Raw genomic sequence first — 884,340 nt, 5'->3', positions numbered from 1 at the left:
GGACTGACGCCTGCCCGGTGCTGGAACGTTAAGGGGACCTGTTAGCTCTTTCGGGGGCGAAGCGGAGAACTTAAGCGCCAGTAAACGGCGGTGGTAACTATAACCATCCTAAGGTAGCGAAATTCCTTGTCGGGTAAGTTCCGACCTGCACGAATGGCGTAACGACTTCCCCACTGTCTCAACCACAGGCCCGGCGAAATTGCATTACGAGTAAAGATGCTCGTTACGCGCGGCAGGACGGAAAGACCCCGGGACCTTTACTATAGCTTGACATTGGTATCTGAGTTAGCTTGTGTAGGATAGGTGGGAGCCGGTGAAGCTCATACGCCAGTATGGGTGGAGGCAATCTTGAAATACCACTCTGGTTGATTCGGGTATCTAACTTCGGGCCGTTATCCGGTTCAGGGACAGTGTCTGGTGGGTAGTTTAACTGGGGCGGTTGCCTCCTAAAGGGTAACGGAGGCGCCCAAAGGTTCCCTCAGCCTGGTTGGCAATCAGGTGTTGAGTGCAAGTGCACAAGGGGGCTTGACTGTGAGACTGACAGGTCGAGCAGGGACGAAAGTCGGGACTAGTGATCCGGCACTTGCGTGTGGAAGCGGTGTCGCTCAACGGATAAAAGGTACCCCGGGGATAACAGGCTGATCTTCCCCAAGAGTCCATATCGACGGGATGGTTTGGCACCTCGATGTCGGCTCGTCGCATCCTGGGGCTGTAGCAGGTCCCAAGGGTTGGGCTGTTCGCCCATTAAAGCGGTACGCGAGCTGGGTTTAGAACGTCGTGAGACAGTTCGGTCCCTATCCGCCGTGCGCGTAGGATACTTGAGAAGGGCTGTCCCTAGTACGAGAGGACCGGGACGGACGAACCTCTGGTGTGCCAGTTGTCCCGCCAGGGGCACGGCTGGTTGGCTACGTTCGGAAGGGATAACCGCTGAAAGCATCTAAGCGGGAAGCCTGCTTCAAGATGAGGTATCCCACCCACTTTTGGTGGGGTAAGGCCCCCAGCTAGACGACTGGGTTGATAGGCCGGAGATGTAAGCTCGGTAACGGGTTGAGTTGACCGGTACTAATAGGCCGAGGACTTGACTACAAAGCTGCTACGCGTCCACTGTGCAACTCTGAACAAACAGACGGCCCGAGGGGTTGTTTGATATGTTCATAGAGTTACGGCGGTCATGGCGGAGGGGAAACGCCCGGTTACATTCCGAACCCGGAAGCTAAGCCCTCCAGCGCCGATGGTACTGCACTCGGGAGGGTGTGGGAGAGTAGGACACCGCCGGACATTCTTTCGTTTCAGGGCCACCCCGACCGGGGTGGCCCTGAAACGCATTCCGGCCACTTCCCCGGAACACTCCCACCCACGCCGTTCGTCTCGGTAGCGTCGATCGGGGACCCGCCGCCGGTGGCGTTCCCCGCGACCGTGGCCGGAAAACCGTACGTGGCGTTCGCCTCCAGCGCTATTGGGACGCGCCGACCGGGGTACCTGCCCACAGTCCGACCGGATCTGACCGCCGGGAGGCGGAGGCAGGAGTGGTCATGAAGATCGGAATCATCGGGTCGGGGCACATCGGTGGCACCCTCACCCGTCGGCTGAGCGCCCTGGGCCACGACGTGACGGTCACCAACTCGCGTGGGCCGGCGTCCCTGGGCGACCTCGCGCGGGAGACCGGGGCGACCGCGGGAACCCTTGAGCAGGCCACCGAGCGGGCCGAGATCGTCGTGGTGGCCATCCCGCTGCGGGCGGTGCCGGACCTTCCCGCCGGGCTCTTCGAGGGCCGGATCGTGGTGGACGCCGACAACTACTACCCCCAACGCGACGGCGAGATCGCCGAGCTGCTGGACCGCAGCCTCAGTTCGAGCCGGTGGACGGCGGAGCACCTGAAGGGTGCCCGGGTGGTGAAGGCGTTCAACAACATCCAGGCCCAGCACCTCATGGACAACGGGCGGCCGGCCGGTGCCGCGGACCGGATCGGGCTTCCGGTCGCCGGCGACGACGCCGACGCCAAGCGGGTCGTGATGGAGCTGGTCGACGCCCTGGGCTTCGACCCGGTCGACGCCGGCACCCTCGACGAGAGCTGGCGGCAGCAGCCGGACACGCCCGTGTACGGCACCGACCGCGACGCCGACGGCGTACGGCAGGGGCTGGCCGACGCGCGGCCCTGAGCGCCCGCTGCGGGCGCGGGGCGCGTGTTTCGCGTACCCAATGGGATGCCCCGCCGACGATATGTCGGCGGGGCATCGGTGTGTCCGGGGCCCGGCGGGCCTCAGTCGGCGGGGCCGCCGCAGACGTAGCGGGGCTCGGCCAGGTACCGCCAGGTGAACTTCTCCCGCTTGACCACCTTGCCGTCCTTCTTGATGACCCGGAAGGCGTCCTGGGTGAAGCCGTCGATGCCGTTGCTGGGGATGCACGACGGGCCGGCCTTGAGGTGGATGGTCTTCGGCTTGGTGACGTCCCGGCGGGGGCCGTACTCCGTCTTGACGCTGTCGTAGATCTTCGTGCTCCAGATCGACACGGTCACCGAGCTGGCGGTGGTGGAGGTGTCGATGAGGACGCCGTACTTCGTGTTGTTGCGGAACTTGAAGTCGAGGTTCGGCCAGAAGATCGTCGACTCGATGACCGGCGGGTAGCGGCTGAACCAGTAGGAGTGCGGCTTGTGCTCGACGTCCTCCAGCCCCGCGTAGTAGGTGGCGTTGAACAGGGTGGTGGTGAACTGGGAGGTGCCCCCGCCCACCCCGGGGACGAGCTTGCCGTCGAGGATCACCGGGGCGTCCCGGTAGCCCTGGGCGTAGCCGCGCTCGCCGGTGTGGCCGTTGAGGGAGAACGTCTCGCCGGGCAGCACGACCGTCCCGTCGACGTCCTTGGCGATCTGAACGATGTTCTGGCTGCGGGGCGAGGAGAGGCCGCCGGTGAAGTGGGTCGTGAACCGGGAGACCCGTTCGACGATGCCCAGCCCGGCCAGCTTCTCGGTGGTCAGCTCCGGCTGGGTCTCCGTGAGCCGGCCGGTGACCTTCCGGTCGTCGGTGCGGGGCAGGACGGCGAGCAGGTCGCGGCTGAGCGCGGCGCTGTCGAGCTGCTGGCCGGGCTTCCCCTCGACCGGCTTCGGCTTGCCTCCGGTGACCGTCATCCGGGCGTCGCGGGGCTCGGTCTCGATGGCGTCGAGCTTGTCGCCGAGGGCGGCCCGCAGCCGCTTCACGTCGACGCGGGGGGTCAGCTTCCCGGCGTCGTCGGCGGTGAAGCGCAGGCTCCGGGCGATGGCGGCGGGCGGGATGGTGACGGAGCCCTTGTCGGTGTCGAGGGTGACGGGGGCGGCGACGGCAGGGCGGGCCAGCTCGGCGACGAGCCTGTCGACCTCCTCGGCGCTGGTCGCCGGGGTGTTCTCGACCAGCGGCACGGTCACCGGCTGGCCGGAGAGCCAGCCGGCGCGGACGGCCTGGGCCGAGCGCTGCGGGTCGAGGGCGAGGCCGGACTTGGGGCGTACCGGCTTGGGTGTGGTGCCGGTGAAGATGATGGCCGGCACGGTCCACTCGCGGGTCTGGTCGCCGGCCGCCTTGCGCAGGGCCGCGTCGAGCCGGGCGGGGTCGACGGTCACCACCGGGTCGACGGCGCGGGAGCCGACGAGGCGGCTCACGGGGTGCGCCTGGGCCTTGGCCGCCGCGTCCACCGTCGCTTCGACGTCGACGGCGAGGCCCACGTCGGCGGGGGCGAACTCCAGGGTCTTCTCGCCGACCGTCACCCGCAGGGGGGTGTGCGGCGTGCCCGCCCGCTCCAGCTCCGCGCGTAGCTCGCGGATCGCGTCGGTGCGGCTGCGGCCGCCCAGCTCGGTGCCGAGCACGGTCGTGCCGCGCGGGACGTCGCCGGCGTAGGCGTAGGCACCCACCCCGCCGACGGTGGCCAGGACGGCGGTGCCGACGCCGGCGGCGAGCAGGACCCGCAGCCGGCGGCTGCGGCGGGTCGGCCCGGCACCGGGTGTGGCGGCTGTGGCTGCCGGTGCGACGGGGGCCGGCTCGTCGACCGGCCAGCTCACCGCGGTCACCTTGACGGTCGGCCGGTCGTCGGCGGGCGGTCGTGTTTCGCCGTACAGAGTCACAGCAACCTCGATCGGTACGTACCACGTGGGAGCGTCTCCCACCCGGGAGACACCTACGGTAACCAACGGCGGGGCCGTCCGGCAGTCTGCGTCCCAGGCCGTGTCCGGGCAGCGTGTCGGCGTGCGGCGCACCGGGTGTCCGGCGGGCTGAACCGGGCCGGTCAGGCGGGATTTCCACACCGGTATCGCCCCGGCGGTGATCGATGGATCACTCTCAGCGGTCTGGCAGGTTCCCGTTACCAAAAAGTTACCGGCGGGTATCACGGCTACGTCGCGTGAGTCTCGCCGCGCCGCCTGTCGCACTCGGCCCGGTTTGTCCGGTGGGGCGTCGAGGCGGGCGTTGACCGAAGGTGACCATAACCGATCTTGGCGACGCGGGCGAGTTACCCGCCGGTAGCAAGGGTCTTGTGACCTGGGTCGCTTCGCGGCAGCATCCAATCCGCACGCTGCGCGCGCCGTCCGGCCAGCGGATCGCAGCAGCCACCGCAGCTTCCCCCACCCCCGAGCCGTGATCCCGCGCTCGGTGACCCCCGTTCGAGGAGGACCTCGTGAAGGATTCGGAAGACCGTCTGGAGCAGGGCGGCACCCGTTGGCGGCGGTTCGCCGCGATGATGGTGCCCGCGACCGCCGTCGCCGGCGCCATCGTCTTCGGCATGGCCAACGGCGCGATCGCGGCGTCGTTCGCCGTCTCCGGCCAGACCTTCAAGGTCGGCGCCTCGAAGCTGGAGGGCACCGGCTTCAAGCAGTACGGCGGGTTCGTCAAGGAGAAGGACGGCACCACGCACCCGGTGGCGGTGTCCGAGATCGCGGACGCCAAGCTCTACGACCTGTGCCAGTCGGTGAAGATCCCCGACCTGCCGATCGTGCTCACCATCAACGCCGGTGGCGGCGGCAACCCGGCCACCGCCAAGGGCCTGCTGATCGACATGGACTCCCTGGGCGGCGACGCCGAGTTCAAGAACATCAAGATCGGCCGGGACGCCACCGACCTCAACGAGGGGGCCACCGCGAAGTCCTTCGGGCAGAGCGCCGACAGCGTGACGATCACCGACCTGGAGCAGGTGGCCCGTTCCACCAGCGCCGCGATCTTCACCCTCAACGGGCTGAAGCTCAAGGTCAACGTGGGTGCCGCCGCCAAGGAGTGCTTCTGAGCTAGCCACCGGGCCCGTGGAGGTGCCCTCCACGGGCCCGGCCCCCTCCCGTCACCAGTGAGCACCGCCAGGAGGAGTACGTGACGACCGCCAACCCGCAGCACGCCCAGCCGGGCCGGGTCAGCCAGGCGTGGCGCAGCTTCCGCCGCTGGCGTCGGGCCCGCCCCTTCTGGGGCGGCCTGTTCACCGCGCTGGCCGGGCTGGAGATCTTCTCCACCACCCAGATGAGCCTCAGCGGCCTGAGCTTCCAGATGGGGCCGACCGGCTTCCTGTCCTGGCTGATCCCGGTGATCCTGGTGGCCTGCGGGATGCTGATGTGGTTCAGCCCGCAGCAGCGGATGTTCTACGCGATCGTCGGCGCGGTGACCGCCGTGTTCTCGCTCATCGGCGTCAACCTCGGCGGCTTCTTCGTCGGCCTGCTGCTCGGCATGGTCGGCAGCGCGCTCGGCTTCGCCTGGGTGCCCGCCCGCCGCCCGGCCGCCGCGCCGGCCGAGCCCGACCCGGCCGTAACCGCGACCGAGGGCCCGGCCGTAACCGCGGTCGAAGGGCCGGCCGCAACCGCAACCGCAACCGCGACCGAGGGGCCGACCGACGCCGACCGCGCCGACGAGGCGGCGCTGGTCGACGAGCTGATGCCCCGCGCGCAGCACCCCGACGACGTCACCGGGCCGCTCACCGACACCCTGCCGCCGCCCCGCAACCCGCTGCGCGAGGCGCCGCCCCCGCCGTCCGCCGACCGGGGCGACGACAGCACCCAGGTGCTGCCGGTGGTCGGGGCGGACGGCCTCCCGCTGCGCCACCCGGCCGAGGACGGCTCGGGCCGGCGCGACGCGGCACGGGACCCGAGGCTGCTGGCGATCACCCTGGTGCTGCTCAGCGTCTCGGCCGCCGGGGCGCTGGCGCTGCGCGACCAGGCCCCGGTGCAGGCCGCCCCCGCCGCCCCGTGCCCCACCCCGTCCGCCACCCGGACGGCCGAGCCCGGGCCGTCGGCGTCGCGCCCGGCCAGCAGGAGCCCCAGCCCCGGTGCCAGCCCCAGCCCCAGCGCGGAGCAGACCTCCGGGGGCAACGTGCTCACCGACATCATCGACGGCATCGGCGACCTGTTCACCGGTGGCGGTGACGACGCCGAGCCGGCCGCGAGCCCGGAGCCGACGGGCACCGCGCCCACCACCGGCACGCCGACGTCCACCGCCCGGCCGACCGCTTCGGCGAAGCCGACCCCGGACGCGTCGGCGAGCCCCGACAAGCCCGGCGACGGGTGCGCCACCCCCGAACCCACCGAGCCCGCCGAGGTCGAGCCCGGCGAGCCGCTGCCCAGGATCGCCCCCGAGCCCGGCCAGCCCCGGGTGGCGGGGAAGCCGTCGAAGCTGACCGGCTCGAAGGTCACCATGACCGGGCTGCGCTTCGAGGGGATCGTCGACCTGCCGACCGGCGACGGCACGCTCAGGGCGCTGAAGTTCAGCATGGCGAAGAGCGTCACCGACGACTTCCAGCTCCTGGCGGACGGCCCCGGCGGCCGGAGCCAGCGGTACGTCACGGACCGGCTGACCGTCCAGGGCGACGTGGCCTTCTACGCCACCCGGTTCGTCGGGCGGCTGCTCGGCATCAAGATCACGCTCACGCCCGACCTGCCGTTCCCCGACGGCATCCCGATCACCTCGCCGATCCCGATCACCTTCACCGACCCGGTGATCGACCTCGCGTACGTCCAGTGCGACGTCCTCACCGGAAAGCCGGCGCTGCGGCTCGACCTCGCCTGAGCCGGCCCCCCGACGCGACGGCCGGGGCCACACCCCCGGGCCCCGGCCGTCGTCCCCGGCGACTCAGAGGCGGGCGAGCGCCCGGCGCAGCGGGTCGAGGCCCAGCGCCCCGAGGTCCAACGCCTGCCGGTGGAACTCCCGCAGGTCGAAGTCGGCGCCCTTGCGGGCCTTCGCGTCCTCCCGGGCCTGGAGCCAGATCCGCTCCCCGACCTTGTACGACGGGGCCTGCCCCGGCCAGCCCAGGTAGCGGTTCAGCTCGAAGCGCAGGTTCTCGTCCGGCACCCGGCAGTGCGCCCGCATGAACTCCCAGCCCAGCTCCGGGGTCCACCGCTCGCCGGGGTGGAAGTCGAACGGGTTGTCCTTCGGGATCTCCAGCTCCAGGTGCATGCCGATGTCGACGATCACCCGCGCGGCGCGGAACGCCTGCCCGTCGAGCATGCCGAGCTTGTCGCCCGGGTCCTCCAGGTAGCCCAGCTCGTCCATCAGCCGCTCGGAGTAGAGCGCCCAGCCCTCGCCGTGGCCGGAGACCCAGCACAGCAGCCGCTGCCAGCGGTTGAGCAGGTCGGCCCGGACGGCGGTCTGCGCGACCTGGAGATGGTGGCCCGGGACGCCCTCGTGGTAGACGGTGGTCACCTCGCGCCAGGTGGAGAAGTCGGTGACGCCCTGCGGCACCGCCCACCACATCCGCCCCGGCCGGGAAAAGTCCTCGCTCGGGCCCGTGTAGTAGATCGCGCCGTCGCTGGTCGGGGCGAGGCAGCACTCGATGCGGCGCACCTGCTCCGGGATGTCGAAGTGGGTGCCGTGCAGGTCGCTGATCGCCTTGTCGGCCAGCGCCTGCATCCAGTCCCGGAACGCCTCCTTGCCCGCGATGGTGCGCGCCGGGTCGGCGTCCAGCGCGGCCACCGCCTCGTCGATCGTCGCGCCCGGCCCGACGATCCGCGCGGCCACCGTCCGCATGTCGGCCTCCAGCCGGGCCAGCTCCGCGAACCCCCAGGCGTACGTCTCGTCGAGATCGACGCGTGCGCCGAGGAAGTACTGCGAGGCGAGCGCGTACCGCTCCCGGCCGACGGCCTGCTTGGCGCGCCCCTGCGGGGCCAGCTCGTCGCGGAGGAACTGGCCGAACCCGGCGGTGGCGGCGGTGGCCGCCGCCGCGCCCCGGCGCAGCTCCGCCCCGAGCGTGCCGTCGACGCCGAGCCGCTCCACGAGGCCGTGGAAGAAGTTGTCGCCGCCCGGGTCCGTCCAGACGTCGCACTGCTTGGCGACCTCGACGAGCTGTGCCTGCGAGCTGACCCGGCCCGCGCGGGCGGCCTCGCGCAGCGTCGTCTTGTAGCTCTCCAGGGTGCCCGCGAACCGGTTGAGCCGGGCCGCGATGTGGGCCTGCGCCTGCTCGCCCTCGGTGGGCATCAGGTCGAAGACCATGCGGATGTCGTGCAGCCCGCTGGCGATGACGTTGACCTCGCTGGTCGTCTCACCCGCCTCGTAGCGGGCGAGGTCCAGGCCGAGCCGCTCCTGCATGGCCTCCTTGGCCGTCCGCTCCGACTCGGACTCGGGCTCGGTGACGTCGAGGTCGGCGAGGGTGCGCCGGGTCAGCTCCGCGCGCCCGGCGTAGCCCTCCGGCGACAGGTCGTCGAGCTGGTCGTCGTGTCCGGCGATGCCGACGTAGGTCGCGCCGACGGGGCTCAGCTGCGCCCAGTCGGCGACGTACCGGTCGGCGAGGTCATCGATTCGTCCCACGGGGTGACACTACGCGACCTGGCCGGGCGGTTGTCGAGCGTGATTGCCGCGTTCAGGGCAGCAGCTCGGCCGGGTCGAAGTCGATCGGGAACGGCGCGTCGGCCCGCAGCCGCTCGCCGCTGACCGCCCGCGCGACGGTGTCGTAGACGCCAGACGTGCCGAGGGCGAACAGTTCGACCGCCGCGTGCCGCAGGCTCGCACATCGGGCAGCTGCGGCAGCGGGAGGTACTGCTCCGCGAGCTGGGTGGTCCAGATCCCGTCGAGATCGACGAGTGGGTCGAAACGCGTCGGCATCGCCATCGGGGGCACCTCCTCGGCTGGTCAACGCACCACCACTGTAGGTCGTTGCTGTGGTGGTGGACACGGTGGCCGGAAACCGCGCGACACCGTCGTGCCCCTGCGGCAGAGTGTCAGGGGTGACACCCGATGCCACCCCTGACAGATCGGCGCTGCGCAGCTGGCTGCCCGGCTTCCTCGCGCTCGCCGCGATCTGGGGTTCCAGCTTCCTGTTCATCAAGGTCGGCGTCCGCGAGCTGCACCCGCTGCACCTCACCCTCTACCGGGTCGCCGCCGGCGCGCTGACCCTGCTCGTCGCGCTGCCGCTGCTGCGCGACCGGCTGCCCCGCGAGCCCCGGATCTGGGCCCACCAGTTCGTGGTCGCCGCGCTGGGCGTGGCCGTGCCGTTCACCCTGTTCGGCTACGGCGAGCAGCGGGTCGAGTCGATGCTGGCCGGGATCTGGAACGCCACCACGCCGCTGATCGTGCTGCCGATGGCGGTGCTGGTGTTCCGCACCGAGCGGCTGACCACCCGCAAGGCCGTCGGGCTGGGGCTCGGCTTCGCCGGGGTGCTCGTGGTGCTCGGCGTGTGGGCGGGCGTCGGCGGCGCCCACTTCACCGGTCAGCTCATGTGCTTCGGCGCGGCGGCCTGCTACGGCTTCGCCATCCCGTACCAGAAGCGGTTCGTCGCGGGCAGCGCCCACTCCGGCCTCTCGCTCTCGGCGACCCAGCTCGTGCTGGGCACCGCGCAGCTCGCCGTGGTCGGCCCGCTGGTGGCGGGCGCGCCGCCGCTGCCCACCGACCTGTCGGCGGGCGCGCTGGCCAGCGTGCTCGCGCTGGGCGCGCTCGGCACCGGCCTGGCCTTCGTGATCAACCTGCGCAACATCCGGGTGGCGGGGGCGAGCACCGCCTCCACGGTGACCTACCTCGTGCCGATCTTCGCCGTGCTGATCGGGGCGCTGGCGCTCGACGAGCGGCTCACCTGGCACCAGCCGGTGGGTGCGCTGATCGTGCTGGCCGGGGTCGCGGTGACCCAGGGCGTGCTCGGCCGGCGCGGGCGGGCCCGCGCCGTCGACGTCGCCCCACCGGCCACCCCGGTCGCCGCCCGCTGAGCCCGGCACCCACTGGTCTGGCGCGAGCCGGTCAGCCCCGGGCCCACGCCACGAGGCGCTCCGCCGGCCAGGTGTTGACCACCCGGTCGGCGGGGACGCCGCACAGGGCCGCCCGCTCGCAGCCGAACCGCTGCCAGTCGAGCTGGCCGGGGGCGTGCGCGTCGGTGTCGATCGCGAACCGGCAGCCCGCCTCCAGCGCCCGCCGGATCAGCCGCTTCGGCGGGTCCTGCCGCTCCGGCCGGGAGTTGATCTCGACGGCCACGTCGTGCTCGGCGCACGCGGCGAAGACGGCGTCCGCGTCGAAGTCGCTCTCGGCCCGGGTACGCGGCCGGTGCGCCCGGTCGCCGGGCCCGCGCACCCCGGCCGGGCGCGACGACACCATCCGGCCGGTGCAGTGGCCCAGGATGTCCAGGTGCGGGTTGGCGATCGCCGTCAGCATCCGCCGGGTCATCCGGCTCCGCTCGTCGTTGAGCCCGCTGTGCACCGAGCCGACGACCACGTCGAGGCGGGACAGCAGCTCCTCCTCCTGGTCCAGCGAGCCGTCCGCGAGGATGTCCACCTCGATGCCGGTGAGGATGCGGAACCCCTCGGGCAGCGCCTCGTTCACCGCCGCCACGTGGTCGAGCTGGCGGCGCAGCCGGTCCGCCGTGAGCCCCCGGGCCACCTTCAGCCGGGGCGAGTGGTCGGTCAGCACGACGTACTCGTGGCCCAGCTCGACCGCCGCGAGCGCCATCTCCTCGATGGGCGAGCCGCCGTCGGACCAGTCGGAGTGGGTGTGGCAGTCGCCGCGCAGCGCCTCGCGCAGCGCCGTGGCCGCCGCGTCCAGGTCGGTGCCCTCGGTGGCGACGAGCCGGCGCAGATAGACCGGCTCCTCGCCGGCCAGCGACTCGGCGACGCAGCGGGCGGTGACGTCGCCGACGCCGGCCAGCTCGGTGAGCCTGCCGGAGCGGGCCCGCTCGGCCAGCTCCGCCGCCGGCAACGCGGCCAGGGCCGCCGCCGCCGACCGGAACGCCCGCACCCGGTAGGTCGCCTCGTTGGCCCGCTCCAGCAGGAACGCGATCCGGCGCAGGTCGGCGACGGGGTCCCGGTCGGTCATGCCCTGCAACCTACGCGCCCGCGCCGCCGGTCGGGGTGCGACCGGCGGCGCGGGGGTGCGGGTCGTGCGGTCGGTCGGATCAGGAGTACGGCAGCTTCACGACCGACTGGTTGCCGAGGCCGAGCGTGCTCGGGCTGCCCCCGATGGCCGACCAGACCTCCACCTTCACGGTGCCGTTGGCCAGGTTGCCGAGCGTGCCGCTGCTGGAGTGCAGCCCGGCGGCCTGGGTGTAGTGCTCGTACCCGGGGACCGGGTCGGTGGCGAAGTAGCGGTAGGTCTCCACCCGTTCCCAGCTCCCGTTGCCGGTGAGGTCGTAGGAGAGCCGCACCTGCACCCCGTTGCCGACGGCGGTGCCGGCGTCGAGGAACAGGTCGAACGCGGTCTGCCCGCCGGCGTACGCGAGGTTGAGGCCGGTCGCGGTGAACACCTGGGCGTTGGTCGGGGTGCCGTCGTGGTTGCCGTTCGCCGCCGCCACCGTCGTGGCGCCCGCGCCGCCGGCCGCGCCGAGCCCGCCCCCGGCGAGCAGGTAGCGCGTCGGCGAGCCGGCCGGCGGCGGGGCGGTCGGCGACGGGCTGGGGCTGCTCGTCGGCGTCGGGGTCGGCGTCGGGCTGGCGGTCGGCGTGGGGCTCGGGGTGCCCGTCGGTGGCACGCCCCCGGCGGCGTTGCCGCCGCTCCACGTGTACGCCCCGGTGGTGGCCGTCTTCCCCGCTCCCACGGTGAGCGTGACGCCGTCGGAGAACCGCACCGTGATCGGCGCGGCGGTGATGTTCGACGCCACGTACGTCCGCGCCCCGTTGCGGGTGAAGACGGCGCTCAGCGGGTGGTTCGCGGTGACCGTGGTGTCGACCGTGCCGAGCGCGGCGAGGTTGCGGATCCAGTGGAAGGTGTGCGCGCGGCTCTCTCCTTCCTCGGGCGTGTAGCCGGGGTTGGCCCGCAGGCTCGACAGCGCCGTGCTGCCGTCGCCCAGCGCCTGGAACTGCCAGAGGATGTCCTGCCACACCGTCGGCGGCCCGTTGTTGTTGCGCACCAGCTCGGCGTAGTTGGTGCGGACGTACGCGGGGTCGTAGCCGAGGTAGAGGTGGCCGCCGGTGACGGGCAGCAGGTTGATGCCCTGGATCATCTCCGGGTCGGCGCTGAACCAGGTCGCGTACGCGCCGCCGTCGCCCCAGACCATGCCGACCGTCGAGTGCCCGAACCCGGCCGGGAAGTTCTCGTCGGCGTGGTCGAACCAGTACTCCTGGATCGCCGCCGCCTGCGTCGTGTAGAGGAAGATGCCGGCGTCGCGGACGGCCGTGTCGCCGGTGGCCTGACCCCACTGGATCAGGGCGTTGGCGAAGTTCATCCCCTCCGACGAGGACTCCTGGTTGTTGCCCGCCCCGAACGAGCCGTGCCCGGAGGCCCAGTCGTGGCCGGCGTAGATGTCGAAGTCCCGCAGGTAGGGGAACCGGGTGTCGCTGCGGTCGTAGTTGTCGGCGTCGCGGATGAGCAGGTCCACCATGCCGCCGTAGCGGGCGTCGGTGGCCCACTGCGGGTCGAACTTGGCCAGGGTGGCCGCCGCGGCGATGAAGTAGCCGTAGTGGAAGTGGTGGTCGTTGAGCTCCTGGTCGGACCCGTACGAGGCCGGGTAGCCGATCAGGGTGCCCCAGTTCTGGTCATAGTAGAAGACCTTCGCGGTCTTGCCGGGCGAGGCCGTGAACCAGTCGGTGAGGGTGCTCCGGATGGCGTTCAGCGCGCTGTCGCGGGTGGTGGTGTCGTCGACGAGGTCGGCCACCTCGGCGATCCGGGCGGCCCGGCCGAGGCCCTTGCCCGTCCAGTACGTGTCGCCGCCGCGCTGGTCCATCGGGTTGCCCCGGACGGCGGCGAGCTGGTCGCGCAGGGTGGCCAGGTCGGCGCCGGAGCCGTCGCCCACGGCCGGCAGCTCGGGCAGCACCCCGTGGTAGGTCATCGCGGTGCGGAACTGGTTGACGCCGGTGAGGACCTTCATCCGGCCGCGCGCCGACGGGTACGTCTGGGTGAGCGGCGTCGACCCGGTGAGCGCCTTCCACTGGTGCGGGTAGAGGCTCACCACGGTCTGCGTGGCGGTGCCCTCCCGGGGCGTGGTGGTGAACGCGTACGTGGTGGTCAGGCGGCTGGCCGCCTGGTCGTACGCGTACGAGACGCGGGTGCCGGTGACGTGGGCGTGCGCGTACCGGCCGTAGGTGGCGGCGAGGCTGGTGCGTTCGGCGGCGGTGCTGCCGGCGGTGGTGGGCAGCAGGGCGACGGAGAAGTAGCCCTTGCCCGCGAGGGTGGACGAGATCCGGCCCCCGCTGACCGTCCAGCTCGCGCCGCTGGGCGCGTACGCGACGTAGTCGTGGCCGGCGACGGTGAAGCCGATGGTGGCGCCGCTGTTGGACCACACGGTCGGGGTGCTGTTGGCGTTGACGACGGCGTCGCCGCCGGTGGCCTGGAAGTAGGCGAACGGCAGGCCGTGGCCGATGGTGGCGCGCAGGGTGCGCGCACCGTCGCTCCAGTACGGGGTGACGGTCCAGTCGGTCCAGCCGGCGACCTTCACATTGGGCGCGGTGAGCCCGGCGACACCGACGCGGATGTCCTGCGTGTAGGGGTAGTGGAACTCGCCGACCCCGGTGGCCGTCCCGCTGATCGCGGGGGTCGAGTTGGCCGAGAAGCCCAGGCCGTCGGTGAACGTGTCGTAGGACAGCGGGTGGGCGTGCAGCGGCTCGCTGTAGGCGCAGTCGGTGCGCTTGAACAGCAGCGACGACCACCAGTCGTTGGTGGGCACGGCCCCGGCGGGGGCGTCGGCGGTGACGTACTGCCGGGGGTTGGTGGAGAGCTGCCCGCAGCCGGCGGGCAGCGGGCCGACGGGCGTGGTGATGTAGCTGCCCGCCCCGACGGACGCGGCCTGGGCGGGGGCCGTGTCGACGGCCACGGCGAGGCCGCCGGTGGCGAGGGCGAGGACGGTGGACGAGACGAGGGCCCAGAGGCGGCGGCGGTGTGGTGTGGGAGGTGTCACGGGTGCCTCCATCGCGCGGGTGCGCCGGACCGGCCGGCGTCGGCGCTGGGTCGGTATTGGGAGGGTTCGTTACCTGTGAGAGCGCTCTCTCTTGCCGGGACGTTAACCGGTGTGTGAGACGTCCGTCAATGTGTGCGACCGGTTGAGCCGGGATGTCGCGATTGGACCGCCCTGGTCCCGCTCCCAGCGCGCCGCTCAGTCGGTGCCGGCCGGCGCCTTCGGGCAGCCGTGCTTGCGACGCCACGCGGCGACCTCGGCGGCCGGCTCCCGGTTGCCGCCGCGCCGCCACGAGTCGAGATAGCGGGCCGGCCAGACCACCCCGCGCCGGATCCACCAGTCGCCCCGGCCCGCACACTGCGGGGAGAGCCCGAAGTGCAGGTGGCAGACGTTGTTCGCGTTGCCCGTGCGGCCCACCCGGCCGAGCTGCTTGCCCGCCCGCACCCGCGTGCCGGCGTCGATCCCGTCGGCGATCGCGCTCAGGTGCGAGCCGTAGTAGCGCACCCCGTCGTCGCCCAGCAGCGACACCGACAGGCCGCCGTTGTAGGGCCCCAGCGGCCCCCGCTTGTCGAACCGGTCCACCCGGCTCACTTCCAGGATCGTCCCGTCGGTCACCGCCACCACCGGCTCGCCGCAGTCGGCGAAGATGTCCGTCCCCGGATAGGCGGAGTGGGTCGGGTGGTAGGCGACGTTGCCCGCGCGCACCGGGAAGACGTGCCGCAGGCCGGTGCGGGTCGGGCTGGGCGACCCCGACGGCCGCGCCGTCGCCGACGGGGTGACCGCCGCCCCCGACGGGTCGGCCGGCGTCCCGGCCGGCTGCCCGCCGGTGACCATCCCGGTCGGCGCCACCCAGCCGGCCCCGGGCGTGCGGTTCGGCGGCGGCGCGCCGCAACCGGCGGCCAGCACCGGCGCGAGCAGCAGCAGCACCGGGTACGCCGCGCGCGGGCGACGCCGACGCGGGAAGCGCGAGGACATCCGCCCATCCTGACAGAACCGATACGGTGGGGAGGGTGCGGTCCGGGGTGTCCACCCCGTGCCCTGCGGCAACCGGCGGACGGAGTGCGGTGATGACCTGGCAGCCGGCCCACCCGGACTGGGCCGACCCGGAGCAGGCGGCCCACCCCGGCTCGCGTACCCCGTCGGGGCTCTTCCCCTCCGGGCCGCCGTCGCGGCCGACCTGGCGCGAACCGCACCCGGTGACCGGGGCGGCCGTCGCCTCCGGCGCCGCCGTCACCGCCGCGTGGCTCGTGCTGTTCGCCCTCCTCGGCCGCGACGTCCCCAGCTACGCCTGGTGGACGGTCGTCGCCGGTGGGCTGGCCTGGGCGGCGGCCCTGGCGCTGGCCCGCCACGGCGACCGGGGCGTCGCCACCGGCGTCGCGATCGTCACCGCCGGCGGCTGGAGCGTCGCCGCCGCCGTGGTGGCCGTGACCTGGGCGACGACGGGCGACTGGCCGCTGTGGTGACGGGTCCCCCGCGGCGGCGCCGGCCGGGGCGCGCTGCCACCGTCGGTCGCCGACCGGCTGCGCACCGAATCCCGTCTTGACGTACCCGCTCCGACGGCGCACTCTCGGCGGTATGGCCTGGACCACCCCGCGGCTCGACCCCGAGCGGAGCCGCCGCCGCCTCCAGATCCTCGCCGAGCTGGCGGGGGCCAGAGCGGGACGCGAACGGGAACGGCCCCAACGCGCGCGCACCGAACGGCTGCGGCAGCTCATCGCCACCCGACGCCGGGTCGCGGGCTGACGGGTCCGGCCGCCCGCCGCACTTTCCACAGGAATGACCGGCCCTTCGGGGCGTTGACCGGTCGCCTGCCGACCCGACCGGTTAACGTGCACGCGTAACGAGTCGGCGTGCTGTGCCGAGGCAAACTTGGGGGAACCATGTCGTACTTCGCTGCCGCCGTGGTGCGCGACGGAGGCGGCTGGACCGCCGCAGAGGTGAACCTGCGCGGAGCCACCGACGTCGACGAGGTCGCCGACCGGCTGCGGGACGTCGAGCCCGACGCCGACCTGTCGCTGCTCTTCGTCGAGGCCGACGACGCCTACCTGGTCGTTCTGCGCCTCGACGAGGGCGAGGACCTTCGGGTGTTCGGCTCCGACTCCGCGTATGCCGAGGAGTCCCGGCTCGGCGCGCTGCTGGTCGGCGACCTCAAGGGGTCGGTCACCGGCTTCGACGACACCGAGGAGCCGCGCGCCAGCGCCGGCAGCGGCGACGACGACAGCGAGCAGCCGGCCGTCGACCCCGAGGCGGACCCGGTCGGCGACGCGGACCTCCTCGCCGACCTCGGCATCTCCGCGCAGCGGCTGCTGCGCCTCTGCGCCCACGAGGGCATGCTGCCGGCCGACGTGACCGCCGAGGTGTGCCAGGTCCTCGGCTGCGCCGACGAGGTCGAGGAGCTGCGTGGCGTCTGAGCCGCCCGCCCCCCGTGGTCGCCGGCAGCGGCACGAGCTGTGGATGCGGCGCGCCCTCCAGGTCGCGGTCACCGGCCCCGACCCGGCCCGCGCCGACGCGCCGGCCGCCGGTGTGGCTCCCGTCGGTGCGTCGGTCGACGCGGCTCGCCCTGGTGACGCGGCTCGCCCTGGTGACGCGGCCGACGACGTGCCGGTCGGTGCCGTCGTCTACGGCCCGGACGGCACCGAGCTGGCCGTCGGGCGCAACGAGCGGGAGCTGGCCGGGGACCCGACCGCGCACGCGGAGGTGCTGGCGCTGCGCCGGGCCGCCGCACGCCTGGGCCGGTGGCGGCTGGACGACTGCACCCTCGTGGTGACGCTGGAACCCTGCACGATGTGCGCCGGGGCCATCGTGCTCGCCCGCGTCGCGACAGTCGTCTTCGGTGCCTGGGAGCCCAAGACCGGGGCCGCCGGCTCGCTCTGGGACGTGCTGCGCGACCGGCGGCTCAACCACCGCCCCGAGGTCTACGGCGGGGTGCTGGAGGCGGAGAACTCCGCCGTCCTGCGCGCCTTCTTCCGCTGACCGTCTGCTGGCACCCGACCCGGGCGAGATCGTGCTCGATCCGGGATGTAGTGGCCTCGGCGACGCTCCGATGCCACTCGATCCCTGATCGAGCACGATCTTCCGGCGGCACGCCGGGGCCGGGGCGGGACCGCTCAGGCGATCGCCGTGTCCAGGCCGATCTCGACCATCTGGGAGAACGTCTGCTCGCGCTCCTCCGACGTGGTCTTCTCGCCGGTCTTGATGTGGTCGCTGACGGTGAGGAGGGTCAGCGCCCGGGCGCGGAACCGCGCGGCGATCGTGTAGAGCGCCGCCGACTCCATCTCCACCGCCAGGACGCCGTAGTCGGCGAGGCTGTCGTAGAGGTCCGGCCGGTCGGTGTAGAAGGCGTCCGCCGCCAGGACCGGGCCCACCCGCATGGTGATGCCGCGCCGCTCGGCCACCTCGACCGACGTACGCAGCAGTCCGAAGTCGGCGACCGGGGCGTAGTCGATCAGCCCGGCGAAGCGCATCCGGTTCATGTTGGAGTCGGTGGACGAGCCGATGGCGGCCACCACGTCCCGCAGCTTCAGTTCCTCGGTCAGCGCCCCGCAGGAGCCGACCCGGATCAGGGTCTTCACGCCGTAGTCGTTGATCAGCTCATGGGCGTAGATCGAGGCGGACGGCATGCCCATGCCCGAGCCCTGGACGGACACCTCCACCCCGTTCCAGCGGCCGGTGAAGCCCAGCATGCCCCGGACCGTCGAGTAGCACCTGGCGTCCTCGAGGTAGGTCTCCGCGATCCACTTGGCCCGCAGCGGGTCGCCCGGCATCAGGACCCGCTCGGCGATCTCTCCCGGCTTCGCGCCGATGTGCGTACTCATGGCAAAGATCCTGCCAGGCCGACCGGGGGGATACCGGTTCGGCATCCGGTCCCGGGATCCTGTACCCTCGTCGGCGGTGGCGTGTCCGAGTGGCCTAAGGAGCACGCCTCGAAAGCGTGTGAGGGTTTACGCCCTCCGCGGGTTCAAATCCCGCCGCCACCGCTCGTGACATGCGAGAACGCCCGGTCGATCCGCGAGGATCGCACCGGGCGTTTCCGCTTTCTGCCGGGCCCTGATCAGCCCTTGATCGAGTTGGGCACCACGGGGACCGTCACCGACGTGCCGGTGTTCGCGGCGACGTCCGGCACCAGGATCGTGGTGATCTCGATCTCGGGGCGCTGGGTGCGCTTGGCGATGCTGTCCGTCTCGCGCTGCACGGGGCAGAACGGCAGCTCCGGCCAGAACTTGGCGAAGACCTCCCACGCGGCGGTCTCCTGCCGACGCAGCTTCTCGACCTCGATGCCGACGTACTCGCCCTCGCCGATGTCCGGCAGGGCCGCCTCGTCGAACGCCTTCGCCAGCAGGACGACCGTGTCGTCGTACCGGTTGGGGTTGACGGACCGGCCGAGGCCCCAGGACTCACGCGTCCGGTGCAGCCGCTCCCGGTCCTCGTTGCTGATCTTCGCATCCTGCTTCTCGCCGACGAGCAGACCGCCCTCGTCCTTCCCCGTCCACCAGCTCGCGTAGTAGGTGCCCTGGTAGCCCTGGCACAGGTAGCGGTTGCCGTTCGGGTGGATCTCCAGCAGGAAGGTGTGCACGGACGGGAAGGAACAGTCGAGAAGCAGGATCTGCCCCTGCGGCGGCACCTCCCGGAGAAGCTCCAGCAACCGTTTCCCGGCACCCGAGCCGACCTTCTCCCGCTTCCCCGCCCCGATGCCGTCGACGAAGGTGGGGTGCTTCTTCTTCAGCTCGGTCAGGATGTTCTCCGCCGTCTTACCGCAGTTTGCCCAGTTGACGCTGCCCATCGCCATGTTGAACAGGCCCTCGTTGCGGGACTGCACGACGGTCGTGTTCCGCTCGCCCAGGAAACCGCCGGTCTTCACCCGCATCTGGGCCGCCCGCACGGCCTGCGGCCAGGAGGGGAACGACTCCTTGCCCGCGGGGCCGGACCAGGCGATGAGCTGCGCCAGGATGGCCTGTCGTTCGTGCTCCGCCAACTCCTCACCGGTCGTCTGCTCGTATTTGCCGAACGCCTGCTCGATCTGCTCGGCGTAGGGGTCGAGCGCGCCCGTGACGCTCAGGTCCGGAACCGGATTCTTGGCGATGGTCAGCAACATCTGCTCCTCGGCGTGGTCGTCGACGTCGGAACGACGCCGACACCGGAACGATGCCGCAGCGGGAGATGCGCTGCTGTCCGAGATCCGCGGCTCGACTATCCGTAACCCGATCTCACGGGCGCGGGAGCGCCTGGGCGTCGGACGTGGTCAGCCGGTCGGCGAAGAACTCCAGCAACTCCCGGTGGACGAAGATGTAGCCGTCGCCGACGTCCCGCAGGAACAGGCACTGCACGGCGTAGTCGAGGAACGGCCGCAGCGGCCGCGGCACGACGCCGTCGCGGGCGAGCCGCCGCCGGACCAGCCACTGCTCGGTGAGCGGCCCGAGCGCAACGGCCACCAGCAGGTACGACGCGGCGAACGCGCCGACGACCACCCCGTACCGGAGGCCGTCGGCACCGGTGCGGGCCAGGCCGACGAGCAGCCCGCTGAGGGCGCCAGTGACGACGCCCAGCAGCGGCGCGCCGGTCGCGGCGAAGCGGAGCCGCTGCCGCAGGGCGGGGCTCGGGATCTCGCGGCGCGGCGCGCCGCCGGGCGGGCCGACCAGGTAGAGGTCGAACAGCATGGCACGGGTGAAGGCCAGGGCGAGCAGGGTGGCCAGCAGCATCCCGAACCAGTGCGCGAAGTCGGCGAGCAGACCCGGCCAGCCGCGCAGCCCGTCGGTGAGGCCGAAGGCCAGCCCGACCAGGAGGGCCGCGGCGACGGCCGCCCACCCGACGCCGACGTTGCCGGCCACGTCGCGTAGTTCGTCGGCGGTGTCGGTAACCCAGTTGACCCGGAGGGGCCGCCGGTCCTCCGGCCGCCGTTCCCGGGAGGCGATCAGTTCGAGGTCGTCGTACTCGTCGCGGACGAGGGCGAGCAGGGTCAGCGTCGCGGCTGCCAGCCCCACCACGAGGCCGGGCCAACCGATCAGGGCGGCCCCGAGCAGGGTGACCACCCCGCCCACGGCGACGCCGGCCAACGCCCGGCTGAGCAGGTCGGCGCTGCGCCCGGCCCAGAACGGCGACCAGGTCGCGGCGACCAGGTCCAGCACGAAGATGCTCTGCTGCCGCTTCCGCAACTGGTGGCCGAGCACCGTCAGATACTGGACGGCCTGATCCGGCCGGTACGCCGGGTGCGGGCGGTGCCGCAGCATCGTCTCGACGTACCGGGCGAAGAGGCGGGTGCGGCGACCGCCGGGGCCGTCGGTCGGGCCGGGACCGTCGGCGTAGGCCAGGCCCATGATGGCGAGCAGCAGGGGCGACCCGGTGAACTCCCACAGGCCCTCGTCGGCGGCGAGGGCGGCCCGGAGGCCGGCGAGGGCGGGCCCGGAGCGGTCCAGGTACCGCTCGATCTGCGGCCGGGTCAGCGGCTGGATCGTCACCGTGCCGTAGACGGGCAGGCTGGTGCGGAGCTCCCGGTACTCCGACTCGCGGCAGCAGACCGCGATCGGGGTGAGCGGCTGCCGGGCGTGGAACACGGCGATCGCCGCCGCGCACTCGTCGCGGCGGGCCGCGACGACCTCGTCGAGGCCGTCGAGCAGGGGCAGCACCGTGCCGACCTCGATCCAGGCGGTCGCCTGCCGGGGCGGGATGCCGTAGCGCTCGGTCAGCTCGGCGGCGAGCCACTGCTCCAGCGGCAGGCGTCGGGTGGCCCACGACGACAGGTTCAGCACCACCGGGATCGGGACGTCCGGGTCCCGCTCTGCCGCGTCGACCAGCTCCCGGGCGAGTTCGAGCAGGGTGGTCGTCTTGCCGGAGCCGGGCGCGCCGAGGATCACCACGGCGCGGTCGAGCCGCTCGAAGAGGCCGGCAACGGACGCGCCCCCGTCGAGCACGCCGGTGAAGCCGCCACGGTGGGTGGCCCGCAGCGTCCACGGGTACCGCCGGTCGTCGGCCGACGCGGTGACGCCGAGCTGGATCCGGGCCTCCTGGTGCAGGGAACGGTCCAGCACGCTGCTGATCCAGTACCGGCGTACCCGGTCGAGCAGGACCCGGCGGGCGTGCGCGGCGGCCACGCCGGTGGCCGGCGTGGGCTCGCGGGACCGCCGGATCTCGACCACCATCAGCGCCACGACGACCACGGCGAGCGCCGGCCAGGCGAGCCACAGGTGCGGCGTCCACCCGTCGGGCAGCGCCCCGGTGGCGACGTTCGTGACGACGCCCAGCAGGGTCACGCAGACCACCGAGAGGACGACCGTGGTTACCCGACGCATGCGTCGTCTCTACCGTCCGGCCCGCGTCCGCACAACCCATGATCGGATACGCGTCGGCCAGGCCGTCAGGAGCAGCCGGAGCGCTCGGCTCAGCGGGGGCCGTGGCCTCGGTTCAGCAGGGGCCGTAGCCCTCGGCGAAGAGGCGGCGGGCCCAGTCGGCGTACCCTGCGATGATCTTCCGGACCGTGCGGCCGTCGTGCAGGAAGAGGTACGCGCGGTCGCCGCTGCGGGCCAGCAGCCCGTCGAACCGGTACGTCCGCCGGGGCGCGTCGAGCGGGCTGACCGACCGGTAGCGGGCGCGGACCTGCTCGACCGGCGTGCCGACGCCGATGCCCTGCGGGGTGCGGACGTCGATCCGCTCCGCCGTGGGGGCCGGGTCGTCGAGCCAGAGCAGCACCAGCCGGTCGTCGACGAAGATCGGGCTGACCGCGCTGTGGCCGACGAGGGTGGGCCCGCAGGTGTCCACGTCGGACGCCAGCATCCCGCGCCGCGCCAGCTCCTGTTCGGTGTCGCCGAACTCGACGTCGGGCAGGCCGTTGAGGTCGACGACCTCGTCGGCGGCCTCGTCGACGGCCGACCGGCCGGCGTCGGGCGGCGGTCCGGGCGGGCGCGCGTCGCCCCCGGCATCGACCGGCCCCTGTGGACGTACGCCGCTGCCGGCGATCGAGGCAGCCGCGAGCAGTGTCGCAATGAAAACGAATTGTCTGAATTTCATGGAATCCCCCAGTCCCCAACGGCCCCGGGGCGCTCAGGTTGCTGCCGAGCGCCGGATTCCCCGAATTCCCACTCCTCGGCCAGCTCGTCCCAGTAGTCGGCGGTCAGCCCGCGCCGCCCGTGCGCCAGCCAGCCGGCCGTGTTCCGCTCCAGGTGCAGGCCCAGCTCGGCGAACGGGTCGATCCACCGCCCCGGCTCCGCGCCGATGCGGGCCAGCGCCGCGTTCAGCGGCCACTGCCCGCGCGGGGCGGCCAACACGTCGTCGAAGTGCGGCCCCCAGCTCACCGCGCCGCCGAGCCACACCACCGACGCCTGCCGGCCGAGGCCCCCGGCGAACTCCGCCTCCAGATAGGCCACCGGCCCCGACCGGGACCACCCGGCGAACAGCCCCGCCAGGGCCGGCGACAGCACCAACTCGAACGGCTGCTCCGGGCCCGGCTCCCCGGCGGCGAAGTCCGGCAACGCCCCGGTCAGCTCCTCCACGAGCTGCGGGGTGACCGGCAGCAGCGCGAAGTCCTGCCGCAGCGCGGCGAGCACCGCGTGGTCCAGGTCGGCGGTCCGCTCGCGGAGCAGCTCGACATCGGCCACCACCGCGCTGAGCTGGTAACTCATCGGGACCTCCGCCCGTCCACAGGCTGTGGATAGAACATGTGTGCGACCGGCGTGGCGTGCCGGCGCTGCCCCGGACCGTACCGAACGCACCCCCTGCCGACGCCGGGCCGGTGCGGACGTGGAGGAAGGGCCGGCCCCGGGCGGGGGCCGGCCCTTCTTCCAGCGCGTGCGGTCGCCGGATCAGTAGAACGAGCCGCCGCTCTGCGGCCCCGCGATGCGCATGCCGAAGCGGTGGGGCCAGGCGCGGTCGGTGCGCAGCGACGCGCCGCTCCACGAGGTGGTCTGCGGCACGAGCCCACCGCTGGACCCGAAGAACGAGGCGATCGACCCCGACGGGTAGCCCGCCGTGTCCGACGCCACCTCCTCGCCGGTCGACGCCACGACGGCGTCCAGCGCGCCGGTGCCGTCGAGGTTCAGCAGCGCGACGGAGGCGCCGAAGACGTCCCCGCGCTCGGCCGAGCCTGGCACCACCGAGTGGTTCTGGTCGAAGCCCTGCGCCCCGGTGCCCGTGAGACCGGAGGAGGAGCCCTTCAGCAGGGTGATCATGCCGGCGCTGTCCGTCGAGCCGATGTCCTCGCCGGGCACGCCGACCAGCACGTCCGCCTTGCCGTCGCCGGTCACGTCGCCGACCGCGAGCGAGCCACCGAAGCGGTCCTCACCCTCGGGGTCGCCCGGCACGCCCGCCGTGCGCTGGGTGATGATGCGTACGGCGCTGGCGGACAGGCCGCCGGACCGGCCCGTGAACGCGGCGATGAGCCCGCCGGTGATGTCCGGGGTCTGTGCGCTGGGCGCACCGGCGATCACCTCGCCCAGCCCGTCGCCGTTCACGTCGCCGATCGCCAGGGTCTCGCCCAGGTACCAGGCGATCGTGAACTCGTCGCCCGTCGCCGGGTGCACCGCCGCGCCGGTCACCGACGTCGCGCCCGTGGTCGACACGCCGCTCGCCGAGCCCCACATCAGGGTGACCATGCCGCTGCCGTCCCAGGACGTGCCGTCGTTCTCGTGCGGCGCGCCGATGACCAGGTCCGCGTACCTGTTGTTGTCGACCTTGCCGATCGCCAGCGAGAAGCCGAAGTGGTCGTTGCGCTCGGCCGAGCCCGGCACCGCCGCCTGGTCCTGCTGGAGATACTGGGAGCCGGTGGCCGTGAGCCCGCCCGACCCGCCGAACAGGGCGTACACCGAACCGGCGTCCGCCTTGTCCCCGATCGCCTCCCCGTACGCGCCGATCGCCAGGTCGTCGCGGCCGTCGCCGTTGATGTCGCCGGTTGCGAGCGCGCCGCCGAACCGGTCGTAGCTCTCCGGCTCGCCCTGCACGTCCGGCGAACTCTGGTTGAAGTGGCCCGCCGCGCCGACCACCAGGCCCGAGGCGCTGCCCGGGATGACCCACACCCCGCCCGCGTGGGTCTTGTTGCGCGGGTCCACCTCGTCCGAGTCGCCGATCACCAGGTCGTCGTAGCCGTCGCCGTTGAAGTCGCCCGCCGCCAGCGCGGTGCCGAAGCAGCCGCAGCCGCCCTCCGACGACAGGACGCCGAAGAAGTAGTCGACCTGCGGCGCCGACGAGTAGCGCACGACCACCACGCCGGTCGGATACTGGGGCAGATTGGTCTCGAAGGGGTCGCCCGAGGCCGCCAGGTCGTCGCGGCCGTCGCCGTCGAAGTCGGACCGGGTGGCACCCGTCCCCTTCACCGGGGTCACCGCCTTCGCCACCCGGTGATACTGGAGGGCGATGCCCTCCCTGGTGATGGTGCCGAACTCGTCGGCGGCCCGCGCGGGCGCACCGACCGCCAGCCCGGCCAGCACGGCCAGGGCCGACACCCCTGCCGTTGTCTTTCGACGTGTCGTCATCCGACGCAACACAGAACCCCCGCTCGTTGTTGGACGCCCCGACACGCTAGGGGGATAGATCAGCGCCCATAACCAGGCGAACGGGCGGGTCGGCCGCCGACCGGGCAGCCCGCCCGGCCGAACGGCCGATCCGGTCGGTCACTTGAGGTCGTCCTGGCGCGGGTGGCACTGTCAGACACGCACACCCAGCTCGTCGGCCAGGCGCAGCACATCGAGGCTCGCCGCCGGTGAACGGCGCAGGAGAGCCGCCAGCAGTTCGTGGCCGAGGGGGCGGTTGCGAACCTCTGCTGGTGCGGCGCGCTCCGCACTCATTAGTGCCTTGCCCGCCCTGACGAGGTCACCCGCCCCTAGGTATCCGCGTGCGGCCTCCACCAGGTAGTCCGCACGGCGCTCCGGCGGCAGCCCTCGGAACGCGGCATGCTCGACGAGCTGTTGATGCTCGACCCGATCGACGCCTCGGCCGAGCGCGACCGCCGCCGTGATCCGAGCCAGTTCGACGGTGATCGGGCCGAAGGCTGTCCAGTAGTGGTTCTGGCCGTCGCCGACGATCGCCGCCGCCTCGCCGGCTTGTCCGATCAGCTCGGCGACGCAAGCGACGTGCCCGAGGGTGGCTGCGCCGAGGGCAGCGACAATGAGCAGCGTCCCGTATACCGACAGGTGGTCCGCCGGGGCGTCCAAGGGATCCGGCCGGGCGATCTGATGCGCCAGGGCAATGGTGACCTCCATCGCGTGACGGGCCTGCCCTTGGCCGAGCAGCGCGTACCCGAGCTGGGCTGCGCAGACGCCCGTGAGGAGATGATCGTCGGCATCCTGACCGGCGGCCAACGCCCGGTCCGCAGCCAGCCAGGCCAGATCCGCCGGACCCACCTTGCGCATCACAGCCGACGTGATCTGGTACGCCTCGGCCAGACACTGTGCCGCCTCCGCCACGTCGGGGTTGGCCGCCCGGACCTGCTGCGCGTCGAGCAGCAGCCGCGGCAGTGACCGGACCAGCTCGGCGTACCGTGCATGCTGGTAGGCCAGCCAGGCATGGTCGACGGCCTTGCCCAGGTCACCGATGACGAGCCTCGGTTGGGCCTGCCCGAGCCGGGCCGGTCCCCACCGACTCAGCGCGCCCCGGACCGCGTCGATCCTGGCCCCGTCCAGCAACTCTCCGGTGCGCTTCCGCTCGGCGTTCTCGCCGAGCAGCAGCCGCAGTTCGATGCCAAGAGCATCGGCAACGGTCTGGAGAGTGCTGAGCTTGTCCAGCGCACGGGCACCCCGCTCGACCTTGTCCACCCAGCTCTTCGACTTGCCGAGGGTGTCGGCGAATTGCTGCTGCGACATGTTCCGTCGACTGCGCCAGTAGGCGACGCGACGGCCTATGGGCAGCTCATCCACGATGCACGCTCGCCGGGCTGGACATCAACTGGGCGACGACCCGTGCTGAGTTGGCGTTCGCCCACGGCCAGCATCGCTTCGGGGCGCCGCAGATCGGGCAGCGGCCCTCGCGCTGCCGGTGGGCCTCCAACTCGCGCTGCCACCACGGTTCGGCCGGTGCGTCGGCGGCGGTCACCGCTCTGTCACCGCGTCGCGGAGTGCCTCGACTCGGACGAGGAGCTCCAGGCACCAGAGGTGCGGGCACGCCGGGTCGAGTCGGCAGTCGACAGCGTGGCCACGCAGCCGCACCCACCCGGGGAGGCCGGCTGGTTCGTCGCCAACTTCCACCACCACGACGTTGGCGTCGGTGTCGCAGAGCTGCTCGGTGTGAGTGGCCCATCCACCGGCGGGCAGGGACAACTGGGTGCCGGCCGTCAGCGCGGTCTTCCATCCGTCTCGCATTCACCGCTCCGATCGCCAGAGACGCTTTGCGTACGCAAAGTCATCACCGAGTGTGAGCGTGATCGGACTGGCCCGTCAAGCCTTCGCGTACGCATACTGGGACCGCGAGCTACGGAGGGGAGGCGCGAACCGTGTCGATGGGATACCGCCAGATTGCCGCCGCGCTGCGCGCGGCGATCGAAGGCGGCGACTACCCGCCGGGATCCCGACTGCCGACCGAGCACGATCTGGCGGCGCAGTACGAGGTGTCACGCGAGACCGTCCGCCGGGCACTCGCCCAGTTGAAGACCCTGGGCCTGGTGACGACCGCGACCAGTCAGGGCACCGTCGTGGCGCATCCGCCGGTGCGGCTGACCCTCGCGCACTACGCCGGCGCCGTGGATCCGCAGCGCGAGGGCCACACCCTCGGCCCGTGGGAGACGGCATGTGCGCAGCAGGGCGTTCCGGCCACCGTGGAGGTGACCGGAGTCGACCGGCTGCCGGCACCGGCAGTCGTGGCTGCGCGCCTCGACGTACCGGAGGGTGCGGAGGTCATCCGCCGTGGCCGGCGCATGTTCGCCGGTGGTGACCTGGCGCAGCTTCAGGAGTCGTGGGTGCCGGCGGCGATCGCTGCGGGCACCCCGCTGGAGCAGCCAGGGAAACTGGTCGGCGGTCTGTACGCGGCGCTGACCGCCGCCAGAGTGGTGCTCGCGACCGCCAGCGAGGAGGTGGGCAGTCGACTGCCGACGGCGGCCGAACAGGAGGCGCTGGGGCTGCCGGAGGCCGCATCGGTGCTGGAGGTGTGGCGGGTGACCCGGGACGAAACCGGTCGGGCGGTGGAGGTGCTGCACTCGGTGTCGGACGCGCGGCGGGTGGCACGGGCGTACGACGACCTGCCGATCGGGTAATGGTGGGCGGAACTGTTGCAAATAAAAGCCCAAAGCCGGCCCCGCTGGGGCCGGCTTTGGCGTGCTATGCAAGTGAGCGACGGAGGTGGGTTCGAGTTGCCGGCTGATGCTGTAGTTATTGCAATACGCCTTGCGGGCGTGTTGGTCGGCGTTCGGTCGCCTGTGCGCGATGGAAAGCTAATGGCTGTAAAGAGCTACTGATTTCTGGCGAGTGGCGAGAGGGAGCGATCCCATTCATCGATCAGGCTCGTCGCCTCGACCATTTTTCGCACGGAACGTTCGATTCGACGCCCTGGCTCCCTGAGGACGCGGCTGAGGTTCCCCATTCCAGACGCGGCGGCACCCATCAGGCTGACGCCCTCCATGGAGTCTCGCGTGGTTTCTGCCATCTGATGAATTGAATTGATGAAATCCTGGACATCTTCTGCAGCCTGAAGATCTGAGCTGCCTTTGATTGCAGTGATGATGTCGCCCATGGCTTCGTCGGCTTGCTTCATCTTTGCTTCGAACTGGTCGACGGAGATCTCAAGATCGCGAGCCGGGATATCCATCTTCTGTGCAAGTGAGGCAAGCAATTTCAGGCGTCTCCTGGCGCTGTCTTCGCCGCCCGAGTTTTCCAGATCCTTGCCGACGTCGCTTGTGACCGATGCGATTTCCGAGATTGCGGCCTCGATGCGGCTGGAGATCCCGGGAAGTTCACCCAAGCTTGATTCTAGCTCTGCAATCCGATCGAGCCATCCAGCCTTGTCGTCATCGCTAATTGATGCATCCGGAGTAGTGTCTTCGGCGGCCGTGGTCGGCTGATCAACGTGGAGTTCTTGCCACACTCGGGTTGCGGCTACAGGCTCGCCACCTTCTAGGAGTCCGGCCTCCAAGGCTCGCTGGAGTTCCTTCCTCGCATCAATAAGCCCTCGCTCGGAGCGCGAGAAGAGGATTGTCCTAATGCTGTTCACGTCAAAGGGTAGCTGGCCGTATTCGCCGATTTGGACCGTAAGCTTCTTGGTAGTGTGGCGTAGGCCCAGCTCGTACATCACGTTGGGATTTCCGCCACTCAAGTCTGCGACTACGACTTCGTCTTCTAGGAGGCGGCGGAACACCTGTTCAGTTATTTCCCCTGGGACTGCAATCTGATCTGCGCGGACGGGATCTAGGCCGACTGCCTTGCATGCTGGCTTGATCACTTTATCGAATACCTCAAGGGCTTCCTCGTATGCATCCCGTTCGGGCGTGCCGTACTCGGCGTGCCTGTTGCCGATGGGTCCGATAACGAAGCATCGTAGAGAGTGGTCCACCATTTATTTCACAGCTTTCTCGTAAGCGGACTGTGCGGCGTCGGTCATCCGTTGCGCATGAAGGAATGCGTTCTGAGCATCCTGTTCGTTGCAGTTGGCGGCATCGTATTGGGCTCTGTTCTTGTTCTTGAGGACAGTGCTCAATCGGCGCGCCATATCGCTTCCCACCACCCCAGCTTTTCTTAATATCGAAAGTGCTTCATGGTGATTTCCGCCTTTGTGATACTTGCCCTGCTGGACGAGAAGGAAAAGGTCCGCAGCGTTGATTCCGGCAGACGCTGACAGGCTTACCGCAACATCGTAATATCCTGCACCAAGCGCTATATCCGCTACTTCCAAAAAGGACTCACATTTCGATGCCTTAATTCGGCAGGCCACATCAACGTCGGCAGCGAGGGGCACCCTCGGAGCTTACCGAGGCTGGCGTGGACCGGTCCAACAGCGGCAACACCGGCTGGTGCCAGCTTCGAGTATCGCCCCGACAGTTGAGGTAGGACGATACCGTCCCTCTGGCTCGGGTAGCGAGGGTGAGAGCGACCGTGGAGACGACTCAGGGCCGGTCCCTGGTGGGGGCCGGCCCTGTCGTCCGTGCTGCTCAGGTGAGCGGAGGATACGAGATTCGAACTCGTGAGGGTGTTAACCCAACACGCTTTCCAAGCGTGCGCCCTAGGCCTCTAGGCGAATCCTCCGTGGGACAGGATACAGGTCCGCCGCGCCCCGGCCACCCCACCACCCCCCGAAGATCGACCGGGCGTCGGGTAGGGTGGGTGTCACCTCCCGTGCGGCGGTATCTCGTGAACCTCCCCAGGGCCGGAAGGCAGCAAGGATAAGCGAGCTCTGCCGGGTGCACGGGAGGCCTTTTTGTCTCCCGGCACCGCTACCGTACGCCGCAGGCCAGGTGCCGGCCAGAGGGCGGGCCGGGGCACGGGGTGGTGGGTGGTCACCCGCGCCCGACCGGCGCAGAATGGCTCGGTCGAGAGGAGGCGGGACGCGTGACACTGGCGCTCTACCGCAAGTACCGGCCGCGCACCTTCGCCGAGGTCATCGGCCAGGAGCACGTCACCGAGCCGCTGTCGCAGGCGCTGCGCAGCGGGCGGCTCAACCACGCCTACCTCTTCTCCGGGCCGCGCGGCTGCGGCAAGACCTCCAGCGCCCGCATCCTGGCCCGCTCGCTCAACTGCGAGCAGGGCCCGACGCCGGAGCCGTGCGGGCAGTGTGACTCGTGCCGCTCGCTGGCCACCGACGGGTCCGGCTCGATCGACGTCATCGAGATCGACGCGGCCAGCCACGGCGGCGTCGACGACGCCCGCGAGCTGCGCGAGAAGGCGTTCTTCGCGCCGGCCCGCAGCCGGTTCAAGATCTACGTCATCGACGAGGCGCACATGGTCTCGTCGGCCGGCTTCAACGCCCTGCTCAAGCTGGTCGAGGAGCCCCCGGAGTACGTCAAGTTCATCTTCGCCACCACCGAGCCGGAGAAGGTCCTCGGCACGATCAAGTCGCGGACCCACCACTACCCGTTCCGGCTGATCCCGCCGAAGACGCTGCGCCCCTACCTGGAGCAGCTCACCGAGGCCGAAGGCGTGACGGTCGACCCGGCGGTCTTCCCGCTGGTGGTGCGCGCGGGCGGCGGCAGCGCCCGGGACAGCCTCTCCGTGCTCGACCAGCTCATCGCGGGCGCGGGCCCGGAGGGGGTCACCTATCCCCGGGCCGCCGCGCTGCTCGGCGTCACCGACTCGGGGCTGCTCGACGAGATGTGCGACGCCCTCGCGGCCGGCGACGGCGCGGCGGCGTACGCGACCGTGGACCGGGTGGCCGAGGCCGGGCACGACGCGCGCCGCTTCGCCTCGGACCTGCTGGAGCGGCTGCGCGACCTGATCGTCCTCCAGCAGGTGCCCGACGCCGCCGAGAAGGGCCTGATCGACGGCCCGGCCGACCAGATCGAGCGGATGACCGCCCAGGCGCAGCGGCTCGGCCCGGCGACCCTGTCCCGGTGCGCCGACATCGTGCACGACGGCCTGGTGGCCATGCGCGGCACCACCGCGCCCCGGCTGCTGCTGGAGCTGATCTGCGCCCGCATGCTGCTGCCGGGTGCGGACGACTCCACCGGCGGCCTGCTCCAGCGCCTGGAGCGGATGGAGCGCCGGCTCACCCTGGGCACCGTCGAGCTGCCGCCGGCCGCCGCCGGCTCCGCGCCGGTCGCCACCGCCCCGGCGGTACGCCAAGAGCAGCCCGCCCCGCCTGCGGCGGCTGCCGCGCACCCCGCGCCGGCTGCGGCGTCCGCCGCCCCGGCGACCGCCCCGGCCCCGGCGGCCGCCCCGCCGCCCGTGGCCGCTGCGGCGGCGGCTCCGGTGTCCGCAGGCCCCGCCCCGGCCGCTCCCGCTCCGGCCGCGCCCCGGCGGGAGGTCCCGCCGGAGGCGGTGATGCCCGACCCGGCGACCCCCGCCCCGCCCCGCCCCGGCGCGGCTGCGGCGGGCCCGCTGGACGCCGTCGCGGTACGCCGGGTCTGGCCGGACATCGTCGCGAAGGTCAACCGGATCAAGAAGCCGGCCGCCGCGCTGATGCGCGACGCGGTGGTCCGTGACGTGGACGGCGACACCCTGGTGCTGACCGTCAAGTCTCCGGTGCTCGCGCAGATGATGGGCAACCACACGTCGGTGCTGGCCGAGGCGCTCTACGAGGAGTTCGGCGGGCGCTGGCAGGTGCGCTGCGAGGTGGCCGGCGAGCGGGGCGGCGGGTCGCCGGGCGGCTCCCGGGGGTCTGCCCCCGCCCCGCCCCGCCCCGCGCCGGCCCCGCCCGCGTCCGCCACGAACAACGCCCGCCCGGCGGTCGGCGCTGCTCCCGGCCCCGCCGGAGGCGGCGGTGGCGCCCCGGCCGGCGGTGCCGCCGGCGCTGACGAGGAGTGGCCCGAGCCGGCCCGCCCCGGCGGGGCCGCCGCCGCTCCCGCCGCGGGCGCGCCGGCCGGCGACGACTGGCCGGAGCCGGCCCGCCCGGGCGGCTTCGCCGCCGCGCCGCCGTCCGGCGGGCCCGCCCCGGCCGCCGCCGCGCATGCCGCCCCCCCGACGACGTCGCCCAACGGCGCTGCGGGCAATGGCACCGCCAACGGTGCCGCTCCGGCGACGCCGGCCAACGGTGCCGCCGCGCGTGGTGCCGCCCCCGCCGCGCCGGCCAACGGCACCGCCGCCCCGGGCGGCAGGGCTCCCGCTGCCGGCAGCGGGCTCGCCGCCGCGCGGGCTGCGGCGGCCGGCCGCGGTCCGCGTACCCAGAACGGGGCCCGCAAGACCGCGGACGCCGACTGGGCGGGCGAGCCGCCCTACGACCCGGACTTCGACGGGCCGGTGCGCGGCGGTGGCCGCCCCGGCCCGGCGGCGTCGGCCGCCCCGACCTACGAGGGCTTCGACCCGGGCGACGAGCCGCTCGACGAGGTGATCGACGAGCGGACGGCCCGGCAGTCCAGCGAGGAGCAGGCGGTGCAGCTGCTCCGGGAGGCGTTCGGCGCGGAGAAGATCGACGAGGTGGACGCCCGCTGACGCGGGCGTCGCCCGTGCCAGGCAACAGTCTGCGCCCCGGTTAGGCTGGGCGCGGCCGAGCAGACGAGTGCGAGAAGGAGCCATCCGTGCGCCCAGGTGGACAGCCGAACATGCAGCAGATGCTGAAGCAGGCGCAGAAGATGCAGCAGCAGATCGCCAAGGCCCAGGCCGAGCTGGCCGAGGCCGAGCTGACCGGCACCGCCGGGGGCGGCCTGGTCGCCGTGACGGTCTCCGGCTCCGGCGACGTCAAGAGCATCAAGATCGACCCGAAGGCGGTCGACCCGGAGGACGTGGAGACGCTGGAGGACCTGGTGGTCGCCGCGCTGCACAACGCCGCCGAGGCCGCCCGGGCGCTGACGGAGCAGAAGATGGGCCCGGTCGCGGGCGGGATGGGCGGCCTCGGCCTGCCCGGCTTCTGAGCCGGCCGACGCAGATGTACGAAGGTGCCATCCAGGACCTGATCGACGAGCTGGGGCGGCTGCCGGGCGTGGGCCCGAAGAGCGCGCAGCGGATCGCCTTCCACGTCCTGTCGGCGGACCCGGCCGACATCAACCGGCTGGCCGGCGCGCTGCGCAAGGTCAAGGACCTGGTGCGCTTCTGCACCACCTGCTACAACGTCGCCGAGTCCGAGCAGTGCCGGATCTGCCGCGACCCGCGCCGCAGCGACGAGGTGCTGTGCGTGGTCGAGGAGCCCAAGGACGTGGTGGCGATCGAGCGCACGGGTGAGTTCCGGGGGCGCTACCACGTGCTCGGCGGGGCGATCAATCCGCTGGAGGGGATCGGGCCGGACAACCTGCGCATCCGCGAGCTGATGACCCGGCTGGGCGGCGGCGCGGTGCGGGAGCTGATCCTGGCCACCGACCCGAACACCGAGGGCGAGGCGACGGCGACGTACCTGGCGCTGATGGTCAAGCCGATGGGCATCTCGGTGACCCGGCTCGCCAGCGGCCTGCCGGTGGGCGGCGACCTGGAGTACGCCGACGAGATCACCCTCGGCCGCGCGTTCGAGGGGCGTCGGGCGGTCTGACACCAGGTGCCCTCAGGGGCAGGGGCGACGTAACAGTTTGGCATCGCGGTTTCGGATCGTTCGGCGAAACCCGTTGTTCGCCGTAGATTCTTCGGCCGTGTCGTGGCTGGGACACGATCCGATACCAACCCTTGCCCTGCCGGTTTCGGGCCGGTCCGAACGGGAGCTAAGGTCACGCCCATCGGTGACCCCTGTCACCACGTTGTCCGTACCCCCAAGGACGAGGTGAAGCACCCATGCGTGCACCCAGGCCGAAGGTCGCTGTCGCGGCCGTCGCGGTCGCGGCCCTCGCGGTAGCAGGCTGCGCCGAGAGCAACCGCGATGACAACTCCGGCGGTAGCAAGAAGGACACCATGGTCTTCGGCGTCGCCGGCGACCCGAAGGTCCTCGACCCCAGCTTCGCCAGCGACGGCGAGTCGCTGCGCGTGGCACGCCAGGTCTTCGAGACGCTGGTCCGGCCGGAGGAGGGTGGCACCAAGGTCACCCCGGGGCTGGCCGAGTCCTGGACCCCGGACGCCGCCGGCACCACGTGGACGTTCAAGCTCCGTTCCGGCGTGAAGTTCCACGACGGCACCGACTTCAACGCCGAGGCCGTCTGCGCCAACTTCGACCGCTGGTACAACGCGAAGGGCCTCATGCAGAGCCCCGACGTGACCGCGTACTGGCAGGACGTCATGGGCGGCTTCGCCAAGAACGAGGACCCGGAGCTGCCGCCGAGCCTCTTCAAGTCCTGCACCGCCAAGGACGCCACCACCGTGGACCTGGCGTTCACCCGGGTCTCCAGCAAGATCCCGGCCGCGCTGATGCTGCCCTCGTTCTCGATCCACAGCCCGAAGGCGCTCCAGCAGTACGACGCCAGCAACGTCGGCGGCACCGCCGAGGACATCAAGTACCCGCCGTACGCGACGGAGCACCCGACCGGCACCGGCCCGTTCAAGTTCAAGTCCTGGGACGTCGCCAACAAGACGCTCACCATCGAGCGCAACGACGACTACTACGGCGCCAAGGCCAAGCTGAAGACCCTGATCTTCAAGACCATCTCCGACGAGAACGCGCGCAAGCAGGCGCTGCGCTCCGGCGACATCCAGGGGTACGACCTGGTCGGCCCGGCCGACGTCGAGCCGCTGAAGACCGAGGGCTTCAACGTCCTCACCCGCCCGGCGTTCAACGTGCTCTACCTGGCCATCAACCAGAAGGGCAACCCGAAGCTCGCCGACCTCAAGGTCCGGCAGGCGATCGCGCACGCGCTCAACCGGCAGGCGCTTGTCGACTCGAAGCTGCCCCCGGGCGCGAAGGTCGCGCTGAACTTCATGCCCGACACCGTCGAGGGCTTCAACGGCGACGTCACCAAGTACGACTACAACCCGGAGAAGGCCAAGGCGCTGCTGGCCGAGGCCGGCGCGTCGAACCTGACGCTGAAGTTCCACTACCCGACCGAGGTCACCCGGCCGTACATGCCGAACCCGAAGGACATCTTCGAGCTGCTCTCGGCGGACCTCAAGGCGGTCGGCATCAACGTCGAGGCGATCCCGCTGAAGTGGAGCCCCGACTACCTGAACGCCACCACCTCCGGCAGCAAGCACGACCTGCACTTCCTCGGCTGGACCGGTGACTACGGCGACGCCTACAACTTCATCGGCACGTTCTTCGACCGGCCGAAGGACGAGTGGGGCTTCAACAACGCCCAGCTCTTCGCCCAGTTCAAGGACGCGGACACCACCGCCGACCAGGCGGCCCGGGTGGAGAAGTACAAGGCCCTCAACAAGGCGATCATGGACCTGCTGCCGGGTGTGCCGATCTCGCACTCGCCGCCGGCGATCGTGTTCGGCAAGGACGTGACCGGGATCAAGGCGAGCCCGCTCACCGACGAGCGGTTCGGAACCGCCGAGTTCAAGTCCTGACCTGACGCAAGGACCACGGGCGGGCGCCGTTACCCACGGCGCCCGCCCGCAGCCCTCCGTACCCCCTTCGAGGCCGCCGTGTTCCGGTTCATCGTCAGACGCCTGCTCCAGCTCATACCGACGCTGTTCGGGCTCTCCCTCCTGCTGTTCATCTGGCTCCGGCGGCTGCCCGGCGGCCCCGAGACCGCCATCCTCGGCGAGCGCGGCACCCCGGAGATGCGCGCCGCCATCCGCCGCAACCTCGGCCTCGACGAGCCGATCCTGATCCAGTACGGCCGGTTCGTCCGGCGACTGATCAAACTGGACCTGGGCACCTCGACCTCCACCAAGCGCCCGGTCGTCACCGAGTTCTTCGAGCGGTTCCCCGGCACCGTCGAGCTGACCGTGATGGCCATGGTCATCGCCATCGGCATCGGCATCCCGCTGGGCTACCTGGCCGCCCGCCGCCGGGGCCGGCTGTTCGACCACCTGTCGGTCGGCGGCTCGCTGATCGGCATCTGCATCCCGGTGTTCTTCCTCGCGTACGTGCTCAAGGCCCTCTTCTCGGAGAACCTCGGCTGGTTCCCGTCCAGCGGCCGGCAGGACCCGACCCTCGGGGCGACCCGGATCACCAACTTCTTCGTCCTCGACGGGCTGATGACCCGGGAGTGGGACGCCGCCGCCGACGCCCTCTGGCACCTCGTGCTGCCGGGCCTCGCGCTGGCGAGCATCCCCCTGGCGATCATCGTCCGGATCACCCGGGCCAGCGTGCTGGAGGTGCTCAACGAGGACTTCGTCCGCACCGCCGAGGCCAAGGGCCTCACCGAGTCGACGGTCCGCCGCCGGCACGTGCTGCGCAACGCCATGCTCCCCGTGGTCACCTCGATCGGCCTGCTCACCGGCGGGCTGCTCTCCGGCGCGGTGCTGACCGAGACCGTCTTCGCCTTCAGCGGCATCGGGGCGTTCGTCGCCGAGGCGATCAGCCAGCGCGACTATCCCGTGCTGATGGGCTTCATCCTGATCATCGCGGTGGTGTACGTGCTGGTGAACCTCCTCGTGGACCTCTCCTACAGCGTGATCGACCCGAGGGTGAGGGTGCGATGACGATCAGCCCCGGCAAGAAGCGCGAGAAGATCGACCGGCTCGCCGAGCTGGCCGCCCGGGACGACGAGCGCGGCGTGAGCCTCTGGCGGGAGGCGTTCCGCCGGCTGCGGCGCAACCCGGCCGCGATCGTCGGCGCGGTCATCCTGGCCCTGTTCCTGCTGATCGCCATCGTCGGCCCGTTCCTCGTCCCCTACCCGGCCGACGCCCAGCTGTGGAAGGGCGAGATCCGGGACAACATCGGCTACTTCCCGGGCCCCCGGGCCGACAACTGGTTCGGCGTCGACCACATCGGCCGCGACGAGTTCAGCCGCATGATCGTCGGTGCCCGGCAGACCCTGCTCGTCGGCGTGATCTCCACGCTGATCGGCCTGGCCGTCGGGTCACTCATCGGCGGCATCGCCGGGGCCAGCGCCGGCCTCGGCGGCAAGTGGGGCCGGGCCGTCGACAACACCCTCATGCGGTTCGTCGACATGCTGCTGGCCATGCCGAGCCTGCTGCTGGCGATCAGCATCGCCGCGCTGCTCGGTGCCGGCCTCACCACCGTCATGATCGCGGTCGGCGTGGTGTCCGTGCCGGTCTTCGCCCGGCTGCTGCGCGGGTCGATGATCTCCCAGTCGAACAGCGACTACGTGCTCGCCGCGACGTCGCTGGGCGTGCGGAAGCCGAAGATCGCCCTGACCCACGTGGTGCCGAACTCGCTCGCCCCGGTCATCGTCCAGGCGACGCTGACCCTGGCCACCGCGATCATCGAGGCCGCGGCGCTGTCGTTCCTCGGCCTCGGCAACAACGACGCGTCCATCCCCGAGTGGGGCGTGATGCTCGCCGACGCGCAGCGCTACCTCGACGCCGCGCCCCGGCTCGCCATCCTGCCCGCCCTCGCCATCATCGTCACCGCGCTCGGCTTCACCCTGCTCGGCGAGGCGATGCGCGAGGCCCTCGACCCGAAGCTGCGGAAGTAGGTCGGCTGTCGTGTGTGCAGCGCGAGGAGTGGGCCTGCGGGCCCCGCAGTCGCAAACGGAAGGCCGATAATGGCACTGCTCGAAGTGGACGACCTCTCCGTCACCTTCGCCCGGCGCGGTCAGCGCACCGTGCACGCCGTCGACGGGGTCTCCTTCTCCGTCGACGCGGGCGAGGTGGTCGGCCTCGTCGGCGAGTCCGGCTGCGGCAAGAGCGTCACGTCGCTGGCGATCATGGGTCTGCTGCCGAAGCAGCCCGGCCTGCGGGTCGGCGGCAAGGCCGTCTTCGACGGCACGGACCTGCTCCAGCTCGACGACCGGTCCCGGCGCGACATCCGGGGCCGGGACGTCGCGATGATCTTCCAGGACCCGCTCTCCTCGCTGAACCCGGTGATCCCGATCGGGCTCCAGGTGACCGAGGTGCTCACCCGGCACCGGGGAATGAAGGGGGAGGCGGCCCAGAAGGAGGCCGCCGACCTGCTCGACCGGGTCGGCATCCCCGACCCGCGCCGCCGGCTCAAGGAATACCCGCACCAGCTCTCCGGCGGCATGCGGCAGCGGGCCCTGATCGCCATGGCGGTGGCCTGCCAGCCCCGGCTGCTCATCGCCGACGAGCCGACCACCGCGCTCGACGTCACCATCCAGGCGCAGATCCTGGAGCTGCTCAAGGAACTGGTCCGGGACTCCGGCACCGCGCTCGTGATGATCACCCACGACCTCGGGGTTGTCGCCGGCATGTGCGACACGATCAACGTGCTGTACGCCGGCCGGGTGGTGGAGACGGCCCGCCGCCGCCCGCTGTTCCGTGAGCCGCGGCACCCGTACACCGTGGGGTTGCTCGGCTCGGTGCCGCGCCTGGACGCCGGGCGCGGCGAACGGCTCAACCCCATCCCCGGCTCCGTGCGGGACGTGCTGGCCTGGCCGGACGGCTGCGCCTTCGCCCCGCGCTGCACCCGTCGCGTCGACGAGTGCGTGGGCGGGCCGCCGGAGCTGACGCTCACCTACGACGGCCGCAGCTACCGGTGCGTCAACCCACCCCCGGTCCCCGGCACGCTTCCCCCAGCGGTGACAGGTGCCGACGCGCCGGCACCGGCCACCGACGCGACCGGCGGCCCGGTGCCCGCACCGCGCGAGGAGGAGAAGCCGTGACCGAGAGCGACATCCTCGTCGAGGTGCGCGACCTGAAGGTGCACTTCCCGATCAAGCGGGGGCTGATCCTCGACCGGGTCGTCGGCCACGTGAAGGCCGTCGACGGCGTCGACCTGAGCATCCCGCGCGGCAAGACGTACGGGCTGGTCGGCGAGTCCGGCTGCGGCAAGTCCACGCTCGGCCGGGCGCTGCTCCAGCTCACCCCGCCCACCGGCGGCGAGGTCCGCTTCGACGGCGTCGAGCTGACCACCCTCGCGGCGGGGAAGCTGCGCACCATGCGCCGCCGGATGCAGATGATCTTCCAGGACCCGATGTCGAGCCTCGACCCCCGGCAGAACGTCGAGTCGATCCTCACCGAGGGATTGCAGACCCACGGCATCGGCACCGACCGCGACGACCGGCGGCGGATCATCGGCGAGACCCTCGACGCCGTCGGGCTGCCCCGGTGGGCGCTGTCCCGCTACCCGCACGAGTTCTCCGGCGGCCAGCGGCAGCGCATCGGCATCGCCCGGGCCCTCGTGCTCGGCCCCGAGCTGATCGTCGCCGACGAGCCCGTCTCCGCCCTGGACGTCTCCATCCAGGCCCAGGTGGTGAACCTGCTCGACGAGCTCCAGGACAACCTCGGCCTGACGTACCTGGTGATCGCGCACGACCTCGCCGTGGTCAAGCACATCTCCGACGTCGTCGGCGTCATGTACCTGGGCGCGCTGGTCGAGGAGGCGCCGAGCGACCGGCTCTACAGCGAGCCGCTGCACCCGTACACGCGGGCGCTCATGTCGGCCGTGCCCGTGCCGGACCCGGACGTGGAGGACCGGCGGGAACGCATCCTGCTCGCCGGTGACCTGCCCTCGCCGGCCAACCCGCCGTCGGGCTGCCGCTTCCACACCCGCTGCCCGTGGGCCCAGCCGACCCGCTGCGCCGACGAGCGGCCGGCGCTGCGGGAGATCGGCGGCAGCCGGGTCGCCTGCCACTTCGCGGAGCGGATCGCCAGCGGCGAGCTGCGCCCGCACAAGGTGAGCGCCCAGATCGTGCGGCCCGAGGGCGAGGGCGAGGACCCGGCGGTCGTCTCGGCCCCCACGGAACCCGGCTCCTACGTGTAAGGAAGGGCCCCCTGTTAACGCATTCTGCATAGCAGGGGGCCCCTGTTAACACCTGTGGCCGGGCGCTCGGCCCGGCGGCCGGTCAGCCCTCCGGGCGGTCGAGCAGGCCGACGGCGATCGTGTGCACGGCGTCCAGCCCGGCCGGGTCGGCCAGCGGGGCGCGCCCGCCGGTGACGGCGTACCACTCGTCGGCCTCCCGGTACTGCACGCGCAGGGTGACCTGGCCGTCCGCGTACTCGGTGCGCAGGGTCAGCTCGCCGGTCACCACGCCGACCTCGTCGGTCATGACGCCGCCCGGGCCGGGCACGATGTCGGCCGTGCGGCTCGCCGCCCCGCCCCCGGCGGTGCTCGCCTCCGGCTGCGGGGCGGTGCCCGCGTCCGGCTCCGGGGCGGTGCCCGCGTCCGGCGGCTGCCCCGGCGCCGGCTTCGCCCCGGCCTCCCCCGTCACGGCTTGCTCGCCCATGTGCAGCCCCCCAACATGTCGGACAGGGCGTCCTTCTCGGCACTGGTCACCGTCAGCCGCCAGTGGTGCTTGACCGTCACCCAGTCCTCGGCGTACTGGCACCAGTACGACCGGTTCGCCGGCTTCCACTGCGACGGATCCTGGTCACCCTTCGACCGGTTGGAGGAGGCCGAAACGGCGATGAGCTGCGGCCGCGTGAGATCGTTGGCGAAGTCGCCCCGCTTGGCGTCGTCCCACTCGTCGGCACCCGAGCGCCACGCGTTGGCCAGCGGGACCGTGTGGTCGATGTCCACGTCGGAGGGGTCGGTGAACGTCCGCCCGTCGTACACGCTCTCCCAGCGGCCCGCGACCACGTTGCAGCCGGAGAACCGGACGTCCTTGCCGTCGCGCTTCAGCACGCTGTCACGGACGTCGCAGTTCTTGCCGGTGTCCCGCCAGTGCGGGAAGCGGTTGCGGCTGTAGCCCTTCATCGACCCCGCGCTCGCCACGGTGAGCTGGTCGAGCATCTGCCCGACGTTGCCACCGCCGCCGCTCGGCGCGGCCTCCGGCTCGTCGACGACCTCGCAGCCGGCCGCCGCGACGGCCAGCGCCACGGCGAGCGCGGCGACCGCGGCCGCGCGACGTCCTGATCTGGTACGCACAGACGACACCTCTCCAGCTTGCGGGCTCCTGGCGATTGCGCACAGTACCCCGGCACCGTTTCCATGATTCGTGGCGTCCGGCAAATCGACCGGAGGAACACTGGTACGCGTGACCGCACCCACACCGCCCCACGCCCCCGCGCCCGCGCTCCGGATGGGCACCCCCGCCGGCCGGGGCACCCTGCTCGCCGCCATCCTCGCCTCCGGGATGGTGTTCCTGGACAGCACGGTGGTCAACGTCGCGCTGCCCCGCCTCGGCGCGGACCTCGACGCCACCGTGGCCGGTCTCCAGTGGACCATCAACGGCTACCTGTTGATGTTGGCCGCGTTCGTGCTGCTCGGCGGGGCGCTCGGCGACCGCTTCGGGCGGCGGCGGGTCTTCCTCCTCGGCGTGGTCTGGTTCGCCGTCGCCTCCGCGCTGTGCGGCCTGGCCCAGGACACCGGCTGGTTGATCGCGGCCCGGTTCCTCCAGGGCGCCGGGGGCGCGCTGCTCACCCCCGGCTCGCTGTCGGTGCTCCAGTCCAGCTTCCACCCCGACGACCGGGGCCGGGCCATCGGCACCTGGTCCGGGCTGGCCGGGGTCTCCACCGCGCTCGGCCCGTTCGTCGGCGGTTGGCTGGTCGACGCCCTGTCCTGGCGGTGGATCTTCTTCATCAACCTGCCGCTGGCCGTGCCGGTGGTCCTCGCCGCGCTGCGCTGGGCACCCGAGAGCCGCGATGTCGACGCCTCGCGTACCGGATCGGGCCGGCGACGGTTCGACGTGGCCGGCGCGCTGCTCGGCGCGCTCGGCCTCGGCGGCGTGACGTACGCCCTGATCGACGCGCCGGCCCGCGGGGTGACCTCGCCGCCGGTGTTGGCGTCGGTGCTGGTCGGCGTGCTCGCCGCCGTGGCGTTCGTGCTGCTGGAGCGCCGCCGGGGCGATACCGCGATGCTGCCCACCGGCCTGTTCGGCAGCCGGCTCTTCTCGGTGCTGAACGTCTTCACGGTGGTGGTGTACGCGGCCCTCGGCGGGTTCACCTTCTTTCTCTCCGTCTACCTGCAGAACGTCGTCGGCTGGTCGGCCATGCTCACCGGGCTGGCCACCGTGCCGATGACGGTGCTGCTGCTGGTCGGCTCGTCGCGGGCCGGCGCGCTGTCGGCCCGGATCGGCCCCCGGCTGCCGCTGACGATCGGCCCGGTCGTGGCCGCGCTCGGCCTGCTGCTGCTGCGCGGGGTGTCCCCGGGCGCGTCGTACTGGACGGATGTGCTGCCCGGGGTGGCCCTCTTCGGCCTCGGCCTCACCCTCGTGGTGGCCCCGCTGACCGCCTCGGTGCTGGCCGCCGTGGCGGACCGGTTCGCCGGGGTGGCCAGCGGGTTCAACAACGCCGCGTCCCGGGCCGGCGGCCTGCTCGCGGTGGCCGCGCTGCCGCTGCTGGTCGGGCTGAGCGGCACCGGGTACGAGCAGACGGCGGCCCTGACCGACGCGTTCCGGGGGGCGATGCTCTGGTGCGCGGGCGGGCTGCTGGCGGGCGCGGCGATGGCCGGCCTGCTGATCCACCGCCCCCGGATGTCAACGGACGCGTGAAGTCGCCCTGACCTGGCCAACCCGGATTGCCTGTGGACACCGTGAGTCGGACTGGTCCTGTCACCTGGGTGCCAGTAGAGCATCCGTTAGGACCACCAGGCCAGTGGGCGATTCGCAGCGCACCCGGAGAGTGAGTTCGTCGGCGTTCTCGACGTCTGCGGTGAGCCGCGCCGGGACACCCTGCTGGGCAGCCTGGCCGCCCCGGTCCAGCCGGTTGACCGTACCGTCCGACTGCTCGACCGAGGCGATTACCGACACATACGTCTTCGCCTGGGAATCGTCCGGGAAGTATGGCCGAACGGTCGCCGATATTTCGACGTACCGGCGCAGGATGGGATAGGTGACTTCTCGGTGCTTGTCGGCGGAGGTGTTCTGCGGACAGGTGATGGCGATGGCGCGTTCGTAACCGGGGCGGTCGGCCAGATCGCGGGGAAGTTCCACCAGGTTCGCGCCGCCGCTCTGCACCTTCAGGGCGTCGAGGTGGATGCCGGCCGGCCCGCTCTGGCCGCCGCTCGTGCCGGCGTTCACGTCGGGTGAGGGCGATCCCGGGTCGAGGGTGGGCACTGCGGAAGGCAGGCTGGTCGGCGCCGGGCTGACGGACGGGACGGTACCCGGATCCGCCCTGCGAAAGGTCAGGTCTAAGTAGTCACGGGCCAACGCGGCCCCGGCTATGAGGACACCGAGCACGGTGAGCCCGACCACCACGCTTCGGCCGTGCCCCGGTCGGTCGTCCGGCTCGACTCCCCGGTTTTCCTTGTGTGCGTTCTCGGCGTCGGCCACGTCTCTCCCGAATGACGGTGTCTGCGGATTCCTTTGACGGGATCCATCATCCGTATTCGCGAAACGTGATCCCTGCCCGACCGCTGTCACCTTCGTGACAGTTGACGGATGTTGTTTCTGGGATAAAGAACCTCACGGAACCAGCTGCACCAGATTCCGGAGGTCCGTACGTGAGCCAGTTGCGCGACGATAATGAGTCATTCGAATCGAGGTCTCCCGCGTTGGCAGCGGGAGTTGGTCCTGGAACGCGTCCCGGGGACGGCGAGGTCAAGGCGGCACGCGGTCGAGGGACCGCCCTTATGGCCCTCGGGGTCTCCTTCCTGGCTCTGCTGCTGGCGTTCGGCTCCATGATCTTCGCGTGGCGCGCCGTCGACCAGGCGAAGGACGCGAAATCGTTCGCCCTCAGCGGCCGGCCGTCGAACGGCGCTGCGTCGGCCACCCCTCCGGTTGCGGGGCCGGAGACTCCGGCAGCGCCGTCCGAGACGCCCTCGCAGCTACCGTCGGACCTTCCGTCGGGCATCGAGGACGTGCCCCGCTCGCCCGACGGAGCGCCGGTCCTGACTGAGCAGACCGTCTACGAACCGAAGTACGAGAAGCAGCCCTTGGTGCTGAAGGCGACCTGCGGGCGCACGATGTACGCCGATCTGGACGAGCCGAGGGCCAAGAACGAGGAGGCCCAGGCGGACGTGCGGCTTGTCATCAACTGCAACGCTGACCTGCCCACTTTTCGATTGATGGACGGGGTGGAGGGCAGCGAGGAGGCCCGGCCGGGCATGACGCCGAAGGAATGCGCGGAGAAGATTCGCAGCGCGCCGATCGGGCGGGACGCTCCGATTCCGGTGCGCAAGGGCACAGCGGTCTGCATCACCACCAGTTGGCAAGCCGCGCGGGAGCGTGGCGACCGATGGCGGATGATCCTGATGCACATCGTCGGCGTATCCAACGATGGCGCGACGACGGTCGAGGTGTCCGCCTGGAACATCCCGGACTGATCAGGCGCTGGTTAGGAAGGGCCCCTTGCTATACAGAAAGCGTTAACAGGGGGCCCTTCCTTGCACCTCAGGCGCGGGCGCGGTTGACGGCGCTGGTGACCGCCTTCACGGAGGCGGTGACGATGTTCGCGTCGACCCCGACGCCCCACACCGTGCGGCCGTCCACCTCGCACTCGACGTACGCGGCGGCCTGCGCGTCGCCGCCGGAGGAGAGCGCGTGCTCGTGGTAGTCGAGCACCCGGACCGCCACGCCCACCGACTCCAGCGCGTTGACGTACGCGTCGATGGGGCCGTTGCCGACGGCGGTCAGCGACCGGGTGTCCGACCCGCCGACGCCGACCCGGGCCTCGATCTCGACCTTGCCGTCGACGGTGCCGATGGCGTAGCCGGCCAGCGTCAGCGCCGGGTCGCTCTGGTGGTCGACCAGGTAGTGCCCGGCGAAGATGTCCCACATGGTGCCGGGGTCGACCTCGCCGCCGCCGTGGTCGGTGACCTGCTGGACCACGCCGGAGAACTCGATCTGGAGGCGGCGGGGCAGGTCGAGCTGGTGCTCGCTCTTCATGATGTACGCGACGCCGCCCTTGCCGGACTGCGAGTTGACCCGGATGACCGCCTCGTAGGTGCGGCCCAGGTCCTTCGGGTCGACCGGCAGGTAGGGCACGGCCCAGGCGAAGTCGTCCACCGGCACCCCGGCCGCCGCCGCGTCGGCGTGCAGGGCGTCGAAGCCCTTCTTGATGGCGTCCTGGTGGGAGCCGGAGAAGGCGGTGTAGACCAGGTCGCCCGCGTACGGGTGGCGCTCGTGCACCGGGAGCTGGTTGCAGTATTCGACGGCCCGCTTGATCTCGTCGATGTTCGAGAAGTCGATCATCGGGTCGATGCCCTGGGAGAACAGGTTGAGGCCCAGCGTCACCAGGTCGACGTTGCCGGTGCGCTCGCCGTTGCCGAACAGGCAGCCCTCGATGCGGTCCGCGCCGGCCAGCAGGCCCAGCTCGGCGGCGGCCACGCCGGTGCCCCGGTCGTTGTGCGGGTGCAGGCTGAGCACCACGCTGTCGCGGCGGGGCAGGTGGCGGTGCATCCACTCGATCGAGTCGGCGTACACGTTGGGGGTGGCCATCTCGACGGTCGCCGGCAGGTTGATGATCAGCTTGCGGTCCGGGGTCGGGTCGATCACGTCGATCACCGCCGAGCAGACCTGGAGCGCGTACTCCAGCTCGGTGCCCGTGTACGACTCCGGGGAGTACTCGTAGTAGATCTCCGTGTCCGGGGTGTGGATCTCCGCGTACTTCTGGCAGAGCCGCGCGCCGCTGGTGGCGATGTCGGTGATGCCGTCCCGGTCCAGGCCGAAGACCACCCGACGCTGGAGCGTGGAGGTCGAGTTGTAGAAGTGCACGATGGCCCGCTTCGCGCCGCGCAGCGACTCGAACGTCCGCTCGATCAGGTGCTCCCGGCACTGGGTGAGCACCTGGATGGTCACGTCGTCGGGGATCAGGTCCTGCTCGATGAGCTGCCGGACGAAGTCGTAGTCGGTCTGGCTGGCCGACGGGAAGCCGACCTCGATCTCCTTGTAGCCCATCTGCACCAGCAGCTGGAACATCCGGCGCTTGCGCTCGGGGGACATCGGGTCGATCAGGGCCTGGTTGCCGTCGCGCAGGTCCACGGCGCACCAGCGGGGCGCGGCCTCGACGTGCCGGGTCGGCCAGGTGCGGTCGGGCAGGTCGACCCGGAACTGCTGCTGGTACGGCTGGTAGCGCTGGTAGGGCATCCCGCTGGGGCGCTGCCGGGCGAAGGGATCAGCGTCGATGTCCGCGTCGGTGGTGGTGGGTTGAGCCATGGCGGAGTGTTCCCCCTGAGTCGGGTGGCGTCAGCAATCGGAAGGCCGGCGACGGTGCGGCAGCGGCGGCTGGGCCGGTGCGGCGACGGTGCCGGGCCGGCGCGGTGCGCCGACGGGAGGTTCGGAACTGCTGGACGGCGCGCTTCGACTCCGCGACGAGGTGCCGGCCGGTCAGGCCCCGTCGCGGCGACCAAGGAGAAGGTTCGCCTGCCACATGACAGGGTGACCCTACGTGATGGGACGGGAGGTGGGAAGGCCGGTCCGCGGATTGAGACGGTGGTCGCAGTCGACGGACGTTCCCGCTGGTCGCACGCGGTGCCACCCGGATCGCGGCGACCACTGCCCGTCCCAGCTCAGCGCAGCAACAGGTCGGCCACGGGGCGTCGGCGGCGCAGCCCGGTCTCCTGCTCCCGCAGCGCGGCCGGCAGGCTGGACGGGTCGCCGAGGCGGCCCACCGCCACCACCACCAGCGGGCGGACGCCGGCCGGCAGGTCCAGGTCGGCGGCGAGCCCGGCGCGGTCGAAGCCGGCGAGCTGGCGCACGTAGAGCCCGAGCGCGGTGGCCTGCACGGTCAGGTGGGCCACCGCCTGCCCGAGGTCGTACGCCGCGCCGGCGGCCGCCGCACGGGCACCGGTGCCGGCCGCGTCGGCGGCGATGCCCGGGTCTGTGCCGGCCTCGCCGGTGCCGATGCCCGTACCCGTGCCTGTGCCTGTGCCGGCCGCGCCGGCGGCGGTGAGGTGGGCGCCGAGGAGCAGGGCGGCGGCGTGCCGGGCCCACGGCTGGTCGTCGTCGGGGAGGTTGACCAGGATGCGCTTCCACGTCTCGTCGTCGCGGTGGCCGAGGGCGAACCGCCACGGCTGGCCGTTGCCCGCCGAGGGCGCCCAGCGGGCCGCCTCCAGCAGCGAGGCCGCCTCGTCGGCGGTCAGCGTGGCGGCGGGGTCGAACGCCCGGGGGCTCCAGCGGAACGCGAGCAGCGGAGTCAGGTCAGCCATGGGGGAAGCATCCCGTATCGGACTTTTTGCCCGAGGTGCCGGGGTGGGCAAATGTGGCCGGAACCACCCGTAACGGACAGGGGTTCAGGGCGTTGCCGTGCCCGATGGCGTCTGCGCCGACGACTGCGCCGACGACTGCGCCGAGGACTCCGGCGACGGCTCCGGCGCGGCGACGCCGAGCGGCTCGCCGTCGGTGACCGGGCCGGCGAGCTGCACCGTCGCGGGCCCCGGGCCGGCCGGTCCGGCCAGGACGAGCGTGCCCCCGGTGGTCCGCACCGCCGTCGGGGTGCCGTCCGGGGCGTAGCAGTAGATGCCGACGTCCAGCGGGGCGTTCAGCGAGGCGGAGGTGGTGTCGACCGCGTAGCAGGACCCGCTCGCCCCCTGCGGCGGCCGGGCCGGGGAGACCGCGAGCGGGGCGCGCCGGTCGGTGAGCACCTCCAGCCAGTCGGTGAACGGGTGCTGCACCCGGGGGTCCAGCAGGCGCGGGACGGCGTCCGACGGGTCGCCGAGGCGGACGCAGCTCGCCGGCTCCGGGCGGCCGGCCGACGGCAGCCCGCACTGGTAGAGCCCGTCGGCGGTGGTGGCGAGCGACACGTCCGCCGTGCCGCCCAGCGCGCCGCCCGGGACGTCCACCCGCCAGGTGCCGTCGGCGGCGCTGGTCACCACGATCGAGCGGTCGGAGCCGCCGCCGTCGGCGAGGGTGTACCGGGCGGTGAAGCTGCGGTCCTGGGCCGCCGCGGCCAGGGCGGCCAGCTCGTCCCGGGCGGCGTCGGCGGCGGGCGCGGGATCGGTGGACGTCGACGGGGCCGGCGCGGGGGCCGGATCGTCGGCGCAGGCGGCGAGCAGGGCCGGCAGGAGGGCGAGCGCCGCGACGCCGGTCGGGCGTCGGGCCGCGCGGAGGTGGGCGTGCACCGGGTCATTCTGCGGTGCGCGGACCGCGCCCGTGACCCCGCCGACGCCGTTTGGCGGGCGTGTCGCCGATCCTCGGGCGGGCGTGCCGCGTACCGCTGGGTGGGCGTCCCGCCGATCCCCGGGCGGGCTTGGCGCGTACCCCCCCGGCGGGCGGGTCCGGGCGCGGCCGGGCCGGCCGCGCGGGCCGGATGGTGGGATCACCTGACCCGGCCTTCCTGGCCGCCGGATACCCTGATGTGGTCTGACAAGGTGCCACCGGCTGGTCGCCGGCGGTGCGACACACTCGAAGGACGCGGGGAGGGAGTGCACCGTCGTGGCACTCGTGGTGCAGAAGTACGGCGGATCCTCCGTCGCCAACGCCGAGCGGATCAAGCGGGTGGCCGAGCGCATCGTCGCCGCCCGCAAGGCCGGCGACGACGTGGTCGTGGTGGTCTCCGCCATGGGCGACACCACCGACGAGCTGCTCGACCTGGCCAACCAGGTGAGCCCGCTGCCGCCGGGCCGCGAGCTGGACATGCTGCTCACCGCCGGGGAGCGGATCTCCATGGCGCTGCTCGCCATGGCCATCCACAACCTTGGCTACGAGGCCCGCTCGTTCACCGGCTCGCAGGCCGGCGTGATCACCACCTCGGTGCACGGCAAGGCGCGGATCATCGACGTCACCCCGGGGCGGCTCAAGGGCGCGCTCGACGAGGGCGCGGTGGTCATCGTCGCCGGCTTCCAGGGCGTCTCACAGGACACGAAGGACGTCACCACGCTGGGCCGGGGCGGCTCGGACACCACGGCCGTGGCGCTCGCCGCCGCGCTGCACGCCGACGTCTGCGAGATCTACACCGACGTCGACGGCATCTTCACCGCCGACCCCCGGATCGTGCCGAACGCCCGGCACATCCGTCACGTCACCTACGAGGAGATGCTGGAGCTGGCCGCCTGCGGCGCGAAGGTGCTGCACCTGCGCAGCGTCGAGTACGCGCGCCGCGCGGGGCTGCCGATCCACGTCCGCTCGTCATACTCGACCAACACCGGCACGATGGTCACCGGATCGATGGAGGACCTTGCTGTGGAACAGGCACTGATCACCGGCGTCGCCCACGACCGCAGCGAGGCGAAGATCACGATCGTCGGGGTGCCGGACGAGCCGGGCGCCGCCGCGCGGATCTTCGACACCGTCGCCAGCGCCGAGATCAACATCGACATGATCGTGCAGAACGTCTCCACCGAGGGCACCGGCCGCACGGACATCTCGTTCACCCTGCCCAAGACCGACGGCCCGACCGCCATGGCCGCGCTCAGCAAGATCCAGGAGCCGGTCAAGTTCAAGGGTCTCCTCTACGACGACCACGTCGGCAAGGTCTCGCTCATCGGCGCGGGGATGCGGTCGCACCCGGGCGTCGCGGCCGGCTTCTTCGCCGCCCTTGGCGCTGCTGGCGTCAACATCGAGATGATCTCCACCTCCGAGATCCGGGTCTCCGTCGTCTGCCGGGACACCGACCTCGACAAGGCCGTCCGGGCCATCCACGACGCCTTCGAGCTGGGCGGCGACACCGAGGCCATCGTCTACGCGGGGACCGGGCGGTAACGCCGTGCCGGCGCGGCCCAGCCTCGCCGTGGTCGGGGCGACCGGTGCCGTCGGCACCGTCATGTGCGAGCTGCTGTCGTCGCGGCGCGACGTGTGGGGCGAGATCCGGCTGATCGCCTCCGAGCGGTCGGTCGGGCGGCGGGTGCGCTGCCGGGGCGAGGAGCTGACCGTCGGGCCGCTCACCCCCGAGGCGTTCGACGGCGTCGACGTGGCCATGTTCGACGTGCCCGACGACGTCGCCGCCGAGTGGGCCCCGGTCGCGGTGTCCCGGGGCGCGGTGGCGGTCGACAACTCCGGCGCGTTCCGGATGGACCGCGACGTCCCGCTGGTCGTCCCCGAGATCAACCCCGAGCAGGTGCGCAACCGGCCCAGGGGCATCGTCGCCAACGCCAACTGCACGACCCTCGCGATGATCGTGGCGATCGCCCCGCTGCACCGCGAGTACGGGCTGCGCGAGCTGGTCCTGGCGTCCTACCAGGCGGCCTCCGGGGCGGGGCGGGCCGGCGTGGACGCGCTGCACCTCCAGCTCGGCAAGGTCGCCGGGGACCGGGTGCTCGGCTCCCGCCCCGGCGACGTGCGGCAGGCGGTCGGCGACGAGTTGGGGCCGTTCCCCGCCCCGCTGGCGCTCAACGTGGTGCCCTGGGCCGGCTCGTTCGCCGACGGCGGGTGGTCGTCCGAGGAGCTGAAGATGCGCAACGAGTCGCGCAAGATCCTCGGCCTGCCCGACCTCAAGGTCTCCGCGACGTGCGTACGGGTGCCGGTGGTGACCGGTCACTCGGTGGCCGTGCACGCCGTCTTCGCCACCGAGGTCGACGCGGAGGGCGCCCGGGAGGCGCTGCGCAACGCCCCCGGCGTGATCCTGGTCGACGATCCGGCCGCAGGCGAGTTCCCGATGCCGATCGACGCCGTGGGCACCGACCCGTCCTGGGTGGGCCGGATCCGCCGCGCCGTCGACGACCCGCGCGCCCTCGACCTCTTCGTCACCGGCGACAACCTGCGCAAGGGCGCGGCCCTCAACACCGCCCAGATCGGCGAGCTGCTGGCCAAGGAGCTGACCGCCCGCTGACGCCCGCCCGGCTAGGCGGTCGCTCAGGCGGCGGCGGACCGCGGTGGGGCAGGCGGTCGCTCAGGCGGCGGCGGACCGCGGTGGGGCAGGGCGGTCGCTCAGGCGGCGGCCAGGCGGACGCCGTCGCGCCCCTGGCGCTTCACCGCGTAGAGGGCCTGGTCGGCGCGGCGCAGGGTCTGCTCGGGCGACTCGCCCGGCCGGGGCAGGGCGACGCCGACGCTGATCGTGCGGCCGGTGCCCCGCGCCGCCTCGGCCAGCCGCTCGGCGATGCGCACGGCCTCCTCGGGGCGGTTCACCTCGATCACGGCGACGAACTCGTCCCCGCCGATCCGGTACAGCTCGTCGCCCTGGCGCAGCGCCGCCTCCAGCGCCCGGGCCAGCCCCACCAGCAGCCGGTCCCCGGCCTGGTGGCCGTACGTGTCGTTGACCGCCTTGAAGCCGTCCACGTCGATGGCCAGCAGCGCCGTACGCCCCGGGGTGGCCCGCGCGATCCGCCGCCCGAACGGCCCGGTGTGCGGCAGCCCGGTCAGCGGGTCGGAGCTGGCCTGCTCGCGCAGCCGCGCCAGCGTGCGCAGCCGGTCCAGGCACGTCCACGCCTGCCCGGCGAGCAGCTCCATCAGGTTGACCGTGGTCGGGTCGGGCCGCAGCAGCCGTTCGTCGGCGACCAGCAGCACCCCGCCGCCGTCGGGCGGCCCGACCGGCACCGCCACCAGGGTGCGCACCCCGGCGTCGGCGAGCGGCCGGTATTCCTCCGTGGGCGGGTGCCCGGCCTCGCCGAGGGTGTAGCCGACGCCGTGCCGGTGGGCGCGGGCCACCATCCGGTGCAGGGCCGGCGCGCCCGCCTCGGTCAGCTCGGCCCGGATGCGGGACTCCAGCTCGCCCGGCGCGCCGGTGGGCGCGCCCAGCCGGGGACCCGTGCCGCCGCCGGCCAGCAGCAGCACGGCCGCGGAGAGGGTGGAGACCTCCCGGGCCGCGCAGATGGCCGCCGTCATCAGGTCCCACTCGGTGGGTGCGGCGGTCAGCGCGGCGGCGTGCCGCAGCAGCTTCTCGCTGCGGGTCTCGGCGGGCGGCCCGCCCAGCGCGGTGATCCGGGCGCCGAGCCGGGCGGCGACGCGTTCGGCGGTCTCCCGCCACGGGCCCAGCTCGACCGGGCCGGACCACTGGAGGTCGAGGACCCCGATCGGCCGGCCCGCCGGGTCGAGCACCGGCACGCAGACCTCGGCGGTCACGTCGGGGCGCACCGGGAGGTAGTCGGGGTCGGCGGCCACGTCCTCGACGGTGGCGGGCTCGCCGGAGGCGTACACCCGGCCGACGACGCCGGCCTTCGGCGGGACGGTGGCGAAGACCTGCCACGCGCCGGTGGCGGCGACGCAGCGCAGCCCGTCGCGCACCTGGAGCAGCACGGAGATCGTGGCCGGCGCGTACCGGGCCAGCGCCGTGACGGTCCACTGGCACGCCTCGACGGCGGTCGACGCCATCGGCAGGCGGACCGTGACGTCCCGGACGACCCGGTGGTGATCTACGCGCACGTGCTTCCTGACAGCGGGAGGGAGGTGGCCCGACCAAGCGTACTCACCGCAGCTCAGCGGGTTGCTGGCAAGATCAATTACTTCGTACACATGTGCTATCCACAGGCTGTGGACGCGAGCTGTGGACGCAGGCTGTGGACGGGTCCGTGGGCGGCCTGCGGCGGCGATAGCCTGAGGGAACCGGTCGACCTGGAGGCCCGCGATGCTCATCGCCCAGCTCAGCGACACCCACCTCACCACCGGTCCGCTCGCCGCCGAGCCCGCCGCCGCGCTGCACCGGGCGCTCGGCCGGGTCCTCGGCCTGCGCCCCCGGCCCGACCACGTCGTCGTCACCGGCGACCTCACCGAGCACGGCAGCCCCGAGGAGTACGTCGCGCTGCGCGACCTGATCGCCCGGTTCCCGGTGCCGGTGCACCTCGTCGCCGGCAACCACGACGACCGCGAGTCGCTGCTCGACATCTTCGGCGGCACCCCGCACCTCGGCGGCGGCTACCAGGCCCACTACGCCGTCGAGCAGCCCGACGCGACCATCGTCGTGCTCGACTCCGTCAGCCCCGGCGAGCCGGCCGGCCGGCTCGGCCCCGAGCAGCTCGCCTGGCTCGACGAGACGCTCGCCCGCCGCCCCGGGCTGCCGGCCGTCGTCTGCCTGCACCACCCGCCCGTCCCGGTGGGCCTGCCCTACCTCGACGGCATGCGCCTGCTCGACGGCGACGACCTGGCCACGGTGGTGGCCGCCCACCCGCACGTCGTCCGGGTCGTCGCCGGGCACGTGCACCGCCCCGTCACGGTCGGCTTCGCCGGCACGGTGCTGACCACCGCGCCAAGCACCTGGCGGCAGTCGTCGCTCACCCTCGACGAGGGCGACGAGATGGGATACGCCCTCGAACCCACCGCCTTCCTGCTGCACCTCGTCGCCGACGGCGGCTGCGTCACCCACACCGTGCAGGTCAGTCATGCGGCGGCCCGCACCGGCGCGTTCTGACGTGCGCGAACTCCTCTGGTACGTCGCGTACGGCTCGAACATGCACGCCGACCGGCTCGGCTGGTATCTCGGCGGCGGACGGCCACCGGGCGGGCTGCGGACGTACCCCGGATGCCGGGACTGCCGGCCGCCCCGCCGGTCGGCGGCGGTGCTGGTGCCCGGCGGCATCTACTTCGCCGGGGAGTCCCGGGCCTGGACCGGCGGGATGGCCTTCTACGACCCGGCGCTGCCCGGCACGGCGGCGGCGCGGGCCTGGCTGCTCACCCGCGAGCAGTTCGCCGACGTCGCCGCGCAGGAGATGTACCGGGAGCCCGGCGTCGACCTCGACCTGATCGGGGCGGCGGTCGCCCACGGCCGGGCCACCCTCGGCCCCGGGCGCTACGAGACGCTGCTGTGCACCGGGCTCCGCGACGGCGTGCCGATGCTGACCTTCACCGCGCCGTGGCGGGCGGCGGACGTCGAATGGACCGCGCCCGCCCCCGGCTACCTCGCGATGCTCGCCGCCGGCCTGCGCGAGGCGCACGGCTGGGCGCCGGCGCGCATCGCCGGCTACCTGGCGGGCCGCCCCGGCGTCGCCGACCGCTGGGACCCTCGGGCCGTCGACTCGTTGGTGGCGGCCACACTCGCCGGATGAGGCTCGCCCGCCCGGGACGTGCCCCGGTATTGCCGTTCGCGTCACGCTGTGTCGCCGTTCGCCCCGTGCTCTCCCGCCGTTCGCGTCACGCTGCGTCGCCGTTCGCGCGGTCCCTCGGCACCGTTCGCGCGTGCCGGCGGCACCGTTCGGCCGCGATCGGTGGGCCCTGCGGGCGTAGTTGCCGGCGCGGGCACCGAACCGTCCACAGTGGCCGTCCGACGCCGATAGCCTCTGCTCACGTTCCGCGCCGGCACCCGTCGAGGGCCGGCCGTCAGCATGTGGGGGATCGTGTTGAAGAAGAGGCTGACCGGCATCGCCGTCGCTCTCGCCGTCACCGTCGGTGGCTCGCTCACCCTGGCCGCGCCCGCGCAGGCCGCCACCCCGGCGATCCAGATCACCAAGGCCTACTACAACTCGCCGGGCACCGACGACCGGTCGACCAGCAGCCTGAACGCCGAGTACGTGAAGCTGACCAACCGCAAGACCACGACCGTCAACCTCAAGTCGTGGACGCTGCGCGACAAGTCGAGCCACGTCTACACGTTCACCAGCGACTTCAAGCTCGCCGCCGGGGCCAGCGTCACCATCCACACCGGCAAGGGCACCAACACCTCGACCCACCGGTACTGGGGGTCGGGCGCGTACATCTGGAACAACACCGGCGACACCGCGTACGTGCGTGACACGGCGGGCAAGACCATCGACTCCTGCTCGTGGGGGAGCAGCGGCAGCTACACCAACTGCTGACGCTGTCTGTTGGTCGGCCGGCTCTCATGAGGGGGGAGCCGGCCGCCAGCGGCAGAACCTCCCGGCGCTGCGCGGGCACGCCCGCCCAGATCGCGCTCGCGATGATCGCGCCCGCCCAGATCGCGCTCGCGATGATCGCGCCCGCCCAGATCGCGCTCGCGATGATCGCGCCCGCCCAGATCGCGCCCGCGATGATCGCGCCCGCGATGATCGCGCCCGATCGGGGATCGAGTGGCCTCGCCCCGGCTCGGAGGCCACTCGATCCCGTATCGAGCGCGATCTCGAACGGTGGCGTCGCGCCGGCGCTCGGGCCGGGCTCGGCACGGCGTACGCCGGATGGGTCTGCCATCCTGGGGACGATGACGACGACCTGGCGACACCTGCCCGCGCCGGCCCGCGAGATCGCCCGGGCGGCCACCGACGCCGTGGCCGCCGCCCGGGCCCGGGACACCGAGGCGTACGACGAGGCGGTCGACCGGCTCGCCGGGGCGGACCGGTCCGGGCTGGTCCTCGGCGCGGTGGTGCGCCTGCTGCTGGAGGAGACCCACCCCGACGGGCTCGACGGCGACGACGTACGGCAGGTGCTGGAATCGTGCGTGCGGGGCGCGGCGAGCTGGCGGCCGGACGTCGACCCGCACGTGGTGCTGGTGCTGCTGGCCGGCGCGCTCGGCGTGTACGACCCGGGCGACGACCCCACCCCGCCCGACCCGGCCGCGCTGGCCCGGCACGCGCCGCTGCTCCTCGCCGACCTGCTGGCCGCGGGCGCGCCGGAGGGGCCGCCGGTCGCGCCGGACCGGCCGCTCGACGGCCTGCTGACCGCCGCGTTCGCCGAGATCCGGCGTACCGAGCTGAACGACTGAGGCACGTCGCGCCGCCCCGCCCCGTCGACATCGGCCGATGGTGCCGCCCGGACGCCGGGGGCGGGGCGGGCGGCACCCGTCGTGCGAGGTTCGCGTGGCGTTCACCTGCGGGTCCTGGTTGTGGGAATGTCGCCTCTGTCTATATACATGGGAGACGATGCGTCCCGCCTACCCGGACGGAGCACCATGAACCGCACGCCGCGCATGGCCGCGACCACCCTCGCCGCCGCCCTCGTCGCCACCATCGGCCTGGCCGACCCTGCCTGGGCCGCCAGCTACTCCGCGCCCCTGCAGACCGCCGTCGCGGCCCTGCCGGTGGCCACCGAGATCCGCACCGGCTACAGCCGGGACCTCTTCCCGCACTGGATCGACGCCGACGGCGACGGCTGCAACACCCGCAACGAGGTGCTGCTCGCCGAGGCGGTCACCGCGCCCACGATCAGCGGCGCGTGCACGCTCTCCGGCGGGCGCTGGTACTCCTACTACGACAACGCCTACTGGACCGCCACCGGCGATGTCGACATCGACCACATGGTGCCGCTCGCCGAGGCGTGGGACTCCGGGGCGCGCAACTGGTCCACCAGCCGCCGCCAGGCGTACGCCAACGACCTGGGCGACTCCCGTCCGCTGGTCGCGGTGACCGACAACGTCAACCAGTCCAAGGGCGACCAGGACCCGGCCACCTGGATGCCGTCCTACAGCTCCGCCCGCTGCCGCTACATCAACGAGTGGGTGGCCACCAAGACCCGCTGGCGGCTCACCGTCGACACGGCCGAGAAGAACGCCCTCACGAGCTGGGCGAACTCCTGCCCCAACGTCACCATCTCGGTCACGTACGCGTTCTGAGCCGCCTACTCCCGCGACCCTTCATGCCAACGATGCGGGTCGGTGCGGCCTGTCGTGCATCTGTGAAAACTCGAAGGCTGCGGGTGCCCTGGGCGACCCGAACCAGCCTCGGAGTGCCCTGCCTCTCTGATGGCGAGACAGGGCACTCACTGGTGAGCCGTTACTGCACGAGCTTGTGTAGCCTGCTTGCGACGATCAGGCCGGTCAGGACGAGAGTCACGACGCCGGCGGCGATGCCCAGGGCGATTCCCGCGCCCGTACCGAACGCGGACGCTGTCTGCATCCCTACGGTCAGACCGGTAACCGTTGCGGCCAGTAGACCCACGCTTGCCGTTACGAGCAAGATCAGTAGGTCTCGCTGGGCCAGCAGGTACTGCTCGTGATGGTTGTCGGGCATGAGTTCCCCTTGACGGATCGAGGTCGTGCGTTGTCTCGGACTCCGAGGCCATCCGCGCCGTGCATGCATCCGTCGGTTACCGCCTCAGGGATGCGACGCTTCAAGGCCTTGGTATGTGGTTGAACGACTCCGGCCTGTCTTTGGCATCGGCACGCGGCAACATTCGCCTCAAGACCAACAGGCATCCCCCGGTTTGCTCCAAATGCCCCTTTTGTTGATCGGCAGTCTCGGAGTGTGGAAGGCGGGGAAGTTTTCTTCCGGGAGTATGCAGGTAAGGCTGGGTTCGCCTCAGGGGACATAAAGCTTACGAAAGGAAGCCGCTGCCTCGTCTGATTCTCATCGTTTATACAGCTGAGAAGTGAGTCGGTTGTCTAGACGGATCGGCGCACGTCTCGGACAGGACGGCCCTCTGTTACCGCAGGGGGTCGTTCGTCCCTGATGGCGCGCCCAGATTGATCATTGACCGGCCCCCGAGGGTTCGGGCGGCCACCGCAACCCGTCTGCATGGTCGTCTTCTGGTGCCAGGCGATCGCCTCGCCTCTGTAGGCCGAGGTCGGTGTCCTGCTGCGAGGGCGTCAGCTGCCCCGTCAAGCACCCTGACGGGGCTCAAGCGTTTGGGGGAGAGGCTGCGTCAACCCGTTGCCGTACAAGCGCCAAGGGCGCATCCGTCGATAGGATGTGCCCTCTGAAATCTGTCGGGGTGGCCGGATTCGAACCGACGACGCTTTGTCCCGACCTCTCGGCAGGCCGGTCGGGTCGGTGTCATCCGAGGTCATCCGGCCTGCCGCGGGTCGTCCCGGCCGGTGTGGCTGGCGGGGTTGCCGTGCTCCGCTGCTGTGCTTCCTCGGCGGTGTCGATGACGTTGCGGGCGGCTGCGGCCACGGTGCATCCCGACGTCCGGCAGATCGGGCAACGCCCGTCGGTGCCGGGTTGGTGGTCGCGGAGGATCTGGCGGGCGGTGAGGGCCAGCCGGTTGCGGATCTGGGCCAGGGACAGGAACGGCGCGGTCATGGTCAGGTCACCCCGAGGACGACGGCGAGTTGGACGATGGTGGCCGGGGCGTGTGGGTGTCGGGCGACCTGGGCGACGATGCTGCGGGCGGCGGGGCGGTGGCGTACCTCTGCTTGTGCTGTCCGGTCGGCCTCGGCCAGGACCCTCGCCGCGTTGGTGGGGTCGTCGGTGTAGAGGTAGGCGCGGGCGGCGTCGAGCAGGTGCGCGGCGCGGTGTTCGGCAGGCAGCCACCGCCAGCCATCCCGCTTGGTGGCTCTCCGGTGCCAGACGACCGCTTCGTGGGCGTTGCCGAGGTCGAGGGCGGCGGCGACCCGGGACAGGTCGACCGCTGCCGGCCCGAACCCCGTCCGGTGGTGGTCCTGACCGTCGCCGACCCGAGCGGCCACGGCGGCAGCCTCGTCGATCAGGCCGGCGGCGGTGCGGTCGTCACCGTGGCGGGCGGCGGCCAGGGCCGCCTGGACGAGCAGCGTCCCGTACAGCGACAGCTCCGGCGGTTGCGCGTCGTCGGGGTCGGCCGGGGCGATCCGGTACGCGGCGGCCCGGGCCGCCGACACGGCTGCCTGTGTCCGCCCGTAGGCGCGGAGCGCCTGGCCGAGTCGCACGGTGGCGGCGGCCACCAGGATGGGATCGCCGGTGGCGGTGAGCATGGCCCGGTCGGCGGCCAGCCAGGCAAGCTCGGCCTCGCCCAGCTTCGTCAGCAGCGACGCGGTGATCCGGTACGCCTCCACCAGCGTTGCCCGCGCCTGCTCAGGGTCGTCGGCGTGCGCGCGCTGCGCGCCGGCCAACAGCTCTGGGACCATCGCGGTCACCCGCGCGTACCGGGCGTACTGGAAGCTGACCCACGTGTGGGCGGCATCCCGCGCGAGTTGCTCCGCCGGCACCACGGCGCGGTCGGTGACCGAGTGGCCCACCGCGATGTCGTACGTCGACAGGGCCTCCCGCACCTGTTCGACGCCCTCGACCCGCCCGGTCACGTCGGCGGGCTGGGTGTCCCGGCCCAGCAGCACCGCCGCGTCGATCCGCAGCACGGCGGCGATGTCGTGGAGGGTGGAGACCCTGTCGAGGGATCGAACGCCCCGCTCGACCTTGTCCACCCAGCTCTTGGACTTGCCGAGCCGATCGGCGAACACCTGCTGCGACAACTGCCGCCGCCCCCGCCAGTACGCCACCCGCCGGCCCACCGGCAACCGCTCAAGGCCGTTCACGACGCCACCGCCGGTCGGGCACCGCCTTGGTGGTCTCCTCGGCCGGTATCCGTTCGGCCTCGGCCTGCGCCAGGATCCGCCGTCGGGCGGCTTCCCGTTCCGCCTGCTGGATCTGCTCGCCCCTGCTGCCCTCGACCGGACCGGTGTCGCCCATTCCCCACCTCCGCTGGTAGGGGCGCGACGGCGTGCTCGTGAAAGGACCGACACCGCCGCGCCCGGCTCCGGGCGGGTCACGGCGCTCTGGTTTGATCGCGCCGATTCCGCCCTCGCTCACAGCATTGAGCGATCGGGCGGTTACTCAAAGGTGTCGGGTGTCCGCTGGGCGGGTCGGCTGTCCTCTGTCAGCCGGCGGGCCGGTACGCCTCGTACACCTCGCGCAGCGCCGAGGCCTCTGCCGTGTCGGTCTGCTCGACCCTTCGCAGCACCTCGCGCGCCCGCCACCAGTTCGACGGTGCCACCCGCCCGGAACGGATCGCCTCGGCGGCGACCGCGCTTGCCTCGTCGGGCTGATCAGCCGCCACCAGCGCCAGGGCCAGGTCGAGGCGGGCAGACGCAGACCGCCGTGGCCGGTCGCCCCCGTCGCCGCGCGGGTCCAACTCCGCCAACGCCACCCGGGCCACCTGCTCGGCCGCCGGGTCGCCCGCCCAGGACAGCGTCGTGGCCGTGTACGCCAGCGCCTTCGTCGGGTCGTACCGGTAGTGATGCTCGGCCCGCTCCGGCACGGGCAGGTTCGCGGTCAACCGCTCCAGGCGGTCCAGCGCGTCACGGGTCCGCCGCACGTCACCCACCCGCGCCCACCCCCGCGCCTCCTGCGCCGTCGCCTGGATGTGCGCCGAGCTGCCCCGAGGTGCCACCTGTTGGGCCTGCTGAGACAGGTCGATCGCCTGCCGATGCTCACCCTGGGTGAGCCGGTCCCACGCCCGGGTCTCCAGACACCACGCCTGGATCTCCGCATGCTCGGCATGTTCGGCGAGCGCCGCAGCAGCGACCAGGTGCGCGCCGGCTGCGGAACGCTGCCGAAGGTCGATGTGCACCGTCGCCCGCAGCACGGTCAGCCACCCACCGGCAACGACCAGCCGCCGTCGCTGCACCAGGGTTCCCCGGCCATCCAGCAGCCGGCCCACGTACGCCAGGTGCCTGCGCACCATCGGCAGCAGGTCCACCGGCGGGGTCGTCGCGTATGCGCTCGCCAGGTCGTCGACGCTGGCCTCGATGCGGGCGAGCGTCTCGGCGCTCACATCACTCGCCCGCACCCGGGCAAGCAACTCGTCGGCCTCAGCATCATGGTCGACAGGCTGATCAACGAGCCGCGCGAGCGCGCCGCCAGCCTGAAGGACCTCATCGAGGTGCCGGGCCGTCTCGGGCGTCGGAGCCTTGACGCCCGTCTCCAGATCATGGAGGTGGCTCTTGCCTCGGTGCGCGAGCTGCCCGAGCGCCCGCAGCGACAGACCCCGCTCGGCACGCAGAGCCCGCAACCGAGCCCCGAAACGCGGATCGACGTGCGACACAACGGCGCTCCCAGCCGGAATGACGAACCCGGTCAGCTCTCGTAAGCGGACAGCCACTACTGACGGTACATCGAGGGCTGATTGAGTGTAACTACCGCCGCTCGCGGAGCCTGCCGGTCACCGCTTGACGACGATCTATGGTGTCTCTTGCGTCTTGGGCCCCGACGCCGACGCGGGTGAGTGGTGCTCGTATCCCACCGGACGCTCACCACGCGCCCCAGGTAACGCCTCTTGGGCGCGCTGCTCGGCCGCCGCCCAGCCGACGTGGACCCCACACCGGACCCCGCGTCGGGGGATGCGTCTCAAGCTGTCGCCTGCTGCCGACCACTGGCGGCCGTTGTCAAGGAGCAGGATTCACGTTGAACGCCCGACCTGCGATGACGCTCGCGCTGCCTTCTTGCCGCCTCGCTGCTGTCCAACGCTTGCAACTGCCCCACTGGGGACTGCCAGCTTGGGAATCGGATTGCTTACGGTGGGAGTGGTCGTGCCACCTGGCTGTCGAGCAGGGGAGAGACAGGCCAACGTCGTGCGACACAGGCGACAGGCCGCTGTTGACCCCTGCTGACCGCTCCATCGGGCATGGTTCGGGCGCGGCGGCGTGCGGGCTTGAATTCCCAACCCGCTGACGCTCTGGAATGGTCACAACCATATATCAGACCGCCTATCTGGGTCACGCTCCTCGCTGGCTCTAGACGTTTCGCACGTCTCCTCGCTCTCAGTTGTGCCGAGGTTGTGCCCGATGATCTTCGGCACTCCACCCATCGCGCATCGGTTCGCCCCTCTCCCCAGGGCGCTGACGCTGTCTGTCCAAGATCCGACTCAGGAGCCCAGGGGGTGACCGCTTGTTAGCAGGAACCCTGGCCGTCACGGAGCGTAAGAACTCGCTCCGCGCAGGGTGTGTCCTCCGTTTCCCTGTTCACGGCGGGTTTGTGAGAAGAACTCAGTTTGCTTCCCACGCCTAATCCACAGCGAACCCCACCCATTGCCCACTGTTCTCCATAGGTTGTCCTGAGGCTCGTCCACACCCCTTGTTGTGCTGACTCGGCAGTCGGTGCTGTGATCAGACGTGAGGACTTACACCGTTGATGTTCAGCTCCGTAGGCCTTGCTGCTGTCTCAGAGCCGAGGGCTGTCCTATCGATGCGGTAAGCCTCCGAGAGCGCGGCCCCGTAGCCACCTCAAATCCTGGTTGCCGGACCGAGCTCAAGCTCCATGCTTGACCGTTCGCTACGACACCACGAGGAGATCGAGTGCCCAGGCTTGCAACCGGGTGTCGACGCCTGAATCGGGTCTTGTTGTGACAAATAGGTGGCAGTTCTACGAAGCTCCTGGCGGTGGGAGCCCTGTCCAAAAGGCGATCGGGAAGTACCGGCTGACCACGGCCGAGTTGGCACGGTTGTACGTGGTCATGGATCGGGTTGCAGAGGGCAGGACCCGTCCGGGTGATGTGAAGGCCCTGCGAGACGGCGTCCTAGAGGTGCGGGTCAGGATCGGGGGCCGGAACTTCCGCCTCGCCTATGCCGAGCTAGGCGACGGGCTGGTACTGCTCGGCCTGCACTTCTTCCACAAGCAGCGACAGGTGGAAGATCGACACATCGACACGGCGGCCGCTCGACTGAAGGACTGGCTGTCAAGGCATGGCGCATGACACAAAACCCTGGCACTATCGCTTGTAGGCGATACTCTGTCCGTGCTAGGAGGGGAGTGCTGTGGGATCCGAGCTTCTCGGTCTGCTGGGCCTCGACGCCGACGATCAAGAGGTAAGCAACGAACTTGAGGATGCCAGGGAGGCAGAGCGCCTGATCGACACGCTGGTTGAGCTACGCCAACGGCTTGGGCTCACCCAGGTGGAACTGGCTGAGCGCATGTGCACTACTCAGTCAGCCGTGTCCAAGTTCGAGCGGGCTGGCGGAGATCCTAGATTGTCCACGCTGCAGCGGTACGCAAGGGCAGTCGAAGCTAGACTGCGCTGCCTTGTTTACACATCACCAGCAGTATCATCTGATTGGCGTGCGGGTCGGGCATCAGCGGTCCGCGTTCAAGCAATAACGCCGGATAATGCCAATGAGGAGCCCTTCACTATTCCCGTCAGGGTATCCGCGTGACCGATAGCAGCATTAGCTTCGAGGAGCTTGAAGCGCGCGCCGATCTGGTCGACGTAGTAGTTTACGAGGTGTCCGGAAAGCGGCGCGACGGCTTCGACCTCCCCGAAGGTCCGGCCGATTTGAATAAGAATGACATCAACATCCTTCAAGACGGCAGCGATGAACGGATCCGCATTCGGTGTCAGATCAAGGTGGATGCCAGGGACGGGATTTACTCGGTAGATGTGGCTGCAATTTTTGATCTATCCGAGCCGACGAAGCTGAGCGATGACCTACGGGATAACTTCGCCTTGCATATCGGGATACCCTCCGTCTATCCATACCTCCGGGTAGAGCTTCAGATGGCAGCTCGCCGTCTCGGATTGAAGCCGCCGATCCTAGCGCTGTTCAAACCCAGAGAACATGAAGTGGAATTGAAGCAGTCCGCGCGTCGATCTACAACAGCACAGCTAGAGAGCTAGCGCCATCCCGTCTGCCGTCGACCCGCCCTCCTGGGGAGCGGGCGGTGTCCTGCTCGGCTCGCCCGGTTCGATAGATGTAAGGAAAGTCCTCCCACAGTCGGTGGCCGGATATACCTTGCAAGATGGCGGAGTGGACCGTTTCGAGGATCGCTACTGGCTGGACTGGTGGGTTAATCCCATTACACTGCTCGGCAGTGTCGAAGTGGACGTCGCAGTCACCGTCGCCGACGATGGCACCTGGGAGGCAAGCGGCAACGCGGTCCTCGAAGACGACGAGAATCCCAGCGGCTTCGCACTGCTTTGCGACCTCGACCCTGTCTTCACGCTGCGGTTCACAGGCAGAAGCACGATCGATGTCATCGTGCACCCTGCCGACAAGGGATGCAGCTTTGTCTTCACCGATCACACCTGACGTTTGATGGCACCGGCCGGTCCAACGCCGTCCTCGATACGCGTGACATCATGCCAGCTCACTACGAGATCAACCTCTCAGCAACTGACTCACGGCGGGTTGACGTGTTGGCACCCGGTGCTACTCAACGGCCCTCGTTGAACACGCCAGCACGGCCTTCCCGCCGGATCGCTGAACTCGACTTCGCAGTTGCCGAGCGGCCTTCCTTCCGCTGACGCGGGTCACTTTCCGCGTTGCATCGGCCCGGAATCCGCTGAGCGGCCCAGCACGGCCTTCCCTGCCGTCCACGATGTCCCTCGGATTCGCGCACCTCGACGGGTGGGGATCGCCCGCGGCGACTAGCCGGAGGCCGACGACCAGGCACCTCACACGTCCCGGCCTCGCCCAAGATTCAGATACCCAGCTCAACGGCGGTACACGGCCTGATGGCCATACCCCGCCCTCCGGCGTGAGCCGCCCTCTCCGGCGGTGCCAGGAGACACCACGAACACCACCGACGGACACCGCTCCGGCGTCCGGTGGCAGTTCGTCGCCCATCCCTGCCGCCCCTTGAGGAGAACCCGTGTCCACCCCGCCCACCCTCGCCGCCGGCCGTGACGCCCAGGCCCTGCACCGCGCCGCCAACCAGGACTACTTCGGCTGGCTGGAGCACATCCACGCCCGCCAGCGGCTGCACCCGCCCGATCCGCCTGACCGGCACCCTGACCGCCATGGAGCCCGGCACCGTCCGGATCCTGGCCGAGCAGCACACCGACGAGTTGCCCGACCGGACGCTCTACAAGGCGTGCGCCAACCGCCGTGCCGCCCAGTGCCCCGACTGCGCCTGGGTCTGCGCCGGTGACGCCTTCCAGGTCGTCCGCTGCGGCCTGACCGGCGGCAAGACCATCCCCTCCACCCTCGCCCGGCAGGCGGTCGCCTTCGCCACCTTCACCGCGCCATCCTTCGGCCCGGTGCATTCCCCGCCACACCTGCGCTGGCCGGCGGCGCTGCGATTGCCGGCCGGCATCCTGCCGCGCCCGGAACACCGCCGGCGCCTGCCCGCACGGGCGGGCCCGCGGCCTGCATCGCCCGCCACGACGCCGACGATCCGCAGCTCGGTCGACCGCTTGCCTGGACTGCTAACCTCGCGCCGCTGACCTGCGCCACCTACGAGACGATCCTTCGGCTGTACGTGATCCCCGACCTCGGCGCGAAGCGGCTCGACCGGCTCCAGGTGCGCGACGTGCAAACCTGGATCAACGAGGTGGCCCGCGCCTGCCGGTGCTGCGCCCGGGGCAAGGACGCCCGCCGCCCGGAACTCAAGAATCGCTGCTGCGCGCCGGACGCCACCCGCGACGCCCTCAAGCGCCTGGGCGAGAGCCTGCGCTGACCGCTGCTGTGCTCCACTGCTGTACAAAGCACTAGAGGGCACATCCGTCGATAGGATGTGCCCTCTGACCTCTGTCGGGGTGGCCGGATTCGAACCGACGACCTCTTCGTCCCGAACGAAGCGCGCTACCAAGCTGCGCCACACCCCGAGGCGTGCGGACAAATAGTAGCCCACCCCGTCCGGTGGTCAAACTCGGTACCCCCACCGCCCCGCCCGGCCCCGGTGCGCCCCCGGCCGATGTCGTAAACGACTCAGCTCCCTAGCGTCCCGAGCAGCCCTGACGCCCCGCAGCGGCGCTGGCCGGGCGGCCTCCGCGCCCGCCCGCCGTGCCCGCCGCCCCTCCGCGCAGGGCGGCCGGGCCCGGCCCGGGACCGCGCCCGGAGGCGGCGCACGTCACACTCGCCGCCAGCCGCCAGCGTCAGCGCGGGATGAGGGTGAGGATGCTCGCCTCCGGCCGGCAGGCGAACCGCACCGGCGCGGTCGGGTGGGTGCCCAGCCCGGCCGAGACGTGCAGCCAGGCGTCCGAGTCCGGCCAGCGGTGCAGGCCCTTCGCCATCGACCGGGGCAGCCCGCAGTTGGTCACCAGCGCCCCGAAACCCGGCACGCAGACCTGCCCGCCGTGGGTGTGGCCGGCCAGCAGCAGCTCGAAGCCGTCGGCGGCCATCTGGTCGAGCACGGCCGGCTCGGGGGAGTGGGACAGCGCGATCGACAGCTCCGCCGCCGCCGAGACGGGGCCGGCGACGGACGGGTAGTCGTCCCGCGCGATGTGCGGGTCGTCGACGCCGACCAGCTCGATCAGTCGCCCGCCCGCCTTGAGCGTCGTCCGGGCGTTGTTCAGGTCCGCCCAGCCGGCCCCGGTGAAGACGTCGCGCAGCTCGTCGTACGGCAGCTCGGCGCCCTCGCTGTATTCCCGGTCGGGCAGGAAGTAGCTGAACGGGTTCTTCAGCACCGGCCCGGTGTAGTCGTTCGAGCCGAACACGAAGACCCCCGGGAAGTCCAGCAGCGGCGCGAGGGCGCGCAGCACGCCGGGCACCGCGCCCGGGTGGGCCATGTTGTCGCCGGTGACCACGACCAGGTCCGGGTCGAGGGCCGCCAGCGACGCCACCCAGTCCTGCTTGCGCCGCTGCTCGGGCATCATGTGCAGGTCGGACAGGTGCAGCACGCGCAGCGGCTCGGTGTCGGCCGGCAGCACCGGCACGTCGAACCGGCGCAGGGTGAACAGGTTGCGCTCGACGAGTGACGCGTACGCCAGGGTTGCCGCCCCGGCCGCGACGGTGCCCATGCCGAGTCGGAATAGTGTGCGCTTTCGCATGCCGTTCAGGGTAGTTTCACCGGTCATGAGCACGCTGAAGGACCGCCTCACCGCCGACATGCGCGCCGCCCTGAAGGCGCGCGACGAGCTGACCACCTCCACCCTGCGGATGGCCCTGGCTGCCGTCGGCACGGCCGAGGTCGCCGGCAAGGCCAAGCGCGAGCTCACCGACGACGAGGTGCTCGCGGTGCTGACCAAGGAGGCGAAGAAGCGGCGCGAGGCCGCGACCGCCTTCGCGGACGCCGGGCGCGCCGAGCAGGCCGCGAAGGAGAGCGCCGAGGGCGAGGTGCTGGACCGGTACCTGCCGAAGCAGCTCTCCGACGACGAGCTGGCCGAGCTGGTCGCGGGGGCGCTCGCCGCCGGCGGGTTCACCGGCAAGGCGCAGATGGGCCCGGCGATGAAGGCGGCCCAGGCCGCAGTGGCCGGCCGGGCCGAGGGGGGCCGGGTGGCCGCCGAGGTACGCCGCCAGCTCGGACTCTGACCCCGGGTGCCGGCCCGCGCGGTGCGCGGGCTGCCCGGCAGGTGGACCGACGAGAACGGGCGGGCACCCCCGGTGAGGGGTGCCCGCCCGTCGTCACGCGGGATGCGGGTGCGGCCCGGTCAGCCGTTGCGACCCGGTCGGCCGCCCTGGCCGGGGGTGTTGCCCGGGCCGCCGGGCCCGCCGCCGGTGCCGCCGCCGTTGTCCGGCGGGTTGGCGGGGGTGCCGCTGCCGCTGCTGACCTCGATGACGACCACGCCGCCCTTGATGGTGCGCCCGTTCGGGCTGCTGCCGGCGGCCTGGCCGGCCGCGCAGCTCGACGGCACCCTGGCCGAGGAGACCACCGGGTCGAAGCCGGCGCCCCGCAGCCGGTCCTTCGCGGTCTCGACGTCCACGCACTTCACGTCGGGGATCGAACGCTGGTCACCCTCCATGATCTTGCCACTGGGCGGGGTGAACTCGATGCCCTTCTTGCCCTTCATGGCGTCGCGCAGCGTCTCGTACACCGGGGGGTTGATGCCCGTCGGGGTGTCGTGGCCCATCTGCTGGTTGGTCTGCGGCCAGTCCGGGTCGGCCATGATGCCGGCGACCGAGTACTGCTTGGTCATCGCGACCAGCGAGGAGGTCTTCTCCGAGTCGGTGGTGCCGGACTTGCCGGCCACCGGCTTGCCGACGATGCCCCGAACGTTGCCGGCGGTGGCGCCGGTGCACCGGGAGGTGGACGACCGGTCGCCGACCGGGCAGCGGGCCGCGTCCACGGCCGCGCGGGCGACCTGGGTGCTGATCCGCTGCTCGCAGCGCGGGTTGGCGACGTCGAGCTTCTTGCCGTCCGGGCCCTTGATCTCCTGCACCGGGATCGGCTCGCAGTATTTACCGTCGGCCGCGAGGGTCGCGTACGCGTTGGCCAGGTCCAGCGGGGTGGTGGCCGACACGCCGAGGGTGAACGCACCCCACTGGTGCGCCGCCTCCTTGTTGTTGGCGAAGTCCGCGTCCTCGCTCGATCGGAACTCGATGCCCAGCTTCTGCGCCGCCTTGACCACGTTCTCCGCGCCGACCTGCTGCTGGAGCGGGACGAAGAAGGTGTTCACCGAGCGGCCGAACGCGCTCCACATGTTGTGCACGCCGGCCATCGACTCGACGGAGTTGGTCGGGCAGTAGTAGGGGCCCTGGCAGGCTGCCGGGCTGCTGGGGCTGATGATGTATTCCGACTTGAACTGCTTCGGCGAGTTGATCGTGTAGCTGAGCGGGATGCCCTTCTCCAGCGCGGCCACGATCGTGAAGATCTTGAACGTCGAGCCGGCCTGGTATCCCTTGATGTCGCCGCCGCCGGAGAGCAGCGGGTTCACCGTGTTGGGGTAGTTGCCCCGGATGCCCTTGCTGCGCTTCTTCGGGTCGCTGTTCAGCTTGTTCTGCGGCTTCTTCGGGTCGTCGATCTTGAAGTTGCGGTTCACCGAGAGCGCGCGGACCCGGCCGGTGCCCGGCTCGACGACCGCGACCATCCGGGCCGCCTTGCTGTTGACGCCCAGGTTCTTGCGGACCGCCTTGTCGGCGCCGTTCTGCGCCTGCGCGTCGAGGCTGGTGACGATCGTGTAGCCGCCGCTCTTGAGCCGCCGCTCCCGGTCGTACGAGGTCGAGCCGAACGTCTCCTGCTGCATCCACCAGCGGTAGAAGTAGTCGCAGAAGAAGCCCCACTCCTTCTTGTTGGTGGCGACGCAGCCGTTCGGGGTGGTCTTGTCCTTGATCACCATCTTGGTGGCCTTGGCCGCGTCACCCTCCTGCTGGGTGATCGCGCCAATCTTGATCATGTTGTCGATCACGTAGTTGCGCCGGTCCAGGGCGAGCGGGTACCCGGTCTTGGTGGTCGGGTCGTTCGTGCTCGGGGCCTTCACCATGCCGGCGAGCATGGCCGCTTCCTCGATCTTGAGCTTGCTCGGCGGCTTGCCGAAGTAGACCTGGCTGGCCGCGTAGACCCCGTACGCGCCGTTGCCGAAGGAGGCGAGGTTCAGGTAGCGGGTGAGGATCTCGTCCTTGGAGAACTCCTTGTCGACCTGGAGGGCCAGCCGCATCTCCCGCAGCTTGCGGGCGCTGGTGTCCTCGGTCGCCGCGACGACGTCGGCCGGGTGGGTGGCCGAGTAGGCGATGGCCAGCCGGACGTACTGCATCGTCAGCGTCGACGCGCCCTGCTGGGAGTTCGCGCCGGACTGGTTGTTGACGAACGCCCGGGCGACGCCGTTGAGGTCGACGCCGTTGTGCTTGTAGAAGTCGTGATCCTCGGCGGCGATGATCGCCTTCTGCATGTACGGCGAGATGTCGGCGAACTTCACGTCGCGCCGGTTCTCGTCGTACATGGTCGCGAGCGGCGTCTTGCCGTCGGACGCGAGCAGGTAGCTGATCTGCGGCGCGCGGCCCACCGTCAGCTCCTTGGGCAGCGCCCCGAAGGTCTCCGCGCCGGCCTTCGCGGCCAGACCGGACATCGCCACCGCGGGGAAGGCCGCCGCCGCGACCACCACGCCGGCCAGCAGGCCACAGACGAGCAGCGATGCGGCGTTGGTCAGCACATTATGGTCACGTTTCCGCATCCAGGTCACCTCGACAGGGTACGCGAGTAGGGAACGAGGGGCGCTGGGGCGTCTTTTCCCCATTTCCTGCGCGCGCCGACCTCGTTGTGCTAAACGCACGAGCCCTGGTGCGGGGTTGCGCTGATCCGCCACGAGTCTCCACCGATCGGAGGAGCGGCGCAGCGTTTTCACGTACTGCGGCGGGGTAGACGGGGGCCGAAGGCCCGGTAAGCCGGGAGTGTCCGTAATGATGGATTTTGCCGACAACGTTGCGTAATCGTCCAACTACAGAGCATGATGGTTGCGGCGACAGTCGCAGTCGTCCGTGCCGCCCTGGGGAGGCCGGCCGGACGACCGGGGGGATTCGACGGCTGGTCGCGCGAAGTCGGTAGGTACTGCAAGGGGGGACGTGTACACATGGGCATGATCACTGACTGGCCGTCACTGGCGGCGTGTCAGAACGGGGACCCGGACGCGCTGTTCGTACAAGGCGCTGAACAGAACGTGGCGAAGCGGATCTGCCGGAGCTGCCCAGTTCGGTACGAGTGCCTGGCCGACGCGCTCGACAACCGGATCGAGTTCGGGGTCTGGGGCGGCATGACCGAGCGGGAACGCCGGGCCCTGCTGCGCCGGCACCCCCAGGTCGCGAGCTGGCGCAAGATGTTCGAGGCGGCCATGAAGAAGAACGCGAAGGACAGGTCCGGCAAGGACAAGGTCCTCGTCCCGACCGGCTGACGGCCGGTCGACAGGTCAGGGCCGGCCGATCGCGGGCCGGCTCACGGCCGGCTGACCGCCGCGCCGATCGTCCGCAGCCCGTCGACGTCGTGCACGTCGGCGGGCTGCGCCGTCACCGACACCGTCGGCACCTGCGGGAACGCCTCGGTGAACCGGGCCGCCACCCGCTGCTCGCGCTGCGCCTGCTGGACCAGCGCGGCGTGCGCCCGCAGCACGTCGACCGTGCCGTCGTGCCCGCCGGCCTCGGCCAGACGCTGCGCGGCGGCAAGACACGCCTCGGCGTCCAGCGCCGGCACCGTCGGCGTGTGCACCCGGTTGAGCACCAGCCCGGCCAGCGGCATCCGCTCGGAGCGCAGCCGGCCGGCGAAGTAGGCCGCCTCCCGGACCGCGTCCGGCTCCGGGGCCGCGACCAGCAGGAAGGCCGTCTCCCGCGCCTGGAGGATCCGGTACGTCTGCTCGGCCCGCTGCCGGAAGCCGCCGAACATCGAGTCCAGCGCCGCCACGAAGCCGGACAGGTCGGTGAGCAGCTGCGCGCCGAGCACCTTCTGCACCACCTTCGAGAACATCCCGAAGCTCGCGGTGACGAGGCTGAACATGCTGCGCCCCCCGCTGCGCGCCGGGGCCAGCAGCAGCCGCAGCATCCGGCCGTCGAGGAACCGGGAGAGCCGGGCCGGGGCGTCCAGGAAGTCCAGCGCCGAGCGGGACGGCGGGGTGTCCACCACGATCAGGTCCCACTCGCCCCGGGCGTGCAACTGGCCCAGCTTCTCCATCGCCATGTATTCCTGCGTGCCGGCGAACGTCGAGCTCATCGCCTGGTAGAACGGGTTGGCGAAGATCTCCTGCGCCTTCGCCGGGTCGGTGTGCTGGAGCACCACGTCGTCGAACGTGCGCTTCATGTCCAGCATCATGGCGTGCAGCTCGCCGCCGCTGGCCTCGACGTCGATGCCCTTGACCTGGCGGGGCGTGTTGTCCAGCTCGGTCAGGCCCAGCGACTGGGCCAGCCGGCGGGCCGGGTCGATGGTGAGCACCACCGTGCGCCGGCCGTGCTGCTCGGCGGCGCGCAACGCGAGCGCGGCGGCGGTGGTCGTCTTGCCCACCCCGCCCGCCCCGCAGCACACCACGATCCGCACGCCGGGGTCGGCGAGGATCTGGTCGACGTCCAGCTGCGGCGCCGCGGCTTCGGAAGGCACCAATCGAGCGTATCGGGCTGTGCGCGGTCTCCGCGCCGTGCCGGCCGCCAGTGTGAGTCAATCGGCCCGCACGAGCACCCGCGACAGCTCCGCCAGCCCCGCCCGGTCCACCCCGTCGGGCAGCAGCGGCAGCTCGGTCAGGGGCAGGCCCAGCTCGGCGAGGTCGCCGCGCAACGAGTCCTCCAGGTCCCGGCGGATCCGCTGGTCCCGGGCCTCGGCGGCGAGCCCGGCGACGGTGTCCCGGTCGGCCGGCAGCTCGGCGGCGGCCAGGCCGCGCCGCAGCTCGGCGGCGGTCACCGGCCGGCCGGCGGGCAGCGGCGGACGGGCGGCGTTGACGATCACCCGTCCCACCGGGAAGCCGAGCTGGGTGAGCTCGGCGACGGCGTCCATCGTCTCCTGGACCGGCATTTCCTCCAGCAGCGTCACCACGTGCACCGCGGTCATCGGGGAGCGCAGCAGCGCGGCGACCCCCTCGCTCTGGGTCTTGATCGGGCCGACCTTGGCCAGCCGGGCCGTCTCCGCCGTGACGTTGAGGAACCGGCCGATCCGCCCGGTCGGCGGCGCGTCCAGCACCACCGCGTCGTACGCCCGGCGTTGCCCGGCCTTGCGGGTCGTCGCCTCCTTGACCTTGCCGGTGAGCAGCACGTCCCGCAGGCCGGGGGCGATGGTGGTGGCGAAGTCGATCGCGCCGAGCTTGCGCAGCGCCCGGCCGGCCGCGCCGAGCTTGTAGAACATGTCGAGGTATTCCAGCAGGGCCTCCTCGGCGTCCACCGCGAGGGCCCGCACCTCCCCGCCGCCCGGCGCGTCGGTGAGGTGGCGCTCGGCGTACGGCAGCGGGTCGGTGCCGAAGAGCTGGGCGATGCCCTGCCGCCCCTCGACCTCGACCAGCAGGGTGCGCCGGCCGTCGGCGGCCAGCGCCAGGGCCAGGGCCGCCGCCACGCTGGTCTTGCCGGTGCCACCCTTGCCGGTCACCACGTTCAGGCGCGCCGGCCACTGCGTGGAGGCCGGGTCGGCCGGCCGCTCAGCTGCTCGCACCCGTCGAGCCTATCCACCCGGCCGGCGTCGTCGGTCGGGTCGCCCCGTCAGGCGATCTCGCAGACCCACCAGCCGGTCTTCTGCACGACGGTGAAGCGGAGATCCTGGTCGGCGACCTTCTCGTCGGACGTCGTCATGGTCACCCTCGTGGTGACGGTGGCCCGGTCGCCGGTCTGGTTGTCCACCTTCGGGCCGGTCCACCGGAACCGGGCGTCGGAGTACTGCTCGGCGTATCGCTTCAGCTCCGCGACCTTGGCGGTGATCTTGCGGTCGTCGCGGGCGGCGGCGCAGACGTAGCCGGCCGCCTTGCGGGCGTCCCGTTCCCGGTAGACGGCGGTGAGGAAGTTCTCCACGGCGACCGTCGGCTCCGTCGCGCCCTCGCCGTTCTCCGTGCTGCGCAGGGTGAAGAACGCGGCGGCGCCGCCACCACCACAGAGCAGCAGCGCCAGGACCGCCACGAGCGAGGCGACGAGCACGCCCCGCCGCTGCTTCGGCGCGCCCGGTGCGTGGTAGGGCGGGTAGCCCGGCGGGGGCGGCGGGATCGCGCCGGCCCCCGGCCCCGCCGGGCCGCCGAAGGGGCCGGGCTGGGCCGCCGGGGAGCCGAACGGCGCGGGCCCGGCCGGGGAGCCGAACGGGCCGGCGCCCGGCGGCGCGGGGGAGACCGGCCCGCCCGGTGGGCCGGGCGTGTGGTCGCCGGAGGGCGGACCGCTGGGCGATCCGGTGGCGCCGCCGTGGGGCGGTTGGGTCATGTCTTTCCCCCGGGGGTGCGGCGCGTCGTCGTCCCGGTGGGACGCGAGCACTGGTCGAGCGAAGGCAGGTTGCGGAGGCGGCCGGGCTTGCGTGGCCCGTCCGACGGAAGGGTAGCGGTGAACCCGACCCAGGGTGGGGCCCCGGGCGGCCTGATGGACACGCCGATCACGGAAGTGCGTGCGACGCCATCCGGTACCGGACCGCGATCTGTCGCATATGTGACTTTCGGTGCCCGGTCATGCGCGCCCGGTTGTCCCTGTCCGAAAACGGCCCTACGTTCGTGCCCACGCGGGGGGCGGATCGGCGGTTGGTCCGAGCCGATGGTGACGACGTGATCAGGTGCGAGGCCCGGAGGCAGAATGCGCGACACCGACAACATCTCCCGAGCCCAGTTCCCGCCGCAGACCGGTTGCGCCCGGCGCGCCGGGGCCGGCTCCTCCGGCGAGGAGGGACCGGTCACCGGCCTGCCGTTCAACGAGCGTTCCTACCGCCGGCTCACCGACCCGGGGGAGATGCTGCGCACGCTGAGCCGGCCCGCCGAGCGCCCGCGCGACGAGGAGGAGACCGGCTACGTCATCCACCTGCCGATCCGGGTGGCCGACCTGGCGACGGCCACCGCGCTCGCCGGCCGCGTGGCGGTCTCGCTCGGCTTCCTGCCCGAGCTGGACGCCGGGGAGACCACCGTCTCGACGGCCGACGACCAGAACAACCGGCACCGGGTCTTCTGCGACCTGCTGCTGGCGGACCGGTCGCGCTGCCCCCAGCGGTACGACCACGAGGGCCCCTGCGGCGAGCCGCCGGCCGCCCCGGAGCAGCGTCCCGCGCCGGGCGGTCCCGCCGGATCGTAGGCTGGGGCCGACACAGTCGCCGCCTCCTAGGGAGCCCCGCACCGATGCAGAAGTGGGAATACTCGACCGTCCCGCTGCTGGTCCACGCGACCAAGCAGATCCTCGACACCTGGGGCGAGGACGGCTGGGAACTCGTCTCCGTGGTCCCCGGTCCCAACCCGGAGCAGCTCGTGGCGTACCTCAAGCGGCCGAAGGCGTGAGCGGGGTGGGCAACGGGCCGCACGCGAAGCTCGCCGAGCTCGGGCTGACCCTGCCCGACGTGGTGCCCCCGGTGGCCAGCTACGTGCCGGCCGTGCAGTCCGGGCAGCACGTCTTCGTCTCCGGGCAGCTCCCGATGGCCGACGGCAAGCTGCTGGCCACCGGCAAGGTCGGCGCGGGGGTCTCCGCCGAGCAGGCCAAGGACCTGGCGCAGCGGTGCGCGCTGAACGGCCTCGCCGCCGTCGACGCGCTGGTCGGCCTGGAGAACGTGGTCAAGGTCGTCAAGGTGACCGGCTTCGTGGCCAGCGCGCCCGGCTTCACCGGCCAGCCCGGCGTGATCAACGGCGCGTCCGACCTGTTCGGCGCGGTCTTCGGCGAGGCTGGCCGGCACGCCCGCTCCGCAGTGGGCGTCTCGGAACTCCCCCTGGACGCCCCGGTAGAGGTCGAACTGATCGTCGAGATCGCCTAACCCACCCCTCACCCCCACCCCCACCCCCACCCCCGCGATCTTGCACTTCGGGCCCGGGCGAAAGCCGCGTACGGGCACGAAAACCGGGCCACAAGTGCAAGATCGCGGGGAGTGGTGGGGGGAGTCGTACGATCGCTGGCATGACCGGGCACATCACGGCGGCTGTGGCCGCGCTGGCTGACGAGCTGCCGGGATGGGTGACCCTGCTGCGGGCGCCGAACCCGGGGCCGATGACCCTCGACGGCACCAACACATGGGTGCTGCGGGCCGGGCCCGGCGCGCCCGCCCTGGTCGTCGACCCGGGGCCCGCCGACGACGGGCACCTGGCCGCGATCGCCGCCCACGCCCCCGTCGCCACCGTGCTGATCACCCACGGGCACCCCGACCACACCGAGGGCTCGCCCCGGCTGCGCGAGCTGCTCGGCGGGGCGCCCGTGCGGGCCGTCGACCCCGCGCACAGCCACGGCGGTCCGCCGCTGACCGCCGGCGAGGTCCTGCCCGCCGCCGGTCTCACCGTGCGGGCGCTGCCCGCCCCCGGGCACACCGGCGACTCCGTCTGCTTCCTCGTCGAGCACGGCGACGAGCGGGTCGTGCTCACCGGCGACACCATCCTCGGGCGGGGCACCACCGTCGTCGCCCACCCCGACGGGCAGCTCGGGGCATACCTCGACAGCCTGGAGCTGCTCTCGACGTACCGGGGGATCCCGGCGCTGCCCGGCCACGGCCCGGCGCTGGCCGACTGCGGCGCCGCCGCCGAGTTCTACCTCGCCCACCGCCGCGCCCGGCTCGACCAGGTGCGGCAGGCGGTCGCCGAGGGCGCGCGGACCGCCCCCGAGGTGGTGGCCCGGGTGTACGCGGACGTCGACCGGTCGCTGTGGTGGGCGGCCGAGTGGTCGGTCCGCGCGCAGCTGGACTACCTGGGGGTGCCCCCCGAACCGGCGGACCGGTCGTGACCTGCCCCGTCTGCGGGACGGTCGCCGTGCCGGGGGCCCGGTTCTGCCACAACTGCGGAGCCGCGCTGCCGGCCGCCGCCACGCTGCCCGCCGCCGAACGGCGGGTCGTCACCGTGCTCTTCGGCGACCTGTCCGACTTCACCTCCTGGTCGGAGGACCTCGACCCGGAACGCGTCGGCGCCGTCACCGACCGGGTGCTCGCCGCCCTCGCCGGGGCCGTGAAGACGTTCGGCGGGCACGTCGACAAGCTCACCGGCGACGGGATCATGGCCGTCTTCGGCGCGCCCGTCGCCCACGAGGACGACGCCGAGCGGGCCGTCCGCGCCGCCCTGTCCATGCAGCGGGCGGTGCGCCGGGTGCTCGACGACGAGCGGGGCGGCGGCGCGCCGCTCGGCCTGCGCGTGGGCCTGAACACCGGCGACGTGATCGCCGGCATCCAGGCGGCCATCGAATACACCGTCATCGGCGACACCGTCAACACCGCCGCCCGGCTCGCCGACGCCGCCGCCGTCGGCGCCGTCTACGCCGGGGCCCGCACCTCCGCCGCCACCCGGCACGTGGCGTCCTGGCGGGCGCTGCGCCCGCTGCGGCTCAAGGGCAAGCGGGAACCCGTCGAGGCGTACGAGCTGCTCGGCCTCCTCGACGCCCCCGGCACCCGCTCCGGCCTCGGCGACGAGGCCCCGTTCGTCGGCCGGGAGACCGAGATCGGCCGGGTCGCCGGCCGGCTCGCCGAGGTCATCGACCGGGGCGAGCCCCGGGTGCTGCTGATGACCGCCGAGGCCGGCATCGGCAAGTCCCGGTTCGCCGCCGAGGTCGAACGCCTCGCCGCCGGCTACGACGTCGGGGCCGGCCGGTACGCCGCGCACACCGGCGCGCGGGTGCTGTCCGTGCGCTGCGCCGCGTTCGGCGAACGCCGCCGGCTCGCGCCCCTGGCCGACCTGGTCCGCGCCGCCGTCGGCCTGCCCAACGACACGGCCACCGCGCTGACCCGCCCCGCCGTCGAGGAGCGGCTGCGCCGGCTCAACCAGCGCCTCGGCCGGCTCGGCGACGACGCCCCGCCGGTCGCCGCCGACCAGCTGCTGGCCCTGCTCGGCTACGCCGACCTGCCCGCCGGCAACCCGGCCGACCAGGGCGAGTGGGGCGGCGGCACCCAGCAGCCCGCCGACGCCGACGCCGTGCCCAACGCGGTCGCCGACCTGCTCAGCGCCCTGGCCGCCGAGGCGCCGCTGGTGGTGCTCGTCGACGACCTGCACGACGCCACCACCGAGACGATCCGCGCCCTCGGGGTCGCCCTGTCCCGCATCGCCGGCCCGGTGCTGGTGCTGCTGCTCGGCCGCCCCGAGCTGGTCCGCACCGCCGGCGCGCTGACCCGGGTCGCCGACGCCGAGGTGCACGCCCTGCCCCCGCTGCGCGGCGCCGACGCGGCCCGGCTGCTCACCAGCTACCTCGGCGGCGGGAAGCTGCCGCAGCCCGACGCCGACCGGCTGCTCGCCACCGCCCAGGGCAACCCGTTCTACCTCGCCGAGCTGGTCACCCTGCTCATGGAGCGGGGCGCGCTGACCGCCGTGGCTGACCGGTCCGCCCCGGCCAACTCCGGCTGGCGGCTCGCCCCCGGCTCGTTGGGCAGCCGGCTGCTCTCCCGCGACCTCGCCGCCGTGCTCGCCGCGCGCATCGACGCGCTGCCGCCGGACGCCCGGTCGGTGCTGCGCGACGCCGCCGTCGTCGGCGACACCGTGCCCGACGGCGCGCTGGAGGCGCTGCGCGAGCAGCGCGCCGGGCGGGACGGCCGACCGGCCGCCGTGGTCGCCGTCGAGCTGGACCGGGCCGTCGAGGAGCTGCTGCAACGCCGGATGCTGCACCGCACCCGCACCGGGTACGCGTTCGCCACCCCGCTGATGCGGGAGGCCGCCTACTCCGGGGTGAGCAAGGCCGAGCTGGCCGAGCGGCACGCGGCGCTGGCCCGGTGGGCCGCCCCCGACGGGCCGGCCGCGCCGGGCGGGTTCACCGACACCGCCCGCGACGCGTTCGTCGCCGAGCACGTCGAGCGGGCCGCCGCGCTCGCCGACGCCGTCAAGCTGCGCCCGGACGCGCCGGCCCGCACCGTCGCGCCGCTGGGCGTGGCCGCGCTGGGCCGGGCCGCCCGCCGGTCCCTACAGGCCGGGGAGCCGGCCGCCGCCGTCGAGTACGCCGAACGCGCCGCCGAGCTGGCCCGCGACGGGCTGCCCGCCGCCGACCGGGTGGTGCACGCCCGCGCGCTGCTCCAGGTCGGCCGGCCCGGGGACGCGCTCGCCTACGCCGAGAAGATCGCCGCCAACGCCGGGGACGACGCGGGCACCCGGGCCAGCGCCCTGCTGCTCGCCGGGCAGGCCCACCAGACCCTCGGCGACCAGGGCCGGGCCGTGGCCTCCTGGCAGGAGGCGTTGCAGGTGGCCGGCGTCGGCGGGCTGCCCAACCTGCGGGCCTCGGCGATGCGCCGGCTCGGCATGGCCGACTTCATCGCCGGCCGGCTCGGCCAGGCCAGCAGCCGGCTCGCCGCGTCCTACCAGGTCAGCCTCACGGCGCAGGACCGGCGGGGGCAGGCGTGGTCGTTGCAGAACCTGGCCTGGGTCACCACCACCCGCGGCGACTTCGCCGGCACCGACGCGGTGCTGAGCCGGGCCGCCCGCCTGTTCGCCGAGCTGAAGGACCCGTACGGGCGGGCCTGGCTGCGCGGCACCACGGCGTTCGCCCGGCTGCTCGCCGGCCGGCTGCGCGAGGCACGCCGGCTGGCGCGGGTCTTCCTGCCGTTCGGGGAGCGGGTCGGCGAGGCGTGGGCCGTCGGCACGCTGCGCGCCGTCGAGGCGTTCGCCGGGGCGGAGCTGGGCGAGCTGGGCGAGGCCGACGGGGCGGCCCGCCGGGCGTACCGGGACTTCGCCGAGGTCTCCGACGACTGGGGGCGGGGCTTCGCCCTGGTGGCGCGGGGGGTGGTCGCCCGGGGGCTGGGCGAGCCGGAGCACGCCGCCGACCTGCTCGCCGACGCCATGTCGTACGCCGAGCGGACCTCGCACCCGCTGCTCACCGGGATGGCCGGCACGCTGCGCGGCTTCGTGGCGCTGGACCTGGGCGACTGCGAGACCGCCGAACGGTCGGCGCGGGCGGTGCTGACCACCGTCGAGCCGCACAACCCGCAGGCCCCCGCCCAGGTGGGCCCCCGGGTGCTGCTGGCCACCGCACGGCTCGCCGCCGGCGACCCGGCGACCGCCGTGGGGCTGCTCGCCCCGGTGGCCACCGCCGCCGCGAACACGCCCTCGCTGCTCTTCTCCCGCCAGCAGACCATGGCCCGGTACGCTTCCGCGCTGCTCGCCCACGGCCAGCTCGACCAGGCGCTCGACTGGGCACACCGGGCCCTGGCCGTCCCCGCCGAGGACGTGCGCAGCCAGGTGGTCGCGGCGAGCGTGCTGGCCGAGGCGCTGGCCGCCTGCGGGCGTCCCGCCGAGGCGCTGGCCAGGGCCGAGGAGGCGGTGCGCCTGGCGTACGCGACGGAGCAGCGCAGCGAGCGGCTCGCGGCCGACGCGCTGCGCGTGCGCCTGCGGGGGTAAGGAGGGGCCCCTTGTTAACGCCTACGGTAGAGAGGGGTCCCCTACTCACCGGTCAGCGGTGGGCGCGCTGAGGCGATCCTGTCGGTTCCGCCGATGCGGGTGTCGGCGGCAGCGGCTACGGTGACACTCGATGAGGCGGTCCACTGTGGGGCCGTCGTGCCCGTCCCCGGGAGGCGTGATGAGGCTGCCCCGTTCCAGTGCCGGCTGGACGATCGCGGTCTTCGGCGTCCTGGCGCTGGTGATGGGCGCGCTCGGGCTGCTCTGGCCGGAGGCACAGCTGCGCATGCTCGGCTTCGAGGTGCCGCAGAGCCGGTCCGCCGGGGACTACACCGGCACGTTCCTGACGGCGTCGGCCATGGCGTCGTTCAACATGGGGGTCTACTACCTGCTCGCCACGGCGACCGAGTGGCGGGCCTTCTACCGGTTCACGGTCGTCTTCCGGCTGGTCACCTTCGCCGTCTTCACCATCGTGGTGCTCGCCGACGTCGCGCCGGACCGGTTCTTCGGGGTGGCGCTCTGGGAGGGGCTGGGCGCGGTCGCCACCGCCGTGGCCCTGCGCCGGGACGCCCGCCGCGCCGCCCCCGCTCCGGGCGCGGTGCAGCCCGCGCGGCAGGCGTCGGCGGTGGCGGAGAGCGGGCGTCCGGCACCCGCGTCGGCGGGCGGCGGCTCCCGGTCTGCGGGCGCGGACCGCTGAGTCACCGGACCGGTTAGGTATTTTCGAGCAGTGACCGACACCCCGCCCGGCGCCCTGCGGCTGCCCATCGTGCCTGGTCTGACCGATCTGGAGGTATTTGCCCGGGGCGGCTACGCGACCGTCTACCGGGCCACCCAGATCTCCGTCGGGCGGGAGGTCGCGGTCAAGGTCGAGAACCGCACCCTGGACAACGAGCGGGACCAGGCCCGCTTCCTGCGTGAGGCGCGGGCCGCCGGGAGGATGTCGTCGCACCCGCACGTGGTGGACCTCTTCGACGTCGGCGTCACCGTCGACCGGCACCCCTACCTGATCATGGAGCTCTGCGACGGGTCCTACGCCGAGCGGATGCGCACCTCGCCCCTGGGCCCGGCGGAGACCCGCGACCTCGGCGTGAAGATCGCCGACGCGCTCGCCCACTCGCACGCCAACGGCGTGCTGCACCGCGACGTCAAGCCGGCGAACATCCTGTACTCGCACTTCAACCCGGCGGTGCTGGCCGACTTCGGGCTCGCCGTGCTGGGCGAGGTGCGCGACCCGACGGTGACCCTGGAGGTGCTCACCCCGGCCTACGCGCCGCCGGAGATGTTCAACCACAGCCCGCCGTCGCCGGCCGTCGACGTCTACTCGCTCTGCGCCACCCTCTACGCCGTCATGTTCGGCCGCCCGCCGCGCTGGCAGTCCGAGCGCAGCCCCAGCCTGGTCACCGTGCTGGAGATGTTCCACCAGCCGATCCCCGGGCTGCCCGGGGTGCCGGAGGAACTGGTCGACGTGCTGCGGTTCGGCATGTCGAACGACCCGGGGGCCCGCCCGTCCGCCATCGAGCTGCGCGGCCTGCTCGCCGCCCTGCCGCTCGACCCGGTCAGCGCGCCCGTCAGCGGCGCCCCGATCTCCGGCGGCCCCACGTCCGGCGGCCCGACCGGCACCACCACCGGCAGCCCGTCCACGTCCGGGAGCCTCTACGGCACCAGCCAGCCCGGCGTCACCGGGGGCCCGTCCACCTCAGGCGGCCTCTACGGCACCGGCCAGCCGTCCCGTCCCGTCCCGCGCCCCCCGGTGACGCACGACCACCCCACCGAGCCCGTGACGCCCGGGCGTCGGTGGCGGCGGCGCTGGTTCCTCGGCGGCGCGGGGGCGCTCGCGCTGGCCGCCTCGGCGAGCGCCGGGGCCTGGGTCGCCGGGAGCGCGCCCGCCACGCCGACGCCCACCCCCGTCGTCACGGTGGGCGGCACGACGACGGCCAGCAGGTGGGGGGCGCTGCCGGGCTGCGTATCCGGGTCGGCGGGCCCGGCCGAGCTGCCGGCGGGCGCGCGGTGCGTCGCCGAGTTGCAGTGCTACGGGCCGATGCGGGTGCGCGGCACCCGGGCGGACGCGCCCCGACTGCCCTGCGACGGCCGGCACACCTGGGAGGCCTACGCCGAGGGGGAGCTGCCGGCCGCCCTGGTCGACGCCGCGCACGACGAGGTGGCCGCCGACCCGCAGGTGCGTCAGGTGTGCAGTCCGGTGACGTTCCGGCTGACCAGCGGGATCGCGTACACCAGCGGTTGGCGGCTGGAGGTGCTGCCGCCGGCGGCGGACGGCCCGGACCGCACGTTCCGGTGCCTGGCCGGGCGCGGCGTCGACGGGTTGTACGAGCCGACCCTCACCGGTCGCTGAACCCGCTCGCGCCCTGCCGGCGTTCCCGCATGGCCCGCAGGTCGCGGCTGTCCAGCGCCTCCAGGGTGTCGGCGTCGACGTCGCTGAGCCGGGCGGCGGGTTGCCCCGGCCACTGCGCCGGTTCGTCGCCCCCGCGTTCGCGGGCCTCCTCGCGGCGGTGCCGCCCCTCCGTCACCGACACCCCGGCGATCATCACGAACAGGACGCAGAGCAGGGCGAGCACCACCGCCACGATGCTGCGCGGCTGCCACCAGACCAGCGCCACCAGCAGGGCGACCGCCGCCAGCGACGCGGCGACCGCCACGACGGGCACATCGGGCCGAAGGATTCGGGTCACCCGTCAAGGATGGCGGAGCCGACCGCCCTGTCAACCGTCGGCCCCGGTCACCGCCCCCGCGCGGGTGTCCACCCGGCCGGGTCGCCGGGTCGTCGCCCGTCCGCCCGGCCCGGCCCGCCCGCGCTCCCCAGTGGACGGGTGAAGCCGCAGCGTCGAAGTGGCAAAATTCGTTACATCAGTCGGAGAAATGACTTTTTCCCAGGCATTTTGCGGGCGCTGGTCGTGGGCCCGGGTCCCTAGAGTGACGAGAGTCGGGGTTGCCCCGACACGTTCTGTAGCCCACCGGAAGGCAGCCGAATGCCCCGAACAACCCGGTCTCTCGCCGCAGCAGGAATCGCGGGGATCGTCCTCGCCGGAACGGCCGTCGCGCCGGCCGGCGCGGCACCGCCCGCCGCCGGCTTCGGTCGTCCGGCCACCTCGGACCGGACCGACCCCGTCGAGGCCAGGCGCGTCGACAGCGTGCCGACGCCGAAGCTCGACTGGTACGCCTGCTACGGCACCGCCGAGTGCGCGACCGTGCGGCTCCCGCTCGACTACGACAAGCCGAAGGGCGCCACCACCGAGGTGGCGGTGCTGCGGGTCAAGGCGCGCGACCAGAAGAACCGGATCGGCAGCCTCTTCGTCAACCCGGGCGGCCCCGGCGGCTCCGGCACCGACCTGGCCCTCGCCGCGCCGTACTTCCTCGGCGACGACCTGCTCGACCGGTTCGACATCGTCGGCGTCGACCCGCGCGGCGTCGCGGCCAGCGAGAACGTCAGGTGCTTCCCGTCGGTCAAGGAGCAGACCAAGGCGTACGCCGGGCTGAACGTGGCCTTCCCGTGGACGAAGGCCGAGGAGCAGGCGTACGTCGCCTCGTCGAAGGCGATCGGCAGGGCGTGCTCCGGCACCGGCAAGCCGCTCACCGGCGCGATGTCGACGGCCGAGGTGGCCCGGGACATGGAGGTGCTGCGCCGGGCCGTCGGCGACCCGAAGCTGAGCTACCTCGGCTTCAGCTACGGCACCGCCCTCGGGCAGTACTACGCCAACATGTTCCCCGACCGGGTCCGCGCGATCGTCGTCGACGGCGTGCTCGACCCGAACGCGTGGGTGGGGCGGGGCAAGGCCCGCAACCAGCTCCAGGAGAGCCGGCTGGCCAGCGCCGACGGCGCGTACACGGCGCTGCGGGAGATCCTGAGGCGCTGCGCCTCCGCCGGCCCGCAGACCTGCGCGCTCGCCGCCGGTGACCCCGTCGCCGCCGTCGAGACCGTGGCGACGCGGCTGCGCAGGAAGCCCCTGGTGTTCGACGACCCGGAGACCGGGGAGACGTACACGGTCAGCTACGCCGACTACGTCGGCGCGATGCTGAACGACCTCTACGCCCCGTACGGCTACGACGACATCGTCGGGATGACCGCCGACCTGCTGGTGCTCACCGACCCGACGGCGGCCCCGGCGGCCCGCCGCGCCCAGGCCCGCACGGCGCTCGCCCGCCGCGCCGCCACCGCCGCCACCCGGCAGGCCCGCCGCGGGTACGACTTCCCGTACGACAACAGCCTGGAGACCTTCCTCGGGGTGGACTGCACCGACGCGTACCACCCGAAGGACGCCGGCTCGTGGCCGGCGCTGGCCGCGAAGCAGGACGCGCGGGCGCCCTACTTCGGCCGGATCTGGGCCTGGGCCACCGCGCCGTGCGCCCGCGGCACCTGGACGGTGCGGGACGAGGATGCCTACTCCGGGCCGTTCGACAGGCGCACCAGCGCCCCGGTGCTGGTGGTCGGCAACTACTGGGACCCGGCGACCAACTACCGGGGCGCGGTCGCCTCGGCGGCGCTGCTGCCGAACAGCCGCCTGCTCAGCAGCGACAACTGGGGCCACACCGCGTACGGCACCTCGGCGTGCGCGACGGGCGCCATCGAGGCGTACCTGATCGACGGGACGCTGCCGGCCGAGGGCAAGGTCTGCGTCGGCGACGTCCAGCCCTTCGCCGAGCCGGCCGCCGGTGCGGCCGACACCCGGGTCACCGCGACGAAGGACGACCTGGCCCGGCGGGCCGCGCCGGCCCGCGGCGAGCCGAAGCGGCTGCCCCCGGTGGTCGCCCCGCTGCCGGCGGTCGGCACGCTGACCGTCCGCTGAGGACACCCGGGGGCACGGCGGGCGATCGGGCGTCCGCCGTACCCCCGGGCCGTCGGATCACCGACCACGGGAATGGATCCGTTTGGCTACTGTCGGTGTCCCGCAGTTGCACGGGTCAGCGAGGTCGCCGATGAACCAGTTCCTCCCCCGTTCCCGGGTCCGCTCCGTCGCCACCACCCTGGCGGTCGCACTGACCCTGGTGCTCGCGGCTGCCGCCGGCTGCGACAGCCGGCAGGAGCCCCGGATCCCGTCCGTCAACGACAAGCTGCGCGAGACGCACATCTACGGCCAGCCGACGATCAAAATCGGCGTCTCCACGACCGGCCCGCTGATGGGCGAACTGCGCGACGGCGCCTACACCGGGTTCGACATCGAGATCGCCCGGTACGTCGCCGCCCAGCTCGGCTACGCGGGCGACCACCGGATCGAGTGGGTGCCGGTGTCCACCGAGGACCGGATCCCCGCCCTCCAGGGCGGGTTGGTCGACCTGGTGGTCTCCACCTTCTCGATGACCGAGGAGCGCGCGAAGCTGGTCAGCTTCGCCGGCCCGTACCTGGTGACCACCCAGGAGGCGATGGTCCCCAACCGGCTCCGGGACAACATCCGCACCATCGAGGACCTGCGCGACCCCCGCTACAAGGTGTGCACCAGCGGCGGCTCGACCACCGAGGCCGAGCTGGGCAGGCACCAGATCCGGGTGTTCGTGGTCAAGGAGGTCGGCGACTGCGTCGAGGGCATCCTCGCGGGGCGGTACGACGCGGTCAGCTCCGACGAGACCATCCTCGCCGGGTTCCTCTCCCGGCACCCGAAGGACTTCACGATCGTCGACATGCCCTTCGGCACCAGCGAACAGATCGGCGTCGGGGTGCCGATCAGCGACCCGGCGCTGCGCGACCTCGTCGCGTTCTTCCTCGACAAGAGCTACCAGCAGGGGCGCAGCGGGCAGACCAGCCCCTGGCTCACCGCGTACCACCGGACCCTCGGGCCGTGGCTGCGGCAGCCGAAGACCCAGCCGCCGACGCTGGACGTCCCGGAGCTGGTCGACTTCGACGACAAGGTCCGCCCCTCATGACCGCACCGGTCGCCGCCGCAGGCGACGACGCGCCCGCCCCCGCCCCCGCCTCGGTCCCTGCCCCCGTCTCCGGTTCCGCCCCCGGTTCGGGTTCCGGTTCGGCCTCCGGTGCCGGCGCGGCCGAGCGTCGGGCGCGCGCCAGCCAGTCGTTCTGGGCCGTCGTGGTGGCCGTGCCCGCCGTCTTCTCCGTGCTGCGGCTCGGCGTGGAGGCCGGCGGCGAACTCCAGACCACCCTGCTGCTGGTCGCCAACGTCGGGCCGGTCAACCTGCTCGCCGGGTTCCTCACCACGGCCGCCCGGCTGCTCGCCACCGGGCTGGTCGCGGTGTTCGCCCTCGGCGCGGTGCTCGGCGTCAGCGTCGACCGGCTCCCCGGGCACCGCCGTCCGCTCTTCGCCCGCTGGGCGGACCTCACCCCGACCTGGTTCGTGCTGACCAGCTTCCTGCTCGCCCTGACCACCTGGCAGATCCTCTACCTGCCGCTGCTGCTGCCCGCGTTCGCCGCGGCGTTCCAGCTCCGGCCCGAGCGGCTGCACGAACTGGTCGTGGCGCGGGTGCTCATCGTCGCGGCCCTGCTCGGCGGCTGGCTGTTCCTGCTCGCGCCGACCCTGCTCGACGCCTGGCGGCAGGGCGAGACGCTGGTCGTGGCGCTGTTCGTGGTGCCGCCGGTGCTCGCGCTCGCCATCGCCGGCCCGCTGCCCGGCGCGGTGATCCGGCCGCTGGCCTCCATCACCCAGGCCGCCGTGCTGGCCATGCTGGTCTGGGCGGCGCTGCCGGTGATCAGCACGCCGGTGCTGCCGCTGACCGTCACCACCGTGCAGACCGCGCCCGACACCACGGAGGACGTGCGCGGGCACGTCGTCGTCGTGGACGACGTGAGCATGGTGCTGCTCCAGGAGCACGGCGGCGTCCGGTACGTGCCGATCGACCAGGTGACGGCGCAGGTGCTCTGCCCGAGCGAGGGCGAGCTGCCCCGGCACCGGCTGCGGGTGCGCGACTTCCACGTGGAGGACTCGCTGCTGGAGGCGCTGGGGCGGCGGGTCCGCCCGGTGCACCGCATCGACGCCGCCTGCCGGGTCACCGGCTGACCTGTCTCCCCCGGAGCAGGTGGACGTGCTCGGCGGCGTCGGTCAGTTCGGCGACGACCTCCGGGCTGCCCGAGGTGCCCACGGCTGTCCACAGCACGTCGACCGGCGTCGGTCCGGCCAGCCAACGTCGCATCGACTCCTCCGCGCCGTCGGGCAGGGAACCGCCGGACGACCAGCTCCCGATGACCTCGGCCAGGTGCCGGGCCGGGCCGTCGCCCGGCCCGTCGGCGAACCCGGCCAGGTAGGGCCCGACGTCGACCCCCAGCTCCGCGACCGCCGTCAGCAGGTCCCAGGCGGGCGTGACGGACGGGAACGCGGCGAGGGTCAGCCGCCACCAGACGCGGGCGAACTGCTCGACGGCGTCCCGCTCCCCGGCCGGCCACGCCAGCCACTGCTCGCCGACCCGGCGCGTCACGGCGTCCGGCCAGAGCCAGTGCTCCATCTCCCCGGTGGCGTACGCCTCCAGCAGGCGGGGCACCAGGTGCGGCAGCTCCGTCCCGTCCCCCCAGGTGCCCGGGTTCATCAGGTACGTGCCGAGTTGGTCCGGCGTCAGCTCCCGCAGCGGCGTACGCGCGAAGAGCGCCACGTCGGCCGGGTCGACACAGTGCTCGCAGGCGGTCATGTCGGGTGGCAGCGGGCGGTGGGCGAAGGCGGCGTACAGCCGTTCCACCGCCTGCGCGAACTCGCGGTAGTCCCGCACGCCCCCAGTATGCCGGCCGAGGCCACGCCACTGCGGACCCCTGGACTCGCCGGGCACCGATCACGGTGCGTGATAGCTGCGCGGCCCGGGTCCGCTGCGCGGTTGATCTGACTCTTCGTCGCGGCCCTTCGACCTCGCCAGACGCCTCCCGTCCCCTTTGCTCTGCACCCCTATCCGCAACACCTGCCCTGAGCTGGTCGTACTTGCGGACGGGTATGCGGGGAGGTGTGGCGGCGGGTTACGCTGGGTGATTCGTTGCGTATGTGGGTGCAGAGCAAAGGGGTTCGCCGGGGTGGTGGCGTCGGGTGAGATGGTTGCGCTGCGTCACGCCTCGGTGATGGAGGGGTCCGTCGCCAGTGTCGAAAATGGTCGCGGGGGGTTGTGGAGAATGCGCGCAGCGTAGGCATGCTGGGCGTTCCGGTTCGCGACGGCCGGGTAGCCGGCCGCCCTGCCACCGAGGAGTCCTCATGCTTCTGCGTCGCACCATCGGGTTGATCGTCACGGGCGGCCTCGCCGCCGCCGCGCTCCTGGCCCCGACCACGCCGGCGGTCGCGGCCGTGACCTCCGGCGCGGTCTTCAACAACCCGACGGTGGCCAGTGAGCAGTACGCCATCGTCGAGCACGTGCAGCGGCTGATCCAGGGTGCCGCCTCCGGGTCCATGATCCGGGTGGCGATGTACCACTTCACGCTCACGCGGGTGTCGAACGACCTGTCGGCCGCGTACGACCGGGGGGTTAACGTGCGGGTCGTGGTCGACAGCCAGTCCCGCTCCTACCCGGCGGTGACGGGCCTGCATCGGCAACCTGAACACGCCGATCATGCACAACGACGCACCCCCGGGATCCGGCTGACCGGGTTACATTCCGATCATGGCGGAATAGGGTCTACCCGGGTCATGGGCGGGACGCCACGCTGGGCGCGGAACGGCCGTCGCTGGAGGAGTGGCGCACCCGCGGCTGGTGACGTCAGCTCTCACCTCCACTCCGGAGTTTGTTGCAAGGCCGTGTTTGCCGTGCTGCCAAACACGCGATCTCAGCAAACACGAGGTTCCACCCGCCTCGTCCCGTCGGCAGGCCCGGCGGATCTTGGTGCGAGAGCGCCCCCGGAGGGGCCCTCCCGTACCAAGATGGCGAGCGGAACTCGGGTCAGCAGGCCTGGCGCTGGCCCGTGTAGTGGACGCCGGCCCGGCCGATCACGGTCTCGTCGCCGAGGCCGGTGTTCGCGCCGCGCGCGATGTAGCACGAGTACCGGTGCTGGTTGATCACCTCAAGGTGCACGTGGGCGCCGCTGTCGCCGTTGACCTGGTAGCAACTGGAGTAGCGGAACCGGCCGGTCTCGCCGAGCTTGGTCCACGGCCCCACCGTCGCGCCCACGGCGATGCCGCCGGGTTTGTTGTTGACGTGCATGACGTCCGCACGGGCGAGGATCTGGCCGGTCGTGGTGTCCCGCGCCTCCAGCCCGATGCGGTAGCCGCCGTCGGCGAGGTTGCCGGTGGCGCAGCCCGGCCGGACGGTGACGACCGTGACGGTGACCGGGTGGCCGGACGCGGTCTTGGAGCCGAAGGGGGAGACGATGGTGCCGCCGGGGTTGCGGTAGATGTCCACCGCCCAGTCGTTGTTGTAGCCCCAGTTGCCGAAGACGATGTGGTGGGACGCGGGGCCGGATTGCCCGAAGCGGTCCCAGGTCGAGGAGCCCTGGATCGGCGGGTAGACGCTGACCCAGTCGCCGTCGGGGTGGGCGCTGGCGGCGGCGGCCGGCGCGACGGCGGCACCGAGCGCGAGGACGACGGCTGCTGCCGTACGGGCGAACCTGAGGTGCATCGTTCCTCCGGGGTCTCCTGGTGAGGCGGGGCAGCGCCTGTCCGGCAACCGGTGGGCGGCAACGGACCGGCGATGCCCAGGGATGCTATACCTGTCGATCTATCGATTTCTTGCCCTGTCGCGCGCGGGCGGCCGGTCGGGGCGGCGTCGGGCGGCGCGCCGGGCGGGTCGCTGGCACGGGCGTCGCCCGCACGATCAACCCCGCAGGTTGTACGAAGATGGAGCGCTGCGCCACGGCCTCGCCCCTGGCGTCGAGCTGGTAGCCGTGCAGCCAGATCCAGCCGTGGTAGGTGATCCAGTCCTCGCGGACCTTGATCAGCCGGAAGAAGATCGGCTGGACGAACTGTGGGCTCGCCGCCCGGGTCACGTGGAGCACCATCCCCGCCCGGAACTCGGTCACGCCGGCCGCCTGGAGGGTGGGCTCTGGCGTGTGGGCGGCGGGGCCGGGCGCGTTCACCCGCGTTCACCCGGCCAGTGGCAGCGCTTCACGGGGACCTTGTGCCGCTGCCGGCAGGGCAGCTCGTCGCCGCACCTGCAGACGTACCGCCATCTGATCCAGGACCAGACCGGCCGGTGCCGGCGGGCGAGGGTCGCCGCGACGGCGGCGAGGTACTGGCCGTAGCTGATGCGTCTGCGCATCCCTGCCTCCTCCGGGTGCGGGGACGTGGCGGCCGGGCCACGCACGGTCATCCGACCGCCACATCCTGTGCTCATGATTTCCGGATGGAGGCTCGATTAGCAACATTACGTTTCGGATGAACGATGGCGGTGCTTTCATTCTGATAGGCTCCGTTGCTCACCGTGGTCGAGAGGTGATTACATGTCGAGCGCAGGCGTCGCCCGGCATGTAGTCGCGGAGAGGGAGAGCCAGTGACGACGGATACCGGCTCGACGGTCCCGAGGCGACAGCTCGGGCGTTACCTGCGACAGCTTCGCGAGGAAGCGCGCATGACGGTCAAGGCTGCGGCCGACGCGCTGGAGTGGTCGACGCCGAAGATGTGGCGCATCGAGACCGGCGCGACGTCGATGCGGTCGCTGGACGTGGAGGCCATGTGCCGCCTCTACGGAGCGTCACCGGAAATCACCGAGGCGCTGATGGGCCTCGCGAAGGAGACGAAGGCGCGCGGCTGGTGGCACTCCTACGGCGACGCCATCCCGGAGTGGTTCGAACTGTACGTAGGACTGGAAGCGGCTGCGACCCGTCTACGCACCTTTGAAGCCCAGTTGATCCCAGGTCTGTTGCAGACCGAGGCTTATGCCACTCGCGTCTACGAGGTGGCCCGTCCGGAGATGAGCAGGGAAGAGATCCAGCGTGGCGTGGCTGTGCGGCGCGGTCGGCAGGCCCTTCTGACCCGCACCACGCCCCGTGCTCCACAGTTCGACGTGCTGCTTGACGAAGCCGTCCTGCGGCGCGGCGTCGACGCAGAGCAGCTGAAGCACCTGGTGACGGTCAGCCGGCAGCCCAACGTGTCGGTGCGGGTGGTGCCCTGCTCGGCGGGCCTGCATCGCGGCAACATGACCAGCGGAACGTTCACGATCCTTGACTTCGAAGGCGGGAAAGAGCCCTCACTGGTCTACTCCGACAGCCTCACGGGCGCGCTCTACCTCGACAAGCCTGCCGAGGTCGCGACGTACGGGGAGGTGTGGGTCGGCATGGAGAGGTCGGCACTGACCGAAGCGGCTTCTCGCAAGCTCATCGCATCGATTGGGGAGGAACACGCATGAGCATGATCACCTGGAAGAAGAGCACGCGAAGCAATGGGGGCGGCAACTGCGTCGAGGTCGCCACGCTTTCCCAGGCCGTCATGGTGCGCGACAGCAAGGACCAGCAGGGCCCGGTGCTGCACTTCGCGCCCACCCCCTGGGCCACCTTCCTCAAGACCATCAAGGCGGGCGCGTTCACGGCCTGAGCCGCCTGACCGCTGGGCGGAGGGGCACCGATGCGGGCGGACAAGACCACGCTCGATCAGGGAAAGAGTGGTGATACTCGCCGCCGGAGGCCACTCTTTCCAGGATCGAGCACGATCTTCGTCCTAGCTCTCCCGCACTCCGACACAGGCCATAGCTAGTACGACTTGTCCTGGCCCAGGACGTGTTGTGCCACGAAGTTGAGAATCATCTCCCGGCTTACCGGGGCGATCCTTCCCGCTCTTACCGCGCCCAGCAGCGTTGCCACGCCGTACTCCGTGGTCATGCCCGCGCCGCCCAGCGCCTGCACCGCCGTGTCGACCGCGAGCGCGGCGGCCTCGCCGGAGGCGTACTTGGCCATGTTGCCGGAGACGCCGGCCTCCAGGTCGCGCCCCGCGTCGTACAGGGTGGCCGCCTTGTAGATCATGAGGCGGGCCAGTTCCACCTGCACGGCCGCGTTCGCGAGCGGGTGCGACACGCCCTGGTGGGTGCCGATGCTCCGGCCGCCCCACACCTTGCGGGTGGCCATGTACTCGCTGGCGCGTTCGATCGCGTACCGGCCGGTGCCGATGCCCATCGCGGCGACCGTGATGCGCTCCGGGTTGAGTCCGGCGAACAGGGCGGGCAGGCCGGCGTCGAGGGACCCGCCGACCAGGGCGTCGGCGGGCAGCCGCACGTCGTCGAGGTAGAGCATGAACTGGTTCTCCGGGGAGACGATCTCCATGTCCAGCTTGGAGCGGGTCAGCCCGGGGGCGTCGGTCGGCACGAGGAACAGGGCCGGCTTGAGCTTGCCGGTCGCCGCGTCCTCGGTGCGGGCCACCACCAGCACGTACTGTGCCTCGTCGACGCCCGAGATGTAGCACTTGCGGCCGGTCAGCAGCCAGTCGTCGCCGTCGCGGCGGGCCACCGTGCCGAGCCGGTGGAAGTTGGACCCGGCCTCCGGCTCGGTGATCGCGAAGACCACCTTCAGCGTGCCGTCGGCCATGGCGGGCAGGAACCGTTCGCGCTGCTCCTCGGTGCCGTGCCTGGTGACGATCGTGGCGACGATGGCGGGGGAGACCACGAGCAGCAGCAGCGGGCAGCCGGCGGCGGCCAGTTCCTCGCAGACGATGGCCAGCTCGGTGATGCCGCCGCCCCCGCCGCCGTACTCCGTGGGGATGTTGACGCCGAGGTAGCCGAGCCGCGCGGCCTCCTCCCACAGCTCGGTGGTGTGCCCGCCGGACTTCGCCTTCGCCACGAAGTAGCCGTGACCGTACTTGCGGCCCAGCGCCCGGACGGCGTCGCGGAGCTGCTCCTGCTCGTCGGTGAGGTCGAAGTTCATGACGCTGTCTCCTCGGGGGTGGTGACGACGGCCAGCACGGCGCCGGTGTCGACCTGGCCGCCGGCCGGCACCGGCAGCTCGGCGACCACGCCGTCGGCGGGGGCGAGCACGGGGTGTTCGAGCTTCATCGCCTCCAGGGTCAGCAGCAGGTCACCGGCGGCGACCCGCTGACCGACCTCGACGTGCACCCGGGCCACCGCGCCGGGCAGCGGCGCGAGCAGCGAGCCGGCCGCCAGCTCCGCCGTCGGCAGCGGGAAGCGCGGCAGCTCGGTGAGGCTCGCCGCCCCGTCCGGGCCGTCCACGAAGACCTGCGACCCCACCCGGTGTACGGCGTACGCGCGCCGCACCCCGTCGACGTCGAGGACCACGCGGTCGGGGGCGGCCTGCACAAGAGTCACAGCCGAGGACACAGAGTGGTCGGCGAGCGCGCCGGTGCGGTCCAGTCGGTAGCGGACCTCGATCTCGTCGCCGTCCGGCCCCGCGTACCGGGTGAACTGCGGGAACGATGGCACGTTGCGCCAGCCGGAGGGGAGCCCGGCGAGCACCGGGGCCGCCGCCCGGCGCGCCGCGGCCGAGGCGAGCGCGGCGGCGAGGGCGGCCAGCGGCAGCTCGTCGGCGGGCAGCAGCGGGGCGAACACGTCGGGGTGCCGGTCGAGGAAGCCCGTGTCCACCTCGGCCGCGGCGAACGCGGGGCTGCGCAGCACCCGGACCAGCAGATCCCGGTTGGTGGTCACCCCGTGCAGCTCGGCGCGGGCCAGCGCGCCGGCCAGCAGCCGGGTCGCCTCCGCCCGGGTCGGCGCCCAGGCGACCAGCTTCGCCAGCATCGAGTCGTAGTGCACGCCGACCGTCGAGCCGTCCGCCACCCCCGAGTCGAGGCGCAGCCCCCGCGTCGGGGCGAACTCGCCCGCCACCTGCGGCACCGCGAACCGGTGCAGGACGCCCGTCGCCGGCCGGTGGTCGTGCGCCGGGTCCTCGGCGCACAGGCGCACCTCGATGGCGTGGCCGTCGGGCTGCGGCGTCGCCGCCAGCGGCAGCGGCTGCCCCTCGGCGACCAGCAGTTGCAGGCGCACCAGGTCCAGCCCGGTGACCGCCTCGGTGACCGGGTGCTCCACCTGGAGGCGGGTGTTCATCTCCAGGAAGAAGAACCGCCCGTCCGGGGCGAGCAGGAACTCGACCGTGCCCGCGCCGACGTACCCGACCGCGCGGGCGGCGGCGACGGCCGCCTCGTGCAGCCGCTGCCGCACCCCGTCCGGCAGGACCGCCGGGGCCTCCTCGACGATCTTCTGGTGCCGGCGCTGGATCGAGCAGTCCCGCTCGCCCAGCGCCACGACCGCACCGTGGGTGTCGCCGAAGACCTGCACCTCGACGTGCCGGCCCCGCTCGACGTACCGCTCGACGAAGACCGTGCCGTCGCCGAACGCCGCCGCCGCCTCCCGCCGCGCCGAAGCGACGGCCTCGGCGAGGGCGGCTGGGTCGGCGACGATGCGCATGCCGCGCCCGCCGCCCCCGGCGGACGCCTTCACCAGCACCGGGAAGTCGGTGATCTCGTCGGGCTCGGTCCAGGTGGGCAGCATCGGCACGCCCGCGTCGGCCAGCAGCGCCTTCGCCGCCACCTTGTCGCCCATCGCGGCGATCGCCTTCGCGGGCGGGCCCACCCAGGTCAGGCCCGCGTCGGTCACCGCCGCCGCGAACTCGGCGTTCTCGGCGAGGAAGCCGTAGCCGGGGTGCACGGCGTCCGCGCCGGTGCGGCGGGCCGCGTCCAGGATGAGGTCGATCCGCAGGTACGTCTCGGCGGGCGCGTTCCCCGGCAGGCGTACGGCCAGGTCGGCCTCGGCGACGAACGGCGCGTCGGCGTCGGCGTCGGAGTGCACGGCGACCGTGGCGACGCCGAGCGCCCGGCAGGTGGCGATGACCCGCCGGGCGATCTCGCCCCGGTTGGCCACCAGCAGTCGGGTGATCATGAAAGCAGCCCCCTACATCCGGAAGACGCCGAAGCCGTCGGCACCCTTGACCGGTCCACTGTGGATCGCCGACAGGCAGAGCCCGAGGACGGTACGCGTGTCCCGGGGGTCGATCACCCCGTCGTCGTAGAGCCGGCCCGAGAGGAACAGCGCCCCCGACTGGGACTCGATCTGCTGCTCGACCATCATCCGCATGGCGGCGTCGGAGTCCTTGTCGAACTCCTGCCCCCGGGCGGCGGCGGCCTGCCGGGCCACGATCGACAGCACGCCGGCCAACTGCGCCGGCCCCATCACCGCCGACTTCGCGTTCGGCCAGGTGAACAGGAACCTTGGCTCGTACGCCCGCCCGCACATGCCGTAGTTGCCGGCCCCGTACGACGCGCCCAGGTTGACCGTCAGGTGCGGCACCTTCGAGTTCGACACGGCGTTGATCATCAGCGCGCCGTGCTTGATGATGCCCCGCTGCTCGTAGGAGGTGCCGACCATGTAGCCGGTGGTGTTCTGGAGGAAGACCAGCGGGGTGTCGGCCGCATTGGCGAGCTGGATGAACTGGGCCGCCTTCTGCGCCTCCTCGCTGAACAGCACGCCCCGGGCGTTGGCGAGCACCCCGACCGGGTAGCCGTGCAGCTCGCCCCACCCGGTGACCAGCGCCGTCCCGTACGCGGGCTTGAACTCGTCGAACTCGCTGCCGTCGAGCACCCGGGCGAGGACCTCGCGCGGGTCGAACGGCACCTTCAGGTCGGCGCTGACGACGCCGAGCAGCTCCTCCGGGTCGTGCTTCGGCGGGGCGGGGAACGCGGTGCGCGGCGGCGGGCCCTGCTTGCGCCGGTTGAGCCGGCGGACGCACTGCCGGGCCAGCCGGATGCCGTCCCGCTCGTCTTCGGCGAGGAAGTCGGCCAGGCCCGACCGGGTGGCGTGCATGGCCGCGCCGCCGAGGGACTCGTCGTCGGTGACCTCGCCGGTGGCCATCTTCACCAGCGGCGGCCCGGCCAGGTAGACCTGCGACCGGTCCCGGATCATGATCACGTGGTCGGACATGCCGGGCACGTACGCGCCGCCGGCCGTGGCGTTGCCGAACACTACGCTGACCGTGCCGATGCCCTCGGCCGAGAGCCGGGTCAGGTCGCGGAACACCCGCCCGCCCGGGATGAAGATCTCCGCCTGGGTGGGCAGGTCCGCCCCGGCGCTCTCCACCAGGTTGACCATCGGCAGCCGGTTGGCCAGGGCGATCTCCCCGGCCCGCCGGGTCTTCGCGAGCGACCACGGGTTGACCGCGCCGCCGCGCACGGTCGGATCGTTGGCGACGACCAGGCACTCCACGCCCTCGACCACGCCGATCCCGGTGACCACGCTGGCCCCGACGGGGAAGTCCGTCCCGTACGCGGCGACCGGCGACAGCTCCAGGAACGGGCTGTCCGGGTCGAGCAGCAGCTCGATCCGCTCCCGGGGCAGCAGCTTGCCGCGCTGGTGGTGGCGGGCCGCGTACTTCGCCCCGCCGCCCGCGCGAGCCTGATCGAGGGCCGCGTCCAGCTCGGCGAGCCGTTCCAGCAGGGCCTCCCGGTTGGCCCGGAAGGCCGGCGCGGCCGGGTCGAGCGTGCTGTCCAGTGTGCTCACCGCTGCATCTCCTCCGTCGGCAGGTCGACCACGCGGGAGCGCAGCAGCTCGCCCAGCGCCTTCGCCTGCGGGTCGAACCGGGTCGACGCGGCCACGCCCTGCCCGAGCAGCCCCCGGATCACGAAGTTCACCGCGCGCAGGTTCGGCAGCTCGTGCCGTTCGACGGTCAGCGGGGCGGTCTCCGGCAGCAGCTCGGCCAGCCGTTCGACCGTCAGCCAGCCGCGCAGCCACGCCCAGGTCGCGTCGGTACGCGCCCAGACGCCCAGGTTCGCGTCGCCGCCCTTGTCGCCGGAGCGCGCCCCGACCACCTCGCCCAGCGCCCCCCGCCGCGTCCGCCGCGGCTGCGCCGCGCGCTGCGGGTGCAAGGAAGGGCCCCTTGTTAACGCATTCTGTTGTACAGGGGGCCCCTGCAAACACGTCACCGGCGGGGGTGCGACCAGCACCCGCTCGCCCGACGGCAGGACGGCCACGTGCTCCACCGCGTCCTGCGGCACGGCGTCGGCGGTGAACACCCCGTACGGGGTCGCGTCGCCGGGCAGGGTGGTCAGCGTGCAGCCCGGGTAGGAGGCCAGCGCCAGCTCCACGGCGGCGGCCGAGAACGCCCGCCCGGCCCGCGCCTTGTCGCCGTCGCGCAGGTGTACGTGCAGCAGCGCGCTCGCCGCCTCCGTGTCGCCCGCGTCCGGGTGGTCGGTGCGGGCCAGCACGAACTCCAGCCCTGCCGGGCCGACCGCCGCCTCCAGCTGGCCCCGGACCAGGGCCGCCTTCGCCGGGATGTCCAGCCCGCACAGGACGAACGTCATCGAGTTGCGGAACCCGCCGAGGTTGTTCACCCCCACCTTGAGGGTGGGCGGCGGGGGCGTGCCCCGGACCCCGGTGACGCGCACCCGGTCGGGCCCGTCGGCGGCCAGCTCGACCGTGTCCAGCCGGGTCACCACGTCCGGGCCGAGGTAGTCGGGGCCGCCCACCTCGTACAACAGCTGGGCGGTGACCGTCTCCACGGTGACCGCGCCGCCCGTGCCCGGGTGCTTCGTGACGACCGAGGAGCCGTCCGGGTGGATCTCGACGAGCGGGAAGCCGGGGCGGTGCCCGCCGTCGGGCAGCTCGGTGAAGAAGCTGAAGTTGCCGCCGGTGACCTGCGCCCCGCACTCGATGAGGTGCCCGGCCACGGTCGCCCCGGCCAGCGCGTCGAGGTCGCCGCGCCCCCAGCCGTAGCGGGCGATCGCCGGCCCGACGGCCAGGGAAGCATCGGTGACCCGGCCGGTCACCACGACGTCCGCCCCGGCGTCGAGGCACGCGGCGATCCCGAACGCCCCCAGGTACGCGTTCGCGGTCAGCGCGTCGGGGCGGGGCAGCGCGTCGCCCTCGACGTACCCGATGCGGGCGGTGAGGCCGAGCCGGTCGGCGAGCGACCCGATCGCGGCGGCCAGCCCGGCGGGGTGCAACCCGCCGGCGTTGGTCACGATCCGGACCCCGCGCTCCAGCGCCGTGCCGAGGCACTCCTCGAGCTGACGCAGGAACGTCTTCGCATAGCCCAGGGCGGGGTCGCGCAGCCGGTCCCGGCCGAGGATCAGCATGGTCAGCTCGGCCAGGTAGTCGCCGGTCAGCACGTCGAGGTCGCCGCCGTCGAGCATCTCCCGCCACGCGGTCGCCCGGTCGCCGTAGAAGCCGGACGCGTTGCCGACCCGCAGCGGCGCGCTCAGGCGGCGGCTGCGCGGGTTCGTAAGGTCGACCATCGTGCCTCCAGTGGGCCGGTGGGGCGGGCCGGTCAGGGGGTGAGCAGGGTGGCGAGCTGGCGTTTCCAGGTGGTGAGCAGGGCGGTGCGGCGGGCCGAGTCGTCGCTGAGCAGGTTGGCCACCCCGAGCCCGCGCAGCAGGTCGAGGGTCGCCTGCACGGCCTCGCGGACGCCGGGGCGGCGCTCGTCGACGCCGAGCAGCGCCACGGTCAGCCGGTGCATCTCCCGGCCGACCTGCCGTTCCAGGGGGACCAGGGCGGCGCGCAGCTCGGCGTCGGTGCGGGCGGCGACCCAGAGTTCGAGGGCGGCGACGAAGAGCGGGCCGGTGAACGCCGCGCCGAGCAGGTCGATCACCCGGTCGAGCCGCTGCGGGCCGGCGGGCAGCGCCTCGGCCTCGGTGCGCAGCTCGTCGGCCCGGCGCTCGGCCAGGTGCGCGACGGCGGCGGTGACCAGGGCGGCCTTCGTGGGGTAGTGGTGCAGCTGCGCACCCCGGGACACCCCGGCCCGGGCCGCCACGACCGTGGTGGTCGTGCCGGACCAGCCGTGCTCGACCAGGCACTCGACGGTCGCCTCCAGCAGCCGGGCCCGGGTGGCGCGGCTGCGCTCCTGCTGCGGGACGCGGGACGGTGCGGCGGTCACCCGGTCAGCGTGCCGCCGCCGAAACAAACAGTCAAGACTGACTTTTTTGCGTGCCGGGTGGCGTTCGCTGGTCGGGACGCGCTCGTGGCGGGTGCCGTCCACGCCCGCTGGGGAGCCGTGCCCGCCGGGGAGCTGACGTCGTCCGCGCCCGCTGGGGAGCGGGTGCCGTCCGTGCCGCTGGGGAGCTGACGTCGTCCGCGCCCGCCGGGGAGCTGACGTCGTCCGCGCCCGCTGGGGAGCGGGTGCCGTCCGTGCCGCTAGGGAGCTGATGTCGTCGACGACTCACCGGTCGCCGGGCAGCTGGCGATGTCGCAGACGACTCAGCTCCCTAGTCCGCCGCGTGGATGCCGTCCCGGGCGCAATCGGCAGGGGTGCCAACCCGGGAGCGGGTCAGCGGCCGTCGCGGGGGGCGAAGACGGCCAGCGCCTCGGCGTCGCTGTGCCGGGAACGGAGGTATTCGTCGGCCCAGCCGGCGGCGTCGGGGAAGCCGGACTCCGCCGCGACCCGCGCGCACGCCGCGTCGACGTCGAACGCGGTACGCCGCAGCTGCACCCCCGGCCCGAGCAGCGCCCAGTGCGCCCCCGGCCCGCCGTACGGCATGCCGACGCTGCCCGCGTTGACCACCAGACGCCGGTCGACCAGCCGGGCGTACGGCATGTGGGTGTGCCCGCAGACCACGGTCCGGACGTCGGCCGGCACGTCGGCGAGGACCTCGGCCCAGCGGGACAGCCGGGAGTCCACGAGGACGACCTCCTCGTCGTCGCGGGGCGTGGCGTGGCAGAACAGCACCTCGCCCAGCCCGACGACCGGCAGGGTCGCCGTGAGCGGGAGCGCGGCCAACCGGGCGACCTGATCGTCGCGGAGCTGCCCGGCGGCCCAGTCCGACACCGCGATCGCGGACGGCCGCCCGGCCCGTGCCCCGACCAGTTCCCGGTCGGCGTTGCCGCCCACCCAGAGGACCCGGTCGCCGAGCCCGGCGAGCAGGTCCAGCACCTCGACGGGCTGGGGACCGGCGGCGATGTCGCCGGTGAGCACGATCAGGTCGGCGGCGGCCACGTCCGGCTCGGCCAGCACCGCCTCCAGCGGGGGTAGCGCGCCGTGGACGTCGGAGAGGACAGCGACCCGTTCCAGCATCCCGTCACGGTGCGCCCCGGCCCGCCTGCCCGTCCAGGGATTCTCCGCCGGGCAGAACGCCCGCCGGGGCGGGCACGGGACGACTCAGACGCGGGCGCGGCGGGCCAGGCGCTCCGGGTCGAGGATGATGATGCTCTTGCCGTCCAGCCGCAGCCAGCCGCGCGAGGCGAAGTCGGCGAGCGCCTTGTTGACGGTCTCCCGGGAGGCGCCGACGAGCTGGGCGATCTCCTCCTGGGTCAGGTCGTGGGTCACCCGCAGCACGCCGCCGTCGCGGGTGCCGAACCGCCCGGCCATCTGGAGCAGGTTCTTCGCGACCCGGCCCGGCACGTCGGTGAAGATCAGGTCGGCCAGCGAGTCGTTCGTCCGGCGGAGCCGGCGGGCCAGCACCCGCAGCAACTGCTCGGCGATCTCGGGCCGGTTGTTGAGCCACGGCCGCAGGGCCTGCTTGCGCAGGCGCACGAGGCGGGTGTCGGTCACCGCCGTGGCCGTCGCGGTGCGGGGGCCCGGGTCGAACAGCGACAGCTCGCCGACCATGTCCGACGGGCCCATCACGGCGATCAGGTTCTGCCGGCCGTCGGCCGCCCGGCGACCGACCTTGATCTTGCCGGACAGGAGGATGTAGAGACTGTCGCCGGGCTCGCCTTCGTTGAACACGACCTCGCCCTTGCGGACCTCGATCGTCTCCATCTCCTTGGCGAGCGCCTCGGCAGCCTCCGGGTCGACTCCCTGGAAGATCCCGCTGCGAGCCAGTACCTCGTCCATCGCGCACCTCCGCCTGCGCGTGCCGTCTTCTCGGCCGGGCCGCCGTCCGCTGATCCCTCGCGCGAGGCCAGTCTAGGCGCACGTGAGCGGTAATCAGAGCCGCACCCCTGGGAAACCCCTGGTCCCCCTCGGCGCGCCCGGGACGTAGGGTCGGCGGCGTGCTTGCCGAGCCGACCCTGACCAGCCGCCGCGAGGACGGCCGGGACGTCCCGCTGCTCGTGTGGCGCGCCGACCGGCCGTTGCTGACCGTCAGCTCCGCGCCACTCGGCGGCGGGATCGGCGTACGGCACTGGGTGGTCAACGCGACCGTGCCCATGTCGTACCACCGGGACGACCCGGCCGACCACCTGGCCGAGTTGGCCGACCAGCTCGGCCTCGACGGGCCCGGCGTCGGCCTGCTGACCGGTGTCGACGTCGCCGAGGTGGTCGCCCGCGCCGACTCCGGGGTGCGGGTCTGGGCGACCGTCGGGCTGGGCACCCCCGTCCAGGCCGCCGCACCCGACCTGGCCGTCGACCCTGTCCAGGCCGCCGACCCCGTCCAGGCCGCCGACCCCGGCCCGGCCCGGCGCGGCGTGCCCGCCCACCGGGTCGGCACGGTCAACATCGTGGTCGAGGTGCCCGCCCGGCTCGGCGACGCGGCCCTGGTCAACGCGGTGGCGACCGCGACCGAGGCGAAGGCGCAGGCGATCCGGGAGCTGGGGCTCGCGGCCACCGGCACCCCCACCGACGCCGTCACCGTGCTCTGCCCGGCCGGCGGCGAGCCGTCCGCCTACGGTGGGCCCCGCTCCGCCTGGGGCGCCCCGCTGGCCCGCGCGGTGCACGCCGCCGTGCTCGCCGGCGGGGCGGGGACCGTGGTCCCCTGGTCCGAACGGCGCACGGCCTGATTTTTCGGCCGATCGGCCATCGTCACCGCGTATCCCGCCCGGTAGCGTCGCGGGCGATGTACGCTCCCGCCCGCCCCGGCCCCCGTCCCCGCCTGCCCCGCGCCGGGGCCGCCCGCCCGCGCCGCCGGGCCGCGCTCGCCCTCGGCGTGCTGCTCGGCACGCTGCTCGCCGCCGGCTGCGCCGAGACGACCGACGCGCCCACCTGGCAGCCCGGCAACCGGGCCGACGCGACCGGCACCGCCTCCCCGGCACCCTCCGGCGAGGCCCCGGAGGGCAAGGTCGAGAGCGTGTCGCTCTCGGCCACCGGCGACATCATCATGGGCAACGCGCCGAACCGGCTCCCACCGAACGGCGGCAAGGGCTTCTTCGACTCGGTCAAGAAGGCGCTCGCGGCCGACCTGGTGATGGGCAACCTGGAGGAGCCGCTCACGGTCGACACCGGCACCGGCAAGTGCGGGGCCAACTCGACCCGCTGCTTCCAGTTCCGCGCCCCGCCGGAGTATGCCGCGCACCTGCGCGACGGCGGGTTCGAGCTGCTCAACCAGGCCAACAACCACGGCTACGACTACGGCCCGAAGGGCTACCGCAACACCCAGGCCGCCCTGGAGAAGTACGACCTGGAACACACCGGGGCGCCCGACCAGATCACCGTGGTCGAGGTCGAGGGCGTCAAGGTCGCCGTCGCCGGCTTCTCGTCGTACGTCTGGTCCAACAGCCTGGTCGACATCGACGCCGCCCGCGCGGTGATCAAGAAGGCGGCCACCATGGCCGACCTCGTCGTCGTGCAGGTGCACATGGGCGGCGAGGGCGCGGACAAGACCCGGGTGCGCCCCGGCACCGAGATGTTCCTCGGCGAGAACCGGGGCGACCCGATCAAGTTCTCCCACGCCATGATCGACGCGGGGGCGGACCTGATCGTCGGCCACGGCCCGCACGTGCTGCGCGGCATGGAGTTCTACCAGGGCCGGCTGATCGCCTACAGCCTCGGCAACTTCGCCGGCGGCGGCAACTCGCTGAGCAACAACGGCCGGCTCGGCTGGGGCGGCGTGCTCAAGGTGTCGCTGAAGCCGGACGGCAGCTTCGCCGGCGGGTCGTTCACCTCGACGTACATGAACTCGATCGGCAAGCCGACCATGGACCCGGACGACCGGGGCCTCGGCCTGGTCCGGGAGCTCACCCGGCTCGACTTCCCGAAGAGCGGCGCCCGCCTCGACGACGAGGGCCGGATCACCGAGCCGTGAGCCGGCGGCCGGCCACCCGTCGCCGGGCGCGGCCGGGCCGCGTGGCTCGACGCGCCGTCACCGGGTCGACGTAGGCTTTCCGTCGTGACCACCAGTCCCCCCGGAGCCAACGAGACCGACCTCGGCCGCACACGTCGCGCCCGGAAGATCCACCGGGTGCTCACCCAGACACACCCCGACGCCCACTGCGAGCTGGACCACAGCAATCCGCTGGAGCTGGCCGTCGCCACGATCCTGTCCGCCCAGTGCACGGACAAGAAGGTCAACGAGGTCACCCCGAAGCTGTTCGTCCGCTACCCGACGGCCGCCGACTACGCGGGGGCGGACCGGGCCGAGCTGGAGGAGCTGATCCGGCCCACCGGCTTCTACCGCAACAAGACCAACTCGCTGATCAGGCTGGGCCAGGCCCTCGTCGAGCGGTACGACGGGCAGGTCCCCGGAAAGCTCGCCGACCTGGTGACGCTGCCCGGAATGGGCCGCAAGACCGCCAACGTCATCCTCGGCAACGCCTTCGGCGTCCCCGGCATCACCGTCGACACGCACTTCCAGCGGCTGGTGCACCGCTGGCGGCTGACCGCCGAGACCGACCCGGTGAAGATCGAGCACGCGATCGGCGCGATGTTCCCGAAGCGCGACTGGACGATGCTGTCGCACCGGATCATCTTCCACGGCCGGCGGGTCTGCCACGCCAAGAAGCCGGCCTGCGGCGCGTGCACGCTGGTGAAGCTCTGCCCGTCGTACGGGACGGGGCCGACGGAGCCCGCGCCGGCCGCGAAGCTGCTCAAGGGTCCCCGGGCGCGGGACCTGGCCGTCGCGGCGGGCGTCGACCCGGAGCTGGTGCCGCAGCAGGCGGTCGCCGCGGAGGCGCCGTGACGCACCGCCCCACCGCCCGGCGTCGGCCGTCCCGTCCGGCGTCGCGGCCCGCCCCGCGCCGGTTGACGGCCCGGCGTCCGCTGGCCGCCCTGCTCCTGCCGCTCGCGCTGCTCGCCGCCGCCTGCACGGCGACCCCGACCGAGGAGAGGACGACGGAGCCCCGGCGGAACACCCGGCCGTCGCCGTTCGCCGCCTGCGCGACCCTGACCGTGCCGCCCCCCTCGGCCGCGCCCACCCCCGCCGGCGCCGGCGGTGCGGAGCTGCCCGAGCTGACCCTGCCCTGCTTCACCGGCGGCGACCCCGTCGCCCTGCGGGACGTGCGCGGGCCCGCCGTGGTCAACCTGTGGGCGTCCTGGTGCCCACCCTGCCGCAAGGAGCTGCCCGCGTTCCAACGGCTCAGCGAGCGCGCGGACGGCAGGCTCCAGGTGATCGGGGTGAACACCCGCGACAGCCGGGACGCCGCCCAGTCGATCGGCGAGGACTTCGGCGTGCGCTTCCCCGTCCTGTTCGACCAGGGCGAGAGCCTGCGCCGGGCGCTCAACCGCAACGCCGTCCCGCTGACCGTGCTCGTCGGCGCGGACGGCCGCATCCGGCACGTCGACACCTCCGGCGCGCTGGACGACGCCCGGCTCGCCGCGCTGGTCCGCGAGCACCTCGGCGTGGTGGTGCCGGCGTGAGCCGTACGCCGCCGCCCTGGATGCACCCCCTGCTGTCCCGGCTGGGCTCCGCCCGCGCCGAGGACTTCACCCGGATCGTCACCCCGGCCAGCGGCGGGCGGGAGAGCGCCGTGCTCGTGCTCCTCGGCGAGGAGCCCGGGGCGGGCCCGGACGTGCTGGTCCTGCAACGCGCCGCCACCCTGCGCAACCACGCCGGGCAGCCGGCGTTCCCCGGCGGGGCGGCCGACCCGGGCGACGCCGACTCCGCCGCCACCGCCCTGCGTGAGGCCAACGAGGAGGTCGACCTCGACCCGGCCAGCGTCACCGTCCTCGCCGAACTGCCCCGGCTGTGGATCCCGGTCAGCGACTTCGTGGTGACCCCCGTGCTCGGCTGGTGGCACCGGCCGCACCCGGTGCACCCCCGGGAACCGGCCGAGGTCGCGCACGTCGCCCGGCTGCCGGTCGCCGAGCTGGTCGCCCCCGAGAACCGGCTGCGGGTACGCCACCCGAGCGGCTGGATCGGCCCGGCCTTCTCGGTGCGCGGCATGCTGGTCTGGGGCTTCACGGCCGGGGTGCTCGCCGCCCTGCTGGAGATGGGCGGGTGGGCCCGCCCCTGGCCGGACGACCGGGTCGTCGACCTGCCGCCGGCCGGGGCCGCCCCGGCGCCCTCCGCCGGCACCGACGCCGCCGACGAGATGGCCGGGCCGCTGGCCTGACCCCGACGGGGCAGCCGGACGCCGACCGGACCGTCACGTTCCGCGAGCGGCGGGCACCCGGCGGGCCCGCTGCCCGTACCCTTGGGGCGTGTCCGCCGTGGATCTCGTTCTGCTCCTGCTCATGCTCGTGTTCGCGATCAGCGGATACCGTCAGGGCTTCGTCATCGGGGTGCTGTCGTTCTCCGGGTTCTTCCTGGGCGCGCTCATCGGTCTACAGGTCGGCCCGCTGCTGGCCCGCCAGTTCACCGACAGCGGCACCCGGGTGTTGATCTCCCTCGTCGCCGTCTTCGGGCTGGCGGTGGTGGGGCAGGCGCTGGCCGGCTGGCTCGGCTCGCACCTGCGCCAGACCATCACCAGCGACATCGCCAAGCGGGCCGACGACATCGGCGGGGCGGTCGTCTCGCTCTTCGCCGTCATGCTGGTCGCCTGGCTGGTGGCCGTGCCGCTCGGCTCGTCCTCGCTGCCGTGGCTGGCCTCCTCGGTGCGCAACAGCGCGCTGCTTACCGTCGTCGACCGGGTCCTGCCCGACCAGGCGCAGGAACTGTCCACCGCGCTGCGGGACACCGTCGACACCAACGGCTTCCCCGACGTCTTCGGCGACCTCGCGCCCACCCGGGCCCGGCAGGTCGAGCCGCCCGACCCGGCGCTCGCCGGCTCGCAGGTGGTGGCCGACGGCCGGCGTGCGGTGGTCAAGGTGCTGGGCTCCGCGCCGAGCTGCGCGCGCCGCATCGAGGGCTCCGGCTTCGTGTACGCCGACGACCGGGTGATGACCAACGCGCACGTGGTGGCGGGCACCCGGTCGGTGGCGGTCGAGCTGAACGGCGACCGGTACGACGGTGAGGTCGTCGTCTACGACCCGGACCGGGACCTGGCCGTGCTGCGGGTGCCGGGGCTGCCCGGCCCGTCCCTGCGGTTCGCCGCCGGCAACGCGGGCAGCGGGGCGGACGCGATCGTGCTGGGCTTCCCGCTCGACGGGCCGTACAACGCCCAGTCGGCGCGGATCCGGGACGTCGACCGGATCACCGGCCCGGACATCTACTCCTCCGGCGACGTGACCCGGGAGATCTACACGATCCGGGCGCTGGTGCGCAGCGGCAACTCGGGCGGGCCGCTGCTCTCCTCGAACGGCCTGGTGCTCGGGGTGATCTTCGCGGCGGCGGCCGACGACCCGAACACCGGCTTCGCGGTGACGGCGGCCGAGGCCCGCCCGGTCGCCCTGGCCGGCGCGGAGCGGACCCGCCCGGTCGGCACCGGCGAGTGCACCTGAGCCGCAGGAGCGCTGCCGCCCCGGGCGGCCGGGCCGGCCGTTCGGCTCAGGCCGTCGGGACCCGGGCCGACCGTTCGGCTCAGGCCGTCGGGACCTGGGCCGGCCGCCCGACCGTGGGCAGCTTCTCCCGGCTCCACCGCACCCCCCGGTCCAGCACCGCCCGGGCCATGATCACCACGCACGTGCCGCCGTTGAGGAACGACGCCAGCACGTCGCTGGGGTGGTGCATGCCCCGGTACATGCGGGTCAGGGCGACGCCGACCGGCACCAGGAGGAGCAGCGCCCACCAGGCGACCTTCGCCGGGGTGCTCCGCGCCCGCAGCGCCAGCAGCACCGCGATGCCGGCGTAGAGCGCCACGGCGGCCGACGTGTGCCCGGACGGGAAGCTGGACGTCGGTGGGGAGACGTCCATGTGCTCGACCGCCGGGCGGCGGCGGTCGATGGCCATCGTGGTCAGCAGGAACACCAGCGCCTGGGCGCTGACCGCCGCGCACAGGAACAGCGGCTCCCGCCAGCGGTGCAGCACCAGCCGCAGGACCACCGCCACGATCGCGGTGACCAGCACGATCAACTGGGTGCTGGCCAGCGTGCTGAACACCAGCGAGACGTCGTTCCAGCCGGCGGTCCGGTCGGCGGCCAGCTCGCGGTTGACCGCGTCCTCCACCGTGAGCGGCCAGGTGTGCGCGAAGACCCGGGTGACGAGGACGCCGAGCAGCACCATGACGGAGAGCAGCAGGGCCACCGGCAGCAGCACCCGCTTGGCTGCCTGACCCACCAGTTCGGACATGGCCCGCCCAGTACCCGCGCGGACCGCCCGCTACGCCTGCCCCCGGGCCGGGCGGGTGCGCTCGGCCCCGCCGGCGGGCTCGGCCCCGCCGGCGGGCTCGGCCCCGCCGGCCGGCTCCGTCCCGTCGGCCGGCTCCGCCCCGTCGGCCAGTTCCGGCTCGACGCCCTCCGTGGTGGCGGGGCGAGCCGACCGGTGGCCGGTCCGGGTGCGCCAGGTGCGGAAGGCGGCGGTGGTGGCGGCCACCGTCGCCGCGCCCAGCAGCCAGCCGGCGACCACGTCGCTGGTGTAGTGCACCCCGAGCGCCAGCCGGCTCACCCCGGTCAGCACCGTCACCACGACGGCGGCGGACCAGAGCGCCCACCGCCGGGCGGGCCGCCGCCGGGCGTACGGGAGGAAGACCAGCAGCAGCACCCCGGCGGCGAGGGCCGCGTTCAGCGCGTGCCCGGAGGGGAACGAGTATCCGGCGGCCCGGGCGACCGGGTCCAGCAGCTCGGGCCGGTCCCGGCCGACCAGCAGCTTGAGCAGTGCGCCGAGCAGGCCGCCCACCGCCATCGTGGTGACCGCCCACCAGGCCAGCCGCGGCGCGCGCCGGGCGAACAACCAGACCACCACGCCGAGCACGGCGACCCGCAGCGGCCCGGGACCGAACACGTTCGTCCAGACGGTCATGAACCACACCCAGCCCGGGTGGTCGACGGCGTAGCCGTGCAGGTCGTGCGCGACCGCGGCGTCCAGCCGGTGTAGCGGCGGCCAGGAGCCCAGCACCAGCAGGGCGAGCAGGGCGAACGGCACCAGCACCAGGAAGACGGCGGTCGCGGCGAGGGTGAGCCGCAGCCCCAGCGAACGGTCGGGGTCGAGCCGGCGGGCCCGCCACGACGGCGACGCGGGGACGTGGGTGCGCTGACCGGACGTGCTCATGCCCGGCATCCCTACCCAGCGGGACGCCGGATCAGACCGGCCGGGCCGGGAATCGGGCAGGCCGGGCACGGAACCGGGCCGCCCCGCCGGGATGAGGTCAACGGCTGCGCTGGCGCAGGCGGTGGACCACCAGCGCGGCCCCGGCGACCAGGGCGACGAGGATGGCCACGCCGGCCCAGAGCCGATGCGGGTCGGCGTCGTCGCGGCCGCCGGCCGGCTGGGCCGTCCAACGGGTGTGCTGACGGGGCGCGGTGAAGCCGAGCGGGTCCGCGCCGGCACCCGCGACCGGGGCCTCGTGCGTGGCGCCGGGCGCCGGGCCGAAGCCCACCACGCCGGGCGAGGACTGGTCGTCGAGCGGGTTGTGCCCCACCGGGGGCACGTCGGCGGTGAGCGCGGCGACCGGGTCGACCAGGCCGTACCCGAAGCGGTCGTCGCGGCCGGTGGGCCCGATGTCCCGGGCGGTGCTGATCAGCCGGTTGACCACCTCACCGGCGGACATCTGCGGCCAGCGGGCCCGGATCAGCGCGGCGGCCGCGGCCACCAGCGGCGACGCGAAGCTGGTGCCCTGCACCCGCCAGTAGCCGCTGCCGGGCCGGGCCCCGACCAGGCCGGTCGCCGGGGCGGTGAGGACGGTGGCGCGGCCGGTGATCGACCCCGACCACAGGTTGTCGCTGGCGCGTTCCAGGCCGGCGACGGCGATCACGCCCGGCTCCCGCGCCGGATACCAGACGTTGGTGTCGGCGGAGGCGGCGACGTTGCCGGTGCAGGCGACCACCACCACGTCGCGGGCGAACGCGTAGTCCAGCGCCGCCGCCAGGGCCGGGCTGTCGCCGCTGCCGCCGAGCGACAGGTTGATCACCCGGGCGCCGTTGTCGACGGCCCACCGGACGCCCCGGGCGACGATCAGCGCGTCGTCGTAGCGGTTCTCGTCGTCGAGGACCCGCACCGGGAGGATCTTCGCGTCGGGGGCGAGCCCCACCGCGCCCCGCCGGTCGTCGTTGCGCCCGGCGATCAGGCCCGCCACCGTCGTGCCGTGCCCGACCGGGTCCGGCCCGTCGGTGTCGCCGTCGTCGACCAGGTCGATGCCCGGCAGCACCTGGCCCGCCAGGTCCGGGTGGGAACCGTCCACCCCGGAGTCGATCACGGCGACGACGACCCCGCGCCCGGTCGAGGTGCGCCACGCCGTCGACGCCCGCAGCTCGTCGAGCTGCCACTGCTCGTCGCGGACCTGGTCGGCCCGGGCCGGCGTGTCGACCGGGGACACCCGCCAGGACGGACCCGCCGACACCGGCGCGGCGAGCGACGCGGACCCGGGCAGCGCGGCGGGGGGCGGCGCGGCGAGGGCCGCCGGCGGAACCGGGCCGACGAGCGACACCGTGAGCGCGGCGGTGCCCACCAGCGCGCGGCCGGCGAACCGTCGCGCGGTCGCGGGCCTGCCCTGCCGAACCCCAGTCACATTCCCAGCCATTCATCGCGGCGGACACATGCTGCTCGGAGATTACCGGTTCCCACGCCCGTCACGCGCCATTCCGACGCCGGATCACCGGGTCGTCGGCCCGGCGGACCCCTACGGTGGGGGAAGATGGGCCAGCTGCACCAGCCGTACGCCCTCGCGCCGGGTCACCAGCCGGGCCCGCCCCGGCGGGAGCGGCCCGGGCCGGACCTGCCCGACGATCGGCCCCTCGTCGGGGCTGCCGGCCATCACCAGCCCCGGGGTCGACAGCTCCTTGAGCCGCTGGAGGAGCTGGTCGTAGCCCCGGCCGGTGCCGCCGGCCCGGCGCGCCAGCACCAGGTGCAGGCCGATGTCCCGGGCCTGCGGGAGGTATTCCTCCAGGGCCCGCAGCGGGTTGACCGGCCCGCTGGCCACCAGGTCGTAGTCGTCGACCAGCACGAACAGCTCCGGCCCCGACCACCACGAGCGCTGGCGCAGCTGCGCCGGGGTGACGTCGGGCCCGGGCAGCCGCTGCTGCATGTACCCGGCGGCGGACTCGATCAGCTCGGTGGTGCGGGCGGCGGCCGTGCCGTAGCCGATCCGGTGCTCGGTCTCGATCGCGCCGAGCAGGCTGCGGCGGTAGTCGACCAGGATCACCCGCGCCTGCTGCGGGGTGAACCGGCCGACGACGGTCGCCGCGAGGGCCCGCAGGAACGACGACTTGCCGCACTCGGCGTCGCCGAAGACCAGCAGGTGCGGTTCGGTGGTGAAGTCGAGCACCACCGGGCGCAGGTCCGCCTCGGCGATCCCCACCGGCAGCGCCAGCCCGGTCGTCGCGGTCAGGTCCAGCTCCGCGTACGGCAGCACGGGCGGGAGCAGCCGGACCGGGGGTGCCGCCGGCCCGTCCCACGCCCCGGCGACCGCCTTGACCAGGGTCGCCGTGTCGCCGTCGGCCAGCCGGGGCAGGGCGGTGAGGAAGTGCAGGCTCTCCCCGGTCATGCCCCGGCCGGGCGTCTTGTCGGGCACGGTGGCCGCCGCCGCCCGGCGCACCAGCAGCGAGTCCGACGGGTCGCCGAGGCGCAGCTCCACCCGGGAGCCGAACAGGTCCCGGATCGCCGGGCGGTAGTCCGTCCAGCGGAGCGCGGTGGCCACCACGTGCACCCCGTAGGACAGGCCCCGGGTGGCCAGCTCGGTGACCAGCGGCTCCAGGTCGTCGTACTCGCTGCGCAGCGTGTTCCAGCCGTCCACCACCAGGAACACGTCGCCGAACGGGTCGGTGGCGGGCTGCCCGGCGGCGGCGAGGGCGGCCCGCCGCTGCCGGTACGCCGACATCGACTCCACTCCCAGCTCGGCGAAGCGGCGCTCCCGGTCCACCAGCACGGTGACCAGCTCGCCGACGGTGCGCCGCACCGCGGTCTGGTCGGTGCGGCCGGACACCCCGCCCACGTGCGGCAGGTCGCGCAGCGCGGCCAGCCCGCCGCCGCCGAAGTCCAGGCAGTAGACCTGCGCCTCGACGGGCGTGTGGGTCAACGCCAGCGCGCACACCAGGGTGCGCAGCAGGCTCGACTTGCCGCTCTGCGGGCCGCCGACCACGCCGACGTGCCCCGCCGACCCGCCGAGGGTGAGCCAGAGCAGGTCCCGCCGCTGCTCGAACGGCTTGTCGACGACCGCCACCGGCACCTGGAGCGCGCCGTGCAGCTCCGGGTTGGCGAAGGTCAGCCCGCGCGCCGGGTCGACGCCGACCGGGCCGAGGAGCTCGTCGAGGGTGGGCGCGGCGTCCAGCGGCGGCAGCCACACCTGGTGTGCGGGCGGGCCCTGCCCGGCCAGCCGGCCCACCAGCACGTCGAGCAGGCTGTCCCGGCCGGCGTTGTCCTCGGCGGTCGCCGTCAGCGCCGGGGTGGGCGGCTCCGGCACCGGCACCACGTGGGTGGTGAAGGTCAGCAGGCGGGGCGCGCCGGCCCCGCCCGGCCCCGTCGCGCCGACCCGCCGCCGCAGCGGCCCCGAGACGTACGCGGCCTTGAAGCGCATCAGCGGCTCGGTGCCGAAGCGCAGGTAGCCGTGCCCCGGTGAGCGGGGCAGCTCGTGCGCGTCCGGCACCCCGAGCACCGTCCGGGACTCCAGGGCCGAGAAGGTCCGCAACCCGATCCGGTACGACAGGTGGGTGTCCAGCCCGCGCAGCCGCCCCTCCTCCAGCCGCTGGCTGGCCAGCAGCAGGTGCACCCCCAGCGACCGGCCCAGCCGGCCGATCTGCACGAACAGGTCGATGAAGTCGGGCTTGGCCGACAGCAGCTCGGAGAACTCGTCGCAGACCAGCAGCAGCGACGGCAGCGGGGCCAGCGGCGTGCCCGCCGCCCGCGCCCGCTCGTAGTCGCGCAGGCTGGCGTAGTTGCCGGCCCGGCGCAGCAGCTCCTGGCGGCGCATCAGCTCCCCGTTGATCGCGTCGACCATCCGGTCGACCAGCGGCAGCGCGTCGGCCAGGTTGGTGATCACCGCGGCGGTGTGCGGGAGCCGGTCGAAGGAGGCGAACGTGGCCCCGCCCTTGAAGTCGACCAGGACGAAGTTGAGCTGCTCGGAGCTGTGCGTCGCGGCCAGCCCGAGGACCAGGGTGCGCAGCAGCTCGGACTTGCCGGAGCCGGTGGCCCCGATCAGCAGCCCGTGCGGGCCCATCCCGTCCTGCGCGGACTCCTTGAGGTCCAGCTCGATCGCGCCGCCGTCGGCGCCCACCCCGATCGGCACCCGCAGCCGGTCCCGCGCCGACCGGGGCGCCCAGCCCTGCTCGGCGGTGAAGCCGTCCGGGTCGCCGATGCCGAGCAGCTCGGGCAGGCCCAGCTCGGCGTTGACCGGGGCGTCCGGCCCGCGTACGGCGGTGGCGAGCCGCAGCGGGGCGAGCCGGCGGGCGACCGCCTCGGCGTCGGCGGGCGGCAGCCGGTCCGGGGTGCCCACCTCGGCGTGCCCCTCGACGGAGTGCGAGTGCAGCCGCCCGTCGCGCAGGTCGAGCAGGATGGCGTACCGGTCGAGCAGCCGGGGCGGCGGGGTGTCCAGGTCGACGACGGTGACCGCGTCGATGCCGCCGTCGCCGACGAGGTCGGTCGCGCCGGTGAGGTCGCCGCCGTCGAGCACCACCACGACGTGCGGCCCGTCGGTCGCCGGGCCGGCCGGGCTGAACCGGGACCGGCTGGCCAGCACCTCGTCGAGGAGCCGCTCCAGCTCGACGGCGGAGCTGGTGACCAGGCGGACCGGGCCGACGGCGTCGACGCGGGTGGGGTGGTGGGCGTGCGGCAGCCACTTCACCCACTCCCACAGCGCCCGCCGTTCGGGGCCGGCGCACACGGCGATCAGCAGCTCGTCGGGGGCGTGGAACACCGCGAGCTGGGTGAGCAGCGCCCGGGCCAGCGCCTGCGCGTCGGGCGACCCGGTGCCGGGGCGGACACCCGCCTCCGCGCCCTCCCGGGGCGCCCCGCCGCGCACGAAGACCCGGGCGAAGCTGCGCAGCGACAGGGCCACCGGCAGGTCGGGCACCACCGCGTACGCGTCGAGGAACCGCCGCAGCGCGCCGGCGGTCATCGGCTCCAGCTCCTCCAGCGGGCGGGTGACCGGGCCGACCAGCGGGGTGGCCAGGGTCTGCGGGCCGACGCCCACCCGCACCACCGCGAAGTCCGGGTCGCCGGGCCGCCGCTCCCACACCCGGTGGCTGTCGACGGTGGACCACAGCCGGCCCGGGTCGGGGTGGCGGTAGTAGAGCCCGGCCCGCTGCCGCTCGGCGGTCTGCCGGACCCGGCGGCGCAGCGCGCCCAGGTGCCGCAGGTACTCCCGGCGGGCGGCCATCATCTCCGACTTCTTCGGGGTGCCGGCGGCGCTGCCCCACGAGGTGACCAGCATGGCCAGCGAGGAGAGCCCGAACATCCCGCCGACGACGTACGAGTACGCCCCGCCGCCCCGGCCGAACATCATCGCCATCGCGACCGACCCGCCCAGCATGGGCAGCACCATCAGCGCCTGCTGCCAGCGCCCGCCGGTGACGGCGGGGATCTCGGGCGGGGCCTCGACGGGCAGCTCACCGACCGGGATCTCCGGTGCCGGCCGCCGGGGTGGTCGCTTGATGACGACGGTGGACACTCGGCCTCCCCACAGCGCTCGGTAACCCGAGCCTGGCTCATCGTAGGTAAAGTCCTGTCGTCCGCGCAGCCACCGTTCCCCCTCGATATGGAGATGCGCCGATGACAGTCGGGTTGGCCCGGGTCACGATCAGCGCCCCCCAGCGCCGGGTCGACGTCGCCCTGCCCGAGCAGGTCCCCTTGGCCGAGCTGCTGCCCGAGGTGCTCCGGCACGCCGGCGAGGGGCTGGCCGACGACGGCGAACGGCACGGCGGCTGGGTGCTGCGCCGCACCGACGGGGCGGTCCTGGCCACCGCCCAGGCGCTGCTGCCGCAGGGCGTCCGCGACGGCGAGGTGCTGCACCTGGTGCCGGCCCGCGCGCAGTGGCCCGAGCTGGAGTACGACGACGTGGTCGAGGCGATCGTCGACGGAGCCCGCCGCCGGGGCGCCGCCTGGTCGCCGGCCGCCACCCGGTGCGCCGCCCTGGCCGGGGCGGCCGTGCCGCTCGGCGTGGGGCTGCTCGCCGTCCTCGCCGCCGGCCCCGGGCCGGGCGCCGGCTGGCCCGTCGCGGTCGCGGTGGCGCTGCTGCTCACCCTCGCCGGGGCGGTCGCCTCCCGCGCGTACGGCGACGGGGCCACCGGCGCGACCCTCGGCGGCTACGCCCTGCCGTACGCGTTCGCCGCCGGCGCGCTCGCGGTCAGCTCCGGCGACCCGGTCGGCCCGGTCGCGCCGCTGCCCTGGCTGGGCGCCCCCGAGCTGCTGGCCGGCGCGGTGGCGTTGCTGCTGGTGGCGGTGCTCGGCCTGCTCGGGGTGGCCAGCCGGGTGCGGGTCTTCGTGGCCGGCGCGACCGGCGGCGCGGGCGGTGCGCTCGCCGCCGTCGGCGGGCTGACCCTGACCGCCGGGGGTGCCGCGGCGGTGCTGCTCTGCGCCCTGGTCTTCGCGCTCGGCGCGCTGCCGCTGCTGGCCATCCGGCTGGGCAAGATGCCGCTGCCGCCGATCACCCTGCCCGGCGACGGCGGCCCCGGCTCGGACGCCGCCCGGGACCTGCCGGACCGGGCCCGGGTGCACGCGGCGGTGGCCCGCACCGAGGAGATGCTCACCGGGATGCTGCTGGGGCACGCCGTGCTGGTGGCCGGAGCGGCGGTGGTGCTGGTGACGGCGGGCGGCGGGGCCGGGCGGCTGCTGGTCGCCGTGGTCTGCGCCGTGCTGCTGCTGCGCTCACGGCTGTTCGTGGCGGTCCGCCACCGGTTGCCGCCGGTCGTCGCCGGGCTGGCCGGGGCCGCCCTGCTCGGCGGGGTGCTCGCCGGGGGCTCCGGGCCGGCGGCCCGGCTGGCGCTGGCCGTCGGCGGGCTGGCCGTCGCCCTGCTCGCCGTGGCGGCCGGCACCACGTACGCGCGGCGGCCCGTCTCCCCGTACCTGGGCCGGGCGGCCGACCTGGTCGACACGGCGCTGGTGGTGTCCGTGGTGCCGGTGGCCTGCGCGGTGCTCGACCTGTACGAGCGGGCCCGGGGGCTGCTCGGCTGAGCGGCCCCCGGGCCCGTCGGCGTGGGTGTGGGGTCAGTGGATGGTCTCGCCGCGCTCCTCGGCCTCCTTGGCCCGCCGGTACGACGCGCGGATCTCGGCCTCCGCCTCGACGCGACCGACCCAGGTCGCGCCCTCGACCGACTTGCCGGGCTCCAGGTCCTTGTACACCTCGAAGAAGTGCTGGATCTCCAGCCGGTCGAACTCGCCGAGGTGGTGGATGTCGCGCAGGTGCTCCTGGCGCGGGTCCTCGTAGGGCACGCAGAGGACCTTGTCGTCGCCGCCCTTCTCGTCGGTCATCCGGAACATGCCGATGGTGCGGCAGCGGATCAGGCAGCCCGGGAACGTCGGCTCGGGGACCAGCACCAGCGCGTCCAGCGGGTCGCCGTCCTCGCCGAGGGTGCCTTCGATGAACCCGTAGTCCGCCGGATACTGCGTGGACGTGAAGAGGGTGCGGTCCAGCCTGATCCGGCCGGTCGCGTGGTCCACCTCGTACTTGTTGCGGTGACCCTTGGGGATCTCAACCGTGACGTCGAAATCCATTTCCCACGCTCCCTCGTTTGCCCACGCTGGCTGACGGAACCAAGTGGCGGCGCTCTCCGCGCAGGTGAATGCCCACCCGCCCGCTCCGGCCGCCGCATAGTGTTCGGACCGAAGTAGTGTCACCCAAGCTGTTTTCCGCACGGGGAGGAGGGGGTCGTGGGGAGGGAAGATTCACACTACCGCCCGCAGGGGGTTGACGGGCGGAAGAAGCCGCGCCCGGGGTCCGGGAGCGCGACCGGACGGGTGCCGGTCCCCGAGGCGCACGTCCCGCGGGCCCAGGAGCCGGCCGTGACCGACTTCGACCCGGAGTCCACCGCCCCGGTCGTGACGTCCGGCGAGCCGGTGTGGCGCCCCCCGGGCGGCGACCGCGCCCCGGAGCTGGCCGCGACCCCCGCCGCCCCCGCCGTCTCCGCCGCGCCGGCGGCCCCCGACGGGCCGGACCCGGCCACCGGGTCGGTCCCGCCCACGCCCGGCGGTCCCGCCGACCCGCCGGCGGGCCCCCCGCCGGCTTACGCCCCGCCGCCCGCCCGCCGACGCCGCCTCCCGCTGGCCGTGCTCGCCGTGGTGCTGCTGTTCGCCCTGGTCGGCGCGGGCCTGGCGGTGGTCCGGCCCGGCCCGGTCGCCGGCTGGCTCGGCGACGGCGGGGAGCCCTCCCGGGCCGACGCCCAGGTCGTCGAGCCGGACCCGACCCCGGTCCTCGCCGGCCCCGACGCGCACGCCCCGGAGCCCACCGCCGACGGGGTGAAGGCCGCGATCGAGCCGCTGCTGGCCGCCCCGGAGCTGGGCGACCGGGTGAACGTCTCCGTCGCCGACGTGACGACCGGCCGGTCGCTCTACTCGCGGGGCGGCGACGACGCCACCGTGCCCGCCTCGGTGACCAAGCTGGCGACCGCGGTGACCGTGCTGGCCGCCCGCGGCCCCGACCACCGCGTGCCGACCCGGGCGGTGGCCGGCGCGGCCCCGGGAGAGGTGGTGCTCGTCGGCGGCGGCGACCCGACCCTCGCCGTCGACGGCGAGGGCTTCTACCCCGGCGCGGCCCGCCTCGACGACCTGGCCGAGCAGGTCAGGACGGCGCTCGGCGGCACCGCGCCGACCCGGGTCACCGTCGACTCCTCGCTCTTCCCCGGCCCGGTCTACGGGCCCGGCTGGGACTCCGACATCCCGACCGGCGGCTTCGGCGCGGCGATCAGCGCGTTGATGACCGACGGCGCGCGGGTGGACCCGGTGGCGGCGAAGAAGAACTTCGCGGCCAGCCACGGCTGGGCGCAGCGCAGCCCGCAGCCGGACCTGGCCGCCGGCCGCGCCTTCGCCCGGCTGCTGGGGCTCACCGGCGCCGCCGCCCAGGTCAAGCGGGGCGCCGCGCCGACCTCCGGTGACGCCTCGGCCGGCACGGCGCCGGCCCCCGGCACCGAGCTGGGCAAGGTCGAGTCCCCGCCGATGATCCGGCTGGTCGACATGATGATCACCGACAGCGACAACGTGATCGCCGAGGCGCTCGCCCGGCAGGTGGCGCTGGCCCGGGACCAGCCGGCGTCCTTCGCCGGCGGCGCGGCGGCGATGGACATCGTCCTCGGCGAGCTGGGCCTGCCCGCCGACGAGATCACCCTCTCCGACGCCAGCGGGCTGTCCCGCAGCGACCGGATCAGCCCGTCCCTGCTGACCGACCTGATCGCCATCGCCGGCGACGGCTCACACCCGGAGCTCGGCAGCATCTTCGGCGGCCTGCCGGTGGCCGGCTGGTCGGGCACCCTGGACGGGCGGTACCGGTCGGACGGCACGACGGCCGGGGCCGGGGTGGTCCGCGCCAAGACCGGCACGCTGACCGGGGTGCACGCCATCGCCGGCTTGGTCACCACGGCCGACGGGCGGCTGCTCACCTTCGCCGTGCTCGCCGACCGGGCCCCGGCCGGGAGCCTCGACGACACCCGCCGCGCCCTCGACCGCGTCACGTCCGCCCTGGCGCGCTGCGGCTGCCGCTGATCACTTCGTGGTGATATGTCCTTGGATTCCCGAAAGGTGGGGGTGTCCCGGCGCGGGTACGGTGGGTGCATGGCGCAGTTCGTGGACTGGGATCTGGCCGCCGCGACGGCGGGGGCCCTGGGCAAGTCGGGGCCCCGGGTGTCGTACGCCGAGGCCACCGAGGTGGTCTCCGAGCTGCGGCGGCTGACCGACGAGGCGGCCGGGCACGTGGCCGACTACACCGGGCTGCGGTCCCAGGTGGTCCACCCGCCCGTGCGGGTGGTCGACCGCCGGGACTGGGCGGCCACCAACATCGCCGGCCTGCGGGAGGTGATCACCCCGCTGGTCAGCCGGCTCTCCGGCGACAAGCCGCCGGGCCCGCTCACCGAGGCGGTCGGCTCCCGGCTCACCGGCGTGCAGGCCGGCACCGTCCTGGCCTACCTGTCCGGCCGGGTCCTCGGCCAGTACGAGGTCTTCTCCGGCGACCCCGGCCAGCTGCTGCTCGTCGCGCCGAACATCGTCGAGGTGGAGCGGAAGCTCGGGGCCGACCCGCGCGACTTCCGGCTCTGGGTCTGCCTGCACGAGGTCACCCACCGCACCCAGTTCACGGCCGTGCCCTGGATGCGCGCCTACTTCCTCGGCGAGGTGCAGGCGTTCGTCGACGCCTCACAGGGCGGCGAGCACCTGCTGGAGCGGCTGCGCCGGGGCGTCGCCACCCTCTCCGACGCGGTGAAGGACCCGCAGAGCCGGGCCAGCGTGCTGGACATCGTGCAGACCCCCGCCCAGCGGGCCGTGCTCGACCGGCTCACCGCGCTGATGACCCTGCTGGAGGGGCACGCCGAGTTCGTCATGGACGGCGTCGGCCCGCAGGTCATCCCCAGCGTCGAGTCGATCCGGGCCGCGTTCAACCGGCGGCGGGAGACGGGCAACCCGCTGGAGAAGGCGATCCGCCGGCTGCTCGGCGTCGAGGTCAAAATGCGCCAGTACGCCGAGGGCCGCAAGTTCGTCCACGGGGTCGTCGAGCGCGTCGGCATGGCCGGCTTCAACAAGATCTTCGGCTCCCCGCTGACCCTGCCCCGCCTCGACGAGCTGGGCGACCCCGACGCGTGGGTCGCCCGGGTGCACGGGCCGGCAGCCACCCCGACCGCCGGCTGACCGTACGCCGATGCCCGCGCTCGCCCCGGCGGTCGCCGCCGTCCGGCTCGCGGTCCGCCGCGCGCTGACGGGGCTGCCCGGGGCCGGGCCGGTGCTCGTCGCCTGCTCGGGCGGGGCCGACTCGCTGGCCCTGGCCGCCGCCGCCGCGTTCGTCGCGCCCCGGCTGGGCCGCCCGGTCGGCCTCGTCACCGTCGACCACGCGCTCCAGGCCGGCTCCGACCGGCGGGCCGCCGACGTCGTGGCGTGGGCCGCCGGGGCCGGCTTCGCGCCGGCCGAAGCGGTACGCGTCGACGTCGCCGGCCGCCCCGGCGGCCCCGAGGCGGCGGCCCGCGAGGCGCGTTACCAGGCGCTCGCCGAGGCGGCCCGGCGGCACGGGGCGGCGGCGCTGCTCACCGGGCACACCCGCGACGACCAGGCCGAGACGGTGCTGCTGGCACTGGCCCGGGGCGCCGGCCCGCGCGGGCTGGCCGGGATGCCGCCCCGGCGGGACCTGGCCGGGGTGCCGCTGCTGCGGCCCCTGCTCGACATCAGCCGCGAGCAGACCCGCAAGGCGTGCGCCGCGCTCGGCCTCAGCCCGTGGGAGGACCCGCACAACGCCGACCCGTCGTACGCGCGGGCCCGGGTCCGGGCCGACGCGCTGCCCGCGCTGGTCCGCGCGCTCGGACCCGGGGTGGTGGACAACCTGGCCCGCAGCGCCCGCCTGGCGGCCGCCGACGCGGCGGCCCTCGACGAGCTGGCCGCCGCCGCACTCTCCGCCGACTCGCCCGCCGCGGCCTCGTCCGCCACCGACGGCCCGGCCGGCGTGCGGGCCCCCGGCGGCGGGCTGGCCGTGGCGGCACTGGCCGGGCTCGCCCCGGCCGTGCGGACCCGGGTGCTGCATGCCTGGGCCCGGGAGCTGGGCGCGTCGCCGGCCGCGCTGTCGCACCGGCACGTCGGGGCGCTCGACGCCCTGGTCACCGACTGGCACGGCCAGGGCGAGGTCCATCTGCCCGGCGGTCTCCGGGTGGGCCGCCGCGCGGGCCGGTTGACCGCGGCCGGGCCGCCCGGCTGACCGACGTCGCGCCGGCTGCGGCCACTCCGCTGCCCCGCCGGGTCCGGGTGATCCCGGCCGGCCCGCCCGGTCCGGGTGATCGACACGATGCCGGCGACCTGGGGGCTTCCGGTTGCCGGTGACCCCGCCAGGTCGCCGACCCGGTGTGGATCACCCGGACCGGGCGGGCGCGACGCGGTCGCGGAAGGTGGTGCGGTAGGCGTGCGGGGTGGTGCCGACCCGCCGGGCGAAGTGGTGCCGCAGCGCCGCGGCGTCGCCGAACCCGGAGCGGCCGGCCACGCTCTCCACGCTCAGCCCGGTCTCCTCCAGCAGCCGCCGGGCCAGCAGCACCCGCTGGTTGGTCAGCCAGTCGTGCGGGGTGGTGCCGGTCTCGGCGCGGAACCGGCGGGCGAAGGTGCGCGGCGTCATGCCGGCGTGCGCGGCGAGCTCCTCGACGGTGACCGGCCGGTCCAGGTGACCCATCAGCCACGCCAGGACCGGCTCCAGGGTCGCCGCCTCGGGGGCCTTGGGGATGGGCGCCTCGACGTACTGCGACTGGCCGCCGTCGCGGTGCGGCGGGACGACCATCCGGCGGGCGAGCCGGGTGGCGGTGGCCGAGCCGTGCTCGTGGCGTACCAGGTGCAGGCAGGCGTCGATCCCCGCCGCCGTGCCGGCGCCCGTGAGCAGGCGGCCGTCCGCCACGTAGAGCGAGTCGCAGCGGACCCTCGCCCGGGGGTGGCGGCGCTGCAACTCGTCGACGTGGCGCCAGTGGGTCGTGCACTCCCGGTCGTCGAGCAGCCCGGCCGCGCCGAGCACGAACGCGCCGGAACAGACGCTGAGCACGTACGCGCCGCGCGCGTGGGCCCGGCGCAGCGCCGCCAGCACCTCGGGCGGCGCGACCGCGCCGTCGTGCCCGGGGACCGCCACGAGGTCGGCGTCCTCGACGGGCGTCAGGTCCGCGTCCGGGGTGACGAGGAAGCCGGAGGAGGTGCGCGCCGGAGCGCCGTCGGCGGCGCAGACGTCGAACCGGTAGCCGGGGAAGCCGTCGTCGGTGCGGTCGGTGCCGAACACCTCGGCGAACACGCCCAGCTCGAACGGGACCACCCGGTCCATCACGACGACGGCGACGGAACGGAGCATGTGACGAGGGTAACCGCACCGGTGGCAGGAAATCGAGGTGCAGTGGCATTCCTGCCACTGTCCCGCCGTTCGGCGAGGGCGCAGACTGGGGTCAAGTCCGGTGCGCACCGGCGGCGAAAGCATCCCAGATCCTGCGAAAGCGAGCGCCGCCATGGAATCCCTGTTGCTCCTGCTCTTCCTGCTCCTCCTCGCCGTCGCCCCGGCGGCCGGTCTCACCGTCGACAGCCGGGACTCGGCGGACTGGAAGCCCACCGACTGCGGCCGCCGGTGGCGGTCCCGCACCTGCTGACCTGATTGCTGTTGGTATGCGCGAGAAATGCCAGGCGGGGCCGCCCCGAAAGAGGCGGCCCCGCCGACGGGGAGCATCCGGCGTACGGCAGGCTAGGAGCCATGGCTGACGGCTCCTGGTACGACGCCGACATCGACCACGTGATCATTTCCGAGGCGCAGATCCGCGAGAAGACCGCAGAGCTGGCCAAGCAGGTGTCGGCGGACCACGCCGACGTCGACGGGCTGCTGCTGGTCTGCGTGCTCAAGGGCGCGGTCATGTTCATGGCCGACTTCGCCCGGGCGCTCGGCCGGCACGGCCCCCCGGTCGAGTTGGACTTCATGGCGATCTCCTCGTACGGCCAGGGCACCACCTCCTCCGGCGTGGTGCGCATCCTCAAGGACCTGGACCGGGACATCGCCGGCCGGCACGTGGTGGTCGTGGAGGACATCGTCGACTCCGGCCTCACCCTGTCCTGGCTGCTGCGCTACCTGGAGTCCCGGTCGGCGGCCAGCGTCGAGGTCGTCGCCCTGTTCCGCAAGCCGGAGGCGATCAAGGTCCCGGTGCCGGTGAAGTACGTCGGGTTCGACATCCCCACCGAGTTCGTCGTCGGCTACGGCCTCGACTTCGGTGAGCGCTACCGCGAGCTGCCCTACGTCGGCGTGCTCAAGCCCGAGGTCTACGCCCGCGCCTGACCGCGGCGGCGGGCGCGGGCCCGTCAAGCGGACGTTCAGCGCGCTCTCAGCTGATCGGACTACGGTAGAGGCCGGTGGTGTGGACGCACCCTCCACGTCCGACCCCCCGACCCGCGTGACCGGGCGGTCGGGTGGCCGGGCGGGAAACCACGCCACGCCGGCTGAAACCCGGTTCGCCTTACGCGTAACTGCTGGCCTCGCAAGGCCACATGTCGCGCACACGGTGTACCGTCGAGTGACCGTGACGCGGCAGTGACGCGTCCCGGGGTCGAGGCCGGCCCGCACGGCGGCTCCGGCCGCCGCCGCGGCGGCGACAGCCATTCAGACGGTCAGGACGTCGATCAGGAGGATGCGGGCGTCTCGGCGCTCGACAACAGCATGGAACGTACGCGTTTCTTCCGCCGACCGGTGGTCTGGATCATCCTGGTCATCCTCGGCGCCGTTGTGCTCAGTCAGCTGTTCACCGCTGGTCCCAGCTACCACCGCGTGGACACTTCCGTTGCGCTCGACCAACTGCACACCGCCAAGATCAAAAAAGCGGTCTTCCAGGACAAGGAGCAGACGCTCCAGCTGGACCTGGAGAGCAGGACCAAGTTCGGTGACACCACCACCGACCGGATCGAGGCCCAGTTCCCCTACGAGGTCGGTGACGAGGTCTGGAACGAGGTCCTCGCGGCCAAGGCGGCGAACCGGATCACCGGCCCGGCCGACACCAAGGTGTCGTCCGACAGCGTCTGGGTGAGCCTGCTGGTCAACCTGCTCCCCATCGCGCTGCTCGTGCTCCTGCTGCTGTTCTTCATGTCGCAGATGCAGGGCGGCGGCTCCCGGGTGCTCAACTTCGGCAAGTCCAAGGCGAAGATGATCACCAAGGACACCCCGAAGACGACCTTCGCGGACGTCGCGGGCGCCGAGGAGGCCGTCGAGGAGCTGCACGAGATCAAGGACTTCCTGCAGAACCCGGCGAAATACCAGGCCCTGGGCGCCAAGATCCCGAAGGGCGTGCTGCTCTTCGGCCCGCCCGGCACCGGTAAGACGCTGCTCGCCCGCGCCGTCGCCGGCGAGGCGGGGGTGCCGTTCTACTCGATCTCCGGCTCCGACTTCGTCGAGATGTTCGTGGGTGTCGGCGCGAGCCGCGTCCGCGACCTGTTCGAGCAGGCCAAGTCCAACGCCCCGGCGATCGTCTTCGTCGACGAGATCGACGCCGTCGGCCGCCACCGCGGTGCCGGCATGGGCGGCGGGCACGACGAGCGCGAGCAGACCCTCAACCAGCTCCTCGTCGAGATGGACGGCTTCGACACCAAGGGCGGGGTCATCCTGATCGCCGCCACCAACCGGCCGGACATCCTCGACCCGGCGCTGCTGCGCCCCGGCCGCTTCGACCGGCAGATCCCGGTGGACGCCCCCGACATGGAGGGCCGCAAGGCCATCCTGCGGGTGCACGCCAAGGGCAAGCCGTTCACCCCCGACGTCGACCTCGACTCGGTGGCCCGGCGCACCCCGGGCTTCAGCGGCGCCGACCTGGCCAACGTGATCAACGAGGCCGCGCTGCTGACCGCCCGCAAGGACCAGCGGGCGATCACCAACGACTCCCTGGAGGAGTCGATCGACCGGGTCATCGCCGGCCCGCAGCGCCGCACCCGGGTGATGAGCGACCAGGAGAAGAAGATCACCGCGTACCACGAGGGTGGGCACGCGCTGGTCGCCTGGGCGCTGCCCCACGCCGCCCCGGTGCACAAGGTGACGATCCTGTCGCGCGGCCGCTCGCTGGGTCACACGCTGGTCCTGCCGACCGAAGACAAGTACACCCAGACCCGCGCCGAGATGGTCGACACCCTGGCGTACGCGCTGGGCGGCCGGGCCGCCGAGGAACTGGTCTTCCACGAGCCGACCACCGGCGCCGGCAACGACATCGAGAAGGCCACCGGGCTGGCCCGCGCGATGATCACCCAGTACGGCATGAGCTCCAAGCTCGGTGCGATCAAGTACGGCACCAGCGGCGACGAGCCGTTCCTCGGCCGCAACATGGGCCACGAGCGGGACTACTCCGACGCGGTGGCCGCCGAGATCGACAACGAGATGCGGGCGCTGATCGAGCTGGCCCACGACGAGGCCTGGGAGATCCTGGTGGAATACCGGGACGTCCTGGACAACATCGTCCTGGAGCTGATCGAGAAGGAGACCCTCTCCACGGCCGACATGGCCCGGATCTGCGCCCGCGTGGTGAAGCGTCCGCCGATGGCCCCCTACAACGGCTTCGGCAAGCGCCAGCCCTCCACCGAGCCCCCGGTCCTCACGCCGACCGAGAAGGAGGCGCTCAAGGCGCAGGCCCAGGCCGACGGAGCCTCCGTCGGCGGCGGCCTGCCGGGCTCCAACAACTCGGACGGTACGCACTGAACACCGCACCGACGGCCGGTCACGAGGCACCGATCCCGAGTGCCTCGTCGACCGAGCCCGACACCGACGGTCTGGACTACCTCGCCGCGCGGCTGGTCAACGGCAAGTTGACCGGTCGCCCGGTCGAGGAGTCCGTCGACCTGGCCCGCATCGAGAAGGCCGTCCGCGAGATCCTCATCGCCGTCGGCGAGGATCCCGACCGCGACGGTCTCGTGAAGACCCCGGCCCGGGTCGCCCGCGCGTACGCCGAGCTCTTCGCCGGCCTGCGGGTCGACCCGGCGCAGGTGCTCAGCACCACCTTCGAGGCCAACCACGAGGAGCTGGTGCTCGTCCGGGACATCGACGTGATGAGCCTCTGCGAGCACCACCTGCTCCCGTTCCGGGGCAGCGCGCACATCGGCTACATCCCCGGGCCGGACGGCCGGATCACCGGCCTGTCCAAGCTCGCCCGGCTCGTCGAGGTCTACGCCCGCCGCCCCCAGGTGCAGGAGCGGCTCACCTCGCAGATCGCCGACCTGCTGATGAGCAGCCTCGCCCCGCGCGGCGTCGTGGTGGTGCTCGAATGCGAGCACATGTGCATGGCCATGCGCGGCATCCAGAAGTCCGGAGCGAAGACCATCACCTCCGCGGTACGCGGCGTGCTCCAGCACGACGCCAAGTCCCGCGCCGAGGCGATGTCCCTGATCATCCCCCGCTGACCGGCGGGGCCAATCCCGCAACGACGCCGGGGCGACCACGCGGTCGCCCCGGCGTCGCCGTTCCTGCTTTCCGCGCCCGGTCCCGCCGCGCGGCCCGGCACGGCCGGGCGGGCGGCTCAACCGGCCAGCATCGCCAGCACGAGCCCGGCGGTGGTCAGCACAGCCGGGACGAGACATACCAGGGCACCCCACCGGGGCGTCCGGTCCACCGGGCCGTCGGCCGGCACCCCCGCCGCGCCGGCCCGCTTCCCGTTCCGTTCCGCCGCCGGCCCCGCCGGCCCGCCGAAGAGGCGGCCGACGCCGATCCAGCCGGCGACGAAGGCGGCCGCGGGCATCGGAAGCCCGCACACCAGGGCCACCACGCTCGCCGGGCCGGCACCCGTCGCCACGTACAGCACCACCTGGAGCAGCGGAACCACCAGCGCGAGCGGCCCGTAGACCAGCAGGTTTCGCAGCCGCGGCGGCCAGGCCCCCGGACCGAACCGGCCGCGCCCCGCCAACAGGCCGTCGGCCCCGTCCGCCCAGCCCCGCGCCGCGCGCAGGGCCGTCGACACCGCCGTCGGCCCGGCGACCATCTCCCGGGCCGCCTCGCTCAGCTCCGGCGGCGACGGCGCCAGCACGATCGGGGGTACGCCCAACTCGCGCAGCCGGGACTGCTGCGGCGCCAGCCGCTCGCGTACCCCGGTCAGCTCCTCGCGGGCGGCCTGCACCGCCCGGGCCTGCTCCGTCGCGGCGGTCGCCGCGCCCCGGCGCACCCCGTCGAGCTGGCGGGCGGCGGCGACGTACTCCGTCCAGGCCGCGGCGCTGTCGACGGCGGGCACCGGGTCGACGCCGGCCCGCTGACGGACCGGTCCCGCAGCCGGCGGTGCGGCGACGAAGGTGGTCGGCTCCCGGCTCATCCGCCCTCCCCCTCGTCGGTCCCTGCCTCGGCACCGGCGGCCCGCGTCGCGGCCTCGGCCGCGGTTCCCGGGCCCGCCCCGGCCCCCGTGGTGGTGTCGCCTCGCGTCGTGGCGTGGGCTTGCGGGGCGGTGCCGGTTCCCGGCGCGCTGCCGGCTTCCGTCATGGTGCCGGCTTCCGCCACGGTGCCGGTGGGCCGTGGCGCGTCGTCGCCCGGGCCGGTGAACGGCACCAGCAGGACACCCCGCTCGTCCGGGCCGTCCCAGAGCATCGCCCGGCCCGGCCGGGGACGCCACTGCACCGGATGCCCGAACAGCGCCGTGAGCTGGGCCCCCGGCACGTCCACCGCGACCACGGCGGCCAGCTTGTCGAGGTCGTCCTCGGCCCGCGCCACCGCCGTGAACGGCGGCACCGTGCGCCACCAGCCGAGCAGGTGCCGGCCGGCCGGCGGGCCGTCCCGCAGCAGGGTCCGCAGCCTGTCCGCCAGCAGATCGGGCGGCACGGGGCCGCTCGCCGGCCGCTCGTGGCCGGCGAGCCGGCCCGTCGGTCGCTCGTGCGGCGCGGGCCCGTCCGCCTGTCGCTCGTCCGGGGCAACCCCGGCTGCCTGTCGCTCGCGTAAGGCGGCCCCGGTTGCCCGCCGGTCGTGCGGGGCGGTCCCGTCCAACCCGAAGACCACCAGGTAGCCGGGCTCCTCGGCGTCGACGGCGGCGAGCAGGCCCGGCAGGTCGACACGTTCCACCCGGTGCTGGCCGGCGAGGTCCGCCGCCAGGGCATCGGCCACCGGCGTCGCCTCGGCGGCGAGTGACGCCACCACGAACCGTCCCGTGCCCGGCGCGTGGTGCGCCGCGACGCTCCGTGCCGCAGTGGCCAACAGGGCGACCGCCTCCGCCCCCGGGCCGAGGACGGCCAGGTTACGGCCGGCACCCGCGCCGAGCGGCACCGTGACCGTCGACCGGGACGGATCCACCGCCCGGCCCAGCAGGGCCACCGGCCCCCGCGCCCGCCCGGCGAAGGCCGCCCGGTAGTGCGGATCGTTACGCAACGACGGGCGCGCCCAACCGGCGAAGACCACCGGCGGAGCCGACCGCTCCGGACGGGCCGCCCAGAGCCTGCGCCGCAGCTCCCCGATCGTCTCCGGGGCCTCGTGCGGGTCGGGGAAGCGGACCATCCGCTCGTGCCCCCGGGTGGCCCCCCGGGGACCGCCGAGGCCGCCCGCCGTGTTCACCACCGCGCTGCCCACCGGCAGCCCCGCTGCGGCGTCGTTGCTCGGCTCCAGCACCGGGCCCCCACCGGCCAACGCCACCCGCACCGGGAACTGCCCGGGCAACGAGTCGCGGGTCGTCGGCCCACCGGCGATCCCCAGATCACCCTCCCCGGCCAGGACCAGATGCACCCCGTACGCCCGACCGGACCGGGCCAGGGCGTCCAGGCGGGCGACCGCGTCAGTGGCCAGCCGATCCTGCTCGGCCAGCAGGAGCGGGAAGTTGTCGATCACACAGACCACCCGGGGCAGGGCCTGGTGCTCACGCAGGCCGGCGAACCGCTGCCCACCGGCGCGCTGGCCGGCCTCCTCCCGGCGACGGGTTTCCGCCGCCAGCTCGTCGAGGAGGCCCAGCACGTACTCCCGGTCGGCGGCCAGCCCCGCCGAACGCACCTGGGGCACCCAGGACCGGTCCCGCTCGGTCTGCAGGAACTCCGCGAACGACTCGCCGTCGCCCAGGTCGGCCAGGTGCAGAGCCAGCTCGTCCGGGCCGTACCGGGCGGAGAGGCCGAGCAGCACGTTGCTGAGGAAGGCGGCGCGATCCGCCCCGGACCGTCCGCTGACCAGCCAGTGCGGGGTCAGCTCGGTGAACCCCACGGTGACCGGACGGCCACCCGCGTCCCCGACCGTGGTGGAGGCGCCCTCCACGGAGCCCGCCGTCCACAGTGGGACGGCCGGATCGGGCAGCAGGTCGGCCAGGCTGAGCCGGGAACCGGCCTCGATCTCTGCGGCAAGCCGCCGGCACACGGCGTCGACCAGGGCAGCCGGCGGATCGTCGTCGACGAAGACGGGGGAGTTCAGCCCACCCGGTGGCTCCGCCCCCGGCCCCGCCAGGGAACTGCCCGGCGGGTCACCCAGCAGCGCGTACGCGTTGCGCATGGCCAGCGGGGTGGCCTGCGGCAGGGGCGCGCGGGTCGCGTACGGGCCGGCCGGTGGCCAGCCGGCCACGACCAGGTGCAGGCCGGCAGCCCGACCCCGCGCCGCCAGCGCCTCGATCCGATCCAGATCGGCCGGATCCGTCGCCTCCGGCCAGGCGGCCACGACCACCAGCAGCGTACGGTCGTGCCGGCGCGGTCGGCCACTGCTCGGCGACACCCACTGCTCCGCCTCGGTGAGCACGGCCCGCAGCCCGACGACGTCCGTGGCCGGCGGGGGCAGCAGGCCGGCGTCCGCGAGCACGGCGAACGGGGCGAACGTGCCGTCCGGCGGCGCGGCCAGCCCGGTGCCGGTGCTGCCGGTGTCGGTGGTCGTGGTCGTGTCCGCGCGTTCGCCGGTGGTCACGCCCGTGCGTGCGTCGGCGACGGCATCCGGCCCTGCGCCGGTCGCCGGATCCGTTCGCGCTCCGGCGGTGGTGGTGCTGACTTTTCCGGTGCCGGTCCCGTCGACGGCGCGGACCAGCAGGCAACCGGCCGGCGTCGCCGCCAGCAGGCGCAGCAGCACGGCCCGAAGCAGCCCCGCCACCCGGGGATCCCGGGCGTCGCCGTCGATCGTCAGGTGCCCGGTGCCGAGCAGCGGCACGAGGGCCGGGAAGCGCGCGTCGTCCAGCGGAGCGGCCATGCCCACCCGGACGAACGGCGGCGGGCCCTCGCCCGACGGGACCGCCACGGTGAGCGTCTCCAGTGACGCCCCCGCCCAGCCCGGCGCGAGCACAGCCGCCGTGGACCGCAGCCGGTCCGCCAACTCGTACTGCCGGCGCTGGTCCGCCGGTGCGGGCCGGATCTCGTCGAGGACGGCGGCCGCCGCAGCGGCCGTCGCCTCCGCCCTGCGGTGCAGGGCAGCGGCGCGGTTGGTGCGTGTCCTCGGACCGAACACCGCGTCCACCCCCTCGTCCCGAGGTTGGGAACCCCTCCCCGAGCAGTGACGGTATCCCAGGTCCCGCCCGTCCTCAGGGATGCGCCACGGCGGGTGCGCCGGAGATGTCCGTGACCGGTCGGATTCTCACCGCTGGGGGTCGTCCTGTCACGATCCGCTGCATCCTGGGCATTGGGTACGAGGCGTCCAGCCGATAGCCTCAAGGGGTGGAATCAGTGCAGCCCCCCGCCGGTTCCCAGGTCTCCCGCGTACCGGCGCAGCGGACCCCGCCGGAGCAGTTGGTGCCCCCGTCGGGGACGCCGACGCCGGCCCGCCGGCCAGGACGGGTGCGGACCATCATCACGGTGGTCGCCGGGGTGCTCGGGTTGCTGCTCGTCGGCGGCGGAATCACCGCATTCGTGCTGTACGACCGCGCCACCAGACCGGATCGCAGTGCCCCGGACGTGGTCGTCGACAACTACCTGCGTGCGTTCCTCGTCGACCGCAACGACATCAAGGCCGACCAGTTCACCTGCTCAGCAAGGCCGCCTGAGCTAGAGGAGCTTCGCAGGCTTCGGGACGATCTAATCGTCCGCGAAGATCGTTTCTCTACCACGATCTCTGTAAGTTGGGGCAGGCTGGACCTTATTGATCAAGGGGGGAAAACAGCCATCAAGGTTGATTTAATTATATCTGCATACGTCAACGGGGTCTCGCAGAGCGACCGCCAGCCGTGGCAGTTCGAGGTCAGAAAGACTGGTGATGAGTGGAGGGTGTGTGGCGGGACAGTTGCGGCATGAACTCCCTCACTACTCGATCCAGAGGAGATGGACCGGGACCTCCAGAGTGGTGGGCGGCTGACCTCGCCAGGCCCAGCGGTACCACTCCAGCTCAGGCGTGACCCGGACGCAGATGTCCCCCTCGGCCCCCGAGTAGGTCTCGGTCACTGCGCGGAGGTCTCGCTGCTCACCGGCGTCAGCTACGTGCACGACCCGGCGTCCCGTGACGGCACCCGCCTCGAAGACCGGAGTCGGCGCCCGGTGGGCCGGGGCGTCCAGGGAGACCAGGTTGACGCTGGAGACCCCGACCGTAGGGACGCTCAGCCGGTTCCCCAGGGTTTCCACCCACACCCGCTCGACCGGCACCAGCGGGGCGAAGACCTCGACCTGCTCGGACTCCGCGCGGTACCACTCCTGCTCGGGAATGACCGGCACGTAGGTGCGGCTGTTCTGCACCACGCGCTCGTCGGCGCGCAGGTCGCCGCGCCAGCCGAGACCGGGCAGCCCGACCAGCACCCGCCGCCCCCGCAGTTCGACCCGTCCGGTCGCGGGCACGATCTCGATCGGCCTGGGCGGCTGGGGCGCCCAGTCAGGCTGGTCGGCGAAGGGGTCGGGAAGCGGCCCGGTCATGCGTACCGGAGCCCTACGCCTTGCCGTTCAGGGGGGCGCCCCGGTCCCGCATGAACGGCACCGGGTTGACCGCACCACGACTGGACCGGTCGCCGTCCAGGTGGACCTCGAAGTGCAGGTGCGGGCCGGACGAGTTTCCGCTGCTCCCGACCTCACCGATCACCTCTCCGGCCTTGACCATCTGGCCGGGGACCACCCGGGGCTTGACGATCATGTGGCAGTACCGGGTCACGTAGCCGCCGGAGTGCAGCACGTCGACGAACCAGCCACACCCACCCTTGCCCGGATAGCCGTCGACATCACAGCTCAGCTGGCCGTTGTTGGCCGGGTCGCACCTGGCGACCAGTACCCGCCCGGTCGCCGCCACGCGGATCAGGGTGCGCTTCGGCGCGGCGATGTCCACCCCGTTGTGCCGGGGGCGACTGGCCGTCCGGAATCCGGAGCCGACACCCCCCGGGATCGGTGCCGTCCAGCCCGAGGCGGCGATCTGGCCCCGGGTGGCGGCGTTGCAGATGCTGCGCTGAGCCACCTGCACCGTGCGTGCCGCACCGCCGGCGAGCGCGTCGACGATCCTGCTGGCGAGGTCCTCGTGCTTCGCGTAGGCGTCAGGGAAGGCGCTCACCTGCACCCGCTGGGCGGCCCTGGTCAGCGAGAGCTGCTCCCAGCCGGGGACCTTTACCAGCTTCTCGTAGAATTTGCGGGACGAGTAGGACGGGTCCTGCAACTGCTCGGGGGACCCCCAGCCCTGGCTGGGGCGCTGCTGGAACAGGCCCACCGAGTCGTGGTCGTTGCGGCTGCCCAGGTGGGGGAGGTTCCGTAGGCCGGACTCCTGCATGGCGGTCGCGACGGCGATCACCCAGCCGCGAGGCGGGACCTTCATGTCCGAGCCGACCTTGATGATGACCGCGGCGTTGCGGATCTGGCTCTCGCCGTACTGCGCGAAGCGGGGCATCTTGCCGGAGACCTTGACCTGGTGGGACGAGCCGCAGGCGGACTGTGCCTCCGGGGAGAGGTCGTCACTGCCGCCGCTCAGTTCGGTGAGGAAGAACGCCGCCGTCCCCCCGGTGCAACAGAGCAGCGTGAGCGTGGCGGTCAGTGCGACGGCCAGCGCGCCGATCCGCAGCCTGCGCCGCGGGCTGCTGCCATCTCTCATCTGCTCGCTCATGCTCGCTCCCAGTCCACGGCGTCGACCAGCCACTGCCCGTCGGGGGCCACCAGTTCCAGGCGCAGCCGCCCGGTGTCGAGCGGCACCACCACCTCGACGAAGCGTTCCGTCCGGGGGCGGAGGCTCGCTTCGCCGGTCGTCCGCTCCGCCGGAACACCCGCCGGGTCGGCACCCGCGAGTTGCTCGGTGAGCTCCGGGGTGGAGAGCGGACGCAGCGCCTCGTGCCAATCGTCCGCGTTGCTGCCGCGGCCACCGAGCCACGCGGCGACGAATCGGTCCGCGATCTGCTCGGGGGTCGGTGCGCCGGGGCGGGTCACCGGCGTCGGGGGCGCGGTGCCGCCGAGTAGGCCGTCGTCGCCAGAGGTCGGGTCGACGGTGGTGATCGGCTGGCTGGGTCGGTTGCTCAGCCCCGCCGCCGGATCCCCCGGACCGGACGCCAGCCGGGCGGCGCCGATCACACCGAAGACGAGAACCCCGATGGCCAGCGCGATGCCCAGGCGGGACCGCAGCACCCGAGCGAAGAGAAACTCCACCGCGCGTCGCATGGCCCTCACCGCGCTTCGGTGCGGATCCGCGGTGCGGAAGGTCGGGGCGTGGCCGGCTCGGTGGTCCCCGGCCGGTAGATGACGAAGGACGGGTTCTCCGCCGGCACGTCCGGCTCGGTCCAGGTCGAGGGCTGGCGGCGTCGTGGCCGGGGCGCGGGAGGCCGTGCGGGGCTGCGCTGCTCCGGCACGGTGACCTCGTCAGGGCGTTCCCGTCCGTCGGGCCGCTGCCGCTCGGCGGGGTTCGCGGTGCCGACGGTAGAGTGGCTCGGGTCCTCGTGCCGGGCCTCGGGCCGGAGAGTCGTCCGCTCGGCCGTCGCGCCGCGCTTGCGGGCCAGGGCCGGCTCGTTCGTGCCACCGGGCTCGGCGACGTCGAGCCTGGCAGCGGTGCGCATGTCCCGGAAGAACCGCCGGTGCCACGATCCGGCCGAGCTGACGGCCTCGCTGCTGTCCTTGCCGCCGAGCTGGGTGATGCGCCGGTACGGCCGTAGCAGCAGCCAGCCGACCACCCCGCAGAGCCAGACGAGCACCACCTGGAGCCAGCCCGGCAGGGTCGCCGTGCTCATGATCAGATCCACGGCGAAGAGGTAGATGGCGGCCCCGGTGCCGAAGAGGGCGATGTTGAACACGGCGGCGACGACGGCGTTGGCCAGCCGGCGCAGCCCGGCGCTCGCCGGGCGCATCAGCCCTATCGTGCCCAGGATCGGCGCCGCGATCACCGCCCACCGGAAGATGAGGAAGCCCAGCAGCACCAGCAGCGACGCGGTGAGGTCGAACATCGCGAAGAGCAGCGCGGCGAGCACGGCGATGAAGCCCGAGCCAACCCGGTCCATGTCCCGGAGGCCCTGGAGGTACTCGTACGCCTCCCGGTCCTCGTTCTTGATCTGCTCTGCGACCCGGGCCCACTGCTGCTGCTTGGCGGAGATGGTCGTGTCCCGGGTCGCCGGATTGGCCCGGATTTTTTCCGTCTCCTCCCAGGACAGCGACTTGGCGTCGTAGAGCGCCGGCCCGTACTTCTTGGCGGTCTCGCTGTCGGCCGACCCGAGCACCCCGCGCAGCCAGTTGCGGTAGAGCATGGACTCGGTCGCGGTATCACTGGCCCGCACGGCAGGAGGCCGCTTGTCGATGCAGGCATCCGGGTTGGGCAAGGCGCACTTTTCAGGTGGGGTGTCCCGGGTCGCCGGCCCGACGGCGTCGTGGACCACGCCGAGGGTGGTGACGAGCGTGCCGTCGGCGATGTTCGCGGACTTCACGGGCCACGCGGCGAGGGCGGTCACCGCCACCATCACCAGCAGGGCCCAGCCGGCGGTGGTCATGGCGTTGCTCATGTCGGACTGGCGGGAACGCCAGAGCAGGTAGAGCCCCACCACGCAGAGCGTGATGATGCCGAAGACGCTGAACACCTTCTGGTAGACGGCCTTGGTGGCCTGCTCCACCAGGGGGTCGGCCCAGGCCCACATCGACCGGGGATCCCAGGCCCGCTCCCGCAGCGCGTTCGAGCCGCCGATGATCGCGGTGGCGATCATGAATTCGCCGTTCGCCACCGTGGTGGTGAACTTGTAGTCCGGATGGATCACCGCGGAGGCGCAACCGCCGGGCAGGTCGTAGGTCGGAAAGCTGTATCCGGCGTATCCGTAGTCGCTGTAGAGACCCTTGGGCCCGGGCAGCTTGGCGGAGTCGGGGCGGGAAGCGAACCAGCCGGCGAGGCCGGAGTCGGGTGCGGAGGGGACCGGGGCGTTGCGGCATTCGACCTGGTCCTTGCTGACCGCGCCCAGCTTGTCGACGCAGGCGCGGAAGTCGGCCTGCCATTCCTGGGTGCTGCACAGGTCCGCCTTCGCCTGCGCGGTCGGCAGGGCGGCGTACGCGGCGTCGCCGCCCACGACCGGCCAGGAGACCGTGGCGCCGGCGAGTACGCCGAGCGCGAGCAGGAACGCCGCTATTCGGGCCCGGACCCTCGCCATGTCACGCCTCCAGGTCAGCGATGGTCGGCAGTTGGCCCGCTGCCGCGGCGACCGCGGCGGGGGTGGTGTCCAGGTGGTCCAGCAGCCCGTCGACGTACGACACGTCCACCCGGACCTTCTGCACCCGCCCGTCGACGTCGCGCATGACGAACTCGCGGAAGCCGAGCCGGGTGGCGGAGGTGGCGTCCGCTGTGGACAGCGAGGCCAGTGTCGCCTCGTACCCGTCGTTGACGGGGACGCGGAGCAGCCGCAGTGCCTCGGAGGCGATCTCGGTGTCCTCGGCGATGCGGCCGACGAACACGGTGGAGACGAGGTTCTGCACGTCGAGCCCGAGGATGTCCTTCGGGTTCTGCGAGGCGACCAGCGCGGCGAGGTTCCATTTGCGGGAGTCGCGGGCGAGGCGCACGAGGAACGACCGGCCGGAGCGCCAGCCCTCCATGAAGTGCGCCTCGTCCAGCCCGACCAGCTTCCTGGAGGACATCGAGCCGCCGTAGCAGCGGCGCACCGCGAGCCGGTGGGCGGTGTGCAGCATGGGCAGCGCGAGCGCCTCCTCGGCCGACCAGTACTCGCGTTCGATCTTGAGGTCGGGCAGGCGCAGCCCGGCCATGGTGATCACGGTCAGCGCCGCGTCGGCGCCGAGCAGCCCCTCCGGCGGGCGGCCGAAGAAGAGCATGGCCAGCGGCATCTCGGCGGTGTCCAGCAGCAGGTTCGCCAGCTCCCGGCCGGCGTCGTCGTCGAGCTGACCGAGGCAGGCGACCACGTCGTCCAGGGTGGACGTCTCCTCGGCCGGCACCTGCCGGACCGCGTGCCGGAACAGGGTCGCGGTGGACGCCTCCCGGGCCACCTGCGGCGGCACCAGCATCATGCAGATGTCCTGCACCAGCATGCGCCGCTCGGCACGGGCGTTGGAGACGGCGATCTCGAACTCCCGGTCGCCGGCCGCGCCGGTGCTGAACTCGCTGCGCAGCGGCGTCGGGATGAGCGCGTACGGCGCCAGCGTCCCCTGCTCGGAGCCGGTCAGGTTGAGCACCCGCGAGTACGGCCGCAGCTCGGGCATGCTGCACAGCCGGGCCAGCGGGCCGGACGGGTCGAGCAGGGTCACCTGCACGCCGCGCCGGGCGGCCAAGTAGCCCAGCGCGCCGAGCAGGGTCGACTTGCCACCGCCGGGCTCGGCGACGAAGACCGCGAGGCCGGAGCGCTCCCGCACCTCCATCGGGAAGTGCAGGTCGAGGAAGACCGGTCGGCGGCAGGTCCCGGCGGTACGCCCGATCAGGTCGCCCCGCCGGTCGCCGACGGTGGACGCGGCCTGCGGCAGCGCGGCGGCGAGCAGGTTGACCGGCATCCGCCGGACGTAGCCGGTGTTGGCGATCGGCTCGCCGGGGATGAACTCGCGGGCCAGCCAGTCCTGGTTCTTCGGGTGCTGCAACGACACGCGCAGTTCCCGGGAGTAGAGCTGGATGAGCCGGCGGGCCCGCTCCAGGCACTCCTCCCGGGTGCGGCCGCCGACGGCGATGCGGTGCCAGCCGTGGGCCCGGGCGGAGTCGACCGGTAGGCCGGTGGTCATCTCGTCGCCGATCACCAGGGCCCGCTTGGCCAGCCGCTCCAGCTCGGGCGGGGCGTCGATGCCGTGCTCGGCGTAGTCGAGCTGTTGGGAGCGGATCATCCGCAGCCGGTGTTCGAGGTTGCGGAAGGAGTCGCCGGAGCCGAGGATGTCGACCCGGGTGGAGATCTCCATCGGCCAGGGCAGGCGCTCGTGGAAGTGCAGCCAGGGCTCGTGCCGCTCGGGGATCTCCAGCGGCTCCATCCGGCCGACGGCGAGCACGGCCACGTGCCGCTCCTCGCCGGTCATCCGGTTGACCAGCTTGACCGTCGACCCGTACGGGGTGCGGTACCGCTCCACCTGCTCGGTGAGGGCGAGCAGGTCGCCGCGTTCCCACCGGCCGTTGGTGACGGGGGAGAGGGCGCCGGGCGGGGCCATGCAGAGCGCGACCGAGCGGTAGAGCAGCCACTCCAGCTCCTGGGCCGTGACCCGCCGGCCACGCATGCCGAATGCGCCCAGCACCTCGTCGAACTGCTCGACGGTGCGGCCGAGCTTGCGGCGTTCGCCCTCGGCGACGCCGCGGCCGAAGGTGCGCAGGAGCCGTTCGGTGAGCGAGTCGCCGAGGGAGCGCCGGGCGAAGGTCACCCCGAGGTACGTCTGCCCCTCGGCGTGGTTGACGGACAGCAGGTGCTGCTGGGCGGCGACGAGGTGGTCGCCCCAGCCGGCGGTGCCCGGCACGTCGGGCAGTGGGGACGTGGTGTGCGCGTCGATGGTGCGCGCCCACTCGTCGGCCGGGAACGGGCGGGTGGTGCGGCGCAGGTGCAGCCGGAAGCCGGCGAGGCCGGCGTACTGCTCCGAGATGGCGGCGAGCAGGGCCTCCCGTTCGGCGTCGGGCCGGAACGCCCAGCGCACCTCGGGCAGCCAGTACCACGCCGTGACGGTGTTGGGGGTGAAGGTCAGGTGGCCGGCGATCTCGGTGATGGCCAGCTCGACCGACGGGTCGCGGTCCCCGAACTTGATCTTCGGGGGCTTGGCGGGCCGGGCGGGCTTGGCCGGCTTCGCGGGCCGGGCGGGCTTCGCGGGCTTGGCGGCCCGCTCCCGCCGCTCGGCCGTCCGTTGCCGGGGCGGCGTCATCTCGCGGCCGGCCGGGGACTGCGCCGGCTCCGGGAGCGCCGGTCGATCCGGCTCCCAGCCCCGGGGCGGGGCCTCGGGGCCGCGCTGCGGGGACGGGACGACGCCCGGCTGCGGGGACGGCGTGCCGCCGCGCTGCGGGGCGTGCGCGGCCTCCCGCCGTGCCGCCGGCTCGGCCGCCCGCTGCGGGGACCGCCCGGGCTCCCGGCGCACGGGCGGCTCGGCGTCCTGCCAGCCGTACGTCTCGTCGTCGGGATCGGCGGGGGGCTCGGCCACGACCGGGGGCGGCGGGTCGGGCGTGGGCGTGGGGCGTGCCGCCGGGATCCGGTCCACGTGCTGCTGGGGGACCCGGGGCCGGCTGTGCGGCGTGGGCGCGACGGTGGTCCGTTCGGCGGGGGCCGGCGCGATCTCGGGCCGCGCGGGCGGGGCCGCCACGGCCGGCGGCTGGTGCGGGATCGGGGGGTGCTCGCGGGGCGTGGGCCGGGGCGGCGCGGGCAGCGCGGGCCGGGACGCCGGGTGGGCGCCGCCGAAGAGGTCGAGGAACGGTGAGTCGATGTCGGCGCTGTCGGCGACCATCGGCGGGCTCGGCTCGGGGCCGGCCGGCGCGGGACGCCCGGGCGTGGGCCGGGGCGCCTGGAAGACGCCGACCCGCCCGTGACCGGGGGTGGTGGCCAGCGCGGGGTCGAGGGCGACCTCGTCCAGATCCTCGTCCGGAGGGTAGTCGAACGAGCGCGCACGGTTACCGTGCGTGGCCGCGTGACGTCCTGCCGGGGAACCCGGCGTGGAAGAGCGACTCATGCCACCGCCTCATCCGCGTGCTGCTTCGGCCCGATCGGCGTACGCCCGGTCATGCCAGTTCCTCCCGGATCCTGATCCGGCTCGCCACCAGGCGCGGGTCGCGCTGCTCGGCGGCCGACTCCCGGGTGCGCCGCCAGTCGGTCAGCGCGGTGCGGATCACCATGCGCGCGGGCCGGTCGGGGTCGACGTACCGGAAGATGAACGAGGTGCTCACGATGGCGAGCGCGATCTCCCAGGCGGGAAAGAGCTCGACCTGCAACGTGAACAGCCAGTGGATGAACATGTAGAGGGGTACGAGCAGCATGAACACGCCGTACTGGGCGTACGGCAGGTGGACGGGCAGGGTGTAGCCGGGTGGCCCGAGGTAGACCAGGCGGGCCCGGTAGATGTCGTCGTCGGTGCGCAGCCGCATCTGCCCGCGCCTATTCGAAGATCAGGTCGATCAGGTAATCACCGACGAAGAAGAGTGTGGCCGCTCCGGCGATGAAGGCCAGCCCGACGATCGCGATGGCGGAGCTGGTCAGGACCTTGGAGATCTCGCCGCGGCTGGCCCGGCCGATGAAGATGACGCCGAGCACGGCCAGCAGGATCGGCGCGATCTTGCTGGCGAAGAACGTGACGACGCCGTTGGTGTCGATGCCCTTGGGTGCCGGCTCGGCGAGTGGAGTCGACGCCAGGGTGTGGAGCGCGTGGGTGACGCCGGACGACGTCGCCTCCATGAGCTCGATGGCGATCACTGGAACCTCCCTGGTGCGGCCGGCGGAGCCGCGGCGGTGCGGTGGTCAAGCTTGGCGGGATGGTGCTCACTCTGCGCAGTGTCGGCGACCCTGCGTTCGTCACCCACCACGCGGAGTAGTGAGCTTTGGGGGGATTTTTCCCGCTTCGGCCCTCCCTCCAGGCTTCGCCGTCTCGCTGCTGGGCAATTCCAAAGGGTACGGGCCGCCCCCCTTTGCGACAAGCCGCGAAGAGTCGGCCCGGAACGACCCGGACGACCGATCGTACACTCGTTCTAATTGCCATGTCAGGGGTGCCGCCGGCGGGGCGCACCGGGCCGCCCGGGCACCCCGCCGCGACCGGTACGGTGCAGTCGTGACCGATCTGGTACGGACGCGGACCCCGGTGGTGATGGGGGTCCTCAACGTCACGCCCGACTCCTTCTCCGACGGCGGTCGATACGCCGATCTCGACGCCGCCGTCGCACACGGGGTGCGGCTCCGGGAGGAGGGCGCGCACCTGGTGGACGTCGGCGGCGAGTCGACCCGCCCGGGGGCGGACCGGGTGGACGCCGCCACCGAGGCCGCCCGGGTGCTGCCGGTGGTCCGGGAGCTCGCCGCCGCCGGCGTCGCGGTCAGCATCGACACCAGCCGGGCCCGGGTGGCCGAGGCCGCCCTCGCGGCCGGGGCGGCGGTGGTCAACGACGTCTCCGGCGGCCTGGCCGACCCGGACATGGCCCGGGTGGTCCGCGACGCCGGCTGCCCCTGGGTGCTCATGCACTGGCGCGGGCACTCGCGCGGGATGAGCGGGCTGGCCCACTACACCGACGTGGTGACCGACGTGCGGGCCGAGCTGGCCGGGCGGGTCGACGCGGCGCTGGCCGCCGGGGTGGCCGCCGACCGCATCGTCATCGACCCCGGCCTCGGCTTCGCCAAGACCGCCGAGCACAACTGGCAGCTCACCGCCCGCCTGCCCGAGCTGCTGGAGCTCGGCCTCCCGCTGCTCTTCGGGGCCAGCCGCAAGTCCTACCTGGGCCGGCTGCTCGCCGCCGCCGACGGCACCCCCCGGCCGACCGCCGGCCGGGAGACCGCCACCGCCGCGACCAGCCTGCTCGCGGTCGCGGCCGGGGCCTGGGGGGTACGCGTGCACGACGTGCTCGGCACCGTCGACGCCCTGGCGGTCTGGCGGGCCAGCGGCAGCCCGCGCCTCGGGCCCGCCCGCGAGGGTGGCCGGCCGGCCGGCCGGGGCGGGCCGGCGGCGGCAGGAGTCGGAAGACCGACGGAGGGAGCACGGTGACCGACCGGATCACGCTGACGGGCCTGCGGGCGCACGGCCGGCACGGCGTCTACGACTTCGAGCGGGAACGGGGGCAGGAGTTCGTCGTCGACGCCGTCCTCGAACTCGACCTCGCGCCCGCCGCCTGCTCCGACGAGGTGACCGACACGGTGCACTACGGGGAGCTGGCCGACCGGCTGGTCGCGGTGCTGACCGGCGAGCCGGTGAACCTGATCGAGACGCTCGCCGACCGGCTGCTCACGATCTGCCTGGCCGACTCCCGCGTGACCCGCGCGACGGTGACCGTGCACAAGCCGGAGGCGCCCGTGCCGCACGCCTTCACCGACGTCGCCGTCACCATGTCCAGGGCGCGGACCGGCCTGCCGCCTGCCGCGCCCGCCGGGGGTGCCGGGTGACCCGCGCCCTGCTCTCCCTCGGCAGCAACCTCGGCGACCGGTTGGCCCACCTGCGCTCGGCGGTGGACTCCCTCGGCGAGGCGGTGCTGCTGGTCTCGGGCGTCTACGAGACCCCGCCGTGGGGCGACGCGGACCAGCCCGCGTACCTCAACGCGGTGGCGCTGGTCGCGGACCCGGCGGCGGCCCCGCCGGACTGGCTGGCGCGGGCCCGGGCCGCCGAGCGGCGCGCCGGCCGCGAGCGCGACCCGGCGCGCCGCTTCGGCCCGCGCACCCTCGACGTCGACGTCGTCGCCGTCTGGGACGACGCCGGCGAGCCGGTGCTCAGCGACGACCCGGAGCTGACCCTCCCGCACCCCCGGGCCCACCTGCGGGCGTTCGTGCTCCGGCCGTGGATCGACATCCAGCCGTACGGGCGGCTGCCCGGGCACGGCTGGCTGACCGACCTGCTCAACGCCGAACCGGTGGCCGGCGACGCCCTGGAACTGAGCCCCCGGCCGGATCTGGCGTTAGAGTCGTCGACATGAGCCAGTGGAGCCGGCCGGCATGACCCAGGCGCAGTCCCGACCGCCGGGCGGGTCGGACCCCGACCGCTCCAGGATGGGCCCCACCCGGATCTCCACCCTGGTCGTCGCCGGCCTGGCCGCCGCGGCGGCGGCCTGGCTGCTGATCAGCACCCTCTACGGCGGATTCCCGCGGCTGCCCTGGCTGCCGGTGGTGACGCTGGCCGCGCTGGCGGTGCTGGAGGCGTACGCGGCGGTCAACACCCGCAGCCGGATCGAGCGGCGGCCGGGGCGCGACCCGGTCGATCCGCTGCTGGTGGCCCGGTTCGTGGTGCTGGCGAAGGCGTCCGCCCTGGCCGGGGCGATCTTCGCCGGCTGGTGCGCCGGGCTGACTGGGTGGCTCTTCGTCGAGCCCACCCGGGCCGCCGCCGAGGACCGCCCGGCGGCCGGTGCCGGCCTGCTCGCGGCGCTCGCCCTGGTGGCCGCCGCGCTGTGGCTGGAGCGGTCCTGCCGGGTGCCGGAGCGGCCCGAGGACGAGCGGGACGCCGACCGGCGGGAGGGCGGCCCGGGTCAGCGCTGACCACGGGGGGTTACGCCCGGAGCGGCGCGCAGGTACCGTGCCTGGCGACCGGAGAGCAACGGCCGCCCCGGTCCGTCCGGGCCGGACCCTGCGGCCGTGACCTGGGGAGGGCACGCGTCATGGGGCACGAGGATCCGGGCCGGCACCTCCCCGCGGAGCCCTCGTCGGGCGTGCCCGCGTCGGTGCTGGAGAACGTCTTCGACGATCCGGCCCACGGCGAGCCGGGCCGCGACCGGGTCGCCGTACACGTCGTCTGGGAACTGCTGCTGGCCGCCGCCCTCGCCGTGCTGACCTGGCTGCTGTGGCGGGCGGATCCGGCCGCGCTGCGCGACGACGGGCTGCGGTCGCTGCTGGTCGACGTGGTGGCGCTGGGACTGCTCGTGCTGGCCGCCGGGCTGACCCTGCGCACCTCCGCCGTGAACCTGGCGGTCGGTCCGGTGGCGGTCGCCGCCGCCCTGCACGCCGCCGAGCAGGGCGACCGGGGAATCGAGGTCGCGGTGGGGCACGCCGTGGCGGTGGCCGCGATCGGCGGGCTGGCCGTGGGGCTCGCCGTGGTGGTGCTGCACGTGCCCGGCTGGGCGGCGAGCCTGGCCGGCGCGGCCGGCGTGGTGGTCTACATCCAACAGCGCTCCGCGCCGGTGCCGGTGCAGGGCGGGTACGACCCCCGGGACACCGCGTTCTACCTCTTCGCCGGCTTCGCCGCCGTGGCCGTCCTCGGCGGACTGTTCGGGGCCGTCCGCCCGGTGCGCCGCCTCGTCGGCCGGTACCGCCCGGTGGCCGACCCGGCCCGTCGCCGGGGCGGCGTCGCGGCGACCATCGTCGTGTCCGCCTTCGTCCTCTCCACCGTGTTCGCCACGCTCGCCGGCATCCTGCTCGCCAGCAACGGCGACGGGCCCGTCGTCCCCACCGAGGGGCTGGGCTGGACGACGCTCGCCGTCGGCATCGCGCTGCTCGGCGGCACGAGCGCGTACGGCCGGCGCGGCGCGATCTTCGGCACGCTGCTCGCCGTCAGCATCGTCGCCGTCCTGCGTGCCTGGCTGGACACCGAGGGCTGGAGCGTGAGCCGGTGGGCGGTCGGCGGGGCGGCCCTCGGCGTCGGCCTGGTGGTGACCCGGCTGGTCGAGACGTTCGGGCGGCCCCGGACGGCGGGTGTGGACCCGGAGCCGATCCCGCGGGGCGACGGCACGATCAGCTCCGGCTGGTCGGTGCCCCGGCCGGCGCCGGTGGGCGACTGGCCCCCGGCCCTGCCCACCCGCACCGACGACACCCCCACCGACCCCTGGGACGCGTCGCGCTGGGACGACCGCCCGTCGCGCTGGGACACCGGCGACCGCTGACCTGCACGAGTCGGGGGCGGCGGCGCGCCGCCGGTGATCTCGCCGGTTAGGCTCGGCGGCATGACCGAGACACCTTCCACAGGCACCGGCGGGCACACGTTCGACGAGTTGGACGCGCTCTCCACGGAGGAGCTGCGGGAGCGGGCGTTCGCGACGGCCCGGGAGCGGCGTGACGTCGGGTTCTTCTGGTCGGTGCTGCGCCACCTGCCGAACGCCGACGAGGCCGCCGCGCTGGACGGCGCGCCGAACTCCGTCGGCCCGACCATCGACGAGGCCGCGGCGCTGTGGCGGGAGCTCACCGGGCACGGGTACGAGGAGTCCGCGCCGCTGCTGCGGGCCAAGTTCATCGACTACCTGATGAAGCACTGACCGGAACGCGGTCACCGTGACTCGCAGGTCTGCCCGCCGGGGCACGTCGGGGCCCGGTCGCATCCTGGCTGCCTTCAACCGCTCGGGCGGCACCGGCCGGTCGGGCTCCCTCGGCCGGTACGGGACGGCGGCCGGCACCGGCACGCTCGCGGTGCTGCTGCTCGTCGCGGTCTGCGGCAGCCCGCTCTACGTCGGCTGGGCGGAGGGCCGCACCGACCCCGGGTCGGCCGGCGGCTGGTTCCTGCGGCTGCTGGCCTGGCCGGCGTGGCGGTTCGGCTCCGGCGACCCGGGGCAGGGGACGCTCGCCGGCGACCTGCGCGCCATCCTGCTGGTGGTGCTGGCGGCCGCCCTGCTCTACCTGCTGCCCGCGTCCCAGGTGGCCCGGGTGCCGGGGTCGGTGAGCCAGTTCTTCTCCGGCTGGGGCGCGTACGTCCTGGCCGCCGGCCTGGCCGGGCTGCTGGGCACGCTGCTCGGGCCCGCCCCGTCGCTGCTCGCCGCGTTGCAGGCCGCCAGCGCCGGGGCCGGGTACGGCTTCCTCGCCGGCTGGATCATCGGCACGGCGAGCCTCGGCGGCCGGGCCTGACCGCCGCCCCGCCTGGCTCAGGCCCCCTCCCGGCCGGCGCCCAGCGCGCGTTCCCGGGTGAGCACGCCGGCCGGCCCGCCGTCGGTGGTCACCAGCACCCGGTCCGCGCCGGAGGTCAGCATCACCGCGAGCGCGTCGTACGCCGAGGTGCCCAGCGCGACCTGCGGCAGCCCGGCGGGGTCGGCGGGGGCCGGCTCCAGCGCCTCCCGGGTGACCGGGGTGACCGCCAGCGCCCGGATGCCCCGGTCCGCGCCGACGAAGTCCCGGACGAACTCGGAGGCGGGCGCGGCGAGCAGGGCCGCCGGGGTGTCGTACTGCTCCAGCCGGCCGCCCTGGGAGAGCACGGCGATCCGGTCGCCGAGCCGGACCGCCTCGTCGAGGTCGTGGGTGACCAGCACGATGGTCTTGCGCACCTCGGCCTGGAGACGCAGGAACTCCTCCTGCAACCGGGTCCGCACGATCGGGTCGACCGCCGAGAACGGCTCGTCCATCAGCAGCACCACCGGGTCGGCGGCGAGCGCGCGGGCCACCCCGACCCGCTGCCGCTGCCCGCCGGAGAGCTCGTGCGGATAGCGCCGGCCGAACCGGCCCGGGTCGAGCCCCACCAGCTCCAGCAGCTCCTCGCTGCGCCGGCGGATCCGGTCGCGGGGCCAGCCGAGCAGCCGGGGGACGGTGCCGACGTTGGCCACGACCGTCTGGTGGGGGAACAGGCCCACGTTCTGGATGACGTACCCGATCCGGCGGCGCAGCGCGACCGGGTCGACCCGGGTCACGTCCTCGTCGCCGAGCAGGATCCGGCCGGCGGTGGGCTCGATCAGCCTGTTGATCATGCGCAGCACCGTCGACTTGCCGCAGCCGGACGGCCCGATCAGCACCACCAGCTCGCCCGCCGGCACCCGCAGGGTCAGCTCGCGGACCGCCTCGGTGCCGTCCGGGTACCGCTTGCCGATGCCCTCCAGGGCGATGGCCGCCGCGGGGGTTCCGGCCGCCGTGGTCGGCGCGGGTGCGTCGCCTTCGGCCGGTTCTGGTCCGGCGGCGCTCCGGGTGTTCGGGGTAACGTCCACGCATGTCCTTCCGCCTGAGCTACCGGGCCGACCCGGGTAACCCGTGGTTCTCCTGGCAGTACGTGCGGGACAACTCTGACACGATCGTCGCCGCGCTGCGCGACCACGCCTCCCTGACCGCCCGGGCCGTGCTGATCGCCGCCCTGGTGGCGCTGCCGCTCGCGGTGGCGGCCCACTGGTTCCGCCCCCTCGCCGGCCCGATCCTCGCGTTCACCGGGGTGCTCTACACGATCCCCTCGCTGGCCCTGTTCGCGTTCCTCGCGCCCTACCTGGGGATCGGGGCGGTGACCGTGCTCAGCGTGGTGGTGCTGTACGCGCTGCTGGTCATCGTCCGCAACGCCGTCGCCGGGCTGAGCCAGGTGCCCCCCGAGGTCCGCGAGGCGGCGGAGGGGATGGGGTACGGCCGGTGGGGCCGGCTGCTGCGGATCGAGCTGCCGCTGGCGCTGCCCGGCATCCTCACCGGCCTGCGGCTGGCCACCGTGTCGACCGTGGCGCTGGTGACCGTCGGGGTGGTGGTCGGCCGGGGCGGGCTGGGCCAGCTCATCTTCGCCGGCTTCCAGAACAACTTCTACAAGGCCGAGATCATGACCGGCACGCTGCTCTGCGTGCTGCTCGCCCTGGTGCTGGACCTGATCCTCGCCGGGCTCGGCCGGGCGGTCACCCCCTGGCTGCGCGGGCGGGCGCGATGAACGCGGGGCGGCGGGGCGGGCGCCCGGGGAGCGCCGGGCGGCCGGGCCCGCGCCCCACCGGCGTCCGAGGAGGGGGAACCCGGTGAGCAACCCGGTCGGCCAGGCGGTGCTCTGGCTCAACGACCCGCTGAACTGGACCAACCCGGGCGGCATCCTCGACCGGCTCGGCGAGCACCTCGGCATGTCGGCCGCGGCCGTGCTGCTCGGCTGCCTGGTGGCCTGGCCGGTCGGGCTGTGGCTCGGGCACACCGGCCGGGGCGGCGGGCTGGTCGTGCTGGTGTCCAACGTCACCCTGGCGATCCCCACCCTGGCCCTGCTGACCATCCTGCCCCTGACCTTCCTCGGGTTCGGCCGCCCCGCCGTGGTGGTCGCGCTGGCCGTCTTCGCGGTGCCGCCGCTGCTGGCCAACGCGTACACGGGGGTGCGGCAGACCGACCCGGAGGCCCGGGACGCGGCGCGCGGGATGGGGCTGTCGGGCGGGCAGGTGCTGCGCCGGGTGGAGCTGCCGCTGGCGGTGCCGTACCTGGCGGCCGGGTTCCGCACGGCGGCGGTGCAGGTGGTGGCGACGGCCGCGCTGGCGTCGTTCGTCAACGGCGGCGGGCTTGGCCAGATCATCCGGGCCGGCTTCGGCCTGGACATCGCCGCCGGCGGCGGGCAGATCATCGCGGGCGGCCTGCTGGTGGCCGGGCTGGCGATGCTGGTCGAGCTGGTGTTGGCCCTGGTCGAGCGGCTGGTCACCCCGCGCCCGCTGCGCCCGGCGCGGCGGCGGGCCAACCGCCGGGCCGCCGACGCCGTCGCCGGGAGCTGACGGTCCGGGTCACGCTCGGATGACGATCCGGTGACGAACCTCGCCTCGGGTTGTCGGTCCCGGCGGGCAGGATGTTGGGTGGAAGATCGCGGGCGACGACAGGAGATCGTCCGTCGGACACGCGGCCGGCCCGAGGGCCGCGCCGGGACACGGAAGGCGGGCTTGATGCGCGCACGTACACGGCTGGCCATCGGCGCGGTCGGCGCCCTCGCGGCGGCCGGTTTCCTCACCGGCTGCGGCGATGCCGGCTCCTCCGGCACCGAGGCCCCGCAGCAGGGGGCGTCGGGGGCGGGGTGCGCCCCGGTCGCCGGTGACCAGCTCGTCGTCCTCGCCGACGACAAGAAGCTCCAGAACACCGACAACGTCATTCCGGCGGTCAACGCCAAGGCGGCCACCCCGGAGCTGCTCGCGGCGCTGGACAAGGTCTCCGCCGCGCTGGACACGCCGAAGCTGATCGCGCTCAACAAGGCCGTCGACGTCGACCGCAAGACCAGCAAGGTCGCCGCCGAGGAGTTCGTCACGGCCAACAACGTCACCCAGGGCATCGCCAAGGGTTCGGGCGGCACGATCGTCGTCGGCGCCGGCAACTTCACCGAGAGCCAGACCATCGCCGAGCTGTACCGCATCGCGCTCACCGCCGCCGGCTACCAGGTCAAGGTGCAGCAGATCGGCAACCGGGAGCTCTACGAGCCGGCCCTGGAGAAGGGCGAGATCCAGGTCGTCCCGGAGTACGCGGCGACCATGGCCGAGTTCCTCAACACGAAGGCCAACGGCAAGGACGCCCAGCCGGTCTCCTCGCCGGAGCTGGACAAGACCGTCGCCGCCCTCAAGGCCGCCGGCGAGAAGGCCGGCATCGCCTTCGGCGCGCCGTCCGCCGCCCAGGACCAGAACGCGTTCGCCGTCACCAAGGCGTTCGCCGACAAGTACGGGGTGGGCACCCTGTCCGAGCTGGCTGCCAAGTGCTCCGGCAGCGCGACCGTGCTGGCCGGCCCGCCGGAGTGCCCGCAGCGCCCGAAGTGCCAGGCGGGCCTGGTGGAGGTCTACGACTTCAAGGCCGGCTCGTTCAGCTCGCTGGACGCGGGTGGCCCGCAGACCAAGAACGCCCTGAAGACGGGGAGCGCCAGCGTCGGCCTCGTCTTCTCGTCCGACGGGGCGCTCGCGGCCAGCTGACCCGCCCACCGGTCGCCGGCGGCCCCGTGCCGTCGGCGACCGGTGCTGTTCAGAACGTTCCCAGTAGGCGGAACTCTCGGTAGGCTACACATCCATGCCCGCCACGGTTGCCGCCACCGACAGGCGTGATCCCCGACTGCTGTCCGTGCTGTTCTGGATCGGTGTGGCGCTGGCCCCCGTCGCGGCGCTGATCCTGCTGGTCGCCGACGGCAACGGTCCGCTGCGGTTCGCCGCCGTGCTGGCGATCCTCGCCGTGGTGCTGATCGGCCTGTCGATCGCGCTGCGCGCCGACGGCGACGGCGGGCACGGGGAGGCGGCCGAGGAGCTGCGGGACGAGATCGACCAGTTGCGCCGGGAGTTGCGCGGCGAGATCGTGGCCGCCGCCCAGCGCGGCAACCAGGCCCTCGACGTGTCCCAGCGGGCCCAGGAGCAGGTGGGCGCGCTGCGTCGCCGGCTCGACGCCGCGGCGGCCGGGATCGCCGCCGACCCCGATCCGCCGGCGGCGCAGCCGGCGGGCCCGGGCCGGGCCCGGGTCGCGCCCGCCGAGACGTACGCCGACGCCGGCCCGCCCGGCGACGCCGAGGAGGCCCCGGCGGCCGGGCTCCGTGCGCCCGCCCGCCCGGACGACGCGTCCCCGGGCCACCGCCCCCAGCCGGCCCCACGCCACGGCGCGGACGGCCCGCCCCGACCGGGCGTCTACGGCGGCGACCACCCTGCTCGGCCGGGCGTCTACGGCAGCGACCACCCTGCTCGGCCGGGCGTCTACGGCGTGCCGTCCCGCCCGGCGGAGCCCGGCCTGCGGCCACCGCAGCCGGCCGCCCCCGAGCCCGCCCCGGCCCCGCGCCCGGTCGGCGTGGTCCGGCGCACGGAGACCGTGCACGTCACCACCCGGCACACCGTCGTCGACGGGCCGGATCCGGCGGCCGGCGGTTACGGCGGCGAGCGCTGGTCCCCGGCCCCCGGTGGTGACGACGACCGGTGGTCGCCGGCTCCCCAGGAACGGCCGTGGTCCGGTGGCCGACGACCGGCGACCGGCGAACCGGAGGGCCCGCCGTGGTCGGGCGGCCGGCGGCCGGCGGCCGGTGAGCCGGAGGGCCCGCCGTGGACCGGGCACGCCGACCCGGTCGCCCGCGTGCGGGGCACCGACGCCCACCGGTTCCCTGAGCCGGCCGCCGCGGAGCCGTTCGACGACGGTGCCTGGGCCCGGCAGCCGTCCTTCCGGGACGAGCCGGCCCACGCCGCCCGACGCGAGGCTCGGGGCGCGGCCGTCCAGCCGCAGGCGCGGGGCGGCCACGGCGGGCCGCGGGCCGGCGGGGGCGACGGCCCGGCGGGTCGGCACGGGGCGGACCGCGTCCCCGCGTACCCGCCCGCGCCCGCCGCCTCCGGCCAGTGGTCCGAGGCGGCGGCCGGCGACCGGTGGGCGGAGGTGCGCGACGACGACCGGGGCCGGGAGGTCCGGGTCGGCGAGCGCCGGGCCACCGCGCGCGCGGACGCGACCAGCAGCGGGTACCGGGTGGAGGACCGCTGGGCGGCGGTCCGGCAGGGCGACCCCTACCCGCAGGGGAGCCCGGGGGACCGCTGGTGGGACGGGGACGCCGCCGGGGCGGGGGCCGCCGGCCCGGGCGGCTGGCCGGACGCGGACGGCGGCGGCGCGGACCGCAGCGGTCGGCCCGGCCACGCGGGGCCGGGCGGCGGCACGGACTGGGAGCACGGGACGTGGTCCGAGCCGGCGTCCCCGGCGCTGCCGGCGGGCGGCGTGCCCGCGCCGACGCAGTGGCGGTCGCCGGCCCGACGCGAGGCCCCCTCGGCGGAGCAGTGGGGCGCGGCGGAGCGGTGGGGCGCGGCGGAACCCGAGCCGGCCCGGCCCAGCCGGCACCAGCGCGCCGACGGGCAGCGGTACGGCTACCCGCCCCCCGACGAGACGCCCCGCGCCGGCGCTGCCCGCCCGGCCGACCACTGGCGCTGATTCCGCCGGCGCGAACCGGCAGGGGAGCCGCCTACTTGTCGATGTCGCCCACCACGAAGAACATCGAGCCGAGGATCGCGATCAGGTCGGGCACCAGGCACCCCGGCAGCAGGGTGGCCAGCGCCTGCACGTTCGCGTACGACGCGGTGCGCAGCTTCAGCCGCCACGGCGTCTTCTCTCCCCGCGACACCAGGTAGTAGCCGTTGATGCCGAGCGGGTTCTCCGTCCAGGCGTACGTGTGCCCCTCGGGGGCCTTCACGACCTTCGGCAGCCGGGTGTTCACCGGCCCGGTGAGCCGGTCCACCCGCTCCAGGCACTGCTCGGCGAGGTCGAGCGAGGCGTACACCTGGTCGAGCAGCACCTCGAACCGGGCGTGGCAGTCCCCGGCGGCCTTCGTCACGACCGGCACGTCGAGCTGGTCGTAGGCGAGGTAGGGCTCGTCACGGCGCAGGTCCAGGTCGAGCCCGGAGGCGCGGGCGACGGGCCCGGACGCGCCGAACGCGGCGGCGTCGGCGGCGGACAGCACCCCGACCCCGACGGTGCGGGCCAGGAAGATCTCGTTGCGCCGGATCAGCCTGTCCAGGTCCGGCATGCGGCGGCGCACCTCGCCGATGGCGGCGCGGGCCCGGCCGGTCCAGCCGGCCGGCACCTCCTCCTTGAGCCCGCCGACCCGGTTGAACATGTAGTGGATCCGGCCGCCGGAGACCTCCTCCATGACCGCCTGGATGGTCTCCCGCTCGCGGAACGCGTAGAAGACCGGCGTGATCGCGCCGATCTCCAGCGGGTAGGAGCCGAGGAACATCAGGTGGTTGAGCACCCGGTTCAGCTCGGCCAGGGCCATCCGCAGCCAGGTGGCGCGCTCGGGCACCTCCATGCCCATGAGCCGCTCGACGGCGAGCACCACGCCCAGCTCGTTGGAGAACGCCGACAGCCAGTCGTGCCGGTTGGCGAGCACGATGATCTGCCGGTAGTCGCGCACCTCGAACAGCTTCTCCGCGCCCCGGTGCATGTAGCCGACGATCGGCTCGGCGGCGACCACCCGTTCCCCGTCGAGCACCAGCTTGAGCCGCAGCACGCCGTGCGTGGAGGGGTGCTGCGGCCCGATGTTGAGCACCATGTCGGTGCCGAGCTGCTCGCCGCCGGCCCCGGTGCCGACGGTCAGCTCGCGCAGGTCACCGGTGTCCGTGGTCATGCCCGTCATCGTGCCATGAGCGCATCGACGGCGACGCCGACCGGCTGGAGCAGCCACCAGTGCCCGCCGAGCCCGGCCGGGTCGGTCAGCTCGGCCACCGCCGACGCGGCGGCGAGCGTCCGCAGGTAGCCGGCCGGGTCGGTGCCGGCCAGGCTCAGCGGCGGTCGCCCGCCGTCGGCCCCGAGCGCGCGCAGCGCCTCCCGCTGCGACATCAGCGTGTACGCGCACCCGGCGACCCGCTCCCCGGCGGCGGCGACGGAGTCCATGGCCACGTGCGCGGTGACGTCGCACGAGCCGTCCGGCACCGGCGGCACCTGCCGCCCGCCCCGGTACCCGGTCAGCGTCCCGCCCGCCGGCCGCGCCCCACGCAGGTGCCCGTAGTCCACACCCAGCGCCACCCCCCGCCGCAGACTCCCCACCACCCCGGCCCAGGCCAGATCCCGCCCCCGCCCCACCTCCACCCGCCCCCCGTATTCGGTGATCAAGAGGTTTGCGTCAGGTTCGGGCCCTTCCGCTGACGCAAACCTCTTGATCACCGGGCCTGGGGTGGGGGTGGGGTGCCAGCGGGTCAGCCAGGTCTGGTCCTCTTTGGTCAGTGGGGGGCCGGGGGTCTCCTTGCCCGTGCTCGGGTTCACCAACACGTAGCGCCAGCCGGTCTCGGTGGGGACGGCCACGTCGACGGGGACGTTGTCCAGCCATTCGGTGGCCAGCAGCAGGCCGGTGATTCCCGTCGGGGCCTCGGTCGTCCAGTCGATGGCGGGCGGCAGGTCCGGCGGGCGGGGGGCCAGTTCCACGGCCGTGAGGCGCAGGCGGCTGCTGAGGGACGACCCGGCCGCCTCGTCGGCCAGGGTGGCCAGGGCGACGAGCAGCTCGCCCCGGCCCGCGCCCACGTCCACGAGGTCGAACGGCGCGGGGAAGCCGAGGGCGGCGTCGAGCCGCGACACGAGCCGGAACACTGCGGCCGCGAACGCCGGGGAGGCGTGCGCGCTCGTGCGGAAGTGGCCGGCCGGGCCCGCCCCGCCGACGAAGAAGCCGCCCGGCCCGTACAGGGCGCGGTCCATCGCGTTCCGCCAGCGCAGTGGCACGGAGTTCATCCCGCGTTCAGGGCCCGTCACCGTGCCGACCCTACGGTCTGCGGGCATGAGACGAATCGCGATCCCCGCGCTGGCGGCCGTGCCGCTGCTGCTGGCCGCCTCCGGTGCCGCCGCCGCGCCCGCCCGGGGCGACGCGCCGCGCGCCGTGCGGGCGGTGGCCGAGACCCCCAGCCTGTACGACGACGCAGCCGGCGGCGACGCCGACGCCGACGACCCGGCGATCTGGGTGCACCCGACCGACCCGGCCGGCAGCCTGGTGATCGCCACCGCCAAGAACGGCGGCCTGCGGGTCTACGACCTGGCCGCCCGCGAGCGGCAGGCGATCGCCACCCCGCCCGCCCCGGGCCCGGACGACGAGCCGGGTCGGTTCAACAACGTCGACCTGGTGGCCGGTTTCCGGCTCGGCGGGCAGCGGGTCGACCTGGCGGTGGTCACCGACCGGGGGCGCGACCAGCTCCGGTTCTACCGGATCGACCCGGCCACCCGGCTGCTCACCGACGTGACCGCGCCGGGCGTGCCGTTCGCGTTCAGCCGGGACCAGGCGGAGGTCGACGAGCAGCGCACCGCGTACGGGCTGGGCACCTACGTGGACCCCGCCGGTGCCGGGTACGCGGTGGTGAGCCGGCGCAGCACCCCGGAGGTGGGGGTGTTCCGGCTGGTCGAGCGCGCCGGGCGGGTCACCTACCGGCCGGTGGACCGGCTGACGCTGCCGTCGGCGTTCACCCTGCCCGACGGCACCGCCTGGTCGCCGTGCACCGACCCGGGCGACGGCCCGCAGGTGGAGGGGACCGTGGTGGACCCGGACACCGGCGCGGTGCACCTGGCGCAGGAGAAGGTGGGTCTGTGGCGGACCCGGCTGGCGGGCGGCCGGTTCGCCGGGCCGCCGACGCTGGTCGAGCGGGTCCGCGAGTACGGCGTGCCGGCCGCGTTCGACCCGGCGGGGGACGACTGCGTGACCGACTACCCGGCCGATCCCGGGTTCGGTGGGCCGATCGCGCAGGACGTGGAGGGGCTGACGATCTACCGGACGGGCCGCCTGACCGGCACCCTGGTCGTCTCCGCCCAGGGCGACGACACGTTCCACACGTACGACCGGCGCAGCGGCCGCCCGACGGGCCGCTTCGCGGTGGTCGACGGCGTGGTGGACGGCTCGCAGGAGTGCGACGGCGCGGCGGTGACCGCGACCCCGCTGCCGGGCTTCCCCGGCGGGCTGCTGGTGGTGCACGACGGCCGGAACACCCCGGAGACCCCGGGCGGGGACGGCGAGGCCCGCCCGGACACCGACTTCAAGTTCGTCGACGCCGGGTTCCTGCGTCGCCGCTGATCATGGCCGGGCCGGGCCGTCGGGACGCCCCGCGGCGGCCCGGCCGCCCGGCGGTGAAGGTTTTCACACCTTCTTGTTGCGACCTCTTCACGGCGGCGCATACTTGCGATCGACCGGTACCCCCTTCGAGGACTGGATCGTTGCCATGAGCGCACCGCTGCGCCCGCGTCCGGCTGCCCCCGCGCGGGCCGCCGCACCCTCGGGCGGCGTCACACCCTCCTTCCCCCGCGTGCTGACCGTCGGCGTCCTCGGCGCCGGCCGGGTCGGCGCCGTGCTGGGCGCGGCGCTCGCCGCCGCCGGGCACCGGGTGGTCGCCGCCTCCGGCGTCTCCGGGGCGGCGAAGGCCCGCATCGCCCTGCTGCTGCCCGACGCCGCCAACCGCTCCGCCACCTCCGTGGCGCACGCCGCGACCGACCTGCTGCTGGTCGCCGTGCCCGACGACGCGCTCGCGGCGGTGGTGGCCGGTCTCGCCGAGACCGGGGCGCTGCGCCCCGGCCAGGTGGTCGCGCACACCTCCGGCGCGCACGGGCTGGCCGTCCTCGCCCCCGCCGCCGCCGTCGGGGCCCGCCCGCTGGCCCTGCACCCGGCGATGACCTTCACCGGCACGCCCGACGACCTCGGCCGGCTCGCCGGCATCTCGTACGGGGTGACCGCGCCGGCCGAGCTGCGTCCGCTGGCCGCCCGGCTGGTCGCCGACCTCGGCGGGGTGCCCGAGTGGGTGGGCGAGACCGACCGGGCGCTCTACCACGCGGCGCTGGCGCACGGCGCGAACCACCTGGTGACCCTGGTCAACGAGGCGGCCGACCGGCTGCGCGACGCCGGGGTGGGCCAGCCGGAGAAGGTGCTCGCCCCGCTGCTGCGGGCGGCGCTGGAGAACGCCCTGCGCCTCGGCGACGACGCGCTGACCGGCCCGGTGTCCCGGGGCGACGCCGGCACCGTACGCCGGCACCTGGAACGGCTGGCGGCGACCGCGCCCGAGTCGGTCGCGGCGTACCTGGCCCTGGCCCGGCGCACGGCGGACCGGGCCATCGCGTCGGGCCGGCTGCGCCCGGCGGACGCCGCGCCGCTGCTCGACGTGCTCGGTGGGACCCGACGAGAGGTGAGGCACGCATGACGGAGCTGGTGCGGACCCGCGCGGAGCTGGCGGAGGCGCGCGCCGCCCTGACCGGCACCGTCGGCGTGGTGATGACCATGGGCGCGTTGCACGCCGGGCACGAGGCGCTGCTGCGCGCCGCCCGGGAACGGGCCGACCACGTGCTGGTGACGATCTTCGTGAACCCGCTCCAGTTCGGGCCGACCGAGGACTTCGACCGCTACCCGCGCACCCTGGAGGCGGACCTGGAGGTCTGCCGGCGGTCCGGGGCCGACGTGGTCTTCGCGCCGGACCGGGGCGAGGTGTATCCGGACGGCGAGCCCCTGGTGCGGGTGGACCCGGGGCGGCTCGCCGACGACCTGGAGGGCCTGAGCCGGCCCGGCTTCTTCCACGGGGTGCTGACCGTGGTGCTGAAGCTGTTCCACCTCACCCGCCCCGACCTGGCGTTCTTCGGCGAGAAGGACTACCAGCAGCTCACCCTGGTGCGGCGGATGGCCCGGGACTTCGACGTGCCCGTCGAGGTGGTCGGCGTGCCGACCGTGCGGGAGCCGGACGGGCTGGCGCTGTCCAGCCGCAACCGCTACCTCTCGCCCCCCGAGCGGCAGGCCGCGCTGACCCTCTCCGCCGCGCTGCGGGCCGGCGCGGCGGCCGCCGACCGGGGCGAGCACGGCGGCGAGGTGCTGGCCGCCGTGCACGGGGCGCTGGGCGACGGCCCGCCCGGGGTCGAGGTGGACTACGTGGCGCTCACCGACGCCGACCTGGAGCCCGGCCCGGTCGCCGGCCCGGCCCGGCTGCTGATCGCGGCAAAGGTCGGCACCACCCGCCTGATCGACAACACGGCGATCCGGCTCGCCCCCCGATCCTGACCCGTCCTCCCGCACCGCGAAAGGCACCCCGATGTTCCGCACCATGCTCAAGTCGAAGATCCACCGGGCCACGGTGACCCAGGCCGACCTGCACTACGTCGGCTCGGTGACCGTGGACGAGGACCTGCTCGACGCAGCCGACCTGCTCCCCGGCGAGCAGGTGGCGATCGTGGACGTCACCAACGGCGCCCGGCTGGAGACGTACGTCATCCCCGGCGAGCGGGGCAGCGGCGTGATCGGCATCAACGGCGCCGCCGCCCACCTCGTGCACCCCGGCGACCTGGTCATCCTGATCTCGTACGGGCAGTTCGACGACGCCGAGGCGCGGGCGTACCGGCCCCGGGTGGTGCACGTCGACGCCGACAACCGGGTGGTCGAGCTGAACGCCGACCCGGCCACGGCCGCCCCGGGCACCGCCGGCGACCCGGTCCCGAGCCCGCTGGCCGTCGTCGGCTGACCCGGGCCGCCCCGCGCGGGGGCCCGCCCGCCACCGGGCCGGCGTCCGGCGTCACCCCCGGACCGGCCCCGGATGTCTGCCCGTACGCGGTATGTCACCGATGGTCATCTCTGGTTAGGCTGGGGTCCCGTCGCGAGCTGGTGGTTGGGGAGGCCCGATGCGTCGTGCGTTGACGAGCGTGTGCGTCGCCCTGGTCACGGCGGTCGTGCTGGCCGGCTGTGGGGGCCCGGCCGGCGTCGACGGCGACCTCACCGACGACTGGGCCGCCCCGGGTCCGGCGGGCCCGTTCACCCCGGCCGCCGGGGTCTGCCAGGTCGCCGACTTCGTCGACGTGCTGCCCCTGCCGGCGTACGCGCCGGTCGACTGCGCGCTCCCGCACCTGGTGGAGACCGTGCACGTCGGCGCGTTCCCCGCCGACCGGGCCGCCCCGCCGGGCAGCGGCTCGCCCGAGCTGCGCGCCCCGTTCGCCGACTGCGACACGAGGGCCACCGCGTACGTGGGGGACGACTGGCGGGCCGGCCGGCTCCGACTGGCCGTGGCGGTGCCGTCGAAGACCGGCTGGATGTCCGGGGCCCGCTGGTACCGCTGCGACCTGACCGAGGTGAGCACCGCCGAGGCGGGCGCGGTGCCGGTCACCCGCACGGGCAGCCTGCGTGGCGCGCTGAAGGGGCCCTCCCCGCTGCGGCTGGGCTGCCAGCGCAGCGAGAACGTCGGGCGGCGCGGCGCGCAGGTGCTCAAGCCGGTGGAGTGCGCCACCCGGCACGACGCCGAGTTCGTCGGGGTGTGGAAGGCGCCGGACGAGCCGTACCCGGCCCGGGACGCCGACTGGCTCCCCTTCTACGCCGGCTGCCGCACGGCCCTGGCCCGGTACGCGGGCGTGCCGGACGACGACGACCTGCGCTTCCGCAGCGGCCTGGTGGTCCGCCCGCCGGGGGCGGGGCGCTGGCGGGTCGGCGACCGGGGGGTCCGCTGCTACCTGTGGCTCAGCGACCGCACGGTGACCGCCTCCCTGAAGGGCGCGGGCCCGACCGGCCTGCCGGTCCGCACGAAGTGACCGCCGCCCCGCCGGCGGGGCACGGCGACGCCGTCCCGCCCGACCCGGACGCCGGGCGCGCCGGGTGCCCGGGGTAGCCCAAACCACTCGTCCCGCCCCCGCCGCCCGAGGTGAGCGGCCTTCGGGTTGACTGTGCTCATGGACCTACCGACCGTCGACCTGCCCGTCCTGCCGACGCTGCTGGCCGCGCCCGCCCCCGGCTGGGTGGAGACCACCGACGTGATCGTGGTCGGCTCCGGGGTGGCCGGGCTGACCGCCGCGCTGCACCTGCGCGAGGCCGGCCTGCACGTCACCGTGGTCACCAAGGTCAACATCGACGACGGCTCGACCCGCTGGGCCCAGGGCGGCATCGCCGCCGTGCTCGACCCGGCCGACACCCCGGCCGCGCACGCCTTCGACACCGAGGTCGCCGGGGTGGGGCTGTGCGACCCGGCCGCCGTGCGGGTGCTGGTGGAGGAGGGGCCGACCCGGCTGCGGGAGCTGATGCGCATCGGCGCGGAGTTCGACCGCCACCCCGACGGCTCGCTCATGCTCACCCGGGAGGGCGGGCACCGGGCCGACCGGATCGTGCACGCCGGCGGGGACGCCACCGGCGCGGAGGTGCAGCGGGCCCTGCACGCGGCGGTCCGCCGCGACCCGTGGATCCGGCTGGTCGAGCACGCCCTCGTGCTGGACCTGCTGCGCGCCCCCGGCGACGGGCCCGGCGGGCTCGGCCCGGCCTGCGGGATCACCCTGCACGTGCTCGGCGAGGGCAGCGAGGACGGCGTCGGCGCGCTGCTGGCCCGCGCGGTGGTGCTCGCCACCGGCGGGATGGGCCAGGTCTTCTCCGCCACCACCAACCCGGCCGTCTCCACCGGCGACGGCGTGGCGCTGGCCATGCGGGCCGGCGCGGCGGTCACCGACGTGGAGTTCGTCCAGTTCCACCCCACGGCGCTGATCACCCCGGCCGGCGCCGGCGTGCCGGGGGCCGGCCGGGCGCAGCAGCCGCTGGTCTCCGAGGCGCTGCGCGGCGAGGGCGCGCACCTCGTCGACGGCGACGGCAAGCGGTTCATGGTCGGCCAGCACGAGCTGGCGGAGCTGGCCCCCCGGGACGTGGTGGCCAAGGGCATCCACCGGGTGCTGCTGGCCACCGGCGCCGACCACGTCTACCTCGACGCCCGGCACCTCGGCGGCGACTTCCTGGCCGGGCGCTTCCCGACCATCGTCGCCTCCTGCCTGGCCATCGGCGTCGACCCGGCCACCGACCTGATCCCGGTCGCCCCGGCCGCCCACTACGCCTCCGGCGGCGTCCGCACGGACCTGCGGGGCCGCACCTCCATCCCCGGCCTGTACGCCTGCGGCGAGGTGGCCTGCACGGGCGTGCACGGCGCGAACCGGCTGGCCAGCAACTCGCTGCTGGAGGGGCTGGTGTTCTCCCGCCGGATCGCCGAGGACATCGCCGCCGGCCTGCCCGAGCAGGCCCGGCCCGCCGAGGCCGGCGCGTGGGCCGGCGGGGGCGGCTGGGTGGTGCCCGCCGCCGGGACGCCCGCGCTGCAACGGGCGATGACCCGGGGCGCCGGGGTGCTGCGCTCGGCGGACACGCTCGCCGCCACGGCCACGGAGCTGGGCGAGCTGGGTTCCGGCCGGGGCACCCCGCGCACCGCCGACTGGGAGGCCACGAACCTGGTCACGGTGGCGTCGGCCCTGGTCGCCGCCGCGTACGCCCGCCGGGAGACCCGGGGCTGCCACTGGCGGGAGGACCACCCGACGGCCGACGAGCGGTGGCGGGGCCACCTGGTCGCCGAGGTCGGGGAGCAGGGCAGGCTGACGTCTCGCTGGGAGGCTGGAGAGCGATGAGGGGCACCACGGAGCAGGCGCTGCGGGCGGCCGGGCTGGACCCCGCCGAGGTACGGCGGGTGCTCGTCACCGCGTTCGCCGAGGACCTCGGCCCGGACTTCCTCGACGTCACCAGCGTCGCCACCATCCCGGCCACCCAGACCGACACGGCCGACCTGGTCGCCCGCGCCGACGGGGTGGTCGCGGGGCTGGCCGTGGCGGCCGCGGCGTTCGAGCTGGCCGCCGAGGTGACCGGCTTCCCGGGCGACCCCGGCGCCGCGCCGGGCGGCGGCCTGGCCGGCGGGGCGGGCGGCGGCCGTACCGTCGAGGTGTCGCTGGTGGCCCACGACGGGCAGCGGGTGGCGCGCGGCGACGTGCTGGCCACGGTGGCCGGGCCGACCCGGCTGCTGCTCACCGCCGAGCGCACGGCGCTCAACCTGCTCTGCCGGCTGTCCGGGGTGGCCACCCACACCCGGGCCTGGGCGGACGCGCTGGCCGGCACGAAGGCGACCGTGCTGGACACCCGCAAGACCACCCCGGGCCTGCGGGCCCTGGAGAAGTACGCGGTGCGGGCCGGCGGCGGCACCAACAAGCGGATGGGCCTGTACGACGTCGCCATGATCAAGGACAACCACAAGTTCGCGGCCGGCGGCGTCGCGGCGGCCTACCGCCGGGTCCGGGAGGTCTTCCCCGGCGTGGCGGTGCAGGTGGAGGTGGACACCCTCGCCGAGGCGCTGGAGGCCGTCGAGGCGGGCGCGGACTTCCTGCTGCTGGACAACATGACCCCGGCGACGCTGCGCGCGGTGGTGGCCGCCGTGGGGGACCGGGCGGAGCTGGAGGCGACCGGCGGGCTGACCCTCGACGTCGTGGCGGAATACGGTGCGACCGGCGTGGACTACCTGTCGGTCGGCGCGCTGACGCACTCCTCGCCGATCCTGGACGTGGCGCTGGACCTGCGTCCCCGGTGAGCCCCCGCGCGTCTAGGCTGCGTGCGTGCTGCTCTGCATCGACATCGGAAACACCAACACCGTGCTGGCGACCTTCGACGGCGACAAGCTGGTGCACTCCTGGCGGATCAAGACCGACGCCCGCTCCACGGCGGACGAGCTCGGGCTGATGTTCCGGGGGCTGCTCGCCGGTGACGCCGTGGAGATCACCGGGGTGGCCGCCTGCTCGACGGTGCCGGCCGCGCTGCGTTCGCTGCGGACGATGCTCGCCCGCTACTACGCCGACCTGCCGAGCGTCATCGTCGAGCCGGGGGTACGCACCGGCGTGCAGCTCGCGATCGACAACCCGAAGGAGGTCGGCGCCGACCGGGTGGTCAACACGCTCGCCGCGTACACGCTGTTCGGCGGGCCGTCGATCGTGGTCGACTTCGGCACCACCACCAACTTCGACGTGATCAGCGGCCGGGGCGAGTTCCTCGGCGGCGCGTTCGCCCCCGGCATCGAGATCTCCTTCGACGCGCTGGCGGCCCGCGCCGCCCAGCTGCGCAAGGTGGAGGCGGCCAAGCCCCGGTCGGTGATCGGCAAGAACACCGTCGAGTGTCTCCAGTCGGGGCTGTACTTCGGCTTCGCCGGGCAGGTGGACCGGATCGTCGAGCGGATGACCGAGGAGCTGGGCGAGGTGCGGGCGGTGATCGCCACCGGCGGGCTCGCGTCGGTGGTGATCGGCGAGTGCCGCACCATCACCCACCACGAGCCGATGATCACCCTGATCGGCCTGCGCATGGTCTACGACCGCAACGTGTGAGGCGCAAGGAAGGGCCCCCTGTTAACGCCTCCGGTAGAGAAGGGCACCCCGCTCACCCCGTACCCGACGAGCCGCCGCGGGGTGGGTCATGCCGTAACGGGTGCCGGGGGCCTTGAGTACGCTCGGGCCTGACCCCGCCGAAACTCCTGAGCTGAGGAAGCGTGCCGTGACCGAGCAGAATCCCGTGCCAGTCGACCCCGCCGACGACCTTCCCGAGCAGATGAAGGTCCGCCGGGAGAAGCGGGACCGGATGCTCGCCGACGGCGTCGAGCCGTACCCCGTCGGGTTTCCCCGGACCGACACCCTGGCCGAGGTCCGCGCGAGGTATGCCGACCTGCCCACCGACACGGCCACGGGCGACCGGGTCTCGGTCACCGGCCGGGTGATCTTCGTACGGAACACCGGCAAGCTCTGCTTCGCGACGCTGCGGGACGGCGACGGCACCGAGCTCCAGGCGATGCTCTCCCTCGACCGGGTCGGCGCGGAGCGGCTGGACGACTGGAAGCGCCTCGTCGACCTGGGCGACCACGTCGGGGTGACCGGCGAGGTGATCACCAGCCGGCGTGGCGAGCTGTCGGTGCTGGCCGAGCAGTGGGCGGTCACCGCGAAGGCGCTGCGCCCGCTGCCGGTGGCGCACAAGCCGCTCAGCGAGGAGGCCCGGGTCCGCCAGCGCTACGTCGACCTGATCGTGCGCCCGCAGGCGCGCCAGATGGTGCGTACGCGGGCCGCGGCCGTGCGCAGCCTGCGCGACTGCCTGCACGGGCAGGGCTTCGTCGAGGTGGAGACCCCGATGCTCCAGTTGCTGCACGGCGGCGCGGCGGCCCGGCCATTCGTGACCCACAGCAATGCGTTGAGCACCGATCTGTATCTGCGAATCGCGCCGGAACTGTTTCTCAAGCGCGCAGTGGTCGGCGGCGTCGATCGGGTGTTCGAGATCAACCGTAACTTCCGTAATGAGGGTGTCGACTCTTCGCACTCGCCGGAGTTCGCGATGCTGGAGGCCTACCAGGCGTACGGCGACTACGACACGATGGCGGCGCTGACCCGCAATCTGGTGCAGGAGGCCGCGATCGCGGTCGGCGGGTCGACCGTGGTGACGCACGCGGATGGCCGCGAGTTCGATCTGGGCGGCGAGTGGCGCTCCGTGACCCTCTTCGGGGTGCTTTCGGAGGCGCTCGGCGAAGAGGTCACCGTCCGCACCGAGCGGGCCCGCCTCGTCGAGTACGCCGACAAGGTCGGCCTGGCCGTCGACCCGAAGTGGGGGCCGGGCAAGCTCGCCGAGGAGCTGTTCGAGGAACTGGTCGTGCCGGGGCTCCAGGCGCCGACGTTCGTGCGGGACTACCCGGAGGAGACCAGCCCGCTGACCCGGGCCCACCGCAGCGAGCCGGGGCTGGCCGAGAAGTGGGACCTCTACGTCCTCGGGTTCGAGCTGGGCACCGCGTACTCGGAGCTGGTCGACCCGGTGGTGCAGCGGGAACGGCTCGTCGCCCAGGCACAGCTCGCGGCCCGCGGCGACGACGAGGCCATGCGGCTGGACGAGGACTTTCTCCGGGCCATGGAGTACGGAATGCCCCCGGCCGGCGGCATGGGAATGGGAATCGACCGGCTGTTGATGGCGCTGACGGGCCTGGGAATTCGGGAAACCATCCTCTTCCCGTTGGTCCGCGCGGAGTAGCCGACCGGCCACCCGGCAGGGGCAGTTACCGCATCCTATTGACGAGGCAAGCATCGGGCGGGTTATTGTGCTCTCAGTTTGCAGGATCACCCTGCTCGAAAGGAATGTGGGACGTGGCCAAGCAGATCATTCACAAGCTGGTCGATGACCTGGACGGCGGGGACGCTGACGAGACCGTCAAGTTCGCGCTCGACGGGGTTCAGTACGAGATCGACCTGTCCGCCACGAACGCCGAGAAATTGCGGGAGGTTTTCTCGCCCTACGTCGCGAACGGCACCAAGGTGGGCCGGGGCGGCGTGGTGGTCGGCGGGCGGGCCGCGCGCGGCCGGGGCGGTGCCACCGCCGACCGCGAGCAGAACAAGGCGATCCGGGCCTGGGCCAAGCGCGAGGGCAAGGAGATCTCCGACCGGGGACGCATCCCGCAGGAGATCGTGGACGAGTTCCACGCCAAGCGCTGAGCGCCGAGGCGGTCCCGGGTGACCGCCACCGTCGCCGGGTGCGACAGGGCCCTCGGCGGGACAACCCCGACACGGGCGACACCGACGCCGGACCGGAGCACACCTCCGGGCCGGCGTCGCCGTGTCACCGAACCGCCCCGGGCGCGACGGGCCGCCGCCCCGCCCGACGTCGCCCCGCCCGACGCCGGCGCGGCCGTGCGCCCCGGCGCGGGGCACCGCCCGCCGGACGGGAAGAACCCGGCTCGTCGCGGCGTTGTCCACAACCGGTGGAAAACTCGTCCACAGCCTGTGGACGACCGGACCGCCGCCCACCCGGCCCGTCGCCCGGACCGCCGGTCGGACCGCCGGCCGACCCTCGGTTGGCCGGTCGAACCGGTCGCCGGAGGGCGGCGCGGGCCCGTGCGGGGGCGTGCAGCCGGGTCCCACCACCCGTCCGAATTTCGCTCTGCGCGTACACGCGGAGACCCCGGAACACGCCCTGAGCGCGGACGGTTGGCTAAAACGACGCGTACCGGACCCTCGCGGAGGACACACGACCTCAGCGGAGTCGGTCCGCGGCGATAGAGTAATGAGGCAAGGACGCCCGTCCCGGACGTCCGCGCACCGGCCCCGCCGAGATCTGACCATCAAGGCGCACGGCACGTGAGGAGCACGAGGGCATGTTCGAGCGGTTCACCGACCGAGCGCGACGGGTTGTCGTCCTGGCCCAAGAAGAGGCCCGGATGCTCAACCACAACTACATCGGTACGGAGCACATCCTGCTGGGCCTGATCCACGAGGGTGAGGGTGTCGCGGCGAAGGCCCTGGAGAGTCTGGGGATCTCGCTGGAGGGTGTGCGTCAGCAGGTCGAGGAGATCATCGGTCAGGGCCAGCAGGCGCCGAGCGGGCACATCCCGTTCACGCCGCGGGCGAAGAAGGTCCTGGAGCTGTCGCTGCGCGAGGCGCTGCAGCTCGGCCACAACTACATCGGCACGGAGCACATCCTGCTCGGCCTGATCCGCGAGGGCGAGGGCGTCGCCGCCCAGGTCCTGGTGAAGCTCGGGGCCGACCTCAACCGGGTGCGCCAGCAGGTGATCCAGCTCCTCTCCGGCTACCAGGGCAAGGAGCCCGCGGCGGCCGGCACGACGACGGGCGAGGCCGCCCCGTCGACCAGCCTCGTGCTGGACCAGTTCGGTCGGAACCTGACCCAGGCTGCCCGCGAGGGCAAGCTCGACCCGGTCATCGGGCGGGAGAAGGAGATCGAGCGGGTCATGCAGGTGCTGTCCCGCCGCACCAAGAACAACCCGGTGCTGATCGGCGAGCCCGGCGTCGGCAAGACCGCCGTGGTGGAGGGCCTGTCCCAGAAGATCATCAAGGGCGAGGTCCCGGAGACGCTGAAGGACAAGCAGCTCTACACCCTCGACCTGGGCGCGCTGGTCGCCGGTTCCCGCTACCGCGGTGACTTCGAGGAGCGCCTGAAGAAGGTGCTCAAGGAGATCCGCACCCGGGGCGACATCATCCTGTTCATCGACGAGATCCACACCCTCGTCGGCGCGGGCGCGGCGGAGGGCGCGATCGACGCGGCGTCGATCCTCAAGCCGATGCTGGCCCGTGGCGAGCTGCAGACCATCGGCGCCACGACGCTCGACGAATACCGCAAGCACCTGGAGAAGGACGCCGCCCTGGAGCGGCGGTTCCAGCCGATCCAGGTGGGTGAGCCGTCCCTGGCCCACACGATCGAGATCCTCAAGGGTCTGCGCGACCGGTACGAGGCGCACCACCGCGTCTCGATCACCGACGCGGCCCTGGTCGCGGCCGCCACCCTGGCCGACCGGTACATCTCCGACCGCTTCCTGCCGGACAAGGCGATCGACCTGATCGACGAGGCGGGCGCGCGGATGCGGATCCGCCGGATGACCGCGCCGCCGGACCTGCGGGACTTCGACGAGCGCATCGCGCAGGTGCGCCGCGACAAGGAGTCCGCGATCGACGCGCAGGACTTCGAGCGCGCCGCGCAGCTCCGCGACAAGGAGAAGCAGCTGCTGGGCCAGAAGGCGCAGCGGGAGAAGGAGTGGAAGGCCGGCGACCTCGACGTCGTCAGCGAGGTCGACGACGAGCAGATCGCCGAGGTCCTGGGCAACTGGACCGGCATCCCGGTCTACAAGCTGACCGAGGAGGAGACCTCCCGCCTGCTGCGCATGGAGGACGAGCTGCACAAGCGCGTCATCGGCCAGGAGGACGCGGTCAAGGCCGTCTCGAAGGCCATCCGGCGCACCCGGGCCGGCCTGAAGGACCCGAAGCGCCCGTCCGGCTCGTTCATCTTCGCCGGCCCGTCCGGCGTGGGTAAGACCGAGCTGTCCAAGGCGCTGGCGGAGTTCCTGTTCGGCAGCGAGGACGCCCTCATCCAGCTCGACATGTCCGAGTTCCACGACCGCTACACGGTGTCCCGGCTCGTCGGCGCCCCTCCCGGCTACGTCGGCTACGACGAGGGCGGGCAGCTGACCGAGAAGGTGCGGCGTCGGCCGTTCTCCGTGGTCCTCTTCGACGAGATCGAGAAGGCCCACCCGGACGTGTTCAACACCCTGCTCCAGATCCTGGAGGACGGGCGGCTGACCGACGGCCAGGGCCGGATCGTGGACTTCAAGAACACGGTCATCATCCTGACCACCAACCTCGGCACCCGGGACGTCGCCAAGGCCGTGTCGCTCGGCTTCCAGGCGTCGGAGGACTCGGAGTCGAACTACGACCGGATGAAGCAGAAGGTCAACGACGAGCTGAAGCAGCACTTCCGGCCGGAGTTCCTCAACCGGATCGACGACACCATCGTGTTCCACCAGCTGCGGCAGACCGAGATCCTCTCGATCGTGGACATCATGATCGCCCGGATCGAGACCCAGCTGCGCAACAAGGACATGGGGCTGGAGCTGACCGACAACGCCAAGAAGTACCTGGCGAAGAAGGGCTTCGACCCGGTCCTGGGCGCGCGGCCGCTGCGGCGCACGATCCAGCGGGACATCGAGGACAACCTGTCCGAGCGGATCCTGTTCAACGAGTTGACCCCCGGCCAGATCATCGTGGTCGACTGCGAGGGCGACCCGGAGGACATCGACAAGTCCAAGCTGGTGTTCCGCGGCTCGGACCGACCCGCCGAGGTTCCCGACGCGGTCCCCGCCGAGCTGGGCGGCACCGAGGCCGCCTGACCCGAGGGGCAGGACGACAGAACGGGCGACGGCCCGGCGGCTCTCGCCGCCGGGCCGTCGCCCGTTCCTCCTTCCGCCGGCCCCGGCCGTCACAGGCAGGGCATCGCCATGTCGGCGATCTGGGGGTATCGGGAGGAGCGCGGAAGTCGGATGCCGGAGATCTGGGGGTATCGCCAGGCTCGGAAGCCGCGATGCCGGCGACCTGGCGGCCCTGTCTGAGCTGGGCGGGACACGAAGGCGGTCCGGGGGCGGTCCGGCTGGCCGGGTGGGACCCCGGCCGGCCCGGGGCGGGTCAGGCGTCCAGGGCCGGGGCCGGGACCGGCGGGCCGTCACCCGCGAGGCGGAACGACTCCCCACCGGCGGGTTCCACCAGGCCGTCGGTGACCAGCCCGGCCAGGGCGCGGGAGCGCTGGACGTCGTCGGTCCACACCTGGTCCAGCCGTTGGCGCGGCACGGGGCCGGTGGCCTCCCGCAGCACCGCCAGCAGCAGCCCGCGCACCTGGCGGTCCGTGCCCGCGTACCGCTGGGGACGCCGCGTCGGCCCGGCGGGCGCCGCCTGACCGGAGGCCCGCCAGGCGCAGACCGACTCCACCGGGCAGACCGCGCACCGGGGCGACCGGGCGGTGCAGACGACCGCCCCCAGCTCCATGAACGCGGCGCTGGCCAGGGCGGCCCCGGCGGGCTCCACCGGCAGCAGTTCCTCGGTGGCCACCAGGTCGGCGGGGCGGGTGGCGGGGCCGGCGTCCGGCTCACCGGCGATCGCCCGGCAGACCACCCGCCGCACGTTGGTGTCGACCACCGGGTGCCGCTGCCCGTACGCGAAGGCGGCCACCGCCCGCGCCGTGTACGTGCCGACCCCCGGCAGGGCGAGCAGGTGTTCCAGCCGGTCGGGCACCTCGCCGCCGTGCCGCTCGACGATCGCCGTCGCGCAGTCGTGCAGCCGCATCGCCCGGCGCGGGTAGCCCAGCCGCCCCCACATCCGGATCGCCTCGGCGGGCGTGTCGGCGGCGAGCGCGGCGGGGGTGGGCCAGCGGGCCAGCCACGCCTCGTAGGCCGGCAGCACCCGCACCACGGGCGTCTGCTGGAGCATGACCTCGCTGACCAGGATCGCCCACGCGCCCACGCCGGGCACGCGCCACGGCAGGTCGCGGGCGTTGCGCTCGTACCACCGGCTGACGAGGGTGGCGAAGGTGTGCTCGGACATCGCGTCGTCGATCATGTCACGGGCCACCTTCCCGCAGGGTGGGCGGGCCGGGCGGGGCGTCGCGGAGGCCACCCCCCGATCGGGCAGAATGCCCGGATGAGCGAGCTCGCGATCACCGTCATCGGCCGGGACCGGCCCGGCATCGTGGCCGACGTCGCCGAGGTGCTCGCCCGGCTGGGCGCGAACCTCACCGACTCCACCATGACCCGGCTGCGGGGCCACTTCGCGATGACCCTGATCTGCGTGGGCCCGGCCGCCGCCGACGTCGAGGCCGCGCTGTCCCCGCTCGCCGCCGACGGCCAGCTCCTGGCCACCGTACGGGCGGTCACCCCCGACGGCGCGGCCGCGCCGGCCGGTGAGCCGTACGTGCTGGCGGTGCACGGCGCGGACCGGATGGGCATCGTCGCGGCGATGACCCGGGTGCTGACCGACGCGGGCGGCAACGTCACCGACCTGAGCACCCGGCTGACCGGCTCCCTCTACGTGGTGGTCGCCGAGGTCGACCTGCCGCCGGGCACCTTCGACGAGGTGGCCGGCCGGTTGGCGCTGGCCGCGGCGGAGTTGGGCGTGGGGGTCAGCCTCCGCCCGGCGGACACGGACCTGCTGTGACGACGGAGTACGCGGGCCTCGCCGGCTGGACCCCGGCGGCGCTGCCGGTGCCGGGCGAGGTGCGCCCGGTGGTCTCCGCCCCCGACCCGGTGCTCAGCCGGCCGGGGCCGGAGGTGGACCCGACGTCGGACGAGATCGTCCGCCTCGCCGCCGACCTGATCGCCACGATGCGGGTCTCGCCGGGCTGCGTGGGCCTCGCCGCCCCGCAGGTGGGCGTGGGCGCGCAGGTGTTCGCGGTGGACGTCACCGGCCACCCGAAGGCGGTCACCGTGCACGGCACGTTCGTCCTGTGCAACGCCCGGGTGGTGGAGGCGACCCGGTGGAAGAGCGGCCGGGAGGGCTGCATGTCGGTGCCCGACCTCACCGGCGACGTCAAGCGGGCCAGCCGCCTGGTCGTCGAGGGGCTGCTGCCGGGCAGCGGCGCGCCGGTGCGGCTGGTCACCGACGGCTTCGAGGCGCGCGCGTTGCAGCACGAGATCGACCACTGCCACGGCCTGCTCTTCCTCGACCGGGTGGCCGGAGCGCACGCGATCTACCAGCGCAAGGTCTACCAGTGACCGGTCCCGGCACCGCCGGACGCCGGGCCGCAGCCGGCGGGGTCGCCGCCCCGGGCGGGGGGTCGCTGTCGTGAGTGGAGGGTCGTCACGGTGAGCCGAGGGTGCTCCGGCGCGTCGCGCCCGACGACGGTGCGTCGCGCCGCTACGGTGGGGGCATCATGCGTCTGACGGTCGGCCCCCTGCCACCCGCCGTGTACTGGCGGCGTCGCGCCGTCGTACTTGGAGCGGGCCTTCTCTTCCTGATCGTGCTGCTCTATTCCTGCAACGGCGCGGGCAACACGGGCACCACGCCGCAGTCGAAGTCGACCCCGACTCCGACGGCGTCCCCGGGCGCCGGCGACCCGTCGGCGGTGCCCGAGCCGAGCGGTTCGGTGCTGACGCCGCAGACCGGTCTCCCGCCCGGCGGGTCGGACGACCCGGGCAGCGACCCGGGCTCGTCGGGGGGCGAGCAGGGCGGGTCGAGCGGCCCCTCCGGCGGCGACGGCGCTCCGGCCGGGCCCGGTGGGGCGGACGCCGGGACGTGCACCGACGCGGAGATCTCGGTGACGCCCGTGGTGCTGCCGACGTCGGCCCCGCAGGGCACGGTGGTCAGCCTCCAGCTCAAGATCAAGAACAGGTCGGACCGCACCTGTAGCCGGGACGTGGGCGCGGACTTCCAGGAGCTGTTCGTCAAGTCGGGCGCGGAGAAGGTCTGGTCCTCCGACACCTGCGGCAACGTCAAGGGCTCGGACGTGCAGTCGTTCACGCCCGGCTTCGAGCGGTCGTACCAGGTGGACTGGAACGGGCGGGACACCAGCCGCTGCAAGGACGGCCTCGCCAACGGCCCGTTGCCGCCGGCCGGGGCCTACCAGGTGTTCGGGCGGCTCGACACCAAGCTCAGCTCGCCGGTGAAGCTCACCATCACCGACTGACGCCCGCCCGCCCGCCGGTCCGGCTCCGACCCCGGCGGCCAGGCCCCGCTGCCGCCGGCTTGACGCGAGCGTCGGACGTGGCGTTCCGGAACGTCAGACGTAGCGTTCCAGGATGGAGGCCTCGGCGAGCCGGGACAGCCCCTCCCGGACGCCGCGGGCGCGGGCGTCGCCGACGCCCTCGACGGCCTGGAGGTCCTCCACGGTGGCCCCGAGCAGCCGCTGGAGGCTGCCGAAGTGCAGCACCAGCCGGTCGACGATGGCCACCGGCAGCCGGGGGACCTTCGCCAGCAGCCGGAAGCCGCGTGGGCTGACCGCCGCGTCGAGCGCGTCGGAGGCGGCCGGGTAGCCGATGGCCTTGGCCACCGCGACGAGGTCGATCAGCTCGGTGGCGCCCAGCAGGTCCAGCTCGACCAGCGCCTCGTCGAGGGTGCGGGACTTGCGGCCGGCGGGCAGGTAGTCGCGGATGACCAGGGTGCGGTCGGCGTCCACGCCGGCCATCAGCTCGTCGAGCTGGAGGGCCAGGAGGCGGCCGTCGGTGCCCAGCTCCACCACGTAGCCGGCGATCTCGTCGGCGATCCGGCGGACCATCTCCAACCGCTGCACCACCGCCACCGCGTCCCGGACCGTCACCAGGTCCTCGATCTCCAGGGCGGACAGGGTGCCGGAGACCTCGTCGAGACGCAGCTTGTAGCGCTCCAGGGTGGCCAGGGCCTGGTTGGCCCGGGACAGGATGGCCGCCGAGTCGTCCAGCACGTGCCGCTGGCCGTTGACGTAGAGGCTGATGATCCGCATCGACTGGCTGACGGAGATGACCGGGTAGCCGGTCTGCCGGGCCACCCGCTCGGCGGTGCGGTGCCGGGTGCCGGACTCCTCGGTGGGGATCGACGGGTCCGGCATCAGGTGCACGGCCGCCCGGACGATGCGGGTGCCGTCGCTGGACAGCACCACCGCGCCGTCCATCTTGCACAGCTCCCGGACCCGGGTCGCCGAGAACTCCACGTCGAGGGGGAAGCCGCCGGTGCACAGCCCCTCGACGACCTTGTCGTAGCCCAGGACGATCAGCGCGCCCGTGCGACCGCGCAGGATCCGCTCCAGGCCGTCACGCAGCGCGGTGCCGGGGGCCATGAGGGCGAGATTGGCCCGCAGCGGATCACCGCTCGCGCCGCCGACACTCCCGGTCACGCTGACGCTGATCGGACGGGCGGGCGAGCCCACGGCACCGGTGCGGGCGTGGGGTGTCGCGCCGGCGGTTTTGCTGGCATCGCGGTCGATCGGCACGCGCACAGTCTACGGACTGGCGTGCGGTGGGTGCTGTCGTGGTTACTGTGATGTGTCACGATGCCCCCCGCCGACCGCGTCGGGAGGCCCGTCGCGCTTGTCCGGAATCGCACCGGCGGTCCGACCCGGCCGCCACCGTCGGTCACTCCGCCGATGCGCGGGCGGCACACTGGAGCGCCGAGCGCACGTCGGTGACCTCCATCACGCGCATGTTCTCGGGGCCCGCCCCGGCGCTCTCCGGGCCGCACCCCGGGGGCACGAGGGCCACCCGGAAGCCGAGCCGGGCCGCCTCGGCGAGCCGGCGGGGCACCGCGCCGACCCGGCGCACCTCGCCGGTGAGGCCGACCTCGCCGATCGCCACGAGGTGCGGGTTGATGGCCAGGTTGAGGCCGCCGGAGGCGACCGCGAGGGCCACCGCCAGGTCGGCCGCCGGCTCCACCACCCGGATGCCGCCGACGGTGGCCGCGAAGACCTCCCGGTCGTGCAGGGTCAGCCGCTCGGCGCGGCGCTGGAGCACCGCCAGCACCATCGCCAGCCGGGCCCCGTCCAGCCCCGAGACGGTGCGTCGGGGCGAACCCGCCACGGTCGCCCCGATCAACGCCTGCACCTCGGTGACCAGGGCCCGCCGCCCCTCCATCGCCACCGTGACACAGGTGCCCGGCACCGGCTCCGAGTAGCGGGTGAGGAACAGCCCGGACGGGTCGGCGAGGCTGCTGATGCCGCCCTCGTGCATCTCGAAGCAGCCGACCTCGTCGGCGGCGCCGAACCGGTTCTTCACGCCGCGCACCATCCGCAGCGAGGAGTGTTTGTCGCCCTCGAAGTGCAGCACCACGTCGACCAGGTGCTCCAGCACGCGGGGCCCGGCCACCTGGCCGTCCTTGGTGACGTGGCCGACCAGGACGGTGGCGACCCCCCGCTCCTTGGCCACGGCGACCAGGGCGGCGGTGACCGCCCGCACCTGGGTCACCCCGCCGGGCACCCCCTCGGTGCCGGCGGTGGAGATGGTCTGCACCGAGTCGAGCACCAGCAGCCCCGGCTTCACCGCGTCGAGGTGGCCGAGGACCGCGCCGAGGTCGCTCTCGGCGGCCAGCCAGAGCTGGTCGTGCAGGGCGTTCATCCGCTCGGCGCGCAGCCGCACCTGGCTGACCGACTCCTCGCCGCTGACCACCAGCGACGGGCTGCCGGCGGTGGCCGCCCACTGCTGGGCGACGTCGAGCAGCAACGTGGACTTGCCGACCCCCGGCTCGCCGGCGAGCAGCACCACCGCGCCGGGCACCAGGCCGCCGCCGAGCACCCGGTCGAGCTCGCTCACGCCGGTGGGACGGGCCTTGGCCGGCGCGGCGCTGATGGTGGCGATCGGCCGGGCCGGCTCGGCCGGCATCCGGGAGCTGACCACCCGCCCGGAGACGGTCGGGCCGGTCACCGTGCACTCGACCACCGAGCCCCACTCGCCGCACTCGGGGCAGCGCCCCACCCACTTGGGCGGCTGGTGGCCGCAGGCGTCGCACTCGTAGGCGGGGCGGGGCTCACGGGCGGCCCGGCCGCGCGGGGTCGCCCGGGAGGGTGTCGATCGGGGCGTCGTCACACCGGAACGTTAGTCCCCCCGTACGACGAAGCGCCGCCGGCATGGCGGGTGCCACGCCGGCGGCGCCGGGTCGTCTCCTCGGGGCGGGTCAGTCGTGACCGGAGCCCTCGGTGCCGCCCTCCGCGCCGTGCGCGCCCTCGCGCTGCACGATCTGGGACGGCTGCGGGAGCGGGGTCAGCGGGACGCCGACCGGGGCCGGGGTGCTGATGGTGCGGCCGTTGCCGAAGTCGAAGGTCAGGTTGACCTGCTGGCCGGCGAGCAGCGCCTGGTTGAGGCCGACGAGCTGGAGCGACCGGCCGCCCTGCACGTTGAGCTGGACGTAGCCGAGGGCGGGGATCTCGAACCGGGCCGGCTCGCCGGCCGGGGCCGACGGGCTCGGCGCGGCGGACGGGCCCTCCGACGCGCCCTCGGACGGGCTGGCCGACCCGGACGGCGACCCGGAACCCGACGGCGACGCGCCCTCGGACGGCGACGCGGACCCGGACGGCGACGCGCCCTCGGACGGCGACTCGCTGGCCGACGCGGACGGGCTCGCGGACGCGGACGCGCCGCCGCTGATCACGATCTCCCGCGCGCCGTCCGTGGTGACGGTCACCGTCACCGGGCTCTGCGTGTCGTTGTAGAGCACCGCGTTGACGGCGGCGTTCGCGCCGGCCTGGTAGCCGCCCGGACCCGGGTATTCCACGTAGAGCCCGCGCACCTTGTACGCGTTGTCCGCAGTCTGGGTGTTGACGCCCTGGACCGACGGCTCCTTGATGGCGGTCTCGGCCACCTGGCCGGCGCCGCAGCCGGTCGCCAGCAGGCCGGTCGCCGCCGCCACGCCGGACAGCAGCAGGGCCGCCCGCCGGGAACCCCTGATCGAGCGCGTCACGTCGGTCCTCCTCGTCACGATCCCCACCCGGCCGTCGCCGGGCACGGTGGCCATACCCGCGCAGACCGGCTTCAGGGTAGTTGGGGCTGATCGAGACCCGCACGCCGACCCGGCACCACCACCTTCCCGGGCACTCAGAGCATCCGGCCGCCGGTGACCAGCAGCACCACGTCGATCAGGGCCACCAGCAGCACGGCCCGGAACGCGGCCACCCCCCGGTCGCCGGAACGGCGGGCGTTGCGGCCGGCGTACCAGGTCAGGGGCGGGACCAGCGCGGCGGTCGCCACCGCCGACAGCCCGAACCACGACGGCGGCCCGGGCGGCCCGGCGACCAGGGTGACGGTCGCGGCGAGCAGCAGCGCGGCGGCGGCCACCCGGCTGCCGGCCGCGCCGAGGCGGTGCGGCAGCCCCCGCACCCCGGTCCGGGCGTCGTCGGCCAGGTCGGGCAGCACGTTGGCGAAGTGCGCGCCGGCCCCCAGCAGGGCGGCGGCGGCCACCAGCCAGGCCGGCGGGGCGGGGGCGCCGGGCAGCGCGAGCACCACGAACGCGGGCAGCGCGCCGAACGACACCGCGTAGGGCAGCACGGAGAACGGCGTCGACTTCAGCGGCCGGTTGTAGGCCAGGGCGAAGGCCAGGGCCACGGTCGCCCAGACCGCCGCCGTGCGGTTGGTCGTCGCCGCCGCGAGCAGCACCGTGGCCAGGGTCGCGGCCCGCGTCGCCAGCCCCACCGCGCGCCGGCTCACCGCGCCGGCGGCGACCGGTTTGTCGGTACGCCCCACCGCCGCGTCCCGGTCGGCGTCCAGGTGGTCGTTGGACCAGCCGACGGCGAGCTGGCTGGCGAGCACCGTGAGCGCCACCGCGGCGACCCCGGACGGGCGGTGCCCCACCCCCACGGCGAGCAGCCCCGCCACCACCGTCACCGCCGCGGCCGGCTCCGGATGACTTGCTCTGAGCAGCCCTAACACCGTCGTCGCCATATGGGAAGTCTGGTCGTTACCGCCCGGTCGTGCCACGCTCGGTGCCATGCCTGACGGATCGTCCCCGGTGTCCGACCGGCCGCGCGTGCTGCCGCCGAACGATCCCCGGCAGTACGACGACCTGGCCGACGAGTGGTGGCGTCCGGACGGGGCGTTCGCCATGCTGCACTGGCTCGCCCGCGCCCGGGCGGCCCTGGTGCCGCCGGCCGCCCGGCCCGACGCCCTCCTGGTCGACCTGGGCTGCGGCGCCGGCCTGCTCGCCCCGCACCTGGCGGGCAAGGGCTACCGGCACGTCGGCGTCGACCTCACCCGCTCCGCCCTGGCCCAGGCCGCCGCGCACGGGGTGACCCCGGTCAACGGCGACGCCACCGCCGTGCCGCTGGCCGACGGCTGCGCCGACGTGGTGGCCGCCGGTGAGCTGCTGGAACACGTGCCGCACTGGCGGGCCGCCGTGGCGGAGGCCTGCCGGCTGCTGCGGCCGGGCGGCCTGCTGGTGCTGGACACGCTCAACGACACCGCGCTGAGCCGGCTGGTCGCCGTGGAGATCGGCGAGCGGCTGCCGACGGTGCCCCGGGGCATCCACGATCCACGGTTGTTCGTGGACGACCGGGCGCTGGTCGCCGAGTGCGCCCGGCACGGCGTCGACCTGCGGGTCCGGGGCGTCCGGCCGGAGCTGGGCGGCACCCTGCGCTGGCTGGCCCGTCGGCTGCGGGCCGCCCGTCGGCCCCCGGCGCGCAGCGGCCCGTCGCCGGCCGGGCGGGAACCTCGGATCAGGCCGACCTGGTCGACGGCGGTGCTCTACCAGGGGCGCGGCGTCCGTTGCGGATAGCCGGGCCCGCGCCGGGGTACTGCTCAGACCGGACCGCGACAGCTCCGCCTCTCGTTGGTGACGACGTGGGGTACGCGAACGAGAGGTGGGGAACGTGGCCGTACCGGTGATCGCGGGTCTGGGCACGGCGCAGCCGCCGGGGGCCACGCAGGACGAGCTGTGGTCGGGCTTCTTCGCGGGCCACTTCCCCGACGCCACCCGGGCGCTCGCGCAGCGGATCTTCGCCAACTCGGGCGTGACGCGGCGGCAGGCGGCGATCAACCCGCTGCTGGAGGACGTCTCGGACTGGCCGACGGAGCGCCGGATGCGCCGCTACCAGGTCGAGGCGCTGCCGCTGGGCAAGGAGGCGGTCGGCCGGGCGCTCACCGCCGCCGGCCTGGACGCCGGGGACGTCGGCCTGTTCATCGTCTGCTCGTGCACCGGGTACGCCACGCCCGGCCTGGACATCCTGCTCGCCCGGGACCTGGGCATGGCCCCGCACACCCAGCGCATGGTCGTCGGCCACATGGGCTGCTACGCGGCCCTGCCGGGGCTCGGCGCGGCCGGCGACTTCGTCACCGCCCGGCAGCGGCCGGCGCTGCTGCTCTGCGCGGAGCTGACCAGCCTGCACATCCAGCCCGCCACGGCCCGGCTGGACACCCAGCAGATCGTCTCCCACGCCCTCTTCTCGGACGCCGCCGTCGCCGCCGTGGTCGTCCCCGGCGGCCGGGGGTACGCGCTGCGCGAGGTCGCCGCGGTCACCGACACGTCCACGGCGGACCACATGACCTGGGACGTCACCGACACCGGCTTCCGGATGGGACTGTCCCCGAAGGTCCCGCAGGTGCTCGCCCGCCACGTCCGGGGCCTGGTCGACGGCCTGTTGGCGCGGCACGGCGTGACGCTGGCGGAGGTGGGCGGCTGGGCGGTGCACCCGGGCGGCCCGCGCATCCTGGACGTGGTGGAACGCGAGCTGGCGTTGCCGCCGCAGGCGCTGGACACGGCCCGCGCCACCCTGGACGCGCACGGCAACTGCTCCTCGGCGACGGTCATGCTGATCCTGGACCGGCTGCTGCGGGCGCAGCGTCCGGCCGAACGCATCCTGCTGCTCGCCTTCGGCCCCGGCCTGACCCTCTACGCCGCCCTCCTGGACCACACCCCCTAACCCACCCCCGCCCCCGCCCCCCGCCCCCCACGTTCGCCCCGGTGATCAAGAGAAAAGTGTCAAAGTTGATCTTCCCAGTGACGCAAACCTCTTGATCACCGAGCCGAGCCGGGCCGGGCGGGGTCGGGGTGAGTGGGGCCGGGTGGGCCGGGTCGGCGGGTTAGGCTCGGCGGTGTGGGTGGGGCGGGGGATCTATGGGTGGATCGGCTGCGGGGTGGGGTGCTGGCCGGGCTGGCCGTGCTCCTCGTGGTCGCCGGCGGCGCGTGGTGGCGGGGTGCGGCTCCCCGGATCGACCCGACGGGCGGGCCGGCTCGCCCGTCCGCCGTGGACAGCACGGACGGCGTGGGATCCGGGGACTCCGCGGACTCCGGGGACGGCGGCGGGGCCCGCCCCGGGCAGGACGTGGGTCCGGCCCGGCCGGCCTCTCCGGGGCGGCCGGCCGGCCAGGAAACGTACCGGGTCGCCCCCGGCGCCGCTCCCCATGTCGTCGTCGACTCGGCGACCGGCCAGGTGGTCTTCAGCTCGCCGCGCCGGACCGTCGTCCTCGACGGACCCACCGGGCGGGTGCTGACCGACGCCGGCGGGTCCGTCCCCCGCGACCGGGGCGGCGACCTGGCGGGGTTCGGCACCCTGTGGCAGGCCCGGCTGACCCTGCGCCCCGGTCTGCCGCCGCAGCAGCGCGTCGTCCCCGCCGCCTCGTCCCGGCCGCACCTGCTCCAGGCCCGGTGCACCGGCCCGGGAGAGCTGCTGCTGGTGGCCTTCCCCTTCGGTCGACGCGAAACCCACCGGGTGCGGTGCGACGGCTCGGCCGCCTCGGTGCCGCTGGACGGCGGGAGGAAGCTCCGGTTCGTCCTCGCCGCGTCCGGCGACGCCCCGGTCGTGGTCGACGCCCGGCTGGCGGCCCTGGCCTTCTGAGCCGCCACGCTTCCGGCTCTCAGCTGCCGAGGCGGGCCAGGTCGGCGCGGTAGTCGTCGGCGGAGCGCAGCTCCGGCACCACCCGGACCAGCACGCCGGCGCGGTCGACCAGCAGCGCGGCTGCCGCCCCGGGCCGCGGCGGCAGCCGCAGGAAGGCACGCAGGCCGCCGGCCGGGTCGGCGAGCGCCCGTACCCCCGTGGGGGGCGACGCCGGGGTGGCGCGGACCGTGCGGCCCCCTTCGACGGTGACCACTGTCACGCCGGGCGGCGCGAGCGCGGTGGCCTCGGTCACCCGCTCGGGGCAGGGGCAGGCGTCCACCAGGATGATCACGGCGGGCGTGAGGCCGCGCAGCGGGACGGCCGCGTTCCCGGCGTCGACCAGGTCCAGCGCCGGCAGCGCCCGGCCGCTCAGGTCGGTCGCCGTCGGGTAGGGCACGACGGTGGGGCGGTCGCCGCTGCGGGGCGTCCGGGGCCAGGTGACGGCGAACAGGCCGGCGAGGGTGACCAGCAGCGTCACCAGCAGGACCAGCAGGGGCAGGCGCAGCGGCGGCCGGCCGTCGGGTCGGGGGAGCAGGCCGAGGCGGCGACGCCAGCGGGTGTGGCCGGCCCGGCGGCGCAGCTCGCGGCGGACCCGCGCGGCCTCGTCGGCGAGCGCGGACGGGTCGTCCGGCACGACGATGCGGCCCCACTCCGGTGGCAGGCCGGGAAGGCCGTCTGCGGAGCCCTGGCCCTCTGCGTCGGGCATGCCCATGGGACCCCCTGCAACCGTCTCGGCGCGCGGACAGCGTTGTGCCTCCAGGGTCGCGCACCGCCGGGTCCTCCCGCTACACCTGGGCGCGGCTGGCGCGACCGGGATACCATGGGAACAGCGCATCGCCCGAGAAATCCACGCTCCGATCACCCACGTCGGGGTGTCATCCGTCAATCACGGAGCGTGTTCAGACCATCGGTTTGGCCTCCTGTCAAGCTGAAGAAATACCTCTCACAGGGCCCCTGAGCTGCGCCAACGGTCAGGACAGCGGTGGGACATCGGTGCCTGAGCGTGTTACCCTAGACACAGCGAAAGGGGTTTCGAACCTATGGTTTTCAGTGTCGGCGAGACCGTTGTTTACCCCCACCACGGGGCCGCACTCATCGAGGCAATCGAGACTCGGGTCATCAAGGGCGAGCCCAAGCAGTACCTCGTCCTGAGGGTCGCGCAGGGTGACCTGACGGTCCGGGTGCCCGCTGAGAACGCCGAGATCGTGGGCGTGCGCGAGGTGGTCGGCGAAGAGGGCCTGGGCAAGGTCTTCGACGTCCTCCGGGCTCCGCACACCGAGGAGCCGACCAACTGGTCGCGGCGTTACAAGGCGAATCTGGAGAAGCTGGCCTCCGGCAACCCGCTGAAGGTGGCCGAGGTCGTGCGCGATCTGTGGCGTCGGGAGCGGGAGCGGGGCCTGTCGGCGGGCGAGAAGCGCATGCTCGCCAAGGCGCGGGACATTCTCGTCGGCGAGGTCGCGCTGGCCGAGAAGAGCACCAAGGACGAGGCGGAGACGCTGCTCGACAAGGTGCTGACCGAGGCCTGATCCGCACCTGATCATCGACCACCCCACAGCAGCAGAATCCGAGGACCGCGACGTGACCGCGCAGCTCAATCCGCGCGGTGACGTCGCGGTCCTCGTGCCTGCGGCCGGTGCCGGCGTACGCCTGGGCCCGGGCGCGCCCAAGGCCCTGCGTCCCCTCGCCGGTGAGCCGCTGCTCGTGCACGCCGTGCGCCGGATCGCCGCCGCCGCGTCCGTGCACACGATCGTGGTGGCCGCCCCGGCGGCCGAGGTCGACGCCGTACGCGACCTGCTCGCCCCGGTCGCCCCGGTGACGGTCGTCCCCGGCGGGGCGGAACGCCAGGCGTCCGTGGCCGCCGCGCTGGCCGCCGTCCCCGCCGGCCCGGAGATCATCCTGGTGCACGACGCGGCCCGTGCGCTCACCCCTCCCGAGCTGGTCGAGTCCGTCGCCGCGGCGGTCCGCTCCGGGCACGACGCGGTGATTCCCGTCCTCCCGGTCGTCGACACGATCAAGGAGGTCGGCCCGGGCGAGGTGGTCCTCGGCACGGTCGACCGGTCCGCCCTGCGCGCCGTGCAGACCCCGCAGGGCTTCCGCCGCGCCGTGCTGACCGCCGCCCACGAGGCGGCCGGCGACCCGCTCACCGACGACGCGGGGCTCGTCGAGAAGCAGGGCGTGCCGGTGGTCTGCGTCCCCGGCTCCGAGCACGCCCTCAAGGTCACCCGCCCGTTCGACCTCGCGCTGGCCGAGCACCTGCTGGCCGGCGGCGCGTGACGCGTACCCTCGGTTCATGATCGTTCCTCGGGTGGCCATCGGCACCGACGTGCACGCCTTCGAGGCGGGCCGGCCCTGCTGGCTGGCCGGCCTGCTCTGGCCCGACCAGGACGGCCTGGCCGGGCACTCCGACGCCGACGTGGTCGCGCACGCCGCCTGCAACGCGCTGCTCTCCGCAGCCGGCCTCGGCGACCTCGGCGCCAACTTCGGGGTGGCCGAGCCCGAATGGGCGGGCGCGCCGGGGGTGGCGCTGCTCACCGAGACGGCCCGCCGGGTCCGGGCGGCCGGCTTCGAGATCGGCAACGTCTCCGTGCAGGTCGTCGGCAACCGACCGAAGATCGGGCCGCGCCGCGCCGAGGCCGAGGCCGTGCTCTCCGAGGCGGTCGGCGCGCCGGTGACCGTCTCCGCCGCCACCACCGACGGGCTCGGCTTCACCGGGCGCGGCGAGGGGCTCGCCGGCATCGCGGTGGCCCTGGTCCACCCGGTCCCGCCCGCGTAGGGTCGCCCGATGTCGAGCGACGCCACCGCCGAGGAGTACCTCCAGCGCGCCCAACTCCTGGCCGACCTCGGCCGCTACGACGAGGCCGCCGGGGAGGTCGGCCTCGCCCTCGCCCAGGAACCGGCGAACGCCGACGCGCTGACGACCCTCGCCCGGGTGCACCTGGCCGCCGGCCGGCCCGCCGAGGCGCGCGCCGCCGCCGAGGCGGCCCTGGCCGTCGCCCCGGACACCGCCGCCGCGCTCGTTGCCCGCGGGCTGGCCCTGGTCGAGCAGGGCGAGTACGCCGAGGCGGCCGGCACCGCCGGCCGGCTGCTCGCCGCCGCCGACGACGCGTACGCCCAGCGCAGCGCCGCCGCGATCCTGTCCGGCTCGCGCAACGGGCAGCCGGCCCTCAACGCCGCCTGGCGGGGCGTCGAGCTGGCCCCGGAGGAGTCCCAGGCGCACCTGGTGCTCGCCCTCGTCGCCGCCCGGCTGCGGCTGTACGACCTGGCCGAGCGGGCGTACCGGGAGGCGCTGCGGCTCGACCCGGAGCTGGACCGGGCCGGCGACGAGCCCGGGATCGTCCGGCTGGAACGGCGGCGGTACGCCTCGGCGCTCGCCGAGCTGGCGGAGAACGTGCCGGCCGTCCAGGCGGCCCCGGCCGCGCCCGACTCGCCCCGGGGCGTCGTCGACGACCTGCGTCGGCTGGTGCTGTACGGGGCGGGCTGGACGCTCGTGGGAGCGGTGCTGGTGGCGGTCGCGGCGGCCGGGGTGTCGTCGTCCGGCCCGTCGCGGTTCCTCGCGGTGCTGGTGGCGGTGAGCGGGGCGGTGCTCGGCTGGCTGCTCGCCGCGCGGGTGCCGGGGCTGACACGTACGGTGCTGCCGGGTCTGCTGCGCTCGGACCGCTCGCTGGCCCTGGCGGTGTACGCGGTGGCCGCCGGGCCTCTGCTGTTGCTGCTCTATGCGCTGGTGGGGACGCCGTGGCCGCTCGTGGCGGCGATCGCGGTGGCGGCCGTGGCGGAGCTGGCGGTGTTCTCCCGGACGGTGCGTTGAGTCGTCCTGTTGCGTCGGGTGCGGGGTGGGGGTTCGCCGGGGCCCGCCCGCTCCGGGCGGTCAGGCTTGATCCCTCCGCGGGCGGGCCCCGGCGAACCCCTGACGTGGTCGTCGTCCGAGCGGACTGCGGCGGGCCTTGGCGTGGTCGCCGTCCGGCGACCTACCCGGCGTGGGCGTCCGGGGCCCTGGTGGCGAGGGCGGTCAGGCGGTCTACCGAGATGCAGGAGGTCAGGCAGCGTTCCTTGGCGTCGGTGGTGAGTTGGGCCGTCCAGGTGGTGAAGCCGCCGTCGCCGAGCTCGACGGGCTCGCCGCCGGGCGTCGCGGTGATCCGCAGCGCGGCGTCGACGTAGTAGCCCCGGCCACGGGTGCGGTCGGGTTCCTCGGCCAGCGGCACACCGCCCGCCGCGAGGGCGGGCAGCACCGTGTCGTCGAGGCGTTCCCGCAGCACGGGGGAGCCGAGGACGGTGAACCGCAGCGTCGGCGCGGCGGACGACGCCAGCCGGGCGAGGACCCGCTGCCAGTAGGCGAGGTGCAGCGTCAGCAGCCGGGCCTGGGTGCGGCCCGAGCCGGTGTCGCGGGCGCTGGACACCAGTGCGAAGAGCCGGAAGTGCGCCTGCATCCCCGGGCCGAACCGTTGCGCCCGCAGCACCCGGTGGCTGGCCGCGAGGTGCACCGCGCCCCGCCTGTCGCCGTGTCGCCGCCGGTCGGCGGCCTCGACGGCCAGCGCGTTGGTGGGGTCGCTGACGACCTCCACCGGGCGGAGGGCCGTGACGATGCGGTCCTGGCTGCCCGGGCCGACGGCCGCGCAGGTGCCCAGCGGCGCGACGGGGGACAGCTCCACGCCCGCCACCTCGGCGGGCAGCAGCTCCCACAGCAGCGCCTGCACGGCGGCGCTCGCGCGCGGGTCGGTGTCGGCCGGGCGGACGAACCGGTCCTCCCGCCAGCGGCGCAGCACCTCGGCGGGCCGCATCCGCGCGGCCCGTGTCCGGGCCAGGGAGAGCAGGAGCGTGGTCAGGTCCGCCGCCGGCAGGGTCGCCAGGGTCTCGCGTACGTCGTCGGGCAGCGCCGCCCACACCCGCCGCTCGGCGTTCGACGGTCCGTCTCCGCTCATCCGGCCACGATGGCCGGTGCGGGCCGGGCCGGTCCACCGAGTTACGCGGGCGGCCCGCCCGCCTCGGGCTCCTGCCGGGAGTTGTCGTATGCCTGCCGGGAGCTGCGGACGTGGTCGTGGTGGCGCATCGACCAGTGCAGCAGGCCGGTGAGCGGGCCGGTGAGGCTGTGCCCCTCGGCGGTGAGGGCGTAGTCCACCCGGGGCGGCACGCACGGGTGCACGGTGCGGGTGACCAGTCCGTCGCGTTCCAGGTTGCGCAGGGTGTGGGTCAGCATCCGTCGGCTGATGCCCTCGGTGGCGCGCTGGAGGTCGCTGAATCGGCGCGGGCCGCCGCGCAGCAGCACCACGACGATCACCGTCCAGCGGTCGCCGATGCGGTCGAGGGTGTCGCGGAGCGGGCAGTGCTCGCGCATCGCCTCCGTCACCCGGACGCCGGGCGGGAGGACCAGCTCTTGGGCCAGCCGGGCACCCGGCGGGGGTGTCGTCATCGGTTACTCCGGTGTGCCTGAGGCAGGCGGATGTGCCGTCTTCCGCGATCGATCCTCGCTGTCCAGGATGGGGGCGGCAACTGCCTTTCCCATGGCGGGCGGGGCCACGTCCGTGAACGGAGCGGGATCAGATGATCGTTGGGGTGACGGGCGCGTCCGGTGGGCTCGGCGGGCGTACGGTGCGGATGCTGGCCGGGGCGGGGCACCGGGTCGTGGCGCTGACCCGCGATCCGGGCGCGGCCCTGGCCGGGGCGGGCCGGGCGGCACCGGAGCGCGTCGAGGCGCGGCGGGTCGACTTCGACGAGCCGGCCGGGCTCCCGGCGGCCCTCGCCGGGATCGACCGGCTGCTGATCGTGAGCACGGCCGCCTGGGAGCCCGCGCGGCGGATCGCCCAGCACCGGGCGGCGATCGACGCGGCGGTGGCCGCCGGGGTGGGGCACGTCGTCTACACGTCCCTGGTGGCCTGCGACGGGCCGCCGGAGCTGCTGAACTCCGCCCACCGGGCCACCGAGGAACACCTGCGCGGCTGCGGGCTCCCGTGGACGATCCTGCGCAACGCCATCTACGCCTCGGGGGTCGCGGAGCTGCTGGCCCCCGCCGTGTCCACCGGCCGGCACGTGACGAACGCCGGGGACGGCGCGGTGGCGTACGTGGCCCGGGACGACTGCGCGGCCGTGGCCGCCGCCGTGCTGGCCGCCGGTCCGGGGCCGGCACGTGGTCTCGCGGGCCGGACGCTCGACGTGACCGGCCCCGAGGCCCTCACCGCCGACCATTTGGCCGGCCTGCTCGGGGCGCGCCTCGGCCGGCCCGTCGAGGTCGTCCACGTCGACGACGACGCCTACCGGGACGGGCTGGTCGGGGCGGGGACCCCCGCGCCGGTGGCGGCGGCGCTCGTCGCCCTCGGGCGGGCCGTCCGGTCGGGGCGGTACGGGCGGGTCTCGACGACGGTGCCGGAGCTGACCGGCGGGCCCGCCCGCCGGGTCGACGCCTCCGTGGCCGTGGCGTCCTAGCCGGCGGCGGGGCGGGCCCAGGTCCAGGCGTACGCCGGGTCCTCGCACTCGGTCGCCGCGTCGCACAGGTCGAGGGGGCGGAACGTGTCGACCATGACGGCCAGCTCGTCGAAGAAGTCGACGCCGATCGAGCGTTCGGCCGCGCCGGGCTGGGGGCCGTGGGTGAAGCCGGACGGGTGCAGCGAGATGGAGCCCTGCCCGATGCCGGAGCCGCGCCGGGCCTCGTAGTTGCCGCCGGTGTAGAACAGCATCTCGTCGGAGTCGACGTTGTGGTGGTGGTAGGGCACCGGGATGGCGTCGGGGTGGTAGTCGACCTTGCGGGGCACGAACGAGCAGATCACGAAGTTGGGGCCCTGGAACGTCTGGTGCACGGGCGGCGGCTGGTGGATGCGGCCGGTGATCGGCTCGAAGTCGTGGATCGAGAACGCCCACGGGTAGAGGTGGCCGTCCCAGCCGACGACGTCGAACGGGTGGTGCGCGTAGACGTGTCGGGTCCAGCCGCGCCGGTGCCGCACCAGGACCTCGACGTCGGAACCGTCGACCAGCAGCGGGGTGTCCGGCCCCCGGACGTCGCGCTCGCAGTAGGGCGAGTGCTCCAGGAACTGGCCGCGCACCGACAGGTAGCGCTTGGGCGGGCCGACGTGCCCGGCGGCCTCGACGGCCAGCAGCCGGGTCGGCCCGTCGCCGGTGGGGACGAGGCGGTGGATGGTCGACGTCGGGATGATCACGTAGTCGCCGGCCACCGCGTCGAGCACGCCGAACGGCGACTCGACCCGCAGCGACCCGGCCTCCAGGTAGAGGCAGTGGTCGCCGGTGGCGTCGCGGAACAGCGGGGACGGCCGGTCGGCCGACACGTAGGCGATGCGCACGTCGTCGTTGGCGAGCAGGTAGCGCCGGCCGAGGATCGGGTCGGCCCCGGTGTGGTCGAGCTGGTGGGTGCGCAGGTGGCGGGGCTTGAGCGGCAGGTTGGGCACCCGGGTGACGGCCGGCGGGTCGTACGCCTCGGCGGCGACGATCGCGGTGGGGGCGTGCCGGTGGTAGAGCAGGGAGGAGTCGGCGGAGAAGCCCTCCTGGCCCATCAGCTCCTCGGTGTGGAGGGTGCCGTCGGGCTGGCGGAACTGGGTGTGCCGCTTGCGGGGCACCTCGCCGACGCTGCGGTAGTACGGCATGTCGCCTCCCGATTCGTCCCGTTCACCCGAGCATAGGGCCGTTCACCGGCCATCGCCCCGTTCACCGGCCGCTGCCGTCCGATAATCGGACGCTGTTGTCCGTTCCTTGTAGCGTCCCGTAAGTTCTTGTTCCGTGTCAACGCACGTGCCACACCTCCTCGCCGGCCTCGTCGACGACGCCGCGGTCTTCCCGCCCGGCAGCGCGACGCTGCCCGACGCGCTCGCCGCTCACCACCGGCACCGGGACTCCTGGTACGCCGCGCTGGTCGGCCCGCTGCTCGTGCCCGCCTCGGCGGTCGTCTCCGGCGCGCTGGCCGGAGCCCTCGGCGGGCCGGCGGGTGCAGCGGGCGGCCCGGCCGGGCCCGCCGCGCCGGGCGACGACAGCGCCGGGGGCGGCCTCGCGGTCGGATTGATCGGCGACACCGGGGTCGACGGGCTGCCCGCCGCCCTGGCCGCCCTGCCGGCCGGCGTCACCGCCCGCCAGGTCGAGGTGGCCGTCGCCAAGCGCGGCGAGGACCCGCTGCCCGGCCTGACCGCGCTGCTGGGCCTGGCCGGGCGGTCCGGCGGCGTCGCCTTCTACGCCGAGCTGCCGCTGACGTTCGGGCTGACGGGGGCGCTCGACGCGGTCGCCGCCGCCCGCGCCGACGGGGCGCCGGTCGCGGCGAAGTTCCGCACCGGCGGGCTGGCCGCCGAGCTGTTCCCCACCCCGGTCGAGCTGGCCGCCGTGATCTGCGCCTGCCGCGACCGGGAGCTGCCCTTCAAGCTGACCGCCGGGCTGCACCACGCCGTGCGGCACCGCGACCCGGAGACCGGCTTCACCCACCACGGCTTCGGCAACGTGCTCGCCGCGACCCTCGCCGCCGCCGACGGGGCCGAGGTGGACGAGGTGGCCGCCGTGCTCGCCGCCACCGACCCGCTGCCGCTGGTCGAGCGCGCCCGGGCCGCCCGCGCCGCCGACCGGCCGCTGTGGGTGGGGTACGGCTCGTGCAGCATCACCGAGCCACTGACCGACCTGGTCCGGTTGGGCCTGGTGAACGGGGGACACGACGTGCACGCACGACAGGACGTGAGCGCAGGACGGGACGTGGACGGAGGACGCGACGCATGACCTGGGTGACGGGTGCCGAGGGCTCGGCGTACGGGGTGCGCAACCTGCCCTACGGGGTGTTCCGCTCCGGCGGGGGCGATCCCCGCGTCGGCGTACGGATCGGGGAGTTCGTGCTCGACCTGGGCGCGGCCGAGGCGGCCGGGCTGGTGCTGGCCGCCGGCGCGCTGGGCCGGCCGGCCCTCAACGCGTTCCTGGCCCTGGGGCGGCCGCAGTGGACCGCCGTCCGGCAGCGGGTGACCGAGCTGCTCACCGACCCCGCCCACCGGCCGGCGGTCGAGCCGCTGCTGGTGCCGCTGGCCGAGGCGGAGCTGCTGCTGCCGTTCGAGGTGGCCGACTACGTCGACTTCTACTCCTCCGAGCACCACGCCAGCAACGTCGGGCAGATCTTCCGCCCCGGCCAGCCGCCGCTGCTGCCCAACTGGAAGCACCTGCCGATCGGCTACCACGGCCGGGCCGGCACGGTGGTGGTGTCCGGCACGCCGGTCGTCCGCCCCACCGGGCAGCGGGCCACCCCGGACGGGCCGGTCTGCGGGCCGTCCGTGCGCCTCGACATCGAGGCCGAGGTGGGTTTCGTCGTCGGCGTGCCCAGCGTGCTCGGCGAGCCGGTCGGAGTGGCCGACTTCGCCGACCACGTCTTCGGGGTGGTGCTGGTCAACGACTGGTCGGCGCGGGACATCCAGGCCTGGGAGTACCAGCCGCTCGGGCCGTTCCTGGGCAAGTCCTTCGCCACCTCCGTGTCGGCCTGGGTGACCCCGCTGGACGCGCTCGCCGACGCGTTCGTGCCCGCGCCCGAGCAGGACCCGCCGGTCGCGGAGTACCTGCGGGACTCACCGCACGTGGGGCTGGACCTGCGGCTGGCCGTCGAGTGGAACGGCGAGCGGGTCAGCGAGCCGCCGTTCGCCGGCATGTACTGGACGCCCGCCCAGCAGTTGGCGCACCTGACCGTCAACGGCGCGTCCCTGCGCACCGGCGACCTGTACGCCTCCGGCACCGTCTCCGGCCCCCGGCGGGACCAGGTCGGTTCGTTCCTGGAGCTGACCTGGGGCGGCGCGGAGCCGGTGACGGTCGGCGGGGCCGAGCGCACCTTCCTGGCCGACGGCGACACGGTCACCGTCACCGCCACCGCGCCGGGCCCCGACGGCACCACGATCGCCCTCGGCGAGGTGACCGGCACCGTCCACCCCGCCCGCTGACCCCTGCGACGCCCCGCCGCCCGGCCCGCCCGCCGGGTCCCGCCGAACCCCGCCCGGGCGGCCGGACCGGCGGCGTCCACCCGGTGACGGCCGCGGAACCTGGTCGCACATCCGGTGCGACCGCTGTCTTGCCCTGCTCCGTTGATCGAGCCGGGTTCCCCGCGTGGCGGAACCCGGCCGGCGGCTCCGGAAGGTGCCGCCCGGTCGTCGTGGGACGTCCCAACGGAGTGGAGGCAACAACAATGATCGATCTCGCGGGTGCCGTCTGGCGCACCAGCAGCCGCTCGAACGACCAGGGACTGTGCGTCGAGGTGGCGGACAACCTGGTCGGCAGCGCCGGAGTCGTCGCCGTACGCGACTCGAAGGACCCGGCGGGCCCGGCACTGACCGTCAGCCCGCCGGGCTGGACCGCGTTCGTCGACGCGATCCGGGTCGGGCGCTTCCTGGCCTGACCCTGACCCGGGGTGCCCCGTCACCCCCCGGATCGGCCACCAGCGGCGGAACTTCCGCCGCTGGGGCCCCACCGCGAGCCCACCGGCCGTACCGTGGACGACACGGGAGGTGTCATGTCGACGGTCACGGTCACCGAGTTCATCGAGGCGCCCGCCGTCGACCTCTGGCGGCTCCTCGTCGACCTGCCGGTCCGCGCCGACTGGCTCCGCACGGTCGACGCGGTCGAGCTGCTCACCCCCGGCCCGCTCGCCCCCGGCACCGCCTGGCGGGAGACCCGCACCCGGCCGGACGGTGGCACCCAGGCCGAGGAGTTCGTCGTGGTGGAGTGCGTCGCGCCCCGGCGGCTGGTGCTCGCCTCGCCGGGCATCGGCGTGTCCTACCGCACCACCTGGGTCCTGCGCACCGTCCAGCGTCGCCGCCGGGCCTGCACCGCCGTCACCGTCGCGCAGGAGGCGATCGCCACGGCACCGTACGGCCGGGTGCTGGCCCTGCTCTTCGGCGGCCTGGCCGCCCGCGCGGTCGAGGGCACCTTCCGCCGCGACCTCGCCGACCTCTCCCGCGCCGCCCACCCACCGATGTCGGCCGAGGCGGCCTGACCGCGTGCGCCGGGCCGGGTGCCGGCCGGCACCGGCGCGGGACGGCCTCGGTAGGGTGCCGGGCGGAGGTGCGGCATGACTGTGGCGAAGGGGCGGCGGGGCGTCGCGATGGCACTCGCGGCGCTCGTCGGCGTCGCGGCGGTCGCCTTCGTCGTGCACCGGGTGCTCGCGCCGGCCGCGGTGGAGACCCCCGCCCACGCCGCCTACCCGGGCGCGGTCACCCCGGCGATCGGCGTGGTGGGTCGGCTGCCGGCGGCCCCGCTGATCGTGGACGGCCGGCTCCGCGTCTACGCCGCCACCCGCCAGGTGTACGCCGACCAGCCCGCCGACTCCCGCAACCGGGTCACCCCGTACTGGTCGTACCGGCGCTGGCCGGCGGAGGTCAGCGGGGTGGTGGCGGACGGGACGACGGTCGTCAGCCGCTGGTCGGACGGGAAGCTGGTGGCGCTGGACGCGCGTACCGGACGGGTGGCCTGGCAGGCCGACGGCCCGGAGCCCGCCGCCGGCTGGACCGCCCGCCGCACCGGGGCCGGCACCGTGTGGGCCCCGCCGGGGCTGTTCCTCGCCCGCGCCGCCGACGGCCGGACCGTGCTGGTCGCCGCCGGCCCGGAGCGGGTCGCCGGCTTCGCGCTCGCCGACGGCCGGCGGCTCTGGTCGGCCGACGTGGACGGCGGGTGCCGCGACGAGGTGGCCACCACGTCGGCGGGGCGGCTCGTGGCCGTCGACCGGTGCGCCACCCCGGTGGCCGTCGAGTTCCGCGACGTGGCCACCGGCACGCCGACGACCCGCCTGACGCCGGCCGGGGCCACCGCCGACCTCACCGTCACCCCGGTGGGCTGCGTGAGCATCCGCTCCCGGTGCCGGGGCCTGCACGCCGAGGGCTTCGCCGACGGGGCCGGCCGCGGCTGGCTGGTCGGTGCCGGTGAGCCGGTCGCCGCGCCGGCCCTGGACCAGGCCGGGTCGGAGCTGGACGGCGACCGGGTCGTCGGCACGGCCGGCGGGGTGGTGACCGCGCGGTCGGCCCGCACCGGCGAGGAGCTGTGGCGTCGCGCCGACCTCGGCCCGGCCCGGATCCTGGCCGTCCAGCCGGGCCGGGTGCACCTGCTCACCGAGGCCCGGGACCTGGTCACCCTCGACCCGAGGACCGGCGCGCAGCGCTCCCGCTTCCGGCTGGAGGTGGGCCGCGACGGCATCGGCTGGGCCCCCGGCCTGGCGTACGCGGGCGGCGGCTACGTGGCCGTGGAGCGGCTGCGCGAGCCGGTCGCCCCGGACGCCGACGACCAGCGCTACTTCCTGATGTCCGAGCCGGTGCTGCTCGCCGCCACCTGAGCGACCGGGCGGCACCGGCGCGGGCCGGGCGGCACACCGGCTGGGCGGACTCCGCGGCCCGCGCCAGGGCCGGGCGGCTCAGGCCAGGGCGGACTCCGCGGCGGCGAGGAACGCGTCGTTCTCGGCGGGGGTGCCGATGGTGACCCGCACCCCGTCGCCCGGGAACGGCCGGACGATCACGCCGCGCGCCTCGCACGCCTTGCCGAACCCGACCGCCCGGTCGCCCAGCGGCAGCCACACGAAGTTGGCCTGGCTGGTCGGCACGTCCGGGACGAACTTGCGCAGCGCCTCGGTGACCCGGTCCCGCTCGGCGACGACCAGCGCGCAGCGCCGCTGCACCTCGTCGGCCTGCGCGAGGGCGGCGAGCGCCCCGGCCTGGGCGGCCATGCTGGTGGAGAACGGGGTGACCACCTTGCGCACGGCGGCGGCCACCTCGGGCGCGGCGACGAGGAAACCGATCCGCAGGCCCGCCAGCCCCCACGCCTTCGACAGGGTGCGCAGCACGACCACGTTCGGCCGGTCGAGGTAGGTCAGGCCGTCCGGCACCTCGGCGTCGGTGACGAACTCCCGGTACGCCTCGTCGATGACCACCAGCACGTCCTCGCCGACGGCGTCGAGGAACCGGTCCAGCTCCGCCCGGCGTACGGCGGTGCCGGTCGGGTTGTTGGGGTTGCAGACCAGCACCATCCGGGTCCGGTCGGTCACCGCCGCGGCCATCGCGTCGAGGTCGTGCCCGTGCCCGGCGTCGTTGGGCACCCGCACGCTGGTCGCGCCGCTGGTCGCCGCGATGATCGGGTACGCCTCGAACGACCGCCACGAGTAGAGCAGCTCGTCGCCGGGCAGGCAGGTGGCCCGCACCAGGTGCTCGGCCAGCGCCACCGACCCGCAGCCCGTGGCGATCCGATCGGGGTGCACCCCGTGCCGCTCGGCGAGCGCCTCGCGCAGCGCCACCACGCCCATGTCCGGGTACCGGTGCGAGCCGGCGACCGCCTCGGCGACCGCCTCCACCACGCCGGGCAGCGGCCCGTACGGCACCTCGTTGCTGGCCAGCTTGATCGCCTCCGGCAGGCCCAGCTCGCGGGCCAGGTCGGCGGGGCTGCGGCCGGGCACGTAGTTGGGCAGCGCGTCGAGGTCGGCGCGGGTCAGCCGCAGCGGCGGCTCGTGACGTCCGGTGTCGGTCATGGCTTGTCTCCCGATCGGGTGGCGGGGGTGGCGGGGTCGTCGGCCGGCTCGGCGGGGCCGCCGGACGGGGTGGTGGCGCGGGGCGGGAGCCGGACCACCACGGTCTGCGCGCGCTTGTCGTGCAGCGCCTGCCGCAGCGGGTGGTCGAACAGCGGCGAGAGGGCGTCGACGAGCTGGAGCAGCAGGCCGAATCCGCAGCAGTACCAGAGCAGGGTGGGCAGGCCCAGCGTGCTCCACCGGCGCAGCGCCCGCCCGAAGCCGAGCGGCTGGTCGGCCTCGACCGGCACAGCGCGTACGCCGAGCAGCCGCTTGCCGAGGGTCTGCCCGTTGCCGGCCATCGCCGGCACCTCGTAGGCGAACCAGAGCGCGGTGGCGATGAGCAGGATGGCGACCTGGAGCCCGCCGGCCTGCTCGCCGGGCTGCGGCAGCCCGTCGGTGGAGGTGTCGCCGGCCATGCTCCGGCGCAGCACCTCGCGGAAGTACGGGGTGACCTCCTCGACGTACCGGTAGACGAACCAGCCGTTGACGACGGCGTTGAGCAGGAACACCGCGCCGAAGTCGATCAGCCGGGCGACGAACCGGGCGCCGAAGGAGGCCAGCGGCAGCCCGTGCGGGCGGGGCAGGGGCGGACGCCCCGGCCACCCCGGGTACGCCCACCCCGGCGGGTACCCCTGCCCGGGTGCCCCCGGCTGGCCGGGGAACGGGCCGTACGGCGGGCCGCCGACGGGCCCCGGCTGCTGACCGGGGTACGGCTGCTGCCCGGTGCCCGTCGGCTGCCCGGGGAACGGGGGCTGGCCGGTCCCCGGCCAGCCGGGGAATGGGCCCGGGGCGGGCGGCGCGCCGGCCGGGCCAGGGACGGGACCGGAGGTCGTGGGCGCGGCCGGACCGCCCGGGCCGGGGGCGGGGCTGGCCGGGGCCGGGGGCTCGACCGGGGGCGGCCCCTCCGGCGGGGTGGCGTCGACCGGGATCGGCGCGCCGATCCAGCCCTCACCGTCCCAGTACCTCCTGGTGTCGGGGTCGGCGGGGTCGACGTACCAGCCTGGTTGCACGCTCACGGAGCAACCTTAACGACGACCGTCCCGGCGAACTTGTCGTGGAGGCACTGCTGCCAGGGCTTGTCCCCGAGCTGCCAGAACCCGTCGAGGTAGCTGAACCCGGGCACCACCGTGGCGGCGACGAACTGCACGAGGTAGCGCCGCCCGGCCATGGCGCGGTCGAGCGTCCGGGTCGGGTCGAGCGGGACGACCCGGAGCTTCATCACCTTCTTGCCCAGCGTCTGCCCGGAGCGGCACAGGTATTCGACGTGGTAGAGCCAGTAGAGCCCGAGCATCAGCACGACCAGCCCCAGCTCGGCCAGGAACAGCGGCAGCACGAAGTCGGTCAGGAACGACTTGGGGTGGGTGGCGGGGAACTGGTCGGCCGGGTCGGTCCGGGTGAAATCGTCGACCACGACGAACCAGACGTACATCATGACCGGCAGGAACAGCGTCACGACGACCAGGCCGGCGACGGCGCTGTCGATCAGGAAGGCCAGCAGGCGGTCGCCGAAGCTGGCCAGCGGCTGCCCGCCGGGGCCGACCGGCGTCGGCGCGAAGCCGGGGCGCGGCGGCGGCCTCCAACCGGCCGGTGGTGGGTGGCCGGGGCGCGGCGGCACCCAACCGGCCGGTGGTGGGTAGCCGGCGGGCGGCTGCCCGCCGGCCGGCGGCGTCGGATACGTCTGAGGCTGGGTCACGCTCGACAGTGTCGCAGGTGGCTACAGGTTTCCCCGCTTCTCCTGCTCCCGCTCGATGGCCTCGAACAGGGCCTTGAAGTTGCCCTTGCCGAAGCCGAGCGAGCCGTGCCGCTCGATCAGCTCGAAGAAGACGGTCGGGCGGTCCTGCACCGGCTTGGTGAAGATCTGGAGCAGGTAGCCGTCCTCGTCCCGGTCGACCAGGATCTTGCGGGCCTTCAGCTCCTCGATCGGCACCCGCACCCGGCCGATCCGGGCGCGCAGCTCGGGGTCGTCGTAGTACGAGTCCGGGGTGTCCAGGAACTCGACGCCGGCCGCCCGCATCGCGTCGACGCTGGCCAGGATGTCGTTGGTGGCCACGGCGATGTGCTGGGCACCCGGGCCCTGGTAGAACTCCAGGTACTCGTCGATCTGCGACTTCTTGCGGGCCACGGCCGGCTCGTTGAGCGGGAACTTGACCTTGCGGGTGCCGTTGGCGACGACCTTGCTCATCAGCGCCGAGTAGTCGGTGGCGATGTCGTCGCCGACGAACTCCGCCATGTTGGAGAAGCCCATCACCCGCTTGTAGAAGTCGACCCACTCGTCCATCCGGCCCAGCTCCACGTTGCCGACCACGTGGTCGACGGCCTGGAAGAAGCGCTTCGGCTGGAGGCCGGCGTCGATCATCGGCTGCCGGTCCACGATCGGGCCCCGGGCCACGAAGCCGGGCAGGAACGGCCCGGTGTAGCGGGACCGGTCGACCAGGGTGTGCCGGGTGTCGCCGTACGCGGCGATGGCCGCCATCCGCACGGTGCCGTGGGAGTCGCCGACGTCGTGCGGCTCGACCAGGCCGGTCGCGCCCTGGGCGACGGCGTGCGCGTACGCGGCGTCGACGTCGGGCACCTCCAGCGCGATGTCCGCCACGCCGTCGCTGTGCTTCGTCACGTGCTCGACGCCGGGGGCGTCGGGGCGCACCGCGCCGGTCAGCACGAACCGGGCCGAACCGCTGGTCAGCACGTACTCGGCGTGGTCGCGGAAGCCCTGCTCCGGCCCCCGGTACGCGACGCAGGTCATGCCGAACGCCGTCGAGTAGTAGTGCGCCGCCTGCTTGGCGTTGCCGACGATGAAGTGGACGTGGTCGAGCGCCTTCACCGGGAACGGGTCGTGGCTGATGTCGTGGTCGACGGCGCCGACGAGCCGGTCGACGTCGATCTCCTCGGTGGGCTGCGGTCGGTCGATCGCCTGGGTCATGGTGACCTCCCTCGCGTACCGGCCGGCCTGGTGGGCCGCCGTGGGTGGGTTCGTCCTGCGAGCATCGCCGGACGCCGACCGGGTGGGCAACAGTTGCGCTGATTCCTGGTCAGGTTGCGCATTCGGTATGGTCGTCACCTGTGACTGCTGTGCAGGGTGTCCAGCTCGACGCGCTGGACGCGCGACTGATCGAACTCTTCGCCGAGGAGCCCCGGATCGGGGTGCTGGAGTGCTCCCGGCGGCTCGGGGTGGCCCGGGGCACCGTCCAGGCCCGCCTCGACAAGCTCGTCGACCGGGGGGTGATCGGCGGGTTCGGGCCGGACATCTCCCCGGCCGCGATCGGCTTCGCGGTGACCAGCTTCGTCACCCTGGAGATCAGCCAGCGGCTCGGGCACGACCCGGTGACCGCCCACCTCGCGGCGATCCCCGAGGTGCTGGAGGCGCACACCATCACCGGCTCCAGCGACGTGCTCTGCCGGATCGTCGCCCGCTCCAACGCCGACCTCCAGCGGGTGATCGACCAGATCGTCTCGTACGAGGGGATCCGGCGGGCGTCGACGATCATCGCGCTCGCCCAGCAGATCCCGTACCGGACGCTCCCCCTGGTCCGCTCCGCCGCCGGGGGAGAAGGAAGGGCCCCTTCCTAACGCCTTTTGTAGAGGAAGGGCCCCCTATTAACACGTCGGTCACCGAGAAAGCGGCGCGACACGGCCGCACCGGCGCTCGGGGCGGCGGTGATCGTCGTTACCGTGTCCGGTGTGGCGAAGGTGGGCGGCCTCAGGATGCGTGGCTGGTTCCTGCTCGGCCTCGTCACGGTGGTCGTCCTCGCCGTGGCCGGGGTGTGGAACCCGTGGCCGGGCGTGTGGGACTGGGTCGACCGCAGCGAGCCCATCTCCGAGCCCGATGTCATCTGGCAGCAGCGCATCGGTGGCACCCCGAAGAGCGTCACCATCGCCGGCGACACCGTGATCGTCGAGCAGCGCACCCGGGTCGAGTCGCGCAGCCTCGCCACCGGCGCGCAGCTGTGGGACCGCAAGGCCGACTGGGCCGCCGTGGCCGGCGGGGACCGCGACTCCGTCGTCGCGGTGGGCAAGCTCCTGGTCAAGGGGTACGAGGTGCTCGACCCCGCCACCGGCGCGACCCGCCGCCGCGACGACGACGCGGTGGCCGTGTGGACGTACCGGAACCTGCTGCTCGACGCCCACTGCGTCGAGGCGACCGACTGCACGCTGAGCGCCTGGGACCCGCGCGGCACCGCGCCGCTGTGGACGGCGTTCCTGCCCGGCGTCAGCACCGGCCTCTTCGCCGACAACCCCGACCTGCTCGGCACCCGCCGGCTCACCGCCAACCGGATCGACGCCGGGGCGGCCGGGCCGGAGCCGGTCCCGCCGCTGCTCGGCTTCCCCGTCGACGGCCGGGTGCACGTGGTGGACACCGCCACCGGGCGGGTGCTCCAGAACGTCGAGCCGGGCCGCGACGAGCGGCTCGCCGTGGTCGGCGGCCGGATGCTGCGGATCAGGGCGGTCGGCCAGGACGGCGTGTGCGCGTTCACCCTCACCGCGCACGACCCGACCACCGGCAAGCAGGTGTGGCGGCGCACCGGCATCAACCTGCGCACCGCCGACAGCGCCGGCTGCGCGCAGCGGGAGGACCCGCAGGGCGCGCGGAACGTGCTGATCGGCGTGGCCCCGGACGGCCGCGAGGCGGTCATCGACGGGTACGACGGGCGGCTGCTCCAGGTCAACGACGAGGGGCAGAAGCTGATCGCCGTCGACGACCGGTACGCGCTGCTGCGCACCGCCGACAAGCGCTCCATCGTCGCCCGGGAGCTGGGCGCGGATCGCACCCGGTGGACCCGGCCCACCGGCGAGAAGAACGGCGCGACGCTCACCCCGTACGCGGCGGTGCTCACGCAGGAGAAGCCGAACCGGCTGATCGCGCTGGACCCGCGTACCGGAAAGGAACTGCTGGTGCTGCGGACCTCGGCCAACGCCCTGGCCGTGGGCCCGGCGGGCATGGTCATCGGCGAGGGCCGCGAGATCGGGTACGTCCGCTTCGGCGCGGGCGGCAGCGGGACCGCGCCCGGCGGCGACGCCGGTGTGCCCGGCCCCGGCAGCAGCGGCGGCGACCCCGGCGGCGACGCGCCGGGCGGCGGCGACGGCCCGGCCGACGAGGACCGCTGCGGCCCGAAGCGGGAGCTCTGCTGAGCGCCCGGCGGACGTGGCGCTGAGCGCGGCCCGGCGGGGCCGCCGGGAGCGGGTGTGGAGAGCGAGCTCCCTTCAGGCCCCCGTCGGGTGCGAGCGATCGACCGGTCTGCCCTAGGCTTTCCGCTCATGAGCAGTGCCGCCGCGTTCTCCTACGCTCCCTTGCTGCCGACCGGTCCCGACCAGACCGAGTATCGCCTGGTCACCGACGAGGGTGTCGACGTCGTCAACGGTCCGGGCCGACGCCGGTTCCTCACCGTGGAGCCGGCCGCGCTGACCGCGCTGACCGCCGAGGCGATGCACGACATCGCCCACTTCCTCCGCCCCGCCCACCTCGCCCAGCTCCGGGCGATCATCGACGACCCGGCGGCCTCGCCGAACGACCGGTTCGTCGCGCTGGACCTGCTGCGCAACGCGAACATCGCGGCCGGCGGGGTGCTGCCGATGTGCCAGGACACCGGCACCGCCATCGTGATGGGCAAGCGCGGCCGGCACGTGCTGACCGACGGCGGCGACGCGGAGGCGATCTCCCGGGGCGTCTACCAGGCGTACACGCGGCTCAACCTGCGCTACTCGCAGCTCGCCCCGCTGACGATGTGGGAGGAGCGCAACACCGGCAGCAACCTGCCGGCGCAGGTGGAGCTCTACGCCGAGGACCCGGACGGGCACCCCGACGCGTACAAGTTCCTGTTCATGGCCAAGGGCGGCGGGTCGGCCAACAAGTCGTACCTCTACCAGGAGACCAAGGCGCTGCTGAACCCGACGCGGATGATGCAGTTCCTGGAGGAGAAGCTGCGGCTGATCGGCACCGCCGCCTGCCCGCCGTACCACCTGGCGATCGTCATCGGCGGCACCAGCGCCGAATACGCCCTCAAGACCGCCAAGTACGCCTCCGCGAAGTATCTGGACGCCCTCCCGACGCAGGGCTCGATGACCGCGCACGGCTTCCGCGACCTGGAGCTGGAGGCGGAGGTGCTGGAGCTGACCCGCAACTTCGGCATCGGGGCGCAGTTCGGCGGGCGCTACTTCTGCCACGACGTGCGGGTCGTCCGGCTGCCCCGGCACGGCGCGTCCTGCCCGGTGGCGATCGCCGTGTCCTGCTCCGCCGACCGGCAGGCCGTCGCCAAGATCACCCCGTCGGGCGTGTGGCTGGAGCGCCTCGAAACCGACCCGGCGCGCTACCTGCCCGACGTCACCGACGAGACCCTCGACGCCGAGCAGGTGGTGCGCGTCGACCTCAACCGGCCGATGGCCGAGATCCGCGCCGAGCTGTCGAAGTACCCGGTGAAGACCCGGCTGTCGCTGACCGGCCCGCTCGTCGTCGCCCGGGACATCGCGCACGCCAAGATCGCCGAGCGGCTCGACGCGGGCGAGCCGATGCCGCAGTACCTGCGCGACCACGCCGTCTACTACGCCGGCCCGGCCAAGACCCCCGAGGGGTACGCCTCCGGCTCGTTCGGCCCGACCACCGCCGGCCGGATGGACGCGTACGTGGAGAAGTTCCAGGCGGCCGGCGGCTCGATGGTGATGCTCGCCAAGGGCAACCGGTCCGCCCAGGTGACCCGCTCCTGCCAGCAGCACGGCGGCTTCTACCTCGGCTCCATCGGCGGCCCCGCCGCCCGCCTCGCCCAGGACTGCATCCGGCACGTCGAGGTCCTCGAATACGCGGAGCTGGGCATGGAGGCGGTCTGGAAGATCGAGGTGGAGGACTTCCCGGCCTTCATCGTGGTGGACGACAAGGGCAACGACTTCTTCGCCGAGGTCACCAAGCCGGTCCTCACCGTAGGCCGCCGCTGACGTCCTGCCTACGGCAGCGCCCCGCTCTCTCGCCGATCTTGCACTTTAGGCCCCCTGGATGGGCGCTTCGCCTCTTTTGTCGGGGCCGTAACTGCAAGATCGCGGAAGTGGGTGAGCAGGCGGGGTGGGGGTCAGGTTTGGGTGGAGCCCTCGGCGGGGTGCCGAGGGCTCCGCGTGTCGGGGGTTCGGGTCAGGTCCGGCGGTCGGGCGACTCGTACTCGTAAAGGGCCGTCGCGCCCTCCCCGCGATCCTGGTCGGAGAGGGTCAGCCGCTTCGCGGGGACCATGACGCGCTGCCCCGTCGCGCCGCTGCCGGCGTCGAACCACACCTCCACCGTGTCCCCAGCCGGTAGCTTGCGTGGGCCGACCGCCAGGATCGTCATCAGGCGCGCCTTCGGGTGCGGGGCGGCTGGAGGCGGTCAGGGAAACTGTTCATCGGGTCGGACCTCCCATGTCCGATCAAGGCTCCCGGTCGGCGCTACCACGCCTGCCGGGGGCCGCTTGCAATATCCCACCACGATAGGTGTCAGGAGGCCACCTGTAAACCTTCTAGGTGGCCACTGATATGTGCCGCCAGGTGGGGCATGCTGTACGTGTCAAAGTTGGCCACGTGGCGGGCGACCTTGAGGCAGCGTCGGAGGCGTACCGAGCTGCGCTCCAGCGGGTGCAGGATGGGCTCGCGGAAGTCGCCTCGGCCCGTGCCGACGTGCCGAGGGTGCGCGAGCGGTTGGCCGCCGCCATCGTGACGGCATACCGGGACGGTCAGCGGGTTGGCGAGATTGCCCGCGTCGCGGGCTACGGCCGTGAACAGGTTCGGCGAATCTTGCGAGCCGCCGGTGTGGAGCCCGGTGACACCGGGTCCGTTGACGCTTGAGCGTCAAGGGGTGAGCAGCGGTTCCGGTTCTCGCCGTGACTCCTGTCGCCCGCGATGATGAAGCCATGACTGCGAGGGTTGACCTGATGTCGCCGGTTCCGCGATACCGGCAACTTGCCGCGATCCTGCGGAAGGCGATCGAGGTCGGCGACTACCCGCCGGGGAGCCGGCTCCCGTCCGAGAAGACGCTGACCCAGACTTACGGGGTGGCGCGTGAGACCGCCTCCAAGGCGATGGACGCCCTTGCGGCCGAAGGGCTGGCCGTCATGGTTCCTGGCGTGGGCTGGCACGTCCCACCCGAGGTGACCGCGAGCCCTGACGCTTAGTCGAGGGTCAAGGCGCGCAGCGCGGTACCGCATGGCACGGTTTGATACATGATGAAGATTACCCTGCGGGAGTTCCGCGATGGCGCAGGCCGAGTGCTGGACGGGGTCGAGCGCACCGGAGAGCCGGTCATCATCACCAAGTACGAGCGGCCCGTGGCCGTGTTGCTCGGAATCGACGAGTGGGAGGAGATCGAGGCGTTCCGGGACCGCAGGGACTCGGCGGTGATCGCTCGTTCTCGTGCCGAGGGTCAGTTCGTGCCGCTGTCGGCGGCTCTGGAGTCGCTCGGAGTTGATCCCCGCGAGGTGGAAACGCTGTTGGCCGACCGGGCCGGCGGTGCGGCAGCGTGAAGGTTCAGATCGACCGGGATGTGTTGGTCTGGCTGCACAAGCAGCCGCGCAACGTGTTCCTGACCGTCCTGAGCGCGATCCTCGGCCTGGTTTCCGACCCGGCTGACCATCCTCGGGGAACGCGAAGGGGCGCCGGGCGCAGGCCCGACACCCCTTCGGCGTACGGCGTGGGTCAGCTCGGGTCGATGAAGATGTTGTAGTACGCCGGGCCGGAGACGATCCCCGCCGCCGTGCGGCTGCGCACGGTCAGGCTGTGCCCGTACGGCGAGTCCGCCGCCCAGAGCACCCGCGCCGTGCCGGCCGCGCCGGCCGCGACGGTGGCCTCCGCCCCGTCGTCGAACGCGTAGACGAACTCCGTGGTGCCCGGCAACTGGGCGGTGAACACGAAGTCGCCCGTCTGCCCGACGACGGCGCCGCCCTGCCAGCCGAACACGTCCGAGGTGACCAGCGGGCTCTGCGGGTCGACCCGGAACGAGTAGTACTGCGCGTCCGTGGTCACCCCGGCGGCCGTGCGCGCCCGCACCCGCAGCTCCATCCAGCCGCCGTACTCGTTGTCGTACGCCGGCGGCATCCACTCGACGCTGGCGGTGCCGTCCGGGTTCGCCGCCACCGTCCGCTCCGGCTCGCCCCGGAACTGGTAGACGTACGAGGTGACGCCGGTGACCGAGGGGTGCGGGGCGAAGGTGAAGACACCCGGCACGCCCGGCCCGCCGCCGGTCGTGTTCTGCGGGTACGCCCCGGACGCCACGGTCGGCGCGACCGAGGCGGGATAGAACGCCAGGCCGGTCGGCTCGGACTCCACCCCGGCGCTGGTGCGGCTGAACACCTCGATCGTGTGGTACCCGGCGTCGGCCGGCGTGTACGACACGGTCGCCCTGCCGTCCGCGCCGGCCCGGACGGTCCGCTCGTCGCCGCGGCCGAACGTGTAGACGTACTCGGTGACGTCGGCCATCGCGGGGGCGAACGTGAAGCTGCCCTCGGTGCCGGCCGGCGCGCCCGGCGTCCCGTCGAACGGCCAGTCCTCCGAGGTGACGAACGGCGCGGTGCGCACGGAGAACGGGTAGCCGGCGTCGCCGGAGAGCACCCCGTCGCGGGTGCGGCTGCGCACGTGCAGCGTGTTGTCGACCGCCGTCGGCGTGACCGTCACCGTGGCCGCCCCGCCGCCGTCCGCCGCCACGGTCCGCTCGGCGCCGCCGTTGAGCGACCACACGTACTCGACCACGTCCGTCATGTTCGGCGCGAACGTGAACTCGCGCGGCTGCCCGAGCCAGCCGTCGGGGTTGCCGTCGGTGACCGTCGGCGCGGTGTCGCGCACCCAGAACTCGTACCGGGTCTGCGGGGAGCGGTTGCCCGCGCGGTCCACGGCCTGCACGTTGAGCCAGTCCGGGCCGTACTCGTCGGGGGCGTAGCTGACCGTGGCGGTGCCGCCGGGGCCGGCGGCGGCGTAGGTGGTGAGGCCGGTGCGGCCGTACCAGAATCCGACGACGTCGTCGGCGGCGCTGGTGAAGGTGAAGTCACCGGCGATCCCCGGGCCGCCGTGGCCGGGGAAGCCACGGTCGGACGGGTAGTCGGTGGAGGTCACCGTGGGCGCGGGCGGGCGGGTCGTGTCGACGGTGAAGCGGCACTCCGGCGACCAGCCGGAGGTGGCGCGCTCGTCGGCGGCGCGGACCGCGAAGGCGTACGTGCCGCCGTCGACCAGCAGGCCGCCGGGCACCGTGTACTGGACCGTGGCCGGGGTGTACCAGGCGGACGAGGTCCACTCGGTCCGCTCGGCGGGGCGGTCCACCGGCCACCAGGCGAAGGTGGCCTGCACCCGGTCCCCGGCGGACGGCTCCAGCTTGTCCGGGTCGGTCACCTCGGCGGTGAGCACCGGCGTGGTGGTGCCGACCAGCAGCCCGTCCGCGCAGCCCCGGCCCGCGACGGTCAGCTTGCCCGGCACGTCGGGCGCGGCGTTGGCCTCCAGCGAGACGCCGGGCTTCTTCACCCGCCGCCCGAAGTGCCTGTTCCCCTCGTGGGGGCCGGCGATGCGGGCCATCAGGGTGAGCGAGTCGCGCCCGTCGGCGACGGCCTGCCGGACCACCTCGGTGACGCCCAGCTCCAGGTAGCCGGCCGGGCAGGGTGCGGTGGGACCGACGTCGCCGACCTTCTCGCGTACGGCGGGCGCGGTGTTCCAGGTGGGCGCGGCGGCCGGGGTGTCGGTGCGCCACAGCTCCAGCCTGCGCGGCTTCGTGCAGTCGGCGACCGTCGACTCCCCGGTGACGACCTGGGCAGTAATGATCTCCTTGCCCCGGTAAGGGGTGAGGTCGAAGGTGAAGTAGGCGCGTGTGGTGTGCGTCGCCCCGTCGGCCTGCCACGTGCCGACGGGCACGTCGGCGGCGGTGGTGGGGAAGGCGAGAGCGGGCTGCCGGGCGTCGGTGTAGCTGACGCTGGTGGGCAGGACGTACTGGGTCAGGCCGGCGGCGGCCGGCGCGGCGGTGCCGGCCAGCGCGCCGGTGGCGGCGAGCAGGGCGGCGAGGCCGCCGGTGGGAAGCCGGCGCGGTGTGCGCCGTGGGCGTCCGGGACGGACGCCGGTGGAACCCCCGTTGAGCTGCAAGTGAGGCCCTTTCGTGGCAGGCGATGATTCCATGATCTTAATTACGTGACTGTCTTCGCGCCGTCGGGTTTCTGGCGTCCCGGCCGCCGGAGCGGACGATCATCTGCGGGCCGGCGACGGCCGGGGCAGGATGGTATGCGTGACGACTCCAGAGGCAGCGGGCTACCGGATCGAACGCGACTCGATGGGCGAGGTGGAGGTGCCCGCCGAGGCGCTGTGGCGGGCGCAGACCCAGCGCGCGGTGCAGAACTTCCCGATCTCCGGCCGGGGCATCGAGCCGGCGCAGATCAAGGCCCTGGCCCAGATCAAGGGCGCGGCGGCGCAGGTCAACGGCGAGCTGGGCGTGATCGACGCGGAGGTGGCCGCCGCGATCGCGACCGCCGCCGCACACGTGGCCGACGGCGGCTACGACGACCAGTTCCCCATCGACGTGTTCCAGACCGGCTCGGGCACCTCGTCCAACATGAACACCAACGAGGTCGTCGCCACCCTGGCCAGCCGCGAGCTGGGCCGGGACGTGCACCCGAACGACGACGTCAACGCCTCGCAGTCCAGCAACGACGTCTTTCCGTCGTCAATCCACCTGGCGGCGACGCAGTTCGTCGTCGAGGACCTGATCCCGTCCCTGGCGCACCTCGCCGGGGCGTTGGAGACCAAGTCGGCCGAGTTCGAGACCGTGGTCAAGGCGGGCCGCACCCACCTCATGGACGCCACGCCCGTCACCCTCGGCCAGGAGTTCGGCGGGTACGCCGCCCAGGTCCGCTACGGCGTCGAGCGGCTGGAGGCGACGCTGCCCCGGCTGGCCGAGCTGCCGCTGGGCGGCACCGCCGTCGGCACGGGGATCAACACGCCGCTCGGTTTCGCGGCGGCCGTGATCGCCAAGCTGCGCGAGTCCACCGGGCTGCCCCTGACCGAGGCACGTAACCACTTCGAGGCGCAGGGCGCGCGGGACGCGCTGGTGGAGACGTCCGGGCAGCTCCGCACCATCGCCGTCGGCCTCTACAAGATCGCCAACGACATCCGGTGGATGGGTTCCGGCCCCCGCGCCGGCCTGCGCGAGCTGCGCATCCCCGACCTCCAGCCCGGCTCGTCGATCATGCCGGGCAAGGTGAACCCGGTCGTCGCCGAGGCCGTGCGGCAGGTCTGCGCCCAGGTGATCGGCAACGACGCGGCGGTGGCGTTCGCCGGCTCGCAGGGCGACTTCGAGCTGAACGTGATGCTGCCGGTGATGGCCCGCAACCTGCTGGAGTCCATCAAGCTGCTGGCCGCGTCGAGCCGCCTGCTCGCCGACCGCTGCGTGGCCGGCCTGGTCGCGAACGCGGACGTCTGTCTCGCGTACGCCGAGGGCTCGCCGTCGATCGTCACCCCCCTCAACCGCCACCTCGGATACGACGAGGCCGCCTCGATCGCCAAGGAGGCGCTGGCCAAGGAGATGGCGATCCGGGACGTGGTGATCGCCCGGGGGCACGTGGCCAACGGCAAGCTCACCGCCGAGCAGCTCGACGAGGCCCTTGACCTGCTCCGCATGACCCACCCCTGACCCCCGTCCACGGAGTCACGCCCTGTCCGTGCCGGTGTCGGGGGCGGGTCGGCTCGCTGGTGGCGCGAGGGCCGGGTCAGGAGCTGGGCCGGCGCGAGGATCTGTCGCGGCTCCGGCAGGTGTGGAAGGTTACCCTCGGCGCGGCGTTGCCCCCGCAGGAGTCGATCGATCGGTTGAGGGAAGTGGCGGAGTCATGGAGTTGATGGGCGCCCACTGGCGGAGGAGCAGCCGCAGCGGGTCGAACGACAAGTGTGTGGAGGTGGCGACGGATCTTCCCGGGGTGGTCGGGGTGCGGGACAGCAGGGACCCTTCGGGGCCGGTGCCGGCCGTCGAAGCGCACGCGTGGCGGGCCTTCGTCGCGGCGCTCCCGCAGTGATCGGCCACCCGGCACCCGGCCCGGAGGTCCTGGACCGCCTCGCCCGGGAGCGGATCGTCTGGCTGTGCACGGTGCGGCCGGACGGTTCGCCGCACGTCACGCCGGTCTGGTTCCTGTTCCGCGACGACGAGTGGTGCATCTGGACGCAGGAGCGGAACCGCAAGGTCCGTAACATCGTCGCCGATCCCCGGGTGTCGCTGGCGCTGCCCGACGGCAAGTTCCCGGTCGTCGCCGAGGGCGCGGCCGTGATCGTGCGCGAGCCGTTCCCCGGGTGGGCCGCCGACGGGTTCCGCCGCAAGTACGACTGGGACGTCACCGCCCCGGCCGGGCCCGCCGGGGACAACGTCCTGATCCGGGTCGCCGTCACGCGCTGGCTGATGGCCGGCAGCGCCTCGTGACCGCCGGCCCGGCCGGTCCGGCTGGTTGATCGACTTCATGTCGGGCAGGTGGCGGTGTCCCGGTCGCCGGATACCGCCACCTGCCCGACATGATCTTCAGGTGAAGGGGATGACGGGTGTGACGGGGGTCGACGGGTCCGGGGCGGTCCTGCTGGAGACGGGGCGGCTACGGCTGCGCCGGTTCACGGGGGCCGACGCCGACGCCCTGACGGAGCTGGACGCCGACCCGGAGGTCATGCGCTACCTGACCGGTGGTCGGCCCACCCCGGCCGAGGTGGTTCGGGGCGAGCTGCTGCCCCGCCTGCTGGCCGGGTACGACCGCCACCCAGGGCTGGGCCGGTGGGCCGCCGTGGACCGGGCGACGGGCATGTTCCTCGGCTGGTTCGCCCTGGATGCCCCGGCGGGGGCGCAACCGGTGACGCAGGCCGAGTTGGGGTACCGGCTGCGGCGGGCGGCGTGGGGGCGCGGCCTGGCCACCGAGGGGTCCCGTGCCCTGCTCCGGCACGCGTTCGCCACCGTCGGCCTGGCCCGGGTGTGGGCGCAGACGATGGCGGTCAACACGCCGTCCCGGCGGGTGATGGAGAAGGCCGGACTGCGGTACGTGCGCACGTTCCACCTCGACTGGGACGACCCGATCGAGGGCGCCGAGCACGGCGAGGTCGAGTACGAGCTGCTCCGCGCGGAGTGGGCGGCGCGCGAGGCGGATTGATCGACATCATGTCGGGCGGGTGGTGGTATCCCGCGGCCGGGACACCGCCACGTCGCCGACCTGGCGGCGCCGTCCCGGCCCAGCTCGGCGGCGGGGCGAGCGCCCCGGATCAGGGCCGGGCGGCGGCCCGCCGGGCCCGGTAGGCGGTGACCGCCGCCCGGTTGCCGCACCCGGCGTCGCAGTACCGGCGGGACCGGTTCTTGGACAGGTCGACCAGCACGTTGTCGCAGTCGGGGTGGTCGCACCGGCGCAGCCGGCTCAGCTCGTCGCCGCGTACCAGGTCGGCGAGGGCCATCGCGGCCTCGACGGCCATCCGGGTGGCCAGCGGCGCGTCCCTGGGCACGGCGTGCAGGTGGTACGGCTCGTCGTCGTGGCGGATGAGCTGCGGCAGCGCCCCGGCGTCGCGTAGCAGCTCGTTGACGGTGGCGACGACCTCGTCGGTGTCGGCGTACCAGATCCGGCGCAGCCGGGGGCGCAGGTCCCGGACGGCCCGCAGCTCCGCCTCGGTGCGCTCGTGCCGGCCGGTCCAGCCGTGCGCGGCGAGGAACGCGTCCAGGGCCGCCACGTCGGGCAGCGCCTCACCGTTGCTGCCCCCGGTGTTGACCAGCGCGGCGGCGGCGATCAGCGCGGGCTCGGTGTCATGGGCGAAAAGCAACTTGACTCCTGTCGGCCGATCGATCTAGCGTCACGAGCATAAAGCTACTTTACTCATGACGTACCGAGGAGAGTCGATGCGTGAACGACCCGCCGGCATCGGTCTCGGCCTGGCGCTGCTGTCGGCCGTCACCTTCGCCACCTCGGGCACCTTCGCCCGGTCGCTGATCGAGGCCGGGTGGTCCGCGGAGGCCGTGGTGATCGCCCGGGTCGGCAGCGCCGCCGCCGTCCTCGCGGTGCCGGCGGCGCTGGCCCTGCGCGGCCGGTGGGACGTGCTGCGCCGCAACCTCGTCTCCGTGGGCGCGTTCGGGCTGCTCGCCGTCGCCCTCGCCCAGGCGTGCTTCTTCAACGCCGTGCGCTACCTCCCGGTCGGGGTGGCGCTGCTGCTGGAATACCTCGGCATCGTCCTCGTGGTCGGCTGGACGTGGGCGGTCCACGGGCAGCGCCCGCGCCGGCTCACCGTGGCCGGGTCGGTGGCCGCCCTCGCCGGCCTCCCCGCCGTGCTGGACGTGACCGGCGGGGCCCGCCTCGACCCGGCCGGCGTGCTCTGGGGACTGGGCGCGGCCGTCGGCCTCGCCGGCTACTTCGTGATCGCCGGGCGGATCGACGACGGCCTGCCGTCGGTGACGATGGCCAGCGCCGGCATGGGCGTCGGCGCGGCGGCACTGCTCGTGCTCGGCCTCGCCGGGGCGCTGCCGCTGCGGGCCACCTTCGGCGAGGTGACCTTCGCGGGGCAGCGCACGAGCTGGCTGGTGCCCATCGTCGGCCTGTCGCTGGTCGCGGCGGTCGTCGCGTACCTGACCGGGATCGCGGCGGCCCGGATCCTCGGGGCCCGGCTGTCGTCGTTCGTCGGGCTGACCGAGGTGATGTTCGCGGTGCTCGTCGCCTGGCTGGTGCTGGGCGAACTGCCGACCGTGGTGCAACTGCTCGGCGGCGTCCTGATCGTCGCCGGGGTCGCCCTGGTCCGGGTCGACGAGCTGCGCGAGGCGCGGGCCGTCCACCGGTCGCCCGCCCGCCCCGCCGAGCCCGCCCTCGCGGCCGAGGCATGACCGCCCGCGAACAGGGCCGACGTGGCCCGCGAGCCGCTGCGGTGGCACCCTTGCCGGCATGCTGACCCACGTCGTGTTCGACGCCGACGAGACCCTGCTCGACCTGCGCCCGGCGGTCACCGGCGGGCTGGTGGCCGTACTCGAGGAGATGCGGCGGCTGACCCCGGCGGCGGCCGAGGTCACCCTGGCGGACCTGGAGTCGGACTGGGGCGCGGTCTTCGGGGCGCTGAGCGCCGCGCCGGTCAACGAGATCCGGCGGGCCGCGCTGGCCCGGTCGCTGGCCCGGGCCGGCCTCGACGCGCACCTCGACGACCTCGCGGCGCTCTTCTTCGCCCGGCGCTTCGCGCTCACCCGGCCGTTCCCCGACGCGCTGCCCGCGCTTGCCGCCCTGCGCCCGCGCTACACCCTGGGTTACGCCACCAACGGCAACAGCCGCGCCGAACGCTGCGGGCTCACCGGCGAGTTCACCTTCGAGGTGTACGCGCACGAGAGCGGCCTGCCGAAGAAGCCCGCCCCGGAGTTCTTCGCCGCCGTGGTCGAGGCCGCCGGGGTGCCCCCGCGCCAGATCGTGTACGTCGGCGACTCGCCGAGCCACGACGTCGTCGCCCCCCTGCGGGCGGGGATGCGGGCGGTGTGGCTCAACCGGGGCGGGCGGCCCCGCCCGGAGGGCGTGCCCGCCGACGCGGAGGTGTCGACGCTGGCCGACCTGCCGGGCGTGCTCGACCGGTTCGCCCAGATCGAACTGAGCGGCACGTAGGCCGCCGGGCCGGGCGGTTGGCTCGGCGGGTGGCGCGCCGCGCCGCGCCGACCGGCCCGCCGGCGCCGGATGACAGCCGGCCGACGAAAGCCTGATTGCCGTGTAATACGGACTCCCATCTAGCGGAACGTCCCCCGGTGGTATGGGATGGCTGCCACGTCCCTCAACGAGAGGATCTGATGTGGTGAGCAAGCGCTTCACCGCCGGTGCCGTCGCAACCGCAACGGCGTTGGCACTCACGGTGACCGGCGTGGTGGGCCCGGCGAATGCCGAGCCGACCGTGACCCGGGAGTTCACCGTCGTGGCGGAGTCCGGCGTCTCCGCCGACGCGGCGGTCGCCGCGATCAAGGCCGCCGGTGGCACGGTCGTGTCCCGCACCGACGAGGTCGGCCTGTTCCAGGTCACCAGCGACCGGGCCGACTTCGCCAGCCGGGCCGCCGCGAACGCCGCCCTGCTCGGCGCGGCCGAGAAGAAGGCCATCGGCCGCAAGCCGAAGCTCGACCGGGTCGAGCAGGAGAACCTCCTCGCCCAGGCCAAGGCCAAGCCGAAGGGCGCGCCCGCCAAGCGGGGCGCGAAGCTGGACCCCCTGGACGACAAGCTCTGGGGCCTCGGCATGATCCGGGCCGACAAGGCCCGCAAGGTGGAGCCGGGCGACCGCCGGGTCACCGTCGGCATCCTCGACACCGGCGTCGACGCCGGCAACCCCGACCTGGCGGCGAACTTCAGCTGGTCGCTGTCGCGCAACTTCGCCCCCGACATCCCCGAGGTCGACGGCGAGTGCGAGGTGGCGAGCTGCCTCGACCCGGTCGGCACCGACGACGGCGGGCACGGCACGCACGTCGCCGGGACGATCGGCGCCGCCGCCGACGGCTTCGGCCTCTCCGGCGTCGCCCCGAACGTGACCCTGGTCGAGCTCAAGGGCGGCCAGGACTCCGGCTACTTCTTCCTCGACCCGGTCGTCAACGCCCTCGTGCACGCCGGCAAGGTCGGCCTGGACGTGGTCAACATGTCGTTCTACGTCGACCCGTGGCTCTACAACTGCACGGCCAACCCGGCAGACTCGCCCGAGTCGCAGGCCGAGCAGCGGGCGACCATCGAGGCCATGTCGCGGGCGCTCAACTACGCGCACCGCAAGGGCGTCACCCTGGTCGGCTCGCTCGGCAACAACCACGAGGACCTGGGCGCCCCGCGCACCGACTTCTCCAGCCCCGACTACGGCGCCGACCCGTACGAGCGGCCGATCGACAACGCCAGCTGCTGGGACCTCCCGGTGGAAGGCCCGCACGTGATCGGCGTCTCCGCGGTCGGCCCGTCGGGCAAGAAGTCCGACTACTCCAACTACGGCACCGAGCAGATCTCCGTCGCCGCCCCGGGTGGCTGGTTCCGTGACGGGTACGGCACCGACACCTACCGCCTCGACTCCAACATGATCCTCTCCACGTACCCGAAGCACGTCCTCCAGGAGGAGGGCTCCGTCGACGAGAACGGCAACATCGTCGCCGGCTTCGAGGAGTCGGTCTTCAAGGAGTGCAAGGCCAACGGCGACTGCGGCTACTACACCTACCTCCAGGGGACCTCGATGGCGTCGCCGCACGTCAGCGGCGTCGCCGCGCTGATCGTCAGCAAGTACGGCAAGAAGGTCAAGGGCGGCCTGGGCATGGACCCGGCCAAGGTGGAGCGGCAGCTCTACCGCACCGCCGCCGAGCACGCCTGCCCGGAGCCCCGGCTCCAGAGCTACGCCAACGAGGACCGGCCGGCCGAGTTCGACGCCTACTGCGCCGGCAGCTCGACGTTCAACGGCTTCTATGGCCACGGCATCATCGACGCGTACGCCGCGGTGACGACCCGCATGTGACATCGCGGATCCTCTCCGGCGGGGCCCGGGCGACCACGGTCGCCCGGGCCCTCGCGCGTCGTCGGCCCCGGGCACCGCTGGCGTCATGGGCCCCGCCGTGTCGCGGGCGTCGGCGGGGTTGCGCCATGTCGGCGACATGGCGGAGCCCAGGGGCCAGGGATGGCGCGATGTCGCCGACATGGCGCAACCCCGGCGCAGCCCCGCCCGGCTCAGGCCGGTTTGGGGCCAGGCGGCCGGGGCAGGGCGGGTCATCGCCGCCAGCCGCGGGATACCAGGGCGGCGCGCACCTCGCGGACCACCGCCGGGAAGTCCCGGTGGAGGCGGCGGCTGGTCACGTGCAGCACGACCCAGCCCGCCCCGACGAGGTGGTTGAGCCGCTGACGGTCGCGGTGCAGCTGCTCGGCGTCGGCGTGCCAGTGCCCGTCGTACTCGACGGCGACCCGGAAGGCCGGCCAGGCCAGGTCGGGGTGCAGGACCAGGCCCGACGCCAGCCGAACCGGGTGCTGGGTCACCGGGCGGGGCAGCCCGGCGAGCACCAGCCGGAGTCGCAGCTGTGACTGCGGTGGCGACTGCGCGCCCCCGTCGGCGAGCCCGAACACCCAGCGGGCGCGCCGCCCGCCCGGCCGGTCGGCGTTGTGCTCGGTGACCGCCGTCAGGTCATCCCAGGTGACCAGCCCTCGGCCGAGCAGGCTGTCGACGATCGGCACCGCCTCGAACGGCTCCAGCCACACGGCCGTCTCCCAGGCGGCCTGGGCCGGCTGCGTCCAGCGCAGGGCCCCGGCACCGGCGGCGGTCCCGTCGATGATGCCCCGCCCGGCGGCGGTCCCGTCGACGGCTCCCTCGCCGGCGGTGGCGGGACCGAAGGGCGGTTCGGCGGCGGCTCCCGCCGCATCCGTCCGGCTGCCGGCTGTGCGGTCGTCGGGTGTCCGGCCGCCGCCCGCCCCGGTGGCCGGGCCGCCACCCACCGGCAGGAGCGCCGGGGCTGCGCCGAGAGTGTGCACCCGGATGCCGTGCTGTGAGTCGATCCGGGCCGACCGGGGGACGAGCACGTGCACGTCGTCGGTGAACGAGGCGGCGTGCTCGACGCCGAGCAGGTAGGCCGCCGAGGGGCCGGCGAGCACCGCCTCGGGCGGCAGCCGCAGCACGGCGGCGCGGCAGGTGAGGCCGTGGTCCCGGTGGAGCCGGGCGTCGGCGTACACGTCCTGCCGCAGGCGCAGCCAGGACGCGCCGCGGAGCTGGTGCCGGCTGAGCAGCCCGAGCCGGACGGCCTCCGAGCCGCGGAAGACCTGCCGGGCCAGGGCGGTGGGGCGGGAAGGTTGTGGGGGCATGTCGACCAGCGTCACCGTCCGGGCACGCCCCGCGACACCCCTGTGGACAACCGGCCACCTCGCCGGCTCCCCAGCCTGTGGATAACCGGCCCACCCGCCCCCGGATGTGCTAGCGGGGACACGATGTCGGCCATGTGGGGGTATCCGGCGGCGGGGATACCGCCATGTCGCCGACCTGCCGGGCCCAACCGGCCCGTCGGCCCGACCCACCAGCCGGGCCCAACCAGCCCCGGCCAGCCGGCCCAACCAGACCAGCCCAGCCGGCCCAACAGACCAGCCCAGCCGGCCCAACAGACCAGCCCAGCCGGCCCGCGTCAGGGGGCGAGGGCCGCGGTGATCGCCGTCGCCGCCGCGAGCACCTGCTCGCCGACCGACTCCGGGTCCAGCGGGGCCAGCGCCACCACGCCGACGCTCGCCTCCAGCCCCGGCACGCCGAGCACCGGCGCGGCCACGCCGTACGCCCCTGGCTGCAACTCGCCGCTGGTGCTCACCGGGCCGGCGGAGCCGGCGCGGGCAGCGAGGATGGCCCGCCCGGCCGCCCCCCGCTCCAGCGGATGCCGTGTGCCCGTCCGGTACGCCACGTGCAGCGACGTCCAGCTCGGCTCCACCACCGCCAGGGCGACCCCCTCGCCGCCCTCGACGACGGTGAGGTGGGCGGTCGCGCCGGCCTGCTCGGCGAGCCGCCGCAGGGCGGGCAGCGCTCCCTCGGCGAGCAGGGGCTGGGCCCGCCTGGCCAGGTGCAGCACGCCCGCGCCGAGGCGCAGCCGGCCGTCACCGTCGCGGCGCACCATGCCGTGCCCGCTGAGCGCGCCGACCAGCCGGTAGACGGCCGCCCGGCCGATGCCGAGCCGGTTGGCCGCCTCGGTGACGGTCAGCCCGCCCGGCGCGTCGGCGACCAGGTGCAGCAGCCGCAGCCCCCGGTCCAGCGTCTGGGCTGTCTCACCACCGCGCTCACCACCGCGCGTGCCGTCGTCGGTCCGGGTCGTCGTGCGCTCCTGCCGCGCCGCCTCATCCACGAGGGGCAGCGTACGACCCGGCACGGGACGAACCGGGAACGCGGGGCGCCGGACGACCCGGCGCGGGGCGAACCGGCAACGTGTGGACGGCTACCCTGGAGCCGTGACGCTACGCCTGTATGACACCGCCACCCGATCGGTGCGGGACTTCGTCCCGCGGGAAGCCGGCAAGGTGGGGGTCTATCTGTGTGGTCTCACTCTCCAGGGTCCCCCGCACATCGGCCACCTCCGCTCCGGCGTCAACTACGACGTGCTGCGCCGCTGGCTGCTGGCCCGGGGCTTCGAGGTGCGGTTCATCCGCAACCTGACCGACATCGACGACAAGATCCTGGTGAAGGCCTGCGAGCAGGACCGCCCGTTCTGGTCGATCGCGTACGCCAACGAGCGGGCGCTGACCGCCGCCTACCGGTCGCTGAACGTGCTGCCGCCGACGTACGAGCCGCGGGCCACCGGGCACATCCCCGAGATGCACGAGCTGATCGCGAAGCTGATCGACACCGGGCACGCCTACCCGGCCACCGACGGCTCGGGTGACGTCTACTTCGACGTGGCGTCCTGGCCGGCCTACGGCGCGCTGTCCGGGCAGTCGCCCGACGCGATGCAGGCCGCCGACGACGCCCCGGAGCGGGGCAAGCGCGACCCGCGCGACTTCGCCCTGTGGAAGGGCGCGAAGCCCGACGAGCCGGCCGACGCCTACTGGCCGTCGCCGTGGGGGCGGGGGCGGCCCGGCTGGCACATCGAGTGCTCGGCGATGTGCTGGCGCTACCTGGGCGAGGAGTTCGACATCCACGGCGGCGGGCTCGACCTGACCTTCCCGCACCACGAGAACGAGATCGCCCAGTCGCAGGCGGCCGGCCTGCCGTTCGCCCGCTACTGGGTGCACCACGGGCTGCTCGGCATCGGCGGGGCGAAGATGGGCAAGTCGCTCGGCAACGCCCTCGACCTGGCGTACGTCGCCTCGCTCGGGGTGCGCCCGATCGAGCTGCGCTACTACTACGCGGCGGCGCACTACCGGTCGCACATCGACTACACCGAGGACTCGCTGCGCGAGTGGGCCAGCGGCTTCCGCCGGATCGAGGGGTTCGTCCAGCGGGCCGCCGAGCGGGTCGGCCCCGGCGGGCTCGGCGAGCTGCCGGCCGGCTTCGTCGCCGCGATGGACGACGACCTGAACACCTCGGCCGCGCTCGCGGTGCTCCAGGAGGTGCTCCGGGAGGGCAACACCGCCCTGGCGGCCGGCGACGATGTGACCGTCCGCACGGCGCTCGGCTCCGCGCGGGCGATGCTGGATATCCTCGGGATCGACCCCCTCGACGAGGCATGGACCGGCGGCGGCCGCGTGGACGACCTGCGCGGCGTGGTCGACTCACTGGTCGCGCTGGCCCTGGAACAGCGCGCGCAGGCCCGCAGCCGTAAGGACTGGGCGGCCGCGGACGCCGTCCGCGACCAGCTCAAGCTGGCCGGCGTGGTGGTCGAGGACACCCCCCAGGGCCCCCGTTGGACTATTGGAGAGCAGGACTGATGGCCGGCAACTCGCAGCGCCGTGGCCGGCGACTGACGTCGAAGGCGGGCGCCCCCAAGGGCTCCGGCGGCAAGAACAAGGACGCCCTCGCGGGCCGGGGCAAGACCCTGCCCGCCGACGAGCGCCCCTGGCACAAGGCCTACTCGGGCACCGAGAAGCTGCCCCAGCGCACCGCCTGGAAGCAGGACAAGGAGCGCCGGGCGGCGGCCGAGGAGGGGCGTACCCCGAAGATCGGCAAGCCGGGCACCAAGGACACCACCTGGGGCCGGGGCGGCGGCCGGGGGGTGCCGACCCTGCGGGGTGGCGCCGGCGGCCGGGGCGGCAAGCCGGCCGGGCGCACCGGCCCCCGGGTCGCGCCGGGCCGCAAGTCCAACCCGGCGAAGGACAGCCCGGAGCTGCTGGTCGGGCGCAACCCGGTGCTGGAGTCGCTGCGCGCCCAGGTGCCGTCCACCGCGCTCTACACGGCCCACGGCATCGAGATCGACGACCGGGTCACCGAGATCGTCCGCACCGCCGCCGACCGGGGCATCGCCATCCTGGAGGTCAGCCGGGCCGAGCTGGACCGGATGACCGGCGGCGTGCTGCACCAGGGCATCGGCCTCCAGGTGCCGCCGTTCGCGTACGAGACGTTCGAGGACCTGGTGGCCGCCGCGCTGGAGCAGACGGCCCCGCTGCTGGTGGCCCTCGACGGGGTCACCGACCCGCGCAACCTCGGCGCGGTGATCCGGTCCGCCGCCGCGTTCGGCGCGCAGGGCGTGTTCGTGCCGGAGCGGCGGGCCGCCGGGATCACGGCGACCGCCTGGCGCACCAGCGCGGGCGCGGCGGCGCGGGTGCCCGTCGCCCAGGTCACCAACCTGACCCGGTCGCTCAAGGCGTGCCAGGAGGCCGGGTTCATGGTCGTCGGCCTGGACGCCGACGGCGACACCGACCTCTACGACCTGGAGGTCGCCGTCGGTCCGCTGGTCGTGGTCGTCGGCTCCGAGGGGCGGGGGCTGTCCCGGCTGGTCGGCGAGACCTGCGACCTGACGGTCAGCATTCCGATGGTCTCCGACGTGGAGTCGCTCAACGCCAGCGTCGCCGCGGCGGTCACCCTCGCCGAGGTGGCCCGCCGCCGGGCCGCGGGGTCCTGACCCCCACCACATCCGTCCGCCACGCCGGGCCGTCCCCTGACCCAAGGGGGCGGCCCGCCGTGCGTCCGGCTGCGGCGGGCGTACGCGAAGGGGCGGCCCGCCACCCGGCGGACCGCCCCCTCTGGTGCTGCTGCGTCAGATCCGCTTGCCGGTGGCGGCGTTGAAGACGTGAGTGCGGCCGGCGCGCGGCTTGACGAACACGGTGTCGCCCATGTTCGGCATGGTGCGCCGGTCGGTGCGGACCACGAACCGCTCGTTGTGGCCCTCCAGCGCGGCGTGGCCGTAGACGTTCGCGTCGGAGCCCAGGTCCTCGACCAGCTCGACCACGACGGGCATGCCGCCCTCGGTCGGGCTGACCAGGTCGCAGTCCTCCGGGCGGAACCCGACGGTGACCTTGTTGTTGCCGCCCTCGGCGCGGGCCGCCTCGGCCTGCTCGCGGGTCAGCGGGATGTTCATCTCGGCGAACGCCGCGCCCCGCTCGCTGAACGGCACGGTCTTGATGTTCATGGCGGGGGAGCCCATGAAGCCCGCGACGAAGACGTTGGCCGGGGTGTCGTAGAGCGCCCGGGGGGTGTCCACCTGCTGGAGGACGCCGTCGAGCATGACCGCCACCCGGTGACCCATGGTCATGGCCTCGACCTGGTCGTGGGTGACGTAGACGGTGGTGATGCCGAGCTTCGCCTGGAGCGACGCGATCTGGGTACGGGTCTGCACCCGGAGCTTGGCGTCGAGGTTCGACAGCGGCTCGTCCATGAGGAAGACCTGCGGCTCGCGGACGATCGCCCGGCCCATCGCGACCCGCTGGCGCTGACCGCCGGAGAGGGCCTTCGGCTTGCGGCTGAGGTATTCCTCCAGCTGGAGCAGCCCGGCCGCCTCCTTGACCCGCCGGTCGATCTCGTCCTTGGGGGTCTTGCGCAGCTTGAGCGCGAACGCCATGTTCTCGTACACCGACATGTGCGGGTAGAGGGCGTAGTTCTGGAAGACCATCGCGATGTCGCGGGCCTTCGGCGGCAGGTGGGTGACGTCGCGGTCGTCGATGTAGATCGCGCCGTCGTCGACGTCCTCCAGGCCGGCGAGCATGCGCAGGCTGGTGGACTTGCCGCAACCGGAGGGGCCGACCAGGACCAGGAACTCGCCGTCCCCGATCTGGAGGTCGAGCTGGTTCACTGCGGGACGCTCGGTGCCCGCGTAGATGCGGGACGCCTTCGCGTAGGTGACCGTGGCCATGCTGGAGCGCTTCCTTTCACCGGCAGGAACGTGCCGGACGATCCGAGTGAAGGAGCGACCGGCGTCGTGTGACGCCGGCCATCGGGCGACACGCCGGGCAGTCGGGGACCGCCGGAAGTGTCATCCGTGTCACTGCACGGTAAACGGCTTTTCGTAACCTGCCAAGACATGAAGCATCGGGTGCGACGGACGGCATACACATTCCGGTCAGTCGGGCACAGCCGGGCATCAATCTCCGCACCGTTACGGTGGGCCGGCGACGAACCGTTGCCTCCCGGGCCGGAAAGATTGCGTTTTCCGTGCTCGGAGGGGCTGCCGAGGGGGATGTTCGCAGCTCTGTCGCTTATGCTGACCACGCACGATGCGCCCCTGTAGCTCAGCTGGCCAGAGCACTCGCCTTGTAAGCGAGATGTCGCCGGTTCGATCCCGGCCGGGGGCTCCAGTCCCACAAGGCGGTTCCGGCGTCCTGCCGGGCCGTCCCGGTGCCGTGACAGCAACAGCGACCGTAGCGCGACGGGGGTGGGATGAGCCGCGCCGTGGAGGAGTCCAACCGGGCGATGCTGCGCGCCCGCGACGCCATGGACCGGGCGTACGCCCAGCCGCTGGACATCCCCGCCCTGGCGCGGATCGCGTACGTCTCGTCGGCGCACTTCATCCGCACCTTCCGGGCCACCTTCGGCGAGACCCCGCACCGCTACCTGCAACGCCGCCGGGTCGAGCGGGCCATGTACCTGCTCACCCAGACCGACCGTGACGTCACCGACATCTGCTTCGCGGTGGGGTTCGCCAGCCTCGGCACGTTCAGCCGGACGTTCCACCGGATCGTGGGCGAATCGCCGACGGCGTACCGGCGGGGCAGGGCTCCGGCGGACGTGCCCACCTGCTTCGCGAGGGCCTGGACGCGACCCAGCAGTTTTGGATAAGCACCAGGTCAGGGTGGGCGCATAGCGTTCCGGGCATGACGATGAACGCGATCAGCCGCTCCCAGATCTACGTGCTCGACCAGGACGAGGCGCTCGACTTCTACGTGGGCAAGCTCGGCATGGAGGTCAACACCGACGCCGACCTCGGCTTCATGCGCTGGCTGACGGTGAACCTGCCGGGCGACCCGGAGCGGGAGATCCTGCTGGAGAAGCCCGGGCCGCCCGCCCTCGACCCGGCGACGGCCGAGCAGGTGCGGGAGCTGCTCACCAAGGGGGCGCTGGGCGGCTACCTCTTCATGACCACCGACGACGCGCGCAAGACGTACGAGGATCTGGTCGGCAAGGGCGTGGAGATCACCGACGAGCCGACCGAGCGCCCGTACGGGATCGACTTCGGCATCCGGGACCCGTTCGGCAACAAGATTCGTGTCGGGCAGATGTTCCCGCGCGGCTGAGCCCTTCTCGCGCGGCCGGGCCGGCGGGGCGTCGGGGGGCGCGGGTTAGCATCGCGCTTCCCGACCGGTGAGGTGACGATGGCGAGCCGCCTGCTCTTCCTGGCCCGGCACGGCGAGCAGGACCGGCCCGCCGACGGGCAGGGCGGGCCCGACGGCGCTTCGGGCGACCCGCCGGAGGTCGGCCTCTCCGCCCGGGGCCGGCGGCAGGCGGAGCTGCTCGGCGAGCGGCTGCGCGGGGTGCCGTTCGCCGCCGTCCACCACGGGCCGCTGCCCCGGGCCGCGCAGACCGCCGGGCTGGTCGCCCGGTCGCTGCCCGGTGTCCCGGTGTGCGCCACCGAACTGGCCGGCGACCACCTGCCGCACGACACCGACCCGGCGGGCCTGCCCCCGGCGTACGCGAGGCTCCTGGCCGCCTACTCGCCGGCCGAGCGGGTCGACGGGCCGCGGCTGACGGCGGCGGCCGTGGCCCGGTTCGCCGCCGTGCCGGCCGACGGCGACGACCGGGTCCTGGTGGTCACCCACACCTTCCTGATCGCCTGGCTGGTGCGGCACGCGCTGGACGCGCCGCCGGGGCGCTGGCTCGGGCTGGGCCACCACAACGCCGGCCTGACCGTGATCCGTTACCACTCGGCCGGCCCGGCGACCCTGGTCGCGGTCAACGACGTGTCCCACCTGCCGCCGGGCCTGCGGGCCACCGGCCTCCCGGCGGCCTACCGCTTCTGACCCCCCGGCGGGGCGTCGTCGCCGGCGGTGGCCGCCACCCCGGGTCAGCGGGCGGCCGTGAGCACGAACTCGGCCAGCGCCGCCGCGGCCTGCGGCGGCGTGCCCGCGACCGGGCAGTCGGTCCAGTCGACCGTGGTGCCGCCGAGGCTGACCCGGTATTCGAAGGCGTCGCCGCAGCGGCCGTCCCCGTCGTCAGTGCCGCCCTCGGCGAGCCGGGGGGCGGCGGCGAGCTGCCGCAGCCGGTCGAGGTCGCTCCCGGTGAACCGGCCGGTCCGCCGTGCGCCGGCCCGGTCGACGGCCGTCCACCGGCCGTCCGGCTCGACGGTGACGGTGTCGTCCAGCCCGCCGTAGCCACCGGAGCGCCGCACGACCACGCGGTCGGCGGCCACCGGGGCGGCGGTGGCGGTGGTCGCCGGGCCTTCGGCGGACCCCGCCGGGCCGGTGGTCGGCGCGCCCGGGGCGGGCGTCGGCCCGGTGACGCCGGAGGGGGCCGACGTGGGGGCGCCCGGGTCGCCGGCGGAGCATCCGACCGACGCCAGCGACGCGGTGACGGCGGTGGCGACGAGGGCGGCGCGGAGGAGAGTCGATCTCATATTGGTAGGACGTGTCCGGACTCGGCCCGGTTCCGTCACCTGCTGTTACTCATCCGTTCGGCCAGTGTTGGTGTCTGATAACGCCGCCAGGCTTCCCCTTTCGTTGATGTGACTCTATATCTACATGCGTGACTACCCCCGTCACACATTCCTTGCCAGGAGGGCACGTGAAGAAAACCCTCGCCGCTGCGAGCGCAGCGCTGCTGACCGGCGGCCTGCTCGCCTGCGTCACCACCACGGCGCAAGCGGCCCCTCCCGCCGCCCCCACCCCGGACGCCGCCGCCGCGGCCCGTGCCGACTCGGTCCTGCGCGCCAACCCCGGCGCCGTGCAGGGGACCGGCGCGGAGGCCTACCAGGTCGTCCGGACCAAGGTGGACGGCAGCGGTGCCTCGCACACCCGCTACACCCGCACCTACCACGGCCTGCGCGTCTACGGCGGTGACTTCGTCATCCACGCCACGGCCAACGGCCAGTACGCCGGCGCGTCGGTGGGCCTCGCGGCCCCGCTGACCCTCGGCACCAGCCCGAAGGTCACCTCGGCCAAGGCCAAGGCGGCCGCGCGCAAGCAGTTCTCCGGCTCGCTCACCGCCGTGGGCGCCCCGGAGCTCTTCGTCGACGCCAGCTCCGGCAAGGGCCGCCTGGCCTGGGAGACCGTCGTCTCCGGCTGGAAGGCCGACAAGCAGACCCCGTCGAAGCTGCACGTGATCACCGACGCGGTCACCGGCGCGCTCATCGGCTCGTACGACGAGATCGAGTCGGTCGCGGGCAGCGGGACCGGCATCTACACCGGCGCGGTCACCGTCGACACCACGCTCTCCGGCAGCACGTACCAGATGATCGACCCGGTGCGCGGCAACGGCTCCACCTGCGACATGAACAACGGCACGTCGACCTGCACCACCTTCACCGACGCCGACAACGTGTGGGGCACCGGCGCCAACTCCAACCGGCAGTCGGCCGCCGTCGACGCCCACTTCGGGGCCGCCAAGACGTTCGACTACTTCAAGAACGTGCACGGCCGCAACGGCATCTTCGGCAACGGCCAGGGTGTGCCGAGCCGGGTGCACTACGGCAACAACTACGTCAACGCCTTCTGGGACGGCTCCCGGATGACCTACGGCGACGGCTCCGGCAACTCCCGCCCGCTGGTCTCCCTCGACGTCGCCGGCCACGAGATGAGCCACGGTGTCACCGAGGCCGTCGCCGGCCTGGTCTACTCCGGCGAGTCCGGCGGCCTCAACGAGTCCACCAGCGACATCTTCGGCAACATGGTGGAGTTCTACGCCGCCGCGCCGAGCGACCCGGGCGACTACCAGGTCGGTGAGAAGATCAACATCAACGGCAACGGCACGCCGCTGCGCTACATGTACAACCCGTCGCTGGACGGCTCGTCCGACTCGTGCTGGTCCACCAGCACCAAGAACAAGGACGTGCACTACTCCTCCGGCGTCGGCAACCACTTCTACTTCAACCTCGCCGAGGGCACCGGCGCGACCGCGTACGGCACCTCGCCGGTCTGCGGCTCCGCCCCGGCGGTCACCGGCATCGGCCGGGCCAAGGCCGAGAAGATCTGGTTCCGCGCGCTCGACGTGTACTTCACCTCCAACACGTCGTACGTCAACACCAGCAACCCGGCGAACACCGCGCGGGCGTACACCCTGCGGGCGGCCACCGACCTGTACGGCAGCTGCTCCACCGAGTACAAGGCCGTCCAGGCGGCGTGGACCGCGGTGAACGTGGCCGGCAGCGACGCGCCCTGCTCGTCGACCGGCAACGACTTCTCCGTGACGCTCTCGCCGACCTCCGGCTCGGTCACCGCCGGCGGCTCCGCCAGCACCAGCGTGGCCACCGCCACCACCAGCGGCACCGCGCAGACCGTCGCGCTCTCCGCGTCCGGCCTGCCCTCCGGCGCGACCGCGTCGTTCAGCCCGGCCTCGGTGACCTCGGGCGCGTCGTCCACCCTCACCATCGCCACCAGCACCAGCACCCCGGCGGGCACCTACACCGTCACGGTGACCGGCACCGGGACCTCGATCAACCACACGGCCACCTACACGCTGACCGTGAGCAGCGTCGGCGGCGGCTGCACCGGCGCGGGCCAGAAGCTCGGCAACGCCGGCTTCGAGTCCGGCAACACGGTGTGGACGGCCTCCTCCGGCGTCATCGCCCAGCACGGCTCCGACCAGCCCGCCCGCACCGGCACCTACAGCGCCTGGCTGAACGGCTACGGCAGCCGCCACACCGACACGCTCGCCCAGTCGGTGAGCCTGCCGGCCGGCTGCACCTCGTACAACTTCAGCTTCTGGCTGCACATCGACTCGGCCGAGAGCACCACGAGCACCCAGTACGACAAGCTCACGGTGCAGGTGCTCAACTCGTCCGGGACGGTGCTGGCGACCCTGGCCACGTACTCGAACCTGAACAAGGCCACCGGGTACGCGCTGAAGTCCTTCTCGCTGGCCTCGTACGCCGGCCAGACCGTCACCCTGAAGTTCACCGGCACCGAGGACGCCTCGCTCCAGACGTCCTTCGTCGTCGACGACACCGCGGTCGACGTCGCCTGACGTAGCCGTACCGTCTCCCGGCCCGGCGGCCACCCACTCGGTGGTCGCCGGGCCCACGTCGTTATCGTCGGGGGATGGTGGCGGTGCCGGACGCGGAGCTGACCGTCGGGACGGCCGGCCCGGTGGCCACGATCGTGATCTCCAACCCGGGCCGGCGCAACGCGATGACCCCGGCGATGTGGCGGCGGCTGCCGGTGCTGCTGGACCGGCTGGAGGCCGACGAGCGGGTCCGCGCGCTGGTGCTCACCGGCGCTGCCGGCACCTTCTGCGCCGGGGCCGACCTCCGCGAATTCGACGAACTGCTCGACGCCGGTGACGCCAGCATCGCCGTCGCCGCCGAGGAGCGGCTCGCCGCGTTCGCCCGGCCGACCGTCGCCGCCATCGAGGGCGCGTGCGTCGGGGGCGGTTGTCAGCTCGCGGTGGCCTGCGACCTGCGGCTCGCCGCCGCCGACGCCCGGTTCGGGGTGCCCCCGGCCCGGCTCGGCCTGGTCTATCCCGCGCCCACCACCCGGCGGCTGGCCCGGCTGGTCGGCCCGTCCGCCGCGAAGCACCTGCTCTTCACCGCCGAGTTGATCGACGCCGAGCGGGCCCTGCGGATCGGGCTGGTCGACGAGGTGCTGCCGCCGGACGGGCTCGCCGCCCGGGTGGCGGCGCTCACCGCCACGATCGCCGAGCGCTCCCGGCTCACCGTCGCCGCCGCGAAGGAGATCGTCGACGACCGGGCCGACGCGGAACGGATCGCCTGGTGGCACGGGCAGGTCCGGGACAGCGGCGAGGCCCGGGAGGGGGCGGCGGCCGCCAACGGGCGTCGGGCGCCCCGGTTCGGCTGGGCCCCGCCCGCCGCCGACGGACCGTCCACACCGGAACGCCCGGCACCCGGGCCCTGACCTGCCCGATCGGGCTCTCTCGATGATCGGTTGGTGTGCCGGGGCCCGTGCTGGCACGCTGTGCCGGTGCAGATCGATCAATTCCTCAACGGCCGGTACCGCCTGGGAGATCGCATCGGCAAGGGCGGCACGGCGGTGGTCCACCGGGCGTACGACGAGCTGCTGGAACGCGAGGTGGCGGTCAAGGTGCTGCTCGGCTCGGACCGGGCCGCCCGCCGACGGGTCCGGGCCGAGGCGACGGCCGCCGCCCGGCTCTCGCACCCGAACGTCACCAACGTCTACGACTACGGCGAGGCGCTGACCCGCACCGGCGAGCTCGCGCCGTACGTGGTGATGGAGCTGCTGCCCGGTCCCACCCTGGCCCGGCGGCTCGACGACGGGCCGCTGCCGGCGGTGGAGGGGCTGCGGATCTGCGCCGAGGTGGCCGCCGCGCTCGCCGCGGCGCACGCGCGGGGTCTGGTGCACCGCGACGTCAAGCCCGCCAACGTCGTACTCACGCCGTCCGGGGCGAAGGTGGTCGACTTCGGCACGGCCGCCGCCGTCGGCCAGCCGGAGATCGACTTCGACGGCCGGCTGCTGGGCACCCCCGCCTACCTGGCCCCGGAGCGGCTCGACGCCGGGGAGGTGGTGCCCGCCTCCGACGTCTACGCGCTCGGGCTGCTCGTCCACCTCGTGCTCACCGACGAGCTGCCCTGGGCGACCGACACCCCCACCCAGATGCTGCGCGCCCACGTCTACGTCGAGCCGAGGCCCCTGCCGCCGGTCGACGGCGTGCCGGCCGAGGTGGCCGAGCTGTGCCGGCGCTGCCTCGCCAAGGATCCGGCCGCCCGGCCGTCCGCCGAGGAGACGGCGGCGCGACTGGCGGCGGTGGTCACCCGGATGCGGGCCGCCGAGGCGGCCCGGCCCGAGCCGGCCCCCGCCGCCGCTGCTGGCGGTGCCGGCCCGGCTCCCGGCGGGGTCGACCGGTCCGGCGGGGGTGACCGGTCCGGTGCCGTGGCCGGGGCGGAGGCCGGCCCCGGCGACGCGCCGCGTGGGCCGACACCGCGCCCCGCGCCCCGTCGGGGTCCGGCCCGGCGGCGGTACCGGCCCCTGCTCGTTGTCGGCGCCGCGCTGGTCATCGCCGTGGCGACCGCGGGCTCGCTCGCCGACTCGGCCCGCCCGAACCGGCCCGGGACGGCCGGTCCGACCGGGTCGCCGGCGCCCTCCGCCGACGAGGTCGTCGCCCCCGTCGGCGGGGGCCGGCCCACCGGCGACGTCGGCCTGCCCGGCGGGGACGGCGGTTCGCCGCGCCCGGGCGGCCCGACGCGCGACCCCACCCCGGGCGGCGGTGCCCCGGGCCCGTCGGCCCCCGCCGAGTCGGGCAGGTCGCCGTCGGCGGTCCCGTCCACGTCCGCGTCCGGGTCGCCACCCGCGCCGGGCACCGGCGACGACCCGGCCGAGCCGGGCCCCGCCGAGCCGCCGGCGGTCGCGGTGCGCGCGAACGGCGGCACCGTCCGGGTCTCCTGCACGGGCCGGAGCGCGGCGGTGACGTCGACCGTGCCCGCGGACGGCTACCAGGTCGAGGAGTACGTGCCGGGCCCCGCCCGGGAGATCCGCGTCGTGCTCGGCTCCGCGACCCGGGCCAGCGAGATCAGGGCGAGCTGCGCCAACGGCAAGGTGGTGCCGAGGGTACGAGAGACCGAGCGCTGACCGCGCCGCCGGTGGCCCTGGCTGCGGTGGGCCTGCCCGTGGTGGCGCTGCCGTCTGTGGGCCCGCCTTCGGTGGGTCGGCCGGGGCCGGCGGGTGCTGCGCCGGGGCGTACCCCCGACGCGGCCCCCCGTTCCCGCCGGCCGGCCGGTCACCGCCCCGATCACCCGGTCCGGCTCGGCCTCGTGGATCTCGGCGACCCGCCGGCAGAGCCTCCGGATCGCGTGCTGGACGGTGACCCGGTGCAGCGGGCCGAGGTCGGCGTTGATGACGAGGACGGCGTCCACCGGGTCTCCTTCCAGGGGCGACGGTGGGGCGGGCCGGACAGCGAAGAGCCGCCCGGGTCCGGCGGGGACGGGCGGCTCGACGCGTGCGGACGCGCGTCAGCCGGGCCGCCCGTCCCGGGGTGCGGCGAATCGGCAACCGTCGACGGATGACACCGACGGCACGCCTCTGACGTGCGACAACGACATGGCCGTCTCCCGGTTGGCTGGTTGACCTTGCGCGATCACGGTAGGTCGGCGGGGGAGAGGCCGGCAACGTATTTCGATCCTCCGGGGACCTGGTCCGGGTGGCCCTGCCGCCGGGCGCGGGCGGCGGCCCGCGCGTCGGCCAGCGGCCCGTCGACCCGCCGGGCCATCCGCACGGTCAGCTCCCCCTCCAGCAGCGGCCGGTTCACCTCCCCGGCGACCGCGAGGGCCGGTCCGGACACCGTCCGCCAGACCGCGGTCAGCCCGGCACCGAGCCCGACCAGGGCGACGGCCGCGCGGGTGGCGGGGGAGCCGGCCGCCGCGGCGGCGCTCACCCCGACCACCGCGAACAGCACCACCAGCAGGGGTACGAGCACGGGCCAGAAGATCCCCCGGGCCGCCTGCACGGCCAGCTTCCGGTCCCGGATGATCACGTTCCGGGCGACGACCGCGTAGTCCTCCTCGTCGAGCAGGTCCCGCGGGTGCAGCCCGCCGGTCAGCACGTTGCGCCACCGGTCGCCCTGGTTGCGCAGCTCGCGGGCCAACTCGCCGAGGCCGGCCTCGGCCGGATCGCCCGACCGGGCCCGGGCGACCGCGTCGGCCCACGCCCGCAGCGACCGGCGCACCACGGCGGCCGAGTACGGCGGCAGCACGCTGGCCAGCTCGTCGAGCCACCGGCTGATCTCGTGCTGCCGGCCGGCGAAACGCCACGGCACCTGTTCGGCCTCGCCGTGCCGGACGGTGTCGGCCAGTGACCGGCCGAGGCGGTACGCCAGCCCGACCCGGGGGTTGGTGGCCATGGCCCAGCGCAGCACGTCCACGTTGAGGTCGTCCAGGGCGAGCAGCAGCGCCGCCACCTCGGCCACCATCGTCGCCCCGGCTGCCGGGACCGCCGCGGCGGGCGGGACCGTCGTCGCCCCGGCTGCCGGGGTCGCCTCGGCCGGGGTGGCGGCCCGGACGGCGGCGGCGGACGGCGCGGTGGCGCCGGTGCCGGTCAGCTCGGCGATCTGGGCCAGCGCGACGTCGATCCCGTCGAGGTACATCCGCAGCCGCCGCCGGCCGGACATCTCGGTGAGGTTGGTCAGCTTCACCGGCGGCCCGCCCGGGCGTCGCTGCGGCGTCGACAGGTCGGCGGTCTGCGCGTGGTGGTAGGCGTCGGCCATCCACCAGCCCAGCCGCAGGGCCGTCGCGACGCAGCCCTGCTCGTCCCGGAGCCGCCCGACCGCGTCGTCGCCCCGGCGACCGACGGCGTCGCCGACCGACCAGCCGTGCGCCCCGCCGAACGTCGCCCCGCCGTGCGTCCCGCTGAATGTCGCCCCGCCGGACGTCGCCCCGCCGGACGTCGCCGCGCCGTGCGTCGACTCGCCGGTCGGCGCACCGTGCGCCCTGCCGGCCCGGTCGCCGGCTGTCGCCCTGCCGGCCGGGTCGCCCGCTTGGCCGCCGGTCGTCGTCCCGCCGGCCTGGTTGCCGGCCGCCGGCCCGTCGGCCACGTCGGCGACGGCCGGTTCGTGTCCCGCGCCCCGCCGGTGCACCGTCGACATCGTGTCGACACCCCCGTCCGACCTCCCGGGTGGGCCCTACCGGCCGCCCCGGCACCCTTTCGAGCATATGCACCAATAGTTTGATTTGTGGAGAATTGAGGCTCGGGGTCGGGACCTTCGGCGGTGCCGGAGGGGCCCTTCCGCACCACCGCCGGAATCGTCGGCGATCGATGCTGAAGATGACCCTGACGCCGCAACCGCCGAGGTGTGAAGATGAAGGCCGAACCGAGGACCGCCCCGTCGACCGAGCTCGACGCCATGGTCGACGCCCTCGTCTCCGACGGGCTCAAGGCCCTGGCCGAGTACGACCGGTTCACCCAGGAGGAGATCGACCGGATCGTCCGCAAGGCGTCCGTGGCCGCGCTGGACCGGCACGCCGAACTCGCCCGGCTCGCCGTGACGGAGACCGGCCGGGGGGTCTTCGAGGACAAGGCCGTCAAGAACATCTTCGCCTGCGAGCACGTCACGCACAGCATGGCGCGGGTGCGGACCGTCGGGATCATCAACCGCGACGAGATCGACGGCATCGTGGAGATCGCCGACCCGGTCGGCGTCGTCGCCGGCATCACCCCGGTCACCAACCCCACCTCGACCACCATCTTCAAGGCCCTGCTGGCGCTGAAGACCCGCAACCCGATCGTGTTCGCGTTCCACCCGTCGGCGCAGCGGTGCAGCGTGGAGGCGGCCCGCACGGTCCGCGACGCGGCCGTCGCGGCGGGCGCGCCCGAGCACTGCGTCCAGTGGATCGAGCAGCCGTCGGTCGAGGCGACCACCGCGCTCATGCACCACCCCGGCATCGCGACCATCCTCGCCACCGGCGGCAACGCGATGGTCCGCGCGGCGTACTCGGCGGGCAAGCCGGCGCTCGGCGTCGGGGCGGGCAACGTGCCCGCGTACGTCGAGGCCAGCGCGAAGCTCAAGCGCGCCGTCAACGACATCGTGCTGTCCAAGGCGTTCGACAACGGCATGATCTGCGCCTCGGAGCAGGCGGTGATCCTCGACGAGGCCGTCGCCGACGCGGCGCTCGACGAGTTCCGGGCCCTGCACGCGTACGTGGCGTCGACGCAGGACAAGGCGAAGCTGGAGGCGCTGCTGTTCCCCGCCGGCCGGCTCAACCCGGATGTCGTCGGCCGGTCGGCGGAGTGGATCGCCGAGCGCGCCGGCTTCGCCGTGCCGCCGCGTACCTCGATCATCCTGGCCGAGGTCGATCGCGTCGGTCCCGACGAGCCGCTGACCCGGGAGAAGCTCTGCCCGGTCCTCGCGGTGCTGCGCGCCGCGACCCGCGAGCAGGGCCTGCGCTACGCCGAGGAGATGGTCGAGTTCCACGGCCTCGGCCACAGCGCGGTGATCCACACCGAGGACGAGGCGCTGGTCGAGGAGTTCGGGCAGCGGGTCAAGGCCGTGCGGATCATCTGGAACTCGCCGGCCTCCCAGGGCGGCATCGGCGACATGTACAACGCCTTCCTGCCGTCGCTCACCCTCGGCTGCGGCAGCTACGGCCGCAACTCGGTGTCGAACAACGTCTCGGCGGTCAACCTGGTCAACATCAAGCGGATCGGCCGGCGGACCAACAACATGCAGTGGTTCAAGGTCCCGTCGAAGATCTACTTCGAGCCGAACGCGATCCGGTACCTCGCCGAGATGCCGGACGTGCACCGGGTCACCGTCGTCACCGACGCCACCATGACCCGCCTCGGCTTCGTCGACCGGGTCAACCGGATGCTCCAGCGCCGCCCCGGCCACGTCGCGCTCCAGATCATCGACGACGTCGAGCCCGAGCCCAGCGTGGAGACCGTCGACCGGGGCGCCGCCCTGATGCGGTCCTTCCAGCCGGACACGATCATCGCCCTCGGCGGCGGCTCGGCGATGGACGCCGCCAAGGTGATGCGGCTGCGCTACGAGCACCCCGAGGTGGTCTTCGACGACCTGCGGGAGAAGTTCTTCGACATCCGCAAGCGCGCCTTCGCCTTCCCCACCCTCGGCGAGAAGGCCCGGCTGGTCTGCGTGCCGACCACCTCGGGCACCGGGGCGGAGGTGACCCCGTTCGCCGTCATCACCGACCGCCGTACCGGCAAGAAGTACCCGCTCGCGGACTACGCGCTCACCCCGACCGTGGCGATCGTCGACCCGGTGCTGACCGCCAGCATGCCGCGCGCCATCGCCGCCGACAGCGGCTTCGACGCGCTCACCCACGCCATCGAGGCGTACGTGTCGGTCTACGCCAACGACTTCACCGACGGCCCGGCCCTGCACGCGATCCGGCTGATCTTCGCCAACCTGGAGCGCTCGGTGACCGGCGGCGACGCGGGCCCCGCCGGGACCGGCGGCGACGCGGGGCCCCGGGCGCACGCCGTCGATGCACGGGCGCACGCCGTGGCGGGCGACGCCGTCGAGGCGCGGGCGCACGCCGTGGCGGGCGACGCCGCCGAGGCGCGGGAACGGATGCACAACGCCGGCACCATCGCCGGGATGGCGTTCGGCAGCGCGTTCCTCGGCATCGTGCACGCCATGTCGCACACCCTCGGTGCGACCTTCCACATCGCCCACGGGCGCACCAACGCGGTGCTGCTGCCGCACGTCATCCGCTACAACGGCACCGTCCCGTCGAAGCTCTCCGGCTGGCCCAAGTACGAGAGCTACCGCGCGCCGGAGCGGTTCGCCGAGATCGCCCGCACGCTGGGCCTGCCGGCGGCCACCCCGGCCGAGGGCGTCGAGTCGCTGGCGGCGGCCGTGGAGCGGCTGCGCGACGCGGTCGGCATCGAGCCGTCGTTCGCCGCGATCGGCGTGGACGAGGTGGCGTTCGAGGCGGCCCTGCCGCAGCAGGCGCTCAACGCCTACTCCGACCAGTGCGCGCCGGCCAACCCGAGGATGCCGATGCTCGACGACATGCAGCAGCTCATGCGGGCGGCGTACCACGGCACGCGCTGGACCGCCTGACGCGCAGCGGCCCGCCTGCCGGCGAGCCGCTCGGCGCAGGCGTTAGGAGGGGGCCCTTCCTATACAGAAAGCGTTAACAAGGGGCCCTTCCTTACCGGCGGGCGAGGAGGCCGCGGGGGCGGATCGAGTGGACCGGTTCGGCCGCCCCGCCCTCGGCGCGCAGGATGTGGTTCGCGGCGACGATCCCCGTCGCCGCGGACCGCTCCATCAGGGCGCTCGGGAAGTCGGTGCGGATGCCATCGCCGGCCAGGTAGAGCCCCTCGGCGTCGGTGCGTACCCCCGGCCGCCCGGCGTGACCGCCCGGGGTGAACGCCGGGGCCTGCGCCTCCACCCGGGCCCGCAGCTCGCGCACCCGCAGCCGGGCCGCCTCCGGCCAGAGCGCCACCAGCTCGGCGCGCATCCGCTCCGCCAGTTCCTCGGCCGGCACGCCCGGTTCGCAGGCGTACGCGTGCAGCTCCAGCACCGAGCCGCCGGTGCGCTCCGCCCAGCGGCGCGACTCGTTCTCCAGCCGGTGATAGAGCGTCACCGAGTCCAGGGTGGGCTGCCGGGACACCCCGCTGAACACCGCCCGCCCCGCGTCGACGTCCCCGTCGCACCAGTAGCGGGCCACCGCGTACGGCGGGCCGGGGGTGCCGAACGCGGGCATCGCCGCGACCAGCTCCGGTGCGGCCCCGGCCAGCACCGGCGAGGCGGCGACGAGGGCGGCCAGGGCCGGCGGGTCGACGGCGAGCACCACGTGCCCGGCCGGGTACGCCGTGCCGTCGGCGGCGCCCACCCGCCAGCCGTCGGGGGTGCGGTCCAGCCGGGTCGCGGCGACACCCGTCAGCACCCGCCCGCCGTGGCGCTCGACGTGCCCGGCCAGGGGCTGCCAGATGGCGGTGCCGTAGTCCTCGTCGGGGCAGTCGAACGCCAGCCCCTCCGGGTTGCCGAGCAGATAGAAGTGGAACTGGGCGATCATCTCGGCCGCCGACATCTCCGCCTCGTGGTTGAAGAACGAGTGGGAGAAGACCTCGAACAGCATCGCCCGGGCCCGGTCGGGCAGCCGCAGCGAGTCCAGCAGCTCGTCGGCGGTGGTGCCGTCGAACTCGGCGTACGTGCGCACCGGGTCGTAGGTGAGCAGCGGCAGCGCGGCGTCCCGGTCCATCGCCCGCAGGTCGGCCAGGCGCAGGCTGGGGCTGCGCAGCAGCAGGGCGAGCAGGTTGGCCGGCGGGGCCGGGGGCAGCCGCCCGAACTCCTCCGTGGGCCAGTCGGCGCTCAGGATCGGGTAGCCCGGCACCGGCCTGAGGAAGCGCAGCTCCGGATCGACCCGGCGCAGGATCGACCGCCAGTTGTAGTACTGCCGGAAGAACGCGTGGAAGCCGTGCTCGTTGGCCTGGACGCCGTCGGCCAGCTCCTGCGGCCACGCGCCGAGCCGGCCGCCGAGGGTCGGCGCGGCCTCCAGCACGGTCACCCGCACCCCGCGCTCGGCGAGCACCACCGCCGCCGACATGCCGGCGATCCCGCCGCCGACGACCACGGCCTCCACCGGGTGCGGCACGCGGTGGGCGCCACCGCCGCCCGGGTCCACCACGTGCTGCCGTACGCCGATCAGCCGACCCGCCATCTGAGACAGTGCCATGCGCCCAGTCTGCCCGAGGTGCAAGGAAGGGCCCCCTGTTAACGCCTGCGGTAGAGAAGGGTCCCCTTCTTACCCGGCACCCGGCACCCGGCGAGCGCGCGCCACCTCAGCGCGCGGGGCAGCGGCGCTCGCGGTCGGAGGCGGGCCAGACGTACTCCAGGCCCGGGTCGACGTCGCCGAAGATCGGGCGGTAGTGGTCCGGGTCCTTGCGCAGCAGCGACGAGCGGTGGCTGCGGTGCAGGTCGTCGCGGCCCAGCCACGGCGGCAGCTCACCGGCGTCGGCCAGCTCCGCCTGGGTGCGTACGGCGGTCACGCCGCAGGCGGCGGCGAGGTCGGCGACCAGCGTCGCCGCGCAGGTGTCGGCCCGCCCCGGCCCGCACCACACCGCGCAGACGTCCAGGCCGTAGCGGACCAGCGCCTCCTCGTATCCGGCCCACATCTTCACCGCCGGGTGGTTGCGCCAGCCGTAACCCGGCCGGGTCAGCCCGCGCAGCACCTGGATGGCCTCCACCCGCTGCTTGCCGAGCCGCCGGGTGTCCAGCGCCCGAGCGCTGGCCAGGAAGTCCGGGTACGGCAGGAACGTCTGCATGCCCCGCTCTACCCGCCCCCGGGCCCGACAATCGTTCCCGACGAACGTTCATGATCACGGGGCTGCGGGGGCTCCGCGCCGCTGACTACGATTCGGCGCATGGCGGAGCCCCTGCGCGACCGCGCGCGCCGCGCGACCGGCTGGCGGCTGCGGATGAACGGGGAGACCCGCCCGCACTACGTCGTCTGCGGGTCGGACCCGCTGGCCTACTGGGTGGTGCGGGCGCTGCTCGCCGCCGAGCTGGACTCCGGCCGGGCCCGGATCACCCTGGTGGTGCCGGAGCGCCGCCGCTCCGACGGCCCCGACGGGCGCGACGTCCCCGGCCTCCACGTCGTCCGCGCCGACCGGCTCGACGAGGTGACGTTCCGGCGGGCGGGCCTGGCCGGCGCGGACGGGCTGGCGCTGCTGCACCAGGACGACGTCGGCAACATGCACGCCGCGCTCTGCGCGCAGGAGGTGGAGCCCCGGCTGCGGCTGGTGGTGCGCATGTTCAACACGAGCCTCGCCAACGGGCTGCGGCAGCTCTTCCCCGACTCGGCGGTGCTCTCCGACGCCTCCATGGCCGCCCCCGCGTTCGTGGCCGCCGCCCTCGGCGAGGTCGCCCCGACGCACTTCCGGCACGGCGGGCGCACCCTCTACGTGGCGCGCCGCGCCGACGTACGCGCGAAGGACGTGGTGTGCGGGGTGGCCGACACCCGGGACGCGGCCCGGCCGCACGTCCTGCCCGCCGACGAGGCCACGGCCGACGTGGTGCTGGCCGAGGCGACCGGGCAGCCGCCCGGCACGGAGCTGGCCGCCCGCCGGCTGGTCCGGGCCCGCCGCCGCCGACGGCCCGTCGCCGTGCTGGTGCGCGCGGTCCGCAGCTTCGCCACCCGCAAGATCGGGATCGCGGTGCTGGTGCTGCTGGCCGTCATCGCCGCGCTGGGCGGGCTCAACGCCCGGGCCGCGCACGTGGGCTGGGCCGACGCGCTCTACCTCACCCTGGTCACCACGCTCACCGGCGAGGATCCGGACGTCACCAAGCCCGTCGCCGCGCAGGTCATGCAGGTGGTGCTCAACCTGGCCGGGCTGGCGCTGATCCCGCTGATCACGGCCGTGGTCGTCGACGGGATCGTCAACGCCCGGCTGGCCCTGCACACCGGCCGGATCCAGCCCGCCCGGTCCGGGCACGTCGTGGTCGTCGGGCTGGGCAACATCGGCACCCGCGTCATGGCCCAGCTCAACGACTTCGGCGTCGAGGTGGTGGCCATCGACAAGGACCCGGACGCCCGGGGCGCGTCGCTGGCGCACCGGCTCGGCGTGCCGGTGGTGATCGGCGACGCCGGTCGGGAGGAGACGCTGCGGTCGGCGTCCGTCGAGACCTGCCAGGCCCTCGTGGTGGTCTCCACCGACGACGATGTCAACCTGCGGGCCGCGCTGAACGCGCGGGGGCTCACCCCCGACCTGCGGGTGGTGCTGCGCCTGTTCGACGGCGACTTCGCCGAGCGCGTCCAGAAGGCGTTCGGCATCGGCATCTCGCGCAGCGTGTCGTATCTCGCCGCGCCGTCGTTCGCGGCCGCGCTGCTGGACCGGGCGGTGATCGCCACCATCCCGGTCGGCCGGCACGCGCTGCTGGTCACCGAGGTCCAGGTGGTCGCCGGGTCGCCGCTGGACGGCCGCCCGCTGTCCGCCGTGGCCCGGCCCGGCGCGGTACGCCTGCTCGCGCACGCCCGCCCCGGCCAGAAGGCGGACTGGTCGGCCGACCCCCGCCTGGTGATCACGGCCGGGGACCGGCTGACCGTGGTGGCCCGCCGCGCGGGGCTGACCGCCCTGCTGCGCGAGACGACCCCGCCCGCCCCGGAGCCCCCGCCCGCCGCCCCGACCGGCCCACCCCCGCCCCGCACGAGCGAGGAATGAGGCCCGGCTGATCAGTGGTGCCGGGGGCGCAGGGCGTACCAGGCGGCGCCCAGGGCTAGCACGCCGAACCCGGCCAGGACGCTGGCCAGCGGCAGGCTGACCGCGAGCGCCACGCAGCCGACCAGCCCCAGCACGGCGAGCAGCCGCACCGGCAGCCGGCGGCCCGGGTCGCGGCCCAGCGTGAGCGCCGACGCGTTGGTGATCGCGTAGTAGACCAGCACGGTGCAGCTGGAGAAGCCGATCGCCCCGCGTACGTCGCCGACGAGCACCACGGCCGTGACCACGGCGGCCACCGCCAGCTCGGCCCGGTGCGGCACCCGGCGCACGGGGTGCACGGCGGCCAGGCCGTGCGGCACGTCCCGGCGGCGGGCCATCGCCAGCAGGGTCCGGCCCACCCCGGCGACCAGCGACAGCAGCACGCCGGTCACGGCCACGGTCGCCCCGGCCCGCACCACCCAGGCGAGGCCGGGCAGCCCGGCGGCGGTCACCACGTCGGCCAGGGGCGCGGCGGACGCGCCCAGCCGCCAGGGGCCGAGCACGCCGAGCGCCACCACCGCCAGCACCAGGTAGATCGCCAGCACCACGCCGAGGGCCAGCGGCACCGCCCGGGGGATCGTCCGCTCCGGGTCGCGCACCTCCTCGCCGAGGGTGGCGATCCGGGCGTACCCGGCGAAGGCGAAGAAGAGCAGCCCGGCGGCGGCCAGCACGCCGTGCCCGCCGGTGCTGCTGGAGACGCCGGGCCCGGCGATCCGGGCCGCGTCGAAGCCGCCGCCGAGCAGGCCGGCCCCGGCGACCAGGGCCAGCACCGCCAGCACCACGCCCACCAGGGCCTTCGTGGCCGTCGCGGTCTTGCCGATGCCGCGCAGGTTGACGGCGGTCACCGCCGCGACGGCGGCGACGGCGACGAGCCGGGCGCGCCCCGGCCAGAGGTACGCCCCGATGGTCAGCGCCATCGCCGCGCAGCTCGCCGTCTTGCCGACCACGAAGCCCCAGCCCGCCACGAAACCGGCGAACGGGCCCAGCCGCTCCCGCCCGTAGACGTACGTGCCGCCGGACTCCGGGTAGCGGGCCGCGAGGCGGGCCGAGCTGGTCGCGTTGCAGAACGCCACGAACCCGGCGAGGGCCAGCGCCACCAGCAGGCCCACCCCGCCGGCCGACGCCGCCGCCGGGGCGAAGACCACGAAGACGCCCGCGCCGAGCATCGACCCCAGACCGATGACCACCGCATCGCGTACGCCCAACCGCCGCGCCAGCCGCTCCATGACCCGGACCCTAGGGGGTCGAGGTGAACAGCGCGGGACGGTCCCAGCCGCCCAGCAATCGCCGGGGCAGCGGCACGTCGTCCCACGGCACCCGGTGCAGCAGCCGGTCCAGCAGGAGCCCCAGCAGCAGCCCGGCCACTGAGTCGGTCAACCAGTGCCACCCCAGGTAGGTCGTGGTGCAGAGCACAACGGCCGGCGGCACCAGCCGGACGACGGTGACCAGCCGGGGCGGCACGGTCCGGGCGAAGCTGGCCAGCAGCGGCGTCAGCAGCAGCGCGATGACGCCGTACCAGACGATCGCGTTGGCGACGTGGCCCGACGGGTAGGACTGGGCGAACCGCACCGGCAGGTCGTGCTGGAACAGCGGCAGGGTCGCCTCGGGGGGCAGGAACGGCTCCTTGACGCTGGCGCTCGGTGCGGGCCGGGCGGTCCACACCTTCAGCGGACCGATGGTGAAGAGGGTGAACACGAAGGCGAGCACCGGCGGCAGCACCGGGCGCACCGAGCGCACCCGGACGGCCAGCAACACCCCCATGCCCAGCGCGATCAGCGTCAGCGGGGTGCCCTGGCCCAGGTAGTTGAACACGACCGCCACCCAGTACGCCGCACCGGGCCGGTGCGCCTCCGCCCAGTCTGCGATCGCGCGGTCGACGCCGAACAGCCGGTCGGCGGCGAGCGCGACCGTCAACCCGACCAGCCCGGCGAGCAGCAGCGCGTCGCACCACCAGCCGGCCGGGCGTACGGGCCTGAGCTGCACTTTCCGCCGTACCGTCTGGGTTTCGCGCACCCGACCACGCTACCGGGCCGGCGCGTGCCCGCTGTGGGGCGAGGCACGATGGGGTGCGTCCCGGCGGGGTGACGCGTCATGCTGGTCGGCGTGCGGATCACCTCTGCCCTCGTGGACCCGGCGCTGCTCGACCTCCCGTGGTCGACCCCGCTGGAGCAGTGGCCTGCCGAGCACCTGGTGGCGCTGCCACAGGGCATCTCCCGGCACGTCGTGCGCTTCGTCCGGCTCGGCGGGTACGTCTACGCGGTCAAGGAGACCGGCGAGCGGGTCGCCGAGCGGGAGTACGACCTGCTGCGGGCGTTGGAGCGGATCGACTTCCCGGCGGTGGAGGCGGTGGCGATCGTCGCCGACCGGCAGACCGACGACGGGGAGCCGCTGGACCCGGTGCTGATCACCCGGCACCTCCAGTTCTCCCTGCCCTATCGCGCGCTGTTCTCCCACACCCTGCGCCCGGAGACGATGGGCCGGCTGCTCGACGCGCTGGCCGCGCTGATCGTCCGGATGCACCTCACCGGCTTCTTCTGGGGCGACTGCTCGCTGTCGAACACGCTGTTCCGCCGGGACGCGGGCGCGTTCGCCGCCTACCTGGTGGACGCCGAGACAGGGGCCCTGCACAACTCGCTGTCCAACGGCCAGCGCGGCGAGGACCTGGAGATCGCCCGGGTCAACATCTTCGGCGAGGCGCTCGACCTCCAGGCCGCCGGCCTGCTGCACGAGTCGATCGACCCCGAGGTGGTGTGCGAGGAGGTCGTGCAGCGCTACGAGCGGCTCTGGCACGAGATCACCTACGAGCAGCAGGTCGAGCGCAAGGCCCGGCACGACATCGAGCGCCGCATCCGCCGCCTCAACGAGCTGGGCTTCGACGTCGCGGAGGTGGCCCTGTCCACCATCGGGGACGGGCGGTACCTGGTGCGGCCGAAGGTGGTCGACGCGGGCTACCACCATCGTCGGCTGCTGCGCCTCACCGGCCTGGACGCCGAGGAGAACCAGGCCCGCAAGCTGCTCAACGACCTCGACGCGTACCGGGCGGAGAGCGACCTGACCGACGAGCAGCAGGCGTCGCACCGCTGGCTCACCGAGGTCTTCGAGCCGGTGGTGCGGGCGGTGCCGGCGCACCTGCGGCGCAAGCTGGAGCCGCAGGAGCTGTTCGCGCAGATCATCGAGCACAAGTGGCTGCTCTCCGAGCGCGCCGGCCGGGACGTCGGCATGCGGCACGCCGTGCAGTCGTACCTGGCCGACGTGCTGGTGCACCGCCCCGACGAGCAGGCCGTCCTCGGCGTCGAGGTCGACGCCCTGCCCTGACCCGGCCGCCCGCCCTGCCCAGCCCGCCCTGCCCCGCCCTGCCCTGCCCTGCCCGGCAACGTCTCGCGTCGACGCTAGCGAGCTGATGTCGTGGATGGATCGGGTGGCCGTCGGCGGTGACCGGATGATGTCGTGAACGACTCAGCTCCCTAGCGCGCGGTGCGCCCGTCGGGTCGGCCGCGCCACCACACCGGGGGGCGCGACCGCACCGCGAGCAGCGGCACCTCCGCCCGGGCGTCACTCCAGCCAGGAGCCGCCGCGCATCACCCGGACCACGTTCAGGTCGTCGTCGAGGACGACCAGGTCGGCGCGGAGGCCGGCCTGGAGCGCGCCGACCCGGTGGCCGAGGCCGATGGCGCGGGCCGGGGTGGTGGCCGCCATCCGGCAGGCGTCGACCATCGGGACGCCGGCGTGCACGGCGTGCCGCAGGGCGGCGTCCATCGTGAGCGTGCTGCCGGCGATCGCCCCGTCGGCGGCCAGCCGGGCCACGCCGTCGGCGACGGTGACGGCCTGGCCGCCCAGCTCGTACTCGCCGTCGGGCATGCCGGCGGCGGACATCGCGTCGGTGACCAGCGCGGCCCGGTCGGGGCCGGCGGTGGCGGCGACGTGGGTCAGCATCCCGTCGTGCAGGTGCACCCCGTCGGCGACCAGCTCGCAGACCACGTTCGAGGCGTCCAGCAGGGCCACGACGGGGCCGGGCTCGCGGTGGTGCACCGGGCGCATGCCGTTGAACAGGTGGGTGCCGACGCTCGCGCCGGCCGCCACGGCGGCCCTGGTCTGGTCGTACGTGGCGTCGGTGTGGCCGACGGCGGCGACCACCCGGTGCGCGGTGAGCACCTTGATCGCCTCCAGCGCGCCGTCCCGCTCGGGGGCGAGGGTGACCATGCGGACCGCGCCCCCGCCCAGCTCGATAAGCTCGGTCAGCTCGGCGACGGAGGGGTCGCGGAGGAACTGGGGGTTCTGCGCGCCGCACCGGGCCGCCGACAGGTACGGACCCTCGAAGTGGACGCCGGCCAGCGTGCCCTCCTCGACGAGCGGCCGGTACGCCTCGGTCGCCGCCCGCATCAGCTCGAAGGGCGAGCTGACCAGGCTGGCCAGCAGGGTGGTGGTGCCGTGCCCCAGGTGGAAGGCCGCCGCCTGGCGGGCGGACCCGGCGTCGCCGGTGGTGAACGTGTGCCCGCCGCCGCCGTGGGTGTGCAGGTCCACGAAGCCGGGGACGATCCAGTGCCCGTCGCGCACCGACGGGTACTCCGCGACGGCGGTGATCCGGTCGCCGTCGAGTTCCACGCAGCCCTGCCGGATCACGCCGGTCGGGGTCACCACCTTGCCGTTCACCCGCAGGGTCATCGCATCTCCAGATGTGTGAGGCGTGCCGGTACAGATCAGCGGGCGTCGAGCGCCAGCAGGGCGGCGCCGAGGCAGCCGGCCTCGTCGCCGAGGGCCGCCGCGACGAGGCGCGGCCGGCGGTGGAACGTCATCCGCTCGTGCAGCGCCGCGCGCAGCGGGTCGAACAGGCGGGGACCGGCCTGGGCGAGGCCGCCGCCGACCACGACGGTCTCCACGTCGTAGAGGGCCTGGCCGGTGGCGAGCCCGTCGGCCAGCGCCTCGACGGCCTCCGCCCACACCCGGGCGGCGGCGGGCTCACCCGCGGCGGCCCGGTCGGCCACGTCGGCGGCGCTCGCGGGCGTGCCGGTCGGCCCACCGTCGCCCGCCGTGCCGGTCGGCCCCGCGCCGGTGGCCTCCGCGTAGCGGCGGGCGATCGCCGAGGCGGAGGCGACGGCCTCCAGGCAGCCGTCGCGCCCGCAGCCGCAGCGCGGGCCGCCGGGGCGGACGAGGACGTGGCCGATCTCCCCGGCGGCGCCGTGTGCGCCGCTGGCGGCCGCGCCGTCGACGACGTGGGCGGCGGCGATGCCGGTGCCGATCGCGACGAAGAGGACGTGCCCGGTGCCCCGGCCCGCGCCGAGCCGGGCCTCGGCCAGGCCGCCGACGCGCACGTCGTGGCCGAGCACCGTGGGCAGCCCGAGCCGCTCCTCCGCCAGGCCCCGCAGGGGTACGTCCCGGAAGCCGACGTTCGCCGACCAGACCGCCACCCCGGCGGCCTCGTCGACGACGCCGGGCACGGCGATCCCCAGCGCGACGGGGTCGCGCCCGTCGGCGCGGGCCTTGCCGGCCAGCCCCTCGGCGACGTCGAGGATCGTCTCGACCACCGCGTCGGGGCCCCGGCCGGCGTCGGTGGGGTGCCGCTCGGTGTGGACGGTGGTGCCGTCCGGCCGGACCAGCGCGCACTTCATGCCGGTGCCGCCCACGTCCAGCGCGACGACGACGTCGGCGGGACCGGCGGCGTCGGCTGGGCTCACGCGAGGACCACGGAGCGGGTCAGGTGGCGGGGCGCGTCGGGGTCGAGGCCCCGGCTGGTGGACAGGGCGACGGCGAAGCGCTGGGCGAGGATCAGGTCGGCCATCGGGTCGACCGGCGTGCGCCCGGCGGCCCAGCTCGCGAGCACGGTGCGGCAGCCGTGCGTGCGGCTGTGCACGAAGGCGGCTCCGGTGGCGGCGACATCCTCGGCGAGCCCCTCGGGGATGTCGCCGAACGCCCAGACCAGCCGGCCCGGCGCGGCCACCGAGATCGGGCCGTGCCGGTAGTCCATGGCCGGGTACGCCTCGGCCCAGAAGGTGGCCGCCTCACGGCACTTGAGCGCGGCCTCCTGGGCCAGCCCGATCGTCCAGCCCCGGCCGAGGAAGGTGACCTGCTCGATGCGGGCCGGGTCGATCGGCAGCGGGGCCCGGACGGCGACCTCGGCGTCGGCGGCGAGCGCGGCCAGGTTGTCGCCGAGGTGGGCGCGGAGCAGGGCCAGGGCGGTGGTGGCGAAGCGGGTCTGCACCACGGACCGTTCGTCGGCGAACGGCATGGCTACCACGGCGGTGGCGACGTCCACGGCGGGGGAGACCGGGTCGCCGACGAGGACGGTGGTGGGGAGCTGGCCGCGCAGCGCGGCGAGCAGCTCCAGCACCTCGGTGGTGGTGCCGGAGCGGGTGACGGCGATCAGCCGGTCGTAGCGGCGGCCCGTGGGGAACTCGGACGCCTGGAACGCGTCGGTCTCGCCGTGGCCGGCGGCCTCGCGCAGCCCGGCGTACGCCGTCGCCATGAACCACGACGTGCCGCAACCGACGACGGCGACCCGCTCCCCGGGGTGCGGCAGGTGCTCGGCGACCGTGGGGGCCAGCAGCGCTGCCTCCCGCCAACAGTCGGGTTGACTCGCGATCTCCGCGTGCACGAACGCCATGAGAACTCCTCGCTGGGAGGTCGTGCGCAATACGGCGCAATACGGCCGCCTTTCGCGCGTTATTCTGCGCGAAACCTCGCGTCTCTGGCAACCGGGTCCCCGATCGCGCAGAGCGGAGTTTTGCACCTTGGTAGTTTCGCGCACTACTGTGCACGCAATCAATCACCCTTCGTGCAGTCAGTGGAGGCGCCGCAGTGGACCGGTACGCCCGATGGAACGCGCTGCTGGAGATGCTCACTGACAACGGGCGGGTGAGCGTGGAGGAGGCCGCCGGGCGGCTGGACGTCTCCCAGGCCACCATCCGGCGCGACTTCGACCAGCTCGCCCAGCAGCAGATGATCACCCGGACGCGGGGCGGCGCGGTCGCCAACGGCGTCTCCTACGACCTGCCGCTGCGCTACAAGACGGCCAAGCACTCGGCCGAGAAGCAGCGGATCGGGGCCGCCGCCGCCGCGCTGGTCACCCCGGGCACCGTGGTCGGCCTCAACGGCGGCACCACCAGCACGGAGGTGGCCCGCGCGCTGGCCGTCCGGCCCGACCTGAACACCAGCGCCGAGGGCGCCCAGCTCACCGTGGTCACCAACGCGCTCAACATCGCCAACGAGCTGCTGGTGCGCTCCCGGATGAAGGTGGTGGTGGCCGGCGGCGTGGTCCGGCCCAAGTCGTTCGAGCTGGTCGGCCCGCTGGGCGGGGCGCTGCTGCGCGAGGTCACCCTGGACGTCGCCCTGCTCGGCGTGGACGCGATCGACCCGCAGCTCGGCGCCGCCGCCCACCACGAGGGCGAGGCGGCGATGAACAACCTGATGGTGGCCCGCGCCAAGCGGGTGGTGATCATCGCGGACTCGTCCAAGCTGGGCGGGCACGCGTTCGCCCGGATCTGCCCCGTCGACCGGGTGGAGACGCTGGTCACCGACTCGGGTGCGAACCCGGAGCTGGTGGAGGCGTTCCGCGCGGCGGGCGTGCACGTCGTCATCGCCTGACGCGCCGGACTGCATACCGGGTATTGCTTCCCCCTGCATACCGCGTATGGTGTGCGTCGTCACCGACTCATCGGGGGAGGCGCAGCTTGTCAGCTGTCCTGGAAATAGAAGGTCTACGCAAGACGTACAAGAGCCGCCGCCGGGGGACCCGACACGCCCTCGACGGCTTCGACATGCGGGTCGAGCAGGGGCAGGTGCACGGCTTCCTCGGCCCCAACGGCTCGGGCAAGACCACCACCCTGCGTACGCTGCTCGGGCTCATCCGGCCCAACGGCGGCCGGATGGCGATCCTCGGGCAGGAGGTGCCCGCCGCCCTGCCCGCCGTCGTCGGTCAGGTCGGCGCGATCGTCGAGAGCCCGCAGTTCTTTCCGCACTTCACCGCGCGCGACACCCTGTCGCTGCTGGCCGGGGCGGGCGACGTGCCGCAGACCCGGGTCGACGAGGTGCTGGAGCTGGTCGGCCTGCGCGACCGGGCCGGCGAGCGGGTCAAGACGTACTCGCTCGGCATGAAGCAGCGCCTCGCGGTCGCCTCGGCGCTGCTCAAGAACCCGAAGCTGCTCATCCTCGACGAGCCCGCCAACGGCCTCGACCCGGGCGGCATCCGGGAGATGCGCACGCTGACCCGGGACCTGGCCGCCTCGGGGATGACCGTGCTGCTGTCCAGCCACATCCTCGGCGAGATCCAGCTCATCTGCGACTCGGTCACCATCATCTCGCTGGGCCGGCGGGTCGCGTTCGGCCCGGTCGACCAGGTGCTCGCCGAGCACTCCGGCGGGGCCGTGCGGGTCCGGCTGGAGGCGGTCGCCGACCTGCCGGCGGCGGCCGACGCGCTCAGCCGGGCGGGCGTGGCCGTCACCGCCCACCCCGACCATCTGATGCTCGCCGGCGTCGAGAAGCCGGCCCAGGTGAGCCGGATCCTCGCCGGCCAGGGCCTCTACGTCAGCGAGCTGGCCCCCGTCACGGTCGACCTGGAGAGCGTCTTCCTGGAGTTGACCTCGACCGCGCCCGTGCCGGGGCAGCACCGCCAGGTCGACCAGTCCACGAAGGTCGGCGACGCGGGCCAGCCCGGCGTCGCCGGGGGAGGTTGGGGCGCATGAGCCTCTATCGCACGGAGCTGCGCCGGCTGGGCAAGCGGCGCTTCGCCCGCTGGGCGACGATGCTCGGCCTGCTGCTGCTCGGGGCGGTCCTCGTCGGGGTCTTCGTCACCAACCAGAAGATCGGGCCCGAGCAGCAGGCCGCCGCCCAGCGGCAGGCCGAGCAGTCGTACCAGGAGCAGGTGCGCTGGGCCGACCAGGAGCGCAAGGCCTGCGAGCAGGCCAAGGCGTCCGGTCAGGACCAGCAGCAGGAGGGCCGGTTCCCGCCGGACTGCGAGATGATCACCCCGCCGCCGCCGGAGAGCATCCAGGCGGACTGGTTCCTGCCGTCGACGTTCAACTTCCGCGCGAGCTTCGAGGAGATGATCGTCACCTTCACCGCGATCCTGGCGCTGCTCGGGTTCGTGATCGGCGCCTCGTTCGTCGGCGCCGAGTGGAGCTCCGGCGGGATGATGAACCTGCTGCTCTGGCGGCCGCAGCGGCTCACCGTGCTGCTGACCAAGCTGGCGGCGCTGCTCACCGGACTGGTCGCCGTGACCCTGGCCACCGCCGTGGTCTGGACCGCCGGGTTCTGGGCCGTCGGCACGCTGCGCGGCACCACCGCGAAGATGACCGCCGGGGTGTGGCAGTCGTTCGCGCTCACCGGGCTGCGCGGGCTGGTGCTGATCGTGTTCGCGGCGACCGTCGGGTTCGCGCTGGCCTCGCTGGGCCGGCACACCGCGCTGGCCCTCGGCGGGGCGATCGGGGCCGCCGTGGTCGGCCAGTTCGGCCTGGGCATGGTGTTGTCGATGGCGGGGGCGCGCTTCGTCGAGGTGTGGCTGCTGCCGACCTACGCGCTCGCCTGGATGACGAAGAAGGTCACGCTGGAGGACTGGAACTCCTGCAACTCCTCCTCCTACTACGGGGAGTGCAATCCGGAGACCTTCGACCTGACCTGGCAGCACGCGTCGATCCTGTTCTCCGTCGTGCTGGTGCTCGCCCTCGGGTCGGCGCTGGTGACCATGCGCCGGCGGGACGTCGCCTGAGGGTGGCACCGGGTGGGCCCGGCCGCACCGCACGTCCGATGCGGTCCGGGTCCGCCCTGGTTAGGCTGGGGATCCCCCGGCCGGCGCGGCTCCGCCGGCCCTTCGCCGCCCGCGTGAGGACCGTCATGCCGCCTGCCGACGCCGCCCCGGCCGACACCGACCGGCCCGAGCCGGCGCGCCCCCGCGGCCGGGAGGCGACGGGCACCCGGGAGGGCGTCACCGTCCCCCCGCCCCGGTCCGCGCCGGACTCCGCCACCCCCGCCCCGGCCACCCGCGCCGAGCCCGCGACCGCCGAGCCCGAGCCCCGGGCTGGAGCCGCCGAGCCGGAGCCCGGACCCGCCGACCCCGATCCCGACCCCGGGGCCGTCGGCACCGGGCCGGAACCGGCCGGGCCGGTCGCCGCCGCCACCGGCCTCGCCGAGCGGGAGGTGCGCATCCTCGCCTTCGAGCAGCAGTGGTGGCGGCACGCGGGGGCCAAGGAGCAGGCGATCCGGGACACCTTCGGCCTCTCCGCGACGCGCTACTACCAGCTGCTCAACGGGCTGCTGGACAATCCGGCCGCGCTGGCCGCCGAGCCGGTCCTCGTCGGCCGGCTGCGCCGGTTGCGCTCCTCCCGGGCCCGCAACCGGCGGCGCTGACCGCGCGAACCCGGTCACCGACGGTCCCGATCCCCGGCACAATCGAGCCGAGGGAGGGAGCGGCGGATGGCGGCAGCGCACCGGGGCGTACCGGACGGGGAGGCCCGGCCGGGGCGGACGGCGACGGCCGGGCGGGCGACGACCCCGGCGGAGGCGGCGGCTGCGCCGGGCACCCGCGCCGGGTCGGCGGGGCCGACGATGCGGGTCTGGTCGGCGTCCGCGCCGGCACCCGGCCGGGCCGTCAACGAGGACCTGGTCTTCCGCTTCGGTCCGCTGGTCGGCGTGCTGGACGGCGCGACCGTGCCCGAGGGATTCGCCACCGGCTGCGTGCACTCCCCCGCCTGGTACGTCCGGCACCTCGCCGCCCGGATCGGGCTGGCCGCCGCCGCCCGGCCCGCGGCCACCCTGGTGAGCACCCTCGCGGCGGCGATCCTCGCGGTACGGGCCGACCACGGCGCCGACTGCGACCTCGACCATCCCGGCACGCCCTCGTCCACCGTCTGCCTGCTGCGGGAGAGCGGCGAGGAGGCGGACTGGCTCGTGCTCTGCGACAGCCCGCTGGTGCTCGACGTCGGCGGCCGGGTGCGCGCCGTCACCGACGACCGGCTGGAACAGGCGGTGGCCGACCTGCGGCGCACGGCCTCCACCCTGCCCGCGGGCCCCGGCGACGACCCGGTCGGCCGGTTCCGGCGGGCCGTCACCGTGCAGCGGCAGCGGATGAACCGCACGCACGGCTACTGGGTCGCCGCCGCCGACCCCGACGCCGCCTACCACGCGCTCACCGGCACGGAGCCGCTGCGGGGCCCGGGCGGCCTGCGCCGGGCGGCCCTGCTCACCGACGGCGCGTCCTGCGCCGTCGAGCAGTTCGGGCTGTTCGACTGGGCCGGCCTGCTCGACCTGGTCGCCGCCGAGGGGCCCGGGGCGCTCCTCGACCGGGTCCGCGCCGCCGAACGCGACCGGCCGGACCGGCTGCGCCGGCACAAGGCCACCGACGACGCCTCCGTCGTCCTCTGCGAGTTCGGCCCCGGTCGAGCCACCGCCGGCCCGCCGACCGGCTCGTAGCCGCTGCCGGACCGGTGGAGGGGCGCGAAAGGGTGGACTCGGGCGGGTGCGGGACGGCAGACTTCGGCACGTGACGGGAACGGTCCGGTTGGAGCCGGTGGACGAACGGAACCTGGAGCCGCTGCTCTCGGTGGCCGTCGCCGAGGCCGAGCCCGACGACGTGATGCCCCCGGTCGACGCGCCGGCCGGCTGGTCGCACGCCCGGCGGGAGGCGTTCCGCGACTACTACCGCACGGGCATGGCGGGCCTCGACGGCCCCACCCACACCGCCATGTACGCGGTCCTCGTCGGCGGCGAGGTGCTGGGCATGATCCGGATGACCCGCCGCGCCGAACCGGGGACGGTGGAGACGGGCATCTGGCTCGGCCGCTCCGCCCGGGGGCAGGGCGTGGGCGCGGCGGCCCTGCGCGAGCTGCTCGACCTCGCGGCGGCGGCCGGGATGCACACGGTGGTGGCGGAGACCACCCGGGGCAACGCCGGTGCCGTGTCGGTGCTGCGCCGGTGCGGCGCGAAGCTGATCGAGGACGGCGACGCCGTGCGCGCGGAGATCTCCCTCGACGCCATCCCGCCCGCCCTCTGAGCCGGCCGACACCCCTGCGGTGGCGGGGCGCGGGCCTCACCGGTCCCCGCGCGGGCCTCAGCGCGCGTCGCGGGCCTGCGCGTACGCGGCCAGCCAGGCGACCTGCGCCGGGTCGAGCGACGGGCGGACCCGCTGCCGCGCCGTCTCGACGTGCCCCGCCGTGACCGTCGACGCGGTCAGCGACTCGCGCATCGCGGCGAGCGCCGCCTCCCGCACCAGCGCCGCGCAGTCCGCCGCCGAGAAGCCGTCCAGCCCGCCGCCGAGCGCCGCGAGGTCGACGTCGTCGGCGAACGGGACGTGGCGGGCGGCGGCGCGCAGGATCTCGGCGCGGGCGTCCCCGTCCGGCGGCGGCACGTACACCAGCCGTTCCAGCCGGCCGGGGCGCAGCAGCGCCGGGTCCACCAGGTCGGGGCGGTTGGTCGCGCCGACCACCACCACGTTGCGCAGCGACTCCACCCCGTCCAGCTCGGTGAGCAGGGCGGCGACCACCCGGTCGGTGGTGCCCCCGTCGCTTGCCTGCCCGCGTACCGGGGCGAGCGCGTCCACCTCGTCGAGGAAGACCAGCGTCGGGGCGGCCTCCCGGGCCCGGCGGAACAGCTCCCGCACCGCCCGCTCGCTCTCGCCGACCCACTTCGACAGCAGCTCCGCGCCCTTCACCGAGAGCACGTTGGCCCGCCCCGAGCCGGCGAGCGCGGTCACCAGGAAGGTCTTCCCGCAGCCGGGCGGCCCGTAGAGCAGCACCCCGCGCGGGGGCTGCACGCCCAGCCGGGCGAAGGTGTCCGGGTAGGTCAGCGGCCACAGCACCGACTCGGTCAGCTGCTCCTTGACCTCGACCATGTCCCCGACGTCGTCGAGGGTGACGTCCGCCAGCTCCAGCGTGGACGCGGCCATCGTGGTCGGCCGGACCACCTCCAGGGCGGCGGTGAAGTCGGCCATCGCCACCGTCGGCGCGTCGGCCGTCTTCTGCCGCAGCGCCGCCCGCACCCCGGCCTCCCGCACCAGCGCCGCCAGGTCGGCGGCGACGAACCCGGGGGTACGCCCGGCGACCTCGTCCAACCGGACGTCCTCGGCCAGCGGCACCTGGCGGGTCAGCACGGTGAGCTGCTCCCGGCGCAGCGCCTGGTCGGGCAGCGGCACGGTGATCCGCAGCGACAGCAGGTCCGGGGCGCGCAGCCCGGGGTCGACGGCCTCGGGGCGGCTGGTCGTGCAGACCACGGCCACCCCGGCCCCGACGGTCTCGGCGAGCACCTGCCGGAACACCGTGGCCACCGGGCCGGCGTCGTCGGCCGGGGCGAGCGCCTCCACGTCGGTGACCAGCAGCACGGCCGGGCCGGCGGCGCGCACCTCGTCGGCGGCGGCGCGCAGCCGCCGGGCCGCGGCGTCGTTGGCGAGCGCGGCCAGCTCGGGCGCCCAGAGCGGGCGGACCCGCGCGCCCACCCGGGCGGCGACCGCCCGGACCAGCGCCGACTTGCCCGATCCGGCCGGGCCGGCGATCAGCACCCCGAGCGCCACCGTGGTGCCCAGCCGGCCCAGCACCTCCCGGTGGTGGAACCCGAGGTCGAGCAGCTCGGTCAGCTCGTCGGCCTGCGCCCGCAGCCCCGGCAGCTCGTCGACGGCGGGCGCGGCGTCCGCCCCGGCACCGTCGCCGTCGGCGGCCCGCCCGTCAGGTCCGGCCGCCCCGGTCGTCGCGTCTGGCCCGGCCGCCGGACCGTCCCCGGTGGCGTGACCGGAAGCGCCGGCGTGGCCGGGCCCGGCCGAGCCGCCGGCCCGGGTCGCCGGCCCGTGCTCCCAGCCGACCACGGTGTCCATGGTGACCAGCGCGGCGACGCCCGGCTCGGCGGCGACCACGGTGAGCAGGGTGCTCGTCCAGGCGTACCCGACGGTGCTGGAGAGGCGGTGCCGGGCCGCCGCCACGAGGGCGCGCACCGAGGCGTCCGGCAGCACGTCCTGCGGCAGCAGGGACACGTCGTCGCCGACGGTGACCACCTTGCCGAGCAGCGCGAGGCGGAGCATCTCGGGGGAGACCGCGGCGGCGACCTGCACCGGCCCGGTCAGGGTCACCCGGCGGGCCGGGGCCACCGGTGCGGGGCTCACCGTGACCTGCCCGCCGTCGCGTACGCCCAGGTTGCCCAGGAGCAGGTCGTCGGCGTAGAGCAGCGCCGTGCTCGCGGCGGGCCCGGCCGGCGCGACGATCCCGGCGGTCACCCGGCGGCCGGCGAGCCGCACCGGGTCGCCGGGGCGCAGCGCGAGCGCCGTCAGCACCTCGGGGTGCAGCCGCACCACGCCGCGCCGGCCGTCCAGCGCGGCCGGTCGCAGGCTGGCGACGAGGGTCAGGTCGGGTGGTGCGGGTGCGGCCATCGCCCGAGGTTAGCCGCAAGGAAGGGCCCCCTGTTAACGCCTACGGTAGAGAAGGGTCCCCCTCTCACACCGGGTCAGCGCGTGGGGTCGGTGCTGTCGAGCAGCGACGGGTCGCGCCGGATCAGCTCCGCCAGCCGGGCCGCCGGGTCCACCTTCAGCCGGTCGGCGTCGGACGGCCACGCCGGCACGGCCTTCACCGTCAGCGGCCACACCGGGGGCGGCACGGTCGCGGCCTCCGCGCCGACGGTCACCCGCCCGTTCGACCAGCCGACCCGCAGCGGGTACGCCTGCCCGTCGTGCTCCACCCGCAGCGCGACCGTCATGCCGGGGTGCGCCGCCACCACCCGGGCGACCGCCCCGGCCACCTCGTCGACGGGGTCCCGCCCGGCGACACCCACGGGATGGACGGGGGCCGGCGCGGCGGGCAGGGCCGGGGCGCCGCCCGTCCGGCGGGGCAGGGCGTCCACCGGGTCCCCGCCGACGTCGCCCGTCGGCCGGGGGCGGGGGTCCGGGGCGGCGTCGGTCCCGGCTACCGCGTCGACCTGTGCACCCGGGCTGGGGTCGTGTCGCGCGTCGGCGCGTACGGCCGGGGTGGGATCCGGTCGTGCCTCGGCCCGTGCGGCCGGCTCGGCCCGGCCGACCGGGTGGGCCCCGGCCCGCGCCGGAACGGTCCGCCCCGCCGGCTCCCTGCCGGGCTCGTCGCCCGGGTCGACGCCCCGGCGGCGGAGCGCCTCCTCACGCCGGGCGAGCCGGGCCAGGGTCTCGTCGAGATCACCTCTCATGTCGCCACCCCTTCCGCGTGTGGACCGAACCGGGCCGGTTCAGTCCCTCCTGTCCCGGGTGGCCCGGTCCAGCGCCCGGTCCAGGACGACCAGCAGGGCGTCCCGCACCGAGAGCCGGTCCCGGGCGTCGAACTGCACCAGGGGGACCTGGTCGGAGATGGCCAGGGCCCACCGGATCGAGGGAAGGTCCACGGCCAGCCGGCCGTCGAAGGCGTTCACCCCGACGACGAAGGGCAGCCCGGCCCGCTCGAAGAAGTCGATCGCCGGATAGCAGTCGTCCAGCCGCGAGCTGTCCACCACCACCAGCGCGCCGAGCGCCCCCCGGGCCAGGTCGTCCCACATGAAGCCGAAGCGGTTCTGGCCCGGCGTGCCGAAGAGGTAGAGCTTGAGGCTGCGGTCGATCGTCACGCAGCCGAAGTCCATCGCGACCGTGGTGGTGGTCTTGCCCGACCGCGCGCCGGGGTCGTCGATGCCGATTCCGGCGCTGGTCATCTCCGCCTCGGTGGTCAGCGGCGCGATCTCGGAGATGGCCCCGACCGTGGTGGTCTTGCCCACCCCGAAGCCACCGGCGACCAGGATCTTCACCGGGATCGGGGGCGTGGACCGGCCCGGGCTGGCGTTCGGCGTGCCGTGCCGTGGCCCGGCCGGCGGCGCCGGGTTGGTGGTCGGCGGGGTGGCGCGTCCGGTGGCCGGTGTGGCACCCGTCGGGGTGCCGTAGCGGGCGGCGGCGCTGTTGGCGGAGAGCCCGCTCAGCGGGGCCGGCGGCCATTCAGGAGATCGCACGGAGTCCATCAATCACTCGCAGGATGATGTCGGGGTCAAGGGCGTCGTTGGCGGTGTTGACGTGCACGTCGAGGTGGCCGGCGGCCCGGAGGTCGCCGACCAGGATCCGGGTGACGCCGAAGTGCAGCCGGGCACGGGCCGAGATCTCCGCCACGGAGATCGGCTCTCCACAGAGCGCGATGATCGCCTGGAGCTCGGGGGCGAGCCGGGAGACCGGCCCCGCGCCCCGGACGCCGGGACCGGGGCGGGCGGTCACCTGGGTCTCCAGGCTGATCGCCGGGTCCACCCCGGCCACCCTGCCGGAGGTCAGCACGAACGGGCGTGGCCCCGTCGGCAGGTGCGGATCGGGAGCGCCCGACCGGCCGGGCAGATCGTGCGCCGGGCTGCCGGGCGGGCCGTCGCCAGGACCGCCGGGGAAGCCGGTGCCGCCTTCCGGGAAGCCGCCGCCGGGGAGGCCCGGGCCGCCTTCCGGCCAGCCGGTGCCGCCGCCGGGGAAGCCGAGGCGGCTGCTCGGGAGACCGGGGCCGCCGGCCGGGAGGCCGCCGCCGGGGAAGTCGGGGCCGGGGAAGCCGGGGCCGCCGCCCGGGAAACCGGAGGCGCCGTCGGTCGGCCCGGGAGCGCCGCCCGGGCCGCCGGGGTGGCCGGGGCCGCCCGGGAAGCCGCCCGACCCGCCCGTCCCGTCGTCGTCCGGGGACTGCGCCCGCAGGTAGGGCCGGATCCGGACGACGGGTTCCGGATCCGGCCCGGTGCCGGCGACCTCCGGGCTCACTGCTGTACGGCGTTCTTCAGCTCGGCGATCAGTCGCGGGGTGAGGGCGCTGCCGGCCCGCCCGGCGAAGAGGGTCATCTCGTAGGCCACGGTGCCGAGGTTCGCCGACCGGTCGGCCACCACACCGAGCACCGAGCCGGCGCTGATGGAGCTGATCAGCAGGTAGCCGTCGGCCATGTCGACGATGACCCGGTTCAGGCCGCCGAGGGCGTACCAGCTCGCGGCCCCGCCGGCGAGGCTCGTCATGCCGGAGACGACGGCGGCGAGGCGCTCGGCGTTGGACCGGTCCTTGATCGCCGACATGGCCATCAGCAACCCGTCGGAGGAGACCGCGATCGCCTCCATCACACCGGCGGTGCTGGACGTGAACGAGTCCAGCAGCCAGTTGAACGTGCGGGCCTCGGGGCTCAGGTCGGTGGGGTGCTGGTGCTCGATGTTCTCGTGCAGGTACGGGCTGGTCACCGTGTTGATCCCTCTTCGTAGCGGCGGTCAGGACGGGCTTCACGCAGCGCGCGGGCGACGCCCGCCTCGAACTGGTTGATGAGGTCGCGCACCTCTGCGGGGTCGCCGGGGTCGGACGGGGGAGCGGGCCTGGGTGGCGGGACGGCCAGGTTGGCGCCGGGGACCCGTCGGGTCAGTCGGGGAGGGTCGGCGACCAGGGGAGCCGCCACCGGGGCCGCAGCACCCGGGGGAGCCGCCGCTGGGCGGCCCGGCGTCGGGGGAGTCGGCACCGGGCGGCCCGGCGTCGGGGGAGCGACCGCTGGGCGGGCCGGCATCGGGGGAGCCGCCGGGGGGTGCAGTTCGGCCCGGCGTACCCCGGCTTCGAACTGCTCGACCAGCGCGCGGGCGGCGGCCGGGTCGGCGGTGGTGGCGTCCACCGGGCCGACGACCGGGCCGGTGTGCGGCAGGCTCGCGCCGGGCACCCGCTGGCGGATGCCCGACGCGCCCCGCGAGGTCCCGCCCGACCCGCCGGGCGGCGGCGCGGAGCCGGGCGGCGCGGAGCCGGGCTGCGGGCCGGTCGGGAAGGAGAGGCCCCGGGGCCGGGCCGGCAGGAGCGGTGTGCCGGCGGCCCCGCCGACCGGACCGGCGGCACGGGAAGGCCGGCCGGCGCCGGGGGCCGCCGGGGGAGCGGCGGCGTCGGGCGCGACCGGGGTGCCGCCGACGGTCGGCGGGGCGTCCAGGGTGGGGGCGCCCGCCCGTCCGGACGTGGCGGCCGGCGGCTCGACGACCGCCTCGAAGGCGTTCCAGGAGTCGCCCGACTCCATCGACCGGGTGGCGCGGCTGAGCAGCTCGCGGTCCACGCCGAGCGCCACGCCGAGCGCCACGGTCCCGTCCACCGACCCGTCCCCCGGACCGCCGGCGGGCGCGGGGTGGGCGGTGGCGGCGACGGCCAGCGCCCGGCCGGGACCGGTCGGCTGCGGACGGCCGGACGCGGCCGGCCGGTCCGGCGCGGCCGTCCCGGTGGCCGGTTGCCCGGCCTGGCCGGCGGGCGGCACGACCAGCAGCGCCGACGGGACCTCCAGCCGGGCGGTGACGCCGCCGCCGGTGGTCGGGACGAGGTCCACCGTCCAGCCGTGCCGGCGGGCGAGCCGGCCCACCACGAAGAGGCCGAGCACCTCGGTCGGGACGAGGTCGAGCCGTTCCCGGCGGGTCAGCCGGGCGTTCTCCTCGGCCAGCCGCTCCTCGGTCATGCCGATGCCGTGGTCCACCACGGACAGCCGCATGCCGTGCCCGGCCGGCTCGGCGGTCACCACCACCCTCGTGTGCGGCGGGGAGAAGACGGTGGCGTTCTCCATCAGCTCCGCCAGCGCCAGCACCAGGTCGCCGACGGTGGACGGCGCCGCCGACACCCCGGCCGGGACCTGCACGTCGACCCGGGTGTAGTCCTCGATCTCGCCGAGCGCGAGCCGGACCACGTCGGTCAGCGGCACCGGGGCCACGTGCCCGTCGGCGCCGGTCGAGCCGGAGAGCACCACGAGGCTGCCCGCGTTGCGGCGCAGCCGGCTGGAGACGTGGTCCAGCCGGTAGAGGTGCTCCAGCCGCCCCGGGTCGGTCTCCTGCTGCTCCAGCCGGTCGATGAGCGCGATCTGCCGGCCCACCAGGTTCTGCGTACGACGCCCGACGTGGCCGAACATCTGCGCCACGTTGCGTCGGCCGGCGACCTGCCGCTCCACCAGCCGGGCGGCGGTGCTCTGCACGCGTTCGAACGCGCGGGCCAGGTCGCCGATCTCGTCGCGGCCCCGGACGTCGACCGGGTCGAGGCGGATCGGCGGGACGTTCTCGCTCTCGTCGTCGGCGACCCGCACCAGCTCCGCCTCGGCGGCCCGGGCGACCCGTTCGGCGGAGCGGGTGAGCCGGGTCAGCGGGCGGGCGACCAGCCGGGCCACCGCCATGCTGAGCAGCACCACGAGGAGCATGACCAGCACCGCCGTGACGCCGACCACCCAGGCGGCGGTGAGGGCCCGCTGCTCCTCCTCGCGCACCTGCGTGGTGACGTCCGCGGCGATCTTCTTCTCGACGAACTGGCCGAGGGTGGTCATCGACTGGACGGAGGGGAAGAGGGTGTCCAGCGGCACGCTGCTGAGGGCGGCCACCGGGTCCTTCTCGCTGTCGACGATGAACGTCGGGCCGGTCCGGGCGGCCACCGCCGCGTCGTCCAGCAGCGCCAGCTCCAACTGCTCGGGGGTGACCAGGCTGCGGAACCGGTCGGTGTCCACGGTCAGGGCGGCCATGCAGGCGATGTAGCTGGCGATCGCCTTCGGGTCGCTGGTCTCCTTGACCAGGACGATCAGGGTGGCGCACGCGCCCAGGCTCTCGTCGGCGCGCAGCAGGCCGTCCAGGGCGAGCACCTGCTGGCCGACCGGGGTGGTGGTGTCCACCTTCCAGGCCAGCCGCAGCGAGTCGATCAGCTCCACGGCGAGCGGGCCGAAGGCTTCCATGACCCGCACCGGGGTGGCCCGGCCGGCGAGCACGGCGGCGCGTACGTCGGCGAGCCCCCGCACCTGGTCGAGCGCGAGCCTGACCCGGTCGGTGAGCTGGCCGCCCAGCTCGGCGCGGATGTCGGCGACCCGGTCGTCCACGGTGGCCGACTTCTGGATCACCTCCGTGCGGGACGCCCGGCCGAGCAGCAGACCGACGGAGAGCAGGCGCTCCTGCTGGAGGTCCTGGACCAGGGTGCCGACCCGGCTGGCCACCCGGACGGCCTCGGCGGTGTCCGCTGCCCGCCCGGCGGTGGCGACCCGGTCGAGGACGATCGGCACGGCGAGCCCGACCATGCTGAGCAGCGGAACGATCACCAGCAGGGCGAGCTTGCCCCGGATGCGGAGCCTAGCGAGCATCGAAGGGCCCCCACCGCTCGGCGCTGGTGGGGCGGCCCTGCCCGGCCGGCTGGAGCATCCGGGGCTCGACCTGGGCGACCGTGCCGGCCGGGGCGGACCCGTGGCGGTCGGCCGGGGCGTCCCAGCCGGTCTCGTCGGCCGCCGGTGGGCCGGTGTCCCCGCCGGCCGGTCGGCGGTCCCGCCCGATCCGGCGGTCCCGGGCGGTGATCAGCACCGCGGCGAGCGCGCCGAGCAGCAGGACGGCCAGGATGCCCGCCCCGGCGGCGAGCCGACGGTCCCGGTCGAGCTGGTCGATGCGGTCGGTCAGCAGCGCGTCCAGCTCGTCGAGGATGACGGGCTGGAGCTGGCGGGCGGCCTCCTGGGCGGCGGTGCGGGCGGCGATGAGGTTGGTGAGCGCGCGGGCGGTCGCCGCCTCGTCCTCCAACCGGACCGCCGAGGTGGGGGCGGCGAGCGCGCCGAGCCGCTCGATGGAGCGCTGGTAGGTGTCCAGCGGGGCGAGCACGTTCGCGCCGAGCTTGGTGCTGTCCGTGCTGTCCACGGCCGCGCGCAGGTTGGTGATCAGGTCGTTGGCGGGGCTGATGGCGCTCGTCCACAGGGCGCCGAGCTGGGACACCATGGCGATGCGCTGGGCGTCGGGCAGCTCGGCGGCGACGGCGGCCAGGTCGCCGAGCCGGCCGGTGGCCACGAGCGATTCGGGCAGCTCGTCGCTGACCGCGTCCTGGAGGTAGTACGAGTCGGCCTGCTGGTCCCGGATCAGCCCGGAGGCCTCGCGCACCTTGCGGTGCAGGGCCAGCAGCAGGTCGGTGGCCTCGCCGTACGCGGCGAAGGTCGCCTGCGGGTCGGTCAGCCCCTTCTCGGGCAGCGCCTCCAGCTTGGCCCGCAGCCCGGTCCACCGCTCGTGGGTGCGCAGCGCGTCGCCGAGGCGGGCGTCCGAGGCGGCGACCTCCTCGACGGCCTTGCCCAGGGATTCCCGGGAGACGGTCCGGCCGGCGACGGCGGCGGACTGCGCCTCGACCAGGGCGAGGGTCAGCGGGCCGAGGGAGCGCAGGTACTCCACGCCGAGCCGCTCGCGGACCATGAGGTCGCGTTCCTCGCCGGTGTGCCGGCGCTGCTGTGCGAAGAGGAACGCCACCGGGGCGAGGAGCGCCACCACGAGCACCAGCGGCAGGATGCGGCCGGTCCGGTTGGGCCGTCGGGGGCCCCGCTGCGCGGGGACGGTCATGGGTTCTCCTCCGGCGACGGCGGATGCGGGCAGGTGCCGGGCCTGCCAAACAGTCCCGTTCACCGGACCGGAAAACTAGCGGACCGGCACCGGCACGCAGAGCCGTCAGCCGGTCAGTTTTGCGTCACTACGAGCGATGTCACCCGGTGTCGACCGATCCGCCACCCTCGGTGGCGGCGGCCCGGCGGAGATGGGCCGATCGGATGCGATATCGGTTGAACATCGGAATTCACATGATCCGAATTCACTTCGCTGGGATGCGGCAGACGCTGCGCAAACGATCAAAACAGGCCGCCGATCGGCCGGGCCGGACGGACGTACGGAGGATCTCAGCGAACGCTCAGGATCCGCACCGTACCGTTACCGCATGAGATCGCCGTTGTCGGCCGCACCGGTCCGACGGGCCCTGGCCACCCGCCCCCGCCGGATCGTCGCCGGCTCGGTGGCGGTCGTGCTGCTGGCGGCCGCCGTGCTCTGGGCCGCCCGACCCGGCGAGGCCGGCTTCCGCGCCGAGCCCGCGATGATCACCGTGCGCTCCGGGCCGTCCGGCGACGAGCCGGTCGACCTGGACACCACCTTCTACCTGCCCGACGGCGCGACGGCGGACCGCCGGGTGCCGGCGGTGCTGCTCGCGCACGGCTTCGGCGGCACCAAGGAGTCGGTCCGCTCCGACGCCGAGGAGCTGGCCGGCCAGGGCTACGCGGTGCTCGCCTGGACCGCGCGCGGCTTCGGCCGCAGCGGCGGCCAGATCCACCTGGACAGCCCCGACCACGAGGTGCGGGACGCGCAGCGGCTGCTGGACTGGCTGGCCGCCCGTCCCGAGGTGCGCACGGACGCCGCCGGCGATCCCCGGGTCGGGGTGGTCGGCGGCTCGTACGGCGGCGGCCTGGCCCTGCTGCTCGCGGCCCAGGACCAGCGGGTCGACGCGATCGTCCCCATGATCACCTGGAACGACCTGTCCCGCGCGTTCCTGCCGGAGAGCACCGGCGGGCCCGCCACCTCCGGCGTGTTCAAGAAGGGCTGGGCGGGGCTGTTCTTCGGCGGCGGCGGCAACGCCGGCTCCGGCCCGGCCGGGCTCTCCGGCACCTCCGCCGCCCAGCCCGAGGGCAACCCGGCCTCGGCGGGGCCGCCGAGCCCCGCGCCGGGCGCCGGGCCGGGCACCGGTTCCGGGCGCGCGCCGGCCGGGGCCGCCGACCCGTCCTGCGGCCGGTTCGCCGCCGACGTCTGCGCCGCGTACCTGCGCATCGCCACCACCGGGCGGGGCGACCAGGCGGCCGTGGACCTGCTCCGCCGGTCCAGCCCGGCCGGCGTGCTCGACCGGATCAAGGCGCCCACCCTGCTGGTGCAGGGCGAGGCCGACACGCTGTTCCCGCTCGCCGAGGCCGACGCGAACGCACGCGGCATCGCCGCCGCCGGCACCCCGGTCCGGGTGGCCTGGTTCACCGGCGGCCACGACGGCGGCGACGGGCCGCGCAACGACTCCGACCGGGTCAAGTACCTGACCGTCCAGTGGCTCGACCACTACGTCAAGGGCGAGGGGGCGGCCCCCGGCGACGACTTCACGTACTCGCGGATCGCCGGTTTCGACGCCCTCGACCGCGGCCTGGTCGCCACCGGCTACCGCACCGCCGACTACCCGGGGCTGGCCGGCGACGCGCGCCGCGAGGTCGCGGTGGCCGGCCCGGCCCAGCCGGTCGCCAACCCGCCCAACGGCAACCCGGCGGCCATCTCCTCGATCCCGTTCGCCGGGGCGCTCGGCTCGCTGCTCGGCGGCGTGGCCGGCGACGTGCCCGGCCAGCACGCCCGGTTCGAGTCCGCGCCGCTGGGCGAGGCGGTGGACGTGGCCGGGTCGCCGACCGTCACGCTGCGGGCCGCGTCGGCCAGCGGCGAGGCGGTGCTGTTCGTGAAGCTCTACGACGTCGACCCGCAGGGCGCGGCGACCCTGCCCAACGGGCTGGTCGCGCCGGTCCGGCTCACCGGCCTGCCGGCCGGGATCGACGCCGCGAAGCCGGTCACGGTCACCCTGCCCGCGATCGTCCGCCGGGTCGAGGCCGGGCACCGGCTGCGGGTCGTGGTCGCCACGTCCGACCAGGCCTACACGACCCCGGCCGAGCCGGCGGTCTACACCGTGGCGGCCGGCGACGGCCCGCTCGTGCTGCCGACCGTGGCCGGCGAGCCGATCCCCACCACGGCCGTCGTCTGGCGCTGGGTGCTGGCCGGGCTGCTGGCCGCCATCGCGGTCGGGCTCGTCGCGGTCGTCCTGGTCGCCCGCCGCCGGCACCGCCGCCAGGACAGCTCGGTGCATCCCGAGTACGCGGGCACGCCGCTGGCCGTGCGCCAGCTCCGCAAGGAGTACGCCGACGGCTTCGTCGCCGTGTCGAACGTCGACTTCGAGGTGCACCCCGGTCAGGTCGTCGGCCTGCTCGGGCCGAACGGCGCGGGCAAGACCACCACCCTGCGGGTGCTGATGGGGCTCACCCAGCCCACCGCGGGCGAGATCTACGTCTTCGGCCGGCGGCTGGTGCCCGGCTCGCCGGTGCTGTCGCGCATCGGCGCGCTGGTCGAGGGCCCCGGCTTCCTGCCGCACCTGTCCGGCCTGGACAACCTGAAGGCCTACTGGCGGGCCACCGGCCGGCCGTGGGAGGACGCGCACTTCGACGAGGCGCTGGAGATCGCCGGGCTCGGCGACTCGGTGCACCGCAGGACCCGCAAGTACAGCCACGGCATGCGGCAGCGCCTCGCCATCGCCCAGGCCATGCTCGGCCTGCCCGAGCTGCTGGTGCTCGACGAGCCGACGGACGGCCTGGACCCGCCGCAGATCGCCGAGATGCGCCGGGTGCTCCAGCGCTACGCCACCGACGGCCGGGCGGTGCTGGTCTCCAGCCACCTGCTCGCCGAGGTGGAGCAGACCTGCACGCACGCGGTGGTGGTCAACAAGGGGCGGATCGTCGCGTCCGGCCCGGTGGAGGAGATCGTCGGCGAGTCGCCGAGCGTGCTGTTCGACGTGACCGACCCCGACGCGGCGCGCGACGTGCTGGGCCGGCTGGCCGGCGTCCGGGTGCTGCCCGACGCCGAGGGGCAGCTGGTGGTGGACACCAACGGCACCGCCCGCAGCGAGGTGGTGGCCGAGCTGGTCCGGGCGGGGATCGGGGTGGACCGGGTGGTGCCGCGCCGCCGCCTGGAGGACGCGTTCCTCGCCCTGGTGGGCGAGAACTCTCGGGGAAGCGGGGACCGGTGATGACGCAGTCGTCTTCCACGGTGGGCGCGGCTGCCGGCTACCGGCCGTCGGCGACCCTGCCGTTCGCGGCGGAGTTCCGCCGGCAGGCGTCGCGGCGGCGTACCCAGCTCGCGCTCGGGTTCATGGTGCTGCTGCCGCTGATCGTGCTTGTCGCGTTCCAGTTCGACTCCGGCAACGACGACGACGGCGGCGGGGGCGAGTTCTCCAGCCTCGCCGACCTGGCCACCTCGGGCGGACTCAACTTCACCCTCTTCTCGCTGCTGGTCTCGGCGTCGTTCCTGCTGGTCGTGGTGGTGGCGCTGTTCTGCGGCGACACGGTGGCCAGCGAGGCGAGCTGGGGCAGCCTGCGCTACCTGCTGGCCGTGCCGGTGCCCCGGGCCCGCTTGCTGGCGGTGAAGCTGCTGGTGGCGCTCGCGTACTCGGGGCTGGCCCTGCTGCTGCTCGCCGGCACCGCCCTGCTCGCCGGCACCCTCCGCTACGGCTGGGAGCCGCTGCGCAGCCAGGTCTCCGCCCAGCTCGACCCGGCCGAGGGGCTGCTGCGGCTGCTGGCCGTGCTCGGCTACCTGGCGGTCGTCCTGCTGGCGGTGGCCGGGCTGGCGTTCCTGCTCTCCGTCGTCACGGACGCCGCGCTCGGCGCGGTCGGCGGCGCGGTGCTGCTGTGGATCCTGTCCAGCATCCTGGACCAGATCACGGCGCTCGGCGGGATCCGGGCGTTCCTGCCGACCCACTACGCCAACGCCTGGCTGGGCCTGCTGTCGACGCCGGTGCAGACCGACGACCTGGTGCGCGGCTGCATCTCCGCGATCGCCTACGCCACCCTGTTCTGGTCGCTGGCCTTCTGGCGCTTCACCCGCAAGGACGTCACGAGCTGACGGCGGAGCCGGGCACCTGCCCGCCGCCGGGACCGGTCGGGCCCGGTGGGCAGCTCGGGATCGGGCCTCCGTGACCGCCCGTGCGTGGCGGGCAGGTCGGTCGTGAGTGATCGAGGGCCCCGTGACGGCTCGTGCCCGGCGTGATCGCGTCGAGTGATTGTGCTGGTGGGGAAGTTCCGCGTCTCAAATATCGTGGGAACGCTCCCACGGACAGGGACAAGCATCGACCTTATCAAATTCTTACCGCATTCTGGCTGCATTGACTTCTGTCACTGGAGGTGTGGTATGAACATTGACCGGCTTAGCGGTCCCGTCCTGTCCCTGTTCCGCATGGTGATCGGCCTGCTCTTCTTGTTCCACGGCCTGTCGTCGCTGTTCGGCGTCTTCGGCGGCGCGCGAGGAACCGGTCAGGCGGTCCCGCTCGGCACCTGGCCAGGGTGGTACGCCGCCCTGATCCAGGCCGTCTGCGGCGCGCTGGTGCTGGCCGGGCTCTTCACCCGCCCCGCCGCGCTGCTCGCCTCCGGCTCGATGGCGTACGCGTACTTCGTGGTGCACCAGCCGGAAGGGCTGCTGCCGCTGCGCAACGGCGGTGAGCTGTCGGCGATGTTCTGCTGGGCGTTCGTGCTCATCGCGGTGCTCGGCCCCGGGACGTGGGCCGTCGACAACCTGCTGGGCCGTCGCCGGGAGCCGGCCGTCGCAACGCCCGCCCCGAGCAAGCGCTCGGTGCCTGCCTGACCCGACCGCCCGCCCCGCGACGCCGCGGCCTTGGCCAGTTGTCGCTCACGGCAGACCGGAACTGTCCAGGAATCGCCAGGCGGCGTCACGGGGCGGGCGGAGTTTCCCTTCGGGTGGCGAGGGCGGGGCGGCGGGGCGCCCGTCTCCGCCCCGGCGGCATGCCCCCCGCCCGGTCGGTGCCGCCGGTCAGATCCCCCCGCACACGCGCCAGTCGCCGCCCTCCTCGACCAGGACGAGGACCTTCTCCCGGCCGCCGCCGGTGACGGTGACCTCGGCCCGGGACCGGCCGCCGGTGCTGCTGCTCACCTCGGTCGAGGTGACCCGGTAGCCGCCCAGGGGCGGCTCGGCCGCCCGGGCCCGGGCGAACTCCTCCTGGGTCAGCTGGCTGCGCACCTCCTCGCAGAGCCGGGCGTACGCCTCCGGGTGGTTGCCGTCCCGCACGTCGTCGAGGTACGCGGTCGCGGCGTCCCGGGCGGGCGCGGTGGCGCCCTGGACGGTGCGGAAGAACCAGATGCCGCCGCCGGTGAGCGTGCCTGCGCAACAGAGCAGCGCCACCACGGCGGCCACGATGATCACGGTACGGGTGGTCCGGCCGGGCCTGCGCGGCTTCGGGGGCGGGCCGGGTGTCGGGGGATACGTCACGCCGTCAGGCTAGAAACCGCAGGCCACCCCCCGGCTCGGGGCCCTGGAGGCGGTAGCTCACGGTGTCGGAGGGGGTGCCCATGGTGACGGTGTGACCAAGTCGGCACCCCCGATCCGGCCCACACGCTGGGAACATCGGGTGGCGGTCGCCGCGATCCCCCGTAGACTCGGCGGCACAACTGAATACCTCATCCAGAGGGGCAGAGGGATACGGCCCGACGAAGCCCCGGCAACCACCCCCGTGCGTTCGATGGCGAACGCCGCGGACAGGTGCCAATTCCGTCCCCGCCGCAGGGTGCGATGCGGGGAAAGATGAGAGGACCTCCTCGACATGACGTCGACCCTCGCCGCGCCCGGCATCGACACCACGGCCAGCCCCGCCCGCGCCCTGGTCTGCCGCGCCTGTTCGGCGCGCTACCCGCTCGCCGCGCAGCACGCCTGCTACGAGTGTTTCGGCCCGCTCGAAGTCGACTACGACACGGCGGCCCTGGCCCGGGTCACCCGCGAGCAGATCGAGGCCGGGCCGCAGAACCTCTGGCGCTACGCCGCCCTCCTGCCCGCCGGCCAGGATCCGGCAGCCCGGGTGACCGTGGACCCGGGGCTCACCCCGCTGGTCGCCGCCGGCAACCTCGCCGCCGAGCTGGGCATCACCGCCCCGCTCTGGGTCAAGGACGACAGCGCCAACCCCACCCACTCCTTCAAGGACCGGGTGGTGTCGGTGGCGCTCACCGCCGCGCGGGCGCTCGGCTTCACCCGGTTCGCCTGCGCGTCGACCGGCAACCTGGCCAACTCGGTCGCCGCCCACGCGGCCCGCGCCGGCGCCCCGTCGATCGTGTTCATCCCCAGCGACCTGGAGCCGGGCAAGGTGGTCACCACCGCCGTCTACGGCGGCGAGCTGGTCGCCATCGACGGCTCGTACGACGACGTGAACCGGCTCTGCGGCGAGCTGGTGGAGACCGACGAGTTCGAGGACACGGCCTTCGTCAACGTCAACGTCCGGCCCTACTACGCGGAGGGCTCCAAGACCCTGGGCTACGAGGTGGCCGAGCAGCTCGGCTGGCGGATCCCGGCGCAGGTGGTCATCCCGATGGCGAGCGGCGAGCTGCTCACCAAGATCGACAAGGCGTTCAGCGAGCTGGTCGAGATCGGCCTCGTCGAGGCCCCGGCCGGCGGCTGGAAGGTGTTCGGGGCGCAGTCGGCCGGCTGCAACCCGATCGCGGCGGCCCTGCACGCCGACACCGACACCATCACCCCGGTCAAGCCGACCGGCATCGCCAAGTCGCTGAACATCGGCGACCCCGCCGCCGGGCTCTACGCCCTGGAGGCCGTGCGGCGCACCGGCGGGTGGATGGAGTACGTCGACGACGACGAGATCCGCGCGGGCATCCGGCTGCTGGCCCGCACGACCGGGATCTTCGCCGAGACGGCCGGCGGGGTGACCGTGGCGGTGCTGCGCAAGCTGGTCGAGTCCGGCCGGCTCGACCCGACGGCGGAGACCGTCGTGTTCAACACCGGCGAGGGGCTCAAGACCATCGACGCCGTCGCCGCCCAGGTCGGCCCCACCCACCGGATCAAGCCCTCGCTGCGCGCGGCCCGCGACGCCGGCCTGCTCGGCTGACTGTGCGGGCCGATCGGCCCGCCGATCCGTCGGGTAACCGACGTTTTGCCCTCCGTACGCAAAAACCCGCCGCCGAGGACTTGACGGCAGGAACCGGACGGCGCAAGATGCTCCGTGCGGGAGGGCGTTTCGCCGGAGACTTTAAGTTCTTACGACCCAACGCCGGAGGCGTTGTGCGATCGTCCCTCCCGACCAACGTCCGATCGGGCCAGCGGAGAAATTCGCTGGCCCGATCGTCTTTCCCCGGCCACCCTCGGCCCATGGGCATCACCATCACCCCGATCGACCCGGCGGACCAGGGCGCGGTCGACGCGGCGTACCGGATCCGGGCCGCCGCCGACGAGGCAGACGTCCCCGACTTCCCGCCGCTGTGCCGGAGCCGCTTCGAGGCGGCGATCCGGCACCCGATGCCGGGCAACGTGCCGGTCTGGGCGCTGGCCCGGCTCGACGGCGAGCCGGCCGGCTTCCTCGCCCTCGACCTGCCGCAGCTCGACAACACCGACAACTCCAGCGTCGACCTGTTCACGCACCCGGCGCACCGGCGGCGGGGGGTCGGCCGGGCCCTGCACGCGCACGCCGTGGAGCTGCTGCGCGAGCGGGGGCGCAAGCGGGTGGTCGGCGCGACCGTCGCGGCCCTGCCCGGCGGGCCGGCGCGCGGCGGGGCCGGCGGGGCGTTCGCCGCCGCGACGGGCGCGCGGGCGGTGCTGGGCGAGGTCCGCCGCCGCCTCGACACCACCCGGCTCGACCAGGCCGCGCTCGACGCGGCGCTGGCCGACGCCCGGTCCCGCGCCGCCGGCTACCGCACGGTTCGCTGGCAGGGGGCGGCCCCGCAGGAGCACGTCGCCGACGTCGCCCACCTCGACAGCCGGCTGATGGCCGACGCGCCCCTGGGCGAGCTGGAGTGGGAACCGGAGCGGGTCGACGTCGAGCGGATCCGGGGCGTCGAGCGGGCGTTCGACGCGCGCGGCCGCCGCCGCTACCACCACGGGGCGGTGCACGCCGCGTCCGGCCGGCTGGTCGCCTGGACGACGATCGACCTCGGCCCCAGCGTGCCCTGGCACGCGTTCCAGCAGATCACCATCGTCGACCCGGCGCACCGCGGCCACCGGCTCGGGCTCCTCGTGAAGATCGAGAACCTGCGGTACGCGCTCGACCACGAGCCGGGGCTGCGCGCGGTGGACACCTTCAACGCGCAGGCCAACACGTACATGATCGCCATCAACGAGGCGCTCGGGTTCCGCCCGGTCGACGCCTGGACCGACTGGCAGCTCACCCTCTGACTGGCCGGCCTGCGGCAGGGGCGACGGGCGTCCGGCGGCGTCCGCCGGCCCTACTGCCCACCCGCCGGCTGCGGCATGATGGCGGGCATGACGGAGACCCCGCATCCCGAGTACGACAAGCACGCCGACACCCTGCACCGGGCGCTGACCGCGATCACGGAGCGCGGGTACTGGTCCGCCTATCCCGAGTCACCCAGCCCCCGGGTGTACGGCGAGACCGCCGCCGCCGACGGCAAGGCCGCCTTCGAGGCGTACCTGGGTGGCGACTTCCCGCTCGACCAGCCGGGCAGCGGCGACCGGGTCGCCACCGAGGCCAGCCCCTTCGGGCTGGAGCTGAACGTCAGCTACCCGCACCCGGGCGTCGACGAGCTGGTGGCCGCCGCCTCCGCCGCCCTGCCCGCCTGGCGCGACGCCGGTCCGCAGGCCCGCGCGGGCGTCTGCCTGGAGATCCTCGACCGGCTGCACAGGCACGTCTTCGAGCTGGCCAACGCGGTGCAGTTCACCAGCGGCCAGGCGTTCGTGATGGCCTTCCAGGCCGGCGGCGCGCACGCGCTGGACCGCGCCCTCGAAGCGGTCGCCTACGCGTACGCGGAGATGACCCGCCACCCGGGGACGGCCGGCTGGGAGAAGGCCGCCGGCAAGGGCGACCCGCTGCGGATGACCAAGACGTTCCACGTGGTGCCGCGCGGGGTGGCCCTGGTGATCGGCTGCAACACCTTCCCGACCTGGAACTCCTACCCCGGGCTGTTCGCCTCGCTGGTCACCGGCAACCCGGTGGTCGTCAAGCCGCACCCCCGCGCGGTGCTGCCGCTCGCGATCACCGTGAAGTACGCCCGCGAGGTGCTCGCCGAGGCCGGCTTCGACCCCAACCTGGTGCTGCTCGCCCCCGAGGCCCCCGGCGAGAGGCTCGCCTCCACCCTCGCCCTGCACCCGGCCGTGAAGATCGTCGACTTCACCGGCTCCACCGAGTACGGCGACTGGCTGGAGGCCAACGCCCGGCAGGCGACGGTCTACACGGAGAAGGCCGGGCTGAACGCCGTGGTGATCGACTCCACCGACGACTTCGCCGGGATGTGCCGCAACCTCGGCTTCACGCTGACCCTCTACAGCGGCCAGATGTGCACCACCTCGCAGAACATCCTCATCCCCGCCGGGGGCATCGACACCGACCAGGGGCACAAGAGCTTCGACGAGGTGGCCGCCGGGATCGCCGCCGTCGTGGGCAAGCTCACCGCCGACCCGGCCCGGGGCGTCGAGCTGACCGGCGCGATCGTCAACGACGGGGTGCTGGAACGCCTCGACGAGGTCACCAAGGCCGGAGCGGCGGTGCTGGAGTCGCGTACCGTCGAGCATCCCGCCTTCCCCGGCGCGGTGGTGCGGACGCCGACCATCGTCAGGCTCGCCGCCGCCGACACGGCGACGTACGGCCGGGAGTGGTTCGGGCCGATCTCGTTCGTGATCGCCACCGACTCCACCGCGCACAGCCTGGAGCTCCTGCGCGCCACCGTGGGCGAGTCCGGGGCGCTGACCGCCGCCGTCTACTCGACCGACCCGGCGGTGCTGGACGCGGCCGAGGCGGCGGCGATCGACGTCGGCGTGCACCTGTCGTGCAACCTGACCGGCGGCGTCTTCGTCAACCAGTCGGCGGCGTTCTCCGACTTCCACGGCAGCGGCGCCAACCCGGCGGCGAACGCGGCGCTGACCGACGGCGCGTACGTGGCGAACCGGTTCCGCATCGTCCAGAGCCGCCGCCCCGCCTGAGGTGCAAGGAGGGGCCCCTTGTTAACGCTTTCTGTTGTACAGGGGGCCCCTGCAAACACCCCCGCCTCAGGCCGGGCGGCGCATCTGGAGCTCGCGCAGGGCGGGGAGCCTCGGGTGCGGGACCCGCACGCCCGTGTCGACGAAGCCCAGCCTCCGGTACGCCCGGTAGGCGCGGTCGTTGCCGACGACCACCTCCAGCATCAGCTCCGGCCGACCGCACTCCCGGGACCAGGCGGCGACCCCCTCGATCAGCGCGGCGAGCAGCCCGGTGCCGCGCCGGGCCGGCGTGACGTAGACGGCGTAGACGACGGTGAGGCCGGGTTCGTCCGCCGAGATCGTCCCGCCGGCGTGCCCGACGAGCCGCCCGGCGGGGCCACCCGGCCGGTCCGCGCCGGGGTCGGCGACGAACTGGGCGGTGTGCCGGCCGCTGGCGACCGACGCGACGCGGGCCGCGTACTCGGCGTGCGGGCGGGCGGCGGCCTCCGCCAGGGTCTCCAGGAAGGCCAGCGGCGCGTCGGCGAGCATCTCCAGCCGCAGCGCCCGCATCCGCGCCGCGTCCGGCAGGGTCAACCGGCGTACGTCGACTGCCGGCGCGGCGGTGTCGGCCGTCCCCGTCGGGGCGCTGCCCGGGTCGGTCGGCGGGCGGGAACCTGCTGTCATCCCGCATACCTATCGCAGTGATGGCCGCCTATGCCGCACCGGGTTGAGGTCGGTCCGTTATAGCCCTATTTGTGGTCGTGCGCCGTCGTCACTCCTCGTGTAGCGTGCGATTTCGGTCACTGGTTTCCCGGTCGGCGCAGACGGGTGAAACCGGTGTTCCCGGGGCCGCCGGTTCCGTCGGCGTACCCGCTCGTGGAAGGCCGCGCGACGTTAGGAAGTGCACCGTGGCACAGGGCACCGTGAAGTGGTTCAACGCCGAGAAGGGCTACGGCTTCATCGCCGTCGACGGGGGGCAGGACGTCTTCGTCCACTTCTCCGCCATCGAGATGGACGGCTACAAGGCGCTGGACGACGGGCAGCGCGTGGAGTTCGAGATCGCGCAGGGGCAGAAGGGGCCGCAGGCCGAGCGCGTACGCGTCGTCGCCTGACGCCCCGACCGGTTGGCCCGCGGGCGGGCGGGCCACCGATGGCCGGCGGAGCGCGCCGCCCCGGTCGGCGCGGACGGATCGGTCCGGGGCGGCGCGGACGGGGCGGTCCAGGAATGCTGCGGACCGTTCCCACATCGCCGCCGGGGAGGGCGCACGTCCCAGGGCGCATGTCCCAGCCATCTCCGTCCGATCGATCGATCCCACCGGGGCCCGAAGGGCCGGTCGGCCGTGCTTGGTCGGGCTGCGGTCGGTTTCCCGGCCGCCAGGTGCCGCGCCGGGTTGCCGACCCACCCTGGCCAAGGCTCCACCCTGGTCCGGCCCCAGCTTGGTCCGGCGCCAGCTTGGCCCGGTGCCACCTTGGCCCAGCACCACCTTGGCCCGGTGCCACCGCCGGTTCGCGCCGTGCCGTCCCGCCGTGGTAGCCCTGCCCACCGGGCCGCGCCGCGTCGTGGCCGCCGCCCGGCTGTGTTTCCGCCCGGACCCGCTGGTCGGCCTGCCCGGGGAAGGGGCGGGCGGATGGTCCCGGGTGCCCCGGCGCGCCGCGCCGCGGTCGGTGGCCGCTCGTGCCGGTCCCGGCTCTCGCCTGCTCTGGCCCTCGCCTGCCTGGCCGCACCCTCTCGGCTCTCTCGCCCTTCTTGGTCCGACCGTCCTGCCTCGTCGGTCCTGCCCTCGTCGGTCCTGCCCTCGTCCGTCCTGGCCTTGGTCCGTCCTGGCCCTGGCCGTGTGCCTGGTCGCCCTGGTGCGCCTGGTCGTCCCGGTCCGGCCGGTCGTTACGGTCGTCACGTGCGCCGGGCGGCGGGCGTACGAGGGGTCGGTTACCGCCGCCCGGCCGGCGGGTGAAATCGGCTGAACCGGCGGGCCGGGTCGCGCTGGTCAGGTGGGGTCGACCCGGTCCGTCCGCCGCATCGTGCTTGCACTCGGCAGGGCAGAGTGCTAAACAAGTCATTGGCACTCGCCTTGGGTGAGTGCCAATGGTCGGGACGGTGGGGCCACGGCCGCACGGCGGAGATCCGTCGGGCGGCACATGGCCGGTCGTCGCGGGCTATCCGGCCCGGCCGAGGAGACGTCGTCGTCGCCAGGTGGCGACGTCCCAAGGTGCGTACACCAGGCGGCCCATCCGGGACACACACTCGGGTGGCCCGTGAGTGTCCAGGAGGACAACGCCGTATGGCCAAGATGATCGCGTTCGACGAAGAGGCTCGCCGCGGCCTCGAGCGGGGCATGAACCAGCTCGCCGACGCCGTGAAGGTGACCCTCGGCCCGAAGGGCCGCAACGTGGTGCTCGAGAAGAAGTGGGGTGCCCCCACCATCACCAACGATGGTGTGAGCATCGCCAAGGAGATCGAGCTCGAGGACCCGTACGAGAAGATCGGCGCCGAGCTGGTCAAGGAGGTCGCCAAGAAGACCGACGACGTGGCCGGTGACGGCACGACGACGGCGACCGTCCTGGCCCAGGCCCTGGTCCGCGAGGGCCTGCGCAACGTGGCCGCCGGCGCCAACCCGATGGCCCTGAAGCGGGGCATCGAGGCCGCCGTGGCCAGCGTCTCGGAGGAGCTGTCCAAGCTCGCCAAGGACGTCGAGACCAAGGAGCAGATCGCCTCCACCGCCTCCATCTCCGCCGGTGACAGCACCGTCGGCGAGATCATCGCCGAGGCGATGGACAAGGTCGGCAAGGAAGGCGTCATCACCGTCGAGGAGAGCAACACCTTCGGCCTGGAGCTCGAGCTCACCGAGGGCATGCGCTTCGACAAGGGCTACATCTCCGCGTACTTCATGACCGACCCGGAGCGGATGGAGGCCGTCTTCGACGAGCCCTACATCCTGATCGCCAACAGCAAGATCTCGTCGGTGAAGGACCTGCTCCCGATCCTGGAGAAGGTCATGCAGTCGGGCAAGCCGCTGCTGATCATCGCCGAGGACGTGGAGGGCGAGGCCCTGCCGACCCTGGTGGTCAACAAGGTCAAGGGCGTCTTCAAGTCCGCGGCCGTCAAGGCCCCCGGCTTCGGCGACCGCCGCAAGGCCATGCTGACCGACATCGCCATCCTCACCGGTGGCCAGGTCATCAGCGAGGAGCTCGGCCTCAAGCTGGAGGCCGCCGGCCTCGACATGCTGGGCCGCGCCCGCAAGGTCGTGGTGACCAAGGACGAGACCACCATCGTCGACGGTGCCGGCGACGCCGAGCAGATCCAGGGCCGGGTCAACCAGATCCGGGCCGAGATCGACAAGAGCGACTCCGACTACGACCGCGAGAAGCTGCAGGAGCGCCTGGCCAAGCTGGCCGGCGGTGTTGCGGTGATCAAGGTCGGCGCGGCCACCGAGGTCGAGCTGAAGGAGCGCAAGCACCGCATCGAGGACGCCGTCCGCAACGCGAAGGCCGCCGTCGAGGAGGGCATCGTCCCGGGTGGTGGCGTCGCGCTGGTGCAGGCCGGCAAGACCGCCTTCGACAAGCTGGACCTGACCGGCGACGAGGCGACCGGCGCGCAGATCGTCAAGATCGCGCTGGACGCCCCGCTGCGGCAGATCGCCGTCAACGCCGGCCTGGAGGGTGGCGTCGTCGTCGAGCGCGTCCGCAACCTGGACGCCGGCCACGGCCTCAACGCCGCCAGCGGCGAGTACGTGGACCTGCTGGCCGCGGGCATCATCGACCCGGCCAAGGTGACCCGGTCGGCGCTGCAGAACGCCTCGTCGATCGCGGCGCTCTTCCTCACCACCGAGGCCGTCGTCGCGGACAAGCCGGAGAAGGCCCCGGCCGCCGCGGCTGGCCCGGGCGGCGGGGACATGGACTTCTGAGTCCAGCTCCCACCGGAGTTCAGTTACACCGCACGTCGAGGGGGCGGGTCGCGTCAGCGGCCCGCCCCCTCCGCGCCGTCACGGCCGCCAGCGCCGGCCACTCCGGCCTCGGACACTCGGGCCGTGGGCACTCCGGCCAAGGCCACTCGGTCCTCGGGCACTCCCGTGTCGGGCACTCCGGCCTCGGGCACTTGCCCGCCGGCGGCTCTCACGCCGGCGGCTCTCACGTCGGCAGGGGCGGCTGGTCGCGTCGCCGCCCGGCCCGACCGGGCGGCCGGCGAATGCGGATCGGCTCGTCAACGCGGATCGGCTCGTCGACCAGGACCACCGGCTCCTCCGCCCCGGGCGCGTCGCCCCCGGCCATCTCCGCCAGTTGCTCGGCGTCGCCGTAGTCCAGCCGGTCGAACGGCAGTTGCCCCGGGATCTCCTCGACCGGCACCCAGGCGGCGGAACGTGGAGCCTCGGCCCGCTCGTCGTCCGTGGTCATCGCGGCCTCCTCACCTCGACGGTAGGTGACCGTCGATGCCGGGGCGGCCGAACGGCGCTATCCGGCCCGGTGCCCGTTTAGCCTGCCGCCAGGGCGAGGATCGCGGGGCCGCCGCCGGGGCGCGGGGCGCGAGGTGAGAAGGGGACCCCTCTCTACCGTATGCGTTAACAAGGGGCCCTTCCTTACCGCTCAGCGGGCCGCGCGGACAGCGGCGTACGCGTCGACCAGGCCCGCCCCGCTGATGTTCGCGTCCCCGCCGCAGGCGTCGGCCGGCTTGCGGGAGGCGTACGTCGCCCCGGCCGGGACGGCGGTGTCGCGCAGGATCCGGCGGGTGCGCTCCAGGTCGCCGACCAGCGTCGGGTTCGCCGACCACATCAGCGCCACCACGCCCGCGACCTGCGGGGCGGCCATCGACGTGCCGTCGAGGGTGGCATAGCCGCCGCCCGGCATCGCGGAGAGCACCCCCACGCCCGGGGCGACCACGTCCGGCTTCGCCGCGCCGGGCGCCGGCCCCCGGCTGGAGAAGTCGGCGACCTGGCGCTCCCGGTCGGTCGCCCCGACGGTGAACACGTCCGGGTACGTCGCCGGCGGATCCTCGATCGACCGGCAGTACGGCCCGGTGTTGCCGGCCGCCGCGACGACGAAGATGCCCGCCGCGTCCAGCGCGTCGGCCGCCGGCCGCAGCGCCGCCGGGTCGCAGCCCTCGATCGGCGGGCAGCCCCACGAGTTCGTCAGCACCTGGGGGGCCCGCTCGGGCCGCCCGTCGGTGAACGGGTCGCCGCCGGCCGGGAACGGGGCCAGCATGAACTGGAGGCAGTCGAGGTAGCGCGCCGGGCTGCCGAGGTTGCGGTCGAGGTTGACGCAGCCGACCCAACTCGCCCCGGGGGCCACCCCGATCCCGTCCCGCCCGACGGCGCTGCCCGTCGTGTGGGTGCCGTGGCCGCCCTGGTCGGTCGGCGCGCGGGTGTGGTCCCACGGGTCGTACCAGGAGTCGTCGCCGCCGCGGAAGCCGCCGGCCAGCGCCGGGTGCCGACCGTCCACCCCGGAGTCGGAGCTGCCCACCACGACGCCGGCCCCGGTGACCCCGAGCTGCGACCAGACCTGGTCGGCGCGGAGCAGGGAGACGTTCCACGCCGGCCCGGAGGGGCCCGCCTGGTCGCCCCGGCTGGTCGGCGCGGGGGCCGGCAGCGGGCGCAGCCGCTGGCTCAGCAGCACCCGGTCCACCTCCCGCCGGCCCGACAGCCAGGCGCGCACCGCCGGCCCGCCGTCCACCTCGATCGCGTTGACCAGGTAGTACGGCGTCGGGTCGAGCCCCAGCCGGGTCAGGTCGCGGCGCAGCCCCGCCTGGGTGCGTTCGGCGGTTTCCACCAGCCGCCGGTAGACCTCGCGGGCGCGGGCGTCCCGGCCCGCCTGGCCCGTCCCGCCGGTGGGCACGCCGCTCAGGTCGGCCTGCTCGCGCAGCACCACGAGCAGCCGTTCGCCGTGCAGGCCGGGCTGGCCGGGGCCGAGGTGGACCAGCGCCGCCCCGGCGAGCAGCACGCCGACGGTCGCCACCGCCACCGGCCGGCTCGGCGCGTGCCCGTTCGGGCGGGCCAGCAGCACGCCGTACACGATCGCCAGGAGCGCGGCCACCGCGAGCCCGGCGGCGGCGGCGACCGCCACCCAGAACGGGACGTCGCGGGTGGCCGCCAGGAGCAGGGTGATCTCCTCCGGGTCGGCGAACGCCAGTGGCCCGAACGTGGCGAGCCCGACCAGCCAGCGCACGGGCGCGGGGCCGACCGGCCCGCCGGAGCGCAGCGCGGGCGTCTGGAGGGCGGCCAGCGCGAAGCCGAGCGGGGGCAGGGTCAGCAGGGCGGGCAGTTGCGCGCCGGACTGCCCGGTGCCGGCGGCGAGCAGCAGCAGCGTCACCCCGGCCACCAGGCCGCCGACCAGCACCAGCCGCGCCGGCCGGTGCGGCGGCCCGCCCGCGAGGTGCGCCCAGAACCGGGCGTCGAGCAGCACCCCGGCGAGGACGCCGACGGCCGCGGCGGCCGCCGCCGCGAGCACGGTCTCCAGCAGCCCGCCGAGCGCGCCGAACCAGGCCCAGGGCAGCAGCGTCGCCAGCCCGGCGGCCACCGCCAGCCAGGTCACGGCGGGTGGGGCCGCCGGAACGGTCCCGCGCGGACCGGCCGGGGCGGTGGGCGCGGTGGGCGCGGTGGGGTCGTGCGGGCGGTCGGGCCCGGCGGGGTCGTCCGGGTGGCCGGCCCCCGAGGGCGCGGCGGGGTGGTCCGGGCGGCCGGCGGCCGGCGGCGTCGGCGCGGGGCCCCGGACCAGCCGGGGCAGCACCACAGCGAGCAGGACCGCCGTCGCCGCCAGCGCGGCCAGGTACGCCTCGTGGTGCACCGGCGGCAGGGCGCGCAGGCCGGTGAGCGCGCCGAGGGCGAGCAGCCCGCCGAGCCAGGCCCGGCCGGTGGTCCGGACCGCCCCCGAGCGGGGCAGCAGGGCCAGCAACAGCGCCGGCACCCCGGCCAGCAGCACCGTCACGACGGCGACCACCGGCCACAGCCAGACCACCCGGTCCAGGCCGGTGGCGAGCCGGACCTGGTCGGCCAGCCAGCCGACCAGCTCGGCCGGCGCGACGACCGCGACCGTCCAGCACCCGGCCACCGCCGCCGCGACCACGGGCCACGGGCCGGGGCGGGCCGGCGGGACGGCCACGGGCGACAGAAAGGGACGACCTGCGTACGGACCGACCTCCATCCCCCGACAGTACGGCCGGATCACGACATGCCGTGCGGTGGCCACGGCGGTTACGGTGGACGGGTGCGTGACCCCAACGTCTCCCGAAGCGTCGCCGGCCAGCTCTCCCCGGCGCGCCGCGCCGCCGACCTGCGGCGACTGCGCGCCGAGCGGTTCGACGTCCTGGTGATCGGCGGTGGCGTCACCGGTGCCGGCGCGGCGCTGGACGCCGCCTCCCGGGGCCTCAAGGTGGCCCTGGTGGAGGCGCGCGACTTCGCCGCCGGCACCTCCAGCCGGTCCAGCAAGCTGATCCACGGCGGCCTGCGCTACCTGGAGCAGCTGGAGTTCCACCTGGTCCACGAGGCGCTCACCGAGCGGGGGCTGCTCGCCACCCGGCTCGCCCCGCACCTGGTCCGGCCGGTGCCGATCCTGGTCCCGCTGCCCGCCGGCAAGGGCGTGCGCGACCTGCCCGGCCGCACCTTCCGCCGCTCCTACTACGGCCTCGGCGTGGCCGCGTACGACGCGTTCGCCGGGCTGTTCGGGGGCGGGCGGGGGATGCCGCTGCACCGGCACCTCACCCGGGAGGGCGCGCGGCGGGTCTTCCCGAGCCTGCGCGCCGACGGCCTCGCCGGGGCGATCCGCTACTACGACGGGCAGGTCGACGACGCCCGGCTGGTGGTCACCCTGGCCCGCACCGCCGCCAGCCTGGGGGCGACGGTGGTCAGCAGCACCCGCGCCGTCGGCCTCGTCCGGCAGGCCCGCGAGGTGACCGGGGTCCGGGTCCGCGACCTGGAGGCGCCGCCCGGCTCACCGGACGCCGAGTTCGACGTACGCGCCCGCACGGTCGTCGCCGCCACCGGCGTGTGGACCGACGACATGTCGCGGATGCTCAACGACGTCGGGCTGCGCCGGGGCGTCCGGGTCCGGGCGTCGAAGGGGGTGCACCTGGTGGTGCCCCGCTCGGCGATCACCGGCGAGACGGGCCTGATCCTGCGTACCGCCACCAGCGTGCTGTTCGTCATCCCCTGGGGCGGGCACTGGATCATCGGCACCACCGACACCGACTGGCGGCTCGACCGGTCCCACCCGGCCGCGTCGGCCCGCGACATCGCCTACCTGCTGGAGCAGGTCAACACGGTGCTGGACCGGCCGCTGACCACCGACGACATCGAGGGCGTCTACGCCGGCCTGCGGCCGCTGCTGGCCGGCGAGGCGGACTCCACCTCCAAGCTGTCCCGGGAGCACGCGGTGGTCGAGCCCATGCTCGGGCTGCTGCTCGTCGCCGGGGGCAAGTACACGACGTACCGGGTGATGGCCTCCGACGTGGTGGACCGCGCGGCCCGCCGGCTCGGCGGGGTCCGCCCGTCCCGCACGGCCGACCTGCCGCTGCTCGGCGCCGACGGGTACGCCGCGATGTGGCGGGACCGGGCCGACCTGGCCCGCCGGCACGGGGTGCCGGTCGGGGTGGTCGAGCACCTGCTGGAGCGGTACGGCACCCTCACCCTCGACCTGTTGGCGCTGGTCGACGCGGATCCGCTGCTCGCCTCCCCGCTGGCCGGCGCGCCGGAATACCTGGCGGCCGAGGTGACGTACGCGGCCCGCGCCGAGGGGGCGCTGCACCTGGAGGACGTGCTGACCCGGCGTACCCGGATCTCCTTCGAGACCGCCCACCGCGGCCTGGAGTCGGCCGAGCACACCGCCGAGCTGATGGGCGCGGTGCTGGGCTGGGACGCGGCGACCCGGGCGCGCGAGGTCGCGCACTACCGGGCCCGGGTGGAGGCGGAGCGGGAGTCCCAGCTCATGCCGGACGACGCGACGGCGGACGCGGCCCGGCTCGGCGCGCCCGACGTGCGGGGCTTCGCGGCGGACCGGGGCACCGACGGCGACCCGGTCGAACTCCCGTCGTCCCCCCGGTAGCCGAACCCTTACCGGAGGGCGGGCCACCCCTGACCGGCCGCTCGGCCGGTACCCGCCTGCACCATGATCGGGTACGTTCCGGCGCGTGATCCGCCCTTTCCGTGCGCGTTCGATCATCCCGGTGGCCGCCGGTGCCCTGCTCGCCGCGGCGCTCGCCGCCTGCTCGGCGGTCGGGCCGGTCCGGCGGGCCGGCACGGCGACCGCCCCGCCGCCCGACGGGACGCCGGCATCCCCGGCCGGCGGAGCGGCGGCCGGCGGGTCGGCACGGGTGGAACTGGTGCAGAAGCACGGCCAGGACGGCCCGGTGCGGATGCTGACCGTCCTGCCCGACGGGCGGTGGGAGTGCAGCAACTGCGCCGGCGACGACGTCCGGTCGTCGGGGCAGCTCGACCCCGAGCGGACGCAGCGGCTGCGCGCGCTGCTCACCGACGAGCGGCTGGCCGCCGAGACCGACAAGGCCCGGGGCTACCGGGTGAGCTGCATCGACGCGCTGACGTCCGTGCTGGTCACCACGCCCGGCCCGATCACGATCGAGGACTGCCCGGGGGAGGACCGGCCGCCCCTCGGGTACGAGATCCTGCTGCTGCTCACCCAGGCCACCCCGGCGGAGGTTACCGCCTGACGGTATGTCCGAGGACCGCGTCAGAGCACCTTGCCGGGGTTGAACAGCCCCGCCGGGTCGAGCGCCGCCCTGATCGCCTGGTGCACCCGCACCCCGACCGGCCCGATCTCCTGGGCCAGCCAGTCCCGCTTGAGCAGCCCCACCCCGTGCTCGCCGGTGCAGGTGCCGCCCAGTTCCAGCCCGAGCCGCATGATCTCGTCGAACGCCCGCCGGCCCCGCTCCACGCTCGCCGGGTCGGCCCGGTCGACCACGATGTTCGGGTGCAGGTTGCCGTCGCCGGCGTGCCCCACCACCCCGATCGGCACGGCGCACTCCTCGGCGATGCGGGCCACCCCGTCCAGCAGCTCGGCGAGCGCCCCGCGCGGCACCGCCACGTCGTCGATGACCAGACCCCCGTTGCCGCCCGGGTACGCGTCGGCGGCGAACTTCTCCATCGCCGGGTGGGCCAGCCGCCGGGCCTGGAGCAGCGCCGCGGCCTCCACGGCGTCGGTGGCCGCGTACACCTCGTCGGCCCCGGCGTATTCGCACACCTCGGCGATGCGGGCCAGGTCGTCGGCGGCCCGCGACCCGGTGTCCACGGCGGCCAGCAGCAGCGCCTGCGCGTCGGTGCGCAGCCCCATCGGCTGGTACGCCTCGATGGCCCGCAGGTGGGTGCGGTCGAGCAGCTCCAGCAGGCTCGGGGTGAGGCCCTTCGCGGCGATCTGGGCCACCGCCGTGCCGGCGTCCGCCGTCGAGTCGAAGACGGCCACCAGGGTCAGCGACTCCTCCGGGGCGGGCCGCAGCGCGACGGTCACCTCCGTGATCACCCCGAGGGTGCCCTCCGAGCCGACGAAGAGCCGGGTCAGGTCGTAGCCGGCGACGCCCTTGGCGGTGCGCCGCCCGGTGCGCAGCACCTCGCCGGAGGCGAGCACCACCTCCAGGCCGAGCACGTACTCCGTGGTCACGCCGTACTTGACGCAGCACATGCCGCCCGCGTTGGTGGCCACGTTGCCGCCGATCGTCGACGACTCCCAGGAGCCCGGGTCCGGCGGATAGTAGAGCCCCTCCCGGCGCACCGCCCCGGCCAGCGCCGCGTTCACCACGCCGGGCTGGACCACGGCGATCCGGCCCACCGGGTCGATCTCCAGGATCCGGTCCATGGCCACCGTGCTCAGCACCACCGCGCCGTCCACCGCGTTCGCCGCGCCGGCCAGCCCGGTCCGCGCACCCTGCGGCACCACGGGTACGCCGTGCCGGGCCGCCGCCCGGACCACGCCGGCCACCTGGGCGGTGTCGCGCGGACGGACCACCACCAGTGGCGTGCCGGAGGCGCACAGGTCGGCCTCGTCCCGCTCGTGCATCCGCAGCAGGTCCGGGTCGGTCAGGACGGCGGCGTCACCGAGGAGGGCGCGCAGCTCAGCGAGGAGAGGGGATCCGGCCATGCAGGAGAGGTTAACCGGCGGCTAGGTTGGCGGCCATGCTGTACGTGGACCAGCCCCGCTGGCCGGCGCGCGGGCGACTCTGGTCCCACCTGATCAGCGACGCCTGCCTCGCCGAGCTGCACGTCTTCGCCGAGACGCTGGGCGTGCCCCGGCGCGCCTTCGACCGGGACCACTACGACATCCCCGCCGAGCGGTACCGGATGGCGGTGCACCTCGGCGCGCGGGTCGTGCCGAGCCGCGACCTGGTCCGCCTCCTGCGCGCGGCGAACCTGCGCCGCCCCAAGCACCTCCACCGCCCCAAGCACCTTCACCGCCCGGCTCCCTGAGCCCGGCGGTGCCGTTCTCCGCTCTACGCTGGTGCCGCGCCGGCACCTGCCCGACGACGCGTCGCCGGATGTCCGACGACGGAGCCGGGCAGGCCGCGCCGGCGCACCGGGGAAGCCCCCGCCCCCAGGTGTGGGAGCCGCGAGGCGGGGCCTTCCCGCCCGGTGTGGGCTCAGCTGGACGTCAGGTCAGCTGGGCCCACATCCGTTTCCGGCCAGCGTCACCACGAGGCCCGCCGAGTAGGCGACGACCTTCAGTGCCAATGCCACCCACTCGCCGACCTCCCTCCACCGGTTGGCTTTGGTCCGCTGGTTTCCTCGCGGGCCCGAAGGCCCCTTACGGCGCATCGTCACTCGCGCCCCTCCCGAGATCGACGGGTCGGGAAACGGTTCGTCCCCCGGCCGTCGGGACGATCCGCGCCCACCTCAATCCGGGGGTTGTGCCAGCCGGCGCGGTGACGGGCGGCGCAGCTCGTACCGAAGCTCGAACATCCGGTTGAACTGCCTCAGCACGTAGAGCAGTTGTGCCCCGTAGGTGCGCCTCTCTTCCGCGAGCCCGTACAGTTCGGCCCGGAGCTCCTCGTCGTACCGTGCCCGCTGGTCCGGCGGAAGGATCCGGACGATGAAGTCGACCATGCGTAACGCCTGCCTTCGCGGCTGAAGCTCGGCGTCGATCGGCGGGATGTCCTCGGCGAGGTGCGCCTCGGATCGTCCGAGATCCTCGGCGAGGTCGCGATCGAGGTGTACGCGGATCCCGACGTGCGCGAAGGTCCCGTACCCGCCGGTGAGGGCGAGTCGCAGGTCCTCGGCGCTGCGGCAGGCGAGATGGAAACACCGGACGAGGAAGCTGACCCGGGCGCTGTTGTCGCCCGTCCGCCACGCGGTTCCCTCGGCGAGGGCGAGAGTCCTGTCGAGTTCCCGGGTCAGGGCCTGGTCCAGATCGCACACCCGGCGGTAGGCGCGTCGGTCGTCGCGGTTCTCCAGGTCGTGAACGATGGCGATCACTTCGCGGTCCAGCCGGGCGATCTCGTCAGCCAACGGGCGACCTTCGGGAATCCGCTGCGCCAGGTCCTCGGAGAGGGCGGAGAGCACTTCGAGGTCGCGGGACAGGTGGTATGCGTGGAAGCTCATGCGAGCCCACCCGGGAGGGCCGGGTTCGCACCGCGGAAACGGCGGGCCTCGACCGCGGCCAGGGCGGTGCGCGCCTGCTGTGCGCCGTCCGGGCTCAGCCGGTAGTAGCGCCTGCGCGGCCGTCCGGCCCGATGCGGGTCGACGTTCTCCCAGTGGGACTCCAGCCAGCCCACCTTCTCGAGGCGGGCCAGGATCGGGTGGATGGTGCCGCTGGCCAGGTTGGCCTCCTCGCAGATCTGCAGGCCGTATCTCGCCTCGGCGGGCTTGTCCAGGAGGACCCGCAGCACCCGCTGTGTCGCCAGCGTCATCCGCACTTCCGATGTGGACATGGTCGTACTCTACCTAGCTACCTCTACCTCTAGCTAGCCCCCTCGGCGTCGCCCCCCGACCTCGGCGATCTTGCACTTTGGGCCCACCTCTTGGGGTTTTCATACCTTATGTCGGGGCCGTAAGTGCAAGATCACGAAGAGGGGGTGGCGTCAGGGGGTGTGGGGGGTGTGGGGGCTGGGAGTGAGGGTGGTCAGTTCGCGGGTGAGGTTGGCGTGGGCCTGCGGGGTCCAGTGGGTTTGCAGGTGGGGGTGGTGGTAGAGGGTGGGCAGGGACAGGAGGGAGCGCAGGATGCGCGCCCGGCCGCAGCGGAAGTCCCCGTCCGGCACGTGCGCGTACTCCCGGCGGATGGCGGCGGCATAGCGGTCGTACTCCTTGGGCGGCCCGGCCAGCACGGCCAGGTCGGCGTCGCAGAGCAACGCCCCGTCGCGGTCGTCGGCGGCGACCGCGTGCCCGGCGGTGAGCAGCACCAGCCGGCGCACCTCGGCCACCGCCGCCGGCGGCACCCCGAGCCCGGTGAGCAGCCCCTCGGCGAGATCGGCGCTGGCACGCTCGTTGGCGTCCCCGGCGGCGCGCGGGTCGTAGACCGCGTCGTGGCACCAGGCGGCGAGGCGGACCAGGTCCGGACGACCGGCGCAGCCGGCGTACGCGTCGACCACGTCGAGGACGGCGGCCAGGTGCCGGACCGTGTGGTAGTGGCGGTGCGGCTCCCGCCAGCGGGCCAGCAGCTCCTGCCCGGCGCGGGTCAGCGCGGGGCCGTCGGGTGCGCCGGCGCCCCGCACCGCCGCCCGCCACCGGGCCACCAGGCAGGCCCCCCGCCCGTCGTCCAGCTCCGTCACCCGGCCGAGTCTGCCGCAGCGGGCGAGGATTCGCCGTCCCCGCTACGGGTAGTCCCCGCCATGGCCGTGGCCCGGGACCGCCGACCCTCGCTGCTGGGGCGCGCCACGATGCGCGACGGCAACGGCGGCGACGTCGACGCGCCACGGATCGCGGCGGCGATGGAACAGCTGCGCCACCGGGGCAAGGCCACGCTGCACGACCGGCTGCACCGGGTCCGGATGGCGCTCGGGCTGGCCGTCCAGGCCGGGCTGGCCGCGGCGCTGGCCTGGATCGTCTCCCACGAGCTGCTGCACAACCCGCAGCCGGTCTTCGCGCCGATCTCGGCGGTCGGCACCCTCGCCGCGTCGGTCGGCCAGCGGCTGCGGCGCACCGTCGAGCTGATCATCGGGGTGGCGGTCGGGGTGTTCCTCGGCGACGTGCTGATCTACTTCCTGGGCACCGGCGGTTGGCAGCTCGGGATGGTGGTGACGGCGGCGATCCTGCTGACCATCTTCTTCGGCGCGAGCGTGGCGATCGTCATCCAGGCCGCCGCGACGGCCGTGCTGATCGTCACGCTCAGCCCGTCCACCGAGAACCTGGAGATACCCCGCTTCGTGGACGCGTTCGTCGGCGGCGGGATCGCGCTGGTGGTGACGGCGATCCTGCTGCCGTTGAACCCGCTGCGGGTGATCAACCGGGCCGCCCGGCCGGCGCTCGACCTGCTCGCCGACCAGCTCGACGTGGCCGCCGCCGCGCTGCGCGACCGGGACCGCGACAGCGCCCAGGGCGCACTGGAGCGGCTCCGGGAGAACAAGGCGGAGCTGGCCACCTTCACGGAGGCGATCGAGGGCGCGAAGGAGACCAGCACCCTCTCCCCGGCCCGCTGGCACCGGCGCAGCGAGCTGACCCACTACGCCGAGGCGGCCGAGCCCATCGACCGGGCGATGCGCAACAGCGGCACCCTGATCCGGCGCTCGGTCACCATGATCGAGGACGGCGAGCCGGTGCCCGGCCCCATGCCCGACGCGGTGGGCCACCTCGCGGAGGCGGTCCGCCTGCTCCGCCACGAGTTCGCCGTCGGGGCGGAGCCGGAGAAGGCCCGGGAACGGTCCCTGCGCGCGGTCAGCGAGGCCGGCCGGGCGTACGAGCAGGGGGTCGGATTCTCCGGCAGCGTGGTGGTCGCGCAGGTGCGGACCACCGCCAGCGACCTGCTGGTGGCCTCGGGCATCGAGCAGCAGGAGGCGAACCGGCTGGTCCGGGAGTCCTTCGGCGAGCAGGAGAAGCCGGCCCCGGAGGCGGACGAAGGCGAGCCCGGCCCCCGCAGGTCGCCCGCCGCCCCGTCCGTCGGCTGAGCGGCCGGCCCGCGCTCAGCCCCGCCCCGTCCGTCGGCTGAGCGGCCGGGCCGCGCTCAGCCCCGCCCCGTCCGTCGGCTGAGCGGCCGGGCCGCGCTCAGCCCCGCCCCGTCCGTCGGCTGAGCGGCCGGGCCGGGCCGCGCTCAGCCCCGCCGACCGGGTCAGCCCAGCTCGGCGAGGGCGGCCAGCAGGCGGTCGACGTCCCGCGCCGTGCTGCCCAGGCCGAGGCTCGCCCGCAGGGCGGTCGGCGGCAGGTCCGCCCGGCCGCTGCGGGCCGCCGCCTCGGCGAGCAGCCGCCGGGCCAGCGGGTGTGCGCAGAACAGCCCGTCGCGGACCCCGACGTCGTGCCGGGCCGCCAGCTCCGCAGCCACCTCGCCCGAGTCCCGGCCGGCGACGACGAACGAGACGATGCCGACGCGGGGCGCGTCCGGGCCGAAGGTACGCAGCTCCACCACGTGCGGCAGGGCGGCCAGGCCCTGCCGGAGCCGGGCCAGCAGGGCCTGCTCCCGGGCGTGCAGCTCGTCCCGGTCGGCCTCGGTGAGGGCCGCGCAGACCGCCGCGAGGGCGACGGCGCCGAGCAGGTTGGGGGTGCCCGCCTCGTGCCGGGCCGGGCCGGCGGCCCAGCGCACCTCGTGCGTGGCGTCCCCGACGTGGCTGGTCGCGCCCCCACCCGCCAGGTACGGCGGGGCCGCGTCGAGCCAGTCGCCCCGCCCGAGCAGCACCCCCGCGCCGAACGGCGCGTACAGCTTGTGCCCGGAGACCGCCAGGTAGTCGACGCCCAGCGCGGCGACGTCGACCGGGGCGTGCGGGGCGAGCTGGGCGGCGTCCACGGCGATCCGGGCGGCGTGCCGGCGGGCGACGGCCGCCAGCTCGGCCACCGGCCAGCGTTCCCCGGTCACGTTGCTCGCCCCGGTGACCGCCACCAGCACCGGCGGGCCGGCGGGGCGGCTCGGGCCCCCGGCCCCCGGCGTCGCGTCCCGGCGCAGCTCGGTCAGCGCCGCGTCCAGGGCCCGGACCGCCTCGCCGGGGCCCGTCGGCACGGGCAGCCGCACCGAGCCGTGCGGCCAGGGCAGCAGGTTGGCGTGGTGCTCACCGGCGAACGTCACCACCGTCGTCCCGGTGGGCAGGGTGCGGGCCAGCAGGTTCAACGCGTCCGTCGTGTTGCGGGTGAAGATCACGTGGTCGCCGGGACGGGCGCCGAAGAAGTCGCCGACGGTCTGCCGGGCCCGCTCGTAGGCGAGGGTGCAGCGCCGCGACAGCGCGCCCGCGCCCCGGTGCACGCTGGCGTACCAGGGGAGCAGCTCGGCCACGGCGTCGGCCGCCGCCCGCGCGCACGGCGCGCTGGCCGCGTGGTCCAGGTTGGTCTGGCCCGGCACGCCGAGCACGTCGAGCGGCCGCGACGACGCCGGCGCGGTCCGCGCGGGCAGCGGGGCGGGCGGGGGTACGAGGGTGACGGTCATGCCGACCTCCGGGTCCGGGGACCCCGGGTGACGCCACCGGAGACGGGGTCCGCGCTTGCCCAGCGCCGGACGGGGCTGGGCCCGGTCATCACCCGGGGCACCCCACCGCGAACTCGACGAGGGTTGCCGGCCAGCAAGCCGGGGCTTGACGCTGGCGCTCGTGACCTGACGACAGGATAACGGTCGGCGGATGCGCCCGGAACGGGCGGCGGGGGGTGACTACGCTGACAGAATGGCCGACACCCCACCCGGCGGCGCGCCGGTGCCGCCGTGGACCGCGCCCGACGTCCCCGCGCCGCCCGGCGGGTCCGCCCCCCGGATGCCGCTGCGCCGGCTGGGCTGGCGACGGTTCCTGGTGCTGGCCCTGGTGGTGCTGCTGATCGCGGCGTGCGCGGTCTACATGCTCTTCGTGCTCGGCTCCAACCTCGGGCCGCAGGCGCTGCTGATCGGGGTGGTCGCCGCGATCCTGCCGGTGCCGGTGCTGGTCTCCTGCTTCCTGTGGCTCGACCGGTACGAGCCGGAGCCGCTGAAATACCTGATCTTCTGCTTCGCGTGGGGCGCGTTCGTCTCGACGGCCGCCTCGCTGACCGTGAACGAGTTCTTCGCCGCCCGGTTCGCCGACTGGGGGCTGCCGAACGCCCTCACCGGCGTGCTCGTCGCGCCGTTCATCGAGGAGCTGACGAAGGCGCTCGGGCCCATCCTGCTGCTGATCTTCCGCCGCCGCGAGTGGTCCGGCATCACCGACGGCCTGGTCTACTGCGGGCTGTCGGCGGTCGGCTTCGCCATGGTGGAGAACATCCTCTACCTCGGCGGCTACGGCTACGCCTCCGGCGTCGACGAGTACGGCCCGGCCACCGGCGCGCGGCAGGTCATCGCGATCTTCATCGTCCGGATCCTGCTGTTCGGGTTCGCGCACCCGCTGTTCACCTCGATGACCGGGGTGGGGCTCGGCATCGCCGCCCGCACGGCCGACCGGCGGGTGCGGTTCCTCGCCCCGCTCGCCGGCCTGCTGCTGGCGATGATGCTGCACGGCACCTGGAACCTGCTGCCGTCGCTGGCCCAGGCCACCGGCCAGGCCATGATCGCCCTGTACGGCTACCTGGGCGTGATGGTGCCGATCTTCTTCGCCATGGTCGGGCTGGCCATCTGGCTGCGCGGCTGGGAGGGGCGGCTGACCGAACGCACCCTGCCCGACTACGTGCGGGCCGGCTGGCTCACCCCGCCCGAGGTGGCGTCGCTGGGCAGCCTCGGCCGGCGGCACGCGGCCCGCACCTGGGCCCGTCGGGTGGCCGGCGACGCGGGCCTCAGGGCGATGCGGGGATACCAGTTCTCGGCCACCCGGCTGGCGCTGCTGCGCGACGGGATGCGCCGGGGGCTGGACCGCCGGCCCGCCGACCGGGAACGGACGATCAGGGAGGAACGGGAGCTGCTGGACGCGCTCACCGCGTACCGGTCGTTCTTCGTCGGACGGGACCCGCAGGCGCCCGTCGGCAGCTGGGACGGCCACCGCTACCACCTGCGGTTCCCCGACGGCTCGCAGCGCGCCGTCGACGCGCCGGACGAGCCGGTCGTGCCGATCCCGGTGGTGCTCGTCCCGCCGCCCCCGCCACCGGCCCACCCGGCGGGCTACGGCCCACCCGGCTGGTACGGCCCCCACCAGCCCCCGCCCTGGCCGCCACGGACGGGCTGACGCCGGGCGTGTGCGGGGTGGGCGGGCGGCCGGGCACGGGCGGGTGTGCGGGCGGGCCCGGCACGGGCTGACGGCCCGGCGTGTGCGGGTGTGCGGACGGCCCGTTCAGGTCGTCAGGCCGGTGAGGAAGTCGCCCATGCCCTGCGCCATCGCCATCAGGCCCCCGCCGACCGACCTGCACACCTGCGCCGCGCCGTCCGGCCGGAACGCCACGAAGTAGATCAGGAACGCGACGCCGCCCCAGAGGAACACCTTTTTCCAGAACACCGGCACACGCTCCCCTCCCCAGGGTGCTGGACGTGCCTGGCTTCCCGTCGCGGACGGCCGCAAACGAAGCAGCCCCCGCCAGGCCGCGCACGGTGCGCCCCGGGGGAGGAGTGTCAAGAGGGGCCCCCTGCTATGCAGAAAGCGTTAACAGGGGGCCCTTCCTTACAGGTAGAGGCCGGTGGAGCCGGTGGTCTCCGCCTCGACGCGTTCGGCGGCCACGGCGTGCACGTCCCGCTCGCGCAGCAGCACGTAGCCCCGGCCCTGGAGCTCGACCTCGGAGCGGTCGTCGGGGTCGAAGAGGACCCGGTCGCCGGAGACGATCGAGCGGACGTGGGGACCCACGCCGACGGCGGTCGCCCAGGCGAGGCGCTTGCCGACGGCGGCAGTCGCCGGGATCACGATGCCGGCGGTGGAGCGGCGCTCACCCTCGCTCCCCTCCAACCGCACCAGCACCCGGTCGTGCAGCAGGCGGATCGGCAGGCCGGAGTCGAGGCTGTCATCGGCGGTCACGACGGGAACGGTACCGCGTCCCCGCAGACCGGTCCGCCGGTGGTTACGGGGTCGAGCCCCAGGGCAATGTTGGCGCAACCGCCCTAGGCTGGGCCGGTCGGACGTATCCTGTCCACCCCTGTCGTCTGGGCGGGCGGGTTCTGCTGCGGGAGGTGCGCTTGAGCCGCTTCGAGCGGGTGTGGGGACGGCTGCACCGCGCGTACGAGTCGGGACGGGACGCGGTGCGGCAGGCCCGCGCCGACCCGACCGGGCGGGCCGACGTGACGGGCCGCCGGGCGTCGCCCGGCAGCGTCGACGCCTCGGCCGGGGCGGGGGTGGCCTCGCCCCGATCGCCGGGGCCGGTGGCCCCGCCGTCGGCGGTCGTGGTCGGTGCCGAGCCGCCCGCCGCGCTGCACAACTCCACCTCCAGCCGCGACGACGCGGACGTGCCGCACGCGCTGCGCATCGCGGCCGCGTGGTCGTGGCGGCTGATCGTCATCGGCGTCGTGTTCTGGGCGCTGCTGAAGATCGTCGCCACCGTCAGCATCGTGATCATCCCGCTGGCCATCGCCATGCTGCTCTCGGCGCTGCTCGCGCCGGCCGTGGGCTGGCTGCTGCGGGCGCGTTTGCCCCGTTCGCTGGCGACGGCCGTGGTGCTGGTCGGCGGCCTGGCGGCCGTGGTCGGCACGCTGACGCTGGTGGTCAACGAGTTCATCAAGGGCGTGCCGGAGCTGAGCAAGAAGTCCTCCGAGGGCGTGCGGCAGATCCAGGACTGGCTCAAGACCGGCCCGCTGCACCTGTCGGACAGCCAGCTCGACCGGTACATCGAGGAGGCCCAGTCCTGGATCAACAACAACACCGAGCGGTTCACCAGCGGGGCGGTCTCCACCGCGGCGACCCTGGCCGAGGTGCTCACCGGCATCGTGCTGGTGCTCTTCGCCACGTTCTTCTTCCTGCGTGACGGCAGCCGGATCTGGCGGTTCCTGGTGCGGCTGCTGCCGGTGGCGGCCCGGTGGAAGGTCGACGACGCCGGCCGGGCGTCCTGGGAGACGCTGGGCGCCTACGTGCGGGCCACGGTGCTGGTCGCGTTCATCGACGCGGTCGGCATCGGCACCTTCCTGGTGATCTTCGACATCCCGTTCGCGTTCCCGCTGGCGGCGCTGGTCTTCCTCGGCGCGTTCATCCCCATCGTCGGGGCCGCGCTCTCCGGTGGGGTCGCGGTGCTGGTGGCGCTGGTCGACAGCGGCCCGGTCACCGCCCTGATCATCCTCGGCGTGGTGATCGGCGTGCAGCAGGTCGAGGGGCACGTGCTCCAGCCGCTGATCATGGGCCGGGCGGTGGCCATCCACCCGCTCGCGGTGATCATCGGCATCGCGGCGGGCGTGGTGCTCGCCGGGATCACCGGCGCGCTGGTGTCGGTGCCGCTGATCGCGGTGCTCAACACGGCCGTCCGCCGGCTCGCCGCGCGGACGGTGCCGGACACCCCGCCCGACGCCGTGGTGGTCGCCTCGCAGGCACCCTGACCGGCCGACGGGCGAACGACAGCCAGCCCCGCCGGCCCGGCCGCGTCACGACCTGCCGAGCCGCTCCAGCGCCCCCCGGGCCACCTCCGGGCGCGTCGTGTACCAGAACGGGGGCAGCGAGCGGCGCAGGAACGGGCCGTAGCCCCGGGCCGTCTCCAGCCGCGAGTCGAGCACCGCGACCACGCCCCGGTCACCGGTGGCCCGGATCAGCCGGCCCACCCCCTGCGCCAGCCGGACCGCCGCGATCGGCACGCTGACGGCGGAGAACCCGGAGCCGCCGCCCGCGTCCACGGCGGCGGCGCGGGCCGCCGCGAGCGGCTCGTCCGGCCGGGGGAACGGCAGCCGGTCGATCACGACGAGCTGGCAGGAGTCGCCCGGCACGTCGACCCCCTGCCACAGCGACATCACGCCGAACAGACAGCTCGACTGCTCCTCGCGGAACCGGCGCACCAGCAGCGGCAGTGACTCCTCGCCCTGGAGCAGGACCGGCAGGTCGGTCTTCGCGCGCAGCAGCTCCGCCGCCTGCTGCGCGGCCCGCCGGGAGGAGAACAACCCGAGGGTACGCCCACCCAGCGCCCCGACCAGCGCCAGCAGCTCCTCGCCGGCCGCGTCGGGCAGCCCGGAGGCGGCGGGGCGGGGCAGGTGCGCCGCCACGTAGAGGATGCCCTGCCGGGCGTAGTCGAACGGGGAGCCGACGTCGAGCGACCGCCAGCCCGGCCCCTCCGTGGCGGGCACGGTGCCGGTGGTGGGGCGGCTGCCCGGGGCGGCGGCCACCGGCGTCGCGCCGGCCGGGGCGTCCCCCCGGGCGGTGGCGGCGGCCAGCGCGGCGGCGGCCGGGGACGGCGGGGCGGGCGGCGGCGCCTCCAGCCCCAGCGCCCGGGCCACCGTGTCGAACCGGCCGCCCAGCGCCAGGGTCGCCGAGGTGGCGACGACGGTGCGCTCGTCGTAGAGGTGGGCGGCGAGGGTGCCGGCGACCGACAGCGGGGCCACCACCAGGGCCCGGCGGCTGCCGTTGTCGGGCTTCTCCACCCACGCCACGTCGTGCTCGGACTCCTCCAGCAGCCGTTGGGCGGTGGCCGACAGCTCGTCGAGCACCGCCTTGGCCTGCTGCTTGCGGACCGGGTCCGGGTCGTCGGACTTGACCTCGCCGATCGCGTCGAGCGCGGCCCGGGTGGCGGCGTCGAGCAGGGTGCACGCCTCGCGCAGCGGGCCGGGCAGCCCGGCGGTGAGGCGGCCGGCGGGCACCTCGGCCAGCCCGACGGCGAGCGCGTCGCCGGCCTCGGTGAGCCGCTCGGCGACCTCCGGACGCAGCAGCGGCCGGGCCCGCCGGGTGGACCGGTCGATCAGCTCCGGCACCAGCTCGGCCTGGGCCGCCGAGGAGACCCGGTCGGCCAGCTCGTGCGCCTCGTCGACGATCAGCAGCTTGTGCGGCGGCACGATGTGCCGGCCGGCGATCATGTCGACGGCGAGCAGGCTGTGGTTGGTCACCACGATGTCGGCCTCGCGGGCGCGGGCCCGGGACGCCTCGGCGAAGCACTCCGCGCCGAACGGGCAGCGGGACGCCCCCACGCACTCCCGGGCCGGCATCGACACCAGCCGCCAGGCCAGGTCGTCGACGCCCGGGTCCAGCTCGTCGCGGTCGCCGGTGTCGGTCTCCATCGCCCAGTCGCGCAGCCGCTCGATCTGCTTGCCGAGCCGGCCCGCCTCGCCGAGCCACCTCCCGCCCCCGCCGCCCGACCGGGGCTCGACGGCGTCGAACAGGGTGTCCGCCGGCTCGTCCTCCGTCGAGTTGTCCAGCCGGGCCAGGCACAGGTAGTGGTGGCGGCCCTTGAGCACGGCGAAGGTGGGCCGGCGGCCGAGCACGGGCTCCACCGCCTCGGCGAGCCGGGGCAGGTCGTGCTCGACGAGCTGGGACTGCAACGCCAGGGTCGCGGTGGAGACCACCACCGGGCCGTCCACGGTGAGGGCCGGGGCCAGGTAGCCCAGCGACTTGCCGGTGCCGGTGCCGGCCTGCACCAGCAGGTGCTCGCCGGAGGCCACGCACTCGGAGATCGCCGTGGCCATCTGCTGCTGGCCGGGGCGGGCCGCGCCGCCGGGGACCGCGCCGACCGCGGCGGCGAGCAGCTCACCGGCGTCGGCCCGCTTGCCGCGCCGCCGGGCGGAGGTGCGGGGGAGGGCGGAACCGGGAGCGGTGCGCGGCGGAGTCACCGTGCGAAGGTACCCGTCGCCGCCGACACCGGTCCGCCCCCGCCCCGCGTGGCGGGGTCACCGTACGAAATCTCCCGGCATCGATTCCGTTACTTCCCCCCGCGCGACGGGTGGGCGGAATCGACTAGGGTGCGACTCATGCCGAGCGACGTGGTCCGCGTGATCTACCGCAAGTACGACGGCAGAGCCCACCGCGACTACCCGGCCCGCCGCCTGGCCACGGACGATCTCGGCGTGTGGCTCGGCGTGCCGGCCGGCACCGAGTCCATCTACCACGGCCAGCCGTCGGTCGAGCAGATCCCCTTCGTCCTGCTGGTGCCGCACCACGCCTGGTGGACGTGCATGTTCAACCCGCCGCCGCGCACGAGCGAGGTCTACTGCGACATCGCCACCCCGGCCCGCTGGGAGGGCGACGACACCGTCCACCTGTTCGACCTCGACCTCGACGTGGTGCGCCGCCGGGGCACCGGCCTGGTCGAGCTGCGCGACGAGGACGAGTTCGCCGAGCACCGCGAGCAGTTCGGCTACCCCGACGACCTGGTGGCCGAGGCGGAGACCGCCTCCCGCTGGCTGCTGGGCGTGCTCGGCGACGGCAGCGAGCCGTTCGCCACGGCGTACCGGAAGTGGCTGGCCCTGGTGGTCTGAGCCCGGCCCGCCCACGGCCCGCCGCCGGCGACCGCGAACGTGACACCGCGCCCGACGGGCGGGAGTGGCCGGGGTAGGTGATGATCCAGTCATGAGCGGGTTCGATGGTGCGCGGTCGGCTGCCGGCCGCGCGGTCCGGGACGTCGTGCCGCCCCACGGGGCGACGATGCGGGAGTTGCTGCGGGTGGGCGGGGGCGCCGTCGACCTGGCGGCGATCGACCCCCGGTCGACGCCGGGGCTGCCGCCGGTCGCCGCCGAGGGCGACGGAGGCCGCAAGGCGTGGGCGCGGGAGCAGGTGCGGATGCTCGGCGCGGCCCTGGGGCGGCAGCAGGAGATGCTGTACGCCGGCGCGCAGGCCGCCGCAGGTCGGGGCGCGCCCGCCGGCGCTACCGCGGCGGCCGACGCCGCACTGGGGCGGGGCCGGCCCGACCGGGTGCTGCTGGTGTTGCAGGCCATGGACTGCGGCGGCAAGGACGGCACGATCCGGCGGGTCGCCGGGGCGATGAACCCGCTCGGGCTGCACATCCGGTCGTTCGGGCCACCGACGCCGCGGGAGCGGCGGCGCGGCTTCCTGTGGCGGATCCGCCGGGCCCTGCCACCGTCCGGCTACGTCGGGGTCTTCAACCGGTCGCACTACGAGGACGTGCTGATCGCCCGGGTGGAGTCGCTCGTGTCGGAGGCCACCTGGCGGGCCCGGTACGACCAGATCAACGCCTTCGAGCGGGAGCTGACCGGCTCCGGGGTGCGGCTGCTCAAGGTCATGCTGCACATCTCGTACGCGGAGCAGGGCGAGCGGCTGCTGGCCCGGCTGACCGACCCGACGAAGCACTGGAAGTACCACCCGAGCGACCTGGACTCCCGGGCCCGCTGGGGCGACTACCAGGCCGCGTACGCCGAGGCCCTGAGCCGGTGCGGCACGGACGCCGCGCCGTGGCACGTGGTGCCGGCCGACCGGAAGTGGTACCGCGACTGGGCGGTGGCGCACCTGCTGCGGGAGACGTTCGACGACCTGGATCTCGGGTATCCGCCGGCGGACTTCGACGTGGCGGCGGAGCGCAGGCGGCTGCGCGGCGGCTGACCGGCCGGTTTCGCGGCGGCTGACCGGCGGTGAGCTGGCCGGGCGTCGTCCGGCGGTCGGCCGGCGCTCGTGGGCCGGTGCCCGGTGGTTGCGGGCCGGGTGCCCGGTTCCAGGTGAACGACAGGTGAACTACCAGTAAATGGCGGCTGGCCAGGGGTGGGCCGACGAATTCGCGGCCCGGCCGTTTCCTAGCATTCCCGTTGCAGGCACCCCCGGGGCGTCCGCCACCCTTCCACCGACACGACGAGGTCCAGGCTGTGAAGTTTTCCTTCCGCCCCACCGAGGGCGCCTTCTACGAGCTCTTCACCAGGGCCGCGCAGAACCTGGTGCGGGGCACCGAGCTGCTCAACGAGCTGGCCCTGCCGGGCGTGGACGTGCAGTCGGTGAGCGAGCGGCTGACCGAGGTCGAGCACGACAGCGACCAGATCACCCACGACCTCTACAAGAAGATCAACTCCACCTTCATCACCCCGTTCGACCGGGAGGACATCTACCGGCTGGGGTCGCTGCTCGACGACGTGATGGACCACCTGGAGGCCGTGGGCAACCTGCTCTACCTCTACGGGCTGACCAAGCTGCCGGCGCTCCCGCGCGAGCTGCACGAGCTGGTCAACGTGCTGGACCAGCAGGCGAAGCTGACCGCCGAGGCGATGCCCCGGCTCAAGTCGATGAAGGACCTCGAGGACTACTGGATCGAGTGCAACCGGCTGGAGAACGACGGCGACCAGGCGTACCGGATGCTGCTGGTCCGCCTCTTCTCCGGCGAGTACGACGCGCTCACGGTGCTCAAGATGAAGGAGGTCGCCGACGAGCTGGAGGCCGCCTGCGACGCCTTCGAGCACGTGGCCAACACCGTCGAGACCATCGCGGTCAAGGAGTCCTGATCCTGTGAGTCCCGAACTCATCGCCGTGCTGGCGGTGATCGCGGTGGCCCTGGCGTTCGACTACACCAACGGCTTCCACGACGCCGCCAACGCGATCGCGACCAGCGTCTCCACCCGCGCCCTGACACCCCGGGTCGCGCTCGCCCTCGCGGCCGTCGGCAACTTCGTCGGCGCACACTTCGGCGCCGGGGTCGCCAAGACCGTCGGCGACAACCTCGTCACCCTGCCCACCGGCATCGCGAGCCTGGGGGTCGTCTTCGCCGGGGTGCTCGGCGCGATCGCCTGGAACCTGATCACCTGGTACTTCGGCCTGCCGTCGTCGTCCTCGCACGCGCTGTTCGGCGGCCTGGTCGGGGCGACCCTGCTGGCCACCGGCGGCGTCGTGCAGTGGATCAACATCGGCGAGAAGGTGCTGCTGCCGATGGTGCTCTCGCCGATCGTCGGCCTGACGCTGGGCTACCTGCTGATGCTGGCGATCCTGTGGCTGTTCCGCAACGGGCAGCCGGGCAAGCTGAACCGGGGCTTCCGCTGGGCGCAGACCGCGTCGGCGGCGGCCATGTCCGTCGGCCACGGCATGCAGGACGCCGCGAAGACCATGGGCATCGTGGTCCTCGCCCTCTACACGGGCGGCTTCCAGGACGACAAGACCCACATCCCCGGCTGGGTGTTCTGGACGTCGGCGGCGATGCTGGCGGCCGGCACGTACGCCGGTGGCTGGCGGATCATCCGGACCCTCGGCCGTAAGATCATCGACCTGGGCCCGCCGGAGGGCTTCGCCGCCGAGACGGTGGCCAGCTCGGTGCTCTACTTCAACGCGCTGGTGCTCCACGCGCCGATCTCCACCACCCACACGATCACCTCGGCGATCATGGGCGTGGGGGCGACCAAACGGCTCTCCGCGGTGCGCTGGAACGTCGCCGGCAACATCGTGGTCGCCTGGATCATCACGTTCCCGGCGGCAGCGCTGATCGCCTGCGTCACCTACCTGCTGGTCCGCCCCCTCTTCGGCTGACGACCGCCCGCCGCGCGCGACGTCCGGCGGTCTCACCGCCCGGCGCGCACCGGCCCGGCGGTTAGGAAGGGCCCCCTGTACAACAGAAGGCGTTAACAGGGGGCCCTTCCTTGCATCTCACTTGTAGTGGACGCCGATCTGCTCGCGGATCGCGTCCAGCAGGCCCATCACCTCGAGCGTGGTGGCGTGCGGCACCAGCGGGCTCTCCGTCAGCCCCGCCGCGAGGCAGCGCTGCACCTCGATCGCCTCGTACTGGTAGCCGCCGCCGGTCAGGTCGGCCGGGATCGTCTCCGGCTCCGCGCCGGCCCGGTGCAGCGTCGCCGACGGCGGCCGGAAGAACGGCGCGGGCAGGTCGATGCGGCCGGTGGTGCCGGTGATCGAGGCGACCATCGGGCTCGCCCCGATCATGCCGCAGCTCAGCGTCGCCACGGCCCCCGAGTCGTAGCCGAAGACGATGCCGGTGTTCTCGTCGACCCCCTCCGGGCCGATCTTCGCCCACGACCGCACGTGCTGCGGGACGCCGAGCAGCAGGTGGGCCAGGCTGACCGGGTAGACGCCTAGGTCGAGCAGCGCGCCCCCGCCCAGCGCGCGGGCCCGCATCCGGCTCTCCGGCGCGAACGGCCCGGCCACCCCGAAGTCGGCCTGCACGCCGGTGACCTGCCCGATCGCCCCCTCGGCGAGCAGCTCCACCACCCGCAGGACCAGCGGGTTCGTGCGCATCCACATGGCCTCCATGAGGAAGACCCCCCGGGCGCGGGCCGCCTCGACCAGCTCGGTGCTGTCGGCCAGGTCGAGGGTGAACGGCTTCTCCACCAGCACCGCCCGGCCCGCCGTCAGGCAGGTCATCGTCGCCTCGTGGTGCGCCGAGTGCGGGGTCGCCACGTAGATCGCGTCCACCTCGTCGTCGGCGGCCAGCTCCGCCCAGGACCCGTACGCCCGCCGTGCGCCGTGCCGGTCGGCGAACGCCCGCGCCGACTCCGCCGTGCGCGAGCCGACCGCGACCAGCTCGGCCCCCGGCACGTGCCGCAGGTCCTCGGCGAAGTGGGCGGCGATGTTTCCGGTGGCCAGAATCCCCCAACGTGTCATGCGACCACGCTAGCCGGGCGGGAGCGGACCCCCCGCCGCCGCCGGACCGGCGGACCCACCCTGCGGGACTACGCTCGCGGCATGACGATCGACAGCCACGGTTTCCCCGCCCCGCCGGCCCTGGTCGCGCACGCCCGGCGGTTCCGCGCCGAGGGCGGCATGCCCGCGCGGCCCCGGGTCGCGGCCACCGTGCTGCTGCTGCGCCCGGCCGGCGACGACTTCGAGGTGTACGTCATCCGTCGCGCCGCCGCGATGGCCTTCGGCGGCGTGTACGCGTTCCCCGGCGGCGGCGTGGACCCGTCCGACTCGGCGGCGCACCTCGACTGGGCGGGGCCCGAGCCGGCGGGCTGGGCCGGGCGGCTGGGTGTCGCGCCGGACGCCGCGCAGGCGGTCGTGTGCGCCGCGGCCCGCGAGGTCTTCGAGGAGTCCGGGGTGCTGCTGGCCGGGCCGGACCCGTCGACCGTGGTGGGCGACGTCAGCGGGGACGACTGGGAGTCCGCCCGGCAGGACCTGGAGGCCCGTCGCCGGGGCTTCGCCGACCTGCTCGCCGGGCGGGGGCTGACCCTCCGCTCGGACCTGCTGCTGCCGTGGAGCCGGTGGATCACCCCGGAGTTCGAGCCGCGCCGCTTCGACACGTACTTCTTCGTGGCCCTGCTGCCGGCCGGGCAGCGGACCCGGGACGTCTCCGGCGAGGCCGACCACACCATGTGGGTACGCCCGGCGGACGCCCTGGCCCGCGCGGAGGCCGGCGAGCTGACCATGCTGCCGCCGACCCTGGTGACGCTGGCCGAGGTGGCCGCCGCCGGTGACCTGGCCGGGGTGGCCCGGGCGTCGGCCAACCGCGACGCGGCGACGCCGATCACCCCGCGCCTGGAGCTGCCGGCCGACGGCGAGCCCCGCTTCGTGCTCGGCTGAGCGCCCTCGCCCTGCCTGCCCGCCCGCCCGGCGGCCCGCCGGGTTAGGAAGGGCCCCTTGTGCAACAGAATGCGTTAACAGGGGGCCCTTCCTTGCATGCGGCTCAGCCGAAGCGGCCCGTGATGTAGTCCTCGGTCTTCTTCTGGCTCGGGTTGCTGAAGATCTTCTGGGTGTTGTCGTACTCGATGAGGCGGCCCGGGTCGCCGGTCTTCTCGATCGAGAAGAAGGCCGTGCGGTCGGAGACGCGGGCGGCCTGCTGCATGTTGTGCGTGACGATGATGATGGTGAACTTGTCCTTGAGCTGGAACATCAGGTCCTCGATCGCCAGCGTGGAGATCGGGTCCAGCGCCGAACAGGGCTCGTCCATCAGCACCACCTGCGGCTCGACGGCGATCGTGCGGGCGATGCAGAGCCGCTGCTGCTGGCCGCCGGACAGGCCCGCGCCCGGCTTGCCGAGGCGGTCCTTCACCTCGTTCCACAGGTTCGCCGCGCGCAGCGAGTTCTCGGCCGCCTCGTCCAGGATCGACTTCTTGCGCACCCCGTTGAGCCGCAGCCCGGCCACCACGTTCTCGTAGATGCTCATGGTGGGGAACGGGTTGGGCCGCTGGAAGACCATGCCGATCATGCGGCGTACGGCGGTGACGTCCACGTCGCGGTCGTAGATGTTCTGCCCGTCGATGGTGAGGTCGCCCTCGACGCGGGCGCCCGGCAGCACCTCGTGCATCCGGTTGATCGACCGCAGGAACGTCGACTTGCCGCAGCCGGACGGCCCGATGAGGGCGGTCACGGTCTTCGGCTCGACGGTCAGGTTGATGTTCTCGATCGCCTTGAAGCCGCCGTAGTAGGCGGTGACGTTGGTGGCGTCGACGCGCTTGGCCATGGTGGTGGTACCTCCGGGATTCATCGGCCGAGCCGGTTCCGGCGAGCCAGCAGCTTCGCCGCGATCGTCAGGATCAGCACGAGGGCGACCAGGGTCAGCGCCGCCGTCCACGCGCGGGCCGGGGCGTACTTCGACGCGTCGCCCGCCTGCTGGTAGACGAACAGGGCCAGCGACGACTGGTTGTTCTCGAACGGGTTGAAGTTGATCGCCGCGCCGCCGCCGGCCACGAGCAGCACCGGCGCGGTCTCGCCGGCCGCCCGCGCGATGGCGAGCATGACGCCGGTGACGATGCCGGGCAGCGCGGTCGGGAGCACGACCCGCAGGATGGTCTTCCATTTCGGCACGCCGAGGGCGTACGCCCCCTCGCGCAGCGGCGCGGGGACGAGCCGCAGCATCTCCTCGGTGGAGCGGACGACGGTGGGCAGCATCAGCACGCTCAGCGCCAGCGCGGCGGCGAAGCCGGAGAAGCCCGGCCGACCGTCGTTGAACACCGGCGAGACGACCAGCACCCAGAAGGCCAGCACGAAGAGGCCGGAGACGATGGACGGGATGCCGGTCATCACGTCGACGAAGAACCGGATCGCGAAGGCGAACCGGCCCCGGCCGTACTCGACGATGTAGATCGCGCAGAGGATGCCGAGCGGGACGGTGATCAGCGCGGCGATGCCGACCTGCTCCAGCGTCCCGACGATCGCGTGGTACGCGCCGCCGTTGGCGTCCCGGGCCCCGATGTTGTTCATCGAGGTGCCGAAGAAGTTGCCGTCGAGGCGCTCGACGCCCTTGCTGACCAGCGTCCACACCACGGACGCCAGGGGCAGCACGGCCAGCACGAACGCCGAGTGGATCAGCGCGCTCCAGGTGCGGTTGCGGGCCGAGCGCCGCCCCTCGACGGCGTGCGCGGCGGCGAAGAGGCCGGCCAGGTAGAGCAGCGCGGCGACGGCCACGACGAGCACCGGGCCGCCGATGCCGGCGCCGTACACGACGGCGGCGGCGACCGCGACGGCCCCGACGGCGATGGCCGGCGGGGCGTACTTCGGCAGCCGCTTCGCCCGGAGGCTGGCCGGCTGGGCCGGCGGCCGGGTGCGGTGGTTGGCGACGGTGGTGGTCATGCGGCCGACTCCGTGAACTCCCGGCGGCGGTAGATGATCGCCCGCGCCGTGATGTTGACGATCAGCGTGATGGTGAACAGCACCAGGCCGGAGGCGATGAGGGCGCCCCGCCCGGTGTCGTTCGCCTCGCCGAACGCGTTGGCGATGTTGGCGGCGATGGTGTTGCCGCCGTTCTCGATCAGGTTGAACGAGATGCCGAAGGTGATGCCGAGGGTCATCGCCAGCGCGATGGTCTCGCCGAGCGCGCGGCCGAGGCCGAGCATCACGGCGGCGATGATGCCGGGGCGGCCGTACGGGAGGACGGCGGTGCGGATCATCTCCCACCGGGTCGCGCCGAGCGCGAGGGCCGCCTCCTCGTTGGCGGTCGGGGTCTGGAGGAACACCTCGCGGGAGAGCGAGGTGACGATCGGCAGCACCATGATCGCCAGCACCAGCGCGCCGAGCATGATCGACTTACCGAACGGGCCGTCGCCGCCGAAGATCGGGATCCAGCCGAAGTAGGTGTTCAGCCAGACCGAGAAGTCCCGCACCGGGTTGACGAAGATGTCCCGCCCCCAGAGCCCGAAGACCACGCTCGGCACGGCGGCCAGCAGGTCGATGAGGAAGCCCAGCGCGGTGCCGAGCCGGCGCGGCGCGTAGTGGGACAGGTAGAGCGCGATGCCCAGCGCCACCGGCACCGCGATCAGCAGCGCCAGCGCGGAGCTGAGCACCGTGCCGAAGGCGAGCGTGCCGATGCCGAACTTCGGGGCGGTGTCGTTGGGCGACCAGCCCTCGTACGTCCAGAAGTTCGCGGTGTTGGCGCGCAGGGCCGGCACCGCCTTGGCGATCAGGAAGACCGCGATGGCGGCGATGATCACCAGGACGGCGGCGCCGGCGGCCAGGGTCAGGCCGCGGAAGGCGCGTTCCGCGCCGAAGGCCCGCGCCCGGGGCAGGCCACCGCCGCCGCCGAGGCCGCCCCCGCCGGGGGTACGGGTGCTGACTGGTGCCTCGGCCACACGCGCCGAGGCACCGGCGGGTCGCCCGTGGCCCGAGGCCACGCGGATCCCGCCGGTGCCGGCGTCGGCCGAGCGGGGAGGGGTTTCACCCATCTGCTCGCTCGCTTCGAGTTGAGGGAGGTGGTGGTGTCGGTCGCGGTCAGGAGAGGTTCTTGACCGCGGCCTCGACCTTGGTGCGGACCGAGTCCGGCAGCGGGGCGTAGCCCAGCTCGGTCAGCTCGGTCTGGCCCTGGGCGCTGGCGGCGTGGCCCAGGAGGCCCTTGACCAGCGGCAGCTTGTCGGCGGCGATGCCCTTGCTGCAGACGATCTCGTAGGTCACCAGGACGATCGGGTACGCCCCGGCCTCCTTGGTGGCGTAGTCGACCGACATCTTCAGGTCGTCGCCCTGGCCCTCGATCTTGGCCCCGGCGATGGTCTTGCCCGCGTTCTCGGCGGTCAGCTCGGCGAACTCGCCCGCCCCGTTACCGATCTTGGCCATCTTCAGGCCGGCGTTCTCGGCGAAGGACCACTCCATGTAGCCGATCGAGCCGTCGGCGCCCTTGACGGAGCTGGCCACGCCGTCGGAGCCCTTCGCGCCGGTGCCGCCCGGGGCCTTCCACGCCTTGGCGTTCTCGAAGGTCCAGTCCGCGGCCGAGGTCTTGGCGAGGAACTTGGTGAAGTTGTCGGTGGTGCCGGACTCGTCGGAGCGGTGCACCGTCTGGATGGTGGTCGACGGCAGCTTGGCGTCCGGGTTGTCGGCCTTGATCGCCGGGTCGTCCCACTTGGTGACCTTGCCCGCGAAGATCTTCGCGAGGGTGGCCGGCTTGAGCTGGAGGTTGTCCACGCCGCTGACGTTGTAGGCGACGGCGACCGGGCCGATCACCATCGGCAGGTGGATGGCCTGGCCGCCGGTGCACTTGGCGTCGGCCTGCGGCTGCTCCTCGGGCTTGAGCGCCGAGTCGGAGCCGGCGAAGTCGGCGGTGCCGGCGATGAACGCCTGGATGCCCGCGCCCGAGCCGGACGGCTCGTAGTTGATCGTGCTGCCGGCGCACTTCTGCTGGTAAGCCTTGATCCACTCGGCCATGGCGTTCTTCTGGGCCGACGAGCCCTGCGCGTTCAGGGTGCCGGTGGCGCAGTCGGCCGCGGCGGCCGAACCGGACGCGGAGGCGCCGCTGGCGGGCTCGTTGTTGTCCGAGCCGCATGCACTGAGACCGAGCACCGCAGTAAGAGCGAGGCAGGCGATAGTGCCGTGCCGCTGGAGCTTCACCTGAGGGGTTTCCCTTCACGTCTGGACGGGCCGTTCCCGGCTGGGTGGCCCGGGGGAGGGCCGGCGTGACCCGGCTGAACTGAAAGTTAGGAGGGCCAGGTAGCCGGATCGCCGGTCGCAAGTGAACGAGGAGTGAACAGGTGCGGCCGGGCGGGTTGCCGCAGGCTGAGGAAGGGTTGTCCATTTCGTGAACTCGCGGCCGACTATCGCTATTAATGCGATATATCCGGGCAGCTGTTATCGCGCCGAGGCCGTGCCGTGACGCCTCCGTGACGCGACGGATTGCCGGTGTGGGTGCCGGGGCGGGGCCGTCAGCCGAGGTGGTAGTTGACGTGCGCGGACCAGCGGGCGAAGCCGGCCCGCTCGTAGAGGGCGACCGCACCGGCGTTCGACTCGTCCACGTAGAGCATCACCCGGTCCAGCCCCCGCCGACGCAGGTACGCCAGCCCGGCCGAGGTGAGCGCCCGGCCGAGCCCGCCGCCGTGCGCGGCCGGGTCGACCCCGAGCACGTAGACCTCGCCGATGCCGGCCGCGCCCGGCCGGGTGTGCACCTTCGTCCAGTGGAAGCCGAGCAGCCGGCCGGTGTCCGTGGCGACGGCGAGCAGGAAGCCGGCCGGGTCGAACCACGGCTCGGCGAGGCGTACCCGCAGGTCGTCCGCCGTCCAGCGGCCCTGCTCCGGGTGGCTGGCGAAGGCCCGGGCGTTGAGCGCGAGCCAGTCCGCGTCGTCCTGCCCCGGCACGAACGCGCGCAGCGCCACCCCGTCGGGCAGGCGCGGCTCGGGCGGCGGGTCGGCCAGCGGCCGGCGCAGTTGCCAGAGGACCCGGGCCCGGGTGAGGCCGAGGTCGACGCCGAGCGCGGCGGCGGACGGGTGGTCGCCGTGCGCCCAGGCGCGTACCGGCCCGGTGGCGGCCGCGAGGGCCTCCCGGGCCAGCGCCCGGCCGGTGCCCCGCCGCCGGTGCGCGGGGTGCACGGCCAGCTCCACGCCGACGCCGCCGGCCGGGTCGGTGGTGTCCAGGTGCGCGTACCCGGTCAGGGCGCCGCCGGGCGCACGGGCCGTGAGGTGCACCGCCGGGGCGTGCGGGTCGCGCAGCCGCAGCAGCGTGTGCTCGTCGAACGGGTCGGCCCCGTCGGCGTCGCCCGCCGCGCGGGCCAGGGCCAGCACCTCGGCCACCTCGCCCGGGGTCAGCAGGTCGGCCCGGGTCACCCGGTCGGTCGTCGGCTCGGCGCTGCTCATCCGACCAACGGTAGCGGGACCGCCGCCCGGGCGGGGCCGTTGGCCCGGGCGCCGCTGGACGGGGGCCGACGCCAGGTGATGCCCGGCCCGGGCGGCCCCGGCTCAGGCGCTGCCGGTGGGCAGGGCCTCCAGCCGGAACCGGGCCGCCAGGTCCGGCAGGAGGCTGCGCAGCGCGTCCACCGTGCCCTGCCGGTTGCCGCCCGCGTCGTGCAGCAGCACGATCGAGCCCGGCTGCGCCTCGGCGGAGACGTCGCGGACGATCCGGGTCGCCCCCGGGGCCCGCCAGTCCGACGGGTCGACGGTCCAGTGCAGGGGGATCAGCCCCAGCTCCTCGGCCACCGACACCACCGGGTAGGTCCACGCCCCGCCCGGCTGGCGGTAGTAGGCGATCTCGGCGTCGGGCACGGCGGCCCGGATCGCCGCGTTGGTGCGCAGCAGGTCGGCCCGGATGACGTCGGTCGACCGCTTGCCGAGCAGCTCGTCGTGGTGCCAGGAGTGGTTGCACAGGGTGTGGCCGTCGGCCACGATCGCCTGGATCAGGTCGGGGTGGCGCTGCGCGTTCTCGCCGACCACACAGAAGGTGGCCTTGACGCCGTGCTCCCGCAGCAACGCCAGGACCTGCGGTGTGTACTGCGGGTCCGGCCCGTCGTCGAAGGTCAGCGCCACCTGCGCCGACCCGGTGGTGACCCGGGCGCCGAACAGGCCGTCGCCCCCGGTCTCCGGCGGCTGGGCGGTCCCGCCGTCCTGGCCGTCCTGGCCGGATTCGGTGGGCGCGCCGGGTCCGTCGGTGGCGGAGGGCGGCGCCCCGCCCCGGCCGGGGTCACCCTGCGCCGGCTGGTCGGCGAAGCTCGGGTCGTCCGCGCTCGCGCTGACCCCGGTGGTCTGCCGGGCCGGGCCGGGCACCATGCTGCGGCCCAGCGCGTACGCGGAGCCGAGCAGGGAGACCACCACCAGGGTGGCGAGCGCCACGAACCGCCCGGTCGCGTCGACGCGCATCAGTGGTCGCCGCCGCTCGGTCGCGGGGGTCGGCCCCTCGTCGCCCCCGTGGTCATCGCACGCACCGTCGCCCCTTTCCTCGGCCACTTCGCCAGTCAGGATAAAACTGGCTAGTGGAGCAAAAGGGGCAAACCGGAAACTCGGCGACGTCGACCGTCCCCGGCGGATCAGCCGGAACGGGGCGGATCAGCCGGGGACAGGGGGACGGACCGTCGGTGCCGGGCCGGGCGGGGACCGGGGCCGGTCAGACCGGGATCGGGGCGTGCTCCGACTCGGGCAGCGACCGCGACGGCGGCACGACGAACTTGTAGCCGACCTGGCGCACGGTGCCGATCATCGACTCGTACTCCGAGCCGAGCTTCGCCCGCAGCCGCCGCACGTGCACGTCCACGGTGCGGGTGCCGCCGAAGTAGTCGTAGCCCCAGACCTCGCGCAGCAGCTGGTCCCGGGTGAAGACCCGACCCGGGTGCTGGGCCAGGAACTTCAACAGTTCGAACTCCTTGTACGTCAGGTCGAGCGGCCGGCCCTTGAGCTTCGCGGCGTACGTGTCGGGGTCGATGCTCAGCTCGCCGGCCCGGATCGAGCCGCCCGCACCGGACGTGGCGTTGCTCAACCGGCCGACCGCCAGCCGCAGCCGCGCCTCCACCTCGGCCGGACCGGCGCTGGCGAGGATGACGTCGTCGACGCCCCAGTCCGCGTTCAGCGCGATCAGCCCGGCCTCGGTGACCACCGCGACCAGCGGCACCCCGAGCCCGGTGGCGTGCAGCATCCGACAGGTGGCCCGGGCTTCGCTCAGCTCCGAGCGCGCGTCCACGAGGACGGCGTCGGGGCTTGGACCGGCAACCAGCGTGCGGACGTCGCGGGGCGCGGTGCGCACCGAGTGTGGCAGCAGGTCGAGCGCCGGCAGCACCACCGATGGTTCACCTGCGCGCGCGGTCACCAGCAGCAGGATCTCCACACGATCACCTCCGTCCCGGCGGCCCTCACGGCCGCGCGCGACCAGCGGCACCCTGAGGCGGGGTGCGCTGAGAACTTGCGTGGGTCCCGGCGTCGCTGACGGGCGGGTAACGGCTTGAGCGTAACCGATCGCTCCGTCCGTGCCTCCAGGTCGTTTCCCGTTTGTCGGCCTTGCCCACGAACGCGCCACAGGTTTTAACGTCACGGAAACCGTGGCCACCGATCCGACACCCCGGTCTGGCACGATCAGGGCGTGTTTCCCTCGACCTCCTCCGAGGCCGGCCGGGACCCGTGGGCCGACGACGGCCACCCTGGGCCGGCCGGTCGTGCGCACCCACCGGTCCCGCGCACCGGCCCGGACGTCGACGACGACGCCCCTCCGGCACGCCGCGGGCGGCCCCGTCGGCTGCGCCGGGGCGGCGAGCCCGCCCGGCGGCCCGACGACGAGGCCGTCGAGGAGCTGGAAGAGGAGGAGATCGAGCCGGTCGAGGTGCGCCGGCCGCTCGCCCTGACCGTCGCCGGGTTCGCCGCGCTGCTCGGCGTCGGCCTGGTGCTCGGCGCGCAGACCGCCGGGCCCGGGCACCGGCTGCCCTTCGCGCTCATCATCTTCGGCGTACAACTGATCTTCGTGCTGGCCTGGACGATGGCCATGCGCCCGCCCGCGTTGCTGCTGGTGGCGGTCACCAGCGCCGTGGTGGCCGCCGCCGCCGACGTCGCCGCCGTGCGGTCCGACGTCGCCGGCCTCGCCCCGCTGGGCTACCTGGCCGCCGGAGGCTTCCTGCTCGGCGTGCTCGGGCAGCTGGTCCGCCGGGTCGACCGGGTCCGGGTCACCGACTCGCTCGGCACCACGCTGCTGATCGTGGTGGGCGTGGTCGCGTTCGCCACGCTGATCGTGCTCAGCCGGATCCCGGCGGGCACCCAGGCGATCACCGTCTGCCTCACCGCCACCGGCGTCGCGCTGACCGTGGCCCGGATCACCGACGCGGTGCTGCCCTGGCCCCGGCTCGCCCCGCAGGTGCCCCGGGGAGCGGCCGGCGTCGTGATCGGCGCGATGGTCGGCACCCTCGCCAGCGCCGTCCTCGGCAGCTTCCTGGTCAGCTTCACCCCGACCAGCGGAGCGGTGATCGGCCTGGTCACCGCCGCCACCGCCGTGCTCGCCGACCTCGCCGTCGGATACGCGGAGGCGGGGCGGCTGATGGCCGGCGAGCCGCCGACGATGTGGGTCGCCCGGCACATGCAGGGCCCGCTCGGCGGCTTCGCCCTGGCCGCCCCGGCGGCGTACGCCATGTGCGTGCTGTTCCTCTGACCGCCCCTGCGGCGGGCCGAGGGTCGGCCGAACGGGCCGTGCGGCGCGACGGACGGTTGGCGCTTTCCCGCTTCGGGTACTCTCCGGGGCGCCGCTCGGGCGGCACCGGTGCCAGGGGCGCGCCGGCACGACAGAAGGAGGCGGCGTGGCGACGGCCCACCCGGCGTACGAGGAACGTCCCCGGCGACGCGGGCGCAAGGTGCTCATCACGCTGGTGGTCCTGCTGCTGATCCTGGGCGGGCTGCTGGTGGCCGCCGACCGGGTGGCCGCCGGGGTGGCCGAGCGGGCCATCACCGACCAGGTCAGCCAGCAGATCACCAAGCAGGGCGCCCAGTCCTCGCCGCCCGAGGTCGAGGTCGGCGGCTTCCCGTTCCTCACCCAGGTGCTCGACGGCAGGTACGAACGGATCTCCATCCGGCTGCGCGACGTGCGGGGCTCGGTGAACGGCGACGCGGTCGCCCTGCCCGAGCTGGACGTCGACGCCCGCAACGTGCGGGCCTCCCTGGAGACCCTGCGCACCCAGCAGGGCGACGTGGTCGCCGAGACCGTCGACGGGACCGGCACCATCACGTACGAGAGCCTGGCCGCGCTCCTCGACCGGCCCGGCCTGACCCTCGGCCAGCGCGACGGCCGGCTCGCCGTCACCGCCCCCGTCGACATCCTCGGGCAGAAGCTGACGCTCACCGGGACCGCCGACGTGACCGTCGGCAAGGAGGGCGCGATCTCGCTGCGCTTCAACGACGTCGACGCCGAGGGGCTGCCGAACATCCCGCTGGCCCGCACCCTGCTGAGCAACTACGCCAAGGACATCTCGATCGACGTCCCCCTGCCCGACCTGCCGTTCCAGCTCGCGGTGCGCGAGGTCAGGCCGCTGCCGCAGGGCCTGGCGGTGACCGCCGCCGCCAAGGACGTCCCGATCAACTCGGCCGGCTGACCGCCCGCGCCCGTCCGCACGGTGAGCGCCCGTCCGGCGACTGTCCGTCGGGACGGGCGTCCCGGATGCTGGTCGGGGCGGTGGCGTTCCCCGGGATGGCTGGTAGTGTCCCTGCTCATGGGGACGCTCCTCACCAAACGGCGCGCGGTCGACCTGTGCCGCGTGGCCACCTGCCTGTGTCGCCCCGTCATCTGACGGCGGGGCTGTCCTCGGCCGCCTGACGGCGGCCACCGGCCACAGGGTCTGCGTACCCTCCCGGTTCTTCCCCCTGAACGCCCGGCAGCGGCGCCGTCGCACGAACCCGTGATCCCGTCCTTTCTCTGGGTCCCGCGCGTGGTGCGACAGCTACAGACTTCGTCCTCGCGCAGGCTCACCATCCACCTCACCAGGGAGTGATCTGATGAGTCGCGACACCGCACTCGTCTCGGCCGAGTGGGCCGAGAAGAACATCGACGCCCCGGGCGTCGTCTTCGTCGAGGTCGACGAAGACACCTCGGCCTACGACACCGGCCACATCGCCGGCGCGATCAAGCTCGACTGGCGCACCGACCTCCAGGACCCGGTCCGCCGGGACTTCGTCAACAAGTCCCAGTTCGAGGCGCTGCTCTCCGAGCGCGGCATCTCCAACGACGACGTCGTCGTCCTCTACGGCGGCAACAACAACTGGTTCGCCGCGTACGCGTACTGGTACTTCAAGCTCTACGGCCACCGCGACGTCAAGCTGCTCGACGGCGGCCGCAAGAAGTGGGAGCTGGACGCCCGCCCGCTGGTGACCGACGCGGTGACCCGCCCGGCCACCCAGTACGTCGCGCAGGAGCCGGACACCTCGATCCGCGCCTTCCGCGACGAGGTCGTCGCCGCGATCGGCACCAAGAACCTGGTCGACGTGCGCAGCCCCGACGAGTTCGCCGGCCGGCTGCTCGCCCCCGCCCACCTCCCGCAGGAGCAGGCGCAGCGCGCCGGTCACATCCCCACCGCGATCAGCGTGCCGTGGTCCAAGGCGGCGAACGAGGACGGCACCTTCAAGTCCGACGACGAGCTGCGCAAGATCTACGCCGCGGCCGGGCTGGACGACAGCAAGGAGACCATCGCCTACTGCCGGATCGGCGAGCGCTCCTCGCACACCTGGTTCGTGCTCCAGGAGCTGCTCGGCCACGCCAACGTGAAGAACTACGACGGATCCTGGACCGAGTACGGCTCGCTGGTCGGCGTGCCGGTCGCGCTCGGCGACGAGCCCGGGGAGGCCTGAGCCATGACTGCTCCCACCGCTCCTACCGCTGCCGGGTGCGCCGCGCCCGACCAGGCCGCCCCGCTGCCGGCGAGCCTGGACCTGGAGAAGGAGACCGTCATCACCGGCGCCGTCCGGTCCGAGGCGGGCGACACCGTCGCGGGCGCGTACGTCCGGCTGCTCGACTCGACCGGTGAGTTCACCGCCGAGGTGGTCACCTCCCCGGCCGGCCAGTTCCGGTTCTTCGCCGCCCCGGGCACCTGGACGCTGCGGGCGCTGTCCCGGCACGGCAACGGCGAAACCGCCGTGACCGCCGCGCGCGGCATCAACGAGGTAACGGTCACCGTAGCGCCCTGAGGTGCAAGGAAGGGCCCCCTGTTAACGCTTTCTGTATAGGAAGGGTCCCCTCCTAACATCTCGGCATCGCATGCGCATCGGCTCGGGCCGGTCGCCCCGCACCAGGGGTGGCCGGCCCGAGCCGTGCCGCGAGGCAGACGCCGTGGCGGGGGTGCCGTCGGCGAGCTGGACGTTCGTGGCGTCGATCTGGTAGCAGCCACGGGGCCGGGCGTAGGCGAACCTGCGAAACGAGCTGCGCGGCCGTTTCGCTGGGTTCCGTTCGAGCAGGTCATGCCGGGCCAGGACCCGGTTGATCGTCGACCTGGAGGGCGCCCGCCACGCCGGGCCGGTAGCGGCGTGCACCTCGATCAGGGCGTCGCGGATGACATCGGCCCCGTTGTCCGGGCCGAGTTCGGCGCGTAGTTTGCAGATCCAGGCGTCCAGGTCCGGCGGCGTCACCCGTGGACAGGTGTGCGGCCGCCGGGACCGCTCATGCCATTCGCCCTCGTCCCGGATCCGCGCCTGATGCCGGTACACGGTACGGACGGACACGCCATGCTCACGCGCGAACTCGGCCACGTTGATCCGCACCCCCGCAGCCAGCTGGGCATCGAGCAGGTTCATGACATGCCGCCGAGAAGCCATGCCAGGCACCATGTACCAGCCCGCCCAAGATCCCTACCAACTGACACATGTATCGGGACTTCAACACTGACAGATCTCATGGGACTGAACAGCCCTCAGAGGGGCCACAAACTTCCGAGTTCTCCTGTTCCCGCGCCGCCAGGCGCAGCCGGGGCGGGCGGGGCGAGACTGGGCGGGGTAGGGGCGGGCATGATCGTGCTCGATCAGGGATCGAGTGGCCTCCCTCCGGGGCGATACCACTCTTTCCCTGATCGAGCGCGATCTCGTTGCCTGGTCGGGCGCGATCTTGGACCCCGGCCGGGTGCGCCCGAACGGACGCCCCGAACGGACGCCCCGAACGGACGCCCCGAGCGGGCGGCGAAGGGCGCTTACCCGTCCGACGCCTGTTCGGCGGCCCGCTGCACCCGGGCGCGGTGCTCCGCCCATCGGCTCGCCTCGGCGTACGGCAGGTTGTCGATGTCCCGCAGCAGCCCTGCGGTGCCGTCGATCGTTTCCCGGACGATGTCCGCGTGCCCGGCGTGCCGGTGGCTCTCGGCAGTCACGTGCACCAGGATGCGGTGCAAGGTCAGCTCATTGCGACCGGCCGGCCACCAGGGCACGGTGCCGATCGCGTCGAGCGGCAGGGCCTCGATCGTCGCGTCGGCGTGTGCCCAGGCCCGGCGGTAGAGCGCGACGATCTGCGCGCGGGGCTCGTCGGCGGTCGCCCACATGTCGGCATTAGGGTCCGCGTTGGGGTCGGTGTCGGAGTCGAGCCAGGGCATCGGCTCGTCGTACGGGCGGCCGAAGGTCGGCCCGAAGTAGCCGAACTCGACGCCGGCCAGGTGCTTGACCAGCCCCAGCAGGTTGGTGCCGGTCGGGGTCACGGGCCGGCGGATGTCGTACTCCGAGAGCCCGTCGAGCTTCCACAGCAGGGCCTCGCGGGCGTCACGCAGGTACTGGTGCAGGTCGGCCTTGGCATCGGGTGGCGTCATCCGCACACCCTCCCACCCGCCTCCCCACCCCACCCACATCCCCACCCCCACCCACCTCCCCACCCCCACCCGCGTCCCTGCCACCCCCGTCACCCCCGCCTGCGCCGATCTTGCACTTTGGGCCCCAACTTTGTCCCTTTTGCTGCTTATGCGGGGGCCGAAACTGCAAGATCGCGGGGAGCGGGAGAGCGGGGGAGCGGGGGAGCGGGGGAGGGGAGGCGGGGAGGGGAGTCGGGGTGGGGGGCGGGGAGGGGTCAGTTGCCTCGGCGGCGGAGCTTGGCGCCCCACTGGGCCACCGTCACCAGCAGCGCGCCGACGCCGAGGGCGAGTGCGCCGATCAGGCCGACGGCCGCCGTGGAGGCGCCCGTCACCGGCAGATCCTGGCTCGCGGACATGTTCACCTCCCTCACGCGTCCGTGGCGGCGGGGACGGCGAGGCGGGTGGGGGAGGCCCACACGCACCGGTCCACCGTTGGCTGGCGGATGGCCTTGACCAGGGCGTGCACCAGGATCACCCGGTACAGCAGGTCGGCCAGCACGATCGTCGGCAGGAACAGCAGCAGGCGGGGGCGGCGCAGCCGCCAGGCGGCGAGCGCGACCCAGAGCCCCTGGCCGGCGAGCAGGAGCAGCAGGCCCGTGCCGAGGCCGGGTCCGGCGGTGGCGAGCAGCCACAGCGTGAGCGGCGCGCCGAGCACGTAGAGCAGCCAGTGCGCCATGAGCAGCACGTACGCGTAGTCGAAGCGGGTGTTCCGGCGGCCGACGGAGTGCCCGATGATGCCCTGGAAGGTGCCCCACAGCCAGCGCAGGTTCTGCTTGTACCAGTCCCGGCCGTTCGTCGGGTCCTGTAGCAGCGCGGTGGCGCGGGGGGCGTACACGACGCGGCCCAGGCCCCGGCGGTGCGTCTCCAGCACCCAGTACGTGTCGTCGACGATGTACGGCGGCTGCTGCGGCAGCAGCACGTCGAGCAGCTCCGTGCGGTAGATCGAGTTCGAGCCGGAGATGCAGTTCATGACGTTGAAGTGGCTCTGGATGCGGCGTACGACGGCCTGGTAGTTCCAGTAGCTGTAGGCGCGCTTGGCCAGCCACGGGTTCCACCGCCGCTCCGGCGGCCACCAGGTGACGTTGTGCCCGACGACGATCGCCACCCGGTCGGTGAGGTGCGCCAGCGCGGCGGTGACGAAGTCGGGCGCGACCAGCACGTCGTCGTCGAGGATGGCGACGGCCCGGTACGCCGTGCCGAGCCCGAACCGGACGTACCCGGCGTGCAGGGCGGCGGGCTTGCCGACGTTCTCCGTGAGCTCCAGCACCTCGGCGCCGGCCTCGGCGGCCTCCCGCGCGGTGGCGTCGGTGGAGGCGTCGGAGACCACGTAGACCCGGGCGCCGGTGGCGCGGGCGGCCCGCACCGCCCCGGCGATCGTCGCCGCCCCGTTCCGGCAGGCGATCATGATGGCCACCTCGTCGGGGGCGACCGGCCGGTACCGGGGGAACTCGGGGCGCTCGCCGTGCCGGGTGACCCGCTCGGGGCGGAGGAAGCCGTAGCCGAACGCGGCCACGAGGAGGAACAGAACGATCCCACCGAGAGTAATCGTGGAGATCAGGAAAGCTTCCCGCATGAGGCCCATTTCGCAGGTGAGAGGGTATGCGAAGGCCGCTCACGTTGCGGCGCTGCGGTAACGCTACGTGTTCTTCCGGCGGTCGCCAAATGCCGGCCCGGGTTCTGGCCGTTCGGCCGACCCGCCGGCCCCGCCCGGTGGAGTCGCCGCCGGTCAGGGGCACGATGCGCCGCGCGCCGACCGGGCGTTCGGCCCCGCGTGACACGATGAGCGGGTGAGTGGTGCTGCCCCCGCCGGATACGCCCCGCCGACCGGTCCCGGCGGAAACGGAGAGCCGACGCCGCCGGCCCGCCGGTCCCGTTGGCTGCTCGTGGCGACCGTGGCCTGGGCGGTGCTGCTCGGCGTGCTCACCTGGGTCTCGGTCCGCGACGACGGGCCGACGGTCCGCGAGCAGCGCAGCCTGGCCCAGGCCGGGCCGGTGGTCGACCGCGCGGTGGGCGAGCTGGTCGCGGCGGCCGGCGACCGGGCCGTCGCGCTCACGCCGGCCCGGACGGAGCCCGGCTGCCGGGTGACCCCCCTGCTCGACGGCGCGACCCTGGAGCGCGGCGTGGAGATCCTCGATCCCGCCGCCGACCCGCGCGCGGTGCTCACCGAGCTCGCCGACCGGCTGCCGACCGGCTGGGAGGCCGGGGTCCGGGTGACCGGCGACGGCCCCCGCCTGCGGGCCGACGCGGGGGAGTTCGTGCTGGTCGAGGGCCGCCCGGCCGGCGACGGCCGGCTCCGGCTGACCGTCCGCACCGGGTGCCGGCCCGTCGGCGACGGCTACCGCCCGCCGTCCGCGCAGGGCGGCCCGGAGGCCGACGCGCTCGCCGCCGCCCGGCGGGCGCTGTCCGCCCCCGCCGGCCCGGCCCCCGAGCTGCTCGCCGCGCCGTGCCCCGGCGGCGACCGCCAGGCCCGCACCGCCCGCGTCACCCTCGACCCCGTCCCGGCCGCGCCGGCCACCGCGCTCGCCCCGGCCGCCGGCCGCGCGGTCCTGTTCGACACCCCCGAGGGGTACGCCTACCGTGCCGGCGGGGTCACGGTGGCCCTGACCGGCGGCGACCTCAGCGCCACCACGTCCTGCCGCTGAGCGCCCGGGGCGGCAGGCCCGGCAGGGCTCAGCGGCGCACCGGGTCGCTCGCGGTGCGGCTGCGGCCCAGCGCGTCGACCAGCCCCCACCGGCCGGGGATGTCGAGCAGCTCCACCCGGCCCATGCCCTCCGGCACCGCCGGATCGATGATCAGGTGCTCGCCCTGCGGCTCCAAGCCGAGCATCACCCGCAGCAGCAGCAGCGGGGTGCCGGCCGACCACGCCTGCGGGCTGCACGCCGTCGGATACTCCACCGGATAGTCGGTGAGGTCCCGCTCGTAGCCGGCGAACGCCTCCGGCAGCCGCCCGCCGAAGTGCCGGGACGCCGACAGGATGCCCTCGCAGATCCGGCCGGCCTCCTCGCGGAAGCCGTACCGCCACAGGCCCCACGCGATGATCGAGTTGTCGAACGGCCAGACCGTGCCGACGTGGTAGCCGATCGGGTTGTAGCGGCCCTGGTCGTCGGCGAGCGTACGCACGCCCCAGCCGGAGAACAGCCGGGGCCCGAGCAGGTGCGCGGCGACCGGCCCGGCCTTGTCGGCGTCGACGATCCCGCTCCACAGCAGGTGGCCGATGTTCGACGACAGGGCGTCGACGGGCTGTCCGTCCTGGTCCAGCGCCAGCGCGTAGAACCCGCGGTCGGGCAGCCAGAAGTCCCGGTTGAACCGCTCCTTCAGCTCTGCCGCCTCCCGCTCCAGCCGCTCCGCGTACGCGGGATCGTGCCAGACCTCGCGGGCCAGCCGCGCCCCGCGCAGCTTCGCGTCGTACGCGTACCCCTGGGTCTCGCAGGTGGCCCGGGGGAAGCCCGGCAGCCGGCCGTCGGCGTAGGAGATCGCGTCCCAGGAGTCCTTCCAGCACTGGTTCGCCAACCCCGTCGCCGGGTTGCGGGTCCGGTACCAGACGTACCCGGTGCCCAGCAGGTCGCCGTACGTGTCGATCCACTCCAGCGCGCCCCGGGCCGCGGCCTCCAGCTGCCGCACCAGCCCGGTGTCGCCCGTCCACCGCTCGTACTCGTCGAGCAGGATCACGAACAGGGGCGTCGAGTCGGCGGAGCCGTAGTACGGCGAGTGCGGCTGCTCCTCGAACCCGGCCGTCTCGCCGTACCGCAGCTCGTGCAGGATCTTGCCGGGCTCCTCGTCGCGGAAGTCGTCGATCCGGAACCCCTGGAGACCGGCCAGCATGGTGATCGTCGGCGGCACCAGGTCCGGCAGGAACGGCAGCACCTGAAGCGAGGTGAAGATGCTGTCCCGACCGAACAGGGTCATGAACCAGGGCAGCCCGGCGGCCATCAGCCGCACCCCGAGGGCGATCGACTCGTAGCGCAGGGCCGCCAGGTCGTTCAGGCTCCGCAGGTACGCCCCGGCCAGCGGCTCGCAGTCGCAGCCGAGCTTCGGCGCCCGCGCGACGACCTCCTCGTGCTCGGCCTGGATGTCGGCGATGGACCGGTGCGCGCCGAGCGGCAGGCTGTCCCGGACGTCCTCGCCCCGGGCCCCGTAGATCACCGTCTGCACGTCGAGCCGGGTGGTCCACTCCCCGTGCGGCTCGACGCACACCCGGAACGTCATGCCCGTCGGGTCGACGGTCGCCGTGGCGCTGCTGACCACCACGGTCTCCCGGTGGAAACCCTCGCGCCGGTAGGTGAACCGCAGCTCGTCCTCCCCCGGGGCGGCGGTGGCCCGGCCTGTCTTGCGCCGGGTCTGCTTGATCTCGAACAGGTCGGCGAAGTCGGCCCCCATGTCGACCCGGACGACGAACTCGACCTCGCGCCCGGAGTGGTTGAGGACGGTCAGCTCCTCGGCGAAGCTGCCGCCGATGGACCGGCTGCGGAGCACCGACACCTGCGCGTCCAGGTGGTGCGAGGGCGCGCCGGGCACCAGGAAGAACCGGGTGCGGTACGAGAACGCGTCGTCGACGGAGAGCGGATGCAGCCGCTCCCCGTCGACCGTCAGCACCCAGGTCGACAGGAACCGCGTGTCGAAGGAGAACAACCCGGTCGGGAAGTCCTGCGCCGGCTCGATGTCGCCCCGCCGGTCGCTGACCAGGAAGGTGTTGCCGTCGAGGATGCTGACCTGCCCCCTCACGCCGGCTTCCTCACCCCGGCCGCCCGGTCTGCTCCCGGGCCACCGCCCGGGGATCCCGGGTGCCCGGCCGCTGCGGGAAGAACCGCCGGAAGGCGAGGTAGAGCACCACGTCGCCGGCGAGCGTGCTCTCGTTGCGCAGCATCGACGAGATGCCGTGCGCCCGGCCCGTGACCAGCCGGGCGAAGAGGTCGGCGCTGCCGAACCAGTAGGCGTCCGCCGGCCCGGTCCCCCGGGTGACCCGGGCCGAGCCGGGGGCCATCTCGACCCGCCAGTGCTCGCTGTGGTCGCCGGTGGTGAGCCGGAGCTGGAGCGTGCCCCGCACCGGGCCGCGCAGGACGGCGGGGGCGCGCGCCGGCAGCGACGCGAAGAACCGCTCCGTCGCCTCGGTCGTCTCCCCGGTCACAGGGGAGATCGTAGGCAGCGCAGGGGACGAACCGGGTGGTTATCGACACTCAGTAGACGAGTGCCCGCGCCCCCTCGGCCATCGCCTCCTCGACGAAGACCGCCGCCCCGGCGATCCGCACCCCGGGCAGCACGTCGCCGGGGCCGATGTCCCGCCGGGCCGCGCACTGGGTGCAGGCGGTCACCCGGCCCGTCGTCAGGATCACGTGCAGCAGCTCGCCCAGCGGCGCGGAGTGCGGCAGCTCGAACTGCTGCGCCCGCCCCGGCAGCGCGAACCAGGTCGATTCCCCGGTCAGCCAGAGCGACACGTCCACCCCGGCGGCGGCGGCCGTGGCGGCGACGGTGAAGGCCTGGGCGCACCGCTCCGGGGCGTCGGCCCCGGCGGTCGCCTTGACGACGAGAGAGCGGGCCATGGGGCCCAGCATAGGATGGCCGGGATGGTTACCGAGATCGGGTTCGTCAGCCTGCTGGTCGCCGGCCTGGGCGCGCTCGCCGGTGGCCTGGTCTACGCTGCCGTGCGCATTTCGAGAGGACGTTGGTGACCTGGTGAGCGACGAGAACCCCCTCCAGCCGCCGTGGCTGAACGCGCCCCCGGTCGACCCGTACCCGTACGAGGAGAGCCACGACCTGCGCGTCGGCCCGAAGCTCCACCCGACGCTGGACGGCCTGCTGCCGTACGTCGGGGTGTGGCGCGGCCGGGGCCGGGGCGGCTACCCGACGATCGAGGACTTCGACTTCGCCCAGGAGATCCGGATCAGCCACGACGGCCGGCCGTTCCTGCACTACGAGTCGCGGGCGTGGATCCTCGACGAGCAGAGCCGGCCGGTGCGCCCCGGCGGCCGGGAGATCGGCTGGTGGCGTCCGGTGCTCGGCGACGACGGCCGGGCCACCGACGAGCTGGAGGCCCTCATGTCGGTGCCGACGGGCGTGATGGAGCTGCACATCGGCAAGCGCAAGGGCACCCAGGTCGAGTTCGTCACCGACGCCGTGGTGCGCACCGCCACGGCCAAGGAGGTCACCGCCGGCCACCGCCTCTTCGGCATCGTCGAGGGCGCTCTGCTCTACGCGCAGGACATGGCCGCCGTGGGCCACTCCCTGACCCCGCACCTCTCGGCCCGCCTGATCCGCGTCGCCGGCTGACCCGCGCTGCCGGCCCGGCCTGTTCTCCCGGCCCGCCCCGGCCTCCCGGCCCGGCCGCCGCCGCGCGCCCTCAGCGGGGATGGGCCAGCAGGGCCTGGGCGGCGTCGGTGTGCGCCGAGCGCGGCAGGCGCACCCCGTCCAGGGTGTGCACCGGGGCCAGCCCACGCAGGGACGAGGTGAGCCACACCCCGTCGGCGGCGCGCAGCCCGGCCGGGGTGACCATGCGCTCCTCGGCGGTCAGGCCCAGCTCGGCGGCGTGCCCCAGCAGCCAGGCGGCGGTCACCCCGGGCAGGATGCCGGTGGCGTCGGCCGGCACCGTGCACAGGGCGCGCCCGGCCACCCAGACGACGTTCGCGGTCGGCCCCTCCAGGGCGTAGCCGTCGGTGGAGACCCACAGCGCGTCGTCCACGCCGTGCCCGGCGGCCCAGCGGCGGGCGGCGGCGCTCACCGCGTACGACGTCGACTTGACGCCGACCGGCAGCCAGCCCAGGGCGGGGCGGGCGGTGGCGGCCACGCCCAGCGGCAGGGTCGCCACGGAGATCCCGCCGCGCCGAGCCTGCCGGGCGGCGGTCGGCACCCCGGCGAGCGTGGCGTGCGCCGACGGCGGCCCGCCGCCCTCCGGCCCCCGCGTGCACACCAGCCGCAGCGCGCCCTCCGCGTCGACCGGCCAGCCCGCGCAGACCTCCTCCAGCAGCCCGGCCAGCACCCCGGCGGGCGGCAGCGGCAGGTCGATCCGGGCGGCCCCCCGCGCCAGCCGGGCCAGGTGCTCGTCGCGCAGCCACGGCCGGCCGCCGCGCACGTGCATGGTCTCGAAGAGCCCGTCGCCCTGGAGCGCGCCCAGGTCGTCGCCGCGCAGCACCGGCTCACCGGCCGGCACGACGCCCCGCCCCAGCACCGCGACCCGCGCGTGCGCCCCGCTGCCCGCCGCCGTACCGCCCGCCACCTCCGTCACGACCGGTGAGCCTAGTCGCGTACCCCCCGTGGCGGCCGGCGCGTCGCGGCGGCCGAACTATGATCGGACGGTGTCCGAGTCATCCCTCGCGGAAGTGCTCCGCGCCCGTGGGCTGCGGCTGACGGCGCAGCGGCAGCTGATCCTCCAGGCGGTGCTGGATCTCGGGCACGCCACACCGGAGCAGGTGCACACCGCCGTGCGCGAGGTCGCCGCCGGGGTCAACATCACCACCATCTACCGCACGCTGGAGCTGCTGGAACGCCTCGGCCTGGTGACCCACACCCACCTGTCGCACGGCTCGCCCACCTACCACGCGGCCGGCGAGCACCAGCACGTCCACCTGGTCTGCCGCGAGTGCGGCGCGATCGACGAGATCGACCCGGAGCTGCTCGGGCCGCTGGCCGACCGGCTGGTCGCCGAGCGCGGGTTCCGGGTGGACATCGGGCACGTGGCGCTGTTCGGCGTCTGCGGCCGGTGCGGGGAGGAGCCCGTGGGCGAAGGCGTTCCGGGCCGGGGCGAGGACGGGGAGCGGCAATGATCGACATCGCGGGCGCGGTGGCCACCGACGCCATCGACGAGGAGACGCGGGACCAGCCGGAGCCGGCGCACCGGGCGGCCGGGGTGCGGCCCGTCGCCGCCCACTACGGCGACCCGCTGCGGGAGCAGCGCGTCCTCGACACCGCCGTCGGCCTCGTCGACCGGTCGCACCGGGGCGTCGTCGCCGTGCCCGGCGAGGAGCGCATCGGCTGGCTGCACACCCTCACCACCCAGCACCTCGCCGCCCTGGCCGCGGGCGAGGGCACCGAGCTGCTGGTGCTCTCCCCACACGGCCACGTCGAGCAGCACGCCATGGTCGCCGAGGACGGCGACACCACCTGGCTCGACACCGAGCCCGGGGCCACCGGGGGCCTGCTGACGTACCTGGAGAAGATGCGGTTCTTCAGCAAGGTCGAGCCCCGCGACGCCACCGCCGAGCACGCCCTGCTCTCGCTGGTGGGGCCGGAGGCGACCGGGGCGCTCGCCACGCTGGGCGTGACCGGGCTGGCCGCGCCCGACGCCGTCGCGGTGCCCGGCCCGAAGTTCCGCGCCGGCGAGCTGCCGCCCCGCCCCACCGTCCGCTACGCTGTCGCGCCGCTGCCCGCCGGCGGGTGGGCCCGCCGGGGCCCGCTGGGCGTGGACCTGCTGGTGCCCCGCCCCGCCATGGACCGGGTCGTCGCCGAGCTGCGCGCAGCCGGGGTGCCGGCGGTGGGGCTGTGGGCGTACGAGGCGATCCGGGTGGCCGCCCGGCGGGCCCGGGTCGGGGTGGACACCGACCACCGGACCATCCCGGCCGAGGTGGACCTGATCGCCCCGGCGGTGCACCTGGACAAGGGCTGCTACCGGGGCCAGGAGACGGTGGCCCGGGTGCACAACATGGGCCGGCCGCCGCGTCGCCTCGTCCTGCTGCACCTGGACGGGGTGACCACCGACCGGCTGCCGGCCGCCGGCACGCCGGTGACCCTCGACGGCCGGGCGGTCGGCTTCGTCGGCACGGCGGTGCTCCACCACGAGCTGGGCCAGGTCGCGCTGGCGGTGCTGAAGCGCAACGTCCCCGACGACGCCCGCCTGCTGGTCGGCGAGTCGGCCGCCGCCATCGAGTAAGGAAGGGCCCCCTGTTAACGCTTTCTGTATAGGAAGGGCCCCCTCCTAACACCGCAGCCGGCGCGCAGTCGCAGCGCAGCCGGCGCGCGGGCGGGGAGTGAGCGGCGCGCGGCGTTGCGACCGGCTGGCGGACGGGCGCGTCCGCTGGGGGAGCGCGCGCCATCGACCGGGCCCCCGCCGGGCGTCTAGGATCGCCGGCATGACGACAGGGACGTTGATCACGGTTGCCCCCACCGGCGCGGAGTCGGCCAAGGCGGAGGTCTCGGCGCTGCCGGTGACCCTCGACGAGCTGCTGCTGACCGCCAAGGAGTGCGAGGCGCTCGGCGCCGCCGTGATCCACGTCCACATCCGCGACGACGAGGCCCGGCCCACGCTCGACCAGGGGCGGCTGCGGGAGACCGTGGCGGCCCTGCGCGAGGGCACCGACCTGATCGTGCAGCTCTCCACCGGCGGCGCGGTCACCGACCCGGAGGCCGACCGGCTGGCCGTCCTGGACGCCGGGCCGGACATGGCGTCCTGCACCATGGGTACGCTCAACTTCGGCGACGACGTCTTCCTCAACCGCTGGGAGTTCATCGTCGACCTGCACACCCGGATGCAGGAGCGCGGCATCGTGCCCGAGTACGAGATCTTCGACCTCGGCCACCTGACCGCCCTGCAACGGCTCCTCGGCAGGCACGGGCTGCCGCACGGCGGGCACGTGCACGTCGACTTCGTGATGGGCGTGCCGGGCGGCATGCCGGGCACCACGGCGACGCTTGCCGCCGCCCACCAGGCGCTGCGCGACCTGCCGGAGGGCACCACGTTCTCGGCCACCGGCATCGGGCGCAGCACCATCCCGGTGCTGCTGGCCTCCCTGTCGGCCGGCGGGCACCTGCGGGTCGGCATGGAGGACACGGTGACGTACGCGAAGGGCCGGCCGGTCGAGTCGAACATGCAGCTCGTCGCGCGGGCGGTGGGCTTCGCCCAGCTCGCGCAGCGCCCGCCGCTGACCACCGCCGAGGCCCGCGCCCTGCTCGGCGTCGCGCCCCGCTAGGCCCCGGGCGGGCGGCGCGCGCCGGTAAGCCCCGGCCCAGCCGTCGCCCCTGTCGCGGCTCGGGTGACTGTGCTGGTCACCCGCGTTTCGCCGCCCGCCGGCCCCTCGGTACCGTCCACCGTGTGACGAAGACCTACTCCGGTGGCGTGCCGCTGGCCGAGGTGGTCCGTTCCGGGTTCGTGGAGGGGCTGCACCGCGGCTCGGTGGTGGTGCTCGACGCGGCCGGCGCGACGGTCGCCGCCGCCGGGGACGTGGCGTCCCCGGTCTTCCCCCGCTCGGCCAGCAAGCCGATGCAGACGGTCGGCATGCTCCGCGCCGGGCTGCCGCTGACCGACCCGGCCGACGTGGCGATCGTGTCGGCCAGCCACGCCGGGGAGGAGTTCCACGTGGCCCGGGTCGGCGCGCTGCTGGCCGGCGCCGGGCTGGACGAGTCCGACCTGGGCTGCCCGCCCGACCTGCCGATGGGCGAGCTGGCCCGGGAGGCGGTGCTGCGCGCGGGCGGCGGGCCGACCCGGGGCCGGATGAACTGCTCCGGCAAGCACACCGGCATGCTGCTCACCTGCCTGGCCGCCGGCTGGCCCCGGGCGGGCTACCGGCAGCCGGAGCACCCGTTGCAGCGCGCGCTGAGCTCGGCCGTCGAGGAGTGCGCCGGGGAGCCGGTGGCGGCGGTCGGCGTCGACGGCTGCGGCGCGCCGGTGCTGGCCGTGTCGCTGACCGGGCTGGCCCGCGCGTACCTGCGGCTGGTCTCCGCCGGGCCGGGCTCGCCCGAGCGGACCGTCGCGGACGCCATGCGGGCGCACCCGGAGCTGGTCGGCGGCACCTGGGCCGAGGACAGCCGGCTGATGCGCGGCCTGCCCGGCGCGCTTGCGAAGATCGGCGCGGAGGGGGTGATCGCCGCCGCGCTGCCCGGCGTCGGCGCGGTCGCTCTGAAGATCGACGACGGGGCTTCGCGAGCCCGGATGCCGGTCCTGGTCTCCGCGCTGCGCCGGCTGGGCGTCCGGGCGCCCGTGCTCGACGAGTACGCCGAGCTGCCGCTGCTCGGCGGCGGGATCCCGGTCGGGGCGGTCCGTCCGGTCTGGTGACGGCGATAGGAAGGGCCCCTTGTTAACAGGCGCCTGTTAACAAGGGGCCCTTCCTTGCACCTCATCGCAGGAAGTCCAGCAGGGCGTCGTTGACGGCGTCCGGCCGTTCCAGGGGGAGCAGGTGCCCGGCGTCCGGCACGTCCGGCAGCCGCACCGCGCCCGGCACCTCGGCGGCGATCCGGTCGGCGAGCCGGCCGATGTCCGGCACGTCGGCGGCCCCGGCGGTCACCAGCACCGGTACGCGCAGCTCGCCGAGCCGCTCGATCGCGGGCGGGTCGAGTTCGGCCACGTCGACGGCGCTGAGCGCCAGCTCGGCCGCGAGCGCCCGGCGGTCCATCTCCTCGGCGAACCGGACCAGCTCCGGGTCGACGTCCTCGGGGCGGCGGGCCGGGCCGACCACCCAGAACCGCACCTCGCCGGCCGCCGTGGCCGCGAAGTCCTCGGGGTCCGTTTCGCCCACCAGGTCGTCCCAGAGGTCGTTGGCCTCGTCGGACCACTCGCTGCCGCTGACGGCCGTGCCGAACAGGGCGAGTGCGTCGACCCGATCCGGGTATGCGAGGGCGGTGTCCAGTGCCACGGCCCCGCCGAAGGAGCACCCGACGAGGGCGGCCCGGGGGAGTCCCAGGGCGTCCAGCAGGCCGACCACGTCGTCGTGGTGGGCGAAGGGGTCGGTGGGCAGCTCGGAGTCGCCGTAGCCGCGCAGGTCGACGGTGATCACGCGGTGCCGGGTGGCCAGTGCGGGCACCTGTTCCCGCCACATGCGCCGGTCGGCGATGCCGGCGTGCAGCAGGAGCACGGGCGTTCCGTCACCCGTGTCGTCGTACGCGAGCTTCGCGCCGTTGATCTCGATCTTCGTCACCTCGGGGAAGGTACGGACCGGACGCACGGCGCGCAACAGATTCACGTCGGGCGGCGCTGACCAGGGGCGTGAGACCTTGCTAACTCTGGTTAGCGTTTTGCTTGCAGCAGCTAGCGGGGCCGGTTAGCGTGGGGGCATGGCCACTCCCAAGGACCTACCCGACGTCGGCGGGTTCATCCGTGACCTGCGGCGCAACGCGAAGATCTCGCTGCGGCAGCTCGCCGAGCAGGCGGGCGTCAGCAACCCGTACCTCAGCCAGATCGAGCGGGGCCTGCGCAAGCCCAGCGCCGAGGTGCTCCAGCAGCTCGCCAGCGCGCTGCGGGTCTCCACCCCGGCGATGTACCTGCGGGCCGGCCTGCTCGACGACAAGGAGGGTCAGGGCGTGCTCGCCGCCATCGCGGTCGATCCCGACCTGACGATGGCGCAGAAGCAGTCCCTGACCCAGATCTACGAGACGTTCCGCCGGGAGAACAGCCGGCTCGCCGAGGCGACGGCCGCCACCGAGGCCGCCGAAGCCGCGCAGGCCAGCACCGAAGCCACCGCCCAGGCCGCCGATGCCGGCCCGGCCGGCACGAACACCACAGCGGCCCCGGCCACCGGAGCCCACACCACGGCCCCGGCCACCACGGCGGACCCGGCGGCCCCGTCCGCGCCGGGGCTCGCCCCGGAGGCCCCGGGCACGCTGACCCCGGCCGCGACCGGGCCCACCACGCCGGAGGGCACCCCGACCGAGGCGGTCCTGGAGTCGGTCGCCGTCACCGAGGCCGGCCCGGCGCCCGCCCCGCCCAGCAGCACGCCCGCGAGGAAGGCCGCCGAGAAGGCGACCGCCGTCGAGACCGAGCAGACCGCCGCCGCGGTCGAGGAGGAGAAGTCATGAGCCCGAAGACCAACCGCATCCCGGCCCCGCTCTACGCCGCCGCCGGTGCCGGCGACCTGGCCCTGGAGCAGCTCCGCAAGCTGCCCACCGTGGTCACCGACCTGAGCGGCAGGGTCGCCGCCGACCTGGGCGGCAAGGCCGTCGTGACCGGCTTCGAGCTGCGCCAGAAGGCCACCGAGACGCTGCGTACGGCCAACCAGACCGCCGCCGAGCTGCGGGGACGGTCGGTCCCGGCCGAGCTGAACCGGCTGCGCGAGGCGGCCGACGTCAACCGCCTGCGCGAGGTCGCCGACGTCGACCGGCTGCGCGAGCTGACCGACCTCGACCGGCTGCGCGGGCTGGCCGCCCGGAACGCGGCCGTCGTCGTCGCCGGCGCGCAGGCCGCCCAGGAGCGGGCCCTGGCCGCGTACGCGGAGCTGGTCGCCCGTGGCGAGCGGGTGGTCGGCGCCGGCGTGCTGGAGGCCGCCGACACCGTCAACGCCGACATCGCGGCGACCGAGGCCGACCTGAACCCGGCCCCGGCCGCCCCCGCCGCGCCCGCCCCGGCGGCGAAGGCCGACGTCCCGACCCCGGCCGACGTGGCCGAGGTCGTCGAGGCCAAGCCGGCCGCCGCGCGGACCCCGCGCACCCGCGCGACCAAGGCGACCGCGACCAAGGCCAGCGCGACTAAGGCGGCCGGGGCCAAGGCCAGCGCGAAGACCGCTGCCAGGGGCGGCACCGGTGCCGGCCCCAAGGCCGAGGCCACCGACGGCCCGACCCCGGAGGCCACCGACACCCCGTCTGCCAAGCTGCCCAAGGCCACCCGGCGGCCCCGCCCGGCCGCCGAGTAGCCGACCTGGTCCGCGCAAACCGGGGTTGACCGCCGCGGCCCGCGTTTCCCGGCCCGCCCCGGTCCGCGGCCCGCGTTTCCCGGCCCGCCCCGGTCCGCGGCCCGCGTTTCCCGGCCCGCCCCGGTCCGCGGCCCGCGCTTCCCGGCCCGCCCCGGTCCGCGGCCCGCGCCGCGACCGGCGGGGCGGCCAGCCCGGGAGAGACGCCGCACGACCCCGGAGACGTCCTGGCGGACGGATCCGGGGTCGTCGGCATAAGCTTGCCGGCATGGCCATCGCCGCGCCGATCTTCGCTTTCCAGGTCCAGTATTGGATCACCATGCTGCTGCTGGTGTTCGCCCTCGTCATCGAGGGGGTGGCGCTCGTGCACGCGATCACCCAGCGCGGCGAGGGCTTCGCCGCGATCGGCACCCTGCCCAAGGGCGGATGGATCGCCATCCTCGCGGTGTGCCTGGTGCTCACGCTGCTGACCAACAACGTGCTGAACATCTTCGGCCTGATCGGCATCGCCGCCGCCCTGATCTATCTGCTGGACGTCCGGGTCGGGCTGCGTGACCTGCACGACGGCCGGGGATCCTCCTGGTGAGAGGGTTCCGCTGGCCACCGCCGCCGGACGGCGGGCCACGGACCTGGGGCCCCGGCCCGGGCGCCCCGCGTACGGGCCGGCCGGCTCTGCCCGAGCCGGAGACCGAGCTGGTCGCCACCCCGCACGGGGCACGCCTCGAACAGCTCGTCACCGGAGCCGGCGATCCTGTCACCGTGTTCGCGCACGGGCTGGGCAACGGCATCGCCACCACCCGCCCCTTCGGCAGCGGCGTCGCCGGCCGCAAGGTCTTCTTCCAGTTCCGGGGGCACGGCCGCTCCGACGCGCCCCCCGGCCCGTGGAGCTACCTCGACCTCGCCCGGGACCTGCGGGCCGTCGCCGACCTCGCCAACGCCACCCGGGCGTTCGGCGCGAGCCTCGGCGCGGGCGCGCTGTGCCGGCTGCTCGCCGAGAGCCCGGAGCGCTTCGACCGGCTGGTCTTCTTCCTCCCGGCGGCGCTCGACCAGCCCCGCACCCCGGCCGCCCGGGAGCGGATCGCCGCCCTGATCGAGGCGGTGGAGAGCGGGGACGCCTCCGCCGTCGCCGACGTCGTCTCGGCCGAGCTGCCGCCCGCCGTGCGCAACACGCCCGCCGGGTGGGCGTACCTTCGGCAGCGGCTCGACCACCTGCTGCGCGACGGCCTCGCGGCGGGCCTCGCCGACCTGCCCGACCAGGCCCCGCTGGGCGACCGGGCGGTGCTGGCCGCGGTGACCGCCCCGGCCCTGGTGCTCGCCTGCGCGGGCGACGACCTGCACCCGGTCGAGGTCGCAGAGCAGCTCGCGGCCGCCCTGCCCCGCGCCACCCTCCACGTGTACGACCGCCCGGGCGTGCTCTGGTCGGAACGCGCCGACCTGCGGGAGCGGATCTCGGGGTTCCTCAACGGCTGACGCCGGCCGCCGGGGATGTCAGCCGTGGGCCGCCCCGACCGGCGGCAGGTGGGCGGCCCGCACGTCGAGCAGCCAGCGCTCCACCGTCGCCTCGTCTGGCCGCTGCGGCAGCGGCGTACGCGTCGTGTCGAAGTCGTGTTCCGCCTCGGCGAGCAGGTCCCGCGCCTCCGCCAGCTCCCCGCCGGCCACCCGCTCCCCGAACGCCCGGAACCGCTCCGGGTCGGCCAGCCGGATCTCCAGCACGCCGGTGGCGTAGAGCAGCCGGCCCTGGTGCACCAGCCGGGCCAGGTGCCGGGCGTGCTTCGCGGTCCGCCGCCGGGTGTCCGCCGAGAACGTCCCGTCGCCCCGGGACACCAGCTTGCGGAACTGCTGCGCGGCGTACCCGAGGTAGGCGTCGCGGACCCGGGGCGCGCTGAGGAACGCCGACCGGATGCCGATCAGCCGGTCGCCCAGCGCGGTGCGCGTCTCGTAGCAGTCGTCGGGCAGCCACATCAGCTCGGTGGCGGTCGGGTTGCCGCCCAGCGCCAGCCGGGCGTACTTGCCGGCCTCGTGCAGGGTGACGTCCGGGTCGGTGGTGACCACCGACTCCCGGGGCGGGCGCAGGCCGTGGAAGGCGACGGTCGGCGCGGCGAACACCCCGATCCGGTCGACGTCGGAGCCGGGCCGGGCCAGCCCGTACGCCACCGAGCCGACGATCCCGGAGAGCAGCAGGCGCATGAGCCGATCATGACGCAGGACACCCGTTCGCGAAACCGGACTTCGGCTGTCAGGTATCGCTGTCAGGGTCGACGCATGACAACGAAACCCCTGACCGGGAGGGTCGCGCTCGTCGCCGGGGCGACCCGGGGCGCCGGCCGGCAGATCGCGATCCAACTCGGCGCGGCCGGGGCGACGGTGTACGCCACCGGCCGCAGCAGCCGCACCGCCGGCCGCTCCGAACTCGACCGGCCCGAGACCATCGAGGAGACCGCCGAGCTGGTCACTGCCGCCGGCGGCACCGGCATCGCCGCCCGGGTCGACCACCTCGTGCCCGAGCAGGTGCGCGACCTGGTGGCCCGGATCGACGCCGAGCAGGGCCGGCTCGACGTGCTGGTCAACGACGTGTGGGGTGCCGACCCCCTGATCACCTGGGAGAAGCCGGTCTGGGAACAGCCCCTCGACGCCGGCTTCCGCACCCTGCGGCTCGCGGTCGACACCCACGTCATCACCAGCCACTTCGCGCTGCCGCTGCTGATCCGCCGCCCCGGCGGGCTGGTGGTGGAGATCGGCGACGGCACCCGGGAGTACAACGACGCGCACTACCGGCTGTCGGTCTTCTACGACCTGGCCAAGACCTGCGTGAACCGGCTCGCCTTCACCCAGTCGCACGAGCTGGAGCCGCACGGCGGCACCGCCGTCGCGCTCACCCCCGGCTGGATCCGCTCCGAGTTCATGCTGGAGCACTTCGGCGTCACCGAGGCCAACTGGCGCGACGGCGCGGCGACGGACCCGCACTTCCTCATCTCGGAGACCCCGGCGTTCGTCGGGCGGGCCGTCGCCGCGCTGGCCGCCGACCCCGACCGGGCCCGCTGGAACGGCAGGTCGACCTCCAGCGGCGAGCTGGCCCGGGTGTACGGCTTCACCGACGTCGACGGCAGCCGCCCGGACGCCTTCCGCTACCTCGACGAGGTGGTGCACGGCGGCAGGCAGGCCGACGCCGCCGACTACCGCTGACCGCCGGGACGCCGCTGAGCGCCGACTACCGCTGACCGTCGCCCGCCCGCCCGTGCCCCTCCCGTCCGCCGCCCGGCCTGCCGTACAACGCGGCGAGCCGGGCGGCGGCAGCGGCCACCCGCCCCCGCAGCTCCGGCGGATCCAGCACCTCCGCCTCCGGCCCGAGCCGCAGCGCCAGGTGGTACGCCACGTCGACGGACTCGATCGGCAGCCAGGTGACCACCCAGCCGTCCCCGTCGGGCGCACCGGCGGCGGCCGTCGCCTCGGCGTACGCGAAGGGTGCCTCCGGGGCGCTGCGGAGCTCGCGCAGGCCGGCGGGGCTCAGCCGGATGCGGACCCGGGTCCGCTGCATGCTGCGCAGGAACGCCTCGGCCTGCCCACGCCAGTATCCGCCGAGGTCGAAGCGCTCGTCGCGGTCGAACGTCTCCCCGCCCGGGGCCACGTCGACCACCCGGTCGACCCGGTACGTGCGCGTGTCGTCGCCGACGCGGGCGACCAGATACCAGGTCCCGCTCTTGAGCACGAGCCCGTACGGCTCGACCCGCCGGACGACCTCGCCGTCGCCGCGCCGGTAGCGCAGCTCGACGACCCGGTCGCCCCACACGGCGCGGGCCAACTCGGCCAGCCGGGGCGGCGGCGACGCGTCGCGGAACCAGCCCGGCACGTCCAGGTGGAACCGCTGCCCGGCACGGGCGGGCGCGTCGCGCAGCGCGGGCGGCAGCGCGGCCAGCACCTTCAGCTCGGCCGAGGCGACCGCGTCGGCCAGCCCCATGTCGCCCGCCGGCCCGGGCAGCCCGGCGAGGAACAGCGCCTCCGCCTCGTCCCGGGTGAGCCCGGTCAGCCGGGTCCGGTAGCCGCCGAGCAGCCGGTAGCCGCCGGCCCGGCCCCGATCGGCGTAGACGGGCACCCCGGCGGCCGACAGGGCCAGCACGTCCCGGTACACGGTCCGCTCGGAGACCTCCAGCTCGCGGGCAAGCTCGGCCGCCGTCATCACCCCCCGCGACTGAAGCAGCAGCACCACCGAGATCAACCGCGAGGCTCGCACCCGCCCATTGTGTAAGGAAGGGCCCCCTGTTAACGCCTGCGGTATAGAAGGGAACCCTTCTCACTCCGCCCCGCGTTGCTCGGCGGGGCGGGCGGGACGGGCGCCGATAGGCTCAGCGGTCGTGAACGTACCCAGCAGCATCACCGCGCCGGTGACCGGCGCCGTCGGCCGATTCTTCTCCGGGGTCGGGCTGCTCCTGCGCGGCATCGGCCTGTACGTCCGCAGTCCCGGCCTGATGCTGCTCGGCATCGTGCCGGCGCTGATCTCCGGAACCCTCTTCGTGGCCGCCTTCGCCACCCTCGTCTACTTCGTGGACGACCTGGCCGCGCTGGTCACCCCGTTCGCCGACGACTGGTCCCGCACCGCCCGCAGCCTCGTCCGGGTCGTCGCCGGCCTGGCCTTCCTCGGCGTCGGCGGGCTGCTCGGGGTGCTCACCTTCACCGCCGTGACCCTGGCCATCGGCGACCCGTTCTACGAGAAGATCTCCGAGCGGGTCGAGGAGCGTTACGGCGGCACGCCCGGCGCGGTGGAGGCGCCGTTCTGGGCGTCGCTGCGCCGCAGCATCGTCGACTCGCTGCGGCTCGTCGCGATCTCCGTACTCGTGGGTATTCCGCTCTTCGCGGCCGGCTTCATCCCGGTGGTCGGGCAGACCGTCGTGCCGGTGGTCGGGGCGGCGGTCGGCGGCTGGTTCCTCGCGCTGGAGCTGGCGGGGGCCCCGTTCTACCGGCGCGGCATGCGGCTGCCCGACCGCCGGACGCTGCTGAGGGTCGACCGGCCGACGACGCTGGGCTTCGGGGTGGCGGTCTTCGTGTGCTTCCTGATCCCGCTCGGCGCGGTGCTGGTCATGCCGGCGGCGGTGGCCGGCGCGACCCTGCTCACCCGCCGCGCGATGGGCCAGTCCATCGAGCCGCCGGGCCGCCCCGTCGAGAAGCGGTGACGTGGAGGTCGACCCTGCCGCGTGCACGCCCCGCCAGAGGTGGTGAGAAGGGAACCCCTCTCTACCGTATGCGTTAACAAGGGGCCCCTCCTTGCACCTATCCTTAATCGGACGAAAGGTGCGATAAGGGATGCCTCGCGTGCGGGCCGACCGGTTCAGGTCCGCGGTCTCGGCGACCGCGGCCTGCCTGCTGCTGCTCGGGGTCGCGGGCCTGCCCCGGCGCGAGGCCCGGCCCGGCCCGTCGACCGACCGCCCGCCCGCGCCGCCGGTGCCGCCCGCGCCCCTGCCCGGTCCGCGCACGACGATCCGGCTGGCTCCGGCCGACGCGCCGGTCCGGGCGGCCGGCCGCGAGCCGGCCTGCGCCGCGGGCCTGGGCGGCGGGCCCTATCCCGACGAGGACGTGTGGGTGTTCGGCCTACCTGCCGGCGCGGCCGCCGCCCGGTTCGTCGCGGTGACGCCCGAGTTCGTGGCCCCGGACCGGGAACGCGTCGCCCTCACCGTGCCCACCGAGGCCGGCGTGCTGACCGTCGACGGGTCCGGGGGCAGCGTGGCGTGGCTGCGCCTGCCCGCCGGCTGGACCCTGACGGGCGGCTCGGCGGCGATCGCCGGGGACGCCGGCTCCTTCGCGCTCGCGGCGGTCTGCCCGGCGTCCGTGTCGCCGTCGTCGTCCTGACCGGCCCGCCCGACGTCCGCGTCGCCGTCGTCGTTCTGACCGGCCCGCCCGGTGCGACCCCACCGCCGGGGCGGGGGCGTCGCCAGCGACCGGTGCCTGTTCCGCCGGCACTCCCCGCAGGCGGAGCGCACCGTCAGCGGCCGGGGTCCCGGACGGCGGCGACCGCCTCCACCTCGACGAGCTGGTCGTCGTAGCCGAGCACGGTCACCCCGAGCAGGGTGCTCGGCGGCTCGTGGCCGCCGAACGCGTCCCGGACCACCTCCCACGCGGCCACCAGGTCGGCCTGCCGGGACGACGCCACGTACACCGTGGTCTTGACGACGTCGGCGAGCCGCGCCCCGGCGGCGGCGAGCGCGACCTCCAGGTTCGCCATCACCTGCCGGGCCTGCGCCGCCGGGTCGCCCGGCGCGACCGTACGCCCGGAGGCGTCCAACGGGCACGCGCCGGCGGCGAACACCAGCCGGGCGGGCGGGTCGACGGTCGCCGCGTACGCGTACTCGGCGACGTCGGAGAGTTCGGACACGCGCACCAGCGCCACGGGATCGCTCACCCGCGCGACGCTAGCCCGCCCCCGTCCCCGCCGCCACGCGACAACCGTCCCGCCACGCGCTCACGCGCCCGCCAGAGGTGGTGAGAAGGGAACCCCTCTCTACCGTATGCGTTAACAAGGGGCCCCTCCTTACGCCGAGGCGCGCAGGACCAGCTTCGTGGGCAGCACGAGGGCCGGCTCGACGTCCTCGCCGGCCGCGATCCGCAGGAGCTGGCGGGTCGCCTGCCGGCCCAGGTCGACGATCGGCTGCCGCACGGTGGTCAGCGGCGGGTCCGTGTACGCGGCCGTCTCGATGTCGTCGAACCCGATCATCGCCACGTCGGCGGGCACCCGCCGCCCCGCCTCGCGCAGCGTCCGCATGGCGGCGTGCGCCATCAGGTCGGAGGCGGCGAAGACGGCGTCCAGATCGGGGTGGGCGGCGAGGAGCTGCCGCATCGCCGCCGCCCCGGACTCCCGGGTGAAGTCGCCGTACGCCACCCGTTCCGGCAGCCCCGCCTCGGCGACGGCCGCCCGGTAGCCGGCGAGGCGTTCCACCCCGGCGAACATGTCCTGCGGACCGGCGATGGTGGCGATGCGCCGCCGCCCCGAGTCGAGCAGGTGCCGCACCGCCCGGGTCACCCCGCCGACGTGGTCGACGTCGACGTACGGCACGCCGACGTCGCCGAGGAACCGCCCGCTGCACACCACGGGGATGCCGAGCCCGGCCAGCCGGGCGGGCAGCGGGTCGGCCCCGTGCAGCGACGCGAAGACGACCCCGTCGACGTGCCGCCCGGTGGTGTACCGCTCCACCCGGGCGTGCCCGGCCGGCGAGCCGGCGAGCATCAGCACGAGCTGCTTGTCGGCGGCCTCCAGCTCCTGCGCGACGCCCCGGATGATGCTCGGGAACACCTGGTCGTCGGAGAAGACCCGGGTGGCCTCCTCGGGCAGCACGAGGGCGATGGAGTCGGTCCGCTGGGTGACCAGGCTGCGGGCGGCGAGGTTCGGCACGTACCCCAGCTCGGCCACGGCCTGACGGACCGCCTCCCGGATCGGCTCGGCGACGGTGGTGGAGCCGTTCACCACCCGCGACACGGTCGCCCTGGAGACGCCGGCCCGCCGGGCCACCGCCTCCAGGGTCGGCCGCTGGGCCGTCGTCATCGGAGCGCTCCCCACCTCGTCACAGCCCGTTCCGGGAGATCACCTCCTGGTACCACCGGGCGCTGGCCTTCGGCGTGCGCCGCTGGGTCAGGTAGTCGACGTGGACGATCCCGAACCGCTTGCGGTACCCCTCGGCCCACTCGTAGTTGTCCAGCAACGACCATACGAGATAGCCGCGCAGGTCCACCCCCCGGCCGATGGCCGCGTGCACGGCCCGAAGGTGCCCGTCGAGGTAGGCGATCCGGTCGGCGTCGGCCACCCGACCGGCGGAGTCGGTCGTGCGGTCCGGGAACGCGCCGCCGTTCTCGGTGATCATCAGCGGCAGGCCCGGATAGTCGGCGGCCAGCCGGTCCAGCAGCCGGCCCAGCCCGGCCGGCTCGATCGCCCAGCCCATGTCGCTCACGGAGCCGGCCGCCGGCAGGAACTCCACGGCGCCCTCGGTGCCCGGCCAGGCGCTGCCGCCCGCCCCGTCCGGCCGCCCGGCCACGTAGGTCGGCGCGTAGTAGTTGATGCCGAGCAGGTCGATCGGCGCGGCGATCAGCTTCTCGTCGCCGTCGTGGAGGAACGTCGCCGGGTCGACCATCCGGGCCACGTGCTCCAGCACGTCGGCGGGGTACCCGGCGCCGGTCAGCGGGTCCAGGAAGATCCGGTTCTGCAGCCCGTCGACCAGCCGGGCCGCCACGGCGTCCGCCGCGCTGTCCCGGTCCGCCGGCTGCACCTCCGCCGGGTTCAGGGTGATCCCGACGACCTCCGCGCCGCCCGCGCGCAGCGCCCGGACCGCCAGGCCGTGCCCCAACAGCAGATGGTGTACGGCGGTGAAGGCCGCGCCCGCGTCGCTCACGCCGGGGGCGTGCACCCCGTTGCCGTACCCGAGGTAGGCCGAGCACCACGGCTCGTTGAGCGTGGTCCAGGTGCGGATACGGTCGCCGAGCCGGCCGTGCACGGCCGCCGCGTACGTGGCGAAGTGCTCGGCGGTCTCCCGGTTGGTCCAGCCGCCCCGGTCCTCCAGCGCCTGCGGCAGGTCCCAGTGGTAGAGCGTGACGATCGGGTCGATGCCCCGGTCGAGCAGCGTGTCGGTGAGCCGGTCGTAGAAGTCCAGCCCGCGCGGCTCGACCGGCCCGGTGCCGTCGGGCTGGATCCGGGGCCACGCGATCGAGAACCGGTACGCCTTCAGCCCCAGCTCCGCCATCAGGGCCACGTCGTCGGCGTACCGGTGGTAGTGGTCGCAGGCGACGTCGCCGGTGTGGCCGGCGAAGACCTTGCCCGGCGTACGGCTGAAGGTGTCCCAGATCGACGGGCCGCGACCGTCGTCGCGGGCCGCGCCCTCGATCTGGTATGAGGCGGTGGCCGCGCCCCAGACGAAGTTGTCGGGGAACCGTAGCTCGCTGCTCGCGCTCACGCCTTACCTTCCTTCGTTCGCGACTGTGGGGCTCGCAAGATCGGCTCACTCCTCGCGCTCACGTCTTGACCGCACCTTCCATGATTCCGCCGATGATCTGGCGGCCGAACAGGACGAATACCAGCAAAAGGGGCAGGGTTGCGATGGCCGTGCCGGTGAAGACCTGCGACATGTCCTGGTAGTAGCCGTCCGACAGCGCCCGCAGCGACAGCTGCACCGTCGGGTTCTCCGGGTCGTTGAGCACAGCGTACGGCCAGAGGAAGTCGTTCCAGGTCGTCATGAACGTCAGCAGGCCGAGGACCGCGGCGGCCGGGCGCAGCGCCGGCAGCACCACGTTCCAGTAGATCCGCGCGGTGCCGCAGCCGTCCATCCGGGCGGCCTCGATCAGCTCGGTGCTGATGGCCTGGCTGGCGTACTGCCGCATCATGAACACGCCGAACCCGGTGACCAGCGCCGGCACGATCACGGCCGGCAGCCGGTCGTTCCAGTTGAGCTTCGTCATCAGCAGGTACAGCGGGATCACCCCGAGCTGGGTGGGGATCATCATGGTCGCGATGATCACCAGCAGCAGCGCGCTGCGGCCCCGGAACCGCAGCTTGGCGAAGGCGAACCCGGCCAGCGTGGAGAAGAAGACCACCGACACGGTGACCGTGACGGCCACGATCGCCGAGTTGATCAGACCGGTGAGGAAGTACGCGTCGGTGTTGTCGAACAGCCGGGCGATGTTCGCGCCCAGGTTGCCGCCGGGGGTGACCGGCGGCGGTATCTGGCCCATCGCGTCGCTGGAGCGGCTGGCCACCACGAACATCCAGTAGATCGGGAAGACCGACAGCAGGGCCGAGACGGCCAGGGCGGCGTACGTGAGCCGGCCGGCGGACCAGAGCTTGTTCATCGGGCGCGCTCCTTCCGGGGGCGGCGGACCCGCGGCGGCCCGTCGGTGCCGCCGAGCCGGCGCAGGATCACCACGTTGATCGCCGCGACGATCGCGATCAGGGCGAACAGCAGCCACGCGACCGCCGAGCCGTAGCCGAAGTTGTAGTGCGGCGCGAAGGCGTTCTCGAACATGTACATGGTCATCGTCTGCGACTCGCGCAGCGGCCCGCCCCGGATCGGGTTGGTGCCGGAGTGGAACATCCGGGGCTCGGTGAAGAGCTGGAGGCCGCCGATGGTCGACACGATCACCGCGAAGATGATCGTCGGCTTGAGCAGCGGCACGGTGATCTTCCAGAACTGCCGGGCCCGGCTGGCGCCGTCGATCGCCGCCGACTCGTAGAGGTCGCGGGGGACGGCCTGCATGGCGGCGAGGAAGATCAGCGCGTTGTAGCCGGTCCACCGCCAGTCGACCATGGCGGAGATGGCCACCCACGAGGCGAACCGGTTGGACTTCCAGTCGATCGCGTCGACGCCGACCAGGTCGAGCAGCCAGTTGATCATGCCGAACTGCCGGCCGAACAGCACCCCGAAGACGATCGCCACGGCGGCGGTCGAGGTGACGTTCGGCACCAGCACCGCCATCCGCCAGGTGGTCCGGGCCCGCAGCCGCCGGTTGAGCAGGCTGGCCAGCCAGAGCGCGGCCAGCAGTTGCGGCACGGTCGAGAGGACGAAGATGCCGAGGGTGTTGACCACCGAGTGCCAGAAGTCGGGGTCGGCCATCAGCCGGGTGTAGTTCTCCCCGCCGACGAACGGGTGCTCGGCGGCGAGCAGGTCCCAGTCGTGCAGCGACACCCAGAACGTGTACGCCAGCGGGTACGCCCCGAACACGCCGAAGAGCAGGAAGAACGGTGCGATGTAGAGGTAGGGGGAGTACTTCTCGTCGAGCCGGCTGAGCCGGTACCTCCGGGGCGGGCGGGCGGTGCTCCGCTCCGCCGGTGTCACCGGTGGCAGGGCGTCGAGCTGGACGGCCATGGGCCCGGTCACTCCTTTCCGCGTCTCGCGCGGCGCGGGCGGCGCCCCCGGCGTGCCGGAGCGCCGCCCGCGCGTCCGCGTCGGGCCTACTTGGCCGCGGCCTTCTTGGCGTTGTTCACCGCGTCGGTCCACGCCTGCTCGGGGCTGCGCTGGCCGAGGTCGACGGTGCGCACGGCGTTCTCCACCTCGGTGCGGACGGCCTGGTTCTTCGGGCCCATGTAGACCGGCTTGAGGCTCTTCGCGCCGGCCGCGAAGATCTTGCCGACGGGGGCGTCGGAGAAGTACGCGTTCGTGGAGTCGGCCACGGCCGGGTCGTCCAGCGCCTGCGGGTTGGACGGCAGCGGCCCCTTGGCCTTGAACGCCCCGATCTGCCCCTTGGCGCTGGTCAGGAACTTCGCCAGCTCGATCGCCTCGGCCTGGTGCTTGCTCTGCTTGGGCACGGCGAGGAAGGAGCCGCCCCAGTTGCCGCCGTTGCCGGGCACCTGGGCGATGTCCCACTTGCCCTTGGCGGCCGGGCCGGCGTTGCCCTCGATGGTGCCGGTCATCCAGGCCGGGCAGGCGATGGTGGCGAACTTGGCCTGCTTGAACGCGGAGACCCACTCCTCGGACCAGGAGCCGTACTTGCCGGACAGGCCGGAGTCGAGGATGTCCATCGTGGTGTCCCACGCCTGCCGCACGGCCGGGTTGCTGTCCACCACCAGGTTGTTGGCGGTGTCGTAGTAGTGGTAACCCTGCGCGTTGCCGGCGGTCTGGAGCACGATCGTGTTGAAGATGTTGGTGGCCGAGTCCAGGAACGCCGCGCCGGTGTTGGCCGCCTTGAACTTCTCGCCGGTGGCGATGTAGTCCTGCCAGGTGGGCCAGAGCTTGGACACCTCGTCGCGCTGGGTCGGCAGCCCGGCCTTGGCGAACAGGTCGCTGCGGTAGCACATCGCCATGCCGCCGACGTCGGTGCCGAGGCCGATGAGCTGCTTGCCGTCGGCGGTCAGCGCCTGGTTCCACTTCCAGTCGAGGAAGTTGCCCTTGAGCTCGGCCGCGCCGTGGTCGAGCAGGTTGACGAAGTTCTGCGGGTTGGCCTTGTACTCGACGAGCAGGCCCTCCTCGATGGCGACCACGTCGCCGGCGCCCTTCCCGGCGGCGAGCCACTGGGTGAGCTTCGGCGAGTATTCGTCGAGGTTGCCGCCGGTGCCCCGCTCGACGATCTTCACGTCGGGGTGGGCGGCCATGTACTCCTGGTAGAGCTCCTGGTAGCCCATCTGGCCGAAGACGTCGACGGTCAGCGTGACCGGCCCGCCCTCGGCGGACTCGTCCCCGCCGCAGCCGGCGGTGGTGAGCAGTGCGGTGGCCGCGACGAGGGCCACGGCCGCGAGGCGGCGGCGTGGAAAGACACCCATCTTGTTCTCGGACCCCTCTCAGGTCGTGCGCATGGTGGTGGGGACGGGGGTGGAACCTTCGAGAGAGCGCTCTCACAAGAGCCTGGCCGCTGGCTGCCGCGATGTCAATAGAGCGCTCCCGGCGCGGAAAGGAAGGGCCCCCTGTTAACGCATTCGGTAGGGCAGGGGCCCCTTCTTAACAACGCACGGCGCGCGCGAACCGCCGGGCGAGCGGGGCGGCGGGCACGACGACGCGTGGCCCCCGGCAACGCCGGGGGCCACGTCAGGCGGGAAAGGGGGCGGTCAGCCGGTGCGCAGGCCGTCGAGGAGGGCGCGGTCGCCCCGGACCCCGAGGGTGTCGAAGCTGACCCGGCCCATCAACGCCAGCAGCAGGTCGCTCGCCGTGCCGGTGACCTCGACCCGGGCGTGGTGGTCGTCGTGGTCGAGGATGGTGTCGGTGTCCAGCAGCGCCACGCCCTCGCCGCGCAGCCGCAGGTACCAGTCCTGGCCCGCGTCGGGCGCGGCCAGGTGCACCACCCCGCGCCACTGGCCGGTGGCCTTGCGCCGGCCCGCCGGCAGCCAGGTGTCGAGCACCTCGCTCACCCCGTCGGCCGCGAGCTTGGCCTCGATCGGCTCACCGGCGGCGATGGCGAGCTGGGCGTCCCAGCGGTGCACCGACGTCTCGTGCGCCATCCGGCGCGGCCAGAAGCCGGCCTTCTTCGGCTGCGGCGCCCAGTTCCACGTCGGGGTCTCCGGGTCAAGCCCGTCGAAGGTCGCCATCAGCCGGTCGTACGCCTGCTGCCAGAACCCCAGCGCGGACGCCCCGGCGGGCGGCGCGGCCGGGACGCTCGGCCGCTCGGGCCGGGTGGTGCCCCCGGTCGTCACGATGGTGTTCACCCAGGTGTAGACCTCGCCGAGGTGCGTGGTCAGGTCGGTGATCGTCCAGCCGGGGCAGGAGAGCACGGGTGTCTCGGGGGGAGCCTCCGCCACGGCGGCGGCGAACGCGGGACCCTCGGTCCGCAGCGCGCCGATCCAGAAGTCCTTCGTGCCGTGCAGTCTGCTCATCACGATCCTCCCGGGCGACCGCGCCACCAAGTGGGTGCCGCGGCTCCCTCTCAGCCTAGGGTGAAAGGCGTGTCAGACGTTAGTGCCCACCCGGCCACCGAAACCCGCGCCGCCGACCCGACCAGGTTGGCGGGCTACACCACACTGTGCCTCGGTGGCCCGGCCGGACGGATCGAGACCGCTGCCAGCGCCGAGGAGATCGTACAAAAGGTGCAGCAGGCCCGCCGGCGGGACGATGAGGTCCTGATCCTCGCCGGCGGCAGCAACGTGGTCGTCGGCGACGCCGGATTCCCCGGCACGGTCGTGCTGGTGCGGTCCCGGGGGCTGCGGGTCGTCGCCGAGGACGCCGACACCGTCACCGTACGGGTCGAGGCCGGCGAGCCGTGGGACGACCTCGTCGCCGCCACCGTCGCCAACGGCTGGTCCGGGCTGGAGTGCCTCTCCGGCATCCCCGGCTCGGCCGGCGCCACCCCGATCCAGAACGTCGGCGCGTACGGCCAGGAGGTCGCCGAGACGATCACCGGCGTGCAGGTGTACGACCGCGTGCAGGAGAGCCTGGGCCGGGTCGAGGCGGCCGACTGCGGCTTCGCGTACCGGTCGAGCATCTTCAAGTACAGCGAGCGCTGGGTGGTGCTGTCGGTCGACTTCCGGCTCGCCCGCTCCCCGCTGTCCGGCCCCGTCCGCTATGCCGAGCTGGCCCGGGCGCTGGGCGTCGAGCCGGGCGACGCGGTGCCGCTGGCCGACGCCCGGGCCGCCGTGCTGCGGCTGCGCGCCGGCAAGGGCATGCTGCTCGACGCCGCCGACCCCGACACCCGCTCGGTGGGCTCGTTCTTCACCAACCCGGTGCTCGACGGCGAGGCGTACGAGCTGCTCCGCGGGCGGGCCGCCGACCTCGGCGAGCCGCCGCACTGGCCCGGGGCGGGCGGCACGGTGAAGGTGAGCGCCGCCTGGCTGATCGACAAGGCCGGCTTCGCCAAGGGCCACCCCGGGCCGGAGGGGGTGGCCATCTCCAGCAAGCACACCCTCGCCCTGACCAACCGCAGCGGCACCGCCAGCACCGCCGCGCTGGTCGCCCTGGCCCGCGACATCCGCGACGGCGTGCACGCCCGGTTCGGCGTGCCCCTGCACCCGGAGCCGGTCCTGGTCAACTGCGCCGTGTGACGGCCGGCGAGCGGACGCGCCCACCCGGGTCGTCCGGCGGCAATGGCAGACTCTTCGGAGTGAGCGACGTGGCCGCATCGGCGATGGACGGCGAGCTGGAGAGCCCCAGCCTGGTGGATCTCGCCGTGTCCCGGCTGACCCGGGAGATCCTCAGCGGCAGGAGCGACCCGGGCGAACGCCTGGTGGAGGAGCAGCTGACCCGGCGGCTCGGGATCAGCCGCGCCCCGTTGCGGGAGGCGCTGCGGCTGCTGGCGCAGCAGGGGCTGGTGGAGCACGTGCCCCGGCGGGGCGTCCGGGTCGCCACCCTCTCCGACCGCGACGTGCGGGAGCTGTACGAGCTGCGCGACGTGCTGGAGCGGGTGGCGGTGCACCGGGCCGTCCCGGTGCGCCGGGAGGGTGACCTGGCCGGGCTGCGGGCGGCGCTGGACCAGATGCGCGAGGCGACCCGGGCCGGCGACCGGCTGGCCGTCGCCGAGTCGCACCGGGCGTTCCACGTCGCACTGGTGGCGCTGGCCGGCAACCGGCAGCTCTCCGCCGTGTACGACTCGATCCTGATGAAGTTGCAGCTCTACATGGCGATCAATCTGCGCCGCGAGGCGGAGGTGGCGCAGCCCTCGGACGGGGTGCACCGGCACGAGCGGCTCTTCGCGGCGGTCGCCGGGGAGGACCCGGAGGCGGTGCTCGCGGTGCTGTCGGAGCACGGCGCGCGGTCGTACCTCGACTAGCCGGGGGCGGGCCGGCCCGCGGCCGGCGTCATGCCGTCGTTACCTGTCGCGCCGTTCCCCGTAACAGAACTGTCGACAATCGACTGTATGTCAGAACGGATCGGATCGCTCGCGGAGCTGCGGTCGGCGTACCGCGAGGGCGGCCTCACCCCTGCCGCCCTGGCCGAGCGCGTGCTGGCCGGGCTCGCCGGCCGCGACGGCGCGCCGGTCTGGATCAGCACCGTCCCGGCCGACCGCCTGCGGGCCCAGGCCGCCGCGCTGGGCCGCGACGGCGACCCCGCGCGGCTCCCGCTGTACGGCATCCCGTTCGCGGTCAAGGACAACATCGACGTCGCCGGCATGGTCACCACCGCCGGCTGCCCCGACTTCGGGTACCCGGCCGACGCCGACGCGCCCGTGGTGCGGCGGCTGCTCGACGCCGGCGCGCTGCTGGTCGGCAAGACCAACCTCGACCAGTTCGCCACCGGCCTGACCGGGGCCCGCTCGCCGTACGGCAGCTGCGAGAGCGTCTTCGGCGGCGGCCTCGTCTCCGGCGGCTCCAGCTCCGGCTCGGCGGTCGCGGTCGCCAGCGGCCAGGTCTGCTTCGCCCTGGGCACGGACACCGCCGGCTCCGGCCGGGTGCCGGCGGCGCTCAACGGCATCGTCGGGGTCAAGCCCACCCGGGGCCTGCTCAGCACGGCCGGCGTGGTGCCGGCCTGCCGCTCGCTGGACTGCGTCTCGGTCTTCGCCGCCGACGTGGCGGACGCCGTGGACGTGCTGCACGCCGCTCGCGGCGTCACGGCGGCCGACCCGTGGGGGCGTCCGCTGCCGGCCGAGCGGGTGCCGGCCCGCCCGCCAGGGGCGCTACGCCTCGGGGTGCCCCGCGCAGAAGACCTGGAGTTCTTCGGCGACACCGGCCAGCGGGACCGGTTCGCCGCCGGCGTCGAGCGGCTGCGTGACCTGGTCGGCCATGCCCAGCCGGTGCCGCTGGGCCCCTTCTTCGAGGCGGGGGACCTGCTCTACCAGGGGCCCTGGGTGGCCGAGCGGCTGACCGGGCTGGACGACTTCCTGCGGGAGCGCCCCGAGGCGGTCCTGCCCGTCACCCGGGCGGTGCTGGAGACCGGGCGGCGCTACGACGCGGTCGACGCCTTCCGGGGCCGGCACCGGCTCCGCGAGCTGCGGGCCCGGGTCGACCGCGGGTGGCGGGAGGTCGACGTGCTCGTCGTGCCCACCGTCGGCACCACCTTCACCCTCGCCGAGATCGCCGAGGACCCGATCGGGCGCAACGCCGTGCTCGGCCGCTACACCCAGTTCGCCAACCTGCTCGACCTGGCCTGCGTGACCGTGCCCAACGGGTTCACCGCCGCCGGCCGGCCGGCGAGCCTGACCCTGGTCGGCCCGGCGTTCAGCGACACCACCCTGGCCCGGCTCGCCGCCGCCCTCACCGGCGGGGCCGACGCGGGACCGGCCGACGCGGGACCGGCCGACGCGGGACCGGCCGACGCCGCGCCGCCGGCGACCGCCACCGGGCCGGGATCGGCGGACCTGCTCGTCGCCGTCGTCGGGCGGCACCTGGCCGGCGAGTCCCGCAACGGGGAGCTGACCGACCGGGGAGCCACGCTCGTCGCCGCCACCCGGACCGCGCCCTGCTACCGGCTCTACCGGATGGCCACCCCCGACGGCGAGGGGCTGCCCGGCCTGGTCCGCGTCGAGGCGGCCCGGGGCCACCGCATCGACGTCGAGCTGTGGCGGCTGCCCGCGTCCGCCGTCGGCGGGCTGCTGACCGGCGTCCCCGCCCCGCTCTCGCTGGGCTGGGTCCGGCTGGACGACGGGCGCAGCGTCCTGGGCTTCCTCTGCGAGGCGTACGCCGCCGGGCCGGACGCCGAGGACATCAGCGCCGCCGGGGGCTGGCGGGCGTACCGCAGCGCCGCCCGGCGATGAGCGGCGACGACAACAGGAGGAGGAGAGGATGGCAAGGATCGGGCCGGTAACCGCGAACCCCTACCCGTGGCCGTACGACGGCGCGGTCGACACCACCCGCACCGCGTTGCTCTGCATCGACTGGCAGACCGACTTCTGCGGGCCGGGCGGCTACGTCGACGCGATGGGCTACGACATCAGCCTCACCCGGTCCGGCCTGCCGGCCACCGCCCGGCTGCTGGCCCACGCCCGGTCGCTCGGGATGCTCGTCGTGCACACCCGCGAGGGGCACGACCCCGACCTGTCGGACCTGCCGCCGAACAAGCGCTGGCGCTCGGCGCGGATCGGCGCCGAGATCGGCGGAGCCGGCCCGTGCGGCCGGATCCTGGTCCGGGGCGAACCGGGCTGGGAGATCGTGCCCGAGGTCGCCCCGGCGCCCGGCGAGGTGGTCGTCGACAAGCCCGGCAAGGGCGCGTTCTACGCCACCAACCTCGACCTGGTGCTGCGCACCCGCGGCATCACGCACCTCATCCTCACCGGCATCACCACCGACGTCTGCGTGCACACCACGATGCGCGAGGCGAACGACCGGGGGTACGAGTGCCTGATCCTCGCCGACTGCACCGGCGCGACGGACAAGGGCAACCACGAGGCGGCGCTGCACATGGTCACCATGCAGGGCGGCGTCTTCGGCTGCGTCGCCACGTCCGACGACGTCATCGCCGCGACGGCGGGGTGAGGCGCGAGATGCCGACCGTCGCCGTCGCCCGGCCCACCCCGTACACCTTCGACACCGCGACCACGGCGCTGCTGGTCATCGACATGCAGCGCGACTTCCTGGAGCCCGGCGGGTTCGGCGAGAGCCTGGGCAACGACGTCGGCCAGTTGCGCCGCACCATCGCGCCGCTGGCCGCGCTGCTGGCCGGCGTCCGCGCCGCGGGCCTGACCGTCGTGCACACCCGCGAGGGGCACCTGCCCGACCTGTCCGACTGCCCGCCGGCCAAGCTCCACCGGGGCGCGCCGAGCAAGCGGATCGGCGACCCGGGCCCCAACGGCCGCATCCTCGTGCGGGGCGAGTACGGCCACGACATCGTCGACGAACTCGCGCCGCTGCCCGGCGAGCCGGTCGTCGACAAGCCCGGCAAGGGCGCGTTCTACGCCACCGGGCTGGAGGCCCTGCTCGCCCAGCGGGGCGTCCGCAGCCTCCTGGTCACCGGAGTCACCACCGAGGTGTGCGTGCACACCACCGTCCGGGAGGCCAACGACCGCGGGTACGAGTGCCTCGTGCTCGCCGACTGCGTCGGGTCCTACTTTCCCGAGTTCCAGCGGGTCGGGCTCGACATGATCGCCGCCCAGGGCGGGATCTTCGGGTGGGTCGCCGAGTCCACCGAGGTGCTCGCCGTGCTGCCCAGCACCACCATGTCGCAACCCTCCTCCTGAATCGGGAGCAGCCATGGTCACCCCCAAACCCCCCGCCGCCCCGCTCCCGTTCTGGGTGCGCGGCGACACCAACGCGTTCTTCGGTTTCGGCGTCAACGTCCTGGTCAACGTGCTCACCCTGACCGGGCTGTGCCTGGCCGTGGTGAAGCTCCCCGAGGGGGAGGTGTTCGGCACGATCCTGCCGGCGCTGGGCATCGCGCTGGTCGCCGGCAACATCTACTACACCTTCCTGGCGCGCCGGCTGGCCCGGAGGGAGAACCGGTCCGACGTGACCGCCCTGCCGTACGGGCCGAGCGTGCCGCACATGTTCATCGTCGTCTTCGTCATCATGCTCCCGATCTACCTGCGCACGCAGGACCCGGTGCGGGCCTGGGAGGCGGGGCTGGCGTGGGCCTTCATCATCGGCGTGATCGTGCTGATCGGCGCGTTCGTCGGCCCCTACATCCGCCGGTACGCGCCCCGGGCCGCCCTGCTGGGCACCCTCGCCGGGATCTCCATCACCTTCATCTCGATGAACCCGGCCGGGCAGATGTGGCGGATGGCCTGGATCGCGCTGCCCGTCTTCGCACTGCTGTTGATCGGCCTGCTCACCGACGTCAGGCTGCCGTTCAACTTCCCGATCGGGCTCGCCGCGCTGCTGGTCGGCACGGCGCTGGGCTGGGCCGGCGGCGCGATGTCGGTGCCGGACGTCACGGCCGCCGCCCGGGACATCGCGTTCGCCGTGCCCTCGGTCAGGCTCGACCTGCTCCGCGCCGGCCTGGCCGACATGGCGCCGCTGCTGGCGACGGCGATCCCGCTGGGGGTCTACAACTTCACCGAGGGCATGTCCAACGTGGAGAGCGCGGCGACCGCCGGCGACAACTACAACCTGCGCAGCGTCCTGCTCGCCGACGGCGCGGGCGCGGTGATCGGCGCGGCCCTCGGCTCGCCGTTCCCGCCCGCGGTCTACGTCGGGCACCCGGGCTGGAAGGCGGCCGGCGGCCGGAGCGGCTACTCGATGGCGACCGGCATCGTGATCGCGGTCCTCTGCTTCCTCGGCATGTTCGGCCTGCTGGCGACGATCTTCCCGACGGCGGCGATCGTGCCGATCCTGCTCTACATCGGGCTGCTGATCGGCGCGCAGGCGTTCCAGGCGACGCCCCGGGCGCACGCCGCCGCCGTGGTCGCCGCGCTGATCCCGAACATCGCGGCCTGGGCCACCAGCCAGATCGACAACACGCTGGCGGCGGCCGGCACCACCGCCGCCGAGGTCGGCGACGAGGCCCTGGCCGGCGCGGGCGTGGTCTACGACGGCCTGCTCGTGCTCGGCCAGGGGGCGATCCTCGCCGGCCTGGTGCTCGGCGCGGTGGTGGTCTTCGTCATCGACAAGCGGTTCGTCCGGGCGGCGATCTTCGCCGGGTCCGGCGCGGTGCTCTCGTTCGTCGGGCTCATCCACGGCGAGCGGATCGAGTGGAACGCGAACGGTCCCGTGGCGCTCGGCTACCTCCTCGTCGCGGCGGTCTGCGGGATCTTCGCGCTGGGCAGGCCCGCGCCCCGGGTCCCCGAGCCGGAGGAGATCGAACTCGACCGCCTGCACGGCGAGGCCGCCCCCGCGCCCGCCGCCAGCGAGCCGACCGCCCCCGAAACCGCCGCTGCCGAGCCGACCGTCGCCGAGCCCGCCGGCGGCGGGCAGCGGGAGCGCGCGGTGAGCGGCTGAGGCCGCCGGCCCGGTCGGGGCGGCGGCACCGGCCGCCCGACCGGGCCCGCGTACGCCCGGCCCGTCGTGCGAGAAAGGATGCCCGTGGAGATCGACCGGACCGACGTGGTCGCCGAGGTGGCGGCGGCCTTCGCCGGCTACGAACAGGCGCTGGTCGACGGCGACGCCGACCGGATCTGCGGCTACTTCTGGGACGCCGACCGGACCGTGCGGTTCGGCATCGACGACCACCAGCACGGGCTCGACGCGCAGCGCGCCTGGCGCGCCGCCCAGCCGCCGCTGCCGCCCGGCCGCCGCCTCGTCGACACGGTGATCACCACCTTCGGCGCCGACCTCGCGGTGGTCACCACCCGGTTCGGGTACGCCGACGCCGCCGCCCGGGGCCGGCAGACCCAGACCTGGGTCCGCCTGCCCGTCGGCTGGCGCATCGTCACCGCCCACGTCTCCGAGCCCACCACCGGCGGCCCGGCCCCGCCCGGGGAGCCGCGCTGAGCCGCCCGCACCGGGCTCAGGCGGTGGACCCGGCGGGGGCGACGGCGGACCAGTCGACGGTCAGCTCGCCGTGCCGCCAGCGGCGGGGCCCGTCGACGACCGGCCAGCCGCCGTCGCGGACCGCCGTCACCGCCCGCAGCCACCGCTGCCGGGGCCCGAAGGCCGCGTACGCGGCGGCGGAGCGCCACGCGTCGTCCAGGTCCCGCAGCAGGCCGTGGATCGCCTCGCCCGGCACGTTGCGGTGGATCAGCGCCTTCGGCAGCCGCTCGGCCAGCTCGGCGGGGCTGCCCAGCGTGGTCAGCTTCGCCGCCAGGGTGAGCGTGCGGGGCCCGGCGGAGTCGATCAGCAGCCAGCCGCCGAGCCGGCCCAGCTCGTCGCAGGTGCCCTCGACCAGCAGCCCGCCCGGGGCCAGCCGCCCGGTGACGGCCCGCCAGGCGGCGGCGACCTCGGCCTCGTCGTACTGCCGCAGCACGTTGCACGCCCGGACCAGGGCGGGCCGCAGCCCGGCCAGCTCGAACCCGCCCCGGGCGAAGGTGAGCCGGGGCGCGTCGGCGGCCGGCTGGGCGGCGGCGACGCGTGCCGGATCGATCTCCAGCCCGACCACCCGCACGTCGGCGCGGACCCCGGCGGCCAGCCGGGCGCGCAGCTCCACGGCGGTGACCGGGGTCGCGCCGTAGCCGAGGTCGACCACCAGCGGGTCCGCCGCGTCCCGCAACCGGTCGCCGCACGTCTCGACGATCCAGTTGTCGACCCGGCGCAACCGGTTGGGATTGGTCGTGCCCCGGGTGACGACCCCCTGCGGCCGCGCCGCCGCCTCCGCCCGTGACCGGGGCACCATCAGCCCGCCCGGTGCACCTTGTGCTGCGCGGCCTGGGCCAGCGGGCGGACCACGAGCCGGTCGACGTTGACGTGCTGCGGGCGGGTCGCGCACCAGGCGACGCAGTCGGCGACGTCCTCGGCGACCAGCGGCTCGGCCACCCCGGCGTAGACCGCCTCGGCCCGGTCGGCGTCGCCGCCGAAGCGGACCAGGGAGAACTCGTCGGTCCGTACCATCCCCGGGTCGATCTCGATCACCCGGACGGGCCGGCCGCACAGCTCCAGCCGCAGCGTGCCAGCGACCGCCGTCTGCGCGTGCTTCGCGGCGCTGTAGCCGCCCCCGCCCTCGTAGACGACGTGGCCGGCGGTCGAGGAGACGATCACGATCGTGCCGGCCCCGGACGCCTCCAGCGCGGGCAGCAGCGCCTGGGTGACGCGCAGGGTGCCGAGCACGTTCACGTCGTACATCCACTGCCAGTCGCCCACCGACCCGGACTCCACCGGGTCGAGCCCGCGCGCGCCGCCCGCGTTGTTGACCAGCAGGGTGACCGGGCCGGGGGCCGCCGCCGCCGCGGCGGCGAGGCCGGCCACCGACTCGGCGGACGTGACGTCGCACCCGACGGCGGCGGCCGACCCGCCGGCCGCCCCGATCTCCGCGACGAGCGCGGCCAGCCGGTCGGTGCGCCGCGCGGCGGCCAGCACGTGGAACCCCTCGGCGGCCAGCCGGCGGGCCGTGGCCGCGCCGATCCCGCTGGACGCCCCGGTGACGATCGCGACAGAGGTCATCGGGCCATTCTCACCCCGGGGCGACGGCGCGCGCGCCGCCGGTCGGCTCCCGCGTCGATGAGGTCCGTCACGCCCGGGGACAGCCGGTACGCATTTCCGGTTCCCGATGGGGAAGATGACACGCGGCGCGCAGGTTGACCGAGGAGCGCCGGTCGTGCGGGACGGCATCAACCGTGACAGAGGGAGCGGACGTGGCGGAACAGCACACCGGCGTGGGTCGTCAGCGAGGTGCCCGGCCGTGGCCGCGCCCCCGGCGCATCGCCACCCTGTCGGTGCACACCTCACCCCTGCACCAGCCCGGCACGGGCGACGCGGGCGGCATGAACGTCTACATCCTGGAGGTCGCCCGCCGGCTGGCCGAGGCCGACGTCGAGGTGGAGATCTTCACCCGGGCCACCTCCGGCGATCTGCCGCCGGTGGTCGAGATGTCCCCGGGAGTGCACGTGCGGCACGTCACCGCCGGCCCCCTGGAGGGGCTGACCAAGGAGGAGCTGCCAGGCCAGCTCTGCGCGTTCACGGCCGGGGTGCTGCGCGCCGAGGCGGCCCGCCCACCGGGCCACTACGACCTGATCCACTCGCACTACTGGCTCTCCGGGCAGGTCGGCTGGCTGGCCCGGGAGCGCTGGGGGGTGCCGCTGGTGCACACCGCGCACACCCTGGCCAAGGTGAAGAACGACCGGCTCGCCGCCGGGGACCGCCCCGAGCCGAAGGCCCGGGTCATCGGCGAGGAGCAGGTCGTCGCCGAGGCCGACCGGCTGGTCGCGAACACCCGGGTGGAGGCCCGCGACCTGCTCGACCGGTACGACGCCGACCCGTCCCGGGTCACCGTGGTCGAGCCCGGCGTCGACCTGGACCGGTTCCGGCCCGCCGCCGGGGACCGGCACGCGGCCATGCTCGCCGCCCGCCGCCGGCTCGGCCTGCCCACCACGGGGTACGTGGTCGCCTTCGTCGGCCGGATCCAGCCGCTGAAGGCCCCCGACGTGCTGATCCGCGCCGCCGCCGCCCTGCGCGACCGGGACCCGCGCCTCGCCGACGAGCTGACCGTGGTGATCGTCGGCGGCCCCAGCGGCAGCGGGCTGGACCGGCCCACCGCCCTGATCGAGCTGGCCGCCTCGCTCGGGATCGCCGACCGGGTGCGCTTCCTGCCGCCGTGCACGGGCGACGACCTGCCGGCCGTGTACCGGGCCGCCGACCTGGTCGCCGTGCCGTCGCACAACGAGTCGTTCGGGCTGGTCGCCCTGGAGGCGCAGGCGTGCGGCACGCCCGTGCTGGCGGCCGCCGTGGGCGGCCTGGTGACCGCCGTCCGGGACCAGGCCAGCGGGGTGCTCGTCGACAGCCACGACCCGGTCGACTGGGCCCGCACATTGGCGGGGCTGCTGCCAGACCGGGCGCGGCGGGCGACGCTGGGGCGGGGCGCCGAGCAGCACGCCCGCAACTTCTCCTGGGACCGCACCGTCGGCAACCTGCTCGCCGTCTACGGCGAGACGATCGCCGAGCACCGGGAGCGGCTCAGCCGGCTCGCGGTCGACCCGGCGCTCTCCTGCGCCTGGTGAGCAAGGAAGGGCCCCCTGTTAACGCATCCGGTAGAGAAGGGCACCCTTCTCACCACGCCACCGCCCACCACCCGCTGCCGGCCGTGCTCGGCGGCGGGTGGTGGGCCGCGGCCGTAGAGTGGGGCGGATGAGCGCGAGGAGCCAGGTGGCCGCCCTGATCGAGTCGTTCTGCGCCGAGCGGGAGCTGGCGGTCGAGTCCACCGGCGAGGCGTCGTACGCGGTGACCCTGCCCGGCACCCACAAGCTCAAGACGATCTGCAACCTCGTCGTCGGCGAGCACGCGCTGCGGATCGAGGCGTTCGTGATGCGCCAGCCGGACGAGCGGCGCGAGGAGCTGTGGGCCTGGCTGTTGCAGCGCAACGCGCGGATGTACGCCGTGTCGTTCTCCATCGACGCGGTCGGCGACGTCTACCTGACCGGCCGGGTGAACCTGGCGGGGGTCGACGGGGACGAGCTGGACCGGCTGCTCGGCAGCGTGCTGACGTACGCAGACGAGTCGTTCGACACGATGCTGGAGATCGGCTTCGGCGCCGCCATCCGGCGGGAGTGGGAGTGGCGGGTCAAGCGCGGCGAGTCCACGGCCAACCTGGCCGCGTTCGCGCACCTCTTCGAGCCGTCGTCCGCCGGCGGGGCCCCGGCGGGGGGTTCGGAGCCGTCCTGACGGGTATGCCGCACCGCGCGGTGCGGCACTGGGATCGACCGCGCGCCGAGGACGGACTGTCGAGGAGCGGGAGCATCCCATGGCTCAGCGGAACAGCTCAGGTCGCGGCGGGACTGCGACCAGGACGAGGCGGCAGGCGGGCAACCAGACCCCGAACACCCCGACGATCTCCGAGTCGGAGATCTCCCGGATGCGGGTGGACGACATCCGCGCCCAGCTTCGCCGTCGGGGCGTCGCCGGGATCTCCGTGCTGCGCAAGCCGGAGCTGGTGAAGACCCTGGCCCGTACCCTGCGGGCCGAGGGCCGGGGCGCGGCGCGGCGCAGCACCGGGCCCGCGGGCCGCGCCAGCGCCACGAGGACCAGGACCACCGGGGGTACGCGCACCGCGGCCGGCGCCCGCACGAGGGCGACGCCGGCCCGGGCGAAGGCCACCCCGGCCCCGACGAGGGCGAAGGCGGCCCCGGGCCGGGCGAAGGCGGCCCCGTCCCCGGCGCGGGCGGCCCAGGGCCGGGCGCGGGCGACGGCGTCCCCGACGCGGACGACGGCCCAGGGCCGGGCGCGGGCGACGGCGACCCCGACGCGGGCGGCCAAGGCGGCCTCGGCCTCGGCTTCGGCCCGGCGGACCGCCTCGGCTTCGGCCCGGCGGACCGCCCCGGCGAGAAAGGCCGCCCCAGCGAGGAAGGCCGCCCCGGTGCGGGCCGGCCAGGGCGCGGCCCGACGGTCGCCGATCCGGACCGGCCGGTCGTCGTCCCGGTCGGCGCGGTCCTCGCAGCCGATCACCTCGCTCCAGGACCGGCCGGAGCGTCCCGGGCGCAGCCTGGTCACCACCAACCACGACGTGATCCGGCGCTGGGCGCGGGAGCGCAACGCCCGGCCGGCCACGATCGCGGGCACGGAGCGCAACGGCCGGGCCGGCGTGCTGACGTTCAACCTGCCCGGCTACCGGGAGAGCAGCCGGATGCGGGAGATCACCTGGGACGAGTGGTTCCGGACCTTCGACGGCCGCCGGCTGAACCTGATCTACCAGGAGCAGCTGCGGGACGGGCGGCCGAGCAACTTCTTCCGCACGGAGTCACCCGATCGTGAGGACGGCTGAGGGTTTGCGGTGCCGGCGCACGGGTAGTCCGCGGTGCCGGCGATGACCCGGCGAGCAGGGGCCGTTCCGGACGGTGACCCTGTGACCGGCGAGACAGCCGTTCCGGGTTGAATCCGTAACCAGGGGAAACTAGCTTTATTGCACGCGCCGCGCTCGGAACCGTTCGGGGGAGCGGTGGATCGATCAGATCCGCGCACGAGCGCAGGCGCAGGGACGGGTGGATCCCGCCGTTGGGGGACGGCGCCACCCGTTGGAACCGGCGGCGCGAGCGGGCGACGCTTACGGGGGTGAGTGTCGCCCGCCGCCGCCGGCACGATGCGGGCGCCCATCACGGCCACTGGTCGAGGTGGGCGCTTTGCGTCGCCCGGGAGCGCCCCGGCTCCCGTACCCCCGGATCCCGGACGGCCTCAGTGCGCGGCGGACGTCAACGGTCCGCGCTGGGCCGGCGTGGGCCCGGCCGGCGGGCGCAGCGCGGCGGCCCGCCGCTCCCGGGCCGGCCCGGAGGCCAGGTGGGCGACCGCCACCACGACGCCGACCGCCGCGCAGCCCAGCCAGAGCGCCGCGTTGCCGGCCTGCTGCCGGACCAGGCCGCCGACGATCGGCGCGCTGGCCCCGGCGACCTGCCAGGACAGCGAGAAGACGCCCTGGTAGCGGCCGCGCAGGTCGGCGGGGGAGAGCTCCGCGATCAGGGTGGAGTTCGACGGCGAGTTGAGCATCTCGCCGAGGGTCCAGACGAGCACGGTGAGGGCGTAGAACCAGGCGGCGTCGGCGAACGCGGTCAGCCCGAACCCGACGCCCATCACCACGGCGGCGAGGGCGAGCACGTGCGAGCGGCTGCGCCCACGGATCAGCCGGGGCACGAAGAGCTGCCCGGCCACGATGAGCACCCCGTTGAGCGCGATCACCACGCCGTACGTGGAGGGGCTCAGGCCGTCGTCGCCCATGGCGATCGGCAGCATCGAGATGTGCTGGAGGAAGACCAGCGCGCCGAGCAGGTTGAGCGCCACGAAGCCCAGGTAGATCCGGTCGCCGAGGATGGTGCGCAGCGCTCCCCGGGGGCGGGCGGCCCCGGCGGGGAGCACGACGGCGCGGGCCGGGGCCCGGGTCTCGGTCACCTTCACGAAGATGATCACGGCGGTAGCCAGCGTGGTCGCCGCGTCGATCACGAACAGCAGCAGGTAGCTGGCCTCGGCGGCCAGGCCGGCGAGGATCGCCGCGCAGGCGAAGCCGAGGTTGATCGCCCAGTAGTTGAGCGAGAACGCGCGCAGCCGGTCCCGCTCCGGCACCACGTCGATCATCATCGCGCCGAACGCCGGCCGGGCCGCCTCGGCGAACAGCCCGAGCAGGAGCGCGCCGCCGGCCACCGCCCAGAGCTGCTGGGCGAAGCCGAGGACGAGCATCATGCCCGCTGCGCCGAGGTGGGCGGTGAGCAGCGTCGGCCGCCGGCCCCACCGGTCGGCGAGCGTCCCGCCCAGCGTCGTGCCGACCGCGCCGCCGACGCCCCAGAGGCCGAGCACGAGGCCGGCGGCCAACTCGTCGAAGCCGCGTTCCTGGGTGAGGTAGATGGCCAGGAAGACCAGGACGAACGAGCCCAGGCGGTTGATCAGGGTGCCCGTCCACAGGTACCAGAAGGTCCTCGGCAGCCCGCCCGCGGTGTCCCGCACCCAGCCCCGCACCGTCCGCACGCCCGCCCCCGCTTTCTGTAATGACCGATGTATCGAAAGCGCCTTACAACCTAGTCCCGGGGCCGAAGGTGGGTCACCGGCTTTTCCACGTGGTGGTCGTCACCGCAGGTCCCCGCGTGTGCATCGACGGAGTACGGCAGGATGATCGGCATGACTGCGAGCGAAGGGCCCACCGTCGGGACGCTGGTCCTGCTGCGGCACGGCGAGAGCGACTGGAACGCGAAGAACCTCTTCACCGGGTGGGTCGACGTCGACCTGACCGCCAAGGGCGAGGCGGAGGCGCGCCGCGGCGGTGAGCTGCTGCGCGAGCACGACCTGCTGCCGGACGTCGTGCACACCAGCGTGATGCGCCGGGCGATCCGCACCGCCGAGCTGGCGCTGAACGCCGCCGACCGGCACTGGATCGCGGTGCGCCGGTCGTGGCGGCTCAACGAGCGCCACTACGGCGCCCTCCAGGGCAAGAACAAGAAGCAGACCCTCGACGAGTACGGCGAGGAGCAGTTCATGCTCTGGCGTCGCTCGTACGACACCCCGCCGCCGCCGATCGCCGACGACGACGAGTGGTCGCAGGTGGGCGACCCCCGGTACGCGCTGCTGCCGGGCGAGCTGATGCCGCGCACCGAGTGCCTCAAGGACGTCGTCGAGCGGATGCTGCCGTACTGGTACGACTCGATCGTGCCGGACATCCTGGCGGGCCGGACCGTGCTGGTGGCCGCGCACGGCAACTCGCTGCGCGCGCTGGTCAAGCACCTCGACCAGATCAGCGACGAGGCGATCGCGAAGCTGAACATCCCGACCGGCATCCCGCTGCGCTACGACCTGGACCCGCAGCTGCGTCCGCAGGTCCTCGGCGGGACGTACCTCGACCCGGCCGCCGCCAAGGAGGCCGCCGCCGCGGTCGCCAACCAGGGCCGCTGAACTGCAAGGAGGGGCCCCTTGTTATCGCTTTCGCGATAACAAGGGGCCCCTCCTAACGCCCGGGGCGCTCACTCCGCCGCGGCGGCGGGCTCCCCGGTGATCAGGTAGACGACGTGCTCGCCGGCGTTGACCGCGTGGTCGGCGAACCGCTCGTAGAACCGGCCGAGCAGGGTGGCGTCGATCGCCGTCTCCACCCCGTACGGCCAGTCGTCGCCGAGCAGCACCTCGAAGAGGCTCTTGTGCAGGTCGTCCATGGCATCGTCGTCGCGGTCCAGCTCGGCGGCGAGGTCGGCGTCGGGCTTGGCCAGCACCGAGCCGATCTTCTCGGCCATCCGGTCGGCGATAGACGCCATGTCGACGAAGACCGGCCGCAGCTCCGCCGGCACGGCCGGCGACGGGTGCCGGCGCAGCGCGGTCTTCGCCACGTGGTCGGCCAGGTCGCCCATCCGCTCCAGGTCGGCGGCCACGTGCAGGGCGGTGATCATGGCCCGCAGGTCGGAGGCCACGGGGGCCTGCCGGGCCAGCAGGTCGCAGACCCGCTCCTCGACGTGCCGGTAGAGCTCGTCGATCTCGGCGTCCCGCTCGATCACGTTTTCGGCGGCCTGGCGGTCGGCGGTGAGCAGGGCGCGGGTGGCCTGGCGCATGGCCGCGCGGATGGCCTCGGCCATGTCCACCAGCAGCTGGCTGACAATCTGGAGGTCGGCCCGGAACTCGTCGCGCATCATCACGTCCTGTGGTCGGTGGTCGCCGGCCCGAGGGGGTACGGGCGTCGGCGCTGGTCGGGCAGGGTGCGCGACAACCGTAGGCCGGGGGAGATGACCGGAGGTGAACGCTGGTGAACGACGCGGGACCGACGGGTGAACATCGCCGGAAGCGAGGGCGTTTCATCCTGTTTGTGGCGATGCCCAGATGAACAATGACCCTACGATCGCCGGGTGGAGTGGGCGGTGACGGCGGCGGCGGTCGTGACACTGGTGGCCGGGCTGGCCATCGGGTCGCTGCTGCCCCGGCTCGTCCGGTCGTGGCGTCGCCGCGGCCCGGCCGCCGGGAGCGGCGGCCCCGCCCGCCTGTTCCGGACCAGGGGGAGGCCCGTGATGGTCGACGAGCAGCAGACCGGCCTCTCCAGCCTGGGCCGCCGCACGGTGGACTCGCTGCGGGCCGGCGTCGTGGTGCTCGACCCCGACGACGTGCCGGTGCTGGTCAACCCGGCGGCCCGCGCGATGGGGCTGCTGCGCACCGGGGCCACGCCCGGCTCGATCGCCGCGCACCCCCTGATCCGTACCCTCGCGGGTCAGGTGCGGCGCACCGGCGTGCGGCGCGAGATCGAGCTGGACCTGCCGCGTGGCCGCGACGCCTCCGGCCCCGACCCGCTGGGCGTGCACCTGCGGGCGATGGCCATCGGCGGCGGGCACGTGGCCGTGGAGGCGGCCGACGTCACCGAGTCGCACCGGCTGGCCCGGGTCCGCCGGGACTTCGTGGCCAACGTCAGCCACGAGCTGAAGACGCCGATCGGGGCCCTGCAACTGCTCGCCGAGGCGCTGCTCGACGCCACCGAGCCGGCCGGGGCGGCGGCCCCCGACCTCTCCGAGGACCTGGTGGCCGCGCGCCGGTTCGCCGAACGCATCCAGCACGAGTCGACCCGGCTGGGGCGGCTGGTGCAGGAGCTGCTGGAGCTGACCCGGCTCCAGGGCGCGGAGCCGCAGCCGGCCCCGGAGCCGGTCGCCCTGGACTGGGTGATCGCCGAGGTGATCGACCGCACCCGCACCACCGCCGCCGCCCGGCGGATCGAGGTGGCCACCGAGGGCGAGCGCGGCCTGACCGTGTTCGGCAGCGACTCCCAGCTCGCCACCGCCGTGGCGAACCTCGTCGAGAACGGCATCACCTACTCCGGCGAGGACACCACCGTCCGGGTCACCACCCGGGCCGACCACGAGCACGTCACGATCTCCGTCGCCGACCAGGGCATCGGGATCGCGCCGACGGACGTCGAGCGGATCTTCGAACGGTTCTACCGGGCCGACCAGGCCCGCTCCCGGGCCACCGGCGGCACCGGCCTCGGCCTGGCCATCGTCAAACACATCGCCAGCAACCATGGCGGCCGGGTCGAGGTGTCGAGCACCCTTGGTGGTGGGTCGACGTTCACCCTCCGGCTGCCCGCCCGTCCACCGGACGACCTGCTGCCGACACCGCAACCGGATGGGATCGAGGCCGGCCCGGCCGAGCTTCCGGCAGGTCCGACCGCTATGAAAGGAATACCCCGTTGAGCCGCGTTCTGGTGGTCGAGGACGAGGAGTCGTTCTCCGACGCCCTGTCGTACATGCTCCGCAAGGAGGGCTTCGAGGTCTCGGTCGCGGCCACCGGCCCGTCGGCCCTCACCGAGTTCGACCGGACGGGCGCGGACATCGTGCTGCTCGACCTGATGCTGCCCGAGATGTCCGGCACCGAGGTGTGCCGGCAGCTCCGCCAGCGCTCGCACGTGCCGATCATCATGGTCACCGCGCGGGACAGCGAGATCGACAAGGTGGTCGGCCTGGAGATCGGGGCCGACGACTACGTGACGAAGCCGTACTCGCCCCGGGAGCTGGTGGCCCGGATCCGGGCCGTGCTGCGCCGGCAGACCCCCGACGTGGCCGAGTCGGGGGCACCGACCCTGGCGGCCGGGCCGGTGCGGATGGACATCGAACGGCACGTCGTCACCGTGGACGGGGGCACCGTGCAGCTCCCGCTCAAGGAGTTCGAGCTGCTGGAGCTGCTGCTGCGCAACGCCGGCCGGGTGCTGACCCGGGGCCAGCTCATCGACCGGGTCTGGGGCGCCGACTACGTCGGCGACACGAAGACCCTCGACGTGCACGTCAAGCGGCTGCGCTCGAAGATCGAGCCGGAGCCGTCCGCGCCGCGCTTCATCGTCACCGTCCGGGGCCTGGGCTACAAGTTCGAGCCGTGACGGGCCCGATCACCGCCTGACCGCACCCGGTCGGTGCGCTGAGCAATCGCCAGCGTGGTTAGGAAGGGGCCCTTCCTATACAGAAAGCGTTAACAGGGGGCCCTTCCTTACGCGCTGGCCGGGTGGGGGGCGACCTGGCCCTGCCGGAGGCGGGCCGCGCACAGCTCCGCGAGCTTCGCGTACGCCGCCGCGCCGACCAGCGCGGTCAGCTCCGGGCCGTACGAGACGTACATCGGCTCGGTGCCGACGTGCGCGTCCGTCGACGAGGTGCACCACCAGTCGAGGTCGTGCCCGCCCGCGCCCCAGCCCCGCCGGTCGAACTCGGCCAGCGTGGAGACCAGCACCTTCGTGTCGTCGGGCCGCTTGTGCCACTCCTGGTCCCGGCGGATCGGCAACTGCCAGCAGACGTCCGGCTTGTATTCCAGCGGGTGCACCCCGTCGCGCAGGGCCTGTGCGTGCAGCGCGCAGCCGCCCCCGCCGGGGAAGTCTGCGTCGTTGAGGAACACGCACGGGGCGTCGACCGCGCGGGTGGCGGTGCGCCGGGCCGGCGTCTTGCCGTCGACCGTGTCGTTCTCGGTCCAGTTCTTGAACCCGCGCCGGAAGTGCTGCCAGTTGTCCGGGGTGAGCCGCTTGACCGCCGCCCGGACCCGCTTCTCGTCGTCGGCGTCGGTGAAGAACGCGCCGTGCGAGCAGCAGCCGTCGGCGGCCCGGCCGGCGACGATGCCGTGGCAGCCCCGGCCGAACACGCACGTCCAGCGGGACAGCAGCCAGGTCAGGTCGGCGCGGACCACGTGGGTGGCGTCGGCCGGGTCGACGAACTCGATCCACTCCCGGGGGAAGTCCAGCCCCACCTCGCGGCTGCGCGGGTCGTCGGGGTCGTCCACCAGCACCTGGATCTCGATCTGGCTCGTCACCCGGACCAGCGTACGCCCGGTGCCCCGTTCGCACCGGCGAGCCACCGATCCGGGCAGGCCCTAGTGTCTTCGGCATGCGACTGGGAGTGCTCGACGTCGGTTCCAACACGGTGCACCTGCTGGTGGTCGACGCCCACCCCGGCGCGCACCCGTGGCCGGCGCACTCGGAGAAGGTGGTGCTCCGGCTCGCCGAGCAGATCGGCCCGGACGGCGCGCTCACCGAGGCCGGCGCGGACGGGCTGGTCCGGGCGGTCGCCGCGGCCCGCGCCTCGGCCACCCGGCTGGGCAGCGGCGACCTGCTGGCCTTCGCCACCTCCGCCGTGCGCGACGCCACCAACGCGGCCGAGGTGCTGGCGAGGGTGCGCGACGCCACCGGCGTACGGCTGGAGGTGCTCTCCGGCGCGGACGAGGCGCGGATGACGTTCCTCGCGGTCCGGCGGTGGTTCGGCTGGTCGGCGGGCCGGCTGCTCGCCCTGGACATCGGCGGCGGGTCCCTGGAGATCGCCGCCGGCATCGACGAGGACCCGGCCGTCGCCGTCTCCCTGCCGCTCGGCGCGGGCCGGCTCACCCGGGACCGGCTGCGCACCGACCCCGACGGCGCGGAGCCGCCGCCGGCCGGGGCCGTGGCGGACCTGCGGGAGTACGTCGACGGGCTGCTCGACCCGGTGGTGGAGAAGATGGCCGAGGTGGGCTGGGAACGCGCCGTGGCCACCTCGAAGACGTTCCGCACCCTGGCCCGGCTGGCCGGGGCGGCCCCCTCCGGCGCCGGGCTGTGGGCCCGGCGCAGCCTGACCCGGCAGGGGCTGCGGCAGGTCCTCGGCTTCGTCCGGCACATCCCGCCGCGCCACCTGAGCGAGCTGGAGGGGGTGAGCGTCGGCCGGGCGCACCAGTTGCTGGCCGGCGCGGTGGTGGCCGAGGCGGTGATGCGCCGGCTCGACGTGCCCGCGTTGGACATCTGCCCGTGGGCGCTGCGGGAGGGAGTCATCCTGCGCCAGCTCGACCGGTTCACCGAGAGCGCAACCCGCGGCGACCAGGCGTAACGCCCCGGCGGCCCGATGCGGCGCTACGGGCGGTTTGCGATTACTCGTCACGATGCCGCAACGTGGACCGGGCTACGCTGGCAGCTGTGACTTCCCGCGTCCCGGTGCTCCTGTCCACGTCCTCGGTGTTCCCTGAGCGGACCGCGGCGGCGTTCCAGCTGGCCGCGGCACTCGGATACGACGGCATCGAGGTGATGGTCTGGACCGACGCCGTCAGCCAGGACGCCGGCGCGTTGCGCGGCCTCGCCGACCACTACGGCGTGCCGGTGCTCTCCGTCCACGCCCCCTGCCTGCTGGTCACCCAGCGGGTGTGGAGCCCCGACCCGTGGGAGCGGCTGCGCCGCGCCGCCGAGCTGGCCGACACCCTGGAGGCGCCCACCGTCGTGGTGCACCCGCCGTTCACCTGGCAGCGCGACTACGCCCGCACCTTCGCCGCCGGGCTGGACGAGGTCGCCGGGCGGTTCACCGGGCTGACCTTCGCGGTGGAGAACATGTACCCGGTGCGGATGGCCGGCCGGCAGTTCGTCCCGTACGCCCCCGGGTGGGACCCGACCGAGACCGGCTACCCGTCGTACACCCTCGACCTGTCGCACTGCGCGGCCTCGCACACCGACGCCCTGGCCATGGCCGACCGGATGGGCCCGGCCCTCGCCCACGTGCACCTCGGCGACGGCACCGGCGAGGGGCGCGACGAGCACCTGGTGCCTGGGCGCGGCGGCCAGCCCTGCGGCGAGCTGCTGCGGTCCCTGGCCGGGCGCGGCTTCACCGGCTCGGTGGCCGTCGAGGTCACCACGCGGGGCGCGAAGAGCCGCGCCGTCCGCGAGGCCGACCTGCGCGAGTCCCTGGAGTTCGCCCGCGCCAACCTGACCGCGCCGTCCCCCGTCGACGCCTGAGCCGCGCACCCGGCCGCCGGCCGACGCCCGGGTCGATCCGGCCTGGCCGCCGGCCGACGCCCGGGTCGATCCGGCCTGGCCGCCGGCCGACGCCCGGGTCGATCCGGCCTGGCCGCCGGGGGCCGAGGCGCAGGTCGACCCGGCCCGGTCAGCGTGCCGGAGTCAGCGCGTCGGCCGGGGCGGCCTGCTGCTCGCCGATCGCCGCCCGCTTGCGGGCCCGGTGCGCGGCCACGTGCGAGCGGGTGGCGCAGCGCTCCGAGCAGAACCGCCGGCAGCAGTTCGACGAGGTGTCCAGGTAGACGTTGCCGCAGCGCTCGTCGGCGCAGACCCCGAACCGGGCGCTGCCGTACTGGCAGAGCCACACCGACAGGCCCCACACCGCGCCGGCCAGGTATTCCGCGCTCACCGACGCGCCCCGGCTGGTGACGTGCATGTGCCAGTCGCTGGAGTCGTGGCCGGAGATGCGCGGCTGCACCGGATATGCCTCCAGCAGCGCGTTCAACTCGGCGACCGCCTCGATGTCGCGCCCCGAGGTGCCGTAGTCGAAGACGTCCCGCAGCCGCTTCTGCGCCCGCCGGAAGATCGCCAGGTCCCGGTCCGCGACCTCGTCGCGCATCCACGCGTTCTCGTCGGGGAAGAGGGCCCGCAGGTCGTCGAGGTCGTCCAGCCGGGCGTTGACGAGGTCAACCCCGGTCCGGGCGTACGCGTCGAAGTTCACACCCCAACGGTAGACGACTCATGTCAGCCGCGGCGTGTCGATGTAGTGCGGCAGGAACCGGGCGTAGTTGTCGGTGATCAGACTGGCGCTCTCCCGCAGGCCCGCACCCGCCGGCTGGCCGTCGACGATCCAACTGCCCAGCACCACGTGGTTGCCGTCGAAGCTCGGCAGCGCCCGGAACTCCTGGTAGCAGAAGCCCTCGTCGCCGTAGTCGCTGGGATTGCTGACCTCCCCGGCGGGCGTGACGATCCGTACCGACCCGCCCTCGCGGCCGAGCAGCGGCTTCGCCACGTACTCGGTCATCGACCGCGGCGAGTCGAGGTACGCGGGGAGGAGGTACTCGTGCCCGGGGTACAGCTCCCACAGCACGGCGAGCAGCGCCTTGTTGGACAGCAGCAGCTTCCAGGCCGGCTCGATCCAGGTCGTCGGCGTGCCCGGCTCCAGGGCCAGCGGCCCGTACGGCTCGGCGAGCATCCACTCCCAGGGGTAGAGCTTGAAGCAGGTGGTGACCGGGGCGTCGACGGCGTCGACGAAGCGCCGGCCGTCCCAGCCGATGTCCTGGATCGGCAGCAGCTCCGCCTTCAGCCCCGCCTGCCGGGCGGTCTCGGCGAGGTAGCCGGCCGTGATCTGGTCCTCGCCCGACTCCTCCTCGTTCGACCACACCACGTGCACCCGGTCGTCGTGCAGGCCCGCGCCGATGCGCGCCCACGCCGCGACGAGGCGCTCGTGCAGGCTGTTCCACTGGTCCGCCGTCGGGCGCGTGTCCTCCAGCCAGAACCACTGCACGATGCTCGCCTCGACCAGCGAGGTGGGGGTGTCCGCGTTGTACTCCAGCAGCTTCGGCGGCCAGCTCCCGTCGTAGCAGAGGTCGAAGCGGCCGTAGAGGCTCGGCGGTCCCTCGCGCAGGGAACGGGCCACCGCCTCGGCCGCCCACCCGGGGATGCCGAACTCGGCGTACCGGCCCCGGGCCACCACGTGCTCGGCGGCGGCGACGCACATCCGGTGCAGCTCGGCGGTCGCCTCCTCCAGCCGGAGCACCTCCTCCAGGCCGAAGACGTACGCGGCGGTCTCGTCCCAGTACGACACGATCCCGCCGTCGGGCAGCTCGGTGTCGACGTAGACGAGGCCCTGCGAGCGCACCGTGGCGTCCCAGTCGGCGCGCGGGGTGGCCGCCTCGCGCCGCACGTCAGCCGCCGCAGGAGGCGAGATGGGTGCCGAAGCCGCCGCGGTCCGGCACCGCCGCGGCGGCACCCGCCCGGGGATCGGCGCGCCCGGCGTCGGTGGCGGCGGTGCCGGTGGCGGGCACGTGCATCGCCAGCGCCACGGTCGTCCCGCCGCCGACCGGACCGAGGGCGCAGTCGTCGTCATCGTCGTCGCCGGAGGACATGTTGCAGCCGGACACGGTGAGCGCGAGGGCGGTCAGCGCGCCGATCTGCACGGTGGCCGACCGGAGCCGGCGTCGGGGGCGTTGTTCCACGGGATCGTTGTAGCTGATCCGCGCCACGTCACCCGCCCGGGGGCTGGGCCGGCGGGCAAGGAAGGGCCCCTTGTTAACGCATTCGGTAGAGAAGGGTTCCCTTCTCAACCGCCCCGGTTAATAAGGGGCCCTTCCTTCAGTCGCGGCGGGGGCCGCCGCCGGGCGGGGTGGTGCCCCCTGGCGTTACGCTCAGCTCATGCTCCGTTCCGTCATTCTTGCCGCCTCCCGGTCATCCCAGGTCGAGCGGCTCGTCGCGACGGCCCCGTTCACCCGGGACGTCGTCCGCCGGTTCGTCGCCGGCGCCGGCACCGACGACGCGTTGCGCGCGACCCGCGAACTCGTCGCCGAGGGCCTCGCGGTCACCCTCGACAACCTCGGCGAGGACACCGTCACCGCAGAACAGGCCACCGCCACCCGGGACGAATACCTGAAGCTGCTGAAGCTGCTGTCCGACGCCGGGCTCACCCCGGCCGCCGAGGTCAGCGTGAAGCTCTCCGCGCTCGGCCAGCGCTTCGACGAGCGGCTCGCCTACGACAACGCGCGGGCGATCTGCGCCGCGGCGGACGCGGCGGGCACCACGGTCACCCTGGACATGGAGGACCACACCACCACCGACTCGACGCTGGACACGCTGGCCCGGCTCCGCAAGGACTTCCCGGCGACGGGGGCGGTCCTCCAGGCGTACCTGCGGCGGACCGAGTCGGACTGCCGCGAGCTGGCGTACGCCGGGTCCCGGGTGCGGCTGTGCAAGGGCGCGTACCGGGAGCCGGAGTCGGTGGCTTACCAGGCGGCCCGTGAGGTGGACAAGTCGTACGTGCGGTGCCTCAACATCCTGATGTCCGGCGACGGGTTCCCGATGCTGGCCACCCACGACCCGCGCCTGATCGCCATCGGCGAGGACCGGGCGCGCTGGTTCGACCGGGGGCCGGACCGGTTCGAGTTCCAGATGCTCTACGGCATCCGGCCGGAGGAGCAGGCCCGGCTCGTCGGCGACGGCCACACCGTGCGCACCTACCTGCCGTACGGCACCGACTGGTACGGCTACCTCATGCGCCGCCTCGCCGAGCGCCCCGCGAACCTGGCCTTCTTCGGCCGGGCCCTGATGTCGAAGAAGTGACGGGCGCGGCGCGCAGGCGGCGCACCCGTTCGACCGGGCCCGGATGCTGAGCACCAGCGGGTAGCCGTCCGGGCCGGCGAACGTCACCCCCCAGCGGTCCCGTACGGGCCGGCGGAGACCCTCGTCCCGCCGGCCCGTTGCTGTCGGGTGCTGGGGCCGGCGGGGCGTTTCGACGGTTCCGTGCCGGGGATCCGGCGATTCCGCGTGGGCTTCGGGTCGAGCTTGTCGGTGGTTGGCTAATCGTGTTAGCTTTTTGGCTATGACAACTAGCTGCGTCGAGCGGGACGGTGGGCGGATCGCCTACGAGGTGCACGGGGAGGGCCCCCTGGTGGTCCTCGCACACGGCATGGGGGAGAACCGGGCGTCCTACCGCCACCTGGTTCCGCTGCTGGTCGACGCCGGCTACCGGGTGGCGTCGGTCGACGTACGCGGGCACGGCCGGTCCAGCGTCGGCTGGCCGACGTACGCCCCGGCCGAGGTCGGCGGCGACCTGCTCGCCGTCGTCCGCGCCCTCGGCGGCGGCCCCGCCACGCTGGTCGGCAACTCCTCCAGCGCCGCCGCCGTGGTCTTCGCCGCCGCCGACGCCCCCGACCTCGTCGGCGCGATCGTCCAGGTGGGCGCGTTCGTCGCCGAGCGGAAGCTGAACCCGGTCCTGCGGCTGGCCGTGGCGGCGGTGCTGCGCAGCCCCCGGCTGTTCGGCATGTTCCACCGCAGCCTCTTCCCCGGCGGCCGGCCGGCGGACTACGCCGCGTACCGCAGGGCGATGGTGGCCAACCTGCGCGAACCCGGCCGGATGGCGGCGATGCGCGGGGTGGCGGCCCCGGCCGAGCCGCACTGGACCACCCGCGCCCCCGAGGTGCGCCAGCCGGTCCTCGTGCTGATGGGCGCCAAGGACCCCGACTTCTCCGACCCCGGCGCCGAGGCCCGCGCCGCCCGGCGGCTCTTCGCCACCGCCGAGGCCCGCATGATCGACGACTCGGGCCACTACCCGCACGCCGACCGGCCGGCCGAGACCGCCGCCCAGCTCGTCGCCTTCCTGACGGTCACCGCCCGTGCCTAGGGCCGGGCTCAACCAGCAGGTCGTCGTGCGCGAGGCGGCCCGGCTCGCCGACGAGGTCGGCCTCGACCGGCTCACCCTCGCCGCCCTGGCCAACCGGCTCGGCGTCGCCCTGCCCAGCCTCTACAAGCACGTCAGGGGCGCCGACGAGCTGAACCAGAAGCTCGCCGCGCTGGCCACCGCCGAGCTGGCCGACGCGCTCACCGCGGCCGCCGCCGGCCGCGCGGGCGGAGACGCCCTGCGCGCCGTCGCCGCCGCCTACCGCGACTACGCCCGCCGGCACCCCGGGCGCTACCCCGCCGCCCAACGGTCACCCGACGCCGGCGACCCCGACCACGTCGCGGCCAGCGACCGGGCCGTCGGCGCGATCTACGCCATCCTCCGGGGATACGGCCTCGACGGCGACGACGCCGTCGACGCCACCCGGACGCTCCGCAGCGCCCTGCACGGCTTCCTCGCCCTGGAGTCCGCCGGCGGCTTCGGCCTGCCGCGCGACGTCGACCGCTCGTACGACCGGCTCGTCGCCGGGCTGGACGTGGCGTTCCGCTCCTGGCCCCGGGAGGGCTGACCCGTGTGCCTCGACCGGGCCCTGCCGGCGCTCACCGCACCGCGGGACTGAGCGCCCGCCCCGCGCCCCTGCCCCCGGCCGGCCCGCCCGGCGGCGGCCGGGCGGCCCGTGGCGCGTTCGCCCGATCCGCCCCGGAGGTCGTACCCTTCGCCGGGTGACCGACGGCTTGGACGGCATGCACCGGTGGGACCAACCACGACGGCGTCGGCCCTGGCCGCTGTGGGCCGCACTCGGCGTGGTGCTGGTGCTGCTCACCTGCGGCCTGCCGACCGTGCTGCTGGCCGGCGTGCTGCACGAGGCCGCGGACCGGCCGACGATCGGCCGCCTCGCGCCCACCGTGCCCGCCGACCCTGCGGTCGAGGCTGCCCGGCAGCTCGGCGAGCGGATCTCCGACCAGCTCGACCGGCAGGCGGCCGCCCTGCTCAACGGCGATCGGGCCGGCTTCCTCGCCGTCGCCGAGCCCGCCGCCCACCCCGCCCTGACCCGCCGTTACGCCGCCCTGCGCGCCCTGCGGGTCACCGTGTGGCGGCCCGAGCAGACCGGGCTGCCGACCACCGTGGCCGGGCGGCCCGGCGAGTGGCGGATCGTGGTCCGCTTCCAGTACTGCTTCGTGGTGCCCGGCTGCCGGCCCAGCCCCGTGCTCGTCGGCACCCGGTGGCGGGACACCGGCGGGCAGGTCCGACTGGTCGCCATGGAGGAGTCCCGGTCCGCCGAGACCGGCACCCGGCCGTGGGAGGTGAGCGACCTGGTCGTGGCGGTGGGCCCGCGCACGGTCGTGGCCACCACCCCGGCGCTGCGCGGGAAGCTCCCCGGCCTGCTCCGCCAGGCCGAGGCCGCGGCGCGGACCGCCGACGCGTACGCGGTCGCCGGCCCACCGCCCGACCGGTACCGGGTCTTCTACGCCGGCAGGGCGGAGTGGCTGAGCTGGTACGGCGGCGGCCGCCCGGCGTGGACCGGCGGATACGCCGTCACCGTCGGCGGCGGCCACCACGAGGTGGTCCTCAACGCCGACGGGCTCACCGCCACCGGCGCCGACGACCTGCTCCGGCACGAGCTGACGCACGCCGCCTCCCTGCCCGAGCGCGGATACCCGGGCCGGGAGACGTGGTGGCTGGTGGAGGGGCTCGCCGAGTACGCGGGCGTCGGCGGAGCACCCGTCGGCCGGTACGAAGGGCTCGCCGAGGTGCGCGAACTGCTGGCGCCGGGCGGCGGCTGGACCGGCCGGCTCGACGACCTCACCCCGGCCGAGGACGCCCCCGCCCGGCGCGTCGGTGGCAGCTACGGTGTCGGCTACCTGGCCGTACGGCACCTCGTCGACCGGTTCGGCGAGCAGCGGGTGCTCGCCTTCTTCAAGGCGGTGGTGCACGACCGGCGGACCGCGGAGGAGGCGTCGGGGGAGGCGTTCGGCGAGCCGTGGGCGGGCCTGCACGACGAGTGTGTCGCGTACACCCGGACGGCGGTCGGCTGAACGCCCTGCCGGCCCCTCCCCGTCGGGGTGAGGCGGAGAATGCCTCACCCCGACAGGAGCAGCGTCAGAACGCCCGGCGCTCGGTCAGGAAGTCGCCGATGGTGTTCCAGGCCAACCCTAGGGACACCTTCGGCCCCACCGACGGGTTGCCGGGCGTGCTGGTGTTGGGCCAGACCCACAACTCGTCGCCGATCTGGGCGAGTACGTCCGGTCGGCCGTCACCGTCGTAGTCGACGACCCGCTTGTCGGTCGCGGTGGCGAAGCCGGCCGCCACCTCCTTGCTGGTGCCGCGGCTCGGCGTGCCGCCGGCGGGAGTGGTGTTCGGCACCCACCAGAACTTGTCGCCGCTGATCGAGAAGCCGACGATGTCCTCCCGTCCGTCGCCGTCGAAGTCCGCCGTCGTGGTCGTGGGCAGCGTGTCCCAGGCGGTGCCGAGGGCCACGAGTGAACCGACGGACGGGTTGCCGACCGTGCTGGTGTTGAGCCAGACGTACATGACGTTGTTGCTGCCCCGGCCCAGGATGTCCGGCTTACCGTCCGAGTTGTAGTCGGCGATCATCTGCTTGGTGATGCCGCCCCATCCCGAGGACACCTTCTTGCTCGTCCCGCGCTGCGGCATCCCGCCGACGGGAGTGGTGTTCGGGACCCACCACAGTTCGTCGTTGTTGCTGGAGTAGCCGACGATGTCGGTTCTCCCGTCGCCGTCGAAGTCGGCGGGCGCGATCCGGGGGAGACTGTCCCAGTTCACGCCGAGCTTGTCGGCGGCCACCACGATCGGAGCGCCGACGCTGCTGGCGTTCGACCACGTCCACAGCTCGTCGTCGACCCGCCCGACGACGTCTGACTTTCCGTCCCCGTCGTAGTCGGTGACGAACGGGTCGGTGATGTCCGACCATCCAGCGGAGATCCGCTTGCTGCCGCCCCGCGACGGGGACTGGCCGGCCACTGTCGTGTTCGGCGTCCACCAGAGCTCTGTGTGGGAGGTGGAGAAGCCGAGGATGTCCGAGCGGCCGTCGCCGTCGAAGTCCTCCACAGGGAGGTTTCTGGCCCGGGGAAATGTCAGCATCCGCGACCAGGTCTGCGCATTGGCCAACTCCCCGGCGAACCAGCCTCCGTAACTGCTGGCCCCCGTCTTGTGGCTGCCCATCCGGAACCCGCCGCCTGCGCTCCAGGTCGAAGAGTGGGCCCCGTGGGCACTCCGCACCCCGTTGAGCATGATCCACATGGTGCCGACGGACTTCTGGTAGGTGACCGTGACGTGCGTCCACACACCCAGCCGGGCGGTGTTGGATGCCGAGATCGCGACATCCCACACCGGAGCCGCGACGTCGGTACGTGGCATGGCGAAGCGCCAGGACTTGTCGGTGGCTTCCGTGTAGAGCCTGAACCCTGCGGTGCTGGTCCCGTCCTGGGACAGGATGGTGCCGCCGAGAGCGGTGGGCTTGACCCACACGGAGAGGGAGAAGTCGGCGTTCGTGTTCACCGCCGGTGTGGGTGTGGGTGTGGTGAGGGTTCCGCTGGTGCCGTTGAACACCGTGTCGGGGTCGAACATGTCGCCCGTGTTCCAGGTCACGCCGGCGTTGCCGGTGGCATGCAGGGTGCCGGCGGTGTCGCGGGCGGTGCCCACCGAGCCGCCGTCGGCGTCGTTGAGCTGCCAGCTGTGGTCGGAGGTGATGAGGCTCTGCGTGGGCTGGGCGGCGAGGGTGCCCGTGCCCGGGACGCCAGTGGTGAGGTCGGTGACCTTCCAGAGCGTGATGCTGCCGCCGGTGCCGGTGGTCCACAGGTCGGGGGTGCCGTTGTTGTCGGCGTCTGCCGCGCGGAGGGTCAGGTTCGCGCCGGTGTTCCAGGAAGCGGACAGGGCGTACGGCTGGTAGGTCAACTGCCCCGTGTCGGGGTCGACGGTCAGGTCGGTCCACAGGTGCAGGGCGCCGGTGGTGCGGTGCCAGAGAAACATGGCGGTGCCGGCGGTGAGCTGGGCTGTGGCGAGAGTCCAGTTGTTCCAGTCGGTGCCGCCGGTGGGCGTCAGGGCGGTGGTGTGGAAGGCGCCGAGGTAGCCGTTGGGCGCGCCAAGATTGGGGTGGTAGGTGAGGTGGTAGCCGTTGGTGGGGTCGCCGCTGGTGCCGATGAGATCGGGGTACGGGGAGTCGAGGCGGCGGCTGTCGCCGGCGTTGGCCAGTTGGATGGGCTGGTTGCCGTCGGGGTCGAGGAGTTGGTCGGGGCCGATGCTGTACTGGTTGCCGCTGAGTTGGGCCTGGATGACGGAGCCGTCGCCGTTGGCGCGTAGGACGCCCGCGCTTCCGGCTCCGGCGCCGGTGGGGTGGTAGGTGAGGACGTCCTGAAGGCCGGTGCCGGTGAAGCGGCCCGTCAGGGCCTGGGCGCCGTCGAAGTCGGCGGGCGAGTTGTCGCCGGTGACACCGTTGCCGCGGGCACCGATGTCGGTGCCGGTGACGGCCGTGCCTTCGGCGTCGCCATTGCCGAGCCACAACCCCGATGGCAGGCCGTTGGCGGCACCGACGGTGAGCAGGTCGGCGACGCCGTCGCCGGTGAGGTCGGCGTCGGCGGCGGTCGCAGCCGGATTGGCGTTGAACGTGACGCTGGCCGACTCGCCGACGTTGCCGCCGGCGGACACGCTCGTGACGGTCAGGGTGTTGACGAACCGGGTGGGCGCGACCGCGATGGTGGCGTTGCCGCTGCCGTCGGCCGGAACGTCGACCGGAGCGCCGGCGTTGAGCTGGTAGGCGTATCCGCCAGGGGCCGTGCCTGTCGTGGGTGGGGCGACCGTGAAGGTGGTCAGTTGGCCGATGGTGCTCTCGACCGGTGCCGTCACCTCTGGCGGCCCCGCGCGGGTGGGATCGAAGGTGAACCGGCAGCTGGCCGACCAGTTGCTCGGGGTGCGGAAGTCGGTCACCTGGACCTTCCAGGAAAAGCCGGTGACCGCGCCGGCGGCTGCGGTGCGCAGGGTCGCCACCGGCACGACCAGCACCGCCGTGCTGCCGGAGGAGTAGGTCAGCAGGTTCGGGTCGGAGGACGCGACGGCCGTCTGCGCCGAGTCGGTGGTCTTCCAGAGCTTGAAGCTGACGCCGACGGTGCCGCCGTTGCGGTCGGAGACCGGCGCGTAGAGCGAGACTGAGCCGTCTACGAGTTCGGCCGCAACCGGCTGCCCGGCTGGAGCTCCGGGAAGCCGGAGACGAAGTCGGTCGACACCCTTCCGGTCTACTCCCCGCACCCGGGCGACCCCTGCCACGACCCGGCCGGCTTCTCCTCCTCGGTCTGCACGATGGCGTACCGGTGGAACCTCGACCACGTCACCGACGTCCACGGCAACGCGATGGCCTACTACTACGACCAGGCCACCAACCGCTACGGCCGCAACATGGGGGCCACCGACGTCAGCTACGTGCGGGACAGCCACCTCGCCCGGATCGACTACGGCTTCCGCGACGGCGGGGCGTACGGCACGGCGCCGAACCGGGTCGTGTTCGCCACCGGCGACCGGTGCCTCGCCGGCACCTGCCAGCCGCTGAACTCGGCCAACAAGGCGAACTGGCCGGACGTGCCCTTCGACCTGGTCTGCAACGCGGGCACCGACTGCCCGGCGTGGAGCCCGTCGTTCTTCTCCACCGTCCGGCTGACCTCGATCGAGACCCAGCAGTACGACACCGCCACCTCGACGTACCAGAAGGTCGACTCGTACGCCCTGGCGCACACCATGCCGGCGACCGGTGACGGCACCTCCCCGACGCTCTGGCTGTCCTCGATCACCCGCACCGGGCACGACACCGCCTCCGGCGGATCCACCGCGCCCGTCGCGCTGCCGTCGGTGTCGTTCAGCGGCATCAAGCTGGCCAACCGCGTCGACGTCACCGGCGGCCTGCCGAGCTTCTACCGGCAGCGGATCTCGGCGATCACCACCGAGACCGGCTCGGTCGTCTCGCCCAGCTACGAGCTGCCCCTGCCGTGCACCGCCCCGGTCACCACCGCCCCCGCCTCGAACACCAGGTCCTGCTACCCGATCCACTGGACCCCCGAGGGTTACACCGACCAGATCCGGGACTGGTTCCACCGCTACGCCGTCACCCGGGTCACCGCCACCGACCCCACCGGTGGCGCACCCGCCACCTCCACCGGCTACGAGTACGTCGGCGGCGCCGCGTGGCACTACGACGACAACGAGGTGGTCAAGGCCAAGTACCGCACGTACGGCCAGTTCCGCGGTTACGGCAAGGTCAGGGTGCGCGGCGGCGACGGGGTCAACGACCGCCGGACGTTGTCCGAGACGACCTACCACCGCGGCATGAGCCGCAACAACAACACCACCGTCGTCAACCTCACCGACTCCGCCGGCGGCGTCCACGAGGACGTCGACCAGCTCGCCGGCCGGGAGCTGGAGACCACCAGCCACCTCGGCGACGGCGGCCCCGTCGACAGCTCGACGGTCACCTCCTACTGGGTGTCGGAGGCGACCGCGACCCGTAGCCGCACCGGGCTGTCCCCGCTGACCGCGACGTTCGCCGCGCCCGCGCGGGTCTGGCGGCGGCAGGCGGTCACCACCGGCGGCGCGACGACCTGGCGGTACAGCGCGACCGACAACTCCTACGACGCCTCGACCAGCTCGGCCACCTTCGGGCTGCTGAAGCACGCCTACGACCACACGACGCCGGCGAGCGCCGCCTACGACCGGTGCACCACCACGTCGTACGCGGCACCGAACGCCGACCTTAACCTCGTCGGGCTGACCAGCGAGACCGAGACCGTGGCGGTGGCCTGCGGCGGCTACGCCCAGGGCCCGTCGGCGTCGTCGCCGGGCAGCGTGAACACGCTGACCGCCCCCACGACGGTCAGCCGGCCGGCGCAGGTCGTCTCGCACGTCCGGACGTACTACGACGACCCTGCCTTCGCCACGACGTTCCCGCAGGCCGCCGCGCCCACCAGGGGCACCGTCACCATGGTCCGCAAGGCGTCCGGCTGGGCCTCCGGCGCATACACCTACCAGACGACCGACCGCGCGGAGTTCGACGCGTACGGCCGGGCCACCGGCACCTGGGACGGCAACGGCCACAAGAGCACGGTCGGCTACACGGACAACGCCGTCGGGCTCACCACCGGCCTGACCGTGACGAACGCGGAGGGCCACGCCACCACCAGCGTCGTCACGCCGATGCGGAACCTGACCACCAGCAGCACCGACGCGAACAACGTGGTGACCCGCACGCAGTACGACGCGCTGGGCCGCCGCACGTCCGTCTGGCTCGCCTCCCGGGCCACCAGCAGCTCGGCCCACCTCAAACACACCTACACGGTGTCGAAGACCGGCCCGTCGGCGACCACCACCCAGACGCTGAACAACAGCGGTGGCTACCAGAAGACGACCACCATCTACGACGCCCTGCACCGGGTGCGGCAGACCCAGGCGGACACCCCGCAGGGCGGGCGCATGGTCACCGACACGTTCTACGACAGCCGGGGCTGGGTGCGGGCCACGTACAACGGCTGGTGGGATGCCGCGAGCACGCCCGACACCACCCCCGTGTACGCCGACAACCTGCTGAAGAAGGCGCTGAACCAGACCTTCAACACGTACGACGGACTGGGCCGGGTGATCCTGGCCGAGGCGGCCCGTGACGGCGTGGTCAGGTCGGCGACCAGGACCGTGCACAACGGGGACCGGACGACGGTCGTCCCGCCGACGGGCGGCACCACCACCACGGTGGTGACGGACCCGATGGGCCGGACGCAGCAGCAACTCCAGTACACCTCGGCACCGGCCCTGACCAGCCCGGCCGACCCGTTCACCGGGAGCTACCAGCTCACCGGCGGCACCACCGTCGCCACCGGCTACGGCTACGACGCGGGCGGCAACCAGTCCACCCTGACCGATCCGGCCGGCAACGTCTGGACCCGCCAGCACAACCTGCTCGGGCAGGTCGTGAGCCGGGACGACCCGGACGCCGGCACCAGCACGACGCGCTACGACGGCGTCGGGAACATCGTCGAGACGACCGATTCCCGGGGCAGGACGACGTCCTTCACGTACGACAAGATCGATCGCAGGACGGGCAGCCATGCCGCCGCCCTCACCGCCCAGGCGGCCGGCAACCGGCTCGCCGCCTGGGTGTACGACAACGACAACGCCGCCGAGCCGACGATGACCAACCCCGTCGGCAAGCTGACCACGAAGATCGCCTTCCGCGGCGGCGCCGAGTACCGGACCCAGTGGACCGGCTTCAACGCCTACGGCTCCTCGACCGGCGAGAAGATCGTCATCCCGGCCGTGGAGGGGCTGCTCGGCAACACCTACGGCTACACCCACAGCTACCACAGCTCGACGGGCAAGCCGCTCGGCGACACCTACCAGGCCCGGGGCGGCCTGCCCGCCGAGACGGTCGTCCGCGGCTACAGCGGCGTCCTCGACGTGCCCAGCACCCTCGGCGGCCTGGCCAGCTACGCCAGCTCCACCGAGTACGACGCGTGGGGCCGGGTCACCCGGGGCGTCCAGGGGCCGTCCACGAGCGCGGCGTCGCTCGTCAACACCTACGACGACCACAACGGCCGGCTGCTCCAGCAGAAGGTCACCAGGACCACGACGACGACCAGCGACGTCGGCCGGCAGGACTACGCGTACGACCTGTTCGGGAACATCGTCAGGACCGTCGACACCCGCCACCTGCCGGGCGCGGCCGCCGAGACCGAGTGCTTCCGGTACGACGCGCTGCGGCGGCTCACGAAGGCGTGGACCGCGACCGACGACTGCGCCGCGACACCGACGACCGGCAACCGCGCGACGGTCGGCAGCGGCATCGGCGCGACCAGCGCCTACTGGACCGAGTGGGAGATCGACCCGCTCGGCAACCGCACCAAGGAGACCCGGTACTCGCCGACCGGCGGAGCCGACACCGTCACCACCTACGCCTACGACGGCAACGGTGGCGGGCAGCCGCACACGCTGACGGGCACGACCACCACCGGCGGGCTCACCGGCAGCACGTCGTACGCGTACGACAGCGCGGGGAGCATGACCACCCGCCAGGCCGGGCAGGGCACCCAGACCCTCACCTGGGACGACGCGGGCGAACTGACCTCGGTGACCGGCGGCACGGACGGGGACAGCTCGTTCCTGTACGACGCCGACGGCAACCTGCTCATCCAGCGGGACCCGGGCTCCACCACGCTCTACCTGGCCGGCGAGCAGATCACCCTGAACACCGGCACCCAGGCGCTGAGCGGCATCCGGTACCACGCCCTGCCCAGCGGCGCGGTGGCCTACCGGACGGGCAGCGGCACCGCGTACGGCTTCGTCCTGCCCGACCACCAGGGCACGCCCAGCCTGTACCTCAACAACACCGCCCAGGTGCCGACCTGGCGGCAGTACACCCCGTACGGCGCGCCGCGCGGCGCGACGGTGACCGCCCCCGACAACCGGGGGTTCCTCAACCAGCCGCTGAACCCGAACACGGGACTGACGCAGGTCGGCGCCCGCAACTACGACCCGACGATCGGCCGGTTCGTCTCGCTCGACCCGTTGCAGGACCCGGCCGACCCGCAGCAGTGGAACGGCTACGCGTACGCCAACAACACGCCGGTCACCTCCAGCGATCCGTCGGGGTTGATCCCGGACGACTGCCGGTACTTCGACTGCTACGGCTACGACCCGAACAAGGGCTGCCCGCACGGCTGCGGCTCGACGGACAACGTGACGTGGGGCGAGGAGAACGACAAGGGAAGCTCCAAGCCCCACAAGGACAACCACCCGAGGGACCTCGGCTACGGCATCCAGGTGCCGGAGAGCGTGCCGTTCGAGGATTTCATGCGCCGCTGGCGCGAACAGCGCGCGAACTGGTTCGCCACGCGGGGCGAGGGCGCCGACAGGGCCGGAATGCGCGACGACACCGCCGTGCTCGCCATGAACATCTGCAGCGAGATGGGCAGACCGGGCGGGTGCAAGGAGTGGATCGAGGAACTCTGGGAGATCCACTACCAGTGGGGCGCGGACAACCTCCCCATGGAGGAGGGCGGCCTCCCCAAGCCCCCCGCGGGTACGAGCATCGGCAAGGGGAAGGGGGGCAGGGGCACCGGCTCCCGTAGCGCCGGTTGCATGAGTTTCAGCGGCGACACCCGGGTCCTCATGGCCGACGGGAGCACCAAGAAGCTCGAAGAGGTGCAAGTCGGCGACGAGGTGATGGCGGCCGACCCGGAGACCGCCGAGCAGGGTCCCCGCACCGTCACCAACGTCTGGGTGCACGAGGACGACCTCGTCGATCTCCGGATCGGGGACGCCTTCGTCACCACCACGGAGGACCACCCGTTCTGGAACCACACCGACCGCGAGTGGCAGCGCGCCGACGAGATCGATCGGGGCGACTGGGCGCTGGGTAGTGATGGTATAGCGCCTTCGATAGGTGGGCTGGAGTGGTCGTCGGTGACGGCCGCGTCCGCCTACAACCTCACCGTCGACGGCATCCACACGTACTATGTCCTCGCCGGCGACACTCCGGTGCTGGTCCACAACGACAACGGTCCGATCGATCTGAACGGGAAGAGCTACACCGTATGGCAGCGTGGCCCGTACCGCATCGACATTGAAGCCCGAAACGGAACAAAGCAGATGCACTTCCAGGTGCAGATCAAGGGTGTGGGCTCCGGGGATGCGCCGAAGTACCAGTTTGATCCGGAAACTGGAAAGTTCACTGGAATGCCGAAGTCGCTGGAGCGGGATCTTGCAAAGAACTATCCGGACTATCGAAAAGGTCTCAGTAGGGGTGCGGACGTTTTCGGTCGGGTGATCGGTACTTGCGGGTGAGGTGTGGTTCAGCGGTGAGGGGGAGTTTGTCGTGGCCTGGATTAGTGTCGGCGCGGGTGGGATTGCGGGGCCTGGAGTCCTTGAAGTCACACGGAAAGATCTAATTCCCGAGCTGCAGGCGGTGGTTAGTCGTGGGTGGGCTGCCGTCGATGATGCCATTCTCTTGGTGGCCTGGTATGAGGGATACTTCGGTGATCGGTCACGGTTTCCGGATGTAATGGATTACGAGGCTGCTGTCAACGGTCGTGGGATCCCTGATATTGATCTGATTGAGGTGGGTGAGGCGCGTGTATCGCGATTGTTGAGGCGGGGGTTGGCATTTGCCTGGGCTGCTCTCCATGAGCAGCGCAATCAGCTTCCAGAGGTAGAGGTTGCTGCATATGTATCCGCTGCTCCCACCCTGGTTGATCCCGACCACTTCACGGGGAATGTGACCTTCTGTGCTGAGCGTCCGGGCTGGCCGCCATATATCGATCCCGTGCATTCGGTCGACGAGATCGTTGTCTCGATCTCGACTGGGGATTGCAAGAACCCCCTGCCGCCGGGATGACTGGGAGGCGTGGACCGCGCGGCCAACCGGAGTTGGAGCCTCCGATGCGCCCAGGCTGCCCTTGCTGCGTTGACTGTCGTCTGTCGCTCCTCAGATGCGGCAAGAACTGAGACCGGGAATGGCGTGGTTTGTGGGCACGGCCGAGGAGCATCTTCGGTCGTGCCCCCAGCTGCGGTGGTAGCGCTGGTGCTTGACGTCCATGATCGACCGCTGTCCGGGCTCGACGGGGCACCTGCGACACTGAAGCGCTCCCAGTGCGGAGCCCCGGTCCGCGTCCGGAAGCGGCCCGGGGCGCCCGCCCGGTGGCTCCGGTGGCGCCGCCGGAGCCACCGGGTGCCTTGATCGACTCCATGTCGGCGACATGGCGGGGTCGGGAGGCCCCGGACACCGCCATGTCGCCGACATGACGCCGGCCCAACCGGACGCCGGCCTGGCCGGACCCGGCAGGCCCCGGCCCCCCGGGCGGGGCGAAACGGCAGGCCACCGTCGGGGGAAACTCGTCCCCGGCGTGATCAACATGCGCGAAGGGATCGCGCCGGTCACAGCCGTCCCGCTACCGTACTGGTAACACGCGCGTAGCCCGTCCTGGCGGGAGGATCCCGTCCGGCGGCACGCGCCGGGGCATGGGATGGGGCGGTGGGCCATGACCGGTTCGCAGTCCGACGGCAGGCTGTCGGAGGTCAGGTTCCTCACCGTCGCCGAGGTGGCGACGGTGATGCGGGTGTCGAAGATGACGGTCTACCGGCTGGTGCACAGCGGTGAGCTGACCGCCGTGCGGGTCGGCCGGTCGTTCCGGGTGCCCGAGCACGCGGTGCACGAGTATCTCCGGGGCGCGTTCCAGGAGACCGCCTGATCCGTCTGCCGCACCTGGGCTGCCCGTCCGCCGACGTCGCGGCCCGGCACCCCGCGCGAGGCGTCCGGCGTGCCGCACTGGGTGCCCGCCGTGCCGCGCAGGGCACCCCGCTTGCGCAGAGGGCAGTGTCGCAAAGGGCACCGAGTGCGACGTAACGGGCATCGACGGGGGCGCGTTGGTCCTGCTGAGGCTCTCCCGCTACCCTGGACCGGACCGTGACCGCACACCGGTGCGCCCGCCGCACGCCAGCAGGTCCGGCCCGTTGTCCGCAAGCGGCCCTCGACGCCCGCGTGGTGTCATCCGGTCCGCCCCGCACGTTGCATCGAAAGGCTGTCGTCGTATGGGCTCGGTGGTCAAGAAGCGCCGCAAGCGCATGGCTAAGAAGAAGCACCGCAAGCTGCTGCGCAAGACCCGCGTCCAGCGTCGCCGTCTCGGCAAGTGACCGGGGCCGGGCCCACCGTGGCCCGGCACCCCGTGTCGCTTGCCAACAGTCGACCCTCGGAGGCTCAGGTGATCAGGCCGCGGTTGCCCCGGCTCGATCCCACCTGCCGGGGTAGGTGCACGACGTGACCCCCGGTGGCACCCCAGGTGCCCCGGGGGTGGTCGTCGTCACCGGGGTCAACCGCTATCTCGGCGCGCACGTGGCCGCCCGCCTCGCCGCCGACTCCCGCATCGAGCGGGTGATCGGCGTCGACCCGAGCGCCCCCAACCCCGAGCTGTCCGGCCTGCTCGACCGGGTCGAGCACATCCGGCTCGACCTCGGCTCGCTCGGCGGGCTCCTCGCCGACCTCGACATCGACGCCGTGGTGCACCTCGCCCTCGTCACGTCCCCCGACCCCCAGCAGGGCGGCCGGTCGGCGATGAAGGAACAGAACGTCATCGGCACCATGCAGCTGCTCGCCGCCTGCCAGCGGGCACCCCGGCTGCGCAAGCTCGTGGTCCGCTCGTCGACCGCCGCGTACGGGGCGTCGTTCCGGGACCCGGCCGTCTTCACCGAGGAGACCGAGCCGCGCGAGGTGCCGCGCGGCGGTTTCGGCCGCGACATCCTCGACATCGAGGGGTACGTTCGTGGCTTCCGTCGCCGCCGGTCGGACGTCACCGCCACGGTGCTGCGCTTCGCGCCGTTCATCGGTTCCACGGCCGACACCACGCTGACCAGGTATTTCTCCCAGCCGTTCGTCCCCACCGTCTTCGGGCGCGACCCCCGGTTGCAGTTCGTGCACTTCGACGACGCGCTGGAGGTGCTGCACCGGTCGGTCGCCGAGGAGCACCCGGGCACGTTCAACGTGGCCGGTCCGGGCGTGCTCTCGCTGTCCCAGGCGATCAGGCGGGCCGGGCGGGTGGGGGTGCCGGTGTTCGAACCGGGCCTGTCCGGGGCCGTCGCGCTGGCCCGCAGCCTCGGCTTCGGCCGGTACGGCCTGGACCAGGTCGATCTCTTCGTGCACGGTCGGGTCGTGGACACCTCCGCCCTGGAACGCGAGTACGGCTTCGCGCCCCGCTCGACCGCCGCCGCGTTCGACGACTTCATCCGCGCCCACCAGGGCGGCGTGGTGGTCACCCGGGAACAGTTGGCCGCCGCCGAGCGGGCCGTCCTCGACGGCATCCGCCAGGTGCGCGCGGCCGTGCGGGAGCGGTCGTGACGCCGCCGGACGAGGAGCGCGGGCGCGCCGGGGCCAACGGCCGGTACGACGTACCGCTGGTGGTGGCCCGCCCGGACGGGGAGCCGGCGCGGCGCAACGGCCACCATCCGCCCCCGGGCCCCGCCGCCGACCCCGCCCGTGGCGCGGCTGACCCGCGACCGACCCGGCGGGAGCAGCCGGCGGAGCGGAAGCCGGCGGAACCGGCGGCGGTGCGCAAGCCGGGGGAGCAGGAGCCGGCGGCGGGCGCCCCACGGGACGCGGCGGTGCCGGACCAGCCGGGCGACGTGTGGGACCGGCGGGTCGCCTCGGGGCTGGCGTTCCTGCGTCGGCGGCTCTCCGGCGACTACCAGGTGGACGAGTTCGGGTTCGACCCGGAGCTGACCGAGTCCGTCTTCCACCCGATGCTGCGGCTGCTCTACCGGGACTGGTTCCGCACCGAGGTCACCGGGCTGGAGCACGTGCCGGCGGACGGCGCCGGCCTGGTGGTCGGCAACCACTCCGGCACGGTGGCGCTGGACGCGCTGATCCTCTCCGCCGCCCTGCACGACCAGCACCCGGCCCACCGTTACCTGCGGCTGCTCGGAGCCGACCTGGTGTTTCGGATGCCGGTGGTGTCCGAGCTCGCCCGCAAGACCGGCGGCACGGTCGCCTGCAACCCGGACGCCGAGCGGCTCCTCCGCTCCGGCGAGGTCGTCGGCGTCTTCCCGGAGGGGTTCAAGGGCGTCGGGAAGCTCTACGCCGACCGGTACAAGCTGCAACGCTTCGGCCGGGGCGGGTTCGTCTCGGCGGCGCTGCGCACCGGCACCCCGATCGTGCCGGTGGCGATCGTCGGGGGCGAGGAGATCTATCCGATGCTCGCCGACATCAAGCCCCTCGCCCGGCTGCTCAAGCTGCCCTACTTCCCGGTCACGCCGACGTTCCCGTGGTTGGGTCCGCTGGGGATGGTGCCGCTGCCCAGCAAGTGGCTCATCGAGTTCTGCCCGCCGATCCCGACCGCGCACCTGACCGACTCGGCCGACGACCCGCTGGTCGTGTTCAACCTCGCCGACCAGGTGCGGGAGACCATCCAGCAGACCCTGCACAGCCTGCTGGAACGCCGCCCGGACCCGTTCGGCCCCTGACCCGCCCGGGCCCCGGGCCGCGTCCCACCGGACGCGGGGCGGCGGGTCGTCAGCGGACGCGGCGGCGTTTCTGTAGCGCCATGCCGGCGCCGACCGCGCCCGCGAGCAGCCCGGCCGCCGCCGTCGACGGCACCGCGATCTTCACGGCCCGCCGGCCGGTGCGGAAGTCTCGCACCTCCCAGCCCCGCTGCCGGGCCTGCCGCAGCAGGGCGCCGTCCGGGTTGACGGCCACCGCCCGGCCCACGGCCGACAGCATCGGCAGGTCGTTGGCGGAGTCGCTGTAGGCGGAGCAGCGCGACAGGTCCAGCCCCTCGACGGCGGCGAGCTGGGTCACCGCCTCGGCCTTGGCCGGCCCGTGCATCAGGTCGCCCACCAACCGCCCCGTGTACGCCCCGTCGACCACCTCGGCGACCGTGCCGATCGCCCCGGTCAGCCCCAGCCGGGCGGCGATCACCCGGCCGATCTCGACCGGCGCGGCGCTGACCAGCCATACCCGCTCCCCGGCGTCCAGGTGGCGTTGCGCCAGCCGTCGGGTGCCGGCCCAGATCCGGGGGGCCATCAGCTCGTCGAAGATCTCCTCGGCGAGCCGCTCCACGTCGTCGACCCGCCAACCCTCGATGAAGGCGAGGGCCGCGTCCTTGGCCTGCGACATGTCCCCGGCGTGCTCGGTGGCGAGCACCCGGAAGCGCAGCTGCTGCCAGGCGAACCGGGCCAGGTCCCCGGTGGTGAAGTAGTTGCGGGCGGCGAGCCCGCGGGCGAACCAGTAGATCGACGCGCCCTGCATCATCGTGTTGTCCACGTCGAAGAAGGCCGCGGCGGCCGGGTCGGGGGCCACCGGGGTGGCGGGCGCGGCCTCGGTCTCCGCCCAACCGGCGGTGTGCCCGTGCCGGTCGGTGCTGACCGTCATCCTGCCGTTGCGGGCCACCCGACCTCCCTCGCTCGACGACCCCGACGAGTGCCTCCCCGCGAGCGTAGCCGGGGCGGCGCGACCGCCCACCCGCTGCGGCGAGAACTGTGGCGCGCGCTGCTCGGGGTAAGGAAGGGCACCTTGTTAACGCATAACGGTGTAGAGGGGCCCCTTCCTTACCGCAGGCAACGCGAGGAGCGCAGCGGGAGCAGGAAGCAGGGAAGCAGGAGAACAGCGAAGCGGGAGAGCGGGCGATCAGCGGTCGCCGGGGCAGGTCGTCGGTGTCGGGCCGAGCGCGTCGCTGCCGGCGGGCACGGGCAGCTCGCACTCGATGGCCGCGCGCAGCGCGTCGGAGCGCTTGCGGATCGCGTCGAGCAGGGCGATCGACCGGCGGACCCGGTCCCGCTCCGTGCGGCTGGCCCCGTCGAGCAGGTCGCCGACCGCGCGGCGCTGCCCCGTGACGAAGGCGTTCACCGACTCCAGACCGGCCGGGTCGGAGCGCTGTGCCGCCGTGGTGGTGAGCAGGCGTACGCCCTGACGGGTGTCCGAGTCCATGTCGTCGAGGACGGCGTCGAACCCGAGCCGGTCCCCGCGCAGCGCGGCGGCCTCGCCGAGCCGGGTGCGGGCGAAGTCGAGGAAGAGCTGGCCGCGGCTGAGGTCCGAACTGGCCAGGGCGAGCTGGGCGCGTTCCGTGGAGCGCTTCATTCCGTAGAGGGCGTCGCCGGGCACGGCGTTCTCGCTGGCGGCGGAGATGCCGGAGACGGCGATCGCCCCGGCGGTCACCCCGATGAGGATGGCGCCCCGGGCCCGGGCCCGGCGGGCGGTGACGGCCGGCAGCAACGGGCCACGTGGGCCGCCGCCGAGGGTGGCGCGCTGGGCCGCCGCGCCGCGCTGACCGAGCACGCCCCGCCGGACGGCCGGCGCGCTCTCCGGGGCGGTGGCCCCGATGCCCTCCCGCTCGGCGGCGGCGACGAGCATCGCCCGCAGGCCGGTGCGGAAGTCGGGGTTCACGGGCGGAGGGTCGGCGTGGAGTTGCCGGCCGACCGCGACGAGCGCGGCGAGATGATCGTCGGCCCGGGACCGGACGTGGTGACGTCGGCCGCCGTTGGCTTCGTCGAGAAGCTGCGCGAAGCGCTCGGCGCGCCGGCGGGAGAAGAGGTTACTGATCACCGCAGGCACCTCCTCTCGCTGGTCACGGCCGGTCGGCCGCTGTCGGCACCAGCGACCGGCGGCAGCATGCACCCAGGACGAAGCTCGTGCCGGGCTGCGCTTTCCGGACCGTCGGGCCCGGGGATGCCGGAAACCACCGGTCGCACCGGGAGAAACGCTCCGCCCCGGGCACGGGTTACGGGGCCGGCGGGAGCGAAATCACGAAGAGTGATGGGCGTCACGCCGTCCGCTGGCGGGTGCTCCCGTCCGCGCGGCGCGCCCCGGCCGGCGTACGGCGTGCACCGCCGTCGGGGGCCGGGTGCCGCGCGGACGCCGCCGGCCGGGCGGCCCGGCCCCGCGCGGGGCGGCCCACCGGGCGGCCCGGCCGGGGCGGGCGGAACGGGACGGGTCGGCGCGGCCGACGGCGGCGGTCAGGGCTGGAAGCCGTCCGGCAGCAGCCGGGCCAGCGCGCGGACCGCGCGGTACTGCAACGCCTTGATCGCGCCCTCGTTCTTGCCCATCGCCCGGGCCGTCTCCGCCACCGAGAAGCCCTGGAGGAACCGCAGCACGATGCACTCCTGCTGCTCCGGGTTGAGCTGCTTGACGGCGGTGAGCAGGGCGACGTTGGTGATGTGCTCGACGACCGCCGCCTCCGGGCTGCCCTCCGGGCCGCGGTCCTCCCGGTCGGCGTCCAGCACGTCGCCGGTGGTGACCTCCAGCCGGTACCGGCCGGACTTGAAGTGGTCGGCCACCAGGTTGCGGGCGATGGTGACCAGCCAGGCGCCGAGGTCCCGGCCCTGCCAGGTGAAGCTGCCGATGCGCTTGAGGGCGCGCAGGAACGTGTCGGAGGTGAGGTCCTCGGCGAGCTGCCGGTTGCCGACGCGGAAGTAGACGAAGCGGAAGACGGTGTCGACGTACCGGTCGTAGATCAGCCCGAACGCCTCGGCCTCGCCGGCCTGGGCGCGCTCGACCAGCTTCCAGACCTCGGTGGCCGGGTCGGACGGGTCGGGGCGGCTCGGGAAGCCCGTCGGCGTGCCGCCGCCCGGGGGCCCGGGCGGCGGTGGGGGCGGGTTGGCCGGCACCGCCGGCAGCACCGCCGTCTCGCCGGCCGCCGGATCGGCCGTCGGCGGGGTGTCGCCACTGCGTCGGCCCTGCGCCGGCATCGTCGGCCGCGCGGGCGACGCCACCCGGCCGCCGTTGCCTCCCGGCGTCGCCGGCCGGGGCACCGCCTCGTTGTGATGGGACCGGTTGCGTAACCGTCTGGAGGCCCCGTCGCCGCGTACGGCGAGGCTGGACCCGTCGTCCACGGGGTTCCGGCCGATGCCCAACCGTTCGTTGAGGACGGCGCGGGCCGCCGCGGCCAGCCCGACCGGTCGCTGCGCGTAGCCGAAACTGGTCACCGTGCCTCCCCGGTCCGGGTCGCCGCAGGCCGCGGGGCCGCCCCGGCGCGGGCGCGGCCGGGGCCGTCGGGCAGGGCTCGTCCGGGACGTGCCGACGGGCGGCAGATCCCCTTGAGGTACGGGTCCAATGCGCTCACAGGCACGGGGGCCTCCTCGGGCTGAGGGGTGTCGACTCACGGCAAATGGGGTGAGTCGACCCGAGTGATAATAGGGCCAACGTCACCCGCGCGTGGCAAGTCCGTTACACAGAGCAGAAGTATTTGCTCGCCCGTCCGATCTGCGGCGGACCCGTTGTCCGTCGGGGGAGGTTGACTTTCGCGCGGCGGCTGGTTAGGGATATGCCCAGCTCAGCGCCCGATCGACCCGTTCGGCGCGGGGCCGGGACGACGGCTGCGCCGGCTGCCCGTGCGGGGCGGCGGCGGTGCTTCCGCGCGTCAGGTCGGGCCCGTCCGCACACGGTGCGTTGCCGAGTCGCCGGTACCGGGTGTGTCGCACCGACGGGCCGGGGGAGACTGTCCGGGCGCGGGCCGCCGGAGGGCGGCCCCGGCCGACACCCGCACGGAGGTTTCCCGATGTCCAGTGACGCCCGGCTCACCCTGATCACCCGCCCCGGCTGCCACCTCTGCGAGGACGCGAAGGCGGCGCTCGGCCGGGTGGTCGCGGTCACCGGCGACCGGTGGATCGAGAAGGACGTGACCACCGACGTCGAGCTGGAGCGGGAGTACGGCGACCGGCTGCCCGTGGTGCTGCTCGACGGCAAGGAGCACGGGTACTGGCGGGTGGAGGAGGAGCGGCTGCTGCGGGACCTGACCACCCCACAGCTCTGACCGCACACCACCCCACAGCTCTGGCCGCGACGCCGCAGCTCTGGCCGCCTCCCGCGCACCGACGCGACCCGGAGCTCCCCACGCGGCCGCCCGCCGCCTATCGTGCTCGGATGACCCCTGCGCGCCCCCACCTCGTCTGGGACTGGAACGGCACCCTGCTCAACGACCTCGACCTGGTGGTGACGGCCACCAACGCGGCGTTCGCCAGCGTGGGCGGGCCGGCCGTCACGGCGGACGAGCACCGGGTGCGGTTCCGCCGCCCGATCGCCGACTACTACGCCGGGGTGCTCGGCCGGGCGGTCGACGACGAGGCGTTCGGTGAGCTGGACCGGATCTTCCACGACGCGTACCGCAGCGGGTTGACCACCTGCGCGCTGGCCGACGACGCGGCGGCGGCGATGGCGGCCTGGCCGGGCAGCCAGTCCCTGCTGTCCATGTGGTTCCACGACGAGCTGGTGCCCGCCGTGCACTCCTACGGGCTGACGGGGCGGTTCGCCCGGGTCGACGGGCTGCGCGCCACCGTCGGCGGCGACCGCAAGGCCGGGTCGCTGGCCGAGCACCTGTCCGGGCTGGGATTGGACGGCCGGGCGGTGGTGCTGATCGGGGACTCGGTCGACGACGCCGACGCGGCCGAGTCGGTGGGCGGCCGGGCGGTGCTCTACACGGGGGGCTTCACCGACGCGGCCCGGCTGCGGGACTCCGGTCACCCGGTGGCCGACACCCTCACCGAGGCCGTCGCGCTGGCCGCCACCCTGCGCTGAACCCCGGCCACCGGCGCGCCGGGGCCCGCCCTGCGTCGCCCCGGCGGCGGCGCGGTCAGCCGCGCAGGTAGGCGAGGACGGCCAGGACGCGCCGGTGCTGGGCGGTGTCCGGGGGCAGGCCGAGCTTGGTGAAGATGTTGCGGACGTGCTTCTCCACCGCGCCGTCGGTGACCACGAGGGCCTTCGCGATGGCGGTGTTGGAGTGCCCCTCGGCCATCAGGGCCAGCACCTCGCGCTCGCGCGGGGTCAGCTCCCGCAGCGGGTCGTCGCGCCGCCGGCGGACCAGCAGCTGGCCGACCACCTCCGGGTCGAGCACGGTGCCGCCGGCGGCGACCCGGGCCAGCGAGTCCAGGAACTCGTCGATGTCGGCCACCCGGTCCTTGAGCAGGTAGCCCACCCCGCCGCCGGCCCCGCCGGTGGTGGCCAGCAGGTCGTCGGCGTACGACACCTCGACGTACTGGGACAGCACCAGGACCGGGGTGCGGGGGACGAGGCGGCGGGCCTCGACCGCGGCGCGCAGCCCCTCGTCGGTGTGCGACGGCGGCATCCGCACGTCGACGATCGACACGTCGGGCCGGTGGGCGACGACCGCCCCGACCAGGGCGTCCCCGTCGCCGACGGCGGCCACCACCTCGTGCCCACGTTCGGTCAGCAGCCGGACCAGCCCCTCCCGGAGCAGCACGGCGTCGTCGGCGATCACCACCCGCATGGTGCTGGTGTCTACCACGTCGTGACCCTCGGCGGGGCCGCCGGGAGCGCCTGCGGCGCTGTCGGGGGTGTCGCCGGCGGCCGCCGGGGCGGCCGTCGTCACAGCGGGAGGTCCGCGCGCACCTCGGTCGGCCCGCCGGCCGGGCTGACGACGTCGAGCCGGCCGCCCGCCGCGCGCACCCGGTCGGCGATCCCCGCCAGGCCGTGCCCCTTGGCCAGGTGCGCGCCGCCGTGGCCGTCGTCGGCGACGGCGACCACCAGCCGGTCGTCGTGCCGGGTGACCTCGACCCGGCACTCCGTCGCCCCGCTGTGCTTGGCCACGTTGGTCAGCGTCTCGGCGACCACGAAGTAGGCGGTGCTCTCCACGGCCGGGTCGGGCCGCCCGTCCGGGGCGTCCAGCCGGGGGTCGAGCCGCAGTTCGATCGGGATCAGGCCGCGCCCGGCGAGGGCCGCCAGGGCGCTGGGCAGCCCTCTGTCGACCAGGATCGGCGGGGCGATGCCCCGGGACAGGGAGCGCAGCTCGGCGAGGGTGTCCCGGGTCTGGGCGACGGCCTCGTCGAGGGTCCGGCCGGCGGCCTCCGGGTCGTCGGCGAGCTGGTGCCGGGCCCGGCTGAGATCCATGGCGAGCCGGACGAGGCGCTGCTGGGGGCCGTCGTGGATGTCGCGCTCCAGCCGCCGCAGCGCGGTGGCCTCGGCGGAGGCGGCCGCCCGCCGCCGCTCCTCCAGCACGGTGATCCGGCTGCGCATCTCGGCCACCCCGGTGAGCAGGGCGCGGGCGAAGCCGGCCTTCAGGCGGGCGCACCCGCGTACCACGAGTGGCAGGGTGACCAGGAAGAACAGCCCGGCGGCGGTGTTGATCGCGATCCGGGCGGCGGCCGAGTCGCCCAGGCCGAGCAACTCGCTGAGGGGCTGGTCGTCGGGCGGGTGCGGCAGCGCCCAGTCGTAGACCGAGTAGAGCGTGCCGACGACCGCGGCGGCCCACCAGGTGACGGTCACCACGAACGTGACGAGGGCCACGACCAGGTTGAGGATGCCGTGGGCCAGGTCGAGCCAGGACTGCACGTCCCCGATGGGGGCGAGGATCCGCCGCCAGGCGCTGGCCCCCGGCTCGGCCCGGCGGTACTCGGGCCGCACCCGGTCCTGCCCGAGCACGGCGGTCAGCCGCAGCCGCTCCAGGTCGGCGAAGCCCCGGGCGGCGTAGAGGGTGGCGGCGAGGACGGGCAGGCCGATCACGGTCACCGCCAGTCCCACGCCCAGGGCCAGCCCCGCCACCAGGACCACGAAGCCGGCCACGGCGAGGGGGAAGCCGAGCAGCACGTAGCCGGAGTCGCGCAGGAGCTGGCGGGGGAGGCGGGGCGGGAGGGCGGCCGGCTCGGCCGTGGCGGCGGTGGTCATGGTTCGAGGCTAGGGACGCGGCCCCGCCCCCGGAATCCCGTCGGCCGTCCTCTTGCTGGTGGTGCCAGCCCTACCGTCGGCCGGCGACCCCGCCGGGCGGGACCGGGCGGCGACGGGCGCGGCGCTCGCGCGATTGGTGACGGAAGTCGGGAATGAGCAATAATCGGCGCGGGCCACGCGAGGCGCCGGATCGATCTTGGGGGGTGGAGGGGCAGGTGGAGGCGGGTCGCCGGTCTTCAAGATCGCGATTTGTGCGTGTCTTCACAAGCGCCTACTCTGTAGTTCCGACGCGTCCTGCTAGCACAGCCGGCAATCTCGGTCGCCAGCGGGAGTCCCGATACGGCAGGCCGCTTGAGCCGGCCGAGGATCGCACCGCACGGAGTCTCATGAGTCAGCAGCACCGTCACCCTGGCGCGTCCGGCCGCGCCGGTGCCGTACCGGCGCTCCCGGACCTGCCCGAGGCGACCGTCGCACGGCTGCCCGAATACCTCCGCGCCCTGCACAACCTCGCCGAGTCGGGTCACGAGACCGTCTCCAGCGAGGGCCTGGCCAGCGCCGCCGGGGTCAACTCCGCCAAGCTCCGCAAGGACCTGTCCCACCTCGGCTCCTACGGCACCCGCGGCGTCGGCTACGACGTCGCCCTGCTGGTCGAGCAGATCGAGTACGTGCTCGGGCTCACCCAGCGGCGGGCCGTCGCCCTGGTCGGGGTGGGTAATCTCGGTCACGCCCTCGCCGGCTACGACGGCTTCGCCAGCCGCGGCTTCCGCATCGCCGCCCTGCTGGACGCCGACCCGGGGCGGGTCGGCGAGGAGATCAACGGGCTGGTCGTGCGGCACGTCGACGAGCTGCCCCGCATCGCCGCCGAGGAGCCGATCGCGATCGGCGTGATCGCCACCCCGGCCCGGGCCGCGCAGGCGGTCGCCGACCAGCTCGTCGCCGTCGGCGTGACGAGCATCCTCAACTTCGCGCCGTGCGTACTCTCGGTCCCGGACGGGGTCGACGTGCGCAAGGTCGACCTCGCCATCGAGCTGCAGATCCTGTCCTTCCACGAGCACCGCAAGGCGTCCCTGACCGCGCTGCCCGCCGCCGGCGGCACCGCCCTCACCGCCCTGCCCGGCGGGCTCGCGGCCACCGACCCCCAGGAGGCGATCGGCACGTGAAACTGCTCGTCGTCGGCGCGTCCTACCGCACCGCTCCCGTCGCCACCCTGGAACAGCTGGCGGTCGGCCCGGCCGACCTCACCCGCACCCTGGACCGCCTGCTCGCCCAGCCGTACGTGAGCGAGGCGGTGCTGGTCTCCACCTGCAACCGGGTGGAGGTCTACGCCGCCGTGTCCGGTTTCCACGGCGGCCTCGGCGACGTCTGCGCCGTCCTCGCCGAGCAGGCCGGCACCCCGCCCGCGAGCCTGGCCAGCCACCTCTACGTGCACTACGACGCCGCCGCCGTCGACCACGTCTTCCGGGTCGCCGCCGGGCTGGACTCGATGGTCGTCGGCGAGGCCCAGATCCTCGGCCAGCTCCGCGACGCGTACCACTGGGCCAGCGGCGCCGACTCCGCCGGCCGGCTGCTGCACGAGCTGATGCAGCAGGCGCTGCGGGTGGGCAAGCGGGCGCACGCCGAGACCGGGATCGACCGGGCCGGCCAGAGCGTCGTCAGCGCCGCGCTCGACCTGGCCGCCGGCCACCTCGACGGCGCGCTCTCCGGCCGCCCGGCCCTCGTGGTGGGCGCCGGCGCGATGGGCGCGCTGGGCGTGGCGACGCTCTCCCGGCTCGGCGCGGGCCCGCTCACCGTGACCAACCGGGGGACCGACCGGGCAGTGCGACTGGCCGAGTCGTACGGGGCCAGCGCCGCGCCCATTGCCGGGCTGACCGACGTGCTCTCCACAGTGGACATCGTAGTGGCCGCCACCGCGGCCACCGAACCGGTCCTCACCCGCGAGGTGGTCGCCCGGGCCCTCGCCCGCCGCGACCCCGACCGGGGCCCGCTCGTGCTGCTCGACCTCGCCGTTCCCCGCGACGTCGAGGCTGGCGTGGCCGGGCTGCCCGGCGTCGAGGTGATCGACATCGACCGGATGGCGGCGGTCCTGGCCGGGGGCCCCGCCGCCGCCGAGGCCGCCGCCGTCGAACGGATCGTCACCGCCGAGGTCGAGTCGTTCCTCACCTGGCTGCGCGGCGCCGACGTGGCACCGACCGTGGCCGCCCTGCGTGGCCGGGCCGAGGACGTGGTCGCCACCGAGCTGCGCCGGCTGGCCCAACGCCGCCCCGACCTCAGCGACGACCAGCGCGCCGAGGTGGCCCGCACGGTGCACCGGGTCGTCCAGCGGCTGCTGCACCAGCCCACCGTGCGGGTCCGCCAGCTCGCCGCCGAGCCCGGCGGCGACCAGTATGCGGCGTTGCTGCGCGAGCTGTTCGACCTCCAGGTCCCGCAGACGTCCCCCGTCGACACCGTCCCCGACGTGGTCGACACCGACCCCACCCCGTATCCCGGAGGCGACAGATGACCGCCCCCCTGCGCCTCGGCACCCGGGGCAGCGCGCTGGCGATGGCCCAGTCCGGCCAGGTCGCCGCGGCGCTCACCGAGGCGACCGGCCGCCAGGTCGAACTCGTCGAGGTGGTCACCGCCGGCGACCGCTCGTCCGCCCCCGTGCACCGGCTCGGCGTCGGCGTCTTCGTCTCGGCGCTGCGCGACGCCCTGACCGCCCGCACCATCGACCTCGCCGTGCACTCCTACAAGGACCTGCCCACCGCGGCGGCCCCCGGGCTGCACGTCGCGGCGGTGCCGCCCCGCCAGGACCCGCGCGACGCGCTGGTCGCCAGGGGCGGGCGCACCCTCGCCGAGCTGCCGCCCGGCGCGGTGGTCGGCACGGGCGCGCTGCGCCGCATCGCCCAGCTGCACGCGCTCGGGCTGCAACTGGAGGTCACCCCGATCCGCGGCAACGTGGACACCCGCCTGGCGCGGGTCCTCGGCCCGGACGCCGACCTCGACGCGGTCGTCCTGGCCCGGGCCGGGCTGGCCCGGCTCGACCGGGCCGACGTGATCACCGAGACGCTCGACCCGATGCTCATGCTGCCCGCGCCCGCCCAGGGCGCGCTGGCCGTGGAGTGCCGGGCCGACGACACCGACCTGGTCGAGCTGCTCGCGGTGCTCGACCACGCACCGTCCCGGGCCGCGGTCGTCGCGGAACGGGCGCTGCTGGCCACCCTGGAGGCCGGGTGCAGCGCACCCGTCGCCGCCTATGCGGAACTCGCCGAAGGCGACGCCGGCGATGAGATCTACCTGCGCGGGGCGGTGATCAGCCCGGACGGCACGCGAGACCTCCGGCTGTCCCGCACCGGAACGCCCGCCGACGCGGCGGAGATCGGCAAGGCACTCGCCGCCGAACTCCTCGAACTCGGCGCCGACTCGATCCTCGGCCACGAAGGAAACGCCGGTCCGGGGACCCAGCAATTTGGGAGCACAGAATGACCCGCACCCGTAAGCCCGTCGGCCGTATCGCGTTCGTCGGGGCCGGCCCCGGCGACCCGGGCCTGCTGACCCGCCGGGCGCACGACGCCCTGGTCGACGCCGACCAGGTGGTATACGACCGGGGAGTCCCCGAGTCGCTGCTCGACGCCGTGCGCGCCCAGGCCAAGTCCGACGCCCAGTTCTCCCCGGCGGAGGGCGTGCCGGGTGACGTGGCGAAGGTGCTGATCTCGGCCGCGAGGTCCGGCCTGAACGCCGTGCACCTGGTCGCTGGCGACCCGTTCGGCCACGACTCCGTGGTCAAGGAGGTGCAGGCGGTCGCCCGGACCGCCGCGCACTTCGAGGTGGTGCCGGGCGTCGGCCAGGCCGAGGGCGTCGCCACCTACGCGGGCGTGCCGCTGCCGGGCGTACGCACCGCCGCCGACGTCGAGGACGTCACCACGCTGGACTTCGACGCGCTCGCCGCCGCCGTCGGCCGGGGCTCGCTGGCGCTCGCCGTGGACGCCGGCGACCTGGCCGCGATCCGCGACGGCCTGCTCGCCGCCGGGGTCGACGGCTCGACCGGCGTCGGGGTGACCGGCGACGGCACCGGGGAGACCCAGTACACGACCACGTCGACCGTGGACTCGTTCGTGGCGGCGGCGCTCGGCTTCACCGGCCGGGTCGTGCTCACCGTCGGCGAGGGCGTCGGCCAGCGCGACAAGATGAGCTGGTGGGAGAACCGCCCGCTGTACGGCTGGAAGGTGCTCGTCCCGCGCACCAAGGAGCAGGCCGGGGTGATGAGCGCGCGGCTGCGCGCGTACGGGGCGATCCCGTGCGAGGTGCCGACCATCGCGGTCGAGCCGCCGCGTACCCCCGCCCAGATGGAGCGGGCGGTCAAGGGCCTGGTCGACGGCAGGTACGCCTGGGTGGTCTTCACTTCGGTCAACGCCGTCCGCGCGGTGTGGGAGAAGTTCGCCGAGCACGGCCTGGACGCCCGGCACTTCGGCGGCGTCAAGATCGCCTGTATCGGCGAGGCCACCGCCGACGCCGTCCGCGCGTTCGGCATCCAGCCGGAGCTGGTCCCCGCCGGGGAGCAGTCCTCCGAGGGGCTGCTCGCCGAGTTCTCGCCGCACGACGAGATCCTCGACCCGGTGGGCCGGGTGCTGCTGCCGCGCGCCGACATCGCCACCGAGACCCTCGCCGCCGGGCTCACCGAGCGCGGCTGGGAGGTCGACGACGTGACCGCGTACCGCACGGTCCGGGCCGCCCCGCCGCCCGCCGAGATCCGCGACGCGATCAAGTCGGGCGGGTTCGACGCGGTGCTGTTCACCTCGTCCTCCACGGTCCGGAACCTGGTCGGCATCGCCGGGAAGCCGCACGCGCGCACGGTCGTCGCCGTCATCGGGCCCAAGACGGCGGAGACCGCGACGGAGTTCGGCCTGCGGGTCGACGTCCAGCCGCAGCACGCCTCGGTGCCCGACCTCGTGGAGGCGCTCGCCGCCTACGCCGTCGAGCTGCGCGAGAAGCTGGCCGCCATGCCGGCCAAGCAGCGCCGGGGCTCGAAGGTGCAGGGGCCGACCGCCCTGCGGTTCCGCTAGTCGCACCGGCCGCACAGCCAGCTCGCCCAGGGAGGCCCCGCATGCCGTACCCCGAGATCCGGCCCCGCCGGCTGCGCCGCAACGCGGCCGTGCGGCGGCTGGTCTCCGAGACCCGCGTCGACCCGGCCGAGCTGGTCGTGCCGATGTTCGTCAAGGAAGGGCTGACCGAGCCGCGGCAGATCGCGTCGCTCCCGGGGGTGCTCCAGCACTCCCGGGACTCGCTGCGCAAGGCCGCCGCCGAGGCGGTCCAGGCCGGCGTGGGCGGGATCATGCTCTTCGGGGTGCCCGAGCGGCGCGACCCGACCGGCTCCGGCGGCATCGACCCGGGCGGCATCCTCAACGTCGCCATCGCCGACGTGGTCGCCGAGGTGGGCGACGCGACCGTGGTGATGAGCGACCTGTGCCTGGACGAGTTCACCTCGCACGGGCACTGCGGCCTGCTCACCCCCGACGGCGAGGTGGACAACGACGCCACCCTCGCCGCGTACGCCGAGATGGCGGTGGCCCAGGCCGCCGCCGGGGTCGGGGTGGTCGGCCCGTCCGGGATGATGGACGGCCAGGTGGGCGTGGTCCGCCGGGCCCTAGACGCCGCCGGCCACACCGACGTGGCGGTGCTCGCGTACGCGGCGAAGTACGCCTCCGCGTTCTACGGCCCGTTCCGGGACGCGGTGGAGTCGTGCCTCGACGGGGACCGGCGCACCTACCAGCAGGACCCGGCGAACCTGCGGGAGTCCCTGCGCGAGGTGGCCCTGGACGTCGCCGAGGGCGCCGACATCGTGATGGTCAAGCCGGCCCTGCCCTACCTCGACGTGGTGGCGGCGGTGCGCGCGGCGGTCGACGTCCCGGTCGCCGCCTACCAGGTCTCCGGCGAGTACGCGATGGTCGAGGCGGCCGCCGCCAACGGCTGGATCGACCGGGAGCGGGTCATGCTGGAGACGCTGACGTCGATCCGGCGCGCCGGGGCGCAGATCATCCTCACCTACTGGGCGGTCGAGGCCGCCCGCCTGCTCCGCGACCGTTACTGAGCGCATCTGGGCTGTGCGCCCCGCTTCCCCTCTACGGCTTATGTCTCTTTTGTGCGCCCTCCTCGCCCGACCCCACCCCCTTCTTTTGCCTCCTTTGCTCTGCACCCACGGGCGCAATCCTCACCTAGGGTGACTGCTGCGTCGGCGGGTGCAGAGCAAAGGGCTCGCGAGGAGTGGTCGCCGGCACCTGGACCGGCCACCGCCCCGCCAGCAGCCCGGTTATCCACAGCCGCGCGGGGCGGGGTTGCGACCGGCCCGCGCGGCCGGGGAACGTGAACCCATGGCAGCCCACATCGCGCCACAGCAGCCCGACGACGCCCCCGGCGGCGACGTCGAGCCCGGTGACCCGACCGGCGGCGACCCGACAGGCGGTGATCCGACAGGCGGCGAGGCCACGGACGCCGAGCCGGCAGCCAGCCGGCCCGCAGCCCGCGAGGAGCCGCCGGCGCTGCTGACCGAGCCGTTCGACATCCCGTGGCCGGCAGCCGGCATCATCCGGGCCGTGCGGCGGCGGGCCGACGCCAGCCAACGCGAGCTGGCCGCGTACGCCGGGGTGCACCCGTCCACGATCGGGCGGATCGAGGCCGGCGCGCTGACCCCCAGCATCGCCATGCTGCGCCGGCTCCTCGCGGCGGCGGGCTTCCGGCTGGCCGTGGTGGACGAGTTCGGCCGGGTGCTCCAGCCGATGCGCGACCGCGACGACGCCCGGGACGGGGCCGAGCGCCGCTACCCGTCGCACCTGGACACCATTCTCGACCCCGAGCCGGGGGAGTGGTGGGCAGACGTCTACGGGCTGGCCCGTCCGCCGGAGACCTTCTACCGCAACCGCGCCTACCGGGACGCGATGCGTCGCCGCAGCCGGTGGGAGGTCCGGGTCGCGAAGCTCCGGCACGTGCCGCCACCGCCGCGCGCCGTCCCCCCGGACGGCTGACGGCCCGCCGCCCGGCCAGGAGCCGGGCGACGGGCCGCCGTGGAGCCGTCGGGCCGGTCAGTCGTCGTCGGTGATGGTGCCGACGGCCAGCGGATCGGCCAGGTGCAGGCCGGGCACGCCGGCCACCAGCAGGTTCACCTTCTCGTCGGCCTCCCGCTTGCGGTCACCGCGCACGGTGACCGTGAAGGTCAGCGAGGTCTGCCCGGCTGCCAGGACCTTGCAGCCGACGTACGGCTCGTAGTCCGCCCCGGCCTGCGCCGTGGTGCCGTAGGTGGCGGCGCAGATCAGGGCCGGCTGCGACAGCGGCCGGGACACGGTGACGGTGAAGGCGAGCGGGCGGGTGCCCTTGTCGCCCTCGACCACCGTGGCGTCGGCGACGCTCAGCGACGCGCGGGAGCGGAACCGGGCCACCTGCGGGTCGTGGTCGCTGGAGCCGCGCGACCCGTCCCCGGTGAACTCCGCCGGCCAGTCGGCGTTGACGTGCGCCGCCCGCACCTGGACCAGGTCGTCGCGCAGCGCGTCGTTGACGAACAGGTGGTCCAGCGTCTGCGCCTGCCCCTCGAAGCTGTACGAGTACGCCGACGACGGCACCTCGGCGACCAGGTCGTCCCACAGGCTGTGCAGGCCCGCGTCGTACAGCGCGGCGAGCTGGTCCGACGGGGTCGGGTCGGCCCCGGTGGCGATCGGGTCGTCGGGGCGGGGGAAGACGTTCAGGTCCCCGCCGTACACCACCCGGGAGTTCCGGTCCGCGTTGTGGATCGCGGTGACCAACGCGGCGCCGTAGCGGGCCTGCTCGGTGCGCTGCCCGACCCGGCTGTCCGGCCCGGACGAGAAGTGGTTGCTCAGCGCCCACAGGTGGTAGCCCTCGGAGCCGCCCGGGGTCGCCTTGACCCAGAACTTGCCGAGCTGCGGGGCCCGCGTGTAGACGTTGTTGCCGTCCTTGCCGGTGGAGGTGTCGGTGTCGGCCGGCAGCACCGCGTTGAGCGCCTTCGGGTTCTGCACGTCCGCGTTGGACGGCAGCCCCGCCGACCGGTACGGCACCGCCGGCGCGGAGCCGAGCAGCGGGTCGGTGGCGGTCGCCTCGGCCAGCGAGAGTCGGTCCGTGCGGTAGAGGAACCCGGCGGTGATGCCCCGGGCGTCCGCGCCGGTCCGGTCGTACGCGGCGGCGTACGTGGGCCCGCCCGCGGCGGCCACGGCCAGCGCCAGCTCCTGGAGGGTGTCCGGCGCGCCGTCGGCGTCGTTCGTGTCGCCGCACACCAGCGCGCCCCCGGTCACGGAGCAGATGTCCTGGTCCTCGGCCTCCTGCACCAGGATCAGGTCCGGCGAGTGCAGATCGGTGCGGATCTGGTCGGCGAGCGCCGTCAGGTGCTCCCGGTAGTCGGCCTCGCTGGCCGGCACGTAGTCGAACGGCGGGCTGACCCCGGTGCAGCCGGCGTTGCCGGTGAAGTCGCAGCCGTCGAACGGGTCGTCCCGGTAGTCGTACAGGTTCTCCACGTTGTACGTGGCGACCGCGATCTCCCGCGACCGGTCGGCCGGCTGCGGCGGGTTGTTCTTCGACGGGTCGGCCCCGGCCGCGAAGGCGGCCTGCTCGACCTGGACGCCGTACTTCTCGAACGCGTAGTAGAGCGCGCCGTACGCGTCCCCGGTGAGGGTGTCGAAGGTCCGGGCCGGCGGCAGCAGGGCGGCGTTGTCCCCGGCGGTCGCCTTGACGCCCATGGCGCCCAGCATGATCCGCTGCCCGTTGCCGTCGTCGAAGCGGCGGGTCGCGTCGTTGTCCAGCGGGTGCGCGTCGCGGAACACCCGGCGGGCGTACGCGTCGGCGCGGCCGAGCAGCGGGTCGTCCCGGTCGACCACCCACACCTCGGAGTCGGCCGTGGACGCGAACACGGCCCGGCCGCTCACCGCGCCGCTGCCGGCCCGGACCCGCACCCGGGCCCCCTCGTGCCGCTCCCAGAACCGCTGCGCGGCGGCCAGGTCGGCCGGGGGCACCGCGTCGGCGACGGCGACGACGGAGTTCACGTCGAGGCCGGACGCGATCCTGGTGACCAGCGAGGCCCCGGAGAGCTGGGTCATGTTGTAGTACTCGGACACCCGGGCCCGCAGCACCACCTCGTCGCCCACCGTCGGCACGTAGCCGCCGATCAGCGAGGTGAACGAGCCCATGAAGACGAAGATGCCGTCGGAGGAGGACGGGTCGCCGTCGCTCGCGTCCGCGCGGCTCTGGAGGAAGAAGCCGTGCTGGTCGGCCCCGGCCGACGTCCGGGCCAGGGTGCGCTGGGTGATCACGCCCCGCACGTCGTACAACGTGCTGCTCGTGCCGTTGCCGGAGGCCGGCGCGAGCGGCGACCGGTCGGCCGGGCCGGACTCGGCGTCGGTGGTCGGGCCCTGCACCTCCCCGACGGTCAGCTCCCGGGTCACGGTCACGGCCAGCGCGCAGGTCGCGGTGCCGCCGTCCGTGTCGGTCGCGGTCACCGTCACGGTGTACGCCCCGGCGGCCAGGTCGGCGCTGGTGGCGATCGTGGCGCGGGCGGTGCCGCCGACGGCGTCGGCCGGGGTGAAGGCGGTGCGGCTGATCGTGCCCGTGGCCGGGGCCGGCTCGACCGAGGTGACCGCCAGGCCGACGATCGTGTCGTCCGGGTCGGTGGCGGTCACCTCCCGGCTGGCGGCGGTGCCGGCGGCGGTGGTCAGCGCCCCGCCGCAGGTGACGGTGGCGGGCTGGTCGACGGGGCCGCCGCCGTCGACGGTGTGCGCGCCCAGCCCGTCGAACGTGTCGGTGGCGTAGCCGGCCCACTGGGCGGCCGGGTCGAAGGCGTCCGACGGGTCGGTGTCGCCGGAGGTGACCGTGGGCAGCCGCCGCAGCGTGTTGTCGGCGGTGCTGGTCAGGCCGCTGCCCCACTCGGTGCCCGGGTCGACGCCGACCTGGCCGATCGAGTCGACGACGGTGCTGCCGCCCCGACGCAGCACGATCGCGTCGTCGCCGTTGAAGAGGCTGGCGGTGGTCGTCTGGTCGGCCTGGGCGAGGACCGCCGGCGCGGCCGAGGCGGCGGCGAACACGAACGTGTCGCCCGCGGCGACCGTCCCGGTCAGGGCCAGGGTGGTGGCCGTGGTGTTGCCGTTGAAGTAGAGCAGGAGCTGGTAGCCGCCGGCGGTGAGGTCGACGGGGGCACCGGTGCCGTTGTAGAGCTCGATCGCCTTGTTGTTCGACGAGCCTTCGACGTACTCCGAGATGAAAAGGTCGGTGGGCGCGGCGCTGGCCGCGGTGGGTGCGACGCCGATGACCGGGATGGTGACGGCTACGGCGGTCGCGAGCGCGGCAGTTCTGCGGCGCGGGCGCATGGGGCCTCCACGATGGGTGGACGTGAACGAACGCACGTTAAGCGGCGGCGCTGTCCGCCGTCCATCCCCCACGGGGCGCTTTGGTGAATAGCCGACTCAGCCGCCGAGGCGGTGCACCAGCTCGGCGACGTCCACGCCGTATTCGCACCACTCCCGGTCCGGTTGGTAGCCCAGCTCGGCATTGACCTTCAGCATCGCCTCGTTGGCCTGGGCGTTCCAGGTCTGCACCTCGGTCAGCGTGGGCTCGGCGGAGCGCAGCTCCAGCAGCATCCGGGCCTTGATCGCCCGGTCGATGCCGTAGCCCCGGTGCTCCTGCACCACGATCGTGTCGTACTGGTCGGCCCGGGTCGGGTGCTGCGCCGGCACCACCACCTCGGTCAGCCCGGCCACCTCGCCGGTGCGGTCGTGGGTGGCGACCACGATGTACGGCTTCATGCCGCGCCGGTGCAGCGTGGCCAGGCTGTCCCGCAGCCGCTGCGGGTCGTAGGAGCTGGGGCGCAGCTCGCCGTCGTCCACGTCGCGCACCTCGGCCTTCGCCCGCGCGTACGCCTCGATCAGGTCGTCCGGCGGGCCGCCCGGGCAGAACCGCACCTGGTAGCCCGCGCCGACGCCCGTGGCCATCTCGGCCAGCGCCGACCAGTCCACCCCGGACAGGTCGAGCACGCTGCGGGTCTCCACGTATTCCCGGGAGAAGCCCAACGCCTCGTAGAACGCCACCGCCGGGGTGCCGCCGACGACCTCGACCCCGATCGACTGGAAGCCCTCCTGGTAGACCCGGCGGGCGGCCACCCGGGTCAGGTCCCGGCCCAGGCCGGTGCGGCGCACCGACGGATGCACCAGCACCTCCAGGACGCCGATGTCGCCGAGCAACAGCACGTGGACGTGGCCGAGGATCGGCCCGGGGCCGCCCCCGGCGGCCGGCTCGGCCTGGGCCACCCAGGCGAGCCGCCGCTCGCCGGGCATCACCTCGGAGAGGTATTCCCGCAGGTGGCTCCCCTGCCACGGCGGATCCTGCGGGAGGTCGGCCGCCAGCACCGCGTTCAGCGTGTCCAGCAGCGACGCGAGCTCGGCGGGCGACGCGGTCCGGGGGTCCCATTCGCGCACCATCACCCGTCTAGCTTGCCGCTTACGGCAGCTTGACGGAAGTGTCCAGTTCTCGGATGCGCCCGGTTTCTCCCGCGAGGCCGGCGGCCACCTCACGGGCGGCGGCTGGCCAGCCCGTATTCGTTGGCCTTGTCGAAGACGTCCTGGGCGTAACGGCGCACGTCGTTGTACGACAGGATGGCCCCCCACCAGTCGCCGGGGACCGTCATGTTCCGGCCGCCCTTGCACAGGTAGTTGCCGGCGGCCAGGGCCGCGTCGTCCAGGTCGTGCGGGTTCTTGCGCCCGTCGTTGTCGGCGTCGGCGCCGATCTCCTGCCAGGTCGTCGGGATGAACTGCATGGGCCCGATCGCCCGGTCGTAGACGGTGTCCTTGTCGTAGAGCCCCCGGTCGGTGTCGGTGATCCGCTGCCGCCCGCCCTGGCCGTCGAGCGGGTCGCCGATGATTTCCGGGAGCGCCTGCCCGTCGGGACCCAGGGTCGCGCCGTTGGCCTGGCCGTGGCGCGACTCGACATAGCCGATCGCGGCGAGGGTGGTCCAGCTCAGCCGGCAGCCCGGGGTGGTCTGGGCGAGCGCCAGCTCGGCGTACCCGTACGCCTGCATGGCCACCGGCGAGATGCCGACCTTCGCCCCGGTCTGCTGGGCCCAGGCGGCGAGCGCGTCCGCCGGCCGGCCGGTCGGCGCCGGCACGACCGGTCCCGCGCTCGCGCCGGGCACCGCCGTCGCGCCGGGCGGCAGCGGGGTGGCCGACCCGCCGGGCAGCAGCCCGCCCTGCGGGGTCGCCGTGCCGGCCCCCGGGGTGCCGGCGGTGCCGTCCACCGCCACCGGGCGGGACTTCGGCGCGGACGCCGGCACCAGCAGCGCCCCGGCGGCGGCGGTCCCGGCGACCAGCACGAGCAGGAACAGGCCGGGCAGCGTGAGCCGGCCGCTCGGGCGGCGGGACCAGGCCCGGGTGGCGCGGGCGGCGGCGACTGCCGCCTGCCGGGGCGGGGGCATGCGCACGGCGTGGGCGAACGGCACCCGACGCCGCCGGGCCACCCCGGTCGGCTTCTCGGCCTCCGACTTCTTCGCCGCCTCGGGCCCGGCGGGCTTCGCCGCCCCCGCCTTGGGCTGCTCCGCCTTGGGCTGCTCGGCGTCGGGCTGCTCCGCCCCGGGCTGCTTCGCCGCATCGGGCTCGGCCGGCGTCGCCGGCTCCGGCTCGGCAGCTTCCTTCGCCGTCGGCTCGGTGGCCGGCTCGGTCGCCGCCGGCTCGGCCGGCTGCTTCGGCTCCGGCCCGGCCGGGTCCGGCTTCTTCGGCTCCGGCTCGGCCTGCGGCGGGGAGTCGGCGGGCGGCTCGCCGCGCAGCCAGGGCCGGCGGGGGCGGGGCACCCGGGCACGCGGCGGCGCGCCGCCCGGATCGTCGGGCGGCGCGGCCGGTCGCAGGGCCCTGGCCGCCGGTCTGTCCTCGCCGTCCACCACCCGTCGAGTATCACCCATGCCCCGCCCGGAGTCAGGCCCGGTCGTACCCTGGTGCCATGCCCCGGTACGAGTTCCGCTGTCGCGCGTGCGGCGACACCTTCGAGGTCAACCGTCCGATGGCGCAGGCCGGTGAGCCGGCGTCCTGCCCGAGCGGGCACGCCGACACCGTCAAGCTCCTGTCCACCGTGGCCGTGACCGGCCGTGGCGGCGGCGCGGGTCCGGCTGCGCCGGCCCCCTCCGCGGGCGGTGGTGGCGGTTGCTGCGGTGGCGGGTGCGGCTGCTGACCCGGCCCCGACCGGCCCCGGCGCACCGGGGCGACCCGCCCCGGCCGGCCTGCCCCGACGGGGCCGTACCGGCCCGGGTCCTGCCGTTTCCGGCCCCGGTTGGCACCTTGGGGTGGATTGCGCCCATCCGTTCTCACGATGCGTGACGGCCCGACCATAGGGCAGCATGTACCCGTCGTCACGGGGGCGGAGGTTCGACGTATGACGTCAGGGGTCCACCTCCCGAGCGGTTGGGTGACCTTCGTGTTCACCGACATCGAAGGTTCGACGCGCCTGGCCCAGCTGCTCGGTCCCGGGTACCGTCCGGTGCTGCGGGAGCATCGCAGGCTGCTGCGGGACACCCTGGCCCGCACCGACGGCGCGGAGCTGCTCACCGAGGGCGACTCGTTCTTCATCGCCTTCCCCGACGCGGGTGCCGCGCTCACCGCCTGCCTCACCGCGCAGCGCGCGCTCGCGACGCACGACTGGCCGGCCCCGGAGGCCGCGCCCCGCGTCCGGATGGGCCTGCACACGGGCTGGGCGGAGCCCCGCGACGGTGAGTACGCCAGCCACGAGGTGCACCGGGCCGCCCGGGTGGCCGCCGCCGCCCACGGCGGGCAGGTGCTCTGCTCGGCGGCCACCGCGCGGCTCGCCTCCCCGCTGCCGGCGGGGGCGTCCCTGCTGGACCTCGGCCTGCACCGGCTGCGTGGCTTCGACGACCGGGAAAGGCTGTTCCAGCTGATCGCGCCCGGCCTGGAGCGGCAGTTCCCCCGCCCGCGCACCGCCGACGCGGTGGCGCACAACCTGCCGACCCAGGTCACCTCGTTCGTCGGCCGGGAGACGGAGCGGGCGGAGCTGCGCCGGCTGACCGCCGGGCACCGGCTGGTGACCGTCCTCGGCGCCGGCGGGGCCGGCAAGACCCGGCTCGCCGTCGAGCTGGCGGCCGGCATGGTGGAGGAATATCCGGACGGCGTCTGGTTCGTCGACATCGCCACGGTGACCGACCCGGGGCTGGTGGCGTTCGCGGTCGCCGCCGTGCTCGGGCTGCGTCCAGAGCCCGGCCGCCGGATGGTCGACACCCTCGTCGAGTACGCCGCGGCCCGTCGGATGCTGATCCTGCTGGACACCTGCGACGCCCAGCCGGCCGCCTGCGCCGAGCTGATCTCCCTGCTGCTCGCCGGCGGGGGCGGGGTCCGGGTGCTGGCCACCAGCCGCGAGTCGTTCGGCCTGCCCGGCGAGGTGGTGTGGCGGATCCCGCCGCTGTCCGTGGAGCCCCGGCCGGGCGGCGCGGAGAGCGACGCGGTGGCGCTGCTGCTGGCCCGCACGGCGGCGGCCCGGGGCGGCCGGGAGCCGGCCCCGGTCGAGTCGGCCGACCTGCGGCGGGTGGTACGCCAGCTCGACGGCCTGCCGCTCGCCATCGAGCTGGCCGCCGCCCGGCTGCGGGTGCTCTCCGTCGGGCAGCTCGCCGAGCGCCTCGACGACGTGCTCGGAACCCTCGACGCCGGCCGGGACGCCGCCCCGCAGCCGCCCCGGGACGAGCTCGGCTGGACGGGCAACCAGCAGGACACCGTCGACCTGGTGGCGGCGTCCCGGGGCAAAGCCCCGCCCACCCCGGCGACCCGTGCCGTGCAGCGGTCGGCCGCCGAGCGGCACCTCACCATGCAGGCCACCGTCACGTGGTCGTACCGGACGCTCGGGCCCCGGGCGGCCCGGCTGCTGCGCTGGCTGGCGGTCTTCGCCGGCCCGGTGGACCTGCCGACGGTGGAGTGGCTGCTCGACGACGACCCGCTGGACCCGCTGTCGGTGCTGGTGGACAAGTCGATGATCCTGGCCGAGCCGCACGCGTCGGGCAGCACGTACCGGATGCTCGACCCGATCCGGGCGTACGCGGCGCGGCGGCTGGCCCAGGCGGGCGAGGAGCGGGCGGCCCGGGACCGGCACCTGGCCTGGTCGACGCGCGCCCTGCGGCGGGCCCACCTCGGGCCGGACGGCCGGCCGACGACCCTGTCCCTGTACGCCCTCGACCCGCTCGCCGGCGAGGTGCGCGCCGCGCTGCGCTGGTGCACGACCGGCGGCAGCGCGCGGGACGGGCTGCGCCTGGCCGGGGGCCTGGACCAGTGGTGGCGGGAGCGCGGGCTGGCCCGGGAGGGACGCCTCTGGCTGTTCCGGCTCTACGGCCGGATGGCCGAGACCGGGGAGCACGTGCCGGACGCCGAGCTGGCCGCCGCGTACTACATGCACTCGCTGCACGCCGGCGCGGACGGCGAGTTCGCGGAGGAGCTGCGCTACTCGCAGCAGGCCGAGGCGGCGGCCCGGCGGGCCGGCGACGCCGGGCTGCTGGCCCGGGTGCTGGCCGGGCGGGCCGCCCCGCTGGTCGACATGGGGCAGTTCGCCGACGCCGAGCGGGCCTGCCGGGAGGTCATCGCCTGGGCGCACGAGCGGGAGGTGGCGGGGGACGCCCTGTTCGCGGTGCTCAGCCTCGCCGAGCTGCTCTGGCGGCGCGGCGCGCTGGCGGAGGCCGCGGAGCTGCTCGGCGCGGCCCGCCCGGTCGAGGCGGCCCGCCCGGCGGACCGGGGGCGTCGGTCGGTGGACATGCTGCTCGGCATGGTGGCGCTGGCCCGGGGCGACCTGGTGGCCGCACACGAGCACCTGCTCGTGGCGTTGCGGTCCCGGATGAGCCACGGCTTCCACCGCCGGGCCTGCGACACGCTGCACGCGATCGCGGTGCGCTGCGCGGCCGGCGGCGACCCGCTGACCGCCGCCCGGCTCTTCGGCGCGGCGCAGGCGACCCGGGAGAGCCTGCGGTCGACCCCGGGCATCTACGGGGCGTACTGGCTGGAACGGCAGGCCGCGCTGCGCCGGGAGATGGGCGACGTGGCCTTCGACGAGGCGTACGCGCAGGGGAGCGAGCTGCGCCTGGAGGAGGCGGCGGCGCTGGCCCTGGCGGTGGAGCACCCCGACCTGGGGGTGGACTCGACGCGCTTCGCGGCCACCGGGCTGCCGACGCCCGCCCCCGCGCACCCCGCCGAGGGCTGCTGTTAGGAGGGGACCCCTGCTATGCAGAATGCGTTGACAGGGGGCCCTTCCTTGCGGCTCAGCGCTCGGCGGCCGCCTTCATGCGGGCTGCCCGGTCGATGTCGGCCTGCCGGACCGCCGCGAGGGAACCGAAGATGCTGACTGCCTCGTAGTAGGTCCAGGCGAGGCTGTAGCAGGCGGGCCGGACCACCGAGCTGTAGGTGGCGCAGACCCGCTTGAGGTCCTCGTAGAAGGCGCTGTCCACCCGGGCCTTGTTGGCCGGGAACTGCGCCATCTCCTTGTAGTTGCGGTAGCCGAAGTCGTGCCGCTGGCAGGGGAGCTTGAAGTTGAACCCGAGCGGGTTGTCCGGGCTGGACGAGCAGTAGTCGGTGGACCAGTTGAAGGCGTACTCGGCCCAGGCGGACTGGTCCTGCCGGGCCGAGTTCCAGCTGTTGTAGCTGCTGGCGCTGGTCTGCGTCCAGCTCGACAGCACGCCGAGCTTCTGGCTGGTGCTGACGGCGGCGGTCGCGGGGGAGGCGACCGCGAGCGCCGCGAGCAGGGCGAGCGCGCCGGAGGCGAGGACTGTGGCGAGGCGTCTGGGCACGGGGGGACCTCCGCGGGGATGTGCGGTGTGGCTGGTTACCGGCGGGTCACCGGATTCGACAAGTGTCGATCACACTGCGGAGGGCCGAGTACGTCATAAACCAACATCTGGTGACATCAGTTGAAACAGACGAATGCCCCGGACGCTGGGGCGCCCGGGGCACTCGTCCGTTCCGCCAGCCCTCAGCGCACGAAGCGCGGCGGGCTGACGGGGCTCTCGTTGGACAGCCGGTCCAGCGCCGTCACGTGGTACGTGTACCGCGCGCCGGCCTCGGCGGTGACGTCCACCCAGGACTGGGTCGCGCCGGGGGTGGCCCGGACGGTGCCGACCAGGTGGGACGCGTCGGCGAAGCCGCACGCCCCGGCCGGGCCGGTCCCGTCGAACCGGTAGACCGCGTACGCCGCGGCCCGGCCCAGCGGGCCCGCGCCGTCGGCCGGCTGCCGCCAGCTCAACCGCACCCCGTCGGCCTGCCGCTGCGCGCCGGTGACCACCGGGGGCAGCAGCGGCCTCGCCGGCAGGTGCGGCATCGCCGGGACCAGGGCGGGGCGGGAGTAGTGCTCGGCGGCGTAGAGGTCGGTCGCCCCGAGCCGGTTCGCCCGCACCTGCACGGCCGAGAAGTGCACGTTGCCCAGCACCTCCGGGTACGCCCGGTTGAGCGTCAGGTGGTCGGACAGCTCGCGCGGGTTCTGCCAGTACGACCCGTACGCCGGGTCGCCGCTCTTGTAGTCGGCCTGGCCGACGTAGAGCTGCACGCGGGTGCCGCGCACCGTCTCGGCCCACCACGGCACCAGCCGGGCGTAGTCGGCCGCCGGGTACTGGCCGATGTACCAGTAGAGCTGCGGCACGATGTAGTCGATCCACTCCTGCTTGACCCACTTGCGGGTGTCGGCGGAGATGATGTCGTACGACTGGCTGCCGGTGGTGTCCGAGCCGTTCGGGTCGGCCGACGCGTTGCGCCAGATGCCGAACGGGCTGACCCCGAACTTCACCCACGGCTTCGCCGCCTTGATCCTGCCGTTCATCTCCTGGATCAGCAGGTCGATGTTGTCCCGCCGCCAGTCGGCCCGGTCGGTGAAGCCCCGGTTGTACGCCGCGAAGGTGGCGTCGTCGGGCACCTGGTAGGTGCCGCTGGGGTAGGGGTAGAAGTAGTCGTCGAAGTGCACACCGTCGATGTCGTAGCGGGTGACGGCGTCCATCATGGCGGTCTGGACGAACTCGCGGACCGCCGGGACGCCGGGGTCGTAGTAGAGCCGGCTGCCGGCGACGCCGGCCGGCGGGTAGGCGAACGTCCACTCGGGGTGCTGGCGGGCCGGGTGGCCGGGCGCGAGCTGGGTGAGGTCCGCGCCCGCGCCGCCGGGGGCCGGCATGGAGATTCGGTACGGGTTGAACCAGGCGTGGAACTCCAGGTTGCGCCTGTGCGCCTCGTCGACGAGGAACGCCAACGGGTCCCAGCCCGGGTCCTGCCCGCGCACCCCGGTCAGGTACTCCGACCACGGCTCGTACGGCGACGGCCAGAACGCGTCGGCGGTGGGCCGGACCTGCACGACGACCGCGTTGTGGTGCAGCCGTTGCGCCAGGTCGAGCCAGCCCAGGTATTCGGCCCGCTGGGCGGCGATGCGGTCCGGGGCGGTCTGCGACGCCTTGGTCGGCCAGTCGATGTTGACCACCGACGAGATCCACATGGCCCGGAACTGCCGCTTCGGGGTGGCCGGGTCGGTGGCGCAGGAGGCGGTGGCGCGGGACTGCGTGGCGGTGCCGTTGCCGTTCGCAGCCGCGGAGGCGGCGGTCGGTGGGGCGGCGGCGAGCGCGCCGAGCAGGGCCACGGCCAGCCCGGCGGCCCTGAGCCGAGTTGCCTTCATCCGGTGCGTCCCTTCGGTGGGCTCGGCGGACGGGCGCGATGCCTGCTGCGGCAAGAAACCGCCGCAGCGAATCTGACCCTGGTAGGAAATTTTCACATCGGGCGGGCCGGCGCAAGACCCCCGCCCGGATCGGCGCCCCTCCGGAGTGGAACGCCGCCGGGGCGCGCGGCGGAACGTGACCGTATCGACACCCAAAGTCGTGATTCGTGGGCCGCCGCGCTGGGTAGCTTCGCCGGTCACCGGCCGCCACGGTGGTGGTCGCACGGTGGGAGGGGTGAGCGCGGTGTCGGTGCTGCGTACCAAACCGATCAAGGACGTGATAGCCCAGGGCGAGGCGGACGGTGAGGGCGGCGGCCCCGGCCTCAAGCGCCGACTCGGCGCGCGTGACCTCACCGGCTTCGGCATCGGCATCGTCATCGGCACCGGGATCTTCACGCTCACCGGCATCGAGGCCCGCGACAGCGCCGGTCCCGGCGTGGTGATCTCCTTCGCCATCGCGGGCGTGGTCGCGCTGCTCGCCGCCCTCTGCTACGCCGAGCTGGCCTCCAGCGTGCCGACCGCCGGCAGCGCCTACACCTACGCCTACGCGACGATGGGCGAGATCGTCGCCTGGATCATCGGCTGGGACCTGCTGCTGGAGTTCGCCCTCGGCGCGGCGGTGGTGGCCCGCGGCTGGTCCGGCTACCTCGCCGAGCTGCTCGGCCTGCCCACCGCCTGGTTCGGCGAGGAGGGCAGCATCGTCAACGTCGGCGCGATCGCCGTCGTGCTGCTGCTCGGCGTCGTGGCGATCGTCGGCATCCGCGAGTCCGCCCGGGTCACCAACCTGCTCGTGCTGGTCAAGGTGGCCATCTGCGTCTTCATCGTGGTCGCCGGCCTGTTCTTCGTGAAGGCCGCGAACCTCACCCCGTTCATCCCGCCGGCCGAGCCCGCCGGGGCCGGCGACGACGGGATCAAGCAGCCCGTCACCCAGGCGCTGTTCGGGCTGGAGCCGTCCGTGTTCGGGTTCGTCGGCGTCCTCAGCGCCGCCGCCGTGGTCTTCTTCGCGTACACCGGCTTCGAGGCCGTGGCCAACCTCGGCGAGGAGACCCGCCGGCCCAAGCGCGACCTCACCCTCGGCCTGCTCGGCACGCTGCTGGTCTCCACCGTGCTCTACATCGGCGTCTCGCTGGTCGTCGTCGGCATGGTCCCCTACACCGAGATCGACCGGGGCGCGCCGATCGCGTCCGCCTTCAACGCGGTCGGGGCCGAGTGGGCCGGCATCCTCGTCTCCATCGCCGCCGTCGCCGGCCTGACCAGCGTCATCCTCGTGGACCTGGTGGCCATGGGCCGGATCGGCTTCGCCATCAGCCGCGACGGGCTGATCCCGCCGTCGGTGGCGAAGGTGCACCCGCGCTTCGGCACCCCGTACCGGATCTCGGCCGTCATGACGGTGGCCGTGGCGCTGCTCGCCGGCTTCCTGCCGCTGTCGGCCCTGGCCGACCTGGTCAGCATCGGCGCGCTCTGCGCGTTCGTGCTGGTCTCGGTGGCCGTGCCGATCCTGCGCCGCAAGCGCCCCGACCTGGAGCGGCCGTTCCGGGTGCCGTTCTCCCCGGTGCTGCCGATCGTCTCCGCACTGGCCTGCCTCTACCTGATGCTCAACCTGTCGGTGGAGACCTGGATCCGGTTCCTGATCTGGATGGCGCTCGGCGGGATCATCTACTTCGGCTACGGCTACCGCCGCAACCGCCTGGCGCGCAAGGAAGGGCCCCCTGTTAACGCCTGAGGTAGAGAAGGGCCCCCTTCTCACCCCCGCCGCCCGGCGCTACGCGGCGGCGGGGGCGGGGGCGGGGGCGAAGCGCAGCAGGTTCCAGGAGACCGCCGGCAGCAGCACCGCGCAGCGGCCCCCGTCGGGAGCGGGGGCCGCCAGCTCCCGGGGCGCGACCCGGTCGGGCTCGGCCTCGGTGTTGACGGCGTCCGGGTCGGCTGCGGCGGCGAGGGTGAGGTGGGCCGCCCCGGTCAGGGCGGGCAGGCCGCGCAGGTCCAGGTCGAGGGGGAGGTCGGCGGGGCCCCGGTTGACCGCGAGCACGGTCAGCGCGCCGGTCTCCTCGTCGTGTAGGGCCACGGTGTCCAGCACCGGGACGTCCCCGTAGCGCTTCGTGGCGTACGTCGGGCAGACCGGCTCGGTGCGCAGCACGGTGCCCCGGGCGTGGCGGGCGGTGAGGGCGAACGGGTGGAAGATGCTCTGCCGCCAGGCGGGACCGCCGGTGCGGGTGCGGATCGGGGCGATCACGTTGGCGAGCTGCGCCTGGCAGGCCACGCCGACCCGGTCGGCGTGCCGGAGCAGGGTGATCAGCAGGTCGCCGACCACCACCGCGTCGACGGCGGTGTAGTCGTCCTCGATGAGGGTGGGGGCCTCGACCCAGCCGCGCCGGTCCAGGTCGGCCTGGAGGCGGGACTGGTACCAGACGTTCCACTCGTCGAACGAGATCTTCAGCTTGCGCCGGTGCCGCTGCTTCGCCGCCACGTGGTCGGCGGTGGCGACCACCTCCGCGATGAAGTGGTCCATGTCGACGGCCGAGGCCAGGATGCTGGCCCGGTCGCCGTCGGCGGGATCGTAGTAGGTGTGCGCGGAGATGTAGTCCACGTGCTCGTAGGTGTGCTCCAGCACCGTCGCCTCCCAGGAGGCGAAGGTCGGCATGCCCCGGCCGGAGCTGCCGCAGGCCACCAGGCTGACCGAGGGGTCAATCAGCTTCATCGCGCGGGCGGTCTCGGCGGCGAGCCGGCCGTACTCGTCGGCGGTCTTGTGCCCGACCTGCCACGGGCCGTCCAGCTCGTTGCCCAGGCACCACAGCCGCACCCCGTAGGGCTCGGGCGCGCCGTGGGCGCGGCGCAGGTCCGACAGCCGGGTGCCGCCGGGGTGGTTGGCGTATTCCAGCAGGTCGCAGGCCTCCTGCACGCCCCGGGTGCCGAGGTTGACGGCCATCATCGGCTCGACGCCGGCCGCCTTCGCCCAGGTCATGAACTCGTCGAGGCCGAAGGCGTTGGTCTCGATCGTCTTCCAGGCGAGGTCGAGCCGGCGGGGCCGGTCGGCGACGGGGCCGACGCCGTCCTCCCAGCGGTAGCCGGAGACGAAGTTGCCGCCGGGGTAGCGGACCACGGAGACGCCCAGCTCCCGGGTCAGCTCCAGCACGTCGCCGCGCAGGCCGTGCGGGTCGGCGGTGGGGTGGCCGGGCTCGTAGATCCCGCCGTAGACGCAGCGCCCCAGGTGCTCGACGAAGGACCCGAAGATCCGCCGGTCGGCCGGCCCGATCGCGAAGGCCGGGTCGATGGTCAGCTTCGCGGTCACCGGGAAATCCACCTTTCGTCGCCGTCCCGTCGGTTCTATAACGTTGTACTCAACGCTGTAAAGGGGCGGCGGAGCGCCCGTGGCACCCGGCGGGGAGGCGGCGGTGCGACACAGGCTGAAGGACGTGGCGGAGCGGGCCGGCGTCTCCGTCAAGACCGTCTCCAACGTCGTCAACGGCTACCAGCACGTGCGGCCCGACACGCGGGCCCGCGTCGAGCGGGCCATCGCCGAGCTGAACTACCGGCCCAACCTGTCGGCGCGCAACCTGCGCAAGGGGCGTACCGGCGTGATCGCCCTGGCCGGGCCGGAGCTGGACGTCCCCGCCTTCGCCGAGTTGGCCCGGCACGTCGTCACCGCCGCCGCCGAACGGGGCTGGACGGTCCTGGTCGACCGGGCCGGCGGCGGCCCCGCGCCGCCGGGGCGGGTCGCCGCCGGCATCGGCGACCACCTCGTCGACGGCCTGATCGTCGGCCCGTTGACGCCGACCGCCGGGCACCTCGCCGGCCGGGACGACGGCACCCCGGTGGTGCTGGTCGGCGGGCCCGGCGGCCCCGGCCCCGCCGACCACGTGGCGACCGACGACGCGGCCGCCGCCCGCGCGGCCACCGCCCACCTGATCTCCCTCGGCCGCCGCCGCGTCGCCGCGATCGGCGCGCGGCCCACCCCCGAGGTGGCCGCCGCCCGGCTCCGCCTCGCGGGCTACGCCGCCGCGCTCGCCGCGGCCGGCATCGCCCACGACGAGCGCCTCGTCGTGCCCGCGCCGGCCTGGCGTCGCGCCGACGGCGCGGCGGCCGTGCGGCACCTGCTCACCTCGGGGGTACGCCCCGACGCCGTCCTCTGCCTCACCGACACCCTCGCCCTCGGTGCCCTGCGGGCGCTGCACGAGGCCGGTCTGCGGGTACCCGGCGACGTGGCGGTGGCCGGCTTCGACGACATCGAGGACGGGCGCTTCTCCGTCCCCACCCTCACCACCGTCGCCGCCGACAGGGAACGCGTCGCGCGGCTGGCCGTCGCGCTGCTGGCCGACCGGATCGACGGGGACCGGAACGCCCCGCCGCGCACGCTCACCGTCCCCTGCCGGCTCGAACCGCGGGAGAGCACGCTCGGCCGCTGACCCCGCCCCGGGCGTCGGTTCGTCCACATGCGACAGTCGTGCCACGGGCTGCCGCCGAACGGCGGATGGGCGCGGTGACGGCGGGTCGCGATGATGTGGCGGCACGTGGGGACGAGCAGACCAAACTGGGGGCGAGATGAGCACCGATTCGAGCTGGGGCGACTACCTGTCCGCTGACACCGCCGGCACGGAGGCCGGCATCGCCACCTTCGATCAGCCGGTGGTCGAGCCGGTCGCGGTCGAGCCGGTGCTGCCCGAGCCGGTGGTGGACGTCGTCGAGAGCGAGCTGGCCGGCGCGGCCGCCGACCAGGACTGGTCGGCCTGGCACGCCGACAGCGGCGACCAGTGGGCCGACTCGGCGCAGGACTGGGTCGACTACGCCAACGAGAACCTGGCCGCCGGCAACACCGACATCGCCGCCAGCGCCTTCGACACCGCGGCGAACCACGCCGACCTGGCCGACGGCAACTACGACGTCTCGTTCGACTACGCCGCCCAGGCCGGCACCCACCTTGACACCGCCGTCGCGGAGGTCGCCCCCTACGACACGTACGACGCGGGCACGGGCTACGACGCGGGCACGGGCTACGACGCAGGGGCGGGCTTCGACGCCGGCACGAGCTTCGACATCGCGGAATGAGCTGGGCCGCCGACAACGACCCCGGCAGCCGGCCGCAGCCGGCCGTGCTGGCCGCCGAGGCCGGCCGGCTCGCCGCCGGGGCGGAACGCCGGATCGCCGCCCCGGCGAGCGCGGTCCGCCAGCACCTGCTCCGCGCCGTCCGGGACCTCGGCTTCGACCTGCGCGCCGAGCAGCTCAGCCTGCTGGAGGCGGTCCGCGGGTCGAAGCTCGGCGGGGTGACCCTCTCCGCCGCCCGGGTGCCCGTCTTCCTCCGGATCGGTCTCGAAGCCGACGCGGCCGGGACCCGGGTCACCGTCCTGCTGGCCGACCGCTGGGTCGGCAAGGTGGGCCGGAACTGGGGCCTCACCTCCGTCTACGTCGAGCTGTTCGGGTCCGTCCTCAGCGCCGTCGACGGCGTGCTGGGCCGGCTCGACCCGGCCGCCGCCGCCACGTTCGCGCCCTGGTGGCGGCAGACCGGCCCCGGCGACGTGGCGATCATGCAGAACGCGGCCGGCATCGCCAACCGGGCGGGAGCGGTGCTGTCCCGGCACGCCTCCCGCCTGCTCGAAGGGGACGCCGCCACCCCGCGCCGGGCGTCGGTCAGCCGCGCCGGCACCGAGACGTTCGCCTTCGAGACGCCGCAGGCCGTCGCGGAGGTGCCGGCGGAACTGGCCGACGGCATGCTGATGGTCGGCACCCTGGTGGCCAGCCGCCCCGACGGGATGCCACCGCACCTGGTGGCGCAGGTGCGGTCGCTCGTCGTCCGGATCGAGGAGCACCTCGCCGCGGTCGCCGGCACCGCCGGGGCGGCCCCGGCCGCCCGGTTCACCGTCGACCCGGCGGACGTGCCGGTGGTGACCTTCCTGCACCAGCAGGCCCGGATCCGGGGCATGCTCCCGGTGCGGACCCTGCGCACCTGCACCACCTGCCGGCTGGAGAAGGTCACCAACCCCGACCTGGAACGGTTGCAGGAACGCACCCGCCGGACCCGGGACCTGGCGAGCAGCATCAGCGCGGTGGTCACCCCGTACGTGCTGGCCGGACGGCTGGTGCAGCTCAACGGGAAGGGGCCCAGCTTCGCCTGCCCGCGCTGTCAGGGCATGGACGCCGACGAGACGGTGGTGACGTACTGCCAGCGGTGCGGCGACCGGCGGGCCGAGACGGCCCTGCGGACCTGCCCGAAGTGCCAGTTCGACTTCCGCAGCCTGCTCGCCGGCGACAAGCCCTGGCAGCCGCGCGCGACGCAACCGACGGGCGTGGCCGCCGCCCCGTACCCGCCGGCGCCCGCCGCGCCCCGACGGGTGGATCCGGAGGCGGAGCAGTGGCCACGCCCACCGGGGTACGTGCCCCGCTGACCGGCGTCGGCGGCGGGGCCGGGGAACCCGGGCCGGGCCGACGCCCCCGTGTCAGGCGAAGAAGCGGGCCAGGTGCGGCTGCTCCGGCACCGGGTCGTCCGCGCCCAGCGGGGTGAGGTCGGCGAAGATGCTGGCGCCGTCGCAGCCCACGTGCAGGGGAAACCAGCGCGGGGTGCCCGGCGGGCGTTGCAGGCAGATCCCCTTGACCGTCTGCACGTCCAGCAGCCGCACGTGGGTCGGGTCGGCCACCGCGTTCACGTGCCCCCACCAGGGGCTCATCACGTGCAGCACCCCACCCGGGCGCAGCACCCGGTGACACTCGTCCACCAGCGGCAGGAAGTCGATCAGGTGCTCCAGGATGTGCACCGCGAACAGCACGTCCACGGAGTCGTCGGCCAGCGGCAGCGACCCGGACAGGTCGGCCACCGCGTCCACCCCCGGGGCCGGGTAGATGTCCAGCCCCAGGTTCTGCGGGTACTGCTTGGTGCCGCCGCAGCCCAGGTCCACCACGACCGGGTCGCGGCCGGCGACCCGCACCCGGCACCAGACGCCGAACACCCCGGCGAGCCGGCCGACCAGGCCCCGCACCAGGCGCAACTGCGCGGCGTCGGCGACCTCCCCGGTCAGGTGGGCCACCCCCCGGTCGAAGCGCACCCGCACCGCCACGTCACGCAGCCGGGCGTCGTGGGCGGCCTGATCCGCCCACGCCTCGGCGAGGAACTCGTCGACCGCCCGCAGCCGGTCGGCCGAGGGCGCGGTCAGGACCGTCGCGACCATGGGCCACCTCCGGTGCGCCCGTACCCGGCTGGGCGGGCGATATGCCCCGGCCGGGCGGGATCCCCCGAAGGAGGACGAGCCGTCAGCCGGTGATCCGCCGGCTGCCCCGCCCCGCGCCCCGGATCCGTTGCCGGGGCGGCGCGACGGCCGTCTTGGGCCGCTTGAGGTGGTACCGGTGCAGCTCGCTGCTGCCCGGCTGCGACGGGTCCTCGCTCATCCCGACCAGCTCCCAGCCCTGGTCGCCGGCCCGGTTCAGGTGCGCCAGCGCCGTGTCGCCGTACGGGGTGACGTCGACCATCGAGCCGTCCGGGCCGTACCAGATGAACACCAGCTCCCAGCCGACGTCCGTGCTGGCCGCCTGGCGGCGTCGGACCAACAGCGCGTACTCCCACTTGAGCATGGAGTCATTGTCACCCTGCCGGCCCCGGTCGGCACGCCGTCGGACCTGGCGATCCGCCCCGGGTCGGGGCGGCGCGACCCGCCGTCAGTCCTCGGCGACCCGGCCGGCGTCCACCCGCACCCGGCGGTTGACGGCCACGGCGTCCAGCATCCGCCGGTCGTGCGTCACCAGCAGCAGCGTCCCCGGGTAGCTGGCCAGCGCCGACTCCAACTGCTCGATGGCCGCCAGGTCCAGGTGGTTCGTCGGCTCGTCGAGCACCAGCAGGTTCACCCCGCGCCCCTGCAACAGCGCCAGCGCCGCCCGGGTCCGCTCGCCCGGCGACAGCGACGCCGCCGTCCGCAGCACGTGGTCGGCCCGCAGGCCGAACTTGGCCAGCAGCGTCCGCGCGTCCGCCGGCGACAGCTCCGGTACGGCCAGCCGGAACGCGTCCAGCAGCGGCTGCTCGCCGAGGAACAGCCCCCGGGCCTGGTCGACCTCGCCGACCACCACCCCGGGGCCCAGCGAGGCGTGGCCGGCGTCCAGCGGCAGCCGCCCCAGCAGCGCGGCGAGCAGCGTCGTCTTGCCGGACCCGTTCGCCCCGGTGATCGCCACCCGGTCGGCCCAGTCGATCTGGAGGGTCACCGGGCCGAGGGTGAAGCTTCCCAGGCGTACCACGGCGTCGCGCAGCGCGGCCACGACGGCGCCGGCGCGGGGCGCGGCGGCGATCTCCATCCGCAGCTCCCACTCCTTGCGCGGCTCCTCGACCACCTCCAGCCGCTCGATCAGCCGGTCCGTCTGCCGGGCCTTCGCCGCCTGCTTCTCCGACGTCTCCCCCCGGTGGTGCTTCACGTGCTTGTCGCCGTCGGTGGCCTTGCGGCGGGCGTTGCGCACGCCCTTCTCCATCCACGCCCGCTGGGTGCGGGCGCGCGCCTCCAGCCCGGCCCGGGTGTCGGCGTACTCCTCGAACTCGGCGCGGGCGTGCCGGCGGGCCACCTCCCGCTCCTCCAGGTACGCCGCGTAACCGCCGCCGTAGTGCCGGACGAGCTGCTGGTGCAGGTCCAGCTCCAGCACCCGGGTCACCGTGCGGGTCAGGAACTCGCGGTCGTGGCTGACCAGCACGGTCCCGGCGCGCAGCCCGGTGACGAAGCCCTCCAGCCGGTCCAGCCCGGCCAGGTCCAGGTCGTTGGTGGGCTCGTCGAGCAGGAACACGTCGTAGCGGCTGAGCAGCAGCGAGGCCAGCCCGGCGCGGGCCGCCTGGCCGCCCGACAGGGCCGTCATCGGATGGTCCAGGTCGACGGTGAGCCCCAGCTCGGCCGCCACCTGCTCGGCGCGCTCCTCCAGGTCCGCCCCGCCCAGGCCCAGCCAGCGCTCCAGCGCCTCGGCGTACGCGTCGTCGGACCCGGCCGACCCGGCCGTCAGCGCCTCGGTCGCCGCGTCCAGGGCCGCCTGGGCGGCCGTCACCCCCGTCCGGCGGGCCAGGAAGTCCCGTACCGTCTCCCCGGGCCGGCGCTCCGGCTCCTGCGGCAGGTGCCCGACGGTCGCGGTGGGCGGGCTCAGCGTGACGCTGCCGGCCTCGACGGGCAGCAACCCCGCGAGGGTACGCAGCAGCGTCGACTTGCCCGCCCCGTTCACCCCGACCAGGCCGACCACGTCGCCCGGGGCGACCACCAGGTCCAGCCCGGAGAAGAGCAGCCGCTCGCCGTGCCCGGCCGCGAGATCCTTGACCACCAGTGTCGCGCTCATCAGCACCCGAGCCTATCCACCGCGCTGCGCGCGTAAGGAAGGGCACCCTGTTAACGCCTTTTGTATAGGAAGGGCCCCTTCCTAACACCTCGCCCGGTCGCAACTTCCTGTGGCGGAACACTCGCGGTCCGGCCGGTGTTGTGCCAGCGTCGGATCAGGTGCCGGCGCGAGACGAGGAGGTGGGTCGATGGACCTTCTGGCGGACTACCGACGGGCGACCATGTTCTTCGAGATGGGTGACGCGTCCGGCGCGGTGCGGCTGCTGGAGCCGATCGTCGAGGCCGAGCCCGGCAACTCCGCGGTGCGGCAGTTGCTGGCCCGCGCCTACTTCCAGACGGCGCAGCTCAACCGCGCCGAGGAGCAGCTGCGCGAGCTGGTCGACCGCGACCCGAGCGACCACTACGCGCACCACGTGCTGGGCCGGACGCTGGAGCGGATGAACCGCCCGGCGGACGCGCTGCGGCACCTGCGCATCGCCGCCGCGATGTACTCGACGAACACCGACTACACGACCGCGCTGCGCCGGGTGGAGAACCGGGTCAGCGGCGGTCACTGACCGCGCCGCCGGGGGGAGGGCAAGGGGCCCTCTCCCCGGCGCGCTCTGCCTCCGGCCGGGTGCCCCCGCCCGCTGATCAGCGGCCACGACCGGCCGCCACGCGCCACGGCTGGCGTTGCTCTTCGTAACTACTCCCCGATCCTGCCCCGCATCTCGTTTCCCCTTTGCTCTGCACCCACCGGAGCACACCCCTCGCTGAACTGGGAATAGGTGCGCCCGGGGGCGGAGCGGCAGACGTGGTTTCCGCTCACGCTGGGTCGCCGTTGCGTGCCTGGGTGCAGAGCAAAGCGTGCGCCGGCGGTGGTGCCGCCGGGGTGAACCGCTCGCGTGGTGTCCCGCTGTGCCGCGGGCCTACCATGGGCTGCCATGGGAGTCGCGCAGGTGGTGGAGGCGGGATGAAGCTCAAGCTGGACCTGCACGAGATCTTCAACAAGGGTCACGACATCGACCGCGCGCTGCGCGGGATCATGGACGAGGCGGTGGCGAAGAAGGCCACCCTCGTCGAGATCATCCCCGGCAAGGGCTCCGGCCAGCTCAAGAAGCGGGTGCTGCGGTTCCTCGACCAGAAGGACGTCAAGCAGCTCTACCACCGGGTGGAGAAGGACTCGAAGAACTTCGGCCGCCTCTTCGTCCACTTCCGCTGGAAGTAGCGGCGAAAGCGTTCTTGGCCTCCACCGCATTTCCGGGGCTTGTGGGGCCGCGGTAAAGGATCCTCCTGGCCGTCGGAGTCGTCGTCGGCCTGCACTTGGAGGTTGGAGATCAGATTAGCCGGATCGGTATACCTCGCGCCTGTGAGCAATCCGGACGATTACTGCCAAAACCTGACTATATAGGATTAGATAAACTAAACGGAAATCGCCTACCCGAATCCTTCATTTGTCGTCCCCTCCGGACAGCTTCACGCAGCCAGCAGGCCGAGGGTCGACTGCACAAACGATCGATGGCGGCACCGATGCGAGCTTGAACTGAGCGATCAAGCTTTGCCAGCCTGGGCGTCCTCCTCGTTGATTGCTCGTTCGATGAGCTCGTCAAGCTGAGAAAGCTGCTCACGTGCCTGAACCCTGAGGGCCTGCGTCCGATTCGGGTTTCTGGCGACCGACTCCAGGTACTGCCTGATCGTTTCAAGGTCGTGAGAATCCAGCGATGTCGGTGGCCCCATCGCTGCCACGCGTTGCCCGTGACGAGTCAGGTATACAACGTTGCCTTCCTCGGCCGCCTCGACAGCCTCAGGCGGCGGGCCGGCATGACGTGGCACCTCATACTCATACGAGTGCGCGGCAGTCATGGGGTCATGGCAGCCCTGGATGGGGCCGAAGCTGGGCAGCTGAGCTAGGCGGTGACGGCGGAGGACTGGCAGCTGGCCCGAGACCTCGATGCCGCTGGAAGTAACGGGCCAGCCGCAGGTCATGGCCAGCCCGGTCGGCGTGGTCCCGATGCATCCCCAGAGCCCTCTACAGCGGGTACGTGCGGGCCACCGCCAGCATCTCCGAGCTGTGTGAGCCGACCACCCCGACGTCAGCCGGCCGAGGCCGGAACCCGGGGACGCCGTCCAGCCCGTCGCTGGCGTCCATCGCGCGCAGCGCCGCCGGCCCGGAGCCGCCGGCCAGCACGAGGGTGACCTCGATCCCCTCCGGCGGCGGGGCGTGGAACACGATCCCGAAGCCCCAGGGGGTGCCGGTGGCGCGTCCGCCGGGGATCGCCCGGCCGGCCACCACCGCCGACTCGACCTCGGTCGCGCCGTCGACGTGCAGGGTGAGCAGGCGTACCGGCCGCTGCGGGGTGACCCGCACCCGCACGGTCCGCTGCTCGACCGGGCCCGGGCCCGGGGCGGCAGCGCTGTCGGCGAGGACCTCCAGCTTCGGCGCGGGCAGGTTCGCCGCCTGCGCCGGCCCGGAGCGCAGCTCGGTGTCGCCGAGCCCGGGGAAGTCCGCGACGGTCGTGGCCCCGTCGACGAACTGACCCGTCCAGGGCTGGAGGTCGGTCTCGTGGCTGAGCCAGCGGGCCTGCCCGGTGCCGGCGTCGAGGGCGTACATCAGGTGGGTGGGCACGGGGTGGGCGGCGTCGAACCGGTCGACGGCGAGCCCGACCCCGGCGAACACCGCCGCCGCGAGCCCGACGGCGACGGCCGGGAGCGCGCCGGCGCGGCGGGCGCGGGCGGCGACCAGGCCGCGCTGGCCGCCGGCCTCGGGGTGCAGCAGGTCCACCACGGGCAGCGCGGCCAGCCCGAGCAGCACCGCGAACAGCGCGGCGACGCCGCCCATCGCCATGCCGAGCGCCGGGAACAGCAGGACCACGGTCGGCAGCAGGATCACCACGGCCACCGCCCCGGCCAGGGTCGCCGCGAGCACGGGCCACGGGCCGTCGATCCGCACGGCGAGCGCGGTCAGCCCGGCCGCCGCGCCGGCCAGGGCGGGCAGGGTCGTCAGGTACGCCCCGCCGGGCACCAGCACCGCGAGCACGATCCCGAGTACGGCCAGCCAGCCCAGCCCGCCGATCGCGAGGGCGGCGGGGCCGACCCGGCGGCGGGTCAGGGCGTACCAGGTGAACAGGGTCGCGGCGGCGAGCGCCACCACGGCGAGGCGGTACCAGGTGGGCCGGTACGGGTCGAGCAGCTCGGCGTAGCCGGGCCGGACGGCGGTGACGCCCGCCCAGAGCAGCTGCGCGCCCAGCGGCGCGACGACGATCGGCGCCAGGCCCAGCGCGAAGCCGGCGGCGAGCCGGCCGTACGTGGTCCGGCCCCGCCGCCGGGCGAGCCAGCCGAGCGCGGCCACGGCCAGCAGGGCGGCGACGGCCAGCGGGAGGACCAGCCAGCCGGGGTAGCGGGCCAGCCCGCCGGGGACGGGGAAGTAGGTGGCGTCGTGGCCGGCGTCGAGGGCCTTGAGGTCGGCGCGGCCGAACTCGCGGGCGAGGCCGAGCGCGTTGTCGCCGTGCTGCTGGAGGCTGGCCCGGTCCATCGCGGCCGGGGTGTCCAGCGGCGTGTGGTAGACCGCCCCGCCGTCGATGTAGGCGGAGTTGAGCCCGACGAAGCCGGCCCGGTCGAGGAACGCGGTGAAGTCGGTGTCGTTGGGCAGCGCCCGGTAGATCTCCACGGCGAAGGAGGTGCCGACGGGGTGCGGGGCGGCCCGGCCGAACACGTCGACGAGCTTCGCGTTGTCGCGGGACGTCTCGAACATGATCACCGGGCCGGTGGAGCCGCGCGCCTCCAGGTTGAGCACGACCCCGCCGTCGGCGGCGAGCGGGTGGTCGGCGGCGAAGGCCGACGCCCCGCACAGGCACGCCTCCTCGGCGTCGGTGAGCACGAACACGACGTCGTTGCGGGGGCGGGGGCCGGCGGCCAGCGCGCGGGCCACCTCCAGGATGGTGGAGGTGCCGGCGGCGTCGTCGTTGCCGCCGGGGCCGGACTGCACCGAGTCGTAGTGGGCGACCAGGAACACCTTGCCGGTGGGGTCGGTGCCGGGCAGCCGGGCGACGACGTTGCGGACCCGGGCCAGGGTCGACCCGGCGGCGGCACCGCTGAGCTGGCCGGCCTCCCGGGCGACGGTGTCCTGCACCGTGGTCTCCAGCCCGAGGCCGCGCAGCACGCCTTCGAGGTGGGCGCGGACCTGGTCGTTGGCCGGGCTGCCGGCCGGGTGCGGCCGGGCCGCGATCGTCTCCACGTTCCGGTACGCCCGCGCGGCGCTGAACTCGTCGGCGGGGGCGTCGGCGGGGCGCGGGGCGGGGGTGTCCAGGTCGTACGCGACGGTGCCGCCCACGGCGAGCAGGGCGGCGAGCGCGGCGAGGGCGGCGAGCGGGCGGCGGCGGGGGCGGGCCAGCGCCCGGTCGGCGGCGCGGGTGGGGGGCGGTGCGCCCACGGTGACTCCTCGGGGTGGGGCCGGGCCGGGCCTCGGGGTGGCGGGCCAGGGGTGGGCACCATCCTGCACCGCCGGTGCCCGCGGCGGGACTCCCCGGGGGCAGAGGTCGGTTCCCCTCGGGGCACTTGTTCCCTTTGTTCCCGCCCGGGGCGGCCGTCGTCACCACCGAGGACGGCCGGCGGCGACCCGGCCGTGCCGGGCCCGTCGTGTTGTGTGGGAGCGTTGTCTAATACAGGATCAGCAGGGCACTCGGAAGGAGCCCGACATCACCAGCGATCTCCCGCGTCCCGGTGCGGTGACGCGGTCGCCCCGGGGGGCCGGTCCCGCCGGTTCCTCCGTCGTGCCCCGGGCCTTCCCGGCCGGCGGCGGCCTCGGGCATCCGGTGCTGCCGCCCGGCGAGCGGCTGCGGGTGCTGCTGGTCGAGGACGACGAGGGCGACGCCTTCCTGGTCGGCGAGCTGCTCGCCGAGACCAACTCGTCGATCGACCTGCTGGTGGCGACCAGCCTGAGTGAGGCGCGGCAGCGGGTGATGGGCGTCGACTGCGTGCTGCTCGACCTCGGCCTGCCCGACGCGCAGGGGCTGGACGGGCTGCGTCAGGTGCTGGAGATGTCCAGCGGCGCCGCGGTCTGCGTGCTGACCGGGCGCTCCGACGAGCACCTGGGCATCGTCGCGGTCGCCGAGGGTGCGCAGGACTACCTGGTCAAGGGCCAGGTCGACGGGGTGCTGCTGACCCGGGCGCTGCGCTACGCGGTGGAGCGCAAGCGGGCCGACGAGAACGCCCGGCGGCTGCGCGAGGTGGAGCTGCGCCAGGCCGAGTCGGCCCGGCTGGAACGCGGCCTGCTGCCCCAGCCGCTGATGTCGACCGACGAGGTCGCGGTGCACACGTTCTACCGGCCGGGCCGGCACGCGGCGCTGATCGGCGGCGACTTCTACGACGTGGTGCAGACCCGCCCGGACCGGGTGGACCTGATCGTCGGCGACGTCTGCGGGCACGGCGTGGACGAGGCGGCGCTGGGGGTGGAGCTGCGGGTGGCGTGGCGGGCGCTCGTGCTGGCCGGGGTGCCCGACGACGAGGTGCTGCCGGCCCTGGAGCAGGTGCTGATGAGCGAGCGCCGGCTCCAGGAGATCTTCGCCACCGTGGCCACCGCCCGGCTCGACCTGGCCGGCAACGCCGCCACGGTGCGCCTCGCGGGGCATCCGCCGCCGCTGCTGCTGTCCGGGGGTAAGGTCGCGCCCGTGCCGGCGCCGGGCGGCCTGCTGCTGGGCGTCCGTCCCCGCCGTCCCGTGGCCTTCGACCTGGAGTTCGACACCGATGACTGGTCCCTGCTGATGTACACCGACGGCCTGATCGAGGGGCGGGTCGGCGACGGCGACGAGCGGCTCGACGTCCCCGGCCTGACCGAGCTGCTGGGCGACCGGGACAATCTCGCCGTGCCGCTGGCCGAGCTGCCGGCGTGGCTGGTCGGGCGGGCCGAGCAGATCAACGGCGGCCCGCTCGCCGACGACGTCGCCATGCTCCTGGTCACCCGGGGCGGTGGCCGGTGACGGCACCTGCCGCCGGCTGGACCCTGCGCCGCCGGGTCGTCGCGCTGCTGGCCGTCGTGGGCGTGCTGCTGGGCGTGTCGGTGGCGGTCGAGATCGCCGTGGCCGCCAAGAACCGCGACTACACCCACTCGGTGCTCGACCGCACCGGCCCGCTGCGCGCCCAGTCGCAGGAGCTGCTCAGCGTGCTGGTCGACCAGGAGACCGCGATCCGGGGGTACGCGCTGACCGGCGACCGCCGGGACCTCGAACCGTACGTCCAGGGCGGGGAGCGCGAGCAGCAGCTCTACCGCAGCATGCGCGGCCTGATCGGCGTCTACCCGGCGCTGGGCCGCCAGCTCGACGGGGTCGAGGCGGAGGCCGGCCGGTGGCGCAGCACGGTCGCCGAGCCGGTGATCCGGACCACCGAGGAGCAGGGCACCACCGCCGGGCGGGCGCTGATCACGGAGGAGTCCCGGCAGCGCTTCGACGTCATCCGCACCTCGGTGAGCCAGCTCCAGGAGGGCATCCTCGTCGAGCGCGAGAAGGGCGCCGACAACATCTACCGCACCAGCAGCATGCTGGTGCTGCTGCTGGTCGGGGCGGCGATGGTGGTGGCGGTGGCCGGCGCGGTGCTGCTGATCTCGCTGGAGCGGATGGTGGTCCGGCCGCTGACGGGCCTGGCCGAGCAGGTCCGCGAGGTGGCCAAGGGCGACTTCCAGCACCGCATCACCGGGTCGGGTCCGCCGGAGTTCCTGCGGCTCGCCGACGACGTGGACGCGATGCGCCAGAAGATCGCCAAGGACCTGACCGAGGTCCGCCAGGCCCGGGAACGCATCGAGTGGGTCAACAGCCAGCTCCAGAAGCAGGCGGAGGAGCTGGTCCGGTCCAACCGCGACCTGGAGCAGTTCGCGTACGTCGCCTCGCACGACCTGCAGGAGCCGCTGCGCAAGGTGGCCAGCTTCTGCCAGCTCCTCCAGCGCCGCTACGCGGGGCAGCTCGACGAGCGCGCCGACCAGTACATCGCGTTCGCCGTGGACGGCGCGCAGCGGATGCAGCGGCTCATCAACGACCTGCTGGCGTTCTCCCGGATCGGGCGGCTCACCACGGGCTTCACCGAGGTCGACCTCAACGACGTGATGGGCGACGTGGCGGGGCAGACCGAGGCCGCCCGGCAGTACGCCGACGGCGAGCTGACCTGGGACGCGCTGCCGACGATCCGGGGCGAGGAGCCCCTGCTGACGAACCTGCTGGCCAACCTGGTCAGCAACTCGATCAAGTTCCGCCGCCCGGACGTGCCGCCGAGGGTGCACGTCTCCGCGCGGCTGGTGGGCGACGAGTGGGAGATCAGCTGCCAGGACAACGGCATCGGCATCGAGCCGGAGTTCGCGGACAAGATCTTCGTGATCTTCCAGCGGCTGCACTCGAAGGACGCGTACCCGGGCACCGGCATCGGGCTGGCGATCGTCAAGAAGATCGTCGAATACCACGGCGGCCGGGTCTGGGTGGACACCGACACCGCCGAGGGCACCGCGATCCGGTTCACCCTCCCGGCGCTGCCCGAGGACGTGGCGGCCGCCGCGCGGGCCGCCGAGCAGCCGGCCGCCGACGACGCCACGGGTGACGACGCGACGGGCGACGCGGCGACGGGCGACGCGGCGACGGCGGACGACCCGGCGGCCGGTGGGTCGGCGGCGGACGACGCGGCGGCCGGCACCGACCCGGCGGCGGACGACGCGCCGGTCGGCGACGGCGGGGTGCGGGTGGAACTGCCCCGCCCACGCGGCGCGCGGGCGGAGGGGACCGGCGGGCCCCCGGACAGCGACGGCACGAAGGAGGCGGTGGGATGACCGCGCCCGCGGACGGCAAGAGCCCGATCGAGGTCCTGCTGGTCGAGGACGATCCCGGGGACGTCCTGATGACCCAGGAGGCGTTCGAGGAGCACAAGCTCCGCAACCGGCTGACCGTCGTCTCCGACGGCGCGGAGGCCCTGGCCTACCTGCGCCGGGAGGGCAAGTACGCGGACGCGGTGACGCCGGACCTGATCCTGCTCGACCTGAACCTGCCCCGCCGGGACGGCCGGGAGGTGCTGGAGGAGATAAAGCAGGACGAGCAGCTCTGCCGCATCCCGGTGGTGGTGCTGACCACCTCCCAGGCCGACGAGGACATCCTGCGCAGCTACCAGCTGCACGCGAACGCGTACGTCACGAAGCCGGTCGACTTCGAGCGGTTCATCGCGGTGGTCCGGCAGATCGACGAGTTCTTCGTCAGCGTGGTGAAGTTGCCGCCGCGTGGCTGACCTCACCGACACCCTGACCGACGACGTCGCCGAGCTGCTGCACCGGGCGGCGACGGACGTCGTGCTGCCCCTGTTCCAGCAGCTCGACGACGCCGACGTTACGGAGAAGGCCCCCGGTGACCTGGTCACCGTCGCCGACCAGCGGGCCGAGGAGCTGATCAGCGCCGGGCTGCGCCGGCTGCGCCCCGGTTCGGTGGTGGTCGGCGAGGAGGCGGTCGCCGACGACCCGGCCCTGCTCGGGCACCTGCGCCCCGGCGGGGCCGGCGGGCACCTGAGCGGCGGCGACGTCTGGCTGGTCGACCCCGTCGACGGCACCGCCAACTTCGCCGCCGGCCGGCGCCCGTTCGCGCTGATGGTGGCGCTGCTGACCGGCGGGGAGCAGGTCGGCGCGTGGGTGCTCGACCCGCTGGGCGGGACCCTGGCCGTCGCCCGCGCGGGCCACGGCACGACGGTGAACGGCGCGCCGGTGCGCGTCGGCGACGCCGTGCCGCCGGCCGGCGAGCTGCGCGGCACCGCGATGACCCAGTTCCTGCCGCCGAAGCTGCGGCGGCGCGCCGAGGCCGGCGGGGAGCGCATCGGCGCGCTGCTGCCCGGCCAGCACTGCGCCGGCCGGGAATACCTCGACCTGCTCGTCGGCGAGCAGCAGTTCGTGCTCTTCTGGCGCACCCTGCCGTGGGACCACGCCCCCGGGGCGCTGCTGGTCCGCGAGGCCGGCGGGGTGGCCCGCCGGTTCGACGGCAGTGACTACCACCCGGCCGAGGACGCGTCGGGGCTGCTGGTCGCCGCGAACGAGCGGGTGTGGGCCGAGGCCCGCGAGGCGTTGATCCTCGACTGACATCCGTGGGAGCATCCGGCGGGGCGTCCGCCGCCGCCCGGTCCGGTATCCTGACCGGCGGTCTCCGCCAGCGGGCCGCCGCCCGGCGTCGGTGGGGGCCGCCGCGCGCCACCGGGAGCCGGTGGTCGAGGGAAGGGACGCCGACGTGCCCAGGACCAGCCTCATCCGGCGTCGCGGCCGGGGGCCGCTGACCGCGCTGCTCGTCGCCGTGGCGCTGCTGCTCGGCGTGGGCGCCGGGCCGGCCGCCGCCGAACCCAACGAGGGCGGCACGAAGAAGCTGCGCGAGGCGCTGGAGTCCGCCGCCAAGGGGCACATCGAGGCCAAGGCGAAGCTCGACAACTCCAAGCGCCGGCAGCAGCTGCTCACCGCCCAGCTCAAGACCGTCGAAACCCGGCTGGCGGGGCTGACCGCGCAGGTCGGCGAGGTGGCCGCGCAGTCCTACCGGCTGGGGCGGATGACCGCGCCGGCGCTGCTCATCCAATCGGTCTCCCCGGAGGCGTTCCTCAACCGCGCCGCCGAGCTGGACGTGATGGCCCAGCGGGACAGCCGCCGGCTGCGCGAGCTGATCGACACCCGGGACGAGGCGAACCGCGCCAAGATCGCCATCGACGCCGAGGTGCGGGAGCAGCAGAAGCAGCTCGCGGCGCTGGCCAAGAAGAAGCGGGAGGCCGAGACCGCCCTCGCGGCGGTCAGCTCCGGCAGCGGCTCCGGGTTCAGCGGCGGCTCCGCCTCGGCCAAGCCGGCCCCGCGCAACTCCGACGGCAGCTGGCCGTCCGAGTCCTGCTCGGTCAACGACCCGACCACCTCCGGCTGCATCACCCCGCGCACCCTGCACGCCCTCCAACAGGCCAAGGCCGCCGGCTACAAGCGGTACGTCTCCTGCTACCGCAGCGGCGGCAGCGGCGAGCACCCCAAGGGCCGGGCCTGCGACTTCTCCGCCGCCACCAACGGGTTCAAGGACGAGACGGCCACCGGCGGCGACAAGGCGTACGGCGACAGCCTGGCCAACTACTTCAAGAACAACGCCAGCCGGCTCGGCGTGCTCTACGTGATCTGGTACAGGCAGATCTGGATGCCGAACACCGGGTGGCGGGCGTACAGCGGCAGCGGCAGCCCCGCCGCCGACCACACGAACCATGTTCATCTCTCGATGTACTGACCCGGGGACTCAGCTTCGCTGCGTACCATCGCGACGGTGAGCAGCTCATCGTCGTCCGCCGCCGTCGCGCCGGCGCGGCCCGCGCCGCCTGACGCCCGCGCCCTGCCCAACGGGCTCGCCGCGTTCCTGGTCTTCTTCTCCAGCGGGGCGGTGCTCGTGCTGGAGACCGTCGCGCTGCGCCTCGTCGGCCCCTACGTCGGGGTCACCCTCGAAGTGACCAGCTCCGTCATCGGCATCGCGCTGGGCGCGATCGCGTACGGGGCGTGGACCGGCGGGTGGCTGGCCGACCGGCGGGACCCGCGCGCCCTGATCGCCCCGGCGCTGGTGCTGGCCGGCATCGCCACCGCCGTCACCCTCCCCGTCGTCCGGTACGCGGGCGAGGTGCTGCGCGGCGGGGCGGCCAGCGCCGTGCTGCTGCTCACCGCGCTCGCCGTGTTCGTGCCGGCGGCGCTGCTCGCGGCGGTCACCCCGCTCGTGGTGAAGCTCCAGCTCGCCGACCTGCGCCGCACCGGGCAGGTCGTCGGCCGGCTCTCCGGCGTCGGCACGCTGGGCGGCATCACGGCCACCCTGCTGACCGGCTTCGTGCTCGTCGCGGCGCTGCCCAGCAGCGTCATCCTGCTCGCCCTCGCCGTGCTGCTCGGCGGCACCGGGCTGGGGCTCGGCGCGTACCTGCACCGGCGGGGGCGGGCGGGGCTGGCCGGGGCGGGGGCGGGGCTGCCCGGCCCGGGCCGGACGAAGGCCGTCCTCGCGGTGCTCGGGCTGGCCGGGGCGGGGCTGACCACCGTCGCACCGAACCCGTGCGACGTGGAGACGGCGTACCACTGCGCGTCGGTGGAGACCGACCCCGGCCGGCCGTCGGGGCGCACGCTGCTGCTCAACTCCGCCCAGCACTCGTACGTCGACCTGGCCGACCCCACCCACCTGGAGTACGCGTACACGCAGTGGATCGGCGCGGCGGCCGACGTGGCCGCCCCCGCCGGGCAGCGGCTGGACGCCCTGCACCTGGGCGGCGGGGGCTTCACCGTGCCGCGTTACCTGACCGCCACCCGGCCCGGCACCCACAACGCGGTCTTCGAGATCGACGGCGGCCTCGTCGAGCTGGACCGCCGGGAGCTGGGCGTGCGCCCCGGGCCGGACCTGCGCATCGAGGCCGGCGACGCCCGGGTGCTGCTCGACGCGGAGCCCGCCGACAGCCGCGACCTGGTGGTCGGCGACGCGTTCGGGCACCTCGTGGTGCCGTGGCACCTCGCCACCCGGGAGATGGCCGCCGGGATCAACCGGGTGCTGCGCCCCGGCGGGATCTACGTGCAGAACGTCATCGACTACCCGCCCGGCCGGTTCGTCCGCAGCGAGGTGGCCACCGTCGCCGCCGCGTTCCGGCACGTCGCCCTGGTCGCCCCGCCCGACGCGGTCGCCGGCCGGACCGGCGCGAACTTCCTCATCGTCGCCTCCGACGCGCCGCTGCCGCTGGCCCCGCTCGCGGGCCGGGTCAACGCGCTGCCCGAGGCGGCGATCGTGCTCGCCGGCGACGTGCTGACGTCGTTCGTCGGGGACGCGCTGGTGCTCACCGACGACTACGCGCCCGTGGACCAACTGCTCGCGACCGCCTGAAAGGGTGAAACCCTGACCGATTCTGACCGTGCGGGGTTAGGACGGCGCGGGTCGGGCAAAACCTCCGACCATGGGTGGAGCGGTCCGTAACGGCGCGCAGCTGCTCGGCGAGCGCTACCGGCTCGTCGAGCAGCTCGGCGCGGGCGGCATGTCCGTCGTGTGGCGCGGCTACGACGAGGTGCTGGGCCGGCAGGTCGCGGTGAAGGTGCTCGCCTCCCGGCTGGCCAGCGACCGGGCGTTCCGGCACCGGCTCCGCGCCGAGGCCCAGGCCGCCGCCCGGCTCTGCCACCCCAACATCACCAACGTGTACGACTACGGCGAGTCCGAGCAGGTCGGGCTGACCGTCCCGTACGTCGTCATGGAGCTGGTCGACGGCGGGCCGCTCAGCGCCCGGCTCGGCCGCGACGGGACGCTGCCCTGGCGGGAGGCCGTGACCATCGGCGCGGAGGTGACCTCGGCGCTGGCCACCGCGCACGCCCGGGGGGTGGTGCACCGCGACGTGACCCCGGGCAACGTCATGCTCACCTCCACCGGCGTGAAGGTCGTCGACTTCGGCATCTCGGCGCTGGCCGGGGAGAGCGAGAAGGGCGCGGACGGCACGCTGCTCGGCACTCCCGCCTACCTGGCCCCGGAGCGGCTGGACAACGGCCAGGTCTCCCCGGCCACCGACGTGTACGCCCTCGGCCTGCTGCTCTACCGGATGCTCACCGGCCGGCTGCCCTGGCAGGCGAGCACCACCACCCAGATGCTGCGCGCCCACATGTACGCCGAGCCCGCGCCGATGCCGGACGTGCCGGGGCTGCCCGCCGAGGTGGCCGGGCTGGTGCACCGCTGCCTGGCCAAGCGCCCCGAGGACCGCCCGGCCACCGCCGAGGTGGCCCGCACCCTCGCCGGGGCCGCCGGGATGCTCGCCACGGTCACGGTGCCGTCCGCGCCGGCCGGCGGCGACCCGGCCCGGCTCGACCCGGACGTGCTCGCCAACGCCGGAACCACGATCCTGCCCTGGTCGACGGAGACCGGCGCGCTGCCCTTCCCCGGCCGCACCCGCACCCGGCGGGCGGTGGCCCGGCGGCGTCGGGTCGAGGCGGGGGTGGCGGCGGCCGGCCTGGTGGCGGTGACCGCGACGATGTGGGGGCTGACGTCCCGCAGCCCGGCCAGCGGCGGCATCGACCGGCCCATCGAGGCCCGGATGGGGCTGACCGGGCCGCCGCCCTGCGCCGTCGACTACGCGCTGCGCAAGGACTCCGGGAAGGACTTCACCGCCGAGCTGACCCTCACCAACACCTCCGAACGGGAGCTGCGCGACTGGACGATGAGCTTCGCGTTCCCCGGCCAGCAGACCGTGACGAAGACCGACCCGGCCGTACGCCAGCAGGGGCGCACGGTCGAGGTGCGTCCCGCCGCCGGGCAGCCCGCGCTGGCACCCGGAGCGGCCCGCAAGGTCGCCCTGACCGGCCGGTACACCGGCACGAACCCGCTGCCGCTGGAGTTCCGCCTCGGCGACGCCGAGTGCCGGGTACGCGTCTCCGGCGTCGCCGGGACCGTGCCCACCGTCAAGCCGACCGCCAAGCCGACGAAGGCCCCGGCGAAGCCCACCACGAAGAAGGCCACGGTCGCGAAGGCCGGCGGCCCCGGCGGCGGGAACAGCGGCGCGGGCGGCGGCGCGAAGGCCCAGCCGGACAAGCCCTCGAAGCCCGGCCCGCCCGACAAGCCCGCTCCGCCCCGCAAGCCCGGCCCGTCCGGCAAGGGCAAGTAGCTCAGCTCAGGTCAGCTCGGCGAAGCGCTGCACCTGGGCGATGCTCCCTTCCACGATCAGCACGCTGCCGGGGGTGAGCACGGTGCCCGGGTCGGCGTACCGGAACCGCTCGCCGGGCAGCTTCGCCCCGACCACCATCACCCCGTAGCGGTCGGCCGGGGCCAGCTCGCGCAGCGGCCGACCGACCAGCGCGTCCGGCACCCGCACCTTGGCGATGGCGAAGTCGTCGCCGAACTCGATGAAGTCGAGCATCTTGCTGACGATCAGGTGCGCCACCCGCTCCCCGGTCTCCGCCTCCGGGAAGATCACGTGGCGGGCGCCGACGGAGCCGAGGATCTTCGCGTGCTTGTCTGAGGTGGCCCGCGCCCAGATCTCCGGCACGCCCAGCTCGGTCAGCCCGAGGACGGTCAGCACGCTCGCCTCGACGGACGCGCCGATCGCCACGACCACGCGCGGGAAGTCCGTCACGCCGAGCTGCCGCAGCGCCCCCTCCTCGGTCGCGTCGGCCTGCACCACCCGGTCCAGGTACGGCGACCAGCGCTGCACCCGTTCGCCGTCGCGGTCGATGGCCAGCACCTCGTGGCCGAGCTGGGTCAGCGAGGTGGCCAGGTGGCAGCCGAACCGCCCCAGCCCGATCACCGCGACGCCCCCGTCGTCTGAGCTCCTAGCCGACAATGGGTTGCTCCTCCGGGTAGCGGTACAGCCGTCGTCGGGTGTTCAACGCGATCGCCGACCCGAGGGTGAGCGGCCCGACCCGACCGACGTACATGAGGACGGTCAGCAGGAGCTGGCCCGGCTCGGGGACGGTCGACGCGACGCCGGTGGAGAGCCCGGTGGTGCTGAACGCCGAGGTCACCTCGAACAGCGCCAGGTGGTAGGCCAGCCCCTCGGTGAGCAGCAGCAGGACGACCGTGCCGCCGACCACCAGCGCGACGCTGAGCAGGGCGACGGTCAGCGCCTGCCGCAGGCTCGCGGTGGACACCCGCCGCCGGCCCACGATGACGTCCGGTTCGCCGCGCAGCTCCGCCCAGATGGCGAAGCCGAGCAGGAAGAACGTGGCAACCTTGATCCCGCCCGCCGTGCTGGCGCTGCCGCCGCCGATGAACATCAGGGTGATCAGCAGCGGGACGCTCTCCTCGTCCAGCCCCGCCGGGTCGAGGACGGCGAACCCGCCGGTGCGGATCACCGCGCTCTGGGTGAAGGTGGCCAGCACCTTGCCGGCGACGTCGTACCCGCCGACGGTGCGCGGGTCGGGCCATTCGGCGGCGAGCAGCCCGAGGAAGCCGACGACGAGCAGCAGCGCGCTGCCCCACACGGTGAGCTTGGTGGCGATCGCCCAGCGGCCCGGCGTCCGCCACTCCCGCGACGCCTCGAACAGCGCGGGGAAGCCCAGCCCGCCGACGATCGTGCCGAACGCGATCGGCAGGCAGATCCACGGGTCCCGGGCGAACCCGACGAGGCTGTCGGTGAAGAGCGCGAAGCCGCCGTTGTTGAACCCCTGCACGGCGTGGAAGAGGCCGTACCAGAGGGCCCGGCCGGGCGGGTAGCCGTAGCCGAGCCAGAACCGGCCGGCGAGGACGGCGGTCATGGCCAGCTCGAAGCCGGCCATGGTGGCCGCGATCCGCAGCAGCAGCCCGCGGACGTCGCCGATGCCGAACTCGGCGGTCTCGGCCTGCACCAGCAGCCGGTTGCGCAGCCCGAGCTGCCGGGCGACCACGAGCACCACCAGGGTCGCGCCGCTGAGGATGCCGAACCCGCCGACCTGGGTCAGCACGGTGATCATCACCAGCCCGAACCCGTTCCAGTACGTCGGCGTGTCGACGACGGACAGCCCGGTGACCGAGACCGCCGAGGTGGCCGTGAAGAACGCCGTGCTGAACGGGGTGAACCGGTGCGCGCTGGTCGCCGCCGGCAGCATCAGCGCGCCGGTGCCGAGCAGGATCGCCGCCAGGAACCCGAACGGCACCAGCCGCACGGGGTGACGGAGAAACCGGCGCACCAGACAATCTTCCGTTCCCCGCCGACCGCCGGTGCCGAAACGGCCATCTACCGGCCAACCGCCCCCGGTCTGCTGGGCGCGATCCCTCGACGACAGGAGACGGCGTTGCGACGTACCCTTTCCGCCCTCGGCCTGGCCGGCGCGCTGCTCGCGGCGGCCGTGGCGGTGCCGGCCATGAGCGCCTCGGCGAAGCCGGAGGCCGCCTCCGGTACCGCCCCGGACGCCGCCCCGCCGGCCGCCCCGGACCGGTCCCGGGCCGCCGACCGGCCGCTGGTCATCGGCCACCGGGGCGCGAGCGGCTACCGGCCCGAGCACACCCTGGAGGCCTACCGGCTGGCGATCCGGATGGGCGCCGACTACATCGAGCCGGACCTGGTCCCGACGAAGGACGGCCAGCTCGTCGCCCGGCACGAGAACGAGATCTCCGGTACGACCGACGTGGCGGCCCACCCCGAGTTCGCCGCCCGCAAGGCCACCAAGACCATCGACGGGGTGCCGGTGACCGGCTGGTTCACCGAGGACTTCACCCTGGCCGAGCTGAGGACGCTGCGGGCCACGGAGCGGCTGCCCCAGGTGCGGGTCGCCAACACCGCGTTCGACGGCAGGTTCCCGGTGCCCACCCTCCAGGAGGTCATCGACCTGGCCCGCACCGAGAGCAGGGCCCGGGGCCGCACCATCGGCGTCTACCCCGAGACCAAGCACCCGAGCTACTTCGCCTCCATCGGGCTGCCGCTGGAGGAGCGCCTCGTCGCCGTGCTCAAGGCGAACAAGTTCACCCACCGCGGCGACCCGGTGATCATCCAGTCGTTCGAGACGGCCAACCTGCGCAAGCTCGACAAGCTGACCGACGTGAAGCTGGCCCAGCTCCTCGACGCGTCGGGCCGTCCCTACGACTTCACCCTCGCCGGCGACCCCCGCACCTACGCCGACCTGGCCACCGCCTCCGGCCTGAAGTGGATCGCCGGGTACGCCGACGGCGTCGGCGCGAACAAGAACCTCATCGTCCCCCGGGACGCCGCCGGCAGGCTGCTCGCCCCCACCGCCCTGGTCCGGGACGCCCACCGGCTGAAGCTGGTGGTGCACGCCTGGACGTTCCGGGCCGAGAACCAGTTTCTGCCGGCCGACTTCCGCATCGGCGCCGACCCGAACGCCCGCGGCGACAGCACCGCCGAGTACGAGCTGTTCTACGGCCTCGGCCTGGACGGCGTCTTCGCCGACCAGCCGGACACCGCCGTCGCCGCCCGCGCCGGCCTGCCCCGCCACTGACCGACCTCGCCCGAACGCGGCCCGTCCCCTCCACCGGGGGCGGGCCGCGCTGGCTGGGCACAGCCGCGGCTGGGTGGCTGGCTGGCTGGTTGCGCTGCGCTGGTTGGGCGTGCTGCGGCTGGGTAGGTGCGCCGCCTGGCGGCGCGGCCCCTGTTCTGCCGACTAGGGAGCTGATGTCGTAGATGGATCGGGCCCCGCATCGCCATGTTCCGGCTAGGGAGCTGATGTCGTAACTGGATCGGGCCCGCACCGCCACGTTCCGGGCGGGGCCTGGTCGGGCCGCGTGACTGCACCTGTCACCTGCCGGTCCGGCAGACCTGTCCGACCCGGGTCGCGCAGCCCCGGCAGACCTGTCCGACCCGGGTCGCGCAGCCCCGGCAGACCTGTCCGACCCGGGTCGCGCAGCCCCGGCAGACCTGTCCGACCCGGGTCGCGCAGCCCCGGCAGACCTCCCGGCGGCGGGCGGCTCGGTGCCGAGTCATCTGCGACATCAGCTCCCTAGCCGGCGAGAACGCCCCCGAGCCCAGGCGCGCGGCCCGTGATGTCGGGCAGATGGGGGTATCGGCGAGGCAGGACACGCCCAGCTCCCCGACATGGAGTCGATCATCGCCGCCAGCCGCCAGCCGCCAGCCGCCAGCCGCCAGCCGCCAGCCGCCAGCCGCCAGGTGGCGGGTGGAAGGTGGCGGTGGCGGGTGGCGACACACCGGCCGGCGGGCCGGTGCGGAAAGCGGCCCCGGCAGGTGCGGGGCGGCCGTACTACCGCCGCGTGACTGTCCCGGCGGGCCACCCATTCACCGCTACTTATGTGTTTCCGCCACATGGCTCGTGGGTGACGTCACTTCTAGCGTGATCCGACACATGACGTTAACTTCCTCCGAGTCCTCACGTGGAGTCGCAATGACGGTCCGGACGACGCGGCGGGTGTTCCTCTCCGCCGCCACGATGATGGCCGCGGCGCTCGCCGCCACGGCCTGTGGCAGCCCGCAGGACACCGCCTCCGGCGGCGGTGACGGTGCCGCCCCGGTGAAGGTCGGCCTGGTCTACTCCCAGTCGGGAGCGCTGGCCAGCTACGGCAAGCAGTACATCGAGGGGTTCCGGGCCGGGCTCGACCATGCCACCAGGGGCACCGGCAAGGTCGGCGACCGGACTATCGAGGTCAGCGAGGTCGACGACGCGGGCGACCCGGCGAAGGCGGTGTCGGCGGCCAAGGACCTGATCGGCAAGGGCACGAAGATCATTGCTGGCTCGACCTCGTCGGGCGTGGCGCTCCAGGTGGCCCCGATCGCCGCCCAGAACAAGGTCCTGTTCATCTCCGGCCCGGCCGCCACCGACGCCGTGACCGGGGCGAACCGGTACACGTTCCGCTCGGGGCGGCAGTCCTACCAGGACGTGGTGACCGCGAGGTCGTTCATCGGCGACCCGACCGGCAAGAAGGTCGTCGTGTTCGCCCAGGACGGCGCGTTCGGCGACGCCAACGAGGCCGCCGTGAAGGCCGTCATCGGCGGTGCCGGGGCCACGGTGAGCAGCGTCCGCGCGCCGGCCAGCGCCACCGAGTTCACCCCGTTCGCGAGCCAGATCAAGGCTGCCAAGCCCGACCTGCTCTTCGTCGCCTGGGCGGGCACCACCGCCCCCGCCATGTGGCAGACCCTCGACCAGCAGGGCGTGCTCTCCTCGACCACGGTCGTCACCGGGCTGGACATCCGCGCGTCCTGGCCGACGTTCGGTGCGGCCGGCGCCAAGATCTCCTTCCTGTCGCACTGGTTCGACGGGGCCGCCGACACCGAGGCCGCGAAGGCCGCCAAGGCGAAGGTCCCCGGCGGCACCCTCGACCTGTTCCACCCCGACGGCTTCGCCGCCGCCCAGATGGTCGTGCGCGCGGTCGAGCAGGGCGGCGACGACGTGGACAAGATGATCGCCGGCCTGGAGGGCTGGAGCTTCGAGGGCGTCAAGGGCACGATGACGATCCGCGCCGAGGACCACGCCCTGCTCCAGCCCATGTTCCAGGCGAAGCTGACCGGCAGCGGCAGCGCGTACACGGCGACCGCGCAGAAGAGCCTCACCGGCGACGAGACCGCGCCGCCGGTCGGCCAGATGAAGGGCTGACCCGTGCTCGCCACCCGCGCCCTGACCTGGCGCATCGGTGAGGTCGCCATCGTCGACGGCGTGCACCTCGACCTGGCGCCGGGCGAGTTCCTCGGCGTGATCGGGCCGAACGGCGCCGGCAAGACCTCCCTGTTCAACCTGATCACCGGCCTGCGTCCGCCGACGGCCGGCCAGGTGCTGCTCGACGGCGAGGACGTCACCGCCCTCCCGCCGCACCGGCGGGCCCGGCGCGGGCTGGGGCGCACCTTCCAGTCGTCGTCGGTGTTCGGGTCGCTGACCGTGCGGGAGAACGTGCGGCTCGCCGTACAGGCGCACCGGGGTGGCTCGATGAAGCTGTGGCGGCGGGCGGCGGCCGACCGGGGGGTGGCCGCCGCCGCCGACGCGGCGCTCGACCGGGTCGGCCTGCACCACCGGGGTACGGCGCTCGCCGGCACCCTCGCCCACGGCGAGAAGCGCAAGCTGGAGATCGCCCTGCTGCTCGCCGGGGAGCCCCGGGTGATGCTGCTCGACGAGCCGATGGCCGGCGTCAGCGCCGAGGACGTGCCCGAGCTGGTCGCGGTGATCCGGTCGCTGACCGGCGACAGCGGCCGGTCCGTGCTCATGGTGGAACACCACATGGACGTGATCCTCGAACTGGCCGACCGGATCGCCGTGATGCACCACGGCGCGCTGCTGGCCTGCGACACCCCGGAGACCGTGATGGCCGACGCCACCGTCCAGGAGGCGTACCTGGGGGAGTCGCTGTGACGGAACCCATCCTGACCGTCGCGGACCTGTCGGTGCGCATCGCCGGGCTGCACATCCTCCAGGGGGTGTCGTTCACCGTCGCGCCGACCGGCGTGACCGTGCTGCTCGGGCGCAACGGCGTCGGCAAGACCACCACCCTGCGTGCCGTCCTGGGGCTCACGCCCCGGGGCGGCGAGGCGCGCGGCACCGTGCGGACGGGCGGGCGGGAGCTGCTTGGCCGCCCCACCCACCGGCTCGTCCGCGCCGGGCTCGGCTACGTGCCGGAGGACCGCGACGTGTTCGCCGGGCTCACCGTCGCCGAGAACCTGCGGCTCGCCGAGCGGCGGGGCGCCACCCCGGCGTACGACCGGGTGTTCGCGCTCTTTCCGGAGCTGGACCGGCGCGGACGGCAACGGGCCGGCTCGCTCTCCGGCGGGCAGCAGCAGATGCTCGCGATCGGCCGGGTGCTGCTGAACGACAACCGGCTGCTGCTGGTCGACGAGCCGACGAAGGGGCTGGCGCCGAAGGTGGTGACCGAGGTGGCCGAGGTGCTGGAACGCGTCGCGGAGACGGTGCCGGTGCTGCTGGTCGAGCAGAACCTCGCCGTGGTCCGCCGGCTCGCCACCGACGCGGTGGTGCTCTCCGCTGGCCGGGTCGCCTGGGCCGGCGGCGCGGGCGAGCTGCTGGGCTCGGCGGAGCTGACCCGCTCCCTGCTGGGCGTGGGCTCGGGCGAGGTGCCGGTGAGCGCGAGGAGCGAGCCGGGCCTGCGAGCCCCGCAGCCGCGAACGGAAGGTGGCGCTGCGTGAACACGATCGTGCTGCTGACGCTGACCGGGCTCGGCCTGGCGGCGCTGTACTTCCTCGTCGCGTCCGGGTTGTCGCTGGTCTTCGGCCTCGCCGATGTGCTCAACTTCGCCCACGGGCTGTTCCTCGGCGTCGGCGCGTACGGGACGTGGTGGGCGGCGGGCAACCTGCCCGGTGCCGGCGGCGAGGGCCTCGGCTTCGTGTTCGCCGTCGCCTTCGGGGTGGCCGCCGGCACGGCAGTCGCCGTGCTGGTCGAGCTGGTGCTGATCCGGCCGCTCTACTCGCGCACCATCGAGCAGGTGCTCGTCACCGTCGGCCTGTCGCTGGCCGGGGTGGCGCTGCTCCAGGCCACCTGGGGCGCGGACGCCCGGCCGTTCCCCCGCCCGCAGTGGACCCGGCAGGTCACCGGGGTCCTCGGCGCGCAGGTGCCCAACGGCGGGCTGCTGCTGATCGTCGCCGCCGCCGTGGTGCTGGGGGCGCTGCTGGCGTTCCTGCGCTGGACCCGGTACGGGCTGACCATCCGGGCCGGGGTGGAGAACCGGGAGATGGTCACCGCGCTGGGCATCGACGTGCGCAAGGCGTTCACCCTGGTCTTCGCCATCGGCGGGGCCGCCGCCGCGCTGGCCGGCGCGCTCGGAGGCGTCTACTTCGGCACCGTCTCGCCCGGCCAGGGCGGCTCCCTGTTGATCTTCGCGTTCATCGTGGTGGTGATCGGCGGCATGGGCTCCGTCGTCGGCTCCGCGTACGCGGCCGTCGCCGTCGGCCTGCTGCAACAGTTCGTCAACTACTACGGCGCGTCCGGCGTCGGCGACCTGTGCGTCGTCGCGCTGCTGGCCGTGGTGCTGCTGCTGCGCCCGCAGGGCATCGCCGGAAAGGTGGCTCACGCATGACCGACTCGGTGGTCGAGGCGCCCCCGGCGCGGGTGCCGGACGAGCTGACCCCGCACCGGCGGGGCTGGCCCGGGCTGCGGCCGTACCTGCCGCTGGTGGCGCTGGCCGTGGCGGCGGTCCTGCCGTACTCGACGCTGGAGCTGCCCGGGGTCTTCGAGGGGCCGCTGAACTCGCCCGGCACCCTGCAACTGCTCGCCGTCTGCCTCGTCTTCGGCGGCCTCGCCGCCGGCTACGACCTGCTGTTCGGGCGCACCGGGATGCTCTCCTTCGGGCACGCCCTCTACTTCGCCGCCGGCGTCTACGGCACCGACATCCTGGTCACCCGGGCCGGGCTGCCGCTGTGGCAGGCCGCGCTGCTCACGGTCACCGGCGGGACGATCCTCGCCGGGCTGCTCGGCGCGGTGGCGCTGCGGACGGCCGGGATCGCGTTCGCCATGGTCACCCTCGCCTTCGCGCAGGTCGGGGCGATCCTGGTGGCCCGGGACTTCGGCGGGCTCACCGGCGGCGAGGAGGGGCTGCCGCTGGACGTGTCCGGGCTGCCCGCCGGGCTGGTCGGGGTGGCCAACACCGTCAACCTGTACTGGCTGGCGCTGGCGTACCTGGCCCTGGTGGTCCTCGTCGTGCACCGGGTGTCCGGGTCGCCGACCGGCCGGGTGCTCGCCGGGCTGCGCGACGACGAGCGGCGGATCGGGGTGCTCGGGCTCGACCCGTACCGGTTCAAGCTGGTCGCGTTCACCCTGGCCGGCGGGCTCGCGGCGGGCGGGGGAGTGGTCTACTGCCTGATCGTCGGCGGCGCGTCGCCGCACGTCACCTCCAGCGAGCTGACCCTGTCGCTGCTGGTGATGGTGGTGCTCGGCGGGCCCGGCACCCGCTGGGGGCCGGTGCTCGGCGGCGTCGGCTACATGTACCTGGACCACCGGCTCACCGCGTTCGGCAGCAGCGACGCCGTGGAGGCGCTGCCGGCGTTCCTCAGCCGCCCCCTGAGCCAGCCGCTGTTCGTGCTGGGCACCGTGTTCATCCTGGCCGTCTACTTCTTCCCCGGCGGCCTGGCCAGCCTCCGCACCCGCCTCGCCCCGCTGACCCGCCACCTGCCCGCCCGCCGCACCCCTTGACCGGCAGGGCCGGGGGCGGGGGCTGGTAGGAATGGGGGGTGGATCAGCAGGGGCGGGTGCGGGAGCGGGCCGAGGCGGTGCTGCGCCGGTTGGCCGGCGAGCACGCCCGGCTGCGGGAGGACCAGTGGCGGGCCATCGAGGCGCTGGTGGTCGACCGGCGTCGGGTGCTCTGCGTGCAGCGCACCGGGTGGGGCAAGTCGGCCGTCTACTTCGTGGCCACCGCCCTGCTGCGCGACCGCGACGCGGCGGGCCCACCCGCCGACTCCGGAGCCGCCGTCGTCGGGCCGACGGTGATCGTGTCGCCGCTGCTGGCGCTGATGCGCAACCAGGTGGACGCCGCCGCCCGCGCCGGCATCCGGGCCCGCACCATCAACTCGGCCAACCTCGACGAGTGGGACGCGGTCACCGCCGAGATCCACGACGGCGCGGTGGACGTGCTGCTGATCAGCCCCGAGCGGCTCAACAACCCCGATTTCCGGGACGCGGTGCTGCCTCAGCTGGCCGCGACGACCGGGCTGCTCGTCGTCGACGAGGCGCACTGCGTCTCCGACTGGGGGCACGACTTCCGCCCCGACTACCGGCGGCTGCGCACGTTCCTGGCGAACCTGCCGGAGCGTACGCCGGTGCTCGCCACCACGGCCACCGCGAACGCCCGCGTCACCGCCGACGTCGCCGAACAGCTCGGCGACGCGCTCGTGCTGCGCGGCACGCTGGACCGGGAGTCCCTGCGCCTCGGGGTGCTCGACCTGCCCAGCCCCGCGCACCGGCTCGGCTGGCTCGCCGACCACCTGGACCAACTGCCCGGCTCCGGGATCGTCTACACGCTGACCGTGGCGGCGGCCGGCGAGACCGCCGAGTTCCTGCGCTCCCGGGGCTATCCGGTCGCCTCCTACACCGGCCAGGCCGAGGACGCCGACCGGCGGGCCGCCGAGCAGGACCTGCTCGACAACAAGATCAAGGCGCTGGTGGCCACGTCGGCGCTGGGCATGGGCTTCGACAAGCCCGACCTCGGGTTCGTGGTGCACCTCGGCGCGCCGCCGTCGCCGATCGCGTACTACCAGCAGGTCGGCCGCGCCGGGCGCGCCGTCGAGCACGCCGAGGTGCTGCTGCTGCCCGGCGCGGAGGACGCGGCCATCTGGCGCTACTTCGCCTCGCTCGCGTTCCCGCCCGAGGAGCAGGTGCGCGCCGTGCTGGCCGCCCTGCACACCGACCGGCCGCTGTCCACCCAGGCCCTCGAACCGATCGTCGACCTGCGCCGGGCCCGCCTCGAACTGATGCTCAAGGTGCTCGACGTGGACGGCGCGGTCCGCCGGGTGCGTGGGGGCTGGCTCGCCACGGGCGAGCCCTGGGTCTACGACGGGGCCCGGCTGCGCCGCGTCGCCGAGGCGCGCACCGCCGAGCAGCGGGCCATGCGCGAGTACGCGACGACGCCCGGCTGCCGCCTGCGCTACCTGCGGGAGTGCCTCGACGACGCCGGGGCCGGCGACTGCGGGCGGTGCGACCGGTGCGCGGGCCCGCTGTTCACCGCCGACGTGTCCTCGCCGGCGCTGGGCGCGGCCCAGGGCTTCCTGGGCCGCCCCGGGGTGGACGTCCCGCCGAAGAAGCTGTGGCCGACCGGGTTGGACGCGGTGGGCGTACCCCTGAAGGGCCGGATCCCCCCGGCGGAGCAGGCGCTTTCGGGGCGGGCCGTGGGGCGGCTGTCGGACCTGGGCTGGGGTGGCCGGCTGCGGGAGCTGGTCGGCCCCGGCGCGGCCGACCGGCCGGTCCCCGACGACGTGGCCGGCGCGGTCGTCGAGGTGCTCAAGGCGTGGGCGCACGGCGACGACCCGTGGCCGCGCCGCCCGGTGGGCGTGGTCGCGGTCGGCTCCCGGCGGCGGCCGGAGCTGGTCGGCTCGCTCGCGGAGCGGATCGCCGCGGTGGGCCGGCTGCCGCTGCTCGGCGCGGTCGTGCCCACGGGCGCCGCCGGCCCGGACGGCCCGTGCGGCAACAGCGCCCAGCGGGTACGCGCGCTGCACGACGCCTTCGCCCTGCCGGACGGGCTGGCCGACACGCTCGCCGGGCTGGACGGGCCGGTGCTGCTCGTCGACGACCTGGTCGACACGGGCTGGACGGTGACGATGGTGGCCCGGCTGCTGCGCCGGGCCGGCGCGCCCGACGTGCTCCCCCTGGCGCTGGCCGTCGCCGGCTGACGGGTGCAAGGGTGCAAGGAAGGGCCCCCTGTTAACGCATTCTGTTGTACAGGGGGCCCCTGCAAACGAAAGTTCCCGGGGGCGGCGGATTGCGACCAGTGCCACGCCGCGCCGTCGCTGACCAGGCCGGGCGGGCCCCGGCGGTACGGTGGGCCGCATGACCGAGCAGCTTCCCGACGGCGGGGAGCCGCAGCAGCCCGGGGCGCTGGTCGACCGGGGCACGCTGCGGCTCGCGTCGGTCGTCGGCGGGCTGGTGCTCGCGGTCCTGCTCGGGTTCGGCCTCGGTCGGCTCAACCCGCCCCCGGCAGCCGGCGGCTACGCGTCGACGCCGGCCGGCGCGGACCACACGCACGCGCCCGGCACCGGGGAGCACGACCACGGCGGCACCGCCGACGGGAGCGACCCGACGGGCGTCGGGGGCCTCGCGGTCAGCTCCGGCGGCTGGACGCTGACCCCGCTGGCGGCCGACCTCGCGGCCGGGCGGGCCGGCGAGTTCCGGTTCCAGATCCGGGACGCCGAGGGGCGGCCGGTGACCCGCTTCGCGGTCGTGCACGACAAGCCGATGCACATGATCGTGGTGCGCCGCGACCTCACCGGCTACCAGCACCTGCACCCGACGATGGCCCCGGACGGCACCTGGTCGGTCCCGCTGACCCTGCCGCAGCCGGGCGTCTGGCGGGCGTACGCCGACTTCACGCTGGTCACCGACGACGGCGGGCAGAGCGCCCGGACGCTGGGCACCGACCTGGCCGTCCCGGGGGAGTACGCTCCCCGGCCGCTGCCGGCGGCGGCCCGCGCCGCGACCGTGGACGGCTTCGCGGTGAGCTGGTCCGGCGAGCCCGGGATCGGCGTCACCCGGCCGCTGCGGTTCGAGGTGCGCGCCGCCGACGGCACCGCCGCGCCGCTGGAGCGCTACCTGGGCGCGTACGGGCACCTGGTGGCGTTGCGCGAGGGCGACCTGGGCTACCTGCACGTGCACCCGGAGGCGGGGCCGCCGACGGCGGGGGTGAGCTTCCAGGTGACCGTGCCGGGGCCGGGCCGTTACCGGCTCTTCCTCGACTTCCAGGTGGCCGGCGTGGTGCGGACGGCCGAGTTCACGCTGGCCGTGCCCTGACCCGCAGGGCCGAGTGGCCCGCCACGGTCGGAGGACCCGCCACGGTCGGAGGACCCGCAACGGTCGGAGGACCCGCCACGGCCGGGGCGGTTCAGCCGGCGCGAAGGCCGGGCGGCTCAGCCGGGGCGGTTCAGCCGGCGCGAAGGGCGGGCGGCTCAGCCGGGGCGGTTCAGCCGGCGCGAAGGCCGGGCGGCTCAGCCGGGGCGGTTCAGCCGGCGCGGCGGACCGGGCGGCGGGCCAGGTAGCGGAGCAGATCGCGGATGTGGTGCTTCTCCTCGGCCGGCACGGCCGGGTCGGCCAGCCGCTGGAGGATGACCCGGACGTCGGCCTCGACCGGCCCCTCGTCGCCGCGTCGCCGGGGGACGGGCCCCGAGTCGGGCAGCCCGAGGGCCCGGAAGGCCGCCGTCACGGGCAGGTCGAGCGCGGCGCAGAAGCCGCGCACCTTCGCCAGCTCGGGGTAGTCCTGCCAGTCGCCGGCGAGCCAGCGGAAGACGGTGGACCGGCCCACCCCGGTGTGCGACGCCAGGTCGCTGACGGTCCAGCCCCGTTCCTCGCGGGCGTCGTCGATGGCGCGTCGCACGAAACGTGCGAACGCCATCTGCGGGGAAACCTCTGGCGAAGCCATTCCTGCGCGGTCTTCCTTTGGGCCGGAGCACCGGGCGGTGCCCCCTGAGGGTAGTCCCACAGATGGCGGAAGCAAGCGTTTGCTCGCCCCCTTCGTCCCGATCGGTGCCTTCCCGGGGCGGCTACCTGCGAATATCTCTCATGTTCTTTCCCGCCGAATGGGAACGTTCCCACGGGAAGCGTATCGGTCGCTGCGACTGATTGCCGTACGTCAACTAAGCTCGATGCTCATCCGCCCACCGCCCGTGGCCGTGGGTGACCGCCGATGAGGAGCAGCATGAGCGAGCCGAGCCGTCCGGTGCCGCACCGTCCGGGTGCGGTGAGTCTCTTCTTCGTCGCCAAGGCCGGCGTGTTCGCCGCCGGCTTCTGGTGCTGGCTGCTCGTCCTGGTGTCGCACGCCGAGCGGGTGACCGGGGCGCACGTCCTGGCCGCCACGGGCGCGGTCACCACGACGCTGGTCGGCGTGGTGCTCGGCGTGCGCCTGGCCCTGCAACGCAACGCGGCGGTGCGGCACGCCGAGCTCAAGCGGCTGCTGGTCGACATCTCCTGGAACGCCTTCGCCGCCGCAGGCAACGCGGAGACCCCGGCGAAGGTGGTGCCGTTCCCGACCTTGTCGCCGGACGTCGAGCGGCCGGGCGGCCGGGGGCGCGGCGACCGGTTCTCGGCCTTCGACCGCAGCGCCGGCAACGAGCGGGCCCAGGGGCGGGACCGGGGCGGCAGCGGCGACCGCCGCCGCTGAGCGGACCGGCACAGGAGAACGGGTGCGCTGGCGCGAGAGCGGACCCGGCCCGGCCTGCCCGCTGGGCTTGATCGACTCCATGTCGGCGACATAGCGGTATCCCGACCCGCGGACCCCGCCATATTCCCGACATAGCGAGCGTGGGCCGGGCCCGTGAGCAGGTGCGGGCCGGGGTTCGGCGGCCCCCGGGGGCGCGCCGGGTCAGCCGGTCGGCGGCGTGGCGAGCAGCGCCTCCAGGCGCGGGGTCACCTGCCACTGGTCGACCAGCGCCCGGTATTCGGCGCGCTGCTCGGCGGTCGGCGGCCCGCCTGCCCGCCGCGCCCGGATCAGCAGGTTGCGGGGCGTGTGCCGGGAGTCGACGAACTCGACCACCTCGGTCCGGTACCCGTGCAGCCGCAGCAGCGCGGCCCGCAGCGAGTCGGTCAGCACGTCCGCGAAGCGCTCGCGCAGGATGCCCTGCCGGGTCAGCAGGTCGTACGGGGCCGGGGCCGGCCGGGCCCGTAGCTGGGCGGCGAGGTCGTGGTGGCAGCACGGCGCGGCGAGCACCCAGCGGGCGTCCCAGCGCACCGCCCGGGCCAGCGCCTCGTCGGTGGCGGTGTCGCAGGCGTGCAGGGCCAGCACCAGGTCGGGAGCGGGGTCGACCGCCGCGTCGGCGATCGTGCCGGCCACGAAGGTCACCCGGTCGGCCCAGCCGAGCCGCCCGGCCAGCTCGGTGTTGCGTTGCCGCTGGTCCTCCCGCACGTCGACGCCGACCAGCCGCACGTCCAGCCCCCGCTGGTCGAGATACCGGTACGCGGCGAAGGTCAGGTACGCGTTGCCGCAGCCCAGGTCGACCACGCGCAGCGGCCCGGTGAGGTCGTCCGGCAGCGTGGCGGCCAGCGCCCGCAGGAACGCGTCCACCTGTCGGCGCTTGGCCGCCGATCCGCCGATCTCGGCGAAGATCGCGTCGCCCGGGTCGAGCAGCCACTCCTTGGCCCGGTCGTGCCCGACCGCCTCGGCGGCGGGCCGGGCGGCGGCGGCCCGGTGCACCTGCGCCTCGCCGGACTTGGTCACCCGGAGCTGGAGCGTCACGTCGGTCGTCTCCACGTGCCAGTTGCCGAACGGCTCGGCCAGCAGGGCGTCCACGGCCGCGCCGGCCTCCGCGCCGGGCGCGAGGTTGCGGGTGTACGGGCGGGCCCCGTCGGAGGTGGCGATCTGCAACCTCGGGCCCGCCTTGAGGGCGACGGGGCGCAGCTCGGCGCGGACCACCGAGGGGCGGTGCCCCTTGCGGCGGCCGGCGGCGACGGCCCGGGTCAGCGCGGGGTCGAGCAACAGGGCCCGGACCTCGGTCAGGGCGGCGTCCAGGGGTTCGGGCATCTCTCCATCTTCCTCGCCGGGATCGTCCCGCACGCGGCGGGCGGTGCCCTTGGCGGGACGCGGGGTGTGCCGAGCCGCCCCGCCCGGTCGGCCTGCTCCGGAACGCGACATCCCCCGCTCCGGCGGGGCCGGGCGGGGGATGTCGACGGTCGCGCGTGGGTCAGTCGGCGGTCGCCTCGGCGGGCGTACCCGGGCCGGAACCGCCACCCCGGCGGCGTCGGCGGCGGCGCTTGGCCGGGTCGCCGTCAGCCGCCGCCGCAGCGGCGGCGGGCTCGGCGCCGGACGGCTCGGCGGCGACCACCGCGGTCGGCTCGCCGGCCACGACCTCGCCGGCCCGGCGGCGACGCCGGCGGCGCGGGGTGCGGGCCTCGCCCTCGGCGGCCTGCTCGGCCGGGCCATCGGCGGCGTCGCCGTCGGGCCGGCCCCGGCGGCGCTCGCCGCGCCCACGGGACTCGCCCCGCTCGCCGCGCCGGGGGCTCCGGCCGCCGGACTCGCCGCGCCGGGACCGGCCGCCGAGGTCCTCCTCGACCTCCGCGGACAGCCCGGCCCGGGTCCGCTCCGCCGTCGGCAGGGTGCCGGTGACGTCGCGGGAGATGGCCAGGTCGGTGTAGAGGTGCGGCGACGTGTGGTACGTCTCCGGGGGCTCCGGCATCTCCAGCCCGAGCGTCTTGTCGATGATCCGCCAGCGGGGCATGTCGTCCCAGTCGACGAAGGTCACCGCGACGCCCGTGGCGCCGGCCCGGCCGGTGCGGCCGATCCGGTGGGTGTAGGTGTCCTGGTCCTCGGGGCAGTCGTAGTTGATGACGTGGGTGACGCCGCTGACGTCCAGGCCCCGGGCGGCCACGTCGGTGGCGACCAGGATGTCGATCTTGCCGGCCCGGAACGCGCGCAGCGCCCGCTCCCGGGCGCCCTGGCCGAGGTCGCCGTGCACGGCGGCCACGGCGAAGCCGCGGAAGTCGAGATCCTCGGCGACCCGGTCGGCGGCCCGCTTGGTGCGGGTGAAGATCATGGTGAGGCCGCGCCCCTCCGCCTGGAGGATGCGGGCCACGATCTCGATCTTGTTCATCGAGTGGGTGCGGTAGACCAGCTGCTCGGTCTGCGGCGACGGCCCGGTCTCGGCGGTGTGTCCGGCGTGGATCGTCATCGGCTGGCGCAGGAAGCGCCGGGACAGGGTGACGATCGGGTCCGGCATGGTGGCCGAGAAGAGCATCGTCTGCCGGTCCTCCGGCAGCATCGCGAGGATCTTCTCGACGTCGTCGAGGAAGCCCAGGTCGAGCATCCGGTCGGCCTCGTCGAGCACCAGCGCGCGCACCCGGTCGAGGCGCAGGTGCTTCTGCTTCTGCAGGTCCATCAGCCGGCCCGGCGTGCCGACCAGGATCTCGACGCCCTTGCGCAGCGCGTCGATCTGCGGCTCGTACGCCACGCCGCCGTAGATCGGCAGCACCCGGACGCCCCGGGTGCGCCCGGCGGCGGCCAGGTCCTTGGCGACCTGGATGCCCAGCTCGCGGGTGGGGACGACGACGAGGGCCTGCGGCACGCCGTCGCCGCCCTCGGCCGGGGCGAAGACGCGCTCCAGCAGCGGCACGCCGAAGCCGAGGGTCTTGCCGGTGCCGGTCGGCGCCTGGCCGATCATGTCGACGCCGCGCAGCGCGATCGGGATCGCGTATTCCTGGATGGCGAAGGCGCGGGTGATGCCGGCCGCGGCCAGCGCCTCGACGGTCTCCGGCCGGGCGCCGAGCTCGGCGAAGGTGGGTGCCTCCGGGCGGACCGGGGCGGTCGGTGCCAGCTCCTGGCCGGCTGTGGGATCGAAGATCTGATCGCTCATATGGATTTGGGGGTGCCCTCTCGTGGTGCGCCCCTCAGGTCCTCAGGGCGCGGACGGTAGTGCGCGGGCCACACGGTCGGGGGCGAGATCGCCGAGCCGGACCGGGCCGCACGCGCGCCGTGGTGCAGGGCTTCGGGTCGGATCGACCCTTCGCCGGATCAGCGCCCACGGCAACTGCCCCATACTACCTGAGCCGCCCCGGTGTCGTCCCTGTTCAGGGCAGGGTACCCACAATTGGGGTCGGTGATTGTGACCTGGGTCACATGAATGTCACCCGATTGCGCCCCGTTGCGCCGCGTTCGGGGCGGGGTGGGCGGGCCCGGCCGGCCGACCTGCGCGGTCGGGCCGGCCAGCGCCTCTGGCCGCCGGTCTCCCGCAGGGAGCTCAGCGGACGGTGAAACCGACCGCCCGGGGCGACGCCTCGGCGATCTCGACGTAGGCGACCTTGTTGACCGGCACGATGACCCGCCGGCCCTTCTCGTCGGTCAGGGAGAGCGTCCCCTCGTCCTTCGCGAAGGCGTCGGTCACGATCTGCTCGATCTCGGCCGGCGACTGCGCGCTCTCCAGAACCAGCTCGCGCGGCGCGTACTGCACGCCGATCTTGACCTCCACGGTGCCTCCTCAACTGGGGCGAAAAAGCCGCCGTGGGAAGGCTATCCGATCTCACGGCCGGATGTTCAGGCTGACTCACCCTGCAACGGGAAGCTGGCGATGCCCCGCCAGGACAGCGCCGCCACGAGCGCCTCGGCCTCGGCCTTCGGCACCTGCCGGCCCCCGGCCAGCCAGAACTGCGCGGCCGTCTCCGCCGCGCCGACCAGGCCGGAGGCGAGCAGCTCGGCGTGCGCCCGGCTCACCCCCGTGTCGGAGATGATCGTGTCGGTGATCGCGGCGATGCAGCCCTGCTCCACCCGCTCCACCCGCTGCCGCACGGCCGGGTCGTTGCGCAGGTCGGACTCGAAGACCAGGCGGAACGCCTCGCTCTCGTGGTCGACGAAGTCGAAGTACGCGCGGACCGACGCGCTGACGCGTTCCTTGTTGTCGTTGGTGCCCCGCATCGCGTCGTGCACCTTCGCCACGATCGCGTCACAGTGCGTGTCCAGCAGCGCCAGGTAGAGCTCCATCTTGCCCGGGAAGTGCTGGTAGAGCACCGGCTTGGAAACCCCCGCCCGCTCGGCGATGTCGTCCATCGCGGCGGCGTGGTAGCCCTGCGCGACGAACACCTCCTGGGCCGCCGCGAGCAGCTGCTTGCGCCGCGCGGAGCGGGGCAAACGCGTGGGCCGGCCGGCGGTCTGGGCACCGTTCCCCACAGCCGTCATGGGAACCTCCGAAACTGGTCGTACGAGCCGGCATATCGCCCGAACCGGTCGGGGTCGACGAACCCCGCGCGGAATTGGCCCGCCGCTGTAACTTATCGCCACTGTCACCACACGGTAGCCTCAGCGGGGGCGACCAAGGAGCGCGCGGTGAGTGAAGCAGGGCAACCCGGTGCCGCCACCCCGGGAGAGCACGGCGACGGCACGGGTCAGCAGGACGACCTCGCCCGTTCCGTCAGCGGGTGGGCGCCCTCGGCGACCGGCTGGTCCGGTGGCGGCGACGCCGGCGCGTCGCGGGAGGCGCCGTCCGGCTGGGGCCGCGCCGAGCCGGTGTCCGGCTGGGGCGCCTCGTCGCCCCGCCACGGCGACCTGCCGGCCCCCCTGCCCGGCCCGGCGACCCGGGGCGAGCCCGCGACCCGGGTCAACGGCCACCCGCACGTCAACGGCGTGAGCCACCCCGGCGACGAGTCGCGCCCGGGCCGCCCCACGCCGGTCAGCGCGCCGCCGCACGCCGAGGGCGCCGGCTGGGAGGCCGACGACGACCGGCTGGCCGTCCCCGCGCAGCGCCCGGCCTCCGCCCTGGAGCGGTCGGCCCCGGCGCGCGGCGGCGACCCCGACCCCGCCGCCCGGCACTCCTCCGACGACCAGCCGGCCTCCCGCCTGGGTCACTGGCCGGACGACGACGCCCCGGCGTCCGCGCCCCCCGCCGGTCAGGCCCCACCGGCCGACCCCGGCTTCGACGCGGCGCGCGGCTTCCCCGCCGACCGCGCCGCCCCCGATCACGGCGCGACCGCCGGCGGGCCGTACGACTGGGCCCACCGGTTCCCGCCCGAGGACGACGACCCGCGCGGCTACCCGGCGGCCGAGCCCGGTCGCGGCGGCCGGCCCGGCGAGCCGGGTCGTGGCGGCTATCCCGGCGAGCCCGACCGGGGCGGCCGCCCCGGCTATCCCGGCGAGCCCGACCGGGGGCGCGACGAGACCGCCGCGCCGCCCCCGCCGGGCTGGGCCGGCCCCGACTGGAACCGCCCGAGCTGGGGTGGTGGGTGGGCGCCGCCGTGGTCCCGCGACCAGGGCGAGCCGGTCGCCCGCCGGTCCCGCGACGACGAAGACGAGCCCGCCCGCCGGTCCCGCGACGACGAACCGGCCGGGCGTCGCCTGCGCGCCGACGAGGACACCGCCGACCGCCGCGCCGGCGTGGACGAGCTGGCCGGGCGTCGGGCCGGCGTGGACGAGCTGGCCGGGCGTCGGGCCCGCGCGGAGGCCGAGCCGAACGGCCCGGCGCGCGCGGAGGCCGAGCAGGCCGGTCCGCCGTCGCGCGAGGGCCGGGCGGCCGACTGGGCCCCACCGGCCGGTCGGGGCCACCCGCCGGAGCCGGTCCACCCCTACGCCGCCGAGCCGACCCGGCCCTACGAGCCGGTCCGCGCCGAGCCGGTCCGGCCGTACCAGCCGGTCCGCGCCGAGCCGGTCCGGCCGTACGAGGTGCCCCGTCCCGGGTCCGAGCCGCGTGCTGGGTCCGAGCCGCGTGCTGGGTCCGAGCCGCGTGCCGGGTCCGAGCCGCGTGCCGGGTCCGAGCCGGCCACCCGACCCGCCCCGGAGCCGGCCGAGCGCCCCGCCTGGGCCGGTGCCCACCCGGCGTCCGCCCCGCCCGCCGGCGGGCCCGGGACCTCGTCCGCCGCAGCCGTCGACCCGGCCGAGGTCCGGGCCGCCGCCCGGCCCTTCCGGCTCCGTCCGGTCCCCGAGGACGCCCCGCCCACCGACGCACCCGGCCGACCGCCGACCGCCACCGCCACCGGTGCCGGACCGACCGCCGTGCCCGCCACGAGCGGGATCGGCCGGCTGGTCCGCACCCCGCCCGCGCCCGCCCCGGCGAGCGCACCCCCGTACGCGGCCCGCCGATCCGCACCCGACCCGGTGAACCCGGCCGCCCCGGCCGACGGGGGCCGGCAGCCGGACCGCACGGCGGTGCTGCCGCAGCGCGTCCCCGCCGAACCGGACGTGCCCGTCGTGCCGGAGCCGCCAGCCGTGGAGCCCCCCGCAGAGACCCCGGAGCTCGCCCGCATCGCCACCCACCTTCGTCGCGACGACGAGCCCGCCCCGCCGCAGGAGCGGCCCGAGGGGTTCGACGTCAACGCCATCCTCGACGCCGTGCGCGGTGTCGCCGGGGTGCGGGACGCGGCCCTGCGCCGCACCCCGGCCGGCGCGCACAGCCTGCGGCTCGACCTCGCCGACGGCGCCGACCCCGCCGAGGTGAGCCGCCAGGTGGCCCGTCTGCTCCAGGATCGGATGGGGCTGGCCGCCGCCCCGCAGGACGCCGCGGGGCCACCGGGCGTCCCGCCCCCGCCCGTGCGTCGCCGCTCCGCCGAGGCGCGCCCCGACCTGCGGGGCGCCGCCCCCCGGCCCCCCGAGCGGCGGCCCGCCGACCCCCGGGCCGCCGGCCGGCTGCCGGAGGGGCGACCGTCCGCCGACGCGCCGCCGCCCCGGCTCGACCGCCGGGCCGACCCGGCGGGGGAGCCGCCGCGCCGGCGTCGCCAGGCGACCACGCACCGGGGCCGGGCCGCCGTGGAGGAGCCGGGCCAGGTCAGCGCCGCCCCCGCCGGGCTCGCGACCGGCAGCCCGGCGACGCTCGGCTCCTCGTACTCCGGTGGGCAGATGACCACGACGGAGACCGCGCCCTCGCGACCGCTGGACACCGGCGGCGCGCCGGGGCCCCGCGTGGTGATCGACCACGTCCAGGTGAGCACGTTCGGCCTCGACGCGAACGTCGAGGTCCGCCTCCTCGCCGACCGGGAGACCGCATCCGGTTACGCGACCGGGCCCGCCGTCGACGGCTACGTGCTGCGGCTCTGCGCCGTCGCCGCCGCGGCGGCGGTGGACCAGCTGCTGCGCGGCGGCGAGCAGGAGCCCGACCGGGGCCGGTGCTTCGTCGAGCACGCGGCGGTGGTGCCGTTCGGCAACTGCGAGGTGGCCACGGTCGTGGTGCTGCTGGTCTGCGACGGCTGGGTCGAGCAGCTCGCCGGCTCGGCGCTGGTGGCCGGCGACCCCCGGCAGGCCGTCGTCCGGGCCACCCTGGCGGCCGTCAATCGCCGCCTGGAGGCGCTGCTCGCGTGAGCCGCCGGGCCGGGCGCGCCCGACGGGCGGCTCCCGGTGCGGGGCCGGTCGGCGGTCCGGCGTGGCCGTCGCCGGCCGGTGGGCGCAACGCGGGCGGGACGCGGCGGGCGCGGGCAGACTTGGTGCCATGAAAGCCGCCATCCTCGGGCCGGACCACCACCTGCCCCCGCACGGCACCCCGCCGCCGTGGCCCGGTCGGGAGGTACGCCTCGACGGCACCGTCACCCACGTCCGGGACACCCCGGCCACCGCCGCCGGGGCGGAGCCGGCGCTCTACGTCCACGGCCTCGGCGGGTCGTCGCAGAACTGGACCGACCTGGCCGGGCTGCTCGCCGACCGGCTCGACGGCCAGGCCATCGACCTGCCGGGATTCGGGCACAGCGAGCCGAGCCGGCGCTACACCGTCCCCGCGTTCGCCGAGCACGTGGTCCGCTGGATCGAGCACTCCGGCCGGGGGCCGGTGCACCTGCTCGGCAACTCGCTGGGCGGGGCGATCTCGGTGCGGGTCGCCGCGCTGCGCCCGGACCTGGTACGCACGCTGACCCTGATCTCCCCGGCCCTGCCCTTCCTGGACTTCCGCCGCTCGTTGCAGGGCCGGATGCTGCCGCTGCTGGCCGTCCCGCGCGGGGAGCGGCTCGTCGGCTGGCAACTGGCCCGGCTGGATCCGGAGGTGATGGCGCAGCAGGTGCTGGAGTCCTGCGTGGCCGACCTGACCCGGATCAGCGAGCAGCGCCGGCGGGAGGCGTTGGAGGAGATCCTGCTGCGCTACCAGGCCGCGCACTACGCCTCCGTGTACGTGCGCACCTTCCGCGGCCTGGTCTCCAGCTTCCTGCGTTCCTACCTGCGGGGGCCGGAGTCGCTGTGGCGGCTCGCGGCGGCGGTGCGGGTGCCGACGCTGGTGATCGGCGGGTCCGAGGACCGGCTGGTCGACGTGCGGGTGGCCCCGCAGGCCGCCCGGGTGATCCCGGACAGCCGGCTGCTGATGCTGCGCGGCGTCGGGCACGTGGCCCAGCTGGAGGTGCCCCGCACGGTGGCCCGCGCGGTGCTCGGTCTGCTCGACGAAGTGGCGAACCCCGTGACGGTCCGTGACGTGGCATCCTGACCGGGATGCCCGGATTCCTGCCTCGTCGCGCTTCCCGCCCGAATTCCCCCGCAACCCCGCCCGCCCGCCGGCGGGCCCTGCTGTCGGCCGCCGCCCTCGCCGGGTGCGTCCTGGCCGGCGCGGTCCTGCTGACGGCCCGGCCCCCGACCGGCGGCGGGCCCCCGACCGAGGTCGAGGCGCTGGCCGTGGACCAGGCCGCCCGCACACCGGCCCCGCCGGGCGGCGCGGCCCCGGCCCCGGCGTCGCCGGGCCCCGGCGGCCCTCCGGCGGCGGCGTTCGGCGGCTCCCCGCCCGTCGACCCCGGCGCCCCGCCGGCCCCCGGGCCGTCCCCGGTGCTGCGGATCCCGGGCCCCGTGCCGTCGGCCGGCGGGGGCGGCTTCCGGTACGACGACCGCCCCGGCGCGGTGCTCGGCGCGGCCGGCGCGCTGCGCCGCTACCGGGTGGCGGTGGAACGGGAGGCGGGCGAGGACGCGGGCGACTTCGGCACGGCGGTGCAGGAGGCGCTGGCGGGGCCGGGAAGCTGGGTGGACAGCGGCCGGCTGCGGCTGCAACGGGTGCCCGGCACGGCCCGGCACGACTTCACGGTCTACCTGGCCACGGCCGGCACGGCGGCGCGGATGTGCGCGGCCGGCGGGGTCGACATCCGGGTGGACGGGCGGCCCTACACCTCCTGCCGCGCGCCCGGGAAAGTGATCATCAATCTCGACCGGTGGCGGCTGTCGGTGCCGCACTTCGTCGCGGCCGGGGTGCCGCTGGCGGTCTACCGGACGTACGTGGTGAACCACGAGGTCGGGCACCAGTTGGGCCACGGCCACGAGCGCTGCCCGAAGCCGGGCCGGCCGGCGCCGGTGATGATGCAGCAGACCCTCTTCCTCAAGGGCTGCGTGGCGAACCCGTGGCCGTACCGGGACGGCCGCCGCTACGCCGGCCCGCCGCTGTGACCGGGGGCCTGCCGCGGTGATGGGGGCCTGCCGCGGTGATGGGGGGCCTGCCGCCGTGACCGGGGCGGTTCCCGTCGCTGCGGCCGGGGCGGGGCGCGCAGGGAAAGGCGAGGGCTTCTCGCACTGCTAGCGGTAAAAGCGCAGTTGGGCGCGATTTGTCTGTCAGGCTGACGAGGTGACTTCCCTCTCCCGGTCCGGGGCGTACCGCCCCCGGCGGCCGGGTCGCCCGGGGCCCCGTACGGCGCTCGGCGGCCTGTCCGCCCTGGTGGCCGTCGCCGCCGCCGTGCTCCTGGTCCTCGGCGCGGTGCCGCCGACCGGGCCGGCGCAGCCCGGCGGGGCGGGGGCCGGCGCGGGCGACCACAGCGTCGGGGCCGCGCCGCGCGACCGGGCCGACCAGGCCGGTCGGGCCGAGCAGGGGCGGTCGGGCGACTGGCCGACCAGCGGACCCGGCCGGTTCGTCGCCGCCGCGGGCGGGTCCCCGGTCCGGGGCGCGGGCGGGCCGGTGCGCCGCTACCGGGTGCTCGTCGAGCGGGACACGGGCCAGGACGCGGACGCGTTCGCCGAGGCGGTCGACGAGGCGCTGGGCGACCCGCGCAGCTGGACCGCCTCGGGCGAGGTGCGGCTGCAACGGGTGGCCGGGCCCGCCGCCCCCGCCGGCCCGGAAGCCGCCGCCGCCCCCTTCGCCCCCTCCGACCCCTCCGCCCCCGGTGTCTCCGGGGTTTCCGCACCCGAGGTGGACTTCACCGTCTACCTGGCCACCCCCGTCACCTCGGAGCGGATGTGCGCGCTCGGCGGGCTGCGCACCGAGCGGTACACCTCCTGCCGCCTGCCCGGTCAGGTGATCATCAACCTGGCCCGGTGGATGGAGGCGGTTCCGGACTACGGCGCCCCGCTGGACGCCTACCGCACGTACGTGGTCAACCACGAGGTCGGGCACGAGCTCGGCGAGCTGCACGAGGCGTGCCCGGGGCCGGGCGAGCCCGCGCCGGTGATGCAGCAGCAGACGTACGGCCTCGACGGCTGCGTCGCGAACCCCTGGCCCTACCTCGACGGCAGGCGGTACGCGGGGGAGCAGGTCCCGGGCACCTGAGATATTCCCGCTCCCGCATGTCGGGCGGGTGTCCCTGCTCATGGCCGACCGGCGCTCCGGCGAGTGACAATGGCTCGTCACCCACGCCGATCCCGGGGAGTCCACCGTGTCGTTGCCCCCGCTCGTCGAGCCCGCCGCCGAGCTGACCGTTGACGAGATCCGCCGCTACTCGCGCCACCTGATCATCCCCGACGTCGGGGTCGAGGGGCAGAAGCGGCTGAAGAACGCTCGGGTGCTCTGTGTGGGCGCCGGCGGTCTCGGCTCGCCGGCCCTGCTCTACCTGGCCGCGGCGGGCGTCGGGACGCTCGGCATCATCGACTTCGACACCGTCGACGAGTCCAACCTCCAGCGGCAGGTCATCCACGGCGTCTCCGACGTCGGCCGGTCCAAGGCCGAGTCCGCCGCCGCGTCGATCCGGGAGATCAACCCGCTGGTCACCGTGGAGATCCACAACACGGCGCTGGACCGGGACAACGTGCGGGAGATCTTCTCCGGCTACGACCTGATCGTCGACGGCACCGACAACTTCGCCACCCGCTACATGGTCAACGACGCGGCGGTGCTGCTCGGCAAGCCGTACGTCTGGGGGTCGATCTACCGGTTCGACGGCCAGGCGTCGGTGTTCTGGGCCGAGCACGGCCCCTGCTACCGCTGCCTCTACCCGGAGCCCCCGCCGCCCGGCATGGTCCCCTCCTGCGCCGAGGGCGGCGTGCTCGGCGTGCTCTGCGCGTCGATCGGCTCGATCCAGGTCAACGAGGCGATCAAGCTGCTCGCCGGCATCGGTGAGCCGCTGGTCGGCCGGCTGATGGTCTACGACGCCCTGGAGATGAGCTACCGCAAGATCAAGGTCCGGAAGGACCCGAACTGCGTGCTCTGCGGCGAGAACCCGACGGTCACCGACCTGCTGGAGGACTACGAGGACTTCTGCGGCGCGGTCTCCGAGGAGGCCCAGGAGGCGGTGGTCGACGCGACGATCACCGCAGCCGAGCTGAAGGAGTGGCAGGACGCCGGCAAGGACATCTTCCTCGTCGACGTCCGCGAGCCCGCCGAGTACGAGATCGTCCGGATCCCCGGCTCGACGCTCATCCCCAAGGGCGAGATCATCTCCGGCGAGGCGCTGGCGAAGCTGCCGCAGGACAAGCAGATCGTGCTGCACTGCAAGTCCGGCGTCCGCTCCGCCGAGGCGCTCGCCGCGCTCAAGGCGGCCGGCTTCCGCGACGCGGTGCACGTCCAGGGCGGCGTCCTGTCCTGGATCAAGCAGATCGACCCCTCGCTGCCGGCGTACTGACCGCTGGCGGTGCAAGGAAGGGCCCCTTCTTAACGCTTACGGCAGAGAAGGGGCCCCTTCTCACATCCGCGCGCCCACCGTTCACATCTGCTCGCCCACCGTTGGCACCTGCTCGCCCAGTGTCGCCCGGCCGACCATCCGAGGTGGGATCGCGTCTGCGTCGGTAGCGTTCCTGCCGTGGTCGACTTGGACGCCGCGATCGGGTTCGTGGTGGCGCACGGTGACGCGGTGGAACGGGCCCGGCTGTCCTGGCTGCGGGCCGGCGCGACACCGTCGCCGGAGTTGCTCGACAGCGCCGAGGTGGGGCAGACGCCCACCGGCGGCTGGCCCGCCGTGTGGGGCACCGACCTCGCCTCGGTCGACGCCACCTGCTTCCGTCTCGCCGAGCTGGACGACCTCGGCGCGCTCGGCCGGCCCGCCGCCCGCCGGGCGCTGGACTGGCTCGCGTCCTGGCAGCAGGCCGACGGCGGCTGGGAGGAGGACGCCGCCCTCGCCGACGACGCCCCCTGGTGGGCCCGGCCCGGCGACCCCGAGGCGCGGCTGTACCTGACCGCCACCGTCACCTTCTGGCTCACCGTCGCCGACCTGGACGCGGCGCGAGCCGCCGCACCGCCCGGCCGCTGGTCGACGCACGCGCCCGACCCCCGCTGGTCGGCTCCCCCGCCCGACCCCCGCTGGCCGGCCGGCCCGCCCGACCAGGCGACCGGCAGCCCGCACGCCGGCAGCCCGCACGCCGGCAGCCCGCACGCCGGCAACCAGCTCGCCGGCAACCAGCTCGCCGGCGACACGTACGCCGGTGCCGTGCAGGCCGGCGTCCGGGCCCTCGCCGGGCAGCTCCAGCCGGACGGCACCTTCCCGTCGTACCTGGCCGTCGGCTGGCTGAGCGCGGCGGTCTTCCACCAGCAGGAGCTGTTCTACGAGTCGGCCCGGATCCAGGTGGTGCTGGCCGACCGGATGCCGAAGCTCTCCCCGGCCAACGCGGCGTCGCTGGCGGCCGCCCTGCGCCGGGTCGGCGTCGACGAGCAGCACTGGACGCTGGTCGCGGCCCGCCGCCGGCTGACCGAGACCCAGCGCAGCGACGGCGGCTGGGAGAGCGACGACGGCCACCAGTTCGACGTGCACACCACCCTGGCGGCGATCCGCGCCTGCCGCTGACCGGCACCACCGCCGCCTCAGCCCCGCCCAGCGGGGTGAGAAGGGAACCCCTCTCTACCGTATGCGTTAACAGGGGGCCCCTCCTTACCCCTACCCCCGCAGGTGGCCGTCGCCCGTCACCACGTACTTCGTGCTGGTCAGCTCCGGCAGGCCCATCGGCCCCCGGGCGTGCAGCTTCTGCGTCGAGATGCCGATCTCCGCGCCGAAGCCGAACTCGCCGCCATCGGTGAACCGGGTCGAGGCGTTGACCATCACCGCCGCCGCGTCCACCCGGGCCACGAACTCGCGGGCCGCCGACTGGGAGTCGGTGACGATCGCCTCGGTGTGCCCCGTGCCGTACCGGCGGATGTGCGCCACCGCCGCGTCGAGCGAATCGACGACGGCGACGGAGATGTCGGCCGACAGGTATTCCGTGGCGAAGTCCTCGTCGGTCGCCGGCACCACCGCCGACGAGTACGCGGCGACCTCCGGCGAGCCGTGCACCGTCACCCCGGCCTCGGCGAACGCGGCCAGCACCGCCGGCAGGAACGCGTCCGCGACGGAGGCGTGCACCAGCAGCGACTCGGCGGTGTTGCAGGTCGACAGGCGCTGGGTCTTCGCGTTCAGGGTGATCGCGACGGCCTTGGCGAGGTCGGCGGCGGCGTCGACGTACACGTGGCAGTTGCCCACCCCCGTCTCGATCACCGGCACCGTCGACTCCTCGACGACGGTGCGGATCAGCGACGCCCCGCCGCGCGGGATCAGCACGTCGACCAGGCCGCGCGCCCGCATCAGCTCCTTGACCGAGTCGCGGGAGCTGGCGTCGAGCAGCTGCACGGCGTCCGCCGGCAGGCCCGCGTCGGCGATCGCGTCGCGGAGCACCGCGACCAGGGCCGCGTTGGAGTGCGCCGCCGAGCCGGAGCCGCGCAGCAGCGCCGCGTTGCCCGACTTCAGGCAGATCCCGGCGGCGTCGACGGTCACGTTGGGGCGGGCCTCGTAGATGATCCCGACCACCCCGAACGGCACCCGGACCTGCCGCAGCTCCAGCCCGTTGGGCAGGGTCGAGCCGCGGACCACCTCGCCGACCGGGTCGGGCAGCGCGGCCATCTCGCGCAGCGCCTCGGCGATGCCCGCCACCCGCGCGGCGTTGAGCGCGAGCCGGTCCAGGATGGCCGCGCTCAGCCCGGCCTCCCGCCCGGCCGCCAGGTCCGCCGCGTTCGCGGTCACGATCTCGGCGGTACGCGCGACCAGCGCGTCGGCCATCGCCACCAGCGCGGCGTCCTTGGTGGTACGCGTGGCGACCGCCAGGGCCTCCGCCGCGCCCCGGGCCCGCCTGGCCTGCTCGACGACGCTCATCCAGCTCACTCCTCACGGTGTTAGGAAGGGACCCCTGTACAACAGAATGCGTTAACAGGGGGCCCCTGCTTACAGCAGCACCAGGTCGTCGCGGTGGACGACCTCACGTTCGTACGCCGGCCCGAGCGCCGCCGCCAGCTCGCCGGTGGAGCGGCCGAGCAGCCCGGGCAGCTCCACGGCGTCGTAGTTGACCAGCCCCCGGGCCACCGGCGCGCCCCCCGAGTCGACCAGGTCGACGGGGTCGCCGGCGGTGAACGCCCCGTCGACGGCGGTGATCCCGGCCGGCAGCAGCGACTTGCGCCGCCCCACCACGGCGGCCACCGCGCCCGCGTCGAGGTGCAGCCGGCCGCGCGGGGTGGTGGCGTGGGCCAGCCAGAACAGCCGGGCGGTCGGGCGTCTGCGTTCGGCGTGGAACAGGGTGCCGACCTCGTCGCCGGCCAGCGCGGCGGCGGCGAGCGGGGCGGCGGTGAGCACCACCGGGATGCCGAAGCCGGTGGCGATCCGGGCCGCCTCGACCTTGGTCACCATGCCGCCGGTGCCGACGCCGGCCCGCCCGGCCCCGCCGATCTGCACGCCGGCCAGGTCGCGTTCGTCGTGGACGTCGGTGATCCGGGTCGACCCGGGGCGGGCCGGGTCGCCGGTCCACAGGGCGTCGACGTCGGAGAGCAGGACCAGCAGCTCGGCGTGGACGAGGGCGGCGACGAGGGCGGCGAGCCGGTCGTTGTCGCCGAAGCGGATCTCCTCGGTGGCGACGGTGTCGTTCTCGTTGACGATCGGCACGGCCCGCAGGTCGAGCAGCTTGCGCAGCGTCCGGTACGCGTTGCGGTAGTGCGCCCGCCGGGTCACGTCGTCGACGGTGAGCAGCACCTGCCCGACGGTGAGGCGGTGCCGGGCGAAGCCGGCCGCGTACCGGCCGATCAGCAGGCCCTGGCCGACGCTGGCGGCGGCCTGCTGGGTGGCCAGGTCGCGCGGGCGGCGGCTGAGCCCGAGCGGGGCGAGCCCGGCGGCGATCGCGCCGGAGGAGACCAGCACCACCTCGCGGCCGTCGGCGGCGAGCCGGGCGAGGGTGTCGACCAGCGCGTCGACGCGGGCGTCGTCGAGGCCCCCGGACGCGGTGGTCAGCGAGGACGAGCCGATCTTGACGACGACCCGCCGGGCCGAGGTGACTGCGAGACGCACCCGCCCATTCTGCGCGGTCGGGTCGGCGGGCCCCGGCGGCGTTCCCATATCGTGGCAGCTCGTGACACCTGCGGAGTACGTCGAGGCGGTCCTGGAGCTGGTCGAGCGCATCCCGCCTGGCCGGGTGATGTCGTACGGCGCGGTGGCCGACGCGCTGGCCGAGCGCTCGGGGCGGGCGTCGGCGCGGCTGGTCGGCTCGATCATGGCCCGGCACGGGGGCGGGGTGCCGTGGCACCGGGTGGTCACCTCGGCGGGCCGGCTGCCGCCCGGTCACGAGGTCGAGGCGCGGGCCCGGCTGCGCGCCGAGGGCGCCCCGCTGGGCGGGACGGGGGTGGACATGGCCGCGGCGGCCTGGTCGCCGGAAGAGGGGATGTGACCGCGACCGTAACGTGAGTAACATTCGGCGTCATGACGCTGCCGCCCGCCGGACCCGGGACGCCGCCCGCGGCCCAGGCGCCGCAGCCCGGCGCGGGCGGGGCCGCTCCGCAGTCCGGCGGCCACGTCCTGCCCCGCCGGGTGCACGCCGGCTACGCCCTCGGCTCCCTGGTCACCGGGGCTTTCGGCACCGTGCCGGGGCTGCTGCTCCTGCCCTACCTGACCGACACCCTCGGCGTCGCCGCCGGGGTGGCCGCCCTGCTGGTGCTCCTGCCGAAGGCGTGGGACGTGCTGGTCAACCCCGTCGCCGGGCGGATCTCCGACCGCACCAGGTCGCGCTGGGGGGCCCGCCGGCCGTACCTGCTGCTCGGCGGGCTCGCCCTCGCCGTGCTGTTCGCCGCGATCTTCGCCGCCCCGTTCGACGCCGGCCCGGCCGCCGGGGCGTACGTCGCCCTCGCCTTCCTCGCCACGGCGACCGCGTTCGCGTTCTTCCAGGTCCCGTACGTGGCGATGCCGGCCGAGCTGACCGACGACTACGCCGAACGTACCCGGCTGATGAGCTGGCGGATCGCGGTGCTGGCGGTGGCCATCCTGGTCTCCGGCGCGGTGGCCCCCGCCGTGGTGACCGCCGGCGGCGACGGCGTCGCCGGGCACCGCTGGATGGGCCTGTTCGTCGCCGCGCTGATCGTGCTCGGCACCCTCGGCGCGTTCCTCGGCACCCGGGGCGCGCCCACCGGCACGGTCGGCGAGAGCGAGCCGACACTGCGCGCCCAGCTCGCCGTCGCCGCCCGCAACCGGCCGTTCCGGGCGCTGCTGGTCTGCTTCGTGATCCAGTCCGCCGGGGTGGCCACCATCCTGGCCGGGGTCAGCTACTTCGCCGACCAGGTGCTGCGCGACCCCACCACCGGCCCGACCGTGCTGTTCGCCTGCTTCGTCGGGCCGGCGCTGCTGGTGATGCCGCTGTGGACCCGCGTCGGCGCGCGGGTCGGCAAGCGGTCCGCGCTGGTCGCCGCGTCCGTGCTGCTCACGGCGGGGGCCGCCGGCCTGGTCGCCGCGCCGGCGCTGCCGGCCGTCGCGGTCTATCTCGTGGTCGCGGTCATCGGCGTCGGGTACGCCGGCCAGCAGGTCTTCGCGCTGGCCATGCTGCCCGACTGCATCGCGTACGACACGGCGCGCACCGGCCGCCGGCAGGCCGGCGTGTTCACCGGCCTGTGGACGGCGGGGGAGACCCTCGGCCTCGCCCTCGGCCCCGGCATCTACGGCCTGGTGCTCCAGCTCAGCGGCTACGTCTCCTCCGACACCGGCACCGCCGCGGCGCAGTCCGACGCGGCCCGCCTCGGCGTGCTGCTGGGCTTCACCGTGCTGCCCGCCCTGCTGGTCGGCCCGCCCCTGCTCCTGCTGCGCCACTACACGCTCACCCGGGACGACCTGCTTACCGTCGCCGCCGGCCACCAGGGGACCGGCCACCACGAGAGGAACGGCACCGCCGCATGAGCGACGACCAGGACAACGGCCAGGACACCGGCCGGGCGCTGCCGGAGCGCGGGCTGCCGGCCGAGCGGGTGCTCGGCGACGTCAAGGCGCTGCGCGCGGGCGACCGGCCCACGCACGGGGGGCGGCTCTTCGCGTACGTCTACGACCCGGCCGTGCCCGGCCTGGACGAGCTGGCCGCCGCCGCCCACGCGGGCAGCGCGCACGTCAACGGGCTCGACCCGACGGCGTTCCCGTCGCTGCTGGCGATGGAGAACGCGCTGGTCGGGGCGGCGTCCCGGCTGCTCGGCGGCGGCCCCGCCAGCACCGCCCCCGACGTCGTCGGCAGCGTCACCAGCGGCGGCACCGAGTCGCTGATCCTCGCCGTGAAGGCCGCCCGTGACGCCCGCCCCGACGTCGCCGCGCCCCGCATCGCCGTGCCGACGACCGCCCACGCGGCGTTCGCCAAGGCCGCCCACTACCTGCGGGTCGCCCTCGACCCGGTGCCCGTCGACCCGGTGACCCTGCGGCCGTCCGCCGCCGCCGTGGCCGCCGCGATCGGCCCCGACACGGTCCTGGTGGCCTGCTCCGCCCCCTCGTACGCGCACGGCGTCGTCGACCCCGTCGCCGAGATCGCGGCGGTGGCCGCCGAGGCGGGGGTGCGCTGCCACGTCGACGCCTGCTTCGGCGGCTGGACGCTGCCCTGGCTGCGCCGCCTCGGCGAGCCGGTGCCGCCGTTCGACTTCGCCGTCGCCGGGGTCACCTCGATCTCCGTCGACCTGCACAAGTACGCGTACGCCCCGAAGGGCGTCTCCGTGCTGCTGCACCGCACCCCGGCGCTGCGCGCCCCGCAGTTCTTCGCGTACGCCGACTGGCCCGGCTACACGATGGTCAACCCGGTGATCGCCTCCACCCGCTCCGGCGGCCCGATCGCCGCCGCGTACGCCACCCTGCGCCACCTCGGCGAGGACGGCTACCTGCGGCTGGCGGCGGCCACCCGCGACGCCGTGGCCGGCCTCGCCGACGCGGTACGCGGCACCGCCGGGCTGCGGCTGCTGGCCGAGCCCGAGTCGACGGTGGTCTGCTTCACCTCCACCGACCCGACGCTGGACCTGTTCGTGCTGGTCGACGAGCTGACCGCCCGCGGCTGGCACACCCAGCCCCAACTCTCGTACGGTGACCTGCCGGCCAGCGTGCACCTCACGGTGACCGCCGCGGTGGCCCCCCGGGTGGCGGAGTTCGGCCCCGACCTGGCCGACGCGGCGGCGGCGGCCCGCGCCGCCGGCCCGGTGGAGCTGCCCGCCGAGCTGACCGCGCTCGCCGCGACGCTGACCCCCGACGCGCTCACCCCGGAACTGGTCGCCGGCCTGGCCGCCGCCCTTGGCCTCGGCGGCGCTGCGGTTGGCCCGGGCCCGGTGGTGGCCGGCGTTGGCGACGCGACGGCTGGCCCGGGCGACGCGGCGGTTGGCCCGGGCGACGCTGCGGTTGGCCCCGGCGGCGGCTTCGCGCCGGACGCCACCGTCAACGCCCTGCTCGACGCCGCCCCGCCGGCCCTGCGGGAGCGGCTGCTGGTCGAGTTCGTCGGCCTGCTGCAACGCCCGACCTACTGAGCTGCCCCTGAGCCGCCGCCCCGAGCTGTCCCGTTCGGGGCGGGCGGCGGCTGTGGTTGACTGGCGCGGAGGAGAGAGGGGGCGGTCGTGCAGCTGCCGGCAGTGCTCGGGGAGCCGATCCGGTTCGTGCTGAACTGGGGCCGCCGCTACTCGCTGTGGGTGTTCAACTTCGGCCTGGCCTGCTGCGCCATCGAGTTCATCGCCACCAGCATGGGCCGGCACGACTTCATCCGGCTGGGCGTCATCCCGTTCGCCCACGGCCCGCGCCAGGCCGACCTGATGGTGGTCTCCGGCACGGTCACCGACAAGATGGCCCCGGCGATCAAGCGGCTCTACGACCAGATGCCCGAGCCCAAGTACGTCATCTCCTTCGGCGCGTGCTCCAACTGTGGCGGCCCCTACTGGGACTCGTACTCGGTGACCAAGGGCGTCGACCAGCTCATCCCCGTCGACGTGTACGTGCCCGGCTGCCCGCCCCGCCCGGAGGCGCTGCTGCACGGCATCCTGCGCCTCCAGGAGAAGATCGCCGCCGAGCAGTCCGGGATCGGTGGCGTCCCCCGCCCCGACCCCCTGGCCTCCCCGGCCGACGCGGCGCCCGTCGCCGCCCGGCCGCCCCGACCGGTGGACTCGCTGACCGCCCCGCCGGTCCGCCCGCCCACCGTCCCCTAGCTGTACTGCCCGGGCAGGGCGGCGACGAGCAATGACTAGGCAGATCTTGGAAGATTTCGGCCCCCGGAGGGGCCATCTGCTGCCAAGATCTCCCGTTCGCGGGCCGGTGGCTACCGCCGTCCCCGGTCATCGATCAACAGATGACAGAACGCGACCTGGCTCGCCGACGGCATGACTCCAGCGCGGCCCTTTGCTCTGCACCCGCCCACGCAACGCTCGCGCAGAGTGGTCGGCGGCTACCCGCTTCCGCCCATTCGTGACCTTGCATATGGCCGACTCCGTGACGGTGTTGCGTGGGTGGGTGCAGAGCAAAGCGAGCCGCGGGTGTCCTGTGCCGCCAACGCTTCGTCACCCAGAGCGACATTCGCGGTCCCCGCTGGTGGCTGTGCACGGATCATCCCGCGTGCCCGCGGCGTCGGGTTCGGCGCGGCCGTCCGACCCACCTCGCCTGGCCCCGCTCGGCGGCCGAGCCGCGTCTCCTGGCCGAGAGCCGCACCGGCCGGGCGCGACCCAGGGGGCGGGCGGGGCGGTGGCGGGGTGGGATTAGCCTGCGGCCATGAACCAGTCTGCGGACAAGCGTTCCGCTTTCATCGTCGACGTGCTGACCGAGGAGTTCGGCGCGTCGATGGCGCTCGACCCGGCGGCGTTCCGCCGCAAGTTCCGCAAGATGGCCGCCTCGCCGTTCGCGTTCTACCGGGGCAGCGCCTCGCTCTTCTACGCCGACCAGCGGGGCGACTTCGCCGACGACGCGTTCCTCGACGAGCGCACCAGCCGGGTATGGATCCACGGGGACCTGCACGCGGAGAACTTCGGCACCTACATGAACGCCTCCGGGCGGCTGGTGTTCAACGTCAACGACTTCGACGAGGCGTACGTCGGGCCGTTCACCTGGGACCTGCGCCGCCTCGCCGCCAGCGTCGCCCTGCTCGGCTACGCCAAGGCGCTCTCCGACCGCGCGATCGGTGACCTGGTCGCCGGCTTCGCCCGGTCGTACCTGACGGAGCTGCGGGCCATCGCCGCCGGCGGGGACGACGCGATCGGCTCGATCACCCTCGACAACGCCGACGGGGTGCTGCGCCGGGTGCTCCAGCAGGCCCGGCTCAACACCCGGGTGGACCTGCTCGCCGCGCAGACCACCGTCGACAACTACGAGCGCCGGTTCTCCCTCGGCGACGGGGTGTTCGAGATCGACGGCGACACCCGGGAGAAGGTCTGCGCCGCGTTCGCCGACTACCTGGGCAGCCTGCCCGAGTCCTCGGCGAACCTGCGCCCGGTCTCCGCGCACATCAAGGACGTCGTGCTGCGCAAGGGGGTGGGCATCGGCTCGGCCGGGCTGCCGTCGTACAACCTGCTGCTGGAGGGGCACACCGAGGCGCTGGAGAACGACGTCGTCATCTACATGAAGCAGGCCCAGGTGCCGGCGGTCGCCCGGCACATCGACGACGAGCGGGTGCGGTCGTACTTCCGGCACCAGGGGCACCGGACGGCGGAGTCGCAGCGGGCGCTCCAGGCCCACGCCGACCCGTGGCTGGGCTTCACCGAGCTGGACGGGGCGGGGCAGCTCGTCGCGGAGGTCTCCCCGTACGCCGCCGACCTGGACTGGTCGGACGTCAACGAGCCGGAGGAGCTGGCCGGGGTGCTGGCCGACCTGGGCCGGGCGGTGGCCCGGATGCACTCGGTCGCCGACGACGAGTCCAGTCACGACCTGGTCGACTACTCCACCGAGGAGGCGATCGTCGCGGCGGTCGACACGGACCCCGACGGGTTCGTCGCGGGCCTGGTGGAGTTCGCCCACGCGTACGGGCTGCGGGCCCGCGAGGACCATCAGCTCTTCGTCGACCTTTTCCGCAACGGCCGGCTGCCCGGCATCTGATCAGGCCCGGGGCCGGCCCGCTCACCGGGTGAAGTCCAGCACCACCTTGATGTCGTCGCCGGTGGGGGTGTACGCCTGCGCGTACTCCGCCACCGGCACCCGGCGGGTGATCAGCGCGTTCAACCAGGACTGGTCGGCGCGGGCCAGCGCCGTGGCGGCCAGGTCCCAGTGCCGCCGGTTGGCGTTGACCGAGCCGAACACCACGTTGTTCTCCAGCACCAGCTCCCGGTTGAGCGCCCCGGCGTCGAAGTCGAGGGTCCGGCCGCCGCTGGACACGCCGGTGAGACAGACGATGCCGATCGGCCCGGCCTTGCACATCGCGTCGAGCACGACCGCCGGCGCGCCGGTGCACTCCACCACCACGTCCGGCACGAGGTCGAGTCCGCCCACCGGCCCCGTGTGGTACGTCGCGCCGAGCGCCCGGACCAGGTCCGGCTTCGGCCCGGTCTCGGCGCGGTCCAGCACGTGCACGGCGAACCCGCGCTGGGTGGCCAGCAGCGCCGCCAACAGGCCGATCGGCCCGGCCCCGGTGACCAGCGCGGTCTGCGGCTGCCACTCGGCGCGGGCCCCGATGCGCTCGATGTGGTCCCACGCCTTCGCCACCACGCTGGTCGGCTCCAGCAGCATCCCCACCGGGGCGAGGACGGGGTCCAGCCCGACGGCGAAGCGCGGCTGCACCCGCCACCGGTCCCGGGCGAAGCCGGGCAGCCCCTTGATGCCGTGCTCCGTGTACTCGCCGTTGCGGCACATGTCCCACTCGCCGACCGCGCAGTTGGCGCAGGGCACCGGGTCCGGGTGCCGGACGATGCCGACCACCAGGTCGCCGGGGTGCAGGGTGCCGCTCGGGTCCTCCACCACCCGGCCCAGCGACTCGTGCCCGAGCACCAGGGCGGCCGCGCCGGGCGGGGCCTCGCCGTAGGCGCCCTCGACGATCTCGTGGTCGGTGCCGCAGATCCCCACGGCCAGCGCCTCGACGAGGATCGCCCCCTCCTCGGCGTGCGGCTCCGGGTAGTCGTCCACCAGGCGCAGCGAGTCGCGGACTCCGGGGCTGACGGTCACGGCGCGCACGACCCCATCCTTCACCGCCGGGCGCGCCGCCGCTCGGCGAATCCGGCATCCGGCCCGCCGTCCGCCCGGCAGAACCGGCATCCGGGCCGCCCCGGGGGACCGGCGTCGGTCATAGGATCAGCGGCATGACTCCCGAAGAGGTCGGCCAGCGGCTGGTCGCGCTGATCGCGCCCGTCGAGGCCACCGCGTCGGTGTCCGGCGGCCAGGCGTACGCGCGGGCCACCGTCGACGTACCCCCGGCGAGCTGGCGGGACGCGCTGCGCGCGGCCCGCGACGACGCCGACCTGGGCTGCGACTTCTTCGACTGGCTCTCCGCCGTCGACCAGCTCGCCGACGGCTGCGAGGTAGTCGCCCACCTGTGGTCGACGGGGCGTCGGCACGGCCTGCTGCTGCGCACCCGGGTGCCGTGGGACGCGCCCCGGGTGGACTCGGTCGTCGACCTCTACCCCGGCGCGGCCTGGCACGAGCGGGAGACGTTCGAGATGTTCGGCGTCGACTTCCCCGGGCACGGCGAGCTGCGTCCGCTGCTGCTGCCGCCCGAGTTCGAGGGGCACCCGTTGCGCAAGGAGTTCGTGCTCGCCTCGCGGGTGGCGAAGCCGTGGCCGGGCGCGAAGGAGCCGGGCGAGTCGACGGCGGCCGGTGGTCGCCGCGCGGTGCGCCCGCCGGGGGTGCCCGCCCCGGGCGAGTGGGGGCCGACGTCGCCACCGGCCGCCGGGCCGCCCGCCGGCGCGACGCGGGGCGAGGGCGCGACGCGGGGCGGGGGCGCGACCCGGGGCGAGGGCGCGACGCGGGGCGACGGGGGCGCGGCCTGATGCCTGACTGGTTGGAGGCCGTGCTGCGGGTGGTCGGCGTGCTGGTCGCCTTCCTCACGCTGCCGCTCGTCGTCGGGCAGGCCGAGCACAAGGTGATGGCGCACATGCAGGGCCGGCTCGGCCCGATGTACGCGGGCGGCTTCCACGGCTGGGCGCAGCTCGTCGCCGACGGGGTCAAGTTCGTGCAGAAGGAGGACGTGACCCCCCGCGAGGCGGACCGGGCGGTGTTCCGGCTGGCCCCCGTGGTGGCCCTGGTGCCCTACCTGCTCGCCCTGCTGGTGATCCCGCTCGGGCCCGGCGACCTGGTGGGCCAGCCGCTGGACATCGGCCTGTTCTTCGTCCTGGCCGTGGTCGGGGTGGGCGTGGTGGCGGTGCTGATGTCGGCGTGGGCGTCGGCCAACAAGTACAGCCTGCTCGGCGGGCTGCGCGGGGCCGCCCAGCTGCTCGGCTACGAGCTGCCGCTGGTGCTGGCCGCCGCGTCGGTGGCGATGGCGGCCGGCACGCTGAGCCTGCCCGGGATCGTCGAGGCGTGGCGGCCCTGGTGGCTGCTCTGGCAGGCCCCCGCGATGATCGTCTTCTTCGTGGCCGGGCTGGCCGAGATCCGGCGGCCCCCGTTCGACATGCCGGTCGCCGACTCGGAGCTGGTCTTCGGCTACCTGACGGAGTACACGGGGCTGCGCTTCGCGTTCTTCCTGCTCGCCGAGTACGTCGGCATCGTGGTGATCGCCGCGCTGACCACCGTGCTCTTCCTCGGCGGCTGGCAGGGCCCGTTCGCCGACGCGCAGCTCGGCTGGCTGTGGACGCTGCTGAAGGTCTTCGCCGTCTCGTTCGTGATCATCTGGCTGCGGGTGTCGTACCCCCGGCTGCGCGAGGACCAGCTCCAGCGGCTGTGCTGGCTGGTGCTGGTGCCGGCCTCCCTCGCCCAGCTAGTCCTCACGGCCACCGTCCGCGTCTGGATGTAAGGAAGGGCCCCCTGTTAACGCATTCTGTTGTACAAGGGGCCCTTCCTAACCAGCCGGCACGCCCGGTGACGCGGCGTGCGGCGGGGCCGCCGGTGGTTACGGGGCGGCGTAGAGCAGGCGGTTCGGCGAGCCGGGTCCCGGGTCGATCACCACGCCGGTGGTGGCGGCGGCGATCAGCGCGCTCTTGGCCTGCGCGAGGGTGGCCGTCGGGAACTGCTGCCGGTAGCGCGCCATCCAGCCCGTGACGTGCGGCGCGGCCATCGAGGTGCCCGACCAGCCGGACGCGACGGCCGTGTTCGAGGCGATGCCGGCGGAGGTGATGTTCACGCCGGGGGCGAAGACGTCGACGCAGGTGCCGTAGCTGGAGAACGAGGCCCGGGTGTCCGTGACGTCGGTCGCGGCGACGGTGACGCCCCGGGACGACCGGGGGCCGTTGGTGCAGGCGTCGGTGTTGAAGTTGTTGGCGATGAAGACGGTGTGCACGCCCGAGTCGATCAGGTTCTCGGCCGCGGTGTTGGGGGTGGTGCCGTACCCCTGGAGGCTGAAGTTCGCCACCGACACTGGGTCGTGGTGGGTGGCGATCCAGTCCATGCCCTCGATCAGGTCCGTCGTCCAGCCGGAGTTGTCGCACTGGAGGACCCGCACGGCCTTGATGGTGACGGACTTGGCCACCCCGTACGTCGCGCCGCCGACGGTGCCGGCGACGTGCGTGCCGTGGCCGTGGCAGTCGTTGGTGCCGTTGCCGTCGCCGACCGCGTCGTAGACGCCGCTGGCCCGGCCGCCGAAGTCGACGTGGCTGGCCCGGATGCCCGAGTCGACCACGTAGACGGTGACGCCGGACCCGGTCGACGTGTAGCCGAAGCTGTTGTTCAGCGGCAGGTAGTGCTGGTCGATGCGGTCCAGCCCCCAGGACGGCGGGTTCGACTGGACGGCAGACGCCGAGAAGTCGTCGGCGCCGCCGCCGTAGATGCGGCTGTCCCGTTCGACGTACGCGACGGCGGGGTCGGCCCGCACGGCGGCGAGGGCCGCCGGGGAGAGCTGGGCGGCGTACCCGTCGAGAACGTGGGTGTAGCGGTTGAGCACGGTGCCGCCGGCGCGCTCGGCGACGGCGGCGGCCCGGCTCGTGCGGGCGGTGCGCGTGGCGCGGTCGGTGCCGGCGGGCGGGTCGGCGAGCACCACGATGTACCGGTCCGGCGCGGCCTCCGGTCCGCCCGGGCGCAGCGGGGCGGGCGCGGGACGCCCGGGCTCCGCCGCGCCGGGGGCGGCCGACGCGGGTACGGCGAGGGTGGTGACGAGCGCTCCGGTGATCACGCCGGCCAGCACGCCGAGGCGTGCCGTTCTGCGACCTGGCTTCCGCAAGGCTGATCTCCTCAACTGTGGACGGCCTGCGCCGAACACCGGCGAAAAGCCGGCGGCGCAGGCCACTCAAGTCGATCAGCCTGAATTGAAGCGAGTGTTAACTAATGAAGAGCATCGATGTGATTTCAGCCCAGCGGGGTGTGCGCCGGGTCGACCCGCTCGGCGGGCGGCGGGGGCGGCGGCGGGGTGCCGTCGCCGAAGGGCCGGCCGCCGAGGGCCTCCCGGCCGTGCGGGGTGAGCCAGTTCGCCAGGTCCGGGCCGAGCGGGACGACCCCGGTCGGGTTGATGTCCCGGTGCACCTCGTAGTAGTGCCGCTTGATGTGGTCGAAGTCGATCGTGTCGCCGAACCCGGGGGTGGTGAACAGGTCCCGGGCGTACGCCCACAGCACCGGCATCTCCGACAGCTTGCTCCGGTTGCACTTGAAGTGGCCGTGGTAGACCGGGTCGAAGCGGACCAGCGTCGTGAACAGCCGCACGTCGGCCTCGGTGATCGTGTCGCCGACCAGGTACCGCTGCCCCGACAGCCGCTCGGTCAGCCAGTCGAGCCGGTCGAACAGCCGCCGGTACGCCGCCTCGTACGCCCCCTGGCTGCCGGCGAAGCCGCACCGGTACACGCCGTTGTTGACGTCGGCGAAGACCACGGCGTTGACCTCGTCGATCTGGTCGCGCAGCCGGGCCGGGTACAGCTCGGGCGCGCCCTCGCGGTGGTACGCCGTCCACTCCGTCGACAGGTCCAGGCTCATCTGGGCGTAGTCGTTGGTGACCACCTGCCCCGTCGGCACGTCCACCATCGCCGGCACGGTGATCCCCCGCTCGTAGCCGGGGAACCGCTTGAAGTACGCCTCCTGGAGGCGCTCGATGCCGAGCACCGGGTCCCGCCCGCCCGGGTCGAGGTCGAACGTCCAGCTCCGGGCGTCGTGCGTCGGCCCGGCCACCGCCATCGAGATGGCGTCCTCCAGGCCGAGCAGCCGGCGCACGATGATCAGCCGGTTGGCCCAGGGGCAGGCGCGGCTGACCGCCAGCCGGTAGCGACCGGGCTCGACCGGCCAGCCGTCCCGCCCGTCGGCGGTGATCCGGGTGGCGATGTACCGCTGGTCCCGGGTGAACTCCCCACCGGGCTCCACGTACTTCCCGCCGGGCTCCGCGCCGCTCGCGCCGGGCTCCACGCCCTTGTCGCCGGTCGTCGCGCCTGCCTCGTCGCCCACGTCGCCCCCTGCCGTCCGCCTCGCCGTCTCCGTCCGTCCCATCTTGACCGATCCGCCGCCCCGGGGCCCGCCGAGCCCCGATCGCCACGTTCCGGGCCCGCCGAGAGCGCCGCACCCCGCGTCGTACGGGAGGGCCGGCTGGCTAGGCTGCCCCGGTGAGCGACAGGGAGGCGGCGGCCCGGCGCTTCGTCGCCGACGTGTGGAACGCCGGGCGCGAGGAGTCGGTGTACGAGCTGGTGGCGGCGGGCTGCCCCGGGTTGGGCGGGACGGGCCCGGAGGCGGTCCTGGCCTGGCACCGCGAGCGGCGGGCGGCCTTCCCCGACCTGCGCTACAAGCTCGTGGACGTGGTGGCCGCCGACGACCGGGTGGCCCTGCGCTGGCGGGCCGCCGGCACCCAGGCCGGCCCGTTCGGGCCGGTGCCGCCCACCGGGCGGGTGGCGAGCTTCTCGGGGGCGACGTTCCTGCGCTTCGACCCGGCGGGGCGGATCGTCGACGTGTGGCACGCCACCGAGCTGTTCCAGCTCCTCCAGCAGCTCGGCGTCGAGATGCTCCCGCCGCTCACCGGCCCCTGACCCCGCTTCGGCACGCCGCCGCCCCGCCGGGCGGGACCGCTCACAGGTGCCGGGGCGTGATCCGGGCGATCGACAGGTTCACCGGGAACGGCTCGCCGGTGTCGACGAACTTCGTCCAGCGGCCGGTCTCCGTGTAGACCTCGTCGACTGGGTCGATCCGGTGGGTGTGGACGACCAACTCGCCGTCGCCGGTCTCGATCCGCCAGTAGAACGGGATGCCGGCCTGCGCGTAGAGGGCCGGCTTGAGCACCCGGTCGATCGAGCGGGTGCTCGGGGAGACGACCTCGACGGCCAGCACCACCTCGTGCGGCGCGTACCGCGACGGCGAGCGCCGGGCGGCCTCCGCCGTGGTGACCAGCACGTCCGGGATGAAGCAGCGGGTCCGGTTGATCCGCACCTCGACGCCCTGGGTCACGTCGTACTCGTCGGGGCACTCTTCTTCGAGCGCGACGCCGAGCCGCATGGCGATGGTCTGGTGGATGCGGGTGGGGGAGGGGGACAAGAGCAACACTCCGTCGAGCAGTTCGCGGCGGCGACCGTCCTCGGGCATCCCGTCGAGGTCGTCGGTCGTCCACCCGCCCTCGGGCGGGAAGTCGCTCTGCAACGCGGCGGTCATGGGACAGGTCCTTCCCGGCGTGTCGTTCTCCCCGCCGTCACCGTACCGCGCGAAGGGCCGGGTGGTGGTCGCGCGCGCCGGGGGCACAGGGCAGGATGGGCGGCATGGGCGAGACGAACGAGCGGGGCGTGCCCGGCGAGGGGCTGGCGAAGGGGCTGGCGGTCACGCTGCGCACGATGACCCGCCGCTCGACCACCCAGCAATATCCGGACGTCGCCCCCGAGCTGCCGCCCCGGTCGCGGGGCGTGATCGCGCTGCTGGCCGAGAACTGCACCGTCTGCATGCTCTGCGCCCGCGAGTGCCCCGACTGGTGCATCTACATCGACTCGCACAAGGAGGAGGTGGCGGTGCCCGGCGCCGCCCGCCCCCGGCAGCGCAACGTGCTCGACCGGTTCGACATCGACTTCTCGCTCTGCATGTACTGCGGCATCTGCGTCGAGGTCTGCCCCTTCGACGCGCTCTACTGGTCGCCCGAGTTCGAGTACGCCGAGTACGACATCAAGGACCTGCTGCACGACAAGGACCACCTCGGCGAGTGGATGGCCACCGTCCCGCCGCCGCCCGCGCACGACCGCAACGGCGAGCCGGCGAAGGAGGAGGCCACCGCCGCGCGCAAGGCCGCCGCCCCGGCCGGGTCCTCCGCCCGGCCGACCCCCGCCCGGGTACGCCCCGAGCCCGGCCCCGCCGCCCGCCCGGCCTCCGCCCCGGCCGCCCCGGCCCCCGGCCCCGCCGCGACGGAGGGCCCCGCCGCCCACCCGGGCACCGCCCCGAAGGACGGTCCCGCCGCCCCGGCGGACGGCACCCCCACCGACCCGGGTGCCGCCCCGTGACCGGTGCGGACGCGCTGCTGCTGGCCCTCGGCGCGGTGGCGGTCGGCGCGGGGGCGCTGGTGGTGACGACCCGCCACCTGGTCCGCGCCGGCCTCTACCTGGTGGTCTGCCTGGGCGCGCTGGCCGGCGTCTACCTGGTGCTCGCCGCCGAGCTGGTGGCCTGGGTGCAGGTGCTGATCTACGTGGGCGCCGTGGTGGTGCTGCTGCTGTTCGCGGTGATGCTGACCCGCGCCCCGATCGGCGCGTCCGACGACCTGGACCGGCCGGGCTGGCCGGCGGCCCTGATCGGTGGCGGCGTCGGCCTCGGGCTGGCCGCCCTGCTGGTCGACGCCTACCGCTGGACCCGGGTGGACCTGCCCGCGCCGGGCACCGCCGAGCGGCTCGGCGAGCAGGTGTTCCGCACCTGGGTGCTGCCGTTCGAGGTGCTGTCGGTGCTGCTGCTGTCCGCCCTGGTGGGCGCGGTCGTGCTGTCCCGCCCCGACGTCGGCCGCCGCCCGGCCGACGGCCGGGCCCCCGCAGGGGCGGGCAACCAGGACCGCGCGGGAGGCCGCCCGTGAGGCCCGTCGTCCCGTACGTCACCGCCGCGCTCCTGTTCGGCCTCGGCACCTACGGCGTGCTGCGCCGCCGCAACGCGGTGCTCGTGCTGATGGCGGTGGAGCTGATGCTCAACGCCGTCAACCTGATCCTGGTCACCGCCGACGCGACGGTCCGGGCGGCGCTGCCGCACGCGGGGCAGGTGTTCGCGCTGTTCGTGATCGTGCTGGCCGCCGCCGAGATCGGCGTGGGGCTGGCCATCGTGCTCCAGCTCTACCGGCTGCGGGCCAGCGTCGCCGTCGACGAGGTGCCGCTGACGGAGCCGCCGGCCGAGCCGCCGGCCGGGTCCCCGGCCGAACACGCGGGGCGGGCCACGACCACCGGCGAGGTGACCCGGTGACCGGGCTGCTCGGCGCGCTGCTGCCGGCCGTACCCCTGGTGGCGGGTCTGGTGGGGTTGCTGCTGCCGCCCGTGTCGCGCGGCGGGGGCGCGCGGGCCGGGGCGGACCCGGCCCGCCGGGCCGCCGTCGGGCTCGGCGTGGCGGGCGCGGCCGGCGCGCTGCTGGTCGCGGTCGCGCTGCTGGCCCGGGTCGGCGCGCCCGTGGAGACGTCGACCACCTGGGTCGACCTGGGCGGCCTGCGGGTCACCCTCGGTGTCCGGCTCGACGGCGCGGCGGCCCTGGTCGCCGTCGCGGTGGCGGCGGTGGCGCTGGCCGTGCAGGTCTACTCGGTCGGCTACCTGCGGGCGGGCCCGCACGACGACGCGGGCGTCGACGTCGACCACCGCTACCCGCCGTACGCGGCGCAGATCAGCCTCTTCACCGCCGCGATGCTGCTGGTGGTCGTCGCCGGTGACCTGGTCATGCTGCTGGTCGGCTGGGAGGTGATGGGCCTCTGCTCCTACCTGCTCATCGCCCACGACCGCCGGCTGCCCGGCGCGCCGGCCGCCGCGATGAAGGCGTTCCTGGTCACCCGCGTGGGTGACGTCGGCTTCCTGCTCGGCATCGCCCTGCTCGGCGTCTCGGCGGGCAGCTTCCGCATCGCCGACGTGCTCGCCCACGACCACTCCGCCGGCACGCTCACCGCCGCCTGCCTGCTGCTGCTCGCCGGGGTGGCCGGCAAGAGCGCGCAGTTCCCGCTGCACACCTGGCTGCCCGACGCGATGGCCGGCCCGACCCCGGTCTCCGCGTTGATCCACGCCGCCACCATGGTCGCGGCCGGGGTCTACGCGGTCACCCGCCTCTTCCCGCTGTTCGAGCGGGCCCCGGTGGCGCTGGCGGTGCTCGGGGTGCTGGCCTCGGTGACCCTGCTGCTCGGCGCGCTCGCCGCGACCGCCCAGGACGACCTGAAGCGGGTGCTGGCCTGGTCGACGGTCTCCCAGCTCGGCTACATGACGGGCGCGCTCGCCGTGGGTGCCCCGGCTGCTGCGCTGTTCCACCTGCTCACCCACGCCGCGTTCAAGGCGCTGCTGTTCCTGGCCGCCGGCGCGGTGATCCACACCCTCGGCACCCCGCTGCTGTCCCGCATGGGCGGCCTGCGCTCGACGATGCCGGTGACGTTCTGGTGCACGGCGGTGGGCCTCGGCGCGCTGGCCGGCGTCCCCCCGCTGGCCGGCTTCTGGAGCAAGGACGGCGTGCTCGCCGCCGCCCAGGCCGCCGCGCTCGACTCCGCCGGCCCGGCCCCCGCCTGGGTGGGCTGGCTGGTGTGGCTCGCCGGGCTGGCCGGCGTCGCCGTCACCGCCTGGTACGCCACCCGGCTGCTGCTGCGCGCGTTCCTCGGCGCGGCCCGCCCGCCGCTGCCGCAGCACGACCGGCCGATCTCGCTGCACCCGCACGACCCGCCGGCCGTGCTGCGGGTGCCGCTGCTGCTGCTCGCGGTGCCGGCCGCGCTGCTCGGGCTCGCCGCGTTCTGGCCGGCGTTCACCGGCCGGCTCGGCGCGGCCGAGGGGGAGTGGACCCACGTCGGCCCGGCGCTGCTGCTGCCGCTGGCGCTGCTGGTCGCCGGGGCCGTCCTCGCCTGGGCCGGCTGGCGGCGGGACACCGCCGCCGACCCGGCCCGCGCCCTCGGCCCGCTGGGGCCGGTGTTCGCGGCGGGCTTCCGGCTCGACGACGTGCAGCACGCCCTCGTCGTACGCCCGGTGACGGCCCTCGCCCGGTTCGCCCGCGCCGCCGACGAGCGGGTGGTCGACGGCGCGGTGGAGGGCACCGGCCGGGGCGCGACCGGCCTCGGCGGGGCGCTGGCCGGGCTGCACCGGGCCGCGCTGCCCCGGGCGGCGGCCGGGGTGCTCGCCGGGGCGCTGCTGATCGGCCTGGCCGCCGTGCTGATCGGGGGTGCGGCGTGACCGTGGACCGGGGAGCCCGCGTGCGGGCGATCGGGGGAGCCGGATGAGCCTCGGACAGGTCCTGCTCGTCGCGGCGCTGGCCGTCCCGGCCGTCGGCGCGGCAGTGGTCGCGCTGCTGCCCGGCGACCGGGCGGCCCGCGTCGTCGGCACGGTGGCGGCCGGGCTGACCCTGCTGGCCACCCTGCCCCTGGCCACCGGCGACCGGAGCTGGACGGCCTACGGGGCCGCCCCGGCGGTGCGCCCCTGGCACCGGCTCGACCTGCCCTGGGTGCCCGCCCTCGACCTGCGCTTCCACCTGGGCGTGGACGGCATCTCCTACCCGCTGGTCGTGCTGACCGCGCTGCTCACGCTGCTCTGCTGCGCGTACACCCTGTGGAAGGTGCCCGACGGCGGCGGCAGCGGCCGGGCCCTCGTCGCGCTGCTGCTGGTCGTCGAGGTCGGCATCCTCGGCACCTTCCTCGCCCTCGACCTGGTCCTGTTCTTCGTGTTCTTCGAGGTCGTCCTCCTGCCGATGTACGCGATCATCGCTGGCTGGGGCGGGGCCGACCGGCGGCGGGCGGCGGCCAAGTTCGCCCTCTACACGCTGCTCGGCTCGGTGCTGCTGCTCGTCGGCGTCTACGTCGTGGTGGCCGCCGCCGGCACCGCCGACCTCCTCGCGCTCACCGGCGGCACGGGGCTGTCGCGGGGCACCCAGCTCGCCGCGTTCACCCTGCTCGGGCTCGCGTTCGCGGTGAAGAGCCCGCTGTGGCCGCTGCACTCCTGGCTGCCCGACGCGCACACCCAGGCGCCCACCGTCGGCAGCGTGATCCTCGCCGGGGTGCTGCTCAAGATGGGCACGTACGGGCTGATCCGCGTCGCCGTCGGGGTGGCCCCGGAGGGGGCCCGCTGGGCGGCCCCGGTGCTCGGGGTGCTCGCCGTCGCCGCCATCATCGTCGGCTCGCTGGTCTGCCTCGCGCAGAGCGAGCTGAAGCGGCTCATCGCCTACTCCAGCGTCGGCCACATGGGGTTCGTGCTGCTGGGGGTGGCCACGCTCACCGCCACCGGCCTCCAGGCCGCGCTGATCGGCAACGTCGCGCACGGGGTGATCACCGGCCTGCTGTTCTTCCTCGCCGGAGCGATCAAGGACCGCGCGCACTCCGGGGCCCTGGCCGAGCTGTCCGGGCTGCGGGAGACCGCGCCCCGCCTCGCCGGCCTGCTCGGCTTCGCCGCCGTCGCCTCGCTGGGGCTGCCCGGCCTCGCCGGCTTCTGGGGCGAGGCGTTCGCCGTGGTCGCCGCTGTCGGGCGGGGCGGCCCGCTGTGGACCACCCTCGGCGTGCTCGCCGCCGTCGGCGGGGCGCTGACCGCCGCGTACCTGCTGCGGCTGCTGCGCCGGGTCACCCACGGCCCGGCCAGCCCGGCGGTCGGCCGGATCGGCCCGGGCCTCGCCGCCGCCGAGTGGACGGCCTGGGCCCCGCTGGTGCTGCTCGCCCTCGCCGTCGGCCTCGCCCCCACGCTGGTCCTCGGCGTCGCCGCCGACCCAGTGGCGGCCCTCGTGGGGGTGCTCCGGTGAGCGCGAGGAGTGCAGCGCAGCGGAGCCCCGCAGTCGCGAACGAAAGTGGGCGCCGGTGAGTCTGGTGCAGAGCGTCGACAACGTGGCGCTGCTCCCGGCCTACCTGGCCGCCGGCACCGCCGTCCTGGTGCTGCTGGCCGACCTGCTGGTGGCCCGCGCCGCCGCGACGGTCGCCGTGGCCGCCGCCGGGGCGGTCGCCACCGCGCTGGGCAGCGCGGTCGTCGGCGCGGGCGGGCAGCGGTCCACCTTCTGCGTCGCCGCCGACTGCTCGTACGTCTTCGGTGGCCGGGCCGCCCTCGTCGGGGCCCTGTTCGCGCTGCTCACCCTCGGGGTGCTGGCCCTGTCCGGCCCGGCGCTGCGCGCCGGTCGGTCGCCCGTCGGCGAATACTGCTTCCTGCTGGCCTGCTCGATGACCGGCGGCGTGGTGCTCGGCGCGGCCGGCGACCTGATCACCCTGGTCGTGGCGCTGGAGACGCTGACACTCCCGCTGTACGTGCTCGTCGGCCTGCGCCGGGGCAGCCTCGCCTCCGCCGAGGCGGCGGTCACGTTCTTCGTGGTGAGCGTGGTCGCCACCACCGTCACGCTGCTCGGCGCGGCCCTGCTCTTCGCGGTCACCGGCGGCCTGCACCTCGACCGGGTCGGCGCGCTGCTCGCCGGGCGGCCCGACCTGCTGGACGTGCCGCTGACCACGGCGGCGGTGGCGCTGCTGCTGCTCGGGCTGGCGTTCAAGGTGGCCGCCGTGCCGTTCCACGCCTGGGCCCCGGCCACCTACGACGGCGCGCCGCTGCCCGTGGCCGCCTACCTGTCGACCGCGTCGAAGCTGGGCGGGGTGGTGGCCCTGCTCGCGGTGGTGCAGCGGGCGCTGCCCGCCGAGGTGACCGGCCCGGTGCTGGCCGGGCTCGCCGTGCTCACCATGACCGTGGGCAACCTGGTGGCGCTGCGTCAGCGCCGCACCGTGCGGCTGCTCGCCTGGTCGTCGGTGGCCCAGGCCGGCTACATCCTCGCTCCGCTGGGTGCACTCGCACTGGCCGCCGGGCGCACCGCCGACGCCCGCGCCGCCGCGTACGCCGCCGCCGTGGCGTACGCCGTGTTCTTCGTGGTCCTGGAGCTGGCCGCCTTCGCGGCGCTGGTGGCCCTGCGCCCGGCCGGCGCCGACGGCGGCAGCCTCGCCGATCTGCGCGGCGCGGCCCGGCGGCGGCCCTGGGTGGCCGGGGCGTTCGCGCTGGCCCTGGTCGGGCTGGCCGGGCTCCCGCCGGGGCTGGCCGGCCTGTTCGCCAAGGTGACCGTGGTCCGGGCGCTGCTGGACGGCGGCGCGGGCTGGCTGGCGCTGGTGGTGGCGGTCAACGCGGTGATCGGCCTGGCCTACTACCTCCGCCTCGCCGCCACCCTCTACGCCCCGCCCGCCGAGGCCGATCCGGCCGCCGAGGCTGGGGGCACCGCCGGCGCCCGGCCGGCCTGGGCGGTGCTCGGCACCCTCGCCGTGGCCACCCTGGTCGCCCTGGCCGTCGGCGTCGCCCCGCAGCTCGTGCTGGACCTCACCGCCCGCTGAGCGGCCCCTGAGCGGTCGCCGGGCCACCGCCCCACCTCAGTGTTTCCGCAGGTCGATCCCAGGCAACTCACAGCGTTGAGACGGATGGTTGGCGGGTACCGAGGTGTTGTACCGGTCAGCGGATCCCGCGCGGTCCGCGCACCGAAGGAGCGATCGTGCATCACAACCGTCTGAAGACCGCAGCGCTGCTCGGCCTGCTGACCTCGCTGATCCTCGCGGTCGGCTACTGGTTCGGTGGCAGCGGCGGGCTCGTCCTCGCCGTCGTCGTCTCGTTGGTGATGAACGGCGTGACCTACTTCTACTCCGACAAGCTCGCCCTGCGCTCGATGCGGGCGCAACCGGTCAGCGAGGCACAGTTCCCCGAGCTGTACCGGATGGTCCGCGAGCTGGCCACCGAGGCGCGCCAGCCGATGCCCCGCCTCTACGTCAGCCCCACCTCCCAGCCCAACGCGTTCGCCACGGGCCGCAACCCGGCCAACGCGGCGGTCTGCGTGACGCAGGGGATCACCGAGATCCTCGACTACCGGGAGCTGCGGGGCGTGATCGGGCACGAGCTGTCGCACGTCTACAACCGGGACATCCTCATCTCCAGCGTCGCCGCCGGCCTCGCCGGCATCATCACCATGCTGGCCAACATCGCCTGGTTCATCCCGCTCGGCGGTGGTGACGACGAGGACGCCCCCAACCCGGTCGTGCTGCTGCTCACCCTGATCCTCGGCCCGCTCGCGGCCACCGTGATCCAGCTCGCGATCAGCCGCAGCCGCGAGTTCCAGGCCGACGAGTCGGGGGCCCGGCTCACCCGGGACCCGCTGGCCCTGGCCAGCGCCCTGCGGAAGATCCACCTGGGCACCCAGGCCCGGCCGCTGCCGGCCCAGGGGCAGCTCACCAGCACCGCCCACCTGATGATCGACAACCCGTTCAAGCGGGGCGGCGGCATCGCCGCGCTCTTCTCCACCCACCCCCGGATGGAGGAGCGGGTGGCCCGGCTGGAGCGGATGGCCGCCAGCGCCGGCCCCGTGCAGTTCCAGCGCTGACCCGTCCCGATCCCGCCCGCGCCCGGTCCGACCGGGCGCGGGCGTTTCGTCTGGTACGCGGCGAGACGCGCACCATAACCAGTTCACGGCTGCCGGGCTGCGGCGTTAGGGTCGGAACGTTTCCGGCTCGTTACAAGCTCTCGTTGCACCTTTCTCGTTGCACCCCCTGGAGGTTCCCGTGGCCGCACTGCGCCAGTACCTCGGCGTATGGCGGATCCCCGGCGCGCCGATGCTGCTCGTCCTCGGCGTCATCGGCCGGCTCGGGATCGGCATGACGCCGCTGGCGCTGCTGCTCGTCGTGCAACAGGTCACCGGGCGCTACTCGCTCGCCGCCGTCGCCGGTGGCATCTACGCCCTCGCCGGTGCCGCGCTCAGCCCCGTCGCCGGCCGCGTCGCCGACCGGGTCGGCCCCACCCCCGTGCTGCTGGCCACCGCCGTCGCCCACCCCCTCGCCCTCGGCGGGCTGCTCTGGGCCAGCCGCGCCGACGGGGCCAGCATCGCCCTGATCTACCTCGCCGCCGGGGTGGCCGGTGCCACGTATCCGCCGCTGACCGCCGCGCTGCGCGGCGCCTGGAACGACCTCACCAGCCCCGCCACCGGCCGGTACCACCTGCGCAACACCGCCCTCGGCGCGGAGACCGCGCTCCTCGAAGTCGTCTTCGTGCTCGGCCCGCTGCTCGTGGCCGCCTTCGTCCTCATCGCCGACGCGGCAGCCGCCCTGGTCGGCGCGGCCGTGGTCACCCTCGTCGGCACCGTCGCCGTGGCGCTCGGCCGGGTCATGCGCGGCTGGCGACCCCACCCGAAGGAGAACCACGCCCGGGGGCTCGGCCCGCTGCGCGTCGGCGGCTTCCCCGCCCTGCTGCTCTGCATCGCCGGCCTCGGCATCGCGTTCGGGGCCGCCGGAGTCATCGTCCCGGCGTTCGCCGGCAACCAGCCCACCGACGACCCGGAGAGCCTGGCCGGCGTCCTGCTCGCCGTCTGGGGCCTCGGCAGCGCCGCCGCCGGCTTCTGGTTCGGCGTCCGCAAGCCCGCGGCCAACATGACCCGCCAGTTCGCCTGGCTGCTCGCCGCCGTCGCCGCCACCTTCGCCGTGTACGCGGTGATGCCCGGCCCGCTCGCCCTCGGCATCGCGCTGGTCGTCGGCGGGGCCGCCATCGCACCCGCGCTCACCCTGGAGAACACCCTCGTCGGGCGGATCGCCCCGGCCGGCATGCTGAACGAGGCGTACACCTGGGCGGTGACCATCATGGTCGCGTCCAGCGCCGCCGGCGGCGCGGTGGCCGGGCTGATCATCGACCACGCGGGCGGCGTGCCGTGGGCGTTTGTCTTCGCCGGGTCGGCCGTCGCCGTCGGGGCCGCCGTCGCCGCGCTGCCCGCCGGCCCCATCGCCCGCGCGGAGGCCACGGCGGTACGCGTCGAACAGACCCTCGCCGCCTGAGCGTTCTGCTCGCCCGGTGCGTGGGGGCTGTGGTCAGCCGTTGCGTGGCGCGTACATGATGACGGCGACCCCGACCAGGCAGATGGCCGCGCCGACGACGTCGTAACGGTCGGGCCGGAACCTGTCGACGACCATGCCCCACGCGAGCGACCCGGCGACGAACACCCCGCCGTACGCGGCGAGGATGCGGCCGAAGTTCGCGTCGGGCTGGAACGTGGCGACGAAGCCGTAGAGCCCCAGCGCGACCACGCCGCCCGCGATCCAGAGCAGCCCCCGGTGCTCCCGCCAGCCCTGCCACACCAGCCAGGCCCCGCCGATCTCGGCGAGGGCGGCGAGCAGGAACAGCAGGACCGAGCGGGCGACCGTCATGCGTCAGACCGTAGCCCTGTGATCCCTCGGCAGCGGTAGTTGGTGTGGAGTTGCCGGACGGTCGTGGGGGTAGGGGTGGGTGTGCGATCCGGTGCACCGCCTACTCAGGCAGAGCCGAGCGGGCCAGGGCCGACAAGGTCGTTCGTCCTGTAGGGCGCTCCACCTTGTCGCCTCGGCCTCCTCCCCGGTCGTGGGGGCCGGCGGTGGACGGGATGGCGGGGGGCACGGTGCGCGGTGCGCGGTGCGCGCGGCGAGTCAGCGGTACCTTGTCACCAGTAAGCGGGCGGCACGGGCGGAGAGATCTTGGTCGGGCAAGTGAATGAAATCGGCGTTGTTGATCTTTAGCGGCCCAGGTCAGGAAGTCTGTTCCCCGCGCACGCGGGGGTGATCCCTGGATCCCGCGCGCCTGCGCTCTCTCGACGGCCTGTTCCCCGCGCACGCGGGGGTGATCCCTAGCACGAATCCGGTACCGGTGAACACGATGTCTGTTCCCCGCGCACGCGGGGGTGATCCCCGCTTGGTCTACCGCGTCGTCGGCGTCTGCGCCTGTTCCCCGCGCACGCGGGGGTGATCCCACGGTGTCGACGGGCACCCACGCGGTGCTCGACTGTTCCCCGCGCACGCGGGGGTGATCCCGGTCCCTCCACCACCACCAGGTGCGGCTTCACCTGTTCCCCGCGCACGCGGGGGTGATCCGATCGACCCGTACCCCTGCACGAGGCCGGGCACCTGTTCCCCGCGCACGCGGGGGTGATCCCGAGGTAGTGCCGGGTGATGGCGGGGTCAGGGACTGTTCCCCGTGCACGCGGGGGTGATCCTGGGTAAGCGCGTTCAGGGTTGGGAGTGGCGTGCTGTTCCCCGCGCACGCGGGGGTGATCCCTGTACGGGAGTTCGTACAGCAGGGCGAGGGAACTGTTCCCCGCGCACGTGGGTGCTCCCGCCCGGTAGCGGAGCCAGGCCGTCAAAGGCCGGAGAAGGGCGACCAACGACGACCAAAGCCGCCTAGGTTCGCCCAGCTCACACGGTGCGGCTCGCTGCCCAACTAGGAGCCTGACCGGGCCCTTAGCGGTAGTTGGTGAACTGGAGCGCGATGCCGAAGTCCTCGCTCTTGAGCAGGGCGATGACGGCCTGGAGTTCGTCCTTCTTCTTGCCGGTGACCCGGAGCTGGTCGCCCTGGATCTGGGCCTGGATGCCCTTCGGGCCCTCGTCGCGGATCTTCTTGCTGATCGCCTTGGCCTTGTCCGAGTCGATGCCCTGGACCACCTTGGCCTCGATCCTGAAGACCTTGCCCGAGGCGCGCGGGTCGCCCGCGTCCAGGGCCTTCAGCGAGACGTTCCGCTTGACCAGCTTCTCCTTGAAGACGTCCAGGGCGGCCAGGACCCGCTCCTCGGTCTCCGCCTGGAGCCTGATCGCCTCGTCGCCCGTCCAGGAGATCTCCGCGCCGGTGCCCCGGAAGTCGAACCGCGACGCGAGCTCCTTCTCCGCCTGGCGGAGGGCGTTGTCGACCTCCTGCCGGTCGACCTTGCTCACGATGTCGAACGACGGGTTCGCTGCCATGCTGATGCTCCTGCTGTCCGGCGGTGGTCAGTGCACGTACGCGCCGCCAACCAGCGGCACGACCCCCTGACGGTACCCGGTTGCGCTCGCCCCGGGAGCAACCGCTATCCTTGGCTCCGCTGCCACGCCACGGCGCGGCGGCGACGCCCTGGCGGGTTGCCCGAGCGGCCAATGGGAGCGGACTGTAAATCCGTCGCGAAAGCTACAGAGGTTCGAATCCTCTACCCGCCACCAGGTGCAGTCACGGCCCCTGAACAGCAGGAATGCTGATCGGGGGCCGTTCTCGTTGATCTGGCCGAGTCCGGCTTAGTCCAGCCGTCTATAAGCCTCCACGGGAACATCACGGGAACGCTGATCTTGGCTCCGGGTCGCCCCATTCGTGGGTTCAGGTGAGCTTGCCCAGACCGGCGTTACCGCCCGATGATCCGGATCTCGCTAGCCCTGTACGTCTCCACTCGGCCGGCCGCTCTGGTGATCACCACCGTGCCAATGCCGTTGTACGTCACTGAGTCGTCTGGGCCGATGGTGATGTCGACCACAGTGATCCGTCCGCCCCGGGCAGTCGGTGAACCGTCCACATCGTCAGGCGACGCCGCGTCCACGCACCAGCAGCGCTGTGCAGGGGCTACTCACTCGTCTCCGCATCGGATGTCGGCGGCCTCGCCAGCGTTGTCGTAAACGATGTCGCACGTCAGGTGCGGGACGTACTTGGCCTTGTAGCTGATCTCCGAGCGTTCCCAGGCGTCCCACAGATCCCGGTCGTAGATACCTCGCCGGATGTCCCGCTGCCTGGCCCTCTCCCGAGCGATCTCCATCGGCGCATCGACCCAGATCCGGTGGTGGTAGTACTGCCGCAGCTCGGGGTGGTAGGCGGACACGCCCTCCACGATGAGATACCGGACCGCCGGCACCTTCACCCACCTACCCGGCCCGCCGTCGCTGTCGGTCAGAGTCCGATACGCCGTGAGCTCACCACGCCGGGCCGGCTCAAGCACCCGACGCGCGAGTTCCCCGCGGTCGAAGTCGGTCTTGTCCTCGTTGCTGACCACGCCGTGGATCAGGAAATCGTCCAGGTGCACCAGATGGGAACTGCCCAGCGACTGACCAAGCCGCCGAGCGAAGACGGTCTTGCCGGCACCGCCGAACCCTTCCACGCCGACCAGCGTCGGCCGATCTGACCGCCCGCCCTGGCCAATCAGGGCCGCGATCTGCGCCATCTCCAGCCCCAACACAGGACCCACAAGCTGCCGCTCATGCTTCCCCGCCGTCACCTCAGCCGCCACCGCCCCTTCCACCAGGTATGGCACGTTGGCCGCACGCTTCCAGGGCCAGTATCGACCCCGAAACCCTCGATTGGCCATCCACCATCCCCGCCGGAGGTCGCTCGCCGCCTGGGCCACAGCGTGGCCGTGCTCCTGCGGGTCTATTCAAACGGCATCGACGGGGGAGAGGACGGGGTGAACGACCGGATCGGTAACGCGCTCGGATGAGGTGTTCCGCTGCGGGAGCATGACGGGAACTTCGGGCGTCCGGGGCTCATGATCGACACGAAGCGGCTGTTCACGGGTGGTATGGCTTCCAAGATCGCGCCTCGCTTCCCTCCGGTGTGTGGCCGGCGCATCATGCTGCCATGAACGTCTTTGTCGCTCTGGCTGCCGTGATCATTCACCTGTGGCTTCCGTTGTTGATCATCCTCTCTGTCGTCGCGGTGGCGGGATGGCTGGCATGGGCGGCGGTTCGTCGACCGAAGGGTGCTCTTCCTGAGCGACCCGGCCCAGGAAACGGACGCATCCGAGCGCGGGCAGGGGGCCCTGTGCGCCAGTCGGGAGGCCGGGTCAGCTCGACGTCCGGCGAGTTCTTCAACGATGCCCGCGATGTCTGGCCGATGCCTCCGGAAGGCTGAGACCCTCGATGCACGAGCTGTGCCGCACCCACGGGCTGCGCATGATTCGTCGCGGCTTTGGGCGATGGCCTGCCTGACCCTGCTGAGCGAGAATGCGTAAGTGATCTTCAAGCTGGCGTTCCTGTGTCTGGTGCTGATGGTGCTGGGCTTGGTGGCGGTCTTCGCCGTGTGGCATCTGGCGAACTGGCTGCGGTGGTCGGTGCCCCGTGTGGTTGTCTCCCTGGCTCACTGGGCTGTCTCCCTGCCTCGCCGAATGAGGTCGCTGACGGTCGACGCGCCGCAGGGCCAGCCCTTCAACGACTCGCGCGATGTCTGGCCGACGCCAACGGACGATTGAGCTGTTCCTCGCTGGCTCGCGACTACGAGCCCGTCCGGTCGCCTCGAAAGCCCGAATTCGTTCGGCCGCGATCGCCGGCGTGCCCGGCCGCCCCGCCAAAGATTGACCCCCCACCTCGGCTGGGTCGTCGGTGACTCTGATAATCGCGCGGCTTTGCCGCACCTTCCAGCAGGTGGAATTCTCACCGCGAGATTGGGTGGTGCCGCCATATGGGTTGATTTCGGCTTCTGCTGTATCCGTCCACGATCGTCGTTACGTTCAAGCAGCGCGAAGCCTCCCTCTTACCTCTCCGTAGTCGTTCGATTATCGTGAGTAATCCCTGTGAGAGGAGATAGTCAATGCCGTTGTCGGTAGCGGATTTCGCGGCGCTCGGAAGCAAGCCAATCACGATCCTGTCGACGTTCTTTCCGAACGTCTATCTGCGCATGGACGGGGCCGGGGTGACCACCTTCACCGGGTCCGGCGGTGGGACGGTCAACTGTCAGTTCGGCGCAGGACCCCTGGAGAAGTTCAGGCTCCACGCGAATTCGGACGGTTCGTACTCCTTCGAGTCGGTGGTCTCTCCGAACGTGTATCTCCGAATGGACGGTGCCGAGCTGCCGCCCATCACCTCCGGGCCCGGTGGTGGGACGGTAAACTGCCAGTTCGGCGTGGAGCCCTACGAGAAGTTCAAGCTTCGCGCGCAGGCGGACGGCTCGTTCTCCTTCGAGTCGGCGACGGCCTTTCCGAACGTGTATCTGCGCTTGGTCGGCTCCGGGGTGACGGCCTCCACCAATTCTGGCGGCGGGATCGTCAACTGTCAGTTCAACGCTAATGGTGGCGGCCACGAGAAGTTCCTGCTGAACGTGGCCGGATAGTCTCTGCACTGGCTTTCAGTCGGCACCGCTCTGCCGGCTCCTAGGTCCTTAGTCTGACGCACCTGTAATTCCGCTCCGGCGGGGTCGGGTGACGGGCGTCCCGAGAGGGGCTCTCGTCACCCGGCCCTGGTCTGAGTAGCCTCCGTCAGATTGGCGAGAGAATTCGACCTCAGTTCTCGGCAGTGAAAGCAACCGGTGCTTTTTGGTTGGTCATGCCATTTCGGTCTTGAGGTGCCCGTTGAGGTAGGGCTGGGACGGCCGTTGGAAGCACGCGCCGGAGACGCGGGACTCGATGGTCCGGACGTGTCGGAAACCCTGCCGACGATAGTAGTCGTGGAGCCCGTGGTTGGTGGTCCAGGCGTCCAACCGTAGCCAGGTCAGCCCCGCGTCGTAGGCCCGTCCGCCGGCCCAGTCCAGCAGCTCGCCGCCGAGGCCAGCACCGGAGTGGGCCAGCGGGATCATCATCTTCGCCGCGTACAACGCGTCGGCCGGGTCGTCCTCCGGGTACCACAGCGCCTCGGGGTCCCGGTCCGGCTTCCACAGGCCGTCCACGTCCACGTATGCGGTCAGGGTGATGGTGGCGATCGGGTCGTCGCCGTCCCAGACCAGCCACGTCTGTCCGGCGGATACCGTCGCGGCCACGGCGGACCGGGGCAGCGGGATGGACCACTGTTCCTCGCCCCGGGCGGCGAGCCACGCCACCCGCTCGCGCCGCCACTGCATGATGACGTCGACGTCCTGGAGCCGGGCCGGAGTGATGATCACTCGGGGGATTCCTCGGGGCGGAACCTGGCGATGACGCTGACGTCTCCGTGGGTGGTGACGATCTGGTTGCGGTCGCCGGCGAAGACGTTGAAGGACACCCGCACTGGGCGCTGCTCGGTGTAGCCGGTGCGGATGTGCAGCAGGATCGTCGTGCCGGGCTGCAAGCCGAGCAGGTTCGCCTCCTCGGGCGTGGGCATCCGGGAGACGTACTCGTCGTAGTAGGCCGTCTGCTGGTGACCCCGTTCGGCCAGAAGCCTGGTGGTTCCCTGCGGGATGTCCTTCGGCGACAGCAGCTCGCGGATCTCCTCGGCGAGGTCCATTGGGTAGTAGGTGTCCTGTAACGAGGACGGCTGGTCGTTGACATACCGGACGCATCGGCGCAGCACCGCGACCGAGTCGGGTTCGACGTGGAGGCGTTCGGCGAGTTCGGGCGACAGGGACCGGATCGTCAGGGTGAACTCCTGCGACGCCTCGTAGCCCTGGGCCACGACCTCCGAACGCCACGCGTCCGTCTCGGCCGTCGGCTGGGCGGGCATCTCGGCGCGGTGGGCGTGGAACGTCAGAGTGACCTTCCTTCGGACGATCATGCCGCCGCCGCGTCCGGGCACCCTCTGCACCAGGCCCTCGTTCACCAGCAGGGCAGTGGCGTCGCGGACGGTGTTGCGCGAGACGCCGTACTGGTCCTGGAGCTGGGGCTCGGTCGGGAGCCGGTCGCCTTCGCGCAGTGTTCCGGACACGATCTGGCCCCGAAGCTCGCTGGCGATCTGGCGGTACTTCGGCTGGCCCACGTCGCCGTCCCTCCTGATGTCGTACCAACCAATCTATCCGCATGCCTTGACTGCCTCCTGCCCGCCTGTAATGGTTGGTATGAATCCAACCTTACTTACGGCTACGGCTCGATCGCAGAGGAGTGGCATGGATGATCAGGCCGGCGAGCTGGCACGGGACATCGAAGTGGTGAACCGGGCCCTCGCATCGACCCGCGCCCACCTGACCGCACTCGCTCGGGCGGAGGACGCCCTTGAGCTGCGCCGACCGACCCACTCGCCACTGCTCACGCTCGTGGAGCACGCCGAGAAGGCGGCGGCCCGGGTGACGCGGTATCTGCGGGCGCTCTCGCCTGCGAACACCTCTGACGTGACCGGGAAGCGGGAGTGCTCGTGATCTCCGGGGTGGTGTCGATCGTGTTTGGTGGGCTGGTGCCGGGCTTCCTGCTCGGGTTGCTCGCCTTCCGCGTCAAGTCCCGCTGGTGCCCCCGCTGCGGCGAGCACACCCTGGCCATGCCCCCGGAGCTGGACAGATGAGCAGCCGCGACGAGGTGCCGATCGGGCGGCGGATGGCGGAGCTGCGGGCGCGGCGGGGGATGAGTCAGCAGGTCTTCGCCGACCGGATCGGCAGGTCGAAGAGCTGGGTCGACAAGGTCGAGCGGGGCGTACGCACCCTCGACCGGCTCTCCGTCATCGAGACCGTCGCCGCCGCCCTCGGCGTCACCCCGACGATCCTGCTCACCGGCAGGCCCCGCCGGGAGGGCGTCACCGACACCGACGCCGCCGTGGAACGCATCCGCGCGGCGCTGGCCCGCCACGACCCACCCGGGGCCGACGCCGACAGCCCCACGGCGCGGCAGCTCGACGACCAGGCCGGGCATGCCTGGGCCGCGTACCGCAACGGCCACCACGCCCAGGTCCTGCGCGCCCTGCCCGACCTGCTCGCCGCCACCCGGCACACCGGCCGCGCCGAGCCGGCGGCCGACCCGCCCGTCCGCGTCTACCGGCTGACCGCCCAGACGCTGGTCAAGCTCGGCCAGCCCCACCTCGCCTGGCTGGCCGCCGACCGCGCCATGACCGCCGCCACCGGCGACCCGCACCGCACCGCGCTCGCCGCCGTCTCCCTCGCCCAGGCCCTGCGCGCCCTGCATCGGGGGCGCCTGGCGCAGGCCGCCGCGCTCAGTGCCGTACACCAGCTTGACCCGGCGGCGCACGACCGCCTGGCGGACCCCGGCCTCGCCGGGACGCTGCTGCTCGAAGCCGCCCTCGCCGCCGCAAGCTACCGCGACGCCGCCACCGCCCACGACCTCACCGAGCGCGCCGCGCACCTCGCCGCCGCGCACGACGACCACCAGCAGGGTGACGGCGACGGCATCGCCTTCGGCTCCGCCGCCGTCACCCTCGCCCGCGCACTGGTCGCCACCCGGCTCGGCGACCATCATCAGGCCGTCACCATCCATCGGTACGCCACCAGTGGCGACGGCTGGCGTCAGCTTCCCGCCGAGCACCGCGCCGCCCACCTCATCGACATCGCCCGCGCCCACCTCGACCTGGGCGACCCGCGGGCCGCCGGCCGCGCCCTGATCGACGCCGACCGGATCGCCCCCGCCGAGGCCCGCACCCGCCCCGCCGCACGCGCCGCCCTCACCGCGATTGTCCGCACCGGACTCACCGCCGCCGACGTCGCCCGCCTCGCCGCCACCGTCGGCCTCACCCGGCAGTAGGCACCTGCCCGAGCCTGCCGCGCTGTCCGCCGCGCCGCCGGCCCTGCGGCCCTGCGGCCCTGCGGCACCTGCGGCCCTGCCCGACGGTGCTACCGACCCCGGCAGCGCCCGACGGTCGGCCACGAAGATCGCCTGTCGGGTACCGGCATCCGGTTCGGCGTGTCGTGCCGGTGACGAGCAGACGACCAAGGTGTTGCCAGCCGGGAACGAGTGGGGTGGGGAGTGCGGGCGGGCGTCGTGAGTGATGTCGTATCTGACTCAGCTCCCTATGCGCGGCAGAAGCCGCCCGCCGGGGCAATGGCAATGGGCGGCGACTCCGCCCTTTCCGGGGAACTTTCCGGGAAAATCGAATGGGCGCGCGGCATCGCGCCACCTGGCCTCGCGAAGATGGACGATGCTGACGGGCGCGCCTTGGTCGAGCGCGGATACGACGCGTTGTCGTGCCACTACCGAGCGGACGATGCAGGGGACGGCCAATACGCTCCGTGGCTCGCCGCTTTGCACCGACGCCTGCCGTCTGCACCGACGCCTGCCGTCTGCACCGACGCCTGCCGGATGCGGCGGCGGCGGTTCTCGACCTCGGCTGCGGCTGTGGCGTGCCGGCCGCCCGCTTCCTCGCGGCCGCCGGGCACCGCGTCACGGGCGTCGACATCAGCGCCGTGCAGGTCGGGCGGGCCCGCCGCCTGGTGCCCACCGGGACCTTCCTGCCCGAGCAGCCCCGCCTCATCGGGCGGATCGCCACCTGGCTGCGCCCGGGCGGCTGGCTGCTGGCCACCGTCGGCGACAGCGCCTGGACCGGCACCGGGGAGAACTGGCTCGGCGGTCCCGCCCCGATGTGGTGGAGCCAGGCCGACGCGTCGACCTACCGATCCTGGCTGCGGGAGGCCGGGCTGCTGGTCGCCGCCGAGGAGTTCGTGCCCGAGGGGACGAGCGGGCACGCCCTCTTCTGGGCCCGCCGACCTCCGGCCTGACCAGGCGTTCTGTCCGAGCGTCCCGATGTCGGGGAGGTGGCGGTGTCCCGGCCGCCGGATGCCCCCGGGTCGCCGGCGTGCCGGGCCCGGCCCGGCCCGCCCGGGCCCGCCGCGCACCGCCCTGGAGGGGTCGACGTGGGTTCGGGACGAAGGTCCCTTTCGATATCTCGTCGTCTGTGGTGTGCTGTTTCCCGATGCGTGGCGCCAGGGGGCTGGAGCATGCATTCAATGAATTTCCATGATTGGCGCGCTAGGTCCGAGTGTTCGCCAAATGAAGGACAGCGTGGAACGCGGGAACGCAGGGGTATCACCCCGCCAGGCAGGGCGTCCTGCCGATCGGTCGGACTTGTTGCCGTCCAGGCGGAGCCAGGCCACCGAGGGCTTTGTTGCCCTCAGTGCGTGTGGCACCATCATGGAATCTTCACGCCCCCCGTGCTGCCCGTTTCGTGACAGGAGCCCCACAGATGCCTACTCAAAAGCTGGGTCGGCTGCTCGGCATGACCCTGATGCTGTTCGCGCTCGCCTCCGGGGTCGCCTCGGTCGCCTCTGTCGCTGGTGCCCCGGCCTCAGCCTCGGGCGGCCTGGTGAACCTCGAGTTCGAGTGGAACTAGGTTCTTCGCAGTTCGTGTGACGCCGCCGTCGCCCGGCCACCCACCGGGCGGCGGCGGCAGCGGCGAGACACGGGCCAGGCATCGGCGCGGAGTTCACTCTCGGTGACAACAAGGGAGCAGGATGACGAGCCGAGCGGCAGCCGTGCGACGACGCGGGACTGACCTGGCCTGGCTGATCACCGGGCCGCTGGCGTTCCTGGCGGTCATCTGCTGCCTGCTGATCGCGCTGGTCACCGAGGACAAGAAAGACGCCTACGGCGAGTGGGGCCTGGGCCTGCTGCTGCTCACCGCCCTGGTCGCCGCCCACCTGCCGGTGCTGAGCTTCATCGTCCGGCGCCAGACACTCTCGGCCACGATCACCGAGATTCCCCTGGTCCTGGCGCTCTACTATCTCCCGCCGCTGACCCTGGTGCTGGTGGCCACCCTGGCCGCCCTGATCGCCCAGTTCCGGCGGCGGCTCGGCCCGGCCAAGTTCGCGTTCAACGTCGCCCGGTCGGCCGCGGCCACGTCCCTGGCCGGCCTGGTGCTGCTGGCGTTGCCCCCGATCCGGGGGGTGGGCCCCGGCACGTGGGGCATCCTCTTCGCCGCGGTCAGCACCGTCACCCTGGTCACCCTCGCCGCCGTGGTCGGCGTGATCACCCTGCTCCAGGGCTGGCAGGCTGGTCTGGAGGTAGTCCGGACGTCCACCGTGCCGCTGCTCGCGGCGGCGGTGAACGCGACCGTCGGCCTGATCATCCTGCTCGCGCTGAAGGCCACCTACTGGTCGCTGCTGCTGCTCGCGGCGCTCGCGCTCACGGTGGCGCTGGTCTACCGGGCGTACGCCCAGTTCCTCCGCCAGCACCGCACGCTTGCCGACATCTACGACCTGACCCGGGCGATGACCCGCAGCGGCCAGGACGGCACGCTGCCGGACGCGCTGCTCGGCCGGGTCCGCGCCCTCATGCAGGCCGAGTACGCGACGCTGTGGCTGCCCGCCCAGGGCCGGCACCCGGAGGTGCTGCTGACCGCCCGGATCGACGGGCGGGGTCTGCTCGACTTCTCGAAGATCCCGGCGTCGGTGCGGGAACAGGTGGTGCAGCAGCGGCAGACCGTCGCGCTCGGCGCGCGCCTCGGCGGTGACCGCGTGCAGTTGGCCATGCTCCGGGCGGAGTCGACCAAGGACGCGATCGTCGTGCCGCTGCGCTCCGGCGAGGCGGTCATCGGCACGCTGGAGGTGGTCAACCGGCTCAGCGACGTCGGCCACTTCACCCCGTCGGACGTGCCGGTGCTCGAGACGGTCGCCGCGCACGCGGCGGTGGCCCTGGAGAACTCCCGGCTGGTCGACCGGCTGCGCCACGACGCCTACCACGACACGCTGACCAAGTTGCCCAACCGGCGGCGGATCAGCGCGGCGCTCGACGAGGCCGTGAAGATCCGGGCCCCGGGCGAGGTGGTGGCCGTCCTGCTGTTCGACGTCGACGGGCTGCGTCAGGTCAACGAGTCGCTCGGCCACGCCGCCGGCGATCAGGTGCTCGCCGAGGTCGCCGTCCGGCTGCGCGACTCCGCGCCCTCCTCGGCGCTGGTCGGCCGGGCCGGCGGCGACGAGTTCCTGGTGACGCTGCGGCTGGAGAACGCCGAGGCGGCGCTGGACCTGGCCGCCCGGCTGCGCGAGGAGATCCGCGCCGAGATGGTCTTCGACGCGTTCACGCTCGACGTCGACACCGCCGTCGGGGTGGCCGTGCACCCCGACCACGGCAGCGACGCCGCGACCCTGCTGCAACGGGTCGACCTGGCCGCGACCGCGGCGAAGTCCATGCCGGGCAGCATCCAGCTGTTCAACCCGGCGCTGGAGTCGCGCTCGCTGCGCCGCCTCGGCCTCGCCGGTGACCTGCGCAAGGCCCTCGACGACGGCGCGCTGGAGGTCTACTTCCAGCCGAAGGTGACGCTGCGGCACCGCCGCCTGGTCGGGGTGGAGTGCCTGGCCCGCTGGGAGCACCCGGCGCACGGCGAGGTCGCCCCGGAGGACTTCGTGGCCGTGGCGGAGCACACCGGCCAGTTGGGCCGGCTCACCGAGGTGGTGCTGCGGGAGGGGCTGCGGCGCAGCCGGGACTGGGCGCACGCCGAGCAGCCGCTCGCCGTCGCGGTCAACATCTCCGCGCGTACGCTCACCGACCGGCACTTCCCCGACCGCGTGCGCGAGCTGCTCGCCGAGTACGACGTGCCCCCGCAGCGGCTCACCTTCGAGATCCGCGAGGCCGGGGTGCTCGACGGCACCGACCGCCCGATCCCGACGCTGCACCGGCTGCGCGACCTCGGGGTGCGGCTGTCGGTGGACGACTTCGGCACCGGCTCCTCCTCGCTGGCCTACCTGCGCCGGCTGCCCGTGCACGAGGTGAAGGTCGACCGCTCCTTCGTGCAGGGCATGGCCACCGACCCGGGCGACCTGGCCATCGTCAACGCCGTGGTCACCCTCTCCCAGCAGTTCGGCCTCGCGGTGGTGGCCGAGGGGGTGGAGAGCGAGCTGACCCTGGAGCTGCTCCAGGACATCGGCTGCGAGATCGGCCAGGGCTTCCTGTTCAGCCGGCCGCTGCCGTACGAGCGGCTGGAGGCGTGGTTCGGGGCCCAGCTGGAGTCCGAGGCGTTCGCCACCCCGGACGTCCGGCGGCTGCGCATCGTCCCCTGAATCCGCCGCAAACACGGTGCTGAGCTGGGGAAACGTTGCGACGCGCAAGGGTGGGGGGATCCGATTTCACCTCCGGCGCGGGGCCGTGTACTCTTACCTCTGCGCGGCCACCGAGTGATCGCGCAGGCCCCCTTAGCTCAGTCGGCAGAGCGTCTCCATGGTAAGGAGAAGGTCTACGGTTCGATTCCGTAAGGGGGCTCAAAGGGTCCGGCTGGACCCGCCACGGCGGTGTAGCTCAGATGGCAGAGCAAGCGGCTCATAATCGCTGTGTCGCCGGTTCAAGTCCGGCCACCGCTACTCTCGTCCTCCGGGCCAGCTTCCGGTGGTCGGTGGGATGGGCGCCATAGGCGCCCACTTTGCATGTCCGCGTCGCCAGCGCGTAGGCTGAGGCGCTGTAGTTGTTGTCCGTTAGCGAGGAAGGCACTCCGCCGTGGCGAAGGCTACCGATGTCCGGCCGAAGATCACTTTGGCGTGTGTGGAGTGCAAGGAGCGCAACTACATCACGCGCAAGAACCGCCGCAACGACCCGGACCGCATCGAGCTGAAGAAGTTCTGCCCCCGGGACGGCAAGCACACGGTCCACCGCGAGACCCGCTGACCCGTCGCCGGCACCCGCCGGTCAGCACGACACCCCGATCGCCGATCCGGGGCGAGACACGGCCACCCGGCCGACCGTCCGCCCCCGGGTCGGCTTTCGTGCTTCCCGTGTAGGTTCTCGGGCATGTCCCTGGACCCGTCCTACGTCGGCCGGACCTATCCGCCGACCGCCCCCTACCAGGTGGGCCGTGAAAAGATCCGCGAGTTCGCCACGGCGATCGGCGCCGCCGACCCGGCGCACCACGACCCGGAGGCAGCCCGCGCGCTCGGGCACCCGGACGTGGTCGCCCCGCCGACCTTCCCCGTGGTGATCACGATGGCCGCCACCCGGCAGATCGTCGACGACCCGGCCCTCGGGGTCGACTACAGCCGGGTGGTCCACGGCGACCAGCGGTTCGCCTACACCCGGCCGGTGGTGGCCGGCGACGAGCTGGTCTGCGTGAACACCATCGAGGACATCACCAGCCGGGGCGGGCACGACTTCCTGACCACCCGCACCGACGTGAGCACGGCCGCCGGCGAGCCGGTGGTCGCCGTCTGGTCCAAGCTCGTCGTACGCGGGGAGGCCTGACATGGAGCTGTCCACCCAGACCTTCCGGGTCACCCGGGCCGACCTGGTCCGCTACGCGGGCGCGTCGGGCGACTTCAACCCGATCCACTGGAGCGACCGGGTCGCCACCGGGGTCGGCCTGCCCGGGGTCATCGCGCACGGCATGTTCACCATGGCCCTGGTCGGCCGGGCGGTCGCCGAGTGGGCCGGCGCGCCCGACGCGGTGGTCGACTACGGGGTCAGGTTCGCCCGTCCGGTGGTCGTCCCCGACGACGACGCCGGCACCGAGATCGAGGTGTCCGCGAAGGTCCGCGAGGGCGCGGGGGAGGGCCTGACCAGGCTCGACATCACCGCGACGTGCCGGGGCGAGAAGGTGCTCTCGCAGGCCCGGGCGGTGATCCGCACGCCCCGCTGAGGAGGTTGCGCCACGCGCGGGGGCAGACCGGTTGGGAAAGTCGGGTCGGTACCCGTACACTGGTCCGCCGTGGGGCAAGTGACCCCGCCCGGTGCGTCATGGCCGGGTCGGGCGAGCGTTGCCGCACAGGGGTGTAGCTCAATTGGCAGAGCAGCGGTCTCCAAAACCGCAGGCTGCAGGTTCAAGTCCTGTCACCCCTGCGCCTCAGGCCTGACCGTTCCCGTGGGTCGCGCCGCCAACCGGCGGCGTCCGGCCCGTGGTGGTGGCATCGGCGGGGTGGTTCCGAGGCATCGGGGCCGTCCGTCGATCCGCCGGCCGCGGCCCGTCGCGGGACGGTTGGTCCGGCCGGCGTGACCAGCGCCGCGCACGCCGCACGGCGTGCGACCCGATTCCCGCGACGGAGGGCGAAGTGGCCGAGAACAAGCGGCGCAGCGAGGACGCCGGCGACGACGACCGTCTGAACGACGAGGTCGCCGACGACGTTGCCGCCGACGACGACGCCACCGACGCGGACGAGCCGGTCTCCCGCGGTGGCACGGCCACCCGGGCGCGGGCCAAGGCCGAGTCGGCCGACGAGAGGAAGACCCGCAAGGACACCGAGCGGATCGGGCTGTTCGCCCGCATCGCGCGGTTCTTCCGCGAGGTCGTGGCCGAGCTGCGTAAGGTCATCTGGCCGACCCGCAAGGAGCTGCTGACCTACACCGCGGTGGTGGTCACCTTCGTCGCCGTGATGCTGACGATCGTGGCCGGCCTGGACTACGCCTTCGCGAAGGGCGTGCTGTGGGTCTTCGGCAACCCCAGCTGACCGGCTGATCCAGCCGATAGTTACGGAAGTGAGCGAGCGTGCCTGAGTACGACGAGACCGCCGGGACCACGGACGAGCAGTCCGCGGTGGCGACGGCGGCCAACGATGAGTCGGTCGAGGCCGCCAGCGAGCCGGACTTTCCGACCACCGAGCCCGCCCCGGACGAGGACTACGACCCGGTCGCGGAGCTGCGCCAGAAGCTGCGCTACGCACCGGGCGACTGGTACGTGGTGCACTCGTACGCCGGCTACGAGAACAAGGTCAAGACCAACCTCGAGACCCGGATCACGTCCCTCGACATGGAGGACTACATCTACCAGGTCGAGGTGCCGACCCGGGAAGAGGTCGAGGTCAAGAACGGCAAGCGGTCCCAGATCCAGGCCAAGGTCTTCCCGGGCTACATCCTGGTCCGGATGGAGCTGACCGCCGAGTCCTACTCCTGCGTGCGGAACACCCCGGGGGTCACCGGCTTCGTGGGGGCGACCGACCGGGCCGACCGGCCCGCGCCGCTGAGCCTCGACGAGGTCCTCAAGTGGCTGGCCCCGGCGGTCGAGACCGAGCAGAAGAAGGCCAAGCCCGAGATCAAGGTCCTCGACTTCGAGGTGGGCGACTCGGTGACCGTCACCGACGGCGCGTTCGCCTCGCTGCCGGCGACGATCAGCGAGATCAACGCCGACCAGCAGAAGCTCAAGGTGCTCGTGTCGATCTTCGGCCGGGAGACGCCGGTCGAGCTGAACTTCAACCAGGTCACCAAGATCTGACGTTCCGTCTCGCCGGCGGTGGGCAGCGGCCCGCCGCCGGCGAGGCCGTTTCCGTGCCCGGTGCCGGCCCCGGTGGACCTCGCCGCATCCGGTGGCGGAGCCTTGCGCTAACCTAGAACGTCGGCCGTCGCATCGCGCTGACCGTGCGCGCCCCCGGCCGGCACCTTTCCCAGTTCCAAGCCCCAGGAAGAGACATGCCTCCGAAGAAGAAGCTCGTCAAGACGTTCACGCTTCAGCTGAAGGCGGGCCAGGCGACCCCGGCGCCGCCGGTCGGCCCCGCGCTCGGCCAGCACGGCGTCAACATCATGGAGTTCTGCAAGACCTACAACGCGCAGACCGAGGCCCAGCGGGGCGACATCGTCCCCGCCGAGATCAGCGTCTACGAGGACCGCAGCTTCACCTTCGTGCTGAAGACCCCGCCCGCCGCCCAGCTGCTGATCAAGGCCGCCGGTGTGCAGAAGGGCTCGGGCAACCCGCACAAGGAGAAGATCGGCTCCGTCACCCGCGCCCAGCTGCGGGAGATCGCCGAGAAGAAGATGGTCGACCTCAACGCCAACGACCTCGACCAGGCTGAGAAGATCATCGCCGGCACCGCCCGGTCGATGGGCCTGACCGTCGGCGACTGACCGCACCCCACCGCCTCACCCGATCAGTTCGTGGGAGGGCACGCGGAGCGCCGCGGCCCGCCATAGACCACAGGAGTAAGCAGAGATGCAGCGCAGCAAGACCTACCGCAAGGCCGCCGAGGTCATCGACCGGTCGAAGCTCTACACGCCGGCCGAGGCGGTCAAGATCGCCAAGGACACCACCAGCACCAAGTTCGACGCCACGGTCGAGGTCGCCATGCGCCTCGGCGTCGACCCCCGCAAGGCGGACCAGATGGTCCGCGGCGTGGTCAACCTGCCGCACGGCACCGGCAAGACCGCCCGCGTGATCGTCTTCGCCGCCGGCGCGAAGGCCGAGGAGGCCGTCGCCGCGGGTGCGGACGAGGTGGGCACCGACGAGCTCGTCGCCCGGATCCAGGGCGGCTGGCTCGACTTCGACGCGGCGATCGCCACGCCGGACCAGATGGCCAAGATCGGCCGGATCGCGCGGATCCTGGGCCCGCGCGGCCTGATGCCGAACCCGAAGACCGGCACGGTGACCATGGACGTCACCAAGGCCGTCTCGGACATCAAGGGCGGCAAGATCACCTTCCGGGTGGACAAGCACTCCAACCTCCACCTGATCATCGGCAAGGCCTCGTTCTCCGAGACCCAGCTGATCGACAACTACGCGGCGGTCCTCGACGAGGTGCTGCGCGCCAAGCCCTCGGCGGCCAAGGGCAAGTACCTCAAGAAGGTCACCCTCACCACCACGATGGGCCCGGGCGTGCCGGTCGACCCCAACCTGATCAAGAACCTCCAGGAGGGCGTCGAGGCCTGAGCACCACCGCCTCGCCGGGGCCCCGCCACGACTCGTGGCGGGGCCCCGTCCGTCTGTCCGGTGTGGCAGGCTCACCGCATGCGCTGGGAGGATGTCTGGCTCCGCTACCACCGGCGCGGTCCGTGGGTGCTGCGGCAGGTCGACCTGCGGCTGGGTGCCGGCGAGGCCGCCGTGGTGCTCGGCCGCAACGGCGTCGGCAAGTCCACGCTGCTCCAGCTCGCGGCCGGGGTGCTCCGGCCGGCCCGGGGCCGCGTCGTCGACCGGCCCCGGCATGTCGGCTGGGTGCCGGAGCGGTTCCCCGCCGACCAGCCGTTCACCGTGGGCCGCTACCTCGACGGCATGGCCCGCGTCGCCGGCCTGGGCGGGGCCGAGGCCGGCGCGGCCGTGCGGCGGTGGACCGAGCGGCTGGGCCTGGGCCCCTTCCACGGGGTGCGGCTGCCCGAGCTGTCCAAGGGCACCGCCCAGAAGGTCGGCCTGGCCCAGGCCATGCTCCGCCGGCCCGGCCTGCTCATCCTCGACGAGCCCTGGGAGGGCCTCGACGCCGCCGCCCGCGACCTGGTCCCGGCCCTGATCGACGAGGTGCTGGCGGCCGGCGGGTCGGTGCTGGTCAGCGACCACCGGGGCGAGACCGCCCGGCTGCCGGGCGCGGCCCGCTGGACGGTCGCCGACGGCACGGTCTCCGCGCAGGATCCGGCCGACGCGTCGCCGGGGGCGCTCGTCGTGGTCGAGGTGGCGGTCCCGGCCGCGCGGGCCGCGGGGGCCGTGGCCCGGCTCCGCGCCGACGGGCACCACGTCCTTCGCGTACGCGCCGACCCCGCCCCGCCCGACGCCCCCGTGCCCGCCGCCGCCCCGCCCGCCCCGGCTCCCGGGGGCGGCTCGCCGATCGCCCCGCAGGCGGGGGAGGCCGACCCGGAGACCGGGCCGGTGGACGCCGCCGGGGCGGGCGGGCAGGTGCCCCGGTGACCGCGCTCGTGCGGCTGCGACTGGCGGGCTTCCTGCGTACCGGCCGGGCGGTCGCCCCGCTGCTGGCCGGCCTGCTCGCCCTCGGCATCCTCTACGGCGGCGGCCGGGCCCAGCCGGCGGAGGCCTACGGCGTGTCGGCGGTGGTGCTCTTTCCGGTGCTGGCGTGGCAGACCAAGCTCCTGCTCGACGTCGAGCCGGACGTCCAGCGCCGGCTGGCCCTGGTGCTCGCCGGCGCCGCCCGGGAGTGGGCCGCCGGGCTGCTCGCGGCGCTGGTGGCCGGGCTCGGCACGGTCGCCGTCGCGCTGGTCTTCCCCTGGCTGGTGGGCGGGGTGACCGGCCAGGCGGAGCCGGGCGGCCCGTCGGTGGCCGCAGGGGTGGCCCTCGGCGTCTGGGCGCACCTCCTCGCCCTGCCTGCCGCGGTGGCGCTGGGCGCGCTGGCCAGCCGGGCGGTGACGGGCAGCGCCGGCTACGGGGTGGCGGTGCTGGCGCTCGGCGCGGTCGGCTCCTTGGTCCTCGGCCTCTCGGACTCGGTGGCCCCCTGGCTCGCGCCCCCGGTGCTGCCGGTCGCCCGGGCCGCGGCCGCCGGCCCGTCCCCCGCCGCGGTGGCCCTGTTCACCGCGTGGGCCGTCGCCTGGAGCGCGGCGGCGCTCACCGGGTACGCCTGGCGGCGGCGCGCCCGCGCCTGAGGGGCGCGGGCGGCGGGGGAGTGACGGGGCGCACCCGGGGGCGATTTGGTGCTCACGGGGCGTGTCGCGTAACCTTGCGGCGAAGTACCACCCAGAGACCGCTGGTCACCGTGCCCCGGCACGGTCGAAGGTCCCGATCCGACGGGCGACCCGCGCAGGGCGGCAAGCGAAACTCGGCTGTGTTCCCGTGGTCCGCCGACTGCGGTGCGACCGGCCGGCCCTCGCCCCGTGCGCCCTGCGCCGGGGCTTTTCTCGTTGTCGTGGCCCTCCGGTACCGGGAGGCCTGCCGGCCTGCTGGTGGATCAGCCTGGAGCAACGAGAGAGGAGGGACATGGCGGACAAGCCGATCCGGGCCGACAAGGCCACGGCAGTCGCTGAGATGACCGACAGCTTCCGCAACGCGGGAGCTACGGTGCTGACCGAGTACCGTGGTCTGACGGTTTCCCAGCTCACCCAGCTGCGGCGCTCGCTCGGCAAGGAGACCACCTACACGGTCGCGAAGAACACGCTGGCGAAGCGTGCCGCGGCCGACGCGGGCATCTCCGGCCTCGACGAGCTGTTCACCGGTCCTACCGCGCTGACTTTCGTTTCGGGCGACGTCGTCGAGGCGGCGAAGGGGCTTCGCGACTTCGCGAAGGCCAACCCGAAGCTCGTCATCAAGGGCGGCGTCTTCGAGGGCAAGGCCATCTCGGCGGCCGAGGTCACGAAGCTCGCCGACCTGGAGTCCCGCGAGGTGCTGCTGGCCAAGCTGGCCGGTGCCATGAAGGGCAACCTGAGCAAGGCCGCGGCCCTGTTCCAGGCGCCGCTCTCCAAGGCCGCCCGCGTGGCGGCCGCCCTGGCGGACAAGAAGCGCGAGCAGGAGGGCGCCGAGGCGGCCTGAGGCCGCGTCCGGCGCACCCACGTTCTTAGACAACCGTTAGAAAGGACGCCAGCCATGGCGAAGCTCAGCACCGACGAGCTGCTCGACGCGTTCAAGGAGATGACGCTGATCGAGCTCTCCGAGTTCGTGAAGCAGTTCGAGGAGACCTTCGAGGTCACCGCGGCCGCCCCGGTCGCGGTCGCCGCCGCCGGTGGCGCCGGTGGCGCCGCCGCCGCGCCGGCCGAGGAGGAGAAGGACGAGTTCGACGTCATCCTCGAGGCCGACGGTGGCAAGAAGATCCAGGTCATCAAGGTCGTGCGCGAGCTGACCGGCCTGGGCCTCAAGGAGGCCAAGGACGCGGTCGAGGCCGCGCCGAAGGCCATCCTGGAGAAGGTCAACAAGGAGACCGCCGACAAGGCCAAGGCCAAGCTCGAGGGCGAGGGCGCCAAGGTCACCCTCAAGTAATTGAGGTAGGACTCAGGCGTGCGCCCGGCTCGCCACGTGAGCCAGGGCACATCGCGTCGCGGCGGGCGGTGATCCGAATCCGGATCACCGCCCGCCGTGTTCGTGTGGTGACTCCCTGACAGCGTCGTGAGCAGGGCGGCGACGCTCCGCGCCCGTCGGCGGGGCGCTTCGGGGCCGTCGCCCACGCGTGGGAAACACCTGTCGCGCACGAGACGGGCCCTTGACGCGGCCCCCGGCTGCCAGGCACGCTGACACCTGCAAGACCTTCCGCGCTTGCGACGGCCACCATCCGGGTAATGGCAGCGGCGGCACCATCGCCCGCTGCACCTGGGCGGTCCGTGGGTATGCCGCGTTCCGAGCGGCCCGGTGAGGCCCCGTTTCGGGGGCCCCGAGGCACGTTCCGCGGCGACCTGCGGGTTGGGCTGGACAGCGGTTAGCCTCTCGGCTACACTGCTAGTTTGCGCTGCCTTCCGACTTGACCCCTGCGCAGAAATGTCCGATTACGGGTATTTCTGGTGGGGTCATTGGAGTGCACGCGTACCAGCCGTTCTGCAGCACCGGTCCTCGGAAGGACGCATCTTGGCAGCTTCCCGCCCTGCGAAGACCAGTCGTACGTCGAGCGCTTTCGCACCCCGCCGAGTTTCATTCGGCAGGATCACCGAACACCTCGAGGTCCCCAACCTCCTCGCCATCCAGAACGAGTCCTTCGACTGGCTCGTCGGCAACGAGGCTTGGCAGGGCCGGTCGGCGGACGACCCGCACGCACGCTCGGGTCTCGCGGAAATCCTCGACGAGATCAGTCCCATTGAGGACTTTTCCGGCACCATGTCGCTCTCCTTCTCGGCGCCGCGCTTCGACGAGGTCAAGGCCTCGATCGAGGAGTGCAAGGAGAAGGACCTGACCTACTGCGCCCCGCTGTTCGTGACGGCGGAGTTCACCAACAACACCACCGGCGAGATCAAGAGCCAGACGGTGTTCATGGGTGACTTCCCGATGATGACGCCCAAGGGCACCTTCATCATCAACGGCACCGAGCGCGTCGTGGTCAGCCAGCTCGTCCGGTCCCCGGGCGTCTACTTCGACAAGCAGCCGGACAAGACCTCCGACCGCGACCTCTCCAGCGTCAAGGTCATCCCGAGCCGGGGTGCCTGGCTCGAGTTCGACATCGACAAGCGCGACACCGTCGGCGTCCGCATCGACCGCAAGCGCCGGCAGGCCGTCACCGTCCTGCTCAAGGCCATCGGTTGGTCGGCCGAGCGGATCCGCGAGAAGTTCGGCTGGTCCGAGCTGCTGATGACGACGCTCGAGAAGGACCACATCGCCGGCCAGGACGAGGCGCTGCTAGACATCTACCGCAAGCTCCGCCCCGGCGAGCCGCCGACCCGCGAGAACGCCCAGACCCTGCTCGACAACCTCTTCTTCAACCCGAAGCGGTACGACGTCGCCAAGGTCGGTCGGTACAAGTTCAACAAGAAGCTCGAGCTGAGCGTGCCGATCACCACCGGCACGCTCACCGAGGACGACATCGTCGCCACCGTGGAATACCTCTGCCGGCTGCACGCCGGTGAGGACGGCTACGAGGCCGACGACATCGACCACTTCGGCAACCGGCGCCTGCGCACCGTGGGCGAGCTGATCCAGAACCAGGTCCGCGTCGGCCTGTCCCGGATGGAGCGGGTCGTCCGCGAGCGGATGACCACCCAGGACGTCGAGGCGATCACGCCGCAGACCCTGATCAACATCCGTCCCGTCGTGGCGGCGATCAAGGAGTTCTTCGGCACCTCGCAGCTGTCCCAGTTCATGGACCAGACCAACCCGCTGGCGGGCCTGACCCACCGGCGTCGGCTGAGCGCGCTCGGCCCGGGTGGTCTGTCCCGGGAGCGGGCCGGCTTCGAGGTCCGCGACGTGCACCCGTCCCACTACGGCCGGATGTGCCCGATCGAGACGCCCGAAGGCCCGAACATCGGCCTGATCGGCGCCCTGTCCACCTTCGCCCGGGTCAACCCGTTCGGCTTCATCGAGACGCCGTACCGGAAGGTCGTCGACGGTCGGGTCACCGACCAGATCGACTACCTGACCGCGGACGAGGAGGACCGGTTCGTCAAGGCGCAGGCCAACGCGCCGCTGAAGGCCGACGGCACGTTCGCCGAGGACCGGGTCCTGTGCCGCCGTAAGGGTGGCGAGACCGAGGACGTGGTCCCGGCCGCCGTCGACTACATGGACGTCTCGCCGCGGCAGATGACCTCGGTCGCGACCGCGATGATCCCGTTCCTCGAGCACGACGACGCCAACCGGGCCCTGATGGGCGCGAACATGCAGCGCCAGGCGGTGCCGCTGGTCAAGGCGGAGTCGCCGCTGGTCGGCACCGGCATGGAATACCGTGCCGCCGTCGACGCCGGTGACGTGGTCGTGGCCGAGGTCGGCGGTGTCATCGAGGACCTCTGCGCCGACTACATCACCATCCACCAGGACGACGGCCACCGCCGGACGTACCTGCTGCACAAGTTCCGCCGCTCCAACGCCGGCTCCTGCGTCAACCAGAAGCCGGTGGTCTTCGAGGGCGACCGCGTCGAGGCCGGCCAGGTCATCGCCGACGGTCCCTGCACCGACGAGGGCGAGATGGCGCTCGGGCGCAACCTGCTGGTCGCGTTCATGTGCTGGGAGGGCCACAACTACGAGGACGCGATCATCCTGTCGCAGCGCCTCGTGCAGCAGGACGTGCTCACCTCGATCCACATCGAGGAGCACGAGGTCGACGCGCGGGACACCAAGCTCGGCCCGGAGGAGATCACCCGGGACATCCCGAACGTCAGCGAGGAGATGCTCGCCGACCTCGACGAGCGCGGCATCATCCGGATCGGCGCCGAGGTCGTCCCCGGTGACATCCTGGTCGGCAAGGTCACGCCCAAGGGCGAGACCGAGCTGACCCCGGAGGAGCGGCTGCTCCGCGCGATCTTCGGCGAGAAGGCGCGCGAGGTCCGGGACACCTCGCTGAAGGTGCCGCACGGCGAGACCGGCACGGTCATCGGGGTGCGGACCTTCTCCCGCGAGGACGGCGACGAGCTGCCCCCGGGCGTCAACGAGCTGGTCCGGGTCTACGTCGCCCAGAAGCGCAAGATCCAGGACGGCGACAAGCTCGCCGGCCGGCACGGCAACAAGGGCGTCATCTCGAAGATCCTGCCGATCGAGGACATGCCGTTCCTGGAGGACGGCACCCCGGTCGACATCGTGCTCAACCCGCTGGGTGTGCCGTCCCGGATGAACATCGGCCAGGTGCTGGAGACGCACCTCGGCTGGGTGGCCAAGACGGGGTGGAGCGTCGACGGCGACGACGCCGAGTGGAAGCGCCAGCTGCGCTCCATCGAGGCGCACGAGTCCGAGCCGGACACCAACGTGGCCACGCCGGTCTTCGACGGCGCCCGCGAGGAGGAGATCTCCGGTCTGCTCGCGTCGACCCTGCCCAACCGGGACGGCAAGCAGCTGATCGGTTCCTCCGGCAAGGCGCAGCTGTTCGACGGTCGCTCCGGCGAGCCGCTGCCGGACCCGATCGCGGTCGGCTACATCTACATCCTGAAGCTCAACCACCTGGTCGACGACAAGATCCACGCCCGGTCGACCGGTCCGTACTCGATGATCACGCAGCAGCCGCTGGGTGGCAAGGCGCAGTTCGGTGGCCAGCGCTTCGGTGAGATGGAGTGCTGGGCCATGCAGGCGTACGGCGCCGCGTACGCCCTGCAGGAGCTGCTGACCATCAAGTCCGACGACGTCCTGGGCCGGGTCAAGGTCTACGAGGCGATCGTCAAGGGCGAGAACATCCCGGAGCCGGGCATTCCGGAGTCGTTCAAGGTGTTGCTCAAGGAGCTCCAGTCGCTGTGCCTGAACGTCGAGGTGCTCTCCAGCGACGGCGTGGCCCTGGAGATGCGCGAGACCGACGACGAGGTGTTCCGGGCCGCGGAGGAGCTGGGCATCGACCTGTCCCGGCGCGAGCCGAGCTCGGTCGAAGAGGTGTAAGTGGTGTGGGTTGGGGGCCGGCCGCCCCGCTCCGGGCGGTCAGGCTTGATCCCTCCGCGGGGCGGCCGGCCCCCAACCCCGCCCGTGATCTAGCTGTAAAGACGACGACATAGGGGACATAGTGCTCGACGTCAACTTCTTCGACGAGCTGCGCATCGGTCTCGCCACCGCCGACGACATCCGTCAGTGGTCGCACGGCGAGGTCAAGAAGCCCGAGACGATCAACTACCGCACCCTCAAGCCGGAAAAGGACGGGCTCTTCTGCGAGAAGATCTTCGGTCCGCAGCGGGACTGGGAGTGCTACTGCGGTAAGTACAAGCGGGTCCGCTTCAAGGGCATCATCTGCGAGCGCTGCGGCGTCGAGGTGACCCGCTCCAAGGTCCGCCGTGAGCGGATGGGGCACATCGAGCTGGCCGCTCCGGTGACCCACATCTGGTACTTCAAGGGCGTGCCGAGCCGGCTGGGCTACCTGCTGGACCTCGCCCCGAAGGACCTCGAAAAGATCATCTACTTCGCCTCGTACGTCGTGACGAGCGTGGACGCCGAGTCGCGTCACCGTGACCTCTCGACCATCGAGAACGAGATCCTCGCCGAGAAGCGGCAGTCGGAGAACAGCCGCGACTCGGAGATCGAGAAGCGGGCCGCCAAGCTGGAGGCCGACCTGGCCGAGCTGGAGGCCGAGGGCGCGAAGGCGGACGTCCGGCGCAAGGTCAAGGAGGGCGGAGAGCGCGAGATGCGCCAGATCCGCGACCGGGCCCAGCGCGAGATCGACCGCCTGGACGAGGTGCTCGACACCTTCCGCAAGCTGGAGCCGAAGCAGCTCGTCACCGACGAGCTGCTCTACCGGGAGCTGCGCGACCGGTTCGGCGAGTACTTCACCGGCGGCATGGGCGCCGAGGCGATCAAGGCGCTGGTCCAGAACATGGACCTCGACGCCGAGGCCGAGAGCCTGCGCGAGACCATCCGCTCCGGCAAGGGCCAGCGGAAGATCCGGGCGCTCAAGCGACTCAAGGTCGTCGCGGCGTTCCTGAACACCCGCAACTCGCCGCTCGGCATGGTGCTGGACTGCGTCCCGGTCATCCCGCCGGACCTGCGCCCGATGGTGCAGCTCGACGGTGGCCGCTTCGCGACCTCCGACCTGAACGACCTGTACCGCCGCGTGATCAACCGGAACAACCGCCTCAAGCGGCTGATCGACCTCGGCGCGCCCGAGATCATCGTCAACAACGAGAAGCGGATGCTCCAGGAGGCCGTCGACGCGCTGTTCGACAACGGCCGCCGCGGCCGGCCGGTCACCGGCCCGGGCAACCGCCCGCTCAAGTCGCTGTCCGACATGCTCAAGGGCAAGCAGGGCCGGTTCCGGCAGAACCTGCTCGGCAAGCGCGTCGACTACTCCGGCCGTTCGGTCATCGTGGTCGGCCCGAAGCTGAAGCTGCACCAGTGCGGCCTGCCCAAGCAGATGGCGCTGGAGCTGTTCAAGCCCTTCGTGATGAAGCGGCTGGTCGACCTCAACCACGCGCAGAACATCAAGTCCGCCAAGCGGATGGTCGAGCGGCAGCGCCCGGTCGTGTGGGACGTGCTGGAAGAGGTCATCGGCGAGCACCCGGTGCTGCTCAACCGCGCGCCGACCCTGCACCGCCTGGGCATCCAGGCCTTCGAGCCGCAGCTGGTCGAGGGCAAGGCCATCCAGATCCACCCGCTGGTCTGCACCGCGTTCAACGCCGACTTCGACGGCGACCAGATGGCGGTGCACGTGCCGCTGTCCGCCGAGGCGCAGGCCGAGGCGCGGATCCTGATGCTGTCGTCGAACAACATCCTCAAGCCGGCCGACGGCAAGCCGGTCACCATGCCCACCCAGGACATGGTCATCGGCCTCTACCACCTCACCCACCTCACCGCCGGTGAGAAGGGCGAGGGCCGGGCGTTCAGCTCGGACGCCGAGGCGCGGATGGCGTTCGACGCCGGCGAGCTGCACCTGCAGGCGCCGGTGCGGATCCGGCTGCGCGGGCTGGTCGGGGTCGACAACGGCGCCGGCGCGCAGCCGTGGGTCGCGCCGGAGGGCTGGGTCGAGGGTGAGCCGCTCACCGTCGAGACCACCCTGGGCCGGGTGCTGTTCAACGAGACGCTGCCGCAGGGCTACCGCTTCGTGAACTACGAGATCCGCAAGGGTCAGCTCTCCGCGATCGTCAACGACCTCGCCGAGCGCTTCCCGAAGGTCGCCCTCGCCGCGACCCTCGACGGGCTCAAGGAGGCCGGTTTCCACTGGGCCACCTGGTCCGGCGTGACGATCGGCATGGAGGACGTCATCGCTCCGCCGCGCAAGCGGGAGATCCTGGAGCGGTACGAGAAGGAAGCCGACCGGATCGACAAGCAGTACCAGCGTGGTCTGATGACCGCCGAGGAGCGTCGCGGCGAGCTCATCGAGATCTGGACCAAGGCGACCAACGAGGTCGCCAAGGAGATGGACACCGCGCTGCCGCAGGAGAACCCGCTGTGGAAGATGATCAACTCGGGTGCCCGCGGTAACCTGCTCCAGCTCCGCCAGATCGCCGCGATCCGTGGTCTGGTGGCCAACCCCAAGGGCGAGATCATCCCGCGACCCATCAAGGCGTCGTACCGCGAGGGTCTCTCCGTGCTGGAATACTTCATCTCCACGCACGGTGCCCGTAAGGGTCTCGCCGACACCGCGCTGCGGACCGCCGACTCGGGTTACCTGACCCGTCGTCTGGTGGACGTCTCGCAGGACGTCATCATCCGCGAGGAGGACTGCGGCACCGACCGGGCCATCCCGATGCAGATCGGCGAGCGGCGCGACGGCAAGCTGTACGTCCACGAGCACGCCGAGACCAGCGTCCACGCCCGGACCCTGGCCGACGACATCAAGGGCCCGGACGGCACCGTCGTCGCCCACCGGGGCCAGGACATCAACTCCATCCTGGTCGACGCGATCGTCGCCGCCGGGACGGAGACGGTGCGGGTGCGCAGCGTGCTCACCTGCGAGTCGAAGCTGGGCGTCTGCGGTGCGTGCTACGGCCGCTCGCTGCCGACCGGCAAGACCGTGGACGTCGGCGAGGCGGTCGGCATCATCGCCGCCCAGTCGATCGGTGAGCCCGGTACGCAGCTGACGATGCGTACGTTCCACACCGGTGGTGTCGCGGGTGAGGACATCACCCAGGGTCTGCCCCGGGTGCAGGAGATCTTCGAGGCCCGCGTCCCGAAGGGCAAGGCGCCCATCGCCGACACCCCGGGCCGGATCCGGATCGAGGACGGCGAGCGGTCGCGGAAGATCATCGTGGTGCCGGACGACGGCTCCGACGAGATCGTCTACGACAAGATCTCCAAGCGGGTCCGGCTGCGGGCCCACGACGGCGACCACGTCGAGGTCGGCGAGAAGCTCACCGAGGGCACCATCGACCCGCACGAGCTGCTGCGCATCCTCGGCCCGCGCGCGGTCCAGGTCCACCTGACCCAGGAGGTCCAGGAGGTCTACCGCTCGCAGGGTGTGCTCATCCACGACAAGCACATCGAGATCATCATCCGCCAGATGCTCAAGCGGGTGACGGTCATCGACTCCGGCTCGACCGAGTTCCTGCCGGGCGTGCTGGTCGACCGGGCGCTGTTCGAGTCGGAGAACCGCCGGCTCGTCGGCGAGGGCGGCGAGCCCGCCGCCGGTCGCCCCGTGCTGATGGGTATCACCAAGGCCTCGCTGGCCACGGACTCCTGGCTGTCGGCGGCCTCCTTCCAGGAGACCACCCGGGTGCTGACGGACGCGGCGATCCACGCCCGCAGCGACTCGCTGATCGGCCTCAAGGAGAACGTGATCATCGGTAAGCTCATCCCGGCCGGTACGGGCATCAGCAAGTACCGCAACGTCCGGGTCGAGCCGACCGAGGAGGCCAAGGCCAAGGTCTACTCGATGACCGGATACCCGGAGACCGACTACGGCTTCGGGCCGGCCAGCGGGCAGGCTGTGCCGCTGGACGACTTCGACTTCGGGTCGTACCGCTAAGGATCACGCACTGACGACGAGGCCCCCGGCGCACCGTTGGGGGCCTCGTCGCGTGGGGCCGTGCGCCCGCCATGTCGCCGACCTGGCGGGGACGCAGGCTCGGGATACCGCCATCTGTCCGGGGTCGACTGGAGTCGACGCGGGGGACGGGCATGATGGAGGGCATGACGATCGCACCCGGGCAGGTGCCCGTCGCCCCGCACGGGGCACGCCATCCGCTCGACCCCGACCCGGTGCGCTCCAGCAAGGCGCGGGCGGTCTTCGCGCTCGGCCTGATGGGCGCGCTGACCGGGCTGTTCGTCGGCGGTGTGGTGCCGGCCACGCTCGCTCTCGTGCTCGCCCGGCAGGCCCGCCGCGAGGCGTACGCCTCGGGGGGCTTCCTCACCGGCGCGGCCTGGTTGCGGCGCGGGGAGCGCCTGGCCTGGGCCGGGCTGGTCCTGGTCGCGGCGGTCGTGGTGGCGGCCCTGGTGATCGGCCTGGTCCGGTCGGCCGGCACGCCGTTCGGCCACGACTACGCCCCGAACGTGGACTGACCGCCCCGCGCGGGGGAGACGTCGACGCGCGACCACGGGGCTGGCCGGGCGGCGGTAGCCTGGCCGGTGTCCGTCGCGCGGCGACGGGCGACGACCGGTGACAGGAGGCCCTCGTGACGGAACCGGCGCGGCCCTCGGGCGAGTCGGCGGAGGGATCCGCCGCGCTCCCGGATCCGGCGGGGTCGCCGGCAGCGCCGGAGGAGTCCCCGTGGGCCCGGCCCCCCGCCGACGCCGATCCGCAGGCACCGGGCGTGCCCGCCACCGACGCCTCCTCGGTCTCCCCGCCGATCGGGAGCACCGGGCCTTCCGCCGGCGAGTTCCCGCAGCCCGATCCGTTCCCCGGGCCCGGTCCCGGCCCGTCGGCCGGCGCTCCGCCGCAGTTCGGTCCCGGTGGGGCGGCCGGCTCCCCACCGCAGCTCGATCCTGGCCGGGCGGGCGGCTCGTCGCCGCAGTCCGGCCCCTTCGGCCCCGGCCCCGGTCTGGGAGCCGGCGACGTCGCGCGGTCGAGTTCCGGGGCACCGCCGGCCTCCGCCGTGCCGCCGGGTCCTTCGGCGGCGCAGCCTGACTCCTCTGCGCGGCCGGCTTCCCCTGCTCAGGCTGGTCCTCCTGTGCAAGCTGCTTCGCCTGTGCAAGCTGCTTCGCCTGCGCAGCCGGGTGCCTCGGCGCCGCCCGCCTCCTTCGGGCAGCCGTTCTCTCCCGTGCAGCCGGGCCCTGCCACGCAGTCGGCTCCTGCCACGCAGCCGGCTACCGCTGTGCAGCCTGGCCCAGCCCCACAGCCGCCGGCCTGGCCGCAGCCGGGTTCCGCCCCCTGGGCGGGACATCCCGTTGCCGCCCAGGCGGGGAGCGCGCCGGGGGGATACCCGGGCCAGGCGCCGGGCGGCGCCTGGGGCGGGCCGGGCACCGGCTGGGGGGCGGTGCCCCCGCCGCCGAAGGAGGCGGCCCGGCCGCCCAAGCGGGTCGACCCGGTGCCGGGCACCCCGTTCGGCGTGGTGCACCTCGACGTGCCCCCGGTGACGTCCGGGCTCGCGATCGGGTCCCTGGTGGCGGGCATCGCCTCCACCCTCGTGTCGTTCCTGGTGATCTGTCTCGGGGCGACCGCGGGCAGCCAGGGGGCCTGGGCCGCCGGCGTGTTCACGGTCCTGGGACTGCTCGCGGGCACGGCGGCGGTGGTGGCCGGCCTGCTCGGCCGGCGGCAGATCCGGCGTCCGGCACCCCCGCCCGCGGTGCGCTTCACCGGCGGTGGCCTGGCGGTGGCCGGGATCAGCTGCGGCGCGGTGGGTATGGTGCTCAGCCTCCTGGGTCTCGGCCTGGCCCTGCTGCTCGCCCTGGCCTGAGCCTCCGCCCTCCGGGTGTGGCCCGGCTTGATCGACTCCATGTCGGCGACATGGTGGGGTTGTGGGTGCCGGGATACCGCCATGTCGCCGACATGGCGGCTCAGCCCGGGGGCGGCTCGGGCCTGAACCGGGCAGGTGGCGGGCGGGGCGGGAGGCGTTCCCAGGGCCGGCGGGCCGGGTGCCGGGGTAGCCGTTACACTTGTTTCTGTAGGTGCCCATCGCGGGTGGGCAGGCACGACGGTTCGGCCGGCAGGGCGGTGACGCCGATCTCCGGGACCTCTCCGTTTTGACCTGTGCGGCTGTGATAGGTACTCTTTCCCCTTGTGCCCGGGCTCGCCCGGGCAACTCGTGCGTGCGTTGGAACCGGATGCCCGGTGATCGCGCGGCAGCACGACAGAGTCAAGAAGACCCGGCGCGCGGTGACCGTGTGCCGGTGACAGAAAGCCGGTGCGCGCGCGAGCGACTGCGCCGGAACCGTGAGCCGGGCGACACGCCCGACCGCGGGTGCCGGGACCTCCGCAAGGTGGGCCTGGCCGGAATGTAGGAGAGCCTTTCCACGAGGGATGGCTACGAGCAGACGGCGCGGTCGCCGGAAGGCGGCCGAAGGGAGCGGAGAAACCCGGTGCCCACGATCCAGCAGCTGGTCCGAAAGGGCCGCCAGGCGAAGACGAGCAAGACCAAGACCCCGGCGCTGAAGGGTTCCCCTCAGCGGCGCGGCGTGTGCACCCGTGTGTACACCACCACCCCGAAGAAGCCGAACTCGGCGCTGCGCAAGGTCGCTCGTGTCAAGCTCAGCAGCCAGATCGAGGTGACCGCCTACATCCCGGGCGTGGGTCACAACCTGCAGGAGCACTCCATCGTGCTCGTCCGCGGCGGCCGGGTGAAGGACCTCCCCGGCGTGCGTTACAAGATCGTCCGCGGTTCGCTGGACACCCAGGGTGTCCGCAACCGCAAGCAGGCGCGCAGCCGTTACGGCGCGAAGAAGGAGAAGAGCTGAGATGCCGCGTAAGGGACCTGCTCCGCGGAAGCCGCTGGTCGCTGACCCGGTGTACAACTCGCCGTTGGTCACCCAGCTGGTGAACAAGATCCTGCTGCGCGGCAAGCGCCAGCTCGCCGAGCGCATCGTGTACGCGGCCCTGGAGGGCTGCCGCGAGAAGTCCGGCACCGACCCGGTCGTCACCCTGAAGCGGGCGATGGACAACGTCAAGCCGACCCTCGAGGTGCGCAGCCGCCGTGTCGGTGGCGCCACCTACCAGGTCCCGGTCGAGGTCCGCCCGGCCCGGGCGACCACCCTGGGCCTGCGCTGGCTGGTCACCTACTCCCGCGCCCGGCGCGAGAAGACCATGGTCGAGCGGCTGATGAACGAGCTGCTGGACGCGAGCAACGGCCTCGGCGCCGCCGTCAAGCGGCGCGAGGACACGCACAAGATGGCCGAGTCGAACAAGGCCTTCGCGCACTACCGCTGGTAACACATCTGGTTCCGGCGCCCGCGTGGCGCCGGAACCACCACCAGTTGTGTCGAGACGACGATAAGTAGGGACTGAAGTGGCCGCCGCAGACGCGCTCGCCAACGTACGCAACATCGGCATCATGGCGCACATCGATGCCGGTAAGACCACTACCACCGAGCGGATCCTCTTCTACACCGGTATCACGTACAAGATCGGTGAGGTCCACGAGGGCGCTGCCGTCATGGACTGGATGGAGCAGGAGCAGGAGCGTGGTATCACCATCACCTCCGCTGCTACCAAGTGTGAGTGGAAGGGCCACACGATCCAGATCATCGACACGCCCGGTCACGTCGACTTCACGGTCGAGGTCGAGCGGTCGCTGCGGGTGCTGGACGGTGCGGTCGCGGTCTACGACGGCGTCGCCGGTGTGGAGCCGCAGACGGAGAACGTCTGGCGTCAGGCCGACAAGTACAACGTCCCGCGGATGTGCTTCGTCAACAAGCTCGACCGGACCGGCGCGGACTTCTTCCGTTGCGTCCAGATGATGATCGACCGGCTGAACGCCACCCCGCTGGTGCTCCAGATCCCGATCGGTCTCGAGGGCGACCACATCGGCGTCGTCGACCTGATCGGCATGCGTGCCCTCACCTGGCGCGGGGAGACCCAGAAGGGTGAGGACTACGCGATCGAGGAGATCCCGGCCGACCTCGCCGACTCCGCTGCGGAGTGGCGCGAGAAGCTGATGGAGACCCTGGCCGACGTCGACGACGCGGTGATGGAGAAGTACCTGGAGGGCGAGGAGATCTCCGTCGAGGAGATCAAGGCCGCCATCCGGCGGGCCACGATCGCCAGCAAGGCCAACCCGGTGCTGTGCGGCTCGGCGTTCAAGAACAAGGGCGTGCAGCCCATGCTCGACGCCGTGGTCGACTTCCTGCCGTCGCCGCTGGACATCCCGGCCATCGAGGGCACCGCCACCGACGGCGAGACGCCGCTGCAGCGGAAGCCGTCGAAGAAGGAGCCGTTCTCCGGTCTCGCCTTCAAGATCCAGACCGACAAGCACCTCGGCAAGCTCACCTACGTCCGGGTCTACTCCGGCGTGGTCGAGTCCGGGTCCCAGGTGGTCAACTCCACCAAGGACCGCAAGGAGCGGATCGGCAAGATCTACCAGATGCACGCCAACAAGCGGGAAGAGCGCGGCTCGGCCCAGGCTGGCGACATCATCGCGGTGCAGGGTCTGAAGCAGACCACCACCGGTGACACGCTGTGCGACCCGGCGAACCCGGTCATCCTGGAGTCGATGACCTTCCCGGAGCCGGTCATCGAGGTCGCCATCGAGCCGAAGACCAAGGCCGACCAGGAGAAGCTCAGCACCGCCATCCAGCGGCTGGCCGAGGAGGACCCGACCTTCCGCGTCAAGCTGGACGACGAGACCGGCCAGACGGTCATCTCCGGCATGGGCGAGCTGCACCTGGACATCCTGGTCGACCGGATGCGCCGCGAGTTCAACGTCGAGGCGAACATCGGCAAGCCGCAGGTGGCGTACCGCGAGACCATCCGCCGCAAGGTGGAGAAGGTCGAGTTCACCCACAAGAAGCAGACCGGTGGTTCCGGCCAGTACGCCCGGGTCATCATCAGCCTGGAGCCGCTGCCGCTGGACAACGACGCGCCGACCTACGAGTTCGCGAACGCCGTCACCGGTGGCCGCATCCCCCGGGAGTTCATCCCGTCGGTGGACGCCGGCGCCCAGGACGCCATGCAGTACGGCATTCTCGCCGGCTTCCCGCTGGTGGGTGTCAAGCTGACGCTGGTGGACGGCCAGTACCACGAGGTCGACTCGTCCGAGATGGCGTTCAAGATCGCTGGCTCGATGGCGCTGAAGGAGGCGGCCCGCAAGGCCGACCCGGCGCTGCTGGAGCCGGTGATGTCCGTCGAGGTCACCACTCCCGAGGAGAACATGGGTGACGTCATCGGCGACCTCAACTCCCGCCGTGGCATCATCCAGGCGATGGAGGAGCGCAGCGGCACCCGCATCGTGAGGGCGCTGGTGCCGCTGTCGGAGATGTTCGGCTACGTCGGCGACCTGCGGTCGAAGACCCAGGGCCGGGCTAGCTACAGCATGCAGTTCGACTCCTACGCCGAGATTCCGGCCTCGGTGGCCAAGGAGATCATCGCCAAGGCGACTGGTGAGTGACGCTCGCCTGAGCTGATCCGATGAACCAGGGCTGGTCGCGGGAGGGTGCTCCCGCCCGCGGCCACCTCGGTCGGGTTGTGTGAGACCGGGCCTGTAGGCTTCATCGCCGCAGAACCCACAAAAGCTCTCCGGCCGCAAGGCCGGAAAGGCTGTCGACAGAGTCCTAAGCGCCTACCTGGCGTGCCGGGGCGAGAAGAACCAAGAAGTCCACAGGAGGACACCAGTGGCGAAGGCGAAGTTCGAGCGGACTAAGCCGCACGTCAACATCGGCACCATTGGTCACATCGACCACGGTAAGACGACGCTGACGGCGGCCATCACCAAGGTCCTGCACGACCAGTTCCCGGACCTGAACCCGTACACCCCGTTCGACGAGATCGACAAGGCGCCGGAGGAGAAGGCCCGCGGCATCACGATCTCCATCGCGCACGTCGAGTACCAGACCGAGGCGCGGCACTACGCGCACGTCGACTGCCCCGGGCACGCCGACTACATCAAGAACATGATCACCGGTGCCGCGCAGATGGACGGCGCGATCCTGGTGGTGGCGGCGACCGACGGCCCGATGCCGCAGACCCGCGAGCACGTGCTGCTGGCCCGTCAGGTCGGTGTGCCGTACATCGTCGTGGCGCTCAACAAGAGCGACATGGTCGACGACGCCGAGCTCCTGGAGCTCGTCGAGCTCGAGGTCCGCGAGCTGCTCTCCTCGCAGGAGTACCCGGGCGACGACCTGCCGGTCGTGCAGGTCTCCGCGCTGAAGGCGCTCGAGGGCGACCCGGTGTGGACCGAGAAGCTGCTCGAGCTGATGAACGCGGTCGACACCGCGATCCCGCAGCCGGAGCGCGAGACCGAGAAGCCGTTCCTCATGCCCGTCGAGGACGTCTTCACGATCACCGGTCGTGGCACCGTCGTCACCGGTCGTGTCGAGCGTGGCGTGCTGCTCCCGAACGAGGACGTCGAGGTCGTCGGCATCCGCGAGAAGGGCTTCAAGACCAAGGTCACCGCGATCGAGATGTTCCGGAAGACCCTGGACGACGCGCGCGCGGGTGAGAACGTCGGTCTCCTGCTGCGTGGCACCAAGCGCGAGGACGTCGAGCGCGGCATGGTCGTCATCAAGCCGGGCACCACGACCCCGCACACGGAGTTCGAGGCGACGGTCTACATCCTCTCCAAGGAGGAGGGCGGCCGGCACACCCCGTTCTTCCAGAACTACCGCCCGCAGTTCTACTTCCGCACCACGGACGTCACCGGCGTCGTCACGCTGCCCGAGGGCACCGAGATGGTCATGCCGGGCGACAACACCACGATGAGCGTCAAGCTCATCCAGCCCATCGCGATGGAGGAAAACCTCAAGTTCGCGATCCGGGAGGGTGGCCGTACGGTCGGCGCGGGTCGGGTCACCAAGATCGTCAAGTGAACTGGGTAACCCCGATTAGCGTGGCCGCCGGTCGTGCGGCATACTAGTCAGGTTGCGTAACGGCAGTTCCTCGCCCGTGTCCGGCATCCGTTGGACCTCCGGGTCGTTGAACAGTCGCGCGTAGGGTGGTTGGCCTGCCACTGGGCGGCCAACCACCCTCGCACGGCGTCCGGGTCGCGGTGAACGCGATCGGCGCCATTGACCCACCGCATGGCCAGCAGAGCTCCGGGGTCCCGGGGCGGAGCCTGGTCCGAGGGCGCGACACGCCCGACCGCGGGGGTCGGCGGAAGTGGGCCTGCACCAGCCGGTGCAGGCGCCCGCAACACAGCGGCATCGAGAGAAGGAACAGAAGCCACCATGGCGGGACAGAAGATCCGCATCCGGCTCAAGGCCTATGACCACGAGGTCGTCGACTCCTCGGCTCGGAAGATCGTCGAGACGGTGACGCGTACCGGGGCGCAGGTCGCTGGCCCGGTGCCGCTGCCCACGGAGATCAACCGTTTCTGCGTTATCCGCTCGCCGCACAAGTACAAGGACTCGCGCGAGCACTTCGAGATGCGTACGCACAAGCGGCTGATCGACATCATCGACCCGACCCCGAAGACGGTCGACTCGCTCATGCGCCTCGACCTGCCGGCTGGCGTCGACATCGAGATCAAGCTGTAGGGACCGGACAAATGGACAGGCAAGTCAAGGGGATCCTGGGCGCCAAGCTCGGCATGACCCAGGTCTGGGACAACAACAAGGTTGTGCCCGTGACCGTGGTTCAGGCCGGCCCGTGCGTCGTCAGCCAGGTTCGTAGCGCCGAGAAGGACGGTTACTCCGCGGTCCAGCTCGCGTACGGCACGATCGACCCGCGCAAGGCCAAGAAGCCGCTCGCCGGGCACTACGCCAAGGCGGACGTGGCGCCGCGCCGGCACATCGTCGAGCTGCGCACCACGGACGCCGCGGACTACTCGCTGGGCCAGGAGGTCACGGTCGAGGAGTTCCCGGTGGGCGTCACCATCGACGTCACCGGCAAGACCAAGGGCAAGGGCTACGCCGGCCCGATGAAGCGGCACGGCTTCCACGGTCTGCGCGCCAGCCACGGTGTCGAGCGCAAGCACCGCTCGCCGGGCTCCATCGGCGCCTGCGCCACCCCGGGTCGCGTCTTCAAGGGCACCCGGATGGCGGGTCGGATGGGTGGCGTGCGCTACACCGTCCAGAACCTGACCGTCCAGGCGGTCGACACCGAGAACAACCTCCTGCTCGTCCGCGGCGCCATCCCCGGCCCGAAGGGCGCGCTGGTCCTGGTCCGCACCGCGGCCAAGGTCAAGGCGAAGAAGGGCGGTGCGGCCAAGTGACCACCGTTGACGTGCTCAACGTCGAAGGCACGAAGAGCGGCACCGTCGAGCTGCCCGCCGACGTCTTCGACGTCCAGGCCAACATCGCGCTGATGCACCAGGTCGTGGTGGCCCAGCTCGCGGCCGCCCGGCAGGGCACGCACAAGACCAAGACCCGCGGCGAGGTCGCCGGTGGCGGCAAGAAGCCGTACAAGCAGAAGGGCACCGGTCGGGCCCGCCAGGGTTCGATCCGCGCGCCGCAGTTCGCCGGCGGTGGCGTGGTCCACGGCCCGGTGCCGCGCGACTACAGCCAGCGGACCCCGAAGAAGATGAAGGCCGCCGCCCTGCGTGGCGCCCTCTCCGACCGGGCCCGCGCCGGCCAGGTGCACGTCGTCGAGGCGTTCGTCTCGGGCGAGAAGCCGTCGACCAAGGCCGCCCTGGCCACGCTGACCAAGCTGACCGAGGCGCGGCGCGTCCTGGTCGTGCTGAGCAGCACCGACGAGCTGAACTGGGTGTCGCTGCGCAACGAGCCGCGGGTGCACCTGATCGAGGCTGGCCAGCTCAACACGTACGACGTGCTGGTGGCCGACGACGTGGTCTTCACCAAGGACGCCCTGGACGAGTTCCTGGGTGTGCCGGCCGAGACCACCGAGGAGGGTGACAAGTGAGCACGATCGCCGATCCGCGTGACGTCATCATCGCGCCGGTCGTCTCGGAGAAGAGCTACAGCGAGCTGAACCGGAACTGGTACACCTTCCTGGTGCACCCGGACGCCAACAAGACCGAGATCAAGATCGCTATCCAGCAGATCTTCAACGTCCGCGTCCTGACGGTCAACACGCTCAACCGCGAGGGCAAGCGCAAGCGCACCAAGACCGGCTTCGGTCAGCGCAAGGCCACCAAGCGGGCGATCGTGAAGCTGGCTGACGGTGACCGTATCGAGGCCTTCGGCGGCCCGGTCAGCTGAGGGGTGTAGACAATGGCTATCCGTAAGTACAAGCCGACGACGCCGGGCCGGCGTGGCTCCAGCGTCGCCGACTTCGCCGAGATCACCCGGTCGACGCCCGAGAAGTCGCTGCTGGTGCCGCTGCCGAAGAAGGGCGGGCGTAACGCCCACGGCCGGATCACCGCGCGGCATCACGGTGGCGGCCACAAGCGCCAGTACCGTCTGATCGACTTCAAGCGGGTCGACAAGGACGGCGTGCCGGCGAAGGTCGCGCACATCGAGTACGACCCGAACCGCACCGCGCGTATCGCGCTGCTGCACTACGCCGACGGCGAGAAGCGGTACATCATCGCGCCGAAGGACCTGAAGCAGGGCGACGCGGTCGAGTCCGGTCCGGGCGCCGACATCAAGCCCGGCAACAACCTGCCGCTGCGCAACATCCCGGTCGGTACGACGATCCACAACGTGGAGCTGCGTCCGGGTGGCGGCGCCAAGCTGGCCCGCTCGGCCGGCGTCGGCATCCAGCTGCTCGGCCGCGAGGGCGTGTACGCGACCCTGCGCATGCCGTCCGGCGAGATCCGGCGCGTCGACGTGCGCTGCCGCGCCAGCGTCGGCGAGATCGGCAACGCCGACCAGTCGAACATCAACTGGGGCAAGGCCGGCCGGATGCGGTGGAAGGGCAAGCGCCCGACCGTCCGTGGTGTCGCCATGAACCCGGTCGACCACCCGCACGGTGGTGGTGAGGGCAAGACCTCCGGTGGTCGCCACCCGGTCAACCCGCAGGGTAAGCCCGAGGGCCGCACCCGTCGTAAGGGCCAGCCGAGCGACCGGCTGATCGTCCGCCGCCGCTACGCCACGCGTAAGCGCGGCTGAGGGAGATAAGACATGCCTCGCAGCCTGAAGAAGGGCCCGTTCGTCGACGACCACCTGCTCAAGAAGGTGGAGACGCAGAACGACAAGGGCTCGAAGAACGTCATCAAGACCTGGTCGCGGCGCTCGACGATCATCCCCGAGATGCTCGGCCACACGATCGCCGTGCACGACGGACGCAAGCACGTCCCGGTGTTCGTCACCGAGGCGATGGTCGGGCACAAGCTCGGCGAGTTCGCGCTGACCCGCACCTTCAAGGGTCACGAGAAGGACGACCGGAAGAGCCGCCGGCGCTGAGCCGCGGGCATACGGATAGAGGAACAAGGGGTTACAGCGATGCCAGGAAAGGGCGACGCTCCGGTGCTTCCGGGCGCGCGGGCGGTTGCGCGGCACGTGCGCATCTCGCCGATGAAGGCGCGCCGGGTGGTCAACCTCGTCCGCGGCCTGCCCGCGAAGGAGGCGCTCACGGTGCTGCAGTTCGCGCCGCAGGCTGCGAGCGAGCAGGTTTACAAGGTGCTCGCTAGCGCGATCGCCAACGCGGAGAACAACGAGCGGCTGGACCCCGACGCGCTGCTCGTCAGCGAGGCGTTCGTCGACGAGGGCCCGACCATGAAGCGGTTCCGGCCGCGGGCGCAGGGCCGGGCGTACCGGATCCGCAAGCGCACCTGCCACATCACCGTGGCGGTCGAGGCGGTCGCGCCGGCCGCGCCGAAGAAGTCCGCGGCGAAGAAGGCCGCCCCGGCGCAGCAGCCTGCGGCCGCTGAGACGGAGAGCAAGACGGAGGGCGCCGAGTAATGGGTCAGAAGGTTCACCCCACTGGGTTCCGGCTCGGCATCTCGACCGACTGGAAGTCCCGCTGGTTCGCGGACAAGCTCTACAAGGACTACATCGGCGAGGACGTCAAGATCCGCCGGATGATGTCCAAGGGCCTGGAGCGGGCCGGCATCTCCAAGGTCGACATCGAGCGCACCCGGGACCGGGTCCGCGTCGACATCCACACCGCCCGGCCGGGCATCGTCATCGGCCGTAAGGGTGCGGAGGCCGACCGGATCCGCGGCGAGCTGGAGAAGCTCACCGGCAAGCAGGTGCAGCTGAACATCATCGAGGTGAAGAACCCCGAGTCGGACGCGCAGCTGGTCGCCCAGGGCGTCGCCGAGCAGCTCTCCAGCCGGGTCAGCTTCCGTCGGGCGATGCGCAAGGCGATGCAGTCGGCGATGAAGAACCCGGTCTGCAAGGGCATCCGGGTGCAGGTCTCGGGCCGCCTCGGCGGCGCCGAGATGAGCCGGACCGAGTTCTACCGCGAGGGCCGGGTTCCGCTGCACACGCTGCGGGCCAACATCGAGTACGGCTTCTTCGAGGCCCGTACCACCTTCGGCCGGATCGGCGTGAAGGTCTGGATCTACAAGGGCGACGCGGTGCCGGGTCGGGAGACCCCGGCCGAGGCTCCGTCGCGCCCGCGCCGTGAGCGCGGCGACCGCCCCGAGCGGCCGCGCCGTGGTCGGTCCGGTTCGTCCGGGACGACCGCCGGTGGCACCGAGGCCGGCCGGGCTGCCGCGACCACGATCGCGCAGCAGGCCGAGACGCCGAGTGGCGAGCCGGTGGACACGTCCGCCGTCGCCGCCGCGGCAGAAACGCAGCAGGAGGGCTGACAGATGCTGATGCCGCGCAAGCCCCCGAAGGGCTTCCGCAAGCCGCACCACCCGGACCGCCACGGCGCGTCCAAGGGTGGCAACCGCGTGGTGTTCGGCGAGTTCGGGATCCAGGCTCTCGAGCCGGCGTACGTGACGAACCGGCAGATCGAGTCGGCGCGTATCGCGATGACCCGTCACATCAAGCGTGGCGGCAAGGTCTGGATCTCGATCTTCCCGGACCAGGCCCTGACCAAGAAGCCGGCCGAGACCCGGATGGGTTCCGGCAAGGGCTCGCCCGAGTGGTGGGTCGCGAACGTCAAGCCGGGGCGGATCCTGTTCGAGATGTCCTTCCCCAACGAGCAGATCGCGCGAGAGGCGATGCGTCGCGCGATCCACAAGCTCCCGATGAAGTGCCGCATTGTTACGCGCGAAGTGGGTGAATCCTGATGGCAGCGGGCGTTAAGGCCTCCGAGCTGCGTGAGCTCTCCGAGGAGGAGCTGGTCACGAAGCTGCGCGAGGCCAAGGCGGAGCTGTTCAACCTCCGCGTGCAGGCCGCAACCGGTCAGCTGGACAACAACCGGCGGTTGCAGGTCATCCGTCGGGAGATCGCCCGGATCTACACGATCATGCGTGAGCGCGAGCTGGGTCTCTCGGCCGCGCCGACTGAGGTGACTGCGTCATGAGTGAGAACACCGCCACCACCGCCGCCGCGCGGGCCCGCCGTAAGGTGCGCGAGGGCCTCGTGGTCAGCGACAAGATGGACAAGACCGTCGTCGTCGAGGTCGAGGACCGGGTCAAGCACGCGCTGTACGGCAAGATCATGCGCCGTACCAGCAAGCTGAAGGTGCACGACGAGCAGAACGCCGCCGGCATCGGCGACCGGGTCCTGATCATGGAGACCCGGCCGCTGTCCGCCACCAAGCGGTGGCGGCTCGTGGAGATCCTGGAAAAGGCCAAGTAGCGAAGGCTCGAGCTCGCCCGGCGTCAGCCGGGCGCAGGTTCCGCCAGGCTCCGGCCGCGGCAGGCGGCCGGAGAACCGGCAGACATAGGAGATAGACGTGATTCAGCAGGAGTCGCGACTGCGCGTCGCCGACAACACGGGTGCCCGGGAGATCCTGTGCATCCGGGTTCTCGGTGGCTCCGGTCGGCGCTACGCGAGCATCGGCGACGTCATCGTGGCCACGGTCAAGGACGCGATCCCGGGTGCCGGTGTGAAGAAGGGCGACGTCGTCAAGGCCGTCGTCGTTCGCACCGCCAAGGAGAAGCGGCGGCCGGACGGCTCGTACATCCGCTTCGACGAGAACGCCGCCGTCATCATCAAGGACGGCGGGGACCCGCGCGGTACCCGCATCTTCGGCCCGGTGGGTCGGGAGCTGCGGGACAAGCGGTTCATGAAGATCATTTCCCTCGCGCCGGAGGTGTTGTGACCGTGAAGGTCAAGAAGGGCGACACGGTCGTCGTCATCGCCGGCAAGGACAAGGGCGCCAAGGGCAAGGTCATCGCGGCCTACCCGCGGCAGGACAAGGTCCTGGTCGAGGGCGTGAACCGGGTCAAGAAGCACACCCGCATCAGCACCACCCAGCGTGGCGCCAAGACCGGCGGCATCGTCACCCAGGAAGCCCCGATCCACGTCTCCAACGTGATGGTCGTGGACTCCGACGGGAACCCGACCCGCGTCGGATACCGCATCGACGACAACGGCCAGAAGGTCCGCATCGCGCGTAGCACCGGTAAGGACCTGTGATGACCACGGCTACCGAAACCAAGACCATGCCGCGCCTCAAGGAGCGGTACCGCAACGAGATCGTGGCCAAGCTGCAGGAGCAGCACAGCTACGGCAACCCCATGCAGGTGCCGCGGCTGGTCAAGATCGTCGTGAACATGGGTGTCGGCGAGGCCGCCCGGGACGCCAAGCTGATCGACGGCGCCGTCCGGGACCTGGCCACCATCACCGGCCAGAAGCCGCAGGTGCGGCGGGCGACCAAGTCCATCGCGCAGTTCAAGCTCCGCGAGGGCATGCCGATCGGCGCGAAGGTCACACTCCGCGGCGACCGGATGTGGGAGTTCCTGGACCGCCTGCTCTCCATCGCGCTGCCGCGTATCCGCGACTTCCGCGGGCTGGACGGGCGCAAGCTCGACGGGCACGGCAACTACACGTTCGGCCTGACCGAGCAGTCGGTGTTCCACGAGATCGACCAGGACAAGATCGATCGCCAGCGGGGCATGGACATCACGGTGGTCACGACCGCCACGACCGACGACGAGGGCCGGGCGCTGCTCAAGCTCCTGGGCTTCCCGTTCAAGGAGAACTGAGATGGCCAAGAAGGCGCTGATCCTCAAGGCGGCCGCGAAGCCGAAGTTCTCGGTTCGCGCGTACACCCGCTGCCAGCGGTGCGGGCGTCCCAAGGCGGTCTACCGCAAGTTCGGTCTCTGCCGGGTCTGCATCCGGGAGATGGCCCACCGCGGTGAGCTGCCGGGCGTGTCCAAGGCTTCCTGGTAAGGGCGACCGCGCCCCGGCTGCCGGCCGGGGCCCCCTTGCACCGATCATGTATTGCTCTTCGCCGTAGGCCCGGGGCTGACCGCCCCGGGAACCCCGGCGAGAAAGGCTGACGAAATCCATGACGATGACCGACCCGATCGCAGACATGCTCACGCGTCTGCGTAACGCCAACCAGGCGTACCACGACCGGGTGACGATGCCCTACTCCAAGATCAAGGCGAACATCGCCGAGGTCCTGAAGTCCGAGGGCTACATCGCCACCTGGTCGGTCGAGGAGCCCGAGGAGGGCGCCGTCGGCAAGCGACTGGTCGTCGAGCTGAAGTACGGCCAGAACCGCGAGCGGAGCCTGGCCGGCATCAAGCGCGTGTCCAAGCCCGGTCTCCGGGTGTACGCCAAGTCGGACGGGCTCCCGCGGGTGCTCGGCGGGCTGGGCGTGGCGATCATTTCGACGTCCCAGGGGCTGCTCACCGACCGGCAGGCCCGCAAGCGGAGCGTTGGCGGGGAAGTCCTCGCCTTCGTCTGGTAACGGGAGACAGGTAGAAATGTCGCGTATTGGACGTAAGTCGATCCCGGTGCCTGCCGGCGTCGACATCACGATCGACGGCCAGGCCGTCAAGGTCAAGGGCCCGAAGGGCGAGCTCACGCACGTGCTCGCCGAGCCGATCACCGCGGAGCGGGCCGAGGACGGCCAGCTCCAGGTCAACCGGCCGAACGACGAGCGCAAGGCCAAGGAACTGCACGGCCTGAGCCGGACCCTGATCGCCAACATGATCGTCGGCGTGACCGAGGGCCACCGCAAGAGTCTGGAGATCGCCGGCACCGGTTACCGGGTCACGGCCAAGGGCAAGGACCTGGAGTTCGCGCTCGGGTTCTCGCACCCGGTGCTGGTCCCCGCGCCGGACGGCATCACCTTCACGGTGGAGAAGCCGACCGTGTTCCACGTGGCCGGCATCGACAAGCAGCTCGTCGGCGAGGTCGCCGCCAACATCCGGAAGATCCGCCCGCCGGAGCCCTACAAGGGCAAGGGCGTGAAGTACCAGGGCGAGGTCATTCGTCGTAAGGCCGGAAAGGCAGGTAAGAAGTGAGCGCCACGCTGCTCAAGCGTCGCCGCGGCGTCGCCGCCAAGCGCGCCGTCGGCCGTGCGCGTCGACACTTCCGGGTCCGCAAGAACGTCAGCGGCACCCCCGAGCGTCCCCGCCTGGTCGTCACCCGGTCGCTGCGGCACATCGTCGCGCAGGTCGTCGACGACACCAAGGGTCACACCCTGGCGTCGGCCTCGACCCTCGACGCGTCGGTGCGCGGCACCGAGGGCGACAAGAGCGCCCTGGCCGGCAAGGTCGGCGCCCTGCTCGCCGAGCGGGCCAAGGCCGCCGGCGTCTCGAAGGTCGTCTTCGACCGCGGTGGCAACCGGTACGCGGGGCGGGTCGCCGCGCTTGCCGACGCCGCCCGCGAAGCCGGGCTCGAGTTCTAGAAACCCCGTCACGAGAGATAAGGAAGGCTGCTGATGCCAGGTCAACAGCGCCGTGGCGGCGGGTCCGGTGGCAACGAGGGTGGTCGCCGCGACAACCGCCGTGAGGGCGGCCGCGGAAACGCGCCCGTCGAGAAGACCCCGCACCTCGAGCGGGTCGTCGCGATCAACCGCGTCGCCAAGGTCGTGAAGGGTGGTCGTCGCTTCAGCTTCACCGCCCTGGTGATCGTCGGCGACGGCGACGGCACCGTCGGTGTGGGCTACGGAAAGGCCAAGGAGGTGCCCGCGGCGATCGCCAAGGGTGTCGAGGAGGCCAAGAAGCACTTCTTCAAGGTGCCGCGGATCGCTTCCTCGATCCCGCACCCGGTGACGGGTGAGGCCGCCGCCGGTGTGGTGCTGCTCAAGCCGGCCTCCGCCGGTACGGGCGTCATCGCCGGTGGCCCGGTGCGTGCCGTGCTGGAGTGCGCGGGCATCCACGACGTGCTCTCCAAGAGCCTCGGCTCGTCCAACCCGATCAACATCGTGCACGCCACGGTGGCGGCGCTGAAGGGGCTGGAGTCCCCGGAGGCCGTCGCGACCCGTCGTGGCCTGCCGGTCGAGGACGTCGCGCCGGCCGCGATGCTCGCGTCGCGGGCGGGGGTGGCGTCCTGATGGCTCGCCTGAAGGTCACCCAGCTCCGGTCCGAGATCGGTGCCAAGCGCAACCAGCGTGAGTCGCTGCGTTCGCTCGGCCTGAAGCGGATCAACGACGTGGTGGTCAAGGAGGACCGTCCCGAGATCCGGGGCATGATCTTCGCGGTCAACCACCTCGTGAAGGTCGAGGAGGTCGAGTAATGACGATCAAGGTCCACCACCTGCGCCCGGCGCCCGGTGCCAAGACCGCGAAGACCCGCGTGGGTCGCGGTGAGGGCTCCAAGGGCAAGACCGCCGGTCGCGGTACCAAGGGTTCCAAGGCCCGCAAGAACATCTCGGCGGCGTTCGAGGGTGGGCAGATGCCCATCCACATGCGCCTGCCGAAGATGAAGGGCTTCAAGAACAAGTTCAAGGTGGTCTTCCAGGTGGTCAACCTGGACAGGCTCGCCGAGCTGTTCCCGAACGGCGGCCAGGTCGGCCCGCAGGAGCTGGTCGAGGCCGGCGCGGTCCGCAAGGGCCACCCGGTCAAGGTGCTCGGCACCGGCGACCTCAACGGCGTGTCCCTCCAGGTGTCGGCGCAGGCGTTCAGCGCGTCGGCCAAGGAGAAGATCACCGCCGCCGGTGGCTCGGTCACCGAGCTGTAAGGCTGTGTCCGTGGCGCCCGCTCAGTTCTTCGTGACTGGGCGGGCGCCTCGGTCTACCCCGGGCGTCACCACCGGGTAATATCGGATTCGATTTATGTAGCCGGGCACACCTGCCCGGACCGGGACGGGGCTGTTAGGCTCCCATCCCAGCTATGGATATCGGGCGCTCGCCCGGCACCCACCCCGATCCGCCAGGGACCACCACCGGCGGCCCGCCTCGCGCAGGAGGAAGAAGTTGCTGTCCGCCTTTCTCAGTGCGTTCCGTACGCCTGACCTGCGCAAGAAGCTGCTGTTCACGGTAGGCATCATCGCGGTCTACCGGCTCGGCGCCACCCTGCCCAGCCCTGGTGTCTCGTACGGCAACGTCCAGAAGTGCCTCGACACCATCGGCAGCGCGAACACCGGGGTGCTGAACCTGCTGGACCTCTTCTCCGGCGGGGCGCTGCTGCAGCTCTCGGTCTTCGCGCTGGGCATCATGCCCTACATCACAGCGTCGATCATCCTGCAACTGCTCACCGTGGTCATCCCGCGGCTGGAGCAGCTCCGCAAGGAGGGGCAGGCCGGCCAGGCGAAGATCACCCAGTACACCCGCTACCTGACGCTGGGCCTGGGCATCCTCCAGTCGTCGGCGTTCGTGGCGCTGGCCCGGTCCGGGCAGCTCTTCAACAACCAGTGCGACCAGTTCCCGATCGTGCCCGAGGGCACCGGCATCCCGGACTGGCTGACGCTGACGATCCTGGTCATGACGATGACCGCCGGCACCGGCGTGGTGATGTGGCTCGGCGAGCTGATCACCGACCGGGGCGTCGGCAACGGCATGTCCGTGCTGATCTTCACCTCGATCGCGGCCCGCCTCCCCAGCGAGGGCTGGCGGATCAAGACCCAGCAGGGCTGGTGGAAGTTCTTCCTGGTGCTGGCGCTGGTCCTGGTGGTCATCACCGCGGTCACCTTCATCGAGCAGGCGCAGCGGCGGATCCCGGTGCAGTACGCCAAGCGGATGATCGGCCGGCGGATGTACGGCGGCACCTCGACCTACATCCCGCTGAAGGTCAACCAGGCGGGCGTCATCCCGGTCATCTTCGGCTCCTCGCTGCTCTACCTGCCGCAGCTGGCGCTCCAGTTCTTCGACCAGACGAACCCGGGCAAGACCCAGGCCTGGATCCAGAACAACGTGGTCGACCCGTCGAGCCCGCTGCACATCGCGATCTACTTCCTGCTGATCATCTTCTTCACGTACTTCTACGTGTCGATCACGTTCAACCCGACCGAGGTCGCGGACAACATGAAGAAGTACGGCGGCTTCGTGCCGGGCATCCGCCCCGGCAAGCCGACCGCCGACTACCTCGACTTCATCCTCAGCCGGATCACTCTGCCGGGCGCTCTCTACCTGGGCATCGTCTCGATCCTGCCGAACTTCTTCTTCATCTGGCTGAACAGCGAGCAGTTCCAGAACTTCCCGTTCGGCGGCACCGCTGTGCTCATCATGGTCGGCGTCGGTCTGGAGACCGTGAAGCAGATCGAGAGCCAACTCATGCAGCGGAACTACGAAGGGTTCCTGCGGTAGATGCGACTCGTTCTGGTTGGCCCGCCGGGCGCGGGCAAGGGCACACAGGCGGAGTTCATCGCCGCTCACCTCTCGGTGCCGAAGATCTCGACCGGTGACATCTTCCGGGCGAACGTCTCGCAGGGCACGCCGTTGGGTGTCGAGGCGAAGCGCTACATGGACGCGGGCAAGCTGGTTCCGGACGAGGTGACCATCAACATGGTCCGGGACCGGCTCGCCGAGCCGGACGCCTCGGAGGGCTTCCTGCTCGACGGCTTCCCGCGCACCACGCCGCAGGCCGCCGCGCTGGACAAGCTCCTCGCCGACCTGGGCACCGCGCTGGACCTGGTGCTGGAGCTGGTCGTCGACGACGACGAGGTGATCCGGCGGCTGTCGGGCCGGCGCACCTGCCGGGGCTGCGGCAAGATCTGGCACGTCGAGTTCGACGCGACGACCCGGGACGGCATCTGCGACCGCTGCGGCGCCGAGCTGTTCCAGCGCGACGACGACAAGCCCGAGACGATCGCCGCCCGGCTGCGCGAGTACGCCGACAAGACCGCGCCGCTGGTCGACTACTACGGCGCCCAGGGCAAGCTGGTGGGCATCGACGCCACCGGCCCGGTGGAGGACGTCACCGTCCGCGCCATCGACGCCCTGCGCTCGTACGGCGGCTGACGAACGGCCGCGCTGCGGCTGACGGAAGGTCGTCCGGCGACTGGCGGACGCCGGGGTCCCGGCGGATAGAGTGCGAACAGCGGGGTACGTGCGACGTGCCCCGCTGCTCCGCGCGACGAAAGGTAACGGCCCCATGCGTCGTCCCCAGCTGGACATCCAGCTGAAGACCCCCGACCAGATCGAGAAGATGCGCGCCGCCGGCCTCGTGGTGGCCGAGGCGCTGCGTCGGATGCGGGAGGCGGTGGCCCCCGGGGTCAGCACCGCCGACCTGGACGCGATCGCCGAGTCGACCATCCGGGAGGCGGGGGCCGTCCCGTCGTTCAAGGGCTACCACGGCTTCCCGGCCTCGATCTGCTCGTCGGTCAACGGGCAGGTGGTGCATGCGATCCCGTCGCCGGCCCAGGTGCTCCGCGAGGGTGACCTGATCTCGATCGACTGCGGCGCGGTGCTGGATGGCTGGCACGGCGACGCGGCGATCACGGTTGGCGTGGGGGAGGTGGACCCGGCGCTGCTGAAGATGGCCGCGGTGGCCGAGGACGCGATGTGGGCCGGGATCGCCGCGGCGGCGCGCGGGGCGGCCAGCGGCCGGGGCCGGCTCACCGACATCTCGCACGCGGTGGAGAACGCGGTCCGCCGGGGCGGCCGGTACGGCATCGTCGACGGGTACGGCGGGCACGGCATCGGCACCGAGATGCACCAGGACCCGCACGTGCTCAACCACGGCCGGCCCGGCAAGGGCCCCCGGCTGGTGCCGGGCCTGGCGCTGGCCATCGAGCCGATGATCACGATGGGCTCGCCCCGGACGGTGGAGCTGGCCGACGGCTGGACCGTGGTCACCCGGGACGGGTCGATGGCGGTGCACGTCGAGCACTCGATGGCGCTGCTCCCGGACGGGGTCTGGGTGCTCACCGCGTTCGACGGCGGCCGGGCGCGCCTGGGCGACCTCGTGACCGCCCGCCAGCCCGCCGACTCGCCGGCGATCTGACCGTCGGGTGGCCCCTCCGGTCGGCGAGCAGGGGTGACCCCGGTCACTCCCTGCCCCGGGCGGGGCGGGAAGTAACCCGGCCGGGTGACCTGGCGGGTGGCCGGTTTGGCGGCGGCGCGCAGGCGGGCGTACACTTTCTGATCGGCGCACAGCGTCCACTCCGGCATGCCCACCCTGCGCTTCGGTGGGGCCGGAGCCGCGGCTGGCGCGGGCACCCGATCACCGTCGGGGCCCGTGTAAGACGTTGTGGGCCGTCCGGAGTAACCGACGTCAGGACAGCGGAGGACATGCCGAAAAAAGACGGAGCCATCGAGATCGAGGGTCGGGTCATCGAGCCCCTGCCGAACGCCATGTTCCGGGTGGAGCTCGCGAACGGTCACAAGGTGCTGGCTCACATCAGTGGCAAGATGCGGCAGCACTACATCCGCATCCTGCCGGAGGACCGCGTCGTCGTCGAACTCTCGCCGTACGACCTGACCCGCGGGCGCATCGTCTACCGCTACAAGTAAGCGACCTGACGACGGCCGGGTAGTCCCCGTGTCCGTCCTCGACGTCCGGCGTCGCGCGTCGTCGCGCCTCCGGGCCAGATGGGAAGTAAGGCAACCGTGAAGGTCAAGCCGAGCGTCAAGAGGATCTGCAACAAGTGCCGGGTCATCCGCCGGCACGGCCGGGTCATGGTCATCTGTAGCGACCCGCGCCACAAGCAGCGCCAGGGCTGATCCAGCCCGACCGACCGTGAGTCCACGGCCGGTCGGTCCGGTCCCGGCGTCGCAGATCCAGCCAACACATCATCAGCTCGTCCCAGCCGCGAGCGGTGCGCATCGCGTACCCCTGCGTGGTTGACCCCCGGTCGGAGGCCGGGGCCCGCTCGGGCAGCGGTCGTTCCTCCCGGCGCCACGGCGCCGGTCGGACGACCGGAGCGGGGTGGGGCGGGTGCAGACCTCCGCCAGGAAACCACAAGGAGTACGCCCGCACATGGCTCGTCTAGTCGGCGTGGACCTCCCCCGCGAGAAGCGGATGGAGATCGCGCTCACCTACATCTTCGGGGTCGGCCGCACCCGTGCCCTGGAGACGCTGGCCGCGACCGGTATCTCGCCGGACAAGCGCGCTCGGGACCTCACGGACGAGGAGCTGGTCCAGCTCCGCGACCACATCGAGGGCAACTACAAGGTTGAAGGCGACCTGCGCCGCGAGGTCGCCGCTGACATCCGCCGCAAGGTCGAGATCGGCTGCTACGCCGGTATCCGCCACCGCCGTGGTCTCCCGGTGCGTGGCCAGCGGACGCGGACCAACGCCCGCACCCGCAAGGGCCCGAAGCGGACCGTCGCCGGCAAGAAGAAGCCCGGCAAGAAGTAATTAGGAGCGCACAGACTTATGCCACCGAAGGCTCGTGCCGGAGCCGCCGTCAAGAAGGTCCGGCGCAAGGAACGCAAGAACGTCGCCCACGGGCAGGCGCACATCAAGAGCACCTTCAACAACACCATCGTGTCCATCACGGACCCGACCGGTGCGGTCATCTCCTGGGCCTCGGCCGGCCAGGTGGGCTTCAAGGGCTCCCGCAAGTCGACCCCGTTCGCCGCGCAGCTGGCCGCCGAGGCCGCCGCGCGCCGGGCGATGGAGCACGGCATGCGCAAGGTCGACGTGTTCGTCAAGGGCCCCGGCTCCGGCCGGGAGACCGCCATCCGTTCGCTGCAGGCCGTCGGGCTGGAGGTCGGTCAGATTTCCGACGTGACCCCGCAGCCGCACAACGGGTGCCGTCCGCCGAAGCGCCGCCGGGTCTGAGAGGTTAGAGAGAGATGGCTCGTTACACCGGTGCTGACTGCCGCCGTTGCCGGCGGGAGAAGATGAAGCTGTTCCTCAAGGGCAGCAAGTGCGATGGCCCGAAGTGCCCGTTCGAGTCCCGGCCGTTCCCGCCCGGGCAGCACGGCCGCGGCCGCACGAAGGAGACGGAGTACCTGCTCCAGCTCCGTGAGAAGCAGAAGGCCCGCCGCGTCTACGGCGTGCTGGAGAAGCAGTTCCGCGGTTACTACGAGGAGGCCGTGGCCAAGCAGGCCAAGACCGGCGAGGTCCTCCTGCAGATCCTCGAGTCGCGGCTGGACAACGTGGTCTACCGGGCTGGCTACGCCAAGTCCCGGGACATGGCCCGCCAGCTGGTCAAGCACGGTCACTTCACCGTGAACGGCAAGAAGGTCGACATCCCGTCGTACCGCGTCAAGGAGCACGACATCATCGAGGTCCGGGGCAAGAGCAAGGAGCTCACCCCGTTCATCGTGGCGCAGGCCGAGGCCGGCTCCAAGACGGTTCCGGCGTGGCTGGAGGCCATCCCGAGCCAGATGAAGGTGCTCGTGCACTCGCTCCCGGCCCGCCAGGTGATCGACACCCAGGTCCAGGAGCAGCTGATCGTCGAGCTCTACTCCAAGTAGTCGGGCTCGTTGCGGTGGTCCGCCCTGCGGGGCGGGCCACCGGAACGGTTTGTGTCGCGGACGTCAAATAGCGGGCGTCCCGGAAGAGAAGAGAAGACATGCTCATCAGCCAGCGACCGTCTCTGTCCGAAGAGTCGATCAACGAGACCCGCTCCCGGTTCACCATCGAGCCGCTGGAGCCGGGCTTCGGCTACACCCTGGGCAACTCGCTGCGGCGCACGCTGCTGTCGTCGATCCCGGGTGCGGCGGTCACCTCCATCAAGATCGACGGCGTGCTGCACGAGTTCACCACGATCCCCGGCGTCAAGGAGGACGTGGTCGAGCTCGTCATGAACATCAAGGAGCTGTGCGTCAGCTCCGAGCACGACGAGCCGGTCAGCATGTACCTGCGCAAGCAGGGCCCGGGCGACGTGACGGCGGGCGACATCCAGCCCCCGGCCGGCGTCTCGGTGCACAACCCGGACCTGAAGCTCGCCACCCTCAACGGCAAGGGCCGGCTCGACATGGAGCTGACCGTCGAGCGGGGTCGCGGCTACGTGACGGCGGCGCAGAACAAGCAGGCCGGCGCCGAGATCGGCCGGATCCCGGTCGACTCGATCTACTCGCCGGTGCTGAAGGTGACGTACCGCGTCGAGGCGACCCGGGTCGAGCAGCGGACCGACTTCGACCGGCTGATCATCGACGTCGAGACCAAGCCGTCGATGGGCCCGCGCACCGCGCTGGCCTCCGCCGGTTCGACGCTGGTGGAGCTCTTCGGGCTGGCCCGGGAGCTGGACGAGACCGCCGAGGGCATCGACATCGGGCCGTCCCCGCAGGACGCGCAGCTCGCGGCGGACCTGGCCCTGCCGATCGAGGAGCTGGACCTGACCGTCCGCTCCTACAACTGCCTCAAGCGCGAGGGCATCAACTCCGTCGGTGAGCTGATCGGGCGCACCGAGGCCGACCTCCTCGACATCCGCAACTTCGGCCAGAAGTCGATCGACGAGGTCAAGATGAAGCTCGCCGGGATGGGTCTGGGGCTGAAGGACTCGGCCCCGAACTTCGACCCGGCGCACGTCGTGGACACCTTCGGCGAGGCCGACTACGACACCGACGACTACCGCGAGACCGAGCAGCTCTAGTCCGCGCTGCCGCCACACCTGAGGAGCACCAAGCATGCCCACGCCCACCAAGGGCCCCCGCCTCGGCGGCAGCCCCGCGCACGAGCGGCTGATGCTGGCCAACCTGGCCACCGCGCTGTTCCAGCACGGCAAGATCAAGACCACCGAGACGAAGGCCCGGCGGCTGCGTCCGCTGGCCGAGCAGCTCATCACCAAGGCCAAGCGGGGCGACCTCGCCTCCCGTCGGCGGGTGCTGGGCGTCGTCAAGGACAAGGACGTGGTCTACTCCCTGTTCGACCAGATCGCGCCCCGGTACGCCAACCGTCCGGGTGGCTACACCCGGATCGTGAAGACCGGCCCGCGCAAGGGCGACAACGCCCCGATGGCGATCATCGAGCTGGTCGAGGAGCTCCAGGCCGCCGAGCCGAAGGCGAACAAGAAGACCGCCGCCCGCAAGGCCGCGCAGCAGGACAAGGTCGAGGCGCTCGCCCCGGCCGAGGAGACCCCGGCGTCGGCCCAGGCCGACCAGGACTCCGAGGCGCCGGTGTCGGCGTCCGGTGACACCGCCGCCGCCCGCGAGGACAGCGACGAGGCCGCCGAGGGCACCGAGAACAAGGCCTGAGCAAACGGCAGCACCGTCGGGCCCGGCATCCCTTCCTGGGGTGCCGGGCCCGACCCGTGAGGAGGTACGAGGTGGACGAGCGGGTCCGGCTGCGGCTGTCGGTCGCGTACGACGGGACGGGTTTCTCCGGCTGGGCGGCCCAGCCGACCCGGCGGACGGTGGCCGGGGTGCTCGCCGAGACCCTGGACCTGGTCCTCGGCGCGGGCGTGGCGACGGGGCTGACCGTGGCCGGGCGGACCGACGCCGGGGTGCACGCCACCGGTCAGGTTTGCCACCTCGACCTGCCGGCCGCCGTGTGGCGTGAGCACGAGGGACGGCTGCTGCGCCGGCTGGCCCGGCTGCTCCCCACCGACGTGCGGGTGCGGGCGATGACGCCGGTGCCGGCGGACTTCGACGCCCGGTTCTCGGCGACCTACCGGCGCTACGAGTACCGGGTGACCGACGCGCCGTTCGGGGCCGAGCCGCTGCGCCGGCACGAGGTGCTGGCCTGGCCGAGGCCGCTCGACCTCGACCTGCTCAACGCCGCCGCGGCGGGGCTGGTGGGGGAGCACGACTTCGCCGCGTACTGCCGGCGCAAGGAGCACGCCACCACCCTGCGCGAGGTGACCCGGCTGGACTGGCGGCGCGACCCCGACGGGCTGCTGGTCGCCACCGTCCAGGCCGACGCGTTCTGTCAGGCGATGGTGCGCAGCCTGGTCGGGGCGATGCTGGTGGCGGGGGACGGGCGGCGTCCGGTGCAGTGGCCGGGCAGCCTGCTGACCCGGCGGGAGCGGTCCAGCGAGGTGACGGTGGCCCCGGCGCACGGGCTCACGCTGGTCGCCGTCGGCTATCCCGAGGACCCGGCCGAGTACGCCCGCCGCGCCGAGGCGACCCGCCGGCTCCGCGTCCCCACGGGCGGGCTCGCCGTCGAGGGCTGAGAGCCGCCCCGGCCGTTCCCGCCGTCGCCTCAGTCGTTCTCGCTGTCGTTTCAGTCGTTCTCGCTGTCGTTCTCGTCGCTGTCGTTGTCGCTCTCGCTGGGGGTGGCCGTCGGCTGCTCGGCGCTGCCGCCGGTGGCCCGGCGCTCCAGCACCCCCTTGGTGAGGTGCGTCTCGATCAGGTCGAAGAGGATCTCGCGTACCGCCGGGTCGGCGGCCTTCACCGGCTCGCCGTCGGCGCGGACCACGAGGCAGTACGCGAGGTAGTGGCCGCGTACCTGCCAGCCGACCCGGGCCGGGGCCTCGGTCAGCGCCTCGGTGTCGTCCCCGGCCGGCAGGCCACGGAAGCGGCCCTCCCGATCGTCGAGCAGTTGCCGCAGCCGGTCCCGGACGCGCTGTGCGGTGGCCTTGTCGGTGAGGTTGAACAGCCCGGCGGTGAGCAGGTGCTCCCCGTCGGGGGAGCGCAGGCTCGCCCGGACCACCTGGTTGCAGCCGAGCGTGGCGAGCAGGTCCGCCACCTCGCCGCTGGCGGCGAGCGCGCAGCTTCCGCTGGACTGGGTCTTGAGCACCTGGTACGGCTCCGCGCCGTCGTCGACCGTGACCTGCCGGCCGGGGAAGACCTCCTTGACCGTCAGGGGAGCGGAGTCGGTGTCCCGGGAGTCGATGTCCTGCCGTTCGGTCGCGGACGGCGACGGGGCGGCGGCGGCCGGCGGGCTCGGCGCGACCTGGGGGTCGGTGGCCCGGTCGGCCAGCAGCGCGGCACCGCCGAGCCCGCAGAGGGCGAACAGCGCCAGGACCGCCGCCCCGCCGAACACCACCTGCCAGAGCCGGGCGCCGTGGCGGCCGTTGTCCCGGGCGCGCCGGGACCGGGGCAGGTGCAGCGGTTGCGTGGTGGCGTACCCGCCGGCCGGCGGGGCGGGTCGGTGCGCGGCCGGGGGCGGCGGGTAGGCCGCCGCCGGGGGCGGGGGCGGGGCGGCCGCGGGCAGCGCGATCCGGCTGGTCCGGGGCAGCGACGGCGTCGGGAAGCGGGACGGCGCGGGCCCGGTACGGGCGGGCGGGCGGTTCCAGGCCACCGACAGGTCCGACCCCGACCCGGGGTGCCCCTCGAAAGCGTCCTCATCGGACTCGTACCGATACACCATGCGACCCAGACTAGGGGCTATTGTCCCTTTAGGGGGTAATACCCGGAAACTGTGGCAGGTCCGCCGGCCGCCGCCGGTGGGCACGCCGGCCGCGCCCCACACGCCGCCCGAGACCCCGCCCGGCGGACGGCGACACCAGTGCGAGAATGCCGGGCGTGACCGGCGACCACTACTTCACCGCTGAACCCGGAACCGCCGCCCGCCCCCGGGAGGTCGAGTTCACCGTCGCCGGGCGCGACTACACGCTGACCTCGGCCGGCGGGGTCTTCTCCGCCGCCCGCCTCGACCCCGGCACCGCCGTGCTGCTGCGCAAGGCCGACCTGCCGGCCCCCGACGCCGCCGGCGACCTGCTGGACCTGGGCTGCGGCTTCGGCCCGATCGCCTGCGTGCTGGCCGGCAGCGCCCCGGCGGCCACCGTCTGGGCCGTCGACGTCAACGAGCGGGCCCGGGCGCTCGCCGCCGCCAACGCCGAGCGGGTCGGCGCGGCCGACCGGGTCCGGGTCGCCGCCCCCGACGACGTGCCGGCCGACGTGACGTTCGCCCAGCTCTGGTCCAACCCGCCGATCCGCATCGGCAAGGAGGGCCTGCACGAGCTGCTGCTGCGCTGGCTGCCCCGGCTCGCCCCCGACGGCGTGGCCTGGCTGGTGGTCGCCCGGCACCTCGGCGGCGACTCGCTGCACCGCTGGCTGACCGAGCAGGGCTGGCAGGTGGGCCGGCACGCCAGTCAGAAGGGCTACCGGGTGCTGCGGGTCACCCGCTGACCTGCGCACCGGTAATCGGCTGTCGCCGGGCCGGCCCGCTCAGGCAGGATGCCCGGGTGGGATACGTGGACGTGGCAGCCGTCGGGCACATCCTCCCCGACGGCCGGGAGCTCTTCACCGACGTGTCGTTCCGGGTCGGTGAGGGGGCCAAGGTCGCCCTGGTCGGGCCGAACGGCGCGGGCAAGACGACGCTGCTGCGGATGGTCGCCGGCGACCTGCCCGTGCGCAGCGGCGGGATCGCCCGCTCCGGCGGGCTCGGCGTGATGCGCCAGTTCATCGGCATGATCGGCGACGACTCCACCCTCGCCGACCTGGCCCTGTCGCTCGCCCCGCCGGCGCTGCGCGACGCCGGCCGCCGGCTCACCGAGACCGAGGCGGCCATGCGGGCGGCCGAGCTGCGCGGCACGCTCGGCGACGCCGCCGCCAAGGCCCAGCTCGCGTACGCGGACGCGCTCGCCGCCTGGGGCGAGGCCGGCGGGTACGACGCCGAGGTCGTCTTCGACACCGTCGCGACGATCGTCCTCGACGCGCCCTGGGAGGTGGCCCGGGAGCGCCCGGTGCGTACCCTCTCCGGCGGCCAGCAGAAGCGCTTCGCCCTCGAACTGCTGCTGCGCGGCCCCGACGAGGTGCTGCTGCTCGACGAGCCGGACAACTTCCTCGACGTGCCCGGCAAGCGGTGGCTGGAGGACCGGCTGCGCGAGTCGGCCAAGTCGGTGCTCTACGTTTCGCACGACCGGGAGCTGCTGGCCCGCACCGCCGACCGGGTGGTCGCCGTCGAGGGCGGCAGCGCCTGGGTGCACCCGGGCGGCTTCGCCAGCTGGCACGAGGCGAGGACGGCCCGGCACGCCCGCCTCGACGAGTTGCGCCGCCGCTGGGACGAGGAACACCAGAAGCTGCGCGAGCTGATGCTGATGTACAAGCAGAAGGCCGCGTACAACGACGGGCTGGCGTCGCGGTACCAGGCCGCGCAGACCCGGCTGCGCAAGTTCGAGGAGGCCGGGCCGCCGCCCGTACCGCCGAAGGACCAGGACATCCGGATGCGCCTGACCGGCGGGCGGACCGGCAAACGCGCGGTGGTCGCCGAGCAGCTTGAGCTGGACGGCCTGACCTACCCGTTCGACCTGGAGATCTGGTTCGGCGACCGGGTCGCGGTGCTCGGGGCCAACGGCACCGGCAAGTCGCACTTCCTGCGGCTGCTGGCCCGGGGCGGCACCGACCCGGACCCGGCCAACGGCCCGGTCGACGGGGCCGGCGCGCTGGCCGCGGTGGCGCACGACGGGGTGGTGCGGCTCGGCGCGCGGGTCCGCCCCGGCCACTTCTCGCAGACCCACGACCGGCCCGAGCTGATGCAGAAGACCCTGGTCGAGATCCTGTGGCGCGGCGACGACCACCGGGCCGGGATGGACCGGCACGCGGCGATGGCCGCGCTGAGCCGGTACGAGCTGGCCGGGCAGGGCGACCAGCGGTTCGGCACCCTCTCCGGCGGCCAGCAGGCCCGCTTCCTGGTGCTGCTGCTGGAGCTGTCCGGGGCGACGCTGCTGCTGCTCGACGAGCCGACCGACAACCTGGACCTGGCCAGCGCGGAGGCGCTGGAGGCCGGCCTCGCGGCGTTCGCGGGCACGGTGATCGCGGTGACCCACGACCGCTGGTTCACCCGCTCCTTCGACCGCTTCCTGCTGTTCGGCAGGGACGGCGAGGTGACCGAGACCCCGGAGCCGGTCTGGGACGTGTGAGCGGTGCAAGGAAGGGCCCCCTGTTAACGCATAACGGTGTAGAAGGGGCCCTTCCTTGCACCTGGCATAGGGTTGGCGCGTGACTGAGATGACGTACCGCCGGCTGGGCGACTCCGGGCTCGTGGTGTCCGTGGTGGGCATCGGCTGCAACAACTTCGGCCGCAAGCTCGACCTCGACGGCACCCGGGCGGTGGTCGACGCGGCGCTCGACGCCGGCATCACCCTGTTCGACACCGCCGACATCTACGGCGAGCCGCAGGGCGCCTCCGAGGAGCTGCTCGGCCAGGCGCTCAAGGGCCGCCGCGACGAGGTGGTGCTGGCCACCAAGTTCGGCATGGACATGCAGGGGGCCAACGGGGCCGACTTCGGCGCCCGGGGCTCGCGGCGCTACATCGCCCGCGCGGTCGAGGCGTCGCTGCGGCGGCTGGGCACCGACCACATCGACCTGTACCAGATGCACGCGCCCGACCCGGGCACCCCGATCGACGAGACCCTCGCTGCCCTCGACGACCTGGTGCGCGCCGGCAAGGTGCGCTACCTGGGGAACTCCAACTTCGCCGGGTGGCAGATCGCGGACGCCGACTGGGTGGCCTCGTCCAACGGGCACACCCGGTTCGTCAGCGCGCAGAACCACTACTCGCTGCTGGAGCGGGGCGTCGAGGCCGAGGTCGTTCCCGCGTGCGAGCGCTTCGGCCTGGGCCTGCTGCCGTTCTTCCCGCTGGCGAACGGCCTGCTCACCGGCAAGTACCGGCGCGGGGAGGCCGCCCCGGCCGGCAGCCGGCTCTCCGGCGGCGGCCGGTACGCCGAGCGTCTCGCCGCCGCGCGCTGGGACACCATCGAGGCGATCGGGGCGTACGCCGCCGAGCGGGGGCTCACCATGCTCCAGGTGGCCATCGGCGGGCTGGCCGCCCGGCCCGCGGTGACCTCGGTCATCGCCGGGGCCACCACCCCCGAGCAGGTGCGCGCCAACGCCGGTGCCGGCGCGTGGCAGCCCGGCGACGACGACCTGGCCGCGCTCGACGCCGTCCTCTGAGCCGGGTCGGGGAACAACGCCGATCGCGGAGACGGCGAGGGGCGAAACGACGAGGGACGCCGGGGGCGGTTCGCCCCGGCGTCCCTCGTCCGGCTGTCGGCCCGGTCCGGCTGTCGGCCCGGTCCGGCTGTCGGCCCGGTCAGGCCGTCGGTCCTCCCGGCCCGGCCGGCCGACGTCGGCGCACGAGCAGCAGCGGCACCGCCGCCAGCAGCGCGACGGCGACGAGCCCGCCGGCCGCGTACGTCCACCAGCCGCCCCCCGACCGGTCCCGCTCCTCCGGCCCGGCCTGCACGGCGACGGGCCGGGGCGCGGGCGGCGTCTGGGCGGCGCGCGCCTGCACCGTCGCGGTCGCCGACGTCTTGTACGGGGCCGGCGCGGTGACCGTCACCCGCCAGCGGCCGGGGGAGAGCAGCGGGCCGCTGGAGTAGAAGCCCTGCCCCTCCCCGGCCATTTCGAGCTGCACCGGCCCGGCCGTCCGGTCGCCCTCGCCCTTGGCGGTGAGGGTCAGCCGCACCGGCTGGTCCAGTCGGTGACCGTCGGAGTAGACGGCGAGCACCGTGACCCCGCCGGCCCCGTCGCCGCCCACCGACAGCTTGAGCTTTCCGCCGTGCGCCGCCGCCGGGCCCGCCGGCAGCGCCACCAGGCACGCCGCGACGAGCGCGGCGGCGAGGATCCTGAGGGTACGCATCACACGTGCTCCACTCGTTCGGTTCGGGTGGGGCCGCCCCCGCCGTCGTGGTGCACGGCGGGAGCGGCCCCGTCTTCCGTTACAGCGAACCGCCCTCGGCGATCCGGGTGGGGTCGGTGCCGAGCCGGCCCGCCCCGTCGACCGACTTGTTGTCGTTCGCCTTGACGCCGGCCTTGGTGGCCGCGCCGCCGAGCCGGACGATCATGGCGTCGGCGTCACGGACCAGCACGTCCCGGACGTCCGTGTCGGTCACCAGCGCGGCATCGGTGGCCAACGCCTTGAAGGCGGTCAACTGCTGCACCGCCCGCTTGTCGTTGCCCTCCGCCTCGGAGGCCCGCACCGCGTCCAGCTTGTTGGACAGCTTGCGGTGCGCCACGTTGGAGAGTCGTCCGGTCGCCTTGAACCGGTCCAGCAGGTTCTGCATGTCCCGGAACGAGGTGGTGACGTAGAACCGGACCGTCGAGGTGGTGGAGTTGCCCGCCTTGTCGGTCGCGGTCACGACCAGCTCGTGCAGGCCGAGCGGCAGCTCGTACATGGGCTGCAGGGTGCCGCTGGCGTACGTCTTGCCGTCCAACGTGCCGGACATCGTCTTGATGCCGGAGGTCGGGTCGACAGACTGCCACGAGATCCGCACGTCCTGGCTGTCGCCGTAGAGCTGGCCGTCGGCGATGCCGGAGACCAGCAGCGTCGGCTTGTCACCGTCGATCTTCACGACGGCCGACTTGAGCGCCTCCGCGTTGCCGGCGGCGTCGGTGGCCCGGTAGAGCAGCTCGTGCGAGCCGTTCCCGGTCACCTCGACCGGCTCGGTGTACGCCGTCCAGGCCCCGCCGTCGAGCGACCACTCCAGCTTCTTGACCCCGGAACCGGCGTCGGTGGAGGTGAGCACCACCGGGACGGTGCCGGCGTGCCAGCCGTCGTCGTTCGCCGGGGCGAACGCCGCCGAGCTGACCGGCGCGGTGGCGTCGATCTTGACGTTGACCTTCTTGGCCTCCTCCACGTTGCCGGCCTTGTCGGTCGACCGGAACCGCACCTCGTGCGCGCCGTCACCGGTGACCTGCACCGGCTCGGTGTACGCGGTCCACGTCGTGGCCCCGTCGAGCTGGTACTCGGTGGAGGCCACCCCGCTGCCGCCGGCCTCGTCGGCCGCCGCGAGCGTGACCGTGACCGGCGCGTTGTGCCAGCCCTCGGTCGGGGTGCCGGAGACCGTGGCGGTGGTCACCGGCGCGGCCGTGTCGGCGGTCTTGGTGGAGAGGCGGAAGTAGTCGAACGACGCCGTCTTCGACGTGGCCGCGTTGGCCCCGAGAGTGAACAGACCGATCTTCGGGGTGGCCCCGACGGCGGTGTTCGTCAGCGTCTCGAAGGTCGTCCACTCCTGCCCGTCGGCCGAGTACGACGCGGTGAAGGTGTCACCGGCCCGGGCGAGCCGCAGGTGCCACACGCCCGAGGTCAGGTTGGAGACCTGCGGCTGCGGGTTCTGCGTCACCCCGGCGACCTCGCCGCGGAACTCGATCCGCCGGGAGACGGCCTGACCGGCCTGGTTGTCCACGATGTAGTCGAACTTGACGTAGTTGTCGTCGTCGGCGTGGACGATCAGACCCGCCTGCTGGTACTGCTCGGCCAGCAGGCTGCCGTCGACCTTCGTCTCCAGGGTCCAGTCGCCGGACGGCGCGGTCTGGAGGATGAAGTTCGTCGGGCCGGTGTTGCTGGTGCCGTAGATGTCACCCTTCGGCACGTCGATCTGCAGCGCCCCGCCGGTCACCCGGTAGGTGGCCGCGTCCTCCCGCAGGATCGCGTTCCAGCGGCACTTGTCGAGCGCGGTGCCGCCGAACTCGTCCGACGGGTCGACCGGGCCGGCCGGCTCGTCGGGCGTGACCTGGAAGAAGTCGAATGCCGCGTCCACCACCGGCGCGGTGGTGGCGCCGTTGAGGGCGAACAGACCGATCCGGGGGTTGCTGATCCCGGCGAGCGCGGCGGACCGGCCGACCGGGGTGAACGTCGTCCCGTCGCCGGACATCTCCGCCGTCAGGTTGGTGCCGTCGCTGGTCATCCGCAGCCAGACGGTGTCACCGGCCGGCGCGGCGGTGGCGTCCGCCCCCTCGTTGCGGGGCGACCCGGCCGTCTCCCGGATGAACTCCACCCGGCGGGAGCCGGAGTAGAGCAGGTCCAGCTTGGCGTAGTTGTCGTCGTCGCCGTAGATCAGCAGGCCGGCCTGCTGGTAGTTGGCGGTGACGGGCAGCGTGACCTTCGTGGTGGCCTGCCAGGATCCGCTGGGTGCGGGCTGGAGGACCAGGTTGGTGGCGCCGTTGGTCGTGCCGTACAGGTCACCGGAGGCGGTGGGCAGCCGCAGCGACCCGCCCGAGACCGAGTAGAGCTGGTTCTCCCGGACCACGGTCCAGCGGTCCTTGTCCAGGCTGGTGCCGACGAAGTCGTCCGAACGCGCCCCGAAGCAGGACGTGTTGGCCGCCTCCACCTTCACCGGGACGGTCACGTACGCCTTCGCGCCCCGGGCGTCGGTCACCGTCAGGGTGGCGGTGAAGGTGCCCGGCACGGTGTACGTGTGGGTGGCGTCGAGGGTCGACGCCGTCTTGCCGTCGCCGAAGTCCCAGGCGTACGTCAGCGGGGTGTCGCCCTCGGCGTCGGTGGCCGTGCCGTCGAAGGCGACGGTGACCGGCGCGGTGCCGGTGGTCGGCGTCGCCGTGGCGCTGACCTGCGGCGGCGCGTTCTCGGTGACGCCCCGGCCGATGAAGTCCATCCAGTTGACGTTGAACAGCGAGCCGGTGCCGCCGGCCGGGTCCTTGGCGAGGAAGTAGAGCGTGCCCTCAGCCGTGCCGGTGACCGGGGCGGTCACGTCGACGAACTGCTGCCAGCCGCCCGTGCCCGGCACGTTCGCGGTCGCGACCAGCGGGCCGTCGACCGTGCCCGAGCGGACCTCGATCCGCCCGCCCTGGACCTCCGAGGCCACCCGGAAGCGGATCGAGTCGATGCCGGTCAGGCTGGCCGGGGCGAGCGACCACCAGTCACCGTCCTCGATGAAGCCGATGTTCTGGTTGCCACCGGCGGTGTCGGTGGTGGTCTCCTTCTGCACACCCGGGTCGCCGCCGCCGGTGCTGCCGGGGGCCCGGCCGGTGGCGGTGAAGTACTCGGCCTGCTTGCGCTTGGGCTGGAGCTGCTCGATCGCCCGGCCGGTCAGCTCGCCGGCGCCGCCGGCGCCGCCCTTGTCGGTGTAGGTCGCCTCGAAGACGCCGAAGACGTTCGCCTCCGCGCCGTGGCCGGAGGCCAGCGAGGTCTGCACGGTGCCGGTGCAGCCGGTGTGCTGCTCCAGCGGGTGGGCGTGCTCGTCGTGGCCGAGCAGCACCTGGAGTTGGACCCGGTCACAGTCGATGGTGCCGTCCTCCGGGTCGGTCACCTTGATCGTGTAGTTGACCTGGTCGCCCCACTCGAAGAAGCCGCCGTTCGGCGGGAACTCGATGGTCACCGTCGGGGCGGTGTTGCCGACCGTCACCGGCACGTTCGCCACGGCGGTACGGCCCGCGGGGTTGGTGACGGTGAGCTGGGCGGTGTAGTCGCCGGCGGTGGCGTAGGTGTGCGTCGGGTTCGCCTCGGTCGAGGTCTGCCCGTCACCGAACGCCCAGGAGTAGGTCAGCGCGCCGCCGTCGGGGTCGCGGGAACCGGCGCTGGAGAAGTTCACGGTCAGCGGCGCGGGCCCGGAGGTGGGGTCGGCGCTGGCCTGGGCGATCGGGGCCCGGGAGCCGGCGGTGTAGTCGATCCGGTAGACGCCGGAGTTGTCGTTGTTGCCGCCGAAGCCGCTGCCCCACTCGATCATGTAGAGCGCGCCGTCCGGCCCGAACTCGAAGTCCATCGGGCGGACCATGGTCATGCCGGTGAGCAACTGGTTGATGTCGATCAGCGACTTGCCGTCCTGGCTGACCTGCATCGTGTACATCTTCGACTGGTTCCACTCGCCGAGCAGCGCCTTGCCGTCGTAGTACGCCGGCCACTTGCGGTCCGACGTGCTGTCGGCGTCGTACCGGTAGACCGGGCCGCCCATCGGGGCGCCGCCGCCGCCGATCTCGGGGAAGCGCGGGTCGCCCGCGTAGCCGTAGTCCACGGTCGCCGGGATGGCCGGCGGCAGGTTCGTCAGGCCGGTGTTGTTCGGCGAGTCGTTCACCGGCGCGGCGCAGTTGAACTTCGCCCCGCTCGGCCCGTTCGGGAAGGTGTAGTCGTTGTACGCCTTGTTGTTGCCGGTGCAGTACGGCCAGCCGTAGTTGCCGGCGGTGGCGACGATGTTCCACTCCACCAGGCCCTCGGGGCCGCGGTCCGGGTTGGCCGAGTTGGCGTCCGGTCCGTAGTCGGCGACGTAGAGGGTGTCGGTCTTCTGGTCGACGCCGATCCGGAACGGGTTACGGAAGCCCATGCCGAAGATCTCGGGGCGGGTCTTCGCGGTGCCCGGCGCGAACAGGTTCCCCGTGGGGATCGTGTAGGTGCCGTCGTCCTCCGGGTGGATCCGGATCACCTTGCCGCGCAGGTCGTTGGTGTTGCCGGCGCTGCGCTGCGCGTCGTAGTCCTGCCGGCCGGCCCGCTCGTCGATCGGCGTGAAGGCGCTCGACTCGAACGGGTTGGTGTTGTCACCGGTGGCCAGGTACAGGTTGCCCTTCGAGTCGAAGGTCATGCTGCCGCCGGCGTGGCAGCAGGTGTTGCGCTGCGTGTCGACCTGGAGGACGACCTTCTCGGTGGCCTTGTCGATGGCGTCACCGTTGACGGTGAACCGGGACAGGTAGTTGCGGGGGCCGCCACCGGCCGGCGCGTAGTACAGGTAGATCCACTTGTTGGTGGCGAAGTCCGGGTCGAGGCGGAGGCCGAGCAGGCCGTCCTCGTTGCCGGTGAAGACGTCCAGCTTGGTCGCGGTGACCGTGTTGCCGGTGTCCGGCTTGATGATCTGCACCCGGCCGTCACGCTCGGCGTAGAACACCCGACCGTCCGGAGCGATGTCCAGCTCCATCGGGTTGTTGGTGTTGCTGTCCAGCGTCACCTTGTCGAAGTTCGAGGTCTTCGAGGCGCCGCAGTCGGCCTTCTCCACGCCCGCGGCGGTGCGGATGCCGCCGAGCAGGTGGGCCAGGAACTCGGGCTCCTGGTACGACTGCTGGGTGTGGCCGCCGCCGGTGTACCAGGCCCGGCCGCCGTCGTAGTCCTGGCACCAGGCGGTCGGGTGGTCGGCGCCCATCGCGCCGGTGCCCGGGGTGTAGGACTTCTCGTCCAGGCTGGCCAGGACGTGCACGTTGGCGCGCGGGTTGGTCCGGAAGTTGTACCACTCGTCGAACCGGGACCACTTGTCCGGCAGCGTGGCCGTGGACGGGTGGGCGTGGTCCTCGACCTTGACGGTGGCCTGCTGGTTGGCCGGGTGGTTGGAGAAGTACGCGCCGACCAGCTTGCCGTACCAGGGCCAGTCGTACTCGGTGTCCGACGCGGCGTGGACGCCGGCGTAGCCGCCGCCGGCCTGGATGTAGCGCTCGAACGCGGCCTGCTGGTCGGCGGTGAGGACGTCACCGGTGGTCGACAGCCAGATCACGGCCTGGTACTTCGCGAGGTTGGCGTCGTTGAACGCGGCGCCGTCCTCGGTCGTGTCGACGGTGAAGCCGTTGTCGGTCCCGAGCTTCTGGATCGCGGCGATGCCGGCCGGGATCGCGTCGTGCCGGAAGGCGGCGGTCTTGGAGAAGACGAGCACCGAGAACGGGTCCGTGGCGGCGGCCGCCACGGGGGCCGCCGCCAGGGGCGCCGCCTGCGCGGCGGCCGGTGCCGCCTGGGCGGGGGTGCCGGCGACCAGGCCGGTGGCGACGAGGGACAGGCTGAGAAGTGAGGAACTGAGGATGCCGCGAGGTATGCGGCGGCGGCGGGATGGAGACACTCCATGCTCCTTTTGTCCGAGCTGGACAGTGGTGGGCTCGGGGACGACTTCGCCGCAGACCGTCCCCGGTCGGTGCGGGTGCCGGGTCGGACCAGCGCCCGGGCACCTGTAACGTCGGCGCGGGCCTGGGCCCGCGCCGGTCGGACCGGCACGCGAGGGGGCCGCGTGCCGGTGGTCGGTGGGCGGTCACGCCAGGGCCGTCCACCGGTCGGATCGGGGTGGACGACCACGCCAGGGCCGCTCACCGGTAGGTCGGTGCGGGCCACGCCGAGGCCACGCGCCGAAATATGTCGATCGGTTGAACAAATTAGCGCCGCTGGACTCGTTTCCGGCAAGGCGTCGGCGTGTAACGATTCGGTATCGGCGATCGGCCTATCCGGCGCATGCGGAGGAATGGGGAGAAGTGGCTCGCCGGCCGGTTGATCGTGGTCTGGACCACCGGTCGGATCCCTTGGCGGATCGACCGATCCGTCGTACGGTGACACGGAAGTAACCCACGGGAGCCCGGTGCACCGGGCTGAGAGGGGGGCTGGAGCCCCCGACCGTCGAACCTGATCCGGGTAATGCCGGCGCAGGGAGGAGAGTTGCCGTGCCGTCCCTTGGACGACTGCATCTGATCACCGACACCCGGCCGGGGCGCGACCCCCTCGCCGTGCTGCGCGCCGCCCTGCCGGTGGCCCGCGCCGAGCTGGTCGTCCAGGTCCGGGTCACCGACGACGCCACCGACCGCGAGGCGTACGACCTCGCCCGGCGGGCGGTCGCCCTGTGCGCCCCGTACGGGGCGACGTGCCTGGTCAACGACCGGCTGCACGTGGCGCTCGCGGTCGGCGCCGCCGGCGGCCACGTCGGCGCGGACGACCTGCCCGTCCCGGCGGCCCGCCGGATCCTCGGCCCCACCGCGGTGCTCGGCGCGACCGCCCGGTCACCGGGACCGGCCGCCGAGGCGGTGGCCGGCGGGGCCAGCTACCTCGGCGTCGGCCCCTGCCACGCCACCGACACCAAGGCGGGGCTGCCGGACCCGATAGGCCCCGCCGGGGTACGCGCCGTGGCCGGGGCCGTGGCGGTGCCGGTGATCGCCATCGGCGGGGTGACCGCCGCCGGTGTCCCGGCGCTGCGCGCCGCCGGGGCGTACGGGGTGGCGGTGGTCGGGGCGCTCTCCGCCGCCGCCGATCCGGCGCGCGCCACCGCCGAGCTGCTCGGGGCGCTGACGTGCTAGCCGGCGCCGGGGTGTCCGGCGGCGCTGCGGCGTCCGGGGGAGCTGACATGTTAGGAAGGGACCCTTCCTATACAGAAAGCGTTAACAGGGGGCCCTTCCTTACCGACGTGGCGGTGGTGGGGGGCGGGGCCGTCGGGCTGGCCGTGGCGTGGCGGTGCGCGGCGCGCGGGCTGCGCGTCACCGTGCACGACCCGGCCCCCGGGGCGGGCGCGTCCCACGTCGCCGCCGGGATGCTGTCGCCGGTCGCCGAGTCCTACTTCGGCGAACGGGAGCTGACCGCGCTGCTGGTCGCCTCGGCCGCCCGCTGGCCCGCGTTCGCCGCCGAGCTGACCGCCGCCAGCGGCGTCGACCTCGGGTACCGCACCGAGGGCACCCTCGTCGTCGGGCTCACCGGCGACGACCTCGCCGAGGCACGGCGGCTGTGGTCGTACCAGCGGGACCTGGGGCTGCCGATCAGCCCGCTGCGCCCGTCGGAGCTGCGCGACCGCGAACCGGCGCTCGCCACCCGGGTGCGCGGCGGCGCGATCGCCCCCGGCGATCACCAGGTCGACCCCCGGCGGCTGGTCACGGCGCTGCGCACCGCCGCCGGGCGGGCCGGCGCGACCCTCGTCGCCGGCGGGGTGCGGTCGCTGTCCGACCTCGACGCCCGGGTCACCGTCGTCGCGGCCGGCTGCGGGGCCGCCGCGCTCACCGGGCTGCCGGTCCGCCCGGTCAAGGGCCAGATCCTGCGGCTGCGCGCGCCCGACGGCGGCCCGCCGGGCTTCCGGCACGTCCTCCGGGGGTACGCCGACGGCGAACCCGTCTACCTGGTGCCCCGCTCCAGCGGGGAGGTGGTGGTCGGCGCGACCGTCGAGGAACGCGCCGACACCGACGTCACCGCCGGGGCGGTGCTGCGGCTGCTCCGCGCCGCCGTGGATCTCGTCCCCGAGCTGGCCGAGTACGACCTGGTCGAGGCGACCGCCGGGCTGCGCCCCGGCACCCCCGACAACAGGCCGGTCATCGGGCCGCTGCCCGGCCGGCCCGGCGTGCTCGCCGCCACCGGCCACCACCGGCACGGCATCGTGCTCACCCCGGTCACCGCCGACCTCGTCACCGACCTGATCGTCACCGGGCAGGCGGGCTCCCCGGCGGTGGATCCGCTGCTCGCCCCCTTCACCCCCGAGCGGTTCGCCGGCCAACGCCGGTCCGACTGACCGCCGTCGACCCGACCGACCCGACCACCCGACCGACCCGCGCCACCGACCCGCGCCACCGGTCCGCGAGCCGCGCACCGAGCCGCGCACCGAGCCGCGCACCGAGCCGCGCCACTGGTCCGGCCGGGCCGCCGCCGGCCTGACCGATCGCGTCCGGCCCGGCGCGTCCCGTCACCGGTGGCGGGCCGAGGACGCATCCGAGGAGGAGCACCCACATGGAACTGACGGTGAACGGCACCGGGCGTACCCTGCCCGCCGGAGCGACCGTGGCCGACCTGGTCGGCCTGGTCACCGATCAGCGGCGCGGCCTCGCCGTCGCGGTCAACGGCGAGGTCGTGCCGCGCGGCGGCTGGCCGGGGACCCCGCTGCGCGACGGCGACCACGTCGAGGTGCTCAGCGCCGCCCAGGGCGGGTGACGGCATGTCCCACGAGGGCTTCGCGTTCGAGCTGGGCGGCGTGACGTTCGGGTCCCGGCTGATCCTCGGCACCGGCGGCGCGGCCAGCCTGCACGCGCTGGAGCAGGCGATCCGGGCGTCCGGCACCGAGCTGGTGACGCTCGCGCTGCGCCGCGTCGACACCGCCCCCGCCATGGGCGGCGGGCTGCTGGAGCTGCTGGAGCGGTGCGGGGTGCGGCTGCTGCCGAACACGGCCGGCTGCTACACGGCCGGCGAGGCGGTGAAGGTGGCCCACCTGGCCCGCGAGGCGTTCGACACGGACTGGGTGAAGCTGGAGGTGATCGGCGACGAGCGCACGCTGCTGCCCGACGGGGTGGAGCTGCTGCGCGCCGCCGAGATCCTGGTCGCGGACGGGTTCACCGTGCTGCCGTACACGTCGGACGACCCGATCCTGGCCCGGCGGCTCGCCGACGTCGGCTGCGCGGCGGTGATGCCGGCGGGCGCGCCGATCGGCTCCGGCCTGGGCGTGAACAACCCGCACCACATCCGCCTGATCCGGCAGGGCGTCGACGTGCCGGTGATCCTCGACGCGGGGATCGGCACCGCGTCCGACGCGGCGCTCGCCATGGAGCTGGGCTGCGACGCCGTGCTGCTGGCCAGCGCCGTCACCCGGGCCGCCGACCCGGTCGCGATGGCCACCGCGATGCGGTACGCGGTCGGGGCGGGCCGCCTGGCGGCCGGGGCGGGCCGCATCCCCCGCCGCTTCCACGCCCTGCCCTCCACCCCCGACGAGGGAAGGCCCGACCTGTGACCCCACCCCCCGCCCTACCCCCCGCGGATCTTGGAAGGGAACGGCCCCTCCAGGGGCCGGATTCTTCCAAGATCTCGTCGCCGACGCCGTGCGGCGTCGTCCTGCTGGCCGATCGGGGAGGAGACGCCACGGGAGGGGCCGGGCCGGGGGAGCTCGTGCGGGTGGTGGCGGGTGCCGTCGCCGGGGGAGTGCGCTGGGTGGTGCTGCGGGAGAAGGGCCTGCCCCGCGCCGAGCGGGCCGCGCTCGCCGCCGAGCTGCGCCCGATCCTCGCCGAGGCCGGCGGCACCCTGGTCGTGGCGGGCCCCGACCCGCTCGGTGGCGACGCCGTGCACCTCCCGGCCGCCGGCCCCTACCCGCCGCCGCGCCGCGACCCGACCGGCCACGCCCCCACCGACCCGACCGGCCACGCCCCCACCGACCCGGCCGACCGCCCCGTCTCGACCCGCCCCGAAACGGTCTACCGCGCCGGCCCCGCCGACCGCCCCGGCTGCCCCGGCCCCGCCGACCGCCCCGGCCCCGCCGGTCGTGCCCGCCCGTGGCTCGTCGGCCGGTCCTGCCACGACGCGGCCGAGCTGGCGCGGCTGACCACCGAGGACTACGCGACCCTCTCCCCGGTGTACCCGAGCAGGTCGAAGCCCGGCTACGGCCCGCCCCTGGGGGCCCGGCGGCTCGGCGAGCTGATCCGGTTCAGCCCCGTGCCGGTCCTCGCCCTCGGCGGCATCGAGACCCCGGAGCAGGTGCGCGCCTGCCTGACGGCGGGCGCGGCGGGCGTGGCGGTGCAGGGCGCGATCCTGCGCGCCGGGGATCCGGCCGGGGCAGCCGCCGCGCTGACGACCGCCTGGGCCGAGGCCGCCGCGCTGACCACAGACTGGCCCGAGGTCGCCGCCCTGACGACCGCCCGGGCCGGGGCCCGAAGCCGTTGCCAGCACGCGGAGACCCAGGGCACGGGGCTGCGGCCGACCGTGCCCACGCAGGGATCAAGCCTGACCGCCCGGAGTGGGCACGGTCGGCCGCAGCCCCCCGCCGCACCCACCACCACGGTCCCGGCCACCACCCCGACGGACCGAGCGAGCGAGGCGACCAGGTGACCCCGACGACCGTGCTGACCATCGCCGGCTCCGACTCCGGCGGGGGTGCCGGCATCCAGGCCGACCTCAAGGTCTTCGCCGCGCTCGGCGCGTACGGCACGAGCGTCCTCACCGCCGTCACCGCGCAGAACACCCGGGGCGTGGACGCCGTCCTGCCGCTGCCGCCGCGCACCGTCACCGAGCAGCTCGACAGCGTGCTCGGCGACTTCCGGGTGCGGGCGGTGAAGACCGGGATGCTCGGCAACCCGGCCGTCGCCGACGCGGTCGCCGACGCCGCGCGGGCGGGACGCCTGCCGCACCTCGTCGTCGACCCGGTGCTCGTGGCCACCAGCGGGCACCGTCTCGGCGTGGTCGAGGCGGTCGAGCGGCTGCTGCCGTACGCCGAGGTGGCGACGCCGAACTGCGCGGAGGCCGCCGCCCTCACCGGACGCCCGGTGACCACGGTCGAGGAGATGGTGGCCGCCGCCGAGGCCCTCGTCGCCGGCGGCCCGGCGCACGTGGTGGTCACCGGCGGCGACGTGGACGCGGCCGGCGAGTCGGTGGACGTGCTGGCCGGCGGCGGGTCGACCACGCTGCTGCGCGCGCCCCGGGTGCGCACCCGGCACAGCCACGGCACCGGCTGCTCGTTCTCGGCGGCGATCGCCGTGCGGCTGGCGGCCGGTGATCCGGTGCCGGCGGCGGTCGCGGCCGCAAAGGAGTACGTCACCCGCGCGCTGACCGGCGCGCGGGACTGGGAACTGGGCGCGGGACGCGGCCCGCTGGACCACTTCGGCTGGTCCTGACCACCACCTGGGAGGCAGTCATGCAGGCACGACGCAAGGTCTACGTCGAGGGGGCCCGGCCGGACGTCCGGGTGCCGTTCGCCGAGGTCGACCTGACCGGCGACAACCCGCCGGTCCGGCTCTACGACACCTCCGGCCCCGGCTCCGACCCCGAGGTGGGGCTGCCCCCGCTGCGCGGGCCGTGGATCGCCGAGCGCGGCGACGTCGCGCCGGTGCGCGGGGCGGGCACCCCGCTCGCGGGCGCGGACGGGAAGCGCCCGACGCAGCTCGCGTACGCGCGGGCCGGGGTCGTCACCCCGGAGATGGAGTTCGTGGCGATCCGGGAGGGGATGGCCCCGGAGTTCGTCCGCGACGAGATCGCCGCCGGCCGGGCGGTGCTCCCGCTCAACGTCAACCACCCGGAGTGCGAGCCGGCGATCATCGGCAAGGCGTTCCTGGTGAAGGTCAACGCCAACATCGGCACCTCGGCGGTCACCTCCTCGGTGGCAGAGGAGGTGGAGAAGCTGACCTGGGCGACGCGGTGGGGCGCGGACACCGTGATGGACCTGTCCACCGGCAGGCGGATCCACGAGACCCGCGAGGCGATCGTGCGCAACTCGCCGGTGCCGATCGGCACGGTGCCGATCTACCAGGCCCTGGAGAAGGTCGGCGGCGACCCGGTGAAGCTGAGCTGGGAGGTGTTCCGCGAGACGGTGGTCGAGCAGGCCGAGCAGGGCGTCGACTACATGACGGTGCACGCCGGGGTGCTGCTGCCGTACGTGCCGCTGGCGGTGGACCGGGTCACCGGGATCGTCTCCCGGGGCGGGTCGATCATGGCGGCCTGGTGCCTGGCGCACCACGAGGAGAACTTCCTCTACACCAACTTCCGCGAGCTGTGCGAGATCCTCGCCCGGTACGACGTGACGTTCTCCCTCGGCGACGGGCTGCGCCCCGGGTCCATCGCCGACGCCAACGACGCGGCCCAGTTCGCCGAGCTGCGCACCCTCGGCGAGCTGACGAGGATCGCCTGGGAATACGACGTGCAGGTGATGATCGAGGGCCCCGGGCACGTGCCGATGCACAAGATCAAGGAGAACGTGGACCTCCAGCAGGAGTGGTGCCACGAGGCGCCGTTCTACACGCTCGGCCCGCTGACCACGGACATCGCGCCCGCGTACGACCACATCACGTCGGCGATCGGCGCTGCCATGATCGGCATGTTCGGCACCGCGATGCTCTGCTACGTGACGCCGAAGGAGCACCTCGGCCTCCCCGACCGGGACGACGTGAAGGCCGGCGTGATCGCTTACAAGATCGCGGCGCACGCGGCGGACCTGGCCAAGGGCCACCCCGGCGCGCAGGCGTGGGACGACGCGCTGTCGAAGGCGCGGTTCGAGTTCCGCTGGTCCGACCAGTTCAACCTCTCGCTGGACCCGGAGACGGCGCGGTCGTACCACGACGCGACCCTGCCGGCCGAGCCGGCGAAGACGGCGCACTTCTGCTCGATGTGCGGCCCGAAGTTCTGCTCCATGAAGATCACCCAGGAGCTGAAGGAGTACGCGGCACGCGGAATGCGGGACAAGTCGGAGGAGTTCGTGTCTTCCGGCGGCCGGGTGTACCTGCCGCTGGCCTGATCCCGCCCGGCCCGCCGGGGTGGCCTTGCCTGGCCTGCGTCCGGAGCCGGGTCGGCGACATGGTGGTGCCCCGCCGGGGCCGACCCCGTCACGTCGCCGACGTGGTGGGACGCCGGCCGCCAGGCGGGGTCAGTCCCGGTGGTGCCGGCCGGAGGCGCGCAGCGAGCGCCGGGTGGCGTCCTCCGACCCACCGGTCTCGCCCGACACGGGGCGGGCGAGGCCGGTGACCCAGTCGACGTACTCCTCGTCCTGCGCCGGCAGCGGTTCCGGGTCGCGGCGGTCGTCCCGCTCGGCCGCCGCGCCCGGGTCGTCGGCCGCCCGGGTCCGGCCGCGCCGGAACAGGGGCCGCAGGAGCCGGGACCGGCCGGCGGCGGTGTCCTCCGGCGACGGGCCGGCCTCCGCCGGACCCTCGGGCTCGCCGGCGACGGGAGCGGCAGCCGCCCCGCCGGCCGGTGCCGGCCCTGCCCCGCCGACCGGGGACAGGCCCGTGCCGGGGGAGGGGGGCGCGCCGGTCGCCCGCGCCGCGCTCTGCCACAGCTCGCCCGGTCCACCCGGCTCGTCGCGCGGGGGCGGCGTGTCGCCCACCGGGTGCCGCTCGGGCGTCGGCGTGGCGAACCGGCGCGCGGCGTTGCCGAACGCGTCCCAGCTCGCCGCCTTGTCGAGGTCGGGCAGGGGGAGCCGGGGGCGGGGCCGGGCGGCCGCCTCGGCGGCCTGGCCGCTCGGGGACCGGTCGGCGGCCTCGCCGGTCGGGACCGGGTCGGTGGCCCGGCGGCCGGTCGTGGCCGGGTCGGTCGGGGCCGGCTCAGTGGCCGGGTCGGTCGGGTCGGTCGGGGTCGGGCCGGCGGCCCGGCCGGTCGGGGCCGGCTCGGTGGCCGGGTCGGTCGGGGCCGGCTCGGTGGCCTGGCCGGTCGGGGTGGGATCGGTGGCCTGGCCGGTCGGGATCGGGTCGGTCGCCTCGCCGAGCGGGACTGGGCCGGTCGTCTCGCCGGTCCCGGTCGTCTCGGCGGTCGCGGCCGGGGCGGTGGGCCGGGCGGCGGGCGTGCCGGCGGCCATCGGCCACTCCCAGTGGGCGGGGGGAGCGCCGGCCGGACCGTCGGCCCCGGCCGGGTCCCGCGCGTCGTCGCCCCGGCTGTGGGGGCCTGCGCTGCGGGCGGGGGTGTCGCCGGTGCGGTCGTCCGGCAGCGGGTCGCCGATGGTCGCGGGGACCCGGCGGGCCGTGGTCGGGCCCGGCTGGGCGGCCGGGTCGGTCGGGTCGGCGGGCCCGTCGGCGTCGCCGGCCGCCGGTGGGGTGGGGCCGGTCGGCAGCGGCCGGAGGATGTCCGTCGGCTCGATCGCGGCCCGGTGGCCGGCCGCGCGGGCCGTGCCGGGCAGGCCGACGCCGCGCCCCCTGGCCAGGCCGACGCCACGCCCCCTGGCCAGGCCGGCGGCGCGCATCCCGGACAGGGCCGCGCGGAGCGTGCCGGGCGGGCGGGCGCCGAGCGCTCCGGGCAGGGCCGCGCCCCGGGAACCGGCCAGGTCGGCCGGCCCGCCGGCCGGGACGACGACGCCGGCCGGGCCGTCGGCCGGCGGGTCGGCGTCGGCGGACCGGGCGAAGAGGGGCCAGCCGGCGAAGAGGGGCCAGCCGGCGAAGAGGGGCCAGCGGGCCAGGGCGGCGGCCGTGGCGCCGAGCAGGCCGGTGGCGACCGCGAGCAGCGCGCCGTAGTAGGGCGCGAGCTGATACCGGTCGGCCGGGTCGCCCGGGCCCGCGGTGAGGTAGGCGAAGGCGACCAGCACGGGGCCCACCGCCCCGGTCGCGCCCGCGATCAGCGGCGGATGCCCGCGCCGGCGGGCCAGCGCGCCGGAGGCCGCGCCCGCGAGTAGGGCCGCCAGCGGCAGGACGATCGTGGCCAGCCGCTGCGCCGCGTCCGTGGCGAGCCAGGCCGGCTCGAACACCCCGAGGCGTACGGTCGGCAGCGGGCCGGTGCCGACGAGGGACGGCAGGGCCGAGACCAGGGCGACGAACCAGACCGTGCCGGCGACGGCCGCGACGTTCCAGCCCAGCGGCGGGCGCAGCAGCACGGCGAGCGCCGCGCCGGCGCCGACCACCGCGCCGAGGGTCGCGCAGATGCCCACCGCCCAGACCGGGTCCACGCTGTTGAGCTGGGTGGCCCGGGCCGGCTGCATGCACAACGGCGCGACGACGGTCGCGCCCAGGGCCGCCGCGCCGGCCAGGGCGAGCCGCCCGGTCGTGCTGCCGGTGACCGGGTCGGCGCTGGTGAGCCGCTCGGTGACCACCGCGCCGACCACGGCGGCGAGCGCCGCGCACCAGCCCACCCAGACGAGCTGGGCGGGCCACCGGTTGACGGTGGCGTCGGTGAAGTCGCCGGCGATCCGCACGATGCCGAAGCCGTACGCGATGCCGAGCTGGCCGGCCCCGGCCAGCATGCTCACCCCGAGCGCGGTGAACAGCGGCTTGCCCCACGTCCGAAAGGCCATGTCGGGCACGTTACGGCCCGGTGCGCCCGATCGCCACCTTGGCGCGGCGACGCGCCCGGCCTGCGACTACTTCAGCTCGACCAGCCGCGCCAGGTACGTCGTATCCCCGACATTGGTGAGCATGTGGACGGCGCCCGGGTCGCGGTACACCACCCCGCCGGTCGGCTCGTCCGCGTCGATGGTGGTGCCGTCGATCGTCTGCACCACGTTCTTCGCGCCCTGGACGGCGATCACCAGGTACGGGTGGTCGTGCCGGTGCAGCGGCTGCCGCTCGCCCGGCTCCAGCCGGATGTGCCACACCCGCACCCGGTCGTTCTCGTAGACGATCTCCTGGCCCACCGGGCCCAGCTCGGTCCCGTCGATCACGTCGGTCATCCGGTCAGCCTCCAGTGGCGGCAGCGTCGGCGCGCGCCAGGTGCGGGAGCACCTCGGCGGCGATGAGCTCCAGGTGGTCGAGGTCGGCGAGGTCGGTCAGCCGCAGGTGCACCCGGGTCGCGCCGACGGCGGCGAACTCGCCGATCCGGTCGACGAGCTGGGCGGGCGAGCCGACCACCGCGTCCTCCGGCGGCAGGGCGCTCTTGGCGTGCAGCGGTGCGGCCCGCAGCCGCGCCTCGGCGTCGGTGCGCCCGACCGCCACCGCGATGGCGGCGGAGAGGACGAGCGGCTTCCGCCCCGACGCCGGGCGGCCGTGCCGGTCGCACGCCTCGACCACCCGCTCGTACGCGACGGCGGTCTCGGCGACGCTCTTGAACGGCATGTTGAACTCGTCGGCGTACCGGGCGGCGAGTCGGGGGGTGCGCGTGGGGCCGCGTCCGCCGACGATCACCGGTGGGCCGGGCCGCTGGACCGGCTTGGGCAGGGCGGGGGAGTCGACCAGGCGGTAGTGCTCGCCGGTGAAGCTGTACGTCTCGCCGACCGGGGTGCGCCACAGGCCGGTGATCACTTCGAGCTGCTCGGCGAGCCGGTCGAAACGCTCGCCGACGCCGGGGAACGGGATGCCGTACGAGATGTGCTCCCGCTCGTACCAGCCGGCGCCGATGCCCAGCTCGACCCGGCCGCCGCTCATCTGGTCGACCTGGGCGACCATGACGGCGAGCGGGCCGGGCAGCCGGAAGGTGGCCGACGTGACGAGGGTGCCGAGCCGGATCCGGGTGGTCTCCCGCGCCAGCGCGGCGAGGGTGAGCCAGGCGTCGGTGGGGCCGGGCAGGCCGGGCTCGGCGCCGAGGAACTGGTAGTGGTCGGCCCGCAGGAACCCCTCGAAGCCGCCCGCCTCGACGGCCCGCGCGAAGCGCAGCTGGTCGTCGTAGGTGGCGCCCCGGTGCGGCTCGGTGAAGACGCTGACCCGCATGGTCACCGTCCCTCCGCGCCGGCCCCGGCGGGCGCGGAGGGGGTGTCGCGTTCCATCAGCAGCTCGTGCAGCTCGGCGCTGACCCGGGCGACGTCGGCGAGGTGGGCGTTGCGGCCGAGGGTGCGGGGCCGGGGGATGTCGACCTCGACGATCGCGCGGATCCGGCCCGGCCGGGGGCTGAGCACGACCACCCGGTCGGCGAGCAGCACCGCCTCGTCGATGGAGTGGGTGACGAAGACGACGGTGGCCCCGCTGGTCATGTGCACCCGCTGGAGCTCACCGGAGAGCTCCTCGCGGGTGAGCGCGTCCAGGGCGGAGAACGGCTCGTCCATGAGCATCACCCGGGGGTCGCCGATCAGCGACCGGCACAGCGAGACGCGCTGCTGCATGCCGCCGGACAGCTCGTGCGGCAGCCGCTTCTCGAACCCGGCGAGACCGGCCAGGTCGAGCAGCTCCCGGGCGCGCTCGCGGTGCCGGGCCCGCTTCCATCCGAAGATCTCCACGGGCAGCAGCACGTTGTCCAGCACCGACCGCCAGGGCAGCAGGGCGGGGCGCTGGAACAGCATGGCGATGTCGCGGCGGGGGCGGGTGATCGGCGTGCCCGCGACGGTGATCTCCCCGGCGGTGGCCGGCAGCAGGCCGGCGATCATCCGCAGCAGGGTGGACTTGCCGCAGCCCGAGCGCCCGAGCACGGCGACGAACTCGCCCTCGGCGACGTCGAGGTCGATGCCCCGCAGTGCCTCGACCCGGCCGGCCCGACCGTCGAAGGTGCGGGACACGCCGGACAGTCGGATCATCGCCGGTGTCCTCCCTGAGTGGACCATCAGGATCGCAGCTAGGGTAGCCCGCCGTCGTCCGGAGGCAACGGTCCGGGGTGGAGATCAGTTCGTTTCCGTTCCGAAACACACACTCCTCGCTACACCGGCAGGTCTCTTGCGTAGTCTGTGCCGGCGAATAGTCCCCTCACGACGATGGCGTCGGCTCCCCCCTCTGTCGACGCCGTTGCTCTCGACGACCCGCCCGGAGGCGCATCGCCCCTGGTCGGAAAGGACATGGTGCACAGATGAACAGGCTGACCCGCACGGTCGCCGCGGCCCTCCTGGCCTCCGCCCTCACCCTGGTGTCCGCGTGCAGCAGCGACTCGGACGCGTCCGACGCGAAGGGCGGCGACGGCAAGTCACTGGAGAAAGTGACGTACCTCACTTCCTTCGGCAACTTCGGCCGGGACTCCTACGCCTGGGTGGCGAAGGAGAAGGGCTTCTTCAAGGAGGCCGGCTTCGACGTCGAGATCAAGCCCGGCCAGGGCACGGGCGCGGTGATCCAGACCATCGTCGGTGGTCAGGCCGACTTCGGTCCGATCGACCTCACCGGTGGCCTCCTCCAGCTCGGCAACGGGCAGGCCAAGGACTTCGTCGCCGTCGCGGCGATCCAGCAGCGCACCATGGCTGCCATCGTGACGGTCGAGGGCAAGAACATCGCCTCGCCGAAGGACCTGGAGGGCAAGAAGCTCGCCGACGCCCCGGCGTCCGTGGTCCGCAACCTCTTCCCGACGTACGCCCGGCTCGCCGGCGTGGACGTCAACAAGGTGACCTGGGTCAACGGCGAGGCGCAGACCCTGATGGGCACCCTCGCCTCCGGCTCCGTCGACGGCATCGGCCAGTTCGTCGTGGGCCAGCCGACGGTCGAGGCGGTCACCAAGAAGAAGGCCGTCCTGCTGCCGTACAGCAACGTGATGCAGGACCTCTACGGCAACGTGCTGATCACCTCCAGCAAGATCGCCAAGGAGAAGCCGGAGATGGTGAAGCGGTTCACCGCCGCGCTGATGAAGGGCCTGGAGTACTCCCTGGCGAACCCGCAGGAGGCCGCCGAGCTGCTGAAGAAGAACGTCGACGCCACCAACCCGGCGGCGGCCGCCGCCGAGCTCCAGCTCATGGCCGGGTACGTCCGGTCCAACAACTCCGGCACCAAGATCGGCACGCTGGACAGCGGCCGGGTCGCCAAGAGCATCGCGATCCTCCAGGGCGCGGGCTCGCTCAAGCAGAACCTCACCCCCGACCAGATCATCGACTTCAGCCTCGTGCCGCAGTCCTGACCGGTCCGACAAGTCAGCAGGGGTACGCCCCGCCGGCCTCCGGCGGGGCGTACCCCCGTTCCGTCTCCCGGCCGTCGCGCCGGATGGATGAGGAGAACAAGATGACCGACCTCCGGTCACCGGAACCGGCACTCGCGGGCCCGCCCGTCGCCCAGCGCCGCCCCGCCGTCGGGCGCGGCACCCTCGGCGTCGGCGCGCGGGCCGGCGCGAACGGCCTGCTGCTGCCCGGCGCGGGCCTGCTGGTCGCGTTCGCGGTGTGGTGGCTCACCGCCCGGCTGGAGCTGGTGCACCCCGCCGCGCTGCCCACCCCCGGCTCGGTGCTGTCGGCGTTCACCGACAAGCCGGACCGGATGCTGGAGCACACGCTCGACACCATGCTGGAGATCCTGATCGGCTTCGCGCTCTCCGCCGTGGCCGGCGTGCTGCTCGGGCTCTCCCTGGCCGCCTCGCGCACCGTCGAGCGGATGTTCACCCCGCTGCTGGTCGCGGTCAACGCCGTCCCGAAGATCACCCTGGGGCCGCTGCTCGTGGTCGCGCTCGGCTGGGGGCAGAAGCCGATCCTGACCATGGTCTTCCTGCTCTGCTTCTTCCCGATCGTGCTCTCCACCGCGACCGGGCTGACCACCACGCCGTCCGACCTGGCCGAGCTGGTCCGCTCCCTGAACGCCTCCTGGTGGCAGGCGTTCCGCAAGGTGCGCTTCCCGGCCGCGCTGCCGCAGATCTTCGTCGGCCTGAAGGTGGCGATGCCGCTGGCCGCGATCGGCGCGGTGATCGGGGAGTTCCAGGCCGGCGAGAGCGGCCTCGGCTACGTCATCACCCAGTACGCCGGCATCGGCGACACCGCGACCGCCTGGGCGGCGATCATGCTGGTGGCGCTGGTCAGCATCCTGCTCTACTCGGCGCTGGTGTTCGTGGAGCGCCTGGCCCTGCCCTGGGTGCGGGAGACCACCTCGACGAGGTGAGACGACGGTGGGCCCGCCGGTCGACCGGCGGGCCCACCCTCTCGTCGTGCCGTCAGCCGGCGAGCCGCCAGCGCCCGCCCCGGGCGACCAGCGTGGTGAGGGCCTGCGGCATCAGCCCCGAGTGGTTGTCCGGCGTCATCCGGATCGGGCCGGAGAGGCCGTCCATCTGGGACGTCTCCAGCACGTTGCGCAACCCGTCGCGCCCGGCCCTGCCGGGCTCGCCGCCGGCCCGCAGCTCGGCGTCGGCGATGAGCTGCACGGCGTCCGCGGCGAACGAGGAGAAGCCGTTGTAGCCGCCGAAGCGGGCCGTGTAGTCCTGGAACCACTGGCGGCGGGCCGCCTTGGCCGGCGTGGTGGCGATGACGTCGTCGATGACCATCGTCTGCGTGAAGATCAGGGTGGCCCGCTCCGCCGACCGGGACGCCGCGCCCAGGAACAGCTCCCCGGCGGCCGAGGCGTCGAAGAACAGCGAGCCGGTGAACCCGGCCGTCTGGGCCGCGCCCGCGGCGAGCATCGCCTGCTCCGGCGGGGTCCAGACCACCATCGCCTCCGCGTTCCGCGCGGCCAGCGTGGCGACCTGCTGGCTGACGTCGGTGTCGGTGGTCTTCACCGACTGGTCGCTGAGCAGCTTGATGTTGGTCTTGTCGAGCTCGCGGCGCAGCACGTCCAGCCCCTCGCGGCCGTAGCTGTCGTCGCTGTTGAGCACGGTCACCTTGCGGATCCCGCGCCGGCGCAGCTCGGTGGTGAGGGCGGCGGCGCTGTCGGCCGCGTTCGGGGCCAGCTTGAACAGGTAGCGCCGGTCGGCGACCGGGGTGGCCACGGCGCTGGACGAGGCGAGCGCGATCGTCGGGATCTTCTTCTCGTTGATCGTACGCGCCGCGCCGACGGCGCATTCGTTGCACCCGCCCATGATGATCGCGCTCACCTGGGAGTCGTTGCTGAAGTCACCGATGTTGCGCAGCGACTCGCTCGCGTCCGACCGGTTGTCCTTCACCTTGAGCTCGATCTTGCGGGCGCCGAGCGCGCCCGAGCCGTTGAGCTGATCGACCTTCAGTTCCAGCGCGCGCTGGTACGCCTTGCCTACCGGGGCCGCGGAGCCGGACAGCTCCAGGTCGACGGCGATCACGATCGGGCTCGTATCCTGCTCCGCCGCGCCGAACTGGCAGCCGGTGAGCGTGGTGGCCAGGACGGCCGAGGCGAGCGCCGCGATGGTCACGGAGCGGATGGGAGTCAACTCTGTCCTCCAGGTGCGGCGCGGGCAGTTGCCCGGTCACCGCCGCTTGTTCCGTCCTCAGTGGAGAAACGGGATTGGTCTGCCGTACGGTGTGCGCGAAGCCTGCAAAACCTTGCCAATGCCGGGCCCTGTGGTCAAGCGCGGATGCTCCCAAGCTTTTCGGGACGGGTGTCCCACATGTTGGGGTTACCCGATGTTTGCAAACGCTTACTTTGCATAAGCGCACGACCACTCTGGAGTCACATCCCCTGATCAGGGGCTTGGGGAAATGAAGGTATTAGTTGACCGGATCACGCGATGAGTGCCGTGCGACCGTTTCCTACCTCACCGCGGCTTCCCAAACACGATCTTCTCTGATGAAATCGCGGCCGTGCCGCGCGCGGCGCTGTCCGCTGCACCGGGCACGGGTCGGCGGTTCAGGCGTGGAAGAAACGACGGAGGCGATGTCGTGAGCACCGGACCTACGACCCTGCCCGAGAGCGGCGAGTCGAACGAGCGGGGCCGGCGACGGCTGCCCCGCCTCCGGGATGCCCGGATCCGCTCGAAGCTGGCGCTGATTCTGGTGGTGCCCGTCGCGGCGGTGATCGCGCTCGCCACCATCCGGCTCATCTCCACCGGTGAGGGCGCGCTGGAGGCGACCCAGCTGCGGTCGCTGACCGCCCTGTCGATCGACGTCTCGGCGCTCACCCAGGACCTGCACAAGGAGCGGATGGCCGCGGCCACCCTGCTGGCCCGCCCGGGGGAGAAGGGCCGCGTCGACGAGTTCAACCTGCGGGTACGCAGCACCGACGCGCGCATCGAGGCGTACAACGCCGCGCGGGGCGGCATCGGGGAGGTCCCGAGCGACGTACGGGACCGGCTCAAGGTCATCGACGACCACCTGAAGACGCTGAACAGCACCCGCCAGGAGGTGCTGGACCGCAAGCAGATGCCGGTGGCCGAGGCGTCGCTGCGTTACGGCGTCATCGTCACCGACCTGGTCTCCTACAACGACACGCTCGCCCAGATGCCCGGCCAGGAGGCCCTGGCCGACAACCGCCGGGCGGTTGCCGCGTTCGCCCACGCCAAGGCCGCGGTCGCCGAGGAACAGGCGGTCGCCTACACGGCGCTCTCCTCGGGCCGGCTCGACGAGGAGCAGTTCTCGTCCTTCGTGGCCACCCTCACCAGCCAGCAGGAGGCCCTGGTCTCCTTCTCGCTGGCCGCCGACCCGGTCCAGCGGGCCCTGGTCGACGGCACCGTCTCCGGTGACGCCGTCGTGCTCGCCGACCGGGTGGCCGCCGACCTGACCCGGTCGGTCGGGCAGGCACCCCTGGTCACCGCCGCCGACGTGTCCTCCTCCATCGGCTCGGTCAACGACCTGATGCGGTGGGCGGAGATCCAGCTCCAGCGGCGGCTGCTCGACCAGACCGAGCAGGCCCGCGCGGACGTCATCCGGCAGGCCATCGTCGAGTCGGTGCTGGTGCTGCTGACCCTCATCATCGCCGTCACGCTGGCCGTGGTGCTGGCCCGCTCGCTCAACCACTCGCTGCGCCGGCTGCGCGAGGGCGCGCTCTCGGTGGCCAACCACGACCTGCCCGACGCGGTGCAGCGGCTGCAGACCATCGGCAACGTCGGTGACGGCGGCGTGGAGGAGATCGTCCGGCAGGTCCGGGACCCGATCAAGCTCACCAACCGCGACGAGGTCGGGCAGGTCGCCCTGGCGTTCAACGTCGTCCACCGGGAGGCGGTCCGGGTCGCCGCCGAGCAGGCCGCGCTGCGGACCAGCGTCTCCGCGATGTTCCTCAACCTGGCCCGGCGCAGTCAGACGCTGGTCGACCGGATGATCGGCGAGCTGGACGCGATCGAGCGCGGCGAGGAGGACCCGAAGCGGCTCGCCCAGCTCTTCGAACTGGACCACCTGGCCACCCGGATGCGCCGCAACGACGAGAACCTGCTGGTCCTCGCCGGCGCCGACTCCGCCGTGCCGCGCCGCGACGACGCGCTCCTGATCGACGTGCTGCGGGCCTCCCAGTCCGAGGTCGAGCAGTACAACCGGATCGAGTTCGGCACCGTCGACACCGACATCTCGGTCGCCGCGCACGCGGTGAACGACGTCGTCCGCCTGGTCGCCGAGCTGCTCGACAACGCCACCCGCTTCTCCCCGCCGAACACGGTGGTGGTCGCCGACGGCCGGCGGATCCGCGACTACGTGCTCATCCAGGTCGAGGACCGGGGCCTCGGCCTCACCGACGAGCAGCTCGACTCGCTCAACCGCCGGCTCTCCGCGCCGTCGACGGTGGACGTGGCCGCGTTCCGGCTGATGGGTCTCGCCGTGGTGAGCCGCCTCGCCTCCCGGTACGGCATCCGGGTGGAGCTGCGGCGCAACGTGGAGGGCGGCACGGTCGCCCAGGTGACCCTGCCCAGCACGACCGTGGTGCTGCCGTCGCTGCGGGGCCGCGAGCCGGCCCCGGCCCCGCTCACCCCGGCGCGCCAGCCGGCCCAGGTGGAGCAGGCCCCGTCGAGCCCGACCGGCTTCGGCGAGCCGGCGACCGCCGGCCGCACCGCCACCCTGACCGACCAGTGGCGCACCGCGGCGCCCACTCCGGCCCGGTGGCAGGTGCCCGGCGACACCCGGGACGGGGTGACGGCCGCGCCGTTCGGCAGCCCGACCGTGTCCCAGCCGACGCTCCCGACCATGACGCCCGTGTCGCAGCCGCCCACCCCGCAGCCGTCCGCGCCGGCCCAGCCGGCGTACGCGCCCGGCGGCGGGGCGATCGGCAGCCCGACCGTGGCGTTCCCGGCGCTCGACCCGCTGCCCCGCCGGTCGCCGAACGGGGAGCCCGCCCAGCCGGCCACCCCGCTCGCGCCGGCCACCCCGTCGGCGTCGTTCGCGCCGGCCACCCCGTTCGCCCAGACCAACCCGACGGCGTCGTTCGCGCCGACCGCTCCGCTCGCGCCGGCGACCCCGGCGCTGCCGGGTGGCCCGGTCGCCGGGACGACGCCCTCCGCCCCTTCCGCCCCGCCCGTGCCGGTCGCCCCGGCCACCCCGGTGGTCGCCCGCCCGGCCCAACAGGCGGAGGCGCCGATCTTCCGCGAGATGGAGGCGGTATGGTTCCGCTCGCACGGTGACGACGTGACCGCGATCTTCCAGCGCCCCAACTTCGACGAGCCCGCCCCGGCACCGGCCACCGCCGCGCCGCGGGCCCCGCTGCCCACCCGTACCCCGGGGGCCACCGACACGGACGGCCCCGGCGCGACGACGACGGCGCCCCAGGTCCACAGCGCGCCGGTGGCACCGCCCCCGCCGCCGCCGGTCGCCGCCGCGCCCAGCGCCCCGGCGGCACCGACCCCGCCACCGGCGGTGGACCCGGAGGCGTGGCGGACCGCCGCCGACGAGGGCTGGTCCCGGGCCAGCCAGGCGGCCGAACCGCCGGCCGCCGGCACCACCCGCTCCGGCCTGCCCAAGCGGGTGCCCCAGGCCCAGCTCGTCCCCGGCGGGATCGAACCGAAGAGCGGTCGGGACCGCAGCCGGCGCACCCCCGACGAGGTACGCGGCCTGCTGTCGGCCTACCACCGTGGCGTGCAGCGGGGGCGGACGGCCGGCGGGGACCAGAACAGCAATTCGACCAAGGAGACGAGCCGATGAACAGGCCAGCGGCCATGCAGGACATGGGTTGGCTGCTCACCAACTTCGCCGACAGCGTGGCGGGCATCGCCCACGTGGTGGCGGTGTCCGCGGACGGGCTGCTGCTCGCCTCGTCCCGGGACCTCCCCCCGGACCGGGCCGACCAGCTCGCCGCCATCACCTCCGGCGTGGTGAGCCTGACCGAGGGCGCGGCCCGCATGTTCAGCGCCGGCGGGGTGCTCCAGACGGTCATCGAGATGGACAGCGGATACCTCTTCCTGATGTCGATCAGTGACGGCTCGTCGATGGCGGTGCTCGCCGCCCGTAGCTGCGACGTGGGGCAGGTCGGCTACGAGATGGCCCTGCTGGTCGAGCGGGTGGGCGCGGCGCTGGTGCCGCTGCCCCGCGACGCGGTGCGCGCGTAGCGCGGCCGGGCTGCACGGACAGATGACCAGACGTCGAGCGACGACGTCGACCGGGAGGAGGTGATCGCGGATGGACCAACGACGGGAGGACCCGCGCGGCGCGCTGGTGCGTCCGTACGCGGTCACCCGCGGCCGTACCGAGCCACGCCAGGACATCGCGCTGGAGGCGGTGCTGACGGCCAGCCCGACAGCCGTCGCCGAGTCCCGGTTCGCCGGTCACGACAAGCACCGGATCGCCACGATCTGCGAGGGTCGGCCCCAGTCGCTGGCCGAGGTCGCCGCGTACACCCGGATGCCCCTGGGCGTCGCCCGGGTCATCGTCGCCGACATGGTGGCCGAGGGCCTGCTGACCCTGCATACTGCCGCTCCCGCCGAGGGATACGAGGAGCGGATGGAAATTCTTGGAAGGGTGCTAAGTGGACTTCGCAGGCTATGACCCCGCCGGGGCGCGCCGCAACCGCGGGATCACCTCCGCGAAGATCGTGGTTGCGGGCGGCTTCGGGGTGGGCAAGACGACCCTGGTCGGCGCGGTCTCGGAGATCACTCCGCTGACCACCGAGGCGGTGATGACCTCCGCCGGCGTCGGCATCGACGACCCGTCGAAGGTGCCGGGGAAGCAGACGACGACGGTCGCCATGGACTTCGGCCGCATCACCATGGCCGAGGACCTGATCCTGTACCTGTTCGGCACGCCCGGCCAGACCCGGTTCTGGTTCATGTGGGACGAGATCATCAAGGGCGCGGTGGGCGCGGCGGTGCTGGTCGACACCCGCCGGATCACCGACGCCTTCGCCCCGCTGGACTACTTCGAGAACCGCCGCCTGCCGTACGTGGTGGCGCTCAACCGGTTCGACGGCGCGCCGCAGTACGAGCTGGAGGAGGTCCGCGAGGCCCTCGCCATCTCGCCCCAGGTGCCCCTGATCATGACCGACGCCCGGCACCGGGAGCCCGTCAAGCAGGTGCTGGTGACGGTCGTCGAGCACGCGATGATGCGCCTCCAGGCGGAGCACGGCCGGGGCTTCCCGACCCCGGTCGGCTGAGCGTCGCCAACGGCGGGACCCCGCCCGGCGGGCGTGCGGCGGCGGGCGCGCGCTCGGCGGGAGTGCGCTCGGCGGGAGCGCGCTCGATCGTGGAAAGAGTGGCCTCGAAGCGACACCGAGGCCACTCTTTCCTGCATCGGGCGTGATCAGGGCCCGCCACTCGCTGTCGGATGGCTTGGGGCCGGGTGGCGCGGGGCGTGCGGTCGATGGCCGGTTGCGGTGGAGTCGCCTCGGCGTGTCGTGTCCCGGAGGCAGCCACCGTTCCCCGGCATCATCGATCGTCCACGCCGTCCGTCAGCCGTTCGTAGCGCAGTTCGTGCAGGTGCGCGCCCTTGACCATGACGGTCACCTCGATGGGCCGGTCGGGGGAGTGGACGACCCGGAGCTGGCGCAGGACCGGAACGTTGGCGGGCAGGTCGAGCCGCTCCAACTCCTCCGTGGTCGGCATCCGGGCCGACACCTGGTCGACGTGGCGCTGTTGCGGGTGGCCGATCTCGGCGAGGACCCGGGGCGCGCCACCCCGGATTCGTCGCGTCCTGGCCAGCTCGGTGTGCCGAGCGATCGAGGCGGGATAGTACGACCAGGACAACTCGACCGGCTCGGCCCGGTGGAGGAGGAGCCGGTGGCGCAGTAGCGCCGGCTCACTGCTCGCCAGGCCGAGGCAACGGCTGACCTCGGCGGGCGGCTCGATCTCGGCGACCTTCAGGATCTCGTACGCGAAACTGCCCTCGGACGGCGGGACGTATGCGGTGGCGGTGACGATCAGTGGTTCCCGGTCCCGTACGTAGACACCCTTGCCGACGTGACTGTGGAGGTACCCCTCGTCCTTGAGCGCGGCCAGGGCTCGCTGGATCGTCGCGGTGGCCGTGCTGTACTGCGTGACCAGGGTGGGAATGGACGGCAGTTGCGCGCCGGACGGCAGGTCGCCGGCCATGATCCGGGCTCGGAGATCGGCGGCGATCTGCTCGTGTCGTGGACGGCCGTCACTTCTCCTCGTCACGGCGGTGACCCTTCTCCTCGATCGCCACTTGGTATCGCAGGCGGCGGCCCTCGGCCACCATGGTCATCATGCTCACCTCGACCGGGACTCCGGCGTCGGTCGTGAGCAGGCGGGTGAGGCTGAGCACCCACTCGTCGGATGCCAGGTCCAGCAGGGCGCGCTCCGTCGCGGTCGGACGGCGGGCCCGGACGTCCTCGGTCGCCATCCGGGGGCGGTGCCCCAGCTCGGCAAGCAGGCTCACCGCGCCGCCCCGGATCTTCCGGGGCTCGGCGAGCGCGGTGCCCCGCCAGGTGGAGCGGATAGTAGGAGTCGGTCAGTTTGACGGGTCGCTCGTCGAACAGTCAGTCGACGCGGAGGCGGTAGCCGCGCTTCACCACCGTCTGTACCACCCGGGGGGCCTTCAGCCCGGCGCGCAGTCGGGCCACCGCCATCTCCACCGCGTGCTCGTCCGCGCCGCGCGGCAGCGTCCGCAGCAGGGCGGTGCGGGACAGCACCCGACCCGGTGAGGTGGCCAGGGCCCGCAGCACCGCCATCGGCGCCGGGGCGAGCGGGCGCAGCTCCCCGTCGACCACGGCCGCGTGGCCGCGCAGGGTCAGCAGGTGCCCGGCGGCCTTGATGCTGACCGTACGCCGGGGCAGCTCGTCCACGATGGTCCGGACCAGCGCGCCCAGCCGGGCCCGGCTCGGCGCGCTCACCGGCACGCCCCGCCGCACCAGCGGCTCGGCGGTCACCGCGCCCACGCAGCTGGCCAGCACGTCGCCGCGCAGCGCCTCCAGCACCGTCTCGGTGCGGTCCCCGGCGGCGCGCAGCAGCGCCTCGGCCGCCGGGGCGGAGGTGAACGTGACCGCGTCCACCAGCCGGCCCGCGACCAGGTCGATGAGCCGGTGCAGCGGCGCGGGGTCGGTCGGCGGGGCCCACCGGTAGACCGGCACCTCGATCACGGTCGCCCCGGCGTCCTCCAGCGCGCTCGTGCACTCGGGCTGCCGGTCGCCGTGCAACTGCATGGCGATCACCTGCCCGGCCACCCCGCGCCGCACCAGGTGCTCGACGACCTCCTCGCAGCTCTCCGAGTCCGGCGACCACTGGTCGTGCAGGCCGGCGGCGCGGATCGCCCCCCGCGCCTTGGGACCCCGGGCCACCACGTACGCCTGCGACAGCACGCCGCGCAGCGGCTCCGCCAGCCCCCAGCCCTCGGCCGCCTCCAGCCAGCCGCGCATCCCGATGCCGGTGTTGGCCATCAGCACGTCCGGCCGGCGGGCCAGGCACTCCCGGGTTGCCTCGCGCAGGTCCGTGTCGTCGGTCAGCGGCACGATCCGCAGGGCCGGCGCGATCACCACCCGCGCGCCGCGCCGTTGCAGCAGGGCGGCCAGCTCGTCGCGTCGGCGGTCAGCGGTGACCCCGATGGTGAAGCCGGCCAGCTCGTCGGCCATTCACCCCTCCCGTCTCAACCGCACCTCGACCAGGCCGTCCCGGCAGCGCACGTCGTGCCGGGGCACCGCCACGCCGGGCAGGTCCAGGCAGGCGCCGGTGCGCAGGTCGTACACCTGCTTGTGCAGCGGGGAGGCGACCGTCGGGGTGCCGCCCCGGCTGCCCACGATGCCCCGCGACAGCACGTACGCGCCGCCGACCGGGTCGAGGTTGTCCAGGGCGAACAGCTCGTCGCCGGCGCGGAACAGGGCGACCTGCGCCCCGTCGACCAGGGCCGCCACGCCCCGCTCCGGCTCCAGCCGCTCCAGCGGGCAGACCGGGCTCCAGCCCGGTGCGTCCGCCGCCGGGGGGCGCGTGTACGTGTCCGTCGCGATGCTCATCGCCGTACCTCCGGAAGGCCGAGGGTGACCGGTTGCCGGCGGCGGGCGGGCGCCTCGCCGTCGGGTGCCGCCGCGACGGGCCGGGCCCGGCCGGCGGGCACGGGCTGACCGCGTTCGACGGCGAAGGTGATCGACGGGTCCGGCACGTCGGGCGCGTTGACGAACGACGAGAAGCGGCGCAGCCGCTCCGGGTCGTCGAGCACGTCGCGCCACTCGTCCGAGTAGCCCGCCACGTGCCGGGCCATCTCCGCCTCCAGCTCGGCGCAGAGGCCCAGCGAGTCGTCCACGATGACGGCGCGCAGGTGGTCGAGCCCGCCCTCCATCGCCTCGATCCAGGCCGCGGTGCGCTGCAACCGGTCCGCCGTGCGGATGTAGTACATGAGGAACCGGTCGATCAGCGGGATCAGCTCCGCCGTGGACAGGTCGGTGGCGAACAGGTCGGCGTGCCGGGGCCGGAAGCCGCCGTTGCCGCCGACGTAGAGGTTCCAGCCGGTGTCGGTGGCGATGATGCCGAAGTCCTTGCTGCGGGCCTCGGCGCACTCCCGGGCGCAGCCCGACACCGCCGACTTGAGCTTGTGCGGGGCGCGCAGCCCCCGGTAGCGCAGCTCCAGGGCCACGGCCAGGCCGACGGAGTCCTGCACCCCGTACCGGCACCAGGTCTCGCCGACGCACGACTTCACCGTGCGCAGCGCCTTGCCGTACGCGTGGCCGGACTCGAAGCCCGCGTCCACCAGCCGCCGCCAGATCTGCGGGAGCTGGTCGACCCGCGCCCCGAACAGGTCGATGCGCTGCCCGCCGGTGATCTTCGTGTAGAGCTTGAACTCCTGCGCCACCTGACCGATCACGATCAGTTTCTCCGGGGTGATCTCGCCGCCGGGGATCCGGGGCACCACCGAGTAGCTGCCGTCGCGTTGCAGGTTCGCCAGGTACGCGTCGTTGGTGTCCTGCAACGACGCCCGCTCGCCGTCGAGCACGTGCCCGGTGCCCAGCGACGCGAGGATCGAGGCGACCACCGGCTTGCAGATGTCGCAGCCCCGGCCCCGCCCGTGCTCGGCGATCAGCCGCGAGAAGGTGCGGATGCCGCGCACCCGCACCACGTCGAACAGCTCCTGCCGGCTCAGGTCGAAGTGCTCGCACAGCGCGGTGGACTGCTTCACCCCCGCCGCGTCGAGCAGCTGCTTGAGCATCGGCACGCACGACCCGCAGCTCGTCCCGGCCCGGGTGCACGCCTTCAGCGCCGGCACGTCCGCGCAGCCGCCGGCGATCGCCGCGTCGATGTCGTCGCGGGTCACCGCGTTGCACGAGCAGACCTGCGCGCTGCCGGGCAGCGCCCCGGCCCCGGCCGCCGCCCCGCCGGCCGGGGCCAGCAGCGCCAGCGGCGCGGCCGGCAGCGGCCCGCCGACGCTGGCCCGCAGCGTCGGGTAGGCGCTCGCGTCGCCGACCAGCACGCCGCCGAGCAGCGTCGTCGCGTCGTCGGAGAGGACCAGCTTCGCGTACGACCGGGTCGCCGGGTCGGTGAACGTCACGTCGAGGCTGCCCTCGGTGGTGCCGTGGGCGTCGCCGAACGACGCCACGTCCACCCCGAGCAGCTTCAGCTTCGTCGCGGTGTCCGCGCCGGGGAACGTCGCCGCGCCGCCCAGCAGCCGGTCGGCCACGACCTCGGCGGTGGCGTAGCCGGGGGCGACCAGGCCGTGACAGACCCCGTCGACGGCGGCGCACTCGCCGACCGCCCAGATCCGCTCGTCGCCGGTGCGGCACGTCGCGTCGACCAGCACGCCGCCGCGCGGGCCCAGCTCCAGCCCGGCCGCGCGGGCCAGGTCGTCGCGGGGCCGGATGCCGGCCGCCACCACCACCAGCTCGGCGTCGACCGTGCGGCCGTCCGACAGCTCCAGCGCCGCCACCGCGCCGTCCGCGCCGGGTCGCAGCGCGGTGGTCGCCACCCCGAGGTGGGTGGTGACCCCCAGCTCCTCGACGTAGCGGCGCAGCATCGCCCCGCCGGCCTCGTCGACCTGCACCGGCATCAGCCGGGGCGCGAACTCGACCACGTGGGTGGCCAGGCCGAGCAGGCGCAGCGCGTTCGCCGCCTCCAGGCCGAGCAGCCCGCCGCCGATCACCGCGCCCACGCGCCGGCCCCGGGCGTGCTCCCGGATCGCCTCCAGGTCGTCGAGCGTGCGGTAGACGAACACCCCGGGCAGGTCCCGGCCCGCCACCGGCGGCACGAACGGGTACGAGCCGGTCGCCAGCACGACCGCGTCGTACGGGTGCTCGCCGGTCGCCGTGGCCACCACCCGCCGCTCGCGGTCGATGGCGGTGGCCGGCTCGCCGAGGCGCAGCTCCACCCCGTCGTCGGGGGTGTGCAGGTTCAGCTCCTCGGCGGACACCCCGTCGAAGAACGCCGACAGCCGCACCCGGTCGTACGCCGGCCGGCGCTCCTCGGCGAGCACCGTCACCTGCCAGCGGCGGTCGGTGTCCCGGGCGCGCAGCGCCTCGGTGAACCGCTGCCCCACCATGCCGTTGCCGATGACGACCACCCTGCCGCCGGTGGCGGCGTCGCCTCCGGCGGTGCCCGGCCCTGTCGTGTCGCCGTTCATCACGCCACCTCCACGCGGTCGTGTCGCGCCCTCGGGCTGTCGTCGTCGGTCGGGTCGGTCGCGGGCGGCCCGGCCGGTGCGTCGGCCGCCGGGTCGACCTCGGCGAGCCAGCCGACGATGCCGGCGAGGGCGTCGCGGCACCCGCCGCAGCCGGTGCCGGCCCGGGTCGCCGCCGACATCGCCGCCACCGTCCTGGCCCCGGCCCGCCAGCAGGCCACCAGCGCGCCCTTGCTGACGTCGTTGCACTGGCACACGGTCGCCGCGTCCGGCATCAGCGCCGGTGACGCGGCCGGTGCCGCCGGCGCGCCGCCGAGCGCCCGGCCCAGCAGCAGCGCCCGCCGGTCCGACGGCACGGGCGCGCCCCGGTCGAACAGCTGCACCACCGTGCCGACGGCCGGGTTGTCGCCGAGCAGGATCGCCCCGGTCAGCCGCTCGTCGCGGATGCGCAGCCGGGCGTACGTGCCCCGGGCCGGGTCGGCGAAGGTCAGCTCCTCGACCGGCCCGTCGCCGGTCCGGTCGCCCCCGGCGGCGGTGTCGCCCATCGCGGCGAGGTCGATCCCGGCCGCCTTGAGCCGGGTCACCGCCGGCCGGGCCCGGTACGCGGCGTGCGCGTCCGCGCCGCTGAGCAGCTGCGCCACCACCCGGGCCTGCGCCCAGGCCGGCGCGACCAGCCCGCTGGGCGTGCCGTCGTGCTGGGCGCAGTCGCCGATCGCCGACACGTGCGGGTCGCTGGTGCGCAGCCGGTCGTCGACCACGATGCCCCGCTGCACCGCCAGCCCCGCCGCGGCGGCGAGGGCGGTGTCGGGGCGCACCCCGCAGGAGAGCACCAGCAGGTCGGCGGCGAGCGACGAGCCGTCGGACAGGTCGAGCCGGACGCCGTCGGCGTCGGCGGCGAGCCTCGTCGCGGACGCGCCGAGGCGGGCGCGGACGCCGAGGCCGGCGAGCGTGCCGGCGAGCACCGCGCCGGCCGTCGGGTCGAGTTGCCGTTCCATCAGGTGCCCGTTCGGGTGGACCACCGTCACGTCCAGCCCCCGGGCGGCGAGCCCCCGGGCCGCCTCCAGCCCGAGCAGGCCGCCGCCGAGCACCAGCGCGCGGCGCGCGCCCCGGGCCAGGGCCAGGATGCGCCGGCAGTCGTCGAGGGTGCGGAAGACGGCCACCCGGTCGGGCAGGGCCGCCGGGTCCAGCCCCGGCAGCGGCGGCACCACGGCCCGGCTGCCGGTGGCGAGCACCAGGTGGTCGTACCCCATCCGCTCGCCGTCGCCGGTGCGCACCTCGCGGGCGGCCCGGTCGATCGCGGTCACCGCGACCCCGGTGCGCACGTCCACGCCGTGCCCGGCGGCCTCGGTCAGCTCCACGTCCGGCTCGTCGACCTTCCCGGCGAGCAGGGTGGAGAGCATGATCCGGTTGTACGCCCGGTGCGGCTCCGCGCCGAGCACGGTGACCTTGCGGTCCCCGGGGCGGGCGTGCAGCTCGGCGGCGAGCCGCGCGCCGGCCATCCCGTAGCCCACGATCACGACGGCGGTCATGGCTGAGCCCTCTCCACCCGGACGGCGCAGATCTTGAACTCCGGCATCCCGGAGACCGGGTCGACGGCGTCGTTGGTGACCGAGTTCGCCCGCGCGGCCCCGCCCCAGTGGAACGGCGCGAAGACCGTGTCGGGGCGGATCGTCGGGGTGAGCCGGGCCGGGGCCCGCAGCTCGCCGCGACGCGAGGTGACGCGTACGTCCTCGCCGTCGCCGACGCCGAGCCGGGCGGCCAGGTCCGGGTGCAGCTCGACGAACGCACCCGGCGCGGCCCGGCGCAGCGCCGCCACCCGGCGGGTCTGCGCGCCGGACTGGTACTGGGCGAGCACCCGGCCGGTGGTCAGCCGCAGCGGATACTCGGCGCACACCTCCTCGGCGGCCGGCCGGTGGTCGACCGCGCGGAACCGGGCCCGCCCGTCGGGGGTGGGGAACGCGTCGGCGAACAGCCGGGGGGTGTCCGGCGCGGCCGGGTCCGGGCAGGGCCAGAACACCCCGCCGGTGGCGTCGATCCGGTCGTAGCTGACCCCGGCGTAGTCGGCGGCCCCGCCGGCCGAGGCCCGACGCAGCTCGCCGAAGACCTCCGCCGGGTCGTCGCCGAAGCCCGCCTTGGCGCCGAGCCGCTCGGCCAGGTCGGCGATGATCGCCAGGTCGGTCCGCACGCCCGGCGGAGGCGTACGCACCGCGCGGCGGCGCAGCACCCGGCCCTCCAGGTTGGTCATCGTGCCGTCCTCCTCGGCCCACTGGGCGGTGGGCAGCACCACATCGGCCAGCTCGGCGGTCTCCGAGCGCACCAGGTCGGCGACGACCAGCAGGTCCAGGTCCCGCAGCCGGCCCTCGACCCGGGCCGCGCGGGGTGCGGACACCACCGGGTTGGAGCCGAACACCAGCAGCGCCTTCGGGCCCGCCGGGGTGCCGAGGGAATCCAGGAGCTGGTACGCGGGCACGCCCGGCCCGGGCAGCTCGTCGGCGCTCACCCCCCAGACCCCGGCGACGTGCGCGCGGGCCGCCGGGTCGGTGATGCTGCGGTAGCCGGGGAGCTGGTCGGCCTTCTGGCCGTGCTCCCGCCCGCCCTGGCCGTTGCCCTGGCCGGTGAGGCAGCCGTAGCCGGAGCCGGGCCGGCCGGGCAGGCCCAGCGCCAGCGCCAGGTTGATGAACGCGGTGACCGTGTCGACGCCCTTGGCGTGCTGCTCGGCCCCCCGCGCGGTGAGGATGATCGCCCCGCCCGCCGTCGCCAGGGCCCGCGCGGTCGTCTCCAGGTCGGCCACCGGCACGCCGGTGAGCCGCTCCACCTCGGCCGGCCAGTAGCCGGCCACCGTGCGCCGCACCTCGTCGAAGCCGGTGGTGCGCTCGGCGACGTACGCCCGGTCGACGTAGCCCTCGGTGAGCGCGATGTGCAGCAGCGCGTTGGCCAGCGCGAGGTCGGTGCCGGGCACCGGTTGCAGGTGCAGGTCGGCCTGCCGGGCGGTGGCGGTGGCCCGGGGGTCCACCACGATCAGCGTCCCGCCGGCGGCCTGCTGGTCGGCGACGTGGCGCATCAGCGGCGGCATCGTCTCGGCCGGGTTCGCGCCCACCATCAGCAGGGTGCGGGCCCGGCCCAGGTCGGCCAGCGGGAACGGCAGCCCCCGGTCGACGCCGAACGCGCGGTTGCCGGCCGCCGCCGCCGACGACATGCACCAGCGCCCGTTGTAGTCGACGTGCCGGGTGCGCAGCGCCACCCGCGCGAACTTGCCCAGCGCGTACGCCTTCTCGTTGGTCAGCCCGCCGCCGCCGAAGACGGCGACCGCGTCGCGGCCGTGCCGGTCCTGGACGGCGCGCACGCCCCCGACGATCCGCTCCATCGCCTCGGCCCAGGACGCCGGGCGCAGCTGCCCGGTGCCGGCGTCGCGCACCAGCGGGGTGGTCAGCCGGTCGGGGTGGTCGAGCAGGTCGGCGGCCGTCCAGCCCTTCTGGCAGAGGCCGCCACGGTTGGTGGGGAAGTCCCGGGGGAGGACCTCGACCCGGCCGCCGGTCTCGCGCAGCGTCATGCCGCACTGGAGGGCGCAGTACGGGCAGTGTGTCGCCGCCTCCCGGGGGGAGCCCCCCGGGTCAGTCGCCGGCCGTGCACCGTCTGTCATGTCGGCAAAGCGTGCCGCCGGGCGGTTTCGGGTCAGCGTCCCGTTTGTTTCGGTCCTGTCAAGAGCGCCTCACACCGCACAGGAGAAACCCGCCGGACCTCCTGCTGAGCGCAGGCTCGCTGGCGTAACGGTCGATGTCATCAGGTCGCCAGGCGTTCCAGTCGCTCCGCGAAGCGGGCGGCACCGGCCTTGCGCAGGAAGGCGACCAGTTCCGCCTCGGTGTAGTCGTCGGTGCCCCGCGTGCGCTGGTAGTAGTCGAGTTGCTTCGCCAGGACCCGCCACACCGGGGCCATCGAGTCGCCCGCGACGTGGTCCAGGAACTCGTCCGCGGTGTGGACCTCAAGGCGGCCTCGCACGCACTCCGGGGGGAACGCCTCGCGTCCTTGTCGGTCGTTCGTCACCAGCACGTCGACGCCGCCGTGGATCGCGGCGGCGAGCACGTGACGGTCGTCGGGGTCGGGTGGGCAGGGCACCGAACCGGGGGAGTAGCCGGTGACCATGCCGTCGGGGAATGCGGCGACGAACTTGCGTCGCTGCCCGCCGATCGCGTGCTCGGACAGTTCCGGGCGCTTGCGGCGCAGGCGGTAAATCCACTCCGCCAGGACGTCTTCGCTGTAGCGGAGGTCGTAGGCGCTCTCCAGCGCAAGGAGGCAGATCCAGTCGCGGAGCGTCCGCGAATACAGGACGTTGGCATCCAGGAACACCAGGGGGGAGCTGGGGATCACCGGGACACTTTACCGATCGTGACCGATCGAGCACGCACTACTCGTCGTCGAGTCCGAGCGCGTCCGACTCACGCATCAGCGCCTCGTACGACCGGCGACGCTCCTCCAGTTGACGCTGCCTGAAGTCCAGGACGTCGCGCAGGAACACCCGGCGATGGCTGCCGACCCGGTGCGCCGGGATGGTGGCGTCGTCGAGCAGGCGGACGAGCGAGGGGCGGGACATGCCCAGGAGCTTCGCCGCCTCGGTGGTCGACAGTTCCCGGGAGATGGCGTTGACGGCCACGCCGTCGCCGCGGGCCAGCGTGGCGGCGATCTCGCGCAGCAGGTCGAACAGTTGCACGGGAACGGGCACCTCCTCGCCGTTGGCTGAGACGAGTCGCGTCGGGCCGTCGCCGAGGCGGCGGTGGTGACGCCTGAGGAAGTCGTCGATCTCGGCCACTCGTTGGCGCTCAGGGCCCTCGGCGGGCCGCACGGACATCGTGGCGGTGACGCTCATGGCCGTTCCCCCCTGCTTCTGCGTGAGATGTTTGGTGGATCCGTACAACTCACCCTGGACTCCATATTCACTCGTGTCCGAAGCAACCGCAAGCCATTGCGAATATTGCGCCTGTCGCGACTGGTTCGAAGCGGGGGGATGACCGTGCGTCATACCGGGAGTAGGCTGGGTGGCATGACTGCCAAGGTGACGCTGTCGTTCTCCGACGAGACGATCGAGGAGGCGCGCCGGTTCGCCAAGCGCGAGGGGCTGTCGCTCTCCGCCTGGATGGACCAGGCCGCCCGGGAGAAGGCGCTGCGCGAGGTCTTCACCGCGCACGCCGACGCCGTCAACCGGGCCGGGCTCGACCTGGAAGCGGCCGCCGTCGCCGACGCCCGCGAGGTGGCGCTGGTCGACGACGTGCTCTTCCGCGGGCGGCCGCGTGCTGCGTAGGGGGGAGGTCTGGCGGATCTCCGGCGCCCGGGAACGGCTCGGGCTGGTGATCAGCTCCGACGTCTACAACTCCACCGACGTGCCCATCGTGATGGTCGCCGAGGTGGTCGAGGCGGCGCTGCTGCGCGACTCGCCGCTGGCCGTGCCGATGGGCGGGCACGTGGTGATGCCCGACCGGCTCTCCTCGCCCATGAAGCAGTGGTTCACCGAGTGCGTGGACGTGGCCGACGCGGACACCATGCAGCGGGTCGCCCGCGCATTGCGTATCCTGCAACAACTCTGACCGCAGCCCGACCGGGATCTCACCATTGTCCCGACCCGCCCTGTGCGGCGGCTGTTGCGTCGGCGACTCCCGCGACGAATGTTCCGGTAATCCCGGCCTCCTAACTTGCTGGCGGAACCGTCCGTCGCCCGTCCCCATGGCGTCGGGCGACGTGGATGCCCGGCCGGGAGGAGACAGCGGATGACCAGCACGGTGGTCGAGACCGAACCCACAGGCGAGATCGACCTGCAACGCCGGCCGGGCCGGTGGATCGGGCACTGGGACCCCGAGGACCAGGGCTTCTGGCGGGGCGTCGGCAGGTCGATCGCCCGCCGGAACCTCGTCTACTCGATCTTCGCCGAGCACATCGGCTTCTCGGTCTGGCTGCTCTGGAGCATCGTCGTCGTCCGGCTCGACGACGTCGGCTGGCAGCTCAGCACCAGCCAGACGCTGTGGCTGACCGCCGTGCCCAGCGGCGTGGGCGCGCTGCTGCGGCTGCCGTACACCTTCGCGGTGCCGATCTTCGGCGGCCGGAACTGGACCATCGTCTCCGCGTTGCTGCTGGTGCTGCCCTGCCTCGGCCTGGCCTGGGCGGTCGAGAACCCGGAGATCGGGTATGTGCCGCTGCTGCTGGTCGCCGCCACCGCCGGCCTCGGCGGCGGCAACTTCGCCTCCAGCATGGCCAACATCTCCTTCTTCTACCCGGAGCGGGAGAAGGGCTGGGCGCTGGGCCTCAACGCCGCCGGCGGCAACATCGGCGTCGCGGTCGTGCAGTTCCTGGTGCCCCAGGTGATCGTGCTGGGCGGCGGGCTCGCGCTCTCCCGGGCCGGCCTGATGTACGTCCCGCTCGCCGTCGCCGCGGCCGTCTGCGCGTATTTGTTCATGGACAACCTGGCCGAGGCGAAGGCGGACGTGAAGCCGGTCTGGTCCGCGCTGCGGCACGCCGACACCTGGATCATGTCGCTGCTGTACATCGGCACCTTCGGCTCGTTCATCGGCTACTCGGCGGCGTTCCCGACCCTGCTCAACTCGGTGTTCGGCCGGCCCGACATCGCGTTGAGCTGGGCGTTCATCGGTGCCGGCATCGGCTCGTTCTTCCGCCCGCTGGGCGGGCGGCTGGCCGACCGGGTGGGCGGGGCCCGGGTCACCATCGGCAGCTTCGTGCTGATGGCCGTCGGGGCGTACGGCGCGCTCTGGTCCGTGCAGGAACGCAGCCTGGGTGTCTTCTTCGCCGCGTTCATGCTGCTGTTCGTGGCGACCGGGATCGGCAACGGGTCGACGTACCGGATGATCTCCAAGATCTTCCGGGTCAAGGGCGAGGACCTGGGCGGCTCCCCGGAGACCATGCTGGCCATGCGGCGGCAGGCGGCCGGGGCGCTGGGCATCATCTCCTCCGTCGGGGCGTTCGGCGGCTTCCTCGTGCCGATCTGCTATGCCTGGGCCAAGTCCACCTACGGCGGCATCCAGCCGGCGCTGCGCTTCTACGTCGGCTTCTTCCTGGTGCTGCTGGTGGTCACCTGGGTCGCGTACGTGCGGCCCGGCTCCCGGATGGCCCGCGCCGGGGTGTGACCCTGGTCATGATCGAAACGGGGGGCCGCGCCGGGCGGCCCCCCGTTTTGACCTGCCGACCCGGCCCCGGGTATCGTTGCCTGCTGTTGTACGACATTTAGAGGCGTGCCGCATCAGGTACGCTTGGTCGTTCGTGCGCGCTGGTCCGGCCGGGTTGTCCTGGTCACCTCGGCGCGCGACCCCAGACCGACGACGAGACAAGGTAGACCTGTGCGTACGTACAGCCCGAAGCCGGGTGAGATCGAGCGTCAGTGGCACGTCATCGACGCCTCTGATGTCGTGCTGGGCCGCCTCGCGACCCACGCCGCCACGCTGCTGCGTGGCAAGCACAAGCCGACTTTCGCGCCGCACGTCGACACGGGCGACTTCGTCGTCGTCGTGAACGCGGGCAAGGTTGCGCTGACCGGCAACAAGCGTCAGCAGAAGGTCGCCTACCGCCACTCCGGTTACCCGGGCGGCCTCAAGCAGGTCGGCTACGAGGAGCTGCTCAGCAAGCGCCCCGAGCGGGCCATCGAGCTGGCCGTGAAGGGGATGCTCCCGCACAACAAGCTCGGCCGTCAGCTCATCAAGAAGCTGAAGGTCTACGCCGGTGCCGAGCACCCGCACGGCGCGCAGCAGCCGACGCCGTTCGAGATCAAGCAGATCGCGCAGTGAGCGCGGGCGAAGGAAACAGCATGACCGACATCACCGAGACCGAGGTTGCCCCCGAGGCCACCGAGGCGCCGGCGCCCGTCGTCCGCGCCCCCCGCGGCGACCGCCCGATCCAGACCGTGGGCCGCCGCAAGGAGGCCATCGTCCGGGTGCGCATCGTCCCCGGCAGCGGCAAGATCACCTGCAACGGCCGCGACCTCGAGGCCTACTTCCCGAGCAAGGTGCACCAGCAGCTCATCAAGGACCCGCTGGTGACCGCCGAGAAGCCCGAGGCGTTCGACGTCATCGCCAACCTGCGCGGCGGCGGCACCACCGGCCAGGCCGGTGCGCTGCGGCTCGCGATCGCGCGGGCGCTGATCGTCAGCGAGCCCGACGACCGCCCGGCCCTGAAGAAGGCCGGCTTCCTGACCCGTGACGCCCGGGTCAAGGAGAGCAAGAAGTACGGCCTCAAGAAGGCCCGCAAGGCTCCCCAGTACTCGAAGCGCTGATCAACAGCTTCACGTTGTACTTCTGACGAACGGCCGGGTCCACCTCTCCTCGACGGGGGGTGGCCCGGCCGTTTCGCTTTCGCTGTTGCACCATTTCATCGGAGGTTGGCGGGTATGGGCCGGTTGTTCGGCACGGACGGCGTACGCGGACGCGCGAACGCGGATCTCACCCCGGAGCTCGCGCTCGCGGTGGCGGTGGCCGCCGCCCACACACTGGCCGAGACGGACCGCAGTCATCCGCCGCTGGCCGTGGTCGGCCGGGACACCCGGGCCAGCGGCGAGATGCTGGAGGCCGCCGTGGTCGCCGGCCTCACCAGCGCGGGCGCCAACGTCGTGCGCGTCGGAGTGCTGCCCACCCCCGCCGTGGCGTTCCTCACCGCCGAGGCCAAGGCCGACCTGGGCGTGATGCTCTCCGCCTCGCACAACCCCATGCCCGACAACGGCATCAAGCTCTTCGCGGTCGGTGGCCACAAGCTGCCCGACGAGATCGAGGCCCGGATCGAGGCGGCCGTCGAGGCGAACGCCGTCACCGCGTGGGACCGGCCGACCGGCGCCGGGGTGGGGCGGGTGCACGACCTGCTCGACGGCGCGGACCACTACGTGCAGCACCTCGTCGGCACCGTGCCGCACCGCCTCGACGGGATCAAGGTCGTGGTCGACTGCGCCAACGGCGCGGCGGCCGAGGTCGCGCCGGTGGCGTACCGGGAGGCGGGGGCCGAGGTCGTCGCCATCCACGCCGAGCCGGACGGCCTCAACATCAACGACGACTGCGGCTCCAACCACATCGACGCGCTGCGCGAGGCCGTCGTCGCGCACGGGGCGCACCTCGGCATCGCCCACGACGGCGACGCCGACCGGTGCGTGGCGGTCACCGCCGACGGGGTCGAGGTCGACGGCGACCAGGTGATGGCGATCCTCGCCGTGGCCATGCGGGAGTCCGGCGCGCTCACCGACGACACGCTCGTCGCCACCGTGATGAGCAACCTCGGCCTGCGGCTGGCCATGTCCGCGCAGGGCATCCGGCTGATCGAGACGAAGGTCGGCGACCGGTACGTCCTGGAGGAGCTGCGCGGCTCCGGCCTCGCCCTCGGCGGCGAGCAGAGCGGGCACATCGTCATGCCGGCCTACGCGACCACCGGCGACGGGGTGCTCACCGGGCTGCACCTGATGGCCCGGATGGCCGCCACCGGCCGCACCCTCGCCGACCTGGCCGCCGTGGTGACCAAGCTGCCCCAGGTGTTGATCAACGTGCCGGTCGGGGACCGCTCGGTGGGCGCCGCCGCGCCGGCCGTGCGGGCCGAGGTCGAGCGGGCCGAGGCGGAACTGGGCGAGACCGGCCGGGTGCTGCTGCGCCCCTCGGGCACCGAGCCGCTCGTCCGGGTGATGGTCGAGGCGGCCACCGAGAGCGTCGCCCGCGAGGTCGCCGAGCGCATCGCCGAGCAGGTCCGCGCCGCCAGTCCCACGGTGTAAGGGCGGTCAGGTCAGGCTGCGTAGCCGGGTGACCGCCTCGGCGAGCACCTCCGGTCGCTTGCAGAACGCGAACCGGACCAGCCGCCGCCCGGCCTCGACGTCGTCGTAGAACACCTGGGTGGGCACGGCCACCACCCCGCACCGCGCCGGCAGCGACCGGCAGAACTCGACCCCGTCCCGCCCGCCGAGCGGGCCGATGTCGACCGTGACGAAGTATGTCCCCTCGGGCGTGAGGACGCCGAAGCCCGCGTCGGTCAGCCCGGCGACCAACTGGTCCCGGCGGGCCTGCATCCCGGCCGAGAACTCCGCGAAGTAGGCGTCCGGCAGGGCCAGCGCCACCGCCACCGCCGGCTGCAACGGCGCGCCGTTGACGTAGGTGAGGAACTGCTTGACCCGCAGCGCCGCCGAGACCAGCGACGCCGGCCCGCTGACCCAGCCCACCTTCCACCCCGTGCAGGAGAACGTCTTGCCGGCCGACGAGATCCGCAGGGTGCGCTCGCGCATGCCGGGCAGGGTGGCCAGCGGCACGTGCGGGGTGGCGGCGTCGGCGAAGACCAGGTGCTCGTACACCTCGTCGGTCACCGCGTACGCGTCGTGCTCGCGGCACAGCTCGGCGACCAGGGTCAACTCCTCGCGGGTGAAGACCTTGCCCGTCGGGTTGTGCGGGGAGTTGAGCAGGACCAGCCGCGTACGCGGCCCGAACGCGGCGCGCAGCGCCGCCGGGTCGAAGGCGTACCGGCCGTCTGCCTCGGGCCGCAGCGTCACCGGCCGCCGCACCGCGCCCGCGAGGGCGATCGACGCGGCGTACGAGTCGTAGTACGGCTCGAAGCAGACCACCTCGTCGCCCGGCTCGCAGAGGGCGAGGATGCTCGCGGCGATCGCCTCGGTGGCCCCGGCGGTGATCACGACCTCGTCGTCCGGGTCGTACTCCAGGCCCCAGAACCGGCGCTGGTGGGCGGCGACGGCGGCCCGCAGCGCGGGGATGCCCGGACCGGGCGGGTACTGGTTCTGGCCGCCGCGCAGCGCCTCGGTGGCGGCGGCGAGCATCTCGGGCGGCCCGTCCGTGTCGGGGAAGCCCTGCCCCAGGTTGACCGCGCCGGTCCGCACGGCGAGGGCGGACATCTCGGCGAAGATGGTCGTCCCGAACGGCCGCATCCGGGCCACCAGCGGGTCGACATCGGCGGGCGTCGTCGTCACCCGCGTCAGCCTACGGGCTCGGCCCGACCACGCCCACCCTCGGCCGGATGGCCGGTCGTGGTCGGTCGGCCCGCCTCCGGGGGTACGGCCACGGCCGGGTGGCCGCCCGGCGGGCGCGCGTCGGCGCGGAGCCCCGGGTGCGGGCTGGGAGATTTGTTCCCCAGAGTGGCCCGCCCCACCAATTCGCTCAAGCTCGATGCTTGTTTACCCGGCTTCTGCGCACGCGTGGTGAGCGAAACTGGGTTAGGCTGCGGACCATGTGTGGAATCGTGGGTTACGCCGGCGCGCGCCCGGCGCTCGGCATCGTGCTCGACGGCTTGCGTCGCCTGGAGTACCGGGGCTACGACTCGGCCGGGGTGGCCGTCGTGTGCGCCGACGAGCTGCTGGTCGAGAAGAAGGCGGGCAAGCTGGCCAACCTGGAGAAGGTGCTGGCCGAGCGGGCCGCCACCGACCCGGGTGCCTGCGCCGCCAGCCCGATCGGCATCGGCGACGGCACCACCGGCATCGGGCACACCCGCTGGGCCACCCACGGCGGCCCCACCGACCGCAACGCCCACCCGCACCTCGCGCCGGACGGGCGGGTCGCCGTGATCCACAACGGCATCATCGAGAACTTCGCGAAGCTCCGCGCCGAGCTGGAGGACGACGGCGTCCAGTTCAGCAGCGACACCGACACCGAGTGCGCCGCCCACCTGCTCTCCGCCGCGCTGGCCGACCTGCGCGCCGCCGGTGAGCCCGACGGCCCGCCCCTGCTCGCCGCCGCGATGCGGGCGGTCTGCCAGCGCCTCGAAGGCGCGTTCACGCTGCTCGCCGTCGACGCGGCGGTGCCCGGCGCGGTGGTCGGCGCCCGCCGCAACTCGCCGCTGGTGGTGGGCCGGGGCGACGGGGAGAACTACCTCGCCAGCGACGTCGCGGCGTTCATCGAGCACACCCGCGAGGCGGTCGAGCTGGGCCAGGACCAGATCGTCCTGATCACCGCCGACTCGATCGAGATCACCGACTTCGCCGGCCTGCCGGCCACCGGCAAGGACTTCCACATCGACTGGGACTCCTCGGCCGCCGAGAAGGGCGGCTACGACTGGTTCATGCTCAAGGAGATCGAGGAGCAGCCGCAGGCCGTCGCCGACACCCTGCTCGGCCGGCTCACCGACAGCGGCGAGATCATGCTCGACGAGGTCCGCCTCAGCGACCAGGACCTGCGCGACGTCGACAAGATTTTCATCGTGGCGTGCGGCACCGCGTACCACTCGGGGCTGGTCGCGAAGTATGCCATCGAGCACTGGACCCGGATCCCGTGCGAGGTGGAGCTGGCCAGCGAGTTCCGCTACCGCGACCCCGTCCTCGACCGGTCCACGCTGATCATCGTGATCTCCCAGTCCGGCGAGACCATGGACACGCTGATGGCGCTGCGGCACGCCAAGGAGCAGAAGGCCCGGGTGCTCGCCATCTGCAACACCAACGGCTCGACCATCCCGCGCGAGTCCGACGCCGTGCTCTACACCCACGGCGGGCCCGAGATCGCCGTCGCCTCCACGAAGGCGTTCCTCACCCAGCTCGTCGCCTGCTATCTCATCGGCCTGCACCTCGCCCAGGTGCGCGGGATCAAGTTCGCCGACGAGGTGGCCGCCGTCGTGGACCAGCTCCACCAGATGCCCGGCAAGCTGCGCGAGCTGCTGGACCGGATCGAGCCCGTGCGGGAGCTGGCCCGGGAGATCAGGTCCGAGCCGACCGTGCTCTTCATCGGCCGGCACGTCGGCTACCCGGTCGCCCTGGAGGGCGCGCTCAAGCTCAAGGAGCTGGCGTACATGCACGCCGAGGGCTTCGCCGCCGGCGAGCTCAAGCACGGCCCGATCGCGCTCATCGACCAGGGCACCCCGGTGATCTGCATCGTGCCGTCGCCCGTCGGCCGGGGCATGCTGCACGACAAGGTCGTCTCCAACATCCAGGAGGTGCGCGCCCGGGGGGCCCGCACCATCGTGATCGCCGAGGAGGGCGACGAGGCGGTCGTCCGCTACGCCGATCACCTGATCCGGGTGCCGCGTACGCCGACGCTGCTCGCGCCCCTGGTGACCACCGTGCCGTTGCAGGTGCTCGCGGCGGAGATCGCGGCGGCCCGGGGCCACGACGTCGACCAGCCCCGCAACCTCGCCAAGTCCGTCACCGTGGAGTAGCCGCCCGCGCCGGGTCACCGGCCCAGGACGATCCGGGCCATGCCGTCCAGGGCCGGGTTCGCCGGGTCCCAGTAGCCGGTGTGGCCGTGCCGACCGCTGGGGAAGGTGCGCCCGCCGAAGCCCGGGTCGGCCGGGTCGTGGCCGAACCACAGCGCGTGGTCGTCCCGGCCGGTCAGCACGGCGGCCAGCGGGCTGAGCCCGCGCAGGACGCGGCGGGGCAGCTCGTCGGGGGCCGGGGCCAGCCGGATCCCGTCGTCGGGCGCCGTGCTCGCCCAGACCTCCCCGGCGGGCAGCCCCAGCCCGTCGGCCCGGTCGACGCCGACGCCGGGCGAGCCGACGAAGACCAGCGCGTCGGCGGCGAGCCCGTGGTCGCGGGCGGCGGTGCCCACGACCAGCGAGCCGTAGCTGTGCCCGAGCACCGTCTGCCGGGCCGGCGGGCCGTCGTGGGTCGCCCGCAGCCCCTCCTGGAACCGGTGCAGCGCCGGGCCGGCGTCCCGGGCCTGGTGGGGCAGCACGGCCTCGTGCAGGAAGTCCGGCGCGTCGTAGTCCAGCCAGAGCACCGCCGCGGTGGACGCCGTCGGGTCCAGCGCCGCGCACCGGGCCTGCACCCGGGCGGCGCGGCCCAGCTCGCCGGTGGCGTCGGCGAGGCCGGCGGTCATCCCCGGCACGTAGGTCAGCACCCGGTCGGCCCGGTCCGGGTCGCCCAGCGCCACGACCGCCCGCCCCTCGCCGCCCGGGTCCAGCCCCAGCAGGTAGGCCCGGGGCTGCCCGCCGCCGGTCAACCGGGCCGCCAGCGCGTCCAGCCCCGTCAGGGCACCCTCCACCCGGGCCAGCCCGGCCAGCTCCACCGGCCCGCGCGGCAGCCGGTCGAGCAGCCGGCGTCGCTCGGCCAGCAGCACCTCCCGCCGCCGGTCGACCAGCAGCCGGTTCGCCTGGTCCCGGGCCGCCACGGGCACCCCGTCGAGCCGGCCGACGAGCTCGGGCTCCCGGGCCACCAGCCAGCGGCGCTGCGCGGGCGTGAGCCCGGCCCACCAGGACCGGACGGTCGCCGGGCTGGCCCCCGGCGGCGGACGCCAGGGCGGGGGCGGGGCCACCCAGCCCGCGCCGGCCGCCCGGGTCAGCTCGGCGAGCCGGCCGGCGGCCTCCCGGTCGGCCGCGTCGGCCAACTCCAGGGCCGCCGCCACGGCGGCGGCGACCCGGGCCACGGCGGCCGGCTGGCCCGGCCGCGCCCGCGCCGGGTCGGCGCTCGCCCGGCCCCGCCGGTCCAGCCGCACCCCGCCGGCGTCGGCCAGGGCGACCGCCTCGGTCAGCCGCGCCTTGGCCCGCTGGAGCCGCCCGGCCAGCTCGGCGAGCACCTGGTCGGTCTCGATCGCCGCCGGCGCGAGGGCCGCCAGCTCGGACCGGAGCGCGCCGATCCGCCCGCCCGCCGCCCCGGCCGCAGCGCCCGCCCAGCCGCCCCGCAGCGCGCGGGCCGCCGCGTCCAGCTCGGCGGCCCGCCGGCCGACCAGCCCGGTCAGCCCCCGCCAGGCCGCGCCGGCCGCCGCCCACCGGGCCGGGTCGGCCGCCCACAGCCGGGCGTAGGCGTCGCCCCCGGCGGCGGGGGACGCATGCCCGCCGGGGCCGCCGGCCGGGTCGACGCCGCCGGCCCGGCCCGCCCTGCCGGCGGCCGCCCCGGCCGGGCCGCCCGCCCCACCGGCCGCCGGGCTTCCGCCGCCCGCGCCCCGGCGCGTCGCAGGGCTCACCGGGGGAGCACCCTGAGCCGGTGGGCGGCCCGCTCGTCGGCCGCCTGGTAGCCCTCGGCGGCGCCGGTGAGCGCGCCCTGGGCGGCGGCGACCCGCGCGCCGAGCGCCCCACACCAGGCGTGCGCGGCCGACTCCAGGCCGCCCAGGGCGTCGGCCGACCGCCAGCCGGGGGCCGGCACCGCCAGCCCGGGCACGCCGGACAGCCCGTGCCCGAGCCGGTACGCGAGGTCGCCCAGTGCCCCGGCGACCTCCCGCAGCAGCTCCGGGCGGACGGTGAACGGCTCCTCGGTCATCGGTGGCTCCTCCGGCTCGGTGCCCCGTCACGACAGGACGGGCGGCGGGGCCGGCCCGGTGGGCCGACGACACCGCCGTCGACGGGTGGACAGCGACGCCGTCGACGCTAGGCAGCCGCCCCGCCGACCGGAACGCCCTGTGGACAACGGGCGGCGGTCGTACCCCCGGGTTGTCCACAGGCATTGCCCACAGTCGACCCGACGGGTAACCTGCGGCCGCCTCCGCCGGTAGGGTGAGGTCATGATCCTCGACGGTCCGGGGCGGCCCCGGCAGGCGGGCCACGACGGCATCGGCGCCCCCGGCGCGGACGCCGGACGGGGCGCGGCGGCATGAAACCGGTGTGGCGGGTCGCGGACGTGCGGGCGGCGGAGGCCGGGCTGATGGCCACCCTCCCCGCCGGCACGCTGATGCACCGGGCGGCGGCCGGGCTGGCGCGCCGCTGCGCGCTGCTGCTCGCCGACCGGGGCGGGGTCTATGGAGCCCGGGTGCTGCTGCTGGTCGGCGCGGGCGACAACGGCGGCGACGCCCTCTACGCGGGGGAGCGGCTGGCCCGCCGGGGCGCGCAAGTCTCGGCCCTGCTGCTCACCCCGGGCCGGGCGCACGCGCCGGGACTGGCCGCGCTGCGCGCCGCCGGGGGCCGCCTGGTGGACCGGCCGCCCGCCGCGGTCGACCTGGTGCTCGACGGGATCGTCGGGATCGGCGGCACCGGCGGGCTGCGCGAGGCGGCCGACCGGCTGGCCGGCGAGCTGCCCGGCCTGCGTGGCCGCGACGGCGGGCGGGCGGTCGTGGTCGCCGTCGACGTGCCCAGCGGGGTCGCCGTGGACACCGGCCACGTGCCGCCGGCCGCCTCCGGCCGGTCGACCGCGATCCGGGCCGACGTGACGGTGGCGTTCGGCGCGCTGAAGCCGGCCCTGGTGGTGGGCCCGGCGGCGGCGCTGGCCGGGCAGGTCGAGCTGGTCGACATCGGCCTGGGGCCGTGGCTGCGCGGCACGCCCGCGCTGCGGGTCACCGAGCGCTCCGACGTGGCCGACTGGTGGCCGGAGCCGGGCCCGGCCGCCGAGAAGTACACCCGGGGCGTGGTGGGCCTGGCGACGGGCTCGGCGGCGTACCCGGGCGCGGCCGTGCTCTCCGTCGGCGGCGCGCTCGCCGGGCCGACGGGCCTGGTCCGGTACGCCGGCAGCGCCCGCGCCGACGTGCTGCTGCACCACCCCTCCGTGATCGCGAGCGGCCGGGTCGCCGACGCCGGCCGGGTCCAGGCGTGGGTCTGCGGCTCGGGGCTGGGCACCGGCGAGGAGGCCGCCGCCGAGCTGCGGGCGGTGCTCGCCGCCCCGGTGCCGGTGGTGCTCGACGCCGACGCGCTGACGCTGCTCGTGGACGGGTCGATGGCGGACCGGCTGCGCCAGCGGGACGCGCCGATCGTGGTCACCCCGCACGACCGGGAGTTCGCTCGGCTCTGCGGGGAGGAGCCGGGCGCGGACCGGGCCGCCGCCGCGCTGCGGCTGGCCGCCTGGATGAACGCGGTGGTCCTGCTCAAGGGGGACCGCACGATCGTCGCCACCCCCGACGGCCGGGCGTACGTCAACCCGACCGGCACCCCCGCGCTGGCCACCGGGGGCACCGGCGACGTGCTCGCCGGGCTGCTCGGCTCGCTGCTCGCCGCCGGGCTGGCCCCGGAGCGGGCGGCCGCCGCGGCGGCGTACCTGCACGGGCTGGCCGGGCGGGAGGCGGCCCGGTCGGGCCCGGTGACCGCGCCCGACGTGGCCGCCGCGCTCCGCCCGGTGGTGGCCGCGCTCCCCTGACGAGCGGCGGGCGCGGGCCGATCGACACCGTGCCGGGGCCGGTTGATCGACACCATGTCGGCGACATGGCGGGGTCGTTCGCCCCCGGATGCCGCCACCTGCCCGACATCGAGAGGCCCGCGGCGGCCCGGTCAGTAGGCTGAGGGGCATGTGGCAGTCCGAGGTGCGGGTCGATCTTGACGCGATCCGGGAGAACGTGACGCGGCTGCGCGCCGGCACCGGCGCCGAGCTGATGGCGGTGGTCAAGGCCGACGGCTACGGCCACGGCATGATCCCGTCGGCCCGCGCCGCGCTCGACGCCGGCGCGGACTGGCTCGGCGTCTGCACCCTCGACGAGGCGCTGACGCTGCGCCGGGCCGGCATCGACGCGCCCGTGCTGGCCTGGCTGCTCGCCCCCGGGCTGCCGCTGCACGAGGGCGTCGCGGCCGGGGTGGACCTGGCCGCCGCGAGCCTCACCCAGCTCGACGAGATGGTCGAGGCGGGCCGGCTCGCCGACCGCCCGGCCCGCCTGCACCTGAAGGTCGACACGGGGCTGGCCCGGGGCGGGGCCACCGTCGCCGACTGGCCGGCGCTGCTGGAGGCCGCCGCGAAGGCCCAGGCCGACGGCCTGGTCGAGGTGGTCGGCGTGTGGAGCCACTTCGTCTACGCGGACCTGCCCGGCCACCCGACGACCGACCGCCAGCTCGCGGTCTTCCACGAGGCGCTGGACATGGTCGAGCGGGCGGGGCTGCGCCCGCGCTACCGGCACCTGGCCAACTCCGCGGCCACCCTGACCCGCCCCGACACCCACTTCGACCTGGTCCGGCCGGGGCTGGCGACCTACGGGCTCTCCCCGGTGGCCGGCGAGCGGTTCGGGCTGCGCCCGGCGATGACCGCCCGGGCCCGGGTCATGCTCACCAAGCGGGTGCCCGCCGGCAGCGGCGTGTCCTACGGGCACACCTACCTCACCGACGCCGACGCCAACCTGGCCGTGGTGCCGCTCGGCTACGCCGACGGGGTGCCCCGGCACGCCTCCAACACCGGCCCGGTGCAGCTCGCCGGCCGGCGGCGGACCGTCTCGGGCCGGGTCTGCATGGACCAGTTCGTCGTCGACTGCGGCGACGACCCGGTGGCCGCCGGCGACGTGGCGACCCTGTTCGGCCCCGGGGCCGACGGCGAGCCCACGGCCGACGACTGGGCCGAGGCGGTCGGCACGATCAACTACGAGATCGTCACCCGGTTCGGCGGGGTGCGGGTGCCCCGCGTCTACGACGGCGAGCGACCGTGAGCGAGCGCAGGGGCTTCCGCATCCCCCGGCCCCGCACCGCCGCCGGCCGGGTGGCCGGCGTCGTCGGGGCGGCCGTCGGGGTGGCCGCCGCCGGGCTCGCGGCGGGCGTGGTGAGCGAGCGCGCCCTGGTCCGCCGGCTCAAGGCGGACCCGGCCGACCCGCACGCCGACGAGGTCTTCGGCCAGCAGCGCTACGACGAGGCGTTCCGGCTGGAGCTGCCCGACGGCACCGACATCCACGTCGAGGTGGTGGAGCCGACCCGGCCCGTCCCCGGGCACCCGACCGTGGTGCTGGTGCACGGCTTCTGCCTGGACATGGGCACCTTCCACTTCCAGCGCAAGCTGCTCGCCGAGCGGGGCGAGCACCGCATCGTCGCGTACGACCAGCCGGGGCACGGCCGGTCGGGGCGGCTGGAGACCGGCGAATACGATCTCGCCGCGCTCGGCCGCACGCTGCGCCGGGTCATCGACCGGACCGCCCCGGAGGGCCCGCTCGTGCTCGTCGGTCACTCGATGGGCGGCATGACCATCATGGCGTTCGCCGAGCTCTACCCGGAGCTGTTCGGCGACCGGGTGGTCGGCACGGTGCTGATGGCCACCTCGGGCGGGCTGCTGGCCGAGACGAAGCTCGTCGCCCCGGCCCTGCTCGGCCGGGTCGGCGCGCCGGTGCTCTACATGATGAGCAACGCCACCCGCTACGGCGGGCCGGCGATCGACGCGGCGCGCAAGTCGACGTCCAACGTGGCCTGGCTGCTCACCCGCAAGTACGGCTTCGGCACCCCGAAGCCCAGCCCGGCCCTGGTGTCGTACGTCGAGCTGATGAACTCCCGCACCTCGGCCGACACGGTCACCCGCTACCTGCGCACGCTGGCCACCCACTCCCGCTATCCGGCGCTGGCCGCGTTGGCCGGCACCCCGGTGCTGGTGGTGGTCGGCGACAAGGACATGATCACCCCCGTGACCCACTCGGAGGAGATCGTCCGGCGGCTGCCGCACGCCGAATACCTCAAGATCCGTGACAGCGGGCACGTGGTGATGCTGGAGCACGCCGACGAGGTCAACGGGGCCCTGACCCGCTTCCTGGAGGGGCTGTGAGCCGGGCCGACGCGGCCGGTGCCGCCGTGCGCGTGGCGCTGCCGACGGTGGCGGACACCCACGCGTTCGGCCGCCGGCTCGCCGGGGTGCTGCGCGCCGGCGACCTGCTGCTGCTCACCGGCCCGCTGGGGGCCGGCAAGACGGCGCTGACCCAGGGCATCGGCGCGGGCCTCGGCGTGCTGGGCGACATCACCTCGCCGACGTTCGTGATCGCCCGCGTGCACCGGCCCGATCCGGTGCGGGGCCGGGGCGTGGCGCTGGTGCACGCCGACGCGTACCGGCTGGGGGACGCCGCCGACCCGCGCGCCGAGATCGACGACCTCGACCTGGACGCCTCGGTCGACGACTCGGTCACCGTCGTCGAGTGGGGCGAGGGGCTGGTCGAGCAACTGGTCGACGCCCACCTGCGGGTCCGCATCGACCGGCGCGACGACGACACCCGGCTGGTCGAGCTGGCCCCGGCCGGCGGCGACTGGGCCGCCCGCCTGGGTGCCCTCGCCTGACGCGGCACGGGAGCATCCGGTCGCCACCGGCCCGAGGCTTCCGCCCCACCGTCGGACCGTCCCGCGCGGGTGTCGGACCGGGCTGGTAGGAAGGGGGCGACCGACTGCGAAAGGTTGCCGATGCCCCACGACGCCCCCACCCTCGACCTGCTCTCCCTGCTGCCCGAGGAGTGGCGCGCCCTGCTCACCCCGCACCTCGACCCGGCCCGCACGGCCGCGCTGGCCGAGTTCGTCGCCGGGGAATACGCCACCCAGACCGTCTTCCCGCCGGTCGAGGACCTGTTCTCCGCGTACCGGCTGTGCGGGCCGGGCCAGACCCGGGTGCTGATCCTCGGGCAGGACCCGTACCACAAGGCGGGGCAGGCGCACGGGCTGAGCTTCAGCGTCCGCGAGGGGGTGTCCGTCCCGCCGTCGCTGCGCAACGTCTTCAAGGAGTTGACCGAGGACCTGGGGGTGGCGAAGCCGCGCAGCGGCAACCTCGACGGCTGGGCCGCCCAGGGGGTGCTGCTGCTCAACTCGGTGCTGACCGTCCGGCAGGCCACCCCCGGCTCGCACGCCAACAAGGGGTGGGAGGAGTTCACCGACGCGACGATCCGCGCCCTCGACGCCCTCGACCAGCGGGTCGTCTTCCTGCTCTGGGGCGGATACGCCCGCAAGAAGGCGGCCCTGGTCACCAACCCGCAGCACGTGGTGCTGGAGGCCGGTCACCCGAGCCCGATGAACCCGCGCGGGTTCCTCGGCAGCCGCCCGTTCAGCGCGACGAACAAGGCCCTCGCCGACGCCGGCCTGCCGACCATCGACTGGGAGCGTTCGGCCGGCTGACCGGGTCCACCACCCGCCCGCCCGGATCGCCCGCGCGCTGACCACCCGCCCGAGCAGCACGCCCCGCCCGAGCGGGTTTCGTCGCCCGGTCACACCGCACTTTCGGAGTGACCGGGCGATCACCGTCTCATTTAGACTGTCGGCATCCCGCTATCCCGGCGGCTCCACGGATCGGAGGCGGCACGTGGCGGCTACGGCGACGGTCAACCCGCAGCAGTGGCGCGCGGCCCGGGAGGCGCTGGCGGCGGCCACCGACCGGTTCGCCCGGCTCGTCGAGTCGGTCGACCGGCCGCAGACCATGGTGACCGCGCACTGGTCGGTCGCCGACACCGTCGTCCACCTGGTCTCGGTCGCCTGGTGGTATGCGACGAAGCTCGACCCGCAGCACCCGCCGCTGCCGATCCCCGGCCTCGACGCCCGGCTGCCGACGGTCACCGTGGACACCATCGAGGGCGTCAACGACCTGGTCCTGGCGCACCTGACCGAGCGGGATCCCGCGCCGCTGCTGGCGCAGTTCCGCGCCGACGTGGCGAAGATCCTCTCGATCGCCGCCGACCGTGACCCCGACGAGCTGCTGCCCTGGTTCGGCGACGCCCGCGCACCGCTCGCCGGTCTCTTCGGCCACCTCGTCAACGAGCTGCTGGTGCACGGGTGGGACATCGCCCGCGCCACCGGTCGGCCCTGGGAGATGCCCGGCCGGGAGGCCGTGCTGTTCTTCGAGGTGTTCCTCGTCGGGGTGGTCCGCGCCGGTTACGGGCGGCTGCTCGACAACGACGAGCCGCCCCGGGAACGCCCGATCACCGTCGAGTTCCGGTCGGCGTACTGCGCCGACGTCACCCTCGTCCTGCACCGGGGGCTGGTGTCGATCGCCGCGCCCGGGGCCCGGCCGGACGTGCGGGTGCGGTTCGACCCGGCGGCGCTCAACCTGATGCTGTTCGGTCGGGTGGGCCGCGTCCGCACCGCCCTCACCGGTGGCGTCTCCATCCGGGGCCGCCGCCCCTGGCTGCTGTTCCCCTTCCTGCGGGTCCTGCGCACCCCGAGCTGACCCCGTCACCCGCTCGGTGATCAAGAGGTCTGCGCCATCGTGGAGATCGACTCTGCCGCTTTCACCGAAGCAGGGGGCGAGGGCGTGGGGGTGCGGGAGGGGCGGCGGGTGGGCGGTTAGGGTTGCGTTCGTGCTCGTACTGGTGGTGGACTCCTCGACCCCTGCGGTGACCGCGGCGCTGGTCGAGGTCACGGCGGACGGGGTGACGCCGCGCGCCCAGCGGCGCACCGTCGACGCCCGCGCGCACGGCGAACTGCTCGCCCCGCAGGTGCACGCCGTCCTCGCCGAGGTCGCCGCCCGCCCCGCCGACCTGACCGCGATCGTCGCCGGCCTCGGCCCCGGCCCGTTCACCGGGCTGCGGGTGGGGCTGGTCACCGCCGCCACCATGGCCCAGGTGCTCGGCGTCGCGGCGTACGGCGTGTGCTCGCTGGACGGGATCGGCCACCCGGCGGCGGCCGGCGGGCCGGTCCTGGCGGCGGCCGACGCCCGCCGCCGGGAGGTCTACTGGGCGGTGTACGACGGCGCGGGCCAGCGGATCGCCGGCCCCGACGTCGACACCCCGGCGGTCGTCGCGCAGCGCGCCCGCGACCTGGGGGCCACCGCCGCGGTCGGCGACGGCGCACACCGGTACGCCGACGTGCTCGGCCTGCCGCTGCGCGCCGAGCCCCGCTACCCGGACCCGACCGCGCTGGCCCTGCTCGCCGCCGAGCGGATCCGGGCCGGCGCGCCCGGCGAGCCGCTCACCCCCCTGTACCTGCGCCGCCCCGACGCCGTGGCCGCCACCGCCCGCAAGCCGGTCCTACCGTGAGTGGGCGGGCCGTCGGGCGGGTGGCCGCGCCTGCCGTGGGCGGGCGGGAGGCCCGGCGGGCGGGAGCGCCTGCCGTGAGCGGGCGGGCCGCCCGGCGGCTGGTCGCGCCGGCAGTGAGCGGGCGGGAGCGTCGGCGGTGAGCCGGCCGGAGCGGCCCGGCCCGGAGGGGATCCGGCTGGGCCGGTTCCGCTGGTGGCACGTCGACGACGTGCTCCCGATCGAGGCGGACCTGTTCGGGGCGGAACGGTGGTCACCGGCGATGTTCTGGAACGAGTTGGCCAACGGCCACTTCTACCTGGTCGCCACCCCGGCCGACGGGGACGCCGTGATCGGCTACGCCGGGCTCGCCGTCGCCGCGCCGGACGAGGCGTGGGTGCAGAACATCGCCGTCGCCCGGAACGCCCAGCGGCGCGGGGTGGGCCGGGCGCTGCTGGAGGCGCTGCTCGCCGAGGCGGCCCGCCGGGGCGTACGCAGCACGCTGCTGGAGGTGGCGGCGGACAACGGCCCCGCCCAGCGGCTCTACGCGACGTACGGCTTCGAGCCGATCGGCGTGCGCCGCGGCTACTACCAACCCAGCAACACCGACGCGCTGGTCATGCGGCGCGACCAGGACTGAGGAGCCATGGCCGACGCACCGCTCATCCTCGGCATCGAGACCTCCTGCGACGAGACCGGCATCGGCATCGTGCGCGGGCACACCCTGCTCGCGGACGCGTTGGCCTCCAGCGTCGCCGAGCACGCCCGGTTCGGCGGGGTGGTGCCCGAGGTGGCCAGCCGCGCCCACCTGGAGGCCATCGTGCCCACCATGGACCGGGCGTTAACCGAGGCGGGGGTGACCATCGCCGACATCGACGCCATCGCGGTGACGTCCGGCCCGGGGCTGGCCGGCGCGCTGCTGGTCGGCGTGGCCGCCGCGAAGGGCTACGCGCTGGCCGCCGAGAAGCCGGTGTACGGGGTGAACCACCTCGCCGCCCACGTCGCCGTGGACACCCTGGAGCACGGGCCGCTGCCCGAGCCGGCGATCGCCCTGCTGGTCTCCGGCGGGCACTCGTCCCTGCTGCTCGTCGACGACCTGGCCCGGGGGGTGACCCCGCTCGGCGCGACCATCGACGACGCCGCCGGTGAGGCGTTCGACAAGGTGGCCCGGCTGCTCGGCCTGCCGTTCCCCGGCGGCCCGTACGTCGACCGGGAGGCCGCCGCCGGCGACCCGGCCGCGATCGGCTTCCCGCGCGGCCTCACCGCCGCCAAGGACCTTGCGGCCCACCGCTACGACTTCTCCTTCTCCGGCCTGAAGACGGCCGTGGCCCGCTGGGTGGAGGCCCGCCAGCGGGCCGGCGAGCCGGTGCCGGTGGCCGACGTGGCCGCGTCGTTCCAGGAGGCGGTCTGCGACGTGCTCACCGCCAAGGCGCTGGCCGCGTGCCAGGCGCACGGGGTGGACACGCTGGTGATCGGCGGGGGCGTGGCGGCGAACTCGCGGCTGCGGGTGCTGGCCGAGCACCGGGCGGCGAAGCTCGGCATCCGGGTGCGGGTGCCCCGGCCGAAACTGTGCACCGACAACGGGGCGATGGTGGCCGCGCTGGGCTCGCACCTGGTCGCGGCGGGCGTCGCGCCCAGCCGGCTCGACCTGCCGGCCGACTCGGCCCTGCCGCTGACCACGGTCAGCGTGTGACGGCCCGGCCCGGCCCGGGGAGCGTCGCCGGAGGCCCGACACGAGCGAGGGGAGTGACGACGTGATCGTACGGATGTGGGAGGCGCGGGCGGAGCCCTACGGCTTCGCCGACCTGATCACCTGGGTCTGCGACACGGCGCTGCCGGAGGTCGAGCACGACCCGCTGCACGTGTCCAGCGAGGTGTTCAGCTCCACCGATCACCGGGTGGTGGTGATCTCGAAGTGGCGCAGCAACCCCCGGCCGCTGCCCGACCCGCCCGCGACGCTGCTGGCCCGGCCCCCGCACGCGTGGGACTTCACCGAGGTCGACCGCTGACGGGGTAAGGAGGGGTCCCCTGTTAACGCATTCTGTCGTAAAGGGGGCCCTTCCTAACCACAGGCAGCAGTCAACTCCGGCGCAGGATGCGGTACGTGGCGATGCCGCCGGTGCCGAGCGCGGCGATGAAGACCAGCCACACCACCGTCGTGCTGACGCCGAGCCGGCCCCCGCTGCCGACGTTCGCGGCGGCCGCCGCGACCAGCGAGTCGCTCTGCGCCGGGGGGAGGGCGGCGGGCGGGAGCTGCTCCCAGCGGACCAGGCCGGTGCTCTCCAGCATCGCCATGTGGTCGGAGACGAAGTCGTTGGCCTCGTCGGCGAGCTTGCGGACGGTCGCGTCCCTGGTGCTGGCGCGCACCGCGCCGATGACGGGGAAGATCTTGCCGTGCGCCACCCGGAGCCGGGTCACGAAGATCTGGTCGAACCGGCCGCCGCTGGACTCCTGCATCTCCTTGAGCCACCCCTTCTGCTCGGCGGTGGCGTCCGAGGGCAGGGTCGCGCCGAGCTTGTTGGCGGCGTCCACGACGAGCTGGTCCAGCACCCCGTGCTGCCGGGAGATCTCCGCGCCGATCTCGCGTACCCGGGCCGACTGGCCCTTCTCGGCGGCCATCTCACCGGCCGGCATCTCCCACAGGCCGGCCAGCCGTACGCCGGCGAGCAGCGTCATGTCGGCGGCGTTGAGCTGGGCGTTGGCGGGTGCGGCGACGGCCACGCCGGGGAGCACCCCGAGCGCGGCGACGAAGGTGACCACCAGCGCCGCCATCCGGTGGGTCCGGTGCCCTGGCCGGCGACGTGCGGATCTGAGCGGTGCCATGGGTGCGGTGCCTCCTCGGTCCGGGCCGAACGCGTCCGTCCGGGCGGCCGGGTCCCCCGGGCCGCCCCTCCGGTCACTGGTACGGATCGTCGCGGCGATCAGTTCATCCGGATCCCGGAAGAGCGTCTCGTGAAATCCGGCGGCGTGAATCGGGCGGCGTGGATCCGCCGACGGGCACGCGGCGGCGGGTCGGCGGGAGCGGCGGGGAGAACGTGACGGGCGCGGGTCGACCGGGCGGCGCGGCGGGCGCGGGTCAGCGGGTGACGGCCATCAGCAGGCCGAGCAGGAGCAGCGTGGCGACGGCGACCGCGAAGACGACCAGCAGGTCGCGCCGGCCGTGCGCGGGCGAGGCGGGGAGGACCGGGTCGGCCGGCAGGTCCCGGGTCACCGCGGCCAGGTCGCCGAGGGTGCGGGCGGCCCAGGCGTCGGCGGCCCGCTCGGAGAACTCGTCCAGGGTGAGCCGGCCCGCCGAGGCGTGCCGTTGCAGGTCGGCGACCACCCGGTGCCGGTCGTCGTCGGAGGCGCGCAGCTCGACGTCCACGCCGGACAGCGTACGCAGCCGCGCCCGGTCGCGGCACGCCCGCGCGGCGGGCGGTCAGGCCGCGTCGAGGGGGTCGGCGAGGAGCCGCTCGAACGCCAGCTCCGCCGCGCCGATCAGCGCCGCGTCGTCGCCGAGCTTCGGGGTACGCAGCCGCACGTGCTCCAGGCAGGCCGGCAGCCCGATCGAGTTGAGCCGGCTGCGCACCTGGGCCGCCGCGGCGAGGTAGAGGTCCCGCATCGCGCCGCCGAAGATGACCATCTCGGGGTTGAAGATGTTGACCAGGTTGGCCACGCCGAAGCCGAGCCAGTCGCCGGCCTGCCGTACCGCCGTCTGGGCCCGCGCGTCGCCCCGGTCGGCGGCCTCGAAGACGGCCAGCAACGCGTCGGGCCCCCGGGCGTCGGAGCGGCCGGCGGCCCGCAGCAGCCCGTGCTCGCCGATCTCGGTCTCCCAGCAGCCCCGCGAGCCGCACTCGCAGGGCTGGCCGTCGCGCACCACCACCATGTGCCCGACCTCGCCGCTGTACCCGCCGTGCCCGGTCAGCCGCCGGCCGCCGGCGATGATGCCGGCGCCGACGCCGACGTCCCCGTACAGGTAGATGACGTTGTCGCAGCCGGCGGCGACGCCCCGGGCGTGCTCGGCGAACGCCGCCACGTCGGCCACGTTGCCGACGGTGATCGGCACGTCGATGCCCAGCTCGGCGGCGAGGGCCGCGCCGATCGGCTCGTCCACCCAGCCGGTGGTCGGGCTGAGCCGGACCAGGCCGTCGTCGCGGCGGACCATGCCGCAGACCGCCACCCCGGCCCCGACGCAGACCGCGTCGGCGGCGACGGACTGGTGCATCTCCTTGACCGCGCCGGCCAGCAGCGGGGCGGCCTCCCCAGCCACCAGGTTGCGGGGCCGGTCGACCTCCCGGCGGTCGAGCACCGCGCCGCCCAGGCCGATCCGTGCGGCCCGCAGCCGGTCCACCTCCACGCTGTACGCGTACGCGTAGACGCGTTCCGACTCGGGCCGGACGACCAGCGACGGTCGTCCGGCCCGGCCGGTCTCCTTCGGCGCCCCCTCGCTGACCAGCCCGGCGCCGGCCAGGTCGGCGGTGAGCGCGCCGATGGTGCTGCGGTTGAGCCCGAGCGTGGTGGTCAGCTCGGCGCGGGTCGTCGCGCCGTGGACGTGCACGTAGCGCAGCAGGGCACCGAGGTTCTGCCGACGGATCTCGTCCTGACTCGGTCCCACGCGCATCGCTACCGGTGCTTCCGTGCGGGTGTCAACGGTTGCCGGTGGCCGCCGACCGGCGGCGGGACAGCGCGTCCACGCTCGCGGCGAGCAGCAGTACCACGCCCGTGACCACGTACTTGACCCCCGAGCTGTAGCCCATCAGACCCATGCCGTTGTCGATCACGGCGACCACCGCGCCGCCGAGCACGGCGTCGAGCACCCGGCCCTTGCCCCCGAAGAGGCTGGTGCCGCCGATCACCGCCGCGCCCACGGCGTAGAGCAGCACATTACTGCCACCCGTGTTGGGGTCCACCGAGTTGGCCCTGCTCGCCGCCACGATGCCGCCGATCGCGGCCATCGAGGAGCAGATGACGAAGACCGAGATGCGGATCCGGTCGACGTTGATGCCGGCGCGGCGGGCCGCCTCCTTGTTGCCGCCGACCGCGTAGACGTGCCGGCCGTAGCTGGTGCGCTGGAGCACGAACGTCCAGACGATCAGCAGCACCGCGATGACCGGCACCACGATCGGCACGCCCTTGAGCGAGGTGATCAGGACGTTGCGGCTGCGCTCCAGGTTGAGCACGTACACGGCGACGCCGAGGATGACCGCCAGCACGCCGACCCGGGCGGCCACGACGGCCAGCGGGTCGGTGACGAGCCCTCGGGCGGAGCGGTTGCGGTGCCGCATGAGCTGCACCGCCGCGTAGCCGGCGACGGCGACGGCGGCCAGCACCCAGCCGATCGCGGGCGGCAGGTTGCGGTTGGCGATCGCCACCAGCGTGTCGTCGCGTACCGAGATGTTGGCGCCCTCCTTCATCAGCATCAGCACGATGCCCTGGAAGGCGAGGAAGCCGGCGAGGGTGACCACGAACGACGGGATGCCGACCTTCGCCACCAGGAAGCCCAGCGTGGTGCCGATGAGCAGGCCGGTGGCGAGCGCGGCGAGCACCGCGACCCACCAGGGGTAGCCGAGCACGGTGACGATGTTGGCGAGGACGGCCGCACAGACGCCGCTGGCGAAGCCGGCGGAGAGGTCGATCTCGCCGAGCAGCAGGACGAAGACCAGCCCCATCGCGATCAGCGTGACCGCCGCGCCCTGGGTGAACAGGTTGGCGAAGTTGCCGGCGGACAGGAACGACGGGCGCATGATCGCGAAGACCGTGCAGAGCACGATCAGGCCGAGCACGGCGGGCAGGGCGCCGATGTCGCCGCCGCGTACCCGGCTGACGTAGTTGCTCAGGTGGCCGCCGACGGTGACGGGCGGGGTGACCGCCGCCGGCCCTTCCTTCTTCACGGCGGTGGTGGTCATCGGAGGGCTCCCGGGGTCGTGCCGACGGCCGCGCCGCCGGTGCCGTTGCCACCCGCCGGGTCGGCGGCGAGCCCGAGGGCGCCGGAGCGGCCGGCGGTGATCAGCTCGACGATCTGCGAGTGGGTGATGTCGGTGGTCTTCACCTGGGCCACCATCTGGCCGAGGTAGAGCGCGGCGATCCGGTCGGAGACCGCGAAGACGTCGTTCATGTTGTGCGAGATGAGCACGACGGCGAGGCCGCTGTCGGCGAGCCGGCGGACCAGCTCCAGCACCTGGGCGGTCTGCGCGACGCCCAGCGCGGCGGTCGGCTCGTCGAGGATGACCAGCCGGCTGTTCCACAGCACCGCCTTGGCGATGGCGACGGTCTGCCGCTGGCCGCCGGAGAGGCTGGAGACGTGCTGGCGCAGCGACTTCACCGTCCGGACGCTCAGCCCGGCGAGGGTCTCGGCGGCCATCTGCTCCATGGTCGGCTCGTCGAGGACGATGCCGGTGCGCTTCTCCCGGCCGAGGAACATGTTCTGCACGATGTCGAGGTTGTCGCAGAGCGCGAGGTCCTGGTAGACGACCTCGATGCCCAGGGCGGCGGCGTCGCGGGGGCTGCTGATGCCGACCGGGCGGCCCTCGAAGAGGAACTCGCCGGAGTCGACGGGGTGGATGCCGCTGATGCACTTCACCAGGGTCGACTTGCCGGCGCCGTTGTCGCCGACCAGCGCGGTGACCTCGCCGGGATGGACGGTGAGGGCGACGTCGCGCAGCACCTGGACGGGACCGAAGCTCTTGTCGATCCCTCGTAGTTCCAGCAGGGGGGTTGCGGACACAAGGGTCTCCTAATGCACGGAGGGGAGATCGCGGAGCCCGTCCGGCGCGGGCCGCCGCCCGGCACGGGGTCACCGTGCCGGGCGGCGTCGCCTGGCGGGTACGACGGTCGCGTACGGGTCAGCTGATGCCGGCTTCGGTGCAGAACTTGGCGTAGGCGGCGGTGCAGAGCTCTTCCTTGGTGACGAAGCCGTCGGCGACGACGTCCTTGACGTTGTCCTTGTAGATGGCCTTCGGCTCCAGCAGGACGGCCGGGACGTCCCGGTTGCCCTCGACGTCCTTGACGGTCTGCCCGGTGTCCTTCCGCTCGCCCTTGGCGACCGCGATGGCCAGCTCGGCGGCGGCGTCCGCCTCCTTCTTGACGGCCTTGTAGACGGTCATGCACTGGTCGCCGGCGAGGATGTTCTGGAGGCCCTGCACGGTGGCGTCCTGCCCGGTCACCGGGACCTTGCCGTTGAGCTTGTTCTTCTTCAGCACGGAGATGGCGGCGTTGCCGAGGCCGTCGTTCGCGGCCAGCACGCCGTCGATCTTGCCGCTGGCCTTGGTGTACTGCTGCTCGAAGATCGTGGCGGCCTGCGTGCTGTCCCAGTCCGGCACCGAGTCGTCGGCGACCTTGGTGTACTCCTTCGAGTCGAACTTCGGCTTGAGCACCGAGTCGTACCCGTTCTTGAACAGGGTCGCGTTGTTGTCGGTCGGCGAGCCGTTGAGGTAGGCGATCGCCGGGTTCTTGACGCCCTTGTCGGTCAGGCACTTGGCCAGACCCTCGCCCTGGAGCTTGCCGACGGCCTCGTTGTCGAAGCTGACGTAGTACTGCGCGGAGCCGCCCAGCGTGAGCCGGTCGTAGTCGATCGTGGCGACACCCTGCGACTTGGCCTTGTCGAGCACGGCCTTGCCGGTGCCCGAGTCCAGGTTGACGATCATCAGGGTGGTCACCCCGTTGGTGATCATCTGGTCCGCGATGGTCTGGAACGCGGTCTTGTCGCCCTGCGCGTTCTGGATGATCGACTCGACGCCGGCGGCGTCGAAGGCGGCCTGGAGGAACTTGCGGTCGGCGCCCTCCCAGCGGGCGGAGGACTTGCTGTCCGGCAGGATCACGCCGATCTTCGGCTTCTTGGCGGAGGAACCGGCCTGGTCGCCGCTGTCGGAGTTCTCGCCGCAGGCGGCCATGCTGCCGGCGGCCAGCAGGCCCACGGCGGCGAAGGTGAGGAAGCCCTTGCGCATCTGCACGGGTCCTTTCGGGGTGGGGGAGCGGGAGTGGTGTGGTGTTTTGTTGTGTCCGGCAACGTATTGCGCGCCGCGCTGCCGCCACAAGACCGCCGAGGTCAGAAGTTTGTTGGCGGCGGTAACAATTCAGCAACGTGCCCGACTTCGCGGTCACCCCGGGATGCACCGTGACAATGAGCACTGATACTCTTGCCGAGAGTGACTGACGCGCTTCCGGATCGGCTCTGGCAGTAGTTCTGGCGGCGTCTACTACCGGGCTCCGTATGGTGACTCGGGCGTCGCGGCCGAGAGCCTCTCGCGGACATGGACCGTCGCGGCGAACAATTCTGCGGCGAGCACCTGCTTCGTCGGCTTCCCGTCGGCTTTACCTGTGTGCTCAACGAGAACTGGGTCACGTCTACCGACTCCAGTAACTTCGGGGTCAGCAAGCCGACCTCGATGACTACGCCCGCCACCACTCTCATTTCGAGCGGGAAATGGAGCTGACTCAAGACTCGGTCAACGTGGAAGGCCACGTACGCGATCAACGGAATCAACATCGCGCGTAATCTGATCGAGAAAAATGTCTACTCGTCGTGACGACGCAGTTAGAGCGATTAAGTAGATCTGAGCTATTTCGCGACCTTTCCCGGGTGTTGTCAGGGTCAGGGAAGAGTCAAATCCAAGCTTAGTTGATCCTCGTGGTTCCTGATGAGCGCAGGGCCCCCGATTGCGGACGCGGCCTTCCTCGGTGGACCCGCCGGACCAGGATCGGTAATGGCCCAGCTGTCTTTGCCGCCCTCCGCAACACCTCGATCGGCTGCACCGCACCAAGGGTGCAACCAGCATCGCCGAAGCCACCCGGCGTGCCAACCACTGTCCCCGTGACCTCATCGGCGCGGTGACCAGGAGAAACCCCACTAGGTAATGGGGCCTGACGGGTGAGGGTGCGCGTACAAGCATTGACATATGCATTCATGGATGCCACTCTAGTCGTGACGTAAGCAGGGGGTGCCGTCCGAAAGGGATAGTGTTAGTTCCCTGTGGTCACCTGTGGTTCTTGTACCCACATATCGTTCGTCAGGCAGGACCGAGTATCGACGAAGGAGGTCGAATGACGCTCAGTCAACGGCTAGGAACGCTGGTAGCGGCGGGCGCGCTCGCGGTGGGGTCGATCGTCGCGGTCGCCAGTCCCGCCTACGCGGCACCGAGCTGCTCTTACAGCGGAATCGACGATGGTTACCGCTTCAACTGCTCCAACAACACCAGTGGTGGCGTTTGGATTTCAATTACCTGCACGAACGTCTTCACCGGCGGAAGCCATGATGTTCGGTACGAGCACCGGCCGGCCGGTTACCCTTGGTCCTTCGGTAAGTCGCTGATCTGCGGCTCAAGCCTCGACATCGCCGGCAACCCTCGTTGGGGAGCACTCTGACCCGGGTCGTCCATGACGGGGGCAGGGCGTAGACGAGCGGGGCTAGCGGTAGGAGTCCTCGCGCTTCTTCTGCTAGTGCCTCGTCTTGGAACATTGATCGTATAATCCGGCGGTCTGAGGACCCGTCGGGCAGGCTGTCTCCCATCACTGTGTGGGAGGTGGTGGCCGGTGGGCAGACGCCCAGAAGTGTTCGTCCGGCAGGTGTCTATGGCCGAGGGGCAGCGGTTGCAGCGGATCACTCGGACGGCGAAGGACCGGTGAAGCTGCGCCGGGCGATCGTGGTGCTGATGTCCGCTTAAGGCCAGCCGGCGCCGGACATCGCCCACCTGCTGAAGGCGACCGAGGACTACGTGCGAGACGTGATCCACGCGTTCAACGAGCGGGGGTTCGACGCACTCGACCCAAAATGGAGCGGGGGCGCACCGAGACGGATCGATGAGCAGACCCGCGACTGGATCTGCGTCATCGCCCGGTGCGACCCCCGCTTCCTCGGCAAACCGTTCTCCTGCTGGTCATTGTCGAAGCTGCGCGACTACCTGATCGAGGCTGGCTACGTCACGACGATCAGGGTCGAGACCATCCGGCGGATCCTGCACGAGCGAGGGGTGTCCTGGCAGGCCACCAAGACCTGGAAGGCCAGCACCGACCCCGACTTCACCTCGAAGATGCGCCGCATCCTGGCCCTCTACGACCACCCGCCCGCCGACGGTCGGGTGCTCTGCGTTGACGAACTCGGGCCCCTGAACCTGCAGCCCCGTCCCGGCCGCGCCTGGCGACCTCACGGACAGCCGGTGCGGCTGCGGGCCACCTACACCCGCGACCAGGGCGTGCGACACATGATCGCCGCCCTCGATCTGGCCACCGGCCGCATGCACTACCGCATCCGCGACCGCAAACGCTGGCGCGAATTCCTGAGCTTCCTCAAGGCCCTGCGCCGCCGCTGGCCCGACCGACGCCTCTACCTGATCTGCGACAACTTCTCCCCACACAAGCACCCCGAGGTCCGCGCCTGGTGCACGGCCAACCGCGTGGAGCTGGTGTTCCTGCCGACCTACGCGTCCTGGCTGAACTGGATCGAAGCCGAGTTCGCCGCCGTGCGGTACTTCGCTCTCAACGGCACCGACCACCGCAGCCACGCCGAACAGGACGCCGCCATCGGCGACTACATCCGCTGGCGCAACCAGCGAGCCAAACCGAAATCCGGATTCGCCACCGACTCCAAGATCCGCCACCCGAATACCCGTTCAAGGCTGCATGATGAGGCACTAGGCCCTGTGTCGAAGTCGGTCACAGCCACTCGTTGATCGCGGCGATGTGCACGGTGGCTTCGTAGCGGACGGTGAGTTTGTCGAAGCGGGTCGCCACCGCACGGTGGCGTTTGAGTCGGTTGATGCCGCACTCCACGGTATGGCGCTGCTTGTACCGCTGCGGATCGAAGGCCGGGGGCCGGCCGCCCTTCGACCCCTTCTTCCGTCGGTTGGCGTCCTGGTCGGCCTTCGACGGGATCGTCGCTCTGATTCCACGTCGACGCAGGTAGCGGCGGTTGGCCTTCGACGTGTACGCCTTGTCCGCGAGGACCCGGTCCGGACGGGTCCGGGGCCGACCGCCGCCGAGACGGGGCACCCGGATCCCGTCGAGCACCGCGATGAACTGCGGGCTGTCCCCACGCTGCCCGGCGGTCAACACGATCGACAACGGCTTCTGCCCCTGCTCACACGCCAGGTGCACCTTCGTGGTCAACCCACCCCGCGACCGGCCGAGTGCATGATCAGCCGGTTCCACCACGACCCCGCCCGGGGGTTCGACCTGCAGATCCCCCTTCTACGCGCCCCCGCAGCATGCTGATGCGCCCGGGCCACCGTCGAGTCCACCGACACGTCCCACGTGACACGCCCGGACGCGTCCGCGAGAGCCTGCAACGCGGTCAGGATCTCCGCCCAGGTCCCGTCACGCTGCCAACGCCGAAACAGCGCGTATACCGCCCCCCAGGACCCGTAGCACTCCGGAACGTCCCGCCACGGCGCACCGACCCGTATCCGCCACCGCATCCCATCAATGAGCTGCCGTTTCGTCCATCTCGACGGCCGACCCGGCCTACGTCCCACGGGCAGCAACGGCTCCAACGCCACCCACTGTGCGTCGGTCAGGTCATGCCGCCTCGTCACCGCTACAGTGGCCACGAGGTCTCCGGTGTTCGGGTTCTGCTTGGTCGCTGAACCAGATACCGGAGACCTCGCTACATCTCGAACACCAACACGCCACAACCCTCAAGCCAGCAGCTCAACCCCCGGCACCGACTTCGACACAGTGTCTAGTCCCGCTGTCACTCAAGCTGGCCCTCCGAATCCTGGTGAGGGACTGCGTAGTTTTCCGTGTTTGACCTGGGTGTGGTCCGTTGGGCAGGACGTTGGTCCTGTCCGGGAAGGACCACGTCATGGCAGACAAGAAGAACGCTGTTCAACTTCCGCAGCCGACGGCGGCGGAGGTGGAGTTCGCGCAGCAGCTGGTTGAGCGGGCCAAGGCCGATGGAGTGTCGTTGGTCGGGCCGGGTGGGCTCCTCGCGGGGATCACCCGGACCGTCCTGGAATCGGCGCTCGATGCGGAGCTGGATGCTCACCTCGACGAGGCCGGCGTGGACGAGGCCACCGGCCGGCGGGTCAACATCCGTAACGGGCACGGGGTGAAGACGGTGCAGACCGAGGTCGGGCCGGTGCGGATCCAGGTCCCTCGGGATCGGGCCGGGTCGTTCACGCCGCGGATCGTCCCGAAGCACACCCGCCGGCTGGACGGGTTCAACGAGGCGATCCTGTCGCTGTATGCCAAGGGCCTGACGACCGGGGAGATCTCCGCGCATCTGGCGGACGTGTACGACGCCGACGTGTCCCGGGAGTTGATCAGCCGGGTCACCGACAGCGTCGTGGACGAGATGGAAGCCTGGCGGCAACGGCCCCTGGACCGGGTCTATCCGGTGGTGTTCATCGACGCCTTGGTGATGAAGATCCGCCAGGGGCAGGTCGCGAACCGGCCCGTCTACGTGGTGGTCGGGATCAGCCTCGACGGGGAACGTGACGTGCTGGGCATGTGGGCCGGGACCGGCGGTGAGGGCGCCAAGCAGTGGGCCGGTTACCTCACCGAACTGCGTAACCGGGGTGTGGAGGACGTGTTCATGGTCTGCTCTGACGGCCTCAAGGGCATGACCGACGCGATCGAGCAGGTCTGGCCGCAGGCGGTGCACCAGCAGTGCGTCGTGCACCTCGTGCGGGCGTCACTGCGATACACCAACCGCAAGGACTGGCAGAAGATCACCCCCGCGTTGCGGGAGATCTACACCGCCCCCACCGTCGCGGCTGCGGAGGCCCGGTTCGAGGCCTTCGCCGCCGAGTTCGGCGATCAGTACCCGGCCGTGATCCGGCTCTGGCGGACCTCCTGGCCGCAGTTCGTGCCGTTCCTGGACTACGACCACGAGGTCCGCAAAGTCCTCTACACCACCAACATCATCGAAAGCCTGAACGCCCGGTTCCGCCAAGCCGCCCGCAGGCGGGGGCACTTCCCGACCGAGCAGGCCGCGATGAAGGTCCTCTACCTCGTCGTTCAGCAGAAACGTAAGGGCGGCGGGAGCATCACCGGCCGGGTCTACGGTTGGGCCAAGGCCCTCAACGCCCTGATCCTCGCCTACGGCGACCGGATCACCATCTAACAACCTCGATCACACCACAGGCCCAAACACGGAAATCGACACACTCCCGCCGGTGGCGATGGGGGCGGTGGCGGCGTTGGTGAGGGCGACCAGGTCGGCCGGGGCGAGCTGGAGCTGGAGGCCGCGCCGGCCAGCCGAGACGTACACGGTGTCGTGGGCCAGCGCGGAGGCGTCCAGCACCGTGGGCAGCCGCTTGCGCTGGCCGAGCGGGCTGATCCCACCGCGCACGTACCCGGTGGCCCGCTCCGCGACCGTCCGGTCGGCCATCGTCGCCCGCTTGCCGCCGAGCGCGGCGGCGAGCGCCTTGAGGTCCAGCTCGCCGGTCACCGGCACCACCGCCACCGCGAGCGCGCCGTCGACCTCGGCGACGAGGGACTTGAACACCCGCTCCGGCGGCACGCCCAGGGCCGCCGCGACGAGCGCGCCGTAGTTCGGCGCGTCCGGCGACACGTCGTACGGGTGGGTGCTGTGCCGGATCTTCCGCTTCGTCAGCAGCGCCGTCGCCGGAGTCCCCTGTCCCGCCATGCCGACAAGCTAGCCGGCCGCCGCCCCGTGATCCAGCGGATCCGGCACCGGGCGGCAGACCAGCACGGTGGGGGCGCCGGCCACCCGGGTCAGCACCAGGCTCGCCGCCTGCGGACCGGCCAGCCGCAGGTCGCGCCGCAGCCGCTCCGGCTCCAGCGCCGAGCCGCGCTTGAGGATCTCGACTCGGCCCACCCCGCGCTCCCGCAGCAGGGCGCGCAGCCGCTTCAGCGAGAACGGCAGCACGTCGGTGACCTCCAGGCAGCGGGCGAAGGGCGTCGCGCCGGGCGCGTCTGCGTACAGGTAGGCGATGCTCGGGTCGGCGAGCGTGGCGTCCAGCTCGCCGGCCAGCTCCGCCACGAGGTGCGCGCGGACGACGGCCGGGTCGGGGTCGTGGACGTACCGCCGGACCGGGCCGACGGCGGCCTCTTCCGTGCCGGATCCGGTGAGCTGGTGGTGGCAGGCGGGTCGGGGGTGATTGCAGGGGGCCCTTCCTATACAGAAAGCGTTAACAGGGGGCCCTTCCTTCAGCACGGTGGCGCGGCGGGGGACCTCGGCGAGGCGGCCGCACCACAGGGCGGCCTCGACCAGGTCGCCGCCGACGCTCACCCACTCCGCCTCCGCGCCCGCCGGGATCAGCGCGTGGTCGAGCCCGGGGGCCACCTTCACCACCGTGTGCGGCACCTGCTCGGCCAGCGCGGTGACGAAGTCCCACGGCGGCGAGTAGGCGTTCGGGTCGAAGATCCGCCGGCCGGTGCCGGCCCTGCGCCGCGCCGGGTCGCAGAACGCCGCGTCGACGGCGGACACGTCGAACGCCGTGGCGTCGCCGCACTCCACCGTGAAGCGGTCGGCCAGCCCGGCGGCCTCGGCGTTCGCGGCGGCCATCGCGGCGGTGACCGGGTCGGCCTCCACCCCGTACACCCGGATGCCGGCGCGGGCGGCGGCGAGCGCGTCGGCGCCGAGGCCGCAGCCCAGGTCGGCCAGGGTGCGCACCCCGGCGGCGCGCAGCCGGTCGGCCCGCCGGGCCGCGACGACCCCCCGGGTCGCCTGCTCCAGGCCGGCGCGGGTGAGGAACATGCCGGCCGCCGCCGGCCCGAACTTGCCGACCGCCCGGCGGCGCAGCTCGGCCTGGGTGAGCGCGGCGGCGGCCAGCCCGGCGGGCACCCCGGCCGAGCGGAGCGCGGCCGCCGCGGCCAGCGGGTCGCCGCCGGCCACCTCGGTCGCCGCGGCGAGCGCGGCCGACCCCTCGGGGGTATGCAGGGCGGCGAGCTGATCGAGATCCACGCGCCCATTGTCGGGCCCGGGCGGCGGCCGGCCGGCGGCGGTGGCGGCGGTGCCGGAGGTTGGCGGGGTCCGGGGCCCGTGCCGGCGGCGTGTCGAGGTGACGGGTGGCGGAACTGTGGCGACACGACGGGCGACGCGTTGGCACTCTCCTTGACGGAGTGCTAGCCACGGCCTAACCTGCGATTAGCACTCTCCCATCGAGGGTGCCAGCTTCCGGGCCCCGCGCCCGGGGGTGACGCCAGGCGGACCGGCACCCGCGACGACGGCCCCGCCCGGTGGCATGTGGCAGATTGACGCTGGTCGGCCCCGCCGTCCGGCAACGAAACCAGTACCCCAGGAGGGTATGCCCGTGACTACCGCGACCAAGGTTGCGATCAAGCCGCTCGAGGACCGCATCGTGGTCCAGGCGAACGAGGCTGAGACCACCACGGCGTCGGGCATCGTGATCCCCGACACCGCCAAGGAGAAGCCGCAGGAGGGCACCGTCCTCGCTGTCGGCCCGGGCCGGATCGACGACAAGGGCAACCGCGTGCCGATCGACGTCAAGGTCGGCGACACCGTCCTCTACTCGAAGTACGGCGGCACCGAGGTCAAGTACGCCGGCGAGGAGTACCTGGTGCTCTCCGCCCGCGACGTCCTCGCGGTCATCGAGAAGTAAGCAACCGATCCGCGTCACTGCCCCGGTCCGGCTCGCCGGGCCGGGGCAGTGACGCTTCGAAGGGATACAGATGGCGAAGATCCTGAGCTTCTCGGACGACGCCCGGCACCTGCTGGAGCACGGTGTCAACGCCCTCGCGGACGCGGTCAAGGTCACTCTCGGCCCGCGCGGGCGCAACGTCGTCCTGGACAAGAAATTCGGTGCGCCCACGATCACCAACGACGGCGTGACCATCGCCAAGGAGATCGAGCTCACCAACCCGTACGAGAACCTCGGCGCGCAGCTGGTCAAGGAGGTGGCGACCAAGACCAACGACGTCGCCGGCGACGGGACCACCACCGCGACCGTGCTGGCCCAGGCGATGGTCCGCGAGGGCCTGCGCAACGTGGCCGCCGGCGCCAACCCGGCCGGCCTCAAGCGGGGCGTCGACGCGGCGGCGACGAAGGTCTCCGAGGCGCTGCTCGACCGGGCCGTCGAGGTCGCCGGCAAGGAGTCGATCGCGCACGTGGCGACGATCTCCGCGCAGGACGCCACCATCGGCGACCTGATCGCCGAGGCGATGGAGCGGGTCGGTCGCGACGGCGTCATCACCGTCGAGGAGGGCTCGGCGCTCACCACCGAGCTCAACGTGACCGAGGGCCTCCAGTTCGACAAGGGCTTCATCTCCCCCAACTTCGTCACCGACGCGGAGGGCCAGGAGGCGGTCCTGGAGGACCCGTACATCCTGATCACCACGCAGAAGATCTCGGCGATCGAGGAGCTGCTGCCGCTGCTGGAGAAGGTCCTCCAGAACAACAAGCCGCTGCTGATCGTCGCCGAGGACGTCGAGGGCCAGGCCCTGTCCACCCTCATGGTCAACGCGATCCGCAAGACCATCAAGGTCTGCGCGGTCAAGGCCCCGGGCTTCGGCGACCGCCGCAAGGCGATGCTCCAGGACATGGCGATCCTCACCGGCTCCGAGCTGGTCGCCCCGGAGCTGGGCTACAAGCTCGACCAGGTCGGCCTGGAGGTGCTCGGCACCGCCCGGCGCGTCGTGGTCGACAAGGAGACCACGACGATCGTCGACGGCGGCGGCAAGGCCAACGAGGTCGCCGACCGGGTCGCCCAGATCCGCAAGGAGATCGAGGCCTCGGACTCCGACTGGGACCGGGAGAAGCTGGCCGAGCGGCTGGCGAAGCTCTCCGGCGGCGTCGCGGTCATCAAGGTGGGCGCGGCGACCGAGGTCGAGATGAAGGAGCGCAAGCACCGCATCGAGGACGCCATCGCCGCGACGAAGGCCGCCGTCGAGGAGGGCACGGTCCCGGGCGGCGGCGCCGCCCTGGCGCAGATCCTGTCGGTGCTCGACGACGACCTCGGCTTCACCGGTGACGAGAAGACCGGCGTCTCGATCGTGCGCAAGTCGCTCGTCGAGCCGCTGCGCTGGATCGCCCAGAACGCCGGCCACGACGGCTACGTGGTGGTGCAGAAGGTCGCCGGCAGCCAGTGGGGCCACGGCCTCGACGCCGCCGTCGGTGACTACGTCGACCTGGTCAAGTCCGGCATCATCGACCCGGTGAAGGTGACCCGCAACGCCGTCACCAACGCCGCCTCGATCGCCGGCCTGCTGCTCACCACCGAGAGCCTGGTGGTGGAGAAGCCGGAGAAGGCCGAGCCGGCCGCCGCCGGTGGCCACGGCCACTCGCACGGCCACGGCCACCAGCACGGCCCCGGTTTCTGACCCACCCGGGTCCGACCCAGCCGCACCACGGTCAAGGCACGCCGGCTCCCCACGGCGTGCCTTGACGCTTTTCCGCCCCGTGTCCCGGCCGCCCGTCCCGGGTCCGGAGCACGGGGCGGTTGCTTACGGAACGCTGACGTGCCTGTCGCGTTCCCGGCCGATCGGAAACACTGGGCGGATGGGCACCATCTCGCGCGGGTACGCCGCGCTGGCCGGGATCACCGCCGCCGCCGTGGCGATCGGCGCCGCCGAACCGGTGGCGGTGCTGACCGGCCCCCGGTCGGCCCCGCTGGTCGCGGTCGGCGGGCTGGTCGTCGACACCGTCCCCGAACCGGTCAAGCAGTTCGGCATCGCGGTCTTCGGCACGTACGACAAGATCGCCCTGCTGGTCGGGACGGCGCTGCTGCTGGCCGGCTTCGCGGCGCTGCTCGGCGTCCTCGCCGCGCGCCGGCTGTGGTTCGGTCTGGCGGGCATCGGGGCGTTCGCGGCCCTCGGGGTGGCCGCCGCGCTGACCCGGGCCGGCGCGGACGCCACCGACGCGCTGCCGGCGCTGACCGGGGCGGCCCTGGGCGCGCTGACGCTCTGGCTCCTGCTGGCCGGCCCCCTGCACCCCGACCCCTGGCCGTGGACCCCGCCCACCGCCGCCGCCGGCAAGGAAGGGCCCCCTGTTAACACCCCCCTGTTAACAAGGGGCCCTTCCTTGCACCCCGAGCACCCCGAGCATCCCGAGCGCGCGGAGGGGCGGCGGCGGTTCCTGACCGGCGTCGGCGCGCTGGCCGGCGCGGCCGTCGTGACCGGGCTGGGCGGGCACTGGCTGGCCGGGCGGCGCGGGGTGGCGGAGGCCCGGCAGGCGGTCGCCCTGCCCGCGCCGGCCTCGCCCGCGCCGCCGGTGCCGGCCGGTGCGGATCTCTCCCTCACCCAGCTCGCCCCCTACGTCAGCCCGACGTCCGGGTTCTACCGCATCGACACCGCGCTGGTGGTGCCCCAGGTGGACCCGGACGCCTGGCGGTTGCGCATCCACGGCCGGGTGCGCAACCCGATCGAGCTGACCTTCGCCGACCTGCTGGCCCGCCCCATGGTCGAGCGGTACGTCACCCTGGCCTGCGTGTCGAACGAGGTCGGCGGGGACCTGATCGGCAACGCCCGCTGGCTGGGCGTGCCGATCCGGGAGCTGCTCGACGAGGCGCAGCCGGAGGAGGGCGCGGACCAGGTCGTCGGGCGCTCGGTCGACGGTTGGACGTGCGGCACCCCGACGGCGGCGCTGCGCGACGGCCGCGACGCCCTGCTCGCGGTGGGGATGAACGGCGAGCCGCTGCCGGTGGAGCACGGCTTCCCCGTCCGCATGGTGGTGCCCGGCCTCTACGGCTACGTCTCCGCCTGCAAGTGGGTGACCGAGCTGGAGCTGACCAGCTTCGCCGACTTCGACGCGTACTGGGTGCCCCGGGGCTGGTCGGCGCAGGGGCCGATCAAGACGCAGTCACGGATCGACACGCCCCGCCCGCGCAACCGGCTCACCGCCGGCCCGGTCATGGTCGCCGGGGTGGCCTGGGCGCAGCACCGGGGCATCCGCCGGGTCGAGGTACGCGTCGACGACGGCCCGTGGCGGGAGGCGACACTCGCCCCGACGGTGTCGGTCGACACCTGGGTGCAGTGGTCCTGGCAGTGGACGGCCACCCCCGGCGAGCACACCCTCCAGGTCCGGGCCACCGACGCCGACGGCGAGACGCAGACCGAGCGGCGGCAGCGGGTCGACCCGGACGGCGCGACGGGCTGGCACACCGTCCGGGTCACCGTGCGCTGACCGCCGGGCGGAGCCGCGCCGGCAGGTGGGTCACCCGGCCGTGGGCGTGGCGGGTGGCGCGCCGGTGGCCCGGTCACCCGGCCGTGGGCGTGGCGGGCGGCGCGCCGGTCACCCGGCGGTGGGCGTGGCGAAGGACGGCGGCGGCCCGAGGTGGGCGACCTCCGGGGCCAGCAGCACCGACCAGGGCGGCCGGAACTCCGGCGACCGGCGGTCCAGCTCCGCCTGGAGTTCGCCGCGCCACGGCCCGCCCCGGCCGTGGTGCGGCAGCCATTCCGGCCACGAGTCGTAGCACCGATCGACGGTGAAGCCGTCGGCCGTGGTCCGGAGGCGGAGGAAGAGCCAGTGGCCGTGGGCCGGGTCGGCCTCGGCGGTCCGGAGCCGCCGGACCAGCTCGCCGGCCTCCCGGAAGGCCGTCCAGTCGTCTTCGCCGGGCCGTGGGGCGGGTGCCGGGTCGCCGTCGTGCTGGCTGAGGGCGCTGTCGGTGACCTGGACGACCAGCGCGCACCGGCCGTCCCCGGCCGGGGCCCGGCGGCGCGCCCAGTCGACGAGGGCCGCCAGCTCCGCGGTGGGCGTCGGGGCCGGGCGGGGCGTCTCGGCAGCCGCGCGCATGGCGGCCCAGACCAGCTCGTCGTGCTGGTCGTCGCTGAGCACCCGGACGCGCCGCGGCGGGGCCTCGACCGACGCGGGGACCTCCGGCCGGGCGGTGCCCGGGGTCAGCCCGGCGCGCGCGGCCATCGCCAGGCCGGCGGCCACGTCGACCAGGTCGGGCCGGAGCCGGCCGAGCAGCCCGTCCAGCGCCGCCGCGTCGACGAGCCCGGCGACCGCCGCGGCGAGCAGCCGGTCGGCCGCCGCCGTCACGTCGGCCCGCTCCGCCTCGTCCGCGGCGTCGTGCCCGCCCCACTCGAAGACCACGTCGAGCAGTTCCCGCCGGGCCCGGTCGCCGTCGAGCACCGGCCCGGCCGTGGCCGACAGGCCGTCTCCCAGGTTCGGTTCCGGGTACGCGACCCGGGCCCAGCCGCCGGCGTCGTACCAGTGGACGTAGCCGAGCTGGTCCTCCTCGGCGCGCCGGGTCAGCTCCGGCCAGGGCAGCCAGGCGGGCGCCCCGGCGAGCAGGTCGAGCGGCGGGCTGGCCCAGGTCGTGTCGCTGTACTCGTGGTCGTACCCGAAGAGCACCGCCCGGCCGCCCTCGACCAGCACGAGCCGGGCCCAGTTGCCCCCGTGGTCGTCGTGGTGGGCCCCGTCGGCGTCGCACCACCAGACGTCGTGGTGACCGAGCGCGGCGAGGGCGGCGGAGTGCGCGCCCCACCGGGCCCAGAGCGTGTCGGGGTCCGCGATGTCGATCAGCATCCCGGGATCCTGGCAGACCGGTGGGACAACGCACCGCGCGATGGTCGCCGGGGGCGGAGGTGTTCGGGCCGGCGTCCGCCGGTGCCGTCAGGCGACGCTGCGCTGCGCCGGGACGGTGGACTTGTGCGGACGGCCCAGGCGGGCCTCCAGCCGGGCCACGTCGACGCGGGACTGCCGGCGGTCGGCCAGGTCCTCCCAGCCCACCGCGAGCAGCCGCAGCCGCTCCGCCTCGCTGAAGCCGCCCCACACCCCGTAGGGCTCACGGACGGCGAGGGCGTGCGCGGCGCACTCGGCACGTACGGGGCAGGCCCGGCAGACCGTCTTGGCACCGGACTCCCGGCGCAGCCGGGAGGAGCCGCGCTCGCCGTCCGGGTGGAAGAACTGGGCGCTGTCGCGGCCCCGGCAGGCACCGAGCCGCTGCCAGTCCCAGAGGTCGACGATGGGTCCGGGCAGCCTGCGTACGTTCGACATCAGCACCCCTCCTCCCGCGCGGCACCGCGGAGATCCTCAGTTGTCCGGTGTCCGGGCGGCGGCCGCGCTGGCGCACCGTTTCCGGCTCGGGCTCCCCGGTACCCAGCCCCGCTCCCGCTCACACGTGTGTGATCGAAAAGGTCGGACAACTTGCCTGATATGACCTAACTGTCGGAAAAGTTCGAAGGATTGCCGGGAACGCCCACCCGACGCCACCTCCCCATGGTCTGCTCGGGGTCGGAGAGGAGACCACAGTGCGTACCGTCCTCGTGTGCGTTCGGACACCGCTCGCCGCGCAGCAACTGAACTCCGCGGCGGCGCGGCTCGGACTGTCCGCCGCCGTCCGTACCGCCGTCTCCGATCCCGAGGTGATGCTGCGCCTGGCGGAGGGGCCGGCAGACGTCGTGCTCGCCGACACCGCCCTCACCCGGCCGGACAGCGCCGGCTTCGTCCGGCGGGTGCTGGCCCGCGCCCCGCAGGCCGCGGTGCTGCTGCTCGGCGCGGAGGAGTCCGAGGCCGCCGCCGCGACCATCGGCGCCGGTGCCCGGGGGCTGATCCAGGGCACCGACCACGACCTGACCAGCGCGGTGGCGAAGGCGCTGCTGCTGCTCTCGGCACCGGGCCGCGCGACCCGCAGCCGGGTGACCGATCCGGCCCGCGACGCGGCCTCCGTCGGCGGGCCCGCCCGACCCGCACCGGCCGGCCGGCCCCCGGCCAAGTCCGGCCCGGGCTGGCCGGCGGGGCCCGAGGAGCCGCCCGGCGGCGCGCCGCCGGTGGTGCCGGTGCAGCGCGGCGACGACGAGGTGGAGGCGGGCGGCGAGGGGGAGACCCCGGCGACGGCGGGGCAGCGCCCCGCCCCGGCCCGGGGCGGCCGCGGCGCGATCGGCCTGACCGAGCGGGAACTCCAGGTGCTGCTCGGCATGGCCGAGGGCAAGAGCAACGCCGAGATCGGCCGCGAGCTGTTCGTCTCGGAGGACACCGTCAAGACGCACGCCCGCCGGCTGTTCCGCAAGCTCGGCGCCCGGGACCGCGCGCACGCGGTGGCCGCCGGCTTCCGCGCCGGCCTGGTCACCTGACCCGGAAGTCACGAGACGACCGATCGGGGCCGCGGGTGCAGGACTCCCGTGGCGTCGTCCTTGTCGTTCGTGCGCCCGGCGCGGTGGCCCGGTCGAGCAGCCGCTCGGCGATGTCGGTAACGACGGGTGATATTCCTGCCCGGCAACATCAACCCACTTCTCCCTTTGCTCTGCACCCACATACGCAACGATTCACGCTGCGTGCGCGACCGCGGCGAGTGCGTGCCGCGCGTGATTGGCATATCGCCAGCTCATGGCTCGTGGTGCGTGGGTGGGGGCAGAGCAAAGGGAGGGGGTGATGTGTGTTGGGGCCCGGCGATCCTTACGCAGAGTCAGATCGTGGGCTGCGGTGATCGGCCCTGGCGATTGTGACGGAACGTGGTTGGCGGGGTTCGGGTGCCGGGTTCGGGCGCCGCGCGGGAGCCGGGTTGCGCGCAGGCGCGGCGGCGCGGCGTGTGGCCGCGCGCGGAGGTGTGGTGACGGGACCCTAGGGGGTCGGGTCGTCGTCGGTGCCCTCGGTGAGGGTGTCGTGCACGCCGTCGGCGTAGCCGCGGGCGTAGTCCCACGTCACGTAGTGGTCGGGATCCGGGTCGTAGGCCGGCTCGTGCACCCGGGGACGGCCGGAGCTGAGCAGGTGGCGCAGGTTGCCCCGGAGCAGGTCCCAGTCGAAGTAGTGCGGCTCGCGGCAGTCCTCGCACTCGATGACCAGCCCGCGCACGCCGACGGGGGCCAGCAGGGCCTGGTAGATCTCCAGGTCGGCCAGATCCTCCAGCACGTCCTGCCGCTCGACCTCGGTCAGCGGGTCGAGCGTGTCGTCGTCCGCCGGGTCGTGCAGCTCCGCCGCCGGATCGGCCGGGTCGCCGTTGAACGGGTCGATGGGCTCGTCGTGCACCCCCTCACCGTAGACCCCGCGCCCGCCGGACGCCCGCCCCCGTCCGGCCGGTCACCCCGCGTCGGCCTCGGCGGGCGTGAGCGTCACGCAGCGTCGTCCGCCGGCCCGGCTCGGGCGGGGCCGGGCTGGGCCGATGGGTACGATGGCACTGACGCGTCCTCACCCGGTGTGCGCCGGACGTCCGCGCGCGCCGTCTCGCCGAAGCCCGCCCGACCCAGCTCAGGAGAGCAATCGTGGACAATTCGCCCAGCATCGATCTTCCGGCCGGCGCCGACACCGGCGAGCTGGGCGGCCATCTGCCGGAGCTGCCCGCCGGCTCGGCCCGGGTGGTCCCGCTCGGCCTCACCTTCGACGACGTGCTCCTCCAGCCCGGCGAGTCGGACGTCGTGCCCAGCCGGGTCAACACCCGCACCCGGCTCACCCGCAACGTCGAGCTGACCGTCCCGCTGCTGTCCAGCGCGATGGACACGGTCACCGAGGCGCGGATGGCGATCGCCATGGCCCGCCAGGGCGGCATCGGCGTGCTGCACCGCAACCTGTCCCTGGAGGACCAGGCGCTCCAGGTCGACCTGGTCAAGCGCTCCGAGTCCGGCATGATCACCAACCCGGTGACGGCCAGCCCCGACGACACCCTGCGCGACGTCGACGCGCTCTGCGGGCGCTACCGCATCTCCGGCGTCCCCGTGGTCGACGGCGAGGGCCAGCTCGTCGGCATCGTCACCAACCGGGACATGCGCTTCGTCTCCGAGCCGGCCACCCCGGTCCGCGAGATCATGACCCGCACGCCGCTGGTCACCGCCCCGGTCGGGGTCAGCAAGGACGAGGCGCTGGCCCTGCTGCGTCAGCACAAGGTCGAGAAGCTGCCGATCGTCGACGGCGCGGGCCGGCTGCGCGGGCTGATCACCGTGAAGGACTTCACCAAGAGCGAGCAGTACCCGAACGCCACCAAGGACGACGTGGGCCGGCTCCGGGTGGCCGCCGCCGTCGGCGTGGGCGAGGACGCGTACAAGCGGGCCCGGGCGCTGGTCGACGCGGGCGTCGACGTGATCATCGTGGACACCGCCCACGGCCACCAGCGGGCGGTGCTGGACATGGTCCGCCAGCTCAAGAAGGACGTCACGATCGACATCGTCGGCGGCAACGTGGCCACCTACGCCGGGGCGAAGGCCCTGGTCGAGGCCGGCGCGGACGGCGTGAAGGTCGGGGTGGGCCCGGGCGCGATCTGCACCACCCGGATCGTCGCCGGGGTCGGCGTGCCGCAGATCACCGCGATCATGGAGGCGGCGCGGGCCGCCCGCCCGGCCGGCGTGCCGGTCATCGGCGACGGCGGCATCCAATACTCGGGCGACATCGCCAAGGCCCTCGTGGCCGGCGCCGACACCGTGATGCTGGGCAGCCTGCTGGCCGGCTGCGAGGAGAGCCCCGGCGAGCTGATCTTCATCAACGGCAAGCAGTACAAGGCGTACCGGGGGATGGGCTCGCTCGGCGCGATGCAGTCGCGGGGGCAGGCCAAGTCGTATTCGAAGGACCGCTACTTCCAGCAGGACGTGCTCGCCGAGGACAAGCTGGTCCCGGAGGGCGTCGAGGGCCAGGTGCCCTACCGGGGGCCGCTCGCCGCCGTCGCCCACCAGCTCACCGGCGGGCTGCGGGCCGCGATGGGGTACGTCGGCGCGGAGAGCATCCCCGAGCTGCACCGGCGCGGCCAGCTCATCCGGATCACCGCGGCCGGGCTCAAGGAGAGCCACCCGCACGACATCCAGATGACCGTCGAGGCGCCGAACTACCACTCCCGCTGACCCACCACCACCCCGACACCACCTGGAGCCACCATGCGTGACGTGGTCGAGATCGGCCTGGGCAAGACCGCGCAACGCGGTTACCACCTGGACGACATCGCCATCGTGCCGAGCCGCCGCACCCGGGACGTCGACGACGTCTCCACCACCTGGCAGCTCGACGCGTACCAGTTCGGCATCCCCTGCGTGGGGCACCCCTCGGACGCGACGATGAGCCCGGCGTCCGCCGTGCGGCTCGGCCAGCTCGGCGGCCTCGGGGTGCTCAACGTCGAGGGCCTGTGGACCCGGTACGAGAACCCGACCAAGATCCTGGAGGAGCTGTCGGGCCTCGGCGAGGACGCGCGCGCCACCAAGCGGCTCCAGGAGGTCTACGCCGAGCCGATCCGCCCGGACCTCATCGCCGAGCGGGTCCGCGAGCTGCGGGCCGGCGGCGGCACCGTGGCTGTGCGGGTCTCCCCGCAGCACACCCTGGCGCTGGCCCCGGTGATCCTCGACGCGGGCGTGGACATCCTGGTCATCCAGGGCACCATCGTCTCGGCCGAGCACGTCTCCACCACCGACGAGCCGCTCAACCTCAAGGAGTTCATCGCCGACCTCGACCTGCCGGTCATCGTCGGCGGCTGCACCGACTACAAGACGGCGCTGCACCTGATGCGCACCGGCGCGGCCGGCGTGATCGTCGGCATCGGCGGCGACGGCTGGTCGACCACCGAGTCGGTGCTGGGCATCCGGGTGCCGATGGCCACCGCGATCGCCGACGCCGCCGCGGCCCGCCGCGACTACCTCGACGAGACCGGCGGCCGGTACGTGCACCTGATCGCCGACGGCGACATCCAGACCTCCGGCGACATCGCCAAGGCGCTGGGCTGCGGCGCGGACGCGGTGATGCTCGGCGAGCCGCTGTCGCTGTGCGCGGAGGCCCCGGCCGGCGGCGCGTGGTGGCACTCGGCGGCCAGCCACCCGTCGCTGCCGCGCGGCGCGTTCGAGGTGGCCGGCGAGCCGCTCGGGGAGATGGAGCGGCTGCTGTTCGGCCCGGCCGACGAGCCGGACGGCCAGCTCAACCTGTTCGGCGGGCTGCGTCGGGCGATGGCCAAGTGCGGCTACCGCGACCTCAAGGAGTTCCAGAAGGTCGGCCTGGTCCTCGACCGCTGACCCGCCGCCCCGGGGCGACCCCGAGAGCACGTGGAACGGCCCCGCCGCGGGAGAGCGGCGGGGCCGTTCGCGTCGGGCGGGGTCGATTGTGGGCCTATTGCCGGTTATGGACGCTTTTGCCGGCCGGCGTGGGCTAGGCTCGCCCCCGACAGCCGAGGGAGAGCGATGGTCCGCACAGGAAGCCGACCGGTCGGCCGCGTCGTCCTGGCCGCCTGCCTCGTCGCGGCCGCCCTCGCCGCCTGCACCGGGCCGCCGCCCGACGCCGACCGCGCCCGCCGCGGGGCGGCCGACGCGGGCGACCCGTACGTCCCCGGGCGCGGCAACGGCGGCTACGACGTGGCCGCGTACCGGCTGCGGATCCGCTACGACCCGGCCGACGACCGGCTCACCGGCCACGCCACCATCACGGCCACCGCGACGGCCGGGCTGTCCCGGTTCAACCTGGACCTGTCCGGCCTGACCGTCGGCGCGGTCCGCGTCGACGGCGCGCAGGCCCGGCACGCCCGCGAGGGCGACGAGCTGGTGGTCACCCCGGCGCGCGGCCTGGACCGGGGCGCCCGGTTCGCCGTCGACGTGGAGTACGCGGGGGTGCCGCAGCCGGTCGAGAGCACCACGCTGGGCGTCGGCGGCTTCCTCGCCACCGCCGACGGCGCGGTCGCGCTCGGCCAGCCCGACTCGGCGAGCACCTGGTTCCCGGTCAACGACCACCCGTCCGACAAGGCCACCTACGACGTCGAGGTCACCGTCCCCGACGGGCTGGCCGCGCTCGGCAACGGCGTGCCGGCGGGACGCACCAGCGCCGGCGGCTGGACCACCTGGCGCTGGGTCGAGCGGGCCCCGATGGCCAGCTACCTGAGCACGCTGGTGATCGGCGACTACCGGGTCGCCACCGGCACCCACCGGGGCAAGCCGATGGTCACGGCCGTCGCGGCGAGCCTGCCCGCCGACGGTCCGGCCGCCGCCTCGCTGGCCCGCACCGGCGAGATCGCCGACTTCCTCGCCGACCGCTTCGGGCCGTACCCGTTCGACTCGTACGGCGGGATCGCGCTCGCCGAGCGCCGCATCTCGTACGCCCTGGAGACCCAGTCGCGCCCGGTCTACGGGCCGGGCTTCTTCCGCTCCGGCCGCCCCGACACCGGGGTGGTCGCGCACGAGCTGGCCCACCAGTGGTTCGGCGACAGCGTCTCGCTGGCCCGGTGGAGCGACATCTGGCTCAACGAGGGCTTCGCCACGTACGCCGAATGGCTCTGGCTGGAGCACGACGGCGGCCGGACCGTCGCGCAGACCGTCGCGGCCCGCCACGCCGCGACGGACTGGTCGCAGCCGTCGGTCGACCCGGGCCGGGCGAACATGTTCGGCGACGCCGTCTACCAGCGGGGCGCGCTCGCGGTGCACGCGCTGCGGCGGACCGTCGGCGACGACGCCTTCTTCCGGATCCTGCGTGCCTGGACCACCGAGCGGCGCGGCGGCAACGCCACCACGGCGGACTTCGTCGCCCTCGCCGAGCGGGTCTCCGGCCGGCGGCTGGCCGCGCTGCTCGACGCCTGGCTCGTCGGCGGCACCGCGCCCGCGCTGCCCTGAGCGGCGTCGGCACCCGGGGCTGCCGGCCGGTGACCCGCCGTGCCCGCGCCGCCGTGCGCCGTGCCCGCGATGGGTAGGCTGCCGCGGGTGGAGCGGCCCGGACGAGCCGGGCCGGCCGGGTGGGCCGAGGGCCGTCGCCGGGCCGGGGGCCTCCGCCGGGAGGGACGACGCGATGACGCTGCGCCTGCGGGGCCTGCGCCTGCGCACCGTGCTGCTGCTGGCCGGCGTGCTCGGGCTGGCCGCCTGCTCCTCGCCGCCCGAGCCGGCCGCCCGGGAGGCCACCCCGTCGCCGACGGCGGCGCGGCAGTTCAAGCCCGGCGCGGCCGGGGTCGGCGACGACTACTTCCCCCGGTACGGCAACGGCGGGTACGACGTGACCCGGTACGTGGTGAAGGTCCGCTACGACCCCGCGACGGACCGCCTCACCGGCACCACCACCGTGCAGGCCACGGCCACCGCGAGCCTGTCCGCGTTCCACCTGGACCTGGCCGGGCTCACCGTGCGCGGGGTGACGGTCGACGGCGTCGCGGCCCGGCACGCCCGCGCCGGCGACGAGCTGGTCGTCACCCCCGCCGCCGGCCTGACCTCGGGCAACGGCTTCACCGCCGAGATCCGGTACGAGGGCACGCCGAAGCCGCTGACCAACGAGACCCTCGGCGAGGGCGGCTTCCGGCACACCTCCGACGGCGCGGTGGCCCTCGGCCAGCCCGAGTCGGCGAGCACCTGGTTCCCGGTCAACGACCACCCGTCCGACAAGGCCACCTACGACTTCGAGATTACCGTCCCGGAGGGGCTGACCGCCGTCAGCAACGGGGCGCCGGTGGGCAAGGCCACCCGCGCCGGCTGGACCACCTGGAAGTGGGCCGAGCGGTCCCCGATGGCCAGCTACCTGAGCATGGTGGCCATCGGGAACTTCCGGGTGACCCGCGCCGAGCACAAGGGACGGCCGGTGTTCAGCGCGGTCACCACGAAGCTGCCCGAGGGCGCGGCGGACGCCTCGATCGCCCGCACCGTAGAGGTGGCCGACTACCTGGAGGGCGTGTTCGGGCCGTACCCGTTCGGGTCGTACGGCGGGGTGGTCGTCGACGATCCGGGCATCAGGTTCGCCCTGGAGACGCAGAGCCGCCCGGTCTACTCGTCCACCTTCTTCAGCCGCGGCGCGAACAGCGGGGTGGTCGCGCACGAGCTGGCCCACCAGTGGTTCGGCGACAGCGTCTCCCTGGCCCGGTGGAGCGACATCTGGCTCAACGAGGGCTTCGCCACGTACGCCGAATGGCTCTGGCTGGAGCACGACGGCGGCCGGACGGTGCAGCAGTCGTTCGACGGGGAGTACCTCGGCGCGTCGGCGTCGCTGTGGCGGACGCCGCCCGGCCGGCCGGGGGCGGCGAACCTGTTCAGCGACTCCGTCTACCAGCGGGGCGCGATGACCGTGCACGCGCTGCGCGTCACCGTCGGCGACGAGGCGTTCTTCCGGATCGTCCGGGGCTGGGCGGCCGACCGGCGCGACGGCAACGTCACCACCGCCGACTTCGTCGCCCACGCCGAGCAGGTCTCCGGCCGGCAGCTCGACGCGCTCTTCGACGCCTGGCTCCACGGCACCGAGCGGCCGGAGCGCCCGACGGCCCGCTGACCCCGGGCGCTCCGCCCGCCGTCACCCGGTCACGCCGTCACCAGGGCACCACCCCGGCGTCCTCGAAGAAGCCGCCGGTCGGGCCGTCGTCGGGCAGGGTCGCGAGCCGGACCGCGATCGCCGCACCCTGCTCCGGGGTACGGACCCCCCGGAAGTTGTTGAGATCGGTGGCGACGTAGCCGGGGCAGGCGGCGTTGATCAGGATGTTCGTGCCGCGCAGCTCCCTGACGTACTGGACGGTGACGGCGTTGAGGAACGTCTTCGACGGCGAGTACGCGACGGCGATCGGACCCGTGGTGAGCTCGCTCTCGGCGGCGGACTGCCGGGCGAGGGAGCCGACGCTGCTGGACATGTTCACGATCCGGGGCGAGGTCGACCGGCGCAGCAGCGGCAGCATGGCGTTGGTGACCCGGATGACGCCGAGCACGTTCGTCTCCACGACGGCCCGCATCACCGCGAGGTCGACGGTGGTGGGCAGCTGCGCCCGGTCGCCGGTCACCCCGGCGTTGTTGACCAGCGCGTCGAGGCGGCCGGCGCGCTCCTCGACCAGCGCGGCGGCGGCGGTCACGCTCGCGTCGTCGGTCACGTCCAGCGGCACCCCGAACGCGTCGACGCCGGCCGCGCGCAACTTCGCCACGGCGGTCTCCCGGCGCTGCCCGTCCCGCGCGCCGACGCCGACGGTGAAGCCGAGGGCACCCAGGCCGGCGGCGATCTCGTACCCGATTCCCTTGTTGGCGCCGGTGACCAGCGCGATCTTCGCTTCGCTCATGCGGCCGATCCTGGCCGGGGCCGGCCGGGTCACCAACACCGGCTGAGTGGGCAGCGATACCCGACGGGTATCGGCGCGGGTACCGTGGGGGCATGGAGACGCGGGAGCTGCGATATTTCGTCGCCGTCGCCGAGGAACTCCACTTCGGGCGGGCGGCGCAGCGCCTCGGCATCGCGCAGCCGCCGCTGTCGCGGGCGATCGCGCAACTCGAACGGCGGCTCGGGGTGACGCTGCTGGACCGCACCAGCCGCAGCGTCGCCCTGACCGAGGCCGGCGCGGTGCTGCTGGTTGAGGGCCGGGCGGCCCTCGACGCGGTGGCCGCCGCCGACCGCCGTACCCGCCGCGCCGCCCGCGCCGCGACCGGCGACCCCGGCCTGGTCCTGGTCACCAAGGCCGGAGCGTCCAGCGAACTGCTGGCGAAGCTGCTCGACGCCTACGCCGCCGAGCCCGGCGCGGTCGCCGTCGACGTGCACCTGTGCGGGATCGGCGAGCAGGAGCGGTTGCTGCGCGACGGCCGGGCGGACGTGGCGCTGCTGCACCGGCCGTTCGACTCGACCGTCGGGTTCGACGCCGAGGAGCTGTGCACGGAGGGGCAGGTGGTGCTCCTGCCGGCCGGGCATCCCCTCGCCGGCCGGGCGGAGCTGCGGGAGGCCGACGTCGCCGATCTTCCCGGCCTGCCGCTGCCGCGCTGGCCGTGCCGCGACGGCAGCTACCCGGACGGTCCCGGCCCGCAGGTCCGCGACCACGCGCAGCTGCACGAGCTGATCGCGCTCGGCCGGGCGTCGGCGGTCGTGCCCGAGTCGTGCCGGACCCACCTGCGCCGGGACATCGCCGCCGTGCCGGTGTCGGACGCGCCGCGCGTGACGACGGTGATCGCCTGGCCGCCGCACAGCCGGTCCCGGGCGCTGGCCGTGCTGATCCGGACGGCGCTCGGCCTCTAGCCGGGCCTAGTTCTTCACCACCAGCTCCGGGTGGTCGGCGAGGTACTGCTCGGCCCGGTCCTCCTTGAGCGCGGTGAGGAACTGCCGGCCGACCGGCTTGAGCTGCTCACCGCGGTAGCCGCTGCCCTTGCCCACCCCCTCGCCGGGCAGGCCGACGAGGACGAGCCGGTCGGCGGGCAGCCCGCCGAGGGCGTACGCGAGGTCGACGATCCGCGGCCCGCCCGCGTAGACGAGGGTGTCGCCGAGCGCCCCGACGACCTGCTCGACCCGGTCGGGCTGCCGGGGCAGGCTCTCGGACTGCATCTTCGCCACGATGGCCCGGATGAGCTGCTGCTGGTGCCGCTGCCGGTCGTAGTCGCCGTTCTTCAGGCCGTAGCGCTGCCGGGCGTAGTCCAGCGCCTGCCAGCCGTTGAGGTGCCGCTCGCCCTTCTCGTAGACCATCTGCGGGCCGACGTAGCCGCCGCCGCCCGGGGCGGCCTCGCGGTGCCGGCCGTCCGGCCGCCGGTGCAGCGAGACGGTCCGCTCGTCGACGTAGAGGTCGACCCCGCCGACGGCGTCCACCAGCTTCTCGAAGCCGGTGAAGGTGACCACGGCGCCGGCGTCGAAGCGCAGCCCGGTGTAGCCGCTGACGGTGCTGCGCAGCAGCTCGTAGCCCTGGGCGGCGCTCGGCTTCTTGGGCTTGCCCGGCACCCGGCTGCCGTAGCTCATCGCGTGGGTGAGCTTGGTCTTCCCGCCGGAGTAGCCGGCCTTCGGGTAGGCCGGGATGTCGACCAGCAGGTCCCGGGGCAGCGAGAAGAGGTACGCCCGGTCCAGCCCTGCCGGCACGTGCGCCACCAGCACCGCGTCGCCGTGCGGCTCCCAGCCGGGCACGCTGACCCGGGTGTCCACGCCGACGAACAGCAGGTTGAGCGGCCCGGTGACGTCGGCCCCGGGCGGCGGCGTCGGGCTCGGCGTCGGCGACGGCGTGGGGGTGGGCGCGGCCGTGACCCGTCCCGCCCCGCGCTCGGTCTGCCGGTCGGCGACCAGCCGGGCCGCCACCGTGCCCCCGAGCGCCAGCACGACGGCCGCCACGACGACGGCCAGCCCCGCCCGCCACCGCCGCCGTCCGGTCCCCGCCTGTCCGGCCATCTCGCACCCCCGCACCTACAACGCTGGAAGGGCCGCGCCGGGTTGCGGCCGCTGAGCCGCGGATCACCTGCGGCGGGGTGCATGGTCGCGCGAAAACCGGCTATGGCGCGAGAGCTACTCGTCGGTAATGATGCGTTCATGCGGTACGACGTGCTCGTCATCGGGTCCGGCTTCGGCGGCAGCGTCACCGCGCTCCGGCTGGCCGAGAAGGGCTACTCGGTCGGCGTCCTGGAGGCCGGGCGGCGCTTCGCCGACGACGAGTTCCCCGAGACGTCGTGGCGGCTGCGGCGCTTCCTGTGGGCCCCGCGGCTCGGCTGCTTCGGCCTGCAACGCCTCACCCTGCTCCGCTCCGCCGACCGGCGGGCCGGCGGCGGGGTGCTGGTGCTCTCCGGCGCGGGGGTGGGCGGCGGCTCGCTGGTCTACGCGAACACCCTCTACGAGCCCCTCGACGCGTTCTACGCCGACCCGCAGTGGCGGGACGTCACCGACTGGCGGGCCGAGCTGGCCCCGCACTACGACCAGGCGAAGCGGATGCTCGGCGTCACCACCTACCCGCGGCACACCCGCGCGGACTCCGCGATGCGGGCGGTCGCCGACCGGATGGGGGCCGGGAACACCTTCCACCCCACCCCCGTCGGCGTGCACATCGGCCGGCCGGGAGAGCGGGCCGCCGACCCGTACTTCGGCGGCGTCGGCCCGGAGCGCACCGGCTGCACCCACTGCGGGGCGTGCATGACGGGCTGCCGGCAGGGGGCGAAGAACACCCTGGTCAAGAACTACCTCTGGCTGGCCGAGCGGCTCGGCGCGCAGGTGCACCCGCTGACCACCGTCACCGCCGTGCGCCCCGCCGCCGGCGGCGGCTACCGGGTCGAGACCGTCCGCACCGGGTCCTGGCTGCGCAGGCGTCGCCGGGTGTGGCACGCCGACCAGGTGGTCCTCGCCGCCGGGGCGCTCGGCACCCAGCGGCTGCTGCACGAGATGAAGGCCACCGGCGCGCTGCCGCACCTGTCCGACCGCCTCGGCGAGCTGACCCGGACCAACTCCGAGGCGATCCTCGGCGCGTCCGTGCCCCTCGGGCCGGCCCGCGCGCAGGGGCTGGACTTCACCGACGGGGTGGCGATCACCAGCTCGTTCCACCCCGACCCGCAGACCCACATCGAGCCGGTCCGCTACGGGCGGGGCTCCAACGCGATGGGGCTGCTCCAGTCGCTGCTGGTCGACGGCGGGCCGCACCGGGTCCGCCGCTGGCTGGTCGGCCTGCTCACCCAGCCGCGCCTCGCCGTGCGGATGCTCACCGTCCGCGACTGGTCGCGGCGCACCGTCATCGCGCTGGTCATGCAGTCGGCCGACAACTCGCTGACGACCCGCTGGCGGCGCGGCCCGCTCGGGCGGCGGCTGGTCGCCGGGCCCGGCCACGGCGCGCCCAACCCGACGTGGATCCCCGCCGGCAACGCCGCCGCGCGGCTGCTCGCCGAGGAGATCGGCGGCACGCCGGGCGGGTCGCTCACCGAGCCATTCGACATCCCGATCACCGCGCACATCCTCGGCGGGGCGGTGATCGGGGCCACCGCCGCCGACGGGGTGGTCGACCCGTACCACCGGGTGCACGGGCACCCGGGGCTGCACGTGGTGGACGGGGCGGCCGTGTCGGCGAACCTGGGCGTGAACCCGTCGCTGACCATCACCGCGCAGGCGGAACGGGCGATGTCGTTCTGGCCCAACCGGGGCGAGGCGGACCCCCGGCCGCCGCTGGGGGAGGCGTACCGGCGGGTGGCGGCGGTGCCGCCGGTGCGCCCGGCCGTGCCGGCGGACGCCCCCGGCGCGCTCCGCTGGTAAGGAAGGGCCCCTTGTTAACGCCTACGGTAGAGAAGGGTCCCCTTCTCACCACGCACCCACAGGCGCGCGGGGCCGCGCCGGGCGTGCGCCGGGGTCCGCGCCGGGGCGGGGGTGACTGTCGGTAGGCTTCGTGCCCATGAGCACGCCTCGCCCCGTCCTCGTGGTGGACTTCGGAGCCCAGTACGCCCAGCTCATCGCGCGCCGGGTGCGCGAGGCGCGGGTCTACTCGGAGATCGTGCCGCACTCGATGCCGGTGGCGGAGATGCTGGCGAGGGACCCGGCCGCGATCATCCTGTCCGGCGGCCCGGCCAGCGTCTACGCGCCCGACGCCCCGCAGGTCGACGCGGGGGTGTTCGAGGCGGGCGTGCCGGTCTTCGGCATCTGCTACGGCTTCCAGGCGATGGCCCAGGCCCTCGGCGGCACGGTCGCGCGCACCGGCAACCGCGAGTACGGCGGCACCCCGCTGCGCCCCCGCCTCACCGAGCCCGGGGTGCTGCTGCGCGACCTGCCGGCCGACCTGCCGGTCTGGATGAGCCACGGCGACTGCGTGACCGAGGCCCCGGCGGGCTTCGCGGTGACGGCCGAGTCGGCCGGCGCCCCGGTCGCCGCGTTCGAGGACCTGGCCGGTCGCCGCGCGGGCGTGCAGTTCCACCCGGAGGTGGGGCACACCGCGCACGGCCAGGAGATGCTCACCCGGTTCCTCTACGACATCGCCGGCATCGAGCCGACCTGGACGCCCGAGAACATCATCGACGAGCAGGTGGCCCGCATCCGCGCCCAGGTGGGCGACAAGGAGGTCATCTGCGGCCTGTCCGGCGGGGTCGACTCGGCCGTCGCCGCCGCGCTGGTGCACCGGGCCGTCGGCGACCAGCTCACCTGCGTCTTCGTCGACCACGGCCTGCTGCGGGCGGGCGAGGCCGAGCAGGTGGAGAAGGACTACGTCGCCGCCACCGGGATCAAGCTGAAGGTGGTCGACGCGGCCGACCGGTTCCTCGGCGCGCTGGCCGGGGTGACCGATCCGGAGCAGAAGCGCAAGATCATCGGTCGGGAGTTCATCCGGGTCTTCGAGGCCGCCGCCCGAGAGGTCGCCGCGCACGGCGACGTCGAGTTCCTGGTGCAGGGCACCCTCTACCCGGACGTGGTGGAGTCCGGTGGCGGCACCGGCACCGCCAACATCAAGAGCCACCACAACGTCGGCGGCCTGCCGGAGGACCTGAAGTTCGCCCTGGTCGAGCCGCTGCGCACGCTGTTCAAGGACGAGGTGCGCACGCTGGGCCTCCAGCTGGGCCTGCCCGAGGCGATGGTCTGGCGGCACCCGTTCCCGGGGCCGGGCCTGGCCATCCGGATCATCGGGGCGGTCGACCGGGAGCGGCTGGACCTGCTGCGCCAGGCCGACCTGATCGCCCGCGAGGAGCTGACCGCCGCCGGCCTGGACCGGGGCGTGTGGCAGTTCCCCGTGGTGCTCCTGGCCGACGTGCGCAGCGTCGGCGTGCAGGGCGACGGGCGCAGCTACGGGCATCCCGTGGTGCTGCGCCCGGTCTCCAGCGAGGACGCGATGACCGCCGACTGGTCCCGGCTGCCCTACGAGGTGGTGGCCAGGATCTCCACCCGGATCACCAACGAGGTGGCCGAGGTGAACCGGGTGGTCCTGGACGTGACCAGCAAGCCGCCGGGCACCATCGAGTGGGAGTGACCCCCGCCCGCCGGCTCAGCCGCCGGTGGGTGACGCGGGGTCCGTCGGGTGCGGCCACGCCGGGGCGTCGGCCGGCTCCTCCGGCATGAGGAACCACATGACCGGGTACGCGAGCGCGGCCACCCCGGCGGTGGCGAGCGTCGCGACGGCGAAGAGCACCCGGACGAGGGTGGGGTCGACGGCGAAGTAGCGGCCGAGGCCGCTGGCCACCCCGGCGACCATCCGGTCCGTGGTGGGTCGGCGGAGTTGCTTGTACGGGGCCTGGTGCGGTGTCGAGGTCATGCCTCCACGTTCCGCGCCGGAGGGCCCGCCGGCCTCGGTGACGGCCCGGATCATTACCCTGACCGATCCCTGATGATCAAGTATTCAGTCAGGAATCTGACTCTTTTCAATGCAGGTAACGAGGGGCGGGGAGAATTTGGCCCCGTGACCACCATGCTGGAGCCGCTCCGCAGGATCGCGGCATACGCAGTCTGTGCTGACTCAGTCGGCCGAGTGTTGCTGGTCCGCGCATCGGAGCGCTCCGGCACCCCCGGCACGTGGTCCCTCCCCGGCGGGGCGGTCGACCACGGCGAGGACCCGAACCACACCGTCGTCCGCGAGACCGCCGCCGAGACCGGGCTCTCGGTCGCCGTCTCCGGCCTCGACGACGTGCTGGCCGACATGCGGGCCCTGCCCGAGCGCGGCATCACCATCCACACCGACCGGCTCATCTACCGGGTGTCGGTGCGGGGCGGCACGCTCACCGACCGGGTCGACCGCCCCACCGACCTGGCCCGCTGGGTCACCCCCACCGAGGCGCGCGAGCTGCCGCTGCGCTCGTTCACCGCGCGGGCCCTCGGGCTGCCCGCCTCCTCGGCCGACGTGGTGCCCGACGAACCGCCGGAGTTCCCCTCCTTCTACGCGGTGCCCGGCCCCGACGGACTGCACCGCGCCCAGCGCTTCGCCGCGTACGCGGTGGCCACCGACCCCGACGGCCGGGTGCTGCTCACCCGGGTCTCCGACGGCTACCCGGGGGCCGGCTGCTGGCACCTGCCCGGCGGCGGCACCGACTACGGCGAGCAGCCGGGCGCGGCGCTCATCCGCGAGCTGGTCGAGGAGACCGGCCAGCAGGGCCGCCTCGTCGAGCTGCTCGGGGTGGCCAGCCACCGTGACGCCGCCTCCCTCGGCCCCGAGGGCTACCCGATCGACTGGCACGGCGTGCGCGCCTTCTACCGGGTGATGGTCGACCAGCCCGCGCCGCCCACGGTGACGGACGTCGGCGGCTCCACCTGCGAGGCCCGCTGGTTCGCCCGCGAGGAGCTGGGCGCGCTGCCCGCCGACCGCCTCACCGAGGTCACGGCGGAGGCCGTCCAGGCCGCCCGCCTCGGCTGACCGGCCGCAGGGCGCCGGCCCACGCCTCACCGGGCGAGATGCCCGATCGGCGCCTGGCCGGCCGCCGGCCCGACCCGCCCGGGTCGCGGCCCGACCGCCCCACGTCGTCGCCCGCGCGGCCGGCGTCCGCGATAGCTTCTTGACCGACCGGGCGTCCCGCCCGGGGGATCGGGAGGCGCGGCGTGCTGGAGCAGCGACGGCAGGTGGGGGTCCACGGGGTGTGCCGGGGGCGTGACGGGCGGGTGCTGCTCGTGCGCGGCTCCGCGTCGGCCGACCACCCGGGGGTGTGGCGGCTGCCCGGCGGCGGGCTGGCGCACGGGGAACACCCGGAGGCCGGCGTGGTCCGGGAGTTCGCCGCGCAGACCGGCCTCGCCGTGCAGGTGACGGGCCTGCTCGCCGCCGTCTCGGACGTCACCGGGCTGCCGGGCGTGGCGCTGCACACCGACCGGATCGTCTTCGCCGTCGAGGCGTCCGGCGGCAGGCTGCGCGCCGCGCCCGACGGCGTCACCGACCTGGCGCGCTGGTCGACGCCCGAGGAGGCCGCCGGGCTGCCGCTGCTGCCGTTCACCGCCGAGGCGCTCGGCCTGCCGGTCACCCCGGTGCGGCCCGCGTCCGGGGCGTCCCCCGGCGGGGCGCAACCGCCGGTGCCGGCCGACCGGAGGCAGCGCTTCGCGGCGTACGGGCTGGTCACCGACCCGGACGGGCGGGTGCTGCTCACCCTGATCGCCGACGGCTACCCGGGGGCCGGGCTGTGGCACCTGCCCGGTGGCGGCACCGACCACGGCGAGCAGCCGGCCGCCGGCCTGCTCCGCGAGCTGGTCGAGGAGGCCGGCCAGCTCGGCCGGGTGGTCGAGCTGCTCACCGTCCACGACCGCTACGATCCGGGCGCGCTGGGGCCGGAGGGCCGGCCGCTGGACTGGCACGGGGTGCGGGTGGTCTACCGGGTGGTGGTCGACGACCCCACCGAGGCCCGGGTCACCGAGCTGGCCGGCGGCTCGACGGCCGCCGCCGCCTGGTTTCCCCCGGACGCGCTCGGCGACCTGCCGTTGACCGAGGTGGCGGCCCTGGTAACCGGACATCGGGTCGCATAGCGCCCGCCCGCCGAGCCGGTATCGACGCCCTCCGGTAGGCTGAAGCCGGGGTTGGTGGAGGATCGGGCGATCAGGCCCGAGATGGGAATAGAAGAGGCGATTCGCGCGGTTAACGGAGATATCAGGTCCGCCGGCAGCTATCGCCAAGCCCCCTACCCCTGTGCAATGGTGTACTCCGCTTTGACGGCTGCCGGGCCCGAAGCGGTCCGGCACGAGACAGCCGGACACCCGCCCCCGCGGCGGCCAGCCCGATCCGGTGATGGAGGAAACGTGCCGAGAGCCCCATGGCGCCGGCGTCGTACGACTGACAGTCCGCGCCCCGCAGGGCGTCGCTGGGCGGGCCCGTTGCGCCGCAGCAGCACGTTCGCCCGCCAGGTGCTGCTCGTCCGGGTGGGACGCCGCGACGGCGTCGCCGCCGCGGGCACCGACCTGACCTCGCCCGAGCACCGCTACCTCGACCGGCAGCGCCGCCGCTACGGCCTCGACCGCTACCAGCGCACCGAGGTCGAGGCGGTCGCGCCGGTCAGCCCGGCTGTGGGCCCCGCCGCCCCGGTCGACGACGCGGCGTCGATGTCGATCCCGCTGCTGCCCGGCGCGCGCACGACGGGCCGCCGGGTCAAGTTCGCGCTGGTCAACGCCTGTACCCTGGCCAGCCTCGTGCTGGGCATCAACGCCATCTTCGTGGCCATGCAGGGTCAGGTGCGCCTCGCCGCGCTCCTGCTGATCGCCTGCGTGGCGTTCGACGGGCTCGACGGCGCGCTCGCCCGCCGCTTCGGCGTGGCCAGCCCGTTCGGCGCGCAGATGGACTCGCTGGCCGACATGTGCTCCTTCGGCCTGGCCGCCCCCGTGGTGGTCTACGCCTCGCTCGCCGGCGAGGCGCCGCGCGCCGCCGCCGCGGTCGCCGCCGCGCTCGTCGCCGCCTGCGCGGCGATCCGGCTCGCCCGGTTCAACGTCTCGCCGAAGGACGGCCGCTTCTTCTGCGGCGTGCCGACCACGATGGCCGCGGCCGTGCTGGCGCTGACCGTCGCCCTCGGCCTGCCGCTGCCCGGCCTCGTGCAGATCGCCGGGGTGGCGCTGCTCGCGTTCGCGATGGTCTCCAGCTTCCCGTACGCGAAGCTGGCCCGGCTGGTGAAGCTGCCGCCGTGGCTCTGGCTGGCCCCGGTGGTCGGCGCGCTGGTCGACATCCGGCTCACCTTCGCCCTGATCGTGGTGGGCTACCTGGTCAGCGGCCCGGTGCTCTGGCTGCACCAGCGCCGCACCGCCTGATCCGACGCTCGACGACGAAGGGGGCGCCGCAGTCGCGGCGCCCCCTTCGTCGTGCCCGGCTCAGCGCCAGCGGGCGATGACCGTGGACCCGCCGACCACCCGGTCGCCCGGCCCGACCAGCGGGTCGGCGGCGTCGGCCGGCAGGTAGACGTCGGTGCGCGAGCCGAACCGGATCAGGCCGAACCGCTCGCCCCGGGCCAGCAGCGAGCCGACCGGGGCCCGCTGCACGATGCGCCGGGCGATCAGCCCGGTGCGCTGCGCCACAACGACCGTCCCGTGGTCGGTGTCGAGCACCGTGTACGCCGCCACGTTGTGCTCGGCGTCCGGCTTCATGGCGTTGACGAACCCGCCGTCGGCGACGAAGTAGTCGACCACCTTGCCGGCGACCGGAGAGCGGTTGACGTGCACGTCCAGCACCGACAGGAACACCGCGACCCGCAGCCACTCGCCGTCGCCGAACCGCTCGTCGTGCAGCCGCTGCACCGACAGCACCTGACCGTCGGCGGCGGCCACGACGGCCGACTGGTCCTCGGGGACGTCCCGCTGCGGGTCCCGGAAGAACGCGGCCACCGGGACGGCGGCGAGGGCCGGCACCAGCCACAGCTTCGACTTGGGCCGGGCGAGGCGGGTCAGCGCGGCCAGGCCGAGGGTGATGCCGGCCGCCGCGACCCCGTTGGAGTCGATGTGCATGCCCCGGGTCAGCGGAACGCTCGACGGCCGGTGGGCCGGGGCGAGGCGGGCGGCGACCGCCGCGTCGGCCGGGGTGAACCGGAGCCGGTGCACCCGCACCGGCGGGGGGTTGCGCAGCACCAGGTCGCTCCCGACGCCGTGCAGGGCGGCCTGCCGCTCCAGCTCGGCCGCCGCGCCGGCCGTCCGGGCCGGGGCCGCCGGCACCGCCACGGCGAGCACCGCGCCGTCGGCCAGGTATTTCGCCAGGCCGTCGACGGTCGTGCGGGTCTCGTCGGCGGTGCCGGTGAGCGGCTCGGCGGCGATCACCACCTCGACGGCGTCGGCCTCGGCGAGGGAGTCCACCACGCGTACCCGGTCGGCGACCCAACTGCCCTGGGCGCTCACGTGCTCGCGCAGCGCGGCCGGCGTCGCCGATCCGGCGGGCACGACGGTGAGGACGTCGCCGGGCAGCAGGGCGTCGATCGCCGCGGCCAGGACCGCGGAGTCCGGGGTCGCGCCGACCACCAGGGCGGCCTTCGGGTCGTTGCGCCGGGCGAGCTCGGTGACGAGGGTACGGGCGGCACGCTCGCCGATGCGGACCGGACCGGGCCGGCCGGAGGTGCGCACGGCGGGGGACTGGGTCATGTCGGACGGGCTCCTGACGGGGTAGAGACGGCAATCGCGGCGGGATCGCCACGGCGAACCGGTCGGGGTCGACCGCGGACGGGCCCGACGACCGGGCCGCGTCGCGGGGCCCCGCGACGCGGCCCGGTCGTCGACGGCCCGGCGGCTCGTCGCGGGCGAGGCCCGCGGCGTGGACCGGCCGGCGGAGGCGAGATCTCCACGGCCAGCATATGCGCCCTCCGCCGGGAGCCGCACCGCAGCGGTCAACCGCCGGCCCGCTCGTCCCCACGGGGTGTCCCGCCGCCGCTGACCGGCCGGTCCTCGACCGCCTCGGGCAGGTCGTCGGTGACGGCGGCGGTCGGCCATTCGTCGGTCCGCCCGACGCCCGGCTCCTCGGCCTCGGCCCCGACGTCGGCCTGCTGCGGGTCGGCCTGCGGTTGGTCGGCCGCCCGGTTGCCCCGGCCGGAGCGCAGCGCGCCGACCAGCCCCAGCACGCCGATCAGGAGCAGCCCGCCGGCCAGGAACCAGCCGACCGGGGGGAGGGCCAGACCGAGCAGCTGGGCGAGCAGCCACCAGGCGGCCAGCGCGACGAAGAACAGCCCGAAGCCGAGCGATACGACGTCGGTGCGGTGCGCCTTCACCGGGTCACCTCCAGGTCTCCGGCGTTGACGTGGACGTAGAGGCGCAGCTTCCCGCCGCCGGGGCCGTCCGCGCCGAGGTCGGTGACCTCCCGGAGCCGGCCGTCCAGCGCGCCGGAACGGTTGCCGAAGATGGTCGCGTCCCCGGCGTTGACGTCGGCGGTCGTGGTGACGTCGACGTCGGGCGGCACCACGACGGTCGCCTTGCCGAAGTTGATCGCGACGGTGATCTGGGTCTCCTGCTTGTCGAAGTCGATGGCGCGCAGGTCCAGCACGGCGTCGCCGAAGTTGTTCTCGTAGCGGTCGGCCAGGTCGCGGCGGTCCGTGGGGGCCCAGGTGACGTCCCCGTCCACGCCCCGGACCCGGTCGTAGGACTCGGCGACGGTGGCGACGCCGAGCGCCGCCGCGGTGACCAGCCCGAGCGCGATCAGCCACCGCGCCCGGCCGAACCAGGCGCCGACGAGCAGCCCGAGCCCGATGGTCGCCAGGGCCGCGGCGAAGTACGCCGCCGCACCCACCTCGACCACGTCCAGCAGGTCGAGCACGGCCACCACGCCCAGCGCCAGGAAGATCAGCGAGAACGTCACGGCACCCAGCGGGGACCGTTCCCGGGGCCGCTTCGGCGGCTTGGCCGGCGGGTACGGCGCGGCCGGGGCCGGTTGCGGCCCCTGGGCGTACGGGCCGTGCGGGGCGAACGGCTGCCGGTAGCCGGACGGCGCGGGCGGGGTGACCGGCGGGTAGGCGACCGGAGCGGGTGGGCCGGCCGACGGGGCGGGCGTGGGCGGCCAGGCCGGCAGCTCGGCGGTGGCCCCGCCCCGGGGCGGGGGCGGCGCGACCCACCGGGGGCCGGGCTGCCCGGGGACGGCCGCCCCGAACGGCTGCCCGCCGAGCGGTGCCGTGGCCGGCTGACCGGGGGCGCCGGGGCCGGCCGGCGGCGTGCCGGGGGCGGCCCGCGGGCCGGTGGGCGGGGTGAACAGGCCCGGCGCGGGCGGGACGACCGGGCCCCGCGTGGGCCAGGCGACCGGCGGGGCCGACCCCGGCCCGCCGGCGGGCGTCGGAGCGTGGCCCGCGCCCCGGCCCGCCGTGGCGTGGTCGCGGTTGAGCAGCAGCGCGCCGCCGATCAGGATGGCCGCGCCGAGCAGCACCGCCCGGAACGCGTCGGTGACGATGTAGCCGAAGCTCACCGCGACCAGGATGCTCAGCACGATCACGGTGACCGGGGACATGCTGGACCGGCCCCGGCCGAGCATCGACTCGACCGGGGAGGCGGTGTCGCCCTCGCCGGGGATGATCAGCCAGGCCGTGACGTACACCAGGATGCCGATGCCGCCGAAGAAGCCCAGCACCGCCAGCAGCACCCGCCAGAGCACCGGGTCGGTGTTGGTGGCCCGGCCGATCGCCGCGCAGACACCGGCCAGGTAGCGACCCTCGCGCGGCCGGATGAGCCCGTACCGGGAGGTGAAGCCGGCGCCCTCGGGCGGCGGGGGCGGCGGGGCCGCGTACCCCCCGGGTGGTGGGCCGCCCGTCCCCGGACCGTCGCCCCCGGGCGGTGGCGGTGGGGGTGGCCCGGCCGGGCCCGGCGTCTGCGGCGGCGGCCCGCCCCCGGCGTCCCGGCCGGCCTGCCCGGGTGTGCCCGGCGCGTCGGGCGTCGCCGGGCCGAAGGCGGCCGGCGCGGCCCAGGCGGCGGGGGTGGTGGGGGTGGGGGCCGCCGGGGCCGGCGGCGGGGGCGGTGGTGGCCCGCCCGGCGGTGCCGTCCCGGGGCGGGGCGGCGGGGCAGCTTCCTCGGTCATGCCTCGATCCTGCTGCGCGGGCCGGCGAGAGACCTCCGGAACCGACCCTGACCCCACCCTGAGATCCGGCGGGCCGGGATGTCCGGGCGTTCCCCGTGGTCTGGGGCCGGCGTGGCGTGTGACGATCGGATCGGCGACGTCGACCCGGCGTGCGCCCGCGCCGCACACCCGGGGCGCGCCCCGCCCGAGCAGGGAGCCTCCGATCAGCGCCGTGACCCAGCCGCCCCGCCTCTACCGGGCGCCCGAGCACCGGATGGCCGCCGGCGTCGCCGCCGGCATCGCCGACCACCTCGGCATCTCGGTGGTCCGGGTGCGGATCGCGTTCATGGTGCTGCTCGGCCTCAGCGGGCTCGGGCTGCTGCTCTACGCCGCGTTCTGGGCGGTGGTCCCGTTGCGGCCCGGTGACGCGGCCGTCCCGGCCCGCCGTGATCTCGGCCAGCTCCTGCCGTTCGTGGCGATCGGGCTGGTGGTGCTGGTGCTCCAGACGGTGCTCTTCGGCTCCGTCGGGGCGGCGGGCACCGCCGGCTGGCTGGTCGCGATCATCGCGGTGGGGGCCGGGGTGATCTGGCACCAGTCCGCGCCGGAGCGGCGTCGGCAGTGGGGCGAGCGGATGCCGGTGCCCTGGCTCGGCGCGGTGATCGAGGAGAACGACCGGCGCGCGTTCGTGCTGCGGTTCATCGGCGGCGGGGTGCTGGTCGCGGTCGGCATCATCGGCGTCGCGGCGGTCTACTCGCCCGCGCAGAACTTCGACGCGGTGGTCAACGGCGTCATCTTCGCGCTGGTGGGGCTGGCCGGGGTGGGGGTGGTGGCGGCCCCGGTGCTCTGGCGGACGTACAACCAGCTCCGTTCGGAGCGCGAGGGGCGCATCCGCGAGCAGGAGCGGGCGGAGCTGGCCGCCATGGTGCACGACCAGGTGCTGCACACCCTCGCGTTGATCCAGCGCAACGCCGCCGACACCACGACGGTGCAGCGGCTCGCGCGCGGGCAGGAACGGTCGCTGCGCAACTGGCTCTACAAGCCGACCGCCTCGCCGACGGAGCGGTTCGCCGCGGCCCTGGAGCAGGCGGCGGCCGAGGTCGAGGACACCTTCGCCATCACCGTGGAGACGGTGGTGGTGGGCGACCGGGGCACCGACGAGCGGGTCGGCGCGCTGGTGGCGGCGGCCCGCGAGGCGCTGGTGAACGCGGCCCGGCACGCCGGGGTGCGGACGGTCTCGCTGTACGCCGAGGTCGAGCCGGAGCAGGTGAGCGTCTTCGTCCGGGACCGGGGCAAGGGCTTCGACCCGGATACGGTGGAGGACCACCGGCACGGGGTCCGGGGGTCGATCGTCGGGCGGATGAGGCGGCACGGCGGCCGGGCGGAGATCCGCTCCGAGCCGGGCGAGGGGACGGAGGTCCGGTTGATCCTGCCGATCTCCCGCGACCAGTCCACGGCGGAAAGGGACAGATGATCATGGCCGAGCAGTCGACCGGACCGGTCGAGGGCGGGGCGGGCGCGCCTGCGCGCCTGCGCGTCTTCCTCGTTGACGACCACGCCATGTTCCGTGCCGGGGTCCGCGCCGAGTTGGGCGTCCACGTCGACGTGGTGGGCGAGGCCGGCACGGTGGCCGAGGCGGTCGCCCGGATCGCCGCCAGCACGCCCGACGTGGTGCTGCTGGACGTGCACATGCCCGACGGCGGCGGCCGGGCGGTGCTGGAGGCGATGCGCCGCAGCCACCCGCAGGTGCGCTTCCTGGCGCTGAGCGTGTCCGACGCGGCCGAGGACGTGATCGGCCTGATCCGGGCCGGCGCCCGGGGCTACGTCACCAAGACGATCTCCCCGGACGAGCTGGCCGGGGCGATCCGCCGGGTGGCCGACGGGGACGCCGTGTTCAGCCCCCGGCTGGCCGGGTTCGTGCTGGACGCGTTCGCCGCCCGGCCGGACGCCCCGGTGGCCGATCCGGAGCTGGACCAGCTCACCAACCGGGAGCGCGAGGTGCTCCGCCTGCTCGCCCGGGGGTACGCGTACAAGGAGATCGCCAAGGAGCTCTACATCTCGATCAAGACGGTCGAGACGCATGTGTCGAACGTCCTGCGCAAGCTCCAGATGTCCAATCGGTACGAATTGTCGCGCTGGGCTGCGGACCGCCGACTGGTGTGATCGACTCCTTTTCCCGGCCGGCCCCGACGGTGATCCCGGGTGCCGGCCGATGTGACGCAGCGTAACTGTGAGTCTGGTCATTCCCGTCGCATCCCCCGCTCGGTCTGTGCTGCTCACCGGGTGGCCGAAGGCCGCCTCGCCCGGACGGGCAGACCGTGCCGCTGCCCGTCCCGATCCCCCGCGCCCGCAGCGCGGGCGCGGGGAAGCTCACAGGCCGGTCACGGGCGTTGGGCGGAGCGCAAAAAGGGGTTGTATGTTGGCTGTTCAGCGGGGCGCGGCCGACTTGTTTCAAGATCATTTCTCAAGTATCGGCCGCACTGCGGGCAACTAACGGCTTGATAACGGCACCTTCACGTAACGGGCCGGTAGGTGTCACAGTTGCAGCACCTCACCCCCGGTGTGAGGCACCCAGGCACGGTCGCGCGGCCACGGATGCGGCGAGAAGTCACGGTTCGTGGTCGTCGATTCCTGCGCGGGGGCCGAATCCGGTACGGTGCGGCAGCCCGGCGGATCGGTACATCAGGGGTGTCCCGATTTCCTGCGGTAACCGGCGGTCGGTGGTTGTGACCGCCGGCGGTGTCACCCCCCATGCGTGCGTGAAACCCACGACGGAACAGGTTAGAAAGAGGAGGCCCCTCGGAATGAGAGTCTCGAAGCGGGCGAGTGGCGCGATCGCGCTGGGCGCGGCTTTCGCGCTCGTCGCGTCCGGCTGCTCCAGCAGCGACGGAGAGGGTGGCGACGCCACCAGCGCGGACGGCGCGATCACGGTCGACGGCACCGAGCCGGAGAACCCGCTGGTTCCGTCGAACACCACCGAGACCGGTGGCGGCAAGATCATCGACTGGATGTGGACCGGTCTGGTCGAGTACCCCAACAACGGTGGCGCCCCGCAGAACGCCCTGGCCGAGTCGATCGAGACGACCGACTCCAAGGTCTACAAGATCAAGATCAAGCAGGACACGAAGTTCCACGACGGCACCGTCGTGAAGGCCAAGAACTTCGTGGACGCCTGGAACTGGGGCGCCTACTCGCCGAACGGCGCGCAGAACTCCAGCTTCTTCGCCGACATCGAGGGCTTCGCCGACGTCAACACGGCGGACCCGGACGGCCCCGAGGGCCCGCAGAAGGCCCCGGAGCCGAAGGCCAAGGAGATGTCCGGCCTCAAGGTCGTCGACGACTGGAACTTCGAGGTCACGCTCGCCGCGCCGACCGCCGTGTTCCCGACCAAGCTCGGCTACAGCACCTTCATGCCGCTGCCGGACGCGTTCTTCTCGGGCAGCGCCGAGGAGTTCGGCAAGAAGCCGATCGGCAACGGGCCGGTCAAGTTCGTGTCCTGGGAGAACAACGTCCAGATCAAGCTGACGCGGTTCGACGACTACCAGCTGCGCGACAAGATGAAGATCAAGGACGTCACCATCAAGATGTACCAGGACGACACGGCCGCGTACAGCGACCTGGTCTCCGGGAACCTCGACTTCATGCAGCAGGTGCCGGTCTCCGCCCTCGCCGGCGACAAGTGGAAGTCGGACCTGACCGACCGCGCCATCGCGTCGACCACCCCGTCGACCGGCATCATCGCCTTCCCAATCTACGACAAGCGCTTCCAGAACCCGAAGCTGCGTCGCGCCATCTCCCTGTCGATCAACCGGCAGGAGATCACCGACAAGATCTTCTTCGGTAACCGGAAGCCGGCCGACAGCTGGGCCAACCCGCTGACCCCGGGCGCGGCGCCGGGCAACTGCACCGCGTGCCAGTTCAACGTGGACGAGGCCAAGAAGCTGCTCGCCGAGGCCGGCGGCTTCTCGGGCGAGCTGGTCATGTACTACAACGCCGACGCCAGCCACAAGGAGTGGATGGAGGCCGTCGCGCAGCAGGTCAAGACCAACCTCGGCATCAACGCCCGCGCCGAGGGCGTGCCGACCTTCGCGGTGTTCCGTCAGAACATCAACGCCCACAAGATGAAGGGCGCCTACCGCGCGGGCTGGCAGCAGGACTACCCGGACGTGGAGAACTGGATCAACCCGCTCTACGTGACCGGTGGCTCCTCCAACGACGGTCTGTACAGCAACAAGCAGGTCGACGCCCTGGCCAAGGAGGCCAGCTCCGCGCCGAGCCTCGACGCCTCGCACGCCAAGTTCGCCGAGGCCGTCAAGCTCATCGACCAGGACGTTCCGTCGATGCCGATCTACTTCGGTGGCCAGCAGTCCGGCCACTCGGAGAAGGTCAAGAAGATGGAGCTGAGCAACGTCGGCGAACTCGACATCACCTCGGTCGAGCTCTGATCCGTACGGTCTGACCCCGGGTCGGGCTCACCTACCGGTGGGTCCGGCCCGGGGCCGTTCCGCGAGGAGTGCACAACACTCCCCGCCACGTTGACGTCACCCCGTGTCGGCGGTCGTCCGACGCGCCCCCTGTCAGGAGGACCCCCCATGGGCCGTTATCTGTTGAGACGGCTACTGCAACTCGTCCCGGTCTTCATCGGTACGACGTTCCTGATCTACTGGCTCGTCTGGTCCGTGCCGGGCGACCCGTTCGCCGGCAAGTGCGGCGACCGCCGGTGCCCGGACTCGTACATCAACTTCATGACCGAGAAGTACCAGCTCGACGAGTCGATCTGGGTGCAGTACGCCACCTACATGAAGAACCTGTTCCAGGGGGACTTCGGCGTCACCTACAACAACCGCGAGGTGGCCGACATCATCGCCACCGCGTACCCGAACACCCTGAAGCTCGCAGTGGTGGCCCTGGCGATCGAGGCGATCATCGGCCTGAGCGCCGGCGTCCTGACCGGCCTGCGGCGCAACGGCTTCCTCGACAACCTGGTCCTCGTCTCGACGCTCTTCCTGATCGCGCTGCCGGTCTTCGTCGTCGGCTTCATCCTCCAGTGGCTGCTCGGCGTCAAGTGGGGCATCGTCCACCCGACGGTCTCCAGCGAGATGCGGCTGTCCGAGCTGCTCCTGCCGGGCTTCGTGCTCGGCAGCGCCTCCATGGCGTACGTCGCCCGGGTGGCGCGCACCAGCATCGCGGAGAACCGGCGGGCCGACTACGTCCGCACCGCCATCGCCAAGGGCCTGCCGATGCGGCGCGTCGTGGGCGTGCACCTGCTGCGCAACTCGCTGATCCCGGTCGTCACCCTGCTCGGCACCGACCTCGGCGCGCTCATGGGCGGCGCCATCGTCACCGAGGGCATCTTCAGCATCAACGGCATCGGCCGCGCCGTGCTCCGGGCGATCGTCACGAAGGAGAGCGCTACCGTTGTCTCCATCGTGGTGGTCCTGGTGCTCGTCTACCTCCTGATGAACCTGGTGGTGGACCTGCTCTACGCCGCTCTCGACCCGAGGATCCGCTATGAGTGAGCAGCGTCGCGAACGAGTCAGGAACGCAGCGTGCCGGGGCCACCGTCCCGGCACCGAGCGCAGCGAGGTGGCGGCATGAGTGACCCCAGCACCGCATCGATCGTCTCGACCCCGCCGGCGACCATGCCCACCGAGGCGGGCTCCGGCGCGCCCGTCGACGCCGGCCTGCCCGCGAACGCCCGCAAGGAGAAGCCGCGCGGCCTGCTCGGCGACGCCTGGCGCGACCTGCGCCGCAAGCCGCTGTTCTGGATCTCCGCGGTCCTCATCATGATCTTCGTGCTGATGGCGGCCTTCCCGTCGCTGTTCACCTCCGGCGACCCGGTCAACGGCGCCCTGGCCAACAGCCGGGTCGAGCCGTCCGCCGACGCCTGGTTCGGCTACGACGTGCAGGGCCGCGACGTGTTCGCCCGGACGATCTACGGCGCCCGCGCCTCGATCGTGGTGGCCCTGATCTCCACCATCGGCACGCTGCTGATCGGCGGCGCGATCGGCATGATCGCCGGCTACGCCGGCGGCTGGGTCGACGCCCTGCTGTCCCGCTTCGCCGACATCTTCTTCGGCCTGCCGTTCGTGCTCGGCGCGATCGTCATCCTGACCACCTTCAACGGCGCCGAGTCGAGCAACGGCGAGTGGCAGATCATGGGCCTGGTCATCATGTCCCTGGTCGTGCTGAGCTGGCCGGTCGTGATGCGGCTGATGCGCTCCTCGGTGCTGGCCACCAAGGAGGCCGACTACATCGTCGCGGCCCGGGCGCTGGGCGCCGGCCACGGCCGGATCATCCTCAAGCACCTGCTGCCGAACTGCCTCGCCCCGCTGCTGGTCTACGGCACGATCATGGTCGGGTCGTTCATCGGCGCGGAGGCCACGCTGTCGTTCCTGGGCATCGGCCTGAAGACCCCGGTGGTCTCCTGGGGCATCATGATCAGTGAGGCGCAGAACTACATCCGGGTCTCGCCCTTCCTGCTCTTCTTCCCCTCCGCGTTCCTCGTCACCGCCGTGCTGAGCTTCGTGATGCTCGGCGAGGCGGTCCGCGAGGCCCTCGATCCGAAACTGCGCTAGGGGAGATTGAGTTGTCCGACATTCTCGTGTCCGAGCAGTCCAAGCCGGGTGCCGCCGGATCCGGCCGCCCCTCGGGTCGCCTCCTGGAGGTCGAGGACCTGCGGGTCGAGTTCCGCACCCGCGACGGCGTCGCCAAGGTCATCAACGGCGTCACCTACCACGTCGACGCGGGGGAGACCCTCGCCGTGCTCGGCGAGTCCGGCTCCGGCAAGAGCGTCACGGCGCAGACCGTCATGGGCATCCTTGACACGCCGCCCGGCTTCGTCACCGGCGGCCAGGTGCGCTTCCACGGCAAGGACATGCTCACCATGTCCGCCGAGGAGCGCCGCCGCATCCGCGGCGAGGGCATCGCGATGATCTTCCAGGACGCGCTCTCCGCCCTGAACCCCGTCTTCACCGTCGGGTTCCAGATCGCCGAGCAGTTCCGCGTCCGGCGCGGCCTCAGCCGCGCCGACGCCAAGAAGCGTGCGATCGAGATGCTCGACCAGGTCAAGATCCCGAACGCCAAGGGCCGGTTCAGCAACTACCCGCACCAGTTCTCCGGCGGCATGCGGCAGCGCGCGATGATCGCGATGTCGCTGGCGCTCGACCCCGAGGTGCTGATCGCCGACGAGCCCACCACCGCGCTCGACGTGACCGTGCAGGCCCAGATCATGGACCTGCTCGCCGAGCTCCAGCGCGAGCGGCAGATGGGCATGATCCTGATCACCCACGACCTCGGCGTGGTCGCCGACGTCGCGGACCGGATCGCGGTCATGTACGCGGGCCGGATCGTCGAGGAAGCCAACGTCTACGACCTGTACGCCAAGCCGGCGCACCCGTACACGATGGGTCTGATCGACTCGATCCCGCGGATGGACGAGCGGGGGCAGCAGCTCCGCACCATCAAGGGCCTGCCGCCGAACCTGATGAACATCCCGCCGGGCTGCCCGTTCAACCCGCGCTGCCCCATGGCGCAGCCGGTCTGCCGGGAGAAGCTGCCGCCGCTGCTGCAGATCGGCGCCGGCCGGGCCAGCGCCTGCCACTTCGCTGAGGATCTGGTGAACCGTGACTGAGAACATCCTCGAAGTCCGTGACCTGGTCAAGCACTACCCCGTCACCCGCGGCGTGGTGTTCAAGAAGACCATCGGGCACGTCAAGGCCGTCGACGGGGTGTCGCTGGAGCTCAAGGCCGGCGAGACGCTCGGCGTGGTCGGCGAGTCCGGCTGCGGCAAGTCCACGCTGGCCCGGGTGCTGATGAACCTGGAGCGGCCGACCGCCGGCAGCGTCAACTACAAGGGCCAGGACATCTCCAAGCTCTCCGGCGGTGCCCTGCGCCGGCTGCGCCGCCAGATCCAGCTGGTCATGCAGGACCCGTACACCTCGCTGAACCCGCGGATGACGGTCGGCGACCTGATCGGCGAGCCGTTCGAGATCCACCCCGAGGTGGCCCCGAAGGGCAGCCGGCGGGACAAGGTCAAGGAACTGCTCGACCTCGTCGGCCTGAACCCGGAGCACATCAACCGGTACCCGCACCAGTTCTCCGGCGGTCAGCGGCAGCGCATCGGCATCGCCCGGGCGCTCGCCCTGCGGCCGGAGATCATCATCTGCGACGAGCCGGTGTCGGCCCTGGACGTGTCCATCCAGGCCCAGGTGATGAACCTGCTGGAGAAGCTCCAGGCCGAGTTCGGCCTGTCGTACGTCTTCATCGCCCACGACCTGTCGGTGGTCCGGCACCTGTCGGACCGGGTCGCGGTCATGTATCTCGGCAAGATCGTCGAGATCGGCACCGAGGACGAGATCTACGAGCGCCCCACCCACCCGTACACGCAGGCGCTGCTGTCGGCGGTGCCGGTGCCGGACCCGACGCTGCGCGACCAGAAGGCGATCATCCGGCTCACCGGCGACGTGCCGTCGCCCGTCAGCCCGCCCTCGGGCTGCCGGTTCCGCACCCGGTGCTGGAAGGCGCAGGACGTCTGCGCCGAGCAGGTCCCGCTGCTGGAGATCCGCTCCGGCTCGGACCACCCGAGCGCCTGCCACTTCGCCGAGAAGCGCGAGATCGTGGCCAGCCACGAGGCGTGAGCCTCCCCGGCTGACCGACCGGTCCTGGCCGGCCTGCCTGATCCGGGCTGGCTGGATCACCGGGCTGGCCTGCGACATCCGACCGCCTGCCGGCGTCCCCGCGACGCCGGCAGGCGGTTCTGCACATGGGCCCGTCGTGCCCCCCCGTCGTGCCCCCCGTCGTGCGCCCCGCAAGATCGCGCTCGATCCGGGAAACAGTGCCCCCGCCCTCGTGCGGAGGCCACTGTTGCCGTGATTCTGCGCATCCCGGCCGAGGGCTCCCGGCGCAGGCGGCGTCGGCGAGGGGCGAGGCGGGGCGGGGCGGCGCGAGGCGGCGCGGGGCGGGACGAGTGGCTGCTACAGCGGGCCGCGGCCGGCGCGGAGCAGCAGCAGGGCCAACTGGGTGCCGTCGGCCCCCAGGGCCTGCCGGAACCGCTCCAGGATCTCGCGCTCCCGCGACAGCACCAGCCGGGTGCCCCCGGAGGCCATCCGGGTCGCGCCGACCTCCTGCGACAGGGCGGCCCGTTCCTGCCACAGCGCGATCAACGTGCTGTCGATCTCGTCGATCCGCTCCCGGATGGCGACGATCCGCTCCGCCGCCACCGAGTCGTCGGTGCCGGTGCGGGTCGACCCGGCAGCCGACGACGCCGGCTCGCCCCGCCCGCCGCCCGTGTTGCCCGCCTTGCCGGCGGAAACCGGGCCGCCGCTGCCGCCGCCCACGTTGCCGGCCTTGCCGGCGCTGGCCGGGTTTCCGCCGCCGGCGGCACCCGTGTTCGGGTTGCCGGGGCCGGTGCCACCGCCGGGGAGGCCGCCGCCCGCGTTCCCGCTGCCCGTGCCGCCGCTGCCGGCGTTGGCCTGGACGCCGCCGCCCTGGTCACTCTGCGGGCGGGACCGCGCCAAGCTGCCGTTCTGCTCCATCACGTCTGCCATCATCGCCGTACCCCTCGGACGTCGGGCCCGGTGCCCGGATCCCGGGACGGAAAAGCCCCGGGCTCTCCAGAGCCCGGGGCTTTCGTAGGTCTGATCTGATCAGGCGCGACCCACGGCTGCCGGACTCCCGGTGCCGTAGTAAAAGTAGAAGCGCTGACCGAACACGCCGTCGAGTATGCCGACTGCCCGGCCACCTGCGCAAGCACTGCCGCCGCCCACCACCCGGGCGGGAAGTGTGAGAAGGGGCCCCTTCTCGACCGTATGCGTTAACAAGGGGCCCCTCCTTACCACCAGCTCAGCCGAGGCGGGTGATGCGGTTCGCCGGGCCCGGGGCGACCGGGTCGCCCGCGCCCACGTACGCCACCAGCGCGTCGACGTCGAAGCCGGGGGCGGTGGTGCGGCCGGTGCCGCCCGTCAGCTCGGTGAAGCCGTCGCCGCCGTTGGCCAGGAAGTCGTTCGTGGTGACCTGGTAGCTGGCCGCCGGGTCGATCGGGGTCCCGTTCAGCGCCAGGGCGCTCACCCGGGAGCCCACCGGGGCGGTGCTGTCGTACGAGTAGGTCAGCCCGGCCGACACCTGGAGGATCCGCTGGGTGGTCTGCCCCTTGAAGCCCACGAACTGCTGCTCCAGCACGTTCTTGAGCTGCGCCCCGGTGAAGGTCTGGGTGACCACGAGGTTGTTGAACGGCTGCACCGCGAACGCCTCGCCGTAGGTCACCTCGCCCGGCGCCTCGCCGCCGGCCGACGCCCCGTACGACATGGAGGCCCGCACGCCGCCCGGGTTCATCAGCGCGATCTGCGCCCCGTTGCTCTTCGTGTACGCGAGCTGCGCGTCGGCGATCACGTCGCCGAGCGGGCTCTCGCCGTTGGGCAGGGCGTCGCGGACGATGTCGGCGCTGATCCTGCCGACCACCTTGTTGGCGATCGGGGCGACCGCCGTGCGGTACTTGTCGGCCAGCGCCTTCGCGCCCGCGTCCACCAGGTCGGGGTTGCGGGCGTACACGCCGGGGCTGGTCTGCTGCCAGGTGCCGTCGGCGTTGCGGACGCCGTTCTCGACGATGACGTTGCGGGCCGAGATCCCGGTGAACCGGCCGGTGCGCCGGTTGAGGGAGTAGTCGACGTCGGTGATCAGCTGGCCGTTGTTGCCGGCGCTGGTGACCACGCTGGGCTGGCCGGAGGAGTTCGGCAGCGAGCAGGAGTAGAACCGGTGGGTGTGGCCGGAGACGACCAGGCCGAACTCGGGCCGCAGGCCCTTGACGATGTCGACGATCGGGCCGGAGAAGTTGGCGCAGTCGGAGACGCCGGGGGTGCTCGGCGGCGGGGACTGCGCGCCGCCCTCGTGCACCAGCAGCACCATGGCCTTCACGCCGAACAGCTTGAGCAGGCCGCCCCACTTGTTGGCGGTCTCCACCTCGTCCTTGAACGTCACACCGGTGATGCCGGCCGGGTTGACGATGCCGGGGGTGCCCTCCAGGGTGACCCCGACGAAGCCGACCGGTACGCCGCCGACGAACTTGACGTCGACCGGGGGCAGGATCGGCAGCTTGGTCTTCTTGCTGATGGTGTTGGCGGCGAGGTAGGTGAACTTCGCGCCCTTGAAGCCGTCGCCGTCGGCGCAGCCGTCGACCGGGTGGCAGCCGCCCTTGTTGAGCCGGATCAGCTCGTCGACGCCCTCGTCGAACTCGTGGTTGCCGACGGAGCTGATCTCCAGCCCGATCTGGTCCATCAGCTCGATGGTCGGCTCGTCGTGGAACGCGGCGCTGACCAGCGGGGTCGCCCCGACCAGGTCGCCGGCGCCGACCGTGGTGGTGACCCGCCCCTCGGCCTTGGCCTCGGCGCGCAGCTTCTTGAGCCAGGTGGCGAGGTATTCCACGCCGCCGGCCGGGGTGCCGTTGACCACGGCGCCGCTGCCCGCCGGCGGGTCGATCGCGCCGTGGAAGTCGTTGTAGCTGAGGAAGTTGCCCTTGACCTCGCCGCCGGTGGGCTTGGCGTAGGAGACCGAGACCGGGGCGAGCGCCGCCCAGGGGTCGGCGGCCGGGGCCGGCGCGGGCCGCGTGGCGGCCGGCAGCGTGGCGACGACAGCCAGTGCGAGGGCCGGCGCGGCGAGGTGACGCAGCACCGCCCGACCGCGCGAGCGCGGTTGACTCATGGTTTTTCTCCCAAAATCGTGTACGGGGGAGGAAGTGGGGGTTCACCAGCCATCGTTGTGGATCGGGGACGGCCGCGCCAGAGCCGGACGGGTGACGGGTTGGTCTCTTCCTGCTGTCGCCGGGTGTCCCCGCCGTCCTGATCGGTCGCGTCGGGGCCGCGCTGTCGGGAAGTGTCCGGCCGGCGGCATAGACTCGCCGTGCGATGCAGCCTCTCTTCGACATCCCCGCGCCCCCGCCCGAGCCCGAGCCCGCGTCGGCCCCGCCGCCCCGGCCCGGCCCGGCCGTCCGCCTCGACCCGCAGGCCCTGGTGGAGGGCCTCAACGGCCCCCAGCGCGACGCCGTCGTGCACGCCGGCTCGCCGCTGCTGATCGTGGCCGGCGCCGGCTCCGGCAAGACCCGGGTGCTCACCCACCGGATCGCCTACCTGCTCGCGGCCCGCGACGTCCACCCCGGCGAGATCATCGCGATCACCTTCACCAACAAGGCCGCCGGCGAGATGAAGGAGCGGGTGACCCAGCTCGTCGGCCCGCGCGCCCGGCTGATGTGGGTGTCGACGTTCCACTCGGCGTGCGTGCGCATCCTGCGGGCCGAGCACGAGCACGCCGGCCTGAAGTCGAGCTTCTCGATCTACGACGCCGACGACTCCCGCCGCCTGATGCAGCTCGTCGCCCGCGAGCTGGACCTGGACCCGAAGCGCTACCCGGCGCGGGGGCTGGCCGCCCAGGTGTCCAACCTGAAGAACGAGCTGGTCGACCCGGAGGAGTTCGCCGGCCGGGCCAAGGGGCCCAACGAGCGGGCCCTCGCCGAGGCGTACACGCTCTACCAGCGGCGGCTGCGCGAGGCGCACGCGCTGGACTTCGACGACCTGATCATGACGACGGTGCACCTGTTCCAGTCGCACCCGCACGTCGCGGAGGGCTACCGCCGCCGGTTCCGGCACGTGCTGGTCGACGAATACCAGGACACCAACCACGCGCAGTACACGTTGATCAAGGAGCTGGTCTCCGGCACCGAGGGGATCGCGCCGGCGGAGCTGTGCGTGGTCGGCGACGCCGACCAGTCGATCTACGCGTTCCGGGGCGCGACGATCCGCAACATCCTGGAGTTCGAGCGGGACTTCACCGACGCCCGGACGATCCTGCTGGAGCAGAACTACCGCTCCACCCAGACCATCCTCAACGCCGCCAACGCGGTGATCGACCGCAACACCTCCCGCAAGCCCAAGCGGCTGTGGAGCGACGCCGGGGCCGGCGAGCAGATCGTCGGATACGTGGCCGACACCGAGCACGCCGAGGCCGACTGGGTGGGCCGGGAGGTCGACCGGCTGGTCGACGACGACGAGGCCCGCCCCGGCGACGTGGCGGTGTTCTACCGCACCAACGCCCAGTCCCGGGTGTTCGAGGAGGTGTTCATCCGGGTCGGCCTGCCCTACAAGGTGGTCGGCGGGGTGCGCTTCTACGAGCGCAAGGAGGTCCGCGACGCTCTGGCCTACCTGCGGGCGGTGGTCAACGACGACGACACGGTCAGCCTGCGCCGCATCCTCAACACCCCCCGCCGGGGCATCGGCGAGCGCGCGGAGGCGTGCGTGGAGGCCCTGTCCAGCCGGGACCGCATCTCCTTCGGGGCGGCCCTGCGCCGGGCGGGCGACGCGCCCGGCATCTCCACCCGGGCGGCCAACGGCATCGGCGACTTCGTGGCGCTGCTCGACGGGGCCCGGGAGCTGGCCGAGACCGGCACCCCGGAGGAGGTGCTGGAGGCGCTGCTGACCCGCTCGGGCTACCTGACCGAGCTGGAGGAGAGCCTCGACCCGCAGGACGCCGGCCGCGTCGACAACCTCCAGGAGCTGGTGAGCGTCGCCCGGGAGTACACGGAGCGGGTCGAGGCGCTGGGGGAGGAGGGGGAGCGGGCCACCCTCGCCGGCTTCCTGGAGCAGGTGGCGCTGGTCGCCGACGCCGACCAGATCCCCTCCGACGACCCCGACCACCAGGGCGTGGTCACCCTGATGACCCTGCACACCGCCAAGGGGCTGGAGTTCCCGGTGGTGTTCCTGACCGGGCTGGAGGACGGCGTCTTCCCGCACCTGCGCGCGCTGGGCGACACCCGGGAGCTGGAGGAGGAGCGGCGGCTGGCCTACGTGGGGATCACCCGCGCGCGGCAGCGCCTCTACCTGTCCCGGGCGGTGACCCGCTCGGCGTGGGGGCAGCCGGCCTACAACCCGCCGTCGCGGTTCCTTGAGGAGCTGCCGCCGGAGCTGGTCCGCTGGGAGCGCACCGAGGGGACGTACACCTCGTGGGGCGGCGGTGGCGGCGGCGTCGGCGGGCGCGCGGACCGCGCGCCGCGCGGCGGCGGCTTCACCGGGGGCACCCCGAAGGCCGCGCAGCTCGCCAAGCGGCTCGGCGTCGACGGCAGCCGGCTGGCCACGGCCAGCGAGCTGCCCCAGGGCCCGAAGGTCGCGGCCGGGGACCGGGTCAACCACCAGCGGTACGGCCTGGGCCGGGTGCTCGCCGTGGAGGGTCACGGCCCGGGGGCGCGGGCGCAGATCGACTTCGGCGACCAGACGATGTGGCTGGTGCTGCGGCACGCCCCGATCGACAAGCTCTGAGCCGGCCGACGACCATGGACGAGACGCTCACCCGGATCAACGAGGGCGTGCAGCTGCACCACCAGCAGGGTCGGCGCGAGGCGGCCCGCGACCTGTTCGCCCAGCTCTGGGCCGAGATCGGCGGGGAGCGGGGCGATCCGCTGCACGTGTGCGTCCTCGCGCACTCGATGGCCGACGTGCAGGACGACGTCCACGAGGAGCTGCGCTGGGATCAGCGGGCCCTGGCGGCGGCCGACCTGCTCACCGACGATCGCGTGGCGCAGGCCGGGGTGCCGATGTCGGTGGCCGCCCTCTATCCGTCGCTGCACCTCAACCTCGGTGAGTGCTACCGCAGGCTCGGCGACCTCGACCGGGCCCGCGAGTGCCTCCGGCAGGCGCGGGCGGGCATCGGCGCGCTCGGCGACGACGCCTACGGGGAGCTGATCCGGGGCGGCCTGGACACGCTGGCGCAGCAACTGGGCTGACCGGTGGGCGCCGGCCGCCGGTGGTTCCCTCCGGCGGCCGGCGCGTCGCCGGGTGGTCAGCAGGCGACGTCGATGCCCCGGGCCCGCAGGAACGGCGCGGGGTCGATCTGGTTCCACATCTGGCCCTGGTGCACCTCGAAGTGCAGGTGCGGGCCGGTGGAGTCGCCGGTGGAGCCCTCGTAGCCGATGACCTGGCCCGCCGTGACCTTGTCGCCGACGCCGACGGCGGTGCGGCTCTGGTGGGCGTAGTGGGTCAGGTAGCCGTTGCCGTGGTCGACGAAGACGGAGATGCCGTAGCCGTCGCCGACGTCGCCGGCCTTCACGACCGTGCCCGCGGCGGCGGCGTGGATCGGGGTGCCGGCGGGCAGGGCGAAGTCGATGCCGGCGTGCAGGGCGCCTCCGCGCGGGCCGTAGCAGGAGGTGATCGTCGCCCCCGCCATCGGGATGACCCAGGCCGGCGCGGGCTTGCTGGTCTTCTTCGGCGCGGGCTTCGGGGTCGGCTTGGGCTTGGGCTTCGGCTTGGCGGAGGCCTTCGTCGCCGTCGGGCTGGGGCTGGCGCTCGACGGGCTCGGCGAGACGGTGCTGGGGCTGGCGGCGGGGCTGGCCGATTCGCGGGCGGCCCGGTCGGCCCGGTCGGCGGCCTCGGCGCGGGCCGGGGCGTCGACCGCCACGGCGGCGGGGGCCGGGTCGTCGCCGGCGGTGGTGGCGACGGCGGCACCGGCGAGACCGAGCCCGACCAGGGCGACCGCGCCGACGACCAGGGCCCGGGTGCCGGGCCGGGGACGCATCCGGTGGCGGGCCGGCGCGTCGGGGGTGCTGCTGTCGCGGATGTTCTCTTCGTGCACGGCGGACCTACACCTTCGAGGGGACGTGGACCTCGAAATACTGGTGTTCGCGCTGGTGAGGAGGCGGGCAGGGGGACGGGTGGGGCGATGTGGACCGGGAGGGACCGTGTCCGCGGCGTCCCGTGCCGGACCTCCATGTCCGGATAATTGATCATCGGCGATGTGCGGCTGGTCACATCAGCGGCTGTGACGCAGCAGACATCGGTGTGCGGGCGGCGCACGAAGAACCGCCCGGATCAGTCGATCCGGGCGGTCAACGGTCGATGCGCAGCGTCAGGAGGCGGCTACGTCGCTGTAGTACAGCTCGATTTGCATCTTGATGTCCACTCCGCGCTCCTGGAGCCACGGCACCGGGTCCAGCGGGTCCCCGTTGACATGGATCTCCAGGTGCAGGTGGGAGCCGTAGGAGTGGCCGGTGTTGCCGACCAGGCCGAGCTGGTCGCCGGCCTTGACCTGCTGCCCCTCCTTGACGCTCACGGCGGAGGAGTGGCCGTAGATGGCCTCGCTGCCGTCGGCGTGCTTGACGATCACCGCGTAGCCGTAGCCGCCGAACCAGCCGGCCTTCGTGACGGTGCCCTCGTGGATGGCGACGTAGGGGGTGCCCTCGGGGGCCACCAGGTCGATCCCGGTGTGCAGCTTGCCCCAGCGCATGCCGTAGGGGGAGTTGAAGTCGTAGCCCTGCAACGGCAGGAGCCAGGCCTCCTGCTCGCCGGCCGCCTTCGTCTCGACCCGGCTGTCGCGGGAGGCCCGGTCGGCGGAGTCCGCGCGGGCCGCCGCGTCCTGGCTGGTGATGGAGGCCTGCTTGAGCTCGTCGAGGACCGACGGGCTGACGCTCTTGGCGTCCGGCAGTGCTCCCGCGCCGATCGCGACGATGCCGGCCCCGACGAACGCGGTGGTGACGACGGCGGCGTAGCGGCTACGCGGCGGGGTGGGTACGCGGCGGCGACCGCGATATCGATCGGGCTCAGACGACAGGCGCTGGCGCACGCACACCCTCCGTTGTCGGGGATCCGATGCGGTCGGCCGGCGCTCGTGAAGCGGTGGTGAACGTCGGCTGGCCGCGTCGTCACCCGTCCGTGGACCTGATGACAACCGTGGACACGGTAGCCAACCGCCACGCCCGTCACAAGCCAGACGGGGTAATTGGCGTGTCGATCTGTCCGTTTACGTCCTTTATTGTCACGCCTCGTCACTTGGTCATACGTGCCCTCACCTGCCCGTTCGTCGCGCACCGTGACCGCTGTCGCCCGAATGTCCGACCCCCTGCCCCGGCCCCCTAGGCTCTGCCCTCGGAGCGCAGGTCGGATTCCCTGCCGGCGACCCGCCGGGTTACCGTTCGTTCAGGTGACAGTCGTAGCGCCCTCGAAAGGTGTCCGCTGATGAGCTCTCGTATCCGGGTCGTCGTCGCGAAGCCGGGCCTCGACGGCCACGACCGGGGGGCCAAGGTCGTCGCCCGCGCCCTCCGGGACGCCGGCATGGAGGTCATCTACACCGGCCTGCACCAGACCCCGGAGCAGATCGTCGAGACGGCCATCCAGGAGGACGCCGACGCGGTCGGGCTCTCGGTGCTCTCGGGCGCGCACATGACCCTGTTCCGGCGGGTCGTCGAGCTGCTGGGTGAGCGGGACGCGCAGGACATCGTCGTCTTCGGCGGCGGCATCGTCCCCGACGCCGACATCCCCGAGCTGGAGCAGCTCGGCGTCAAGAAGATCTTCACCCCGGGCGCGACCACGCAGTCGATCGTCGAGTGGGTGCGGGCCAACGTGGCCCAGCCGGTCGCCTGACCCGTGCCCCTCCGCCCTGCGGCGGGCAGGGTGAGGGGCCGGACGCACCCCTCACACGTCCGGCCCCTCTATGCACGATGCCCCGCCGCCACCCCTCGACCGACAGGGCATCGGCCGTCTTTGTCCTCGCGCCTCGGCAGCGCTCCGACACCTGACTCAACGACGCCCTGACCAGGGGGTTACGCGGAGCTGGGAACATCCCCCGCGGAATTCCCACACGCGCTGTTGCGCGCGCCGCCGACGACCGCGATCCGGCTGGTTGTGGAGTAGGGCACACCGCGCACCCGCTCGGTTGCCGCCGGTGCCGACCTCGCTAGGCTGCGCCCAATGGCCTGTTTCAACTGATGACAGGCGTCAAACTGATTCCACAACGCTGGCGGCGGCGCGACGGCGCGCCGCGGAGACGGGACGGGACGCGCAATCGTGGACCTGTACGAGTACCAGGGGCGGGACCTGTTCGAGCGGCACGGCTTGCCCGTGCTGGCCGGCGGCGTCGCCAACACCCCGGAGGAGGCCCGCGCGATCGCCGAACGCCTCGGCGGCCGGGTGGTCGTCAAGGCACAGGTGAAGGTCGGCGGCCGTGGCAAGGCCGGCGGCGTGAAGCTGGCCGAGGGCACGGATGAGACGGTGGCCCGCGCCACCGACATCCTCGGCATGGACATCAAGGGTCACACGGTCCACAAGGTCATGATCACCGTGACGGCGGACGTGGCCGAGGAGTACTACTTCTCCTACCTGCTCGACCGGGCGAACCGCACCTTCCTCTGCATCGCCAGCGTCGCCGGCGGAATGGACATCGAGCAGGTCGCCGCCGAGACCCCGGACAAGGTCGTCAAGGCCCCCATCGACGCGGTCGCGGGCGTCGACGAGGCGAAGGCCCGCGAGATCGTCACCGCCGCCGGCTTCCCGGCCGACGTCGCCGACCAGGTCGTCGAGGTCGCCGTGGGCCTGTGGCAGGCATTCGTCGCCGAGGACGCCACGCTGGTCGAGGTGAACCCGCTGGCCAAGACCGGCGACGGCAAGCTGCTGCTGCTCGACGCGAAGGTCACCCTGGACGAGAACGCCGGGTTCCGGCACCCGGACCACGAGGCGCTCGTCGACCAGGCCGCCGTGGACCCGCTGGAGCAGGCCGCCAAGGAGAAGGACCTCAACTACGTCAAGCTCGACGGTGAGGTCGGCATCATCGGCAACGGCGCGGGCCTGGTCATGTCGACCCTCGACGTCGTGGCCTACGCGGGCGAGCGGCACGGCAACGTCAAGCCGGCCAACTTCCTCGACATCGGGGGCGGCGCGAGCGCCGCGGTGATGGCCAACGGGCTGGAGATCGTCCTGTCCGACCCGTCGGTGCGCAGCGTCTTCGTCAACGTCTTCGGCGGCATCACCGCCTGCGACGAGGTCGCCAACGGCATCGTGCAGGCGCTGGCCCTGCTGGAGCAGCGCGGCGAGAAGGTCACCAAGCCGCTCGTCGTCCGGCTGGACGGCAACAACGCCGAGGCCGGTCGGGCGATCCTCGACGGCGCGAACAACCCGCTGGTGCAGCGGGTCGACACCATGGACGGCGCGGCCGAGCGGGCCGCCGAGCTGGCGGCTGCGGGGGTCTGACAATGGCTATCTGGCTGACCAAGGACTCGAAGGTCATCGTGCAGGGGATGACCGGATCCGAGGGTTCCAAGCACACCCGGCGGATGCTCGCCGCGGGCACGAACGTCGTCGGCGGCACCAACCCGCGCAAGGCGGGCCAGAGCGTCGACTTCGACGGCACCGCGCTGCCGGTCTTCGCGACCGTCGCCGACGCGATGGCCGAGACCGGGGCCGACGTGACGGTCATCTTCGTCCCGCCGCAGTTCACCAAGGCCGCCGTGATCGAGGCGATCGACGCGGAGATCCCGCTGGCCGTGGTCATCACCGAGGGCGTGCCGGTGCACGACACCGCCGCCTTCTGGGCGTACAACGTGGCGAAGGGCGAGCGCACCCGGATCATCGGGCCCAACTGCCCCGGCATCGCCTCGCCGGGCGCGTCGAACGCCGGCATCATCCCGGCCGACATCACCGGCTCCGGCCGGATCGGCCTGGTCAGCAAGAGCGGCACCCTGACCTACCAGATGATGTACGAGCTGCGTGACATCGGCTTCTCGACCTGCGTCGGCATCGGCGGCGACCCGATCATCGGGACCACCCACATCGACGCCCTCGCCGCGTTCGAGGCCGACCCCGACACCGACGCCATCGTGATGATCGGCGAGATCGGCGGCGACGCCGAGGAGCGGGCCGCCGAGTTCATCAAGTCGCACGTCACCAAGCCGGTGGTCGGCTACATCGCCGGCTTCACCGCGCCCCCCGGCAAGACCATGGGCCACGCCGGCGCGATCATCTCCGGCTCGGCGGGCACCGCCGAGGCGAAGAAGGAGGCGCTGGAGGCCGTCGGCGTGAAGGTCGGCAAGACCCCGACCGAGACCGCCAAGCTCATGCGGGAGATCATGTCGGCCGGCTGACCGCCGCGCGACGCGCCGAGGGGGTCGACCGAGCCGGTCGGCCCCCTCGCGTCGTCACGTCCGCCCGCCGCAGCGGTCAGTCGTTGTTCCAGAACGGGTAGTTGCCGCTCGCCCGCAGGATCGCGCTGCCGATGATGTTGATCACGCCGAAGGCGATGGCGAGGTAACCCAACACCGGCGACTGGCCGTACCGTTTGGCGTCCCGGATCGACAGGTACCCGAAGATGATCCCCAGGATGCCGCAGCAGAGCAGGCCCAGGATGATGCCGAGCACGCCCCACAACGTGGTGCGGTCCCGGCCCCCGGCCTGCGCGGGGGGCGGTGGATACGGAGCGTTCACGGCTTCCTCCGAGCGGTCCGCGGCCGCGACAGGAATTCGCGTCCTGGGGCCGAGGCTAGACCGGATCGGGGGTGCCAGGTCGGTGGATCACCGAACTTCCGGCCGGTCGGGGGCGGTATCGGACTGCCCACGACGGCGCGACATGCCAGAGTAGAGCCGATGTCCTCCGTCACCCCTGACCAGCCCCGTCGTCCGGCCGCCAGGGTCGGCGCCGACGCCCGGCCCGCCGGCCGCGTCCCGGGTCCCCGGGGGCCCGCGCCCCGGCCCGGGGAGCCCACCCGCGGCCGGGCCCCCCTCGTGGTGGCCGCCGGGGTCGCCGCCGCCTGGGCCGCGCTCACGTCCTACCTCCCGGTCGCCCTCGTGCTCGGGCTCGCCCAGCTCACCGAGGACGCCGGCTCCGTCACCGGCGCGCTGCGCGCCGGGCTCGCCGGCTGGCTGCTCGGCCACGGCGTCCCGCTCGCCACCGATGCCGGCCCGCTCGGCCTGACCCCGCTCGCGCTGACCGCGCTGGCCGTCTGGCGGCTCACCCGCGCCGGGGTGCACGCCAGCCGGGCCATCGGGGCGCGGGGCGGGCGCTCCCCGCGCCAGGCGCTCACCGCCGCCGGCGCGGTCGGCGTCGGGTACGCGCTGCTCGGCGCGCTCGCCGCCGTGCCGACCGGCACCGCCCCGGCCCGCGCCGGGGCGACGTTCGCCCTTGTCGGCACGCTCGCCGCGCTGGCCGGGGCGCTCCGGACCACCGCGGTGGCCCGCCTGCTCGCCGCCCGGGCCCCCACCCAGCTTCGGGACGGGGTGCGCACCGGCCTCGTCGCCGGGCTGCTGCTGCTCGGCGCGGGGGCCGGAGCAGCGGGGCTCGCCGTGGCCACCGGGGGCGGCGACGCCGCCGACATGATCGGCGCCTACCGCACCGGGGTGGCCGGGCAGGCCGGGATCACCCTGGTCAGCCTCGCCTACGCGCCGAACGCGACGATCTGGTCGGCCAGCTACCTGCTCGGCCCCGGGTTCGCCGTCGGAGTCGACACCGCCGTCCGCACCAGCGAGGTCTCCGTCGGCGCGCTCCCGGCGGTGCCGCTGCTGGCGGGGCTGCCCAGCGGGCCCGTCGACGGCTACGGCGCGGGCCTGCTCGCCGTGCCCGTGCTGGCCGGCATGGCCGCCGGGTGGCTGCTCGCCCGCCGGCTGCTGCGGATCGCCGCCGAGGACCGCGCCGAGCTGGCCTGGCCGGCACTGCTCGTCCCGGCGGCGCTGGCCGGACCGGTGGCCGGGCTGCTGCTCGGCGTGCTCGCGGCGGTCTCCGGCGGCCCGCTCGGCGGCGGCCGGCTGGCCGACATCGGCCCGGTCGGCTGGCAGGTGGCCGGGGCGGCCACCGCCGTGGTCGCGGCCGGCGCCCTGCTCGGCGCCGCCGCCACCCGCGCGCTGGGGGTGAAAGGAAGGGTCCCCTCCTAACGCATCCGGTAGAGAGGGGCGCCCCGCTCACACCTGAGCGCGGCGGGCGGGACACGGCGAGGGGCGCCCCGGGAATCTCCGGAGCGCCCCTCGCGTCGGTGCGCGACCAGGTGGTCTGGGCCCGCCTCAGGTGGTGGGCAGGGTCACGTTGCCCACGACCCCGAGGATGAACAGCAGGACGCCGAGCCCGGCGCCGACCGCACCGCAGATCAGGCCGGCCTTGGCCTGACCGTCGTTGCTGGCCAGCCCCTGCGCCGCCTTCTGCCGGCCGAGGTAGCCGGTGACCACGGCGGCGATGCCGACCGGGATGCCCAGGTAGAGGCAGCAGACCAGCGGGATCGACGCGATGCCGAGGATCATCGACACCAGGCCGAGGGTGTTGTTCTGCCCCTGCGGGTGGGGGTAGCCGGCGTTCGGGTAGCCCGGCGCGGCCCCGTAGGGCGGCGGCTGCTGGGCGTACGGGTCCTGCCCGTAGGGCTGGCCCGACGTCGGCTGCTGCCCGTACGGCTGCTGGGCGTATGGGTCCTGCCCGTAGGGCTGGCCCGATGTCGGCTGCTGCCCGTACGGCGCCGCGGGCGGCGGGGCGTACGGGTCGTGGTACTGCGGCTGGTTCGGGTCGTGGGGCTGCTGGCCGTACGGGTCCTGACCGGGCTGCATGCGTCGGTGCTCCTTGCTTCGGGCTGAATCAGTAGCTGCTGGTGCTGCTGGCCCCACCCATGATCCCGGCAAGACCGCCCAGCGCGCAGCACACGAGGACGATCACGAGCCAGACGATGCCGACGATCAGGGCCCACTTGGACCACTTCTTCGACTCGGCCGCCGCCGCCTGGGCCCCGGCGTAGTCACCCTGCTGGATCAGCGGGTTGACCTTCGACGCGTTGATGATGGCGGGGATGGCCAGCGGCCAGAACAGGAAGATGGCCACGATGGACATCGTCATGTTGTTATTGATCTGTTGCGGTTGGGGGGACTGGTAACCGGGCTGCATCCTGGGTGCTCCTCATTCCGTCGACACACCGCGCGTGTCGCGTCACTGACAGGTGCGGGACCCGGCGTGCGCCGGGCACCGAGCGACCGGCAGCGTACAGGGTCCGGGCGACAGGAAGGGGCACCGAATTCCGGCCCGGACCTGGATGCCCCACGCGTCGCTGTGCGGCCCCGGGCCGTCTGCCCGCGCGCCGCTGTGCGGCCCCGACCTGGACGCCCGCCCGGGAGCGGGCCCGACCTGCCCGATAGGGTGGCCGCGTGACCGAGCCCGCGTCCGTCGCCCGCATAGTCGTCCTCGTCTCCGGCTCCGGGAGCAACCTCCAGGCGCTGCTCGACGCCGCCGTCGACCCCGCGTACGGCGCCCGGGTCGTCGCCGTGGGTGCGGACCGCGCCGGGATCGCGGGCCTGGACCGGGCCGCCGCCGCCGGGGTGCCGACCTTCGTCGAGCGGGTCGCCGACCATCCGACCCGGGCGGACTGGGACGCCGCGCTGACCAGGCAGGTCGCCGCGCACCGCCCCGACCTGGTGGTCTCCGCCGGCTTCCTCAAGCTGGTCGGCCCGGAGTTCCTCGCCGCCTTCGGCGACCGCTACCTCAACACCCACAACACGCTGCTGCCGGCGTTCCCCGGCATCCACGGCCCCCGGGACGCCCTCGCCTACGGGGTGAAGATCACCGGGGCCACCCTCTTCTTCGTCGACGCCGGCATGGACACCGGGCCGATCGTGGCCCAGGTCGCCGTGCCCGTGTGCGACGACGACGACGAGGAGGCGCTCACCGAGCGCATCAAGTCCGCCGAGCGGCGTCAGCTCGTGGAGCAGGTCGGTCGGCTGGTCCGCGAAGGTTGGACGATCACCGGAAGAAAGGTCACGGTCGGAGTGAGTTCCAGTCAGGGCGAGCGCCGCCCCATCCGACGGGCGCTGGTCAGCGTCTACGACAAGAGCGGCCTGGTCGAGCTGGCCCAGGCCCTGCACGCGGCCGGCGTGGAGATCGTCTCGACCGGCAGCACCGCGTCGACCGTCGCCGCCGCCGGGGTGCCGGTGACCCCGGTGGAGTCGGTGACCGGCTTCCCCGAGATCCTCGACGGCCGGGTCAAGACCCTGCACCCGGCGATCCACGGCGGGCTCCTGGCCGACCTGCGCAAGCCCGCGCACGCGGCCCAGCTCGACGAGCACGGCATCGCCGGCGTCGACCTGCTGGTGTCGAACCTCTACCCGTTCCAGGACACGGTGGCCTCCGGCGCCGGCGTCGAGGAGTGCGTGGAGCAGATCGACATCGGCGGGCCGGCGATGGTGCGCGCCGCCGCCAAGAACCACGCGTCCGTCGCGGTGGTCACCGACCCGGCCGCGTACCCGGAGCTGGTGGCCGCCCTCGGCACGGGCGGGTTCACCCTGGCCCAGCGCCGGGTGCTGGCGGCCCGCGCGTTCGCCGCCATCGCCGAGTACGACGTGGCCGTGGCGCAGTGGTGCGCGAGCACGCTCGCCCCCGACGCCGCCGGCTGGCCGGAGTCCGCCGGGGTGTCGCTGCGCCGCTCGGCGGTGCTGCGCTACGGCGAGAACCCGCACCAGGCCGCCGCCCTCTACACCGACCCGGCCAGCCCCGCCGGCCTGGCGCAGGCGGAGCAGCTGCACGGCAAGGAGATGTCCTACAACAACTACGTCGACGCGGACGCCGCCTGGCGGGCGGCGAACGACTTCGCCGACCGGCCGGCCGTGGCGATCATCAAGCACGCCAACCCGTGCGGGATCGCGGTCGGCGCCGACGTCGCCGAGGCGCACCGCAAGGCGCACGCCTGCGACCCGGTGTCGGCGTACGGCGGCGTGATCGCCGTGAACCGCCAGGTCACCGCCGAGCTGGCCCGGCAGGTCGCCGACGTGTTCACCGAGGTGCTGGTGGCGCCGGGCTTCGACGAGGACGCGCTGGAGCTGCTGCGGGCGAAGAAGAACCTGCGGCTGCTGCGCGCCCCGGCGTACGCCCCGCTGCCGGCGGAGTGGCGGCAGGTCACGGGCGGCATGCTGGTGCAGACCCGCGACGCCGTGGACGCCGAGGGCGACGACCCGGCCAACTGGCGGCTCGCCACCGGCGAGGCGGCCGACGAGGCCACCCTGCGTGACCTGGCGTTCGCCTGGCGGGCGGTGCGCGCGGTGAAGAGCAACGCGATCCTGCTGGCGAAGGACGGCGCGACCGTCGGCGTCGGCATGGGCCAGGTCAACCGGGTCGACTCTGCGCAGCTCGCGGTCACCCGGGCCGGCGCGGAGCGGGCCGCCGGCTCGGTCTGCGCCTCGGACGCGTTCTTCCCGTTCGCCGACGGCCCGAAGGTCCTCATCGGGGCCGGGGTGAAGGCGATCGTCCAGCCGGGCGGCTCGATCCGCGACGAGGAGGTCGCCACCGCCTGCAAGGAGGCCGGCGTCACGCTCTACCTCACCGGCACCCGCCACTTCTTCCACTGACCCCACCGACCCGCGCGGCTGCGCCGCCGCCGCTGGTCCCTCCGCCCGCCCGCTCCGCCGCCCCCCGGACCCCGCCCCGGGTCCGCAGGCAGCGGGGCGGGCGGACGTGAGACGATCTGGGCGTGACGGCGACGATCCTGGACGGCAAGGCGACCGCGGCGGAGATCAAGGACGAGCTGCGGGCGCGGGTGAAGGCACTGGCGGAGCGGGGCGTCGTCCCCGGGCTGGGCACGGTCCTGGTCGGGGCGGACCCGGGCTCCCAGGCGTACGTCAACGGCAAGCACCGTGACTGCGCCGAGGTGGGGATCGCCTCGATCCGCCGCGAGCTGCCCGCCGACGCCACCCAGCAGCAGGTCGACGACGTCCTCGCCGAGCTGAACGCCGACCCGGCCTGCCACGGCTACATCGTGCAGCTTCCGCTGCCCGGTCACCTCGACACCCAGCGGGCGCTGGAGATGATCGACCCCGACAAGGACGCCGACGGCCTGCACCCGGTCAATCTCGGCCGGCTGGTCCTCGGCTACGACGGCCCGCTGCCCTGCACCCCGCGCGGCATCGTCGAGCTGCTCCGCCGGCACGACGTGCCGCTGCGCGGCGCGAACGTCGCCGTCGTGGGCCGGGGCAACACCGTCGGCCGTCCGCTGGGCCTGCTGTTGACCCGGCGCAGCGAGAACGCCACGGTCACCCTCTGCCACACCGGCACGCTCGACCTCGCCGGGCACACCCGCGCGGCCGAGATCGTGATCGTCGCGGCCGGGGTGCCGGGCCTGCTCACCGCCGACATGGTCACCCCCGGCGCGACGGTGGTCGACGTCGGCATCACCCGGGTGATCGGGGCGGACGGCAAGGGCCGCTACACGGGTGACGTCGACCCCGAGGTCGCCGAGGTGGCCGGCAAGGTGGTCCCGATGCCCGGCGGCGTCGGCCCGATGACGCGCGCCATGCTGCTGACCAACGTCGTCGAGCGGGCCGAGCGCGGCTGAGCCCCGGCCGGTCCGGCGTCGCCGGGGCGCGCCGCCCTGCCCGGCCGGGGCCCGACCCGCCCGACTCCGCGGCGAACCCGGCGACGGTGACGTTCGCCCCATCCCGCCGATGGCCGCCGCCCCTGGCCGGTGGGCTGCCAGGATGACTGATACGGTCCGGAAAACGACTGGTAACAGGGAGTGGGACGACCATGGGTAAGAAGGTCACTGTCGTCGGGGCCGGCTTCTACGGCTCCACCACCGCGCAGCGCCTGGCCGAGTACGACGTCTTCGACACCGTCGTGATCACCGACATCGTGGAGGGCAAGCCCGCCGGCCTGGCCCTGGACCTCAACCAGTCGCGGGCCATCGAGGGCTTCGAGACCAAGGTCGTCGGCGTCACCACCGGCGGAAACGGCGAGGGCTACGAGGCCATCGAGGGCTCGGACGTCGTGGTGATCACCGCCGGCCTCCCGCGCAAGCCGGGCATGAGCCGGATGGACCTGCTGGAGACGAACGCCAAGATCGTCCGTCAGGTCTCCGAGAACGTCGCCAAGTACGCCCCGAACGCCGTCGTCATCGTCGTGTCGAACCCGCTCGACGAGATGACCGCGCTGGCCCAGCTCGCCACCCAGTTCCCCAAGAACCGGGTGCTCGGCCAGGCCGGCATGCTCGACACCGCCCGGTTCACCAACTTCGTCGCCGAGGCGCTCGGCGTGCCGGTGCGCTCGGTGAAGACGCTGACCCTGGGCTCGCACGGCGACACCATGGTCCCGGTGCCGTCGCAGAGCACCGTCGACGGCAAGCCGCTGCGCGAGGCCATGCCGGCCGAGCAGATCGAGGAGCTGGTCGTCAAGACCCGCAACGGCGGCGCCGAGGTGGTCGCGCTGCTGAAGACCGGCTCGGCCTACTACGCCCCGTCGGCCGCCGCCGCCCGGATGGCCAAGGCCGTCGCGGAGGACTCCGGCGAGGTCATGCCGGTCTGCGCCTGGGTCGACGGAGAATATGGCATCTCCGGCGTCTACCTGGGCGTCGAGGCCCAGATCGGCGCCGAGGGGATCAAGCGGGTCGTCGAGACCGACCTCGACGCCGACGAGCTGGCCAGCCTCAAGGAGGCCGCCGAGGCCGTCCGCGCGAAGCAGGCCGACGTCGCCAGCATGTGAGCCACGCGGAAGGGGCGGGCCGGCCGACGCCGGACCCGCCCCTTCGCCGTTTCCGCCGCCCCCGTCCGAGCGGCCGGGACCGGCGCGCCGGGTGCGTGAAGTCCCGTCGGCGCTCAGAGTGCCACGAACGGCTCGCCCAGGTGCGGGGTGGCCAGGGCCGCCGGGCCCCGCGCGGCCAGGTCGCGCAGCAGCGTCGCCCGCGAGGCGCGCGCCGTCTCCGGCTGCTCCTCGTGGGCGTACGCCAGGTCGGGGTCGACGAGCTGGACGGTGTGCACCAGCAGGTCGCCGGTGACCAGCAGCCGCTCGTCGCCGGAGTCCACCAGCACCGACTGGTGGCCGGGGGTGTGCCCGGGCGTGCTCAGCACGCGTACCCCCGGGGTGAGCGGGGTGTCGCCGTCGAGGACCCGGAGCTGGCCGGCGGCGCGCAACGGCGCGACCAGGCCGGCCTCCAGCCCGGGGTTGACCGCGGCGAGGGCGGCCAGCTCGGCCCGCTGGACGAGGTAGTCGGCGTTGCGGAACCAGGGGGTGCCGACGACCGCCCAGCCGACGTGGTCGGTGTGCAGGTGGGTCAGCACGACCGTGCGGACGTCGGCCGGGTCGATGCCGGCGGCGGCCAGCTCGGCGGGCAGTCGGCCGGGCACCGGGGCCCAGCTCGCGGCGGGCGCGTCGGCCGGGCCGATGCCGGCGTCGACCAGGGTGACGGGGCCGTCTCCGGCGCGTAGGGCGAAGCAGCGGAACGGCAGCCACCAGCGGCCGTCGTCGGTGACCGTGGCCGGGTCGCGCCGGTCGGCGGCGGCCCACTGCCCGGCGGTGGCGCCCGGGAACGCCTCCTCGCGCGGCTGGAAGAACGGCCCCTCCCCGTCGGTCAGGGCGGTGACCGTGATAGACCCGAGGGTGCGGCGCGGCGGCATCCGGCGATCGTGTCAGCCGTCGGCTGTGCCGTGCATCCCGTTTTCCCCGGTCGGCGCGGGCCGGCTGGGGGCTGCGAGCCGGTTTCCAGTACGCTCGTACTGTTGAGCACGTGTCCCCCGAGAGGAGCGCCGGTCGATGGCGAAGATCAAGGTAAACAACCCGGTCGTTGAGCTCGACGGCGACGAGATGACCCGGATCATCTGGAAGCAGATCCGGGAGCAGCTGATCCTGCCCTACCTCGACGTCGACCTGCACTACTACGACCTCTCGATCCAGTACCGCGACTCCACCGACGACCAGGTCACCATCGACGCCGCCAACGCGATCAAGGAGCACGGCGTCGGCGTCAAGTGCGCCACCATCACCCCGGACGAGGCGCGGGTGGAGGAGTTCGGCCTGAAGAAGATGTGGCGGTCGCCGAACGGCACCATCCGCAACATCCTCGGCGGCGTCGTCTTCCGCGAGCCGATCATCATGTCGAACGTGCCGCGCCTGGTCCCCGGCTGGACCAAGCCGATCATCATCGGCCGGCACGCCCACGGCGACCAGTACAAGGCCACCGACTTCGTCGTCCCCGGCCCGGGCACGGTGACCATCACCTACACCCCGGCCGACGGCTCCGCCCCGGTCGAGATGGAGGTCGCCAACTTCCCCGGCGGCGGCGTCACCATGGGCATGTACAACTTCGACGACTCGATCCGGGACTTCGCCCGCGCCTCCATGCGCTACGGCCTGGACCGCGGCTACCCGGTCTACCTGTCGACGAAGAACACCATCCTCAAGGCGTACGACGGCCGGTTCAAGGACATCTTCGCCGAGGTGTTCGAGAACGAGTTCAAGGCCGAGTTCGAGGCCGCCGGCATCACCTACGAGCACCGGCTCATCGACGACATGGTGGCCGCCGCGCTCAAGTGGGAGGGCGGCTTCGTCTGGGCCTGCAAGAACTACGACGGCGACGTGCAGTCGGACACCGTGGCGCAGGGCTTCGGCTCGCTGGGCCTGATGACCTCGGTCCTGATGACGCCGGACGGCCGCACCGTCGAGGCGGAGGCCGCGCACGGCACGGTGACCCGGCACTACCGGCAGTACCAGAAGGGCGAGAAGACCTCGACCAACCCGATCGCCTCGATCTACGCCTGGACCCGGGGCCTGGCCCACCGGGGCAAGCTGGACGGCACCCCCGCCGTCACCGAGTTCGCCAACACGCTGGAGCAGGTCATCATCGACACCGTCGAGGGCGGCCAGATGACCAAGGACCTCGCGCTGCTCATCTCGCGCGACGCCCCGTGGCTGACCACCGACGAGTTCATGAACGCGCTGGACGAGAACCTGGCGCGTCGGCTCGCCGCCTGACCGTACCGTCACACCTTCCGAAGCCCGCCGGCCGCCCGCCGGCGGGCTTCGGCGCGCCTGCGGCCGTCCCGCCGTCACTCGGGGTGAGGTGGCTCGTTGTGCAGGATGGACGTGGTGCCAGTCGCGTCCAAGGGGGGTTGACCGCGGTCGCCGCGCGGCACGAGTGCCGACGAAACCAGCCTCCCCGGCTGTCGCACACAGCCAGCCGTCCCTTCCCTGCGGGGGGCCCGTCCCGGGCCCCCCGCGCCCTGTTGCGCCGCCCGCGCCTGGCTCGCGCCGCGTATACACCGCGCCTGCCCCGCGCTGCCTGCGCCGCTGCCCCGCGCCTGCGCCACCTGTTAACAGGGGGCCCCTGCCATACAGAAAGCGTTAACGAGGGGCCCCTCCTTTCAGCAGGGCGGCGGCGCGCTCCGGGGCGATGTCGTTGATGAACACCCCCATGCCCGACTCCGAGCCGGCCAGGAACTTCAGCTTGTCCTTCGCCCGCCGGACGCTGAACAGCTGGAGGTGCAGGTGCCCGAGCTCGCGGTCGATCCGCACCGGCGCCTGGTGCCAGGCCGCGATGTACGGCATCGGCATGTCGAACAGGGCGTCGAAGCGGCGCAGCAGGTCCAGGTAGAGCGGGCCGAACGCGTCGCGCTCGGCGTCGGTCAGCGCGGGGATGTCAGGCACCGGCCGGTGCGGCGCCAGGTGCACCTCGAACGGCCACCGGGCCGCCGCCGGCACGTACGCCGTCCAGTGCTCGTTGGCCGCCACCACGCGCGTGCCGGCGGCGCGCTCGGCGGCGAGCACGTCGGCGTAGAGGTTGCCGCCGCCGGTGCGCTCGGCGTGGCGGCGGGCCGCGCCGAGCATCGCCCGGGTGCGCGGCGTGACGAACGGGTACGCGTAGATCTGGCCGTGCGGGTGGTGCAGGGTCACCCCGATCTCCACGCCCCGGTTCTCGAAGCAGAAGATCTGCTCCACCCCGGGCAGCTCGGCCAGGGCCGCCGTCCGGTCGGCGAGGACGTCGAGCACCGTGCGCACCCGACCCGGCGGGAGGCCGGCGAACGAGGCGTGGTGGTCGTCGGTGAAGCAGACCACCTCGCACCGCCCCTGGCCGGGCCGGACCGGGGTGAACGGGGTGATCTCCGCCGGCTCGTCGGCGGTGCGCTGGCTCAGCGACGGGAACCGGTTCTCGAAGACGGCCACGTCGTAGTCCGGCGCCGGGATCTCGCTGAGCCGGTCGCCCCGGGACGGGCAGAGCGGGCACTGGTCGGCCGGCGGGAGGAAGATCCGGCTCTGCCGGTGCACGGCGACCGCCACCCACTCGTCGGTGAGCGGGTCGTAGCGGAGCTGGGACGCGGGCGGCGGCGGCGGAAGCTCGCGCCGGTCCGGCTGGTCGCGGACCGCGTCGTCCCGCTCGTCGAAGTAGATCAGCTCCCGGCCGTCGGCCAGCTCGATCGTCGTACGCTTCACTCCGCCGTTCCCTCCCTCGTCGCCGCGGCCACGCGGCCGGGGCCGCGATCCGCCGGGGCCGGCGTCCGACCCGGCGTCGGTCTGCTCGTCGTCCCCGCCCCCGCGACCAGGACCAGCTCGCCGACCCGCTCGTCGAGCACCTGCCGGGCCTGCGGGTCGAGCCGGTCGTCGGTGACCAGCACGTCGGCGGCGGAGAGCTCGACGATCGAGGAGATGCCGACGGTGCCCCACTTGGTGTGGTCCGCGAGCACGACCAGCCGGTCGGCGGCGGCCACCAGGGCCCGGTCGGTCTCGGCCTCCATCAGGTTGGGGGTGGTGAAGCCGGCCCGCTCGCTGATCCCGTGCACCCCGAGGAAGAGCAGGTCCAGGTGCAGCGACCGGATCGCCGCGACCGCGAGCGGCCCGACCAGCGCGTCGGACGGCGTCCGCACCCCGCCGGTGAGCACCACGGTCTGATCGGTGCGGCCCCCCGCGTGCAGGATCTCGGCGACCGGCAGGGAGTTGGTCACCACGGTCAGCCCCGGCACGTCGACCAGCCGGCGGGCCAGCTCGGCGGTGGTGGTGCCGGCGGAGAGGGCGACCGCCGCGCCGGGGCGCACCAGCTCGGCGGCGCGGGCGGCGATGGCCGCCTTCTCCGGCAGCTGGCGCACCGACTTCGCGTGGAAGCCCGGCTCGTCGGTGGAGCCGGGGCCGGTCGTGGTGGCGCCGCCGTGCACCTTGGCCAGCACGCCCTGCTCGTGCAGCGTGTCCAGGTCGCGCCGGATCGTCATGTCGGAGACGCCGAACTCGGCGGCCAGCTCGGTCACCCGGACGCCGCCGGTGGCCCGGACGCGGTCCAGGATGGCCGCCTGCCGTTGCCGCGCGAGCATTCCGCACCTCCGACTCCCGCGCCCACTTCTCACGTGGTCGCACGCGTTCCAACAAAGCTGAACACTAGCGCGGCGGGTGGCCGTTGCGGAAGCGGAGCCGTAGGGGCGGTGGGCGCCGACACGCGCCCGGCACACACCGCCGCCCGGCCCCCCGGCGAAGGACGGAGGAGGACCGGGCGGTGGCGACGCGGCGGCGGAGCGGCGGTCAGGTGGACTGGAGGCGTGGCTCGACCCAGCCCGTCTCGGTCAGGTGGTGCATCACCGCCTGCACCGCCTCGTCGATCGACATGCCGGTGGTGTCGACCACGACGTCGGCGTCCGTCGGCACCTCGTACGGGTCGTCGATGCCGGTCATGCCCGTGAGCAGGCCGGCGCGGGCCCGCGCGTAGAGGCCCTTGCGGTCGCGCTGCTCGCACACCTCGATCGGGGTCGCCACGTGCACCAGCACGAAACCGGCCCCGGCCGCGTGCGCCATCTCCCGCGCGGTGGTCCGCGCCGCCGCGTACGGGGCGATCGGGCAGCAGATGCCGACCCCCCGGTGCCGGGCGATCTCGGCCGCCACCCAGCCGATCCGCCGGACGTTCAGGTCCCGGTCGGCCTTGCTGAAGGTCAGCCCGGCGGAGAGCTCCCGGCGCACCACGTCGCCGTCGAGCAGGGTCACCGTGCGGTCGCCGCCCTCGCGCAGCACGTCCGCCAGGCCCCGGGCGATCGTCGACTTGCCGGAGCCGGAGAAGCCGGTGAGGAACAGCACCAGCCCCCGGTGCCGCCGGGGCGGCCGGGCCCGCACCAGCTCCTTCGCCACGGCCGGCGGGGTGTGCCACTCCGGCAGCGGGAAGCCCCGGTCGAGCAGGTCGTCGATCTCCGCCTGGCTGAGCGCCAGCCGCCGGTTGCGCGGCGGGATGTCCTCCCGCCAGCGCCACTGCCCGTCCCGGTTGTCGTAGGCCAGCTCGCGCGGGACCAGCACCCGCAGCCCCGCGCCGGAGAGCATCTCACCGGTGGAGAGCAGGTGGGTCACCCCGTACGCGGCGGCCACCCGGGCCTGGAGCAGCGCGTCGCTGATCTCGTCCCGGCGGCGGGCCAGCGGCACCGCGACCAGCGTCGCCGGGGGCATCCGGTCCCGGGCGGCGAAGACCGCCCGCACCAGCGCCTCGGAGGGCAACCCGTTGATCGTCCCCTCGGCGACCGGGATCATCACCAGCAGGTGTGCGCCCAGGGTGCGCGCCGCGTGGGCGATCTGCGCGAGCTGCGGCCGGTGCAGCGGCCGGTCGGCGACCACCCCCAGCACCCGGCCCGGGGGCAGCAGCGCCCGGATCTCCTCCGGGCTGCGGCGCAGCCGCTGGAACGGGCCGTGGCCGCCGTCGCCGAGCCGGCGCACCGTGCCGCCGACCCCGGCGACGCCCTCGCGGGCCGACCACACGTCGGTGACCTCCAGCGAGGCCACCGGGGCGCCCTCGCCGTCGGAGAGCACCAGCACCCGGCGGGCCGGATCGGCCGGATCCAGGTCGCCGGCGAGCGACGCCGGGATCTGGAGGGCCACCGGCACCTGCCACGGCGCGCCGTCCGCGAGCCGGCCCCGCCGACTCACCGAGGCCAGATCCGCCCGGGTCATGAAGCCGGTCAGGGGCGCGTACGCCCCGGAGACCAGCAACTCCAGATCGGCCAGTTCCCCGGGCCGCGGCGTGTACGCCGGCGCGTCCCGAAGCACCTCGTCGGGCAGCACCCACCCGTTGCTCATCGCACCCCCACTTTCCGGCCGGCTCACAGTTTCTCAGCCCGTCGCCGATCGGTCGAGAGTGCCATTCCCATCACTAGGGGTTGATCCTCGCCACGGGATCAGGTGGCGGCCCGCAGCGGGGCCGCGCCGAACGAGACCGAGAACCGCTTGCACCAGATCGAGACGCTGGTCAGGGCCGTCAGGTCGGTGCCCGCCGGGATGTCGTACGCCTGGTCGCCCCGGTTTCCCTTCAGCCGGCCCAACTCCACCCAGCGACCGTCGTCGAAGACCCGCCAGCCGGCGACCCCCTCACGCACCGGCTGGTCGGTGAGCCAGACCCGGAGGTCCGGCCCGTTGCTGGTGTCCAGCCCGACGAGTTCCAGGCGGTGCCGCCCGTCGGCGGTCCGGACGATCCGGGCGCTGCCCGACGTGTCGTGCTCGTGGGTGACGAAGTCACCCCGGCTCACCAGCGTCGGCCCGGTCGGTCCGGTCGCGGCGGCCGGGCCGGTGGCGGAACCCGGGCCGGTCGCGGGTGGGCCGGCGGGACCCGCCGTCGCCGGGGCGGAGGTGGTCGCCACGGCCGACAGCGTCTCGTCGACCTCGGTGTCGGTGACCAGCTTCCAGGGCTGGAACCAGGCCAGGCCGACGACGGCCCCGGCGGCGACCACGGCGGCCGCGACCCAGGCCAGCGGCTTGCGCAGCAGGCGGGTGATCATGCGTCCAGTCTCGTCCGGCCCGCGCCCGGCGGCACCGGTCGCGCCGGTTACGGAACCCTTACCGGCGCGTCGGCCGCCCGTCACCTGCCGTCCATAGCCCATCCACAGGTCGTTCATACGCCGTTCGCATACCCGACCGGTTGGCTGCCCTTCGACCGATCCGCGCCGCCAGGCCGCGGTCCGCGCCGCCAGAGGGCGATCCGCGCCGCCAGAGGGCGATCCGCGCCGACAGACCGGAGGAAGTGCGTCCATGCGTCTACGGTTCCCCCGCCGAGCCCGAACCCCGGAGCCGGCCGCCGACGGCCGGGGTGGACCGGCCCCGGCCGTCCCGCCCGACGGCGATCCGGCCCCCGCCGCGGGCCCACCCCCCGCCGGCGCGGACCGGGCGGGGCACGCGCTGCGCGCGCCGAGCAAGCTGCACGCCTTCAACCGGTACGAGATCAAGTACCTCGTGGACGCCGCGAAGGTGCCGGGGCTGCGGCGGGAGCTGGCCGCCCGGCTGGCCCCGGACAGCTTCGCCGGCACCAGCGGGTACGGCGTGTGGAGCGTCTACTACGACACCGCCGACCTGCGGTTCTACTGGGAGAAGATCGAGGGGCTCAGGTTCCGCCGCAAGCTGCGCGTGCGCCACTACGGCGACCGGTCCACGATCGACGACGACACCACCGTCTACGTCGAGATCAAGCAGCGGGTCAACCGGGTCACCCAGAAACGGCGGATCGCCCTGCCGTACCGGGTGGCGAGGCGGCTGCTCGACGGGCGGGAACTGGTCGAGCACGACCCGTCCCAGCGGGGGTTCGTCGAGGAGGTCCTCGAACTCGTCTCCGGGCTCGACCTGCGGCCGGTGGCGATGACGGGCTACCACCGCGAGGCGTACGTCGGCCAGGACGCCGACCTCGGGCTGCGGGTCACCCTCGACCACCGGGTCCGGGGCCGGGACCGCGACTTCCACCTCGGCGCGGACGCCGAGAACCGGCTCATCGTGCCGGCCCGGCTCGCGGTCGTCGAGGTCAAGGCCAACGAGCGGGTGCCGTACTGGCTCACCGACCTCGCGGCCCGCGCCGAACTGTCGGTGGTGCGGGTCTCCAAGTACTGCCAGAGCGTCGAGGCGTTCGGCCGCGCCCCGCGCTCGCTCTTCCATGTCCAGGACGACGACCCCGCCGCCGTGCTGGCGGCGGCCACCTTCGAGAAGTGAGGCCCGAACCCCGATGGACATCACGTTCCAGGATCTGTCCGGCACGTTCAGCGTGGGCGACATCGCCATCGCGCTGTCGCTGTCGTTCCTGCTCAGCGCCATGATCGGCTGGGTCTACCGGGCCACCCACCGCAACGTCTCCTACAGCCAGTCGTACGTCCAGACGCTGATCATCCTCGGCATGCTGATCTCGCTGATCATGCTGGTGGTGGGCTCCAACATCGCGCGGGCCTTCGCCCTGGTCGGGGCGCTGTCGGTGGTGCGGTTCCGCAACGCCATCAAGGAGACCCGGGACGTCGGGTTCATCTTCCTGGTGATGGGCGTCGGGATGGCCTGCGGCACCCGCTTCTACACCCTGGCGGTCGTCGCGGCCGTCGCGATCAGCCTGATCATCGTGGTGATGTACCGGTTCAACTGGTTCGCGTTGAACGTGCAGCGGCAGGTGGTCAAGGTCCAGGTGCCGGCCGGCGGCAACCACACCGCCGACATCCAGGACGTGCTGGTCCGCTACACCACCGAGTTCGAGCTGGTCAGCCTGGAGTCGATCCGGGCCGGCGCGCTCACCGAGCTGATGTACACCGTCCGGCTCAAGAAGGGCACCGAGCCGGGCGACCTGATCTCGGCGCTCAGCGAGCGGACCTCCGGCCAGCGGGTGACCGTGCTCACCGGCTACGACCAGACGGACCTGTGATGGCCGAGCCGCCCCGCGCCCGGTCCCCGCTGCCCCGGGCGCTGCGCCGCCGGCTGCCCGCCCGGGTCCGGCAGAACTGGAAGCTGCTCACCACCTGCGCGGCGTTCCTCGCCGTCCTCACCCTGGTGCTCGGCACCGAGCGGATCCGCCCGTACGTGACCAGCGCCGGCGACGTCGCGGCGGACTCGGTGACGGTGGACATCGCCGGCACGACCGACCTGTTCGACGCCACCGTCGCGCACTCGGTCTCGCTGACCTTCCGGGACACCGACTACCAGCAGATGCTGGAGACCTACTGGAAGGAGGGGGAGAAGGGGTACGTCGAGGCGGACCTGACCGTCGACGGCGTCAGCATCCCCAGCGTGGGCATCCGGCTCAAGGGCAACTCGACCCTGCAGGGCCTGACCTGGAAGGGCGAGTCCCGGCCGCGCGGCACCGGCGCCGGCCCGGAGGGCGGGATGCCCGGCGGCGGCGAGCGCCCCGCCGGAGCCGGCCAGCGGGCGGGCGGCCAGCAGGGCGGCCAGCCGAACCAGACCGGTCAGCAGGACGGCCAACAAACGGGCCAGCAGGACGGCCAGACCGGCGGGCAGACGGGCCAGCGGCAGGCCGGCGGCGGGTTCCCCGGCGGCGGGATGACCCGCACCGCCCTGAAGGCCGAGGAGCCCGAGAAGCTGCCCTGGCTGATCAGCTTCGACGAGTTCGTCGACGGCCGCCGCTACCAGGGGCACCGCGAGGTGGCCGTCCGCGTCGCCGGCATGGGCGGCGGCTCCACGGTGCTCAACGAGGCGCTGGCGCTGTCCCTGCTCGACAGCACCGGCGAGGTCGCCCAGCGGTACGCGTACTCGTCGTTCACGGTCAACGACCGGCCCACCACGGCGCGGCTGCTGGTCGAGCACCCGGACGAGAACTTCGCCGACCAGATGGGCGGCACCGGCGTGCTCTACAAGTCGCTGGCCAGCAGCAGCTTCACCGACCAGGGCGACGACCAGACCGACTACGCCGACGACTTCAAGCAGATCACGATGAAGGGCAGCCAGGACCTCCAGCCCGTGATCAACCTGATCAAGTGGGTGAACTCGGCCAGCGACGAGGAGTTCGACGCGCAGCTCGCCGACCGGGTCGACGTGGACTCGTTCGCCCGCTACGTCGCGTTGCAGAACCTGCTGCTCAACTTCGACGACATGTCCGGGCCCGGGAAGAACTACTACCTCTGGTACGACCTGGAGACGAAGAGGTTCAGCGTGATCAGCTGGGACCACAACCTGACCTTCAGCGGCAACGCCTCCCAGGGGCCGCACGACAGCGGCGGCTTCGGCATGCGGGGCGGCGGGCAGGCCCCGGGCGGGACGCAGCCCCCCGAGGGGATGGAGCTGCCCGAGGGCATGCAGCTCCCCGGGGGGATGGAGCTGCCCGAGGGGATGCAGCTCCCCGAGGGCATGCAGCCGCCGGGCGGCGGGGCCGCGGCGCAGGAGGGCGACGCCGCCGGGCCGGGCCGCGCGGGCGGCATGATGACCGGCCACAAGCTCAAGGAGCGGTTCCTGGCCAGCGACGCGTTCCAGGAGGTCTACGAGGGCGCGTACCGCGAGCTGTACCAGCAGGTCTACGCCAGCGGCCGGGCGACCGGGGCGCTCGACGCGATCATCGGGGTGCTGAAGACCGTCGACGGGGTCGACGCGACGGCGGTGGACTCCGACGCCGAGCGGCTGCGCACCCTCGTCCAGCAGCGCACCGAGAGCCTCAAGAGCAACGAGGTGATCACCCGGAGCTGAGCCCGGGGAGCCGGGCAGCCGGGGCCAGCCGGGCAGCCGGGGCAGCCGGGAAGCAGGGGAGCCGGGAAGCGGGGGAGCCGGGACGCCGGGCCCGTCGCGCCGGCTCCCCACCCGGCTGCCGGAACGGACAAGGTAGGGCCTGCCGGATGGTCCCCGCCCGCGCCGCCCGGCAGGCTGGGGGCATGGTGGCCGACACGGGCCGGGCGGCGCCCCGGCGGACGTACCCGAAGCACGCCCGGCACTGGGCGACCAGCCTGGCGGCCGCCGGCGTGGCCGTGGCGGCGACCACCTCGGTCGCCCAGATGATCGACCGGTTCCACTGGTGGGCGGGCTTCGTGCTGATCCCCGGCGCGCTGATCGGCGCGGCCGGCGGGGCGCTGCTGACGCGCGGCGGTGGCCGGGCCTTCGCCGGATACGTCGTCGGCTGCGTCGGGCTGCTGGTCTTCACGGTCGGCGCGCTGCTGATGACCGGCACGATGGGCGGGGGCTGGCCCGTCCTGGTCATGCTGCCCTGCCTCGCGGGCGTCGGCACCTACCTGTGGCGGCCCGCCGACCCGCTGGCGCGCGGGCTGCACCGCACGGTCGCCCTGCTCGCCCTGGCCGGCGCGGGGGTCGGCGTGGCCCTGCTGCTGATCCGGCACCGCCTGGTCGACCCGGGGCAGACGCACTGGTGGGGCGGCTTCGTGCTGGCCGCCGGCCTGCTCGTCGGCGCGAACGCCGTCGAGGTGGCCCGGCACCGGATGCCGTACCGGCTCCAGGCGGTCACCCTGCTGCTCGGGCCGGCGGTGGTCGCCGCCCTGCTCGGCGTGCGCATGCTGCGCGGCTGGTGACCCGCCCGCCGCCCGTCGCCCCGCAGCCCCGCCGCCGGTGCCCCGCCGCCGGTGTTAAGAGGGGGCCCCTGCTATGCAGAATGCGTTAACAAGGGGCCCCTCCTTGCTACACGGCGCAGGCGATCACCAGTTCCGGGGTGCGGCCCGGCAGCAGGTCGAGCCGGCCGATCCGCCCCGCCACCCGCACGTCGTCGACCACCAGCGTCAGCCGGTCGAGCAGGTCGGCCGGGCCGAGCGCCTCGGCCAGCGGCACCTCCGCCTTCATCGACAGCTTCCGCTCCGTCTTGGCGCGGCGCACCTGGCCCAGCGCGTCGGACGCCAGCCGCAGCAGCCCCGCGTCGGCCGCGCCGCCGATCGCCCGGTCCACCTCGTAGGTGGTGGGCCACGGCGCGCGGTGCACCGAACCGTAGCGCCACCAGGACCACACCTCCTCGGTGACGAACGGCAGCACCGGGGCGAACAGCCGTAGCTGCACCGACAGGGCGGTGGTCAGCGCCGCCCGCGCCGAGTCGGCCCCCGGCCCGGTGCCGTAGGCGCGCTCCTTCACCAGCTCGATGTAGTCGTCGCAGAACCGCCAGAAGAACGACTCGGTCGCCTGCAACGCGGCCGTGTGGTCGTACGCGTCGAAGGCCGCCGTGGCGGCGGCGACCACGCCGGACAGCTCGGCGAGCAGCGCGGTGTCCAGCGGCTGTGTCGCCGACAGCCCCAGGTCGCGGCGCGGAGTCGGACGCGCCGAGCTGGAGCTGTCGTACGGGGCGCGCAGGGCGTCCGCCGCGCCCAGCCCGAGGGCGAACCGCGACGCGTTGAGCAGCTTGGTGGCCAGCCGCCGGCCCACCCGGATCTGCGCCGGGTCGAACGCCAGGTCCATCCCCGGCCGTCCGCTGGCGGCCCAGTAGCGGACCGCGTCGGAGCCGTACTGCTCCAGCAGCGCCATCGGGGTGACCACGTTCCCCTTGGACTTGGCCATCTTCTTGCGGTCCGGGTCGAGGATCCAGCCGGACAGCACCGCGTCCCGCCAGGGCAGCACCCCGTGCTCGGCGTGGGCGCGGGCCACCGTGGCGAACAGCCAGGTGCGGATGATCTCCTGCCCCTGTGGGCGCAGGTCCATCGGGAAGACCCGCCCGAACAGGTCCGGGTCGGTCTCCCAGCCGCCCACGATCTGCGGGGTCAGCGACGACGTGGCCCAGGTGTCCAGCACGTCCGGGTCGCCGACGAAGCCGCCCGGCAGCCCGCGAAGCGACTCGTCGTAGCCGGGCGGCGGCTCGCCGGACGGGTCGACCGGCAGCGCCGACTCGTCCGGTGTGAGAGGGTGGGTGAAGTCCGGCTCGCCAGTGTCGTCGAGCCGGTACCACACCGGCACCGGCACCCCGAAGAAGCGCTGCCGGCTGACCAGCCAGTCACCGGTCAGCCCGCCCACCCAGTGCTCGTAGCGGCTGCGCATGTGCCCCGGCACCCAGTGCAGCTCCCCGCCCCGGGCCAGCAGTTCCGCGCGCAGGCCGGCGTCGCGGCCCCCGTTGCGCAGATACCACTGCCGGGTCGAGACGATCTCCAGCGGCCGGTCGCCCTTCTCGTAGAACTTCACCGGGTGCACCACCGGGCGCGGCTCGCCCACCAGGTCGCCCGCGTCGGCGAGCAGCCCCACCACGGCCCGCCGGGCGCCGGCCACGGTCTGCCCGGCCAGCGCCGCGTACGGCCCCGCCGGCACCCCGGCCGGCGGCTCCGGCAGCAGCCGGCCGTCGCGGCCGACCACCACCCGCGTGTCGAGCTGAAGCTCCCGCCACCAGGTCACGTCGGTCAGGTCGCCGAACGTGCACACCATCGCGACGCCCGTGCCCTTGGCCGGGTCCGCCAGCGGGTGCGCGCGCACCGGCACCGCCACCCCGAACACGGGGGTACGCACGACCGCGCCCACCAGCCCGGCGTAGCGCTCGTCGTCGGGGTGGCAGACCAGCGCCACGCACGCCGGCAGCAGCTCCGGCCGGGTGGTGTCGATCAGCACCTCCCGCCCGTCCGGCCCGGCGAACCGCAGCCGGTGGTACGCCCCCGGCCGCTCCCGGTCCTCCAGCTCGGCCTGCGCCACGGCGGTGGCGAACCCGATGTCCCACAGCGTCGGGGCCTCCGCCTGGTACGCCTCGCCCCGGGCCAGGTTGCGCAGGAACGCCCGCTGCGAGGCGACCCGGGCCGCCCGGCCGATCGTCGTGTACGTCAGCGACCAGTCCACGCTCAGCCCGAGCCGCCGCCACAACGCCTCGAACGCCTCCTCGTCGACGGCGGTCAGCGTCTCGCACAGCTCCACGAAGTTGCGCCGGGAGACCGGGGTCGGGTTCTTCCGGGCGGCGTCGTCCACGGGCGCGTCCGGCGGCCGCCAGTGCGGGTCGTACGGCAACGTCGGCTCGCAGCGCACCCCGTAGACGTTCTGCACCCGCCGCTCGGTGGGCAGGCCGTTGTCGTCCCAGCCCATCGGGTAGAAGACCGTCCGGCCGCGCATCCGCTGGAACCGGGCCACCGTGTCGGTGTGCGTGTAGGAGAAGACGTGGCCCATGTGCAGCTCGCCCGATACGGTCGGCGGCGGGGTGTCGATGGAGTACACGTCGGCCCGCGCCTTGGTGCGGTCGAACGCGTACGTGCCGTCGTCCTGCCAGCGGCGCGCCCAGGTGTCCTCGATCCCGTCGAGCGTGGGACGCTCGGGGACACCGGCGCGGGCCGACCTGCCCGGTTCAGTCATCCGCCGATGGTAGGCACCGCCGACCGCGCCGGCCACGGCATATCGGCTCGCCGGGCGCCCGGTCAACCCAGATCGCCGGGCGTGTCCGGTCAGCCCAGATCGCCGGGCGTGTCCGGTCAGCCCAGATCGGCGGGCACCGGTCAGACCAGGGAGTCGCGCCACTGGCGGCGCAGCGCCGCGTACCGGCCGCCGCAGGCGGTGAGCCGCTCCGGCGGGCCGTCCTCCACGACCCGGCCGCCGTCGAGGACGAGCACCCGGTCGGCCGTCTCGACGGTGGAGAGCCGGTGCGCGATCACCAGCGCCGTCCGGTCCCGCAGCACCGTGGCGAGCGCCCGCTGCACCAGCCGTTCCGTGGGCACGTCGAGCGACGACGTCGCCTCGTCGAGGATCAGCACGCGGGGGTCGGCGAGGAACGCGCGGGCGAACGCCACGAGCTGCCGCTGCCCGGCGGAGAGCCGGCCGCCGCGGCGGCGCACCTCGGTGGCGTACCCGTCGGGCAGGGCGGCGATGAAGTCGTGCGCGCCGATGGCGCGGGCCGCCGCCCGCACCGCCGCGTCGTCCGCGCCCGGTCGGCCGAACCGGATGTTCTCCGCCACCGAGCCGCTGAACAGGTGGTTCTCCTGGGTCACCAGCACCACCGCCCGGCGCAGCTCGGCGTCGGCCAGGTCCCGCAGGTCGACCCCGTCCAGGGCGACCGCGCCGGCGTCCGGGTCGTGGAACCGGGCCAGCAGCTTGGCGATGGTGGACTTGCCCGCCCCGGTCGCCCCGACCAGCGCGACGGTCTGCCCGGCCGGGACGGTCAGGTCCAGGCCCGACAGGATCGGCGCGTCGGCCCGGTAGCCGAAGCGGACCGACCGGAACTCCACCGCGCCCCGCCCGCCGCCGCCGGGCAGCGGCACCGGGTGCGCCGGCTCGGCGACCCCCGGCCGCTCGTCGAGCACCCCGGCGAGCTTCTCCAGCGCCGCCGTCGCCGACTGGAGGGAGTTGTAGAACTGGCTCAGCTCCTGCATCGGCTCGAAGAAGCGGCGCAGGTAGAGCAGGAACGCGGCGAGCACCCCCACCTCCATCCCGCCGCCGAGCACCCGGGCCCCGCCGTAGCCGAGCACCACCGCCACGGTCACGTTCCCGATCACCTTGATCCCGGGGGAGTAGGTGGCGATCAGCCGGAACGCGTGCAGGCTGGCCTGACGGTAGTCGTCGTTGACGGCCGCGAAGATCCGCTGGTTGCGCGGCTCCCGCCGGTACGCCTGCACCGCCCGGATGCCGCGCAGCGACTCGACGAAGTGCACGATGACCAGCGACACCGCCTCCCGGGTCCGCCGGTACGCGCCGGCCGAGGCGCGGGCGAACCAGCGGGACAGCCAGAACAGGAACGGGAACGCCAGCAGCGTCACCGCCGCCAGCGGCAGGTCCAGCCAGAGCAGGATGCCGGCCACCGACAGGATCGACAGCGCGGCGAGGACCAGGTTGTCGACGCCCCCGTCGAGCAACTCGGCGATCGAGTCCAGGTCGCTGGTGAGGCGGGAGATCATCCGGCCCGACGTGTAGCGCTCGTGGAAGCCGACGGACAGCCGCAGGAAGTGGCCGTACACCCGCTGGCGCAGCTCCAGCAGCACGGCCTGGCCGATCCGGGCGGAGAGGGTGAGGAAGCCGCGCCGGGCCGCGTACTCGACGACGGTGGCGGCGGCGAACGCGCCGGCGATGGCGGCCAGGGGCCCGCTGTCGCCGGCCCGCAGGGGCCCGATGGCCCGGTCGATGCCGAGCATCACCAGGTACGGCCCGGACATGGCGGCGGCGTTCTGGGCCAGCAGCAGCCCCACGGCCAGCCCCAGCCGGCCCCGGTGCGGGCGCAGCAGGTCGCGCAGCAGCGCCCGGCTGCGCACCCGCAGCCGCGCGACGGCCTCGGGGGTCGCCTCCTCGGCCCGGCTCCGGTCGGCCTCCGGGTCGGTGGCGCGCCCCCGCCACCGCTGGAGCTCCAGGCGCGTGGCCGGCCCGCGCCGGCCGGCGTCCCCGGCTGCGTCGGCTGCGGCGTCGTCGGCGGTCGTGGTCACGACCGCACCAGCCCACGGCCGTCCGGCCCGGTCGGCAGCGTGCCGGCGGGGCGGGCGTCGCCGGGCAGCGTGCCGGCGGGGCGGGCGGCGCCCGGGGGCGGCTCGGCCGGGGGCGGCTCGGCGGAGAGGACCGCCCGGTACGCCGGCACCGTGGCCAGCAGCCGCGAGTGGGTGCCGACCGCCGTGATCCGGCCCCGTTCCAGCAGCGCCACCCGGTCGGCCAGCGCGACGGTCGACGGCCGGTGCACCACGAGCAGGGCGGTGGTGTCCCGCAGCACCCGCCGCAGCGCCGCCTCGACCAGCGCCTCGGTGTGCACGTCGAGGGCGGACAGCGGGTCGTCCAGCACCAGCAGCGCCGGCCGGCCGAGGACGGCCCGGGCCAGCGCCAGCCGCTGCCGCTGCCCGCCGGAGAGGGTGAGCCCCTGCTCGCCGACCCGGGTGGCCAGCCCCCACGGCAACTCGTACGCGAAGTCGGCCTGGGCCAGCGCCAGCGCCGCGTGGACCTCGTCCTCGTCGGCGTCCGGGCGGCCCAGCGTGAGGTTCTCCCAGACCGACATGGAGAACAGCGTCGGCTCCTCGAAGGCCACCCCGACCAGCCGGCGCAGCGAGGCCAGCCGCAGGTCCCGCACGTCGTGACCGTCGAGGGTGATCCGGCCGGCGGTCACGTCGTGCAGCCGGGGCACCAGCGAGAGCAGGGTGCTCTTGCCGGCCCCGGTGGCCCCCACCAGGGCCAGCGTCTCGCCCGGCTCCACGGTCAGGTCGATGCCGCGCAGCACCGGCGCGGGCGTGCCGGGGTAGCGGAACGACACGCCCTCGAACGCCAGCCGGCCCCGGACCCCCGCCCGGGCCAGGCCGACGGCGTGCGGAGCGTCCACGATCGCCGGCTCGGTGTCCAGCACCTCCTGGATGCGGTCGGCGGCCGTCGCCGCCTCCTGGCCGTTGGCGATGATCCAGCCCAGCGACTGCACCGGCCAGACCAGCATCAGTTGCAGGCTGACGAACGCGACCAGCTCGCCGATGGTCAGCGCGCCCCGGGCGGCGGAGACCGCCCCGGCGACCAGCACCACGCCGAGGGTCAGGTTGGGCACCAGGTCGAACAGCGCGGAGGTGCGGGCCAGCAGCCGGCTCTTGGCCACGCCGGTGTCGTGCAGCGCCCGCGCGCCGTCGGCGAACCGGGCGGCCAGCTCCGGCCCCCGGCCGTACGCCTTCATCGTGCGCAGGCCCTGCGCGGTCTCCTCGACGAGGGTGGCCACGTCGCCCTGCTGGTCCTGCATCCGCCGCGACGCCGAATGGTAATACCGGCCGAAGCGGCGGCTGATCAGGAACAGCGGCACGGCGCTGGCCGCCACCAGCAGCCCCAGCGTCGGGTGCAGCCGGACCAGCAGCACCACCACGGCGACGTAGGTGACCAGGTTGAGCACCAGGAACAGCAGGCCGAAGGAGAGGAACCGGCGGATCACCGACAGGTCGCTGGTGACCCGCGACAGCAGCTGCCCGGTCTGCCACCGGTCGTGGAAGCCGGCCGGCAGCCGTTGCAGGTGGGCGTAGACGTCGGCCCGGATCGTCGCCTCCATGCCCACCGAGGACGAGGTCTGGGCCCACCGGCGGATGAAGATCAGCAGGGCCTCGGCCAGGCCGAGCAGCAGGGCCAGCCCACCGAGCCGGACCAGGCCGCCCGGGTCGTGCCGGGCGACCGGGCCGTCGACCACCCGCTGCACCACCAGCGGCACCGCCAGGCTCGCCCCGGTGGCCGCCAGCGCCGCCGCGAGCAGCCAGCAGAACGCGACGGCGTGCGGGCGAAGGTAGTGGCGCAGCCGCCAGAGGTTGCGCAGCGGGCGAGCGGCGTCGCCACGGTGGGTTCGGACGCCGTCGCTCTCCGCAGGCACTAACCGACGGTAGCGCCTAAGTGGACGGTCGCCGCTGTCAACTTTCGGCAGTTCCCGTTGCCCGCAAGGGTTTCCGCCGTCGCGCCGGGCTCGTGTGCCGCGCCGGGCTCGTGTGCCGCGCCGGGCTCGCGGGCCTCGTGGGCGAGCAGCCAGCGCTTCACGTCCAGCCCCCAGCGGTAGCCGCCGAGGCTCCCGTCGGTGCGCAGCACCCGGTGGCACGGGACGAACAGGGCGGCGGCGTTGCGGGCACAGGCCGCCGCCGCGGCGCGCACCGCCGCCGGCCGCCCGGCCAGCGCCGCGTACGCCGTGTAGGTGACCGGGTGACCGGGCCCCACCTCGCGCAGCACCCGCCACGCGTGCGCCTGGAACGCCCCGCCGGTGTGCTGCTGCACGGGCACCGGGTCGATGGCCGTCAGGTCGCCGTCGAGGTACGCGGCGACGGCGGCGGTCACCGGCCCGAGGTCGTCGCGCCGCCGCACCGGGCCACGCAGCCCGGGGTGCACCAGCGGCAGCAGCGAATCCGGTTCGGCGGTGAACCCGGCCGCCCGGACCGCCCCGTCGGGGCCGGTCACGATGCTCAGCGGGCCGGCGGGGGTGCCGACGACCGCGCCGTCGAGGGTGGTGGTCATGCTGCTCTCCAGAGTCGGATCACCGCGTACGAGCGCCAGGGGCGCCAGCGCCCGGCGTACGCGTCGAGGGTCGATGGGTCGTCGGGCAGGCCGAGCGCGGCGGCGCCGCGCCGCACGGCCAGGTCGGTGGTGAGGCCGATGTCCGGGTCGCCGAGGGCGCGCATGGCCACGTAGCCGGCCGTCCAGGCGCCGATCCCGGGGATCGCCAGGAGCCGCCGCACGGCCTCCTCCCGGTCCCCGCCCGGGTCGAGGTCGAGCGTGCCGTCGGCGACGGCCCGCGCGGCGGCGCGGATCGTCTCCCGCCGGGCCGCCGGCATCCGGAACTCCCCGTCGGCCGCCGCCAGCAGCTCCTCCGCGTCGGGGAAGCCCCGCAACCCGCCGTCGGCGGGGGCGGGCGGCAGCAGCCGGGTGAGGGTGGTGCGGGCCGAGGCCACCGAGACCTGCTGGGTGGCGACGGCGCGGACGAGCATCTCCAGGCCGTCGACGGCGCGGGGCAGGCGCACGCCCGGTTCGGCCGCCACCGCCGGGGCCAGCGCGGGATCGGCGGCGAGGGTGCCGTCGACGGCCGCCGGGTCGGCGTCGAGGTCGAACAGCCGGCGGCAGCGGGCCACCGCCGGGGCCAGGTCGCGCAGGTCGGCCAGCCGCAGCGTCGCCGAGACGTGGCCGTCCGCCGGGGTCAGCGCCACCTCCGCCGCGCCGTGCGGCAGCCGCAGCCCCCGGTGGTACGTCCCGTCGCGCACCTCCTCCACGCCGGGCAGCGCCCGCAGCGCGAGGAAGTCCAGCAGCGCCGCCGCGTGCAACGGCGGCCGGTACGCCAGCCGCAGCGTGATCGTGCCCGCCCCGCCCGGCGTCGGCCGGCCACCCCGGGCGGCCCGTAGCTGCGACGGGGCGAGGGCGTAGACCTCCCGCACCGTGTCGTTGAACTGCCGGACGCTGCCGAACCCGGCCGCGAACGCGATCTCGGCCATCCCGAGCCCTGTCGTCTCGATCAGGATGCGGGCGGTCTGGGCGCGCTGCGCCCGGGCGAGCGCCAGGGGCCCGGCCCCCAACTCGGCGCGGAGCATCCGGTGCAGGTGCCGCTCGGTGTAGCCGAGCCGGGTGGCCAGCCCGGGCACGCCGTCCCGGTCGACGACCCCGTCGGCGATGAGCCGCATGGCCCGGCCCACCACGTCCGCCCGGACGTCCCACTCGGGCGAGCCCGGGGCGGCGTCGGGGCGGCACCGGCGGCAGGCCCGCAGCCCGGCCGACTGGGCGGCGGCGGCCGACGGGAAGAACCGGACGTTTCGCCGCTTCGGCGTCGTCGCCGGGCAGGACGGCCGGCAGTAGATCCCGGTCGACGTCACGCCCGTGTAGAACCAGCCGTCGAACCGCTGGTCGCGGCTGTCGACGGCCCGGTAGCAGCGCTCGAACTCCAACTCCACGCCCCCGATACTGCCCCGCCCTCCCGGCGCCCGGCTCGCGGAATTCGGACCTGGTTGCAAGGAAGGGCCCCTTGTTAACGCCTTCTGTAGAGGAAGGGCCCCCTGTTAACAACGGCGCTCCAGGTCAGCCCGCCCGCGTGCGCCGGAGCGGGCGGATCCGGGCGGGAAAGTGTCGGTCGTGGCCGGTACCGTCCCGCCACCAACTCAAGAAGGGGTGCGGCGATGGCGAGCCTGGTCGGGCGGGAGGTCCGCTGATGCGGTCGGGGCGGGCGCGGCTCGACCGCACGGTGGTCCAGGGCTTCTACGACCGGATGCGGGCGGTCGCCCCGGCGGCGTACGGGGCGATGGAGCGGGACCGGGCCGGTGACCCGGGGCGGGCGTTCCCGGACACGGCCTGCGGCCGGCTCGTCGCCTCGCTCGACGCCCCCGGCCTGCGCGCGCTCGGCATGTGGGCGCACCACTGGTGCATGCGGTTCTACGACGACGACACCCGGGTGGGGCTGCGCCTGGTGCGGGAGATCGCCGGTCGCCCCGGGCTGGGCTGGACGGTCGACGAGGTGCGCTGGATGCTCGGGGAGTCGGAGGCGGCCGGCCCGTCGGCGGCGCACCGGTTCACGCTGCCGGGCGCGGCGGCCCGGGGCCTGCCGCCGACGGCCCGCCGGGAGTTCGCCGCCGCCGTGCTCTCCGGGGCCGGCAGCCGCGAGCCCGGATAGCCTGCGGGTGGTGCCGCGCCTGCGGAGGTCGTCGTATGCGCGGGCGGTGACGCGCCTGCGGAGGTCGTCGTACGCGCAGGCGGTGACGCGCCTGCGGAGGTCGTCGTACGCGCAGGCGGTGACGCGCCTGCGGAGGTCATCGTGTGCGCGGGCGGTGCCGCGCCTGCGGGCGGCGTCGTGCGGGGCCGTTGGTGGCCGGCGGCGCGTCGTCCGGGCCGGCTGCCCGGCAGCGCCGGGAGCTGCCCGACGACGGTGGCGGCGATCGCCAGGGCGAAGCCCGCGAGCTGCGTCGCGCTCAACGCCTGGCCCAGCGCCAGCCAGCCGAGCGCGGCGGCGGTCAGCGGGCTCAGCGCGCCGAGCACGGAGACCTGGGTCAGGGGCAGCCGCGCCGCGCCGCGGAACCACAGGGCGTACGCGGCGGCGGTGCCGACCAGCCCGAGCCAGGCGTACCCGAGCAGGGCCGGGCCGTCGACGGGCGGCGGCGGTCCCTCGACCGCGACGGCGAGCGGCGCGATCAGCAGGCCCCCGGCGGTGAGCTGCCAGCTCGTCGCGGCGAGGGTGCCGACGCCGGCCGGGCGGCCCCAGCGGCGGGTCAGCACCAGCCCGGCCGCCATCGCGGCGGTGCCGATGAGCCCGGCGGCGACGCCCAGCGGGTCGGTGCCGGCGTCGGGGCGGAGCACGACCAGCGTCACGCCCAGCGGGGCGACGAGCGCGGCGAGCACGGCCGGCGGCCGGGGGCGTTCGCCGAGGGCGCCCACGGCCAGCGCGGCGACCAGCAGCGGCTGTGCCGCGCCGAGCACGGCGGCGGTGCCGCCGGGCAGCCGGTACGCGGCGTAGAAGAGCAGCGGGAAGAACGCACCGATGTTGAGCGCGCCGAGCGCGGCGGCCCGCCACCACCACGCGCCGTGGGGGCGGCGTCGGGTCAGGGCGAGCAGCAGCAGCCCGGCCGGGAGGGCCCGCACCACCCCGGACCAGAGCGGCCGGTCGGGCGGCAGCAGCTCGGAGGTGACCAGGTAGGTGGTGCCCCAGGCGGCGGGCGCGGCGGCGGTGGCCAGCAGGTCGGCGGTGCGGCGGGACATGGGACACCAATCATTAGCAACTAAGTAGCTTGTCGCTAAGCTAATCACCGCCGAGCCGACAGCGCCAGTGCGAGGTGCGGCACAATGCCGGGGTGACCGAGCGGGACGACGTCGACGCCATCGTCGAGCAGTGGCGGCGCGAACGCGCCGGGATGCGACCCGAGCCGATGGCCGTCTTCGGCCGGATCTACCGCCTGGCCCGGCTGGTCGGCGACGAGCAGGAGCGGGTGTACGCGGCCTGGGGCATCAGCCGGGGCGAGTTCGACGTGCTGGCCGCCCTGCGCCGGGCCGGCGCCCCGTACACGCTCGCGCCCAAGGCCCTGGCCGCCGGGCTGATGCTCACCTCGGGCGGGATGACCGGCCGCCTCGACCGCCTGGAGCGCGCCGGCCTCGTGCGCCGCGCCCCGGATCCGGCCGACCGGCGGGGCCTCCAGGTGACCCTGACCGACACCGGCCGGCGGGTCGCCGAGGAGGCCGCCGACGCCGGGCTGGCGACCCAGCAGCGGCTGCTCGACGTCCTCCCGCAACGGGACCAGGAGCGGCTGGCGGAGCTGCTGCGCGAGCTGCTCGCCGCTGCCGCCCCCGACCCCACCAGCCGCCGCCCCCGCCCGCCCCTGACCCCGCGCCCCTGACCTCATCCCACCCCTGACACCCCGCCCCGACGCCACCCCCGCCCTGAGGCCGTGCCGCGAGCGCCCGACGCGCGTCGCGGCGGCCCCACCGAGGAGAGGACCGACCGCCGTGCCCGCCAGCGAACCGACCATCGTCGCCACCAGCATGGGCTTCCTCAGCCGCCGGCTCGGGCCCTACGACCTGCGCCCCGGGCCGGTCTTCGAGCTGGCCGCCGAGCTGGCCGGGGCCGGTCCCGAGCCCCGGCTGTGCTACCTCGGCCAGGCCGTCGGCGACCGGGACGCCTCCATCGCCGCCGTCCACGCGGCCTTCGCCGGCACCCGGTTCCGGGCGTCGCACCTGGCGCTGTTCCCGATGCCGAACGTCGACGACGTCCGGGCGCACCTGCTCGCCCAGGACGTGCTCTGGGTCGGCGGCGGCAGCGTCGCCAACCTGTGCGCTGTGTGGCGGGTGCACGGCCTCGACGAGATCCTGCACGAGTGCTGGCAGGCCGGGGTGGTGCTGGCCGGGGTCTCCGCCGGCTCGATCTGCTGGCACCTCGGCGGCGCCACCGACAGCTTCGGCCCTCGGCTGCGCGGCTTCACCGACGGCCTGGGCTGGTTGCCGTACGGCAACGGGGTGCACTACGACAGCGAGGAGCAGCGGCGACCCCTGATGCACGCGCTGGTCGCCGACGGCACGCTGCCGACGAGCCACTGCACCGACGACGGCGTCGGGCTGGTCTACCGGGGCACCCGCCTGGTCGAGGCGGTCGCCGACCGGCCGGGCGTCGCCGCGTACGAGGTCACTCGCGCCGCCGACGGCGAGGTCCGGGAGGCCCGGATCGAGCCGCGCCTGTTGGCCGGGTGAGGTGAGCCGACCGGAGGCGGCCGGCGACCCGGTGGGGCGAGCTGACCGGAGCCGACGGGGGTCGGCCGCGTAGACTGGCCGGCCGTGAGCCTCACCATCGGGATCGTCGGCCTGCCCAACGTCGGCAAGAGCACCCTGTTCAACGCGCTGACCAAGAACGACGTGCTCGCGGCGAACTACCCCTTCGCCACCATCGAGCCCAACGTCGGCGTCGTCGGGCTGCCGGACGAGCGGCTGACCAAGCTGGCCGAGATCTTCTCCTCGCAGAAGGTCCTGCCCGCGCCGGTGTCGTTCGTCGACATCGCCGGCCTGGTCCGGGGCGCGTCGAAGGGGCAGGGGCGGGGCAACGCGTTCCTGGCGAACATCCGGGACGCGTCGGCGATCTGCCAGGTGGTGCGCGCCTTCTCCGACCCGAACGTGGTGCACGTCGACGGCAAGGTCTCCCCGGCCGACGACATCGAGACGATCAACACCGAGCTGATCCTGGCCGACCTCCAGACGCTGGAGAAGGCGCTGCCCCGGCTGGAGAAGGAGGCCAAGCTCCGCAAGGACCGGGCCGCCGCCGTGACCGCCGCGAAGCAGGCCGTCGAGGTCCTCGACGGCGGCACGACCCTGTACGCCGGCGCGGCCCCCGCCAAGATCGACCTGGAGCACCTGCGCGAGCTGCACCTGCTCACCACCAAGCCGTTCCTCTACGTCTTCAACGTCGACGAGGCCGAGCTGGCCAACGCCGAGTTCCTCGACGAGCTGCGCGCCCTGGTCGCCCCGGCCGAGGCGGTCTTCATGGACGCCAAGATCGAGTCCGAGCTGGTGGACCTGCCCGAGGAGGAGGCCCGCGAGCTGCTGGAGTCCATCGGGCAGTCCGAGCCGGGGCTCGACCAGCTCGTCCGGGTCGGCTTCCGCACGCTGGGGCTCCAGACGTACCTCACGGCCGGGCCCAAGGAAGCGCGGGCCTGGACGGTCCCGGTCGGCGCGACCGCCCCGGAGGCCGCGGGGGTCATCCACTCCGACTTCCAGCGCGGGTTCATCAAGGCCGAGGTGGTCTCCTACGACGACCTGGTCGCGGCCGGCTCGATGGCGGCGGCGAAGGCGGCGGGCAAGGTCCGCATCGAGGGCAAGGAGTACGTCATGCAGGACGGCGACGTCGTGGAGTTCCGCTTCAACGTCTGAGGCCGGTCAGGTCATGCGCGCGCCTCGGATCGGTTCGGTTCAGCGGTGGTAACACCGTGGTATGGTCGATGAATGGCGAGGACGAAGAAGGTCACCATCACGCTGCCGGCAGAGCTGCTGGAGAGCATGAAGGCCCACACCGACAACGTCTCCGGCTACCTCACCGAGCTGGCCGAGCGGGCCGAGCGGCGCAGGCTTCTCCGGGAGGAGTTGGACCGCTACCAAGACGAGCTCGGGGCGTTCACTGACGAGGAGATGGCCGAGGCTCGGGCGCTGTTGCACGGAACCGAGGAGATCGGGCGCGCGGCGTGAGCCTTGAGTCGCTGGTGCTCGACTCGCAGGGTTTCTCAAGGTGGATCGACCAGGATCGAAAGGTAATGCGCCTGTTCGAGCAGGCGGAGCGTGACGGGGTCGACCTCGCCATGTCGGCGGCCACCATCATCGAGGTCTCCCACTCCGGTCTGGACATCGCGCGGCTGGACTGGTTGCTGTCCCGAATCCGAGTCGAGGCGGTGACGAAGGAGAGTGCCCGCCGCAGTGCCGGGCTGCTGAAGGCGGCAGGGCTGCACGGGCACAAGTACGCCGTCGACGCCATGGTCGCCGAGGTGGCGCTACGGCTACCCGCACCGGTGGCGGTCCTGACCTCCGATGTCGACGACATGGTCAAGCTGTGCGGGCGGCGGGTGCGGGCCATAGCGCTGTAGGCGGGTTCTCCGATGGTCGCGACGGTGCGTCAAGCTGTTGATCGGCGACGCAACCCGGTGGAGTTCCGCTTCAACGTCTGAGGCCGCTCCGCCGATGAGTTCGCCGGCCGGCGGCGGTCCACCCGACCGACCACCGACGAACGGAGCACCATGGCCAAGCTGCTGTACTCGGCGACGGCGTCGCTCGACGGCTACATCGCCGGCCCCGGCGGGGACATGTCCTGGCTGACCGAGCACCTGACGGGCGAGAACCCGACGGCGGACCGCCTGCTGGCCGGGGTCGGCGCGATCCTCGCCGGCAACGGCACCTTCGGCGGCGGCGACCCCAACCGGGGCACCGACAAGGAGGGCGCGTTCGGCGGGCAGTACCACGGCCCGGTGTTCGTCCTCACCCACCGGCCACCGGCCGAGCCGCACCCGGGGATCACGTTCGTCGGCGATTTGCCCAGCGCCGTGGCGCAGGCCCGGGAGGCCGCCGGCGACAGGTACGTCAACGTCCTCGGCGCGGAGGTCGCCCGCCAGTGCGTCCGCGCCGGGCTGCTCGACGAAGTCCTGATCTTCTTCGCTCCGGTGCTGCTCGGCGCAGGGGTGCGCATCTTCGACGACCCGGGCGGGCCTGCCGTTCGACTGACGCCGATCCCCGGCGAGACGGCCCACTGGTACCGCGTGGCGTACTGAACGTTGCCGCTGCTTGATCGACAGGGTGCCCCGGGGCAGGACATGATGTCCTGATGCGAACTCGGCTCCTCTTCGTCCGGCACGGCGAGTCGGTGCACAAGGTCGAGGATGTCGTGGGTGGCCCCGGTGGCTGCCGGGGACTGACCGACTCTGGCCATCAGCAGGCGCGCCGGCTGGCCGACCGGCTCCGCGACGAACTCGCCGTCGCCGGGCCGGTGGCGGTCTACTCCTCGGTGCTGCGCCGGACCGTCGAGACCGCGTGGCCCATCGCCGAGGCGCTGGGCGTCAGCCCGGTGCCCGACTGCGGGCTCTGCGCCTGGCACACCCCGCCGTACGCCGACGGGCTGCCCACCGCCCAGTTCCAGACCGAGCACGCCGTCGAGGGCGGCGGCGTGTTCCGGCCGTTCGAGGAGGGCAACGAGAGCTGGGCCGAGCTGGTCGTCCGCGTCAGCCGCGCGATCATGGACATCGCCCACCGGCACTGGGGCGGCACGGCCGTGCTGGTCGGGCACACCGAGACGGTCGAGGCGTCCTTCCACGCGCTCGCCGCCCAGCCGCTGTTCCGGGCGTTCGACATGGAGGTGGCGCCGGCCTCGATCACCGAGTGGACCACCGACGGCGATCCGACGGGCTGGCCGCCGCCCCGCTGGACCCTGCGGCGCTTCAGCGACGTCTCCTGAAGCCCTCGGGGGTGTCGGTCCTGACGTGCACACTGTGCGGATGACGGAACGACTGGCACCCGTGTTGCGGGTCGCGGACGCGGAGGCGACCGCCGGGTGGTATGCCCGGCTCGGCTTCCGCAAGCAGTGGGAGCACCGGTTCGCGCCGGAGCTGCCGAGATACGTGAGCATCGCGCGGGGCGGCATCGAGGTGCACCTGTCGGAGCACGCGGGGGACGCCCGGCCGGGCACCTCGCTCTACCTGTACGTCGACGACGTCGACGCGGTCGCGGCGGACTGCGGCGGCGTCGAGATCGCCGAGCGGGACTGGGGCCGGGAGTTCCAGCTCACCGACCCCGACGGCAACCGCATCCGGGTCGGCACCGTCCCCGCCTGATCCCGCCGCGTTCCTGGACGGTCGGCGGGACGAGTCCGACTCAGGCGCCGCGCAGGGCGTCGTCGACGCCGGTCTCGCGGCGGCCGAGGTGCGCGGGGTCGCGGCCGGAGAGCAGGTCGACGGCGGCTTTCACGCAGGCCCCGTACTCCCGGGTGGAGCTGATCTGCCACGTCCTGGCGTACGCGCGGGCGGTCTCGTCGCCCACCCCGCTGGCGTCGACGCCGAGCCGCCGGCACACCGCCACGGCGCGGGGCAGGTGGAAGGACTGCGTCACCACCGTGGCCCGCTCCACCCCGAAGATCCGCTTCGCGCGGGCGCACGAGTCGTACGTGTCGAAGCCCGCGTAGTCCAGCACGATCTTCTCCGCCGGCACCCCGTTGTCGAGCAGCCAGCGCCGCATCGCGGTCGGCTCGTCGTAGTCGGCGTTCATGTTGTCGCCGGAGAGCAGGACGGCGCGCACCTTCCCGGCGACGAACAGCCGCCGGGCGATCTCCAGCCGGGCGGTGAGGAACGGCGACGGCGTCCCGTCCGGGTGCACCTTCGTGCCGAGCACCAGGGCGACGGGGGCCTCCGGGACGTCCGCCTCGGCGAAGATGTGCCCCTGCGCGCCGTCGCGGATCCATGTCACGCTGGCCACGGTGCCGCCGGTCAGCAACGCCGCCCCGACGACGCCCGCGACGGCGGCGCGGCGCAGCCAACGCCAGCGCCTGCGCGTGCCGCCGGCCGTGCGCAGCCTGCCGATCATGGTGGACAGTCGACGCCGCATGGGTACGAGTATTCCCGATCATCCGCGCGACTGAGCGTTGATCAACTCCATGTCGGGGACATGGCGGTATCAACCGGCCCCCGACCGGACCATGTCCCCGACGTGGTGTGGATCAAGGGTGATCAGGCGAGCCCTGACCGGCGCGGTGCGCCTCGCCCGGGTGGTGGCCCGCTGGGCGGGGGTGCTCTCCTGCGCGGACCCGGGGGAGACCACGGTGTCGGCGGAGGACGAGCAGGGCGTACGGCATCGGGTCTTCTGCGACCTGCGGCTGCCCGGCGGCCGGCGCTGCCTGCTCCGCGCCGACCACGACGGCCCCTGCGCCCGCCGTCCGGCTCGCTGAGGCAGGCGGCCGCCGCTCGGTTCGCCGGCATTCGGGGAATTCGACTACGAAGCTCCCGGTAGTCGCCCGGTGTCTTTGGGTGGCTGACAAGAGCGGTCGCCGACGGTACGCTATGGGCGCTCGAAATCAGAGCAAGCTATCCACCAGAGCCGCTGTGTCGAATCGCCACCAAGATGCATTGCGGGCAATGCTCGTGCGCCGATTGCTGCGACTGGCGACCACGCCTCCGTCCCCGTGGTGGCTGCATCTTTCGATGACCGACGCCATTGCCGTGCATCACTACTAATGGGCTTCGTTTGAGGAGAGGTTAGCGATGCATCGGCCCAGAATGTCTCGATGGCGGCTACTGTCCGCCGTGTTGCTCGGCGTCCTGCCGGTTCTCGTCGCCGTCCCGTCCGCGGCGGGTGCCGGGCGCGGCGTGCTGCTGCCGGACTCGACGCCGACCTTCCAGCACCAACTGCTGGCCAAGGCCACTCCCGACGAGTGCTTCGCCGGGGTCGGGGTGCCCTACCCGGCCGGGCCGCCCTGCGCGCAGGGGCAGGCCAAGGTCAACCAGGCGTACGTGTGGTCGCTCGCCCAGGCGAACGGCCGGCTGTGGTTCGGCACCGGGGCGAATGTGAACTGCATCGTCGCCGGCACCACTCTCGCCCAGCCGACGCCCCGGCTGTACGACGACTACGTGTGCGAATACGCGAGCAGTCAGATCGTGGTGCAGAATCCGACCATGCCGACAAATGTCGGCGATCACCGGCAACCCCGGGTCTACGTCCACGATCTCGCCTCCGGTGTGCTCACCGAGAAGACGGACGTCATCAAGAACCGGTCGACCGACGACCTGAACCGGTTGAAGCGGACGCTGGGACTGCGGGCCGGCGGGACCAACCAGGGAGTCGTCTTCCTCGCCGGGCCGGCCCTCGGCGCGACGGTCAACATGTTCGCTTTCGACACCGTCACCGGCGACTATCTCGGCTCGGCCAACTTCACCAAGTACGGCAACATCCGCCACTTCCTGGTGGCCGACGGCGTCCTCTACGCGGGCGTCGGGGTGGGTGCCAACGGCAAGGACGGCGGATACCTGCTGCGCTGGGCCGGCGACCGGACCAACCCGTTCAACTTCGTCGAGGTCGGCAAGCTCCCGGCCCAGATCGCCGACCTGACCGAGCACGACGGCCGGATCTTCGTCAGCACCTGGTCGGCGTGGAGCGGCGGCGGCTCGCTGGCGGGCGGCCCGGCGGGCGGGTCGGCGGGCGGAAACCCGCCGCACACCGTCCTCGACCCGCTGCTCGAACGCCTCGGCGTCCGGCCGATCCAGGACGTCGACCCCACCATCGCCGGGGTGTGGATGAGCCCGCCGCTGAAGAACGGCGCGCCCGGCCTGACCACGGACGACGTCACCGGCTGGGAGCAGGTCTGGAGCGTCCAGCAGTACGAGCCGGATCCGCTGATCGCCACCACCTACGGGCTCGGCGCGCTGGTCTCCTACGGCGGCTACCTCTACTGGGGCACGATGCACGTGCCGATGAAGTCGACGAGCGTGGTCGCCGCCATGTACCCGCCGGCCGACGAGTACGCGGCCCGGGACACGCTGGAGAACACCCAGCGGGCGGTCAGCATCTTCCGGGGCCGGGGGTTCGGCCCGCTCCTCGGCGGGATCGACCTGATCGAGGACGTGGACCTGCTCTACGGCGAGCCGCAACTGCCCGTCTACAACGCGCAGGCGAACGCCGGCGCGGGCGGCTGGGAGAACATGACCACCGGCTACAGCGCGCAGTTCGGGCGGATGGGGTTCGGCAACATCTACACGAACTACACCTGGACCATGGCCGTCACCGACGGCCGGCTCTTCGTCGGCACGATGGACTGGAGCTATCTCGCCAAGGACCTGCTGCCGCAGACGGCGGCGCAGCTGGGCTTCAGCGGCGCGGTCGAGGGGCTGAGCGACGGGCTGGATCCGATCACGATCGACCCGGAGCTCTACGGCGGCGACCTGTTCATGTTCGACTCGAACCTGCACCCGGCGACGGCGGTGGACACGAAGGGGCTGGGCAACCAGCTCAACTACGGCTTCCGCACCATGATCACTGACGGGAAGACCCTCTACCTCGGCATGGGCAACCCGATGAACCTGCGTACGGACCCGACCGACGACATCCCGGAAGGCGGCTGGGAACTGCTCAAGCTGACCTGGAGCTGACCCTGACCCCGGTGGGTCGCCCGGCAAGCCGGGCGACCCACCGGGGCGGGCTCGGGGCGGCGGGGCGGGCGGGTCGACGGGTCAGAGGTGGCCCTGCATCTGGCCGCTGCGTCCCACGTCGCCCTGGTGGCCGTGCCGCTCGGCGGCGTAGCGCTGCTGGTCGGCGGCTGCCGCACGGGCCGCCGCCGAGTCCTCCGGCGACGACTGCCGCCGCCGGTCGCGCCAGGCGACCACCAGGAACGCGCCCACGATCAGCGCCAGGGCCGCCCCGAAGAGAACCGCCAGTGTAGTCATGTCCTGACGGTAGGCCACCGGGTCGACCCCGGGACAGGGCCGGAGCCGGCCTCGGGCCCGGTCAGGAGATGTAGTGCAGGATCACGTTGTGCACGTGGTGGCTCTTCTGCGCGCCCCGGAACTCGACCTCGTACGTGTGCGTGCCGACGTGGATGGCGATCGAGCCGGTGGAGAAGAACTCCCCGCCCCACGACTTGTTGCTCACCACGCTCACGCTGGTGATCTTCGAGTAGGGGATGCTGGTGATCGCGTACCGCTTGCCGACGAAGGAGCGGTCCTGGATGATCACCCGCCGGTCGGTGAGGCCGATGAACCCGGTGCCGGTGCCGACGGCGTCGTAGACGGCGATGATCTGCTCACCCGTGAGCAGGCCGCTCTGGATCTGCTGGAACTGCTCCTTGCGGTCGTATGTCGCATTCGCCATGACCCCACGGTAGGCGGGCCCGCCAAACAGGCGACCGCTCAGGAGCCGGTGACGGTGCGGTACGCGTCCTCGATGCGGGCGGCCAGCAGGACCTCGCCCTCGCTCAGCGGCGCGCCGTCGCCGTGCCCGACCCGGATCTGCGTCCGGTCGTCGCGGCGGCTGATCTCGGGGCGCAGGTGCAGGGCGTCGGCGACCACCTTGACCCGTTCGGTCAGCGCGGCGTGCTGGGTGTCGTCGATCTCCAGCGTGCGCCGGATCTGCTCGCCCTCTCGGGTCCACCCGGTCAGCAGGGTGAGTGCGTCGCTCAGGTAGTCGTGCTTCGCCCGGCTCCTGAACAGCACCCGCATCACCGCACCTCCCAGGCGTCGTTGCCGGCTTGTGGCCAAATCGTCGCCGTCCCGTGTCTAAGTCGGTAACCCCAGTCTGTCGTCCGACCGAGGGTGTGTCCACGCCCACACTTCCCACTTCTACTGGCCTAGCGGACGGCCACGGTACCCAAACCGCCTATTGATCTGGCACGCTGGGAGCCCGTGCGGACCGAACGGGCTAACGAAAGCGGACAGACCGAGCGACGGGACCCGAAGGTGGTCGTCGGCGCGGCGATCATCGCCGACGGGCGGGTGCTCGCCTGCGCCCGGTCGGCCCCGCCCGAGGTGGCCGGCATGTGGGAGTTCCCCGGCGGCAAGGTCGAGCCGGGCGAGAGCGAGACCGCCGCCCTGGTCCGCGAGTGCGCCGAGGAGCTGGCCGTACGCGTGGAGATCGGCGACCGGGTCGGCCGCAACGTGCGGATGGCCCACGGCCGTTCGGTGCTGAAGGTGTACGCGGCCCGCCTGCTGCACGGCGACCGGCCGAAGGCCCTGGAGCACTCGGCGCTGCGCTGGCTCTCTGCGGCCGAGCTGGACACCGTGACCTGGCTGCCCGCCGACGCCCCTATCGTCGCCGCCCTGCGCCCCCTGCTCGCCACCGACTGAAGCCGACGGGCAGCAGGGGAGCGGGGACGGTCGGGCAACAGGGGCGGCAGGACCAGGCGGGCGACGACCCCGGAAACGCCGACGGGGGCCGGCGGCCTGCGCCGCCAGCCCCCGCCGTCTCGCCGTGGTCAGTGCTTGTCCTGCTCCGGGTGGGCGAAGTTGAGGTGCTCCGGCGGCAGCGGGAACTGCACGTCGTCGCCGAACGGCGACGGCGCGGCGGCCCGGTCGAAGGTGAGCTCCGTCAGCGGCAGCTTGCCGTTGTCGTCCACGGCCGGGGCGGTCGGCTTCGGCACCTCGCGGTGCCAGTTGACGCCGGCCTGGGCCTGCGCCTCGGCGGCCTGGTCGTGGGAGCCACCCGCGTGCGAGTGGACCCCGCCGGCGGCGGCGTGGGAGTGCACGGCGCCGCTGTGCGAGGCGCTGGTCACGCTGGTCTGAGGCACCTGACCCCTCCGGAAGATCTTGCTACCGAGCCATACCAGGGGATCGTACCTGCGGTCGACCACGCGCTCCTTCATGGGGATGATCGCGTTGTCAGTGATCTTGATGTGCTCGGGGCAGACCTCGGTGCAGCACTTGGTGATGTTGCAGAAGCCGAGGCCCTGCTCCGCCTGCGCGTACTCCTTGCGGTCGGTCTTCGCGTCGAGCGGGTGCATGTCCAGCTCGGCGGCCCGGATGAAGAACCGGGGACCCGAGAACGCCTGCTTGTTCTCCTCGTGGTCGCGGACCACGTGGCAGACGTTCTGGCACAGGAAGCACTCGATGCACTTGCGGAACTCCTGCGAGCGCTCGACGTCGACCTGCTGCATCCGGTACTCGCCCGGGGCGACCCCGGCCGGCGGCGCGAACGCCGGGGTCTCCCGCGCCTTCTCGTAGTTGAACGAGACGTCGGTGACCAGGTCCCGGATGATCGGGAACGTGCGCAGCGGGGTGACCGTGACGGTCTCGGCCTCCTCGAACGTCGACATCCGGGTCATGCAGCCCAGCTTGGGCATCCCGTTGATCTCCATCGAGCAGGAGCCGCACTTGCCGGCCTTGCAGTTCCACCGGCAGGCCAGGTCCGGCGCGTCGGTGGCCTGGAGCCGGTGGATGACGTCGAGGACCACCTCGCCCTCGTTGACCTCGACCTGGTAGTCCTGCAGGTCGCCGCCGCTCTCGTCGCCCCGCCAGATCCTGAAGTGACGCTTGGTTCCCATTACTTGCCCGCCTCCTCAGCGAGGGCGTCGAAGTCCGCGAGCTCCTCGTCGGTCAGGTACTTGGCCAGTTCGGCCCGGTCGAACAGGGCGACCAGCTCGGCGCGCATCTTCGGCAGCGGCTTGTGGGTCAGCCGCACCGTGTCGCCGTCCAGGGCGCAGACCAGGTTCACCATGCGCCACTTCGGGTCCATCGCCGGGAAGTCCTCCCGGGTGTGGCCGCCGCGCGACTCCTGCCGCTCCAGCGCCGCCTTCGCGGTGCACTCCGAGACCACCAGCATGTTGCGCAGGTCCAGCGCGAGGTGCCAGCCCGGGTTGTAGCGCCGCCCGCCGGCCGCGCTGACCTTCGCCACCCGCTCGCGCAGCTCGGCCAGCCTGACCAGCGCGTCGGCCAGCTCGCCCTCCCGGCGGATGATCCCGACCAGATCCCCCATGACCGCCTGGAGGTCCTGCTGGAGGTGGTACGGGTTCTCCCCGGTGTCGCGCTGCAACGGCGCGAGCGCCGTCTCCACGGCCGCCTCGACCGCGCCGATCGACACCTTCGGGCGCGAGGTCAACTGATCAGCGTACGACGCCGCGTGGCCGCCCGCCCGCTTGCCGAAGACCAGCAGGTCCGACAGCGAGTTGCCGCCGAGCCGGTTGGAGCCGTGCATGCCGCCCGACACCTCACCGGCGGCGAACAGCCCGCGCACCGTGCCGAAGGCGGCGCCCGAGTCCGGGTCCACCTCGACGCCGCCCATCACGTAGTGACAGGTCGGGCCGACCTCCATCGGCTCCTTGGTGATGTCGACGTCGGCCAGCTCCTTGAACTGGTGGTACATCGACGGCAGGCGGCGACGGATCTCCTCGGCCGGCAGCCGGGACGCGATGTCGAGGTAGACGCCGCCGGCCGGCGTGCCCCGACCGGCCTTGACCTCGCTGTTGATCGCCCGGGCCACCTCGTCGCGGGGCAGCAGCTCCGGCGGACGCCGGTTGTTGTCCGGGTCCTTGTACCAGCGGTCGGCCTCGGCCTCGTTGTCCGCGTACTGCTTGCGGAACACGTCCGGGACGTAGTCGAACATGAACCGCTTGCCGTCGGAGTTCTTCAGGATGCCGCCGTCGCCGCGCACCGACTCGGTGACCAGGATGCCCTTCACCGAGGGCGGCCACACCATGCCGGTCGGGTGGAACTGGAGGAACTCCATGTTGATCAGCGTCGCCCCGGCGCGCAGGGCCAGCGCGTGCCCGTCGCCCGTGTACTCCCAGGAGTTCGACGTGACCTTGTAGGACCGGCCGACGCCACCGGTGGCCAGCACCACGGCCGGGGCCTCGAACAGGATGAACTCGCCCGACTCCCGGTAGTAGCCGAACGCCCCGGCGACCTTGTCGCCGTCGAGCAGCAGCTCGGTGATCGTCGTCTCGGCGAACACCTTGATCCGGGCGTCGTACGAGCCGAACTCCGCCTTGTCCTCCTGCTGGAGGGAGACGATCTTCTGCTGGAGGGTGCGGATCAGCTCCAGACCCGTCCGGTCGCCGACGTGCGCCAGCCGGGGATACTCGTGGCCACCGAAGTTGCGCTGCGAGATCTTCCCGTCCTTGGTGCGGTCGAACAGCGCGCCGTACGTCTCCAGCTCCCAGATGCGCTGCGGCGACTCCTTCGCGTGCAGCTCGGCCATCCGGAAGTTGTTGAGGAACTTGCCGCCGCGCATGGTGTCGCGGAAGTGCACCTGCCAGTTGTCCCGGCTGTTGACGTTGCCCATGGCGGCGGCCGCGCCGCCCTCGGCCATCACGGTGTGCGCCTTGCCGAACAGCGACTTCGAGATGATCGCCGTCTTCTTGCCCGCGAGCCGGGCCTCGATCGCCGCGCGCAGGCCGGCGCCGCCGGCCCCGATCACGACGACGTCGTAGTGGTGTCGTTCGATGCGATTCGTGGTCGTCATGTCAGGCCCTCTAGTTGATGAACCGCAGGTCGTTGAACCAGCCGGCCGCGACCGCCATGACGTAGAAGTCGGTCAGCGCCAGGGTGCCGAGGGTGATCCACGCGAGCTGCATGTGCCGGACGTTCAGCCAGGACACGCCGGTCCAGGCCTTGTATCGCACCGGGTGCTTGGAGAAGTGCTTGAGCCGCCCGCCGATGATGTGCCGGCAGGAGTGGCAGGAGATCGTGTACGCCCACAGCATGACCACGTTGACCAGCAGGACGACGTTGCCCAGCCCGAAGCCGAAGCCCTCCGGCGAGTGGAAGGCCAGCACCGCGTCCCAGGTGTTGATCAGCGAGATGATCGCGGCGGCGTAGAAGAAGTAGCGGTGCAGGTTCTGGCCCAGCAGCGGGAACCGGGTCTCGCCCGAGTAGCTGTCGTGCTTGTCCGGCACGGCGCAGGCCGGCGGCGACAGCCAGAACGACCGGTAGTAGGCCTTGCGGTAGTAGTAGCAGGTGAGCCGGAACAGCAGCAGGAACGGCAGGGTCAGCGCCGCGTCCGGGATGATCCACCAGCCGGGCAGGAACCTGCCGAAGTGGGCGGCCCCCTCGACGCACCGGTCCGTGACGCACGGGGAGTAGAACGGGGTCAGGTAGTGGTACTGCTCGACCCAGTACCACTTGTGCATGAAGACCCGGACCGTCGCGTACGCCACCCAGGCGCTGAGCCCGATGACGGTGATCAGCGGAGCGAACCACCACCGGTCCGTCCGCAACGTCTTCGCCGCTATGGCGGCGCGCGCTCGCGCTCCCCGCGGCCTCGTTGCCGTTGAAGTCATTCGGTCGTCTCCCTGACGGGGCCCTCACGGGCGGCAGTTGTTCCGGTCGGCACGCGGACCGGCGACCCCGTACCCGCTGCCACCTCACCGCGCACACCAACGACCACACCGGCCGTACCGGCGCAGCTAGTTGACACACGTTACGCCGATCTCCGTGGGCCGTCCGCGCAAGGGAGTGTCCCGTGTGTCCGGCCTGCGGAAAAGTCCCCGCAACACGATCGATGTCGGATGTTAAGAACCTCACTCTCCGGCTGCCGCCAGAACCGGCGAGGATCATCCGCGCGGGTCAGCCGGACGCGCCCCCGGTGAAGTTCCAGGACGCCAGCCGCAGCGCCGGCGCGTCCCACCAGACGCCGTCGAACCGGTCCGGCTGCCGGACCGCCCGGCGGCCGATCCCGAGCACGGCCCCCGGGCCCAGCGCCCGGGGGTAGGACTCGGTGAACCGGAAGTTCTGCACCGCCCGCACCGGCACCCCGCCCTCCACGAGCCACACCCCGTTGCGGGTCAGCCCCGTGATCACCAGGCTCTTCGTGTCCAGCACCCGGGTGTACCACAGGTCGCTGACCAGCAGGCCCCGTTCCATCCCGGCGACCAGGTCGGCCGTGGCGTCGTCGACCAGCGGCCCCGCCGGCGTCGGCGACCCGTGCCCTGCCCCGTCGCCGCGCCCTGCCCCGGCGGCGTGCTGAGCCCGGTAGCCGCCGGCCGGCGCGTGCGCCGGAGCGCCGTCGCCGCCCGCCGGAGCGGGGCCCGACAGCCGCAGGTTGGCCGGCATCGGGCCGAAGGTGGCCGCCTCCGGCGACGCGTGCCCGGTCGAGCCCACCCCGGCCGCCGCGCCGCTGCGCCGGTCGTGCGCCACGGCGACGGTGGTGCCGGCGTCGACGAGCGTCAGGGCCCGCCGGCCCGTGCCCTCCACGTCGAACGGCAGACCCGACCCGGCGAGCGGGTCGTCGACCAGCGTGACCGCCGGGTCGAACTGGGCCACGCCCGGCTCGGCGAAGGACTGCCGCTCGGCGTGCCGCTTGCCGTTGAAGCCCCACATGGCGAAGTTGTGCAGCAGGTCGGCGACGGCGGCCGGCTCCAGCACCACCTCGTAGCGGCCCGGGGGCAGCTCGACCGGGTCCACGGCCGCCCGCGCCTTCGCGGCGGCCCGGGCCCCCAGCGCCGCCCCGTCGAGGTCGGCGAGCCGGTCGACGTGCAGCCGGGCCACCCCGTCCGCGCCGCCGGTGCGGGCGATGCCGTCCATCGCCGCCGCAGCGGCGACGCCCTGCGCCGAGTGCCCGGTGGAGTTGGCGAACGCCGCCGCCCGGTAGCCGGTGCGGCAGTAGCCGGCGGCCTCCAGCCCACCCACGGCGTCGACGAAGGCGCGCACCCGCTCGGCGCGCTCGCCCGGCTCGGCGAAGGCCGTGGCCTCGTCCCAGGCCGGGGCGGCGGGCACCGGCGAGCGCGGGGTCAGCCCCGGCCAGGCCGGATCCGGTGGGCAGAGGCGGGCCGCCGCGAGGACCCGCTCGACCAGGGCGGCCAGCCCCTCCGGGGTGACCATGCTGCCGCCGCCGGCCGCCGTGCGCCCGTCGGCGTGCACGCGCAGCCGCACGGAGACGCCCGACTCGGCGACGTTCTGGTGCACGAAGGAGTTGGCGAACCGGGTCAGCGCCAGGTCGGCGCGGGTGACCACCACCTCCGCCTCGGCCTGCGGCCCGGCCAGCCGGCGGACCAGGTCGACCACCTGGTCGGCGAGCCCCAGCACGTCCTCGCTCATGCGACCACCCCGCTGCGTTCGGCGGCCGCGGGAGACCTCACCGCACCGAGCCTGCTGATTCGCTCGCTCACGCGCGCACCCCCACTCGGACGTTGCGGAACCGGGCCGGCGCGGCCGGGTGACCCGTGTGGCCGACCTGGCCGGGCTGGCCCTTGCCGCAGTTGGGCGTGCCCCAGGCGACGGTCTCGGCCGAGAGCATGTCCATCGAGCGCCAGAACAGCGGGCCGATGCCCGTGTAGGTCGGGTTGCGCAGCATCCGTCCCCGCCGGCCCCGCTTCACCTCCCAGCCGATCTCGCAGCCGAACTGGAAGTTGAGCCGCTTGTCGTCGATCGACCAGGAGCGGTTGATGTCCATCAGCACCCCGTCGTCGGTGGCGGCGACGATCTCGTCGAGGGTGTGCGGGCCGGGCTCCAGCCCGACGTTCGTCATCCGCACCATCGGCAGCCGCGCCCAGCCGTCGGCGCGTACGCTGCCGCCGTAGTCCAGGCCGGCGACGGCGGCCGAGTCACGGCCGGCGAGCACTCCCACCCACCGGCCCTCGCGCACCGCGTCGCGCCGCACCGCCGGGGAGCCCTCGTCGTCGAAGCCGAAGCTGCCCAGCGCGCCCGGGATGGTCGGGTCGATCGTGACGTTCATCAGCTCGGAGCCATAGCGCAGCGAGCCGAGCTGCGCCAGGTCCAGCCAGGACGTGCCGGCGAAGGCGGCCTCCCAGCCGAGGATGCGGTCCAACTCGATGGCATGCCCGACGGACTCGTGGATCTGCAACGCGAGCTGCTCGCCGCCGAGGATCAGGTCGGTCTCGCCCGCCGGGCACTCGGGCGCGGTGAGCAGCGCCCGGCTCTCCTCGGCGACCCGGGCGGCGTGCGCGGCCAGGTCGAGCCGGGTGACCAGCTCCCAGCCGGTCGTGCCGTACTGGCCGCGGTAGCTCGGGTAGGACCGGCGCTGGGTCTCGCCGTCGCCGATCGAGGTGGCCGAGATGCCGCCGCCGCACTCGCGGATGCGCTGGTCGATGCGGTGGCCCTCGCTGGAGACGAACCACTTCGTCGTGTCCCACACCTGGTAGAGGCCCTCGGCCAGGTCGGCGCCGTGCTCCCGCATCGTCGCGGTCGCCCCGACCAGCAGGTCACCCTTGGCGGACAGGGCCACCCCGAGCGGGTCCACCTCGCACGCCGAGGACCAGCTCGCGACGACCGGCTCGGCCGGCACCAGGTCGACCGGCGGGCCGGGGACCCGGGCGCTCGCGGCGGCGATCAGCGCGGCCCGCCGGCCGGCGTCGCGGGCGGTGGCGTCCGACAGCTCCGGTACGGCGTGGAAGCCCCAGCCCGACCCCACCAGTGCCCGGACGCCCAGCCCGAGGCTCTCGTCCTGGGTCAGCTCCTCGACGTCGCCGTTGCGGGCCGACATCGACTCGTAGCGGCGGTGCATCACCCGGGCGTCGGCGTAGCGCGCGCCCGCGTCGAGGGCGGCCTGCACGGCGGCGGACGCCGCATCGAATCCGGTCATGACGACGCTCCGCCGCGCTGAGACACCGGGCCAGCCTGAGACACCGGGCCAGATGGATGGTTCGCTCGCTGGCGCTCGCTCATGCGCCCGACCCTAGGGGACGGGACCGACATCCGTCAGGGGACGAGATCCTCGGGCCGGATCTTCGCCCGGACGGGCTCCACCAACTCCAGCACCTCGCCCACGGCGGCGACCGACTGCTCGATGTAGTGCCCGCCCTGCCGGCGGTAGAGGTGCAGCGTCCCGCTCTGCTGCTCGATCAGCAGGTACCACGGGATGCCTGCGGCGGCGTAGTAGTGCATCTTGAGCACCTTGTCGGTGGACGCGTTGCTCGGCGAGATGATCTCGCAGACCAGCCGCACGTCGCTCGCCTCGATGTTGGGCTCGTCGAAGTCGATCTCACCGGTGATCACGAGGTCGGGGATGGGGATGCGACCGGGCTTCAACCGGACGTTCACGGCTTCCAGGACGCGTAGCCCGGCGTCGCGGGCCGGCGTCCGTAAGGCGGCACGTAGCTCGCCGGAGATGTTCTGGTGGCGTGGGGTGGGGGCTGGGGTCACGTGGAGGCTCCCGTCGAAGAGTTCGACCCGTTGCGACGTCTCGCCGAGGGCGAGGTACTCCTCCTCGGTCCACGGTCCGTCGTGGTCGAACACCGCCGCGGTCATGGTCACCCCCACCTCGATCGATCGGGCACGGATCCTCTCCCGGCCACCCCCATCATGGTCGCACCCGAGGTGCGACCTGTGCGGCTTCGCCGGTCTCGCGATCAGGGGTGTCGGAGGGAGTTGCCGAGTCGTTACGCTCAGCACCGCTGACAGCCCTCGATCTGTAGCTTATTTTCAGCCTCAGTGATCTGTTGTAGTTTCTCTTCTTCGTCACTGGGGAGGTGGTCGTGGGCGAGCCGGCACCGGCGTCCGACCCGTACCTGCGGGTCGACGACCTGCGGGTGCGCTTCGACACCGCCGACGGCACCGTCCGCGCGGTCGACGGGGTCTCCTTCGCCGTCGAGCGGGGCCGCACCCTCGCCGTCGTCGGCGAGTCCGGCTCCGGCAAGAGCGTCACCTCGTTGGCGATCCTCGGGCTGCACGACCCGAGGCGCACCACCGTCACCGGCGGGATCGCCGTCGGCGGCCGGCAGCTCGTCGGCCTGCCCGAAGAGGACGTCCGCCGGCTGCGCGGCCGGGACGTCGCGATGATCTTCCAGGACCCGCTGTCGGCGCTGCACCCCTACTACACCGTCGGTCGGCAGATCGCCGAGGCATACCGGGTGCACCACCGCCGGGCCGGGCGGCGGGAGGCCCGGCGGCGGGCCGTCGACATGCTCGGCCGGGTCGGCATCCCCCAGCCGGAGCGGCGCTACGACCAGTATCCGCACGAGTTCTCCGGCGGCATGCGGCAGCGGGCGATGATCGCCATGGCCCTGGTCAACGACCCGGCCCTGCTGATCGCCGACGAGCCGACCACCGCCCTCGACGTCACCGTGCAGGCGCAGATCCTCGACCTGCTCGCCGACCTCCAGGCCGAGTTCCGCTCGGCGATCATCCTGATCACCCACGACCTCGGCGTGGTCGGCCAGGTCGCCGACGAGGTGCTGGTCATGTACGCCGGCCGGGCCGTCGAGCACGGCAGCGCGGAGCAGGTGCTGCGCCGGCCCCGGCACCCGTACACCTGGGGTCTGCTCTCCAGCGTGCCGTCGCTGCACGGCGACGCCGACGCGGACCTGACGCCCATCCCCGGCAACCCGCCCAGCCTGATCGACCTGCCGCCCGGCTGCGCCTTCCACCCCCGCTGCCGGTACGCCGACCGCACCGGCGGCCGCTCGCGCGCCGAGGTGCCGGCGCTGGCCCCGGCCGGCGAGCCCGGCCACCTGGCGGCCTGCCACCTGCCGGCCGACGAGCGCGCCCGGCTGCACGCCGAGGGTGTCGCGCCCACGGGGGCGGCCCGATGAGCGAGCCGCTGCTGCGGGTCAGCGGGCTGACCAAGCACTTCCCGGTGCGCACCGGGTTCCGCGCCACGGGCCTGGTGCGGGCCGTCGACGGCCTCGACTTCGCGGTGCGCCCCGCCGAGACGCTCGGCCTGGTGGGGGAGTCCGGCTGCGGCAAGAGCACCACCGGCCGGCTGCTGGTGCGGCTGTTGGAGCCGACCGCCGGGCGCATCGAGTTCGCCGGCCGCGACATCACCCACGCCGGGCGGCGGGAGCTGCGCCCGCTGCGCCAGGACCTCCAGATCATCTTCCAGGACCCGTACGCGTCGCTGAACCCCCGGCACACCGTGGGCCGGATCGTGGCGATGCCGCTGCGGGTCAACGGGATCGACCCGCCGGGCGGGGTGCGCCGCCGGGTGCAGGAGCTGCTGGAACTGGTCGGGCTCAACCCCGAGCACTACAACCGCTACCCGCACGAGTTCTCCGGCGGGCAGCGCCAGCGCGTCGGCATCGCCCGGGCCCTCGCGCTGCGGCCGAAGCTGATCGTCGCCGACGAGCCCGTCTCCGCCCTCGACGTGTCGATCCAGGCGCAGGTCGTCAACCTGCTGCGCGAGCTGCAACGCGACCTCGGGCTGGCGTTCGTGTTCATCGCCCACGACCTCGCGGTGGTGCGGCACTTCTGCCAGCGGGTCGCCGTCATGTACCTGGGGCGGATCGTGGAGATCGGCGACCGGGCGGACATCTACGAGCGGCCCCGGCACCCGTACACCCGGGCCCTGCTGTCGGCGGTCCCGGACCCGACGCGGCTCGGCCCCGGCGGGCGGATCCGGCTCACCGGCGACGTGCCGACGCCGCTGGACCCGCCGTCGGGCTGCCGGTTCCGCACCCGCTGCCCCAAGGCCCGCGACGTCTGCGCCACCGAGGAGCCGGCCCTGGTGCCCCGCGACGGCAGCGGGCAGTCGGTCGCCTGCCACTTCCCGGAGCCGGCCGGTGCCGGCGACCTCCCGGGGCACGACGGTGCCGGCGACCTCCCGGAGCCGGACGGGCGCGGCGCGACCGGCGCGAGCGACGCGAGCGGTACGGAGGTGACGGCGTGAGCCTGTCCCCGGTCGAGGGCGTGGCCCTCGCGGAGATCGAGTCGACCGGCGACGGCCCCGGGGGCTCCCGCGTCGTCGGCCGGTCGCCCGGCCAGCTCGCCTGGGCCCGGCTGCGCCGGGACCGCACGGCCGTCGTCAGCGCCGCGGTGCTCGCCTTCTTCCTGCTGGTCGCGCTCGCCGTGCCGCTGATCGAGGCGCTGTACGGCATCGGCCCCCGCGAGCAGTTCCAGGGCCGGCTCGACGGCTTCGGCATGCCGCTCGGCTACGCCGGCGGCGTCACCGGGGAGCACTGGTTCGGGCTGGAGCCGGGCCTGGGCCGGGACATCTTCATCCGGATGGTGCACGGGCTGCGCACGTCGCTGTTCATCGCGATCGCCGCCGCCGTGATCACCGCCGCGATCGGCGTCGTGCTCGGCACCCTCGCCGGCTACCTCGGCGGCTGGCTCGACGCGGTGGTCAACTGGATCACCGACCTGACCCTGGCCATGCCGTTCCTGATCATCGCGTTGGCGCTGACCCCGACGATCGCGCTGCGCTTCTACGGCCAGCGCGAGGAGGTGCCGCCCGCGTTCCAGATCGGTGTGCTCATCGCCATCTTCGCCCTGTTCGGCTGGACCAGCACCGCCCGCCTCGTGCGCGGGCAGGTCATCGCGCTGCGCGAGCGGGAGTTCGTGGAGGCCGCCCGGGCCAGCGGGGCCGGGCTGGGGCACATGCTGTTCCGCCAGCTCCTGCCGAACCTCTGGGCGCCCATCCTGGTGTCGTTCTCGCTGGCCGTGCCGTCGTACGTCACCAGCGAGGCGGCACTGTCGTTCATCGGGGTCGGGCTCACCGACGCCACGCCGAGCTTCGGCCGGATGATCTACCGCAGCCTCGACTACCTCCAGACCGACCCGGCGTACGTCTTCTTCCCCGGCGTCACGATCTTCGCGCTGGTCTTCGCCTTCAACCTCTTCGGGGACGCGCTGCGCGACGCGCTCGACCCGAAGTCGTCCCGGTAGGAGGGCTGCACCGTGGCGCGGTTCCTGGTCAAGCGGCTGCTCTCGGCGGCGCTCACCCTGTTCGCGGTGAGCGTGCTCAGCTTCCTGATGTTCTTCGCCCTGCCCCGCGACCCGGTCAGCGGCATGTGCCCCAAGAACTGCAACCCGGAGCGCCTGGAGCGGGTCCGCCAGGAGTTGGGCCTGCGCGACCCGCTGGTCAGCCAGTACGCCGGCTACATGAAGGGCATCGTCACCGGGCGGGACCTCGGCAGCGCCCAGGGCGGCCGGTGCGACGCGCCCTGCCTGGGCTGGTCGTACGTCACCAACGAGGCCGTCAGCGACACCATCGCCCGGGTGCTGCCGGTGACCCTGAGCATCGTGATCCCGGCGGCGGTGCTGTGGCTGCTGCTCGGCGTCGGCCTCGGCATGGTCTCGGCGCTGCGCCGGGGCACCTGGCTGGACCGGCTGGCCATCGGCTTCTCGCTGACCGGCGCGTCGTTGCAGCTCTACTTCGTCGGGGCGGTGCTGCTGCTGGTCTTCGTCTACCACCTGCGGCTGCTGCCGGTGCCCAGCTACACGCCGCTGTTCGACGACCCGCTCAAGTGGGCCAGCGGCCTCGTGCTGGCGTGGGTCTCGCTGGCGTTCCTCTTCTCCGCCATCTACGCCCGGCTGTCGCGGGCGCAGATGCTGGAGACGCTGTCGGAGGACTTCGTCCGCACGGCCCGCGCCAAGGGCCTGACCAAACCCCGGGTGTACGGGCGGCACGCGCTGCGCGCGGCCATCACCCCGGTGGTGACCATCGCGGGGCTGGACGTGGGCGGGGCGCTGGGCGGCACCGTCATCACGGAGACCACGTTCGGCATCCAGGGGCTCGGGCGTACGGCCGTCGACGCCGTCCGAGCCGGCGACCTGCCCACCATCATGGCGACCGTGCTCATCGCCGCGGTGTTCGTGGTGCTGGCCAACGTCGTGGTGGACCTGCTCTACGCGGCGATCGACCCTCGGGTGCGGCTGCGCTGATCGTTTCGACGGGATTCATCCGACAGAGGAGGTAGGAGATGCGACCACGCGCAGCGGCCGGCGTCGGCGGCGCCATCGCACTGGTGGTGGCGCTGGGGGCGTGCTCGGAGAACACGGGCGAGGGCACCACGGTCGACACCGGCCGGCAGCAGACCGGCGTCATCGCCACCGACCCGAAGGACTCGCAGGGCCCGGCGGCCGAGGTGAGCGGGGCGCGCAAGGGCGGCACGTTCACCATCATCCGGGAGACCCCGATCTCCCATTTGGACCCGCAGCGGACGTACTCGTTCGCGGGCCTGATGGCCAACCCGCTCTTCGCCCGCTACCTGACGACCTGGAAGGACGACGGCAAGGGCGGGCTCGTGCTCGTCGGTGACCTGGCCGAGACCCCGGGGACCAACGTCGACAACGACTGCAAGGTCTGGCAGTTCACGATCAAGCAGGGTGTGAAGTTCGAGGACGGCAGCCCGATCACGTCGAAGGAGATCGCGTACGGCATCGCCCGGTCCTTCGACCCGGACCTCGCCGGCGGCCCCACCTACCTCCAGGAGTGGCTGGCCGACACCCCGCAGTTCGACACGAAGTGGGACTTCACGAAGAACAAGGGCGCGCTGCCGCCCGGCCTGACCACCCCGGACGAGCGGACCCTGCGCTTCGAGTTCGCCAAGCCCCGCTGCGACCTGCCGTTCGCGGTGTCGCTGCCGACCACCGCGCCGCTGCGGCCCGACAAGGACACCGGGGTCAACCTGGACCAGCGGCCGTTCTCGTCCGGGCCCTACAAGATCGCCAACAACCAGGTCGGCGTGCAGCTCACCCTCGACCGCAACCCGAACTGGGACCCGGCCACCGACCCGGTGCGCCACCAGTACCCGGACCAGTTCGTGTGGAGCTTCGGCCCGACCGCCGACGCCGCCAACAACCGGGTGATCGCCGACAACGGCCCCGACCAGAGCGCGCTCGCCTTCAACTCCGTGCCGCCCTCGCTGGTCGCCCGGGTGGCCCAGGACGCGGCGCTGAAGTCGCGCACCATCCTCTCGCCGACGCCGAGCGCCAACCAGCTCGTCATCAACAACCAGCGGGTGACCGACCTCAAGGTCCGCCAGGCGCTGAACTACGCCATCGACCGGGAGGGCCTGGTCAAGGCGCTCGGCGGGCAGACCGTCGCCCAGCCGCTGACCACCCTGATGCCGCCGGCCACGATCGGCTACCAGGCGTACGAGGCGTACCCGGCCGGGGCGAACGGCGACGTCGACAAGGCCAAGGAGCTGCTCGGCGGCAAGACGCCCGAGCTGGTCCTCGGCGTGGCCGACAACACCAACGAGCAGGTGCAGGCGACCCAGCTCAAGGGCAACCTGGAGCGGGCCGGCTTCAAGATCACCGTGCGGAACATCCCGGACGACGCCAAGCTCGACGAGGTCAAGAAGAAGAACAACCCCTGGGACCTCTACATCGGCAACTGGGCGGCGGACTGGCCCAGCGGCGCGTCGATCCTGCCGGTGCTCTACGACGGCCGCACCATCAAGGCCGAGGGCAACAGCAACCAGTCGTACTTCAACGACCCGGCGATCAACGCCGAGTTCGACCGGATCCTCGCCCTGGAGCCGGCCAAGCAGGGCCCGGAGTGGGCCAAGCTCGACCAGCGGATCATGCAGGAGCACGCCCCCGTGGTGCCGCTCTACGTCGACGTGGCCTACAACGTGCACGGCTCCAAGGCTGGTGGCGTCTTCATCTCCAGCGTCTTCGGCTACCCGTCCTTCGTCAACGCGTACGTCAAGGGCTAACCCCCGCTGCCCCACCCCGCCCCGCGTTGGTGATCAAGAGGTTTGCGTCATCGTCGAGATCAAACTTGACGCTTTCCTCTTGATCACCGGGTGGGGTGGGGGGTGGGGTGGGCGCGCGGGGCGGGAGGCTCAGTCGGCGCGGAGCGCCAGCAGGGCGTTCTTGAGGTCGTGTCCGTTGTGCTGGCGGGCATCAAGGTCGGCGACCATGAGCAGGTAGGCGTCCTGTCGGATCGGGACCCCCGGCACCGAGAACCAGAACCGGCAGGTGCCGTCGGCGAGCGCGCGGGCGTCGGTCAGCCTCCCGCCGGCGAACGAGCCGCCGGTCGTGATGATTACCGGTGCCCCGTCCTTGATGTCGGCGTGGTCGCCGGTGCCGGCGCAGCCGCCGTGGTCGTCCCTGACGAAGGACACGCCGTCGCCCAGCAGCACCGCGCCGGAGACCACGAACGTCTCTGTCGGCGGTCGGCTCACGGTGGTAGGCGTACCGGACTTACCGCTGTTCAAGAACATGCTGACGGCGCGTGCGGGCCCGGCGGTAGCGCCGGCCCACATCCAGACCGGACGCCGTGCGTCGGCTCCATCTGCAACGGCTGCATGTCACTTCTCCGGTGGGGTTCGGGGCGGCGCAGAGACAGCGCGTCGGGCTGAGGCGGCTTCGAGGACGAAGAACAGGAAACAGATGAAGGACCCGGAGGGCAGGTCGGGCGGAAGCAACTCCGCCGGAGTGTCCGGAGCAGGAGGTGGCTCGCTGATCGTCTCGATGCGGAACCCGGCAGCAGCGAAAGCGTCTGCCATGGCGTGCAGCGGCCGGTGCCAGAAGGTCAGCCATACCGTCCTGCCGTCCATGACGTATTCCTCGGAATACTTCGTGACGGCAAAGTAGTCGGCCTTGGTGTACTCGACCACGAAGCCGGCGGGCTGGTTGACCGAGAGCAGCAGGCGGCCGCCCGGCTTCAGCACACGACGCAGCTCGGCGAGCGGGCCGGACCAGTCTTCAGGTAGTGCAGGACCAGGGATGCGACGACGTCGTCGAACACGGCGTCCGCGAACGGCAGCGGCGCGCTCAGGTCCGCCACGTGCAGGTCGGCGTCCGCGTCCAGTCGCTGGCGGGCCAGGTCGACCATGCCCGCACTCACGTCGAAGCGGTGACCACGGCACCCCTGGCGCGCAGCGCGGCTGACAACGGCCCGGAGCCGCACCCCGCGTCGAGGATTCGGCGCCCCGCGACGTCACCGGCGAGGCGAAGCATCGCGGGTCGCTCGTAACAGGCGTTGAACAGGTTGTATTCGTTCTCGGTCGAGTAGGCGTTCGCAAAGTCGTCGTAGTCGGTGGTTGTCACCTTTCCCCCCGGTTCTGCGCTCCGGCGAGAAGCATTCCTACCAGAGCTGCGCGGGTTACGGCGCCCACGGCTGAACCAGGCGACCGGGTCCTGACCACGGCGTCGTTAATAAGGGGCCCCTGCTATACAGAAAGCGTTAACAAGGTGCCCTTCCTTACCCCAAATGGGTGCGGAGGAAGTCGAGTTCCAGGCGGAGCAGGCGTTCCGACAGGCCGCCGGCCGCCATGTGGGTGGCCCCGGTCAGCGGCAGCACCGAGTGCGGGCGGCCCGCCGCCAGCAGCGCCGCCGACAGCCGCAGCGTGTGCGCGGCCACCACGTTGTCGTCGACCAGGCCGTGCACCAGCAGCAGCGGCCGGGCCGGCTCACCCGGCACCGGCGGTTCGGCCGCCAGCTCCAGCAGCGAGTGGTGCGCGTACACGTCCATGCCGTCCTCCGGCAGGCCCAGGTAGCGCTCGGTGTACGCCGTGTCGTACAGCGTCCAGTCGGTGACCGGGGCGCCGGCGATGCCGCAGCGGAACAGCTCCGGGTGGCGCAGCACCGCCAGCCCGGCCAGCCAGCCCCCGAACGACCAGCCCCGGATGCCGACCCGCTCCAGGTCCAGGTCGGGATGCTTGTCGGCGAGCGCGGTCAGCGCGTCGATCTGGTCGGTCAGCACCACGTCGGCCAGCCGGCGGTGCACCGCCTTCTCGAACGACGGGGCCACCCCCGGGGTGCCCCGGTTGTCGACCGTCACCACCGCGAAGCCCGAGTCGGCCCACCACTGCCGCTCCAGCCAGGCCGCCCGCGCGGCCACCACCTCCTGGTGCCCCGGCCCGCCGTAGACGTCCAGCAGCACCGGCAGCCGGGTGCCCTTGACGTGCTGGGTGGGGTAGACCACCGCGCTGGGCAGCCGCCGGTCGGTCACCCGCACCATCGTCGGCCGGGGCGCGTACGGCGGGGCGGCGGCCAGCGAGCGGAGCTGGGCGACCTCCCGGTCGCCGCGCCACACCGCCCAGGTGGTGCCCGGCTGGTCCAGCGACGCGGTGCCGACCACCAGCGTGTCCCCGCCCACGGCCGCCGTGTGCCAGCCGGGGGTGCCGCTCATCCGGCGGGCGTCCACGCCGCCGCCGATCAGCGTGCGCACCCGGTAGAGGTGCCGCTGGCTGGGCTCGCCCTCGCTCGCCTCCACCAGCAGGTCGGCCGGGCCGTTGCCGCCGGGCAGCCGGCCCACCACCCGGCGCACGTACAGCGACGGCGGGGTGAGCAGGGTGCCGTCGGCGAACAGGCAGCGGGCGTCGTACCCGTCGTGGGCCAGCTCGCCGCCGACCAGCACCCGGCCGTCGGGCAGGTGGGCCGGGGTGCCGGGGATCGGCTCGACCCAGCGCGGGTCGGCCAGCTCGGCGTGCACCTGGGTCTCGCCGGTGCGCGGGTCGACCGCGAGCACCAGGCCGTGCTGCTGCGACCGGCGCAGCACCGTGAGCAGCGGGTTGCCGTCGGCCCAGTCGACGGAGGCGAGGTACGGGTAGGTCTCCCGGTCCCAGTGCACGTCGACCCAGCCGTCGTCGAGGTCGAGCAGGTGCAGGCTGACCTCGGCGTTCGGCCCGCCCGAGCGGGGGTACGCCACCGTGGTCGGCGGGCTGGCCGGGTCGGCCGGGTCGTGCAGGTGCCAGCGGGGCAGGCGGGACTCGTCGACGCGGGCGGCCAGCACGCCGCGCCCGTCGGGCGCCCACCAGTAGCCCCGGAACCGCTGGAACTCCTCGGCGGCGACGTGCTCGGGCAGCCCCCAGGTGACCCCGCCGTCCTCGCCGGCCAGCAGGCTGTCGGTGCCGTCGGGGGCCACCACCCGCAGCTCGCCCCGGCGGACCCCGTCGGCGGCGTCGGTGACGTACGCCAGCCGCTCGCCGGTGGGGTCGGGGCGCGGGTCGAGCACCGGGCCGACGGTGGCCACCTCGACCACGTCGCCGTGCACCAGGTCGGCCCGGAACAGCCGCCCGGCCAGCGCGAACACCGCGATCCGGCCGGCCGCGTCCAGCGCGTACGAGCCGATGCCGGCGGCGCTGAGCCGCCGCCGCTCGCGCAGCGCCCGCTCGCCGGGGGTGAGGGCGGCCGGGTCGCCGCCCGCGCCGAGCAGGGCCACCGGGTCGGCGACCAGCCGCTCCTCGCCGGTGGCCGGGTCGAGCAGCCAGAGCGCGTCGGCGGGATCCTCGGGACCGGCCGAGCGCAGGAACATCACCCGGGACCCGTCGCCGGCCACGGTGACGGCGCGCGGCGCCCCGTGGCCGAACCGGCGGGTACGGGCGGCCAGCTCCGGAAAGTCCACACGTCGGATCGTAGAGCCGCCCCGGCGGTGATGTGGCGGACCTGGCGGGACGCGTCGGGGCCGGCGCGGGCGAACCGCCGGTTAGAGTGACCGTCGTGACGACGCTGCCCGACCGCCGCCTCCTGCTGGTCCACGCGCACCCCGACGACGAGTCCATCGGCACCGGCTCGACGATGGCCCACTACGCCGCCGCCGGCGCCCACGTCACGCTGGTGACCTGCACGCTCGGCGAGGAGGGCGAGATCCACGTGCCGGCGCTGGCGCAGCTCGCCGCCGCCGAGGCCGACCAGCTCGGCGGGTTCCGCATCGGGGAGCTGACCGCCGCCTGCGCCGCGCTCGGCGTCACCGACCACCGGTTCCTCGGCGGCGCGGGCCGCTACCGCGACTCCGGGATGATGGGCCTGGCCACCAACGACCACCCCCGGGCGTTCTGGCAGGCCGACCTCGACACGGCCGCCGGGTTCGTCGTGGAGGTCATGCGGGAGGTACGCCCGCAGGTCATGATCACGTACGACCCGAACGGCTTCTACGGCCACCCCGACCACATCCAGGCGCACCGGGTGGCGATGCGGGCGCACGAGCTGGCCGTCGCGGAGGGGATCGCCCCGGCGAAGGTCTACTGGACGGCCATGCCGCGCAGCGTGCTGGAGGCCGGCCTGAGCCACTTCACCGAGGCGGCGGACAACCCGTTCGAGGGCATCGGCAGCATCGACGACCTGCCCTTCGGCACCCCGGACGAGCAGATCGCCGCCCGGATCGACGCCACCGACCAGCACGCCGCGAAGGAGGCGGCGATGCGGGCGCACGCCACCCAGATCCCGGCCAACTCCTGGCTCTACTCGATCGCCGGCAACTTCGGGGCCGAGTTCATGGGCGTGGAGTACTTCACGCTGGCGGTGGGGGAGAAGGGGCCGGGCAGCGGCCCGTACGGCTGGGAGGACGACCTGTTCGCCGGGCTCGGCCTCGACGGGGACGGCTCGGGGCGGGCCCCGGTCGCGGCGGCCGGCGTCCGGTGACCCTGCCCGCCGCGCCGATGTCGGTCGTCCCGCCGCAGGCCCCCGCCCCGTCCCCGCCGGGGCGGCCGGGGTGGCCGTGGCGGCTGCTCGACCTCGCCCTGCGGGTCGCCGGTGGCGTGGTGGCCGTGGTGGGCGCGGTGGCGACGGGCCTGCTGGAGCTGATCCTGTCGACCGTCCGGGTCTCCGGGACGCTGGTCGGCGTGTCGGTGCCGGTGGCGGTCCTCGCCAACGTCGCGCTGAGCTGGTTCGCCCACGCGGCGGTGGGCCGCCGCTGGGCGGTGGTGCTGCCCGCGACGCCGTGGTTCGTGCTGATGGGCGCGGCGGCGATCCGCACCAGCGAGGGCGACCTGCTGCTGGCCGGGGACAACTGGGTCGGGCTGGCGATGATCGTGGCGGGCGCGATGACGTTCGCGGTGATGGGGTTCCGGCAGGTGCTCGCCCCGCCACCGGCCCGTCGCGACGGGTGATGACGGCGCACAGGTTGCGGTGGTAGATATTCCTGCCAGGAGGCCCGCCGTCGGGGCGGGCGGTGCGGCGGGAGGCGTGCGATGAGGGATCGGTGGCGGGCGGTCGGGGTGCTCGCGGTGGCGCTGTTCGCGGTCAACGTGGTCGCCCGGTTGGTCATCAGGCTCGGCTTCGACGGCGACGACACCGCCGCCGACCGGGTCTCGTTGGCGATGTTCCTGGTGATCGGGCTGATCCTCGCCGTGCTGGCGTTCCGCTGGGGGCAGGACCGCCCGTTGGGCCGCTGGGCCGCCGACGTGACAGCCGCAGTCGGGGCGGCGCTGCTGCTGACCGTCCTGGTCGGGCCGCTGCTGGTCGGGCAGAACCCGTTCGGCGGTGGCGCGGGCACCTTCTTCGCCCAGATCTGGCTCTATCTCGCGGCGACCGCCGCCGGTGTCCTCGTCGGCTACCTGACCGTCACCGCGCTCGGCCGCGACCACCGCTCGCGGATGCTCAAGCGCTACGCCGAGATCAAGACCGCCAAGCCGCGCCGGCCCGTGCGCCGCTGACCGTCGCCCTTGCCGTCGCGGGTCAGGGGGCGACGCGGGTGAGGTACGTGTGGTGCGTGGTGAAGCCCAGGCCACGGTAGAGGTTCACCGCCGGGGTGTTGCGCTGCTCCACCTGGAGGAACGCGCCGGAGGCACCCAGGGCGGCCCCCCAGTCGGCCAGGGCGCGGATGACGTGGGTGGCGAGGCCGAGGCGGCGGGCGTGCGGCAGCGCCTCGATCAGGCTCAGCCCGAGCCAGCGTCCGTCGCCGGTGACCGTGCCGCGGCCGACGGCGAGCAGCGCGCCGTCGGCGTACACGTGGGCGAAGCGGACCTGGTCCACGGCGGTGAGCACGTGGCGGGCGGCGTCCGGGAAGCCGCCCTTGCGCCCGGCGGCGACCGCGAGCCAGTCGTCGGACGGCGCGGCGGCCAGTTCGACCGGCGGCAGGCCGGCGCGGTGCGGCGCGGCGGGCGGGGTGCCGGCCCCCGGCTCGACCTCGCCGTGCCGGCCCGGCGGCGTGTCGGGGCGGCCGGGAGGTGGGCCGGCCTGGTCGGCGCGTGGGTCGGCGCGGCCGGCGCGCAGCGGGGCGAGGGGTGCGGTCTGCACCAGCGTCAGCGGCCGGGAGGTCCAGCCCCGCGCGTCCAGCTCGGCCCCGACCGGGGCGGCGAGCGGCAGCGGCGTGTTGACCATGGCGGGCTGCCCGAGGTCGGCGTACCAGCGTTCGACGGCGTCCAGCGCGGCCGGCAGCGGCCGGTCCGGGTCGCCGACCGGCAGCGCCGAGTTCGCCCGGCCCGTCCAGCCCTGCGCGCTGCGCAGCAGCCAGTCGCCGAGCCGACCCCGGGTGGGCGCCGGCCACGCCTCGTCGGAGGCCAGCTCCAGCGCCACGACGGCGGCAGCGGTCGGCCGGCGCGCCGGCGGCACCCGCTTGGCCCGGTGCACCTCGGCCACCGGCACCCGCAGCCGGCCCTGATCGGTGGTCAGGGTGACGTGGGTCTCGGTCAGCTCGACCAGCTCGCCGAGGGCATCGGAAAAAAGCGGGCGACCCTCGCGAACCCCCACAATTCGGCGGACCACGATCCGGTGTCCCACATCCTGCTGTCGGAGCACGATCGACCCCCTCCCCGGCGAGATACTAGGCTCTAACCGTCGCGGGTGATCGCGGCGTGTCTTGCGGAGGAGAAGACCGGTGACCTACATCATCGCCGAGCCCTGCGTGGATGTGCTCGACAAGGCATGCATCGAGGAATGCCCGGTCGACTGCATCTACGAGGGCAACCGGATGCTCTACATCCACCCCGACGAGTGCGTCGACTGCGGTGCCTGTGAGCCGGTCTGCCCGGTCGAGGCGATCTTCTACGAGGACGACGTCCCGGAGCAGTGGAAGGACTACACCGGGGCGAACTACGAGTTCTTCGAGGACCTGGGCTCGCCCGGTGGCGCCTCGAAGATCGGCAAGGTGGAGAAGGACGCGACGTTCGTCGCGGGCCAGCCGCCGCGCGGAGAGGGCCACTGAACCGGCCCGCGCCGGTCTCGTCGCGGCTGCCCGAGTTCACCTGGGACACCCTGGACGCCGCGGCCGCCCTGGCCGCGGCGCACCCGGACGGCCCGATCAACCTGTCGATGGGCACCCCGGTCGACCCGGTGCCCCCGGTGATCCGGCAGGCCCTGGCCGACGCGTCCGACGCGCCCGGATACCCGCTGACCGCCGGCACCCCCGCCCTGCGGGACGCCGTCGCGACGTGGGTGGCCCGGTCCTGCGGCGCGCGCGTCGACGGCCTCGGCGTGCTGCCCACCATCGGCTCCAAGGAGCTGGTGGCGTGGCTGCCCACCCTGCTGGGCCTCGGGCCCGGTGACGTCGTCGTGGTGCCGTCGATCTGCTACCCGACGTACGAGGACGGGGCTCGGATCGCCGGGGCCACCACCGTGCGCACCGACTCGCTGACCGCGCTCGGCCCCGACCCCCGGGTCCGGCTGGTCTGGGTCAACTCGCCCGGCAACCCGACCGGCCGGGTGCTGCCCGCCAACCACCTGCGCAAGGTGGTCGACTGGGCGCGGGAGCGGGGGGCCGTCGTGGCCAGCGACGAGTGCTACCTGCCGCTGGGCTGGTCGGCCGCCGCCGAGCCGGTCTCGGTGCTCGCGCCCGAGGTGAGCGGCGGGTCGTACGACGGCCTGCTGGCCGTGCACTCGCTGTCCAAGCGGTCCAACCTGGCCGGCTACCGAGCGGGCTTCGTCGCCGGGGACCCCGCCCTGGTGGCGGAGCTGCTGAAGGTGCGCAAGCACGCCGGCATGATCGTGCCGGCCCCCGTGCAGGCGGCGATGATCGCCGCGCTCGGCGACCAGGAGCACGCCGACGCCCAGCGGGAGCGCTACCGGGCGCGGCGGGAGCGGCTGCTGGCCGCGTTCACCGGGGCCGGGTTCACCGTCGAGCACTCCGAGGCCGGGCTCTACCTGTGGCTGACCCGGGGCGAGGACTGCTGGGCGACCGTCGACTGGCTGGCCCGCCGGGGCATCCTGGTCGCCGCCGGCGTCTTCTACGGGCCGGGCGGCGCGCGGCACGTCCGGGCGGCGCTGACCGAGTCCGACGAGCACGTCGCGGCGGTCGCCGCCCGCCTCGCCCAGCCCTGACCCGGGCCTGACGTCCGGCCGGCGCGGAGCCGGCCTGATCTCCGATGCGCCCCGGGCGCCCCGGCCGGGATCGGCCGCAGCACCCGGGGCGTCACTCGTCGATCCGCCGGAAGATCGCGAGTAGGAGGTCGCGGCTGTTCCACTCCAGCACGTCGCTGGTGTGGCGCTCCCGCAGCGCCACCGTGCGGCCGTCGTGCAGGGTCAGCTCGGCCTTCAGCGGCACCTCCCGCTTGATCGCCACCGAGGCGATCTCCTCGTACGGCCAGAAGGTGTGCCGCTGCGTCAGCTCGGCCACCGGCACCGACGCGACCAGCGCCCGCAGCCGCCTCTCGCCCTGGCTCGCCCTGCCGGGGTCGGCGACCAGCACCAGCCCGCGGTCCAGGACCAGCACGTCGTACTCCGTACCGTCGATCTTGATGTTGGCGAGCCCGCCCACGACGTCGGCGTCGCGGGCGGAGACCCGCCGCTGCACCACGGTCGCGTCGGACGGGTCGACGCCCAGTTCGGCGAGGCGGGCCAGCGCCTCGTCCAGAGTCGCCGGGTCCACCGCCAGCTTGGCCACTTCGGTGAGGTCCCACGGCTCGCCGTCCGCGCCGACCAACTCGGCCGGCCCGGACCAGGACAGCCGGAACCGCGCCCGGCCGGCGACCAGGGCGGCGTCGACCAGCAGCGACTCCATCGGCCCGGCGAAGCGCGCCGCCGCCTCTCGGTGCGGGCCCACGGCCAGGAACTGCGTGGCGAACTCGCCCAACCGGCCCGCGCGGACCAGGTCCAGCACCGTGGCGAGGCCCGGCTCCGGCGCGCCGGTGAACGGGCCGGCGGCCCGGTAGACGGCGTCGGCCTCGGCCTGCACCCCTGCGGCGACCGCCGCCGCGACGAACTCCGGCCACGGCAGGAGCCGGCGGTCCTCGTGCCTGACCACGGCTTGCTGCAACGCCCGGCACGAAGCGTCGATGTCGGCCAGTAGCACGGCGGCGGGACGCTCGTCCGGCGTGGGCGTGGGCGCGTCGTCCGGCGCGTCGTTCATCGCGGCCACCCGTACGCCGATCGGCGGGTGGGTGTCCCAGCGGGACGCCGCCCTGTCGGGCGTGCTCTCGCGTAGCCCGCTCAGCTCGTCGCCGCGGGCGGCGAGCATCCGGCCGAAACCGCCGAACAGGTCGTCCGGGGCGAGCCCCGCCGACCAGCCCGGCTCGACGTAGCGACGCAGGTAGGACGCCCAGGCGGCGTCGAGCGCCGGTAGGGTACGCAGCGCGGAGCTGGCCGCCTCCCGGCCGGCCAGCCGCACCGAGGACCGGTCGGCCTCCAACTCCTGGCGGCGCGACGCGGCGTTGTCCACCAGCAGGTAGAGCTTCGCGTACCCCCGGAAGACCCAGCCCACCGGGTTGCGCGGTCCGATCCGCGCGATGGTCTCCGCGATCGCCAGCCGCCCCCGGTACGCCACCCCGCCGAGCCGGGTGTGCCGGCCCGAGTAGTGGCCCAGCTCGTGCGCCAGCACCGAACGGAGCTCGTCCACCCGCATCGCCTGGAGCAGCGGCAGCCCCACGCACATCGTCCGCCGGCCGCCGACCAGGCCCAACAGAGTGCTCTGCTCGGCGACCGCCGCGTTCACCTCGGGCACCAGCCGGATCTCATCCGGGGCACGGGTGCCGACGGCAGCCGCCAGCTCCCGCACGGTGGCCCAGAGCTGCGGGGCCTCGCGCTCGCCGAGGGCCAGGCCGGGCACGGGCTCGTGCCTCGTACGGATGGCTCGCCACAGCCCCGCCAGCGCGGCGCTCAGGGCGACCACCAGCGGGATGGTGATCTTGGCGGTGATCAGGTCGCCCGCCCACTGGTGGACCCAGAGGGCGAGCCCGACGGCGGCGGCGAGCTGGAGCAGCGCGACGACGTAGAAGCCGACCAACATGAGCACCGAGGCGAGCGCCCGGTACGTCGCGGACATGGTGCGGCCCCTTCCCCGTACGCCCCCGGTGTGGTGGGCGGCGGAGGGGACCGTACGGCTTTCGATCTTTGCGGAGCAACTCCTCTTCCGGGCGGGGAGATATCCTCGGGCCGGACCGGGTCGGGGAGATCTCGACGGGCACCGACCGAGACGCCGAGGTGCGAGATGGTGGACAGTCTCCGGGCCGCGGTGGTGGGCACCGGGCTCATCGGCGGCTCGATCCTGCTCCGGCTGCGGGAGCGGGGCGTCGACGTCGCCGGCTGGGACCCGGACGCCGCCACCCGGGCGGAGGGCCGCGCGCGGGGTGTCGCCTTCCCCGACGCGCTCGCCGACGCCGTCCGCGACCGGGACGTGGTGTTCCTCTGCGGCCCGCTGTCCAGCCTGCCGGAGACCCTGCGCACCGTCAGCGGGCTGACCGGCCCCGACTGCGTGCTCACCGACGTCGGCAGCACCAAGGGCGGGATCGCCGCGTACGCGGCGGCGCACGGGCTGACCGGCCGCTTCGTGCCGGGACATCCGATGGCCGGGACGGAGCGCGCCGGGCTGACCGCCGCCAGCCCCGCCCTCTTCGACGGGGCGGCCTGGGTGCTCTGCCCCACGGCGGCGGGCCTCGACCGGTTCCGGGCGCTGGCCGCCCTGCTCGTGGGGGTGTTCGGCGCGCGGATCGTACCGCTGGATCCGGACGCCCACGACGCGGCCGCGGCCCTCGCCTCGCACCTGCCGCACCTGTTGGCCGGCGTCCTGGCCGCCACGGTGGCGGAGGCCGACCTGCGCGACGCCGCGCTGGGCCTGGCCGCCGGCAGCTTCCGCGACGGCACCCGCGTCGTCGGCACGCCGGCCGCCCGCACGGTGGACATGCTGCTGAACAACCGCGACCAGGTTCTCGCCCAGCTCGACCGGGTGCGCGGCCTCCTCGACCGGTACGCCACCGCGCTGCGCGGCGGCGACGCGGCGGCCCTGGCCGGTCTCCAGCAGCGGGCGCGCGGGCTCCGGCTGGCGCTGCTCGACCGGGAGCTGCCCGCCGCCGCCCCCCGCGCCTTCCCGCGCGCACTCCCGCACGGCCTTCCACCCGCACTTCCGCGCGCACTTCCCCATGACCTTCCGCACGACGCGGAGCCCGCCGACGCGGAGCCCGCCGACGCGGAGCCCGCCGACGCGGAGCCCGCCGACGCGGCCGACGGCGAGCTGGCCTACCTGCTGTCGCTCGGCGCGGCCGGCGGCTACCTGACCGGCTGCGTGGTCACCGACGCCACGGTGACCTACACGGCCCACCTGCCCGCCGCCCACCTGCCCGCCGCCCCGGGTTAAGAAGGGGCCCCTGCTCTACAGAATGCGTTAACAAGGTGCCCTTCCTTTAGGGTGAAGGCATGGTGGACGGACCGGTCGTGGCGGTGCGCGGCGAGGCGTACCGGGAGGTTCCGCCCGAGCTGGCGCGGTTCGCGGTGACCGCGACGGCCCGGGACCGCAGCCGGGAGGCCGTCCTGAGCCGGCTCGCCGAGCGGGCCGCCGCCGTGCGGGTGCTGCTCGACGCCGCCGAGCCGGCCGTGGACCGCCGGGAGACCGGCGACCTGCGGGTGTGGCCGCAGACGCGTCGCTCCGGCGAGCGGGTGGTGGCCTGGCACGGCAGCGTCGCCACCACCGTCACCGTCACCGACTTCACCGCGCTGGGCGAGCTGATGCTGCGGCTGGCCGACCAGGACCAGGTCGAGATCGCCGGCCCGTGGTGGTCGCTGCGGCCGGACAGCCCGGCCCACCGCGACGCCCGGCACGCCGCGATCGCCGACGCGCTGGCCCGCGCCCGGGAGTACGCGGAGGCGCTCGGCGCGCGGGTGACCGCCCTGCTGGAGCTGGCCGACACCGGTCCGGCCCCCCAGCCGATGTTCGCCCGTGCCGCGTTCGCCGGCGGCGGCGCGGAGTCCGGCGGCCCGCCGGAGCTGGACCTGGACCCGCAGCCGCAGACCGTGCACGCGGCGGTCGAGGCCCGGTTCACGATCTCCGAGCCGGTGCTGGGCTGATGCCGGACGCCGATGTGCTGGCCGTCGAGGAGCTGGTCGCGCGGGCCCGTGCCCTCGCCGACGCCGGCCCCCGCCAGTTGTTGGGGATCGCGGGCGCGCCCGGGGCGGGCAAGTCGACGCTGGCCGAGCGGGTCGTCGCCGAGCTGGGCGGGGTGGCCCGGCTGGTGCCCATGGACGGCTTCCACCTGGCGCAGGCGGAGCTGCGCCGGCTCGGCCTGGACGCGCGCAAGGGCGCGGTGGACACGTTCGACGTGGTCGGGTACGTGTCGCTGCTGCGCCGGCTGCATCGGCTGGAGCCGACGTCGGTGTGGGCCCCGGAGTTCCGCCGGGACCTGGAGGAGCCGGTCGCGGGGGCGATCGAGGTGCCGCCGGAGGTCCGGCTGGTGGTGACCGAGGGCAACTACCTGCTGCTGCCGGACTACCCGTGGGACGAGGTGCGGGCGCTGCTGCACGAGGCGTGGTTCCTGGACCTGGACGTCGAGGTGCGGCGTCGCCGGCTGACCGCCCGGCACGAGGCGTACGGGCGGTCGCCGGAGCAGGCGCGGGCCTGGGCGCTGGGCAGCGACGAGACCAACGCGGCCCTGGTGGCCGGCACCGCCGGCCGGGCGGACCTGGTGGTCCGGCTGGCCGACCCGCCGCCGGCCTGACGAGGGCGGACTCCTCAGCCGACGCCCTGCCGGGGCGTCGGGACGCCGCGCCGCAGCAGCCAGGTCACCCGGGCCCGCTCGCGGCGGAACTCGGCGGCGTCGGGATAGGCGCTGTGGTTGCGGATCGGCGGGTCGGCGACCTCCCCGCCGGTGGGGTGCAGCGCGTCCGGGTCGTGGACGGGCAGGTTCCGTTCGCCGGCCGTCACCGGCCAGCCCAGCGGGTCGGTGTCCCGCCAGAAGTTGGTCCAGCCGGGCCGCCCGGACGGCCCGCGCAGCGCGTCGGCCAGCGCCGGCAGCCGGTCCGGCCCGAAGTACGCGGGGAAGATCCGCCCGTACAGCCGGGTGAGCTGGCAGCCGTAGGAGAAGAACCAGATCCGCCGCCGCCACCGGGCGGGGAGCTGGAGCAGCACCGCCGCGCAGATCACCGCGCCCTGGCTGTGCCCGGAGAGGATGATCCCGTCGACCCGGCGCGGGTCGTGCTCGCCGAGCGCGAGCAGGCCGGCGGTGCGGGTCTGGAGTTCCGGCACGGCCCGTTCGGCGTAGCTGGGCGGGGCGAGCGGGTGCGCGGCCCGGGGCCAGAAGGTGCCGATGTCCCAGAGCACGCCCACCGAGCGGCGCACGGTGTCGTTGCGGTAGACCATGAGCCCGACGGCGGCGATGGCCACCGGCAGCCAGCCGAGCAGGCTGTCGCCGGCGTCGGCCACCGTCTTGACCACGGTCGGCCACCCGTTCACTGCGGCCGCGTCGGGCGGGACGTGGGACAGGGCGGCGGCGGCGCCGAGGGTGGCGAGCGCGGCGCCGACCGCCGCGTACCAGCCGATCAGGCGCAGCGCGTGCTCGCCCACCAGCCGGTGCAGCGCCCGGTAGCCGCTCACGTCGCGGCAGCGCCGCCGGTCGTGCGCGGAGAGGGCGTTGTCGCCGGGCACCAGCCCGGCGTACTCCTGCCGGCGGAGCCGGTGGAACAGCAGGCCGGCGCGGAGCGCGACGCCGGCCAGGGCGAGCACCGCGACGGCGAAGGCCAGACCGGCCCACATCACCGGCAGCGGCGGGACCACCCCGGTCCGGCCGCCTGCCGGGTCGCCGTCGGTGAGCCGGTCGGTGACCCAGTAGAGCACCCCGGAGCAGTACGCGATGCCGAGCAGCCAGCCGAATCCGGCGATTACCGCCGGCCCGCGCCCGCCCCAGCCGAGGTCGGCGTGCGGCTGCCCGGGCCGGGGCGGCGCGGCGGGGCCGGTGCGGGGCAGCAGCAGCCCGCCGCCGGCCAGCGCGATCGCGGGGACGGTGAGCATCCAGTCGTCCAGCCGGTGCGGGGCCGGCGGGACGGCGGGCAGCCAGCCGGCGATCCAGGCGACGCCGAGCGGCAGGAGCAGCGCGGCGGCGACCGGCGCGGCCAGCGCCCGCCGGCCGGACCGGGCGACCGCGCCGATGGCGGCGAGCAGGAGCACCTGCCCGGTGCCGTACCAGGCGATGATCCAGTCGTAGCCGGGCAGCGAGCGGTCGACGAGGCAGCCGGCCTGCGCCGGGTCGCGGATGCACCCGGCGGGCGGGCGCAGTTGCGCCAGCGGGGTGCCGGCCGGGCCGTCGGGCAGCAGCAGGAGCAGCACCGTGCCGGCCACCCCGGCGCAGGTGAGCACGATGACCGCCGCGCTCCACGGGCCGAGGGGGGTGTCCCCGGCGCGGCGGCTGAGCCAGGGCCGGCCGAGGGCCACCACGGCGATCAGCACCACCGCGCCGAGCACCGCCACGGTGGGCCAGGCGACGGCGGCCCGTGCGCCCACGGGCGGGTCCATGGCCAGCACCGTGCCGAGCGGCACGGCGGCCGCGACCACCGCGCCGACGCAGAGGTGCAGCACCCCGGCGCGGCGTAGCTGCCCCTCGCCGCACCAGAAGGTGGGGTCCTGCAACGGGTTGGCGCTGGCGGCCTCGCCCGGCGGCGGGCCGTCGGCGGGAGGCGGCCCTCCAGCGGGGTCGCGGGGCGGGGCCGGGTCGCGGGCGGGGTCGGCCGGGGGCCGGGCGGCCGGCGCGGCCGGCATCTCCGCCTCGTACTGGTAGGTGCGCCAGGCGAGCAGGCCGAGCAGCGCCAGCAGGCCGAGCGGGATCACGAGGCCGACGACGAGGGAGTGCGCGCCCTGCCGCCACCAGCCGTGGGCGAGGAACTCCCACACGCCCGGGACGCGGCGCAGGCACTCCTCGTCGACGCACTGCCAGGCGACGAGGTCCACGCCGATGCCGGTGGCGGCGAGGACCAGCGTCCCGGTGAGGCTGAGGCAGAACAGCCGGACCAGCCAGGCGGTGATGCCGGACCGGCTGCCCCAGCGTTCCTCGTCGGGGTCGGGTGGGATGCCGGGCCGGGCGTGCAGCGCCACGTTCGCCAGGGTGAAGGGCAGCAGCAGCGTCCAGAGGGCCCGTTCGACGTCCCGCGCGGTCCGCGCGCCGGAGGTCAACTGCCCCCAGCTGTACGCCTCGACGACCACCGCGTCGTCCGGCCCGACGTCGGTGGAGCGGTAGAAGCCGGTCACCTCGTCGCCGGCGACGAGCCAGGGGCGGGGACCCTCGTCGCCGGGCTGTGGGGCCAGGCCGAGGACCTGGTCCGGGGGAGTGTTGGACACCCCGTGTACGCGCAGTTCGAGCACCCGACCGGCCATCGGTACCTCCTAGTGATGGCTCCACTACCCAGAGTGCACCCTGCGGGGCTGCTTCGACCACCCCTGGGGCGAGATGTTTTCGCAGGTAGGGACCGTGATGACCGGATCTGCGGCGGGTCAGTCGATGGCGCGTACCACCCGGGCGGGGTTGCCCACGGCGACGACGTTCGCCGGCAGGTCGCGGGTCACCACGGCCCCGGCGCCGACCACGGTGTTGTCGCCGATGGTGACCCCGGCGAGCACGATCACCCCACCGCCGAGCCAGACGTTGTCGCCGAGGGTGATCGGCTGTGCCGCCTCCCACTTCTGTCGCCGTGGCTCCGGGTCGACGGGGTGGGTGGCCGTCAGGAGCTGCACGTTCGGTCCGATCTGGACGTCCGCGCCGATGGTGATGGGGGCGACGTCGAGGAAGACGGCGTTGAAGTTGACGAACCCGCGCGGCCCGAGGTGGGTGTTCCAGCCGTAGTCGCAGTGGAACGGCGGGCGGACCCAGGTGTCCTCGCCGACCGAGCCGAGCAGCTCGCGCAGCGCGGCCAGCCGGGCCTCGGGGTCGGCGGCGGAGCTGCGGTTGAACGCCTCGGTGCGGCGCGCGGCGAGGTCCAGGTCGGCGAGGAGCTCGGGACCCTCGGCGCGGTAGGGCTCGCCGGCCAGCATGCGGTCCTTCATGGAGGTCATCGGACGATGATGCCCGGTCGAATCTCCGCCTTGTGCGAAGTTCGTCACATTTACGTCTTTACCTTGCATACTCGGTATGCAATTCTACTCCTGTCAATGCGATCCCGTATTGACTACGCCTAGCGAGGAGGATCGAGTTGCATCGAAAGGGAAGAAAACCGGCCGGCCTGGCGCTGGCCCTGGGTCTGGTGCTCGCCGCGCCCCTGACCACCCCGGCCGCCGCCGCCCCGGCCACGTCCCCCGCGGCCGTTCCACCCGGGACGCCCGCCGCCGCGGCTGGCGCGGCCGGCGCGACCGGTCCGGCGGGGCCCGTCGCCGGCCGACCGGCCACCGTCACCCTGGTCACCGGTGACCGGGTCACCGTCACCGGCTCCGGCGCGGTGAGCATCCGCCCCGGCGCGGGGCGCGACAAGCTGCGCTTCCTGGTCCGGCGCGACCGGGGCCACGTCACCGTGCAGCCGCAGGACGCCCTGCCCCTGCTGCGCTCCGGCCGGGTGGATCCCCGGCTGTTCGACGTGACCGAGCTGATCGCCGCCGGCTACGACGACTCCCGCCGTGACAGCCTGCCGCTGCTGGTGTCGTACCGGCCGGGTGACGCCCGCCGGGCCGTCGCCGGCATCGCCGGCACCCGGGTGACCCGCGACCTGCCGGCCATCCGGGGCGCGGCCGTGACCGCCGAGAAGGCCCGGGCCGGCGCGGTCTGGGGCGCGGTGACCACCGGCCGGGCGGCCGCCCGGGTCGACACGGCGGGGGGTGTCGACCGGCTCTGGCTGGACGGCAGGCGTCGGATCGCCCTCGACCACAGCGTGCCGCAGATCGGCGCGCCGACCGCGTGGGCGGCCGGCCTCACCGGCAGGGGCGTCACCGTCGCGGTGCTGGACACCGGCGTCGACGCCGAGCACCCCGACCTCGCCGGCCGGCTCGCCGAGTCGCGCAACTTCAGCGGTGTGGCCGAGCCGAGCGACACCATCGGCCACGGCACCCACGTCGCCTCCACCATTGCCGGCAGCGGCGCCGCCTCCGGCGGGAAGTACCGGGGCGTCGCGCCGGACGCCACGCTGGTCTCCGGCAAGGTGTGCGAGGAGAACAGCTGCCCCGACTCGGCGATCCTCGCGGGCATGCAGTGGGCCGCCGTCGACAAGCGGGCCACCGTGGTCAACATGAGCCTCAGCGGCTGGGACACCCCGGAGACCGACCCGCTGGAGGAGGCGGTGCAGACCCTCACCGCGCAGACCGGCACCCTGTTCGTCCTCGCCGCCGGCAACTTCGGCACGGACGCCTCCGTCGGCTCACCGGCCAGCGCCGACGCCGCCCTCGCCGTCGGCGCGGTCGACCGGGACGACGAGCTGGCCGACTTCTCCAGCCGCGGCCCCCGCACCGGCGACGACGCCCTCAAGCCGGACATCACCGCCCCCGGCGTGGACATCGTCGCCGCCCGCGCCGCCGGCACCACCCTCGGCGAGCCGGTCGGCGACCAGTACGTGACGGCCTCCGGCACGTCCATGGCCACCCCGCACGTCGCCGGCTCGGTGGCGCTGCTCGCCCAGCGGCACCCCGACTGGAAGGCCGGCGCGCTGAAGGCCACCCTGATGGCCGCCGCGAAGCCGCACCCCGGGCAGACCGCCTACCAGCAGGGCGCGGGCCGGGTCGACGTGGCCCGGGCGATCGGGCAGCAGGTCACCAGCGACCCGGTGAGCGTGTCGTTCGGCCGGGCGCAGTGGCCGCACGACGACGACCCGGTGCTCGACCGCACGCTCACCTGGCACAACTCCGGGACCGCCCCGGTCACCCTCGACCTCGCGATCGAGGCCACCGGGCCGGACGGCGAGCCGGCCCCCGCCGGCCTGTTCCGCCTCGGCGCGCCCCGCGTCACCGTGCCGGCCGGCGGCACGGCCGGGGTGACGGTCAGCGCCGACACCCGGGTCGACGCCCCGGACGGATACCACACCGGGCGGGTCGTCGCCCGCTCCGGCGACACGGTGGCGGTCACCCCGATCGCCGTGCACCGCGAGGTGGAGAGCTACGACGTCACCATCAGCCACATCGGGGTCGACGGCAAGCCCACCACCGACTACGGCACCAGCCTGATGGACCTGGACGGCTTCGCCTTCCCCGTCGACCTCTACGGCGGCGTCCCGACGGCCACGGTGCGCCTGCCGAAGGGCCGCTACGGGCTGGGCAGCTACCTGTTCGCCACCGACGAGGCGGGCGAACCGGTCGGGGCCACCCTGCTCGCCCGGCCTGAGCTGGTCGTCGACGGGCCGGTCGAGCTCACCCTCGACGCCCGCGCCGGCAAGCCGGTGCTGGCCACGGTGCCCGAGCGCGGCGCGACGGCGGAGCTGGTCGACGTGAGCGCGGTCTTCTACGGGGCCGACGACAGCGTCTACTCGTTCAGCCTGTGGAGCTCCGGCTTCGCCGGGTTGACCAGCGGGCAGCTCGGCCCGGCCAGCACGCCGGACCGCTTCGTCGCCACCATCGGCAGCCAGTGGGTCGACGCGGACGCCGAGAGCAGCCCCTACCTCTACGCGCTGCTGGAGGCGTTCCCGGGCCGGCTGCCGACCGGCTTCGTCAAGCACTACCGCGCCAAGGACCTCGCCACCGTCGTGCAGACCTTCCGGGACGCGTACCCGGGGACGAAGGCGGAACGGATCGTCTACGGCGAGCCGGAGTACAACACGGGCGGGTCCGCGCTGGTCGTGCCCACGGCGGTGCCCGGCAAGCGGGTCGAGCACTTCAGCACCAACGCCGTGAGCTGGAGCACCGAGCTGGACTTCGGCACGCCGACCGAGGACGGCTGGCTGGACGTGCAGGCGCTGCTGGCATCGCCGCTGACCCGGTACCGGCCCGGCGAGACCCGGCACGAGACCTGGGGCGTCGCCCCGTTCGCGCCGTCGTTCCCGGTGCGGCGCTGGGGGACCGAGGGGATCACCCGCCAGGGCGACCTCATCGTGGTCGACCTGGCCGCGCACAGCGACCAGGCCGGGCACGTCGGCGGGTCCCTCAACGAGACCCAGTGGACCCGGCTCTACCGCAACGGGAAGCTGGTCGGCGAGAGCGGATACCCCGGCTACGGCGAGTTCGAGGTGCCCCCGGGCGCGGCGGACTACCGGGTGGAGACCCTCGCCACCCGCGACGTCGCCGACCTGAGCGCCGAGGTGGCCGCCGCGTGGACGTTCCGCTCGAAGCACGTCGCCGGTGACGACTTCGTGCCGCAGCCGGCGGCGGCGGTGCGCTTCGCCCCGGCGCTGCGCCCCGGCAACAGCGCCCCGGCGGGCCGCACCTTCACCGTGCCGGTGCGGGTCGAACCGCAGGACGGCGCGCCGGCGGCGAAGGTGGCGTCGCTGGCCGTCGACGCCTCCTACGACGGGGGCAGGACCTGGCGCAAGGCGGAGCTGCGCCGCCAGGGGGCCGGCTGGGTGGCGACGCTGCACCACCCGGCGGGCCCCGGCTACGCGTCGCTGCGCGCCACCGCGAAGGACACCGCCGGCAACACGGTGACCACGCGGATCATCCAGGCGTACCGGCTGAGGTGAACCGGCGTCCGGGCCCGGCGGTCCCCTCCCGCCGGGCCCGGACGCGCGGCCCTGCCGTCGGTCGTCGGCGCGCGGCCCCATCGTCGGTCGTCGGCGCGCGGGCCGCCGTCGGCCCTCGGGCGCAGGGCCGCCCGGCCGTCGGCGCGGGCGTCAGTCGTTGGCGTGCAGGGCGGCGTTCAGCTCGATGCCCCGGCCCGTGCGCGGGCGGGCCTCCAGCGCGCCGGTGACCGAGTTGCGCCAGAACAGCAGCCCGTCCACCCCGGACAGCTCGCGGGCCTTGACCACCCGGCCGTCCGGCAGGGCGATCTTCGAGGCCGCCGTGACGTAGCAGCCGGCCTCGACCACGCAGTCGTCGCCGAGCGAGATGCCGACGCCCGCGTTCGCGCCCACCAGGCTCCGCTCGCCGATGCGTACCCGGTCGGTGCCGCCGCCGGAGAGGGTGCCCATGATCGACGCGCCGCCGCCGATGTCGGAGCCGTCGCCGACCACCACGCCCTGCACGATCCGCCCCTCCACCATCGAGGCGCCCAGCGTGCCGGCGTTGAAGTTGACGAAGCCCTCGTGCATGACCGTGGTGCCGGCGGCCAGGTGCGCGCCGAGCCGGACCCGGTCCGCGTCGGCGATCCGCACCCCGGAGGGCACCACGTAGTCGGTCATCCGGGGGAACTTGTCGACCCCGTAAACGGCCAGGTGGCGGCCGGCGGCCCGCTCGATCACCCGCAGCTCGTCGACCCGCTCCGGCGGGCACGGCCCGGCCGACGTCCAGGCCACGTTGGCCAGCTTGCCGAAGATGCCGTCGAGGTTCAGCTCGTTGGGCCGCACCAGGCGGTGGGACAGCAGGTGCAACCTGAGGTACGCGTCCGCGGCGTCCTTGATCGGGTCGTCCAGCGAGCCGATCACGGTGACCACCTGGACCGTGCGCAGCCCCGGCAGCGCCCGCTCGCCGACCGCGCCCGGCGGCAGGTCCAGCACGTCCGCCTCGTCCTCGCCCGGGACCAGCGGCAGCTCGCCGAGCCCCAGCTTGCCCGTCGGATACCAGGTGTCGAGCACCTGCTCGTCAGCGGTGATCGTGGCCAGGCCGATGCCCCACGCAGGCTGTGCAGTCGTCACGCCTGTGACGGTACCGTGCGAACCATGGAGAACCCGCTGACCCCCGAGGTCCTCGCCGATCCGGTGGCGTTGACCCGTGCACTGGTCGACATAGAGTCCGTCTCCCTCCACGAGAAGGCCATCGCCGACTGCGTCGAGGAGGTGCTGCGCGGGGTGCCGCACCTGACCACGTTCCGGCACGGCAACACCGTGATGGCGCGCACCGACCTGGGGCGGTCCTCCCGGGTCGTGCTCGCCGGGCACCTGGACACCGTGCCGCTGAACAACAACTTCCCGTCGACCATGCGCGGCGACCTCATGTACGGCTGCGGCACCTCCGACATGAAGTCCGGCGTCGCGTACGCGCTGCACCTGGCGGTCACCCTGCCCGACCCGCGCTACGACGTGACGTACTTCTTCTACGAGGCCGAGGAGATCGAGTCCAAGTACAACGGGCTCTTCCTCGTCGCCGAGGCGCACCCGGAGTGGCTCCAGGCGGACTTCGCCGTGCTGCTGGAGCCGACGTACGGCATCGTCGAGGCCGGCTGCCAGGGGACCATGCGGTCGGTGGTGACCACCACCGGCGTACGGGCCCACTCGGCGCGCTCCTGGCACGGGGTGAACGCCATCCACGGCGCGGGCGAGGTGCTGCGCCGCCTGTCGGCGTACGAGGCGCGGCGCGTCACCATCGACGGCTGCGACTACCGCGAGGGCATGAACGCGGTGCGGATCAGCGGCGGGGTCGCCGGCAACGTGGTGCCCGACCGGTGCGAGATCGAGGTCAACTACCGGTTCGCGCCCGACCGGACGCCGGCCGAGGCCGAGGCGCACCTGCGCGAGGTCTTCGACGGCTTCGAGCTGCGGGTGACCGACGTGGCCGCCGGGGCGGCGCCCGGGCTGGAGGCGGCCCCGGCGAAGGAGTTCCTGGCCGCCGTCGGCGCCGCGCCGATCGGCAAGCTCGGCTGGACGGACGTGGCCCGGTTCGCCGCGATGGGCATCCCCGCGCTGAACTTCGGCCCGGGCGACCCCAACCTGGCCCACCACCCCGACGAGCACGTCGAGATCGGCAAGATCCGCGACGGCGCGGCGACCCTGCACCGCTGGCTCGCCCCGGCCTGAGCATCCTGGGGCCGGTGCGCACCGGAGCCGGCCCGGCCCGAGCGCACGGGAACCGGCCCGGCCTGAGCGCATCGGAACCGGCCCGGACGCGCCGGGGCGGCCCGCGGCACCGTGCTGCGGTGGGCGGGCCGCCCCGGCGACCTGCGGTGGTCGGTCAGGCGGTCGGGGTCAGGGACGACTCGGGGCGGGTGTCGGTCGGGTCGCCGGTGAGGTCGGCGACGGGGGCTTCCATCTGCCGGGCGCGGCGGCGCTCGGCCACCACGTCCCGGATCCGCCGCTGCATCTGCCGACGGATCCGGATCATCTCGCTGTTGCTGATCACGCTGGCTCCTCCCCCGAAGGCGCGTGCCGGGGCATACCCGGTATATGAATGGTAAGACGTACGGGCGAGCGAATTAGTTGCCCTGGTCGCGGAAAATTTCTCCGGCCCGCCCCTGGTGCGGGCGTCGCACCCCGCTACCACCCCTCCACTACGGTTGCTTCCATGAGTGACAGGGCTGCCAGGAGCGACAGCGACGGGCGCGGTACGGCCCGCGGGCCGGGGCGGGAGCGGCACCGGGGTGCGGTCACCCTGCGTCGCGGCGCGATCCCGACCAGCACCGCCGATCAGCGGCTGCTGGACTCCCGGGGCCGGGGCGACTGGAAGACGAAGGACGCCTGGCGGGCGCTGCGCATCCTGTCCGAGTTCGTGGAGGGCTTCGACACCCTCGCCGACCTGCCGCCCGCGGTCAGCGTCTTCGGCTCCGCCCGCAGCAAGCCGGACAGCCCCGAGTGCCGGCTGGCCGAGGAGCTCGGCGCCGCCCTGGCCCGCGCCGGGTACGCGGTGATCACCGGCGGCGGGCCGGGCGTGATGGAGGCGGCCAACCGGGGCGCCAGCGAGGCCGGCGGGCTCTCCGTCGGGCTCGGCATCGAGCTCCCCTTCGAGCAGGGCCTCAACGACTGGGTCGACCTGGCCATCGACTTCCGGTACTTCTTCGCCCGCAAGACCATGTTCGTCAAGTACGCGCAGGCGTTCGTGGTGCTGCCCGGCGGGTTCGGCACCATGGACGAGCTGTTCGAGGCGCTGACGCTGGTGCAGACCGGCAAGGTCACCCGGTTCCCGGTGGTGCTGATGGGCACGGAGTACTGGCGGGGCCTGCTCGACTGGCTACGCGACACGATGGCCGTCGACGGCAAGATCGGGCCGGCCGACCTGGAGTTGATCTGCCTCACCGACGACGTCGACGCCGCCGTGCGGCACATCGTGGCCGCCGAGGCGGCGCTCTCCGCCGAGCAGGCCGCCGTCGAGCAGGCCGCCGTCGAGCGGACCGCCGCCGACCAGCAGGCCGCCGACCAGCAGGCCCGGGAGGGCTGAACCGGTGGCCGCGATCTGCGTGTTCTGCGCGTCCTCCCGCACGCTCGACCAGCGCTGGCTTGACCTCGCCGCCGAGACCGGCCGGGAGATCGCCCGACGGGGGCACACCCTGGTCAGCGGCGGCGGCTGCGTCGGGATGATGGGGGCGGTGGTCGAGGGGGCCCGGTCGGCCGGCGGCCGTACGGTCGGGGTGATCCCGCAGTCCCTGGTCGACCTGGAGGTCGCCGATCTCGCCTCGGACGAGCTGCTGGTCACCGCCAGCATGGCCGACCGCAAGACCCTGATGATCGAGAAGTCGGACGCGTTCCTCACCCTGCCCGGCGGGCTGGGCACCCTGGACGAGCTGTTCGAGGTGTGGACGACCGCCACCCTCGCCCTGCACGCCAAGCCGATGGCGCTGGTCGACACGGACGGCTTCTACCGCCCCCTGCTCGACTGGCTCACGCTGCTCACCGACCGCAACTTCCTCAAGCCGGCGGGCATGGACCTCCTCCTGCTGGCCGACACCGTCCCCGACGCCCTGACCACCCTGGAATCCCACCTCCCCTGACCCCCAGACCCACCCCACCCCCTCGCGGCGCGGGGGCGGGGGAAGTGGGTGGGGCGCGGTGGGGTGGGTGTCGGTGGGGCGTGGTGGGATGGGGGGATGCAGGCGTACCGGCTGGTGCGCCGGCCTGTCGAGACGGCCCGGGGGGACCGTCGGCCCGACGGGGCGGCGTTGGGGGGCGGTCGGCCCGAAGGTGAGGCCGGCGGCGGGTGGCGGGCCGACCCGGTGCAGGCCGAGGTCGTGGCGCACACCGACGGGCCGATGCTGGTCGTCGGCGGGCCGGGCACCGGCAAGAGCAGCGTCCTGGTGGAGGCGGTGGCCGCCCGGGTGGCCGAGGGGGTCGACCCGGAGCGGGTGCTGGTGCTCACCTTCGGCCGGCGGCAGGCCACCGACCTGCGCCGCCGGATCGAGGCCCGGGTGGCGGGCGACGGGCAGCGGGTGCTGCGCGAGCCGTTGGTGCGCACCTTCCCGGCGTACGCGTTCGGGCTGTTGCGTCGGGCCGCCGCCGAGCGGGGCGAGCCGTCGCCGCGCCTGCTCACCGGCCCCGAGCAGGATCTGATCATCCGGGAGCTGCTGGACGTGGTCGGCGAGGATCCCGACGACGACCCGGTCGGCTGGCCGGAGGACCTGCGGCCGGCCCTGCGTACCCGGGCGTTCGCGGCCCAGCTCCGCGACCTGCTGATGCGGGCGGCGGAGCGCGGGGTGGGCCCGGTGGAGCTGGCCCGGCTGGGCGAGCGGCTGGGCCGCGCCGACTGGCCGGCCGCCGCGCGTTTCCTGCGGGAGTACGTGGCCGTGCTCGCGCTGCGCGACGTCAGCAACCGCGGCTCGATCGCGTACGACCCGGCGGAGCTGGTCCGCGCCGCGACCGGCCTGCTGCTCGACGATCCGGAGCTGCTGGAGGCCGAGCGCCGCCGCCTCGCCCACGTCTACGTCGACGAGCTGGCCGACACCGACCCCGCCCAGCTCGACCTGCTCGCCGTGCTGGCCGGCGGCGGCAAGTCCCTGGTCGCGTTCGCCGACCCCGACTCGGCCACGTACGCGTTCCGGGGCACCGACCCGGCCGGGGTGGCCGCGTTCCCGCACCGCTTCCGCACCGCCTCCGGAGCACCGGCCGCGCAGGTCGTGCTGACCACCTCGTACCGGGCGGGGCCGGGGCTGATCGCCGCGACCCGGCGGCTCGCCGGCCGGCTGCGTGGCCCGGCGGCCCACCGGCGGCTGCGCCCGCTGCCCGAGGCCCCGCCCGGCACGGTGGAAGTACGCACGTTCCGCTCGGCCACCAGCGAGGCCGCCTGGCTGGCCCAGGCGCTGCGGGCCGCGCACCTGCTCGACGGGGTGCCGTGGTCGCGGATGGCGGTGCTGGTGCGCTCGACGGCCCGGCAGTTGCCGTCGCTGCGCCGGGCCCTGCACACGGCCGGGGTGCCGACGGTGGTGCACGGCGAGGACCTGCCGCTGCACCTCCAGCCGGCGGTCGCCCCGCTGCTGCTCCTGCTGCGGTGTGCCCTGGAGCCGACCCGGCTGGACGAGGAGGCGGCGGTGGCGCTGCTGCACTCGCCGCTGGGCGGGGCCGACCCGCTGGCCGAGCGGCGGCTGCGCCAGGGGCTGCGGGCGCTTGCCCTGGCGGTCGGGGACCGTCGTCCCTCCGGCGAGCTGATCGTCGACGCGCTGCGCGACCCGGAGGAGCTGTCCGGCATCGACCGGCACTGGGCGGAGCCGGCGCAGGCGGTCGCCGGGCTGCTGGCCATCGCCCGGGAGGCGGCCCAGCGGCCGGGCGCCACCGCCGAGGACGTGCTGTGGGCGGTCTGGGACGCCAGCGGGCTGGCCGAGCGCTGGGCCGGCGCGATCACCCTCGGGCGGGCGGCGACCGGGGAGCACGAGACCGCGCGGCGGTGGCGGGCGGAGGCCGCCGACCGGGATCTCGACGCCGTGCTGGTGCTCTTCGACGCGGCGGCCCGGTTCGCCGACCGGCTGCCCGGCGCGCGCACCGAGGTCTTCCTCGACCACGTGCTCGGCCAGGACCTGCCGGCCGACACGCTCGCGCCGACGGCGGACCGGGGCGAGGCCGTCCGGCTGCTCACGGCGCACGCAGCGAAGGGACTGGAGTGGGACCTGGTCGCCGTCGCCGGGGTGCAGGAGGGCGTCTGGCCGGACCTGCGGCTGCGCGGCACCCTGCTCGGCTCCGAGCGGCTGGTGGACGTGCTCGCCGGCCGCGACGCCGGCCACGACCTCGACGCCGGCCGCGATTCCGGCGAGGGTCGCCGGGGTTCCGGGGACGTCGGGCGGGCGGTCCTCGTCGGGCAGACCTCCGCCCTGCTCGACGAGGAGCGCCGGCTCTTCCACGTGGCGGTTACCCGGGCCCGCCGCCGGCTGCTGGTCAGCGCCGTCGCCTCGGCCGCGGTGGGCGGCGACGACCACGAGGAGCAGCCCAGCCGGTTCCTGTACGAGCTGGACCCGACCCCGCCGCCCGGCGGCGACGCCGGCGGCCCGGTCCCCGGCGGCGACCCCGACCCCGCCCCCGGCGGCGGGGCAGCCGAAACGGCGGGCACCGCCCCCGGCGGCGACCCCGACACCGCCCCCGGCGGCGGGCGAGGCGGAACGGCGGGTGCCACCCCCGCTGGCCCGGCGGGCATCCCCGGTGAGCCGGCCGGCGGCGCGGAGCCCGGCCGGGGGGCCCTGCCGGTGGCCGGGCCACCCCGGGCGTTGACGCTGCCGGCGCTGGTCGCGGAGCTGCGTACCGCCGTGGCCGACCCGGCCGCGCCCTACCACCGGCGCAGCGCGGCGGCAGCCGAGCTGGCCCGCCTGGCCGCCGCCGGGGTGCCCGGCGCGCACCCGGACGACTGGTGGGGCCTGCGCGGCCTCTCCGACGACCGGCCGCTGGTCGACGAGGGCGAGCCGGTGCGGGTCACCCCGTCGGGCATGGAGAGCGCGCTGCGGTGCAGCCTGCGCTGGCTGCTGGAGCGGCACGGCGGCAGCGGCCCGGCCAGCGCCGCGCAGGGGGTGGGCAACCTGGTGCACGCCGCCGCGATGCTCGCCGAGGACGCCAGCGCCGACCGGTCCGCGCTGCTGGAATACGTGGCGGCCCGGTTCGACGCGATCGAGCTGGCCGCCCGGTGGATGGTGGGTCCCGAGCGGGAGCGCGCCGAGGCGATGGTGGACAAGCTGCTGCGCTGGCTGGCGGGCAACCCGCGCCGGCTGCTGGCCATCGAGCACGAGTTCGCCGTCCGCCTGGACGACCCGCAGCGGCCCGTCGAGCTGACCGGCCGGGTGGACCGGCTGGAGGTCGACGCCGCCGGCCGGCTGGTGGTGGTCGACCTGAAGACCGGCAAGTCCACCGTGGTCACCGAGCGGGAGATCGGCGAGCACCCGCAGCTCGGGGCCTACCAGGCGGCGGTCGAGGCGGGGGCGTTCGCCGAGCACGGCGACGAGTCCGGCGGGGCGGCCCTGGTGCAGCTCGGCACGGGGGCGCGCGACGCCCGGGAGCAGAGCCAGCCGGCGGCGGGGCAGGGGCCGGCGGCCGGCTGGGCGACCGCGCTGGTCCGGCGCACCGCCGATACGATGGCCGCCGCCACCTTCGCCGCGGTCGCCAACTCCACGTGCCGGGTCTGCCCGGTGCGCACGAGCTGTCCGGTGTCCGGGCAGGGCCGCCAGGTGGTCGAGCCACCAGCCCCCCGCCGGGAGCAGCCAGAGTGAGCGCGAGGAGTGAGCTTGTGAGCCCCGCAGGCGCGACCTGAGATGAACCCGTGAGCCTGCGAGCCGCGCCGTCGCGACCTGAGGACGCCCCGTGACCCAGCCCGCCCTGTTCAGCGCCGCCGCCCCGGCGCCCCGGGCCGCCGACTCCGGCCCCCGCTACACGCCGGTCGAGCTGGCGAGGCTGCTCCGGCTGCCCGCGCCCACCCGGGAGCAGGCCGCGATCATCGCCGCGCCGGTCGAGCCGCTGCTGGTGGTCGCGGGGGCCGGCTCGGGCAAGACCGAGACGATGGCCGCCCGGGTGGTCTGGCTGGTCGCCAACGCGTACGTCCGGCCGGAGCAGGTCCTCGGCCTGACGTTCACCCGTAAGGCGGCCGGCGAGCTGGCGCACCGGGTGCGTACCCGGCTCGACCAGTTGGTGCGCCGGCTGGGGCGGCGGGGCCGCGACCCGCTCGACGACCCGCTGGCCGGCGAGCCGACGGTGTCCACCTACCACTCGTACGCGGGCCGGATCGTCACCGAGCACGGGCTGCGCGCCGGGTACGAGCCGTCCACCCGGCTGCTCACCGAGGCGTCCCGCTGGCAGCTCGTGGACCTGCTGGTGCGCAACTACGACGGCGACATGACCGGCGTGGACCGGATGCCCAGCACGATCACCGACGCGGTGCTGGCGCTGGCCGGCGAGCTGGACGAGCACCTGGTCGACCCGGACGCCCTGGCCGCCTGGACGGGCCGGTTCTTCGCCGACGTGCAGTCCCGCCCCGGCCGCGTCTACGCCGACGTGCGCCGGGCGCTCGCCCTCCAGCAGACCCGGCTGAAGCTGCTGCCGCTGGTCCGCGCGTACGGCCGGCGCAAGGACGACTTCGAGGCGATGGACTTCGCCGACCAGCTCGCCCGGGCGGCCCGGGTGGCCCGTGACCATCCGGCGGTCGGCGCGATCGAGCGAGACCGGTTCCGGGTGGTGCTGCTCGACGAATACCAGGACACCAGCCACGCGCAGGTGGTGCTGCTCAACGCGCTGTTCGGCGGCGGTCACCCGGTGACCGCCGTCGGTGACCCCTGCCAGTCGATCTACGGCTGGCGCGGGGCCAGCGCGGGCACCCTGGACCGCTTCCCGGCCGAGTTCGCCCGCGCCGACGGCACGCCCGCCGCCGTGCTGGGGCTCACCACGAGCTGGCGCAACCGCCCGGAGATCCTGGGGGTGGCGAACGCCCTGGCCACGCCGCTGCGGGCGGCGGGCGCCCGGGTGCCGGAGCTGCGCGCGGCGCTGAGCGTCGCCGAACCGATCGGCCACCGCACGCCGGGTGGCCTGGCCGCCGGCACCGTGCACTGCGCGCTCCTGCCGACGTACGCCGACGAGGCCGACTGGATCGCCGACAGCGTCCTCGCGGCGTGGCGGGGGGCGGCCGGGATGCCGGGCGCGTCGCCCGAGCACGTCCCGGTGCGGCTGCGACCCACCACCGCCGTGCTGGTGCGGCTGCGCAGCCAGATCCCCGCCCTGGCCACGGCGCTGCGCGCCCGGGGGCTGCCGGTCGAGGTGGTGGGGCTGGGCGGGCTGCTGGACACCCCCGAGGTGCGGGACGTGGTGTGCACCCTGCGGGTGCTCGCCGACCCGACCGACGGGGCGGCGCTGCTGCGGCTGCTGACCGGGGCGCGCTGGCGGATCGGGCCGCGCGACCTGGTGGCCCTGCACCGGCGGGCCCGGTCGATCGCCGGCCAACGCCGCCGGCTCGCCGCCGGGGACGAGCCGGAGATCGCCGTGGACCTGCTCGACGAGGCCACCCTCGTGGAGGCGCTGGCCGACCTGGGGCCGGCGCAGGCGTACTCGGACCAGGGCTACGCGCGGCTGCGCGCGTACGGCGAGGAACTGGCCCTGCTGCGCTACCGGCTGGACCAGACGCTGCCGGAGCTGATCGCGGACGTCGAGCGGACCATCGGCCTGGACGTGGAGGTGGCGGTGCGGGCGGGCCGGGACGGCACCGGCGACGCCGGCCTGGCCCGGGGCCACCTGGACGCCCTCGGCGACGTGGCGGCCCGGTTCAGCGGGGAGTCCCCGGCGGCGACCCTGTCGGGGTTCCTGGCCTACCTGTCCGCCGCCGAGGACGAGGAACGCGGCCTCGCCCCGGGCGAGGTGGAGGTGGTCGACGGCGCGGTGCAGATCCTCACGGCGCACGCCGCGAAGGGCCTGGAGTGGGACGTGGTGGCGGTCGCCGGCCTGAGCCGGGGCGTCTGGCCGGGGCCGGTGCGCAACTCCGATCACTGGCTGGGCGGGCTGGGGGTGCTGCCGTTCCCGCTGCGCGGGGACGCCGACGGGCTGCCCGAGCTGGGCCTGGCCGACGCCGCCGACCAGCGCGCGGTGGCGCGGGCGCTGGCCGACTTCACCGACGCGTGGCGGGCGCACGACGAGCGGGAGGAGCGCCGCCTGGCGTACGTGGCGGTGACCCGTCCCCGGCGGCTGCTGCTCTGCTCCGGCTACTGGTGGGGCGAGGGGACGAAGCGTCCGCGCGGCCCGTCGGCGTTCCTGCGGGAGGTGCACGACGCGTGCTCCGGCGACGGGCTGCTGGTGGACCGGTGGGCCCCGGAGCCGGCCGGTGACGCGGTGAACCCGACCACGGAGGTGGTGCTGCGCGCCGAGTGGCCGGCGGATCCGCTGGGCGGGCGTCGTCCGGCGCTGGCCGAGGCCGCCGCGTTGGTGCGCCGCTTCCTCGCCGACCCGGACGCCGCACCGGCCGCCCCCGGTGGCGGGGCCGCCGTTCCGGACGGGGGACCAGCGGCCCCCGGTGGCGAGGCCGCCCTCCCGGCCGCCGGACCGACCGCTCCTGGTGGCGGGGCCGCCGTCCCGGATGGCGGATCCGGCGGCCCAGACGGGGGGCGGGGGCCGGTCGTCGCCGAGGACCCGGAGGTGGCGCGCTGGCGGCGGGAGGCCGACCTGCTGCTCGCCGAGCGGGCCGAGCTGGTCGCCGGGGCGGGGGCGGTCGAGGTGGCCCTGCCCGGGCAGCTCTCCGTCACCCAGCTCGTCGCGCTGCGCCGCGACCCGGCGGAGCTGGCCCGCGCCCTGCGCCGGCCGATGCCCAGCGCACCGAACCCGTACGCCCGGCGGGGCACCGCGTTCCACACCTGGCTGGAGCAGCGCTTCGGCGCGGACCGGCTGCTCGACGTGGACGAGCTGCCCGGGGCGGCCGACGCCGACGCCGCGCCGGACGAGGCGCTCGCGGAGTTGCAGGCGCGCTTCCTGGCCGGCGAGTGGGCGCAGCGGGTGCCGGTGGAGGTGGAGGTGCCGTTCGCCACGGTGATCGCCGGGGTGGTGGTGCGGGGCCGGATGGACGCCGTCTTCGCCCGGCCGGGCGGGCGGTTCGACGTGGTCGACTGGAAGACCGGGCGGCAGCCCTCGGGGGCGGCGGCCGAGGCGGCGGCGGTGCAGCTCGCCGTCTACCGGCTGGCCTGGGCCGAGCTTGCCGGGGTGCCGGTCGACCGGGTCGGCGCGGCCTTCCACTACGTGCGGGACGGCGCGACCGTCCGCCCGGCGGACCTGCTGGACGCCGACGGCCTCACCGCGCTGGTCGCGGCCGTGCCGGAGGTCGCCCGCGACCAGGTCGCCGCAGGCGCCGTCGCCCCGGTGGACGCCGCGGCGGGCGGTGCGCGGTCGGCAAGTTTCCGGTGACGGGAGACGGGCGGCGTGATCCGTGATAGTCTGGCTGCGTTGCAGTTATGGTTCCCAGAGACTCTGTGTGCGCCTGGCGGATTGTGGCCCCAGGCGCTCTTTGTTGTGTCCGGAGTTCTCCGGGCGGGGCGAACCAGAAGCGACAGGTGGTCCGCGCACCCCGCGCGGAGCGCTCCTCTTCGGGCCCGCAACAGGTGCGGGTCCGACGTTCCGTCAAGGAGACGAAACACATGGCAATTGGCACCGTCAAGTGGTTCAACGCTGACAAGGGCTTCGGCTTCATCACCCCGGACGGCGGCGGCGCCGACGTCTTCGCCCACTTCTCGGCGATCCAGACCTCCGGCTACCGGAGCCTGGACGAGAACCAGCGGGTCGAGTTCGAGATCACCCAGGGCCAGAAGGGCCCGCAGGCGGAGAACATCCGCCCGCTCTGATCTCCGGCACCCGTTCCACCCGTAACATCCGTCGCGCCCTCCGGGCGTGACGACGTGGCCGGTCCGCCCCTCGTGCGGCGGGCCGGCCACGACCCCATTCGGTTCGTGCTTGTGAGTCCCGGCGGCCCCGTCCGCCGGTCGACAGCGCCGCCCCGGCGCCCTCCCTCGACACGTGCCGCGTCGAGGAAGGCTCTGCCATGACCACCGTTCTGCCCTCTTTCTCCGCCACTGGCCTGGCGCCGGCGCTGCTCGCCGAGCTGACCACGCAGGGCATCACCGAGCCGTTCCCGATCCAGGCGGCGACGCTGCCGGACTCGCTGGCCGGCCGGGACGTGCTCGGCCGGGGCCGCACCGGCTCGGGCAAGACCCTCGCCTTCGGGCTGCCGCTGCTGCACCGCACCGCCGGCCGTCGCGCCCGCCCGGGGCGTCCGCTGGCGCTGGTGCTGGTGCCGACGCGTGAGCTGGCCCAGCAGGTGACCACCGCGCTCGCCCCGTACGCCCGGGTGCTGGGGCTGCGCGTCGCGACCGTGGTCGGCGGCCTGTCGCTAGGGCGGCAGGCGGACGCGCTGCGCGCCGGCGCCGAGGTGGTCGTGGCGACCCCCGGCCGGCTGCACGACCTGATCAACCGCGGTGACGCCCGGCTCGACCAGGTGGCCGTGACGGTGCTGGACGAGGCCGACCAGATGGCCGACATGGGCTTCCTGCCGCAGGTCACCAAGCTGCTGGAGCAGGTGGCCGGCGACGGCCAGCGGATGCTCTTCTCCGCCACCCTCGACGGTGGCGTGGACAAGCTGGTCCGCCGGTTCCTCACCGACCCGGTGTCGCACTCCGTCGACCCGGGCACCGCCACGGTCACCGCGATGACGCACCACGTGCTGCACGTCGAGGCGGAGGACAAGCCGGCCACGCTGACCCGGATCGCGGCCCGCGAGGGCCGCACCATCCTGTTCATGGGCACCAAGCACCGCGCCGACCGGCTGGCCCGGCAGCTCCTCGCCAAGGGCGTGCGCGCGGCGGCCCTGCACGGCGGCAAGTCGCAGCCGCAGCGCACCCGGATCCTGGAGCAGTTCCGCACGGGCCAGGTGACCGCGCTGGTCGCCACCGACGTGGCGGCCCGGGGCATCCACGTCGACGGCCTCGACATGGTGGTCAACGTCGACCCGCCGACCGAGGCGAAGGACTACCTGCACCGGGGCGGGCGCACGGCGCGGGCCGGCGAGTCGGGCACGGTGGTCACCCTGGTCCTGCCCGAGCAGCGCCGGGAGGTGTCCCGGCTGATGGCCACCGCCGGCATCCGGCCGCAGGCCACCCAGGTCCGCCCGGGCGAGGAGGCGGCGCTGGCCCGGGTCACCGGCGCCCGGGAGCCGTCGGGCGTGCCGGTGACCGTCGTCGCCCCGCCGCCGCAGCGGTCCGCCCCGGCGACGTCGGGCCGGGGCTCCCGGTCCGCCCGCGCCGCCCACGGCGCGGCCGCGTCCGGCGGCGCGTCCCGTCCCGCCGGCGGGCAGGGCGACACCCCGGCCGGCCGCGACGCGGCGGCCGGCGAGGGCCGGCGCGCCGGGCACCGCGCGTCGGGCCGGTCGCGTCGCCCGCGTCGCCCCCGTTCCGCCTGACCGTCCGCCGGTCGGGAGCCGCACCCCTGCCTCTGGCTGATTCGAAAACCAGGCGTGCCTGAGCCGATAATCAGAAGGCTGAGTCGGGAATCAGGCAGGCGCGGGTCCGATCGGCGACTGTCGCCCGCGCGCCTGGTGGACGATGCTAGCCGTGGGGGAACACGGCCGGTGGGGACCGGCCTTGCTGGGGGGAGGAAGACCATGACGGCCGACGTCGAGTCGGGGGCGGCACGGGAGTTGCTGGTGGTGCTGGCGGTCGCGGGGGCGGGACTGCTGCTTGCCACGGCGGCGGCCTTCTCGCCGTGGCACCCCGCCCGGAGCGCCCGGCCGCCCGCCGGGGTGGTGGGGCTGCACAACCCGGACGGGGCGGACGCGAAGCTCACCGGCGCCGTCATCGAGGTGACCGACCGGTCCGCCGGCTGAGCCCGTGGCGGTCCGCCGGCCGAGCCCACACCGCTCAGCCGGCGGACCGCCCGATCAGGCCCCGCCGACCGGGTCGACGACGGGCGTCCTGGCCGTCGCCCCGGCCCCGTCCCGCGCGGTCGGCGTCGGGTCGTCCTCCCCGGTGAGCAGAGCGGCCAGGGTCGTGCGGTCCACCACCAGGGCGATCGCCCCGTCGACCGCCAGCCACACGTCGCGCAGCCCGGCGGCCACCCCGTGATAGCCGGCCACCTCGGCCGGCAGGCCGCGCACCGAGGTGAGCGACCCGCCGACCGCGCGGAGCACGTCCCCGACGCTGATCTCGGCGGCCGGCCGGGCCAGGGCGTAGCCGCCGTCGGTGCCCCGGTGGCTGAACAGCAGCCCGGCCCGCCGCAGGTCGAGCAGGATGCCCTGGAGGAAACTCAGCGGGATGGCCTGGCTCTCGGCCAGGGCCGCCGCCTTGACCAGCTCGCCGCCGGGCGCGGGGCGCGGGCTGCGGGCCGCGGCGGCGACGGCCAGCATGGCCCGGAGCGCGTAGTCGCTGCGCGCGGAGACGTACACGTCACTGCCCGGCCTGGTCCAGCACGCCCCAGCGGCGTCGGATCGCCTGGTCCGCGGCCCCGAACGCGGCGTCGACCCCGAGGCCGACGACCAGGATGACGATCATCGTGGAGAGCAGCCAGGGCGCGTCGGCCAGTTCCCGGGCGTACGTCAGTTGCGCGCCGAGCGAGGTCTGCGAGATGCCCACCACGATCAGCTCGCCGGCCATCAGGCTGCGCCAGGAGAACGCCCAGCCCTGCTTGAGCCCGGCGACGATGGCGGGCAGGGCGGCCGGGGCGATGACGTACCGGTAGAGGTTGAGCCCCCGGGCGCCGAGGTTGCGCCCGGCCCGTTGCAGCAGCGGCGGCACGTAGTCGACCCCGCTGATCACCCCGTTGGCGATGGACGGGGCCGCGCCGAGCACCACGACGAAGAAGATGGCCTTCTCGCTCAGCTCGAACAGCAGGATCGCCAGCGGGAACCAGGCGATCGACGGCATGGTCTGCAACGCGGTGATCATCGAGCCGATGGCCGCCCGCAGCACCCGGAACCGGGCCACGGCGAGGCCGAGCAGCAGGCCGACGCCGACGGAGAAGACGTAGCCGAGGGCGGCCCGGCGCAGGGTGGTGACCAGGCCGTCCCAGAGCTGCGCCCCGCTGGCCTGGCGGACCAGCTCCTGCCAGACGGGGCTGGGCCCGGGCAGCGAGTACGGCGGCCAGATCTCCGCCCACACCACGACCTGCCAGGCGGCGATGGCGATGGCCAGCGCGGCCAGCTTCGGCCAGGTGGACGCCCAGATGGTGGCGGCCCGGGTGGTCGTCTTCTGCCGGCCGGCGATCTCCAGCGCGTCGAGGCCGGAGATCTCGGCGTCGGCGCGCGCCTCGGCGATCGTGTCACTGGCCATGGCGGCCCACCTCCGTACGGAGCCGGTCGGTGACGTCGGCGGCGATCGACGCGATCTCCGGGGAGTCGATGCGTCGGGGCCGGGGCACGTCGACCCGGGTGGAGTAGATGATCCGGCCGGGCCGGCTGGAGAGCAGGATGATCCGGTCGGCCAGCCGCGCCGCCTCCCGGACGTTGTGCGTCACGAAGAGCACGGTGAGCTTGCGCTCGGCCCAGATCCGTTCCAGCTCGTCGTGCAGGATGTCGCGGGTCATCGCGTCGAGCGCGCCGAACGGCTCGTCCATCAGCAGGACCGGGGTGTCCAGGGCGAGGGTGCGGGCGAGCGCGACCCGCTGCCGCATGCCGCCGGAGAGCTGGTGCGGGCGCTTGCGCCCGAACTCGGCCAGGTGCACCGTGCGCAGCAGCTCGGCGACCCGTTCCCGGCGCTGCGCCCGGGGCAGCCGGCGCAGCTTGAGCGGCACGTCGACGTTGCCCTCGACGGTGAGCCACGGGAAGAGGGCGGACTCCTGGAACATCAGGCCGGGGTTGACCCCGTCGCCCAGCTCGATCCGGCCGCTGCTGACCTTGTCCAGGCCGGCGACCAGGTTGAGCAGGGTGCTCTTGCCGCAGCCGGAGGCGCCCACGAGGCAGACGAACTCGCCGGGGGCGACGTCGAGGGAGACCCCGTCCAGGGCGAGGACGGCGTGCTCGCCCTGCCCGTACACCTTGGTGACCCCGTGCAGCGCGACCGAGCCGGTCGCGCTGCGGGGCGTCGTCGTGGTCGACGTCATGGTTGGACGACCTCGGGCTTGCCCTGGTTCTTGAGCACCTCGTTGAGGTACTTCAGGTCGTAGAGCCCGTCGAGGCTGACCGGCTGGGTCAGCTCGACGGCGACCGCGTGGTCGAGGCCGGCCTTCAGCGAGGAGGCGATGGGGTCGTTGGTGAACTCCAGCGTCGGCCACGCCTGCTTGATCAGCTTCACGTCGAGCGGCTTGCCGGTGATCTTGCCGATGTGGTCGGAGATGGCCTGCTGCGACTCGTCGGGCCTGGAGTTGACGAACTCGTTGGCCGCCACCTGGCCCTCGACCAGCTTCTTCACCACGTCGGGGTGGGCCTTGAGGAACTTGGTGGAGACGATCAGGTTGGTGATGACGAACTTCTTGTCCGGCCACAGGTCGCGCTCGTCGACGAGCACCTTGCCGCCGGCGTTGACCAGCCGGGAGACGAACGGCTCGGGCACCCAGGCCCCGTCGATCGCCCCGCTGCTGAACGTCTCCACGGTCTGTGCGTTCTCCTGGGGGACGACCCTGACGTCGCCGCCGCCCTCCTTGGTGGCGGTCAGGCCCTTCTCCCGCAGCCAGTAGCGCAGCGCCACGTCCTGCGTGTTGCCGAGCTGCGGGGTGGCGATCTTCTTGCCCCTGAGCTGCTCGACGGAGGTGATCTCCGGCTTGACCACCAGGGCCACGCCGCCGGACGCCGCGCCGGAGATCACCCGGACCGCCTCGCCCTTGGACTTGGAGAACGCGTTAACCGTCGGGTTCGGACCGATGTACGTCGCGTCGAGCGCGCCGGAGAAGATGGCCTCGATGGCGGCCGGGCCGGCGTTGAAGGTCTTCGTCTCCAGCTTGACGTCGCCGCCGAGCTTCTCGGCGAAGATGCCCTTCTCCACCCCGACGACCGCCGGTGCGTGGGTGATGTTGGGGAAGTAGCCCAGCCGGAGCGTGACCGGGCCGGAGCCGCCCGCGGCCGCGCCGTCGTCCTCGCCGCAGGCGGCGGTGGCACCCAGGGTCGCCGCGCCCACCACGGCGAGGGTGGCCAGGGTGACCGTCCGACGGAGGGGTAGCCGTCTCATCGTCTGTCCAATCCGCAGTATTCCTACTTAGTTGGTAGGAAGACTGGGGCAGGTCCTGGCCGGCGTCAAGGGCCGTCCACATCGCGGGATTAGCGCTCGAAATTATTCCCGCTTTTCCTACCTTCTTGCTAGGTTTGTTCGACGTGACCTTCCACTGGTTCCTCCCCACCTCCGGCGACGGGCGCCAGGTCGGCGCCGCCACCGTCACGGCCGGCGCGGCCCGGCACGAGCGGGCCGCCACCGTCGGCTACCTGGCCGAGGTCGCCCGCGCCGCCGAGGCGGCCGGCTTCGCCGCGCTGCTCACCCCGGTCGGCTCCGGCTGCCCCGACCCGTGGATCGTCTGCGCCGCCGTCGCCCAGCACACCGACCGGATCGGCCTGCTGGTCGCGGTGCGGGCCGGATTCGCGCTGCCCACGCTCGTCGCCGCCCAGGCCGAGGCGTTCCAGGCCGTCTCCGGCGGGCGGCTCGCGCTCAACGTCGTCACCGGCGGCGACCCCGCCGAACAGCGGGCGTACGGCGACTTCCTCGACCACGACGACCGGTACGCGCGCACCGGCGAGTTCCTCGACGTGCTCCGCCGCACCTGGCGCGGCGTGCCGTTCGACTTCGCCGGCGCGCACTACCGGATCACCGGCGGCGGCCTGCCCGCCCCGCTGGCCGACCCGCCGCCCGTCTACCTCGGTGGGGCGTCCCCGGCCGCCGAGGCGGTGGCGGCCCGGCACGCCGACGCGTACCTCATGTGGGGTGAGCCGCCGGCCGCGGTCGCCGCCCGGGTGGCCCGGGTGCGGGCCCTGGCCGCCGAGCGGGGCCGCGCCCTGCGCACGGGCCTGCGGCTGCACGTCATCGCCCGGCCGACGGCCGGCGAGGCGTGGGCGGAGGCCGACCGGCTGTTGGCCGGGATGAGCCCCGGGCGGATCGCCGCCGCGCAGGCCCGGTTCCGCCGGATGGACTCCGTCGGCCAGGCCCGGATGGCCGCCCTGCACGGCGGGACCGCCGACGCGCTCACCGTCGCGCCGAACCTGTGGGCCGGGATCGGCCTGGTCCGCGAGGGCGCCGGCACCGCGCTCGTCGGCAGCTACGCCGAGGTCGCGGCCCGGATCGACGAGTACGCCTCGCACGGCGTCGACGAGTTCGTCCTCTCCGGGTGGCCGCACCGCGAGGAGGCCGAGCGGGTCGGCGCGGAGGTGCTGCCCCGGGTGGCCGCCGTCGCACCCGTGGGCTGAGCCGACGCGCTAGGGTCGACCCGTGGCGGCGCGGAGATCCAGAATTCCAGCGACGAAGTATCCGGTCGAGCGGTTCACCCTCGGCAACGGCCTGCGGGTGGTGCTCACCCCCGACCGGAGCGCACCGGTGATCGGGGTGGCGGTCGTCTACGACGTCGGCATCCGCTCCGAGCCCGAGGGGCGCACGGGCTTCGCCCACCTCTTCGAGCACCTGATGTTCCAGGGCTCGGAGAACCTGGAGAAGCTGGCCCACTTCCGGCACGTGCAGGGCGCGGGCGGCACGTTCAACGGATCCACCCACCACGACTACACGGACTACTACGAGACGCTGCCGAGCAACGCCCTGGAGCGGGCGCTGTTCCTGGAGGCCGACCGGATGCGCGGCCCCCGGCTGACCGAGGAGAACCTGCGCAACCAGGTCGACGTGGTCAAGGAGGAGATCCGGGTCAACGTGCTCAACCGGCCGTACGGCGGGTTCCCCTGGCTGACCCTCCCGCCGGTCATGTTCGACACGTTCCCCAACGCGCACGACGGCTACGGCTCCTTCGACGACCTGGAGTCCGCCACCGTCGACGACGCGGCCGACTTCTTCCGCCGCTACTACGCCAGCGGCAACGCCGTCCTCGCCGTCAGCGGCGACGTCGACGTGGCCGAGGCCACCGCGCTGATCGAGCGGCACTTCGGCGACGTGCCGGCCCGGCCCGCCCCCGACCGCCCCGACTTCGCCGAGCCGGACCTGACCGCCGAGCGGCGCTCGTCGTACACCGACGCCCTGGCCCCGCTGCCGGCGGTGGCCTCGGCCTGGCGGGTGCCCGACCCGGTCACCGACTTCGCCGGCTACCTGCCCTACGTGGTGCTCGCCGAGGTGCTCACCGACGGCGACGCGTCCCGGCTGGTCGAGCGGCTGGTCCAGCGCGACCGCGCGGTGACCAGCCTCGGCGGGTACGTGGGCTTCATGGGCGACCCGTTCGACGTGCGCGACCCCACCGCCCTGCTGCTCCAGGCGCACCTGCCGCCCGGCGGCGACGTCGACAAGGTGCTGCGCACCGTCGACGAGGAGCTGGACCGGCTGGCCACCGACGGCCCGGCCGCCGGCGAGCTGGCCCGCACCCAGGCCCGGATGGCCACCCACCTGCTGCGCGACACCGACGCGGTGCTCGGCCGGGCGCTGCGGATGGCGGTGCTGGAGCAGCAGCGCGGCGAGCCGGGGCTGCTCAACGACCTGCCCCGGCTGGTCGGCGAGGTCACCGACGAGCAGGTCCGGGCCGCCGCCGCCACCCTGCGGCCGGAGCGCCGCGCGTCCGTCGAGGTTGTTCCTGGGAGTGCCCGATGAGTGTGGCAGACGTGTCGCCTCGGGCGTTGCCGCCGCTCGGCCCCAACCGCAGGCTCAAGGTGCCGAAGCAGGCCGAGCGGAGGCTCGGCAACGGGCTGACCGTCATCGCGGTGCGCCGCCCGGCCGTCCCCCTGGTCGAGCTGCGGCTGTGGATGCCGACGGGCCGGACCCACCTGGCCCGGGGCGCGATGCTCGCGCAGACCATGCTCTCCGGCACACAGTCGATGACCAGCGTGCAGATCGCCGCCGAGCTCCAGGCGGTCGGCGGCGGGCTGTCGGCCGGCATCGACCCCGACCGGCTGATGCTCTCCGGCGCGGGCCTGGTCACCGGGCTGGACCGGATGCTGGAGATCCTGGCCGACGTGCTGACCGGCGCGACGTACCCGGGTCAGGAGGTCGGCACCGAGCGGGACCGGCTGGTCGACCGCATCCAGGTGGCGCAGAGCCAACCGGCCCACCTGGCCCGCACCGCCCTGCTGCGCCGGGTCTACGGCAAGCACCCGTACGCGGTGCAGACCCCCGAGCCGGAGCAGGTGCGCGCGGTCCGGCCGGCGGCGCTGCGCCGGCTGCACGCCGAGCGGGTCCACCCGGCAGACGCGGTGCTGGTGCTGGTCGGCGACGTGCAGCCCGAGCGGGCCCTGGACGCCGCCGAGAAGGCCCTCGCCGCCTGGAACGGTGGCGGCCACACCGCCGAGCTGCCGCCCGCCCCGCCGCTGGAGCCGGGCCCGCTGCTGCTGGTCGACCGGCCCGGCTCGGTGCAGTCGTCGCTGCGGATCGCCCTGCCGGCGGTGCCCCGCACCCACCCCGACCACGCCGCGCTGCAACTGGCCAACCTGGTCTTCGGCGGCTACTTCTCCTCCCGCTGGGTGGAGAACATCCGGGAGGACAAGGGCTACACGTACGGGCCGCACTCGCTGGTCGAGCACTCGGTGGCCGGGTCGGTGCTGGTCGCCGGCGCCGAGGTGGCCACCGAGGTGACCGGGCCGGCGCTGCTGGAGACGACGTACGAGCTGGGCCGCCTCGCCACGCTCCCGCCGAAGCCGGACGAGCTGGAGCAGGCCCGCCAGTACGCCCTCGGCACCCTCCAGCTCGGCATGTCCACCCAGGCCGGGTTGGCGTCGCTGACCAGCGCGTTCGCGGGCAGCGGGCTGCGCCTGGAGTTCCTCGCCGAGCACGCCGCCCGGCTGGCGAAGGCCACCGTCGACGACGTGGCCGAGGTGGCCCAGCGCTACCTGGCCCCGACCGGGGCGGTCACGGTGGTGCTCGGCGACGCCGAGCGGATCGCCCCCGCGCTGTCGGCCATCGCCCCGGTCCGCACCGAGCCGGTCCGGCCGTGACCGCCGTGGGCGGGCCGCACCGGGGCGGGGGCGGGGAGACCGCCCCGCCGCTGGCCCGCTCCACCCTGGACCGGGCCGCGCACCGGCGCACCGACCCGCAGTGGCTGGCCGAGGCGTGGGAGCGGGCCCGGGTCCTGGTGCTCGACTCCGCCGCCGACGGCCGGGCCCTGGTCCGCGCCGGGGCCTCCCCGCCGGAGCTGGTGCTGCTCGGCTCGGGCGAGCTGCCCGAGGTGCCCCGCTCCGTGCCGATGTTCCTCGGCGTCGAGCCCGACGGCGTGCCCGTGTTCGCGGTGGACTCGCCGCTGCCGGAGCTGCCGGGCACCCGGGCGGTGGGCCTGCGGGAGGTCGGGCACCTGCTGCTGGACCGGGACGCCGGCATCTTCACCGCCGCGCTGGCGCTGACCAACTGGCACGCCCGGCACGGCTTCTCCTCGGTCACCGGCCAGCCGACCCGCGTCGACGAGGCCGGCTGGTCCCGGGTGGACGAGACCGGCGACCGGGTCTGGCCGCGCACCGACCCGGCGATGATCGCGTTGGTGCACGACGGGGTGGCCGGGCCTGAGGGCGCCTGCCTGCTCGGCAGCAACGCGGCCTGGCCGCGCACCGGGGGGCAGCGCCGCTTCTCCTGCTTCGCCGGCTACGTGGAGCCCGGCGAGTCGGCCGAGGATGCCGTCGTGCGCGAGGTCGGCGAGGAGGTCGGGGTCGCGGTCGGGAACATCACGTACGCGGGCAGCCAGTCCTGGCCGTTCCCCGGCTCGCTGATGCTCGGCTTCGTCGCCCTGGCCGACCCGGCGCAGCCGGTGCGCGTGGACCCGACGGAGATCGCGTACGCCCGGTGGTTCACCCGCCGGGAGATCGGCGCGGCGCTGGCCGGGCGGCCGGTTACCGTCGACGACGACGGCGAGCACCTGCTCCTGCCCCCGCCGTCGTCGATCGCGCTCTTCCTGATCCACCGCTGGCTCGACGGCCACTGCTGACACCGGCTCTTGGTGGCACCGGCTCCTGCTGACGGCGGCCCGGCGGCGATGGCCCTGGACGCGCCGGGTGACCGACGCGCGACCCGCGGGGGCAGCTCGCCGTCACCCTGAGTCGCAGAGCCCGCCCGCGTGGCCCGGGGCGGCAACCCTGCGTTCCGTCCCCTTTGCTCTGCACCCAGATCCGCAACGGTTGCGGATAGTGGTGGAACCGTCTGGTCGCCGCCGGCCGCCCTCTTGCAAGTCCGCTGCTCGCCATGGATGCCGCGTGGGTGGGTGCAGAGCAAAGGGAGCGCGGGAGCGTGGCGGGGGCCGAGAGGCGTGACGGAGGGTGAGATCGGCCAAAGCGCGGGAACGCCTCGGTCGTCAGTGCGGAGAGTGAGCGGCGGTGGAGGCGGGTCAGCAGCGTGCCGGGTCAGCAGGGGGCGGGGCCAGCAGCGGGCCGGGTCGGGCGGGGCCGGGCTCAGCGGGGAGCGGCGTCGTCGATCGGCAGCACCTTGACGCGCTGCCTGCCGCGGCGGACCGCGCCCACCGTGGACAGGGCCCGGGCCAGCAGCAGGGCGGCCTCCCGGTCCTCGGCGTGCACCACCTGGCGGCGCGGCTCGGGGGAGACGGTCTCGTCGCGCACCCGGCCGCCGCCGGCCCAGGCGACCGCGATGTCGACGTCTGCGGCGGCACGGATGTCGGTGCGAACGATCAGGAACCGCATGGTGGTCTCCGATGCGACGGTGACGGGCGGCACTCGGTGGAAGTTCCACGTCACTCTGTCGACACATGTTACGCCCGACCGGCGTCCCAGCAAGTGGAACGAGGCGTTCGGCGGCCCGGATCCCCCGATCGGATGACGGCGCGCCGAACCTGGTCGCGGGCCCGGACACGGATCGGGGCCGCCGGCACGGGCCGGCGGCCCCGATCGGGCCGGCACGGTCAGCTCAGGTCGAACTGCCCGTTCTTCGTGCCGGCGAGGAAGCCCGCCCAGCCGGCGCGGTCGAAGAGCAGCACCGGGCCGCCCCGGTCCTTGCTGTCCCGCAGCGCCACGGCCGCCGGGCCGCCGCGCAGCGGGGCCACCTCGACGCAGTTGGAGGTCTGGCTGCGGGTGCTGGTCCGCCAGGGCGCGTCGGCCAGCCGCCGGGCGAGAACGGAGGACACGTCGGGGATCTCGTTCATGGTCTGCTCCTGATTGGACTGTACCGATGGAACGAGTGGCTGCGCGCGGCCGGGCGGGCCGGGTCCGGCGTCGCCTCGGCGGGTCACCGATCCGTCAGGCGGTCGGAGTGCCGGCGGCGTTGGGCCGGCGCCGTTGCCGACCCGTTGGCCGCCGTGGACGGGCCTGCCGCCTCGGCCAGCCGCCCCGCCGCCTCGAAGAGCCAGGAGGTGGTGTCCGCTGCGGAGAGCGCCGCCGAGCGCAACCACTCGAAAGCCACTTTATAGGCATTTAGGGTGTTTGCCTCGGTCGACATGGCGTTGGTGAAGCCACCTTCTATCGCCAACGTCTCCGGATCGAGCGGGTCGGCGAACCGGTAGATCGAGAACGCCGTCGGCGGGAGGTACCAGTTGCCGATCGGGGTGTCCCGCAGCAGCACGTGCAGGGTGACGTGCGGCAACACGGCCAGCTCGCAGAGCTGGGCGAGCTGTTCCCGCAGCACCTCCGGCGGGCCGGCCCGCCGGCCCAGCGCCGACTCCTCCAGCACCGCCGTGTAGCGCGGCGCGTCGTCGGGGTGGCTCAGCAGCGACTGCCGGGCCACCCGGGCGGCCACCTCGTCCTCCGGCGACCCGACGTGCTCCGACTCGCCGGCCCAGAACTCGACCTGGCGGGCGGAGACGATCCGCAGCCGGGCGTACCCGATGGTCTGCAACAGCCCCGGCACCAGGACCGGGTTGTACTCCAGGATCTCGGCGCAGCCCGCCTCCAGCTCGGCGAAGCTCCGCTGCTGCGGGGTCATCACCGAGTATCTGCGCAGCCAGCCCCGCATGTCCCCGGCCTCGCCGGTGATGCCGAGCAACTCGTCACGCTGCGCCTCGGTCACGCCGAAGAGGTCGAGCAGGGCGGCGACGTCGGCGGGGTCGGGACGGCTGCGGCCGTTCTCCAGTCGGGACAGTTTCGACGCGGATGCCCAGCCGACCCGCGCGATGACCTGGTCACCGGTCAGGCCAGCGGCTTCGCGCAGCTTACGCAGCTCAAGGCCCAACCTGCGGCGGCGCAGCACTGGGCTCGGTCCGGTAGGAGGCACGGTGTCCTCATCTCCGTCGACCGCCGCGGGACGCGACGGTAACTGTATGAAATTCGCCCCCCACGGTCAGTATGGACGGCGCGGCCGGCGTCGGGAGCCTCCGACAGGCGCGTGTCTTCCAGAAACCGTCCCGCCCGACAACCGAGAACCCCCTCCCCGCCCCGAGAAGAGGAACCCGATGCGCACCGTCCTGGGTCGCCCCGACTTCCGCCTGCTGTTCGGCGCGCTCCTGGCCAGCATGGCCGCCGAGTCGATCCTGCTGCTCGCCCTCGCGATCTGGGTCAAGGACCTGACCGGCTCCGACGGGCTGGCCGGCGCGACCATCTTCGCGATCATCGCGCCGATGATGCTCGCGCCGCTGGTCGGCTGGGTCGTCGACCGGTACCCCCGGCGGCCCTTCTTCGTCGCCGCGAACCTCGCCACCGCCGCCCTGCTCACCCCGCTGTTCGCGGTCTCCCGCCCCGGCGACATCTGGATCATCTACGTGGTGGCGGGCCTCTACGGGCTGTCGTACCTGACGCTGAGCGCGGCCCTGGCCGGGCTGATCCGGCAACTCGTCCCGGTCGAGCTGCTGGCCGACGCCAACGGCGTGCTGCAGACCGTGCGACAGGGACTGCGGCTGGCCGGCCCGCTCGCCGGGGCCGCGCTCTACGCCGCCGTCGGCGGCTGGCTGCTGGCCGGGCTGGCGATGGCCGGCTTCGTCACGGCCGCCGCCGTGGTCGCCCTGCTACGCGCGCCCGAGGACACGCCCGCCGACGGCGGGTCGCGCTGGACGGCCGAGCTGGGCGCCGGGCTGCGGCACCTGGTCGGCGAGCCGGCGCTGCGCCGGGCCCTGCTCGGCTACGGCCTCGGCTCGCTGGTGATGGGCTTCACCGAGTCGCTGATCTTCGCGTACGTCGATCAGGGCCTGCGCCGCGACGCCGCGTTCGTCGGCGTGCTGGTCACCGTGCAGGGCCTCGGCGGCCTGGTCGGCGGCCTCTTCTCCGCCGCCCTGGTGCGCCGCGCCGGTGAGGTCGGCGCGCTGGCCGTCGGGGTGACCCTGTTCGGTCCCGCCGCCCTCGCCCTGGCCTACCCGGCCCTCTGGCTGGGGTTCGCGGCGCTGCTGCTGGCCGGGCTCTCGCTCCCGCTGATCACCGTGGGCCTCAACACGCTGATCCAGCGCCGCACCCCGGCGGGCCTGCTGGGCCGGGTGGTCGCGGCGGCGGAGGCGCTGGTCAGCGGCCCGCAGGCGGTCTCCATCGGAGCCGGCGCGCTGCTCGTCGGCGTGCTCGACTTCCGGCTGCTGTTCGTGCTCGTCGGCGTGGTCACCACCGGGGCCGGCGTCTTCCTGTGGCGGGGCCGCCGGCTCTCCGCGCCGCCCGCGCCCAGCGTGCCCCGCATCCCGCTGCAACGCCGGCCCGCCCCGGCCGCCGGGTCCGAGGCCGAGCCGCAGGTGGCGCGCCCCGCCCGCTGACGCGCGGAGGTGGCCGCCCCCGGCCTGGGCGCGGCCACCTCCGGACGGGCGCGGGGCCCGGTCAGCCGGGCAGGCCGGCGAGGTGCTGCTTGACCTGGGTGATCGACGGGTTGGTGAGCGCGCTGCCGTCGGCGAAGCGCAGCGTCGGGACCGTCTGGTTGCCGCCGTTGACGCTCATCACGAACTCGGCCGCCTTCGGGTCCTGCTCGATGTCGACCACCTGGTAGGCGATGCCCTCCCGGTCGAGCTGCGACTTGAGCCGGTGGCAGTAGCCGCACCACGGGGTCGAGTACATCGTCAACATGATCGCGTCCTCCAAGGTCCGTTCCGCCCGTCCGGTCAGGCCAGGCTAACCGCTGCAACATCCGGGGGAGCTGAGATGATTCCTCGCTGTGGGGGTTCACTCAGGCTCGGAACGGGTGCTCGCCGGGCTGGACCCGGAGCAGCGCGCCGCGGTGACCGCCCCGGCCGGCCCGGTCTGCGTCCTGGCCGGCGCCGGCACCGGCAAGACCCGCGCGGTCACCTCCCGCATCGCCCACCGCGCCCTGACCGGCGAGGTCTCCGGCCGGCACGTGCTCGCGGTCACCTTCACCGCCCGCGCTGCCGCCGAGCTGCGGGCCCGGCTCACCGCGCTCGGGGTCGGCGGGGTGCAGGCGCGCACGTTCCACGCCGCCGCGCTGCGGCAGGTGCGCTACTTCGCGCCCCGCCTGCTCGCCGGGCGGGCCATGCCGGAGCTGCTGGACAGCAAGGCGCGGATCGTCACGCTCGCCGCCGCCCGGGTCGGCCTGCGTGCCGACCGGGCCGCCGCCCGGGACCTGGCCGGCGAGATCGAGTGGGCCAAGTCGTCCCTCGTGGAGCCGGGGGAGTACGTGGCCGCCGCCGCCAAGGCCCTGCGCGACACTCCGCACGAGCCGGCGAAGGTGGCCGAGGTCTTCGTCGCGTACGAGAAGCTCAAGCGGGCCAACGGCGTCATCGACTTCGAGGACATGCTGCGCGCCGCGGTCTGGGGCATCGAGGAGCACCCCGACGTCGCCGAGCAGGTCCGGGGGCAGTACCGGCACTTCGTGGTCGACGAGTACCAGGACGTCAACCCGTTGCAGCAGCGGCTGCTGGAGGCGTGGCTCGGCGGCCGGGACGACCTGACCGTGGTCGGCGACGCCAGCCAGACCATCTACTCGTTCACCGGGGCGACCTCGGCCTACCTGGTCGACTTCCCCCGCCGCCACCGCGGGGCGACCGTGGTCCGGCTGGTCCGCGACTACCGCTCCACCCCGCAGGTGGTCGGCCTGGCCAACGCGGTGATCTCCCAGGCCCGGGGCACCGAGGCGCGGCTGCGGCTGGAGCTGGTCGGGCAGCGCCCGCCGGGCCCCGAGCCCGAGCTGCGGATCTTCACCGACGAGCCGGCGGAGGCCGCCGCCGTGGCGATCCGCTGCAAGGCCCTGGTCGACGCCGGCACCCCGGCCCGGGAGATCGCCGTGCTGTTCCGCACCAACGCCCAGTCCGAGGCGTACGAGAAGGCGCTCACCGAGGCCGAGGTGCCGTACGTGGTGCAGGGCTCCGAGCGGTTCTTCGAGCGGGCCGAGGTGCGGCAGGCGATGGTGGCGCTGCGGGCCGCCACCCGTTCGATCCCCGGCGAGACCCCGCTGCGTGACGCCGTGGTGGAGGGGCTCGCCGCCGTCGGCTGGGCCCCCGACGCCGCCCCGGCCGGCGGCGCGGCCCGGGAACGCTGGGAGGCGCTCGCGGCCCTGGTGCAGCTCGCCGAGGAGCACGCGGCCAGCCCGCCCGTGCTGCCGATCGGCGAGGCCGCCGCCGTGCAGCGCCTCGTGACGCTGGCCGACTTCAACGACGAGCTGGCCCGCCGCGCCGCCGCGCAGCACGTGCCGACCGTCGAGGGGGTGACCCTGGCGTCCCTGCACTCCGCCAAGGGCCTGGAGTGGGACGCCGTCTTCCTGGTCGGGCTCTCCGAGGGCACCCTGCCCACCACGTACGCGCGCACCGCCGAGCAGGTCGAGGAGGAACGCCGGCTGCTCTACGTCGGCATCACCCGCGCCCGGGCGCAGCTCTGGCTGTCGTACGCGGTGGCCCGCTCGCCGGGCGGCCGGGCCCGGCGGCCGTCGCGGTTCCTGCCCCAGCTCGACCGCTCCGGCGGTCCGACGGAGCGGGCCGGCGCGGCGACGCCCCGGCGGGCCGAGCGTCGCCGCAACCAGGTGGTGTCCTGCCGGATCTGCGGCGCGACGCTGCTCGCCGGCCCGGACCGCAAGCTCGGCCGCTGCCCGACCTGCCCCTCGGACATCGACGAGGAGCTGTACGAGCGGCTGCGCGACTGGCGGGCCCGGGTGGCCGCCGCGCAGAAGGTCCCCGCGTACGTGGTCTTCACCGACGCCACCATCACCGCGCTGGCCGAGCGGCGGCCCGGCCGGGCCGAGGAGTTGGTCGCGATCGCCGGCATCGGCCCCCGCAAGATCGGCCTGTACGGCGAGCTGGTGCTGGCCCTCGTGGCCGGCGCGGCGGTCGACGAGGTCTGCCCCGAGAAAACTTTGAAAATCGACCCGTAAATTCGTTTGCCCTCGCCCCGGGGCGAGGAATAGCCTCAGGGCACACCTCGCGAGCAGCGCCATTCCGGCTGCTCACGGGGGTGGAGACCCAGTCGGCATCGAGGAAACGTCAGGGAGGTGGCACCAATGGAGATCTACACCAACGAGCGTCCGCTGGCGCTGCCCGCTGCCGTCGCTCCGCTGTCGGCTGTCCGGGTGGTCCCGGCCGCTCGACCGTCGGCTCCGCAGGCGCACCAGGTCCAGGTTCAGGCCGAGCTGAACCTGACGGTCGCGCCGCTCACCGGAGCCGAGGGGACCAGTGGCTTCACGGGCATGGACATCGAGGGCGCCAAGCAGGGCACCGATGTCCGCGGCGTTCCACCTCGAGGTAGACCGGTCTGATCACCAGACCAACCGGCTCACCTCGAGGCCGCGGAACCCGCTACCGGGATCCGCGGCCTTAGTTTTTGCCCCGCCGAAGTACGTCGGCAATCCGATCCACGAGATCGAAGTGAGAGAGAGGTGACCGGGAGATGAGTCTGGCGTTGGCCCCCGTCGACCTGAGCGTCGAGCTGGAGGCGAACCTGCCCTGCCGGAAGTTCGACCCCGACCTGTGGTTCTCCGACCAGCCCGCCGAGCTGGAGCTGGCCAAGTCGCTCTGCGGGGACTGCCCGCTGCGCGTCGAGTGCCTCGCCGGCGCGGTCGAGCGGGCCGAGCCCTGGGGCGTCTGGGGCGGCGAGATCTTCGAGCGTGGCGCGGTCGTCCCGCGCAAGCGGCCCCGGGGCCGCCCGCGCAAGGAGGACGTCGCGCGCGACGCCGCACTGAAGGTCGAGGCCGAGGCGCGTCTGGCGGCCAGTGGGCTGTCCACGTCGCGGCACGCCGTCCGGTTGGCTGCCTGACACACCCGATCCGCACCACCCCGCCGGTGTCCACCGGCCCGAGCAAATCAGAGAAGGTCGATACCCATGCTGCACATTCCCCACGGCGCCGTCGAGCTGCAACTACTCCACGAAGCGTTGTCCCGGGCCCGAATGCCCCGGCCTCAGGCCGGTCGCATCACCACGAGCACTGAGGCAACCCGCACCACCCGAACCGCCCGTACCGTCGCGATGAACAGCCGCAACCAGTCGGCACGCGACCTGGGCGTCCACTGACCGATCACCACACCCGCGCGGGGCGGGTCGGCCGCCGGCCGACCCGCCCCGCGTCGTCGTACCGGGGCACCGCTACCGGCCCGCCCGTCGCCGCTCGTCAGGTGGCGCCTGCCGCCCGGCGCGGCCCGTGGCCCCGGATCAGCCGACCGGGGCGAAGCCCGGCAGCCAGCGCTCCAGGATCGACCGGTACGGCGCCTTCGCCTCCAGCTGGCACAGCACCCCGATCGAGCCGAGCGTCACCCGGTGGATCAGCAGGTACGACGGCGGCAGGTTGAGCTGCCGACCGAGCTGGTACGCGGGCGAGCGCGGGCTGGCCAGCCGGGTCGCCTCGGCCCGCAGCCAGGCCCGGGTGAACCGGAACTCCTCCTCGGCCACCGGATCCAGCATGGGCCGGATGAAGTCGAGCACGGCCTGGGCGTCGATCTGCTCCGTCCGGCTGACGAAGCCCTCCTCGCGCAGCCCGTCGACCACCGCGTCCGCCTCGCCGCGCAGGGCGAGCCCGGCCAGCCGGCCGATCGGCTCGGGCGTGCCCTCCGGCATCCGGGCCACCGCGCCGAAGTCGATGACGCCGAGCCGGCCGTCGGGCAGCAGCCGGAAGTTCCCCGGGTGCGGGTCGGCGTGCAGCAGCCCGGCGCGGGCCGGCGCGGACAGGTGCAGGATCGCCATGAGCCGGCCGGCCTCGTCGCGCTGCTCCTCGCTGCCCGCGCGGATGATCTCGGCGAGCGGGGTGCCCTCGATCCACTCGGTGACCAGCACCCGGGGGGTGGCGGTGAGCACCGCCGGAATGAAGATCTCGTCGTCGCCGGCGTACGCGGCGGCGAAGGCGCGCTGGGACTCTGCCTCCAGCTCGTAGTCCAGCTCCTCGGTGATCCGCTCCCGCAGCTCGACCAGCAGCGGCTTGACGTCCAGCCCCGGCTGGATCGCCCGGAACATGCCGCCCAGCCGGGAGAGCTGCTTGAGGTCGGCCAGCAGCGCGTCGCCGGCCCCCGGGTACTGGATCTTGACGGCGACGTCCCGGGGCGCGCCGTCGTCCGGGTCCCGCCACACGGCCCGGTGCACCTGGCCGATGCTGGCCGCGGCGGCCGGGGTGTCGTCGAAGGAGACGAAGCGCTCCCGCCAGGCCGGGCCGAGCTGCTCGGCGAGCACCCGGTGCACGGTGGCCGCCGGCAGCGGCGGGGCGGCCTCCTGGAGCTTCGTGAGGGCCTGCCGGTAGGGGGCGGCGATCTCCTCGGGCAGGGCCGCCTCGAAGACCGACAGCGCCTGGCCGAACTTCATCGCCCCGCCCTTGAGCTGGCCCAGCACGCTGAACAGCTGCTCGGCGGTGCGCTGCTGGATCTCGGCGGAGATCACGTCGGACGCCAACCCGGTGACGCGCTTGCCCATGCCGAGGACGGTCCGGCCGGCGAAGCCGAGCGGCAGAGCGGCGAGCTTGGCGGTCCGGGACACGGCCCGGCGCGGGATGTCGGTCACCCGGCCATTGTTACCGACTCGGCGGCCCTACGGCTGCTCCGCTGCCGGGCCGGGGCCGCCCGCCCCCGGATCGTGGCGGCCCAGCCCTCGTCCCGGCCCCGGCTCGTGGCGGCTTCGCCCTCGGATCGTAGTGGTCCCGGCTCCCCGGGATCGTGACCGTCCGTGGTGCCGCCGGGGCCCGCCCCGGGGGTCAGTGGCCCGGCCCGGGGGTCAGTGGCCCGGCCCGGCGCAGCGGCACGACGGGTGGGGCGGCCAGGCCCGCCGGCGAAGCCGGCCCGCCCCGGCGATCTCCACGGCGCAGCCGAGGGTCTCCGGCGTGCCGCCGTCGAGGTGGGCCAGTGCCTCGGCGGCGGCGTACCCGGCTGCGGCGAGCAGGGTAGCCGTCCCGCCGGCCTGGCCCGGGGCGTCGGTGGCGAGCTGCGCGGCGAGCGTCGGCCAGCCCGGGTCCCGGTCCGTGCGGTGCAGGTCGACGCAGCGCAGGCAGGGCCCGATCGGCGGACGGACCAGCGGCCCGACCGTGGGCACCCCCTCGCGGAGGCCGAGCAGCAGGTGCGGTTGACGGCGCTGGGCGAAACCGGCCGCGACGAGGGCCGCCGGCCGGTCGAGGCCGAGCTGGAGCACGAGGTCGGGCCGACCGCCGCGCAGCGGGCGGGTGACGGTGCCGGGGGCGACCCGGTCCACCGCGTCGCGTAGGGCGGCGGCGAGCGGCCGGCCCAGGTCGGCGGCGGCGAGGCCCGTGCCGACCAGGTCGGCCGGGCACACCGGCCCGGCCAGGTCCGGGCGCACGTGCCCGACCCCGGCCTGGGCGAGCGCGACGGCGACCGGCGCGCCGAGCCGCCCGCCGCCGGTGACCAGCACCCGCGCGGCCCGCCGTCGCCGCAGCACCTGGGCCGGCGTGCCGGGCAGCGCCGGAGCGGCGAAGGCCAACGCCCCAGCCTCCGCGCTGAGCCGCCGCCGCGCCGGGCCCGCGAGGTCGCGGGGAAGCAGCGTGTGCGCGGGTACGACCAGCCCGGCGGCGCGCAGCGCGTCGACGAGCCCGCGTGCCTCGTCCCGTGCCACGTCGGCCCCGGCGGCGTGGGCGAGCACGAGGCGTTCGCTGCGGGTGCCGTCGAGCAGGTCGAGCACCCGTACGGCGCGGGGGTTGGCCACCTCGACGAGGACCGCGCGGCCCGGCTCCAGGCCGAGCTGGAGCGTGTGCCGGTCCCGCCAGAGGCGGGTCAGGCCGGGCAGCAGGATGGGGCGGGGCAGCGGATCGCGGGTCATGACGACGAATCGTGACCGAGTCCCTGCTTTCCGTCGATCGTTGTCCACAGGTGCGCACCCGCTTACGCAGGGTTGTCCACAGCAAATCGCGGGTTATCCACAACCGGCCGGTAACCATGTCGGGTGACCGACACTCCCGCGCCCCGGAAAGGCGACGGGGGAGGGCGGCCGATGGCCGCCCTCCCCCGTGCCGGACCCGGACGGGTCAGACCTTCGCCTTGCCCAGGATGCGGTTCACTGTTGTGCCGCACACCGGACACTTGCCCTTGGCCATGTTCATCCCGGTCTTCGAGACCTCGACGTGCCCCTCGAAGTCCCGCTTCTCCTTGCACTTCACGCAGTAACCGTTGTAGGTCTGGGCCTGGTCGGCCACGGTGTCCTCCTCGTCTCGTCCGCCGGTCAATCCGGTTCCGGCGGGTTGCCCGGCGGCGGGCCACAGGGGGCGCCGGCGCTGGGACTTCTCCGCGGCCACCCTCGTGACCGCTGGTCCGCGGACCCTACCCAGGTGCGGGCGGTTCCATGTCAGCTGTGCTTCGACACTGTGAGCAAGTCGACGTCGAGAGTGTGCATGCCGAATTACGTCGGATAAGTCAGTTTCGCGGGGACACGCCGGGTGAACCCACTCAGATCGCCCGAGAGGCGGCCCCGGGCGGGCGGGCGGCGGCGTGATCACATACCGTGGGGCGGAGGCGCGCGCCGTCCCGACGCGGCCACCACGAACCGTGACGGAGCCCTTCCGTGACGGTCCGCAAGGATTTTTTTCGGGACTCCTGGTCACCAACCATGACTTTCCGGGCGCGTGTCGTGGTGTTGACTCTTGCGGACCCCTGGTCAGTACCCATTAGCTTTCCTTCGTGACAGCAATCCAAGGCTGCGCGGCCCGCTGATGGCAGGGGCGCGGAAGCCGGTCGTCGAAGTACGGCGCAGCCAGCGCCGGCGACGCACGGTGTCCGCCTACCGCGACGGTGAACGGGTCGTGGTCCTGATCCCCGACCAGTTCTCCCGGGCCGAGGAGACCGAGTGGGTCGACCGGATGCTGGCCCGGTTGGCCGCCCGCGAGGGGCGCCTGGTCCGCACCGACGACGAGCTGTTCGGCCGCGCCACCCGGCTCCGCGGTCTCTACCTCGCCGAATATGGCGACCAGGCCGTCCCGGTGAGCGTCCGCTGGGTGACCAACCAGAACGGCCGCTGGGGCTCCTGCACCCCGGCCGACCGCACCATCCGCATCTCGCACCGCATCCAGGACATGCCCGACTGGGTGATCGACTACGTCCTGCTGCACGAGCTGGCCCACCTCATCGTGCCCAGCCACAACGCCCGGTTCTGGGCGCTGGTCGGCCGCTACCCGAAGGCCGAGCGCGCCCGCGGCTACCTGGAGGGCGTCGCCGCCGCCTCCGGCACCCCCCTACCCCACTAAATCCCCACAAAACCCCACCCACCCACCCACCCACCACTCTTACCCCCACCCCCGTGCCCCACCCCGCCCCGCCCCCCGCCCCACCCCCGCGCCGATCTTGCAGTTGGGGCCCCGGCAAAGGGGGTGAAGCGGACTTTTGGGGGGCCGAAAGTGCAAGATCGGCGCAGGGTGGGGGCGCGGGGTGGGGCGGCGGGGTGGGGAGAAGGGTGGGGTGGGGTGGGGGAGCAGGGGGTGGGGCCGGGGGGCCAGGGTTCGTGGCGGGCTCGTCTAGGGTCGGCGGGTGGCCCGACGTGTGGTGGTGGCGTTGCTCGGCCCGGTGGCGTGGACGCCCCCGGGGATCGACCCGGCGGCCTGGCGGGCCGCGCTCGCGGAGGACGTGGTGGACCTGCTCGCCACCCTCCAGGAGGTCGAGACCGCGATCGCGGCCGTCCCGGCCGACCGTGTCCTGGCGGAGTCCGTCACCTGGCCCGGCATGGCCGTGTACGAGGTGCCCGCCGCCACCGGCACCGCCGTCCTCACCGCGCTGGCCGGAGCCGGGTACGACGAGGCCGTCGTCGTCGCCGCCGATGCCCCGGACCTGCCCGGCCTGACCGTCGGCAAGCTGCTCCGCCCGCTGACCACCCGGCCGGTGGCCCTCGCCCCGGTCGAGGGCTCCGACACCGGCCTGCTCGGCGTCGCGTCCCGGCTGCCCGTGCCCGCGTGGCTGCCCGAGGTGGACCTGGACGCCGCGCACCCGGCCGAGGTGCGCCGGGCCGCCCCGCGCCCCGGGGACGTGGCCGTCACCGCCGCCTGGCGGCGGATGCGTGGCCCGGCCGACCTGGCCGCCCTGGACCCCGCCGTCGAGGGCTGGGAAACCACCCGCGCCCTCCTCTCATCCCCCCACCCCTGACACCCCACCCACCCCAACGCCCGCCCAGCCCGCGGTGATCAAGAGCTTTGCGTCACCGTGGAGATCGACTTTGACGCTTTTCTCTTGATCACCGGGCCGAGGCGGGCCGAGGCGGGGTGGGGCGGGGTGGGGCGGGGTGGGGGAGCGAGCGGGTGGGGTCAGGGTTGGGAGGTGGGGGGGTCCGAGGGGCCCGGGGTGGGCGGGGGCTGTTCCTCGGGGCCGCCCGGGGCGGTGAAGTCGAAGGTGGCCAGCTCGTCGTCGAGGTCGAGCCGGGCCGTGGCGAACGCCACCGGGTCGGTGAAGTCGTCGTCGGAGGGGAGCAGGTCGGGGTGGCCCCAGACGGCGTCCCGGCCGGCGATGCCCCGGTGCTCGGTCAGCGCCGCCCACAGGGTCGCCGCCTCGCGCAGCCGGCGCGGGCGCAGTTCCAACCCGACCAGCGCGGCGAACGTCTGCTCGGCCGGCCCGCCGGCCGCCCGCCGACGGCGGAACGCCTCGCCGAGGCGTACGACGTTGGGCAGGCGCTCGCCGGCGGCGTCGTCGACCACGTGGCAGACCCAGCCCTCCACCAGGGCGAGCGCGGTCTCCAGCCGGGCCAGCGACGCCTTCTGCGCCGGGGTGTCCTCGGGGGTGAAGATGCCCTCCAGGGCGATCGCCTGCATCGACTCCGGGTCGGTCGGGTCGACCCGGCCCATCGCCTCCTCGATCGCCTCCCGGTTGACCCGGATGCCCGAGGCATACGTCTCGACGGCGGTGAGAACGTGCCCGCGCAGCCACGGCACGTGCTCGAAGAGCCGCTGGTGGGCCGCCTCGCGCAGGGCCACGTACAGCCGCACCTCGTCCTCCGGCAGCTCCAGGCCCTGCCCGTACACCCGGATGTTGGCCGGGATCAGCGCGGCCGTGCCGGCCGGGCCGAGCGGCAGGCCGATGTCGCCGGCGGAGAGCACCTCGGCGGCGAGCGAGCCGAGGGCCTGGCCGAGCTGCCCGCCGAAGAGCGCGCCGCCCAGCGTCGCCACCATCGACTGCATCGGGCCGAGCTGGGCGCGGGCCTCCGGCGGCACCAGGTCGCCCATCGCGCCGACCATCCGGCTGGCCACCGGATCGCACAGCTTGCGCCAGACGTCGAGCGTCTTGTAGATCCACTCGTTGCGGTTCCAGGCCAGCGAGGTGCGGATGCCCGTCGGCCAGGCGGTGGCCGGCTCCAGCCAGAGGTCGGCCAGGCGCAGCGCCTCCTCGACCGCGTGCCGCTCGTAGGGTGAGGCCGCCGGGTCGCCGGTGGCGGCGAGCTGACTGGCGGCCACCTGCCGGGCCAGGTCCCAGTTGACCGGTCCGCCGCCCTGCGCGGAGAGCAGGTGCTGCAACTGCGACATGAACTGCTGCATCGCCGCGGGATCGTTGGGGTCTGGTGGTTGCCCACCCGGGAGCGCGAAACCGAACGGAATATCAGGCACGACCTCTACGGTACGCGGGCTGCGCCCCAGGCAGCCGTCACCGGCGTTGCGCTGAGGGCGAAGTCCCCGTCACCCTCGGGCACCCACCGCCGCTCGGTACGCTCACCGCCATGAGACGTCGCGGCGTGACCGTCCTCCTGGGTGCCCTGTTGACCGCCCTGCTCAGCTTCGGCGTGCTCAACGCGCCCATCCCGTACGTGGTGCTCGGCCCCGGCCCGACGGTCAACACGCTCGGCACCGTGGACGGCAAGGAGGTCATCCAGGTGACCGGGCGGGCGACGTCCACCTCCGCCGGCCAGCTCCGGCTGACCACGGTCGGCGTGCAGCCCACGGTGCGGCTGCGGTCCGCGCTGGCGGGCTGGTTCTCCGCCGACGAGGCGGTGGTGCCGCGCGAGCTGGTCTACCCGCCGGGAGAGACCCAGCAGGAGGTCGAGCAGCGCAACGAGGAGGACTTCCGCAACTCGCAGACCAGCGCCGAGACCGCCGCGCTGCGGGAGCTGGGGTTCCCCGTGCAGGTGCTGGTCAAGACCGTGACGGCGGGCGGCCCGTCGGAGGGGGTGCTCAAGCCGGGCGACGTCGTCACTTCGGTCGACGGCACGCCGGTCACCAGCGCGGGCAAGCTCACCGAGCTGATCCGCGCCAAGCCGGCCGGCACCGCCCTGACCGTCGGCTACACCCGCGCCGGTGCCGCCGCCACGGCCCGGATCACCAGCCGGGAGTCCGACGGCCGGCCGCGCATCGGGGTCGAGATCGACCAGCAGCAGCCGCACCCGTTCACCCTCTCCATCGACCTCGGCGACATCGGCGGGCCGAGCGCCGGCCTGATGTTCGCCCTCGGGATCGTGGACAAGCTGGAACCGGCCGACCTCACCGGCGGGATGGTCATCGCGGGCACCGGCACCATCGACGACGAGGGGCGGGTGGGCCCGATCGGCGGGATCGCCCAGAAGCTGGTCGGCGCGAAGGACTCCGGGGCGAAGGTGTTCCTGGTGCCGGAGGCGAACTGTGCGGAGGCGGTACGTAACCCGCAGCCCGGCCTGCCGTTGCTCAGGGTGGGGTCGCTGGCCGACGCGCTCACCGCCCTGGAGACCCTCCGCGCCGGGGGCCAGCCCACCCGCTGCTGACCGATGCGCCCGCCCGACCCGCCGCCCGGCGTGACCGTGGGCCGCCACTCTCAGGAACACCCCGTACTCTGGGTGCCTGGTCGGAGCCGATCACATCGAGCGTGCGGAGCCAAACAGTGGTCATGCGTAGCAGCCCCCTGCCGAGGATGAGCCGGCGCGGACGCGTCACCATCGGAGTCCTGGTCGGGGTGTTCGTCCTCTTCACCCTCCTCGGATGGGGGGTGCAGGCGTGGACGGACTGGCTGTGGTACGACGAGGTGCGATACACACAGGTCTTCACCGGCGTGCTGGCCACCCGGCTGCTGCTCTTCCTCGTCGTCGGCCTCGCGATGGCGCTGGTCGTCGGCGGCAACCTCTGGCTGGCGCACCGGCTGCGCCCCAAGCTGCGGCCCCACTCGCTGGAGCAGGCCACCCTGGAACGCTACCGGATGCTGCTCGGCCCCCGGCTCGGCCTGTGGATCAGCCTGATCGCCCTGGTGGTGGGCCTCTTCGCCGGGCTGTCGGCGCAGAGCCGGTGGAACCAGTGGCTGCTGTTCCGCAACGGCGGCGACTTCGGCGTCAAGGACCCGGAGTTCGGCGTCGACGTCGGCTTCTACGTCTTCCAGCTGCCGTTCTGGCGCTACGTGCTGGGCGTCGGCTTCACGGCGGTGGTGCTGGCCCTGCTCGGCGCGCTGGCCGTGCACTACATCTTCGGCGGTGTGCGCCTGCAGGGCGTCGGCGACCGGATGACCAACGCCGCGCGGGCCCACCTGAGCACGCTCGTCGCGGTCTTCGTCCTGCTCAAGGCCGTGGCGTACGTGCTCGACCGGCGCAGCATGCTGCTGGAGTACAACGAGGGCGCGAAGCTCTACGGCGCCGGGTACGCCGACATCAACGCGCTGCTGCCGGCCAAGGAGATCCTCGCCTACATCTCGGTCGTGGTGGCCATCGCGATCATCGTGTTCTCCAACGCGGTGATGCGGAACCTGGTGTGGCCGGGCATCTCGCTGGCCCTGCTCGGCGTCTCCGCCGTCGCCATCGGCGGCATCTACCCGTGGGCCGTGCAGACCTTCGAGGTCAAGCCGAGCGCCAAGGACAAGGAAGCGCCGTACATCGAGCGGAGCATCGACGCCACCCGGGCCGCGTTCGGGCTGGCCGACACGAAGATCCAGCCGTACGCGGCGAGCAACCTGGTGCCGCCGGCGAGCCTGGGCACCGACGCCTCCGTGGTGCCGAACGTCCGGCTGCTCGACCCGCAGCTCGTCTCGGAGACGTACACCCAGCTCCAGCAGGTCCGGGGTTTCTACGACTTCGGCCCGAAGCTGGACATCGACCGGTACGCCGTGGGCGGCAAGACCTCCGACTACGTGGTCGGCGTCCGGGAGGTCAACTACGGCGAGCTGACCGACCAGCAGAACACCTGGATCAACCGGCACACCGTCTACACCCACGGCTACGGGCTGGTGGCCGCGCCGGCCAACCAGGTGGTCTGCGGCGGCCAGCCGTACTTCGTCTCGGGCTTCCTCGGCGAGAAGACCCAGGAGGCGTGCTCCTCGCAGACCGAGCAGATCCCGGCCACCCAGCCGCGCATCTACTACGGCGAGCGGATGGAGCCCGAGGACTACGCGATCGTCGGGCAGGCCAACCCGGAGCGCAACGCCGAGTTCGACCGGCCGACCCAGACCGGTGGCGAGCAGTACTACACCTACACCGGCGAGGGCGGCGTCGAGATCGGCTCGTTCACCCGCCGGCTGCTCTACGCCATCAAGGAGCAGGAGTCCAACTTCCTGCTCTCCGAGGCCGTCAACGAGAACTCGAAGCTGCTGTACGTGCGCAACCCCCGGGACCGGGTGGAGAAGGTCGCGCCGTTCCTCACCCTCGACGGCGACCCGTACCCGGCGGTGGTCGGCGGCCGGGTGCAGTGGATCGTCGACGGCTACACCACGGCCGCGACCTACCCCTACGCCGAGCGGGTCAACCTCCAGGCGGAGACCACCGACGAGCTGACCGGCCGGGGCACGTTCCAGCTCGCCCGGGAGAACGTCAACTACATCCGCAACTCGGTCAAGGCCACGGTCGACGCGTACGACGGCACGGTCCGGCTGTACGAGTTCGACCAGACCGACCCGGTGCTCAAGGCGTGGAACAAGGCGTTCGGCGGGGACCTGGTGCTGCCGAACGACAAGATCCCGGCCGAGCTGCGGGAGCACTTCCGGTACCCGGCCGACCTGTTCAAGGTGCAGCGCAACCTGCTGACCAAGTTCCACGTCACCGACCCGGGCGACTTCTACTCGGCGCAGGACTTCTGGCAGGTGCCGAACGTGCCGGACAACCCCGACGGCGGGCAGAAGCAGCCGCCGTACTACCTGTGGACGCAGTTCCCGGGGCAGACCGCGCCGCGCTTCCAGCTCACCTCCGCCGTCACCCCGAACGGCCGGCAGAACCTCGCCGCGTTGATCTCCGGGTCGTACGTCGACGGCAAGCCGCAGCTGGAGGTGCTGGAGCTGCCCGACCAGACCCGGATCTCCGGGCCGGTGCAGGTGCACCAGCAGATGACCAACAACGCCAACATCCGGCAGCAGCTGAACCTGCTCTCGTCCAACCAGGCCCAGGTGCAGTACGGCAACCTGCTGTCGCTGCCGTTCGGCGACGGGATGCTGTACGTCGAGCCGGTCTACGTCAAGAGCAACCAGCAGGACGCGTACCCGCTGTTGCAGAAGGTGCTGCTCTCCTACGGCGACGGCGGCTCGTACGTGGTGCTCGCCAACAACCTGACCGACGGCATCAAGCAGCTCGTCGACCAGGGCAAGCAGGCCGCCGAGGGCGGGACCCCGCCGCCGACCGGCGGCACGCCGCCGCCGGGCGACGGCAGCAACGCCCCGCCCCTGACCGGCGAGCTGGCCGAGGCGGCGAGCAAGGTGCAGGCGGCCATCGCCGAGGTCAAGGCCGCCCAGACGTCCGGTGACTTCGAGCGGTACGGCCGGGCGCTCAAGGCCCTGGACGAGGCGATGACGGCGTTCCAGCAGGCCCAGCAGGCGGCCAGCCCGACCGCTCCGGCCGCCCCGTCGGGCTCGCCGTCCGCCTCGCCCAGCGGTGGTTCCGCCCCGTCGCCGTCGGCCCCGGCAGGGGGATGACCAGCGGTTACGCCCCGGCCCGTGGGCCGTTTTGCGGCCCGCGGGCGCGGTGCGTTAGGGTTAACGAGCCGACGCGGGGTGGAGCAGCTCGGTAGCTCGCTGGGCTCATAACCCAGAGGTCGCAGGTTCAAATCCTGTCCCCGCTACTCGTTCGGAAAGGCCCCGGAGTTCGCTCCGGGGCCTTTCGCGTGGGCCGTGTCGAATCGGTCGGGCGGTGTCGGCGGATCGGCATCCCGACGCTCCGGCGGTGCGACGCTCCGGCGGTGCGGCGGTGCGGCGGTGCGGCGGTGGCTCCTGGGGGTGCGGCGCTCTTGGCGGTGCGGCGCTCCTAGGGGTTCGGTGGTCCGGTGCTGCGCCGGTCGGCGGCCGGGCTGAGCTGCGGTGCGGTGGTCCGGCGGCGGGCTTTCGGGGGGCCGCTGAGCTCCGCTGCGGGGATGCGCTAAGCTTTGTGAGCCGACGCGGGGTGGAGCAGCTCGGTAGCTCGCTGGGCTCATAACCCAGAGGTCGCAGGTTCAAATCCTGTCCCCGCTACTCGTTCGGAAGGGCCCCGGAGTTCGCTCCGGGGCCCTTCACCTTTCCAACCCGTATGCGCGGGCCCTTCGCCTTTCCTCCGCATGCGCTGGGCCCTCTCCACACCCCGCCGCGAGGCTCCGCGCGCCGCCGGGGACGCCGTCCGGCGAATCCCCGGCCGTCCCGCGTGCTCCACTTGCGTTCCTCGGCGAGGATGGGGGCATGTCTTCGTGGAACAAGTGGTGGGGCCGGCTCAGCACGGTCCTCGGTGCGGTCGTGCTGTCGGTCTTCGTCCCGGTCGCGGCCTGGGCGTCCACCGGCACGGGTGAGCTCGTGGTGGAGGCCGCCAAGCGGCGGTCGAGGGGCGGCGGCATCGGCTTCCTCGGGCTGCTGTGCTGCCTGGTCGTCGTCGGCGGGATCGTCCTGCTGGTGGTCCTGCTCATGCGCAACCGGCGCAACCGCCCGCCGCGCTGACTCCGGCGGCCCGCGGGCCGGCCCCTGCCCAGGCCCGTGTGCCCGGCCCGCCCCGCGTCCGCGTGCCCAACATCGCGCTCGAACCGGGAAAGAGTGGCCTCCGGCCGCTCGGAGGCCACTCGATCCGCGATTGAGCACGATCTTGCCGGCGGTGACCCGAGGACGGTGACCGAGGGCGGTCACCCGCGGCGCGCACCGAAGGCGGGCGCCCGGGGCCGGCGGGCACCCGAGAACGGGCACCCGCGGGCGGGCCCGGACGGGTGGCGGGTCTCGGGCGGGTGGTCAGGAGGCCAGGGCGGCCTCGGCCTGGGCGACGAACCGGGTGGCGGCCGCCCGGGTCCCGGCCCGGCCGGAGCGCACGCCCTCGGCCGTCTCGACCAGCAGGGCCCGGACCCGGGCGTGCCCCTTCGGCGGCGGGCCGGGGGCCGGGCCGAGCTGGTCGGCCACGGCCTCGGCGAGGGCGGCGGCGGCCTGCTGCCCCGGGTCGGCCAGGCTCTCCCGCACGTACCGACGGATGGCGAGATTGGGGCTCACCCCGCGTTCGTGGCCGAGGGCCAGACCGGCGTCCATGTTGTTGGTGAGGAACTGGATGACGTCGGCCACCAGGGCGGGGTGCCGGGTGCCCCGGAAGCCCGCCCAGTACATCGAGGCGCGCGGCCACTGCGCCGCCGGTGGCCCGGGGAACGCGGCCAGGGCCATCTCGTCCCGGGTCTGCCGGCGGAACTCGGGGAACTGGTGGGCCCAGGCGAACGACGCGGCCGTGTGGCCGGTCACCACCAGTTGCCGACCCGGCTCGCCGCCGTCGGCCTGGTCGACCAGGGCGGCGCTCGGGGTGGCCTGCCGGGCCCGCGCGTCCTGCCACAGCTCGAACCAGTCGACCAGCTCGGTCGCGCCGAAGCCGAGCTGCCGGCCCTGGTACAGCTCGGTGCCCCCGGACCGCAACCACAGCCAGAGCGCCCGGTGGTCCCCGGACGGGTCCATGGTGCCGGCCACCCGGCCGTCGGCGGCCCGGGTGACCCGGGCCGCCCAGTCGACGTACGCGGGCCAGGACATGCCGGTGCGGGGCTCGGCGACGCCGAGCCGGCGCAGCAGGCTGCGGTTGTAGACGAGGGCGGCGGTCGTCTGGGCGGCGGCGACCGCCACGGTGCGGCCGTCCACCTCGCCGTAGCGCGCCAGCTCCGGCGGGAGCCCCCGCAGGTCGAGCCTCTCGTCGGTGACGTACCCGCCGAGGTCGAGCAGGATCTCCCGCCGGGCGTACTCGGCGAGGACGGTGTCGTCGACCTGGATCAGGTCGGGCACGTTGCCGCCGGCGGCCTGGGTGGCGAGCCGGTCGTAGTAGCCGGGCAGGCCCTGCCAGGTGACCCGGAAGCTGACCAGGTTGTTGCGGGAGGAGTAGAGCCGGAGCGCCTTCTCGGTCGTCTCGGCCCGGGCGGCGGTGCCGTACCAGAAGACCGAGAGCTCGACCGGCCCGTCCTCGACCGGACGGTCGTCCGCCCGGCCGCCGCAGCCCGCGAGACCGGTCGCCGCGAGCGGCGCACCGAGCAACGCCCCGAGCAGCCGCCGCCGGCCCGGGTCCGGGCCGGTGCGGGGCGGTGGGGTACGGGCGTCGGGCACGGGTGCTCCTGGTCTGTCCGGCGGGGGTCGGACCATTTACACAGCCGGGGCGGGCGGGTGTCAACGGCCGCCGGCCCGACGGGTGGCCGTCCCGGGGCGTCCGCCGGCCCGTGGTGTACTAGGGCGCGTGGAACTTCTGCACTCGGGCAAGGTCCGGGACGTCTACGCCGACGGCGACGACCTGATCCTGGTCGCCTCCGACCGGATCTCGATCTACGACGTGGTGCTGCCGACCCCGGTGCCGGACAAGGGCCGCCTGCTCACCGCGCTGTCCCTGTGGTGGTTCGAGCAGCTCGCCGACCTGGTGCCCAACCACGTCGTCTCCGCCACGGACGTGCCGGCGGAGTTCGCCGGCCGCGCGATCCGCTGCCGGCGGCTGGAGATGGTCCCGGTCGAGTGCGTCGCGCGGGGCTACCTCACCGGCGGCGGCCTCGCCGAGTACGAGCGCACCGGCGCGGTCTCCGGCGTGGCGCTGCCGAGGGGCCTGGTCGAGGCGTCGATCCTGCCCGAGCCGATCTTCACCCCGTCGACGAAGGCCCCCAAGGGCGAGCACGACGAGCCGATCACCTACCAGCAGGTGGTGGACAAGGTCGGCGCGGAGACCGCCGCGCGGCTGCGGCAGATCACCCTCGACATCTACTGCCGGGGGGCGGAGCTGGCCGCCGACCGGGGCATCCTGGTCGCCGACACCAAGATCGAGCTGGGCTGGGCGGCGGACGGCACCCTCGTCCTCGGCGACGAGGTGCTCACCTCCGACTCGTCGCGGTTCTGGCCGGCCGAGTCGTACCAGCCGGGCCGGACCCAGTTCTCCTACGACAAGCAGTACGTCCGGGACTGGGCGACCGGCGGCGGCTGGGACAAGCGGCCCCCGGCACCCGAGGTGCCCGCCGAGGTGATCGAGGCGACCCGGGCCCGCTACGTCGAGGTCTACGAGAAGCTCACCGGCCGTACCTGGTCCTGACACCGCTCCCTTGCCCCAGCCCCAGATCCTGCAGTCCGGCAGCGATACGAGCCGGCGGCGCGGACGACCGTGTCCCTTGGAGCTGCCCGAGGGTCGAGGCGCCCTGGAGGGACGCTCGGGTCATCGCCCAGAGTGACTGAAAGTTGACACTGCGAGCACGTCGGCCCGGCTACGATCGTTGGGTGTGGTGATGTTCGCGAGATTTAGGGGGTTTGACCTCGGAAGTCCCGCCGGTGATACTGCTGTCCGTAGGAACAGAGTCACGTTCAGCGACAGCAGCAGCACTCCAAGGGCGGATGCATGCCAAGGCGGCCGGGAAAGTCTCTTGATGTCCCAGATGGTGCCCAGCTCACCCAGTATGGCAAGGGTCCTCTCGGCTCTCCCACCCGCTTCCGGGACCGGCCGCGGGCGGAGATCAATGAGCCGGACGTGTCGTTGCTGTGGGGCCGGGTGACTGTCGATGAGGCGCGACGGATCGTCGACAAGTGGGGGAGTCCGCTTTCGGCGGTGCGGTACACGACTGCGGGAGCGCTCCGTGCAAGAGGCTTTATTGTTCGACACACGCCAACGGGCCCAAACCCGAAGCACATCAGTGTTTTCCCGCCAATTGATGGGAACGATCCCAAAGAGTGGGATGACGCCCTAGCCAAGAGCTTCTCTGACTGCTTCACTGAACCGCACGGAGGAGGTGGTACTCGTGAGTAGCTTCGGACCTGCGCCCGAGCTGGGAAACCTCGCTTGGGCGCCGCTGCCTACCGTCGATGCTGTGGAGATCATCGATAGGTACAACGGTGTTCCCACTCTGGGGGTCGTTGAGGCGGGGGGCGAGCCTTGCCTGTTCTGGCGAGTTCTCTCTGACGACGATCACGTCTCGGTCTGGCTTTACGTGCCCCTGACCAGGGAAGACGAGGAGCATCTCGACGCGGACGACGACTCCGATGTCTTGGATTCGATCGTGATCGCATCGCCCAGGCCTCGATACACGACAATGGGTGTAGCCTACGATAATCGTCTCATCTTCGAGAGGGAATGGCAGCTTTCGGCCAATTTGACTGCCGATGAGGCGGCTTTGGCTTGCCTGGAGTTCTGTGCTGAGTCCATGCGGGTGGCGCTGGCCCAGAATCCACCCTTGCCAGCAACCCGCCGTAAGATCGTCCAGAAGGCATCTGACGCGGTGCGGCATCTCGCCCCTTGTTGACTTGACGCATTGTCGCTATCGTCAGTCCACCCAGTCGAGGGTGCGCTGCACGGCCTTGCGCCACTGGCGCAGCTCCCGCTCCCGCTCGTCCGGGGCCATCGCGGCGGTCCACTGCGCGTCGGAGCGCCACTGGGCGCGCAGGGTGGCCAGGTCCGGCCAGAAGCCCACGGCGAGGCCCGCCGCGTACGCCGCGCCGAGGCAGGTCGTCTCCGTGATCCGGGAGCGGACCACCGGCACGTCCAGCACGTCGGCGAGGAACTGCATGAGCAGCCCGTTGGCGGTCATCCCGCCGTCGACCCGCAGCCGGCGCAGCGCCACGTCGGAGTCGGCGTTCATCGCGTCGACCACCTCGCGGGTCTGCCACGCCGACGCCTCCAGCGCCGCCCGGGCCAGGTGCCCCTTGGTGATGTAGCCGGTCAGCCCGGCGACCACCCCGCGCGCGTCGCTGCGCCAGTGCGGGGCGAACAGCCCGGAGAACGCCGGCACCACGTAACAGCCGCCGTTGTCGTCGACCGTGCGGGCCAGCTCCTCCACCTCGGCGGCGGTGGAGATCAGGCCGAGGTTGTCCCGCAGCCACTGCACCAGCGACCCGGTGACCGCGATCGCGCCCTCCAGCGCGTACACGGCGGGCTGCCCCTCGATCCGGTACGCGAGGGTGGTCAGCAGCCCGTGCGAGGAGATGACCGGGCTCGCGCCCGTGTTGAGCAGCAGGAAGCTGCCGGTGCCGTACGTGCACTTGGCCTCGCCGGGCTGGAAGCAGGTCTGCCCGAACAGGGCGGCCTGCTGGTCGCCGAGGGCGCTGGCCACCGGCACCCCGGCGAGCGGCCCGTCGACGGCGGTGCCGTAGACCTCGGCGGAGCTGCGGATCTCGGGGAGCATCGCGCCCGGCACGCCGAGCGCGTCGAGCAGCTCCGGATCCCAGTCGAGGGTGTCCAGGCCCATCAGCATGGTGCGGCTCGCGTTGGTCACGTCGGTGACGTGCCGCCCGGTCAGCTTCCAGATCAGCCAGCTGTCCATGGTGCCGAACAGCACCTCGCCCCGCTCGGCCCGCGCGCGCAGCCCGTCGACGTTGTCCAGCAGCCAGCGCAGCTTCGGGCCGGCGAAGTAGGTGGCCAGCCGCAGCCCGGTGCGCTCGCAGAGCCGCTGCTCGCCGTACGCCTCGGCGAGCGCGCGTAGCTGCGGCCCGGTGCGGGTGTCCTGCCAGACGACGGCGTTGGCGACCGGGCGGCCCGTGGCGCGGTCCCAGACGACGGTGGTCTCCCGCTGGTTGGTGATGCCGACGGCCGCGATCCGCTCCGGGCCGGTGCCGGCCGCGTCCAGTGCCTCGCGGACGACGATCCGGACGTTGTCCCAGATCTCCTCGGCGTCGTGCTCGACCCAGCCCGGCCGGGGGAAGTGCTGCCGGTGCTCGCGCTGGGCCACGGAGACGATCTCCCCGGCCCGGTCGAAGACGAGGCACCGGGACGAGGTGGTGCCCTGGTCGATGGCGGCGACGTACTCTCCGGTCACCGCAGCACCGTACCCGCCCCGCCACCGGTGCGCCGCCCATCGTCGACGGGCGGGCCGGTGCGGTGTCAGTCCGACACGCGCCCGCCCGCGTCGAGGAGCGGGCCGAGGGGCGTGCCGATCCGGACCGTGGTGCCGGCCGGGCCGGTCTCGACGTCCATGGCGTCGCTCAGCTCCCGGGCCAGCCAGAGGCCCCAGCCGCCGGCGGTCTCGGGCGCGGGGCGGCTCCGGTCGTCGAGCCGCCGGGAGCTGATCCCCCGACCGTGGTCGGCGACCTCGCAGACCAGGCGCCCCGGCTGCCGCCACAGCCGCAGCCACCCCCGCCCGCCGCCGTGCCGCACCGCGTTGGTGAGCAGCTCGTTGACGGCCAGCACGAAGTCGTCCAGCCGTTGCCCGCGCAGCCCGACGGCGTGCGCGCAGGAGGTGACCGAGTGCCGGAGCTCGGTCACCTGTGCCTGGTCGAAGGCCTCGGCGATCAGGAGGGTGGTGTCGATGGGCACAACCGTACGCCGTGTCGGTCGGGGCAGCCATGATCGTCCGCTGTTCCCGGGGCAGGTGGCGGGCGGGTCGCCCCGGACGGCAGGCGATCATGCAGGGCGCGGGCGTGTGGCATCGTGTCGGGGTGCCGTCGACGACCGGTGGATTCGAGGTCCCGCTCTGGCGGGCCGTCGCGGTGTTCCGGTTCGCCGCCCTGGCGTACGTCGGCCTGATCGTGGCGCGCGACGCCAGCCGGTACGCCCACCCGGTCGTCGCCGGCCTCGTCCTGCTGGTGATGCTCGGCTGGACGGTGACCACGGCCCTCGGCTACGCCCGCCCCGCCCGGCGGGGCTGGCCGCTGCTGGCCGCCGACCTCGCCGTCGTGGTCGGGGTGCTCCAGGTCAGCCCGTGGGCGGTCGGCCGGTCGGCCCTCGCGGCCGGCGCGCCCAGCCTCGCCGTGGTCTGGCTGGCCGGGCCGGTGCTCGCCTGGGCGGTCTCCGGCGGGCGGCGGCGCGGCACCGTGGCCGCGCTGGTGGTGTGCGCGGCCGACCTGGCGGCCCGGGAGCGGATCGGCCAGTCCGCCCTCACCGGCTGGATCCTGCTGCTGATGGCGGGGGCGGTGGTCGGCCACGTCGCCCGGCTGGCGGTGACCGCCGAGCAGCGGCTGCACCGGGCGGTGGAGCTGGAGGCGGCGACCCGGGAGCGGGAGCGGCTGGCCCGGGACATCCACGACTCGGTGCTCCAGGTGCTCGCGCTGGTGCAGCGGCGCGGCGCGCACCTGGACGGGGAGGCCGGCGAGCTGGCCCGGCTGGCGGGGGAGCAGGAGGCCGCCCTGCGTGCCCTGATCGCCGGCGCGGCGTCCCCCGGCGACGCCGGCCCGGCCGGGCCGGACACCCTCGACCTGCGCGCCCTGCTCGGCCGGTACGCCTCGGCTACGGTTTCGCTGTCGGCGCCGGCCACCGGCGTCCCGCTGCCCGCCCTGGTGGCCCGGGAACTCGCCGCCGCGACCGGGGCGACGCTGGACAACGTGCGCCGGCACGCGGGCGGCCGGGCCTGGGTGCTGATCGAGGACGAGGGGGAGACGGTGACGGTCTCGGTACGCGACGAGGGGCCGGGGATCCCGGCGGGCCGGCTCGACGAGGCGGTCCGGCAGGGCCGGCTCGGGGTGGCGCAGTCGATCCGGGGCCGCGTCGCCGACCTGGGCGGCACGGTCACCATCACCTCCACGCCGGGCGCGGGCACCGAGGTCGAGCTGACCGTGCCGAGGACGCCCCGGTGAGCGCCGCCGACGCCCCGCCCGGCGTACGGGTGATGGTGGTGGACGACCACCCGATGTGGCGCGAGGGGGTGGCCCGCGACCTCACCGAGGCCGGTCACCTCGTGGTCGCCACCAGCGGGGAGGGCCGCCAGGCCGTGCGGGTCGCCCCCGCCGCCCGGCCCGACCTGGTGGTGCTCGATTTGCAACTGCCGGACATCTCCGGGGTGGAGGTGATCCGTGGGCTGCGCGCGGCGCTGCCCGAGGTGCGGGTGCTGATGCTCTCGGCCAGCGGCGAGCAGCAGAGCGTCCTGGACGCGGTGAAGGCCGGCGCGACCGGCTACCTGGTGAAGTCGGCGGCCCCGGCCGAGTTCCTGGACGCGGTGCGCCGCACCGCCGCCGGCGAGCCGGTCTTCACCCCCGGCCTGGCCGGCCTCGTGCTCGGGGAGTTTCGCCGGCTCGCGGCGGGCGCGGGCGGGGCCGCCGGGGACCGGGGGCCGGCACCGGCGGGCCACCCCGCCGACGCGCCCCGGCTCACCGACCGGGAGACCGAGGTGCTGCGCCTGGTCGCCAAGGGGATGTCGTACAAGCAGATCGCGGAGCGGCTCGGGCTGTCCCACCGGACGGTGCAGAACCACGTGCAGAACACGCTGGGCAAGCTCCAGCTGCACAACCGGGTCGAGCTGACCCGCTACGCGATCGAGCGCGGCCTCGACGCCTGACCCGCCGGGCCGGGCGCGACCGCCCCACCGGCCGGCGCATCCGGTCGGCCGGGCGCGGGGGCCCGGTCAGTGCGCCCCGGGCGGCCGGGTCTCGTGGATCGCCAGCTCCTCGGCGCTCGCCCCGCCACCGGCGGAGCCCGCGTCGTACGCGACGTTGTCGGTCTCCAGGTCGGTGTGCGCCCCCTCGTCCGGTTCCACCAGCCGGCCCACCTCGGCGTCGGCGACGCTGCCGAGCTGGCCGTGGTCGTAGAGGGAGACGGGGGAGTGCGGGTCCGAGGTGGGGCCCGGGTCGATCACGTCGGCGTCGAGCTGCGCCTGGGCGGCGGCCTCCTCGCTGTCCGCCTCGGCCGCGATGTCCGGGTCGACCGGGCCGGCCAGCGGGTCGTCGGCGGGGCGCTCGAAGCTCTCCCGCTGGAGCTTGTAGTCCAGCGACTCGCCGTCGAGCTGCTCCTCGGCGGTGGTGCCGTACCGGTCCACCGCCACGGGCATGCGGTCGCCGGGCAGCTGGGCCGGCGCCGGGCCGTCCGCCTCGCGACCGGTCTCGACGTCGTCGTTGGCGGTCGAGTCGTCGTCGGCGGTGTCGGGCAGGCCGTCGGCCTCCGGGTCGGAGACGGGGGTCGGGTACTCGTCGTCGCGCATGGCTGATCACTACCCGCTGCCCACCGCCCGTAACCGGCCACGGGCGGGCGAAGCGGGGTCAAGCGTGCCGGTCCGGCCCGCCGTCGGGCCGCGCGCCCCCGGTGTCCGGATGCGCGACGTCCGGGTCGGGACGCGTGTCCCCGCCCTCGGGGTGCACGACCGCCCAGACGAGCTTGCCGTCGGGCAGCAGGGTGCTGCCCCAGCGGCGGGCCACCGTGTCGATCAGCAGCAGCCCCCGGCCGCCGGCCAGGTGCGGCGGGGTCACCCCGGTGTACCGCGGCTGCCGCCGCGACCGGTCGCGCACGCCGAGGTGCAGCGTGCCGTCGCCGGGGGCCAGCCGCAGGGTCATCGGGGTGCGCGCGTGCGCCACCACGTTGTTGACCATCTCGGTCACCGCGATGCAGCCCGCCTCGGCCAGGGCGCCGATCCCCCACCGGGCGCAGCCGTCGGTGACCAGCGCCCGGGCCTGCCGGGCCGCACCGACGACCGGCGGCAGCGCGGTGGTGGTCGCCGCGGCCATCGGTGCCCGGGTCAGCGCCGTCGTCGCCTCCGCCAGGGTCGCGCAGACCGGCAGCTCCGGGCCGGCCGCCGCCCCCGTCGGGTCGACGACCAGCAGCCCCGCCGCCGGCCAGTCGGCGATCTCGCGGCGCACCTCGGCGAACAGCCCCCGGGCGGGGGCGGCCAACCGCAGCCGGGTCAGGTCGACCACCACCGGGCCGGGGCGGTCGCAGAGCCGCACGAGCAGCGCGTCCCGGACGGCGGCGGTGCCGGCGGCGTCGAGCACCCCCGTCAGCCGGAGCACTCCGGACGACTCGTCCGTCTCCACCACGCAGCGCAGGTCGGTCGGCATGATCGTCCCATTGTGCGTCGTGGCGACCGACGGCGCATCCTGCCGGTCGGGCGAGTTCATCAGCGGTCCGCCCGCGACCGCCTGGCCCGGGCCGCCATCGTGCCGACCGCCGTGCCGGCGGCGGCGAGCCCGAAGGCCGTGGTCATCCGGACCAGGTGCCGCCGCCGGCCGTGCCACCCGCCGTCCCGCCGGGCGGTGGCGTCGGCGACAAAGACGTTGCCGGCGCTGTCCGGCCGCCGGGCCGGCCCGAACTGGGTGCGGTGGACGTACCAGCCGAGGACGCGTTCGGCCAGCGCGGGGGCGAGCCGCCACTGCGCGCCGAGCAGCCGGGCGGCCCCGCCGGCGTACGCCTCGCGGCGCGGCCGGCGCAGCAGCCGGACGACGGTCTCGGCCACCAGCTCCGGCGGGTACACCGGCGGGGGCGGCACCAGCTCCCGGCCGGTGTGGTTGGCGGCGTGCCGGAAGAACGGGGTGTCGATGCTCGCCGGCAGCACCGTGCACACGGAGACGTTGCCCCGCCCGGTCAGCCGCAGCTCCTGCCGCACCGTGTCGGCCAGCCCCCGGATGCCGTGCTTGGTGGCGTTGTACGCCGACTGGTAGGGCATCGCCACCTCGGCCAGCACGGAGGCGTTGTTGACCAGGACCCCGCCGCCGGCCGCCGCGAGGTACGGCAGGGCGGCCCGCATGCCGTGCACGACGCCGAGCAGGTTCACCTCCAGCACCCGGCGGAACTCCCGCACCGGTATCTCGTCGAACAGCCCGACCGCGCTCACCGCCGCGTTGTTGACCCAGGCGTCGATCCGGCCGAACTCCTCCGCCGTGCGGGCGGCGAGGATCTCCACGGCCACCGGGTCCGTGACGTCCGTGGGCACGGCGAGCGCCTGCCCGCCCAGCTCCCGGCACCGCGCCGCCACCCGCTCCAGGGCGTCCTCGCTGCGGGCCGCCAGCGCCACGGCCGCCCCCCGTCGGGCGAGGGCGTACGCGGTGGCCGCGCCGATGCCGCTGGAGGCGCCGGTGAGCACGACGACGGCGTCGTCGAGGGTGCGGGTCAGAGGCATTCCACGCCCGTACCCCGGTGGGGCCCGCTCATGCCGGCGGCCCGGCCCGGATCGGCGGCCGGCGGCCCGGACCGGCGGGGGACTTGGCAGGTTTCGGCTCCGGGCGGCGCGGTTAATGGGACCCTCTGACCGGGGAGGACCCACCAGCTCAACGAACCGCATGGAGGTGACCCATGCGCGTCGGCCTAGTGTGCGCGCACTCCGGCCCGTCGCGGCCCGCCGACGGCCCCGTCGTCGGCACGCGCGAGCACATCGCGCGGGTCGCCGCCGAGCTGGCCGGGCGCGGCCACGACGTGCACGTCTACGAGCGCCGGGACGATCCCGCGCTGCCCGCCACGGCGGAGGTCGACGGCTACCGGGTGGAGCGGGCGCCGGTCGGCCCGGCCGCCCCGATGCCCACCGCCGAGCTGGTCGGACACGTGTCCGAGTTCGGGCGGTGGCTGGCCGACCGGTGGGCAGGCGGGTGGTCCCCGGAGGTGGTGCACGGGCACTACTGGGTCGGCGGCCTGGCCGCCGCGCACGCGGTGCGCGAGACCGACATCCCCGTCGTGCAGACCTTCCACTCGCTCGGCGTGGAGCAGCTGCGCCACCTCGGCCCCGGCTACGACGGCCCCGGCACCCGGATCCCGCTGGAGCGGGCCCTGACCCGGGCGGTGGACATCGCGGTCGCCCAGTGCAACGACGAGGTCGACGAGCTGACCCGGATGGGGCTGCAACGCAGCTCCGTGGCGATGGTCCCCACCGGGGTCGACACCGACCAGTTCCACCCCGACGGCGAGGCGGCCCCGCGCGACCAGCGCTCGCGCATCCTCTCCGTGGGCGGCCTGACGCCCGGGCACGGCCACGACGACCTGATCCGGGCGATGCGGCTGGTCGGCGACGCCGAGCTGGTGATCGCCGGCGGCCCGCCGGCCGACCAGCTCGCCGGCCACGCCGAGGCGCGCCGCCTGCGCGAGCTGGCCGAGCGCACCGGGGTGGCCGAGCAGGTGACGCTGGTCGGCGCGGTGCCGCACGACCAGATGGCCACCTGGTACCGCTCGGCCGACGTGGTGGCCTGCACCCCGCACTACTCGTCCGCCGGCCGGGTCTCGCTGGAGGCGATGGCCTGCGGCGTGCCGGTCGTCGGGTACGCGATGGGCGGCATCGCCGACGCCGTCGTCGACGAGGTCACCGGGAAGCTGGTGCCGCCGGGCGACGTGCGGGCCCTCGGGATGACCCTGCGGCGGCTGCTCGCCGACAACGCCGGCCGGTTCGCGTACGGGCACGCCGCCGTGGACCGGGTCCGGTGCAGCTACACGTGGGAACGCACGGCCGGCGCGCTGGAGCGGCTCTACGAGCGGGTGGTGCTGCGCCGCAGGCCGGTCGAGGCGGCGTAGCCGGAAACCGGCCCGCGTGCACGATGCCGGGGCGGCCGGTCAGCGGCGGGGGCGGGCCGGCGCGCCGGCGGGGAGCATCCCCCGGGCGCGTTCCCGGGAGGCCACCTCGTGGTGGTGCTGCGGCTCGGCGTAGCGCGTCAGCCCGATCACCGCGGCCAGCGTGGCCAGGAAGCCCAGGGCGGCCAGCCACTCCCGGCCCGGCCAGATCCTGTCGTTGAGCAGCAGCAGCCCGACGATCGCGGCGGGCACCGCCCCGGCCGCGTCCATCGCGGCCACCGCCGCCGTGGTCGAGCCGCGCTGCATGGCCAGGCCGAGCAGGAGCTGGCCGACCAGCGAGTGGGCCACCAGCAGGTAGAGCAGCGGGTCCCGGACGAACCCCTCCACGCTCGTCACGGCGGCCAGTGGGCGGGCGGCCACCGCGGCGGCGGAGAAGGCCAGCCCGGCCAGCGAGCCGAGCGCCACCGACCCGGGCGCGCCGTGCAGCCGTACCGCGAAGAAGCCGACCACGGCGATCACCGCGAGCGCCGCCGCCAGCGCGACCAGGCCGGCGGGCCCCAGCGGCCGGGACTGCGCCGGCTGCGCCGACAGCACCAGGCCGGTGACCCCGGCGAAGAGCAGCACCAGCAGCGCGACCTCGGCGGTGGGCAGCCGCCACTTGAGCACCAGCACGCCGAGGATCGCGGTCACCCCGAGCCCCGCCGCCACGCTGGCCTGGACCAGGAACAGCGGCAGGTCCCGGCGGGCCAGGAAGGCCAGCACGAAGCCGCCGACCTGGCAGGCCAGCCCCACGAGGTACGTGCGGTGGCCGGCCAGCCGCAGCAGCAGCCCCGGGTCGAAGGTGTGGTGCACGGTGGTCCGCGCCGCGGCGACGGACTGGAGCAGGTTGGCGAAACCGTACGCGACGATCATCGCCGCCAGGAAGCACCAACCGGAGGACACCACCTGGCGAGGATAGAGGCTGGCGGCGCTCAGCGCTCGGCCGGCCGACCCAGCCTCGCCAGGATGTCGGCGTGTAGCGGCCCGTTGCTGGCCACGGCGCTGTTCTCCACCGCGGCGTCGCCGCCCGGGGCGGGCCGCCCGGCCAGGTCGGTGAACGTGCCGCCCGCCTCGGTCACGATCGGCACCAGCGCGGCGACGTCCCACAGGGACAGTTCCGGCTCGACCATCACGTCCAGGGCCCCCTCGGCGAGCAGCATGTAGCCGTAGAAGTCGCCGTAGGCCCGGCTGCGCCAGGTGTCCCGCATGAGCTGGAGCACCGGCTCCAGCAGGCCGGCGGACTCCCACCCCGACAGCGACGAGTAGCAGAAGCTGGCGTCGGCGAGGCGGGTCACCGCCGACACCCGGATCGGCGTGCCGTGCGCGGCGTCCGGGCCGGCGTACGCGCCCGCGCCGAGCGCGCCCCACCAGCGGCGGCCCAGCGCCGGCGCGGAGACCAGCCCGAGCACCGGCCGGTCGCCCTCCAGCAGGGCGATCAGGGTGGCCCAGACGGGCACCCCCCGGACGAAGTTCTTGGTGCCGTCGATCGGGTCGACCACCCAGCGCCGCCCGCCCGGGGCGGCCGGGGGCTGCCCGCCGTACTCCTCGCCGAGCAGGCCGTCGCCGGGGCGGTGCTCCGCCAGCAGCGCCCGGATCTGCCGCTCCACGGCCGTGTCGGCGTCGGAGACCGGGGTCAGGTCCGGCTTCGCCTCCACCCGCAGGTCGAGGGCCCGGAACCGGGCCGTGGAGATGGCGTCCGCGGCGTCGGCGAGCAGGTGGGCGAGGGCGAGGTCGTCGGCGTACCCGGTCATGCCGCAAACGGTAGCGGCGGCCCGGTCACGCTCCTGCCGGCGGGTCGCCGGTGAGCCCTCCGGCGGGTCGCCGTGCCGCCTTCCGCGTGCGACTGCGGGGCTCGCCGGCTCACTCCTCGCGCACGCCCGGGTTGCGCTGGTCGGGCTCGCGGCTGTCGCCCTCCCCGGACCGGGAGGCCAGCAGCCGGCGGTACGAGGCCAGCCGACGCCCGTCGGCCTTGCCGGCGGCCACCCAGGCGTCCAGCGCGCAGTCGGCCTCCTCGGCGGTGTGCTGGCAGTTCACCGGGCAGTCGACCGTGCCCTCCACCAGGTCGGGGAAGCCGTGCAGCAGGCTGTCGGCCGAGACGTGCGCCAGCCCGAAGCTGCGCACCCCCGGGGTGTCGACGATCCAGCCCGGGTCGGTGCCGACGCCGGGGCGGGGCGGCAACCGCAGCGCCACCGCGCTGGTCGAGGTGTGCCGGCCCCGGCCGATCGCGCTGACCACCCCGACCGCCCGGTCGGCGTCGGGGACCAGCCGGTTGACCAGCGTCGACTTGCCCACCCCGGAGTGGCCCACCAGGACCGACACCCGGCCGGCGAGCAGGTCGCGCAGCGCGTCGAGGTCGGCGTCGGGCCGCAGCAGCACGTACGGCAGCTCCAGCTCGGCGTAGTAGCCGAGCACCTGCTCCGGACCGGCCAGGTCGGCCTTGGTGAGGCAGAGCAGCGGATCGATGTCCGCGTCGTACGCGGCGACCAGGCAGCGGTCGACGAACCCGGTGCGCGGCGGCGGGTCGGCCAGCGCGCTGACGATGACGAGCTGGTCGGCATTGGCCACCACGACCCGCTCCAGCCGCCCCTCGGCGGTGTTCTCGTCGTCGTCGGCGGTGCGCCGCAGCACCGAGGTGCGCTCGGTGATCCGGACGATGCGGGCCAGCGCGCCGGCCGCCCCGGAGGTGTCCCCGACCAGGCCCACCCGGTCGCCCACCACCACCGACTTGCGGCCCAGCTCCCGGGCCCGCATGGCGGTCACCAGCGGGGCGTCGGGGTCGCCGCCGGGCAGCAGCACGCACGTGTAGCGGCCCCGGTCCACGGCGATGACGAAGCCGTCGACGGCGTCGGCGTGCCGGGGTCTCGTGCGGGTCCGCGGGCGCGACGACCTCCCGGGCCGGACCCGTACGTCGTCCTCGTCGTACTCCCGCCGCTTCGTCGCCAGGACGCCCTCCGTCGGGTCAGCTCGCTCCGGTCACCATCGCCGACCATAGTGCCGGAAACTCCGGCATGGTCTTGGAGGTGCACGACACGTCGTCGAGCTCGACGCCGGGGACCGCCAGGCCGGTCACCGCCGCCGCGTGCGCCATGCGGTGATCGTGGTACGTCCGGAACTGCCCGCCGTGCAGCGGCCGGGGCCGGACCTCCAGCCCGTCGGCCGACTCGGTGAGGTCGGCGCCGAGGCCGGTGAACTCGCGGGCGAGCGCGGCGATCCGGTCGGTCTCGTGCCCCCGGATGTGCGCCACGCCGGTGAACCGGGACGGCGAGTCGGCGAGCACGGCGAGCGCGGTCAGCGCCGGGGTCAGCTCGCTGACGTCGGAGAGGTCGGCCTCGATGCCGTGCACCACGCCGGTGCCGCGCACGGTCAGCCCGTCGGTGGTGAGGACCACCTCGCCGCCCATCCGGTGCAGCAGCGTGCGGAGCTGCTCGACGGGCTGGGCGCTGCTGCGCGGCCAGCCCCGCAACGTCACCTCGCCGCCCGTGACCAGCGCCGCGGCGAAGAACGGCACCGCGCCCGACAGGTCGGGCTCGATCTCCCAGCCCCGCCCGGTCAGCGGCCCCGGCTCGACGACCCAGACGTCCGGGGTGCCGTCGTCGACGGCCGCCCCGGCGGCCCGCAGCATCTGCACGGTCATCCGCAGGTGCGGCGTGGACGGCACCGGCGGGCCGACGTGCCGGACCACCACGCCCCGGTCGAAGCGCGGCGCGGCCAGCAGCAGGCCGGAGACGAGCTGGCTGGAGGCGGAGGCGTCGATGACCACCTCGCCGCCGGCCACGCTCCCGGTGCCGAACACGGTCAGCGGGAGGCTGCCGGTGGCCGGGGACTCGACCCGCACCCCGAGGGAGCGCAGCGCGTCGATCAGCGGACCCAGCGGGCGGGTGCGGGCCTGCGGGTCGCCGTCGAAGGTGATCCGCCCCTCGGCGAGCCCGGCGACCGGGGGCACGAACCGCATGATGGTGCCGGCGAGGCCGACGTCGACGTGCGCCGGGCCGGCGAGCGGGTGGGGCCGGACCAGCCAGCGGTCGTCGTCGGCGATCGACATGTGCGCGCCGAGGGCCCGCAGGCCGCCGGCCATCAGCTCGGTGTCGCGGGCGCGCAGCGCCCCGGCGATGGTGGAGGGGCCGCCGGCCAGCGCGCTGAGCACCAGCGCGCGGGCGGTCATCGACTTGGAGCCGGGCAGCCGCAGCGTGGCAACCACCGGGTCGGACGCGGTCGGAGCGGTCCACGGCCGCAGCGGCCGGGTCGCGGTCGTGTTCCCCACGGTCACATTCTGCCGCGCCCCGGCCGCCGCCGGACGGGCCGCCCGGGCGCGCTCCCGGTGGGCGGGACGGGCCTCCCGACGCCGGGCCCGGGCCGGGGCGGTCCCCGGCGGGACAGCCGAACGCGGCCCGGGGCGTTAGCGTGTGCCCCATGTGTGGGAGGTACGCCACGACCCGGAGCGCGGTCGACCTGAGCGCCGTTTTCGAGTCGGCCGACGAGACGCAGGGCCGGGCCCGGTCGAGCCACAACGTCGCCCCCACGACGACCGTGCCGCTGGTGCGGCTCACCCCGGAGGGGCACCGCGCCCTGTCCGCCGGCCGCTGGGGGTTCCTCCCGCCCTGGTCGAAGTCGCCCGCCGCCGGGGCCCGCATGATCAACGCGCGGGCGGAGACGGTGGCCACCAGCCGGGCGTACGCGCCCGCGTTCGCCCGGCGGCGCTGCCTCGTCCCCGCCGACGGCTGGTACGAGTGGGTCCGGCTGCCCGAGGGCGGGCGGCAGCCCTACTTCATGACCCCGGCCGACTCGTCGGTGCTCGCCCTGGCGGGCATCTGGTCGGTCTGGGAGGGGCCCGCCGGGCCCGTGCTGACCTTCAGCGTGCTGACCACCGCGGCGGTGGGCGAGCTGGCCCGGGTGCACGAGCGGATGCCCCTGCTGCTGCCCCGCCAGCGGTGGGCGTCCTGGCTGGGGTCGACCGACGAGCCGGCCGCCCTGCTGGCCCCGCCCGATCCCGGGTGGCTGGCGGGGCTGGAGATCCGCCCGGTCGGCCCGGCGGTCGGCAACGTCCGCAACGACGGGCCGGAGTTGATCACCAGGGTGCCCGCCCCGGCCGCCCCGGCCGACGAGGTGACGCTTTTCTGACAGTCGCCGCGGGCATTGTCGCGTGCTGATTTGCCAGAGTTGCGGGCGAATCGTCGCCTGAGCTTTTAGTCATCTTTACGGAAGACTCTTGTCCCGGTGTCTGAAAGTGCGATACAACACAGCGCCGGTAGTGGGTGACGATTCGTACGGTGCGAACGGCACTCATCGATCTTTCCGGTCCCACGGGGGAGGTGGGTGGATGACACGGGCGCGTATGCCCCGCCCGCACGAGGTGGCTGCCGCACGACGAGATCCGCGACTGTTGCGGGCGTTGCGGGAACGGCGGCAGGACGAAGCCTGGCGCACCAGAGGCACCTGCCAGAGCGTGGATCCGGAGACGTTCTTTCCGGCCCCCAACGAGCCGGCCGACGCGGCCGTCGCGCTCTGCCGCAGTTGTGACGTGCAGGGATCGTGCCTGGCCTGGGCGCTGGAGGTCGGTGACTGCCACGGCGTGTGGGGCGGCACCACCCCGCGCGAGCGCCGGGCCATGCTGGTCGCCTGGCGCAGCGAGGTCGACCCGAACCCCGACGCGGCCGACGAGGCCGGCCCGCCGGTGCGGGACCGGCTGCTCACCCTGGTGCCGCTGAGCTGACCGCCCCGGCCGTCCCGCCCCCCGGCAAGGACGGGACGGCCGGCGGCGGTCCGACAGCGCCCGGCGGTCCGACAGCGCCCGGCGGGACGGCGGCGACCAACGGGACGGCGGCCGGCTGGGACGGCGGGCGCGCCCGCCTCCGGGTGGCGTGGGCCGGGTGCCCCGGGCCCGGCGAGGTCCATCGGCTCCGGCGCGTGCCGGGTCGGTTCGCGGCGGTGACCCGCAGAATGGGCCCGTGCGAGACGCGGACGAGATCGTCACCCCACGCGGACCGGCCCGGGTCGACACCGACCTGCCCGCCGGCCCGCCGAGGGCGCTGCTGGCGCTCGGGCACGGCGCGGGCGGTGACGTCGACGCGCCGGACCTGGGCGCGCTGCGGGACGCGGCGGCCCGCGCCGGGCTCGTCGTGTGCCGGGTGACCCAGCCCTACCGGGTCGCCGGGCGACGCGCGCCGGCCCCCGCCGGGCACCTCGACGAGGCGTGGACGGCGGTCCTGGCCGAGCTGCGCCGGCGGCACCCCGCCGTGCCCGCGCTCGTGGTCGGCGGCCGGTCCAGCGGTGCCCGGGTGGCCTGCCGCACCGCGACCGCCGTCGGCGCGGACGCGGTGGTGGCCCTGGCGTTCCCGCTGCACCCGCCCGGTCGGCCGGAGCGTTCCCGGGCGGCGGAACTGGCCACCGGGCTGCCGACGCTGGTGGTCAACGGCGACCGCGACCCGTTCGGCGTGCCCGAGCCGGGCCGACGGGTGCGGGTGGTGGTCCGGCCCGGCGAGCGGCACGACCTGGCCGGTGATCCGGCCGGCACGGCCGCGGTGGTCGTCGACTGGCTGCGTAGGCGGGGCTGGGCGTCGCGCTGAGGCGCACCGGCCGTGACCCGGGGCCGTACGCCTCGTTGTCTCCGATGGTGTCGGGTGCCCGGTCCGGGAGGCCGACGCCGTCCCTCCCAGGCCCTTCCTGGTCCCAGCGCCGGCGCCCGCCGGGGCCGGGACCAGGAACGGGGCCGGCGGGCCGGAATGCCGGGACCCGCGCCCCGCGTTACCCCCCACGGAAGAGACTTCTGCTTCAGGGGGGTGTGACCGGTGCCGACCGAGACGCGGAGCCGGGAACGGGACGAACGGGAGGCGCAGCGGCTCAGAAGGCTGCTGGGCGGACCGGACTGGCCCGCGGTGGCGGGGCCGGCCGGGCCGGGGTGGCCCGGGGCGGTGAGGACCAGCACACCGGCCGAAAGTGAATCTGCGGGCACTGCCCGGCGCGTATCCTCGGCGGGAAAGCATCCGACGCGAGGGGATGTGCGGTTGACCACCGAGAAGACGGACGAGCGCAGGGCCCGCTTCGAGCGGGACGCGATGCCATTCGTCGACCAGCTCTACGCTGCCGGGCTGCGGATGACCCGCAACCCGGCGGATGCCGAGGACCTGGTCCAGGAGACGTACCTGAAGGCGTACGCGGCCTTCCACCAGTTCGAGCAGGGCACCAACCTGAAGGCCTGGCTGTACCGGATCCTGACCAACACCTACATCAACTCCTACCGCAAACGGCAGCGCCAGCCCATCCAGGCACCGACCGAGGAGATCACCGACTGGCAGCTCGCCGAGGCCGAGTCGCACACCTCCAGCGGGCTGCGTTCGGCCGAGACCGAGGCGCTCGACCGGCTGCCCGACAGCGACGTCAAGGAGGCCCTCCAGCAGTTGCCGGAGGAGTTCCGCCTGGCGGTCTACCTCACCGACGTCGAGGGCTTCTCCTACAAGGAGGTGGCCGACATCATGGGCACGCCCATCGGCACGGTGATGTCGCGGTTGCACCGGGGTCGTCGTAATCTGCGCAAGCTGCTCGAGGGCTACGCCGCCGAGCGCGGTTTCAGCGCTGCGCGGTCCCCGAAGGGCTCGACCGCCGCCGCCGGCCGGGAGGTGTGACGTGAGCTGTGGGAAGCCGCACGAGACGGACTGCCGTGAGGTGCTCGCGGAGGTCTACTTCTACCTCGACCTGGAGTGCGCCGAGGAGCGCCGGACGCTGATCCGGCGGCACCTCGACGAGTGCGGGCCGTGCCTGCGGGAGTACGGCCTGGAGCAGGAGGTGAAGGCGCTGGTCGCCCGCTGCTGCGGCAACGAGACCGCGCCCGAGCAGTTGCGCGAGCGGCTGCGGGTCCGCCTCACCGAGCTGGTGGTCTTCGAGACGAGCGAGTCCCGGGAGCTGGCCGACTGACGGCCGGCGTGCCTGGACGTGGCGGTGGCCCGGGTCGATCGGACCCGGGCCACCGGCGTCTCCGGCCGTGGGCGGCGAGGAGCGCTGAGCGGTCGGCGGTCGCCCGCCGCGCGACTCAGGAGTTGGGGCGCTTGCCGTGGTTCGCGCTGCTCTTCTTGCGGGCCTTCTTCTTGCGGGCCTTCTTCGCCATGCTGACCTCCTCGGGTGCTGGTCGGTGTCCGCCGGCGGCGAGCGCGGCGGTGGTCGCGTACCGGTCGCCCGGTCACCCGGGGCCGATCCGCTGATGCTAGTGCGGCCCGCCGCGGCCGTGGTCCGCCGGGGCACCGGTGGCGGGGCCGATGCGCCGTCGACCGGCCCGGTGCGGCGCGCGGGCCCGACGGGATCGCACGTCGGGGGCCGCCGACCCGCCCGCGACGGTCCGGCACGTGATTGGATACCGATCGAGACACTGGCGGAAGAGGGAGGGCCCGGAGATGGCCGACGAGATCCGCGCCGAGATGGTGGCGAACGTGTGGAAGGTCGTCGCGTCGGCCGGGGACACCGTGTCCGAGGGGGACACGCTGGTGATCCTGGAGTCGATGAAGATGGAGATCCCGGTCGTCGCCGAGTCCGACGGCGTCGTCGAGCGGCTCGCCGTCAACGAGGGCGACGTGGTGCAGGACGGTGACCTGATCGCGGTGATCGGTTGACCGGGCTGCGGGTCAGGCGGGCCACCCCGGCCGACTTCTCGGCGGTGGCCCGGCTGACGGTCGCCGCGTACGAGGCCGACGGTCAGCTCAAGGGCGAGCACGGCTACGGTGCCGTGCTCGCCGACGTGGCCGCCCGGGCGGAGGCCGGCGAGGTGCTGGTCGCCGTCGACGCGGCGACCGGCGAGCTGCTCGGTTCGGTCACGTTCGTGCTGCCCGGCACCCCCTACGCCGAGCTCTCCGGGCCCGGCGAGGCCGAGTTCCGGATGCTGGCCGTGGACCCGGCGGCCCAGGGCCGGGGAGTCGGCGCGGCGCTGGTCGAGGCGTGCCTGTCCCGCGCCGCCGAGCGGGGCTGCTCGGCGGTGGTGATCTGCGTGCGCGGCGGGCTCGCCGCGGCCGCCCACCGGCTCTACGAGCGGCTGGGCTTCGTCCGCACGCCGGAGCGGGACTGGTCCCCGCTGCCCGGGGTGGACCTGCTCGGCCTGCGGCGGGAGCTGCCCGGCCCGAGCTGATCCCTGCGCCCGGTCGCCCCGCTCACGGCCGGCGCTGCTCCCGGTCGGCCCCGCCCGCGCCGCCGCGCGGACCCCGCCGCCCGGGTCGGCCGGACGGCGGCGGCTCAGCCCTCGGCGATGCGGGCGAGCAGCTCGTCGGCCACCTCCAGGGCGATCTTCCGCCGCTCCTCGTCGGTGACGTGCGGGGTGCGGATGGCGAACCAGCTGCTGTGCACGGCGAACAGCGACAGGGCGGCGCGCAGCTGGGCTTCGGGCGACTCGTCGCCCCGGGCCAGCGCGTCGGCCAGCCGGAACATCCGGTCGCGCATCTGCTGCCCGGCGGCCAGGCTCTTGAGCGCGGTCTGGTTCTGCTCGAAGAAGCGCATCACCGAGGGCTGCTCGGTGGCGAACATGCTGTCGGCGTAGCGGGCGATCAGCTCCCGCCGCGTCGCCAGCGTGGCGGGCTGCCCGTCGGCCCAGGCGATCAGCGCGTCCATCCGGTCCAGCCGCTCCTCGACGAAGCTGCTGACGATCTCGTCCTTGCTCTTGAAGTGGTAGTAGAGGGCGGCCTTCGTCACGTTCAGCCGCTCGGCGATCTCGCGCAGCGAGGTCTTCTCGTAGCCCTGCTCGGTGAAGAGTTCGAGGGCCACGGCCTTGATGCGCTCCCGCGTGCCTGTGCTCTCTCTCACCCGAACCACCCAACTCGCTTGACGACCAGTTGCCACCCAACTTACCGTGCGGCTAGTAAGGTAACTAGCCGGTCGGCAAGTAAGTCGGTCACATCCCGGGGGGAGCTTACCGATGAGTCAGGAAGTCGAGGGCGCGGAGCGACGACCCAACATCCGGGTCGTCCTTTTCGGCCTCATGATCGCGATGATGCTCGCGATGCTCGACAACATGATCGTCAGCACCGCGCTGCCGCGGATCGTCGGCGAGTTCGGCGGGGTCGACCACTTCACCTGGGTCGTCACCGCGTACGTGCTGGGCACCACCGTCTCCACCCCCATCTGGGGCAAGCTCGGCGACCTCTACGGCCGCAAGGCGGTCTTCCTGACCTCCGTGGGCATCTTCCTGCTCGGCTCCGCGCTGTGCGGCATGGCCGGCTCCGGCGTGTTCGGCGGCACCGACAGCGGCATGATCGAGCTGATCGCCTTCCGGGCCGTCCAGGGCCTCGGCGCGGGCGGGCTGATGGTCGGCGTGATGGCGATCATCGGCGACCTCGTCCCGCCCCGGGAACGGGGCCGCTACCAGGGCATGATGGCCGGCATCATGGCCATCGCCATGGTGGCCGGGCCGCTGGTCGGCGGCTTCATCACCGACAACCTCTCGTGGCGCTGGGCGTTCTACGTCAACCTGCCGCTCGGCGGCGTCGCGCTGCTGGTGCTCGCCACCACCATGCACCTGCCGAAGTACCGCACCGAGCACCGGATCGACTGGCTCGGCGCGGGGCTGCTCTCGGTCGGCATCACCGCGATCGTGCTGATCACCACCTGGGGCGGCAACTCCTACGACTGGACCTCGCCGCAGATCCTCGGCCTGTCCGCCCTGGCCCTGGTGAGCCTGGTCGTGTTCGGCTTCGTGGAGCGGCGCGCGGCGGAGCCGATCCTGCCGCTCGGGCTGTTCGCCAACCGCAACTTCGCGCTGATCTCGATGATCGGCTTCCTGCTCGGCTTCGCGATGTTCGGGGCCATGAACTTCCTGCCGCTCTACCAGCAGACCGTGCAGGGGGCGACGGCCACCAACAGCGGCCTGCTGCTGCTGCCGCTGATGTTCGGCATGCTGGTGGTCTCGCTGGCGGTCGGTCGGGCGATCACGAGGACCGGCCGGTACCGGATGTTCCCGATCGTCGGCGGCGTGGTGATGACCGCCGGCCTGGCCCTGCTGACCCGGCTCGACGTGGACACGAGCAAGGTGGAGTCCTCGCTCTACATGGTCGTCCTCGGCGTCGGCATGGGCTTCCTCATGCAGACCTCGATGCTGATCGCGCAGAACAGCGTCGAGCAGAAGGACCTCGGCGCGGCCAGCGGCGCGGCCACCTTCTTCCGCTCGATCGGCGGCTCGTTCGGCATCTCGCTGTTCGGCGCGATCTTCGCCAACCGGCTCGCCGACTCGCCCGCCGGGTCCGCGTTCAGCGGCGGGGGCGAGGGCGGCCAGGTCGACCTCGACAAGCTCAAGCAGCTGCCGGCGCAGGCCCGCGAGCTGGTGCTCGGCGGTCTCGCCGACGCCGTCTCGCACGTCTTCTGGTGGGCCGTGCTGTTCACCGTGCTGGTGCCGGTGCTGGCCTGGTTCATCCGGGAGATCCCGCTGCGCTCGACGAACGACGCCCCGCCGGCCGCTTCGCCGGACGAGCAGGCCGAGGCGGCCCTGGGCAGGGCGTCGGCGGTCTGAGCGGCGGCCCCGGCCGGGCCGCCCACCCCGAGCGCCGGGGCGGGCGGCCCGGCCGGCAGTGCCGCCGGCCCCGCCTCAGCCCCGGCGGCGGGTGAGGCGGCCCCAGAGGCGGCGCAGCCGGCCCGGGCGGGACCGGCCCGCCGCCGGGCCGGAGATCAGCTCGCCGGCCAGCGCGGCCGTCGCCGGGTCGAGGGCCGGGGTGGCCAGCGCCAGGTACGCCAGCGAGACCGCGATCGGCATGCTCCGGTCCCGGGCCACGGCCGCCGCGTCGGCGAGCCGGTCGGCCACCACGCCGGCCACGTCCTCGCGGACCGAGGGGTCCACCCAGGCGGCGGTGACCAGGGCGAACAGGGCCGCCTCGGTGATCCAGTCCTCCACCCCCCAGACCAGATCGACGAGCGTCCGGCGGCGGGTGGAGGACGGCCACGGCTCGTCCGTGCGGTGGTGCAGCAGGCCCAGGCACGCCCACACCTGCACGCAGCGCACCCAGAGCGACGGGTCCTGCCCGGCCAGCACCCGGCCCAGCCCGGTCGGCGGGGCCGCGGGCGGGTGCACCAGCAGCCCGAGCAGGTCGGGCAGCCCCAGCGTGGCCAGGCCGACCGCCGCGTCGTACGCCGCCGGGGGGTGCGGCCACGCCGGGTGGGCGAGCTGCCGGACGCGGTCCGCCGCCTCGGCCGAGGGCGCCGGCACCGCCGGGGCGGCCACGGTGCCGTCCCAGCGCCACAGCGGCCGGTCGGTGGCCCGGCGGGGCTCGCGCGGGTCCGGCTCGGCCACCGCCGCCACCTCGACCCGCAGGCCGGGCGCGGCCGCCGCCACGGTACGCAGCGCGCTCGGCGGCTCCAGCGTCTCCAGCCGTACGGTCGCGCCGAGGGCGTCCTGCTCGGCGGCCAGGGCGTGCCGCAGCACGGCGACCGCCGCCCCGGCGGCCGGGGTGACCTGCCCCAGCCACGGCCGGCTGCGGCAGCACTCGGCGAGGTCGCCGTGCTCGTGCGAGTCGTCGGGATGGTCGCGGACGAAGTCGGCCAGCGCCACCAGGTGCGCCACGTCGCCGTCGCGCTGGAAGCGCAGCCGGTGCGCGGTGTGCACGGCGCAGTCGAAGGCGGGGTTCCGGGCGAGGGCCCGGTCGGTCCACTCCAGGGCCTCGTCGAGCCGGCCGGTGTCGGCCAGCGTGCCGGCGATGTCGGCGTACACGGCGAGGTCGTCCGGGTCGTGGTCGACGGCCCGGCGGAGCGCGGCGAGGGCGTCGCGGGTGCGGCCGGCGCTGCGGTACGCGTACCCGAGCCACACCTCGCCGAGCTTGGACGGGCGCACCCGTACGCCCCGGCCGGCCCAGCGGACCGCCAGGTCGACCTCGCCGAGGCGCCGGGCCAGGGCGGACGCCGCGCCCAGCAGCAGGGCGTGCTCGGGGTGGACGGTGACCGCGTTGCGGGCCAGGGTGAGGTACGGCATCAGGGGCGCCCGGTCGGCGCGCGGCACCGGGTCGGGCGTGGCGGCGCACACCTGCATCAGCACCTGGGCGAGGCCCTCCGGGTCGAGCCGTTCCGGCAGCTCGGGGGCCGTCACCCAGGGCACCCCGGCCCAGTCGGCGCTGCGGTCGTGCCCGGTGGCGGCGGCCAGCAGCTCCAGCCCCTCGGCGGGCCGCCCCGCCGCGGCGAGCAGGTGTGCCCGGGCCACCACCGTGCCGACGAAGGCGCGCTGGTGCAGGGGGAACAGGTCGAGGCCGCCGCCGCTGGCGGCGGCCAGCCGGGCCAGCGTCTCGTGCGCCTCGGGCAGGGTGGGCGACCGGGTCAGCGCGCCGGCGACGTGCCCGGCGGCGTGCGCCAGGTCCCCCTCGTCCAGCGCGAGCCGGGCCAGGGCCAGCTCCTCCTCCGCCGTCAGCGGGGGATCGTCCCTTCCCTCGGACACGTGGGCCTCTCGGTGGTAGGTGCGGGTGGCCGGGCGGCGGATGCGTCCCCCGTCGCAGTGTCGCCGGGCCGGGCAAGCGTAGGTGATGTTGGCTCGGCTTGGTGATCCGCTGCGCAATGCTGCTCGCAAGATTGTTCATGTACGCCGAAACATGCAAGACTGAGCAGGAAACGCGCGGCAATCGCGCAGGGAAAGGGGCACTCCGTGACGCGTGCAGGGGCCGGCATGGCCGCCGACATCTCCGAGCAGCCGGCCGGCTACGAGCGGCTGCTCTCCGCCGAGCACGCCGGGGCGATCGCCCGGGTGGCCGCCGTCGTCGCGCAGCGCCGCCCCCGGCACGTGGTCTTCACCGCGCGGGGCACCTCCGACCACGCCGCGCTCTACGCGGCGTACCTGACCGAGATCCGGCTCGGCCTGCCCGCCGGGCTCGCCTCGCCCAGCGCGGTCACCCTCTTCGGCGCGCGCCCCGACCTGTCCGACGCGCTGGTCGTCGGGGTCAGCCAGAGCGGCGGCTCACCCGACCTGGCCGAGGTGCTGCGTGCCGCCCGCGCCTCCGGCGCGCTCACCCTCGCCGTGACCAACAACCCCGACTCGCCGCTGGCCGGGATCGCCGAGCTGAACGTCGACATCGCCGCCGGAGCAGAGCGGGCGGTGGCGGCCACCAAGACGTACACGGCGGAGCTGCTCGCCCTGCTGCTGCTCGTGGAGGGCGTCCGGGCCGGCGACGGGGCGCTGCCCGCCGCCGAGCGCGCCGCCCTGGCGGCCCTGCCCGAGCTGGCCGCCCGCACCCTCGACGACCCCACCCCGGCCCAGCTCGCGCCGCGCTACCGGTTCGCCGCCCAGCTCGTCACCACCGGCCGGGGGTACGCGTACCCGACCGCCCGGGAGGCGGCGCTCAAGCTGATGGAGACCTCGTACCTGCCGGCGCTCGCCTTCTCCGGCGCGGACCTGCTGCACGGCCCGCTCGCGATGACCGACCCGGACGTGCCGGTGCTGGCCGTGGTCGGCTCCGGCCCCGGCGGCCGGTCGATGGGCGAGGTGCTGCCCCGCCTCGGCGAGCGCCGCGCCGACGTGGTCGTGGTCGGCTCCGCCGACGTCGAGGGGGCCACCCGGATGGCCGTCCCCGAGGTCGACGAGCGGTACGCCCCGCTGCTGGACATCCTGCCGTTGCAGCGCCTCGCCCTGGCGCTGGCCCTGGCCCGGGGCGAGGACCCCGACGCGCCGCGCGGCCTGAAGAAGGTCACCGCGACGATGTGAGCGCCCCGGGCCGGCCGGCGAACGTGGGGCGGGCCGGCGGAGGCGCGCCGGCCGGGCCGGCGTGGGCGCGCGGGCCGGTCGGTGTGAGCCCGGCCGGCCAGCGGGACGGGGCGCGGGTGGGCGTGGCACGCTGTGCAGCGTGTCCACGTTGCGCGACCTCGCCGAGGAGCACACCCAGCTCCGCCCCGCCGACATCGACCACCTGCACCGGATCGCCGGAGACTGGCAGCTGCTGTCCGACCTGTCCTTCGCCGACCTGCTGCTGTGGGTGCCGGTGGACCGCGACGGCACCTTCCTCTGCGTGGCCCAGGTCCGCCCGACGACCGCGCCCACCGCGTACCAGGACGACCAGGTGGGGCGGATCGTCGGCGGGCCCGAGGTGGCCCACCTGGAGGTCGCGTACGGCCAGGGCCGGATCTGGCGGGAGGGCGACCCGGTCTGGTACGGCGACGTGCCCGCCCGGCACGAGGCGATCCCGGTCCGGCTGCGCACCGCCGACGGGGAGGCCGGCGAGGTGATCGCGGTCGTCGGCCGGGACACCAACCTCTCCACCGCGCGCACGCCCAGCCAGCTCGAACTGAACTACCTGACCACCGCCGACGACCTCGCCCAGATGATCGCCGACGGCACGTTCCCACCGCCCCGGCACCCCGGGGAGACGACGTCCGCGCCCCGGGTCGGCGACGGCCTGGTCCGGCTCGACGCCGGCGGCAAGGTCACCTACGCCAGCCCCAACGCGCAGTCCGCGTACCGGCGGCTCGGCTTCGCCGCGCATCTGGTGGGCGAGGACCTGGCCAAGCTGCACCGCCGGCTGGCCGCCGACCCCCTGGAGGGCACCGAGGCGGCCAACGGCATCCTCGCCGCGCTGCGCGGCGAGGGCCCGCCCCGGCGGGAGATCGACGCCCGGGGCGCGACCATGCTCACCCGGGCCCTGCCGCTGATGCCCGCCGGGGTGCCGATCGGCGCGCTGGTCCTGGTCCGCGACATCACCGAGGTACGCCGCCGCGACCGCGCCCTGATCACCAAGGACGCCACCATCCGGGAGATCCACCACCGGGTGAAGAACAACCTGCAGACCGTCGCGGCGCTGTTGCGCCTCCAGGCCCGCCGGGTGGCCATGCCGGAGGCCCGGGTCGCCCTGGAGGAGTCCGTACGCCGGGTCGCCTCCATCGCCCTGGTGCACGAGACGCTCTCCATGTCCAGCGACGAGGCGGTCGAGTTCGACGGCATCGTCGACCGGGTGGCCAGCGCGGCGACCGAGGTCGCCGCGACCGAGCAGACCGTCGGGATGCGCCGCCGGGGCAGCTTCGGCGTGCTGCCGGCCGAGATCGCCACCTCGCTGGTCATGGTCCTCAACGAGCTGCTGCTCAACGCCGTCGAGCACGGCTTCCCGCCGGCCGCCGAGCCCCAGACCGGCCCGGCGGACACCGCTTCGGCCGGCGGCTCCGGGGTGAGTGGGGTGCTTCCGCAGGTCGCCGCCGGGGTCGAGGCGGTGACACCGCCCGAGGTCGTCGTGTCGGCGCACCGGTTCCGCAAGCAGCTGCACGTCACCGTCGCCGACAACGGGCGGGGCCTGCCGGCCGGGTTCGACGCCGAACGCGGCAGCCGGCTCGGGCTCCAGATCGTCCGGGCGCTGGTGACCGGCGAGCTGCGCGGCACCATCGAGCTGCGCAACGGCGCGGAGGGCGGCACCGAGGCGGTGCTGGTGGTCCCCCTCGTCCGCTCCTGACACCGGGCCACCCGCCCCCGGGGCGGGGCGCCGGCGGGGGTGCCTGGTCGACTCCAGGTCGGCGACATGGCGGTGTCCCGTCGCCCGGATACCCCCACCCGACCGGCACGGCCCGGCCGTCCAGCGGTGATCGGGCGACGGGCCGGTCAGCCTCGGCGGCTGAGCAGCGCCACGGTCAGGCCGGGGCGTGGCCAGACCCGCTCGACGGCGAAGCCGTCCCGCAGCGCCGTCCCCTTCGCGCCGGGCACCGCGTCGGCCGGGTCCGCCTGCCGGCCGGCGACCACCAGCCAGACCCGTCGCGCCCCGGCCAGGCAGGCGGCCGGGGCGGGGCACTCATCGGTCCAGTAGTCGCCGCGCGCGTCGCGGCCCCGCACGGCCAGCGCGTCCGGGGGCTGCCGGTCGCCGAGGTGGTAGCCGATGCCGAGGTCCGTGAACAGCCAGCCGTCCCGGGGCGAGAAGACGATCACGTCGCCGGGGCGGCGCCCCGCGTCGACCACCCTGGCCGCCCCCCGGTAGTCGACCAGCGCGCCGCGCGGCCATTCGTGGCTACGCCGTAGCGCCACCTGGTCGGGCAGCCCGAGCAGGCCGGCGAGGAGCACCACGGCCAGCGCCGCCGGTAGCGCCACCGTGGCCAGCGCCGCCCCGGCCAGCAGACAGGCGAACGGCACGGCGAAGAACAGGTAGCGCGGCACCCACAGCGGCCCGGCCAGCCCGGCCAGGAAGACCAGGGCCACCGGCAGGACCAGGCAGGCGGCGGGGGGCAGCCCGGCCCGGCCCGACCGGGCGACGCCGAGGGCGGCCAGGCCCAGCAGCAGCCCGCCCACCGCGCCGCTCTGGGCCAGCGCGCCGGGCAGGGCGGCCAGGTCGGCGGGGCGGGCCGGGTCCACCCAGTCGAGCTGCCGCCCCCGCTGGCCGGCTGCCAGCAGCACCAGGGGAGCGAGCACGACCGCAGCCGGCAGGAGCGCGAGCAGCCAGCCCCACGACGCCCGCCGCGGCCACCGGCCGGCGATCCGGGGGAGACCGGCCGGGCCACCGGCCCGGCGGGCCGCCGGGCCGGGTACGCCGGGCGGGTTTCCGTCGGTGGTGCCCGAGGTGGTGTCCGGAGCGTCCCGGTTGACGGTTGGCTGGGTGGCGCGGCGGGCGGACCGGTCGGCGGCCAGCACGACTGCCGCGTGGGCGGCGAGCAGGGTGAGCGCGACCAGGTGGGCCAGGCCGAGGGCGGCCACCGCGGCGGCGTACCCGGCCCAGCGCCGCCAGCCGGGCCGCTCCAGCGCCCGGGCCAGCAGCAGCGTCGCCAGCACCGCGAAGAGGGCGACGAACGCGTACGGGCGGGCCTCCTGGGCGTACCGGGAGGTGCCGGGCAGGACCGCGAACAGCAGGCCGCCGGCGAGTCCGGCCCGTCGCCCGAGCAGCCGGGCGCCGAGCGTGGCGGCGAGCCCGGCCGTGCCCGCCATGGCCAGCGCCGACGGCAGCCGCAGCGCGGCGGGGGAGTCCCCGCAGAGCGCCACCCAGCCGTGCATGAACAGGTAGTACGGCCAGGTGGCGGCATCGATGGTGCCGGCCATCCGGGTCAGGTCGCCCAGCGGCCGGGTGGCGGCGCTCCAGGTGGCCAGCTCGTCGCGCCACGGCTGGGCCGTGCCGATGCCCACGCCGGTGACCGCCAGCGCCCCCGCAGCCGGCCACAGCCAGACCGCCCTGAGCCGTTCCAACAAAAACCGCCAAACGGACGATTTCGCCACGTCATCGAGCCTCCCACACCCGCCCCCCGGCCCGGTGATCAAGAGGAAAGTGTCACCGTGGAGATCGACATCGACGCCTTTCTCTTGATCGCCGGGGTGGGGAGCGGTGGGGCGGGGGTGCGGGGTGGGAGGGTGGTGGGGTGGTTTGGCTGTTGGGGTGGGGTGTCGGTGGGGGTGGGGATCGGTGGCCCGTGATGTGGGATCACACTCACGGCCGTTGGTAGGTCCACCCTGCGTGTGGGAGCATGGGCACATGCTTGCCGCTGTCGTCCGTCGCTTCGTGGCCCGTCGCCACGTCGACTACGGCCGCGTGCGCAGCGCCATCTGTCCGGCCCACTGACGACGCCCGACCCATCCGTCTCGGGCGCGTAGTCGCGCCGGCCGTCCGACACCGCTGTCCACGGCCCCGTCCCACGGGCCGGCCGCGCGCCCGCGTCCAGAGGCACAGCAGACAACGGAGGACGCCGCGATGGCGGTCAGCAGCACCCCCGCCCGACCCGACGCACCCACGGCACCCGTCGCGCGGGCACCCCGCCGCCCCCGTGGGGAGGGCCAGTGGGCGCTCGGTCACCGTGAGCCGCTCAACGCCAACGAGCGGATCAAGAAGGACGACGATCCGCTGAACGTCCGGGCCCGGATCGAGAACGTCTACGCCCACCGGGGCTTCGCCTCGATCGACCCGCAGGACCTGCGCGGCCGGTTCCGCTGGTGGGGCCTCTACACCCAGCGCAAGGCCGGCATCGACGGCGGACGCACCGCCGTGCTGGAGCCGCACGAGCTGGAGGACGAGTTCTTCATGCTCCGGGTCCGGGTCGACGGCGGCCAGCTCACCCTGGAGCAGCTCCGGGTGGTCGCGGACATCTCCCGGGAGTTCGCCCGGGACACCGCCGACATCACCGACCGGCAGAACATCCAGTACCACTGGATCCGGGTCGAGGACATGCCGGAGATCTGGCGTCGGCTGGAGTCGGTGGGCCTGCAGACCACCGAGGCGTGCGGCGACTGCCCGCGGATCGTGCTCGGCAGCCCGGTCGCCGGGGTGGCCGAGGCCGAGCTGCTCGACCCGACCCCGGCGCTGGAGGAGATCGTCCGGCGGTACGTCGGCGACAAGCGCTTCTCCAACCTGCCCCGCAAGTTCAAGACGTCGATCTCCTGGCTGGTGGACACCCCGTACGAGGCGAACGACATCGCCTTCCTGGGCGTCGACCACCCGGAGCACGGCCCCGGCTTCGACGTCTGGGTCGGCGGGGGCCTCTCCACCAACCCGATGCTGGCCAAGCGGCTCGGCGTCTGGGTGCCGCTGACCGAGGTGCCGGACGTCTGGGCCGGCGTGGTCGGCATCTTCCGCGACTACGGCTACCGCCGGCTGCGCAACCGGGCCCGGCTGAAGTTCCTCGTCGCCGACTGGGGCGTGGAGAAGTTCCGCGAGGTGCTGGAGAAGGAATACCTGGGCCGCACGCTGCTCGACGGGCCCGCCCCGGAGCTGCCCGCCAAGCCGGTCGACCACATCGGGGTGCACCGCCAGCGCGACGGGCTCGCCTACGTCGGGGCCTCCCCGGTGGTGGGGCGGGTCTCCGGCACGCAGCTCGCCCGGCTCGCCGACGTGGTCGAGGCGCACGGCAGCGGCCGGGTGCGGCTCACCCCGTACCAGAAGCTCCTGGTCCTGGACGTGCCCCCGGAGCGGACCAACTCGCTGGTGGCCGAGCTGAGCACCATCGGCCTTGAGGCCCGGCCGTCGGCGTGGCGGCGCGGCACGATGGCCTGCACCGGCATCGAGTTCTGCAAGCTGGCCATCGTCGAGACGAAGGCGCGCGGCGAGGAGCTGGTGGCCCGGCTGGAGGAGCGCCTGCGCGACTTCGACGCGGACATCTCCATCCACCTCAACGGCTGCCCGAACGCCTGCGCCCGCACGCAGGTCGCCGACATCGGCCTCAAGGGGCAGCTCGTGGTCGGCCCGGACGGCCGCCAGGTCGAGGGCTTCCAGGTGCACCTGGGCGGCGGCCTGGGCATGGCGCAGGGCCAGACCGCCGGTTTCGGCCGCAAGCTGCGCGGCCTGAAGACCACCGCCGCCGAGCTTCCGGAGTACGTGGAACGGCTCGCCCGCCGCTACCTGGCGAGCCGGACCGAGGGCGAGTCCTTCGCCAACTGGGTGATCAGGGTAGACGAGGAGGAACTCCGATGAGTGAGACTCGTTCAGCGCCGCTCTACTGCCCCTACTGCGGTGAGGAGGACCTGCGGCCGAGCGAGGCCGGGCACGGCGCGTGGGAGTGCCACGCCTGCGCCCGGGTGTTCACGGTGAAGTTCACCGGCCTGCTGACCGAGGCGGTGACCCGATGACCGCCCTGGTGTCGGCCGCGACCCTGGGGCTGGTCGGCCCCGGCGGCCCGACTCCCGCCGATCCCGCCCGGCGCAGCCCGCAGGAGCTGCGGGAGCTGGCCGAGCGGGCGGGCCGGGAGCTGGAGGGCGCTCCGGCGCTGGAGATCGCCCGCTGGGCGGCCGAGACGTTCGGCGACCGGTTCTGCGTGACCAGCTCGATGGCCGACGCCGTGCTCGCCCACCTCGTCTCCCGGGTCGCGCCCGGGGTCGACGTGATCTTCCTCGACACCGGGCTGCACTTCCCGGAGACGCTGCGGGTCCGCGACGAGGTGGCCCGCCGGCTGCCCGTCAACGTCCGGTCGATCCGGCCCCGGCTCACCGTCGGCCAGCAGGACGGCGAGTACGGCCCCCGGCTGTTCAACCGGTCGCCGGACGACTGCTGCCAGCTGCGCAAGGTCGAGCCGCTGGAGCGGGCGCTGTCCGGGTACGACGCCTGGGCCGCCGGGCTGCGCCGCGACGAGTCGCCGACCCGGGCCAACACGCCGGTGGTGACGTTCGACGCCCGCCGGGGAAGGGTGAAGGTGAACCCGATCGCCGCCTGGAAGCAGGCCGACGTGGACGCCTACATCGCCCGGCACGACATCCCGGTCAACGAGCTGTTCAAGCGCGGCTACGGCTCGATCGGCTGCTGGCCCTGCACCCGCCGCACGAAGGCAGGGGAGGACCCGCGGGCCGGCCGCTGGGCGATGTTCGAGAAGACCGAGTGCGGGCTGCACCTCTGACCGGGTCCGGGATCCGGGGGCCGGCGCTCGCGGCCGGCGACCCGGTGGTCCTGGTGGCGCACGGCAGCCGGGATCCCCGGGCGGCCGAGGCGACCCGGGCGCTGGCCCGGGCGGTCGCGGCCGCCCGCCCCGGCGTGGCCGTGTCGGCGAGCTGGCTGGACCACACGGACCCGGGGCCGACGGAGGCGCTGCGCTCGCTGGCGGCGGCCGGACATCCCCGGGCGGTGCTGGTGCCGCTGCTGCTCACCGCCGCGTACCACCGGCGGGTGGACGTCCCGGCGGCGGTCGCGGCGGCCCGGGAGTCGGGGCCGCCGATCGACGTGCGCGTCTCCGACGTGCTCGGCCCGGCCGACGGGGTGGTCGACGGGGCGCTGCTGGCCGGGCTGCGGCGGCGGCTGGCGGAGGCGGATCCCGGCCGGTTCGACGCGCTGGTGCTCGCCGCCGCGGGCACCCGGGATCCCCGGGCGCGGGGTTCGGTGGGCCGGGTCGCGGCGGCGCTCGGCGCGGCGCTCGGGGTGCCCTGCCGGGTGTCGTACGCCTCGGCGGCCCCGCCGGACGCGGGCGCGGCGGTGTCCCGGCTGCGCGCGGCGGGCGCGCGGCGGGTGGCCGTGTCGGCGTACTTCCTGGCCCCGGGGCTCTTCCACGACGCGGTGCTGGCGGGGGCGCGGGCGGCCGGCGCGGTGACCGTCTCCGGGCCGCTCACCGACGCCCCGGAGCTGGCCGATCTGGTGCTGCGCCGGGCGGACGCCGCGCCGCCGGAGTGAATCCGGGCGGGCGGCTGCTTCCGGGCGGCGGCCCGTCGGCCGGGTGATCGGGGCGGCCCCGGCCCGGGGCGCGCAACGGGCCGGGAGGACGCCGCACAGCAGAACGCCCCGACAGGGGTTGCCCTGTCGGGGCGTGGAGCTGTGGTGCGTGCAGTAGGTCAGGCGGAGTGAGCGCGCAGCACCCGGAGACCACCGCGGCGCTTGACGGCGCGCCGCTCCTCCTCGCTCATCCCGCCCCAGACGCCGGCGTCCTGACCGGACTCAAGTGCCCACTGGAGGCACTGGTCGGTCACGGAGCAGCGCCGGCAGACGGCCTTGGCCTGCTCGACCTGCAGGAGAGCCGGACCGGACGTCCCGATCGGGAAGAACAGCTCCGGGTCCTCGTCGCGGCAGACAGCATGGTGACGCCAGTCCATGGCGGCAACACTCCTCATTCTGGATGGGTGGCAGATATTGCGTTGGTGCTTTTCCTTTATGCATCCGCACGCCGATGGTCACGGTTCGCATCCATCAATTCGGCGCTGCGTGAGCAGGCTCTGGTAGCCACTGGGACCTGCTCGAACACCTCAACACAATGAGCATGTCCTAGCAATGTCCCGGTAACTCAAGTTCGCTTGTGAATACTTTCACGAACTCACGCGATGTCAAGGGTGACGCTCGGAAAAACTCCGAGCGGTGAGCAAGCTCACGACCCCTTTGTCCGGTTTGCAGGGAGTCCTGGTTACCCGGCGTACCACAGTCGAGGATCAATATAGTACAGTCTGCGTGACATTGCTGACATTTCCGGCACCTCGCCCTCGGTGTGGCGGCCACCGCATCGACAGCGGTGGGGGGACCGCGCTCGACCAAGGGCTGTACCCGAGACCTAGCAGATTACTCTCAGTGCGGCCGGAACGGATGCGAATCTGACTTTTTCCCGCTCGCCGAGATAGTCCCCGTCGAGCTGGAAAGCCTGAGGACGGCTCGCGACCAGGGTGAACTCGGCCAGGTCGTGCAGCTGCAACACCTGACGCCCCCGCGGATCGGGCGTGTGGGAGAAGAACTGGGTCACTGTGCGTGCCGTGCTGGCCACGCGGAGCTGCCGCATGGCGAGCACGTCGAGCCCGAGATCGAAGGACGCCGCCGGATTCGGGTTGATCTCCCGCTCGCCCAGGTACGTCCAGGGCGCGGTGTTCTGGATGATGACCGTGGCGAGCTCACCCTCGGTAACCTCGCCGGGGCGTTCCAGTGAGATCGTCGGATGGCGACGGTTCGAGCCGAGGAAATACTGATTGACCGTCGAGCGCAGATAGAGCGCCGGCGTCGAGACCCGGCCGCGCCGACGGGCCTGCTCGACCCGGTGGATCACCGCCGCGTCGAGGCCGAAGCCGGCGCAGAAGGTGAAGTAGCGGTCGTCGGCCCGGCCCAGCCCGATCGTGCGGGACCGCCCGAGCCGCAGCCCCTCCAGGATCATGCTGGTGCCCTCCGGCCACTCCCGGGGCAGGCCGAGCGCGCGGGCGAACACGTTCGTGGAGCCCCCGGGGACGGTGGCCAGCGCCGGCAGCCGCTCGGCGGGACTGCCCCCGGTGCGGATCGTCGGGGGCTCGGCCGCCATCAGGCCGTTGACCACCTCGTTGACGGTGCCGTCGCCGCCGAGCGTCACCACCAGGTCGACGCCCTCCTCGGCCGCCTCCCGGGCGAGGTCCATGGCGTGACCCCGCCGGCGGGTGTACCGCACCGACAGGTCGACTTCGCTGCGCAGCGCCCGGACCAGGACGTCCCGGCTGCGTTCGCTGGTGGTGGTGGCCTTCGGATTGACCACCAGGACGGCCCGCATGGGCGGCACTGTACCGCGCCCCACCACCGGTATCGTGGCGCGCGTGACCATCGACTCGGGCCAGGACCCGACCACGCTGCGCTGGGCGGTCCGGCTGCTCCGGGCGGAGGCGGTCGCCCTCGGTCTGGTCGCCGTCTGGCTCGTCTGGGCCGACCTCACCGCCACCACCACCGACCTGCCGTCGGCGCTGCTGGTGACCGCGTTCGCCCTCGGCGGCGCGGCCGCCCTCTGGGCGCTCGGCGGCGCGCTCGGCCGCCGGCGCGCCGGGGCCCGGGCCCCGGCGATCGTCCTGCAACTGATGCTGCTGCCGGTCGGCTGGTACATGATCCAGGGCGGGCTCGGCTGGCTCGGCGTGCCGCTGATGGCGCTCGGCCTCGGCGTCAGCGCGCTGCTCGTCAGCCCGCCGACCACCCGGGCCCTCGGCCTCACCTGAGCCGGGTGGGCGCGGGCCCGCTGGGCGGCCCGTGGCGGGCGAGGAGCGCGGTCAGTAGCCGGCGCGGCGGGTCAGCAGGGAGATGGTGGCCCGGCCGTTGTGGGCGCTCGCCGAGGCGGCCGTGGTGAGTGCCGTCAGCACCTTCCAGGCGAACGACGACTCGGAGGGGAGCGTCGCCCCGCGCACGGTCGGCACGGTCACCTCGACGGTCAGGGCGTCCTCGGTCACCTGGAACCGGCACTCCAGCTCGGCGTCGCGGGTGGCGATCGCGAGGAGCATGGCGCACGCCTCGTCCACGGCGATCCGCAGGTCCTCGATCTCGTCGAGGGCGAACTGGAGACGGGCGGCGAGGCCGGCCGTGGCGGTGCGGAGCACGCCGAGGTAGCCACCGTCGGCGGGCACCGTGAGGTGCACGATGTCGTCGTCGGTGGCTGGCTGGCCGGTCAGTTGAGTCACGCCTCATCCCCCCGGTGGGGGACTCTACCCCGTCAGGCGGACGGACGCGTGGGCGCGGCGCTCGCGGGCGGCGTCACGTCGGCCGCGAGCGCGGTCAGGGCCGCCCCCGTCAGCCGGTACGGCACCCACTCCGCCATCGGGGACGCGCCGATCGAGGCGTAGAACCGGGCCGCCGGGTTCCAGTCGATCATCGACCAGTCGAGCCGGCGGTAGCCCCGCTCGACGCAGATCGCGGCCAGGGTGGCCAGCAGCCGCCGGCCCGCGCCGGTGCCCCGCGCCTCGGGGCGGACGTAGAGGTCCTCCAGGTAGATGCCGTGCACGCCGGCCCAGGTGGAGAAGTTGAGGAACCACAACGCGAAGCCGAGCGGCCGGTCGGCCCCGTCGACGACCACGTGCCCGAAGAGCGCGGGCGTCGGGCCGAAAAGGGCCTCGGTGAGCTGCCCGGCGGTCAGGTGGCACTCGTCGGCGGCCCGCTCGTACGCGGCCAGCTCGTGCACCATGGCGACGACGGCCGGCACGTCCCCGGGACGCGCCGGCCGTACCGTCGGTGTCGACCCGGAGGTCACGCCTGCTTGGTCTCCCAGAAGATCTTCGAGATCTCCTCGATCTTCGCGAGCAGCTCCTCGGCCTTGGCCGGATCGGCGCTGCCCTTGGCGCCGCTGGCGCCCGCGAGCTTGGTGGCCTCGTTGAACAGGCTGTGCAGGTTCGGGTACTTCTCGAAGTGCGCCGGCTTGAAGTAGTCCGTCCACAGCACCCACAGGTGGTGCTTGACCAGCTCGGCGCGCTGCTCCTTGATGATCAGCGCCCGGGTGCGGAACTCGGGGTCGGTGTTCGCCTGGTACTTCTCGGCGATCGCCTTGATCGACTCGGCCTCGATCCGGGCCTGGGCCGGGTCGTAGACGCCGCACGGCAGGTCGCAGTGGGCGCTGACGGTGACGCTCGGCATGAGGATGCGCGGAAGTCGCATCGGGATCCTCCATGGGAAGTTTGCGATGATCCAGGACGACATTACTCCTGGAGATGCTCCCCAGCGGTGCGGAGGTGAAACCGGTGCCCCCCGACACGCCCGCCGCCGACCGGCTGCGGGGGCCGCTCACCGCCGTACTGGTGACCGGTCCGTCGATGGCACCCACCCTGCGCCACGGCGACGCCCTGCTGGTGCGGCGCGGGGGCCGTCCGATCCGCCCCGGCGACGTCGTGGTCGCGGTCTTCCGCAGCCGTCCGGGCCTGCTCGTGGTCAAGCGCGCGGTCCGCCCCGCCGACGGCGGCTGGTGGGTACGCGGCGACAACGACCTCGTCACCGACGACTCCCGGGCGTACGGCGTGGCCGACGTGCACGGCCGCGTCGTGGCCCGCTACTGGCCCCGGCCGGGCCGGCTGCCCCGCCCCGCCGGCTACCGGCGAGTATGACCCTACTCACATCCGACTTGTGCTCCCGACACTATGCTCGGCAGGTATCCGGGTGACCCCCGCACCGTGCCACCGCCGCTGGCCGCCTCACCTCGCGCTGGCGCCGGTCGCCTCGTCTACCCGACAGATTTCCTGGAGTCACCATGCCTTCGTCCACCGTGGACCCCGCTGATCCCGTCTTCCAACTGCACGTCGGCGGCAAGCTGGCCGTCGCCTCCACCGTCCCGCTGAGCAGCCGCGAGGACCTCTCCCTCGCGTACACCCCGGGCGTGGCCCGGGTGTGCGAGGCGATCGCCGCCGACCCGGCGCTGGCCGACGACTACACCTGGGCGGGGCACACCGTCGCCGTCGTCACCGACGGCTCGGCCGTGCTCGGGCTGGGCAACATCGGCCCGCGCGCGGCGCTGCCGGTGATGGAGGGCAAGGCGGTGCTGTTCAAGCAGTTCGCCGACGTCGACGCGGTGCCGGTCTGCCTCGACACGCAGGACGTGGACGAGATCGTCGCCGTGGTGCAGGCCCTCGCCCCCTCGTTCGGCGGGATCAACCTGGAGGACATCAGCGCCCCGCGCTGCTTCGAGGTGGAGCGCCGGCTCGACGAGGCGCTGGACATCCCCGTCTTCCACGACGACCAGCACGGCACCGCGATCGTCGTGCTCGCCGCGCTGCGCAACGCGGCCGCGCTGCTCAACCGCAAGCTCGGCGACCTGCGGGTGGCGGTCAGCGGCGCGGGCGCGGCCGGCGTGGCGGTCACCCGGATGCTCATCGCCGGCGGCGTCGACCCGGCCCGGGTCGTCGTCTGCGACTCGAAGGGGATCATCGGCCGGCACCGCGCCGACCTCACCGGCACCAAGGCCGACCTCGCGGCCGACACCAACGCCGAGGGGCGGTCGGGCGACATCGGCGAGGCGCTGCGCGGCGCGGACGTGCTCGTCGGCGTCTCCGGCGGCGAGATCTGCGAGGCGGCGGTGGCCGGGATGGCCCCCGGCGGCATCGTCTTCGCCCTGGCCAACCCGACGCCCGAGGTGCACCCCGAGGTGGCCGCCCGGCACGTCGCCGTCGTCGCCACCGGCCGCAGCGACTACCCCAACCAGATCAACAACGTGCTGGCCTTCCCCGGGGTGTTCCGGGGCGCGCTGGACGCCCGGGCGACCCGGATCACCGACGGGATGAAGGTGGCCGCCGCCGACGCGATCGCCGGCGTGGTGGCCGAGACGCTCACCGCCGACGCGATCGTGCCGTCCCCGCTGGACCCGCGCGTCGCCCCCGCGGTGGCCGAGGCCGTCGCCGAGGCCGCCCGCCGCGACGGCGTCGCCCGCGCCTGACGTGCAAGGAGGGGCACCCTGTTAACGCCTTCGGTATAGCAGGGGCCCTTCTTAACACCCCCACTCCTTGTTACGGTGCGGATCATGCGTGCCGCCTTCGCCTCGAGATTCGACGCCGACAACCCGCTCGCCGCGCTGACCGTCGGCGAGCAGCCCGAGCCGGCCCACCCCGAGGACGACTGGGTGACCGTGCAGGTGCGGGCCAGCTCGATCAACCATCACGACCTGTGGTCGCTGCGCGGCATCGGGCTCGGTGCCGACCGGCTGCCGATGATCCTCGGCTGCGACGCCGTCGGCACGGCCCCGGACGGCACCGACGTGGTGGTCTTCCCGCTGGTCGTCGACCCGGGCGACCCGCGCGGCATGTCGATCCTCTCCGAGCACTTCCCCGGCACCTTCGCCGAGCGGGTGGCCGTACCCCGGATGAACCTGCTGCCCCTGCCGGCGGGCCTGTCGGCGACGGACGCCGCCTGCCTGCCGACGGCCTGGCTCACCGCGTGGCGGATGCTGACCACCAAGGGCCGGGTCGACGAGGCCGACGCCGTGCTGGTCCAGGGCGCGGGCGGCGGCGTCGCGACGGCGGCCGTCGCGCTCGCCGTCGCGCTCGGCAAGCGGGTGTACGCGACCAGCCGCGACGCCGGCAAGCGGGAGCGGATCGCGCAGTTGGGGGCGACCGCGCTGGAGCCCGGCGCGCGGCTGCCCGAACGGGTCGACGTGGTGATCGAGACGGTCGGGGAGGCCACGTTCGACCACTCCCTGAAGTCGGCCGCGCCGATGGCCCGGATCGTGGTCTCCGGCGCGACCGCCGGGCACGAGCCGAAGGTCAACCTGCGGCGGGTCTTCGCCATGCAGCTGGAGATCCTCGGCACCTCGATGGGCACGCCGGGGGAGCTGACCGAGCTGCTGACGTTCTGCGCCGAGCACGAGGTGCGCCCGGTGGTGGACAGCGTGGTGCCGTTCGGTCGGATCGAGGAGGCGTTCGCCCGGCTGCACTCGGGCGAGGCGTTCGGCAAGATCGTCATCGACCACACGGCGTGAGCGCTGGCCGTCGGGCGCCTGCTGGGAGCTTGTTAGGAGGGGGCCCTTCCTATACCGAATGCGTTAACAGGGGGCCCTTCCTTACAAGCGGTCGTCGAGGGTGGCCACGCCGCCCCGGGTGGCCTCGTCCGGCAGCCGGCGCTTGGCCGCCGCGTCCCCGTACAGGGTCCAGCGCAGGAACTCGACGCAGGTGTCCGAGACCACCCGCAGGGCCGCGCCGTCGGTGAGCAGGGCCCGCCCGTGGTCGCCCTTCGGCAGGCTCAGCATCGCCTTGGGCCAGGGCACCCTGTCGTACGCGGCCTTGCCCGAGGCGTAGTCGACCACCTCGTCGGCCTCGCCGTGCACGAACAACTGCGGGGCGGCGGCCCCCGCGAACGCGGTGCCCACGCCCAGGCCGGTGCCGGCGAAGACCACCCCGGCGTCCAGCCGGTCGTCCCGGCCCGCGGTGAACAGGCCGATGGTGGTCACCCCGCCGGCCGAGTGCCCCGCCGCCGCCACCCGGTCGGTGGCGAGCCGGCCGCGCAGCGGGTCGCCCGCCTTCGCGTCCAGGGCGAGCACCCGGGTCAGCGCGTACGACACGTCGGCCGGCTGGTTCAGCACGTCCAGCACGTTGGTGTCGGTGCCCCGGGCGGTGTGCGGGAAGGCCGGCGCGGCCACCACGAACCCGGCCGCCGCCCAGCGGGTGAGCAGCAGCTCGTAGTCCTCGGGCCGCCCGTTGAGGCCGTGGCTGAACATCACCACCGGGAAGCGCCCCGTCGCGGCCGTCGCGGACCGCTGCGGCGTCCCGCCCGCCGCACCCCGGGCCGGATACCAGATCGTCACCGGCAGCGGGCGGTCGCCGTCGCGGTTGAGCTTGAGCTGACGTACGCCGACGGCGAAGCTCTCGCTCGGCGCGCTGCCGGCGGGCACGCGCGGGGCCGGGGTGGTCGCCTTCGGCGCCTGCGTCGGGGCGGCCTCGCGCCAGGCGGGCTCCGCGCCACCCGAGCAGCCGGCCAGGCCGGCGGCGAGCAGGGCGGTGGCCAGCAGGGCTGCGGTACGACGGCGGCGGCACATGAAACCGATTGTGCCTCGCCGGACGGGGGCGCCGGCCCGCATCGCACCGCAGGTCAGGGCGCGCTCACCCCGGGCGACGGCGTGCCGCCCGCTGGGGCGCTGTTAGGAGGGGGCCCTTCCTATACAGAAAGCGTTAACAGGGGGCCCTTCCTTGCAAATCCAGCGGGTGGGGTGGGTGGCGTCCGTGGGGAGGCGGCGCAGGGCGGCCCGGTCGCCGTACAGCGCCCAGCGCAGGAAGTCCGTGGTGGCGGCGAGGACCTGGGCGAAGCCGGGGCGGCCCGGGGTCAGGTAGGCGCCGTGGTCGCCCCCGGTGACGGTGAGGAACCCGGCCGGGCCGGGCGTGCGGGCGTACGCGGCCCGGCCGACGGTCACCCCGACGACCGGGTCGGCGTCGCCGTGCACGAACAGCACCGGCGCGGTCGGCCCGGCGAACGCCCCGGCCAGGCCGCCCCCGGCGATCACGATGCCCGCCCGCAGCCGGGGCGGGTGCCCGGAGGTGAGCATCCCGGCGGTGGTGAAGCCGCCCGCCGAGTGGCCGGCGGCGGCGAACCGGGCCACGTCCAGGTGCCCGGCGAGCGGGTCGCCCCGGCGGGTGTCGAGGCGCACCAGGTGCCGGATCAGCCGCCACCCGTCGGCCGGCTGGTGGCGCACGTCGGCGCGGGTGAACCGGGCCGCCCCGCGCCGGGTGCGCGGGTACGCGGGCGCGGCGACCACGAAGCCGGCGGCGGCCCACCGGCTGGTCAGCGGGGCGTGCAGGGCGGGCAGGCTGTCGAGCCCGTGGCTGAACACGACGACGGGGAACCGGCCGGGGGCGACCCCGCCCCGGGCGGCCGGATACCAGACGGTCACCGGCAGCGGGCGCGCGCCGCCCGGGTCGAGGGTGAAGGTGTGCACCCCGACCGGGTACGTCGTCGCCGGGGCGGGACCGGCAGACGGGGCGCTGCGGAACCCCGGGGCCGACCCCGGGGCCACGGTGGCCGTGCCGCAGCCGGCCAGCAGCGCCGTCACCGTCGCGGCGACCAGCCGGCGTACCCACACACCCTCACGGTAGGCGGCCGGCGACGCCCGGCGGCCCCGCCGTCCGGACCGGTGGCCGACGCCACCCGGTCGGGGTGGCTCCGCCGATCCGGCGGTCCTACGGCGTGCCGCCCGGTCGGGCGGGCGCGGGGTGGACCTTCTTGGCTAGGGTCTGGCCATGTCTGACAAGTACGTGGACCCGAGCGGCAACACAGAGCAGTTCCGGGCGTTCGCCCACGCGCCGGAGGCAGCCGCCCCGGCCGCCCCGGCGTCCCGGGTTCCGCTGATCGCCGGCATCGCGGTGGCCGTGGTGCTGCTGGTCGCCGTTGTCGCCTGGCTCGCGCTGAGCTGAGGGCGCGCGCCGCCGCCCGGCCGGCCGGCCCCGAGCTGACGACGCGCGCTGCCGCCCGGCTCGCCTTCGACTGAGGCGCGCGCCGCCGCCTCAGGTCGCCGCGTCGACCACGGCCCGGGCCGCGCGGGCGATCTCGCGTTCCTCGTCGGTGCCGACGACGCAGACGGCGACCTCCGCGCCCGCCGGGGAGATCACCCGGTCGCCGGTGCCGTCGTTGCGGGCCGGGTCGACGGCGATGCCGAGCCGCTCCAGGCCGGCCAGCGCGGCGGCCCGCACCGGCGCGGCGTGCTCGCCCACCCCGGCGGTGAAGGTGACCGCGTCCACCCGGCCGAGCAGCGCGTAGTACGCCCCGACGTAGCCGGTGATCCGGCGGGTGTAGACGTCGAACGCGAGCGCGGCGGCCGGGTCACCGGCGGCGCGGCGGGCCAGCACCTCGCGCATGTCGTTGACCCCGGCCAGGCCGAGCAGGCCGCTGCGGTGGTTGAGCAGGTCGTCGATCTCGTCGACGCCCATGCCGGCCTCGCGGCGCAGGTGGAAGACGATCGTCGGGTCGAGGTCGCCGCTGCGGGTGCCCATCACGAGGCCCTCCAGCGGGGACATCCCCATCGAGGTGGCCACGCTGCACCCGCCCTGCACCGCGCAGGCGCTCGCGCCGTTGCCCAGGTGCAGGGTGATCGTGTTCAACTCGTCGTACGGCCGGCCCAGCAGCTCGGCGGTGCGCCGGGAGACGTACGCGTGGGAGGTGCCGTGGAAGCCGTACCGGCGGATGTCGTGCCGCTGCGCGGTGTCCCGGTCGATCGCGTAGGTGGCGGCGGCCTCGGGCAGCGTGTGGTGGAACGCGGTGTCGAAGACGGCGACCTGCGGCACCCCGGGCAGCGCCTCGCGGGCGACCCGGATGCCGGCCAGGTTGGCGGGGTTGTGCAGCGGGGCGAGCGGCACGAGTTCCCCGATCGCCGCGAACACGGCGTCGTCGACCAGCACCGGCTCGGTGAAGCGCCGTCCGCCGTGCACCACCCGGTGCCCGACGGCGGTCAGCCCGGCGAGCCCGTCCGGGCCGAGCCGGTCGAGGATCCCCCGGACGGCCGTCTCGTGGTCGGCCGGCCCGCCGCCGGGCTCGCCGACCCGCTCGACGGTGCCCTTCGCCAGGACCTCGTCGCCGTCGTAGAGCCGGTATTTCACCGAGGACGAGCCGCAGTTGAGGACGAGCACCCGACTCATGAGGACTCCCCGGCGGCGGCCTGGATGGCGGTGATGGCGACGGTGTTGACGATGTCGGGCACGGTCGCGCCCCGGGACAGGTCGTTGACGGGGCGGCGCAGGCCCTGCATGACGGGGCCGACGGCCACCGCCCCGGCGGAGCGCTGCACCGCCTTGTACGTGTTGTTGCCCGTGTTGAGGTCGGGGAAGACGAACACGGTGGCCCGCCCGGCGACCTCGCTGTCGGGCAGCTTGGTGGCCGCGACGTGCGGGTCGATCGCCGCGTCGTACTGGATGGGGCCCTCGACTAGCAGCTCCGGCCGCCGCTCGCGCACGAGGCGGGTGGCGGCGGCCACCTTCTCCACGTCGGCCCCGGCCCCGGAGTCCCCGGTCGAGTAGGACAGCATCGCCACCCGGGGCTCGATGCCGAACCGGGCGGCGGTGTCGGCCGACGAGATGGCGATGTCGGCCAGCTGGGCGGCGTCCGGGTCGGGGTTGACGGCGCAGTCGCCGTAGACGAGCACCCGGTCGGCGAGCAGCATGAAGAACACGCTGGAGGCCACCGACACCCCCGGCACCGTGCGGATGATCTCGAACGCGGGGCGGATGGTGGCGGCGGTGGTGTGGGTGGCCCCGGAGACCATCCCGTCGGCGTGCCCGGTGTGCACCATCATCGTGCCGAAGTAGTTGGGCTGCGCCACGATGTCGTGCGCCAGCTCGGCGGTCATGCCCCGGTGGGCGCGCAGCTTCGCGTACGCCTCGGCGAACTCGTCGCGCCAGGGGCTCGTCGCCGGGTCGACGACGGCCGCCCCGGTGATGTCGACGCCCAGCTCCCGGGTGCGCCGGGCGATGTCGTCGGGGCGGCCGAGCAGGGTCAGGTCGGCCACGCCCCGGCGCAGCAGGATCTCCGCCGCGCGCAGGATCCGCTCCTCCGCCCCCTCGGGCAGCACGAGGCGGCGGCGGTGGGACCGGGCCCGGTCGATCAGGTCGTACTCGAACATCAGCGGGGTGACCCGCGCGGAGCGGCTGACCCGCAGCCGGCGGGCGAGGTCGACGGTGTCGACGCAGTCCTCGAACGCGCCGAGCGCGGCCTCGACCTTGCGCGGGTGGGCCATGCTGGGCCGGCCCTCGATCCGGCTGGACGCGGCGACCGTGTCGTAGCTGTCGCTGCGCACCGAGAGCACCGCGAGCCCGGTGTTGAGTGCCTCGACCAGGCGCATCGCCCTCGGGTCGGGCCGTTCGCCGAGGGTGAGCACCAGCCCGGCGACGGAGACCTGGCCGGCGACGTGCGCGGCGCTGGCCGCCACCAGCAGGTCGGCCCGGTCGGCCGGGGTGATCACCAGCGCGCCCTCGGTGAGGTGGTCCAGCAGCGTCGGCACGTGCGCCGCGCCGACGACGTAGTCGAGCACGTCGCGGCCGAGCGCGGCGTCGTCGCCGGCCAGCAGGGTCGCGCCGAGCGCCGCCGCGACCTCGGCCACCGTCGGCGCCGACACGGTCGGCACCTCCGGGATCGCGTACGCGGGGACGGGCAGGTCGGGCAGCGTCATCGGCCCCGGCACCCGGTTGGCGATCACCGCCAGCACCGTCGCGCCGAGGTCCACCAGATCGTGGTACGCCCCGCGCGCCGCCGCCGCGATCGCCTCGGGCTCCTGCCCGAAGCCGTCGACGACGGGCACCACCACGCTGCCGAACTCGGTGGCGAGGCGGGCGTTGAACGCCAGCTCGCGGGGGCCCGCGCCGTCGCCGCCGTCGGCGAAGTCGCTGCCCACCACGACCACCGCGGGGCAGCGCCGCTCGACGTCGCGGTAGCGCTCGACGATCCGGGAGATCAGCTCCTCGCGCCGCCCCTCGCCGACCAGCGCGCCCGCCTCGGCGTAGGTGCAGCCGTGCAGCTCGTCGACCGGGATCTCGACGCGGTAGCGCTCGGTGAGCAGGGCGAGGATCTGGTCGGGGCCCCGGCCGGGGACGAGGGGCCGGAACGCGCCGATCCGGCCGACCTGCCGGGAGAGCAGCTCGGCGAGGCCGAGCGCGATCGTCGACTTGCCCCCGCCGGAACCGACGCTGGTCAGATACACGCTCCGGGCCACGCCCCCACGCTACAAGATCGCGGCGAGGGTCGCCCGGGTCCTTGGACCCGGGCCGGCGGGGCGGCCGACCGTCGTCGCCGGCTGTCGTCGCCGTCAGTCGCCGCAGCCAGTCGTCGCCGTCAGTCGTCGTCTTCGTCGTCCAACCGGGCGAGCCAGGTGGCGAAGCGCTCGATCGGCGTCTCGAACTCGGGGTTCAGGTCCACGAAGTCGCGCAGGCGCTCGCCCAGCCACTCCACGCTCACCTGCTCCTCGCCCCGCCGCTCGACCAGTTCCTCGATGCCACGGTCGGTGAAGTACATCGTGCGTCCTCATCGGTAGTGCCGGCCGGCGGCCGGGTCGTGCGGTCAGGGACGCGAGCGGGGCAGCGACCGTCGTGGTGACGGTCGCTGCCCCGGCGCGCGGTGGCACGGTCAGGTCACGGGCGGGGCAGGGCCGCCTCGATCAGCTTGTGCTGCTCGACCTCGTGCATCTTCGCCGAGCCGACCGCCGGCGCGGCGGCGGCGGGGCGGGAGATGCGGCGCAGCCGGACCTCGCTGAGGTGCTCCAGCAGGTTGAGCGCGACGAAGCTCCACGCGCCCTGGTTGGCCGGCTCCTCCTGCACCCAGGCGAAGTCCTCGGCGTTCGGGTACTGCGCGAGGGCGGCCCGGATCTCCTCGACGGGCAGCGGGTAGAGCTGCTCCATCCGGACGATCGCCGTGTCGGTGACGCCGCGCTCGGCCCGGGCCTGGAACAGGTCGTAGTAGACCTTGCCCGAGCAGAGCAGCACCCGCTTCACCTGCCCGGCGGGCGGGGCGGCGGTGTCGGCCAGCACCGGGGCGAAGGTGCCCGTGGTGAAGTCCTCCACCGGCGACACGCAGAGCTTGTGCCGCAGCAGCGACTTCGGCGTGAACACCACCAGCGGCTTGCGCTTCGGCGACAGGGCCTGGCGGCGCAGCAGGTGGAAGTGGTTCGCCGGGGTGGTCGGCATGGCCACCCGCATGTTGTCCTCGGCGCAGAGCTGGAGGAACCGCTCCGGGCGGCCGGACGTGTGGTCCGGGCCCTGGCCCTCGTGGCCGTGCGGCAGCAGCAGGGTGACGGCGGAGCGCTGGCCCCACTTCACCTCGCCGGAGGAGATGAACTCGTCGATCACCGACTGCGCGCCGTTGACGAAGTCGCCGAACTGGGCCTCCCAGCAGACCAGCGCGTTGACGTTCTCCACCGAGTAGCCGTACTCGAAGCCCATCGCCGCGTACTCCGACAGCAGGGAGTCGTGCACGAAGAACCGGGACCGCTCGCCGTCGGCGGTGAGCGACTTCAGCGGCAGGTAGTCGTCGCCGGTGCGGGCGTCCACCACCGAGGCGTGCCGTTGCACGAACGTGCCCCGGCGGGAGTCCTGCCCGGCGAGCCGGACGGTGACCCCGTCGTGCAGCAGCGCGCCGAACGCGATGATCTCGCCGTACCCCCAGTCGATGTTGCCCTCGACGGACATCTTGGCCCGCCGGTCGAGCAGCTGCTGGATCCGCTTGTGCGGGGTGAAGCCCTCCGGCAGGGTGGTGTGCGCCTCGCCGACGGCCTTGACGACCTCGGCCGTCGTGGCGGTCGCCACCTGCGGCTCCGGCTCGTCCTCGCGGCGCGGCCGGGCCGCCTGCTTCGGCGCGGAGGCGGCGTCCCGGGTGGCCTTGAAGACCCGCTCCAGCTGCGCCTGGTAGTCGCGCAGCAGCTCCTCCGCGTCCTCCACGGTGATGTCGCCCCGGCCGATCAGCTCCTCGGTGTAGAGCTTGCGGACCGACCGCTTCGAGTCAATGATCTTGTACATCTGCGGGTTGGACATCGAGGGGTCGTCGCCCTCGTTGTGGCCGCGCCGGCGGTAGCAGACCATGTCGATCACGACGTCCTTGTTGAACGCCTGCCGGTATTCGAACGCCAGCCGGGCGACCCGGACCACGGCCTCGGGGTCGTCGCCGTTGACGTGCAGGATCGGGGCCTCGATCATCCGGGCCACGTCGGTGCTGTAGAGGCTGGACCGGGAGTGCTCGGGGGCGGTGGTGAAGCCCACCTGGTTGTTGACCACCACGTGCACCGTGCCGCCGGTGCGGTAGCCGCGCAGCTGCGACAGGTTGAGCGTCTCGGCGACCACGCCCTGCCCGGCGAAGGCGGCGTCACCGTGCACCGCCAGCGGCAGCACGGTGTAGCCCTCCAGCTTGAGGTCGATCCGGTCCTGCTTGGCCCGGACGATGCCCTCCAGCACCGGGTCGACGGCCTCCAGGTGCGACGGGTTGGCCACCACCGACACCTTGACGGAGTGCTCGCCGTCGGGGGTGGTGAACTTGCCGTTCTGGCCGAGGTGGTATTTCACGTCGCCCGAGCCCTGCGTCGAGCGCGGGTCGAGGTGCCCCTCGAACTCCGAGAAGATCTTCTCGTACGGCTTGCCGACGATGTTGGCCAGCACGTTGAGCCGGCCCCGGTGGGCCATGCCGATGACGACCTCGTCGAGCCCCGCCTCGGCGGAGGACTCCAGCACCTCGCCGAGCAGCGGGATCAGCGACTCGCCGCCCTCCAGCGAGAAGCGCTTCTGGCCGACGTATTTCGTCTGGAGGAAGGTCTCGAACGCCTCGGCGGCGTTGAGCCGGTTGAGCACGTGCTTCTGCTCGTCGGAGGTGGGCTTTTCGTATTTGCGCTCGATCCGCTCCTGGATCCAGCGCCGCTCCTCCGGGTCCTGGATGTGCATGTACTCCACGCCGACCCGGCGGCAGTAGGAGTCGCGCAGCACGCCGAGGATGTCGCGCAGCTTCATCCGCTGCTTGCCGGCGAAGCCGTTGACCGGGAAGACCCGGTCCAGGTCCCACAGGGTCAGCCCGTGCTGGAGGACGTCCAGGTCGGGGTGCTTGCGGATCTTGAATTCCAGCGGGTCGGTGTCGGCCATCAGGTGACCGCGCACCCGGTACGCGTGGATCAGCTCGTGCACCCGCGCGGTCTTGTTGATCTGGCCCTCGGAGTTGACGGCCACGTCCTGCATCCAGCGCACCGGCTCGTACGGGATGCGCAGCGAGGTGAAGATCTGGTCGTAGAAGCCGTGCCCGCCGAGTAGCAGCTCGTGCATGACCTTGAGGAACTCGCCGGACTGCGCGCCCTGGATGATCCGGTGGTCGTACGTGCTGGTCAGCGTGATGATCTTGCTGACGGCCAGCTCGGCGAGGGTGGCCTCGCTCATCCCCTGGTAGGGCGCCGGGTACTCCATCGCGCCGACGCCGATGATGGCGCTCTGCCCCGTCATCAGGCGCGGGATCGAGTGCACCGTGCCGATGCCGCCCGGGTTGGTCAGCGAGATCGTGGTGCCCGAGTAGTCCTCCATGGTCAGCTCGTTGCGGCGGGCGCGCCGGACCACGTCCTCGTACGCCTGCCAGAACTGCCGGAAGTCCATCGTCTCGCAGCCCTTGATGGACGGCACCACCAGGTTGCGGCTGCCGTCGGGCTTGGCCAGGTCGATCGCGATGCCCAGGTTGACGTGCTCGGGGCGGACCATCGCCGGCTTGCCGTCGACCTCGGCGAAGGAGTTGTTCATCTCCGGGTGCTCGACGAGCGCCCGGACCATCGCGTAACCGATCAGGTGGGTGAAGCTGACCTTGCCGCCGCGCCCCCGGGCGAGGTGGTTGTTGATCACGATGCGGTTGTCCACCAGCAGCTTCGCCGGGACGGCGCGCACGCTCGTCGCGGTCGGCACGCTCAGCGAGGCGTCCATGTTCTGGACGATCTTCGCGGCGACGCCGCGCAGCGGGGTGGTCTGCGGGCCGGTCACCGTCGGCTTCGCCGCCGCCTTCGCGGCCGGCTCGGCCTTCGTGGCCCTGGCGGGCGTCGGCTTCGTGGCGGGCTTCACCGTCGGCTGCGCCCCGGCCGCGGACGCCTTCGGCGTGGGGGCCTTCGCGGGGGCCGGCGCGGCCTGCGCCGCCGGCTGGGCGACGGTGGCGGCGGCCTCCTGCTGCCCGGCCGGCTCCGGCGCGGCCTTGGCGGCCTGGCCGTCCGGGCGTGCCGTGGCGGCGCCCGGCGCGGGGCGGTAGTCGGCGAAGAAGTCGTGCCAGGCCGAATCGACGCTGCTCGGGTCGGCGAGGTAACGCTGGTACATCTCCTCGACGAGCCACTCGTTAGGGCCGAAACCCGCCAGTGGGTTCTCCTGCGAAGTCTGCTGGGTCGACACGGCCGGTAATCGCCTCTTTCACGCGGGTTTGTGTGTCACGCGGTGTCCTTCGACGCCCCGAATGCGAGGGGCGGACGGGGGACGGCTCCCAGGCTACGCCGTACGAATACGCTAGGCATTTCCGGCTCGGGCGCGTGGTCGGTTTCACAGAAGATGACACAAGTTCGGTCAGCGCCGCGTGTCCCGTTGACTCCGGCCCGGAACGGAGCCGGCCCCGGGCGCGATCCTGCGATCACGCTCCGGGGCCGGGCACCGGCCAGCCGCGAGGGGTCAGGAGATGTCCCGCCGCCGCATGGTGAGGGTGCCGATCATGCCGGTCACCACGGCGTACCCGATCAGCACCGCCGCGCCCGCCCAGCGCGGCGGGTTGCCGGGGATCTCGGTGCCGCTGACCATCAGCGACGAGGCCAGCGAGGGCACCAGCACCTGGAGGTTGTTGATCCAGTCGCCCCAGCGGGCGGCGAGGATGCTGATCGCGATGGCCGCGCCGATCGAGCCGCCCAGGTAGAGCAGGATGCCGGTCACCGTCGCGCCGATCTGGCTGCGGATCAGCACGCCGATGCCGACGCCCAGCACCGACCAGAGCAGGTACGCCAGCGCGTTGAGCGCCGTCGCCGTCCAGACCGCGCCGTTGCCGAGCTGGGAGCCGAGGTCGACGCTGTTGAGCACCAGCACGCCGAGCACCAGGTTGAGCCCCGTGGTGACCAGCCAGAACAGCATCGCCAGCACGGCCGCCGCGACCAGCTTCGCCGTCATCACCGCCGTGCGGTGCGGCACGGTGAGGAACGTGGTGGTCACCGTCTGGTGGAAGAACTCGCTGGTCACCACGATGATGCCGAGCAGCATCACGATGAGCAGCCCGAAGAACTGCCCGTTGGTGTAGATGTTGGCGGCCAGGCTGTCCACGGACTGCACGGCCGCCACCTGGTCGGCCTGGTCGGCCGGCACGTCGCCGAAGTTGCCGCTGGCCAGCGCGTCGGTCTGCAACCAGTTGATCAGCGCGGTGAGGCCCCACAGCGGCAGCGAGATGAGCGCGAAGACCCACCAGGTGTTGGTGGTGCGGATCTTGAGCAGCTCGGATCGGACGAGGTTCATCGGATGCCCGCCTTTCCGGCCGTCAGTTCCAGGAAGACCCGTTCCAGGTCGGGCCGTTCCGGGGTCAGTTCGTGCAGCTCCACACCGGCGGCCAGCGCGGCCTTGCCGATCGCCGGGGCGTCCGCCCCGGTGACCAGCAGCACGCCGTGCTCGCCGGTCTCCACCGTCGCCGACTGCGCGCGCAGCGCCGCGACCAGCTCGTCGGCCTGCGGGGTGCGCACCCGCACCCGGCCGCCGCCCTGCGCCATCGAGCCCAGCACCTGCTCGACCGGCCCCTGCCGGACCAGCTTGCCGGCCGCGATGATCACCACGTCGTCGGCGAGCAGCTGCATCTCCGACAGCAGGTGGCTGGAGACCAGCACCGTGCGGCCCTCGTGGGCCAGGCCCTTGAGGAAGCCGCGCATCCACCGGATGCCCTCGGGGTCGAGCCCGTTCGCGGGCTCGTCGAGGATCAGCACCCGGGGGTCGCCGAGCATCGCGGCGGCGATGCCGAGGCGCTGCTTCATGCCCAGCGAGTAGCCCTTGAACTTGCGCTTCGCCGCCGGGGTGAGCCCCACCAGGGCCAGCGCCTCGTCGGCGCGCGACTTCGGCAGGCCGGCCGCCGCGCAGATCACCCGCAGGTGGTTGATCCCGGTGCGGCCCTTGTGCGCGCTGGACGCCTCCAGCACCGCGCCGACGTGGCGCAGCGGGTCGGTCAGGTCCGCGTAGCGCTGGCCGCCGATGGTCGCCGTGCCGCCCGTCGGGGTGACCAGGTTCAGCAGCATACGCAGCGTGGTGGTCTTGCCGGCGCCGTTCGGGCCGAGGAAGCCGGTGACCCGCCCCGGTTCGACCGTGAACGACAGATTGTCGACCGCCCGGACGTTCTTGTACTGCTTCGTCAGGCCGGACACCACGATCTGACCGCTGCCGGTTATGGGGCTTCGCTGCCCGTCAGACATCTTTCTCCTCCCGTGCACGGCGCGGAGAGCGCGCCGAGATGTGCGGCGCGGTTGCGGACGCGCCGTGGCACAGCCTGGCAAGGCCGCGCAACCAGGTCAATCAGGCGCGACACCTACCTCCGCCTCCACCTCAGGCAGGAGTCGGTCCTCCCCAGGGACGAGAGCGCCCCGCCGGGGCCCCGCCCCCCGACCCGCCGGTCACGCCTCCGACAGGGCGATCCAGGCGGCCAGGGCCCGGCCCAGCAGCCGGCCGTCCGGGGCGTACAGGCTGGTCCGGACCACCGCCTTGCGCCCCCACACGCCGTCGGCCACGCCCGTCACCACGCACTCGTCGCCCGGCGTCGGCAGCCCCTCCAGCACGGCGGTCATCCGGCCCAGCACGTAGGGCCGGCCCGCGTCGATCACCGCCCAGCCGCCGGGGCAGTCCAGCGCCGCCCATACCGTAGCCGCGTCCACCTCGGCCGGGGCGGTGAACGGCGCGGCGGTCCGCCCGTCGGGCAGGCGGCCCGGGAAGATCCGCAGCCCGTCGGCCCGGCCGGGCCCGCAGACGAAGCAGCCGGGGAACGGGTGGTCCACCAGGCCCGGGTACGTCGCCGACGCGGCCCGCGCCGTGTCGACGTCCACCGGGGGCACCACCTCCGGAACCTCGTCCACGCCGCGCACCTGGGCGATCAGCCGGCCGTCCGGGTCGTGCACCCCGCCGCCGTCGAGGGTCAGCGGGGTCTCCAGCGGCGGCGGCTGCCGCAACGTCACCTCGACCGTGCCGCCGAGCCCGGACGCGGCGGCGAAGACGCCGGCGCACCAACCGCCGTTGCCCGACCCGGGCGGCCCGTTGAATCTCGCGGGGATGATCACGCGCACCTCCTCCGCGCAGCCTCGCACGCCCGGTTCCGGGCAAGGAAGGGCCCCTTGTTAACGCTTGCGGTAGAGAAGGGTCCCCCTCTCACCGCCTTCCACCGGGCCGGGAAAGTCCGCCCGTTGGCGTTCACCGGATCGACACCGGTCGTCCCCGCCCGCGGCATCCGGGACACCTACACAGAGCTCATGGCTGTTCTGCCCGTCGCTGGCGTTCCCCTGACGACCAGCGGATACACCGTGTCGATCGCCGACGACCCCCGTCAGGTCGCGGCCGCGCAGCGACTGCGCCACGAGGTCTTCGCCACCGAGCTCGGGGCCACCCTGCGCCCCGGTCCGGCCGGCCTGGACGTTGACGACCTCGACCCCTACTGCGACCACCTGATCGTCCGCGAGGAGCGCACCGGGGCGGTGGTCGGGACGTACCGGCTGCTGCCGCCCGGCCGGACCCCGCGCCGGTACGCGGAGGCCGAGTTCGACCTCACCGCGCTCGACCCGCTGCGGGACGTCCTGGTGGAGGCCGGTCGGTCCTGCGTCCACCCGGCGCACCGCTCCGGCGCGGTGATCAACCTGATGTGGACCGGCATCACCCGCTACCTGCACCTGCGCGGGTCGCGCTGGCTGGGCGGCTGCGCCTCCGTGCCCGTCGACGACGGCGGGCTGCTCGCCGCCGGCGTCTGGGAGCACGTCCGGGCCCGGCACCTGGCCCCGCCGCCGCTGCGGGTCCGGCCGCTGCGCCCCTGGCTGGCCGAGCCGCGCGCCGCCGAGCCGCCCGCCGCGGGGCCGCGCGCCGCTGAGCCGCCCGCCGCCGAGCCGCCCGCCGCCGGGTCGCCCGCCGGGTCGCGCGTCGGCGCCGGGAAGGCCGCCGCCGGGCCCGACACCACCGCCCCGCACGCCGTCGCGACGCCCACCGCCGCCGCGCCCGGCGATCCGCGCCCGGCCGGGCGGGTCGCGCTGCCGCCGCTGCTGCGCGGGTACCTGCGACTGGGCGCCTGGGTGGCCGGCGAGCCGGCGTACGACCCGGACTTCCGGGTCGCCGACTTCTACGTGATCTTCTCGCTGGACCGGATGAGCCCCCGCCACCTGCGGCACTTCCTCGGCGACGGGGGCGGGCGGTGACCGCCCGCCACGACCTCTGGCGGCCGGTCTCCGGCTGCGACGCGGACTGCCTGCCCGGCCCGGGGGAGACCCCCACCGTGCCGGTCGCCCGCCGGCTCGGGCGGCTGGCGGCCGTACTCCTGATGCTGGTGGCCGGCGCGGCGCTGGCCGGGCTGCTGCCGGTGCTGCCGGCGAGGGAGCGGCGGGCCGCGCTGCGCGGCTGGGCCCGGGGCACGGCCCGGGCCTGCGGCGTGCGGCTGGTGGTCCGGGGCCGGCTGCCCCGGCGGCCGTCGCTCGTGGTCGCCAACCACGCGTCGTGGCTGGACGTGCTCGCGCTGCTGGCCGTGGCGCCGGCCCGGGTCCTGGCCAAGCGCGAGGTGCGCCGCTGGCCGCTGGTCGGGCCGCTGGCCGTCGCGGTGGGCACCCTCTTCGTGGACCGCGCGCGCCCCCGGGCGCTGCCCGCCGCCGTGCGCCGGGTCGCCGCCGCGCTGCGGGCCGGTCACCCGGTCGCGGTCTTTCCCGAGGGTACGACGTGGTGCGGCGCGGGCGTGGGCTGCCGGCCGGGCGGCGGGTTCCGTCCCGCCGTGTTCCAGGCGGCGGTCGACGCGGGCGCGCCGGTCGTCCCGGTCCGGATCGGTTACCACCTGGCCGCCGCTGCGCCGGCCCCCGGCCTCCCGGCTGCTCCCGCCGGCGGGCCGACGACCGTCGGCGCCTTCCTCGGCGCGGAGAGCCTGGGCCGGTCGGTCTGGCGGGTCCTGGCGACCCGGGGGCTCACGGTGACGGTGACGGCGACCGCCGCGCTGCACCCCGGGCGGGACGCGGACCGGCGACTGCTCGCCCGGATCGCCGAGTCGGCGGTCCACCTCGTGCCGCCCCGGGTCGCCGCTGCGGCCGTCCCGCCCCGGGCCGCCGTCCCGGTGCTGCCGCTCGCGCCCGGGTCGCCTCGGGTCGCCGGCACGCAGGTCGGCACGACGTCGCCCGCCGGCACGCAGGTCGGCCTCGCGGCCTGACGCGTCCCCGACACGCGACAGTCTTGTTAGGTCGCGATGTATCGCGTTATCCTGCCACCGGAGGAGCGCGCCGCCGGGGCGCGCCCGCCGGCGGGAGGATGCCATGCCCAGGTGGACCGTCGACCGCCCCCAGCGGCTCACCCTCGACGAGCCGGTCACCGCGCTGCACGTCCGGCTGGTGACCGGGCGGCTCGCCGTCGTCGGCACGGACGGCCCGGCCCGGCTGGACGTCACCCGGGTCAGCAGCCGGCCCGTGCTCGTCGAGCAGCACGACGGGGTGCTGACCGTCCGGCACGAACGCCGACCGAGGTGGCCCGGGCTGCTCTGGTGGCTCGGCCAGCTCGGCCGGCGCTTCCGGGCCGACGTCTCGATCGCCGTACCCGCCGACGTGCTGGCCGACCTCGGGCTGGTCGACGGCTCGCTGGTCGCCTCGGGCCTGAGCCGGGAGACGCGCGCCGACGTCACGGCGGGCCAGATCGCCCTGATGGGTGTGCGGGGCCGCACCACCGCGAAGACCGTCTCCGGGCCGGTGGAGGCCCTGGGGGTGGCCGGGGACCTGAGCCTGGAGACCGTCTCCGGGGAGGTCGTCCTCGCCGACGGCACCGTCGGCACGGTGCGCGCGCACACCGTCTCCGGCGAGATCACCTGCGACCTGGACACCCAGCGCGGCGGCGAGATCCGGCTGAGCACCATCTCCGGCCGGATCACCGTCCGGGTCCGCGAGGACAGCGACCTCGACGTCCGCCTGCACACCACCGCCGGCCGGATCACCAGCGGGTTCCCGCAGGTGCGCGACGGAGGCGGGCTCGGCGGCGTGCGGGACAGCGCGGGGGTCCTCGGCACCGGCGCGGGTAGGCTCTGGGCGTCCGCGACCTCCGGCAGCATCGCGCTGCTCGCCCGTCCGGTCGACGACGACGCCGAGGAGCTGCCGTGACCACCGTGTTCAGCCACGGGCGGCTCCGGCTCTATCTGCTCAAGCTGCTCGACGACGGCCCGAAGCACGGCTACGAGCTGATCCGGCTGCTGGAGGACCGCTTCCTCGGCCTGTACGCGCCGAGCGCCGGCACGATCTACCCCCGGCTCCAGCGGCTGGAGGCGGAGGGGCGGGTGACCCACACCGCCGCCGGTGGCCGCAAGGTCTACGACATCACCGAGGCGGGCCGGGCCGAGCTGCGCCAGCGGGCCGCCGAGCTGGCCACCCTGGAGTCCGACATCAGCTCGTCGGTGGCCGACCTCTCCGCCCTGGCCGGCGAGATCCGCTCCGAGGTACGCGGGTCGGTGCGCGACCTCAAGCGGGAGCTGCGCGAGGCGACCCGGCGGACGCGCCAGTCCCGCCGTACCCCGTGGGAGGCCGCGTCGCCCCCGCCCCCGGCGCGGTCCGCCGGTTCCTCGCCGCTGCTGGCCGAGCTCGACGACCGGTTGGCCGCGTTCACCGTCGAGGTCGACGCGTTGACGCGGGCGGGCCGGCTCGACGACGTCCAGCTCCGCGCGGCGATCCGGGTCCTCGACGGCGCCCTGGACGGGCTGCGCCGGCTGCTGCGCTAGCCGGCCCGTGACCGGCGGGGAGGCGGCCCGGAGTTCTCAGGGAGTTTCCAGCAACCGCCCAGCGCCGACGCAGCGAGGTCACGGATGATGGTCGGCATGGCCGCTACCCAGACCGAGGCGCGACTGCTCGTCGTCGAGGACGATCCCAACATCCTCGAACTGCTCTCCGCGAGCCTCCGCTTCGCCGGCTTCGACGTGGCCACCGCGACCAGCGGGAGCGCCGCGCTGCACGCCGCCAAGGACCACCGCCCCGACCTGGTGGTCCTCGACGTGATGCTCCCCGACCTCGACGGCTTCGAGGTCATCCGGATGCTCCGCGAGGGCGGCACCCGGACCCCGGTGGTCTTCCTGACGGCCCGGGACGCGACCGACGACAAGATCCGCGGGTTGACCCTGGGCGGCGACGACTACGTCACCAAGCCGTTCAGCCTGGAGGAGCTCACGGCCCGGATCCGCGCCGTGCTGCGCCGCACGGCCAGCGGCGACCAGACGCCCTCCCGGCTCACCTTCGCCGACCTGGAGCTGGACGAGGAGACCCACGAGGTGCACCGGGCCGGGCAGCGCGTGCAGCTCTCGCCCACCGAGTTCAAGCTGCTGCGCTACCTGATGCTCAACGCCAACCGGGTGCTGTCCAAGGCGCAGATCCTCGACCACGTGTGGAACTACGACTTCCGGGGCGACGACAACATCGTCGAGTCCTACATCTCCTACCTGCGGCGCAAGGTCGACAACACCCAGCCCCGGCTGATCCACACTCTGCGCGGCGTGGGATACGTGCTGCGCAAGCCGGCGGCGTGAACGCCGTCGCGCTGGCGAAGGGGCGGCTGCGGAGCGTACCGCTGCGGGTGAAGCTGGTGGCGGCGGTGCTGACGCTGGTCGCCGCGGCGCTGTTGGTGATCAGCTCCCTGACCACCTACTTCCTGCGCAACTACCTGGTCGCCCAGGTCGACGGGGAACTGCGGGCCTCCGTGGAGAGCATCGAGTCCGCCCTGCTCACCGCGCAGGCCGGGCAGCAGGTCACGCAGCCGCTCGTGCCCACCGACTATCTGCTGGTGGCCACCGACCGGCGGACCGGGGCGGTGACGGTCACGCAGTACGATCCACGGCTGCACACCGCCGACCTGCCGGCCTGGCCGTCCGACGCGGAGGGCTTCGCGGCCCGGGTCGGCGAGCTCAAGTCGGTCCCGGCGCGCAACAGCCGGGTGCGCTGGCGGATCATCTACGCCGAGCTGCCGAACGGGCAGATGGTGGCCATCGCGCAGAACCTCACCGACGTCGACCTGGCGGTCAAGCGGCTGGTCTGGATAGACCTGCTGGTCGGCGGGGCGGTGCTGATCCTGCTCGCGTCCATCGGCGCGGCGATCGTGCGGACCAGCCTCAAGCCGCTGGTGGAGATCGAGCGCACCGCCGCCGCCATCGCCGGTGGCGACCTGACCCGGCGGGTGCCCGACCCGGAGGACGGCGAGCCCTGCCCGACCTCGGAGCTGGGGCGGCTGTCCCGGGCCCTGAACACGATGCTGGCCCAGATCGAGGCCGCCTTCACCGCCCGCGCGGCCTCGGAGATCGCCGCCCGCTCGGCCGAGGCCGGCGCGCGGGACGCGGCCGCCGCGGCGCAGGCGTCCGAGGCGCGGGCCCGCCGCTCGGAGGAGCGGATGCGGCAGTTCGTCGCGGACGCCTCGCACGAGCTGCGTACCCCGTTGACCACCATCCGCGGCTTCGCCGAGCTGTACCGGCAGGGCGCGGCGCGGGCCCCGGAGGAGACCGCCGGCCTGCTGCGCCGCATCGAGGACGAGGCCGCCCGGATGGGGCTGCTGGTGGAGGACCTGCTGCTGCTCGCCCGGCTGGACCGGGAGCGGCCCCTCGCCCTCGGCCCGGTGGAGCTGCCGCTGCTGGCCGGCGACGCCGTGCAGGCCGCCCGGGTGGTGGCCCCCGACCGGCGCATCGAGCTGGAGATCGAGCCGGGCTCCGGGCCGCTGGTGGTGCTGGGCGACGACGCCCGGTTGCGGCAGGTGATCGGCAACCTGATGACGAACGCGCTCACCCACACCCCGCCGGACGCCTCGGTGACGCTGCGGCTGCGTACCGAGCCGGGGAACCTGGCGGTGGTGGAGGTGGCCGACACCGGCCCGGGGCTCTCCCCGGAGCAGGCCGAGCGGGTGTTCGAGCGGTTCTACCGGGCCGACGCGGCCCGCACCCGGCGGGCCGGCGGGATGACCAGCACCGGGCTGGGGCTGGCCATCGTAGCGGCGCTGGTCGCCGCGCACCACGGCACCGTCGAGGTCGCCGAGACGCCGGGCGGGGGAGCGACCTTCCGGGTCCGGGTGCCGCTGCTGCCCGACGGCGGCGACGACCCGGGCGAGTGACTTTCAGGGAACTTCCAGGCGGATTCCAGGCTCGTCGCAGTGGCATGGGAGAAGGTGGATGCATGACCGAGTACGAGACCGACCCGCAGCGGCGACCGGCGCCCTCCGACGCCGAGCCGTCGCACCCCACCGCCGAGCTGTCCCGCGTCGAGACCGGGCAGTCCGACTCCCCGGCCGTCGAGCCCGCCGCTCCGGCCGCGCCCGCCGCCCACCCCACCTACCCCGGCCCCGCCGCGCCGGCCGCCGGGCAGCACGCCCCCGCCGGGCCCGCCGCCCCCGTCTCCGGGCCCGTCGCCCCGGCTTCCGGCGCGCAGCCGTACGGCGGCCCGGCCACCCCGTCCGCGCCGCCGTACCCGGTGTCGGGGCAGCCGCAGCCGGCCGGGCCGTACCCGAACAGTCCCTGGCAGCCCCAGCACGCCGGGCAGCACTCCGCCGGGCAGCACTCCGGCTGGGCCGCGGGGGGCCAGCACGGTCCGGCCGCCCCCGGCTACGCCCCGCACGCCGGCGGTCCCGCGTACCCGGGCGGCCCGGTGCCGCCGCAGCACCCCGGCCAGCCGGTGCCGGCGTGGGCGCAGGCCCCGAAGCCGAGCCGGGTGGCCAAGCTGGCGGGCGCCGGGGTGGCGGTGTTCGCGCTGATGCTCGGCTCCGGCGTGGCCGGCGGCGCGCTCGCGCTCGCCGTCGACGGCAACTCGGGCGGGATCACCCGCACCTACTCGGCCGCGCCGGTGCTCAACAGCGCCGACCTGCCGAAGATCGCCGCGTCCGTGCAGGACAGCGTGGTCTCGATCAGCACCGGCAGCGGCGAGGGCTCCGGGGTCATCCTCTCCGAGGACGGCTACGTGCTGACCAACAACCACGTGGTCGCCTCCGCCTCTGGCAAGACCGTCAAGGTGGTCTTCGCCGACGGCAAGACCGCCGACGCGGAGATCGTCGGCACCGACCCGAAGACCGACCTGGCCGTGGTGAAGGCCGGCGGGGTCAGCGGGCTGAAGGCCGCCACGTTGGGCGACAGCGACGCGATGCAGGTCGGCGACCAGGTGCTCGCCCTGGGCAGCCCGCTGGGCCTGCAGGGCTCGGTCACCTCGGGCATCATCAGCGCCCGGGACCGCACCATCCAGGCCGGCGAGAGCCAGCAGCAGGACCCGCGGCAGGGGGTCAGCTCGATCGCCGGGCTGCTCCAGACCGACGCCCCGATCAACCCGGGCAACTCCGGCGGCGCGCTGGTCAACACGCGGGGCGAGGTGATCGGCATCAACACCGCCATCGCCACCTCCGGGCAGAGCACCGGCAACATCGGCGTCGGCTTCGCCATCCCGAGCAACAAGGCCAAGGACGTGGCCGGCAAGCTCCAGCGCGGCGAGAAGGTCAGCCACCCCTCGCTCGGGGTGAGCGTGAGCCCGGCCGAGAACGGCGGCGCGGTGGTCGCGTCCGTCACCCCCGGCAGCGCCGCCGAGAAGGCCGGCATCCGGCAGGGCGACGTGATCACCAAGTTCGGCGACACCGTGATCAACGACTCCGACGACCTGGTGGGCGCGGTCCAGGCCCGCAAGGTCGGCGACCGGGTCGAGGTGCAGTACCAGCGGAATGGATCGGCGGCGACGGCAACCGTGACGCTCGCCGAAACGTCGTAACGACAGCAGACCTACCTCCTCGGCGGAGGGCGGTGGGTGGCGGAGCCAAGGGGGTTGGCTTCGTCACCCGCCGCCCTCCGCCCTTCCCGACCCCCCGGAGCCGTCGCGGGCGCAGGCCGTTCACCCGGACCGGGTGAGTCGCGTTCACCCCCGGCCGGCCGGCCCCGCCCGTGCGGGGCCCGCTCCGTTTGGCCCGACCGGGGCCGGGAAAGCCCGCAGACCACGCGCGCTGGGACCACCGGGGAGGACTCGTGGCCGTGAACCACCTGCCGCTCGACCGCTCGGAGGAACGGCCGCTGCGGATCGCCATGGTGGTCCCGCCGTGGCTGACCGTGCCGCCGCCCGGCTACGGCGGCCTGGAACAGGTCGTCGCCGGCCTGGTGGACGCGCTGGTCGAGCGGGGGCACGCGGTGACCGTCTTCGGGGCGGGCCGGCGGCACGGCACCCGGGCCGGCTACGTCGCCACCTGCGACGACCTCCAGTACGACCGGCTCGGCGAGGCGCTGCCCGAGCTGGCGCACCTGGCCCACGTCGGCCACCTCGTCTCGCCGGCCGACTTCGACGTCGTGCACGACCACACCACGATCGGCCCGCTGGTCGCCGGCCGGCGGGCGGTGCCCACGGTGGCCACCGTGCACGGCAACCCGGTCGGCGAGTACGGCACCGTGCTCAGCGACACCGACCAGGGGGTCGGCCTGGTCGCCATCTCGCACACCCAGCGGCGGCTGAACCCCGGGCTGCCGTGGGTCGGCACCGTGCACAACGCGCTCGACGTCGCCGACGTGCCGCACAAGACCGCCCCGGGGCGTGGCCCGGTGCTCTGGCTGGCCCGGTTCAGCCCCGACAAGGGCCCGGACGTGGCGATCGGGGCCTGCCGGGCGGCGGGCCTGCCGCTGGTCCTCGCCGGCAAGTGCAACGAGCCCGCCGAGCGTCGCTACTACGAGCAGGTGGTGGAGCCGATGCTCGACGACGACGTGACAGTGGTGTTCAACGCCGACCGGGCGGCCGCGCTGCGGATGCTCGTCGACGCCCGCTGCCTGATCATGCCGATCCAGTGGGAGGAGCCGTTCGGGATGGTGATCCTGGAGGCGATGGCGACGGGCACGCCCGTGGTGGCGCTGCGCCGGGGCGCCGTGCCGGAGCTGGTCCGCCCCGGCGTCACCGGGCTGGTCTGCGACCGCCCCGACGACCTGCCCGGCGCGCTGCGGCAGGTCGACCGGCTGGACCCGGCCGACTGCGTGGCGCACGTCGCGGAGAACTTCTCCACGGCCCGGATGGCGCAGGGCTACGAGGCGGTCTACCGCGACTTCCTGCACGGGTTCGCGCCCGCCCCGCCGAGCCGGCCGATCCCGGTGCCGGCCCGCTGACCGTCGCGCCGGCCGGGGCGGCCGCGCCGGCCGGGGCGGGTCACAGGCGCGCCGCCCCGAGCCGCTGGAACGCGGTGTCGAGCTGGCGGGCGTACGCGGGGGTGATGCTGCCCTCGCGCTGCCGCTCGGCGACCTTGTCGCGGGCCCGCTGCACGGCGGCGGCCAGGTCGCTCGGGCCGGTGGCCTCGACGGCGTGGCCGAGCAGGTTGCGGATGTCGGTGCCGACGTCGACGCGGATCCCGCCGTCGTCGACCCCCGTGTCGATGAGCTGCCCGATGTCGCTGGCCACCTCGGTCACGCTGCCGCCGGACGGGGCGGGCGGCGTGGTCGTCGGCGCGGCCGAGGGGGTGGCCCGGGGCCGGGCGGGCGGCCGGGTCGTGGTCGGCGGCGCGCTCGGCGACCGGGTCGGCGCCGTCCCCAGCGACTCGCCGGCGGGCGACTCGGTGGGCAGCGCCCGGGGCATCGGGTCGGGCTGCTCGTCGGGCCTGGGCCACAGGAGCGCCCCCGCCGCCGCCACCGCGGCCCCCGCCGCCACCACGGGCACCGCCCAGCGACGCCGGGACCGGCCCTGCGATGCGGCCCCGGCGGGCTGCGGGGACGACGCGGGGCCGGGCGTGCCACCCGCCGGGGCCGCCCCGGGGGGCGCGGCCGGCGGCGGGGGAGCCGACGTCGGGGCGGGCGGACCGGCCGGGGCCGACGGCGCGGCGGGCGGGGCGACGATCGACGGCAGGGTCATCGTCGGGGCGAGCATGGTGGCGGCCTGCGGGTCGGCCGGCAGGAGCTGGTCGCGCAGCGCGAGGGCCACCTGGTGCGCGGTGGGCCGGTCCCGTGGCTGCCGGGACAGGCAGCGCAGGCAGATCCGGACCACCTCGGGCGGCAGGCCCGGCACCTCCAGCGGCGGTGGCTCGTCGCCGCCGGCCAGGGCCGCGCCGAGCTGCTCCCAGGTGTCCGCCGGGTACGGCACCTGGCCGGTCAGGGTCTCGTAGAGCAGCACGCCGAGCGAGTAGATGTCGGTGGCCGGCTGCGCCGGGGCCCCGTCCAGCCGCTCCGGCGCGACGTACGCGGGCGTGCCGAAGGTGCCGCCGTCCTCGTCCTCGTCCGGTGCGCCGACGTGGGTGGCGATGCCGAAGTCGAGGACCTTCGCGCCGACCGGGGTCATCATCACGTTGGCCGGGGTGATGTCCCGGTGCACGATGCCGAGCCGGTGCGCGGCGGCGAGCGCCTCGGCCACCTGGGCGCCGATCTCCACCGCCTCCGGCCAGGGCAGCGGGCCCTCGGTCAGCCGGTATTCCAGCTCCTCACCGGCGAGCAGCTCCATCACCACGAACGAGGTGATGCTGCCGTCCGGGGCGAGCGTCTCGCCGTAGTCGTGCACCGACGTCACGTGCGGGTGGACGAGCTGCGCGGCGGAGCGGGCCTCCTCGCGGACCATGTCGCGGAACCGGGCGTCCGCCGCGAGCGAGGGCGCGAGCACCTTCAGGGCGACCGTGCGGTCGAGAACCTCGTCGCGGGCCCGCCAGATGACCGACATGCCACCCGCGCCGATCTGGTCGATGAGTCGGTACCTGCGGGCCAGCAGCCTGCCGGCGTGCAGTGTTGCCATGACGGATCGCACCTGCCTGAGGTCGGGGCGGTATCAGGTTGCGCGAATGTGTCCGGCCTGTCAACGCCCGTCCGGTCTCACCCGACCGGCGCGTGGACGGGCGCGCCCGGGCACCGGACGGCCGGCGTGACCCCGCGTGCCAGGATGAACGGCATGGTCAGCGGTCCGGTGGCGTTCGTGCTCGGCGGCGGGGGAGTCCTCGGCGCGGTCGAGGTGGGCATGCTGCGCGCCCTGTTCCGCGCCGACGTCCGCCCGGACCTGGTGCTCGGCACCTCGATCGGGGCGGTCAACGGGGCGCTCGTCGCGGCCGATCCGACGGAGGCGGTCACCGACCGGCTGGTCCGGCTCTGGGCGTCCCCCGAGGCCAGCGAGGTGTACGGCGACTCCGTCGCCCGTCAGCTGCGCCGCTTCGCCGCCCGCACCCACCTGCACTCGCCCCGGCCGCTGCGCCGGCTGCTGGAGGCCGAGCTGGGCGAGGAGACCACCTTCGCCGACCTGCGGGTGCCGTTCCGCTGCTGCGCGGCGCACATCGAGCGGGCCGCCGAGCACTGGTTCGACGCCGGCCCGCTGGTGCCGGCGGTGCTCGCCTCCGCCTCCGTGCCGGGGCTGCTGCCGCCCACCGAGATCGACGGGCAGCACTTCATCGACGGCGGGATCGTCAACTCCATCCCGATCGGCGCGGCGGTCGAGGCCGGAGCGCGGGAGGTCTTCGTGCTCCAGGTGGGCCGCATCGAGCGGGAGCTGACGCCGCCCCGGCGGCCCTGGGAGATCGCCCAGGTGGCGTTCGAGATCGCCCGCCGGCACCGGTTCTCCCGGGAGATGGCGGCGCTGCCCGACGGGGTGCGGGTGCACGTGCTGCCCACCGGGGGGCCGGGGCCGCGTGAGGACAGCCCGTGGGCGTACCGGGACATGGCGGCGGTGGGGCGGCGGATCAGCCGCGCGTACACGGCCTCCCGCCGCTACCTGGCCACCCACCTGGACCGCTGATGCCGCTGCCGCCCCGATGGGTCCGCCGGTTGCTGCTGGCGCCCGGTGTGGTGCTGCTCGCCGTGGTCGTGGTGACCACCCTGCCGGTCTGGGCGTTCGCCGCCCTGGCGCTGTCCCCGCTGGTCCCCGGCCGGCTGCGGCCGCTGCGCCTGCTCTGGATCGGCTGTGTCTACCTGGTCTGGGACGCGGCGGCGCTGCTGGCCCTGTTCGTGCTCTGGGTGGCCTCCGGCTTCGGGGTGTGGAAGCGGACGCCGCCGTTCCAGCGGGCGCACTACGTGCTCGCCGGCCACTTCCTCCAGGTGTTCTTCTGGCAGGCCCGGTGGACGCTGCGGCTGCGCATCGACGTGGTCGGCACCGACCCCGACACGGCGCTGCCCGGCCGCCCGGAGCTGGTGCTCTGCCGGCACGCCGGGCCGGGCGACTCGTTCATCCTGATCCACGCGCTGGTCAACTGGTTCCACCGGGAGCCCCGGATCGTGCTCAAGGAGAGCCTCCAGTGGGACCCGGCGATCGACGTGCTGCTCAACCGGCTGCCCAACCGGTTCCTCGCCCCGGCCTCCGACCGGCGCGAGCCGGTGACCGAGCAGATCGGCCACCTGGCCACCGGCCTCGACGACGACGACGCCTTCGTGATCTTCCCCGAGGGGGGCAACTTCACCCCGCGCCGCCGGCTGCGGGCCATCGCCCGGCTGCGGTCGCGCGGCCTGGAGCAGATGGCGCTGCGGGCGGAGCGGATGCGGCACGTGCTCGCCCCGCAGCCGGGCGGGCTGCTGGCCGCGCTGGACGCCGCCCCCGACGCCGGGGTGATCTTCGTGGCGCACACCGGCCTCGACCGGATGCTCACCGTCGCCGACGTGTGGCGCGAGCTGCCGATGGACAAGCGGATCATCATGCGGTTCTGGTCGGTGCCCCCGGAGGAGATCCCCGCCGGCCGCCAGGAGCGTGTTGACTGGCTGTTCGACTGGTGGTCACGCATCGACGAATGGATCGCGGCGCACCACGACGGGGGCGTCGACGACGCGTAGGGTGCGCTCGTGGAGCAGATCAGCGTGGTGACGACCGTGGTGGACAGCCGCTCGGTCGCGGACGTGCTCGCGGCGGCCGCGGTCGCCGGTCGGCTGGCCGCCTGCGCGCAGGTGGGCGGCCAGGTGGACAGCACCTACTGGTGGCGGTCCGCGGTGGAGACGACCACCGAGTGGTCGGTGCTGTTCAAGACCGCCCCGGACCGGGTTCCGGCGCTGGTCGACCACATCCGCCTCAGCCATCCGTACGAAGTTCCGGAGGTCCTGGTGACCCGGGTGGACAGCGGCAACCCCGACTACACGGCCTGGGTGCACGAGCAGACCCGGCCCTGAGTACGCGCACTCTGGGTGGGTCTTGACCAGGGCACCATGATGGCCGGGTGGACACGAGTGGCTACCCCTGCCCGGCGTGCGGGGCCCCGGCCGACCTGAGTGTCGGCTGCCGGCGCTGCGGGCAGGCACCCGACCCGACCGCCGCCGAGGTGATCCGGCTCGACCGGGAGATCGTCGTGCTCTCCGGGCAGGCGGAGCAGGCCCGGCGGGCGTACCTCGAACTGGTCGGTTCGGTGCGGTCGGCGCAGGCCCGCCGGGCGGACCTGGCGGCCCGGGTCCGCGCGGCGACCCCGGTCGGCGCCCTGCGCCCGGCCGGGCCGGCTGCCGTGCCGCCGCCCCCCGTCGCGCCGGCCCCCGTGCCGGCGGCCGGGCCTCAGGTGCGGCTGCCCGGCCCCGCGTCGCCGGTGTCCGGCGAACAGGTGCGGCCGCCGGGCCCGGCGGTGCGGCTGCCCGGCCCGGTGCCGGCCGCGCCGGTCGGCCCGGTGCCGCCGCAGCGGCCGGTGCAGGTCGGCGGGGCGGAGACCTCCACCCGCACGGTGCAGGGGCTGCTCTTCGTGCTCGGCGGCCTGCTGCTCGGCACGGCGGCGGTGGTCTTCACGGCGGTCGCCTGGGCCACGGTGGGCGTCGCCGGCCGGGCGCTGATCCTGCTCGCGTTCACCGCGCTCGCCCTGGCCGTCCCGCCGGTCGCGGCGCGGCGCGGGCTGCGCGGCACGGCGGAGACGTTCGCCGCCGTGGGGCTGCTGCTGGTGGTGCTCGACGGGTACGCCGCCTGGTCGGTGGACCTGTTCGGGGTGGCCGGCTGGCCCGGTGCCCGCTACGCCGCGCTGGTCGGGGGGGGCAGCGCGGCGCTGGCGGCGGGCTACGGCCGGCTGACCCGGCTGACGGTGCCGTGGTTCGCGGCGCTGTGCACCGTGCAGCCGGTGCTGCCGCTGCTGGCCGGCCCGGCCCACCCGTCGGCGGCCGGCTGGACGGTGGTGTTCGTCGGCGTCGCGGCGCTGAACCTCGCCGTGGTCGCCGCCCTGCGCGACCGTGCCCCGGCCCCGACGCCGGCCCCCGCTCCGGCAGCGGCCCCGGTCCCGCCGGGGTCGCCGGGGTCGCTTGGGTCCTTGGGGTCGCCGGCCCAGCCGGCAGCGGCGTCGACGACAGCGCCGGTCGGGGGAGCGCCGGTCGGGGCGGGGGCCGCCGGGGGGGCGGCCCCCGCCGCCGGCCGGGTGCTGGCCTGGCTCGGCTACGGCGGCGCGCTCCTCGTCGCGGCCGGCTGCGCGCTGGTGCCGCTCGCCGTGGGCCGGGCCGCCGGGTCGCCGCTGCTGGCCGGCGGGCCCCTGCTCCTGGTCAGCCTGGCCCTGCTCGGCGCGGCGCTGGTCGCCGGCGGCCGGCTGTTCCGGGTCGCCGCGGCCGGGGCGCTGGTCCCGGTGCTCGGCCTCGCGCTGCTGCGGCCGGTGGCGGAGCTGCGCCCGGGGCTGCTGACGGTGGCCACGGCGCTCGTCGCGCTGGCGCTGGCCGGGGCGGTCCGGGCGCTGCCCGGCCGGGTCGGCACCGGGCCGAGGGCCGGGGCCCTGGTGGTCGCGGCCGGGGCGGCGCAGGTCGGTGCCGTGCTCGCCGTGGTGCTGGGCGCGGTCGCGGTGGGCCGGGTGCTGCCGCCCTGGTCGGGCGTCGCCGCCGGCCCGCACCTGCCCTGGGGGTGGCAGGTCCCGGTCGCCGTGGCGGCGGCGGCCCTCGCCCTGGCGGTGCTGCTGCCCCGGGTGGCGTGGCCGGTGATCGGGGTGGCCGCCGTCGCGTTCGCCACCCTCGGCGTGTCGGGCGTCGGGCCGGTGCCGTGGCCGGTGGTGCCGGCTGCCGGCCTGGTCGTCGGCGCGGGGCTGCTGCTGTTCGCCGTCACCCGGGCCCGGCCCTGGTGGGGCGTGCTGGCGGCGGCGGTCGCCGGCGCCGCGCTGGTCGGGCACGCGCTCCTGGTCGGCCTGGCCTCCCCGGCCGGGGAGGCGGCGTTGCTCGGCGCGGTCGTGCCGCTCGGGGCGGCCGTCGCCGCCCTGGGCCGGCGGGCCGGCGGCGTCCGGCGGGGCGTCGCGGGGGCCGCCCTGGCCGCCGCGCTGCTCGCGGTGCCGGCGGCGGTCACCGTCGCGCTCTTCGCCGCCGGGGTGCCGCCCTGGTGGCAGGCGCGGGCCGCCCTCGCCGCCGTCGGGCTGCCGCTGGTCGCGCTGGTCGCCGTCCGCCGCCGGTGGCCCGAGCTGACCGGGTACGCCTCCGTCGCCTTCGCCGCCGGGTCCGCGCTGGTGGCGCTGGCCCCCCTAGTCGTACGGGTCGACGAGCCGGTGGCGCTCTACGCCGCCGTGGTGGTCCTGCTGACCGTGCTCGCCGGGCCGGGCACCCGGCCGGCGGGAGCGCCGCTGGTCAGCGGCCTCGGTCTGCTCGCGGTGGCGCTGTCCGCCGCCGCCGGTGTGCTCGCGCGGGTGCTCGTCGCCCCGTACGGCGAGGTGGCCGCGCCGTGGTCGGGCGCGCCCACCGGCGGCCCGGTCCCGGGGGCCACCCCGGCCGGCGTGGCCCTGCTCGTGCTGACCCTGGCCGCCGCGCTGGCGGGCCGCGCGCCCGGCCGGGCGACGGTCGATCCGGCCGGCGGGCCGCCGCCCCGGGCGGCGGGGCCGGGCGACGCGGCGCTGTTCGCGCTGCCGTTCGCCGCGGCGGCGACGCCGGTGCTGCACGCCGCCGCCGGTGCGCCGTGGCCGGTGGTGCCGGCGGTCCTGCTGGGGATCGGGGTGGCCGCCCTGCTGGCTGCCGCGCTGGCCCGGCCCCGGCCGTTGCTCGTCGCGGTCACCGTGCCGGTGGGGCTGGTGGCCACGGTGGCCGGGCTGGTCGGGCTGCTCGCCACCCGGGCCGGCACGCTCACCGGCCTCGGGACGCTGGTGGTCGCCGCCGTGGTGGCCGCCGTCGCGGGCCGCACGGGCGTGGCCCGGCTGGCCGGTGCCCTGGTGGCGGTCGGTTCGGCGACCGGGTTCGCGGTCACCGCCGCGCGGGCGGCGGGCCTGCCGCTGCGCGGGGCCTCCTTCGCCGTCCTGGCGGTGGCGGTGCTGGTCCTGGTCGCCGCCGCCCTGCCGGCCGCCGACCGGCTGCGGGGCCGGGTGCTCGACGTGGCCGCCCAGGCCGTGGCCCTGCTGGCGGTGCTGCTCGCCGTCGGGTCGCCCCGCTACGCCGCCGCGGTCTGCGTGCTCTGGGGGGCCGCCGTGGGGCTGCGGCTGCTGCGCCGGGGCGAGCCGGTCGGCTGGCGCTGGGCGTTCGCGGGCGTCGCCGGGGGCAGCGAACTGCTCGGCGCCTGGCTGCTGCTGGTCGCGGGCGGGGTGGTGCTGCTGGAGGCGTACACCCTGCCGGCGGCGGGCCTGGCCCTGGCGGCGGGCGCGGTGGCGCTGCGCACCCGGCCGGGCCTGAACAGCTGGCTCGCGCTGGGCCCGGGGCTGGTCGCCGCGCTGCTGCCCAGCGGGGTGTCGGTGCTGTTCGCGCCCGACCCGCAGCCCTGGCGGCGGCTGCTGCTCGGGGCCGGCGCGCTGGCCGTGGTGCTGGCCGGCGCGGCCCGCCGATGGCAGGCCCCGGTGCTGCTCGGCGGGGTCACCCTCGTCCTGCTCGCGCTGCACGAGCTGGCCCGCGGCTGGGACCTGCTGCCCCGGTGGATCTTCCTGGCGGTCGGCGGGCTGGCGCTGATCGGCCTGGCCGCGACCTACGAGCGGCGTCGCCGCGACCTGGCCCGGTTCCGGGCGGCGGTGGGGCGGATGAGCTGACGGACGGGGCCGGCGGGACGGGGGTGGGGAGCACCCCACCCCGGATGCGGGTGCTGCCCGGATTACCCAGAGCTACTGTTGCCGCGAGACTCGACATCAGGGCCCGCCGTCCGGCGCAGCCCGGGTGTCGAGATGCGGGGAGCTCAGATCATGCTTGCAGCGACAGCGGACCCGCCGGCCCGACGGGGCAGCGACTATGCACGACTGTCCAGACGGATCAACGAGGCGGGCCTGCTCGACCGCCGGCCCGCCGGCTACGCCGCCCGGATCGTCCTGACCGTGGCCGCCTTCGTCGCCGGCTGGGCGGCGGTGCCGCTGGTCGGAGACTCCTGGTGGCAGCTCGCGGTGGCGGCCGGCCTGGCCGTGGCGACCACCCAGGTGGCGTTCCTCGGGCACGACGCCGGCCACCGGCAGATGTTCCGCCGCCGGGGCCCGAGCGAGGTGGCCGGGCTGCTCGCCGGCAACCTCGCGGTCGGCCTCAGCTACGGCTGGTGGGTCGACAAGCACAACCGGCACCACGCCAACCCCAACCACCACGACGAGGACCCGGACGTCGGGGCCGGGGCGCTGGTCTGGTCGCACGAGCAGGCCGCCGCGACCCGGGGGATCGGCCGGCGGCTGGCCCGGCGGCAGGCGTGGCTGTTCTTCCCGATGCTGCTGCTGGAGGGGCTGGCCCTGCACGTGGCGAGCGTGCGGGCGCTGCTGGGGCGCACCGCCGACGGCCGGTACGCCACCCCGGTGCGGCACCGGGCCGTCGAGGGGCTGTTGCTCGCGCTGCACGCGGCCGGCTACCTCGGCCTGCTCTTCGCGGTGCTGCCGCCGGGGAAGGCGCTGGCGTTCGTCGCCGTGCACCAGGGGCTGTGGGGGCTCTACATGGGGTGCGCGTTCGCCCCGAACCACAAGGGCATGCCGATGCCGAGGGCCGGCGAGGAGCTGGACTTCCTGCGCAAGCAGGTGCTCACCTCGCGCAACGTGCGGGGCGGCTGGTTCGTCGACGTCGCGCTGGGCGGGCTCAACTACCAGATCGAGCACCACCTGTTCCCGAACATGCCCCGGGGCAACCTGCGCCGGGCCCGGCCGATCGTGCGGGCGTACTGCGCCGAGCACGGGGTGCCGTACGTCGAGACCGGGCTGGTCGAGTCGTACCGGCAGGCGCTGGCCCACCTGCACGAGGTGGGCCGCCCGCTGCGGGGCTGAGCCGCCCGGTCGGCCCTGGCAGGTAGGGTCTGGCCATGGCAGACGTGCTCACCGCGGAGGCGGTGCGAGACGGGCTGGGCGGGCTGGCCGGCTGGACGGGGGATCCCACCGGGATCGGTCGCACCGTCGAGCTGGCGAGCTTCCCGGCGGCCGTCGCGGTGGTCGACCGGGTCGCCGAGGTGGCCGAGGAGCTCGACCATCATCCCGACATCGACATCCGGTGGCGGACCCTCACCTTCCGCTGCGTCACCCACTCGGCCGGCGGGGTGACCCACCGGGACCTGGAGCTGGCGCGGCGCATCGACGACATCGTCCGGAGTGCCCGATGAGATTCGAGATCAGCAAGGTGCTCGACGCCATCGAGGGGCGGGTCTGCACCGACCCGTCGCTGGCGCGGGCCGTCCTCGACCTGGCCGAGGTGATCCGCTACCAGGACCTCGACGGCGGCCGACCGGCGAACCTGCTCCGGCTCGGCATGGTGATCGACGCGCTCGCCCGCGACCTGGAGGAGGACAGCGTCCCGGTGTACGCGATCGTGCACCGCGCCCTGCTCTCCGACCCCGACCTCACCTCCAACGAGCGGATGGTGGTGCGCCGTTGGGCCGACGACGGCCTGGTGGAGGTGCTCGACCACCCGGGCGACCGGATGCTGGAGGTCGCCGACCTGCTGGGGCTGCCGGTGCTCAGCCGGGCCCGCTTCGACGGCCTGCGCGGCCGGTTCCCGTGGACCGTCGAGCAGCCCGGCCGGGTGCTCGCCCCGGTGCCCGGCGCGGGCGGGCCGGTGTTCATCGCCCACGTCGGCGGCGGCAACGTGCCGGTCGCCGGCACCCGCTCGGCGACGGGGGAGAAGCTGCTCGCCCGGCAGTGGCGCTGCCCGGAGCCGGGTTGCGCGCTGTTCGGCGGCGGGGGCGGCGGCGCGTTCGCCGACCTGGCCCGGGTCGAGCGGGCCCCGGCCGGGCAGCCGCCGCCCGCCCTGCGCGGCGGCGTGCCGACCTGCCCCCGGCACGGCGCGCGGCTCGGCGACGCCGGGCCCCGGCCCCGCACGGAGGTGCTGGCCGTACGCATCGGCGGGCTGATCCGCCGCCGGTTCGTGCTCACCGAGGAGCAGCCGGTGCTGGTCGGGCGCGCGCCGGAGGAGCAGGGCGGGATCGTGCTCGGCCAGTGGCTCAACGACGAGGCGCGGCGCTGGATCAGCCGCGGCCACGTCCGCTTCGAGCTCCGCGTCGGCGAGGTGATCGTGACCGACGTGAGCACCAACGGGTCGGGGGTGCGCCCCGGCGGCTCGATGGCGGAGGCGGACCGGATCGCGCTCAAGCCGCAGCAGTCGCGGGTGCTGTCCGCCGGCGACATGGTCGAGCTCTATCCGGGGGTGCAGGTCGGTCGCGCCGACGAGCTGCCCTCGGGCGCGCCGTTCACCCCGACCTCGGTGATGGCCGAGGCCCCGACCATGGCGATGCGCCTGCCCCGGCCGTGAGCCGGGCGCGTCGCGGGGGCGTGGGGCAGTGGCCCGGCGCCCCCGCGACGTCGTACGGTCAGTCGGTCAGCACGGCGGCGAGCTGGGCGACCGCGTGGTCGATCTCCTCGGCGGTGATGACCAGCGGCGGGGCGAGCCGGATCGTGGAGCCGTGGGTGTCCTTGGCCAGCACGCCGCGGGCCATCAGCCGCTCGCACGCCTGCCGGCCGGTCATCAGCGCCGGGTCGATGTCGAGGCCGGCCCAGAGCCCCCGGCCGCGCACGGCGACGAGGCCCCGGCCGACGAGGCCGTGCAGCCCGGCGTGCAGCCGCTCGCCCAGCTCCGCCGAGCGGCGCTGGAACTCGCCGGTGGCCAGCAGCCGGACGACCTGGGTGGCCACCGCGCAGGCCAGCGGGTTGCCGCCGAACGTCGAGCCGTGCTGGCCGGGCTGGAGCACCCCGAGCACGTCGGCGTTCGCGGCGACCGCGGAGACGGGCACGATGCCGCCGCCCAGCGCCTTGCCGAGCAGGTACATGTCGGGCACCACGTCCTCGTGGTCGCAGGCGAACGTCGCCCCGGTGCGGCCCAGGCCGGACTGGATCTCGTCGGCGAGGAACAGCACGTTCCGCTCGGTGCAGACCCGCCGTACGCCCGGCAGGTAGCCGGCCGGCGGCACCACGACGCCCTGCTCGCCCTGGATCGGCTCCAGCAGCACGGCCACGGTGTCGTCGTCGATCGCCGCCTCCAGCGCCGCCAGGTCGCCGTAGGGGACCACGGTGAAGCCCGGCGTGTACGGCCCGAAGTCGGCCCGCGCGTCCTCATCCGTGGAGAAGCTCACGATGGTGGTCGTACGCCCGTGGAAGTTGCCCTCGGCCACCACGATGTTCGCCCGCCCGGCCGGGACGCCCTTGACCCGGTAGCCCCACTTGCGGGCCACCTTGATCCCGGTCTCGACGGCCTCCGCGCCGGTGTTCATCGGCAGGACCAGGTCCTTGCCGCACAGCTCGGCGAGCTCCCGGCAGAAGTCGGCGAACTGGTCGTGGACGAACGCCCGGCTGGTGAGGGTCAGCCGGTCGAGCTGGGCGTGCGCGGCGGCGATCAGCCGGGGGTGCCGGTGGCCGAAGTTGAGCGCCGAGTAGCCGGCGAGGCAGTCCAGGTAGCGCCGCCCGTCGACGTCGGTGAGCCAGGCGCCCTCCGCGGAGCTGATCACCACCGGCAGCGGGTGGTAGTTGTGCGCGGTGTGGCGCTCGGCGTCCCGGACCGCCCCCGGCGTCCGCAGCATGTCTTCCACGATCACTTGCTCGCCTTTCCCTGACGGAGTCGCAACGTGCAGCACTTCGGTCCGCCGCCGGCCTTGCGCAGCTCGGACAGGTCGACCCCGATGGTCTCGTAGCCCCGGTCGCGCAGCCGCGCGGCCAGGTCGGTGGCCTGCTCCGGCAGCACCACGTGCCGGCCGTCGCTGACGGCGTTGAGGCCGAGCACCTCGGCGTCGGCGGCGGTGGCGTGGACGGCGTCCGGGAAGAGGCGGCGCAGCGCGGCCCGGCTGCCGGGCGAGAACGCCTCCGGCAGGTACGCCACGGTGCGCTCGTCGAGCACGGTGAGCGCGGTGTCCAGGTGGTAGAAGCGGGGGTCGACCAGTTGCAGGGTGACCACCGGGTAGCCGAAGACCTCCTGGAGCTGGGCGTGTGAGGCGTGCGCCGTGCGGAACCCGGTGCCGGCGAGCAGCACGTCCCCGGCGAGCAGGACGTCGCCCTCACCCTCGTTGACGTGCTTCGGGTCGTGCAGCTCGAAGCCGGCGGCGGCGAACCAGGCCCGGTAGGCCGGGGCCTCGTCGGCGCGCTGCGGGTCGCGGAACTGCACGGACATCGCCCTGCCGTCGATCACGGTGCCGCCGTTGGCGGCGAAGACCATGTCGGGCAGGCCGGGCACGGGCACGATCTCCTCGACGGTGTGGCCCAGCTCGCGGTAGACCTGCCGCAGCCGCTCCCACTGCCGCACGGCCAGGCCGGCGTCGACGGGGGCGGTCGGGTCCATCCAGGGGTTGATCGCGTAGTCGACGGCGAAGTACGTCGGCCGGCACATCAGAAAGCGCTGGCTGGTGGCGTCCATCGTCACTGTCCTGCTCCCATGGGTCGGGCGCGCCCGGCCACCTTCGGCCCACGGGCTGGCGCCGTTGCCCAACGGTATGCGGGGGCAGCGACGACATCCACCGCCGGAAGTTGCGTCGCCCGACGATTCGTTGCGTCTCGGATCCCGACGGCGGCGATGTGTTGCGCAGTCGCCGCCCCCGCGCTTGTCCGGCGGTCTCCTCCCCGCCGCTGGCGACTACCGCCGTCACACGTGGGGCGTCGTGCCCTCTACGCCCAGGTGCACCCGGTGATGGCGGGGCGCGTCGATCTCGTCGAGCAGGGCGAGGGCGAGATCGGGGTAGGTGATCCGGCTCGCGCCGTCCGCCGTGGCGAACCGGTAGCCCCCGGCGGGCTGGCCGGTGTGGTCGAAGTCGCCGGCCGGGCTGAGCACCAGCCAGTCCGGCGCGTCCCCGGCCCGGCGCAACTCGTCGGTGCCGGCGCCGTGCCCCAGGCAGAACGACCGGAACTCCGGCGGGAAGCCCGGGGTGTCCAGCAGCGGGGTCCCGGCCGCGGTGGGCAGGACGGCGGCCAGCCCGACGACCACCAGCCGGCCCACCCCGGCCCGCCCCAGCCCGGCCGCGAGCGCGCGGGCGGCGGCGGGGAAGAAGACGTCGGCCGGCACGCCGAGGTCGACGGCGGCGTGCACCGCCGCGGCGTGCCCGGCCGCCAGCTCGGCGACCTGTCCCGCGTCGGTGACGTCGCCGGTGGCGACCCGGACGCCCGGCTCGGCCGCCAGGGCGGTGTGGCGGGCCGGATCCCGCACCACGGCGGTCACCTCGTGGCCGCGCGCCCGCGCCTCGGCCAGCACGGCCCGGCCGGCCCGGCCGCCGGCCCCGAAGACGACGATCCCGCTCATCGACGTACCCCCTCGCTCCGGTCGCCCCGTCGGCGACCCCGCGGCGACGCTAGCCGGGGGGCCGGTTACCGCCCGGATACCGATTACGGTGAGTGCCATGGTGACGCCGCTGGATCCGGAGATGTTCGATCCGCTCTGCCCGTCGGACCTGTCGCCGTTCCGGTTCGGCGACAAGTGGGGCGGCATGGTGATCCGCTGCCTGGAGGGCGGCCCCCGGCGCTTCTCCGAGCTGCGGGTGCCGCTGCGCGGCGTCAGCGCCAAGGCCCTCACCGCCTCGCTACGCCGGCTGGAGGCCAGCGGCCTGGTGCGCCGCGCGGAGCAGCCCGGCCCGCCGCGCCGCGTCGAGTACGCTCTCACGCCGCTCGGCCGCAGCATGCTCGGCCCGATCGAGGCCGTCTGCGCCTGGAACCGCGAGCACTGGGACGAGCTTCTCGACGCCCGGGAGGGCGTCGCCCGACCGGACTGAGGCGGGACCGAGGGCGGGGCCCACCCCCGGAGACGCCACCCGCACCTGCTCGCCGGACCGGCTCGCCGGACATGCTTCGGGGGCGGCGAATCGCCGCCCCCGAAAAGGGTGTGCCCGGCCGGTGAACCACCGGATCCGTCGGGCTGCCGGCGAGTTCGCCGGGTCGCACAAGTCCCGGTGCACCACCGGGTTTCACCGCCCCGGCGCACCACCGGGGTCGAGCAGCCCGGCGAACCGCCGGGTCGATCAGGGCCGGCGCATCGCCGGTTCGAGCGGTGCCGGCGAACCGCCGGCGGGGTCCAATGTGCCCGTCAGAGGCGGTCGACAAACTGTGAGTCGAGCCACTCGCGCAGCCGCTGCACCCAGTCGCCGTCGGTGGTGGGCCAGACGAACTGCCCGGTCATCGCCAGCACGCCGAGCACCACGGCGGCCACGCCGAAGGCCATGCCCAGCAGCGCGTCCGTCTTGCCCGCGATGTGCCGGCGGCGGGTGGCGAGCAGGCCGAACACCGACAGCACCGCGCCCAGCGCGCCGACCGCGATGCCGTAGCCGGCGAGGGTGCCGGTCAGCACGGCGGCCAGCCCGGCGACGCCGACGACCAGGCCGAGGCTGGCGAGCAGGCTGGCCCGTGGCTTCGGCCCGGCCGGCACCGGCACCGGCTCCCGCCGGGCCTCGTCCCCCGCCTCGACCCGGTCGGCCGGCAGCGGGCGTTCGGCGGCGCGGTCCCGCTCGGCCGGCAGCGGGCGCTCGGCCGTCCGGTCCGTCGCCGGTGCGGCCGTGCGGTCCGTTGCCGGTGCGGCCGTGGGGGCCGCCGGCAGGGTCCGGGTGACGCCGTGTTCCCGCTCCGGGCCCGGGGAGTCGACCGTGGGCGCGGCGGTGGCCGGGCGGCGCAGCTCGCCGTCCGGGGTGCGGGCGGTGGCCGCGCGGGCGGTAGCGGCGCGGGCCAGCGCCCCCCGCTCGGCGGCCCGGCGCTCCACGTCGGAGGCCCGCTCGCCGTCGGTGGCGGTCGCGCTGCTGCGGTACGTCGTCTGCTCCCCGCCCCGGTCGGTGACGACCGGCTGCCCGTCGGGGCGGCCGTCGGCGCCGGACGCGACAGCACCGTCGCGCTCGTCGACCCGGCCGTCGCCGTTGCTGTCGTACGTCGTCGCCGGCTCGTTCCGGCGGGACAACAGCGAAGGAATCTTCACCTCTTCACCTCCTGATGAACGCGTGGAGACCTCGGAAGCGCCGGCGGCAGCCACGCGGTAACGCCACCGAGGTACCCAGCCGCCGATCCGGCGACACCCGGTTCACCCGATCGGGGGCCGCGTGTGCCCCCGGTGGCCCGCCCCCGCCGTTGTCTATGCTTGGCGCCCGTGCCAGAGGGACACACCATCCACCGTCTCGCCGCCCGGCACGCCGAGCTGTTCGCCGGGGCCGAGGTGCGGGCCACCAGCCCGCAGGGCCGCTTCGCCGACGGCGCGGCCCGGCTCTGCGGCACCGTCCTGGAGAGCACCGAGGCGTACGGCAAGCACCTGCTGCACCACCACGCGAACGGGCTGACCCTGCACGTGCACCTCGGCCTGTACGGCAAGTTCGCCGACGGGTCGGGCGAGCCCCCGCCGCCCGTCGGTCAGGTGCGGCTGCGGCTGACCGGCGACGGTTCGCGTACGCGCTCCGGGCCGGCGGCGTCGCACCACGCGCACTGGCTGGACCTGCGCGGCCCGAACGCCTGCGAGCTGCTCACCCCGCCCGAGGTGGCGGCGCTGCGCGACCGCCTCGGCCCCGACCCGCTGCGCGCCGACGCCGACCCGGCCCGCGCGTACGCCCGGATCTCCCGCAGCGCGACCCCGCTCGCGGCGCTGCTGCTCGACCAGTCGGTGGTGGCCGGCACCGGCCTGATCTTCGTCACGGAGGCGTTGTTCCGGGCCGGCCTGTCGCCGCTGCTGGCCGGCCGGGAGCTGACCCCGGCCCGGTGGCGGGAGCTGTGGGCGGACCTGGTGCACCTGATGACCCGGGCCGTCGAGGCGGGCCGGATCGACACCGTGCGGGACGCCCACCTGCCGGAGGTCACCGGCCGCGCGCCCCGGGTGGACCGGCACGGCGGCGAGGTCTACGTCTACCGCCGGCCCGGCCAGCCGTGCCACGTCTGCGGCGACGAGGTGCGCCGGGGCGAGCTGGCGGGCCGCAACCTCTACTGGTGCCCCAGCTGCCAGCCCGGTCGGCCCTGACCCGCCGGCAGCTCAGGCGAGGTCGAGCAGCCAGCGGACGGTGTCGGCCTGGCCGGCGAACACCATGTCGTCGGTCATGCTCCAGGCCAGCGTGTGCCCGATCGCCCAGCCCAGCACGCGTTCGCGGTCGAGGCTGAGCGCGTCGGTGAGCCGGTCCAGCCGCCGCCGCACCGCCGCCGGGGAGTGGCCGAGCTCCTGGCCCCGGACGATCGCCACCACGCCGAACTCGCGCTCCCCGGCCAGCGGCTTCGGGTCGATCACCAGCCACGGCTCGCGGGTGGCCCGCAGGATGTTGCCCGCGTGCATGTCCTGGTTGACCAGCACCTGCTCGCCCTGCGTGTCGACCAGCTCGGCGAGCCGGCCGAGCGCGGCGTCGAGCAGCCGGCGCTCGAACGGCCGCCCGAGCCGCTCCCACCGCGCCGGCAACTGCTCCGACCAGACGGCGGCCTCCTCGGCCAGCGGCGTGAACGGCGCGCCGACGGGCCGCCACAGCCGGGGCAGCAGCCCGGCGACGACGTCCAGCGCCTCGTCCAGCGGCACCGCCGGCGCGCCGTCCCGACCGGGGGCGTGCAGCTGCGTGCCCGGGTCGCAGCGCTCCACCAGCAGCGCCCGCCGGCCCGGATCGTGCGCCAGCAGCCGGGCGGCCCCGTCGCCCGCCCAGCACGCCAGGGCCGTGGCCTCGTGCACGCTGTCGGCGTCGGGAAGCTGGAGCTTGAGCACCGCCCGGGTGCCGTCGGGCAGCTCGACCGGCCGCGCCAGCGAGGCGAACGCGTACGGAAACGGCGGGCCGGTGAGCCGCAGCCCCCACTGCGCGACGCAGTCGGCGAGCCGGCCCGGCAGCGCCGCCAGCCAGGCCCGGCCGGCGGGTGTCCGCCGCACCCAGCTCAGCCGCTCGGGGATCGCCAGCTCCGTCTCCATCGGACCATCCTGCCGCAGCACGGCCGCGCGCCGCGGACCGCTCAGCGCAGCCGGCGGATGTCGCCGTACGCCCGGTAGAAGCCGCCCCGGCCCGCCTCGCGGACCTCGGTGACCAGGTAGCGCGCGCCCGGCTCGCGGATGCCCTTGGGGAACTGCACCGACCAGTCCCGCCGGTAACCGTCGGAGAGCACGTGGATGCGCAGCCGCCCGCCGTCGTCGACGCACTGCACCACCACGCCGCCCCGGTCGTCGGTGACCACCTCCACGGCGGTCCACGCCGCCGGCTCGGGCTGCCGGGCGGGGGCCTTGACGTCCACCACCTCGGGCACGGTGCCCGCCTCGGCGGCCCGGATCGCCGGCTCGCTGGCGTCGACGCAGGCCAGGTAGCCGCTGGTGGTGACCACGTAGAGCCGGTCGTCGTGGTATTGCATCGAGTAGGCCGAGCCGCAGCCGGTGCCGAGCTTCCACAGCCGGTTGCCGGCCGCGTCGAAGCAGTAGATCGAGGACTGGTTGTCGCCGGCGAAGACGTACCGGCCGTCCTCCGCGGTGGCGCAGGAGAAGACCGGGGCGTCGCAGCGGTACGTCTGCCCGGCCCGCCCGTCCTTGCGCAGCCGCACCACCTCGCGGGTGCCGGTGCCGGCGAACACGGCGTCGCGCTCCTGCCACCCGAACAGGACCGGGCCGGTGCGGGTGTGCCACAGCTCCCGCCCGGTGCGCCAGTCGTAGCCGGTGACCCCCTGCGAGTGGCCGTGGTAGAGAGCGTCGGCGTCGCAGCGCACCATCCACGCCGCCCGGCCGCGCCCCGGCCGCCGCCACAGGAACTCGTCCTCGTGGTCGACCGCGGCGATGCCGCCGTCGGCGTCGGAGACGCCCAGCACCCCGTCGTGGATGTCCAGCCAGTAGATGTCGATGTCGGGGGCGATCGCGTACGCGACCCGGGGCACCTTGCCCGACAGGTCGTAGACGTTGCCGTCGTCGCAGCCCGCGTAGATCCACGCGTCGTCGGCGACGATGCACTTCACCCCGTCGGGCAGGCGGACCTGGCCCAGCACCCGGGCCTCGTGGTCGAGGGTGGTGATCACCCCGTGCTCGTTGCCGACCATGCAGTGCCGCCCGTCGACGAAGATGCCGAACGCGGGCGCGCCGGAGGCGTAGCGCCACAGCACCGGGGCGGTGCGGGCCGTCGAGCGGGTGCTGACGATCTGCCGCCGCGACACGGGCCGCTTCTGGCGGACGCCGGGCACCGCCGGCGCGTACCCCTTGCGGACCTTCTCGCCGATCTTCTTCGCGGCGGCGGCGCGGGCGCGCGCGTTGTCCGGGTAGGTCGTGGTCTTCACCTGGCCCTGGTCGCCGATCCGGCCGTAGCGCAGCGTCAGCGCGGTGTCGTCCACCACCACCTCGTAGAACTTGTGCGCCGCACCGTCCACTTCGGACAGTTCGAGGTAGGTCGTCTCCTGCGACATGGCGTGCCTTTCGAGGGGGAGTGGGCGCCGGACCCGGCACCACGACTGCGCCCACACGCTAACCACGCCCCCCGACACAAAGCGCCGCCGTCGCGCCAGCGGTGTTGGGAAGGGGCCCTTCCCATACAAAAAGCGTTAACAGGGTGCCCTTCCTTACCCCTGGTGCAGGGCGTCGACCGCCTTGCGGGCGGCGATCAGCACCGGGTCCCACACCGGCGCGTACGGCGGGGCGTAGCCGAGGTCGAGGGCGGTCATCTCGTCCACCGTCATCTCGTTCCACAGCGCCACGGCCAGCGTGTCGATCCGCTTCGCCGCCTCCGACCAGCCGACGATCTGCGCCCCGAGCAGCCGCCCGCTGGACCGCTCGGCGATCAGCTTCACCGTCATCGTCCGCGCCCCCGGGTAGTAGCCGGCCCGGTTCGTCGACTCGGCCCGCACCGACACGAACTCGAAGCCGCTAGCCGCGGCGTCCCGCTCGCGCAGGCCGGTGCGCCCCACCTCCAGCTCGCAGACCTTCGTCACGGCCGTGCCGATGACGCCCGGGAAGGTGGCGTACCCGCCGCCGATGTTGATCCCCGCGACCCGGCCCTGCTTGTTGGCGTGGGTGCCGAGCGGCACGTGCACGGGCACCCCGCTGACCCGGTGCAGGGTCTCCACGCAGTCGCCGGCCGCCCACACCCCGGGCGCCCCGGGCACCCGCATCCGCCGGTCCACCCGGATCCCCCCGGAGAGGCCGACGGGCAGGCCGGCGGCCTCGGCGAGGGCGGTGTCGGGGCGTACGCCCAGGCCCAGCACCACGACGTCGGCCGGCAGCGGCCCGTCGGCGGTGACCACCGCCGACACCCGCCCGTCGCGGCCGTCGAGCCCGATCACCTCGACCCCGGTGCGGATGTCGATGCCGATGCCGCGCATCGCGTCGGCGACCAGCGCCGCCATGTCCGGGTCGACGGTCGACATGGGCTGGTCGGCCTGCTCGACGAGGGTGACCGCCAGCCCGCGCTGGATCAGCGCCTCGGCCATCTCCACCCCGATGTAGCCGCCGCCCACCACCACGGCACGGCGGGGCGCGGGCTCGGCGTCCAGCCACTCGCGCAGCGCCGAGGCGTCGCCGAGGGTCTGCACGCCGAAGACGCCGCGCACCGCGGGGTCGGCCCAGTCGGGCTGCTTCGGCACCGCGCCGGTGGCGTATACCAGCTCGTCGAAGCGCTCGCGGACCTCGCCGCCGCCGTCGAGGTCGTGGGCGACGACCTCCCGGCGGTCCAGGTCGATCGCGGTGACCTCGTGCCGCAGCCGGACGTCGATGTCGAAGTCGGCGCGGAAGGTGGCCGGGTCGCGGGCGATGAGCTGGTCCCGTTCCGGGACCAGCCCGCTGATCCAGTACGGGATGCCGCACGCCGAGTACGACGTGAAGCGCCCCCGCTCGAACGCCACGATCTCCAGGTCGGACCGGTCGCGGCGGCGGCGCGCCTGGGAGGCCGCCGCCATGCCGGCGGCGTCCCCGCCGACGACGATCAGCCGTTGCGCCACGCCGACCATCCTGTCACGCCGCGCCCCGCCCCGGGCCGGTCCCGGCGGCGCGGGCGGCGGGCATCCCGCCGGGGGAGAAGCAGGCGTTCACCCTGGCCGGGGGCGGGGGCGCGGCCACCGCGCTCAGCCACGGGTCTGCCGGGCCACGTCCCGCACCACGTCGACCAGGCTGCCGGTGCGCGCGAAGACGGCCCGCTGCCGGGCCGCCCCGGTGCCCTGCTGGCGCAGCCCGCCCAGCAGGTCGGTCACCTCGGCCAGGTCGCCGTGCCGTTCGAGGGCGGGGGAGAGCCGCTCGACGAGGGAGTCCAACAGCTCCCACGCCGGGCGCAGCTCGCCGTCGGTCAGGTCGACGCCCTGACCCTCCAGGCCGTCGTGGGCGGCCCGCCAGTGCGCGGCCACCAGCAGGTGGTGGTCGGTGCGGACGGGCGGTCGGCCCGCGGCGATGTCGGTCATCGCGGTCGCCACCAGGGCCCGCACCAGGGCGGCGATCAGCACCGCGTCGTCCACCGAGGGGCAGACGTCGCCGATGCGCAGCTCCACCGTCGGGTACTTCGCCGACAGCCGGGCATACCAGTAGAGCATCCCCTCGTCGAGCATTACCCCGCTGGCGATGAGCTGCCGGATCAGCCGCTCGTAGTGCTCGTGCGACTCCAGGTACGGCGTCGGCGCCACCGAGGGCCAGCGCTCCCACTCCACCGAACGCCAGCTCGCGTAGCCGGTGTCCACCCCGGCGGAGAACGGCGAGTTCGCGGTGGCCGCGTGCAGGATCGGCAGCCAGGGCCGGACGTGGTTGAGCACCCGCACCCCGGTCTCCGCGTCCGGCACCCCGACGTGCACGTGCATGCCGTTGTTGCCGGGCCCCGGCACCAGCAGCCGGAACCGCTCGATCATCCGGTCGAAGCGGGGCTTGTCGACCACCGGTGGGACGGGGCCCTCGACCGGGCCCGTGCCGATCGCCAGCACCCGTACGCCGGCCCGCTCGGCGGCGTCGGCCAGCGCCCGGCGCAGCACCCCGAGGGAGTGCCGGATCGACGACAGCTCCAACCCCGGTGGGCTGCCGATCTCGATCTGGCTGGTCTGGAACTCCCGCTCGACCTGCCCGCGCAGCTCCGCCGGCACCTGCTCCATGACCAGGTCGACGGCCGGCACGGCGGTGCCGGTGTGCGGGTCGACGAGCAGGAACTCCTCCTCCACGCCGACGGTGAGCAGGTCGGTGCCGCCCTGGGCGGCGTCCCGCTCCCGCTCGACCACTGACCCGCTCATCGCCCTCACCGTCCGTCCCGTGCCGGTCGCGGCACCGTGCCACGACGTCGACGGCGCATTACCCACCGTGTCGGCGCGGGAAAACGCCGACCCGCGTGTCGGGCCGGCGCGTCGCGCGCAAGGAAGGGCCCCTTGTTAACGCTTTCGGTAGAGAAGGGAACCCCTCTCACCGGAGGTGTTAACAGGGGGCCCTTCCTTCGTCGGCGGGTGGACGGCACCTCCTACCCTGGCCGGCGTGACGGGGCTGCTGCTGGCGGTGACAGGGGCGTGGGCGTACGCGCTCACCCACCTGACCCTGCTCGCGGACCGCCCCGCCGAGCTGCTCGCCGGGGCGGCCGTGGTCGCCGTCGTGCTGCTCGCCGTGCTGCTGGCGGGGCGTCCGTCGGCGGCGGCCGGCCCGCCGGGGCGGGGCACCGGCCGGGGCGTGGGCCTGCGCGAACGCGCCCGCCGCCGGGGCGTGCCCCGGCAGGTCGACCCGGACGCCGACGGCCGTCCCCGCCCCCGCGCGCCGGGCCTGGTCCTGCCGGCCGGGTAGCGCTCCCCGGGTGGCGTCCGCCCCCCGCTCCGCCCGCCGGTGGGCCGGGCGGCAGCCCGCCGTCCCCTGCCGCCGCCCGGCCGGTTCCGCCGTGATCCGTCCCGCCGCGCCCGTCCCCGGGCCGGCCGGAGATCACGGGATGTCGTCCGTGCCGCCGCGCCCGTTGCCGGGCCGGTGGGAGGTCACGGACAGTCGTCCGTGCCGCCGAGCCCGTTCCCGGGCCGGTCGCAGGTCACGGACAGTCCTCCGTCCCGCCGCGCCCTTTGCCGGGCCGGCCGGACGCCACCGGAAACCGGACCGAGGGGTCACCCATGCTCGCCTTCGCACCGCTGCACGCCGCCGCCGGCGTCGCCGCCGACGCCGTCACCTGGCTTGCCGGCACGCTGCAACCGCTGACCGGCGGGGCCGCCACGGCCGCCGCCATCGTCGTGTTCACGATCGCCGTCCGCCTGTTGATCTCACCGCTCACCCTGGCCCAGGTCCGCGGGGAGCGCCGCCGCGCGGCCCTCGCCCCGCAGGTCCGCGACCTCCAGCGCCGGCACGCCGACGACCCCGCCCGGCTACAGGCCGAGCTGTTCGGGCTGTACCGGTCGGCCGGGGCGAGCCCGGTCGCGGGCTGCCTGCCGGCGCTGCTCCAGGCCCCCTTCTTCCTGGTGATGTACCGGCTGTTCAGCACCGGCGAGGGCAGCACGGGCGACGGCGGGACCGGTGCGGGGGGCGCCGGCGCCGGGCTGTTGGGGGAGCAGTTGGCCGGGGTGCCGCTGGGCTGGCACCTCTCCGACGGGCTGGCCGGGGCGGCGGGTCCGCTGTTCGGGGCGCTGCTGGCGGCGCTGGTGGCGTTGGCCTGGTGGTCGTCCCGGCGCGCCCGGCGCGCGGCGGCGGCCGGCGCTGCCACGGCCGCCGGCACCGGACCCGGCGCGACCGGCGGCACCCAGGCCGGCACCCAGGCCGGCACCCAGGCCGGCGCGGCGGCCGACGGGGCGGTGCCGGCCGTGCTCGGCCGGGTGCTGCCGCTGCTGCCGTACCTGACCGTGGTGGCGGCGCTGGTGGTGCCGCTGGCGGCGGTGCTCTACCTGGTCACCACGACGGCGTGGACGGCTCTCGAACAGGCGGTGCTGCGCCGCCCGCAGGTTCGGACCGGTCAACCTCTGGACAGAAACAGTTAACAGTCCTAATAATAAGCGCCAACGTTGACGGATGTGAATGCCGTCCGGGCGTGGAGGGCTGCATGAGGCGTACCCGATCCCTGATCCTCACGCTGGTGACCGCCTTGGCGGCGACCGTCGGCGCGGCCTGGGTGGCCCTGCCGGCGTTCGCCGCCGGGGCCACCGCGACCTTCGTCAAGACCGCCGACTGGGGCACCGGCTGGGAGGGCAAGTACACGATCACCAACGGCGGGGCCAGCACCATCTCCGGCTGGGCGGTCACCTTCGACCTGCCGGCCGGCACCACCCTCGGCACCTACTGGGACGCCCTGCTGACCTCCTCCGGCCAGCGGCACACCTTCACCAACCGGTCCTGGAACGGCACCCTCGCCCCGGGGGCGAGCACCTCGTTCGGCTTCCTCGCCACCGGCTCCGGCAGCCCGGCCAACTGCCAGCTCAACGGCGCGCCCTGCGGCGGGGGCCCCACCCCCACCCCGACCCGCACCACGCCGCCGGCCACCACCGCGCCCCCGACGACCCCGCCGGCCACCACCCCGCCGGCCACGACACCACCGCCCACCACCGCCCCGCCCACCGGTGACCTGCCGAAGCACCTGCTCACCGGCTACTGGCACAACTTCGACAACCCGGCCGTCGAGCTGCGGCTGCGCGACGTGCCCGCCGACTACGACCTCGTCGCGGTCGCCTTCGCCGAGGCCACCACGACGCCCGGGGCGGTCACCTTCGCCGTCGACCCCGGCCTGTCCGCCGCCCTCGGCGGCTACTCCGACGCCGAGTTCACCGCCGACGTGCAGGCGCTGCGCTCGCGCGGCAAGAGGGTGATCCTCTCCGTCGGCGGCGAGACCGGCCGGGTCGCCGTGAACGACGCCGCCTCGGCCACCGCGTTCGCCGACAGCACGTACGCGCTGCTGCGCCGCTACGGCTTCGACGGCGTCGACATCGACCTGGAGAACGGGCTCAACCCGACGTACATGGCGCAGGCCCTGCGCGCCCTGCGGGCCAAGGCCGGCCCGTCCCTGATCATCGCCATGGCGCCGCAGACCATCGACATGCAGTCGCCGGCCGCCGGCTACTTCAAGCTGGCCCTCGACATCCGCGACATCCTCACCGTCGTCAACACCCAGTTCTACAACTCGGGGGCGATGCTCGGCTGCGACCAGAACGCCGCCTACCCCCAGGGCAGCGTGAACTTCATCGTCGCGCTCGCCTGCATCCAGCTGGAGGCCGGGCTGCGCCCCGACCAGGTCGGCCTCGGCCTGCCCGCCGGTCCCGGCGCGGCCGGCGGCGGCATCGTCGCCCCGAGCGTCGTCAACGCCGCCCTCGACTGCCTGGCGAGGGGCGCCAACTGCGGCAGCTTCCGCCCGCCGCGCACCTACCCGGGCATCCGTGGCGCGATGACCTGGTCGGTCAACTGGGACGTCAGCAACGGCAACGGCTTCGCCCGCACCGTCAAGCCGCACCTCGCCACCCTGCCCTGAGCTCCCGCCCCGCCCCCACCCCCACTCCCCGGTCCCTGGAGGCCACCGTGAAACTGCGCGCCCCGACACTGCGTACCCCGAGACTGCGCACCCCCCGCGTGGCGACGTTCGCCGCCGCGCTCGCCGCCGCCGTCGTCGCGGCCACCCTCGTGGCCCCGCCGGCCGCGTCGGCGGCCACCGCCGCGTTCGTCCGCACCGCGAGCTGGAGCAGCGGGTACGAGGCGAGGTTCACCGTCACCAACAACACCTCGGCCGCGATCGGCTCCTGGAACGTCCAGTTCGACCTGCCCGCCGGCACCACCCTCGGCTCCTTCTGGGACGCCTCGATGACCGCCTCCGGCCAGCACGTCACCGCCGTCAACGCGTCCTGGAACGGCGCGCTCGCCCCGGGGGCGAGCACCTCGTTCGGCTTCGTCGCCGCCGGCACCGGCGACCCGACCAACTGCACCGTCAACGGCGGCTCCTGCACCGGCGGCGGCAACCCGTCCGGCCCGGCCACGCCGGGCGGGCTGCGGGTCACCGGCACCACCGCCTCGTCGGTGTCGCTGGCCTGGAACACCGTCTCCGGCGCGACCGGCTACCGGGTGTACGAGGGCAGCGCCCTGCGGGCCACCGTCACCGGCGCCTCGGCGACGGTCTCCGGGCTGGCCACCTGCTCCGCGCACAGCTACACCGTCGCGGCGTACAACTCCTCGGGCGAGTCGGCGAAGTCGGCCGCCGTGTCCGCCACCACCTCCGGCTGCACGGGCGGGAACGGCCCGATGGCCGCCGCGCCGTACCTCTACCCGGGCTGGGGCGACCCGCCCGCCCCGGCCACGGTGATGGGCGCGACCGGCGTCAAGTGGTTCACCATCGCGTTCGTCCTCTCCGGCGGCGGCTGCACCCCGGCGTGGGACGGCAGCGGCCCGCTGACCGGCGGCGCGCACGCCGCCACCATCGCCGCGATCCGGGCGGCCGGCGGCGACGTCATCCCGTCCTTCGGCGGCTGGAGCGGCAACAAGCTGGGCCCGAACTGCTCCTCGGCCAGCGCGCTCGCCGGGGCGTACCAGCAGGTCATCAACGCGTACGGGCTCAAGGCCATCGACATCGACATCGAGAACAGCGACGAGTTCGAGAACGAGGCGGTGCAGGACCGCATCCTCGGCGCGCTGAAGATCGTCAAGCAGAACAACCCGGGGATCAAGACGATCGTCACGTTCGGCACCTCGACCACCGGGCCGTCGTACTACGGCACCCGGCTGATCAACCAGGCCGCCGCGCTCGGGGCGAACATCGACACGTTCACGATCATGCCGTTCGACTTCGGCGGCGGCGCGAACATGTACCAGAACACCGTCAACGCGTCCGAGGGGCTGAAGACCGCGCTGAAGAGCGCGTTCGGCTGGTCCGACGCCACCGCGTACGCGCACATGGGCATCTCCGGCATGAACGGCCTGTCCGACCAGCAGGAGCTGACCTCCCCGGCCACCTGGACGCAGATCCGCGACTGGGCGAAGGCGCGCGGCCTGTCCCGCTTCACCTTCTGGTCGGTCAACCGCGACCGGCCGTGCCCCGGCGGGGGAGTGGTCGCCAACTGCTCCGGCATCGCCCAGAACACCTGGGAGTTCACCAACATCACGGCCCGGTACTGAGCGCCCGGTACTGAGCACCGGGACGCGAACACCGGGCCCGCGCGCGGTCAGCGGCCGGCGGTCACCGACTGCCGGTCGCGCCGCGCGCGGCGGCGGCGCACCTTCTTCGCCGCCCAGCTCACGACCATCACCCCGAAGACGGCGAAGATCGCGTAGTTGAACCAGCTGCTGTAGCGGTCCACCTCCTCCCAGCGCGACCCGAGCGCGAAGCCGGCCCCCACGATCAGCGCGTTCCACACCCCGCTGCCCAGCGTGGTCAGCAGCACGAACTCGCCCAGCGGCATCCGGTCCGCCCCGGCCGGGACCGACACCAGGCTGCGCACCACCGGGACCACCCGGCCGATCAGCACCGCCCACCGGCCGTGCCGCTCGAACCAGCGGTCGGCCTTCTCCAGGTCGTCGCGGTCGACCAGCGGGATGTGGTCCAGCCACCGCTTCAGCCGCTCCTCGCCCAGCGCCGCGCCGAGCCAGTAGAGCACCAGCGCCCCGAGCAGCGAGCCGACCGTTGCGGCGACGACGATCAGCACCACGTTGAACTGACCCTGCGAGGCGAGGTAGCCGGCCATGGCCAGCACGATCTCGCTCGGGATCGGCGGGATGATGCTCTCCAGGGCCACCAGCAGGGCCACCCCGACCGCGCCGAGCGCCCCGATGACGTCGGCCACCCACCCGGTCAGCCCGGTGAACTGCGACGGTTCGACGTCCTGGGCGAGGGCCATGGGTGTCCTTCCGTGGAGCCGGGGGAGCGGACCGGGTGGGCCGCCGGGGGATCGGGAGGTGTTACCCACTCCGCGGCCGATCACACCCGCCGGTGACCGGGCCCACCCGGAGCGGGGCTCAGTGCAGGGCCGCGTCCGCCGGGCCGCGCCGCCAGCCGGTGAACGTCACGGCCAGCCCGCCGCGTGACGGCGAGCAGCAGAACGGCCCGGCCGCCGCCTCGGCGTCCGGCGCGAGCGGGGCCACCCGGACCAGCCGCCACGGCTCGTCGCCCGCGCGGGCCCGCACGGTCAGCGCGTCGCCGGCCCGGCTCACCCGCACGCTCACCGCGCGCCCCGACCACTGCGGCACCGGGGCCACCGACCAGTCGGAGACCTCCCGGGTGACCACCGCGCCGACCTGGGGCTCGCCGTCGCTGACCTCCACCCCGGCCTTGACCCAGGTGCGCTCGTCCACCCGGACCAGCACGCCCGCCTGGTCGAACTGCTCGGTGAAGTCGAGCCGGAAGTCGACCTCCACGGCGCTGCCGGCCGGCAGCGGGGCGAGCAGGGCCGGGCCGTCGTCGTGCACGAAGCCGTAGCTGGTGTGCCGCCAGAAGTCGCTGCCCGCGCCCGGCTCCACGACGAGCCCGCCGTCGGGCGTCGGCTCGGTCCGCACCGGCCGGTGCAGCCATTCACCCTGCGCCCAGTCGACGTCGCGCAGCCCCGTACCCGATCCGATGCTCATGCCCGGACGGTACCGCCCCGCGGCCCGGAGGGTTCTCGCGTTTGCCGGCGGGCCGGATCGGAGAAGGTACGCCGGCATGGGTGACAGGTGGTACTCCGAGGCCGTCGTCTACTGCCTCGACATCGACACGTACGCGGACTCCGACGGCGACGGGGTCGGCGACATCCGGGGCCTCATCGGCCGGCTCGACTACCTGGCCCGGCTCGGGGTGACCTGCCTGTGGCTGCACCCGATCCACCCGTCGCCCAACCGGGACGACGGCTACGACGTCACCGACTTCTACAACGTGGACCCCCGCTTCGGCACCCTCGGCGACTTCGCCGAGCTGCTGCACCAGGCGCAGAACCGGGGCATCCGCGTCATCATCGACCTGGTGGTCAACCACACCTCCGACCAGCACCCGTGGTTCGTCTCCGCCCGGTCCTCGCCCGACTCGCCCTACCGCGACTGGTACGTCTGGGCCGACCACGAGCCCGCCGACCGGCATCAGGGCATGGTCTTCCCGGGCGAGCAGAACGAGACGTGGACGTACGACCGCACGGCGAAGGCGTGGTTCTACCACCGGTTCTACAAGTACCAACCGGACCTCAACTTCGCGAACCCGCAGGTGCGCGCCGAGGTCAAGAAGATCGTCTCGTTCTGGCTCCAGCTCGGCGTCTCCGGGTTCCGGATGGACGCCGTGCCGTTCATCATCGAGCTGACCGAGCCCGGCAACCCGGACTCCCCGAAGGACTTCGAGTTCCTCACCGAGCTGCGCCAGCACGTCCAGTGGCGGCGCGGCGACGCCGTCCTGCTCGCCGAGGCCAACGTGGAGCCCGACGAGCTGCCCACGTTCTTCGGCGACGGCAGCGGCTCCGGCAACCGGATCCACATGCTGTTCGACTTCATGCTCAACGGCCGGCTCATGCTCGCCCTGGCCCGGCGGGACCCGGAGCCCGTCATCGAGGCGCTGCGCGACACCCCGACGCTGCCCACCGGCGGCCAGTGGGCCACCTTCCTGCGCAACCACGACGAGATCGACCTGTCCCGGCTCACCGCCACGCAGCGCGACCAGGTGTACGCCGAGTTCGGCCCCGAGGAGCGCATGCGCATCTATGACCGGGGCATCCGTCGCCGGCTCGCCCCGATGCTCGGCAACGACCGCCGCCGCGTCGAGCTGGCGTACGCGCTCCAGTTCTCGCTGCGCGGCACGCCGGTGCTGCGCTACGGCGAGGAGATCGGCATGGGCGAGGACCTGTCGCTGCCGGGGCGGGAGGCGATCCGTACCCCGATGCAGTGGTCGTTCAAGCCGAACGCCGGCTTCTCCACGGCGGACCCGGAGAAACTGGTCCGCCCCGTGATCGACTCGGGCGACTACTCGTACGAGAAGGTCAACGTGACCGCCCAGCGCGGCGACCCGCGCTCGCTGCTGTCGTGGTTCGAGCGGATGATCCGCACGCTGCGCGAGGCCCCGGAGATCGGCTCCGGGTCGACCACCCACATCGACGTGCCGATGCCGGCCGGGGTGCTGGCGCACCGGGCCGACGGCCCGACCGGGACGATGGTCTTCCTGCACAACCTCGGCACCGACGACGTGGAGGTCGACCTGGGCATGCTCGCCGCCGAGGCGGACCTGCCGATGGACGTGCTCGCCGACCGGCGGTACGGCGAGGTGGGCAAGCTCGACTCGCTGAAGCTCGCCGGCTACGGCTACCGCTGGATCCGGCTCTGCCGCGGCGACACGTTCTGACCCCGGGCCGGTGGGTTACGCTCCCCGGGTCGGGCGTAGGTTACCGGGAGGTAGGCATGTCGGAGGAGCAGCGGGTCGCCATCGTGACCGGGGCCGCGCGGGGGATCGGGGCGGCCACCGCCCGCAGGCTGGCCGCCGACGGGCTGGCCGTCGCCGTGGTCGACATCGACGAGGCGGCCACCGCCGACACCGTCGACGCGATCGTGGCCGCCGGCGGCCGGGCGCTCGGCGTCGGCGCGGACGTCGCCGACCGGGCCCAGGTCACCGCCGCCGTCGAGCGGGTCGCCGCCGACCTGGGCGCGCCCACCGTGCTGGTCAACAACGCCGGCGTGCTCCGCGACAACCTGCTGTTCAAGATGACCGACGCCGACTGGGACACGGTCATGGCCGTGCACCTGCGCGGCGCGTTCCTGTTCAGCCAGGCCGCCCAGCAGCACATGGTCGAGCGGCGCTGGGGCCGGATCGTCAACCTGTCCAGCACCTCCGCGCTGGGCAACCGGGGTCAGGCCAACTACGCGGCGGCGAAGGCTGGCCTGCAGGGCTTCACCAAGACCCTCGCCATCGAGCTGGGCCCGTTCGGGGTGACCGTCAACGCGGTCGCGCCCGGGTTCATCGTCACCGACATGACCGCCGCCACCGCCGCCCGGATGAAGGTGGACTTCGAGGCGTTCCAGAAGCACGCCGAGTCGGAGATCCCGGTGCGCCGCGTCGGCCGCCCCGAGGACGTGGCGCACACCATCTCGTTCCTGGTCAGCGAGGGCGCGTCGTTCGTCTCCGGCCAGGTCGTCTACGTCGCGGGCGGCCCGAAGGACTGAGGTGCAAGGAAGGGCACCTTGTTAACGCTTTCTGCATAGAGGGGCACCCTTCTCACCCCGCCGGCGGTGAGGTGGGGCGGGGCGTCAGCGGGTGCGGGTGCGCCAGAGCCAGAGCAGGCCGAGCACCGGCAGCACCAGCGGGACGTAGCCGTACCCGCTGCCGAACCCGGACCAGACCGTCTCGTCGGGGAACAGCGCCGGGTCGGCGAGGCTGAGCAGGCCCACGCCGACCACCCCGACCAGCTCCACCGAGCAGCAGGCCAGCGCGACCCGCCGGCCGGCGTGCCCGGCGCGGGCCAGCCCCACGGCGGCCACGATGTAGACCAGCGCGGCCAGCGCCGACAGCACGTACGCCACCGGGGCCTCGGCGAACCGCGTGGCGATCTGCAGGCCCGCCCGGGACGTCGCGGCGATGGCGAACAGCAGGTACACGGCGATCAGCAGCCGGCCGGGCCCGGTGTTGGTGGCGGGCGGGTGCGTCTCGGTCTCAACCACCGACGACCTCCCAGGTCTGCTGGAGCCGGACCACCACGACCGGCGTGACCACGCAGATCGCGCAGACGATCGCCGAGCCCCACCGGGTCGGCTCCATCCGGGCCAGCACCCAGGCCAGCGGCGGCAGGCAGACCAGCGTCACCAGGTAGCCGAAGAACGCGCCCGGCTCGCCCGGCCGCTCGCCGCCGCCGAGGGCGACCAGCGCCACCACGGCCAGCGCTAGCAGCGCCAGCTCCAGCAGGGCCAGGCCGGCGAGCTGCGCCCGGTCCGGCGGCCGGTTGCGCACCGCCGCCACCAGCGCCCACCCGGCGAGTACGAGCGACAGCACGATCGTCGCCGTCGCCAGCACCCCGTCCACCGGGGAGCCGGCCGCCGCGCTGGTCATCGACGCCAACGGCGTCGCAGTCTCGGTCACCGGGACAGCCTACTAACCGGCGTAGTACACGCCCCCGGCCCGGTCCGTCCGCTGCCGCGTCCCGCCCCGTGCCCGTCCGACCGCGTTCGGCGTTCCCGACGCGTCGACTGCGTCGGGTGGGGGCGGGCGGGCTAGCGTGGATCACGGCTCCGGGCTCGCCGGCGCCGACGACGGACACCGGGGGTGGACCGTGTTGCGGTTCGGCTTGTTCGGCACCGGCCACTGGGCGGCCGAGACGCACGCGGCGGGCATCGGCGCGCACCCCCGCGCCGAGCTGGCCGGCGTCTGGGGCCGCAACCCCGAGCGCGCCGCCGCGCTGGCCCGACGGCACGGGGTGCCCGCGTTCACCGAGGTCGACGCGCTGCTCGACGCCTGCGACGCGGTCGCCGTGGCGCTGCCGCCGGACGTCCAGGCCGACGTCGCCGTCCGCGCCGCCACGGCCGGGCGGCACCTGCTGCTGGACAAGCCACTGGCGCTGACGGTCGCCGACGCCGACCGGGTGGTCGCCGCCGCCGCACAGTCCGGCGTCGCCTCCGTGGTCTTCTTCACCAGCCGCTTCCAGCCGAACATCGCCGGCTTCCTCGCCTCGGCCGCCGCCGCGGGCGGCTGGCACACCGCCAAGGCGGTCCGCTTCGGGTCGATCTTCCAGCCCGGCAGCCCGTACGGCGGCTCCCAGTGGCGTCGCGACCGGGGCGCGCTGTGGGACATCGGCCCGCACGCCCTGTCGATCATCCTGCCGGTGCTCGGCCCGGTGACCCGGGTCGCCGCGATGGACGGCCCGCGCGGCATGGTCCACCTGCTGCTCACCCACTCCGGCGGCGCGACGAGCACGGTCTCGCTGACCCTCGACGCCCCGCCCGAGGCCGTCGCCACCGAGTTCGCCTTCTACGGCGACGGCGGCGTCGAGCCGGTCCCGCCCGGCGACGGCAGCTCGCTGACCGCGTTCGGGGTGGCCATCGACCAGCTCCTGGAGGAGATCGACGCCGGCACCCGGGACCACCGGTGCGACGTGCGGTTCGGCCGCGACGTGGTGGCCGTCCTCGCCGCCGCCGAGACGGCCCGCGCCGAGGGCCGCACCGTCACCGTGTCCGACTGAGACCGCACCGGATCGCCCTGCACCGCCTGCTCCGCTGAGGGTCACACCCCCGCCGGGTACGTCTCCATCTCGCCGAACGAGGTGAGCGCCGGCAGCGGATGAAGGCCCCGGGTGTCGTCGCACCAGACGAACGCGTCGTAGCGCTCGCCCAGCCGGGTCGGCACGTAGTTGCCCCACGACTCGAAGCTCGGGTCGTACACGACGCCGACCGCCCGGTGGTCCTGCTCCTCGGTGACCCAGCCGGGCTGGTCGGCGCCGCCGAAGACCAGCACCGCCCGCTCCGGCAGCAGTTCGTGCAGCCGCCGCTCGACCGAGCCGGGGCGGGCGGGCGGCACCACCATCTCCTCGGCGGGGGAGCCCCAGCGTGGCGCGGCGACGACGGTGCCCCGGTAGCTGCCGAAGCCGACCAGCACCACGGCGTCCGCGCCGTGCCGTTCCCGGGCGAGCTGGCCGATGTTGACCATCCCGTCGGCGGCCATGTCGGTGGCCCGGGCGTCGCCGACGTGGGTGTTGTGCGCCCACACGATCCCCCGCGAGCCGGGGCCGTGGAAGTCCAGCAGCCGGTCCAGGGTGTCCGCCATGTGGATGTCCCGGACGTTCCACGAGTGCGGACCGCCGCCCATCATCGCCCGGTAGTAGCGTTCCGCGCCGGCCACCACCTCCGCGTTCTGCCAGGCCGAGAAGCGGTCCGGGCCGTCCGCGGTGGCCTGTTCCCGGGTACGCGCCAACAGCCGCACCACCTCCTCCTCGCAGCGGGCCGAGACGAACCGGCTGGCCGCCCCGTACTCCTCGATGCGCCGCCCGTACGGCTCGAAGCACCGGTACGCCTCCTGCGCGGCCTCCAACGAGGCCGGTTCCTCCTCGCCCAGGTAGTCGAAGATCGCCTGCATGGACTCCCAGAGGCTGTAGACGTCGAGCCCGTGGAAGCCGGCGCGCTGCTCCCGGGGGCGCTCCTGGTTCCAGGCGCGCAGCCAGCGGCAGAAGCGCGCCACCTCGGCGTTGGACCACATCCAGGTCGGCCAGCGGGTGAAGCGTTCCAGCGCGGCCTGCGGGTCGGCGAGCCCGCCGGGCGCGGCGGTGACCGACCGGTGTACGCGCTCGCAGTCCGGCCAGTCCCCCTCGACGGCGACGAAGCGGAAGCCCTGCTCGGCGATGAGCCGCCGGGTGAGCTGCTCGCGGAGGCGGTAGTAGTCGTGGGTGCCGTGCGTCGCCTCGCCGATCATGACGATCCGGGCACCCCGGATCCGGTCCAGCAGGGGATCGAAGTCGCTCGGCGCGCCGAGCCGCTGTACCAGCATGTCCGCGGCTACCCGGCCCCCGCCGGGACAAACCGCCCGGCGGGCCCGCCGGGCGGGGCTGCCGGGGCGGGCATGGAGCGGGGCCGAACGGGTAGCCGGCAGACATGACCGTCAGTGGGGTGGAGTTGCAGGAGCACCTGGCCGGGCTCGACTACCCGGTCTCCCGGGAGGACCTGGTCCGCTGGGGGCAGGAGAACGGGGTCGGCACCGAGGTGTTGCAGATGCTGCGCGCGCTGCCGGCGGAGGAGTTCTCCTCCCCGGCGGAGCTGACCGAGGCGCTGGGCACGCTCGCCTGAGCGCGCCCGCTCAGGTGTTTGCAGGGGCCCCCTGTGCAACAGAAAGCGTTAACAGGGGGCCCCTCCTTGCACCGCTCAGACGTTGGCCGGTTCCTTCTCGGCCAGGTGGGTGCGCAGGCCCTCGCCCTCGACGTCCACGTTGGGCAGGACCTTGTCCAGCCAGCGGGGGATCCACCACGCCGCCGTGTTGAGCAGCGACATCACCGCCGGCACGATGGTCATCCGGACCACGAAGGCGTCGATCGCGACCCCGGCGGCGAGCGCGAAGCCCATCGACTTGATCACCGGGTCGTCGAGGAACACGAAGCCGCCGAAGACCGAGATCATGATGAGCGCGGCGGCGGTGACGACGCGCGCGCCGTGGCCCATGCCGTTGATCGTGGCCTGGCGCGCGGTGTCGCCGTGCACGTAGTCCTCCCGCATCCGGGAGACCAGGAACACCTCGTAGTCCATGGCCAGGCCGAACAGGATGCCGATGAGCAGGATCGGCAGGAAGCTGACCAGCGGCCCCGGGGTGTCGAGGCCGACCAGCCCGGCCAGCGTCCCCTCCTGGAACACCGCCACCGTGATGCCGAACGTCGCGGCGACCGTGAGCAGGAAGCCCAGCGCCGCCTTGACCGGCACCAGGATCGACCGGAACACCAGCATCAGCAGCAGGATCGACAGGCCGACGACCAGCAGCAGATAGACCGGCAGCGCGTCCGAGAGCTTCTCCGACACGTCGATGCCGATCGCGGTCGCGCCGGTCAGCAGCACGTCCGCCCCGTCGACGTCGGCGACCTGGCGGCGGATGTCGTGCACCAGATCCTCGGTCGCCTCGTCGGTCGGGCCGCTGCGGGGGATCACCCCGAGCAGCGCGGTCCGCCCGGTCGGGTCGGTCTGCGGCGGGGCCACCGCGAGCACCCCGTCCGTGGCCTGGACCAGCTTGGCGACCTGCGGGGCCGCGGCGGCGGTGGCCTGCGGGGAGTCGGACGTGACGAGCACCGCGAGGCGGCCGGTGAAGCCGGGGCCGAAGCCCTCCCGGACCAGGTCGTTGTTGACCCGGGCCGGCGAGCCCGCGGCGGCGGTGCTGGCGTCCGGCAGGGCCAGCCGCATGTCGGGGGCGGGCACCGCGAGCAGGCCCAGGCCGAGTAGGGCCACCAGGATCACCGGTACGCGCAGCCGGGTGACCAGGCGGGCCCAGCGGAAGCCGAAGCCGGACCGGTCCTCGGCGCCTTCCGGCCCGGTGCGCTCACCGGCTGCGACGCCGTTCGCCGGCGCGGCGGCCGCGGTGCTGCCGGCCCGGCGCAGCCGGCGGGGGAGCACCCGGTGGCCGGCGAAGCCGAGCAGCGCGGGGGCGAGGGTGATGGCGACCAGCACGGCGATGCTCACCGTGCCGGCGGCGGCCAGGCCCATGACGGTGAGGAACGGGATGTCCACCACGGCGAGACCGGCCAGCGCGATGACCACGGTGGCCCCGGCGAAGACCACGGCGGAGCCGGCGGTGCCGACGGCGCGGCCGACCGCCTCCTCGGGGGAGAGACCCTCGATCAGGTGCTGCCGGTGGCGGGAGGTGATGAACAGCGAGTAGTCGATGCCGACCGCGAGGCCGAGCATCAGGGCCAGGATCGGCGCGGTGCTGGTCAGCTCGATGGTGCCGGAGAGCGCGTAGAGGCCGGCCATGCCGACGCCGACGCCGATCAGCGCGTTGAGCATGGTCATCCCGGCCGCGACCAGCGACCCGAACGTGATGACCAGGACGATCGCCGCCACCAGGACGCCCAGCGCCTCGGTGGAGCCGACCTCCGGCTCGCCGCCGAGCACCTCGCCGCCCGGGGCGATCTGCCAACCCTGCGCCTCGGCCTGCGCGCCCACCTGCTCGTACGCGTCGCGCTGGTCGTCGGTGACGTCGTCGGCGCGGCCGGCGAACTGCACCTGGATCAGCGCGTACCGGCCGTTGGGGGAGATCGCCTGGGACTGGTACGGGTCCACTGCGCCGACCACCCCGGGCAGGGTGGCCGCCTCCTGGGTCACCTGCTTGACCAGGGCCTGCCCCTCGGGCGTGGCGAGCTGGCCGTCCGCCGGCGCCTTGACGGCGATGGTGCCGGTGGCCCCGCTGGCCGCCGGGAACCGCTCGGCGAGCAGGTCGATCGCGCGCTGGGACTCGGTGCCGGGCATGGTGAAGTTGCTCGCCGTCGGGCCGCGCAGCGTCGCCGCGGCGATGCCGAGGCCGACGAGCACGACGAGCCAGACGACGGCGACGAGCCGCCGGTGGCGTAGTGAGGCCCGGCCGAGCCGGTACAACAGGGTCGCCATCAGATCCTTGTCCTCGGTCGTGGGTGGAGTCTGTCGTGGGTCAAACCGTGGTGGTGGAGTCGTCGTGGGGGGAGCCGTCGGGCCGACCGGGCGGCGTCGGGTCAGCCGGCGTCGGGTCGGTCGGCGGCACCAGCGCCCGCCGGACGAGGCCGAGCAGCGCGTCGCGTAGCGCGTCGTCGTCGAGGTCGTCGAACTCGCCGCAGGTCTCGGCGATCCCGGCGAGCACGACCAGGGCCGCGACCCGGGCGGCCGGGCGCGGCGAGTGGCCGGCGAAGGCCGCGACCAGCCGTTCGGAGATCTGCTGCACGTGCGCGAAGGCCGGCTGCTGGAGCAGCACGGGGAACTCGCCGCGCAGCAGCGCGATCTGCCGGCGGAAGCGCACCGCGAGGTCGACGAAGCCCTCGGCGGCGACCCGCTGGGCCCGGTCGCCGGCGAGCCCGGCGATCCGCTGGTCGAGCTCGACCACCGCCGCCAGCTCCGGGGCCATCAGCTCGCTGAGCAGGGCCTCCTTATTGGCGAAGTGGTAGAGCACGGTGGCCTTCGAGACGCCCACCTCGCGGGCGATGTCCTGCAACGAGGTGCCCTTGTACCCGGTGACGGCGAACCGCCGCCCCGCCGCCGCGAGGATCTCCGCGTGTGTCTCCGGTACCGCCCGTGCCATGCCGGCCACCTCCCGCCCACCAGCATGCCTGACCGATCGGTCAGACCCTGACCGATCGGTCAGAGGAATCGGGTGGCGTTGGCCACAGCGCCGCCCGCCGGTGGCGGAACCGGCACCGGCCGGGGTTGGACGGCACCGGCCGGGGTCGGGTCGGACGGCACCGGCTGGGGTCGGGTCGGACGGCACCGGCTGGGGTCGGGTCGGACGGCACCGGCCGGCGGCGACGCCGGACACGGCCCGCTCGAAGAACCGGGCCCGCGCCCCGGGGTGCCATGATGCGGGGATGACCGAGAACCCATCGACCTCCGTCGAGCGCGCGGACGCGCTGCGCGCCCTGCACAAGTCCGGCGACCCGCTGGTGTTGCCCAACGCCTGGGACGCCGGCTCGGCCCGGGCGGTCGTCGCGGCCGGCTTCGCGGCCGTCGCCACCAGCAGCGCCGCCGTCGCCGAGTCCCTCGGGTACGCCGACGGCGAGGACACCCCGGTCGAGGAGATGTTCGCCGCCGTCGCCCGGATGGTGCGCGCCGTGCCCGTCCCGGTCACCGCCGACCTGGAGCGGGGGTACGGCCTGCGCCCCGCCGAACTGGTCGAACGGATGCTCGCCACCGGGGTCGTCGGGTGCAACCTGGAGGACTCCGACCCGCGCACCGGCGCGCTGTACGACGCCGAGGAGCAGGCCGACCTGCTGGCCGCCGTGCGGGCGGCGGCCGACGCGGCCGGGGTGCCGCTGGTGCTCAACGCGCGCATCGACCTCTACCTGCGCGGGGCCGGCGACCCGGCGGGCCGCACCGCCGAGGCGGTCCGCCGGGGGCAGCTCTACCGGGCCGCCGGGGCTGACTGCGTCTATCCGATCTTCCTCGCCGAGCCGGAGGGGATCGCGGAACTCGTGTCCGCCGTGCCCGCCCCGGTGAACGTCGGCTTCAAACCGGGCGGGCCGAGCCTGGCCGAGCTGGCCGCGCTGGGCGTGTCCCGGGTGAGCTTCGGCCCCGGCCCGTACCGGGTCAGCCAGGCGCGGATCGCCGGGCTGCTCGACGCCGTCCGCTCCGGCGCCAACCCCTACGCGTAAGGAAGGGCCCCTGGTTAACGCTTTCGGTATAGGAAGGGCCCCTTCCTAACCAGCCCGGCCCGGCCGGCGAGGCCGATCCGGTGGGCCCGTTCCGGTTGCCGGCCGGCGGGCGGGGGGCCAGGGTGGGACGATGAGCAGCGCGGAGCAGACCCGCGACGGGGTGTCGCTGACCAACCTCGACCAGCCCCTCGCCCCCGGGGTCGGGGCGAGCAAGCGGGACCTGGTCGACTATCTCGACGCCGTCCACGGGCGGCTGGTGCCGTGGCTGCGAGACCGGCCGCTGTCGGTGGTGCGGGCGCTGCGCGGGCAGGCGCCGTTCATGCAGAAGAACCTGCCGAAGTACACCCCCGACTGGGTACGCCGGACGTCGGTCTGGGCCGAGGCGTCCCACCGCGACGTGTCGTACGCCCTCTGCGACGACCGGCGGACGCTGCTCTGGTTCGCCAACCAGCGCGCGGTGGAGTACCACCCGACCCTCTCGACGGCCGACCGCCCGGGGCACCCGACCCACCTGGTGCTGGACCTGGACCCGCCGGAGGGGGCCGACTTCGGCGTGGCCGTGGCCGCCGCCCGGCTGGTGCGGCAGGCGCTCGCCGACGCCGGGCTCGCCGGTGCGGTCAAGACCAGCGGGGCGAAGGGGCTGCACGTCCTCGTCCCGGTGGACGGGGCGACGAGCGCCGAGGAGGCCGCCGCCGCCACCCGGGCTCTCGCCGTCCGGGCCGAGCGGCTCGACCCGGCGCTGGCCACCACCGCCTTCATCCGCGAGGACCGGGGCGGCCGGGTGTTCGTCGACTCGACCCGGGTGGGTGGGGCGAGCCTGGTGGCCGTGTTCAGCCCCCGGCTGCGCCCGGGGCTGCCCGTGTCGTACCCCGTGGGGTGGGACGATCTCGGCGCGGTCGCCCCCGCCGACTTCACCGTGCGGACGGTGCCCGCGCTGGTCGCGGACCGCGACCCGTGGGCGGGGCTGCTGCCGCCGCCGCAGCGCCTCCCCGACGACCTGGTCGAGCAGGGGCGCGGCATCCCGGTCGCCCGCGTGCAGGCGATGCACGAGGGCCGCCGCCGGGCGCGGGCCCGCCGCGCCGCGCAGTCGCCGTAGCGGCCGGGCGACCGGTACGCCGGCACGCCGATCTCCGTCGTCACGTCGCCGATCCCCGCCGGCCCGCCGCCGGAGCCCCCGTGTGCCCGGCGGCCGTCAGCGGGCCTCGCCGTACGCGGCGAAGCGGTCGACGAGGCCGTTCGGTGCGTCGTCGCGGAAGCAGATCTCCAGGTTCGCGGCGGATTCCCGGGCAGCCTCCTCGGCGCGGGGGAACAGCGCCCGTTCGTACTCCGCCAGCGCGCTTTCGACGTCGTCGGGGCGGGCGGCGATGGCCCGGCCGAGCTCGGCGCCGTCGAGCATGGCGAGGTTGGCGCCCTCCCCGGCGAAGGGCGACATGAGGTGGGCGGCGTCGCCGAGCAGGGTGACGCCGGGCACGCGGTCCCAGCGGTGGCCGACCGGCAGGGCGTGGATGGCGCGCGGCACCAGGGGGCCGTCGGCGTCGGTGATCAGCGCCCGCAGCTCGGGCGCCCAGCCGGCGAACCGGTCGAGCAGGAAGGACCGGGCCGGTTCGCCGCTTGGCCGCCGGTGCCCCGGTTCGTCGCCCGACCGCCGGTGCCCCGGGGCCGCGCCGGTGCCGAGGCCGGCGAGTCCGCCCTCGGGCACCCGGAGGGCGACGTAGACGTGCAGGCTGTCGTCGGTCTCCCGGTGGGCCAGGAAGCCCCGCCCGGGGCCGAGGGCGAACAGCATTCCGGGCCCGACGAGCGCGGCGTGCGCGGGATGTCGGCGGTCGGCGTCGCGCAGGGTGACCTCGACGAACGACAACCCGGAGTACGTGGGCGTGGCGGCGGAGAGCAGCGGGCGGATCCGGGACCAGGCGCCGTCGGCGCCCACGAGCAGGTCGGTGGTGGCGGTGCCGCCGTCGGCGAGGGTCAGCTCGTGCCGCCCGTCGCCGAGGGGGCGGGCGGCGGTGACCCCGCCGCCCCAGCGGACGGTGCCCGCGGGCAGGGAGTCCAGCAGCAGCCGGCGCAGGTGGCCCCGGTTGACCTCGGGGCGGTCGCCGTCGGCGTCGTCGGCCTCGTCCAGGTGCACGGTGCCGTGCCGGTCGAGCACCCGCACGGCCTGCCCGCCGGGGTGGACGAGGCGCAGGAACTGCTCGTGCAGGCCGGCGGCCCGCAGGGCGACCTGGCCGTTCTGCCGGTGGATGTCGAGCATGCCGCCCTGGGTGCGGGCGTCCGGTGCGGCGTCGCGCTCGTAGACGGTGGCGGGGATGCCGTGGACGTGCAGGACGCGGGCGAGCGTGAGGCCGCCCAGTCCGCCGCCGACGATGCCGATCGATGGTGTGCGCACGGGTCTCCTTCAGGGTGGGGATGCTGCTGGTCGCGAGCGTCGAACGCGTTCCTGACGAACGCGTTCGGAGCGGTCATGGAAGGCCGCCGCGCGGCCGGGCGGCGGTCAGTCGCCGGCCCGGCCGGCGGCGAGGCCGTCGAGGAGTGTGGTGAACGCCCACCGCACCCGCTGCTCGCCCGTGCCGGAGAACAGCTCGCCGCGGGCGCGGTGGAGGTGGGGGTGGTCGTCCGGATCGGCGTCGGCCACGGCCGACACCTGGTGGCGCACCTCGCCGTCGGCGTCGGCCGACTCGCCCCGGGTGCCCTGTTCGGCGGCGGTGGCCGTGGCGTGCTGCAACAGCAGGTCGAGGCCCCAGGCGGCCTGCCGCGCGGGGATGCCGCCCGCGTGCAGCAGGCCCAGCACCGCATCGACCAGCCGGAGATAGTGCGGCCCGGAGGGGCGCAGCACCAGCGCCGACCGGGCCAGGCCCGGATGGCCCATGAGGATCCGGGTGTACGCGTCGAGCAGGTCGATCAGGTCCTCCCGCCAGCGCCGGGGCTCGTCGCCGGACGGCAGCGGAAGATCCGCGATCAGGGCGTCGAGCAGGGCGGCGTGCATCTCGGCCAGGTTGTCGACGTAGACGTACAGGGAGGCCGGGCCGGTGTCGAGCTCCGCCGCCAGCCGGCGCATCGTGACCCGCTCCAGCCCCTCCTCGCGCATGACGCGCAGGGCGACGCTCACCACCCCGTCCCGGCTCAGCGGCGGCTTGGCGGGGCGGTCGCGGCGACTCACGGGAACGCGCCGAGGACTCATGAACGCGATCGTAACGAACGCGTTCGTCGACTGCAAGGCGCGACCGGCCTCGTGCGTCGACCTCGACCCCACGCGAACGGGAAGAGCGCCGACGACCGGGCGCGGCCGGGCACACGATAAAGGCCGCTGACCGGGTTCACCCTGGTCGGCGGCCTTTTCGTGCTGGTCTGCTCAGGTGCCCCCGGCAGGATTCGAACCTGCGCCCCCGCCTCCGGAGGGCGGACCTTCTCTCAGGCCCATCCGGCGCTTGAACTGGGAAAACTTGCCAAAAGTCAGAGGCCGCGCGTTGTTTTTGGCACGTATTCGGCACAGGGGGGCGCGGCCCGGTATGCGCGGGCGAGGCAGGTGACATGAGCTGGAGTTACGATCACGCGGTGAGTGATGAGCCGCCTTCGGCCGCTAGCCGCCTGATGTCGCAAGTTCGTCAGCGTGCTGAGAGTGCTGGTTTGCCGTGCCATGATATTTCTGACCTGAAAAACGATTCAGTTCTTCGCATAACATTGCCGACTTCGGGGGGAGAGCCGCGTGACATCTTCGTCCACGCGCGCAACGCAGCCATTTACTTGTCAGCCGATTTTGAGTACTGGACCTTCTTGGGTGATTACTTTGCGGTAGATAATGCAAAGCTGTCGGAAGCTGAACTAATCTTGACACCAGTAACGATTCAGCATTATCGGAAACTTGTGCGCCTTGCTGGTGCCGCAGAGTTTGCTGGTTCGAGATTGCAGCGGAGCTTTACTTCGAATATGGTTATCGACTTCGCGCCTCGTTCTGGATCTGCATTGCGGGTCCGAATTGGGCCTGCTAGTGCTGCGCTTCGGGTGGCGGGCGGCAAACCAAGCGAGAGCATTGTTGTCCCGCCCAGCTTGTATATTAGCGGATTGAATAGTGGGCTCCGAGGCCGCGAGCGTCTGTTTGGTTCTGTACAACAGGTCGTCGATGCCGTCTTGTTTGAACTGTGGGTCGTGCACGGGGTGGCGGTCGACCTGACGCCTTTGCCGGAGTACATCGCGCTAACTGCGATGGTCGATGAAGTGAAAGCGCCGCCGGTAACCCCTGGCCTGAAGTACTCGGCGGAAGCGATGTCGCTATTTCGGTATGCGCAGTCATCGGAGAAGCTTCCGCTCCTGCGCTTTCTTGCGTTCTATCAGGTTGCCGAGTATTTCTTTCCGACCTACGCTGAACGCGATACGCTGCGTCGGCTGCGTCAGATTGTTATAGACCCAAACTTCAATGCAGACAGGGATTTGGATCTTGCGCGCCTATCGCAGGCGATTCGCAATAAGATGCACCTCACTGAACGTGATCAGCTAAAGTCGACTATCCGGCACTGCGTGAATGATGACGACTTGAGAGACTTCATCGCGGCGGATCCCGAGCGGGTTGCTTTCGTGTCGAATCGTAAGAACGGCCTTAAGTCGGTGAAGCCTCTAGCCCTCAAGGACGCCGGCTCGCCGCTCGGCGATCAGGTGGCAGAAAGAGTCTACGAAATTCGCTGCCGTATCGTTCATGCCAAAGACGGCGGAGGACCTACGCAAGCGCCACTGCTGCTTCCCTTCAGTGCCGAAGCGAGCAGGCTCAATCACGATATAGACATCGTACGGTTCGTTGCTGAAAAGGTATTGATTTCTAGCGCCTCAAAAGCCTCTTGGGATCCGGAGTGATCCGATCCCTGTGTCGGTGAAGATTGCATTTCTCGCCGATCGACTTGAGGTGAAGCCGCCTGTGGGCTGCTATCGAGGGTCCGCGACGTATACGAGAGTGGCGTCATCGCTCTTTTTGTTGCGAGGCCATCGGGTAGCGATCGGGTCGGACTCTTCAAGCTGTCGCACACGCCGGAGTGCTTCGCTGGGTCCTTGGCTTTCTAGTAACTCAAGCATTTGTTTCCAGCTAACGTCGTTGAACATTCGCACGAGCCTTGCCGCGCCATCGGTCAAGACGATCGATCGAGTGACGGTTTCGATGGGCACTGATTCGATGATTGCGTGGCTGACGACCGTGGGGTCTGCTGCCGAAACCCAGAAACCGCCCTTGGTGTTTCGGGCGGCTAGTTCGGCGTGCTTCATTCGGATAAGGGCATTGGCCTTCTCTGCCGAGCCGATCGGGTGTTCGTCCGCTTCTCGGCGCTCTGCCTGTGCAGTCTTATCCACCCGATCATCAATGATGACACTTAGATGAGACTCGGAAGCAAGGATGATGCCGACATCTCCGAGGACCAGGTATTCGAGGTGACTCGGCGTCCGACGGAGAATGGCCACGGCAGCTGAGGGGGTGCCGGGGCTCGTTAGGTCACAGTCGGGATGCTTCTCGGCGACGGTCTTAATCGCCGCCGCCAGTGCTGTTGGCAGCGTTATTGATGCGTCGCTTGCCTGTGCGGAGACTGCGGCACCGAGCTGGGCCGCATACCAGGAGACGCCGTGAATGCAACCGGTGTCGGTTCGGGCGGTCGCACCGTCCAGCACCACGACCAGATTCGGCGATGCCGAGAACCAGTCTTCATTGAGCTTGTCTGCCTTCGAGGGCTCTGACGCTGCAAGGATTCGCATGCTTCTCAGCTTTCGTGGCGGTAGATCGGAGTCACGCGCTCGCAGGAAAGAACCTTCCTTGGGTTGGCCGGGTCGTACTCGCAGCGAACCACCATCGAGAATCGGCGGCTCTTAAGCTCCTTGTGGAGCTGGGCAAGGTTGTTGGCGACGAAATGAGCAGCGCCTAGCGTTCCTTGTGCATGTGTGCCAGCAAGGTACAGGAATGATCCCTTGCCGTCCGGTCGGGGCAAGCGGCCGATGTAGCCGTAGTCTGCTGATTGCCCGTCGTCGCGGGGAGAGCGGTACTCGGTTTCGCCGTCGATGAGGTACCAGCCGCGTTCATCTGAGGCGAAGCGCAGATGTGGATCGGCTTCCATTACCTGACCCACGAAAGGCAAGAGCCGTGGTGAGGTGAGGACAATAAGGTTCGGGCGATTTAGATGCACGAATCCTGGGGGCGGGACTACCTCGTAGTTGGCATCGAGTCCGACCGTCCGGGCCAGGTCCGCTAGGACGTTGTAGGCCGCGAAGCTCTCGGCCGAGAGCATGTCGCCCGGGTCGTGCCGGCCAGACTCCTGCTTGCCTCCGATGGCAACCGTCAGCCGGCCAGTGCCGAGGAAGGCACGTTCGGGGCGGGTGCCAGCGGAGAGCAATTGCGAGACCCGCGATCGAGACATGTCGAGCAGGTCTGCGATCTGCGCCTGCGTCATGCCGTCGACCAAGAGCTGTTCAAGGGCTTCCCGCCGGATCCGTGACAGTTCGGCGATCGCGGCTTGGTAGTCCTCGATCAGCGTGTGGGCGGCCCTTGCTCGCTCTCGTGTGTCGCCCACGGTGGCTACCGCTGCGGGGTCCTTCACCCGGCGCTCCCTTCGTCAAGGGGGCTAATCCTACCTGAGCTGGCTTGACCCGCCCGAACGCCTGCCGCCTTGTGAGCGGGGGCGAACTCGCTTGTTAAGGGGGGTTGACTCGCCTTGGCGGAGCGTGTTCAACTTGTCGCCACCACCCCCCTGGATAGCACAGTTAAGGGGGGTAAACCTGTCGGTTGGTTGGCGGCGTCGGCGTTGCGGCTTCGGCTGCGGCGTGCGCGTACGGGCTGCCGTGCACACGTTCATTGAGAACTTCACAGCACGAAGCGCCGCGTTGATTCGTCTGCGGTATGCCTGCATTGATCCACACGGTGGCCGACCTCGGTAGATCCCGAGCGAGCGGGCCGAGTGGGCGGATCTGGCGCGCGGTTGCTTCTGCCACTGATCGCCCCTGTCGGGGGTCGCGCTGTTAGGGCGCGGCCCCCGCTCCGGGGGGCTTTCCCCGGCCCGCTGTGTTCGGGCCGTGCGTGACCGGGGCGTGATCGCCCCGCGCTGTCTACCTGACCTGACCTGTAGGGAGAGGTGATCTCGCTATGTCCGTGCTCGCTGCGTGTGTCCGCGTCACGACCAAGTCCAGCGCCACCTGGCGCACCTGCGCCGCGTGCGGGGGCCTCGCCCCGCTGGCCCCCGCCGAGCAGCACTGCCGGCCCTGCCGGCCGTCGTCCTCTCGCCGTACCGGAAGGAATCGATCGAAATGACCATCGACCACGACGCCGCCATGGGGCCGGCCGCCGCTGACCTGGCCGCGATCGAGCAGGAGTGGCCGTTGATCGCGGCCGACTTGGACCTGCTCGACGCCGAGATCGCGATGCTCTACGCCGCCGACGACGGCGGGCCGACCGCGCTGGACTGGCGCAGGCTGCGCCGGGCCGAGTCTCGGGTTACCCGGGCCGCCGCCGAGGTGGCCGCCCGCCCCGCGCACGTCTGCAACCTCATTGAGGTGCGGTTGACGACGGACTGCCGCTACGGCTGCAAGATCCTGGCCTGCCGGGTGTGCGGGGGCGAGCAGGTGTCGCACCGGGCCGTCTACGGCTGCCCCGCCGGCCAGAACGCGACCCCCCGGGTCGCGTGATGTCGCGGATGAGGGCCGCGTACTGGGACCCCGACGGGGAGCGTTACGGCATCCCTACCTTCTGGTGGAGGGGTGCCCCGCCCGGCTACGCCACCCGCCGCCAGTTGCGCGCCGCCGGCCTGCGCCCCGCTCAGCCGGTCGCCGCTCAGGTGCTCTGGCGTGGCGTCGGTGGCACCCGCGCCGCCTACCTGTACCGGGTTGACCTGGCGCGGCCGAAGCGCACCGCCAGCCCCGCCCAGCTCCGCGCCGTCCGCGCCGCGTTGACCGCGCGCCGTACCTGCCGCATCTGCGGCGTGACCCGCTCCTACTACATCCCGCGTTCGCTCGGCGAGTGCCTGACCTGCGCCGACCCGGCCACGTTCCCTGAGGAGGAAGCAGCATGACCGCCCCGACCATCAACGGCACCCGCTACCCACAACCCGTGGACGAGTTGCTTCCGGCCGCCCGTGATTTGCCGCTGCCCGCCGGGCAGCAGTTCCCGTCGCGGAACCGGTTGATGCGTGAGTTCCGCATCGGTGCGGCGAAGGCTGACGACCTGCTCGCCCGTCTCAAGTCCGAGCACGCCGACCGTACCCGGGCCGAGACGCTGCGCACCGCGATGGTCGTGCGCGGCGCGCTGCTGACCCCCGCAACGGCCGCCGACGAATCCGCCGTGCCCCGGCTGGACTACCCGGAGCCGATCGGCCCGGACCCGGCCCCCGTCCCGATCGTGGCCGAGCAGACCACGCCGACCGCGCCGGCCCCGGCCGTCGCCGTGGACAGTGCGCCGGTCGAGCAGGTCGAGCAGGTCACGGTGGTCAGTCACCCGGGTACGAAGATCAGCCCCGACCGGCACGGCAAGCGGGCCCAGGGCCGGGGGTGGGCCTACGTCGGGGTGATCCTGGGTGGGGTGGTGTCGATCGCGGCGAACGTGGCGCATACCTACCTGCCGAAGCCGCCCGACGGCGCGCCCGCCGGGTGGGCCCCGGCCCCGGGGTGGTCCCCGTCGCCGCTGGCCGTGGCGTTGTCGGTGTTCTGGCCGGTGGCCCTGTTCGTCGCGGTGGAGATCCTGACCCGCATCCCGTGGGGCGAAGGGGTCAGTTCGGTGGTCGCCCGGGTCGCGGGTGTGCTGCCGGTCGCGGTGGTCGCCGCGGTGGTGTCCTACCGGCACCTGTCCGGGCTGCTGGAGCACTTCGGCGAGGACCCGCTCACCATCGCCATCGGCCCCCTCGCCGTTGACGGCCTGATGGTCATGGCGTCGGCCGCGCTGCTGGTCACGAACCGTCGTAGCCGTACCTGACCCCGCCCGGCGGCACAGCCCCTGGCTCGCAACCTGTGCTGTGCCGCCGGTCCGGTCACCCAACCCCCACATGAAGGGAGGGCACCTCTGATGGTGCCAGACACCACGTTCCTCACTACCGAGGTGGCCACGGTGCGGGCCGAGTTGGTGCGGGTGGACGCGAAAGCGTCGACGTTGCTGACGCTCGCCGGCACCGCCCTCACCGTCGGCCTGGCCGGCACCGCGCTCACCGCCGCCCTGGTCCTGTTCGGCTGACCGGTGCTCAACCGCTACCCCTTTCACTGAGAGGAGGCACCGGTGATGGTGCCGAGAAGTGAGCAGATTGACCGGCCGCGCGTGGCTGCGGCGGCGGTCGGGTCGAAGGATTCGCGGGCGGGGTTGGCCGTCGGATTGACGGTCGGCGGTCCGGTGGTCGTGTTCGCGACCGGGTTCGGGCTGGCGCGCGATGCGCAGGTCACCGGGTGGCTGTTGCTGGCCCTGCTGATCGCGGCCGGGGGTTACGGGATCGTGCGGTGGCTGCTGCGCTCCCGGGCAGGCCGCCGGTGAGTACCGACACGATCGAGGCCACCGACACGACCGAAGCCACGCCGCCCACCACCGACCCGGAGCAGGGCCACGGCCCCGCTGGCGAGGTCGGGGGTGATGGCCTGCCCCTGGCCGACGCCGACGGACCGGCCGACGAGTCGACCGCCGACGACACCGGAGGTGACCCGCCCGACGGTGACGGCCCGACCGGGTTTCCTGGTGGGGCGCTGCTGCTCAGTGCCGCTGACGTCCTGGCCGTGGGTGGTGGGGCGGTGTGGGCCGGTGCCGGTGGTGTCGGTGCGCTGCTGCTGGCCGCCGCCGCGACCGCCGCCGCCGGACTCGCCGTAGCCGACCGGAAGGCCAAACGGGACCGCGCACGCCGCGACGCCGCTGGGCGTACCGGTCAGGTGGCGCGGTCGTCGCGGCGGGCCGCCGCCGCTGGCGGCATCCCTACCAGCGCCCGGGGTCGGGGTCGGGCCGGCGGCGGGAAGGGTTCACCCGGCGGCGGGCTGTTCGGCCGGGCCAGGCCCGGCGGGAAGAGCAGGGGCGCGGGCCGCCCTGCCGCCGGTGGCCTGGGCAGACCCACGGGCCGTAAGGGTGCCGCCGGTGGCACCGGCGGTGGTGGGCTGTTCGGGCGGACCAAGCCCCGTGCGGGTAACGGCTCTACCGGCGGTGGGCTGTTCGGCCGGGGCAAGTCCACCGGCGGGAAGGGCACCTCCGGGGGTGGGCTGTTCGGACGCGGCAGGCCCGGCGCGGGCAAGGGCGGCACCGGCGGTGGCCTGTTCGGCCGGGGCAGCCCCAGCAAGGGCCGGAAGCCGCAGCCGATCACGGGCGTGCGCCCCCGCACGGGTGCCACACCCCGGGGTAGATCCACCGGCCCGAAGTCGGCCCCGAAGCCGATCGGTAGCCCGGAGGAAGCCGCCCGCCTCGCCGAGGAAGCCCGCAAGGCGCGGGAGGCCAGCGAGCGCAACAACCCCATCAACGGCAACGGCCCGGCCGGACTGGTCGGGTCGCTGGAGATCACCGCAGGAGGTAGCGCAGCCATGGGCAACTTCCCTCTCCCCGGGGCCGCATCGGAGTTCCGATCGGCCGCGAGCAGGTACACCCCCGATGACATGTACGAGTTCGGGGCGCATCTGGCGCAGATGCCCGCCGCGATGCTCGACATCGCCGAGGGCTTGAAGGCGATGGCGTTGCGCACCCACGCCGAGCGGCCCGTCGACCCCCGGGTAGTCGAGGCACTCGCGGCGCTTTACCAGGTGCAGCGGGCCACGATCGCCGCCGCCGAGACGATCGCTCCGGTGTTCCGCAAGGTCCACGAACGCGACCTGGCCCGTAAGGAAGCCCCGCGCACCAACGAGCAGGAGTGGAACGTTTGATGACCAGCACCGACACCAACCCGCAGATGGTGCCCCCGGCCAGCGTGCCGGGGGCCACCCCCAACCCCGCCCCTGCCCCGGCCAAGCCGGCCCGGGGGCGGGCCATGTCGTGGGCCGCCTACGCCCTGTCGACCTGGCACTGGCGGCACCCCCACCCCGCCTGGGGCACGTTGAACGCCGCCGGGGCGACCCTGGGCGCGGCGAGCATCGCTGCTGCCGCGCAGGTGCCCGGCCCGTTCGCCGCGATCGGTGGGGCGCTCGGCGCGGCCGGCGCGGTCGCCGCCGGCATGGCCGACGACCTGCCCGGCCACCGGCTGCTGTGGCGCGGCTGCTGCTGGATGATGCCCGGCGCGTGGGCGACCGCCGCCCTGATGACGGATGCGGTGTGGTCGGGGTGGGCGGTCGGCACCCTCGCCGCCGGCACCGCCGGGTTCGGCACCGTCGCCACCGCCATCGGCCGCACTCGCCGCCGCCGCGCCACCGCCGCCCAGCAGCACGCCGCCGCTATGGACGCCGCCGCCCGCCGGGACCGGGTCGCCGCCGTGTGGGAAGCCCGCATCGCCCGCGTCACCGACGTGAAGGTGCGGGTGCGTAACGTGCAGGGGTGGGCGACCCGCACCGGGTTCACCCTCGACGCCGACCTGCCCGCCGGGGGTGCGACGTGGCGGGACATCGCCCGCCGCACCGAAGGGCTGGCCGCCGACGCGCGGCTGCCGCACGGCTGCGAGGTCACCGTCGAACCCGGCGACAGCCGCGGCGCGGTGCTGCTGCACGTCTCCACCGTCAACGCCCTCGCCCAGGATCACTACCTGGACGACTACAGCCCCCTATCGATCAACAACCCGCTCGCGATCGGGCCGCTGCGCAACGGCGAACAGGCCGTGATCAACCTGCGCTACGCCTGCGGTGTGCTGGTCGGGCAGACCGACAGCGGTAAGACCAACCAGTTGCAGACCATCAACACCCAACTCGTCCGGTGCGTGGACACCCTCGTGTGGCAGATCGACCTGGCCGGCGGCGGGCTGTCCCGGCCGTGGGTCACCCCCTACGCCGAAGGCCGCGCGCCGCGCCCCGCCGTGGACTGGGTCGCCACCAGCATCGGCGAGGCGGAGATCATGGTCCGCGCCGCCATCGAGATCATCAACGGCCGCAAACCCGCGTATCAGCAGCGGATGCGGGCGGCGAACGACGACAAGATCCCGGACGGGCCGGACCTGCCCGAGATCGTGATCGTGGTCGACGAGATCAAGACCGTGCCGCCGCACATCGTGAACATGCTCGCCCAGATCAGCGACACCGGCCGCGCCGCCGGAGTCCGCACCCTGTGCTGCGCGCTGCGCGCCACCGACGACTACCTGCCCATCGCCATCAAAGAGCAGGCCCGGATCAGGATCGGGATGCGGGTCACGGATGAGAAGGAACTGAACTACCTGTTCGGCTGGAAGTACAACATCGACGCCGAAGCCGCCCCCTACCAAGGCTGCGGGTTCCTGCTCGCCGGCAACCCCGGCGAGGCCGCGCCCATGCCGTTCAAGGGCTACCGCACCGACCCCAACCGCATCGACGCCGCCGCCGTCGCGGTCGCCCCCTGGCGACCCGACCTCGACGCCGTCTCCGCCCAGTTGGCCGGCAAGGTCGCGGTCAAGGGCACCCGCGCCTACGCCGACCGGTGGGCGCGCACCATGCCCACCCTGTTCACCGACCCCATCACCATCACCCCGGCCGCGACCACCCCGACCGCGCCGCCCGCCCCGACTACCGGCTCCATCCCGGCCGTCGGTGGTGCGGGGGCGGACATCGCGCACCTGTTCGACCCGATCCCCGGCGACACCCTCGACGCCGCCCTCGACCGGTTCAAGACCATCGCCGCCCGCAACATCAACGAACTCGGCATCGACATGACCGCCGCCCTGAACCACCTCAACCCGGTGCCAGAGTTGCTGACCCGCGCGCTGGAGGCCACCGACGCCAACGGCGGACGCATCCACACCGGAGAACTCGCCACCCGCCTCGACATGGACCCGGCCACCCTCGGTGCCGAACTCGGCCGGCTCCTGCGCGATGTCGGGGTCGAGCGGCACAACGCCAGCGGCACCATCCGTATCGGCGACGCCGTCAAAGCCGGCTTCACGTCCGTGACGCTGCGTCAAGCAATCGAGGGCTACCGCATCGGCGGACAACAGGCAGCCTGACCCCTACACAACCCGTGTGTGGGGCTATACACGACAGCCTTCACGCCTGTATAGCCCCACACACCCTGTAGAACCCTCTGACCTGCCTGTGAAGCCGTGAAGGCTTCACACCAACAGGGGGGTTCCGGCCCGAAAACCCCGCCCGACCCCCCACCCTCGCGCACCGCCTTCACACCCCACACACGCCACCACGCCGGACCCCACCCGGCGCGATCCCACACACCCACAGACGACTACCCACAGTCAACGCTGAGGAAGGTCATCACCGATGACCGATCACCTACCGCAGTCCCCGGCCGATGCCCTCCGCGCCGCCGCCGGCTACCTGCGTCGGCATGGCTGGCACCCCGGTCCCGGCCTCTACGACCCGCACCACGGCTGCACCCACGGCGGTTGTCGGGTGGTCCGCTCTGGCATGTACCCGGCCAGCATCTACGGCGCGATCCGCGCCGCCCTGCTCGGCCGACCGCGCTGGTTCGCCATCACCGACCCCACCACCGCCCAGGTCTACGCCGCCGCCGTCGACCACCTCACCCGACACCTACGCACCCGCACAGTTGTCGACCTGCACGCGGCCATCCTTCCCTGGGAACACGCACCAGGCCGCACCCGGCAACAGGTCATGACCCTGCTTCTGTCCGCCGCCGGCACCGCACCCGCGACCCCGGCCCCGGCGGCACGGCTCGCCCCGGTCATCCCGCTGGACGCCCGCCGGCCGAGTAACCGGCCGCGCCGGATCGCCTAACCCGAAGTGCCTGATCGGCGCGCTTCGCGCGCTCACCGCTCGGTGGCCAGCGTCCGCGCGGCGCTGGCCACCGGCCCGCCCGCGCCAGGAAGGAAACGCCCTGATGCCCGACCTGCTCGCCGCCGCCCTCGACTACGCCGCCCGGGGCTGGCCGGTGTTCATGCTCGCCCGGTCGAAACGGCCCGTCGCCAACTGCCCGCCCTGCACCGATGCCGGCCCCGATCATGACCGCGACGCCTGCCCGTGTTTGACCTGCCACGGCTTCTACGCCGCCACCACTGCCCCCGACCGGGTCGCCGCGATCGTGGCCGCCGTTCCTACGGGGCAGCTCGCCCTGCGCACCGGTGCCCCGTCAGGGACGGTCGTGGCCGATGTCGACCCTGCCCACGGTGGCCGCGACACCATGAACGCCCTCATCGGCCGGAGGTTGCTGCCGCCGACCGCGTACGTGGTGACCGGCTCCGGTGGCCTGCACCTGTACTACCGGCACCCCGGACAGCCCGTGTCGTGTAGCCAGGGCAAGCCCGGTCAGGGGCTGGGGCCCGGTGTCGACGTGAAGGCCGATGGCGGGTACGTGGTGCTGCCCCCGAGCGTGCATCCGCGCACGGGCCGCCCGTACCAGTGGGCACCCGGCAGGGGGATGGAGGAGATGCCTCCCGCGCTGGTTGATGCCTGCCGACCGGCCCCGCCCGCACCGCCCGCCGACCCGCCGCACTGCCCGAGCAGCATCCGCGCGGCGGGAGGCATCTCCTTCCCTGATCGGCTGTTGGCCGCGCACCTGCACGCGGTCACCACCGCCGCTGAGGGAACCCGCCGCACCACCCTCTACGGGGCCGCCCGGGGTGTGGCCCGGATGGTCGCCGCCGATGCGATCAGCCGCGACGACGCGATAGCCGCCCTCACCACCGCCGGCCGCCAGGCCGAGCAAACCGACCGCGACATCCGCGCCGCCATTCGAGGTGGCTTCCACGCCGAAGGACTCGCCGCATGAACCCACCCACCAGCACGACCGGCCAGCCCGACGACGGTGCGGCGATCCTCGACCAGGTCCACGCCTGCCTCACCAAGTACGTGATCCTCCCCAGCCCCGAAGCGGTCGACGCGGTGACGCTGTGGATCGCCGCGACCCACGCCCAAGCCGCGTGGGCGCACGCGCCCCGCCTCGTGATTCGGGCGCCGGAGAAGCGGTGTGGGAAGTCTCGGCTGCTCGACGTGGTCGAGGGCACCTGCCACGACCCGCTCATCACCGTCAACGCCAGCCCCGCCGCTGTCTACCGCGCGATCGGCACCGGCCAACCCCCGACCCTGCTCGTGGATGAGGCCGACACCCTGTTCGGCGGGAAGAACGCCGACGCCAACGAGGACCTACGCGGGCTGCTCAACGCCGGTCACCAGCGCAACCGGCCCGCGATCCGGTGGGACAACAACACCCAGAGCCTGGAAAAGATCCCCACCTTCGCCATGGCCGCCCTCGCCGGCATCGGCGCGATGCCCGACACCATCGAAGACCGCGCCGTCGTCATCCGCATGCGCCGCCGCGCACCGGGAGAGACCGTTGCCCCCTACCGCCACCGCCGCGACGGCCCGGCCCTGCGCGCCGTCGCGCAACGCCTGGCCGGATGGCTCCGCGCGAACCTTGCGATTCTCGAAGCCGCGGAACCGCCCATGCCGGTAGAGGACCGGGCCGCCGACACCTGGGAACCCCTCGTGGCCGTTGCCGACCTCGCCGGGGGTACCTGGCCGGCCCGCGCCCGCCAAGCCGTCACCGTCCTGACCGCCGAAGCCGACGACGCCGGCAACGTCTCCCAACGCGTCCGGCTCCTCGCCGACATCCGCACCGCGTTCGCCACCCTCGGCGACCCGCCCGCCGCGCCCACCGCCGACCTGCTCGCCGCCCTCAACGGCGACCCCGAAGCACCCTGGGCCGACAGCGGCCCCAACGGACTGACCGGCAAGAGGCTCGGCGACCTGCTCCGCGAGTTCGACATCCGCTCCGACACCATCCGCTTCCCCGTCGGGCAGGCCAAGGGCTACACCCGCGACGCCTTCACCGACGCCTGGCAGCGCTACTGCCCCCAACCGGAAACCCCCTCCACCGGGGTATCCGTACCATCCGTACCAACCTCGTTTCCGCAGGTCATCCCCGGTACGGATAACCCCGCTGGTACGGATCGATCCGTACCACGACGCACCCTCACCGCCGCCCCCGGTACGCATTAATCCGTACCGCGATCCAATCCGTACCGCCCCTGACCAGGCAAAACGAGCTTGGTACGGATGGTACGGATACCCCCGGCCAAGCCGACCCACCAGAACGGCCCGCTGAGAAACCCTCAGCCGCACCGGCCCACACCCGCACACCGGGCAACACCGGATCGCGGCCCCACGACGCCCTCAGCGGGCCGTTCTGCGCCCATCTAGGCGAATACCTCCTGCTTTCCAAGTCCGACGGCAGCCGTCGACCGAGAGGCGCTCTGCATGCGAATCAGGCTGCACGGCACACCCGCTGAAACAGCCGCCGCCCTCACCGCGCTCGCCCGTGTCCTCACCGTCAACCGCGTCAGCCGGCCCTACCCCGACCGGCAACCCTCCACCCGGCACCGCATCTACCTCGACGCCACCCCGAGGAAGGACGCCCGGCCATGACCGATCCGGCCCGCCCTCACCGCAAGGCCCCTCGCCCGAATCGTCACCTGACCATCGCCGAAGTCTGCGACGACCTCGGAATCAGCCGATCGACCTTCTACGACTGGCGAGCGAAGCGAAAGGGGCCGCCCGCCCGCAAGCTGCCGAACGGAGAAATCCGGATCGAGCGCCATGACTACGAAAGCTGGCTTGAATCGCTCTACGAGGAGGCCGCTTGAGCACCACCTACGACGTTCGAGTGTGGTCGATCGACGTCTACGAGGGAAAGAGGGGGCGCACGTACTGGGTTCGTTGGGTCGTCGCCGGTCGGCGGAACAAGGAGCCCTTCAAGACCAAGGCTCTTGCCGAGAGCTTCCGATCCGACCTGCTCTCGGCGGCGCGAAAGGGTGAGGCGTTCGACATCGAATCGGGCCGTCCCGTCTCGATGCGCCGCGAGACCGCCGTCATGTCGTGGTACGACCTCGCCTGCGCATTCGCTGACATGAAGTGGCCGCACGTCGCCGCGACGACCCGGCGCACTCACGCGGAAGCCTTGACCGCGCTGACCGTGCTCATGCTGTCCGGCACCAAGGGCCGCCCGGACGGCAAGCTTCTGCGGCACGCGCTGAGCCTCTGGGCGTTCAACACCCCCCGGCGAGAGTCGCCGGATGCCCCCGCTCATGTGCGGGCCGCGCTGGACTGGGTCAAGAAGAACACCCGCGACGTGGGCAGCCTGAGTCGCCCGGAGGTGCTGCGTCCGGTACTGGACGGTCTGACAATCCGACTCGACGGCTTGCCGGCCGCGCCGAGCGTCATCAGCCGCCGCCGCAAGATTCTCAACACGACGGTTGAATACGCGGTGGAACGGCGGTTGCTGCCGACCAACCCGCTACCGCAGTTGAAGTGGAAGCCGCCAAGAACCGTCACGACCGTGGATAGGCGGTCGGTGGCCAACCCGGTGCAGGCGCGGACCCTGCTCGATGGAGTCCGAGAGCAGGGCCGCATCGGGCCGCGCATGGTTGCCTTCTACGGCTGCCTGTACTACGCCGCGATGCGTCCGGAGGAAGCCGCTCGCCTCGCAAAGGCGAATCTGCGTTTGCCAGAGAAAGGGTGGGGAGAGTTCATTCTCGACGGCGCGGCCCCGCACGCCGGGCGCGAATGGACCGACAGCGGAAAGAACCGGGATTCTCGCCAACTCAAGCAACGGGCGCGCGGCGAGTCGCGTACTGTGCCGTGCCCGCCCGAGCTGACCGCGCTGATCAACGCCCACGTCGAGCAGTTCGGCTACGGCCAGGGCGACCGGCTGTTCGTGTCGGAGCGGAACAAGGAGGAGGTACCCAAGGGCACCATCAACCGCATCTGGCGATGGACCCGCGCAGCCGTGTTCACGCCCGAGGTCTACGCCTCCCCGCTGGCCCGCACGCCGTACGACCTGCGGCACGCCGCCGTGTCGACCTGGCTCAACGGGGGAGTGCCGCCGACGCAGGTAGCCGAATGGGCCGGGCAGTCGGTAGAGGTGCTGCTTCGGATCTACGCAAAATGCCTTGACGGGGGCGATGAGGCGCTGCGGCGGCGTATCGAGCGGGCCCTTGGCCACGACTGACCCGCGCCGAAACTTCGGCACCACTTCGGCACAGACACCCGCCAAGGGCCGTTGACGGCCGGACACAGCCGGACACACGATGAAGGCCGCTGACCGGGTTCGCCCTGGTCAGCGGCCTTTTCGTGCTGGTCAAAGATTCCCTAGCAAGGGTGCCCCCGGCAGGATTCGAACCTGCGCCCCCGCCTCCGGAGGGCGGTGCTCTATCCCCTGAGCTACGGGGGCTCAGCGACGGGAGAAGACTAGCAAACGTCCTCACCGAACGCCGAATCGGTATCGGGCCCGGCGGGTCAGGCCGCGATCGCCCGTCCGCAGCTCGGTAGCGGGTGCAGGGCGATCCGCCGGGGCAGCCGGCGCGGCCACTCGTTCTTCGGCCAGGAGCCGTCGACGATGAGGTGCACCGGGTTCTCCTCGGCCCCGCTGAGCCGCAGCACGAAGTCGCGGGGCAGCGGCGGGTCGACCGACGGGGTGGTGATCATGAAGCGGACCCGGCCCCGGGACGACACGGCGGAGATCACGTCGGCCGCCGGCATCGTGCCGCGCAGCCGCACCCGGCCGAGCCAGTAGACCTCGGCGAGGTGCTCCTGGGCGGCCCGGGTGATCGCCGGGTACTCCAGGCGTACCCAGCGCTCGACCGCGCCGACGCAGAGCCCGCAGGCGCGCTCGCGCGGCTCGCGCGGACCCAACCCCCAGGCCCGCAGGTACGCCCCGACGGCGCCCGCGTCGGCCCGGGGGTCGAAGCGGCGCTGGACGAGCGTGGTGAGGCTCTGCCGCGTCCACAGCTCCTCGTCCAGGCCGAACTCGTCGGGGTGGACGCCGCGCAGGACGTCGATCAGCTCCAGTTCCTGTTCGCGGCTGAGGGCTCCCGGCTCGCCCTGCCGCTGTCCGCGACGGACGGCTGCCACCGTCCCGTCACCGCCGATGGTGTGGCGTCGGCACCAGCTGGTGACCGACCGCCGTGCGTCTCTGAGTGCAACCCCCACGTCCTGCGCAACGAGCCCGAATCGCAACTGGTCACGATATGTAGGTAGAAAACTCTCTCAAGCTGGCTAAAGGGTCAGACGCCATCTAAACGGACATGGGGTGCCGATGGGCGCGCGAGCGGCCCGGAAAAGGCCCGCGCCCCGCCGGGGTCGGCGGGGCGCGGGCCTTCGATGCCGGAATCCGGCGATCAGCCCTTCGAGAGCCGGTCGCGCGCGGCCGTGAGGTTGGTCAGATCGGTCTGCTGCGTGTTCTTCATCGTCTGGGCCACCCGCACGACCTCGGAGTCGTCGCTGGCCTTGAGGATGCCGTCGATCATGTGCACACCGCCCAGGTGGTGCTGGATCATCATCTCCAGGAAGAGGACGTCCTTCTCCCGGCCCCGGGGGGTGTCCCGCAGCTTCGCCATCTGCTCCGGGGTGGCCATCCCCGGCATCAGGCCGTTCTTCATCGACGCCGCGCCGTCGGGCATCCACGCCATCCGGGGCTGCGACCCGGTGGGGTCGAGGCCCCAGGAACGCAGCCACGTCTGCATGGTGCCGATCTCGCCCTGCTGGCCGGTGGCGATGTCGCCACCGATGCTGACCACCTCGGCGTCGGTGCCCTGCTGGAACGCGATCAGCCCCATCTCCACCGCCTGGGCGTGGTGGGTGGTCATGTCCCGGGCGAAGCCCGCCTCGGCCGAGGCGTCACCCGGGCGGGTGAGCTTCGGGGTGAGCAGGCCGCCCGCGTACCCGAGGAGGAGGCCGACCACGACGGCGGCGACCACCGCGAGGGTGCCGAAGCGTCGGCGCGCGCCCGGCGCGCCGCCGTCGTCGCCGGTCGCCGGGCCCTCGGCCGTGTCGGGTTCCGTCGTCGTGGGTGCGGTCATCGGTGTCCTCGTCCTCGGTGGTCTCGGTCCCGGGTCACTGGGTGGGCATCGCGGCGCCGTCACGCGGCGTGGTGCCGGTGGCGGTGATGCCCGGCTGGCCGCAGTTGGCGGTGGGACCCTCGATGGAGGCGTTCACCCGCAGCGTCTTGATGAACTCGTCGATCCGGCTGTCGTCTGCGTTGTCGACCTTGAGCTGGTAGCCCCACGCCTGGAGGGAGATCGGCTTGTCCAGCCCCTCGTACGGGCTGAGCATCAGCTTCTCCTGGCCCTGGACCCGCTCCTTGAGCTTGGTCACCTGGTCGGCCGGCAGGTCGGGGCGGTAGGTGATCCACACCGCGCCGTGCTCCAGGCTGTGCACCGCGTGCTCGTTGGCGATCGGGGCGTCGTAGACGTCGCCCATGCAGTTCTGCCAGGTCGCGTTGTGCGGGCCGGCCACCGGCGGGGCCTGGGCGTACTTGATCGAGCCCTGCTGGTGGTTGCTGCCCTTGACCAGCTCCGGGTCCGTCTTGCGGAAGTTGACGATGCCGCTGATGTCGGCGGCCCGGTCCTCCCACGGCTTCGAGCCCTGGAACGTCGCCCAGGCGCCGAAGCCGATGATGGCGACGGCGAGCACGCCGACCGCGGTGAACAGCGCGATCGGGCCCCACGAGCGGCCCTGGCTCACCTTCACCGGTGCGATCGGCTTGCGGGGGCCCTTGCCCTTGCCGCCCGCCGAGGGGCGTGGGGCGTCGCCCGTCGACTTGCCGGCCCCGGCCTTGGCGCCGGCCGCCGGCCGGCCCGCCGCCGGCTTCTTGCCGGTGGTGACCACGGTCGGACGGCGCTCCGGGCCGCCCGGGGTGCTGATGCTCATCGTGCCTCGTCAGGTCGGTCGGTCAGAGTGGGTGGCGGACGGTGTTCACGCGCAGGGTGGCCGCCGAGTGACCGAGTCTACCCCCGATAACATGGTTCGGTGACTCCCGCAGAACTGGCCGAGGTCGTCCTCTCCGCAGCCCACGCAGTCTTCGCCGACCGGGGCCTGGACAGCTCCGCGCTCCCGGGGCGCACCGCCGTCGAGCGACCGCGCAACCCCGAGCACGGCGACTACGCCTCGACGCTCGCGCTCCAGCTGAGCAAGAAGGTGGGCGTGCCGCCGCGGGAGCTGGCCACCGCGCTGGCCGAGCAGCTCGGCCGGGCCCCCGGGGTCAAGTCGGTGGAGATCGCGGGGCCGGGCTTCCTCAACATCCGGCTCGACGCCGCCGCCGCCGGGCAGCTCGCCCGGTCGATCGTCGAGGCCGGCCCGGCGTACGGCACCGGCACGGCCCTTGCCGGCCAGAAGATCAACCTGGAGTTCGTCTCGGCGAACCCGACCGGCCCGGTGCACATCGGCGGGGTCCGCTGGGCCGCCGTCGGCGACGCGCTGAGCCGGCTGCTGCGCGCGACCGGCGCCGACGTGGGCACGGAATACTACTTCAACGACGCCGGCTCCCAGATCGACCGGTTCGCCCGGTCCCTGCTCGCCGCCGCCAAGGGCGAGCCCGCCCCGGAGGACGGCTACGGCGGCGCGTACATCGCGGAGATCGCCACCGAGGTCCGCAGCCGGCGGCCCGACGTGCTGGAGCTGGGCGACGCCGCCGCGCAGGAGGTGTTCCGGGTCGAGGGCGTCGAGCTGATGTTCGAGGAGATCAGGTCCTCGCTGCGCGACTTCGGGGTGGAGTTCGACACCTACTTCAACGAGAAGGACCTGCACGACCGGGGCGAGCTGGACCACGCCCTGGCCCGGCTGCGCGAGCAGGGCCACCTCTACGAGGCCGACGGGGCCACCTGGCTGCGCACCACCGACTTCGGCGACGACAAGGACCGGGTGCTGCGCAAGTCCAACGGTGAGTGGACGTACTTCGCCGCGGACTGCGCGTACTACCTCGACAAGCGTGAGCGCGGCTTCGACCGCGTGGTGATCATGCTGGGCGCCGACCACCACGGCTACATCGGCCGGATGAAGGCGATGTCCGCCTGCTTCGGCGACGACCCCGCCGTCAACCTGGAGATCCTGATCGGCCAGCTGGTCAACCTGGTCCGCGACGGGCAGCCGGTGCGGATGAGCAAGCGGGCCGGCACCGTGGTCACCCTGGAGGACCTGGTCGACGCGATCGGCGTGGACGCCTCCCGGTACGCGCTGGCCCGCTACTCCAGCGACTCGCCGATCGACATCGACGTGGAGCTGTGGACCCGGGCCACCCGCGACAACCCGGTCTACTACGTGCAGTACGTGGCGGCGCGCACCGCCAGCGTGGGCCGCAACGCGGCCGAGGTGGGGCTGACCCGGGGCGACGCCGAGGCGTTCCGCCCCGAGCTGCTCTCCCACGACAAGGAGAACGACCTGCTCAAGGCGCTCGCCGAGTTCCCGGCCGTGGTCGCCACCGCCGCCGAGCTGCGGGAGCCGCACCGGGTGGCCCGCTATCTGGAGGAGCTGGCCGGGGCGTACCACCGGTTCTACGACAACTGCCGGATCCTGCCGCGCGGCGACGAGGAGGTCACCGACCTGCACCGGGCCCGGCTCTGGCTCAACGACGCCACCCGCACGGTGATCGCCAACGGGCTGCGGCTGCTCGGCGTGTCCGCCCCGGAGAGGATGTGACATGCGAGCGCGAGGAGTGAGCTTGCGAGCCCCGCAGTCGCGAAGCGGAGACCGGTGCATGCGAGCGCGAGGAGTGAGCTTGCGAGCCCCGCAGTCGCGAAGCGGAGACCGGTGCATGCGAGCGCGAGGAGTGAGCTTGCGAGCCCCGCAGCCGCGAAGCGGAGAACGCTGATGCGGGCGCACGAGGCCGGCGCGCTGCACGGCGACATCGGCAGCCGGGGACCGGCGTGGCTGCGTACCCCGATCGACGTCAACGCCCTGGTGCCGCAGCTCTGGCCGCGCACGGTGACCCGGGCCGCCGACGGCGCGCTCGCCGTCGGCGGGCTCGGTGTGCGCGAGATCGCGGCCGAGTTCGGCACCCCGGTGTACGTGCTCGACGAGGACGACCTGCGCTCGCGCTGCCGCGACTTCCGGGCGGCCTTCCCCGACGCCGACGTCTACTACGCGGGCAAGGCGTTCCTGTGCCGGGCGGTGGTGCGGATGATCGCCGAGGAGGGCCTCTTCCTCGACGTCTGCACCGGCGGCGAGCTGGCCACCGCGCTGTCGGCCGGGATGCCGGCGGAGCGGATCGGATTCCACGGCAACAACAAGTCGGTGGCGGAGCTGACCCGGGCCCTGGACGCGGGGGTGGGGCGGATCGTCCTGGACTCGTTCACCGAGATCGACCGGCTCACCGCGCTGGCCCGCGAGCGCGGGGTACGCCCCGCCGTGCTGATCCGGGTCACCGTCGGCGTGGAGGCGCACACCCACGAGTTCATCGCCACCGCGCACGAGGACCAGAAGTTCGGCTTCTCGCTGGCCGGCGGGGCGGCGGTCGCCGCCGCCTTCCAGGTCATCGACGACGGCGTGCTCGACCTGCGCGGGCTGCACTCGCACATCGGCTCGCAGATCTTCGACGCCAGCGGGTTCGAGGTCTCCGCCCGCCGGGTGCTCGCCCTCCAGGCGCAGATCCGCGACGCCCGGGGCGTCGAGCTGCCCGAGCTGGACCTGGGCGGCGGCTTCGGCATCGCGTACACGACGCAGGACGACCCGGCGACCCCGCAGGAGCTGGCCAAGCGGCTGCGCAAGATCGTCGACGGGGAGTGCGCCGCCGAGCGGCTGGCCGTGCCGCGCCTGTCCATCGAGCCCGGCCGGGCCATCGTCGGCCCGGCGGTGTTCACGCTCTACGAGGTCGGCACGGTCAAGGACGTCGACGGCCTGCGCACCTACGTGAGCGTGGACGGGGGGATGAGCGACAACATCCGCACCGCCCTCTACGACGCGTCGTACTCGGCGACGCTGGCCTCCCGGGCCTCGACGGCCGAGCCGCTGCTCGCCCGCGTGGTGGGAAAGCACTGTGAGTCCGGGGACATCGTGGTGAAGGATGAATTCCTGCCCGCTGACGTGCAGGCCGGAGATCTTGTCGCGGTGCCCGGGACGGGTGCCTACTGCCGGAGCATGGCCAGCAACTACAACCACGTGCCCCGCCCCGCGGTGGTGGCGGTGCGCGCCGGCCGGGCGCGACTGATCGTCCGGCGGGAGACGGAAGAGGACCTGCTCGCATTGGACGTCGGATGACCTCACCTGTGCGCTTGGCGCTGCTCGGCTGCGGAACGGTCGGCAGCGAGGTGGTACGGCTGCTGCACGAGCAGTCGGCCGACCTCGCGGCCCGCATCGGCGCGCCCCTGGAGATCGCCGGCATCGCCGTGCGCCGGCTCGGCCGGGACCGGGGCGACCTGCCGGTCGACGAGGCGCTGTTCACCACCGACCCGCTCGGCCTGATCAAGCGGGACGACGTCGACGTGGTGGTCGAGGTGGTCGGCGGGATCGAGCCGGCCCGGGGCTGGCTCGTCGAGGCGCTGCGGGCGGGCAAGAGCGTGGTCACCGCCAACAAGGCGCTGCTCGCCGAGGACGGCCCGGCCCTGCACGACGCGGCGGCCGAGGGCGGTGCCGACCTCTACTACGAGGCGTCGGTCGCCGGGGCCATCCCGCTGCTGCGCCCGCTGCGCGAATCGCTGCACGGCGACCGGGTCAACCGGGTCACCGGCATCGTCAACGGCACCACCAACTTCATCCTCTCGGCCATGGACGCCACCGGGGCCGGCTTCGCCGAGGCCCTGGAGGAGGCCACCGAGCTGGGCTACGCCGAGGCCGACCCGACGGCCGACGTGGAGGGCTTCGACGCGGCGGCCAAGGCGGCGATCCTCGCCTCGCTGGCGTTCCACACCCGGGTCACCGCCGCCGACGTGCACCGCGAGGGGATCACCGAGGTCACCGCCGCCGACGTCGCCAGCGCCAAGGCGATGGGCTGCACGATCAAGCTGCTCTGCATCGCCGCCCGGGGCCGCGACGCCGCCGGCCGGGAGACGGTCAGCGTGCGGGTGCACCCGGCGATGATTCCCCTGACCCACCCGCTGGCCAGCGTCGGCGACGCGTTCAACGCGGTCTTCGTCGAGGCCGAGGCGGCCGGGCAGCTCATGTTCTACGGCCGGGGCGCGGGCGGCGCGCCGACCGCCAGCGCCGTGCTCGGCGACGTGGTGGCGGTGGCCCGCAACCGGCTCGCCGGGGTGCGCGCGCCCAGCGAGTCGGCGTACGCGGATCTCGCGGTGCGGCCGATGGGTGAGGCGCTGACGCGCTACCACATCAGCCTCGACGTGGCCGACCGTCCGGGGGTGCTCGCGGCGGTGGCCGGGGTGTTCGCCCGGCACGACGTGTCCATCGCCACGGTCCGGCAGGGCTCGGCGGACGGTCCGGCCGGCTCCGGCGACGCCGAGCTGGTCATCGTCACCCACGTCGCGCCGGACGCCGCGCTCGCCGCCACCGTGGAGGAGCTGCGCGGGCTGGACATCGTGCGGTCGGTGGCGAGCGTCCTGCGGGTCGAGGGCGGGGCCTGACGCGGCTGCCCGCCGGCTCCCGCGCGGGCGGCGCGCCCACCACGGCGCGCGCGTGGGCGTCTCGCCTGGTGGTTACGCTCAGGTGCGGCGCGCGCCGGTCGGCGAGGCTGGTCCACGCTGGGTGTGCCCGGCCTGTCGGCGGGGCGGTAGAGGTGAGGAGAGCGACATGTGGCGGGGTCTGATCGAGACGTACCGGGACCGGCTGCCGGTCACCGACGCCACCCCGGTCGTCACCCTGCACGAGGGGAACACCCCGCTGCTGCCCGCGCCGGTGCTCTCCGCCCGGCTCGGCTGTGACGTCTATCTCAAGGTCGAGGGGGCCAACCCGACCGGCTCGTTCAAGGACCGGGGCATGACGCTCGCGGTCTCCAAGGCCGTCGAGCACGGCGACAAGGCCATCATCTGCGCCTCGACCGGCAACACCAGTGCCTCCGCCGCCGCGTACGCGGCCCGCGCCGGGATCACCTGCGCCGTGCTGGTGCCGCAGGGCAAGATCGCGCTGGGCAAGCTGGCCCAGGCGCTGGTGCACGGCGCGCGGCTGCTCCAGGTCACCGGCAACTTCGACGACTGCCTGGCGCTGGCCGCCAAGCTCGCCCAGGACTACCCGGTCGCGCTGGTCAACTCGGTCAACCCCGACCGCCTGCACGGGCAGAAGACGGCCGCGTTCGAGATCGTCGAGGCGCTCGGCGACGCGCCCGACATCCACTGCCTGCCGGTCGGCAACGCGGGCAACATCTCCGCCTACTGGATGGGCTACTCGGAGGACCTGCGCGACGGCAACGCCACGAAGGCCCCGAAGATGTACGGCTTCCAGGCCGCCGGGGCCGCTCCGATCGTCACCGGCCAGGTGGTGCACGAGCCGTCGACCATCGCCACCGCCATCCGGATCGGCAACCCGGCGAGCTGGACGAAGGCCGTCGACGCCCGGGACGCCTCCGGCGGCCTGATCGCCGCCGTCAGCGACCGGGAGATCCTGGCCGCCTACCGGCTGCTGGCCCGCGAGGTCGGCGCGTTCGTGGAGCTGGGCAGCGCGGCCAGCGTCGCCGGGCTGCTCCAGCAGGCCGCCGCCGGCAGGGTGCCGGCCGGCTCGACGGTCGTCTGCACGGTCACCGGGCACGGCCTCAAGGACCCGGAGTGGGCCATCTCCACGGCCCCCGCCCCGATCACCATCGGCAACGACGCCCTCGCCGCCGCCCGCTCCCTCGACCTGGCCTGAGCCCGCGCCGGGCGGCGGCCCGCCGAGCGCCGACGTGGCCGGTCGGGCGGGCCGGTGACGGGGGGTGACGGGCCGTCTGGTCCACGGGCGGCGGGCGCGGCCCGCGCGGCGACGGGCGGGACACGCCGTCGGGGCGGGGCAGCGCGACCCCTGGACCAACCGGGATGATGGGGTCGGGCACACTCTTCGTTACCGAGTCGTCCCATCCTTCTCTTCCCAGGAGTTGAGCCACGCCGATGTCGCTGCTCGCCAGATTCAGCCTCGCCAACCGAGGGCTGGTCGCCCTCATCGCGGTGGTCACGACGCTGTTCGGTCTGTTCGCCGTCCCGTCGTTGAAGCAGCAACTCCTGCCGTCGCTGGAGTTCCCGGGCGCGTTCGTCGTGGCCGTCTACCCCGGCGCCGCGCCCGAGATCGTCGAGTCGCAGGTGACCGAGCCG

The 884,340-nt window shown here is 73.9% G+C and carries 799 protein-coding genes, 12 tRNA genes, 2 rRNA genes, 1 other RNA gene, 16 pseudogenes, 1 CRISPR repeat array and 3 riboswitches (2 of these 834 running past the window's edge); of the genes and pseudogenes, 507 read left to right on the top strand and 323 right to left on the bottom strand.

The window, feature by feature from the left end; genetic code table 11:
• The 3 genes from O7628_RS10640 to O7628_RS10630 form a co-directional block, all read left to right on the top strand.
• Positions 1-1,086: ribosomal RNA gene (locus tag O7628_RS10640) — 23S ribosomal RNA — on the top strand (it extends 2,024 nt beyond the left edge of the window).
• 75 nt (positions 1,087-1,161) lie between these two features.
• Positions 1,162-1,278: ribosomal RNA gene (gene rrf, locus O7628_RS10635) — 5S ribosomal RNA — on the top strand.
• Between the two features lie 254 nt (positions 1,279-1,532).
• On the top strand, positions 1,533-2,159 hold the full coding sequence (locus O7628_RS10630) for an NADPH-dependent F420 reductase (protein WP_278129981.1): 627 nt from the start codon (positions 1,533-1,535) through the stop codon (positions 2,157-2,159).
• 101 nt (positions 2,160-2,260) lie between these two features.
• Here the strand turns inward: O7628_RS10630 and O7628_RS10625 are convergent, their stop codons facing one another.
• Entirely contained in the window at positions 2,261-4,084 is a 1,824-nt protein-coding gene (locus O7628_RS10625; RefSeq protein WP_278129979.1) for a VanW family protein, read from the bottom strand.
• Positions 4,085-4,692: 608 nt separating this feature from the next.
• Here O7628_RS10625 and O7628_RS10620 point away from each other — a divergent pair.
• Both O7628_RS10620 and O7628_RS10615 read left to right on the top strand, forming a co-directional pair.
• Positions 4,693-5,235: a DUF6230 family protein gene (locus tag O7628_RS10620; protein WP_074472784.1), complete on the top strand. Its 543-nt coding sequence runs from the start codon at positions 4,693-4,695 to the stop codon at positions 5,233-5,235.
• A gap of 80 nt (positions 5,236-5,315) precedes the next feature.
• Entirely contained in the window at positions 5,316-6,995 is a 1,680-nt protein-coding gene (locus O7628_RS10615; RefSeq protein ID WP_278129977.1) for a DUF6114 domain-containing protein, read from the top strand.
• Between the two features lie 63 nt (positions 6,996-7,058).
• Here O7628_RS10615 and O7628_RS10610 read toward each other — a convergent pair whose 3' ends face one another.
• Positions 7,059-8,729, bottom strand: a complete 1,671-nt coding sequence (locus O7628_RS10610) for a DUF885 domain-containing protein (RefSeq protein ID WP_278129975.1) — start codon at positions 8,727-8,729, stop codon at positions 7,059-7,061.
• Between the two features lie 416 nt (positions 8,730-9,145).
• Here O7628_RS10610 and O7628_RS10605 point away from each other — a divergent pair, with 416 nt between their 5' ends.
• On the top strand, positions 9,146-10,117 hold the full coding sequence (locus O7628_RS10605; RefSeq protein ID WP_278129973.1) for a DMT family transporter: 972 nt from the start codon (positions 9,146-9,148) through the stop codon (positions 10,115-10,117).
• 31 nt (positions 10,118-10,148) lie between these two features.
• Here O7628_RS10605 and O7628_RS10600 read toward each other — a convergent pair whose 3' ends face one another.
• The 3 genes from O7628_RS10600 to O7628_RS10590 all read right to left on the bottom strand — a co-directional run bounded on the left by O7628_RS10600 (position 10,149) and on the right by O7628_RS10590 (position 15,195).
• Positions 10,149-11,213, bottom strand: a complete 1,065-nt coding sequence (locus O7628_RS10600) for a PHP domain-containing protein (RefSeq protein ID WP_278129971.1) — start codon at positions 11,211-11,213, stop codon at positions 10,149-10,151.
• 79 nt (positions 11,214-11,292) lie between these two features.
• Positions 11,293-14,223 (bottom strand): glycosyl hydrolase, encoded by a 2,931-nt coding sequence (locus O7628_RS10595; protein ID WP_278129970.1) that lies wholly within the window; start codon positions 14,221-14,223, stop codon positions 11,293-11,295.
• A gap of 195 nt (positions 14,224-14,418) precedes the next feature.
• On the bottom strand, positions 14,419-15,195 hold the full coding sequence (locus tag O7628_RS10590; RefSeq protein ID WP_278129969.1) for a M23 family metallopeptidase: 777 nt from the start codon (positions 15,193-15,195) through the stop codon (positions 14,419-14,421).
• Between the two features lie 92 nt (positions 15,196-15,287).
• Here O7628_RS10590 and O7628_RS10585 point away from each other — a divergent pair, with 92 nt between their 5' ends.
• From O7628_RS10585 to O7628_RS10570, 4 genes are all read left to right on the top strand, one after another.
• On the top strand, positions 15,288-15,683 hold the full coding sequence (locus O7628_RS10585) for a hypothetical protein (RefSeq protein ID WP_278129967.1): 396 nt from the start codon (positions 15,288-15,290) through the stop codon (positions 15,681-15,683).
• A gap of 112 nt (positions 15,684-15,795) precedes the next feature.
• Positions 15,796-15,963: a hypothetical protein gene (locus tag O7628_RS10580; RefSeq protein WP_176734415.1), complete on the top strand. Its 168-nt coding sequence runs from the start codon at positions 15,796-15,798 to the stop codon at positions 15,961-15,963.
• A 137-nt stretch (positions 15,964-16,100) separates the two neighbouring features.
• The gene (locus O7628_RS10575; RefSeq protein WP_074472187.1) at positions 16,101-16,631 is read left to right on the top strand and encodes a tRNA adenosine deaminase-associated protein; all 531 of its coding nucleotides are present in this window, start codon (positions 16,101-16,103) and stop codon (positions 16,629-16,631) included.
• Between the two features lie 43 nt (positions 16,632-16,674).
• Positions 16,675-17,193, top strand: a complete 519-nt coding sequence (locus tag O7628_RS10570) for a nucleoside deaminase (RefSeq protein ID WP_278136283.1) — start codon at positions 16,675-16,677, stop codon at positions 17,191-17,193.
• Between the two features lie 134 nt (positions 17,194-17,327).
• Here O7628_RS10570 and deoD read toward each other — a convergent pair whose 3' ends face one another.
• On the bottom strand, positions 17,328-18,035 hold the full coding sequence (deoD, locus tag O7628_RS10565; protein ID WP_278129964.1) for a purine-nucleoside phosphorylase: 708 nt from the start codon (positions 18,033-18,035) through the stop codon (positions 17,328-17,330).
• Positions 18,036-18,110: 75 nt separating this feature from the next.
• Here deoD and O7628_RS10560 point away from each other — a divergent pair.
• A tRNA-Ser gene (locus tag O7628_RS10560) sits at positions 18,111-18,197 on the top strand.
• A 74-nt stretch (positions 18,198-18,271) separates the two neighbouring features.
• On the opposite strand, the gene O7628_RS10555 is transcribed toward O7628_RS10560, so the two are convergent.
• The 7 genes from O7628_RS10555 to O7628_RS10520 form a co-directional block, all read right to left on the bottom strand.
• Entirely contained in the window at positions 18,272-19,312 is a 1,041-nt protein-coding gene (locus O7628_RS10555; RefSeq protein ID WP_278129962.1) for a hypothetical protein, read from the bottom strand.
• Positions 19,313-19,424: 112 nt separating this feature from the next.
• Positions 19,425-21,503: an NACHT domain-containing protein gene (locus O7628_RS10550; protein WP_278129960.1), complete on the bottom strand. Its 2,079-nt coding sequence runs from the start codon at positions 21,501-21,503 to the stop codon at positions 19,425-19,427.
• 112 nt (positions 21,504-21,615) lie between these two features.
• A complete protein-coding gene (locus O7628_RS10545; RefSeq protein ID WP_278129958.1) occupies positions 21,616-22,218 on the bottom strand; it encodes a hypothetical protein in 603 nt (200 codons plus the stop codon).
• Positions 22,215-22,829, bottom strand: coding sequence for a hypothetical protein (locus O7628_RS10540; RefSeq protein WP_278129956.1), 615 nt, complete (start codon positions 22,827-22,829; stop codon positions 22,215-22,217). Before O7628_RS10540 ends, O7628_RS10545 begins: the two co-directional genes overlap by 4 nt.
• A 180-nt stretch (positions 22,830-23,009) precedes the next feature.
• Positions 23,010-24,644, bottom strand: coding sequence for an FG-GAP-like repeat-containing protein (locus tag O7628_RS10535; RefSeq protein ID WP_278129954.1), 1,635 nt, complete (start codon positions 24,642-24,644; stop codon positions 23,010-23,012).
• A 201-nt stretch (positions 24,645-24,845) separates the two neighbouring features.
• Entirely contained in the window at positions 24,846-26,054 is a 1,209-nt protein-coding gene (locus O7628_RS10530; protein WP_278129952.1) for a helix-turn-helix domain-containing protein, read from the bottom strand.
• A gap of 171 nt (positions 26,055-26,225) precedes the next feature.
• Positions 26,226-26,495, bottom strand: coding sequence for a hypothetical protein (locus O7628_RS10520; RefSeq protein WP_278129949.1), 270 nt, complete (start codon positions 26,493-26,495; stop codon positions 26,226-26,228).
• A gap of 137 nt (positions 26,496-26,632) precedes the next feature.
• On the opposite strand from O7628_RS10520, the gene O7628_RS10515 reads away from it, so the two are divergent.
• On the top strand, positions 26,633-27,382 hold the full coding sequence (locus tag O7628_RS10515; protein ID WP_278136282.1) for a GntR family transcriptional regulator: 750 nt from the start codon (positions 26,633-26,635) through the stop codon (positions 27,380-27,382).
• Between the two features lie 194 nt (positions 27,383-27,576).
• On the opposite strand, the gene O7628_RS10510 is transcribed toward O7628_RS10515, so the two are convergent.
• The 3 genes from O7628_RS10510 to O7628_RS10500 all read right to left on the bottom strand — a co-directional run bounded on the left by O7628_RS10510 (position 27,577) and on the right by O7628_RS10500 (position 29,363).
• The gene (locus O7628_RS10510; protein WP_278129947.1) at positions 27,577-28,677 is read right to left on the bottom strand and encodes a hypothetical protein; all 1,101 of its coding nucleotides are present in this window, start codon (positions 28,675-28,677) and stop codon (positions 27,577-27,579) included.
• On the bottom strand, positions 28,678-29,076 hold the full coding sequence (locus tag O7628_RS10505) for a hypothetical protein (RefSeq protein WP_278129945.1): 399 nt from the start codon (positions 29,074-29,076) through the stop codon (positions 28,678-28,680). It lies immediately after the preceding gene.
• Between the two features lie 202 nt (positions 29,077-29,278).
• A tRNA-Ser gene (locus O7628_RS10500) sits at positions 29,279-29,363 on the bottom strand.
• Positions 29,364-29,445: 82 nt separating this feature from the next.
• Here O7628_RS10500 and ffs point away from each other — a divergent pair.
• From ffs to O7628_RS10455, 9 genes are all read left to right on the top strand, one after another.
• Positions 29,446-29,535, top strand: an RNA gene (gene ffs / locus O7628_RS10495) — signal recognition particle sRNA small type.
• Between the two features lie 131 nt (positions 29,536-29,666).
• The gene (locus tag O7628_RS10490; RefSeq protein ID WP_278129944.1) at positions 29,667-32,201 is read left to right on the top strand and encodes a DNA polymerase III subunit gamma and tau; all 2,535 of its coding nucleotides are present in this window, start codon (positions 29,667-29,669) and stop codon (positions 32,199-32,201) included.
• Positions 32,202-32,311: 110 nt separating this feature from the next.
• Positions 32,312-32,620, top strand: coding sequence for a YbaB/EbfC family nucleoid-associated protein (locus O7628_RS10485; protein WP_043964883.1), 309 nt, complete (start codon positions 32,312-32,314; stop codon positions 32,618-32,620).
• A gap of 14 nt (positions 32,621-32,634) precedes the next feature.
• Positions 32,635-33,228: a recombination mediator RecR gene (recR, locus tag O7628_RS10480; RefSeq protein WP_043964885.1), complete on the top strand. Its 594-nt coding sequence runs from the start codon at positions 32,635-32,637 to the stop codon at positions 33,226-33,228.
• Positions 33,229-33,464: 236 nt separating this feature from the next.
• The gene (locus tag O7628_RS10475; protein WP_074472203.1) at positions 33,465-35,129 is read left to right on the top strand and encodes an ABC transporter substrate-binding protein; all 1,665 of its coding nucleotides are present in this window, start codon (positions 33,465-33,467) and stop codon (positions 35,127-35,129) included.
• A 78-nt stretch (positions 35,130-35,207) separates the two neighbouring features.
• The gene (locus O7628_RS10470; protein WP_074472204.1) at positions 35,208-36,212 is read left to right on the top strand and encodes an ABC transporter permease; all 1,005 of its coding nucleotides are present in this window, start codon (positions 35,208-35,210) and stop codon (positions 36,210-36,212) included.
• A complete protein-coding gene (locus tag O7628_RS10465) occupies positions 36,209-37,171 on the top strand; it encodes an ABC transporter permease (RefSeq protein ID WP_278129940.1) in 963 nt (320 codons plus the stop codon). The genes O7628_RS10470 and O7628_RS10465 overlap by 4 nt, the downstream gene beginning before the upstream one ends.
• A 69-nt stretch (positions 37,172-37,240) precedes the next feature.
• Complete coding sequence (locus O7628_RS10460) at positions 37,241-38,317, top strand: ABC transporter ATP-binding protein (protein WP_278129939.1); 1,077 nt, start codon at positions 37,241-37,243, stop codon at positions 38,315-38,317.
• Positions 38,314-39,417, top strand: coding sequence for an oligopeptide/dipeptide ABC transporter ATP-binding protein (locus O7628_RS10455; RefSeq protein ID WP_043964893.1), 1,104 nt, complete (start codon positions 38,314-38,316; stop codon positions 39,415-39,417). The genes O7628_RS10460 and O7628_RS10455 overlap by 4 nt, the downstream gene beginning before the upstream one ends.
• Before the next feature lie 82 nt (positions 39,418-39,499).
• Here the strand turns inward: O7628_RS10455 and O7628_RS10450 are convergent, their stop codons facing one another.
• A complete protein-coding gene (locus O7628_RS10450; RefSeq protein WP_278129935.1) occupies positions 39,500-39,880 on the bottom strand; it encodes a hypothetical protein in 381 nt (126 codons plus the stop codon).
• Positions 39,862-40,521, bottom strand: a complete 660-nt coding sequence (locus O7628_RS10445) for an HNH endonuclease family protein (RefSeq protein ID WP_178066693.1) — start codon at positions 40,519-40,521, stop codon at positions 39,862-39,864. Before O7628_RS10445 ends, O7628_RS10450 begins: the two co-directional genes overlap by 19 nt.
• A gap of 154 nt (positions 40,522-40,675) precedes the next feature.
• Between O7628_RS10445 and O7628_RS10440 the strand changes: the two genes are divergently transcribed.
• Positions 40,676-42,085 carry an MFS transporter gene (locus O7628_RS10440; protein WP_278136281.1) on the top strand — a complete coding sequence of 470 codons (1,410 nt, stop codon included), beginning with the start codon at positions 40,676-40,678 and terminating at the stop codon, positions 42,083-42,085.
• Between the two features lie 60 nt (positions 42,086-42,145).
• On the opposite strand, the gene O7628_RS10435 is transcribed toward O7628_RS10440, so the two are convergent.
• The gene (locus O7628_RS10435) at positions 42,146-42,865 is read right to left on the bottom strand and encodes a hypothetical protein (protein WP_278129933.1); all 720 of its coding nucleotides are present in this window, start codon (positions 42,863-42,865) and stop codon (positions 42,146-42,148) included.
• A 299-nt stretch (positions 42,866-43,164) separates the two neighbouring features.
• On the opposite strand from O7628_RS10435, the gene O7628_RS10430 reads away from it, so the two are divergent.
• Positions 43,165-43,857 carry a hypothetical protein gene (locus tag O7628_RS10430; protein WP_278129932.1) on the top strand — a complete coding sequence of 231 codons (693 nt, stop codon included), beginning with the start codon at positions 43,165-43,167 and terminating at the stop codon, positions 43,855-43,857.
• 67 nt (positions 43,858-43,924) lie between these two features.
• Here the strand turns inward: O7628_RS10430 and leuA are convergent, their stop codons facing one another.
• The 3 genes from leuA to O7628_RS10415 all read right to left on the bottom strand — a co-directional run bounded on the left by leuA (position 43,925) and on the right by O7628_RS10415 (position 47,592).
• On the bottom strand, positions 43,925-45,688 hold the full coding sequence (gene leuA / locus O7628_RS10425; protein WP_278129930.1) for a 2-isopropylmalate synthase: 1,764 nt from the start codon (positions 45,686-45,688) through the stop codon (positions 43,925-43,927).
• Between the two features lie 353 nt (positions 45,689-46,041).
• Positions 46,042-46,680, bottom strand: coding sequence for a nitroreductase family protein (locus O7628_RS10420; protein WP_278129928.1), 639 nt, complete (start codon positions 46,678-46,680; stop codon positions 46,042-46,044).
• An 84-nt stretch (positions 46,681-46,764) separates the two neighbouring features.
• On the bottom strand, positions 46,765-47,592 hold the full coding sequence (locus O7628_RS10415; RefSeq protein WP_278129926.1) for a hypothetical protein: 828 nt from the start codon (positions 47,590-47,592) through the stop codon (positions 46,765-46,767).
• 313 nt (positions 47,593-47,905) lie between these two features.
• Between O7628_RS10415 and O7628_RS10410 the strand changes: the two genes are divergently transcribed.
• Positions 47,906-49,171, top strand: coding sequence for an aspartate kinase (locus O7628_RS10410; RefSeq protein ID WP_077937963.1), 1,266 nt, complete (start codon positions 47,906-47,908; stop codon positions 49,169-49,171).
• A 4-nt stretch (positions 49,172-49,175) separates the two neighbouring features.
• A complete protein-coding gene (locus O7628_RS10405; protein ID WP_278129923.1) occupies positions 49,176-50,237 on the top strand; it encodes an aspartate-semialdehyde dehydrogenase in 1,062 nt (353 codons plus the stop codon).
• A 98-nt stretch (positions 50,238-50,335) separates the two neighbouring features.
• Here the strand turns inward: O7628_RS10405 and O7628_RS10400 are convergent, their stop codons facing one another.
• Positions 50,336-51,715 carry a sensor domain-containing diguanylate cyclase gene (locus tag O7628_RS10400; RefSeq protein ID WP_278136280.1) on the bottom strand — a complete coding sequence of 460 codons (1,380 nt, stop codon included), beginning with the start codon at positions 51,713-51,715 and terminating at the stop codon, positions 50,336-50,338.
• Between the two features lie 253 nt (positions 51,716-51,968).
• On the opposite strand from O7628_RS10400, the gene O7628_RS10395 reads away from it, so the two are divergent.
• From O7628_RS10395 to O7628_RS10375, 5 genes are all read left to right on the top strand, one after another.
• Entirely contained in the window at positions 51,969-52,748 is a 780-nt protein-coding gene (locus O7628_RS10395; protein ID WP_278129921.1) for a phosphodiesterase, read from the top strand.
• A gap of 1 nt (position 52,749) precedes the next feature.
• Positions 52,750-53,382 carry a histone deacetylase gene (locus O7628_RS10390; protein WP_278129919.1) on the top strand — a complete coding sequence of 211 codons (633 nt, stop codon included), beginning with the start codon at positions 52,750-52,752 and terminating at the stop codon, positions 53,380-53,382.
• A gap of 288 nt (positions 53,383-53,670) precedes the next feature.
• Entirely contained in the window at positions 53,671-54,129 is a 459-nt protein-coding gene (locus O7628_RS10385; protein ID WP_246384193.1) for a lamin tail domain-containing protein, read from the top strand.
• Positions 54,130-54,488: 359 nt separating this feature from the next.
• Positions 54,489-54,989, top strand: coding sequence for a hypothetical protein (locus O7628_RS10380; RefSeq protein ID WP_278129917.1), 501 nt, complete (start codon positions 54,489-54,491; stop codon positions 54,987-54,989).
• Positions 54,990-55,175: 186 nt separating this feature from the next.
• The gene (locus tag O7628_RS10375; RefSeq protein WP_278129916.1) at positions 55,176-55,835 is read left to right on the top strand and encodes an HNH endonuclease family protein; all 660 of its coding nucleotides are present in this window, start codon (positions 55,176-55,178) and stop codon (positions 55,833-55,835) included.
• Positions 55,836-55,995: 160 nt separating this feature from the next.
• Here O7628_RS10375 and O7628_RS10370 read toward each other — a convergent pair whose 3' ends face one another.
• The 5 genes from O7628_RS10370 to O7628_RS10350 all read right to left on the bottom strand — a co-directional run bounded on the left by O7628_RS10370 (position 55,996) and on the right by O7628_RS10350 (position 59,992).
• A complete protein-coding gene (locus O7628_RS10370; RefSeq protein ID WP_178066687.1) occupies positions 55,996-56,232 on the bottom strand; it encodes a hypothetical protein in 237 nt (78 codons plus the stop codon).
• 762 nt (positions 56,233-56,994) lie between these two features.
• The gene (locus tag O7628_RS10365; protein ID WP_278129914.1) at positions 56,995-57,243 is read right to left on the bottom strand and encodes a hypothetical protein; all 249 of its coding nucleotides are present in this window, start codon (positions 57,241-57,243) and stop codon (positions 56,995-56,997) included.
• A gap of 2 nt (positions 57,244-57,245) precedes the next feature.
• Positions 57,246-58,448, bottom strand: a complete 1,203-nt coding sequence (locus O7628_RS10360) for a helix-turn-helix domain-containing protein (protein ID WP_278129912.1) — start codon at positions 58,446-58,448, stop codon at positions 57,246-57,248.
• Complete coding sequence (locus tag O7628_RS10355; protein WP_278129910.1) at positions 58,435-58,602, bottom strand: hypothetical protein; 168 nt, start codon at positions 58,600-58,602, stop codon at positions 58,435-58,437. The genes O7628_RS10360 and O7628_RS10355 overlap by 14 nt, the downstream gene beginning before the upstream one ends.
• Positions 58,603-58,789: 187 nt before the next feature.
• A complete protein-coding gene (locus tag O7628_RS10350; RefSeq protein WP_278136279.1) occupies positions 58,790-59,992 on the bottom strand; it encodes a helix-turn-helix transcriptional regulator in 1,203 nt (400 codons plus the stop codon).
• Positions 59,993-61,171: 1,179 nt separating this feature from the next.
• On the opposite strand from O7628_RS10350, the gene O7628_RS10345 reads away from it, so the two are divergent.
• From O7628_RS10345 to O7628_RS10330, 4 genes and pseudogenes are all read left to right on the top strand, one after another.
• A complete protein-coding gene (locus O7628_RS10345; protein WP_278129908.1) occupies positions 61,172-61,603 on the top strand; it encodes a type II toxin-antitoxin system RelE/ParE family toxin in 432 nt (143 codons plus the stop codon).
• Positions 61,604-62,056: 453 nt separating this feature from the next.
• Entirely contained in the window at positions 62,057-62,521 is a 465-nt protein-coding gene (locus O7628_RS10340; protein ID WP_278129906.1) for a hypothetical protein, read from the top strand.
• Between the two features lie 130 nt (positions 62,522-62,651).
• Entirely contained in the window at positions 62,652-62,933 is a 282-nt protein-coding gene (locus tag O7628_RS10335) for a hypothetical protein (RefSeq protein WP_278129905.1), read from the top strand.
• A 562-nt stretch (positions 62,934-63,495) separates the two neighbouring features.
• Positions 63,496-64,251: pseudogene (locus tag O7628_RS10330) on the top strand (replication initiator); the annotation flags it as partial.
• Between the two features lie 125 nt (positions 64,252-64,376).
• Here O7628_RS10330 and O7628_RS10320 read toward each other — a convergent pair.
• Both O7628_RS10320 and O7628_RS10315 read right to left on the bottom strand, forming a co-directional pair.
• Positions 64,377-64,450 (bottom strand) — tRNA-Pro (locus tag O7628_RS10320).
• 270 nt (positions 64,451-64,720) lie between these two features.
• On the bottom strand, positions 64,721-65,614 hold the full coding sequence (locus O7628_RS10315; protein ID WP_278129903.1) for a metallophosphoesterase: 894 nt from the start codon (positions 65,612-65,614) through the stop codon (positions 64,721-64,723).
• Positions 65,615-65,639: 25 nt separating this feature from the next.
• On the opposite strand from O7628_RS10315, the gene O7628_RS10310 reads away from it, so the two are divergent.
• Complete coding sequence (locus tag O7628_RS10310) at positions 65,640-66,095, top strand: GatB/YqeY domain-containing protein (RefSeq protein ID WP_074472220.1); 456 nt, start codon at positions 65,640-65,642, stop codon at positions 66,093-66,095.
• A gap of 119 nt (positions 66,096-66,214) precedes the next feature.
• Here the strand turns inward: O7628_RS10310 and O7628_RS10305 are convergent, their stop codons facing one another.
• Positions 66,215-68,671 (bottom strand): transglycosylase domain-containing protein, encoded by a 2,457-nt coding sequence (locus tag O7628_RS10305; protein ID WP_278129901.1) that lies wholly within the window; start codon positions 68,669-68,671, stop codon positions 66,215-66,217.
• 396 nt (positions 68,672-69,067) lie between these two features.
• Between O7628_RS10305 and O7628_RS10300 the strand changes: the two genes are divergently transcribed.
• On the top strand, positions 69,068-69,385 hold the full coding sequence (locus O7628_RS10300) for a WhiB family transcriptional regulator (RefSeq protein WP_074472222.1): 318 nt from the start codon (positions 69,068-69,070) through the stop codon (positions 69,383-69,385).
• A gap of 41 nt (positions 69,386-69,426) precedes the next feature.
• Here the strand turns inward: O7628_RS10300 and O7628_RS10295 are convergent, their stop codons facing one another.
• From O7628_RS10295 to O7628_RS10285, 3 genes are read right to left on the bottom strand one after another with little or no spacing between them, the layout of a single operon-like run.
• Positions 69,427-70,578 (bottom strand): ArsA-related P-loop ATPase, encoded by a 1,152-nt coding sequence (locus O7628_RS10295; protein ID WP_278129899.1) that lies wholly within the window; start codon positions 70,576-70,578, stop codon positions 69,427-69,429.
• 54 nt (positions 70,579-70,632) lie between these two features.
• Positions 70,633-71,610: an ArsA-related P-loop ATPase gene (locus tag O7628_RS10290; RefSeq protein ID WP_278129898.1), complete on the bottom strand. Its 978-nt coding sequence runs from the start codon at positions 71,608-71,610 to the stop codon at positions 70,633-70,635.
• Between the two features lie 47 nt (positions 71,611-71,657).
• The gene (locus tag O7628_RS10285; protein ID WP_278129897.1) at positions 71,658-72,359 is read right to left on the bottom strand and encodes a hypothetical protein; all 702 of its coding nucleotides are present in this window, start codon (positions 72,357-72,359) and stop codon (positions 71,658-71,660) included.
• 360 nt (positions 72,360-72,719) lie between these two features.
• On the opposite strand from O7628_RS10285, the gene O7628_RS10280 reads away from it, so the two are divergent.
• The 7 genes from O7628_RS10280 to O7628_RS10250 all read left to right on the top strand — a co-directional run bounded on the left by O7628_RS10280 (position 72,720) and on the right by O7628_RS10250 (position 80,753).
• Positions 72,720-73,208, top strand: coding sequence for a hypothetical protein (locus O7628_RS10280; protein ID WP_278129895.1), 489 nt, complete (start codon positions 72,720-72,722; stop codon positions 73,206-73,208).
• A gap of 44 nt (positions 73,209-73,252) precedes the next feature.
• A complete protein-coding gene (locus tag O7628_RS10275) occupies positions 73,253-73,408 on the top strand; it encodes a DUF4177 domain-containing protein (RefSeq protein WP_141723594.1) in 156 nt (51 codons plus the stop codon).
• A 5-nt stretch (positions 73,409-73,413) separates the two neighbouring features.
• The gene (locus O7628_RS10270) at positions 73,414-73,875 is read left to right on the top strand and encodes a RidA family protein (RefSeq protein WP_278136278.1); all 462 of its coding nucleotides are present in this window, start codon (positions 73,414-73,416) and stop codon (positions 73,873-73,875) included.
• A gap of 140 nt (positions 73,876-74,015) precedes the next feature.
• Positions 74,016-74,828 (top strand): MBL fold metallo-hydrolase, encoded by an 813-nt coding sequence (locus tag O7628_RS10265; RefSeq protein ID WP_278129892.1) that lies wholly within the window; start codon positions 74,016-74,018, stop codon positions 74,826-74,828.
• On the top strand, positions 74,825-78,406 hold the full coding sequence (locus O7628_RS10260; RefSeq protein ID WP_278129890.1) for an adenylate/guanylate cyclase domain-containing protein: 3,582 nt from the start codon (positions 74,825-74,827) through the stop codon (positions 78,404-78,406). Before O7628_RS10265 ends, O7628_RS10260 begins: the two co-directional genes overlap by 4 nt.
• Before the next feature lie 178 nt (positions 78,407-78,584).
• On the top strand, positions 78,585-79,100 hold the full coding sequence (locus tag O7628_RS10255) for a hypothetical protein (protein ID WP_278129888.1): 516 nt from the start codon (positions 78,585-78,587) through the stop codon (positions 79,098-79,100).
• Between the two features lie 30 nt (positions 79,101-79,130).
• Complete coding sequence (locus O7628_RS10250; RefSeq protein WP_278129886.1) at positions 79,131-80,753, top strand: serine/threonine-protein kinase; 1,623 nt, start codon at positions 79,131-79,133, stop codon at positions 80,751-80,753.
• On the opposite strand, the gene O7628_RS10245 is transcribed toward O7628_RS10250, so the two are convergent.
• A complete protein-coding gene (locus O7628_RS10245; RefSeq protein WP_278129884.1) occupies positions 80,740-81,090 on the bottom strand; it encodes a hypothetical protein in 351 nt (116 codons plus the stop codon). The two genes, O7628_RS10250 and O7628_RS10245, sit on opposite strands and share 14 nt — an antisense overlap.
• A gap of 297 nt (positions 81,091-81,387) precedes the next feature.
• Between O7628_RS10245 and O7628_RS10240 the strand changes: the two genes are divergently transcribed.
• The 3 genes from O7628_RS10240 (at position 81,388) to O7628_RS10230 (ending at position 85,359) form a co-directional block, all read left to right on the top strand.
• On the top strand, positions 81,388-83,202 hold the full coding sequence (locus O7628_RS10240) for an alpha/beta hydrolase (protein ID WP_278129882.1): 1,815 nt from the start codon (positions 81,388-81,390) through the stop codon (positions 83,200-83,202).
• A 130-nt stretch (positions 83,203-83,332) separates the two neighbouring features.
• Complete coding sequence (locus O7628_RS10235; RefSeq protein WP_074472233.1) at positions 83,333-84,274, top strand: transporter substrate-binding domain-containing protein; 942 nt, start codon at positions 83,333-83,335, stop codon at positions 84,272-84,274.
• A complete protein-coding gene (locus O7628_RS10230; RefSeq protein WP_278129879.1) occupies positions 84,271-85,359 on the top strand; it encodes a hypothetical protein in 1,089 nt (362 codons plus the stop codon). Before O7628_RS10235 ends, O7628_RS10230 begins: the two co-directional genes overlap by 4 nt.
• Here O7628_RS10230 and O7628_RS10225 read toward each other — a convergent pair.
• Positions 85,349-86,059 carry a hypothetical protein gene (locus tag O7628_RS10225; RefSeq protein WP_278129878.1) on the bottom strand — a complete coding sequence of 237 codons (711 nt, stop codon included), beginning with the start codon at positions 86,057-86,059 and terminating at the stop codon, positions 85,349-85,351. The genes O7628_RS10230 and O7628_RS10225 overlap by 11 nt on opposite strands.
• An 883-nt stretch (positions 86,060-86,942) precedes the next feature.
• On the opposite strand from O7628_RS10225, the pseudogene O7628_RS10220 reads away from it, so the two are divergent.
• Positions 86,943-87,023: pseudogene (locus O7628_RS10220) on the top strand (MBL fold metallo-hydrolase); the annotation flags it as partial.
• A 182-nt stretch (positions 87,024-87,205) separates the two neighbouring features.
• Here O7628_RS10220 and O7628_RS10215 read toward each other — a convergent pair.
• The 3 genes from O7628_RS10215 to O7628_RS10205 form a co-directional block, all read right to left on the bottom strand.
• Complete coding sequence (locus O7628_RS10215; RefSeq protein WP_278129877.1) at positions 87,206-87,880, bottom strand: hypothetical protein; 675 nt, start codon at positions 87,878-87,880, stop codon at positions 87,206-87,208.
• 85 nt (positions 87,881-87,965) lie between these two features.
• Positions 87,966-88,259, bottom strand: coding sequence for a hypothetical protein (locus tag O7628_RS10210; RefSeq protein ID WP_278136277.1), 294 nt, complete (start codon positions 88,257-88,259; stop codon positions 87,966-87,968).
• A 74-nt stretch (positions 88,260-88,333) separates the two neighbouring features.
• Positions 88,334-88,519 carry a hypothetical protein gene (locus O7628_RS10205; protein WP_278129876.1) on the bottom strand — a complete coding sequence of 62 codons (186 nt, stop codon included), beginning with the start codon at positions 88,517-88,519 and terminating at the stop codon, positions 88,334-88,336.
• A 231-nt stretch (positions 88,520-88,750) separates the two neighbouring features.
• Here O7628_RS10205 and O7628_RS10200 point away from each other — a divergent pair, with 231 nt between their 5' ends.
• Both O7628_RS10200 and O7628_RS10195 read left to right on the top strand, forming a co-directional pair.
• A complete protein-coding gene (locus tag O7628_RS10200; RefSeq protein WP_278129874.1) occupies positions 88,751-89,605 on the top strand; it encodes a helix-turn-helix transcriptional regulator in 855 nt (284 codons plus the stop codon).
• The gene (locus O7628_RS10195) at positions 89,602-89,790 is read left to right on the top strand and encodes a DUF397 domain-containing protein (protein ID WP_278129872.1); all 189 of its coding nucleotides are present in this window, start codon (positions 89,602-89,604) and stop codon (positions 89,788-89,790) included. Before O7628_RS10200 ends, O7628_RS10195 begins: the two co-directional genes overlap by 4 nt.
• Before the next feature lie 155 nt (positions 89,791-89,945).
• Here the strand turns inward: O7628_RS10195 and O7628_RS10190 are convergent, their stop codons facing one another.
• From O7628_RS10190 to O7628_RS10160, 7 genes are all read right to left on the bottom strand, one after another.
• A complete protein-coding gene (locus tag O7628_RS10190) occupies positions 89,946-91,109 on the bottom strand; it encodes an acyl-CoA dehydrogenase (RefSeq protein WP_278129871.1) in 1,164 nt (387 codons plus the stop codon).
• Positions 91,106-93,070, bottom strand: a complete 1,965-nt coding sequence (locus tag O7628_RS10185) for a biotin carboxylase N-terminal domain-containing protein (protein WP_278129870.1) — start codon at positions 93,068-93,070, stop codon at positions 91,106-91,108. The genes O7628_RS10190 and O7628_RS10185 overlap by 4 nt, the downstream gene beginning before the upstream one ends.
• A 12-nt stretch (positions 93,071-93,082) precedes the next feature.
• A complete protein-coding gene (locus O7628_RS10180; RefSeq protein ID WP_278129868.1) occupies positions 93,083-94,684 on the bottom strand; it encodes a carboxyl transferase domain-containing protein in 1,602 nt (533 codons plus the stop codon).
• On the bottom strand, positions 94,681-96,384 hold the full coding sequence (locus O7628_RS10175; protein ID WP_278136276.1) for an acyclic terpene utilization AtuA family protein: 1,704 nt from the start codon (positions 96,382-96,384) through the stop codon (positions 94,681-94,683). The genes O7628_RS10180 and O7628_RS10175 overlap by 4 nt, the downstream gene beginning before the upstream one ends.
• A gap of 65 nt (positions 96,385-96,449) precedes the next feature.
• A complete protein-coding gene (locus O7628_RS10170; RefSeq protein WP_278129866.1) occupies positions 96,450-97,055 on the bottom strand; it encodes a TetR/AcrR family transcriptional regulator in 606 nt (201 codons plus the stop codon).
• 390 nt (positions 97,056-97,445) lie between these two features.
• Positions 97,446-98,189: a metallophosphoesterase family protein gene (locus tag O7628_RS10165; protein WP_278129865.1), complete on the bottom strand. Its 744-nt coding sequence runs from the start codon at positions 98,187-98,189 to the stop codon at positions 97,446-97,448.
• Between the two features lie 84 nt (positions 98,190-98,273).
• Positions 98,274-98,951 (bottom strand): Crp/Fnr family transcriptional regulator, encoded by a 678-nt coding sequence (locus tag O7628_RS10160; RefSeq protein ID WP_007073398.1) that lies wholly within the window; start codon positions 98,949-98,951, stop codon positions 98,274-98,276.
• A 158-nt stretch (positions 98,952-99,109) separates the two neighbouring features.
• Between O7628_RS10160 and O7628_RS10155 the strand changes: the two genes are divergently transcribed.
• From O7628_RS10155 to O7628_RS10130, 6 genes are all read left to right on the top strand, one after another.
• On the top strand, positions 99,110-99,835 hold the full coding sequence (locus tag O7628_RS10155; RefSeq protein WP_278129864.1) for an adenosylcobinamide amidohydrolase: 726 nt from the start codon (positions 99,110-99,112) through the stop codon (positions 99,833-99,835).
• Between the two features lie 56 nt (positions 99,836-99,891).
• Positions 99,892-101,076 (top strand): CapA family protein, encoded by a 1,185-nt coding sequence (locus O7628_RS10150; RefSeq protein ID WP_278129862.1) that lies wholly within the window; start codon positions 99,892-99,894, stop codon positions 101,074-101,076.
• A gap of 84 nt (positions 101,077-101,160) precedes the next feature.
• Positions 101,161-101,949 (top strand): endonuclease III, encoded by a 789-nt coding sequence (gene nth / locus O7628_RS10145; protein WP_278129861.1) that lies wholly within the window; start codon positions 101,161-101,163, stop codon positions 101,947-101,949.
• 62 nt (positions 101,950-102,011) lie between these two features.
• A complete protein-coding gene (locus tag O7628_RS10140) occupies positions 102,012-102,626 on the top strand; it encodes a TlpA disulfide reductase family protein (RefSeq protein WP_278136275.1) in 615 nt (204 codons plus the stop codon).
• Complete coding sequence (locus tag O7628_RS10135) at positions 102,623-103,321, top strand: CoA pyrophosphatase (protein WP_278129860.1); 699 nt, start codon at positions 102,623-102,625, stop codon at positions 103,319-103,321. Before O7628_RS10140 ends, O7628_RS10135 begins: the two co-directional genes overlap by 4 nt.
• Positions 103,322-103,409: 88 nt before the next feature.
• A complete protein-coding gene (locus O7628_RS10130; RefSeq protein ID WP_043964968.1) occupies positions 103,410-104,588 on the top strand; it encodes a MarP family serine protease in 1,179 nt (392 codons plus the stop codon).
• A 79-nt stretch (positions 104,589-104,667) separates the two neighbouring features.
• Here the strand turns inward: O7628_RS10130 and O7628_RS10125 are convergent, their stop codons facing one another.
• The 4 genes and pseudogenes from O7628_RS10125 to eccCa all read right to left on the bottom strand — a co-directional run bounded on the left by O7628_RS10125 (position 104,668) and on the right by eccCa (position 111,841).
• Complete coding sequence (locus tag O7628_RS10125; protein ID WP_278129857.1) at positions 104,668-105,375, bottom strand: phosphatase PAP2 family protein; 708 nt, start codon at positions 105,373-105,375, stop codon at positions 104,668-104,670.
• Positions 105,376-105,582: 207 nt separating this feature from the next.
• Positions 105,583-106,293: pseudogene (locus O7628_RS10120) on the bottom strand (phosphatase PAP2 family protein); the annotation flags it as partial.
• A gap of 97 nt (positions 106,294-106,390) precedes the next feature.
• Entirely contained in the window at positions 106,391-107,761 is a 1,371-nt protein-coding gene (gene mycP, locus O7628_RS10115) for a type VII secretion-associated serine protease mycosin (protein WP_278129856.1), read from the bottom strand.
• A gap of 99 nt (positions 107,762-107,860) precedes the next feature.
• Positions 107,861-111,841: a type VII secretion protein EccCa gene (gene eccCa / locus O7628_RS10110; protein WP_278129854.1), complete on the bottom strand. Its 3,981-nt coding sequence runs from the start codon at positions 111,839-111,841 to the stop codon at positions 107,861-107,863.
• Positions 111,842-111,942: 101 nt separating this feature from the next.
• Between eccCa and eccD the strand changes: the two genes are divergently transcribed.
• Positions 111,943-113,343, top strand: coding sequence for a type VII secretion integral membrane protein EccD (eccD, locus tag O7628_RS10105; protein ID WP_278129852.1), 1,401 nt, complete (start codon positions 111,943-111,945; stop codon positions 113,341-113,343).
• 33 nt (positions 113,344-113,376) lie between these two features.
• Here eccD and O7628_RS10100 read toward each other — a convergent pair whose 3' ends face one another.
• Entirely contained in the window at positions 113,377-113,883 is a 507-nt protein-coding gene (locus O7628_RS10100) for an inorganic diphosphatase (RefSeq protein WP_007073387.1), read from the bottom strand.
• 552 nt (positions 113,884-114,435) lie between these two features.
• Between O7628_RS10100 and dacB the strand changes: the two genes are divergently transcribed.
• The 3 genes from dacB to tilS all read left to right on the top strand — a co-directional run bounded on the left by dacB (position 114,436) and on the right by tilS (position 118,048).
• Positions 114,436-115,863 (top strand): D-alanyl-D-alanine carboxypeptidase/D-alanyl-D-alanine-endopeptidase, encoded by a 1,428-nt coding sequence (gene dacB / locus O7628_RS10095; protein ID WP_278136274.1) that lies wholly within the window; start codon positions 114,436-114,438, stop codon positions 115,861-115,863.
• Positions 115,864-115,932: 69 nt separating this feature from the next.
• Positions 115,933-116,997, top strand: a complete 1,065-nt coding sequence (locus O7628_RS10090; RefSeq protein WP_278129848.1) for a zinc-dependent metalloprotease — start codon at positions 115,933-115,935, stop codon at positions 116,995-116,997.
• A gap of 10 nt (positions 116,998-117,007) precedes the next feature.
• A complete protein-coding gene (gene tilS / locus O7628_RS10085) occupies positions 117,008-118,048 on the top strand; it encodes a tRNA lysidine(34) synthetase TilS (RefSeq protein WP_278129847.1) in 1,041 nt (346 codons plus the stop codon).
• Between the two features lie 150 nt (positions 118,049-118,198).
• On the opposite strand, the gene O7628_RS10080 is transcribed toward tilS, so the two are convergent.
• On the bottom strand, positions 118,199-119,167 hold the full coding sequence (locus O7628_RS10080; protein ID WP_278129845.1) for a helix-turn-helix domain-containing protein: 969 nt from the start codon (positions 119,165-119,167) through the stop codon (positions 118,199-118,201).
• A gap of 151 nt (positions 119,168-119,318) precedes the next feature.
• On the opposite strand from O7628_RS10080, the gene O7628_RS10075 reads away from it, so the two are divergent.
• From O7628_RS10075 to folE, 4 genes are all read left to right on the top strand, one after another.
• A complete protein-coding gene (locus O7628_RS10075) occupies positions 119,319-119,456 on the top strand; it encodes a hypothetical protein (RefSeq protein WP_176734735.1) in 138 nt (45 codons plus the stop codon).
• Between the two features lie 101 nt (positions 119,457-119,557).
• Positions 119,558-120,130: a hypoxanthine phosphoribosyltransferase gene (gene hpt / locus O7628_RS10070; RefSeq protein WP_074472259.1), complete on the top strand. Its 573-nt coding sequence runs from the start codon at positions 119,558-119,560 to the stop codon at positions 120,128-120,130.
• A 378-nt stretch (positions 120,131-120,508) separates the two neighbouring features.
• The gene (gene ftsH / locus O7628_RS10065) at positions 120,509-122,524 is read left to right on the top strand and encodes an ATP-dependent zinc metalloprotease FtsH (protein ID WP_178066648.1); all 2,016 of its coding nucleotides are present in this window, start codon (positions 120,509-120,511) and stop codon (positions 122,522-122,524) included.
• A 32-nt stretch (positions 122,525-122,556) separates the two neighbouring features.
• Positions 122,557-123,222 carry a GTP cyclohydrolase I FolE gene (folE, locus tag O7628_RS10060; RefSeq protein WP_278136273.1) on the top strand — a complete coding sequence of 222 codons (666 nt, stop codon included), beginning with the start codon at positions 122,557-122,559 and terminating at the stop codon, positions 123,220-123,222.
• A 116-nt stretch (positions 123,223-123,338) separates the two neighbouring features.
• Here folE and O7628_RS10055 read toward each other — a convergent pair whose 3' ends face one another.
• From O7628_RS10055 to O7628_RS32680, 3 genes and pseudogenes are all read right to left on the bottom strand, one after another.
• Positions 123,339-124,121, bottom strand: a complete 783-nt coding sequence (locus tag O7628_RS10055; RefSeq protein WP_278129841.1) for a hypothetical protein — start codon at positions 124,119-124,121, stop codon at positions 123,339-123,341.
• 221 nt (positions 124,122-124,342) lie between these two features.
• Positions 124,343-126,568 (bottom strand): annotated as a pseudogene (locus O7628_RS10050) (cell division protein FtsK); the annotation flags it as partial.
• A 183-nt stretch (positions 126,569-126,751) separates the two neighbouring features.
• Positions 126,752-127,201: pseudogene (locus O7628_RS32680) on the bottom strand (cell division protein FtsK); the annotation flags it as partial.
• A 206-nt stretch (positions 127,202-127,407) separates the two neighbouring features.
• On the opposite strand from O7628_RS32680, the gene O7628_RS10045 reads away from it, so the two are divergent.
• Positions 127,408-127,971 carry a hypothetical protein gene (locus O7628_RS10045; RefSeq protein WP_278136272.1) on the top strand — a complete coding sequence of 188 codons (564 nt, stop codon included), beginning with the start codon at positions 127,408-127,410 and terminating at the stop codon, positions 127,969-127,971.
• A 9-nt stretch (positions 127,972-127,980) separates the two neighbouring features.
• Here O7628_RS10045 and O7628_RS10040 read toward each other — a convergent pair whose 3' ends face one another.
• The 7 genes from O7628_RS10040 to O7628_RS10010 are packed head-to-tail and all read right to left on the bottom strand — an operon-like array spanning position 127,981 to position 136,454.
• The gene (locus O7628_RS10040; RefSeq protein WP_278129840.1) at positions 127,981-128,580 is read right to left on the bottom strand and encodes a hypothetical protein; all 600 of its coding nucleotides are present in this window, start codon (positions 128,578-128,580) and stop codon (positions 127,981-127,983) included.
• A gap of 13 nt (positions 128,581-128,593) precedes the next feature.
• Positions 128,594-129,733, bottom strand: coding sequence for a M23 family metallopeptidase (locus O7628_RS10035; protein WP_278136271.1), 1,140 nt, complete (start codon positions 129,731-129,733; stop codon positions 128,594-128,596).
• Between the two features lie 8 nt (positions 129,734-129,741).
• Positions 129,742-130,299: a hypothetical protein gene (locus tag O7628_RS10030; protein WP_278129838.1), complete on the bottom strand. Its 558-nt coding sequence runs from the start codon at positions 130,297-130,299 to the stop codon at positions 129,742-129,744.
• On the bottom strand, positions 130,296-132,248 hold the full coding sequence (locus tag O7628_RS10025; RefSeq protein ID WP_278129836.1) for an MFS transporter: 1,953 nt from the start codon (positions 132,246-132,248) through the stop codon (positions 130,296-130,298). The genes O7628_RS10030 and O7628_RS10025 overlap by 4 nt, the downstream gene beginning before the upstream one ends.
• 1 nt (position 132,249) lies before the next feature.
• A complete protein-coding gene (locus tag O7628_RS10020) occupies positions 132,250-135,717 on the bottom strand; it encodes an ATP-binding protein (protein ID WP_278129834.1) in 3,468 nt (1,155 codons plus the stop codon).
• A 49-nt stretch (positions 135,718-135,766) separates the two neighbouring features.
• Positions 135,767-136,129, bottom strand: a complete 363-nt coding sequence (locus O7628_RS10015; protein WP_043965000.1) for a hypothetical protein — start codon at positions 136,127-136,129, stop codon at positions 135,767-135,769.
• Positions 136,130-136,139: 10 nt separating this feature from the next.
• Positions 136,140-136,454, bottom strand: a complete 315-nt coding sequence (locus O7628_RS10010; protein WP_077938023.1) for a hypothetical protein — start codon at positions 136,452-136,454, stop codon at positions 136,140-136,142.
• Between the two features lie 352 nt (positions 136,455-136,806).
• Here O7628_RS10010 and folP point away from each other — a divergent pair, with 352 nt between their 5' ends.
• From folP to O7628_RS09975, 7 genes are all read left to right on the top strand, one after another.
• Positions 136,807-137,727: a dihydropteroate synthase gene (gene folP / locus O7628_RS10005; RefSeq protein WP_278129831.1), complete on the top strand. Its 921-nt coding sequence runs from the start codon at positions 136,807-136,809 to the stop codon at positions 137,725-137,727.
• Positions 137,724-138,122 (top strand): dihydroneopterin aldolase, encoded by a 399-nt coding sequence (folB, locus tag O7628_RS10000; RefSeq protein ID WP_278129830.1) that lies wholly within the window; start codon positions 137,724-137,726, stop codon positions 138,120-138,122. The genes folP and folB overlap by 4 nt, the downstream gene beginning before the upstream one ends.
• Positions 138,119-138,646 (top strand): 2-amino-4-hydroxy-6-hydroxymethyldihydropteridine diphosphokinase, encoded by a 528-nt coding sequence (gene folK / locus O7628_RS09995; RefSeq protein ID WP_178066642.1) that lies wholly within the window; start codon positions 138,119-138,121, stop codon positions 138,644-138,646. Before folB ends, folK begins: the two co-directional genes overlap by 4 nt.
• A 19-nt stretch (positions 138,647-138,665) precedes the next feature.
• Positions 138,666-139,202 carry a DUF3180 domain-containing protein gene (locus O7628_RS09990; RefSeq protein ID WP_278129828.1) on the top strand — a complete coding sequence of 179 codons (537 nt, stop codon included), beginning with the start codon at positions 138,666-138,668 and terminating at the stop codon, positions 139,200-139,202.
• 119 nt (positions 139,203-139,321) lie between these two features.
• Entirely contained in the window at positions 139,322-140,539 is a 1,218-nt protein-coding gene (locus tag O7628_RS09985) for an ABC transporter permease (RefSeq protein WP_278129826.1), read from the top strand.
• Between the two features lie 60 nt (positions 140,540-140,599).
• Positions 140,600-140,908, top strand: coding sequence for a hypothetical protein (locus tag O7628_RS09980; RefSeq protein WP_074472273.1), 309 nt, complete (start codon positions 140,600-140,602; stop codon positions 140,906-140,908).
• Between the two features lie 64 nt (positions 140,909-140,972).
• Positions 140,973-141,491: a hypothetical protein gene (locus O7628_RS09975; protein WP_278136270.1), complete on the top strand. Its 519-nt coding sequence runs from the start codon at positions 140,973-140,975 to the stop codon at positions 141,489-141,491.
• Positions 141,492-141,508: 17 nt separating this feature from the next.
• On the opposite strand, the gene O7628_RS09970 is transcribed toward O7628_RS09975, so the two are convergent.
• A complete protein-coding gene (locus tag O7628_RS09970; protein WP_278136269.1) occupies positions 141,509-142,456 on the bottom strand; it encodes an ATP-binding cassette domain-containing protein in 948 nt (315 codons plus the stop codon).
• 101 nt (positions 142,457-142,557) lie between these two features.
• Between O7628_RS09970 and O7628_RS09965 the strand changes: the two genes are divergently transcribed.
• From O7628_RS09965 to O7628_RS09950, 4 genes are all read left to right on the top strand, one after another.
• Positions 142,558-143,244: an ABC transporter permease gene (locus O7628_RS09965; protein WP_074472276.1), complete on the top strand. Its 687-nt coding sequence runs from the start codon at positions 142,558-142,560 to the stop codon at positions 143,242-143,244.
• An 82-nt stretch (positions 143,245-143,326) separates the two neighbouring features.
• Positions 143,327-144,052 (top strand): ABC transporter permease subunit, encoded by a 726-nt coding sequence (locus O7628_RS09960; RefSeq protein WP_077938030.1) that lies wholly within the window; start codon positions 143,327-143,329, stop codon positions 144,050-144,052.
• 165 nt (positions 144,053-144,217) lie between these two features.
• The gene (locus O7628_RS09955; protein ID WP_278129821.1) at positions 144,218-145,222 is read left to right on the top strand and encodes a glycine betaine ABC transporter substrate-binding protein; all 1,005 of its coding nucleotides are present in this window, start codon (positions 144,218-144,220) and stop codon (positions 145,220-145,222) included.
• Positions 145,223-145,316: 94 nt separating this feature from the next.
• Positions 145,317-147,188: a hypothetical protein gene (locus O7628_RS09950; RefSeq protein ID WP_278129819.1), complete on the top strand. Its 1,872-nt coding sequence runs from the start codon at positions 145,317-145,319 to the stop codon at positions 147,186-147,188.
• A 31-nt stretch (positions 147,189-147,219) separates the two neighbouring features.
• Here the strand turns inward: O7628_RS09950 and O7628_RS09945 are convergent, their stop codons facing one another.
• On the bottom strand, positions 147,220-148,389 hold the full coding sequence (locus tag O7628_RS09945) for an NADH-quinone oxidoreductase subunit D (RefSeq protein ID WP_278129817.1): 1,170 nt from the start codon (positions 148,387-148,389) through the stop codon (positions 147,220-147,222).
• Positions 148,386-149,465: an SAM-dependent methyltransferase gene (locus O7628_RS09940; protein WP_278136268.1), complete on the bottom strand. Its 1,080-nt coding sequence runs from the start codon at positions 149,463-149,465 to the stop codon at positions 148,386-148,388. The genes O7628_RS09945 and O7628_RS09940 overlap by 4 nt, the downstream gene beginning before the upstream one ends.
• A gap of 55 nt (positions 149,466-149,520) precedes the next feature.
• On the opposite strand from O7628_RS09940, the gene O7628_RS09935 reads away from it, so the two are divergent.
• The 11 genes from O7628_RS09935 (at position 149,521) to O7628_RS09885 (ending at position 163,147) form a co-directional block, all read left to right on the top strand.
• Complete coding sequence (locus O7628_RS09935) at positions 149,521-150,798, top strand: phytase (protein WP_278129815.1); 1,278 nt, start codon at positions 149,521-149,523, stop codon at positions 150,796-150,798.
• Between the two features lie 145 nt (positions 150,799-150,943).
• Entirely contained in the window at positions 150,944-151,912 is a 969-nt protein-coding gene (locus O7628_RS09930; RefSeq protein ID WP_278129813.1) for a Rossmann-like and DUF2520 domain-containing protein, read from the top strand.
• Positions 151,909-152,757, top strand: a complete 849-nt coding sequence (gene panC / locus O7628_RS09925) for a pantoate--beta-alanine ligase (protein ID WP_278129811.1) — start codon at positions 151,909-151,911, stop codon at positions 152,755-152,757. The genes O7628_RS09930 and panC overlap by 4 nt, the downstream gene beginning before the upstream one ends.
• A 31-nt stretch (positions 152,758-152,788) precedes the next feature.
• A complete protein-coding gene (gene panD / locus O7628_RS09920) occupies positions 152,789-153,214 on the top strand; it encodes an aspartate 1-decarboxylase (protein WP_178066632.1) in 426 nt (141 codons plus the stop codon).
• Between the two features lie 157 nt (positions 153,215-153,371).
• Positions 153,372-154,268 carry a septum formation family protein gene (locus O7628_RS09915; protein ID WP_278129807.1) on the top strand — a complete coding sequence of 299 codons (897 nt, stop codon included), beginning with the start codon at positions 153,372-153,374 and terminating at the stop codon, positions 154,266-154,268.
• Positions 154,269-154,406: 138 nt separating this feature from the next.
• On the top strand, positions 154,407-156,104 hold the full coding sequence (locus O7628_RS09910) for an L-aspartate oxidase (RefSeq protein ID WP_278129805.1): 1,698 nt from the start codon (positions 154,407-154,409) through the stop codon (positions 156,102-156,104).
• Positions 156,101-157,051 carry a carboxylating nicotinate-nucleotide diphosphorylase gene (nadC, locus tag O7628_RS09905; RefSeq protein ID WP_278129803.1) on the top strand — a complete coding sequence of 317 codons (951 nt, stop codon included), beginning with the start codon at positions 156,101-156,103 and terminating at the stop codon, positions 157,049-157,051. The genes O7628_RS09910 and nadC overlap by 4 nt, the downstream gene beginning before the upstream one ends.
• Before the next feature lie 25 nt (positions 157,052-157,076).
• Positions 157,077-157,835, top strand: coding sequence for a type III pantothenate kinase (locus O7628_RS09900; RefSeq protein WP_074472289.1), 759 nt, complete (start codon positions 157,077-157,079; stop codon positions 157,833-157,835).
• Positions 157,836-158,001: 166 nt separating this feature from the next.
• Complete coding sequence (gene lysS / locus O7628_RS09895; protein ID WP_074472290.1) at positions 158,002-159,510, top strand: lysine--tRNA ligase; 1,509 nt, start codon at positions 158,002-158,004, stop codon at positions 159,508-159,510.
• Positions 159,511-159,623: 113 nt separating this feature from the next.
• Positions 159,624-159,968 (top strand): Lsr2 family protein, encoded by a 345-nt coding sequence (locus O7628_RS09890; RefSeq protein WP_198956599.1) that lies wholly within the window; start codon positions 159,624-159,626, stop codon positions 159,966-159,968.
• A gap of 659 nt (positions 159,969-160,627) precedes the next feature.
• The gene (locus tag O7628_RS09885; protein ID WP_178066628.1) at positions 160,628-163,147 is read left to right on the top strand and encodes an ATP-dependent Clp protease ATP-binding subunit; all 2,520 of its coding nucleotides are present in this window, start codon (positions 160,628-160,630) and stop codon (positions 163,145-163,147) included.
• A 292-nt stretch (positions 163,148-163,439) separates the two neighbouring features.
• Here O7628_RS09885 and O7628_RS09880 read toward each other — a convergent pair whose 3' ends face one another.
• Entirely contained in the window at positions 163,440-164,351 is a 912-nt protein-coding gene (locus tag O7628_RS09880) for an A/G-specific adenine glycosylase (RefSeq protein ID WP_178067886.1), read from the bottom strand.
• Positions 164,352-164,447: 96 nt separating this feature from the next.
• On the opposite strand from O7628_RS09880, the gene O7628_RS09875 reads away from it, so the two are divergent.
• The 3 genes from O7628_RS09875 (at position 164,448) to O7628_RS09865 (ending at position 166,428) form a co-directional block, all read left to right on the top strand.
• Positions 164,448-164,960: an ACT domain-containing protein gene (locus tag O7628_RS09875; protein ID WP_074472292.1), complete on the top strand. Its 513-nt coding sequence runs from the start codon at positions 164,448-164,450 to the stop codon at positions 164,958-164,960.
• Positions 164,957-165,517 carry a peptide deformylase gene (locus O7628_RS09870; protein WP_278129798.1) on the top strand — a complete coding sequence of 187 codons (561 nt, stop codon included), beginning with the start codon at positions 164,957-164,959 and terminating at the stop codon, positions 165,515-165,517. Before O7628_RS09875 ends, O7628_RS09870 begins: the two co-directional genes overlap by 4 nt.
• A gap of 158 nt (positions 165,518-165,675) precedes the next feature.
• A complete protein-coding gene (locus tag O7628_RS09865; protein ID WP_178066625.1) occupies positions 165,676-166,428 on the top strand; it encodes a hypothetical protein in 753 nt (250 codons plus the stop codon).
• A gap of 93 nt (positions 166,429-166,521) precedes the next feature.
• Here O7628_RS09865 and disA read toward each other — a convergent pair whose 3' ends face one another.
• From disA to O7628_RS09845, 4 genes are all read right to left on the bottom strand, one after another.
• Entirely contained in the window at positions 166,522-167,706 is a 1,185-nt protein-coding gene (disA, locus tag O7628_RS09860; RefSeq protein WP_074472796.1) for a DNA integrity scanning diadenylate cyclase DisA, read from the bottom strand.
• A 142-nt stretch (positions 167,707-167,848) separates the two neighbouring features.
• Positions 167,849-169,291 carry a DNA repair protein RadA gene (radA, locus tag O7628_RS09855; protein WP_043965049.1) on the bottom strand — a complete coding sequence of 481 codons (1,443 nt, stop codon included), beginning with the start codon at positions 169,289-169,291 and terminating at the stop codon, positions 167,849-167,851.
• An 88-nt stretch (positions 169,292-169,379) separates the two neighbouring features.
• On the bottom strand, positions 169,380-170,162 hold the full coding sequence (locus O7628_RS09850; RefSeq protein ID WP_278129795.1) for a hypothetical protein: 783 nt from the start codon (positions 170,160-170,162) through the stop codon (positions 169,380-169,382).
• Positions 170,163-170,296: 134 nt separating this feature from the next.
• Entirely contained in the window at positions 170,297-171,139 is an 843-nt protein-coding gene (locus tag O7628_RS09845) for a UbiA family prenyltransferase (RefSeq protein ID WP_278129793.1), read from the bottom strand.
• Positions 171,140-171,185: 46 nt separating this feature from the next.
• On the opposite strand from O7628_RS09845, the gene O7628_RS09840 reads away from it, so the two are divergent.
• The 3 genes from O7628_RS09840 (at position 171,186) to O7628_RS09830 (ending at position 174,027) form a co-directional block, all read left to right on the top strand.
• Positions 171,186-171,968, top strand: a complete 783-nt coding sequence (locus tag O7628_RS09840; RefSeq protein ID WP_278129792.1) for a methyltransferase domain-containing protein — start codon at positions 171,186-171,188, stop codon at positions 171,966-171,968.
• A gap of 94 nt (positions 171,969-172,062) precedes the next feature.
• The gene (locus O7628_RS09835; RefSeq protein WP_278129790.1) at positions 172,063-173,112 is read left to right on the top strand and encodes a type III polyketide synthase; all 1,050 of its coding nucleotides are present in this window, start codon (positions 172,063-172,065) and stop codon (positions 173,110-173,112) included.
• 198 nt (positions 173,113-173,310) lie between these two features.
• Complete coding sequence (locus O7628_RS09830; RefSeq protein ID WP_278129788.1) at positions 173,311-174,027, top strand: hypothetical protein; 717 nt, start codon at positions 173,311-173,313, stop codon at positions 174,025-174,027.
• A 19-nt stretch (positions 174,028-174,046) separates the two neighbouring features.
• Here O7628_RS09830 and O7628_RS09825 read toward each other — a convergent pair whose 3' ends face one another.
• Positions 174,047-174,778 carry a hypothetical protein gene (locus O7628_RS09825; protein WP_278129785.1) on the bottom strand — a complete coding sequence of 244 codons (732 nt, stop codon included), beginning with the start codon at positions 174,776-174,778 and terminating at the stop codon, positions 174,047-174,049.
• Positions 174,779-175,106: 328 nt separating this feature from the next.
• Here O7628_RS09825 and O7628_RS09820 point away from each other — a divergent pair, with 328 nt between their 5' ends.
• Genes O7628_RS09820 through O7628_RS09805 form a run of 4 tightly spaced genes read left to right on the top strand, consistent with a single transcriptional unit; the run spans position 175,107 to position 177,871 of the window.
• Complete coding sequence (locus O7628_RS09820; RefSeq protein ID WP_007073334.1) at positions 175,107-175,592, top strand: CarD family transcriptional regulator; 486 nt, start codon at positions 175,107-175,109, stop codon at positions 175,590-175,592.
• Positions 175,593-175,644: 52 nt separating this feature from the next.
• The gene (ispD, locus tag O7628_RS09815) at positions 175,645-176,340 is read left to right on the top strand and encodes a 2-C-methyl-D-erythritol 4-phosphate cytidylyltransferase (RefSeq protein ID WP_074472298.1); all 696 of its coding nucleotides are present in this window, start codon (positions 175,645-175,647) and stop codon (positions 176,338-176,340) included.
• 16 nt (positions 176,341-176,356) lie between these two features.
• The gene (ispF, locus tag O7628_RS09810; protein WP_043965064.1) at positions 176,357-176,839 is read left to right on the top strand and encodes a 2-C-methyl-D-erythritol 2,4-cyclodiphosphate synthase; all 483 of its coding nucleotides are present in this window, start codon (positions 176,357-176,359) and stop codon (positions 176,837-176,839) included.
• Positions 176,840-176,848: 9 nt separating this feature from the next.
• The gene (locus O7628_RS09805) at positions 176,849-177,871 is read left to right on the top strand and encodes a tetratricopeptide repeat protein (RefSeq protein ID WP_278129781.1); all 1,023 of its coding nucleotides are present in this window, start codon (positions 176,849-176,851) and stop codon (positions 177,869-177,871) included.
• Positions 177,872-178,031: 160 nt separating this feature from the next.
• Here O7628_RS09805 and O7628_RS09800 read toward each other — a convergent pair whose 3' ends face one another.
• Both O7628_RS09800 and O7628_RS09795 read right to left on the bottom strand, forming a co-directional pair.
• Complete coding sequence (locus O7628_RS09800; protein ID WP_278129780.1) at positions 178,032-178,982, bottom strand: hypothetical protein; 951 nt, start codon at positions 178,980-178,982, stop codon at positions 178,032-178,034.
• A gap of 41 nt (positions 178,983-179,023) precedes the next feature.
• Positions 179,024-179,470 (bottom strand): helix-turn-helix domain-containing protein, encoded by a 447-nt coding sequence (locus O7628_RS09795; protein ID WP_278129778.1) that lies wholly within the window; start codon positions 179,468-179,470, stop codon positions 179,024-179,026.
• A gap of 131 nt (positions 179,471-179,601) precedes the next feature.
• On the opposite strand from O7628_RS09795, the gene O7628_RS09790 reads away from it, so the two are divergent.
• A complete protein-coding gene (locus tag O7628_RS09790) occupies positions 179,602-180,480 on the top strand; it encodes an NmrA family NAD(P)-binding protein (RefSeq protein WP_278129776.1) in 879 nt (292 codons plus the stop codon).
• On the opposite strand, the gene O7628_RS09785 is transcribed toward O7628_RS09790, so the two are convergent.
• Positions 180,477-181,649 carry a homogentisate 1,2-dioxygenase domain-containing protein gene (locus O7628_RS09785; protein ID WP_278129775.1) on the bottom strand — a complete coding sequence of 391 codons (1,173 nt, stop codon included), beginning with the start codon at positions 181,647-181,649 and terminating at the stop codon, positions 180,477-180,479. The genes O7628_RS09790 and O7628_RS09785 overlap by 4 nt on opposite strands.
• Before the next feature lie 133 nt (positions 181,650-181,782).
• Between O7628_RS09785 and O7628_RS09780 the strand changes: the two genes are divergently transcribed.
• The 5 genes from O7628_RS09780 (at position 181,783) to O7628_RS09760 (ending at position 186,328) form a co-directional block, all read left to right on the top strand.
• Positions 181,783-182,757, top strand: a complete 975-nt coding sequence (locus tag O7628_RS09780) for a hypothetical protein (protein WP_278129774.1) — start codon at positions 181,783-181,785, stop codon at positions 182,755-182,757.
• Positions 182,754-183,950, top strand: a complete 1,197-nt coding sequence (gene fahA, locus O7628_RS09775; protein WP_278129772.1) for a fumarylacetoacetase — start codon at positions 182,754-182,756, stop codon at positions 183,948-183,950. Before O7628_RS09780 ends, fahA begins: the two co-directional genes overlap by 4 nt.
• A gap of 242 nt (positions 183,951-184,192) precedes the next feature.
• Positions 184,193-184,402, top strand: a complete 210-nt coding sequence (locus O7628_RS09770) for a DUF397 domain-containing protein (protein WP_074472304.1) — start codon at positions 184,193-184,195, stop codon at positions 184,400-184,402.
• A 114-nt stretch (positions 184,403-184,516) separates the two neighbouring features.
• Positions 184,517-184,999 carry an SRPBCC family protein gene (locus O7628_RS09765; RefSeq protein ID WP_278129769.1) on the top strand — a complete coding sequence of 161 codons (483 nt, stop codon included), beginning with the start codon at positions 184,517-184,519 and terminating at the stop codon, positions 184,997-184,999.
• 75 nt (positions 185,000-185,074) lie between these two features.
• Positions 185,075-186,328: a PQQ-binding-like beta-propeller repeat protein gene (locus O7628_RS09760; protein WP_278129767.1), complete on the top strand. Its 1,254-nt coding sequence runs from the start codon at positions 185,075-185,077 to the stop codon at positions 186,326-186,328.
• A gap of 78 nt (positions 186,329-186,406) precedes the next feature.
• On the opposite strand, the gene hisC is transcribed toward O7628_RS09760, so the two are convergent.
• The 4 genes from hisC to hppD are packed head-to-tail and all read right to left on the bottom strand — an operon-like array spanning position 186,407 to position 190,469.
• Positions 186,407-187,510 (bottom strand): histidinol-phosphate transaminase, encoded by a 1,104-nt coding sequence (gene hisC / locus O7628_RS09755; protein WP_278129765.1) that lies wholly within the window; start codon positions 187,508-187,510, stop codon positions 186,407-186,409.
• The gene (locus tag O7628_RS09750) at positions 187,507-188,565 is read right to left on the bottom strand and encodes an RDD family protein (protein ID WP_278129763.1); all 1,059 of its coding nucleotides are present in this window, start codon (positions 188,563-188,565) and stop codon (positions 187,507-187,509) included. The genes hisC and O7628_RS09750 overlap by 4 nt, the downstream gene beginning before the upstream one ends.
• A complete protein-coding gene (locus tag O7628_RS09745) occupies positions 188,562-189,242 on the bottom strand; it encodes an RDD family protein (RefSeq protein WP_278129761.1) in 681 nt (226 codons plus the stop codon). The genes O7628_RS09750 and O7628_RS09745 overlap by 4 nt, the downstream gene beginning before the upstream one ends.
• 21 nt (positions 189,243-189,263) lie before the next feature.
• Positions 189,264-190,469: a 4-hydroxyphenylpyruvate dioxygenase gene (gene hppD / locus O7628_RS09740; protein ID WP_074472310.1), complete on the bottom strand. Its 1,206-nt coding sequence runs from the start codon at positions 190,467-190,469 to the stop codon at positions 189,264-189,266.
• Between the two features lie 140 nt (positions 190,470-190,609).
• Between hppD and O7628_RS09735 the strand changes: the two genes are divergently transcribed.
• The 3 genes from O7628_RS09735 (at position 190,610) to O7628_RS09725 (ending at position 194,470) form a co-directional block, all read left to right on the top strand.
• Positions 190,610-191,116 carry an Lrp/AsnC family transcriptional regulator gene (locus O7628_RS09735; protein ID WP_278129758.1) on the top strand — a complete coding sequence of 169 codons (507 nt, stop codon included), beginning with the start codon at positions 190,610-190,612 and terminating at the stop codon, positions 191,114-191,116.
• 135 nt (positions 191,117-191,251) lie between these two features.
• On the top strand, positions 191,252-192,676 hold the full coding sequence (locus O7628_RS09730) for a PQQ-binding-like beta-propeller repeat protein (protein WP_278136267.1): 1,425 nt from the start codon (positions 191,252-191,254) through the stop codon (positions 192,674-192,676).
• 126 nt (positions 192,677-192,802) lie between these two features.
• Positions 192,803-194,470, top strand: a complete 1,668-nt coding sequence (locus O7628_RS09725; protein ID WP_278129756.1) for a fumarate hydratase — start codon at positions 192,803-192,805, stop codon at positions 194,468-194,470.
• A gap of 190 nt (positions 194,471-194,660) precedes the next feature.
• On the opposite strand, the gene O7628_RS09720 is transcribed toward O7628_RS09725, so the two are convergent.
• Entirely contained in the window at positions 194,661-194,852 is a 192-nt protein-coding gene (locus tag O7628_RS09720; RefSeq protein WP_278129755.1) for a hypothetical protein, read from the bottom strand.
• Between the two features lie 227 nt (positions 194,853-195,079).
• Between O7628_RS09720 and O7628_RS09715 the strand changes: the two genes are divergently transcribed.
• From O7628_RS09715 to O7628_RS09700, 4 genes are all read left to right on the top strand, one after another.
• Positions 195,080-195,343, top strand: coding sequence for a helix-turn-helix domain-containing protein (locus tag O7628_RS09715; RefSeq protein WP_278129754.1), 264 nt, complete (start codon positions 195,080-195,082; stop codon positions 195,341-195,343).
• A 65-nt stretch (positions 195,344-195,408) separates the two neighbouring features.
• Positions 195,409-195,669 carry a GntR family transcriptional regulator gene (locus O7628_RS09710; protein ID WP_278129752.1) on the top strand — a complete coding sequence of 87 codons (261 nt, stop codon included), beginning with the start codon at positions 195,409-195,411 and terminating at the stop codon, positions 195,667-195,669.
• A gap of 48 nt (positions 195,670-195,717) precedes the next feature.
• Complete coding sequence (locus O7628_RS09705) at positions 195,718-196,017, top strand: type II toxin-antitoxin system Phd/YefM family antitoxin (protein ID WP_278129751.1); 300 nt, start codon at positions 195,718-195,720, stop codon at positions 196,015-196,017.
• Complete coding sequence (locus O7628_RS09700) at positions 196,014-196,217, top strand: hypothetical protein (protein ID WP_278136461.1); 204 nt, start codon at positions 196,014-196,016, stop codon at positions 196,215-196,217. Before O7628_RS09705 ends, O7628_RS09700 begins: the two co-directional genes overlap by 4 nt.
• Here O7628_RS09700 and O7628_RS09695 read toward each other — a convergent pair.
• Positions 196,190-198,610, bottom strand: a complete 2,421-nt coding sequence (locus tag O7628_RS09695; protein WP_278129748.1) for a DNRLRE domain-containing protein — start codon at positions 198,608-198,610, stop codon at positions 196,190-196,192. The genes O7628_RS09700 and O7628_RS09695 overlap by 28 nt on opposite strands.
• Positions 198,611-198,740: 130 nt before the next feature.
• On the opposite strand from O7628_RS09695, the gene O7628_RS09690 reads away from it, so the two are divergent.
• The 4 genes from O7628_RS09690 (at position 198,741) to O7628_RS09675 (ending at position 201,633) form a co-directional block, all read left to right on the top strand.
• Complete coding sequence (locus O7628_RS09690; RefSeq protein WP_176734739.1) at positions 198,741-200,150, top strand: class II fumarate hydratase; 1,410 nt, start codon at positions 198,741-198,743, stop codon at positions 200,148-200,150.
• A 193-nt stretch (positions 200,151-200,343) separates the two neighbouring features.
• Positions 200,344-200,526: a DUF397 domain-containing protein gene (locus O7628_RS09685; protein ID WP_278129744.1), complete on the top strand. Its 183-nt coding sequence runs from the start codon at positions 200,344-200,346 to the stop codon at positions 200,524-200,526.
• On the top strand, positions 200,523-200,924 hold the full coding sequence (locus O7628_RS09680; protein ID WP_278129742.1) for a pyridoxamine 5'-phosphate oxidase family protein: 402 nt from the start codon (positions 200,523-200,525) through the stop codon (positions 200,922-200,924). Before O7628_RS09685 ends, O7628_RS09680 begins: the two co-directional genes overlap by 4 nt.
• A gap of 109 nt (positions 200,925-201,033) precedes the next feature.
• Positions 201,034-201,633 carry a GNAT family N-acetyltransferase gene (locus O7628_RS09675; protein WP_278129740.1) on the top strand — a complete coding sequence of 200 codons (600 nt, stop codon included), beginning with the start codon at positions 201,034-201,036 and terminating at the stop codon, positions 201,631-201,633.
• 109 nt (positions 201,634-201,742) lie between these two features.
• On the opposite strand, the gene O7628_RS09670 is transcribed toward O7628_RS09675, so the two are convergent.
• Positions 201,743-202,288 (bottom strand): CGNR zinc finger domain-containing protein, encoded by a 546-nt coding sequence (locus O7628_RS09670; protein ID WP_278129738.1) that lies wholly within the window; start codon positions 202,286-202,288, stop codon positions 201,743-201,745.
• Positions 202,289-202,364: 76 nt separating this feature from the next.
• Here O7628_RS09670 and O7628_RS09665 point away from each other — a divergent pair, with 76 nt between their 5' ends.
• The 3 genes from O7628_RS09665 (at position 202,365) to O7628_RS09655 (ending at position 205,948) form a co-directional block, all read left to right on the top strand.
• The gene (locus tag O7628_RS09665; protein ID WP_278129737.1) at positions 202,365-203,336 is read left to right on the top strand and encodes a DMT family transporter; all 972 of its coding nucleotides are present in this window, start codon (positions 202,365-202,367) and stop codon (positions 203,334-203,336) included.
• A 58-nt stretch (positions 203,337-203,394) separates the two neighbouring features.
• Positions 203,395-204,093, top strand: a complete 699-nt coding sequence (locus tag O7628_RS09660; RefSeq protein ID WP_278129736.1) for an HAD family hydrolase — start codon at positions 203,395-203,397, stop codon at positions 204,091-204,093.
• Positions 204,094-204,277: 184 nt separating this feature from the next.
• Entirely contained in the window at positions 204,278-205,948 is a 1,671-nt protein-coding gene (locus O7628_RS09655; RefSeq protein ID WP_278129734.1) for a S8 family serine peptidase, read from the top strand.
• 248 nt (positions 205,949-206,196) lie between these two features.
• Here the strand turns inward: O7628_RS09655 and O7628_RS09650 are convergent, their stop codons facing one another.
• Both O7628_RS09650 and O7628_RS09645 read right to left on the bottom strand, forming a co-directional pair.
• Positions 206,197-207,276: a hypothetical protein gene (locus O7628_RS09650; RefSeq protein WP_278129732.1), complete on the bottom strand. Its 1,080-nt coding sequence runs from the start codon at positions 207,274-207,276 to the stop codon at positions 206,197-206,199.
• A 314-nt stretch (positions 207,277-207,590) separates the two neighbouring features.
• The gene (locus tag O7628_RS09645) at positions 207,591-208,202 is read right to left on the bottom strand and encodes a helix-turn-helix domain-containing protein (RefSeq protein WP_141723625.1); all 612 of its coding nucleotides are present in this window, start codon (positions 208,200-208,202) and stop codon (positions 207,591-207,593) included.
• A gap of 193 nt (positions 208,203-208,395) precedes the next feature.
• Between O7628_RS09645 and cysS the strand changes: the two genes are divergently transcribed.
• Positions 208,396-209,811 carry a cysteine--tRNA ligase gene (cysS, locus tag O7628_RS09640; protein ID WP_278129730.1) on the top strand — a complete coding sequence of 472 codons (1,416 nt, stop codon included), beginning with the start codon at positions 208,396-208,398 and terminating at the stop codon, positions 209,809-209,811.
• Positions 209,811-210,941, top strand: a complete 1,131-nt coding sequence (rlmB, locus tag O7628_RS09635; protein WP_278129728.1) for a 23S rRNA (guanosine(2251)-2'-O)-methyltransferase RlmB — start codon at positions 209,811-209,813, stop codon at positions 210,939-210,941. The genes cysS and rlmB overlap by 1 nt, the downstream gene beginning before the upstream one ends.
• Before the next feature lie 135 nt (positions 210,942-211,076).
• Here rlmB and ugpC read toward each other — a convergent pair whose 3' ends face one another.
• Positions 211,077-212,168, bottom strand: coding sequence for a sn-glycerol-3-phosphate ABC transporter ATP-binding protein UgpC (gene ugpC / locus O7628_RS09630; RefSeq protein ID WP_091277939.1), 1,092 nt, complete (start codon positions 212,166-212,168; stop codon positions 211,077-211,079).
• A 365-nt stretch (positions 212,169-212,533) separates the two neighbouring features.
• On the opposite strand from ugpC, the gene O7628_RS09625 reads away from it, so the two are divergent.
• The 4 genes from O7628_RS09625 (at position 212,534) to O7628_RS09610 (ending at position 214,269) form a co-directional block, all read left to right on the top strand.
• Positions 212,534-212,610: transfer RNA gene (locus O7628_RS09625), tRNA-Thr, on the top strand.
• A gap of 82 nt (positions 212,611-212,692) precedes the next feature.
• Complete coding sequence (locus tag O7628_RS09620) at positions 212,693-213,091, top strand: AraC family transcriptional regulator (RefSeq protein WP_278129725.1); 399 nt, start codon at positions 212,693-212,695, stop codon at positions 213,089-213,091.
• A 35-nt stretch (positions 213,092-213,126) separates the two neighbouring features.
• Positions 213,127-213,546, top strand: coding sequence for a VOC family protein (locus tag O7628_RS09615; RefSeq protein ID WP_074472330.1), 420 nt, complete (start codon positions 213,127-213,129; stop codon positions 213,544-213,546).
• A 78-nt stretch (positions 213,547-213,624) separates the two neighbouring features.
• Complete coding sequence (locus tag O7628_RS09610; protein WP_278129722.1) at positions 213,625-214,269, top strand: histidine phosphatase family protein; 645 nt, start codon at positions 213,625-213,627, stop codon at positions 214,267-214,269.
• Between the two features lie 44 nt (positions 214,270-214,313).
• On the opposite strand, the gene O7628_RS09605 is transcribed toward O7628_RS09610, so the two are convergent.
• Positions 214,314-214,862: a hypothetical protein gene (locus tag O7628_RS09605; RefSeq protein WP_278129720.1), complete on the bottom strand. Its 549-nt coding sequence runs from the start codon at positions 214,860-214,862 to the stop codon at positions 214,314-214,316.
• Positions 214,863-215,029: 167 nt separating this feature from the next.
• On the opposite strand from O7628_RS09605, the gene O7628_RS09600 reads away from it, so the two are divergent.
• The 3 genes from O7628_RS09600 to O7628_RS09590 all read left to right on the top strand — a co-directional run bounded on the left by O7628_RS09600 (position 215,030) and on the right by O7628_RS09590 (position 220,002).
• Positions 215,030-217,426, top strand: coding sequence for a M4 family metallopeptidase (locus tag O7628_RS09600; protein ID WP_278129719.1), 2,397 nt, complete (start codon positions 215,030-215,032; stop codon positions 217,424-217,426).
• A gap of 77 nt (positions 217,427-217,503) precedes the next feature.
• Entirely contained in the window at positions 217,504-218,313 is an 810-nt protein-coding gene (locus tag O7628_RS09595; RefSeq protein ID WP_278136266.1) for an enoyl-CoA hydratase/isomerase family protein, read from the top strand.
• 66 nt (positions 218,314-218,379) lie between these two features.
• Entirely contained in the window at positions 218,380-220,002 is a 1,623-nt protein-coding gene (locus tag O7628_RS09590; protein ID WP_278129717.1) for a serine/threonine-protein kinase, read from the top strand.
• 155 nt (positions 220,003-220,157) lie between these two features.
• Here O7628_RS09590 and O7628_RS09585 read toward each other — a convergent pair.
• Positions 220,158-220,286, bottom strand: a pseudogene (locus O7628_RS09585) (HNH endonuclease); the annotation flags it as partial.
• 221 nt (positions 220,287-220,507) lie between these two features.
• Positions 220,508-222,010, bottom strand: a complete 1,503-nt coding sequence (locus O7628_RS09580) for a hypothetical protein (RefSeq protein ID WP_278129715.1) — start codon at positions 222,008-222,010, stop codon at positions 220,508-220,510.
• Positions 222,011-222,223: 213 nt separating this feature from the next.
• Between O7628_RS09580 and adhE the strand changes: the two genes are divergently transcribed.
• Complete coding sequence (gene adhE, locus O7628_RS09575; RefSeq protein WP_278129713.1) at positions 222,224-224,947, top strand: bifunctional acetaldehyde-CoA/alcohol dehydrogenase; 2,724 nt, start codon at positions 222,224-222,226, stop codon at positions 224,945-224,947.
• 91 nt (positions 224,948-225,038) lie between these two features.
• On the opposite strand, the gene O7628_RS09570 is transcribed toward adhE, so the two are convergent.
• Both O7628_RS09570 and O7628_RS09565 read right to left on the bottom strand, forming a co-directional pair.
• Positions 225,039-226,565 carry an FAD-dependent oxidoreductase gene (locus O7628_RS09570; protein WP_278129712.1) on the bottom strand — a complete coding sequence of 509 codons (1,527 nt, stop codon included), beginning with the start codon at positions 226,563-226,565 and terminating at the stop codon, positions 225,039-225,041.
• Positions 226,566-226,671: 106 nt separating this feature from the next.
• Positions 226,672-227,154, bottom strand: coding sequence for an MSMEG_6728 family protein (locus tag O7628_RS09565; protein ID WP_278129710.1), 483 nt, complete (start codon positions 227,152-227,154; stop codon positions 226,672-226,674).
• A 99-nt stretch (positions 227,155-227,253) separates the two neighbouring features.
• On the opposite strand from O7628_RS09565, the gene O7628_RS09560 reads away from it, so the two are divergent.
• Positions 227,254-229,050 carry a potassium channel protein gene (locus tag O7628_RS09560; RefSeq protein ID WP_278129709.1) on the top strand — a complete coding sequence of 599 codons (1,797 nt, stop codon included), beginning with the start codon at positions 227,254-227,256 and terminating at the stop codon, positions 229,048-229,050.
• Positions 229,051-229,061: 11 nt separating this feature from the next.
• On the opposite strand, the gene O7628_RS09555 is transcribed toward O7628_RS09560, so the two are convergent.
• Both O7628_RS09555 and O7628_RS09550 read right to left on the bottom strand, forming a co-directional pair.
• On the bottom strand, positions 229,062-230,312 hold the full coding sequence (locus O7628_RS09555) for an APC family permease (RefSeq protein WP_278129708.1): 1,251 nt from the start codon (positions 230,310-230,312) through the stop codon (positions 229,062-229,064).
• 10 nt (positions 230,313-230,322) lie between these two features.
• A complete protein-coding gene (locus tag O7628_RS09550) occupies positions 230,323-231,099 on the bottom strand; it encodes a phosphatase PAP2 family protein (RefSeq protein WP_278129706.1) in 777 nt (258 codons plus the stop codon).
• A 78-nt stretch (positions 231,100-231,177) separates the two neighbouring features.
• Here O7628_RS09550 and O7628_RS09545 point away from each other — a divergent pair, with 78 nt between their 5' ends.
• Positions 231,178-232,401 (top strand): DUF4032 domain-containing protein, encoded by a 1,224-nt coding sequence (locus O7628_RS09545; protein ID WP_278129704.1) that lies wholly within the window; start codon positions 231,178-231,180, stop codon positions 232,399-232,401.
• 237 nt (positions 232,402-232,638) lie between these two features.
• Here the strand turns inward: O7628_RS09545 and nagA are convergent, their stop codons facing one another.
• From nagA to O7628_RS09530, 3 genes are read right to left on the bottom strand one after another with little or no spacing between them, the layout of a single operon-like run.
• The gene (nagA, locus tag O7628_RS09540; RefSeq protein ID WP_074472342.1) at positions 232,639-233,748 is read right to left on the bottom strand and encodes an N-acetylglucosamine-6-phosphate deacetylase; all 1,110 of its coding nucleotides are present in this window, start codon (positions 233,746-233,748) and stop codon (positions 232,639-232,641) included.
• Between the two features lie 35 nt (positions 233,749-233,783).
• On the bottom strand, positions 233,784-234,758 hold the full coding sequence (locus O7628_RS09535) for an ROK family protein (protein WP_278129702.1): 975 nt from the start codon (positions 234,756-234,758) through the stop codon (positions 233,784-233,786).
• Positions 234,755-235,684, bottom strand: a complete 930-nt coding sequence (locus O7628_RS09530; protein WP_278129701.1) for a sugar isomerase — start codon at positions 235,682-235,684, stop codon at positions 234,755-234,757. Before O7628_RS09530 ends, O7628_RS09535 begins: the two co-directional genes overlap by 4 nt.
• A 194-nt stretch (positions 235,685-235,878) precedes the next feature.
• Between O7628_RS09530 and O7628_RS09525 the strand changes: the two genes are divergently transcribed.
• From O7628_RS09525 to O7628_RS09500, 6 genes are all read left to right on the top strand, one after another.
• Positions 235,879-236,664, top strand: a complete 786-nt coding sequence (locus tag O7628_RS09525; protein WP_074472345.1) for a DeoR/GlpR family DNA-binding transcription regulator — start codon at positions 235,879-235,881, stop codon at positions 236,662-236,664.
• Positions 236,665-236,750: 86 nt separating this feature from the next.
• Positions 236,751-237,761 (top strand): ATP-binding cassette domain-containing protein, encoded by a 1,011-nt coding sequence (locus O7628_RS09520; RefSeq protein WP_278129700.1) that lies wholly within the window; start codon positions 236,751-236,753, stop codon positions 237,759-237,761.
• Complete coding sequence (locus O7628_RS09515) at positions 237,758-238,783, top strand: ABC transporter permease subunit (RefSeq protein ID WP_278129699.1); 1,026 nt, start codon at positions 237,758-237,760, stop codon at positions 238,781-238,783. The genes O7628_RS09520 and O7628_RS09515 overlap by 4 nt, the downstream gene beginning before the upstream one ends.
• Positions 238,784-238,908: 125 nt before the next feature.
• Positions 238,909-239,421 carry a DUF3263 domain-containing protein gene (locus O7628_RS09510; protein WP_278129698.1) on the top strand — a complete coding sequence of 171 codons (513 nt, stop codon included), beginning with the start codon at positions 238,909-238,911 and terminating at the stop codon, positions 239,419-239,421.
• A 66-nt stretch (positions 239,422-239,487) separates the two neighbouring features.
• Positions 239,488-240,483 carry a hypothetical protein gene (locus O7628_RS09505; protein WP_278129697.1) on the top strand — a complete coding sequence of 332 codons (996 nt, stop codon included), beginning with the start codon at positions 239,488-239,490 and terminating at the stop codon, positions 240,481-240,483.
• Positions 240,484-240,553: 70 nt separating this feature from the next.
• Positions 240,554-241,063 carry a GNAT family N-acetyltransferase gene (locus O7628_RS09500; protein WP_278129696.1) on the top strand — a complete coding sequence of 170 codons (510 nt, stop codon included), beginning with the start codon at positions 240,554-240,556 and terminating at the stop codon, positions 241,061-241,063.
• A 57-nt stretch (positions 241,064-241,120) separates the two neighbouring features.
• On the opposite strand, the gene O7628_RS09495 is transcribed toward O7628_RS09500, so the two are convergent.
• The 7 genes and pseudogenes from O7628_RS09495 to O7628_RS09465 form a co-directional block, all read right to left on the bottom strand.
• Positions 241,121-243,421 carry an AAA family ATPase gene (locus O7628_RS09495; RefSeq protein WP_278129694.1) on the bottom strand — a complete coding sequence of 767 codons (2,301 nt, stop codon included), beginning with the start codon at positions 243,419-243,421 and terminating at the stop codon, positions 241,121-241,123.
• A 74-nt stretch (positions 243,422-243,495) separates the two neighbouring features.
• Positions 243,496-244,203 (bottom strand): hypothetical protein, encoded by a 708-nt coding sequence (locus O7628_RS09490; RefSeq protein ID WP_278129692.1) that lies wholly within the window; start codon positions 244,201-244,203, stop codon positions 243,496-243,498.
• Between the two features lie 39 nt (positions 244,204-244,242).
• Positions 244,243-244,995 (bottom strand): ATP/GTP-binding protein, encoded by a 753-nt coding sequence (locus O7628_RS09485; RefSeq protein ID WP_278129691.1) that lies wholly within the window; start codon positions 244,993-244,995, stop codon positions 244,243-244,245.
• Positions 244,973-245,320, bottom strand: a pseudogene (locus O7628_RS09480) (DUF742 domain-containing protein); the annotation flags it as partial. The pseudogene O7628_RS09480 and the gene O7628_RS09485, both read right to left, overlap by 23 nt.
• 431 nt (positions 245,321-245,751) lie before the next feature.
• On the bottom strand, positions 245,752-246,216 hold the full coding sequence (locus tag O7628_RS09475; protein WP_074472352.1) for a roadblock/LC7 domain-containing protein: 465 nt from the start codon (positions 246,214-246,216) through the stop codon (positions 245,752-245,754).
• Positions 246,213-249,092: a nitrate- and nitrite sensing domain-containing protein gene (locus O7628_RS09470; protein WP_278129689.1), complete on the bottom strand. Its 2,880-nt coding sequence runs from the start codon at positions 249,090-249,092 to the stop codon at positions 246,213-246,215. The genes O7628_RS09475 and O7628_RS09470 overlap by 4 nt, the downstream gene beginning before the upstream one ends.
• Positions 249,082-250,314, bottom strand: coding sequence for a hypothetical protein (locus O7628_RS09465; protein ID WP_278129687.1), 1,233 nt, complete (start codon positions 250,312-250,314; stop codon positions 249,082-249,084). Before O7628_RS09465 ends, O7628_RS09470 begins: the two co-directional genes overlap by 11 nt.
• Positions 250,315-250,681: 367 nt before the next feature.
• Here O7628_RS09465 and O7628_RS09460 point away from each other — a divergent pair, with 367 nt between their 5' ends.
• From O7628_RS09460 to O7628_RS09450, 3 genes are all read left to right on the top strand, one after another.
• A complete protein-coding gene (locus O7628_RS09460; RefSeq protein ID WP_278129684.1) occupies positions 250,682-253,552 on the top strand; it encodes an alpha/beta fold hydrolase in 2,871 nt (956 codons plus the stop codon).
• A complete protein-coding gene (locus O7628_RS09455) occupies positions 253,552-254,424 on the top strand; it encodes an ABC transporter permease subunit (protein WP_074472356.1) in 873 nt (290 codons plus the stop codon). Before O7628_RS09460 ends, O7628_RS09455 begins: the two co-directional genes overlap by 1 nt.
• A 285-nt stretch (positions 254,425-254,709) precedes the next feature.
• Positions 254,710-255,159, top strand: coding sequence for a DoxX family protein (locus tag O7628_RS09450; RefSeq protein ID WP_178066572.1), 450 nt, complete (start codon positions 254,710-254,712; stop codon positions 255,157-255,159).
• Positions 255,160-255,345: 186 nt separating this feature from the next.
• Here O7628_RS09450 and O7628_RS09445 read toward each other — a convergent pair whose 3' ends face one another.
• Positions 255,346-255,801, bottom strand: a complete 456-nt coding sequence (locus O7628_RS09445; RefSeq protein WP_278129681.1) for a hypothetical protein — start codon at positions 255,799-255,801, stop codon at positions 255,346-255,348.
• A gap of 185 nt (positions 255,802-255,986) precedes the next feature.
• Positions 255,987-256,120, top strand: a riboswitch (SAM riboswitch).
• A 12-nt stretch (positions 256,121-256,132) separates the two neighbouring features.
• Here O7628_RS09445 and thrC (O7628_RS09440) point away from each other — a divergent pair.
• The 3 genes from thrC (O7628_RS09440) (at position 256,133) to paaN (ending at position 260,460) form a co-directional block, all read left to right on the top strand.
• Positions 256,133-257,419 carry a threonine synthase gene (thrC, locus tag O7628_RS09440; protein ID WP_178066570.1) on the top strand — a complete coding sequence of 429 codons (1,287 nt, stop codon included), beginning with the start codon at positions 256,133-256,135 and terminating at the stop codon, positions 257,417-257,419.
• 260 nt (positions 257,420-257,679) lie between these two features.
• On the top strand, positions 257,680-258,699 hold the full coding sequence (locus O7628_RS09435; protein WP_278129680.1) for a GNAT family N-acetyltransferase: 1,020 nt from the start codon (positions 257,680-257,682) through the stop codon (positions 258,697-258,699).
• An 87-nt stretch (positions 258,700-258,786) separates the two neighbouring features.
• Positions 258,787-260,460: a phenylacetic acid degradation protein PaaN gene (paaN, locus tag O7628_RS09430; protein ID WP_278129678.1), complete on the top strand. Its 1,674-nt coding sequence runs from the start codon at positions 258,787-258,789 to the stop codon at positions 260,458-260,460.
• Positions 260,461-260,526: 66 nt separating this feature from the next.
• Here the strand turns inward: paaN and O7628_RS09425 are convergent, their stop codons facing one another.
• The gene (locus tag O7628_RS09425) at positions 260,527-261,006 is read right to left on the bottom strand and encodes a GNAT family N-acetyltransferase (protein WP_246384726.1); all 480 of its coding nucleotides are present in this window, start codon (positions 261,004-261,006) and stop codon (positions 260,527-260,529) included.
• Positions 261,007-261,344: 338 nt separating this feature from the next.
• On the opposite strand from O7628_RS09425, the gene O7628_RS09420 reads away from it, so the two are divergent.
• The gene (locus O7628_RS09420; RefSeq protein ID WP_007073263.1) at positions 261,345-261,548 is read left to right on the top strand and encodes a cold-shock protein; all 204 of its coding nucleotides are present in this window, start codon (positions 261,345-261,347) and stop codon (positions 261,546-261,548) included.
• 1,167 nt (positions 261,549-262,715) lie between these two features.
• Complete coding sequence (gene groL, locus O7628_RS09415) at positions 262,716-264,338, top strand: chaperonin GroEL (protein WP_178066567.1); 1,623 nt, start codon at positions 262,716-262,718, stop codon at positions 264,336-264,338.
• A 223-nt stretch (positions 264,339-264,561) separates the two neighbouring features.
• On the opposite strand, the gene O7628_RS09410 is transcribed toward groL (O7628_RS09415), so the two are convergent.
• Positions 264,562-264,825, bottom strand: a complete 264-nt coding sequence (locus tag O7628_RS09410) for a hypothetical protein (protein ID WP_278129673.1) — start codon at positions 264,823-264,825, stop codon at positions 264,562-264,564.
• A 189-nt stretch (positions 264,826-265,014) separates the two neighbouring features.
• Complete coding sequence (locus tag O7628_RS09405; RefSeq protein ID WP_278129671.1) at positions 265,015-267,564, bottom strand: S8 family serine peptidase; 2,550 nt, start codon at positions 267,562-267,564, stop codon at positions 265,015-265,017.
• Between the two features lie 27 nt (positions 267,565-267,591).
• Between O7628_RS09405 and O7628_RS09400 the strand changes: the two genes are divergently transcribed.
• Positions 267,592-269,460, top strand: coding sequence for a glycerol-3-phosphate dehydrogenase/oxidase (locus tag O7628_RS09400; RefSeq protein ID WP_278129669.1), 1,869 nt, complete (start codon positions 267,592-267,594; stop codon positions 269,458-269,460).
• A 121-nt stretch (positions 269,461-269,581) separates the two neighbouring features.
• A complete protein-coding gene (locus tag O7628_RS09395) occupies positions 269,582-270,082 on the top strand; it encodes a hypothetical protein (protein ID WP_278129668.1) in 501 nt (166 codons plus the stop codon).
• A 20-nt stretch (positions 270,083-270,102) separates the two neighbouring features.
• On the opposite strand, the gene O7628_RS09390 is transcribed toward O7628_RS09395, so the two are convergent.
• Positions 270,103-271,503, bottom strand: a complete 1,401-nt coding sequence (locus O7628_RS09390) for an FAD-linked oxidase C-terminal domain-containing protein (protein ID WP_178066563.1) — start codon at positions 271,501-271,503, stop codon at positions 270,103-270,105.
• Positions 271,504-271,538: 35 nt separating this feature from the next.
• On the opposite strand from O7628_RS09390, the gene O7628_RS09385 reads away from it, so the two are divergent.
• Positions 271,539-271,829, top strand: a complete 291-nt coding sequence (locus O7628_RS09385) for a DUF4031 domain-containing protein (RefSeq protein ID WP_278129665.1) — start codon at positions 271,539-271,541, stop codon at positions 271,827-271,829.
• Positions 271,830-272,252: 423 nt separating this feature from the next.
• On the opposite strand, the gene O7628_RS09380 is transcribed toward O7628_RS09385, so the two are convergent.
• The 3 genes from O7628_RS09380 to O7628_RS09370 form a co-directional block, all read right to left on the bottom strand.
• Complete coding sequence (locus O7628_RS09380; RefSeq protein WP_278129664.1) at positions 272,253-272,957, bottom strand: hypothetical protein; 705 nt, start codon at positions 272,955-272,957, stop codon at positions 272,253-272,255.
• A complete protein-coding gene (locus O7628_RS09375; protein WP_246384172.1) occupies positions 272,954-273,286 on the bottom strand; it encodes a helix-turn-helix transcriptional regulator in 333 nt (110 codons plus the stop codon). The genes O7628_RS09380 and O7628_RS09375 overlap by 4 nt, the downstream gene beginning before the upstream one ends.
• A gap of 150 nt (positions 273,287-273,436) precedes the next feature.
• Positions 273,437-274,123: a metal-dependent phosphohydrolase gene (locus O7628_RS09370; protein WP_278129661.1), complete on the bottom strand. Its 687-nt coding sequence runs from the start codon at positions 274,121-274,123 to the stop codon at positions 273,437-273,439.
• Between the two features lie 108 nt (positions 274,124-274,231).
• Here O7628_RS09370 and O7628_RS09365 point away from each other — a divergent pair, with 108 nt between their 5' ends.
• On the top strand, positions 274,232-275,455 hold the full coding sequence (locus tag O7628_RS09365; RefSeq protein ID WP_278136265.1) for an FUSC family protein: 1,224 nt from the start codon (positions 274,232-274,234) through the stop codon (positions 275,453-275,455).
• A 161-nt stretch (positions 275,456-275,616) separates the two neighbouring features.
• Here the strand turns inward: O7628_RS09365 and O7628_RS09360 are convergent, their stop codons facing one another.
• A complete protein-coding gene (locus O7628_RS09360; RefSeq protein ID WP_278129659.1) occupies positions 275,617-276,915 on the bottom strand; it encodes an aminotransferase class V-fold PLP-dependent enzyme in 1,299 nt (432 codons plus the stop codon).
• 46 nt (positions 276,916-276,961) lie between these two features.
• A riboswitch (SAM riboswitch) is annotated at positions 276,962-277,081 on the bottom strand.
• A gap of 24 nt (positions 277,082-277,105) precedes the next feature.
• Here O7628_RS09360 and O7628_RS09355 point away from each other — a divergent pair.
• Positions 277,106-278,605, top strand: a complete 1,500-nt coding sequence (locus tag O7628_RS09355; RefSeq protein WP_074472372.1) for a PrsW family intramembrane metalloprotease — start codon at positions 277,106-277,108, stop codon at positions 278,603-278,605.
• A gap of 105 nt (positions 278,606-278,710) precedes the next feature.
• Here the strand turns inward: O7628_RS09355 and O7628_RS09350 are convergent, their stop codons facing one another.
• Both O7628_RS09350 and O7628_RS09345 read right to left on the bottom strand, forming a co-directional pair.
• Positions 278,711-278,872 (bottom strand): hypothetical protein, encoded by a 162-nt coding sequence (locus tag O7628_RS09350; RefSeq protein WP_176734729.1) that lies wholly within the window; start codon positions 278,870-278,872, stop codon positions 278,711-278,713.
• A 162-nt stretch (positions 278,873-279,034) separates the two neighbouring features.
• A complete protein-coding gene (locus tag O7628_RS09345; RefSeq protein ID WP_178067867.1) occupies positions 279,035-279,382 on the bottom strand; it encodes a co-chaperone GroES in 348 nt (115 codons plus the stop codon).
• A 125-nt stretch (positions 279,383-279,507) separates the two neighbouring features.
• Between O7628_RS09345 and O7628_RS09340 the strand changes: the two genes are divergently transcribed.
• Positions 279,508-280,884, top strand: a complete 1,377-nt coding sequence (locus O7628_RS09340) for an AI-2E family transporter (protein ID WP_347405231.1) — start codon at positions 279,508-279,510, stop codon at positions 280,882-280,884.
• A 45-nt stretch (positions 280,885-280,929) separates the two neighbouring features.
• Here the strand turns inward: O7628_RS09340 and O7628_RS09335 are convergent, their stop codons facing one another.
• On the bottom strand, positions 280,930-283,092 hold the full coding sequence (locus O7628_RS09335; RefSeq protein WP_278129655.1) for an ATP-dependent DNA helicase: 2,163 nt from the start codon (positions 283,090-283,092) through the stop codon (positions 280,930-280,932).
• 138 nt (positions 283,093-283,230) lie between these two features.
• On the opposite strand from O7628_RS09335, the gene O7628_RS09330 reads away from it, so the two are divergent.
• The 4 genes from O7628_RS09330 to O7628_RS09315 all read left to right on the top strand — a co-directional run bounded on the left by O7628_RS09330 (position 283,231) and on the right by O7628_RS09315 (position 286,711).
• On the top strand, positions 283,231-283,737 hold the full coding sequence (locus tag O7628_RS09330) for a DUF402 domain-containing protein (RefSeq protein ID WP_178066558.1): 507 nt from the start codon (positions 283,231-283,233) through the stop codon (positions 283,735-283,737).
• A gap of 166 nt (positions 283,738-283,903) precedes the next feature.
• On the top strand, positions 283,904-284,815 hold the full coding sequence (locus O7628_RS09325) for a PPK2 family polyphosphate kinase (protein ID WP_278136264.1): 912 nt from the start codon (positions 283,904-283,906) through the stop codon (positions 284,813-284,815).
• 257 nt (positions 284,816-285,072) lie between these two features.
• Complete coding sequence (locus O7628_RS09320) at positions 285,073-285,699, top strand: DUF47 family protein (RefSeq protein WP_043965192.1); 627 nt, start codon at positions 285,073-285,075, stop codon at positions 285,697-285,699.
• 4 nt (positions 285,700-285,703) lie between these two features.
• Positions 285,704-286,711: an inorganic phosphate transporter gene (locus O7628_RS09315; RefSeq protein WP_074472375.1), complete on the top strand. Its 1,008-nt coding sequence runs from the start codon at positions 285,704-285,706 to the stop codon at positions 286,709-286,711.
• 117 nt (positions 286,712-286,828) lie between these two features.
• On the opposite strand, the gene O7628_RS09310 is transcribed toward O7628_RS09315, so the two are convergent.
• Positions 286,829-287,797 carry a Gfo/Idh/MocA family oxidoreductase gene (locus O7628_RS09310; RefSeq protein WP_278129650.1) on the bottom strand — a complete coding sequence of 323 codons (969 nt, stop codon included), beginning with the start codon at positions 287,795-287,797 and terminating at the stop codon, positions 286,829-286,831.
• A gap of 81 nt (positions 287,798-287,878) precedes the next feature.
• On the opposite strand from O7628_RS09310, the gene O7628_RS09305 reads away from it, so the two are divergent.
• A complete protein-coding gene (locus tag O7628_RS09305; RefSeq protein WP_278129648.1) occupies positions 287,879-288,712 on the top strand; it encodes an NUDIX domain-containing protein in 834 nt (277 codons plus the stop codon).
• A 103-nt stretch (positions 288,713-288,815) separates the two neighbouring features.
• Here the strand turns inward: O7628_RS09305 and pstB are convergent, their stop codons facing one another.
• The 7 genes from pstB to O7628_RS09270 all read right to left on the bottom strand — a co-directional run bounded on the left by pstB (position 288,816) and on the right by O7628_RS09270 (position 296,131).
• Positions 288,816-289,592, bottom strand: a complete 777-nt coding sequence (gene pstB, locus O7628_RS09300) for a phosphate ABC transporter ATP-binding protein PstB (RefSeq protein ID WP_074472378.1) — start codon at positions 289,590-289,592, stop codon at positions 288,816-288,818.
• A gap of 20 nt (positions 289,593-289,612) precedes the next feature.
• A complete protein-coding gene (gene pstA, locus O7628_RS09295) occupies positions 289,613-290,701 on the bottom strand; it encodes a phosphate ABC transporter permease PstA (RefSeq protein ID WP_278129645.1) in 1,089 nt (362 codons plus the stop codon).
• A complete protein-coding gene (gene pstC, locus O7628_RS09290) occupies positions 290,698-291,789 on the bottom strand; it encodes a phosphate ABC transporter permease subunit PstC (RefSeq protein ID WP_074472380.1) in 1,092 nt (363 codons plus the stop codon). The genes pstA and pstC overlap by 4 nt, the downstream gene beginning before the upstream one ends.
• A 46-nt stretch (positions 291,790-291,835) precedes the next feature.
• Positions 291,836-292,942, bottom strand: a complete 1,107-nt coding sequence (gene pstS / locus O7628_RS09285) for a phosphate ABC transporter substrate-binding protein PstS (RefSeq protein ID WP_278129643.1) — start codon at positions 292,940-292,942, stop codon at positions 291,836-291,838.
• A gap of 311 nt (positions 292,943-293,253) precedes the next feature.
• Positions 293,254-294,177, bottom strand: a complete 924-nt coding sequence (mshD, locus tag O7628_RS09280; protein ID WP_278129642.1) for a mycothiol synthase — start codon at positions 294,175-294,177, stop codon at positions 293,254-293,256.
• Positions 294,178-294,279: 102 nt separating this feature from the next.
• Positions 294,280-295,173: a polysaccharide deacetylase family protein gene (locus O7628_RS09275; RefSeq protein ID WP_278136263.1), complete on the bottom strand. Its 894-nt coding sequence runs from the start codon at positions 295,171-295,173 to the stop codon at positions 294,280-294,282.
• A 244-nt stretch (positions 295,174-295,417) separates the two neighbouring features.
• Positions 295,418-296,131 carry a response regulator transcription factor gene (locus O7628_RS09270; RefSeq protein ID WP_043965210.1) on the bottom strand — a complete coding sequence of 238 codons (714 nt, stop codon included), beginning with the start codon at positions 296,129-296,131 and terminating at the stop codon, positions 295,418-295,420.
• Positions 296,132-296,383: 252 nt separating this feature from the next.
• Here O7628_RS09270 and O7628_RS09265 point away from each other — a divergent pair, with 252 nt between their 5' ends.
• From O7628_RS09265 to O7628_RS09250, 5 genes are all read left to right on the top strand, one after another.
• The gene (locus O7628_RS09265) at positions 296,384-297,436 is read left to right on the top strand and encodes a hypothetical protein (protein ID WP_278129640.1); all 1,053 of its coding nucleotides are present in this window, start codon (positions 296,384-296,386) and stop codon (positions 297,434-297,436) included.
• Between the two features lie 145 nt (positions 297,437-297,581).
• Positions 297,582-298,370, top strand: coding sequence for a DUF2993 domain-containing protein (locus tag O7628_RS09260; protein ID WP_178066552.1), 789 nt, complete (start codon positions 297,582-297,584; stop codon positions 298,368-298,370).
• A gap of 117 nt (positions 298,371-298,487) precedes the next feature.
• The gene (locus tag O7628_RS32675; RefSeq protein ID WP_311202345.1) at positions 298,488-298,565 is read left to right on the top strand and encodes an Ms5788A family Cys-rich leader peptide; all 78 of its coding nucleotides are present in this window, start codon (positions 298,488-298,490) and stop codon (positions 298,563-298,565) included.
• 205 nt (positions 298,566-298,770) lie between these two features.
• Positions 298,771-299,619 carry a sulfurtransferase gene (locus O7628_RS09255; RefSeq protein ID WP_043965215.1) on the top strand — a complete coding sequence of 283 codons (849 nt, stop codon included), beginning with the start codon at positions 298,771-298,773 and terminating at the stop codon, positions 299,617-299,619.
• A gap of 3 nt (positions 299,620-299,622) precedes the next feature.
• Positions 299,623-299,955: a DUF1416 domain-containing protein gene (locus O7628_RS09250; RefSeq protein ID WP_278129636.1), complete on the top strand. Its 333-nt coding sequence runs from the start codon at positions 299,623-299,625 to the stop codon at positions 299,953-299,955.
• A 21-nt stretch (positions 299,956-299,976) separates the two neighbouring features.
• Here O7628_RS09250 and O7628_RS09245 read toward each other — a convergent pair whose 3' ends face one another.
• The 4 genes from O7628_RS09245 to O7628_RS09230 form a co-directional block, all read right to left on the bottom strand.
• The gene (locus tag O7628_RS09245; RefSeq protein WP_278129634.1) at positions 299,977-300,558 is read right to left on the bottom strand and encodes a leucine zipper domain-containing protein; all 582 of its coding nucleotides are present in this window, start codon (positions 300,556-300,558) and stop codon (positions 299,977-299,979) included.
• Positions 300,559-300,947: 389 nt separating this feature from the next.
• Entirely contained in the window at positions 300,948-301,550 is a 603-nt protein-coding gene (locus tag O7628_RS09240; RefSeq protein ID WP_278129632.1) for a DinB family protein, read from the bottom strand.
• Between the two features lie 254 nt (positions 301,551-301,804).
• Complete coding sequence (locus tag O7628_RS09235; protein WP_178066549.1) at positions 301,805-301,945, bottom strand: hypothetical protein; 141 nt, start codon at positions 301,943-301,945, stop codon at positions 301,805-301,807.
• A gap of 11 nt (positions 301,946-301,956) precedes the next feature.
• Positions 301,957-303,162, bottom strand: a complete 1,206-nt coding sequence (locus O7628_RS09230) for a glycosyltransferase (protein WP_074472816.1) — start codon at positions 303,160-303,162, stop codon at positions 301,957-301,959.
• A 214-nt stretch (positions 303,163-303,376) separates the two neighbouring features.
• Between O7628_RS09230 and O7628_RS09225 the strand changes: the two genes are divergently transcribed.
• Positions 303,377-304,231, top strand: a complete 855-nt coding sequence (locus tag O7628_RS09225; protein ID WP_278129628.1) for a hypothetical protein — start codon at positions 303,377-303,379, stop codon at positions 304,229-304,231.
• A 28-nt stretch (positions 304,232-304,259) separates the two neighbouring features.
• Here O7628_RS09225 and O7628_RS09220 read toward each other — a convergent pair whose 3' ends face one another.
• The 3 genes from O7628_RS09220 to O7628_RS09210 are packed head-to-tail and all read right to left on the bottom strand — an operon-like array spanning position 304,260 to position 307,138.
• Positions 304,260-306,311 carry a glycogen debranching N-terminal domain-containing protein gene (locus tag O7628_RS09220; RefSeq protein WP_278129626.1) on the bottom strand — a complete coding sequence of 684 codons (2,052 nt, stop codon included), beginning with the start codon at positions 306,309-306,311 and terminating at the stop codon, positions 304,260-304,262.
• A gap of 10 nt (positions 306,312-306,321) precedes the next feature.
• A complete protein-coding gene (locus O7628_RS09215; protein ID WP_278129625.1) occupies positions 306,322-306,714 on the bottom strand; it encodes a hypothetical protein in 393 nt (130 codons plus the stop codon).
• A gap of 49 nt (positions 306,715-306,763) precedes the next feature.
• On the bottom strand, positions 306,764-307,138 hold the full coding sequence (locus O7628_RS09210) for a DsrE family protein (protein ID WP_074472393.1): 375 nt from the start codon (positions 307,136-307,138) through the stop codon (positions 306,764-306,766).
• A gap of 12 nt (positions 307,139-307,150) precedes the next feature.
• Between O7628_RS09210 and mtfM the strand changes: the two genes are divergently transcribed.
• Complete coding sequence (mtfM, locus tag O7628_RS09205; RefSeq protein ID WP_278129622.1) at positions 307,151-307,255, top strand: small membrane protein MtfM; 105 nt, start codon at positions 307,151-307,153, stop codon at positions 307,253-307,255.
• Between the two features lie 4 nt (positions 307,256-307,259).
• Entirely contained in the window at positions 307,260-307,853 is a 594-nt protein-coding gene (locus tag O7628_RS09200; RefSeq protein WP_278129620.1) for an FABP family protein, read from the top strand.
• Between the two features lie 70 nt (positions 307,854-307,923).
• On the opposite strand, the gene O7628_RS09195 is transcribed toward O7628_RS09200, so the two are convergent.
• Positions 307,924-308,796 carry an aminotransferase class IV gene (locus tag O7628_RS09195; protein ID WP_278136262.1) on the bottom strand — a complete coding sequence of 291 codons (873 nt, stop codon included), beginning with the start codon at positions 308,794-308,796 and terminating at the stop codon, positions 307,924-307,926.
• Positions 308,797-308,875: 79 nt separating this feature from the next.
• Here O7628_RS09195 and O7628_RS09190 point away from each other — a divergent pair, with 79 nt between their 5' ends.
• The 4 genes from O7628_RS09190 to O7628_RS09175 all read left to right on the top strand — a co-directional run bounded on the left by O7628_RS09190 (position 308,876) and on the right by O7628_RS09175 (position 312,564).
• Positions 308,876-309,343 (top strand): Fur family transcriptional regulator, encoded by a 468-nt coding sequence (locus O7628_RS09190; protein ID WP_278129618.1) that lies wholly within the window; start codon positions 308,876-308,878, stop codon positions 309,341-309,343.
• Complete coding sequence (locus O7628_RS09185; protein WP_278129617.1) at positions 309,340-310,446, top strand: folate-binding protein; 1,107 nt, start codon at positions 309,340-309,342, stop codon at positions 310,444-310,446. Before O7628_RS09190 ends, O7628_RS09185 begins: the two co-directional genes overlap by 4 nt.
• A gap of 199 nt (positions 310,447-310,645) precedes the next feature.
• Positions 310,646-311,482, top strand: a complete 837-nt coding sequence (locus O7628_RS09180; protein WP_278129615.1) for a 3-keto-5-aminohexanoate cleavage protein — start codon at positions 310,646-310,648, stop codon at positions 311,480-311,482.
• Between the two features lie 122 nt (positions 311,483-311,604).
• Positions 311,605-312,564 (top strand): asparaginase, encoded by a 960-nt coding sequence (locus tag O7628_RS09175; RefSeq protein ID WP_278129614.1) that lies wholly within the window; start codon positions 311,605-311,607, stop codon positions 312,562-312,564.
• 61 nt (positions 312,565-312,625) lie between these two features.
• On the opposite strand, the gene O7628_RS09170 is transcribed toward O7628_RS09175, so the two are convergent.
• Complete coding sequence (locus O7628_RS09170; protein WP_278129613.1) at positions 312,626-313,423, bottom strand: alpha/beta hydrolase; 798 nt, start codon at positions 313,421-313,423, stop codon at positions 312,626-312,628.
• A gap of 136 nt (positions 313,424-313,559) precedes the next feature.
• Between O7628_RS09170 and O7628_RS09165 the strand changes: the two genes are divergently transcribed.
• The 4 genes from O7628_RS09165 to O7628_RS09150 all read left to right on the top strand — a co-directional run bounded on the left by O7628_RS09165 (position 313,560) and on the right by O7628_RS09150 (position 316,597).
• Positions 313,560-314,300 carry a helix-turn-helix transcriptional regulator gene (locus O7628_RS09165; protein WP_278129612.1) on the top strand — a complete coding sequence of 247 codons (741 nt, stop codon included), beginning with the start codon at positions 313,560-313,562 and terminating at the stop codon, positions 314,298-314,300.
• Positions 314,297-315,130 (top strand): hypothetical protein, encoded by an 834-nt coding sequence (locus O7628_RS09160; RefSeq protein ID WP_278129610.1) that lies wholly within the window; start codon positions 314,297-314,299, stop codon positions 315,128-315,130. Before O7628_RS09165 ends, O7628_RS09160 begins: the two co-directional genes overlap by 4 nt.
• A gap of 265 nt (positions 315,131-315,395) precedes the next feature.
• Positions 315,396-315,713 carry a DUF2516 family protein gene (locus tag O7628_RS09155; RefSeq protein ID WP_043965247.1) on the top strand — a complete coding sequence of 106 codons (318 nt, stop codon included), beginning with the start codon at positions 315,396-315,398 and terminating at the stop codon, positions 315,711-315,713.
• Complete coding sequence (locus O7628_RS09150) at positions 315,710-316,597, top strand: alpha/beta hydrolase (RefSeq protein WP_278129607.1); 888 nt, start codon at positions 315,710-315,712, stop codon at positions 316,595-316,597. Before O7628_RS09155 ends, O7628_RS09150 begins: the two co-directional genes overlap by 4 nt.
• Before the next feature lie 18 nt (positions 316,598-316,615).
• Here the strand turns inward: O7628_RS09150 and O7628_RS09145 are convergent, their stop codons facing one another.
• Positions 316,616-317,314, bottom strand: a complete 699-nt coding sequence (locus tag O7628_RS09145) for a nucleotidyltransferase domain-containing protein (protein ID WP_278129606.1) — start codon at positions 317,312-317,314, stop codon at positions 316,616-316,618.
• A gap of 75 nt (positions 317,315-317,389) precedes the next feature.
• Here O7628_RS09145 and O7628_RS09140 point away from each other — a divergent pair, with 75 nt between their 5' ends.
• Positions 317,390-318,310 (top strand): SDR family oxidoreductase, encoded by a 921-nt coding sequence (locus O7628_RS09140; RefSeq protein ID WP_278129605.1) that lies wholly within the window; start codon positions 317,390-317,392, stop codon positions 318,308-318,310.
• Between the two features lie 25 nt (positions 318,311-318,335).
• Here O7628_RS09140 and O7628_RS09135 read toward each other — a convergent pair whose 3' ends face one another.
• Entirely contained in the window at positions 318,336-319,355 is a 1,020-nt protein-coding gene (locus O7628_RS09135; protein ID WP_278129603.1) for a YafY family protein, read from the bottom strand.
• 121 nt (positions 319,356-319,476) lie between these two features.
• Here O7628_RS09135 and O7628_RS09130 point away from each other — a divergent pair, with 121 nt between their 5' ends.
• Together O7628_RS09130 and O7628_RS09125 are read left to right on the top strand one after the other, a co-directional pair.
• Positions 319,477-320,292 carry an EI24 domain-containing protein gene (locus O7628_RS09130; RefSeq protein ID WP_278129601.1) on the top strand — a complete coding sequence of 272 codons (816 nt, stop codon included), beginning with the start codon at positions 319,477-319,479 and terminating at the stop codon, positions 320,290-320,292.
• A 130-nt stretch (positions 320,293-320,422) separates the two neighbouring features.
• Positions 320,423-320,965, top strand: coding sequence for a hypothetical protein (locus O7628_RS09125; RefSeq protein WP_278129599.1), 543 nt, complete (start codon positions 320,423-320,425; stop codon positions 320,963-320,965).
• A gap of 133 nt (positions 320,966-321,098) precedes the next feature.
• On the opposite strand, the gene O7628_RS09120 is transcribed toward O7628_RS09125, so the two are convergent.
• The 7 genes from O7628_RS09120 to O7628_RS09090 all read right to left on the bottom strand — a co-directional run bounded on the left by O7628_RS09120 (position 321,099) and on the right by O7628_RS09090 (position 328,391).
• On the bottom strand, positions 321,099-321,515 hold the full coding sequence (locus tag O7628_RS09120) for a RidA family protein (RefSeq protein WP_278129598.1): 417 nt from the start codon (positions 321,513-321,515) through the stop codon (positions 321,099-321,101).
• Between the two features lie 129 nt (positions 321,516-321,644).
• Complete coding sequence (locus O7628_RS09115; RefSeq protein WP_278129597.1) at positions 321,645-322,652, bottom strand: LacI family DNA-binding transcriptional regulator; 1,008 nt, start codon at positions 322,650-322,652, stop codon at positions 321,645-321,647.
• A gap of 19 nt (positions 322,653-322,671) precedes the next feature.
• Complete coding sequence (locus tag O7628_RS09110; RefSeq protein WP_278129595.1) at positions 322,672-324,051, bottom strand: GH1 family beta-glucosidase; 1,380 nt, start codon at positions 324,049-324,051, stop codon at positions 322,672-322,674.
• 58 nt (positions 324,052-324,109) lie between these two features.
• Positions 324,110-324,943: a carbohydrate ABC transporter permease gene (locus O7628_RS09105; RefSeq protein ID WP_278129594.1), complete on the bottom strand. Its 834-nt coding sequence runs from the start codon at positions 324,941-324,943 to the stop codon at positions 324,110-324,112.
• Positions 324,940-325,956 (bottom strand): sugar ABC transporter permease, encoded by a 1,017-nt coding sequence (locus tag O7628_RS09100; RefSeq protein WP_278129592.1) that lies wholly within the window; start codon positions 325,954-325,956, stop codon positions 324,940-324,942. The genes O7628_RS09105 and O7628_RS09100 overlap by 4 nt, the downstream gene beginning before the upstream one ends.
• An 86-nt stretch (positions 325,957-326,042) precedes the next feature.
• Complete coding sequence (locus O7628_RS09095; protein ID WP_074472411.1) at positions 326,043-327,347, bottom strand: extracellular solute-binding protein; 1,305 nt, start codon at positions 327,345-327,347, stop codon at positions 326,043-326,045.
• 282 nt (positions 327,348-327,629) lie between these two features.
• The gene (locus O7628_RS09090) at positions 327,630-328,391 is read right to left on the bottom strand and encodes a maleylpyruvate isomerase family mycothiol-dependent enzyme (protein WP_278129591.1); all 762 of its coding nucleotides are present in this window, start codon (positions 328,389-328,391) and stop codon (positions 327,630-327,632) included.
• A gap of 69 nt (positions 328,392-328,460) precedes the next feature.
• Between O7628_RS09090 and O7628_RS09085 the strand changes: the two genes are divergently transcribed.
• The 7 genes from O7628_RS09085 (at position 328,461) to O7628_RS09055 (ending at position 335,804) form a co-directional block, all read left to right on the top strand.
• Positions 328,461-329,552 carry a UDP-N-acetylmuramate dehydrogenase gene (locus tag O7628_RS09085; RefSeq protein ID WP_278129589.1) on the top strand — a complete coding sequence of 364 codons (1,092 nt, stop codon included), beginning with the start codon at positions 328,461-328,463 and terminating at the stop codon, positions 329,550-329,552.
• Positions 329,553-329,611: 59 nt separating this feature from the next.
• On the top strand, positions 329,612-330,277 hold the full coding sequence (locus O7628_RS09080; protein ID WP_278129587.1) for a GntR family transcriptional regulator: 666 nt from the start codon (positions 329,612-329,614) through the stop codon (positions 330,275-330,277).
• Between the two features lie 87 nt (positions 330,278-330,364).
• Entirely contained in the window at positions 330,365-332,197 is a 1,833-nt protein-coding gene (gene atzF, locus O7628_RS09075; RefSeq protein ID WP_278129585.1) for an allophanate hydrolase, read from the top strand.
• 28 nt (positions 332,198-332,225) lie between these two features.
• On the top strand, positions 332,226-332,915 hold the full coding sequence (locus tag O7628_RS09070) for an isochorismatase family cysteine hydrolase (RefSeq protein WP_278129582.1): 690 nt from the start codon (positions 332,226-332,228) through the stop codon (positions 332,913-332,915).
• 8 nt (positions 332,916-332,923) lie between these two features.
• Entirely contained in the window at positions 332,924-333,616 is a 693-nt protein-coding gene (locus O7628_RS09065; protein WP_278129581.1) for a cysteine hydrolase, read from the top strand.
• Between the two features lie 13 nt (positions 333,617-333,629).
• Positions 333,630-335,312 (top strand): regulator, encoded by a 1,683-nt coding sequence (locus O7628_RS09060; protein WP_278129579.1) that lies wholly within the window; start codon positions 333,630-333,632, stop codon positions 335,310-335,312.
• A gap of 84 nt (positions 335,313-335,396) precedes the next feature.
• Positions 335,397-335,804, top strand: coding sequence for an AtzH-like domain-containing protein (locus O7628_RS09055; RefSeq protein ID WP_278129577.1), 408 nt, complete (start codon positions 335,397-335,399; stop codon positions 335,802-335,804).
• A 16-nt stretch (positions 335,805-335,820) separates the two neighbouring features.
• Here O7628_RS09055 and O7628_RS09050 read toward each other — a convergent pair whose 3' ends face one another.
• On the bottom strand, positions 335,821-336,642 hold the full coding sequence (locus O7628_RS09050) for a class I SAM-dependent methyltransferase (protein WP_278129576.1): 822 nt from the start codon (positions 336,640-336,642) through the stop codon (positions 335,821-335,823).
• Positions 336,642-337,406 (bottom strand): SDR family NAD(P)-dependent oxidoreductase, encoded by a 765-nt coding sequence (locus O7628_RS09045; RefSeq protein ID WP_074472415.1) that lies wholly within the window; start codon positions 337,404-337,406, stop codon positions 336,642-336,644. Before O7628_RS09045 ends, O7628_RS09050 begins: the two co-directional genes overlap by 1 nt.
• Positions 337,407-337,597: 191 nt before the next feature.
• Here O7628_RS09045 and mshA point away from each other — a divergent pair, with 191 nt between their 5' ends.
• The 3 genes from mshA to O7628_RS32670 all read left to right on the top strand — a co-directional run bounded on the left by mshA (position 337,598) and on the right by O7628_RS32670 (position 340,716).
• The gene (mshA, locus tag O7628_RS09040) at positions 337,598-338,959 is read left to right on the top strand and encodes a D-inositol-3-phosphate glycosyltransferase (RefSeq protein ID WP_278129573.1); all 1,362 of its coding nucleotides are present in this window, start codon (positions 337,598-337,600) and stop codon (positions 338,957-338,959) included.
• Between the two features lie 127 nt (positions 338,960-339,086).
• Complete coding sequence (locus O7628_RS09035; RefSeq protein ID WP_278129571.1) at positions 339,087-339,620, top strand: YbjN domain-containing protein; 534 nt, start codon at positions 339,087-339,089, stop codon at positions 339,618-339,620.
• Between the two features lie 190 nt (positions 339,621-339,810).
• A complete protein-coding gene (locus tag O7628_RS32670) occupies positions 339,811-340,716 on the top strand; it encodes a hypothetical protein (protein WP_347405230.1) in 906 nt (301 codons plus the stop codon).
• Positions 340,717-341,123: 407 nt separating this feature from the next.
• Here O7628_RS32670 and O7628_RS09020 read toward each other — a convergent pair whose 3' ends face one another.
• Positions 341,124-342,401: an MFS transporter gene (locus tag O7628_RS09020; RefSeq protein ID WP_278129566.1), complete on the bottom strand. Its 1,278-nt coding sequence runs from the start codon at positions 342,399-342,401 to the stop codon at positions 341,124-341,126.
• Positions 342,402-342,551: 150 nt separating this feature from the next.
• On the opposite strand from O7628_RS09020, the gene O7628_RS09015 reads away from it, so the two are divergent.
• Positions 342,552-343,319, top strand: a complete 768-nt coding sequence (locus O7628_RS09015) for a phosphoglyceromutase (RefSeq protein WP_074472820.1) — start codon at positions 342,552-342,554, stop codon at positions 343,317-343,319.
• A 68-nt stretch (positions 343,320-343,387) separates the two neighbouring features.
• On the opposite strand, the gene phoU is transcribed toward O7628_RS09015, so the two are convergent.
• Positions 343,388-344,041 carry a phosphate signaling complex protein PhoU gene (gene phoU, locus O7628_RS09010; protein ID WP_278129564.1) on the bottom strand — a complete coding sequence of 218 codons (654 nt, stop codon included), beginning with the start codon at positions 344,039-344,041 and terminating at the stop codon, positions 343,388-343,390.
• A gap of 213 nt (positions 344,042-344,254) precedes the next feature.
• Here phoU and O7628_RS09005 point away from each other — a divergent pair, with 213 nt between their 5' ends.
• Positions 344,255-345,583: an ATP-binding protein gene (locus O7628_RS09005; RefSeq protein WP_278129561.1), complete on the top strand. Its 1,329-nt coding sequence runs from the start codon at positions 344,255-344,257 to the stop codon at positions 345,581-345,583.
• Positions 345,580-346,263 carry a response regulator transcription factor gene (locus O7628_RS09000; protein ID WP_043965295.1) on the top strand — a complete coding sequence of 228 codons (684 nt, stop codon included), beginning with the start codon at positions 345,580-345,582 and terminating at the stop codon, positions 346,261-346,263. The genes O7628_RS09005 and O7628_RS09000 overlap by 4 nt, the downstream gene beginning before the upstream one ends.
• 107 nt (positions 346,264-346,370) lie before the next feature.
• Here the strand turns inward: O7628_RS09000 and O7628_RS08995 are convergent, their stop codons facing one another.
• The gene (locus tag O7628_RS08995; RefSeq protein ID WP_074472822.1) at positions 346,371-347,177 is read right to left on the bottom strand and encodes a hypothetical protein; all 807 of its coding nucleotides are present in this window, start codon (positions 347,175-347,177) and stop codon (positions 346,371-346,373) included.
• A 74-nt stretch (positions 347,178-347,251) separates the two neighbouring features.
• On the opposite strand from O7628_RS08995, the gene O7628_RS08990 reads away from it, so the two are divergent.
• On the top strand, positions 347,252-348,217 hold the full coding sequence (locus O7628_RS08990; RefSeq protein ID WP_278129538.1) for a Ppx/GppA phosphatase family protein: 966 nt from the start codon (positions 347,252-347,254) through the stop codon (positions 348,215-348,217).
• Between the two features lie 86 nt (positions 348,218-348,303).
• A complete protein-coding gene (locus O7628_RS08985) occupies positions 348,304-349,110 on the top strand; it encodes a sugar phosphate isomerase/epimerase (RefSeq protein ID WP_278129536.1) in 807 nt (268 codons plus the stop codon).
• 148 nt (positions 349,111-349,258) lie between these two features.
• Here O7628_RS08985 and O7628_RS08980 read toward each other — a convergent pair whose 3' ends face one another.
• From O7628_RS08980 to O7628_RS08970, 3 genes are read right to left on the bottom strand one after another with little or no spacing between them, the layout of a single operon-like run.
• Positions 349,259-349,828, bottom strand: a complete 570-nt coding sequence (locus O7628_RS08980; RefSeq protein WP_278129534.1) for a CGNR zinc finger domain-containing protein — start codon at positions 349,826-349,828, stop codon at positions 349,259-349,261.
• Between the two features lie 18 nt (positions 349,829-349,846).
• Positions 349,847-351,013 (bottom strand): glutathionylspermidine synthase family protein, encoded by a 1,167-nt coding sequence (locus O7628_RS08975; RefSeq protein WP_074472422.1) that lies wholly within the window; start codon positions 351,011-351,013, stop codon positions 349,847-349,849.
• Position 351,014: 1 nt separating this feature from the next.
• A complete protein-coding gene (locus O7628_RS08970; protein WP_278129531.1) occupies positions 351,015-351,305 on the bottom strand; it encodes a hypothetical protein in 291 nt (96 codons plus the stop codon).
• 196 nt (positions 351,306-351,501) lie between these two features.
• Here O7628_RS08970 and O7628_RS08965 point away from each other — a divergent pair, with 196 nt between their 5' ends.
• From O7628_RS08965 to O7628_RS08950, 4 genes are all read left to right on the top strand, one after another.
• On the top strand, positions 351,502-352,422 hold the full coding sequence (locus O7628_RS08965) for a proline dehydrogenase family protein (protein ID WP_278129530.1): 921 nt from the start codon (positions 351,502-351,504) through the stop codon (positions 352,420-352,422).
• Positions 352,423-352,681: 259 nt separating this feature from the next.
• The gene (locus O7628_RS08960) at positions 352,682-353,482 is read left to right on the top strand and encodes an alpha/beta hydrolase (RefSeq protein WP_278129528.1); all 801 of its coding nucleotides are present in this window, start codon (positions 352,682-352,684) and stop codon (positions 353,480-353,482) included.
• Positions 353,475-354,047 (top strand): TetR/AcrR family transcriptional regulator, encoded by a 573-nt coding sequence (locus O7628_RS08955; RefSeq protein WP_278129527.1) that lies wholly within the window; start codon positions 353,475-353,477, stop codon positions 354,045-354,047. Before O7628_RS08960 ends, O7628_RS08955 begins: the two co-directional genes overlap by 8 nt.
• 154 nt (positions 354,048-354,201) lie before the next feature.
• The gene (locus tag O7628_RS08950) at positions 354,202-355,515 is read left to right on the top strand and encodes a hypothetical protein (protein ID WP_278129526.1); all 1,314 of its coding nucleotides are present in this window, start codon (positions 354,202-354,204) and stop codon (positions 355,513-355,515) included.
• A 64-nt stretch (positions 355,516-355,579) separates the two neighbouring features.
• Here the strand turns inward: O7628_RS08950 and O7628_RS08945 are convergent, their stop codons facing one another.
• Entirely contained in the window at positions 355,580-358,759 is a 3,180-nt protein-coding gene (locus tag O7628_RS08945) for an FG-GAP-like repeat-containing protein (protein WP_278129525.1), read from the bottom strand.
• Between the two features lie 33 nt (positions 358,760-358,792).
• Between O7628_RS08945 and O7628_RS08940 the strand changes: the two genes are divergently transcribed.
• The 7 genes and pseudogenes from O7628_RS08940 to O7628_RS08915 all read left to right on the top strand — a co-directional run bounded on the left by O7628_RS08940 (position 358,793) and on the right by O7628_RS08915 (position 368,476).
• Entirely contained in the window at positions 358,793-364,312 is a 5,520-nt protein-coding gene (locus O7628_RS08940) for an RHS repeat-associated core domain-containing protein (protein WP_278129524.1), read from the top strand.
• A gap of 31 nt (positions 364,313-364,343) precedes the next feature.
• Entirely contained in the window at positions 364,344-364,862 is a 519-nt protein-coding gene (locus O7628_RS08935; protein WP_278129520.1) for a hypothetical protein, read from the top strand.
• A 198-nt stretch (positions 364,863-365,060) separates the two neighbouring features.
• Positions 365,061-365,196, top strand: a pseudogene (locus O7628_RS32665) (ABC transporter ATP-binding protein); the annotation flags it as partial.
• A gap of 309 nt (positions 365,197-365,505) precedes the next feature.
• Entirely contained in the window at positions 365,506-365,715 is a 210-nt protein-coding gene (locus O7628_RS08930) for a helix-turn-helix domain-containing protein (protein ID WP_007073166.1), read from the top strand.
• Positions 365,716-366,055: 340 nt separating this feature from the next.
• Complete coding sequence (locus O7628_RS08925) at positions 366,056-366,157, top strand: AURKAIP1/COX24 domain-containing protein (RefSeq protein WP_007465623.1); 102 nt, start codon at positions 366,056-366,058, stop codon at positions 366,155-366,157.
• A 124-nt stretch (positions 366,158-366,281) separates the two neighbouring features.
• Positions 366,282-367,355: an NAD-dependent epimerase/dehydratase family protein gene (locus O7628_RS08920; RefSeq protein ID WP_278129517.1), complete on the top strand. Its 1,074-nt coding sequence runs from the start codon at positions 366,282-366,284 to the stop codon at positions 367,353-367,355.
• A 263-nt stretch (positions 367,356-367,618) separates the two neighbouring features.
• Positions 367,619-368,476 (top strand): lysophospholipid acyltransferase family protein, encoded by an 858-nt coding sequence (locus tag O7628_RS08915; protein ID WP_178067853.1) that lies wholly within the window; start codon positions 367,619-367,621, stop codon positions 368,474-368,476.
• A gap of 49 nt (positions 368,477-368,525) precedes the next feature.
• Here O7628_RS08915 and O7628_RS08910 read toward each other — a convergent pair whose 3' ends face one another.
• The 3 genes from O7628_RS08910 to O7628_RS08900 all read right to left on the bottom strand — a co-directional run bounded on the left by O7628_RS08910 (position 368,526) and on the right by O7628_RS08900 (position 371,932).
• Complete coding sequence (locus O7628_RS08910) at positions 368,526-369,383, bottom strand: HAD-IB family hydrolase (RefSeq protein WP_256095297.1); 858 nt, start codon at positions 369,381-369,383, stop codon at positions 368,526-368,528.
• 255 nt (positions 369,384-369,638) lie between these two features.
• On the bottom strand, positions 369,639-370,553 hold the full coding sequence (locus tag O7628_RS08905) for a DUF5667 domain-containing protein (protein WP_278129515.1): 915 nt from the start codon (positions 370,551-370,553) through the stop codon (positions 369,639-369,641).
• 410 nt (positions 370,554-370,963) lie between these two features.
• Positions 370,964-371,932: an ECF subfamily RNA polymerase sigma factor, BldN family gene (locus O7628_RS08900; protein ID WP_178066508.1), complete on the bottom strand. Its 969-nt coding sequence runs from the start codon at positions 371,930-371,932 to the stop codon at positions 370,964-370,966.
• Between the two features lie 572 nt (positions 371,933-372,504).
• Here O7628_RS08900 and O7628_RS08895 point away from each other — a divergent pair.
• Together O7628_RS08895 and O7628_RS08890 are read left to right on the top strand one after the other, a co-directional pair.
• Positions 372,505-372,759: a glutaredoxin family protein gene (locus O7628_RS08895; protein ID WP_043965311.1), complete on the top strand. Its 255-nt coding sequence runs from the start codon at positions 372,505-372,507 to the stop codon at positions 372,757-372,759.
• Positions 372,760-372,869: 110 nt separating this feature from the next.
• Positions 372,870-373,520, top strand: coding sequence for an HAD hydrolase-like protein (locus O7628_RS08890; RefSeq protein WP_278129510.1), 651 nt, complete (start codon positions 372,870-372,872; stop codon positions 373,518-373,520).
• 55 nt (positions 373,521-373,575) lie between these two features.
• On the opposite strand, the gene O7628_RS08885 is transcribed toward O7628_RS08890, so the two are convergent.
• Both O7628_RS08885 and O7628_RS08880 read right to left on the bottom strand, forming a co-directional pair.
• A complete protein-coding gene (locus O7628_RS08885; RefSeq protein ID WP_074472827.1) occupies positions 373,576-374,229 on the bottom strand; it encodes a response regulator transcription factor in 654 nt (217 codons plus the stop codon).
• Positions 374,230-374,327: 98 nt separating this feature from the next.
• Positions 374,328-375,623, bottom strand: coding sequence for a sensor histidine kinase (locus O7628_RS08880; protein ID WP_278129508.1), 1,296 nt, complete (start codon positions 375,621-375,623; stop codon positions 374,328-374,330).
• A gap of 386 nt (positions 375,624-376,009) precedes the next feature.
• Between O7628_RS08880 and O7628_RS08875 the strand changes: the two genes are divergently transcribed.
• The 6 genes from O7628_RS08875 (at position 376,010) to O7628_RS08850 (ending at position 382,621) form a co-directional block, all read left to right on the top strand.
• Positions 376,010-376,783: a redox-sensing transcriptional repressor Rex gene (locus O7628_RS08875; protein WP_278129506.1), complete on the top strand. Its 774-nt coding sequence runs from the start codon at positions 376,010-376,012 to the stop codon at positions 376,781-376,783.
• Positions 376,780-378,123, top strand: a complete 1,344-nt coding sequence (locus O7628_RS08870) for a glutamyl-tRNA reductase (RefSeq protein ID WP_278129504.1) — start codon at positions 376,780-376,782, stop codon at positions 378,121-378,123. Before O7628_RS08875 ends, O7628_RS08870 begins: the two co-directional genes overlap by 4 nt.
• Positions 378,120-379,088: a hydroxymethylbilane synthase gene (gene hemC / locus O7628_RS08865; protein WP_278129502.1), complete on the top strand. Its 969-nt coding sequence runs from the start codon at positions 378,120-378,122 to the stop codon at positions 379,086-379,088. Before O7628_RS08870 ends, hemC begins: the two co-directional genes overlap by 4 nt.
• The gene (locus O7628_RS08860; RefSeq protein WP_278129500.1) at positions 379,085-380,665 is read left to right on the top strand and encodes a uroporphyrinogen-III synthase; all 1,581 of its coding nucleotides are present in this window, start codon (positions 379,085-379,087) and stop codon (positions 380,663-380,665) included. Before hemC ends, O7628_RS08860 begins: the two co-directional genes overlap by 4 nt.
• A 41-nt stretch (positions 380,666-380,706) precedes the next feature.
• Complete coding sequence (gene hemB / locus O7628_RS08855) at positions 380,707-381,690, top strand: porphobilinogen synthase (RefSeq protein WP_178066504.1); 984 nt, start codon at positions 380,707-380,709, stop codon at positions 381,688-381,690.
• 280 nt (positions 381,691-381,970) lie between these two features.
• Complete coding sequence (locus O7628_RS08850) at positions 381,971-382,621, top strand: helix-turn-helix transcriptional regulator (RefSeq protein WP_278129497.1); 651 nt, start codon at positions 381,971-381,973, stop codon at positions 382,619-382,621.
• A 57-nt stretch (positions 382,622-382,678) separates the two neighbouring features.
• On the opposite strand, the gene O7628_RS08845 is transcribed toward O7628_RS08850, so the two are convergent.
• From O7628_RS08845 to O7628_RS08835, 3 genes are all read right to left on the bottom strand, one after another.
• The gene (locus O7628_RS08845) at positions 382,679-385,957 is read right to left on the bottom strand and encodes a lamin tail domain-containing protein (RefSeq protein ID WP_278129495.1); all 3,279 of its coding nucleotides are present in this window, start codon (positions 385,955-385,957) and stop codon (positions 382,679-382,681) included.
• Positions 385,958-386,053: 96 nt separating this feature from the next.
• Positions 386,054-387,064 (bottom strand): GNAT family N-acetyltransferase, encoded by a 1,011-nt coding sequence (locus tag O7628_RS08840; RefSeq protein ID WP_278136261.1) that lies wholly within the window; start codon positions 387,062-387,064, stop codon positions 386,054-386,056.
• 89 nt (positions 387,065-387,153) lie between these two features.
• Positions 387,154-388,515 (bottom strand): lytic murein transglycosylase, encoded by a 1,362-nt coding sequence (locus O7628_RS08835; RefSeq protein ID WP_278129493.1) that lies wholly within the window; start codon positions 388,513-388,515, stop codon positions 387,154-387,156.
• 56 nt (positions 388,516-388,571) lie between these two features.
• Between O7628_RS08835 and O7628_RS08830 the strand changes: the two genes are divergently transcribed.
• Entirely contained in the window at positions 388,572-388,799 is a 228-nt protein-coding gene (locus O7628_RS08830; RefSeq protein WP_074472443.1) for a zinc ribbon domain-containing protein, read from the top strand.
• A gap of 201 nt (positions 388,800-389,000) precedes the next feature.
• Entirely contained in the window at positions 389,001-391,820 is a 2,820-nt protein-coding gene (locus O7628_RS08825) for an adenylate/guanylate cyclase domain-containing protein (RefSeq protein ID WP_278129488.1), read from the top strand.
• A 52-nt stretch (positions 391,821-391,872) separates the two neighbouring features.
• Here the strand turns inward: O7628_RS08825 and O7628_RS08820 are convergent, their stop codons facing one another.
• Positions 391,873-392,397 (bottom strand): phospholipase, encoded by a 525-nt coding sequence (locus O7628_RS08820; protein WP_278129486.1) that lies wholly within the window; start codon positions 392,395-392,397, stop codon positions 391,873-391,875.
• A 182-nt stretch (positions 392,398-392,579) separates the two neighbouring features.
• Complete coding sequence (locus tag O7628_RS08815) at positions 392,580-394,256, bottom strand: family 10 glycosylhydrolase (protein ID WP_278129484.1); 1,677 nt, start codon at positions 394,254-394,256, stop codon at positions 392,580-392,582.
• A 283-nt stretch (positions 394,257-394,539) separates the two neighbouring features.
• Between O7628_RS08815 and O7628_RS08810 the strand changes: the two genes are divergently transcribed.
• Complete coding sequence (locus tag O7628_RS08810; protein WP_347405229.1) at positions 394,540-396,018, top strand: amino acid permease; 1,479 nt, start codon at positions 394,540-394,542, stop codon at positions 396,016-396,018.
• 39 nt (positions 396,019-396,057) lie between these two features.
• On the opposite strand, the gene O7628_RS08805 is transcribed toward O7628_RS08810, so the two are convergent.
• A complete protein-coding gene (locus O7628_RS08805; RefSeq protein WP_278129481.1) occupies positions 396,058-397,581 on the bottom strand; it encodes an alpha-N-arabinofuranosidase in 1,524 nt (507 codons plus the stop codon).
• A gap of 103 nt (positions 397,582-397,684) precedes the next feature.
• On the opposite strand from O7628_RS08805, the gene O7628_RS08800 reads away from it, so the two are divergent.
• The 3 genes from O7628_RS08800 to O7628_RS08790 all read left to right on the top strand — a co-directional run bounded on the left by O7628_RS08800 (position 397,685) and on the right by O7628_RS08790 (position 400,669).
• The gene (locus O7628_RS08800) at positions 397,685-398,695 is read left to right on the top strand and encodes a LacI family DNA-binding transcriptional regulator (RefSeq protein ID WP_278129479.1); all 1,011 of its coding nucleotides are present in this window, start codon (positions 397,685-397,687) and stop codon (positions 398,693-398,695) included.
• A 136-nt stretch (positions 398,696-398,831) separates the two neighbouring features.
• Entirely contained in the window at positions 398,832-399,335 is a 504-nt protein-coding gene (locus tag O7628_RS08795; RefSeq protein WP_278129477.1) for a hypothetical protein, read from the top strand.
• Positions 399,332-400,669 carry a hypothetical protein gene (locus tag O7628_RS08790; protein WP_278129475.1) on the top strand — a complete coding sequence of 446 codons (1,338 nt, stop codon included), beginning with the start codon at positions 399,332-399,334 and terminating at the stop codon, positions 400,667-400,669. Before O7628_RS08795 ends, O7628_RS08790 begins: the two co-directional genes overlap by 4 nt.
• Positions 400,670-400,720: 51 nt before the next feature.
• Here O7628_RS08790 and O7628_RS08785 read toward each other — a convergent pair whose 3' ends face one another.
• The 3 genes and pseudogenes from O7628_RS08785 to O7628_RS08775 all read right to left on the bottom strand — a co-directional run bounded on the left by O7628_RS08785 (position 400,721) and on the right by O7628_RS08775 (position 403,568).
• Positions 400,721-401,446, bottom strand: a complete 726-nt coding sequence (locus tag O7628_RS08785; RefSeq protein ID WP_278129473.1) for a methyltransferase domain-containing protein — start codon at positions 401,444-401,446, stop codon at positions 400,721-400,723.
• Between the two features lie 154 nt (positions 401,447-401,600).
• Positions 401,601-401,846: pseudogene (locus O7628_RS08780) on the bottom strand (hypothetical protein); the annotation flags it as partial.
• Between the two features lie 84 nt (positions 401,847-401,930).
• Positions 401,931-403,568 (bottom strand): ABC-F family ATP-binding cassette domain-containing protein, encoded by a 1,638-nt coding sequence (locus tag O7628_RS08775; RefSeq protein ID WP_278129471.1) that lies wholly within the window; start codon positions 403,566-403,568, stop codon positions 401,931-401,933.
• A 187-nt stretch (positions 403,569-403,755) separates the two neighbouring features.
• On the opposite strand from O7628_RS08775, the gene O7628_RS08770 reads away from it, so the two are divergent.
• Entirely contained in the window at positions 403,756-404,124 is a 369-nt protein-coding gene (locus O7628_RS08770) for a tetratricopeptide repeat protein (RefSeq protein ID WP_043965357.1), read from the top strand.
• 395 nt (positions 404,125-404,519) lie between these two features.
• On the top strand, positions 404,520-404,774 hold the full coding sequence (locus tag O7628_RS08765) for a Smr/MutS family protein (RefSeq protein ID WP_030329768.1): 255 nt from the start codon (positions 404,520-404,522) through the stop codon (positions 404,772-404,774).
• A 323-nt stretch (positions 404,775-405,097) separates the two neighbouring features.
• On the opposite strand, the gene O7628_RS08760 is transcribed toward O7628_RS08765, so the two are convergent.
• Together O7628_RS08760 and O7628_RS08755 are read right to left on the bottom strand one after the other, a co-directional pair.
• Positions 405,098-405,409, bottom strand: a complete 312-nt coding sequence (locus O7628_RS08760) for a hypothetical protein (RefSeq protein WP_278129469.1) — start codon at positions 405,407-405,409, stop codon at positions 405,098-405,100.
• Positions 405,410-405,575: 166 nt separating this feature from the next.
• The gene (locus tag O7628_RS08755; RefSeq protein WP_278129468.1) at positions 405,576-407,975 is read right to left on the bottom strand and encodes a M28 family peptidase; all 2,400 of its coding nucleotides are present in this window, start codon (positions 407,973-407,975) and stop codon (positions 405,576-405,578) included.
• A 340-nt stretch (positions 407,976-408,315) separates the two neighbouring features.
• On the opposite strand from O7628_RS08755, the gene O7628_RS08750 reads away from it, so the two are divergent.
• The 7 genes from O7628_RS08750 to O7628_RS08720 all read left to right on the top strand — a co-directional run bounded on the left by O7628_RS08750 (position 408,316) and on the right by O7628_RS08720 (position 417,157).
• The gene (locus O7628_RS08750) at positions 408,316-409,521 is read left to right on the top strand and encodes a fused response regulator/phosphatase (RefSeq protein ID WP_278129467.1); all 1,206 of its coding nucleotides are present in this window, start codon (positions 408,316-408,318) and stop codon (positions 409,519-409,521) included.
• Positions 409,518-411,347, top strand: a complete 1,830-nt coding sequence (locus O7628_RS08745) for a sensor histidine kinase (RefSeq protein ID WP_278129466.1) — start codon at positions 409,518-409,520, stop codon at positions 411,345-411,347. The genes O7628_RS08750 and O7628_RS08745 overlap by 4 nt, the downstream gene beginning before the upstream one ends.
• Positions 411,344-411,796, top strand: a complete 453-nt coding sequence (locus tag O7628_RS08740) for a response regulator (protein ID WP_074472456.1) — start codon at positions 411,344-411,346, stop codon at positions 411,794-411,796. Before O7628_RS08745 ends, O7628_RS08740 begins: the two co-directional genes overlap by 4 nt.
• Positions 411,789-412,631 carry an inositol monophosphatase family protein gene (locus tag O7628_RS08735; RefSeq protein ID WP_278129465.1) on the top strand — a complete coding sequence of 281 codons (843 nt, stop codon included), beginning with the start codon at positions 411,789-411,791 and terminating at the stop codon, positions 412,629-412,631. The genes O7628_RS08740 and O7628_RS08735 overlap by 8 nt, the downstream gene beginning before the upstream one ends.
• A 145-nt stretch (positions 412,632-412,776) precedes the next feature.
• On the top strand, positions 412,777-413,790 hold the full coding sequence (locus tag O7628_RS08730; protein ID WP_278129464.1) for a hypothetical protein: 1,014 nt from the start codon (positions 412,777-412,779) through the stop codon (positions 413,788-413,790).
• 36 nt (positions 413,791-413,826) lie between these two features.
• Positions 413,827-415,401, top strand: coding sequence for a fused MFS/spermidine synthase (locus tag O7628_RS08725; protein ID WP_278129463.1), 1,575 nt, complete (start codon positions 413,827-413,829; stop codon positions 415,399-415,401).
• Positions 415,402-415,471: 70 nt separating this feature from the next.
• A complete protein-coding gene (locus O7628_RS08720; RefSeq protein ID WP_278129462.1) occupies positions 415,472-417,157 on the top strand; it encodes a serine/threonine-protein kinase in 1,686 nt (561 codons plus the stop codon).
• 6 nt (positions 417,158-417,163) lie between these two features.
• Here the strand turns inward: O7628_RS08720 and O7628_RS08715 are convergent, their stop codons facing one another.
• Together O7628_RS08715 and O7628_RS08710 are read right to left on the bottom strand one after the other, a co-directional pair.
• Positions 417,164-417,832, bottom strand: a complete 669-nt coding sequence (locus tag O7628_RS08715; protein WP_278129461.1) for a TrkA family potassium uptake protein — start codon at positions 417,830-417,832, stop codon at positions 417,164-417,166.
• On the bottom strand, positions 417,822-419,156 hold the full coding sequence (locus O7628_RS08710) for a potassium transporter TrkG (RefSeq protein WP_278129460.1): 1,335 nt from the start codon (positions 419,154-419,156) through the stop codon (positions 417,822-417,824). The genes O7628_RS08715 and O7628_RS08710 overlap by 11 nt, the downstream gene beginning before the upstream one ends.
• A gap of 105 nt (positions 419,157-419,261) precedes the next feature.
• Between O7628_RS08710 and O7628_RS08705 the strand changes: the two genes are divergently transcribed.
• The 8 genes from O7628_RS08705 to O7628_RS08670 all read left to right on the top strand — a co-directional run bounded on the left by O7628_RS08705 (position 419,262) and on the right by O7628_RS08670 (position 429,359).
• On the top strand, positions 419,262-420,422 hold the full coding sequence (locus O7628_RS08705) for a glycerophosphodiester phosphodiesterase (protein WP_278129459.1): 1,161 nt from the start codon (positions 419,262-419,264) through the stop codon (positions 420,420-420,422).
• Positions 420,423-421,319: 897 nt separating this feature from the next.
• Positions 421,320-422,525 (top strand): substrate-binding domain-containing protein, encoded by a 1,206-nt coding sequence (locus O7628_RS08700; protein WP_278129458.1) that lies wholly within the window; start codon positions 421,320-421,322, stop codon positions 422,523-422,525.
• Between the two features lie 3 nt (positions 422,526-422,528).
• Positions 422,529-423,272, top strand: coding sequence for an ABC transporter ATP-binding protein (locus O7628_RS08695; protein WP_178066483.1), 744 nt, complete (start codon positions 422,529-422,531; stop codon positions 423,270-423,272).
• Positions 423,269-424,057 carry an ABC transporter ATP-binding protein gene (locus O7628_RS08690; protein ID WP_074472465.1) on the top strand — a complete coding sequence of 263 codons (789 nt, stop codon included), beginning with the start codon at positions 423,269-423,271 and terminating at the stop codon, positions 424,055-424,057. Before O7628_RS08695 ends, O7628_RS08690 begins: the two co-directional genes overlap by 4 nt.
• Positions 424,054-424,944 (top strand): branched-chain amino acid ABC transporter permease, encoded by an 891-nt coding sequence (locus O7628_RS08685; RefSeq protein WP_278129457.1) that lies wholly within the window; start codon positions 424,054-424,056, stop codon positions 424,942-424,944. The genes O7628_RS08690 and O7628_RS08685 overlap by 4 nt, the downstream gene beginning before the upstream one ends.
• Positions 424,941-426,056, top strand: a complete 1,116-nt coding sequence (locus O7628_RS08680; protein WP_278129456.1) for a branched-chain amino acid ABC transporter permease — start codon at positions 424,941-424,943, stop codon at positions 426,054-426,056. The genes O7628_RS08685 and O7628_RS08680 overlap by 4 nt, the downstream gene beginning before the upstream one ends.
• Positions 426,057-426,094: 38 nt before the next feature.
• On the top strand, positions 426,095-428,245 hold the full coding sequence (locus O7628_RS08675; protein ID WP_278129455.1) for a DEAD/DEAH box helicase: 2,151 nt from the start codon (positions 426,095-426,097) through the stop codon (positions 428,243-428,245).
• Positions 428,246-428,402: 157 nt separating this feature from the next.
• The gene (locus tag O7628_RS08670; protein WP_278129454.1) at positions 428,403-429,359 is read left to right on the top strand and encodes a hypothetical protein; all 957 of its coding nucleotides are present in this window, start codon (positions 428,403-428,405) and stop codon (positions 429,357-429,359) included.
• A 208-nt stretch (positions 429,360-429,567) separates the two neighbouring features.
• Here O7628_RS08670 and O7628_RS08665 read toward each other — a convergent pair whose 3' ends face one another.
• The gene (locus O7628_RS08665) at positions 429,568-429,984 is read right to left on the bottom strand and encodes a helix-turn-helix domain-containing protein (protein WP_043965390.1); all 417 of its coding nucleotides are present in this window, start codon (positions 429,982-429,984) and stop codon (positions 429,568-429,570) included.
• Positions 429,985-430,260: 276 nt separating this feature from the next.
• Between O7628_RS08665 and O7628_RS08660 the strand changes: the two genes are divergently transcribed.
• Positions 430,261-430,722, top strand: coding sequence for a hypothetical protein (locus O7628_RS08660; protein WP_278129453.1), 462 nt, complete (start codon positions 430,261-430,263; stop codon positions 430,720-430,722).
• Between the two features lie 201 nt (positions 430,723-430,923).
• Here O7628_RS08660 and O7628_RS08655 read toward each other — a convergent pair whose 3' ends face one another.
• The 4 genes from O7628_RS08655 to O7628_RS08640 form a co-directional block, all read right to left on the bottom strand.
• The gene (locus O7628_RS08655) at positions 430,924-432,078 is read right to left on the bottom strand and encodes an SAM-dependent methyltransferase (RefSeq protein WP_278129452.1); all 1,155 of its coding nucleotides are present in this window, start codon (positions 432,076-432,078) and stop codon (positions 430,924-430,926) included.
• A 160-nt stretch (positions 432,079-432,238) separates the two neighbouring features.
• Complete coding sequence (locus tag O7628_RS08650) at positions 432,239-433,903, bottom strand: DEAD/DEAH box helicase (RefSeq protein WP_278129451.1); 1,665 nt, start codon at positions 433,901-433,903, stop codon at positions 432,239-432,241.
• A 384-nt stretch (positions 433,904-434,287) separates the two neighbouring features.
• The gene (locus O7628_RS08645; protein ID WP_007073114.1) at positions 434,288-434,515 is read right to left on the bottom strand and encodes a DUF3107 domain-containing protein; all 228 of its coding nucleotides are present in this window, start codon (positions 434,513-434,515) and stop codon (positions 434,288-434,290) included.
• A 65-nt stretch (positions 434,516-434,580) separates the two neighbouring features.
• Positions 434,581-435,219: a TetR/AcrR family transcriptional regulator gene (locus O7628_RS08640; protein ID WP_043965396.1), complete on the bottom strand. Its 639-nt coding sequence runs from the start codon at positions 435,217-435,219 to the stop codon at positions 434,581-434,583.
• A gap of 147 nt (positions 435,220-435,366) precedes the next feature.
• Between O7628_RS08640 and O7628_RS08635 the strand changes: the two genes are divergently transcribed.
• The 6 genes from O7628_RS08635 (at position 435,367) to O7628_RS08610 (ending at position 443,900) form a co-directional block, all read left to right on the top strand.
• On the top strand, positions 435,367-438,324 hold the full coding sequence (locus O7628_RS08635) for a hypothetical protein (RefSeq protein ID WP_347405152.1): 2,958 nt from the start codon (positions 435,367-435,369) through the stop codon (positions 438,322-438,324).
• Between the two features lie 127 nt (positions 438,325-438,451).
• Complete coding sequence (locus tag O7628_RS08630; protein ID WP_278129450.1) at positions 438,452-439,426, top strand: alpha/beta hydrolase; 975 nt, start codon at positions 438,452-438,454, stop codon at positions 439,424-439,426.
• Complete coding sequence (locus O7628_RS08625; protein WP_278136260.1) at positions 439,423-440,367, top strand: DUF3152 domain-containing protein; 945 nt, start codon at positions 439,423-439,425, stop codon at positions 440,365-440,367. Before O7628_RS08630 ends, O7628_RS08625 begins: the two co-directional genes overlap by 4 nt.
• A 175-nt stretch (positions 440,368-440,542) precedes the next feature.
• The gene (locus tag O7628_RS08620) at positions 440,543-441,457 is read left to right on the top strand and encodes a DUF3152 domain-containing protein (RefSeq protein ID WP_278129449.1); all 915 of its coding nucleotides are present in this window, start codon (positions 440,543-440,545) and stop codon (positions 441,455-441,457) included.
• 106 nt (positions 441,458-441,563) lie between these two features.
• Positions 441,564-442,745 (top strand): adenylyltransferase/sulfurtransferase MoeZ, encoded by a 1,182-nt coding sequence (gene moeZ, locus O7628_RS08615; RefSeq protein ID WP_074472834.1) that lies wholly within the window; start codon positions 441,564-441,566, stop codon positions 442,743-442,745.
• A gap of 177 nt (positions 442,746-442,922) precedes the next feature.
• Entirely contained in the window at positions 442,923-443,900 is a 978-nt protein-coding gene (locus O7628_RS08610) for a prenyltransferase/squalene oxidase repeat-containing protein (RefSeq protein ID WP_278129448.1), read from the top strand.
• Positions 443,901-443,990: 90 nt separating this feature from the next.
• Here the strand turns inward: O7628_RS08610 and O7628_RS08605 are convergent, their stop codons facing one another.
• Both O7628_RS08605 and proB read right to left on the bottom strand, forming a co-directional pair.
• Positions 443,991-445,235 carry a glutamate-5-semialdehyde dehydrogenase gene (locus O7628_RS08605; protein WP_278129447.1) on the bottom strand — a complete coding sequence of 415 codons (1,245 nt, stop codon included), beginning with the start codon at positions 445,233-445,235 and terminating at the stop codon, positions 443,991-443,993.
• Between the two features lie 69 nt (positions 445,236-445,304).
• Positions 445,305-446,462 carry a glutamate 5-kinase gene (proB, locus tag O7628_RS08600; RefSeq protein ID WP_278129446.1) on the bottom strand — a complete coding sequence of 386 codons (1,158 nt, stop codon included), beginning with the start codon at positions 446,460-446,462 and terminating at the stop codon, positions 445,305-445,307.
• 13 nt (positions 446,463-446,475) lie between these two features.
• On the opposite strand from proB, the gene O7628_RS08595 reads away from it, so the two are divergent.
• The 5 genes from O7628_RS08595 (at position 446,476) to O7628_RS08575 (ending at position 452,411) form a co-directional block, all read left to right on the top strand.
• Positions 446,476-446,790 carry an MGMT family protein gene (locus O7628_RS08595; protein ID WP_074472481.1) on the top strand — a complete coding sequence of 105 codons (315 nt, stop codon included), beginning with the start codon at positions 446,476-446,478 and terminating at the stop codon, positions 446,788-446,790.
• A gap of 32 nt (positions 446,791-446,822) precedes the next feature.
• On the top strand, positions 446,823-448,283 hold the full coding sequence (locus O7628_RS08590) for an MFS transporter (RefSeq protein WP_278129445.1): 1,461 nt from the start codon (positions 446,823-446,825) through the stop codon (positions 448,281-448,283).
• Entirely contained in the window at positions 448,280-449,869 is a 1,590-nt protein-coding gene (locus O7628_RS08585) for an aminotransferase class V-fold PLP-dependent enzyme (RefSeq protein WP_278129444.1), read from the top strand. The genes O7628_RS08590 and O7628_RS08585 overlap by 4 nt, the downstream gene beginning before the upstream one ends.
• A gap of 87 nt (positions 449,870-449,956) precedes the next feature.
• Positions 449,957-450,538 carry an NADH-quinone oxidoreductase subunit B gene (locus O7628_RS08580; protein ID WP_278129443.1) on the top strand — a complete coding sequence of 194 codons (582 nt, stop codon included), beginning with the start codon at positions 449,957-449,959 and terminating at the stop codon, positions 450,536-450,538.
• A gap of 556 nt (positions 450,539-451,094) precedes the next feature.
• Complete coding sequence (locus tag O7628_RS08575; RefSeq protein ID WP_278129442.1) at positions 451,095-452,411, top strand: DUF2252 domain-containing protein; 1,317 nt, start codon at positions 451,095-451,097, stop codon at positions 452,409-452,411.
• Between the two features lie 21 nt (positions 452,412-452,432).
• Here O7628_RS08575 and O7628_RS08570 read toward each other — a convergent pair whose 3' ends face one another.
• Positions 452,433-453,479 carry a glucose 1-dehydrogenase gene (locus tag O7628_RS08570; protein WP_278129441.1) on the bottom strand — a complete coding sequence of 349 codons (1,047 nt, stop codon included), beginning with the start codon at positions 453,477-453,479 and terminating at the stop codon, positions 452,433-452,435.
• A gap of 125 nt (positions 453,480-453,604) precedes the next feature.
• On the opposite strand from O7628_RS08570, the gene O7628_RS08565 reads away from it, so the two are divergent.
• On the top strand, positions 453,605-454,291 hold the full coding sequence (locus O7628_RS08565; RefSeq protein WP_278129440.1) for an NADH-quinone oxidoreductase subunit C: 687 nt from the start codon (positions 453,605-453,607) through the stop codon (positions 454,289-454,291).
• Positions 454,291-455,253 (top strand): complex I subunit 1 family protein, encoded by a 963-nt coding sequence (locus tag O7628_RS08560; protein WP_178066463.1) that lies wholly within the window; start codon positions 454,291-454,293, stop codon positions 455,251-455,253. Before O7628_RS08565 ends, O7628_RS08560 begins: the two co-directional genes overlap by 1 nt.
• A gap of 96 nt (positions 455,254-455,349) precedes the next feature.
• Here the strand turns inward: O7628_RS08560 and O7628_RS08555 are convergent, their stop codons facing one another.
• Together O7628_RS08555 and O7628_RS08550 are read right to left on the bottom strand one after the other, a co-directional pair.
• Positions 455,350-456,612, bottom strand: a complete 1,263-nt coding sequence (locus O7628_RS08555) for a S8 family peptidase (RefSeq protein ID WP_278129439.1) — start codon at positions 456,610-456,612, stop codon at positions 455,350-455,352.
• A 125-nt stretch (positions 456,613-456,737) separates the two neighbouring features.
• The gene (locus tag O7628_RS08550; protein WP_278136259.1) at positions 456,738-457,778 is read right to left on the bottom strand and encodes a glutathione S-transferase C-terminal domain-containing protein; all 1,041 of its coding nucleotides are present in this window, start codon (positions 457,776-457,778) and stop codon (positions 456,738-456,740) included.
• Positions 457,779-457,972: 194 nt separating this feature from the next.
• Between O7628_RS08550 and O7628_RS08545 the strand changes: the two genes are divergently transcribed.
• Positions 457,973-458,389 carry an ester cyclase gene (locus O7628_RS08545; protein ID WP_278129438.1) on the top strand — a complete coding sequence of 139 codons (417 nt, stop codon included), beginning with the start codon at positions 457,973-457,975 and terminating at the stop codon, positions 458,387-458,389.
• A 40-nt stretch (positions 458,390-458,429) separates the two neighbouring features.
• On the opposite strand, the gene O7628_RS08540 is transcribed toward O7628_RS08545, so the two are convergent.
• Complete coding sequence (locus tag O7628_RS08540; protein ID WP_278129437.1) at positions 458,430-459,005, bottom strand: Uma2 family endonuclease; 576 nt, start codon at positions 459,003-459,005, stop codon at positions 458,430-458,432.
• A 104-nt stretch (positions 459,006-459,109) separates the two neighbouring features.
• Here O7628_RS08540 and O7628_RS08535 point away from each other — a divergent pair, with 104 nt between their 5' ends.
• The 8 genes from O7628_RS08535 (at position 459,110) to O7628_RS08500 (ending at position 468,279) form a co-directional block, all read left to right on the top strand.
• The gene (locus O7628_RS08535) at positions 459,110-459,835 is read left to right on the top strand and encodes an NADH-quinone oxidoreductase subunit I (RefSeq protein ID WP_278129436.1); all 726 of its coding nucleotides are present in this window, start codon (positions 459,110-459,112) and stop codon (positions 459,833-459,835) included.
• The gene (locus O7628_RS08530) at positions 459,832-460,392 is read left to right on the top strand and encodes an NADH-quinone oxidoreductase subunit J (RefSeq protein ID WP_278129435.1); all 561 of its coding nucleotides are present in this window, start codon (positions 459,832-459,834) and stop codon (positions 460,390-460,392) included. Before O7628_RS08535 ends, O7628_RS08530 begins: the two co-directional genes overlap by 4 nt.
• Positions 460,389-460,769 carry an NADH-quinone oxidoreductase subunit NuoK gene (gene nuoK, locus O7628_RS08525; RefSeq protein WP_278129434.1) on the top strand — a complete coding sequence of 127 codons (381 nt, stop codon included), beginning with the start codon at positions 460,389-460,391 and terminating at the stop codon, positions 460,767-460,769. Before O7628_RS08530 ends, nuoK begins: the two co-directional genes overlap by 4 nt.
• On the top strand, positions 460,766-462,709 hold the full coding sequence (locus O7628_RS08520; RefSeq protein ID WP_278129433.1) for an NADH-quinone oxidoreductase subunit L: 1,944 nt from the start codon (positions 460,766-460,768) through the stop codon (positions 462,707-462,709). The genes nuoK and O7628_RS08520 overlap by 4 nt, the downstream gene beginning before the upstream one ends.
• Positions 462,710-462,752: 43 nt before the next feature.
• A complete protein-coding gene (locus O7628_RS08515; protein ID WP_278129432.1) occupies positions 462,753-464,258 on the top strand; it encodes an NADH-quinone oxidoreductase subunit M in 1,506 nt (501 codons plus the stop codon).
• Between the two features lie 55 nt (positions 464,259-464,313).
• Positions 464,314-465,807, top strand: a complete 1,494-nt coding sequence (locus O7628_RS08510) for a proton-conducting transporter membrane subunit (RefSeq protein ID WP_278129431.1) — start codon at positions 464,314-464,316, stop codon at positions 465,805-465,807.
• Between the two features lie 155 nt (positions 465,808-465,962).
• Positions 465,963-466,841 carry a zinc metalloprotease HtpX gene (gene htpX, locus O7628_RS08505; RefSeq protein ID WP_178066456.1) on the top strand — a complete coding sequence of 293 codons (879 nt, stop codon included), beginning with the start codon at positions 465,963-465,965 and terminating at the stop codon, positions 466,839-466,841.
• Positions 466,842-467,019: 178 nt separating this feature from the next.
• Entirely contained in the window at positions 467,020-468,279 is a 1,260-nt protein-coding gene (locus O7628_RS08500) for an MFS transporter (protein ID WP_278129430.1), read from the top strand.
• A 33-nt stretch (positions 468,280-468,312) separates the two neighbouring features.
• Here O7628_RS08500 and O7628_RS08495 read toward each other — a convergent pair whose 3' ends face one another.
• Positions 468,313-468,648 (bottom strand): YnfA family protein, encoded by a 336-nt coding sequence (locus O7628_RS08495; protein WP_278129429.1) that lies wholly within the window; start codon positions 468,646-468,648, stop codon positions 468,313-468,315.
• A gap of 363 nt (positions 468,649-469,011) precedes the next feature.
• A CRISPR array of direct repeats spans positions 469,012-469,589; the repeat unit is 28 nt; unit sequence CTGTTCCCCGCGCACGCGGGGGTGATCC.
• A gap of 121 nt (positions 469,590-469,710) precedes the next feature.
• On the bottom strand, positions 469,711-470,205 hold the full coding sequence (locus O7628_RS08490) for a YajQ family cyclic di-GMP-binding protein (protein WP_074472499.1): 495 nt from the start codon (positions 470,203-470,205) through the stop codon (positions 469,711-469,713).
• Positions 470,206-470,355: 150 nt separating this feature from the next.
• Here O7628_RS08490 and O7628_RS08485 point away from each other — a divergent pair.
• Positions 470,356-470,439: transfer RNA gene (locus O7628_RS08485), tRNA-Tyr, on the top strand.
• 395 nt (positions 470,440-470,834) lie between these two features.
• On the opposite strand, the gene O7628_RS08480 is transcribed toward O7628_RS08485, so the two are convergent.
• Complete coding sequence (locus O7628_RS08480; RefSeq protein ID WP_278129428.1) at positions 470,835-471,512, bottom strand: hypothetical protein; 678 nt, start codon at positions 471,510-471,512, stop codon at positions 470,835-470,837.
• 323 nt (positions 471,513-471,835) lie between these two features.
• Between O7628_RS08480 and O7628_RS08475 the strand changes: the two genes are divergently transcribed.
• The 3 genes from O7628_RS08475 to O7628_RS08465 all read left to right on the top strand — a co-directional run bounded on the left by O7628_RS08475 (position 471,836) and on the right by O7628_RS08465 (position 473,302).
• Complete coding sequence (locus O7628_RS08475) at positions 471,836-472,108, top strand: hypothetical protein (protein ID WP_278129427.1); 273 nt, start codon at positions 471,836-471,838, stop codon at positions 472,106-472,108.
• A 100-nt stretch (positions 472,109-472,208) separates the two neighbouring features.
• Positions 472,209-472,445, top strand: coding sequence for a hypothetical protein (locus O7628_RS08470; protein WP_278129426.1), 237 nt, complete (start codon positions 472,209-472,211; stop codon positions 472,443-472,445).
• A gap of 338 nt (positions 472,446-472,783) precedes the next feature.
• Positions 472,784-473,302, top strand: a complete 519-nt coding sequence (locus O7628_RS08465) for a hypothetical protein (protein ID WP_278129425.1) — start codon at positions 472,784-472,786, stop codon at positions 473,300-473,302.
• Positions 473,303-473,512: 210 nt separating this feature from the next.
• On the opposite strand, the gene O7628_RS08460 is transcribed toward O7628_RS08465, so the two are convergent.
• The gene (locus O7628_RS08460) at positions 473,513-474,067 is read right to left on the bottom strand and encodes a GCN5 family acetyltransferase (protein WP_278129424.1); all 555 of its coding nucleotides are present in this window, start codon (positions 474,065-474,067) and stop codon (positions 473,513-473,515) included.
• On the bottom strand, positions 474,064-474,855 hold the full coding sequence (locus O7628_RS08455; RefSeq protein WP_278129423.1) for a GntR family transcriptional regulator: 792 nt from the start codon (positions 474,853-474,855) through the stop codon (positions 474,064-474,066). The genes O7628_RS08460 and O7628_RS08455 overlap by 4 nt, the downstream gene beginning before the upstream one ends.
• Before the next feature lie 127 nt (positions 474,856-474,982).
• On the opposite strand from O7628_RS08455, the gene O7628_RS08450 reads away from it, so the two are divergent.
• The 60 genes from O7628_RS08450 to truA all read left to right on the top strand — a co-directional run bounded on the left by O7628_RS08450 (position 474,983) and on the right by truA (position 521,552).
• Entirely contained in the window at positions 474,983-475,231 is a 249-nt protein-coding gene (locus O7628_RS08450; protein WP_278129422.1) for a hypothetical protein, read from the top strand.
• Entirely contained in the window at positions 475,222-475,371 is a 150-nt protein-coding gene (locus O7628_RS08445; RefSeq protein WP_278129421.1) for a hypothetical protein, read from the top strand. The genes O7628_RS08450 and O7628_RS08445 overlap by 10 nt, the downstream gene beginning before the upstream one ends.
• Complete coding sequence (locus tag O7628_RS08440; protein WP_278129420.1) at positions 475,368-476,558, top strand: helix-turn-helix domain-containing protein; 1,191 nt, start codon at positions 475,368-475,370, stop codon at positions 476,556-476,558. The genes O7628_RS08445 and O7628_RS08440 overlap by 4 nt, the downstream gene beginning before the upstream one ends.
• 485 nt (positions 476,559-477,043) lie before the next feature.
• On the top strand, positions 477,044-477,529 hold the full coding sequence (locus O7628_RS08435) for a class I SAM-dependent methyltransferase (RefSeq protein WP_278129419.1): 486 nt from the start codon (positions 477,044-477,046) through the stop codon (positions 477,527-477,529).
• Positions 477,530-477,993: 464 nt separating this feature from the next.
• Positions 477,994-478,140 carry a hypothetical protein gene (locus O7628_RS08430; protein WP_158229434.1) on the top strand — a complete coding sequence of 49 codons (147 nt, stop codon included), beginning with the start codon at positions 477,994-477,996 and terminating at the stop codon, positions 478,138-478,140.
• 121 nt (positions 478,141-478,261) lie between these two features.
• Positions 478,262-480,802, top strand: a complete 2,541-nt coding sequence (locus tag O7628_RS08425; protein WP_278129418.1) for a bifunctional diguanylate cyclase/phosphodiesterase — start codon at positions 478,262-478,264, stop codon at positions 480,800-480,802.
• Positions 480,803-480,928: 126 nt separating this feature from the next.
• Positions 480,929-481,001: transfer RNA gene (locus O7628_RS08420), tRNA-Thr, on the top strand.
• Between the two features lie 25 nt (positions 481,002-481,026).
• Positions 481,027-481,099, top strand: a tRNA-Met gene (locus O7628_RS08415).
• Between the two features lie 133 nt (positions 481,100-481,232).
• Complete coding sequence (gene rpmG / locus O7628_RS08410) at positions 481,233-481,400, top strand: 50S ribosomal protein L33 (protein ID WP_013288652.1); 168 nt, start codon at positions 481,233-481,235, stop codon at positions 481,398-481,400.
• Positions 481,401-481,523: 123 nt separating this feature from the next.
• Complete coding sequence (locus tag O7628_RS08405) at positions 481,524-481,970, top strand: MaoC family dehydratase N-terminal domain-containing protein (protein WP_043965472.1); 447 nt, start codon at positions 481,524-481,526, stop codon at positions 481,968-481,970.
• A gap of 1 nt (position 481,971) precedes the next feature.
• A complete protein-coding gene (locus O7628_RS08400) occupies positions 481,972-482,364 on the top strand; it encodes a MaoC/PaaZ C-terminal domain-containing protein (RefSeq protein ID WP_074472507.1) in 393 nt (130 codons plus the stop codon).
• Between the two features lie 127 nt (positions 482,365-482,491).
• Positions 482,492-482,564: transfer RNA gene (locus O7628_RS08395), tRNA-Trp, on the top strand.
• A 209-nt stretch (positions 482,565-482,773) separates the two neighbouring features.
• Complete coding sequence (gene secE, locus O7628_RS08390; RefSeq protein WP_074472508.1) at positions 482,774-483,169, top strand: preprotein translocase subunit SecE; 396 nt, start codon at positions 482,774-482,776, stop codon at positions 483,167-483,169.
• Positions 483,170-483,207: 38 nt separating this feature from the next.
• On the top strand, positions 483,208-483,930 hold the full coding sequence (gene nusG, locus O7628_RS08385; protein ID WP_074472509.1) for a transcription termination/antitermination protein NusG: 723 nt from the start codon (positions 483,208-483,210) through the stop codon (positions 483,928-483,930).
• A 194-nt stretch (positions 483,931-484,124) separates the two neighbouring features.
• Positions 484,125-484,556 carry a 50S ribosomal protein L11 gene (gene rplK / locus O7628_RS08380; protein ID WP_074472510.1) on the top strand — a complete coding sequence of 144 codons (432 nt, stop codon included), beginning with the start codon at positions 484,125-484,127 and terminating at the stop codon, positions 484,554-484,556.
• Positions 484,557-484,641: 85 nt separating this feature from the next.
• The gene (gene rplA / locus O7628_RS08375; RefSeq protein ID WP_043965479.1) at positions 484,642-485,355 is read left to right on the top strand and encodes a 50S ribosomal protein L1; all 714 of its coding nucleotides are present in this window, start codon (positions 484,642-484,644) and stop codon (positions 485,353-485,355) included.
• A 78-nt stretch (positions 485,356-485,433) separates the two neighbouring features.
• Positions 485,434-486,318, top strand: a complete 885-nt coding sequence (locus O7628_RS08370; RefSeq protein ID WP_278129417.1) for an ATP-binding cassette domain-containing protein — start codon at positions 485,434-485,436, stop codon at positions 486,316-486,318.
• On the top strand, positions 486,315-487,004 hold the full coding sequence (locus O7628_RS08365) for a hypothetical protein (protein ID WP_178066445.1): 690 nt from the start codon (positions 486,315-486,317) through the stop codon (positions 487,002-487,004). The genes O7628_RS08370 and O7628_RS08365 overlap by 4 nt, the downstream gene beginning before the upstream one ends.
• Positions 487,005-487,335: 331 nt before the next feature.
• Entirely contained in the window at positions 487,336-487,884 is a 549-nt protein-coding gene (rplJ, locus tag O7628_RS08360; RefSeq protein ID WP_278129416.1) for a 50S ribosomal protein L10, read from the top strand.
• Between the two features lie 54 nt (positions 487,885-487,938).
• Positions 487,939-488,328: a 50S ribosomal protein L7/L12 gene (gene rplL, locus O7628_RS08355; RefSeq protein WP_074472514.1), complete on the top strand. Its 390-nt coding sequence runs from the start codon at positions 487,939-487,941 to the stop codon at positions 488,326-488,328.
• A gap of 579 nt (positions 488,329-488,907) precedes the next feature.
• Positions 488,908-492,339 carry a DNA-directed RNA polymerase subunit beta gene (locus tag O7628_RS08350; RefSeq protein WP_074472515.1) on the top strand — a complete coding sequence of 1,144 codons (3,432 nt, stop codon included), beginning with the start codon at positions 488,908-488,910 and terminating at the stop codon, positions 492,337-492,339.
• Positions 492,340-492,460: 121 nt separating this feature from the next.
• A complete protein-coding gene (locus O7628_RS08345; protein WP_178066444.1) occupies positions 492,461-496,348 on the top strand; it encodes a DNA-directed RNA polymerase subunit beta' in 3,888 nt (1,295 codons plus the stop codon).
• Positions 496,349-496,512: 164 nt separating this feature from the next.
• Positions 496,513-496,881: a hypothetical protein gene (locus tag O7628_RS08340; protein WP_074472837.1), complete on the top strand. Its 369-nt coding sequence runs from the start codon at positions 496,513-496,515 to the stop codon at positions 496,879-496,881.
• Between the two features lie 965 nt (positions 496,882-497,846).
• Positions 497,847-498,215, top strand: a complete 369-nt coding sequence (locus O7628_RS08335; RefSeq protein WP_074472517.1) for a hypothetical protein — start codon at positions 497,847-497,849, stop codon at positions 498,213-498,215.
• A 622-nt stretch (positions 498,216-498,837) separates the two neighbouring features.
• Positions 498,838-499,212: a 30S ribosomal protein S12 gene (gene rpsL / locus O7628_RS08330; RefSeq protein WP_014440718.1), complete on the top strand. Its 375-nt coding sequence runs from the start codon at positions 498,838-498,840 to the stop codon at positions 499,210-499,212.
• Position 499,213: 1 nt separating this feature from the next.
• Positions 499,214-499,684 (top strand): 30S ribosomal protein S7, encoded by a 471-nt coding sequence (rpsG, locus tag O7628_RS08325; protein WP_013735957.1) that lies wholly within the window; start codon positions 499,214-499,216, stop codon positions 499,682-499,684.
• A 76-nt stretch (positions 499,685-499,760) separates the two neighbouring features.
• Positions 499,761-501,857, top strand: a complete 2,097-nt coding sequence (gene fusA, locus O7628_RS08320; RefSeq protein WP_278129415.1) for an elongation factor G — start codon at positions 499,761-499,763, stop codon at positions 501,855-501,857.
• Between the two features lie 223 nt (positions 501,858-502,080).
• Complete coding sequence (tuf, locus tag O7628_RS08315) at positions 502,081-503,274, top strand: elongation factor Tu (RefSeq protein ID WP_043965499.1); 1,194 nt, start codon at positions 502,081-502,083, stop codon at positions 503,272-503,274.
• A 357-nt stretch (positions 503,275-503,631) separates the two neighbouring features.
• Positions 503,632-503,940, top strand: a complete 309-nt coding sequence (rpsJ, locus tag O7628_RS08310; protein ID WP_007073037.1) for a 30S ribosomal protein S10 — start codon at positions 503,632-503,634, stop codon at positions 503,938-503,940.
• 11 nt (positions 503,941-503,951) lie between these two features.
• A complete protein-coding gene (rplC, locus tag O7628_RS08305) occupies positions 503,952-504,617 on the top strand; it encodes a 50S ribosomal protein L3 (RefSeq protein ID WP_074472519.1) in 666 nt (221 codons plus the stop codon).
• Positions 504,614-505,264, top strand: a complete 651-nt coding sequence (rplD, locus tag O7628_RS08300; RefSeq protein ID WP_074472520.1) for a 50S ribosomal protein L4 — start codon at positions 504,614-504,616, stop codon at positions 505,262-505,264. The genes rplC and rplD overlap by 4 nt, the downstream gene beginning before the upstream one ends.
• Entirely contained in the window at positions 505,261-505,563 is a 303-nt protein-coding gene (gene rplW, locus O7628_RS08295) for a 50S ribosomal protein L23 (protein WP_007073034.1), read from the top strand. The genes rplD and rplW overlap by 4 nt, the downstream gene beginning before the upstream one ends.
• A 12-nt stretch (positions 505,564-505,575) precedes the next feature.
• The gene (gene rplB / locus O7628_RS08290; RefSeq protein WP_278129414.1) at positions 505,576-506,415 is read left to right on the top strand and encodes a 50S ribosomal protein L2; all 840 of its coding nucleotides are present in this window, start codon (positions 505,576-505,578) and stop codon (positions 506,413-506,415) included.
• Between the two features lie 12 nt (positions 506,416-506,427).
• Entirely contained in the window at positions 506,428-506,709 is a 282-nt protein-coding gene (gene rpsS / locus O7628_RS08285; RefSeq protein ID WP_007073032.1) for a 30S ribosomal protein S19, read from the top strand.
• Positions 506,710-506,748: 39 nt separating this feature from the next.
• Positions 506,749-507,207, top strand: a complete 459-nt coding sequence (gene rplV / locus O7628_RS08280; protein WP_043965515.1) for a 50S ribosomal protein L22 — start codon at positions 506,749-506,751, stop codon at positions 507,205-507,207.
• Positions 507,207-508,061 (top strand): 30S ribosomal protein S3, encoded by an 855-nt coding sequence (gene rpsC / locus O7628_RS08275; RefSeq protein ID WP_074472522.1) that lies wholly within the window; start codon positions 507,207-507,209, stop codon positions 508,059-508,061. The genes rplV and rpsC overlap by 1 nt, the downstream gene beginning before the upstream one ends.
• A 3-nt stretch (positions 508,062-508,064) precedes the next feature.
• Positions 508,065-508,490 carry a 50S ribosomal protein L16 gene (rplP, locus tag O7628_RS08270; protein WP_043965519.1) on the top strand — a complete coding sequence of 142 codons (426 nt, stop codon included), beginning with the start codon at positions 508,065-508,067 and terminating at the stop codon, positions 508,488-508,490.
• On the top strand, positions 508,490-508,726 hold the full coding sequence (gene rpmC, locus O7628_RS08265; protein WP_007073028.1) for a 50S ribosomal protein L29: 237 nt from the start codon (positions 508,490-508,492) through the stop codon (positions 508,724-508,726). The genes rplP and rpmC overlap by 1 nt, the downstream gene beginning before the upstream one ends.
• The gene (gene rpsQ / locus O7628_RS08260) at positions 508,723-509,004 is read left to right on the top strand and encodes a 30S ribosomal protein S17 (protein ID WP_178066442.1); all 282 of its coding nucleotides are present in this window, start codon (positions 508,723-508,725) and stop codon (positions 509,002-509,004) included. Before rpmC ends, rpsQ begins: the two co-directional genes overlap by 4 nt.
• A 97-nt stretch (positions 509,005-509,101) precedes the next feature.
• On the top strand, positions 509,102-509,470 hold the full coding sequence (gene rplN / locus O7628_RS08255) for a 50S ribosomal protein L14 (RefSeq protein ID WP_007073026.1): 369 nt from the start codon (positions 509,102-509,104) through the stop codon (positions 509,468-509,470).
• Positions 509,467-509,787, top strand: a complete 321-nt coding sequence (gene rplX / locus O7628_RS08250) for a 50S ribosomal protein L24 (protein ID WP_007073025.1) — start codon at positions 509,467-509,469, stop codon at positions 509,785-509,787. The genes rplN and rplX overlap by 4 nt, the downstream gene beginning before the upstream one ends.
• Entirely contained in the window at positions 509,787-510,356 is a 570-nt protein-coding gene (rplE, locus tag O7628_RS08245; protein ID WP_007073024.1) for a 50S ribosomal protein L5, read from the top strand. The genes rplX and rplE overlap by 1 nt, the downstream gene beginning before the upstream one ends.
• 1 nt (position 510,357) lies before the next feature.
• Positions 510,358-510,543 carry a type Z 30S ribosomal protein S14 gene (locus O7628_RS08240; RefSeq protein ID WP_007073023.1) on the top strand — a complete coding sequence of 62 codons (186 nt, stop codon included), beginning with the start codon at positions 510,358-510,360 and terminating at the stop codon, positions 510,541-510,543.
• A gap of 118 nt (positions 510,544-510,661) precedes the next feature.
• Positions 510,662-511,069, top strand: a complete 408-nt coding sequence (rpsH, locus tag O7628_RS08235; RefSeq protein ID WP_018784557.1) for a 30S ribosomal protein S8 — start codon at positions 510,662-510,664, stop codon at positions 511,067-511,069.
• Positions 511,070-511,085: 16 nt separating this feature from the next.
• Positions 511,086-511,628, top strand: coding sequence for a 50S ribosomal protein L6 (gene rplF, locus O7628_RS08230; protein ID WP_043965528.1), 543 nt, complete (start codon positions 511,086-511,088; stop codon positions 511,626-511,628).
• 8 nt (positions 511,629-511,636) lie between these two features.
• Complete coding sequence (rplR, locus tag O7628_RS08225) at positions 511,637-512,014, top strand: 50S ribosomal protein L18 (protein WP_176734116.1); 378 nt, start codon at positions 511,637-511,639, stop codon at positions 512,012-512,014.
• A 33-nt stretch (positions 512,015-512,047) separates the two neighbouring features.
• The gene (gene rpsE, locus O7628_RS08220) at positions 512,048-512,662 is read left to right on the top strand and encodes a 30S ribosomal protein S5 (protein ID WP_278129413.1); all 615 of its coding nucleotides are present in this window, start codon (positions 512,048-512,050) and stop codon (positions 512,660-512,662) included.
• Positions 512,662-512,844 (top strand): 50S ribosomal protein L30, encoded by a 183-nt coding sequence (rpmD, locus tag O7628_RS08215; protein WP_043965530.1) that lies wholly within the window; start codon positions 512,662-512,664, stop codon positions 512,842-512,844. Before rpsE ends, rpmD begins: the two co-directional genes overlap by 1 nt.
• A complete protein-coding gene (gene rplO / locus O7628_RS08210; RefSeq protein WP_074472526.1) occupies positions 512,844-513,287 on the top strand; it encodes a 50S ribosomal protein L15 in 444 nt (147 codons plus the stop codon). The genes rpmD and rplO overlap by 1 nt, the downstream gene beginning before the upstream one ends.
• Positions 513,288-513,522: 235 nt before the next feature.
• Positions 513,523-514,851: a preprotein translocase subunit SecY gene (gene secY / locus O7628_RS08205; protein ID WP_074472527.1), complete on the top strand. Its 1,329-nt coding sequence runs from the start codon at positions 513,523-513,525 to the stop codon at positions 514,849-514,851.
• On the top strand, positions 514,852-515,505 hold the full coding sequence (locus O7628_RS08200; RefSeq protein WP_043965534.1) for an adenylate kinase: 654 nt from the start codon (positions 514,852-514,854) through the stop codon (positions 515,503-515,505).
• A 133-nt stretch (positions 515,506-515,638) separates the two neighbouring features.
• Positions 515,639-516,490, top strand: coding sequence for a type I methionyl aminopeptidase (gene map, locus O7628_RS08195; protein WP_278129412.1), 852 nt, complete (start codon positions 515,639-515,641; stop codon positions 516,488-516,490).
• 287 nt (positions 516,491-516,777) lie between these two features.
• On the top strand, positions 516,778-516,999 hold the full coding sequence (gene infA / locus O7628_RS08190; RefSeq protein ID WP_007073013.1) for a translation initiation factor IF-1: 222 nt from the start codon (positions 516,778-516,780) through the stop codon (positions 516,997-516,999).
• A 96-nt stretch (positions 517,000-517,095) separates the two neighbouring features.
• The gene (gene rpmJ, locus O7628_RS08185) at positions 517,096-517,209 is read left to right on the top strand and encodes a 50S ribosomal protein L36 (protein ID WP_043965539.1); all 114 of its coding nucleotides are present in this window, start codon (positions 517,096-517,098) and stop codon (positions 517,207-517,209) included.
• Between the two features lie 256 nt (positions 517,210-517,465).
• Positions 517,466-517,846 carry a 30S ribosomal protein S13 gene (gene rpsM / locus O7628_RS08180; protein WP_043965541.1) on the top strand — a complete coding sequence of 127 codons (381 nt, stop codon included), beginning with the start codon at positions 517,466-517,468 and terminating at the stop codon, positions 517,844-517,846.
• 18 nt (positions 517,847-517,864) lie between these two features.
• On the top strand, positions 517,865-518,272 hold the full coding sequence (rpsK, locus tag O7628_RS08175) for a 30S ribosomal protein S11 (RefSeq protein WP_007073011.1): 408 nt from the start codon (positions 517,865-517,867) through the stop codon (positions 518,270-518,272).
• A 14-nt stretch (positions 518,273-518,286) separates the two neighbouring features.
• Positions 518,287-518,913, top strand: coding sequence for a 30S ribosomal protein S4 (gene rpsD / locus O7628_RS08170; protein WP_043965544.1), 627 nt, complete (start codon positions 518,287-518,289; stop codon positions 518,911-518,913).
• Between the two features lie 98 nt (positions 518,914-519,011).
• Complete coding sequence (locus tag O7628_RS08165; protein WP_074472529.1) at positions 519,012-520,034, top strand: DNA-directed RNA polymerase subunit alpha; 1,023 nt, start codon at positions 519,012-519,014, stop codon at positions 520,032-520,034.
• A gap of 34 nt (positions 520,035-520,068) precedes the next feature.
• On the top strand, positions 520,069-520,635 hold the full coding sequence (gene rplQ, locus O7628_RS08160; RefSeq protein ID WP_278129411.1) for a 50S ribosomal protein L17: 567 nt from the start codon (positions 520,069-520,071) through the stop codon (positions 520,633-520,635).
• 71 nt (positions 520,636-520,706) lie between these two features.
• Complete coding sequence (gene truA / locus O7628_RS08155; protein ID WP_278129410.1) at positions 520,707-521,552, top strand: tRNA pseudouridine(38-40) synthase TruA; 846 nt, start codon at positions 520,707-520,709, stop codon at positions 521,550-521,552.
• 50 nt (positions 521,553-521,602) lie between these two features.
• On the opposite strand, the gene O7628_RS08150 is transcribed toward truA, so the two are convergent.
• Positions 521,603-522,691 (bottom strand): hypothetical protein, encoded by a 1,089-nt coding sequence (locus tag O7628_RS08150; RefSeq protein WP_278129409.1) that lies wholly within the window; start codon positions 522,689-522,691, stop codon positions 521,603-521,605.
• 155 nt (positions 522,692-522,846) lie between these two features.
• Between O7628_RS08150 and O7628_RS08145 the strand changes: the two genes are divergently transcribed.
• The 3 genes from O7628_RS08145 (at position 522,847) to O7628_RS08135 (ending at position 526,218) form a co-directional block, all read left to right on the top strand.
• Positions 522,847-523,452: a methyltransferase gene (locus tag O7628_RS08145; protein WP_278129408.1), complete on the top strand. Its 606-nt coding sequence runs from the start codon at positions 522,847-522,849 to the stop codon at positions 523,450-523,452.
• Between the two features lie 56 nt (positions 523,453-523,508).
• Positions 523,509-525,185 (top strand): ATP-binding cassette domain-containing protein, encoded by a 1,677-nt coding sequence (locus tag O7628_RS08140; protein ID WP_278129407.1) that lies wholly within the window; start codon positions 523,509-523,511, stop codon positions 525,183-525,185.
• An 88-nt stretch (positions 525,186-525,273) separates the two neighbouring features.
• Entirely contained in the window at positions 525,274-526,218 is a 945-nt protein-coding gene (locus tag O7628_RS08135; protein ID WP_074472839.1) for an aldo/keto reductase, read from the top strand.
• Between the two features lie 139 nt (positions 526,219-526,357).
• Here the strand turns inward: O7628_RS08135 and O7628_RS08130 are convergent, their stop codons facing one another.
• Both O7628_RS08130 and O7628_RS08125 read right to left on the bottom strand, forming a co-directional pair.
• Positions 526,358-526,906, bottom strand: coding sequence for a hypothetical protein (locus O7628_RS08130; RefSeq protein WP_278129406.1), 549 nt, complete (start codon positions 526,904-526,906; stop codon positions 526,358-526,360).
• A 79-nt stretch (positions 526,907-526,985) separates the two neighbouring features.
• Positions 526,986-532,808 (bottom strand): ThuA domain-containing protein, encoded by a 5,823-nt coding sequence (locus tag O7628_RS08125; RefSeq protein WP_278129405.1) that lies wholly within the window; start codon positions 532,806-532,808, stop codon positions 526,986-526,988.
• 487 nt (positions 532,809-533,295) lie between these two features.
• Positions 533,296-533,403, top strand: a riboswitch (TPP riboswitch).
• Between O7628_RS08125 and O7628_RS08120 the strand changes: the two genes are divergently transcribed.
• The 7 genes and pseudogenes from O7628_RS08120 (at position 533,398) to thiC (ending at position 539,906) form a co-directional block, all read left to right on the top strand.
• Positions 533,398-534,024, top strand: coding sequence for a thiamine phosphate synthase (locus O7628_RS08120; protein WP_278129404.1), 627 nt, complete (start codon positions 533,398-533,400; stop codon positions 534,022-534,024). It overlaps the preceding riboswitch by 6 nt.
• Before the next feature lie 47 nt (positions 534,025-534,071).
• Entirely contained in the window at positions 534,072-535,217 is a 1,146-nt protein-coding gene (thiO, locus tag O7628_RS08115) for a glycine oxidase ThiO (protein WP_278129403.1), read from the top strand.
• Positions 535,218-535,432: 215 nt separating this feature from the next.
• Positions 535,433-535,633, top strand: a complete 201-nt coding sequence (gene thiS / locus O7628_RS08110; RefSeq protein ID WP_074472538.1) for a sulfur carrier protein ThiS — start codon at positions 535,433-535,435, stop codon at positions 535,631-535,633.
• Between the two features lie 4 nt (positions 535,634-535,637).
• Positions 535,638-536,423: a thiazole synthase gene (locus tag O7628_RS08105; RefSeq protein ID WP_278129402.1), complete on the top strand. Its 786-nt coding sequence runs from the start codon at positions 535,638-535,640 to the stop codon at positions 536,421-536,423.
• A gap of 101 nt (positions 536,424-536,524) precedes the next feature.
• Positions 536,525-537,265: pseudogene (locus O7628_RS08100) on the top strand (thiamine phosphate synthase); the annotation flags it as partial.
• Positions 537,266-537,507: 242 nt separating this feature from the next.
• Positions 537,508-538,293 carry a bifunctional hydroxymethylpyrimidine kinase/phosphomethylpyrimidine kinase gene (gene thiD, locus O7628_RS08095; RefSeq protein WP_178066432.1) on the top strand — a complete coding sequence of 262 codons (786 nt, stop codon included), beginning with the start codon at positions 537,508-537,510 and terminating at the stop codon, positions 538,291-538,293.
• Between the two features lie 20 nt (positions 538,294-538,313).
• Positions 538,314-539,906 (top strand): phosphomethylpyrimidine synthase ThiC, encoded by a 1,593-nt coding sequence (gene thiC, locus O7628_RS08090; RefSeq protein WP_278129400.1) that lies wholly within the window; start codon positions 538,314-538,316, stop codon positions 539,904-539,906.
• Between the two features lie 129 nt (positions 539,907-540,035).
• Here thiC and O7628_RS08085 read toward each other — a convergent pair whose 3' ends face one another.
• The 4 genes from O7628_RS08085 to O7628_RS08070 form a co-directional block, all read right to left on the bottom strand.
• Positions 540,036-542,381: a hypothetical protein gene (locus O7628_RS08085; RefSeq protein ID WP_278129399.1), complete on the bottom strand. Its 2,346-nt coding sequence runs from the start codon at positions 542,379-542,381 to the stop codon at positions 540,036-540,038.
• Positions 542,382-542,447: 66 nt separating this feature from the next.
• The gene (locus tag O7628_RS08080; protein WP_043965575.1) at positions 542,448-542,756 is read right to left on the bottom strand and encodes a cupin; all 309 of its coding nucleotides are present in this window, start codon (positions 542,754-542,756) and stop codon (positions 542,448-542,450) included.
• A gap of 4 nt (positions 542,757-542,760) precedes the next feature.
• Positions 542,761-543,729 carry an LLM class F420-dependent oxidoreductase gene (locus O7628_RS08075; RefSeq protein WP_278136258.1) on the bottom strand — a complete coding sequence of 323 codons (969 nt, stop codon included), beginning with the start codon at positions 543,727-543,729 and terminating at the stop codon, positions 542,761-542,763.
• Positions 543,730-543,731: 2 nt separating this feature from the next.
• Positions 543,732-544,526, bottom strand: coding sequence for an ABC transporter ATP-binding protein (locus O7628_RS08070; protein ID WP_278129398.1), 795 nt, complete (start codon positions 544,524-544,526; stop codon positions 543,732-543,734).
• A gap of 266 nt (positions 544,527-544,792) precedes the next feature.
• On the opposite strand from O7628_RS08070, the gene O7628_RS08065 reads away from it, so the two are divergent.
• The gene (locus O7628_RS08065; protein ID WP_178066429.1) at positions 544,793-545,821 is read left to right on the top strand and encodes an ABC transporter substrate-binding protein; all 1,029 of its coding nucleotides are present in this window, start codon (positions 544,793-544,795) and stop codon (positions 545,819-545,821) included.
• 101 nt (positions 545,822-545,922) lie between these two features.
• Positions 545,923-546,783: an ABC transporter permease gene (locus O7628_RS08060; protein WP_278129397.1), complete on the top strand. Its 861-nt coding sequence runs from the start codon at positions 545,923-545,925 to the stop codon at positions 546,781-546,783.
• A 52-nt stretch (positions 546,784-546,835) separates the two neighbouring features.
• Here O7628_RS08060 and O7628_RS08055 read toward each other — a convergent pair whose 3' ends face one another.
• Positions 546,836-548,017 (bottom strand): ABC transporter substrate-binding protein, encoded by a 1,182-nt coding sequence (locus O7628_RS08055; protein ID WP_278129396.1) that lies wholly within the window; start codon positions 548,015-548,017, stop codon positions 546,836-546,838.
• 448 nt (positions 548,018-548,465) lie between these two features.
• Here O7628_RS08055 and O7628_RS08050 point away from each other — a divergent pair, with 448 nt between their 5' ends.
• From O7628_RS08050 to O7628_RS08035, 4 genes are all read left to right on the top strand, one after another.
• A complete protein-coding gene (locus O7628_RS08050; protein WP_278129395.1) occupies positions 548,466-551,642 on the top strand; it encodes a nitrate- and nitrite sensing domain-containing protein in 3,177 nt (1,058 codons plus the stop codon).
• Entirely contained in the window at positions 551,639-552,046 is a 408-nt protein-coding gene (locus O7628_RS08045) for a roadblock/LC7 domain-containing protein (RefSeq protein WP_043965587.1), read from the top strand. The genes O7628_RS08050 and O7628_RS08045 overlap by 4 nt, the downstream gene beginning before the upstream one ends.
• A gap of 70 nt (positions 552,047-552,116) precedes the next feature.
• Positions 552,117-552,482, top strand: a complete 366-nt coding sequence (locus O7628_RS08040; protein WP_007072983.1) for a DUF742 domain-containing protein — start codon at positions 552,117-552,119, stop codon at positions 552,480-552,482.
• Positions 552,463-553,086 carry an ATP/GTP-binding protein gene (locus O7628_RS08035; protein ID WP_043965589.1) on the top strand — a complete coding sequence of 208 codons (624 nt, stop codon included), beginning with the start codon at positions 552,463-552,465 and terminating at the stop codon, positions 553,084-553,086. Before O7628_RS08040 ends, O7628_RS08035 begins: the two co-directional genes overlap by 20 nt.
• Before the next feature lie 271 nt (positions 553,087-553,357).
• On the opposite strand, the gene O7628_RS08030 is transcribed toward O7628_RS08035, so the two are convergent.
• The 9 genes from O7628_RS08030 to O7628_RS07990 all read right to left on the bottom strand — a co-directional run bounded on the left by O7628_RS08030 (position 553,358) and on the right by O7628_RS07990 (position 563,343).
• Positions 553,358-554,086: a GntR family transcriptional regulator gene (locus O7628_RS08030; protein ID WP_278129394.1), complete on the bottom strand. Its 729-nt coding sequence runs from the start codon at positions 554,084-554,086 to the stop codon at positions 553,358-553,360.
• Positions 554,070-554,327, bottom strand: coding sequence for a UTRA domain-containing protein (locus O7628_RS08025; RefSeq protein ID WP_278129393.1), 258 nt, complete (start codon positions 554,325-554,327; stop codon positions 554,070-554,072). The genes O7628_RS08030 and O7628_RS08025 overlap by 17 nt, the downstream gene beginning before the upstream one ends.
• Before the next feature lie 100 nt (positions 554,328-554,427).
• Entirely contained in the window at positions 554,428-555,516 is a 1,089-nt protein-coding gene (locus tag O7628_RS08020) for a uroporphyrinogen-III synthase (protein ID WP_278129392.1), read from the bottom strand.
• The gene (gene nirD, locus O7628_RS08015; protein ID WP_278129391.1) at positions 555,517-555,894 is read right to left on the bottom strand and encodes a nitrite reductase small subunit NirD; all 378 of its coding nucleotides are present in this window, start codon (positions 555,892-555,894) and stop codon (positions 555,517-555,519) included. It abuts the gene before it with no gap.
• The gene (gene nirB, locus O7628_RS08010) at positions 555,891-558,485 is read right to left on the bottom strand and encodes a nitrite reductase large subunit NirB (protein ID WP_278129390.1); all 2,595 of its coding nucleotides are present in this window, start codon (positions 558,483-558,485) and stop codon (positions 555,891-555,893) included. Before nirB ends, nirD begins: the two co-directional genes overlap by 4 nt.
• Positions 558,485-560,011: an FAD-dependent oxidoreductase gene (locus O7628_RS08005; protein ID WP_278129389.1), complete on the bottom strand. Its 1,527-nt coding sequence runs from the start codon at positions 560,009-560,011 to the stop codon at positions 558,485-558,487. Before O7628_RS08005 ends, nirB begins: the two co-directional genes overlap by 1 nt.
• Positions 560,008-562,122 carry a molybdopterin oxidoreductase family protein gene (locus O7628_RS08000; protein WP_278129388.1) on the bottom strand — a complete coding sequence of 705 codons (2,115 nt, stop codon included), beginning with the start codon at positions 562,120-562,122 and terminating at the stop codon, positions 560,008-560,010. Before O7628_RS08000 ends, O7628_RS08005 begins: the two co-directional genes overlap by 4 nt.
• 140 nt (positions 562,123-562,262) lie before the next feature.
• The gene (locus O7628_RS07995) at positions 562,263-562,847 is read right to left on the bottom strand and encodes a PIN domain-containing protein (protein WP_278129387.1); all 585 of its coding nucleotides are present in this window, start codon (positions 562,845-562,847) and stop codon (positions 562,263-562,265) included.
• Positions 562,848-562,884: 37 nt separating this feature from the next.
• Positions 562,885-563,343 (bottom strand): helix-turn-helix domain-containing protein, encoded by a 459-nt coding sequence (locus O7628_RS07990; protein WP_278129386.1) that lies wholly within the window; start codon positions 563,341-563,343, stop codon positions 562,885-562,887.
• A gap of 174 nt (positions 563,344-563,517) precedes the next feature.
• Between O7628_RS07990 and O7628_RS07985 the strand changes: the two genes are divergently transcribed.
• From O7628_RS07985 to glmM, 6 genes are all read left to right on the top strand, one after another.
• Positions 563,518-563,775 carry a DUF6364 family protein gene (locus O7628_RS07985; RefSeq protein WP_074472554.1) on the top strand — a complete coding sequence of 86 codons (258 nt, stop codon included), beginning with the start codon at positions 563,518-563,520 and terminating at the stop codon, positions 563,773-563,775.
• Complete coding sequence (locus tag O7628_RS07980) at positions 563,765-564,058, top strand: type II toxin-antitoxin system PemK/MazF family toxin (RefSeq protein WP_043966519.1); 294 nt, start codon at positions 563,765-563,767, stop codon at positions 564,056-564,058. Before O7628_RS07985 ends, O7628_RS07980 begins: the two co-directional genes overlap by 11 nt.
• A gap of 180 nt (positions 564,059-564,238) precedes the next feature.
• Positions 564,239-565,606 carry a nitrate/nitrite transporter gene (locus O7628_RS07975; protein ID WP_278129385.1) on the top strand — a complete coding sequence of 456 codons (1,368 nt, stop codon included), beginning with the start codon at positions 564,239-564,241 and terminating at the stop codon, positions 565,604-565,606.
• 210 nt (positions 565,607-565,816) lie between these two features.
• Positions 565,817-566,260 (top strand): 50S ribosomal protein L13, encoded by a 444-nt coding sequence (gene rplM / locus O7628_RS07970; protein ID WP_043965607.1) that lies wholly within the window; start codon positions 565,817-565,819, stop codon positions 566,258-566,260.
• A 20-nt stretch (positions 566,261-566,280) separates the two neighbouring features.
• Complete coding sequence (gene rpsI / locus O7628_RS07965) at positions 566,281-566,745, top strand: 30S ribosomal protein S9 (protein ID WP_043965609.1); 465 nt, start codon at positions 566,281-566,283, stop codon at positions 566,743-566,745.
• A gap of 114 nt (positions 566,746-566,859) precedes the next feature.
• Entirely contained in the window at positions 566,860-568,215 is a 1,356-nt protein-coding gene (gene glmM / locus O7628_RS07960) for a phosphoglucosamine mutase (RefSeq protein WP_178066418.1), read from the top strand.
• 6 nt (positions 568,216-568,221) lie between these two features.
• Here glmM and O7628_RS07955 read toward each other — a convergent pair whose 3' ends face one another.
• The gene (locus O7628_RS07955; protein ID WP_278129384.1) at positions 568,222-569,412 is read right to left on the bottom strand and encodes a pyridoxal phosphate-dependent aminotransferase; all 1,191 of its coding nucleotides are present in this window, start codon (positions 569,410-569,412) and stop codon (positions 568,222-568,224) included.
• A 257-nt stretch (positions 569,413-569,669) separates the two neighbouring features.
• Between O7628_RS07955 and glmS the strand changes: the two genes are divergently transcribed.
• Positions 569,670-571,583, top strand: a complete 1,914-nt coding sequence (gene glmS / locus O7628_RS07950) for a glutamine--fructose-6-phosphate transaminase (isomerizing) (protein WP_074472558.1) — start codon at positions 569,670-569,672, stop codon at positions 571,581-571,583.
• Positions 571,584-571,597: 14 nt separating this feature from the next.
• On the opposite strand, the gene O7628_RS07945 is transcribed toward glmS, so the two are convergent.
• Positions 571,598-573,325 (bottom strand): alpha/beta hydrolase, encoded by a 1,728-nt coding sequence (locus O7628_RS07945; RefSeq protein ID WP_347405151.1) that lies wholly within the window; start codon positions 573,323-573,325, stop codon positions 571,598-571,600.
• Positions 573,322-573,618 carry a hypothetical protein gene (locus O7628_RS07940; protein ID WP_074472559.1) on the bottom strand — a complete coding sequence of 99 codons (297 nt, stop codon included), beginning with the start codon at positions 573,616-573,618 and terminating at the stop codon, positions 573,322-573,324. Before O7628_RS07940 ends, O7628_RS07945 begins: the two co-directional genes overlap by 4 nt.
• 330 nt (positions 573,619-573,948) lie before the next feature.
• On the opposite strand from O7628_RS07940, the gene O7628_RS07935 reads away from it, so the two are divergent.
• The 10 genes from O7628_RS07935 (at position 573,949) to O7628_RS07890 (ending at position 582,942) form a co-directional block, all read left to right on the top strand.
• Positions 573,949-575,418 carry an NAD(P)H-hydrate dehydratase gene (locus tag O7628_RS07935; RefSeq protein WP_278129383.1) on the top strand — a complete coding sequence of 490 codons (1,470 nt, stop codon included), beginning with the start codon at positions 573,949-573,951 and terminating at the stop codon, positions 575,416-575,418.
• A gap of 148 nt (positions 575,419-575,566) precedes the next feature.
• The gene (gene alr, locus O7628_RS07930; RefSeq protein WP_278129382.1) at positions 575,567-576,685 is read left to right on the top strand and encodes an alanine racemase; all 1,119 of its coding nucleotides are present in this window, start codon (positions 575,567-575,569) and stop codon (positions 576,683-576,685) included.
• A complete protein-coding gene (locus O7628_RS07925; RefSeq protein WP_278129381.1) occupies positions 576,682-577,779 on the top strand; it encodes an alpha/beta hydrolase in 1,098 nt (365 codons plus the stop codon). The genes alr and O7628_RS07925 overlap by 4 nt, the downstream gene beginning before the upstream one ends.
• A 32-nt stretch (positions 577,780-577,811) precedes the next feature.
• Positions 577,812-578,282: a tRNA (adenosine(37)-N6)-threonylcarbamoyltransferase complex ATPase subunit type 1 TsaE gene (gene tsaE, locus O7628_RS07920; RefSeq protein ID WP_278136256.1), complete on the top strand. Its 471-nt coding sequence runs from the start codon at positions 577,812-577,814 to the stop codon at positions 578,280-578,282.
• A 120-nt stretch (positions 578,283-578,402) separates the two neighbouring features.
• Positions 578,403-579,104: a uracil-DNA glycosylase gene (locus O7628_RS07915; protein WP_043965627.1), complete on the top strand. Its 702-nt coding sequence runs from the start codon at positions 578,403-578,405 to the stop codon at positions 579,102-579,104.
• A 184-nt stretch (positions 579,105-579,288) separates the two neighbouring features.
• Positions 579,289-580,149: a maleylpyruvate isomerase family mycothiol-dependent enzyme gene (locus tag O7628_RS07910; RefSeq protein ID WP_083302421.1), complete on the top strand. Its 861-nt coding sequence runs from the start codon at positions 579,289-579,291 to the stop codon at positions 580,147-580,149.
• A 130-nt stretch (positions 580,150-580,279) separates the two neighbouring features.
• The gene (tsaB, locus tag O7628_RS07905) at positions 580,280-580,957 is read left to right on the top strand and encodes a tRNA (adenosine(37)-N6)-threonylcarbamoyltransferase complex dimerization subunit type 1 TsaB (protein ID WP_278129380.1); all 678 of its coding nucleotides are present in this window, start codon (positions 580,280-580,282) and stop codon (positions 580,955-580,957) included.
• Positions 580,958-581,126: 169 nt separating this feature from the next.
• Positions 581,127-581,573 (top strand): ribosomal protein S18-alanine N-acetyltransferase, encoded by a 447-nt coding sequence (gene rimI, locus O7628_RS07900; RefSeq protein ID WP_278136255.1) that lies wholly within the window; start codon positions 581,127-581,129, stop codon positions 581,571-581,573.
• 6 nt (positions 581,574-581,579) lie between these two features.
• Complete coding sequence (gene tsaD, locus O7628_RS07895; RefSeq protein WP_278129379.1) at positions 581,580-582,626, top strand: tRNA (adenosine(37)-N6)-threonylcarbamoyltransferase complex transferase subunit TsaD; 1,047 nt, start codon at positions 581,580-581,582, stop codon at positions 582,624-582,626.
• A gap of 61 nt (positions 582,627-582,687) precedes the next feature.
• On the top strand, positions 582,688-582,942 hold the full coding sequence (locus tag O7628_RS07890) for a hypothetical protein (protein WP_278129378.1): 255 nt from the start codon (positions 582,688-582,690) through the stop codon (positions 582,940-582,942).
• Between the two features lie 70 nt (positions 582,943-583,012).
• Here O7628_RS07890 and O7628_RS07885 read toward each other — a convergent pair whose 3' ends face one another.
• From O7628_RS07885 to O7628_RS07860, 6 genes are all read right to left on the bottom strand, one after another.
• Entirely contained in the window at positions 583,013-583,756 is a 744-nt protein-coding gene (locus O7628_RS07885; RefSeq protein WP_074472565.1) for a DUF4142 domain-containing protein, read from the bottom strand.
• Positions 583,757-584,009: 253 nt separating this feature from the next.
• Entirely contained in the window at positions 584,010-584,297 is a 288-nt protein-coding gene (locus tag O7628_RS07880) for a DUF1707 domain-containing protein (RefSeq protein WP_178066413.1), read from the bottom strand.
• A gap of 54 nt (positions 584,298-584,351) precedes the next feature.
• A complete protein-coding gene (locus O7628_RS07875; protein ID WP_278129377.1) occupies positions 584,352-585,533 on the bottom strand; it encodes an ROK family protein in 1,182 nt (393 codons plus the stop codon).
• 25 nt (positions 585,534-585,558) lie between these two features.
• On the bottom strand, positions 585,559-586,818 hold the full coding sequence (locus tag O7628_RS07870; RefSeq protein ID WP_278129376.1) for an ABC transporter permease: 1,260 nt from the start codon (positions 586,816-586,818) through the stop codon (positions 585,559-585,561).
• On the bottom strand, positions 586,815-587,636 hold the full coding sequence (locus tag O7628_RS07865) for an ATP-binding cassette domain-containing protein (protein WP_178066411.1): 822 nt from the start codon (positions 587,634-587,636) through the stop codon (positions 586,815-586,817). The genes O7628_RS07870 and O7628_RS07865 overlap by 4 nt, the downstream gene beginning before the upstream one ends.
• A gap of 118 nt (positions 587,637-587,754) precedes the next feature.
• A complete protein-coding gene (locus O7628_RS07860; RefSeq protein ID WP_278129375.1) occupies positions 587,755-588,855 on the bottom strand; it encodes a substrate-binding domain-containing protein in 1,101 nt (366 codons plus the stop codon).
• A gap of 1,096 nt (positions 588,856-589,951) precedes the next feature.
• Between O7628_RS07860 and O7628_RS07855 the strand changes: the two genes are divergently transcribed.
• The gene (locus O7628_RS07855; protein WP_278129374.1) at positions 589,952-590,272 is read left to right on the top strand and encodes a hypothetical protein; all 321 of its coding nucleotides are present in this window, start codon (positions 589,952-589,954) and stop codon (positions 590,270-590,272) included.
• A gap of 359 nt (positions 590,273-590,631) precedes the next feature.
• The gene (locus O7628_RS07850) at positions 590,632-591,576 is read left to right on the top strand and encodes an IS630 family transposase (RefSeq protein WP_278129373.1); all 945 of its coding nucleotides are present in this window, start codon (positions 590,632-590,634) and stop codon (positions 591,574-591,576) included.
• Here O7628_RS07850 and O7628_RS07845 read toward each other — a convergent pair.
• Positions 591,560-592,452, bottom strand: a pseudogene (locus tag O7628_RS07845) (IS5 family transposase). The gene O7628_RS07850 and the pseudogene O7628_RS07845 sit on opposite strands and share 17 nt — an antisense overlap.
• A 254-nt stretch (positions 592,453-592,706) precedes the next feature.
• Between O7628_RS07845 and O7628_RS07840 the strand changes: the two are divergent.
• Positions 592,707-593,969, top strand: a complete 1,263-nt coding sequence (locus O7628_RS07840; RefSeq protein WP_278129372.1) for an IS256 family transposase — start codon at positions 592,707-592,709, stop codon at positions 593,967-593,969.
• Between the two features lie 9 nt (positions 593,970-593,978).
• Here O7628_RS07840 and ybaK read toward each other — a convergent pair whose 3' ends face one another.
• Both ybaK and O7628_RS07830 read right to left on the bottom strand, forming a co-directional pair.
• The gene (gene ybaK, locus O7628_RS07835) at positions 593,979-594,494 is read right to left on the bottom strand and encodes a Cys-tRNA(Pro) deacylase (RefSeq protein WP_278129371.1); all 516 of its coding nucleotides are present in this window, start codon (positions 594,492-594,494) and stop codon (positions 593,979-593,981) included.
• A 9-nt stretch (positions 594,495-594,503) separates the two neighbouring features.
• Entirely contained in the window at positions 594,504-595,775 is a 1,272-nt protein-coding gene (locus tag O7628_RS07830) for a methyltransferase domain-containing protein (RefSeq protein WP_278129370.1), read from the bottom strand.
• Between the two features lie 343 nt (positions 595,776-596,118).
• Here O7628_RS07830 and groES point away from each other — a divergent pair, with 343 nt between their 5' ends.
• The 3 genes from groES to O7628_RS07815 all read left to right on the top strand — a co-directional run bounded on the left by groES (position 596,119) and on the right by O7628_RS07815 (position 599,951).
• Positions 596,119-596,433 (top strand): co-chaperone GroES, encoded by a 315-nt coding sequence (gene groES, locus O7628_RS07825; protein WP_018222648.1) that lies wholly within the window; start codon positions 596,119-596,121, stop codon positions 596,431-596,433.
• A 70-nt stretch (positions 596,434-596,503) separates the two neighbouring features.
• Positions 596,504-598,150 (top strand): chaperonin GroEL, encoded by a 1,647-nt coding sequence (gene groL / locus O7628_RS07820; RefSeq protein WP_278129369.1) that lies wholly within the window; start codon positions 596,504-596,506, stop codon positions 598,148-598,150.
• A gap of 178 nt (positions 598,151-598,328) precedes the next feature.
• Positions 598,329-599,951: a molybdopterin-dependent oxidoreductase gene (locus tag O7628_RS07815; RefSeq protein ID WP_278129368.1), complete on the top strand. Its 1,623-nt coding sequence runs from the start codon at positions 598,329-598,331 to the stop codon at positions 599,949-599,951.
• A 108-nt stretch (positions 599,952-600,059) separates the two neighbouring features.
• On the opposite strand, the gene O7628_RS07810 is transcribed toward O7628_RS07815, so the two are convergent.
• Both O7628_RS07810 and O7628_RS07805 read right to left on the bottom strand, forming a co-directional pair.
• Positions 600,060-601,298, bottom strand: a complete 1,239-nt coding sequence (locus O7628_RS07810; protein ID WP_278129367.1) for a hypothetical protein — start codon at positions 601,296-601,298, stop codon at positions 600,060-600,062.
• A gap of 87 nt (positions 601,299-601,385) precedes the next feature.
• Positions 601,386-601,769 (bottom strand): WhiB family transcriptional regulator, encoded by a 384-nt coding sequence (locus O7628_RS07805; RefSeq protein WP_074472848.1) that lies wholly within the window; start codon positions 601,767-601,769, stop codon positions 601,386-601,388.
• A 254-nt stretch (positions 601,770-602,023) separates the two neighbouring features.
• On the opposite strand from O7628_RS07805, the gene O7628_RS07800 reads away from it, so the two are divergent.
• Positions 602,024-602,845 carry a helix-turn-helix transcriptional regulator gene (locus O7628_RS07800; protein WP_278129366.1) on the top strand — a complete coding sequence of 274 codons (822 nt, stop codon included), beginning with the start codon at positions 602,024-602,026 and terminating at the stop codon, positions 602,843-602,845.
• Between the two features lie 487 nt (positions 602,846-603,332).
• On the opposite strand, the gene O7628_RS07795 is transcribed toward O7628_RS07800, so the two are convergent.
• On the bottom strand, positions 603,333-603,737 hold the full coding sequence (locus O7628_RS07795; protein ID WP_043965658.1) for a DUF5319 domain-containing protein: 405 nt from the start codon (positions 603,735-603,737) through the stop codon (positions 603,333-603,335).
• A 233-nt stretch (positions 603,738-603,970) separates the two neighbouring features.
• On the opposite strand from O7628_RS07795, the gene guaB reads away from it, so the two are divergent.
• The 4 genes from guaB (at position 603,971) to O7628_RS07775 (ending at position 609,896) form a co-directional block, all read left to right on the top strand.
• Complete coding sequence (gene guaB / locus O7628_RS07790; RefSeq protein WP_178066402.1) at positions 603,971-605,533, top strand: IMP dehydrogenase; 1,563 nt, start codon at positions 603,971-603,973, stop codon at positions 605,531-605,533.
• A 33-nt stretch (positions 605,534-605,566) separates the two neighbouring features.
• Positions 605,567-606,685: a GuaB3 family IMP dehydrogenase-related protein gene (locus tag O7628_RS07785; RefSeq protein WP_074472577.1), complete on the top strand. Its 1,119-nt coding sequence runs from the start codon at positions 605,567-605,569 to the stop codon at positions 606,683-606,685.
• A gap of 165 nt (positions 606,686-606,850) precedes the next feature.
• Positions 606,851-608,266 carry a M1 family metallopeptidase gene (locus tag O7628_RS07780; protein WP_278129365.1) on the top strand — a complete coding sequence of 472 codons (1,416 nt, stop codon included), beginning with the start codon at positions 606,851-606,853 and terminating at the stop codon, positions 608,264-608,266.
• A 172-nt stretch (positions 608,267-608,438) separates the two neighbouring features.
• Positions 608,439-609,896, top strand: coding sequence for a M1 family metallopeptidase (locus O7628_RS07775; RefSeq protein WP_278129364.1), 1,458 nt, complete (start codon positions 608,439-608,441; stop codon positions 609,894-609,896).
• A gap of 37 nt (positions 609,897-609,933) precedes the next feature.
• On the opposite strand, the gene O7628_RS07770 is transcribed toward O7628_RS07775, so the two are convergent.
• Complete coding sequence (locus O7628_RS07770) at positions 609,934-610,665, bottom strand: SDR family oxidoreductase (protein ID WP_278129363.1); 732 nt, start codon at positions 610,663-610,665, stop codon at positions 609,934-609,936.
• Between the two features lie 92 nt (positions 610,666-610,757).
• Between O7628_RS07770 and O7628_RS07765 the strand changes: the two genes are divergently transcribed.
• The gene (locus tag O7628_RS07765; protein ID WP_178066399.1) at positions 610,758-611,606 is read left to right on the top strand and encodes a LysR family transcriptional regulator; all 849 of its coding nucleotides are present in this window, start codon (positions 610,758-610,760) and stop codon (positions 611,604-611,606) included.
• A 6-nt stretch (positions 611,607-611,612) separates the two neighbouring features.
• On the opposite strand, the gene O7628_RS07760 is transcribed toward O7628_RS07765, so the two are convergent.
• Positions 611,613-612,734: an LCP family protein gene (locus O7628_RS07760; RefSeq protein WP_278129362.1), complete on the bottom strand. Its 1,122-nt coding sequence runs from the start codon at positions 612,732-612,734 to the stop codon at positions 611,613-611,615.
• 138 nt (positions 612,735-612,872) lie between these two features.
• Between O7628_RS07760 and O7628_RS07755 the strand changes: the two genes are divergently transcribed.
• Positions 612,873-614,570, top strand: coding sequence for a GMC family oxidoreductase (locus O7628_RS07755; protein ID WP_278129361.1), 1,698 nt, complete (start codon positions 612,873-612,875; stop codon positions 614,568-614,570).
• A gap of 136 nt (positions 614,571-614,706) precedes the next feature.
• Entirely contained in the window at positions 614,707-616,263 is a 1,557-nt protein-coding gene (guaA, locus tag O7628_RS07750; protein WP_178066396.1) for a glutamine-hydrolyzing GMP synthase, read from the top strand.
• A 15-nt stretch (positions 616,264-616,278) separates the two neighbouring features.
• Here the strand turns inward: guaA and O7628_RS07745 are convergent, their stop codons facing one another.
• Positions 616,279-616,545 carry a PspC domain-containing protein gene (locus O7628_RS07745; protein ID WP_074472850.1) on the bottom strand — a complete coding sequence of 89 codons (267 nt, stop codon included), beginning with the start codon at positions 616,543-616,545 and terminating at the stop codon, positions 616,279-616,281.
• 144 nt (positions 616,546-616,689) lie between these two features.
• Here O7628_RS07745 and O7628_RS07740 point away from each other — a divergent pair, with 144 nt between their 5' ends.
• The 3 genes from O7628_RS07740 (at position 616,690) to O7628_RS07730 (ending at position 619,994) form a co-directional block, all read left to right on the top strand.
• Complete coding sequence (locus O7628_RS07740; RefSeq protein WP_278129360.1) at positions 616,690-617,637, top strand: NUDIX hydrolase; 948 nt, start codon at positions 616,690-616,692, stop codon at positions 617,635-617,637.
• 185 nt (positions 617,638-617,822) lie between these two features.
• Positions 617,823-618,728, top strand: a complete 906-nt coding sequence (locus O7628_RS07735) for an NUDIX domain-containing protein (protein ID WP_278136254.1) — start codon at positions 617,823-617,825, stop codon at positions 618,726-618,728.
• Between the two features lie 345 nt (positions 618,729-619,073).
• A complete protein-coding gene (locus O7628_RS07730) occupies positions 619,074-619,994 on the top strand; it encodes a CDP-alcohol phosphatidyltransferase family protein (RefSeq protein ID WP_278129359.1) in 921 nt (306 codons plus the stop codon).
• Positions 619,995-620,054: 60 nt separating this feature from the next.
• Here O7628_RS07730 and O7628_RS07725 read toward each other — a convergent pair whose 3' ends face one another.
• The 3 genes from O7628_RS07725 to O7628_RS07715 all read right to left on the bottom strand — a co-directional run bounded on the left by O7628_RS07725 (position 620,055) and on the right by O7628_RS07715 (position 623,715).
• Positions 620,055-621,308 (bottom strand): phosphatidylserine decarboxylase, encoded by a 1,254-nt coding sequence (locus tag O7628_RS07725; protein ID WP_278129358.1) that lies wholly within the window; start codon positions 621,306-621,308, stop codon positions 620,055-620,057.
• Positions 621,309-621,550: 242 nt separating this feature from the next.
• Positions 621,551-621,928 carry a hypothetical protein gene (locus O7628_RS07720; protein ID WP_278136460.1) on the bottom strand — a complete coding sequence of 126 codons (378 nt, stop codon included), beginning with the start codon at positions 621,926-621,928 and terminating at the stop codon, positions 621,551-621,553.
• Entirely contained in the window at positions 621,925-623,715 is a 1,791-nt protein-coding gene (locus O7628_RS07715) for a PspC domain-containing protein (RefSeq protein ID WP_278129357.1), read from the bottom strand. The genes O7628_RS07720 and O7628_RS07715 overlap by 4 nt, the downstream gene beginning before the upstream one ends.
• A 211-nt stretch (positions 623,716-623,926) precedes the next feature.
• Between O7628_RS07715 and O7628_RS07710 the strand changes: the two genes are divergently transcribed.
• From O7628_RS07710 to O7628_RS07680, 7 genes are all read left to right on the top strand, one after another.
• Entirely contained in the window at positions 623,927-625,165 is a 1,239-nt protein-coding gene (locus tag O7628_RS07710) for an ATP-binding protein (RefSeq protein WP_074472589.1), read from the top strand.
• A 2-nt stretch (positions 625,166-625,167) separates the two neighbouring features.
• Positions 625,168-625,854 (top strand): response regulator transcription factor, encoded by a 687-nt coding sequence (locus O7628_RS07705; RefSeq protein WP_278129356.1) that lies wholly within the window; start codon positions 625,168-625,170, stop codon positions 625,852-625,854.
• A gap of 641 nt (positions 625,855-626,495) precedes the next feature.
• Positions 626,496-628,136: an ABC transporter substrate-binding protein gene (locus O7628_RS07700; RefSeq protein ID WP_278129355.1), complete on the top strand. Its 1,641-nt coding sequence runs from the start codon at positions 626,496-626,498 to the stop codon at positions 628,134-628,136.
• 147 nt (positions 628,137-628,283) lie between these two features.
• Positions 628,284-629,210 (top strand): ABC transporter permease, encoded by a 927-nt coding sequence (locus O7628_RS07695; RefSeq protein ID WP_278129354.1) that lies wholly within the window; start codon positions 628,284-628,286, stop codon positions 629,208-629,210.
• A 75-nt stretch (positions 629,211-629,285) separates the two neighbouring features.
• The gene (locus O7628_RS07690) at positions 629,286-630,269 is read left to right on the top strand and encodes an ABC transporter permease (protein WP_278129353.1); all 984 of its coding nucleotides are present in this window, start codon (positions 629,286-629,288) and stop codon (positions 630,267-630,269) included.
• 26 nt (positions 630,270-630,295) lie between these two features.
• Positions 630,296-631,324, top strand: a complete 1,029-nt coding sequence (locus O7628_RS07685) for an ABC transporter ATP-binding protein (protein WP_278136253.1) — start codon at positions 630,296-630,298, stop codon at positions 631,322-631,324.
• Positions 631,317-632,330, top strand: a complete 1,014-nt coding sequence (locus O7628_RS07680; RefSeq protein WP_074472595.1) for a dipeptide ABC transporter ATP-binding protein — start codon at positions 631,317-631,319, stop codon at positions 632,328-632,330. The genes O7628_RS07685 and O7628_RS07680 overlap by 8 nt, the downstream gene beginning before the upstream one ends.
• 336 nt (positions 632,331-632,666) lie before the next feature.
• Here the strand turns inward: O7628_RS07680 and O7628_RS07675 are convergent.
• Positions 632,667-632,933 (bottom strand): annotated as a pseudogene (locus O7628_RS07675) (chorismate mutase); the annotation flags it as partial.
• Positions 632,934-633,534: 601 nt separating this feature from the next.
• The gene (locus tag O7628_RS07670; RefSeq protein WP_278129352.1) at positions 633,535-635,385 is read right to left on the bottom strand and encodes a bifunctional metallophosphatase/5'-nucleotidase; all 1,851 of its coding nucleotides are present in this window, start codon (positions 635,383-635,385) and stop codon (positions 633,535-633,537) included.
• Between the two features lie 203 nt (positions 635,386-635,588).
• On the opposite strand from O7628_RS07670, the gene pcrA reads away from it, so the two are divergent.
• Both pcrA and O7628_RS07660 read left to right on the top strand, forming a co-directional pair.
• Entirely contained in the window at positions 635,589-637,988 is a 2,400-nt protein-coding gene (pcrA, locus tag O7628_RS07665) for a DNA helicase PcrA (RefSeq protein ID WP_178066385.1), read from the top strand.
• A 14-nt stretch (positions 637,989-638,002) separates the two neighbouring features.
• On the top strand, positions 638,003-638,452 hold the full coding sequence (locus tag O7628_RS07660; RefSeq protein WP_178066384.1) for a tetratricopeptide repeat protein: 450 nt from the start codon (positions 638,003-638,005) through the stop codon (positions 638,450-638,452).
• 56 nt (positions 638,453-638,508) lie between these two features.
• Here the strand turns inward: O7628_RS07660 and O7628_RS07655 are convergent, their stop codons facing one another.
• Positions 638,509-639,240 (bottom strand): M23 family metallopeptidase, encoded by a 732-nt coding sequence (locus O7628_RS07655; RefSeq protein ID WP_278136252.1) that lies wholly within the window; start codon positions 639,238-639,240, stop codon positions 638,509-638,511.
• A 330-nt stretch (positions 639,241-639,570) separates the two neighbouring features.
• Complete coding sequence (locus tag O7628_RS07650) at positions 639,571-640,284, bottom strand: M23 family metallopeptidase (RefSeq protein WP_074472855.1); 714 nt, start codon at positions 640,282-640,284, stop codon at positions 639,571-639,573.
• A 392-nt stretch (positions 640,285-640,676) separates the two neighbouring features.
• On the opposite strand from O7628_RS07650, the gene O7628_RS07645 reads away from it, so the two are divergent.
• The 3 genes from O7628_RS07645 to sucD all read left to right on the top strand — a co-directional run bounded on the left by O7628_RS07645 (position 640,677) and on the right by sucD (position 643,573).
• The gene (locus O7628_RS07645; RefSeq protein ID WP_043965699.1) at positions 640,677-641,081 is read left to right on the top strand and encodes a cobalamin B12-binding domain-containing protein; all 405 of its coding nucleotides are present in this window, start codon (positions 640,677-640,679) and stop codon (positions 641,079-641,081) included.
• Between the two features lie 423 nt (positions 641,082-641,504).
• A complete protein-coding gene (gene sucC, locus O7628_RS07640) occupies positions 641,505-642,683 on the top strand; it encodes an ADP-forming succinate--CoA ligase subunit beta (protein WP_074472598.1) in 1,179 nt (392 codons plus the stop codon).
• Positions 642,684-642,685: 2 nt separating this feature from the next.
• The gene (gene sucD / locus O7628_RS07635; protein ID WP_178066383.1) at positions 642,686-643,573 is read left to right on the top strand and encodes a succinate--CoA ligase subunit alpha; all 888 of its coding nucleotides are present in this window, start codon (positions 642,686-642,688) and stop codon (positions 643,571-643,573) included.
• 76 nt (positions 643,574-643,649) lie between these two features.
• Here sucD and O7628_RS07630 read toward each other — a convergent pair whose 3' ends face one another.
• Positions 643,650-643,913 (bottom strand): DUF4190 domain-containing protein, encoded by a 264-nt coding sequence (locus O7628_RS07630; RefSeq protein ID WP_278129351.1) that lies wholly within the window; start codon positions 643,911-643,913, stop codon positions 643,650-643,652.
• Between the two features lie 159 nt (positions 643,914-644,072).
• Between O7628_RS07630 and O7628_RS07625 the strand changes: the two genes are divergently transcribed.
• Entirely contained in the window at positions 644,073-645,353 is a 1,281-nt protein-coding gene (locus O7628_RS07625) for a DUF6350 family protein (protein WP_278129350.1), read from the top strand.
• A gap of 126 nt (positions 645,354-645,479) precedes the next feature.
• Here O7628_RS07625 and O7628_RS07620 read toward each other — a convergent pair whose 3' ends face one another.
• Both O7628_RS07620 and O7628_RS07615 read right to left on the bottom strand, forming a co-directional pair.
• Positions 645,480-646,010 (bottom strand): DUF4190 domain-containing protein, encoded by a 531-nt coding sequence (locus O7628_RS07620; RefSeq protein ID WP_278129349.1) that lies wholly within the window; start codon positions 646,008-646,010, stop codon positions 645,480-645,482.
• Positions 646,011-646,038: 28 nt separating this feature from the next.
• Positions 646,039-646,293, bottom strand: a complete 255-nt coding sequence (locus O7628_RS07615; protein ID WP_228986539.1) for a CD225/dispanin family protein — start codon at positions 646,291-646,293, stop codon at positions 646,039-646,041.
• A gap of 305 nt (positions 646,294-646,598) precedes the next feature.
• Here O7628_RS07615 and purN point away from each other — a divergent pair.
• The 4 genes and pseudogenes from purN to mdh all read left to right on the top strand — a co-directional run.
• A pseudogene (gene purN, locus O7628_RS07610) lies at positions 646,599-647,213 on the top strand (phosphoribosylglycinamide formyltransferase); the annotation flags it as partial.
• Positions 647,214-647,216: 3 nt separating this feature from the next.
• Positions 647,217-648,788, top strand: a complete 1,572-nt coding sequence (gene purH, locus O7628_RS07605) for a bifunctional phosphoribosylaminoimidazolecarboxamide formyltransferase/IMP cyclohydrolase (RefSeq protein ID WP_278136251.1) — start codon at positions 647,217-647,219, stop codon at positions 648,786-648,788.
• A gap of 122 nt (positions 648,789-648,910) precedes the next feature.
• Complete coding sequence (locus tag O7628_RS07600; RefSeq protein WP_043965711.1) at positions 648,911-649,771, top strand: bifunctional methylenetetrahydrofolate dehydrogenase/methenyltetrahydrofolate cyclohydrolase; 861 nt, start codon at positions 648,911-648,913, stop codon at positions 649,769-649,771.
• Positions 649,772-649,962: 191 nt separating this feature from the next.
• Positions 649,963-650,913, top strand: coding sequence for a malate dehydrogenase (gene mdh / locus O7628_RS07595; protein ID WP_074472602.1), 951 nt, complete (start codon positions 649,963-649,965; stop codon positions 650,911-650,913).
• A 113-nt stretch (positions 650,914-651,026) separates the two neighbouring features.
• On the opposite strand, the gene O7628_RS07590 is transcribed toward mdh, so the two are convergent.
• The gene (locus tag O7628_RS07590; protein WP_278129348.1) at positions 651,027-651,824 is read right to left on the bottom strand and encodes an MBL fold metallo-hydrolase; all 798 of its coding nucleotides are present in this window, start codon (positions 651,822-651,824) and stop codon (positions 651,027-651,029) included.
• A 136-nt stretch (positions 651,825-651,960) separates the two neighbouring features.
• On the opposite strand from O7628_RS07590, the gene O7628_RS07585 reads away from it, so the two are divergent.
• Positions 651,961-653,178 (top strand): NADP-dependent isocitrate dehydrogenase, encoded by a 1,218-nt coding sequence (locus O7628_RS07585; RefSeq protein WP_043965715.1) that lies wholly within the window; start codon positions 651,961-651,963, stop codon positions 653,176-653,178.
• A 369-nt stretch (positions 653,179-653,547) separates the two neighbouring features.
• Here the strand turns inward: O7628_RS07585 and galT are convergent, their stop codons facing one another.
• From galT to O7628_RS07565, 4 genes are all read right to left on the bottom strand, one after another.
• Positions 653,548-654,633, bottom strand: a complete 1,086-nt coding sequence (galT, locus tag O7628_RS07580; RefSeq protein WP_278129347.1) for a galactose-1-phosphate uridylyltransferase — start codon at positions 654,631-654,633, stop codon at positions 653,548-653,550.
• Positions 654,630-655,502, bottom strand: a complete 873-nt coding sequence (locus O7628_RS07575; protein WP_246384143.1) for a DeoR/GlpR family DNA-binding transcription regulator — start codon at positions 655,500-655,502, stop codon at positions 654,630-654,632. Before O7628_RS07575 ends, galT begins: the two co-directional genes overlap by 4 nt.
• Positions 655,503-655,707: 205 nt before the next feature.
• Positions 655,708-657,237 (bottom strand): adenylyl-sulfate kinase, encoded by a 1,530-nt coding sequence (cysC, locus tag O7628_RS07570; RefSeq protein ID WP_074472605.1) that lies wholly within the window; start codon positions 657,235-657,237, stop codon positions 655,708-655,710.
• 98 nt (positions 657,238-657,335) lie between these two features.
• Complete coding sequence (locus O7628_RS07565; RefSeq protein WP_278129346.1) at positions 657,336-657,932, bottom strand: DM13 domain-containing protein; 597 nt, start codon at positions 657,930-657,932, stop codon at positions 657,336-657,338.
• A 250-nt stretch (positions 657,933-658,182) separates the two neighbouring features.
• Here O7628_RS07565 and O7628_RS07560 point away from each other — a divergent pair, with 250 nt between their 5' ends.
• The 4 genes from O7628_RS07560 (at position 658,183) to O7628_RS07545 (ending at position 662,417) form a co-directional block, all read left to right on the top strand.
• Positions 658,183-659,127, top strand: coding sequence for a polyphosphate polymerase domain-containing protein (locus O7628_RS07560; protein ID WP_278129345.1), 945 nt, complete (start codon positions 658,183-658,185; stop codon positions 659,125-659,127).
• 13 nt (positions 659,128-659,140) lie between these two features.
• The gene (locus O7628_RS07555) at positions 659,141-659,818 is read left to right on the top strand and encodes a DUF4956 domain-containing protein (RefSeq protein WP_091277146.1); all 678 of its coding nucleotides are present in this window, start codon (positions 659,141-659,143) and stop codon (positions 659,816-659,818) included.
• Positions 659,818-661,587 (top strand): CotH kinase family protein, encoded by a 1,770-nt coding sequence (locus O7628_RS07550; RefSeq protein ID WP_278129344.1) that lies wholly within the window; start codon positions 659,818-659,820, stop codon positions 661,585-661,587. The genes O7628_RS07555 and O7628_RS07550 overlap by 1 nt, the downstream gene beginning before the upstream one ends.
• Positions 661,588-661,769: 182 nt before the next feature.
• Positions 661,770-662,417, top strand: a complete 648-nt coding sequence (locus O7628_RS07545) for a hypothetical protein (protein WP_278129343.1) — start codon at positions 661,770-661,772, stop codon at positions 662,415-662,417.
• Between the two features lie 106 nt (positions 662,418-662,523).
• Here O7628_RS07545 and valS read toward each other — a convergent pair whose 3' ends face one another.
• The 5 genes and pseudogenes from valS to O7628_RS07520 all read right to left on the bottom strand — a co-directional run bounded on the left by valS (position 662,524) and on the right by O7628_RS07520 (position 671,129).
• Positions 662,524-665,142, bottom strand: a complete 2,619-nt coding sequence (gene valS, locus O7628_RS07540) for a valine--tRNA ligase (protein ID WP_278129342.1) — start codon at positions 665,140-665,142, stop codon at positions 662,524-662,526.
• A 140-nt stretch (positions 665,143-665,282) separates the two neighbouring features.
• The gene (locus O7628_RS07535) at positions 665,283-667,121 is read right to left on the bottom strand and encodes an ABC transporter ATP-binding protein (RefSeq protein WP_278136250.1); all 1,839 of its coding nucleotides are present in this window, start codon (positions 667,119-667,121) and stop codon (positions 665,283-665,285) included.
• Positions 667,122-667,189: 68 nt separating this feature from the next.
• Complete coding sequence (locus tag O7628_RS07530) at positions 667,190-669,079, bottom strand: ABC transporter ATP-binding protein (RefSeq protein WP_278129341.1); 1,890 nt, start codon at positions 669,077-669,079, stop codon at positions 667,190-667,192.
• A 134-nt stretch (positions 669,080-669,213) separates the two neighbouring features.
• Positions 669,214-669,708 (bottom strand): annotated as a pseudogene (locus tag O7628_RS07525) (methylated-DNA--[protein]-cysteine S-methyltransferase); the annotation flags it as partial.
• Positions 669,705-671,129 carry an AlkA N-terminal domain-containing protein gene (locus O7628_RS07520; protein WP_278129340.1) on the bottom strand — a complete coding sequence of 475 codons (1,425 nt, stop codon included), beginning with the start codon at positions 671,127-671,129 and terminating at the stop codon, positions 669,705-669,707. The pseudogene O7628_RS07525 and the gene O7628_RS07520, both read right to left, overlap by 4 nt.
• A 254-nt stretch (positions 671,130-671,383) precedes the next feature.
• On the opposite strand from O7628_RS07520, the gene O7628_RS32660 reads away from it, so the two are divergent.
• Positions 671,384-671,842 carry a hypothetical protein gene (locus tag O7628_RS32660; protein WP_074472609.1) on the top strand — a complete coding sequence of 153 codons (459 nt, stop codon included), beginning with the start codon at positions 671,384-671,386 and terminating at the stop codon, positions 671,840-671,842.
• 260 nt (positions 671,843-672,102) lie between these two features.
• Here O7628_RS32660 and O7628_RS32655 read toward each other — a convergent pair.
• Positions 672,103-672,921, bottom strand: a pseudogene (locus tag O7628_RS32655) (EamA family transporter); the annotation flags it as partial.
• A gap of 92 nt (positions 672,922-673,013) precedes the next feature.
• On the opposite strand from O7628_RS32655, the gene O7628_RS07510 reads away from it, so the two are divergent.
• From O7628_RS07510 to O7628_RS07475, 8 genes are all read left to right on the top strand, one after another.
• Positions 673,014-673,553, top strand: a complete 540-nt coding sequence (locus O7628_RS07510; protein WP_278129338.1) for a MarR family transcriptional regulator — start codon at positions 673,014-673,016, stop codon at positions 673,551-673,553.
• A 109-nt stretch (positions 673,554-673,662) separates the two neighbouring features.
• Positions 673,663-674,400, top strand: a complete 738-nt coding sequence (locus tag O7628_RS07505) for a peptidase E (protein ID WP_278129337.1) — start codon at positions 673,663-673,665, stop codon at positions 674,398-674,400.
• An 84-nt stretch (positions 674,401-674,484) separates the two neighbouring features.
• On the top strand, positions 674,485-675,570 hold the full coding sequence (ychF, locus tag O7628_RS07500) for a redox-regulated ATPase YchF (protein WP_074472611.1): 1,086 nt from the start codon (positions 674,485-674,487) through the stop codon (positions 675,568-675,570).
• Positions 675,571-675,642: 72 nt separating this feature from the next.
• Positions 675,643-675,882 carry a hypothetical protein gene (locus O7628_RS07495; RefSeq protein ID WP_278129336.1) on the top strand — a complete coding sequence of 80 codons (240 nt, stop codon included), beginning with the start codon at positions 675,643-675,645 and terminating at the stop codon, positions 675,880-675,882.
• The gene (locus O7628_RS07490) at positions 675,879-676,274 is read left to right on the top strand and encodes a PIN domain-containing protein (RefSeq protein WP_278129335.1); all 396 of its coding nucleotides are present in this window, start codon (positions 675,879-675,881) and stop codon (positions 676,272-676,274) included. The genes O7628_RS07495 and O7628_RS07490 overlap by 4 nt, the downstream gene beginning before the upstream one ends.
• 150 nt (positions 676,275-676,424) lie before the next feature.
• The gene (locus O7628_RS07485) at positions 676,425-676,952 is read left to right on the top strand and encodes a dihydrofolate reductase family protein (RefSeq protein WP_278129334.1); all 528 of its coding nucleotides are present in this window, start codon (positions 676,425-676,427) and stop codon (positions 676,950-676,952) included.
• Positions 676,953-677,005: 53 nt separating this feature from the next.
• Positions 677,006-677,632 carry a histidine phosphatase family protein gene (locus tag O7628_RS07480; protein WP_043965748.1) on the top strand — a complete coding sequence of 209 codons (627 nt, stop codon included), beginning with the start codon at positions 677,006-677,008 and terminating at the stop codon, positions 677,630-677,632.
• A gap of 40 nt (positions 677,633-677,672) precedes the next feature.
• The gene (locus tag O7628_RS07475) at positions 677,673-678,008 is read left to right on the top strand and encodes a glyoxalase superfamily protein (RefSeq protein WP_278129332.1); all 336 of its coding nucleotides are present in this window, start codon (positions 677,673-677,675) and stop codon (positions 678,006-678,008) included.
• Between the two features lie 40 nt (positions 678,009-678,048).
• Here the strand turns inward: O7628_RS07475 and O7628_RS07470 are convergent, their stop codons facing one another.
• Positions 678,049-678,774, bottom strand: a complete 726-nt coding sequence (locus O7628_RS07470) for an ElyC/SanA/YdcF family protein (protein ID WP_278129330.1) — start codon at positions 678,772-678,774, stop codon at positions 678,049-678,051.
• 91 nt (positions 678,775-678,865) lie between these two features.
• Between O7628_RS07470 and O7628_RS07465 the strand changes: the two genes are divergently transcribed.
• A complete protein-coding gene (locus tag O7628_RS07465; RefSeq protein WP_278129329.1) occupies positions 678,866-679,114 on the top strand; it encodes a hypothetical protein in 249 nt (82 codons plus the stop codon).
• Between the two features lie 313 nt (positions 679,115-679,427).
• Entirely contained in the window at positions 679,428-681,308 is a 1,881-nt protein-coding gene (locus tag O7628_RS07460; RefSeq protein WP_278129327.1) for a hypothetical protein, read from the top strand.
• A gap of 81 nt (positions 681,309-681,389) precedes the next feature.
• On the opposite strand, the gene O7628_RS07455 is transcribed toward O7628_RS07460, so the two are convergent.
• From O7628_RS07455 to O7628_RS07445, 3 genes are all read right to left on the bottom strand, one after another.
• A complete protein-coding gene (locus tag O7628_RS07455) occupies positions 681,390-681,602 on the bottom strand; it encodes a hypothetical protein (RefSeq protein ID WP_278129325.1) in 213 nt (70 codons plus the stop codon).
• Between the two features lie 61 nt (positions 681,603-681,663).
• Positions 681,664-682,026: a PH domain-containing protein gene (locus tag O7628_RS07450; protein ID WP_043965760.1), complete on the bottom strand. Its 363-nt coding sequence runs from the start codon at positions 682,024-682,026 to the stop codon at positions 681,664-681,666.
• Positions 682,027-682,064: 38 nt separating this feature from the next.
• Positions 682,065-682,373 carry a 4a-hydroxytetrahydrobiopterin dehydratase gene (locus tag O7628_RS07445; protein ID WP_278129324.1) on the bottom strand — a complete coding sequence of 103 codons (309 nt, stop codon included), beginning with the start codon at positions 682,371-682,373 and terminating at the stop codon, positions 682,065-682,067.
• Positions 682,374-682,556: 183 nt separating this feature from the next.
• Here O7628_RS07445 and O7628_RS07440 point away from each other — a divergent pair, with 183 nt between their 5' ends.
• Positions 682,557-682,997 carry a (deoxy)nucleoside triphosphate pyrophosphohydrolase gene (locus O7628_RS07440; protein WP_074472621.1) on the top strand — a complete coding sequence of 147 codons (441 nt, stop codon included), beginning with the start codon at positions 682,557-682,559 and terminating at the stop codon, positions 682,995-682,997.
• A 128-nt stretch (positions 682,998-683,125) separates the two neighbouring features.
• Here O7628_RS07440 and O7628_RS07435 read toward each other — a convergent pair whose 3' ends face one another.
• The 6 genes from O7628_RS07435 to O7628_RS07410 all read right to left on the bottom strand — a co-directional run bounded on the left by O7628_RS07435 (position 683,126) and on the right by O7628_RS07410 (position 690,848).
• The gene (locus O7628_RS07435; RefSeq protein WP_178066357.1) at positions 683,126-684,190 is read right to left on the bottom strand and encodes a succinate dehydrogenase/fumarate reductase iron-sulfur subunit; all 1,065 of its coding nucleotides are present in this window, start codon (positions 684,188-684,190) and stop codon (positions 683,126-683,128) included.
• Positions 684,190-686,106, bottom strand: a complete 1,917-nt coding sequence (locus O7628_RS07430) for a fumarate reductase/succinate dehydrogenase flavoprotein subunit (protein ID WP_278129319.1) — start codon at positions 686,104-686,106, stop codon at positions 684,190-684,192. The genes O7628_RS07435 and O7628_RS07430 overlap by 1 nt, the downstream gene beginning before the upstream one ends.
• 10 nt (positions 686,107-686,116) lie before the next feature.
• Positions 686,117-686,923, bottom strand: coding sequence for a hypothetical protein (locus O7628_RS07425; RefSeq protein ID WP_278129316.1), 807 nt, complete (start codon positions 686,921-686,923; stop codon positions 686,117-686,119).
• A 286-nt stretch (positions 686,924-687,209) separates the two neighbouring features.
• On the bottom strand, positions 687,210-688,679 hold the full coding sequence (locus O7628_RS07420; RefSeq protein ID WP_278129314.1) for a metallopeptidase TldD-related protein: 1,470 nt from the start codon (positions 688,677-688,679) through the stop codon (positions 687,210-687,212).
• 67 nt (positions 688,680-688,746) lie between these two features.
• Positions 688,747-690,183 carry a TldD/PmbA family protein gene (locus tag O7628_RS07415; protein WP_278129312.1) on the bottom strand — a complete coding sequence of 479 codons (1,437 nt, stop codon included), beginning with the start codon at positions 690,181-690,183 and terminating at the stop codon, positions 688,747-688,749.
• 116 nt (positions 690,184-690,299) lie between these two features.
• Positions 690,300-690,848, bottom strand: a complete 549-nt coding sequence (locus tag O7628_RS07410) for a Uma2 family endonuclease (protein ID WP_278129311.1) — start codon at positions 690,846-690,848, stop codon at positions 690,300-690,302.
• 227 nt (positions 690,849-691,075) lie between these two features.
• Between O7628_RS07410 and O7628_RS07405 the strand changes: the two genes are divergently transcribed.
• The 5 genes from O7628_RS07405 to O7628_RS07385 are packed head-to-tail and all read left to right on the top strand — an operon-like array spanning position 691,076 to position 696,982.
• Positions 691,076-692,131 carry an ABC transporter ATP-binding protein gene (locus tag O7628_RS07405; RefSeq protein ID WP_278129310.1) on the top strand — a complete coding sequence of 352 codons (1,056 nt, stop codon included), beginning with the start codon at positions 691,076-691,078 and terminating at the stop codon, positions 692,129-692,131.
• A complete protein-coding gene (locus O7628_RS07400; RefSeq protein WP_278129308.1) occupies positions 692,128-693,204 on the top strand; it encodes a dipeptide ABC transporter ATP-binding protein in 1,077 nt (358 codons plus the stop codon). Before O7628_RS07405 ends, O7628_RS07400 begins: the two co-directional genes overlap by 4 nt.
• Positions 693,201-694,202, top strand: coding sequence for an ABC transporter permease (locus O7628_RS07395; RefSeq protein WP_278129307.1), 1,002 nt, complete (start codon positions 693,201-693,203; stop codon positions 694,200-694,202). The genes O7628_RS07400 and O7628_RS07395 overlap by 4 nt, the downstream gene beginning before the upstream one ends.
• A gap of 12 nt (positions 694,203-694,214) precedes the next feature.
• Positions 694,215-695,201, top strand: a complete 987-nt coding sequence (locus O7628_RS07390) for an ABC transporter permease (protein WP_278129306.1) — start codon at positions 694,215-694,217, stop codon at positions 695,199-695,201.
• Positions 695,202-695,239: 38 nt separating this feature from the next.
• Positions 695,240-696,982, top strand: a complete 1,743-nt coding sequence (locus O7628_RS07385) for an ABC transporter substrate-binding protein (RefSeq protein ID WP_278129304.1) — start codon at positions 695,240-695,242, stop codon at positions 696,980-696,982.
• A gap of 129 nt (positions 696,983-697,111) precedes the next feature.
• Here O7628_RS07385 and O7628_RS07380 read toward each other — a convergent pair whose 3' ends face one another.
• From O7628_RS07380 to O7628_RS07360, 5 genes are all read right to left on the bottom strand, one after another.
• Entirely contained in the window at positions 697,112-697,453 is a 342-nt protein-coding gene (locus tag O7628_RS07380) for a hypothetical protein (protein WP_278129302.1), read from the bottom strand.
• A 126-nt stretch (positions 697,454-697,579) separates the two neighbouring features.
• On the bottom strand, positions 697,580-697,942 hold the full coding sequence (locus O7628_RS07375; protein ID WP_278129301.1) for a hypothetical protein: 363 nt from the start codon (positions 697,940-697,942) through the stop codon (positions 697,580-697,582).
• The gene (locus O7628_RS07370; RefSeq protein ID WP_278129299.1) at positions 697,936-698,118 is read right to left on the bottom strand and encodes a class I SAM-dependent methyltransferase; all 183 of its coding nucleotides are present in this window, start codon (positions 698,116-698,118) and stop codon (positions 697,936-697,938) included. The genes O7628_RS07375 and O7628_RS07370 overlap by 7 nt, the downstream gene beginning before the upstream one ends.
• Positions 698,115-698,321 (bottom strand): hypothetical protein, encoded by a 207-nt coding sequence (locus O7628_RS07365; protein ID WP_278129297.1) that lies wholly within the window; start codon positions 698,319-698,321, stop codon positions 698,115-698,117. The genes O7628_RS07370 and O7628_RS07365 overlap by 4 nt, the downstream gene beginning before the upstream one ends.
• A gap of 154 nt (positions 698,322-698,475) precedes the next feature.
• Complete coding sequence (locus O7628_RS07360) at positions 698,476-700,620, bottom strand: prolyl oligopeptidase family serine peptidase (RefSeq protein WP_278129296.1); 2,145 nt, start codon at positions 700,618-700,620, stop codon at positions 698,476-698,478.
• A gap of 86 nt (positions 700,621-700,706) precedes the next feature.
• Between O7628_RS07360 and mshB the strand changes: the two genes are divergently transcribed.
• From mshB to O7628_RS07345, 3 genes are all read left to right on the top strand, one after another.
• Positions 700,707-701,636, top strand: a complete 930-nt coding sequence (gene mshB / locus O7628_RS07355; RefSeq protein WP_278129294.1) for an N-acetyl-1-D-myo-inositol-2-amino-2-deoxy-alpha-D-glucopyranoside deacetylase — start codon at positions 700,707-700,709, stop codon at positions 701,634-701,636.
• Positions 701,637-701,653: 17 nt separating this feature from the next.
• Positions 701,654-702,103: a hypothetical protein gene (locus O7628_RS07350; protein WP_074472864.1), complete on the top strand. Its 450-nt coding sequence runs from the start codon at positions 701,654-701,656 to the stop codon at positions 702,101-702,103.
• Between the two features lie 81 nt (positions 702,104-702,184).
• Positions 702,185-702,649, top strand: a complete 465-nt coding sequence (locus tag O7628_RS07345; RefSeq protein ID WP_278129292.1) for a hypothetical protein — start codon at positions 702,185-702,187, stop codon at positions 702,647-702,649.
• Positions 702,650-702,671: 22 nt separating this feature from the next.
• Here the strand turns inward: O7628_RS07345 and O7628_RS07340 are convergent, their stop codons facing one another.
• Positions 702,672-703,733 (bottom strand): GNAT family N-acetyltransferase, encoded by a 1,062-nt coding sequence (locus tag O7628_RS07340; RefSeq protein ID WP_278129290.1) that lies wholly within the window; start codon positions 703,731-703,733, stop codon positions 702,672-702,674.
• A gap of 79 nt (positions 703,734-703,812) precedes the next feature.
• Here O7628_RS07340 and fdxA point away from each other — a divergent pair, with 79 nt between their 5' ends.
• Entirely contained in the window at positions 703,813-704,139 is a 327-nt protein-coding gene (gene fdxA / locus O7628_RS07335; RefSeq protein WP_007072862.1) for a ferredoxin, read from the top strand.
• The gene (gene dapC, locus O7628_RS07330; RefSeq protein ID WP_278136249.1) at positions 704,136-705,251 is read left to right on the top strand and encodes a succinyldiaminopimelate transaminase; all 1,116 of its coding nucleotides are present in this window, start codon (positions 704,136-704,138) and stop codon (positions 705,249-705,251) included. Before fdxA ends, dapC begins: the two co-directional genes overlap by 4 nt.
• 91 nt (positions 705,252-705,342) lie before the next feature.
• Here the strand turns inward: dapC and O7628_RS07325 are convergent, their stop codons facing one another.
• Complete coding sequence (locus tag O7628_RS07325) at positions 705,343-707,190, bottom strand: M48 family metallopeptidase (protein ID WP_278129286.1); 1,848 nt, start codon at positions 707,188-707,190, stop codon at positions 705,343-705,345.
• 165 nt (positions 707,191-707,355) lie between these two features.
• Here O7628_RS07325 and O7628_RS07320 point away from each other — a divergent pair, with 165 nt between their 5' ends.
• Genes O7628_RS07320 through O7628_RS07310 form a run of 3 tightly spaced genes read left to right on the top strand, consistent with a single transcriptional unit; the run spans position 707,356 to position 709,852 of the window.
• Positions 707,356-708,498: a prephenate dehydrogenase/arogenate dehydrogenase family protein gene (locus tag O7628_RS07320; RefSeq protein WP_278129284.1), complete on the top strand. Its 1,143-nt coding sequence runs from the start codon at positions 707,356-707,358 to the stop codon at positions 708,496-708,498.
• A 59-nt stretch (positions 708,499-708,557) separates the two neighbouring features.
• A complete protein-coding gene (locus O7628_RS07315) occupies positions 708,558-709,205 on the top strand; it encodes an SIMPL domain-containing protein (RefSeq protein WP_074472639.1) in 648 nt (215 codons plus the stop codon).
• A complete protein-coding gene (locus O7628_RS07310; RefSeq protein ID WP_278129281.1) occupies positions 709,205-709,852 on the top strand; it encodes a nucleoside/nucleotide kinase family protein in 648 nt (215 codons plus the stop codon). Before O7628_RS07315 ends, O7628_RS07310 begins: the two co-directional genes overlap by 1 nt.
• 14 nt (positions 709,853-709,866) lie before the next feature.
• On the opposite strand, the gene O7628_RS07305 is transcribed toward O7628_RS07310, so the two are convergent.
• Together O7628_RS07305 and O7628_RS07300 are read right to left on the bottom strand one after the other, a co-directional pair.
• The gene (locus O7628_RS07305; RefSeq protein ID WP_278129280.1) at positions 709,867-712,497 is read right to left on the bottom strand and encodes a hypothetical protein; all 2,631 of its coding nucleotides are present in this window, start codon (positions 712,495-712,497) and stop codon (positions 709,867-709,869) included.
• Between the two features lie 117 nt (positions 712,498-712,614).
• Positions 712,615-713,172 (bottom strand): sugar O-acetyltransferase, encoded by a 558-nt coding sequence (locus O7628_RS07300; RefSeq protein WP_278129279.1) that lies wholly within the window; start codon positions 713,170-713,172, stop codon positions 712,615-712,617.
• Positions 713,173-713,360: 188 nt separating this feature from the next.
• Between O7628_RS07300 and O7628_RS07295 the strand changes: the two genes are divergently transcribed.
• Positions 713,361-716,705 carry a S8 family serine peptidase gene (locus O7628_RS07295; RefSeq protein WP_278136248.1) on the top strand — a complete coding sequence of 1,115 codons (3,345 nt, stop codon included), beginning with the start codon at positions 713,361-713,363 and terminating at the stop codon, positions 716,703-716,705.
• A 150-nt stretch (positions 716,706-716,855) separates the two neighbouring features.
• On the opposite strand, the gene dapD is transcribed toward O7628_RS07295, so the two are convergent.
• The gene (dapD, locus tag O7628_RS07290; RefSeq protein ID WP_278129277.1) at positions 716,856-717,815 is read right to left on the bottom strand and encodes a 2,3,4,5-tetrahydropyridine-2,6-dicarboxylate N-succinyltransferase; all 960 of its coding nucleotides are present in this window, start codon (positions 717,813-717,815) and stop codon (positions 716,856-716,858) included.
• A gap of 24 nt (positions 717,816-717,839) precedes the next feature.
• Between dapD and dapE the strand changes: the two genes are divergently transcribed.
• The gene (dapE, locus tag O7628_RS07285; RefSeq protein WP_178066336.1) at positions 717,840-718,913 is read left to right on the top strand and encodes a succinyl-diaminopimelate desuccinylase; all 1,074 of its coding nucleotides are present in this window, start codon (positions 717,840-717,842) and stop codon (positions 718,911-718,913) included.
• Between the two features lie 154 nt (positions 718,914-719,067).
• Here the strand turns inward: dapE and O7628_RS07280 are convergent, their stop codons facing one another.
• The gene (locus tag O7628_RS07280) at positions 719,068-719,235 is read right to left on the bottom strand and encodes a hypothetical protein (RefSeq protein WP_176734749.1); all 168 of its coding nucleotides are present in this window, start codon (positions 719,233-719,235) and stop codon (positions 719,068-719,070) included.
• 162 nt (positions 719,236-719,397) lie between these two features.
• Between O7628_RS07280 and O7628_RS07275 the strand changes: the two genes are divergently transcribed.
• The 7 genes from O7628_RS07275 (at position 719,398) to O7628_RS07245 (ending at position 730,626) form a co-directional block, all read left to right on the top strand.
• The gene (locus tag O7628_RS07275) at positions 719,398-720,267 is read left to right on the top strand and encodes a TIGR00730 family Rossman fold protein (protein ID WP_278129275.1); all 870 of its coding nucleotides are present in this window, start codon (positions 719,398-719,400) and stop codon (positions 720,265-720,267) included.
• A gap of 4 nt (positions 720,268-720,271) precedes the next feature.
• Positions 720,272-720,817: a TIGR00730 family Rossman fold protein gene (locus O7628_RS07270; RefSeq protein ID WP_278129273.1), complete on the top strand. Its 546-nt coding sequence runs from the start codon at positions 720,272-720,274 to the stop codon at positions 720,815-720,817.
• A 96-nt stretch (positions 720,818-720,913) separates the two neighbouring features.
• Positions 720,914-724,501, top strand: a complete 3,588-nt coding sequence (locus O7628_RS07265) for an ATP-dependent DNA helicase (protein ID WP_278129272.1) — start codon at positions 720,914-720,916, stop codon at positions 724,499-724,501.
• Positions 724,502-724,592: 91 nt separating this feature from the next.
• Positions 724,593-728,159, top strand: a complete 3,567-nt coding sequence (locus O7628_RS07260) for an ATP-dependent DNA helicase (RefSeq protein ID WP_278129271.1) — start codon at positions 724,593-724,595, stop codon at positions 728,157-728,159.
• A 230-nt stretch (positions 728,160-728,389) separates the two neighbouring features.
• Positions 728,390-728,593, top strand: coding sequence for a cold-shock protein (locus O7628_RS07255; protein WP_043965813.1), 204 nt, complete (start codon positions 728,390-728,392; stop codon positions 728,591-728,593).
• 197 nt (positions 728,594-728,790) lie between these two features.
• Complete coding sequence (locus tag O7628_RS07250; RefSeq protein WP_278129269.1) at positions 728,791-730,203, top strand: DEAD/DEAH box helicase; 1,413 nt, start codon at positions 728,791-728,793, stop codon at positions 730,201-730,203.
• A gap of 201 nt (positions 730,204-730,404) precedes the next feature.
• A complete protein-coding gene (locus O7628_RS07245; RefSeq protein ID WP_074472651.1) occupies positions 730,405-730,626 on the top strand; it encodes a hypothetical protein in 222 nt (73 codons plus the stop codon).
• Positions 730,627-730,680: 54 nt separating this feature from the next.
• Here O7628_RS07245 and O7628_RS07240 read toward each other — a convergent pair whose 3' ends face one another.
• From O7628_RS07240 to O7628_RS07225, 4 genes are read right to left on the bottom strand one after another with little or no spacing between them, the layout of a single operon-like run.
• Positions 730,681-731,184 carry an Rrf2 family transcriptional regulator gene (locus O7628_RS07240; protein WP_278129267.1) on the bottom strand — a complete coding sequence of 168 codons (504 nt, stop codon included), beginning with the start codon at positions 731,182-731,184 and terminating at the stop codon, positions 730,681-730,683.
• A gap of 1 nt (position 731,185) precedes the next feature.
• Positions 731,186-732,067, bottom strand: a complete 882-nt coding sequence (locus O7628_RS07235) for an ABC transporter permease (protein ID WP_278129265.1) — start codon at positions 732,065-732,067, stop codon at positions 731,186-731,188.
• The gene (locus tag O7628_RS07230; protein WP_074472653.1) at positions 732,057-732,836 is read right to left on the bottom strand and encodes an ABC transporter ATP-binding protein; all 780 of its coding nucleotides are present in this window, start codon (positions 732,834-732,836) and stop codon (positions 732,057-732,059) included. The genes O7628_RS07235 and O7628_RS07230 overlap by 11 nt, the downstream gene beginning before the upstream one ends.
• A complete protein-coding gene (locus O7628_RS07225; protein ID WP_278129264.1) occupies positions 732,833-733,897 on the bottom strand; it encodes an ABC transporter substrate-binding protein in 1,065 nt (354 codons plus the stop codon). Before O7628_RS07225 ends, O7628_RS07230 begins: the two co-directional genes overlap by 4 nt.
• A gap of 143 nt (positions 733,898-734,040) precedes the next feature.
• On the opposite strand from O7628_RS07225, the gene O7628_RS07220 reads away from it, so the two are divergent.
• From O7628_RS07220 to nudC, 4 genes are read left to right on the top strand one after another with little or no spacing between them, the layout of a single operon-like run.
• Positions 734,041-735,120: an LLM class flavin-dependent oxidoreductase gene (locus tag O7628_RS07220; RefSeq protein ID WP_278129262.1), complete on the top strand. Its 1,080-nt coding sequence runs from the start codon at positions 734,041-734,043 to the stop codon at positions 735,118-735,120.
• A 22-nt stretch (positions 735,121-735,142) separates the two neighbouring features.
• On the top strand, positions 735,143-736,453 hold the full coding sequence (locus tag O7628_RS07215; protein ID WP_278129260.1) for a pitrilysin family protein: 1,311 nt from the start codon (positions 735,143-735,145) through the stop codon (positions 736,451-736,453).
• Positions 736,450-737,790, top strand: a complete 1,341-nt coding sequence (locus O7628_RS07210; RefSeq protein ID WP_074472657.1) for a pitrilysin family protein — start codon at positions 736,450-736,452, stop codon at positions 737,788-737,790. The genes O7628_RS07215 and O7628_RS07210 overlap by 4 nt, the downstream gene beginning before the upstream one ends.
• A gap of 5 nt (positions 737,791-737,795) precedes the next feature.
• Positions 737,796-738,767: an NAD(+) diphosphatase gene (gene nudC, locus O7628_RS07205; RefSeq protein ID WP_278136247.1), complete on the top strand. Its 972-nt coding sequence runs from the start codon at positions 737,796-737,798 to the stop codon at positions 738,765-738,767.
• A 460-nt stretch (positions 738,768-739,227) separates the two neighbouring features.
• On the opposite strand, the gene O7628_RS07200 is transcribed toward nudC, so the two are convergent.
• From O7628_RS07200 to O7628_RS07190, 3 genes are all read right to left on the bottom strand, one after another.
• Positions 739,228-739,473, bottom strand: coding sequence for a hypothetical protein (locus O7628_RS07200; protein ID WP_074472866.1), 246 nt, complete (start codon positions 739,471-739,473; stop codon positions 739,228-739,230).
• A gap of 218 nt (positions 739,474-739,691) precedes the next feature.
• A complete protein-coding gene (locus O7628_RS07195) occupies positions 739,692-739,931 on the bottom strand; it encodes a DUF397 domain-containing protein (protein ID WP_074472658.1) in 240 nt (79 codons plus the stop codon).
• 83 nt (positions 739,932-740,014) lie between these two features.
• Positions 740,015-740,995, bottom strand: a complete 981-nt coding sequence (locus O7628_RS07190) for a helix-turn-helix transcriptional regulator (RefSeq protein ID WP_074472659.1) — start codon at positions 740,993-740,995, stop codon at positions 740,015-740,017.
• Positions 740,996-741,173: 178 nt separating this feature from the next.
• Here O7628_RS07190 and O7628_RS07185 point away from each other — a divergent pair, with 178 nt between their 5' ends.
• Complete coding sequence (locus O7628_RS07185; RefSeq protein WP_278129256.1) at positions 741,174-742,448, top strand: MFS transporter; 1,275 nt, start codon at positions 741,174-741,176, stop codon at positions 742,446-742,448.
• Between the two features lie 61 nt (positions 742,449-742,509).
• Here O7628_RS07185 and O7628_RS07180 read toward each other — a convergent pair whose 3' ends face one another.
• The gene (locus O7628_RS07180) at positions 742,510-742,752 is read right to left on the bottom strand and encodes a mycoredoxin (RefSeq protein ID WP_043965836.1); all 243 of its coding nucleotides are present in this window, start codon (positions 742,750-742,752) and stop codon (positions 742,510-742,512) included.
• An 88-nt stretch (positions 742,753-742,840) separates the two neighbouring features.
• Between O7628_RS07180 and O7628_RS07175 the strand changes: the two genes are divergently transcribed.
• From O7628_RS07175 to O7628_RS07165, 3 genes are all read left to right on the top strand, one after another.
• Positions 742,841-745,003 carry an ATP-dependent DNA helicase UvrD2 gene (locus O7628_RS07175; protein WP_278129253.1) on the top strand — a complete coding sequence of 721 codons (2,163 nt, stop codon included), beginning with the start codon at positions 742,841-742,843 and terminating at the stop codon, positions 745,001-745,003.
• 126 nt (positions 745,004-745,129) lie between these two features.
• A complete protein-coding gene (locus tag O7628_RS07170; RefSeq protein ID WP_178066325.1) occupies positions 745,130-745,384 on the top strand; it encodes a hypothetical protein in 255 nt (84 codons plus the stop codon).
• A 131-nt stretch (positions 745,385-745,515) separates the two neighbouring features.
• On the top strand, positions 745,516-745,881 hold the full coding sequence (locus O7628_RS07165; RefSeq protein WP_074472662.1) for a WhiB family transcriptional regulator: 366 nt from the start codon (positions 745,516-745,518) through the stop codon (positions 745,879-745,881).
• Between the two features lie 393 nt (positions 745,882-746,274).
• Here O7628_RS07165 and O7628_RS07160 read toward each other — a convergent pair whose 3' ends face one another.
• From O7628_RS07160 to O7628_RS07150, 3 genes are all read right to left on the bottom strand, one after another.
• Complete coding sequence (locus O7628_RS07160) at positions 746,275-747,606, bottom strand: AarF/ABC1/UbiB kinase family protein (protein ID WP_278129250.1); 1,332 nt, start codon at positions 747,604-747,606, stop codon at positions 746,275-746,277.
• Positions 747,607-747,816: 210 nt separating this feature from the next.
• A complete protein-coding gene (locus tag O7628_RS07155; RefSeq protein WP_278129247.1) occupies positions 747,817-748,869 on the bottom strand; it encodes a hypothetical protein in 1,053 nt (350 codons plus the stop codon).
• A 205-nt stretch (positions 748,870-749,074) separates the two neighbouring features.
• Positions 749,075-749,242, bottom strand: coding sequence for a DUF5679 domain-containing protein (locus O7628_RS07150; RefSeq protein WP_007464795.1), 168 nt, complete (start codon positions 749,240-749,242; stop codon positions 749,075-749,077).
• A gap of 513 nt (positions 749,243-749,755) precedes the next feature.
• Between O7628_RS07150 and O7628_RS07145 the strand changes: the two genes are divergently transcribed.
• Entirely contained in the window at positions 749,756-750,286 is a 531-nt protein-coding gene (locus O7628_RS07145; protein ID WP_074472666.1) for a M48 family metallopeptidase, read from the top strand.
• 280 nt (positions 750,287-750,566) lie between these two features.
• Positions 750,567-751,175, top strand: a complete 609-nt coding sequence (locus O7628_RS07140) for a hypothetical protein (RefSeq protein WP_278129246.1) — start codon at positions 750,567-750,569, stop codon at positions 751,173-751,175.
• A 158-nt stretch (positions 751,176-751,333) separates the two neighbouring features.
• Here O7628_RS07140 and O7628_RS07135 read toward each other — a convergent pair whose 3' ends face one another.
• A complete protein-coding gene (locus tag O7628_RS07135) occupies positions 751,334-752,554 on the bottom strand; it encodes a zinc-dependent metalloprotease (RefSeq protein WP_278129244.1) in 1,221 nt (406 codons plus the stop codon).
• 179 nt (positions 752,555-752,733) lie between these two features.
• Between O7628_RS07135 and O7628_RS07130 the strand changes: the two genes are divergently transcribed.
• From O7628_RS07130 to O7628_RS07110, 5 genes are all read left to right on the top strand, one after another.
• Positions 752,734-753,747: a PDZ domain-containing protein gene (locus tag O7628_RS07130; RefSeq protein ID WP_278129243.1), complete on the top strand. Its 1,014-nt coding sequence runs from the start codon at positions 752,734-752,736 to the stop codon at positions 753,745-753,747.
• A gap of 122 nt (positions 753,748-753,869) precedes the next feature.
• The gene (locus tag O7628_RS07125; protein WP_278129242.1) at positions 753,870-756,860 is read left to right on the top strand and encodes a UPF0182 family protein; all 2,991 of its coding nucleotides are present in this window, start codon (positions 753,870-753,872) and stop codon (positions 756,858-756,860) included.
• 72 nt (positions 756,861-756,932) lie between these two features.
• Positions 756,933-757,006: transfer RNA gene (locus O7628_RS07120), tRNA-Met, on the top strand.
• A gap of 311 nt (positions 757,007-757,317) precedes the next feature.
• Positions 757,318-757,391: transfer RNA gene (locus tag O7628_RS07115), tRNA-Met, on the top strand.
• A 201-nt stretch (positions 757,392-757,592) separates the two neighbouring features.
• Positions 757,593-757,844: a hypothetical protein gene (locus O7628_RS07110; RefSeq protein ID WP_074472671.1), complete on the top strand. Its 252-nt coding sequence runs from the start codon at positions 757,593-757,595 to the stop codon at positions 757,842-757,844.
• A 282-nt stretch (positions 757,845-758,126) separates the two neighbouring features.
• Here the strand turns inward: O7628_RS07110 and O7628_RS07105 are convergent, their stop codons facing one another.
• Entirely contained in the window at positions 758,127-759,458 is a 1,332-nt protein-coding gene (locus tag O7628_RS07105; RefSeq protein ID WP_278129241.1) for an extracellular solute-binding protein, read from the bottom strand.
• Between the two features lie 127 nt (positions 759,459-759,585).
• Between O7628_RS07105 and O7628_RS07100 the strand changes: the two genes are divergently transcribed.
• Both O7628_RS07100 and O7628_RS07095 read left to right on the top strand, forming a co-directional pair.
• Complete coding sequence (locus O7628_RS07100; RefSeq protein ID WP_278129239.1) at positions 759,586-760,419, top strand: phosphoribosylaminoimidazolesuccinocarboxamide synthase; 834 nt, start codon at positions 759,586-759,588, stop codon at positions 760,417-760,419.
• A 766-nt stretch (positions 760,420-761,185) separates the two neighbouring features.
• Positions 761,186-761,617: a hypothetical protein gene (locus O7628_RS07095; protein WP_278129237.1), complete on the top strand. Its 432-nt coding sequence runs from the start codon at positions 761,186-761,188 to the stop codon at positions 761,615-761,617.
• A gap of 21 nt (positions 761,618-761,638) precedes the next feature.
• On the opposite strand, the gene glpK is transcribed toward O7628_RS07095, so the two are convergent.
• The gene (gene glpK, locus O7628_RS07090; RefSeq protein ID WP_278129235.1) at positions 761,639-763,126 is read right to left on the bottom strand and encodes a glycerol kinase GlpK; all 1,488 of its coding nucleotides are present in this window, start codon (positions 763,124-763,126) and stop codon (positions 761,639-761,641) included.
• 65 nt (positions 763,127-763,191) lie between these two features.
• A complete protein-coding gene (locus tag O7628_RS07085; protein WP_074472675.1) occupies positions 763,192-763,650 on the bottom strand; it encodes an ATP-binding protein in 459 nt (152 codons plus the stop codon).
• A gap of 95 nt (positions 763,651-763,745) precedes the next feature.
• On the opposite strand from O7628_RS07085, the gene O7628_RS07080 reads away from it, so the two are divergent.
• Both O7628_RS07080 and O7628_RS07075 read left to right on the top strand, forming a co-directional pair.
• A complete protein-coding gene (locus O7628_RS07080) occupies positions 763,746-764,879 on the top strand; it encodes a DUF5931 domain-containing protein (protein ID WP_278129233.1) in 1,134 nt (377 codons plus the stop codon).
• Between the two features lie 32 nt (positions 764,880-764,911).
• On the top strand, positions 764,912-765,577 hold the full coding sequence (locus O7628_RS07075; RefSeq protein WP_278136246.1) for a response regulator transcription factor: 666 nt from the start codon (positions 764,912-764,914) through the stop codon (positions 765,575-765,577).
• Between the two features lie 66 nt (positions 765,578-765,643).
• Here O7628_RS07075 and O7628_RS07070 read toward each other — a convergent pair whose 3' ends face one another.
• From O7628_RS07070 to O7628_RS07060, 3 genes are read right to left on the bottom strand one after another with little or no spacing between them, the layout of a single operon-like run.
• On the bottom strand, positions 765,644-766,216 hold the full coding sequence (locus O7628_RS07070) for a DUF5709 domain-containing protein (protein WP_178066316.1): 573 nt from the start codon (positions 766,214-766,216) through the stop codon (positions 765,644-765,646).
• A gap of 58 nt (positions 766,217-766,274) precedes the next feature.
• The gene (locus O7628_RS07065; RefSeq protein WP_278129231.1) at positions 766,275-767,126 is read right to left on the bottom strand and encodes an ATP-binding protein; all 852 of its coding nucleotides are present in this window, start codon (positions 767,124-767,126) and stop codon (positions 766,275-766,277) included.
• On the bottom strand, positions 767,126-768,124 hold the full coding sequence (locus tag O7628_RS07060; RefSeq protein ID WP_178066315.1) for an SDR family oxidoreductase: 999 nt from the start codon (positions 768,122-768,124) through the stop codon (positions 767,126-767,128). Before O7628_RS07060 ends, O7628_RS07065 begins: the two co-directional genes overlap by 1 nt.
• A 173-nt stretch (positions 768,125-768,297) precedes the next feature.
• Between O7628_RS07060 and O7628_RS07055 the strand changes: the two genes are divergently transcribed.
• Positions 768,298-769,500, top strand: a complete 1,203-nt coding sequence (locus tag O7628_RS07055) for a glycosyltransferase (RefSeq protein WP_278129229.1) — start codon at positions 768,298-768,300, stop codon at positions 769,498-769,500.
• Positions 769,501-769,539: 39 nt separating this feature from the next.
• Here O7628_RS07055 and O7628_RS07050 read toward each other — a convergent pair whose 3' ends face one another.
• The 4 genes from O7628_RS07050 to aroA all read right to left on the bottom strand — a co-directional run bounded on the left by O7628_RS07050 (position 769,540) and on the right by aroA (position 773,797).
• Positions 769,540-770,409 (bottom strand): hypothetical protein, encoded by an 870-nt coding sequence (locus O7628_RS07050; protein ID WP_278136245.1) that lies wholly within the window; start codon positions 770,407-770,409, stop codon positions 769,540-769,542.
• A gap of 59 nt (positions 770,410-770,468) precedes the next feature.
• Positions 770,469-771,287, bottom strand: coding sequence for a histidinol-phosphatase (hisN, locus tag O7628_RS07045; protein ID WP_278129228.1), 819 nt, complete (start codon positions 771,285-771,287; stop codon positions 770,469-770,471).
• Between the two features lie 109 nt (positions 771,288-771,396).
• Positions 771,397-772,329 carry a ribosome small subunit-dependent GTPase A gene (gene rsgA / locus O7628_RS07040; protein WP_278136244.1) on the bottom strand — a complete coding sequence of 311 codons (933 nt, stop codon included), beginning with the start codon at positions 772,327-772,329 and terminating at the stop codon, positions 771,397-771,399.
• Between the two features lie 166 nt (positions 772,330-772,495).
• Positions 772,496-773,797 carry a 3-phosphoshikimate 1-carboxyvinyltransferase gene (gene aroA, locus O7628_RS07035; RefSeq protein ID WP_278129227.1) on the bottom strand — a complete coding sequence of 434 codons (1,302 nt, stop codon included), beginning with the start codon at positions 773,795-773,797 and terminating at the stop codon, positions 772,496-772,498.
• 149 nt (positions 773,798-773,946) lie between these two features.
• On the opposite strand from aroA, the gene O7628_RS07030 reads away from it, so the two are divergent.
• The 7 genes from O7628_RS07030 to O7628_RS07000 all read left to right on the top strand — a co-directional run bounded on the left by O7628_RS07030 (position 773,947) and on the right by O7628_RS07000 (position 778,642).
• The gene (locus O7628_RS07030) at positions 773,947-774,654 is read left to right on the top strand and encodes an SOS response-associated peptidase (RefSeq protein ID WP_178066312.1); all 708 of its coding nucleotides are present in this window, start codon (positions 773,947-773,949) and stop codon (positions 774,652-774,654) included.
• A 199-nt stretch (positions 774,655-774,853) separates the two neighbouring features.
• Complete coding sequence (locus O7628_RS07025) at positions 774,854-775,246, top strand: WhiB family transcriptional regulator (protein ID WP_043965878.1); 393 nt, start codon at positions 774,854-774,856, stop codon at positions 775,244-775,246.
• A 235-nt stretch (positions 775,247-775,481) separates the two neighbouring features.
• Positions 775,482-776,099, top strand: coding sequence for an alpha/beta family hydrolase (locus O7628_RS07020; protein WP_178066311.1), 618 nt, complete (start codon positions 775,482-775,484; stop codon positions 776,097-776,099).
• A gap of 222 nt (positions 776,100-776,321) precedes the next feature.
• A complete protein-coding gene (locus O7628_RS07015; protein ID WP_278129223.1) occupies positions 776,322-777,155 on the top strand; it encodes a sigma-70 family RNA polymerase sigma factor in 834 nt (277 codons plus the stop codon).
• 1 nt (position 777,156) lies between these two features.
• Positions 777,157-777,444, top strand: a complete 288-nt coding sequence (rsrA, locus tag O7628_RS07010) for a mycothiol system anti-sigma-R factor (protein WP_074472685.1) — start codon at positions 777,157-777,159, stop codon at positions 777,442-777,444.
• Between the two features lie 473 nt (positions 777,445-777,917).
• Complete coding sequence (locus tag O7628_RS07005; RefSeq protein ID WP_074472686.1) at positions 777,918-778,133, top strand: biotin/lipoyl-binding carrier protein; 216 nt, start codon at positions 777,918-777,920, stop codon at positions 778,131-778,133.
• A complete protein-coding gene (locus O7628_RS07000; protein WP_178066310.1) occupies positions 778,130-778,642 on the top strand; it encodes a GNAT family N-acetyltransferase in 513 nt (170 codons plus the stop codon). Before O7628_RS07005 ends, O7628_RS07000 begins: the two co-directional genes overlap by 4 nt.
• Before the next feature lie 104 nt (positions 778,643-778,746).
• Here O7628_RS07000 and O7628_RS06995 read toward each other — a convergent pair whose 3' ends face one another.
• Positions 778,747-779,310, bottom strand: coding sequence for a TetR/AcrR family transcriptional regulator (locus O7628_RS06995; RefSeq protein WP_074472688.1), 564 nt, complete (start codon positions 779,308-779,310; stop codon positions 778,747-778,749).
• Positions 779,311-779,422: 112 nt separating this feature from the next.
• Here O7628_RS06995 and O7628_RS06990 point away from each other — a divergent pair, with 112 nt between their 5' ends.
• Positions 779,423-781,009 (top strand): MDR family MFS transporter, encoded by a 1,587-nt coding sequence (locus O7628_RS06990; RefSeq protein WP_278129221.1) that lies wholly within the window; start codon positions 779,423-779,425, stop codon positions 781,007-781,009.
• Positions 781,010-781,084: 75 nt separating this feature from the next.
• Here O7628_RS06990 and O7628_RS06985 read toward each other — a convergent pair whose 3' ends face one another.
• Complete coding sequence (locus O7628_RS06985) at positions 781,085-782,914, bottom strand: tetratricopeptide repeat protein (RefSeq protein ID WP_278129219.1); 1,830 nt, start codon at positions 782,912-782,914, stop codon at positions 781,085-781,087.
• 225 nt (positions 782,915-783,139) lie between these two features.
• On the opposite strand from O7628_RS06985, the gene O7628_RS06980 reads away from it, so the two are divergent.
• Entirely contained in the window at positions 783,140-784,171 is a 1,032-nt protein-coding gene (locus O7628_RS06980) for an SIS domain-containing protein (protein WP_074472691.1), read from the top strand.
• A 139-nt stretch (positions 784,172-784,310) separates the two neighbouring features.
• Entirely contained in the window at positions 784,311-785,900 is a 1,590-nt protein-coding gene (locus O7628_RS06975; protein WP_278129217.1) for a PAS domain-containing sensor histidine kinase, read from the top strand.
• A 146-nt stretch (positions 785,901-786,046) separates the two neighbouring features.
• Here the strand turns inward: O7628_RS06975 and O7628_RS06970 are convergent, their stop codons facing one another.
• The gene (locus O7628_RS06970; RefSeq protein WP_278129215.1) at positions 786,047-787,609 is read right to left on the bottom strand and encodes a glycosyltransferase family 39 protein; all 1,563 of its coding nucleotides are present in this window, start codon (positions 787,607-787,609) and stop codon (positions 786,047-786,049) included.
• A gap of 499 nt (positions 787,610-788,108) precedes the next feature.
• On the opposite strand from O7628_RS06970, the gene O7628_RS06965 reads away from it, so the two are divergent.
• The 4 genes from O7628_RS06965 to O7628_RS06950 are packed head-to-tail and all read left to right on the top strand — an operon-like array spanning position 788,109 to position 791,501.
• Entirely contained in the window at positions 788,109-789,821 is a 1,713-nt protein-coding gene (locus O7628_RS06965; protein WP_278129213.1) for a nitrite/sulfite reductase, read from the top strand.
• Entirely contained in the window at positions 789,818-789,976 is a 159-nt protein-coding gene (locus O7628_RS06960; protein ID WP_176734126.1) for a hypothetical protein, read from the top strand. The genes O7628_RS06965 and O7628_RS06960 overlap by 4 nt, the downstream gene beginning before the upstream one ends.
• Complete coding sequence (locus tag O7628_RS06955) at positions 789,973-790,737, top strand: phosphoadenylyl-sulfate reductase (RefSeq protein WP_178066305.1); 765 nt, start codon at positions 789,973-789,975, stop codon at positions 790,735-790,737. Before O7628_RS06960 ends, O7628_RS06955 begins: the two co-directional genes overlap by 4 nt.
• On the top strand, positions 790,719-791,501 hold the full coding sequence (locus O7628_RS06950) for a CbiX/SirB N-terminal domain-containing protein (RefSeq protein ID WP_278129209.1): 783 nt from the start codon (positions 790,719-790,721) through the stop codon (positions 791,499-791,501). Before O7628_RS06955 ends, O7628_RS06950 begins: the two co-directional genes overlap by 19 nt.
• 158 nt (positions 791,502-791,659) lie before the next feature.
• On the opposite strand, the gene O7628_RS06945 is transcribed toward O7628_RS06950, so the two are convergent.
• Positions 791,660-791,917, bottom strand: a complete 258-nt coding sequence (locus O7628_RS06945; protein ID WP_007072794.1) for a WhiB family transcriptional regulator — start codon at positions 791,915-791,917, stop codon at positions 791,660-791,662.
• A 449-nt stretch (positions 791,918-792,366) separates the two neighbouring features.
• A complete protein-coding gene (locus tag O7628_RS06940) occupies positions 792,367-793,317 on the bottom strand; it encodes a diacylglycerol kinase family protein (RefSeq protein ID WP_278129207.1) in 951 nt (316 codons plus the stop codon).
• Between the two features lie 43 nt (positions 793,318-793,360).
• Here O7628_RS06940 and O7628_RS06935 point away from each other — a divergent pair, with 43 nt between their 5' ends.
• Positions 793,361-793,750, top strand: a complete 390-nt coding sequence (locus tag O7628_RS06935) for a hypothetical protein (protein WP_278129205.1) — start codon at positions 793,361-793,363, stop codon at positions 793,748-793,750.
• 51 nt (positions 793,751-793,801) lie between these two features.
• Here O7628_RS06935 and O7628_RS06930 read toward each other — a convergent pair whose 3' ends face one another.
• From O7628_RS06930 to sodN, 3 genes are read right to left on the bottom strand one after another with little or no spacing between them, the layout of a single operon-like run.
• The gene (locus O7628_RS06930; protein WP_074472699.1) at positions 793,802-794,206 is read right to left on the bottom strand and encodes an ATP-binding protein; all 405 of its coding nucleotides are present in this window, start codon (positions 794,204-794,206) and stop codon (positions 793,802-793,804) included.
• 32 nt (positions 794,207-794,238) lie between these two features.
• Positions 794,239-794,772, bottom strand: coding sequence for a GNAT family N-acetyltransferase (locus O7628_RS06925; RefSeq protein WP_278129202.1), 534 nt, complete (start codon positions 794,770-794,772; stop codon positions 794,239-794,241).
• Entirely contained in the window at positions 794,769-795,173 is a 405-nt protein-coding gene (sodN, locus tag O7628_RS06920) for a superoxide dismutase, Ni (RefSeq protein WP_074472701.1), read from the bottom strand. The genes O7628_RS06925 and sodN overlap by 4 nt, the downstream gene beginning before the upstream one ends.
• 83 nt (positions 795,174-795,256) lie before the next feature.
• Between sodN and O7628_RS06915 the strand changes: the two genes are divergently transcribed.
• The 3 genes from O7628_RS06915 to O7628_RS06905 all read left to right on the top strand — a co-directional run bounded on the left by O7628_RS06915 (position 795,257) and on the right by O7628_RS06905 (position 797,976).
• The gene (locus tag O7628_RS06915; RefSeq protein WP_278129199.1) at positions 795,257-795,616 is read left to right on the top strand and encodes a S24/S26 family peptidase; all 360 of its coding nucleotides are present in this window, start codon (positions 795,257-795,259) and stop codon (positions 795,614-795,616) included.
• A 143-nt stretch (positions 795,617-795,759) separates the two neighbouring features.
• Positions 795,760-796,938: an NADP-dependent malic enzyme gene (locus O7628_RS06910; RefSeq protein ID WP_278129198.1), complete on the top strand. Its 1,179-nt coding sequence runs from the start codon at positions 795,760-795,762 to the stop codon at positions 796,936-796,938.
• A 75-nt stretch (positions 796,939-797,013) separates the two neighbouring features.
• Positions 797,014-797,976 (top strand): zinc-binding dehydrogenase, encoded by a 963-nt coding sequence (locus O7628_RS06905; protein WP_278129197.1) that lies wholly within the window; start codon positions 797,014-797,016, stop codon positions 797,974-797,976.
• Positions 797,977-798,057: 81 nt separating this feature from the next.
• Here the strand turns inward: O7628_RS06905 and O7628_RS06900 are convergent, their stop codons facing one another.
• Entirely contained in the window at positions 798,058-799,029 is a 972-nt protein-coding gene (locus O7628_RS06900; protein WP_278129196.1) for a chlorophyllase, read from the bottom strand.
• A 102-nt stretch (positions 799,030-799,131) separates the two neighbouring features.
• Positions 799,132-800,067, bottom strand: a complete 936-nt coding sequence (locus tag O7628_RS06895; RefSeq protein ID WP_278129194.1) for an alpha/beta hydrolase — start codon at positions 800,065-800,067, stop codon at positions 799,132-799,134.
• A 157-nt stretch (positions 800,068-800,224) separates the two neighbouring features.
• Between O7628_RS06895 and O7628_RS06890 the strand changes: the two genes are divergently transcribed.
• Positions 800,225-800,398 carry a hypothetical protein gene (locus O7628_RS06890; protein WP_278129192.1) on the top strand — a complete coding sequence of 58 codons (174 nt, stop codon included), beginning with the start codon at positions 800,225-800,227 and terminating at the stop codon, positions 800,396-800,398.
• 90 nt (positions 800,399-800,488) lie between these two features.
• On the opposite strand, the gene O7628_RS06885 is transcribed toward O7628_RS06890, so the two are convergent.
• The 7 genes from O7628_RS06885 to O7628_RS06855 form a co-directional block, all read right to left on the bottom strand.
• The gene (locus O7628_RS06885) at positions 800,489-801,616 is read right to left on the bottom strand and encodes an acetate kinase (protein ID WP_278129191.1); all 1,128 of its coding nucleotides are present in this window, start codon (positions 801,614-801,616) and stop codon (positions 800,489-800,491) included.
• A complete protein-coding gene (gene pta, locus O7628_RS06880; protein ID WP_278129189.1) occupies positions 801,613-803,682 on the bottom strand; it encodes a phosphate acetyltransferase in 2,070 nt (689 codons plus the stop codon). The genes O7628_RS06885 and pta overlap by 4 nt, the downstream gene beginning before the upstream one ends.
• Positions 803,683-803,801: 119 nt before the next feature.
• Positions 803,802-803,981: a DUF6104 family protein gene (locus tag O7628_RS06875; protein WP_074472708.1), complete on the bottom strand. Its 180-nt coding sequence runs from the start codon at positions 803,979-803,981 to the stop codon at positions 803,802-803,804.
• 116 nt (positions 803,982-804,097) lie between these two features.
• Positions 804,098-807,853, bottom strand: a complete 3,756-nt coding sequence (locus O7628_RS06870) for a multifunctional oxoglutarate decarboxylase/oxoglutarate dehydrogenase thiamine pyrophosphate-binding subunit/dihydrolipoyllysine-residue succinyltransferase subunit (RefSeq protein WP_278129187.1) — start codon at positions 807,851-807,853, stop codon at positions 804,098-804,100.
• A gap of 270 nt (positions 807,854-808,123) precedes the next feature.
• Entirely contained in the window at positions 808,124-808,948 is an 825-nt protein-coding gene (locus O7628_RS06865) for an ABC transporter permease (protein ID WP_278129185.1), read from the bottom strand.
• Positions 808,945-809,886, bottom strand: a complete 942-nt coding sequence (locus O7628_RS06860; RefSeq protein ID WP_278129184.1) for an ATP-binding cassette domain-containing protein — start codon at positions 809,884-809,886, stop codon at positions 808,945-808,947. Before O7628_RS06860 ends, O7628_RS06865 begins: the two co-directional genes overlap by 4 nt.
• A 198-nt stretch (positions 809,887-810,084) precedes the next feature.
• On the bottom strand, positions 810,085-810,741 hold the full coding sequence (locus tag O7628_RS06855; protein WP_278129182.1) for a hypothetical protein: 657 nt from the start codon (positions 810,739-810,741) through the stop codon (positions 810,085-810,087).
• A gap of 189 nt (positions 810,742-810,930) precedes the next feature.
• On the opposite strand from O7628_RS06855, the gene O7628_RS06850 reads away from it, so the two are divergent.
• The 8 genes from O7628_RS06850 to O7628_RS06815 all read left to right on the top strand — a co-directional run bounded on the left by O7628_RS06850 (position 810,931) and on the right by O7628_RS06815 (position 819,755).
• Entirely contained in the window at positions 810,931-811,860 is a 930-nt protein-coding gene (locus tag O7628_RS06850) for a GNAT family N-acyltransferase (RefSeq protein ID WP_278129180.1), read from the top strand.
• Entirely contained in the window at positions 811,857-812,849 is a 993-nt protein-coding gene (locus tag O7628_RS06845) for a lysophospholipid acyltransferase family protein (RefSeq protein WP_278129178.1), read from the top strand. Before O7628_RS06850 ends, O7628_RS06845 begins: the two co-directional genes overlap by 4 nt.
• A 103-nt stretch (positions 812,850-812,952) precedes the next feature.
• Entirely contained in the window at positions 812,953-813,783 is an 831-nt protein-coding gene (locus tag O7628_RS06840) for a DUF4097 family beta strand repeat-containing protein (protein ID WP_278129176.1), read from the top strand.
• Complete coding sequence (locus tag O7628_RS06835) at positions 813,780-814,394, top strand: PadR family transcriptional regulator (RefSeq protein ID WP_278129174.1); 615 nt, start codon at positions 813,780-813,782, stop codon at positions 814,392-814,394. Before O7628_RS06840 ends, O7628_RS06835 begins: the two co-directional genes overlap by 4 nt.
• 96 nt (positions 814,395-814,490) lie before the next feature.
• Positions 814,491-815,192: a response regulator transcription factor gene (locus O7628_RS06830; protein ID WP_043966583.1), complete on the top strand. Its 702-nt coding sequence runs from the start codon at positions 814,491-814,493 to the stop codon at positions 815,190-815,192.
• Positions 815,189-816,757, top strand: a complete 1,569-nt coding sequence (locus tag O7628_RS06825) for a HAMP domain-containing sensor histidine kinase (RefSeq protein ID WP_278129171.1) — start codon at positions 815,189-815,191, stop codon at positions 816,755-816,757. The genes O7628_RS06830 and O7628_RS06825 overlap by 4 nt, the downstream gene beginning before the upstream one ends.
• 62 nt (positions 816,758-816,819) lie before the next feature.
• Positions 816,820-818,388: a trypsin-like peptidase domain-containing protein gene (locus O7628_RS06820; protein WP_278129169.1), complete on the top strand. Its 1,569-nt coding sequence runs from the start codon at positions 816,820-816,822 to the stop codon at positions 818,386-818,388.
• 308 nt (positions 818,389-818,696) lie between these two features.
• Complete coding sequence (locus O7628_RS06815; protein WP_278136243.1) at positions 818,697-819,755, top strand: glycosyltransferase family 4 protein; 1,059 nt, start codon at positions 818,697-818,699, stop codon at positions 819,753-819,755.
• 40 nt (positions 819,756-819,795) lie between these two features.
• Here the strand turns inward: O7628_RS06815 and O7628_RS06810 are convergent, their stop codons facing one another.
• On the bottom strand, positions 819,796-821,358 hold the full coding sequence (locus O7628_RS06810) for a serine/threonine-protein kinase (RefSeq protein ID WP_278129167.1): 1,563 nt from the start codon (positions 821,356-821,358) through the stop codon (positions 819,796-819,798).
• Between the two features lie 153 nt (positions 821,359-821,511).
• Between O7628_RS06810 and O7628_RS06805 the strand changes: the two genes are divergently transcribed.
• The 7 genes from O7628_RS06805 to O7628_RS06775 all read left to right on the top strand — a co-directional run bounded on the left by O7628_RS06805 (position 821,512) and on the right by O7628_RS06775 (position 830,135).
• The gene (locus tag O7628_RS06805) at positions 821,512-822,345 is read left to right on the top strand and encodes a patatin-like phospholipase family protein (RefSeq protein WP_278129165.1); all 834 of its coding nucleotides are present in this window, start codon (positions 821,512-821,514) and stop codon (positions 822,343-822,345) included.
• On the top strand, positions 822,345-823,370 hold the full coding sequence (locus O7628_RS06800; RefSeq protein ID WP_278129163.1) for a 1-acyl-sn-glycerol-3-phosphate acyltransferase: 1,026 nt from the start codon (positions 822,345-822,347) through the stop codon (positions 823,368-823,370). The genes O7628_RS06805 and O7628_RS06800 overlap by 1 nt, the downstream gene beginning before the upstream one ends.
• A gap of 9 nt (positions 823,371-823,379) precedes the next feature.
• Entirely contained in the window at positions 823,380-823,700 is a 321-nt protein-coding gene (cutA, locus tag O7628_RS06795; protein ID WP_074472721.1) for a divalent-cation tolerance protein CutA, read from the top strand.
• Between the two features lie 47 nt (positions 823,701-823,747).
• Positions 823,748-827,464, top strand: a complete 3,717-nt coding sequence (locus tag O7628_RS06790) for a hypothetical protein (RefSeq protein WP_278129161.1) — start codon at positions 823,748-823,750, stop codon at positions 827,462-827,464.
• A 150-nt stretch (positions 827,465-827,614) separates the two neighbouring features.
• Positions 827,615-828,661, top strand: a complete 1,047-nt coding sequence (locus O7628_RS06785; protein ID WP_278129159.1) for an acyl-CoA desaturase — start codon at positions 827,615-827,617, stop codon at positions 828,659-828,661.
• A 35-nt stretch (positions 828,662-828,696) separates the two neighbouring features.
• Complete coding sequence (locus O7628_RS06780; RefSeq protein WP_074472724.1) at positions 828,697-828,990, top strand: 4a-hydroxytetrahydrobiopterin dehydratase; 294 nt, start codon at positions 828,697-828,699, stop codon at positions 828,988-828,990.
• Entirely contained in the window at positions 828,987-830,135 is a 1,149-nt protein-coding gene (locus O7628_RS06775) for an FHA domain-containing protein (RefSeq protein WP_074472725.1), read from the top strand. The genes O7628_RS06780 and O7628_RS06775 overlap by 4 nt, the downstream gene beginning before the upstream one ends.
• A 58-nt stretch (positions 830,136-830,193) precedes the next feature.
• On the opposite strand, the gene rocD is transcribed toward O7628_RS06775, so the two are convergent.
• The 3 genes from rocD to O7628_RS06760 form a co-directional block, all read right to left on the bottom strand.
• Complete coding sequence (gene rocD / locus O7628_RS06770) at positions 830,194-831,408, bottom strand: ornithine--oxo-acid transaminase (RefSeq protein ID WP_178067797.1); 1,215 nt, start codon at positions 831,406-831,408, stop codon at positions 830,194-830,196.
• On the bottom strand, positions 831,408-832,223 hold the full coding sequence (gene ddaH / locus O7628_RS06765; RefSeq protein WP_278129155.1) for a dimethylargininase: 816 nt from the start codon (positions 832,221-832,223) through the stop codon (positions 831,408-831,410). Before ddaH ends, rocD begins: the two co-directional genes overlap by 1 nt.
• Before the next feature lie 225 nt (positions 832,224-832,448).
• Positions 832,449-833,099 carry an NAD(P)H-binding protein gene (locus O7628_RS06760; protein WP_278129153.1) on the bottom strand — a complete coding sequence of 217 codons (651 nt, stop codon included), beginning with the start codon at positions 833,097-833,099 and terminating at the stop codon, positions 832,449-832,451.
• A 97-nt stretch (positions 833,100-833,196) separates the two neighbouring features.
• Between O7628_RS06760 and O7628_RS06755 the strand changes: the two genes are divergently transcribed.
• Positions 833,197-833,565: a helix-turn-helix domain-containing protein gene (locus O7628_RS06755; protein ID WP_178066280.1), complete on the top strand. Its 369-nt coding sequence runs from the start codon at positions 833,197-833,199 to the stop codon at positions 833,563-833,565.
• A gap of 311 nt (positions 833,566-833,876) precedes the next feature.
• On the opposite strand, the gene O7628_RS06750 is transcribed toward O7628_RS06755, so the two are convergent.
• Positions 833,877-834,752, bottom strand: a complete 876-nt coding sequence (locus O7628_RS06750) for a thrombospondin (protein WP_278129150.1) — start codon at positions 834,750-834,752, stop codon at positions 833,877-833,879.
• A 168-nt stretch (positions 834,753-834,920) separates the two neighbouring features.
• On the opposite strand from O7628_RS06750, the gene O7628_RS06745 reads away from it, so the two are divergent.
• Positions 834,921-835,775 (top strand): DNA-formamidopyrimidine glycosylase family protein, encoded by an 855-nt coding sequence (locus O7628_RS06745; RefSeq protein ID WP_347405150.1) that lies wholly within the window; start codon positions 834,921-834,923, stop codon positions 835,773-835,775.
• Positions 835,776-835,787: 12 nt separating this feature from the next.
• Here the strand turns inward: O7628_RS06745 and O7628_RS06740 are convergent, their stop codons facing one another.
• The 4 genes from O7628_RS06740 to O7628_RS06725 all read right to left on the bottom strand — a co-directional run bounded on the left by O7628_RS06740 (position 835,788) and on the right by O7628_RS06725 (position 840,955).
• The gene (locus O7628_RS06740) at positions 835,788-836,693 is read right to left on the bottom strand and encodes an aminoglycoside phosphotransferase family protein (RefSeq protein ID WP_278129146.1); all 906 of its coding nucleotides are present in this window, start codon (positions 836,691-836,693) and stop codon (positions 835,788-835,790) included.
• Positions 836,694-836,734: 41 nt separating this feature from the next.
• Positions 836,735-838,156 (bottom strand): WGR domain-containing protein, encoded by a 1,422-nt coding sequence (locus O7628_RS06735; protein WP_278129145.1) that lies wholly within the window; start codon positions 838,154-838,156, stop codon positions 836,735-836,737.
• Positions 838,157-838,309: 153 nt separating this feature from the next.
• Positions 838,310-839,683, bottom strand: coding sequence for an FAD-dependent oxidoreductase (locus O7628_RS06730; RefSeq protein WP_278129144.1), 1,374 nt, complete (start codon positions 839,681-839,683; stop codon positions 838,310-838,312).
• A 123-nt stretch (positions 839,684-839,806) separates the two neighbouring features.
• Positions 839,807-840,955, bottom strand: coding sequence for a glutamate--cysteine ligase (locus O7628_RS06725; RefSeq protein ID WP_278129142.1), 1,149 nt, complete (start codon positions 840,953-840,955; stop codon positions 839,807-839,809).
• A 226-nt stretch (positions 840,956-841,181) separates the two neighbouring features.
• Between O7628_RS06725 and O7628_RS06720 the strand changes: the two genes are divergently transcribed.
• The 4 genes from O7628_RS06720 (at position 841,182) to O7628_RS06705 (ending at position 845,756) form a co-directional block, all read left to right on the top strand.
• The gene (locus tag O7628_RS06720) at positions 841,182-841,481 is read left to right on the top strand and encodes a DUF6412 domain-containing protein (protein WP_246384121.1); all 300 of its coding nucleotides are present in this window, start codon (positions 841,182-841,184) and stop codon (positions 841,479-841,481) included.
• 311 nt (positions 841,482-841,792) lie between these two features.
• Positions 841,793-842,647, top strand: coding sequence for a membrane protein insertase YidC (gene yidC, locus O7628_RS06715; RefSeq protein WP_278129138.1), 855 nt, complete (start codon positions 841,793-841,795; stop codon positions 842,645-842,647).
• A 62-nt stretch (positions 842,648-842,709) separates the two neighbouring features.
• Positions 842,710-844,125, top strand: a complete 1,416-nt coding sequence (locus O7628_RS06710; protein WP_278129136.1) for a cellulose binding domain-containing protein — start codon at positions 842,710-842,712, stop codon at positions 844,123-844,125.
• A 47-nt stretch (positions 844,126-844,172) separates the two neighbouring features.
• The gene (locus O7628_RS06705; protein ID WP_278129135.1) at positions 844,173-845,756 is read left to right on the top strand and encodes a cellulose binding domain-containing protein; all 1,584 of its coding nucleotides are present in this window, start codon (positions 844,173-844,175) and stop codon (positions 845,754-845,756) included.
• A gap of 47 nt (positions 845,757-845,803) precedes the next feature.
• Here O7628_RS06705 and O7628_RS06700 read toward each other — a convergent pair whose 3' ends face one another.
• Positions 845,804-846,475 (bottom strand): DedA family protein, encoded by a 672-nt coding sequence (locus tag O7628_RS06700; protein WP_074472736.1) that lies wholly within the window; start codon positions 846,473-846,475, stop codon positions 845,804-845,806.
• Between the two features lie 118 nt (positions 846,476-846,593).
• Entirely contained in the window at positions 846,594-847,199 is a 606-nt protein-coding gene (locus tag O7628_RS06695) for a DUF1349 domain-containing protein (RefSeq protein WP_278129133.1), read from the bottom strand.
• A 76-nt stretch (positions 847,200-847,275) separates the two neighbouring features.
• On the opposite strand from O7628_RS06695, the gene O7628_RS06690 reads away from it, so the two are divergent.
• Together O7628_RS06690 and fabG are read left to right on the top strand one after the other, a co-directional pair.
• A complete protein-coding gene (locus O7628_RS06690; RefSeq protein WP_278129132.1) occupies positions 847,276-848,928 on the top strand; it encodes an alpha-amylase family protein in 1,653 nt (550 codons plus the stop codon).
• Between the two features lie 56 nt (positions 848,929-848,984).
• Positions 848,985-849,743, top strand: coding sequence for a 3-oxoacyl-ACP reductase FabG (gene fabG, locus O7628_RS06685; protein WP_278129130.1), 759 nt, complete (start codon positions 848,985-848,987; stop codon positions 849,741-849,743).
• 84 nt (positions 849,744-849,827) lie between these two features.
• On the opposite strand, the gene O7628_RS06680 is transcribed toward fabG, so the two are convergent.
• Positions 849,828-850,238: a hypothetical protein gene (locus O7628_RS06680; RefSeq protein WP_278129128.1), complete on the bottom strand. Its 411-nt coding sequence runs from the start codon at positions 850,236-850,238 to the stop codon at positions 849,828-849,830.
• A complete protein-coding gene (locus O7628_RS06675; RefSeq protein ID WP_278136242.1) occupies positions 850,231-850,623 on the bottom strand; it encodes a hypothetical protein in 393 nt (130 codons plus the stop codon). The genes O7628_RS06680 and O7628_RS06675 overlap by 8 nt, the downstream gene beginning before the upstream one ends.
• A gap of 220 nt (positions 850,624-850,843) precedes the next feature.
• Here O7628_RS06675 and O7628_RS06670 point away from each other — a divergent pair, with 220 nt between their 5' ends.
• A complete protein-coding gene (locus O7628_RS06670; protein ID WP_278136241.1) occupies positions 850,844-851,749 on the top strand; it encodes a Gfo/Idh/MocA family oxidoreductase in 906 nt (301 codons plus the stop codon).
• A gap of 41 nt (positions 851,750-851,790) precedes the next feature.
• Here the strand turns inward: O7628_RS06670 and O7628_RS06665 are convergent, their stop codons facing one another.
• Positions 851,791-853,047 carry an erythromycin esterase family protein gene (locus O7628_RS06665; RefSeq protein ID WP_074472744.1) on the bottom strand — a complete coding sequence of 419 codons (1,257 nt, stop codon included), beginning with the start codon at positions 853,045-853,047 and terminating at the stop codon, positions 851,791-851,793.
• Positions 853,048-853,151: 104 nt separating this feature from the next.
• Between O7628_RS06665 and O7628_RS06660 the strand changes: the two genes are divergently transcribed.
• Entirely contained in the window at positions 853,152-853,343 is a 192-nt protein-coding gene (locus O7628_RS06660) for a DUF2795 domain-containing protein (protein WP_074472745.1), read from the top strand.
• Positions 853,344-853,418: 75 nt separating this feature from the next.
• Here the strand turns inward: O7628_RS06660 and O7628_RS06655 are convergent, their stop codons facing one another.
• A complete protein-coding gene (locus tag O7628_RS06655; protein ID WP_278129123.1) occupies positions 853,419-855,638 on the bottom strand; it encodes an MMPL family transporter in 2,220 nt (739 codons plus the stop codon).
• A 124-nt stretch (positions 855,639-855,762) separates the two neighbouring features.
• A pseudogene (locus O7628_RS06650) lies at positions 855,763-856,299 on the bottom strand (helix-turn-helix domain-containing protein); the annotation flags it as partial.
• A 283-nt stretch (positions 856,300-856,582) separates the two neighbouring features.
• Between O7628_RS06650 and O7628_RS06645 the strand changes: the two are divergent.
• Both O7628_RS06645 and O7628_RS06640 read left to right on the top strand, forming a co-directional pair.
• Positions 856,583-857,365 carry an isocitrate lyase/phosphoenolpyruvate mutase family protein gene (locus O7628_RS06645; RefSeq protein ID WP_278129121.1) on the top strand — a complete coding sequence of 261 codons (783 nt, stop codon included), beginning with the start codon at positions 856,583-856,585 and terminating at the stop codon, positions 857,363-857,365.
• A gap of 130 nt (positions 857,366-857,495) precedes the next feature.
• Positions 857,496-858,461, top strand: a complete 966-nt coding sequence (locus O7628_RS06640) for an ATP-dependent DNA ligase (RefSeq protein WP_278129119.1) — start codon at positions 857,496-857,498, stop codon at positions 858,459-858,461.
• A 96-nt stretch (positions 858,462-858,557) separates the two neighbouring features.
• Here O7628_RS06640 and O7628_RS06635 read toward each other — a convergent pair whose 3' ends face one another.
• The 3 genes from O7628_RS06635 to O7628_RS06625 form a co-directional block, all read right to left on the bottom strand.
• On the bottom strand, positions 858,558-859,748 hold the full coding sequence (locus O7628_RS06635) for an NAD(P)/FAD-dependent oxidoreductase (protein ID WP_278129118.1): 1,191 nt from the start codon (positions 859,746-859,748) through the stop codon (positions 858,558-858,560).
• A 105-nt stretch (positions 859,749-859,853) separates the two neighbouring features.
• Positions 859,854-860,540, bottom strand: coding sequence for a TetR/AcrR family transcriptional regulator (locus O7628_RS06630; protein ID WP_278129116.1), 687 nt, complete (start codon positions 860,538-860,540; stop codon positions 859,854-859,856).
• 179 nt (positions 860,541-860,719) lie between these two features.
• Positions 860,720-860,776 (bottom strand) — tRNA-Arg (locus O7628_RS06625).
• A 138-nt stretch (positions 860,777-860,914) separates the two neighbouring features.
• Here O7628_RS06625 and O7628_RS06620 point away from each other — a divergent pair.
• Positions 860,915-862,204: a hypothetical protein gene (locus O7628_RS06620; RefSeq protein ID WP_278129114.1), complete on the top strand. Its 1,290-nt coding sequence runs from the start codon at positions 860,915-860,917 to the stop codon at positions 862,202-862,204.
• A 69-nt stretch (positions 862,205-862,273) separates the two neighbouring features.
• Here O7628_RS06620 and O7628_RS06615 read toward each other — a convergent pair whose 3' ends face one another.
• Positions 862,274-863,086 carry a protein phosphatase 2C domain-containing protein gene (locus O7628_RS06615; protein WP_278129112.1) on the bottom strand — a complete coding sequence of 271 codons (813 nt, stop codon included), beginning with the start codon at positions 863,084-863,086 and terminating at the stop codon, positions 862,274-862,276.
• A gap of 5 nt (positions 863,087-863,091) precedes the next feature.
• On the bottom strand, positions 863,092-863,922 hold the full coding sequence (locus tag O7628_RS06610) for a sigma factor-like helix-turn-helix DNA-binding protein (RefSeq protein ID WP_278129109.1): 831 nt from the start codon (positions 863,920-863,922) through the stop codon (positions 863,092-863,094).
• 703 nt (positions 863,923-864,625) lie between these two features.
• Here O7628_RS06610 and O7628_RS06605 point away from each other — a divergent pair.
• From O7628_RS06605 to O7628_RS06545, 13 genes are all read left to right on the top strand, one after another.
• Positions 864,626-865,003: a DUF6284 family protein gene (locus tag O7628_RS06605; RefSeq protein ID WP_278129107.1), complete on the top strand. Its 378-nt coding sequence runs from the start codon at positions 864,626-864,628 to the stop codon at positions 865,001-865,003.
• Positions 865,003-865,386: an RRQRL motif-containing zinc-binding protein gene (locus O7628_RS06600; RefSeq protein ID WP_278129106.1), complete on the top strand. Its 384-nt coding sequence runs from the start codon at positions 865,003-865,005 to the stop codon at positions 865,384-865,386. Before O7628_RS06605 ends, O7628_RS06600 begins: the two co-directional genes overlap by 1 nt.
• Complete coding sequence (locus O7628_RS06595) at positions 865,383-866,282, top strand: DUF2637 domain-containing protein (RefSeq protein WP_278129104.1); 900 nt, start codon at positions 865,383-865,385, stop codon at positions 866,280-866,282. The genes O7628_RS06600 and O7628_RS06595 overlap by 4 nt, the downstream gene beginning before the upstream one ends.
• 90 nt (positions 866,283-866,372) lie before the next feature.
• Positions 866,373-866,537, top strand: coding sequence for a hypothetical protein (locus O7628_RS06590; RefSeq protein ID WP_278129102.1), 165 nt, complete (start codon positions 866,373-866,375; stop codon positions 866,535-866,537).
• A 45-nt stretch (positions 866,538-866,582) separates the two neighbouring features.
• Positions 866,583-866,828 (top strand): hypothetical protein, encoded by a 246-nt coding sequence (locus tag O7628_RS06585; protein ID WP_278136240.1) that lies wholly within the window; start codon positions 866,583-866,585, stop codon positions 866,826-866,828.
• On the top strand, positions 866,825-868,186 hold the full coding sequence (locus O7628_RS06580; RefSeq protein ID WP_278129100.1) for a hypothetical protein: 1,362 nt from the start codon (positions 866,825-866,827) through the stop codon (positions 868,184-868,186). The genes O7628_RS06585 and O7628_RS06580 overlap by 4 nt, the downstream gene beginning before the upstream one ends.
• A complete protein-coding gene (locus O7628_RS06575; RefSeq protein ID WP_278129099.1) occupies positions 868,186-870,378 on the top strand; it encodes a hypothetical protein in 2,193 nt (730 codons plus the stop codon). The genes O7628_RS06580 and O7628_RS06575 overlap by 1 nt, the downstream gene beginning before the upstream one ends.
• Before the next feature lie 268 nt (positions 870,379-870,646).
• Positions 870,647-871,123, top strand: a complete 477-nt coding sequence (locus tag O7628_RS06570; protein ID WP_278129098.1) for a hypothetical protein — start codon at positions 870,647-870,649, stop codon at positions 871,121-871,123.
• A gap of 103 nt (positions 871,124-871,226) precedes the next feature.
• Positions 871,227-872,114, top strand: coding sequence for a bifunctional DNA primase/polymerase (locus tag O7628_RS06565; RefSeq protein WP_278129096.1), 888 nt, complete (start codon positions 871,227-871,229; stop codon positions 872,112-872,114).
• Positions 872,111-873,343 (top strand): DUF3631 domain-containing protein, encoded by a 1,233-nt coding sequence (locus tag O7628_RS06560; RefSeq protein WP_278129094.1) that lies wholly within the window; start codon positions 872,111-872,113, stop codon positions 873,341-873,343. The genes O7628_RS06565 and O7628_RS06560 overlap by 4 nt, the downstream gene beginning before the upstream one ends.
• Before the next feature lie 258 nt (positions 873,344-873,601).
• Positions 873,602-873,769, top strand: a complete 168-nt coding sequence (locus O7628_RS06555) for a hypothetical protein (RefSeq protein ID WP_278129092.1) — start codon at positions 873,602-873,604, stop codon at positions 873,767-873,769.
• Positions 873,766-873,987, top strand: coding sequence for a helix-turn-helix domain-containing protein (locus O7628_RS06550; protein WP_278129091.1), 222 nt, complete (start codon positions 873,766-873,768; stop codon positions 873,985-873,987). The genes O7628_RS06555 and O7628_RS06550 overlap by 4 nt, the downstream gene beginning before the upstream one ends.
• On the top strand, positions 873,984-875,351 hold the full coding sequence (locus O7628_RS06545) for an integrase (protein WP_278129089.1): 1,368 nt from the start codon (positions 873,984-873,986) through the stop codon (positions 875,349-875,351). Before O7628_RS06550 ends, O7628_RS06545 begins: the two co-directional genes overlap by 4 nt.
• Before the next feature lie 150 nt (positions 875,352-875,501).
• Here O7628_RS06545 and O7628_RS06540 read toward each other — a convergent pair.
• The 4 genes from O7628_RS06540 to O7628_RS06525 all read right to left on the bottom strand — a co-directional run bounded on the left by O7628_RS06540 (position 875,502) and on the right by O7628_RS06525 (position 878,050).
• Positions 875,502-875,573 (bottom strand) — tRNA-Arg (locus O7628_RS06540).
• A 65-nt stretch (positions 875,574-875,638) separates the two neighbouring features.
• Positions 875,639-876,331 carry a winged helix-turn-helix domain-containing protein gene (locus tag O7628_RS06535; protein WP_074472750.1) on the bottom strand — a complete coding sequence of 231 codons (693 nt, stop codon included), beginning with the start codon at positions 876,329-876,331 and terminating at the stop codon, positions 875,639-875,641.
• Positions 876,332-876,519: 188 nt separating this feature from the next.
• Positions 876,520-877,200 carry a DUF305 domain-containing protein gene (locus tag O7628_RS06530; RefSeq protein ID WP_278129087.1) on the bottom strand — a complete coding sequence of 227 codons (681 nt, stop codon included), beginning with the start codon at positions 877,198-877,200 and terminating at the stop codon, positions 876,520-876,522.
• A gap of 34 nt (positions 877,201-877,234) precedes the next feature.
• The gene (locus O7628_RS06525) at positions 877,235-878,050 is read right to left on the bottom strand and encodes a DUF3105 domain-containing protein (RefSeq protein ID WP_278129085.1); all 816 of its coding nucleotides are present in this window, start codon (positions 878,048-878,050) and stop codon (positions 877,235-877,237) included.
• A 99-nt stretch (positions 878,051-878,149) separates the two neighbouring features.
• Between O7628_RS06525 and argS the strand changes: the two genes are divergently transcribed.
• The 5 genes from argS to O7628_RS06500 all read left to right on the top strand — a co-directional run.
• Complete coding sequence (gene argS / locus O7628_RS06520; protein ID WP_074472753.1) at positions 878,150-879,814, top strand: arginine--tRNA ligase; 1,665 nt, start codon at positions 878,150-878,152, stop codon at positions 879,812-879,814.
• 171 nt (positions 879,815-879,985) lie between these two features.
• Complete coding sequence (lysA, locus tag O7628_RS06515; RefSeq protein WP_278129082.1) at positions 879,986-881,371, top strand: diaminopimelate decarboxylase; 1,386 nt, start codon at positions 879,986-879,988, stop codon at positions 881,369-881,371.
• An 8-nt stretch (positions 881,372-881,379) separates the two neighbouring features.
• Complete coding sequence (locus tag O7628_RS06510) at positions 881,380-882,687, top strand: homoserine dehydrogenase (RefSeq protein ID WP_278136239.1); 1,308 nt, start codon at positions 881,380-881,382, stop codon at positions 882,685-882,687.
• Between the two features lie 166 nt (positions 882,688-882,853).
• On the top strand, positions 882,854-883,903 hold the full coding sequence (thrC, locus tag O7628_RS06505; protein WP_074472755.1) for a threonine synthase: 1,050 nt from the start codon (positions 882,854-882,856) through the stop codon (positions 883,901-883,903).
• A gap of 236 nt (positions 883,904-884,139) precedes the next feature.
• Positions 884,140-884,340, top strand: the 5' end (the start) of a protein-coding gene (locus O7628_RS06500; RefSeq protein ID WP_278129078.1) for an efflux RND transporter permease subunit. Its footprint extends 3,051 nt past the window's final position; only the first 201 of its 3,252 coding nucleotides appear in the window; the start codon lies at positions 884,140-884,142; its stop codon lies beyond the right edge, outside the window.

This window comes from Micromonospora sp. WMMD956, from assembly GCF_029626125.1.
In the GTDB taxonomy this organism is placed as follows: domain Bacteria; phylum Actinomycetota; class Actinomycetes; order Mycobacteriales; family Micromonosporaceae; genus Micromonospora; species Micromonospora carbonacea.
This window is presented reverse-complemented; position numbering and strand designations above follow the sequence as displayed.

Bases quoted from the DNA above. Each gene is read 5' to 3' on its own strand.
- O7628_RS10630 (WP_278129981.1), top strand. From the start codon at position 1,533: ATGAAGATCGGAATCATCGGGTCGGGGCACATCGGTGGCACCCTCACC.
- O7628_RS10620 (WP_074472784.1), top strand. From the start codon at position 4,693: ATGATGGTGCCCGCGACCGCCGTCGCCGGCGCCATCGTCTTCGGCATG.
- O7628_RS10600 (WP_278129971.1), bottom strand. From the start codon at position 11,213: ATGACCGACCGGGACCCCGTCGCCGACCTGCGCCGGATCGCGTTCCTG.
- O7628_RS10590 (WP_278129969.1), bottom strand. From the start codon at position 15,195: ATGTCCTCGCGCTTCCCGCGTCGGCGTCGCCCGCGCGCGGCGTACCCG.
- O7628_RS10585 (WP_278129967.1), top strand. From the start codon at position 15,288: ATGACCTGGCAGCCGGCCCACCCGGACTGGGCCGACCCGGAGCAGGCG.
- O7628_RS10580 (WP_176734415.1), top strand. From the start codon at position 15,796: ATGGCCTGGACCACCCCGCGGCTCGACCCCGAGCGGAGCCGCCGCCGC.
- O7628_RS10575 (WP_074472187.1), top strand. From the start codon at position 16,101: ATGTCGTACTTCGCTGCCGCCGTGGTGCGCGACGGAGGCGGCTGGACC.
- O7628_RS10570 (WP_278136283.1), top strand. From the start codon at position 16,675: ATGCGGCGCGCCCTCCAGGTCGCGGTCACCGGCCCCGACCCGGCCCGC.
- deoD (WP_278129964.1), bottom strand. From the start codon at position 18,035: ATGAGTACGCACATCGGCGCGAAGCCGGGAGAGATCGCCGAGCGGGTC.
- O7628_RS10555 (WP_278129962.1), bottom strand. From the start codon at position 19,312: ATGTTGCTGACCATCGCCAAGAATCCGGTTCCGGACCTGAGCGTCACG.
- O7628_RS10550 (WP_278129960.1), bottom strand. From the start codon at position 21,503: ATGCGTCGGGTAACCACGGTCGTCCTCTCGGTGGTCTGCGTGACCCTG.
- O7628_RS10545 (WP_278129958.1), bottom strand. From the start codon at position 22,218: ATGAAATTCAGACAATTCGTTTTCATTGCGACACTGCTCGCGGCTGCC.
- O7628_RS10540 (WP_278129956.1), bottom strand. From the start codon at position 22,829: ATGAGTTACCAGCTCAGCGCGGTGGTGGCCGATGTCGAGCTGCTCCGC.
- O7628_RS10520 (WP_278129949.1), bottom strand. From the start codon at position 26,495: ATGCGAGACGGATGGAAGACCGCGCTGACGGCCGGCACCCAGTTGTCC.
- O7628_RS10515 (WP_278136282.1), top strand. From the start codon at position 26,633: ATGGGATACCGCCAGATTGCCGCCGCGCTGCGCGCGGCGATCGAAGGC.
- O7628_RS10510 (WP_278129947.1), bottom strand. From the start codon at position 28,677: ATGGTGGACCACTCTCTACGATGCTTCGTTATCGGACCCATCGGCAAC.
- O7628_RS10485 (WP_043964883.1), top strand. From the start codon at position 32,312: ATGCAGCAGATGCTGAAGCAGGCGCAGAAGATGCAGCAGCAGATCGCC.
- recR (WP_043964885.1), top strand. From the start codon at position 32,635: ATGTACGAAGGTGCCATCCAGGACCTGATCGACGAGCTGGGGCGGCTG.
- O7628_RS10475 (WP_074472203.1), top strand. From the start codon at position 33,465: ATGCGTGCACCCAGGCCGAAGGTCGCTGTCGCGGCCGTCGCGGTCGCG.
- O7628_RS10465 (WP_278129940.1), top strand. From the start codon at position 36,209: ATGACGATCAGCCCCGGCAAGAAGCGCGAGAAGATCGACCGGCTCGCC.
- O7628_RS10460 (WP_278129939.1), top strand. From the start codon at position 37,241: ATGGCACTGCTCGAAGTGGACGACCTCTCCGTCACCTTCGCCCGGCGC.
- O7628_RS10450 (WP_278129935.1), bottom strand. From the start codon at position 39,880: ATGGGCGAGCAAGCCGTGACGGGGGAGGCCGGGGCGAAGCCGGCGCCG.
- O7628_RS10440 (WP_278136281.1), top strand. From the start codon at position 40,676: ATGGGCACCCCCGCCGGCCGGGGCACCCTGCTCGCCGCCATCCTCGCC.
- O7628_RS10430 (WP_278129932.1), top strand. From the start codon at position 43,165: ATGGCCCTCGGGGTCTCCTTCCTGGCTCTGCTGCTGGCGTTCGGCTCC.
- leuA (WP_278129930.1), bottom strand. From the start codon at position 45,688: ATGGCTCAACCCACCACCACCGACGCGGACATCGACGCTGATCCCTTC.
- O7628_RS10420 (WP_278129928.1), bottom strand. From the start codon at position 46,680: ATGGCTGACCTGACTCCGCTGCTCGCGTTCCGCTGGAGCCCCCGGGCG.
- O7628_RS10400 (WP_278136280.1), bottom strand. From the start codon at position 51,715: ATGGCGTCGACCGCCGTCGAGGCGTGCCAGTGGACCGTCACGGCGCTG.
- O7628_RS10395 (WP_278129921.1), top strand. From the start codon at position 51,969: ATGCTCATCGCCCAGCTCAGCGACACCCACCTCACCACCGGTCCGCTC.
- O7628_RS10380 (WP_278129917.1), top strand. From the start codon at position 54,489: ATGACGACGACCTGGCGACACCTGCCCGCGCCGGCCCGCGAGATCGCC.
- O7628_RS10375 (WP_278129916.1), top strand. From the start codon at position 55,176: ATGAACCGCACGCCGCGCATGGCCGCGACCACCCTCGCCGCCGCCCTC.
- O7628_RS10370 (WP_178066687.1), bottom strand. From the start codon at position 56,232: ATGCCCGACAACCATCACGAGCAGTACCTGCTGGCCCAGCGAGACCTA.
- O7628_RS10365 (WP_278129914.1), bottom strand. From the start codon at position 57,243: ATGACCGCGCCGTTCCTGTCCCTGGCCCAGATCCGCAACCGGCTGGCC.
- O7628_RS10355 (WP_278129910.1), bottom strand. From the start codon at position 58,602: ATGGGCGACACCGGTCCGGTCGAGGGCAGCAGGGGCGAGCAGATCCAG.
- O7628_RS10315 (WP_278129903.1), bottom strand. From the start codon at position 65,614: ATGCGAAAGCGCACACTATTCCGACTCGGCATGGGCACCGTCGCGGCC.
- O7628_RS10310 (WP_074472220.1), top strand. From the start codon at position 65,640: ATGAGCACGCTGAAGGACCGCCTCACCGCCGACATGCGCGCCGCCCTG.
- O7628_RS10305 (WP_278129901.1), bottom strand. From the start codon at position 68,671: ATGCGGAAACGTGACCATAATGTGCTGACCAACGCCGCATCGCTGCTC.
- O7628_RS10300 (WP_074472222.1), top strand. From the start codon at position 69,068: ATGGGCATGATCACTGACTGGCCGTCACTGGCGGCGTGTCAGAACGGG.
- O7628_RS10285 (WP_278129897.1), bottom strand. From the start codon at position 72,359: ATGACCCAACCGCCCCACGGCGGCGCCACCGGATCGCCCAGCGGTCCG.
- O7628_RS10280 (WP_278129895.1), top strand. From the start codon at position 72,720: ATGCGCGACACCGACAACATCTCCCGAGCCCAGTTCCCGCCGCAGACC.
- O7628_RS10275 (WP_141723594.1), top strand. From the start codon at position 73,253: ATGCAGAAGTGGGAATACTCGACCGTCCCGCTGCTGGTCCACGCGACC.
- O7628_RS10265 (WP_278129892.1), top strand. From the start codon at position 74,016: ATGACCGGGCACATCACGGCGGCTGTGGCCGCGCTGGCTGACGAGCTG.
- O7628_RS10255 (WP_278129888.1), top strand. From the start codon at position 78,585: ATGAGGCTGCCCCGTTCCAGTGCCGGCTGGACGATCGCGGTCTTCGGC.
- O7628_RS10240 (WP_278129882.1), top strand. From the start codon at position 81,388: ATGCCCCGAACAACCCGGTCTCTCGCCGCAGCAGGAATCGCGGGGATC.
- O7628_RS10235 (WP_074472233.1), top strand. From the start codon at position 83,333: ATGAACCAGTTCCTCCCCCGTTCCCGGGTCCGCTCCGTCGCCACCACC.
- O7628_RS10230 (WP_278129879.1), top strand. From the start codon at position 84,271: ATGACCGCACCGGTCGCCGCCGCAGGCGACGACGCGCCCGCCCCCGCC.
- O7628_RS10215 (WP_278129877.1), bottom strand. From the start codon at position 87,880: ATGCACCTCAGGTTCGCCCGTACGGCAGCAGCCGTCGTCCTCGCGCTC.
- O7628_RS10210 (WP_278136277.1), bottom strand. From the start codon at position 88,259: ATGGTGCTCCACGTGACCCGGGCGGCGAGCCCACAGTTCGTCCAGCCG.
- O7628_RS10205 (WP_278129876.1), bottom strand. From the start codon at position 88,519: ATGCGCAGACGCATCAGCTACGGCCAGTACCTCGCCGCCGTCGCGGCG.
- O7628_RS10195 (WP_278129872.1), top strand. From the start codon at position 89,602: ATGAGCATGATCACCTGGAAGAAGAGCACGCGAAGCAATGGGGGCGGC.
- O7628_RS10190 (WP_278129871.1), bottom strand. From the start codon at position 91,109: ATGAACTTCGACCTCACCGACGAGCAGGAGCAGCTCCGCGACGCCGTC.
- O7628_RS10185 (WP_278129870.1), bottom strand. From the start codon at position 93,070: ATGATCACCCGACTGCTGGTGGCCAACCGGGGCGAGATCGCCCGGCGG.
- O7628_RS10165 (WP_278129865.1), bottom strand. From the start codon at position 98,189: ATGCTGGAACGGGTCGCTGTCCTCTCCGACGTCCACGGCGCGCTACCC.
- O7628_RS10160 (WP_007073398.1), bottom strand. From the start codon at position 98,951: ATGGACGAGGTACTGGCTCGCAGCGGGATCTTCCAGGGAGTCGACCCG.
- O7628_RS10150 (WP_278129862.1), top strand. From the start codon at position 99,892: ATGTACGCTCCCGCCCGCCCCGGCCCCCGTCCCCGCCTGCCCCGCGCC.
- O7628_RS10125 (WP_278129857.1), bottom strand. From the start codon at position 105,375: ATGTCCGAACTGGTGGGTCAGGCAGCCAAGCGGGTGCTGCTGCCGGTG.
- mycP (WP_278129856.1), bottom strand. From the start codon at position 107,761: ATGGCTGGGAATGTGACTGGGGTTCGGCAGGGCAGGCCCGCGACCGCG.
- eccD (WP_278129852.1), top strand. From the start codon at position 111,943: ATGACAGTCGGGTTGGCCCGGGTCACGATCAGCGCCCCCCAGCGCCGG.
- O7628_RS10100 (WP_007073387.1), bottom strand. From the start codon at position 113,883: ATGGATTTCGACGTCACGGTTGAGATCCCCAAGGGTCACCGCAACAAG.
- O7628_RS10090 (WP_278129848.1), top strand. From the start codon at position 115,933: ATGGCGCAGTTCGTGGACTGGGATCTGGCCGCCGCGACGGCGGGGGCC.
- tilS (WP_278129847.1), top strand. From the start codon at position 117,008: ATGCCCGCGCTCGCCCCGGCGGTCGCCGCCGTCCGGCTCGCGGTCCGC.
- O7628_RS10080 (WP_278129845.1), bottom strand. From the start codon at position 119,167: ATGCTCCGTTCCGTCGCCGTCGTCGTGATGGACCGGGTGGTCCCGTTC.
- O7628_RS10075 (WP_176734735.1), top strand. From the start codon at position 119,319: ATGGAATCCCTGTTGCTCCTGCTCTTCCTGCTCCTCCTCGCCGTCGCC.
- hpt (WP_074472259.1), top strand. From the start codon at position 119,558: ATGGCTGACGGCTCCTGGTACGACGCCGACATCGACCACGTGATCATT.
- ftsH (WP_178066648.1), top strand. From the start codon at position 120,509: ATGGAACGTACGCGTTTCTTCCGCCGACCGGTGGTCTGGATCATCCTG.
- O7628_RS10055 (WP_278129841.1), bottom strand. From the start codon at position 124,121: ATGAGCCGGGAGCCGACCACCTTCGTCGCCGCACCGCCGGCTGCGGGA.
- O7628_RS10040 (WP_278129840.1), bottom strand. From the start codon at position 128,580: ATGACCGGGCCGCTTCCCGACCCCTTCGCCGACCAGCCTGACTGGGCG.
- O7628_RS10035 (WP_278136271.1), bottom strand. From the start codon at position 129,733: ATGAGAGATGGCAGCAGCCCGCGGCGCAGGCTGCGGATCGGCGCGCTG.
- O7628_RS10025 (WP_278129836.1), bottom strand. From the start codon at position 132,248: ATGGCGAGGGTCCGGGCCCGAATAGCGGCGTTCCTGCTCGCGCTCGGC.
- O7628_RS10020 (WP_278129834.1), bottom strand. From the start codon at position 135,717: ATGAGTCGCTCTTCCACGCCGGGTTCCCCGGCAGGACGTCACGCGGCC.
- O7628_RS10015 (WP_043965000.1), bottom strand. From the start codon at position 136,129: ATGCGGCTGCGCACCGACGACGACATCTACCGGGCCCGCCTGGTCTAC.
- O7628_RS09990 (WP_278129828.1), top strand. From the start codon at position 138,666: ATGACCCAGGCGCAGTCCCGACCGCCGGGCGGGTCGGACCCCGACCGC.
- O7628_RS09985 (WP_278129826.1), top strand. From the start codon at position 139,322: ATGGGGCACGAGGATCCGGGCCGGCACCTCCCCGCGGAGCCCTCGTCG.
- O7628_RS09980 (WP_074472273.1), top strand. From the start codon at position 140,600: ATGACCGAGACACCTTCCACAGGCACCGGCGGGCACACGTTCGACGAG.
- O7628_RS09965 (WP_074472276.1), top strand. From the start codon at position 142,558: ATGTCCTTCCGCCTGAGCTACCGGGCCGACCCGGGTAACCCGTGGTTC.
- O7628_RS09955 (WP_278129821.1), top strand. From the start codon at position 144,218: ATGCGCGCACGTACACGGCTGGCCATCGGCGCGGTCGGCGCCCTCGCG.
- O7628_RS09950 (WP_278129819.1), top strand. From the start codon at position 145,317: ATGCCCGCCACGGTTGCCGCCACCGACAGGCGTGATCCCCGACTGCTG.
- O7628_RS09945 (WP_278129817.1), bottom strand. From the start codon at position 148,389: ATGACGGGCATGACCACGGACACCGGTGACCTGCGCGAGCTGACCGTC.
- O7628_RS09935 (WP_278129815.1), top strand. From the start codon at position 149,521: ATGAGACGAATCGCGATCCCCGCGCTGGCGGCCGTGCCGCTGCTGCTG.
- O7628_RS09930 (WP_278129813.1), top strand. From the start codon at position 150,944: ATGAGCGCACCGCTGCGCCCGCGTCCGGCTGCCCCCGCGCGGGCCGCC.
- panC (WP_278129811.1), top strand. From the start codon at position 151,909: ATGACGGAGCTGGTGCGGACCCGCGCGGAGCTGGCGGAGGCGCGCGCC.
- panD (WP_178066632.1), top strand. From the start codon at position 152,789: ATGTTCCGCACCATGCTCAAGTCGAAGATCCACCGGGCCACGGTGACC.
- O7628_RS09915 (WP_278129807.1), top strand. From the start codon at position 153,372: ATGCGTCGTGCGTTGACGAGCGTGTGCGTCGCCCTGGTCACGGCGGTC.
- O7628_RS09910 (WP_278129805.1), top strand. From the start codon at position 154,407: ATGGACCTACCGACCGTCGACCTGCCCGTCCTGCCGACGCTGCTGGCC.
- nadC (WP_278129803.1), top strand. From the start codon at position 156,101: ATGAGGGGCACCACGGAGCAGGCGCTGCGGGCGGCCGGGCTGGACCCC.
- O7628_RS09885 (WP_178066628.1), top strand. From the start codon at position 160,628: ATGTTCGAGCGGTTCACCGACCGAGCGCGACGGGTTGTCGTCCTGGCC.
- O7628_RS09880 (WP_178067886.1), bottom strand. From the start codon at position 164,351: ATGTCCGAGCACACCTTCGCCACCCTCGTCAGCCGGTGGTACGAGCGC.
- O7628_RS09875 (WP_074472292.1), top strand. From the start codon at position 164,448: ATGAGCGAGCTCGCGATCACCGTCATCGGCCGGGACCGGCCCGGCATC.
- O7628_RS09865 (WP_178066625.1), top strand. From the start codon at position 165,676: ATGCGTCTGACGGTCGGCCCCCTGCCACCCGCCGTGTACTGGCGGCGT.
- O7628_RS09845 (WP_278129793.1), bottom strand. From the start codon at position 171,139: ATGGCGACGACGGTGTTAGGGCTGCTCAGAGCAAGTCATCCGGAGCCG.
- O7628_RS09840 (WP_278129792.1), top strand. From the start codon at position 171,186: ATGCCTGACGGATCGTCCCCGGTGTCCGACCGGCCGCGCGTGCTGCCG.
- O7628_RS09825 (WP_278129785.1), bottom strand. From the start codon at position 174,778: ATGGGCATGCCCGACGCAGAGGGCCAGGGCTCCGCAGACGGCCTTCCC.
- O7628_RS09820 (WP_007073334.1), top strand. From the start codon at position 175,107: ATGGTTTTCAGTGTCGGCGAGACCGTTGTTTACCCCCACCACGGGGCC.
- ispF (WP_043965064.1), top strand. From the start codon at position 176,357: ATGATCGTTCCTCGGGTGGCCATCGGCACCGACGTGCACGCCTTCGAG.
- O7628_RS09805 (WP_278129781.1), top strand. From the start codon at position 176,849: ATGTCGAGCGACGCCACCGCCGAGGAGTACCTCCAGCGCGCCCAACTC.
- O7628_RS09800 (WP_278129780.1), bottom strand. From the start codon at position 178,982: ATGAGCGGAGACGGACCGTCGAACGCCGAGCGGCGGGTGTGGGCGGCG.
- O7628_RS09795 (WP_278129778.1), bottom strand. From the start codon at position 179,470: ATGACGACACCCCCGCCGGGTGCCCGGCTGGCCCAAGAGCTGGTCCTC.
- O7628_RS09790 (WP_278129776.1), top strand. From the start codon at position 179,602: ATGATCGTTGGGGTGACGGGCGCGTCCGGTGGGCTCGGCGGGCGTACG.
- O7628_RS09785 (WP_278129775.1), bottom strand. From the start codon at position 181,649: ATGCCGTACTACCGCAGCGTCGGCGAGGTGCCCCGCAAGCGGCACACC.
- fahA (WP_278129772.1), top strand. From the start codon at position 182,754: ATGACCTGGGTGACGGGTGCCGAGGGCTCGGCGTACGGGGTGCGCAAC.
- O7628_RS09770 (WP_074472304.1), top strand. From the start codon at position 184,193: ATGATCGATCTCGCGGGTGCCGTCTGGCGCACCAGCAGCCGCTCGAAC.
- O7628_RS09765 (WP_278129769.1), top strand. From the start codon at position 184,517: ATGTCGACGGTCACGGTCACCGAGTTCATCGAGGCGCCCGCCGTCGAC.
- O7628_RS09760 (WP_278129767.1), top strand. From the start codon at position 185,075: ATGACTGTGGCGAAGGGGCGGCGGGGCGTCGCGATGGCACTCGCGGCG.
- hisC (WP_278129765.1), bottom strand. From the start codon at position 187,510: ATGACCGACACCGGACGTCACGAGCCGCCGCTGCGGCTGACCCGCGCC.
- hppD (WP_074472310.1), bottom strand. From the start codon at position 190,469: ATGACCCAGGCGATCGACCGACCGCAGCCCACCGAGGAGATCGACGTC.
- O7628_RS09730 (WP_278136267.1), top strand. From the start codon at position 191,252: ATGCGTGGCTGGTTCCTGCTCGGCCTCGTCACGGTGGTCGTCCTCGCC.
- O7628_RS09725 (WP_278129756.1), top strand. From the start codon at position 192,803: ATGAGCAGTGCCGCCGCGTTCTCCTACGCTCCCTTGCTGCCGACCGGT.
- O7628_RS09720 (WP_278129755.1), bottom strand. From the start codon at position 194,852: ATGACGATCCTGGCGGTCGGCCCACGCAAGCTACCGGCTGGGGACACG.
- O7628_RS09710 (WP_278129752.1), top strand. From the start codon at position 195,409: ATGACTGCGAGGGTTGACCTGATGTCGCCGGTTCCGCGATACCGGCAA.
- O7628_RS09705 (WP_278129751.1), top strand. From the start codon at position 195,718: ATGATGAAGATTACCCTGCGGGAGTTCCGCGATGGCGCAGGCCGAGTG.
- O7628_RS09690 (WP_176734739.1), top strand. From the start codon at position 198,741: ATGGTATGCGTGACGACTCCAGAGGCAGCGGGCTACCGGATCGAACGC.
- O7628_RS09685 (WP_278129744.1), top strand. From the start codon at position 200,344: ATGGAGTTGATGGGCGCCCACTGGCGGAGGAGCAGCCGCAGCGGGTCG.
- O7628_RS09675 (WP_278129740.1), top strand. From the start codon at position 201,034: ATGACGGGTGTGACGGGGGTCGACGGGTCCGGGGCGGTCCTGCTGGAG.
- O7628_RS09665 (WP_278129737.1), top strand. From the start codon at position 202,365: ATGCGTGAACGACCCGCCGGCATCGGTCTCGGCCTGGCGCTGCTGTCG.
- O7628_RS09660 (WP_278129736.1), top strand. From the start codon at position 203,395: ATGCTGACCCACGTCGTGTTCGACGCCGACGAGACCCTGCTCGACCTG.
- O7628_RS09650 (WP_278129732.1), bottom strand. From the start codon at position 207,276: ATGCCCCCACAACCTTCCCGCCCCACCGCCCTGGCCCGGCAGGTCTTC.
- rlmB (WP_278129728.1), top strand. From the start codon at position 209,811: ATGGCCGGCAACTCGCAGCGCCGTGGCCGGCGACTGACGTCGAAGGCG.
- ugpC (WP_091277939.1), bottom strand. From the start codon at position 212,168: ATGGCCACGGTCACCTACGCGAAGGCGTCCCGCATCTACGCGGGCACC.
- O7628_RS09620 (WP_278129725.1), top strand. From the start codon at position 212,693: ATGAGCCGCGCCGTGGAGGAGTCCAACCGGGCGATGCTGCGCGCCCGC.
- O7628_RS09615 (WP_074472330.1), top strand. From the start codon at position 213,127: ATGACGATGAACGCGATCAGCCGCTCCCAGATCTACGTGCTCGACCAG.
- O7628_RS09610 (WP_278129722.1), top strand. From the start codon at position 213,625: ATGGCGAGCCGCCTGCTCTTCCTGGCCCGGCACGGCGAGCAGGACCGG.
- O7628_RS09605 (WP_278129720.1), bottom strand. From the start codon at position 214,862: ATGAGATCGACTCTCCTCCGCGCCGCCCTCGTCGCCACCGCCGTCACC.
- O7628_RS09580 (WP_278129715.1), bottom strand. From the start codon at position 222,010: ATGTCGACGGTGCACCGGCGGGGCGCGGGACACGAACCGGCCGTCGCC.
- adhE (WP_278129713.1), top strand. From the start codon at position 222,224: ATGAAGGCCGAACCGAGGACCGCCCCGTCGACCGAGCTCGACGCCATG.
- O7628_RS09570 (WP_278129712.1), bottom strand. From the start codon at position 226,565: ATGGCACTGTCTCAGATGGCGGGTCGGCTGATCGGCGTACGGCAGCAC.
- O7628_RS09565 (WP_278129710.1), bottom strand. From the start codon at position 227,154: ATGCAGACGTTCCTGCCGTACCCGGACTTCCTGGCCAGCGCTCGGGCG.
- O7628_RS09560 (WP_278129709.1), top strand. From the start codon at position 227,254: ATGGCGGAGCCCCTGCGCGACCGCGCGCGCCGCGCGACCGGCTGGCGG.
- O7628_RS09555 (WP_278129708.1), bottom strand. From the start codon at position 230,312: ATGGAGCGGCTGGCGCGGCGGTTGGGCGTACGCGATGCGGTGGTCATC.
- O7628_RS09545 (WP_278129704.1), top strand. From the start codon at position 231,178: ATGCTGGTCGGCGTGCGGATCACCTCTGCCCTCGTGGACCCGGCGCTG.
- nagA (WP_074472342.1), bottom strand. From the start codon at position 233,748: ATGACCCTGCGGGTGAACGGCAAGGTGGTGACCCCGACCGGCGTGATC.
- O7628_RS09530 (WP_278129701.1), bottom strand. From the start codon at position 235,684: ATGGCGTTCGTGCACGCGGAGATCGCGAGTCAACCCGACTGTTGGCGG.
- O7628_RS09515 (WP_278129699.1), top strand. From the start codon at position 237,758: ATGAGCCTCTATCGCACGGAGCTGCGCCGGCTGGGCAAGCGGCGCTTC.
- O7628_RS09510 (WP_278129698.1), top strand. From the start codon at position 238,909: ATGCCGCCTGCCGACGCCGCCCCGGCCGACACCGACCGGCCCGAGCCG.
- O7628_RS09505 (WP_278129697.1), top strand. From the start codon at position 239,488: ATGGCGGCAGCGCACCGGGGCGTACCGGACGGGGAGGCCCGGCCGGGG.
- O7628_RS09495 (WP_278129694.1), bottom strand. From the start codon at position 243,421: ATGGCCGCACCCGCACCACCCGACCTGACCCTCGTCGCCAGCCTGCGA.
- O7628_RS09490 (WP_278129692.1), bottom strand. From the start codon at position 244,203: ATGAGAGGTGATCTCGACGAGACCCTGGCCCGGCTCGCCCGGCGTGAG.
- O7628_RS09485 (WP_278129691.1), bottom strand. From the start codon at position 244,995: ATGGACTCCGTGCGATCTCCTGAATGGCCGCCGGCCCCGCTGAGCGGG.
- O7628_RS09470 (WP_278129689.1), bottom strand. From the start codon at position 249,092: ATGCTCGCTAGGCTCCGCATCCGGGGCAAGCTCGCCCTGCTGGTGATC.
- O7628_RS09465 (WP_278129687.1), bottom strand. From the start codon at position 250,314: ATGACCGTCCCCGCGCAGCGGGGCCCCCGACGGCCCAACCGGACCGGC.
- O7628_RS09460 (WP_278129684.1), top strand. From the start codon at position 250,682: ATGAGATCGCCGTTGTCGGCCGCACCGGTCCGACGGGCCCTGGCCACC.
- O7628_RS09455 (WP_074472356.1), top strand. From the start codon at position 253,552: ATGACGCAGTCGTCTTCCACGGTGGGCGCGGCTGCCGGCTACCGGCCG.
- O7628_RS09450 (WP_178066572.1), top strand. From the start codon at position 254,710: ATGAACATTGACCGGCTTAGCGGTCCCGTCCTGTCCCTGTTCCGCATG.
- thrC (WP_178066570.1), top strand. From the start codon at position 256,133: ATGACGTCGACCCTCGCCGCGCCCGGCATCGACACCACGGCCAGCCCC.
- O7628_RS09435 (WP_278129680.1), top strand. From the start codon at position 257,680: ATGGGCATCACCATCACCCCGATCGACCCGGCGGACCAGGGCGCGGTC.
- paaN (WP_278129678.1), top strand. From the start codon at position 258,787: ATGACGGAGACCCCGCATCCCGAGTACGACAAGCACGCCGACACCCTG.
- O7628_RS09425 (WP_246384726.1), bottom strand. From the start codon at position 261,006: ATGCGGGCGCTGCGGCTGGAGATGCTCGCCGACGCGCCGCTGGCCTTC.
- groL (WP_178066567.1), top strand. From the start codon at position 262,716: ATGGCCAAGATGATCGCGTTCGACGAAGAGGCTCGCCGCGGCCTCGAG.
- O7628_RS09410 (WP_278129673.1), bottom strand. From the start codon at position 264,825: ATGACCACGGACGACGAGCGGGCCGAGGCTCCACGTTCCGCCGCCTGG.
- O7628_RS09405 (WP_278129671.1), bottom strand. From the start codon at position 267,564: ATGGAGGTCGGTCCGTACGCAGGTCGTCCCTTTCTGTCGCCCGTGGCC.
- O7628_RS09400 (WP_278129669.1), top strand. From the start codon at position 267,592: ATGCCGTGCGGTGGCCACGGCGGTTACGGTGGACGGGTGCGTGACCCC.
- O7628_RS09390 (WP_178066563.1), bottom strand. From the start codon at position 271,503: ATGGCCGGATCCCCTCTCCTCGCTGAGCTGCGCGCCCTCCTCGGTGAC.
- O7628_RS09385 (WP_278129665.1), top strand. From the start codon at position 271,539: ATGCTGTACGTGGACCAGCCCCGCTGGCCGGCGCGCGGGCGACTCTGG.
- O7628_RS09380 (WP_278129664.1), bottom strand. From the start codon at position 272,957: ATGAGCTTCCACGCATACCACCTGTCCCGCGACCTCGAAGTGCTCTCC.
- O7628_RS09375 (WP_246384172.1), bottom strand. From the start codon at position 273,286: ATGTCCACATCGGAAGTGCGGATGACGCTGGCGACACAGCGGGTGCTG.
- O7628_RS09365 (WP_278136265.1), top strand. From the start codon at position 274,232: ATGCGCGACGGCAACGGCGGCGACGTCGACGCGCCACGGATCGCGGCG.
- O7628_RS09360 (WP_278129659.1), bottom strand. From the start codon at position 276,915: ATGACCGTCACCCTCGTACCCCCGCCCGCCCCGCTGCCCGCGCGGACC.
- O7628_RS09355 (WP_074472372.1), top strand. From the start codon at position 277,106: ATGCGCCCGGAACGGGCGGCGGGGGGTGACTACGCTGACAGAATGGCC.
- O7628_RS09330 (WP_178066558.1), top strand. From the start codon at position 283,231: ATGCCGAGCGACGTGGTCCGCGTGATCTACCGCAAGTACGACGGCAGA.
- O7628_RS09325 (WP_278136264.1), top strand. From the start codon at position 283,904: ATGCGGGAGTTGCTGCGGGTGGGCGGGGGCGCCGTCGACCTGGCGGCG.
- O7628_RS09310 (WP_278129650.1), bottom strand. From the start codon at position 287,797: ATGACACGTTGGGGGATTCTGGCCACCGGAAACATCGCCGCCCACTTC.
- O7628_RS09305 (WP_278129648.1), top strand. From the start codon at position 287,879: ATGACGATCGACAGCCACGGTTTCCCCGCCCCGCCGGCCCTGGTCGCG.
- pstB (WP_074472378.1), bottom strand. From the start codon at position 289,592: ATGGCCAAGCGCGTCGACGCCACCAACGTCACCGCCTACTACGGCGGC.
- pstA (WP_278129645.1), bottom strand. From the start codon at position 290,701: ATGACCACCACCGTCGCCAACCACCGCACCCGGCCGCCGGCCCAGCCG.
- pstC (WP_074472380.1), bottom strand. From the start codon at position 291,789: ATGGGTGAAACCCCTCCCCGCTCGGCCGACGCCGGCACCGGCGGGATC.
- mshD (WP_278129642.1), bottom strand. From the start codon at position 294,177: ATGAGCAGCGCCGAGCCGACGACCGACCGGGTGACCCGGGCCGACCTG.
- O7628_RS09275 (WP_278136263.1), bottom strand. From the start codon at position 295,173: ATGCGCGTCGACGCGACCGGGCGGTTCGTGGCGCTCGCCACCCTGGTG.
- O7628_RS32675 (WP_311202345.1), top strand. From the start codon at position 298,488: ATGGGGACGCTCCTCACCAAACGGCGCGCGGTCGACCTGTGCCGCGTG.
- O7628_RS09255 (WP_043965215.1), top strand. From the start codon at position 298,771: ATGAGTCGCGACACCGCACTCGTCTCGGCCGAGTGGGCCGAGAAGAAC.
- O7628_RS09250 (WP_278129636.1), top strand. From the start codon at position 299,623: ATGACTGCTCCCACCGCTCCTACCGCTGCCGGGTGCGCCGCGCCCGAC.
- O7628_RS09245 (WP_278129634.1), bottom strand. From the start codon at position 300,558: ATGAACCTGCTCGATGCCCAGCTGGCTGCGGGGGTGCGGATCAACGTG.
- O7628_RS09240 (WP_278129632.1), bottom strand. From the start codon at position 301,550: ATGACGCCACCCGATGCCAAGGCCGACCTGCACCAGTACCTGCGTGAC.
- O7628_RS09235 (WP_178066549.1), bottom strand. From the start codon at position 301,945: ATGTCCGCGAGCCAGGATCTGCCGGTGACGGGCGCCTCCACGGCGGCC.
- O7628_RS09230 (WP_074472816.1), bottom strand. From the start codon at position 303,162: ATGCGGGAAGCTTTCCTGATCTCCACGATTACTCTCGGTGGGATCGTT.
- O7628_RS09210 (WP_074472393.1), bottom strand. From the start codon at position 307,138: ATGCTGGGCCCCATGGCCCGCTCTCTCGTCGTCAAGGCGACCGCCGGG.
- mtfM (WP_278129622.1), top strand. From the start codon at position 307,151: ATGGTTACCGAGATCGGGTTCGTCAGCCTGCTGGTCGCCGGCCTGGGC.
- O7628_RS09185 (WP_278129617.1), top strand. From the start codon at position 309,340: ATGATCGACATCGCGGGCGCGGTGGCCACCGACGCCATCGACGAGGAG.
- O7628_RS09180 (WP_278129615.1), top strand. From the start codon at position 310,646: ATGACGACAGGGACGTTGATCACGGTTGCCCCCACCGGCGCGGAGTCG.
- O7628_RS09165 (WP_278129612.1), top strand. From the start codon at position 313,560: ATGGCCACTCCCAAGGACCTACCCGACGTCGGCGGGTTCATCCGTGAC.
- O7628_RS09160 (WP_278129610.1), top strand. From the start codon at position 314,297: ATGAGCCCGAAGACCAACCGCATCCCGGCCCCGCTCTACGCCGCCGCC.
- O7628_RS09155 (WP_043965247.1), top strand. From the start codon at position 315,396: ATGGCCATCGCCGCGCCGATCTTCGCTTTCCAGGTCCAGTATTGGATC.
- O7628_RS09145 (WP_278129606.1), bottom strand. From the start codon at position 317,314: ATGCGCCTGCTGCTCTCCGGGATCGTCGGCTCGGTGGCGTACGGGCTG.
- O7628_RS09140 (WP_278129605.1), top strand. From the start codon at position 317,390: ATGACAACGAAACCCCTGACCGGGAGGGTCGCGCTCGTCGCCGGGGCG.
- O7628_RS09125 (WP_278129599.1), top strand. From the start codon at position 320,423: ATGCCTCGCGTGCGGGCCGACCGGTTCAGGTCCGCGGTCTCGGCGACC.
- O7628_RS09115 (WP_278129597.1), bottom strand. From the start codon at position 322,652: ATGACGACGGCCCAGCGGCCGACCCTGGAGGCGGTGGCCCGGCGGGCC.
- O7628_RS09105 (WP_278129594.1), bottom strand. From the start codon at position 324,943: ATGAACAAGCTCTGGTCCGCCGGCCGGCTCACGTACGCCGCCCTGGCC.
- O7628_RS09100 (WP_278129592.1), bottom strand. From the start codon at position 325,956: ATGGCCGTCCAGCTCGACGCCCTGCCACCGGTGACACCGGCGGAGCGG.
- O7628_RS09095 (WP_074472411.1), bottom strand. From the start codon at position 327,347: ATGGGTGTCTTTCCACGCCGCCGCCTCGCGGCCGTGGCCCTCGTCGCG.
- O7628_RS09090 (WP_278129591.1), bottom strand. From the start codon at position 328,391: ATGAGCAGACTGCACGGCACGAAGGACTTCTGGATCGGCGCGCTGCGG.
- atzF (WP_278129585.1), top strand. From the start codon at position 330,365: ATGTCAGAACGGATCGGATCGCTCGCGGAGCTGCGGTCGGCGTACCGC.
- O7628_RS09070 (WP_278129582.1), top strand. From the start codon at position 332,226: ATGGCAAGGATCGGGCCGGTAACCGCGAACCCCTACCCGTGGCCGTAC.
- O7628_RS09065 (WP_278129581.1), top strand. From the start codon at position 332,924: ATGCCGACCGTCGCCGTCGCCCGGCCCACCCCGTACACCTTCGACACC.
- O7628_RS09060 (WP_278129579.1), top strand. From the start codon at position 333,630: ATGGTCACCCCCAAACCCCCCGCCGCCCCGCTCCCGTTCTGGGTGCGC.
- O7628_RS09050 (WP_278129576.1), bottom strand. From the start codon at position 336,642: ATGGTGCCCCGGTCACGGGCGGAGGCGGCGGCGCGGCCGCAGGGGGTC.
- O7628_RS09045 (WP_074472415.1), bottom strand. From the start codon at position 337,406: ATGACCTCTGTCGCGATCGTCACCGGGGCGTCCAGCGGGATCGGCGCG.
- O7628_RS09035 (WP_278129571.1), top strand. From the start codon at position 339,087: ATGAGCGCGAGGAGCCAGGTGGCCGCCCTGATCGAGTCGTTCTGCGCC.
- O7628_RS32670 (WP_347405230.1), top strand. From the start codon at position 339,811: ATGCGGGTGGACGACATCCGCGCCCAGCTTCGCCGTCGGGGCGTCGCC.
- O7628_RS09015 (WP_074472820.1), top strand. From the start codon at position 342,552: ATGACTGCGAGCGAAGGGCCCACCGTCGGGACGCTGGTCCTGCTGCGG.
- phoU (WP_278129564.1), bottom strand. From the start codon at position 344,041: ATGCGCGACGAGTTCCGGGCCGACCTCCAGATTGTCAGCCAGCTGCTG.
- O7628_RS08990 (WP_278129538.1), top strand. From the start codon at position 347,252: ATGCGACTGGGAGTGCTCGACGTCGGTTCCAACACGGTGCACCTGCTG.
- O7628_RS08965 (WP_278129530.1), top strand. From the start codon at position 351,502: ATGCTCCGTTCCGTCATTCTTGCCGCCTCCCGGTCATCCCAGGTCGAG.
- O7628_RS08960 (WP_278129528.1), top strand. From the start codon at position 352,682: ATGACAACTAGCTGCGTCGAGCGGGACGGTGGGCGGATCGCCTACGAG.
- O7628_RS08940 (WP_278129524.1), top strand. From the start codon at position 358,793: ATGGCGTACCGGTGGAACCTCGACCACGTCACCGACGTCCACGGCAAC.
- O7628_RS08930 (WP_007073166.1), top strand. From the start codon at position 365,506: ATGACCGGTTCGCAGTCCGACGGCAGGCTGTCGGAGGTCAGGTTCCTC.
- O7628_RS08925 (WP_007465623.1), top strand. From the start codon at position 366,056: ATGGGCTCGGTGGTCAAGAAGCGCCGCAAGCGCATGGCTAAGAAGAAG.
- O7628_RS08910 (WP_256095297.1), bottom strand. From the start codon at position 369,383: ATGACGGTCAGCACCGACCGGCACGGGCACACCGCCGGTTGGGCGGAG.
- O7628_RS08895 (WP_043965311.1), top strand. From the start codon at position 372,505: ATGTCCAGTGACGCCCGGCTCACCCTGATCACCCGCCCCGGCTGCCAC.
- O7628_RS08890 (WP_278129510.1), top strand. From the start codon at position 372,870: ATGACCCCTGCGCGCCCCCACCTCGTCTGGGACTGGAACGGCACCCTG.
- O7628_RS08885 (WP_074472827.1), bottom strand. From the start codon at position 374,229: ATGCGGGTGGTGATCGCCGACGACGCCGTGCTGCTCCGGGAGGGGCTG.
- O7628_RS08880 (WP_278129508.1), bottom strand. From the start codon at position 375,623: ATGACCACCGCCGCCACGGCCGAGCCGGCCGCCCTCCCGCCCCGCCTC.
- O7628_RS08875 (WP_278129506.1), top strand. From the start codon at position 376,010: ATGAGTCAGCAGCACCGTCACCCTGGCGCGTCCGGCCGCGCCGGTGCC.
- hemC (WP_278129502.1), top strand. From the start codon at position 378,120: ATGACCGCCCCCCTGCGCCTCGGCACCCGGGGCAGCGCGCTGGCGATG.
- O7628_RS08860 (WP_278129500.1), top strand. From the start codon at position 379,085: ATGACCCGCACCCGTAAGCCCGTCGGCCGTATCGCGTTCGTCGGGGCC.
- hemB (WP_178066504.1), top strand. From the start codon at position 380,707: ATGCCGTACCCCGAGATCCGGCCCCGCCGGCTGCGCCGCAACGCGGCC.
- O7628_RS08850 (WP_278129497.1), top strand. From the start codon at position 381,971: ATGGCAGCCCACATCGCGCCACAGCAGCCCGACGACGCCCCCGGCGGC.
- O7628_RS08845 (WP_278129495.1), bottom strand. From the start codon at position 385,957: ATGCGCCCGCGCCGCAGAACTGCCGCGCTCGCGACCGCCGTAGCCGTC.
- O7628_RS08840 (WP_278136261.1), bottom strand. From the start codon at position 387,064: ATGGTGCGCGAATGGGACCCCCGGACCGCGTCGCCCGCCGAGCTCGCG.
- O7628_RS08830 (WP_074472443.1), top strand. From the start codon at position 388,572: ATGCCCCGGTACGAGTTCCGCTGTCGCGCGTGCGGCGACACCTTCGAG.
- O7628_RS08825 (WP_278129488.1), top strand. From the start codon at position 389,001: ATGACGTCAGGGGTCCACCTCCCGAGCGGTTGGGTGACCTTCGTGTTC.
- O7628_RS08815 (WP_278129484.1), bottom strand. From the start codon at position 394,256: ATGAAGGCAACTCGGCTCAGGGCCGCCGGGCTGGCCGTGGCCCTGCTC.
- O7628_RS08795 (WP_278129477.1), top strand. From the start codon at position 398,832: ATGAGCACCGATTCGAGCTGGGGCGACTACCTGTCCGCTGACACCGCC.
- O7628_RS08790 (WP_278129475.1), top strand. From the start codon at position 399,332: ATGAGCTGGGCCGCCGACAACGACCCCGGCAGCCGGCCGCAGCCGGCC.
- O7628_RS08785 (WP_278129473.1), bottom strand. From the start codon at position 401,446: ATGGTCGCGACGGTCCTGACCGCGCCCTCGGCCGACCGGCTGCGGGCG.
- O7628_RS08775 (WP_278129471.1), bottom strand. From the start codon at position 403,568: ATGAGCGCGACACTGGTGGTCAAGGATCTCGCGGCCGGGCACGGCGAG.
- O7628_RS08770 (WP_043965357.1), top strand. From the start codon at position 403,756: ATGGACCTTCTGGCGGACTACCGACGGGCGACCATGTTCTTCGAGATG.
- O7628_RS08765 (WP_030329768.1), top strand. From the start codon at position 404,520: ATGAAGCTCAAGCTGGACCTGCACGAGATCTTCAACAAGGGTCACGAC.
- O7628_RS08760 (WP_278129469.1), bottom strand. From the start codon at position 405,409: ATGACTGCCGCGCACTCGTATGAGTATGAGGTGCCACGTCATGCCGGC.
- O7628_RS08740 (WP_074472456.1), top strand. From the start codon at position 411,344: ATGACCGCGCCCGCGGACGGCAAGAGCCCGATCGAGGTCCTGCTGGTC.
- O7628_RS08720 (WP_278129462.1), top strand. From the start codon at position 415,472: ATGGGTGGAGCGGTCCGTAACGGCGCGCAGCTGCTCGGCGAGCGCTAC.
- O7628_RS08700 (WP_278129458.1), top strand. From the start codon at position 421,320: ATGACGGTCCGGACGACGCGGCGGGTGTTCCTCTCCGCCGCCACGATG.
- O7628_RS08680 (WP_278129456.1), top strand. From the start codon at position 424,941: ATGACCGACTCGGTGGTCGAGGCGCCCCCGGCGCGGGTGCCGGACGAG.
- O7628_RS08670 (WP_278129454.1), top strand. From the start codon at position 428,403: ATGACCGAGCAGCTTCCCGACGGCGGGGAGCCGCAGCAGCCCGGGGCG.
- O7628_RS08665 (WP_043965390.1), bottom strand. From the start codon at position 429,984: ATGGCTTCGCCAGAGGTTTCCCCGCAGATGGCGTTCGCACGTTTCGTG.
- O7628_RS08660 (WP_278129453.1), top strand. From the start codon at position 430,261: ATGAGCGAGCCGAGCCGTCCGGTGCCGCACCGTCCGGGTGCGGTGAGT.
- O7628_RS08655 (WP_278129452.1), bottom strand. From the start codon at position 432,078: ATGCCCGAACCCCTGGACGCCGCCCTGACCGAGGTCCGGGCCCTGTTG.
- O7628_RS08650 (WP_278129451.1), bottom strand. From the start codon at position 433,903: ATGAGCGATCAGATCTTCGATCCCACAGCCGGCCAGGAGCTGGCACCG.
- O7628_RS08640 (WP_043965396.1), bottom strand. From the start codon at position 435,219: ATGACGGCTGTGGGGAACGGTGCCCAGACCGCCGGCCGGCCCACGCGT.
- O7628_RS08630 (WP_278129450.1), top strand. From the start codon at position 438,452: ATGAAAGCCGCCATCCTCGGGCCGGACCACCACCTGCCCCCGCACGGC.
- O7628_RS08605 (WP_278129447.1), bottom strand. From the start codon at position 445,235: ATGAGCGTCGTCGAGCAGGCCAGGCGGGCCCGGGGCGCGGCGGAGGCC.
- proB (WP_278129446.1), bottom strand. From the start codon at position 446,462: ATGGGAACGCCGCCGGGGCCCGCCGACCCGACCGCGCAGAATGGGCGG.
- O7628_RS08590 (WP_278129445.1), top strand. From the start codon at position 446,823: ATGACGCTGCCGCCCGCCGGACCCGGGACGCCGCCCGCGGCCCAGGCG.
- O7628_RS08585 (WP_278129444.1), top strand. From the start codon at position 448,280: ATGAGCGACGACCAGGACAACGGCCAGGACACCGGCCGGGCGCTGCCG.
- O7628_RS08575 (WP_278129442.1), top strand. From the start codon at position 451,095: ATGAACCAGTCTGCGGACAAGCGTTCCGCTTTCATCGTCGACGTGCTG.
- O7628_RS08565 (WP_278129440.1), top strand. From the start codon at position 453,605: ATGACTCCCGAAGAGGTCGGCCAGCGGCTGGTCGCGCTGATCGCGCCC.
- O7628_RS08560 (WP_178066463.1), top strand. From the start codon at position 454,291: ATGCCTGACTGGTTGGAGGCCGTGCTGCGGGTGGTCGGCGTGCTGGTC.
- O7628_RS08540 (WP_278129437.1), bottom strand. From the start codon at position 459,005: ATGACCGCCGCGTTGCAGAGCGACTTCCCGCCCGAGGGCGGGTGGACG.
- O7628_RS08535 (WP_278129436.1), top strand. From the start codon at position 459,110: ATGGGCGAGACGAACGAGCGGGGCGTGCCCGGCGAGGGGCTGGCGAAG.
- O7628_RS08515 (WP_278129432.1), top strand. From the start codon at position 462,753: ATGAGCCTCGGACAGGTCCTGCTCGTCGCGGCGCTGGCCGTCCCGGCC.
- O7628_RS08495 (WP_278129429.1), bottom strand. From the start codon at position 468,648: ATGACGGTCGCCCGCTCGGTCCTGCTGTTCCTGCTCGCCGCCCTCGCC.
- O7628_RS08490 (WP_074472499.1), bottom strand. From the start codon at position 470,205: ATGGCAGCGAACCCGTCGTTCGACATCGTGAGCAAGGTCGACCGGCAG.
- O7628_RS08475 (WP_278129427.1), top strand. From the start codon at position 471,836: ATGAACGTCTTTGTCGCTCTGGCTGCCGTGATCATTCACCTGTGGCTT.
- O7628_RS08465 (WP_278129425.1), top strand. From the start codon at position 472,784: ATGCCGTTGTCGGTAGCGGATTTCGCGGCGCTCGGAAGCAAGCCAATC.
- O7628_RS08450 (WP_278129422.1), top strand. From the start codon at position 474,983: ATGGATGATCAGGCCGGCGAGCTGGCACGGGACATCGAAGTGGTGAAC.
- O7628_RS08440 (WP_278129420.1), top strand. From the start codon at position 475,368: ATGAGCAGCCGCGACGAGGTGCCGATCGGGCGGCGGATGGCGGAGCTG.
- O7628_RS08430 (WP_158229434.1), top strand. From the start codon at position 477,994: ATGCCTACTCAAAAGCTGGGTCGGCTGCTCGGCATGACCCTGATGCTG.
- O7628_RS08425 (WP_278129418.1), top strand. From the start codon at position 478,262: ATGACGAGCCGAGCGGCAGCCGTGCGACGACGCGGGACTGACCTGGCC.
- O7628_RS08405 (WP_043965472.1), top strand. From the start codon at position 481,524: ATGTCCCTGGACCCGTCCTACGTCGGCCGGACCTATCCGCCGACCGCC.
- O7628_RS08400 (WP_074472507.1), top strand. From the start codon at position 481,972: ATGGAGCTGTCCACCCAGACCTTCCGGGTCACCCGGGCCGACCTGGTC.
- rplK (WP_074472510.1), top strand. From the start codon at position 484,125: ATGCCTCCGAAGAAGAAGCTCGTCAAGACGTTCACGCTTCAGCTGAAG.
- rplA (WP_043965479.1), top strand. From the start codon at position 484,642: ATGCAGCGCAGCAAGACCTACCGCAAGGCCGCCGAGGTCATCGACCGG.
- O7628_RS08370 (WP_278129417.1), top strand. From the start codon at position 485,434: ATGCGCTGGGAGGATGTCTGGCTCCGCTACCACCGGCGCGGTCCGTGG.
- rplJ (WP_278129416.1), top strand. From the start codon at position 487,336: ATGGCGGACAAGCCGATCCGGGCCGACAAGGCCACGGCAGTCGCTGAG.
- rplL (WP_074472514.1), top strand. From the start codon at position 487,939: ATGGCGAAGCTCAGCACCGACGAGCTGCTCGACGCGTTCAAGGAGATG.
- O7628_RS08340 (WP_074472837.1), top strand. From the start codon at position 496,513: ATGACGATCGCACCCGGGCAGGTGCCCGTCGCCCCGCACGGGGCACGC.
- rpsG (WP_013735957.1), top strand. From the start codon at position 499,214: ATGCCGCGTAAGGGACCTGCTCCGCGGAAGCCGCTGGTCGCTGACCCG.
- rpsJ (WP_007073037.1), top strand. From the start codon at position 503,632: ATGGCGGGACAGAAGATCCGCATCCGGCTCAAGGCCTATGACCACGAG.
- rplC (WP_074472519.1), top strand. From the start codon at position 503,952: ATGGACAGGCAAGTCAAGGGGATCCTGGGCGCCAAGCTCGGCATGACC.
- rplB (WP_278129414.1), top strand. From the start codon at position 505,576: ATGGCTATCCGTAAGTACAAGCCGACGACGCCGGGCCGGCGTGGCTCC.
- rpsS (WP_007073032.1), top strand. From the start codon at position 506,428: ATGCCTCGCAGCCTGAAGAAGGGCCCGTTCGTCGACGACCACCTGCTC.
- rplV (WP_043965515.1), top strand. From the start codon at position 506,749: ATGCCAGGAAAGGGCGACGCTCCGGTGCTTCCGGGCGCGCGGGCGGTT.
- rpsC (WP_074472522.1), top strand. From the start codon at position 507,207: ATGGGTCAGAAGGTTCACCCCACTGGGTTCCGGCTCGGCATCTCGACC.
- rplP (WP_043965519.1), top strand. From the start codon at position 508,065: ATGCTGATGCCGCGCAAGCCCCCGAAGGGCTTCCGCAAGCCGCACCAC.
- rpmC (WP_007073028.1), top strand. From the start codon at position 508,490: ATGGCAGCGGGCGTTAAGGCCTCCGAGCTGCGTGAGCTCTCCGAGGAG.
- rpsQ (WP_178066442.1), top strand. From the start codon at position 508,723: ATGAGTGAGAACACCGCCACCACCGCCGCCGCGCGGGCCCGCCGTAAG.
- rplE (WP_007073024.1), top strand. From the start codon at position 509,787: ATGACCACGGCTACCGAAACCAAGACCATGCCGCGCCTCAAGGAGCGG.
- O7628_RS08240 (WP_007073023.1), top strand. From the start codon at position 510,358: ATGGCCAAGAAGGCGCTGATCCTCAAGGCGGCCGCGAAGCCGAAGTTC.
- rpsH (WP_018784557.1), top strand. From the start codon at position 510,662: ATGACGATGACCGACCCGATCGCAGACATGCTCACGCGTCTGCGTAAC.
- rplF (WP_043965528.1), top strand. From the start codon at position 511,086: ATGTCGCGTATTGGACGTAAGTCGATCCCGGTGCCTGCCGGCGTCGAC.
- rpsE (WP_278129413.1), top strand. From the start codon at position 512,048: ATGCCAGGTCAACAGCGCCGTGGCGGCGGGTCCGGTGGCAACGAGGGT.
- rpmD (WP_043965530.1), top strand. From the start codon at position 512,662: ATGGCTCGCCTGAAGGTCACCCAGCTCCGGTCCGAGATCGGTGCCAAG.
- rplO (WP_074472526.1), top strand. From the start codon at position 512,844: ATGACGATCAAGGTCCACCACCTGCGCCCGGCGCCCGGTGCCAAGACC.
- O7628_RS08200 (WP_043965534.1), top strand. From the start codon at position 514,852: ATGCGACTCGTTCTGGTTGGCCCGCCGGGCGCGGGCAAGGGCACACAG.
- map (WP_278129412.1), top strand. From the start codon at position 515,639: ATGCGTCGTCCCCAGCTGGACATCCAGCTGAAGACCCCCGACCAGATC.
- infA (WP_007073013.1), top strand. From the start codon at position 516,778: ATGCCGAAAAAAGACGGAGCCATCGAGATCGAGGGTCGGGTCATCGAG.
- rpsM (WP_043965541.1), top strand. From the start codon at position 517,466: ATGGCTCGTCTAGTCGGCGTGGACCTCCCCCGCGAGAAGCGGATGGAG.
- rpsK (WP_007073011.1), top strand. From the start codon at position 517,865: ATGCCACCGAAGGCTCGTGCCGGAGCCGCCGTCAAGAAGGTCCGGCGC.
- rpsD (WP_043965544.1), top strand. From the start codon at position 518,287: ATGGCTCGTTACACCGGTGCTGACTGCCGCCGTTGCCGGCGGGAGAAG.
- O7628_RS08165 (WP_074472529.1), top strand. From the start codon at position 519,012: ATGCTCATCAGCCAGCGACCGTCTCTGTCCGAAGAGTCGATCAACGAG.
- rplQ (WP_278129411.1), top strand. From the start codon at position 520,069: ATGCCCACGCCCACCAAGGGCCCCCGCCTCGGCGGCAGCCCCGCGCAC.
- O7628_RS08150 (WP_278129409.1), bottom strand. From the start codon at position 522,691: ATGGTGTATCGGTACGAGTCCGATGAGGACGCTTTCGAGGGGCACCCC.
- O7628_RS08135 (WP_074472839.1), top strand. From the start codon at position 525,274: ATGACGTACCGCCGGCTGGGCGACTCCGGGCTCGTGGTGTCCGTGGTG.
- O7628_RS08130 (WP_278129406.1), bottom strand. From the start codon at position 526,906: ATGCGTACCCTCAGGATCCTCGCCGCCGCGCTCGTCGCGGCGTGCCTG.
- thiO (WP_278129403.1), top strand. From the start codon at position 534,072: ATGTTAGGAAGGGACCCTTCCTATACAGAAAGCGTTAACAGGGGGCCC.
- thiS (WP_074472538.1), top strand. From the start codon at position 535,433: ATGGAACTGACGGTGAACGGCACCGGGCGTACCCTGCCCGCCGGAGCG.
- O7628_RS08105 (WP_278129402.1), top strand. From the start codon at position 535,638: ATGTCCCACGAGGGCTTCGCGTTCGAGCTGGGCGGCGTGACGTTCGGG.
- thiC (WP_278129400.1), top strand. From the start codon at position 538,314: ATGCAGGCACGACGCAAGGTCTACGTCGAGGGGGCCCGGCCGGACGTC.
- O7628_RS08085 (WP_278129399.1), bottom strand. From the start codon at position 542,381: ATGGCCTTTCGGACGTGGGGCAAGCCGCTGTTCACCGCGCTCGGGGTG.
- O7628_RS08080 (WP_043965575.1), bottom strand. From the start codon at position 542,756: ATGACCGACGTGATCGACGGGACCGAGCTGGGCCCGGTGGGCCAGGAG.
- O7628_RS08075 (WP_278136258.1), bottom strand. From the start codon at position 543,729: ATGCGGGTCAGCGTCTTCACCGAGCCGCACCGGGGCGCCACCTACGAC.
- O7628_RS08070 (WP_278129398.1), bottom strand. From the start codon at position 544,526: ATGATCCGACTGTCCGGCGTGTCCCGCACCTTCGACGGTCGGGCCGGC.
- O7628_RS08065 (WP_178066429.1), top strand. From the start codon at position 544,793: ATGAACAGGCTGACCCGCACGGTCGCCGCGGCCCTCCTGGCCTCCGCC.
- O7628_RS08060 (WP_278129397.1), top strand. From the start codon at position 545,923: ATGACCGACCTCCGGTCACCGGAACCGGCACTCGCGGGCCCGCCCGTC.
- O7628_RS08045 (WP_043965587.1), top strand. From the start codon at position 551,639: ATGAACAGGCCAGCGGCCATGCAGGACATGGGTTGGCTGCTCACCAAC.
- O7628_RS08040 (WP_007072983.1), top strand. From the start codon at position 552,117: ATGGACCAACGACGGGAGGACCCGCGCGGCGCGCTGGTGCGTCCGTAC.
- O7628_RS08020 (WP_278129392.1), bottom strand. From the start codon at position 555,516: ATGGCCGACGAGCTGGCCGGCTTCACCATCGGGGTCACCGCTGACCGC.
- nirD (WP_278129391.1), bottom strand. From the start codon at position 555,894: ATGAGCATCGCGACGGACACGTACACGCGCCCCCCGGCGGCGGACGCA.
- nirB (WP_278129390.1), bottom strand. From the start codon at position 558,485: ATGAACGGCGACACGACAGGGCCGGGCACCGCCGGAGGCGACGCCGCC.
- O7628_RS08005 (WP_278129389.1), bottom strand. From the start codon at position 560,011: ATGACCGCCGTCGTGATCGTGGGCTACGGGATGGCCGGCGCGCGGCTC.
- O7628_RS08000 (WP_278129388.1), bottom strand. From the start codon at position 562,122: ATGACAGACGGTGCACGGCCGGCGACTGACCCGGGGGGCTCCCCCCGG.
- O7628_RS07990 (WP_278129386.1), bottom strand. From the start codon at position 563,343: ATGAGCGTCACCGCCACGATGTCCGTGCGGCCCGCCGAGGGCCCTGAG.
- O7628_RS07985 (WP_074472554.1), top strand. From the start codon at position 563,518: ATGACTGCCAAGGTGACGCTGTCGTTCTCCGACGAGACGATCGAGGAG.
- O7628_RS07975 (WP_278129385.1), top strand. From the start codon at position 564,239: ATGACCAGCACGGTGGTCGAGACCGAACCCACAGGCGAGATCGACCTG.
- rpsI (WP_043965609.1), top strand. From the start codon at position 566,281: ATGACCGACATCACCGAGACCGAGGTTGCCCCCGAGGCCACCGAGGCG.
- glmM (WP_178066418.1), top strand. From the start codon at position 566,860: ATGGGCCGGTTGTTCGGCACGGACGGCGTACGCGGACGCGCGAACGCG.
- glmS (WP_074472558.1), top strand. From the start codon at position 569,670: ATGTGTGGAATCGTGGGTTACGCCGGCGCGCGCCCGGCGCTCGGCATC.
- O7628_RS07940 (WP_074472559.1), bottom strand. From the start codon at position 573,618: ATGACCGAGGAGCCGTTCACCGTCCGCCCGGAGCTGCTGCGGGAGGTC.
- O7628_RS07935 (WP_278129383.1), top strand. From the start codon at position 573,949: ATGAAACCGGTGTGGCGGGTCGCGGACGTGCGGGCGGCGGAGGCCGGG.
- alr (WP_278129382.1), top strand. From the start codon at position 575,567: ATGTGGCAGTCCGAGGTGCGGGTCGATCTTGACGCGATCCGGGAGAAC.
- O7628_RS07915 (WP_043965627.1), top strand. From the start codon at position 578,403: ATGCCCCACGACGCCCCCACCCTCGACCTGCTCTCCCTGCTGCCCGAG.
- tsaD (WP_278129379.1), top strand. From the start codon at position 581,580: ATGGCCGACGCACCGCTCATCCTCGGCATCGAGACCTCCTGCGACGAG.
- O7628_RS07885 (WP_074472565.1), bottom strand. From the start codon at position 583,756: ATGGCACCGCTCAGATCCGCACGTCGCCGGCCAGGGCACCGGACCCAC.
- O7628_RS07875 (WP_278129377.1), bottom strand. From the start codon at position 585,533: ATGCGCGTGGGACCGAGTCAGGACGAGATCCGTCGGCAGAACCTCGGT.
- O7628_RS07870 (WP_278129376.1), bottom strand. From the start codon at position 586,818: ATGACCACCACCGCCGTGAAGAAGGAAGGGCCGGCGGCGGTCACCCCG.
- O7628_RS07860 (WP_278129375.1), bottom strand. From the start codon at position 588,855: ATGCGCAAGGGCTTCCTCACCTTCGCCGCCGTGGGCCTGCTGGCCGCC.
- O7628_RS07855 (WP_278129374.1), top strand. From the start codon at position 589,952: ATGACGCTCAGTCAACGGCTAGGAACGCTGGTAGCGGCGGGCGCGCTC.
- O7628_RS07840 (WP_278129372.1), top strand. From the start codon at position 592,707: ATGGCAGACAAGAAGAACGCTGTTCAACTTCCGCAGCCGACGGCGGCG.
- ybaK (WP_278129371.1), bottom strand. From the start codon at position 594,494: ATGGCGGGACAGGGGACTCCGGCGACGGCGCTGCTGACGAAGCGGAAG.
- groES (WP_018222648.1), top strand. From the start codon at position 596,119: ATGCCCGTGACTACCGCGACCAAGGTTGCGATCAAGCCGCTCGAGGAC.
- groL (WP_278129369.1), top strand. From the start codon at position 596,504: ATGGCGAAGATCCTGAGCTTCTCGGACGACGCCCGGCACCTGCTGGAG.
- O7628_RS07815 (WP_278129368.1), top strand. From the start codon at position 598,329: ATGGGCACCATCTCGCGCGGGTACGCCGCGCTGGCCGGGATCACCGCC.
- O7628_RS07810 (WP_278129367.1), bottom strand. From the start codon at position 601,298: ATGCTGATCGACATCGCGGACCCCGACACGCTCTGGGCCCGGTGGGGC.
- O7628_RS07805 (WP_074472848.1), bottom strand. From the start codon at position 601,769: ATGTCGAACGTACGCAGGCTGCCCGGACCCATCGTCGACCTCTGGGAC.
- O7628_RS07785 (WP_074472577.1), top strand. From the start codon at position 605,567: ATGCGTGACGTGGTCGAGATCGGCCTGGGCAAGACCGCGCAACGCGGT.
- O7628_RS07780 (WP_278129365.1), top strand. From the start codon at position 606,851: ATGGTCCGCACAGGAAGCCGACCGGTCGGCCGCGTCGTCCTGGCCGCC.
- O7628_RS07775 (WP_278129364.1), top strand. From the start codon at position 608,439: ATGACGCTGCGCCTGCGGGGCCTGCGCCTGCGCACCGTGCTGCTGCTG.
- O7628_RS07770 (WP_278129363.1), bottom strand. From the start codon at position 610,665: ATGAGCGAAGCGAAGATCGCGCTGGTCACCGGCGCCAACAAGGGAATC.
- O7628_RS07765 (WP_178066399.1), top strand. From the start codon at position 610,758: ATGGAGACGCGGGAGCTGCGATATTTCGTCGCCGTCGCCGAGGAACTC.
- O7628_RS07760 (WP_278129362.1), bottom strand. From the start codon at position 612,734: ATGGCCGGACAGGCGGGGACCGGACGGCGGCGGTGGCGGGCGGGGCTG.
- O7628_RS07755 (WP_278129361.1), top strand. From the start codon at position 612,873: ATGCGGTACGACGTGCTCGTCATCGGGTCCGGCTTCGGCGGCAGCGTC.
- guaA (WP_178066396.1), top strand. From the start codon at position 614,707: ATGAGCACGCCTCGCCCCGTCCTCGTGGTGGACTTCGGAGCCCAGTAC.
- O7628_RS07745 (WP_074472850.1), bottom strand. From the start codon at position 616,545: ATGACCTCGACACCGCACCAGGCCCCGTACAAGCAACTCCGCCGACCC.
- O7628_RS07725 (WP_278129358.1), bottom strand. From the start codon at position 621,308: ATGACCCAGTCCCCCGCCGTGCGCACCTCCGGCCGGCCCGGTCCGGTC.
- O7628_RS07715 (WP_278129357.1), bottom strand. From the start codon at position 623,715: ATGACCGAGGAAGCTGCCCCGCCGCCCCGCCCCGGGACGGCACCGCCG.
- O7628_RS07705 (WP_278129356.1), top strand. From the start codon at position 625,168: ATGGCCGAGCAGTCGACCGGACCGGTCGAGGGCGGGGCGGGCGCGCCT.
- O7628_RS07700 (WP_278129355.1), top strand. From the start codon at position 626,496: ATGAGAGTCTCGAAGCGGGCGAGTGGCGCGATCGCGCTGGGCGCGGCT.
- O7628_RS07695 (WP_278129354.1), top strand. From the start codon at position 628,284: ATGGGCCGTTATCTGTTGAGACGGCTACTGCAACTCGTCCCGGTCTTC.
- O7628_RS07690 (WP_278129353.1), top strand. From the start codon at position 629,286: ATGAGTGACCCCAGCACCGCATCGATCGTCTCGACCCCGCCGGCGACC.
- O7628_RS07670 (WP_278129352.1), bottom strand. From the start codon at position 635,385: ATGAGTCAACCGCGCTCGCGCGGTCGGGCGGTGCTGCGTCACCTCGCC.
- pcrA (WP_178066385.1), top strand. From the start codon at position 635,589: ATGCAGCCTCTCTTCGACATCCCCGCGCCCCCGCCCGAGCCCGAGCCC.
- O7628_RS07660 (WP_178066384.1), top strand. From the start codon at position 638,003: ATGGACGAGACGCTCACCCGGATCAACGAGGGCGTGCAGCTGCACCAC.
- O7628_RS07655 (WP_278136252.1), bottom strand. From the start codon at position 639,240: ATGCGTCCCCGGCCCGGCACCCGGGCCCTGGTCGTCGGCGCGGTCGCC.
- O7628_RS07645 (WP_043965699.1), top strand. From the start codon at position 640,677: ATGAGCTCTCGTATCCGGGTCGTCGTCGCGAAGCCGGGCCTCGACGGC.
- sucD (WP_178066383.1), top strand. From the start codon at position 642,686: ATGGCTATCTGGCTGACCAAGGACTCGAAGGTCATCGTGCAGGGGATG.
- O7628_RS07625 (WP_278129350.1), top strand. From the start codon at position 644,073: ATGTCCTCCGTCACCCCTGACCAGCCCCGTCGTCCGGCCGCCAGGGTC.
- O7628_RS07620 (WP_278129349.1), bottom strand. From the start codon at position 646,010: ATGCAGCCCGGTCAGGACCCGTACGGCCAGCAGCCCCACGACCCGAAC.
- O7628_RS07615 (WP_228986539.1), bottom strand. From the start codon at position 646,293: ATGACGATGTCCATCGTGGCCATCTTCCTGTTCTGGCCGCTGGCCATC.
- mdh (WP_074472602.1), top strand. From the start codon at position 649,963: ATGGGTAAGAAGGTCACTGTCGTCGGGGCCGGCTTCTACGGCTCCACC.
- O7628_RS07590 (WP_278129348.1), bottom strand. From the start codon at position 651,824: ATGCCGCCGCGCCGCACCCTCGGGTCTATCACGGTCACCGCCCTGACC.
- O7628_RS07585 (WP_043965715.1), top strand. From the start codon at position 651,961: ATGGCGAAGATCAAGGTAAACAACCCGGTCGTTGAGCTCGACGGCGAC.
- O7628_RS07575 (WP_246384143.1), bottom strand. From the start codon at position 655,502: ATGCTCGCGCGGCAACGGCAGGCGGCCATCCTGGACCGCGTCCGGGCC.
- cysC (WP_074472605.1), bottom strand. From the start codon at position 657,237: ATGAGCAACGGGTGGGTGCTGCCCGACGAGGTGCTTCGGGACGCGCCG.
- O7628_RS07565 (WP_278129346.1), bottom strand. From the start codon at position 657,932: ATGATCACCCGCCTGCTGCGCAAGCCGCTGGCCTGGGTCGCGGCCGCC.
- O7628_RS07560 (WP_278129345.1), top strand. From the start codon at position 658,183: ATGCGTCTACGGTTCCCCCGCCGAGCCCGAACCCCGGAGCCGGCCGCC.
- O7628_RS07555 (WP_091277146.1), top strand. From the start codon at position 659,141: ATGGACATCACGTTCCAGGATCTGTCCGGCACGTTCAGCGTGGGCGAC.
- O7628_RS07550 (WP_278129344.1), top strand. From the start codon at position 659,818: ATGGCCGAGCCGCCCCGCGCCCGGTCCCCGCTGCCCCGGGCGCTGCGC.
- O7628_RS07545 (WP_278129343.1), top strand. From the start codon at position 661,770: ATGGTGGCCGACACGGGCCGGGCGGCGCCCCGGCGGACGTACCCGAAG.
- valS (WP_278129342.1), bottom strand. From the start codon at position 665,142: ATGACTGAACCGGGCAGGTCGGCCCGCGCCGGTGTCCCCGAGCGTCCC.
- O7628_RS32660 (WP_074472609.1), top strand. From the start codon at position 671,384: ATGCGGTCGGGGCGGGCGCGGCTCGACCGCACGGTGGTCCAGGGCTTC.
- O7628_RS07495 (WP_278129336.1), top strand. From the start codon at position 675,643: ATGGCGAGGACGAAGAAGGTCACCATCACGCTGCCGGCAGAGCTGCTG.
- O7628_RS07485 (WP_278129334.1), top strand. From the start codon at position 676,425: ATGGCCAAGCTGCTGTACTCGGCGACGGCGTCGCTCGACGGCTACATC.
- O7628_RS07480 (WP_043965748.1), top strand. From the start codon at position 677,006: ATGCGAACTCGGCTCCTCTTCGTCCGGCACGGCGAGTCGGTGCACAAG.
- O7628_RS07475 (WP_278129332.1), top strand. From the start codon at position 677,673: ATGACGGAACGACTGGCACCCGTGTTGCGGGTCGCGGACGCGGAGGCG.
- O7628_RS07470 (WP_278129330.1), bottom strand. From the start codon at position 678,774: ATGCGGCGTCGACTGTCCACCATGATCGGCAGGCTGCGCACGGCCGGC.
- O7628_RS07465 (WP_278129329.1), top strand. From the start codon at position 678,866: ATGTCCCCGACGTGGTGTGGATCAAGGGTGATCAGGCGAGCCCTGACC.
- O7628_RS07460 (WP_278129327.1), top strand. From the start codon at position 679,428: ATGCATCGGCCCAGAATGTCTCGATGGCGGCTACTGTCCGCCGTGTTG.
- O7628_RS07455 (WP_278129325.1), bottom strand. From the start codon at position 681,602: ATGACTACACTGGCGGTTCTCTTCGGGGCGGCCCTGGCGCTGATCGTG.
- O7628_RS07450 (WP_043965760.1), bottom strand. From the start codon at position 682,026: ATGGCGAATGCGACATACGACCGCAAGGAGCAGTTCCAGCAGATCCAG.
- O7628_RS07445 (WP_278129324.1), bottom strand. From the start codon at position 682,373: ATGCGGGTGCTGTTCAGGAGCCGGGCGAAGCACGACTACCTGAGCGAC.
- O7628_RS07435 (WP_178066357.1), bottom strand. From the start codon at position 684,190: ATGGGAACCAAGCGTCACTTCAGGATCTGGCGGGGCGACGAGAGCGGC.
- O7628_RS07430 (WP_278129319.1), bottom strand. From the start codon at position 686,106: ATGACGACCACGAATCGCATCGAACGACACCACTACGACGTCGTCGTG.
- O7628_RS07425 (WP_278129316.1), bottom strand. From the start codon at position 686,923: ATGACTTCAACGGCAACGAGGCCGCGGGGAGCGCGAGCGCGCGCCGCC.
- O7628_RS07420 (WP_278129314.1), bottom strand. From the start codon at position 688,679: ATGAGCGAGGACGTGCTGGGGCTCGCCGACCAGGTGGTCGACCTGGTC.
- O7628_RS07415 (WP_278129312.1), bottom strand. From the start codon at position 690,183: ATGACCGGATTCGATGCGGCGTCCGCCGCCGTGCAGGCCGCCCTCGAC.
- O7628_RS07410 (WP_278129311.1), bottom strand. From the start codon at position 690,848: ATGACCGCGGCGGTGTTCGACCACGACGGACCGTGGACCGAGGAGGAG.
- O7628_RS07400 (WP_278129308.1), top strand. From the start codon at position 692,128: ATGAGCGAGCCGCTGCTGCGGGTCAGCGGGCTGACCAAGCACTTCCCG.
- O7628_RS07385 (WP_278129304.1), top strand. From the start codon at position 695,240: ATGCGACCACGCGCAGCGGCCGGCGTCGGCGGCGCCATCGCACTGGTG.
- O7628_RS07350 (WP_074472864.1), top strand. From the start codon at position 701,654: ATGTCGGTCGTCCCGCCGCAGGCCCCCGCCCCGTCCCCGCCGGGGCGG.
- O7628_RS07345 (WP_278129292.1), top strand. From the start codon at position 702,185: ATGAGGGATCGGTGGCGGGCGGTCGGGGTGCTCGCGGTGGCGCTGTTC.
- O7628_RS07325 (WP_278129286.1), bottom strand. From the start codon at position 707,190: ATGTCCGCGACGTACCGGGCGCTCGCCTCGGTGCTCATGTTGGTCGGC.
- O7628_RS07320 (WP_278129284.1), top strand. From the start codon at position 707,356: ATGGTGGACAGTCTCCGGGCCGCGGTGGTGGGCACCGGGCTCATCGGC.
- O7628_RS07315 (WP_074472639.1), top strand. From the start codon at position 708,558: ATGGTGGACGGACCGGTCGTGGCGGTGCGCGGCGAGGCGTACCGGGAG.
- O7628_RS07310 (WP_278129281.1), top strand. From the start codon at position 709,205: ATGCCGGACGCCGATGTGCTGGCCGTCGAGGAGCTGGTCGCGCGGGCC.
- O7628_RS07305 (WP_278129280.1), bottom strand. From the start codon at position 712,497: ATGGCCGGTCGGGTGCTCGAACTGCGCGTACACGGGGTGTCCAACACT.
- O7628_RS07300 (WP_278129279.1), bottom strand. From the start codon at position 713,172: ATGACCTCCATGAAGGACCGCATGCTGGCCGGCGAGCCCTACCGCGCC.
- dapE (WP_178066336.1), top strand. From the start codon at position 717,840: ATGGAGAACCCGCTGACCCCCGAGGTCCTCGCCGATCCGGTGGCGTTG.
- O7628_RS07275 (WP_278129275.1), top strand. From the start codon at position 719,398: ATGAGTGACAGGGCTGCCAGGAGCGACAGCGACGGGCGCGGTACGGCC.
- O7628_RS07265 (WP_278129272.1), top strand. From the start codon at position 720,914: ATGCAGGCGTACCGGCTGGTGCGCCGGCCTGTCGAGACGGCCCGGGGG.
- O7628_RS07255 (WP_043965813.1), top strand. From the start codon at position 728,390: ATGGCAATTGGCACCGTCAAGTGGTTCAACGCTGACAAGGGCTTCGGC.
- O7628_RS07250 (WP_278129269.1), top strand. From the start codon at position 728,791: ATGACCACCGTTCTGCCCTCTTTCTCCGCCACTGGCCTGGCGCCGGCG.
- O7628_RS07245 (WP_074472651.1), top strand. From the start codon at position 730,405: ATGACGGCCGACGTCGAGTCGGGGGCGGCACGGGAGTTGCTGGTGGTG.
- O7628_RS07235 (WP_278129265.1), bottom strand. From the start codon at position 732,067: ATGGCCAGTGACACGATCGCCGAGGCGCGCGCCGACGCCGAGATCTCC.
- O7628_RS07230 (WP_074472653.1), bottom strand. From the start codon at position 732,836: ATGACGTCGACCACGACGACGCCCCGCAGCGCGACCGGCTCGGTCGCG.
- O7628_RS07225 (WP_278129264.1), bottom strand. From the start codon at position 733,897: ATGAGACGGCTACCCCTCCGTCGGACGGTCACCCTGGCCACCCTCGCC.
- O7628_RS07210 (WP_074472657.1), top strand. From the start codon at position 736,450: ATGAGTGTGGCAGACGTGTCGCCTCGGGCGTTGCCGCCGCTCGGCCCC.
- O7628_RS07200 (WP_074472866.1), bottom strand. From the start codon at position 739,473: ATGCGGTTCCTGATCGTTCGCACCGACATCCGTGCCGCCGCAGACGTC.
- O7628_RS07195 (WP_074472658.1), bottom strand. From the start codon at position 739,931: ATGAACGAGATCCCCGACGTGTCCTCCGTTCTCGCCCGGCGGCTGGCC.
- O7628_RS07185 (WP_278129256.1), top strand. From the start codon at position 741,174: ATGCGCACCGTCCTGGGTCGCCCCGACTTCCGCCTGCTGTTCGGCGCG.
- O7628_RS07180 (WP_043965836.1), bottom strand. From the start codon at position 742,752: ATGTTGACGATGTACTCGACCCCGTGGTGCGGCTACTGCCACCGGCTC.
- O7628_RS07170 (WP_178066325.1), top strand. From the start codon at position 745,130: ATGGAGATCTACACCAACGAGCGTCCGCTGGCGCTGCCCGCTGCCGTC.
- O7628_RS07165 (WP_074472662.1), top strand. From the start codon at position 745,516: ATGAGTCTGGCGTTGGCCCCCGTCGACCTGAGCGTCGAGCTGGAGGCG.
- O7628_RS07155 (WP_278129247.1), bottom strand. From the start codon at position 748,869: ATGACCCGCGATCCGCTGCCCCGCCCCATCCTGCTGCCCGGCCTGACC.
- O7628_RS07145 (WP_074472666.1), top strand. From the start codon at position 749,756: ATGGCAGGGGCGCGGAAGCCGGTCGTCGAAGTACGGCGCAGCCAGCGC.
- O7628_RS07135 (WP_278129244.1), bottom strand. From the start codon at position 752,554: ATGCAGCAGTTCATGTCGCAGTTGCAGCACCTGCTCTCCGCGCAGGGC.
- O7628_RS07130 (WP_278129243.1), top strand. From the start codon at position 752,734: ATGAGACGTCGCGGCGTGACCGTCCTCCTGGGTGCCCTGTTGACCGCC.
- O7628_RS07125 (WP_278129242.1), top strand. From the start codon at position 753,870: ATGCGTAGCAGCCCCCTGCCGAGGATGAGCCGGCGCGGACGCGTCACC.
- O7628_RS07110 (WP_074472671.1), top strand. From the start codon at position 757,593: ATGTCTTCGTGGAACAAGTGGTGGGGCCGGCTCAGCACGGTCCTCGGT.
- O7628_RS07075 (WP_278136246.1), top strand. From the start codon at position 764,912: ATGGTGGTGGACGACCACCCGATGTGGCGCGAGGGGGTGGCCCGCGAC.
- O7628_RS07070 (WP_178066316.1), bottom strand. From the start codon at position 766,216: ATGCGCGACGACGAGTACCCGACCCCCGTCTCCGACCCGGAGGCCGAC.
- O7628_RS07065 (WP_278129231.1), bottom strand. From the start codon at position 767,126: ATGAACTCGCCCGACCGGCAGGATGCGCCGTCGGTCGCCACGACGCAC.
- O7628_RS07060 (WP_178066315.1), bottom strand. From the start codon at position 768,124: ATGCCTCTGACCCGCACCCTCGACGACGCCGTCGTCGTGCTCACCGGC.
- O7628_RS07055 (WP_278129229.1), top strand. From the start codon at position 768,298: ATGCGCGTCGGCCTAGTGTGCGCGCACTCCGGCCCGTCGCGGCCCGCC.
- O7628_RS07050 (WP_278136245.1), bottom strand. From the start codon at position 770,409: ATGATCGTCGCGTACGGTTTCGCCAACCTGCTCCAGTCCGTCGCCGCG.
- hisN (WP_278129228.1), bottom strand. From the start codon at position 771,287: ATGACCGGGTACGCCGACGACCTCGCCCTCGCCCACCTGCTCGCCGAC.
- O7628_RS07030 (WP_178066312.1), top strand. From the start codon at position 773,947: ATGTGTGGGAGGTACGCCACGACCCGGAGCGCGGTCGACCTGAGCGCC.
- O7628_RS07025 (WP_043965878.1), top strand. From the start codon at position 774,854: ATGACACGGGCGCGTATGCCCCGCCCGCACGAGGTGGCTGCCGCACGA.
- O7628_RS07005 (WP_074472686.1), top strand. From the start codon at position 777,918: ATGGCCGACGAGATCCGCGCCGAGATGGTGGCGAACGTGTGGAAGGTC.
- O7628_RS06990 (WP_278129221.1), top strand. From the start codon at position 779,423: ATGAGTCAGGAAGTCGAGGGCGCGGAGCGACGACCCAACATCCGGGTC.
- O7628_RS06980 (WP_074472691.1), top strand. From the start codon at position 783,140: ATGGCCGCCGACATCTCCGAGCAGCCGGCCGGCTACGAGCGGCTGCTC.
- O7628_RS06965 (WP_278129213.1), top strand. From the start codon at position 788,109: ATGGCGGTCAGCAGCACCCCCGCCCGACCCGACGCACCCACGGCACCC.
- O7628_RS06960 (WP_176734126.1), top strand. From the start codon at position 789,818: ATGAGTGAGACTCGTTCAGCGCCGCTCTACTGCCCCTACTGCGGTGAG.
- O7628_RS06955 (WP_178066305.1), top strand. From the start codon at position 789,973: ATGACCGCCCTGGTGTCGGCCGCGACCCTGGGGCTGGTCGGCCCCGGC.
- O7628_RS06945 (WP_007072794.1), bottom strand. From the start codon at position 791,917: ATGGACTGGCGTCACCATGCTGTCTGCCGCGACGAGGACCCGGAGCTG.
- O7628_RS06940 (WP_278129207.1), bottom strand. From the start codon at position 793,317: ATGCGGGCCGTCCTGGTGGTCAATCCGAAGGCCACCACCACCAGCGAA.
- sodN (WP_074472701.1), bottom strand. From the start codon at position 795,173: ATGCGACTTCCGCGCATCCTCATGCCGAGCGTCACCGTCAGCGCCCAC.
- O7628_RS06910 (WP_278129198.1), top strand. From the start codon at position 795,760: ATGCCTTCGTCCACCGTGGACCCCGCTGATCCCGTCTTCCAACTGCAC.
- O7628_RS06900 (WP_278129196.1), bottom strand. From the start codon at position 799,029: ATGTGCCGCCGCCGTCGTACCGCAGCCCTGCTGGCCACCGCCCTGCTC.
- O7628_RS06890 (WP_278129192.1), top strand. From the start codon at position 800,225: ATGTCTGACAAGTACGTGGACCCGAGCGGCAACACAGAGCAGTTCCGG.
- O7628_RS06885 (WP_278129191.1), bottom strand. From the start codon at position 801,616: ATGAGTCGGGTGCTCGTCCTCAACTGCGGCTCGTCCTCGGTGAAATAC.
- O7628_RS06875 (WP_074472708.1), bottom strand. From the start codon at position 803,981: ATGTACTTCACCGACCGTGGCATCGAGGAACTGGTCGAGCGGCGGGGC.
- O7628_RS06865 (WP_278129185.1), bottom strand. From the start codon at position 808,948: ATGAACCTCGTCCGATCCGAGCTGCTCAAGATCCGCACCACCAACACC.
- O7628_RS06860 (WP_278129184.1), bottom strand. From the start codon at position 809,886: ATGTCTGACGGGCAGCGAAGCCCCATAACCGGCAGCGGTCAGATCGTG.
- O7628_RS06850 (WP_278129180.1), top strand. From the start codon at position 810,931: ATGGCTGTTCTGCCCGTCGCTGGCGTTCCCCTGACGACCAGCGGATAC.
- O7628_RS06840 (WP_278129176.1), top strand. From the start codon at position 812,953: ATGCCCAGGTGGACCGTCGACCGCCCCCAGCGGCTCACCCTCGACGAG.
- O7628_RS06830 (WP_043966583.1), top strand. From the start codon at position 814,491: ATGGCCGCTACCCAGACCGAGGCGCGACTGCTCGTCGTCGAGGACGAT.
- O7628_RS06820 (WP_278129169.1), top strand. From the start codon at position 816,820: ATGACCGAGTACGAGACCGACCCGCAGCGGCGACCGGCGCCCTCCGAC.
- O7628_RS06815 (WP_278136243.1), top strand. From the start codon at position 818,697: ATGGTGGTCCCGCCGTGGCTGACCGTGCCGCCGCCCGGCTACGGCGGC.
- O7628_RS06810 (WP_278129167.1), bottom strand. From the start codon at position 821,358: ATGGCAACACTGCACGCCGGCAGGCTGCTGGCCCGCAGGTACCGACTC.
- O7628_RS06805 (WP_278129165.1), top strand. From the start codon at position 821,512: ATGGTCAGCGGTCCGGTGGCGTTCGTGCTCGGCGGCGGGGGAGTCCTC.
- O7628_RS06800 (WP_278129163.1), top strand. From the start codon at position 822,345: ATGCCGCTGCCGCCCCGATGGGTCCGCCGGTTGCTGCTGGCGCCCGGT.
- O7628_RS06785 (WP_278129159.1), top strand. From the start codon at position 827,615: ATGCTTGCAGCGACAGCGGACCCGCCGGCCCGACGGGGCAGCGACTAT.
- O7628_RS06780 (WP_074472724.1), top strand. From the start codon at position 828,697: ATGGCAGACGTGCTCACCGCGGAGGCGGTGCGAGACGGGCTGGGCGGG.
- O7628_RS06775 (WP_074472725.1), top strand. From the start codon at position 828,987: ATGAGATTCGAGATCAGCAAGGTGCTCGACGCCATCGAGGGGCGGGTC.
- ddaH (WP_278129155.1), bottom strand. From the start codon at position 832,223: ATGGACGCCACCAGCCAGCGCTTTCTGATGTGCCGGCCGACGTACTTC.
- O7628_RS06760 (WP_278129153.1), bottom strand. From the start codon at position 833,099: ATGAGCGGGATCGTCGTCTTCGGGGCCGGCGGCCGGGCCGGCCGGGCC.
- O7628_RS06755 (WP_178066280.1), top strand. From the start codon at position 833,197: ATGGTGACGCCGCTGGATCCGGAGATGTTCGATCCGCTCTGCCCGTCG.
- O7628_RS06740 (WP_278129146.1), bottom strand. From the start codon at position 836,693: ATGGAGACGGAGCTGGCGATCCCCGAGCGGCTGAGCTGGGTGCGGCGG.
- O7628_RS06735 (WP_278129145.1), bottom strand. From the start codon at position 838,156: ATGTCGCAGGAGACGACCTACCTCGAACTGTCCGAAGTGGACGGTGCG.
- yidC (WP_278129138.1), top strand. From the start codon at position 841,793: ATGCTCGCCTTCGCACCGCTGCACGCCGCCGCCGGCGTCGCCGCCGAC.
- O7628_RS06710 (WP_278129136.1), top strand. From the start codon at position 842,710: ATGAGGCGTACCCGATCCCTGATCCTCACGCTGGTGACCGCCTTGGCG.
- O7628_RS06700 (WP_074472736.1), bottom strand. From the start codon at position 846,475: ATGGCCCTCGCCCAGGACGTCGAACCGTCGCAGTTCACCGGGCTGACC.
- O7628_RS06695 (WP_278129133.1), bottom strand. From the start codon at position 847,199: ATGAGCATCGGATCGGGTACGGGGCTGCGCGACGTCGACTGGGCGCAG.
- O7628_RS06690 (WP_278129132.1), top strand. From the start codon at position 847,276: ATGGGTGACAGGTGGTACTCCGAGGCCGTCGTCTACTGCCTCGACATC.
- fabG (WP_278129130.1), top strand. From the start codon at position 848,985: ATGTCGGAGGAGCAGCGGGTCGCCATCGTGACCGGGGCCGCGCGGGGG.
- O7628_RS06675 (WP_278136242.1), bottom strand. From the start codon at position 850,623: ATGACCAGCGCGGCGGCCGGCTCCCCGGTGGACGGGGTGCTGGCGACG.
- O7628_RS06665 (WP_074472744.1), bottom strand. From the start codon at position 853,047: ATGCTGGTACAGCGGCTCGGCGCGCCGAGCGACTTCGATCCCCTGCTG.
- O7628_RS06660 (WP_074472745.1), top strand. From the start codon at position 853,152: ATGACCGTCAGTGGGGTGGAGTTGCAGGAGCACCTGGCCGGGCTCGAC.
- O7628_RS06655 (WP_278129123.1), bottom strand. From the start codon at position 855,638: ATGGCGACCCTGTTGTACCGGCTCGGCCGGGCCTCACTACGCCACCGG.
- O7628_RS06645 (WP_278129121.1), top strand. From the start codon at position 856,583: ATGACCGAGAACCCATCGACCTCCGTCGAGCGCGCGGACGCGCTGCGC.
- O7628_RS06640 (WP_278129119.1), top strand. From the start codon at position 857,496: ATGAGCAGCGCGGAGCAGACCCGCGACGGGGTGTCGCTGACCAACCTC.
- O7628_RS06630 (WP_278129116.1), bottom strand. From the start codon at position 860,540: ATGAGTCCTCGGCGCGTTCCCGTGAGTCGCCGCGACCGCCCCGCCAAG.
- O7628_RS06615 (WP_278129112.1), bottom strand. From the start codon at position 863,086: ATGCGAATCCTTGCAGCGTCAGAGCCCTCGAAGGCAGACAAGCTCAAT.
- O7628_RS06605 (WP_278129107.1), top strand. From the start codon at position 864,626: ATGACCATCGACCACGACGCCGCCATGGGGCCGGCCGCCGCTGACCTG.
- O7628_RS06600 (WP_278129106.1), top strand. From the start codon at position 865,003: ATGTCGCGGATGAGGGCCGCGTACTGGGACCCCGACGGGGAGCGTTAC.
- O7628_RS06595 (WP_278129104.1), top strand. From the start codon at position 865,383: ATGACCGCCCCGACCATCAACGGCACCCGCTACCCACAACCCGTGGAC.
- O7628_RS06590 (WP_278129102.1), top strand. From the start codon at position 866,373: ATGGTGCCAGACACCACGTTCCTCACTACCGAGGTGGCCACGGTGCGG.
- O7628_RS06585 (WP_278136240.1), top strand. From the start codon at position 866,583: ATGGTGCCGAGAAGTGAGCAGATTGACCGGCCGCGCGTGGCTGCGGCG.
- O7628_RS06575 (WP_278129099.1), top strand. From the start codon at position 868,186: ATGACCAGCACCGACACCAACCCGCAGATGGTGCCCCCGGCCAGCGTG.
- O7628_RS06570 (WP_278129098.1), top strand. From the start codon at position 870,647: ATGACCGATCACCTACCGCAGTCCCCGGCCGATGCCCTCCGCGCCGCC.
- O7628_RS06565 (WP_278129096.1), top strand. From the start codon at position 871,227: ATGCCCGACCTGCTCGCCGCCGCCCTCGACTACGCCGCCCGGGGCTGG.
- O7628_RS06560 (WP_278129094.1), top strand. From the start codon at position 872,111: ATGAACCCACCCACCAGCACGACCGGCCAGCCCGACGACGGTGCGGCG.
- O7628_RS06555 (WP_278129092.1), top strand. From the start codon at position 873,602: ATGCGAATCAGGCTGCACGGCACACCCGCTGAAACAGCCGCCGCCCTC.
- O7628_RS06550 (WP_278129091.1), top strand. From the start codon at position 873,766: ATGACCGATCCGGCCCGCCCTCACCGCAAGGCCCCTCGCCCGAATCGT.
- O7628_RS06530 (WP_278129087.1), bottom strand. From the start codon at position 877,200: ATGACCGCACCCACGACGACGGAACCCGACACGGCCGAGGGCCCGGCG.
- O7628_RS06525 (WP_278129085.1), bottom strand. From the start codon at position 878,050: ATGAGCATCAGCACCCCGGGCGGCCCGGAGCGCCGTCCGACCGTGGTC.
- lysA (WP_278129082.1), top strand. From the start codon at position 879,986: ATGCGGGCGCACGAGGCCGGCGCGCTGCACGGCGACATCGGCAGCCGG.
- thrC (WP_074472755.1), top strand. From the start codon at position 882,854: ATGTGGCGGGGTCTGATCGAGACGTACCGGGACCGGCTGCCGGTCACC.